This window comes from Paenibacillus pabuli, from assembly GCF_039831995.1.
Taxonomy (GTDB): Bacteria; Bacillota; Bacilli; order Paenibacillales; family Paenibacillaceae; genus Paenibacillus; species Paenibacillus pabuli_C.
The window spans coordinates 1,268,775-2,191,520 of sequence record NZ_JBDOIO010000003.1 but is presented as its reverse complement, the minus strand read 5'-3'; the positions used below and the strand labels follow the sequence as shown (position 1 = coordinate 2,191,520).

The window sequence follows — 922,746 nt, the reverse complement described above, 5'->3', positions numbered from 1 at the left end:
CGCTTGAAGGAAACGAAAAAACAAGGCATGGATCTCGTCAAAAAGATGCGGATGTATGATGGTGAGGAAGTTGAGGGTTACAAGGAAGCCGATCTGCGTGAAATGCAAAATGAGTATCTGGATGAAGGCATGTCCGGCATCGATCCACGTTATGTCATCAACCGGATATCCAGTGCTTTGATTAAGCAAAACCTTCAATGCATTAACGCGTTGGATATTTTGCGGGCAATCAAGGACGGTCTGGATCAGCATGCTTCCATTACCAAAGAAGAACGCGAGCGTTACCTGAACTTTATTGCCCTGGCGCGTAAAGAATATGACGAACTGGCCAAAAAGGAAGTGCAAAAAGCATTTGTGTACTCGTTTGAAGAGTCTGCCAAAACGCTGTTCGAAAATTACCTCGATAACATCGAGGCCTTCTGCAACTGGTCCAAAATTCGTGATCCGTTAACCGATGAGGAGATGGACCCGGATGAGCGTTTAATGCGTTCGATTGAGGAGCAGATCGGCATTTCCGAAAATGCGAAAAAGGCATTCCGGGAAGAGATTCTGATCCGAATCTCGGCATACTCCCGCAAAGAGCGCAAGTTTGAATACAGCAGCCACGACCGACTGCGGGAAGCGATTGAAAAGAAGCTGTTCGCAGACCTGAAAGACATTGTCAAGATTACTACCTCAACCAAAACACCGGATGCTACACAATTGAAACGCATGAACGAAGTAATCAAACGCTTAATTGAGGAACATGGATATACGGCAGCCAGCGCGAATGAACTGCTGCGTTATGTGGGCAGTCTGTTAAATCGCTAATCTGTATCAAAACCATTCCGGATCAGGCTCCTGATGCCTGCTGTGAGGCTCCTTCACGGCAGGTGAAGGGGCCTTTTTACATGAACAATTGTTACAATACACGCTAATAAACTGACACCAAAGGTTAAATTTGTGGCAAATTAGTTCTAATGGTATATGTAAATTTAGGTCATTTAGTCTATAATCGGTACAGTAATTTAACAATTTGGTGTTTTTTAGTAGTTATTAAGGAGTTGACGGAACTAGTTATGAGTGTTACTGCAGCAAGACAAAAGCAACTCGATTATATTGGACTGACCAGGACAGATCTTCAACTGCTTGCCGACCACAGATCGGTATTTAAAAAGGTTGTGCATGACGTGGTGGATCACTTCTACAATCATGTCGGGAGTTATCCGGAACTCGAAGAGATGATTACCCGGTTTTCTTCCATTGAACGTTTGAAAGAAACGCAGCAAATGTACTGGCTGTCTATGACTGACGGCATCGTGGACGAGGCTTATATTGAACAGCGTATTGCGATTGGATTGGTGCATTCACGCATTGGATTATCCGAAGATTATTATCTGGGGACATATATGGTTTATCTTGATATTGCCACAAGCATATTTCAGCAGGTGATCCCTGATTCCTGGCATCGTGTCATCCAGGCACTCAGCAAAATGTTTAATCTGGATTCCCAGCTTGTTCTTGAGGCTTACGAGAAGAAGGAAAAAGAAAAATTGCATCAGCTCGCCGCAGAACAGGAGCATACATTGCAGGCAGTGACGCAGATTACCCAGCAACTGACAGGAATGATCTGCGAATTGAACGAGAATGCCCGGGCTATTTCGGACGTTGCGAGAGAAACGGCAGCTTCACAGGATCAAGCCCATGAATTGCTGGAGGCATTAACCGACGAGATCCATCAGATCGGCAAGATGGGGGAACTTATTCGTGAAATTTCGGAGCAAAGTCATCTGGTTGGTCTGAATGCAGCCATCGAAGCTGCGCATGCAGGCGAATTCGGCCGGGGGTTCGAGGTTGTTGCAAGTGAAGTCCGGAAGCTCGCGGCCAGTTCACGTGAGGCACAGGGGAAAATCCAGATGAATCTCGAACAGATTATGAGGAAGCTTGGAAGTGTACAACACGAGTCCCAGAACACATCCCAAGGGGCGAGACGCCAAGCTTCCCGTTCGGAGGAACTTGCGGTATTCGCAACCACGATGGAGAAACTTGCACTGGATCTGAGAAAACTGGACAGGCAAATATAGGCTGCTAATACCCAAGGATCCTGTGATACCGTTTCTGGCTGTTTTAAGCTATAATGGGTAGACAAACCTGCCGAATGTCATAGTAAATGCAGCCGGAGACAGGGGATTTGAAAGAGGTTGAGGTGATCAGGTGGCTTCTATCCATGATGTGGCCAAAGAAGCGGGCGTATCTGTTGCAACCGTTTCCAAAGTGCTGAACGATTATCCCGATGTAAGTGACAAAACTCGCAAAAAAGTCAATATAGCCATCGAACTATTGAAATATCAACCGAATGTGGTGGCGCGCGGACTTGTAAAACGCCGTTCATGGACGGTAGGGGTGCTGCTCACGGTTCCCTTTACCAATCCGTTTGTTTCGGAATTGCTGGAAGGGATCAAGACAGCACTGGAGAATAGCGGTTATGATCTTGTCCGATTGTCCACACGTTTCGACGATCCGGGATACTCGTTTATCAAACATTGCCGCAGCCGGAATGTGGATGGTGTTGTTGTGTTCGGAGAAGGAAGAGACAACAAAAGTATCGAGGAATTGGTTCAAGCAGAGATTCCGACCATGTTTATTGACACGGATTTGTTTGGCAAACGGGCCGGATACATTACTACGGATAATTCCAATGCCATTGCAATGAGCGTCAAGCATTTGCATGAGCTGGGCCATCACAAGATTGCCTATATTTCGGGTACACTTGGGCCTGCCGTAGCTAATCTTCGCCTGGAAGGCTACCGTGAAGGGCTGCGCGAATGCGGTATTCCGTATTCGACTGTTTATCTGGAAGTATGTGATTATTCCTTTGAAGAGGGAAGTAAGGCTGCACGGCGATTGCTGGCATTGAAAGACCAACCGACAGGGATCGTCTGTGCTTCAGACATGGCCGCATTTGGTGCCATTCATGAGATTGAGAAACACGGCCTAAGCGTGCCTGAAGACATTTCTGTCGTTGGATTTGATAACACGTACTATGCTCAGGTGTTTAAGCCGGGTTTAACCACAATTAACCAAAACATCTATTCGATCGGCATCAAATCGATTGAGTATCTGATTGCGATGATTGAAAACCCGGACTATTCTCCGCCGGTCGTTACGGAGCCTTCCAATCTGGTTGTCCGGCAGACCACGGCACCTGTCAAAGTGTGACAGTCTGCGAACCAAGCACAGCCGCTGGCTGTGCTTTTTGGGTATGTAAAATGTGAGAAGAGTACATAGGTGTCCTAAAGGAATCTTTATGTCAAATCGCTTCATTTTTGAAGGATAATAATCTGTCTTAATATTCCGCCTTACTGGGAAAAAGTGTTGATTTTCGTCCCTAGGACGTTTAGACTATATAACATCACTATTAACGGGTTTCTGATGTATGGCTGCCGTGCTATGGAAGCGGGTGGTCACGAGTCAAAATGATGCGAAGGGAGTGCCTGTCACCCGGACAGTGCGCTGCCTTCTTTTTTACATTATGCCTACATTCAAGATACTTCCCGGTTGAAAGGAAAGACGGAGTGGAGCACCTACATGGAACGTATAACTTGGAACTGGTTGTTTTATCTTACATTATTGCTGCCCTTGCATCTTATGCTGCGCTTGACCTTGCTGGCCGGGTAAGCTTGGCCAAAGGAATATCCAGAACCGTATGGCTTGCCAGCGGTGCCATGTCCATGGGACTTGGCATCTGGTCCATGCATTTTGTGGGCATGCTGGCTTTTGTTCTTCCTATGAACGTGTCCTATTCCATGGACAAAGTCGTCCTGTCCGTCCTGCTAGCGGTTGCTGCATCAGGTATTGCGTTACACATCGCAGGCCGGAAATCGGGCAATTTGCGCCAGATTGTTATTGCCGGTCTGCTCATGACGGCGGGCATCACCAGCATGCATTATGTAGGCATGGCTGCCATGTCCGTTCCAATAAGTTACGAGGCAAACATGGTGCTTTTATCTGTACTCATCGCAGCAGGTGCCTCCTTTGCAGCACTATGGCTAATGTATTATTTGAGCCAGCATCAGACCCGGTTCACATGGGTTTTCAAATTGGGCAGCGGGCTCATTATGGGGCTGGGAATCACAGGCATGCATTACACAGGGATGTCGGCTGCGCAATTTCATCAGCATTCGCATGCCCAGATGGTAAATTCCATGATGCAGATTGAACCGGGATTATTGGCATACTTGGTTGCAGCAGGTACATTCCTTACACTTGGACTGACACTCTTTGGTATCTATATCAATCAACGAATGTCCATCAAAGATCAGCGAATTCGTGAAAATGAACAATGGTACCAAGCTCTGTATGAGAACCATTCAGACGCCATTATATCGGTAAATAACGAGGGGATTGTCAAAGGGATAAATGCCGCGGTTACGCGTATTACAGGATATCCGGAGCGACTGGTAGTCAATCGCTCTCTGGATGAAATATCGAAGCATATTGATATCCACTGGAGTTCGAGTCAGCTTCAAAGCTTGGGCTTATCGAGTGCAAGCCTTGAACAACGTTATTATACGGCAAGTATGACAGGGATCGATGGACAGCATCTGGATTTAAGCATTAGCGTCGTGCCTGTTTTGATTGAAGGCAAAGATGTCGGCAGCCATATCCTAATCAAGGATATTACAGAAGAGAAGCAGGCGCAGGAGATGATTCGTCATCAAGCCACGCATGATCCGCTTACCGGCTTGCCGAACAGAAGGAAACTGGATGAGGTCCTTGCTGAAACGATTGCATCTTCCGTAATATCCAATCGTTCGTTTGCCGTGATGGTGATGGATATCGATCGTTTCAAGATGATCAATGATTCGCTGGGCCATTCCATCGGGGATGTTTTTCTTAGGGAAGTCAGCGACAGAATTCTTAAGGCGATCCGTGAATCAGATGCAAAAGGCATGGATAACGTGATGCTGGCCCGAATGGGTGGTGACGAATTCACACTGGTCGTCATGAACGAACAGGGGAATGAGGAACGTGTGGGCAGTCTAGCATAACAGATTGTTGAAGCCATCCAATTGCCGTACCGGTTAAAAGAGAATGATTTTTATGTTACCGCCAGTATCGGTATTGCCATGTACCCGGAGCATGGAACGGAAGTGGATGCCCTGTTGAAGCATGCAGATACCGCCATGTACGAAGTGAAGAAAAATGGAAAGAACGGATTTCAATTTTATACTACACAACTGGATTCCGAATTGTATGAGCGGATTGAGCTGGAGGGGTATCTGCGCAAAGCGCTTGAACGCAATGAATTGCTCCTGTATTACCAGCCGCAGATTCGCACGGTGGATAGCCGGATGATCGGCGTGGAAGCCCTGATTCGCTGGAAGCATCCGCACAAAGGGATTTTGGCACCAAATGTGTTCATCCCCATTGCCGAAGAAACGGGTATCATCTATGACATTGGGAACTGGACGCTGCGGGAAGCCTGCAGACAGATGAAACAATGGCATGCCAGCGGCGGTCCGTTGATTCCGGTATCGGTAAACCTGTCCAGCCAGCAGTTTCATCAGTCTAATCTCGTGGAGCAGGTTCAGAATGCTCTGGCGGAGACAGGACTGGAAGCCCGCTATCTGGAACTTGAAATTACGGAAAGCATGATGATGGATGCCACCGTCTCGACAGGTATCCTGAATGAGCTTACTTCACTTGGAGTCAAGATTAGTCTAGATGATTTCGGTACAGGGTACAGCTCGCTGAGTTACCTGAAGCATTTTCCGATTCATAAGCTGAAGATCGACCGTTCGTTTGTTACAGACATCACCGAGAACCAGAGTGACCAGGCGATCGTGGCGACGATCATCACCATGGCACAGAATCTGAAGATGGACGTTATTGCTGAAGGCATTGAGACCAAAGGACAGCTGGATATTCTGATGCAGAACGACTGCCGGGAAATCCAGGGATACTACTTCAGCCGTCCGCTGCCAGCAAGTGAAGTAGAACATGATTTCTTTGTTCCGCTGCGCCTGCCGGGAAATCCCATCATTCTTGGATAAGTAAGATTGAACATGCCAAGCGGCAAGTCCCCGCCATCTGCCAGGGACTTGCCGCTTTTTTTGTCTCCATTTATATAGAAGAAACTTACATGAATTTGCGATGGTGCTTCTTGCCGTCATACGTAAACCAGATGGGTTTATCCTCGACGCGTGTCTCGACATGCACGGTTCGTCCCCAGAGCCGGTACAGATAAGGGAGGGTGCGCTCCATATATTTCAGGTCCAGCTCAATGCCTTCATACTGGTGCTTCAGCACAAGCTCCCCTGTCCGCAGGTAATCGGCGTCCTGAACGACCAGATACGGAGATCCTCCGTTAATGCGTGAAAATACAAGTTGATCACGTATGTTTTCCCAGGACTTGTCGGTGATTTTCCAGTCCGGGCCTTTTTTCTCGAACACATAGAGGTCCAGATCTTCAGTCAGCTGCTTCGTCATGTAATTTCGGATGAACGAGGTGTCGGAATCGAATTCCCGGACTTCGAACATTTTGGCGCGGCCCTGACCGGGTTTGCGGCCCCAACGCTCCTGTTCTTCCCTGGATGGATGATCCCAGCGGCGTTCAATATCTTCAAAAATTTTAAGCCCCAAATAATACGGATTCAAACTTTGCTTGGACGGCTGTACCACGGAAGAGTTCAATTTGGCAAATTCAATGGTATCCTCACTACTCAGGTCCAGCTCGCGTATAATGCGTTGATGCCAGTAGGAAGCCCAGCCTTCGTTCATAATCTTGGTTTCCATCTGCGGCCAGAAATACAACATTTCTTCACGCATCATACTCATAATATCCCGCTGCCAATCGGTCAGCACTTCCGAGAACTCCTGAATAAACCACATGATGTCCTTTTCCGGTTCGGGTGGGAAGTGATGAACCTGTATTCCTTCGGATGGAGTTTCCTCTTTCTGCATATCGTCAAGCGCCCATAAGTCGTCATATCGTCCTTCTGGACGTGGTGCCTTTTCACCACGCTGCTCCCGTATTTTCATCTCCATATAACGTTGTTTGTCCAAATGACGGGGTTTGATGAGTTGAGGGTCTACATGTTCCTGAATGGCGATTACGGCATCAATAAATGACTCAACTGCTTCGGTTCCATACTCCATTTCGTAGTTGCTGATCCGGTCCGCCGTGGCGGCCATGCTTTCGACCATATTGCGGTTCGATTTGGAGAAACGGGCATTATTTTTGAAGAAGTCACAGTGTGCGAGCACGTGTGCCACGATCAACTTGTTCTGAATCAGGGAATTGCCATCCAGCAGGAAAGCGTAGCAAGGGTTGGAGTTAATGACGAGCTCATAAATTTTACTGAGGCCAAAATCATACTGCATCTTCATCTTGTGGAACGTTTTGCCAAAGCTCCAGTGACTGAACCGGGTTGGCATCCCGTAGGCTCCGAAGGTATAAATGATGTCTGAAGGACAGATCTCGTAACGCATCGGATAATAATCCAGGCCGAATCCATCGGCAATCTCCATAATCTCGGCAATGGCGTATTCAAGGTCGCGGATTTCATCTGTCATCTTACGCTGCCTCCTTCCCGTTTCTGGAAAAAGCTGCGCAAAGCTTTGTACACTTCGCCCTTTTCTTTGATCACATAGTACATAAACTGATCCATCTTAATATGACGGTAAGCCGACATTAATGTGCTGCTGCGGTTATATTGATTGACCTCTCCATATCCAAACATGTTGCTGCGCTTCATCAATTCACCAATCAGTTTCACGCAACGTTCGTTATCCGAGGTGAGATTATCCCCATCCGAGAAGTGAAACGGATAGATGTTGTAACTGGAAGGAGGGTAACGCCGATCGATGATATCAAGAGCCTTCATATATACAGAGGAGCAGATCGTTCCTCCGCTCTCGCCGCGTGTGAAAAATTCTTCTTCCGTCACTTCTTTGGCTTCGGTGTGATGAGCCAGAAACACAATTTCAACCTTCTCGTACTGGCGGCGCAGAAAACGCGTCATCCAGAAGAAGAAACTGCGAGCGCAGTATTTTTCAAAAGAACCCATAGACCCGGAAGTATCCATCATGGCGATAATGACGGCGTTGGACTGCGGAATAATTTTGTCTTCCCATGTCTTGTAACGCAGATCATCCGGACTGATATGGTGAATACCGGGATTCCCGGTTGTGGCATTGCGCCGAAGATTTTCAAGGATGGTTCGTTTCTTGTCGATGTTGGACTGCATGCCTTTTTTGCGGATATCGTTGAACACCACCGTGTGTGTTTCAATCTGATCCTTGTCTTTCTGCTTCAGATCCGGAAGCTCCAGTTCAGAGAATAGCATATCTTCCAGTTCCTCAATGCTGACTTCGGCTTCTACGATATCATGACCAGGCTGATCTCCGGCTTTTTCGCCCTTACCCGGTTTTTGTGAGGCAGGATCACGACCAATGACATCTCCGACCTGACTGTCACCGTCACCTTGACCGACATGTTTTTGCTTCTGGTAGTTATACACAAAACGGTACTCATCCAGACTGCGGATCGGTACCTTGATGATTTGTTGTCCATCAGACATGATAATGTTTTCTTCCGTAATCAGATCAGGCAGATTTTGCTTAATGACATCTTTAACCTTTTGCTGATGGCGCTGCTGGTCCTGGTACCCTTTGCGGTGAAGCGACCAGTCTTCCTTTGATACGACGAACGAGTAAGGCTGGTGTGAATTTGACATGTAGGCACCCCCCATTGATTACGCGGCACAGTTTGGCCTGTCGGTAATTAAGTATATTCACGGGCGGGGACGATATGTGATGCGAGAGGAGATAAAATGATACAATTTACGTAACCGAGTTTTCGGATACAGCTCGAAATGCCTGTTGCAACCCGAACTTTTTTACAGAAACGATGAACAAGTATGACAAACTTCCCTTACAATAAGTACAGGCAATGAATTGGCATTCTGTCGGGAATGCAGGAAAAGGAAGGATCTTACTTGGATAAACGGGCCGTTAAAGCTTGGATTATGTACGACTGGGCCAATTCTGCATACGCGACCACGGTACTGGCCGCCGTACTTCCCGTCTTCTATGCTTCGGTAGCTGCGGCAACGCTGGATGCCGACACAGCGGCATCTTACCTGGCCTATACACACTCGGTCGGGATGTTATGTGTGGCCTTGTTAACCCCGCTGCTGGGAGCGTTGTCGGATCTGTCTGGCCGTAAAGGGGATTTTCTACGCGTATTTGCTATCACGGGAATGATTGCAACACTTGGCTTCAGCACGGTTGGGGAAGGGGACTGGCTGCTGGCCTCCGCCTTGCTTGTGATCTCGACCATAGGATTTGCAGGCGGGAATACCTTCTATGATGCAATGCTGCCTGATCTGGTGTCTGCGGACCGCAGGGAGATGATTTCATCCAAAGGGTATGCGTATGGTTACATTGGCGGTGGATTACTGCTGGCGGTCAACATGCTCATGATTCAGCAGCCTGAATGGTTCGGCATGGGAAGTACGCTGGCAGGTACCAGACTCGCCTTTATTTCTGTAGCGCTTTGGTGGCTGTTATTCTCCATCCCGCTGTTCCGTCATGCTCCCCGTCGTCCTGCGGCACCGGACATGCCTGGATCGTGGAAGGGATACGCAGAGGTAGGGATACGGAGACTGCGCCAAACTTTTCGCCAAATGCTGCGCTTTCCCCAGTTGATTCGAATGCTGGTGGCTTTTTGGTTTTTCAATGACGGGATTAATACGATCATCCTCATGGCGACGATCTATGGTACAAGTATTGGCATCGGGACAGCCGATCTGATGCTTGCGCTGCTGCTCACCCAATTTATCGGTTTCCCTTGCACCTTGCTGCTGGGGGCATGGGCGCAGCGCTGGGGGGCGAAGCAGGTATTGATGTTAAGTCTGTCCATCTACGTATGTATTGTCGTACTCGGATATTTTATGACGGAAGCCATCCATTTTTACATGCTTGCTGGATTGGTTGGCGTAGTGCAAGGTGTCAGTCAATCGACTGCGCGTTCATTGTTCAGCAACCTGATGCCTTCGGGCAGAACAGGGGAGTATTTTGGCTTTGTGAACATCACAGGCAAATTTTCATCCATTTTCGGTCCTTTTGTTTTTGGCTGGGTGGGTCAGATTACGGGCTCAAGCCGATGGGGCATCCTTTCCCTGCTCTTTTTCTTCCTCGCAGGTATGGCCGTTCTAATGACAGTAAAAGTGGGGCAAGGCATGAACGATGCGCTTGAGGCCGATCGGGAAGCCAGCCGTATTTCGGACTCGATTGTACCTTCTTCTGGAGTGGGTACAAGCCATAGTGGATAAATAGGTCACAAACCTTTTCGGAAAAATAAATAATAAACAAATAGCTGCTCCGGATCTGTTCATCAGAAACAGATTCGGAGTTTTTTCATGTTTGTGCACAGTCATATTTGGGAGGGACAGTGGAATAAGTATGGAGTGCTGAGTTGAGGGTGGAGAGAATAGAGAGAACGGGAAAGGAAATTATGAAAAAGTGAAAATAAAAGATTGACATGATACATTTTGTATCATAGAGTAAAACTATGAATACACACCGTATCTGAAAGATGTCGAAACATCATAGAATCGAGATGGTACATCTTCTGTTTCGTCAAAAAAAGGATGAGAATTCGATGACCAACTGCATGCTCATTATATTCGGACAGAGGAGGGGATGCCGGTGGTAGATGTTCAAGGTAACGGTCTTGTCTTTTTACTCTGTGTCCCTCGTAGTGGAAGCTCACTATCCACCGTCATGCTGCAGAACCACAGCCGTATATTTGCAACACAGGAAATGTGGTTTCTGATGAACCTGGTGGATCTGTCAAAAGCGGATGCTCGTCCTTATGGAGGAAGCCCCATTATTCGTCAATTTTATAGTGCCATGGTCTCAGATGATGTATATGAAAAGGCATGCAGGAGCTTTGCTCTTGAAATATATAACGGATTTCTGCAGGGAAATGCAGCAGATTTCGTTGTCGATAAATCTCCGCGTTATTACTATATGCTCGAATGGCTGGATCGACTTTTTCCAGAGTCCAAGCGTATCCACCTTCAGCGTAATCCACTCTCCATCGCAGCTTCCTACAAGAAAGTTAATCGAAACCAAGGAGAAGGGTTTAATCTGGTCAGCAGTCTGGAAAGCCCACATCTGAATATGAAAGCCGTTGATCTTACGCTCGGCTTGCTTCGCTTAAATGATTATTTCGCAGTAAAGCATGCAAATGCACATGAGCTTCGTTATGAACAGCTAGTCTCCAAGCCTAAAGAAGAAGTCGAAAAGTTATGTGAGTTTCTCGGCGTTGGATATGAGGAAGGCATGGAGCAATATGGCCTTCATGCGGATAGTTCGAAATCCAACATGTTCTACAGTATGGGGGTCGGAGACCCGTTCTTGTCCACGCATCAAGAAGCACACAAAAATTCTGTTAACAACTGGAAAAGAATACTGGATACAACGGAAGTCGAAACATATTGCCGTGTTCTGGGGGCAGACGTGTTCCATCGTATGGGTTACTCTGAGCAGCTGCAAGAGGCGGAACAATGGACAGGAGTCCGTTATGAAGCAGCCCCGGATCAGGAAGTCATTGAACGACTTAGCCGTCAGTTTGCGGAAGCAACGGGCTGCAGATGGCAACCGCATTACTGCATACAGGGAGCCCCATCAACAAGTGTAGCAGCCCATCCTTCGGAGTCCAATACAGATCCCACCTTAGCTGCGCTTGCCACAATTAGACAACTGGAAGCTGCACTCCGTGCAGCAGACAACCGCTTGGAGCGAGGATACAGTGAGCAGGAACGATTGAAGAAGCAGCTGGCTACTGCTCATAGCAAGCTTCAGCGAATTAAATCCTGGATCCCATTCGGAAACCAAATCAGTGCATGGGCATCCCAGCGCAAGATACTTCGGGGAGGAAAGTCATGAGTGCCATAGCGGGAATTGTTCATGCCGATGGTCAGGAAGCGTTTTGGGAAGATAGCTGGCGCCTGTACGCAAGCCTAGGACATATTCCGGCGGATACAACGGGGGTTTGGAAAGGGAACCAGGCATTCCTGAGTTGTCATGCCCAGTGGATCACACCCGAATCAGTCAACGAGCAGCTGCCTCTGGTTGATGAGGTCAGTGGTCTTACGATTACCGCAGATGCTATTTTGGATAACCGGGAACAACTCGCTGATCAGTTATTCATCTCCAGAAGCCAGTTGTCTGTCCTATCGGACAGTGAACTGATTTTGAGAGCCTATCAGCAATGGGGTGAACAGGCAGCGAGCAAGCTGATTGGGGACTTTGCTTTTGCAATCTGGGACGACCGCAAACGGATACTGTTTGCAGCGAGGGATATTACCGGCATGAGAACGTTGTATTACCGGCATGACGGCAAGCGTTTCTCATTTTGCACACTAATTGGCCCTTTGCTTGATCTCGAAGGGGTAACCAAGGATTTGAATGAGACCTGGTTATCCGAATTTCTGGCCATCCCGGAAATGCATGGCTCAGCAGATATCCACATGACAGCATATCGTGGAGTGAACCAATTACCCCCTGCACATACCCTGGTCTTCCGAGCATCCACTTTCAAAGTGGAACTGAAGCAGTATCATCGCTGGGACGAAGTGGAGCCGCTGCTTCTCAAATCCGATGGGGAATACGTTGAAGCATTTCGTGATGTATTCTCTCAGGCGGTCAGTGCCCGCTTGCGAACCCATCGGCAGGTAGCCGCCGCATTAAGCGGTGGACTGGATTCGGGTGCTGTTGTCGGTTTTGCTTCGGGATCCTTGCGCAGCCAGGGGAAAAGGCTGAATGCGTACAGCTACGTGCCTGTGTCTGATTTTACGGATTATACTTCCAAAACGCTGCTGGCTGATGAACGACCTTTCATTCGCTCCACAGTGGATCATATCGGAAATATATCGGAGAACTATCTGGATTTCGAAGGCAGGAGTCCTTTTAGTGAGATAGATACTTGGCTGGACATGATGGAAATGCCATATAAGTATTTCGAAAATTCATTCTGGATCCGGGGGTTTTACGAAAAGGCAAGTCAGCAGGATGCAGGGGTACTGCTCACCGGAGCCCGGGGAAATTTCACCATTTCATGGGGACCTGCACTGGACTACTACGCCAGTCTGATGAAACGCGGGCGCTGGCTCCTGATGCTGCAGGAGATGAGACAATATTCTCAGCGAACGGGAATGAAATTTTCAAGAATTGCTCGCATTACCGCACAAAAAGCCTATCCGGAACGTTTCCATAATGCCTCGAAAGGGGCGGCCAATGTCGCGACCAACCAACTCATTCATCCGGAATTTGCGAGCAGAACAGGGGTACTTGAGCGACTCGGATCATCGGTTATGCTTCAGGGAGGCGCTAGAGCAGATGCGTTGAAAGTAAGAGCGGAGAAGTTCAACAATTTGGCCATTGCGAACAAGAATGGAGCTGTAGCTACCAAATGTTCCTTGCGTTACCGGGCATGGGAGCGTGATCCCACCAGTGACGCCCGCGTCATTCAATTTTGCCTGTCGGTACCCATCGAACAGTATGTCAGCAAGGGAACAGATCGCTCCCTAATCCGGCGTGCAACCTCACCAGAATTGCCTGATAAGGTAAGACTCAATCAACGTGTTCGGGGCATACAGCCCGCGGATTGGCTGCATCGGATGATCCCTGATTGGGACGCTTTTACCGCAGAAGTGCAGGCGCTTTGTTCTGATAGTCGTGTAGCCGGCATATTAAACACCGAACGAATACAATCAGCGCTTAAAAACATTCCGCATCCACGGCCTGAGCTCGCCTCTCACCCGGATATGCGTTTGATGATGCACAGCCTGATCGTATACCGCTTCATCCGCAAATTTTGAACGTGAGATTTACATACTAGGCAGCATTGTAAACTCTTGAAAGGAGGTGACAACAATGGAAAAGAAAGAATGGCAAGCACCTGCACTGGAAGTGTTGGAAGTAAACCAAACTATGGCTGGAACTGGTTTCAGACAAATTGACTGGATCTCTGAGCACGACGCTGATCTCTACGATCCAACTTCCTAAGTTATTAAGTTTTACGAAGAGCTATCATACTTAAAGGGCGGAAAGACAACATGATCTTTTCGCCTCCGCCCTTATATTTGATTCCTATGAATATAAGGGCTTTTTTACATTCAGCATTGCTAAGGAGGAGTCATTCATTGTTGCCTGTGCAGTATGAAGCATATGGATTGCGTTGGCTAAGCCAATTTCAAATGCCAGAACTCCAGATCGTGCAGAACAGTAGTCAGGATGCTGGTGATATTGACGTACATATCCAGTCTGCCGATTTAACCGCGCTTTGGGAAGCGTGGAATGTGGGGAATGAAAATTTCGTATCTCGTGACGGCAGTCTTTTTTTTCGAATTGAAGATACAGGCATCTTCCTGATTGAGCAAGGACGCAGAATAATTGTTAATCCTAAGCAGAACGCTGATGAAAAAAAAGTCCGATTGTTTATTCTTGGTACCTGCATGGCCGTTATCATGATGCAGCGGGGCATCCTGCCACTACACGGAAGTGCCGTAGTTATTGATGGCTGGGCTTATGCATTTGTGGGTCATTCGGGCGCTGGGAAATCCACTTTATCGGCAGCTCTGGCTTCACGTGGGTATCCACTTCTGACCGATGATGTCGTTGCACTAACATGGGACGCCGGAGGCAGAGCTATCGTATCTCCAGGGTATCCACAGCAGAAACTGTGGCAGCCCAGCCTAGATGGGTTTGGCATGAAAGAAGAGAACTATGCCACCGTACATGCCGAGATAACGAAGTATGCGATACCGGTTCAGCATTATTTTCATGAGAGAGCTGTCCCGCTTGCTGGCATTTTTGAGCTGAATCCCAAACCGGATGCCGTAAGGGAGCCTATTCAATTGACACAGGTTCAAGGCTTGGAAAGACTTCATCTGCTGTGTACACATACCTTCCGAAGTACTCTTGTGGCAAGGCAAGGCCTTGCGCAGTGGCTGTTCGAAACAGTTTCAAGATTATCTGCGAGCATAGAAATTTGTAGATTGACCAGGTCAGGTTCTGAATTTACTGCATTTGAGATGGTTGAACGAATTACAGATCATGTACGCAAAGGAGTGCACACAGAACAATGAAAAGTACAAAACAGTTTGATTGGAAAGATCGTGTGAAGCAGAAGGAAGGGAATCTCGTCAGTGATATGGGCGGGGAAAAAGTCATGATGAGTATCCAAAGTGGAAAATACTATAATCTTGGCAGTACTGGCGGACGCATTTGGGAACTTTTGTCTCAGGAACGGACCATCGCCGACCTCGTTGGCGTGCTGGCTTCCGAGTACGAAATTGATGCAGATACGTGTCACGCACAAGTCATTCCGTTTCTTGAACATATGTCCCGTGAGGGATTAATCGACGTTGTCCACGAGGATTAAGGCGATGTTACGCAAAATCAAAAATTATCGTTCATTGCCACGTGAAGTCAGGCTTATGGTATGGGAGGCGTATATTCATTTGGGGTGGGCACGGATCCTCAAAGCGCGACCTTTTGCCAAAATCGCCCCTGGGCTCGGCACAGCACAGTATGAAACCTCTATGAACGGAATCGATAGAAATCAGATTATAGCGATTAGACATGTTTCCAAAGCCATTTTGCTGGCGAGCAAGTACACATTATGGGAAAGCCGCTGTCTAGTCATGGCGATCGCTGCAATGAAAATGCTAGAACGCCGCAACATAGAGAGTACGCTGTATATGGGAACTGCGCGCAATAAGCAAGGACAAATGATGGCTCATGCCTGGCTGCGAAGTGGAAAAATCATCGTAACCGGAGCGGATACTATGGACCAATATACGGTTGTCGGCGTGTTTGGCAAGCGTTGTCCGGAGAAGGGAACTGGAGAAATTGTCTATGAATCTTGAATTTGATGACTACACAAGAGGGTTTCCGCAAGAGCTCAAGCTGATTTTGACGATCATGAAAGATGAGCTGCAGGGACTTGCTCCAGAAGCAGTTAAGGCTTTAACCAAAGGAATAGACTGGAAGCTCTTTTTGCGTCTTGTCTATCATCACAGATTGTACTCGGTTCTATACATGAAACTCAAAACATTAGAATCTCCCTTCATTCCTGCGTCTGTTGTAGAGAGTTTAAGACAGGAATATACGGCGAATACGTTTCGCATGCTGCACCTGACGGCGGAGATGGAACAGGTCTGCGGGGCTTTCAATGAACAGGGAATTCGGAGTATTACGTTAAAAGGGCCAGCACTAGCCCACGATCTCTACGGAGATGTGTCTTTAAGAACATCCAAGGATTTGGACATTCTCATTCCTTTTGATGATGTGGAGTCTGCGGAACAGATTTTGGAAACGCTCGGTTATGTATCTAAGGAAGAAAAACGGCGCCCAACCGTGCAGAGCTGGAAATGGCGCGAGCATCATATCTGTTACAAGCATCCTATGAAGAAGACTCAAGTGGAAATTCACTGGCGGCTTAATCCGGATTCTGGAAAAGAAACGGATTTTGAGTTGCTGTGGCAGCGCAGTCGGTTCAGTACGTACACGCAGACCCCGATCCGCATGCTGGAGAGAGAAGATTTATGGGCATATCTGGTGACCCACGGCGCCCGTCATGGGTGGTTCAGACTGCGCTGGCTCATGGACATCGATCAGATGATTCGCAGTATGCCTTTGGATGTAAACCTGTTAACCAGACGCCTGAAAGCTGAAGGACGGCTCGTTATTGGTGCCCAAGCGCTGCGCCTTGCATCCGTACTGATGAATACACCACTGGATGCGGGCTATCGCAGTTTATTATCCTCCCAAGAACGCGCGGGAGAACGGCTGGCTAAACATGGCGTGTTATTTATGAATGATATGCTGGACACACCAGCGAATTTGCGAAGTTACCGCTCCTATCTGTTTGCGCTGAGAAGTACCAGACAGAAAATGTTTTTCTTCATTGAACGATTATATCCAAGTACCTGGGATGTGGAACAATTGCCGCTTCCGCGCTCTTTGCACTTTCTGTATTTTCCGTTACGTCCATTCCTCTGGTTCTGGCGGCGAATGAAAAGGAACGCGATGACGGAAAGGGGTTAACCAATGATATCAGAACTTCGATTTTATATGCGCAAGCTTCGTGATGTAACAGGACCTGTTCTCTATTGGAACTTGCTAGGCATGATCTGCATTAGTTTAATGGAGGGAATCGGCATTTATATGCTAGTCCCCATGTTAAGTTTAATCGGTATATTTGAAATGAGCTCAACCGGGCTACAATTGCCCTGGCTCTCCGAATGGTTAGGTCAGCTCTCCGACAATAGTCAATTAGTGTTGGTATTGGGCGTTTTTGTGGTCATCCTCTCCGGACAGGCATGGCTCCAGCGTCTGCAGACGATTCGAAACACCCGGATCCAGCAGCAGTTTATCCGAACATTGCGACAGGAAACTTATCGGGCCATCATTATGGCCAAATGGTCTTTTTTTCTCCAAAAACGAAAATCCGATTTTAACCATATATTAACGACCGAACTTGCACGAGTCAGTCAAGGCACGAATCTGATCCTGCAAATGGCTGCGTCCTTGATTTTTACAGCGATTCAGATTGGGCTGGCTTTTTGGCTGTCCGCGAAGTTAACGGTTATTGTACTTGTTTTCGGGGTTCTGTTGTTCTTCGTTCTCAAGCAGTTTGTGCAGCGGGCCAAGCAGATCGGCGATCAGACATCCGAACTATCCCAGCACTATTATAATGGTATTACAGAGCATTTTAATGGTATTAAGGATATCAAAAGCAACATGCTCGAGGAGTCGCATATCGGATGGTTTGAAAAAATATGCAAACGAATCGAGCGAAACGTCATTCAATTCAGCCAGTTGAACAGTGGAACACAGCTTATTCACCGCGTATCCTCCGCTGTTATTATTGCCGCCTTCATCTACCTGTCACTGCGTGTTCTTGCCGTACCCCCGGCGAGTTTATTGCTGATCATTCTCATTTTCTCCCGGCTATGGCCCAGGTTTACATCCATTCAGTCCAACCTGGAGTATATTAGCTCGATGCTGCCGGCATTTCAGCTGGTCAGGAAGCTACAGGCTGAGACGGAAATGAGCCGTGAAATTAGTGAACTAAATGCATCAGCAGAATTAAATCGAAATAGCTGGAGAGATGGTCACCACATCATTCAGCCTCTTGAACTGATGCGATCTATCGAGTGTACGAATGTCAATTACCGTTACGAGGGCAGTTCGTCTTACTCGCTCGCAAACGTTAATGCATCCATTCCTGCCAAAGGAATGACAGCCATTGTGGGTAAATCAGGTGCCGGAAAGAGTACCTTAATTGATCTTATTATGGGTCTGATTCGTCCAGAGAGTGGGCAAATTCTCATCGACGGTGTCCCACTGTCCGAGGAGCAATTATTGGCGTGGAGAAGTTCGATTGGATATGTATCTCAGGATCCGTTTCTATTCCATACAAGCATCCGTGAGAATTTGCGGTTGGTTGATCATGACGCGAGTGAAGAACAGATGTGGCAAGCCTTGCAGTTTTCTTCCTCAGCAGCATTTGTCCGCAAACTTCCTCATGGATTGGATACGATGATTGGTGATCGGGGGATTCGTTTATCCGGTGGGGAACGCCAGCGTCTAGTACTGGCCAGAGCGATACTGCGTAATCCGTCAGTGCTCATTTTGGATGAAGCTACAAGTGCACTGGATAGTGAGAACGAGCAGCACATTCATGAGGCAATTGAACGACTCAAAGGACATGTAACCATTGTTGTGATTGCCCATCGTTTGTCCACGATCCGTACAGCGGATCGAGTAATTGTACTGGAGGAAGGCCGAGTGATTCAGCAGGGTGGGTACCAACAATTATCTACAGATCCGGTGGGGACCTTCAGCAAGTTATTGAATATGCAGGCCGATGTCGTAGGGCAGTAATAACTGGATAAAAATTCATAATCACTTACATTCCAAAAAGGCACAGGATAGTCACTGTGCCTTTTGTCTGCAATAGTCCTCATCCTGCCTGTACACGCAATCGGTTAAACTTGACGGGTAGTGGGGGCAAGAGGGAGCTGAAGTGCTCCTGTCAATTCCAGGTACTGTACAATCTCTTGAATGGCTTCGTGCAAAGTGAGCTGTTCCGTATCAATAATAAGCGACGGATCCTCCGGCACATCGTAAGGTGCTGAGATTCCAGTAAAATGGGGAATATCTCCGCTGCGGGCTTTTTTGTACAAACCTTTTGGATCGCGCCGCTCACATTCTTCGATGGAACACTGAACATATATTTCTATAAAATCATCAGGCTTAAATAACTGTCTGACCATTTCCCGATCCTGTGCATGGGGAGAAATGAAGGCCGAAAGAACGAGCAGCCCGGCATCCACCATCAATTTGGCTACTTCACCAATGCGGCGTAAATTTTCTTGTCGATCCTCCGCTGTAAAACTGAGATCGCGATTGAGCCCATGACGTACATTGTCACCATCAAGTACATAACAACGAACGCCTCGATCATGCAGATGCTGTTCCAAGGCAAATGCAAGCGAGGATTTACCTGCACCCGATAATCCGGTAAACCACAACGTACGGCTGCGATGGCCGTTATGTATTTCCCGTTCATGCCTGCTTAAACTGGATTGCTGCCAGGTAATATTGCGCTCTTCCTTCGACATGGATATCCGCCTCTCCTACTCATGATATGTAATATATTTTAACATATTTACAAGAATATAGCACGATCTTTAATGATCTGAGGTTTAGCGTGAACTTCATCATTTTCGGGTATAGAAGTAGTACACCCATAGCAGGAGGAAGAGCAATATGAACGAAAAAATACAGAACATACAGGTTAGCTTTCAATGTGCGGACTGTGAGCATGACATCCATGTGAGTTTTGCTGCACAGCAGGTAAGTACCGTACGATGCTCGGGGTGTAATAGGGCTTACACCTTAATGAAACCGACGATTGGTGAAGAAATATTGCTCGATTGGGAGCAAGAGGCGCTATATCATAAAATGCGGGCAGACCGTTCCGAGATGGATTATGACAACATGTCTGCACTTATCATTAAAGTCATTGAACTGCTGACTTGGCGTGATCGTGGTGACGGACAGACCCGAGCCATCGAAACGGTTAGAGAATGGTTATCGTCCAGCGGCAAGCCGCAAACATTAATTGAACTGCTGCATCAACCCGAACAAAGCAACAAACGGTTCTAATTCTGTAATGGCAAGCGCCATTGAAAGGTACATACATTTGCTGTTCCTGTGGCATATTACCTGAAGGGGCTCGTGATAGGAAGCGACAGCCAATTATTCAGGAACAGGAGCGGTTGAAAATGAAGCGATTGGTTTTATATATGCTGTTGACTGCCGTATTGGCGTTCAGCATATTTCCGGTGCAGACTGAAGCATCGCCCGTTACCGGAGCGTATCACTTTGGCTTCAAGAGAAGCCAGAACGGGCAGCTGCCCTCCATTGATCAGGAAGGATTTAAATCGATCCTGCAGCAGAATGACGCCATCTTTTTGGGGGATACCAAACAGAAAGAATTATATCTCACGTTTGATAACGGATATGAGAATGGATTTACTCCAGCCATTCTGGATGTGCTGCGCGATAAGAAAGTTCCTGCCGCTTTTTTCGTCACTGGTCATTATCTGAAGGATCAGCCGGAACTGGTCAAGCGCATGGCAGCAGAGGGACATATTGTTGGCAACCATTCCTGGAATCATCCGGATATGACTCGGGTATCCAATGAAAAGCTGAAAACAGAACTTGAACAGGTTAAATCGGAAGTGAATCGTTTAACCGGCCAGCAAGCCACCTTTTTGCGTCCGCCGCGCGGTATTTTTAATAACCGCACACTTGCAGAGAGCCATGCTCAGGGGTACATCAATGTGTTCTGGTCATTGGCTTACAAGGACTGGGATGTCAATGTACAGCGCGGAGCTGATTATGCACGTCAACAGGTGCTCAAACAATTACATCCTGGCGCTGTCATTCTCCTGCATTCGGTCTCCAAAGATAACACAGAGGCGCTGGGCTCGATCATAGATGAAGCACGGAAACAGGGATATGCGTTCAAAAGCTTGAATGACCTGAAAACAAAAAGTTATTAGAGGTATAGGAACAATGTAAAAGGGCATCCTTGGCTGTGTACAGCCAGGATGCCCTTTATGGTGTCAGTTATACCCGTTAACCTACGTCAACGTAATGTGCATTTTACAAAGCCTTACAAAACCGTATTATAAATGATACCGATCGTTTTGGGTCCGCAATGGCTGCAGATGACACATCCAGCTGTAGTTAATTCAACCCGTGCACCTGTTTGTTCCTGCAGGGATTTCTGCAGCTCAAGTGCATCCTCTTCAGCCATGGTATGTACAACAATGATTAGGTCTGTGTCGATCTGATGCTTTTCGCTGAGTGTGTTTTGCAGCATTTGATCCAGAGCCTTTTCCCTTTTCCCACGGACTTTGTAGGCAGGTGACATTTTGCCATCCGTTACCCGAATGACGGGGCGAATCTTGAGCAGGCTTCCGATCAGGTTTTGCATGCCTGAACAGCGTCCACCTTTGTGCAGATATTCCAATGTATCAATAACAAATTCAGTCCGTACATTCGGCTTCACTGCTTCAACCAAATGAGTGATTTCTTTCAGGCTCTGACCTTTCTCCGCAGCATGCACTGCCTTCATGACAAGCAGTCCAATTCCGGAGGAAAGATTAAGTGAGTCAACCACAGAGATGCGGCCTTCGGGAAACTCTGAACTTGCCAGCAGCGCATTCTGATAAGTGGATGAAAGCTCAGAAGACAAGCTGATATACAGGATGTCGTCTCCTTGTTCTATGTAAGGTTGAAAAGCCGTCATGAAATCAGCAGGGGATGGAGCAGCTGTTTTGGGCAGTCGGCCGTTCTGGCTTACACGCTCATACAGCTGTTCAGGTGTGATTTCAACACCATCCTTCAGCGATTCATCACCGAATACAACGTACAACGGAATGATCCCGATATCGTGAGTCTTAATCCAATCTGGACTCAGATCACTGGTGCTATCTGCAAAAATTTTGATTCTTGACATGTCAATCTCCTTTGGATACGAGAATTTGGCAAAATGGTTGATGGTCTGGCTGTTTACGTCATGTACATGCCAGCCAGGATAAGTCCTGCAAAAGCGAGGATCATGATCCCGTTAAGGATAGTACCGATAATGGGGAATACCTTTTTTCGCTTTTTAAGCACAAGACCGATGACGCCAAGAATCAGGCCGGCCAGATTAAGAACAAGGCAAACCAGGATAAACAAGGATGCCAGCAGTACAGCCGGATGCAAAGCAAGCTCTTCAACCTGCATAGGTTGTGTTAACGTTCCAATAGCACCGCTGAGTGCAATGGTGGCCAGGAAGAAGGTCAGAATATAACCCAAGAGTGCAACCAGTCCAATGACAAAACTTGCGATACCCGGACCGGAATGTTTGATTCTGTTCAGTACTGGATCTGTTGGATCTGCCGGATTAGTCGTAAAAGGGTCGTTGTTGCTTCCGCTATGTTCATACGTATTTTGATGTTCCATGAATATCATATCCCTCCTTAGTCAGTATTGATTGTTATTAACCTCATTGTATGCATGGTGATTCTCCTGATGGTTGCAGGAGTACAGACCCTTTTACTTTTCCATAACTACCGATAAAAATCAAGGTTTCTCTTTACTTTGTGCCCTTATATAGACCAATCCTTTTGAACCAGATCCAATGCATATGTATGGAAGCTCATAACAAACCACTAAACTGGTAAAGAGCTCAGAGATTCGCTAAAATAATCATTAGTGTGACATGACATAAGGGGAGAGAGTGAAATGCAACGAGTATGGATGACGGTTGGAGCCGTAATGACAATGTTGTCTGTAGCTATAGGCGCGTTCGGTGCCCATATGCTTAAGGAACGAATTGGCGCAGATGCCATTGCCGTATATGAGACCGGAGTGCAGTATCACATGATTCATGCCCTGGCCCTGCTGATTGTGGGATTGACAGCGGGTCAACTCGGGGCGTCCTCCAAGCTGAAATGGGCGGCGCGTCTGCTGTTTATCGGTATTATTGTGTTCTCCGGCAGCTTGTATGTACTTAGTATTACGGGCATCAAAGTTTTAGGTGCCATTACGCCTATTGGCGGTGTTGCTTTTATTGCTGGATGGCTATTATTTACCTTAGATGTGTGGCAACGAGGGAAAGAGCGCTCCTAAGTGTGACTACCTATCTAGGAAAATCCACTGGGAGTATAATTGGCTTACATTTGAAATAAAAAAAGCAGCTTACGTGGAATAGTGTGAAATTTCCACGTAAGCTGCTTTTTTGTTTGCATTCGTAAATGAGCTACAAAAACTCGTCAATTTCATTCGTTCGGAATGAGTAGACCTGCTTTTCATCCACATGGTAGACACTTACAATGCTGTTATCCCGATCAAAATTCAAAATGCGGCATGGAATACTCTGATGTTTGCCGTTCTTGTTGTTTACCACAATCCGTGTAAGCCGGTTTTCCTTAATGAGGGTATCAATCCACTCATCAAAGGAATTTCTCTGAGAAGAACTGGCCGACTCTGGTGCAGCTAAATTCTGAGAAGAAACCGTTTCCTTTTGGTCTTGTGGTTTTGCCGAGTTTGATGAATTTGTTGATTGATTCGATGGAGCTGTTTTCAGTCCGCTCAATTGAGATTTTTTCCGTTCGTTGTGAAGGATGGTGATCGAGTCTTTCTTGGACTGGATCGTTGCTTCAATAATCTTGCCAAGCTCTAAGCCGGATTGAATCCGAAAGTCCGCAATTTGTTCCTCTTTGTTCATGAGCTCCAACAGGGACTGTAGCGCCAAGGCATTCGAGCGGCTTTTGATAAGAATGTCGACATTAAATAAAAAGCCAACTTCTTCTCCGTTGGATAAGGTTTCCTTCATTCATCCCAGCCCCGTTTGTAGATATGTCAGTCGATAAATACGCTTCAATTCACTATATCATTAATGTGGCAATAATCATAGTACTAGAGGCATAGAAAATAACGCGCAGCACTGCGAGTTTGATACAGTTTTCATATGACCAGAGGTATTTTCTGCATCTACTTAATTTTATGGGGTGTCATGAGAAATTTAGTATGATCTTAAAAATTCATAAGTTATATGAAATACATCTTTTATGAAGGCACATTTGCAAAAAAAATGCTGTAGCATAAATTTTTTAGTCTCTTTGCAGGGCCATAACTAGAATGTCGATGATGAATATAGCAATAAATGACCCAATTTAAAGTGACCTTTTTAGCCTTTTACTTTGTTTTCCGCAGGTGTCCACACCGAGAATCGGAATGGGGCATACAATTATCCTGACCTGCGGGAATAGGAGGTGGATCGTGAGATTATGGTGAGCATGGAGCCGATTGTAGTTGGAGAGCATGTGCTGGTAGGGGTGGAAGTGAAGCTGCCCAAAACGACGCTGTTGACGATAAACACATCCAAAGGATATATCATGTGTGGAGCACTTGATGTCGGATTACTTAACGAAAAGCTTGGGGATCGCAAAATTATAGCGGCTCGGGCGGTGGGTGTACGCACATTGGAACAGTTATTACATGCGCCGATGGAGTCCGTTACAACGGAAGCTGAAGCAATGGGCATAACGGTGGGTATGACAGGAGTAGAGGCATTGCTGAAGATGATTTAATTCTGGACAACGTCCGATGAAACGAAGTGAGTAGCTGAGATAGCTTCGAAACAGTGCTGATTGCGGCTACAGCTAACTCTACAATAATTCACAAGAAAAGAGTAAAAGGGCCCCCATCGGAGCCCTTTTTTATGTCTAGCATCTAAGTGTGACGCTAAATTATGCTTCTTCCTTGGCAAACAAGGCAGCTAGATTTTCTTTGAATGGAGCACGAACGACACCTTTTTCCGTAATGATTGCAGTTACATACTCATTAGGCGTTACATCAAATGCAGGGTTAAATACTTTTACCCCTTGCGGTGCGGTACGTTTGCCAAAGCCTTCGGTTACTTCCTCGGCAGGACGCTCCTCAATCGGGATGAGGTCTCCGGAAGGTGTGGACAAATCAATCGTGGACAGCGGGCTGGCCACATAAAACGGAATATTATGTGCTTTGGCAAGCACCGCTACGCTGTATGTTCCGATTTTGTTCGCCACATCACCATTTGCTGCAACGCGGTCTGTACCAACGATAACGGCTTGGATCCAGCCTTTGGACATCACCATGCCAGCCATATTGTCGCACAGAAGGGTAACGTCGATACCCGCTTGCTGCAGTTCGAATGCTGTCAAGCGTGCGCCCTGGAGAACAGGACGTGTTTCGTCGGCAAAGACTTTAAGATGAATGCCCTTTTCCTGAGCGAGATACATTGGAGCGGTTGCCGTGCCGTATTTGGCTGTGGCGAGTCCACCAGCGTTGCAGTGCGTAAGCACACCCATGCCGTCTTCGAAGAGCGGGAGGGCATGTTCTCCGATCATCCGGCAAACCTCTTCATCTTCTTTTTGAATCAGGAGGGCTTCTGCTTCGAGCGCATCATTGCTGTCTTCAATGCTTGTTCCAGCTTCGGCCAGATCACTTGCCTTTTGCATCATGCGGTCCAGGGCCCAGAACAGATTCACCGCTGTCGGGCGTGAAGTGGCCAGGTGGGCACAAATGGATTTCACATGATCGAGCCAGCCTTGAATAAAGAGTCCATCATAGGCTTTGGCGCCCAATACTACGCCGAACGCAGCAGCGATTCCGATGGCTGGAGCACCGCGTACCTTCATGGAATGGATGGCTTCCCACACTTCTTCAGGCGTATACAGCTTAAGCATCAGAATGGTTTCAGGCAGAAGACGCTGATCAAGCATTTCGAGCTTGTCCTGTTTCCAGTTCAGGGAGGACAGGGGCTGATGTTCAAGGGTTGTCATGGATGTTCCTCCGTTCCTAAGTTAAACTTTGATTGAGGAAATGGCCGTGGACACAAGGTCCAGCACTTCACCAATGGTATTCAGGCGACGATTGTTCTTGATTAACGTTTTACCGATAGCAAGTGCTTTACGCTGAGCACGTTCACGTTCAGCAGCATCCTGAATCGTATCAATATCTGCTACATGGGCAAGGCCAACGATTCGACGGACCATTTTGGCACCAGCGAAGCCGATCGAATCTCTGAATAGTTGTTGGACATACAGATCTTCATATCCTGGCGCTTTGGCCATCGGATCAACAAGATCAGTAACCCATAGCGCACGGAAACGGGCTTCAAATTCATTCCACACATCTCGAACCATGTCCAGCAAAAGTGTCTCACGCTGACTCAGGGCAGTTTCATTCTGAATCCAGCCTGGCAAAGAAGCGTAGTTCAAAAGAAGGTTGGCGAGTACGGCACCCACGTCAAATCCCATAGGGCCATAAAAGGCAAACTCGGGATCAATAACCTTTGTGGATTCTGGTGTGACAAAAATACTTCCCGTATGCAGGTCTCCATGAAGCAAGGCTTGTCCATGAGTCAGAAATTTTTCCCGTAGCAAAGCTACCTCAAGGTGGAGTGCTCCATCTGTACGAAGAGCATCAGCTTCATCCTCAATCGATGCATCATAATTATTTTTTTCAGCGAACCGATAAGGCTCATCAAAGATCAGATCTTCCGTTATTTTACACTGATCCGGATTAACAAATCGGCCTTGTTTTTCCTTTTTCAACTGTTGATTCATGCCGAGATCGGATGTGAAGAATAGCGTTCTTGCCATGAATTCTCCAATATGCTGTGCGAAGAGAGGGTAAGTAACACCTTCAATAAGGCCTTTACGCATGATCACATGATCACTGAGATCTTCCATAACCGTCAATGCGAGATCGTCATCATAGTGATACACTTCTGGCACCATCCCCGGGCATAGGCGATACTCTTCCTGAAGAATTTCGCGTTCAATTCGGGCACGTACCAGAGACAGAGGCCAAGATTCACCAACCACTTTCGCATAAGGAAGGGCCTGTTTGATAATGATACTTTTATCGGAGTCCTGATCCGTGATATGGAAAACCAAATTAAGATTACCGTCTCCGATCTCACGACATTCCAGGTTCGCATCTGCCGTAAATGGACCCGGTAAGGTTTTGGCCAGTTCGATTGCTTCCTGGGGGGTTAAAGGGTGATATTGAGACAAGGATGCCACCTCCATATATATGAAGAAACAGGAAAACCCACTTCTTTGCTTGGTATAAGTCAGTATATCGGAATTAACCCGTTTTTTGTACCTTTTTTTAAGACAAGCCCTGTTTGGCTTGTTTCGAACCCGATGTGCCAGGGTAAAAACAAATAGGCCGGACGGTTCACAAAATGCCCCCGATAAGGCCTGCCGCTATATAGCGGTGACGAACTGTTTAACTCTCTGTTATGTAAGGCAGATTAATCTGTCAAACCTACATAATAGACTAATTTTATAATAAAGGATGGGATTCACATGGCTACAAAAAACAAAACAGATCAAGCGAAATCCGTAGAACAAGTACTTAATCGTCAGGTAGCTAACCTGAACGTCCTGTACGTCAAAATCCATAACTATCACTGGTATGTAAAAGGACCAAACTTTTTCACACTGCATGTGAAATTTGAAGAGTTCTATAATGAAGTTACTGTTCAAATGGATGAAATCGCTGAGCGTATTCTCACGCTTAAAGGCAGTCCGGTAGCTACAATGAAAGAGTATCTGGAACTCTCTTCCATCCAGGAAGCTGCAGGTGGCGAAGATGCGAAAACAATGGTGCAAAACCTGATTGAGGACTTTGCTACGTTGTCCAATGAATACCAGGAAGGTATTGAGGTGGCGGAAGCTGCCGAAGACCAACCGACATCCGACATGCTGACCGGTTTCAAGGCCGATCTTGAGAAACACATGTGGATGCTGCGTTCTTTCCTGGGTTAAGCCACATCTTTAAAGCTTGGTAAAAGGTAAATGTCTTTCATAGAGAAGTGCTTCCCAGATCTTGTTCTAAGTTGTCAGGAACACGCAAAGCGTCTATACTGCTGACAAGACTGATTACGGGAGGGGAGAAAGGCATGTTAGGCACAACGATACCGGCATTAAAAGAGTGGGCTTCTGCAATTAAAGCGCTGGAAAACGGTCGCCAGATTCTGGTGATGCGCAAAGGCGGAATTGTAGAGGAAACCAGACATTTTGAGCTGAAAAGTCCGGCATTTTATCTGTATCCGACTTATGAACATCAGCGTAAAGAACTGATTAAGTCCTCAGATCATTCGTATGTTGAAGAATCACTGGCCGAATGGGTGCCCGAAGCTTCAACAATCCGCATCACTGCATATGCCGAAGTAGCGCAGGATCTGGAGATCAGAGATCAGGAAATGCTGGACCGACTTCATGACTTTCATATGTGGACATCGGATTTTGCCGAAGACCGCTTAAAGTGGAAACGAAAAGATCCTTTACATGTATTGATACTCCGTGTGTACCGTTTGAACGAACCGATGGAAATACCGGTGCTGCCCGAATATAATGGGTGCCGTTCATGGATTTCCATTCCGAATGGTCCGGTGCCGCGCGAAATGACGCCGGTGGTGGATGTTGCGGATTTTGACGAACAGGTACAGAAGATTAACGATATGCTCAAAATATGAATGAAATAAGGAAGGGCTTGTCCAAAATATGGATAAGCCCTTTTTGCAGGGGTTAATATGGAATGAAATAATGAATTACAGTGATTTTTCTCACTGTGAGTTGGAAGAAATAACGGTTTCTCATTTGATTCAAACCCGCTTTTATTATAGAATCAGGTAGAATCATGTTTCCTGTAAAGGACAAGTATTCTCGGAAATGACTTGATAATCAATGAGAATCAGTTTAGAATTATTCTAAAGTGATTATTGCTTTGGGAATTGCGGTACTTGTAGAAATTCAGGGGAAGCCCTGTTCAGATATTTAATAGGCGCTTTTTCTTTTTCGACAGCAAACATCAATTTAATCAATGGAGGGAAACAATACACATGGCTACGAATTTCGTCATTGAAGGTCTGAAAGCGACGATCGAAGGTAAAGAAATCCTAAAAGGCATTAACCTGGAAATGAAAGGTGGAGAAATCCACGCAATCATGGGTCCGAACGGAACAGGTAAATCCACATTGGCATCGGCTCTGATGGGTCACCCTAAATATGAAGTAACAGACGGTACAGTTACCCTTGATGGTGAAGATGTACTGGACATGGCAGTAGACGAGCGTGCACGTGCAGGTCTATTCCTGGCCATGCAGTACCCAAGCGAGATCGCAGGCGTAACGAACTCCGACTTCCTGCGCAGTGCAATCAATGCACGTCGTGGCGAAGGCAATGAGATCTCTTTGATCAAGTTCATTCGTCAAATGGAAGGCAAAATGAAAGAACTTGACATGAATCCAGAGTTTGCTCATCGTTACCTGAACGAAGGTTTCTCCGGTGGTGAGAAAAAACGTAACGAAATTCTGCAAATGATGCTGCTTGATCCAAAAATCGTAGTACTTGATGAGATCGACTCCGGTCTGGATATCGACGCTCTGAAAATCGTGGCAAACGGTGTGAACGCAATGAAGAGCGAAGATCGTGGATTCCTCATCATCACTCACTATCAGCGTTTGTTGAACTACATCACTCCTGACTACGTACACGTTATGATGCAAGGTCGTATCGTGAAGTCCGGCGGACCAGAACTGGCTCACCGTCTGGAAGCAGAAGGATATGACTGGGTTAAGGAAGAACTGGGAATCACGGATGAAACTGTAGGCCAAGAAGCGTAAAGACAAAACGGAGGAGGATAATCGATGACTACACAAACAATTCTTCCGGTTGAATCTGAAGCGCTTCGCGCCTTGTCGGAAAGTAACAATGAACCCGGCTGGTTGACCGAGCAGCGGCTTGAAGCCCTTAAGCTTGCAAGTGGTCTTGCGCTTCCGAAACTGGAAAAACAAAAAATTGAACGCTGGAATGTCAGCGAATATGGCACATACAAAGCAAGTGAAGCTATTTCTTCTCTGGAAGAAGTACCTGCTTCGATCAAGGATCTCGTTCAGGAGCAAGCTGAAGGCAGTCTGGTTATCCAGCGCAATTCCGGCACGGTATACTCCAAGGTAGCTGCTGATCTGGCAGCCAAAGGGGTTATCTTCACGGATCTGGCTACAGCGGTTCGCGAGCATGGTGATCTGGTAAAACCTTACCTGAACACAGCTGTGAAGCCAGATGAGCATTCCCTTGCAGCACTGCATGCGGCTCTTTGGAACGGCGGAGTATTCCTATATGTTCCTAAAAATGTGGAAATTGAAGTTCCACTTCAAGCTGTTTTGCTCACTGATGATGCATCTGCAACATTTGCACCTCACGTGCTCGTCGTTGCTGAGGCGAATAGCTCTGTAACTTACGTGGATAACTATGTTTCGGGCGAACTGTCCGCACCTGTATTCCATAACGGTGTCGTGGAAGTTTTCGTAAAATCCGGTGCAAAAGTACGTTTCGCGTCTGTTCATCAGCTGTCTACGAATGTTACTGACGTTTCCTTCCGCCGTGCAGTGGTTGAGAACGATGGAACAATCGAGTGGATCGTTGGGGAAATGAACAATGGCGATACAGCGAGCAACACGATGTCCGTGCTGAAAGGCAATGGCTCCAGCTCGGATTCGAAAGTTATCGCGGTGGGTTCCGGATCCCAAAAAATTAACTATACAACAGAAGCTCGTCACTTCGGCAAAAACACGCCAAGCCAGATGATTACTCGCGCAGTTATGCGTGAAGAAGCTTCTGCCATCATCAACGGAATCACGAAGATTGAGAAAGGTGCAACCAAAGCGGACGGTCAGCAAACTGAGAAAGTACTGATGCTGAGCCCGAAAGCACGCGGAGATGCCAACCCAATCCTTCTGATCGACGAGGACGATGTTACGGCAGGTCACGCGGCTTCCGTAGGTCAAGTCAATGCTGAACAAATCCATTACTTGATGTCTCGCGGGATTAACCGTACGGATGCTGAACGTCTGATTATCTACGGCTTCCTGGCTCCGGTGGTGGCGGATATTCCTCTGGAAGCACTGCGTACCCAATTGCAGTCTCTCATTGAACGGAAATTGGGACAATGAACCCATCCATTCGCGAGCAGTTCCCGATCCTCCACCAGGAAATTAACGGACATCCGCTCGTATATTTAGATAATGCAGCGACATCCCAGAAGCCGCTGGCTGTTATCAACGCGATGAAACATTATTATGAATTTGAAAACTCCAATGTGCATCGTGGTGTGCATACACTTGGAAGCCGGGCGACGGATGCCTATGAAGGCGCACGCGAGAAGGTTGCCAAGTTTATCAATGCACGTCGTACACAGGAGATCATTTTCACCCGCGGGACAACAACTGCCCTTAATATGGTGGCTTCGTCCTACGGCCGGTCTGTCTGCAAGGAAGGCGACGAGATCGTTATTACACCGATGGAACACCACAGCAACTTGATTCCATGGCAGCAGGTAGCCAAGGCGACAGGTGCAACATTGAAATACATTCCTCTTCAGCCAGATGGTAATATTGATTTGGCGGATGTGGAGAAGACGATTACGAACAAAACAAAAATTGTAGCTATCGCGTATGTATCCAATGTCATGGGTGTCATACATCCGGTAAAACAAATTGCTGAAATTGCACACCGCAATGGGGCTGTCATGGTTGTAGACGGCGCACAGAGCACTCCGCATATGAAGGTGGACGTACAGGATCTCGACTGTGATTTCTATGCATTGTCTGGCCACAAAATGTGCGGACCAACCGGGATCGGTGCACTTTACGGCAAAAAGGCGCTGCTGGAGTCCATGGAACCGGTTGAGTTCGGCGGTGAAATGATTGATGATGTCGGTCTCTACGAATCCAATTGGAAAGAGCTTCCGTGGAAATTTGAAGGCGGAACCCCAATCATCGCAGGCGCGGTCGGTCTGGGTGCAGCCATCGATTTTCTGGAGCAGATTGGAATGGATGAGATTGCCCATCATGAAAGTGTATTGGCAGCTTACGCAACAGAACGTATGGCAGAGATTGACGGGCTGACCATCTATGGTCCAGCGAAGCGTCATGTTGGCGTAGTCACCTTCAACCTGGGGGATGTACATCCACATGATGTGGCAACGGTTCTGGATGCGAGTGGCGTAGCCATTCGTGCCGGACACCACTGCTGTCAGCCGCTTATGCGCTGGCTGCAAGTCAGCTCAACGGCTCGTGCCAGCTTCTATCTATATAATAATGAACAAGATGTGGACCGACTTGTCAGCGCCTTAATTCAGACAAAGGAGTATTTTGGCGATGCAACTTGATGATCTGTACCGGCGTGTCATAATGGACCACTACAAAAATCCGCGTAATCGCGGAACGTTTGACAACGACGCTGTAACGGTGAATTTGAACAATCCAACGTGCGGCGACCGGATTTCATTGCAGCTTTTACTAAAAGACGGAATCGTTCAGGAAGCTAAGTATACGGGAGAAGGCTGTTCCATTAGCATGTCCTCGGCATCGATGATGACGGAGGCTGTTAAAGGCAAATCCATGGAACAGGCACTCGACATGGCTAACCGTTTTTCCTCACTGATGAAAGGGGAAGAAGTCGATTTCGACGATTATGAAGATCTCGAAGCCCTATCCGGTGTGAACAAGTTCCCTGCACGCATCAAATGTGCCACTCTGGCCTGGAATGCATTACGCAAAGGAATTGACGAAGAGGACAATGTACAATAACGATAGGGAGGTAGAGCAAGATGGCTAAAAAAGCACCAGAAATGGAAGAGTATAAATATGGTTTTCGCGACGAACACCAATCGATCTTTAAAACCGGTAAAGGTCTGACTGCAGAAATCGTTACCGAAATTTCCCGGATTAAGAACGAACCGGAGTGGATGTTGGAATTCCGTTTGAAATCCTTGAAACAATTCGAGAAGATGGATATGCCGAAATGGGGCGGAGATCTCGACGGTTTGGACTTCAACGATATTCAATACTATGTCCGTCCTTCGGAGAAACAAGGGAAAACATGGGAAGAAGTTCCCTCTGAAATCAAAGAAACATTTGATAAACTGGGGATTCCTGAAGCAGAGCAAAAGTTCCTAGCAGGTGTATCCGCTCAGTACGAATCTGAAGTTGTATACCACAACATGCAAAAAGAACTTGAAGACCAAGGCGTAATCTTCATGGATACCGATACGGCTCTTAGAGAGCACCCGGAAATCCTTCGTGAATACTTCGCTACGGTAATCCCGCCAGCGGACAACAAATTTGCAGCACTGAACAGTGCCGTTTGGTCCGGAGGAAGCTTCATCTACGTACCTAAGGGCGTTAAATGTGAAGTGCCTCTGCAAGCCTATTTCCGGATTAACTCCGAGAATATGGGACAATTCGAGCGTACACTTATCATTGCGGACGAAGACAGCTTCGTTCACTATGTTGAGGGCTGTACAGCTCCAATTTACAGCACGAACTCACTCCACAGTGCCGTGGTTGAGATCATCTGTAAGAAAAATGCCCGTGTTCGTTACACAACGATTCAAAACTGGGCACCAAACATCTACAACCTGGTAACCAAACGTGCAGTTGCTGAAGAAAATGCAACGATGGAATGGGTCGATGGTAACATTGGTTCCAAACTGACGATGAAATATCCAGCCGTTGTATTGAAAGGCCGTGGAGCAAAAGGTTCCGTACTTTCCATCGCTGTAGCTGGTAAAAATCAGCATCAGGATGCAGGTGCGAAAATGATCCACTTGGCTCCGGATACTACTTCAACGATTGTATCCAAGTCCATCAGTAAGCATGGTGGTAAAGTAACATACCGTGGTCTGGCTTCCTTTGGTCGTCAAGCAGAAGGTGCCAAGTCCAATATCAAATGTGATACGCTCATTCTGGATAATGAGTCCACATCCGATACAATTCCTTACAATGAAATCATGAATGATAACATTATGCTGGAGCATGAAGCTACGGTATCGAAAGTATCTGAGGACCAACTCTTCTATCTGATGAGCCGTGGTCTGACCGAAGCTGAAGCAACACAAATGATCATCATGGGCTTCATTGAGCCGTTCACCAAGGAATTGCCAATGGAATATGCGGTAGAAATGAACAGATTGATCAAGTTCGAAATGGAAGGCAGCATTGGTTAATTGCTGCATGCACAAGGACCGGGGGATGTTTCCTCCGGTCCTTTTTTTTTTGAGCACGAAAATAATCTGATATATACGAATAGACGGACTTGTATAGCAGAAAACCGGATGGTTGAATTGCTGTTTTTAGCATAAAATAGGTTCAACAGCACAAGCGATTTCATAGATTGCTGCATCTATTGATAGAAAAGGATGGTGAATCTATGAGCTTCAATCCTTTTGAAGGGTATCGCATTACAAGTTCGTTTGGTTATCGCATTCATCCGATTCATGGTGGACAGACCTTCCATCGGGGAATTGACCTCGTCACAGAACCTTGGAATGGTCCTGTGTACGCCTTTATGGAAGGGACCATACGGTTTGCTGCTGAAGGAGCTACGGGCTCCGGATTCGGCGGTTACGGGCTTACAGTGGCTGTACAGGATCATCGTGGGTATCTGCATTGTTATGCCCATCTGTCGCGAATTGCGGTTAGAGTGGGTCAACGGGTGAAGCGAGGTCAGCTCTTGGGCAACCAAGGGAGTACGGGGCAGAGTACAGGCCCCCATGTCCATTATGAAATTCGCAAAACGAGTGCCCCTTCTTACGGGTATACAGCCAGTGTGGATGGAGTGGTTGAGCCGGGAGCATATTTGCAATCGGAATTCGGTACCACATCTGAAGAGCAGGAGGCTCTGCCGATGACAAATGAAGAGAAGAAAGCTTTTGAAGCGATGGAAAAGACACTGGAAGCTCAAGCGTCTTGGATCGCGCAGCAGAAGAACCTTTCCAATATGCCCTGTCCGCCTTGGGCAGCTGAAGCTTATCATTACTATCGTTCTTTTATCATGACGGATACAGGCAGTTACGACTTCTGGCGACTGCTCGTTATTATGTATCGCAAAGAGAAAGGAATCCAGGTCTCGTCTGATCCGAAAAATTAGACCGTGTGAGCTGATGAGGATTCAACCAAGAATAGAGCAGGCAGGAAACCATTTATTGAATATTGCCATTTCGCCCGGTTCACTTACCCTGCAAGATCATATGTTAGGGTATACCTGATGAAGAGGAGGCAATCACATGAGCGAAGTAGGATATGGTTGTGGTGGCAACGTAGGCGGCGTAGGTGGATACAACCCATTCACATCGACAGGTGCAATCTTGGTATTGTTCATTCTGTTGGTCATCATCACTAAAGCATTCTACGTCTAATACGCGCAACAAGTCTGAATAAAGCAAAAGGGAAGCCGAGATCCGGCTTCCCTTTTTTACTTTCATAAAATAAATAAGTTCTTGTAATGTAATTCTTCAAGGTCATTCATTTTGCTAAGTGCTGCTATCAAACGATTGAACTATTGAATATAAATTTCGACGATGGCGATATCTCTTTCTTTCGCTAAATCAATAAAGGCTGTGGATGTCTGAACGAGTGGACGGAAATAGTCTGTTTGGTTATTCAAGACGATGATGCCAGTTTCCCCCGAGGTGAGCAGCACTCTTTTGCCTATAAAATTGGGCAGCATGTGTTTGATGAGCTCCTGGGTAGCTTCTCCATTTAATTGGCCAAAGCTCAGGCTGTACAACTCGCACAGCACGGAGATTAACTCCTGCTTGGTCTGATATACCCGGTTGGTCGTCATGGCGCTGTAAACGTCAGCTACGGCCGTAATACGGGCATACGGATGTATGTCGTTCCCTTTCAGTCCATGGGGATAGCCACTTCCGTCTTCCCGCTCGTGATGCTGTAGGGCGACCGTTGCAAGAATCTCATCTTGTGTGGACTCTTTAACAATCTCATATCCGTATAACGTATGCTTCTTCATTTCTTCGAATTCTTCCGGAGTTAGTTTTCCCGGTTTATGTAGCATTTCAGGAGAAATCTTGGATTTGCCAATATCGTGCAGATAACCTGCTTTTGCTACTGTCAGGCATTCATCGGGATTGTAGCCCATCCAGCCAGCAATATAAAAAGCAAGCATCCCCACTTGCAATGAATGGTTATAGGTATAATCATTGTCCCCGTCAAGCATAAGTAGAAGGGAGACGACATCTTTTTGCTTCTCCAGTTGAGTCGTCAGGTTAATCAAAATCTCATCGACCTGAGTTTCGTCAATAAACCCTTTCTCCATCGCTTGCTGAAACAGGGATTCGGTACCTTTGATCGTATCGTCAAACAGGGTCGTGAGCAGACGGATTTGATCGGAAGGCAAGGTTTGCGTATCAGAGTGTAGGTTGGATGTTGTATGTTCTACATCTGCGTAATCGATTCCATGTTGCAGCAATTTGGTAATATCGTCTTCGCTGAGTAAGGAACCTTTCATCAGCATGTGGAGACCTGAACTGTTGTATACATCATTTTGTAACAGATCACCAGGTTTAAGATCAGTAACATGCACTCTCACGTATAAACCACCTTTTCCTCGACTTATATCGACATATATGCTTATAATAACAAGAAAAAAATGGGTTGACAACGACTTATTTACTAATTTAATTAGCCTTGCAAGAGGTGTAATGACTAATTATTAATTATCCAAGGGGTTCCAGGGTCCCAATTGATGTCCCTTCCACTCGGAACCATCTTCCCATATTTCCTTTTTCCAGATCGGGACCGTTTGTTTCAGTCTCTCGATAGCGTAGCGACTGGCATCATAACAATCGCTGCGGTGAGGCGAGGAGACTGCGATAACGACACTAATCTCTGCCACGTCAACTTGACCAATCCGGTGGCTGATTGCACATCTGACGCCTGGCCAGCGCTCGGAGATTTCACTTCCGATGTTAGCCATTTGAGAAAGTGCCATAGGTACATAAGCTTCATATTCCAGATGTATCGTTCGCTGTTCCCCGGTCATTTCACGAGTTGTACCCACAAAAGTCAGTGCTGCTCCGTGGTTTGCCGTAATGACCAGAGCCGTTGTTGCTTCCACAGACAGGGGGGACTTGGTAATCATAAACATACCGTCCGGGGTACGATGTTCGGAGAGTGAAGACCTATGCTCATCCTTGGAGTCTCCGCTACCGTCTCCTCCGGAGACTGGAGGGATTAAGGCGAGTTCATCCCCGGTCTGAATGATTGTATCGGCAGGAGCATACTGCTGGTTTACTGCCAGAAAGGAAGTTCGAATCTGTGAAGCAGCCTCGGGATAGGCGAGGGCCAGGTTTTCTTTTAGAAGAGCTGCGGTCAGAGGACTCTCTGTATATTCGTATTCAAGCAGTGAAGTGCCAAGACGTTCGGCAATGCCTGCAAACAGTTGAATGGTTAGTATCATGCTTATGCGTCACCTCATTTTTATCTCTAAACCCTTTCAATATATCATAACGACACGGAAAATGTTATGCTTATCTATTAGAGGAATGCACGTTATGCAAGGACTGAGAGGAGGCGGTGTGATGAGCACCAAGGAAAAACAAACATTAACCATCCTGCACACCAATGACATCCATAGTCATTTTGGTTCCATGAGCTCTATCGCCGCCATGATTGGACAAGAGAGAGAACAGAGCGAAAACGTTCTAGTTCTGGATATCGGGGATCATATGGATCGTATGGCAATAGAGACGGAGGGCACACTTGGGGGAGCCAACGTCGATGTAATTAATTTGACGGGGTATGATGCCATAACGATTGGTAATAACGAGGGACTGACATTTACGCCGGAGCAGCTGGCACAGTCATATACAGGACTATTATGTCCAGTTGTATGCGGGAATGTTGTGGAAGAGGCCAGTGGTCTCCCTCCAGTTTGGATGAAGCCTTCCCTCATTGTGGAGAAAGGTCCATTTCGGATAGGTTTGCTCGGAGCTACGGCACCTTTTACTGCTTTTTACGACTTGCTGGGATGGAAGCTGCTTGACCCGGTGGAGACACTTCGTGAGCAAGTTGAAGCCTTACGCCCTAATGTGGATGTCGTCATTATACTCTCACATCTGGGCCTATCAACGGATCGGAAACTGGCGGAGCAGATTGAGGGCATTGACGTTATTCTTGGCGGACACACACACCATGTGCTCGAAGAACCTCTGGTCATTGGGAATGCGGTGCTGGGAGCAGCCGGAAAATTCGGCCAGTGGCTTGGGAAAGTCGTACTGGAACGGGATAGCAATGCGAATAAGCTTGAACTGGTTAGTAGTGGCTGTTTTCCATTGAAGGATCAGATGCTGGATGAGAAGGTTACATTGGCCATCGCCGCACATCGTGATGAGGCAGAGCGTGCTCTTGGACAGACGGCTGTAATAATTGACCGAACTCTTCCGATAAAATATGAGAGGGAGTCACCATTCGCATCACTGCTTGCTCAGGCTGTAAGGCATTTCACGGGAGCGCAGCTCTCACTGGTTAACGCGGGTCAACTCCTTGGTGAACTTCCTCAAGGGGATATCAGCAAGGGAATGTTGCATTCCCTATGTCCTTCTCCGATCAATGCTTGTACAATAAGGCTGAAAGGCAGTGAGATTCGTGAAGCATTGGAGCAATCCTTGCTCCCTGAGTTTTTCGACAAACCCATCACTGGGTTCGGATTCCGCGGGAAAATACTTGGTACGGTGTGTGTGGATGGAATGGAAGTAGAGTATGATCCACAAGGTGCTCCACATAGAAAGATCTGTGCATTATATGTTGAGGGTAAGCCAATGGCTGATGAACAGGAATATGTGGTCGGAACACTAGACATGTTTACGTTCAATGTGGGATATCCTTCGTTAGCCCGGGGAACCGAGATCGCATATCGACTTCCTGAATTTATACGGGATTTGCTGGAGATCGAGTTAAAAAGACCAGGGGCGCTGGATAACAGCCTGCGATCCCGCTGGCATGAAAGAATATAACGAGTACTTGCCTTCTGCTGAAGCGGCGGCTAGTGGAAATTACATCTACGGAGCGGGAGAGGATAGGCTGTGCGTTTGGTACATATAAACCTATTGCAGCCTGGCATGAAGCTGGGGAAACGGATTTATAGCGAAGAGGGTTTGGTTCTGCTGAGTGAAGATGTGGAACTGACCGAGCGGTTGATAGGACGTCTGAAAGACTTGGGCGTAGGATACGTATATATTAAGGAAGCAGCGACGGAGGATATTATCGTTCCCGATATGCTTCAGGAAGAAACCAGACGCAGGGCGTTGGTAGAAATCAAGCAGCAGTTTCAGAGTATGTCGGGTTTGAAAACCAAGAGCCGGATTCCGCATTTTGGCAAGACGCTGAGTGGTCTGATGAATACGATTCTGGAAGACATCGGCGGTCAAAAGGAAGCCATGATTATGCTGATGGATATGAACTCCAGTGATTTTGACCTGTACAATCACTCCTTGAACGTATGTGTTTATACACTGGTTTTGGGCGTAGCCTCAGGGTATTCCAGACAGCAGCTGATGGAAATTGGACTAGGTGCCTTGCTGCATGATATTGGAAAGACACAGATCGCTCCAGATATTTTGCATAAACCCTCCAGATTAAGTGATGAGGAATTTAAAATCATACAGCAGCATACTACATATGGACATCGTATTTTAAAAGATGAACCCGGCATACCATTACTGGCTGCACATTGTGCCCTGCAGCACCATGAACGAATCGACGGCAGTGGTTATCCGTTTGGTCTAAAGGGTCCTCAAATTCATGATTATGCCAAGTGGATCGCTCTAGCCGACTCATATGATGCGATGACAAGCAATCGGGTGTACCGCCAGGCATTATTGCCTCATCAGGCGGTAGAGGTTTTGTACACAGGCTCCGGCTCCCTGTATGAGCAGCGCATGCTGGAGAAGTTCCGTGACTGCGTGGCCATTTACCCCGTAGGTATTTCCGTAACGCTGAGTACGGGTGAAGTAGGAGTGGTTGCATCCATCGATTCGCGTATTCCACAGCGTCCACGGATCCGGGTCTTGAAGGATGCCGATGGACAGACGTTAAAGGCTCCTTATGAAATAGATTTGTCTACAGCGTTATCGGTTATGGTCACTGGCGTTGAAGGGGATGAAGGCGTACCTCCGATTCCTTCCTGTGATGAATTTTCTTGATCGCTGTTTAACTATTGCCAGCAGGGAGGCTGTGCTCATAGCAATATCCGGGCCGGGCTGGCCCTGGAGTTGTATGGGCGTTTTTGTCATGTAATGGACAGAGCGCTTCATGCCGAAACGTTTAAAATTGTGCTATGATAAAAGATAGCTCCAAAAAGATCATGACGAAGTCTGATGTAAATTAAACTTTTTAGGTTAATAAAAGGAATAAGGTGAAGAACAATGACCATGCTAAACTCAGGATCGGTTGAACCGATGCCTTTATCGCCGACTAATGATCCATGGGATCCGATCGGCTCTTTGCGTACGTATGGACGCCACGTGTTAACCAGTGTTGAAATGACCGTGACTCATCTGTGCAATATGCGATGCGAGCACTGTGCTGTAGGGGATATGCTCACGATGCGTGAAGCTCCCGCACTGCCACTGCCTCTTATGCTGAAGCGGCTGGACGAAGTGGAGCATCTGCAGACTATCAGTTTGACAGGTGGTGAGCCAAGTTTCAGTCAAAAGACAGTGGATGAAATGATCATCCCGCTGCTGAAATACGCCAAGGAGCGCGGCATAAGATCACAGATCAACTCCAACCTGACGCTTGATCTCAGTCGTTACGAGAAACTGCTGCCATACCTTGATGTGATGCATATCTCATTCAACTACCTGAATGCCGATGATTTCCATCAAGTTGGTTTTGCTAACAGCGGCAGACCTGTCAAGCGTGAAGGCGCAGTGAAAATGTATGAGAAAATGATAGAAAATTCGCGCAAACTGAGTGAAGCAGGCATGTTTATCTCTGCTGAATCCATGATTAATTTCCGTACTCATGACAAGTTGGAGGGGATCCATCAACTGATTCGGGAGATGGGCTGTGTACGTCATGAAGTACATCCGATGTATAACTCGAATTTTGCTTCCACATTGCCTGTCCTGTCTCTGGACCATATGCGTGCAGCCATCCATCGCTTGCTGGATGTGCGCGACAAAGACATGTGGATGTTGTTCGGAACACTTCCATTCTTTGCTTGCAGTGCGGCAGACCAGGATCGGGAATTGATCAATCGCCTGTACAGTGAGCCTAATGTGACCGTACGCAATGATCCGGATGGTCGAAATCGCGTTAACGTCAACATGTTTACAGGCAATGTGTACGTTACAGATTTTGCCGACATCCCTGCCTTTGGCAACATTCGGGATCGGAAGCTGGATGATGTGTTCCATGAATGGTCTGCGGAGCATCCGCTTAATCAGACCGTTAACTGTCACTGTGATGCTGCGTCCTGCTGCGGCCCTAACCTGCTGGTGGCGGACATGTATTATAAAGGTGTGGATTTCAAATCCAGAAAAGCAATTACGCGCTGATTAGGCGCTGATATTCCAGGTATATTCCTGAAATAGATAGAAAAAGGGGAGTGTCGACTTGGATATTCATACCGAATTTCATCTCGGGCAGTTGCTGTTCAATTTGGTTTGCGTTTTTCTGCTCGTATTTTTGAATGGCGTGTTTGTCGCAGCAGAATTTTCTCTGGTTAAAGTCAGACAGACCCGTTTGACTCAATTACAGAGTGAGGGAAATCGACTGGCTGGGTATGCACTGAAGGTGAATGGCAAACTGGATGCTTATCTGTCGGCAACCCAGTTCGGCATTACACTGACATCCCTGGGGCTCGGCTGGCTCGGTGAACCGGCGATATCCGAATTGCTGGTAGAGCCGCTTATGTTCAAACTGGGGGTTGCGGATACAGGACTGATCTCTACCGTGTCCGTAATCATCGGTTTCTGTATCATTACGTTTCTGCATATTGTGCTTGGAGAACTTGCACCGAAGTCGCTTGCTATTCAGAAAACAGATGGAGTGGCTCTATTTTTATCTGCACCGCTGCTTCTGTTCTACAAAATTTTCTTCCCGTTCATTTGGATTCTCAATGCGTCGGCCAATGCGCTGCTGCGGCTGGCAGGGATAGAACCTGCCAGTGAAGGCGAAGCCCATTCTGAGGATGAACTTCGGATATTGATGAAGCAGAGTGCGAAGAGCGGTGTTATTGACAAGGATGAAATCAAACTGATGGATAATATCTTTGATTTCTCGGATATGCTTGCTCGTGAAATCATGCTGCCACGTACGGATATGGATTGTTTGTATACCCATTTGTCCTTGGAAGAGAACCTGAAAATTATTAATGCAACGAAGCACTCCCGTTATCCAGTTGCCGTTGAGGATAAAGACGAAATTATCGGATTTATCCATATTACGGATCTGCTTTTGGCGACGCCGGAGCAGCAGCAGGACCTGGCTTCACTCGTTCGCCCTATCTTGAATGTTCCTGAATCTATGGAAATCAGTCATGTACTCCGACTAATGCAGAAAAAGCATTCCCAGATGACCCTGGTTGTCGATGAATACGGCGGCACCGCCGGATTATTGACCGCGGAGGAAATTTTGGAGGAGATCGTAGGGGATCTGTACGATGAGTTCGAGGATGAGCGACCCCATATGGAACGCAGCGGCGACTCCTTCTCCATTGATGGACGATCCCTTATTGAAGAGGTCCATGAATGGACTGGAGCCATCATTGATGATGAAGAAGTGGATACCATTGGCGGGTGGTTGTTCAAAGAGCTTGAAGGCAGCCCTGCCAAAGGTAAAACACGGGAGCAGAACGGTTATGTTTTTGAAGTGGAGGAATCCACCCGGTTACGAATTACCCGAGTCAAAGTGTACAAGAGCCCGGTCTCTGAAGAAGAGGCTTTTGCTTTGGAAGAGGCGCAGGACGAGCCTAAATCGGACAATTAGTGATGTATGCGGAATACCATATCGAAAATGTGACCTTTGGAACACTTCTCGTGGGGGGAGTGACCAGGGGTCTTTTTTTTTGAAATGAAGAAGGGTTGGAAATTCCGTGGTCTGTTTTGGCTGAATTGGGATTAACTTAAGAATGATGACATATGGATAATAGACGGGAAAAGCAAGGGCTTGGTTGTTGACTGACGAATACAAAATTTCAATGAAGGGAGGCGTTTGGAAGTGATTGATCCACAGCTTCGCGCATATGCCCCTTTTGTGGGGCCGTTTGATCCGTGTAAACCGATTGAAATCAAAACATACCTTGTTCCTCCGCAGTTATTTATCCCATTCCAGCCGATGGGCTGGCCCCAATACAGTCCGGCAGAAGCACTGAGACTCGGAACGTTGTGGCCTGCGCTATACAGTCCCTATACATCCAAAAAAACAAAGGGGAGGGAGGTAGGAACAGATGGAGCCTGAAGAAGCGAAAGCGTGTGACGCCAGATATTATGAGTTGCTGGAGGAACTGCAAGCCCTGGATTTTGTGCTGGTGGAGCTGAATCTGTATCTGGATACTCACCCGGGGGACTATCAGAGTATTGAACAGTATAACAAGTTTAGCCAGGAGCGGATGAGGGTAGCTCATGAGTTTCAGCAGTTGTATGGACCACTCATGAACTTTGGGCATGCATTCTCCAAGTATCCTTGGCAGTGGTCAGAGGCACCTTGGCCTTGGCAGGTGTAGTGGACGTTTGAGTTGATTTTGAAAGTATACCGTACCCGGGTTTTCCAGGAAAAACTGAATCGGGATACCCGGGAAGTGGAAGAAAGAACTATCCGAATGGGATCACACTCAGTTCAAATCGTTGAAGGAGGAATATTCCAACATGTGGGTATACGAGAAAAAATTGCAATATCCTGTTAGGGTAAGTAAATGTGATCCTCATATGGCCAAATTACTGATGGAACAGTATGGTGGAGCAGACGGGGAACTGGCTGCTGCCCTTCGATATCTGAATCAGCGTTATACCATTCCGGACAAAATTATTGGTCTACTTAACGACATTGCTACAGAGGAATTTGCTCATTTGGAAATGATTGCAACGATGATCTACAAGCTTACCAAAGATGCTACCATTGAGCAGCTGGAGAACGCAGGCCTGGATGCTCACTATGTGAATCATGACAAGGCCCTTTTCTACAATAATGCCGCAGGTGTACCTTTCACCGCAACCTACATTCAAGCCAAGGGTGACCCTATAGCGGATCTATATGAAGATATTGCTGCGGAAGAGAAGGCTAGGGCTACATATCAATGGTTAATTGATCTGACGGATGACGTGGACCTGCAGGATAGCCTGAAGTTTCTGCGAGAACGGGAGATCGTGCATTCGCTGCGTTTCCGTGAAGCGGTTGAGATCCTGAAGGATGATCGGGAAACCAAGAAAATCTTCTGATCATGCAACCTACCTTAACATCTTAAAAAGAAGGATGCCCCTTTGAAGTATAAAAGGACATCCTTCTTTTGGTTTGAGTAAAAACCTACTTAGTATTCGACCACCATGGCAACATTTTGCCACCCGGCTCCAACCGTCCAGAACAACACTTTATCACCACGCTGAACCTGACCTGAGGTTATGGCTCGATGCAGGGCTATAAAAGGACTGCTGGTTGAAGTATAACCGAATTCATCTCCAATGTAGACGGCAACATCATTGGCAATACCAATGTTCTCCGATACCGCACGAATATTACCGATGGATAACTGGGAGAAGCAGGCTGCTTTGATCTGATCGGCCGCAATCTCGTTGCGTCCTAACAGAGTAAGAATGGATTCGGAAGCCGCATCTACGCAGATCGAATCATCGAAAGGTGTGAATTTTACATGAAAAGCACCTGCGTCCACCCCGGTCTGTCCCAGTTTCGCCAGACCTTGAGCAGGAAAGAGGGAGTTGCCGTACACACAGGTATCCGTTTGATATATGGAATCAATAAATCCAGCTGCGTGTTCGTCGCGTTCTATGATGACAGCTGCTGCTGCATCGCCGAAATTGGCATAGTAGACAGGATCATCAGGACTGGCATGTGGGGCCACGTAATCCGAACCGATAATCAGTGCTCTTCGGATTCTGGGATTCCCCAGCATTTGCCGGCTAACCTGTTCAAAGGCTGCCGTCATCCCGGCACAATTGGCGTTGCTGTCGATACAGATCGTATGGGATGCTCCATTAATCAGATGATGAATCATTAAGGAATTCGTAGGGAAAATGTATTCCGGCGTTTGACTAGCGTAGGCAATCAGGTCGATATCCGCCCCGGTCAGTCCGGTCTTTTCCAAAAGGTTGCTGGCTGCCTCAAAGGCCATGCTTAGTGAGTTCTCATCATCGTTGTTAATTTTGTAACGTTTATCACGTCCGAGCGCTTTTAACAATCCCCGAATATCTACCCCTCTCGCATCAAAATGTTCAATGTAAAAGTCATTGTCCACCTGGTGCGTTGGATGATAAATATCGATATCTACAATACGAATTCCGGCCATCTTCATTCTCCTCTTGAGCGGATGGGTGGATCCACAACTTGTCCGCCTGGTTTATTAGGTGGTAACGGTAGATATAATTTCGAGGTTGTCCAGTCCGACAGCACGTCCAAGCCTGGACAACTGCATTTTCAAAATGGCATTATTTTCGAGTGTGAGTACAACCTTTTTGAAGCCGTCCTTTTTAAATAGCGCCAAGCAGCCTTCAAGCAGAGGTACAATTTCAGGAGCCGTGACATTCAACTTTTTGCAGTCGATACGCAGTTCATACTCCGTGGGGTCAATAGGATCAATCGTATCCTGATAAGCCGAGATGGAACGCAATCCATCTTCTTGAGAGAAAGAGCCCTCCAGTTCAATGTTAAGCACCTTGTTTGGAACGTCAGTCTTGAGTATAAAGCTTCCCATAATGGTTCTCTCTCCTTTAAATGAGTTAAGGCTATCCTGTAACCAGGGACAAGGCTGTCATCGCCATCATTAATGGCTTCTAGGATGTATGCTGAGATCGAGGATAATTTACCCATATTATAAAGGCGCGGATGTCATGAGATCAAGAATAAAGTCGAATTGTGTATAAATATGTAGAATAGTGAATTATTGGATTTCATTTAGTGTCGCAAGCAGTACGTTAAAAGCGCTAATAACACGGGGAGCCCCCACGCAGGGTGCCAAATGAAGCAAGACCCCTTTGAGTTGTTCCACGGTAACCCCGACACGAAGCGCCATCACATAATGAACACCCAGTTGTTCGAACTGCCCTTGTGTAATCAGTGAGGAAATAACGGCAACTTCTTTCCATTGATCCGAAATGCTGGTACGTTGGAAAATGTCTCCGTAAGCTGTACCCATAATGAATTCAGCCAACTCGGGAAAATGTTCCTTAATGGGCGCCAAGGCTTTGGCTCCGTACTCTCCAGAAAGATTCGCGAAATGCTCCAGCCCCTGAACAACCTGTTCACTCATTTTTTGCTCCTCCTAGTTCAAATTCACGGTACGATGGGCCGTAGGCGGAATCTCGTCACGGTCCGTTAACAGCTCGATTACTGCCACTTGGTTCAGTTCCTGAGCTGCCTTGAGTGCAGCGGTGAACTCGGCATGTGTTTCTGCCCGAAAAGCAGCTGCACCGAGAGATTCAGCAAACTTCGACGCGTCCATAGGTACTTCAAACAAGGTCCCATCGATCCGGCCTGTTGTTTTCTGCATACCTTTGAGCGCCATATCAAGCTGTTTATTATTCACTACGATGAAGATGACCGGCAGATTGTGGCATACGGCAGAATTGATTTCGGCTCCGAGCATCATGAAGCATCCGTCCCCTGTAATACAGACGATCGTCTCGTCTGGTGCTGCTGCCTTGGCGCCGATAGCCATACCAATGGCATTGCCCATGCAGGCGAAGTAGGCGTCAAACACAAAACTGCCAGGTTTCTTCACTTTGTATCGCTGTACAGCGTGGAAACCGTGAGATCCGTCATCAACAAATAGTTTGTGATCATACGGCAGCATATCGCTCAGTTCATCTAAAATCGATGCAAGTGAGAGGCTAGGCAAAGTTGGCAGGGGGACAGTGTAGTCAATCGCTGAATTTTCTCTCGCGGGGGCAGCATATTTGGCTAGGGTGCCAAGCAAAAACTGCATATTGTCTTTTAGGTCGCCAGTAATATGTAAGGTTTGAGAGTTGAGTATTTTACCGACAAAGGCAGGATCCGTATCGAACTGAATAAGATGCGCAGGATGATTTTCCGGTTTGAGATTGCAGATCGTCATGTCGCTTAATCGCGATCCAAGCACGATATAGAGGTCACTTCGGTTGAGCAATTCATCTGCATGCGGGAAGCCACCGACACCACAAGGTCCATGGTATAACGGATGGTCCCAGGCGATGGCACCTTTCCCTCCGGGAGTCGTGATGACAGGAATTTGGAATTGTTCTGCAAATTGCAATAGCTCATCATGGGCTCTGGCTCGATTGACGCCTTTACCTGCGATAATTAATGGGTGACTGGACTTGTGAAGTAGGGGGAGAATTCGATTAAGGTTCGAGACGCTAATTAGAGGCTCGGGTTCAGGCATGACAACTCGGCATTCAGCAAGCAGTTCGGTCTGAACATCAAAGGGTAAACAGAGATGAACCGGACCTTTGTTCGGGCCGAGTGCAGTGGAAAGGGCATGATTGAGCAGTGTGCCGAAATGATCGCCACGCTCCACCAGTTTGCTGAATAACGTAGCGGGTCTGAACATCTCTGCGAGATCTGCCAGATAGGAAGAAGAATCCTGGCACTGGGGAATGCCCAATTCCTGAATGGATTGATGCCCGGTAATAAACAACACCGGAAGGTTGTTCGCTTTGGCATGTGCCGCAGCGGTTAGAAGGTTGGTTCCACCTGGACCTGAAGTGGCAAATGCAACACCCAGCCGTCCGGTTTGGAGAGCGTAACCTGCTGCTGCAAACCCCGAACTCGATTCGTGGCGACCCGGAATGAACTCAAGGCCGTGATCCACCATCTTCAGGACAGCAGGGCAAATCGATTTTCCGATAATACCAAAGACGTGAGTAACACCAAGCTTGTACAGCGTTTCTGCCAAATAGTCCGCAACGGTTTTCATGCGGGACACCTCGCTTCATAAAATAGGTTTTAAGACCCATAGGGTATAATCCGATTTTTTTCGAATGCAAGTGGTTGTCTAAGGTTGTAAAAGGAAATATATCCTTGTTAATACGAAGGTTATCTTTTTATGTGGTTTTTTGTCAACTTATTTTTATAAGTAAAAGTACCTGATTCTTAGGTTGGTAACGCTTAAGCCCTTAAGGGATATAAGGAAAAATATATGGTTATATGTTCCTGAAACAAATGTCCTAAGTGTTTTGATTTACATTATATGTAAATCAAAGAACCCCAATATAAACTGAAATGTTACTTGTCCATATGCCTAACTATATATGCCATTCTTTGCATGTTAACGCAAAAAAACGGATCATATTTAACTTCTGTTATAATGGAAATCAGATTGGAGTGAGAAGTAATGACAGTATTGAAAATGGCAGTGATCGGGTTAGGGAAAATGGGTTTACATATGATTCAACAGGCTATGAAAGCAGAACTGAATGGAAGTATTAAGCTGATAGCTGTCTGTGAAGCAAACGAAGAAACGCTCAGGAATTTTGCTGACTCCCATGCAGAAATTAGCGCATATAACGATTACAAGCAGCTGCTGGATGAGCACGAAATGGATCTGTTGTACATTGCCGTTCCGCCTAAATATCATTATCCTGTCGTCATGGAGGCCCTAGAGCGGAAGATCCATGTGTTTTGCGAGAAACCGCTGGCGAACAGTATAGAAGAGGCCAAAGAAATGCTGGAGACAGCGAATCAGGCAGGAGTAGTCCATGCCATTCATTTCTCCATGCCCCATGAACCATCCGTATTGAAGTTGCAGGAGCTGGTGGAGCAGAGCAAAGTAGGTGCGATTCGTAAAATAGAGCTGATTCTGCAATTCCCTCAGTGGCCGCGTGCATGGCAGCAGAATTCATGGATTTCAAGCCGTGATCAGGGAGGCTTCATCCTTGAAGTGGGCATCCACTGGATCCATATGATACAGCATGTGTTTGGTCCAATCACAGAGGTGAGCAGCCAGGTCCAGTACCCCGAAAATACGGAAGAATGTGAACATGAGGTACAGGCTGTGATGAAGCTGGAGAACGGAACCCGTATTCAGCTTGACGGAATTGCTCATTTTGCAGGTGAGGAACGGGTATCTATGGTCGTTTACGGAACCGAAGGCACGATCGCTCTGGAAAATTGGGAAGAACTGATGATGGGGCCAGTTGGACAGCCGCTTGCACCAGTAGAGGTGGATGAATCATTGGGAGAACTGCCTGTTCTCAAACATGTAATTGCTCGTATTCAGGGACAGCCAGCCAAAATATATGATTTTAACGACGGATACCGTGCCCAACTGGTATTGGAGGCTCTGCGCAATCCAGAGGGAAATACGATCAAGATCAGCCGCTAGCCTCCGTTATTCGGTAATATTGCCTTGAATCAGATGCCGGAACCAACAATAAGCTTAGCCAATTTATACTTTTGCAAAATAAAAAAACAATAAAGAAGCAGCTGCCTTAAAGTGGCAGCTGCTTCTTTTGCTTCAGATGCTGTGAATACACGGTTAAGCCAGCTTGAACCGTTTCACCAGTTCGTCGAGTGCATCGGACATTTGATTCAGCTGTTTGGAAGTGTCGCTCATTTCCTGTAAGGAGGCAAGCTGTTCTTCGGTCATGGCAGATACTTCCTCCGTAGCAGATGCGGTATCTTCCACAACGATGGATACTTTGTTAATGGAATTCATGACAGCCTCGCTGCCCGATGTGAGTTCTTCAACCACCGCGGATACATCCATCATTTGACCGCTGAGGTCATGTATATGCTGTGTAATATTTGCAAAGGCATGACCTGCGTCCTCGATGGTCCGCAGTCCTTCGTTAACATGAACCGTGCTCTCATCTACAACATCCACTGTGCTATGAACACCTGCGACCACCGTTTCCAATATGCTCGTAATTTCCTTGGCTGATGTGGCGCTTTGGTCCGCAAGGTTGCGAATCTCTGCTGCGACAACGGCGAAGCCACGTCCGTTTTCTCCTGCGCGTGCTGCCTCAATGCCGGCATTCAGTGCTAGCAGATTGGTTTGTCTCGCAATCCCTGACATGGCATCAGCGATGTTGATGACTTGATCGGACATTTTGGAAATATCGTTAATGGCTTCCTGTACAGAGAGGAAGGATTGCTCAATCGCTTCCATTTTGACAACTGCATTATCAATACGCTGCTGTCCGTCCATCGCTATGGATTCGGTGCGTACCGCCCGTTCAGCTACGTCTGCGGCAGATGCAGCCACCCGGCTGAGCCCGGTCTGGGATTGTTCCATCGCTGCAACCATGGTTTGGGTAAGCGCGACCTGCTCATCTGCCCCTTCAGCTACACGTTCCATGGCTGCCGCTACTTCTTTACCGGCAAGGTGGCTGTCCGCCACCCCTTTGTCCATTCGATCCGATGCCGTACTTAGAACAGTGGCATTACGCTGGATGTCCAGCATCATTTGCTGCAAACCCAAAAGCATCGTATTCGCAGACTCGGCAAGTTCTCTCGTTTCATCCTTCATCGGGGTGGCGATGCGCAGGGTCAGGTCACCATTGGAGGAACCGATGTCATTCAGCGCATGGGTAACTGTGCGAATGTTTTTTACAATGGCGCGGGATAAAATCAGTGCCGCAAAGATTGAAATCAGGGCAACAAGAATAAGAGCTCCGTATAGTTCCCAGTTCAGGATCATATTTTTCTGTTTTAATGCTCCTGTACGTGTATCTGTCAAAGCCAGTTCGTTGTTCCGGAAAGTAATAAGGGAACTGCGGATCTCGTCCATATCTGCTTTGCCTGGATCTGTTGCAAAAAACTGACGGATTGCATCAAGATCATTAGCCTGACGCAGAGCGACAACCGGCTCTCCAGCCACTTGAATCCAATGGTCCATGGCGCTATGTATATCTTGCAATAATGCCAATTGCGCCGGGTTATTGGAGATAAGCCCTGCTAACTGATCCTTGAGCTCAACAAGCTGCTCCTTCCCGTTTGTATAGGGCTCAAGGTAATTTTCCTGTCCTGTAATAACATAACCACGCTGTCCCTTCTCCATATTCTCCAATTCATACGTCAAGGCATGCACTTTCATGTCGTGATCGACCAGATAATCCAGCTCCTGCTGCAGCTGACCAATACTGTTCTGAATCATTAGAATGCTTCCTGCCAGGACGGCCAGTACGAACAGGTAACCCAGCCCGATCTTATAAAAAATTTTGAATGTTCTCCGTTTCTTCATGATTTCTATTCCTTTCTTTTGGGTATATGTATTTGTCGAAAAAACTTGAAAAAAACAGTTTGCAGGACTTATGGATCAGGAACTTTGGAACTATTTTTTTCAGTATTATACTTTAAGAAAGTATGTTTGTACATAGATTGTTTATATTTTGTATAAAGTATGTATCGTTTCATACGACGTTATGGTTTTAACCTTTTACAGTGTTCGGTTTACACTGCCAAACGTTTGTGTTTATCATGGAAAGGGAACGATGCCGATTACATACTTCAATCCGAAAGGAACGAATCTTGCAAATGAATAAAGAGACTGTATTGCGAAAACCCGAAGCAATGATTTTTGATATGGATGGAACGTTGTTCCAGACAGAAACGCTGCTGTTACCGGCCTATCAAAAGCTTTTTGATACACTTCGTGCCGAAGGGCATTTCGAAGGGGAGACACCTCCTGAGGAGCGGATGCTGGGAAGTTTGGGAATGCTGCTTGAAGATATATGGAAAGTGGTCATGCCAGAAGGCTCTGAAGCGGCACATCGTCGTGCAGATGAATTGCTGCTTCAATTGGAAATTGAGGGACTCGATCAGGGAAGTTCCCAACTTTACCCGCATGTAAAAGAGACGCTCGAAGCCCTAAAGGAACAAGGCGTTCGTTTGTTTGTAGCAAGTAATGGACTGGAGGACTATGTCAAAGGGGTTGCGTTTGCACACGAGATCATGCCTTTATTCGAAGGCGTATACAGTGCAGGACAATACAAGACACCTTCCAAGGTAAACTTGGTGCAGATACTGCTTGAAAAACACCGGATTCAGGATGCCTGGATGGTAGGAGACCGCTCGTCCGACGTTGAAGCGGGAAAAATGAATGGGCAGACTGTGATCGGCTGCGCATATGCCGGCTTCGGTCGTGATGAAGAACTTGCAGGATCAGATGTACTAATCTCTGATTTTACCGAGCTCACTCGTCTATACAGAGAAGCTGAATAGACGAACTACAACTTGAACCGCTCTGAATCCGCGAGCGAAAACGGAAGAGCCTTTATCTCCAATGCCTGCTATGGGCGCTGAGATAAAGGCTCTTTGAGATACAATGGAGTGTCTACATTAAGATGCAGCGAGTAATCCGTTTTTGAAATGAATGGGCTACTTTAATCTTGATTTGCGGGACCTTCGGGTTGCGGTGGACTTACCTGTTACAGGTTTGGTTACTTTTACCTTGCTCGGAGTACTAACCGTGCGGTTGCGGTACACCCATAGAGCGTATTCCAACGGCTGAGTAATCGCTTTGTAATAGATATTCCGCTCACCAATCCGTGCAAATACTTCGCGTGCCGGTTTGGGATTCACCTCAAGCAGGAAGATACGGCCGTCCTTGTCGATCGCCAAATCCAGAGCAAGCTCACACAGATCACCGTACGTATCTTCCAGAAATGAGGCCACTGAAATGCCGAGTTTCTCTGCCGTAGCATTAATTTCGTTTCTCAGTTCCTCATCGCTGATCCATTGTTTCATCAATCGGTGCATGGCAACGGCCTGACCGCCGCCATGCAGATTCGATGTTACACTTTTCTCAGCCCCCATGCGCCCAGCACAGCCGGTCAGCTCCCATTCTCCCTCGCCATTCTTCTGTACGAGCATGCGATAATCGTGTACACGACCATTTGGGAGCTGGAGCTGGATACCTTCCTGAACCAGATATTTATCCTTCATGTTCCAATGCTGGAGCAGAGAACCGAGCCGTGATAAATGCACTTTGCGCGGGGTAATGATGCGTCGTTTCTGATCACGTCCCTGGACCAGAACCATGTTGGCGTCGCTACTAATACGTTCGATCCGCAGGATTCCACGTCCGCCTGTTCCGTTTATGGGCTTCAAATAGATCAGCGAAGAGGCTTTAAGCATCCGATTAACATCAGACATATCCTGAAACAGAACGGTCTCTGGCAAATGTTCACGAAAGGCAGATTTTGTAGAGAGGGTCTGATGTATGGTCCATTTATTGCGAAGCGGCCGGTTTAGGAAAAGCATGTGCCCGTATTTCTCACGAAAAGCGAGCAGCTGCTGAAATCTGCGGTTTCGCTGTATGCGGCAGCGGTCGAAGATCATGTCCGGAAATGGACGCCATTCCCTGGACCACCCCTTTTCGGAATGAAAGACCATCGCCTCGATCTGTTTGCCTCCGGGATGTACATCCGCAGGTGTGAACACGTAAATGTCGAGTCCCCGCTTGCGTCCTTCAAGGATCATTCTGCGGTAGATGCTCCGTTCTTCCAAGGCGCGATGTTCGTTTAAGTACAACGTCATAATGCCTAGAACAGGTGAGGACACAAACAATCACCTTCTTTAGCTGTTATTCCTTTCCATTATCGTTTGGACTGGCGGGCCAGATAGGCGCTGTATTGGAAAATGCGTTCCAATGACTTTTTACGAATCTGGGGTTCGTCAAATTTCATCGGTTTCGCATTGGCTTCAAAGAACCAGATTTCTCCGAGATCATCGATGCCAAGGTCCATAGACATCTCCCCAAGCGTATGGCCAGAGCCTCGTTCTACCTGCCGTGCAATGGTTAATGATGTTGATCTGACCTTTTTCATTAGTGTTGTCATTGTTTCTTCCCCGAACAGGTCGGTAAGAAGCTTCTCGGGATCCTCGACACTACCTCCGCGTGGAACGTGGGTCGTAATGCTTCGCGAACCAGCCAGTCTGGCACCAATTCCTGTTACACTCCACTGTCCTTTACCGTTCTTCTGTACAAGAACACGCAGATCGAAGGGACGCTTGCGGGAGGAGGCAAGTTCGATTCCTTGCTGCATGATATAAGGCGTATGCCCGGTTTCCCGGCGAATGCGAGACCATAACTTCGCAAGCGTTGCTGTCTTATATGTGGTGCTCTTTCGGGAACTTTGTATTTTGAGCCGGAACGGCAGACGTTCCTTCTCCTGAAACTTCAGCATCATGATGCCTTTTCCCGCTTTCCCGCTTTCGGGCTTCAGATATAGATAGGGAAATGCCCGCAGCACTGTACCCAGCGTAGTAGCACTTCGCATCCGTCGTGTATGAGGGATCAGATGCTGGGTGGATTTGGATTTCTTCAACCATTCGAACAGATCCCATTTATTGAAGAAAAACGGGTTATACAGCTCAATCCCCGATTGTATGCATTCCTCAATTTTCCGCTGAACGGAGGGTTTGCGCTCATCTTCCCTGTAGGGAATGCGATTGTACAGCACATGAGGGAGAGGGAAGGACTGTGAAGTCCACTTTCCGCTCCCTTTGTTATACGTGTAGCCCTTCACCGTAGGACCACTCACGTTCAGATCTCTTACAGTTACGATATATACCTGATAACCCATGTTTTCGCCTGTCTGTATAATGTCCAGAAAATTTTGATGGTTTCCCCTGAATCCCCGGTGGTCGTCATGCATGGTCAACACGGCAATGACAGGTTTGAAATCATCATGAAGGCTCATCAAATGCCGTCCCTCTTCCGGAATTTGCTCAAATACAGGCAGTGTTCCAAAATGTGCTCCACCGACGATTTTCCCTCCACCCGGAGTGAAGGGTGACGGAAGATGGAGCGCCCGGGTTTGGCGTTCGCTTCGAACATCCATACATGTTCCTCCTGATCAATGCCCAGATCAAAGCCAATCTCACCAATCAGATGCTGGTGCTGGGTTTCAATCGCCTGGGCCAGTGTAATAGCGACGGATTTGGCCTGCTGAAGCACTTCTCCCGCACGTTCGCCGAAGTTACGGCTGAGCGCCTGTTCGGGGGTCATCAGGGAGCCGCCATTTTTGATGTGGGTAGTCACGCTGCCCCGACCCGCCTTTTTGGCACCGATACCGACGACGACCCATTGATTGCTCCCGTTTTTGTGCATATGGAAGCGGAAATCAATCGGGCACTCATCGATCTCGATGAGCCGGATCCCCTGCTGTACGACATAGCCTCGCAGCTGTTTTCCATGTCTGCCCTGAAGCATGCGCATTAAGCCGTTGAATGAGCCAAAACGCAAAAGGGCATTGCCGCCTTTTTTACGGTAACGTGCGAAATATCCGCGTTTGGGCGAATAGGTCAAGCGATAGATTCCGTTGCCGAGACTTCCAGCTGTGGGTTTATAATATACAAACTGGTGTCGTTCCAGCATTTCTCTCATTTGTTCGACGGTCGGATTGGTAATGGATTCAGGAATATACCGACCTGCTTCGGGATCATTCTCCAGCAGCTTGTAGATGTCCGATTTATTGAAAAAACTCCAGTTGAAAAAGGGTATTTTACGGCGGACAAACCGTTCCCGCAGTTGATTGATGGCAGGCGAGAAATCGGAACGGCGGCTGGGTAGCCTGTTGTAAACGACATCTGGCAAAGGGACCGTTTTCCGAACAAAGCTTCCGTTTTCGTTCAGAAAAAAACCGGATACCGTTTCATTCTGCCAGTTAATATCCCTTGGAGTGAAAGCATAAATATAGGATCTGCGGCTGCCTTCCCGGAGCAATTGCTTGATAAACCCGGTACGGGAGCCAAACGGATTGGAGCTCGTTGCAGGTCCGTCAGACAATACTCCAATCAGTGGACCGAGCTGGACTTCATCATTTTGCAGGTTGCGCAGATAGATGCTGCCCCGCTTGGGTACGTTCATCAGATTGCGTATGCCCGAGGCGAGATAGAGATGTTTCCCTGCCTTCTTGATCGGTTTGATGGTTGCAGGCACCCGGTCTCGCCCAAACCGCAGATGTATCGTTTTTTTGCCGGATAGATTCAGACTTTTCATTAATGCGTTGGATACATAAACCACTTTATCCGGTTGCTGCGTAAAATGCAGATTGCAAAAGGTCAAACTCATGATTTATCCTCCTATCCTGAAAAATCCTTCGGCTCCATGGCAAGCGGGCGCTGCGGGCCTAGCCGCCGTGAATCGGGATGGGTTTCAGGCCAGCTGTGCTGGATGTATTCGGCATTTTCATTGGACGAACGACGTCCGTGAGAACATGTTGTTGCAGCAAATAACGAGCATAGGCAAGCGGCTGGGTATAAGTCAGGGTCTGCATGTGTTGGTCACCTGCCTCTGCGAATGAAGACCGCCCTGGCTTCGAATTGACCTCCAGCAGCCAGAGGCGACCTGTCGAATCTGCTCCAAAATCCAGTCCCAATTCAGCAAGTCTGCCGAATTGACCTTCCAGCAAGGGAGGGATTAGAGCAGCAGCATGGTTAATCCCTTCTAGAATGGTGCTGGCACGCATCCTCCCGTATCGATCGAGCAGGTAAGGGTCAGCTGGATATGCCTTGCCTCCCCCATGCAAATTGGAGGTAAGGGAGCCCTCTGCGCCTTCACGAACCATGCATCCTGTCAGGGTCCAGCGTCCATGTCCGTTTTTTTGCACCAGGGCCCGGATGTCGAATGGATATCCGTCATGACTCAGGTCCAAATATGGCTGCATGATCATCCGGCGATGGGCGATTTGAATTTCAAGCCAAGTCGAGAGGGTATGACGCGTATAAAATGTACGCTGAAAACGTTCATTGTCCTTATCTCTGCCTTCAATGGTCCATGTGTGTGTTTCATTTCCTTGGGTGAGACGAAACGTTTCCTTGCCATGAGTTCCTGAAACAGGCTTGAAGAAAAGTCCCTTGGGCCATCGTTCCAGCCACTGCTCCCATGAAGCATGAGGCTGAAGAAGTACGGTTGGGACGAGAAGTCTGCTCAGCTGTTTCTCGCGAGTCAATGCCCGATGGACTTTCCATTTACCCGGGAGGGAAGCAGACCAATACGGTCTGTTGTGCCTGCTGCCAAATAAAGCAAGTTCATGTAGCTGCTGTCTCCATCGTCTTGGGAGTGGCAGCAGACACCGATCCATCAGCATCTGTACCTTGCTGACAGGAGCTGTTTTCCATTGTCCGTTACGGTAAATGTATCCTTTTTCGGGTAGGGGATTATCTCTGTCACCGGATATGGGCAACACAATGATATCCAGGTCATAACGATGACTCTCCAAACTGAGACGGCGGCAAAAGAGTTCATCCGAGAACGGCGGTGATCCTTCTGCACCACGGACCAGAATGGCTATGGTTGATGTTGAGGGCGATGATGGCATCGGAATGCACCTCCTGTAATGGATCACTCTTCAGAATCCGGCCAGATAAGTGGAGTATTCCAGCATGGCTTTGACAGAGGGCCGGATTTTACTCTCGCTCAGTGGCGTATTGTCATTCTTGGACGGTTTGGAATTAACCTCCAGCAGCCAGACACGACCAGTGGTATCCATCGCAAGATCGATACCAAGTTCACCGAAATGGGCGGGAATCGCATGCTCAATTCCTTTGGCAATGTCGAGCGCTGCCGTATGAAGATTGGCATAAGCTGAGGCTTTGGCTGATCCGGGAAGCTGGGTTTTGGCCACGGCCTCCTTAACGGTACTGAGGCTTCCGCCCCGAGCCAGATTCGATACGTAGTGGCTTCCTCCGGCAATGCGAGCTACGATGGAAGTAACGCTCCATTTGCCTGACCGGTTTTTTTGTACCAGGGCACGGAAGTCTACAGGGCGGCCGCTGTTGTCGATGAGAGACAGGCCTTGCTGGATCTGGTAACGCGTCGTTTTCATTTTTCCGGACAGACTGGCATAGAGTTTATCCAGGGAAGCATACGTTTGTTTGCGGGTGCCCCCCACACTGGTTGCGAGTGTTAGGAAACTGCCGTCAATTTGACGGGAGACCCGAATGATGCCTTTGCCAAGCGAACCTCGCACCGGTTTGAGAAATACAACCGGATGCTTGCTGCACATCGTTTTGAGCGTGGCAGAGGACTTCAGCAAATGAGATTCGGGCAGGACCCTTTTGAGCGTTGTAATGGACTTCAAGGCATCAAACACTTCATTTTTGTCCAGGAACTTTTCATTAAAGGTTTGTGTGCCGTAGAGAGATTTTACTTCTTTCATGAAATGCTGTACGCTAGGTTTGTTCTCAAGCTTACGGGATGTCAGCCTGTTATTGACGACGTCTGCAATGGGCAGAACCGTCTTTTTCCAGCCGTCATCATACACCCAGCCCTGAATATGACCCGTTACCGCTCCGATATCCTCTGGTGTGAAAAAGGATACATAGGCGCCCTGCTTACGGCAGGCGTTCACCAGCTCATGACAGAACATCGTGATGGAGCCAAAGGGCCGATCGGGCTGATCGGGATAATCCTGGCTTACCAGCACACTGATGAAGGGTCCAAGGCGCAGCGTACGGCTGGCTGAACGATAGGATACACTCAGGACCGAACGGGGAACCAGGCCGGTCTTGCTGGCTACCGTCTGATTGATGCGAAGGCCGTCATATCTGGGAACCGGAATAACGGTGACTTCACGGCGGTAAGAGCCGAAATGAAGCTGAAGCGGCCTTCCCGAAGGGATTTTAAGGGCCTTGAGCACCCCTTCGCCCAGCATGATGACGTCGTCCTGCAGGATGCCCGAGCCGGTAACCTGAATCGTTACTTTTTTAGTGGACATCACGGATCTCCTTCCGGGCGGCAACTTGATGTCTGATCTCGAAGTTGAACGGCATCTGAACATGGCATGTGCTTCATCATATGAGGACATATACCCCTTGGTGATTGACCCATTTGGATTAAATGCAATTGATTTGGCATCGTAATCGATGACCTGTCTGGGTCAGCCAGTGTTTGAGTGAAGAGAAATGCGTGTATAAACACGGGTGAACGTTGCGACGAGAAAAATGAGGAAATGAATGGATAGCAGCAGAACAATCCAAATTGAGGAGGAATAATAGTGAATATTTATGACAAAGCCAATGATTTGGCCAAAGCACTGAGAGAAAGCAGCGAGGTGGAAGAAATCACTTCCGCGATGAAGCTGATTGAAGCTGACCCGGAGGCGAAACGCATGCTGGACAGCTTCCGTGATCAACAAATGGAATTGCAACAACGCATGATGAGCGGCGACATGCCGGCTCCGGACGAGATGGAGAAAATGGAGAAACTGTTTGAGGTACTGAGCCTGAATCTCAACATTCGTCGTCTATTCGATGCTGAGCGTCGTCTGAGCGTAATCATTGAAGATGTGAACAAAATTATTGCTGACAGCCTGGGCCATCTGTATGGCGGCGCTGAAGCTTAAGACGTTTTACAAGTTATTTGTCTGAATCTTTCATATTGCACCGTTCCCGTTCATAGACTAGACATATAGAGTCGATCAAGAACGAAGGAGCTGTGTATGGTGAAAAGGTTGAAAAAGGCAAAACATGTGATCTACCTGCTTATCGCTCTGGCAATGTTGGTTATCGCGCTGCCGCGAATTTCCTTCGCTGGTGGAATGGACTGGGTTAATATTTTTGGCATCGTTTGGGTGCTGTTCTCCCTATTAATTATTGGTGCGCACCTTCATTTCATTCTCGGTGTGGATGAAGAGAAGAAGCGTGCGCTGGAAGCCGTTCGCCGGGCCAAGCTGCGGCAGTGGGAGATGAAGCTGGTGGACAAGCAGGAGCAGAGCAAGTCTGTTTAAACCCTGCATCACGAAGCCAGGTCAGAATCCTTAGACCGATTATCCTTCAAACCGAAGGGTAATCGGTCTTTTTACGTTGATAAACGAAGAGTGGGGGATGGGGTTATTTTCCTCAGGCCGTGTTATAATAGATACAGAATAGTACAGATGCATCTTCGGGGGTGGTACAGATGGACGGACAGGAAGAAAACGTGACGAAGCATGAACAGCTGCTGCAGCATATCGAACAATTAAAAGTCGGCAGTAAAATATCGGTTCGCGGACTGGCAAGGGAGCTTGGCGTAAGTGAAGGGACAGCTTATCGGGCTGTCAAGGAAGCAGAAAACTTTGGGCTGGTGGTGACCAAGGAACGGATTGGAACAGTACGTATCGAAAAGAGGCCGCGCGGCATGTCAGAACAGCTGACCTTTGCCGATGTGGTCACGATCGTGGAAGGTCATGTGCTCGGAGGCAGTGATGGCTTGTCCAAACCACTCCACAAGTATGTGATTGGTGCGATGAAAGAGCAGGCCATGGCCCGTTATATAGATGCTGGAAGTCTGCTTATTGTTGGTAACCGGGATAATGCCCATTCTCTTGCGCTTGAGCAGGGAGCAGGAGTACTTATCACCGGTGGATTCGGCACAAGTCGTGAAGTCAGATTGCTGGCAGACGAACTGGGACTGCCGATTATTTCTTCCAGACATGATACATTCACCGTAGCTTCGATGATTAACAGGGCAATCTTTGACCGATTGATCAAGAAAAAAATCATGCTTGTGGAAGACATTATTGGTCAGAAGCCTCGTCTTCAAGTACTCAAAGTCACCAGCTCTGCTGCCGATTTTCACAAGCTGGTTGCCGAAACGGGAGATCATCGCTTTCCCGTGGTTGACGAATGGAATCGTGTTATCGGTATTGTCAGCCTGAAGGATGTAAGCGAGCTTCTGGAAGACCAGAGCATTGAGAAATGCGTCGTGCGCCGCCCGGTCACTGCTTCGCTGCAAACCTCACTGGCTTCTGCCGCGCAGATCATGACTTGGGAAGGCATTGACTTTCTACCCATCGTGGATCGTAATCGCAAGTTGATTGCCTCGATCACGCGCAAGGAAGTACTGCAGGCAATGCGGGACGCGCAGAAGCAGCCGCAGCTGGGCGAGACCTTTGATCATCTGATCTGGAACGGCTTCGCCGAGGAACGCGGTGAACAGAATGAGTTGATGTTTCATGGATTCATTATTCCGCAGATGGCGACAGATCTGGGGACGATCTCTGAAGGGGTACTGCTGAACGTTATGACGCAGGCGGGACGGCGGGCTGCCTGGGATGTCACAGGTAACGATTATGTCGTAGATAATGTAACGACGTATTTTGTCCATCCGGTGCAGATCGAGGACCAGATATTGGTTCGTCCGGTCATTCTGGAGACGAGCCGCCGAACCTGTAAGATGGACATTGTCATTACCCGTGAAGGAAACGTCGTATGCAAAGCGATCATGACACTGCAATCCATTGACCACGGCTAGTTCAGGTGTTTTTTTTGGATTAACTGCTGCAATATGTGTAACAAAAGAGGATATTCCTCACCTCACTTGTGTAATGTCGAACCGCTGTTACAGCCAGTGTTCAGACATGTATCGATGGAGTGGAATATCCTCTTTTCGCTGCAGATAAACTACAAACACGTGCATTAAACAGACTGCCTGGACGCGCCGCCTGACTGATTTCCGCTGTGCTCCCGTAGACGGGCAAAGTAGCTGCGGTTTCGCAAACCGGCGAACAGATTGTAGGCACCGATTATCAGAAAGAGCGCTTCCACAACAATGGAGAGGCTCGAGCCGGTGATGACAAACATGAGGATTACGGATAGTACAATCAGCATGCCACCCATCCAGATGTTGGTCCACGAACGGTAAAGACCAGCGTCAGCAGTACTCGCGGCCCGATGCGAACGAATGCTGTTCAGAGCCGAACAGACCATGGCTAGAGCGAAAATGGCGATCAGGACATACTTGAGAACATCGATCAACACGAAAAGCAGCTCCTTTTCTGGAAAGCATTTACTGCCCTTATTGTACCACGCAAGCAGCGGATAAGGGGCAGTTTTTTCTAGCTGCTTCCCCGTAATTAAGCCGGAACATGCATCCGGATTTGCACCCAAACCTGAAGTACGCCTTCCATAACGAGCATCGTTTTGACCTGTACGGTATATTCTTTTTCTCTGACTGTGTAGACTTTCTGGTTCAACATGATGCGTGTCATTTTGCTGTACTCATCGATATTGAATACATCACGTCCGCGAAGAACCTCAAGCTCGTCCCCCAGCTTCTGCAGCATGATTTTGAGCGATGCCTCGTCCGGTCCTTTGTCAGACTCTTCGGCTCGCACCTTAATTTCCTTAATGACGGTTTGCCGTTTACTGTATTTTTTCAGCGTTTTGATATCCTCCTCATTCTGATGCAGCTGGAGCTGCAATTCCTGATTGGTTAGCCAGAGCTTGTTATAGCTCAGGTGAAATACACCGTTATATACGATGCTTCCCGCGATCATTCCCAGGACAAACACAGCAGTCATGCGCATAAGCGGACGGTAGCGTGAAAAAGGCGGAATCCTCATTGGCGCAGTCCCGATGTCATATTAACCCCGGCCTCCGCCACATACCCATTTTACGAGTTCGGTTCCCATATGAGCGCCCATAAAAGCCGAGATCAGGTACAGAATTTGCTTGACCGCAGGCGACAGATTGCCGTCGAGAAAGTTGCTCTCGATGACACGCATCGGATCGATGGTGCCGCCAACTGCGGCTGCAAGCGCCCATATCTTGATTTTTCCGGAAATATCAAGCATCGTCTGAGTCGGAGGCTGGAGAGAGATAACAGCACCAATTCCTCCGATCATCGCGCCGCCCAGCACGATACCAAACGCAATAAAGAAATCAAGAATGGCTTTGGATAAAAATGTGCTCACCCACAAACACCCCTTTCAGACCCAGCAGCACACCTCCTGTCAGTGGTCCGAAACAGGGGGAGTGGCTTGTACTCCTATTGTATGGGCGTGCCCCCGGTCGATATGATAAAATAGAATAATAAAGTACTGTTGTACCTAATGAAATTCTATTCATTTATTGTATTCATATAGAAGAAAGATAGGCAGCATGGGTTCCGAAAGACTAATGCTGCAGCTATCCGCGGCGAAAGGAAGTAACGAACATGAGTTCTTTTGTGCACTTGCACGTTCATAGTGAATATAGTTTGCTGGACGGCGCTGCGCGTATTCCGGATCTCGTGAACCAGGCCGCAGATCTTGGAATGACCACACTCGCATTGACCGATCACGGCGTTATGTACGGCGCTGTTCCCTTTTATAAAGCCTGTATCGAACGGGGCATCAAGCCGATAATCGGTTGTGAGGCATACATGACTGCAGGGTCCCGCAAGGAGCGGGGTAGCCGCAAGGATCAGCCGATTCACCACCTGATTTTGCTGGCGAAGAACATGACGGGTTACCGCAACCTGATGAAATTATGCTCCATCGGGCATTTGGAAGGTTTCCATTACAAGCCACGTATTGATATGGAGAGTTTGGCTGCTCATCACGAGGGCATTATCTGCCTGAGTGCTTGTCTGGGAGGAGAAGTTCCCCAGCATTTGCTCCATGGGCGGGATGAAGAGGCCCGGCGTGCAGCGCTTCGTTATAAACATATTTTTGGTCCTGATTTCTATCTGGAGCTTCAGGATCATGGTTTGGCAGAACAGAAGAGAGTCAATCCCCAACTGATTCGTCTAGCAGAGGAACTGGATATTCCGCTTGTGGCGACCAATGATGTGCATTACCTGTCGGAAGCGGACGCTGAACTTCAGGATGTATTAATTTGCATTGGCACCGGCAAAACCGTCGATGATGAGAGTCGTCTTCGAATTGGGACCAATCAGTTGTATTTGAAAAGTGGGCAGGAGATGGCCCGCTTGTTCCCTCATGTGGAAGAAGCGCTGAACAACACGGTTCGTATTGCCGAATCCTGTGAACTGCAGCTGGAATTCGGCAAGTCCATCTTGCCTGAGTACAGACCGCTGCCTGAGGGGCAGAGTCCTTCGGACTACCTAAGACAGCTCTGTGAAAAAGGCATGGAAGAACGATATGCCGAGTCAGAACGCTGGACGGATTCGGAGCTTCGTTCCGGACTGGAGCAGCGATTGAACTATGAACTTCAAGTCATCGACAGCATGGGCTTCTCGGATTATTTCCTGATCGTATGGGATTTTATCGCTTATGCCCACAGACAAGGGATCGTTACCGGCCCAGGCCGGGGTTCCTCGGCGGGAAGCCTTGTTGCCTATACACTGCATATTACCGATGTTGATCCGATGAAATATAACCTGCTCTTTGAACGTTTCCTGAATCCTGAACGTATTTCCATGCCCGATATCGATATCGATTTCAGCGATGAACGGCGGGATGAGGTGATTGACTATGTCGCTGACAAGTACGGTAAAGCACATGTAGCGCAGATTATTACTTTTGGTACGATGGCTGCGCGTGCAGCAGTAAGGGACGTTGGGCGAGCGCTGAACGTCCCTTATGGCGAGGTGGATAAGGCGGCGAAGCTGATTCCTGCACAGCTCGGAATCAACATCCGCCGTGCCATGGAAGCAACACCCGAACTGAAGGCTTTATATGAAACGAAGCCGAAAACCCGTGAACTCCTGGACATGGCCATGAAGGTGGAAGGCATGCCGCGCCATGCGTCCACGCATGCTGCCGGGGTCGTTATATCCCGCGATCCTCTGACCGATGCCGTACCGCTTCAGGAAGGAAGCGAAGGCACTGCGCTAACCCAATACTCGATGGAAAACCTGGAGTCGATCGGGCTGCTCAAGATGGACTTTCTCGGTCTGCGAACCCTTTCCATTATCGAACGCTGCCTGCGCTGGATTGGAGAAGAGGGCGAGGTTCCGGATTTTCGCTACATAGCGGATGATGATGCAGCGACGTACGAGATGCTTGGCCGTGGTGACACGATGGGCATATTCCAGCTGGAATCAGCCGGCATGCGGCGTGTATTGAAGGATCTTAAGCCGACTGTATTTGAAGACATCATCTCCGTTCTCGCTTTGTATCGTCCGGGCCCAATGGAGTTCATCTCCAAGTATATTCAGGGCAAGCATGGAGAAATTGAGATCGATTATCCACATGCGGATCTGGAATCCATTCTTAAGGATACGTATGGCATCATTGTCTATCAGGAACAGATCATGCAGATTGCTTCGCGAATGGCGGGTTTCTCGCTGGGAGAAGCGGACTTGCTTCGCCGTGCCGTTTCCAAGAAGAAACGGGAAGTGCTCGATCTGGAACGTGGACATTTCGTACAGGGTAGTCTCAAACAAGGCTATAGCGAGGAAGAAGCGGACCTGGTCTACGACATGATTGTGAAGTTCGCCAACTACGGCTTCCCGCGTGCCCACGCCGCGGCATATGGTGTACTGGCGTTCCAGACCGCATATTTGAAAGCTCATTACCCGGTTCATTTTATGGCTTCCATGTTAACTGCCGTTATGGGTAGTCACCGGAAGGTTGCGGAATACGTCGTGGAATGTCGTCGTATGGGGATTGAGGTCTTGCCGCCTGACGTGAACGAGAGTGGCATTCTGTTTACTCCGGTCTTTGCAGTACCCGGCAAACCGGAGAAGAATCAGACTGACGGGTCCGACATGAACGATGGGAACAATCCAGAACATGATATGTATGACCATTCCGGTCAGGATGAATATGGCGAAGCGCCACTGCCGGATGACCCGGGCCCAATGCCCGAAGAGGGTGATGATTCATATGGCTGGCAAGCTTCGACCGCGATGCATGAAGCCGTGAATCAAGATTCGCTTTCTGGAAACGGTAATGAATCATCTGCAACAAAACATTTGGATCGGGATGAAACGGCAATATCCGGTATTGCGGACCAGGACCGGAATCAGGCTGAGGTGTTTACATCTGGTTCCATCCGTTTTGGACTGGCTGCTGTGAAGAATGTCGGCACCCAAGCCATGGAGAGTATCATGCTCGTCCGCAAGGAACGTCCATTCGACAGTTTGCTCGATTTTTGTCGCCGGGTTGATCTGCGAGTCTGCAACAAACGTGTCATTGAATCGCTGATTCAGGCGGGAGCTTTTGACACTTTGCCAGGACACCGGGCTCAACTGCTCGCGATGCTGGACGAGACGGTGGAAGCTGCTCTGAAGTGGCGCAAGGAGCGCGAGGATCTGCAGATTCAGCTGTTTGATTTTGTTGAGACGCCAAACTGGGAAATTGAATATCCCCAGATCCCTGCCTATTCGGCCACTCAGCAACTGGAGCTTGAGCGAGAACTGCTGGGACTCTACCTCTCGGGTCATCCGCTCGATGATTATGAAGATGTGCTCGAATCGAGCGGAGCGGACCGGATTATGGAGCTGACGGAAGCAGCCGACGATACGATGGCCGTCGCTGCCGGGATGGTGGTGTCTGTGAAGTCGATCACGACGAAACAGGGCAAGGCCATGGCGTTCATGGAGCTGGAAGACCAGATTGAACGCTGCGAAGTGGTTCTCTTTCCCGAAGTATGGCGGCGCAGCCAGCAGCATGTCGGGAAAGGCGAACTGCTCGTCGTGCGTGCCAAAGTGCAGCAGCAGGACGAAGGGTTTAAGCTGCTGGCTGAGGAAGTGGCGCCTCTTAGTCAGGCAGCACTGGAACAGCAGCTGCGCAGCCGCGAACGGCGCGGGAAGCCCGGCAGCGGCAGTCCTTCGCGCCAGGCGGCCCCGGTACGGCAGCCAGCCGGTGCGGGAGCCGGAGCTGTACGGAGCAGCGCAGGCGGAGGGCCTGCAGCAGCGCGCAGCGGGGAAGGCGCAGACAAGGCTGAAGCGACGCCTGGATCATCGCCAGGCAGCAACGCTTCTGCTGTTGGAGCTGAACAGAGCCGCCGGTCGCAGGCCGCACAGCAGCGGGTGTTCGTGAAAATCACTCCGCAGTCCGAGAAGCCGGAACTGCTGGCACGTTTGAAGCAGCTGCTCCAGCAGCATCCAGGTCCGGTTGCAACGGTACTTTTCTATGAGCAGCAGCAGAAATTGCTCGCGTTAAGTGATGCTTACCGGATTAAACCGTCACCGACGCTGTTCTCAGAGATGGAACAGATGCTGGGCGAAGGTACGGTCAAAATCAAGTAATGGTTTGGCGAAGCCCATAGCCAAAGGAAGAACCTGTCTGGTATTGCCGGACGGGTTCTTTTTTTGGCCAGAGTAGGTGAATCTGTTGCCCGAGCTTTCCAGTTTAAACCCTGGACAGAGGTCCATTCGTGTTTTTTTTATGAACGTTTTGCAGATTTACCGCATACACTTGAGAACACCGAAGGACCTCGCGGTCCTCGGGGGAGCGATGCGGGAGGTCGAGATATGTCATATGAAATCGTAGAAGCCATGCTGGCCCGGCGGGGTGTACAGATTGATGCAATCGCTGAAATTGTATATCGTCTGCAAAAAGGGTACCACCCGGAACTGACAATGGATGATTGTGTAACGAGTGTAAAATCGGTACTGCAAAAAAGAGAGGTTCAGTATACCTTGTATACGGGCATTGCTCTGGATGAACTAGCTGAAAAACGTCTTTTGCCTCAGCCGCTGCAGGCCATTATGGAAGCGGATGAATCCCTGTATGGAGTGGACGAGACTCTTGCCCTTGGCATTACCCATGTGTATGGCATGATTGGTTTAACCAGTTTTGGTTACCTGGATAAAGAAAAAATAGGCGTTATTCACGATCTGAATGAAGATGGATCAGGCATTCATGTTTTTCTGGATGATCTGGTCGCTGGTCTGGCTGCCGCGGCTTCAGCACGAATTGCCCACAAGAATCTTAATGCCAAAAAATACCCTACGGATTAATAATTTCCTCCCGAGCTGCAGGACATTCAGGGCGGCTGGTGCTGCCCTGAAGTACCTGAGCGTCTGATCTCCCTTGCCTGAATATAGGACGAAGTGTTAAGCGAATCGGTTATCCTAGTGGGACAAATGTCCCTCAAGATCCCGTTTTCTCCCCTAAGGTCCCGAACCCTTCCTTGCAGAAAAAAACGGAGGTATGGTATCATTAGTCCAATATACGGGCTCTGAACATTAGCTTAGGGGGCGGACATGGCATGTGGACGGTGATTTACATTGCACCGACAGCAAAGGTTGCGGACAAGATTAAGACCAAGCTTTCGGAAGAAGGTTTTCTGGTACAGACCCGTCCCATCAGTTTATCCAAGCAGCAATTTGAGATTCGCGTCCCTTCTGGGGAATTGGAAGAAGTCCAGGAAGTGCTGAATTCAATTCTGCATTCCTGATTTGATTCAACATCAGAGGTGCCTTGGCGAAGAAGAAAGTACCATCGGTACATAAGGGGCTAACCGCGCAAGCGGAGAGAGGAATCGACTTGCATGTATTGTATGCTGCTGTCCTTCCTTCTTTTTTTGTTAGGCTATGGACTGACCAGGCTGCTCCCGGAGACCCTACCGAGACAAGTTCAAGTATTTCGCGCAACAATCTTTCGGTATTACAGGTAACATCAATTGTGCTGACAGAAGCCACTGATATTTGCCTGATGCCGGCGGATTTTTTTGTTGTGAATGCCTGGACAAGGCCCATTGCAGCGTGTGGGTCGTAAGCGGTTCACCGCAGTACCTGTGTAGAAGTCGCTTGTAGCGATGTACTGCAGGGTGCGGCTATCAAATCAACGGCTGGAGAGGTGTAGTTGTGTTCAAAGATATATTCCAGAAAAAACGGAAGTACGCTACCATACCTTCCGAGCGTGCGGTTCGTGGCGAAGGCCAGGAAGTCGTAGAACGTCCAAAGCGTGAAATCCCTGAAGGGCTTATGAACAAGTGCAGCAAATGCGGCACGATTCAATATAGCAAGGAATTGGAGAAAAATCTGAAAGTATGTCCTGCTTGCGGCTACCACATGCGCTTGAATGCCATGGAGCGAATTGCCATGGTTTTGGACGAGCAGGGTTTTGTTGAGCTGGATGCCGACATGGTGTCGGTGGATCCGCTTGGTTTCCCTGGATACGCCAGCAAGCTGGAACAACAGCGTTTGAAGTCAGGCCTGAAGGAAGCTGTAATCACAGGTGAAGGGACAATCGAAGGCTTGCCTGTGGTTGTTGCTGTCATGAGTTTTGATTTCTTCACAGGCAGCATGGGTTCTGTCGTTGGGGAGAAAATTACCCGTGCTGTTGAGCACGCGACTGAGAAAAACTTGCCCCTGATTATTTTTTCAACTTCTGGTGGAGCGCGGATGCAGGAGAGTATCCTCAGCTTGATGCAGATGGCCAAAACAAGTGCTGCCTTGGCTCGTTTGGATGAACAGGGAGGGCTTTATATTTCGGTTATCACGGATCCGACCACCGGCGGGGTATCGGCGAGTTTCGCGAGTTTGGGCGATATCAACATCGCTGAACCAGGTGCCGTATTTGGCTTTGCCGGCCGAATTGTCATTGAGCAAACCATTCGTCAGAAGCTGCCTGAGGATTTCCAGACAGCAGAATTTAATATGCAGCATGGTCAGTTGGACTTGGTGATTCACCGGAAGGAACTTCGTACGACCCTTGCCAAGCTTCTGGATATGCACAGTGAAAAAGGAGGGGTCTAAATGGCGGGTGAGTTGCCATATGAAGCGCCTCTGGTTGAGATGCGCAAAAAGATTGAGGAGCTTGTACAGTTTGGACAGGAGAAGGGCATTGATTTCACGGATGAAATCGCCCGCCTGGAGGAACGTTATCATAGACTTGAAGAAGAGATCTATTCCGGCATAACGGCAGCTCAGAAAATGCATCTGGCGCGTCATCAACAGCGTCCGACTGCGTTAGATCTGATTCAGCTGATCTTTACCGATTTTATCGAACTTCATGGTGATCGGATGTTTGGTGACGATCTGGCCGTCGTTGGCGGCCTTGCGAAGCTGAATGGAAGAACGGTAACCGTCATCGGACAACAGCGGGGGAAAGATACGAAGGATAATATCGCCCGCTTTTTCGGGAGCGCACATCCGGAAGGTTTCCGCAAAGGACTGCGGCTGATGAAGCAGGCCAATAAATTTGGCCGTCCAATTATTACATTTGTTGATACTAAAGGAGCCTATCCGGGTAATACTGCAGAAGAGAGAGGTCAATCGGAAGCCATCGCCCGTAACCTGATTGAAATGGCGAAGCTCACGGTGCCTGTAATTGTTGTGGTTATCGGCGAGGGTGGAAGCGGCGGCGCACTCGCCTTGGCTGTAGGCAATCGTGTACTCATGCTGGAGCATGCCATTTATTCAGCGATCTCTCCGAATGGTGCAGCATCCATCCTGTGGAAGGATGCATCCAAGGCAGATCAGGCAGCTGAAGCGATGAAGATTACAGCCAAGGATCTGCTGGAGATGGAAGTTATTGAGGAAATTGTACCTGAACCACGTGGTGGCGCACATCGGGATTATGAAGGTGCTGCCGCAGCGATCAGCGAAGCTCTGGTTCGTCATTTGGAAGAGATGAAAGACTGGAGCGGGGATCAGCTCAAGCAGGATCGGTACGAGAAATTCCGTAAAATCGGGTCCGTTACGTTTGAATCGCCAACGCCAGCGACTCCAATTGAAGCTCCTGAGGAACCCGTTCGAGTGGATGCAGTGAATAATTTGTCGGTAAATGCAGAATGATGTGACGAATTTCCTATACAAATGAATGAAAGTATAGTAAATTTAATAGTTGGAAAAAGAAAAAAGACATATACAGAGAGACCTTTTAAAATCGGAGGAAACCCAAAATGCGCAAAACGAAAATTGTATGTACAATCGGTCCATCCAGTGAATCACTGGAGAATACCAAAAAATTGATTATGGCCGGTATGAACGTGGCCCGTCTGAACTTCTCCCACGGTGATTTCGATGAGCACGGCGGACGGATCAAAGCGATTCGCCAAGCATGCGAAGAGTTGAATAAAACCGTAGCAATCCTGCTGGACACCAAAGGACCGGAAATTCGGACAGGTAAACTCGAAGTTGAACCGATTGAATTGGTTCAGGACGAGTACATCACTTTGACAACAGAAGAAATTCTGGGCACCAAAGAACGTCTTTCCATTACGTATGCAGATCTTCCGAATGATGTTGAGCCAGGATCTACAATTCTGATCGACGACGGTCTGATCGGACTGACTGTGGTGGAAGTGCAAGGCACCGAGATCAAATGCCGTATCGTGAACGGCGGAACGATCAAAAGTAAAAAAGGTGTTAACGTTCCGGGCGTTGCCATTTCTCTGCCGGGTATCACTGAAAAAGATGCGAACGATATCGTATTTGGTATCGAGCAAGGTATCGATTTCATCGCGGCTTCTTTTGTTCGTAAAGCAAGTGACGTGCTTGAGATTCGTGAACTGCTTGAGAAACACAATGCTGGACATATCCAAATCATCTCCAAAATTGAGAACCAACAAGGTGTAGACAACCTGGATGAGATCCTTGAAGTGTCCGATGGCCTGATGGTAGCTCGTGGTGACCTTGGTGTGGAAATTCCTGCTGAAGAAGTACCGTTGGTACAAAAACGCATGATCGAAAAATGTAATGTTGCAGGTAAACCGGTTATTACAGCTACACAAATGCTGGATTCCATGCAACGCAACCCGCGTCCAACACGTGCGGAAGCAAGTGACGTTGCGAATGCGATCTTCGACGGAACAGACGCTATCATGCTGTCCGGTGAGACAGCTGCGGGTAAATACCCGGTTGAATCCGTTCTGACGATGTCCCGTATCGCAGAAAAAGCAGAGTCCGCTCTGCCATACCAAGAGCTGTATCTGAAACAACGTGTTGCACAACAAACAACCGTTACAGAAGCAATCAGTCAATCCGTTGCGCTGTCCGCTCAGGATCTGAACGCAAAAGCGATCATCACTTCGACTGAATCTGGCCATACGGCTCGTATGGTTTCCAAATACCGTCCGGAAGCTCCAATCATTGCTGTGACTACGGAAGATAGAACTTCCCGTCGTCTTGCACTGGCTTGGGGTGTTACACCGGTGAAAGGCAGACGTTGTGACTCAACGGATTCCTTGTTTGAGAATGCAATCGAAGGCGGTTTGAAATCCGGAATCGTCAAAGAAGGCGATTTGGTTGTCATCACTGCGGGTGTACCTCTGGGTCGCTCCGGTTCCACCAACCTGATCAAAGTAAGCCAAATTCCAAACAACGCTTAATTGAACATTAAGCTTTAGATGGATCATGAACAGGAATGAAGCAATGGGGCAATTGTCCCGTTGCTTTTTTCCATCTTTATGACACTTTTCACGGGATGAATACGTATGAATGGTAGACCGAAGGAGGCCGGTAACATGCAAGAACAGCGCTATGGAAACTGGTATGCGGCACGTCTGCGTGTGCGCTATCAAGAGAGTGATCAGATGGGTGTGGTCTATCACGCCAACTATTTGAATTGGTTTGAAATCGGTCGAACCGAGATGATTCGCCAAATGGGGTATACATATCGTAAAATGGAGGAACAGGGGCTACTGCTTCCCGTAACCGGACTGGATGTGAAATACCATAAGCCAGCAAAGTATGATGATGAGATTATGATATTCACCCGAATTGTTGCATTTAGCGGTCTGCGATTGAATTATGAGTACGACGTAAGACGTATGACTGAAGACCTTGCTATACAATTTGGCATTGGAGAACAGGTATGGGCTTCTGATGAATCGCTTCCGGGAGAACGACTGGTTACAGGCTCTACCCAGCATGTGTGGGTGAATGGAGGCTGGAAGCCGGTCAGACTGGATAAGGCCGCCCCTGAGCTCTATAGCGCACTGGAGAAAGTGTGGCTCTCAGGAAAGGAGTAATGGGTAATGCGAAAATGGATGTGGGCTATATTATTATTCGTTCCGGTTATTGAATTGTTTGGATTCATTCTAATGAGTGACTGGATCGGAGCCGGGAAGACACTGCTTCTCATGATTCTCACGTCCTTGATTGGTATAGCGATGCTGCAATTTGAAGGGCGAAAAGTACTCGTCGATGCCAAAACCGAGATGGAGCGAGGTAAAGTGCCTGGACGGAAAATGGTAGACGGACTTTTTATTTTTGTGGGTGGTTTCCTGCTGTTGATTCCAGGGTTTGTTACGGATATCATCGGATTTACCCTGGTATTTCCTTTAACACGTGCTGTGTACCGCTTATTTTTCCTGGGTTGGCTTGAGAAAAAAATGAAAAACGGCAGTATCACGTTCTACCGCCGTCGGTGATATTGAATTGAATTGATATCTAAAGGCTCCTTCTCGCAGATCTTTTTTCTGCAGGAAGGAGCCTTTTTGATGTGGTGACGAATGTATGGATGTTTATCGTACCCTGCCATTAATGATGTAGGTTCTTAGGTCACGCAGCACATTCGCACGATTGAATGCATCAAGGATGACCAAGCTGACAGGACCGATGATTAAGCCGAGTACGCCAAAGAGCTTCAGTCCAACAAACATGCCCACAAGTGTCGCAAGCGGATCCAGACCAACACTGCTTGCCAGCACCTTTGGTTCAATGATCTGTCTGGCAATCAGGACGATGAGATAAATGACTGAAATACCAATTCCCAGATAGAGGTCACCGTTCATAAACAGGTACGCCGCCCAGGGAACCATCACCAATCCAACGCCAAGATAAGGCAGAAGATCAACCAGGCCGATTAGCAGAGCGATGGTAAAGGCAGATTTCACCTGTAAGATGAGCAATCCAATCATGACAAATACCGCCGTAATGGAAATCATGATCAGTTGCGCCCTGGCGTAGCCGAAAAGTGCCTTTTTCAGGTCGTTCCATATATCCATAATCGGTTTGCGAATCGAAGAAGGCACCCATCCCGAGACCGTAATGCCGTGGCGGGTCCAGCTTTTGCTAATAAAGAAGGTGGAAAGCAGGACGACAATTAATACAGCTCCCATATTGGGAAGCGAGGACAGCAGGCCCAGAATCATATTGAAAAATCCAGTAACCAAATCGCTGACAGCCGTACCTACCGTTTCGGTTGTTTTGCTGATATTGCTATTGATCGTTTCCTGATAGTTAGGATTTTCCTTATAAAATTCGTTAATCTGGCCGATCAGGTTCTGAATCGTATCGTTTTGGGTCCAGCGGACAAAGGTTTCCTTGATCTCATCCACATGCAGGTCAAAACTCGTGGTGAGTGAAATGACTTCTTTTACCATACGGGTTACCGCCGCAGAAAGTATCACAACAATAGCCCCAAAATAGACGATCAATGATAGGGTCACGGCGAACCAGCGTGGGAAGCGGGCCTTGTCCTGAAGCAGCTTCACCAGCGGATTCATCGCGTAAGCGATAATCCATGCAATGACGAAGGGATATAGAAGCGGGAACAGCAAGTATATGGCAAAGGCGATCAGAACGGTCGCAATAATGACCCACAAGCCGCGCAGCAGGCGTTTAATAATAATTCTGTCCAAACGTCACGTCTCCTTCTAATAATTTCGAACAGCATAGAAGCTATCTAGTTAATATAGAGCAATTGCAGCGTTTTGAAACGTTAGATTTGCCTGCCAGGGGGCATTTATTTTCTTTTGCCTAGAGTATGCCAGAACACAGGGATATATAGCAATATTCATGGAGCCGACGCACAGAATTATATAAATAGGATAAAATGTCAACCTTGTTTTTGTAAAGGCTTTCAAAAATGATTTATAGGCGTGATAAAGAAGTTTGATGTGCGAAAGGCCTTCCGTGATGTTCACATAACCGACAAAATCCAGTATGATGTTATAAGGAAATACCGATTGACAGATAAGAAACCCGAATTTTGACGGTTTTACTATTTTATGAATTGTAAATGTTTACAACACCTATTACTATGCGTTTCTGAGAGCTTCATCATGCTTTGTGGTTTCTTGATTTCGTTTATTAAAGGAGAGATGTAATATGACAGCTACCAAAGGTCTGGAAGGCATCGTTGCAACAACCTCTTCGATCAGTTCCATTGTAGACGGTGTACTTACATACCGTGGCTACAATATTGACGATTTGGCTGAACACGCAAGCTTTGAAGAAGTTGCTTATTTGCTGTGGTTTGGCAAATTGCCCAATACGGATGAATTGAAATCCCTTCGTAAAAGCCTGAGCGATTACGCGCCGATTCCGAGCGAGTTGATTGCACAAATCCAATTGTATCCGAAAAACATGAGTACCATGGCAGCACTGCGTTCTGCAATATCCGCACTTGGACTGTATGATGAGCAGGCTGACGAGATGACAGCTGAAGCCAATGAAAATAAAGCGGTCAAATTGCAAGCTCAATTGCCAACCATTGTGGCAGCCATCGCCCGCATCCGTCAGGGGAAGGATCCTGTGGCTCCTAAAGAAGGCGCTTCCATCGCTGAGAATTTCCTGTATATGATGACAGGTGAAGAACCTTCCGAAACGGCAGTTAAGGCGCTGGATCAAGCGCTGGTTCTGCACGCGGATCACGAACTGAATGCCTCGACGTTTGCAGCACGGGTAACCGTAGCGACGCTCTCCGACATTTATTCAGGTGTAACTTCCGCTATCGGCGCGCTGAAGGGACCCCTGCATGGTGGTGCCAACGAAGCCGTCATGAAAATGTTGAATGAGATCGGCACGCCGGATCGTCTGGAAGCGGCGATTCAGGAGAAGCTGAACAACCGTGAGAAAATCATGGGCTTCGGACATCGTGTATACAAAAACGGTGATCCACGTGCCAAACACCTGCAGAAGATGTCCAAGGAGCTGGGCACCATGAACAATGATACCCGCCTTTATGAGATGTCTGTGAAGATTGAAGAACTGGTTACCGGGCAAAAAGGCTTGAAGCCAAACGTGGATTTCTATTCCGCTTCCGTGTATACCCAACTGGGAATTGAACAGGAACTGTTTACGCCGATCTTTGCCATCAGCCGGGTATCCGGATGGACAGCTCATATTCTGGAGCAGCTCGCGGATAACCGCATTATTCGTCCACGTGCGGAATATACAGGTCCAACGGATCAACGTTACATTTCAGTTGAGCTTCGCTAAAAGGCTGAAAACCAGTATAATAAACTGGATGAGGTGAAGGGTTCTGAAAAACTGGCTGCACGCCTGGCCAGAGATCAAGACCCTTCCTTCGATAAGACAAGCGGTATCATGATACCGGAATTATACCAACACTCAAGGAGGAATTATGATTATGAAATTAGAAAAATTCGCTCATCCAACTGAAGGGGAAAAAATTCAGATTGATAACGGAACACTGCAAGTGCCTAATAACCCGATCATTCCTTTTATCGAAGGTGACGGTACAGGCCGCGACATCTGGAAAGCTTCCAAGCGTGTACTTGATGCAGCTGTTGAAAAAGCATACGATGGCAGCAAAAAAATTGCATGGTATGAAGTGTTTGCTGGTGAGAAAGCATTCAATACATACGGTGAGTGGTTGCCAAACGATACGCTTGAAGCGATTCGTGAGTATATCGTAGCCATCAAAGGACCTCTGACGACGCCAATCGGTGGCGGAATTCGTTCCCTGAACGTAGCTTTGCGTCAAGAGCTTGATCTGTACACTTGCCTGCGTCCTGTACGCTACTTCGACGGCGTACCTTCCCCGGTTAAACGTCCTGAACTGGTAGACATGGTCATTTTCCGTGAGAATACAGAAGATATCTACGCAGGTATCGAGTACGCTGAAGGCTCGGATGAAGTGAAAAAAGTGATTCAGTTCCTGCAACAGGAGATGGGCGTTAACAAAATCCGTTTCCCTGAAACTTCGGGTATCGGTATCAAGCCAGTATCTTCCGAAGGTTCCAAACGTCTGGTACGTGCAGCCGTTCAGTATGCCATCGATCACAACCGTAAGAGTGTGACATTGGTACACAAAGGCAACATCATGAAATTTACTGAAGGTGCCTTCAAAAACTGGGGTTATGAAGTAGCTGAGGATGAGTTCGGCGATAAAGTGTTCACTTGGGCACAATACGATATCATCAAGGAAAAAGACGGTACGGATGCAGCGAATGCTGCTCAAAAAGCAGCTGAAGATGCGGGTAAAATCATCGTTAAAGATGCGATTGCCGACATTGCTCTGCAACAAGTATTGACTCGTCCGGGCGAATTCGACGTTATTGCTACATTGAACCTGAACGGTGACTACCTGTCCGACGCACTTGCTGCACAAGTTGGTGGGATCGGTATTGCTCCAGGAGCTAATATCAACTATGTAACAGGCCATGCGATCTTCGAAGCTACACACGGTACAGCACCTAAATATGCGGACAAAGACGTCGTGAACCCTGGTTCCGTTATCCTGTCCGGCGTTATGTTGCTTGAGCACCTGGGATGGCAAGAAGCAGCAAACCTGATCTACAAAGGTATGGAAACTTCCATCAACAACAAAACGGTAACGTATGACTTCGCACGTCTGATGGATGGTGCTACTGAAGTAAAATGCTCTGAATTCGCTGATCAAATCATTAAAAACCTGTAAGGGGAGTTGAGAGGCATGACTATTCAGCGCAAAAAAATCACAGTAGTCGGTGCCGGATTTACCGGAGCAACAACAGCTCTAATGCTTGCCCAAAAGGAGCTTGGAGATGTTGTACTGGTTGATATTCCTCAATTGGAAAACCCGACTAAAGGTAAGGCACTCGATATGCTTGAGGCAAGCCCTGTTCAAGGCTTTGACAGCAATATCATCGGAACTTCGAACTACGAAGATGCGGCGGGCTCAGACATTGTGATTATCACTGCAGGTATTGCCCGCAAACCGGGAATGAGCCGTGATGATCTGGTGAATACCAACGCAGGAATCGTGAAGTCCGTGTGTGAAAATGTGAAAAAGTATTGCCCTGATTCTATCGTCATTATTCTGAGTAACCCAGTAGATGCGATGACTTATGCAGCATATAAAACACTAGGATTTCCTAAAAATCGAGTTATCGGCCAGTCCGGTGTCCTAGATACGGCTCGTTATTGCACATTCATTGCGCAAGAGCTGAATGTATCCGTTGAGGATGTCCGTGGTTTCGTTCTCGGTGGCCACGGGGACGATATGGTACCACTTGTTCGTTATTCGAGCGTGGGCGGTATTCCAATCGATACATTGATTCCGGCAGATCGCATTGAATCCATCGTTCAACGGACACGTGTTGGCGGTGGTGAAATTGTCAATCTGCTTGGTAACGGAAGTGCCTATTACGCACCAGCAGCTTCACTGGTTCAGATGACCGAAGCCATTTTGAAGGACAAAAAACGGATCATCCCAGTGATTGCATACCTGGAAGGCGAATATGGTTATAACGACTTGTTCCTCGGTGTACCGACCATTCTGGGTGGGAACGGGATCGAGAAGGTGTTTGAACTCGAACTCACACCTGAAGAAAAGGCAGGGCTCGACAAATCTGCCGATTCCGTTCGAAACGTCATTTCAGTCGTAACCATATAAGTTTGAAAACTTCTTGAACATGAAAAGTGAGAAAACCTCTGGAAACCCGGAGGTTTTCTTTTCTTTGGATAAGTTCCCCAGTATAATGGGATGTGATGTATATCACACTGAAAATGTTGAGGAGGATGGAAGTTTTGACAATGATTATGTATCTGCTCCATATTATTGGAGCGCTGTCGATGGGATTCTATCTGATTTTGCCGTTCGTCGTTGGTAAAATCCGTACTTTGAATGCTTCGGCACAAGAGGGCGCATTTACATCGGTTCGTTCATTGAACCGCATCGCCCAGTATGGGTTGGTTATCCAGCTTCTTACAGGGGGCTACCTGATGACGAAGGGCGAATATTCCCACCTGTGGATGGGTGTTGTTGTGGTTTTATTGCTCGCAATCGCTGCCATTGGCGGTATTATGGGTAAACCGCTGCGTTTGGCAGCAGAAGGTGTGAAAAGCAACCGTGATGTGAGTCCTGAGCAGGGCAAGATTCGTACATTCAGTACAGTCCTGGCAGTACTCTTGCTGATTATGGTTTATCTTATGGTTGATCGTACGATCATCTAAAAATTAGACTTTAAGAGAATAGTCCGAGGTAGATCCAGCACAGGACCTAAAACGCTTGCATAACATATAGGACGAGCCTACAAAAGAATATTAGTCCTCAATGCATAATGAAAAAGACAACCTCATAGGGTTGTCTCTTTTTTTCTCCGTTTTGGACTAGGAAACGCTGACTGAATGGGCAAATACAGTGTTGCGGCCATTTCGTTTGGACTCGTATAATGCACTATCGGCATCCCGAAGCAATGATTCAAGTGAATCCGTGTCACTATTGTATTGGGCAACGCCGAAGCTTGAAGTAATGGGGACAAGACTTCCCTCCACATGAAGTGGATCATTCAGCAAAGCCACACGTAACTGCTCGGCTAGCTGCTTCCCATCCTGAAGAGTGGCATTCGGCAGGGCAATGACAAACTCTTCTCCGCCGTATCGGGCGAATACCATTTCAGAGTTCAAATAACGATTACATACAGAGACGACGTGAACAAGCGCTTGATCGCCAACTTCGTGTCCATAGGTGTCGTTGATCCGTTTGAAATGATCGATATCAAATAAAATAAACGATGCGGGCTGATGGCTAAGCTGCGCCTCATTCAGCAGTTCCCGCCCTTTATGCAGGAACTGCGTCCGGTTGTATATTTTGGTCAGACCGTCGAAATAAGCGAGCTGCTTCAATTGTTCTTGCAGAAACCGCTGCTCCGTTATGTCGATCAGCATGATCAGACTTCCAACGGCCTCTCCATTTTTGTTATACACATACGATGTTCTGACCTGATAACAGACCGTCTGCCTATGTAACTGCCAATACAGATCGGTCTGCAGGCCTTCCCTTCCGTATTCCACAGGAAAAGTTTCACCGGCCAGTGAAAGCCAGATATTGTTCAGCGGCTGTCCGACCATGCTTGTCTCAAGTTCAGGCAGCATATCACGCAACGCCTTGTTGTAATCGACCAGACGATTCGAACCATCCAGAACAATAACGCCCTCGCGCATACTCTCAAAGATACTGTCTTTGGCAATAGGGACGATGGTCAAAAGACGAGAAGACAGGATGGCCCAGATGTACATGGATGAAGTGATACACATGATCACCGGAACGGGATCCATTCCTCCTGGCGTCAGTCCCATTAAGTAGAGAAAGGCACCTGTCATCGGAATCAATTGAGAGGTGATCAATGTGAGCAGCTGACGGCGATACATTTTCTTGGTATGTTTCCATTGCGCAATCAGGATCAGACAGGCACATAACAGACATGAAAACGTAAATGCTCCGTGAACAACGTACCATTGACCAGCGGCAATATCCATCAGAGGAACAGAACTATCCGTTCGAAGCCATACTTTTTTGTAGAACAGATGATGATAGTCATTGGTAGCAACCATAAAGAGCGTGATCGTTGGAATGATAAACAGCGCGGCAGTCGCCTTTTTCGATAATGATTTACCCGTGTACTGGATCATCAGGATCAAACCGAGGGAGGCTGAGAAAGGCATGCCCATGTACTCCACGACCGTCCAGAATTTCATTTGTTCCAGTGTATTGCTGGCGAGCTCAATGGCATAACCAAAGGTGTAAACGGATAATGCAGCCGTATAGAGCATAAATACTTTGGCTCTTGAAATTTCCGCTCTTCTAAAATACGTGTAGACACACAAAAAAACATTCAGAACGGCTGAAGTGGTTACAAGGGATATATATGCATTAATGTGCGATTCCATTGTTTGGTCTCCATGTCAGATTGGAAATCTGTTATTTGAGATGCTTGGTCGAACGCAGGCTTTATAACGGGTAAAGATACTATAAACACATTTGTATACTGTACATTGTACATCAGCCCAAGCGGCATAGGAATACAATTTCCGTTTTGAAACGGGCATTCTCGAAAAATAATCGAATTGTGAGCAATCTGTAATTCAACCTATTTTCTGTTTGACCTTCAAAAGAGAGTGGTAAGTAAGTATCGAGGCAGCAGTAGTGAGTTTTGGATGATGTCAACTGCAGGAGGAATAATCTGCACTGTTCATGCCATCCTACAGAATGAGAAGTTAACAGCCGTTCATTTTGAGAGGAGAATGTGAAATGTCAACCAATACACAAACGCAAAAAACAATGCCAGCGCAGCATCAGGATCAGCGTCCCGGCATTGAATCGGAGATGCACCCTAAGCCGGAGTTTGAAAAACCGCAATATAAGGCAGCTGACAAATTGTTGGACAAAGTTGCCCTGATTACCGGAGGTGACAGTGGAATTGGACGTGCCGTTGCCGTTACGTATGCCAAAGAGGGTGCGGATGTAGCCATTGTATACCTGAGTGAACACAAGGATGCGGAAGAGACCAAACGTCAAGTGGAGCAGGAAGGACGCAAGTGTATCCTGATTGCCGGCGACATTGGGGATGTTTCATTTGCCAAGAAAGCCGTTCAGCAGACAGTAGAGCAGCTGGGTAAGCTGGATATTGTCGTTAACAATGCGGCCGAGCAGCACCCGCAGCAGCAGCTGGAAGATATTACGCCTGAACAACTGGAGCGGACATTCCGCACTAATATATTCGGGATGTTTTATGTCACACAGGCAGCCCTGCCACATCTGAAGCAAGGCAGCACGATCATCAACACAACGTCCATCACGGCCTATCGCGGAAGTCCAACCCTTCTCGATTATTCATCCACCAAAGGAGCGATCACGTCATTCACACGTTCCCTGTCCATGAATGTCATTGAGAAAGGCATTCGGGTAAATGCAGTAGCTCCAGGTCCAATCTGGACACCACTCATTCCATCGACATTTGATGAGAAAAAAGTGAGCGAGTTCGGTGCAACACAGCCGATGAAACGTCCTGGTCAACCGGATGAGCTGGCTCCTGCATACGTGTATCTTGCATCAGATGATTCATCTTATGTGAGTGGACAAGTCATGCACATCAACGGCGGCGAAGTGGTTAACGGATAAATTGAAGTTTAGTTTCACCTAGTATCTCAAATCAAATAACGAAGACGTATCGTTCGGCTGCTGCTGGACGCTACGTCTTTTTGCTATGGACAATGATTCCAAATTTCTATGCTGTGTTTACAAAAGTCAGGATCAGAAATGATAGTTACATGATATTCTTGATAAATGCACTTTTTGACTTCGTCGGCAAAGGCAGCCTCATGTCGTATCTTGTTTAACATAGAAACCGATTTGTCCCGAAGGCATCTGTGATATGATAGACGGAACATACACATCGGGGAGGATACAAACAACATCATGAAGATTAGCAAGCATAACGCAGCACATTACATATGGGGTGCACAATGTGATGGATGGCATCTCGTGCAGAACGAGGGTTTGAGCATTATTCATGAGCGCATGCCGGCAGGAACATCTGAAATACGTCACTACCATAACGTAAGCCGCCAATTCTTCTTCATCCTTAGCGGAGTCGCATGTATGGAACTGGATGGAACGGAATATACTCTTGAGCCGCATGAAGGACTGGAGATTCCACCAGGCGTGCCTCATCAGATGCAAAATACAAGTGCAAATGAAGTCGAGTTTCTGGTTGTTTCACTACCAAGTACACGTGGCGATCGGATAGAGTCAACTGACCTGTAATTGAGATTAACTAATAAAGGAAGAGATTAATGAGACCGTTTCGAGTTCGCCTTTCCATCATCATGATGATATTGATTGGTGTATCCGTCATTGTGGCTGGATATACGATGGGCAGAGTATTTAAAACGACACATACCACTGCACTGGAGCAAACGATGGTGCGTGAAATCAATTTGCTGAAGGCGACGTTTCCTTTCCACGATGCGACCGATCCAACCTCGGCAGAAACAAGAAAGTATTATTCGGATCGGGCAGGCGAGCTGGAGAAGCTGACCGATTCAAGAGTAACGTTTATTAATCGGGATGGAACGGTCATTGGTGATTCAGAGAGTGATCCTGCTACAATGGATAATCACTTGGACCGGGAAGAGATCAAGGGTGCAGTCGGAGATGGTTACGGCCAGTCCATTCGTTTTAGTGAGACGCTGGGGGAGGATATGTTATATGTCGCTCTGCCCGTGAACTCGGATCAAAGTGACATGGTAGAAGTGCCAGGCGGAAAATTCGATGGTTACATCCGATTATCTATGAGTTTGGCTGCGGTGGACCAGGGGTTGCAGCGTGGCTGGTTAATCATGTTTGTCGCCTTGGGACTGTTGTTCCTGATTGTGGCCCTTGTTAGTTATCGGGTTGCCCGGGGATTAACCTCACCGATCGAGCACATAACGAAGGTTGCACACCGGATTACCAAGCTGGAGTATGATGCCAGGGTAGAGGTAACACGCCGAGACGAAATTGGACAACTCGGACTGGCGATTAACGGAATGGCTGACAGTCTTCAGACCCAGCTCAAGACGATTCGGGATAATGAGGCATTACTTCAGAGTGTCCTGGCCAACATGGCCGGCGGGATTGTCATGATTGATGCGTCCCAATCCATTGCACTGGTAAACCGGGAAGCAGAGCGGATGCTGGGTATTCAGTCCGAGCGTGTGACAGGTAAACCCTATATCGAATTGAAGAAACATTATGAATTGACTCGGACGATTGAAGAAAGTGTAGCTGTTCAGGAGCGAATGCATGAAGAAGTGAGTATTTTTAACCCCGAGGAACGTCTGATTCGTATTGATGGTGTTCCGATGACTGAAGATGATGGCGGATACCGCGGGATGCTGTTCCTTTTGCAGGATGTTACGGCGATCCGCAGACTAGAGTCGATGCGCAGTGAATTCGTTGCGAATGTTTCCCATGAATTGAAGACTCCTGTGGCCGCAGTCAAAGGGTTTGCTGAGACCCTGCTTAGCGGGGGAGTGCAGGACAAAGAGACGGAACGGTCATTCTTGCAGATCATCTATGATGAAGGGGATCGATTAAACCGATTAATCGGGGATATTCTGGAGTTATCCAAAATAGAATCCAAGCGGGCGCCGCTGCAATGTTCTCCTGTGCATGTGCACTCCTTCTTCGAGATGGTTCTGGGTACACTATCCAAAGTGGCAGAGAAGAAGCAGATTCGCTTGCAGATGTTTGTTCCGGAGGAATTGTATATCGAAGCCGACGAGGATAAGATGAAACAGATTTTCATTAACCTGCTCTCGAACGGGATTAATTACACCCCTGAAGGGGGACGTGTCAAATTACAGGTGACGGTCGAACATGGTGAAGCCGAGGAACAGGTTGTATTTGCAGTATCTGACACCGGGATTGGTATTCCGAAGAAGGATCTGCCGCGCATTTTCGAACGTTTCTACCGGGTAGACAAGGGAAGATCGCGTAACTCTGGTGGTACCGGGCTTGGATTGTCCATTGTGAAACATCTGGTGGAGCTGCACCACGGCAAGTTATCGGTTGAGAGTGAACTTGGGATGGGGACCACGTTCAAGGTAATCCTGCCACTGATTCAGGATGAAGAAATCTAGGCCTGGAGAAGTGAATTGTAAAATCGAATAAATCGCTTTACACAGCGTTAACAAATAAGTGCTATGATATAAAAAGTGTTGTGGCAACAGACAACCTATAAGGAGAGAAGGGGTATCATGGCACAGCGTTTGCTAGTTATTGAAGATGAACCTACATTATCGAGATTACTTACGTACAACCTTACACAGGAAGGTTATGACGTTACCGCTGAGGATCATGGATCTTCAGGATATGACCGTGCAGTTTCCCAGGACTTTGATCTGATCCTGCTGGATTTGATGCTTCCAGGAATGAACGGTCTGGATATTCTGAACAAATTAAGAGTTCAGGGTGTGACTACACCCGTCATCATCCTTACAGCGAAGAACGGTGAAGCCGAGGTGGTACAGGGTCTGAAATCCGGAGCTGACGATTATATCACAAAGCCCTTTGGCGTTTCGGAGCTGCTTGCCAGAGTGGATGCCGTATTGAGACGATATTCCAATGGCGATGACCTGCCTCAACCAGAGGACAAGGACGGTTCTCGAATTGTACTGGGTGAACTTGAAATCTATCCACTGAAGTATGAAGTAACACTAGGTGGACAATCCATAAGTCTGCGTCCCAAAGAATTTGAAGTTCTGCTCTATTTGGCCAAGAAGCCAGGCGTTGTACTTACAAGGGATGACCTGATGAATGCAGTCTGGGGCTTTGATTATATTGGAGGCCAGCGCACCGTAGACGTGCATGTCAGTTCGTTACGTAAAAAGCTGGAGCTGGACCCGGAATCCGTACACATCGATTCCATTCGAGGTGTAGGTTATAAACTGGTTGTAAAAAGAAAAACTCCCCATCATTCAAGTTCGTAATGATCGGGGAGTTTTATTTTACTTTTAATTTACACAAACCTTTATTTTCCTTTACACAGAGGGAGTAGCATGAACTTGTCTGAGTGATTCTTAGGACCTACATAACCCATCTCAGGACGGAGCTCATACGTAAAGGAGATTGCGCATTTATGCCCATGTTGCTCGAAGTGAAGCCTGATCTACCCGCAGAAGATACATATAAGCATGAGGATGATTCGATTCGTTTGACTCAGAATGATCTTACAGAATTAACCCTCAACACTCAGGTGTCCATCCGGGACTACTGTCGTCAGGTTCCCATGGTCGGGGTGCATACCACCTGTGGAGAGGCTGCTGGCATGCTGAGTCAGGACCAAACTTATCCATGTGTTGTATTGGGCGATGATCAGGATCGCCCGCAGGGGTTGTTAATGCGGGAGACATTGTATCGAATACTCAATGGACGTTTCGCCGCGGATTTGTTTTATCGCAAGCCCATATCGCATGTTGCTGATTCATCTCCGGTGGTTGTGGATGTACAAGCGGATGCGTCAGAAGTTATTGATGTAGCTTTGTCACGAAGTGAGGAGCACTTCTATGATTGCATCATTATAACGGAGGAGAACAGGCTGCTTGGCGTGCTGACGATGCGTGATCTCATGTCCCTTTCCAGAAGGATGCAGCAAGCGGCTGGAGAAGAGCGCGTTCAGACCATTACAGAGAGCCAAAAAGAGATATCCCGCATTCATGAGTCGATCACGAAACTGGTTCAATCCGCAGGAAATACAGAAGAAGAAGCGAAACGGATTATTCACTTGTCTGAGCAGGGCTCAAGCAGTCTTATGCGGGTTGAGGCTTCGTATAACCGCGTACATCAGCACATGGGAGGACAACGCCAGCATGCAAATGATATGCTGACCTCGATAGAAACCGGAGCGGGAATGGCTCGTTCCATTCGTTCTCTAGCAGATCAAAGTGCATTGCTTGCCATGAATGCTTCAATTGAAGCAGCTCACGCTGGCGACTACGGGCGGGGCTTCCAAGTGGTTGCTGGTGAAATTCGAGCCTTAGCCAAACAAACCCGTGAGGTTGCGGGAGATATGTCCTCTTTGCTCGAGGGGATCGGCGAACTAACCAGACAAACCGTTGAACTGGTTCGTGCCAGTGCTGCTGAAATTGACGACAGCTCCGTACATGTTACTGAAGGGAGTGCAGCATTTAACCGGCTAAACATCGCCGTGGAAGGCATGTTGCATATCGCCGCCAATATTGCAGAGGAAGGCAAGCAGACTGGAGAAGTGGCGGATTATATACGGAGAAAACTGGAGGCTATGGTTTCCGGGGAAGAAATTTAAACAACTATAGACATCATTTACCATCTATGATCGCGTTCCGAGAAGGTCATGGCTTGTGAAGGATGTCTTTTTACATTCCGTTAACATGAAAGTGATACTGTTTTTACAATGAGAAGGTAGGATATTAAGGATGACCGAGAAGCATAAGATTATTGATTAGGCCTCGGCCTCAACGTAAAGGGAGCTTGGTTTGTCCCTCCAGCGAAGGAGAAGTGAACATCCATGAAGGAACTCATTCACATTGAAGGACTTAATTTGTACTATGATACGCATCATGCGCTTAAAAATATATCGATGGACCTGCCGGAGCGGACCGTAACTGCATTCATCGGACCATCAGGTTGTGGTAAATCCACGTTGCTCCGCACATTAAACCGGATGAATGACATGATTCCGGGAGTACGTGTCGAAGGACAAGTTTTGCTTGACGGGTCGGATATCTACAGTAACGAAATTGAAGTTGAAACGCTGCGTAAACGAGTGGGCATGGTGTTTCAACAACCCAACCCTTTTCCAAAATCAATCTATGATAACGTAGCTTACGGCCCGCGCTTGCACGGTGTAACCCAGAAGGCGGAGCTGGACCAGTTGGTTGAGCAAAGTCTTTTACATGCTGCATTGTGGGATGAAGTCAAGGATGTACTCAAGAAATCGGCACTCAGTTTGTCCGGCGGACAACAGCAGCGTCTCTGTATTGCACGAGCCCTTGCGGTACAGCCTGATGTATTGCTGATGGATGAAGCAACTTCGGCACTGGATCCAATCTCCACATTGAAGATAGAGGAACTGGTCAAGGAATTGCACCATAAGTACACCATCGTCATGGTAACCCACAACATGCACCAGGCTGCTCGGGTATCGGGTAAGACCGTATTCTTCCTGAATGGAGAAGTTGTGGAGGCCGCTGATACAGAAACGCTGTTCTCCACGCCCCAGGATTCCCGAACCGAGGATTATATATCCGGACGGTTCGGTTAAGCAAGCTGAATTCGAACGAACCCGGCGTATCCGGAGATGATGGACAAGGGGGACATGGAAACCTATGATTCGCAGGAAAGAATTTGATCAGGAGCTTGAAGAGCTACGCATTTTGCTTCGGCAAATGGGTGAGCATGTAGGAACGGCATTGGATGGTGCCATTGAGAGTTTACGGACATTGGATGCCGAGAAAGCTCAGGTCATCATCAAGAATGATGCGAATCTGAATGCACTGGAAGACAAAATCATGGAACTGGGCTCCAAGCTGATTATTACCCAGCAGCCAGTCGCGAAGGATTTGCGTCGCATTATTGTGGCGTTCAAGATCTCGAGTGACCTCGAGCGTATGGGCGATCTCGCCCTGGACGTTGCCAAAGTTACGCTTCGTATGGAAGGCCAGGAGCTGATTAAACCACTAGTGGATATCCCACGGATGGCGGAAATCGTCAAAGAGATGATTGATGAATCCATCGAGTCATTCCTGAAAGAGAATACGGATCTGGCTTACAAAATGGCACAAACGGATGATCAGGTTGACCAACTGTACAGTCACATGATTGGCGACCTATACAGTTTCATGACCTCTAATCCAACTCAGGCCTCTCAGGCCATGCTGCTCATGTTGGTAGGACGGTATATTGAACGCATAGGTGATCATGCAACCAACATTGGGGAGAGCACGGTTTATCTGGTAACAGGTAAGCGTCCGGATTTGAACCAATAATCATTAACAGCAAATCATTGGAATTGGGGACGATTTGCTGCGAAAATAGGGGACTTTCTCCCGACAGCCTGCAAGCGACAGGCTGTCTGCGGAGAGAGTTCTTTTTTTGCTGGATGGAATGTGAAAAAAATGCCCGATCTTTTTTGTTGTGACAGGTGTGTATGTTATCATGAGAGTAGATGTACTTGAGGGTTTGACCATACGATACGTGAGGTGCTGGAATGGAAAAGTTTATTCTCATAGATGGAAATAGCATTATTTACCGGGCGTTTTTTGCAATGCCTCCTCTGACCAACTCAAAAGGACTGCATACCAATGCGGTGTATGGCTTCACCACTATGCTGCTCCGATTGCTGGAGGAGCATAAGCCGACACATGTCATGGTGGCATTTGATGCCGGCAAAGTCACTTTCCGTCACGAAGGGTATCAGGAGTATAAAGGTGGCCGTGAAAAAACACCTCCTGAGCTGTCAGAACAGTTTCCATTACTCAAGGAATTGCTTCAGGGACTGGGTATTGCCCAGTTTGAGCTGGCTGGGTTTGAAGCGGACGACATCATCGGAACGTTAACCAAACGCGCAGACGAGGCCGGGAGACAGGTATTGGTTGTATCGGGTGACAAGGATATGCTGCAGCTAGCCTCCGAACATGTGCACATCGGACTCACGCGCAAAGGGGTAACGGAAATCGAACTGTATGACCCTGCTCAGATTAAGGAACGTTACGGTCTGACTCCACTACAGATCATCGATCTCAAAGGCCTCATGGGCGATGCATCGGATAATATTCCGGGTATTCCGGGAGTTGGAGAGAAGACAGCGTTGAAACTTCTGCATCAATTCGGTTCTGTCGAGGAAGTATTGAACGGCACAGGTGAATTGAAAGGTAAAATGAAAGAGAAGATTGAAGCGCACGCCGAAGATGCCAGGATGAGCAAACAGCTGGCGACCATTCACCGCGAAGTGCCACTGGAGCAAACCTGGGATGACATGCAGTTTGCTGGGTTAAAGGAAGAGCAGGCAGGGCCAGCACTGGCCAAGCTTGAATTCAAATCCTTGCTTGAACGCTTGTCATTCAGTGGTCATGCAGGTTCTGCAGCAGAAGCCGTACCCGCTGCTGAAGTGAAATCCACCATTGCTACCGAAGAAACGATTGGGGAGCTGTTTGGCTCCCTGGAATCCATTGATGTACTCCATGTGGAGACCCATGGTGATAATCCGCATCAAGCGAAGTTGATTGGGGTAGCGATTGGATCAGGCGAGACGTATGTCTACCTGTCACCCGAAGTATTAAACGCTGAAGCTGCGGCTCCGGTGCGCGAATGGCTTGGCCATCCAGACAAGCCCAAACGTGGTTATGATCTGCATCGAATCGATCTGGCTCTGCATGCACATGGCCTTGAATTCGCAGGAGCATCCTTCGATGTGCAGCTTGCTGCCTACTTGCTTGATCCGACGGAATCCAATCAGACGATTAGCGGCTTGACTTCGAAATATGGTTTGCCTTCCCTGGTTGAAGACGACACGGTTATGGGCAAAGGTGCAAAATACAAGGTGCCTGATGCAGAAATACTGGGCGATTTCCTGTGCCGCAAGGCTGCTGCCGTGGCTGCCATTATTCCTCTTCAGGAGCAGGCACTTGAGAACGATGAGATGAACGCGCTCTTTCACGAATTGGAGATGCCGTTATCACGCATTCTGGCAGACATGGAGAAACAGGGGATTAAAGCCAATACAGCAGATCTGCAGGCCTTGGGCCGTGAGTTCGAGGAACAGATCAGCAGGCTGATGGCGGAGATTTACCGACTTTCCGGTACGGAATTCAATCTGAATTCCCCAAGACAATTAGGTGAGATTTTATTTGATAAGCTAGGCCTTCCTGTGGTGAAAAAAACCAAAACAGGTTACTCTACCGATGCCGAAGTATTGGAGAAACTGGCTCCTTATCATGACGTGGTACAGCTGATTCTTCAATACCGTCAGCTTGCGAAGCTGCAGTCCACCTATGTAGAGGGTCTCCTCAAGGAAATTTCGGAAAGGGACGGCAAAGTTCATACATTTTACCGGCAGACGATTGCTGCGACAGGGCGTCTCAGCAGCCAGTTTCCGAACTTGCAGAACATTCCGATCCGTCTGGAAGAAGGCCGCAAAATCCGGAAGGTGTTTGTTCCTTCCGAGCCAGGCTGGTCCATTTTGGCGGCCGACTATTCCCAGATTGAACTGCGTGTACTCGCCCATATCTCGGATGACGAACGGCTCAAGGAAGCATTTCTTCATGACATGGATATTCATACCAAGACAGCGTCTGACGTATTCGGAGTGAAAGCCGAAGAGGTGGACAGCGACATGCGTCGTTCGGCCAAGGCCGTTAACTTCGGAATCGTGTATGGCATCAGCGACTACGGGTTGTCCCAAAACCTGAACATTACCCGAAAAGAGGCTGCCCAGTTTATCGATCAGTACTTTGAAGTGTTCCAGGGTGTTCGTCGATATATGGACGATATTGTGAAGGAAGCACGCCAGGATGGCTTTGTCAAAACGCTGCTTGAACGCCGCCGCTACCTGCCGGAAATTAATGCAAGCAATTTTAACCTGCGTTCCTTCGCTGAGCGTACAGCCATGAATACCCCGATCCAGGGAACGGCTGCTGATATTATCAAGCTTGCCATGGTGCAGATGGATGAAGCGCTGCGTGAACGCAATTTGAAGAGCCGCATGCTGCTTCAGGTCCATGACGAACTTGTATTCGAAGTGCCTGCAGATGAGCTGGAGCTGATGAAGGAGCTTGTGCCTTCCGTTATGGAAAAAGCATTGGAGCTCTCTGTACCGCTCAAGGCAGAAGTCAGTTTCGGGGAAAACTGGTACGAAGCCAAGTAACGATCCGGAGCGGATTTCCGTTATTTTACAAACATATCCTTGCAATGATTCGACACAAGAAGGGGTCCCGCTGAAGCTCAACTTCCGTTATAATATAGGGGAGGTGAGAACATCATGCCGGAATTACCGGAAGTCGAAACAGTCAGAAGAACATTGAATCAGCTTGTTGTAGGTAAGACTATTGAACGCGTAACTGTTAGCTTGCCGCGCATCATTCAGCGGCCGGACGATATAGATGCATTTGCACTGGAACTCGCAGGACACACCATAACCGGAGTAGAGCGCAGAGGAAAGTTTTTACGAATTTTGTTGGACGGGCTGGTACTGGTCTCCCATCTGCGGATGGAGGGCAGATACGGCGTATACGACCAGCACGAGGAAGTGGAGAAGCATACGCATGTGATTTTTCACTTCACGGATGGTACGGAATTGAGATACAAGGATGTACGTCAGTTTGGGACTATGCATCTATTTGCAGCTGGAGAAGAGCTTGTATCCAAACCATTGTTGAAGCTTGGTCTTGAGCCGCTGGATCCGGCATTTACCGTGACCGCATTTCGTGAGGCTGTTGGTAAGCGGACGACCAAAATCAAGGCTGTATTGTTAAATCAGGCATATGTTGTTGGCATCGGGAATATTTATGTGGACGAAGCCCTTTTTCGCGCAGGCATTCACCCCGAAACCATTGCCAAGACGTTGACTGAAGCCCAATTGACGGTACTGCACGAGGCGATTGTAGCTACGCTGCAGGATGCCGTGAATGCAGGCGGGTCTTCCATCAAATCGTATGTTAATGGACAAGGCGAGATGGGCATGTTTCAGCATCAACTGAAAATCTATGGTCGCAAATCCGAGCCTTGTACAACATGCGGTACATTGATTGAGAAAAGCGTTGTTGGTGGACGTGGGACGCACTACTGTCCGAAATGCCAACCATTAAACTAAACCAATGAAGATATAAATTGAACTTGTCGTTTACACGCTAGCGGAGAGGACAGGGTCGAAAGCTTATTCTGTCTTCGTAGTAATAAGTGTAAGCTGCAAGCTTGAATTTGTATCAAATGAACGAAATGATTAAAACGTAGCACCCATGGATTACTCCCTCCATATACTGATATGGCAGAAATAAGCGGGCGAATACCTACTTGAAACGGTAGGTAGAAACAAGTTCCCGCACAGGGGAGGAATCCGGGGTGCTGCATCATTTTATTTCATTGCTGGCGCTTGCTTTGGCGCTTAGTTTAGATGGTTTTGGTGTTGGGATTACATATGGGCTGCGCAGGACGAAGATCCCGCTGTTATCCATTGCTGTAATTTCCATTTGTTCAGGACTGGTCATTGCATTGTCCATGCAAGTGGGAGTTCTGTTATCCCATGTGGTATCTCCTGATGTGGCTTCATTCGTTGGTGCAGTTATTCTGATTGCCATCGGCGCGTGGTCATTAATACAGTTGATTCGCAAGCAGGGAAAGGACCGCCTTGAATCGGAAGAGGGAACAGAAGCAATCGGGGACAAACAGCAAACAATTGACGAAACGCTGGTCAAAGGTCGAAATCAAGTGCTCGCACTTGATCTTGAACCATCTGCATCTGGCGGCTCGCTGGAACGCATGGTATTCACACTGGAGCTGCGGAAATTAGGCGTTGTCATTCAAATATTACGCAGCCCTTCCAAGGCGGATATGGACAATTCAGGCAGTATCTCCGCGCAGGAGGCGATGTGGCTGGGAATCGCTCTGTCACTGGATGCTTTCGGTGCAGGACTCGGAGCTGCTTTGCTCGGTTTCCCCACATTGTGGACTGCGCTTGTCATCGCGCTGTTCAGTGGTGCATTTCTGTTAATAGGCATGAAAGTCGGATTGCGTTTCTCAGCTCTGCGTTGGATGCAAAGACTGTCCGTGCTGCCTGCGTTGTTGCTTATGATTATGGGAATAATGAAGCTGTTATGAGGTGAAACGATGAATATTGGCTTAACCGGCGGGATCGCAACGGGAAAGAGCAGTGTTTCCGCCCTACTTGCCAGTAAGGGAGCGCTGTTGGTCGACGCAGACGTGATTGCCCGGGAGGTCATGATGCCCGGGCATCCCGTTTTGGCTGCCGCTGTACAGCGGTTTGGACAAGCCATATTAAATGAAGATGGAACACTGGATCGGAAAAAGCTGGGGAGCATTGTGTTTCAGAATCCGGAAGAGCGCAAAGCGCTCGAAGCAATCACACATCCGGCTATCCGCCAGGAGATGCGGGAGCGCGCTGCTGCATATGAAGAGGCCTATCCGGACAAGCTTGTGGTATCGGATATTCCTTTATTGTTTGAATCCGGTCTTGAAAAAGAGTTTGATGAGGTTGTGGTTGTTTACGTACCTCGATCCGTGCAGCGGGAGCGGCTGATGAATCGGGATGGAATGACAGAGGAACAGGCTGACGCCCGTATTAATGCGCAGATGGATATTGAACATAAGAAGCAGCGTGCTGAAGTAGTCATTGACAACAGCGGCTTATGGTCGGAGACGGAGCAGCAGGTTATTTCATTTTTGCATCATAAGGGTCTGATATGAAGCTATTGCGCAAGAAACGGGTACTGCTGTTGATGTTTGTTTCATTTGTATTGGTGCTGTTCCTGAATACAAACTGGATGGCGTGGTTTTATCCGATTCATTACAAGGAAGAGATTCGTGCGCAGTCTCAGAGCTATGAAGTAGACCCTTTTCTGATCGCTTCCATCATCAAGGTGGAAACTAACTTCAAGACAAGCAAAGAATCCAGAAGAGGTGCCATCGGGCTGATGCAGCTGATGCCGGATACGGCCAACTGGATCATGGAGCAGGCTAAAATTCCGGGGACCTCATTAGAGGAACTGAAGCATGAACCCGAGAGGAATATTCAGCTTGGGACATGGTACCTCCGCAACCTCTCAGAACAGTTTGATGGCAATGAAACGGCCATGATCGCTGCATATAATGCCGGACCAGGCAAAGTAAGTGGATGGCTAAGAGATGGTGTGTGGGACGGCTCCTTCGAGACGGTCAAAGATATTCCTTTTGGAGAAACCCGGCACTATGTACAACGAGTCATTTATTATTATAATCAGTATGTAAAGATCTATAATACGTTCTAATGGCTGATCGCTCGGATTGTATGCGGTCGTCTAAAGTAAAATCGGTTTGAATGAATTTTGATATGGTTTGTCTTATTTAATAGTAGAAGCACAGAGCAGGCCGGTTTTCACCGGCCGCTCCATGCTCCTCTGTGTAACGTATTACGATGCAGATATTATTGGTATTGACCTGCCAATTGCTGTTCTGCAATTGTTACCAGACGTTTCGTGATGTATCCACCGATCGAACCGTTCTCGTAAGAAGTCATGTTACCTTGGTATCCGTCTTGTGGGATGCTGATTCCGAGTTCTTGAGCAACTTCATATTTCAATTGCTCCAGTGCTGCGGAAGCGCGAGTTACTACCAAGTTGTTGGAGTTACCGTTGCTGTTTTGGGCCATTGCTGTTCACCTCCTCGCGGTTGGTAAAAGTATTATGTGTCTTCAATACAATTTTCATAACTAGAAATAACAGGGAATTTATGGCAAAAGAAAAACATGGGAAGTGATCTGAATTGAAATGTCCTTATTGCGCCTATCTAGGCACAAAAGTGCTGGATTCTAGGCCTGCTAATGAATCGAAATCCATCCGCCGCCGTCGTGAGTGCGAGCAGTGCAGTCGCCGTTTTACAACGTTTGAGATGGTCGAAGAGACACCGCTGATCGTCATCAAGAAAGATGGCAGTCGTGAAGAGTTTAGTCGCGACAAGATCCTCCGTGGTCTTATACGGGCCTGTGAGAAACGTCCAGTCTCAGTAGAGACGCTGGAGATGATGGTTTCCGAAGTGGAGAAGTCACTGCGTAACACAGCTGAAGCTGAAGTGGAAAGCCGCCAGATTGGTGAGCTGTTGATGGAGCAGTTGTTTCCGGTTGATGAAGTGGCCTATGTGCGCTTCGCTTCCGTGTATCGCCAATTCAAAGACATCAATATGTTCATGAAAGAATTGAAATCGTTGTTGTCCAAAGAAGACCTCGACGATTAAAGAAGTGGATTATGGGAGAAGAGCAGTCTGAGCTTGTATTATGAGTGTCTTGTCTGTACAGAGGTTGTTCTTCTCCAAACACTTTGCGTTCTGAAAAAGATATTGACAGCTTAAGCTGCATTTTATATGATATAGGAGTCGCCTGTGAAACTGAACAGAAGCGGACAAGTACATATATATAATGTGGGGCCTTAGCTCAGCTGGGAGAGCGCATCGCTGGCAGCGATGAGGTCAGGGGTTCGATCCCCCTAGGCTCCATACTCGAAAACCTCTTGGATACCAAGAGGTTTTTTGCTTTTTATGGGTCTCTATTCTCGGTGTCTGGTGCCGAAATGGAGCCAACGAATATTTGTTTTATCCGTTGACTGCATTTTAGGCTGGAGCACTGGACGCTCTTCCCATAATGGTTCGGTGCGACAGGGTATAAGGTGGCTCACTGCGGTGATTCCCCCTTCGATTTTATGTAAACGATTTAATTTGTTATAGACAATAGCATAAGACAGATGGTATATTGTTTCTCTAAGAAACAATATACTCTTTACTGAACACTAAAAATCGTGGCAATACTGACTAAATGTGCTCAAGGCTCAAGGATGTGATCTTTTGGATGCTTGAGCAACATGAAAGGGATGGGATGAGTATGAACCGCAGTGAGACAACGATTGAATCATTTGACGGAACACAGCTTTATTTCAGCAAGGATATGGCTGATGATGCGAAGGCAGCCGTGGTCATTGTTCATGGACTTTGTGAGCATGCCGGGCGCTATGATGAATTGACGGAGCAATTAAACAAACGACGTTTTAACGTATATCGATTCGACCATCGTGGTCATGCGAGATCGGAAGGAAAGCGTACGTTCTATAGTGATTTTCACCAAATCATCGAGGATGTGAATGTCGTAGTTGACAGGGCATTGCAAGAAAGCAGTGACCTCCCAGTATTTGTAATCGGACATAGCATGGGTGGCTTTGCAACCGCATCATTTGGCACGAAATATCCAGGCAAGGTCAAAGGCATTGTTTTATCAGGAGCACTTACCCGTTACAATACGAAGGTTGCTGGTGAACTGCCGCTTGATCTTCCTACAGGGACGTATTTCCCGAATGAGCTTGGCAGCGGCGTATGCAGCGACCCTGAGGTTGTATCCGCTTACGCAATTGACCCGCTGGTAGAAAAACAAATTTCTGTGGATCTGTTTAATAGCCTGGGGAATGGCGTGGCGTGGTTAAAAGAACATGCCAAGCAGTTTGTAGACCCGGTGCTGGTTCTGCATGGAGCAAACGATGGGCTGGTGAGCGAGCAGGATTCACGTGACTTTTACGGTGACATTGCCTCGACTGACAAAACGTTGAAGATCTATGCACATCTCATGCATGAAATATTTAATGAACCGACTAGACATGAGGTCATAGAAGAAGCAATTACATGGATTGAAAAACAAATCTGATTTCAGTAGAGTAAAAGAAAGAGAATCTGAAAATGAAAGGGATTACTCATGAAATTAGATTGGATGGGCGACCATCGGACACTGATTGAGAAAATTATCAAGTACGGCAATGCATATTCGAATACGTACAAGCTGCAGCGAAGCTATGGTACGGACGTTATGTTCTCCGCCTCGCAGATCCAGACCCTGGAATATATTCTGGAAGCAGAGGATAAGGAAGAGAAGATGTCGGAAATGGCCGCACGTTTGGGCGTTAGCCGCAGCACATTTTCCAAGAACGTGAAGAATCTGACGGAAAAAGGCTTGCTCGAAAAATATCATTTAAGCGGCAACCGCAAAGACATCTACGTCAAACCTTCGGCGAAAGGGCGCGAGGTATATGCAAAGTATACTGAATTTGTCCGTGAGCTTTGCTTTGACGATATCTTTAGGCATGCTGACCAAATTTCTACAGCCGACAAGGAGAGTTTTATTCGCATTATGGATCTGTTCGCTGATGTGCTGGTTTGGTATGGTGAAAAGGAACAGGAACCACGCAAACTCATTAAAATTGATCCGGGCAGCGATTAAATTCTAGAGTTATCGATGTGATTCCATCGTTCGGGTCAGCTTGTAATGGATTGTGCCCTAACAAAAGGGAATTTTCTTTCAAGGTATTTAGTTTGAAGGAAAATTCCCTTTTTGTATAAATGAAGCGAAGCGATATTTTCACATATACCTCGTTGATATGACACCAATTCAATCAGAAGCACGAAACTCAAAATTCAGGCTCCAGCCCATTCCCTCCGCGAATGTACTTCATACAGTATAAGGTGCCTAATATCGTATGACGGAAGAACATTTGCTCAAGTAGGGAGTGGGAACATTTGAAATCAAAAACACAGCTAACAGGGCGAGTTATTTTCAAAGGAGAACCGGGGTATGACGCCGCCCGGAAGAACTGGGATCCTCATACTGACAGATCTCCTAAAGTGTTTGTGTTTGCCCAGAAAACGAAAGACGTCTCGAATGCCATCAAGTGGGCTCGGGAAAACAAGGTACCCATTCGGCCAAGGAGTGGAAGACACTCTCTGGAGGTGAATCTTTCACAGGTAAACGGTGGAATCGTCATCGATGTGAGTGATTTGAATACAGTCAAGCTGGACAAAAAGAACGGTACGGTTGTTGTAGGGACCGGTAACCGTGTGGGAAGAATCGCCAACATGCTGGCACGACAAGGCTTCATCGCTCCTTTTGGTGACAGTCCTACGGTGGGAATCGGCGGCATTACCTTGGGTGGAGGAATTGGACCTCTTCAGCGATCCATTGGTCTCATCAGTGACAATCTGCTTGAAGTCGAAATGGTTGATGCGAAAGGGAAAGTGATTCGTGCGAGCAAAAACTGCAATCCAGACCTGTTCTGGGCTTCACGCGGGGGTGGGGGCGGTAACTTCGGTGTATACACTAAATATAAATTTAAAGTACATCGTGCCCCAGCCAAGGCTACCGTATTTCGTATCACATGGCCGTGGAATCAATTCGAAAAGGTATTAAAAACATGGCAAAAATGGGCTCCTTCTGTCAATACCAAATTAGGCAGTGAATTAACCATCGGACCCAAAAAGGGCGGCAATGTCAGCATGGAGGGGCTATTCCTGGGTTCTAAAACAGAAGCGCTTCACCTGTTAAAGCCCATCACAAGTGTTGGGACACCAACTGCTTCTATCATCCGGCTGTTGCCTTACACCGAAGCCGTGAAGTTCTTATTACCTCCTGATCCGGTGCTCACCCAAAGATACAGTAACCAATTTTCTTCGGGATTTGGTAAACGTCCGTTTCCGGACAAAGCAATCAAGTCCATGCGAGAATTTTTGGAGAACGTGGAAGGGGAAGATGCAGGTTTCTTCTTCCTCAATTGGGGCGGAGCAGTAAGCCGCAAATCTCCTAAGTCAACGGCATTTTACTGGCGCAAAGCAAAGTTCTATGTAGAATGGAACAGTTCATGGATCAAGCCATCGGAAGCCGCCAAAAACATCGCTATCGTTCGCACGACTCGGACAAAATTGCAGCCATTCATCGTAGGGTCCTATATTAACGTGCCGGATCAGGGAATTAAGAACTCAGGGTCGGTTTACTATGGAGCTAACTACGCCAGATTACGGAGAGTAAAAGCTAAATATGATCCAAAAAATGTGTTCAATAATCCACAAAGTATCATTCCAGCGGGGACTGTAAAAGTAAAATAATATGGTTATGGATGTATCAGCTTAACAGAAAAGGACAGAGGCTGTTGAGCGACGTATCAGCCGTAGCCATCTCAGGTCTGGAATCGATAACTAAGCTTAGTATAAGAATAAGAAAAATGCCCTTGTACAAGGGCATTTTTTGGCGCAATAGTTATTTCATCTGGATAAGGCTTGGTTACTATTTGGTGTTATTGAGTGGAATTCGCAATTCTTCATCCGGCTTTTTGGTTGTATAGTTCCATACATACAGACCTATATTTTCACCCTTAAAATCTTTGTACACTTCCGTATGTTTATTATCTGAGTCATTGAAGTATAAAGGCGTTAAGTAATGCTTTTCACCCTGATCAAGGAAATAGGATTGATTAATTCCGCCAAATGTAGTGTCCGGGCTGAACGACTCAACATACAGGTTACCATCCTTGAGATAATACGTCCAACTCAAACGGAATCCTTCGTAATCACTCGCTATTGTTTGTGGCTGAGTAGAGATATCCGTTAGAAGAATAGAAGCCTGGCTTCCAGCATGCTCATCTACTCGATCCTTCGCGATCAAGGTCATGGGTTTGTTGGCCACAGAACTTACATCCATGAGCGAGGAATCGGACTGCTCAAATCGAAGTTCCGTTTGATTAGGATCTAACGTGCCTTCAAGGGAAACGTAGCCTTCCAACATTCTGCCGCCCACTTCCAACTGATAGGTCCGGTATGGCAGTCTGTAGTAGTGTTCTTGGTGATCAATCGTTACTCGAATCTGGGTTGGTGTCATCACTAGCCCACTAATTCTAGCCTCTCCACCCGTCGAATCCAATGGAATATCCATTTCTTTCTTAACCGTACCCGTTTCCATCAGCTTTTGAGACAAGGAAAGATCTAGGTTCCAGGTTCCATCTGTTCGCTCTTTCTCATGTGTATACGTGAGGGTAAAATGATCTGCTTTCTCTTTGAACTGCTGCTCGTTAAATATTTGTGTGCTGGAGTATGCTCCGGTTGCACCTTCTGTACCGTAGACTGGGCTTTCCGTTTCTTTAATCATGTTCCCGTTTGGATCATAAGCCGTGATTCTGGCCCAAGTCTGTTCCTTCAAATCCTTATCCGTGAAAGTCACGTTGGAACGAATCATGATTTGATCTTCCGTGTGCTGGAAGGATTGTACTTCTACCGCTTCGATCCCGTCCTTCTGTATATTGAATTTCTGAGTATTAGTATCTTGGGGATTGAGTGTAATGTCTTCCTGCATATCTTGGAGATAACGTACACCTGTAATGGAGAATTGAAGGTCAGCCTGATTCTCTGGTATCACCCAGTCCGTTTCGAAGTACCCCTGGTAAACACCTTGCTCTTCGTTCCATTGTTGATAATAGTGCCCTTCAATAGGTGTGCCATCACTGTCTTTCAAGACCATTTGATCATATCTGATTTCTGCTCCATTCGTCTCCATGCCGGGTTTAATCGTATAGAGAAGGACTGTTCGGTTACCATCCACAAAAGCGTTATGCACCGTTAATGTCACTCCGTGAGCCGTGACGCTTTGTTCAATAGACTGACCATATCCCGCTTGGAGAGCCGACTCAATTCCAGACTTATGGGATAGAACATCGCTCCAGTCATATTGAAAGGCCGCATATACCGGAGTTGCCATTACGGCTACAGATACACCCAGGACCATGGCGACTTTCGTTTTCCCCCGCTGTGATCTATGCTTGATCTCATCGGCGATCCGCAGCTCGTCCATTTGTATACTGTTAAACATCATATCAAAATCAGGATATTCGATGTGCTCTGAATTTTTCATGTGATTCTTAACTTTGGATTCTACTGTATTCAAAATGATTCTCTCCTCTCATGTTAACCTTCTCGTAGTACTCCAGTTTCTTCCGCATCAGTTTAAGAGCCTTGTGCAATCTGGATCGAACGGTACCCTGACGTATATGGAGGATCTCCGAGATCTCAGCAACAGAAAGATCACCAATGTACCTCAGGGTTACAACACTGCGCAGCTTGTCAGGCAATTGTCGTAATTGCTGTTCCAATTCGGCGAGGGATAACTTAGCCATAACCATTCCATCGACCGAACCTTTGGCAAGAGCCTCGTGTTCGTGTAAGTTCTGTAGTTGATCTTGCTTATCATGTTTGACTTTGTTTTTACGAATAATGTTGAGGCAGTGGTTCATGGCGATCCGCATAATCCAGGCCTTTAGATGTGTAACATTTCTCCAGTCCTGCCGAAACACAGTTACAAACACATCATGGCAAACATCCTCGGCATCCTGGATGTTTTTGAGCATATACAAGCAGGTACGATATACATCTTTATTGTAAGAATAGAAGAGTTCGTGCTCGGTCACTTCCGCTACTCCTTTCTGGTTGGGATATATTATAGACAAGTGAGTGTCGAAAATGATTCACTTTTTTTATCCTGTCGCAATGAAGAGCTTGCTAAGATACTCCATTATGGAAGATTCGTCACGAGTTGAACAGATTAACAGTTACCATAAAAGATCCCGACCTGACAGATCAAAGCAAATAATGACAGGCCGCGAAACAAGTATTCCTCTATTATAGAAATCAAGGAGTGGTCAACCGTATGAACTGGATTGAATCGTTACAGAAGGCTATTCAGTATATAGAAGAGCATCTACTCGAAAATGTAACAATAGAGCAGATCTCAGCACAAGCACATAGCTCGCCTTTTCATTTTCAACGTACGTTTACGCTATTAACAGATGTTACCGTATTCGAATATATACGGCGGAGACGATTAACACTGGCAGCACATGAACTGTTACAGAGTGATCACAAAATTATTGATCTGGCACACAAGTACGGATATGACACCCCTGAATCTTTCTCCAAAGCTTTTCGCAGACAGCATGGAATTGCACCAAGTGAAGCACGAAAAAGCAGCACCTCTGTCAAATCGTATAATCGCTTGGTTATTCAAGTAAGTTTAAAAGGAGCGGAACCGATGAATTATAAAATTGTTGAACAGGCTGCATTTACGTTAGTTGGGATCAAGCAAGCTTTCTCTTATGTAGATGGGGAGAATTTACGGGAAATCCCGAAAATGTGGCAAGAAGCGTATTCGAGCGGGACAGAAGACCGTTTATTGGAACTGAATAATGGGGCTATACGAGGATTGCTTGGAGTCTGTGTAGATCAGACCGAGATGGAGGAGAAGCAAATGGAATACTGGATTGGCACGGCGTTTGACGGTAAAACTCCTGAAGGACTGTCATCCATCACCATTCCTGCTTCCAAATGGAGTGTTTTCGAAGTTCAGGGCCCGATGCCTGAAAGCATACAGAGCCTATGGAAACAGATTGTTTCTGAATGGTTTCCATCTAATCCTTATGAGCATGCGGGGATACCCGAATTAGAAGTATATCCAGGTCCTCATCATGCGCCACAAATCTGGATACCGATTAAATAAGGAGTGAGAACAATGACTTCGAATTTTCATCACTTGGCAAGGGGAATTATTATCATCCAGGATCAGGTTCTGCTCGCCCATGCCATTGGTCATCAAAATACGTTCCTGCCAGGAGGTCACATTGAATTTGGTGAAAGTGCACCTGATGCACTAAAAAGAGAGATTGAAGAGGAGCTGGGTTTGTCATGTTACATCGATGGATATTTAGGATCAGTAGAGCATCGGTGGGAGAAAAATACGGAGTTACACTGCGAAATGAACCAAGTTTTCAGAGTGAAAGTCCCTGAACTGGATATGTTACGACCTCCTGTATCCCTTGAGGCTCATATTGAATTCTATTGGGCGTCCGTGTATGAGCTTGCCGGGCATCATTTGCAGCCCTATCCATTCCGTAAGTTAATTCCACAGCTTGTCAGAGGAGATACATCGATATGGTGGGAAAGTACGTTGAAGGATGGCATAACAGCGGATAATATCGAATAAGGTTACTACTCACTAGTTAGGGAAGAGAGTAAAGAGTTCACTCCGTTCAATGTTGATTTCTATATTTTGAAGATGGAGATGTTCATAAGCTTTTCAAAACCCTTCATCAATACCTTATATTAACATCTTTGTTTAACACCATTTCTTAAAACCATAGATCAACACCTTTAATTAATACCTTTTTACAAGCGAAAAAAGTGTCTCAAAAAGCTTGATCCATAAGGGCTTCTGTATCTGGATAAAATTAGATACGGAAAGCTCTTATTTTTATGCAACATGATAATCGTAAGGTACACATCAGGAAACGCTAAACCAACACTACATATATAGAAGCCCACACCAACGATCAATTCATCCAAACGGGTAGAATCAGTATAAACATCACCTATATAACAAAACCACATGATATAAAACGTTATCCACAGCATAATTGATGAAACTGGAAACCGAAGGAAGTTATGAAATCGATTCAATCCCGCTATTTTAAGGGCAGACCAATGAAAGGGGCTCTCAATAATATTAGAATTGAAAAGCAAATAGCAGTCATTCTACCATTCGTAGAACCACTGCAATACAAAATAGGTTAAGCCTAATTATAAGGATACACAAATAAATCTAATCCAATAGAAATTAGACAATGTGCGCTTGAAATTGATTATTTTGTTGTTTATGAATATACTTCTCAATTTCCATCTTGATCTCCAGAATTGGAGCGGGAAGAGTTTTGATACGGTAATAGTGTTGAACAAACCATTCAGGATGTTGTCTGAAACGATGGAGCCAGCACGTATGGATGAGACGAAGTTTGTCCCACACTTTAATTTGTTGGTTGTGCGCCGCTTCGATTACTTCATGATTAATAACAGAGATCTCATCATTTGCATTGAGGCTGCTCTCTGCCATGTGTTTCTTCTGTTGGATATGTTCAAGCTCCACAGACAGTTGTACAGCATAATTTAACTCGGCTGATTCCATAACGGACCGAAAATATGCACTGATCTCATTCAGTTCGTTCTTTTCCTCATTCACAATATAGGATGAATCTTCTCTGTAGATCATGTTAAAGAAGGTCTGTGACCGTCTTCTATGATTTTGAATGCTAAAGAGCGCATGGTCGAAAATCTCGGTTGCATAATCATATCCAAATTTCGCATAGTAATCTTCCATGACTTTTGCTATTTGCCAAACGGCTTTCCGAGATAAAAAGTCACAACAAAAACGATGCTTAATAAGCTGTTTTGTCACCCACAGCTCAGCACCTTCAGAATAAACTTCACCCATGTCAATCCATTTGGAGTGAACGTTCAGGACCTGGAAGTTTTCAGTATGTACTTTGATCTTCAGATATTTGGATGCCTTCCTAAGGATAGTGATCGCTTCTTTTGGTGTACGTATGTTAAGAAGTCCAGTTGGGCCATAGAGATCATTGATGTAACCCCAGCGGAAATTGCCTGGAATGTAGATCAGCTCTTTGCCAACATAATGAAGAACAAAGCGTTGAACATTTCGATCTTCAGACAGAAATTCATCACAAGTAAAAAAGGCAAAATTTTTGGCATATAGCGTTTCTTGTGAAACTTCTGCCTGATCACGAACAAAGATGTAACGATCAAAGAACAATGTACCAGCGTCATTGTAGTGGATAATATTTTCGTGTTCCAACTTGTGGAGAAGAATTCGGATTCGATAAGTGGAGGTACCCATTCGTTTAGCGAGTTCGGTCTGAGAAAGAGGAACTTCTCCGCCATATGCGCAAACGGTACCCAGCAGGAGTTTAAGTTTGAAAAGCAAACGAGTATCATGATGTAGGGTCTGTGCATCGAATAGATCAGGATGGTGTTTCATCTGCGCCTCTCCTTAACTCCCAACGCTGAAAATGGGTATGGAAAATAAGGGTTTTGGCTTTTGTTTTTTTAGAAGACATGCTATAATGAACACATCAAAAAAGAAGCAAGACCAAGACCCCGACTTTTCGTGGTTTTAATAAGTGCCAGTCGCCAAACTATCCACTTATTAGAACGATAATGGTTGGGTTCTTTTTTTTATTTTTACAGAGATTATTATTAGTTTTCCATTCACTATAAATAGATTATAGCATTCGTCTAATTAATTGGGAACACCATGGGAAGTACGAGAAATGCGTAATAAAAATAGAAATGAAGAATGAAACGTATTTTTATGATCATACATATAGTACGAGAAAAAAGTTAGAAAACTATAAATAAGGCTACAAGCTTGAATTTATATCGTATTCGACAAAACCAGAAATTTTTTTTGGTCATTTTAGTACGTGGAAATCGTAATAAATTTATTTAGGTACGAGTTTTGAGTAATAATTATGAGAAAGTACGAGAAATAAGTGAGAATTACGTTGATATCAATGCGGGTACCCTGTCGTGCAAAGAATGAAACATCAATTTGAAGTACGAGTTATTCGTAATAAAAATGAGACAGTTCCTTCAGTACATTTTATTTAGTGATTATTGAATGGAAGTACGAAGAAAAAGGTAGAAAATGAGATCAGGTACGTTGTTTTCGTAATAAAAAAATGTGGTGTAGTAGCTCTAATGGTACTGTAATCGGATATTTATTTTTATTACGAGATGAAGTACGAAAAAAAAGTAATAATATAATGCCAGTACGAGAAATGAGTAATAAAAATTCAATGAAGCAGCACCAAAAAAGAAGATCGTATTTCTAATAACCCAGGTTAAATCGGGTCGCATGACAATCCATAACCAAAAAAAATTGGAGAATGAGGTTCATTCTCCAATAAGTTCAGTCTGTATAGGAAAGGTAAGCTGAATAGGTGGTTCCGCCTGATCGAAAAAGTCATGCATTTCCGTGTGGGTCAACGGAATAAAGGAAATCTCAAAAGAGGAATGAAGTCGTTTATAATCAGCAATCAGGAAATTCAGGCTTTTGAACTCCTCTAACGCATCCTGGATCTTTTTCATGTTTTGTTCCGTTTTTCTTTTGTCCATTCGGACTTTACGCAAGAAATAGCTGAGCGGGAAGATATCGATGAATTGGTTCCCTTGTACATACCGCTCCAGACGCTCCTTCTGTAATGCATGGACCAAAATCTTCGAGATGTTTCCTTCAATGGAGTTTAGGCTGTCTCTATAGATTTTGACGGTCTGTTGATTAATGTATTGCTGGTGGAAGTACGTACCGATGACAATTTCGGCATAACGTCTGCCATTGGGATTGGAGTTGATGACAACCGAGTCAAATATGGACCAGTCGGCAGAACCGGATCTTGCTTTTTCAGACTTCTTCTTAATCACGGCCTGGAAGCCAAACGACCTGATTTTACGCAATCTTTTCTCAATTTCAACGTAGTTTTTAACCCCAGAAGAGTTATAAGCTTTGCTCACCAGCTTGGAAATATCAACGGTTATCGTCCGGTCTGTGTAGAAAGATTCATCCTTTTGCGAAAGGACATAGAAAATGATATCCCGATCGGTACCATCCAGTGATTTCGTAAGGCTCTTGTCTGCGAGCAGGAAATCCCCATCTTCGACCTTGATAATGGTGCGCAGGAACTCATTGTCACTGATCTCATAATCATCGAAGTAGGTTTGCTTGTTGGTGATTTCGTCCAATTCCATTCGGATTTTCAGGTTTGTTGATTTTTCTGCGAAAACGACATCCTCGATCAAGCCATGAGGCTGCACATCCACTGCATTGGTTAGATCGTGTTTATCAATAATATCAGCTACAATAAAGTGCAGATCGGTGTCGATGGCCTTTTTGATCTGATTGGTTTTTTTACTCGACAAGTAACGATAGTCAGTGAGGTACGTGGAGCTGGTGGTTGCCCACTCACTGATTTGTTGTAGACGTAAAGCGGGTAAATCATTCAGGTCTTTTACGCCAATCAGTCTTTCGGATTCAGCAACGATATCCAGCCCCGCATTCGATGCCTTCATTTGCTCCAGCGCAAGTTTCCAAGAGCTAATCTCAATCAGAACAGGATTGTTTGGCACCGAATCCAGTTCCTCTTTAAATTTCTTGAGCCAATACTTTTTGCTCTGTTGTCTTTTGCGATAATTTTTATCCCGAATCTCCACGTGGTCTTCCAGATGAGGCGTATCAAATCCAAAATTCTGGATTAAGAGTTCCTTGATTAGCTCAAAGAGCCACGTCTCTTTTGAGGTGCTGGTCGTTTCCTTGTAAACGTACATGTATAGATGATCGACAATTCTTGGTGGTAAGCACTCAATTGTCTTGGTAATTGCAAAAAGCGAAAGTTTAACCATAGCCATTCTCCCTTAATAAAACTTCTCCCTTAAAAATATATCATAACTTCATATCAATTAGGCAGGGATTATCATGGAAAAGGATTTAGTTTAGGGAAAAGACACCGTATCAATGTCTATCTCTTCATGTGTATCGCTTCTTTTCTATGCAACAAGGCAAGAGGACAACAGACAGGTTCGTCGAACCATAAGTAGTAGATGGTCAAAAGGAGAGACGATAAACATGGATAGAACGTTAAATGAACTTCTAATAGAGGCAGACATCGTTTCGCTACAGTCGGCGATGGAATCCGGATCGTTATCATCGGAGATCTGCGTTCGTTGGTATTTGGGTCGGATCGCGAGGCTCGACATTAAGCTGAAATCGGTACTCGAAGTCAATCCGTACGCCATAGAGGAAGCCATTTCGCTTGACGCAGAGCGTAGGGAACAGGGAGTGCGCGGACCGCTTCACGGCATCCCAATCCTGCTCAAAGATAATATCGATACAGGAGACCACATGCATACCAGTGCGGGTTCAGTTGCCCTTGCAGAACATGTTGCACGGAAAGATTCAGCGGTGGCCGCACAGTTAAGAGCTGCCGGGGCCGTATTTCTTGGAAAGGCAAACATGACGGAATGGGCGAATTTCATGTCGAGTACCATGTGGTCTGGATATAGCTCCAGAGGCGGACAGACGTTGAATCCGTATGGTCCTGGAGAGTTGTTCGCGGGGGGATCGAGTTCGGGCTCCGCAGCAGCTGTTGCCGCCAATCTGTGTACCGCCGCCATAGGTACAGAAACTTCGGGTTCAATTATTAGCCCAGCCTCGCAAAACTGTCTTGTCGGCCTTAAGCCGACAGTTGGTCTGGTCAGTCGTACAGGGATTATTCCGATTACATACAGCCAAGATTCGGCCGGCCCGATGACGCGTACGGTCAGGGACGCTGCAATTTTGCTTGGTGCAATAACAGAGGTTGATCCGGATGATGCAGCGATGCATGAAAAAGGAAGGAAAGCCTATACAGACTATACGTCCTTCCTGGATGTGAATGGCCTAAGAGGCGCAAGAATTGGCGTTCCGAGGTTCTACTATGAGGATCTAGATGATGCACGAGCAGGAGTTATCGAACGAGCCATCAGTGTATGCAGAGAACAGGGAGCGATCATTATCGACCCGGTGTCATTACCTTGTGAACGTGCGAAGTGGGATTGGGACGTGATGCGATATGAATTTAAAAAAGGGTTAAATGACTATCTGGCCAAAGCGGGACCAGGTGCTTACGTCAAAACGTTAGATGAGCTTATCGCCTATAATGAGGCAAATGATGATGCTGCGCTTCAATATGGACAGGATACGCTGATCTGGTCAAATGAAACAAGTGGGACCTTGTCTGAACCAGAGTATGCCGAGAGCTTGCGGCTTAATCGTCAGTTATCCCGGGAGCAAGGCATCGACCACGCGATCCGTGAAAATCAGTTAGATGCGTTGATATTCCTAGGTAATGAGGAAGGACTCGATTTGTCTGCACGCGCAGGGTATCCTGTAATTACCGTTCCGGGCGAGTACGTCGAAACAGGTATCGTTGGTGAAGATGGCTATACGACCAAAGGTCCTCAGGGTATTACGTTTGTCGGAACCGCCTACAGTGAGCCGATCCTTTTCCGACTAGCTTACGCCTACGAACAAGCGACCAAATACCGCTTTGCACCAACCGATGAGGCTTAATCTAAAATTTGATCTTTAAGTAGAGATTGTGGCTCACTCTTCTTAACGGTAGCGGGAAAGTGATATGAAAAAAGGTTGTAACTCTGGCCCCGGTTTCCTTGTTTAATAAGATGAGGTGATATCAATGGGGCTGTTTCAAAATCGGAACATGCGTTGGTTCTTATTATGCAGTTTGGTTGTTTTGGTTAGCTGCGGTACCGTGAATAAGGAGAAGTCTCAGGAAGCTAACCCTGAATTAGTGATAAATGAAGAGAAAAAGCCATGCCCCGGGGTTATCGAATGGATTGATTTTGTAAAGATTGATGGTATTTTATATTTCCATAACAATGACAAAGCCGTACCGGCAGAGAATATAGGGGACAGGATAGGGGAAGTCTCGTATATGCTGAATGAACATGCATGTGCGGATCACGTGACTGCCAATGGAGATGCTGCATTTCTTCCAATTGGGACGGACATCTATGAACTAAAAGGTTATAAGTCTCACTTTCGCGTTGTAGCGGATCATAAAATGTATCAAGTAAGCGAAAATCCCAATGCCAAAACAATGGGCGGTCTCTTGGATATCGAAGGTAAAGTAAAGAAAGTTAGCCTCGAAAGTGGCAATGATGGCAGTGTGATCGGGGACTTTCCCCAAGAAGCAGCAGCAGAATTCGTTAACGAGCTGCTACCTTTAACATATGTTGGTTTTGATGAGGTCTACCAAAAAGCAAAGCATGAAACCGGCATTTTTTTGCGTGTACACCTTCAAGATGGTACATCATTTAGAATGGTATACTACCCGAAGGCCAATGCTTTCTCCGCAGGAGCCTTTGGAACAGAAAAACTGCGAACATTAATTACATCCCAGAGAAAACAACTTAAAGCAGCTGCGGGTTTGTAGCAGGAACGAATAAGTGAAGAAAACAGCAGCAAATCCAGGAGAGGGAGACATCAGACATCTCTCTGATATACAAAAATTTCAAGGCGAGTATATTCACCTACGTGGATGCTCGCTCTTCTTGTGTTCAGAATATCGGCTCCGATAGTCTCGTCCAAGGCAAAAAGCCGTCCCCAAAGTCAAATGACTTCGGAGACGGCTTTTGGTTGTTTATTAGGACACATTGGAGCTTGATGCTCGCAAATGACCAGATGAGGTTTTAATTTTAGTGTTTAACTGCTTCGCCAGCGAATACTTCCACGTTCATCGGTGCTGCCATGAATGCAGCTGCTTGTTGAACAAATCCTTGGAAATGAGCGCTTGCGTTGTGAGCTGCTGTAGCTGCTTCGTCTTTCCACAATTCGATCATGGTATATTGATGTTCTTGTTCAGTGCTTTTGTTCAGAACATAGCTGATGTTGCCTTCTTCATTGCGAGTTGCTGCAACGAGTTCTTTGGCAGCTGCGAGGAAAGCTTGTTCTTGATCCGGTTTAATTGACAGGTGTGCGTGAATGATAATCATGTGTGTTTACCTCCGTTAATGTATATGAATGGTTTGATTGTTGCCTATAGTTAAGGGTAACGCAGTTCTTAAAAGGTGTGATAAGTTAATTATGCCCAAGTTGTAATGGTATCAACAGGCAGACGGTAGGATGGATGACCCTCTTTGGCTGATTTACCCATGGAGATCAGCATAACCGGCTGATAGCGTTCTTTGTCCATACCGAATGCTTCAGCAATTTGATCTTTTTCATAACCGCCAATAGGATTTGTATCATAACCGTGTGCACGGGCCACCAGCATCAATTGCATGGAAACCAGACCTGCATCAATCAGATTGACATCGCGAAGAGCGGATTCCGGCATAACTTTGTAATAAGGCATTACTTTTGCCAGCTGCATATCTTTCACTTCTTGAGGCATATAACCGAGATCTACCGCTTTGCCGAAAATTTCTTCCATGTATTCGATGTTGTTCATGTCAACAAATACGCCAATAACTGCAGAAGAAGTCAACACCTGATTTTGATTGAATCTGGCAAGAGGTGCAAGCTTCTCTTTACCTTCAGCAGTGTCCACAACCAGGAAGCGCCAAGGCTGCAGGTTGATGGAGGATGGGGCACGGGAAGCTTCGGCCAAAATCTCGGTCATTTCTTCACGGCTGATTTTAACCTCTGGATCATAAAGTTTAACGGAACGACGGCCGTACGTGATCTCGTTAAAATCGTTGGTCTTCTGGAATTTGCTTTCAAAAGCGCTCATTAAATGGATCTCTCCTCTATATAAAAAATTATCAGAAATTGTTCTGCATGCGTTCCAGGTAGTTTGCAAGTGCCTGAATCTCATCCTTATTGAAATCATGTAATATCTGATGAATGAAATTCTTCTTCTCCACTTTGTAACCGTCAATATGTCTCCGGCCATCCTCGGTCAGACGAACAAAGGTAACCCGGTTGTCTTCCGGATTTTTACGTCTGCTCACCATGCCGTCAGCTTCGAGCTGCTTCAAATGGCGGGTAATGGCGGCACTATCAATATTAATCATTTTTTGCAGCATCGATTGGTTGATCTCGTCGACCTGGTCCAATTCGTACAAAATCTCAAAGCGGGAAGAACTGATCCCTGTGCATCGCTCGAACTTGGGGCTGATTTTGTTGCCAAGAGCATTCAGCAGATTAATGATCTGCTCTTCTTTGGAAACGATACGTGTCATGACTAGACCTCCCGGGTGAATCTGGACATGAACAACGGCTTATGTTGACACAATCCGATTGTGGCCATTTTACAGTGCCAGTGTTGAAAAAATAATGGATACCTCAAAAATTGACTAGTCAATCATTGATGGCTCAATCAATATATCATGCCTATTTTTATTTTGCAACACATGGGACCAAAAAAGGGATTTGTGTGGATTAAGCCTTATGTCTTTTCCTGTTTTATGGTCTCCAGAATAGCTGGATCATATCAATCTTTGTTGTTATTGAGAATTATCATTTATAATTAGGATCAGTTTAGTGATATAGAAGGGATTGTTGTGCCGGTTGCACTTTTAATCAGGCAATTTGGATGAGAACGGAGAAGATATATCGCATGGAAGAAAAAATGTCGCTTAAAAGGCTTGAACAGCTATTCATCTCTTCGGTTCACGTGTGTAAATATGTAGTGGACCCTGGAGTGGTCAAACAAAGAAACTGGGAAAGGTATGCCATATGCAGAGTAGTTACTGGAAAAGGAATTCTGATGATTGATGATGCCGTACACACAGCGGCACCGGGGGACTGGTTTCTGCTGAAGCCGGAAATGCGTGTGGAGTTTAGGACATACTCCGAAGAACCAGCCCGATATGAAATCATTTTATTTTCTTGTGTTGAGCTGACACGTTCCCAAAATAACTGGTTCGTTAGGCAACCTGAATTCACGTTGACGGGCAAATTGAATCTGTCTTCCGATTTGCCGGAATTTGATGAAAGGATGCAGACCTTAACAACAGAGAGAGTTACTTCATTGAGGAAAAGCATGGACAATAATCGCAGAAAACACCTTCTGCATCAGTTGTTAATCAGACTTATGGCAAGTGTGAAACAAGAAAGTCCCCCCGTCACGGGTATGGAGCAGGCCATAGAATACATGACTCGTCATTATATGAACAAAATTCGGCTTGACCATATGTCCCGGATGGCAGGACTAAGTGTAAACCATTTTATTCGGACGTTTAAACTGCAATTCAACATGACTCCGATGGAGTATGTGCTAAAACAGCGTATGTCCAAAGCCAAACAGCTTTTGTTCTCGTCAGACAAGATCAGGGACATTGGGGAACAGGTCGGTTACAGGGATGAGCATTATTTCAGTCGCATATTCAAAAAATCCGAGGGTGTTGCTCCGACAATGTATATGAAAAAGAGAGTGAACCGAATTGCCACCTTATATTATGGGCTGGACGATTATATCGTTACGTTGGGGCTTAAGCCTGTGATCATCTTATCCTATAATCAAAGGGTTTTACGTCACACGAGGGTTCCTGAACTTGATACCAATGTTCCAGAAGATATTCAACTAGACGGACTGACCGGAAACTATGACCGATTGAAACAGGTCAAACCGGATCTAATTCTTACGAGTGATCGCTGCGCACCGGATGAAGCTTTGCATCATATTGCACCGACCGCCATGATCAAACACACAAACGAAGTTGGTGAAAGACTTGTGGAAATGGCAGATATTCTGGGGCGCGCGGACCAGGCGGAACGCTGGAGGGAGCAGCATGCCGACTTGAGGCAACTTCTGCACCGGAAAATGCAGTCCAGATGGGGACCCCAGAGCGCGATGTTTATACGAATAACCGCTGCGTTCTACCGGATGTATGGTAAGACGAACCAGACAGGGGCTCTGCTTTATAATGATTTGCCATTCCATTTACCTGAAGGTTTCCCGATGAAGAAATGGGTTATGGAAGCTGACCTTGACCGTTTGGAACTATACAAGGCAGATCATATTTTTGTCATGATCGATCCAACTGCAGAAGCGAGTACCAGGTGGAGACAATTGCAACAATCCGAACGTTGGCTGGCACTGGATGCAGTGAAAGAGGGGCGGGTTTACGATGCAGGTGATATGTTCTTCAAAACACTTGGACCTACCGGACGGATGTGGGCCATGCGTTATGTAGCCAACCAGGTTGGAATTTCGGTAAGGTGATATGCTGCAAGCAAGGAAGGTGAGATATTCCATTGTAAGAGGGATTCCCTTTTTCTATTATAGTGATAATGATTATTATTATTAAATAGCAGAGGGGATCTATAACAGATGTTAAGACAGAGTATTTTTATATTTTCGGTACTTCTAATACTTGTTTTGAGCGCATGTGGCAAGGCACCGGAAGCAGCCCAATCCAATCAGGGCACATCCGCACAAGAGAATGACACACAATCGATTGAGCATCTGAAAGGAACAGCGGTGGTGCCAAAAAAGATAGAACGCATGGTTGTTTTGTCCGCGGCTTATATTGATCATATGCTCGCCATCGGCGAGAAACCTGCAGGCGTCAATGTGGAAGTACGCTACGGCGGAGATTACCTGCCTTATTTTGCAGACCAGCTGGAAGGGGTTCCTACGGTAGGTTCAGCGGACAGTCCGAATCTGGAGGCGATCGTTGCTGTCAACCCGGATGTTATTCTCATTGAGAGTCGAACGGCTGAAAATACATATGAACAGCTGGAGAAGATTGCTCCAACCGTGGTACTGGGCAATGAATGGCTGGATTATGAAGATGACACCACATACTGGACTCAGGATCTGTTGACAATTGCAGAAATGTACGACAAGGTGGATCTGGCCAAAGAGAAAATGGGCGAGGTGGAGCAACGGGCTGCTCAATTAAAGGAGAAGATCGCGCAACTGGATCAGAAAAAGCTCGCTTACTTGCGGGTAAGAGAGAAGAATCTGCAAATCTATGCGTCAAAAGGACACCCCACCAACACACTCCTGTATCATGATTTGGGGTTTGAACCTACTGCTGTGACACCTTCTGAACAACGTGAAGATCTCTCCATGGAGAAAATTTCTGATATTGATGCAAACTTCGTCGTTCTTGAAGTTGATCCTAACGGACAGGACTATCTGAACAGCATGAACGAGAGCTCGCTCTGGAAGCAGGTTCCGGCCGTTCAGGCAGATCAGGTCTATGAGACAGACTCTTTCTGGTTGTTCAAGGGATGGGGAGTAATGGGCCGAAGTGAAATTATGGACGAAGTTGAGAAAATGATTGAGTAGATGGGAAGTATTCGAGACTCTGACCATTTGGAAATGACGGACACATTACGGAACTTTTTCGTAACTTCAATCGGAGATATGCGTGAAGATTCTCTATATCCTTTCTGTGCAAAGGATTTGCTGGACGAAGAGAAGCGGATGTTAATCCTGCATGAACAGGCCATCCAGCAGGGACTTAAACTGAGGGGAAAAGGGGCCATTGCCGTTGGTACACTTTTTGCCAAGCGTTATTCGGTATTTGTGATGGCGGTGATCTCTGCCTTCAGTCTGTACGATGCCCGATTGAGTATAGTTGACGAGACGGTGCGGTTTGAACTAAACGGATCAGGTGGGATGCGATACAAAACTCTATTGGAGAGTGCTTCGCTGCAAGGCAGCGAAGATCCGGATCAGCGGAGAATAGAAATAGACATTCTTAAGGATGGATTAAAGCAGCACTTGGACCAGCTTTTTCAATCAGTAGCCGAGGTGACAGAGGCAAGCCCGAGGGTCATGTGGAGCTTGGTTGCACATAATGTGCAACAGCTCTATGTCCGGTTGATGAGGGGTCAGTGGGGTCGGTTAACGGAGCGAAGGCTGAATCGGATCGAACAGGATCGGGACTTGTGGTTAGAGCCCTCCGAAATCAACCCTTTTGCCATCCAGCTTCAACCTTTCGAACATTCGAAGTGGAAGGGACCGCTGCTTTATATTCGTCGTTATTGCTGTCTGGCGTATCAGGTGGGCGATGGAGATCATTCTCATGGATATTGCAACAGCTGTCCCAAGATTACTCCGGATATGAGACTGAATAATCTTCTACAGCAGTGAACTAGCGGTGTTGTAACGCGTCGTACGGAACTGCTTCAGTCTCCTAGTGTCGCGAAAATGGCTACCCTAGACTTTCATTACACCCCGTCCAAAATCTTTTTGTATAAAAAGGGAGATTCAGGATACAGGGTAATGATGTGCAGCTGATTCCAAACAGGGCAACCTGGATATGAACCCACACTTTTTCGGTTTCGAGAGCACAGAAGCTGTGGCACCAGTTTCGTTCACTAAAAATAAAATTTATGGCTGGGCCATTGTGGCGAATCAATGCTATTGCGGAATTCCACTAAATGATCCGACTGAACATCATTCAACAACCTGCAGCGGCCTGAGCCAGCGTCTGCGGGTTTGTTGGGCTTGAACGAAAAAATGGTTACTAGGCGGACTGACAAGTGATCTTTGCATTCAGAAACGGATAGAGGAAGCCATGAGTTAGGCAAGTGGCGAGGCAAGTGTCATGGAGGCTGCCAACAGGTAGGGAATGTGAATAGCAGTTATTTCATCAGCCGATTCAGGCAAACCCAAATGGTTATAATCCGGACAGGCTTAAAAAGGGAAGAGGTTGAACTTTTGCAATGATTACGGCTATCCTATATACTTTTAGCTATTGATCAATTAATAACAGGGATAAGAGGTGTAATGTTCATGGCTAAAGATAGCACTGCATCAGTCAATCGGCGGAATGACATTATCTCGGCAGCAATCGACGTATTCGCAGAAATCGGATATTACCGTGCAACAACAGCGCAAGTGGCTGAAAGGGCGCAAATTTCGCAACCGTATATTTTTCGCTTTTTCAAAACCAAGGAAGCCTTGTTGCTGTCTGCCCTGGAAGTATCATGGACGCGAGTCATTGATTCGTTTCGACTTGTTGTGGAGACGGCAACACCGGATCAGCTGGAGCACGAATTGATTGAAGCATACGAGAATATTTTGGTATCGCATCAAAGTGAAATCCTGCTTCAGATGCAAGCCCAGACGATTCAGGAAGATGTGATTCGTCAGGCGATGCAAAAAGGTTTTAGTGAAGTGAGAACGATGGTTTTGAACGCTTTTAGTAATGCCGGCATTGCTGAAGCAAAGCAAAGAACATTGGTTTTCTTGGCCATCGGCATGTTATGTAATGTCTCGATTGCACTGGATATGCCTGAGCTCAAAGAGAGATAGGAAGGGTAAAATACCCTTTTTCAAAATAGTTATTGATCAATCACTAAATATGCGTTATATTGTGTTCAAGAGTTGTGAGTAATTGATCAATAACTAAATGGAGAGAGGATGTTTGGAGATGAAAAAGGCGATCGTTATTGGTGCAACAGGCGGAACAGGTGCTGCCATTACACAGGAATTGATTCAGCGGGGGATTGCAACCGTTGCCTATGGACGTTCACGGCACAAATTGGAACAGCTTGCTGCACAACTGGGATCACCAAGTCACCTTCAGCTCGCTGTGGGCGATGCTTTTAAACCGAGTGAGATTGTAGCTGCGTCCCGGGAAGCGGACGTGATGTTCCACTGTGCCAACGTGCCGTACAACGAGATGGAGAGCAAACTTGTGCCATTGGGTGAATCCGTTATGGAGGCCGCAGAACAGCTCGGTCTGAAAGTCGTGGTCATCGATGGGATCTACCCTTACGGGAGAAGGCAAATGAAAGAGGTAACGGAAGAACATCCGAAGCAGCCGCATACCCGCAAAGGAAAAACAAGACTCGCCTATGAGCAGATGTTATTCAGCAGCAGATGGTCCAGAGCTCAAGTCATGATTGTGCGTTTGCCTGATTATTATGGCCCGACAGCGAACGAAGCCTCTTATCTGGGATCAACACTTGAATCCATTGCAAAAGGGAAAATGGCCTTTTTTATCGGCAATATGGAAACACCACGGGAATACATCTATCTGCCGGACGCAGCTGTTATGGTAGTAGAACTCGCCAGCCGGGAGAACACATATGATCAGAACTGGAATATACCCGGTGCAGGCATCATTGCAGGCAATGACATCGTACGGATCGCACAGAGGGCGGCGGGTGTAACGAAACCTGTAATGGCATTAGGAAAAATAGGATTGTCCCTAATCGGGCTAGGGGTGCCGGTCATGAGAGAAATTGTAGAGATGTTATATCTAACCAAGGAGCCTCTCGTTCTAAGCCGGCAAAAGTATGAGCGTAACATTGGTCCAGTACAGGCGACGCCATTTGAAGAAGGAATTGCTGTAACGATTGGGCAGCTTCAGAAGAAGTAGATTATATTTTTTTTGACAACAAGTAATTGATTAATCACTAACAAATTAAATAAGAACATTGCCTATGACAATAGACAGATTCGGAAACTTTAACCCGGGTCTGTTTTTTATCTTAGCGGGTCATGGACAATTAGATCCCACTTCGTTGTAGCGGCTGTAGGTTATTACTGGGTTTATTTCGTAAAGATCAACAAGCATGTTAGCTATTTTTAGAATGGATGACAATAAAGCTTCCGTCATATTCAAAAAAACAAAGGTAACCCATATACTAACGCTAATATATATGTCGTTTATGCACTGATAGCTCTAAAAAGGATGGAAATATGACATTGACTTAACGTTTGATCGTGAGTGGATCGGATCCATTAGTGTACCTTGAAAGGGTTGATGAGTCATGAGCCTGGAAGCTTTGAACCAACGTGTAAAAGAAGATCTCGCATATTTGGCCTATGGCGGTGCCAACTGGGTGCGTGCTGCGGAACATGCTGATGGTCATGTATATGACGTAATTATTGTGGGAGGAGGACAGAGCGGGCTGGGGGCTGCTTTTGGACTGCTGCGTGAGCGGATTTCTAATATTCTGGTTATCGATGAAAATAAAGCCGGAATGGAGGGACCCTGGGAGACATACGCCCGCATGACGACATTGCGTACTCCTAAACATCTGACGTCGATTGATCTGGGTATTCCATCGTTAACCTTTCGTTCCTGGTGGGAGGCGCAGTTTGGGTCGGAAGGCTGGGAAGCGGTGGACAAGATTCCACGCGGGGATTGGATGAATTATTTGCGCTGGTATCGGGACGTGCTGAATCTGCCTGTAATCAATGAAGTCAAACTGAAATTGATTGAACCCGCCTCTGAGGGTCTTCACCGACTTCATGTAGAGGGCTCCGGCGTTGATTCGGGTACGCTGCTGGCGCGGAAGGTCGTGCTGGCTACTGGCATACAGGGAGGGGGAGAATGGCACGTACCTCCCATGATTGCAGAACGACTTCCGAGAGATCTGTATGCTCATACTTCGGAGGCCATTGATTTTGAGCGGCTGCGCGGCAAAAGAATAGCCGTGCTGGGGGGAGGGGCTTCCGCGTTTGATAACGCGAGTTTTGCACTCGCTGCAGGAGTGACTGAGGCCCATGTGTTTGTGCGTAGAGATCAACTTCCAAGTGTTAATCCCATACGCCAGATGGAGCAATCCGGGATGATTGAACGTTTTCATGCATTACGGGCAGCCGAGAAATATGCGGTAATATCGCACTTTTTTCAATATAATCAACCGCCAACCAATGATACGTTCAACCGTGCAGCGGCCTGGCGGGGCTTTGAACTGCATTTGAATTCACCCTGGCTCGGTGTGGAAGCAAACGAGAATGGAGCAGTGGTGACAACACCCAAGGGAAAATTTTCTTTTGATTTTCTGGTGATTAGTACGGGGCTGCGAAGTGATCCCGCATTACGGCCTGAACTCAAACTGGTGGAAGGCCATATTGCTCGTTGGGCGGATTGTTATGAAGCGCCTGCTGAACACCGCAATGAGCTGCTGGATGCACATCCCTTCCTTACTTCCGGATTTGCCATGACGAGTCGAAGTGAAGCAGGCGAGTCACAGCTGCACGGGCTATTTGTTTTCAATTACTCCGCACTGGCAAGCTGTGGCCTGTCCGCCTCTGCCATCTCCGGTACCAAGAGCGCAGTTCCTAAGCTGGTGTCTGCTATAGCCGACCAGTTGTTTCTGGATGATCGAGAGACGATCCTGCAGCAATTTTTTGATTATAATGAACCGGAATTCACAGCATCTTGGGCAAAAAGCAGCATGCCCAGCTGAACCAATCTTCTTCAAGCCATACTACAGACCGCGCAGTGAGCTTATGCTGTGCGGTTTGTTTATTTTATAGGAGAACTTACACTCTGCATGGTTTTGTTGTAAAATGTCGAATGGAACATGTAAAGGCAGGTGTAAGTGGATGAAAGAAATGACCTACGAACAGTTTAGAGCCCATTTGAAAAAAGCTTCACGCAAACGGGGTGTACCCATAATCAAGATCGTTGCTTTTCAGGAGAAATACATGAAGATTGAAGATATTCAATTTTTCGATGTCGAGCAAAATTACATGAGTGTACAGGCTTGTAATGTACTTTGGATGAATCTGGAGAACAAATCTTTTCGAAATATGGTGTCCCACCCTCTGCAGTTTTATAAGGATATGGAGGACCTGGGACGTCAGTCGTTTGAGAATATGATCAAGGAATTGTATGAAACAGCCGTTCCACTCCTGCTGGACTATGACCCCAGAGATTATTACACATCCGAACAGCTCGCTGAGATTCTGGCTACGGATGAGAATAAGCTGATTGAACAGCTCGAAATGGGGCGATTCAAGGGTGCTTTTATAAATGAAGACGGAAAATGGCTTAAACCCAAACCAGACATAAACCTATAAGCGTTGAGATGATCCTGTATGCAATGAACAGCAGCAGGATTTTTTGATATGTAGATAGGCAAGGTCGGGACTGGTTGGAAGCAATATAGGATTTTAGTATTGGATGATTGTGAACGTTTTAGTTAATATTATGGGAGATAATGGAGTGCAAAAGTCGAAAGTTGCGAGTTTCTGAAGGTTTATAAATTATTTTGAATGAAAATGATTGTTTTTTGCGGGATTTATGTTACTATAGAAGCAGTTGGAGGAATGAAGATGCTGACGGAAGAACGATATGCTGCAATTATAGAGCGCTTACATCAACAAGGGATTGTTAAACTACAGGAGCTTGTTGACGTGCTTGGTGCTTCTGAATCCACGATAAGACGTGATTTAATTGATTTGGAGAGCCGTCAGATGCTGAAACGCATCCATGGCGGGGCAGCACTGATGAACGAGAAGACGCTGGAACCAGGCATGGAAGAGAAAACATCCAAAAACATTCAACAAAAAGTGACGATTGCTCGTTTGGCTGCACAGGAGATCGAAAATGGCGATTGTATCTATCTGGATGCAGGTACGACGACATTGGCCATGATTCCCTATATTGAAGCGAAGGACGTAACGGTTGTGACCAACGGTTTATCTCATGTGGAAGCGCTGGTTAGCAAGCGGATTCGGAGCTATCTGCTTGGTGGCATGATGAAAATTCATACCAAAGCCGTCATCGGAAGTATTGCCTTACAAAATATGGACAATTTTCGTTTTGATAAATGTTTCCTTGGAACCAACGGTGTGGATGCCGAGATGGGGTATACGACTCCTGATCCGGAGGAAGCCTTGATTAAGAGACGTGCTCATCAATTGTCCGGGAAATCATATGTGCTGGCAGATTCCAGCAAGATCGGTGAAATTACGTTTGCCAAGTTGTTTGAGCTGGAGGAGGCAGATCTGATTACCGAGCAGATGCCAGAGCACTGGCGGGCCGTAATTGAGCAGAAAACTAAAATAATTGAGGGATAACCATGATATATACGATAACACTTAATCCTTCCATTGATTACATCGTGGAAGTCGATGACCTGAAGCTCGGCGGTTTGAATCGCATGAACCGGGATTTGAAGCTTCCAGGTGGTAAAGGCATCAATGTATCACGTGTGCTGAATCAACTGGGAGCAGGTAACACGGCTATTGGATTCCTTGGTGGATTCACAGGTCGGTTTATTAATGACAAATTGCAGGCGGATCAGATACAGACCGATTTCGTTACTATTGCGGATGACACGCGGATTAATATCAAGTTGAAGCATGGAGATGAGACGGAAATTAACGGTCTGGGCCCAGCCATTCGTGCAGAAGAGGCAGAACAACTGCTGCAAAAACTATCCTCGCTGCAAACGGGAGATATCGTCATTCTATCGGGGAGCATTCCGCCATCCCTAGGAACTGATTTTTACGATCGTCTCATTCAGGTCTGCAAGCAGACGGGTGCAGAATTCGTGATTGATACCACTGGACCGGCGTTAATGGAAGCACTCGTGCATAAGCCATTGCTGGTGAAGCCGAATCATCACGAGCTGGCTGAGCTTTTCGGGGTAAAGATTGAAACTCGGGAAGAACTGGTGTTATATGGTCGCAAACTTCTGGAAGCAGGGGCCAAGCATGTCTTAATCTCCATGGCCGGAGATGGAGCCCTGTTGATTACCGGATCGGATGTTTACCACGCGAGTGTGCCAAAAGGAAATGTGAAAAATTCGGTTGGGGCTGGAGATTCCATGATCGGAGGATTCGTAGGCACCTATGTACTGAATGGAGACATCCTTGAAGCATTTCGTACAGGTGTCGCTTCGGGAAGTGCAACTGCCTTCTCCGATGATCTCGCTACACGCGAATTCATTGAAGAACTTCGAAGCGAGGTCACCATTACCAAATTGTAGGTTGGCATTTCAGAGCAAGCCAATTGTAATTTATAATTCGGCCTGACGAGCGCAGGCCGACTGAAATCAAGGGGAGTGTAACAGATGAGAATAACAGACCTGATGATCCAGGAAACGATGATCATGGACCTGCAAGCCACAACCAAAGATGAAGCGATTGATGAACTCATTGCAAGTCTGAACAAAAGTGGACGCATTAATGATCCGGTTCTGTTCAAGGAAATGATCTACAAGAGGGAAGCAGAGTCCAGCACGGGAATTGGTGGCGGTATTGCCATGCCCCATGCCAAGACATCTGCAGTGAATGAACCAACGGTGGTATTTGCAAAAAGCAGAAAAGGGCTTGATTTTGCAGCGCTTGATGATGAGCCGGCTCACATCTTTTTCATGATTGCTGCGCCTGAAGGTGCAGGTAATACCCATCTGCGCACACTCGCTGCTCTTTCCAGGTTGCTGATTGATAGCGATTTCATTGCTCAACTGATGAGTACGGATACACCTGCAGAAGTGAGTGCATTATTTGATGCGAAGCAGGAGGAAGCAGCGGAAAAAGAAGCTGCCAAGGAGAAAGCCAAAGCTGAAAAGGCAGCAAAAACCGCAAGCGATCCGAGTTCTGCACAGCCGCAAACTCCTGGCGTCATTGTTGGAAATGAACATTCCGAGGATTTCGTCGTCGCTGTTACAGCGTGTCCAACCGGGATTGCACATACCTTTATGGCTGAGGATGCACTCAAAAAGAAAGCTCAGGAAATGGGCATTAATATTCGTGTAGAAACCAATGGTTCCGAGGGAGCCCAGAACGTTTTGACCGCTGACGAGATTGCCCGTGCCAAAGGGGTTATCGTTGCAGCTGACAAAAATGTGGAGATGGCAAGATTTGACGGCAAGCCTGTATTGCAAAGACCGGTAAGCGACGGAATTCGCAAGTCCGAAGAGCTAATTCGCAAAGCGGTGAATGGAGACGCTCCGATTTATCGCAGCCAAGGCGGAAGCAATGGGAAGGAAGATGGAGCGAGTGCGAGCAAAATGAGCGTGGGCAGCAAGATCTATAAGGATCTGATGAACGGGATTTCACACATGCTTCCGTTTGTCGTGGGTGGCGGAATCCTCCTTGCGATCTCGTTCCTGATCGAACAGCTTGCAGGCGAGGATAATCCCCTCTTCCAGCTGCTGCAGACGATTGGCGGCGGAACGGGTGCGTTCCACTTCCTGATTCCGGTACTGGCCGGATTTATTGCAATGAGTATCGGTGACCGCCCAGCCTTGATGCCGGGTATGGTTGGTGGATTGATGGCCGTGAACTCCAATGCTGGTTTCCTTGGCGGACTTGCTGCCGGTTTCCTCGCTGGTTATGTGGTTATCGGTTTGCGTAAGCTGTTCAAAGGCTTGCCGAAAGCCATTGACGGTTTGAAACCCATTCTGCTGTATCCTGTGTTTGGATTACTCATTGTTGGTGCAATCAGTTACTATGTTTTCGATCCGATCTTTGGCTCGCTTAACACTTGGCTTGTAGATGCACTTGGCAATCTGGGAACAGGAAATGCCGTATTGCTTGGTTTGCTGCTTGGTGGCATGATGTCCATTGATATGGGTGGACCGTTCAACAAAGCAGCCTATACATTTGCGATTGGTGTATTCACATCAAGCGGCAACACGGACGGTGCCTGGATGGCTGCCGTTATGGCAGGCGGTATGGTTCCACCTCTGGCCATTGCCCTGGCTTCCACGTTCTTCAAGTCCAAATTTACGGAACAAGAACGCAAATCCGGCTTGACTAACTATGTACTCGGATTATCCTTCATTACTGAAGGCGCCATTCCATTCGCTGCGGCAGATCCGCTGCGTGTACTGACATCCTGTATCATTGGTTCGGCTGTTGCAGGCGGACTGACACAACTCTGGAGCATTAACGTACCAGCACCGCATGGCGGAATCTTCGTAGCGGCACTGGCTAACCACGCTATGCTGTTCCTGCTCGCTGTTGCCATTGGTGCGGTAATCTCGGGACTGATCTTGGGATTGTGGAAGAAGTCACCGACGGTTGTAAAATAATCATTGGTTTTGATGTAACGGTAACAAGGCATTTCCTGAGTGGCTTCATTCAGGAGATGCTTTTTTATTTTCGCTTAGCCTCAATCTGTGTTAAAATAGTTACAATAATTTAACTTTTGAAACGATGTTTCATCTATCGGAACATTAGGCAAGGAGGAAGTAGGATGACTCATGATACAAAGAAGGGACAAGTGCAACAACAATTCGGCAAAAATGCCGAGAAGTATGTAACCAGTCCCCTACATGCAAAAGGCAAGGACCTGGATGTACTGGTGGCTTCATCTGGGGCAAGTCCTGATATGCATGTACTTGATATAGCAACGGGAGGAGGACATGTGGCGTGTGCACTGGCCCCTCTGGTTAAGCAGGTAACGGCTTTGGATTTAACAGAGGAGATGCTTCAGGTGGCTGAACGCTTTATTCGAGAGAGTGGTCATCAGAACGTGAATTATGTGCCGGGAGATGCGGAGCATTTACCCTTCGATGATGATGTCTTTGATATCGTCACCTGCCGGATCGCCGCACACCATTTTCCCGATGTTCCGTCTTTTCTATCTGAGGCGTTCCGGGTAACCAAGCCAGGCGGAAGACTGTTGCTGATAGACAACGTGGCACCAGAGCGCGATGAATATGATCAATTCTACAATGAAGTAGAGAAACGCCGTGATCCCAGTCATGTTCGTGCATGGCGCAAGTCCGAGTGGATTCGAATGATGGAAGTGGCGGAATATCGAGTGGAAACGATGGTTTCCTTCGAGAAAACCTTTCTCTTTGAAGATTGGTGCAAGCGTGCCGGCCTACCGGAAGCGGATGGACGAGAACTTGAAACTAGCATGCTCTGCGCACCTTCGGTCATTAAAAAGTTTTTTAGGTTCGAAGAGGTATTGCCAGATAAGCTGGTAAGCTTCGGGGGAGAGAGTGTACTCATTCAGGCCTCAAAAGAAAGATAGCTCAAAGGATGTATGAGGGTACCGCTCTTCATCCATTCTGGCAGTTGCATAACAACACAAAGGGCAGATGACCTGTACAAGGGCACCTGCCTTTTTGCTTACGCTCATTCTTATGCATTAAGGCTTCAGCACAACTTTGGTACATTCGTCCTCATGATCGTTGAAGATCCGATACGCCTCACTGGCATTTTCCAGCGCAATGCGATGGGAGACAATCTCGGTCGGGTCGAATTCACCTGCTGTAATCTTGCGGAACAATTCCGGCATATAGTGGATGACAGGAGCCTGTCCCATTTTAAGATTGACGTTTCGTTCAAACATACTGCCCAGCGGGAACATGTTGTAGGACGAGCCGTACACACCTGTAAGCTGGAGTGTCCCAAATTTGCGCACGGCTTTCATGCCAATTTCAATGGCGCTCAGGGCGCCGCCGTGGAGCTTCAGCTTCTGTCCGATTTCCTCCAAAGTGGATTTTTTGCCGTCCATGCCGACACAGTCAATTACTACGTCGGTACCTCCGCCCGTGATCTCGCGGATATGTGCCCCCATATCATCAAAATTCTCAAAATTAAAGGTTTCCACATCATTCATGCGTTTGGCTTTGTCGAGACGATACGGAAGGCGGTCGACAGCGATAACCCGCTTCGCGCCTTTCATCCAGGCGAACTTCTGTGTCATCAGGCCAATGGGCCCACTGCCCAGTACGGTTACCGTATCTCCAGGTTTAACGCCGGCATTTTCGACACTCCAGTACGCGGTAGGAAGAACATCGGATAGAAACAGCAAGGCTTCGTCTTCCAGTTCACAGGATTCCGGAATAACAAACGGCATGAAATTACCGTAAGGTACACGTAAGAATTCTGCCTGACCACCAGGGTGATTGCCGTACCGTTCCGTAAACCCGAAATAACCACCGGTGTGGATATCCGGGTTACCGTTGGAATTGTCACATTGGCTTTCCATGTCGTGATTGCAGTAGAAGCATTCGCCACAAGAAATGTTAAAAGGCAGGACCACACGGTCCCCCTTTTTTACGCGTGTTACTTCAGGACCGACTTCTTCCACGATCCCCATCGGTTCGTGACCGATGACATAATCCTTCTCCGCGGGTAATGCTCCCTGATAAATATGAAGATCTGATCCACATATGGCTGTAGAAGTAATACGAACGATAATGTCATCCTTTTGTTGCAGTCGCGGATCTTCAACCTGCTTCACCTGAATATCCTTGGTCCCTTGAAAAGTAACGGCTCTCATCTTCATATTCCTCCTGTCATATAGTAGTTCTCTGAGAATTACCCCGTTAGGAGCCATTTGATAGAGGTACGTACGAAATTAAACGACAGGCCACTTCACCTTGCGAAGTGCGTCAAGCAGCTCTGTTGGAGCATTCAAATTATCACGGACTAGCTCACGAGGTGTAAGTGCCATCCATTGGTTCAATGAGATATCTTCGAAACGGTCACTTCGGAAGATCTCCAAAAACCATAAGGTATCGCTGCCCGTATTTTGAACATAGTGTCCCATGGCTGCAGGAACATACCCTACATCTCCGGCTCGGTAATTGAATGTGCGTGCCGTACCATTGCCTCCGAACACTGTCATTCTTCCTTGTCCGGTGAGGTAATACTGCCATTCATCCGCATTCGGATGCCAGTGTAATTCACGCATGCCACCAGGTTTAATCTCAACAAGCGCAGCGGCAACGGTTGTGGAGATGGGAAAGTTGGTGGAATCGACGATGCGCACGCTTCCTCCCGGTGTAATGATAGGTTCCTGAGCCAACAGACGATGTTTAAACGAAAGAGGGACCGCACCGTAAGGAGACGAAACTTCCTGACTTGTGAGTGAACCTGGAACCTGATCTTGGAAAATATAAACCTGATCCGCCGGCCGGGATTGGAACGCAGACTCTGACACCCCAAAATTGACAGACAAAACCTCTGCGGGGGTGTGTGCAAACCAATCGGAGATGGAAAGAGTGTTGAGATCGGAGAAGGATCCGTCATCAAAAACAAGCAAAAATTCACAGCCCTCTTCCAGTCCTTGAATGGAATGGGGCAGACCTCTCGGAAAGAACCACAGATCTCCAGGTCCGACATCAGCAATAAAATTGCGACCCTCCTGATCCACGGATGTGATTCTTGCCGTTCCCCAGATCATATAAGCCCATTCGGATTGCTGATGCCAGTGGAGTTCGCGTACGCCGCCTGGAGTCAAACTCATGTTGACACCAGCCAGCGTTGTGGCAATGGGCAGATCGCGTACTGTAATCTCGCGTGACCAGCCGCCATGGTTTAACTGCATATGTGTATCGGAAAAGGACATTTTCAGATTGGGCAGCAGCCCCGCATCCGTTGCGGGAGGAACCAGCATATCCGGATTTTCACGGTCTCTCATGACATCACGTGGGCCCAGATCGGGTCCGCCGGCCCCATCTTGCCTGATCGGTTGTGGAACAATGACGGGTTTACCGTTATGTTGTGATCCTTTGGTCATTCGTTTATCCCTCCAGTTCAGATCATGCCAGTGCAGATCTGGTCGTCATTCATACATCTATGAATCAGGGCCTGGATATTATGAAAGACAGGGTAAAGGCGGGATCAATGGCTTCTCTGTGCCACAGACACTCCAGACATGGACGGGGATGAAGACGTTTCTGGCATTTGCTCGTTTGTGGTTTGGAACTTAAGGATTGACGTGCATAGCATTTCATAGTACCCTAATATTGTTTCGTGTGAAACAAATTATCTGCAAGCTGGGATACATACTTACTCGGAAATGGGGAAGTTCATATGACAATAGCCGATACGATTCGTTCTCGACGAAGTATCCGCAGCTTTAATTCACAACCGGTGTCCACGGACTTAATTATTGAATTGCTTAATGATGCGGTCTGGGCACCTAATCATGGCATGCGAGAACCATGGCGTTTCATTCTCGCAGAGCGTGCAGAAGCAAAAGAACATGTGGCCAGTCTGATGCTGGAATCGGTGCAAAACATGAAATTGATGAAGCTGATGCCCGGCAAACTGCAGCAGGCGCTGAAAAATAAGTTCAGCCGCATGCCTGCGCACCTTATTGTGGTCATGAAGAATGAAAAGGATCACCATAAGCAGGAAGAAGACTATGCGGCTGTAAGCTGTGTTATTCAGAATTTTCAACTCCTTGCCTGGGAACAGGGCCTAGGTATGATTTGGTCCACGATGGAATACATTCATTCCCCCATTTTTTGCGAGGGTTTGAGCGTGAAGACAGATGAGCGAATAGTTGGTGTTTTGCATATGGGGTACTTCGACAAAACACCAAAACCCAAGTCGCGCACTTCCGCTGAACACAAGCTTACCCTGCTGTAGTCCCGGAACAGGAGTTTGATATATATCGTATATCGTATATCGTATTAATTCTAATTATATTGTTTCCATAGAAACAAATTTCGGTGTATAATATATGTTATTCAAGCCTAGCTTGCATAATAGACCGAGACAAGAAAAGGTTGGGGAAACTATGGATCAGGAACAGACGGATCTGCGTTACATTTATGGATTGTTTATTAAGCTCTTGCATCAAAAAGAACAAAAGGATGACCAGGAAAATCTATTTTTCATGAATATTATTCGCAAGACTCTGTCATCAGACGCAGCTATGAACATGACGGATGTGCATGTGATTGCGTGTATTGGGGAACACGAACCCATTAATCTGACCTCCATAGCTGAACGAATGGAGCTGAGCAAGGGCAACACCTCCAAAGTGGCCCATAAACTGCTGAAGCAAGGATGGATTCGTAAAACACAGTTAAATGACAACAAAAAGGAAATTTATTTCCGGTTAACATCACCAGGCAAAAAGCTGTTTCATGTCCATGCCGATCTGCACGAGAAGATTGAAAATCAATTCCTCCGTTTTCTGGGGGAATATAACAAAATGGAGCTTGAATTTTTAAAGAGATTTGTGCTGGATTTGACACGTTTCTATGAGCAGTTGGATACTCGAAGTTTAATTGAGGACCTGGAGGAAGAGAGTGATCCGACAGAGAACAAAATTTGATGGGGAGAACCCCGTGACGACACGGGGAGAATGTTGCCTTCCGCAGTAACATATTTCGAGGTATTAATCGCTTTATTGATTTCCACTTCCTACAGGTATTGAATATAGAAATTCTTGCTCATAGATCTCGTGGACTCTGTCTAAAACTGCAGCGCCGTGTTCTTTGAAACGAAGTGATTTCGCTTTGTTTTTAACCAGAAAGGTACCTGACTCGTGTCCAGTTGATGAAAATCCTCCATTGTAGAGCAGTGAAGCGCCATGACTTGGATGTGGAAAGAACCATTTCATGATCGGTTTGATGTAAAAGGGCAAACCGGATTTTTTGTTGCCTCTTAATGTATTGTTGCCTCCGGGATCAATGCTTAGAAGCTGAATTCCATCCAGTTTAGCAGCATCGGCAACCTCGCGTGTCCATAAGGAAAGACCGAGCTTCGAAGTGGCATATGGACCAAACAGCTTCTTGAATTCGGTCGGACGTTCCAGGATATTCAGATCAAATCGTTTTAGCATGTTGAACGCACTGGTTGAAGTATTAATGACTGTTTTCAGTTGTCCCCTGAGCAACAGCTCGTATAATTCCTTGTAAATGATGTAAGGTACCACGGTTTGCAGTTCAAAATGCATTTCATGTCCCTGGTCAGAGTAACGAAGCTCGGAAGCACTGCCTCCTGCATTATTAAACAAGGCGTCAATCGAATCGGTCTCGGATTTAATCTGATCGAGCGCAATTCTTAGGCTTTCATAGTTGGTCAGGTTAGCCTGAACCCAACGAAGCTGGCCTACATGTAATGCATTTTGGATATCGCCTTGCTCTGCCGGAAAAGGTGAGCGATTGAGGCCAATAACCAGCCATCCTTCGGCCAGTAACCTGCGGGTCAGTTCAAGACCGATACCCGAGGTTGAGCCTGTAATCAGAGCGGTGTGAAGCTTGTTTTGTGTATGCATAGTTACCTCCAGTATGTTGGGAATTACAGAACAAAATCTTGATGCTGCGCTCATTCTATAATTTGGAGTCGACTCCAAGTCAAGCACCTGGAGCGAATCATTTTTCGGCAAGATAATGATGTTTTGTTGTAGGGTTTATCTGCCTTGACTTGGAGCTGACTCCAAGTTGTAAGATGGAGGTGTGAGGATGAAGGAGGCTGATGCGGGTGAGTGATGAGGTACTGTATTCCATCAAGGAAACAGCAGAGAAGGCGGGGTTATCGGAAGATACCATTCGATATTATGAGAAGATTGAGCTTCTGCCACGGGCGCATCGGAAGGCGAACAGGCACCGGGTATACCGTCAGGAGGATATTCGAATCATGAAGCTCATTACCTGTTTGAAAAAGACAGGCATGTCTCTCGAGGAGATGAAGCCATACTTGCACATGTCCATGGATTCGGATCTTGATGAATTCCCGGAAGAGCGTGAAATGCTGGTGAGCCATCGAATGAAAGTAGAAGCTCAGATTGCCTCGCTGCAGCAGGTAGTCGATTTTATCGATGAGAAGCTGGACAAGCGGAGCATGTATCCGGACGAGTGTACTCTAACCGGGGAGAACCAGATGTCTGTATTTGAGAAAAAGAACATGTTCCTCTGATCGCCATGTTCCATTGAACCGGAAAACCCACGTCTTGCAGACGTGGGTTTTTTAATTACTTTTAACATTCAATATGCAGGGCATGACGAAGGCGTTTGATATCGCTTTTTGGGGGCAGGCCATACATTCGGGCATATTCCCTGCTGAATTGGGAAGGGCTCTCATATCCAACCTGAAATGCAGCATTGGCTGCATCAGTCATCCCCGCAATCAGCATGCGTCTGGCTTCTTGCAACCGGATCTGTTTCTGGAATTGTATAGGGCTCATGGTGGTGATGGCTTTGAAATGATGATGAAGGGAGGAAGAACTCATATTGATCATGTCCGCAAGTTGCTCAACCCGCAGGGGTTTGTCATATTCGGATTGGATGATTTCTATCACCTTGGCAATGTGCTGGGCATGACTGTTTTGAACCGCAAACTGTTTAATGGAATGTCCGTGTTCATCCTGAATAATCCGATATAGCATCTCACGAATGAATAGGGGAGCAAGAACAGGAATGTCATCAGGTGTGTCGAGCAGTCGGATCAATCGAACCGCTGCTTCGAGTAGCGGAAGCTTGGTGGAGCTAACAAATAATCCTCGTTGCGTTGCATTGTCAGGTTTGGATTGTAAAGAAGCGGCATCCTGTATTAGATCGAAAATCTGTCCAGAGTCAAAATCAAGTCGCATACATAGATAAGGCTTCTCTACAGAAGCCTGAACAACCTGTCCTGAAATAGGCAAGTTTACAGAGGCTACCAAATATTGTGTCAGGTCGTAGGTGTAGCTTTCCCGGCCGAGTATGACTAATTTGGACCCTTGAGCAACAATGCAGAGAGCAGGTTGGTGAACGGAGTATATGGGCTCTGAAATCTCCGAGGCACGGATCAAAGAAAGCGATGGAATTGCTGTCGTATGAATTCCGTCATTTGGAGTAAAACGCTCGATAAGATGAGCCATTTCCTGCTGCTGCCGTGTGACATTGCTATCCGTCTCTAATGATGGAAGCATGGAGTGTACATCCTCCTTTCGTGAATCTTCTTCTGTTATTCTAGAATGTCCTGGAGGATTAGGCAAGATTGCTGCTGGATTCTTCTATCAGGTAGGATGTGATCTCCTCCATAATAAGGATAAGCGATTGAAGTTTTGAAGAACAGAAAGGAGGCAGGAAGATGGAACATAATTCATCAGAAAGTAGACAGGGGCATCAACATCCCTATGTGGGCATGTGGGTGACGAAGGATGGGTATATTCGGCATGAGCTGCTCTCAAACGGTCGATATGATGAAGCCAGAGGTCAAAGGCAAAGTGCCTATCAAGGGCGTTATGTGGTCGAAGGAGACCATATTGAATATGTCGACGATACCGGTTTTACAGCCGATGGAGACTTCGTAGACGGCATTTTGTATCATGCGGGGATGGTTTTGTACAGAGAAATGAAAGATAACTCATAACTAAAGGAGAGGATTTCACATGTTTAATGTAAAAGGAAAAGTGGTTGTTATTACAGGGGCAAGCAGCGGAATTGGAGAGGCAACGGCTCGTTTACTGGCACAGCAAGGGGCACATGTGGTCATTGGGGCAAGGCGCGTGGAACGTTTGCAGGCACTTGCTTCCTCGATTCGTTCAGAGGGAGGTACTGTGGAGTTTCAGGCACTTGATGTAACCCGGTTGGAAGAAATGCAGAGCATTGTAGATCTGGCGATTACTCGCTACGGTCGTCTGGATGTGGTCATCAACAATGCGGGCTTGATGCCTTTGTCTCCTCTTGAAGCACTAAAAGTGGATGAATGGAATCGAATGATTGATGTCAATATTCGGGGAGTTCTGCACGGGATTGCGGCCGGCTTGCCAGTGATGAGAAAACAGGGTGGTGGCCAATTCATCAACATCGCTTCCATTGGTGCCTATGCCGTAACACCGACGGCATCTGTATACTGTGCAACCAAATACGCGGTCCGTGCGATCACGGAGGGTTTACGTCAGGAAGTGGGCGGAGATATCCGGGTTACGCTCATTTCCCCGGGGGTAACCGAATCGGAGCTTGCTGAGACGATCTCGGATGCGGGATCGCGTGAGCTCATGAAGGATTATCGGCGTGTAACCATCCCAGCATCGGCCATTGCCCAGAGCATCTTGTATGCTATTAGCCAGCCGGCTGAGGTGGATGTCAATGAAATTGTCGTCAGACCAACAGCAAGTCTGGCTTAAGGCAGAGACTCTTTTGGTATATAATAGAACCAATTATACGAAAAGAGGATAACACGTTGACTCTGCAGCAATTAAAATATGTGATTGAAGTTGCCACGCGCGGCTCCATGAATGAAGCGGCCAAGCGGCTGTTTATTTCCCAGCCCAGCCTGTCAAACGCCATTCGCGATCTGGAACAGGAGATGCGCATTACCATTTTTGAACGTACGAACAAGGGAATTTCACTGTCCAAGGAAGGCGTGGAATTTCTGAGTTATGCCCGGCAGGTCGTGGAACAGGCTGAATTGCTGGAGAATCGTTATTTGAATGCCAAGCCCTCCCCGCAGCATTTCTCGGTATCAACCCAGCACTATGCGTTTGCCGTTAATGCCTTTGTACGTCTGGTTCAGCAGTATGGTCAAGATGAATATGAGCTGGCACTGCGGGAAACGAAGACATATGAAATTATCCAGGATGTCAAGAGCCTGCGAAGTGAAATTGGGATCCTGTATTTGAACGAGTTCAATTCTAAGGTAATTAACAAATTGTTAAAAGATGCCGGCCTGGTGTTCACAAGCCTCTTTACAGCCAAACCGCATATATTCATCAGCGTGAAGAACCCGCTGGCGAAGCAAGCATCCGTGGCGATTGAGCAGCTTAAGGATTACCCTTACCTGTCATTTGATCAGGGGGAGTACAACTCTTTTCATTTTTCCGAAGAGATTCTGAGTACGTTATCCCATCCCAAGAGCATCCAGGTCAATGACCGGGCAACGTTGTTTAATCTGCTGATTGGTCTGAATGGTTACACGATTTCAACAGGTGTACTCAGCGCTGATTTGAACGGAAATGAGATTATCCCTGTTCCACTGGAGTGCGAGGAATCGATCAATGTGGGCTGGATCAGCCACAAAAGCACCTCTCTCTCCAATCTGGGTGTAGAATATGTCAAAGCCTTGCATGAGGCTATAGAGTCCTGATTGTACGGACAAGTTGGCGTTTTTACAAAAATGTGCGGGCCAATTCCAACTCCGAATTCGAAATTAGGCTTATTAAAATTTGTGGGAACGCCTCCAGCAATTTAAACCGTTTCCGGGTAACCGGGAACGGTTTTTTGTCATTTTTATGGAGTCCGGCTATTGAGAGTTGTTATAATGAAAAATAGTTTATTTGCATGTAGTGGATGGAATGAGAGGAGAACGGTCCGTGAGGGTTTTATATCGTAACATGAGTGAGCAGCATGCGTTAACCGTATATGATACAACCAGGCTTTATGGAGAGAAGGGACGTTTCCGTGTTTTGGAGTTTTCAAACGAGGCGGTTCAGGGGGCCATGGATCTCGATCAGCCTTCACGAATGCTGCTTGAGTACCCTAGGGCGATGGTTCATCTAATGGAGCGGAATACGCCTGATTATGAAACGGTTTTTGTAGTTGGGCACGGAATTGGTACTCTCTCGACTTATCTGTCAAACCGCCAGGTTAAGATCGCTGAGCTGGACGAGGAAGTGGTTGAAATAAGTAAGACTCTATTTGGATATGAGGGCTGTGAAGTTATGATAGGAGATGGCCGGAAGCTGCTGCAGCAGGAACCACCTGGAACATATGATTATATTATTGTCGATGCCTTTACCGCAACAGGAACGCCCAAGCAGTTTACCTCCAAATCCTTCTTCACGATGGCTCAAAGCAAGCTGCGATCCGGTGGAAGCATACTGATGAATGTATTCGGGCGTGCGGGTAATGACAGGCTTGTAAACGCGGTATATGCAACGATGGCGGATCAGTTTGCTTACACGCGTTCATTCGCTCTCCCCACAGAAACGCAGGAAGAGATCCAGAATCGAATTCTGGTGGGGAGCCATGCTCCTATTGAGTTCCAATCGCGCTTTATGGCTGGTTTCGTTGAACAGGTGCCCGGGGAAGGATATATCATCGAGGACGAGCTTTGATTCTGGAGAAGAACACTAAGACAGCGCCTTATTTTCAAGTTTGTCATGGAGTTGTCAATTTTAATTGAAGAAACTGTAAAATATTAATACAAAATTAATACATTCATAACAACTTTCGTATAGAATAGAAGGAATATGCCTTTTCATGAAAATCCGGGGGAAGCAATAATGATCGCACAGAACAAAGCATCCAGATGGCGGGGGAAAGCAAGAAAACATAAAAAAATCAGCCTCACCGCATTGCTCAGTGGACTTGTCACCATTTCAGTACTGATGACACTGACCATTATGTTTATTTCATCTTATACATCCCAGAAGCAGTCTCTCATTGATAATACCTTGTCTCTTAATTATTCAAGCGCAGCACAAATGAGTCAGACATTGGATTCGCTATTTCAGTCCATGCAGAACAGCTTGAAATATGCTGCAGATTATTTTCCGCAGATGGACTATTCGGATACGGAAAAATTGGATTCGACGCTGGAATTGATTCGCAGCAGCAGTAATTTTTTTAATTCAATAACTTTGGTGGACGACAAAGGAGTCATTCGCAGCACATCACCTTATTCTAATAAAAACATTGGAATGCAGATAAGCTCTAATGCAGCAAAAATAGCTTTTGAATCGAGAGCCTCCTATATTTCGGAAGCCTATCAATCGCCTCTTTCGAAGCGCAGAATTGTGTTTGTAAGTGAACCCATCTTTGATGCTGCTGGAGTGTTTAAGGGCACGATCGGTGGGAATATTTTTCTGCAGGAAAATAATATCTTGAACCTATCATTTGGAAGTCAATTGAAGACGAGTAATGGCTCATATTTTTTTATTGTTGATGCCAAGGGTACACTTTTATTTCATCCAGATACCAAACGAATTGGCGAGAATATCAGTAAAAACGAAATCGTGCAGAAATTGCTTAATGATCAAACCGGTAAGGAGCAGTATAAAAATCTGGCTGGCGTAGATTCCCTTGCCGGGTATCAGAAGGTGCCTGCTACTGATTGGGGTGTGGTGGTCGTATCTCCGACCCAGACCGTGTACGATCAGTTAAATGAGCACATTCGCATGTTATTGTTGTACACTTCGGTTCCATTTCTCATTCTGACCCTGATTGTCATTCGAGTGGCACGGAAGCTGGCGAGTCCTTTTGTATATCTGGCCGATCTCGTTAATCAGGTGGATCAGGGTAAAGTGGACCTGCCCACGATGAAGCCGCATTGGAACCGGGAAGCGGATTTGCTGACCCGCACGGTACTCAGTGCATTGGCGAATTTTCGCAAACAAACGGATCAGCTCACCTATGACGCCAGAACCGATGTGTTAACAGGTATGACGAATCGCAGGACATTTGAAGAAGTCATTCAGCAATGGATTGATGAACAGGTGACATTTTCGATTATTGTCATTGATATTGATCGGTTCAAATCCATTAACGATACTTACGGACATCACGCTGGAGACGAGGTTCTTAAACATATTGCGGGTTTGATCAAGTTAGCCGTTCGTCCGCTGGATGTAAGTTCCCGCTTTGGTGGGGAAGAATTTGTGGTCCTGCTTCGGCACACCGAGTCTGACACCGCCTATCAGATCGCCGAGTATATTCGCGTTTCGGTTGAGGAAAGTGTCATGCCGGTGGATCGTTCGGTAACGATTTCGGCAGGCATTGCCGAATATCCGCTGCATTCATCCTCAGCAACAGAGCTGTTTCATCTGGCGGACAATGCCCTGTACCAGGCGAAGGAAGAAGGGCGTAATCGAACTGTTACCATTCAGACCGTTGAGAAGTAACAGACAAATGGGTATTACCATCTACGAATTACACAAAAAAGCTGATCCCTTGTGAAAAGGATCAGCTTTTTTTTCGTTCGTTAACTTTCCTGTGACTTGGCCTGGACGACTTCATTCGTATAGGTCTCTCCCCAGTCCCGCATGCTGTAGATGATTGGACGGAGCGTTTCCCCGAACGGCGTAAGTGAGTATTCCACTTTGGGTGGAACTTGAGGGTAGATTTCCCGATGCACGATCCCGCTACTCTCCAATTCTCTCAATTGCAAGGTGAGCATTCGCTGCGTAATGTCCGGAAATAACTTTCGGAGTTCATTGAATCGCAAGGAACCCGAGAACAAGTGATACAGAATAGCCCCTTTCCATTTGCCGCCAATGACGCTAAGTGTAACTTCTACTGCGCAGCCATAGGGTTTGGGACATGTCTCGGTTGATATTTTTTTCATATATCTGTACCTCCGTCAGCTGCTTGTATATAGTATCAATTTAAGCACTACGTACCCATAATGTGTATATAATCTCTTCAAAGCATAACATGTCTGATGAGGATTATAAACCCTGGATACCGGATCAGTTCAGATGTGAAAAATATAGCAAAAAAATCGGTTCGTCATGCGAAACAACGGGTTGATGTTAAAACAAGTTGATATCAAATTCGGGGTGTGCAGTAACGTCTATACTTCAGACCAGTGAAGACAAGATGGTATCACACAGGGCCATCGTTCCGATATTATCCTTCCCGCTTGAATGCGGAAGCGTATTATTGTGGCAGCATGACATGAAATGCGCCATCTCGCCTACAAATCCACGAAGGTAGAGATCACGATATGCGCCAGACATGGGAGAGCCTGAAGGAGTAAAGACCGTATCCTGCTCTTCAAGTGACTTCCAGGGAAGGCTGTCCGAGGTGCGAGAGTGGTGGACGGTAAGTGTATTCATTTCATCTGCTGAGGCAAAACCGTGATCGAATGTAACCAGTACACTTTCGCTTTCACGTGACCATGCACTCATGCCTGCAAAGTAGGCACTGCCTACAACTCCGTTATCAAATTTCAGGGAGATGCTCTGATTGATATGTTCTCCATCCTTGACTGTGGTACCCGTCACTTGTTGTACTTCGCCGAAGAGGAAGCGCATCAGATCTACCATGTGGATGGCTGCGAGTTTCATGAACTGTTCTTCATTCTTGCAAAAGGGTGTACTGTCAACCGCAAATCTCATCTGAAATGAACGCGTTCTGCCCATTGAACCGCCATCAATCAGTTCTTTCAATTTTATATATATAGGAGCATAGCGCTTCATGAAACCCACCATCAGTACAACCCCAGCCTTTTCGGCTGCATCTGCGATTTCTGCAGCTTCTCTGGCAGTCCAGCCAAGGGGTTTGTCAACATAGACATTCTTGCCCGCCTTGATGCATTCCAGAGCAAGAGATGTTTGATCCTGTGGTTGAGCTACCACAACAACATTGTTGCAGTCTTCGTTTTGCAGCATTAGAGTTACATTATCATATGCTGAACCCATGCTGCCGTACCGCAGCAAGGCGGCTTGAGAACGTTCAATACTGCGAGTGGAGATGGCCTGAATGGTAGCCCCTGCTTCAATAGCGGAAGGGTAGATATTGGTCGTTGCGTGAAATCCGGCACCGATGAAACAAAGCTTCGTTTGAGTCATAACCGTTTCTCCTTCATTGTTGATAGAGCCATTTCCGTTAATGACACAGGCTTCTCGCTCAAATGGTACAGCATCTGGCTTGCAATCTCCGAATTGACGAGGTGAGGAACAGGTTGTGGTCCATTCACCAAATGCTGACGCTGCTGGACAAGATAGAGCAGGGAAGCGGCCTGAAGGGACAAGCCCAGATCCATCGTCTCGGCAGGATTTCCACTTCCGCCTGCGAGATTAAGCATCTCACCTTGGGTAAGAAGCATGAGCCGTCGGCCGTTCGTTAGGGTGAACTGTTCAATATCTGATGTAAGACGTTCGGTATGTGCAGATTCCTGCCGAAGACCGGCTAGGTCCATTTCCCAGGAGAAATGTCCAGCGTTAGCAAGAATCGTACCATCGTTCATCTGACTGAAATGTTTTACTGTGATGGCATTGGGGCGACCTGTAACCGTAATGTAAACCTGGGCAAAAGCGAACGTTTCTTCAAGCTTCGCTACGCGAAATCCATCCAGGGCAGCTTCGAGCCCCGCAATAGGATCTTTTTCAACCACGATGACCTGGCTGCCTAGGTTGCGCAGATATCTAGCAATCCCGCGTCCGCACGAACCATATCCTACGATGACGAAGCGTCTTGTAGGTAGAATCAGATTCGTGGTGCGCATGAATCCTTCAATAATGGTCTGACCCACGCCATGTTCATTTTCCATGATGCGCTTGAGGGGACTATCATTAATGACAATAATCGGGAAAGTGATTTCCGCCCTTGTTTCCTCACGCAGCAGATTGGCTCCAGTTGTTGTTTCTTCTGTTCCGCCAATGAGCGTGCTATAGTCAAAGTGCTGAATGAGAGTACGAGCCAGATCGGCTCCATTATCCATAAGAAGATGCGGCTGATGTTCAAGCACGCGATGAATATTGTGCATATGCTGACTGCGTCCATCTGAACGTTGTCCATACACGGTAATGCCTTCTGACATAAGTGCAGCAGCAACTGCGTCCTTGGTTGTACCTGGGCTTCCTGTTAATACAACATGGGCTCCGCCAGCCTGTAGGGTTCGGCATAGAACGGCAGTCTTGGGCTCTACATGAATACAGATTCCAATGGTAAGGCCAGCGAAGGGGTGTTCTTTGGACAATCGGGATTTTAGTTCAGCGAGAAGGGGCATATGCATTTCTGTCCAATGAATATGTCGTTTGCCTTCTTCAATAATTTCAGGTGTCACGTTCATAGGCTTGCTCATGTTCCTCTCTATCTATAGATGGTCTGTCCTTGAGGACAGCTGCTTAGAGCTAACGATAGGAGGTTTTTAATTTCTTTAAAAGGACATATGTCCTATAAATATAGATCATAAAAAAGTATTGCATTCTTCTTCCAGAGCCTGTATACTCTAAATTACGGTGAAACGAGAAATTGCTTAACCGGATGCTTTTCATCAAGGATGAGAAGATACATATTATGCGGTCGTGGCGGAATTGGCAGACGCGCACGGTTCAGGTCCGTGTGGGCTAACCCCCCGTGGAGGTTCGAGTCCTCTCGACCGCATCGAAGAGAAAAAGGTTCGAAGATTGCTTTTGGCAATCTTCGAACCTTTTTCTTATTTTATTTACGGATTTAAAAGCCACGAAGAAAGCTTTGGTTTTTACTGTTCTCTTGGTTGGGCTGTTAGTGCTGGCGCTGACGCTGGCGTAGAAAAACCGCTGTCCCTAATCCGGACAAGGCACCGACAATACCGAAAAAGGCAACGCTGCTGATCACTTCATACGCTTGAAATTGGAACAAAAACGCAATTCCGCTGCCCAGGGTCGTTCCTGCGAGAAAACCGAGAGATAGGCCTGTGTCTTTGCCGAGCTGCATTTGAATCACCTGCTTCAGAGAATTTGTCAAAACATTTGCAAAATGTGGGTACAAGAAGTAAAGTGTGATCAGGAAAATCATTGAAGTTTTTCCTATACTCATTGTGTGGTTTTTCCAGTGCAAATATGCATGAACTCAGAAACGGGAGGTTACGATCACATGAATATGAACGAACGCATTGCAGCTTGGAATGCGGAAGCACAGCGGTGTACCTGTGGACATGATCATCGGTTGGTTCAAATGCAGGTCTTTTTGGAGCATGGGGCAATCCGCAGATTGCCAGGGTACCTGTTGGCACAGGGGTACAACCAGGTTACTGTGGTATATGATGACCAGACAGGTCCAGCGGCTGGATATGAAGTGGTACAAAGGTTACGGGATGCGGGGCTCATAGCAGATGAATTCCGGATGCCGGAGAACAGTGCGGGAGATATTATTGCCGATGAAGCGGGGATTGTGCAGGTACTGCTTGGTGTAAAACAAATAAGTCAGGCCATCATCGCAGTGGGATCGGGGACCATACATGATCTGGTGAGATTTGTGTGTGCCAAAATGAACAAACCTTTTCTGTCTGTTCCAACAGCAGCATCAGTTGACGGATTCACTTCTGCAGGTGCTCCGCTCATAGTAAGCGGCATCAAGCAGACGTTTCAGGCTGTTCCGCCTGAAGCCATCTTTGCGGATATTGACATTATCGAGCAGGCTCCCCAAGCAATGACGGCAGCGGGATTCGGTGATATGTTGGGCAAATATACATCTCTGGCAGATTGGATTGTCTCGCGTGATCTGGGCGGTGAACCGTTCTGTCCGGTAGCTTATCGGATGACGGAAGAAGCGCTGAATGCCTGTATCCAAAACGTGCACGCCATTGCCGAAGGAAGATCTGAAGGTATAACCGCATTAATGGATGCGCTAATCATTTCCGGTGCCTCCATGTTAATTATTGATCATTCCCGTCCGGCATCCGGCGGTGAGCATCATATTTCTCATCGTTGGGAGATGGATTTGATGGTAGCGGGCCGGAAACCTGTCCTGCATGGGGCCAAGGTAGGCGTAGCTTGCGCGCTTCTTACAGAGCGATACCAGGAACTTGCACGTCTCGCCCGAGAACCCGTTTTTGATGTGTATAATACATTGCCTGTTGCGTCACAGCTTACGGCTTGGCTCGAGCAGGTGGGTGGGCCGACGACAACGGAACAGCTTGGGGTTACACCGGAAATGGTGGAACATGCATTTGCAACGGCACATACACTTAGAGAACGATATACCGGACTCAAATATATTAATGAAACGCTGAACGTAAGTTAATTGATACCAGCCTGACCATCAGATAGAGATGTCGGAATGGCTTCATGGTTTGCACTATTTTGTACGTACAACTTATACAATAATGTATTATAGGTTCGAACAAGTTGACGGAGCGAAGTGAAGGAAATCCACATAACAGGTATACAGAATAGATTCCATTTAAAAAGACTCTGTCTTCCCGTATGGGAAGAACAGAGCCTTTTGTCTGTTCGCTTATTTAGTTGTTGCGACGGTCTTTCAGGATGACATCTGCGAACAAGATGGTTTTCGGGATGCGGAAAAATTGTTCCGCTTGTTCCTGAAACGCGGCAGAAGGCAGCGTTCCCTGATGCAGCCATTTGCGGAAGGTGCCGGGATGAACCCCGATCCAGTGGCTGACATCTGTCACCGACAAATCATGGACCATACACAAGCCTGTCAGAATACGGTTGCTAACCGGAGATCGGGTCACCGTACGCTTCATGAAACGGGAAGGCTCGGGCTGACAAATGACCGGGCTTTTGCGTACCACTTCTTCATTAAAGAGGATGTGGCGCGGGTAGCCAAGCAATTGGCACGCTTTGTCCAAATTGGTACTGCCGGGTATCCGCCCCTCATACACCCACGCGCTCACGCTGCGTGATGAGATGGATAGATCTTCGGCAAGCTGGGACAACTTGATATCATTGGCCATCAGCACGGCTAGAAGAACGCGGTTTCGGATTTGACAGCGTGTCGGTTTACGGAATCGTTTAACACGGACGCCTTTTCCCAAGTATTTACGGTTGATCAGAGACCACGCCTGGATGGAATGTTGTTCTGGTTGATTAGGCATATTTCCTCCGATTTTTTTAACCAAATACTACAATAAGAACCGGGGTACTTTCAAGTGCCGGGTGCACTGGTTTGGATTAGGCTCAAGTCCGGGAGAACGTGGAAGGAGGGAATTATGGACTAGGGTATACGCAATTCACTTCCTAGTATATTCCTAGATTACAATGTTTCACTAAATTTCAGGGATCAAAGAGAACATGGACAACAATAAATTAGGTCTTTAAGACTATGCATAGGACTATTTTACTTTTCTCTGATTTTAGTTGATGTGATGCGGATTATTACCTAAATTCCACCAATAGCATGGGCAGGACATGATCATTATCCCGCGATAATGTGCATAAATCCGAAAATAAAATCCGCAAGTTCAACCGGGCGATTGCTCTGTCAAAATCTATGACTCTTACATATCTTGTATAGTGATCAATTCAGCGAGAGGAGTGAAAAACGTGAGTCCAGCCATAAATACCTTTGCTGCAATTTCTGGAGCTTTCATAACGTTTGCTTTTGGCGTGTGGGATGAATTGCTGAGCTTGCTTGTTATTGCGATGGCTGTGGACTATGTTACGGGTCTCGCTGCAGCTGTAAGGTCGGGTACAGGGTTAAATAGCAACATCGGGTTTTGGGGACTTGCCCGCAAGGGGCTGATGCTGACTGTTATCCTTCTTGCTCACCGTATTGATCTGCTTATGGGAACAGATATCATCAAGGGAGGGGCCATCTACTTCTACTTGGTTAACGAGTTGATTTCCATTACAGAAAACTATGCCAGGATTGGTCTCCCGCTGCCTGATAAGATCAGACAAGCCATTGCCGTGCTGAAGAAACAGGAGGAGCTTTCTGATCGGGAATGGTCTAAACCGCAAGTTAAAGCACCCGAAGCTGATTTGAAGAGCCCGTCAGAAGAGACAACTCCCTCACAGGATGATGATACTGCAAAAAAGAACAGTTCAGCATAGCATTCTTTTATCGTTTAGAGAACGTTTACAAGTATCCTTTCGCAATAAGTGACGTTATGATATATTTTGGTTACACGAAAATTCATTCATTTCCACTAATATAGGCAAACGGGGTGCTTGTTCGATGATTAAACATATTGTTCTTTTTAAAATGAAAGACCGTTCTCCAGAAACCATTGAGGCTGCTGCAGACGTTCTTCGCAACTTGCAAGGCAAAATTGATGTTCTGATTTCGTTGGAAGTTGGCGTGGATGTGCTTCGCTCTGACAGATCTTTCGACATCTCATTGACGGCTGAATTTGCATCACTGGAAGATCTGCAGGCCTACCAGGTCCACCCGCTTCATCAGGAAGTCATCAAGTATATGAACGAGGTCAGAGAACAGTCGATTGCAGTGGATTACGAGATCTAATCAATTATTTCATTCTGCAGTGTTAAAGGAGACTGGGCATGAGCGATTTAAGAGACGTTATGGAATTTTTATATATTTTTATCGTGTTTTTGATTGCTTGCCCGGTGATGCTTTTCTGGCTTAAGCGAAGAGGAAAACGGAACCGATAATTCACTGAACGGGAAGTGACCGCATTGTATTACGTAAACAGAGAACAGATTGCCCGCAGACTTGCTGCCGTGCCGGAAGTTGCCGAAGGGCTTCGCCGAGTATCACAGGATTGGGATGGCAGTCTCATGCTGGGTTTGGTCCAGGAGCGCTGCCTTCACCTGGCTATTGAGATTGTAACGGATGTGGGAAGCTATCTTATCGATGGTTTCATTATGCGGGATGCCAGCAGCTATGATGATATCATTCAGATCAATCACGAAGAGAAGGTGTTTGATGCTTCGACGTACGAGGTGCTGAAGGGTCTCGTTTCGCTGCGCAAGCCGTTGGTACAGGATTATTTTAGCTGGGAGCGGGGAGAACTGCACCCACTAAGCGTAGAGGTGCCACATATTCTGGAACAGTTTGCTGAGCAGGTTAGTGTCTATGTGGAAAAAGAACTTGGTCCATTTCAGCAAGCTCAGATTGAGGGACAGAGTAAGGAATGAGGGGAACCAGCATGACAAATGAAAGGCAAGATGAAATAGAAAAGAATGAAGCGAATGAAATTCCTTCGGGGTTTCATCCTGTTTATATGGTGGAGCTATTATTTCGAGAGCAACCTAGAGTAGATCGAATTCGGTTGCAGAATGCACTTAGCCGCTATACCGGACAAGTCCGTCTGGCTGTGAAGCAGGTCAATGACCAACATTCCTCACAGAATACGACGGATGAAGCTGGGACGCAGAACGGGAAAAGCGATGCTCCAGAGCATAACCGTGACATGCTTGTTTTCTATCATACGGAACATCCGGTTTCATTTGAGGAAGGGAATATACCGGCACAGACCTGCATGCTTCCCGTGAACGAGATCAAGGATCGTTCACGCTTCGGTGGGGCAGTGCAGCAAGCCTGGCACTGGCCGGAAGCAGGAGAGGCAGTCAAGTCGGCGCAGTATTCCATCCGGCTTCATGATATGTTCGCTGCAGCCATGCCGCGCAAACAGCGTCTGGAACTGTTCCAGAATATGCTCCAGGCGGTTATGGAAGTTCTGCCTTGTGAGGGGATGTACTGGTACGGCAGTGACAAGCTGGTGGAGCCAGAAGCTTACATTCAGTCACAGAAGCGGGAGGAACATCTGTATGCAGCTATGAATGTACGCATGTATCAGGCAGGTGGAACGGAAGAACAGCGTGAACTAGTGATGGATACGGTAGGATTGTCCGCGCTCGGTGTTCCCGATGTGCAGTGTCATTTTACGGGACTGGATCCGGATACGGTAGCCCAGACATTGCTGGGGGCGGCCTATTACATATTCGATCAGGGGGATGTTCTCCAGGATGGACAGACGCTGGGCTCTTCTGGAGGAAGACGCTGGCGCTGCGAGCATCAGGCTGCACTAATTGCGCCCGGCCGTTATGTCATTGATCTTGACCCGGGGGATGCACATGCAGCACAGCAGCTCGAATCTTCTCGGCATTCATAATACCTGACATTCTACTGCGCAATACGGGACTTAAAAAGTTTTTGCCATCTGGAGTGTCAGGTCAAGCCCTTGCTGCTTATACTGCATCAACAGAGTAGGCATTCGCCCGGATCAATAAGCCTCAAGGTGTTGTTGCTTGGTATCCGGTACTTCATTAAGGTAAAGGGAGAGATGCAACGTGAAGGATTCAAACAAAGGTTTGTTGTGGGGAGCATTGATCGGTTCGGTAGTGGGTTCTGTAACAGCGTTGCTGCTGGCACCAAAATCCGGCCGTGAGCTGCGTCAGGACATTTCGGAAGGCGCGCGCCAGGTCACCGAAAAAGGTCAGGAATTGGCCGTTAAGGTCGGCGAGCAAAGCTCACAGATCGTATCCAAAGTAAAAGAAACGGCAGACGTTGTCATTCAGGATATTCAATCTTGGCGAAATTGCGCTGAAGGGAAAGAATTACGTGTATCTGCCGTCATTACCGACACGGATTCGGCAGCAGACTCTTCCGTAAATAATAATGAAAATGAGTCTGGCATTGACGTGGTTGCGAAGCTGCCTGCAGATGATTCGAAAGACAATATCTGAAGCGATGCTTGGCATAAGCAGGCTTTCCTCGAAGAATGAGGAGAGCCTGCTTTGTTGTGTGCGACAATGATGTGGAAGCCGCAGCGTGCGGTGTTTTATTTGAACCCTGAGATGAAATCGGGTAAGATGTAGGTACCTTTTTGCCGGAATAATCATACGGTAGGAAGAAAGCTCTGGAACCAAATCGTTATCAGAACCAATTCAATGAAGAAGGAAGCGGTGTGTTCGTGCAGCAAGCAATCGCTATATTAGACTCCGGTGTAGGGGGATTGACCGTCGCCAAGGAAGTGATGCGTCAGCTCCCGCGGGAAAAGATCATTTATTTTGGAGATACTGCCCGGACACCGTACGGACCCCGTTCGTCCGAACAAGTTAAACAATTTACGGAACAAATCGTTGATTTCTTGATCCAGTTCGATCCGAAGGTTATCGTTATCGCCTGTAACACAGCCACGGCTGCAGCGCTTGACTATATACGGGCGAAGGTGAATGTCCCCGTTATCGGGGTCATCCATCCCGGGGCGCGTGCTGCCATTACGGCTACTCGCACAGGGCGCATTGGCGTGATCGGTACAGTGGGAACCATAGGAAGCGGTGCATATACTTCGGCACTTAAGCAGTTATCCCCCTATATTGATGTGGTCAGTCAGGCTTGTCCTGCATTGGTGCCTCTAGTGGAGCAGGGTGAATTTCGTTCCGAACAAACAACACTTACGGTGGAGCAATCGTTGGGTCAGATCAAACAACAACCAATTGATTGTCTTATTTTGGGTTGTACCCATTATCCATTTCTCATGGAAACGATCCAGGAAGTCATGGGACAGGAAGTAAAATTGATCAGTTCGGCAGATGAGACGGCGAGGGAAATCAGTACGATTTTGTATGATAAACGAAAGCTGGCAAGTGGGGATGAGACACCGGTGCATCAATTTTTCTGTACGGGGGACCCGCGCATGTTCCAGAATATCACCCGCCAGTGGCTGGGAGAGCAAATCTCGAAAACACCTGTCGTATGGCAGGTCACCCGATTAACGTAGCTTAGCAGTACCCATTCCTATATGAGTTAAGTTTGTTGCTTAACCCACTGCACTCATCGATCATACCGGAGCCCTAGCGCTCCGGTTTTTCATTTTCACTATAAACAGGGCTTCAAAAAAGGCTTGCGTGATTCATGTCACATGACGGACAACCGGGTTCGCATACATATTAGGGTAGAACCATTAAGAGCATAGGACGGGGAGAATTGCGTTCTCCTGCCGGGAAAGGAGACACCATGGAGCTTCAGTGGATTATTGTTCAGTCAGGGGATACCTTATCCCGCGTTGCTTCTGCATATCACATGACAAAGGGACTGCTTGCTGCCCTGAACCCGGAAGCAGCAGCGCAGCCCTACTTGCTTGCTGGGCAGATGCTGCGAATCTTACCGGGGACCGGTCGCAGATATGCTGTTCAGCCTGGGGAAAACGTGGGGTGGATCGCAGAACGTTTTGGCCTGAATGAAACAGAGCTGCGCGAGGCTAATCCCGAGTTTGCGAACGTTGAGGATTGGTGCGGACGTTGCATTCATATTCCGGATTCAAATGGCAAAACTATTGTCAGGTTAAAGGGGGAATACGGTTACCGTGAATTGAGCCGGGATATCGTGCTGCTTGAGAAGAAATATCCCTTCATTTCCACAGGTTCAATCGGTACAAGTGTCATGGGGAAAGCCTTACCCTACCTGAAGATTGGCGAAGGACCGCGGCATATTCACGTTAATGCCTCCGTTCATGCTAATGAATGGCTTACGAGTGCGGTAATCATGCGTTTTATTGAAGAATACGCGAGGGCATACACGGACAGCGTGCCATGGCAACAATTTAGGACAGAACGTTGGATGCGGGAAACGACGTTGTGGGTCGTGCCGATGGTCAATCCGGATGGGGTGGAGCTCGTTCAGGAAGGTGTTGTGAATAGGCATCCACATGCCAAGCAGCTGCTTGCCTGGAATGCCGGACGCTCGCACTTTACCCATTGGAAAGCTAATATCAGAGGGGTCGACCTGAACGATCAATTTCCGGCTCACTGGGAGGAAGAGGCAGCCCGAAGAGGCATTACGTCACCTGGCCCCCGGGATTATGCAGGAAAGGCACCATTGTCTGAACCGGAAGCAAAAGCACTTGCAGCGTGGACGGAACAGCACAGCTTCGCTGCTGTCATTTCCTTGCACAGTCAGGGGCAAGAGATCTATTGGAACTACCGGGATTTGGAGCCCAGAGAGAGTGCGCCGTTATCACGCAGGTTAGCACGGGCCTCAGGTTACAAAGCAGTTAAATTAGGCGGAAGTGATGCTGGATACAAAGACTGGTTCATTCAACAGTTTCGGAAGCCCGGCTTCACGGTGGAGGTCGGACTCGGCGTCAATCCGCTACCGGTTGAACAGTTTGATGATATCTGTGTCGAGGTGGGCATGCTGCTGGCTGAGTTACTATCGGATGGGGGGACAGGAACAGAACCTCTGTCATGAAACTTCTAGCTTCCAAGGACGTATAAAAACAAACGGGCGCTGAAACAGTGTCCCGTCTTTTTTTGGTTATCATACCGTTCCTGAAAGGGTAATGAGTAAAATACGAACATGTGCCTTCCTCTGGCGCATGATGAATTTGGAGGGATTCACATGAAGTGGAGAAGACTGCTGTCGTTCAAACGATGGACTGAAGTGTTCAAGAGACTGCCCCGCCTATTGCGGGCTCCGCAGATCCCTTTGCATGAGAAACTGCTTTTTATCATCCCGGTCCTGCTGTATTGGGTTCTGCCCGATGTCATGCCATTTATGCCTATCGATGATATTGGTGTTACTTTGCTGCTCATGAACTGGTTTGTCAGTCGTGCGGAGAGGAAATATCCGGTGCTTCCATCTCGGGCCTAATGGAGATATGACATGAACTGGGACTGTTCACCATTGATTTTGCATCAATGTTATTGCGAAGCGGAGTAACTTTCTTTACAATAGATGCTGGAGTTTAGAAATGCTGAAATTGTTGGAACCAGCAATTACAATATAGGAGATGAAGTCGAAATGAACTGCAAAATTACTCGCAATGCTGCCAAAGTATTGAAATTGGAGCTGGACAAGCCCGAAAACGAAGGGAAAAAACTCCGTGTTGTCATCACGCATGCACACGGGGACCACGCTCACTACGGACTTGATCTGGACACGCCTAAAGAAAACGATACAGTAGTGTCCACGGACAAAGAGATCGATGTAATTCTTGAGAATGATCAACCGCTTCTGGATGGCGTTAAAATTGACTACCTGTACCTTCCTCAAGAGGGATTTGTTATCACCAATCCTTCCAAAGGCAACCACGGCGATCACTAAGGCCGCGAAGAAGGGGAACTCATGGCTAACGATATCCGCGTATGCGAAAAGTGTAATCATATCAGATTGAAGTCGATTGTGCCCAAGCTGGAGAAAATGGCTCCGGATACGGAGATCAAGATTGGATGTAAATCGTACTGTGGTCCTTGTGCGAAACGTGCTTTTGTGTTTATCAACGGTCGGTACATTAGTGCGCCGACGGAAGAAGAAGTACTGGCAAAAGTGGCAAAATTCGTGAAGTAAAAGAGAGAGGCTGAGGCCTCTCTTTTTTGTGCGAAGTGATAACTTGGGTTGAACTCTAACGATTCATGATGTATTCAAGGGTACATCATATCGGTGCATCCTTTTTCATTTCGTAAATGTCAAACGTGTCCTCACGTATTTCAATGGCGATTATCGTATCTTCTTTCTGGAAAAAGTGAACATGACCCAATCGGTTTTCTTCCATCTCAACCCATCCTTCATTGTGTAACTTCTGAAAATAATCAGTGGGCGTGTAGAGGCCTTGCTCACCTCCAATATGTTTTAATTCATACGATGCACTTATTTGAATATTACGGTTTGCCGAATTGGTCGTAACACCTAATAGTATTGCATTCTCCGGAACAGGAAAATCTGCATGGATGGTGGAGCTCGTGTATCCCGTTATTTGATACGTCGAGGAAGAACAGCCGCTGGCAAACAGTAAGGCAGATAACATAATGACTGGTGACCACAGGTTCTTCAAACAACCATCTCCTTCTAGAAAGCTTTCTTTAAGACTAACGCAGGGAGTCTGTGGAAGGTTACGGATCTTCGGATATTATGTTTAAAACGAGTTGTGGTCCAACATTTATACAATGTTGATGTCTAAGAAGAATAAGGCAGGGTCTGATCAACCATCCTAAAGGGGTAACAGGAACATGATCCCAAGGAGGAATACTCATGCCGAAGCGTTATGATTCCAGTTTGCAAGCGAATACCACCGTATCTCAGGCGCAGAATGCAGTGAACAAACTTCATTTTGCCGTATCTCAGGCCATGTCTCATCCAACCGAGCAGACCATTGAACAGGCTGAGCGTCGATTGGCCCATACGGAGCAGGCCATGCGTCAGGCTGAGCTTTCGCTGGGAGGACAGGGTGTCGAGCTGGCAGAAGAAATGTTCACTGAGGAGAAGAGAAGGTTGAACTCCATCCAGAGTCAGAACGGGCAAGGGAATCAATAGCTGTTCCTGTCACACCAGAACCCGCATGCCATAGGGCTTTGCGGGTTCTTTGCTTCATGTTACCTTTTACGAATCTCCCGGGAATGAGTCGCTCTGAACAGGAAGATAGGGGAACGCTTAAATTTCTGTCAGAAGGTTAATAAACCTTGAGCAGCCAAATTCCATACGGGAGGTACAGGATGACCAAACATATTACAGATTGCACGATTCTGAATAATGGGGTAACGATGCCTTGGCTAGGATTTGGAACATATAGAGCAAAGGGTAAGGAAGTGCAGCAAGCCGTTGAGACGGCACTGGAAGTAGGATATCGCAGCATTGATACGGCATCTGTCTACGGAAATGAAGAAGAAGTGGGACAAGCCATAGCAGGCAGTGGAATTGCCCGAAATGAGCTGTTTGTGACAACCAAGCTCTGGAATGAGGATCAGGGGTTCGATTCGACGCTCAGAGCATTTGAGGCCAGTCAGAAGGCATTGGGACTGAATGTGATTGATCTATATTTAATTCACTGGCCGGGAAGAGACCAGTACAAGGAGACGTGGAGAGCATTCGAACGTCTATATAGCGAAGGAAGCGTACGGGCGATTGGTGTGAGTAATTTCCAAATACATCATTTGCGCGAAATCATAGATGAAGGCGGAACGGTCCCTGCGGTCAATCAGGTGGAACTGCACCCGGGTTTGATTCAGCAGGAACTGCAGGACTTCTGTGGAGAGCAGGGAATTCAGCTGGAAGCCTGGAGTCCGATCATGCGAGGAAAGCTGAACAATGAATCCACGTTGAAGGGCCTTGCTCAAAAATATGGAAAGACACCTGCACAGATTATCTTGCGCTGGGATATTCAAAATCAGATTGTGACCATACCGAAGTCGGTTACACCAGAGCGTATTCGGGAGAATGCAGACATTTTTGATTTTGAATTAACGCCGGATGAGCTCAGATCGATTGATGCCTTGGATTCTGACAAGAGAACCGGGCCGCATCCGGATCAGCTCTTTTGGGATTGAGTGTAGCTCAATCCCAATATAAGTATTCATTGTTCTGTTTGCGATGGTTCCGGATACGGATCGTTCTTTCGATCGCTTTTGTCTCCAAATTTGTCGTCTCGGGAACGAGCCCAATGTTCGGGTATGCGAGGAGATCGATCGAGAAGGTTTTAAACAGATGCTGCTAGGCGTGTTGTCAGCACTCATATAACCAATAGTCCGATTTATCCCGTAAACTAAAAGGTCCTCTTCCAGATGGAGAGGGCCTTTTCTCTCTTTCGTAATGCTGTCAACTTGGATTTAATCAGACAGGCTGTGTTACAGTGAGAAGGAATGGCGAGATACTTCATCTGGCGGACTTACCCCTGCATACGGGTGTTGTGTTCATTGAACAAAAATTTCCTATCACAAAAGAGTCCATATGATGTATAATCTAATGTTATGTGAAGGTTGTCACAAAGTTTTAAGGTTTTTACATCATAGGAGGCTTAAAATACATCATGAGTAATTGGGCTTTATTTAAAAATATGACCCGACTGTATTCGGTAACGGTAATGGTTGTTCCAGTCATACTAGGTACCATCGCAGCCTACGCCATGCAGAAGGAATTTAGTTTTCTTTTGTTTATGCTGACGTTAGTGGGCGCGGTGTCCGCTCATATTTTTTCCAATATGGTAAACGATTTATGGGATTATCGGAACGGAACGGATACCCAAGCAACGGAGACAGAAGGCGCGATTTCGACGCACTCCGGGTTTCTGACTTCGGGAACCATGACCGAGAAGAAATTTGCGGCGATTACCTGGGGATTTCTTGTGCTGGCTGGGGCTTGCGGTCTTATTCTTACGATCGTCAGCGGTTGGCCGATCCTGGCTATTGCGCTGATCGGTGCTTTGATCGCTTATTTCTATGTTGCACCGCCAATTAAATTCGGCTACCGTGGAAAAGGCTATAGTGAAATCGGGATATTTATTTCCTTTGGTATCCTGCCGGTTCTGGGTGCCTACTATGTACAGACAGGAGAGTTTGCGCTTGCGCCGCTGCTACTGTCCTTGCCGGTCGGCATGCTGACCACCATGCTGCTATTTAACCATCATTTTCTGCACTGGCGTGCGGACCGCGAAATCGGCAAGAAGACGCTGGTCGTCATGTGGGGGGAAGAGCGGGCGCTTCGTCTATCCAAGCTGATGACGATCCTTGCTTACATCCTTTTGATCGTTTGTGTGGTGTTTCATGCTCTGCCCGTGTATGGTCTTGTCGCGATTCTTTCTGTTATTCCAATGTACAGGGTTTATAAATCACTGGGCAAAGTTAATCCGTCTGAGACGTATCTGCCGCTTATGGGAGCTTCCCAGCAATCATCAGTGCTCTGCGGCCTGATTATGTGCGTAGGGCTGCTGCTCTAATAGGGTGTATAAATAGGGTCCGTTCCTGCATTAGGCAGGTCAGGCAAGGTCTTGTGTGGGAATCGTTGCTTACGGAACAGTACTCCTTATTGAACTTATAATCTTCTAAATATTTGAGCTGTAAACACCAAGAACGTTCTTCATGGAGAACGTTCTTTTTTCATACTTGTACGAAATGGGGATGAGTTGAAGTTATAAGTTGAAAAAAAGCAGCAGATTCAGGGGGTATCCCTTGCTCCTGCTGCTCCTGCTGCTTTTGTGTTATTTGGATTGATTATCGGATTGCGGCACTTCGCATCCGTCGTCCGTGCATACACCACCTGCATCAGCGTTAGGTGTGCTGGATTCAACCATTGTGAAAGGGGAACGCTCATCCCATGCCTTCTGAATGGCATCCCGGAATACATCGTCCGGCTGCGCGCCGGATACGGCGAACTTGCGGTCGAATACGAAGAATGGCACGCCGCGAATGCCTAGCTGCTCGCCTTCAGCCTGATCTGCACGAACCTGATCCGCGAATTGATTGCTAGCCAGCACATCGGCAGCTGCGTTACGATCCAGACCGACTTCCTCGGCCAGTTGAATCAGTACATCCGTGTCACCAGCATGTTTGCCTTCCATGAAAATGGCCTGGAACAAACGCTCGCTGAGTTCAAGCATTTTGCCTTGTGTATCTGCCCAGTGGGTCAAGCGGTGAGCGGAGAACGAATTGGTAGGGATCATCTCGTCAATATTGTATTCCAGTCCGGCCGTGCGGGCATTGGCGTTCATTTGGGCATTCATGCCTTTTGCCTGCTCCACGCTCATATTGTATTTGGCAGCGAGATATTCCGCATTCGTTTTACCACTGTTCAACTCAGCGTTGGAATCCAGCTCGAAACTTTTGAATTGCAGCGTCACTTTATCACGGTGTGGGAACTGAGCCAGTACATTTTCCAAACGGCGTTTGCCAATATAACAGAAAGGACACATAAAGTCGGACCATATTTCAATATTCATGTTTTAAAACCTCCATATAAATGAAACCAATTTAGTTACAATTATAAAGCGACTTTCGAATTAACGCAAGGCAGGTATCAGGCCGGTCCAAAAAAAGAAGTGCTAAACATGCAAAGGGTGCACGCTTAACACTTTGGTGGTAAATAAAGGTACAAAATCTTTGATTCGATAGTACCTGACTACCTGAATACGTAAAGAAGCGAAAAGGAACAAATTACTTGTCACGGTAAGCCTGGGACCAGTGGTAAGGCTGGATTTCGTCCAATCTTTTATAGATTAACCTTCCATCCGGATCATATACAGCTGCTTTCACATCTTCACCCCAGAAAAATAACCGTTCCTGACATACCCCGCAAGGGGTGAGCACTTTGAATTCCGAATGTTCGTCATCACGTGCCACGCAGATGGAGTGCGTAACTCGCTCGTTTAATTTGTGTGCTTCGAGATAGGCGCCCGTCTCCATGCACAGGTGTGTGGCATCATTGATGACTTCTGGGGCAACGCTGATTAACAGCGAACCCGCATCGGTATAAACGGCCGCTGCACCACCCCAACCTTGAGGATAGCGATGCTTCACAAAGTTCGCTGCTTCATCATATAACCTTTGTTCAATCGATATTGGATCTGATTGAGTATTCATGATTTAAGTTCTCCTTTTATCAAACTCTACTACACGCCGACGGTGGAAGAGGTATCCTCTAGGATGCGGGTTCTGCATTGTTGTTCTCTTCATGGAAACGCCGGATTAGATCGTACGTAATGACTGTATCGGACACGTGCAATCTCTTTGAAGCCTCGTCATGTCCGGAATTGCAGGCGTTGATGTCTATCTTGTTGCGGGTGGACAGGTCATAACATGACCCGTTCGCGTATATATAATCGTCTGAAGGGATATAAAATACGGAACCATCAGTGAATGCACCGCTTCGCAATACAACTGTCCGGGCTGATCCGTCATAAATGTCGTTCCCCATATGATAATAAGATTCATCCGTTATGCCGAGCAAATGAAGCACCGATGGAGTAATATCCAGTTGTCCGGCGGGTTGATCAATGGTCCCTGCTTCGGATCCATCTGGCAAATGCACCAGTAAGGGAACCTCGTTCATGATTTGCTCCATATCCAGTTCATTCAGAGATCGTCCAAGAAATTGCTCATATTGTGCCTGTTCTTTGATCGAATTATCGTGATCCCCGTAGAACATGAAGATGGTTTTGTCCCATAATCCCCGGTTCTTCAGATCTTCTACCATGCTGCCCAGCGCGGAGTCTACATAATGAACAGATTGCAGATAGTCGCCGAACATGGTTCCTTCGAACTCACCTACATCAAGCTGCTGTCTATCCTTCGGGAGTGCGTACGGATGATGACTGCTGAGTGTGATGAGGAAGGAATAGAACGGCTTGGTAACCTCGCTGTCCATCTTCTGAACGGATTGCCGGAAAAAAGACTCATCGGACAGGGACCAGCCAAGCGGATCATCCTGTTCAAAATCATTTTTGCTGTAAAACTTGTCGTAGTTCATGTTCTGATACATCGTATAACGGTTCCAAAATCCGCTCTCGTACGCATGAAATACATTCGTACTGTAACCATTGTCTTTCAGAATTGAAGGCAGAGAATCATACGCGTGGTCTGCGTACCGAACAAAAGCTGATCCAACAGGCAGGGGATGGAGTGAAATATTGGCTCCAAAGTCGGCATCTGATGTTCTGCCCTGGCCTGTTTGGTGATAAAAATGACTGTAATATTGGCTTTCCTTCATCAGTTCGTTAAAATGCGGCGTGATTTCCTGACCGCCAATGCTGTGCCCGATCATGAAATTCATGAAGGCTTCTCCTTGAACGATGATGAGATTGCTATCCTTGTACTTGCCAAATATGGCGTTTTCGCTCGAAGCGTTACTCTGTCTGTCGGCAAAAAAGGATTTGGCTTTCTCGACATCAGCAGGGTCAGCCTCTGGGCCGGAACCGATATGGTCTTTGGCATAGTTGTACAGATCATATCCATGAAAAGCAAGAAGCCCGGTCACATTATACATGGAGACATTCCACCAATTATTGTCGAACAGCCCCTTGGCCCATGTTTTACTGTAGAAATAGATAGGCCCTACCGCAAGGCATAGTCCAAGCACGAAGGCAATGCTGCCTGCAGTAAATCTGCGCATGCCTCTTTTTTTGCCGCGGTGATCGGAGTAACTTCTTAACCCGTTAATGGTTGTAGACGTACGGGAGAAGCGATTTCGCCTGCTGAATAGCAGAATGGCCCCATACGGAATGATGGCAAGCCAGTCTGCGAAGAACCACAAGTCACTGGCGTGTATGAGCGTAGCAATGCTGTCACCCAGTGCATCAACTTGTCTGGCTTGCATTAACACAGGGATCGTTAGAAAGTCCTGAAAGTATCGATAATAAACCATATCGGCATAGATCAGCGCTGTGAGGAGCAGATTGAGCACGACAAGAGACAATACCATGCCCCGCCTAGGCAGCCACCAGGTCCAGAAGGAAAGGAGCAGCAAAGAGCCGATGGCAATGACTTTATCCAAGAGACCCATGGTGATGTTGTAGGCATGAAGGTTGTGATGCAGCCACATGAGTTTCAGCAGCATCAGCAAGAGAAAAATGAGATATAACGTAAGTGGATGATTAAGAAGCCTACGCGGCGACATGCTGCGTGTAGGCTGTGAGATGACCATCTAGGTTCCCTCCCAGTTGCAGTGTTTTGTTCATCTAATGTTAACGGAATGTAAAAATAGGGCTCCATTCATTATAGCTCTCCTTCATGGCATTTCAACTATGCCCAGTGCGGGAGTGCTTCATGCAGAAATTTGGCTGTATAACTGTACAAAAAAAAGCGCCCCAGCCGTGTAGGCAGGAGCACTCGATTTCCGTGTAATTATTGTTGTGGTGACTGATTCCGCGGAGGCAAGGGTCCCAGGTACTGATAGTACTGGGTTTCGATTCGTCCATTAAACAATTTGCGACGCTTGTCTGCCTTGCGGCCGAAAGCATCTTCGAAAGATTTGGTTGAAGTGATGGCAAAAAAGGACCAAGTCGGCATTTCAAGGTAACTGCGTCCTAAGGAGCGAATCAACTTCTGAACTTCCTTCTCTTCGCTCAATCGTTCCCCGTATGGCGGGTTGGTAATTATCACACCATATTCCCCTTGAGGTCTGGCACGATGTGCAGGCAGTACACTTACTTCAATATCCTTGGCAAATCCTGCACTTTTGATCGCTGCCTGGGCTACCTCGATCGCTTCGGGATCAATATCGCTGCCGGCAATCTGCAATGGAACGTCGTCACGAACAGCGTCAAATGCTTCCTCACGAGCCTGTTCCCACAGTTCTTTAGGGATGACATCCCAATTCTCGGAGTTGAAGGAGCGGCGCAGTCCTGGTGCGATGTTCCAACCGATCATGGCTGCTTCAATCAGCATGGTGCCTGAACCGCAACACGGATCATAGAAGGGGCGGGATACGTTCCAACGGCTGAGCTGAATAAGCGCAGCGGCGAGTGTTTCTTTCAGCGGAGCCTCAGTCACAAGTTTACGATAACCCCGTTTGTGAAGTCCTGGTCCGGTCGTGTCTAACGTAAGCAGGGCGCGGTCATTCAGCAAAATCACTTCAATGACATAACGAGCCCCGTTCTCAGGGAACCATTCAGTGTTATGTGTCAGCTTCAGTTTTTCAACGATCGCTTTTTTGACGATACCCTGAGAGGCAGGAACACTGCTCAGCTGGGATTTGTGGGAGCGGCCTTCGACAGGGAATTCACCGTTCGCGGGAATCCATTCTTCCCAAGGGAGTGCCTTGGTTCCTTCGAACAATTCGTCGAATGTGGTTGCCGGGAATTCGCCCATTTTGATCAGAACCCGGTCAGAACTTCTCAGCCACAGGTTACAGCGGCAAATATCGATATAATCTCCAGTAAATACAACCCGGCCGTTCTCGACCGTAACATCCTCATACCCCAGCTGTTTCAATTCCCGGGCTACGACAGCCTCAAGTCCCATTGCTGAGGTCGCAATTAATTGCAATTGAGCCATGTGTTTCATTTCAACTCCATTTCAAGCCGAAGAGGACTGTGTCTTCATCCAGCTGTATAGTGACGGTGCGGCCTTGCCGCATTCCGCGAAAAAACTTACAATGAGAAATGCGGTGAGCACTCTGCTCGCAAAAAGCAGGTAATACTGTAGTCTAACCGCCTGTGTTGATAACAAACATTCATTATAGAACATTGGCATCCATAAGGAAAGCAGTCCAAGTGTCCAAGGAGGATATACGTGGTGAATCTTACCCCTGACGAATATGTAAATCAATTATTTCAAGAGGATGAGCTGTTATTAAAGGTAAAAGAGGCCATCCGTTCAAACAACATGCCGGAAGTGTCGGTTGCACCGGCTTATGGTCGTTTGCTCACGTTTCTCGCCAAAACATCACGGGCAGAGGCCGTGCTCGAAATCGGCGTGCTGGGCGGTTACAGCGGAATTTGTCTTGCCCGCGGTTTGGGGGAAAGCGGAACCCTCACTTCATTAGAGTTGAAAGAGGAATATGCGGCGATGGCCCGTGCTCATCTGGAGGAAGGCGGCTTCGACGAAAAGGTAGAGTATCGCATTGGCCCGGCTGCAGACAGCCTGAAGCAATTGGAACAGGAAGGTCGCACATTCGATTTCTTCTTTATTGACGCAGATAAGGAGAATTATCCGGTATATCTCGATTATGCCATTAAGCTGGCCCGGCCGGGTGCCGTCATTGTAGGCGATAATTGTTTCCTGCGTGGTCGTACGCTGAATCCGGACAAGCAGGGTCCGGCTGTCCTTGCTGTTCGAAGGTTCAATGAACAGATGGCGAGTGATCCACGCCTTGTAACAACGATGCTGCCGGATTATGATGGCTTGGCATTGGCGTGGGTGAAATAAGTAAACAAAAGAGTTAAAACATGCTGGACTAAAAAGAGATGAACTTCATCCCTGATCGCTAAAGGGCCGAAGTTCATCTCTTTTTTTGTAATTTTTTTAATTAAGTTAAGTGTATAAGGGCTATTAAACTTCAGGTGTACCGTAAGTTTCAAACCATTTTTTGATCGTTTCAAAATCATCACTGAACGACAGGCCAAGCATGAGCAAAATTCGTGCTTGTTGAGGGCTGAGGTTGTCCCCGGCAATGACGCCGTCTCCGCCGCCATATACGCTTCCCGAACCTGTGCGGGTAGTAGTTACGAAAATGACTCCCTCTTGGGTGGCTTTTGTGCGGGCTTGTCCCATTGCTCTGGAGATGCCACCTGCTCCGGTACCTGAAGTTACGATCCCTTTGGCTCCGCCGCGTACGAAACCTTCAATCGCTTCCCCGCCAGCTTCCTGATAGGAGATTGCAATTTCGACTTTCGCCAGATCAGCCTTCGTAATTTGGCTCAAATCAAATGCCGGCTTGGCCGTGCCTTCAGGTTTGAGTGCACGTGCAGGAGCGCGATAAATTCGAATGTTCTCTTCATCGATGTAACCAACAGCACCAAGCATTGGGGTCTCAAATGTATCAGTCCGATAGTCATTCGTTTTGGTTACACCACGTGCAAGCTGAATCGTATCGTTCAGCATCAATACCGTTCCAAACGAAGTGGTGCGTCCGCTTCCCGCAAGTTTGATGGCGTTGTACAGATTCGCTTGGGCATCTGAACCGATAACAGTCCATGGTCGCATGGAGCCTGTAATGACGACGGGTTTATCGCTCTGAACCGTCATGTCAAGGAAATAAGCAATTTCCTCCATGGTATCCGTACCTGTAGTAACCACGACACTGTCATACTGATCAAGTGCCTTATCTACGGTTAGAGACAAATCGTATAGATCTGCCATGGTATATGAGCCTGAACCTGAGTTTCCGAATTGAAGTGTGCTAACATCTGCAATCTTCTGTTTGTCGGGTAACGCATCAACCATATCTTCAATCGGGAGCGTGCCCGCTCTGTAATTCTGGAAGCTGGTCGCATCCTCGGATTGACCTGCTATCGTTCCACCTGTCCCGATCACAAGCACATTAGGCAAAGCGGATTGCTTCGAGGCCTGAGGCACGGCAGGAATGGATGTATTCCGGGCAGGTGTACTAGACGAAGTGCTCTGTACTGCACTTGTCGTTCCGCTCACTTCTACCGTAGCGGCTTGAGCCGCATAGGTTCCGATTGGGGATAAAGAGATGGTCAGAGCGGTTAAAGCGGCGGTACTCCATACAGCCCAGGGACGAAGATTTGAATGTTTGCTCATAATTAGCACTCTCCTTCAAGTTAGTAACGTGTGATGTTTGTTCAGAAGAATATGTAAATGAATTGAGATGATTGTATTTCATGTTAACTAATATGACAATAGAAGAAAATAAGAGGTTTTATAGTTTAATCGGTAGGAATATAGAGTAAATAGATTATTTATGAGGTTAAATGAATAAATATAAACTGCTGAAAAGTGGAATTGAGTCGGGGAATAAATTTTAGTAGGTATTACGTGTTATTAAAATTAACATATAAGTCTTTGAGCCTGCTTGAAAATGAAGTTTGTGGGATTGAAAGGGTACTCCCTAGGAAATGAGGCTCAATTATTGCCAAATATTTGTATGACCACACCGTAGAGTCTATAATATACGGTGTTTCATATATGTAAATAAGTATATATTATCGATTGGAGGAAAAACGATGAACCGAGCACCCAGAAAGTATGCTAATTACATTCCGATCCGGGAACTGGAAGCAGTAGAGCAACAGTTATCTCCCTTCCAGGTGTACGCTGAACTTCGTGCGAATACTCCAGTCCGATACGATGAGCATCGTGAATGCTGGGATATCTTTCGTTACGAAGATGTACAGTATGTATTGAAAAATCCAAAGCTGTTCTCATCAGCGCGTGATCGTGCGAATACTAGCATGCTCACGACAGACCCGCCCAAACACAAGCAGTTGAGGGATCTGGTTAATCAGGCGTTCACGCCCAGAGCCATTGAGGCGCTGGCTCCACGCATCCAGGAAATTGCCGATGAGTTGATTACTCCCCGTCTCCTGCAGGGTCAAATGAATCTGGTCGATGATCTGGCGACCCCGCTGCCTGTCATCGTGATTGCAGAACTCCTTGGAGTCCCCGCAGAAGATCGGCAGAAGTTTAAGGACTGGTCTGACGCCTTGGTTAAGGGAGCACGCGATGACAGTGATGAAGCTTTCCAGGAACTGATGGAAGAGAAAAAGCGAAATCAACAGGAACTGGCGATCTATTTCACAGCTATTATGGAAGAACGCAGGCAACAACCGCAGGATGATCTAATCTCTTTGCTGCTCGCAGCAGAGATCGAAGGGAAAAAGCTGAGCGAAGAGGAAGTGGTCGGTTTCTGCATTTTGTTGCTTGCCGCCGGCAATGAAACGACGACCAATCTGATCACCAATGCGGTACGGATTCTTGCAGAACAATCCGAGCTGCAGCAGCGGCTGCGTGAACATCCTGAGCACATGGCTTCAGCTGTTGAGGAAACGCTGCGTTATTACCCGCCGATTGTTGCGATTGGACGCGTAGCCAAAGAAACGGTCGAATTGAACGGGCAGACCATACAGGAGGGGGCACAGGTTATTTCATGGGTAGGTTCGGCCAATCGGGATAGCGATGTGTTTGGCAATGCAGAACAATTTGTAGAGGATCGCAAACCGAACCGGCATATGGGGTTTGGTTTTGGCATTCACTTCTGTCTGGGGGCCCCGCTTGCTCGACTGGAGGCGAGGGTTGTGCTCCATACCATGCTGCAGCAGATGCAGGGTATCCGGCTTGTTCCAGGAACGACACTGCAGCCGATTCAAAGTGCTTTCGTATTTGGTGTGAAAGAGTATCCCATCCAATTCGAAAGCCTTGTGCAGCTTTAAAAAAAGATGGCAAAAAAGCCACATTCGTTGTCCGGTGGGGCAATGAATGCGGCTTTTTTTGATCCGTTCCATGTGAAGGTTGGTCCGATCAGGATTCCCTGATGAGAGCAGGCTTTTTGTATAGTTTGAATCGGACCCATACCATATTGATTAATAGCAGGCCGCCAGAGACGATAAACAATCCCTCGATGCCGATGAATCCTGCCATAAAACCTCCGATTACGGCCCCAAGCATATTCCCGAGAGCGAGCGTGCTGGTATTGAAGCTGAAGGCACGGCTAACCATGCCATCTGGGGTGTAGGCTCGAATCAGGGCGTTAACACTGGGCAGCAGACCGCCCATGAACACACCCATGGCAAAACGCACTAAAATGAGCTGCCATACCGATTGAACGAAGGCTTGTGGTATTAACAGGAGCCCTGTTCCTATAAGAGAGAAGGTCAGAACCTTATGTGCACCAATACGGTCACTGAGCTTGCCCAGAATTGGAGACATGGCCATGTTGGATAGTCCGGTGACGGCACCGACAAGACCAGCCCAGAATGCCACGTTTACATCCGATGCATGCAGTTTTTGTACATACAGCGGCAAGAGTGACATGGGACTAATCATCGCGAACTGCAGCAGGAACGTTACAGCAAACAATGCTGGCAGCTGTGGGGACTTGTTCAATTCCTTCAGCCCGGACAATACGGATTGTTCCGGTAGTTTAGCGGCTTCCTTGCGGTCGAATTTTTCTCTCACCAGGAACATGGCCAGCAGTGATGCAGCAAAGATCAGACCGCCTGTAATGTAGAAAATGGGCCGGAAGCCTACGGCATCCGCAAGCAAACCACCGATCAGTGGACCGAGAATCGTTCCGGCTACCTGTCCAGACTGGCTGATCCCCATGGCGAAACCCATGCGATCCTTGGGTGTTGTTCCCGAGATCAGGGAAACGGCTGCCGGATTGAAACCGGAGATTGTGCCATTGAGCAAACGCAATAAAAGCAGCTGCCATGGATTTTGCGCAAATCCCATTAGTGCGATTACAATCGCCATCCCGAATCCGGAGCGCAGCAGCATAATTTTACGTCCGTACTTATCGGACAGTTTGCCCCACAAAGGTTGGAACAAAAATGAAGTGAGGAAATTGGCAGCAAATATAAATCCCGCCCATATGCCAATCTCGTGCTCGCCGACGACGCCTAAATCCTTGGCAAGGTATAGGGATAAAAAAGGCGTAATCATGGTCATGCCCGAATTGACCAGAAACTGTCCAAACCAAAGCACGATGAGGTTCACTTTCCAAGTTTTCAAAGTGCTTTCACTTCCTTTCCGTAATTCGTGAAAAAAACACCATTCTTTCATTATACCATAATTGGCATATGGATGAGGGGATGTAAGGAATGTCATAGTATTGTCATCGGAACAGATCGGCACGTGGTTGTTACTGCTCTTCAAAAAGGGCATAATGAGAGTTATGAGTCCAAAAACTATTGGAGGCTTCTTACATGAGCTATAATGATCGTTTGATTCGAGCCAGCTTCAAGCAACAAGTGGACCGTGTTCCTGTGTGGTACATGCGTCAGGCTGGGCGTTATGATCCTGAATATCGCAAAATTAAGGAAAAGTATTCTTTGCTCGAAATTTGCCGTCAACCTGAGCTCGCAGCTGAAGTTACACTCATGCCGGTACGTAAACTCGGTGTGGATGCGGCTATTTTGTATTCCGATATTATGAATCCGGTTGCGTCTTTGGGCATTGATTTTGATATTGTAAAAAACATTGGTCCTGTCATCGATAACCCTATACGTACAGCGGCAGATGTGGATCGTCTGCGTCCGATTGACGTCGAAGGAGACCTGTCGCATATTCTGGAAACCATTCGGATTTTGGACAAGGAATTGGATGTTCCCCTCATTACATTCGCGGGCGCACCGTTTACAATTGCCAGCTATCTGATCGAAGGTCGTCCTTCAAAGGGCTACATTCGGACCAAAACCATGATGTACAGCGAGCCTGAAGTATGGCACAAGCTCATGCAAAAACTAGGTGATATGGTAATTACATATGTCCGTGCACATATTGCTAATGGAGGCAAGGCTTTTCAGCTGTTCGACAGCTGGGTAGGCGCCCTTTCTCCAAATGATTTCAGAACGTATGTGTTGCCGACGATTACCCGTATCTTTACCGAATTATCGGATTTGAATGTACCGAAAATCTATTTCCCTGGTGTGGCCTCCGGAGAACTGCTTCCGACGCTGACGGATCTGCAAGCCAATGTGATCGGTCTGGATTGGAGAGTTTCCATCACAGAAGGCCGCAAGAGACTGGGTGGCAAATTTGCCGTGCAAGGCAATCTGGATCCTTATGTGCTAACGGCACCCATGGACTTGATCAAGCAGCAGGCAAAAGTCATTATTGATGAAGGCATCAAGGAGCCAGGTTATATTTTCAATCTGGGACATGGCTTGTTCCCGGAAGCTTCTCTTGAAAAACTGAGAGAACTTACGGCATATATCCATGAATATTCTGCAGAAGTTTTGAAGACGGGGGTGACGGTTAGCAATGACTAATACCGTAGGTGTACTGGTGATGTCTTATGGCACACCTGAAAATATGGAAAGTATTGAAGCGTACTACACACATATTCGGAGAGGCAGACCGCCTGAGCCGGAACAACTGAAGGAACTGACGGATCGGTATGAGGCCATCGTTGGGGGCGTTTTTCCACTGCGTGAAAATACGGATAATCAGGTTAAGGCTCTTCAGGAGACGCTGAGCCAAGATGAACGTACGAACGGAGTGGAGTTCCGCTGTTACCAAGGACTAAAACATGCTCATCCATTTATTGAAGATGGTGTGGAACAGATGGCCAAGGATGGAATTCAGACGGCAATTGGTGTCGTGCTTGCTCCGCACTATTCCACGATGAGTGTGGGCAGCTACATTAAGCGTGCTCGTGAGAAAGCAGATGAACTGGGGATTCAAATGTCATTTGTTGAGAGTTACCACCTGCATCCGAAGCTGATTCAGGCTCTTTCCTCCCGTGTCAGTGCCAAGCTGGATGAATTCGAAGAAGCTGGAGCGAAGCGCGGTGATGTACGAGTCCTGTTCAGTGCACACAGCTTGCCTGAGCGAATCGTGGGTCTGGGTGATCCTTATCCGCAGCAATTGCTCGAAACCTCTGAAGTCATCGCATCCCGTGTAGGTATCAGCAACTGGCAGTTTACGTGGCAAAGTGCTGGACGCACGGCTGAACCTTGGCTTGGTCCGGATATTTTGGACACTCTTCAGGAACTGTCCCGCGAACAGGTTGAGGATGTGCTGGTTGCTCCGATTGGATTCGTCTCTGATCATCTTGAAGTACTTTATGATCTGGACATTGAGGCCAAATCGATTGCCAAAGAGATTGACATGCGCCTCATGCGGATTGATTCGCTCAACAGTGATCCTCTCTACATGGAGACGTTAAGTGACGTTATTATTAGCCAGTGGCAGCAAGGGTCGGATGTATAATGGAAGACCGAAAACGTCGTGTTGTTGTCGTTGGCGGAGGTCTGACCGGCCTCAGCGCGGCATTTTATATTCGGAAGCATTACCGGGAAGCCGGGATTGAACCGCAGATTACGCTGATTGAGAAAAGTTCGTCTATGGGTGGCATGATTGAAACACTGCACCGGGATGGATTTGTCATTGAAAAGGGACCCGATTCTTTCTTGGCCCGCAAAACCGCAATGATTGATCTGGCCAAAGAATTGGAAATCGATCATGAACTGGTTAGCCAGAATCCGGAATCGAAAAAAACGTATATTATGCAGCGCGGTAAACTTCATCCGATGCCTGCAGGACTTGTTCTGGGTATACCGACAGAGTTGAAGCCGTTTCTGAAAAGCGGTCTGGTTTCTCCTGCAGGCAAGCTGCGGGCGTTGATGGATTTCGTTATTCCACCACGCCGCACTGCGGAAGATGAATCCCTCGGTTACATGATTGAACGACGTCTCGGTCCGGAGGTGCTGGAAAACCTGACAGAGCCTCTGCTTGCCGGTATTTATGCCGGGGATATGCGCCGTCTGAGTCTTCAGGCGACATTCCCGCAATTCGGTGAAGTGGAACGGGATTATGGTAGTCTGATCCGCGGCATGATGACAGGTCGCAAACCTGCGGAGACACATACAGGAACGAAAAAAAGCGCGTTTTTGAACTTCCGACAAGGGCTGCAAAGTCTTGTTCACGCTCTGGTTCACGATATGCAGGATGTGGATCAACGCATGAATACGTCTGTTCAATCACTGGATGTTCAGAATGGTGGTCACACCAGGTACAGTGTGCAGCTCAATAACGGCGAGCGTATCGATGCTGATGATGTAATTATTACAGTCCCAACGTATGTGGCATCCGAACTGCTGCAACCTCATGTGGACACATCTGCGCTGGATGCGATTAATTACGTATCGGTAGCTAATGTGGTACTTGCCTTTGAGAAAAAGGATATTGAACATGTATTTGATGGTTCAGGCTTCCTGGTTCCACGCAAGGAAGGCCGGAATATCACAGCCTGTACCTGGACATCAACCAAATGGCTGCACACCAGTCCGGATGACAAAGTGCTGCTGCGTTGTTACGTCGGCCGCTCCGGAGACGAACAAAACGTCGAACTTCCTGATGATGCGCTGACAGATCTGGTGCTCAAGGATCTGCGGGAAACCATGGGAGTGGAGGCTGTTCCGATTTTCTCGGAAATTACCCGTCTTCGCAAATCTATGCCGCAGTATCCCGTAGGCCATCTTCAGCATATTGCAGCACTTCGTGAGGAACTTGGCAGCAAGCTGCCGGGCGTTTATATTGCAGGTGCTGGTTATGAAGGAGTTGGATTGCCGGACTGTATCAAACAGGCAAAAGAAATGTCGCTTCAGGCGGTTCAAAAGCTGGCTGTGCACTAATACAGTCAACGTAAGGCTGCCTCTTCCGCAGAATGAATTCATTTTGCGGGAGAGGCAGCTTTTTTCTCATGCGATGAAACATCTGCCTTCATGCAGGTTATTTGTTTTCGAGTGAATTGAGTGATGGAAATCCAGGATATGCCTGATATAATGATAAAGGATTGCTGTAGAAGAAGAGGAGCTGCCTATGTATCCCCCAAGATCGAATCGAAGTAATCAAAAGAAAAAAGAAAAACGTGCACGCAGACGAATCATCTGGATGATTAATCTGTTTCTGATTGCTGCAATCGGAGGGGTAGGCATATATTACGCAGCAGGGGTGCAGAAACAGCAAGCGGAGCAGGGAACAAATGAAGCTGTAGTGAAAGAGCAACAACCTGAGAATCATGAGGATGCCAAAGGTGGGGATCAGTTGGATTCCCCTGAAGCAGAGTCAGATGCAGATCCGGACGTAGAACAAGATTCTTCGGAAGTAAACAGTCCGGAGTCTGGGACAGCTGAAGATGAGAGCGTTTCATCCGGCGTTGAAACACCAGGAACAGGCAGTAAGGAGTCTGCAAAGGGATCTGAACAAGGAGCAAAAGGAACGGAAACAGCCAAACCCTCGAATCCGGAGGGTAATGAAAGTTCGGGACCCAAGACGCCGGTTCCACAGCCTACAGGTTCAGGGAAGAACGTGACCATTAATTTTGTTGGTGATATTCAGTTCTCTGGCAAAGTAGCCGAATTGCTGGATAAAAACGGCTACGATTATCCTTATGCGAAGCTTGGCAGTCTGTTCAAGAATGATGATCTGACCGTAGGCAACCTGGAGACACCCGTCACCCTGGGCGGATCGGCGGCTGAGAACAAATCCTATGTTTACAAATCTTCACCAAAAGCATTGGCAGCGATGGCCGCTGCCGGATTTGACGCTGTAAATCTGGCCAACAATCATATTTTGGATCAGGGTGTTGAAGGGCTTGTGGACACGCTAACCTATCTTCAGGAATATGGTATTGCCCATACTGGGGCGGGGATGAACAGGGATGAGGCTTATGCGCCTGCGTATCTGGAACGGAAGGGCATCAAAATTGCACTGCTTGGCTTTAGCCGGGTAGTGCCGGAAGCGACCTGGAAGGCAGAAGGGAATCGGGCTGGTGTTGCTGAAGCTTACAATTCCACTGGAGCGGTAAGCGCGATTCAAGAAGCTCGTCAGAAGGCGGATCTCGTTATCGTGGTATCGCATTGGGGAGAAGAACGTGTCAGTACACCCAATGATGATCAGACCAGACTGGCGCATGAGTTTGTGGATGCAGGGGCTGATCTCGTTATTGGTGGACATCCACACGTGCTGCAAGGAGTAGAGTATTACAAGGGCAAGTGGATCGCATACAGCACGGGCAATTTTATTTTTTCTAAATCAACGACGGAAGAAACCTGGAAAACAGCTATTTTTCAGGCGGAATGCAGCGCGGAAGCGAAGTGCAGCATGAAAGTCATCCCATATGAGGCGGGACTCGGTCAGGCCATTCCAATGATAGGTGAAGCCAATAGGCTGTTATTGGAGCAGATGACCAGGCTCTCACCTGGCATTCGTTTTGACGCGAATGGAGTAGCCTCAACAAGCTGATTGATACAAGAATGATTACGTTAAGGAGTGGAAATACATGAGTAACCCATGTGTAGCACACCGTGGATTTTCTTCCACAGCACCTGAGAATACAATGGCAGCTTTTCAGCTGGCCATGGAGCAGCCATATGTTACGTGGATCGAACTGGATGTGCAATTGTCCCGTGACGGCGTGCCTGTAGTCATCCATGACTTCTCATTCAACCGGACGACGAATGGAGAAGGACTTGTACGTGAAACGAACTGGTCTGATATCCAGAAGTTGGATGCAGGGAGCTGGAAGTCCAAGGAATATGCCGGGGAGCGCGTACCGGCTCTGAGCGAAGTGTTGGACAGCTGCAAGGGTAAGGTGCGTTTGAACATTGAGCTGAAAACACAAGGAAACATGTATCCGGGCTTGCCCGCAGCCGTTATTGAGGAAGTGCGAAAAAGGAATATGCAAGATGAAGTTGTCTTCACTTCATTCGAACCTGCTGCGCTCGCTGAATCCAAAAAACTTGCACCTGAAATCACTACAGGTCTCATCATTGATGCTCGCCCAGGAGATCTGTTAGCCAGACTCCGTCAATTGGAGTGCGGGTTTCTGTCGATCGGTTACACCAATGTGGACAAATCTCTCATGCGGGAAATGAAGAACGATGGCATTCAGGTGATGGCCTGGACCATAGATGACAAGGTCATTATGAAGCGCCTCGCTGCAATTGATCCCGAGCTCATGCTATGCACGAATCGTCCGGACGCTTGGAATCAGGCATTGCAAAAATCGAGCAACCGGGCATAAATGTTAGGGTTTCATTTCGCTAATTAATCCAATAAAGGTGGTCGTATTCCGATGCTCTCAACGATTCGTAACGTATACTGTGTAGGACGTAATTATAAACTTCATGCGGAGGAGTTGGGTAACGCGGTTCCGGATGAACCAATGATCTTCATGAAGCCTTCGCATGCGGTTGTACCCCTAAACGGAGAGGCGATTGAACTGCCTGCTTCCCGAGGGGAAGTTCACTATGAAGCTGAACTGGTCATTCAAGTCGGCCGGAGTTATGAACCAGGGGTTGCTGTGGAGGATTTGATCGAATCGTATACATTTGGCATCGATTTTACGTTACGTGATGTGCAGTCGGTAATCAAGAAAAAAGGGCACCCCTGGACTGCGGCCAAAGGATTTAAAAATTCCGCACCTGTAAGTGGTTTTCAGGCCTTTTCCGGTACGGAAGCTTTGCTTGAAAAAGACTTTACGCTGACCAAAAATGGTGTTGAAGTGCAGCGAGGCAACATTCGTAACATGATTTTTGACCTTCAACACATTATTGATTATGTAGGACATCACTATGGTCTTGGCGCAGGCGATGTCATCTTCACCGGGACACCGGAGGGCGTGGGACCAACCGTAGAGGGAGATGTGCTTGAACTTTCCTGGGATGGTCAATCCGTTGGGAAATGTACCATTGCAGCAGCGGAATAATCCTGTAAGTTCCGTATCAATTACACATTCATGTATTTAGGGGCGGGAAACCGCTCCTCTTTGACGTGGTCATAGAATAACAGAAAATAGATGAACACACATCTGTATGAAATTATGCCCATTCATAAGAGGTGCGGGCACTCTCCAATACGATTTCTTCCAGTTCCGCTTGTTGTGCCTCATATTGTTCTTCGGTGATACTTCCGCTTGCCAGGCGATCATCCAGCTGTTGACTGAGTTGATTGACCTGCAAAGCCACGACCTGACTGAAATCTCCATCATTCTCTTCAGCAATGGATTCAAGCGATTTGCCTGCATACAGATCCTGATACAGATCTTCCTCGGAGGAGTGATTTAGTGCACTCAATAGCTTATCCTTACTATCATCTTTGGCGTTTATATTTACGATAGACCACTCTGTTAAGGGGATCGGCGAAATGGCTGATTTGCTCCAAGCGGTTCCTGCAAAGGACATGGTTACCATCATCGTTCCCACAAACATTACACGTTTTATATTCATTCTTGTTATCCTCGTTTCTGTATTTAAAGTACGAAGGGTATCGTAGCTTAATCTTGATGTTTTGATCTGAGATAAGTTTAACCGACGAAGCTGAAGTGAAACTTAAATTGCAATAAATAAATCCTAACAGGTAAAAGAGAATAAATAAAATATAAATCACACTTGACAGGTTGGGTTAGTTGGTTATATGATGATCTCAATTATTTTAACACTCATTAAATGAACAGTGAAATAAATTTGAATACGGATGCGAGCTGATTGGACCACCAAAGGCTCCCGGGACTACTCCATATGGAATGTCTTCGGGAGCCTTTTTGCGTACTGGCTAATGTTTCGGTTGGATAGGAGGAAATGAAATGAATGAGAGAGATTGGGATGCGTTGGAGAAAACGGATTGGCTGTTTCGCAAAATGGTCAGACGATTCGTTAAGGAGCGGGATCGCATAACGGTGGAAGGCATTAGCCTGCCGGGTATGCTTATCCTGCACAAAATCATTCGTGAAGGGGAGCAGCGGCTAGGAGATTTAGCCGAACAATTGGACTTCACTTCCGGTGCCATTACTGCTCTGACTGACAAGCTTGAGATAAAGGGATTTACGATCCGCAGACGCAAGGAAGACGATCGTCGTACAGTACTGCTCGACATTACCGCCAAAGGTCGGGAGATGTATGCCCGCAATAGCAATATCGGTGCCCGATGTATCACGCTTCTGTTTGAGGGATTTACCGCCTCGGAGTTAGAACAGCAAAGCGAGTTTTATGAGCGGGTGATTGCGAATCTGGAAGGATTCTCGAATACGCTGCTGGAACTCGCGGAGAGCAACACGAGAGACGAGAGAGATCCGTCCGCGGACAATGGCCTTGAACAGAAGCAGAAGGGGAATTCCGGAAAGAACAACTATCTCAGTTATTAATACTTGAACTGAAGTGAATGGAAAAAACACAATCCAGGGGAGAGATGAGAAAGATGGGACACTCAACAATTTATCCAACGGGAGCAACGCTGTATAATCCGGAAAAAGCTTGGGGTGGTTACACCGTGTATCAGGCAGGTGAAGAAGGCGTTGTATTAATTGATATGAGCGGTAAGGAAGTTCACCTGTGGAAAGGTCTGCTCGGATTTCCGGCCAAGATTTTCCCAGGCGGTTATGTGCTGGGAAGCACGGGCAGAAGAGACCCGAAGTTCGGGATTCAGGATAATGTGGATCTGGTTCAGGTGGATTGGGATGGTAACATCGTGTGGAAATACAATAGCTATGAACATATTGAAGATCCGGGGTACGAACCATTGTGGTACGCCCGTCAGCACCATGATTATCAGCGTGAGGGCAATCCCGTAGGTTATTATGCACCTGGCCTTGCTCCGAAAACGCAGGGTGGCAAGACATTGATCCTGGCTCACAAAAACATAAGCAATCCGCAAATTTCGGATAAACCTTTGCTCGATGATGCCATTATTGAAGTGGATTGGGAAGGGAATGTGTTGTGGGAATGGCTTCCGAACGAGCACTTTGAAGAACTGGGCTTTGACGAGGCGGCACGCAATGTGTTGTACCGTGATCCGAACACGCGTTCATTTGGTCACCTTGGTGGGGGTGTAGGGGATTGGCTGCATATTAACTCGGCTTCCTATGTTGGCCCCAACCGGTTCTATGAAGCGGGAGACGAGCGATTTAACCCGGATAACATCATATGGGATGCCAGGGAAGCCAACATTATTGCTATAACGGACAGACAGAGCGGCAAGATTGTATGGAAACTGGGCCCGGATTATGCCTCTCCCGAAGCGAAGCATATCGGCACCATTATCGGACAGCATCATGCACATATCATTCCTCAAGGTCTGCCGGGCGAGGGCAATCTGCTGGTGTTTGATAATGGAGGATGGGCAGGTTATGGTCTTCCGAATCCGGCTTCTCCATACGGCTTGAAACATGCTGTTCGTGATCACTCGCGGGTGCTTGAGATTGACCCGTTGACGCTGGAGATTGTATGGCAATATACCTCTGCTGAAGCAGGATTTTCGGTACCAACTGATTCGTATAAATTTTACAGTCCATATATTAGCTCAGCCCAGCGCTTGCCTAACGGTAACACTCTGATCACCGAAGGGTCCAATGGCAGATTGTTTGAGGTTACAGCAGAACACGAGTTGGTGTGGGAGTATATTTCTCCATACAAAGATGGACGTAATACCAATATGGTATACCGTTCGTATCGTGTTCCATATCAATGGGTTCCTCAATTGGAGAAGCCGGAAGAGGTGGCAATTGAAGCCATTGATGTATCTACCTACAGAGTGCCTGGAGCAGCACCCAAAGGATCTGACTCGGTAGTCAGTGTGGAGACAACACTCCCGTTTGTTGAAGGTGCAGCTTGCGTAGCGACAACGGATGAGGGGAAACAGGGCAGTTAACGGTTGCGAGCGATAAATTGATCGAACGGGGTGCATGTTGTGAAAAAAATAGCCATTTTAAAGGGAGCATTGATATTGCTCCTCTCCATAACTTTTATAATCTCCGGATGTTCTTCAAACGGAACAGTATCCGAAGCGAAAGGCGGCTCCGCAAGTGGTGCCGCCAAGGTAAAGATCCGCATAGCGGATACAAGCACCAATCCGACGTTTAGGGTAGCCATTGCCAAAGGTTTTTTTGAAAGCCAGGGCATTGATGCAGAAAGTATTACGTTTGGTTCTCCGGCAGAAGGCGTAAATGCGCTGTTTATCAAGCAGGTGGACATCGCCTATGGTGCTGACTTCCCAGTGTTGAATGCTCTGGCCAAAGGGGATTATTCCATCATCGCATCTGCTGGTCAGACGACGGATGAAGCAGCAGCTGCATGGAAGCTGTATGCCAAGGACGAGATCCAGACGGGTGCCGACTTAAAGGGCAAGAGCGTAAGCTTTATTCGCGGTACGTTTATCCCGTATCTGTGGGATGAGTATTTGAAGGATGAGGGGCTGGCGCTTGGTGATGTGAAGCAGATTGGGCAAGGGGCCTTTGACGAATCCTACATTGCCTTGAAGCAGGGAGAATTGGATGCCACCTGGGTCATAGGCTCAGCATTAACCGATAAGTTCGATACGCTCAAAGGCGTACACCAGCTGACAGATATGTCCCAGACTCCAGTAAGGCTTGGCATGGGACTGGTCGCAAGCAATGAGTTCATTGAGGCTAATCCGGAAACGATAAAGGGTTTTCTTGTAGCTCTCGACGAAGCTTCGACTTATGCCCAAGCTCATCCCGATGAGGTAGCGGATCTGATGTATAAGGAGACAAAACAACCGAAGAAAGCTACATTGAAGGATCTTCCCATCAATCCCTGGGTGGTTGGATTTACCCAGGAGGCTTATGAAAGTTTGGCGGGACAGAAGCAATACATGGTGGATAACGGAATCATTGAGCAGGATTTTGATCTCAAAGGCAAGTTAAACCTCGAACTTCTGAAGCAGGCATTGCCCGATAAAGTAACATATACCGAATAACCTAAAACGTACTGGAGGTGTCCTTATGTCCTTACCCGCAGATCGTCACACGATTCATATTGAACAGCTTCGAAAAACCTACAACGCTCCCACAAATGGAGAAGTGCATTACATTATCAAGGATGTTGATCTGGTGATCAAAGGCGGCGAATTCTTCGTTCTGCTTGGTCCCAGCGGATGCGGAAAGTCAACGTTACTTAACATGATCGCGGGCTTTATCTCCAAGTCGGGCGGGCAGCTTAAAGTGAATAACAAGGAGATCGACAGACCTGGTAGAGATCGTGCTATGGTGTTCCAACAGGCGGACTCTTCTCTCTTTCCGTGGCTTACCGTAAGGGAAAATGTTGAATTTGGGCTTCGGATGTCCAAGGTGTCCAAATCTGAACGCCGTACGATTTCGGACCGATACATTCAGCTCGTGGGATTGGGAGGACATGAAGAGAAATATCCGAAGGAGCTGTCGGGAGGCATGAAGCAGCGGGTCCAGCTGGCGCGAGTGCTGGCCAATGACTCGGCGATTCTGCTCATGGATGAACCTTTCGGTGCACTGGACGCCATGACTCGAAGAGTCATGCAGAAGGAACTGGTGAATATCTGGAGGGAAACGCATAAGACCGTTATTTTTGTCACCCATGACATCCAGGAGGCTTTGTTGCTGGGTGAACGGATCGGGATCATGTCGGTGGGTCCTTCGTCGAATATAACGGATATTTACCATAACGTTCAGTCTTATCCGAGAAATATTGCATCGGCTGAATTTAACTCCCTGTACGATCAGATTCAAAGCCATTTTGAAGAATAACTGAGGTGATCTGGACCATGAAATGGTTGGAGAAAAAATGGGTGTCTGTACCGCTGTTATGGGTTACAGTCATTCTGATATGGCAGCTTGGTGCATTGCTCTATGGGCCGGACGTAATTCCTGGTCCATGGGATACTGTGCAGGGTGCTCGCGAATTAATAGCGGATGGCACGCTCATGCAGTATATCGGGATCAGCTTCACACGTGTACTGGCCGGATGGGTACTGGGAAGTGTCATTGCCATTCCGGTAGGACTTCTTATTGGTAAGGTTCACATCATTCGGCTGTTTGCCGAACCCTTCCTTAATTTTATTCGATTTATACCGCCCATTGCTTTCATTACATTATTCCTGGTCTGGTTCGGCATTGGGGAACAGTCCAAGATTGCACTGATCATGTATGCGACATTCTTCATTGTTGTGCTGAATACACTGACGGGAGTCTTGTCCATTGAAGAGGATAAGATTCGTTCAGCCCGCAGTATGGGAGCGAATGAGTGGCAGATTTTGCTGCATGTTGTTGTCCCTGCGACGACCCCATACATTTTCACAGGTATTCGTTTGGCGATGGGGACTTCCTACATGGCCATTATCGGAGCAGAGATGATTGCCTCTAATGAAGGTGTGGGTTATCTGATCTGGAATTCGCGGCTGTTTTTCCGGACGGACTGGATTTTTGTTGGCCTAATCTCCTTGGGATTTATGGGTTTTCTCACGGATCGTTTGTTCAACTGGTTTGGTCGCCGTGTGTTGTATCGGTATGGCGTCATCGGCGGGGTCAAGCGAGGCTGACACTGTACGGGAGCGGACAACGTGATGCTTATTGCAAAAAGGCAGCTTTTGCTCGTTTATATCTCATCCAGCAAACCTGGTTCGCAGCTTTCCAAGCTGCTGAATCAGGTTTTTGCCATGCCTGCAACGGGAGTTTCGGCATAAGGCTCAAACCGTGGTATAATTGAATTTCAAAAATATAATAAACGTCATGTGGACCATAGATGCTGCCACATGCAGGAGAGATTATGGACTGGATTATCGGCGCCGTATGCGCTTTGATTGTGGCGGGTGCAGCCTACGCGAAGAAGTCACTAACCCTGTCTGGTTGCCTGGCAGCTGTGTTGATGGGTACGATCTATTACGGGGCAGGCAATCTGTTTTGGTTTGGCACACTGTTGTTGTTTTTCATCACTTCAACGCTGTTGTCCAAATATCGCAAGGAACGCAAGCAGGAGCTTGAGAAATCGTATGCCAAGACAGGCAATCGGGATGCTGGGCAAGTGTTTGCCAATGGCGGGATGGGCATGATTCTATGTTTGGGATACTGGATCGTTCCACACCCGGCCTGGATCTATGCTTTCATTGGTGTAATGGCAACCGTAACATCTGATACGTGGGCAACCGAACTCGGTAGCCTAAGCCGCAAGCCGCCACGTTCCGTGGTGACTTGGAAGGTACTGACCCCAGGCGCCTCGGGTGGCGTGTCGTTACTTGGGACAACAGCGGCGGCAGTAGGCGGAGCATTAATTGGGGCAGGGGCATTTTTCTTTTCTTGGATCGCAGACTTTGAGACATTGGGACTTCTGAGCTGGACGTGTGTTGGTCTTGTAGGTGGACTGGCTGGAGCATTTGCCGACTCCTACCTTGGAGCAACAGTTCAGCTGATGTATCGCTGCACCGAATGCGGCCGTGAAGTTGAGGTTAGTGAACACTGTGGACACAAGACGGTTCGTGCGCGGGGCAGGACATGGATGAGCAACGATCTGGTCAATGTGCTGAGTTCGGTGATCGGAGGATGTCTGGCTATCGGTTTGGGTAACATTTTGGCGCTGTAGGGAGGGAGTGCAAGTGAGCACTGTTCAGGGAGACAAGTCGGAGGCTATTTTGGATGCAGCTTATGGTATTTTTGGATCAAAAGGATTTTATGAGACGAAAATGTCCGATATTGCTGAGGAAGCTGGCATTGCAAAAGGCACCATTTATTTATATTTCAAAAGCAAGGAACAACTATTCGTCGCCGTTTCCAAGCGGGACTGTAACAGTTTTATCAGCAGGCTTGATTATGCTCTGAAATCGCAGGAGAACACAGGTGACAAGCTTGGCGCTATTGCCAAGACGCACCTGACTTATTATTACGAGCGGCGCAATCATACGAAGCTGTTTTTTATGGCACCCAACAACGATCCGGATCTGATGAAATTCATGAAGGCCTTTATGAATGAGTACATGAGCATGGTATGTGAGGTGCTGAAAAGTGCAAGTGTACCTGAGCCTGTGCTTTTGGCGGAAGCCTATATCGGGATTTTGGATCGATTGAAGATGGATATCATGCTGAATCCGGAGTTCAATGAGGAAGATCTGAATAAACGAATTGCTTTTGCAGCGGCCCTGTTTCTGGATGGGTGTCGTTCTTTTTTACAAGTATAAGCATTATCAGGTACAAGGAATCAAGAGACTGTTGAATCTCAATTTACAGAGAAGTGGGTAACGAGCAATGAACATAATGACGGTAGAGCAAATTTCAAAAAGCTATGGCGAAAAAATATTGTTCAAGGACGCCTCGTTTGGCATGGGGGATCAGGACAAGATCGGCGTCGTTGGCGTAAACGGAACGGGAAAGTCCACGTTTCTGCGTGTTATTGCAGGTATGGAACCGGCTGATGAAGGGCAGATTGCCATCGGTAATGATGTCCGTATTCAGTTTTTGGCACAGAATCCGGAGTTTAATCCTGATAATACCGTGCTGCAGCAAGTATTCGAGGGCGACGGCCCAGAGATGAAAACAGTGCGTGAATATACGGAGACGATGGAATTGTTGGAACTGAATCCATCCGATCCTGCCTTGCAAGAGCGGTTATTGCGTCTAAACCAGCAGATGGAGCAGCTTCAGATCTGGCAGATGGAAAGTGAAGCCAAGAGCATTCTGTCCAAACTGGGTATCCGTCAATTTGACGCGCTAATGGGAACATTGTCCGGGGGACAACGCAAGAGGGTGGCTTTAGCGTCTGCACTAATTCATCCCTGCGAGCTTCTCATTCTGGATGAGCCTACGAACCATATCGATAATGATTCCGTCGTTTGGCTGGAGCAATATTTGCAAAAACGTCGCGGTGCGCTCCTCATGATTACGCATGATCGCTACTTCCTGGATCGTGTGGCGAATGTCATGCTGGAGCTGGACCATGGACGTTTGTTCCGTTATGAAGCAAACTACACCCGCTTCCTTGAACTCAAGGCAGAGCGGGAAGAGCGCGAATCAGCCTCCGAGCAAAAACGGCAAAATCTGCTCCGTACAGAGCTTGCCTGGATTCGTCGCGGAGCCAAGGCACGGACCACGAAGCAAAAAGCGAGGATTGACCGTTTCGAACAGCTTAAGGATCAGCAGGGGCCTAATCGCTCTGGCTCATTGGAGGTTTCGGTAGGCTCTACTCGTTTGGGTAAAAAGATTCTGGAGATTGAGCACTTGTCCAAATCCGTAGGTGATCGCAAATTAATCGAGGACCTGAACTATATTGCCGTACCTGGTGACCGGGTAGGTATCGTTGGTCCAAATGGCAGTGGTAAATCAACTCTGCTGCAGCTGATCTCAGGCAAATTGGAACCGGATGCTGGAGAAGTCGTTCTCGGTCCAACCGTTAATTTGGGCTATTTCACGCAAGAGCATCAGGAGATGAACGAATCTCTGCGTGTCATTGAATATATCAAGGAAGTGGCCGAGAATGTACGGACGGCGGATGGGTCCCTGATCACGGCAGCCCAGATGCTGGAGCGGTTTCTCTTTACTCCTGCGTCGCAGTGGACGCCAATCTCCCGGCTGTCAGGTGGAGAGAAACGTCGTCTATACTTGCTGCGTGTACTGATGGCTGCGCCCAATGTATTGCTGCTGGATGAGCCAACCAACGATCTGGATATTCAGACGCTGGCGGTACTTGAAGATTACCTGGATGACTTTCCGGGCGTTGTTTTCGTTGTGTCCCATGATCGCTACTTCCTGGACCGTACGGTGGATAAAGTGCTGGCCTTTGAGGGCAATGGAGCCATCCGGGTACATGTAGGCGACTACAGTGAGTACGCGGAATGGATGCTGAAGAATGCGCCGGGAGCTGCTCAGGTGGGTGATACCGGCCCAGCTCCGAAAAAGGTTGGAACGGATGAGGTTAAACCTGCTGCGTCCACGGCCAAGCCGAAGCTGAAATTCAGCTTCAAGGAACAACGGGAGTATGATCAGATCGACGAGAATATTGAGAAAGCGGAGGCCAACCTTGCGCGGATTAATACGGCGATGGAGGAAGCCTTCAGTGATTCAGCCCGTCTGCAGGAGCTCATGGCAGAGCAGGCTGAAGCCGAGCGTCATCTGGAAGAACTGATGGAACGTTGGACCTTCCTGAACGAGCTTGCAGAGCAGATTGAGAAAAGCAAATCCTAATCGCAAAGTACAAATCGTCATCTTTTAAAATGGGGCTTAACGCCTTGTTTTGAAGGATGGCGTTTTTTTATATGAAACGTTAGCCATATCCATTACGTTGTAATGGGTAAGGAAATAATTCCAGTGAAAGGAGAGAACACCACATTTATGTATAAAGAATTGAATGAACAACTGGCTGTGCTCAAGGAAAAGGGGAGAATTTACGAGAAATGGAACAATCGCCTGGAGAAATTGAACCAGGAAGAAGCCGAGTGGCAAGCGAAAGTGCAGCGGCGCCTGGAGCATCTCCAGAAGGAGCAGAATGATGTGGACCGGCTGAATGGCATGACCTTATCGGCATTTTTCTATAACTTAATTGGCAAAAAGCAGGAACGGCTGGAGAAGGAAGAACTGGAGCTCATGGAGAGTAAGGCTGAGTACGATACAGCTTGCCAGATGTTAAAAGACATTCATGAGCAGCGGAAAGAAGTGCAGCGTGAACTGGATGAGCAAAGTAAATATCGCTTCTTGGAGAATGATTACAAGGTGTTGTGGGGTAGAAAGGAAAATCAATTGCTGGCGAACCATGATGAACTTAGGCAATTGGCTGAGGATCTGGAACATTTACGCGGAGAAATGAAGGAGCTCAAGGAAGCAGACCGTGAAGGTGAACGCCTGCTCAGTGCACTTGACCGTGCCGGGGATGCGCTCAAGTCTGCGGGGAATTGGGGAGTATACGACATGATGGGCGGAGGCATGATATCCACTCATATCAAACGCGGCCGCATGGATGACGCTCAGTTTGCCTTAACTGAAGCGGGAAGACATCTGAAACGATTCCAGAAGGAGCTCGAAGATGTAAAAATGGCTGTGCATGCAGACCTGGAGCTTGGAGGCTTGTTATCCTTTGCAGATTACTTCTTCGACAATCTCTTCGTGGACTGGATGGTGCAAGACAAAATCCGAAAAGCCGAATCCCAGGTGGAGGATGGCCGTCTTACCGTCCGTCGTACATTGCATGTTTTAAAAAATGAAATCCGTGATCATGAGAGGAAAGTAACACAAATCGAGCAGCAATATCGTCAGTATGTGGAGCAGGCTGAATAGGGTGGATTTCCGATTAGGAGAAAAGGATAGGAATAAAAAAAGATGCCAGACAGCGATGTTAGCTGTTACTGGCATCTCTCTATATTCGTGAAGTATGCAGAGGTAGATTACTTGGTTGTGATGTAAGAAGCGAGCAGTCTGGCCGTATTCAAAACGGCATCCTTGTGCGTGCGTTCCATGGAATGGGAAGCATGCACTCCTGGACCAATCAGTGCAGCGCGAATGTTATTTCCACCTCGCAAGGCGGCACTGCCATCGGAGCCGTATTGTGGATAAATATCGACGACATAATCGAGATTTGCTTGTTTGGCAAGTTCAATGAGGCGACTCGTCATGTCATAGTCATACGGACCTGAAGAATCTTTGGCACAGATGGATACATCTGTTTCTTTACAACTGAGATCATCACCCATTGCACCCATATCTACGGCGATCAGTTCACTGATCTCTGACGGGATATAAGAGGCGCCATGTCCAACTTCTTCGTAATTCGAGATAAGCAGAGAGACGTTATGTAGAGGCTTCCAGCCTTCCCGATGAGCAGATTCCAAAATGCCGAAAAGGGCAGCTACACTGGCTTTGTCATCCAGATGACGTGACTTGATATAACCGCTTGGCGTAATAATCGCACGTGCATCGAAGGAAATAAAGTCGCCAACGCTGATCCCCAGTTCAAGAACATCTTCCTTGGATGAAACGACCTCATCAATACGAACTTCCATATGGCTTTCATTACGCTCAAAGGTGCGGGCATCAGGGTAGACATGAACCGAAGGGTGCAGGGAGAGAATCGTACCAGTGTAGGTCTTGCCATCACGGGTATGGATCGTGCAATACTCATTTTCAATACTATGCATGGAGAATCCGCCGATAGAGGTCAGCTTGAGGGTACCATAAGATGTGATGGAACGTACCATGGCGCCCAGTGTATCCACGTGTGCACTGAGTCCAATCGTTTTGGAGGCATCCTGGCCAGGCAAAGTGAGCACGGCTCCGCCTTTGTTATTTAATTCAAATGCAATATTCAATGATTGGGCTTCTTCCCGGATCATATCCATAATGTGGTGTGTGTAACCACTTGGACTTGGGGTATCCAGCAGCTTTTTCAGAAAGTCCAGAACGTAGGATTCATTAATTGTAAAATTCATATAGTGATGCCTCCTCATAATAAATGTTTCAAAAACAAGAATACAGCCTGTCTGGTCGAATGGGACATCCATTCCTTATGCCAGCAGGCTGTTTGTTCTTCTTACAACGAATCTGCAGAATTTCCCTTGCGCCCACTCTGGATGGAATCCGTCTCAGCAATACGATCCGGTACTGTGGTTTCGAATGATTCCATCGTCGTGCTGGAACCTGGTGACGAATAGCTCGAAGCGGTATTTTCCAATTCAGTTACACGCAATTTCAATTGCTTGTTCTCGCGCTGCAATCGATATTGACGGAAAATGCCATACGATCCTACGATGATTCCACCAATCAGGGTACAGCCTAAAATCAGCAAAATCAGAGGGATTTGAACAGTGTTAAACAGCAGGTTAACCTGCACGGAATCCACATTAATGACAGCGAAGATTCCGGTAAGAAGTGCAAAAACAAGACCAGCGATGAGGGTCCATTGCATTTTCATGGTGGTGCCTCCTTGTTGAACAATTCAGGACTACGAATGCATTAACCCAAAGAAGGCGCTGTGCATCGGGCTTGATTATAAAATCCCTTGCCCGAATGGGCAAGGGATGCAGGTCGTATGGAACAGAGAGACAACTTTATTTGGTCAATTGTTCCATCTGTTCAATCAATTCTTTGAAGACACTCATGGCTTCGCGAATTGGCTGTGGAGAAGACATATCCACGCCTGCTTTTTTCAGAATATTGATGGAGTAGTCACTTCCACCACTCTTAAGGAAGCCAAGATAACGGTCTACCGCAGGCTGACCTTCTTCCAGAATCTGTTTGGAGAAGCTCGTCGCCGCAGAGAATCCGGTTGCGTATTTGTAAACGTAGAAGCTGTTATAGAAATGGGGGATACGTGCCCATTCCATCTCAATATCTTTATCCACGGCCATGCTGTCTCCATGGTATTGGACGTTGAGATCGTAATAAATTTCAGACAGCAGCTGCGGCGTAAGGGCTTCGCCCTGTTCGGCACGCTCATGAATGATTTTCTCAAATTCTGCAAACATCGTTTGACGGAACACAGTCGTACGGAATTGATCTGCATAATACGTCAACAGATACAGTTTTTCCTTCGGATCCGTGGATTTGTTAAGCAGGTAATCCATCAGCAGCGCCTCGTTGGTTGTGGAGGCAACCTCTGCCAGGAAAATGGTGTACTGTGCATCCCGATACGGAAGGGTAGTATCCGAATAATAGGAATGCAGAGCGTGACCCATTTCATGTGCCAGCGTAAACATGCTGTTAAGATTGTCTTTATGGTTCAGCAAGACGTATGGGTGTGTGCCGTACGCACCCCAGCTGTATGCACCTGAACGTTTGTTTTCGTTCTCGTATACATCGATCCAGCGGTCATCATATCCAGCCTGCAATGCTTTCGCATAATCTTCGCCCAGCGGTTTCAAGCCATCTTTGACGGTCTGTTTGGCTTCCTCATAGGTGATGTCCATTTTATACTCATCCACCAGAGGAGCGAACAGATCATACATATGCAATTGATCCACACCGAGCAATTTTTTGCGCAAATCCATATAACGGTGCAGCAGTGGCAGGCTTTCATGAATGGTGTCCACCAGGTTGGTATACACATCCGTTGGAATGTTGTCACCGTACAGGGACATTTCCATTACGGACGGATACTTGCGAACATTCGCATAGAACATGTTTTTGGTGACATTGGCATTCAGGGCTGCGGCAATGGTGTTCTTCTGTTTGGCGTACGTTTCATACACCGCTTTGAAGGCACGTTCGCGAACTTCGCGATTAGGGTTCTCCAGGAATTGAATGTAACTTCCGTGGGTAAGTTCCACTTCGTTGCCGTGTTCATCCTTGATTTTTGGAAACTTGAGATCAGCATTGTTCAGCATGCTAAAAATGGTCTGCGGCGCCTGGGACAGGTTGCCCACCTGTGCAAGTAGAGCTTCTTCCGTTTTGCTCAGGACATGCGCCTTTTCACGTTTCATCTCTTCCAGCGTAAACTTGAACGCAGACAGCTTCTCATCTGCAATGAAAGCGTCCAGTTGATCATCTGGCAGGGAGAGAATTTCAGGCGTGACAAAGGAAAGAGCTTCCCCCACACGCACGCTCAGCTTTTGCGCTTTTTGGGACAGGTTTTGGTATGTAGGATTGGCTGTGTCTTCATCTTGGTGCATGCGTGCATACACAAAAAGGCGTTCAATTTTGAGACTTACCTCATCTTCGAGTTCAAAGCATGCTTTAAGAGATTCCGGCTTGTTCAGCTTGCCTTGAAATTCGGAGGCTTTCTTGGTCAGTGACGTTACTTCTTCGTATTCCTGATCCCAGGCTTTCTGATCGGCGAACAAATCTTCGAGTTTCCACGTATGTTCAGTTGGCACCTCGGAACGTTTCAACAATTGACTCATGGGAATCCTCCTTTGATGAAGTTGATGTATAGACCAAGCTGTTCCCGTCTCGCTCGCTTGTGCGGAGAGAGACGAAGGGATCAGACTGAGTACTAGCATAACGAACAACGATTTTCGATATTTCAACGGCCTTCCTCCTCACTATACGAGCAATCCGCTATAGTATGGCCTCGGGCCTGTTGAAATATTTGAGAGCACTAGGCTCCCAGGTTGGCCAGGAAATAGACAATCAGGAAAAAAGCAAAACAAATAAGCAGTGTGGCAATTAGAGCCATTCCCCGTCGCAGTCGATCCGGGATAGAATTGCGTCCCAGAATAAGCACAACTCCGAGCGAAAAGGCAAGGATAATGAAGATGACGACATTGCTTGAGTCAAGCGCCATTCATTACACCTCTTTGAAAGCAGCCATCAATTGACGCCATTCATCCTCGCGGTTCTCGAAATCGGCTTTTGGAAAACGGCGCTCAGCCCAGTGCATCAAGGCAGGGCGACTGAGAAACGTATGGCATTCTTCGCCCCATTCCTCGGAAATTTCACGGAGTACGAGATATTTGCCCTGTACTTCTACTGTCATCATATTCCACTTGTCGGTTTTGTATATTTCATGTTTTTTAATCATAGATAGTCTCCAAACTTACGGTTTTGGTAAAATGATACCGTACCCTACGGTTCAAAGCAAATTTTTTCCGCGTTTATTGAAAAGATAAATTGCAAAGTGGAAAATCATACAGTATAATAAGGGTATTCGCCATAGATGGCGATATTTTTAGGAGGTTGTTCATTTGAAAGGTACAGTTAAATGGTTTAACGCAGAAAAAGGCTATGGCTTTATTTCAGTTGAAGGCGGCGAGGACGTATTCGTACATTTCTCCGCAATCCAAGGCGACGGCTTTAAAACATTGGAAGAAGGTCAAGCGGTAGAATTCGAAATCACTGATGGAAACCGTGGTCCTCAAGCAGCTAACGTAACTAAATTGTAAGATTTTTCCGGTCAACGGATTTCTTATAAATGATTGGCTTCTAGCTGAATATAAAGAACCCAAGCACAGTCCCCTCGGAGACTGTGCTTTTTTGTGTTCACTTTTTTTAAAGAGATTGTGTTGCTCTTACTGTGCGCGATTGGTCATGCTGGATAGCAGCTTCAGGATGAATCCAAGGAGTGCCGCGAGTGAGAATGCCATGGCCGTAAGATAGAAGACGTGTCTGCCAGCGTGATCTAATATCAACCCACCAAAGGTTCCGCTGAGCAGGCCTGAGGCGCTTGACCACACGATGGTGAACAGGGCCATACCAGTCGCACGATACGCATCCGGTACAAGACGGGTAATATAACGAACGGCTGTTACGTAGAAAATGCCGAAGGTAACGCTATGCATTGTTTGAATGGCTACAACAGCGGCAGGCGTATCCGATACAGACATCAGAAATAAACGTAGGGTATACATAAGCGCTGCAAACGTGAGCAGGGGAAGCTCCTTGTACCGATTGCCGTACTTGCTGAGCAGCAGGAATATTGGAATTTCACTCACGGAGGAGATGAGCAAAGACCAACCGATCAGCCCTTCACTGGCACCGAGATCCTTCAACGTGATGGTAAGAAAAGCTTCATTCATTCGGTGTCCCAATGCGAGCAGGAAGACACATCCGAAAAAGCTCAGCACATCCCTGCGTTTCAGAATTGCCCAGAGACCGGAGAGATCCATTTTACTGGTGCTGCCAGAGGGATCATTCTGATCCTGCAGCCTGAAACCGATCAGAAGTGTTATGGCCGCAAGTGCAATGCACAGCCACATCGTCCATCCGGGTCCAAAAGAACCGAGAAAATAACCGATGCTTAATGCAAAAAATGCATAGCCAATGGAGCCGAAAACCCGAATGGAAGTGAAATTTCGACCGTATTTGTTTGCGGTGGTTATCGCCATCGTATCGGCAAGCGGGTAAACCGGATAGTAGAAAAAGTAAAATAACGTCACCAGGACAAATACCTGGCCAAAGGACGTCGCATTGGCGAGCATGACGCCTGTGATTAATTGTCCGCCCAGCAGAATGATCATGACTTTGCGGACGGTTTTATAGCGGTCACTGGCCATGCTCCAGAACATGTTGGAGAATACGGAGACAAGTGGACCGATTCCATACAAGTAGCCAATTTCAGCCCGGCTGAACCCCAAATGACTGAAGTAGAGCTGGAGATAGGATACTACCAGTACGGTAGAACCGAAAATCGTAAACATAAGTGCCCGCAGCCAGTTTTGATCCGGGCGGGCGTTGTGACTTAATTTCATGTTGAGAGACTCCATTCTTTATTACATTTCATTACCTAGCCTAGCCTTTAAGTGAAGGTGACTTCCCGGACGGTAAGGCAGTCATGGAAGGTTCCTTCTGCGTGCGCCGGATGACAAGCCATACAATGATGAGTTCTGCCAGCAGGCCGAGGGACTGGGCTACGGCACCAATCATGCCGTTCCAAGCCGGGAATATGCTGACCAGGATGAGCAATACGATAACGGTACAGATCGCATTGGCCGTCTGAGAGCGGAACATCGTTTTGGTCTGTCCCCGCAGCAGGATCAGCCCGTTGCTGAAATCGAGAAAAGGCGAAATCAGCGGAAATAGCACAAAGGCCCGCAGTGTCCACAAGCTTTGCTGCAGCAGGTTGCCCTGAACGCTCATTACATTTTCCAACACCCAGGGACCCAGAGGGGTATAGGCTATGGCTGCAGTCATGGCAAAAGGAATAAACCCGGTGACCAGTGCGAATTTCTTCACCAGTTTGGCATCGATTTCATAGAAATTCAGCACAATTTGATGGATGTAGGTAAAAAAGCTTAACATGAGCTGCATCAAACTGCTGGCTACGGCAAAAGACGAGATGGCTAGCGCAATACCCGTCGTTTTGCCAAGCACGATATTAATGACAGGTCCGATGAACAGGGCGACAAAACTGGATAACAGGAGCGGCTTGTAAAAGCGGAAAACGTCTCCTTTATTTTCAACAGGGTGATCCTCCAGCTTGGCTGGCATACTCCGCTTGATGCTGTTTCCTTCAAGAAAGCTGACCAGCGCTTCGATCATCATGCCTGCCGCAAAGATGATAGCGCCTACACGACCGCTGTTTATACTGTCTGTATAAATGAAATACAGGGATAGGCCATACATGCCGCCAAGACGGAATAACATGCCGATAGTTAGCCATTTGGTCCTGTTATTCGTAATGATAATGCCCTGATAAATATTGCGAATAACGGAGAAAATGCTGACGTACATCAGAATTTCATAGACATCAATGACTTTGGTCAATAAATCGGGACTCACGCCGAACAGATATTTGAAAACCACTGTACCAATGGGAGAGTATACAATGAGGAATCCGATTAGCAGTACGCAGGCAAGAAATATTTTGGTGACAAAAGTGAGGGCCTGAAAGGACAGGCGGTCCCGGACCAGCGCAGAACAGGTCTGCCGCAGTAGTGTGGAGGGGCGTTCCGTAAGTGTCAACAGGCTGCCTGCAATGGCGTAGCTGGCAATGACCGTCTCCGGATGTGCAGATCTGGCGAGTGTACTATTAATAATTACGTGAGAAATGGTAACCAAAGAGGCGGATATGCCGAGCGGTACAAAAAAAGCAAATAACCGTCTCCACGAGAGAGGCTCACTTGACGTCATGTCAACGACTCCTTTAATGGATGAAATATGCTTAGTATATCACAAAGACTAGTTGGCGGAAGCGATTTTTTCCCGTGATTATGCGGTAGATCATTTGTACAATTAAGGGGTTCATATTATAATGGGATTGGTTAAAAATCGCTCTAATACGTATTCAACCAAGTGGAGGCACATTTATTTTGAGCCAATCTAATCAAAGTCGACATCAATATCCGCGAGGACCGCTGGAATTGATGAGAAAGGTGTACAAGTACACCATTCCGGAAACGCGGAAAGAACTGGCTGCGTGGAGAGCTAAGGCCGAGAACATTCCGAATGAGGAATTGCGCAATCAGGCTCTGGCTAGTCTCAAGGACAAACAGTTTCACTGTGAAGGCGGAACGGTATATGCTTTACCTGATATGCCAAAGAGGCACATCTTGATTCCGCTCATCGTTTCTTATCAAACTATTAGTGATTATTTGGACAATCTGTGCGACCGCAGCACATCGATGGACCCGAATGACTTTCGGCTTCTCCATCAATCCATGCTTGATGCGGTAGATCCCGAAGCAACACCGGTCAATTATTATGCGCTCCGGGAGGAGCAGGACGACGGTGGATACTTGCGGAATCTGGTGACGACATGTCAGGAGCTCACACGTCAGCTGCCTGGATATGCGTCCGCCAAGCCTCAAATTCAGGATCTGGCAGGCCTATACACGGACCTGCAGGTATATAAGCACATCAAACCGGAACTGAGAGAAACGGCACTGCTCGAGTGGTGGGCAGAGCATCGCCACCGTACACCTCAGTTCCGTTGGAACGAATTTGCCGCCGCTACCGGCTCTACGCTGGGCGTATTCATGCTGTTTCTGGCTGCGAGTGATGATCAGCTGACTGAAGAGCAGGCGGCCTCAATCCATACTGCCTATTTTCCGCATGTATGCGCATTGCACATTATGCTCGATTATTTAATCGATCAGGATGAAGATCGTATCGGTGGAGATCTCAACTTCTGCAATTATTACGAAAATGTGGAGACGATGCTAGACCGCATTGCTTTTATTGTGGAGATGGCCCGCAGTGATGTGCAGAATATTCCGGGAAGTGCTTTTCACCGGATGATTATCGAAGGACTGCTTGCCATTTACCTGTCTGATCCCAAAGTCAGCGAACAGCAGGAAGTTCGCGCCATATCCAAGCGTTTGATGAAGAAGAGTCCAATGACCAGAGTTTTTTTCTTTATCTTCAGTCGCTGGATTCGCAAGCATATGTAAGTCAGGCGCTTTTGTTCCGGAAGCCTGAAGTGAAACTAGAGGAGGAAGAAACATCATGACAGCAGTAAAAAAAATCGCAGTTTTAACGAGCGGTGGTGACTCACAAGGAATGAACGCGGCTGTTCGTGCGGTGGTTCGCAGCGGACTATTCCACGGTCTCGAAGTATACGGTGTTCAACGCGGGTACCAAGGTCTGTTGAACAACGATATATTCCCAATGGATCTGCGTAGTGTAGGTGACATCATTCAGCGCGGGGGAACGGTTCTTCAATCTGCCCGTTGTAAAGAGTTCTACACGGCCGAAGGTCAGCAAAAGGGAGCGGACATCCTGCGTGCACGCGGCATCGACGGTCTGGTTGTAATCGGTGGGGACGGCTCTTACAATGGTGCCAACAAACTGAGCAAACTGGGCATCAATACAATGGGTCTTCCGGGAACCATCGACAACGATATCTCGTTCACGGATTACACAATCGGGTTCGATACAGCAGTAAGCGTTGTTGTAGATGCCGTCAACAAACTGCGTGATACGATGTCTTCCCACGAACGTTCTTCCATCGTTGAAGTTATGGGCCGTCACTGTGGTGATATTGCGCTTCATGCCGGACTGGCTTCGGGTGCAGAAACGATTCTGGTGCCGGAAGTTCCTTTTGACATGGATGAAGTGGCAGACCGGATGAAAGCCAACTTCGCACATGGCAAACGTCACAGTATCATTATCGTTGCCGAAGGTGTTGGCAGGGGTGAAGATGTGGCCAAAGAATTGATGGAACGCTGCCCGACATATGAGCCGCGTGTAACCGTACTGGGTCACATTCAACGTGGCGGTACGCCGACTCCGTTTGACCGTAACCTTGCCAGCCGTCTGGGAGACTTTGCTGTGCGCAGCCTGATCGCGGGAGAGACCGACAAGGGTTGTGGCATTATCAAAGGTGAGCTTGTTCTGACAGACATCGATAAAGTCGTTCACACCAAAAAGGATTTCGATATGAACACGTACGAGCTTGCACAACGTTTATCTCAATAAACAACAACAAAAAGAGCACAGCGCCGTCTAAACGGGCTGTGCTCTTTTTATATGGCTCACCAGAGTGATCTGTTTACGTATGATATTCGAAGCGGTTTATCGGGGCTGCTCAATCATGCGAACGGCGGCCTTCCGCTGAACCAGGAACAACCTCCAGAGAAGTGCCGCAGCACCGACGGCGAGGCCGGCAATCAAGCCGATCCAATATCCAAAAGCGCCGAGCGCTGTATACGTAGCTGTAATATATCCTACTGGAAGACCAACGATCCAATAAGCCACAAACGTAATCATCAAAGCAGGATTTACGTCTTTGTATCCCCGAAGAGCACCCTGAGTCGGAGTAGCAATGGCATCCGAAATTTGAAAGAAGATGGCGTATATGAGGAAATGCTGAGTCAACGCAATGACCTCGCGATCGTTTGAATAAAGTCCTGCAATTTGTTCCCCAAATACGATCAATACGACCGCAGTGAGCAGCGAGAGTACGATGGCTCCGCCGATGCCAAGCAGGCTGTACTGTTTAGCATCTCTCAAACGTCCAGCACCCGCCTCATAACCGACCAGAATGGTGAGGGCCATACATATGCTCACTGGCAGCATGTACAGCGTAGAGGCGAAATTAAGGGCGGCCTGATGCGCAGCAATCGTAATGGTATCAAATCGGCTCATCATTAATGTCACGGCCGCAAAGATTGAAGTTTCAAAAAAAGTGGCAAACCCGATGGGTACCCCAATTTTGAGCAATTCTTTCCATTTTCCCAGCGATATGCCGGAGAGATGGCGGAAGACGCCATACTGGGCGAAGGGTTCAATCCGATGAACAAAGAAAATGCTAATCAAAAAAATGATCCAGTACGTACACGCGGTAGCCACACCTGCACCGACACCTCCTAATTGGGGGAAACCCCAACGTCCGAAGATGAGCAAATAATTCAGCAAAATATTAACAGGAAGCGAAACTAACGTGATTAACATGGTTATTCGTGTCTGTCCAAGTGCATCCATGAAACTGCGCAGCACTGTATACCCGAACAGGGGAATGATACCAAAAGCCAGTGCGCTTAAGAAATAAAGAGCAACTCGGGCAACCCGCGGCTCCAGGGGCATCCCATTCAGAATCGGGTTAAGTACCAGGGCTCCGATGGCAAGAACGGCTAGGCTCACCGCGATGCCTAGATAGAGTGCCTGGATAACGCTGTGGCCGATCTGATCATTGCGCTTGGAACCCAGCAGATGGGATACCACAGGGGTGATTCCGATAAGAATTCCACTAAGTCCGGTTTGTACCGGCATCCACAGACTCGTACCAATAGCCACGCCAGCCAGATCTGCTGGGGAAAACTTGCCTGACATGTTCGTGTCGAAGAAAGACATGGCAGACAGGGCAATCTGTGTTGTGAATATGGGTAGAAATATGATCAGGAATTGTTTTACTTTTTGCGAAAAACGGGTGGTTGTCATGTTCACTTGGAGTGCCTCGCTATTCATAAGAGTGATCATCAAACTGTCATAATCGACAGCTATTCATTGTAGTAGATTTTGCTGAATTTGAACAGGGAAAGGCCGCAATTGCGTGACGAAATTATAAAACCCCGCTCCGCATGAGCGGAACGGGGGAAGATAGTTAGGGAAGAGTGCTTCGTGCTTTACTTATAGTTCACACCTGAGGTATAGCGATTGGACGCATTCCAGAGCAGGTACTCATCTACATCCATGTCTTTCATTGCACGAATTTGGTCTTCAACTTGCTTTTTGCCGTATTTAATGTAGTGTCCGCTGCCGAGCCAGCTGGCTGTAAAGTCCTGAATCCAAGGCCGGATTACCGGCTTGAGATCCTCGGTTGGGTCGAGTTTCTTATGTGTATCCTCCATGGAGCCTTTGATCGTTGTATAAGGATCTTTGTCAGGATCCTTTACGCCATACCATCCGGTGGAGTAGTGACTTGGATAGACCATCGGTGAGATCACATCCACATTTTCGGATATTTTCACAAAGTCCTGACCGATGCCTTCTGCTGCAGGTACGGAGGCCGCATAGCCGAAGATATCGACTGAAACCCGGACACCCAGAGGTGCAAGCTCCTTGCGGGCGTATTGGACAAATTCCGCTACAATGTCGACCCGCGACTTGTCAGTTTTGGTGTATTTAAGTGTATCGGCGCGGTTCTCGAAACCTTCCGGGAAACGCACGTAGTCAAATTGAATTTCCTTGAATCCAAGCTTGGCGGCTTCCTTGGCGATTTCAATATTATAGTCCCAGACTTCCTTGCTGTACGGGTTCACGAAACTGTCGCCTTTGCCATTGGCCCATACGGATCCATCCTTGTTTCGGAAGGAAAGCTCCGGATTTTTTTTGGCAAGAATCGTATCTTTGAAAACGACGACCCTTGCAATCGGATAGACCTCATGTTTTTGCAGTCGTTTCATCAGGGCGTCAATATCCCGAATAAACGGTTGGGATTTGCCCATCTCCTGAAGTGATTTGTTCTCTGTAGGGTAGGTTATGTATCCGAGGTCGTCCTTGATATCAATCACCATGGAGTTAAGCTCCGTTTTATCAATCAGATCGAGCAATTCCTTCATCCGGGCTCCGCCCGCGCTATAAGCCGTAACATAAATCCCTTTGACAACAGGGGCATCCGGCTGAGGGTCAATTTTGGCAGGCGGGTTGTCTGCATCAATAACTACCTGATCCTTTTGTGATTGAATAATGGCGGTGCTGAAACTGTTTGTTAATGAATGAAATTGCTGGTTATCCTGATCGGCTGCTGCCGGTGTACCACTGAAGCTACCCAAGGCCATGGCAAGTAAAGCCCAAAACGTGTTCATTTTATTCCCACTCCCTTATGTACATTCCATGATTGAATTATATAACAAAGCCTCTGGGCTTTTAACCATATTAATCAAGTGATGAAACATTCCGGAAAAAATGAAAACCGCTTCCTGTGAGGGTAACCTCCCGAGAAGCGGCGTGATCAATCAAAAAAATATTATTGAATATAGATGTCGTTCTGATGCTCACAAATACTGTACTGAATGATTTCCATTGCATCTCCCTGCTCCAGAATGCCCAGCCCATCCCGGAGAACAATAAGTGAATCGAGTTCATTCGGTTTCAAGAAAGGGAGCATTTCCGGGCACCATCTGTTGACGATTTCAAACAGTTTTACCGTTTCCATATCCACAATAATCACCCTTTCCTACTCGAATTCCAAAATGGTAAGTCATTCGGCGCGAATCGGAAAAGCATATGGCCTGTGAAAGTGAAGGGCAGATCCTGCTATACATCATATTTAGGAGCCATGCACGGTTATTATACCACAATTATATAAATTGTTAACCGTACATGTGCCTTAACTTCTGCGGAATGAACCCATGACACCGACTGTTTCGACGATATTAACGAATGCATTTGGATCGGTTTCCTTGATGATGCGTTTAATCTCAACCAGCTCATATCGAGTGGTCACCGTCATTAACATATCCTTTTCAATATCGGTGTATGCTCCCTGGGTTTTGATCTTGGTGACACCGCGAGGACGAACCAGCAATTTTTTCAGCATGGCTTCCGTCTCGTTCGTGATGATGTACAATGTCACCTTGACATGGCTTATATGAATCAAATCCAACACTTTCCCTGTGATGTAGATCGAGACCATGGAGGCGAGTGCAATGTTCCAGTCATCGTTCAGATAACCTGCGAGCATAATAATAGCTCCGTTCATACCTGCCATAACCGTACCAATCGGAAAGTCCCGATATCGTGTAAAGATGGAACCGACAATGTCCAGTCCGCCAGTCGAACCACCTACGCGGAAGGAGATGCCTGTACCGATTCCTACGAGCACGCCGCCGAACACACAGCTGAGCAGAGGGTCTGTTGCCACAACAAAAACAGGCAGCAATCCGATAAACCAGGATGTGGCTGCTACCGACACGATGCTCAATATAATGAATCGCCGTCCAAGAATAAACCAACCCGCGATCAGCAGAGGAATGTTAAGAACAAAATACATTATACTAAGATTCAAATTTGTAAAATAACCAAGAAGCATGGAAATACCGGATACCCCGCCGCTTAACAGCTGATGGGGGACCAAAAACCAATTGAAGCCACAGGCTATAGCTGCAGCACCCAATATGATCACTAAAGAGTGCCATATTATTTTGGGCAATTTAATCACCTCATTTATATTTAAAACCAGATTGCTGGTAATCTTGAATTGTTTTGTGATATAATGATTTGTGGATATTCTTGAGTAGGGAACTTTTTCCAAATGGAACGATAAAATTTGAAATGTTTCAAACGCATGTATGTAGTTTTAGTCTTATGTTGGGGACCCATTCACGAATTATGTTGATAATGAAAATAATTTGCCCATATGGGATACCCTATAGATATTAACGCTACTTAAGAATACAGACAACAAAGTGGATTGTCCACCATGTCCACCCTATAGAAGGAGTATGAATAATTTTGACAAATTTAAATTTCGTAGATTTCAATCTTGAACCACTGGTGCTGCAAGCGATCACCGAACTTGGGTTTGAAGAAGCAACACCGATTCAATCCAAATCGATCCCTTTTGCTCTTGAAGGCAGAGATTTGATCGGTCAAGCTCAAACAGGTACCGGTAAAACAGCAGCTTTCGGTATTCCGCTGATCAGCAAAATTTCGAAAAGCGACGAAAAAATCCGCGCCCTCATTATGGCACCTACACGTGAACTTGCGATCCAAGTTGCCGAAGAGATCGAAAAACTTACCCGCTTCAAAGGTTTGCGCTCCCTGCCAATTTACGGAGGACAAGATATTGTTCGTCAAATCCGTGCACTGAAAAGAAAACCACAGATTATCATCGGTACACCTGGACGTCTCCTGGATCACATTAACCGCAAAACGATTAAACTTGAAGATGTACAAACTGTTGTATTGGATGAAGCAGATGAAATGCTCGACATGGGCTTCATGGAGGATATTCAATCCATCCTGAAACAAGTTCCAGCTGACCGTCAAACGATGCTCTTCTCAGCTACAATGCCTCCTAACATTCAAAAATTGGCTCAGCAATTCTTGAACAACCCAGAGCACGTGTCCGTTATCCCGAAACAAGTTAGCGCACCTTTGATTGACCAAGCGTACATTGAAGTGCCAGAGCGTCAAAAGTTTGAAGCACTTAGCCGTTTGCTTGATATGGAATCTCCAGAGCTCGCAATCGTATTTGGTCGTACGAAACGTCGTGTTGACGAATTGGCTGAAGCACTGCAAAAACGTGGATATTCTGCAGACGGTCTCCATGGTGACCTGTCCCAGAATCAACGTGATACAGTAATGCGCAAATTCCGTGATGGAAGTATTGACGTACTCGTTGCAACAGACGTAGCTGCACGTGGTCTCGACGTATCTGGCGTAACACACGTTGTGAACTTCGACCTTCCACAAGATCCGGAAAGCTATGTTCACCGTATCGGTCGTACAGGACGTGCTGGTAAAGAGGGTGCTGCTTGGTCCTTCGTTACACCACGTGAGATTGATCACTTGCATTTCATCGAGCGTGTAACGCGTCATCGTATCCCTCGTAAGCCTCTGCCAACAATGGCTGAAGCAGTAGAAGGTAAACAACGTTTGACAGCTGAGCGTTTGCTCGAAATCGTACAATCTGGCGAACTGAACGAATACAAAGGTATCGCTATCCAATTGCTTGAGCAGTATGATTCCGTTCAACTGTTGTCGGCTTCCCTGAAGCTCCTGACAGGTGACAAAAAAGATGCTCAAGTGGATCTGACTCCGGAAGATCCAATCCGTGCGAAGCGTCGTAAACCGGATGTTCGCTCTGGCGGACGTAAGCCATCAGGTTACAGCGGTAACCGCAGCAGCAGTGGCGGCGGTGGCTACAACCGTGACCGCAACAGCAGTGGTGGCGGACGTGGAGGATACAATCGCGATCGCAACAGCAGTGGCGGTGGAAGCAGAGAAGGTGGTTACAACCGTGACCGCAAACCGCGTCCAAGCAGCAACGAAGGACGTCGTCCTGCGAAAGATTCTTCTTTTGAATAATATGCAAGACTAACTTGGGAAATGGGGCAGGAAACTGCTCCATTTTTTTTATTTTAGAAAACCATACTAACTTTTGCTTCTTAATAGCCTTAGAGAGTAGGATTGCAGATCAGTTTTCGGGAAGTGCTGGCTTTTCCTATCTATAATAAGGTATATTAATATTAGACTTCAGGTTAGACGCAAGGCTGCAGAGGAGGAGAAATGTTTGGAATTTAAAGGAGCTATGGGTGGGATCTACCGGCTTACAGAGTGGATTACGAGACTGGCCGCAACCAATCTGTTGTGGGCTATTTGTTCGTCTCCGTTCTTGTTTTTCTTGATTATGAAACTGCTCGTTATGCAGCAGAACCTCGCAAACGAATCATTGCAAATGAACTGGGCTATAGCTATTGTGGCACCGCTTACACTATTTCCGGCAACTTCGGCCCTTTTTACGGTCGTTCGTAAATGGAATATGGGTGACACGGATGTGCCGATCTTCCGTACGTTTTTTGTAGGTTACAAAGAGAACTACAAACAAAGCTTAATCGGGGGCATATTTTACACCGTGCTGTTTGCCATCATGTATCTGGACTATACGGTATACATGACACAGTTCCGCAATATGCAGCTTGTGGGAATCATCATGTTAGTGCTGCTGTTGCTTTTGTTTGTTTCCTTGTTTAACTTTTTTTCAATGGTTGTACACTATCATATGTCAATCGGACTCATTATTAAAAATGCAGTACTCTTGACACTGATCAGACCGTTTCGTGTTTTCTCCACATTGCTCGGAAGCGGACTATTGTTTTACATCGGATTCCGATATCCCGTATTGTTTGTCTTCTTTATTATCAGTATCATTGCCTGGTTTGCCTTCTTTAACTTTTATGCGACCTTCACGAAAATGCAGGAGCAGATGGAGAAAATGCAGCAGAAGAAGGAAGAGGAAGAAGCTGCTCAAAATGGCGATGGAGTAGAGACGATCGGTGATGTAAAAGCATCTGACGTAAAAAACGATAATCTGCAAAAATAAAACATCAAGCGTCACCATTTACTTTTTACACGGTTAGGGATATAATAACTGTACATCCTGCGGTGTACGTTTCGGTTATTCGTTGTTTTGAACCAATGATGATGTCTTCGGGAGATCTACACAGAATGTTGCTGAAACGCCCTGTCTATACGACATGGGGACTTCAAAATACATTTTTGCGGTCACCCACCTGCCAAGCAGGTTCATAAGACAATGTAGCCGGACGGCATGGCGGGTTTCTATTTACAAGTACAGCACCCTGACTCTTTCCTCTAATCCAGGAACCTCAGGGTGTTTTTTATTTGAACTTTATATTTTGACCAGTGTATTTGCGTTAAAAGCGCTGTACGCCCTTTTGTTACTACCTGAACAATGTTACACTAGAATACATAAATGGAACGGTTACATTCAAAGGAGGAAGGGTCTTGACCTTAAAGAGAACGCTCGTCGGTATCATCCGCAGTATGGAGGGGACCAGCGATCGAGCCAAGGATCCCAAATTAAAAACACGGTATTATAATTTATCCAAAGACAGAGCCTGGGAAGAAGTTTCTTCGACATTGAAAAAGATTCCGGGTTATAAGGTGCTTCACGAGGTTCCTTCGGTCGGAGAGATTATTTTGGAGAAACGGACGACGTTTGGGCGGACCATGGATATTACGGTTTCTATTATTTCGGTAAGTCCGGTTCGTAGTGCGGTAGACATGTATTCAGCTTCACGTGGTTCGCTTGGAGATCTGGGCTCCAATTATCGAACAATCATGAATCTGTTTTCCGTATTGGATAAGAAGCTCGCCAAATATAAGGCAAACGATTGAGATAGATGGATGGTAAACAAAAAAGCGAGAGAAGGTGAGCCTTCCCTCGCTTTTGTTCTGGACGTGGAATCCTTTTACAGCAAAGCTTTTACTGCTGCAATGGCTTGCTCGAAGTTAGGGGATTCTGTCATCTCAGGCAGATATTCCACATATGTAATTCGGTCTTCGGTATCCACTACAAAGATGGAACGCATGTCCAATTGGAATTCCTTGATCAGAACACCGTAGTTTTCACCGAACGAGCGTGTTTTGTAATCAGACAATGTTATAACGCGGTCTACACCGGCTGCCCCGCACCAGCGTTCTTGTGCGAATGGAAGGTCTACACTTACCGTCAAAACGACAACATTGTCGCCAAGGTCTCCGGCTTCCACATTGAAGCGGCGAGTTTGGGCATCGCATACTCCTGTATCCAATGAAGGAACGACGCTGATCAGTTTAATTTTGCCTGCGAAGTCTTTCAGGGATGCATCTTCAACCAGATTTTTACTCAATGTAAAATCCGGAGCTTGATCGCCCACTTTCAATTCGGGTCCGATCAATGTAATAGGGTTGCCTTTGAATGTGGCTGCGCCTGTACGTTCTTGTGCCATAATAATGTTCCTCCTTAAATTGGTGATCCGTGCCAAAATCCATTATAATCTTTTATGAAAGGCATTGTCCAATTCAGGCGAGTAATTACGATAATGGATAAGAAGTGAAGGAAGAACTGAACAGGGTGGAGTGAAATAGGAAGCTTATGATATTTATTCGTTATGAAAATTGGAGAAGTTATTTAAAGTTTTTCCCGCTGACGTCGATTCTGTTAGTTGCCAATGTCGTTATGTTTATTATACTTGCTGTCAATGGTGGCTCGACGAATACGATGACATTGCTGAAGTTTGGCGCTTTGACAAACCATGAGTTATTCTCGGGAGAATGGTGGCGGTACTTTACGTCCATTTTTCTTCACGCAGGTTTCAGTCATCTATTGTTTAACAGCTTTGCGCTGGTTGTATTTGCGCCTCCTATGGAGCGCTTGCTCGGGTCGGTAAGATATGGCTTATTGTATTTGGGCAGCGGGGTTCTGGGTAATGTTTTAGCACTTGCTTGGTATAACTCTGCAGGAGATACAACAATCTCTGTAGGGGCATCCGGAGCCATCTACGGGATTTATGGTGCGTTTCTGTATGTTGCTTTGTTCCAGCGGACGATGATGGATGAGGCATCGCGCAAAACGTTATACACACTGCTTGCGTTCGGTATTATTTTCTCGTTTGCCATGTCGGGCATTAACTGGATGGCTCATTTGGGTGGATTGTTAGGTGGATTCTTTATCTACGGACTTCTTATCCGAATATGGCAGCCAAGAAAGTTTAGAAAGCAGTAATGCGTTTGTTGTAATGATCTGAAGACGGAGTGCAGGCAGGGCTAAGAAGGGTATAGCAGATTGGAGAGATCAGGCGAGTGGAATTAAGACAGTTGCATTACTTTTTGAAAGTGGCACAAAAGGAGCATGTGACCCAGGCAGCTGAAGAGCTGCATGTTGCACAATCCGCGGTGAGTCGCCAGATTCATCAACTGGAGGAAGAGCTGGGTGTTGACCTCTTTATGCAAAAGGGGCGGAATCTACAGTTGACCGCAGTGGGGCAGCTCTTTTGTAAACGCATTGAAGGCATACTAAAGGATCTGGACAAAGCAGTCGGAGAAGTTCATGAATTTTTGGACCCGGAACATGGTGAAATTCGTATTGGTTTTCCTCATAGTCTGGGTATTCATCTGATTCCATCGGTCGTGGCCGCATTTCGTCAGCGTTATCCCAACGTCAAATTCAGATTTAAACAGGGCATGTTTCCGACGCTCATCCGTGACGTGCTATCTGCTGAGGTGGATCTGGCTTTCATATCGCCTTTTCCGGAAAAGCATGATCAGGTCGCGGGTGATATCGTCTTAACTGAAGAATTACATGCAATTCTTCCTCCAAATCACCCGCTTGCAGGCGAAGAGGAGATTGCGCTTGAACAGCTCAAAGATGATAAATTTGTTCTGTTCAGCAAAGGGTATTCTTTGCGTCCAATAGTCTGGCATGCCTGCTTGGAAGCAGGGTTTACACCGAAAATCGCTTTTGAAGGTGAAGAGACCGATACCATCCGCGGATTGGTTGCTGCGGGTATGGGGGTGAGTCTGCTGCCGGAAATGGCACTTTTCCAGACCAATCCACTACAACCGGCACATGTGGCCATTTCTCATCCGAAAGTAACGCGGACCATTGGTTTAATCCATCGCGCCGATGACAAATTGCCACTTGTAGCACAGTCATTTCGTTCGTTTTTACTTCATTATTTCGGTTTGCAACAAAACAATACCCCATCCGAGTAACGGTGGGGTATTGTTTTTTGTTTCTATTGTATTTGGTTTAGTCGCGACTGTTAAAAATTCCAATGTAACGGATCAATTCAAGCAGTGAGATCAGTGCAGCGGCAACGTACGTTAACGCTGCGGCGTTCAGCACCTTGGCTACGCCTTTTTCTTCTTCATTGCGAATGTAGCCTTCGGAAACCATGATTTCACGTGCTCGATTGCTGGCATTAAACTCTACCGGCAGCGTGATGAGCTGGAACGCAACGGTAACGGAGAAGAAGATAATACCGATACCAACAAGGTTCATGGCGTTGAAGATGAAACCAGCAATCAACAGAAAAGGTGCAAGTCCGGATGCGAAGTTCACAATCGGGAAGATCCGGTGGCGAAGTGCCAGCATCGGATAGCTTTCCTTGTGCTGTATCGCATGGCCGACCTCGTGACAGGCTACGGAAACAGCTGATATCGAATTTTCATAATATACAGGTTCAGACAATCGTACAACCCGGTTAATCGGATCGTAGTGGTCTGAGAGAGCGCCGCGAACGGGTTCAATCGGAACATCGTGTAGACCGTTGGCATCCAGCATATGACGGGCTGCATCATACCCGGTCATGCCATTCAGGTTTTGCACGCCAGCCCAACGGTTGAATGTACTTTTAACGCGAAATTGCGCCCATAAGGAGAGCAAAAAGGCGATAATGATCAAAACGAACATACCGTTATTAAAACTCATATTCATTCCTCCGCTTTCTAATAATAAGCTACATCATGGTGTTCTCAAGCAAGATTTTCAAAGCTTCCATCGTACCGGCACTTTTCGTGAGTAGGCCTGCCATCATTTTACGTGCTTGTACAGGTTTCATCTCGCCAAGCAGCGGTTTGAGTTCATTGACCTCTCGCTCAAGTTGCTGAACATGGAGTTCAAGCGTTGTCAGCTTACTGGCAACCTGCTCTTCTGTACTAACCAGGCTCCACTTCTCAAGAGATTGCTTGATCTCGTCGAGACTATATTTCTCTTGTTTCATCTGTACAATACGTTCGAGTCTGGTTAAAGTTTCATTACTATAGAGACGATAGTTTTTTTCTGTCCGCTCTTCAGGAGCGATCAGACCAAGCTTCGTGTAGTAATCAATCGTCCGTTCACTCACACCAGCGGTCTTGGCAAGTTCGCCAATCCGAAACAGTTTCATATCCCCAATGGTATTCACCTCGCTTGCAAGTTCTAATGTAGGGAATTGTAGATTCCACCTGCGGCTTTACAGACTCCGCCCCATTCTTTTCTTACTATATAGTTATGATACATGATCTTTAACCATACAGTCAAACGTTATGCTTTGTTCACCCTAAACCGTGCTTCTATATCTATGTGCTCATAGAGCATGAATATGTACTTAAGTGCAAGAAAAAGACGCATGACTTTATTCCCAGAAATATTTTTTGGATTTGTTTAAAATACTCTTGTCAACTTTCCTGTCTTCTGCTTATAATGACATTAAGAGTTTCACGATATGTGAAGAAACTTAACATAAGAGGGAGTGGGGTACATGAGAAAGAAATGGTTGGTTTCGGTGTTATTAATACTTACTTTGCTGGCTTTCCCGGTCAGCGCATTCGCTTCTGCGGAAGGGCCGACTAACATTGAACTTCAAACCGGTCTGAACTCAGCCTTTACGTTTTTGGCTGTTGTGCTGGTTTTCTTGATGCAAGGGGGATTTGCTTTATTGGAAGCAGGTTCAACACGAATGAAGAATGCAGGACATATTGCGGGTAAAACGATCCTGACATTGGGCATTTCGGTTATTGCTTTCTGGGCTCTCGGCTTCGGTCTTGGTTTCGGTAACGGTAACAGCTTCTTTGGAACAACGGGATTCTTCCTGAGTGGTGACCAAATGGCTGCTTCATTTGAATCACTGGCCTTCTCCGATGTTCCGCTTACCATAAAATTTGTATTCCACCTCGCTTTTGCTGCAGTATCTCTGGCCATTGCCTGCGGTGGTATGGCTGAACGTGCAAAAATGAGCGTATATATTGTTTTTGGAACACTTTATACCATTATCATGTATCCGGTTGTTGCTCACTGGGTATGGGGCGGCGGCTGGCTCGCAGAGCTGGGTATGCAAGACTTCGCAGGTTCGACTGTAGTTCACTTGACGGGTGCAACAGCTGCATTGGTAGCTACGATCCTGTTGAAACCGCGTATCGGTAAATACAACAAAGACGGAAAACCTAACATCATTCCAGGTCACAACCAAGTGTACTCTGTTCTCGGGGTTATCATCCTGTGGATTGGTTGGTTCGGATTCAACCCAGGTAGCACATTGTCTGCTATGGGCGATGGATTCTTCGGTTATGTTGCGTTGACTACAAACGTTGCCGCTGCAGCCGGTGGGGTTGCTGCACTGTTGATCTCTTGGGCTGTTCTTGGCAAATCCGATATTCCTAGCATGCTGAACGGTGTGCTTGCAGCACTCGTTGCCATTACAGGTGCTTGTGCCTTTGTAGAGCCATGGGCAGCTCTGGTTATCGGTGCATTGGCAGGTATTATCACATTCTTCACCGCTCAATACTTTGATCGCAAAGGGATTGACGATCCAATTTACGCTTTCTCCGTCCATGGTATCGCTGGTATGTGGGGAGCAATTTCCACAGGGTTGTTCGCAACTCCGGAGCTTGCTGAAAATGCAGGTGTAGGTCAAGCGGGTCTGTTCTACGGCGGTGGATTCCACCAGCTGGGTGTTCAACTCTTGGGTCTGGTTGGCGCATTCGCCTTCGTGCTGGTTGTTTCCTTCATTATCCTAGGTGGAATGAAAGCCATCATGGGTATCCGTGTAACAGAAGAAGAGGAAACCATGGGTTTGGATCTTAGTGAGCACGGTACTTACGGGTACCCTGAGCAAATGAAAAGTATTGAAGGTAAATCCAATGGAGGCGGTACGTTCAGCTCCTAAGGTGAATGATGACTGAATCACGCTTCAAGGAGGCTGGACATGATGGAACCTATCCCGTTTATAAACCATTCTTGGTCCTATCAGGGGATCGATGGTGCCGCTTCTTCCGAGGAGCTGCGCCAGGCACGTGTAGTTTTGCAGAATGAGCTCCAGGAATTGTTGTCCGCTTCCTTGTCGCCGATCGAGTGGTACCAGACGGTAAATGAACTGCATGACCGGATATACCGGAAAGCAGTAGAGTTATGCATCCAGGGGATGGTAGAGGAAGGCTTCGGCCGGCCTCCCGTCCCCTATGCCTTTATCGTATTTGGCAGTTCCGGCAGGGAAGAAGCTACATTATGGAGCGATCAGGACAACGGCATGATTATCAGCGATACCCCGCACGAGGGGAAAGAAGAATATTTTGCCGAACTCGGACGACGAATGGCTGATATGCTTGAAGAATTAGGTTATGCCAAATGTGAAGGGAAAGTAATGTGTTCCGAGCTGTTATGGCGTAAAACATTGGAATCCTGGAAGGAGCAGCTCAAGGCGTGGAGGTCGGATCTGGCATGGGAACCCGTGCGAAATTTGATCATTGCTTCGGATATGCGTTTTGTGGCAGGGGATAAAAGTCTGGCGGAGGAATGGACTACTGCGTTCTATGATGGCTTCAGAGCCGTTCCCGAGCTGTCTGATGCTGTACTGCGTAATACCGTTAAACACAAGGCAACCCTTAATATTCTCGGCCAGGTGGTCACGGAACGGTTTGGTGAACATGCTGGCGGATTCGATGTCAAATATGGCTTATATATCCCACTGGTAAACAGTGCGCGTTTCCTGGCACTGCAGCATGGCATCAAGGAAACATCTACGCTCAAGCGAATCCAGAGATTGGTGTCCCTTGAAGCGGTTCCCCTTACGTTACTTGATGCGGCAGGGCGTGCTTTCATGATTGCACTGAAGTTTAGACGCAGTACACCTGTAGTTATTAGAGGTGGGCTGCAGCAGAGCAGTGGTTTTCTGGATGAGAAACAAATGAAGCAAAAACAGATGCATTATGAACTGAAGGATACATTAGGACAGGTGCGACGCGTGCACCGTGCACTGCAAAGACAATTACGTTTTGCAGAAAGGAGACGTCCATGAGAGAGCCGGCAAGGGGCAATACTGGATTTTGGAATTCGCTGCGTCAGGGAGGGGTTCCTTCTGCCATCGCTTCCATAATGGGGGCCCCAACGGCGCAACACATGGCGTTCATCCGCTCAATGATGAGGGAGCAGCGCAGACCGGAAGTTCTTCATACGCCGCTGAATGAATTGGATGCTGTTGTTTTCGATCTGGAAACGACAGGCTTTGCTCCGCAGCATGGAGATGAGATCCTATCATTTGGCGCTGTGCGCATCAGTGGTGGTGTAGTGCTGGAAGGAGAGCAGTTTTATACACTTGTTCAATCGAAGGCTGCGGTACCTGAGCATATTACCGAACTTACAGGCATTACACAGCAAATGACCGTTGATGCACCCTCACTCCTTGAGGGTTTGCATGATTTCATGTCTTTTGTTGGAGGAAGCGTGCTGGTTGCGCATGCAAGTGCGCATGACCGGGCTTTTCTGAATGCAGCACTTTGGCGCACCTCCAAGGTTCGGCTGACACATCGGCTGATCGACACCATGATGCTGGCTCGCTGGCTGGAGCCGGGAAGACCGGGGTATGGTCTCGATGAACTGCTGGAATCAAGAGGGATTCCGATCTATGGACGCCATCATGCATTGGAAGATGCCAAGATGACCGCGCAGCTGTGGTCATGTTATTTGGAGGATATGACGCGTAAAAATATCGAAACATTGGGTGACTTGTATACCCACTTAAGTCATGCGTAATTGTGCTGGCTGAAGGTTATAGCACTTTTGCTGATTTTCCTTGCTGGGGTCATCAACAATATTGGCCTGGATTTGATAACCATTCAAATGCATTTGCGGTTCGGATCCGCTTGTCCAATCAGGAGTGCCGATCAGGTACACCTGGATTAATCCGGCGTAAGCTGGAAGGGCAATGAGATCCTGATCGGACGGTACTGGATTGGTATGCGGATGCGAGTGGAAGATGCCGATGAGCTGAGACTCGTTAAATATGCAACGAATCCATTCCGCTTCATCCAGGCTGAAGTGATGCAGCGGGTTAGGCGCAACGTTGCGAATTGGCTGAAACCGACTGATTCGTATGCCGCCCGCTGCAGCTTCACCCAGCACAACCCCGCAGGCTTCCTGCGGCAGCGAATTATACATGTGTTTCGACATTTCTTGCTCTATGGAAGAAGAGATGAAGAACGTGTTTTGCTGTCCATGAAGTGCTGCCATTTTGTATTCACCCCTCTCTCTTTGGCTCCTGCTTAGGCAGGGGTCCTTTTTTGTTTGGATTTGTATATCCCTGATTGTAAAATTTTAAAGGAAAAGGGTACAATATTAAAGAGAGTATTTTGCAACAAGGTACGAAGTGATATCCCATGCGCATTCGTAATCAAGTGGTTAGAACCACTGGTAATGAAACGAAGGCAATGAAGTCTTACTGAAATGCTGATTCTATAAGAAGGTGGCTAGCCATGAAACGGAATATATACATACTGCTTGGTGTTGTATTGCTGATTGGAATTGCACTGGCTCAAAATGCGGATAATGGAATCGCTGCAGTGTTTAAACAAGAAGAGCCTCTTCCAACAGAAACGGGACCAAGAGCGGGATTGCTGGCTCCGGGATTTTCCCTGAAAGGCATGGATGGAAAAACATATACCGCAGGAGGGGCGAAGGAAAAAGCTGTATTTGTCAGCTTCTGGGCTTCCTGGTGTGAACCCTGCAAGGAGGAGGCGCCTGCACTTAATACCTTGGCGGCCAAGTACAAAGATAAATTGGATATGTATGGGGTCAATGTGACGCCTTACGATAAGCTGAAGGATGCTAAAGCTTTTGTAGAGGAATACAAACTGACGTTCCCTATTTTGCTTGATGAAGACGGGAAGGCATATGCAAAATACAATGGTGTTGCTTTTCCCACCAATGTGCTGATTGACAAAAATGGTGTGATCCAGGAAGTTATACTCGGCATTTTGCCTGAAAAAGAATTGGAACGTAAAATTAAGAAAGTTATCAACTAGTAAATCAAACAATAAGCGCCTGTCCCAATTCATTTTGGAGACAGGCGCTTCATTTATTTTCCGGGAAATAAGCGTTAATGGTTGCTTAATCCATGAATGGCTGTGTGAACTACATTCGGCTCATCCTGTAATTTTTCCTGAAGCAGGGCATAACGGAAACTGTGAACAAGGGCTTCCCAGCTCGCTTCAATGACGTTTTCAGAAACGCCGACCGTATTCCATGTATTTTCCGTATTCTTCGATTCAATTAGAACACGTACTTTGGCTGCTGTGGCATCCTTCTCGTCAAGTACACGAACTTTATAGTCAGAGAGGTGCATGTTGGCGAGTGAAGGGAAGTATTGGACAAGTGCTTTCCGAAGAGCATTATCAAGCGCATTGACCGGACCGTTGCCCTCCGCAGCTGTATAGACGCTTGTTCCACCCACATTGAGCTTCACGAATGCTTCGGAGACAACGGACTTGCCGGCTGTTTTTTCCACAAGCATTTTGAATGATTCAAAAGTGAATAGTTCCTTCATATCTCCGTTCGCTTCACGAATGAGCAGCTCAAGAGAGGCATCTGCGCCTTCAAACTGATAACCTTGATGCTCCAGATCTTTGATTTTTTCAATGATCTGGCGTGAATTGGCGCTGCTTGGATCGAACTCCAGTCCAAGCTCCTGTGCTTTAGAGACGATGTTGCTCTGTCCAGCCAACTCGGAGACAAGTACACGCTGTTTGTTTCCGACAAGTTCAGGCACGATATGTTCGTAGGTGCGGGAATCGCGCAGAATGGCAGAGACGTGAATGCCGCCTTTATGTGCGAAGGCTGCATTACCAACATAAGGTTGGTTAATCGGCATGTTCACATTAGCAATCTCGCTAACATAGCGGGCTACGTTCGTAAGCTGTCTCATCGAATCTTCGGACACACATTCATATCCAAGCTTGAGCTGCAGGTTCGGGATAATGGAGGCTAGATTGGCATTGCCGCATCGTTCTCCATAACCATTCATCGTGCCTTGAACCTGTCTGGCACCAGCTTGTACAGCGCTAAGCGTATTGGCAACAGCCAGTTCACAGTCATTATGTGTATGAATTCCGAGATGAGCATGAGGGAGAATTCCAGAGAGTCTGGACACAATCTCGTACACTTCGTGCGGCATGGTTCCGCCATTGGTATCACACATGACAAGCCAGTCTGCACCAGCTTCATGAGCTTTCGTTAACACCGCTTGAGCATACTCCGGATTATGCTTGAATCCGTCGAAGAAGTGCTCGGCATCAAAAATAACTTCCATTCCATTCTGCTTCAAATAAGCAATCGAATCATAGATCATGGATAGATTCTCTTCCAAAGTGGTTTGCAAGGCGGTATGAACGTGGAAATCCCATGATTTACCGACCAATGTTGCTGCCTGTGCACCGGATTCGATCATCCGCTTCAAATTGGCGTCTTCGCTGGCAATGCTTCCTTTGCGACGTGTGCTGCCAAAAGCAACGACCTTGGCATTGAGATTCAATTCTTTTACTCTTTTGAAAAACTCAATGTCCTTGGTGTTGCTGCCCGGAATTCCGCCTTCAATATAATGAGCACCCAGGTCGTCGAGTTTCTTGGCAATTTTAAGCTTGTCATCTGCCGATAAACTGACACCCTCCCCTTGTGTGCCGTCACGTAAAGTCGTATCGAAGATGGAAATGGCCTTTGACATGAAGATCCTCCTTTGAGATAAAGCGCTTTTTTAAATAGTTGAATTTTGTTTTGGAAAAGCATACGAATAAAGATGCACATGAATCCTTCGGTTCTGCAACGCTACACTGTGTTAAACTCTATGCGTTGATTTGTCCTAAAGTCGCGATTTTGTATAATTAATTATTATAGCACCATTATAGCCAAATGCTACACAGAAATCGCAGTTTCGTGTAACAAATTTCAGATTTCCGATTAATAGATATATGATGGAAGGTGTAATTTATGTTATATTTAAATTTAATTGGTAAATGTGGTGTATGGAAAAGTGGAGGGATAGGATTGACTATTGTATGGGAGAATACGGTTCTTGCCTTGATTTCTCTAGTCCTTTTTGTGAGTGTAGGATGGCTAATTATTCGATCGATCATCCGATCCACTCGGAAATAAGAAAATAACAAACGTAACTGATTTTACATAATGAACTTGATATAATAGGATTATTGAATTATTTATGCTTCATTAATTAGATGTAGGAAAGGGCGGAGGAACATGTCTGGGGATGGAACCCGTCACACCAATGTGGATCGATATTATCCTGCCGCCGGAAGAGTCATTTTGCATGTCGACATGAACGCATTTTACTGCTCGGTGCATGAAGCCGAAGAGCCGGAACTCTACAGAGGTAAAGCGACTGCTGTTGCAGGCAGCAGTGAAGTAAGGAAAGGCGTTATTGTAACATGTTCATACACTGCTCGAAGTAAAGGCATCTCAACGGGTATGGTGGTTCATCAGGCAATGAAAAAATGCCCGGAATTGATCGTTATTCGTCCTGATTTTCACTTGTACCGTCAATATTCAAGAGCGTTTATGAAAATAGCCTACAGTTATACACCACTGCTGGAGGCAACTTCGATAGATGAATGTTACCTGGATATCACTGGCTCTAAACAGTTCGGCACACCTATGGAAATTGCGGAGAGCATCCAGCGACGAATTCGGGAAGAACTGGGACTTCCGTGTTCCATTGGCATTGCTCCCAACAAACTGCTGGCGAAGATGGCTTCTGATCTGAAGAAACCTAACGGTATTTCCATTTTACGAATGAGGGATGTACCTCAGATTCTCTGGCATAGACCCTGCAATGAGCTGTTTGGGATTGGCAAAAAGACGGCTGAGAAACTGAAGAAACTGGGCATAGAAACCATTGGGCAGCTTGCAAAATCTGATGAGCGGATGCTGACGGACGTGTTTGGGATTAACGGTACCTGGCTGAAAAATTCAGCGAATGGCATCAATCATTCTATAGTTCAAGCAGAGCGGGAAGCGAATAAATCCATTGGACACACCACGACACTTCCTGCGGATATTAGCGAGATGGACGACGTCCACCGGGTGCTGCTCAACATTAGTGACCAAGTGGCGAGGCGTCTGCGCAAGCACGAGATGCTGAGTCAGGGCATTCAGATTACGATCCGTACACCGGATATGAAAACCATCACGCGATCTCGGATGATGGAAGTGCCAACGGAGGATGCAACGATAATCTACCGGGAAGCCTGCGCTTTATTTGCGAAGCATTGGAGCGGTGGAAAGCCCGTACGAATGCTGGGAGTAACCCTTCAAAATCTGATTCCACGCGAGGAATCAGCCGTACAGCTGGATCTGTTTGAATACGAACAGAAGCCGAAAAAGGAGAATCTGATTCGCATTATGGATCAGCTGCGTGACAAATTTGGGGAGAATGCCGTTGTAACGGCGGGTATGCTCGGGGATGACCCTTCCGTTTTGCTCCGTAATCATAAGGTGAGAGGCACGTCTCTGCAAAAAGATAACTTGCAAAGTCTTGATTGAATAGGGCATAATATAGTCTTGATGTTGTTAAAATAATTTGAAATTACTTTTACTTTGGTTTAATATGTTTTCTAGATAAAAACACTGTACGTTCTGAATTTTAGGAGGAGAGATTGTAATGAGTAAGTACACTTGGGTTGAAAAAGACACATGTATTGCATGTGGTGCTTGCGGAGCAACTGCGCCTGACATTTATGACTATGATGATGAAGGTTTGGCAGAAGTAATTTTTGATGGCGATGCTAACCAAGGAATCAAGGCTATCCCCGATGATTTGTTCGATGATATGCAAGATGCTTGCGATGGTTGCCCAACGGATTCCATCAAAGTAGCGGATGAACCTTTCAACAAAGAAGGCTAATCGTACACCATATAACCTTGAAGAAGCACTTTCCTCTGACTTTGAGCAGTGGGACGTGCTTTTTTAGTGCATAGAAATTCATGAGGGAGCGGGTCATATAATTTTACCGGGGTGTGATTTTTGTCGAATGGTTGCGTTCCATCCGGGTACTCAAGTCCTATGGATTTCATTCCTTCCTATGCCGATATAATAGATAGAAACGGAAAACGGGAAATCAAGCGGAGGATCGGATGCAGAATACTCATCTAAGAACATATGTTAAGAAACACCCTGATAATAAAATGGCCTGGTATTTGCTGGGTAAGGAGTATGTACGTGAAGGTCAGGAAGGCAAGGCCAACTATTGTTTTCAGCAAGCGGGCGAAGTTTACGAAGCATTTGAACGGAGTAAGGCTCCAGCGGACATATGGGTAGATTATCAAAACAAGCTTGTTGAAATGGGAGAACAAAAGGAGAAGAAGCAGCGTATTCGCAAAATGTGGCTGACCCTGCTGATGCTGCTTGTGTTTGCTTTGGTACCGCCTGCTGATGCTCCGGGATTCAATCGTGATGCAGCTGAAGCGTTGACATCCGCTTTGGCAGCCGGGGATGATTCTGTGGATGGCCCAATATCTGGTGATCCCGAAGCTGCATCGGCACCTGTGACCAATTCGAATGTTTTTACAGCAGCGAGCTTCGGGGGCAACCATCAGGGAGAGACTGCGCTGGCTGCTGCATGGTCAGGTGCGGGACCCAAGGTGGAGACTTCAGCTGTCTTGGGCATGCAAAGCTCTGACAAATGGGCGTTATGGAAACGGAATATGCCGGTAAAATATATTGTGCAAACGAATAGCAGCGGCAGATTAACGGCGCAAAGTTACGATGCCCAGCAGTGCAATTGCGAGCCGCCAGAAGTTTCAAAAGACATCAAGCAGCTTGCGCAAGCGTGGACAGCCAAACAAGAATCGGCGGCAACGTTGTCCAGTGCAATAATTACATATCATAAGAAAAACAAAACCTGGCCCAAAAACGTAAATCAGCTTGCGCAGCCTTTTCCCAACAACATTTTGGGTGAGACAGCCCCGGGGATGACAGACATGTTTCCGGCATTACTTACGATGCAGCAACAAGGAAAGGACGGAGCAGGTCAACAGGTTGATCAGGGACAAGACGGGCAATCACCTACGCTGCAAGCGGGTGGTCCTTTTGCAGATACGCTTGGAGAAGAACTCTTTTTGCAGGATCAATTGGAGATTGTGGTCGATAAAAGCAACCACAGACTTGCGCTAATTAGCGGTAATACCATTATCCGAAATTATGAGGTCGGGCTGGGGGGAGAACGAACACCAGAAGGCACTTTTGTCATAACAGACAAGGTCGTGAATCCGAATGGTCGCTCTGACGGTGAATTTGGAACGAGAGGCATGCAGCTTTCGGATACGAATTATGCCATCCATGGGACCAACGAGCCTGACAGTATTGGGCTGGATGAATCCCTTGGATGTGTGAGAATGAGTACTGGGGATGTGGAAGAATTGTTTGCACTTGCACCTCAGGGCACCCCGGTACGCATTGGGACGGATCTGCTGCCAGAGACCATCCTTGTTCCGGAAGCGAAGGATCGCTATCAGCATACGCTTGTTCCGATGCAAAACAATCCAAACAAGACGTATCATTGGCTGAACTAATCGGTTCCTTTAACTCGTGAAGATGGCGTGAACTCCAGCTGAATCATTATGTACGGACGGCAGTCGGTTTGACCGTTTACAGGTTGGCGATAATGATAAGTGCGCCGATAATAATGATCAATCCGATGACGCTGGCCGCTGTCCAAGCAATGGCTTTCCGATTGACTTCTTCTTTCTTTTGCTGCAAAGCAGGTGGTTTACGTTTGGGAGCCATGGGCTGTTCCTCCTTCGTTCATTGGGACTGGTATAACATAGCCTTGCTCCCATTGTAAAGAATTCGCCACTCCATTTCCAGTATGCGGGTGTATTTCTTCCGTAAGGTTTATAGTTGCTTGAGAACACGGGCAAAATGGGATGTCTATGCGCAAACTACTTTCCTTTTGAAGAAGAAACGGATAGACTTGTGTATAGAGTGTTTTTTTACATATGAAAAAGACGGGAAAGCATATTTACGGCGTACCGGACGAGAACGGAGTGAGTGATTTGTTATACAGAAGTCTTGCTAAACCCTTGTTGTTCAAAATGGACCCTGAACAGGCCCATCATCTGATTATTGGTGGCCTTAGCGGTATGGGCAGTATTCGCCCGGTGCCTTCTGGCTTGCGTGTGATGTATGGCGTGCGTGAAACGGAAGACCTGGCTGTTGACATGTTTGGCTGTCATTTTCCCACGCCAGTTGGCCTCGCAGCAGGTCTGGACAAAAACGGACAAGCCGTAACTGGGTTCTCATCCATTGGATTCGGGTTCATGGAAGTCGGTACCGTAACACCGCTTGCACAGCCGGGCAATGATCAGCCACGTCTGTTCCGTCTGCCTCCAGATGAAGCTTTGGTCAACCGGATGGGTTTCAACAATCTCGGAGCAGAAGCGATGGCGGGTGAATTGGCGCGTCTGAAGGAACGCCGTATTCCCGTTGCTGTCAACATCGGTAAAAACAAGGCTACACCTAATGAAGAAGCGCACCTGGATTATGCAAAATGTATCCGGGCGTTATATGATTATGCTGATTTGTTCGTCGTGAATATCAGTTCACCAAATACGCCTGATCTGCGTAACCTGCAACATGGGAATGAACTGAAGGAACTGCTTGCAGCGGTGATGAATGAGATGGAAACACAGCGCGCAAAAACAGGTGGTTCGGTCAAATCGGTTCTGGTCAAAATCGCACCGGATGTCAACGACCAGGAGCTTGAATATATGGTCAGTACGATTGTGGACAGCGGCGTTGCCGGGATCATTGCCACTAACACGACAGTTAACCGGGATGGTCTGTCCCATCAGCATGCCAAGGAAACCGGTGGACTCAGCGGCAAACCGCTGCGTGATCGTTCCACCGAGGTTATTCGACGCATCTATCGTCAAACCGAAGGGAAGCTGCCGATTATCGGTTCCGGTGGTATTTTTACAAGCGAAGATGCCTACGAAAAAATTAAAGCCGGAGCAAGTCTGGTGGAAATATACACTGCTCTGATCTATGAAGGCCCAGAGGTTAATCGGCGTATCCATGCCGGATTGCGTGAGTTGCTGCGCAAAGATGGCTATCGTCATATCTCCGAAGCTGTCGGTGCAGAACACAGATAAGAACAAGAAGGATAAGAAGTTCCCCGGAACGAAAATATAGAAGCTTGGAAGAGGGTATTGCGTACGGGACTCTTCCCCCCGCTGAACATCATGTATAATAGATTAGAACAGGGGACGCTATAGAGACAGGAGGCATAAGCATGGACGGTAGAGACTGGGGTACATTTTTACTTCCTTATGAACAAGCGGTAGAGGAATTGAAAGTCAAATTCAAGACGATGCGAGCGGAACTGAAGAAACGGGAAGAATACGCCCCGATTGAATTCGTTACCGGTCGTGTCAAAAAAATATCCAGCATTCTGGAGAAATCCAGACGTCTGAATGTGCCACTAGATCAGGTAGAGACGGGAATTGAGGATATTGCGGGAATCCGTATTATGTGTCAATTTGTGGATGATATTCGCAGAGTGGCGGAATACATTCGCGGACGCAAGGACTTAACGGTGTTGATTGAAAAGGATTATATTACGAACTTCAAAGAGAGCGGTTATCGCAGTTTCCATATGATTATTGAATATCCTGTTCAGACGGCTCTGGGACAGAAGAAAGTGCTGGCCGAGATTCAGATCCGGACGCTGGCCATGAACTTCTGGGCTACGATAGAGCACTCGCTGAGCTATAAATATCGGGAAAGTCTGCCGGATGATATGCGGGCAAGACTGAAGAAAACGGCTGAAGCCGCTTTTGTATTGGACAATGAGATGTCAGCCATCCGTCTGCAGATCCTCGAAGCGCAGAAGGAGTTTGAAGATGATTCGAACATCGTCTCCAAGACGCTGTCCATCATACATCAGTTGTATTTCTACCATCTCGTTAATGAGGCCATTGAGGCTCAGAAGCGCTTTAACGACTGTTGGGAGCGTCATGATATGGAAGCGTTGAAAGACTTGTTGGACGATGTGAAGGCACTTCTGAATTCGGCTAGGAAGGGCGAAAACCCCGATGAGCAGCTATGAGCCGCTGTATATAGATTATCTGATCTATTTTAACCGTGATCAGGACTACTTCGAATGTCATGAGGTATTGGAGGAGCTGTGGCTGGAACAGGATCGGGATCCCTTTTATAAAGGGTTGCTGCAGATTGCAGTTGGCTTGTATCATTTCAGAAACCGCAATCTTCGTGGAGGCCGGATGATGTTACAGAGTGCTGTTGAACTGCTGGAGCATTATTCTGAGCACACTCGTGGCATTGAGCTTGGGCAGCTGGTCGAGGAAGTGAAGGAACTGGTCAGAGGTCTGACAGGTCCTGGAGCGGAGGATGTTCCATACAGGGATCTCACGATACGGATCTGGGATGAGACACTGACAGATGAATTTCGGGAACGATCTTTGCAACTGAAACCCAACATTCCACAGCGTCGCAGTCCGACGCGGGGACGCATCTATGAAGAGAAAATGAAAGCAATACAGCAGGAACCCAATTTCGACAAAAATCAGAATTAGTATAGATGGCATTATGCATGCATATCGGATATAACATAAATCACCCCGGCAGAACCTTGGATAAGGATTTGCCGGGGTGATTTATGGTCTGCGTCTATTTAGATATGAAAGCTCTGGATAAGTACGAAGCTTGTCCACCTGAACAGCTTGAAGTGAGACGTTGACTTGTAGTCATAGATGACTCTTTAGTTTGCCGAAGCCGTTGAGTTGGCCTTATACTTGTCAAAAAATTGTCTGTAGTCATCGAGGGTATAGCCGTTGTCACTGCCGTTCTCCTGCAGTCCGCCCACCATGCGGTCCTTCTCGACGCCATCTTGATAATAAACCAGCGTAGGTGTAAATTCGATATTATAATCCGTCCAACCAGAATCGAACTCACGCAGATTGAATTGTGGCAGATCAATACCTGCTTCGTCTACCAGCGGCATCAACTGCGGTGTAGTTGCACGGCAATGCGAGCAGTCAGAGGCGAAGAAATAAACGAAAAAGCTATCCTTGTTTTCAATTTTAGATTTGAGATCATCCGGCAGGATAATCTGTTGATAGTTAGGATCATCGAGCAATTCGCGTGTAGCCGGATTAAGCTTGGAAGCTGCAATACCATAAGCATTCTCCACAGCGTCCATTTGTTTCTTGGACTGTTGGTTTACTACGACAAGCGCTGCAATCAAGACCACGAAAATACCCAGGAAAATCAGGATTGAGGCACTTTTCTTTTTCTTCGATTTCATTGGACATCCCCCATCGATCATATCAAAATATAGTTTTGGCAAAAATAGAGTTTGGGATAAAATACATAATCACCCGTTTTTTGCACGAGAATCAACCTACTTGTCATTATACAACATTACACGCTGTAGTGGAATATGCAGTGAATCAATAGGAAAGCTGCACCGGGATATGATAACATAGAACAATATGCATTTTAACAGGACAGGATGAGTGAATATGGCTGTACAGCTACCTTCAATCTTCGCCGAGCGGATGAAAAACTTGCTCGGAGATGAGTTTGAACAATTTATGAAATCATATGAACAGTCTCCGCATGCGGGACTTCGAGTGAATACGTTGAAAATATCCATGGAGCAATTTGATGAATTGGCTCCTTTTGATTTGCGGCCCATTCCGTGGTGCGGGACGGGCTTTTATGTGCCACATGGTGTAAAACCAGGTCTACATCCGTACTATCATGCAGGTCTATATTACATTCAGGAACCAAGTGCGATGGCTCCGGTTGAACTGCTGGGTGTGCTGCCAGGAGATCATGTGCTGGATTTGTGTGCAGCACCTGGCGGCAAGTCTACCCAGATCGCAGTGAAGCTGCAGGGCAAGGGAGTTCTGGTGACCAATGATATTCATTCCGAACGAACCAAGGCGCTTGCCAAGAATGTGGAGTTGTACGGTGTACGAAACGCTGTGGTGCTGAATGAGTCGCCTGAGCGGATTGCCGGTGCATTTCCGCATTATTTTAATAAGGTGCTCATTGATGCTCCTTGTTCAGGAGAGGGTATGTTCCGTAAAGATGAAGACATGGTCAAGTCATGGGAACATCATTCAGTGGAGAAATGTGTGCTGATGCAGCGGGATATTCTGGAGACAGCTGCGAAGCTGCTCGCTCCGGGGGGAACGATCGTTTATTCCACGTGTACGTTTGCTCCGGAGGAAAATGAGGCCATGATTGCCGAATTCCTGAATCTCAATCCGGACTTTGCTGTCAATGATATTCCGGAAGCAGCCGGGTTCGCCCCCGGAAGACCGGATTGGGTACGCCAGATGCTGCCTGAAACGGCAGAAAAGACGAGTGTTGTGTTGGATCAGACACGTGGTACTGCCAGATTGTGGCCTCACTTGTTGGAAGGAGAGGGGCATTATGTAGCTGTATTGCAGCATCGTGCTGGAACTTCTGCAGAACCAGGCAGCAGCGTTGAAGATGAGAAGGAGACTGTAACCAAAATCCCCGAGGATCAAGCGATTGCTGTCACTCAGCCGCTCACCAAAGCGGATCGAAAACGCGAACGATTGATGAGAACCGAATCGAGAGAACAGAATGTTAGACAAGCTCGAGGCGGCAAACACGAGGGGAAAGCGGGAAGAAATAACGAGCGTGATGCTCGTAAATCCAATCGTGGCAAAGGTCGAGGAACGGATCAGATGAACATTGACCCGGGAACAGTGTATCAACAATTTATTGAAGATCATGTGGAACTCGAGCTCCTTGGAGAAACGGTTTTTTACGGTGACCGAGTATATCAATCGTCTGTTGGTGCATCGCGTCTGGAAGGGCTCAAAGTGATCCGGCCCGGATGGTTTATGGGTACCGTAAAGAACGGAAGATTTGTCCCGTCTCATCCACTGGCTTGTGCGTTGAACAGCGCTGAGGCGAAGAGGGTCATAAACCTGGCTTCTGCGAATGGAGAAGCGGTGAGGTATCTTAAAGGCGAAACGTTGAATATTGAAGAAGCGCGCGTGGAGTGTGCGGCAGAGGCAGCTGCCAAAGGTTACGCTCTGGTATGCGTGGATGGATATGCTCTCGGTTGGGGGAAGTGGCTGGATGGCGTGCTGAAAAATGAGTACCCGGCTGGCTGGAGGTGGACATCCGTATGAGTGACAAGGGAAAGAAGACACAGCGTCTCGATAAAATATTGAGTCACATGGGTGTAGGCACCCGGAGTGAACTTAAGAAAATGGTGAAGCAGGGCAGAATTCTTGTTGATGGCAAAGCTGTGAAAGATAGTGGAATGCAGGTGAATCCAGAGACAAATGTAATTGAAGCCGATGGAGAGCGTATCGTTTACCGTGAAACGATCTATTTGATGCTGCATAAACCTCCGGGTGTTGTGTCAGCAACAGAAGACGCCAGGGATAAAACCGTTCTGGATCTCCTGCGCAAAGAGGACCGGGTATTCGATCCATTCCCTGTAGGGCGACTCGATAAAGATACGGAGGGACTGCTCATTCTGACGAATGACGGTCCGCTTGCGCATGATCTGTTATCCCCGCGCAAGCATGTACCCAAAACATACGAAGCCCGTGTATTGGGGAAAGTGGATGATGAGGATGTTGAGCGCTTCAAAGCTGGCATACAGCTGGATGACGGTTATGAAGCCATGCCAGCCGAGCTGACCGTGCTTCATCATGAGGAGACGGAGGAGGGAGTGATCTCTTCGATCTCTCTCATTATCCACGAGGGTAAGTTCCACCAGGTAAAACGGATGTTCCAGGCCGTAGGCAAACGAGTGGTTTACCTGAAACGGGTAGCCATGGGCGACCTTCAGCTTGATGCAGAGCTTCCGATTGGCAGGTACCGCGAACTAACCGCAGACGAGCTTGCCTGTCTGCGTAAGTAAAGCTCCCGCCCTTCGCAGAGCGGAGCAGGGAGCCGGGCAGAGGGCGAAGCGCTGCCCACCAGCCGCAGGCGTAAGCTCCCGTCCTTCGCGAAGTGAAGCAGGGAGCCGGGCGGAGGGCGAAGCGCTGTCCACCAAGCCGCAGGCGCAAGCTCCCGTCCTTCGCGAAGTGAAGCAGGGAGTTGGGCAGAGGGCGAAGCGCTGCCCACCAAGCCGCAGGCTTAAGCTCCCGTCCTACGCGAAGCGGAGCAGGGAGCTGGGCAGAGGGCGAAGCGCTGTCCACCAAGCCGCAGGCGCAAGCTCCCGCCCTTCGCAAAGCGGAGCAGGGAGCCGGGCAGAGGGCGAAGCACTGCCACCAAGCCGCAGGCTTAAGCTCCCGTCCTACGCGAAGCGGAGCAGGGAGCCGGGCAGAGGGCGAAGCGCTGCCCACCAGCCGCAGGCGTAAGCTCCCGTCCTTCGCGAAGTGAAGCAGGGAGCCGGGCGGAGGGCGAAGCGCTGTCCACCAAGCCGCAGGCGCAAGCTCCCGTCCTTCGCGAAGTGAAGCAGGGAGTTGGGCAGAGGGCGAAGCGCTGCCCACCAAGCCGCAGGCTTAAGCTCCCGTCCTTCGCGAAGTGAAGCAGGGAGCCGGACGGAGGGCGAAGCCCTGCCCACCCACGCCGCAGGCGTCAGCTCCCGTCCTTCGCGGAGCGGAGCAGGGAGCCAGGGCAGAGAGCGAAGCACTGCCCACAATGGTCGCACTTAAGCTTGGCCTGGATTCCGCGGTAAGCGGAGATTCAGGCAGACAAGCGCTCCCACACCCACCGTCACATAGCAAGAACCGACCAAACGCCGATCAACAGACGGGAGTCCAGAGGGCAGAGCCCTCTGGGGCCCTCCCTCGGAAGGGAGGGTTTGGGAGGGTGCGATACCCCAACACATGAGGAGTGAAGACCCGATGACAATCAAATTAATTGCGCTTGACGTAGATGGCACACTGCTTAACGATCATCATGAGCTTACCGAATGGACCCAAGAAATTTTGATCCGTGCTTCCCGCCAGGGAGCCGAGATTGTCCTGTGTTCGGGCAGAGGCCCGGCCAATACTATTCCTTTTATGAAGCGAATGGGGCTTGATGGTTATGTGATTACACACAACGGGGCGGTGACTGCCGAAGTGGAGAGCCGTGAGATTGTGCACAGGTTTGCCATGGATGGCCAGGGATTGGAGCCCTTTGTGACGTATTGCCGTACAAACGGTGTGCATTTTGACATCAACACGGCATTTGGATTATATGTGGATCAGCCGGAAGGATTGGAATTACAGGTGCGGGAGATGTACACCAACTTCATGATGGAGCCCTTAAAGCTGCCGCAGTGGGCGGATCTGACAGAACCACTTGCCAAATTCACCGCGTTTGGACCATTGGAGCAGATGGACAAGGTTCAGCAGGAATGGGGAACATGGAATCTGCCTTACTACATGACTCGCAGTGGTGACTTTTTCATTGATCTAATGCACCCGGAAGCCTCCAAGGGAGCGGCGCTGAAGAGACTGGCCGAATCCAAAGGTATTGTGCCTTCCGAAATTTTGGCAATTGGCAATTACTACAATGACATTACGATGCTGACTTATGCAGGCAAAGGAATCGCGATGGACAACTCACCGGAAGAGGTGAAAGCCGCTGCGGATGAAGTGACACTCTCCAACAACGACCAGGGTGTTGCGCATGCCATTCAAAAACATGTCCTAGCTGTCTAAACCAAAACACATTTTTCATTTTCAAAGGGTCCTGCTTCATAATCTACTGGCCTCATGGGTAACCTATGAGAATACCATTAGAAATGGAGGAGGACAGGCACATGAAACAGAAAGTGGAGCTGATCCCGGATCTGCGTACATCAGGTGGTGAAGTGCTGGATGTAATGGTGAATGATCAATACGCGGGTTCACTTCTGCTGGTATACAGAGAAGGAGACCGTTTGTCTGGCAGTCTTCAGATGGAACGAGAATTGGTTTCAGAGGATGCGGAAAAGCACATCATTGATCAGGTTCATGCCTATATCCGATCACTTACGGATGCAGTGGAGGCTATCTATTATGAAGTGCTGGTTAGCTGCGGCACATTGCATTCGGTCCTGCAAAACCTGGAATTTGATCCGGAACGGCAATCGGATGATATGGACGATGTGGCTGATGAATACATGGATGACATGGATTTGGATGACTCACGAGTAATTCCTGACACAGCAGATGAAGCTTTTACATATGAAGATCGGGAACATGTGCTGGAGATGGAGCTTATATCTGCCGGACGAAGCATATCGACCTATGTGTTTAACGATTCTGGCGGGAATGAGCTGGCTGAAGCTTCATTGAAACAATATGGGGCCGACATTCAAGGCGAGATACATTGGTATGACGTACCTCTGGAGAGTCAGCTTGATGCTGCGGCAGAACTGCTTGTAAGAGAACTCGATGAAGAAGTTATCGACACGATTACTCTTCGTATGTGGCATCAGGGGAATGAGCTGGAGTCCATGGAGTGGGTGCACCGTGACTTTGTGGATACCTCGGAAGAAGAGGAGTATACCGAATACGAGGAATGGGACAATTCTTACGACGAGATGGACGAAGCAGAAGATACCTGCTATGTCATGTTGGTGCGCAAAGACCGTGAATTCAGGGTCTATGAGCTATTTCTGCAGGAACGTGGCGGATTGCCTGTGGGGACAGCAACCATTGATACCTCTCATGCTGATCTGACGGGTTATATGGATTACGAAGTACCCGGAACCAGTGCACAGCGGCGAGATTTGGTTGAGGTGCTGCTTCAGGAACTGGACAAGGAACTTGAATTCGACACACTGCACCTGACCATGCTGTACCGGAACCAAGTTATTGATGAAGCGAAGATTGACGGGTAAAAGGCTTAGGCCTTTTACCTTTTTTGATTTGTTTTGACGAAAAATTCATTTCCGGGTATAGTTCCATTAGTTCTTATAGAGATCTGGAAGTGGAGGATACCATGAAGCACTCATTTAAAATCATTACAGAATATATTAACGATGATTTCAGAGCGATGCAGGCTCAGCCGGAAGACACGGAGGGTGTGATGTCCCTGCTTAGGGAGACAGCCGAATGGTTACGCAGCCAGGGATCTTCCCAGTGGGGTGCGCTTTTGAAAGGCGAGGATTCCCATGATACGGCAGGGGCAATTCGCCGCGGAGATGTGTTTGTCTTCAAGAAAGCAGGCGATGTGGCAGGGATGGTTATTCTGATGCAGCAGCCAAGTGCTTGGGATACCAATCTATGGGGACCCAAAGCTCATCAAGAGGATGGCGCCGTTTATCTGCATCGTCTGGCGATTCGGAGAAAGTATGCCCGTACCGGACTGGGTCGGGACATTTTGGGTTGGTCCAGCAGTGGAATCCAATTCGAAAACAAACATGTCATGCGATTGGATTGTGTTGGTGACAATGAGAGGCTGAATGAATTTTACCCCCGGAACGGGTATACCTTTGTGGGGGAAATCGATGGGTACAGTACGTTTGAGAAGCCATTACGATCCTAGAGGTAATTAAAAAAAACAGATATTTTTCAACTTGTTAACTCAATATAATGAACAAAAAATAAAGCCGGGTGCAATGATGCTCACCGGCTTTAAGTCATGATACACGTTTGTCTACTGCATGCGTCTAAGACCTTTAGGCAAACGGTTCTTTAACTGTCCTGCACTGGCTTTGCCCCAACCCAGCGGGAGCCCGTTGACAGTCACAAGAGTCCATCCGCTAAGTCCGCTTTCGGCAGGAAGGCTCTCGCCGCGAAGATATGCCGCCACTTGGCTGGTCTCTGCATCCAGGGATACATGCTGCATGTTGGCAGCCTCATGTTGTCCCAGAGCCAGCGCCAGTGCATGAGCAGGTTCGAAGCGTCCTTTTTTCCAGTCACCGACATGAAGGCCTGGCCGGGGCAGCTTCAATCCGTTTAACCGATCATCTGTCAGCAGCTGTGCAGCATGCTCTGGCAATGCATATAAAGCTTCACCAAAAAGCAGGGGTCTTCCGGTTCCGTTAGCTACAGTGTCTGTATGGTCAGAACTCCAGGCTACGTACGCATTCCAGGCGGTTTCCACCTCTTTGGATGACGCAGATTGACGTGGATTCCTGCCTTTTTTGTCTTTGCGTTTACGTGGTTGTTCTTCCTGTTCTTGAGATCCATAAGCTTGGGATCCCGCTTTGGTCACTACAGCTACAAAATGTCCCTCGCCTTGAGCCAAGTGAGGCCAGATTCGTTCGGTCCGCACAAGGGTCAGATCTGGATAAGCGGCAATCAGACGCTCCATCATGCCTTCATTTTCTTCGCGATTGAAGGTGCAGGTGGAATAAGCCAAGGTCCCGCCCGGTTTAAGCATGATATAGGCATCCTGCAAAATGTCCCATTGTCTGTTCACACAAAGTGTGACCAGATCATCGCTCCACTCGGTGACCGCATCCGGATCTTTGCGGAACATACCCTCGCCAGAGCAAGGGGCATCCAGTATGATCCGGTCAAAAGCTGCCGGAAAGCGTGCCGACAATTCTCCCGGCGTTGCACTTGTAACAACAACGGAAGAGAGGCCCATTCGTTCCACGTTCTCTGCCAAGATTTTGGCCCGGGACGGATGAATTTCATTGGAAACGAGCAGCCCCTGGTCTTCCATCAGTGAGGCGATGTGGGTCGTTTTGCCGCCTGGTGCAGCTGCGAGATCCAAAATAATCTCACCCGGTTGTGGCTGCAGCATTTCCACGGCCGACATCGCAGAGGGTTCCTGAATATAGTACAGTCCTGCAGCATGATATGCATGCTTGCCAGGACGTTCATTCGAATGGTAGTAGTATCCCGTCTCGCACCAGGGTACCTGGGTCAGGGAAAAATGCTCTATAACCTGCTTTTTGAGCTCTGCTGTAGCTTTAATGGAGTTAAAACGCAGCCCTTGTACACGAGGTTGATCATAGCTGTCAATAAATGCTTCTGCTTCTGAGCCGAGCATTTCCCGAATATGATGTATATACGACTCAGGGAGTAAAGGCTTGCTCATCTTGTTGCTCTCCTTTTCATTGGCTTACCCGGATGACCCTTACCGGATAAACCGGTAGGGTACTGTAAGCTGCAACTTTGTTGTTTAAAATGGTGAGGATTAAACAGTTATTTCTTTACTGAAACATACGTTCTAATATATCATGATTGAAGATGTACTGAAAGACTGAAGCTAGAAAGGGGGAAACTAACGGTGAAATTGCTGCAGGCGCTTTTCTTTCCTCCGGAGCAGCCCGGAGGTGTATCCTCTATGATTCCGTATATGCAGGAGAGGTTTACGTCTCCGAGGTGGGAGATGGACCTGTTCTCACTGCCGAAGCGAATTCGCAACAAGGGCAGGGAGGACGTGCAGTTCGAAACGTTCGATTGGACCAGGTATCAGGAAAGTCCAGTCGTTCAAAAATATATGCAGACATACCGTGATTACTTATGGTGGACGAAGCTGCGGATTCAGAAGCCTTATGATTTAATTCATGCTCACCATCCCATTGCAGGTCTTGCCATGAAGAGTGTATTTCCAGATACACCACTCATTCAAACCATACACTCCAGTTATGAGCGTGAGTTGATTCTGAATGGACGAATTGAGCCAGGTGGTCTGGATCATCAGTTTCTGATTGCCATTTACGGCGAACTGGAGCATCAGGCAGAGCGGTTGTTAACCGTCTCCGATTCATTTAGACGGTATTTGACTCCCTATGTGAATCGGCCTGACGTCATTGGTATCATTCCGAACGGATTTGATGAGAAACGCTTCAAACCCATCCCCCATGACAATGCCGTCCCGCAACTGGTTACGGTATGCCGGCTTGTTCCGGCCAAAGGACTGGATATTTTGTTCAAAGCCTGCGCGGAACTTAAGGGGCGGGGACATGACTATGTTCTGCATATTATCGGGGATGGCCCGATTCGGCCTGATTTGGAAGAGCTGGCTCAGCGTCTGGGGATTTATAACGAGACTATTTTTTATGGATACACCCTGCATCCGGAAGAGTTCATGCCATTTTTCGATATCTTCGTACTTCCTTCCCGTGCAGAGGCGTTTGGTTCCGTATTTGCCGAAGCAGCACTGAGTTGTCTTGCGCTCATAGGTACCGACGTAGGCGGAATCCCCGAACAGATTGAGAACGGCAGCAACGGGCTGCTCGTTCCCCCTGAGGATCCATCCGCACTTGCTGAGGCGTTGGAGAAGGTCATGCTGGATCCTTCGTATCGTTACGAACTTGCACGCTCAGCGTGTGAGAAAGCCAAGACGCACTATTCGTTGGGCAGATCGGTTAATGAACTGAAAAAACTGTACCTGCAATACGCTAGCAAGGCCTAGATACATCCCTAAAATGAAAGAGAAGAAGCCGCTGTGAGAACAGCGGCTTTTGGCTTTAGATAAAATACGTATTGAAATATCAATCGTTTTCAAACCTTTGTTACAACTTACAAGTTTTTGTGCCTTGCGCGAAAGCTGCCCCAGCGGTCGATCACCAATCTTCCGGCCCAGACTAGGGCAAGACTACCAAAGATCGGATAGAGAATGGATAGAAGAGAACTGAATCCAAACTGGCTGAGTGAGTAGCACAGCAGCATAATGGTTAATGTAATTAATCTGGGGTGTACTTGTAAGTGCTGACCCAGCTGAAGGGTCATGCCATAGATATCTGCGACGAATGTTGTGAATATTTCCATAAAAATTAGAGTTACATACACGGATTGCACAGCGAATCCGAGTTGGAAGGCGATGCTCCCCATTGGAATTTCGAATTGCATGATGCCCGGCATCTGGGCTGACATGGCGAAGTGGGCCGCAAGCAGCATGAAGCCTACGCCGATTCCGCCGAGTACACCGCCCCATTTCAGCACGTTACGATCTCGGATCTGATTGCCTACTGGCACCAGAACGGCTTGGGCCAAAACGAGATTGAAGGATGAGTACAATAGTGGAGACAGCCACACCTGTACAGGATGAGTATCAGTAGTCAGCGTAATGAACCGTAAGGCACCGGGATGGTGTATGGTGCTTGTAATCATAAGTATGGACAACAGGAGCATCATGGGAACCACGATACTATTCATTTGCAATATGGCTTTGATGCCTCGTCCCAGAAGCAGGTACGTTCCCACAATCGTAATAATCAAACCAGTCTGGTAATGCAGTCCAAGATGCTCCACGAAGACAGAGCCTGCTCCGGCAAGCATTACACTGTTTACACCAATGAGAATCAGTAGCGTTATCCAGGTAATCCACTTTCCAGCTTTGTGCCCAAATAGGTGCTTGTTCAGGTCCTCGTAAGAGCGGGAGCCGGTATCATGGGCGATGAGCATCATTTTGGTGCCCAGCCAGACAAATAGTATGGTCGATAAGCCGATGGTGATGGTGGCCCATTTGCCATACTGGGTAAAAAACTGCAATATTTCCTGCCCTGTCGCGAAGCCTGCTCCTACAACCGTTCCGATGTATGTGAATGCGATCTGCAGCACCCGGAATGCCTGTTTCATGCGTTTCCCCTCTCAGGCCCCATAATTGTTTGGACATGCGGGTGCCATGGTACAAGGTATGCTTGACTCTGGTAACTCATGACAATTGGAAGGAGCTTTGCGTCTTCAGAATCGGTCAATGATGGAGGAAAGGCGATTTCGCTTGAACTGACAGCCTCATCTATGATACTTTTACCTCATAGGATAGGCTTGGGAGGTCAAATCATGGAAGTACTAAAACAACGAATTTTACAAGAAGGCGTAGTCATCTCGGATCAGGTGCTGAAGCTGGACGGATTATTAAACCATCAGATTGATCCTGCACTGACGATGGAGATGGGCCGCGAGTTTGCCGCTCGCTTTCGAGAAAGTGGAGTGACCCGGGTCATTACCGTGGAGTCTTCAGGGATTCCGGTTGCTTTTGCCGCAGCTCATGAGCTGGGGGTGCCGCTCGTATTTGCCCGTCGAAAAAAGACGCTTCTGGCAGATCCCGATGCCTACTGTGAACGCGTACCTTCCTTTACCAAAGGGATCGTAACCGATATTATGGTATCCCGCGAATACATTCATGAGAACGACCGTATTTTGTTCATAGATGATATTATCGCCAACGGAGATGCTGCTCGCGGTGTCATCAAAATCATTGAACGTTCGGGCGCGGAACTCGTCGGATTCGGTGTCGTGGTCGAGAAATGTTTTCAGGCCGGAGCACGCACGATCCGTGAGCAGGGAATTCCGGTGGAAGCCTTGGTGCGCATTCGTTCACTGAATGATGGAACCGTGCAATTCGACGATAACCAAATGTGACAGTTTAAAGGAAAAAGCCTATTTTTTGAACAATGCCTTTGCATGACCGCGGATTTCATTTATAATGGGGTTATGTTAGGGAGAGGAGGCAACACCATGGGGAACCAACCGGCATCAGAACAATTTTTTATTGAAAAGCTGGCGGAGTCGAAAGTTCATTTTGAACGTGCCCTGGATTGTAAACATACGGAATTCGATGACCTTTATCCCTATATGATTGAACATCCTCAATTTTTCTGGTACAAACGCTATGTTGCCTGGTCAGAGTTGCTGACCATTGTAGGCTTGTGTGAAGAGTTGTCCTTCGCTTGGAAAGAACAATTTACACCGCATCAAGTGGAGTACCTTGAAGAACGTGTGATGTCCGCCAAAGTGCTTGATTTTTGGTTCGAGAAGAACGACAGCAAAGAGCACGCGCAGCGGTAACTTTCAGTCGGGACATTTTTCGAATGACATAACAGTCCAATACAGTCACGTGAGACCTAAATGACTTTTCATTTAGGTCTCTTTTTGTAAATAATTTTGGAACATAGGAGCCATAGACATGATTAGTGATGCAGAACTGGATGCACTGCGCTTATCGGGTGAAAAAGTAAGAGTGATACGGGATGGTTTGGAATCCAACGATGTAACCGGGATTGTCGTTGCATGGGATGGGGAACAGGTGCTTATCCGTCGCCAGAACAGACGTGTGGTCAAGCTGGATCGTAGCTATCGCTATCAGCTTTTTAGCGAACCACGTCAAAGTCCGGTTGATGAATAGAATCCTTTGGAGACTGATGCATGGAATTACCATGGATGGTTTGGCATAATCCAACCACTCGGGAGAGAAGATAGGTACAGCGAGAATTCGTAAACTTTTCAGCCGAGAGGATGTGCGGGTAGCCATGACATTGATGAATGATAAGGTTCATGCCTATAAGGATCAGATTGGAGAATTAAGAGATGTGTTGCCTGGTGTGGTCAAAGCGTACCACGAATTTACCGGGGAATGTTTTCAGTCAGGTGCGATTGATGCCAAAACGAAGCAGCTGATTGCCCTCGGCATCGGATTGTTTGCCAATAACGAGGTATGTACGTTTTACCACGTGGAAGAGGCACGAGCGAAGGGAGCAACCGATCAGGAGATTATGGAGACGGTTGCCGTAGCCGGAGCGGTAGGCGGCGGTCACGCGCTGTCTCAAGGTGCAATGCGTGTGCAAAAAGCATTACACTAGGTTGTTCCTGTAAGCGAGTTTGAATAACAAGACAGCAAAACAGGCTCTGGAATAATCCAGAGCCTGTTTCTTATGCAATTTATATTTTTCCAAGCATTTTGTTATACATAAACTGTCCAGTTACACGGCGTGCTGTTACATAGCGGTCATTGAAGTATGGGTTCGACAATTTGGTGATGCTGACACCCTTACTGCTAGAAGCATGAGCGAATTGTCCGCCCCCGATGTATACGCCTGTGTGCGAAATGCCACTGCCTGAAGTGTTGAAGAATACCAGATCACCTGTGCGCAGATTGGCTTTGGATACCGGGGTACCTGCCTTGGCTTGTTGCTGTGAAGTACGTGGTAATTCAATGCTATATTTTTCGAAAATATATCTCATAAATCCAGAGCAATCAAACCCGGCCAGCGTCGTGCCGCCCCACTTGTAAGGTATACCAGTCATGTTGTTAACAACGGTGTTGATACTGCTTGCCTCAGTGCTTGCTGCACCAGATGTAAATAGAACGGCTGCGCCAAAAATAGAAATGATCAGTTTTTTCAAAATCGATGTTCTCCCTTCGATGCCTACGGAGTTAGCTAAGGGTTCGGTAGAAGGTTCCCTATATTTCCTATGTATAAGAATAATTCACCCAAAATGGTTCCCCCGTTTTCAAACATGAAACTCGGCAAATGAATAATTAATATTTTGTAACCTTTTGAAACTATATTGCATAAATGCGTAATTGTCAAACGTTTCTTACTCCTTCAATGTTAACGGAATTCAAGACTTTTTGCAGAAAGTAGTAGTTCTACATGTTTATTTATGATGACAAAAACGTAATTTGTGTTTCAACAGCAATCAAACTGGACAAATAAGTAAATTGGAGAGATAGAGGAGAGCAAGTTTCATTTTGAACAGGAAAAGTCAGTTCTCGACCGGATCTTAAACTTCCGGCTGTCATTCTTCTTTAATAATTAAATTAAGTGTTGACTCGTTGGATTCCACATGATATATTATTTCTTGTCGCCGCGATAGATTATCTCGGAGATATACCATATGCGGTCGTGGCGGAATTGGCAGACGCGCACGGTTCAGGTCCGTGTGGGCTAACCCCCCGTGGAGGTTCGAGTCCTCTCGACCGCATCATTTTATTAACAATAGGTTTCTGATCTGCTTTTCTGGCAGATTGGGAACCTTTTTGTTTTTCAAACAAAATACTAGAGTTGCAGTTTGTCCAATGAGAAAGAATGGCAAAATAAACCTCGAATAACCCCAAGATTTTCAAGACAGAATGTACATAAATGGGGTGAATTATCTATGAGGAAAAAAGGGATTCGGATATTGCTTTCGATCTTGTTATTGGACATGCTTATCGGATGTCAGAGCTCGAAACCTAAAGAACAGGATTTGATGCGGATAAATTCCGCTAATGGTGAAAATACGAAAAAAGTCATTTTCCTGATGGTGGATTCTTTAATGTATCAGGCGATCGACCAAGGAATCAGCAAGCAGGAGCTTCCTGCCTTACAATTCCTGATCGAACACGGACAATATTATAAAAACCTGGTCAGTTCTTTTCCCACGATGTCCGTCACGATCGACAGCTCATTGCTTACCGGAGCGTATTCGGACCTTCACCGTGTACCGGGTCTGACTTGGTATTCTGCGGACAACAAGAAAATGATCATGTACGGAACCGGACCGACGGAAGTGCTCAAACACGGAGTTAATCCGGTGTTGACGGATGCTCTGGTCCATTTAAACGGGAGTCATTTGAACAGGAATTTACCCACAATCTATGAGGACCTAGCCCGGCAAGGATTAAAGTCGGGTTCGATCAACGGCCTGATATACAGGGGGACGTCAGATCAAAAGTTGTCGATCCCTCGTTGGGTTCAAATAGCAGCTTCTTTACCAAAAGAGATTGATGTGAAAGGGCCGGACTTACTGTCCCTGGGTGCATTGTCTAATCCGTTTCAAGATATTAAAGATTTGCCGGATGGCTTAACGAATCGAATGGGCATTCATAATGATTTTGCTATTGAAGCCGTAAAATATTTGGTTCAATCCAATAAATTGCCGGATTTTTTGTTTGTCTATTTACCGGATTTAGACCGGGAGTTACATAAGAAAGGCCCCACGGGACTTCGTGGGGTCAAGGAGTTGGATCAGCAGCTTCAATCCGTATTGCAAGCATTCGGTTCTCCGGAAAAAGCTGTGCAAGATGCCATCTTTATCATTGCTGGTGACAGCGGAATGACCCGTATTCTGCCTGCAGATCAAAATCCCGTCATTGATCTGTCCTCTTTGCTCGGAGATGCCCAAATTATGCGTCCGGGTGATGCTGTATCGAAGGAGACTGAACTCATTCTTGCTGTCAATGAAACGATGGCCTATGTATATTCATTGAAAACAGATCGTTCCCTTAGAGATACAGCAAACTTGTTAAAGGATGATCCACGCATTGATTTTATTTCTTGGAAAGAAAAGGAGTGGAATTACGCAATTCAGGGATCAACAGGCAAACAGATCAAATTTAAATCAGGAGGTAACCTAACCGATGTATACAACCAATCCTGGACGGTCGAACAGAACGAAGAAGTACTGGACTTAAGTTTAAACAAGGCTAAACATGCATTGAAATACGATGAGTATCCAGATGTTCTGAAACGGTTGTCAAGCGCGCTTCGTTCACACCAAGGTGAATTTTTGGTTGTCACGGCCAAACCGGGATATGAATTTACCAGCGGCAGTTCACCAACGCACAAGGCCGGAGGGGGCCACGGGTCCATTCGTAAAAAAGAATCGCTTGTTCCCTTGATTATCAGTGGAACAGATCAAAAGCCTGAATATTTACGAATCGTGGATTTAAAAGATTATTTGCTTAACCTTTTAATAAAAAAGACTTAAAGCAAGAAAAAGTGCATTGATGAGTAAACTGTTTGAGTAGTTTGTTCAAGAGATTCGAAGCTTGGGCAAGGACCAGGGGTTTGGCACTTTTTACAAAAACGACCTCGCTTCTACAGTCAATCGGTAGAGTGCAACTTGCCGACCACACGGGTGCGATACCAGAGGAGCCAGCTTGATATTTGCTTTGTGACTTCGGATCGCTGACTTTCGGAATGACTGTTTTGATCATGAGACCACCGGTATCTTAGATACCGGTGGTCTGTTTGCGTTTAATAAAGCTGTGCTTTAGAACATCTTTCGAACAGGCGACATCTTCTGCCGCCAGTCAATGTTGCTTAATCTGCGACGTCTGTGGAAGCCCTAGGACATCCATTCCGATTTTCTTTAGATACAGATCCATTGCCATATGGAGAAATGCCTGTTCTATGGCTGTTGTACCCCTGCTTTCAAGGTGAAATGTACGCAAAATTCCGAATTGTACCTATCTTGAAAATAGTACATCCACTATTCTTTTCTCGTAAGGAAAGCGCTACCATTATGGATTTAATTTCACTATTTCAGAGGGGGTAGGGATGATTTGAAACGAATGGGTAAAAGGATGGCGATGGCTCTTCTGGTGTTCATCATTGCAGCAGTTCAGTTTGGTTTTACAGGAACCAAAGGTCGTGTGGTTGAAGCGGCGGCAGATACAACATTGGCCGAGAAACCGTACATGGGCTGGAGCAGCTACAGTATGCAGGTGTATGACCCTTCCGTAAAATGGACATCCGCGGAGAGCATCAAGAAGCAATCGGATGCCATGCGAGAGAAGTTACAGGCCCATGGCTATGAATATATCAACATTGATGCGGGATGGAACGGAGATAATGATGAATACGGAAGACCGATTCCTAACAAAGAGCTGTACCCGAACGGATTCCAGGAGGTCATTGATTATGTTCATAACAATGGTCAGAAGATCGGAATCTATTTGATTCCCGGTTTATCTATTGATGCATACAACAAAAACCTTGAGATTTATGGGACGGGCGGAGCTTGCCGAATGCAGGATATTGCATATCAGCCGCTTACCGTGATGGATGCTTGGAATGCGTATACCTACAAGATTGATTTCTCAAATCCATGTGCTCAGAAGTACATTGATTCCATCGCTGATCTTCTGGGCGAGTGGGGTATTAACTTTGTCAAATTCGACAGCGTGACTCCAGGATCAGGAATTAACAATCTGAGCCGGGATGCACGGGGAGATGTGGAGGCTTGGTCCAAGGCTTTGGCAAGGCATAATATCTGGTTCGAGCTTTCATGGGCACTGGACCACAACTACGTGGATTTCTGGAAAAAACACGGCAACGGCTGGCGTATCGACTGGGATGTCGAAGCGTACGACAGCAATGTGGGTCTGACACAGTGGGCTAATATTGCACGCCTGTTTCCGATCGCCGCACTTTGGTGGCGTGATGCAGGGCCTGGCGGATGGAATGATTTTGACTCACTAAACGTTGGCAATGGTTCCATGGATGGGCTCACCAAGGATGAGCGAAAAACGGCCATGACATTCTGGGCGATCTCCTCTGCGCCGTTGTATACAGGGAATGACATGACCAGGCTGGACAGCTATGGACTTGAACTTCTTACCAATGACGAAGTGATTGCTGTCAATCAGGCTGGACGTCCGGCCCATCCGGTATCGATTGATACCCAGCAGCAGGTATGGTATGCCAATAACGGGGACGGAACGTACAGTGTGGCTCTGTTTAACTTGGGTAACCGGAGTGCTGAGGTCAACGTCAATTGGAGCGATATCGGTCTGGAAGGATCGGCGTCCGTCCGTGACCTGTGGAGCCATTCCGAACTGGGTACCTTTAACGAAGGATTCAGCAGTGGTTTATTGGAGCCTCATGCTTCACGAATGCTAAAGGTCAAGGCACTGAGCGGAACATCGACTGTGAATGACGATGATACAGGTATGCGCTATAACGGAGATTGGAAGCGAAATGGAGGCAAGGAGCAATTAGAGGGTTCGCAGGACCTGAGCATAGCGATTCAAGATTCCACAGGCAATGAGAGAGCGAATGCGGATACAGCAAGCGATTCCAATGTGGCAGATGAACCGGCTGCTGTACCTTCCTTTTCAGGAGACGATGCCACGGTTACCGAGGTGGTCTACGTCAACGATGACGACAGTGAGATACAATACACAGGTTCATGGAATTCGAATGCCGGCAGAAGTTTCGGAGACTTCAATGATGATGTGCATTATACGGAAAAAGACGGCGACTATTTTGAATACACGTTCACAGGCACAGGCATCGAGCTGCTGACAGAGAAGCATCGAGAGCAGGGAGATATGAGCATTATTCTCGATAATGGAGAGGCAGAACTGGTAAGTGCGTATACCGATGGAGAAAGGGAAGTTCAGCAGGTATTGTACAGCAACACAGATCTGCCAAGTGGAACACACACCCTGAAGGTTGTTAAGGCATCGGGCCAATACATGCTTCTGGATGCACTCAAGGTAATCAGGGAAAAAGAGGCTGTTGGGCAGAACAGTACAATAATTCCAACTGCTGCAGACTTCGACAAGGCAGTGGATCAGCAGACAGATGTAAAAGTCACGTTAAACCTGAACGGCAATACGTTAACTGGTGTGGAGTATGATGGGGGTCATCTCGGCGAAGATGACTATGATGTCGTTGACAACACGTTAACGATCAAGAAACAATACCTCAGACAGCTGCCCGTGGGGACAACGAAGTTAAACGTGGTATTTAGGGCGGGTGATCCTCAGACGCTGGCGATTAAGGTTATTGATACTTCAGGAATCCGATTTGCCATGATTAATAACGACGATCCCGCAATTAAGTATAGCGGCAATTGGTCACGCAGCACAGGTAGGGCATTTGGCGACTATAAGGATGATGTGCATTACGCCGAGCAGAATGGCGATTATTTTGAGTACGAATTTAGGGGAACCGGTATTCAGTTTTTTACGGAAGTCGATCCGTCCCAGGGTGACATGGATATTTACGTGGATGGTGAGTTCAAGGAAACGGTAAGTGCTTACCGTGACGGACGTTTGGCACAGCAAAAGGTTTATAGTATTTCAGGGCTGCCAGATGGACTGCACACACTTAAAGCCGTGAAAAAGTCGGGACGGTTCATGCTGCTTGACTTTCTTAAGGTGGAGATTCCCAATATCATAGAGCCGGTGAGCGCTGTTTTTGACAAAGCTGAATCTGCGAAAGCCGATATTGAAGTGACCCTTTTACAGGAACCGGAAAGTTTCAAGAAGATTATGAATGGGTCACACGAGCTGGTTAAGGGAACCGACTATGAGGTATCAGGGGATAAGGTGATGCTCAAAAAATCCTATCTTGCTGCGCAACCTCTCGGCACGTTGAACCTCCGTTTTGTTTTTGGCGGCGATTACCTCAATGATGTTCATTATTCGGCGGTAAATGGTGATTCCTTTGAGTATGTCTTCAAAGGTACCGGCATAAGTATGATTACTCCTACAGGGCCACAGCAGGGTGAGGTGGAGATCTACATCGATGGAAACCTCGTGCAAACGGTGGACACGTACAGTCAGGGACGTAAAAATGGGCAGGAGATATACAGCATATCGGGTATGACAGGTGGTGTGCATACGCTGAAGGCTGTTAAAAAGTCCGGTGAGCTCATGCTCACGGATCAACTGAAATTCACGATTGCTGCTGGGGACAGCGGGCCAACGAATCCAACCAATCCAACCAATCCAACCAATCCATCAGGGCCTGCTGTACCTTCCAATCCAGGTGGACCGTCAACTCCTGTTGTACAGCCTCCGGTTAATCCTGCTCCGGAAACAGGTACGGGAGAGGAACCTGCCGGGAACCCGGATGATCAGACGACTCGGCATGAGGCGTATATGAACGGTTATAAGGACGGCCTGTTTAAACCGAATAACAAGATCACCCGCGCAGAGATGGCAACCCTACTCGCCAAAGTATACGAAAAAGATGCTGCACCATCAGGTGTCACATTCAGTGATGTGGATTCTTCCCATTGGGCAGCAGAAGCCATCGACAAGGCTGCGAAGATGGGACTGATGCAAGGTTACAAGGATGGTACATTTAAACCGAACCAGTCATTGACCCGTGCAGAGATGGCAAGTCTGGCTGTGAGCCTGGCTCCGGATACCGCCAAGGCGGGTGGCGGATTCTCTGATATCGGCAGTCATTGGGCTAAGGAAGCCATTCTGAAAGCTCAAGGCCTGGGAATTCTGACGGGTTACAAGGATGGCACCTTCCGGCCGAATGCTGAGTTGACACGAGCGGAAGCCGTTGTTGTCATTAACCGGGCGTTGGGAAGAGGACCGCTTACTGGAGTTTCGCAGCCTCAGTGGAAGGATGTTTCACCTTCACATTGGGCTTTCGGAGATATTGAAGAAGCGTCCGTTGATCATGTATCGAAGCGTGCTGCAGGTGGCGGAGAACAATGGGTGGAATAGGCTGAAATATAGTGTAAGTGAGAAGGGGACCATATGGTCCCCTTCTTCATGAATAATTTTGTGAAAACCTATGCTGCATCAGTGAAGAGTAACGAATGAGCTGCTGCAAAGGAAGAAAACATTTGACTAAGCCAAAAAATGATATAATCTGTGATTATGATAGCGCTACCAATAACTCGGCGAGGGAGGGGTTGCCCATTCGGAATTCCAGTGTTTTTCGGAAATTTCTCATTTCATATGTCATCATTTTGGTCATACCCAGCATTGGTGGCTACATGTCTTATCGGACTTCGATCTCGGTAACGCAGTCCATTTCCATTGAGAATGGGATTACTCAGCTTGAGAAGGGCCAAGAAATATTGGAACGGCGCATGGCTGAAGTCGAAGGTTTTACCAGACAGCTTGCCGTGAATCAGGAACTGAACGTCCTAATGAATGAAAGGGATAACGAAACGAATGTATATGGCATATGGCGAGCCATGGAGAATGTGCTGACGTTTGGACAGACGAATGATTTCCTGCAAAATTATTATATTTATTTAGCCAATTATAATTTAATTCTTACCCCGGGTTCCTCCTACAGGCCGAATCATTATTATGCCGATTTTCATTATACAGATCTATCCCTGGAGGAATGGATGAATCAAGTATTAAAACAAATGCATCGGAGTCAGATCAAGCCGCTCAGTTCCTATGTCAGCAGAGGCCAGCAAACTTCGGTCATTACATATATGCAGTCCCTGCCTCTGGACAGCTTCAACAATTCCTCGCCAGCGGTAGCTGTCGTTGTTATTGATGAGAAAATGATCGTAGGGCTGCTGTCCAGTTTGACGGATCGATATGGCGGCTGGGTTCACATCAGCGATGCAGAAGGGAAAACAATTGCCTTGAAGGGCAGCGGAGAACCTGAGATGGCCAAGATGATCTCTGATCCGAATTTCGACTCAAGCAAGGTTAGTCAGTTCTATGAGGATGATCTGGTCATCACGACGCAATCGGATTCAAACGGCTGGGTGTACCAGGCGGGAATACCGCGTGACCTTCTTCTCGAAAATGCGAACAAAATCAAGAAGATGAGTATGCTCATTACTGGAGGAACGCTATTCATCGGACTGGTCGTTGGGCTTGTGCTTGCCTATCGTCATAGCGCACCGATCAATCGATTGCTTAGTGTGATGAAGGAACAGTTCGGGAGAGATGACGGGACATCCAGGAATGAGTTCGATTTTCTGAGTGGAAACATCGCGGATATGATCACCAAGAACAAGCTGCTGGAGTCAGAGTTGAATCGCCAGCTGCCACTTGTAAGGGACGCGTTTCTGAAGCGCCTGATATCAGGTGAGTTCAAATCGCGGGACGAAATCCTTTCGGCTGCCGAACAGGCAGATATCCGTTTGCATCAGGGAGCGGGATATGCCGGTCTCGTTCAGATCAAAGGTTATGGCAGCATGGATAACGTTGAAGTCCTGAATGAGCTGAATGCTTCTCGGCTGCTGCTGAAGCAGGCCCTGAGCGACCTTGGAGTTAATGTACTGATGACCGATTGGGGATCAGATAAAGTGGCCACTTTATTTTTCTCCACGGATGAGGAATCGGACACCCAACGTACCGTAGAAGATATTACGCAGACCATGGAGAATCTGGCACAGGTTGTGTTTAATGAATACCGGATCACCATCCAGTCGGGATTCGGCGATCACTTCTCGTCCGTGACGGAGGTCAGTGTTTCCTTCGACCAAGCCAATCAGGCACTTGAATATGCCATCTACATGAACGAGAGGGGCATGATATGGAGCAGTGAAGCCCAGACCGAAAATACAACCTATTATTATCCGCTCGACTCGGAGCAGCGGCTGATTACGACGATCCGGGCCGGAGAGCTTGAGGAGGCCAAGCGGATTGTTGAAGCAATCATGGTTCAGAACATGGAGCAGCGAGAGTTATCCATGGAAATGAAACATCAACTGATTGGCGAGATGAAGGGAACCTTTATCAAGCTGCTTGATCAAAAGGCATTTACGGAATACGATTCCATTGAGAACGTCAAACGGCGGGTTATTGACATTGGGGCTTCAGAGCCGCTTGAAACCGTCAAGTCTGAATTGTACGCAATTATGGAAGAGCTGTGTGGACTGATTGCAAACAAGAAGAAGGATGTCCATAGTCAAATCGTTAAACAGATCAAAGCATATACCGCAGAGATGTATTCGGATGCCGAGCTTACCCTGTATCGCGTCGCCGAACACGTCGAGCGGCCTGAAAAATACATTTCCCAACTGTTCAAGGAGTATACGGGGGTTAATTTTTCTGATCATCTGATCAAAGTGCGAATGGATCAGGCGATGATCCTGTTAAGGGATAGTAATTATACCGTGGACGAAATAGCAGCAAGAGTGGGTACAACAGTTCACATTCCTTCCGGCGCGCCTTTAAACGATTGAACGGTATTTCTCCCAGCGTATTTAGACAGACTCCCAACGAATGAAATCATTCTGGTCTTATGGCCGTGTTGTCCGAGGGGACGATGCGGTCTTTTTATTGCATTCTAGTGGTTTAAATGGAGAAATGGCCGTTCTGACGCTGGTTTGTGCCCCCTAAAAAAGGATAACTGTACGCTCTACCGCTCAATTGTACCTGTTAAGAAGACATCCCCATCCGCTATGATCAACTTGCAGAAAGCGCTATCATCATTGCACATCACAGACTAAGTCAGGGGGGGTTGTTCTGGAGAAGGAAGTCGTTGTGAATCACAGGTCATTGCCACAGAGAAAAGAAACGAGCTTATGGAGCAATGCCCGCAAGAAAATGAGGAAGCACTGGCAACTGCACCTGCTGGTTATTCCGCCCTTACTGTTTTTTCTCATTTTCAAGTATTACCCGATGATTAATGCGGTCCTTGCTTTTAAGGACTATAACGTCATTAAAGGCATTTGGGGAAGTCCCTGGGTAGGGCTGCAAAACTTCCGTCTGTTCTTCGAAAATCCGTTATTTTGGACACTGGTGAAGAACACGATCATATTGAGTGGATATTTGCTGCTGGCAGGATTCCCGATTCCAATCCTATTAGCCCTCATGATTAATGAGGTGCGGAGCACAAAGTTCAAAAAATTCGTACAGCTCGTATCGTTCGCACCTTATTTCATCTCGACGGTCGTCATGGTATCCATTATCATGCTGTTTCTGGCACCGCGGCTTGGCTTTGCCAACATTGCCCTGAATTTTTTCGGGCTTGAATCGGTCAATTTCCTCGGCGAACCCGGGATGTTCCGATCAATCTATGTCTGGTCGGATATATGGCAAACAGCGGGATACAGTGCAGTGATCTATTTGGCAGCTCTCGCCGGAATTGATCCGACGCTGTATGAAGCAGCCAAGGTCGACGGAGCTTCGCGATTTCAAAAGATCAGACACGTCGACCTACCAGGCCTTGTGCCGACCATTGTCATTATTCTGATTCTCAATGTAGGGAATGTCATGGCCATCGGCTTCGAGAAGGTCTATCTGCTTCAGAATCCGCTTAACCTTGCCAACTCTGAAATCATTGCAACCTATGTTTACAGCATCGGCCTGTTGAATGCCAACTATAGCTTTGCGACCGCGGTTGGACTTTTCAACTCGCTGATTAATCTCGTTTTATTGGTTACCGTGAACGGTTTGGCGAAACGAGTGACCAACAATAGTATCTGGTAGGAAAGGAGGGTCCTCAAGTGGCAGCAACGGTACCAAAAAGGATTAGAGAATCTGCCGCCGACAGAGCGTTCCTGATCACCATCTATATTGTGCTCAGTCTCGTCGTACTAGCGGTTATCTATCCTCTCGTTTTTATTATCAGCAGCTCGTTAAGCAGCCCGGCAGCCGTCACTTCCGGCCGGGTATGGCTCTGGCCCGTAGATATTTCATTCAGTGGTTACAGGGCATTATTCAACACTCCTGAGATTTTAACAGGGTACGGCAACTCCATCTTTTATACGGTGGTGGGTACGCTTATCAGTGTGGTGCTGACCATCATGATCGCTTATCCGCTATCACGCAGAAGCTTTTTTGGCCGAAATGCCTTAATGATGATCATCACCTTTACAATGATTTTTAGCGGCGGGTTAATTCCGACGTATATGGTTGTGAAGCAGCTTCATCTGATCGACACGCGCTGGGCTCTGCTGATTCCAAACGCCATTTGGGTCTGGCAAGTCATCATTGCTCGCTCGTTCTTCAAATCCTCCATCCCCGAAGAATTGCTGGAAGCCAGCGAGATGGACGGATGCAGTGACATGCGCTTTATCTGGAGTATCGTTCTCCCTCTATCCAAGCCCATTATCGCTGTGCTGGTACTCATGTATGCGGTTGGACAATGGAATGCCTATTTCGATGCACTTATTTATCTTAAATCGGCTGATCTGTTCCCATTGCAGCTGATTCTGCGCAGCATTATTATTCAGAACAACAGTGCAGGAGCGATGGATGCGGCGAAAATGGTGGAGAGACAGCAGCTTGCCGAGCTGTTAAAGTATTCCTTGATTGTGGTGGCTACATTGCCTGTGCTGGTGATCTATCCGTTTGTACAGCGCCATTTCGTGCAGGGAATGCTGGTCGGTTCCATTAAGGGCTAATGTTCTAATCAGAGCATCATTTTCTTACCCGGTAAATTACTATAGGGAGTGATCCATTTTGAAGAAAAGCCTGACAACCCTTCTCATGCTGCTCATGGCGTTTACGATTGTGCTGAGCGGATGTTCAAGCGACAACGCGTCAAGCCCTGAATCAGGAGAGCCGGCCGCAGGAAACGGTCCGGTAAACATCAGTGTATTTTCCGTACAGGAATCGGGGATCGATATCCCCACCAACCAATTCACCAAATTCGTGGAAGACAAGTTCAACATCAAATTCAACTGGCAGATCAATCCGTCGGACGGAGCCAAGGAGAAGCGCCAGATCTCACTGGCGAGTGGTGACTATCCCGATGCCTACCTGCTTACTCATTACATCGATCAATTTTCGCAAGCCGATCTCTTGAAATATGGCAAACAGGGCGTCCTCGTGCCTTTGAACGACCTGATTGATCAATATGCTCCGAACATCAAAGCTGCCATGGAAAGCAACTCAAATTTGAAAACGCTTAACACTGCACCGGATGGCAATATCTATGGTCTGGTGGCATATACAGAATGTTTCCACTGTTCCTATCCGAGCAAGATGTGGATGAACACGGAGTGGCTCCAAAAGCTCAATCTGGAGATGCCAACCACGACGGAAGAATTCAAAAATGTGCTGCAGGCATTCAAAACACAGGACCCGAACGGAAATGGCAAAGCGGATGAAGTACCTCTTAGCGGTTCAATCGAGGAATTCGGCGTGCGCATCATCCCTTTTCTCATGAATGCCTTTGTGTATGATGATGACCGCAACTACCTGCAAATGGTCGGAGGGAAAGTACAATCCGCAGCCATTACGTCGGAGTGGAAAGAAGGGTTGACCTATATCAAGTCGCTGTATGACGCGGGTCTGATTGATCCAGGAGCTTTTACGCAGAACGCCGAAGCTTTCAAAAAAATCGGGGAAAATGCAGATGCGGAAATTCTCGGCGTCGGTGCAGGGATGCACCCAGCCATCTTTGTCAACATTGATCCGGGCAATACGCGCTCGGCCCATTATAACCCTGTACCTCCGATTTCCGGACCAGGAGGCATATCGTATGCAACGCATGATGGAGGCGGCGTAGCTCCGGGAGCCAAATTCGTCATCACCAACAAAGCAAGTGAAGAAGCGCAGATCGCTCTAATCAAAATGGTGGACTATATGTTCACTGCCGAAGGTCAAACGAACGGGGCAAGCGGTCTGAAAGGAGTCGATTGGACCGACCCGGTAGAAGGAGACGTGGCTCTGGGCAAGGATTCCAAGCCGATGGTTAAACAAATTCCAATGGCTGAGGGAGAAGCGCCGCGCAATGCGGGATGGAGCGGAATGGCTCATTTCTATATGCCTAAGGAGTATCGGGATACCTTTGTTCAAGGCACGGATATCTATGCCTCCGACGGTTATGAGCGCAGACTGTATGATGCCACACTGCTGTACGAAGGACATGAGCCAGAGGAGCTGTTCCCGATCTGGTCCGTATGGATTGATCCTTCCGAAATTGATGAAGCAAGCTTGCTGCAAACCAATATCCGAAACTACATCGAGCAGAACCAGCTTCAATTCATCACGGGTAACAAGGATCTGAACAAGGACTGGGATGCGTATGTTAAAGGTCTGGAAAATCTGAAGCTGGACCGTTATCTCGAAATTTTGCAAAAGGCTTACGAGGCGTCCAAATAGCAGGTGAAGATTCGAAAATCAGGTGCCTGAGTTGGATCAGGCATCTGATTTTTGTTGCATCCACAGGATAAGGATGATGAGAATAGTCTTCGCTCAATGATCCCAACAAGAAAGGGTGGTTAACCATTCATCGGTTGAAACAAGGTGTAGAGGCTGCTCCTGTGATCATACGATTGACCGATTACGGGGCTCAGCCGGATACAGAACAGGATACTCAGTCGGCCATGATTCGTGCCATTCAGGCAGCTTCCCAAATCTCCGGACCAGTGGTGCTGGACTGTGCCCAGGGCAGGTATCATTTTTATCCACATGAGGCCATTCAGGCTCCTTATCACATCTCGAATACGGCTAGTGAGGAAGAGAATCCGGATATCACCAAGACGATTGGCTTACTGTTGAAAGGTCTGGAGGGACTGAAACTGGAAGGCAACGGCTCGTTGTTTATTTTCCACGGGAAGCAGACCATGCTGGTACTGGACGGTTGCACAAATGTGGAGATATGCAATCTGTGTACCGACTATGACCGGCCAACGGTAACCGAGATGACGATTGTTGGCAGGGGAAGCCGCTATTTTGATGCCAGGGTTCATCCTGATTCCCGGTATCAGATCCTTAACGGACAACTGGTCTGGGTCGGTGAAGGTTGGAGCTTTATGAACGGGCCGATGCAGACCTATGATCCCTTGTGCAACACAACATGGAGAATGGACAACTGGCTGGAGCAGGTGAAAAATGTTGAGGAAATGGAGCCGATGCTGCTTCGTCTTCATTTTGATTTCTCGCCTGATGTCGTACTGGGTCATGTCCTGCAAAACCGGGATGGGCTTCGTGATCAGGTGGGTGTACTTATCACTGAATGCTCAGAGGTGACCTTCGCGAATGTCGGTCTGCATTTCCTGCATGGACTTGGTGTTGTGGGCCAATTCAGTCGTAATCTTACGTTTCGCGGAATGAATATGACTCCTCGTACCGAAACCAAACGGACGGTTGCGGGCTTCGCCGATTTTCTTCATCTGTCCAGCTGTGGAGGCAAAGTCGTGGTGGAGGACAGCCGTTTTATAGGTTCGCATGATGATTCCATTAATGTGCACGGGACCTACCTTCGTATCATCGAGCGTATGGGGGAGACCTCCGTAAAAGTCCGTTTCATGCATCCCCAGACGTATGGTCTTCCTGCATTTTACCCAGGGGACGAAATCGAGTTTGTTCGTGCTGGTTCTCTTACCACCTATGCAGCGAACCAAGTGGTGGGAATTAAACGTCTGACTGCGCGCGAGTTGATTTTGATCCTGGCACATGGGATTCCGGAAGACATAGGCAGCCAGGATGTAATTGAGAACATCACCTGGACACCTGAGGTAGAGATTGTGAATAACTATTTTGCCAGGGTCCCGACTCGGGGCATTCTGGTAACGACCCGGCGCAAAGTATGGATTGCACACAATGTGTTTGAACGGATGCACATGAATGCTATTCTGATCGCGGTGGATGCCAAGTCATGGTATGAGTCGGGAAGGGTAGAAGATGTGACCATCAGAGACAATCGTTTTATTGAATGCGGGAGCCAGGAATACCCGGTTATCTCCCTTGCGCCAGAAAACGAAGTGATGGATGAGGGTGTACCCGTTCACAAGCAGGTGATTATTCAGAACAATCAATTCGAGACGTGCAGCAACGTTATGCTCTTATGTGCCAAGAATACCTCCGGATTAGTCTTCAGATCGAATGAAATCGTTCGTGCTGGCGGAGTGGATCTGCGGTCCTGCATTGAAGACTTCGTCCATATCACCGCTTGCACTGAAGTTGATATTCAAGGCAATACAGTCAGTAGCAATGCCAAAACGCAATGAGGGAGAGAGCTCATGAAACTTCAATATGACAAACCCGCCAGTGTATGGACCGAAGGGCTTCCCATCGGTAATGGCCGTCTCGGTGGCATGATTTTTGGTGGGGTGGAGCAGGAAAAAGTTGGCCTGAACGAGGACACCTTGTGGTCTGGCTATCCTACGGACGGTAATAATCCCAACGCGAAGGAGGTTCTGCCCAAGGTCCGTGAGCTGATACAGGAGAGACGCTACCAGGAGGCAGACACACTGACGAGAGAGATGCAGGGACCCTATACGCAATCGTATTTGCCCTTTGGGGATTTGCTTCTACACTTTGAGCACGGAGGGATCCATCATTCTTACAAACGGACGCTGGATATAGAACAGGCACTGCACAGCGTTGAATACCAGGTTGGCAACGTTAGCTACCAGCGTGAGATGTTTGCTTCGAATCCCCATCAAGTGATTGTGCTGCGTCTGACCGCAAGTGTAAAGGGGAAACTGAATGTGCATGCCACACTGGACAGCCCGCTTCGGCACACGCTTCACGTAAAGGAAGGTCGGTTTGTACTATCAGGGCACGCTCCGGATCATGTGGACCCCAGCTATGTTGCGAGCGATAATCCCATTAGATACGGTGAACCGGGAGACAGCAAGGGCATGGTTTTTGAAGGACAACTGGCAGTAACTGCAGAGGATGGGCAGGTAGAAGTGGATGGTCAAGGTATACATCTGCTGGGAGCAACGGCTGCCACCTTCTATTTCAGTGCGGCTACAAGTTTTAATGGTTATGACAACATACCAAGCGGGGGAGGGAAAGATGTCTCGACCATGGCTGGTACCCGCTTGAACGTTGCAACAGCCCAGTCGTATACAAGTCTGCGTGACACCCATATCTCGGATTATCACTCCCTGTTTGACAGGGTGAAACTCCAGCTCGGTACGCCTCTCGCTCCGGAAGGCATGTCTACCAGCAAGCGAATTACGACCTATGCGGCCGAAGATCCGGGACTTGTGGAGCTGCTCTTTCATTATGGACGTTACTTGCTGATCTCAAGTTCTCGCCCTGGTACGCAAGCCGCCAATCTTCAGGGAATATGGAATGCATTTACGCGTCCGCCATGGAGCAGCAATTATACATTGAACATTAATACCGAGATGAACTATTGGCCCGCTGAGGTCTGTAATTTGGCGGAGTGCCATATGCCACTGCTGGATATGATCGGTCATCTGGCAGTGAAAGGTGCAGAGACTGCACAGGTCAACTATGGTACCCGTGGCTGGACGGCTCATCATAACTCGGATCTTTGGGCGCATACAGCTCCGGTGGGGAATTACGGAGATGGTGATCCAAGCTGGGCGTATTGGCCGATGGGAGGCGTATGGCTGACTCAGCATTTATGGGAGCATTACGCTTTTAACGGAGACGAAGTGTATTTGAAGACAACTGCCTACCCTGTCATGAAGGAGGCGGCTCGCTTTGCACTGGATTGGCTCATTGAGGACGGCAGCGGGAATTTAACCACAGCCCCATCTACTTCCCCGGAGCATAAATTTCGGACAGTGAAAGGGATAGCAGCGGTCAGCTCGGGTTCAACGATGGATATTTCTCTGATCTGGGAGTTGTTTACCAATTGCATTGAAGCCGCGGAACGTCTTGGAACAGACATGGAATTCAGGGCGGAGCTGGAGAGCGTCCGGACACGCCTACAGCCGCTGCAAGTCGGCAAGTATGGTCAGCTGCAAGAGTGGTCGCAGGATTTCGAAGACGAGGATATATACCACCGGCATACTTCGCACCTTGTGGGCGTATATCCCGGGCGGCAGTTGTCCGAGGAGGAAACACCGGAATGGTTTGCAGCGGCAAGAACTTCACTGGAACGCCGCGGAGACGAGAGTACAGGCTGGAGCCTGGGATGGCGTGTTGCTCTCTGGAGTCGGTTCCGGGATGGCAACCATTCCTTGCGCCTGCTCTCCAACATGCTCCGTCTGGTTAAGGACGGGGAAACGGAGCAATACAACCACGGCGGTGTATATGCCAATCTGCTTGGCGCACATCCGCCATTTCAGATTGACGGCAATTTCGCCGCATCTGCCGGAATTGCCGAGATGCTGGTGCAGTCTCACCTGTCGTATCTTGAATTGCTCCCGGCGCTACCGGATGCGTGGCAGAAGGGCTGCGTAGCAGGGCTTTGTGCCCGAGGTGGTTTTGAAGTTAGCATCCGGTGGGATAGGGGACAGCTCGTCGAAGCACAGATCACCTCCAAGCTGGGTACGGATTGTGTACTTCGCAGTGATGTCCCGCTAATCGTGATTTCGAACGGCAATCGGTTGGACACGATCCGCATCAATGCCTCGACACTGAAATTTCCGACATCAGCTGGCCAAACGTACCGTATTGCAGTGGAGGGTCATCAGTAAAGATCTGCCAGGAAGTTTGTTAAATCGCGATATGGATCGGAAGATCGTTGCATGGATTACGGTCTGTCCAGTCTTTATAATGAGGGCAGACTTGGGGGAGGGGATGACCGCTCTGCCAACCAACCATGCAACATGGAGGAGGCATATCATGCTAACGAACGATACAGCCGTTGAAGTACAGCAGAATGACACACGGATCCAAGTGAGCAATGGCTACGTAAGTCTGGAGATTAATCTTGGTAACGGAGACGCTTCGTGCAATGACAACCACTCTTGTCTTGTTAATCAATTCCGCAGCGCCTTTCGGTGGCAAGGTCGGGAATATAGCACGGAACACTATCAGAAACATGAGCTGAAGAGTAGGGAAGCCATTGTCCGGGAAGGATTCGGTAAAGGAGTGCATTTGGTAATCCTGCACCAGTCGTCCATGCTCCCCAAGATGGAACAGCATTTCTATGTATACGAGTCTATACCCTTTCTGTTAGTACAGAGCAAAATTGAAAGTGATGAAGAGATCAAGGTGAATCGCTTCGTGGTCGTTCAATCCAAACAGGTATCGCTTGGGGCGGGAACTCAACAAGAGCTCACCATCCTGCGTATCCCGTTTGATAACGACAAATGGGTTCGATATACGGCTCTGAAACCACCAGTGGAGGTCGAAAGCTATGAAGCTGCCGCAGTGTTCGAGCCGGACAGCCGCCGGGGAATCATTATGGGATCACTTATTCACAAGGTATGGAAGACAGGGATTCGGTTCAAAAGCGAGCGGAGCGGGCACATCGATGAACTGGATCTATACGGCGGTGCTGTCAGTGAACTGACCCGCGATTCCCAGCCACATGGTTACGTGAAAGGAAAGAGCATTGAATCACCGCTCGCATTCATCGGATTTTACGAAGACTATAGAGATGGCCTCGAAGCTTACGGACTTGCCAACACCTGGATTGAGGCCGCGCTGCCATGGCAGGGCGGAGTTCCGGTCGGTTGGAACAGTTGGTCTGCTGCGATGAGTGAACTGGACTATGACTTGTATACGTCGACCAGTGATTTTCTGAAGAAGGAAGTACAGCCACTGGGGTTCCAGAACGAAGAGACCCTATACATTAACTTTGATGCCTTCTGGGACAACTTTACACCTGAACAAATGAAAGATGCGCTGGACCGGGTAAGGCAAAATGGACACCGAGCAGGAACGTATTGGACACCATTTGCCTTCTGGGGAAGCCCGGAACAATTTAACCAAGTCGTGGAAGGGACGGAGGGCCAGTATACCTATGGAGATATTCTGCTGAGGGACATTGAAGGCGAGGTTTTGCCGGATGTTGATGGCGGTTTGGCTATTGACCCGACACATCCCGGAAATCTGCTGAGAATGGACTGGTTCGCGAACAAATTCATTTCGGAAGGATTCGAGTATATCAAGCTGGACTTCCTCGCACATGGTGCACTTGAAGGGCAGCATTACGACTCCGAGATCACCACAGGGATTGCAGCCTATCACTACGGCATGTCTTACTTGCAGCAAAAGCTCTCACCGGAAGCCATTGGGCGGCCATTCTTCATCAACCTGTCCATTGCACCGCTGTTCCCGTACGCCTTCGCTCACAGCCGCCGCATTTCCTGCGATGTCTTCGGCACGCTTCAGGATACGGAATACCTATTAAACTCACTGACCCATGGATGGTGGATGAATAATACACTGTACCGTTACAATGATCCGGATCATTCCGTGCTGTACAAGAGCTTCAACCAGGAAGCGACAGGTTGGCACGAAGGAAGAAGCCGCCTGACTGCTTCGGTGATAGCAGGTACTGTATTGCTGCTCGGAGATGATTTCCGCCAAGCGGAGGCTGCCGAACGGGTAAAAGACTGGCTTGCGAACAAGGAAATCATGAACGTTGCCCGAATGGGCCAAACCTTCCGTCCGGTGGAAGGAGATTGCGGGAAGCAGGCTTCAGATGTATTTGTACTGGAATCCGTTGAAGAAAAGAGTTTTTATCTGGCTGTTTTTAATTTTGATGCTGCGAATGCTGCACGCAGAACCATTTCCCTGGAGCGGGCCGGACTGGATGCCAGCACCGTGTACAGTTATCAGGATCTATGGGAAGGGGGACAAGGGGAAACCTCTGGCCATATGAGCGTAACGCTGGAACCAGCAGAGTCCAAAATATTCAGATTGACGGTTAAAGGGAGCTGACTGTCTGCATCAACCTAATAATATGCGCGCTTTTGTTGGACACAGACAGCGCGCTTTATTTTGTTTTTGGCGTTTATAGATTCAGATAATCCATTTGAACAGGAGGGCGTGAGATGGACGATTTTACATTGTGGTACTCAACTCCAGCAGTGAATTGGCACCAGGGCTTGCCGCTCGGGAACGGAAGAATGGGAGCTGTGATCATGGCTGCACCGCATCGTGAAGTGTGGAGCATGAGCGAGGTTACCTACTGGTCGGGTCAAGCAGATCCGGAGCCAGCTCTTGCAGGTGGGAAAAGGGCGCTGGAGGAGATGAGGGCACACTTCTATTCAGGCCATTATGATGAAGGGGATCGTCTTGCGAAGCAATATTTGCAGCCGAAAAAGCAGAATTTTGGTACCAATCTGGGGTTATGCCAGGTTGTCATTCAATTTGACGAGCAGAGCCCTGACAGCACCCACGAGGGAAGTTTTCGGCGCGAGCTTGATTTGAACCTTGCGCTGGCCAAGGCTGCCTGGAGGAATAACGATACAACGATGTATCGTGAGGTTTTTGCATCGCATGCTGACGATCTGATTGTTTCAAGGGTTTGGAGTGATATCTCTGGGGGCGTATCCTTTTCGCTCAGCCTGGAGGGAGACACGGGATCCTTTCGCTGTACAACCTTGGACGACAGTACACTGGAGTTCAAGAGCCAAGCTACAGAGAATGTACACAGCAACGGGAAATGCGGTGTATCGGCCGAAGGGTATGTGAAGGTTGTTGTGGCTGGCGGTACGGTTACCGGGAGAGACGGAAAGTTGACTGTCCATGGAGCGGATGAGGTCTCGATTTACTTCACGGTCAGCACCGATTATCGCAAGACGGGACCGGAGTGGAGACAAGAGAGCCGCGTTACACTTGATAAGGCACTAGGCGATGGATACTCCCTTTTGAGAAAGTACCATATCGAGGACTACACAGAGCAATATAACAAGGTTAACATTCAGCTTGGGACTGCAAGCAAAAGTGATCTGACAACAGATCAGCGTATCCGCCTGCTGGCTGGAGGTGGGGAGGATGATCCCCAGCTTTTTGCGCTGTTTCTACAATATGGCCGGTATTTGACCATTGCCGGTTCGCGCGCCAATTCTCCGCTGCCGCTTCATCTTCAGGGAATATGGAATGACGGAGAAGCCTGCCGTATGGGCTGGAGCTGTGATTATCATCTCGATATCAATACCCAGATGAATTATTATCCGATCGAGATTACGAACCTGGGAGACAGCCATTTGCCGCTCATGAGGTATGTCGAAGACCTGGCAGCAGCCGGGAAGTCAACGGCCCGTAACTTATATGGCAGTGAAGGCTGGGTTGCACATGTCTTCTCCAACGTCTGGGGATTCACACTTCCTGGTTGGGATACATCATGGGGGCTGAATGTTACCGGCGGACTGTGGCTCGCCACACACTTGATGGAACATTATGAATACAGCCAGGACCGTGCTTTTCTGGAAAATACGGCGTATCCTGTGCTCAAAGAAGCCGCAGCCTTCTATCTGGACTATATGGATATTCATCCCCAATATGACTGGCTGGTGACGGGGCCATCCAATTCTCCGGAGAATCATTTCTATCCCGGTACAGCTGACGGTGCTGTACACCAGCTCTCCATGGGAACGACATTAGATCAGATTTTGGTGCGTGAACTGTTTGAATTTTGCTTGAAATCGGTTGAACTACTGGATAGGGACCAGGAGTTCGGCGAAAAACTGAGAGAAGCTGCCGACAAGCTGCCACCGCTGCAGATCGGGAAGAAAGGACAGCTGCAGGAATGGCTGGAGGACTATGAGGAAGCACAGCCAGAGCATCGGCATCTGTCCCATCTGTTCGCCCTGTATCCAGGTCATCAGATCACGCCTGAGCGGACACCTGAGCTCAGTGCGGCAGCAAGAGTGACGATGCAAAACCGGATGCTGCAAGAGGAACTGGAGGATGTGGAATTTACGGCTGCCCTGTTTGGACTCGGTTTTGCGAGGCTGCATGACGGTGAAATGGCCTACAAGCATGTTTCGCACCTGATTAGTGGACTGTGCTTCGATAATTTGTTCACCTATTCCAAGTCAGGCATTGCCGGTGCAGAAACCAATATATTCGTCATTGACGGGAATTTTGGTGGAACCGCTGTCATTGCGGAAATGCTGCTGCAAAGTTACGCAGGCGAAATTCATCTATTGCCAGCACTGCCGCAGGCTTGGCGTAATGGAAAGGTAACCGGGCTAAGAGCCAAAGGCAATGCCGAAGTTGATGCAGTCTGGGCTGGAGGTGAGCTGACGTCTGCTACAATCCGTACTTTTACGCCCGGAACGTACACTGTATGCAGAGGAGAGCGGAGAACGACCTTTCATGCCGAAGCAGGAGTAAGTTACACATTTAATGGTGAGCTGGACTTGGTTGAACAATGATTCATGTATATAAGTAATTTAAGCATAACCGATCTGGTCGAATGGAGGAGAAAACATATAATAGAGACAGAGTAAAAAGGGAGGGGACTTCGATGTACAGTATTTTTCTCGTAGACGACGAAGAACTGGGGCTTGGAATGATGAGAGATTATATTCGCTGGGAAGAGATGGGGATCTACATTATTGGAACGGCGAGCAACGGCAGAGAGGCCTTGGAGAAGATCGAGGCCACTCAGCCTGATATAGTACTTACCGATGTTCAGATGCCCATAATGAACGGGATTGACCTGGCTCGAAAAATACATGAGTTGTATGATTCCATTCAAGTGATGTTCCTGACGGGACATGATGAATTCCATTATGTGAAATCTGCCCTTCATGTAGGTGCGGTTGGCTATTTGCTCAAACCACTTGATTTGAATGAAATTGAAAGCGTTATTTCGAAGGTGAAACAGCGATGTGAAGAAGTTGCAATTAAAAAGCGTTCCACCGAGGCGGCCAAATCCACGATTCTGAAGGAGCTGTCTTACGAAAAAGATACCGCTCGTGCTGCGGAGCTGGCATCCGATTTTTGCCGATTGACCCGTCTGCCCGGAACATCGCGGTATGCCCTAGCCTTGTTCAGTATCGACCCCATTGAAGCAGAGGGAGAGCAGCAGAGTCTGGAAGAATGCACCACCCGGCTGGTGTCTTATCTGAATTACTATTTTCAAGCGAAGAACTCGAACGTTATCTTTGTCGATTACAAGGAAGGCGAGACAGGACTATTCATGGAAGCGGATCAACAGCCAGGATATTACGCCTGGGAGGACTTAGCAGTTGCTATGCGAAGTGCACTCGATTTCACGGTGACTGCTGCAGTAGGCGGCGAAGAAACGGCATTGTCCAACATCCACTGCTTATATGAGCAAATGCGTGTGATATTGAACGAACGCTTTTATGAAGGTACCGGAACGATGATCCATGCAGAAGCTGTATCGAATCAATTGTTCAGCGAACAAATGCCTCCTTTTGAGAAAAAAGAATGGTTTGAAGCCATACATCAACTGGATTTTGAGTGGGCGGCACAGAAGCTGCATCAATATATTGAAGCCTTGGCTGCCATGCGAATCAAGAAGAAGATGATATGTGACTGGTCCATCGATCTTGTCGATGAACTACTGGAGCAGGTGCAGGAGTCCTTTTCGAAAGGGGTTCAACGAGCAGAGCTATATCACTCCATTTATAATGCATTGACACTGCATGAGATAGAGTGCCTGATCCTGGATGCAGCCGGTAATGCCGTGAATCTGCTGGGTGAGCGATTTATGGACAAAAATGAGAAACTGATTCATAAGGTGCGAACCCTCATCGATCAAAATTACAATCATCCTGTTACGATTAACAGCCTGTCTGAGCAGGTTTATTTGTCGCCGAACTATTTGCGGTCCATTTTCAAGGATAAGACAGGTATGACCATCCATGATTATTTGACACGTATCCGGCTTGGCAAAGCAAGGGAGATGCTGGCGGATGGCTCGCTCAAGATTCATGATATTGCTCAGAGAGTAGGTTACGAGAGCACGTCCTATTTCATTTCCCTTTTCCTCAAGAATGAGGGAGTTACGCCGAACGAGTACAGGAAAACAATCTGAACGTTCGGAATCGGATTCTTTGTAAATAAGAGAGAATCAAATATGAATCGTAACATTGCGATATGGATCATTCCTGTCGCTCTTTTTACAATTAGGCATGTAACCAATGCTCAGCCCTAATCATACCCAAAACATAAAGGAGGATGAGAAGCTAGATCACAAATTGAAAGCGATTACAGAAGAGCGGTTCATTGCTTGATTTACCCATGTGAATCTAACGTTGCCTAATCATCGAAGTTGGAGGGATGTTATGTTTGAACGAGTCCTGCAAAAATCATTTGTGTTCCTCTTGGTCTTCTGTCTCATGACAGGTATGGGTCCAACAGCAGGCATGGTAAGTGCCAGTGATCCAAACAGCTATGAAGCCGAAGCGGATGGGAATACGCTGATTGGAAATGCGATTGTATCGGATAGCCCGTCTGCATCGGGGGGCAAGAAGGTCGGAGGTATGTACCAAGGCAGTTCGCTGCAATTTAATAACGTGATAGTAAGCGAATCGGGAAATTATAAAGTTGTCGTTTATTACATCTCGGGTGATCCCCGGCCGTTTAACATAAGTGCCAACGGGGGAGCGAAACAATTTGAAGAACCACCAAAGACTGCGGATTGGGATACCGTGGGCACATATGATGTTACGCTGCCCTTGAACGCAGGAAGCAACACGATCCTGATCGATGACAACAACTGGTATTCACCTGATATCGACAAGATTGTCATTGCCGGATTGGATGACCATGAGACGGAGCCCGGGAATCCAGGTGAAGAAGAAGACTTGGGCACACCAGGTGATACACATCAATATGGAACGATATCAGTGACGGATTATACGTACGGATTTCTCGTGACGAACGAACATTATGAGGTAACTTATAATACCCAGTCAGGGTTTGTTGGTTACAGCTGGGATGATGGGCAGAAGCTTCGGGGTGTCTATAGCAGCATTAAACTCGGTGATGAGTCACTCGTGCAGAGCAAAGATTATGAGAACCATACCATGGCTGGCGCACCGCTGGAATGGGAAGACGGATTCGGGAAAGGAATCGAGCTTTCATTTATCCATACTTCCGTTGGTAAACCGACGTTGAAGCAGGTTTATCGTTTTTATGAAGATAAAACGTATTTTCTGACTCGTTTGAATGCAATGGGTGAAACGGAGATCCAGACGAACTACATGTCCCCGATTACGGTGACTAATGCAGGTGGAGTGGACATCGGTGATAGTGCAGACAATCGTGTGCTCACCGTACCTTTTGACAATGATGCCTGGATCCGGTATAAATCCCAAACGATGAACCGGACAGATACAAGTTATGAAATGACCGCCATCTTCAATAACGCAACACGGAGTGGGTTGGTGATTGGTTCGGTAACACATGATACTTGGAAAACAGGTATTGATTGGCAAGGATCTGGCAACCGAATTCATGAACTTTCCGTATATGGCGGAGCAGCCAGTGAAGTAACAAGAGATACCCAGCCACATGGCAGTCTGACGGGAACGGAGCTGTCCTCGCCGTTGATTATGGTGGGAGGGTTCAGTGATTACCGGGCAGGTCTTGAAGAATACGGTAAAGCCAATGCAGTGATTACGCCGCCGCTGGAATTGAATCCGGAACTTCCCCAAGGCGTTCCCTTTGGCTGGAATAGCTGGGGAGCGTATGGCAGCACACTGTCTTATCAGAACGTAGTGGATGTCTCCAACTATTTTAAGAATCACTTAGAGAACTTTAATAACGATGGCAATGTGTTTATTAACATGGATTCCTACTGGGATAATCTGAGCGATGAAGAGCTCGCACAGGCTGTATCCGTAATTAAGGGCAATGGTCAGCATGCGGGTATCTATTGGGCACCGTTTGTGTATTGGGGAAACAATATGAGCCAGACGGTGGAAGGCACCAATAATCAATATACGTATGGCGATATCGTTCTTAAGGACGCTACAGGCAATCCGCTGCCTACCCTGGACGGTGCCTATCCACTGGATGTGACCCATCCAGGAGCCAAGATGCGAATGGATTATTTTCTGGATAAGTTCAAGAATCTAGGTTTCACTTACATCAAACTGGATTTTCTGACCCATGGTTCTCTGGAAGGGGAACATTACGACGAGGAAGTAACCACTGGCATTCAGGCCTACAATGAAGGCATGCGTTATGTCGAAGACCGGTTGGACGGAAAGATGTTCATTAGTGCATCCATTGCACCCATCTTTCCAAGCCAATATGCGCACAGCAGACGCATCTCCTGTGATTCCTACGGAAAAATTAATGAGACAGAATACATGTTAAATTCACTAACCTACGGCTTCTGGCAAAATGGGACCATATATTCCTACACAGACCCTGACCATCTGGTCCTAGGCAGTGCTTCTAGTCTGGCCGAAGCCCGCAGCCGGGTGAATTCGGGTGTTATTGCGGGAACGGTCATGATGGCTTCGGATAATGTGAACGATTCCAAGGCTCAGGAATACATGACTGCACTGTATAACAACACGGACGTTCTGAATGTTGCAAGGAAAGGAAAAGTATTCAAGCCTCTTGAAGGAAACACAAACGCGAATGCTGCGGATACGTTTGTGTTGAAGGATGGGGATGATTATTACCTTGCCCTATTTAACTACAGTGCGACCAGTTCCGCTGAGCGGACGATCGACTTGGAGCGTGCCGGATTGAATGCTGCCCAATCTTATTCGCTAAAAGACCTCTGGACAGGTACAGTTTCGTCCGTCTCGGGTTCATGGTTGGTTACGCTGGAAGCAGCTGAATCAAGATTGGTGAAATTGACGGAACTGAAGGAGACTCCCGGAAATCCGGGGAATCCAGGGAACCCTGGGGTTCCAGGAAACCCGGGAAGCACTAGCAGTAATCAAGGCAGCACCATGCCTGAGAACAACGGGGGTCAAGAAGGTGTCACTACAATCCTGTCCATCACAGCAGATATGCTGCAAACGGACCAAGAGTCAGGTCAAGCCATCGTGGAAATCGAGCCTGACACTCCGGAAGTGCAGTTGTCCTCAGCTGTTGTCGAGCAGCTTGGAAACTACGCACTGGTAGTGAAATCGAGCAAGCTAAGCCTCCAAATTCCTGCAGAGGTGCTTCAGCAGCTTATGGATAAGCTGCCAGAAAGGCAGCGCGAAGGAAGCGTCGTTTCTCTCAAGATGGTATCGCTTGGCAGTGAAGGTGACGAGATCATTGCCGCAGCGCAAAACATGTCACAAGCCAAGGTATCATTGAAGGGTGATATCTACGAATTCAGTCTGTCCGTTCAGAGCAAATCGGGTTTAAACGAAACACTTTCCAAATTTGATAAGCCCGTCGTGTTGAGACTGCATGCGATGGAAAATTTCAATTCTTCACTGGGAGGCATTTATGCGATTGGGGATGACGGTAAGCTTGATTTTGTTCGAGGTGGATATGCAGCGAATATGCTGACAGGAGAAATTAGCCATTTCAGTACGTACGCTGTATTGGAGCTGGATCGCACCTTTACTGATGTTCCAGCCTCCCACTGGGCGCATCCTGTCATCCAGGAATTGGCGGCTAAGCTGCTTGTTCAGGGTACACGCGGAGATCTATTTGAACCAGGGCGTGCGGTCACGCGAGCTGAATTCACTTCAATGCTTGTGCAATCACTGGAGTTGACTGAAGCCGGTGAAGTGCAATTTCATGATGTAGTGGATGATCGCTGGTATGCTTTGCCCATCTCCATTGCGTATAAGGCAGGAATTGTGAGCGGCAAAAGTCGGGATACATTTGAACCAGATATGCCGATTACCCGCGAAGAAATGGCAGTCATGCTGATAAAGGGTTATTCCTTGGGAACGGAGCAGGGGCCAATTGATTCGAATAACACAACATTTGCCGATATGAATCTGGTTTCACCCTGGGCAGCTCGTTCAGTAACTGAAGCAGCCAATCAGAGCCTGATTCAAGGAGACGGGTATGGAAAGTTTGAGCCCAAAGGGAACACGTCCCGGGCGGAAGCTGCACAGGTCATCTATAATTTGATTTTGAAGTAAAACGTCAAGGGCTGCGGATCACTCCGCAGCCCTATTTTAGTATAAAACGATGGCATTCATGATTGTTATACATGGTCTTTTTGTGGAAGGATGATTTGCACGGTCGTCCCCGCACCCAACCTGCTGTACACCTTGACACCGTAATTCTCGCCGAACTTCAGCTTAATCCGCCGGTCCACGTTGGAGATGCCATACCCCCGTCCTGGTTTGTCTTCAAGCAGAGATAGAAGGGTTTCACGGGACATGCCCATACCGTCATCCATGACAGAGAGAATAATCAAATCATTTCGGGCGACCCCTTTGATATGAATATTGAGCGGTCTTTCCTGATTCCAGACGGCATGAATAATCGCATTCTCAACAAATGGCTGCAGAGCAAGCTTAACCGTGGAGTAGGGTAAAATCGTTTGATCAATGGTATAGATAAAATTTAACTGCCCCTTGAAGCGGATCAACTGAATGGCATTGTAGCTTTGGGTTAGCTTTAACTCCTCGTTTATGGTCAGAACGCTTTTTCCTTTGTTCAGGGATATCCGATAAAACTTGGCGAGATTCAACACCATCTCCTGAATTTGCGGATCCTGATGTTTAATCGCGAGAGAAGAGATCGAGCCCAGTGTGTTATACAGAAAATGGGGGTTGATCTGGGCTTGCAGAAGATCGAGCTCGGCTTCCTTGCTCTGCAGCTCCTTCTGATATACCTCCGTGATGAGACTTCTCAACCGGGTTGTCATTTGCTGGAATGCGAAGTGAAGCTGGCCAATCTCATCACTGCCCAATTGTTCCTCTTGTGTTGAAGTAAAGTCCCCGCGTTCAATCCGGCGAATCATTCGAATTAAGGTTCTGATGCGTTTGCTGAACAGAGAAGCCGTAATATAAATCAGCAGCAGGGCCACACCAATAAAGGCAAGTGACACTTTAATAATAAGCTGAGACAGTGATTTGGCATCTTTAATAATACTTTCATAAGGGAAGATGGAGACGGTCTTCCAGCCATTTTTCAACGTGTTATAAACGGCAAGTGCCTTGACGCCCTGATAGGTCGTGTCGAATCTGCCGGATAGAGAGTCATTAAAGTGTTGATCAAGCAGTTCCGGCAGCCGGGTGTTAATTAATTTTTTGTCCGCAGAAGATAAAATGACGCCTTTGTCATTCATGATAAAGATGTCTTTGCCTCCGGCTTCCTTTTCCATTAATGAATAGATGACAGACTCGGAAATTTGGAATACCAGCATCCCGTACGGATATTGATTGCTGTTATTGTTAAGCAGCCTCGCAAGGGTAAACATGGCGGGACCGTTCTCCGTTTGCGGGGAGGAGAGGTGAATGATATTACCGTACGACTGCTGCAGCTTCTGGTACAGCTCGGTTTCCTGAACTTCAGGTGTAACGGGCTTGATATAGTAGTTATCTTTGGGCAGAGACGGGTTGTTGGAATAAATGAATGCGCTATCAAAATCAGGGTAGGCAGCCATAATGGTATCGATGCGATTGCCAATGTAATTATAAACATCCAGATAGGAAGGATCATCCTGATACTCTGTCGTCAGGTAATTGGCTAGTCGATTATCCAAATAAATGGAGGCTGAAATATGTTCATAGCTATCCAATTTGTTCTCCAGGTTTTTGGCAATCTGGGCGGTTGAATTCATCATGTTAATGTAAAGCTGTTCCGTCAGCTTGGATTTGGTAAGTTCGAACGAAAAATAAACCAGCAGCATCATCGGAATAATGGTGACCAGGACAAAAACAAGAAAGAGCTTGGATCTGAAGCTTAAATCAACAAAAGGCATGTAAATATATTTTTTGTAAAATGGACGCATGGAGCAGCCCTCTCTCAATGGAAAGTGATTACATAGAGTTCATCATAGCAGACCAAATATTGAAATCCAATAACGGTTTTCACCGAAAACATCTTTAAAAAGCGGCATTTATCGGAGAATTGAAGTATGGAAAGCAAGCGCTATCAAAATTAAGATAAAAAGGTAATCAGCTGAATCTGAATCAGGCCAATCATGATGGTATAAAGAAAGGGGAGGGCATCTGATGCATAAGGTAAGCGCTATCAAAACAGTCAGGAGCAATAATCTGATCAGCAGACTTAAAGAACAAAAATGGTTATTCGTGCTTATGCTGCCTGCCTTCATTGCAACCTTGCTGTTTTCCTATGGTCCCATGTTCGGACTGTATATGGCATTTACGAATTATCAGCCGGGAGGGGAGTCTTTTTTTAGGCAGTTTTTTCATGCAGAGTTTGTAGGCTTCCGATGGTTCGAGTATTTCTTCACAACAGGTGATTTCTATCGGGTTATGCGCAATACACTCGCAACGAGCTTGCTCACACTGTTGTTCGGGTTTCCTGCGCCAATCATCCTTGCGCTTGTCCTGAATGAAGCCAGACAGGGATTTTTCAAACGCTTTGTACAGACGGTATCGTATTTGCCCCATTTTATCTCATGGGTTATTGCCGCCAATATTGTCATTACGCTGCTGGCTTCGGACGGTATGCTCAATAATATCCTGGTGCTGTTGGGAATTGTGGATGATCCGATTGCCTTTATGCAAAACGGACCTTTGTTCTGGTGGATCATTGCCCTGTCCAACATGTGGAAAGAGATGGGTTTCAGTGCAATTATGTATCTGGCCGCCATTTCCTCGATTAATCCTGAGCTCTATGAAGCCGCCAGGGTGGATGGTGCAAGCAGATTTAAGCAAATGTGGCATATTACCCTGCCGGCCTTGCGTCCAACCATTGTTATATTGGCTATTCTAGCGGTCGGCGGAATTCTGAACGCGGGCTTTGAACAGCAGTATCTCCTGCAAAACAACACCGTGCTTGAATATTCGGAAGTCATCGATATTTATGCCTACAAGTATGGCTTACAAAACAGCATGTTTTCATACGGAGCTGCCGTTGGGATGTTCAAATCCGTCGTTGCTTTCATACTCGTTGTCATTGTGAACCGGATCTCAAGAAAAGTGAATGATCAGGCGTTGTTCTAATTAAGAAGGAAAGGAGTGCTCACGATGATATTGAACCGATTCGGTGATGGAATATTTAAATTTTTTGTATATCTCATTCTGATTCTGGTGTTACTGGTTACATTTCTGCCTTTTTGGAATATACTTGTCCTCTCCTTGAATAGCGCGGAGGATACGGTTCGGGGTGGGGTCTACTTGTGGCCACGCGTGCCAACCTTGGACAGCTACAGCCAGATTTTGAAAGACAGTGAGATTTTGAACGGGCTGTGGGTCACAGTCAAACGAACGCTGATTGGTGCGCCGCTTTCGGTGCTGGTTATCACGATGCTGGCTTATCCGCTGAGCAGGCGGAATTTGGTGGGGCGTAAGGGCTGGAATTTGTACTTCATATTCACCATGTATTTTGGCGGCGGATTAATTCCCTATTACATGGTGCTCAAAGCACTGAACATGATTGATACGTTCTCCGTCTTCATTCTGCCCAGTCTGATGAATGTGTTTTACATGATTATTGTACGAACGTTCATGGAGCAGCTTCCTCATGAGATTGAGGAATCAGCCAAGGTGGACGGAGCTAATGATCTTACGATTTTTTTCCGAATTGTCATGCCGCTGACCACACCTGTGCTTGCGACGGTTGGATTATTCCAGGCCATCGGACACTGGAACTCCTGGTTTGACTCTTATGCATTCACGTACAGCTCGGACTTAAAAACCTTGCAAGCCGTACTTGTCAAAATCCTGAGCCAGTTTCAGACCGGTGGGATGGTCTCGCAAACGCAAATGCTGGCCAACTCAGCCAAGCGGAATGCTGTGTCGAGTGACACCATACGAATGGCTGCAACGATGGTTGCAACGTTACCGATCATTCTCGTCTATCCGTTTTTGCAGAAGTATTTTGTCAAAGGCATGACGCTCGGTGCAGTAAAGAGTTAATCATTCCTGGTCTGGTTGTCGGAAGAGATCTTCTCGGCGCACTCCTGAAAGGGGGTGGTACAGCTTATTGGTTGCTCCATTATACAAGGTAAGTAACTTATTCATTGGGAGGAATTAGGGTGTCAATGAAAAAGAAAAAAACATGGATGGTCATGGGTATGACTGTAGCATTAGTCGTAGGGTTGCTGGCGGGATGTTCTTCTAGTGAGGGGACAGAGGGTGCGGGTACAGACAAAAAAGGTGCTGAACAAGGCCCCATCACGTTGACCTGGTTTGATGGAAATACCAAAGGTGAGCCATTTACCGATGCTGTTGCACAGCAAATCACCGAACAAACCGGAATAGAGATTTCCATACAGCAGCCAACGGGAAACCCGACGGAGAAGCTGAGTTTGATGCTGGCGAGTGGAGATTACCCCGATGTCGTGGTCATGAGCCGGGGAGATGCTTCTCTGGACAAATATATTTCTAGCGGAGCCTTCATTCCGCTCGATGAGTTAATCGAGGAATATGGAGCAGATTTGAAGGAAATGTACGGGGACACGTTGACCAAGACACGTTATACGGACGGCAAAAACTACTACCTGGCAAACTGGTATGGACTTGACAGTGATCCGGTCTTCGGCATGCTGATGAGGCAAAGCCTGCTGGAAGAGCTTGCGCCTGATAAAGCGGATGGATCCGTGCCGCTCACGACGGACGAGTTTGAAGCACTTCTTAAACAATTCAAACAAAAATACAATACGATTGACGGCAAAGAGTCGGTTCCCATGACGATGAATGGAGAGAATATGGGGGCGAATCTGGGTACCTTCAAAGGCATGTGGGGTTTAAAAACCTATTACGATAATAATGGTAGATTGCAATATGATGTCAAGGATCCTAAATATCGTGAAATGCTGTTATATATGAATCGTTTATATAGAGAAGGTCTGATCGAGAAGGAATTCGCCATTAGCAAAACACAAACATGGATTCAGAAGCTCACGACAGGTGCGGTATTCTCCACACCAGGCGCGTACTGGGACCCGGGCAACGGCAATGCCGCACTGAAAAAGGATGGCGGAGAGAAAAATCAGTTATTCGCTTATAAAGTCGTAGCTCCTGGTGTGGATCCGGCCCAAACAACCTTTGGACCGAGAAGTTCGCTCGGATGGGATGCCATCGCCATTACCAAAAATAATAAACACCCGGAAGAAACGATGAAGCTGTTCAATTATTTGGCGAGTGATGAAGGACAGCATCTGCTCCTATGGGGCAAGGAAGGCGAACAATACACCATGGTGGATGGCAAGCGCCAACCGGATCCTGCTTTCCTGCAGAGCTTCAAGGACAATTGGGATGAAACGGTGAAAACAAGCGGGGTTCGCAAATGGCTGTGGTTTATTAAAAATGGGTTGGATCCGAATGGACAGCCGTATGACATGGCTGTTAAATACCAGCGCAGCGAAGTCGATGAATTGGCCATCAAGAGCCTGGGCGATTCGGTATGGGATACCGCTGAGTACGATAACCTCAATCCTGATGGGGGAACACCGGAAGCTCTGACAGCACAAAAGGTCAAGGATATTATGGACCAGAGCATTACGAGAGCTATTATTGCCCCGACGGAAGCAGAAGCAAATTCCATATTCGACAAAATGCTTGAGGATATGAAAAAGGCAGGGGATGAAAGAGTGGAGGATATTATCAACCAGAAATACGCTCAGCGGATGGAGTTATGGGGAACCAAGTAAGCCGCGCGGATTGATGATATAGCAGAGGGGCTCTCCTAAAGGGAGGGCCTCTTCTTTTGCATGGAGCAGGCTTTTTTTGTCTAACATAATCCTTCTTCATTGTTCAAATAATGAGGGGAACGAACAAAGGAGGGAACGATGGATGAAAAAGGGCGAACGAACAGGTCGGTCCAATACATGGACGATTCGAACTGCATTATTGCTGGTGAGTATGCTGTTTATTATTTATGGACTGAACTCGTTTACCCGTAGTGCAGAAGCACTGGTCACAGAACCTGCTCAGCCGGCGGTAATGACTCAGTCCGAATCACAGCCTAAACGAATGGCGATCATTATTGATGATGCGGGCAACGATATGAAAGGTACTGCGGAAATATTGGACATCCCAGTCAAGCTGACACTTGCCGTCATGCCATTCTTGCCAACCACAAAAAAAGACGCTGCCGCTGCACATGAGAAAGGGATGGATGTGATCGTGCACATGCCAATGGAACCCAAATCGGGAAGACCCGAATGGCTCGGTCCGGGTGCGATCACATCCAGTCTCACGGACGAGGAAGTCCGCGAACGAGTGGAGAAAGCCATCGATGATGTTCCCTACGCCATTGGCATGAACAATCATATGGGCTCTAAAGTAACTTCAGACAAACGCATCATGTCTATTGTGCTCGATGTTTGCCGGGAGCGAGGACTGTTTTTTGTAGACAGCCGCACCAATTTTCGTTCGGTTGTGGGTGAACTCGCAATATCCAAAAACATGCCTCCTGTCGGCAATGATATTTTCCTGGACGACCGGAATTCGAAGCCGCATATTCGCCAGCAGATGGAATTGGCAGCCAAGCGTGCTGTCGAGAAGAATATATGCGTTGTCATAGGGCATGTTGGTCAGACGGGGCTAAATACATCCAGCGTTGTTCGCGAATCCGTTACCCGGCTGCAGGGTGAGATTGAGTTTGTTGGCATCGGTGATCTGGTGCGTGAAGTTTGGCACTGGCATGCTGCCCCTACACTACCGACAAATAATAAATAATGCCTTCCGCAATGGACTGGGCAATGCGTTTCTGCTCTGCGGGATCATTCATCATGGCCCGGTCCTTGGCATTGCTCAGAAATCCGGTTTCAACGATAACGGCTGGCTGTTTAATCTGATTCAGCAGGTAAAAAGGCTTGCCCCAAACAACTCCGCGCCGAGTGCCAAACAGATGATTAAGCTCGGTCTGGATGGAGTCTGCCAGAAGGTAGCTCCGGCCTTCATTCTGGTAAAGGACAACCGGTCCCCTTGTAGACGATTTGGGACTCCAGTTCCCATGGATGCTGACCACAATATCCGTGCTTACTTCTTCACTAAGGCTCTTGCGCTGCGCCAGATCCCTGCGATGTCGGGATCTGCTGTTCAGCCAGCGATTTTCGTCACTAAGTGCATAATCACCAAGCCGGTTAATGATGACAGCATATCCTTTGCTGCGAAGCAGGAGGTATACCTTTTGACTGATCGCCAGATTGACGTCTTTTTCAAGCACTCCATGATCTGACGTACCACCGTCAATACCGCCATGTCCCACATCCAGCAGAATTACTGGAGCTGCAAAAGCATGGTGCGTTGAACGATAACTGTCACCATCCGTTACAGGCAGCAGAGAAGGACTCACAGACTTTTGGTTGGGGTGGGATGATGGAATTGCCGCGGAGATGGCTTGTGCAGGTGACATAAGTATAGAGTTAAACCCGATCATCCATGCCGCGAATGCAGCCAGCAGTTTAACCATGAGTATGCACGCTCCTTCTTGTCATAGGCATCTCATGCCATAGCGTATTTTGATGGATACCTTTGGCATTAGACTGTGCAATCCTGGTTATTTCATACTTCCAACAGCAAAAAAAATGTTTATGCGAGATCAGTTCTGCACACAATAGAGGTATCTTAAGCCTGCGCATTACAGTTGAGCAATTTGACATATATGCTCAGGTACAAAGGAGGCAGAGAATGATGGCCAAAAGTGATGAGCTGGTAAAGTACATTACGCAGCGCGTTGTTCATTTTATGGATACACCAAAGGAAGAACGGAAAGGGCGCTCCAAAGTAAAGGAGCCTTGGGCGATGAAGTGGTTTGGCATGCTCCCCTTTGCCGTATCGTTGTGGGTAGGAAAAAAGGAAAAAGATCTAAATCCACGTGGAGAGATGCAGAAGCGAAGCTCTTCAGGCAAAGGATAATCTTTTTTTAGGCAAACAATACAAAGACGCATTCCTGATTCGAAAATCAGAGGAAGGCGTCTTATTTGTATTTGCTCGAGTCTGAACATATCTCATGGCTTGAAAATATAAAAATGACCATCCTCTATCAAAGTGTCAATAGGAACGAAACGTCTTACGGAAGAATGTCCCCCAATCGCTACGTATTCGATTTGCTCCGAACGGTCATCATTTCTCCAGACCTGATATCCGCTGACAGGAAGAGGGCCTCCATATAATATATTGTCATCTGCTGAAAAGACGATTGCCTGTTGGTTTGTCCACTGCTGAATCAATGGCTGCAAACTGGTTACAGGGACAGCTTTGGAAGTAATCCATAAAAGATTATCTGCAGGATCAAAATCCGGTTGCACGTAGATCGGATCAGCTGAGAAGGATGGGACATTGGATCGTTCAGCTGATCTGGATTGGAGTTGTACAGTCACGGGCAGCGTTGAAGATAGAGTTGGTGTTTGTTCATCCTGAGATTTACGCTCCATGGCCTCCACAACACCGTTCGGTAATGTGTCGCCGTTGGTTGCATCAATATAGATAATATCAGCACCCGATTGCTCCACTTGCCAATACGCAAGAAGGGGGAATGCATATCGTAATTGGATATTTCCTCCACGTGATAATTCCTTCAGATCCACATGATGCCGTTGAAGAGATTGCTGGAGCAGAGAGAGGTCATAAGGATTGTGTTCTCCCTGTCCGTACTCGCTAAGCTGCAATTTTCCTTTAAGGTTAGCTGTAATGATCAAATATCCGACACGTGACCCATCGATATGAGCGTTTACAAGCCAGCTGTGCGTTCCGGGACCGAGAGGAGAAAAGTCGAGCTGCGCACTGTTCCAGCCTTGGTCCGTATTTTGTAAGGACCCCAGGGCCTTAACCTGTTGAAGGGCAAACTGCTGAACAGCAACAGGAGCAAGCTTGCCGGATAAATGGGAATCATCGCTTCTTGCCGTCGTTAATTGGAAGGAAAGTTCTGTAGTGCTTGCATGCAAACTTAAAATATCTTCTGCTTGCAATGATGTAGACAAAGTCGTTAAACCCAAAAGGCACATGGCACTTACGCCTGCAACTCGGCGGATCATGTGCCATGGTCTATGAAAGTTTCGGTTCATAACATCACCTTCTTTTCTGGAGTACATCATGACGAACTCATGACGAACGGGGACGATTATTCGCAGCATGATCGCTTCTAGCTTCATTCTAGTGGACAAGCCATGCAAAGGTTGCTGCAACCTGTCGGGTGGCTGCTCATGAATAAACACTACTTTTGCCGTCATTTGCTGGAAAAGTAGTGTCTACGTCTATCTTAAATGAAACATGCCGCTGCTTATGGCGGTAACCTTCACTTTGGGTTCATATTGCCAGATCATTTCTGTCCGGCGGGTTTCGTATTGCAGTTTCATCGCTTCACGGTCCAGTACCGCCTGGCGGGCCTTCTCCTGCTCGGAATCTGTTTCTTCATCCACGGGGACGGCCTGTTCAGCAGCAAGTTCGGTGTCCGAGCGAGACTCCAATCCACCCGTGCCTGCGGATATTCGATTCACAGGATGAATACGGGAGTGATCCGTCGCAATAGGCTGAATCCCTATGGAATTTGTCATGGGTTCTTGCCCGGTGGAAGCAGAATCACGACCAGCTCCTGTGACATCATCAGCTGGCTCGACCTCAGGTGTATCCTCTCTCAGTACTGCTTCATAGTACGCATCAACCACAGCAAGTTCCAAGTCCAGTCGTGCCCTGGCCTGCTCAGCCCATCCATAGTCCAGTTCCAGCAGACGCCTTGTGAGATGTGTCTCCAGCGCAATTCCGGCATCCGATAGCGATACCTTGGCTGTCTGGACATGCATGTTCTCAGCCAGTCTTGGGCTAAGGTCTCGCCGGTTCAGCTTGGAACCGAACTTTTCAATAATTTCACCAGTGCGAAGGGAGATGCCAAGAAAATGAAGCTCCTCCCGTTTCAAATCACAGGCAAATTCCACTTTGAAACATACGCCGAGCCACGGCTCGTATACAGCTGGTGCTGCAGCGCGCAGCTGACGTTTGGGGGCCTGCTCAAACAGATTTACAAAAGCGCCGCCTTCACGGGCTGCCTCAAAGATCTGCTGCAGTCTGCGACTGCCATAGACGACATCTTCACGCAGGATGCGGCCGGGTCCGAGCTGCGGCAGAGCTGGAGTAATTCCGAAATAGCGGCCAAGAATGGTTTCTTTAGGTGCATCTGCTCCTGAACCGGAACCTGCGCTACCTGGGCCGACAGGGCCACTCTGACTTGCGGAAAGCGGGGGCGACGCTTGTGCTGCTCTGGCTTCTGCAGCCTCGATGGCTTGCTGATGTGCTGCCGGATCAAATACGAACGTAAAGGACATCGTCTCAGCCGGAGCTCCGGTACGCTCCACAAATCCCCAATAGTACGGACGATTGGTTAACGCCTTGTCCGCTTCCGGCGATAGTTTTACCGTTATATGTGCAGGAGAACGCTCCATGATCTGGCATTCCATTGCTTCAAGATATGTTGTCACATAGGCTTGCACTTCTTGGGGTGACATGGTCATGGTCAGTGTCCTCCTTTGCCCAGATCCAGAAGGGAGACAGACGGCACTTCATCGGCGACTTCACGCTGAATGGAATTCAGCGATTGTCCAAGCGAATCCATTTTGCGGCGAATGTCATCTTCATTTTGGGATTCGAGCATGATCTTATAGAGACTTTTTTCGATAGATTCCTTTTTCTCCAGCCGTTCCAGGATAACATCCAGTCCGCCTATGACCATCTCGAACATGTTGATCTTTTCATGCAGTAGATTCAGGATATGTTCCTCAATCGTGCCAGTCGTCGACAGATTGTAGATGTTGACGTCATTTTGCTGTCCCAGCCGATGTACCCGGCCAATTCGCTGCTCTACGCGCATGGGGTTCCAGGGCAGGTCGAAGTTAATCATGTGATGGCAAAATTGAAGGTTAATGCCTTCACCACCGGCTTCAGTTGCGATCATGGCCTGGACACGGCCTCGGAACAGGTCCATCATCCAGTCCTTTTTCCCCCGGTTCATGCCGCCGCGATATGGAACAGCGGTGAGTCCGTTGTTGCGAAAATAATTCAGAAGATACTCCTGCGTGGCCCGGTACTCGGTGAAAATGATGACTTTCTCATTCATGTTTCGAATCAGTTCCATCGTTTTCTCGGCCTTCGTATTTTCCTTAATGGCCTTGATATGGGCAACCAGCTCCCAGATTTTGTCCCGGAGCGGAGAGTCAAGCGGGAGCTTTTTGGACAGGTTGACCAGCGTAACAAATACAGCATCCCGACTGCTGCACACTTCCCGCTGCAGCGTAACAAGCGAGAGCATGCTGCTGAGATTTCCTCCAGCTTCCTGATATTGATCTTTAACAAAGGAGGTTACCCCGTCATAGAGCGCCTGTTCTTCAGGCGATAGCTGCAGATTCACGTTGGAAACATTCCGTTTGGTGAACTGTACAGGACCTTCGCCGCGGCGGTTCCGGATCATGACTTTGGACAATTCGTCCTTGAGCTGTTCCTGATTTTTGGGAATTCGCTTATCCACAACGAAGTTGGCAGCAAAGTCACCCTGACGACCCAACTGGCCCGGTTTGAGCAAGTTAATCAGATTGAACAGCTCGCTCATGTCATTTTGTACCGGTGTTGCGGTCAGCAGCAGACAATATTTTTTTCGCAGTTTCAGCATGAATTGATAATTGGTCGTTTTTTTATTTTTTAGTTTGTGGGCTTCGTCGATAATGATCATGTCATAATCCGTACTCAGCAAAATCTCCTTATGCGGATCTCGCTTCGCTGTATCCATGGAAGCCACAACCACTTCATTTTGCCAGGAATAGGCCTTTTTTTGCGCAACTGCGGGAATGCCAAACTTCGAATTCAGCTCTCGTACCCACTGAAGCACAAGGGATGCAGGCACGAGAATGAGCACCTTGGATACGAGACCGCGGACCATATATTCTTTCAAAATCAGACCTGCTTCTATTGTTTTTCCCAGACCGACCTCATCGGCAAGAATGGCACGGCCTGACATTTCAAATAATACTTTGCGAGCAGTGTCCATCTGGTGCGGAAGCGGGGTGAGTCCCTGCAAATGCTTCAGACACTGTATTTCATCAAAATTGGGAATGAGATTGGTCTCCTCCGCTTGAATGCCAAGCTGAAAGAGTCTGTAATCCCCCCAAGGCCCGCCTTTATCGAGCCGCGACTCCAGTTGGGTCAACCAGCTGCGATCGAATTCTAGCGGAACGGGCAGTTCTGCTGCAGGTTGATTCATGTGAAGCGGATGTTTCCGGTTCATGGTGATGCCTCCCCTGCCATACATGATGACGTTTTATTCGTAGGTCATAGTATGGACGAATGAGAGGCAGTTCATAACCAGCCTTTCAATAAGGTGCGAATTCGGATAGTGATGCCCCAAAAAATTCACAAATTTTGAATGAGAGAGTTTGATGGCGTAAGAGGGAGCTTGTCCAAGTACAAGGCGAATAGAAAAAATAGCTGTGACTTAAGTCACATGGAAAATCAACATATGGTGTACTATACTGGATATAAATCACTATATATGGTGTTTTGGCATATTTTAAACGTATAATAGAAATGCAATGGGATTTTTGGGGAGGCTGCAATCATAATGACTATGAACAAATTGTCGCACAAGCTGGAAGGACTCAGTGAAAAAATATTTTTGGATCGTTATGCCTGGAAGGATGCCGATCCAAACCATGCCAAGGCAGGAGATGTTGTGCTCGTTCTGACGAAAGATGACCCGAAGTTTCCGACAAAGGAAGTGGGCGAAATCATCGAACGGCAGGGTCAGACGGTGAAAGTGAAGACTCGCAGTGGAGAAACGATCCAGACGGAAGTGGAGAAGCTGACGCTTACTATAGAAAAAACACCGGAAGAGATGTGGGACCGCCTCGCGAGAGCAATGGCGTCTGTAGAATCCACTCCGGAAGAGCAGCAAAAGTGGCAATCCAAGTTCCGGGCTGTACTGGACGATTGGAAGCTGGTTCCCGGGGGACGAATTGCTGCTGGTGCGGGGGCTAGCGATGAGCTGACACTCTTTAATTGTTATGTTATTCCTTCTCCCGAGGACAGTCGGGGCGGCATTATGAAAACGTTGACGGAGATGACGGAGATTATGGCTCGCGGTGGTGGCGTTGGCATCAACCTGTCGTCACTTCGTCCACGTCGTGCAGTTGTTAAAGGAGTTAACGGATCCTCCAGCGGTTCGGTATCGTGGGGTGGCTTGTTCAGTTATACCACTGGATTGATTGAACAGGGAGGCAGCCGCCGGGGAGCACTCATGCTGATGATGAACGACTGGCATCCGGATGTGATGGATTTTATTACCGTCAAACAAACGATGGGGCAGGTCACCAATGCCAATCTGTCAGTATGTGTGAGCAACGCGTTTATGGAAGCCGTCAAACAGGACGGGGACTGGGAGCTTGTTTTTCCGGATACGAGCGATCCCGATTATGACAACGAGTGGAACGGGGATCTGCAGCAATGGAAGGAAGCAGGGCGCCAGGTTATCCATTACCGCACGCTTAAGGCCCGGGATATATGGCGTACGATCATCGAATCGGCTTGGAAATCAGCGGAGCCGGGTGTTGTCTTTATGGAGTACTACAATCAGATGTCCAACAGCTGGTATTTTAATCCGATTATATGTACCAATCCATGCGGAGAACAAGGTCTGCCAGGATGGGGCGTCTGCAATCTGTCGGCCATCAACTTATCCAAATTTTACGATGAAGCCAGTCATGATGTAGCGTGGCAGGAGCTGGCAGAGACAACACGCATTTCAGCAAGATTTTTGGACAATGTGATTGATGCGACGCCTTATCATTTTGAAGAAAATCAGAAGAATCAGCAGCGGGAGCGACGGGTTGGACTTGGCACGATGGGCCTGGCAGAGCTGATGATCAAGCTTCGCATCAGGTACGGCAGTCCGGAATCACTGGAATTCCTGGATAAACTGTATGGTTTTATTGCGAAAGAGGCATATCTCGCATCAGCAGATATTGCGGCAGAGAAGGGAGCATTTCCTGCTTTTGAATTAGAGCCATATTTACAGAGTGGATTTATGAAAAATCTGGTTGGAACTTACCCCGAAGTGGGAGAGGCCATCCGGAAGAAAGGGGTTCGCAATGTAACCCTAATCACACAGGCCCCAACAGGAAGCACGGGAACAATGGTGGGTACGTCGACAGGAATTGAACCCTACTTTGCTTTTAAATATTTCCGTCAAAGCCGGCTCGGTTACGATGAGCAGTTTGTCCCCATTGCCCAGGAATGGCTGGATGAGCACCCTGGCGAGGAACTGCCCGACTATTACGTAACGGCGATGGATCTGTCAGCCGAAAATCATATTCGGGTACAGGCAGCAATTCAACAATGGGTGGACAGCTCCATCTCGAAGACGGCTAACTGTCCGGCTGATTTTACTGTAGAAGATACAGCACAATTGTATGAGCTTGCTTTTGATCTCGGTTGTAAGGGAGTCACGATCTACCGGGATGGCAGCCGCGATGTACAGGTCCTGTCCACGACGAAGAAGGAAGAAGCGAGTAGTGAAGGAAGTAACGAAACAAAGGAAGCTAATCCTGTTAAAGATCCGAGTCCAGTCAAAGAAACAAATGCGGTAAATGAAACGACATCTATCTCATCAGCGCCTTTGGAGACAGAGAGTAGTGACAAAGTAATCGTAGCAGCTTCGTCTCCTGCCAAAGTACTGGATAAACAGTACAAGAGTCGTCCACAGGTACTGCGGGGAGCAACGTACAAAATAAATACTCCGTTCGGCATGGCTTACATTACGATTAACGATCTGGATGGCATTCCGGCAGAGATCTTCCTGAACGTGGGTAAAGCCGGTTCAGATGTATTCGCCATGGCGGAAGCACTGGGAAGAGTGTGCTCGCTGTTCCTGCGATATGGTGACCACGGACATAAAGTGGAGCTGCTTATCAAACATTTGAAAGGCATCGGTGGTTCGGGAGCGATTGGCTTTGGTGTTAACCGGGTGGAGTCCATCGCAGACGCAGTAGCCAAGGCGCTTGAAAGTCATGTACAGAGTACAGCTCAGGTGAATGCATCCTCTACTCTCGAAGATGCAGACCAGACTGAGAATAGCTTTCCTGAATCGGTGAATGTGAACCAACCTTCAAATGCTGCGGGTACAGAGAATGAAGAATTCATAACCTATACAGCATCGAGAGACCTGTGTCCTTCCTGTGGTTCAGCTTCATTGATTAACATCGAAGGCTGCAAGACGTGCAGCCAATGTGGATACAGCAAATGCAATTAGGAGAATAGACGTAAGCCCGTTTTTTAACCTAATAATGAGTCAAAGGGTGACCAGCACTTTGGTCGCTCTTTTTTTGTATGATAAATGAAACCAGCGAGCTTCGGAGGATTTTCAACTAGAAGATGCCGGGACGGAAGAGAGGATTCAGCCTTTCCACCTCTGGGGTCCTAGGCACCTGGAAGCATTTATGGGCAAAACTTTCAATCCGGTTGGAGATAGGTTTATAATGGATAGTGGCTGCTGAGGAAGTGGGCGGTCTTTTTGTATTGATATGGCAGTGAGGTAATATTACCCAGTCCAAGAAAAAGACTGTATTAAACGACAATTTTGGAGTATGATTTTACAGCTATACATGCTGGCAGGAAAGGTTACATCGTTTCACCACTTTGTAACTACTACTGTAATTTATCTCGCTGCGCTGGAGCGTATAATGCTAAGCGTGAGTGTTGATCGATATATTGGAAATGAACGACGAAAGGTGCAATACGTATGTTAATGACAACCAGAATCACGATGCGAAGCGAAGTTGATTTGCAACCGCCCCAGACATCCATGACGTGGGCCCGAAGCAACAAGGAGGGGCGCACATGTCACAAACGTTGAAAAACAGGCGTCATATGAACGGACTGGATGGCTTGCGGGCCATTGCTGTGCTTGCTGTGATTGGATATCATCTTAATCTGAGTTTTATCCCCGGCGGTTTGCTCGGTGTCGGGATTTTCTTTGTTTTATCAGGTTATCTGATTACAGATATTCTTGTGTCCCAATGGCAGGAACATGGACGCATTTCACTCGGTGATTTTTGGGTGAGACGAATCAGGCGTCTGGTGCCTGGTATGCTTACCATGACTGCCGTGGTAATGGTCTGGCTGCTCTTTACAGATCCTTCCCGTCTGGCTGCCCTGCGTGGGGACGTCATTTCGGGTGTATTATACATAAGCAATTGGTGGTATATCTTCCACCACGTATCCTATTTTGAGAGTTTTGGTCCGCCATCACCGTTCGGGCATTTCTGGTCGCTCGCAGTGGAAGAACAATTTTACCTGGTGTGGCCGCTGCTTCTTGTTCTATCAATTAAGCTGTTCAAAAGAAAGGGATGGCTCGTTGTCTTCATTGTTGTAGCCGCTGAGTTATCTGCGGGCGCAATGGCGATCATGTACAATCCGGATCTGGACCCGAGCCGTGTATATTATGGTACGGATACGCGTGCTTTTGCCTTGCTGGCCGGGGCAGCGCTGGCTGTTGTGTGGCCAAGCCGCAAACTGTCCTCCTCCCTTGCGAGCCTTAATCGAGCCGTGCTCGATGTATCGGGCTTGGCAGCGCTGGCTCTGTTGGTCTACATGATGATGAACAGCAGTGAATATGAACCTTCGCTCTACCAAGGCGGGATGGTACTTCAAGCCATAGCCACAACGCTGCTGGTCGCTGTGCTGGCTCACCCTTCTTCGATTCTGGGACGCCTGATTGGTGCAAAACCGCTTCGATGGATTGGGGAGCGTTCCTATGGGCTCTATCTCTGGCATTATCCTGTAATTGTACTGACAAGTCCTGTGGTCGATACGGGAGGTCTACATCCGGTTCGAATGATTCTTCAAGTGGCAGCCACCGTAGTGCTGGCTTCACTATCATTGAAGTTCATTGAGAATCCAATCCGATATAACGGATTCCGTGACACCTGGTCCCGGCTATGGGGCAGAGGGCGGAACAGTATTGGTACGCATCAGATATGGTTGAAGCGGGGCGGACTGGTGATGTCTGTTCTGTTTATGTGCTTCACCGTGTCACAGATGATGATCTCATCTGCGGCGAACTCCGATTCACATTCTGTATCGATGTCTACCACATTGAATGGAGAACATGCTGTGCATGAGGAGATCGGACAGGACGTTCTTCCGGCTCCCGTTGATACTGCAGGGTCCGGTCAGAAGCCGTCACCGCAGAAGAACGACAAGCCTGCAGATGCCGGTGGCAACCCGCAAGACATGCCAGCAGAGCAGACGTCGAAGCCGGATACGCCCTCCCCATCGGAAGAACCGGCATCCAATGAAGGAAATGGAACGGCTTCTGATGAGCCAAACCAGACTGCTGAAGAGGCTGCTGGAAATACAGATCATGCCGATGAGGACGGAACCGATACAGTAGAGAACCCTGATCAACCGGGAGAGGCTTCGCAAGAGGATGGAGACGCAGCTCCTCCTGCTGAAGACGGCAAGATCCACTATACCGTGATAGGGGATTCGGTCATATTGGACGCCAAGCCTTACTTGGAACAGCATATGTCCGGGGTACACGTGGACGGTCATGTTGGCCGTCAGATGTGGGAGGCAGCCGATGTCCTGGACGGGCTCAAGAGAAACGATCAACTGGGCAATCAGGTTGTACTTGAACTTGGAACCAACGGTTCATTCAATTCCAAAAGCCTGAATTCAGTGCTTGATTACCTTAAGGATGAGAATCATGTATATCTGGTTACTGTACGGGTCCCACGTCCTTGGGAACGAACGGTTAACAAAGCACTGGACGAAGCAGCCTCATCTTACAGTAATGTTTCCCTCATTGACTGGAACAGTGCAAGCGAAGGGCATAACGAGTACTTCGAGAAAGACGGCGTACATTTGACGAAGGAAGGCTCGGAAGCTTTTGCGGCACTTATCAAAAACAGCTTGAAATAAACTGAACTTATTCTTTTTCATATGAAATAGATTATTTGCGTAAAGAGCTCTCACGTCGAGAGCTTTTTTGTTTTAATCGCAAGTGATGGGCTAGTGGGGCATCCGATATTTTTCACCCCTGCATCCGTGGATCGTCACCTTACGTTATGATAACGTTACCATTTACAATTAGGGTATTCAATCAGCCAAGGGGGAGTATAGAGATGTTAAGAAAATGGCTTTCGGGTTTTGTAGCAATTGCCTTGTTTTCGATGGTACTCGCGGCCTGCAGTGGCGGTGATGCTTCGGAAGGAACGGGCAGCAACGATAAAGTCACCGTTACGCTGTGGCATAACTGGACCGGACAGGATGCAAAGGCAGTAGCCATGCGAAAAATCATTGAAGATTTCCGGTCATCACATCCCGATATTGAAGTGGTGGATGAGGGCTTGCCTACAGACGGTCTTAAAACAAGGCTCCGTACAGTAGCAGCTGCGAACGAAATGCCGGACCTGTTTGTCATGTGGCCGGATGCCATGACCAAAGAGTTTGTAAAAGGTGATCTGCTACAGCCCATCAACACAGAGCTGGATGCAAAGCCGGAGTGGAAGGACAACTTTATCCCGAATGCACTGGATGGATACACAGTTGACGGGAACATCTACTCTGTGCCGATGAATCTGGCACCGAGTTCCTTCATTTATTACAATGAGGCGCTGTTTAAACAGTATAACGTCAAAGTTCCTGAAACATGGGCCGAGCTGGAGCAGGCCATTGCAACGTTTAATGAAAATAAGGTTATTCCAATGGCGCTGGGGAACAAGGCGAACTGGGTTGCACAATCAACGATCTTCAGTACGCTGGCTGACCGGATTACGGGTACAGATTGGTTTCTGAAAGCAGCGGCTCAGGATGGTGCCAGTTTTACCGATCCGCAGTTTATCGAGGCGTTAAACAAAATGCAGGAGCTTGGTAACAATAAAGCATTTCAGGATGGATTCAACAGTATTGACGAAACACAGATGATGCAGCTGTACTTTCAGGGGAAAGCAGCGATGGTCATGAATGGTGGATGGGCCCTCGCGAACCTGGTGAATAACGCACCTGCAGAAGTATTGGACAACACGCATATTACGATTCTTCCCCCAGTGGATGGTGGACAGGGAGAGCCAAGAACAACCTCAGGCGTGGTAGGTACCGGGCTTGGTGTAAGCAAAAAGCTGAGCGGTGCCCAAAAAGAGGCAGCCATGGAGCTGTTCTATGCCCTGGCAGGACCTGAAGGTCAGAAGGCTACGCTGGACAGCAGTACACTTGTCAGCTACAACATTGACCTGGACAAATCCAAGGCACATCCTTTGTTCGTGGAGTTGTATGACTTGATGCAGGAAGTGAAGATTAATCCGGTTTACGATTCCAAGCTGGGGTCGGCAACGGTTGAGGTCATTAATAACGGATTGCAGGAACTGCTGATGGGCGGCAAAGCGGAAGATATCGCTGCCAAAATCCAGGCTGCCCAGGCCAATGCCACAGGCAACTAACAGACTGGATGACAAATGGGTCATGAGTTGAAATGCCCAGTGATTCGTACTGAATGAGACTGGCTGAGCAGTTATTGCCCCTTCCCGGCAGGGGAGGGGTTTTCCGTTCTCATTTGCAAGATCCATTGTACGAAGGGGATAGGTAAGGCATTAATGAAGGGAAGTGAAGGAATGAACGCACTGCGCAGTCGTCGTTTTATCATGCTGGGGCTTGCTCCGGCAGTCATCATATATGCATTGTTTGTATTTGTGCCGGTTGTATGGTCAGCCTATTACGGCTTCTTCAACTGGTCCGGCATTGGGGAGTCCAAGTATATTGGTCTGAATAACTACGTGGAGATCTGGCATGACCCGGTATTCTGGCGAGCACTGAAAAACAACGTCATTTTTGTCTTGGCCTCCGTGTTTGGGCAGATTCCATTAGCGCTGATGCTGGCAGTCATATTGCACAAAAGTAATCCCCTGCAGCGCTTTCTGCGCTCCGCTGTCTTCCTGCCGATGGTTTTGTCTACGGTGGTCATCGGCATGATCTGGCAATATATCTATCATCCGCAGATCGGAATCCTGAACTTCCTGCTGGATGCGCTCGGGCTGGAGAGCTGGAAACTGCAATGGTTATCTGACGACAAGATAGCGATCTTCTCTCTGGTACCGCCACTGTTGTGGAGCTTCGTTGGTTTGTACCTTATTATTTTCATCTCTGCGCTGCAAAACATTCCGGGTGAAATTCATGATGCTGCCAAAATCGACGGCGCATCGGGTATCCGTAAGCTGGTGTCGATCTCTCTGCCCATGATCTGGGGCACCGTGCAGGTGGCGATCATTCTGTGCATTTCGGGCAGTCTGAAATCGTTTGATCTGGTGTACATCATGACCAAAGGTGGTCCAGCTCATGCAACCGAGCTGCTCGCTACGTATATGTATAATTCAACCTTTACGACCTACCGTTACGGTTTCGGTAGTGCGATCTCGACAACCATCGTACTGATCTCCCTGCTGCTCATCGGAACAAGCCAGTGGGTGACCAGTCGCAAGAGAAAAGAGAACTAGAAGAGAGGAGGAACTGTAATGAGTACGACACCTGTAACGATGCCATCGCCGGGAAGAGCCTCAAGCCATCCGGTTCGCCGGCTACGCAGCGGAATTGTTTGGACGCTGCTGACGGTGTATGGTATTTTAACATTGTATCCGTTTTACTGGCTGGTGATTAGTGCGTTCAAAACGAATGAAGATTTCTACAGCAGACCATTTGGCTTGCCGGCCCAATGGAATGTGGCCAATTTCAGCAATGCATGGGAAAGCTCCAAACTGGGGACGGCGTTTGGCAACTCGCTGGTTGTATCTCTGGGATCATTGATTTTGACATTGTTTATTGCAGCTCTTGCTTCATTTATCCTGGCACGATTCCAGTTCCGCTGGAAAGGGCTGGTCATGACCTTTTTCGTTGTAGGCATGCTGATTCCCATTCATAGCACACTGGTTCCTTTGTTCATTTTAATGAAGCAGATGTCCCTGTTGAATACGTATTGGGCATTAATCCTGCCATATACGGCGTTTGCATTGCCAACAGCCATCTTTGTACTGACGGCTTATCTGACAAGTGTACCGCGTGATATTGAAGAGGCAGCTTTTATCGATGGAACAGGCCTGTGGGGACTGTTTACCCGAATCATGCTGCCGATGTCAGTGCCTGCGCTGTCCACCGTTACGATTTTGAGTTTTTTGCATGCTTGGAATGACTTTTCGTTCGCACTCGTGTTTATTAACAAAACAGGATTGAAAACGTTACCGCTGGCGATTGCAAACTTCGCAGACGGATACCAGACGGATTATGGATTAACACTGGCCGCCATGACGCTGTCGGTTATTCCGACCATTATTCTATACCTTGTTTTTCAGGAACAGGTTATGAAAGGCATGACGGCTGGAGCGGTTAAAGGGTAAACGAAAGCGCATCCAGAGGAGGAAAAGAATTGGGAAGCTGGCTCACATCTTCGCTGCAGAGGAAGCTCTCGGTTGTCGTAACTGCCTCCATGATTGTGCCGCTTCTGGCGCTGGGTCTGTTCGCGTTTCTGATCTCTTCCCGCATTACCGAGCAGAAGACGAAACTGTCCGGTATGGACACACTGAAACAGGTGGAAGCCAATCTTCGCTATATGCTGCAGGATGCCGAGAATATTTCGATTTTCCTGATTGGAGAGCGCGATATTCAGCAGTATCTGAGCCGCAATGAAGATCATGAACTGGACCGCGTGGATATTGTCGGCAGGATGACCAATCTGGCAGCATCTAAGAAATATATTGCGAATATAGCGATATATCCGGATCGGTTTGATGCTGTACTGACAACTGCGACCTGGTATGAACCGGGTACTTCCGATCCTCCAGCTCCTCGTGGCGATGCGGTCAAAACGTGGACCGGCGTCTACCCGGTCCGCAACTATGCAGGGATACAAAATGTGATCACCTTATTGCGTCCCATCCGCAGCATTCATGATTATCGGCCCATCGGATGGCTCGCCATCAGCCTGGATGAAAAAGCGATTTCCAAAGACTGGGCCGCGCTTGGGCTTGGCAGGGGCGAAGGCCGTTTGGAGCTGATCGGACGATCTGGAGAGATCCTGTCTTCCATGGATAAATCCCGGCTTGGGCAGACGCTGGAGCAGGTCGAGCCGGGAGTGAAGACGCTGATTCAGCAAGGTGAGAGCGGGACAACCACGTATGGCAGCGGAGATAATAAACGGACGCTACTCTATTATCCGGAACAGCTGACGGGATGGACGTTGACCGGAACAGTACCTTACGATCAGTACAAGTCTGAGAACGGTTATATTCTGATACTCACGGCTGTAGCCGTAGTTGCTTCGGCTGTCATCTGCGCAGGACTTGTCTGGTTTACCGTCCGCCGCGTGACAAGGCCGCTCCGTGTGCTCACCAGGCATTTGTCCCGTATTGACCCGGATCGGCCGCTGCCCTTGTTCCGATCTGAAAGTGATGATGAGATCGGCAGACTGGGAGAGAGTTATAATCTGCTCGGCGCACATATCGAGAGCCTGAAGGAAGAGGTCATACGCGGTGAAGCCCGCAAGAAAGAAGCAGATCTCAGAGCACTTCAAGCACAGATCAATCCCCATTTTCTGTATAACACCCTTTCGTCCATTCACTGGATCGCCCTGATGTCGAAAGAGAGCCGGATTGCAGATATGGTAGAAGGCTTAAGTGATTTCCTGCGCATTAGCTTGAATAACGGCAAGGATTTCTGTCCGGTTGGACAGGAGATTGCCCATATTCAGCATTATGTGCGGGTGCAGTCCATCCGCTTCCCCGATAAATTTTCGGTGCATTATATTGTGGATCCCGCATTGGAGCAGCGGATGATGCTGAAGCTTCTGCTGCAGCCGCTTGTTGAGAATGCCATGGTACATGGTATTCAGCCCAAGGATGGCACGGGAACGATTACCATCATGATACGTCAAGACCAGGATGAAGCACGAATGAACATACTGGTGCTGGATGATGGCGTCGGCATGGAACAGGAGAGGCTGGAACAGTTGAGGGAAAGACTGCCGGAAGTGAATCCCTCTGCTGGTGGTTACGGGATTCACAACGTAAATGAGAGATTGCTGCTCCATTATGGTGCGGTCTCTCAACTTGAAATGGACAGCCGGATTGGCGGGGGGACCCGTATTTCATTTTCCATACCCTTTCTGGAGGAATCGCCATGAGACTACTGATTGTTGATGATGAAGTTATCATCCGCACCGGACTTGCCAGCGTTATTGCCTGGAGCGAGCTGGGGATTGATCTCCTCACACCTGCAGCCTCGGCAGAAGAAGCGTTATCCCGGTTGGCTGAGGAACGTCCGCACATTCTGATGACTGACATCCGTATGACTGGCAAGACCGGGCTTGAGCTTGCAGATGAAGGGCTGCGATTGCTGCCAGAGCTGGAGGTCATTATTTTGTCCGGTTACGATGACTTCTCTTATGCTCAGCAGGCGATTCGCCAGGGCGTGACGGATTATTTGTTAAAAACGAGCAAACCGGAAGAAATCATCAAAACGGTTCTTCAGGCCAAACAAAGAGTTACGGACCGCTGGGCAGAGAAATCCAAGGAAGGGCGACTCTTACGGGAGAATCGACAGCGGTTGTTCGAACGGTGGGTTATTGAAGGTGATATGAATACAGGTTCGTGCCCAGCATTTTTGAAGCCGGAAGCGGCAGACCTTGCTGTTTCTTCATTGGATGGGTGTCAGGCCTACCAGCAGGTGTTCGTTATTCGTGCGCAAGGATGGAGTCGTTCTTCTGCTGCGCTTTTAAGATTTGCTGTGCAAAACATGCTGGAAGATATGCTGCCTGGTGCCGTTACCCATATTCAAAAGGAACAGATTATCGGCGTTATGCAGTTAACGAGCAGGCAGCAGGAACTACAGAACATACTGGGAACGGTAGTCAATCATGTAGAGCGGCTGCTGAAATGTACGCTGCGTGCAGCCTTAGGCCATCCGGTTTGTGGAGAGGTACACCTTCACGAAAGCTATTTAACGGCATCCGCAGCTTTTCAATATCTGGGTTTGTTGGAGGATAAGATCTGGAGCATCGAGGATGTAAAGCACCGCAAGGGTGGCAAAACATTACTCACGCATGAAGAGGAAACCGTGCTGGGGACGCTTTTGCTCGATAATGACCCTGTCACCTTGACCTCATGGACACGAGAGCTTGTAAAAGGTCTCATGATGGACCCAGAAGTAACGCCGGAATCGTTTAATGCCTGTTTGCATTCTGCGGTCATCGCAGGACACCGCTGGCTGGTTCGCACAATGCGTGCAATAGGAAGGGAAGAGCCTGCGCGATATGAACCATGGCTGCCGGAACCCGATGCAGATGCTGCGGACCTTCGGGATATGCTGTTTCACCATTTATATGGCCTGATGCATACATATTATAGCCAAATGGGCCAAGGGCAGGCTACGCATGTGCAAAAGGCCATTGCCTACATGGAATCCGGGTTGGCACAAGAAATCAGCCTTCAGCAGGTGGCAGGTCAAATCCATTTGCATCCGGGACATCTCAGCGAGCTGTTCAAGAAAGAAACAGGTATAACGTTTGGGGACTTTGTAACAAATATGCGTATACGGCGGGCAATGGAGATGCTGGCAGTCTCTCCTGCAAAAGTCAGTGAAGTCGCTGCCATGAGTGGATATGAAGACGTAAAATACTTTAGCAGGCTGTTCAAAAAACATACAGGCAAGACCCCGAGTGAATTTCGCGAAGAGGCATATGCATTCAAGCCTTCAGGAAGCTAGCAGATACACATGGTTGCGCTTGTTTCTGCAAACGTTTTCGGTGCGGAATGATTCAGGGATCTGGGGAGCGAGGCATATGATGAAGAAGAATGATTCTAGTCAGGATTTGTCAGGTCAATGGAAGATACAGCATTTTGAAGTCGGGGAAAAGCGGGCCATGGACATTGCGGCTGCTGCGCTGGATGACCGCTTCTGGGTCGGGGCGGAAGTGCCAGGGGATGTTCACTCGGCATTGGTGGCGAGGAGAGTCATTGATCCGCCATACTACGGACATAACGATGCCAAAAGCCGCTGGATCGAGCAAAAGGAATGGTGGTACCGCTCCACCTTTAACCTGGTGAAGGGGGAAGAAGACCAGGAGTATTTCGAACTTGTCTTCGAAGGTTTGGATACATTTGCAACGGTCTACGTGAACGGGCATGAAGTGGGGAAAACAGCCAACATGCTCATGTCCCATACCTTCAATGTAACGACACTGGTCCGTCATGGGTGGAACGCTATTGCAGTTCGATTCGATCCGTTATCTCTGCACAACCGTGACAAAGAGACATTCGATTGGTCATCCTATACGAAGGAACGGCCATGGCTGCGCAAGGCAGCAATGAATTTCGGCTGGGACTGGGGACCGCGCATGGTTACCGTTGGCATCTGGGGCCCAGTTCGGTTGGAGAGACGCAGGATGGCGAAGCTGGATAGTGTGTTTGCCCGGACCGAGTCCGTCAGCCAAGGACAGGCGGTTATCAACGTTACGGCAGAAGTAAAATCGGTGATGTCCTTCCGAAGCAGACAGCAACTGAAGCAGGCTGTGATCACGACGTGCGATGTCCGGTTGTTGGATGCGGGCGGTGACGAAGTGGTTCGGGCTGATGCGCTGACTGTACAAGGTGGACAGGCGGATACGACACTGATTGTGCCATCACCGCAATTATGGTGGACACATGATCTGGGTGAACCGTACTTATATACGCTGGAGGTCATTCTATACGCCGATGGAACTGAAGTAGACCGTTATAGCGAGCCCTATGGAATACGAACCATTGAACTTGCCCTCCACAATGAACAGGGAGAAGACGCATTTGCTTTTATATTGAATGGAATCAAGATATATGCCAAGGGAGCAAACTGGATACCTGCTGATCATCTGATCGGAGCCATCTCCCCCTCAAGATACCGGGAGCTTATTGAGCTAAGCGTGGAAGGAAACATGAATATGCTGCGAGTCTGGGCAGGCGGCATCTATGAGAAGGATGTCTTTTACGATGAGTGTGATCGGCAAGGGGTGCTGGTGTGGCAGGATTTTGCTTTTGCGAATGCATTATTTCCTGACTTCAATCATGATTTTATGGAAAATGTCAGATGCGAAGTTGAAAATAATGTGATCAGGCTGCGGAACCGGGCATCACTTGCCCTCTGGTGCGGCAATAACGAGATTGACTGGCTTTACGATATGAAGTCTGCCAGCGGAGACATTACCAGTCCGTTCTATGGGGAACTGATCTATCATGAGCTGATTCCTGAGGCACTGGAACGTCTGGATCCGTCCCGTCCGTATTGGCCGTCTTCGCCGTTTGGAGACAAGGGTGGCAGTGATGCTAATGATCCGGACGTGGGTGACCGTCACAACTGGCAGGTATGGCATGGTTCTGTTTATCCAAGAAAACACGGTGAACCGCCGCTGCTCGACTACAGCATTGAAGGTGTGACGTTCAAAAATTATAAAAAGGACCATGCCTTGTTCAGCAGTGAATTCGGCATGCATGCCTCGGCTAACCGCTATACGCTGGAGAAAAATATGCCTGAAGGGCAGTTCTACTGGGGCAGTCCGGAGATGGCCTATCGCAACAAGGATACCAATCACCAAAAGGGTATTCTTCTGATGGAAGGTTACACGGGAATTCCGCAAAATATTGAAGAGTACATGAACTACTCGATGCTGACTCAGGCGGAAGGCTTACGGTACGGAATTGAACATTTCCGGCGGATCAAGCACCGGAATAGTGGCGCGCTTGTGTGGCAGCTGAACGACAGCTGGCCGGGAACGAGCTGGTCCATGATTGATTATGAGCTGCTGCCCAAGGCATCCTTTTATTATGGGAAGACTTTCTTCCATCCGGTCCTGCTATCTCTGGAACATGAGCCAGGTGAGCCCCTTGCATTGTGGGTCGTGAACGATAAACTTGAGGTGTTAAGAGGACAGCTTCGGGTAAATGTATATCAATTGAATGGGGAGAACATCTACTCAAATACACTACATGTGGAAGTTGAAGCCCAATCTTCTTCAAAGGTCGGAGCATTAAGCGAGGCAGCCGTGTTGCAGGGCAGACGTGCGGAAGAAGTCATGATTGAACTGGTATCGGAGGGATTTGCTGCCCCGCTTAACCGATACTTTCTCCGTGATCCGAAGGATATCGTGCTGCCGCAGTCCCAGCTGAGTGTGCATGTGAATGAGGAGGAACAGTCAGTAACCGTCACAGCCAGCGGTGCCATTGCCAGATTGGTCAAACTGGAACTCCCGCTGGGACGTGTCCGGTTCAGTGACAACTATTTTGACTTGCTTCCAGGCGAGAGCCGAACAGTATATTTGCGTCATCCCGAGAAAAAGTCCCTGCCGCTGCAGGAGCTTCGGGTTAGTGCAATGAACGGCAGCGAAGTGTAATAACAAAAATGAATCAAAACAGCCGAGGGCTTCAGAACAGAAGCCCTCGGCTGTTTGATTTTAATTATAAGCTATCGATATTGATCGGTTTCTAGCGCAGGGATACATAACGCTGTTGAAAGGATGATTCCATCTCAACCTGACGGGCCAGCTGCTGTTTCACTTTGTCGCCGCGAATCACTTGCAGCTGCCTCAGGGATTCCGTAAATTGGAATTGATCAGACGCCATCCGAATAATGATCTCTGCAAGTACATCGGCATCTTCAAGTGCTGCATTGAGTCCAAAGGCTCCCGTAGGGGTCATGGTATGTGCTGCATCACCGAGCAGAACCACATTATCCTGAGTCCATGACTCGCTGTAACTGCTCTCTACGGATAACAGTACAAAATCGCTCCAGGTCTGAATATGTGCAGCGACCGATTCTGCAAGACAAGGGAAGGCTTCCACAAGTTGCTCCACAAAAGGGGCGAAGGGTTGTTCGCGCAGCTTGGTGAAGGATCCTTGTGGAATATTCCAGCCAATCTGTACAAAACCGCCGTATTGGGAGAAGAGCGCCAGCTGCTGACCGTTCATGCTCGCCATGCGAACCGCTGGTTCCCAGCCTGAAGGCGCAGGAATTCGGGCCCATAGCAGATCATACCCATGTTTCCGTATATCCGGGGTGAGCCTGGAGTGTTTGCGTACAGCCGAATATCGCCCATCCGCTCCCACAATAATGGCTGCTTCAATAGAAGCAGGAACACTATTTTGCCGAACATTGATCCCAACCGTTTTTCCTGACTTATCCCTGAGCAGTCCGGTCATCACGGTATTAAGTAGCAGCCTCTCATGATTGTGCGGCAGGGCCTGAGATTGTGACACAATAAAATCCAGCAGGTGATCCTGCGGTACATGGATGCCCACATGCGATTCTCCCTCAGCGGGGTAAACCGTGTGGATAATCTGTCCGTTCTCCCAGTATTGAATCTGTTCCAAAGGCATGGCCCCAAGCTGAGCTACACCCGAATATAGTCCATGCTTGCTCAGTACAGCTTCGCCGTCCTGGTTAAGCAGTTCACCGCGAAACGACTTGTGCAGATGAGGCTGACGCTCGATTAATGCTGTTGTTATTCCTTGGCGGTTCAATAAGTAAGACAGGAGGGCCCCGCCTGGTCCTGCTCCAACAATACAGACATCTACTTGTAATGGATTATTGTCATTCATACCTAAAATTCCCTTGCTATGTTATTATATTACTTTCTGACAACAAATTTATAAAAATAATTAAGTAACTAAAAGTAACTTTAAGATATTAGCTATTATAAACAAATCTGCAGCGGTTTTGCAATAGGCGGTTGCAACTTCATTTGGAGTGGACTCAAGCCTGCGATGTTTCTCTGCTTCGGAAAAGCGAAGTGCAGGGATTCAGGCTTGAGAACAATAAAGTAAGGTACATCAGTCAAAGGATACAGGGTCTAGGTGATAAGACGATTGGTGATCCGGGCGACACGTTCTCCGAGGGCCCTGCCAAGGGCAATACCTTGATCGCTCAGCAGAACATCACTGTCCACCGGGCAGGTAACCCCCACACCATAATAGGAACCATATAAGGCGTTGTCGGCAAAGTTTCCTGGCAGCCCGGTTATAATCATTCCTTGATGCAGCATTGGGGTCAGCAGATGAAGTAAGGCTGATTCAAGTCCACCGTGTTCGGTGGCAATCGTACAGAAAACAGCACCTACCTTATCCACAAGTTTACCTTCAGCCCATAGGTAACCAAGCTTGTCGATCCATTTCTTCAGACCGGAGCTGATTGAACCGAAATGACCGGGACATCCCCATATAATGGCGTCCATTTCCACGAGTTTGTATACATCTGCCTCTTCGGTGGAATGCAGGTGAACGGTAGCCCCGTGCACACTGGCTGCCCCTGCAGCAATCGCCTCAGCCAGCGCTTGTGTATGCCCGCCCTCGCTGTCGAAAACAATATAAATGTTCATGCTCCAATACCTCCTCAAGATCAATCATTTATCATGCTATGAGGTAGCTTGTCACATGTATCGCAAAAATAAGCATGAACTTTAGAAACAACGATTGATATTATGGAGCAAGCGCATTTTTCACAAACAAAAAAGTACAAATATGTTACAATGTAAGGAAGGTTATGATGAAAGGCAGGAGGAACGTTTATGAGCCCGGATACGGAGCGAAACTCTCAATTGGCAAACATTGATCAATTGTTGGAGGCCTTCTTCAGATACAAAAATAAAGTATTGGACCAGCAGCAGAAAACAGAAACAAACTGCAAACTGAATCCGACTAAGAGTCATATATTGGGCATGCTTCTAAGGGAACAGCGCTGTATGGCTGTCGATGTGGCAAGGCAGCTCAGCTTATCATCCGGGGCTACTACCATTGTCTTGAATCAGCTGGAGAGTGAAGGATTGATTCAGAGGGTACGCAGTGAAGAGGACCGAAGAATTGTGTGGCTGTCCTTGACGGAAGATGGAGAACAACTGGCCAAATCCCTGAATGCCAACCGTGGACGTATGACATGGGAACTATTACAAGCGCTTACGGAAGAAGAGCAGCAGCAGATGGTCGGGATGCTTAAGAAAATTGAACTGAAGCTGTTGGAAAAAATGAAAGCTTTGGAGCAAACACATCGTTGATAAATGCCATTGAAGCGTCAGTCTTCAAGGTTCGTCCCCGGTGGGACGAATGTTGAAGGCTGACGTTTTTTATTTTCAAACTGATGATTACAGATGGAAGCGCTGGATATGTTCAGTCAGCCCGATCTCCATCAGAATTTCTTTTTGTTTCTGTCCTAGCAGGTCAAAATGGGGAAAAGGTTGACGTCGATGGATATAGCGCGGATCAAGACCGTGTTCCAGACACCAGTGTTCGAGCCGTTCCAGGTTTGAGCAGCCTACTTTGGTTACACTTGTCACACCGGGGAAACGTGGATCTATCCAAAAATGAGTAAGATACGCAAGTTCACCGCGTGATACACGGTCTTTCCATTCTGACAACTCCTGCCGATTAATTCCAAATGCCATAGTTACCAAGTTCCTTTCCAAACGGGTATTGTCCTGAGCATATTGTAACATCTTATAAACAAATCCAAACTGAAATTCTCACTCCGTGCTGTTCTCGTCCCCACTATCGGGGTAATGAATATGACAATATTTTTATAGCAAAAACGGATATATGTTAAAATAAGACTACTCCGATTGGGTTTATAACTTTATTTAGGGAAAGGGATTACCATTATGGAATTGTTTATTGCGGTACTTGTATTACTGGTACTCATCGGTCTGTCGAACATCCTGAACCGGTTTGTACCATTCATCCCGGTTCCGCTTATTCAGATTGTACTGGGTGTTGCGATTGCGCTTCTTCCTGCAGGGGTACATCTGCCATTGAATCCGGAACTGTTTTTTGTGCTCTTCATCGCTCCATTGTTATACAACGATGGCAAACGAACACCAAGGCATGAACTGTGGAATTTGAGGGCTCCCATTCTGCTGCTGGCACTGGGCTTGGTCTTTGTTACAGTAGTTGTGGCCGGTTACGCCATTCATTGGCTGATTCCAACCATTCCACTGCCTGCCGCTTTTGCTCTTGCGGCCATCCTGTCCCCGACCGATGCAGTAGCCGTTGGCGCCATGGCAGGGCGTGTACATCTGCCCAAAAGCATACATAGACTTCTTGAAGGCGAAGCTTTGATGAACGATGCATCTGGCCTGGTTGCATTTAAATTTGCCATAGCAGCAACGGTTACAGGCGTTTTCTCATTGGCGGAGGCTTCGTTCAGCTTTTTGATCATTGCCATTGGTGGTCTGCTGGCAGGTGCATTGTTATCCTTCCTGCTTATTCGGCTTGGTGTCTGGATCCGGCGTCTGGGTATGGAGGACGTCACCATACATATGCTGTTGCAGATCCTTACGCCATTCGTTATTTATCTGGTGAGTGAAGAGATTGGTGTCTCAGGCATTCTGGCCGTTGTGGCTGGAGGCATTATCCATGCCATTGAACGTGACCGTACTGAATCGGTTCAGTTGAAGATGCAGGTGGTCTCTGCAAGCACATGGTCCGTTATTTTATTTATTCTGAATGGATTGGTATTTGTCATTCTGGGTGTCCAAATTCCGGATGTACTGAGTACAATCTTTGAGAATGTAACCTTTAATAATCTGCAGGTTCTAGGGTATGTCGGACTTATATCCGTGTTGTTGTTACTGCTCCGTTTTGTCTGGATTTATCTGTTCTGGCAAGGGAATGAGTGGTTCCGCAAGAAGTCGCCGATCGGGAAGCCGAGGCTGAAAGAGATGACGATTATCTCTCTGTCAGGAGTGAGAGGCGCAGTAACCCTTGCGGGTGCGTTCTCCATTCCGTATGTACTTCAGGACGGATCCCCTTTTCCAGAACGGGATTTGATCATTTTTCTGGCAGCCGGAGTCATCCTGTTTACATTAATCGCCGCAAGTGTGTTTCTGCCACTGCTCGCCAAGAATGATGAAAAGGCAGCAGATGGTACTCAGCAAACGACAGAACGAAAGGCGCAGGACATTATGCTTAATGCGGCCATCCGGGCAGTCAAGTCCGAAATGACCGACGAGAACAAAGCCGCTGCACTTGCCGTAGTTTCCGATTTGTCGAAATATATCAGGCAGGCTGCAGGACAGATGACTGCGGGCAAGCGCAAGGACATATTGAAGCAGGAAACCGCCATCAACCTGATTGGTACGCGGGCGGAGCGTAAGGAAATTGAAACTATGATGGATGAGAATGTGATAGCGTCAGAAGCGGCGTTTAAATGTAACAGCTGGCTGGATCGTAAGGAAATGATGCTGGCAAACCGCACCAATACACAGATGATGTTCTCCATTAGCGAGATTGGACGCGTACTTGGGCATCTCTTTACGAATCGTTCGGAGAAACCGGATCAGCCGTTTATGATTGAAAATGCAGATCTGTTTCGCCAGGTTAAACTACGTACTTCAGAAGCGGCTATTAAGGCAATACGTGCTCACATGAATGATGGCAATCGGCCTGTGGCTCTATCCGTGATCGCCAAGTATGAGCGAGTGATCGCCAGACTGAAAACCTGGAATCAGGGCAAGACCGAAGATCCGTTCAATCAGGAAAAGCTTGAGCTGCAAATGGTAGCCATTCAGGAGCAGCGAAACACGGTCCAGCAGTTGTATGAGAATGGGGAGATCAATCGTGACGTGGCTGCGAAGCTGCGCCGATTCATCAACGACGTTGAAGCGACCGTACTGAAAAACAGCTAGATCAAAGGGATTGACCAGATTTTCCGTTAAATAGTTCCGGCAATTCGGGAAATGCTAACAGGGAGTTTACGTTTGACGACAAAGAGAGGACCTAAACATGAACCTGAAGGCAGCCCGAACGATCGGATTGTTCACCCTGATTCTCATGCTAGGCACCAGTTCTGCCCATGCAAAGCCGGTACAGAAGAATCGTCAATATTACGAAGAACGAGGAGAGATTGTCTGGGAGGTACCCACGCAGGACAAGCTCATTGCGTTAACCTTCGATGATGGTCCCGATCCGGTACAGACCCCGCAGATTTTGGCTTTGCTTAAGCAGTATCAAGCAAAAGGCACCTTTTTCGTATTGGGTAAATGGGCAGAAAAGTATCCAGAATTGGTCATGCAGGAACAGCATGAGGGGCATGAAGTGGCGAATCATACGTACGCCCATACGTATGCAGTCAAATCCACAGCCAAGGACAAATTTACGCAGGATATGGTGGCTGCCGAGCAATCCATTACAGAAGCTGGCGTACCACGTCCGCTGCTGTTCAGACCGCCCGGAGGATTTTACAATGACATGGTCATCGATGTTGCAAAACAAAAAGGCTATACCATTGTGTTATGGTCTTGGCATCAGGACACCCGGGACTGGTCTTCTCCTGGCGTAGCGGCCATTACGAACAAGGTGCTGAAAAACGCACGCAACGGGGATATTGTGCTGTTTCACGACAAGGTAGAAGGAAGGAGCCAGACCGTTGCTGCGCTAAAAGTAATACTACCCAAGCTTCAGCAAGAGGGATACCGCTTCGTCACCGTATCGGAACTGCTTGCAGTGAAGGCAAAAGAAGCAGCAAAGAATGGCGTTTCCTTTAAATAACGCTCGCTAACACATAATTAAAAACCGCCAGTTTCTCCTAGGAGAGACCGGGCGGTTTTTAATTATGTTCACGTGAGAGTATTATTGTTCTGTCTTCACCGCACGGGGGCGGGTTCGTGCTCGCCGCAGAAACAGCGACAGGATCAAACCGATAATGGAAATCCAGGTGGCTACAATAAAGGCATCGTTAATGCCTTCAATCGTCGAGGTCTGGACTGCGATACCGTATAACTGCTGTAACGCCAGACTAGAACCTTGTTCAGCTGGTACACCTGCTATGGCAGCCATCTGCGTACCCAGCAGACCGACCTGTTCGGTCAGGGGAACATTGGTTGTGGTGACTGTATTGCTGTAGTCAGCCAAATGAATACCTGAACGTGTAGCCATAACGGTAATCAGCAGGGCTGTTCCAATTGAACCAGCTACCTGTCTGATCGTGTTGGACATTGCAGTACCGTGACTGGTCAGATGGGGGGGTAACTGGTTTAACCCTTCGGTCTGTACGGACATCATCAGCATGGACATGCCGAAGCTGCGGAGCGTATACAACATCATAATGTGACCATAAGGCGTTTCCCCGGTCAATTTGCTGAATTCATAGGTAGAGAATGCCGTGATCAGCAAGCCCACGATGGCTAGCGGTCGGGAGCCGATCCGGTCGAATAGAACTCCTGAGATGGGTGACATGACACCCATCAGCAGAGCACCTGGCAGCAGCAGCAGACCCGATTGCAGGGGGGAGAACCCTCTTATATTTTGCAGATAGATTGGTAACAGGAGCATTCCCCCGAAAAGTGCCATGTTGATGGTGGCACTGACCAGCGTGGAGATGGTAAAAATATCGTATTTAAACACACGAAACTCCAGCAGGGGATGTTTCATTGCGGTTTCTCTGAGAACGAAGAACGTAATGAACAAAATACCGATGATCAAGGTCAGCAGTACGATTGCGCTGCTCCATCCCTTGTCGCCTGCAGAGCTGAATCCATACAGCAGGAACCCGAATCCGATCGTTGAAAAGAGAGCACCGTACGCATCGAATTTGGGAGAACTGAGCTTGGACACATTTCTCAGCCAAAGAAAAGCAAACAGGATATCGAGCAAAGCCAGCGGAATGACCATGTAGAACAGAATGCGCCATGTGTAGTGCTCCACGATCCAGCCTGACAAGGTAGGACCAATGGCTGGAGCAAACATCATGGCGATTCCCATGGTTCCCATCGCTGTTCCCCGCTTCTCGGGAGGGAAAACGGTCAGAAATACGTTCATAACCAGCGGCATAATAATGCCGGCACCGCTGGCTTGTACAATACGCCCAATCAGCATGACTGTGAACCCCGGACTGATTGCGCAGATTGCAGAGCCAACGGTGAACAGCAGCATCGCGGTGATGAACAGTTTGCGGGTCCCGAACGATTCAATCAGATAGGCTGTAATGGGAATGAGCACACCATTCACGAGCAAATAGGCTGTCGATAGCCATTGCACTGTTGTTGCCGAGACGTTGAAGTCATTCATCAGATGGGGAATCGCCACATTAAGCAGGGTCTGGTTCAGAATGGCAATAAAGGCGCCGAGCAGCAGGACGGCAATGGTTCTTCCGAGCGGCAATTGATTATCCATCGGCAGACCTTATATATGAACGCGCACAGTGGCGCTCATGCCTGGGACAACACCCAGTCCTTTGTAACCCTCAATCGTAATGGTGATCGGAATAACCTGCGTAACTTTAGTGTAATTGGCGTTCGTATTGGATGACGGCAGCAGGGAAAAAGATGAAGCCGTAGCCAGTCCAATCTGATCCACTTTGCCTGTCAATGTGGTATCTGGAAATGCATCGATGTATACGTCAACGATCTGCCCGCTTTTGATTTTGTCGATGACGGTTTCCTCCACATTCGCGGTCACATACAAGTTATCAAAATCATAAGCTCTAGCCAGTGGGTTACCGGCAGATACCAATGAGTTCTCCACAGCGGTCGCCTGGACAACGGTGCCGGCAACAGGCATGGTAATTGGGGTTGATTTGCCGCCTGCAGAGACGGTTCCGATGGTATCCCCTTCATTATACGAGGTGCCTACTCTGCCTTTCCACGTTTGGAGTTCGCCACTGACGGTGGAAGCGATGGATATGGGCTGACCCGTGACTAACGCATTATCCGTTTTGACATAGCTGGTGGATTGGTTGTAATAGTATATGCCTGCGGCACCAGCCCCCAAAATCACCAGAATGACAATGATATTGATCAATATGGCACGAGAGTTCATGTGGATCATTCCTCCTAATATGTTCTTCTGCTGACAATCCTGTTTGGAGCATTCCCGGTACTCCGCTGCTCTATACGAAACAACATGAAATATAATCCGCAGATTGGGGAACCAATATATTGATAAGTTGCCACAGGCGATGACAAGGAGGATGCTCAGATGTTGATTATATTGGCAGTAATTGTTTTGCTCGGGGTTATTTTTCTCATGATCTTCAACTCAAAATCGACCCGCAGAGCTGCAGAAGCGAAGGCTGCCCAAACGGCTGAGGCGGATCGGGAGCCTGTCCTTCTGCAGGGGGAAGAGCAGCAAGAGGGACCCATGCTGGATTCTTCAGATCCGGTGGATTATACGGAACCAGATGGACCAAGAGAGACGGAAATTGAATTGCGGGAAAACAGGGTTGAAGGGAGCCACCAGGCCAAGGAGCAGGGAACGGAAGCAAAAGGAAACGATAATGCGTATCGTCAGGCCTTGCTTCATTTTCGCAAGCCAACTGAACCTCAAGAGGAACCGGCCATAACCAACTCTAATGATGTTGAAAAGAGTGCGGATGAGATCTACCGGTCCGCTCTGCGGGAGATGAAGAGCAAATCATCCCATCCGGATTCAGAACCGAAGTAAGGTTGCTCCACGATTCCATACAGCGGGCATAGCTTTTGTTTTGAATCCAAAAGATTTACAATAGATGAAGCTTTGCTCCATTTTAGCTGAATGGATGTTGCAAGAGGAAGGAGAAGGATTGCACGATGAACGGACAACAACGAGTGAACATTAAACCGGGCCTGGAGGTGGATATCGTACTGAAACAAGATCAGCCCACAGGTAAACTAACCAGGGGGATCGTCAAGGATTTGCTGACCAAATCACCCACGCATCCCCATGGCATCAAGGTTCGTCTGACAAGTGGACAAGTCGGACGTGTAAAACAGGTGATTACAGGAGCCGCGGAATGATTCAGTTGACACAGGCTCCATGAAGACAACGGCTGAGGTTTTGGCACATCTGGCATCCGGGAACGAACGACAACGGGACGTTCACCGGGTGCTTAAGCAAAGTGGACTGATCTCCGTTTTGGAGGCTTATACTCCTTATCCGGCGGGAACCGTACCCATCGATATAGACATACCTGGCAGTGATCTCGATATATTGTGTGAAGCTCCAGATCTGGACGCGTTCGAGATGATAGTGACTCAACATTATAGCGGGATGGAGCAATTTTCCTGTCAACGCGGAACGGGGCTTGGGGATGGACGTGCCTATATAACCTGTTCCTTCCAGGCTGAGGATTGGCCAGTGGAGATTTTCGCCCAATCGGTGCAGGTCAATAAACAGAACGCTTACCTCCATATGTTAGTCGAGTGGGAGTTGCTGCAGCTCTGGGGTGCCGAAGGGCACGCCGAGATCCGCAGACTGAAATCGGTTGGGTTGAAGACCGAGCCGGCCTTTGCGGAAGTGCTGGGCTTACAGGGCGACCCATATGTGGAGCTACTGCAACTAGCCGATTGGAGCCGGCATGAACTGTGGATTTGGGCAAGGCAGCGTACTTCATTTTAAAATCAATAAAAGAATTGCACTTATTATAGTAAGAAGATGGCGACAATCGTCGTGACCGTCAAACCAAGCAGTACCGGCTTCAGGTTGCGACGCGCCAGTTCAAATGGACTTACCCCGCAGATGGCAGCAGCTGGAATCAAAGCCCAAGGGATTAAGGTGCCTCCGCCGACCCAGATGGCAGCAACCTGCCCAAGTGCTGTTAATACGGGAGCTGAATCTGCTGTGCCAGCAAACATCGATGCAATGGACCCCACCAGGGATATCCCTGAAAACCCCGAACCATCCATGCCTGTAACTGCTCCGATCAAGGTCATCGTGATCGCACCTACCGTGTCATTCAAGGGAACCAGACCCGCAAGAGCAACGCCCAGATCATTGACTATACCGTGTGATCCATCGGGCAGAGGATGACTGAACAATTCGGTGATGGCTGCGTCCCCCAGATAAAAGAAAGCTGCGATAGGGATAACCGGACCGAATACTTTGAAGCCGAACTGAAATCCTTCAATTAAATAATTCGTTGTTTCCTCAGGACCTTCATGCCGGTGTGCAGCGAGGGTGACCGCGATTAGGATAAGTACTGCGGTACCTCCAATTAAGGCTGTAGCATCCCCGCCCTGTAACTTGAGAACAAACATCAGAATGACATCCACTGCGAATAACAATGGAATAAATAAGGCGAATGCCTTCTGTAATCGTAGCGGTATTGCTTGACGTTGTTGCACAGGTGCAACTCCGGCTCCGGGCGAAGCTTCGGTGGGAGAAGTACCGTTTAACGATTCACCTGGGACAGGGGGACGCAGCTGAGATCCGGCGCTACGTTTCATCTCGTTTCGTAACATCCAAAAGGCAGTCAGTGTGGATACTGCGCCCATAACAAGGACCAGGGGAATGCTTGCCGTCATGACGGAAGTAACCGGTAGGCCGGCTGCATCTGCCGTCAGTTTGGGTGCCCCTTGAATAATATAGTCTCCCGAGAGGGCAATACCGTGTCCAAACAGATTCATTGCGATGGCAGCACCAATGGGTGGAAGCCCTACACGAACGGCGACGGGAAGCAAAACTGCCCCGACCAGTGCTACCGCTGGTGATGGCCAAAAAAACAGGGAGACCGTCATCATGATAAGCCCAATTCCCCAATAGGCTACCTGCGGAGAACGGATAAACCGGGTTAGTGGAGCAACCATTACTTCATTAATACCTGTGCGAATCAGTACCCGGCTCATGGCGACAATGATCGAGATGATAAAGATCGTGCTGAGCAGTTCCTTCGCAGCATATACAAAACTATTGAAGATTCCTGACACCGCACCGCTTAACGTCTCTGTTGCCAGCAATCCAATCGTCATAATCCCGGCAACACAGATGATTGTCGTATCCCGGCGCCGGATCATGACGGCCACAATGAGTACGATAAAAGCCAAATATACATAATGCAGCGGTACCAATTGAATATTCACACCGCATACCTCCTTCCACCTTAGTCCTAAGGCGTGCTATATCGTATGCATGTCAGGACCGGGCGTTCATGGAGAAGAGGAGGGCAGAAAGGCTTTATTTTTGCGGAGAAGTGTGAGCGTGACAGTCAGCAGGATTTTTTTTGCAAATGGAGAATTGGTTAGACGATACAGCTCGAATGAACGAAGTAATCAGGTCACCAGAGCTGACAGAGATAGGTCACTACATCATATAGACAGCACGTAATAAGCATGATTACAATGAACATGCCACCATTAAGGAAGAAATATGGAAATTTTAGCGGTGGTTTGAATAGCAGCATAATAGAATGTTATTTATTTTTGATAACGTTTACAGGATGAGCAGTCATACAAAATATTAGAGAATAAGAGGGCGGGAATCCATGAATTTTATCCGTTCACTGCGCTTCAAATTCATGATTGGCCTAACGCTGATCATGCTGCCGCTGTTTCTGCTGTTGTATTACAACAATGTCTATGCAATAAGAGTCGTGAGAGACAAAGTATCCCTTACCAATATGAATCATCTTGCGAAGAGTGTGGAGCAGAATGAGCGAGTACTGCAAGAGACCAACCGGTACTTATACAGTCTGGGCGAGCGGGATCCGGATATTATTTCGCTTTTTTTCCTGAAATACGGGAGCGGGGACTATATCATTACGAAACAGCGGATCATGAACAAATTCATGACAGATATCGGATTTTACAATCTGATTGATTCCTTCTTTCTGTATGATGCAGTGAATGATGATCTGCTGCTGGCGACTTCGGGCAGTTATGACGTCAAAATGTCACTTGTCCGGGAGAGCATGCCTGTACAAATGACACAATTGGATGATGAGATCCAGCGGCCCGAATGGAGTATAGTTCGCGGTGGTGGATGGAATGCACTGGTCAAAACCGTTCGGATTAATCAGCAGTTCTATGCTGGTGCACTTGTGGATATGAATGCGCTGAATCATCCCGAACAATTCACTGAATCCGGTGAACGGGGAGGTGCCGTTATCGTGGACAGCAAAGGGGGAGCATTGTCGGGTTCGGCCCTCAGCCCGGCGCAGATCAAGCTGGCTGCAGCACATCTCTCCGGTCTGAAGAATCCCTACCAGGTCATCTCGGAGGTTACATCCAAGGGGGATGAACGCCAATATCTGATGCTCGGCATGCCTTCGGCGATGTCCAAAATGAACTATATTGTCCTACTGCCCGAAGAGGATATGCTGCGCAATCTGCCGTTCTTTCAGCAGATTATTCGTTTGCTGCCTATCGGTGCAGCGGTCATTTTGATTACGGCTCTGATCTTTCTGCGCCAGTTACTGTTTCGACCGATGAATACATTGATTCGGGGGATGAGACGAGTTAGTCGTGGAGAGCTCGACGTGAGACTTGATCCTCCGACTTCATCAGAGTTAGAGTTCGTCACACACAGCTTCAATCAGATGACAAGCCAGATTCAGCATCTGAAAATTGATGTCTATGAAGAACAGCTGCGTACCAGGGAGGCCGAATTCAAGCAGCTTCAGATGCAGATCAATCCTCACTTTTACCTAAACTCCCTGAACATTATTCATAGCTTGGCTTCACTGCAAAAACATGAACTGGTCCAGCAGATGGCCGGACATTTGGCCGATTATTTCCGGTTCAGTCTCCGGGCAGGCAAACGCGTTATCCGGCTGGATGAGGAACTGGAGCACATTCGTCACTATTTGGAGATTCAAAAGCTCAGGTTTCCGAACAAGCTGGATTTTATCCTGGATGTGGATGAAGGTCTTGGTCATTATGTGCTGCCGCCTTTAACCCTTCAGCCCTTCGTGGAAAATGCAATTATTCACGGGTTTAGGCGGCGTACTGAACCATTTGTCATATGCATCTCAGCCTTATTAACGAAAACGTTATCCGATCAACATTCTGAACAGGGTGAAGAGGGGCGGCACAGCGCCACATTGAGGATTTCAGTTGAGGATAACGGAGTCGGCTTTGAGCAGGAAATGCTTACACGTTTGCAGCAGGGGAATTATGCGGAAGATCCAAGCGGACAGCACATCGGGATCTGGAACGTTGCTCACCGTTTGCTTGTGAAATACAATGAATCAGCCAAACTTGAGTTCCAAAACCTGAATGCTGGCGGAGCGGCAGTTATCCTGTATCTGCCCGCCCATACGGAAGAGGAAGAAGGGGGAACTTATGCGGAACCTGTTAATCGTGGATGATGAGGTTTATGCCCTACAGGCCATGGTAGAAGGGATTGATTGGCGTTTGGCAGGCATTGATCAGGTATTCAGTGCGGGTGATGCCGAAGAGGCACGACTGGTGCTCCAGAGCCAGTCCATCTCCATTCTGATCTCTGATATTGAAATGCCTGGAGAGACTGGTCTGGATCTGCAGAGCTGGGTATTGAAGCATGCTCCTGGCATCTTGACGATCTTTCTGACAGGTCATGCTCTGTTTGATTACGCCCAGACAGCGATCAAGTTAAACAGTTTCGACTATGTGCTAAAGCCTGCCCAGGCCGATCAACTTCTTAAGGTCGTCACGCAGGCCGTGGACAAACTCAAAGCCGGAGAGCAGCGTTCGCGTACCAATGAGATATATGAGTCCGTGTACAAGCGCTGGCAAACGCACAAACCGCTGCTGACGGAGCGGTTCTGGAAGGATGCGATCTCTCAACGCGTCGCCCTGACCAAGCCACGACTGCAGGAGCTGGCCGAAGTGTATGGAGCGGAAATCGACCCGCACGCACGGATTCTGCCGATTGTCATATCGGTAGAGGAGTGGGTAAGGGAGTTCGATTTGCGTGATGAGGAGGTACTGGAATATGCCCTTCGGAATGCAGCGAGGGAGATGCTGCTTGGCGATCGGCCAGGAGAAGTATTTCAGGACCATAGCGGTCTGAATATCGTACTTGCGTATGAACAGGATGGAGTCGTACCCATTGCAAGCCAGGTGGCACAGGATTGTCAGGTGTACATTCGGGAGTGTGGGATGTATTTCTATTGCCGCTTGTCCTGTTACGTAGGTGCTCCCGTGGCCGTAACCGAATTGCAGGGGTTGCTGAACGAACTGATGGATATGGAGCGCCGCAACATCAGGGAGCTTGAGGGAGTCTTCGTATATGACGAGCAGGGCAGGGAACCGGAGGATCGATTTCTGCCGATCCCCTGGTTCTCCGAGCTGTCCATTTTGTTTGAAACCGGCAAAGTTGACGATCTTCGGGAACGCGTGGAAGAAATATTCGAGCTGCTGGCTGCCCAGGAACAGTTATCTCCTGAGATTCTGCGCCTGTTCTATCATGCCATGCTGCATGTCGTCTATCCCCTGCTTCATCAGAAAAGTGTATCTGTACGCAGTCTGTATCCTGGTGAGCGGGAGCCTGAAGAAAGTATGGTTACTCGCTCCTTGCCGCAATTAAAGCTTTGGACATTGGATCTCATCAACCGTGCCATTCCGATCTTGTATCCGGATGATCACAGCCCGATGACGATTGTAGACCAACTGTGCATTTATATCGAAAATCATATCGGTGAGGATCTGATGCGAGAGGAACTGGCATCCTTTGCCGGCTTCAATCCTGCATACCTGTCCCGCCTGTTCCGGAAGGAGAAAGGAATGTCTCTCTCTGAATTTATACTGCAGCGACGGGTAGCCAAAGCCAAAACCTTGTTGTCTGAGTCCACCGTAAAGGTCACGGATATTGCCGGCAAGGTGGGTTACTATAACTACTCCCATTTTACGAAAATGTTCAAGAAGTGCACGGGCATTACGCCACAGGAGTTCCGCAAACAGTCCAGGACGGTCTAGCGTTGACGCAGCATGCTGCGTCTTTTGTTTTGTATCCTGCAAATGTCATCATTTGATAAGTGAAGAGGTCACCACAGCAGATATTGGGCCATCACTCCCCGCGGTTATACTTGAACCACAGGATATACAGCGGTGCTTCATCCTGAGGAAGGAAATCAAGAGGAGTGAGGGAGAAGAGGTTATGAAGACACAACCCCAGGCGGGTAAGGGTGTACGGGTAGCGGATATACCGGAGAGATCGGTCCGCAAGCGAAAGTCTGTATTATACAATCTTGGCAAGTTCAAAGTCTTGTATCTCATGTTTTTGCCAGGGATCCTGTTTCTGCTGGTAAACAATTATATGCCGATGTTCGGCGTCCTGATTGCGTTCAAAAATGTGAATTACGCCGACGGTATTTGGGGCAGTCCCTGGAGCGGCTGGGATAACTTCAAGTATCTGTTCTCAACGAGTGATGCCTGGGAGATCACACGCAACACACTGGCGTATAACACCGTATTTATTGCGCTGAATCTGTTTGTAGGGGTAGGGCTTGCCATCCTGCTCAATGAAGTGAAGAACAAAGCCATGTCCAAACTCTATCAATCCCTAATGCTCCTGCCTTACTTTCTGTCCATGATTGTGGTTAGTTATCTGGTGCTGGCCTTTCTCGGCAAGGATTCGGGTTTTATGAACTCGACGATCCTGCAGCTCTTTGGCGGACAGCCCATTGACTGGTACTCGGAGCCGAAGTATTGGCCGTACATTTTGCCGATTGTAAACACCTGGAAAAACATTGGATATTATGCCGTCATTTATCTGGCAGCTGTTGTGGGCATTGATGAAGAATACTACGAAGCCGCTGTGCTGGACGGAGCAAGCAAGTGGCATCAGATCCGGTTTATTACGGTTCCGTTCCTCGTCCCGCTCATTGTTATCATGACCTTGCTTCAGATCGGCCGAATCTTCTATGCAGACTTTAGTCTGTTCTATCAGGTTCCATTGGAATCGGGGGCTTTGTTCCCTGTAACGAACGTACTGGATACCTATGTCTATCGCACGTTCCTCATTGGGGGCGACATCGGGATGTCTTCTGCGGCTGGACTGTATCAGGCGGTTGTCGGATTTGTACTTGTACTTGTATCCAATACGATCGTCCGAAGAATGGATAAAGATAATGCATTATTTTGAGAGGAGGCAAGTCTGCTGTGAAATCACGTGACCCACTTGCTGTATCGCGGCGTTCCGCGTCCGTTATACACGCGATGTTCATTTTCTATGCCATAGCCTGCATCGTTCCGATTCTGCTAGTCTTCGCCATTTCCTTCTCGGACGAGACAACCGTCATTGCGAACGGATACAAGCTGATCCCAGAGAAGTTTAGCCTGACCGCTTATGAGTTTCTGTTCAAGGATATGGATCAGATTATCCATTCCTACGGCATTTCCATCATCGTGACGGTGGTAGGTACCATTACCAGCGTGGCGTTGACTGCACTGTATGCCTACCCGCTTTCCAGAAGGGATTTGCCCTACCGCGGATGGTTTGCCTTCTTTATTTTCTTCACAATGCTGTTCAATGGGGGGCTCGTTCCCTGGTATCTCGTATACGTCAATGTCCTGGATCTGAAAAATTCCATTCTGGCCTTGATATTACCGCTATTGTTATCACCGTTCTTCGTTCTGGTGATGCGGACATTCTTCGCCAATTCCATTCCGGTATCCATTCTTGAGTCGGCTCGGATTGATGGCGCTGGTGAGCTCCGAACGTTTACACGTATCGTTCTGCCGCTCTCCTTACCGGTTATGGCCACCGTGGCATTGTTCAGCACACTGAACTACTGGAATGATTGGTACCTCAGTATGATTTTTATCTCTGATAACCGGACGATCAGTCTTCAGTACCTCATGTACCGAACACTGCTCGATATTCAATATTTAACATCCAACTCCAATGTTTCTTCACAGATTTCATCACAGGGCGGGTTGCTGAACCTGCCCAACAAAACGCTGCAAATGGCGATGGCTGTCGTGGGCATCGGTCCGATTGTGCTGGCCTATCCGTTCTTCCAAAGGTACTTCATTAAAGGTCTGACGGTGGGCGCTGTGAAGGGATAACTCCGGTCTGGTTAACGGGGTAATGGATGATCCCAAGATAGAATGAAAGGGCATATATACAATGCAAGTGAAGGATCTAAGTTACATTTGGGTTTCATGCGAATTGGGGAAATCGTGTGCAAGGTCCAACATTTATGGGGAGGGGTTCAGTTGATCAAATCAATGAAGGTATGGCCGCGACTCGCGGCAGCCGTGATGGCATTCAGCTTGGTGCTTGCCGGATGTTCATCAGACCAAGGTGGAACGACGCAAGGGGCAGAAAACGGAGGGTCAGGGGAAAGCGGAGCGAAACCGTATGAAGTTACGCTGTACTACCCAGGGACACCACAAAAAGATGTGGCACTGGTGGAAGCCGAGATTAACAAAAAGATGGAGCCCAAGATCGGAGCTACTCTCAAGATTAACGCCATCGACTGGGGACAGTGGGATAACAAGCTTAACCTGATGATCTCTTCCGGAGAAAAGTCAGACATTATTTTTACGGCGGCATGGCAGAACTACACCGTCAATGTGGCCAAAGGTGCGTTCCTGCCCCTGAATGACCTGCTTGATCAATACGGGCAGGATATCAAAAAAAATCTGGACCCTGCCTTTCTGGAAGGTTCCCAGGTTGATGGTGTAAATTATGGCGTTCCGACAAACAAGGAATTAGCAGCTACGCGTGGTGTTCTGGTGCGTCAGGATCTCGCGGATAAATACAAACTCGACCTGACCACAGTAAAAACGTGGACTGATCTTGAGCCACTGCTAAAAACGATCAAGGAAAACGAACCAGCGATTACTCCATTTTATGTCTCGAACACCAACGGTAACGGGCTGCTGGAAAATCTGGATTGGGACTATCTCGGTGATGCATCTGTACCTGGAGTCATCTCCAAGACAGCTGGTACAACAACCGTGCTGAACGAAGTGGAGACACCGGAATTCCAGGAGGCCGCCGCACTGGCACGCAAATGGTATCAGGCGGGGTATATCAATAGTGATGCTGCAACTTCCAACGTCTTCCCGAAAGATCAGGCGAAGGCAGGCAAGGTCTTTATGTGGACAGACGGCATGAAACCGGGGAAGGACAAAGAAGAAGAAGGGTACGTCGGTTACCCGCTGACTCAGATTGAGATGACAGAGCCGACCATCACAACCGGAGATGCTTCAGGTGCCATGCTGGCCATCTCACGCTCTTCCGAGCAGCCGGAGAAGGCGATGCAGGTGATCAACCTGCTCCACTCTGACAAGGAGATCAACAATCTGCTGAATTTCGGGATCGAGGGCAAGCATTATGTGAAAAAGGACGGTCAGGACAATATTATTACTCTGCCTGAAGGCGTGGATGCGAACAGCCGCACATATAATCCAGGTGCCCAATGGCAGCTTGGCAACCAGTTCCTGAACTTCCTCTGGGATAATGAAGATCCTCAGAAATGGGAGAAATTCAAGGAGTTTAATGCCAAGGGAGTCAAGTCGCCTGCACTTGGTTTTACCTTTAACAGCCAGTCCGTCAAAAACGAAATTGCAGCGGTCAACAACGTAAACAAGCAGTTCAAACCAGGTATGACATCCGGAGCAGTGGATCCAAACGAAATGATTCCCAAGTATCTGGAGAAGCTGAAGGCTGCAGGTATCGATAAAATCATTGCAGCCAAACAGGAACAGCTTGACGCATTCCTCTCCAAGTAAACGGAAGACTTCCTCTTATCAAGGTGTTTTCGGCTAAGGTCGAAGATGCCTTGATTTATTTTTTTTGATATGGATTGTACATCATAATTAGGAAATTTATGATATAATCAGGTGGCTAAATAGGGGGTGTTCCTGTGTCGAGGACGAAATTAGCGTTCTCTGCGATTTTGCTGCTTTTTGCTATCATTTTTACGTTTAATCACCACCTGGGTTATTCGGTGGGAGATCGGTTGTTATCCAAAATGGGGTTATCCCCCTATACCACGGCTTACATGAGCGGTGTACATATTACGTTATTTATAGGATTAGGATTATTAGGATGTAGTTTTTATCTAACCCGCAAAGAAATAAAGTCTTCATATCCACGGCTTGCAAGGCAGCTCTGGCTGATCGTCATGGTCATTATTTTAAGTTATTCCTACATTACGGATAAGGTGATGTATGTCGCCAAATGGGGCTCCACTGGCATCCATGGCGTATCTTATCTTCAGAATGATAGCTCCTGCATGTATGAGGTGGCTCTGGATGGCCATACAAGAGTAAGCTGTGATCTCACACTTAAAAATTATAGCAGGCAACCCGTCGCAGCCGTGCTTCTGCCTGACTTGGCGAGAAGCTACAGGCAGCAGGATGATCCATTATACGAAGCTTTGAAGTCCATCGAACTTGAGCCGGTCCATCTTGAAATCAAGCCTCATGGAACGTTCGTAGGCAAACTTGCATTTTCAGGTTCTGCACAGTCGCCGCTTCAGGTTAAGGGCAAGCTCAAGGATATTGTGCTGGATGTCGAAGTAGAAGGTCAGAACATGGTATTTGATTACGCGATGCGATCAAAAATTCAGGAATGATTACATACATATAGAAACGGAAATTCAAGAAGCATGCCATAGCGATGTTATCCGCGAAGAGCTGGCCAATAGGCTGGCTTTTTTGTATTGCGGAAGTTGCAATTAGTGCAGAAATATTGGTTTTGTGACCTTTATCCCTAATATGGTAACGCTTACGCTAGTAAGTGAGCCGGTTGGGTGTGGAACGGTGAAATGATGAAGGCGGAGAACAGCATGATAAAAAAGTGATTGTTTTTGCCGCTTACATCATTACAATTAATGTCACGACAATTTTAGACAAGGTGAGATGAATAATGTCATACCGGACCAATCTGTTTTCCAAAATGGTGATCTTGATCCTGATTATGCTGATCCCCGTTGTATTGCTGTACTGGTACTCGAATCACAAAACGACGGCCGTTCTCAGGGATGAATTGAATCGTTCCAATAGCAACCAGCTCGAGTTTTTCCAAAATCAGGTGAATTCGCACATTGAATTGTTATCGTCCTGGCCTAATCTGCTTATCCATGATCCGGATATTGCGAGCTTCCGCCGGATTTATACCGATAGCCAGTATTTTGACCTGGATGCAATCAATCTGGTCAAGCGGATCCAGAACAAGCTGAGTATTCAGGAAAGTTCGTCTAACTGGACAACGAAATTATATTTGTATTCCCCTTCCATGGGCAGGGTTGTATCCGAACGAGATGCACGTTTTTATGATAAACAGGCACTTAGGGAAAGTATTGTTTCCGGTTGGGATGTCCGCAAGATGGAGGACGGGGAAGACGAGAAATTCATGTTCAGCTGGATTACCGCTTCCCCCTATGGAATCAAGGACCCCGCCGTGAATGCGGAGACCATTATCAAGCTGGAATTTGATAGTGACAACATACGCGACATGCTGGACAAGTTCAAGGATGATGGAAGGCATGATCCCTTTTATTACCGGGAGGAAACCGGAGTCATCTATAACCGAACCTCGGATCGTACGCTGACCAATCGGCTGATGGACCAGTTGGCCATTCATAAACTTCAGGATGTGGATAACCGTACTGTGGTCATCGACAACGAGCCTTACATGGTCAACACCGTTAAATCCAGCACGACAGGCTGGTATCTGGTGGATTATATGCCTTTATCCGATATATTGAAGCCCATTCATCAATCGAATGTGCTGTTCTATTCTTCGATGATTTGTTTGCTCGTGATGAGCTTCCTGGCCGCCTATCTGTTATACGTTCAGGTGCAGGTACCTGTGAAGCAGCTTATTCGGGGATTCCAGCGATTGAAGCAGGAAGATTATTCGGTACGGATCAAGCCGAAGGGCCGGAATGAATTCAGTTTTTTGTCCGAGCGATTCAACTCCATGGTGGAACAGATTCAGCAGCTGTTTGAGCATGTGTATCTGGAACAGATTCATGTACGTGAAGCCCGATTGAAGCAACTGCAATCCCAGATTAACCCGCACTTTTTCTATAACTGTTTCTCATTTATTACAAGTATGGCGAAGTTGAAGCGTGTTGATGCCGTGGTAGCGATGTCACACAATTTATCCAGATACTATCGCTACACCACCAGACAGGAACGTGACGTTGTGCCACTGACCGAGGAAATCGAATTTGTGACCTGTTATCTGGAAATCCAGCAGATGCGCATGGAACGGATTCGTTATAGCATTGATCTGCCAGACAGCATGAAAAGACAGGAGGTCCCGCCGCTTATTGTGCAGCCTTTGGTTGAAAATGCGGTAATTCACGGCATTGAAGCCGATGCGGAAGCCGGAGAGATCAGGGTGACCGGAGAAAAACGGGATGGTGTCATGATTCTGAAGGTTGAAGATGACGGACAGGGCATGACCGGTGAGGAGAGGGATAAGCTTCTGGACAAGCTTAGAGGCACGATGGATCAGGATATGGGCTGTGGTCTGTGGAATGTGAATCAACGATTGCAGCTGCGGTATGGAGAGCAGGCAGGCATTCACATCACCGAATCCTCGCTGGGCGGACTCTGTGTGGCCTTGTCATGGCCTGCAGAAGATGAAATAGATGAGGAAGAAGTGTCGATACAGAGCGATTGACAGCAATTTATAACTTTTCGAAAGTGAACATATATTGCGAATGTAGCAGACAGGGAGTGACGAAAGTGATCGATATACTGTTGGTGGATGACGAAACGTACGTAACGGAGAGTCTGGAGATGACCATTCCGTGGGGAGAGCTGGGGGTAACGACGGTGCTTCGTGCAGCGTCTGGCAAGGAAGCCCTGGAGATTCTGGAGGAAAATGCGGTAGACATTGTCGTTACTGATATTCGTATGCCGGGTATGACGGGATTGGACCTGATCGAAGAGGTAAGCAGCAGATGGTCTCATATCCGCTGTATTCTGCTGACCGGGCACAGTGATTTTGATTATGCCAAAAAGGCAATCCAGCTGCAGGCATCCGATTATATTCTCAAACCCGTGAACGATGAGGAGTTTATGGCATCCGTCTCTGCTGCGATTACGTCTCTCCGCGGAGAGTGGGATGAGTTTGATAAATATCACCGGCTTCTGTACAGCCGGAAGTCGGATTATAAAATTTTGCGCGAAAATCTGATGCATGATCTGCTGCTTGGCCGTGAAATCACAACGCGAGCGCTTCGTGAACAGCTGCAGCAGTATGAGATAGGACTTGAACCGGAACAACCGGTGGTCATGCTCCTCATTCGTCTTACAGGCCGTTTCTCTTCCATGGATCAGCAATCACTGGACCTGATGGACTTTGCGGTAGGCAATATTGCAGAAGAAGTCCTCGGGGACCGGTTCAGAGTTTGGTTTGGGCGAGGACCGCATGAATGTCTGGTCATGTTTCTTCAACATCAGGGATCGATGGACGGGGACGGAGCATCGATGAATCAGGAAACATTGACCGGACCGGTGGATACCTTCCGGGAGCATGTCATTCGTTATTTGCAGGGTGATCTGTCCATGGTGGTCACACCTCCTTTTCCTTTTAATGAAATGACAGCGGCCTATCGCAGAAGTCTGGGCTCGCTTGTCCTTTCGGGTCCGGAAGAGAACAAGATTATTTTTATGGACAAGGATATGACCCAACGGATGGAAAATGATGCAGCGCAAGCGCTGGAGGAACTCTATAAACCTCCCGTTTTGCCCCAGTTACTTGAAACGAAGCAGTGGGAAGCTGCAGCAAGCAAGCTTAATGCTGTTTTTGACGCGGCAGATCGGGTGTGTTTGTCCAGGGAGCATGTGTATGAGATGTATTTGTCTGTGACCAATGCGTTTATGTATATCGCCCACAAGCAGGGTCATCTGGTGCACGAGATCGATCATGCAGGCTTTGACCTGCTGCTGGCACATCAGTTGATCCAATCTCCCGAACGGTTGCGGCGCTGGGCAATGGAAATGCTTGCGAAGCTTCAGGAAGAGTTGTCCGATCAGGCGGGAACCCAGAGCCGCAGGCATGTCATCAAGCAGGTTCAGGAGATGGTTACCAGAGATACGGGGCAGGATCTGTCCGTGAAGATGATTGCCGATAAGGTATACCTGCATCCCGTGTATCTGTCGAAGATTTACAAAGCCGAAACCGGCGAAGGACTTGGGGACTACATGATCCGCATGCGCATGGAGCGCGCACTGTATCTGCTGAAGAACAGCAACAAGAAGATTTATGAGATTACGAGTGAACTTGGATATCAAAATCCGCAATATTTCAGCAAAATGTTCAAAAAGCATTACGGCATGACGCCGAATGAATTCCGTGACCAGGCATAAATTCATCCTTCATTCCAATATATAGGTTGTCAAAGGTGCAGAAATCTTGTTTTCGTGACATAGGCTGAAAGGCCCGTCAGGCCTATAATGAAAAGGTAACCAAAACGATTGATTGAAGGGGGAACAACAATGAGAGCGAAATCTACAAAAAAGAGATGGCTGCCGCTCCTGGCTACGACAACGTGTTTGGCTGTCATTCTTGCTGCATGCGGAGGAGGCAGTGGCGGTGAGAGTGCAGGTTCCAGCTCGTCTGCCATTGAAAACGAATACAAAGAAAAATATGATCCGGAAGTGACCATTACGACAGCATGGGGAATAGATCCGGAGCTGAAGTTTAAAAACGGTGAATCGATGGAAAATAACGTGGCAACCAAGTGGGCCAAAGAGAAGTTTGGGATCAACATCAAATCGCTGTGGTCCGTTACGGACACCAACGGTGCGTTTGCAACGAAGCTTCGTCTGGCCATGTCTTCCGGTCAAGAGATGCCTGACGTGGTAACGGTGGGAGACAACCTGCTCGCTCAGGATCTGATTGACTCAGGCATGTATCAGGAAGTCGGTCCACTTTTCGATAAATACGCATCCGACACTTGGAAGAAAGCCATGGAGCAGGACCCGAACGTATGGAACCAGTACAGCCGCGATGGCAAAAGAATGGGTATACCGGTACTCGACTATGCCTACAACAATGACTACCTGCTCTGGATTCGCCAGGACTGGCTGGACAAGCTCAACCTGAAAGCGCCAAAAACCATTGACGAGCTGGAAACGGTAATGGAAGCGTTCAAAAATCAGAATCCGGATGGACTCGCACCAGATAAGGTCATCCCACTGAGTATCGGTTTCAAAACGTCCATGAATACTTGGATGGGTGATCCATCCTGGATCTTCGGTGCCTACGGTACACTGCCGTTCCAATGGAATCTGGGTGCAGATGGCAAGCTGGAGTATGGCTCCATCAACCCTGGCATGAAACAGGGTTTGACCAAATTGAGCGAGTGGCTCCAAAAAGGATATATTCCACAGGAAGCAGCCTTGTGGGATGAAAACAAAACGGCAGAGCCTGCCGTGGCGGGTACGGCCGGTATTATTCCTGGTCCTTACTGGATGAGCGGATGGCCGCTGTTGGATACGGTGAAAAATGTTCCAAGTGCCGTTTGGAAACCGATCGAAATTCCAGTAGGACCCGAAGGTAAAGCGATGCGTCACGGTACACAGTTTGTTAATGGTGTCATCCTGATCAAGAAAGATATGGAGCATCCCGAAGCATTCTTCACGTATGAGAACTACCTGTTTGACAACTATGCAGATCCTGCTCCAGGTAGTCCGTACGATAACGGTTTGTTTGAAAAGTATGACTATCAATTGGATGCCAATGGCAAACAAATGCCGATAGATGATATTGAAGGCGGTTATGTCAACGTTGTCCGTTACCTGCTCGTTCGTGATGGTGCCCGTATTCCGGATGCGCAGATGAAAGCGCTCTTGAATCTGGCAGACGGCAAAGAGCCTGAAACGAAGCTGGAGAAGGACGTTGCCGTTAACTATGGTAAGGAAACACCTGCTGCAGCGAAAGTGCTGCTGAGTCAGGAAGAGATCTCGTACAAGAACATGTTCACAGGTCCGACCACAGCGACGATGAAATCCAAGCTGGATTACCTGAACAAAATCGAGAATCAGGCCTTTAATGAAATCATTTACGGCAAGAACCCTGTAGATGCGTTTGACACATTTGTTCAAACATGGAAATCAGGTGGTGGCGATCAAATCACACAAGAGGTCAATGAGTGGTATGAGAGCGTAAAAAAATAATCCATTCATGGCGCACAGACGGTATAGGTCTGTGCGCTTTTTGATCGTTGTGGCTGCCATTTTGCTTGATATGGCCGCTAGTCCACAGGGGTGGAATAGCCGCAACTATAGCAAGTCCAAAGTGGTTGCTTTTGTGCCATTTATATTGCTTTTATGTGCTGTTTGACCCATGCAAACGGTTGATATAATCGCAGTATAAGCCACTCAGGAGCACTTGAGTAGGAAGAATTACAGGGGGAGCAATCATGAGAACTTTGAAACGAACTTGGCCATTCCACGTAATGCTGCTGCCAGCCATCATTTTTCTAATCATATTCAGTTATATTCCTATGGGCGGTATTGTCATGGCATTTCAAAACTATAAGCCTTGGCTTGGCATAAGCGGCTCGGAATGGGTCGGGCTGGATAATTTTCGATTCTTGTTCGAACGTCAAGACAGCCTGCAGGTGATTTGGAATACATTGATCATTGCTGTACTTAAACTGATATTTAATCTATTTGTACCCTTTGTTTTTGCCATTTTGTTGAATGAGATTCGCAAGATGGCTATACAACGAACCATTCAGACACTGGTATACCTGCCTCACTTTTTATCCTGGGTTATCTTGGGCGGGATTTTGATCGATCTGCTCTCAACAGGTGGCTTGGTTAACCGGGTGCTGGGCAGCTTCGGACTCGGGCCATACTTTTTCCTTGGTGATAACAGCTGGTTCCGTCCGACGGTCATTCTGACGGATGTGTGGAAAGAATTTGGCTATAACATGATTGTGTTTCTGGCTGCTCTTGCCGGGATTAATCCCGCGCTCTATGAAGCAGCAGAAATTGACGGGGCTGGAAGATGGAAACAAACGCTGCACATCACGATTCCTTCACTTGTGCCGATGCTGATGGTCGTTGGAACACTGGCTCTCGGAAATGTACTTAATGCCGGATTTGACCAGATTTTCAACTTGTATAATCCCCTCGTCTATCAAACGGGTGACATTATTGATACATTCGTCTATCGTTCAGCCATGCAAAATGGTGAGATGGGCTTCGCCACTGCAATCGGATTGTTCAAGTCAGTGATCAGCATGATTTTGATTCTTGTATCCTACAGCTTAGCCAAGAAATACGCCGGATACCGCATATTCTAATCGAATGAACGAAAGAAAGAAGGGACTACGATGTATCACAAATCATTGCCTTATCGCGTGTTTAACATAATCAACACCTGCTTTCTGATTCTGGTTGCCATCATGTGTATCGTACCGATGATTCATGTTCTGGCGGTGTCCTTCAGCTCGAAGGCAGCTGCCGATGCCAATCTGGTTAATCTCTGGCCTGTCGGCTTCTCGCTTGAGGCCTACAAAAAAACGATGAATAATCCAATTTTTCTGAACTCGCTTTGGATCTCCCTGCTTCGTACCGTCATTGGTACAGCGATTACCCTGCTGATTACCTTTTTGGCGGCGTACCCGTTATCTAAAGAAAATAGTGAATTTAAAGGAAGAACGATATATTCATGGATTTTCGTTTTTAGTATGATCTTTAATGGGGGACTGGTTCCGTTCTACATGGTTATTCAGAAGATCGGTCTGATGGATTCCTTCTGGGTGCTGGTACTCCCGGGAGCAGTCAATACCTTCCTGGTCATTCTGATGTTGAACTTCTTCCGCGGTATTCCAAAAGAGCTGGAAGAAGCGGCACTGATGGATGGAGCCAACCATTTCAGAACACTTTTCACGATCTTCCTGCCCATCTCAATGCCATCCATTGCAACAATTGCCTTGTTTAGCATGGTGTTTCACTGGAATTCCTGGTTTGACGGTCTCTTATATATGAATAATGCCAAGGATTATCCACTGGCTACATTTATGCAAACGGTCATTATCGGACGGGATATGAGCAGTATGAGCATGAATCCCAAAGAAATGGAAGCTCTCTCGCAAACCACGGTAAGAGCTGCACAGATCTTTATCGGAAGCGCTCCAATTCTGATTGTGTACCCGTTCCTGCAGCGTTTCTTTGTTAAAGGCATGACACTGGGTTCAGTTAAAGGCTGAGCCTGGTCACGAAATCTAATCCGATGGAGGTTGAACAAGTGAGCAACTTGGAGAAAAAGCCATTCATTCTTGGGATGGATGTGTCTTTTATGGATGAAATTGAACAGCATGGAGGGAGCTACAGCGACGAGGACGGCAAGCAGGAGGACCTGCTGTCCATCCTGAAGCTGAACGGAGCGAGCGCGATTCGGCTGCGGATCTGGAACGATCCTGTGGGGGGATTCTGCAATCTGGAGAGAACCGTAGCGGTTGCCAAACGGATCAAAGAACAAGGGATGCAGTTCCTGCTGGACTTCCATTACTCGGATCGCTGGGCTGATCCGGCCAATCAGTGGAAGCCCAAAGCGTGGGAGAATCTGTCTTATGAGGAGCTTCAGCGGGCCGTATGCACTTACACGGCAGATGTGTTACGCACGTTGAAAGATCATGACGCTTTGCCTGACATGGTACAGGTCGGCAACGAAATTACGCCTGGCATGTTGTGGGACGAAGGACGCGTGAGTGGTGAAGAGCACGACACCGACGAACAGTGGGAACGTTTTGCTGGACTGGTGAAGTACGGCATTGCCGCGGTAAAATCCGTTGATTCCAATATCAACATCATGATCCATATTGATCGTGGCGGTGATAACGTGGAAAGCCGGAAGTTTTACGACCGTTTTGAAGCACTTGGCGTGGAGTTTGATACGATTGGACTCTCGTATTACCCTTGGTGGCATGGCACACTGGATGCGCTGCGTGACAATCTGCACGACCTGGCCGCCAGATACGGCAAACCCATCAATGTGGTTGAAACCGCTTATCCCTGGACACTGGAACAACCTGAAGAGCACGAGTGGATTCTGAATCAGGAAGATCTGCTGCTGCCGGGCTATCCGGCAAGCGTGGAAGGCCAGACACGTTACCTTCGGGATTTGCTGCAAATTATTCGCGAAGTTCCGGGAGGATTGGGCCAAGGATTCTACTATTGGGAACCTGCCTGGATCCCGAGTAAGCCGGAATGGTCTGTTGGACATCCGAACAACTGGGGTAACCTGACGATGTTTGACTTCAAAGGCCGCAAATTGGAATCGTTTACAGCGTTGAAGGCGGATACAACTTCGGAAGAATCCGAAACGGATACGCCGAAGGGTTCGGCATTGATCAAATAGAGAGTAACTAAACATAGAACAAAGGAGACTCGAAGCATGACTTATAAATATCCACCTGTAAGTACGAAGGTGCCACACATGCTGCATGGTGCAGATTATAACCCGGAGCAATGGCTCAAATATCCTGAGGTGCTGGAAGAAGATATCCGCCTGATGAAGCTTGCCAAGTGCAACGTGATGTCCATCGGCATCTTCTCGTGGGTATCCCTTGAACCAGAGGAAGGTGTATACACCTTTGAATGGTTGGATCGTGTTTTGGATAGGTTTGCAGCGAATGGAATTTACGCCTTTCTCGCTACGCCAAGCGGTGCAAGGCCTGCCTGGATGTCGGCCAAGTATCCGGAGGTATTGCGTGTAGGAGCCAATCGGGTTCGTAACCTGCACGGCTTCCGTCATAATCATTGCTATACTTCTCCTGTATACCGGGAAAAAGTAACGGCGATCAATACGAAACTGGCTGAACGTTATTCAGAACATCCTGCGGTGATCGGCTGGCATATATCCAATGAGTTTGGCGGTGATTGCCATTGTGATTATTGTCAGGAGGCGTTTCGCGGCTGGGTGAAACATAAATACGGCACGCTTGATGAGCTGAATCATTCCTGGTGGACCACGTTCTGGAGCCATACGGTAACAGACTGGAGCCAGGTAGAATCTCCTTCGCCGCATGGTGAAACTCAGGTGCATGCGATGAATCTGGACTGGCGCCGATTTGTTACGGATCAGACCGCGGACTTCATCGTGCATGAAACGAAACCGCTCAAGGCAAGTAATCCGGATCTGCCTGTCACCACAAACCTGATGGAATTTTATGAAGGGTTGAACTACTGGAAGTTTGCCGATATTCTGGACTTCCTGTCCTGGGACAGTTACCCGACATGGCATGATGCGGATGAGGAAAATAAACAGGCGTCCCGAATAGCGATGATGCATGATATCGTTCGTTCGATCAAAGGCGGACAGCCGTTCCTGCTGATGGAGAGCACGCCAAGTTCCACGAACTGGCAGGAGACCAGCAAGCTGAAACGTCCAGGCATGCATCTGCTGTCCTCTCTTCAGGCGGTAGCACACGGTTCGGATAGTGTGCAGTACTTCCAATGGAGAAAGAGCAGAGGCTCCAGTGAGAAACTCCATGGCGCTGTCGTGGATCATGTTGGACATGAACACACACGTGTGTTCAAGGATGTGACGGATGTGGGGACGGCTCTCGAAGGAATGGAAGCTGTTGTTGGCACATCCGTTCCGGCTGAAGTGGCCATCATTTTCGACTGGGAGAACCGCTGGGCGGTGAAGGATTCCCAGGGACCACGCAATATTGGCGTGAAGTATGAGGAAACGGTAGAGTGGCATTATGATGCGTTTTGGAAAAAAGGAGTGCCTGTAGACGTGATCGACATGGAAGCCGATCTCTCCAAGTATAGGCTGCTGATCGCACCGATGCTCTATCTCGTGCGGGAAGGTGTAGGCGAACGGATTGAGCAATTTGTTGAAAATGGCGGTACATTCGTCGGAACCTATTGGTCAGGAATCGTGAATGAGAATGATCTCTGCTTCCTGGGAGGTTTCCCGGGACCGCTTCGCAAAACGCTTGGGATCTGGTCCGAAGAGATCGACGGGCTGCATGACCGGGATCAGAATGGTGCCATTCCTGTGAGCGGAAACGAGCTCGGTCTGCAGGCAGAATACGATGCAATTGAATTATGTGATCTCATCCATCTGGAAGGGGCAGAGACTCTGGCAACCTACCGGTCAGACTTCTATGCCGGACGACCTGCGTTAACCGTTAACCGATTGGGATCAGGTAAAGCGTATTATATCGCAACACGCTTCACTGCACCGTTCTATGATGATTTCTATGGCAAGCTCATTACAGATCTGGGAATTGAACGTGCACTCGAAACCAAATTTCCTGCAGGAGTTACTGCGCATCTGCGGACCGATGGTACATCCGATTATGTATTTGTACAGAACTATACGCCGGAAGTTAAGCAACTGGAGCTGGACAATCACGCTTACACGGATTTGCTTCGTGGTGATGAAGTCAATGCCCATTTGGAACTGCAGCCGTATGACATCCATGTATTGAGAAGATCAGCTGAACGAAACTAACAACGATGAGAAAGGCCGTCCTACACGTCAGATCAGACGTAAGGGCGGTCTTTTTTTGTTTGCAGTCATGCAGCGGTTGTCACTTTTTCTGGACAAGATAAAGGAAAAGAGTGCATGTACAGCGAAGAGAAACAGGTAACGTGCAACTCAAGACTTTCAGTCTGGGAGGAATTGGAATGAATCAGAGAAATCTAGACGGCAACAGCATTATTATTCGGCTGGAAATGACAACGAAAGATATCAAGTTTGGCGAAGTGGCCTCGGCCATCTCGGAAGCTGGGGGAGACATCATTGCCATCGACGTGATTTCGACCAATCAGGATGTGAGTGTGCGCGACTTGACGGTTGCGGTAACGGATGCACAGGATAACAGCAAGATTTTAGAAGCGGTACGCCAGCTCAAAGGCGTGTCCATTATTAATGTGTCTGACCGCACGTTTTTGCTGCACCTTGGCGGCAAGATCGAAGTCACTCCCAAAACGCCGATTCATAACCGGGAAGACTTGTCACGTGTCTACACCCCGGATGTAGCTCGTGTTTGTTCGGCAATTGCTGATGAACCCGGTAAGGCGTTCTCACTGACCATCAAGCGGAACACCGTAGCCGTCGTATCTGATGGCAGTGCAGTACTCGGACTGGGGAACATCGGACCTCGTGCAGCGATGCCGGTCATGGAAGGAAAGGCCATGCTGTTTAAGCAGTTTGCAGGTGTGGATGCTTTCCCCATCTGCCTGGATACACAGGATACCGAGGAGATCATTCGCACGGTGAAAGCGATTTCACCAGCATTTGGCGGTATTAATCTGGAGGATATCTCATCTCCACGTTGTTTTGAAATCGAACGTCGGCTGAATGAGGAACTGGACATTCCGGTGTTTCATGATGATCAGCATGGTACGGCCGTCGTGTTATATGCGGGCCTGATTAACGCGCTCAAACTTGTAGGCAAATCCATTAACGATGTGAAAATCGTCGTCTGCGGTATTGGCGCCGCGGGGGTGGCTTGCAGCAATATTCTCCTGTCAGCTGGAGCAGGCCGGTTGATTGGTGTTGACCGCGAGGGAGCGCTAGTGCGGACGCAGACCTATGAGAATGAGGTATGGAGTGATTATGCTTCCCGAACCAATCCGGAGCTGGAGTCGGGTTCATTGCGGGATGTCATTCGAGGAGCAGACGTATTTATCGGATTATCCCGTGGCAATCTGTTAACCCGCGAAGATGTGCAATCCATGGCTGACGACCCAATCGTATTTGCGATGGCGAATCCGGTACCGGAGATTATGCCAGCTGTGGTGGAGGATATCGTGGCTGTCATGGCTACAGGCCGTTCGGATTATCCGAATCAGATTAATAATGTGCTTTGTTTCCCGGGGATGTTCAGAGCTGTTCTGGATTGCCGGGCGACGGAGATTAATGAAGAAATGAAACTTGCAGCAGCCAAGGCCATTGCTTCTTCCATCTCGGATGAGGAGCGTACACGCTATTATATTATTCCGAGCGTATTCAATGAGAAGGTGGTCAAGTCAATCCGTAAGCGCGTAGTTGAAGCAGCAGTGAGAACTGGTGTAGCCCGGCGCGTACCGCGTGAACAGGCCCGAGAAGGCGGGGAAGAGTAAACGTGGACGACAACTCCAATTGGACAATACATTCATCCGGATCTCTTGATCATGTAGATGGGACATCTGCTGGAGAGGCCATCCTTCGTGCCGCCAGAGCCTTTGTTCAAGGAGATTTAGCCAAGCATAGTGACGGACATGATTGGCAGCATATTGAACGAGTTACGGCGCTTGCTGTTGAGCTTGCCCATCGAATGGGGGCAGATCCTTTTGTCTGTGAGCTCGCTGCATTGCTGCATGACGTGCCGGATGAGAAACTGAACGAAAGTCTGGAAGCCGGGATGGAGAAGCTCAACGGGTGGCTGGATCATCAGCACCTTGAGCCATCCACCCGGGAAGCTGTCGTTAACATTATCAGCACAATCTCCTATGCAGGAGGACAGCGTCCTGTCGTATCTTCGCTGGAAGCACAAGTTGTGCAGGATGCAGACCGGCTGGATGCGCTTGGAGCCATAGGCATCGCACGCACGTTTGCTTTTGCGGGGGCCAGGGGCCGTGAAATGTATGATCCAGCCCTTCCGCCGCGGGAGCAGATGACCCGGGAGGAATACCGGAATGGACGGAGCACGACTATTAATCACTTTTACGAGAAACTGTTTAAACTTAAGGATCTCATGAATACATCCTATGGCAAGGAACTGGCAGAACAGCGCCATGCGTTTATGGTGGAGTTCGTGGAACAGTTCAAGCGGGAGTGGGAAGGAACTGATCGTTAAGCTGCATTGTATGCTGCGGACGATAACCAATACACTGGCAAACTTTTGGCGTGGTATAAACCGCGTTCCAAAGGTTTGCCTTTTTTTTGCAAAAAACAGGTTATCGAATTATGTGAAGTAAACATTATGAGGAATCACGTGGTAACCACAGAGCGTCCGTGGTAAAATAAGTCGTTCTGATAAAATTGTTGATGAAGTTACATGGCTATGGAACATTAAAAGGGGCTGCTGTTATCGTTAATGGATGAAAAAGTGGAATAATGGATGAAAATAATTCAACAAAAAAAGAAATACGGGGTAATAATGATTATTAATAGGTTAGTTCAAAATGAGAGTACAGGTAAGGAGGGGTTACCGTGTCGTTTGGAGCACGCGTGCTTAAGACAGGAATTGCGGTAACGCTTGCTCTGTACCTAAGCATGTTCTTGAATCCGCAGTCACCGGTACCGGCTGCCATAGCTGCTATCTTCGCGATGCAGCCATCGATTTATCGTTCCTGGAAGTATTTCCTGGATCAATTGCAGACAACCACGCTGGGAGCCATTGTTGCCCTCCTGGGCGGTATGGTATTGTCCAATGAGCCAATCGCTGTGGGATTGATCATTGTGCTTGTTATCATGATTTGTCTTAAATTGAATATGGGTGAGACCGTAGGGCTAACTCTGGTTACAGTTGTTTCCATTATGGAAGCTTCAGGTGACTGGCACTTTGCATTGAACCGGTTCCTGCTGACGCTTGTGGGTATTGTATCCGCGTTTCTCATTAACATCACGGTGTTTCCGCCTAAACCCAAGGTGCAGTTCGTGAAGCAGATCCAGAATGTGTTCAACAGCATGTCATTGCTGTTACGCACGTCCATCTCCGATGAGATCAAGGAAGTCGTATTCAGGGATGAGAAGGGCAGTCTGGGCGGTTCCATTAAATCGCTGACGGATAAATACAATTTGTTCGAGGAAGAACAGAAGAAGATGAAACGTTCCAAATTCAGCGAGACCCGGCAGATGGTTGTGTATAAACAAATGCTGCTGAGCTTGCAAAAAGGGTATGATGTGCTCGATTCCGTGGAACGGCATTATTTCCAGGCACAGCGGACGCCGGAAATGGATGAGTTTTTTGATACACACCTGGAGCTGGTCATTAAATTTCACGAGCACGCACTGCTCAAATTCGAGGATAAGTTGAAGCCAAACGGTGAAGAGGCGGCGCAGTTTATATTGGATAACGATCGATTCATGGAACAAGCCATATCCCAGTTTGATGTTGATCAGGAAGGTATGCTGAGACTATCCATCGTTGCTGCAGCAATATATGACTACGGGTATCAGCTGGAACGACTCAACAGGCTGGCTGAACATGTGCATAGTTCAAGTGAAGACAACGAGTCACAGGATAAAATTCTGAACTGGCTCAAATGGCCTTAGCGGCAATTGCACACAGGCTTCCCGATCAGATACAATGGAAATACAACGTGTAGCCCGGACAACTGTGTCCGGGTTGTTTTGTATACATAACGAATGAATTTCAATCTTAGCGAACCGAGGGAGAATAATATGAACGATAAACATCTTGATCCAGAACTGGTTGACTGGCTGAGTGGTAATCAATTGGAGAGGAAACAGCATGATGCCATGCAGCTGTTAACCATGTCGGAGGATGGATGGCCGCATCAGGCCATGATTAGCGTGGGTGAGATAATCGCCATCAACCCGGATACGCTTAGATTCGCACTATGGCCAGGGACCCAAACAAGTATGAATATGAACAGAACAGGCAAGGCTACCTTGATTGCCGTACATGAGCATAGGCTGTTGTATGTGCGCTTGGAGATCAGTGCACTTCCTCCGTTGAAGGAAGCCATCCATCCTAGAGATCGGTATGAGGCTCACGTGGCGGGCGTAAGGGTGGATCGTGCTCCCTATGCTGACATCACCACTGGAATCACGTTTCAATTAAAAGACGAGGTGGCATCCATATCAAGATGGAAAGAGACGATTGCAGAATTGCGTCAATAGAAGACAACCATATCTATATTCATCCAATTCGAGGGTAATAATAAAGAGGTCTGTTTAATCGATGACCATAATATTTAAAGGTAGAAACAACAAAGAACGCCTCCGCTTGCATCGGGACGCTGTCACTGGTACAATAAAAAATGGTTTTCAGAAAATTAGAACTAATTAACATAAAATTAAAATGTTTACTTTCTAATTAATTATACCATAGCCTTTTCGGGCTTGTCAAATGGGCTTTTGAGACACCATCCGGGGAAAGAGGGGCGTATTAACATATGAGTAATGACCAGCAATGGAGCGAGGAGCAGCGGCGGGTAGATACAGTAACCGATCAGATCGAGCGGAAAATAACCAACCTTGAAAAGGAGGTAGGTTCCTTCCGGGATGAAGTTGTGGAGATGAGAAAGGACTTCTGGGATGAAGTCACCATGAACTTCAGTGAAGCGGATGATGTTGGGGAAACATCCACCAGTATGCGGCAGCAATCGCAGGTCCTGTCTGATCGGGAACGCAGTCATTTGAATACGGCTGCTGCGCTGGACAAAATGAAACGACTGCATCACTCGCCGTATTTTGGACGTATCGATTTTAAGGAAGACGGTTATCCGCAAGCAGAACGGATCTATCTCGGTATTGCTTCACTGCTTGATGAGAAGGAAGAATCCTTTCTGGTCTACGACTGGAGAGCACCGATATCCAATCTGTATTACGATGGCGCCCCAGGACCGATCACTTATGATACACCGAGCGGTGAAATCAGCGGCAATATTGAAATGAAACGACAGTTTGTCATTCGGGACGGGCGTATCCGTTTTATGTTTGATACCGGGGTTACGATTGGGGATGAGCTGCTGCAGGCGGTGCTGAGCCGGACATCGGATGCACAGATGAAGAGTATTGTGGCGACCATTCAGAAGGAACAGAACCGAATTATCCGTAATGACCGTACACGAATGCTGATTGTACAGGGAGCAGCCGGCAGTGGTAAAACTTCAGCCGCACTTCAGCGCGTAGCCTATCTTTTATACAAATATCGCGAGCATTTGCAGGCAGACCAGATGGTGCTTTTTTCGCCGAACCCGATGTTTAACAGTTACGTATCGACGGTACTGCCTGAGCTTGGGGAAGAAAATATGCTGCAAACGACGTTTCAGGAGTACCTGGAACGCAGGCTTGGCCGCGAATATCAGCTGGAGGATCCGTTCATTCAGCTCGAATATGTTCTTTCCAATACGGAAGATCCAGGTTACACGGCGCGCATGTCAGGGATCCGTTTCAAGTCTTCCGAATCGTTTCTGAAAGTGATTACGCGATTCAAGGACAGCCTCATGTCGGACGGCATGAAATTCAAACCGGTGCGCTTCCAGGGACAGGCGGTTGTCACAGCGGAGGCGATGGCCGAGAAATTCTACAGCTTCGGGTCATCGGTGAAGCTTGTGAATCGTCTGGAGATGCTGAGGGACTGGATGCTGAAGGAATTGTCGGCGTTTGGTAAAAGCGAATTGGAGGCACCTTGGGTTGATCAGCAGTTGGATCTCATGGAGCCGGAAGATCTGCAGCGTGCTTATCAGCGGCTAAAACGCAAACAAAAAGAGAAAGTGGATACGTTTGATGATTTTGCACAGGAAAGAGAGATCTTGGCCCGTATGGTGGTTAGTGATCGGCTCAAGCCCTTGCGCAAGTGGATCAAATCGCTGCGATTCGTTGATGTTCGCCAGTTATATACGCATCTGTTCCAGGACCAGGCACAAATGATTCGACTTCTGGAAGGCGAAGCACTGCCTACCCACTGGGAAGAAATCTGCAGCATGACACTTCGCCGAATGAAGGTACAGGAACTGGCCTATGAGGATATTACACCTTATCTCTATTTGCGGGAGCTTCTGCTTGGATTCCATATCAACTCGAATATCAGGCATGTGATTATTGACGAGGCGCAGGATTATTCTGCGTTTCAGCTAGCCTTCATGAAGAGACTGTTTCCACGGGCGAAAATAACGGCTTTGGGTGATTTTAATCAGGCGATCTATGCCCATTCTTCAGTGCTCAGTGGTACTGGACCACTGACAAACCTGTATGGGCCGGAGAATACCGAGGTGATTGAACTTACGCGGAGCTACCGTTCAACACAGGAGATTGTGGAGTTTACAAGGGGAATGGTTCCTGGTGGGGAAGAGATCATTCCGTTCAATCGCAGCGGCGAGAAGCCGGCAGTCAATGTGTCATCCGATTCTGAGGAGCATATGAAGAGGATTACGGCGGATCTTAGCTATCTCATTCAGGAAGAGTATGAATCGGTTGCGGTAATCTGTAAGACGGCAGAAGAGAGCAGGGAAGTGCATGAGGCGTTAAGCCGCGTTCTGCCTACAGCACCGAAATTGATCAAAAAGACAACACTTGCCTTCGAACGGGGTGTACATGTCATACCTGCATACCTTGCAAAAGGAGTGGAGTTTGATGCGGTGCTGATCTATGACGGTTCTGCAGAACAATATGCACAAGAGCACGAACGCAAGCTGTTTTATACGGCGTGTACCCGAGCGATGCACCTGCTGCATGTATACAGCCTTGGTAAACCAAGTCCGTTCATAACTTCACAACCGCAGCAATTATATGCCATGAACCATGTATCTGCTGCCCAAGCGGATTAAACAAAGGTGATCCTTATAACGTAAGAGAAGACTTCCGTTCCCTCGAACGGGAGTTTTTCTATGTATGGCAAGGTTTCGACAGAGTTAAACTGAATGCGAGAGCTGGGGCTGGATAACCTTTCCTGACATCAGACTGAATGGGTTTAGCTCCGTCGATAATTATTGTGCTTGAATTTGTCTTCATGCACAATTGGTGGGAATTTTCTTTACACATGCCGTGCGGACTCATATAATCGTAACAATATATTTTTTTGGGATCGTTAATGAATGAAGGAGGCAGTGGCATGAACAAACCATCTTTTGAACGGCCATTAATGGCAGACTGTGTACCTGATCTGGTAGCAACAGCGCGGGGAGATCTGAAGGCGACATTAGTCATTCGGGGAGGGACGCTGGTCAATGTCATCTCAGGTGAAATTTTGCCGGATATGTCGGTTGCGGTGCAGGGAGCGCGAATTGCCTATGTTGGCAAGGATGTGAGCCATACGATCGGAGAACATACACGCATCATCGAAGCAGAAGGAAGATACATTGCTCCAGGATTGCTGGATGGACATTGCCACATCGAGAGCACCCAGATGAAGGTGACTGAGTTTGCGAGAGCCGTGCTGCCTTCGGGTACAACCGGTGGTTTTTTTGACCCGCATGAGATTTCCAACGTTCTTGGACTCAAGGGTCTGCGGCTTATGCTGGACGAAGCGAGAACTACACCAATGGCTGCCTATATGCAGGTGGCTTCCTGTGTGCCTTCAACACATCCTGGCTTGGAGACGACAGGGGCTTACATTGGACCTGAGGAAGTGGCTGAGGCTCTCTCCTGGGGACCTGACATGATTGGGCTTGGTGAAGTCATGAATTTCCCGGGTGTCGTGTACGGGGATGAATCGATGATCGGAGAAATCCAAGCTACGCTGCGGGCCGGCAAGGTGGCGGACGGTCACTTTACCTGGGCAGCGGACGATTGGCGTTTACCTGTCTATGCAGCAAGTGGTGTTACTGGAGATCATGAATGTGTAACGAAGGAAGATGTATTGGAGCGTCTGCGACTCGGCATGTATGCCAAAATGCGCCAGGGATCGGCGTGGCATGATGTTGCCGAAACCATCAAAGCCTGTACTGAACTCGGGCTGGATACTCGCCGAATGATGCTGGTGACCGATGATCGGAGTTCTGAATCGCTGCTCAAAGAAGGACATATGGACTTTGTCGTTCGTTTGGCCATTTCACAGGGTGTCAAACCTGTAACTGCGTTCCAAATGGCAACGATAAACACAGCTGAACGTTTCGGTGTGGCACGTGATATTGGTGCGGTTATCCCGGGCAATATAGCTGATATCATTTTGCTGGATGGCCGACTGGCAGATGTGCGTGTGGGCATGACCATTGCTGCCGGGCATATTGTCGCAGAGAAGGGGAAGATGTCTGCCGTTTGGGATAGCTTCACTTATCCGGAAGAAGCGCTGAATACGGTGAAACTGGAAGCCAATATTCAGCCGAAGGACATGGAACTGGCAGCGCCGATTACTGAGGGGACCCTTGGGGCGAAGATCATTCATGTGACCGAAAACCATGTGGATACCAAAGAGAAACATGTTCCTGTACAAGTGCAAAATGGTCAGGTGGTTGTGTCCACGACGGGGGATATCTGCAAAATTGCTGTACTGGAACGACATAAACGAACCGGAAACAAGGCAGTTGCTCTCGTTGGCGGCATTGGATTCACACGTCCTGCAGCCATTGCTATGACGGTAGCTCATGACAGTCACAATCTTCTAATTATCGGTAACGATGATGCCTTGATGGCTGAGGCAGGTAATCGCGTGATTTGCATGCAAGGCGGGGTAGCCGTGATTACGGATGAAGGATTAACCGAGTTTCCGCTTCGGATCGCAGGATTAATGTCCACTGAGCCATTTGAAGAGGTCGCTGCACAATCCGCTGCAATCAGTGAAGCACTGCAATCTGCAGGCTGTACTCTGAATAATGCGTTTATGACACTTTCCCTGCTTGCTCTGGTTGTTATTCCCGAGCTGCGTTTGTCGGATAAGGGGTTAGTACGTATCTCGGCAGACGGAATTGAACTGGTAACGCTATTTGATGAGATCACGGACAGCAGCCCCATTACACCTGCGGGAACTTAATAGGAGAAAGTGTTCTCTCGCTGGTTTTTATGCAAATGATGAACAGAAAATAACATAACATGGATGGATGAAGTGAAAGTCGCCCTTAGGGCGGCTTTTTTTCGTGTTCCTTTGAGAAAACGCTTCCTGGGCCTTCTGTTGGTTATTCTGATATGGAAATTACGACAGAAGTTGTGGAAATTATCCGTGTAAATTCAAAAAAAATGAATAAATAAGACTTTAGAACTATGAATACAGAAGTGTGAATTCCCGAAATAATCTTATATGATTCTTTCGTCGTAAGTCTAGAAGATGATATTGCATATGAAAGCAAATGCATAAACGAATTGTTTATCTGATTCATAAAATGAATGGTAAAGCGACAAATATTCTTCCGAATTACGACGATGGAGCGGTAAATTACAAGGGGAGTGTACAAATATGCAAAGCAAGCGGGGGTTTCATTTTATTAAAATCATCAGCTGTTTGGTCCTGATTGCGGGTGTCACGTTCTCATCCAAGAGCATTGCGCAGGGTTCTGTAGAAAGTTATGAATCCATCCATGGCAACGTAGAAGGACCGCTTAGGGCGACTTGGGTTTGGGATACCACTCAGATTGCGAACAATCCGCAAGAGGTGTTGAAATTTGCCGTGGATCACGATATCAACACGATCTATCTGCAGATTAATCGCGATGTGAAGATTCCCTACTATACAGACTTCATTCGGAAGGCCAGAGCTTATAATATCGCTGTCGATGTAATGGACGGAAGAGCGGCTTGGGGACTGACCGAAAGTAGAGAACAAATTGCAAGTTTCCTCGACTGGATCGAAGCCTATCAGAATCAGGTCGAGCCTAACGAGAAATTTGCAGGGATTCATCTCGATATTGAACCACATGTCCATCCGGAGTGGAAAACCAATCAGGCCAGTGTTATTACGCAGTGGCAAGGGAATGTTCAATATATTGTTGACCGCGCTGCCCTGATGAATATGCCTGTGGCTGCAGACTTGCCTTTCTGGCTGGATAACTACAACATTCCGGGTTCAACGATGGCTGTGAGCAGCTGGATGATCCGCAAATTTGATTCCATTACGATTATGGCTTACCGCGATACGGCTGCAGCAATCTATAACGTGGCAAAAGACGAGCTAGCAGAAGCTTCCCTGCTGGGCAAAACAATATCCATTGCCGTAGAGACGAAGCAGAGCAAGGAAGGCGAATTCATTACATTTTATGAGGAAGGCTCAGCGTATATGGAATCTCAGCTTAAGCTGGTGGAGAAGTTGGCGGAAGAGCACTCATCATTCAACGGATTCTCCATACATGAATACTCTTCGTGGAAAACGTTGAAGTAATATACACGGTAACAAAGGCAAAACTATTTAGCTCAAAAAAGAAAAGGTGCTTGCAGCATAATCGCTGTAGGCACCTTTTTCTTTCATATAAGTGCAGGCTCCATGGCCACTTTCTCATAAAACATTTTCCGATACTGCGAGGGGGTGGTATTTTTGTGTTTTTTGAATGTTGTGATGAAATAGCTGAGATGTTCGAAACCGACATCCATGGCAATATCCACGATTTTGTGATCCGTGTTCTCGAGCTGATAACAGGCTTGCTGCACACGGTAGTAGTTAATGTAGTCGACAGGACTTTTCTGCACCATCTGCTTGAAAAAACGACAAAAGTGTCCTTCGCTCATATTGGCCTCATCTGCCAGTTCCTTCAGCTTCAGCGGCTCAGGGTAGCGTTTATGAATGTAGCCAAGCACGGATTTGAGCCGCTCCACTTTGTCATGACTGCCCGTTGGGACGGTACCTTTGACAGGCGCAGGGCGCATGTGGTCAAACATACGGGCGAAAATGAGATACAGATAGGCTTTGGTTGTCATCTCACAGGTCTCCGAACCGTTCGCATGATCAGCGAAGATCTGTTGGAGATGCAGGAGGATCTCGCGCCCCCAGTCATCCTCCGGCTTCATATGAAATGGAGGGATCAGCGTCTTATGAACGAGGGGTCCAATGAACTTCTCCTGTACGGCATCGAAGGTACGGCTGCCCAGCAGCTCCGGACTGAACACGATGGAGGAGAAAACGCAGGGGAGGTCGCTTTTCAAATAGCCTGCATGAATTTCGCCACGGTTGACAAAAATCGCTTCGCCCGCTTTCACCTCCACTGTATTCATGTCAATCTGGAACACTGCGCTGCCTTGGGTAACCATCGTAAATTCCATCTCATCGTGCCAGTGGCAATCCAGAATGCTATCTCCATTTAACTGTTCAATATCCGGATAAACACTGACGGGATACATTGCATTACCGTGAATCCGGTCCTCCCGTAATTGTTCACGTTCCATAGAAGGTTCTCCTTTGATGTTATTATTAATGTAATCGTTTCCATAGATTGGTGATCTTGTTTAAGAATCGGACAGGAAATATCAAAATCGTGATATATTTAGTCAAAATATCGGAAGAAAACCATGATTAATATCAATATTATTATAGTATAACCGAAGGGGGAAAGAAAACATGAAATTTACTGATGGATTCTGGATGACTCGTGAAGGATACCAAATTCAAAACCCGACTGACATTCGTGATATTGTGCAAAAAGGGGATTCTTTGACCGTATATGCGGCAACTAAATATATTCGCACCAAAGGTGACACGTTGAACGGTACATTGCTTAAAGCAACGTACAGCTCACCTATGCCTAACGTTATTCGTGTAACCTTGAATCACCATAAGGGAAGAGTGAATAAAGGGCCTGAATTTGAACTCAACCATCAAGATGTGAATGTTGACATCTCGCAAGATGAACAAGGTGCTGTTTTGAAAAGCGGCAATCTTGAAGTTCAAATTGACAAAACAAAAGGTTGGGACGTCAGCTTCCTTTATGGAGGAAAACGGATTACAGGAAGTGGCCAGAGAGCGGCTGGTTATATTACAGGCCCAACGAAAGAAGCGTATTTCCGCGAGCAGCTTGATCTTGGCGTAGGTGAATACGTTTACGGTCTTGGCGAGCGCTTCACACCGTTTGTTAAGAACGGTCAAGTGGTTGACACTTGGAATGAAGACGGCGGTACAAGCAGCGAGCAGTCCTACAAGAACATTCCTTTCTATTTGTCCAGCAAAGGATATGGCGTATTTGTAAACCATCCTGAACGCGTATCGTATGAGATTGCATCTGAGAATGTATCTAAAGTGCAGTTCAGCGTAGAAGGCGAAACTTTGGAATACTTTATTATCGGCGGTGACAATCCAAAGGATGTACTTGATAATTACACTAAATTAACAGGTAAACCAGCGCTTCCACCGGCATGGACGTTTGGTCTGTGGCTGACAACATCATTCACAACAGATTATGATGAAGCAACGGTTAACCATTTCGTGGACGGCATGGCTGAACGTGATCTTCCACTTTCCGTATTCCATTTTGACTGCTTCTGGATGAAGGAATACCAATGGTCTGATTTCGTATGGGATAAAGAGATGTTCCCGGATCCGGAAGGCATGATTCGCCGTCTGAAAGACAAAGGTCTTAAAATATGTGCTTGGATTAACCCTTATATTGCAGAAAAATCCTACTTGTTTGATGAAGGTATGGAGAACGGTTATCTGGTAAAAACAGCTGATGGCAGCGTATGGCAATGGGATATGTGGCAAGCAGGGATGGCTCTGGTTGATTTCACGAATCCGGATGCTGTTAATTGGTATAAGAGCAAGCTGGAAGTGCTGCTTTATCAAGGTGTAGATTCATTCAAGACAGACTTCGGTGAAAGAATTCCAACCGATGTTGTATACTTTGACGGCTCTGATCCGGTTAAAATGCACAACTACTATACACATCTCTATAACAAAGCTGTATTTGAATTGCTTGAAGAGAAGATTGGCAAGAACGAAGCAGCCCTGTTTGCCCGCTCGGCAACAGCAGGTGGTCAACAGTTCCCGGTTCACTGGGGCGGAGACTGCTCTTCTACGTATGAATCCATGGCTGAATCGCTTCGCGGCGGCTTGTCCCTCGGACTTTCCGGCTTCGGCTTCTGGAGTCATGATATCAGCGGATTTGAAAATACAGCGACCCCTGACGTTTACAAACGCTGGGTACAATTCGGATTGTTGTCTTCTCACAGCCGTTTACACGGAAGTACTTCGTATCGTGTGCCTTGGCTCTTTGACGAGGAATCCGTGGACGTTGTACGTGACTTCACCAAACTTAAAAACAGCCTGATGCCATACCTTTACAATTCTGCTCAGGAATCGACTGTGAAAGGCATTCCGATGATGCGTGCCATGGTGCTGGAATTCCCAGAAGATCCTGCAACATACAGCCTCGATACTCAATACATGTTTGGTGATTCGATCCTTGTTGCGCCAATCTTTAATAAGGAAGGCGATGTAACTTACTACTTGCCAGAAGGAACGTGGACAAACTTCCTTACAGGTGATAAAGTGCAAGGCGGTCGTTTTGTACGTGAGAATCACAACTTCCGCACATTGCCAATGATGATCAAACCAAACAGTTTGGTTGCAGTGGGTGCGACCAATAGCAAACCGGATTATGATTTTGCAAATGACGTTTCCCTGCACTTGTTCGAGCTTGCTGATGGCAACACTGCACAAGCGGTTGTTGTGAATCAACAGGCTGAGCAGGAACTGGTTGTTAACGTAACCCGTAATGGATCTGTTCTGGAGGTGCGTGCTGAAGGTGCAGGCAAACCATGGAATGTGGTTCTGCGCGGCATCGGAAGTGTATCCAGTGTCGAGGGTGGATCTCAGGCTTCTGGTGAACAGGGCGTTGTTGTAACTGCAGCAGCAGGCGTAAGCTCGCTCTCCATTCAATTGTAATTAGCATGTATGACTTAGAGGACGGTACCGCAAGGTGCCGTTCTGTTTGTCTACAACGGAGACAGGCAGAAGTGGTTGCAGCGAGCAAAACATAGTATGATTTAGGATAGACAGAAATGGATAGGGGTATGAAAGCAATTGAGTACCATTTCTACAGGTTTACACCGAGTTATCACGACCGAAATATTACATCAATTGGTAGAGAAACTTTTGGAACCGCTACCAAAGTAAAGGGTTATTCGCTCTTTCAGGGCGGACTATTCAATACAACCTACAGAATACAGCTGGAGCATACAGATTATTCGGAACAATGGAAGATGATCCTTGTACCATATCAATAATTAGGAGGATTTAGTATGAAGGAATATGAACAATACCCCATGTGGGATGCAGCATTGCCGCTCGAACGGCGATTGGATGACCTGATTGAACGTTTAACGATAGAAGAGAAGATCAGCCTGATTCCTACTCGTGAAGCAGCTGTCCCGCGGCTGGGGATTCCTGCATACAACGTTGGGGGTGAAGCTGCCCATGGGGTGGCCTGGAAAGGGGAAGCAACCGTTTTTCCACAGCCTCTCGGACTCTCCAGCACATGGAATACGGCACTCATGCGTGAAATTGGTTCAGTCATTGGAGATGAGGCCAGAGCCTACCACCATCGCGAACCTGAACGCCACGGCTTGACCTTATGGGCACCAACCGTCGATCTGGAGCGTGATCCACGTTGGGGAAGAACAGAAGAAGGCTATGGTGAAGACCCTGTATTAACGGGTGAGATGTCGGCAGCTCTCGTGCAAGGCATGCAGGGGAATCATTCATTTTATTTGAAAATGGTAGCTACCCTGAAGCACTTTTTCGCCAATAATAACGAAAAAGACCGGCTAAATTGTTCATCCAGCATTGATCCGCGGAATTTACGTGAGTACTATCTTAAGGCATTTGAGACACCGTTTGTTGAGGGTGGTGCCTTATCCATGATGACAGCCTATAATTCCATCAACGGGACCCCTGCAATTGAAAGTCCTTATGTGAACGATGTGGTCAAAGGCGAATGGGCTATGCCTGGTTTTATCGTCTGTGACGGAGGAGACCTCTCCCAAACCGTAAACTACCATGGATACCATGCGACGCACGCCGAATCTGCGGCAGGTGCCTTGAAGGCAGGTGTGGATTGCCTGACCGATGAAGTGGATCTGGTGGTCTCTGCATTGGAAGAGGCCCTTGATCGAAATTTACTGGAAGAAGAAGATCTGGACCGGGCTATTCGCAACATATTTGGTGTGCGCATGCGCCTAGGACAACTGGACCGCTCGGGTCTTAATCCATATGCGTCTATACCGGAGTCTGTCCTGTGTGCGCCAGAACATGCCAATTTAAGCTATCGAGCTGCGGTAGAATCCATCGTTTTGCTGAAAAATGAGGGTTTGCTCCCATTAAAGTCTGATGCACTTCGCAAAGTGAGCGTCATTGGACCTCTCGCGGATGCGGTGTTCACCGATTGGTACAGCGGTACGCTGCCGTATCATATCACGGCACTGGATGGTTTGCGGAACCGATTGACTGATACAGAGATCCTCTATGAGGACGGAAATGATCGAATCAGTCTCAAGACTACGGAAGGGCAGGTATTATCCATCGGGGACGAAGGAATCATTGTTGCCGTTCCTGAAGGCAGTGCCGAGGGGGCTACGTTCGTTCACCAGGATTGGGGATGGGGAAGCCATACGCTGCGAAGCGTGAAGAATAATCGTTATGTTACGTTAAACGAGGAAGGTAAATATCAGGCGATTGCACCAGAGATCGGTGGATGGTTTGTGAAGGAAGTCGTGCAATTTGATCCCCAGATCGATGACAGCAGCTTGTTGCGGACGTGGAATGGAATTCCATTGGGCCTTGCTGAACATCAGGGCAAGCATGTTTTGGCACCAGTTACTGCTACACCGGAGGATGGAGTGGAAGCATCAAAAGTGAGTAACTCGGTGATTGGAGCGAAGGAGCCGGTTACACTGGTGAAGCATGTCGAGATAGACGGTATTCAGCGAGCAGTAGCTGCTGCAAAAGCAAGTGATTCAGCTGTTGTGGTTGTCGGCAATAGTCCCTATATTAATGGCAAGGAAGAAATCGATCGGCCAGGTCTCACCCTCCCGTCTGAGCAGATCCGTCTAGTCAAAGAGGTTTGCAAGGTAAATCCGAATACCATTGTAGTGATTGTAGGAAGTTATCCATTTACATTGCAGGAGTTAAAGGACATCGCTCCAGCCATCGTATCCTTGACCCATGCAGGGCAAGAGCTTGGACATGCGGTTGCAGATGTGCTGCTTGGCGCGTATGCTCCGGCAGGTAGACTGAATATGACCTGGTACGAGGATGAATCTCAGCTTCCCGATATGATGGATTACGATATTATTAATAACGGTACGACATATATGTACCATGAGGGTCCGGTACTATATCCATTTGGTCATGGTTTGACTTATTCCCCGTTCGAATATGATGGAATTAGCGCTCAGCGAATAGAAGTAGCATCCGGAACGGATGTGTTGAAAGTTGAAGTGCAAGTCCGAAATGCAGGAGAAGTTGCAAGTGATGAAGTGGTACAAATCTATGGGCACCCGCAGACATCCCGAGTGAAGCGGCCTTTGAAGCAATTAATTGGCTTTAAGCGTATACATCTTGCATCTGGCGAAGTGGAGACGGTATCTTTTGAAATCCCTGTGCAAAAGCTTGCCTTCTGGGATGTCACACGTGAGCGGTACTGCGTGGAGACAGCGACCTGGTCCTTTATGGCTGGACGCTCTTCGGAGGATATTCGTCAGACAACCGATATGGAGATCGAGGGAGAGATTATACCAGCCCGCCGACTGGACTTGCCAACATTTGCAGAAAATTTTGATGAGTATGCAGGTGTGCTCCTGGATGAGTGCCTGGAAGGGCGATCGGCAGTTCGGGTCGTTGCTCCTGGAGAACCATTGTATAAGGAAGATCAGGCCGCCTGGATTGGTTTCCTGAATAACGGAACACAAGGAGCTCATGCATTTGAGGCACGGGTAGCTGCTTTTGGAAAAAATGGTGAACTGCAGATTCGTTCAGGAGCTCCAGATGGACCGGTTCTTGGGACATGTTCTGTGCCCATGAATATATCTGACTCTGCACTGGGTCAAGGTCGTTCTGACATCGAATGGACAACGGTGCAATGCCCGCTCCAACCTGAGCAGGAGCTTGATCGTTTATATATTGTGTTCCAAGGTGGCGCAGCCGTTCAGCAGTTCCAATTAAAATGTTAGCCCTTGCAGCGAACTGAAAACGTTATATTTCACTACGATCATTAATATGCATAGACCGTTCCGGACTCCAAAATCCAGAACGGTTTTTTTACATGCATGCAACTGAACTTTTTTACATATCCCGTATAAACCATTGGCGAACAAACCACACTAACATTGTTGTTTTCCGATCTCGTAAAGGTGGTTAAGGCATGAAAGATAAAAAGTGGGACCTCGTCGCACTTGCTTCCATCCCGGTGATTATGACTTTGGGTAACTCCATGCTAATTCCGATCCTTCCCCAGATTGAGCGTGAACTGAAAGTTTCTTCTTTCAAGGTCAGCATGCTTATCACGGTATACGCAGTAGTTGCCATACTGTTGATTCCGATTGCAGGGTATCTGTCGGATCGATTCGGACGTAAAGCGGTCATTATCCCCAGCCTTATTATTGCTGCAGCAGGGGGTGCCGTAGCGGGCGTAGCTGCATTACTGCTGGACGGAAGCATAGCGTATTGGACTATACTTGGTGGAAGGCTTCTGCAAGGAATAGGCGCAGCTGGGGCCTTTCCCATCGTCATTCCACTTGTTGGCGACATGTTTGACGACGAGAAGCAGGTCAGCAAGAGTTTGGGTATTATCGAAACATCCAATACGTTCGGTAAAGTTATAAGCCCCATTTTGGGTGCTGCACTCGCTGTATGGCTTTGGTACCTGCCGTTTATGGCGATACCGGTGCTCTGTTTGCTTTCACTGGTACTCGTTATTTTTCTGGTGAAAACGCCGAAGAAAAAAGAAAAGCCACCGACCTTCACCGAGTTTGTCTCATCCGTTCGCACAGTGCTTAAAGAAAAAGGCCGCTGGCTATATGCACTCTTTGCCATCGGTGGGATTTGCATGTTTGTTATATTTGGCGTGCTTTTTTATTTGTCGGAAACGCTGGAGTCGGAGTACAAGCTCAAAGGCGTACTTAAGGGTCTTGTGCTTGCAATACCGCTGGCGGCCCTGTGCTTGTCGTCATTCCTCGCAGGCAAATGGATAGGCAAGAGCAAGGTTCGCATGAAATGGGTAGGATTTACGGGACTGGTGATTCTGACCGGCGCTCTGGTCATTATGGGACTCTGGGATAACATTTACCTGGTGGTGGGATTATTCACGCTCGGAAGTGTAGGGATTGGGGCCACGCTCCCATGTCTTGATGCACTGATTACTGAAGGCGTTGACAAAGCGCAGCGCGGTACAATTACAGCCTTGTTCAGCAGTATGCGATTTATTGGCGTTTCTTTGGGGCCGCCGGTGGTATCCCTACTCATTGGGACTTCGCATTTTATTCTCTTTGTTGTAATCGCAGCTTCTGGAGCCGTAGGTGGTCTGCTTACGTTATTTGCGGTTAAGCCGGAAAAAGGGAAACAACCCAACTCAGGGGAAGCCCATGACAAGTTGGAGCAAAATGCGGAGACGAATCATGTACCTCGGCGAGTACCCGTTAGGCGAAAGAAAAGTCCTTTTTAATAATCTGCAAATTTAACAAAAACGCGTTTGCTGGTGAGAACATACTTCTCAACTGGCAAACGCGTTTTTTAATAATGCGGAAATATTTATTTTTCAACCGATGTGTCTGAATTCTTCTCCTTGGAGTCTGATTCCGTGGCCGATATATGCGTATGGGCAAGCAGCGGATGAACGGAAACGGCGAAAGTTCCACTTCGTTTACCTTGAATAAGGTAGATCAGCAAGAACACAATCATGAATATGACAGAATACCGGTACATATCTGTGTAGCTTGTCATGGAGGCGATAGCACCAAGCAGCAGAGCTCCCATAGCAATCCCCAAATCAAGTGTATTCAAGAACATACCGTTCGCCATCCCGCGCTGGGTTGGAGCTACAATTTGAATCATCCAGGTCTGCAGTGAAGATTGCATGGAACCATATCCAATGCCGTATATAAATGCTGCTACAAACAAAATCGGCATGGACGTTGCAAAAGAGAGGATAATCAGTCCAACAGCAACAAAAATCGCTCCAGGAATAAGCAAAGCTTTGGGACCCTTGCTATCATACAATCTGCCTGCAAATGGTCTTACAAGCAGTACAGCTAACGCGTTAAACAAGAAAAATAGCGCAGGATTGGCCAGATTGGCCTCTTTGCCATATAACACGATGAATCCGACAAGTCCACCATAGGTAATGGATAACAGACAATTCAACATACTGGGCAAGATCAATTTGCGATTAAAAGGGATTTTCTCCCTAGTTCCGGAAACGTTCGCTACGGGCCCGGTTGAAGCTTGAGCGGAACCAGCATGCGAACGTGCTGCTTTCTTACGTGTTAACGAATAACTGAGCGGATAGATGACGACGATTACGCCGGCTGTACACAGCATAAGTGTTACGAATCCCGAACCCTGCAGCAACGTGACCCCGATAATGGGACCCATGGACATGGCGAGACTCGTGGATAATCCGAAATAGCCCATTCCTTCGCCCATTCGTTTAACGGGGATAATGTCAGAGGCCATGGTTGGGAACGCGGTACTGCTCAATCCAAAACCAACACCAAAAATCATGCGCAGCAGCAACAGTACAGCTATGCCGGCAGCAAAATAATACCCGAGTGTTGCCAGAAGGGCTACAGACAGGCCAATGTAGATCATGGCATTACGGAGACCTTTCTCGAGTGCTTTGGCGGAGTACAAGCGTGCTGCAATTGCACTAAGTGCAAAAAGACAGGTAAATAGGCTGACTTCAAAAGCATTAGCGTGGAAACGCTCCTGTACATAGGAAGGAAGAGGAGAAACAATCATATGCAGCTGTAGAAAAAGCAGGAAGTTGCAAAGCATGAGTAAAATAAAATCGGTGGTCCAAAGTTTAACCTGTGTAGATCGGTCTTTCATATTAATACATTCCCCCTTGATGTTCAGTTCATTACAAGTTGCGATTGATGAGGGAAAGAGTATGTTTAAATGCTTCCATCTGGTCTTCGGGTATACCTTCAGCAAGTTCTTTATTCATTTCTCTTTCAATGGGAACCAGAATATCGATCAACGCTTTACCTTCCGCAGTCAAGTAGAGGAGATAAGCTCTTCGATCCTGTTCACTGGTCCGGCGTTCAACCCATCCTTTTTTTTCGAGTAGATCAATAATGCGTGCAGTGGTAGGTTGATCCTTCAGGACGCGACTCGCAACTTCTTTCTGGTTCACGCCTTCTCCCTTATCGATATTGAACAGAACAGAGAATTGCTCGGTTGTTATATCGTAAGGTTTGAAGCGGGTCGCAAGTAAAGCGGCTGCTTTGCGATATGTGAAGCCCAGCATAAATCCGACCGATTGCTCCAGCGAATATTCCATACGAACGTAATTCCTCACTTTCCTGTATGAATCAACTTCAAACTAGTTACTTGTTATAACAACTATATGTTATGCAATCAATTTTGTCAAAGATAATTGGATATAATCCGCTTCCAAATTGGATTGTGCGAAGTTAGAAAATACTGATAGAATGGAAGTGAACTGCATAGGTGGAAAGTTAAGGATGTCATCTTAGAATACCGAAGGCCATTCTGCTTCATTCGATGTGGAGCTAACAAGGAGAGCTGAGTATGCTGAAAAACATTCCTGCAATAATTTCTCCAGAACTGCTTAAGATTATGTCCGAGATGGGTCATGGGGACGAATTGGTTCTCGCTGATGGCAATTTCCCCGCAGCCAGCCATGCTAGGCATCTCATCCGTTGTGACGCGCTGGGAACCGTAGAGTTATTGGAAGCCATCTTGAGTTTGTATCCACTCGATACGTATGCAGAACGGCCTGCAGCCGTCATGCAGGTTGTTGAGGGAGATCAGGTCGTTCCGATTATCTGGGAGGATTACCGCAGGCTGATCTTGGAGCATGAAGGCATCACAGACGCCTTCGATCATGAGGAACGATTTTCGTTCTATGAGAGAGCTTCCCGCGCCTATGCCATTGTAGCTACCGGTGAACGTGCCCAATATGCCAATCTGATCCTGAAAAAAGGAGTAATTTTCCCAGATACAAGCCCTAATCCGCAAAACCAACGTGTGGAATTAAAGTGATTTCCAGTGAAGTGTTTAGTCATGGCGACGGAGCTAGTTACGCTCCAGTTCGCCTTTTTGTTTATCCAATTGTTCTGCTTGAAGCAAGGGGAATGTGTGCGTATGTAGCTGCTATGGTCAAACCGGCGAATTATATTGCAAACTTTGATGCAGATGATGAATGGGTAGATGGTTGTAAATGCCTTAAACTAAATATGAACATATGAAGGAATCAATCCGTTTAAAGGGGGATGGAACAAATGGTGTACCGGGTTAGACGGGCAGAGTTAGATGATGCCCAGCGGATAGGCGAACTATTCAACCAATACAGAATGTTTTACAACCAGGTTTCTGATACGGAGGGAGCCATGAAATACATTCAGGAGCGTTTGAAAAAGAATGAATCTGTTATATGGATTGCAGAAACCGAATCGGAATTGGAGTCGGCTCAAGGGAATTTAGGTGGATTTGTTCAGTTATATCCAAGCTTCAGTTCAGTGTCCATGGGTTCCATATGGGTCCTGAATGATCTCTACGTACATACGGACTACCGACGGAAAGGCATAGCACGCAAACTGCTGCAGGCGGCACAAACCTTCGCCAGTGAAACAGGGGCCATTCGAGTTACCTTATCTACAGCGATAAGCAATAAACAGGCAAAGGCGTTATATGAATCTGAGGGATATGCGAAAGATGATCACTTCCTGTATTATGAACGTAATGTGTGAATAATCTTGCATAGGTAAATTCGAAACCGAGATAGACAAGGGAGGGATTAACGCAAAATGATGCAGTGGATCGCCATGATCACGATGTTGATCGATCATATAGGGGCCGTCTTTTATCCGCAGGTAGAGGAGCTGAGAATCATTGGCCGGATTGCTTTTCCTATATATGCATTCGCTGTTTATATCGGGTACAAGCATACACGCAATGTACAAAAATATATCTGGCGTCTTTTTTGGATCGCAGTGATCTCCCAAATCCCTTTCATGGCAGCATTTAATCACTTGTCCTTAAACGTCGTGTGGACCTTGTGGTCGTCACTGCTGGTTTTGCTGGCACTGGACAAACTACCCAACCGGTTACTGGGTATCCCCATTGTTATTGGCTCAGGGATTGTCATGGAGATGACGGCCATGGATTACGGCATGTATGGATTGCTTCTTGTAATGTTATTCCGATACTTTCAGGGACCTGTACTTGTGCTGGGGCATGTTTTGTTAACGGCTCTCTATATCCAGCTCTATAGCAGTTCGGTGCAGATGTACAGTGTAGTGGCTACATTAGGTATTGCGATTGCGCAGTACTACGGAGCGGGTTTTCGTTTAAAAGGGCCAAGGTGGATCTGGCGTTACTTTTACCCGGCTCATCTTGCCGTTATTGCGATTATTCGCTGGATTTAACAATAAACAAGCCACCTTGCTGTCAGAAATGACGGCTAGGTGGCTTGTTTGTTATTCATAGGTAAATTGATTACTCCACAATATGCGATGTGGAAGATTCAAGCTGCGGCTGATTAGCAGCAGGGAAATATCCAATGTTAACTGCATATTGCAACATGCTGGAGATGAATTGATCATCTGCTTTTGCACAGTGAATTCCGGCTGGCTCCACATACGCTGTTGTTACCGGGCATGCATATACATATGCAGAATCCTTCGCACCGTCACCTTCCAATTGGGCAATGGCGAGCTGCAGGGCCTCCGGATCCTTGCTAATGGATGAGTCGAATAACCAGCTGGTATATTCGTCAAAAGGCAGCGTTTCGACTGCATATCCGGCACGATTGACGGAAGCAATCAAGGAATCGTAACTGATCGACTCCGGATTACAAATGTGGAATACCCGTCCAGCCGTGTCATCACGCAGAGCCAAATGAACGATGGCCTGGCTTGCATAATCAATGGGTGTAAAATCGACCATCCAATCGGCAGCAGGGGCCTTGCCGAGAAGGAGCATCGCCTTGATCATGCGGTAGAAGGCATTGCTGTCGATGTTGGACTGGAAGCGTCCCGTTTCCGAATGACATGTCAGGTTACCTGCACGGTAGATACTTACAGGCACACCTTCCTCTGCCGCGATCATCAGCACTTTCTCTGCTTCAAGTTTACTGTCAGAGTACAGATTCTCTACATGCAGATCTGCCGGGAAACGATCATACTGAAGGGATGATTCCCATTGTCCACTGAGTGCAAGATCTTCCGGTATACCCATGGTGGAGACATGATGGAAGGAAGCACCTGGTTTGCTGCGAATCAGATTTAGCAGGGCAACCGTACCTTCTACATTGGTTTTGGCAAACTGTTCAGCATCCCCAAAGTGTCGTACGTCTGCCGCACAGTGGATTACACGGTCAATCCGGGCTTGCACATTGCTGGTCTGCTCTGCAGTTAAACCCAGGTTAGGCTGCTCCAGATCTCCCTCGATAATCTCCACTCGTGAACCAAGAAGCGCACTGATCTCAGGACCGAAGTAACCGTCCATAACCTTGCTCAAACGCTGCATGGCTGTATTGCCGTCAGATGGACGACGAACAAGTGTATGAATTGTCGCATCCGAATGAATAAGGAGCTGCTGCAGCACATGTGAGCCAAGATAACCTGTAGCACCTGTTAGCAGGACATGTTCCGGCTTGCGAATCTCGGGGTACCCCAGTTGAGATGCCAATTCGACCGGATGCTCAGCCAGTTGGGTGATCACGCCGGTTTGCTCAGCGGATGGTGCAGTCTGCTCGGTAATCTGCGCAAGGGACTGTACCCGAAGTGCTAGGGAGCGAATGGTTTTCTCTGCAAAGAAGTCAGCAATCTTCAGCTGTGGATAGTGCGGCTTCAGAATAACCAGGACATGGATTACTCGCAAGGAGTCGCCACCGATCGTGAAGAAGCTGTCTTCGATTCCAAAGTCGCTGTGGCCGAGAATCTCTTTCCAGGCATTGAATATGATAGCCTCGGTCTCTGTCTCAGGCATCACACGATCCGGGCGATTTTCATGTCTCTCTTCGTTTGGTAGAGATACCATAGCTTTCCGGTGGATTTTGCCGGTTGGTGCAATGGGCATTTCATCAAGCTGACAGATCCATTTCGGTACAAAATAGGATGGGAGCTTGTCTGCCAATTGGGCTTTGATATCGTCAACGGACAGCGTAGTGCCATCTTTGGAAGTGAAATATCCCACAAGCATGTTCTGACCGTCGGATTCTTTCTTGGGAATGACCGCGACATCCTGAACTCCTTCAAGGCGGGCAAAATGATCTTCGATCTCACCGATTTCAATCCGATGACCGCGGATCTTCAGCTGCGAATCACTACGTCCGACGTATTCCAGCAAACCGGTATCAAGCAGCTTGGCAATATCACCGGATTTGTAGATTTTCTCATCGATCGCAAAAGGGTTATCAATAAAGGCTTGCTCTGTACGTTCGGGTTGATTCAAGTACCCTTTCGCCAGCGCTGGAGTGGCAATATATACTTCACCAGGCACGCCTACAGGACATAGCTGCTGCTCTTCATTAACGATATACACTTTGTAGTTATGAATCGGTTTACCAATTGGAATATTAACGACATGATCGGGGACTTGTTCACTGATCCGGTATGTCGTTGTCGCCACGGTACATTCGGTCGGCCCGTACACATTGACGATATCAATCTGGTTACCAAATTTGCGCTGGAAGGCGCGAACCTGTTCTCCGTAGAGGGCTTCGCCTGCAACGGTGATAATTCTAACTTTGGCCAGCTTGTGGAACCCTTCGTCTGACAGATAGGATGCAAGCTGATTAAAGAAGATCGTAGGCAGGATCGTAATGATCGTTGTGCCCGTGCGCTCGATTGCTGTGGCGAACTCCTCTACAGACACACGTTCCTCGGCAGATAACAGATACAATTCGGCTCCATAGAACAGTGCACCGATCGTATCCCACACGGAAGCATCGAAGCTGTATGTAGCAAACTGAGTCAATACGTCGCCGGCCTGAATGTCACAATCGCGCTGCACAACACTTCCAAGGTTGACAACCCCGCGATGGGCCACGAGTGCTCCTTTGGGTTTGCCTGTGGATCCGGAGGTGTAGATGATGTAAGCGAGATCGTCCGGCTGAATATCAAGATTAGGATTACTTGCTGCAAAACCAGCGAGGCGTCCGTCTACAGCCAGAATCTGCCGTACGGTTGGAATGCCAGAGAATAACCGTGAAGCTTCAGTGAAAGAGGACTCCTTGGTTAGGACAAAAGAAGAAGCGGTATCCTCCACGATATAACTGTTTCGTTCCTGCGGATGCTCGGGATCGACCGGAACATAAACACCGCCTGCTTTCAGAATGCCGAGCAAGGAAATAATCGTTTCCAGACTACGTTCCATGAAGATGCTGACAAATTCACCCTTTTGTAATCCGTTCGATAGCAGTACACGTGCGACTTGGTTGGCACGTTCGTTCAATTCTCTGTAGCTATACCTGCCAAATGGGGAAGTGATCGCAGGTGAATCAGGATACTCGGCTGCCGTAGCTTCGAACCACCCATGGATGGTCTGATGCTCAGGTTCAGTCACACAGGTATCATTCATCTCGCGGTACAGCGTCCGATCAGAGGCCGATAAAATATCCACGGAGCCAATGGGCATGTCTTCATCACGAAGCATGGAGAAAAGCAGGGTTTGGTAGTACTCTGCATATCTCATCACTGTAGCTTCTTTCAGGAGGGATGCATCAAAGAACAAATCCAGAGTGAATACATTCTGCTCTTCACGGATATTCCAATTGAGCACCTGCGGAGCCTGAGGAAGCTGAACACTGTTAAACATAAACAAGGTTTCCGGGTACGCGCCCGGCGACACAGAATCTCCTTTTTCTTGCAAAAGGGTAATTTGACGAATTAGCTCACGGAAGCTCATCTTGCCATGTACCTGCAGCAGCAGAACAGATGCAGACCGATCCGGATCAAGGGTGCCAACGCCTAATTCCTGTTCTCCTGATAACCGGAACAACAAGGCAGCATATGCGGACAAAAGCGCGTTATAAATAGACGTAGAGCCATATTTCTGCGTGAGTTCACGGCTCTGTATTGGCTGCAGCTGTATATGAGCTGATTCATACGAAAATGATTGTTGACGGCGCCCAAAATCCAGTGGAATCTGGAGAACTGGCAACTCAGATTCCACTGTCTGGGAAGATGAAGAGTGATGATCGATCACGTCTATTTTCCTCCTTATTTATAACGTTTGTTTTATCAATTGTTTAGGACTTGCTTACATTAAAGTGAGAGATCAATTCCTGTAATTCTTCGGACATGCTGTTCAAACGGGTGGAGGAATCAACAAGGGTGATCAGGGAAGCCTTTTGTTCGTCTACGGAAGCGGCAATTCGCTCACTGCTGTCTGCTGTTTTGCTAACGCTGGCAGACAGATCATCCGCAGTTGCAGTCATTTCCTCTGTACTTGCAGAGATTTCTTCTGTAGCACTGGAAACTTCCTGGATTTGATTCGATACTTTCTTCGCAGCTTCCAGAATATCTTCAAACAACTTTCCTGTCTGATCAGCAACGTCAAGTCCGGTATCGACTTCTGCCGTACCTTTTTCCATTGCGCGGACAGCTTGTTTGATCTCGGTTTGAATCTCGTCAATCAATACTGCAATCTGGCTTGTGGATTGTTCGGATTGTTCCGCAAGCTTACGAACTTCACCAGCAACAACGGCAAATCCTCGGCCTTCTTCACCAACACGGGCTGCTTCAATGGATGCATTCAGTGCAAGCAGGTTGGTTTGGCTGGAGATGCCAGAGATGATGTTCAGGATATCTCCAATTTCTTGTGAACGGCTCTCGAGAACCTGGATTGCGGAAGCTGTGTTCTTCACGGATTCGGTAATCAGCGTCATTTGCTGAGACACCTGGCGAACAACCGTGTTACCCTGCTGGGAACGACGCTCCATCTCATAAGCTTCATCAGCCACATTAGCGGAACTGCTGGCAATGGTTTGAATCACAGTCGCCATCTCGGCCATAGCCCGGGCACTATCAATACTTGCCTGTTCCTGCCCACGGATGTTGGAGGTGATTTGGGTTACATTACTGTTAATGGAATCTGCGTTCTCACTGTTTTTCTCAGATACCTCGTACAACTCTTTGGCAGATTGGTTAACCTCTTGAGAAGTGACTTGCACTTTAACGATCGTGTCATTAATTTTGCGAACCATTGTGTTGAACTTCTCATTTACAAGTCCAAGGTCATCTTTTCCTGTCGGTATGCTGACATTCAAATTACCCCGGCTAACGTCATCGATGCCTTTGATCAGGTGACGAATTGGGGATAGGGTGTTTTTAACTACCAGGTATTGGATAATCAGGAACAACAGCAGGAATGCAACCAGAATGATGATACCGTTTTTAAGCAGTGATTTCAGTCCGGCAGGTACTGCTGATGCATCTGCATCGACTGCAAAGTAAGAGAAGATTTTGCCGTTGCTGTCCTTGATCGGATAAGCGATGGTTGTCCACGTACCAAAATCGTCTGAATAGAAAGTCGTGAAGGTTGGACGGTCCGTATTAAGCATTTCTTTCAATGCATTGGCTACAACAACAGGCTGCTCATACATGTCGCCAATATTAACATTGTCGCTCTGGAATGCTTCTCTCAGGTTGGTTGGCATGGCTACGAGTGAAGTTTCTCTTTTCGTATCTCCGCCTAGTTCTACACCAAAGATATAAGCTTGGGCGATATTCGGGTAGTACTCTTGCATTTCGTCGAAATAAGCACGCAACTGGGTTTGTACTTTTCCGTCATAGCTGCCTTCCGCAATAGCTGCCTCTACGTCGGCTGCGTTGATTCCCTCAGCCCACTTCTTCGTAATTTGTTCTACTTGTCCATGCAGCTGGTCTACGAGAACCGTCTTCTGGAAGTAATAGCTGCTCGCAATCAGTGCAACCCCGATAATAATGATGTTCGTGAATGAAAGTAATAAGTTTTTCGAGAAAAAGGACATGCTTTTCCAACTAAATGATTTCACTAAATTCCACTCCTGATCTTCTTGTAATTAACAAACCTTTTATTTGCTTGCATGAATGCAGCCAATTAAGTCATTTGTTGATCCCCCTCCAGAGCTTATGTATGCGACCATGGTCTTGGGTTCGCAGTCGTAATGCAGAGACTTTTGTACCTCATAATCCATAGGTGTCTAATTATTAAAACACATCTATACTTAATATGTCGTATGAAATGTCGTTAAATTGAATAGTTTTGTTAAAACTTTTTTAATAATTTACGTATTTGCGGACATGACACTTATTACATAGGTATTTAGAACTGTTTATTTGGAGAATTTTCCAGTTTCTAGTCCTCATCTGTATTTTATAACAGGATGATACAAAAAACACCTTTAAACCTTAAAAATGACGCCATGCTTGAAAGTAAGTGTATTATTGAGAGATTTTCGTTTGTCTTGTAAGGGGAGAGTAATAGGCTAGCCCTCTAATACCATTTTAACTAACGATAAACTTACATAGCAGAAAATGGCGAAATCCGGGATTTGTCGTTAGATCAAATTTCCTGCTGCATGGCAGAAGGCATGGATATACATCGGAAGCGGTTTTATCTATAATAAAGACAGTGTGCATTTTTCAAATCATAAGCAGGCGGGGGTTTATTTTAGATGAATCTGAAAAAAATTGCAGCAGAGCGGGCGGCAGAATACATTCAGGATGGAATGAAGGTTGGACTCGGTACAGGTTCAACGGCATATTTCGCGATATGCAGATTGGGAGAGCGTGTGCGTGACGGACTGCAAATCCAGGCAGTGGCTACTTCGGAAGCTTCGGACAAGCTGGCTCGCGAGTGGGGAATTCCGATTATCCCATTCGACCAGATTGGAAGGCTGGATATTACGATTGATGGCGCAGATGAGGTTGATCCTGATTTCAATCTGATTAAGGGCGGCGGCGGTGCTCTTTTGCGTGAAAAAATCGTGGCAGCGAATAGTGATAAACTCATCATTGTTGCTGATGGCAGCAAAGCGGTTCAGCAATTGGGGCAGTTTCCACTGCCGGTAGAAGTGGTTCCTTTTGCATCGGAATGGACCTTCCAGGCCCTGGAGAACCTGGGTTGCCGACCAGAATGGCGCATGAATGGGGATGAACGCTACCTTACGGACAATGGAAACCTGATTGCGGACTGCAGAATGGAATCCATAACCAACGTGGCTGAACTCAACGTACAACTAAACATGCTGCCAGGTGTAGTCGATAACGGTTTGTTTGTGGACATGGCTGATACGGTGATTCTGGCCAAAGATGACGGTAGTATTGATGAGCGCCATCGTTCCTGAGATTAATCATTGGGTTGAAGGATATATGCGCAAGTGGCGCATTATTTGTAATAACATGTTTTTGGGAACTGCTGCGTGAGGAGTGAAACCGTTGTTTCGCTCGAAGCGCAGTCTTAATTTGCAAACAATTGACGGAGGATTAAGGAAATGCCGAATACGGAGGACAATCGGGAACTATCATTGCAATTATTCGTGGTTCTCGCCCGAGCTTACAATTCCGTTACATCAAGGTCCAATCGTGACATCCAGAGTCATGGACTGAATACGACAGAATTCGGGGTACTTGATTTGTTATATCATAAAGGCCCGCAGGCCTTGCAAAAAATCGGAGAGAAAGTTCTAATGTCCAGCGGGAACATTACCTATGTAGTGGATAAGCTGCAAAACAAGGATTTGCTGTTTAGACGTGCATCGAAGGAAGACCGCCGTGTCATCTATGCGGAACTGACGGAAAAGGGAAGGAATTTATTTACCCAAATATTCCCTGGACATCATCAGGTTATTATTGATGCGATGGAAGGTTTAGAGCCATCGGAGAAAGCTGATGCCATTCGCTTATTGAAGAAACTAGGACTTGCCGCTGAAGGGAAAACCGACTTGCGTCCATAACGCAGGCCGGTTGTTTTTTTTGTTTGAAAATAGGTGTATAAACTGGCTAGATGGCTTGCAGTATTGCTCGTAATATAGGAAAATTGTTCAATATGAAGCTTCAATTGAAACGTTTCTTGTTGGAGTTCATGAATAATAAAAGGATTTCCCGATCAATAGCTGACTTAGATCGAATTGACTCATATCGTGGATATTCCATGATGGTTGAGACGATTGCACAGCAAGAGGAGGGATAACGTAATGACCCATCAGGAAGCAGGGGAACACTTGCTGAAAGCAGCAGGTGGGCTAGCTGATAAAATAACGGAAAAGCAGTATATGCTGCAGCCGGATTTGATTGAACGTTTTGGTGAAAATGGCAGAATGCGTACCCAACAGGATTCGCAATATAGTTTGAATTACCTGGCAGAGAGTGTTCTGGTTAAGAGTCCTAATCTTTTTACTCATTATATATCCTGGCTAAAAACGCTATTGGCAGGTTACAACGTTTCGGCGGACGATCTGGCCATTAATTTGAATTTAATCAAAGAGACGTTGGAAGAAGAATTTGACGATGCATCCAAGTCACTTGTTCTAGATTATTTGGAAATGGGAATCTATCAAACTCAGCATCTGGAGGTAACGCAAGGATTCGTTAATGAATCTTTTCCATACGGCCAAGCTGCGAAGTCTTATTTGCAGGCTCTTCTGGATAGCAGACGCCAAGAAGCATTCAGCATCATTGAAGCCGAGCTGGAAGGCGGAGCAAGCATTCGTGATATTTACCGTTATATATTTCAACCTACCCAGTACGAGATTGGCCGTTTGTGGCAGCTTAGCCAGATTAGTGTCGCACAGGAGCACTTCTGTACGGCTGCCACACAGGCCATCATCTCACGGCTCTATCCCCGCTGGTTAATTCATGAGCCGCAGCAGAAAAAGCTGGTGGCAGCATGTGTAGGCAGTGAACAGCATGAGATCGGTTTGCGTATGCTTGCTGACGTGTTTGAGATGGAAGGTTGGGATACGTATTATTTGGGGGCAAATGTCCCCAATGGCAGCCTGCTTGAGGCGATCGAGCGCCATCAGGGAGATGTGGTCGCTATTTCAGTGACCATGACATTTCATCTTCATCTTGCCAAAGAACTTATCCAAATGATTCGTAATCACCCGCCAACCTCGCATGTGAAAATCATGGTAGGAGGTTATCCATTCAACATTGATCCGGACTTGTGGAGGACCGTTGGGGCAGATGGTTATGCTCCCGGAGCTGATGAGGCTATTGCCGTTGCAGAAAGTCTGCTGGCTCAGCAATCTGCCAACTGCAACGTTGGTATGATTCGCGAATAGAGAGGAATGACGCAATGTCTAATGAAACTGGAGAGATCGAAAAGCTGCGCAAAACGATTGAGCATTTATCTGATCAGATTATTCGCAGCAAGGAACAGGAAGAGCGAATTCTTGGCGAATTCTCCGAAATGAACAATGAACTGGTGACACTTCAGCGTCTGCTTGCTAAAAATAACGCAAGTCTGGAGGCTGCTCGAAAAGAAGCGGTATCCGCAGGTGAATCCAAGAGTTCGTTTATAGCCGTGATCAGTCATGATTTTCGTACACCCTTGAATGGAATATTGGGCATGGCGGAACTGCTGCAACATTCTTCCTTGTCCGAAGAACAGCAAAATTCGGTTCAAGTGATTCAAGAGGCAGCGAGACTTCTGCTGAAGCTGATTCAGGACCTACTGGACTTTTCCAAACTGGAAGCAGGTCAGATGCGTCTTGAAATGGGAGATGTAGAACTCGAGCCTACGCTTAAATATATTGTTCGTTTGCTGGAGCCCAAGGTGATCCAAAATGGGAACCAGCTGTCTGTGGATTGTGATTCGCGAATCTTCGCGGTTCTTGAAGGTGACTCCACACGAATTACGCAGGTTTTAATGAACCTGATTCAAAATGCCAACAAATTTACTAAAGACGGGTCAATAAGCGTCCGAGTTGTCCTTGTTAAGGAAGATGAGGCCTCCCAATGGATCCGATTTGAGGTAGAGGATACGGGAATCGGTATCGCCGAAGAAGATCAGAAAACCTTATTCCAACCTTACGTTCAGACGGAAAAAGGACGCTCCAAGGAGTATGAGGGAACAGGATTGGGGTTGTCCATATGCCAATCTCTCGTCATGTTAATGGGCGGACAAATTGGAGTCAATAGCCAAGAGGGACAAGGCTCGACGTTCTGGTTTGAAATCCCATTGGGCCGCAAGTCCGAACCTGTTACATCCACAGTTCCGCTGACAGAAGGCCCCTCGCATGACTTGGGGTCTCTACTCCAGGAACCTTATTCGCGGCCAATCCTGTTGGCAGATGATAATCTGATTAATCGTCAAGTTGTTCTGATGCAGCTTAAGAAACTGGGGTTAACCGAGGTTGATTCTGTTTCCAACGGAGAAGAGGCTGTTGCTGCCTTTCTAAGCAAAAGATACGGAATCATTCTGATGGATAACATGATGCCAGTTATGGATGGGCTTGAAGCGACACGTAAAATAAGGGCCATGGAGCAGGACGAAATGCGTCATGCCATTCCGATTATTGCGATGACTGGCAATGTCCTGGATGGAGAGAAAGAAAAATGCCTTGAAGCAGGCATGAATGATTTCATTGGCAAGCCGTTTACGTTGGAATCCTTAAAAAATGTAATACAGAAATGGCAGCATCCCTCGGAACCTCGAGAAGTGCTGAATATGAGCATCGTAAAAGAGATTGGCGAACTGAACAGTGATGACGAACAGACGATACTTGAAATGCTGCTGGACATGTACCGTAACGAAACACCTGGTAAAATTGAAGTGCTTCGGAGGCACGTTGTCTCTGGGGATCATATTGCAGCTGCAGAATGTGCCCATGATCTGAAATCCGGCAGTTTGAGTCTCGGAATAGAATATTGTTCAACGCTTTTTGCCAGAATTGAAGAGCTTGCCAAAACAGGCCAGGTGAGGAAGGCTGAGCCATTGCTCGATGCATTGATGCCAGCATATCAGGAAGCCTGTGAAGCTTTGGAAAAAGTGATCATTTAAATGGTTTGCTGTCTTAACGAAATAGGTTAGGGCAGCAAGCCTGTTTTTTCGCCTGAAAACGGGTGTACATAAGAACATGTAATCTTAACTGTGTTAGAAGTAAAAGATGGTGAGAAGGAGAGAGAAGCATTCATGTTACTATACGGGATTACGGCATTCATTCTAATCATTCTTATTTCGACTTGGGTCGGAGGACTATACTTTTTCAAAACGGCTATTCGCCGAGCACCAAAGCCATTTCTGATCGACAATCCAAATCTAATGCCTGAACCGGATAATGAGTTGATCAGCAGTGCATCAGACCTGGAATGGTTGGATATGCAGAATGGGGAAACGGTAAGCATCATATCTCACGATGGGTTAAAATTGCAGGGAACGTGGATTCCTTCAACCGATAAATCACGTCAGACGGTAATTCTGGCGCATGGGTATTCGGGGAGAGGCAGAGAAATGGCTGGTTTTGCAAGGTACTATGTCGAGAAAAGAGGCTGCAACGTGCTCATGCCTGATGATCGCGCTCATGGTCAAAGTGAAGGGGACGTCATCGGCTTCGGCTGGCTGGATCGGAAGGATTACGTTGATTGGATCCATTGGGTCATCAACCAGACGGGGGAAAAAACTGACATTGTGCTGCATGGGATCTCCATGGGCGGAGCAACGGTTCTTATGACAGGTGGTGAGCCCCTGCCAGATCAGGTAAAAGCCATCGTGTCGGACTGTTCCTATACATCGGTGAAGGATGAACTTACGTTTCAGCTCAAACAATTGTACAAATTGCCAGCTTTTCCTTTTATCCCTGTGACAAGTCTAATCTCCAGATGGAAGGCAGGATACTCCTTCGAGGAAGCATCGGCTCTCAAACAACTCGCCAAGGTTCAGGTTCCTGTTTTATTTATTCACGGGGAGGCAGATACCTTTGTCCCTACGGAAATGGTGTATCGGCTTTATGAAGCTTGTCCTACGGAGAAAGAACTGCTGACCATTCCCCGTGCAGGTCACGGTACAGCTTTTCAGGTGGATCGGTCCCGTTATGTCGAAGTCCTTGAAGCCTTCCTGAACAAGGTAACGATGCAGCGAGCGAATTAGATATTAGAGATGCTGGGTAGTTATAGGTAGGTGCTTATAACAAGGAGGTGCAGCATGCCGCGTTCACGAAGAGTGTGCTCTTACTGTCAAAAGGAGATGGGTGAAGACGAGTTCAAATGCAAAGCCTGTGGCAATCTGGTTACGATGAAGACCGTTCCTGCGGAGACAACACAGATGGAAGAATACGAAGAGGCACTATTGGATCGCTACTCAATAGCTCTGCTTATTCTGATCGCAATTATTCTTCCCCCGATAGCGATTGCTATTGGCGGGGTAATGTTATTTAATGACGATTCTTACAAAAGGGACACCGGAAAAATGCTTGTCACAGGTGCCCTGCTCGTGTTAGTCATCTGGGTCATCATTCTAATTTCGGTCTCAGGAACGCTGACAATCCAATTCTAAATATTATGGAGGTGCCACTTATGGGAAATGAACAATTCGAGGCCGCGCGCAAAGCGGAGGCAGGTTACCATTCCAACTTTTATCAGAATAATGAGCTATTCGCAGCCGGAACATGGATGGCCAGACCGATGCCGATGGTGATGGAGATGCTGGAACGTTTGCTTGCTCACAAATCGGAACTGCGAGTGCTTGATCTGGGATGTGGTGTAGGGCGACATACCATTCCCATTGCACAGCGTCTGCAACAAACGGACAGCGAGGTTATTGGTGTGGATCTGCTGGACGAAGCAGTAGAAGGCCTTCGGAAATATGCGAAGAAATATCAGGTGGATCATATGGTGAAAGCAGAGAAGGCAGACGTGGAGCATTATGATATCAGGCCGAATACTTTTGATTTCATTGCAGCGTGTTCCTGCCTAGAGCATGTATCCGATGAAAAGGCTTTTCTGGAAGCGCTGAATCGTCTTCAGGTCGGGACTCGTACAGGAGGTATTCATTGCATCACGATGAGCACAAGTGTAGAGGAGCAGGAGATCCGCACCGGACGGCGAATTGAGCCTTTAATTGAACTAAACCTGCCTACAGCCAAGGCCACCGAATTGCTTGAAAAAGCATATGCCGGCTGGAACATCCTGCTTCAGGAACACGTAACTCAGACCATTGAAGAGGAAAAGTACGAAGAACCGACACAGTTCCGCTGCGAACTGCTTCGTTTTGCCGTACAGAAACAATAGCAGAACTTGCCGGGAGGTATGAAGTTACGCTGCCCGGCAGTACTGCTCGCTTCTACAAGAAGGAACCGTCGTTATTGCAGTTCATTATGAGAGTACGGGGGATGAGCATGAATACATATGTGATAGGCATCGATGGTGGGGGGAGCCATACTAGGGTGGCTGTTGCCGATGGGGATGGACAGCTGCTGTCCTATGTACAAAAAGGAGGTTGCAATCGTTATCACGATTCCAATGCTGAGCAGCATGTGCTCGGAGGCATTGCTGAAGCTCTGGAGCAGGCTGGTATTAAGGTAGAACAAGTGGCTGCCATTCAAGCGGGTATGGCAGGTCTGGACCGGGATGAAGAATTCGCGTGGGCCGATGGTGTTCTTGCCCAAACGGGCATCTCCGGGAGAAGAAGTGCCGTAAACGATACACATATTGCTCATACAGCTGCCTTTAACGGTAGGCCTGGAATTGTGGCGATTGGTGGTACCGGGTCTCTGATCCTTGCCAGAACAGAGCAAGAAAACTGGCTCCGAAACGACCAATTTGGACATTATGCCCCGACGGCAGCGCGTTTTCTGTCTTACGATACGGTGCATTCTGTTCTGGCAGGCCGATATGAGCAGGAGGACCAATCCTTTATTGAACAGATCCTTGCACATTGGAATGTGCGTTCAGTGTCAGAGCTCGCAGCGCTTGGAGCAGCAGGGTTTGCAGAACATAAACAGGCGATGAACCGGAAATTCAGCCAGATGGCACCTCTGGTGACTGAAGCTGCCATTCAGCAAATTCCATTAGCGATGAGAGTATGTGACTCGGCAGCAGATACAGCAGTTGTAGGTATTCGTATGCTGGGAAGCTGTTTTCAATCAAAGCTGGTCCCTTACACACTGACTGGAAGCTGCCTGACTTCCTCTTATATAGAGGCTGCCGTTCAGAAAGGCTTAGGTCAAAACAATTCAGCTACAGGAAGAGAGTTCCATTACATAACCAGCGAACTGCCAGCCATTGGCGGCGCATTGCTGGAGGCTTATCAAATGGCTGGTATTGAGGTGAATCAGGGCACCCCTTCTGCGCTTCAGGAACAGTTAAAACGGTACGAAGCTTGAACTTTGACAGGCTAACGACTACAATACGATAACGGAATCAAGCAAGCTATAGGGGGAATAGGAGTGTTAATTAATCTGAAATCACGCATACAGGAGCCGGAAGTGCAGGAATTGCTGTCCTACTCGGTTTTTCCGGACCCGGAGCAAGTCGGGGGTGTACTGCAACAATATGCGGATAAGGACGAGCTTTTTCTAAATGGATATGAGGATGAAGGACAGTTAGTCGGCTTGGTTGGATATGAGAAAACGGGGAACAGCGAGATTACGATCCAGCATATTGCGGTATTGCCTGAGAACCGATTCAAAAACTATGGCCGTGGCATGATTGCACAGCTGCTGGAGAAGTTTAATCCCGACAAGCTGATCGCGGAAACGGACCAGGAAGCTGTAGAATTTTATCGTAATACCGGCTTTGTCGTATACAGCCTGGGTGAGTTATATCCAGGTGTGGAACGATTCCGTTGTGTACTGGAAAAAGACGAGGATTCTATCGAAGAATAGAGATGGATCGCTTCATCCATGGTGAGATCCTTAACGCAAACAAATAACAGGGTGTAATGACTTGGCCGAGAGCTAAGCCTTACGCCCTGTTTTTTTGTCGTGAAAACAGAAAATAACAGGAATAAAGTATTGCTTTGCATTATAGTTTCAATATAGAATAGTTTCATTGAAGAATAGTTCGTTAAGTGAACTATATGAACGGAAAGGAGATAGAACATGAATACACCGGATGCCAAAAGTTTGGTGAACCGTTATCTGGATGCCTCGTTCCTGGTGACGAAACAGTTTGATACGCGGATTCGTGAACAGGTGGGGCAGACCATGACAACAGACCAGTTCTGTGCTCTCCGTTTGATTGAGGAGAAACCATCCTGCACACCATCAGATCTGTCAGAGCTCCTCTGCGTCGGCAAAAGCAGCATCACGGCACTGGTCAACAAGCTGGTTGATCGGGATCTGGTCCATCGGGCCGGGGATGAGCGGGATCGCAGAGTGGTGTATCTGACATTGACAGATACTGGCCGTCAGGTATACCGCGAGACTGAACGGGAAATACAGCAGCTTCTTGAGCCTTATCTGGTTCATTTTAAGCCGGAAGAAGTGCAGAATTTTATTGAATCCTTTGAGAAGCTGGCAACCTTGCTAACGAATGAGGGAGGACAGGAGAACGAATGAGAACGATTCTGAAGGCAAGATGGTGGTTGATGGGGCTATGGGTTGTTGTAGCCGCCGTATTAATGTTCACAGCTCCAAACATGAGTGAACTGATTCGGGAAAAAGGACAGTTTTCGGTCCCGGAAGGGTACTCATCCACCCAGGCAGCAGCTATCCTTGACGAAGCCGCTGCACAAAAAGGCGAACAGCAGGGCAGTCAGCTGGCGCTTGTATTTTACAACGCAGATGGCTTGGGTACGACAGGCACACAAGAGGCAGAAAAGGCTGTGAAGCAGCTGGAGTCGAACAAAGAAGAACTCGGCATTTTGTCCATTTTGGAGCCCTTCTCACAGCCTGAACTGTCAGACAAAATGATCTCTGCTGACGGAAAAACGATCCTGACATCCCTCTCCATTGATCAGGGGGATCGTACCGTCAAGGAAATGCGAGAGGATCTTAATGCAACGCTGGACTCGGTCAATGTGGAACACTACATAACCGGTAAAGGATTAATTGATGAAGACACGGTAGAGAGTTCCCAGGAGGGGCTCAAGAAATCGGAATATATTACGGTCGTATTTATTTTGCTTATTTTGTTCCTTGTATTCCGTTCGTTTGTAGCACCGTTTGTCCCTCTGCTTACCGTGGGCATCAGCTATATTGTTTCACAGCAAATTGTTGCATTCCTGGTAGATGGAGTGAATTTCCCGATCTCTACCTTTACACAGATTTTCATGGTGGCCGTCATGTTCGGGATTGGTACCGATTACTGTATCCTGCTCATCAGCCGGTTCAAGGAAGAATTGGCACATCATGAAACGACGTGGGAAGCGATTATTGCAACCTATCGGACCGCAGGAAAAACGGTATTCTTCTCTGCTCTTGCCGTGCTGGTTGGTTTTGTCGCCATTGGTTTTGCGCAGTTTATGCTGTACCGCTCTGCAGTGGCAGTCGCTGTCGGCATAGCCGTAATGATGCTCGCTCTGGTGACCATTGTTCCGTTCTTCATGGCGGTGCTGGGCAAGAAGCTGTTCTGGCCTTCCAAAGGTTCACTCGAACATGCGGAGAGCAAGATCTATGGTGCAGCGGGTCGCTTCTCTCTAAAACGTCCATGGGCTGCGCTACTTATCGTTGCAGCTGTCTGTGTGCCGCTTCTGGCCACTTACGATGGTAAACTATCGTTTAACAGTCTGGATGAGATTGGTGAGAAGTATGATTCGGTAAAAGCGTTCAATATTATCTCGGAAAGCTTCGGTCCGGGTGAATCCCTGCCGGGTCAGATCGTTATACAGAACGACGAAGCGATGGACAATGCCAAATATATGGCCGTAGCCGAGAAAATCAGTCGCGAAGTGGAGAAGGTTCCAGGAATCTCCGGGGTACGCAGCATGACGCGTCCGACGGGTGACGAGATTAAGGATTTCGAAGTGACTCAGCAAGTGGGGACATTATCGGACGGACTCGGTGAAGGCAAGACGGGTCTGGATAAAATTCGTGATGGTCTGAGTGAGGCCAGCAGTCAACTAAGCAAAAACGAACCCCAGATCAAAGAAGCTGCAAATGGAGCGGGAGAACTGAGTAAAGGTACGTCCCAGCTGCAATCGGGAATTGGCCAGTTGTCCGAAGGACTCCAGCAGATTGAGAAGGGAATTCGTGACGGATCAGCAGGCGCCGGTGATCTAAAAGTAGGCCTGCAGCAAGCGAAAACAAGTGCTGATCAGCTGGCTCAGGCGAGTAATCAGCTGCTTGAGGCTTACCGTCAGGCTGGTGCAGGCGTAGCTGCACTTGGCGATGGTACCGGCGAACTTCAACAGCAGCTCACAGGCATATCCACGGCGCTGACCAGTCTGAATGAATCATTTGCTGCTCTTGAAGAACGGTACCCTGAGCTGCTGCAGGACGCAGACTATCAGCGTGTCAAAGGTACTCTTGGCGAAACCGGAACAGGCACAGCCCAGCTTGCCGGGGCGCTGGGTCAGATTCAAAGTAATCTGAGTCAAGCTGCTGCAGGAATCAGCCAGGCCAACGAAGGCTTCACCTCCGCTGCATCCGGACAACAGGCTTTGGCTAGTGGGCTGGGTCAGATTGTAACAGGAATTGGACAGCTCGAAGCGGGGCTGAAGCAGGCGGCTGATGGTCAGGGTAAAGTGATCAGCGAGATTCCTTCCATCCAGGATGGACTCGGCCAGCTTCAGGGAGGTCAGGAGAAGATTAGGCAGGGCTTCTCGGACCTGAGTGGTCAGCTGACCCAATTAACGGATGGTCTGAATCAGAGTGTGGATGGAATCGAGCAGGTGTCCGGTGGTCTCGATTCCGCACAGGATTATCTGACACAGCTGCAACAATCACCGGATTCCGACCTGGCCGGCTGGTATGTACCTGAAGAAGCATTGAGCAATGAAGACTTCGCACAGGTATTCGATACGTATCTGTCACAAGATCGGAAGACCATGACGGTAGATGTTATTTTCGCCGAAAACCCGTATGGTATTGAAGCGATTGACCGCGTACCGGATATCGAAGCTGCGGTTCACCGTGCTGTACAGGGAAGTGCGCTCGAAAAAGCAGACATTGCCGTAGGCGGGGTCACAAGTACGTTCGCGGATTTGCAGGAGATCTCCAACAACGACTATTCCCGCACAGTTATGCTCATGCTTGCAGGTACATTTATAATTCTTGTCCTGCTCTTAAGGTCCGTGATCATGCCGCTGTATTTGATCGTTTCCCTGTTGCTGGCATATTTCACATCCATGGCTTTAACCGAAGCAATCTTCGTCAATATTCTTGGTTTTGCGGGCATTAGCTGGGTTACGCCATTCTTCGGATTCGTGATGCTGATTGCGCTTGGTGTGGATTACAGTATTTTCTTAATGGATCGCTTCAATGAAAATAAAGGCATGAGGGTTCAGGATGCGATGCTGTACGCTATGAAAAACATGGGTACGGTCATTCTGTCGGCAGCCGTTATTCTGAGTGGAACTTTTGCTGCCATGTATCCATCCGGTGTTCTCTCCATGATGCAGATCGCTACCGTAGTTCTTAGTGGTTTGGTCCTGTATTCACTGTTGTTCCTGCCCTTCTTCGTGCCTGTCATGGTGAAGATGTTCGGCCGTGCCAACTGGTGGCCTTTCCCCAACAAGAATCAGAGTGATTCGGCGGAATCTGACCGTACAATTAGCATGTAGCTGAATCATATATTGCCCCCTACGAAAAGTTGCATATTTTCGTAGGGGGTTTTTAATATTGGGTGACTACATGCATCTCATAAAATAAAGGTATGCGCCTACGGACACCATCCCGCGCCTTGTCTCCGGTTCTTTCATATAGATATAGCAGTCAGTCATAAGTTAGCAGAGAGGGGCGACGGTGATGGTATATCGATATGCGGCCATTGGAGACTCGTTAACGGTAGGCACAGGCGCGCTGCTGGGCACCGGTTTTGTTCCTTTGTACCGTAGGATGGCAGAAATGAATGTTCGCACATTTGTGTCCATGGATAATATGGGGGTCAACGGACTCACCTCAGGTGAGCTGTTGCAAATGGTATCTTCTAACGCGAGGGTACGACAGTCTTTGCGCGAAGCAGACATGATTACGATATCCATTGGCGGAAATGATCTAATTCGCACATTTAAGGCGAGCGGAGGCATTCCAAGTGCCAGTAAAATGACACAGGTGCTGGGAGATACCCGGAGTAACGTGTCACAGATCATGAGACATATCCGTCAGTTAAAAGGAAACAGTGCCTATTTGGTCCGAACGATCGGATTGTACAACCCGTATCCTCAAGCCGCAGAGGCTGCTTATTGGGTTCGTCAGTACAATTCTTTTCTGAATGGTGCAGGGGCGGGGAACTATGCCTGTGCTCAGGTATACGACCGGTTTGAAGGGCATGAACGGGAATTGTTATTCTGGGATCGGGTCCATCCCAATGCAAGAGGGTATCGTGTCATTGCAGATCAACTCAATCGTATGGGTTATAAACCTTTTGACTAACTAAAAACCTCAATAGGACATTACGACTTGGGTATGGATATACCTGATTTAGACTGGACCCCAATATGGGCTTCCGTTAAGATGGGGAGTAATGAAGGATTTATCTGGTCGATCCATATAGATATTGCAGATGAAGGAGTTTTGATCGGTGCACAACATTTATTTACGTCCTCAAGATGATGCGGAACGGCAGCTGATACAGGAGGTGATATCTGTATTTTCGCCTCAGTCCCATTGGGAAGCAGAACGCGGATACGGCGGGATGAACAACACAACGTACATGCTTAAACTGGATGGCGAGCGTTACGTTCTCAGAGTATACGAAACACATACGGATCTTGTGAAAATAGCTTTTGAGCATCATGTATTATCAGCACTGAGAGAGTCGGACTTTGAACTAAGGGTACCTGCTCCAGTCAAAGCTATGAAGGGGAATGGGCACACGTTTCTCTCCATTCACGATACGAATACGGGGCAGAACAAAATCGCAGCTATCTTTACGTACAGTGCGGGCAAGAATCCGGTCTTGAATACGCCGGATCAGCTTGTTGAACTGGGACATGCGGCGGGTTTGTTGTCTTTTGCTCTAGCCGGACTGGAAATATCTCTTGAGCCTGTATACCCGCCTTATTATCAAATTCAACAGGCGTATCCACTCTGTCCACCAGACCGATTGATACAGCTGTGTGAATCACCACCGGGCGAGCTCCAGGCGTGTGCAGAAGAAATGCAGGAACTGCTGCCTGTGCTTCCAGCTTTGTTCGATGCTCTAAACGGTATGGACAATCTGCCTCATCAACTGGTTCACGGGGATGTGAATGCATCCAACGTATTGTCGGATGACGATGGCCGAATTTGTGCTATTCTGGATTTTGAGTTTGCTACATGGGATTTGCGGGTCATGGAGCTTGCTGTTCCTATGTCGGACCTGCTAACTATGGACAAGAGTGATGAATGGATGTGGGATGCACTGGAAGGACTGATCCGCGGATTCCGAAAACAGGTGAATCTGGAGCCGGATGAATTGCTGGCCATTCCGCAGCTTATTCTGCTGCGCAGTCTCGACGTGGTGATGCATTTTATCAGCCGAATGTTCCAAGGAACGGATGAACCTGATGTTGCTGTTAACCAGATCATTAAGCTTAGAGAGCGGATCCTTTGGATGAATCGCAATGAGGAGCGGTTACGCAAATTATTAACGTGAACAGGCATGGTGCCTGGTTTGACATTAGACACAAAAGAACGCCGATTTCTGTTTTGAAACAGAATCGGCGTTCTTTTGTGATGGCATGGACTTTACCCGAGAGCCGGCGGACACGAGTCGGGTTCTCTATAATCCGCGTTTGCGGAACCAACTGCGGACAGCCCAGCGGCGTTCCTGGCGCTTCTTGTATTTGGGCAGGGAACGGTAGACGTTCAGGGACTGCTCATAGGCTTGCTTGGCATCTGCTGTGCGTTCAAGCGAACGGTAGACTGAACCCAGCAAATAATAAGCTTCACTCGAGGATGAGTGGATATCCTGGAATTGTTGTACGTATGCCAGCGCCTTGTCTCGATCCGATTCCTTAAAAGCATTGGCGAGGGTGAGATAAGGCTGACCATACTTAACCCTTGGATTGATGTCGAGTGCCTGAAGGATATGACGCTCACCTGCTTCGGTTTTGCCAAGGTGAAGTTCGGTCGTCCCCAATGCCTCCCAATATTCGGCTGATTGCTCATATGGGCGTTCAAGCTCCAGGAGCAATTCATAAGCTTCGCTATAACGTTTGCGTTCAATCAGAAGTCTGGCGAGATCAAGCTTGGAAGAGACTTCATTGGGACTCATCGCAATCTGCTGACGCAGACGTGAGATTGCGCGCAGCCGTTTGATCGGTTTCATGAAGCTGGGAAAGACCCCAACATAGCGCCGATCCAGGAAATACAAAATAATGAGAAGAATCAGGACAGCGAGAAACGGATTGCCAACAATCCGCCATAGAAGTCCGAATATCAGAAATTTAATCAGCACAACAAGCTCAACTCCGTTTATGATGTTATCGCATTACGAACGCTTAAAATATATTTGGATTGATCCAGTGGATTCACGCCCCTGCGCTTGCGCATGGGCTTCACGTCTGGAGGGCAATCCTGATATCCGGCAAAAGAGGTGACGAGCACACCGCGTCCCCCGGTTTCGGAGCGGAGCTTCACCGGATAATCCATGGAGGAGGCCAGCGGAATCTGTCCTTCCACAATGCATCTCCCGCCGCCAATAACAGGCGCTTCGAACGTTGCACGCATATGTACGAGGTCACTTAGTGCCTTGCCGCCATATTCTTCGGGTACCGTCAGGCGGAATTGCAGCAGCGGTTCCAGCAGTGTAGTACCTGTACGAGCCAGGCCATCCATGATTCCCATTGGCGTGGCAACGACAAAGTCCAGTGGATGCGTGTGCCAGACATGGTGCTCTCCTTCAATAAGCGTGACCCGCAGGTCGGTGACTTCCCAGCCGAACATGCCCTGAGACAGGGCCGCTGGTACCCGGCGCTGCACTTCATTTTGATACCGCAGCAGCAGCTGGTCTGTTCGAACGGTCGATTCATAGATCAGACCGCTTCCGCGAGGCAGCGGCTCCATCTTGAAGCGAAGAATGGCCCAGCAAGGCTTAGGCATCGTATAGGCAATGAATCCTTCACCTGGAGCGCTCAGCGTTTCTTTGTAAATAACAGAAGGCGGGTCAAAAACAACATCGAGTCCAAAACGACTGCTTAACAAACTCGACAGGATCTCAAGCTGAATGGTTCCCATAACTTTGAGGTGCAGTTCCCGGTCTTCTGGAAGCCATTGCAGGTCAAGAAGCGGATCTTCATCGGTTAACTCCTGCAATGCAGCGACAAGGTCTGGATAACGTGCTGGATCCTGGCCATGTACCTGTACTGTCAGCAGAGGCACCGCCATTTGGGGCATGGGAGGAACGGCGTCCGGACTCCCTATAATGTCACCCACATGCGTCTCGCTGAGACCGTAAAGAGCAGCAATCTGCCCGCTGTGTACCGCACCGGTATCCGCCCATTTGCGACCATCCATCTGGCGGATTTGAGTCACTTTTTCCTCCAGTTCCCTGGTCGTGTTATAGATCGTGTCCCGGTTATGAATGCTGCCTCCGTACATACGTACGTAAGCGGTTCGTCCCATTGATTTGTTCCGTTCAATTTTGAACACGACCCCCGAGACCGCAGGATCCTCTGGGATTGCAGGAGGCGGGAGAAACTGGGTGACCGTATCAAGAAGTTCAGATACCCCGATCCCTTTCCCGGAAGCACCAAAACAAACCGGAAATATTTCTCCCTGATGCACCAGCTTGCGGAATGACGTATCGATCTGCTCTGGTGGCAGGGGAACTTCATTAATGTAGGATTCCATGATGTCTTCATCCAGCTCAGCAAGGATCTCCACGAGTTCGGGAACCGTTTGCTGATTCGTATGCATGTGATCATGCCATAAGGAATGAACACCGATGAATGAATCTTCCTCCATCACGCAGGACTGTACCGGGCATGCAAAGGGAGATAACGTGGAGCGAATCTGTTCCAGAATGGCTGGTGCAGATGCGCCGATCCGATCCATTTTATTGATATAAATGATGGTGGGGATGCGAAGGGAACGCAAGGCATGCCAGATGGTCTCGCTCTGCGACTGAATCCCTTCCACGGCTGACAAAATCAGAATGGCACCGTCCATTACACGCAGGGAACGTTCCACTTCGGAGCTGAAATCGATATGTCCCGGGGTATCGACGAGGTCGATCACGGTATTGTTCCAAGTAAGTGAGGTCATGGCTGCCTGTACGGAAATTCCGCGTTCTTTCTCGATGTCCAGAGAGTCCGTAGCTGCCGTCCCGTCATCTACCCGGCCGGGACTGCGAACAATGCCGCCATGATATAGCATATGTTCTGTTGTGGTTGTTTTGCCTGCATCTACGTGAGCAAAGATACCGATATTTCGGCGATTGAATTCGTTTTGCATGGGAATTAAAGCTCCTCTGACCGAAGAAACGTATCGTTTCTGACATTGTTATTCCGTATTATCATACCACAAGGGCTGTATGGAAGAATATGTTACACTTTGGCTAATCAACCATTCATCGTTCTGCGGTAAGCCGCAGGGGTGGTACCTGTGATTTTTTTGAATTGCCGATAAAAATGAGGCAGGCTCTCAAAGCCGCAGGCATCGGCTACAGATGCCATGGTGTCATCGTTCCGAAGCAGATGCTCCTTCGCCATGATCACACGGCGGGCTAGAGCGTAGTCGGTTAGGGTCATGCCTGTATATTTTTTGAACGCCCGGCTGAAATGTGCAGGGGATACCGCTGCCTGCAGAGCGAGCTCAGACAAGGAAAGCCCGCTGCGCAATTTATCGTCAATATTGGACAGGGTGGCTGACAGCCAGCTCGGACCTGAATTGGAATGAACAGAGCGGGCAGGACCGGCATCCTCTAGACGTTCGAGAAATATGAGCAGCAATTGAAGCCGAAGCAGGGCAGCATGGGCGCTCAGCTGGTTACCCAGCTGGAACTCGTCATGAATTTCCTCAATAAATGCAGTCACTTTAACTTGTTCCTCGGGGATCAGGTGTCTTTTGTAAACCCTGCGTCTGCGGCATCGCTCAAACAGGGAGAGCAGGACTGAAGCGCTCCCTCCCGCAGCTGCTGTCAGTAATCCGGGACTAAAAAACAGAGCTGAAGAGGTTACGGGATTAATCTCATCCGGCAACGCCCGGTGTACCGTGCTGCCTGGAATGATGAATAAGTCCCCTGCCTGCATGTCTTCAAGACCCGTATCAATAAATATGGTTCCTTGACCGCGATATACGTAAATGATTTCATGCCAATCATGCAGATGATCCGGCAGTTCATTCTGGGGAGCTTTCGTATCTGCATATACCAGTCGAAAGGGAATGCCTGATTCCGACTGGATCGTTGTGCGAACGGGCGATCGTGCCATAAAAACTCCTTTCTAAACATATTAAATGCAAGGGAGACCTTGCCTAGTCATGAAAGAGTATATTTAACGCAATATATGCAATTTAATTTCCTTTTTTTGATGATACAATGAATTTAAAGCGTTTTCAATTATGAAGGTAACGGATGAAGTCTGACTCGTATAATGACAAATAAACGATGAGGTGAGTGGGTATGTCGGCGAGCACCAAACGACCAAAACTGAAGCTGAATCTGTTGGGAAACGACGGGCAGCGCAAGTGCAAGGAAATCATGGATCGTCCCGTAAAGGTACTGCAGATTGGAGAAGGTAACTTTTTGCGGGGATTTGTGGACTGGATGCTCCATGAGAGCGCCAGACAAGGCAAATTCCATGGCAGTGTGGTAGTTACCCAGCCCCGGCCAGGAGGCAAGGCAAAGCTGGAGCAGATCCGGGATCAGGATGGATTGTATACCATGATTACCCGAGGTCTCTCTCAAGGTAAAGCCGTAGAGCGTACGGAGATGATTTCGATCTTTTCCCGGTGCATAAATCCTTATGAAGAATGGCAGGCATTTCTTGAACTGGCCGAGCTCCCTTCACTGGAGTTTGTTGTCTCCAATACGACGGAGTCGGGATTAAGATATATTCAATCGGATTACGTGGAAGGAGAGCCTGTATCTTCGTTTCCGGGCAAGCTAACCGTTTTTCTCCATCAACGTTATGTACGGTATGAGGGCGATCCTTCCAGAGGGTTGATCCATCTGCCGTGTGAACTGCTTGAAGGAAATGGTGATGTACTGCGCAGCTGTGTATTGCGTCACAGTGAGGATTTTGGTTATTCCGATGGATTTCGCTCATGGATTAGAGACCATAACCTGTTTCTGAACAATTTGGTGGACCGGATCGTGACGGGTGCGCCGACCAAGGAAGAAGCGGACTCCCTGGCAGGGCGCTGGGGTTATGAGGATCAACTGATTAATACGGCAGAGCCTTATCATTTCTGGGCCATTCAGGGGGATGAGGGACTGGACAAGAAATTGCCGCTGAAGCAGGCTGGACTTAATGTTCATTGGGTCAAAGACCTAAAGCCCTACCAACTGCGCAAGGTTCGCATTTTGAATGGCGCGCATACCTTGATGTCTTCTCTTGGCATTCTTCAAGGCAAACAGTATGTGAGAGAGACAATGGAAGATTTGCAATTCGGGCCCTGGATCAGGGAAGCCGTTCATGAGGAAATCGTGCCTGCGCTTGATATGCCGGATCATCATCTTGACCAGTATGCTGAAGAAGTGTTTGAACGATTCCTTAATCCCTATATCAATCACAAGCTTCAGGATATTGCCTTAAATACCATTGGCAAATTCAAGGTGCGTGTTCTGCCTACCTTATTGTCCTATGAACAAACCCGGAACAGCTGGCCGACACGTCTTATTCGGGGATTCGCTGGTTTGTTGTTATTGTACCGCCCGGTGAATACGTTAGACGGATACAAAGGGCATCGGTTCAACGGTGAATCCGTTGTGCTCAGGGATGACCCGGATATTCTTGCGGCCTTGACTGCACACTGGGACAACTATGATTCACTCAGAAAAGACCGACAACAGTTGAACGACAGACTGGCTGCCGTATTGGCGGACTCAACCATCTGGGGAGAGAATCTGAACGAGCGAAGAGGGCTGCGCGAAGCACTTCTGGATGAGATGGTTTTACTGGAAGGTGAGACGAAATGAATACAACAAGTACAACGCATGACTGGATTGCCATACAGCCGCAGGATGATGTGATCATAGCTCTTCGCGATTACACAAAGGGAGAGACGCTTACGCTCTCTGACGGGGTTTCATTTGCACTGCTAGATGATGTGCCCAAAGGGCATAAGATCGCTGTACATGGGATCGAACCAGGTGATGATGTCCTGAAATATGGTTTCTCCATCGGTATTGCCAAGGAACGGATTGAGCAGGGGAACTGGATTCATAGCCATAATCTGAAGACGGGACTGCATGGCTTGCTGGAATATGAATATCAGCCTGGTGTATCCGTTCAGACAGATATGCCCCCGGAACACTTGCGGACTTTTGAAGGCTACTTGCGCCCTAACGGGGAGGCAGGTATACGTAATGAAATCTGGATCGTTAATACGGTAGGATGCATCAACAAGGTATGCGAAGCACTGGCTCGCATGGGTCAGTCCCAGTTCGGTAGCAGAGTGGACGGCGTGTATCACTTTCCTCATCCATTCGGCTGCTCGCAGCTTGGCGATGATCTGAAATATACCCAACAACTGCTGGCTTCCCTCGTCGAACATCCGAATGCAGGTGGTGTATTGGTCATTGGACTGGGCTGTGAAAATAATCAGGTCGACCAGTTCCGCGAATGCATCGCACCTGAATATCAGGGGAAAGTCCGTTTTCTCAAGGCTCAGGAAGCAGATGATGAACTTGAAGAGGGTTTGCGCCTAATGGAAGAGCTAGTGGAGATTGCCGAGGTGGAACGGCGCCAGCCGCTTCCACTAAGCAAGCTCAAAATCGGATTGAAGTGTGGTGGTTCAGACGGTTTATCCGGCATCACAGCCAATCCGTTAGTGGGTTCGGTTGCCGATATGCTGGTTGCCGCAGGAGGAACCGCCATTCTGACCGAAGTGCCGGAAATGTTTGGGGCAGAAACCATTTTGATGAATCGGGCTGCGAATGAACAGGTTTTCAGGGATTTGGTGGATTTAATCAACGGATTCAAGCAATATTTTGTAAATCATGGTCAGAACATCTATGAGAATCCGTCTCCTGGCAACAAAGCCGGTGGCATTACGACTCTTGAAGAGAAATCGCTGGGCTGTACTCAAAAAGGCGGCCGTTCTTCCGTCGTTGATGTGCTTCGTTATGGAAAACGTGTAACCCAAACTGGCTTAAACATTGTTGAGGCGCCCGGCAATGATTTGGTGTCGGTCACGGCATTGTCAGCTGCAGGAGCTCACATTGTACTGTTTACTACGGGAAGGGGAACTCCGTTCGGAGGTCCGGTACCTACCATCAAGATTGCAACGCAATCGGATCTGGCGAATCGAAAAAAACACTGGATCGACTTCAACGCAGGTCAACTGCTGGAAGGCCGGACGATGGATGACGTGAAAATTCAACTCTTTAGCCAGTTGATCGACATTGCCTCAGGACGTACTCAGACACTCAGCGAGCAGCATGGGTTTCGAGAAATCGCCATATTTAAAGATGGTGTAATTCTATAAGTTGTACACTCTCAGGCATGGCATGTTCTTACGACTCATTAAAAATCCCGGTAGCCAATACTGATGTGGCCTCCGGGATTTTTGTTGTAAACAGATATGAAATCAAAGTTTAAAAATGATCTGCTTATGATCGCGGAATGTATCCATGTCACATGGATTCGGCTTAAACGATGCCAAGCGCCTTTTTGATTTTTACCAATCCAGCTTCCGTCGTGTGTTCCACAAGCTTGTCCAGCAAAAGGTCACGTGCTTCTGTGATGCTGCCGTTAAAGGGTTTAATCCCTTGACGGTTCATCCAGTGACCTGCAGTCTCATAGGAAGAACTATTCCAGGCCACCTTGCCTTCCGCGAGACCTTCCTTTTCTTTGGTGCCGCTAATGACAATGGCTGTACTGCTCTGGAGATCCAGAAGTCCTTGATCGAACGCCTTCTTCTCTTCTTTGGCACCAAATCCAGCCTGTGCACGTAAAGCCCGCCCATCGATGCCTTCTTGTTCTTCAATTTGCTCATATAGCTTGAAGGCGTCACGGGAGAGCAGCCCGGCGTCATATTGCACCTGAATGGTTCTGCTGTCAGACAGCAGCCGATGCACCCACGGGAAACATTCACGGGAGATGAGGATGGCTTTCTTTTTGACAAATTTACCGTAGGCAGCAGTGCCATCCTCAGCAAGTCGCGAACGCCACAGCCAGGGATCCAGAGGAGAATCGGTATGCCAATTTTCCTGTGGCGTTAACGAAGAGAGGGAAGGGAAGTCGGGAAATAGCGGTGCCAGTGGAAGCAATCCAGCAGTCTGTATACGCTGTACAGCTTCTTTATAGGTTACAATCGGCTCAGTAATCATGGTTAAGGCATCTCCTTTTAAGTGGTTGTACAAGAATCAGGGGTAGTACTTCCATACAGTCGGTACACATCCACGGCATGCTGCCTGATTTCGCTCCGGAGTTCCTCAGGTTCAATCACTTCTGCTTCGCGGCCCAGACGATAAAAGAAACGAACAGCCCACTCCCATTGGTCTGCTGGACAAAGGAAGGACAGTTCCCAGAGATCTGGGGCAATTTCCGTCATTTTCTCACCAATGTGCCTGTCCTGTTCAGCCTCTACCATGGCACAGTAGCTTAAACGGGCTTGGATACGAACGGGTGGTCTTTCCATAGGGCGGGGCTGGCTGAGTTCTCGCTCGGCGGCTGTCGTCAACTGTCTTGTTTTTGAAGCATCAATAGGCTCCGCCTCCAAAATCCGGTCCACTCGAAACACGCGCTGTTCCCCATGTTCCGCCGAATATGCATCACAGTACCAAAATCCAGCAGAGGCATAAATGCGAATCGGACGGATCTGAATCCAGCGCTGACATGCTGCCGACCGATACAGGATACGCAACCAACCTTGTTCAGGAATGCATGCAAGCAGCGGTTCCAGATGATGAAGAATATAGTTGCGCTCCGGGATATAGTGATTCAGCTGTTTGAGCATGGGATCGATTCGAGCCATGACGTCATCCGGAATAATGCCTTTAATTTTATCCATAACCGTCCAGCGTTTCTCTTGAAAAGGTGTATCTGCATAATGGCTGATTCCCTCAAGAGCGAAAATGAGAGTTGCGGCTTCCACCGGATCCAGCTGCAGCGGAGGCAGCACATACCCATCCATAAGCCGAAAGCCACCACCCGGACCAGAAATAGCAATAATCGGCACATTCATCTCGGATAGGGACTGAATATCTCGCAAAATCGTACGGCGGGACACTTCAAACTTGTCTGCCAGTGAATGTGCTGTTTCAAGACCATGCTGTAATGCCATGACGATGGCGGCAAGCCGATTTATTTTATTCATGTCAGCCACTCCGTTTCGAGAGTTAGGCCGCCGGAAAGGATGCGGAGTGCTAAAGCCATTGTAACAGCCGATTAGTGACATCTTGGGTGTCACCAATAATATGTACGAATTATTTTTTGCTGTGTAATGGTGGCTGAGAGAGCGCTTTTCCGGCTAAGTGCCTTTATAATATGGGTCTCGTCCAAATTCGCCCTATGGGGTATTATTTCCTTCTCACCAAATTACCACAAAGGATGGCAAAAAAACCGTACCCGGTTATACGGATACGGTAAGTAGCAGTTAGTATGGTGAAAACTTATATCTACATTAATAGATTGGAATTTAACGAATTATTCAAGTATGAAGCTTGATTGTTCAGAGTTATTCGTAACACTTTGTATCAAGTGGTTATCTATCGTTCTGCTTTTCGTTTTATTCAAACAGGTAGGGCTCACTTCATCTCGAGCAGCTGCACACCACGGCCCTCAATCTCCACGCTACCAGAGAGTTCGCGATCCGTTAAGAGATCCTGTGCTTTGCCAACCCCCAGGTCATATGATTGAGTGGTTGCATTGTGATTCATGACAAAGAGATACTGCTTGCCGTCTTTTGTCCGTGCGCTTACTTCCACCCCATCTGGTGTTTCGAGCAATGGATGGATGCTTTTGGCTGCCGCAAGCTGTCCCAGCAGGCCATCCAGGAAGCGCTCTTCCGGATCGGAAGCTACATACCATGCTTCACCCTGACCGAACGTGTTGCGAGTTACGACAGGCATGCCATGATAGAAATCGTCTCCGTACTCGGCGATAACTTCAGCACCTTCGCTGTGCAGCAGGTCACACAGCATGCCGCATTCATATTTGCCGTGAAGATCACCATAGGCATCTTTTAGCACGATACTGTTCTTTTGCTCAGGGAGCAGGGCATCGATCTCTTCAACCCAGATCCCAAGCAGCTTACGAAGCTCACCCGGGTAACCACCTGTGGTCACGAGATCACTCTCATTGACAATGCCGCTGAAGAACGTGGTCAGGAACGTACCGCCGGCTGCAACAAACTTCTCCAGTTTGGCTGCAAATCCGGGTTTGACCATATAAAGTACCGGAGCAAGAACAATATCATACTTACTGAGATCGGTATCCACGCTGACGATATCCACCTGGATATTGCGGCGGAAAAAGGCAGCGTAATATTTGTGAATTTGATCCACGTAATTCAGAGCAACGGTAGGACCGCTGGATTTCTCAATAGCCCACCAGTTATCCCAGTCAAATACAATCGCCACTTTGGATTCCACAGTGGCATCGAGTGTTTTGTCACCGAGCAATTGCAGCTCTTTGCCAAGCTGGGCGACTTCGCGGAATACACGTGTATTCTCGTGTCCAACGTGCTCGATAACTGCACCATGATACTTCTCACATGCACCGATGGAGCGGCGAAGCTGGAAGAACATAATGGTATCTGCGCCATGCGCAATTGTCTGATAGCTCCACAGTCGCATAACCCCAGGACGCTTCAGCGAGTTGTACGGCTGCCAGTTTTGCTGGCTTGGTGTCTGTTCCATAAGCATGAATGGCTGGCCATCTTTCAGCCCGCGCATCAGATCATGTGCCATGGCAGTGAAGCTGAATGGTGTGGCAAGACCCGGGTAGCTGTCCCAAGAGATGATGTCCATATATTTGGCCCATTTGAAATAATCAAGCTGCTTGAAGAATCCCATCAGGTTAGTCGTTACGACGGAATCAGGGACATGCTTCTTGATCGCATCATATTCCAACCGGTAACAATCAAGCATGCTATCGGAGTTGAAGCGGGAGTAATCAAGCGAGATGCCCTGGAACGTCGAGTTATTGTTACCCCAGTGCTCACTCAGATTGCTTGGCAGAACAATTTCGTCCCAATCATAAAATGTATGGCCCCAGAAGTTGGTATTCCACGCTTGATTGAGCTGATCCAGAGTCTTGTAACGTTCTTTCAGATACACACGGAAGGCTTTCTCACAATTGTCGCAATAGCAGTCTCCGCCGTATTCGTTGGAGATGTGCCATACCAGGACAGCGGGATGATCTTTGTATCGTTCCGCCAGTTTATCAGCAATTTTCTCGGAGTATTTACGATAGGTCGGGCTGTTTGGACAGGAATTATGACGTCCGCCGAATTTGCGTTTGCGTCCGTCAGCATCCACACGAAGTACATCCGGATATTTTTTGGCCATCCACGCCGGATGAGCAGCTGTGCTGGTGGCAAGACAAACGTAGACACCGTTTTCATAGAGACTGTCAATTAATTGATCCAATTCTTCGAATTTATAGGTTACCTCATCAGGCTGAATCAGAGCCCAGGAGAAAACATTAATCGTGGCTATATCAATACCTGCCAGTTTAAACATGCGCAGGTCTTCAAGATGGGTCTCGTGATCCCATTGTTCGGGGTTGTAGTCACCGCCATAGAACATTTTGGGTAATTTGCTGCTAATCAATATGTTCACCTCTTGTATAAGAATAATTGTATATTATATGATTCAAATAGCTTTTAAAATATAAGAAAAGTAATGATTCATATAAGAATATGGAAATGAGAAAAGCGTTTGCGCATTGTCTGAACGTTTATACACCGAGAGGAGAACCTCATGCTAATCTCACCAAAACATCGAAGATATTTCATGACGCCACGCGAAGAGCCGCTCCCGCTGTATATTGAAAGCATTGGTTATAACGGCAACCAGGAGAACGTACTCAGACCTGCAGGCTATCCTTGTTATCACTGGCTTCAGACGGTAAAAGGTGCAGGGGAATTCCATTTTGCCGGTTCAACCGTGGTCCTCGGTGAAGGCTCCGGAATTCTGCTGCCTCCGAATGAACCACATGAATATGTGCCTTCCTTAGGGGAGTGGGAGACGCTCTATATTACGTTCGGCGGATCCCAGTGTCCGGCCATCACCGAGGCACTCGGACTGGGAGAGGCGGCACTTCATCAATGGGATGCAGGAAGCCCGCTGGAGAACTACGGCAGGGAGGTGCTGGGTTCCATCAGCAGCGACCAGGATTTGTCCGGTCTGGAAGCTTCCGCAGATATGTACCGGTTTCTGATCCTGCTCAAAAAACACGGCATGACCGGCAGCCGGTCATCCATCTCGCATGCCGTGGAACGGCTGGCACCGCTAATTGCATTCATGGATCAGCATTATGCGGATCCCGATATTGGTCTTGAACAGATGGCAGCCGTTCCAGGGATTACACCAAGACATTTGAATACCCTGTTTAAACAATCATTCGGCATGACTGCGTACAGCTATTTCATTCTTCTGCGGATTCGCAAATCCAAAGAATGGATGACAGGGAACAGCAAATTGACCGTGAAGGAAACGGCAGCGCGCGTCGGTTTTCGTGATGCGAGCCATTTTGTGGCCACATTTCGGCGAATTGAAGGTGTAACACCTGAGCAGTTTCGAACGTTATATTTATAGCGGAGTTGAGAGGAATGCAACGTGATTACGGTTTGTGGCCTCCTTTTCCGACATATGTAACAAGCTGAACAAAAAGTGATGCCAGGAAGGTATTGATGCATGGGGGCAGTTGCCGTTATGATGATATCGATTCCTTCAATTGGAAAACGAAAGCGGATGATCCTATCCGTTCTACTTAGAGAGGATGATAGAAGTTGACAACAACAACCATTCCATTATGGGATCATGCAGCACCTCATGCGGCCAAAGGTCATGAGGCAGACATGCCACATCTCATACCTTTTATTCAACCTGGTTCCGAGAGCGCTGTCATTGTGTGTCCCGGCGGTGGTTACGGGTTTCTCGCAGATCACGAAGGAGCTCCAATTGCCGAATTGCTCAACCGTGCAGGTATTAGTGCATTTGTACTGAAATACCGGGTAGCACCCCATCAGCATCCAGCTCCATTATCTGATGGTCAGCGTGCCATCCGCTATGTGCGTGCTCATGCCCAGGAATTTGGCATCAATCCTTCCAAAATTGCTGTGCTCGGCTTCTCGGCAGGCGGGCATCTTACAGCAACACTCGGCACCTTGTATGATAAAGGGCAACCAGATCATGAAGATCCGATTGAACGTGAGAGCTCACGCCCGGATCGGGTTATTCTCTGCTATCCGGTCATTACGATGGAATCCTATGGACATGCAGGGTCACGCGAAAACTTGCTAGGTGCTGATGCTTCTCCCGAACAGATCAGAGCTTTCAGTGCAGAGCAGCAGGTTAAGGCCGATGCGCCTGAAGCATTTATCTGGCATACGAGTGATGATCAGGCGGTACCTGTCGAAAATAGCTTGCGTTACGCGCTTGCACTGGGCGCCCACGGTATTCCTTATGATCTGCATGTATTCGAAAAAGGATCACATGGTCTGGGACTTGCTGAAGATGATCATGCCGTCCGGGCGTGGTCGGATCTGTGTCTGACTTGGCTCAAAAACCAAGGATGGTAACCGTTTACCCCTCATTTCAAATGCGCTATAGGGCGAAGGAGATACGACTATGAAATTGCAAAAGAATGACAAGCTACTTTTTATCGGCGATTCCATCACAGATTGCGGTCGGGTGCATCCAGTGGGTGAAGGAAGCTCCGGACTTGGACACGGTTACGTTGCACAGGTGTATGCACTTTTGCGTGCCATTTATCCGGAATTGATGCTGCGCATTCAGAACGTGGGTACTAGCGGGAATACGATTCGTGATTTGAAACAGCGCTGGGATCGGGACGTGATTGATCTGAAGCCGGATTGGTTAACGATGATGATTGGCATCAATGATGTGTGGCGGCAGTTCGACCATCCATTGTCGACGGAATCCCATGTGTTTTTGGAAGAGTACGAATCCACTCTGAGGGAACTCGTGGCATCCGTTCGTCCCCAGTTGAAAGGACTCGTTCTGATGACTCCATTTTACCTCGAAGCCAATCCCGAAGATCCCATGCGGGCAACGATGGATATCTATGGAGAAGTCGTGCGTAGGGTAGCGAATGAGTTTGATGCCATTTTCGTGGATACGCAGGCAGCCTTTGTCCCGTTCTGGGATCATTTCTATACGTCTGTCCTGACTCATGACCGTGTTCATCCAGATGCAACAGGCCATATGATTTTGTCCAAAGCATTTCTGGATGCCATCGGTTTTGAATGGTCAGGCAGCGTCAAATCATAAAAGGATGTGATCGCTTGAGCAAGCTCAACATTGCAGTACATACTCCGGCACTGCTGGGGGAAGGTCCCAGCTGGGATGCGGAACACAATCGTTTGTTATGGGTAGATATCGAAAACTACAAGGTACATGTCTATGATCCTGTAACGGGGCAAGATCAGGCCTACGATGTAGGTGAACATGTGGGTGCAGTCGTTCCTTATCGCGGCGATGAAGTCGTTGTTGCACTCCGCAGCGGGTTCCATACCTATCATCTGAGCACGGGAGAATTGAAGGCAATCGAAGATCCCGAAAGCGACAAAACCACCAATCGCTTCAACGATGGGAAATGTGACTCTTATGGTCGGTTGTGGGCGGGTACAATGAGTATGAATAACGAAAGTAAAGCAGGCTCACTGTATTGTCTGGAGGAAGGCAAACCGGTTCGAACCATGGTTCAAGATATATCTACCTCCAATGGGTTAGGCTGGAGCCCGGATGAACAAATCATGTACTATATCGATACGCCTACACGTTCCATTGACCGATTTGATTTTGACCTTTCAGCAGGTGAAATCACAAACCGGACAAGCGTTATTTCGGTGCCGGAGGATTTTGGTTTTCCGGACGGCATGACGGTGGACAGCGAGGGAATGTTGTGGGTTGCTCACTGGGGCGGCGGAAGAGTGACACGTTGGAACCCGCAGAACGGTGAATTGCTGCAGCAGATTGAAGTGCCTGCAGACCAGGTAACCTCCTGTTGTTTCGGCGGGCCTGACTTGGAGGATCTTTATATTACTACCGCACGAACAGGTATCCGTGAGGAACGTTTGGTGGAGACGCCAAGTGCCGGTTCTGTCTTTGTGATTAGGCCCGGTGTTAAAGGGCAGAAGACCCATGCATATGGCAGGGTGACTCAGGTAAAGTAAATCACAGCGGAGACTGTAGCGTACTGCAAAGTGGCTTGGAATGTTCAAGTAATGATTGAACTTTAAGTGGATCGTAAGATATGATAAGAAGTCTTGGAACGCCGATTGTTTTTAGGTGAACCGTGGCTTCTTTTTTTGTCGAATAATAGTGTAAAATGAATGAGTGGATTGTGCTTCAATATACGTATGACTTTCTATTTCCATTGATTTAACAATGATTTTGGGATATAAAGAGAGAACCAAACTTTAAAATTGTTGTAACCGCTAACACTGGGGTCCCGTTATATCCGATATAAAAAAGGTATAACCTGTACAGACATAGAGGAAAGATTAGACAAGGGGGTCGCGATCATGAACCGGTTGTGTAAGGTGCTGATTGTTGACGATGAGTTTCTGGTACGCCAGGGGATCAAGCATCATATGAATTGGGAATCGGAAGGATTCCAGATTGTCGGAGAAGCGTCCAATGGAGAAGAAGGCCTGGAACAGGTACGTTTGCTGAAGCCTGACATCGTTATTACCGACATTGTGATGCCAATCATGGACGGTGAAGCATTTGTGCGTACGCTAAAAGCCAGTCAGCCACAGATAGAAGTCATTGTGCTCAGCAGTTTCAGTGAATTCGAGTATGTACGTTCGACGCTTCAGCACGGAGCAGCGGATTACATTTTGAAACCGAAGCTGGACACCGACGAGCTGCTGCAGGTACTTCAGCGAACGGCCGGCAAAATTCCTGAATTGCAGTATGAGCCCTCAAACGAAGGGTGGAAGCTGGGACAGTTGATGGAAAAGATGATATCCGGTTTTGCATTGGAAGACGAAAAAGATATGGCTATGGTCAGGGACACGTTTCCACATGACTGTTTTCGCCTCCTCGTGTGCGGGAAGCAATCGAACTCGAGCCAGAAGGATACGGAAAATAAGCTGCTGAGTTACCTTGCGGGCGTGGAATGTGCCATGGTACCCGTAGAGAGTGAAATGCCGATATTCCTTCTGAATGTAGACCCTGCCAAGGATGACTGGATGGTTGGGCAGATCAAGCAGCTTGCACTTAAAAATGAAGCAGGCATGAAAGGACCCAGCTGGGTTCTAAGTGACAGCTTTACATCATTCGATCAGATGGGTGATGTGTACCGTAATCATCTCATTAAACTCATGGAATATCGCTTTTATTATGGAGATCGTTCTATTCTTGTCTACAGTGAGCTTCCACCACTGCATACGGCAGGTTACCAGTTTAATGTCAATATGTTTTTGCAGCACGTGAAACGGAATCGCACCGAGTCCGCTAGGGAGTATCTGAAAGAGCATGCGCTTACCCTGGGACGTGATTATATTGCAGATGTGTTCGAAATTAAATCCTTCCTGGGCAATCTGATCTTCAATGTAACGATTACCCTCGCGGATATGGACGTACAATCTTCGGCACTGGAAGAGAGCAAGTATACTTATTTCAAAAACGTGGACGGAGCTTCGAGCCTGAATGAGGCCATGCAAGTGCTGGACCAGTTCATGCTTGAGGTTCAGGAATGTACGGCTGGAGATGGAGGGAAACGCAGTGACCCGAATATGAAAATGCTGCTTGAATATATGCATGAGCATTTTGACCAGCCACTCGGTCTCGCTGAAGTTGCGAAGCATTTTCATTTTAATCCGTCGTATTTATCCAGTTATTTCTCATCACACAAAAAAGAAGGATTCAACGAATATCTGAACAAAATTCGCATTGAGAAGGCAGAAGAACTCTTGCGATCAGATGATGTTACCATTTCCGAAATCAGCAGCATGGTAGGTTATTCGGATCACAGCTATTTCTGCAAAGTGTTCAAAAAATTTACCGGACTGTCACCAAGCCGATATCGTCGGAAATTTTGGGCATAAAGTCAGAAGGAAAAGATCATGAAGAAATGGATGAACGGATTATCACGGCTCGGATTGTTTCCCAAGCTGTTTCTCGTCATGGTGGTTAGTATCATTCTCGTTTCCGTACTTATTTTGTGGACTACCGTTCATATGTCGACGAAGCTGTTTACTGAGACATTTAGCATTACGAACTCCAAGGTGCTCAGTCAGATTAAGACCACCTTCGAATCCTTTAATGATGCGATTGCGGCAGTCTCCAACAACGTAAGCCAAAGCGGGTCCATTCGTGGATATCTGTCTGAAGGAGAGGGAGACTCTCTCACGATGGCAAAATCCTACTACAACATGAGAGAATCAATGGATCGCATCCAGTCCATTATGGAATCCTATGAGGTCGGCATTACGATCAGCGGGATTAACGGACGAACCTATTCAACAGATCGATCCCATCTGAAGATGTCGGTAGAGGAGCTAAAAGAACTGCCGATAACAATAGAAGCTGTGAAAACGCCCAATCGACTGATCTTTGATGATTACCGAACAGATACCGATGTAGGCACACAGCAGATGATTTCGGCGACCAAGGCACTGGCGGATCGGACTCAGAGCCGGATCTACGGAACGCTCTACGTAACCATGAGAGAGAGTGTGTTCCGACAGTTCTACAGCAGTTTCACAAGCAGAGGCAACGATGTGGTCATCCTTAATGAAAATGGGGAAATCGTGTCCTCCAACCGGGAGGAATGGATTGGTACGAAGCAGCTGGATCTTCTTTCCTATGCCAGACAGATGGCCACGAAAAGCGATAATAATGGGATAAACGCCAAGGTAATGGAGCAGGACAGCGTAGTCCTGTCCGAATATCTGCCGTTTTACCGTTTCTATATTATTAATGTCGTTGACAAGGATCAGGCTGCGGGGCAATTGCTTGATTTGAAAACCATCGCCCTGATTTGTGCAGCCATTGTAGCTGGTGCACTTGTACTGGTGTTTCTAATTACCAACCAGATTACAAAGTCACTGCGCAGGCTCGTGAAGCAGATGTCCAATATTACGAAAAGCGATCTCGATAATTACATTCCGGTTAGTGGAAGCTACGAAAGCAGGCAGATTGGTCATGCGTATAATTACATGCTGGATGAGCTTCATGATTATGTCGATCAGCTTGTGTTAACGCAGCGGGAACAGCGGAATGCAGAACTTGCTGCATTGCAAAGCCAGATCAATCCTCATTTTCTCTATAACACACTGGCTTCGGTGAAAGTACTGGTACAGCAGGGGAATAAGGACCGGGCAGCAGAGACCATTAACGCATTGATTGCCTTACTGCAAAATACGATCAGCGACGTAAGTGAAACGGTCATGGTAGAGCAGGAAGTGGAGAATCTGAAGAACTATGTCTTCATTAATCATGTCCGTTACGGGGGGCGGATCAAAGCGGCCTTCTATGTAGCACCTGATTGTAATCACTACCATGTACCCAAACTTGTCATCCAGCCGTTTATTGAAAATGCCTTTTTCCACGCCTTTAACCGAAAAGAGACCGGCACCATTCATGTTCTCGTTTCACGGGCAGGAGAAACGCTCATATGCGAGATCATGGATAACGGAGATGGCATTGAAGGGTTTGCCATGGGTGAATCTTTGCCTAATCCGAAAAATAATCGGCAGCTGTTTAGCGGTATCGGTATTCGTAATGTGCATGACCGGATCGAACTGTTATATGGCGCCCCCTATGGTGTGACGATTATGAGTACGCCAGGAGAGGGCACAAGAGTGACCGTTACACTTCCGCTGATTACAGGCTGAAGAAACCACGGTAACAGATGCAAAAAAATGAATCTCACATCCTAAACTAACAAAAAGTCTTTCAGTGGAGTTTTCTCCACAAGAAGGACTTTTTTGTTTGGAAAAGAAAGCGGTGTTTTGCTTCATTGGTAATATTTTTGGCTCAATAAACTCCAAAATCAAAAGGAATTACAAAAAGCCAAATTTAATGCAAACGGTTTCTGTAAAGGTTTTCATTGTGGCAATAAGATGACAAATCCGTACAAAATTATTACTAACGAATGCCGATTTGGGAATGATAAGATGAATACATCGAAAGCAACCGCTTTCAGAAAACGCAAACAAATTACACACAAAGAGGTTGAAGGGGAGTTGAATGATTTGAAAAAAATGTGGGTATTGATGCTCGTTACTGTCCTGCTGTTGTCCGCATGTTCTTCCGGTGGAGGAGGCAACACGGCAAGCGAGGGTGAGCAAGCATCCAATGAGATTACGATCTGGGCTTGGGACCCATCGTTCAACATTGCTGCATTGAATACAGCAAAAGAAGCGTACGCTAAGGATCACCCTGACGTAAAAATCAACGTTGTTGAATACGCACAAAATGATATTATCCAAAAACTCAACACAGGTTTGAACTCCGGAACAAGCAACGGTCTTCCAAACATCGTACTGATTGAAGACTACCGTGCACAAAGCTTCCTGAACGCTTACCCTGATGCCTTCAAGGATCTGTCTTCCAACTTCACGGCTTCTGACTTTGCCGATTACAAATTGGGACCGACAGCTTATGACGGCAAACAATACGGTGTTCCATTTGACTCTGGTGTAACGGGTCTCTACTACAGAACAGACCTGCTGGAGCAAGCTGGTTACAAAGCTGAAGATCTGCAAGATATCACTTGGGATGATTACATCCAAATTGGTAAAGATGTCAAAGCAAAAACAGGTAAAGATCTGATCACGCTTGATCCGAATGATCTGGGTCTGATCCGTATGATGATTCAATCCGCAGGTTCATGGTATTCCAAAGAAGATGGTAAAACACCAGACCTGGCTGGCAATGCAGCACTGAAAGAAGCATTTGTAACTTACAAAGCCATGATGGATGCAAATGTGGTTAAACTGAACTCCGACTGGAGCCAGTTCGTGGCAGCCTTTAACAACGGTGACGTATCCACCATTCCAACAGGAAACTGGATTACACCATCTGTTCGTCAAGAAGCATCCCAATCCGGTCAATGGGCGGTAGCTCCGCTTCCTAAAATGGCTGGTCAACCAAACTCTGTACATGCATCCAACCTCGGAGGCAGCTCCTGGTATGTAATGAACAACGTTCCTGGTGCAGATCAAGCTGCAGATTTCCTCGGCAGCACGTTTGGTTCTGACAAACAATTGTATCAAGACCTGCTTAACGGTATCGGCGCAATCGGAACATACAAACCGGCTGCTGAAGGTGAAGCGTTTAGCAAAGAAGATGAGTTCTTCGGTGGACAAAAAGTGTTTGCAGACTTCGCAAAATGGACTGAAGAAATTCCTAGCGTAAATTACGGTATCAACACATATGCAATTGAAGACATTCTGGTTGTTGAAATGCAAAACTTCCTGAACGGCAAAGCGATTGACGACGTTCTGGCTGATGCACAAAAACAAGCTGAAGCTCAATTAAACTAAGATGATCCACGGTAACTTATAGAACCCAAGGAAGCATCGGAGCCGTTCCACCGTCTGGCGAAGCAAACAGCCGACCGGACATGGTGAAAGGCTCCATGGGTTCTATCCATGTTGCATGGAGAGAGAGGAGCCATACTGTGAAAGCCATGAATACAGGAGACAGTCTCCAAAAGAAAAATAATTTGACTGGATGGGCTTTTATTTCGCTCGCTGTCATCGGGATCGTTGCATTTTACTTCTATCCGATGCTGCAGGCACTGCTCTTATCTTTCAAGTCTGGCGTGGGTGCCAATCTTGAATTTACGGGGCTCGATAACTATAAAAGGTTGTTTATTGATACAACGTTCCGTACTGCCGTATCAAATACATTTTTGTATCTGATCATTCAAGTGCCCGTCATGATCATTCTCGGATTGTTTATTTCCGTGCTATTGAATGACAGCACACTGCGCTTCCGCAGCTTTTTCCGTACTGCAATCTTTTTGCCTTGCGTAACCTCACTGGTTGCATACTCTGTAGTATTCAAGTATTTGTTCTCTGCAGATGGAATGGTCAATCAATTCCTGATGAATCTGCATGTCATTGCTGAACCGATTCAATGGATCACCGACCCGTTTTGGGCTAAAATTACGATCATAATCGCCGTTACTTGGCGTTGGACCGGATATAACATGATTTTCTATCTGTCTTCCCTGCAAAATATCGATCAATCCATCTACGAAGCAGCACGGATTGATGGTGCGAACGCATTTACTCAATTTTTCAAAATTACAGTACCGTTGCTCAAACCGATTATCCTGTTCACGTCCATCACATCAACGATTGGTACCTTGCAAATCTTCGATGAGATCATGAACATCACCAAGGGTGGACCGGGTAATGCAACCATGTCCATCTCGCAATACATCTATAACCTTTCGTTCAAATATTCACCGGACTTCGGATATGCGGCAACCGTTTCGTATTCCATCGTGCTGATGATTATCGTATTGTCCATCATCCAGTTTAAAGTGGCAGGTGATAAAAATGGCTAAGAACAAAGTGAAACGCATTTTCACCTATGTATTCCTGTCCCTCGTGGCCTTCATATCGATCTTCCCATTTTTCTGGATGCTCGTCAGCTCCACGAATGCTTCGGTAGATGTAACCAGAGGCAGATTGTTACCAGGTTCGGCTTTTATTGATAACTTCACTAAGCTGCTGGATACGACCAATCTGGTACAGGCACTAGGCAACTCAGCCATTGTGTCCGTTATTTCCACAGTGCTTGCTCTGTTGATTGGTTCCTTGGCTGGTTACGGTTTTGAAGTGTACCGGACGAAATCACGTGACATTGTCTTCAATATCCTGCTGCTTTCCATGATGATTCCGTTCGCGGCATTGATGGTACCGCTCTATCGGATGTTTGCAACCATCTCGGGAATTGCACCGTTTATGGGAATCAACACGATGGCAGCAGTCATTCTGCCAACCATCACCACGGCATTCCTGATCTTCTTCTTCCGTCAGAACACGAAAATGTTCCCGAAAGAGATGCTTGAAGCTGGCCGGATCGACGGTCTTAGCGAACTGGGGATCTTCCTGAAAATCTACATGCCTACAATGAAAACAACATATGCGGCAGCTGCGATCATTACTTTCATGAGCAGCTGGAACAACTACCTGTGGCCACTCGTTGTGCTGCAGACACCGGATCAACAAACGATTCCATTGCTGATCTCCAATCTCGGCTCCAGTTACTCACCGGATTATGGGGTTATCATGACAGCGATTGTCATTGCCACGCTGCCAACAGCCTTAGTATTCTTCATTATGCAGAAACACTTTGTCGCTGGTATGGTTGGTTCCGTGAAATAATGGAATAGTGGATGTCATCTGAAAAGATCGATGTAGAAAGAGACGCAGAGGACACCAGCAATGGTGTACCTCTGTCTTTCTGTTTATTATTGGAAGAGGAAATACGGATTGAATCTTGAATAATTCATACTATACATTTCGTACTAGAGGGAGAGAGAGCCGATGAAAGCAACACAAGCAGATATCAACTGGTTGGGAGATGTAAGCGTTTTTGAGGTTAACCGTTTAAACGCTTACTCGGATCATCGTTACTACAGCACTATGGAAGAGGCGCAGGCTTCAGGTACCATGAAGATGCGTTATGACCTGAACGGAACCTGGAAATTCAATTATGCCGTTCGTCCGGATTGCCGGCCCGAGCTGTTCTACAAATCAGATTTCTCCTATGAAGGCTGGGATGACATCGAAGTGCCAGGGCACATTCAGCTTCAGGGGTATGGCCAAATTCAATATGTGAATACGCAATATCCTTGGGATGGGTTGAATGAACTGCGCCCGCCAGCACTGCCACAGGACAAAAATGCAGTAGGAAGCTACATTCGGACGTTCCACCTGCCATCAGGATGGCAGAACAATCCGGTATACATCTCCTTTCAGGGAGTAGAGTCAGCATTCTATGTGTGGCTGAATGGACAATTTGTAGGATACGGGGAAGATAGCTTCACTCCATCAGACTTCGATCTGACGCCATTCCTTCAGGATGGAGAGAACAGACTGGCTGTGGAAGTATATCAACGCAGCACGGGCAGCTGGCTGGAAGATCAGGACTTCTGGCGCTTCTCCGGCATTTTTAGAGACGTGTATCTCTATACCGTACCTGCAGCACACATTCGGGATCTGCGTGTGGTAACGGATCTGGACAAGTCCTACACAAACGGTACGCTGAACCTCGATTTGAAGCTGGAAGGTAAAGCTTCTGCCGGAGCACGAGTAGAGGCTGAGCTGCGCGATGCTGAAGGAAACACATGGAGAACATTTGGTGGTGTGGAAGTTACTAATGGTCTTGTTAGTCTTCAGGAAGAGATCGGTAAGGTAAACCTTTGGAGTGCGGAAATACCGTATTTGTATCGTTTATACATTCGTGTATATGATGCTGCAGGTCAGCTGGTTGAGGTTGTGCCTCAGTCTGTTGGTTTCCGCAAGTTTGAAATGATTGATAAAGTGATGCATATCAACGGTAAGCGCATTGTGTTCAAAGGAGTCAACCGTCACGAGTTCAACCCGCGCCGTGGTCGTGCCATTACCAAAGAGGATATGCTCTGGGATGTGCGTACTATCAAACAGAACAATATGAATGCGGTTCGTACATCACACTATCCGAACCAAAGCCTGTGGTATGAATTGTGTGACGAATACGGGTTGTATGTTATTGATGAGATGAACCTGGAGACACATGGTTCCTGGCAAAAGCTTGGCGCCGTTGAGCCTTCCTGGGTAATTCCCGGAGATAAACCAGAGTGGCATGACATTGTCATGGACCGCGCTGTATCCATGGTGGAGCGTGACAAAAACCACCCGTCCATTCTGATCTGGTCCTGCGGTAACGAGTCACATGGTGGTGAGGTCATCTATAAAGTATCCCAATACTTCAAGTCGGCTGATCCAACACGTCTGGTGCATTATGAGGGAGTTTTCCATGATCGTCGTTTTGATGAGACAAGTGATATGGAGACTCGCATGTATGCCAAGCCGGCAGACATTGAGGAATTCCTGAATGCGAATCCGACTAAGCCTTACATCAGCTGTGAGTACATGCACGCCATGGGGAACTCCATCGGTGGCATGCACAAGTATACGGAATTGGAAGATAAATACCCGATGTATCAGGGTGGATTCATCTGGGATTACATCGATCAATCCATTTACAAGAAAGATCGTTACGGCAAGGAATTCCTCGCTTACGGCGGTGACTTCGGAGATCGTCCTTCGGACTACTCGTTCTGTGGAAACGGCATCGTGCATGCGGATCGCAAAGTAACGGCCAAAATGCAGGAAGTGAAATTCCTGTATCAAAATATCAAGCTGTTCCCGGATCGGGAAGGCGTCAAAATCGTGAACGGCAACCTGTTCGCAGATACATCTGCATTGGAGCTGGTGTACAGCCTGGAACGCGAGGGACATGAAGTGCTGCGCGGAACATTGGAAGTCAATGTTCCGGCACAAAGCGAAAAGACAGTGAGTCTTCCACTGGATGCAGACACTCTGGCCGGCGGCGAATATGCAGTTAATACTGCATTTGTTCTAAAAGCGGCTACGCTCTGGGCAGATAAAGGTGACGAAGTCGCGTTTGGCCAATATATTTTCACACAGGATCAGGTTAATTCAGATGAAACAGCTGCAGATGATTCGAATCTGACGAATGATATTCAAGTGGTTGAAGGCGACGTGAATATTGGTGTCCGTGTAGGTCATACTCATGTGCTGTTCTCCAAAGCCTTCGGAACATTGGTATCCCTCAAACTGTCAGGCCGCGAGACGATTGCTCAGCCTCCTGCACCATTGTTCTGGCGGGCAACGACAGATAATGATAAAGGGACAGCAATGGGCTTCGAATTAGGTGCATGGTATGCCGCTAGTCTGCTGCCAAGATGTGTAGAGTGGAAGGCAGAACAGAAACCGGATCAATATCGAATTGAATTCACATACAAGCTCAACATTTCGGCAGATGTGCAAGTGAAAGTGGCTTATACGGTGCGTGCAGATGGAAGCGTGCATGTTCATAACGCTTACAAAGGAACAGCAGGATTGCCGGATCTTCCGATTCATGCCTTGACTTTCAAAACGTCACCGGAATACGGTAACGTGGAATGGCTGGCGATGGGACCTGAAGAAAACTATGCGGATCGTGCATTTGGTGCACGTTTGGGCATTCACGGCAGCACAGTGGCGGATACTGTTGCGCCATACCTGGTGCCACAGGAATCGGGTAACCGTACAGGAGTACGCTGGGCGAAGTTGACCGATGATGCAGGACGCGGCTTCAAAATTGAAGCTTCTGCAGCTCCCGTTGAGCTGAACGTATCGCCATATACGGCATTCGAACTGGAGAACGCACAGCATGCATACGAACTGCCGCCAGTGCATTATACGGTGGTTACTGTAGCCGGTAAACAAATGGGTGTTGGCGGTGATGATAGCTGGGGTGCGCCGGTTCATCCGGAATATCGCATTGCCTCGGACGGCGAATTGGAATTTGAATTTGTCATTCGCGCACTGTAAAAGTCTGATCAAATAAATACAGAACAGGGGTCTCCGTATATCGGATGGCCTCTGTTTTTGTTATAGAAAGAGAGTGGAGAATCGTATTTCGTGAAACCGCTGTCGAAGCTGCTTCGTACTGTAGGAGACATGGATTGAAGGAGGGGCATCAATATGAGCAGAAAGGCAAAAGCAGGTGTTTGGGTTACCGTACTGGCTGTGCTTGGCATCATTGTGGGGTGTTTTATCTGGTATTTTAATACGGCTTCGGGGGAGCGGGCGCTGAAAACGATGAGATCCAATAATTCCGGTGGTCTGGAACGCGTAGTTAAGGTATACAGTGACTCTGGGGAACTGATTCAGACGTATGAGGGGAAAATCGATGTGCAGGATACGGAATACGGAAATAAAGTGCTGTTTGACCTGGATGGGAAACGTGTTGTGATCTACAACGCAACGGTTATTACGGAAGAGAAATAACATGGAAACGCAAAATATGTCTTGGAGTCTAACTTGAGACACACATTTTCTTATATGGTAAAATAAAGGAACTTAAGGTAAAACAAATTTGGAGGTGAGAGGGGCATGTTCATGGAAATGTTAATTGCTCTAGTCGCAATCCTAGGTATGGGTGTGTTCTATGCTGTGCTTGTGTATTACCTCGTTCGTCTCATCTCCAAAAAAGCGTTTAAGCTTACGCTAACCAAGGCTGAGGCTATTGAAATATTGGTTTGGCTCGCGATTGTGTTCTTCAGTATTGTGATGATAATCAAGCAGAATTGGAATTTATTCTTACCGGTAGTTCTTCTGCTGGTCTCCATGGTTAACTTGCGGCGCTCCAATCGGAAATACCGGGAGATGAACGACAATGGAAAACCGGAGCATCAAGGAGGTGGGGGAATTTGAAACTGGGCAAAACATCCGACACGTCTGGTTTAACATCCGTTGCCTCACTATCTGACGAATTACAGCCTGTTTTTGAACAAGCTGAAATGAAGTATCCGGCATGTGATATCGAGCTGTTCTTTGTTTTTCGCTGCCTGCCGGAAGAATATGAACGAAAATCTTCGGTCAGATATGCCAAAAAGGAGCAGGTGATTTATTTTGACATGACGGTCAGCGAGGACCGTTACAAAGAGTTCAGTAAAAGAAGGCAACGGGTTGAGTTAGGTCATTCCTTTTATGCTTTTTTGAGTGAGAAGATAAAGAAATACAAAATAGCAAATTTGGATCATGCAGCGTTTCTGAATGACATGGAAGTTTGGCTCAAAGAAATCGGCTGGTTGGTGCCGGAAACAGATGTTGAAGTGGAAGAAGTCGTAACACCTTATTGAAGAAGGCATACAGTCTTACTAATGTTTCTATACATATTTGAAAGCAAATAAAAACAGGCCCTCTTTCGAGGGCCTATTTTTCATGGGAGAGGAGAAACCGGACGAAGAGCTTATGGGGAAACGTAAGTCTTCTCCGCGGTTGTCTACGACACTTGTGATGTCGATAATTATAGAATGGCCGAAATGTTTCCTTTTTATACATATGCGTCAACAACGGGTCAACAATTTTTTGAAATGAATGAAGTTAGACTATTTTTCAAACTGAACCCGAGTGTGGTACGATAGCTGTATCAATAAACTTACATAGAGAGAAAAGGTGACTCATCAGTGAGAGTGGTATCCGGGAGTGCGAAAGGCAGACCGCTGAAGGCTGTTCCTGGCAATGGAACACGTCCGACCACCGACAAGGTGAAGGAAGCGCTGTTTAGCATGATTGGCCCTTATTTTGAGGGCGGTACAGCATTGGATTTGTTTGCGGGTAGTGGTGGTCTCGGAATTGAGGCGCTGAGCCGCGGCATGGACAAGGCTGTTTTTGTTGATTTGGAATCCAAAAGTATTGAAGTGATCCGCGCCAATCTGAAGGCAACCAAGCTGGAGGATCAGGCAGCTATATACCGTAATGATGCAGGTCGTGCGTTAAAGGCGCTTGCCAAGCGAACGACACAATTTGATCTGGTGTTTCTCGATCCGCCTTACCGGATGAAAAACGGGGATGAGCTGATGCTTACGATGCATGAACTTGAACTGCTTAAGCCGGAAGCGACGATCGTGCTTGAATATGAATCCAAATATAGTTACCCTGAGCAATTCGGCCCGTTTGAACAAACGCGCAAGGCTGTGTATGGGGAGACAGCTGTGTCCATCTATGATTATGCACCTGAGGCATCGATTGATGGAGAAAACAGCATAGCAGAAGAGGAGGCTCCTCATGACTGAAATGATACACAGGCAGGAACGGATTGCCGTATATCCCGGGAGTTTTGATCCTGTAACGATGGGCCATCTGGACATTATCGCCAGGGCGTCCAAGCAATTTGACCGCGTCATCGTGGCTGTACTGAATAATATGAGCAAAAATCCACTGTTCACGGTGGAAGAGCGTAAAGCGCTCATTACAGAAGTTACAGGCCATCTGTCTAATGTGGAAGTGGATAGCTTCCGTGATCTGACAGCCAATTATGTTCGGCAAAAGGAAGCTCAGGTTATCGTACGTGGCATACGCTCCGTGACTGATTTTGAATACGAGCTGCAGCTTGCTTCCACCAACAGCAAGCTGAACCCGGATGCGGAAACCATCTTTATGATGACCAATCCGAAATATTCGTATTTAAGCTCCAGTATCGTCAAGGAAATTGCTCATTACCATGGAGATGTAACCGATCTGGTGTCCCCGGAAGTGGAAACGGCACTTCGCCGGAAAATCAGCGAGAAAAACGGCGGTTAACCCAGTGGGTCAAGCCGGACAGGCTGATCATAACGGCAAGAATAATCGCAAGTCCGATACAGACTGAGGGGAAGCTGCTCCATAAAATTTCCGCCGCAGCGTTGTTGCCTTCAAGCTGAGATTGCATTGGTAGCAGAGTGGTCTCATCCGGGCGCGCTGAAGACCAGAACGGAGCCCATGCCTCTGTGCTGTAGCGGCTGAAGGGGATCCAGAGGAAGACACTTAGGGTGAAGGCAATCAACGCATGAATTAAACGTACCGCAGCAAAATAGATCATGCTCTTGGCTGCCATTCCGGCGGATTTCATCACAGCGGAGACTTGTAAATGGGAGCACAATCCTCCCCAACCAAGAACAGCAGCAATCAGGGAAATCGTAAGCACGGGTGCCCAAGGCGTTTGACTTAATTGGTATGTGCCCAAATGCAGCTCCAACACAGAAGGCCAGAGGGCAACCGAACTGCCGGGCGTGAGATAAAGACCCAGAAGTCGTATAAATACGGCAAAACCGATCATGTAACCACCGGTCATCATCAGCGTTTGTACTGCATGAGACACGGTGTCACCCAGCAGTTTGCCGAATCCACGACCGTCTCGTGCTTGGGCTTCACGGGCGGCGCTCATCATTTGAAACCAAAGCCCATGATCCGGGTTGAGCTTGGGGGGGCTGGAGCTGTTCTCCTGTTTTTGCCGACCGGGATTAAACCGAATGGCAACGATGGCGGCTATCCAGCCGCTGAGCCAATGAATCATAAGCAGAAAGTATCCGGCACCAGGCTGGTGAAGAAAAGCGGCACCTATGACCAAAATGATCATCATCGGATTGGCGAAATGAGCTGCTGCGACCAGAATAATGGCCTGTTTGCCGGTTATTTGTTGATCCCGAACCAAACGCGACGCCGTGTCCGCTCCTGCAGGAAATCCTCCGCACATGCCGACGGCAAGGGCTAGTCCAGCTTCGCCGGGAAGGCGAAACCAACGCTGCATCAGTGGTCCCAGCAAGACGCCGAGAGCGTCCGTAAACCCAAATGCAGTGAGCATTTGCGACAGCATCAAAAATGGAAGCATGGCCGGAAAAATAATTTTCCACCAGATGTCCAATCCTTGAATGGAGGCATCGAAGGCATCTTTCGGAGATACCACTACAGCGACGACCAGTAACAAAGCGCCGGTACTAAGTAGTACCGACCTTATTGGGTTGGATCCTGTAACCTCGGTCTGCATTGTCATCGTTTCACCTCATATGAAATAGCGCCGATTCATTCGGCTGCAGTAATCGGATTGGACGGCCGAATGACGTCCAGGGGACGGTTCGGCCTTGACCGGACAAGCGACAGAAACCTGCGGCCTATCCGGCCTGTACCATTGTATGCGTGAGAATGAGGATGTTAGACTTATAATTATGGAAGAAACGCAAAGAACGGGGGCTCATGCGATGAATCGGATTCGAAAATCTGGCGGCTTCAGAGCTTCGATCTTTGTGATCGTGGTAGCTCTGGTTGTTTATGTTGCAGTGTATATGCCAACGCCATATATTATCTATATGCCTGGCAGCGCGGATGAAGTAAAACCGATGGTTACGGTAAAGGATGGGGACCAGGAAGAACGCGGTGTATTCATGATGACGACGGTGTCGGCAACATATGCCAATGTGTTTTTGCTAGGTACGTCCCTGTTTAACCGAAATATGCAAATTGACAAAAAGGAAGATCGCCTGCAAGGCAAAACGGAAGCAGAGTACTCCGCCGAACAGGTATGGTTCATGAGTGATTCCCAATCTTCCGCCATGGAAGCGGCTTATGAGCAGGCGGGGGTAAAGTATTCCATCGTTCCTGAGCATATCTTCGTGTTTGGTTTGTCAGAGGATCCGAAGCCACAGGGAGATATTGCTCCTGGCGATATTATCCTGGGCGTGGACGGAACAGCTACACCGGATAACACGGTATTATCTGCCCAGTTGAAGGATAAACAAGTGGGAGATACGGTAGAAATGCAATTGGAACGCGGAGGCGAGACGATTAGCCGTGATGTGAAGCTGATTGAAGTAAAAGACAGCAAAACGGGTGAAACCCGGCCAGGCTTGGGTGTAATGATCGGGACCGTTCAGAAAGTGAAGCCCGAGGATTCGAATAAACAAATTACTTTCACGGATACTCAGGTGGGTGGTCCTTCGGCCGGGTTGATGTTTACACTGGAAATTTATAATCAGCTTACTCCGGGAGACCTTACTCAAGGTCACCGAATTGCGGGCACGGGCACCATCACCAAGGAAGGCGTAGTCGGTGCAATTGGTGGTGTGGTGCATAAAATCGTAGCTGCGGATCGAAAAGAGGCGGAGATTTTCTTCGTTCCGAAACAGAATTATCAGGAAGCCGAAGCCAAAGCGGAACAGATTGGGACCAAAATGAAGTTGGTTCCAGTGAGTACGGTTGACGATGCTTTGGCTTATCTGAAAACATTGTCTGCCAAATCATAAGGTTGTAATTGAGAATGATCTGGAACAAGCGCATTATCAAGGAAGAATCAGAGTAAACAAACGGAAATCCCCTATGCGATCGTTTGAATAAACGACAAGACATAGGGGATTTTTTGATAAGAAGCTTTTAGCATGTTATTGTACAAAGCTTAGCATCGAACTGGCGGTTCATAATAGTCGCTGTACATGGCCCGTGTGTCCGTCCGCTCATAGGAGAGCGCATACGCTGCTTGTGCCTGCACATCAAGCTCCAGCTGATTGTGAGTGAAGGTAGATGGCTTCATGACAACAGGCAGGGACGAAGCCGTTCTCATATGTTTCAGCAGATGTTGGCCCTGTGCGTTAAATCCAAGGACACGAAGATAACCCGGGCCTTCGGCTAGTAGCTCGGGGGTGAACTCCGCTTTGGCATGATTCAACAAAATATGGGTCAGCATACGCTGCAGCTTGGTGCGCGTGTACCGTCTTGTTTTGAGCGCGTCCAGCAGCGATTCGACCGATGGCTCCGGAAGCTGAGCGAGTGCGCGGAGCAGCCTGTGCTCCAATCCTTCCGTGACTTCGGCGATATTTGCCAGCTCGGAGGCACGACGGGTTGCCGCGATGTGCAGCAGCGGCTGGGTAAAGCGCTCCCAGTGCACGGGAGCGCGTCCCGCTTGCCATTCGCGCTGCAGAATGGCAAGGGTTGCCGCCGGCACATATGGTGCGGCGGCTTGGGGACCGTCCGCCATCAGCAGGCGGCGGACGGCTGTTGCACTGGCGATCGCCCCCGGTCCGGGCGTCGCCTCATGATACGCGGCACCTGTACGTGCCGTCGTCAAGGGCCGGATCGCGCTGCCGAGTCGTTCCAGCGCGATCAGGTAGTGCAGCCCAAGCGAATTGTTGGGCTGCCCGAGCAGTGCAGCGGCGGCGTCCTCGTCCACGCCGCCGGGCGCCAGCGCTGCCGCCGCGCCTGCGTACGCGGCGGGGTAGCTGGCGCCTTCCCGCAGGCGGCGCGCGATGTCCTCGCCCAGCCCTGCGGGTTCCACAGCCAGCACGCGCGCAATGCGCTGCAGGCTGTCCAGGTCGCCGGACTCGCTGCCGAAGCAGAGCGAGTCCACGACCCCGGTACGGTGCAGCAGCGAGACTGCACCGAAGGCAAACCATTCGGCCGGTTGTACGGCATAAGCAACCGGCAGCTCAATCACCAGATCGGCGCCTGCGTGCAGCGCCATCTCCGTACGAGCCCTTTTCCCCACAATGGCGGGTTCCCCGCGCTGGAGAAAAGGGCCGCTCATGACGGCCACAACGGCATCTGCTCCGCTAAGTCGCTTGGCCTCCATCAAGTGATAGACATGTCCGTTATGCAGCGGATTATATTCAACAATAACACCTACAGCTTTCATCAGCGGGTACTCCTTTCAATGACAATGGTATATCTTCAAGTCCTGACTGGAATTTCATTCGAAATGGTGGATGATTATCATTGCTGCTTCGCTGAGCAGAACGTCTTGTTTAATAATAGGGGATACGAGCGTTCTTATTCAAATGAAAAGCTTTAAGAAAATGGAAAAAAGCACGGTGTCGCATTCAAATGAATACGGCCCATGCCTTCGGTGAGACTCTGCTAATCTTTTATTGTTCTTCTTCTTGAAAAATTAAATAACTTCGGATGCCGGAATCAGGTTTGTTTTGGGACCAAAGAACTCATAATGAATATTCTCAGGTGAAACGCCAATCTCGCATAGTGCCGCATAAATCGTCTGCATAAAGGGGACAGAACCGGTCAAATAGTAATGGGATCCCAGCGGCTCGCGGATAATCTGTGACAGCCAGGACGCATCCACATAACCTTCTCTGTGAAAACGTGATTGTGCACGGTCTTCTGGCGTTGGCTGTGCATAACAATAAAATGCGCGTATGTCCTCATGCAGTTCTGCCATTGCATTTACATGATCCCGGAAAGCATGGACTTCGCCATTTAGTGCAGCATGAACAAAAATGACTGAACGCCGGACATGGCTGTCAACCAATGTATTTAACATGCTGATCATCGGCGTGAGTCCGACCCCACCACTTAATAACACCACATCGCGTGTATCCTCCGTGTTCAGTGTGAAATCGCCTGCAGGAGCAGACAATTCGACCAAGTCCCCTTCGGTGATATGATCATGCAGATACGTCGATATAACACCGTCCGGTCGTTCATTCCGAGCGCTCTCACGTTTAACTGAGATACGGTAATACGGTTTTCCGGGAGCGTCCGAAAGGCTGTATTGTCTGATTTGTGCATACGTGTTTCCCTCAGGTTTCATCCGAAGGCTAATATACTGTCCGGGTTGATATGTCGCTATGGAATTGCCGTCCGTTGGTATCAAATAAAATGAAGTAATCAGGTCGCTTTCTTTTACTTTTTTGGCCACTTGGAAAGTTCGGAAACCTTCCCAGCCACCGTTCTGGTTTTCGCTCGCTGCGTACAGATCCTTCTCCAATCCGATAAAGACACCTGCAATGACATTGTAAGCGTCAGCCCAAGCAGCAATAATCTCCTCAGTCGCAGCATCACCGAGCACATCCTTGATCGCTTTCAGCAGATACGTGCCCACGATTTCGTATTGTTCCGGGGCAATGCCGAGACTGCGGTGTTTGTGCGCGACCTGGCGCACGGCTGGTAGGACCGCGGCGAGATTATCAATATGCAGGGCAGCAGCGTACACCATATTGGCAAGAGCGGCCTGTTGACGTCCCTGTTTTTGGTTAGCGTGATTGAAAATATTCAGCAGTTCAGGATGGTGTGTAAACATTGTTTTATAGAAATGGCTGGTAATGGCCTCACCGTGGACCTCAAGTACAGGTACTGTAGATTTGATTACTTGAATGGTATTTTCGCTTAACATGGATTTTTCCTCCCATAAATGGATTGACAAATTAGATGGAGAACCTTGCGCCATTAACTGTTGTGCGTGGCATATAGCAAGTATAGATAGGGTCAAAAGGGGGACGTGTGATCTACATCACACGAAAAATTAAAGAAATGTGTCTGTCATGCAAGCAAAAGGATTAACTTGTCGTATGGCGGAGAGAAAGTTTATAATGCTGTAGAGTGTTTTTGTCGTTCGGGTATCTTTCTCTTTCAAAAGGGTGTAAAGTTAAAAGTGTTGACAAACGTCTTGGAAAATCGGTATAATGATTTTTGTTTGTTAAGTCAATTTCATAATACTTTTAACGATGAAGCGTCAGAATACATACAGTCAAGATATGAAGTGCATAACCATCAGACTTGATCTGTATAACTGCCGTAAAGCATTTAACATGAATTATGAAATTGGTTTCGTTTGGAGTGATGGGAAATGTTATTGCCATTTCGCAAAGTGGCTATCAGTGACCGGCCCCTGCAGTTTAATGAACAGTGGGATATTAAGGAACTGATTTCTAACCGACAAGATATCACAGCCGTTACCCCGCTGACTGCGGATTTATCTGCAGAACAAGCAACGGGGGGCGTGGTGGATGTTCATGGCAAAGTGTCAGCAGGAGTGGACATGTTGTGCTCACGTTGTCTCAAGCCGATTAGTGAACATCTTCATATTGATTTTCATGAGCAATTCAAGCAGGGAAAACAGCCGGAGGACTTGCCTGAAGATGATGATACTGTCTATGTGGATGGAGAGGACATCGATCTGAAGCTATATGCCGAGGAAGCTTTTCTGCTGCACCTACCGTTTATACCGCTATGCAGCGATACATGCAAAGGGCTATGTCCAAAGTGTGGCCATGAGCTGAACGAGGGTGACTGCGGTTGCGATAACGAAGTTATCGACCCGCGGCTTGCAGGGCTCAAGGATTTTTTTAAATGAGCAAAATGAAAATCTAGTGTAACAAACTACCTGCAAAGGTTGATTTTGATAAGGAGGTGGGAATAATGGCAGTACCTCAACGGAGAACGTCCAAGACGCGTCGCGACAAACGTCGCACTCACTTTAAATTGGCTGTACCGGGCATGGTGAAATGTGAACAATGCGGCGAATTGAAGCTTGCTCACCACGTGTGCAAAGTGTGCGGAACGTACAAAGCAAGAGAGATCATCTCTCAATAATAGTTAGACATCAAGTAGTACTTCATTTCGATGAGGTACTACTTTTTTTGAATATTCAAATTGGTGTTCGTATTAAGGATCGGCTGACTTCGGTAACTGTTTCAGGAAGAAAGATTAGTAGAATGCAGGAGAGTGGCTGTTCAGCACAGAATGGTTTTTGCCCGCCCAGTCTTTCTTTTTGACACAGGATGAGATATACTATGCTTTAGTACCAGGTTCTAAGATTTGGGGTTACATAGACAAGAACCATAAATTCGTGTGATGAAAAACCTCTGGAGGTCAGAGGTTCAATTATAGAGAACGAAGTGAAACATATAGAACGGACCGGCATGGGACGCTTTCTTAAACGATACAGCGGGGGGTGTCAGGCATCGAACGTGTACCGAAGAGACAGAGGCAGCAGCAATTGACCAAAATGATCGAAGACAATCCGTTTGTAACGGATCAGGAGCTTACACGGCAGTTGAAGGTGAGTATTCAAACGATTCGCCTCGACCGGCTGGAGCTGGGGATTCCTGAGCTTCGTGAACGAATGAAACTGATGGCAGAGCGTTCGTATGACCAGGTACGCTCGCTTCCTCTGCATGAGATAATCGGTGATATTGTAGATTTGCAGCTGGACAAAAGCGGGATCTCCTTGTTTGAGATCAAGGAAGAGCATGTATTTTCGAGAACGGGAATTGCTCGTGGTCACTATGTGTTTGCCCAGGCTAACTCCCTGGCAGTCGCTGTCATTAATGACGAGATCGCATTGACGGCTTCGGCCGACATTCGATTTGTCCGTTCGGTTCATCTAGCCGAGAAATGTATTGCGAAAGCGTATGTGAGATCGATCTCGGGTCAGAAGGGGAAAGCGAAAGTTGAAGTGTTCACCTATGTGGGTGAGGAAATGGTGTTTCAAGGCAACTTTGTCATCTACCGTTCTGGTGGAGAAGACAGCCTAGAGGGAGGTCATCTGGAATGAAAATCGTCATTGATGCTATGGGAGGCGACCATGCACCCCAGGCAACGGTAGAAGGTGCAATTGCTGCCGCCGCGGAATGGGCAGATACACAGATCGTGCTTGTTGGCGATGAAGCTAAACTGGAACCACTTTTGAATCAGTCAGCTGCGAAGCCGGCTAACCTGTCTGTTCGTCACGCTTCGGAAGTGATCGGTTCAGATGATGAACCCGTTAAGGCGGTTCGTCGCAAAAAGGATGCCTCCATGGTGGTCGCGGGCCGCATGCTTAAGGAAGGCGAAGCGGATGCGATGATCTCTGCGGGCAATACCGGAGCACTCATGACAACAGGGCTGCTCGTGGTGGGCCGCATGGAAGGCATTGAACGCCCGGCGCTTGCGCCAATGATTCCAACGATAGATGATGTTGGCGTGCTTGCGCTTGACTTGGGTGCGAATATGGATGCCAAGCCCGAACATTTGGCACAATATGGACTTATGGGTAGCTTATATCGGCAGAAAGTGCAAGGCGTAGACTCACCCAGAGTGGGGTTGCTCAATGTCGGAACGGAGCCAGGCAAAGGGAATGAACTAACGAAGCACGCTTACCCGCTCCTGGAGCAGCTGCCGATTCGATTCGTCGGTAACGTGGAAGCACGCGATGTACTTACAGGTGCTTGTGACGTTCTTGTCTGTGACGGGTTTGCCGGCAATATATTGCTGAAATCACTGGAAGGCACAGCGGGGGCCATCTTCGCATTGCTTAAGGAACAGTTCTCATCGTCGCTGAAAAGCAAACTGGCTGCTGCTGTGCTCATGCCTGAGCTGCGCGGTCTGAAACGGAAATTGGATTATACCGAGCATGGCGGTGCGCCGCTTCTCGGTTTGAGCAGACTGGTTGTGAAGAGCCATGGATCAGCGGATGGCAATGCGATCAAAAACGCTGTTCGCCAAGCGAGAATTGCAGTGCAGAACCAACTGGTAGAGAGCATATCTAAGGAAATTAGCGGGAAGTGAGTGACGACATGAATAATTTGCGCCCGGTAGGGGTTATCGGTACAGGAAAATATGTGCCTGAGAAAATATTGACAAACAGTGACCTTGAAAAAATGGTGGATACCAATGACGAGTGGATCGTCAGCCGCACTGGAATCAAGGAACGTCATATCGCAGCTCCAGAGCAGGCGACTTCGGACCTGGCATACGAAGCAGCTATTAAGGCACTTGAGTCTGCTGGAATGACAGGCAGTGATCTGGATTTGATTATCGTAGCAACAATTACGCCGGATTCGGCATTTCCGTCTACGGCCTGCATTCTGCAGGATAAGCTCGGTGCCAAAGGCGCTGCGGCGTTTGATTTGTCTGCTGCATGTTCAGGGTTTGTATATGGCCTTGCGACAGCAACCAGCTTTATCCAAAGTGGCATGTATAACAACGCGCTTGTTATTGGTGCGGATTGTCTATCCCGGATCACGGACTATACAGACCGTAACACATGCGTATTGTTTGGTGACGGAGCAGGCGCAGTGGTTATTGGCGAAGTTCCTGAGGGTCGTGGATTCAAGTCGTTTGACCTTGGAGCCGAAGGTGCAGGTGGCGGCCTGCTTCAACTGGAAGGTGGCGGTTCCCGTCTGCCTGCATCCGCAGAGACTGTCGAAAATAAAAAGCATTACATTTACATGAATGGTCGTGAAGTGTTCAAATTTGCCGTGCGTGTTATGGGAACAGCAACGGATGAGGTTCTTCGTAAAGCAGGTTTGGAACGCACAGACGTGGATCTGTTTGTTCCTCACCAGGCCAATATTCGTATCATTCAATCCGCCATGCAGCGACTTGAGCTTCCGGAAGAGAAGGTAGTTGTCAACGTAGACAAATACGCCAATACTTCCGCTGCATCGATCCCGCTTGCACTGGTGGAGGCTGCTGAAGAAGGACGCATGAAAGCCGGCGACACCATCTTGATGGTTGGGTTCGGAGGCGGACTGACTTGGGGTGCATCTGTACTCGTTTGGTAAATTAGATAGCTGGGAGAGATAAATCTAATGAGCAAAATCGCATTTGTATTTCCCGGACAGGGATCACAGGCTGTAGGCATGGCCAAGGACGCGTATGAGTCCGTGCCTGCGGCAACAGAAATTTTCCGTACAGCGGATGAGGAGCTAGGCTTTTCGTTGAGCAATCTCGTATTTGAAGGACCAGAGGCCGAGTTGAAACAGACATCAAATACACAACCGGCGCTGCTCACTGCAAGTATTGCACTACTTGAGGCGTTTAAAGAAAAAGGGATTACGCCCGACTATACGGCTGGACACAGTCTGGGTGAATACAGTGCTCTCGTTGCAGCGGGCGTTCTGTCGTTTGCTGACGCTGTGAGCATTGTACGGGCACGTGGTCAGTTTATGGAACAAGCAGTACCAGGTGGGCAGGGAGCAATGGCTGCTGTACTGGGTGCGGATCGGGAAGCGCTGGGGGTGCTTTGCCGGGACGTATCTGAAACTGGTCATGCGGTTGAACTTGCTAATATGAACTGTCCGGGTCAAATTGTTATCTCCGGTGTCAAGGAAGGTGTGGCTGCCGTAGCGGAACGGGTGAAGGAAGCTGGCGGCAAGCGTGCTATTCCACTGGAAGTGAGCGGGCCTTTCCATTCCTCATTGATGAAGGAAGCCGCCGGAAAACTGGCAGAGAAACTGGAAACCGTAACATTCTCGCCAGCCAAGGTTCCTGTGGTCGCCAACGTGACCGCAAGACCCGTTGAAAATGGACAGGTTCAACAATTGTTGACAGAACAGGTCTATTCTCCGGTTTTATGGGAAGACAGTGTGACATGGCTTATTGAGCAGGGTGTAGATACCTTCGTTGAGATTGGTTCTGGAAGTGTATTGACCGGATTGATTAAAAAAACAGATAAATCCGTAAAATTGTACAATGTGAACAGTCTTGAAACGCTTGAAGCTACTGCAGCTGCGTTGAAGTGATTAAATGACAGGTTATTTGGGGAAAGGAGGAATTATGTTGTCTAAACCGTTAGAAGGCAAAAACGCACTGGTAACCGGCGCATCCCGCGGAATTGGCCGCAGCATCGCACTCGCTTTGGCTGAAGCCGGTGCCAATGTGGCCGTAAACTATGCAGGCAGTCAGGCTGCTGCTGAAGAAGTTGCGGAAGCAATTCGTGCCAAGGGAGTTCAGGCGATCACCATTCAAGCGAATGTTGGAATAATGGATGAAGCTGAACAAATGGTCAAAGCTACTCTTGAAGCTTGGGGAAATGTCGACATTCTGATTAACAATGCAGGGATTACACGTGACAATCTGATCATGCGCATGAAAGAGGAAGAGTTTGACCAGGTTATTGAGACCAATCTCAAAGGGGTATTTAACTGCCTTAAAGCCGTAACTCGTCCAATGATGAAACAACGCTCGGGCAGAATTATCAATATCTCTTCTGTTGTTGGTGTTCTGGGTAATGCCGGACAAGCCAACTATGTTGCTGCCAAGGCAGGGGTAATCGGTCTGACCAAGGCTTCCGCTCGTGAACTGGCTTCTCGTGGCATCACGGTTAACTGTGTAGCACCGGGGTTCATTGAGACGGATATGACCAAGGAATTGTCACAGGAACTCGTTGATGGTATGCTGAGTGGCATTCCACTGTCCCGACTGGGTCAGCCGGATGAAATTGCTGGGGTTGTTACATTCCTGGCATCGGAAGCCTCATCGTATATGACAGGGCAGACATTGCACGTCGATGGCGGCATGTACATGTAAAACTTCCCGGACTTAAAATAATAGTCGGGGAACAGGCGCTGGACGATCCGAAATGCCGGAAAAAGGCCGGATTCCCCGGCCGGGAGCCGCATATGTCTTCTATGGCATTTTGCCTGCGATTCTCGTATAATACCAAGGAGGAGGTGAACCGGATGTCCGATGTATTGGAGCGTGTAAAACGCATCGTCGTCGACCGCTTGGGCGCAGACGAAGCTGAAGTTACACTTGAAGCATCTTTCAAAGAAGATTTGGGTGCTGATTCTTTGGATGTAGTAGAATTGGTCATGGAATTGGAAGATGAATTCGATTTGGAAATCTCTGATGAAGATGCAGAAAAAATCACGACCGTAGGTGAAGTTGTAAACTACATACAATCTCATACCTAAAGTCAATTTCAGTCCCGCACCTGTTTTCGAATAGGCGGGACTTCTCATCATTCATTGGTTTTTCTCATTCCGCAGCGATGCTGATCCAGCTTGATTTTTGGATCGGGACGGTTTAGCATCCGCTTGCGGATATTCCCACAAAATAATTGCGTAAGCAGTCGATATAGAGGTGAGTCGGTTTGAAACAAAGAGTAGTAATTACCGGAATGGGCGTAATGACATCGCTCGGAAAAGATTTGGAAACGTTCTGGGGAAGTTTAATGGCAGGCAAGTCCGGAATCTCTCAGATTGAGGCCTTTGATGTGAGTGAATACACGACACAAATTGCTGCCGAAATTAAGGATTTCAACCCGGATGAATATATGGATCGTAAAGATGCTCGCAGAATGGACCGTTTTGTTCAATTTGCTGTAGCAGCAGGTTTCAAAGCTGTAGAGGATAGTGGTTTGAAGATCAATGAGAACATCGAAGCAGAGCGCTTTGGCGTATCCATCGGATCAGGTATTGGCGGATTGGGAACGTGGGAGGACCAGCACAATGCATTGCTGCAAAAAGGTCCAAAACGGGTAAGCCCATTCTTCATCCCTATGATGATTTCTAACATGGCTTCTGGCCAAATGTCGATTTCTCTTGGAGCTAAAGGTCCGAACACCAACGTTGTCACCGCCTGCGCTACAGGGACGCATTCCATCGGGGACTCTTTCAAGATGATTGCAAATGGTGATGCAGACGCAATGATCTGCGGTGGTGCGGAGGCGACAATCAGACCAACGGGACTGGCTGGTTTCTGTGCTATGCGCGCGATGTCGACACGCAACGACGAACCGGCTAAGGCAAGCCGTCCTTTCGATACTGGACGTGACGGATTCGTTATGGGTGAAGGAGCAGGCATTCTGATTCTGGAATCGTTGGAACATGCTCAAAAACGTGGTGCACGTATCTATGGTGAAGTAATCGGTTACGGTCTGACTGGCGATGCGCATCATATGACTGAGCCGGATCCGGATGGAGCAGCACGCTGCATGAAGATGGCTCTTCGCAATGCTGGAATTGAACCAGAAGAAGTAGACTACATCAATGCACACGGAACATCAACTCCTGTAGGTGACCGGTCCGAAACGCTGGCGATCAAAAAGGCGTTTGGTGATCACGCGTACAAGCTTGCAGTAAGTTCCACCAAATCAATGACAGGTCACATGCTGGGTGCAGCCGGTGGCGTGGAAGCCGTAATCTGCGGATTGTCTCTGACTCATCAGACACTCGCACCTACGATCAATTTGGAAAATCAGGATCCGGAATGTGATCTGGATTATGTTCCGAATGTTCCGCGTGAAACCAATGTGAACGTAGTTATGTCCAACTCGTTTGGATTCGGCGGTCACAATGCTACCATTATTCTCAAAAAATTTGAAGCATAAGGGGCTAGTTCGTTTGAGTGAAGATCTGAAGCAGTTACAACACAAACTTCAAATCAAATTTGACAACAGGCAGCTTCTAAAACAAGCGTTTACCCATGCTTCTTATGTAAACGAACACCGGTTCAGTCAGCACCAGGATAACGAGCGTCTGGAGTTTTTGGGCGATGCGGTGCTTGAGTTGACTGTATCGGAATACTTGTATCATTTGTATCCTAACCGTCCGGAAGGTGAATTAACGAAGCTGCGGGCATCTATTGTCTGCGAGCCTTCCCTCGTCAAATTTGCAGAAGCACTTGGTTTTGGTCAGTATGTACTTCTTGGTAAAGGTGAGGAACTGACGGGAGGACGAACACGGCCGGCTTTGCTGGCTGATGTGTTTGAATCTTTCATCGGTGCATTGTATCTGGATCAGGGACTGGAGCCAGTCCGAACGTTTCTGGACCAGCATGTTTTTCCGTTGATCGTTCTCGGCAGCAAGCTTCAGATGAGCGATTACAAGACGGAACTGCAGGAACTCACTCAGCATCATAATATGGGAGCTCTTGAGTATCGGATCGTCGAAGAACGGGGCCCTGCCCATGAACGTGAGTTTGTCTCGGAGGTCCATATGGGTCAAGAACGGCTTGGTAGAGGTACAGGACGTTCCAAAAAGGAAGCCGAGCAGCAGGCTGCATCCGCAGCGCTTGATCGATTGAAGCTTCCGGAAGCCTGAGCTATACCGGGTAGCGCATAGACAAACGAAGAGCAAAGAGCAGCCCCTCGGGTCCGCCCCGGCGGAAATTATCGGCCGGACTGCTTTTTGCTCTTTTTTTTGTAAAGAGAGGATTGGGGAGAATGATTCATTCCTGATCCATGATCAGCGCTGAAGGAGCACTTGAAATAAGCAAGAGGAGGTGACGGGATACCCTATGTTTCTGAAACGAATTGAACTGGGTGGATTCAAGTCATTCGCCGACAAAACAGAGATGGAATTCGTTCGCGGCATTACGGCAGTAGTGGGTCCGAACGGAAGTGGCAAGAGTAATATTTCAGACGGGATTCGCTGGGTGCTTGGGGAACAAAGTGCCAAATCACTGCGGGGCGGCAAAATGGAAGACATCATTTTTGCAGGCAGCGATGCAAGGAAAGCCGTCAATTATGGTGAAGTGTCGTTAACGCTGGATAATGAGGACCACGCGCTTGCCCTTGATTTTGGTGAAGTGACAGTGACTCGTCGTGTACATCGCAGCGGGGACAGTGAATATTTTATCAACAAGCAGTCATGCCGGCTGAAAGATATAACGGAATTGTTTATGGACACCGGGATCGGGAAGGAAGCCTACTCCATTATCGGTCAGGGACGTATCGAGGAAATTTTGAGTACTCGTTCCGAGGATCGCAGAGGTATTTTTGAAGAGGCATCCGGTATTGTAAAGTATAAATCCCGCAAGCGGGACGCCACACGCAAACTGGATGAGACGGAGCAAAACTTGCTGCGTATTCATGATTTGGTTACAGAACTGGAGGACCAGATTGGCCCGCTGAGAGAACAATCGGAAAAAGCGATTCACTACAAGGAATTGCGTGGACAGCTAAAATCAAAAGAAATCTCCATGTACGTTTACCAGATTGAGCAGATTCATGCATCCTGGAGCAAGGCGAACGAACGGTTACAGTCGTTAAAAGAAGAAGAAGTTGGCCTTGCCGCAATTGTTTCCACACATGATGCCAAGCTGGAGAGCGACCGGAATGCACTTCGAATCTTGGAGACGGAGACAGAACAGCTGCAATCCGCCTTGCTGCAATTCAGTGAAGCAACGGAGAAAAGTGAAGGTCTTGGAGAATTGCTCAAAGAACGTTCTCGTCATTTGCAAACCAATCATGAGCAGCTCACGGTTACACTTGCTGCGAGTGAAGAACGACATCGGGAACGTGAAGCTGAGCTGCTTGCATTACGCGAGAAGTTTGGCAAGCTGGAGCAGGAACTGGGTGAAGTGAGAAACCGCCTGTCTGAGGAAGAAGCGAAGCTCATAGGCGTTACTGGCGGAATCAGTCAGCAGCAGGAAGAAAGCCTCAAGGGGAATTTGCTGGAACTGATGAACCAGATGGCTCAGACGCGTAACGAGATTCGGTATGCCGATCAGCAGAAAGAGTCGCTTGAACGTCGAATGAACCGCGCATCCGAGGAATCCGGCAAGTGGGAAGAGCAAAAGGAAACGCTCGAAGCCCGAAAAGCGGAGATCGAGAAGAAAGTGATTCGTTTGGGTAAAGAGATCAGCGATTTGCGCGGTGGATACATTACTGAAAGTGAACGTCTGCAATCCTTGCAGAAGCTGCTCGAAGAGAGTCGCAGCACAGTTCGTAAATGGGAACAGAAGCGCGAAGCACAGGTATCCCGCCGGGATACGATGAAAGAGATGCAGGATGATTTCGACGGGTTTATGCTTGGGGTCAAAGAAGTCCTCAAAGCTTCCCGCAAAGGTACTCTTAGTGGTGTGCATGGAGCCGTGGCGGAACTGGTCAAGGTTCCTGAAAAGATCGAACTGGCTGTGGAAACCGCAATGGGGGCTGCACTGCAGCATGTCGTGATGGAGAACGAGTCCGTCTCAAGACAGGCCATCGCATTCCTGAAGCAGCGTCAGCTCGGTAGAGCCACATTCCTGCCGCTCGATGTCATTCGTCCGCGTACTGTTGGTTCCAGTGAGCGTTCCATGATCGAAGGCATGGATGGCTTCGTGGGGATTGGTGCTGATCTCGTACACTATGATTCCCGTTATGCCAATATCATCGGAAGTCTACTCGGGAATGTCATCATTGCCGAAACGCTGGAATACGCCAATAAAATTGCGGCACGCTGTCAGTACCGTTTCCGCGTTGTAACCCTTGAAGGGGATGTGGTCAATGCGGGCGGTTCCATGACAGGGGGGAGCCAGCATAAGAAAAATGTAAGTCTGCTCAGCCGGAAACGGCAGCTGGACCAACTGGATCAGGATATTTTGGATACCGAAAACCAGATTGTGAAGCTGCACCGCAGTGTTGATGATGTGAAAGTCCAATTGGAACAATGCCAGGACAAGCTGGATGAGCTGCGTCAGTCGGGTGACGATACACGAAATGCTGAACAGCAGGCATCCATGGAAATGAAACAGGTCGAGCACGAGCTGCGCCACGTGTTGGAACAGGTTGCGGTAGCCGGCCAGGAGAAAAGCGGATTTACCGAAGAAATCAAAGAGATGGATACGGCACGCGAAGCAGCTGTGCAGAAACTGGAGCAGCTTGAAGAGGAAGAGAAGGCGACTCACCGTGCCATTCATGCTGCAGAGTTTGCACGCAAAGCAAATGAGTCTGCGAAGGAAGAGCTGCAAAGCCAGTTGACCGAACTGAAAGTCAGAGAGGGTAAGCTGGATCAGGAACGGTTTTCAAATGAGGAGCAGCTGCGCCGATTGGAGCGGGAAGTGGAGTCGCTGGTCAAAGATTTACGTCAGAACCGGACACTGCTGGCTTCCATGGAAGCAGACCTGAAGAAAACGCAGGTGGAGAGCGTCAAACAGATTGAAGATCTGAATCAGTTCAAGTTGAAGAAAACGGAAGCTTCCGAGCAGCTGGATTTGAAACGTGCTGCACGAAGTGAGCTGTCGAGGAAACTTGAACTTGCTGAGAGTGAAACGAAGGAACAGCGTACTCAGTTAAAAGCGGTAGAGGAACAGATGCGACAGACGGAAATTTCCGTCAACAGGCTTGATGTTGAACTGGAAAACATCCTGCGCAAACTGATGGACGACTATGAACTTGGTTATGAGCTCGCCAAAGAGCGATATCCTGTACCGGAAGATGTAGAGACGACTCAGACAGAGGTGCAGAAGCTTAAGCGCAGCATCTCAGCTCTGGGTGAAGTCAATCTTGGCGCGATTGAGGAATTCCAGCGGGTCAATGAACGATACGAGTTCCTTAGTGAGCAGAAAAATGATCTGGTGGAAGCCAAAACGACGTTGTACCAAGTCATCCGTGAAATGGAAGATGAGATGGCTAAACGTTTCAAGACAACCTTTGATGCCATTCGCCGTGAATTCGGTACGGTATTTACCAAGCTATTTGGCGGTGGACGTGCGGATCTGGTTCTGATGGACCCGGAACGGCTTCTGGAAACCGGAATTGATATCGTCGCCCAGCCACCAGGCAAAAAACTGCAGAACCTACAGTTGTTATCGGGCGGAGAACGCGCATTAACGGCAATGGCGCTGTTGTTCGCCATCTTGCACGTGAAGCCTGTACCATTCTGTGTTCTGGATGAGGTCGAGGCTGCGCTGGATGAGGCCAATGTGGTACGTTTTGCCCAGTATTTGCGTGAATTCTCCGAACAGACACAGTTTATCGTCGTTACTCACCGGAAGGGCACAATGGAAGAAGCGGATGTTCTATATGGTGTCACCATGGAAGAGGGCGGAGTATCGAAGCTGGTTTCGGTTAGACTGGAAGATGAGGAAGCCGAAATAGCTAGTGCTTAAAGAATTCTCTATAAATCAAGAACTTGTTAATTAAATAAACAGCACTAAGATTATGTACACGATGGAGGGGCTTTATGAGTTTCTTTAAAAAGCTGAGAGACAGCATTGCAAGCAAAACGGAGTCGGTAACGAAGCAGTTTAAGGATGGACTGGAGAAGACACGTAAAGGGCTTGTGGAGAAAGTATCCGATCTCGTTATTCGCCGCAAAAAGATCGATGAGGAATTCTATGAGGAACTGGAAGAGATCCTGATTGGAGCAGACGTTGGGGTCAATACGGTCATGAACCTGATTGAAGACCTGCGTGTTGAGGTCAAAAAACGCAAAATTGAAGACGCGGCTGAATTGCAGCCTGTATTGTCCGAGAAATTGACAGACCTGCTGCGCGGCGAACAAAATAACGAACTGAAGATGAATCCGGATGGCATTACCGTTATTCTGTTTGTCGGGGTTAACGGCGTAGGTAAAACAACCACGATTGGCAAGCTGGCACATCGTTTCAAACAGCAGGGCAAAAAAGTCATCATGGCTGCTGGTGATACCTTCCGGGCCGGTGCAATTGAGCAGCTTGAGGTATGGGGACAGCGTGCCGGCGTCGAAGTCATTAAGCAGCAGGCGGGATCAGATCCCGCTGCGGTGATGTATGATGCTGTGCAAGCAGCCAAACAGCGTGGCGCAGATGTTTTGCTATGTGATACGGCAGGTCGTCTGCAGAACAAATCCAATCTCATGGAGGAGCTTAACAAGATCTATCGTGTCATTCAGCGTGAAATCCCGGAAGCTCCGCACGAAGTATTGATGGTTCTCGACGCAACAACTGGACAGAATGCTTTGAATCAGGCCAAACTGTTCGGGGAGAAAAGCGGCGTGACTGGACTCGTGCTGACGAAGCTGGATGGTACGGCGAAAGGCGGTATTGTCGTTGCCATTCGTCAGGAACTGGATCTGCCAGTGAAGATGGTAGGTCTTGGTGAGAAAATTGATGATCTGCAGCCATTCGACTCAGAGCAATTCGTGCATGCGTTGTTTGCCGGACTGATCCAAGAGCAACCGGATCAGGACGCAGAAGATGAGGAAGCCAGTTCTTAGAACCATTAATAAATAGGATGATTTAATAGCGTTAACCGTATTGCCAGTGATATACGTGATAAGTGTCACGTGTAATGTCACTGGCAATACGTGTATAATGGGAATAAAGAAGGCAAGGCTAAAGGGTTAGAAAGGACGGTTGATATGGCCAATACCTATACCTATTCCCGCCGCGAAGAAGTCGCTAATGCAGTGACTCATGGGATCGGCGCTGCACTCAGTGTAGCTGCACTGGTGCTGTTGATTGTATTTTCGAGTATGAAAGGCACGGCTTGGCATGTTGTCAGTTTCACGATCTACGGGATCACCATGTTGCTGCTCTATACGAGCTCTACACTCGTGCATGCATGGAAAGATGGGAAAATGAAAGATTTATTTGAGATTTTCGACCATTCTTCCATTTATTTGTTTATTGCGGGATCGTACACTCCGCTTCTGTTTATTGCTGTTCGCGGCACACTGGGTTGGACCTTGTTCGGTGTAATCTGGGGAATCGCATTATTCGGCGTGATCTTTAAGGCGTTTTTTACGAAAAGGTTTCTATTCATGTCCACGATTTTCTATATTGCGATGGGCTGGCTCATCGTTATTGCCTGGCAACCGCTTATGGCTGCCATTCCTACAGGCGGAATCGTGCTGCTGGTTGCTGGAGGTCTGATGTATACACTGGGTACGCTTTTTTATGTGTGGCGTGGATTTCCGTATCACCATGCGATTTGGCATCTCTTTGTGTTGGCAGGCAGTATTCTTCATTTCTTTATGGTACTGCTGTACCTGACACCACTTCGCTAGAACACGGTAGATAGTGTAAAACGAATCGGCTCCATCTGTGGAGACCCATTCGTTTTTTTGTTCTATATAAGGGATGCAGCAAGTCGTATTCTACTGTATAGGAATGGCTAAGATCAACCGTATAGGCACGAAAAATGAGTGCAAAATGAACGTTTTTATTGTGACAAGTATTTTTGCTTGACATCCTGATTTGTTTTCGGTATTATTAGGAACGTTGCAAGAGTGTAAAGTGTTTTTCCTTGACGAAGGGAGTGCCCTGATATGAGTCAAGAAAACCGGCTTGAGAAGACAAACCGGATTAACTTGCTGTTTGCTTTCTACGAACGTTTGCTTACTGAGAAACAGCAAACATTCCTGAAATATTACTTTCATGATGATTTCTCGCTTGGTGAGATTGCAGCCGAGTTTGAGATCAGCCGCCAGGCGGTATACGAGCATATCAAGCGTGCTGAACAGGTGCTGGAAAATTACGAAAGTAAGCTTGGCTTGCTGGAGAAGCACGAACGACGCAGCCGCAATCTTGAAGATTTGCAAAATGCACTGGAGCGCGCAGGTGTCTCCATTGATAACAACAAACAAATAAACGATATTGTTCACCAGCTCCGGGAATAGGAATTGAACGGAACGTATCGGTTCTAAAAACAGTATTACAGCTTAAGGAGGTGGGATCATGGCATTTGAAGGATTAACGACCCGATTGCAGAATGTGTTCAGCAAGCTGCGCGGCAAAGGCAAGGTGTCGGATGAAGATGTTGCCGAAGCTATGCGCGAGGTACGTCTGGCATTGCTCGAAGCGGATGTAAACTTCAAAGTGGTCAAGGAATTCATCGCCAAGGTGAAAGAGAAAGCTGTCGGCAAGGAAGTCATGGAAAGCTTCACGCCAGGCATGGTTATTATCGACATCGTAAACAAGGAACTGACGGATTTGATGGGCGGAAGCCAGTCGAAACTGGCTAAAGCGAACAAACCGCCTACGGTACTGATGATGGTTGGTTTGCAGGGTGCTGGTAAAACGACGACATCCGGTAAGCTGGCTAAAATGCTGCAGAAGCAAAACAGTCGGCCATTGCTGGTCGCGGGGGATATTTATCGTCCTGCAGCGATTAAGCAATTGCAAGTACTGGGTGAGCAGATCAAGGCTCCGGTGTTTACATTGGGAGATCAGACAAGCCCGGTGGAGATCGCACGTCAGGGTCTGCAGCATGCCAAGGATAACGGCAATGACTATGTCATCATCGATACCGCGGGACGTTTGCACGTTGATGAGGAATTGATGGAAGAACTGCGCCAGATTCACAGCGTAGTGAATCCAGACGAAGTCCTGCTTGTGGTCGATAGCATGACCGGTCAGGATGCTGTTAATGTGGCGGAACACTTTAACCAGCAGCTTGACTTGACCGGGGTCGTTTTGACCAAACTGGATGGCGATACGCGCGGTGGTGCTGCACTTTCGGTAAAAGCAGTTACCGGCTGTCCAATCAAGTTTGCTTCACTCGGTGAGAAGCTTGATGCTCTTGAACCTTTCCATCCGGAACGGATGGCTTCACGGATTCTCGGGATGGGGGATATGCTCTCTCTGATTGAGAAAGCACAATCCAACATTGATACCGAAAAAGCCAAGGAAATGGAACGCAAAATGCGTAATGCAGAATTTACGTTCGAGGATTTCCTGGAGCAAATGGATCAGGTGAAGAAGCTAGGACCAATCGATCAGATTATGGATATGATTCCCGGCATGGGCAAGATGAAGCAAGCCAAGGACCTGAAAGTCGACGACAAGCAAATGGGCCGGATCGAAGCGATTGTGTACTCCATGACTACCGAGGAGAAGCGCAACCCCGACATGATCAATCATAGTCGCCGGAAACGGATTGCTACAGGTAGCGGTACATCCCTCGCAGAGGTAAATCGTCTGATCAAGCAGTTTGATGAAATGCGCCGCATGATGAAACAGTTCTCGGATATGATGGGACCTAAAGGCGGCAAGAACAAGGCAATGAAGCAGCTGAAGGGTCTTGGCAAAGGAATGAAGTTTCCTTTCCGTTGATTGCAAGGGTTGCTAAGGAATATACAGATTTCATTGAAGGAGGTGAATTTTCAAATGGCAGTTCGTATTCGTCTGAAACGTATGGGTGCTCACAAAGCTCCTTTCTACCGCGTAGTGGTATCGGATTCCCGTTCCCCACGTGACGGTCGTTTTATCGAGGAGATCGGTTACTACAACCCGGTTGAACAACCGGCTGTTGTTAAGATCGATGAAGATAAAGCATTGCAATGGCTTCAAAACGGTGCGCAAGCATCCGACACTGTCCGCAACTTGCTGAGCAAAGCGGGCGTGATGAAGAAGTTCCACGAGTCTAAATTGACTAAATAAGGTGCTGATTCGGAGGGTCATCTATGGAAGAATTAGTAAGCATAATTGCTAAGGCTTTGGTCGATCATCCGGAAGATGTGGCGGTTCGGACGGTTGAGAAAGACCGGCTTGTCGTTTACGAGTTAACTGTTCATCCTGACGATGTCGGGAAGGTTATTGGTAAACAAGGGCGAATCGCAAAATCTCTTCGTACGGTCGTCACATCAGCAGCAGTTAAGATGGATAAACGGGTTACCGTCGATATCATATCTTAAAGATATACGAAAGGGGGTTAGGATGCATGTCCTAGCCCCTTTTCGTGCATGCTGAACTTATCAATAAAACCCATTATATAAATTGATTTTAGAATTACACAATAACGGAGAGGGCAGAACAAATCTGAAGAAGTATAGCTAAAAGCTTTCTGGAAGAAAGCTACTTCGTAAGCATTAACTCACCTTTACCACCGGATTTTTAACCTTTGATATGAAGACCAAAGAAATCTGGGGTAACAGTGATCGGAAGATTGTTCTGACCGCGTAGTGTGCAGTGTAATAAGGATTGAATTCTATAGAATCAAATGCAGGAGGAACGTATGGCAGAGTTTATGAATGTAGGTAAAATCGTCAATACGCACGGAATTCGTGGCGAGTTGAGAATCATGCCTTTAACCGATTTCCCGGAAGTGCGCTTTGCGAAGGATGCGGAGCTGTATTTGTTTACGCCCGATAACCACCCTGTGCTGGTTCATGTGGAATCAGCTCGATTGCATAAAAATATGTATATCGTTCGATTGAAAGAGTACGGAAACATCAATGAAGTGGAAAAGTTCAAAGGCGGCATAGCTAAAGTATCTAAAGAGAACTTGGCTGAACTGGAGGAGAATGAGTACTACTTCCACCAAATCGTTGGATGTACTGTCGTGACTGAAGAAGGTGAAAACCTCGGAACGATCTCCGAGATTCTGACGCCTGGAGCAAATGACGTATGGGTTGTTAAAACAGCGGCAGGCAAGGAAATCTTGCTACCCGTTATTGATGATGTGGTGCTTGATGTTGATGTTAATGAGAAACTGGTTAAGGTTCATCTGATGGAAGGATTGCTTTAACATGAGAGTGGATGTATTAACGCTATTTCCAGAAATGTTCGAAGGTGTATTCGGGACAAGCATTCTTGGCAAAGCACAGGCCAAGGGTCTTGTGTCTCTGAATGCAGTAAACTTCCGGAACTATGCTACGAATAAACACAATACGGTTGATGATACACCTTATGGTGGAGGCGGGGGGATGGTCTTAAAGCCTGATCCGATCTTTGCTGCTGTTGAGGATGTGCTTGAAAAGCGTAATGAAGAGTCAACATCGTTATCCACCAAAGCTCCTCGTATCATCCTAATGTGTCCGCAAGGCGAGACATTTACACAGAAAAAAGCGGAAGAACTGGTACAGGAAGATCATCTGATTTTTATTTGTGGACATTATGAAGGCTATGATGAGCGTATACGCGAATTTCTGGTCACCGACGAGTTGTCCATTGGGGACTATGTATTAACCGGAGGTGAGCTGCCTGCAATGGTGGCCATTGACAGCATTGCTCGTCTTATCCCGGGTGTCCTCGGAAACGAGACGAGTGCTGTAACGGATTCGTTCAGCACAGGGCTGCTCGAATATCCGCATTATACACGACCGCCTGAATTCAGAGGCATGAAGGTACCGGATGTGTTGTTATCTGGCCATCATCTGAATATTGATGCATGGCGCAGAGAACAGTCCCTGATCCGTACGCTCGAGCGCAGACCCGATATGCTGGATACCGCCGAATTGACCGAGAAAGAACGGATATGGCTCGACAAACTTCGTTCTGAGATGGAACGGACTTCCGAGTAGATGCAAATATTTTAAGATAGCATGATAAGTAGTGTTGCTACGATCACAAGGTATAAAGGCCATCCTTTGGCAACAAAGGTTGGTCTTTTTGTGTTGTGGGGGACGCGTATGCTGAACTTCTCGTAACGACTTTAAATGTAAAAAGATGGATTTAGCACGCAGACTGTTATAAAATAATATTATGAAACCCGGTTTTACTAAATGAAACAGGAGGGCGTTGTTTAAATGACTTATAACTTCTATGGTCTTGATCATGTCCAACTTGCGGCTCCAGAAGGATGCGAAGCGGAAGCCCGGAGATTTTTTCATAACGTTATGGGGTGGACAGAGATCCCTAAACCTGAAGCTCTAAAAAAACGTGGTGGCGTTTGGTTCCTTTGCGGAACTCATCAGGTGCATATTGGAGTACAAAAAGATTTTGTACCCGCTGCAAAAGCTCATCCAGCATTTCACGTTCAGAACTTAGACGCATTGAAGGAACATCTAAACGGTAATCAGGTTTATATCATAGATGACAATGCGAGGACGGATGAAGGGGTAAAACGCTTTTATGTTAACGATCCTTTTGGCAATCGGCTTGAGTTTTTGGAATGGATTAAATGATGATGCTTAGATCACGTACGGCATGAGTAAACAATGAGAAAGTATATTTTTTAGAATTTCAGCACAAGAGTTATAAAAAATAGATGAGATCTTTATGTTAAATTTAGTAAGAGGAATCTATAACGAAAAAACGGAGGAGGAAGATTATGTATCATCAGCCTTACGAGATCGGCAGAGTAGATATAAGTCAAGCCGGGGAACGCTGCAAAATGCTTCTTGGGGACCTGAATGGAGATGGTCGATTAGAGATGCTGCTGGTTCAAGCCGATGGCGGAATTGATGACCGTTATGTTCCGCATCAGGTAACCTGTCTGACGGCATATGATCTGGATGGAGAGCTCCTCTGGCAAGTGGGAAAACCTGACCCGGATGCAGGTGGTCCAGGATCGGATTACCCCGCTCAAATTGCGGATTGGGATGGAGACGGGAACAATGAAGTCGTTTGTATTATGAATAAACAGTTTCTGGTTTTGGACGGAAAAACCGGGGATATTAAAAGTACACATTCTTTACCGGGTGATGAGGCACATGACTGCATTATTCTTGCGAATCTGACCGGGGATAAACAGAAGCTGGATGTCATACTGAAAGATCGTTATAAAACCTTATGGGCACTTGATCATGATTTTAATCTTCTATGGAAGCACGAAGGCAATGTTGGACATTTTCCATGGGTATACGATATTGATGCTGATGGGAAGGATGAGGTTATGGCAGGCTATGACATGCTGGATCATGACGGAACCTTGCTGTGGTCTTGTACAGATCTGGACGATCATGCCGATTGTATCTGGTTTGGAGATGTGGACGGAGACGGTGACATTGAAATTGTTATCGGCGGCAGTGTAACCGTAATGATGGACCGTTACGGCCGTGAGAAATGGCGCTATGCCGATTCAATTGAATCACAACACATTGCGTTAGGGAGGTTTTGCGACGGGTTGAGCGGTTTGCAAATTGCTGGTCTTGATCGTATTGTCCGCGGAGATGAACACGGTAAAGACGGCATGTTTTTATTGGATTGCGAGGGAAGAGAACTCTGGAAGGAAGATCGTACTACACGTGGATGGCTAACGATTATAGAGCCTGTACGTGACTGGAATGATAGCGGACTGGATTATATATTGGCGTATCGCAGAGGCGGAGGTGTGCTGCCTTCTTTGGTGGATGGAGAGATGCAAACGATTGCAGAATTCGGAAAAGAAGGATATGCCGTACATGCGGATCTCTGTCAGTCCGGGAAGGAACAGATCATCATCTACGATGCGAACGAAGCTGTCCTGTATTCCAGCTCTAAAGTTGAACTGGCCGCAAGGACCACCAAAAAAGCCGAGCCGCAGTCCAAAAGACTGTACAGCTCGACTCTATATCCAGGCGGAGAAGTGTTAATATAGCTTCTATTGACTGATATCGACCAGAGGGAGTATATCTGACTGATCGGCTTCGGGGTTAAGCAATTTGGCCAAATCCGTCCCGGTCGTCACCGTTAGTCTTGGTAGCTTCATCGGATTATCACCCGGACGAACAAACCCGGAACGAACGGAGAAGGCCATACGATAACCATTTTGCTGCAGGTGATAAATCATCTGTGTGCTGGTATAACCGAAAGGGTAAGCCAGATAGGGCGTATCGATTCCTTTTTCCTTCATCATCTTGATGTCATCGTTCAGCAGGCTTGTATCGAGTCCTACAGGCACGCTCTCACCGCAGCGCATAAACCCCTTGTGATGCAGGTTGTAGGTGTGGCTGTTAAACTCAAACACGTCTGCTGCAGCCTTCATCTCCGGTTCGGAGATAAACGTTTTCTTGGCGGGATCAAAATCAGCTGGCTGATCCTGAATCTTGCTGCCGATGACAAAAAGGGAAGCATGAAAATTATATTTTTTGAGCACGGGATAGGCAAGTGTATAATTGTTCTGATATCCATCATCAAAAGTGATGACAATAGATTTCTTCGGCAGTGAGATCAGACCATTTACGTAGTCTTCTAGCTGCTCCAGTGTAATCGTATGATACCCTTCATCATACAAGTACTTCATATTGTCTTCGAAATCTTCAAGATTAATTATCGATTTGTTTCCTGTTTCGTGATTATTCGCTTTGGGTTGTATGTAGTGATACATGAGTACAGGAACTTCTGTAGCCGTACCAGGCGCAACTTGAAAGGTAGCCAGATTCAGCCCGGTCTTGCTTGAGTAGTCCGTGTGAGACATCAGGAACGCTTTACGTTTGACCATGTCCCAGGATGTGCATGCTTTGTGTGATAGTGCATTGGTCGGATGATTAACAGCATAGGCATATAGCGTAATGATACAGGTGATTGCGGCTAGTGCCGCAAGGATAAATCTTTTCCAATATTTCATAGCTCGGTTGTTTCTCCTTATACAATTTCGTTTCTTAGCGCAATTTCAGACAGTCATTCAGTAATCCGCCAAGCTATATCATAGACGAACATTCTTGACAGAAAGTTACATTATTTTTTCCGTAATGTGGTTGACTTCAGATGGAAGAGTAGTTTGAGATATTATGTTTATTTTTTCTTGTGTTTTGATATATGGCATGGTACAATAATTCTGTTATGTGGAATACGGCGGTCCTCTATGGATAATGAAGGAGACAGGGTGTTCTCCGGAAGAAGTATGAACGCCTGTACGGAAGGAGGGAGTCATAGATGAATATCGTTCAAGCGATTACTCAAGAACAACTTCGCAAAGATATTCCGAGTTTTCGTCCTGGTGACACTTTGAAAGTGCACGTTAAGGTTATCGAGGGAACTCGTGAGCGTATCCAATTGTTCGAAGGTGTTGTGATCAAGCGCCGTGGTGGTGGAATCAGTGAGACTTTTACAGTTCGTAAAATTTCTTACGGTGTAGGTGTGGAAAGAACTTTCCCGCTTCATTCCCCTAAAATCGATAAAATCGATGTGGCTCGCCGTGGTAAAGTGCGTCGTGCGAAGCTTTATTATCTTCGTGAACTACGCGGTAAAGCAGCGAGAATTAAAGAAATTCGTTAATATAACGGATACCGGAGAGGGCTTGGAGACAAGCCCTTTTCGTTTTTGTCTGGGAAAAGTTGAACCGGAGGTACACTTCCGAGTAAAATGGTATGGCGGCACACGCGTGAGAGTCCGGGAGGCTTGTGTAATCAGTTAGGGCATAGGTAATATGGATAATTTGTACCGGAATGAAATGCTCGTGTAGAAGTACATAACTGATTTGAGAATTTTGCATGAATTCAATGAAATGAATGATGTGAAAATGCTGGATGTGTAAACTGCTATAACATGTACCGTGAAGAGAGGAAGATCAATAATGGAACAGGAAGTTCAACACCAGGACAATTCTGCCGAAGAGAAAGGCAGTCGATCCAAAAAAGCCAAAAATGAGATTGTCGAATGGCTCAAAGCGATTGTGATCGCATTGGTGCTCGTTATTTTAATTCGATGGTTATTATTCAAACCGTTTGTCGTGGACGGACCTTCCATGCAGCCGAATTTCCATACAGGTGAACGTGTCATCGTGAATGAAATCCTGTACGATATCCGGGAACCACAGCGCGGAGAGGTTATCGTATTCCATGTTCCTTCTGAAGGACGTGATTTCATTAAACGTGTCATTGCTGTAGCTGGTGATACAGTTCAGGTGAGTGGTGATACGGTTATGGTAAACGGAGAGAAAGTGAATGAGACCTACATTCAGGGAGCGATTGATGCAGCCGAAGCGAATGGTGGAACCTACAATGTGAAGGACTTCCCGAATGAGCAATTCCCGGATGGAAAGGTACCAGAAGGTCATGTATTTGTAATGGGCGATAATCGTCCGAACAGTACGGATAGCCGTATGATTGGATACGTGTCTCTAGAAGATATCGTAGGACGTGCAGATGTTATTTTCTGGCCGATCGGTGATATCAAGTGGATTAACCACTAATCAAGTTCAGGATATATAAGCTAAATATATCGTTTACTCGCTACCAGAGAGGGCAAAATAAGAATGGGGATACCCGCGACCGGAAACATGTTTTGCCAATGAAAGTGACGAAGTGAATTGTAGCATTAGCGTATATATCATTAAATAATGAGGTGAAGACAAGGTGACGATACAATGGTTTCCAGGTCACATGACCCGGGCCAGACGCCAGATTCAGGATAAGTTAAAGCTGATTGACGTGGTCATCGAACTGCTGGATGCCCGTCTGCCTGTCTCCAGCCGAAATCCGATGATTGATGAAATTTTACAGGGTAAGCCCCGGATGATTCTGTTAAACAAGTCTGACCTTGCTGATGCTAAGGTGACGCAGGAATGGATTGCCCATTTCAAAAATGAGGGAATCACCGCATTCCCTGTGGATGCTTCTACAGGTACCAATGTAAAAGACATTCCCGCACAAGCAAGATTGCTGCTAAAAGAGAAGATTGATCGTCAACTGGCAAAAGGCATTAACCCGCGTGCAGTTCGTGCACTCATTGTAGGTATTCCCAACGTTGGGAAATCCACATTGATTAACCGGCTCGCTGGTCGAAACATTGCGGCGACAGGAGATCGTCCTGGCGTAACAAAGGGTCAACAATGGATTAAAGTGGGCAAAGAGATGGAACTGCTCGATACTCCAGGTATTTTGTGGCCCAAATTCGAGGATCAGAATGTAGGTTATCGACTTGCGGTTACAGGAGCCATCAAGGAAGAGATCCTCAATGCCGAGGATATCGCATTCTTTGCAATCAGTTACCTGATGCGTTACTACTGGGATGCTCTGGAGGAACGTTACGAGCTTCAGGAGTTCTCCAAGGATGCAGACGACTCGGATAGCGTTATAGCCATCATGGAACAGGTTGGTCGTAAACGGGGCTGTATCGTTAGCGGCGGACGTGTGGATCTGGAAAAGGCATCACGTGCATTTCTGCGTGAGTTGCGTGCAGGCAAGATGGGGCGTTTCTCTATGGAAGCTCCATATTAAAACTGATTTTCACATTACGATGTTGAGCCGAAAGAAGCGGCCGTTACCGGATTACCGGGAGCGGTCGCTTTTGTCATTTGTACAAAAAATATGAGAAGCCTCTGATAGAGTTGCCATTATAAAAACAGGGATAGAAGAGGTCCACAAATAGGAAAGGATGAGATTGTCTTGTGTGTATATCTGGGGTGTTGAAATCGTGCTATGATGAGAGTTAAAGCGATTGGGCTGGTCTATTACAGAATATCTTCAATTTAAATCTCCAGATACCGATAAATGAAGAAACCAACACTTATTATCATATATGCATATCCAGCTGCTCATGAAGATGATGTGATATTTGCTAATCTGAAAAACAAAGAGCGAGAATCTGCGTCTATTACAGAGTACTAAGTTCAGAGTGTAATCAAGAGAGCAAGTGATTATCTCTTGAACTGAACATATCAGTGTGTCAAGCGGTTGGCGGATTACCCAAGAGGTTTCCAGGGATTGAGATATCATCAGCTAAACGAATTGTTGAGGAAGCTTCCTTTTATACGTGTGGTATTGTGGTGGATTGAAGCATTATCAATGGCTTATAAGAGAGAAACGTTGTGAAGCAAGCGTGGGTAGAGGAGATGAAAGAAATGACAGAACTTAATGAAATGAATGAATTGATACCACTGGAACCTTCTTCTGAATCGAAGAAGAAAAAAGCAGAGAGTGAACCCCGTGATCTGCTGCTTCATGAGCGGGAGTATTGGGAGAGTGGTTTTGAGCGAATTGCGGGGATTGATGAGGTGGGCAGGGGATGTCTATTCGGAGATGTAGTGGCCGCTGCTGTCATATTGCCTCGTGATCTGATACTGGAGGGTGTCAATGATTCCAAAAAACTAACAGAGAAGAAGCGTGAAGCTCTGTATGACGTAATTATGGAAAAGGCGTTGTCCGTAGGTGTAGGTTTTGCGGATGCAGAAACAATAGATCGTCTCAATATTAAACAGGCTACCCGACTTGCAATGAAACGTGCGGTAGAGGCTCTGGACGGTGTGCCTGATTATCTATTAGTTGATGCCGAAAAAGTGGACGTCAACGTCCCCCAGGTCTCCATTATCAAAGGGGATGCCAACAGCCAGTCCATCGCAGCAGCATCCATAATCGCGAAGGTAACCCGCGATCGGCTCTGCAAGGACGAATGGGAGACGTTATATCCGGAATATGGTCTGTCGATACATAAGGGATATGCAACGAAGTTTCATCGCGAACAGATCATGGCTCTTGGAGCCACGCCGATGCACCGTCGGAGCTTTCTCGGCAATCTGCTCGGCGAGCAGCATACTTTATTTTAACCAAAGCGTAAGGGAAGGAGGGAGAGAACCGTGAATATTAGCTCCATGATTCGTGGTCTCCTGGGAGACAGCAAGCCGGGGAATGCCAAGCCGCTTGAGCTTAAGGAGGGTCAGGTTGTACGTGGATCTGTCGTAAGTGTCTCAGAGGATGGTGGAGATGCTGTTCTGCAAATTCAGGGCGTACAGGTACGTGCCAAGCTCGAGACACCTCTTCGCCCAGGAGAAACCACACTACTTCAGGTACAGCCGCCCGGAGAGAATGGGGTGACCGTTATGAAGCCGCTGGCAGGCACGTTGTCTGAACTGCCGCAAGCATCCTTAAACAATTTGCTTCAAGAGGTAGGGCTGCCGGATACCAAGGGGAATCGGGAACTGCTGCTCGCCATGCAGCGCAGCGGGTTACCGCTTACGAAGGATAATGTGGCCATGGTTCAAAATATGATGACTGCCAAACCTGCTCAGGTACCTGTGGAGGAGTGGGTGCAGGCGACGGGAATTGCTTTTCAGCGTGGTCTACCAATCACGGCGGAGACGGTAAAAGGTCTGCATCAGACGGTATTTGGTCCACCCCTCCACCAGCTGCTAAAAGGGTTAACGGAGCAATTGGAAACATTTCTTATTCAGAATGCGGGCAAAACCGCGTTGACGGGAGAACAGGCAGGTACGCCAAAGCTGCCAGTGCCGGGTGGTTTGCCTATGACAGTTGCCGGAGGGCAGCAGACGGATGATTCTGGAATGTCTCCGTCTGGAGGACGTCAGGCGGGAACCTCTGGCCATACGGCACCATTGCCGCAAGGTACAACTACAGCACCAGTAGGAGCCGGAACTGTTCCGATGTCGAACAATAGTGCAGCGGCTGACGTGCGCGGAGCTGTACAGACCGGCTCAGGCACAGGGAGTCCTGAGGATGGAATGAAATCTGGAACCGGACAAGCGGAGACGGCTGGAAAATCAGGATCAGGCATTCAGGCAGGGACGGGAATCCCAGGAGAGAGCCAGCGTGCAGCCGAAGCAGGCCGTCAGGGTATACCTGGGGCAGCAGCGGATGTGGCTGCTGGCCGAGCGATTGCCGGCCAGCAGGAAGGGGGCGCGGCTGGGCGAACAGAAGGCCGCGCAGAGACGCCTGCAGCTGCGAGTGCTTCGCCCGCAGCAGCGCAAGCCGGGGCAGGAGCACCAACGGCAGCGCAGCTGGCGCCGAAGCTGCTGGCCCTGCTGGACGCGCTGCGCAGCGCGTCCACTGCCGCACCGGCACAGCCTGGTGCGGCAGCACAGGCCGCCCCTGCACCTGCGGGCGGCCAGGCGGCTGCGGCTGCCGGAGGCGTGCCGCAGCCTATGCCAGCCGGCGCTGATGCGCTGCCGGCTGGGGGGAGTGCGGCAGCACCTGCGGGCGCTGCCGCACAGCACGCGCCTGTCACCCACGAGGGAGACCCGTGGGTGGGGCGCGTGCTGAAGCTGCTCGGTGCGGAGCACGAGCAGCAGGCGGTGCACGGCGCGGCTGCGCAGCCGCGCGTGGGTGAGCCGGCGAGTCCAGGCTCTGCGGACTCGCTGAAGGGCTTGCTGCTGCAGCTTGCCAGCAGCGACAGTGCCCCGGCGGCCCTGAAGGAAGCCGCCGGGCAGGCTGTGCAATACCTGACGGGTCAGCAGTTGCTGCTGACAACCGACCGAGGCTCTACCTTTGCCCAGATGCACTGGTTCATCCCGATTACCGGACCCAACGGAGAAGAGACCGCGTCTGTACAGATACAATCCCGGCGGGGCCAGCGTGGTGAACTGGATGCATCGAATTGCAGGTTGTGGTTTGATCTGGACATGAAGAGTCTCGGGCCTACTCTGGTCGATGTGCATGTCGTCAACAATATTGTCAGCCTTCGTGTACTCAACGATCGGGAGGGCATGGGGCCGCTTCTGGATAGCGGGCGGGAAGTGATCCATGAGGCCCTGGATAAGCTGGGATACCAATTACTCTCCTTTAAGACAGAGCCTTGGCCAGTCGGCCAGGAACCGGGTGCTGAGCGTAAAATAAATGCATCTGATTACAGCCCTGATCGCTACAAAGGGGTGGATATGCGAGTATGAAAGATGAGCCGCAGTCAGATCTTCTTTCCAAAAAGGCTGTTGCCTTAAAATACGTACCGGGAGAAAGCGAAGCTCCAGTCGTCGTAGCCAAAGGTCGCGGCAAAGTGGCGGAGGCTATTCTGGATAAAGCAAAAGAAAACGGGGTACCTGTTCAGGAAGATGCTGCACTGGTGGAAGTTTTGTCCAAGCTGGACTTGGACGAGCAAATTCCGGCCGAACTGTATCAGCTGGTGGCTGAAGTGTTAACCTATATTTATCAGGCAGACCGGCTGGCTTCCGGACGAGAAGGAGAAGATAGATGGTGAGTCACTTACCTGGGCCTGGACATGACCCATCCTCCAAACTTACGCGTCAGCAAAAAGGCAAGTTAGGCGAAGAAGCGGCCTGCAGTTGGCTGCGTGAGCATGGTTATCAAATTATCAAACAAAACTGGCGTTGTCGCCGTGGAGAGATTGATATCATCGCTTCACAAGGTGATTTGCTCGTTTTTGTTGAGGTACGAAGCCGCAGTGGAGCCGGAAACTATGGTACACCACAGGAATCAGTAGATGTCCGTAAAATGCAGCAGGTTCGTTCCACGGCAGCGGTTTATCTTCAACAATCAAGAGAGAGAGAATTACAAGTTCGGTTCGATGTGGTTGCTGTAATGCTGGATGTGGCAGGTCAGATTGGAACGGTTGATCACATTGAAAATGCGTTCTGAACGAATGAACTAAACCGATTAAACTACGGTGTTTCTAAAATAAATGGACCCCTCGTGGGCTCAATTTTAGAGACACCTTTTTTGTGTGAAAATAATCAAACTCTGTTTCCATTGGCATTCTTTGAACTTGAAGAACAGTTCGTTGTATAATCAAGGATGTAACCAAGCTTATTGCATTTTATTTATTATAAAAGTCGGTTAGGATCACAATTCAATTTGCTATAATGGAAATTTTCTATAGGGAGGTAAGTTCAGTGACCAAATCTACTAAAACCGATACAGTCAATGAAGTGAGAAGTGCCATTCAAAACCGGCGCACCGTCAAAAAGTTTAAGAAAGATGCTGTGCCTACAGAACAGATTATTGAACTGCTCGATACCGCAGTCTGGGCACCTAACCATAAATTGCGTGAGCCGTGGAGATTTTTGTTATTTACCGGAGATGGACGGAAGAAACTTGCAGATGCGATTGAGGCAGAGATGGGAGAAGACAACAAATTCTCAGCCAATATTATGCAAGTACCGTCGATCATGCTTGTGGTTCTGGAAGAGGATCCGAGACAAAATATTTGGGACGAGGACTTTGCAGCTGTAAGCGCACTTGTGCAGAACTTTATGCTGGCTGCATGGAGTGAAGATATTGGGACCTTTTGGGTAACCAAGCCGTTCCTGTATGCACCGAAATTCCGCAAACCACTGGGCATTCAGGCTGGTGAAAAAATTGTCGGCATGGTCTACATGGGTTATCCGGATGTCATTCCTTCTGCGAAAGAGCGCACACCAGCCAAAGACAAACTTACCCTTTTTGATTAAAGCAGCCGGAAGCCAGTCCACGCCTTAACCAATAAACCGTTCAAGATCTCCTTTTTCAATGGAATGAAGGAGATGGCTTGAACGGTTTTTTAGTGATCGTCCTTAAAGTGATTTTATATATTATGAGCTGCTAAGGGATTAGAACAAATTCAGATCCAACTGCCGATACTGAATCGCCTCAGCCACATGGGCAGTTAAAATGTCGCCGTCATGATCCAGATCGGCAATCGTTTGTGCCATCTTGATAATGCGATCATGAGCACGCATGCTTAAGTTAAGGGCCTGCAGTGTGTGTTGGAGCAGATGGTCTGCTTCCGCGGGAAGACGTGCAGTTCGGCGGAGCAGTCTTCCGGATAACTGACTATTCCAACGCACAGAGCTGTTGGCATAGCGTTTAGCCTGGATATGATGAGCATGGACAACTTTGGCTTGCATCTCGGCAGAAGTCGGGGAAGGTGCTGCCTTCCGCCATTCGCCAGGTGGAGGAACCTCAACTTGCAGATCTATCCGATCGAGCAAAGGTCCCGAGATTTTGGCACGATAAGCTGCAACGCGTGAAGGGCTGCATATACAGCGCTGATCCTCGGATTGAGCGGACAAATACCCGCACGGGCAGGGATTCATGGAACAAGCTAACATAAACTGTGCAGGAAATGTAAAAGCAGCTCTCGCACGGCTTATGGTGACCGTATGATCCTCCAGCGGTTGCCGTAAAACTTCAAGCACTTGACGATGGAACTCAGGAAGTTCATCAAGGAACAGGATACCGCGGTGTGCTAGGCTGACTTCACCCGGCTTCGGAATACCGCTGCCACCGATTAGGCCGGAGGTGGATATCGTATGATGTGGTGACCGGAAGGGGCGTTCTGTGACCAAACCGTTAGACGTTTCTTTCAATTTGCCTGCAGCACTCAGCACTTTGGTAACTTCCAGTGACTCTTCCTCTGACAACGGCGGGAGAATCGTGGGCAGACGTTTGATCAGCATGGTTTTTCCAGTCCCTGGTGGTCCCACGAGCAATATATTATGCATCCCAGCTGCGGCAATCATCAGCGCACGCTTCACATGATGTTGGCCGAGAACGTCACTGTAGTCATCGCTTAACGAAGCGGGAATCGGAGTCTTAGCATGGGGGGTGGAAAGACCTTGTTCATTAGCATCAGGTTTAATAAGGTGAGCAAAGCTATTCAAAACAACGGCTCCCGCTTTGGACAGTACTCCATCTTTCGTCTGGTAATCCGACTTTTCTGGTGCGATGTCTCTTAGATGGCCAATTCCATATACGTTAATACCGCTAATTAACGAAGCTTCTGCTAGATTACCAACCGGGAGAAGGACAGAAGTGAAGCCTTGACGCTTGGCCAGATCGACCATGGCGAGTACACCTGGTACGGATCTGACCGAGCCATCCAATGCGAGCTCGCCTAGTAAAAGTGTTCTTTCCTGGGAAGGCAACACGAGCTGCCCACTTGTCATGAGCAAAGCTACGGCAATGGCAAGATCGAATGAAGAGCCTTCTTTGCGCAGGTCAGCAGGAGCCAGATTAATCGTAATCCGCTGCAAAGGATATTGATAACCGCAATTTTTGACAGCAGCACGAACACGCTCTACCGCTTCACGAATAGCCGAATCCGGCAGGCCGATAATGGAAGTCTGGGGCAGTCCGTTGGACAAATCCGTTTCCACTTCAATTAATACCCCGTCAATTCCATATAAACATGCACTATACAATTTTCCGTACATAATGAAAAGAAACACCTCACTTCGTCCTTGGCTGCGCATAATGCGGGCCAGTGTGCGAATTAAGGTGCTTCCTCAGCTTCTAATAAGCATTTTATATAAAAGAAATCAGGGCGTCAACCTGTCTTCGTCATCGCTGCAATTCTAACCCTAACTTCTGGATTTTTTATCATTCCACTTTCGCAGATATCATCAGATACTCATTGGCTGAATAGGATGTATCGTTATTAGTGCCCATATCAACATCCAGGAAATGAATCTATATTACAAAATGACTTAAAGTACGTTTAGTTCTACATCAAGGTTTCCACGTGTTGCACGAGAGTACGGGCATTCTTGATGAGCCTCCTGTACCAGCTTCTCTGCTGTATCCTTATCTACACCTTTTACGAGAACGTCCAGTGTTGCCGCGATGCCAAAGCCGCCGTCTTCCACTTTCCGAAATAACTGTAGCTGTGACTTCGGTACCTTCTAACTTGATTTTTTTGCATGCGGGCAACCCTGTTCAGTGCGCTATCAAACAAGCTGCATAATCTGCCGCCAACTGCTTTTACAGTCGTTTCATACATTTTGTTTTGAATAGTCATCATGGATATCCGTTCCTTCATGCCTAAAATTATATTTTATACAATTCAATTTAACAAAATAAAATAGAAAAGTAAAATCCTTTGTGCTCAATTATTCTGTTTTTTTTCTAATTTGTGATACTATATAGAGAGAGAGTTTCTAGTATGCGCAAATTAAGCATGCATAAGACAGAGTAACTCAGAGCTGTCATAAGAAATTCAATGTATAATAGGCAGGTGAGATCAATATCATGCAAACGGATGCTTTGAAGTTGGATAACCAATTATGCTTTGCCATATATGCTTGTTCTCGTGAAATCACGAAGATGTACCAGCCGTATCTTGAGGTACTGGGTGTCACCTACTCACAGTATTTGGTATTGATGGTTTTGTGGGAGCGAGAGGAATGTACGGTAAAAGAAATCGGAGAGGCACTATACCTTGATTCGGGTACTTTGACACCGTTGTTGAAACGTCTGCAATCTGCCGGACTCATTCATCGTGAACGCTCAGCACAGGATGAACGCAAAGTGCTTATCACGTTAACGGATTCAGGCAAGGAGCTGCGCAACAAGGCGCTGTCCATTCCGGATTCTATTCAGGGAGATGCTTGCCTGAGCAGTACGGAGTTTGAATCGTTGCTTGGTCAGTTTAAGGGGCTTCTTCAGAAGGTACATGAAACGAATACCAAAGAAGCTAGAAAATAACCTGGATACAAGGAAAGAGAGAAACCTCGGACGTATTAGTCTGAGGTTTTTTTTCCATTTATATCCAAGCATTCACAATATGGGATGATATCCATATCAAAAAGCTGTCTATTAACCATTACTTTTTTAAGGAAAGCGTTTTAAAAACGTGTTACAATGAATTGGGTTTAAGTGAAAATAGTCAACATTTGTCTTTTGGTAGTCAACCAACCCGCCTTGTTGCAGTCATGTTGATAGGAGGATTCGAGAATGAATATCCATGAATATCAAGGAAAAGAAGTACTGAAACAGTATGGAGTTGCCGTTCCTAATGGGAAGGTTGCTTATACAGTCGATGAAGCGGTTGCGGCCGCAGAGGCACTGGGCAGTCCGGTGACTGTAGTCAAAGCGCAAATTCACGCAGGTGGCCGGGGAAAAGCCGGCGGCGTAAAAGTAGCGAAGAGCGCAGATGAAGTTCGTACCTATGCTTCCGAAATTTTGGGGAAAGTCCTGGTAACACACCAGACTGGACCGGAAGGCAAGGAAGTAAAGCGTCTTTTAATCGAAGAAGGCTGCGATATCCGCAAAGAGTACTACGTGGGTGTTGTTGTTGACCGTGCAACGGGCCGAGTCGTTATGATGGCTTCCGAAGAAGGCGGTACGGAGATCGAAGAAGTGGCTGAAGCTACTCCTGAGAAAATTTTCAAAGAAGTTATTGACCCTGCTATTGGATTGCAAGTGTTCCAGGCACGTAAATTGGCTTACAGCATTAATATTCCGAATGAACTGGTGAACAAAGCAGTCAAATTTATGCTTGCATTGTACACTGCATTTGTGGAAAAAGATTGCTCCATCGCTGAGATTAACCCTCTTGTTGTTACTGGAGATGGAAACGTTATCGCGCTGGATGCGAAACTGAATTTTGATTCCAACGCATTGTTCCGTCATAAGGATATTTTGGAACTGCGCGACTTGGATGAAGAAGACGAAAAGGAAATCGAAGCTTCCAAATACGACCTCAGCTACATAGCACTTGATGGCAACATCGGCTGTATGGTTAACGGTGCGGGACTTGCGATGGCTACGATGGATATCATCAAATACTACGGCGGAGACCCGGCCAACTTCCTTGACGTTGGAGGCGGTGCAACAACGGAGAAAGTGACAGAAGCTTTCAAAATTATTCTGTCTGACGCCAAAGTGGCGGGCATCTTCGTTAACATTTTCGGCGGAATCATGCGCTGTGATGTCATTGCAAACGGTGTCGTTGAAGCAGCGAAGCAGCTTGGCCTCACGAAGCCGCTGGTTGTTCGTCTTGAAGGAACGAATGTGGAGCTTGGCAAACAGATCTTGGGCGAATCCGGCCTGAATATCGTACCTGCTGATTCCATGGCCGACGGTGCACAAAAAATCGTTGCCCTCGTAAAATAAGTTCATTCCTTAGTGCCGGAGCTGTCCGGAACTTGAAAAATAACCGTAAGGATGTGAAGCAACGTGAGTATTTTGATCGATAAAAATACAAAAGTCATTACGCAAGGCATTACGGGTTCAACGGGAATGTTCCATACGAAGGGCGCATTGGATTACGGAACCCAGATGGTAGGCGGTGTTACGCCAGGCAAAGGCGGGACGAATGTGGATATCACGCTGGAAGATGGCCAAGTCGTGAGTCTTCCGGTATTCAATACGGTACAAGAAGCGAAGGAAGCTACAGGTGCAACGGCGAGCGTGATCTACGTACCACCAGCGTTTGCTGCCGATTCCATTATGGAAGCTGTTGACGCCGAGCTTGATCTCGTGATCTGTATTACTGAAGGTATTCCTGTCCTTGACATGGTGAAGGTAGACCGTTTCATGGAAGGCAAAAAGACTGTTTTGATCGGACCGAACTGTCCTGGTGTTATTACACCGGGTGAATGTAAAATCGGGATCATGCCTGGCTATATCCACATGGCTGGACATGTTGGCGTCGTTTCCCGTAGCGGAACCCTCACATATGAAGCTGTTCATCAATTGACCACACGTGGTATCGGACAGTCTTCAGCTGTAGGAATCGGGGGAGACCCGGTTAAAGGTTCGGAATTCATTGATATTCTCAAACGTTTCAATGAGGATCCTCAGACTCATGCTGTCATCATGATCGGTGAGATCGGTGGTACAGCAGAGGAAGATGCTGCAGAGTGGGTACGCGATAATATGACCAAACCGGTTGTTGGATTTATCGGTGGTGTTACAGCGCCTCCAGGCAAACGGATGGGTCATGCAGGTGCCATTATCTCAGGAGGTAAAGGTACAGCGAAGGAAAAAATCGCGAAGCTTGAATCCTGCGGTATCAAAGTTGCGCCAACGCCAGCGGAGATGGGCTCCACGCTGGTGAGCGTGCTCGAAGAGCGCGGTATTTTAAATTTGTGCACGACACATTAATTCTTTTCCATTATAATAGTAGAAACGGTGCGGAGATATTATTCCTCTCGTAACCGACTATTGTGATACGGAAAAGGTAAGCAACCTTTTGTCCTCAAACAGGGCGAAGGGTTGCTTTTTTGCGTTGTATTACTTGCCAAATGAGGGTGCCGAATAGCTCCCTACAAAGTAAACGCTTGCATTCTGTCGTCACAACCTACACAATATGAGGGAAGTGTTCTTCCCGTTCGGGAGGCTTATAGGGTGGAAAAAAGCTGGATTCTGTTTGGTTTGCATGAAATGGATGGTGTTGGGAAGAAAACGATCTCGAAATTGATGACAGGGCAGCACAATCTTCCGGATTTACTTCATTATGAAGAAGGAGATTGGGTTCAAGCCGGGATGCGTAAAGATCAGGCAAACAGGCTGGCGAAAAGTTTCGATGCAGATTGGATTGAGCAAAGGCGTGAAGCGGTTTATAAACAAGGAATTCAGGTTATTACCTATCTGGATGAAGAATACCCCATATTAATGAAGGAAACCGTTCAGCCACCTTGGGTTATGTACGGCCGCGGAGACATGGATCTGTTACATACAAAGGCGATTGCGATGGTAGGAACCCGAATGCCAACGGTGTATGGGCGCAAAGTGGGAGAGAAGCTGACGGCAGATTTCTGTCATGCAGGGTTGACCATTGTAAGTGGTCTTGCCCGAGGGATTGATAGCACCTGTCATGAGGCCGCTCTTCGCGCAAAAGGTAAAACTATCGCAGTTTTTGGCACAGGAATTGATAAGATCTACCCACCAGAAAACAAGAGATTAGCTGAGCAAATTGCTGAAACGGGTCTGTTACTGTCGGAATATCCGCCAGGCACACGTGCTCATCAAGGACTATTTCCGGAGCGTAATCGAATTATTGCTGGCTTGACCCTCGGAACGCTGGTTGTTGAAGCGGATATCCGAAGTGGCTCTCTTATTACTGCAGATGCAGCGCTGGAGGCAGGGAGAGATGTATTTGCTGTTCCGGGCCCCATTACATCACCCAAGAGTCGGGGGTCACATAATCTGATTCGTCAGGGGGCAAAATTGGTCACTTGCGCGGACGATCTGCTTGAAGAGTACCGAATGGACTTGCCAAATCCCGAACAACTTCCTTACAATAGAGGACGTTCCCCAGAAAAGGGAGAAGGTTACGATCCGGATATGTTTCCTAAGGTGAATCTCTCATCTGATGAGAAACGGATTATCTCCATACTGGAGCAGGACGAGAGATCTTTGGATCAACTTGTAGAGCAGCTCGGTTGGGATTTTGGACATTTGCATTCAGTTCTGTTATCTTTAATCATAAAAAAACAGATTAGCCAATTACCTGGAACCAAATATGCAAGGGTATGACAATGCTGTGACCATGCGGCATGTGAAAATAGATTATTAACGGAAGTTATTTAATTGCTGACAAGCATGACAAGGAACAAGCAGTTTCATGACTGAGAGGAGGATGAACCTATGGCGGATTCACTCGTAATCGTGGAGTCGCCCTCAAAGGCGAAGACAATAGGCAAATATTTAGGCAGCAAGTTCATCGTGAAGGCTTCGATGGGACATGTGCGCGATTTGCCGAAAAGTCAGATCGGCGTTGAGGTGGAAAATGATTTTAATCCGAAATATATTACGATCCGCGGCAAAGGTTCGATATTGAAAGAACTGAAGGATGCACGAAAGAAAGTGAAAAAAGTGTACCTCGCAGCTGACCCGGATCGCGAAGGCGAGGCTATTGCATGGCATTTAGCTCATGCACTTGAACTGGATGACACGGAGGATTGCCGAGTTGTTTTCAACGAAATTACGAAGCAGGCAGTCAAGGATGCGTTCAAAACACCGCGCAAGATCAACATGGACTTGGTTAATGCACAGCAGGCCAGACGTATTCTGGATCGGCTTGTTGGATATAAAATCAGTCCTCTATTATGGAAGAAAGTCAAAAAGGGATTGTCCGCTGGGCGGGTTCAGTCCGTGGCAGTCAAAATCATTTTGGATCGCGAGAATGAAATAGACGACTTTGTTCCAGAGGAGTACTGGAGTATTACGGCGAAGCTGACCGCAGACGGCAATCCGTTCGAAGCGAAGTTCCATCAATTAAACGGTGCTAAAACCGAACTGGGAAGCGAAGCTGAAGTACAAGCTATTTTGAAACAAATTGAGGGTGCGGATTTTACGGTCAAAGAAGTGAAAGAGAAAGAACGCAGCCGGAATCCATCCGCTCCGTTTACGACAAGTTCTTTGCAGCAGGAGGCTGCACGGAAATTGAATTTCAGGGCTTCCAAAACGATGTCGGTTGCTCAACAGCTCTATGAGGGTGTAGACCTCGGAAAAGAAGGCACAGTGGGTCTCATTACGTATATGCGTACAGACTCCACCCGGATCGCGGCATCTGCTCAGGAAGAAGCCAAGGAATATATTATTGGCAAGTACGGTGAAGCATTTGCACCCGAGACGCCAAGAAACTATTCCAAGAAAGCAGCCAATGCGCAGGATGCCCACGAAGCTATTCGTCCTACATCCATTTTGCGTGACCCTGATTCCATAAAATCATTTATGAGCCGTGATCAGTTCAGACTGTATAAACTGGTATGGGAGCGCTTCGTGGCCAGTCAGATGTCTTCCGCTGTCCTCGATACACTTTCTGTGGATATCGCAGCTGGAGATACCACTTTCCGTGCAGCAGGCTCCAAAGTTCGCTTTCAGGGCTTCATGAAGGTTTATGTGGAAGGAAACGATGATGGTACTACGGAAGAAGATCGTTTGCTGCCTCCACTAAAAAGTGGAGATCTGCTAGGGAAACAGGAGATTGAACCGAAACAGCACTTCACACAACCGCCGCCGCGGTATACGGAAGCAAGACTCGTACGTACGCTGGAAGAGCTGGGCATAGGGCGTCCAAGTACATATGCACCAACCCTGGAGACCATTCAGAAGCGTGGATATGTGGCAATCGAAGAGAAAAAATTCATGCCGACCGAGCTTGGAGAACTGGTCATCGAGCAGATGGAAGAGTTTTTCCCCGAAATTCTGAATGTAGAGTTCACTGCCAATATGGAAGGTGATCTGGACCATGTGGAAGAAGGTTCGGAAGACTGGGTCAAAGTACTAGCGGAATTTTACGAGTCATTTGAGAAAAGGCTCGAGTTCGCAGAAGAAGAAATGAAAGAGATTGAGATTGAAGATGAAGTCTCGGACGAAATCTGCGAAAAATGCGGCAAGCCGCTTGTGTACAAACTGGGTCGGTTCGGCAAGTTTCTTGCGTGCTCCGGATTTCCGGATTGTCGGAATACCAAACCGATTATTAAGGATATTGGCGTAACTTGTCCGAAATGCAAGGAAGGACATGTGGTCGAACGTCGTAGTAAAAAAGGACGCATTTTCTATGGATGCGACAAGTATCCGGAGTGTGACTTTGTATCTTGGGATAAACCGTCGGCCAAACCTTGTCCAAGTTGTGGTTCCCTCATGGTTGAGAAGCGAAACAAGCAGGGGACACGTTTGCAATGTACATCCTGTGACCATCAGGAACCGGTCGAGGAGCCGGAAGAAGAAACAGCGGATTAGCATATATGGGGGTAAATGATTTTGACGAATGAACAAGTAGTAACGGTAATTGGTGCTGGGCTGGCAGGAACGGAAGCAGCTTGGCAAATTGCAAGTCGCGGTGTACGTGTGAAGCTATATGAGATGAGACCGGTTGTAAAAACACCGGCTCATCATACCGATAAATTTGCAGAACTGGTGTGCAGCAATTCGCTGCGTGCCAACGGTTTGACCAATGCAGTTGGTGTACTGAAGGAAGAAATGAGAATGCTGAACTCCCTGGTACTGGGTGCAGCCGATCGAAATGCAGTTCCGGCGGGAGGGGCACTTGCTGTTGACCGCGATGGATTCTCGGGAGAGATCACTTCCACGCTTCATCAGCATCCACTCATCGAGGTGGTCAATGAAGAACTGACATCCTTGCCAGAGGATGGTATCGTTGTTGTTGCTACCGGCCCACTGACTTCACCTGCATTATCGGAACAAATCAAGGCGCTGATGGGCGAGGAATACTTCTATTTCTACGACGCAGCTGCTCCGATTATTGAAAAAGACTCCATTGACATGAACAAGGTATACCTTGCTTCCCGCTATGATAAAGGAGAGGCAGCTTACCTGAACTGTCCGATGACAGAAGAAGAGTTTGATATCTTCTATGATGCTCTGATTACGGCAGAGGTTGCCCAATTAAAAGAGTTTGAAAAGGAAATTTACTTCGAAGGCTGCATGCCAATTGAAGTCATGATGAAGCGAGGTAAACAAACGGCTCTGTTTGGTCCGATGAAACCTGTTGGTCTCATTAACCCGCATACAGGGGAGTTGCCACACGCAGTGGTACAGCTCAGACAGGATAACGCAGCAGGAACCCTGTATAACCTGGTTGGATTCCAGACCCATCTGAAATGGGGAGAACAGAAACGGGTATTTTCTCTAATTCCGGGTCTGGAGAATGCGGAGTTTGTACGTTATGGTGTTATGCACCGCAATACGTTCATTAATTCTCCAAAATTGCTGCGTCCGACGTATCAGTTCAAGGAACGTCCAAATCTGTTCTTTGCAGGACAAATGACAGGTGTGGAAGGGTATGTTGAATCTGCGGCTTCAGGTCTCATTGCGGGTATGAATGCAGCCAAAGCGGCACTTGGACAGGAACTTGTAGTATTGCCTGTAGAGACAACGCTGGGCAGTATGGCACAGTATATTACTACGGCTGACTTCAAACACTTCCAACCGATGAATGCAAACTTTGGTTTGCTGCCAAAATTGGAGACGAAGATCCGTAACAAAAAAGAAAAAAATGAAGCTCTTGCACAGCGCGCTTTGGATGGTATTGCCCGTTTTGCTGTTGCAGAAGGTCTAACCGTTCCGGGACGCGTATAAATTAGTTTCGTGGGAGGAGGCTGAATCATGGATATGTCATTTCATGCTACAACCATCTGTGCAGTTCGTCATAATGGCAAGGCAGCGATTGCCGGAGATGGTCAGGTGACCATGGGACAAAGTGTTGTGATGAAAAATACGGCCAAAAAAGTAAGACGTCTGTACCGGGGCCAGGTAGTGGCTGGTTTTGCTGGTTCAGTAGCAGATGCCATTACATTGTTCGAAAAGTTTGAGGGTAAGCTGGAGGAACATCACGGTAATTTGCAGCGCGCTGCGGTGGAGCTTGCCAAGGACTGGCGGCAGGATCGGATTTTGCGCAAGCTTGAAGCACTGCTCATCGTTATGGATAAGACAGGAATGCTGCTCATCTCGGGCGGTGGGGAAATTATTGAGCCGGATGACGATGTCATTGCGATCGGTTCTGGTGGGAACTTCGCCCTGTCTGCTGCACGTGCATTGAAACGTCATGCAACAAACCTGGAAGCCAAGGACATTGCTCGTGAGTCATTGCAGGTTGCTGCAGAATTATGTGTGTATACCAACAATAATATCATTGTAGAAGAACTGTAAGATAACCCCGCAAACTGAAACATAGAGCATGGCCGTCAGGGCTATTCCTATCAATTTGCGGGGTTATCCCTAATTTTGATAACATATTTCTATGCAGGATTTTAAGTAGACTGGTAGGAGGGAAGCGAAATGCAAACACAGGCGTTAACACCAAGACAAATCGTTGCAGAGCTTGATAAGTATATTGTAGGTCAGAAACAGGCCAAAAAATCGGTGGCTGTTGCCTTACGCAATCGATATCGCCGAAGCCTTTTGCCAGAGCATACGCAGGATGATATTGTGCCTAAAAACATACTGATGATTGGACCGACAGGTGTTGGTAAAACGGAAATTGCCCGCCGTCTGGCTAAACTGGTGGGAGCCCCCTTTGTAAAGGTGGAGGCAACGAAATTTACGGAAGTCGGTTATGTTGGTCGTGATGTTGAATCCATGATCCGTGACCTGATTGAAACGTCCATGCGTATGGTCAAGCTGGAACGGACTGAACAGGTAAAAGACAAGGCTGAAGAAGCTGCCAATGAACGCATCGTACATATCCTGGCTCCTTCCCAATCCAAGTCCAAAAATCAACGTAACCCGTTTGAAATGATATTTGGCAACAACGGAAATAACACACCCGAGCAGGAAGAACCTGAGCCGGACACGAATGTCGCAGAGCGGCGTCGCAAGATCAAGTTCGATCTATTATCCGGCAAGCTGGAAGAAGACATCATCGAGATTGATGTGGAGGATACTGCTCCGAACATGATGGATATGTTTGCAGGTCAGGGGAATGACCAGATGGGCATGAACATGCAGGAGATGTTTGGGAGTCTGCTGCCGCGACGCACCAAGAAACGCAAACTGGCGATCAAGGAAGCGCGTAAAGTTCTGATCCAGGAAGAAGCAAGTAAGCTGATCGACATGGATGATGTTACGCAAGAGTCCATTCGCAGAGCTGAACAGACGGGTATTATTTTTATTGATGAAATCGACAAGGTAGCCAGCCAGGGACGCGGGAGCGGCCCGGATGTCTCTCGTGAAGGCGTTCAGCGGGACATTTTGCCTATCGTGGAAGGTTCTACTGTGATGACCAAGTATGGGCCTGTTAAAACGGATTATATTCTGTTTATGGCAGCTGGGGCATTCCATGTGGCTAAACCCTCGGATCTAATCCCTGAACTTCAGGGGCGTTTCCCAATTCGCGTGGAGTTAAACAGCCTGTCCCTGGAGGAATTTGTATCTATATTGACGGAACCTAAAAATGCGTTAACCAAGCAGTATGTCGACTTGCTGCGTACTGAAAATATTGAAATTGAGTTCTCGGATGAGGCCATTCGTGAGATTGCCAAGCTTGCTGAATCCGTAAACCAAAATACGGAGAACATTGGAGCTAGACGACTGCATACGATTCTTGAGAAACTTCTTGAGGATTTGTCCTATGAGGCTCCTGAGCTCACGCTGGAGCGAATGGTCATTACTCCGGAGTATGTGCGTGAGAAACTGAACGATATTGCACAGGACCGTGACCTGAGTCAATATATTCTGTAAATAGACTTTTCTCTGGAAACAGCAGTAATCTTATAAGAAGGAAGTTTAATGGCGGTATTCACTGTTTAAGTAAAAGTGAGACGAACTACTCGATAAAAGGAAATGGTTCCTGATCGGTTGGCGAGTGCTTATCTTTACGGCAGATGAATACTGCCTTTTTTTGTTCCAGACTAATGGATTTTCATAGAAAAGCCGATAAAAAGATTGAAGTTGCATTTATAGCACTGAAAAAGTAGGACTTGTGCCGCAGTTATCAGGATTTGAAGTCGAATGAATCCAAAATGATCATGTGTGCGAATGGAACAATTACCAATATAAGGTTGTCTGTTTTATCCAAGTCTGGTTATCGGTTTAATTACATTGTCGACGAAAGTTGCGCAAATGCGCAAAAATTTGAGAAGAGCATTAAGTTGATACAGTAAAATGTTTTCGTTGACTTCCAGGTGTGAAGGGATTTTCAATTGTTAAAAAAGTGTTGTGTCATATCAAGGTAAACAAGTAAAGCAAGAAAGTTAGCCTGTCAATAATTTAATTAACAGAATGGTTTCCTGTAGAATTATGATGGATAAAAACCTTGTTACAACGGCAAATATTGCTAACACAATTAAGAGAAATTTTCCCAATTATGAATACAGTTGATGAAGTGGCGGTAGGAATAAGATGGGAGAGCCAGCTGTAAATTTTAAGAATGTTTAAGCGTGTGTTTTGTAGATGTGAACTCAAATTTGTTTTGGGACTCAACATTTGCGAAAAAATTCATAATTTGCAGAAAATACACAAAAAGCCCTCTCTTTCAGAAAAGATAGGGCTTTTTTCTTATTGTAATAAATGCCAATCTCGAAGAAACTTATGTTATACGACAACATCAGAGTTAATTCTACTTAAGTCCTAGAAAAACGCGAAAAGGCGAATGTTTTTGTCGAAAAACATAAGCGAATTTAAGGGGAAGAGATTCAATCTTTTTCCATAATTTCTAAGGAGAGGAGGGAAATCGTGAATCTTTTGAATGATATTAGCTTTAAAAGATTACAAGGTGCACTCGATGCGTCCAACACCAGACAACAAACGATTGCAGACAACATTGCGAATGCGGACACCCCGTATTACAAGCGTTCTGACGTTTCTTTTGAAGAAATCCTAAAGCAACAAACGGATGGAGATATGCCAGTTCTCAAGGGGAAAGTAACGGACTCAAGGCATTTTGTCATAGGACCTTCCTCTTCCGTTCCTACACCTGTAGTAACAATGGATCATTCGACATCGATGAATAATAACCAGAATAATGTCGATATCGACAAAGAAATGAGCCTTCTGGCGGAGAACCAGTTGCGTTACAACGCTTATATTCAACAAGTGAATGAACAGATTAAAATGATGCGTGTTGGAGTGGAAGGGAGATAACTTAGGTGAATATCAGTAACAGTTTTAGCATTAGCTCCTCGGCCCTGACAGCCCAACGCTTGAGGATGGACGTCATATCTTCAAACATCGCTAATGCAGAGACGACTCGCGCCAGTGTATCCAATGGCGAAGCGGTTCCCTACAAAAGAAAAATGGTAGTGCTCGAACCAAACAAAACTTCGTTTAGCAGTATCCTACAAAATCAGATGGGCAATAAGGCCTCTGGTGAGGGAGTTAGAGTGTCAGAGATTCGTGAAGACCAGTCTCCTCTGAAACCTGTATACGATCCTTCTCATCCAGATGCCAACGCCGAAGGTTATGTGTACATGCCGAATGTGGATATTGCGAAAGAGATGGTTGACATGATCTCAGCATCTCGGTCCTACGAAGCGAACGTAACAGCATTAAATTCAACCAAAGCAATGATAACAAAAGCTTTAGAGATCGGAAGATAGATAACGGTAATGAGAAAGGTTTTTAACATGAATAATGGGATAAAGGGGAGGGACATTGATGATTCAGAACAACATGTTTAACACACAGGTAGTTCAACCGTTGCAGATGCAAAATGCTTCCGTTAGCAAAACATCAACACCAGCCGAAACTATTCAGAGCTTCGGTACATACTTACAAGAGGCATTGGGGTCTGTGGCAGCGCAGGAGACGCAGGCACATGAAATGTCTAATCAATTTTTATTGGGGAATGTGAACGTGGATCAGGTAATGATCGCTTCAGAACAGGCCCTGTTGAGTCTGCAACTCACGTCGCAAGTCCGAAACAAAGTAGTCGAGGCGTATCAGGAGATTATGCGTACGCAAATGTAAAAAAAAGCATGCTTGCGCTTCGATAACAGCGCTGATCATTACAACAAGCAGCTGCGATGCTGCTCCTGAGTAAAGTCTTGTACTTTTGTAATAGAAGTACTTTGATTGCTCGGGACAGACTAAGCAAAGTTTCGGATGGGGTGACAGAGTGAATGAGAGAATTGCCCAGTACAGGGATAAAGCAACCCAGTATTGGAATAGCTTCAGCAAAAAACAGAAAGTATTACTGATTTCCACCTTTTTATTTTTAATTCTGGCAGCGGTTGTACTAACCATGCAACTGTCCAAAACAGAATATGAAGTGGCATTTACCGATTTGAATTCCAGTGATTCTGCAGGAGTCATTAACTACTTAGATTCATCAAGTATTCCCTACAAATTAAGTGCAGATGGGAAAACCATATCGGTACCGAGCACGGATGTTGCACTTGCAAAAGTCAACATAGGATCACAGGGAATTATTCAGAATGGTTCATTAGGATATAAATCATTCGAGGAGTCCTCATCCCCGATCGGGATGACAGACAAAGAGTTCGATGTGAAGTACAACAATGCGATTAACGGAGAAGTTGAACAGTTACTCCAGCGCATGCAAGGGATTCAAGATGCAAAAGTCCTGGTCAATATGCCGAAAGATAACATCTTTGCTGGCCTGGAAGAGCAAGACAAAGCATCCGCTTCCGTAGCATTGCAGTTTAAACCGGGATATCACCCGAATCAGGCAGCGGTGGATGGATACTTTAACTTGGTAAAAACTGCTATTCCCAACCTGCCGATTGAAAATATTACGATCACCAACACGGATGAAGCCGAGTTGATTCCAACTGCTCGTGGGGGCAGCGGTGGATTATCCTCTGAAGTCCAGGAAAACATGGCTTTGCAGAAGAAGTTCGAAAATGACGTACGCAACAATGTAAAACAGTTTCTTTCTCAAATCGTAGGCGAAGACAAAGTGAATGTGCTGGTCGCTTCCAAGCTCAACTTTGATAAAGTGACAAGCAAAGAGAATCTGGTTACACCAGTCGATGAAGAAAACATGAAGGGCATCGAGATCAGTGTGCAGGAGATTCAAAAGAGTTATACAGGTGCGAGTACTCCAACAGGCGGTGTCGCAGGCACAGGTCAAGAAGAAGTTCCAGGGTATCCTTCAGCGGATGCAACGGGGAATTCTACTTCTGAGGAATCATCAAGCACTGTAAACTATGAAGTCAATCGAATTGCCAAAGATATCATTTCCAGTCCTTATACTGTAAAAGACTTAACCATTAACGTAGCAGTTGAACCACCTGAAGGGCAAACAGAATTACAACAACCTGTCCAGGATGCAATTGAAAATATTTTGGTGAATATCGTTCGAGCTTCACTTGCAGATTCAGGTGATGTAATTACAGACGCTGATCTGACCAAGAAAGTTTCGGTTATCTCCCAAGGTTTCCAGACTGCAGCCGCTGCAGACACAGGATTCCAGCTTTCGACAGGCATGATGTGGGGCGTAGGAGCATTGGTGGCAGCGTTAATCGCAGCAGTCGTTATCCTCCTCGTACGCCGTCGACGCAAACAAAACGAAGAGGAAGAAGAAGAGATTCCTCTCCCAGTAGCAACAGAGTTCCCGTCCATTACGTTGGACAGTGTAACGAATGAAAGTCAAGTGCGCAAACAATTGGAGAGTTTGGCGAAGAAAAAGCCAGACGAATTCGTCAATCTGCTGCGTACGTGGCTGGCTGACGAATAGAGGTGAACGCATTGGCAAAGGCAAGCAGTCAAGGTTTGACTGGAAGACAAAAAGCAGCAATTTTGTTAATAACACTAGGTCCGGAAGTGTCGGCACAAATCTTCAAACATCTGCGTGATGAGGAGATTGAACAATTAACATTGGAAATTGCGAATGTTCGCAAAGTTGATGCTTCCGAAAAAGATATGATTATGGCTGAGTTTCACCAGATCTGTCTTGCTCAGGAATACATTTCTCAAGGCGGTATTACTTACGCGAGAGAAATTTTGGAAAAAGCACTCGGATCGCAAAAAGCACTTGAAGTTATTAATCGTTTGACAGCTACGCTGCAGGTTAGACCATTTGATTTTGCACGCAAAGCGGATCCAAACCAAATACTAAACTTTATTCAAAACGAAAGTCCACAGACGATTGCCTTGGTACTATCCTATCTGCAATTTGAGCAGGCAGCAGCAATTCTATCATCGTTGCCTCAGGAGAAGCAGGCTGATGTTGCACGAAGAGTCGCTGTCATGGACAGCACATCCCCTGAGGTTATCTCTCAGGTGGAACGTGTATTGGAACAAAAGCTGTCGTCAACGGTTACACAGGATTATACAAATGCAGGCGGTATCGAGTCGATCGTACAGATTTTGAATGGAGTCGACCGGGGTACGGAGCGTACCATTCTGGACTCTCTGGAAATTCAGGATCCGGAACTTGCCGAAGAAATCAAAAAGCGCATGTTTGTATTCGAAGATATTGTCAATGTGGACGATCGTTCGATTCAGCGTATCATCCGCGATATCGACAACGCGGACTTGCAGCTTGCACTCAAAGTGGCGAGCGAAGAAGTTCGGGATGCCGTGTTCCGCAACATGTCCAAACGGATGTCCGAGACATTCAAGGAAGAGATGGAATTTATGGGACCTGTTCGGCTGCGTGATGTGGAAGAAGCCCAGACTCGTATCGTAGGAACGATCCGCAGACTGGAAGAAGCTGGTGAAATCATTATCGCTCGCGGCGGAGGAGATGATATCATTGTCTAATTTGATTAAATCTTTCCAGTATGTGCCGGTTGATGACCGCAAACGTCTTGAAAATCATCATCATTATGGTGGAGCTGAAGCCGAGGGAACGGATAGTGAAGTAGAAGGCGCAGAGGCAGAGGCGTTACAGGCCCGTGTAGACGAAGAAACTAAGCGTCTGACTGCGGAGATGCTGGAGGATGCCAAGGAGTTTGCAGAAAAGCAGGTACGCGAAGCTTCCGAGGAAGCCGAACGAATGCTTAAAGAAGCCCGTGAGCAGATCGATAGCTGGTGGCAGGAACAGCGTCAGCAGGATGAACATTTAATTGAAGCGATGCGTTCACAAGGTTTTCAGCAGGGTTTTGATGAAGGCAAAGTACAAGCTGAACTGGATCTCCAAGTGCAGATCGAACAGATGATGAAAGAAGCTCAGGAAGTACTTCAAGAGGCTTATGTAGCAAAAGATCAAATTATTCAGGAAGCAGAGCCTTTCCTTGTGGATCTGGCATGCGGAATCGCAGAGAAGGTTATTGATAAGCAGCTCACTGTCGAACCGGAGCATACTCTCGAATTGATCCGTCAGAACCTGTCACGGAAACGTGAACAAGGAATGATTGCTTTGTGTGTAGCTCCAGAGCAATTTGCTTTTGTACAGGCTGCGCGTGAAGAGTTGTCCTTATCCATCGACTCACAGGCCGAACTTCAAATATTGCCTGATGCAACGGTGAAAGACAAAGGGTGTGTCATTCGCTCGTCTTTTGGCAGCGTGGATGCCCGTATTGATACACAACTATCCGAGATTAAAAAAGAACTGGTCCGCATAGCACTTGAGGATGAGGGGCGAAAAAATCAACATGAAGGTTCTTAGTTCACAGCGTTATATTGAGCACTTACGCCAGTTTGATCCTGTTCGGGTTAATGGTAAGGTCACTCAGGTTATCGGGCTTATGGTCGAGTCCGAAGGACCTGACGCTAGCATCGGTGACGTATGCTACATCTACCCGGGTAAATCGGAGAAACCGATTCAAGCCGAAGTCGTTGGTTTCCGGGATAACAAAGTGCTGCTGATGCCTTTGGGTGAATTGCAATCGATTGGTCCGGGGTGCGATGTCGTAGGTACCGGGAAGCCGCTTGGAGTTCAGGTTGGTTCAGAGCTGCTGGGTAAAGTGCTTGATGGGCTTGGACAACCTCTGGATGGTTCCCTGCTGCCTTCAAGGATGCCGATGTTCTCAACATCAAATAAACCTGTGAATCCGATGGAACGGCCGCGTGTACTGGAAACCATGAGTGTAGGAGTCAGAGCGATTGACGGTCTGTTGACTGTTGGTAAAGGTCAGCGGGTTGGTATTTTTGCCGGATCGGGTGTTGGTAAAAGTACATTGATGGGCATGATTGCCCGCAATACGGCCGCTGATGTAAATGTTATAGCACTTGTAGGTGAACGGGGACGCGAGGTTCGTGATTTTATTGAACGTGATCTCGGGCCGGAAGGGCTTGAGCGCTCGGTCGTCATAGTCGCAACTTCTGACCAACCGGCATTGATTCGAATTAAGGGGGCAGTCATTGCCACCACGATAGCGGAATATTTCAGGGACAGAGGCATGAATGTCATGTTGATGATGGATTCCGTTACTCGTTATGCCATGGCTCAGAGGGAAGTCGGACTTGCTGTAGGTGAACCTCCAGCGATGAGAGGTTACACACCTTCCGTATTTGCGAGTTTACCTAAATTGCTGGAGCGTGCGGGAACTGGACCAACTGGTTCCATAACAGCATTTTACACGGTGCTCGTTGATGGTGACGATATGAATGAACCAATTGCGGATGCGGTTAGGGGTATTCTGGACGGTCATATTGTACTGAATCGATCCATCGCGAACAAAGGACATTTCCCTGCAATCGATGTGTTAGCGAGCATTAGTCGCGTCATGAAAGATATCGCGCCTGAAGAGCAGCTGGAAGCCGTTAATAATATGAAGCGATTGATGGCCGTATACAAAGAATCCGAGGATTTGATCAACATTGGTGCGTATCAAAGAGGCTCGAATGCAGCAATTGATGAAGCAATGGATCAGATCGAAAGCATATGGAACTTTACCAAGCAAAAAGTGGATGAAAAAGTAACACTGAGTGAAGTGCAGGAACGTTTGATTCTTGAATTTGCAAGGAGATGAAAGGTTAAACGATGAAATTTCGATATCATTTCCAAAAGGTAGTTGACCTGAAAAGCAATGAAAAAACACAAGCGGAGTGGATGTTATCCACAGCAATCGGCAAACTTCAAACAGAAGAAGAACACCTTTTACAACTTATGAATGATAAAAACGAACTGATTAGTGTCATTCAATCCGCAACGGAGAGCACTGCTTCTGTATCCAGTCTGCAAGAAATGCAGCGGTACGTGTATCACCTGGATGAGTGCATTACTAAAAAGAATACAGATGTTAAACACGCTCAGGTCAATGTACAGCGAAATCAGACGTTCTTGAACGGTAAGATGGTTGATGAAAAAGTGTGGCTTGAAGCGAGAGACAAAGCCAAGATCAAATTTCAGCAGGAGATGCTCCTCCGGGAACAGAACGATCTGGACGAGATGGCTACTGTACGCTTCGCTGCAAAGGCCGGACGCGCAATCTGATGTGCTTCGCAAGCGAAGTTGTCTCGTGAAGGAGGAATCAAATAATGGCTGTTAAAGACACAGATATCGAGAAAGAGTCAGGTGGCGGTTGGGAAAAGTTTCTAATGATTTCGATTCCCATTGTCTTCACCGTCGTACTGCTCGGTGTGCTGCTCACCTTATTTAATGTAGATATTCGCAATAACATGCTTGAGCTAGCTAACAAAGTTCCGGTAGTCAAGGATTGGGTGCCTGATCCTGTACTGGATCCAGAAAAAGAAAAGCTGGACGAAAGCGAAAAACAAGTGGAGAGTGCGGAAGCAACAATCGAAAAGTTAAAGTCTCAGGTAGCAGCCAAAGAAACAGAGCTTCAAACAGCAAAAGAGGCTGCTTCAACAGAAGCAAAAAAAGCAAGCGATCTGCAAGCGAAGTTGGATGAAGCGGAAAAAGCAGCGGAAGCTGCAGCCGCTGAGGTTCCAGAGAGCGAGTCTGATTATCAGAAACAGATTAAGGATTTGGCCAAAATGTATGCAGACATGAGTCCTAGCAAAGCGGCGCCGATTTTACAGAACATGACGAATGAAGAAATGGTGCTGCTTCTGAGTGCAATGCAGTCGACTGCTCGTACGAAAGTTTTGGAGAAAATGGATCCGAAAACGGCTGCAGATGTCACGATGATGATGAAGGACGCGAAACCATCCGGAGATTTGGCATTGGATGCTTTGCAATCCAGATTGAAGAAAGAAACGGCAGCGACTACCACTACGTCAACTACCAATTCGAAAAATCTGGACAAAACCCAGCTTAGCCAAACGTTCTCTTCAATGTCAGCCTCAAGCGGGGCGAAATTGCTTCTGGAGACATATAAACTCAGTCCAGATAAAACATTGACCATTTTGAATTCAGTAGACGATGCTACACGCTCACAATTACTTGAGAATATGTCCACAGAGAATTCAGCTGAAACAGCGAAGATCTTAAACCGGTTAATGGGCAATAAGTAAGGTAGAACGATCTTAATCCGAAAGGAGGTGAAACATATGTCAATCGTATATCAAATGACTTCTGCATCCTCTTCAAAGACAACAGGAGCAGCACAAACTTCGTCTGGAACGCAATCTAAAGGTGCGGTTACAGGGAACAATGGTGGATTTTTGCAAACACTGGCACAGTCATTGAATAGTTCCATTTCGGAAGAAAGTAACTCGGCTACTGCTGGAGGTTTAATTGTAAATCCGTTAGCTATAACCCTTGCAACTAGTGAAGAAGGGGAAGAAACGTCTCTTACAGCTGTTCTGGACTCGTTGTTTGGTGGCTTGGATTCACTGGATGAAGCTCTGGAAAATGACCCGACATTACTGGCAGAATTGCAAAATCTGATTCAACAGATGTATGCCCAATTAAAAGGTGCTTCTGTTGAAACTGAAAATGCGGGTGAAACCGTAAATGCGCAAACAACCGTTAACGCTACTGCGGTGATGGATCTTACCGAACACCCAGCTGCAGTTCGCTTTGTGTTACAGGATGTACTTACTCAGATGGTTGCAAGTATGACTGAACCAGATAGTCCTATAGCCAAAAATACAGCTGAGTTTAAGCAGTTGCTTCAAACCCTTCAGAATCAGTTACAGGAGGCTGGAGTTGATCTGAGCAACAACAAAGGATGGACAGATCTTAAAACAATCGTTGATTCCATGGATACATCAAAAGATCAAGTTGTACAGAGCAAGGCTACTCCATCTACGGAAAAAGAGTTGACTGCAATTTCGTCTTCTAATAACGGGCTTAAAGTGACAGGTGAAGCAGATGCCGATACCTCGTTGACTGCAAGTGAAGGTGGAGAAATGGATCATTCGAAAGTCATTACAGCCGGGGAGTTATCCATGCGTACTTCGGGTACAACGGTAGCTAAGCCAGCTGAACCTGTAATGCAAGCCTCACAGTTTGCAAAAGAAATGACGCAATTTGTGGTGAATAAGCTGGATATCGTACAGCAAAAAGGATTTTCAGAAGCTACGATTTCGCTTCGCCCAGAACATCTGGGTAAGCTGGATGTACAGATTACCTTGCAGAACGGACAATTGGTTGCACGCTTCATGACAGAACATGCGATGGCGAAGGATATGCTTGAACAGCAAATGACCCAGCTTCGTACCTCGCTTCAATCCCAAGGTATTCAAGTGGAGAGAATCGAAGTCACTCAGAGCAGCTCCCTAGGTTCAGAAATGTATCATGACGGCGGACGCCAGCAAGGAAATAACTCGCAGGATCAGCGCCGTTCACGGGAACGTGAAGAGCAAACGGATGATGCAATAATTGCGGCAAACCTTCAGGAAGAACTGCGAAATTGGCGTAGTGAAAATGAGGACGGAAACGACTTCCAAGGAGGCTCGTTTACTGCTAAAGCTTAACTAGAAATGAGGTGAAAATATTGGCTACTGAAATTGTTTCTACTAATAATACATGGCCGAACTACTCGGCTTCGAACACGGCAACAACCAGTGCAGCTACCAAGGAGTTAGGGAAGGATCAGTTTCTTAAAATACTAATTACCCAACTTCAAAATCAGGATCCGATGCAGCCTATGGAGGATAAGGAATTTATTGCTCAAATGGCCCAGTTCAGTTCGGTTGAACAGCTTGTTAACATTTCGTCCCAACTCAAAACGCTGAATCAGTCTCTTGGTGCGGTTTCGAGCATGATCGGACGAGAAATTAGCTGGCTTTCTTCTAATAAAGAAGACAACGGAACGCTTCGTCAGGGGATTGTAGATTCAATTATCGTACGGGATGGTGTGCAGTACGCTAAAGTGGGCGAAGACGAAATTGAGCTGAATGAAATTATTCAGGTTTCGAATCCTGCTCAAATCGAAGATGAAGAATCCCAGGCTCAGAGTACTGCAGATGCTTCAGCACCAGTGAATGAAAGCGAGGAAGCTGAAACATCAGTTCAAGATCGTGGGAACACGTTATGAGTGAACGAATAACGGTAGGACAACTATATTCTGGCCCAGTAACACCTAACTTGCTTAATCGTGCTAAACAGAGCGAAACAACAATCACTCCTGAAAGACCTTTTGCCCAAGTGCTTGAGGACAATCTGTTGAAGCTTAGCAACCATGCTGCCAAAAGATTGGAACAGCGGGGAATTGAGCTGAAGAGTGAGCAGATGCAGCAGATTGGAACTGCACTCGACAAGGCTGCGGCCAAAGGTGCAAAAGAATCTCTAATCCTGATGCAGGATATGGCCTTTATCGTCAATGTTAAAAATCGCACTGTAGTCACGGCTATGGATAGTGAAAGCATGAAGGATAATGTGTTTACACAAATAGATAGTGCAGTAATCATATCTTGACCGGCTGGCCCTTCTTGGGAGCCGGAACACCGCTGACCGACTGACGCGGTAACCAAATTAAGGCTGGGAGGATTTTTTTAAATGTTGAAATCAATGTACTCAGGCGTTTCCGGTATGAGGGGTTTTCAAACAAAACTGGATGTAATCGGTAATAATATCGCGAACGTGAACACTGTTGGCTTCAAGGGAAGCCGTGTCATGTTCAAAGATATTATGAGTCAAACCACGGCGGGAGTAACAGCGCCTGGAGATGAAAACGGTGGTGTAAATGCGAAGCAAATCGGTTTGGGTGTATCCGTCGGTTCCATCGATACGCTGCATCTTGCGGGCAGTCCAATGACCACTAACAATCCAACCGACCTGCGTCTTAACGGTGATGGTTTCTTCCTGGTAACGCTTGGCGGAGAGCAAGAAGTTCCTTTCTTGACTCGTGCAGGAGATTTCCATGTTGATGCTAACCGTAACCTTGTAACTTCAGATGGTTTGTTCGTTGTGGATAGTGGTGGCGAGCCTATTACTCTGGATGATACAGTAGTTTCTTTCACCATTGGTCAAGATGGAATCATCAACCAAACGATGGATGATGGTACAACTGAAGCTGGTGCACAACTGGGGATTGGTAAAGTAACCAACCCGGAAGGTCTGGAAAAAATCGGTGGTAACTTGTACCGCATTACTGCAAATGCCAATGCTGATGGCGAATTCGAAATAGTAACTGCCAACAGCACCGAATTTGGAACAGGCGCGGTGATCGCTGGCCAACTGGAAATGTCCAATGTGGATTTGACGGGTGAATTTACAGAGATGATCGTCGCTCAACGTGGTTTCCAGGCGAACTCACGGATCATCACAACTTCTGATGAAGTGCTTCAGGAAGTTGTTAACCTGAAACGTTAATGGCTGATTAGCAATTTTTAATGCGTGGGGGAGCTTGCTCCTCCACATTGATCGAGAGGGGGCTTAGCATGATTTCGGTTACGCGGTTAAATGGTTCTCCCATGTGGTTAAATGCGCTGATGGTAGAGATTGTAGAAGAAACGCCGGATACGTATATTACTCTGGTAACTGGGAAGAGACTGATTGTCCTTGAAAAGGCTGATGAAGTCATTTCCAAAATCAAAGATTACAACCGTGAAATCGGGGTTCAGGCAGCCACTATTAAAGTGCAGCAAACGGAGGAATCCTGATGAAAAAGATGATGCCCTGGCTGGCAACGATATTGCTTGCCATAACACTCATTGTGGTGGTTGTGTTTGTATTTATGCAAGGACAGACGGGTAATAAAGCTGAAACAGATGTAGCTTCGGCTGCTGAAGCCAAAAAGATGACTGCTGATGAAATTGTCGAGGTTACTTCCGAGATTACCGACATCAAAACCAATTTGGCAGACACCAATCACATTGTACAAGTCAACCTGGCTTTTAAACTGACTGATGCTACAGCAAAAGAAGATTTCGAGAAAATTAAAGAAATTACCGTAAAACCAATCATTGTTCAGACATTTGCGGATGCACAGCCAGAAGAATTAAAAACAGCCAAGGGACGTTCTCAGTTTAATGAAAAACTGACAAAACTGATCAATGAAGCATTGCCTGAACCAAAGCTGAGCAGCACGAACTTTACTTATTTTTTGATGGCATCAATGTAATGAACAGAGCACGCTGTATAACGGTAAGGGGGTGAGAACATGGTGGATGTATTATCACAAAATGAGATTGATGCCCTATTAGCAGCACTTTCCTCAGGTGAGATGGATGCCGAGGAATTGAAAAAGGAAGAAACTCAGAAAAAAATTAGATCGTATGATTTTAAACGGGCTGTACGCTTTTCCAAAGATCATATTCGAAGTTTGACTCGAATTCACGAGAACTTTGCACGCTTTCTCACCACTTATTTTTCAGCCCAATTGCGGACATTCGTTCAGATTAATGTCGTTCAGGTCGAACAATTGCCTTATGATGAATTTATTCGTTCAATCCCTAAAATGACGATATTAAACATATTTGAAGCAGAACCGTTACAAGGACGAATGGTAATGGAAGTTCATCCTAATGTTGGTTATGCAATGTTGGATCGATTGCTAGGTGGTACAGGGAGTGCACCGACAAAAATAGCTTCAATGACTGAAATTGAAACGACCATTATGGAGCGAATCTTCAGCCGAGCATTCGAAAGTTTGCAGGAAGCTTGGAAGACGGTGCTGGATATATCGCCGAGAATGGAAGCACTTGAGACGAATCCACAGTTTATGCAGATCGTATCACCCAACGAAACAATTGCCCTGATCTCGCTGAGTACCAAAATCGGTGACACTACAGGCATGATCAATTTGTGTATCCCACATGTCGTTCTTGAACCTATTATGTCCAGGCTGTCGACACATCAGTGGTTTGTTTCGGAGAAGAAAACAAGAGCACCGGAAGAATACGATGCCCTTAGAGAACGTGTGAACAAAGCCAAATTGCCAGTTGTTGCGGAACTGGGTGAATCCAGAATTTCGATCTCGGAATTCCTTGGCCTTTCGGTCGGCGATGTCATTACGTTGAACAAACCGGTTGAAGAGGGATTATCCATCAAAGTTGGCGACAGGTTGAAGTATATGGGCAGTCCGGGAACGATCAAAGACCGTGTGGCTGTGCAAATAGACAAGATTGTCACCGAAGGAGTTGAAGAATTTGACGAGTAAGGATTATTTGTCCCAGGAAGAAATCGATGCTTTGCTCCGGCAATCCGAATCGATGGGTAGCACGGAACCGGCTGAAAAAACAGTTGATGATTTTTTGACTGAACTGGAACAAGATGCACTGGGGGAGATCGGTAATATTACATTTGGTAGCGCTGCGACAGCATTGTCCACGCTATTGGGATTAAAAGTAGATATTACAACACCGAAGGTATCCATTATCAGCCGTTCACAATTCGAAGAAGCGTTTCCCAAGCCACATGTTGCTGTACATGTCAATTATGTGGATGGATTTGAAGGGATCAATTCACTAGTTATTAAGAAGCGCGATGCTCAAGTGATTGCTGATCTTATGCTCGGAGGCGAAGGAAATCCTGCCGATGAAGAGCTGAACGAAATCCATATTAGTGCAGTACAGGAAGCGATGAACCAAATGATGGGTTCATCAGCAACTTCCATGTCTACGATTTTCAATCGATTTGTGAATATCTCTCCGCCAGGCATTGATATTCTCAATATGGAAAGTGGCGAGGGTGTCAGCAGTCTGCCGCATGACGAAACGTTGATTCAAGTATCGTTTCGCCTCCTGATTGGTGATCTGATTGACTCCAATCTGATGCAGCTTTTGCCTGTTGATTTCGCTAAGCATATGGTGGATATGTTAATTGGCGGTGCACAAGAATCAACAGCTAATGCACCAGTAACAACACCATCGCACGCGGCACCAGCGGCGGCAGCTCCACCAGTGACGCCGGAGCAACCACCGGTTCAGCAACAAATGCCTCCACAGGCGCCTCAACCGCCTGCTCCAGACTATAACGGGTATGGACAAGCACCAATGGGTATGCCGCAAGGAATGCCACCACAACAGCCTTATGGGATGCCACCACAGCAACCATATGCTGCACCACAACACTACGGCGGTATGCCGAACAGGAATGTAAATGTACAACCCGTCCAGTTCGCCAATTTGCAAAACGGGGCCTACGGTCAGGTGGACGAAAATAATTTGAATTTATTGATGGACATTCCCCTTAAGGTCACCGTAGAATTAGGAAGGACCCAGAAGCAAATTAAGGATATATTGGAACTCTCACAAGGTTCAATTGTCGAGCTGGATAAACTGGCCGGCGAACCTGTCGATATTTTGGTCAATAACAAACTGATCGCTAAGGGAGAAGTCGTCGTTATCGATGAAAACTTTGGTGTTCGTGTTATAGATATCGTAAGCCAATGGGACCGAATTCAGAAATTACAATAAGCACAATTTAGGGAGGACTTGAATCAAGATGGCAAACCGAATTTTAGTCGTGGACGACGCTGCGTTTATGAGAATGATGATCCGGGACATTTTGTCCAAAAACGGATATGAGGTCGTTGGCGAGGCTCAGGATGGAGCACAAGCAATTGAGAAATTTAAGGAACTTCGTCCTGATCTGATCACGATGGATATTACCATGCCTGAGATGGATGGAATTGCAGCACTAAAAGAAATTAAGAAAATCGATGCGAACGCTAAAGTCATTATGTGTTCAGCTATGGGACAACAAGCGATGGTAATTGATGCGATTCAGGCTGGTGCCAAAGATTTCATCGTTAAGCCATTCCAGTCTGACCGAGTCATCGAAGCTATCAGCAAAACACTGGGAGTTTAAGAAACATGATGATGGCGCAGGGTGATACTCCTGGAGGAGCTGACATTGGGACCAACTATTATTTTCAGCTAGTATGGGTGATTGTCGTCCTGGCCGTCATCCTGGTCCTTATCGTCTACCTGCTCCGCTTTTTGAACAAACGGAATCAACAATGGTTCCGAAGTGGTACAGTCCGTATTTTGGGTGGTGTGGGGCTGGGGCCTAACAAGTCACTCCAGATCATAGAAATTGGTGGCAATGTCTATCTGGTCGGTGTTGGCGAGAATATACAATTGCTAGACAAAATTTCAGATCTGGAAGAGGCACAGAGAATCGTTGATTCATTTGAGAGAGAAGCTTCTTCACAACAAGGAAGCCTTTCACCATTAATCAACAAGTTGGCATCCCGCTTGCGTAAGAAAGAACCACCAAGGGAGATGGAACTTGAGGATACGGCCTCTTTTCACGAGTTATTCGAGTCGAAACTCCGGCAGATGCCTAACCGAAAAGAAAAGATGGAAAAGCTCCTGGAAGAAGACAATACTACAGATCGGTCGAGGGATTCATGAAGAAAAAGATTTGGCTAGCATGTTGTTTGATGGGGCTTATCAGCCTGGCATCTGTGACGGTTGCCTTTGCCGAACCGATACCGAACATCGATATCCAAATCGGAAGCGGAGATGGGGGAACACCAAGTACGAGTTCTCTTTCCATTATTCTGTTAATTACGGTGTTAAGTATAGCACCCGCAATACTGGTGTTAATGACCAGCTTCACCCGAATTGTTATCGTTCTCGGTTTTATACGGACATCCTTGGGGACGCAACAAATGCCGCCCAATCAGGTGCTTGTCGGTTTAGCGCTCTTCCTGACACTGTTTATCATGTCACCGACGCTGTCTTCTATTAATCAGGTAGCTCTTCAACCTTATCTCAAAGGAGACATTACGCAAACGGAAGCGCTTGAAAAGGCTCAAGATCCCATAAAGAAATTCATGTTCTCCCACACGAGGGAGAAAGATCTACTGCTTTTTATGAAATACAATCAGACCGAACAACCAAAAACGTATCAAGATATACCGATCACTGTCATGGTGCCAGCGTATGCAATCAGTGAATTAAAGACAGCATTCCAGATGGGATTTATGATTTTCATTCCGTTTTTAGTCATAGACATTGTGGTTGCAAGTACACTAATGGCTATGGGGATGATGATGCTCCCACCGGTCATGATCTCGTTACCTTTTAAGATATTGCTATTTGTCCTTGTGGACGGTTGGTATCTTGTAGTGAAGTCACTGCTGCTGAGCTTTAACACATGAGCAGGAAAGTTGAAGGAGGACGGTCATGACTTCAGAATTTGTTATAGGTCTGGCCGGGAAAGCAGTATACACGTCTCTGCTGGCCAGCGCACCCATGCTTATACTTGCTCTAGTTGTGGGTCTCATTATCAGTGTATTTCAAGCAACGACCCAAATTCAGGAGCAGACATTAGCTTTTGTACCGAAAATTATTGCCGTGCTTCTCGCAGTGCTCTTATTCGGACCTTGGATCTTAAATATTTTGGTGGATTTCACGTATAACATTCTTGATAATTTATACAGATATATAGGGTAGGCTTTCGCAGATGGAGACATTGTTGCAAAGTTTTCCTGTCGCTCTGCTTATGTTTTGTCGAATTGCATCATTTTTTGTAACTGCTCCAGTGTTCTCAGCTCGAAATGTGCCGAATTCCATCAAGATTGGTCTCTCGGCATTTGTGACATTAACGGTTTATGTGGTTTATGGCATGAATCAGGAAGTGCCTACTGATCTGAGTTACATTCTATTGATTATCCGGGAGATTTTAATAGGATTGCTACTAGGTTTTGTAGCTTATCTAATCATGACAGCCGTTCAGACGGCGGGAACATTCATTGACCTTCAGATTGGCTTTGGTATGGCGAATGTATTTGATCCGATGACTGGTGCTTCTGCACCGCTGACGGGTAATTTCAAATATGCTTTTGCTATGCTGCTCTTCCTGACGATGAATGGACACCACTACCTTCTGGACGCCATTGTGTACAGCTATCGCTGGATACCTCTATCCAATGCCTTTTTCATACGATTGGCCGACGGGAGTATTGCTGAGTTTCTCGTTCATACGCTAGGTGAGGCCTTTATGCTTGCCTTCCAAATGTCGGCACCCATTGTAGTGGCTTTGTTTTTGACGGATGTAGGATTGGGTTTTCTGGCTAAAACTGCTCCTCAATTCAATGTGTTTGCTGTCGGTATGCCGTTAAAGGTACTGGTGGGAATCGCCATATTGCTTTTGATGGTTCCGAGCTTCGCCTTTGTATTTAGCCAATTGTTCGAAGCGATGTTTAGATCTATGGAGAAGTTGCTTGGAACGATCGGACAGAGGCCGGGCTAAAGGAAACGGAGGACAGGATTCAAATGAAACTTCAACTTGACCTTCAGTTATTCGCAGGGGAGAAGACGGAGAAAGCCACCCCGAAAAAAAGGCAGGATACGCGTAAAAAGGGGCAGGTTGTCAAAAGTATGGAAATCTCCGGAGCATCCATTCTCCTGTTCACCTTTTTAATCATGATGGTTTTCAGTGATTTTTACAAAGAACGCATTGTTCGCTTATTTACAGATATCTTTATGAATCGGCTGAGCTTGGAGATTACCGGCGAGAATGTGATGGCCCTCATGATGCGCTATGGCATTGAAGTTATGCTGTTGCTTGCACCCGTACTGATAGGTTCGGCAGTGGTCGCATTAATAGTCAATTATATGCAGGTTGGTTTTCTACTTGTGGGAGAAGGATTGAAGCCAAAGCTTGAGAAGCTTGATCCGATCAAAGGATTCAAAAACATTTTCTCACTCCGCTCGTTAGTGGAGTTTGCAAAATCCATTCTGAAAATGTCGATTATCGGTTATCTGGTCTACAGTACGATTACAAGTTATCAATCGGATATTGCTTCGCTTTCTCATTTTTCTTTGGATGCCATATTACACTTTTCGGCTTCAATCACCCTGAATCTGGGTGTCAAAATTGCTGTGGCCTTAATGGTACTCGCAGTGTTCGACTATATGTATCAGAAATACGATTACGAGAAAAACATTCGGATGTCTAAACAGGACATCAAGGATGAGTATAAAAAAATGGAAGGTGACCCGCTGATCAAGGGTAAAATCAGGGAACGACAGCGTCGTATGGCTGTACAGCGGATGATGCAAGAAGTTCCTAATGCAGATGTGATCATCACAAACCCGACGCACTTCGCGGTGGCGCTGAAGTATGAAGGGTCTGAGATGGAGGCACCTCAGATTATTGCTAAAGGTCAGGATTACGTCGCCTTGCGTATTAGGGAAATTGCCAAAGAGCACGGTGTCATTACAATGGAAAACAAGCCGCTGGCACGGGCATTGTTCCAGAGGGCCGAGATTGGCGACGCCATACCGGCTGATTTGTTTCAAGCGGTAGCCGAGGTGCTGGCTTATGTATATAAATTAAAGGGCAGAACGAAATAAAAGGGATCGGAGGCCGTACATTCATTGAAAACAAAAGATATTGCTGTCCTTGCGGGTATCATTGGCATTGTGTTAATGATGATTCTCCCGATCCCAACCTGGTTGTTGGACATGCTGCTTGTTGTCAACATTTCACTTGCATTGATGATATTGCTCGTCGCGATGAACAGCAAGGAAGCGTTGCAATTCTCCATTTTTCCGGCATTATTGTTGATTACTACACTGTTTCGCTTAGCATTAAATATCTCAACAACTAAGCTGATCCTTGGAGAAGGAGACGCGGGATCTGTCGTAGCCACATTTGGTAGCTGGATCGCAGGCGGTCAAATTGCTATTGGTTTTATCGTCTTCCTCATACTGGTCGTTGTTCAGTTTATCGTAATCACCAAGGGTTCAGAACGTGTAGCTGAGGTTGCAGCACGGTTTACACTCGATGCGATGCCCGGTAAACAGATGAGTATTGATGCGGACTTAAATGCAGGCTTGATCAATGAGCAACAGGCGCGTGAGCGTCGTTCCAAAATTGAGAGAGAGGCAGACTTCTACGGTGCAATGGATGGTGCGAGTAAATTCGTAAAAGGAGACGCGATCGCGAGTATTATCATCTTGCTGATCAATCTCATTGGTGGATTTATTATCGGTATGACCATACATGGTCTCTCGTTTGCAGATGCGTTGTCCACTTATTCTGTATTAACAATCGGGGATGGATTGGTCAGTCAGATTCCTGCGCTTCTGATTTCTACAGCAGCGGGTCTTATCGTCACTAGAGCGTCATCAGAAGGAAACTTGGCAGATGATATTACGGGGCAGTTGTTTACATACCCGACGCTCATATATATTGTAGCTTTTGTAATAGCAATGCTTGGTTTCTTCACTCCAATTCACGCCATTACGACCATACCTCTGGCAGGTATACTGGCTTTTGCCGCTTGGAGAATGCAAAATACGCTGAAATCTAAACAAGAGGCAGAAGAACAGATGGAGGAGGAGCAACAGATCGAAGAGGTTAGAAGTCCAGAAAGTGTAATTAACTTGCTTCAGGTTGATCCAATCGAGTTCGAATTTGGATACGGTTTGATTCCTCTGGCGGATAACCAGCAGGGCGGAGATCTACTGGATCGGATTATTATGATACGTAGACAATGTGCACTTGAATTAGGGCTCGTTGTCCCCGTCATTCGGATTCGAGACAATATTCAATTGAGACCTAATGAGTATGTCATTAAGATCAAGGGTAATGTGGTTGGTGGCGGTGAATTGCTGCTTAATCATTATCTGGCTATGAGCCCAGGGTACGAAGAGGAGTCTGTGACAGGAATTGAGACGACGGAACCGGCTTTTGGCCTTCCTGCTCTGTGGATCGACGAAGTGACCAAAGATCGAGCTGAACTTGCAGGTTACACCGTTGTGGATCCGCCTTCCGTTGTGGCTACCCATCTGACAGAACTGATTAAGAAACATGCGCATGAGCTTCTCGGCAGACAAGAGACGAAGGCGCTTGTGGATAATCTCAGAGAGAACTATGCTGCACTTGTGGATGAACTGATTCCATCGGTTTTGGCCATTGGGGATGTACAAAAGGTGCTGGCTAAGCTTCTGCGTGAGAAAATTTCCATCCGGGATATGGTCACGATTTTCGAGACGCTGGCTGACTATGGGACTTATACCAAAGACCCGGATGTCCTCACTGAGTACGTAAGACAATCGCTTTCCCGTCAAATTACCCAACAGTTCTCCCAAAAAGGTGAAACACTTAGAGTGATTACGGTTGGACCTGGATTGGAAAAGAAAATTGCTGAAAGTGTACAGCAGTCCGATCAAGGAAGTTACCTTGCACTGGATCCTGCGTCTACACAAAGTGTGTATCAAAAATTGACCGAGCAGGTCAATCGATTAATTCAATCAGGCCAACAACCTGTCGTATTGACTTCTCCAACCATTCGTATGTACCTGCGTCAAGTCATTGAACGCACCATGCAGGACATACCGGTGCTTTCCTATAGTGAGTTGGAACCGAATGTTGAAATCCAAAGTGTCGGAGTGGTGAACTTATGAGAGTAAAACAATATATTGTTGAGACCATGCCCGAAGCTATGCTTCAAATTCGGAAAGACCTGGGAAGTAATGCTGTCATTCTGTCCACCAAAGAAATTAAGGTGGGCGGAATGATGGGGATGTTTCGCAAAAAAAGAATTGAAGTTGTGGCTGCAGTTGAAGAGGAAGAGAAAAAAGAAGCCAAGAAGCAAGTACAGAACCAAATTGCGTCAGTACCTCGTTCGTATGTTCCTGAAGCGTACAGGCAAACGGCTCGTTCATTTGTGAACGAAGCCAATGAATCGGAATCGGCTGCACAGATTGTTGAACAATATGCGGATGAAAAACGCAAGGAAACCGCTGCTCATGTTGGATCGACGAACATCAATTCAGACAGAGGGCTCGGTAAATTTGAGTCAAGCATGGATTATAAACCGCGACCGGAAGGGGCGGATTTTTCGGTTTCATCGTCTCCTTCCATGCAGGAACAAGACAAACAGGGGCAACAGGTTGAACTGATGTCTGAACTGAAAGAGCTCAAAAAGATGATGACTCAATTATCCAGACAAAATGAATTTGCTGACCCTGTACCTGAAGAGTTTCTCTCTCTCAAAGAGCGGCTGATTTATCAAGAGGTGCAGGCGGATGTTTTCGAATCATGGTTTGAAACGGTTGAGGCGCAGTTGAATGCTAAAGAACTGGACGAAAAAGAAATTGTTCAGTCGGTTCAGCAGCAGATTTTAACGTTTCTGGAGGAACGTATCGATGCAGGGATATTGCCTGGCACTCGAATCGTTTATGTCGCTGGACCCACAGGTGTGGGGAAAACAACGACCATTGCCAAACTGGCTGCTGAGCAGATGTTTAAGCATCATCGTAAAGTTGGATTTATTACATCGGATACGTACCGTATATCAGCAGTAGAACAGCTTAGAACCTACGCTTCCATTTTGAATGTTCCGCTTGAGGTGGTACAGTCTCCAGGAGATACGCAACGAGCTATATCTCGTTTGCAGGATTGTGATCTGATCTTCATGGATACTGCAGGAAGAAACTATAGAAACGAATTACTTGTTTCTGAGTTGCAAAGCCTGCTGGCACCCGTAGAGAACAGTGAAACCTTTCTCGTCATGAGCATGACATCCAAAAGTACGGATATGTTTGAAATTACCGAACATTTCAGCAAGTATGGGTTGGATAAAATCATTTTCACCAAGATGGACGAAACGGGTACCTGTGGTCCAATGATTAATCTGCTGCATCACTTCCCGTTGAAACTTGCCTATGTGACCAATGGACAGAATGTTCCCGATGATTTGCTCAAACCCGATCCAGCGTCACTGACTAAACAATTGCTGGGAGAGCTCGCGAAATGAAGGACCAGGCAGCCTCTCTTCGAAGTTTGGTGTCAGCACCGAGTGGAGTGGACAAAATCCAGCGCAGTGGCCGCTCTTCCAAAATCCTAACGATTGCTAGCGGAAAAGGCGGAGTAGGAAAATCCAATTTCACTTTGAACTTTGCACTTGCGCTGCAAACTCTGGGCAGGAAGGTACTCGTATTTGATGCAGATATCGGCATGGCTAATATTGATGTCCTTATGGGGACTTCATCTCCCTATAATCTGTATCATTTGTTGTATCGGCAGAAGTCCATACAGGAAATCATTCAGCTTGGGGCGAACGGACTACCCTATATTGCAGGCGGATCGGGCATGAAAGAGTTATTTTCGTTGTCGGACCGTGATTTGGAATTTTTTGCAGAGCAAGTGGAAATGGTTGCGCAGGAAATGGACTATGTCATATTTGATACCGGGGCGGGGCTCTCTAGAGAAAATATGAAGTTTATTGGTGCAGCTGACGAATGTATGATTATAACCACTCCTGAACCCACTTCCATAACCGATGCATATGCACTGGTCAAAGTGATGCATGGTCAGGAAAATGCTACACCTTTTCGGATGGTCGTTAACCGTGTTGAAAATGAACAGGAGTCGGAACAGGTGGCGGACAAAATAGCAGGAGTAGCCAAGCGGTTTTTGCAAACGGATATCCCCCTGCTTGGGTATGTTTCTGAAGATCCGAATGTCGTTAAAGCGGTGAAGAGACAGGTGCCCTATAGCCTGGCTTATCCCCATTCAAAAGCTTCCAGAGATATACAGCGGCTCGCCCTTCGCTATTTGGCTGAACCTGCGGTTAACGAAGCCGGAACCTTGACAGGAATCAGGGGATTTATGAAAAAGTGGCTTAGGAAGACAACATGATTTCTGAAAAAAGGAAACAGAGGTGGACAAAACATGGCGGTGTATCAAGTATTGGTTGTCGATGATTCCGCTTTTATGCGCAAAATTGTCACGGATTTAATTGAAGCGGATCCGGAATTCAAAGTGGCGGCAACAGCTTCAACCGGCAAGGAAGCAATTCAAAAAGCAGTGGATTTAAAGCCTGATGTAATTACGATGGATGTAGAAATGCCTGAAATGAATGGGCTGGATGCACTGAAGTCAATCATGCAACAATCATCGGTACCTGTAATTATGCTATCAGGTATTAATGAACAAGGTATGAAAGAAACCATCATGGCGCTTGAGGCTGGAGCATTCGATTTTATACGAAAGCCTTCCATTTCACATGATCAGGATATAGCTCAGGTAGGCAAGGCTCTCGTCGAGCGAATGCGGGCTGCCATGAACGAAATCAAGCGAAAAGCGGACCGCGAGGCATCCACGCAAAAGAGCGAAGAGATTCAAGATAATCTCTTGCGGCAATCTCAGCGGGTACAGCGAGATGCACCTACGCAAGTTCGTAAGGAACCCGCTCAAAAAAGGATTGATCCTGTACAGCCAGTTACACGGCCAAACAGTGAACCAAGTGAGCGACTCCAGTCCAAGGTGCTGCAGCGAAACATGCCGCTGGTGGATCAGAAAAAAGATCAGTCAGACAAAAAACGGGAAGCTGCAAAGAGTCCAGATCGTATTCCTAACCCTAAAGAGACTAAGGTGCCTAAACATATTAAGCCCCTTCCTATTCCGAAGGAGTTAAGGAATTCTGAACCATTACGCTCGGCAGTGGAGCAGGTGGCTGCAACCTCAAGTCAATCGTTACCAAAAGCAGTAACGGGAACTGAGGGCGCATTCAACAAAATTGTCGCTATTGGCTGCTCTACAGGAGGTCCAAGAGCACTTAAAACTTTGCTTGAGGAACTACCTGCTGATTTGCCTGCACCTGTCATTATTGTGCAGCACATGCCGCCCAATTTTACCCGGTCTCTGGCACAAAGACTGAATACCTTCAGTCCGCTGCATGTCGTTGAAGCGGAAGAAGGTATGGTTCTAAAGAAAGGTTCCGCATATATCGCTCCTGGTGGATATCACATCATAGTAAGTAAAACGTCGGATGGAAAGTACATCCTGAAGCTTACAGAGGAGCATCCGGTGAATGGTCATCGGCCTTCTGTGGATACGATGTTTGAGTCGTTATTGCCATTTACGTCGCTTCAGCGGCATTTGGTTCTATTGACGGGTATGGGCAGTGATGGAGCGCGAATGATGAAAAAACTGTATGAAGCGGGTGTCACGTCCACCTTTGCGGAAAATGAAGAGACCTGTGTTGTGTATGGAATGCCGCGTTCTGCTGTAGAGCTGCAATGCGTACGTCATCTTCTGCCTTTGCAGGAGATTGCCCCAAAACTTGTTCAAGCAGTGAAATAAACGGAGTGTAACTCATGGAGGAGGTGCCTCACAATGGACATGAACCAATACTTATCCATGTTTATTGATGAGTCTAATGATCATCTGCAATCCCTTAACGAAAACATGCTTCAACTCGAAGGCAATCCGGAGGATCTCGGTATAGTCCAAGTCATCTTCCGCTCTGCTCATACTTTGAAAGGTATGGCCGCAACAATGGGTTTTGAGGATTTGGCATCATTGACACACAAAATGGAGAATGTGTTAGATCTTGTACGTAATGAGAAGTTGAAAATGCAGGACTATATTTTTGATACCCTGTTTAAGAGTTTGGACGCGCTTGAATCCATGGTTCAGGATATTACCAGTGGTGGAGAAGGTAAAGCTGACGTTTCCGCAATTGTCGCTTCCCTTCAAGCCATTGAAAGTGGTGAATGGACAGGTGGCAAAACACCAGCTGCTGCAGCAACTACTAAGCCGGTAGAGAGCATTTCATCAGCAGTTGATCTAGACGAATTCCAATATTCCGTGCTGGACCAGTCGATCGCGGAAGGGCATCGAGTCTTCTACATTGATGTGCTTGTTAGTGAGGATAGTCAGCTGAAAGGCGTTCGTGCCTACATGGTATTCGATCTCTTGGAACGTTCGGGTGAAGTCGTGAAGTCTTTCCCTACGGTTCAGGATATTGAGCAAGAGAAGTTTGAGCGCAGTTTCTCGTTGTATTACATAACAACCAAAGAAGCGCAGGAACTGGAAAAAAGCATTTTAAGCATTTCAGAGATAGAAAGTGCCAAAGTCATTCAGCTGGATCAGGAAACTCTTCAGCAGATGACCAATCAGGCTGCAGCTGCAGTTGAAGCTGAAACAGTCGCTATAGCTACAGCTGTATCACAAGAGGTCGCAACTGCGGTCAAAACAGAAGAAAAACCAGCAGAAAAACCAGCAGCCAAGCCTGCTGCACCAACTAAACAGGCAGCAGCACCTTCGCGTACGATTCGAGTGGACATTGAGCGACTGGATGTACTTATGAATTTATTCAGCGAACTGCTGATTGATCGGTCGCGCCTGGAGCAATTGGCAAGCGAAACGGGTAATAATGATCTATCCGATACCGTTGCTCATCTTAGCAGAGTCAGCTCAGACCTGCAAAACATTGTTCTCAAGCTGCGCATGGTACCTGTGGATACCGTATTTAACCGGTTCCCGCGGATGATTCGTGACCTTGCCAAGACATTGGATAAAAAAATTGATCTGGTCATTACCGGTGCTGAAACCGAATTGGATCGTACGGTTATTGATGAGATCGGTGACCCACTGGTGCATTTGCTGCGTAACGCGGTGGACCACGGTGTCGAGTCCATCGCAGAACGTGTTGCTGCCGGAAAACCGGAAATGGGTACAGTTAACCTTCGGGCTTTCCACAGTGGCAACCATGTTTTCATTGAGATTGAAGATGACGGTAAAGGAATTTATCGTGAGAAGCTTTTGCAAACAGCCATTAAACGCGGCGTTGTAACGGAAGAACAGGGTGCGAAAATGAGCGACGATGAAGTGAATCAACTTTTATTCGCTCCTGGCTTCAGTACAGCTGACAAAATCTCGGATATCTCGGGTCGCGGAGTAGGATTGGACGTTGTAAAATCCAAAATCACTTCGCTTGGCGGTAATGTAACCATTCATTCCACACCAGGCAAAGGGACAAATTTCTCGGTTCAACTGCCATTGACGTTGTCCATTATCGCTGCAATGCTTGTACGCGTAGGCTCGGAGAAATATGCAGTTCCGTTGTCATCCATCGTGGAGACAGCTATTGTACAGCGTGAACAAGTTCGCAATATTCATGGTAATAAAATGATCACGTTCCGTGAATCCCTCATTCCGTACTTGTCGCTAAACGAAGTGTTTGGAGTACCTGACTTCAATGATGAGGATGAGTCGGAAACAGAAATCGTTGTCATCCGCAAAGGAGATCGTTTAGCAGCTGTTTCCGTTGAAGAATTCATTGGACAGAGCGAGATTGTTCTCAAATCGATGGGAACCTATCTTCCTTCCATTGAAGGAATCTCCGGAGCAACCATCCTGGGTGATGGACAAGTAGCTCTCATCGTTGATCCTAACGCATTCATTAAATAAACAATTACGTAAGCCTTACACTTTATAGGGAGGTTTTATCCATGGAAGAAGAATTGAAAGTCATTGTCTTTAAATTAGGTTCTGAAGAATACGGTATTGAGGTTGAAAAGGTTCAGACAATTGAGCGCATGATGCCGATTACTCGTGTTCCTAAGACATTTTCCTTCGTAAAAGGGGTTATTAATCTACGAGGGGTTGTAATCCCTGTTATCGACTTGCGTGGTCGCTTCTCCCTGCCAGAAACAGAATATACGGATCAAACTCGAATTGTAATTGTAGCTGTAGGTGACATGCAGGTTGGATTCATCGTCGACGCAGCCAATGACGTAATTGACATTAAGAGCAGTGCCATTGACAGTCCGCCGGAAGTGGTTGGTGGAGTTAAAGCGAGATATCTGCGCGGTGTGGCTAAATTGGAAAATGAACGTTTGTTGATCATGCTTAATCTGCATGAAGTATTGAATAAAAGCGAGGTTGTTCAGCTGGAAAGTGTCGAGGGCTAACACGTGGAGATGTTCAACCGATTTGAGGGATTCCAAATGGATGTGCTCAAAGAGGTCGGTAACATTGGAGCAGGCAACGCCGCAACGGCGTTGTCTCAGCTTCTAAATAGACCGATTGACATGGGCGTGCCAACAGTACAGATGCTCCCTTTTGAAGAAGTAGCGGAAAAAGTGGGCGGGGACGAACGAATCGTGGTGACTGTCTTTTTACGTGTTGAAGGCGAGGCGCCAGGTAATCTGTTTTTCATGATGACCCCGGAGGCCGCCAAAATGCTGCTGAACCGGCTTGCCGGCTTTGATCTGAAGGAAGGTCTCATGTTTACGGATATGGAACAGTCTGCGTTATCAGAAATCGGTAATATTTTGGCTGGTTCATATCTTTCATCACTTGCAGATTTTACTAAACTGTCGATGTATCCAACGGTTCCCGGACTTGCCATTGACATGGCAGGGGCAATACTCAGCTATGGACTGCTGCAATTTGGCGAAATGGGAGACGATGCACTTTTAATTGACACATCGTTCTTCGAAGGAGAAGATCAGGTGGAAGGTCAATTTTTCCTGATTCCTGATCCATTGTCATTTGCCAAGATATTTGAATCTTTAGGGGTGCCTCTGGATCATGATTGAAGAAAAAAGCGTCGTTAAAGTCGGTATGGCGGATTTGAACATTGCTCACCTTCCTGGCATAATCCGCACGACAGGGCTTGGTTCTTGTGTGGGGTTAACGATGTATGATCCGCATTTGAAGCTGGCTGGAATGGCGCATGTCATGCTTCCTTCTTCAGAGATTGCTAGAGAAGGAAAGTTGAACACGGCTAAATATGCGGACACCGCGTTGCCTGAGTTATTAGAAAAGATGTTGAAACTCGGTGCATCTCGCTCACGAATCGTGTCCAAGATGGCAGGTGGTGCTCAGATGTTTGCTTTTTCAGGGGCTGGGGATACGATGCGTATTGGGCCGAGGAATGCGGAATCTTGCCGTGAATGGTTGCAAAAGCTTAATATTCCTCTTCTTGCTGAAGATACAGGTGGGAATTATGGCCGGACCATTGAAATGGACTGTGAAACAGGGATTTTAAATATTAGAAGTGTACAAATGGGTGTAAAGGAATTATAAAATGATGATAGGAAACTACCGCATTAATCTTGGAGCAGGCATAGTCGGATTTATTCTGACTTTTTTTGTAGCATACAGCAGCAATTTGTTGATGACCAGTTTAATTCGCGGGTTAATCGGATTCGTAGCCTGGTATGCCCTTGCTTTTGGTCTTCGCTGGGGGCTGGGGTTGCTGCTGACCCCGTCCGCAGGAAGTAAGGGATTCGATTATGATCCCCAAATTGGTCCAGAAGTGAGAGGTTCGCAAGTGGACATTAAACTCGAAGACGATGGACAAGAGCTGAACGACTTGCTCAAGAATGGACAGAACGCCTCCTCTGGGGAAGAAATTCCGCCATCCGAGACGAAAGCTCCAACGGGCTTCGCCCCATTGGATCCGCCTAAACTGGTACGGACGAAAGATCCGGAAGAATTGGCGCAGGCCGTTCGTCACCTGACAGACAAATAAGGAGGGTGAAAGCAATTGGACGAGCGTAAAGCTTCACATTTGAACCATGCTGATCTGTGGGAAAAGTGGAAAGAACACGGAGATCTTGAAGCCAAAAAATCTTTAATTGAAAAATATCTTCACATTGTGAATTATGTATCCGGTCGTTTGGCTGTTGGGTTACCCAAAAATGTTCCAAAAGATGATCTTGAGAGCAACGGTGTCATGGGACTAATCGATGCTCTTGAGAAATTCGACTATGAAAGAGGCCTTCAATTTGAAACCTATGCCTCATGGCGAGTTCGAGGAGCGATCCTGGATGGTTTGCGTCAAGGAGACTGGGTTCCCCGTTCCGTGCGGGAGAAGGCGAAACGAATCGAAGATGCTTATCAGCAGTTGGAGCAAACCTATTTACGTTCTGTAAGCGATGAAGAAATGAGTCAGTATCTCGATGTGTCGACAAAGGACTTCCAACATATGCTCCAGGAAGTGGCTGTAATGTCACTGTGTTCCCTTGAAGATCCGATTCGGGAAGAAGAGTCTGAGACTCGTCTTTCCTTAATGGTTGATGAAAAGGCCAAAAATCCTGATTACAAGGTGAACGAGTTTTATCTGAAGGATGCTTTGGTTCAGGGACTCGATAAGTTGACGGTTAAAGAGAGAACGGTTGTCTCCCTTTTGTATTATGAAGACTTGTCGCTTAGTGAGATCGCTGAAGTGATGTCCCTGTCACCATCGCGCATATCGCAGCTTCATTCCAAAGCCATTTTGAGGCTCCGGGGAACGTTGGAAAAACAAAAGGATTTGTTGATGCGCAAAGATTAGTAGAGAACTTGATTATACGGATTTCGGGGAGTGGAAAGTCTAAAAGGAGGAAGAACTGCATTGACACAGCGAATTGCTTTGGAACAATGCCTTAGCGTTGTTTTATCGGAAGATAAAAGTACGGCCTACCTTGAGTTTTCCAAGCAGGAAGAAGGTTTCGCCTGCACGCTGGATGAACTGGAACAATTTATTGCGGGTCAGGGCATTAAGTATGGTGTGCTGCGTGAAGCACTGCTCGTGTTTGTGAATCAACCTGAAGCATATATAAATACGCAGTTGAAGATTGCCGAAGGCATCGCCGCTGTTCCTGGAACGGACGGATACATCAAAGTACTGGTTGGTATGGATGATGCCAGTGAGCGTCGACCTCTGGAAGCGGAAGATGGCAAGGTGGACTACAAAGAAGTAACTCGGTTAAACAATGTAAGATCAGGTCAAATCATTGCCGAGCGCATTCCTCCCGTGGATGGTACAGTAGGCCAAGCCGTTACAGGCGAGGAAATTCCTTTTCGTCCAGGGAAGGACGCACGATTCAAAGTGGGGAAGAATGTAGTTATTAATCCGGATGGATCTGCAATGTATGCCGCTTTGGATGGACTCGTGACCAAAACGGAAGGAAATAAACTGAATGTATTCCCCGTATATGAAATAAATGGCGACGTAGACTACAATATCGGCAATATCGATTTTGTAGGCACGGTGGTCATACGCGGCAATGTACTGACTGGTTTTAAAATAAAAGCAGCGGGTGACATTCGCGTTGTCGGCGGAGTTGAAGGCGCAGAGCTTGAAGCAGGTGGCTCTGTCGAAATCACCGGTGGTATTATCGGATATAACAAAGGGCATGTTCAGGCAGGTCATAATGTCAAATGCACCTTCATTCAGGAAGGTAATGTAGATGCAGGTGAAGATGTACTCGTCTCCCAAAGTATTATGCATTCCAATATTCGTGCAGGCAGGGGCGTGATCTGTGCAGGCACCAAAGGCCTTATTGTTGGTGGTTCCATTCAAGCCGGTGAAAATGTCTCAGCACGTATTGTGGGTAACAGCATGTCGACAGTAACTTCGATTGAAGTTGGTGTTCTTCCCAAGCTCCGTAACGAACTGAGTGAATTGCGTAAAGGGCTCAAGGAACAGATGGATTCCTTGGACAAAACGAAAAAGGCATTGGTATTGCTGGATCAATTAGCGGCTGCCGGACAACTGAGTCCAGACAAAATGGCAATGCGAGTTAAGCTTACAGCTACACAGAAGTCGGCACTTCGTCTTAACGAGGAAACCAAATTACGTATATTCGAGATTGAAAAAGTATTGGAAGATACGAGCAGAGCCCGAGTGGATATTCTCAAGATGATTTATGGAGGCTCTAAGATAGTTATCGGCAGATACACCAAATTTATTAAAGATCCTGTGAGCAGAATTTCATTTTATTATCATGATGGGGATATTACGATGACTCCATACGTTTAAGTACAGCATGAGGCACAGATAGAAAACCATTCGAAACCGTGAGGTGAGCGTATGAGTTTTAAGGCAGTAGAGTTGCAGATTGCAGTACCAAGAACCAGTGAGGCCGGTCGATATCAGAGCGAATATCAACAGCGGCCGGTCACGGATCAGAATTTACTGGCGGTGCAAACGGCCAAGGAAGCAGAAGAGGCAAGACAGCGCAGTGAGGCGATGGAAGAAACTGCACATACAGGTGTACGTGACGGTCAATCCAGTGATGGAGAGCACCAAGGTGGTTCTCAGGAGCAGGAGACAATCCAGATGCAGGAGCAAGTCAAACCTGCGGAGCATCCGTACAAAGGAAAGCATGTTGATCTGTCTTTGTAACCCTTTCCGTATTACAAAAATGAAAACTTGAGCTTTGAAGGCGATATCCAAAGGAGAGGAACCAATTTGTCACCATGGGTTATTATTGTCATATTAGGTGCCTGTGCCATTGCATATGCATTCATCATGCCCAAGAAAAATAAGACGCAGGAACCGAGCCAACAATTGGTGCAAGAGATGGAGTCTACACTTGAACACTATATGGCTGAAATTGAAAACGATAATGATGCTCTTATTCAGCGTGTTGCTGAAATGAAGGGAGAGGCGGCAGCTGCAGATCAACGCATGCAAATGCAGCTTGAAGAATTGCAGAAGCGTCTCAATGAACTTGAAAAAAACAAAGCTTCTGAATCCAACCATTTTTCACATGTTTCAAAGGATCAATTCAATGGATTACAAGCTCAGGCTCTTGTAGCCAGTGTGAGAGATGATGCTGCCAAGCAGATCTTAGAAAACGAGCCACCACAACTTGCAAAAGAGCCTGTCAATAAGCGAGAGTCAATCAAGGATAGATATCCAGAATTATTTCTTTTGTATGATCAAGGCAAATCAGTGGATACGATCGCAAAACAGACAGGCATACAGCGTGGAGAAGTACAGCTGATTCTTCAGCTTGCAGAACGGGAGGAAGGCTAAGAAATGGACAAGCGCTCCCTATGGATCGGAATTGGAACGGGCATGATCGTTGGAGCAGTGCTGCTTCAGCTTGCCACAGTGGGGCAAAACGCTCTATCCGACAGCAGTTTGGAAACGGAGCCGGCTACAGCCAATATGACCAAGGAAGAATTGGAGTCGGCTGCCAAAAGTATGGATTTGAAGCTTGTAGGTACAGAGGACGAACTGTATACGGAAGCCGAATGGGTGGAAAAGAAGAAGCAGGAGAGCAGTGAAATGCAAGGGGAGACGGCTGCTGCTCCGGAGAAGGCAGAGGATACAAGTGATCCGGAAGCGCCCAAGCAGCCTCAGCAACCAGCTTCAAGCGGCAATGAGAGTCCGAATAATGTGAGCGAACCAAAAGCAACAGAGCCATCGTCACCGAATACGCCTCAAAAGGCAGCGGTCACTTTTCGAGTACGCTCCGGAAACAGTTTGGCGATTGTCGCCGGAAATCTTGAAAAGGCTGGCATAGTAGATGATGCCCAAGCCTTTATTAAGGCAGGAAAGGCAGAGCGAATCAACACCAAAATTCAGGTAGGTACCTACGCACTTGAAAAAGGGGAAAGCTTCGAATCTATTATCGCGAAAATTACAAAAGAACCGTCAAGCTGAGTACACTCAGGCAAGACGGTTCTTTTATTTTAGAGCCTATTCGGATAGTTATTGTAGTCCGTAACTTTCACATATCATGAACACGTTGTGCGTATAGGTATTTTTGCTTTGAAAGACTGTTGCATCAGTCAAGCAGTTATGCTATATTAGATAACGGTGTTAAAACACACGCATGTGCTAATTTTGTTGAGGGTGCTTTCCTGATGGAGAGTCTTGGCGAAAAATGATGCCGGCGGAGGACACAATAAAAACCATATTAGGAGGTGTGTGAAGATGGCAGTAATCTCCATGAAGCAGCTTCTCGAAGCTGGGGTACACTTCGGTCACCAAACTCGTCGTTGGAACCCAAAAATGGATCGTTATATCTTCACTGAAAGAAACGGAATTTACATCATCGATTTGCAAAAAACGGTGAAAAAAGTCGAAGAGGCTTACAACTTCGTTAAAGGAATCGCAGGAGAGAATGGTACAATTCTTTTCGTGGGTACTAAGAAACAAGCTCAAGATTCCGTTAAAGAAGAAGCTGAACGCGCTGGTCAATTCTACATTAACCAACGTTGGCTCGGCGGTACTCTGACTAACTTCCAAACCATTCAAAAACGTATTGATCGTTTGAAACAACTGGAAGCTTGGGAAGAAGACGGTACATTCGCTGTATTGCCTAAAAAAGAAGTTATCTTGCTTCGCAAAGAAAAAGATCGTCTGGAGAAATTCCTCGGCGGTATTAAAAATATGAAAGGCCTGCCAAGCGCCCTGTTCATCATCGATCCACGCAAAGAGCGTATCGCTGTTGCTGAAGCTCGCAAATTGGGTATCCCAATTGTAGGTATCGTTGATACTAACTGCGATCCGGACGAAATCGATTATGTTATCCCAGGTAACGACGACGCAATCCGCGCTGTTAAGCTGTTGACAGGTAAAATGGCTGATGCCGTAATCGAAGCTAACCAAGGCGAAGAAACTTCCGCTTAATAGATTCGAACATAACGAATGAACTAAATGAAAAGGGTGGTTGGTAGGTGGATAACCTCTCACTGCCCTTTTTTTAGAGTGTACGTACAATACTTATTTTGGAGGGAATTAATAATGGCAGTTAACGCGAGTGCAGTAAAAGAACTTCGTGAAAAAACGGGCGCAGGTATGCTCGATTGCAAAAAAGCACTGGAAGAAGCAAATGGTGATATCACAAAAGCGGCTGAAATTCTGCGTGAAAAAGGTCTTTCCGCAGCTGCAAACAAAGCAGGACGTGCAGCTACTGAAGGTACTGTAGAATCTTATATCCACGCTGGTGGCCGTATCGGTGTCCTGGTAGAAGTTAACTGCGAAACTGACTTCGTAGGTAAAACAGACCAGTTCAAAGATTTCGTTAAAGACATCGCTATGCAAATCGCTGCAGCTAGCCCGAAATTCGTGACTCGTGAAGAAGTTCCTGCAGAAGAGCTGGAAAAAGAAAAAGAAATTTTGAAAGCTCAAGCTCTGAACGAAGGCAAACCAGAAAAAATCGTTGAAAAAATGGTTGAAGGCCGTATCGGTAAATACTACGAAGAGTACTGCCTGATGGAACAAACCTTCGTTAAAGATCCAGACAAAACAATCTCCCAATTGCTGAACGAAAAAATCAGCCAAATCGGTGAGAACATCTCTATCCGTCGTTTCGTTCGTTACGAACTGGGTGAAGGTTTGGAGAAAAAAGTGGATAACTTCGTAGAAGAAGTTATGTCCCAAGTGAACAAATAAGACGGTTTTATACCGGCAAGCAAAAATTGGTTTTCGAAGATATAAGAATGATAAAACTTCGAAGCAGAGCTCCCTTATATCTCAGGAAAACAGTTCCTTACCGGTTAATCGTTTTTCCTAAAAGAGTGGAACACAGTTGTGTTCCTTTCTTTTTAAGCAGGAGGCCATGCGCGAGAAGTTTTGTTGATTGAACACCGAAGGTGCTCAAGTTTAAAGTGGAGGGTGAACAATTGGAACAGCCAGTATTCAAACGCGTTGTCTTAAAGGTTAGTGGGGAGTCCCTTTCCGGTCAAAACGGCTATGGTATTGATGCAGAGACGATCTCGTCGATTGCTCAGCAGGTAAAAGAAGTTGTTGAACTTGGTGTGCAGGTTGCCATTGTATGTGGTGGCGGAAACATCTGGCGTGGAATCGCCGGTAGCGAAAACGGCATCGATCGAGCAACGGCCGATTATATGGGAATGCTAGCTACAGTAATGAACTCGCTAGCACTGCAAGATGCATTGGAACAGATTGAAGTGCCTACACGTGTACAGACTTCAATTGCCATGCAGCAAATTGCAGAGCCGTATATTCGTCGCAGAGCTATTCGTCATCTGGAGAAAGGCCGTGTCGTTATTTTTGCAGCAGGTACAGGTAACCCGTTCTTCTCCACGGATACAACAGCAGCACTGCGCGCAGCGGAGATCGAAGCAGAAGTCATCTTGATGGCTAAAAACAAAGTTGATGGCGTATACTCGGCAGATCCGTTCAAGGACAGTACGGCTGAGAAATATGAACAATTGACTTACCTCGATGTACTTAACAAAAATCTTGGTGTAATGGATTCGACGGCGTCCTCACTGTGTATGGACAACAACATTCCGTTGATCGTATTTGCCATTACAGAACAAGGTAACATCAAACGTGTAGTTCTTGGTGAACGCATCGGAACAATCGTTAAAGGGAGTGTAGATTAATGCCACAAGCGGTTAAAAAACATGCCGAAGAACGTATGGATAAAGCAATTCAAGCGTTACGTCGTGATCTTGCCACTTTGCGTGCAGGACGTGCAACTCCGGCTCTTCTGGACCGGGTTCAGGTAGAGTACTACGGAGCAATGACACCACTTAATCAACTCGCGAATATTAGCACACCGGATTCCCGCACACTGATGATTCAGCCATGGGACAAATCTTCTATGGGCGAAATCGAACGTGCGATCATGAAATCGGATCTGGGATTAACGCCAGCCAACGATGGTAACATGATTCGTTTGTCCATTCCGCCACTTACGGAGGAACGCAGAACAGAACTCGTGAAACTGACGAAAAAGTTCGGCGAAGAAGGCAAAGTGGCGATTCGTAACATTCGTCGTGATGCGAATGATGATATCAAAAAAATGGAGAAGTCAGAGATTTCCGAGGACGAATCCCGGAGACATCAGGACGATATCCAAAAATCGACCGATAAGTTTATTGCTGAAGTCGATAAGGTACTCGCTGCCAAAGAAAAAGAAATTATGGAAGTGTAAGACAAGCGCAGCCCCTCCGATACGGTGGGGTTTTGTCTCTTTTTCTAGTCTTCAGGTGAAGAAACTTCAGGGATTTTGGAGGAACAGGAATGATCAAACGGGTTCGGTCGTGGTGGAATGGGGCTGAAAAGCAGGAAACGCTGACTATATCCGAGGATAATATCCCGCAGCACGTTGCCATTATTATGGACGGGAATGGACGATGGGCCAAACGTCTGGGTCTGCCACGCATAGCTGGGCATCAGAATGGCATGAAGGCAGTTAAACGTGCAACCATCGCGGCGGATGAACTGGGCATCAAATATCTGACGATGTATGCTTTTTCGACAGAAAACTGGACACGTCCAAAAGAAGAAGTGGATTTTCTGATGAGACTTCCACAAGAATTTCTGGCGATCGAGTTAGATGAACTTATAGAAAAGAATGTCCGCATACGCATGATGGGGCAGGAAGAGAAGTTACCTTCACATACCGTTAATGCCTTACGTGAAGCGATTCGTCTTACGGAACACAATACGGGGCTTGTATTGAACTTTGCAATGAATTATGGAAGTCGTAGAGAAATGACGGACTGTGTGAAGCAGATTGCGTTGCAGGTCCAGTCGGGGGAACTCTCGGCAGAAGACATTACACCTGAGCTCATAGACAAACATATGTTGACTGTGGATATGCCAGATCCGGATCTGTTAATCCGGACGAGTGGAGAATTAAGGCTCAGTAATTTTATGCTTTGGCAGCTTGCGTATAGCGAGTTATGGTTTACGGATATATACTGGCCCGAATTTGGCAAACAGCACTTGCATGAAGCAGTAGCCGAATATCAGCGCAGAACAAGGCGTTACGGCGGTTTGAAATAGATGGAGGATGAAGCCGTTGAAACAGCGATTAACGACAGGGATAGTAGCAGGTGTGTTGTTTTTGGGTTTTTGCATGCTGGGCGGACCTTGGTATCATGGCCTGGTACTGCTTATGGCTCTCATCGGTTATTATGAATTTGTGAAAATGACGGGGGTACAGCCTTTTTCAGGTGTAGCCCTAGTTGGGTATGCAGGTGTTTTTGCACTTGTCTTTCCTTGGGAAATGGTATGGGAGGGCAGGCCGCTAACGTTGTTCCAGATCAGTTGGCTGGTTATGCTCGTTTTAATGACGGCCTCGGTAATCAGCAAGAACAAGATTCCTGTGAATACGATAGCCATGCTCTTTTTGGGTGTGCTGTATATAGGCATCGGATTTTATTATATTGCTGAGTCCAGACATCTGCATCACGGGCTCTTTTGGACATTCCTATTATTAGGCTCCATCTGGGCCAGTGATGCAGGTGCCTATTTTGTTGGGAAGCTTATGGGTAAAAACAAACTATGGCCTTCGATAAGTCCTAACAAAACGGTGGAGGGTGCGTTGGGCGGCATTGTGATAGCCGTTGTAACATCTGTCGTGTTTTCCATGTTGTCGGACGGCCTGTTATCTTGGCAGAGAGCAATATGGATTGGGGTCGCATGTGCTGTAGTCGGCCAAATGGGTGATCTAATCCAATCCGCTTACAAACGTGTGTACAATATCAAGGATTCCGGCAGCCTTCTTCCGGGGCATGGGGGTATTCTGGATCGGTGCGACAGCTGGATTGTTGTGTTTCCATTTGTACATATACTAATGCTTCTGCCCTACTAATTTTTTTGAACATAAACGTGTGTAAAAAAGAAATGGATTTCTAACTATGCACGCAATGGATAAGTAAAGATGAGGTGCAGCATGAAGAAAATAGCAATTCTCGGATCCACCGGTTCAATTGGAACTCAAACATTGGATGTCGTTGACATGCATCCTGAGCTTTTTCAGGTGGAGGGACTGGCTGCCGGAGGAAATACTGAGCTTTTAATTGAGCAAGCCAAACGTTATCGGCCTAAAAAGGTGTCGGTGGGTACCAAAGAACTCGCTGAGACGGTTGCTCCGCACCTGCCTGCGGGAACGCAGCTCTTTTATGGAAAAGAGGGCTTGGTAGAAGTAGCAGCCGGGACAGACGCGGACACTGTGGTTACAGCTGTCATGGGGAGCGTAGGGCTTGAATCAACGCTGGCTGCCATTGATGCAGGCAAACAAATAGGACTTGCCAATAAGGAAACGTTGGTGACGGCAGGACATATTGTTACTGCGAGAGCTGCAGAAAAAGGAGTTTCTCTGTTACCGATTGATAGCGAGCACTCTGCCATATTTCAATGTTTGAACGGAGAAAACCGCAGCCGTGTATCCGGAATTACACTTACGGCCTCGGGGGGTTCTTTCCGTGATTTCACACGTGAACAACTGCAGGATGTTACTGTTGAAGATGCTCTGAAGCATCCCAATTGGTCGATGGGCTCCAAAATTACAATCGATTCGGCGACAATGGTGAATAAAGGCCTGGAAGTTATTGAGGCTCATTGGCTGTTCGGTTTGACGTATGATCAGATTGACGTGCTGCTTCACCCAGAGAGCATCATACATTCCTATGTTGAATTTGAAGATACGAGCATCATTGCTCAGCTTGGTAATCCGGACATGCGTGTTCCGATTCAGTATGCGTTAACTTATCCGGATCGGCTGCCTTCACCAGCACAGCGATTGTCTTTGGCACAAGCAGGCAAGCTGCAATTCCGTGAGATGGATATGGAACGGTTCCCTTGTTTAAGACTGGCTTATCAGTGTGGTAAAATGGGAGGGACTGCAACGACGGCATTTAATGCCGCGAATGAGGTTGCTGTAGCACGCTTCTTGCGCAAAGAGATTTCGTTCCTTAAAATAGAGGATATTATTGCTTCCGTGCTGGATGCACACCACAATGTGGACAATCCTGATCTCGAACAAATTGCACGATGTGACCAGGAAAGTCGTAGACTTGCTTTTAGTCTGTGATCCTTTTTTCATCACAAATATGGAAGAAGTGATTCTCTTGTGCGGCACCTTGGAATAATGATAATCTAAAGGGACAGACTTCGGTTCGTGCCATGAAGGAGGATGGATAGGGATTGGAAACCATACAAGTTGTATTTTTAACGGTGCTCATGTTCTTTGTCATCGTGACGGTTCATGAATGGGGGCATTATTATTTTGCCAAACGCGCCGGTATTCTTGTAAGGGAATTTGCGATCGGTTTTGGTCCCAAATTGTTCTCATATAAAAGAAACGAGACTCAGTTTACATTGCGTTTACTTCCATTTGGCGGATATGCACGTATGGCAGGGGAAGACCCCGAGCTTGTTGAAATCCAAGAGGGTCAAACCATTGCGGTTAGACCGGTGGATGATCAAGTCAAAATGATTTATTTGGACCAATTGGATAATCGTAAAAATGTAATACGTGGTGAAGTGCTCTCCATTGATATGGAGAATGCATTGAAATTGCAATTAGATGTCGATGGAGAAGTACAACAATACCGCATTCATCCACAGGCGATGCTCGTAAGTCGTGGTAAACAAACACAGATTGCACCGAAAGACCGGCAGTTTGGCAGCAAGACGGTTGGACAACGCGCGATGGCGATTTTTGCTGGACCATTGATGAACTTTATTCTGGCTTTTGTTTTGTTTGCAGTGTACGCACAAATGGCCGGAGTTCCAGTGGAAAATCCGAAAAATCTGCAAATCGGTGAAGTGCTTGAGGGCGGCGCTGCCGACCAGGCCAACCTGAAAGAAGGAGATATCATTGAGACCATCAATGGTACAGCTATAGGTATTGATTCACAAAAAATGGTGGCTATGATTGCTGAGTCGAAAGACAAGCCGATGGAATGGACGCTGCGTCGGGGAGAGGAAACGTTTAACATAACGATAACGCCCCGTACTGTAGAGGGACAAGAGGGCGGTAAGGTAGGAATTGTGCCTACACTGCCAACCCGATCTGTCGGATTTGCAGAAACGTTCAAAGTTTCGGGTATAGCCATGGTGGATACCACGAAAGTCATCTTTGAAGGTTTCAAACATCTGATTAATCAGTTTAACATGGACGACATTGGCGGGCCGGTACGTACATTTGAAGTAACAGGTCAAATTGCCAAACAGGGAATTGAACAGCTTACGAGATGGGCGGCTATTTTGAGTTTGTATCTTGGGATCTTCAACCTGTTGCCAATACCTGCATTGGACGGCAGCCGGTTGGTGTTCCTGGGGATTGAAGCGCTAAGAGGCCGGCCTGTTGATCCTAACCGAGAAGGTATGGTTCATTTTATAGGCTTTGCCATGCTGTTTGTACTGATGCTGGCTGTAACATATAATGATATACTACGTTTAATTAACGGATAATTATGGTTTGACTACACTCTGAACTTGCAGAGATGGTCGTTATGGGAGGACGCTGGAGTCTTATGTCAAAGGAAAATGATAAACAATTCGTGACTGAAATCACACCACAGGGCGAGGATTTCTCCCGTTGGTACATTGATGTTATTAAAAAGGCCGATCTGATGGATTATTCCCCGGTTCGTGGATGTATCGTGTTCAAGCCGGACGGATTTGAGATCTGGGAACATATCAAGGATGAGCTTGACCGTCGCTTCCGTGAAACGGGCCACCGGAATGCTTACTTCCCGATGTTCATTCCAGAGAGCTTTTTCCAAAAAGAAAAAGAGCATGTTGAAGGATTTAATCCGGAATTGCCTTGGGTTACTGAAGCTGGCGGTGAAAAGCTGGAAGAACGTTTGGCGATTCGTCCGACTTCCGAAACGATCATTGGTCACATGTATTCCAAGTGGATTCAATCCTATCGTGATCTGCCTGTGCTGATCAATCAGTGGGCTAACGTTGTTCGTTGGGAGAAAAGAACATTGCCTTTCCTGCGTACCAGCGAATTCCTCTGGCAGGAAGGCCACACGGCTCATGAAACGGAAGAAGAAGCACGTGAAGAAACTATGCGCATGCTTGAGATCTATCGCGAAGTCGTGGAAGAGTATTTGGCAATCCCGGTCATCACTGGTCAAAAAACGCCTTCAGAGAAATTTGCAGGAGCGGTGGATACATATTCCATCGAAGCGATGATGAAAGATGGACGTGCCGTACAGGCCGGAACTTCTCACTTCATGGGTACTAACTTTGCAAAAGCATTTGAAATTCAGTATCTCAGCCGGGAAAATGTGCTTGAGCATGCGTATACGACATCGTGGGGCGTAAGTACACGCTTGATCGGTGCGCTGATCATGGTGCATGGTGATGATCGTGGTCTGGCACTTCCTCCAAAAGTGGCGCCAACCCAAGTCGTGATGATTCCAATTGGACCGCCAAAAACGCGTGATGCGGTTGTCGGTCGTGCGGACGAATTGTTTGCCGAACTGAAAAAAGCAGGCATTCGTGTTAAAATGGATGATCGCAGCGACGTTCGTCCAGGCTGGAAATTCAATGAATACGAGATGCGCGGAGTTCCAGTTCGTCTCGAGATTGGCCCTCGCGATATGGAGAATGGTGTATGTGTGCTCGTATCTCGGATCACTGGCGAGAAAAAAGTAGTAGAGCAGGCGAATCTGGTGGAAGAAATTCAGAATATGCTGACCCAGGTTCAATCTGATATGCTGGAACGTGCACGCACATTTATGTCGGACAACTTCTACTCAGTTGATACGCTTGATGAGATGAAGGAATTGATGGAAAACAAACGCGGCTTTACGCTTGCTGGCTGGTGCGGCTCTGAGGCTTGCGAAGATAAAGTAAGAGAAGTAACAGGTGCAACAAGCCGGAACATTCCGTTCCAGCCTGCGGAAGAAAAGCATACGTGCCTGGCTTGTGGTGAAAAGGCGAAGAACACGGTAGTGTTTGCAAGAGCCTACTAGGTCATTATTAACGATCAGGACTATTCACCGTATGAGTAAGTAATGAAAGGCTTCTGTCGGATAAAATGAGTCGGTGCGGGTTCGGATCGGGGACATTTTTGATTGCAGAGGCTTTTCATGTTTTAAGGGGGTACAAGGAGGAACACGATGAGTGGATTCGAGGAGAAACGAAAACGGTTTGAATTGTTGATGAAACAGGCAGAGCTTCCTGCAGGTCTGACCGATCCCTATTTTTTGGATGGATGGATTGAACAGGTAGAGACGAATCGCAGCAACCGGGAATGGCATATCCTGATCTGTAAGGATACGTTGGTCCCTGCACCGATCTATCGTACGTTCAGCTTGCATATTCAGGAGAAGATGAATCATATCGCCAAAATTACATTTGGTTTTAAATATACAGAGCAGGTTCAGGCAGGTGATATCGTCAGTGAGTATTGGAACCTGTTTCTGGAGTGGGTCACTCGTGAGATTCCATCCGTTAACGGGTGGATGAACCGGGCTACCTTTGAATGTGAAGCAGACTTGCTGCAATTGACCATGAGTGATTCTACATCGATGGAGCTGGCTCGCAAGAAACAGATTGACCAGGCGATTACAACATTCTATGAAAAGTATTTCCACCTTCCGCTGCGTATCAAACTACAAGTTGGTGAAGTGGGAAGTAATAAGGAAGCGATGGAGCAGTTTCAGGCTCAGAAGAAGGTTGAGGAGCGACAGGTCATCGAACAGATGATGAGCGAAGTCACCGAAATGGAAGCTCCGGAAGACGAAGATCAAGGCGATGTACGCTTGCAGATGGGCTATGAGATCAAAGAGCCGGCTGTACCGATGCAGGAAGTTCAGGATGAAGAGAAGAAAATTACGCTTCAGGGATCGATCTTTGGTCTGGACCGCAAGGAGCTGCGGAACGGAAATACGCTGTTCACCTTCTATCTGACTGACTTTACAGATTCGATGCAGATGAAGATGTTTGCGAAGACAAAAGAGGACGTTAAAATTCTGAGCCTCCTAGCCAATGGAAAATGGGTTAAGGTCCGTGGACGCGTAGAGTACGATCGGTTTATGCAAATTCCTGAACTGGCCATGATTCCTTCGGATCTGACCGAAATCAAAGCACCTCCATCACGGAAAGATACAGCACAGGAGAAGCGGGTGGAATTCCACCTGCATTCGACCATGAGTACCATGGACGCTGTAACCTCCATTGATAAATACGTGAAAACTGCTGCAGAGTGGGGACACAAGGCAATTGCTGTTACTGATCACGGCGGTGTACAGGTCTATCCGGAGGCAGCCAAAGCAGCGAAGAAAAACGGCATTAAAATGATATACGGCCTAGAGGCCAATGTAGTAAATGACTCCGTTGCCGTTGTCTTGGCACCACAGCCGATTGATCTGAAAGAAGCAACCTATATCGTGTTCGATATCGAGACAACGGGTCTGTCCGTTACTCAGAACAAAATTATTGAGATTGCTGCGGTCAAAGTACAAGAGGGCAAAGAGATCGACCGATTTGCCACATTTGTAAACCCGCATGAACGGATTCCGTACAACATTCAGCAATTGACTAACATTACGGATGAGATGGTCAAAGACGCGCCAGAGCTTGAACCGGTGATTCGCGACTTTGTTGCGTTTGCGGGTGATGGCGTATTGGTCGCGCACAATGCACGATTCGATATGGGCTTTATCCAGGCGTCGCTTAAAAATTTGGGCATGCCTGAACTGCCAAACCCTGTGCTGGATACGTTGGAACTGGCACGGCTTTTGTATCCAAAAATGAAAAACCACCGACTCAACACACTGGCTGATAAATACAAAGTCGCACTGGAAAGCCATCACCGGGCGATTGATGATACGATTGCGCTCGCTGGTATCCTCAATGGACTTGTAAATGATGCAGCCCAGTTAAAAGGTTTAACCATGCTGGACCGGTTGAACGATTACGTCGGAGTTGATCTGTCGAATACTCGTCCCTTCCACTGCGGGATTTACGCATTAAATGATATCGGCAAGAAGAACCTGTATAAGCTGGTGTCCTTGTCTCATACGGAATATTTCAAACGTGTCCCATGTATTCCGAAGTCCAAACTGGTAGGCTTGCGTGAAGGACTGTTGATTATTTCCGGCTGTGAAAAAGGGGAGTTCTTTGAGGCAGTCCTGAATAAATCACTGGAAGAGGCCGAAGAAATCGCTGAGTTTTACGACATTCTGGAGATTCAACCTCTGACGATGTATATGCATCTTGTGGACAAGGGGCTTGTTGCAACACCGGAGGAACTGAAACTTGCGGTTCGTAAAGTGGTTGATATCGGAGCCAAATTGAACAAACCGGTTATAGCTACAGGTAATGTGCACTATCTGGAGCCGAGGGACAAAATCTATCGGGACATTACCATCCACGGGATTACCGGATTCAGTCCGCTTAAAGACCAGCGCAAGCCGGATGCTCATTTTAGAACCACGGCAGAAATGCTGGAGGAATTCCAGTTCTTGGGTCAGGATAAAGCCTATGAGGTTGTTGTCACCAATACGATTGAACTCGCCGATCGTTTTGAGGAAATCAAACTATTCCCGGACAAGCTATTTACGCCGATCCTGGAGGGTGCGGACGAAGAAATTCGGAACACCTGCTACAATACGGCAAAGTCGATATATGGTGAAGACCTGCCTGAAGTCATCGTGGCAAGGCTTGAGAAAGAGTTGAACCCGATCATCAAATATGGTTTTTCAGCCAACTATTTGATCTCGGAGAGACTGGTTAAAAAATCAAATCAGGACGGTTATCTAGTCGGCTCCCGGGGATCCGTTGGTTCATCAGTCGTGGCTACATTCCTTGGCATATCGGAAGTTAATCCGCTGCCTGCACACTATATCTGCGTAAACCCGGAGTGCAAGCACAGCGAATGGTTCCTGGACGGAAGTGTGCCAAGTGGATTCGACCTTCCGGAGAAGGAATGTCCCGACTGCGGCGGCAGATTGAAAGGAGAAGGTCAAGATATACCGTTTGAGACGTTCCTTGGTTTCAAGGGGGACAAGGTTCCCGATATCGACTTGAACTTTTCGGGTGATTACCAGCCGCATGCTCATAACTACACGAAAGTACTCTTTAGTGAGAAAAGCGTGTTTCGGGCAGGGACCATCGGTACCGTTGCCGAGAAGACAGCCTTTGGTTTCGCCAAGAAATATGAGGAAGAGCATCATAAGAAATGGCGCGGAGCAGAGCTGAATCGTCTGGCTTCAGGTTGTACCGGAGTTAAGCGGAGTACGGGACAACATCCCGGGGGTATTGTCGTTGTGCCGGATTATATTGAAGTGGAAGATGTCACTCCGGTCCAATATCCTGCGGATGACGTTACAGCGGAGTGGAAGACAACGCACTTTGACTATCACGCATTTGAAGAGAATTTGTTGAAACTGGATATCCTAGGACATGATGATCCGACCATGATGCGGATGCTGCAGGATCTGACAGGGATCGATCCAACCACCATTCCGATGAATGATCCGAAAGTCATGAGCATGTTCAACTCTACGGATGCACTGGGAGTGACTCCTGAACAGATCCGTTCGCCTGTTGCAACCTTTGGTGTGCCGGAGATGGGGACGAAGTTCGTACGCCAGATGCTTGTCGAATCCCAGCCGTCGTCTTTTGCCGATTTATTGCAGATTTCGGGCCTTTCCCACGGAACAGGGGTATGGCTTGGCAATGCACAAGAGTTGATCAAGAATGGTACATGTAACATTAAAACCGTAATTGGTTGTCGGGATGATATCATGTTGTTCCTCATCTATAAAGCCGGTATGGATGCAAGCCTGGCCTTTAAAATTACAGAGAGTGTGCGTAAAGGACGGGGGTTGCCTCAGGAATGGATTGACGAGATGAAAAACTGCAAAGTGCCACAATGGTATATTGACTCTTGTCTCAAAATCCAGTATATGTTCCCGAAGGCCCACGCGGCCGCTTATGTTATTTCGGCAGTTCGTACTGCATTCTTTAAGCTGTATCATCCCATCGAATTCTACGCAACCTATTTTACAGTACGCGCAGATGAGTTTGACATTGAACTGGTATGTCAGGGATACGATGCCATCTATCGGAAAATTGTTGAAATAGAGCAATTGGGTTTCCAGGCACCGCCAAAAGAAAAAAACATGCTTCCTGTGCTTGAGATGGCTCTGGAAATGACGGCTCGCGGATTCTCACTCAAGCCGATTGATCTGTATCGTTCTGAAGCTACGAAGTTTATCGTAGACGGAAAAGCACTGATTCCTCCATTTTCTGCATTGGCCGGAATCGGTGATAACGCAGCACGTAATATCGCTGCGGCAAGAGATCATGGTGAGTTCCTGTCCGTTGAAGATTTTCAGCAAAAATCCAAGGCAAGTAAAACGATTGTCGAACTATTGTCGGGCATGGGTTGTTTCCGTGGTTTGCCGGAGAGCAATCAATTATCCCTGTTTTAAGGGACGCTCTAGCGGTTTAAAAACTGCCTGTCAGATGGTTGCGTAATTTTTTCTTCATTAGTACGCTATTGACCTGAAAGATCGCTTACTTGTCACTATTACCAGACTATGTTATAATTTCTGAAGTGAACGAGATAGTACGAATTTCTAAAGAGTGGGGAAACCCACTCTTTAGTCTTTGGTATACAAGAATCTTGGGTATTACGAAATTGTCGGCTTAACACGTCGGCGTAACCTAAGTTGGAGGTTATCGGTTTTGAGCACAACGAAGATTAAATCTACCGTGGAAGAAATGATCCAACCCTACTTGAATGAACAAGGCTTCGAGCTGGTTGACATCGATTACGTCAAAGAAGGCAGCAACTGGTTTTTACGGGTGTATGTCGACAAAGAGGGTGGCATCGACATCGACGATTGCGTCTTGATCAGCGAACAGCTGAGCGCCAAGCTGGATGAGAACGATCCGATTCCAACCGTCTATTTCCTTGAAGTGTCTTCTCCGGGAGCTGAACGTCCACTGAAAAAAGCGGAGGATGTTGCGAAATCCGTAGGTAAAAACGTCTTTGTTACTACCTATGAAGCGGTGAATGGAATGAAGGAATTTGAAGGCAAACTGCTTTCCTTTGATAACGGGGAACTTGTGATCGAAGCAGGTAAGAAGCAGTACACGGTTCCTTATGATAAGGTTGCCAGTGCGCGCTTGGCCATTCTGTTTTAAGTGCCTTGTTCACTTTATTAATGAAAAAGACACATCTCACGATAACGGCAAGGTGCTCATGAGTTCTGAGCCTTTCGCCGTTTTACGTATGAGATGCCATGTTTGAAAGGGGGATCAACATTCATGAGTATGGATTTTATTGAAGCAATGAATGAATTGGAGCGGGAAAAAGGGATCAGCAAGGATGTGCTGTTTGAAGCGATTGAAGCGGCATTAATCTCCAGTTACAAACGCAATTTCAACACCGCCCAGAATGTGCGTGTTGACATGAATCGCAATACTGGAGTTATTCGGGTCTATGCACGCAAATTGATCGTGGAGGAAGTCCTGGATTCACGCACCGAAATTTCGTTGCCTGCTGCACGTGAGATTAACCCACACTTCCAGCTGGAAGATATTGCGGAGATCGAGGTTACGCCGCGCGATTTCGGACGTATCGCCGCACAGACTGCCAAACAGGTAGTGACCCAGCGGATTCGTGAAGCCGAACGCGGACTGATCTACAACGCTTTCGTTGACAAGGAAGAGGATATCGTTACGGGAGTGGTGCAGCGTCAGGATTTGCGCAATATCTACATCGATCTGGGCAAAATCGAAGCGGCATTGCCGTTAACCGAATTGATGCCGAACGAAAAGTTTGTTCATGGTGACCGTATTAAGGCATACATCACCAAGGTCGAGAATACGACCAAAGGGCCGCAAATCATTCTGTCCCGTACACATCCGGGTCTATTGAAACGTCTCTTTGAACTGGAAGTTCCTGAAATCTTTGATGGAGTCGTTGAGATTCGCTCTGTTGCACGTGAAGCGGGCTTCCGCTCCAAAATTGCTGTTCATTCCCGCAATGAGGAAGTTGATCCGGTTGGATCGTGTGTAGGCCCTAAAGGCATGCGCGTGCAGACCATTGTGGGTGAGCTGCGCGGTGAAAAGATTGACATCGTTCGTTACTCCGAACAGGTAGACGAATATGTGGCTAATGCATTGAGTCCTTCCAAAGTGCTGGAAGTTCAAGTGTTTGAAGAAGAAAAGATGGCTCGGGTTATCGTACCGGACTATCAACTGTCCCTCGCTATCGGCATCAAGGGCCAAAATGCCCGCCTGGCAGCGAAGCTGACCGGCTGGAAAATCGACATCAAGAGCGAGAGCCAGGCGGAACAGGAATTCGGCAGAGAAAAAGATTCTTCTTCGGAAATGCACCAAGATTCCGTCTCCGTCGATTAAAGTAAAGCACGGGGGGCGCTAACGTATGAAACAGAAAAAAGTGCCGCTGCGCAAATGTGTGGCGTGCCAAGAAATGATGCCCAAAAAGCAACTGATCCGTATCGTTAAAACGCCAGAGGATGAAGTGCTGATCGATTTGACTGGCAAAAAGTCCGGACGTGGCGCTTATTTATGCGGCAAGGAATCCTGTTTTAAGCTTGCACTCAAAAACCGGTCTTTAGATCGGGCGCTCAAAGGCAAGGTTTCACCTGAAATTTACGAGCAATTGGCTGCTGATTTCGCTTCTGTTGAAGATGATTTCATCGCAGCGCAGGAGCGTGATCATGATGAATAACAAAGCATTGTCTTATCTGGGACTCTCCATGCGTGCAGGCAAGCTGGTGACAGGTGAAGAAATCGTGCTCAAGGCGATCCGTTCTTCCGAAGCTAAAATGGTTATTGTTGCGGGTGACGCCTCGGCCAATACACAGAAGAAATTTCGCGACAAATGTGGAACCTACAAAGTTCCACTGGTGATCGGATTTGACCGGGATAGTCTGGGTTCAAGTATCGGTAAAGAAACGCGGGTTGTTCTTGCGGTAACGGACCGTGGGTTTGCAAAAATGATCTCCAAGCAAGTCGGTATAATGTCGGAGGTGGAGTATATTGAGTAAACAGGAAAACAAGGATAAATTGCGAGTTTATGAATATGCGAAGTCCCTTAATATGAGCAGTAAAGAAATTATAACCATTCTTAAAAAACTGGATATTCCCGTAAACAATCATATGAGTGTCATGGAGAATGGTTCAGTGGGTAAGGTGGAACAATTTTTTAAAGATATAAAATCCACTGCAGCATCCAAACAGAACAGCGAGGCAAAACCAGTCGCTACTTCCTCCGTGCGCAGTGAAAAAACAGTGGACAGCAGTAAGCCGGCCGGCGGAGCGAACACGCCGAACAACAGTAATTCATCCGGTAGTCCCGTACAAACAAAAATACAACAGGAAAAGCAGGTAGGTATGAACAATAGACCAAATTCAAACAATAACAACGGCTCCCAAAGACCCAGCGGCCAAGATAGCCGCAACAGAACGAACTCTTCCCAAGGCTCCAGCCAGGGAGGACAAACAGGTAATCGCTCCAGACCTTCGCAAGGCGGACAAAGTAGTACAGCTTCACGTCCACAAGGCGGACAAAGCAGCACAGCTTCACGTCCACAAGGTTCGGGACAACGCCCTAACACAAGTGGTGGCGGTCAAGTGAGAAGCGCTGGACCAAGCAACACTGGTAATGGCGGCAACCGCAGCGGCGGCCAAGGACAGAGTCAAGGTCAAGGCCAACGCAGAGGCGGACAAGGAAATTCCGGTAATAACAACAGTGGTAACCGTTCAAACAGTGGCGGTGGCGGACGTCGTTATGACGACAACCGTGGCGGCAACTTCCGCGGCAACCGTGGTGGCAAGAACAACCGTAACAGAAACCAACAACAGTACCAACAACGCGAGAAAATTGATAATACACCAAAGAAAATCATTGTACGTGGTGATATGACTGTGGGTGAAACAGCGAAGCTTCTTCACAAAGATGCTTCCGAAGTTATCAAAAAACTCATTGGTATGGGTGTTATGGCTACAATTAACCAAGAGCTCGATATCGATACAATTCTTCTGCTCGCAGGTGAATTTGGTGTTGAGGTCGAAGTGAAGATTGTAGTTGAAGACGATCGTTTCGAGACTGTGGAAGAAAATGATGATCCTGCAGATCTGCAATCCCGTCCTCCAGTTGTAACGATTATGGGTCACGTTGACCATGGTAAAACAACACTGCTTGATGCTATTCGTTCCACGAATGTAACGGGCGGCGAAGCTGGCGGAATCACACAGCATATCGGTGCGTATCAGGTAGAAATCAACAACAAAAAAATCACATTCTTGGATACACCGGGTCACGAAGCGTTTACAGCGATGCGTGCTCGTGGTGCACAAGTAACGGATATTACCATCATCGTTGTTGCTGCGGATGACGGCGTTATGCCACAGACTGTTGAGGCCATTAACCACGCAAAAGCAGCGGGTCTTCCAATTATCGTTGCGGTTAACAAAATCGATAAGCCTGGTGCAGATCCGGACAAAGTAAAACAAGAACTGACCAACTATGAACTCGTTCCGGAGGAATGGGGCGGTGACACGATCTTTGTTAACGTTTCGGCGAAACAAAGAATGGGTCTAGAAGGTCTGCTTGAAATGATCCTGCTCGTTGCGGAAGTGAACGAGTACAAAGCGAACCCGGACAAACGTGCCCGTGGTACAGTGATCGAAGCCGAGCTGGATAAAGGACGCGGCCCAGTTGCCCGTATTTTGGTACAGCACGGTACGTTGAAAGTTGGAGATGCCTTTGTTGCAGGTAACTGCTTCGGTCGCGTTCGTGCGATGGTGAATGACAAAGGTCGCCGTCTGAAAGAAGCTGGACCTTCTACTCCTGTAGAAATTACAGGTTTGACTGAAGTTCCAGGTGCGGGAGATCCGTTCATGGTATTTGAAGATGAGCGTAAAGCTCGTTCGATCGCTGACAAACGTGCGATTACGCAACGTGAGTCCGATCTGGGTACCAACACACGCGTAACACTGGACGATCTGTTCCAACACATCAAAGATGGTGAAATCAAAGATCTGAATGTCATTATCAAAGGTGACGTTCAAGGTTCGGTTGAAGCATTGAAGGGTTCACTTGCAAAAATCGAGGTTGAAGGCGTACGCGTGAAGATCATTCATAGCGGTGCTGGTGCAATTACCGAATCCGATATCATCTTGGCTGCTGCATCCAATGCCATCGTGATTGGCTTCAATGTTCGTCCTGATAACCAGGCGAAAATAACTGCAGATCAAGAGCAAGTAGACATTCGTCTTCACCGTGTCATCTATAGCGTTATCGAAGAGATTGAACAGGCGATGAAAGGAATGCTTGATCCGATCTACAAAGAAAATGTAATCGGTCATGCTGAAGTTCGCAGCACGTTCAAAATCAGTAAAGTGGGTACCATCGCTGGATGTATGGTTACCTCTGGTAAAATTACACGTTCAGCGGAAGCACGCTTGATTCGTGATGGCATTGTCCTTTACGAAGGTAAGCTTGATTCACTGAAACGTTACAAAGACGATGCCAAAGAAGTAGCTCAAGGCTACGAATGTGGTATTACTCTTGATAACTATAACGATCTCAAAGAAGGCGACGTTATTGAAGCCTTTGTTATGGAGACGGTACAACGATAAGCAAGGAAGCATGAGGTGAACAACTATGGCCAAGATTCGTACAGGTAGAGTGGGCGAGCAGATCAAGAAAGAATTGAGTATGCTCATCCAGTCTGAACTGAAAGATCCACGTATCGGCTTCATTACCGTAACAGGTGTCGACGTGACTAATGACTTGTCGCAAGCCAAAGTTTATCTGAGTGTCTTCGGTGAACAGGAGCAAAAGGATAACTCGCTTAAAGCACTCGATAAAGCAAATGGATTTTTGCGTTCCGAGCTGGGCAAGCGAATTAGACTTCGCCATGTACCTGAATTGATATTCAAGATCGACGAATCGATCGCGTATGGCAGCCGGATTGAGAAGCTGCTTGGCGACATTGGTACCGACAAGAACGAATCCCAGTAACAGCATAAAGGAGACGGCAATGCACACTTATGAACAGGCGCTTCAGGCGGGAAAGCAATTTCTGCTGGAGCATGATGATTACCTGGTCGTGTCGCATGTACAGCCGGACGGTGACGCAGTCAGCTCGACGGTAACAGTGGGCTGGCTGCTGTCATGTCTGGGGAAGACATTCACGATGATTAATGAAGGTGAGATCCCGCAGCGAATGCGTTTTTTGTGGGGAGCAGATGAAATCGTGAACATGACCGAACAACCACCGCAGCGTAAATATAAAGCAGTGATTTGTGTAGACTGTGCAGACTTTGCAAGAGTGGGCCTAACTCGCCATTATTTCGAAGAAGATGCTGTTATTCTAAATATTGATCACCATCCCACCAATGATGCTTATGGAACGGTAAATATCATTAAACCGGATGCAGCAGCTACTGCGGAAATCTTGTTTGATTTTGTAAACTTGTTCCCGGTGACGTTGAATCAAGATGCTGCAATGGCTATATATACAGGGTTGCTGACGGATACAGGCGGGTTTCGGTACGCGAATACCAGTCCAAATGTAATGACGACTGCGTCCAAATTGCTTGAGCATGGTGTGGATGGACCGTACCTTGCGCAAATTTTGCTTGAACAGGTTACACTTCCCCAAGTTCGTATATTAAATCAGGCACTTTCGAGTCTGCAAATGACAGCGGATGGAAAAATTGCTTGGGTGGTTATTACACCAGAAGATATGATTGCTTGTGGAGCGGCCAATGAGGATCTTGAAGGGGTTGTAAACTACCCCCGGAATATTCAAGGCGTAGAAGTGGGGATCTTTTTCAAAGTCATCAATAATAATGCTGTAAAAGTGTCTCTCCGGTCTGCTGGTAAAGTCGATGTCGCTGCGCTTGCACAGACATTTGGCGGAGGGGGCCACGTACTGGCTGCCGGGTGCCGTGTTGAAGGTGAGTTAGAAGAGATTGTAGCCAAGGTGCTGAAGCAGGTGAATGCGCAATGGTAAAACCACTTGAAGGAATTCTACCTGTATACAAGCCGGCGGGATTCACCTCACATGATGTTGTAGCCAAAATGCGACGCATTCTAAAAATGAAACGTATAGGTCACACTGGAACATTGGATCCACAGGTTACGGGTGTACTTCCACTATGCCTCGGAAGAGCCACACGGGTAGTCGAATACATGCAGGAACTTCCGAAAGAGTACTTGGCAACACTACGATTGGGCCTGTCCACGGACACAGAAGATATGACGGGTGAGGTTATTGAGTGTTCGGAAGAATCAGTCCACGTTACTGAAGAACAGGTACTTCAGGTCCTGAATCAGTTTAAGGGTACGATTTCCCAGGTTCCACCCATGTATTCTGCGGTTAAAGTCGACGGTAAACGTCTGTATGAGCTTGCACGTGAAGGCAAAACAGTGGAGCGTAAGAGCCGCGAAGTTACGATTTACGAGATTGAACTGACCGGAATGGAAACGCATGGCGACACCACGGATATTTCCTTCCGGGCATTGTGTTCCAAAGGGACGTATATTCGAACGTTGTGCGTGGATATTGGCCGCGAACTGGGATACCCATCTACTATGGTACGGCTCGAGCGTACGATTTCCGCAGGAATCACAGCGGATCGGTGCCTGCGATTTGAGGATGTGGAACAGCACATGGCCGCAGGTACGCTGGCTGAAGTTCTGATTCCGGTAGATGACGCCGTTGACTACATGCCTGCACATAAAGTTCCAGAGGACCACACCAAAGGAGCTCTCCAAGGACAGAAATTGTCCGCACGTTTATTGGAGCCGCCTGTGGAACAGCCAGGGCTTTTGCGGTTATATGCACAGGATGGCACATTTCTCGGTATCTTCGAACGGGATGAACTTAAACCAACAGTTCGAGCTGTTAAGGTTTTTTTACCGGAATAAAGAGACCTTGAGTTTAGGTTGATGTGATGCTAAGCTCGGTCTATCAAGTGAAATGCAGGTGAATGATTGTATGAGAACCGTAATGCTAACGTATCCGCAGACATTAACTTCCGATGAATTGCGTAGACAACCCCAGGTGCTGGCCATTGGCCAATTTGACGGAATGCATCTCGGACATGCAAGCGTCATTCTGTCAGCTGTCCGCATTGCTCGTGAAAAGGGCGTGCAATCAGCGGTAATGACCTTCCATCCGCATCCGAAGGAAGTCATGCGCAAAGGAGATTACGAAGGTTATCTGACGCCCCTGAGAGATAAGGAAGATATCTTGGCAGAGATGGGCGTTGACGTGTTATACGTTGTGGAGTTTAATGAAGAATTTTCACAGTTGACACCGGAGCAGTTTGTACATGATCTGCTGATTCCACTTCAGACACGAACGGCGGTAGTTGGTTTTGACTTCCGTTTTGGTCACAAGGGAGCGGGTGATGAGCAGATGCTTCGTTCGCTGGGCAGCAATGAGATGTCTGTAGAAACGGTACCTCCATTCCTGCTTAATGGCGAGAAGGTCAGCAGTTCTTTGATCCGTGGTTTGCTTAAACGTGGAGAAATGGATGAAGCGAGTCAGTGGCTGGGACGTCCATACAGTATTAGAGGCACGGTTATCCACGGAGAGAAACGCGGCCGGACCATTGGTTTCCCAACTGCCAATCTCGAATTGACTGATCATTATGTGGCACCTGCGAAAGGTGTGTATGCTGTACGTGTATATCATGGCGAGCGGTCGTTACGAGGGGTAATGAACCTCGGTGTGAAACCTACGTTCCACGATAGCGGGATGAAGCCTACATTTGAAGTACATGTACTTGATTTTGAAGGACATCTCTATGATGAGGAACTGAAGGTAGAGCTGGTTCACTATATTCGTGAAGAACGCAAGTTTGACTCCATCGACGCTCTGATTCGCCAGATTCGGGAAGATGCCTTGACTGCTGCAAGACTCTTAGGTTGAAATTCCGAGTAAAATGCATGTTTACATTTACTTTGGTTAGGCAACTATGATATAATGTACTACGTTGTCGTCATAGACAACAGACAACCTTGGCTTGGTTGCACGCTCTCACCGGCGGTAACGAGGCTAATGGCGATTATAATGAAGGAGGTGAATAGGATGGCATTGACTCAAGAACGTAAACAACAACTGATCGACGAGCACAAAACTCATGAGTCCGATACTGGATCACCTGAGGTGCAAGTTGCTATCCTTACGGAAAACATCAGAAGTTTGACAGACCACTTGCGTACGCATAAGAAAGACCACCACTCACGTCGTGGACTTTTGAAAATGGTAGGTCAACGTCGTAAGCTTTTGGCTTACGTGAAAAACAAAGATGTTAAACGTTACAGCGCATTGATCGAGAAACTCGGATTGCGTCGTTAATTATCGTACATGTTTTCAAAACCAACCTGGCTGTTTTCCGTCGTTCCTCTGTATAGAGGGACAAGCGGAGTTTACAGCTGGGTTGTTTTGTAGATGAACATGTTGCCATATATTTGTAGATGATAGCTCCGCAAGGGGCTTTTGTTTTGCAAGTTAATGAATGCAGGACAAGCAGGAAATACTGATAAAATGCAGAATCCATTGTGTAAGGAACGATTAGAAGGAGGGATTTCATGGAAAAACGTGTTGAAATGCAGCTTGGTGGAAGAACGCTTGTGCTTGAAACAGGACGTTTGGCTAAACAGGCAAATGCTGCCGTTAAAGTAACATACGGAGATACGGTTGTTTTGTGTACCGTTACAGCATCAAGCGAACCGAAGGATCTGGACTTTTTCCCGCTGACGGTGAACTATGAGGAAAGATTGTATGCCGTAGGTAAAATTCCAGGCGGATTCATTAAACGGGAAGGAAGACCAAGCGAGAAAGCCATTCTGGCTAGTCGTCTGACAGACCGTCCAATTCGTCCACTGTTCCCTGAAGGTTTCCGTAATGATGTACAAGTGCTCAACATCGTTATGAGTGTTGATCAGGACTGTGAACCACAGATTGCTGCGATGATCGGTACATCGGCTGCACTGAGCATTTCGGACGTACCATTCAACGGACCGATTGGTGGCGTGAAAGTTGGACGTATTGATGGCGAATTCATCATTAACCCAACAATTGCACAGCTTGAAGTCAGTGAAATTGAACTCGTTGTTGCAGGAACCAAAGATGCCATCATGATGGTAGAGGCAGAAGCCAACGAAGTTCCGGAAGAAGTTATGCTTGAAGCTATCATGTTCGGACATGATGAAATCAAAAACATTGTGGCTGTCATTGAACAACTGGTTCAAGTGGCCGGCAAAGAAAAAATGGCTGTAAAACTGCACGCTGTAAACGCTGAAGTGAACAGTGCTGTACGTGAATTTGCGAGTGCTCGCTTGGTAGAAGCGGTTAAAATTGCCGAGAAGCATGCACGTCAAGACGCAATTGATGCAGTGAATGACGAAACCGTTGCTCATTTTGAAGAGCAATACATCGAGACTCCTGAACTGCTCAAAGACGTGAAAGAAGTGCTGCATGATATCGTCAAAGAAGAAGTACGCCGCTTGATCACCCATGATAAGGTTCGTCCGGATGGACGCGGTCTTGCTGAGATTCGTCCAATTGAGTGTGATACATCTTTGCTGCCGCGTACGCATGGTTCCGGTTTGTTCACACGTGGTCAAACACAAGCGCTCAGCATTTGTACCCTGGGTGCATTGGGTGATGTTCAGATTCTGGACGGAATCAGCTTGGAAGAAACCAAACGCTTCATGCATCATTACAACTTCCCGCCATTCAGCGTGGGTGAAGCTCGTCCATTGCGTGCTCCAGGTCGTCGTGAAATTGGACATGGTGCATTGGGTGAACGTGCTCTTGCTAAAGTTATTCCATCGGAAACTGACTTCCCGTACACGATTCGTCTGGTATCAGAAGTACTGGAATCTAACGGTTCGACTTCACAGGCAAGTATCTGCGCAAGTACACTTGCCATGATGGATGCAGGTGTGCCAATTAAGGCTCCGGTTGCTGGGGTAGCTATGGGTCTGATCAAAGATGGAGAGCATGTGTCCATTCTCAGTGATATTCAAGGTATGGAAGATCACTTGGGAGACATGGACTTCAAAGTGGCAGGAACACCGGAAGGTGTAACAGCGATCCAAATGGATATTAAAATTGATGGAATTGATCGTCAAATTTTGTCTGAAGCTTTGGCTCAAGCTAAAGAAGGCCGCATGCATATCTTGGGCAAAATGACCGAAGTAATGAAAACTCCGCGTGAGCAATTGTCTCAATATGCTCCTAAGATTACGACAATGCATATTAATCCGGATAAAATCCGTGATGTTATCGGTGCTGGTGGTAAGATTATCAATAAAATCATCGAAGAAACCGGTGTTAAGATTGATATTGAACAGGACGGACGCGTATTTATCGCTTCTTCCAACCAGGACATGAACGATAAGGCAAAATCGATTATCGAAGGAATCGTACGTGAAGTGCTGGTCGGCGAGATCTATGTCGGCAAAGTAAAACGTGTGGAGAAATTCGGTGCATTTGTTGAAGTTCTTCCAAACAAAGAGGGTCTGGTTCACATCTCGCAACTGTCGACAGAACGTGTTGCCAAAGTAGAAGATGTTGTAGCCATAGGTGATTCCATTACAGTTAAAGTAACGGAAATTGACCAACAAGGTCGCATCAACTTGTCCCGCAAAGCAGTATTGACGGCTGAAGCTCCGGCACAATCCTAAATCCTGCTTAAATCTGTACAGATCCATTGAATGAAGAGACAGAATGTGTATTTCTGGCTCTTTTTTTAACGCCTAAAATCGGTTAACGTTAATGGATTTCAAAAGGCCGCCTGAATTTGTTGTTCATATTCTTGCCCTTGTCCTCATATGATGGGGACAAAGACGGCGGGAGGATGGAACTGTGAAAAACCAATCTAAAAAGCTGGTTGCAGTTCTGGCGGGTGTGGCGGCTGTCATACTGGTCGGACAAGTAGGCAGTGTACGTACATACATTACGGAGATTCGGGATGGCCCGGGGACACAAAATGCATTCGATATGTTTCAGGAGGCGACTGGAGAGGATGCCTTGTTGTCGGCGATCCGGGATAAAGCGGCCGAAACAAAAATAGCTCCGGTCAATGCGAAAGTGGACCGGGTATGGAAGGCAATACCGGGGTATAACGGCCTTGAGATTGATGTGGAAGCCACGTATCGCAAGGCACTTGGTGGTAACCTCAATACCAAGATTGCATACGTTTACCGTCAGGTTGAACCGGAAATCCAGCTTAAGGATCTCGGGGCTCACCCGATATACCGGGGCAATCCGGCAAAGCCGATGGTTTCGTTCATGATTAATGTGGCCTGGGGCAATGAGTATATTATCCCGATGCTTGACACTCTCGATGCCGAGAAGGTGAAGGCAACCTTTTTTCTGGATGGAAGCTGGTTAAAGAAAAATGCAGAGCTCGCCAAAGAGATTCAGAAACGAGGTCATGAACTGTCCAACCATGCCTACTCCCATCCAAACATGAGTCGTTTGAGTGCAGAACGCGCCAGACTGGAGATAAGCAAAACAGAGGATCTCCTCAAGGAAACGCTAGGGGTGGAAAACCGGTGGTTTGCTCCCCCGTCAGGTGACTTTAATCAGAAAACAGTGGACATTGCTTCAAGCATGGGATTGCAAACGGTCCTATGGACACTGGACACCGTGGACTGGAGAAAGCCAAGTTCCGCTTCAATTGTCAATAAAATTGAGGCGAAGGTGGAAGCTGGTACGTTAATTTTGATGCATCCCACAGCGTCCTCGTCGGGAGCACTAAAAGGCATGATTGAGTCGGTTCGAGCGAAAGGACTCGTTCTGGGGACAGTGAGTGAGACGTTATCTTCGGAACGCATAAAAGCTCCAGCGGTTGAGTGAGCGGCGTTTTTTTGTTAATATCAAACAGTTGGAACCAAATGTCGATTTCGTTTTTTTGGAGATCAAGGCAATTATAGAGATGTAGGAGGGCCAACCGTGAAAAAAATTCAGCTGGGCAATGGCCTCAGGGTAGTCATGGAACAGATTCCGACCTGTCGTTCCGTGTCTTTTGGTATATGGGTCAAGACAGGATCGCGTAACGAGCAGCCTGTAAACAATGGAGTATCACATTTTATTGAACACATGTTGTTCAAGGGAACGGATCGTTACGACGCCAAGGCAATTGCGGAACAGTTTGATGCTATTGGCGGTAACGTGAACGCGTTCACTTCGAAAGAATACACGTGTTATTATGCTAAAGTATTGGATGAGCATCTGCCTATCGCTGTAGATGTATTGTCTGACATGTTTTTCCGTTCCAAAATGGATGATGGCGAGCTCATCAAGGAGAAAAACGTCATCCTGGAAGAGATTTCAATGTACGAGGATACACCGGATGATATGGTTCACGATTTGATGGCTACGGCTGCCTATGGAGAACATCCGCTGGCGTACCCGATTCTGGGTACGGAGGAACGGCTTAAAGCGATGGATTCCAGCGATCTGCGCGCATACATGAAGGAGCACTATACCATTGAGAATACAGTCATTAGTATTGCAGGCAATATTGATGACAGTGTGATTGATTTGATGGAAAAACATTTTGGATCATTTGACGTTCACGGTGCGGCTGAACAGATTACCGTTCCCAAATTCCAAAGTGGACAGCTCTTTCACAAGAAGAAAACCGAACAGAATCATATCTGTATTTCGTTTCCAGGCTGCAAAATCGGAGATCCCCTGCAGTTTGCCATGGTTGTATTGAACAATGCCATTGGTGGCGGCATGAGCTCCAGACTGTTCCAGGAAATTCGTGAAAAGCGCGGACTGGCATACTCCGTATATTCCTATCACAGTTCTCATGCGGACAGCGGATTGTTCACGATATATGCAGGTACTGCACCGAAACAAACGAAAGAAGTGTTGGATCTGACCAAAGAGGTTCTGCAGGATCTTGCCGTGAACGGTCTGACAGAAGATGAACTGCGCAAAGGAAAAGAACAGCTGAAAGGAAGTCTGATTCTCAGTTTGGAGAGTACGGGAAGCCGGATGAATCGTTTGGGTAAAAACGAACTGATGCTGGGCAGACACCATACGCTGGATGAAATGATAGCCAAAATTGAACAAGTAACGATGGATGATATCGATGCTGTACTTGACCTGATGTTCGCGGAGCCATTTGCGCTTGCTATGGTCGGTGCTTCCGATCGCACCATTGCTGGATTAAGAAGGGATGATTTTGTTGCATTACGTTCAAATTCAAAAGCTACCGGGCAATGAAGATATTAAGCTGCCTCAAAAAATGTCGGAGCTTGCATCAGGCTTTGATGTAGTTGCTGCGCTTCAGGAGGACGTTGTATTGCAGCCGGGACAGCGCACGCTGATTCCGACTGGCTTGGCCATGGCTATGCCTGCTGGCCTTGAAGCACAGATCCGCCCACGCAGCGGTCTGGCGTTCAAACACGGCATTACCTGTTTAAACACACCGGGTACCATTGATGCGGATTACCGGGGTGAGGTTAAGGTGCTATTGATTAATCTGGGCCAAGAGCCATTCACGATTGTACGGGGTGAACGCATTGCTCAGATCGTGTTTCAGACTGTGCCTGCTGTTGAACTAACCGAAGTGAACGAACTCTCGGAAACAGTTCGTGGCGAAGGCGGATTCGGTCATACCGGAAAATAATAAGCTGCTACGAATGATGAAGGGCCTTCCCATACGGGAAGGCTTTTTTGTTTAGAGAAGAGAAAGGAAATGTTTTCACCCCCCTGTGGGCCACTGCATACGATAAGGCATACATGTGGTGAAAGGAGTGACGTCCCGATGCTGACCGGAGTCCGGATAGTAGTCCTGGGCGGAGATGCGCGGCAGCTTGAAGTCATTCAAAAATGCGCAGAGCTGGATGCCACGGTAAGTGTGGTCGGTTTCGACAAGCTGGAGCGTCCTATTTCGGGGATCGAATATCATGAGCTGGAGGATGAGGTGTTGGCATCCGCGGATGTGGTGGTGCTCCCCGTAGTTGGTTGTGATGATCAGGGGAAAGTGAGCACCTCATTCAGTGACCAGCCGATTTTCCTGAAAAAAGAACAGATAGCGGCATTGCCAGAGCATTGTATTGTTTTCACAGGAATGGCAAAGCCATTTTTGCGTGAGTTGTGCGTGGATAACGGCTTACGGCTGATTGAAGTGCTGGATCGTGATGACATCGCGCTCTTCAACTCGATCCCGACAGCTGAGGGAGCGGTCGCGATGGCGATTCGGGAGACGGACTTCACGATCCACGGCTCGGAATGTATTGTGCTTGGGCTCGGCCGAACAGGATTCACAATGGCCAAAACGCTCCAGGGTCTTGGGGCAAATGTACGGGTGGGAATCAGGCGGGAAGAGGATGCGGCTCGGGCTAACATCATGGGCTGGAAGCCTTTCATGACAACGGATTTGGCCGCTCAAACCGGGGCAGTTGACTTGCTTTTTAATACGATACCGACTATGATAATCACAGCACAAATCCTGTCCAGAATGCCTCAAAAAGCAGTCATTATCGACCTCGCATCCGCTCCTGGCGGCTGTGATTTCAGATATGCTGAAAAACGCGGCATTAAAGCGCTTCTAGCGCCAGGCCTCCCCGGCATTGTTGCTCCCAAAACGGCTGGCGGCATTATTGCCGACGCGTTGATCCGTTTGCTTTTGGAAGAACAAAACGCACGGGAGGTTGAACAATGAACTGGAAGGGTAAAACGGTAGGTTATGCGATTACAGGTTCTCATTGTACGTTTGAAGAGGTTATGCCGGTAATTAGCCGGTTTGTGGCTGAGGGTGCGAATGTCGTTCCGATTATTTCCAATTCGGTTTTAACAACGGATACGCGCTTTGGTACGGCTCAGAACTGGCAAAAACAGTTGAAAGATATAACTGGGAATGATATTATTTCTACAATTGTTGAGGCGGAACCGCTGGGGCCATCCAAATTGCTTGATGTGCTCGTAATTGCTCCCTGCACAGGGAACACAACGAGTAAGCTGGCTAATGCGATGACCGATAGCCCTGTGCTGATGGCAGCCAAAGCCCAGATGCGGAATCAGCGTCCGGTAGTGCTTGCCATCTCCACAAATGATGGCCTGGGACTGAATGCCGCGAACATCGCCAAACTGCTTGTAGCAAAATATATTTACTTTGTACCGTTCGGGCAGGATGATCCGGTGAAGAAACCAAACTCGTTAGTGGCAAAGATGGAACTTATTCCGGAGGCATGCTGGAGTGCACTGGAAGGTCAACAGTTACAGCCGATGATCGTAGAACGCTCTGCACAGGCTTAATCGTTTATTGACCAAGTTTAACGTTTGTTTACGGGTTGGATTTCGCTGTGGAGAAGTTCCAGGATAACGGTTATACGCATGAAGAAATGAACTTGGTTAGGTTAGACAAAGAAAATCATGGGGGACGATACGTCGGAAGTTTAACAGCTTCCTGTGTACGCGTTCCTGTCGTTGAAGGGCATTCCTGCTTGCACCGAATTGATCGCAAGCGGGATGCGTTCATGGAGATATGCATGTCGTGATCGGTGATAAACCGACCTTCAGTTAGTGAATTGCTTAGAGCAAGCAATCTACAGAGGAAAAACGGCATATAATGTCGTAATCATTGCTGAATTTATTGCATCGGAACGCTCCCTGGGTTGATCCATTTGTTGATTTGACCGTGTCCAGTCTTCTTGCGTACACAAATGGAGGAATTAAGATGCGTATCATGGTACAGAAATTTGGAGGCACGTCGCTTTCTACGGTTCAGGCGAGAGAGCACGTGCTCCGTCATATTAAACGTGAACTTGAGGCAGGACTGAGTCTTGTCATTGTTGTGTCGGCTATGGGCCGCCGGGGCGAACCATATGCTACGGATACATTGCTCGACTGGGCAGCGCAAAATGGTAATTCACTGTCTGCACGTGAAAAGGATTTATTGTTGTGCTGTGGTGAGATCATATCGGCTACAACACTCAGCAGTCTGCTTGAACATGAAAACATCCCCACAACTGTGCTGACTGGTGCGCAGGCAGGCTTTGTGACGGACGACAATTTCGGGAATGCCCGGATTTTGGATGTCCGTCCTGTTCGTGTGCTGGAGGAGCTTCAAAAAAACCGTGTTGTTATTGTTACGGGTTTCCAAGGGCAGACAGAGAGCGGAGACTTTACCACATTAGGCCGTGGCGGCAGTGATACATCAGCTACAGCATTGGGTGCTGCTCTTCAGGCGGAGATGGTGGATATCTATACCGATGTAAACGGCATTTTGACCGCTGATCCGCGGATTGTGGAGGATGCACGTCCGTTAACTGTGGTGAGTTATGCCGAGATCTGTAATATGGCGCATCACGGGGCCAAAGTCATTCACCCCCGAGCAGTTGAAATTGCAATGCAATCCCAAATTCCTGTACGCGTACGATCCACTTTTGCAGACAGTGAAGGAACCCTTGTTACCCATCCGGAAGGATTCCAGGATGTGCAGACAGGCATAGTAGATCGTTATGTGACGGGTATTGCTTACGTTAGCAACGTAACCCAGATCACAGTAGATGTGCCGGGAGGCGCGGATCGGCTGCAGCTGAAAGTCTTCAAAACAATGGCTGAAAATTCGATTAGTGTTGATTTTATTAATGTTACCCCTTCAGGAGTCGTCTATACTGTGTTCGACAGTGACTCTGAAAAAGCAATTCAAGTTTTGCAAGAGATTGGTCTTAAACCTCAAAGTCTGTCCGGCTGTGCCAAAGTTTCGGTGATCGGCGGTGGAATTAACGGTGTGCCTGGTATCATGGCAAGAATCGTTGAATCGTTAACACTGGCTGACATTCAGATCTTGCAATCGGCAGATTCGAACACAACCATCTGGGTACTTGTAAAAAAAGAAGATATGGTTCAGGCCCTGAGGGCGCTTCACACCTCGTTCGAACTTCATTTGTAATTTGAAGCGTGCGGAGCCAGACCTGTTTTGAAGGAGGAAATCGAATTGGACTTTGGAAGATTGATTACAGCAATGGTCACTCCGTTCAACGAACAGGGGGAGATTCATTGGGAGGAAACTGCAAGGCTTATAGACTATTTAATTGCAGATCAAAAATCTGAAGCACTTGTGGTGTCCGGTACGACCGGTGAATCTCCTACACTTAGCGACAGTGAGAAGGTGCAGCTTTTTGAGTTTGCAGTGAAGCATGCTGCAGGAAGATGCAAAATCATTGCCGGAACAGGGTCTAACAATACTGCCCATTCGATCCATCTGACACAAGAAGCTGAACGTGTCGGTGTGGATGGGGTCCTTTTGGTCGTTCCTTATTACAACAAACCAAGCCAAGAAGGCATGTTCAAACATTTTGAAGCCATTGCGAGCTCAACCAAGCTGCCTGTAATGCTATATAACGTACCAGGCCGTACCGCAGCAAGCCTGTCTACTGCCACTACGCTTCGCCTGGCTCAGATTCCGAATATCGTGGCTACGAAGGAATGTGCTCCCTTGGAGCAAGTGACACTGGTTGCTGCAGGTGCACCCGATCACTTCAAAGTTTACTCGGGAGATGACGCATCAGGTTTACCAGCAATCACGGTGGGAGCATATGGCATTGTCAGTGTTGCGAGTCATATAGTCGGTGCGGAGATGAAACAGATGATTGATGCATTCGTTGGGGGAGACACACAAAAAGCAACCCAATTGCATCAGCAACTTTTCCCAGTGTTCAAAGGTTTATTTGAGTGTCCGCAGCCTTTGCCGAACCCGGTTGCAGTGAAATACGCTCTGACGTTGCGTGGATTAAACGTTGGTTCAGTGCGTCTTCCGCTGATTGCTCCAACCGACGAGGAGCAGGGCTTTATCCGTGCCTTGCTTAATGAATAGCAAGCATGCTCTTGTCTAAAAATTATTAATTTTTATAACATATACAAACAAACAGGAACCGCTCTTCAGAGAAAGAAGAAGCGGTTCTTTTTTTGCTTTTTAGAGTTGTTTCATCCTTGCTGTCAGAGGGAAACCTAAGGCTTAACGACAGAGTGACTTGTTTTTTTTGTTTTTAATCATGTATAATGATGTCAAGTGACTGGGTGCGGTATTTTTTTGAAATTGAAAGCGACATCGTTTCGAGATGTGGCTTTGCGGTGAAAAGGGAAGGAACGGCTAAGAAGGAATCATTTCAAATCCAACTTGTTGGAGAAGGGGAATTGCTTCGAGGAACTTCTTCCAAATATCGTGAATAAAGGTGTTCTTTTGCATACATGCCTATGTATTGGTTTGTAATGTGGAGATTACTTTTTTAACTTACAATAAATAAAATAATAAGGTACGACGTCCAACTACCATAGGAGGTTCAGATTCATTTGTCTAAGAAAAATAATAACGATAAACTGATGATTTTTGCACTGGGCGGCGTAGGCGAGATTGGTAAAAATATGTACGTCATCCAATACGCTAACGACATTGTAGTCGTAGATGCTGGTCTTAAATTCCCTGAAGAAGATATGCTTGGAATTGACATTGTCATTCCTGACATTTCGTACTTGACTGAGAACCGTGACAAAGTAAGAGGAATTATTTTGACTCACGGTCACGAAGATCATATCGGTGGATTACCGTATGTTCTGAAACACCTTAACGTTCCTGTATATGGAACCAAGCTTACACTCGGACTGGTTGAAAACAAACTGAAAGAAGCCAATTTGCTGGGTGAAACAAAACGCATTCTGATTGACGCTGATTCCGAGATCCAACTTGGATCGGTATTGAAAGCAACATTCTTTGCTACTAACCATAGTATTCCGGATTCCGTTGGTGTATGTGTTGAAACTCCAGAAGGTGCTGTAGTTCATACAGGTGACTTCAAATTCGACCACACACCAGTCAATGGTCAATATGCAGATCTTCAGCGTATGGCACAGATCGGTACAAATGGCGTTCTCGCACTTTTGTCTGACAGTACCAATGCTGAGAAACCAGGCTTCACGCCTTCTGAGAAAAATGTTGGGATCGTTTTGGAAGATATCTTCCGTAAAGCGAGCCAGCGTGTAGTTGTAGCTACTTTTGCTTCCAACGTACACCGGATTCAACAGGTCATTAATGCAGCAGATGTGACTGGCCGCAAAGTGGCTGTTATTGGACGCAGCATGGTGAATGTTGTAGGTATTGCTTCGGATCTGGGTTATCTGGAAATTCCGGACGGTATGATCATTGAACCTGAAGAAGTAGGTAAAATGGCTGCAGACCGTGTTGTTATTCTTTGCACAGGAAGTCAAGGCGAGCCAATGTCTGCATTGACTCGGATGGCTCGTTCTACTCACCGTAAAGTAGACATTCTTCCTGGTGACACAGTTATTATCGCAGCAACACCGGTACCGGGTAATGAGAAGTATGTAGGCCGTACCATTGATGAATTGTTCCGTCTCGGAGCTAATGTTCATTACAGTGGTGCGAACAGCGGTGTACACGTATCTGGACACGGTAGCCAGGAAGAGCTCAAGCTGATGCTTAACCTGATGAAACCTAAGTTCTTCCTGCCAATTCACGGGGAATTCCGTATGCAGCGCCGTCACGCAGTTCTTGCTGAATCTGTAGGTATCGATCCTGACAACATCTTCATCACGGATATCGGTGAAGTGGTTGAGATTCAAGGTGGAGCAGCTCGCAAGGCTGGTAAAGTTACTGCAGGTAACGTACTGATCGACGGATTGGGTGTAGGCGACGTTGGTAACATCGTATTGCGCGATCGCAAACTGTTATCCCAGGATGGAATTCTTGTCGTTGTAGTAACCCTCAGCAAACAAGATGGTAAAATTGTATCCGGTCCGGATATCATTTCCCGCGGATTTGTATACGTACGGGAATCCGAAGGATTGCTTGACGAAGCCAACCGTATTGTCAGCAGCACACTGCAAAAGTTGATGAGTGAGAATGTAAACGAATGGGCTTCACTCAAAACCAATGTAAAAGATGCACTGGGACGCTTCCTGTATGAGCAAACTCGTCGCAGACCGATGATTTTGCCAATTATCATGGAAGTTTAAAATAAACTAAAATCATATATTCAGGCACACAGTCGCCCCTGATCTACGAGTAATATTGGACGGTTCCTCGTAGATCAGGGGCTTTTTTTGCTTTTTACGAATTGGCGTGGACGATGTAAGGGATTTTTGGCAGGTCTTCGGGTATAAGTAGGCTGGAAAATTCCCCATACTAAGGAATACATTAAAATGGTTATGGGGAAGGGGATTAACATAATGAGTGAGTATATAAACGGCAAGCAGACATCCAAGTCGAATCAACCCGAGACGGAGACACCCAACATGCCTGCCCAGGAGGACAAAGGCCTCGCTCCCGTTACAGAGGCAATCCAGCAGTTCGGACAGACTCAGTCACCTGCAGGGGAGTCCAATATTTTTTGTATGACGATTATTGGACAGGTTGAAGGTCACTTGATTCTGCCCCCGCAAAACAAAACAACCAAGTACGAGCATATTATTCCGCAGTTGGTTGCTGCAGAACAGAATCCCCGGATTGAAGGTATCCTGATCATTCTGAACACCGTGGGAGGAGACGTGGAGGCAGGTTTGGCGATCGCTGAGATGATAGCTTCTCTGAGCAAGCCTACCGTTACCGTTGTTATTGGCGGAGGACATAGCATAGGAGTTCCAATCGCAGTGGCTTCCACATATTCATTAATTGCCGGAAGTGCAACAATGACGATTCATCCCATCCGTATGAACGGACTTGTTATTGGTGTCCCTCAAACATTTGAATACATGGAGAAAATGCAGGAACGGGTTGTTCGCTTTGTCACCACACATTCGAATATCTCAGAGGATATGTTCAAAGAACTCATGTTTAAAACAGGGGAATTGAACCGGGATATTGGTACGGCTGTTGGGAGTGCTGATGCAGTCAAATACGGATTAATGGATGCGGTTGGCGGCATTGGTCAAGCCATTGCCCAGTTGAACAAGCTCATGGGAGACAAGAGACAGACTCTGCACGCAGGAGGACTTACACAATGACCATGTATACTGTAATGCCACCGGAGCATCTCTGGTCGGGGATGTGGAATGAAGGGGAAGATACGCGTGAAGTCAAGATTAATGGTTTATTGATGCAGATCAGACCGGTTAGTGATAGTGAAGCGGTTATTGTGCGTTTGCTTGACTGCCCGCTTGAAGCGTATCTTGATCCCGCCAATATGCCTGGCTCTAAAGTTCCTCTTTCAGGTAACGCGGGACCAACATAACACGACGAAAAAAGACAAATAGGGCAAGAAAAGAACATATGTACGGATTATATTTGTATGGTATAATATTCTTCTGGGGGTGACCTGATTTTGGCCAGAAGAAAAAAGAAGAAGAAAAAAGGCGCTGCGTTCAGCGGCGTTTTAAAATATGAGATTTACGGGATTGTGCTCATTACCCTTGCGGTTATCGCTTTATCTGGAGAAGCAACCGTAGGGCGTTCACTATCCAAAATGTTCGGATTAATGCTCGGAAAATTCTATTTTGCCATTCCGCTGGTTGGGATCTACTACGGATTGATGGTTATGATACACCGAAAGTGGCCGAGCGGGTGGACAACTCGCAAGACAGGGCTTGTCCTTCTGGTGTTTGCGTTAACCTTGATGAGTACCGTATCTGCAATGCATCAGAAGCTTATCCCTGTTGGAGCTCTCGAGCCTGGAGCGGTTATTACACAAGTACATAACGATATGCAGACCGAACTGCTTCAACCCGCGCCTGGTGAACGTGATTCCATGTTAAATAAGGACATAAGTGGCGGCTACATTGGGGCTGCTCAATTTGCTCTGTTCCTGTGGCTGTTCGGCAGTCTAGGTGCCCGTTTGATTATGATCGTGATGTTTATTATTAGTTTTATGCTGATTACGAATCTGTCCTATGTCGATCTGGTACGCATTTTCAGAACCAAGGTATGGGATGCCGGCAGTTCGATCTACAAAAAGCTGGAGTCCAGACCGTCAGCGCGTTCTGCTGCAACATCCTCGGGGAAAAAAGGTGGAGCTGCTCGTAAAGTGGTTCCTATTCCCGCGGATATCGAAGATGATGAAGAGGACGACTTGGAAGAGATGCAGCTTCCCAAACGAAAAGCGCCCATTTTCTTTCAATTGTTTGGTAAGTGGGGTGCGGATCGGGAGAAGATAAAATCTGACCGAGAGATGGAGCAAGAGCAGCCAACGGCAGCGGAGCAGGTGTTATATCGAGCAGAGCCGGATCATTTTGCTGAATCCTGGAATGAAGAGCCGTCATTTGTCTCAGATGTTCCCTCTCCTGTTGGAGGGGCTGCTCCACAGAAAACCAGTTCAGCTCCAATTATCCGTGATTTCTTCGAACATGTCAGAGCAGAGGATCATGTCAAGGATGATGATCTGGACGATGCGTATCCATTCCCTGAGGACATTTCAGACTCCAGCCAAGGAGACGACATTCCGATCAAGGTTAGTGATGAACTGGTGGATGGAGCCGGTTGGCCTATAAACGAGGCCGGTACTGATCACCTGAGTGAGATGGAGAATAGCCTGGAAGGACAACCTGGGTTAAACGATACATCTTCGGGGATGGACAGTGGAAGTGCCGAGGGACAGGATATGGAGCCCATTAAACCGCCTCCTCCACCTCCGAAGCCGTACAAGCTTCCTTCGTTCCGCCTGCTTGCGAAGCCAAACAACGGCGGCAAGGGCGGGGACCAAAAAGATTATATGCAGACTGCCCGTAAGCTTGAAGCCACACTAGAAAGCTTCGGTGTGCGGGCAAAAGTGCTTGAAGTGGTTAGAGGACCAGCGGTTACGCGATATGAAATTCAACCGGATATTGGTGTGAAAGTTAGCCGAATTGTAAGTTTGACTGATGATATCGCACTGGCATTAGCTGCCAAGGATATCCGGATGGAAGCACCGATTCCTGGTAAGTCAGCGATCGGTATCGAGGTGCCTAACGGTGAAGTTTCAGTTGTAACGATGCGTGAGGTTATGGAAACATCCACGTTCCAGGATGCAGAATCCAAAGTGACTATTGCATTTGGACGGGACATTTCTGGTCAGACCATCATCGGCAACCTCGCCCGTATGCCCCATTTGCTTGTTGCGGGTGCTACAGGTTCTGGTAAATCGGTATGTATTAACGGGATTATCACCAGTATTCTATACAAAGCCAAGCCGGATGAAGTGAAATTTCTGATGGTCGACCCGAAAATGGTTGAGCTTAATGTATACAATGGCATTCCTCATCTGATGGCTCCGGTAGTGACGGATCCCAAGAGAGCTTCGCTTGCCCTCAAAAAAATTGTGGTGGAGATGGAGAAGAGATATGAGCTGTTCTCCAAATCGGGTACACGGAATGTCGAAGGTTACAACAACCTGATGAAGGACAATCCGGCAGCTGTATTGCCATACATCGTTGTTATTGTGGACGAGCTTGCGGATCTGATGATGGTTGCTGCAGGGGATGTAGAAGATGCCATTGCGCGTCTTGCCCAAATGGCACGTGCTGCGGGGATTCATCTCATTATTGCTACGCAGCGGCCTTCCGTTGATGTCATTACTGGTGTCATCAAAGCGAATATCCCTTCCCGGATCGCATTCGGTGTGTCTTCACAGGTGGACTCCCGGACGATCTTAGATATGGGGGGAGCAGAGAAACTGCTGGGCCGTGGCGATATGCTCTTCATGCCAATGGGAGCTTCCAAGCCAGTACGTGTGCAGGGAGCTTTTATGAGTGATGAAGAAGTTGAGAATATTGTTAATTATGTGCGTGGCCAAGGTGAAGCACAGTATGATGAATCCATTGTGCCTGAAGTCGATGATTCCGTTCAAGCGGCAGATGAAGTACAGGATGAACTGTACGAGCAGGCTGTGCAAATTATATTGGAAGCGAAGCAAGCTTCCGTATCCTTGCTTCAGCGGCGAATGAGAGTGGGTTATACCCGCGCTGCACGTCTGATTGACTCTATGGAGGCTCGTGGCGTTATTGGCCCGTATGAGGGCAGTAAGCCTAGGGAGGTTTTAATCTCGCTGGAACAATATCAACAAAATAAAATAAGTTCTTAAGCAGAATCGAGTATATGTATCTGTGCAGACCCCAACGATAAGTTGGGGGCTTTTTTGTTGTTGATGGGCGTTGAAGTTTTGCCATGTTGTCCAATGATCGGGTGATTTGGTGCATAGGAAGCAAGCAGGCTTGTCATAATAACGTTAGCGATTCTGTTAATCCCACAAGAGAAAGGTAGAGCACAGTCGATGCGAAAAATGAACATATGGCTTTTCACTGCGATCTTGCTGATGTCTGCATTGGGAATTCGTTATTTGCTCCCGGATCATTCGGCAACCCAAGAATCCAAACCAAATATCTCCCAAGTGGAAGAGAAGACGCTGCCCACCTTCAGTAGCAACACCGTGCAGTATGGAAGCTATGGGCAGGATGTATACGAACTCCAAGGCAGACTGAAGTACTTAGGTTTTTACAATGGTAAAATCGACAGTAACTTTGGCAGCAGCACGCTAAAATCCGTAAAGTGGTTTCAATCTGAATTCGGCATGAAGGCGGATGGTGTGGTTGGCGCTAAAACTAAGCTGAAGTTGTACAATGCCACCAAACAATGGTCCCCGACCGAGCCGCCACTGCACAAAGAATCATCAGGCCAGGGTGAGGACAAAAACAACAATGCGGATAAAGAGCAGGATAATATGGGTTCCGCAAACTCCATGGGCTTATCTGAGAATGAAATTAAGATTATGGCCAACGCGGTATATGGAGAATCCCGGGGAGAACCTTTTGAAGGTCAGGTTGCTGTAGCAGCAGTCATATTGAATCGCGTAAAATCACCGAGTTTTCCAAATACACCATCCGGTGTCATTTTCCAGCCAGGTGCATTTACTGCCGTAGCTGATGGGCAGATCTATCTGGAACCCAATGCTCAGGCACGTAAAGCAGTTGAGCAGGCAATGAATGGCTGGGACCCATCAGGCGGTTGCCTGTATTACTTTAATCCCAAGACGGCCACTTCCAAATGGATCTGGACCCGTCCTCAGGTGAAAACAATCGGTCAGCATATCTTTTGTATGTGATGATGTTGGAAGCAACCAGAAGAGGTGTCTTCGGTTGCTTCTTGCCTTTTGCATGGGTTAAAATGGTTGTTGCACTTGAGAGTTACCGAGATCATGCATAACAAATGACGCCGTAAAGGGGTTTTGACATTTGAATACATCAGGATTTGAACGGGGCAGCCAAAAGGAGTTTCGTATCCATGTAATGCCCACTAAACGTTTCAAGACTTTTGCTATCTCGTTGTATGCAGGAGTCCCGCTGCAAGAGGAAACGGTCACCAAAGTAGCGCTTACGCCATTTGTGCTTCGTCGTGGAACCCAGTCTTATCCTGAAACAACGGAGTTTCGTGAGCAATTGGAACATTTGTATGGGGCTGGTTTCGGGTTTGACGTATACAAGCGCGGAGATTACCAGATCGTGCAATTCCGGATGGACACGATTAATGATTCCTTTGTAGGCGGGGATGAACAGCTTCTGGATCGTTCCTTTGCGTTTTTGGGAGAGGTACTTACTCGGCCGGCTCTGGAAGATGGGCATTTCCGGACAGCCTATGTGCAGTCAGAACGTGAGACTGTCCGCAAACAGCTGGAGTCTGTTGTAAATGATAAAATGCGTTATGCGGCAGAGCGCAGTATCGAGGAAATGTGTAAAAACGAGCCGTATCGCCTGCATCCATTAGGGAAACGTCAGGATTTGCCGGGAATTGAACCCGATGCCTTAACTACCGCTTATCAGACGTGGCTGCAGCAGGCAAGTATGGATCTGTATGTAGTAGGCGACACGACCCTCGAAGAAGTAGAAAGTCTAGTTCAAAAACACTTTGATGTAAATCGTGCACATTCCTCTAATTATGTGACAAACCAGGCCGTCCGTGGTGACAAAGAAGTGGAGACGGTCGTTGAACGACTAAATGTTAACCAAGGCAAACTAAATATGGGACTTCGCACCTCCATTACGTATGGAGACCCGCAATATGCAGCAGCATTAATGTACAACGGCATTCTTGGAGGGTATCCGCATTCCAAATTGTTCGTTAATGTTCGTGAAAAGGAGAGTCTGGCGTACTATGCTTCCTCCCGATATGACGGACATAAAGGCATCGCTACGATTCAATCCGGAATTGAAATTCCCAATTACGAAAAAGCTGTTACGATCATCAAGCAGCAGTTAGATGAAATGAAAAACGGAAACATTAGTGATCTGGAAATGTCTCAGACCAAAGCAATGATCCGCAATTTGCTCAAAGAAATGCAGGATTCTGCTTTTGAGATGATAGCTTATGACTTTAATCGTCAGTTATCAGGCAAAGAGCGGACCGCTGACGAGCTGCTCGCTCAGGTTGAGCAAATCAGCAAAGAAAACGTTCGTGAGGCGGCAGAGCAATTCCGGCTGGACACGATCTACTTCTTGCGGGATGAGAAGGGGGAATAACTGGTGGAGAGCATACATTACGAGCATTTGCAGGAAACGCTGTACCACGAAGTCATGGATAATGGGCTTCATGTCTATGTATTGCCCAAACCCGGATTCCAGAAAACCTTTGCCACGTTTGCAACCAAATACGGCTCTGTAGACAATCATTTTCAGGTGGAAGGTCAGGAAGAAGTGCAGGTTCCCGACGGTATTGCTCATTTTCTGGAACATAAAATGTTTGAGGAGCCGACAGGGGATATTTTTGCTACTTTTGCGTCCAATGGAGCGTCGGCCAATGCTTTTACGAGTTTTGACCAGACCGTTTATTTATTCTCTGCGACAGAACATGTGAATGAAAATATACAAACATTAGTCAACTTTGTGCAAAACCCTTATTTTACGGACCAGAATGTGGACAAGGAAAAAGGTATTATTGCACAAGAAATTAATATGTATGCCGATAATCCGGACTGGCGTGTCTATTTTGGATTGATCGAAGCGATGTACCAAAAACACCCAGTGCATATAGACATTGCGGGAACGGTTGAATCAATCGGCACGATAACCAAAGAAACGCTGTACACGTGTTACAATGCCTTTTATCATCCAAGTAACATGCTTTTATTTGTAGTAGGTGGAGTCGAACCACAAGAAGTCATGGACATGGTTCGTTCGAACCAGGCGGAGAAAAACTACGAACCTCAAGGTGAGATCAAACGGATATTTGAAGAGGAACCTGCTGGGGTCGTGGAAGCCAGACGAGAAGCACGGCTCGCGGTTTCATTGCCGAAGTGTCTGTTTGGCTTTAAGGAAACGGATGTTGGATTCACGGGGGAAAATCTGCTGCGGCGCGATATGACGACCAAGTTAATGCTGGATCTTTTATTCGGCTCCAGCACGGCCCTGTTTCAAAAACTGTATGACGAAGATCTCATCTCGGACAGCTTCGGGCATGAATACATCAGTTCGCCGCAGTATGCGTTTTCTGTCGTCGGTGGTGATACTAAAGACCCGGATCTATTGCTGGCTCGCATACGGGAAGAGGTGGATGCCATTGTTAAGAAGGGATTCGAAGCTTCAGACTTTGAGCGTGCCCGCAAAAAGAAAATCGGGGGATATTTGCGCATGCTTAATTCACCGGAGAATATTGCACATGAATTTACCCGTGAGCAGTTCCGTGGCGGTGATTTTTTCAACATGGTTCCCATATATGAATCAATCACACTGGAGGAAGTAAATCGCAGACTGGAAGAGCATATTCGCTGGGAACAACTGGCTGTATCGCTTGTCGTGAGTCCGTAAAATGGAGAGGGGAACAGGACAAATGAAGCCGATTGGAGACATGACAGTACTTGTTACTGGAGCAAGCGGAGGTATAGGGGCAGCTATTGCAGAACGGTTTGCCATGGTTGGCATGAACGTGGTAATCCACTATATGAAATCCCATGAGGCAGCCAACGAGGCGGCGAGAAGGTGCATGGAAAAGGGCAGCGGCAAAGTAATGACGGTGTCCGCAGATCTTCGCAGCCGGGAACAGATTGAACGTATGCGTGAAAAACTGGAGTCCCATGGATTGATGCCTGACATTCTGGTAAATAACGCAGGTATTTCACATTATGGGTTGTTGTCTGACGTGACTGAAGAAATATGGGATGAAGTGATGGCCATTAACTTGAAAGGCACATTTATGTGTACTCAGATCATGATGCCACACATGATTTCGCAGCGTTATGGACGAATTATTAATGTATCCTCCATCTGGGGATTATCAGGCGCATCTTGTGAGGTGTTATACTCCACCACGAAAGGTGGCGTAAATGCCTTTACGAAAGCTCTTGCGAAAGAGCTTGCGCCTTCAGGTGTTACCGTAAATGCGGTAGCCCCCGGAGCTGTACAAACTTCAATGCTGAATCACCTGGATCAGGATGAACTGAAAATGCTGGAGGAGGAAATTCCAGCCGGGCGACTTGCTCAGCCTGATGAAATTTCGTCACTTGTTTATTTTCTCGCGCTACCGGAATCTGGTTATATTAACGGCCAGATCATTAGCCCTAATGGAGGCTGGCTTACCTGAAGTGTGGCAGTTTGACGGCTCCCGGCTTGCTGGATGATTTATCCTGTATATTAATTGCCCGGTAGGCACATATTACAACTGTTGATTTTAAATCTCATGCGACAGCTAAGGAGGATTTATCATGTCAACAGATAAAACGGTGCTCAGCAGTTTTGACACATGGAAAAAGTTCTTGGGTGATCGCGTACAGCAAGCCGAGAAGATGGGGATGAGTGAAGATACCATCAACAAACTTGCGTATGAGATTGGTGACTTTCTGGATGAGAAAGTGGATCCAGCGAACCATTCCAACCGGGCATTGAAAGAAATATGGGATGTCGGCGATGCCGAAGAGCGTCGTACGATTGCGCGCCTGATGGTCAAACTGGCCAAACAAAACGCATAAGCTGCACCGATGGAAAGCTCCCGCAAGGGGGCTTTTCTCTAATGATTACAGACCTGTTCTTGTAATTCATTTTCTTTTTATATATCATTAACGTGACCCATTTTTAGAAGATGTCTCAGTTCGGTGTCCTTCGGACACGTTCTGTTGCTGTCGAACAATGTGGAATATTGCATTACGGGGTGTTTAAATGGAATCTAAACAATGGTATATGGAATACAAAATACATAAGAACAGACCCGGTTTGTTGGGGGACATTGCCTCCATGCTGGGGATGCTTGAAGTGAATATATTGACCATTAACGGTGTTGAAGGCAAGACAAGGGGAATGCTGCTTGAATCCGATGACGATGAGAAGATTCGTTTGCTGGGTGAGATGCTTGCAAAAGTGAACAGCATTACCGTCTCTGCGCTGCGCCAGCCCAAACTGGTCGACATTTTGGCTGTGCGTCATGGCCGATACATTGACCGCGATTCCGATGATCGCAAAACTTTTCGTTTCACCCGGGATGAACTTGGGTTACTTGTGGACTTTTTGGGTGAAGTATTTAAAAGGGAAGGCAATCAGGTTATCGGCCTGAGGGGCATGCCTCGTGTCGGTAAAACGGAATCAATAATCGCTGGCAGCGTTTGTGCAATGAAACGATGGACGTTTGTTTCGTCTACTTTGCTTCGTCAAACCATAAGGAGCCAGCTCTCCGAGGACGAAATGAACCCAAACAATGTGTTTATCATTGATGGCATTGTAAGTACGATTCGTTCAAGTGAACGGCATTATAATCTGTTGCAGGATATTATGACGATGCCGAGCACCAAAGTCATTGAGCATCCTGATATTTTTGTGCAGGAATCGGAATATGACTATAATGATTTTGATATTATTATTGAACTTCGCAACAGTCCGAATGAGGAAATTATTTATGATACGTTTACGGCCAGCTACACCGACGAACTGTAAGGCTCCGTACGGAATCATGGAATAGATAGCAACAACCAAAGAGAAATGATCAACATAAGGAGGAGATGGCATGTCTGAACTGGGTCAGCAGTTAAGAGAGGCCCGGCTGCAAAAAGGGATGAGTCTCGACGATGTACAGGAAATGACTAAAATTCGCAAGAGGTATCTGGAAGCTATAGAGGCTGGGGACTATAAGGTGCTGCCTGGCAGCTTTTACGTGCGAGCTTTCATTAAAACCTATGCGGAGACGGTGGGACTAAACCCTGATGAGCTGCTGGAGGGACACAAAAAAGATGTACCGGCAGAGGAAACGGAAGCGACGATGGAGCCCGTGATTCAAAAACGTTCGAGTCGGCCAGTAGAGCGCAGTAATCGATGGATGTCTGTAGCGTTAATGTGGACATTTCCGATTCTGATTGTTGCCTTGCTGTACGTGTATGTAGTCATGAACAGAGATGATGCAGATACGCAAGGTGTGGATCAAACCAAAATTACAGACAGTCAGCAAACGCCAAATGACCAACCTGATGAGACGACGGACAACGGGCAAGCGTCCACTCCACCGGATAACGACTCTACAGGTCAAGAAACCGGTCAGGGAGAAGGAGAAGCAGGTGGCAATGGTGGTGGTAACGATGCTGCTGGTGAGACGGATACCGAAGGCCAAACGGATGAACAAACCCCGAATGACGCCGAAGATCAAGAGCCTGCAGATAATGCTGGGGCAGTAACGGTTGCTGAAGATGGTAAATCGGGTAATATTACGAATTTCAAAGTAAATGGAAGTGCAGGTCAACCGGTTAAGGTTACCATTAATGCTTCGGGTCAGAGCTGGCTCGAAGTGTATAAAGGTGAAAATTCAAGCGGAGAAAAACTGCAATTTGGTATGACAGCTGATGGAGACAGTATGTCTTTTGATCTGGATAGTACCGGCTTGTACATTAAGTCTGGATATGCTGCTGCTACGACCATTGAAGTTGGAGGTCAAGTCGTAACGGATGGTAAGGCCACCAACCGGATTCGTCTTCAATTAGGAGATGAAAGTGCAGGCACATCTACCGAAACGAACTCAAGCTCTGTCGAAGGATCCGAAGCAGGAACCGAAGGCTCTGCCACAGGCGGCGAATAAGGGTATTAACTGCGGGAGACAATAAGATTGTCTTCACTTGCAGTTAACTTTCGGTAAAGCGAGGTGGATGGCTATGACAGTCAGCTGGATCGTCACAGGTTTGGGAATCATTGTCAGCCTCCTGGGTTATTATTTGACTCCAAGCGCTTGGGGTTACGGAATTTTGGGCTTTGGACTTGCACACGTCGTTTTGGGCGTGCTCGATATGTTCAGACAGCCCAACCGCAGCCGATATTAGATTGCTGTGCGTTAAAGCATTTTTGGCTACTGCAAAAAGCGGTGGTCGAAAATGCTTTTTCGTTTATTTACCCCTTCAAAATTAGACTTTTCCGGGGCGAATCCTCTATAATGTTACACAGAACAAATGATTAATTGAAAGGGTGACCAGATTGAGCTCAGAAAATTCGTTCGATATCGTGTCCAAAATGGACTTGCAGGAATTAACGAATGCCGTTACACAGACGGAAAAGGAAATCAGCACACGTTACGATTTTAAGGGCAGCAAAAGCAGCTTAAAACTGGACAAGGATGCATTGACAATTGTATCCGATGATGAAACCAAACTTAAGGCTGTCATTGATGTACTTCAATCCAAAATGGCTAAGCGGAATCTGCCGCTCAAAAACATTGACTATGGCAAAGTGGAGCCAGCTTCATCCGGCACAGTACGCCAGCGTCTGAGTTTTAAACAGGGAATTGATCAGGATATCGCGAAAAAGATCAATATTCTGATTCGGGATTCCAAAATGAAGGTGAAGAGTCAGATTCAAGGGGACCAGCTCCGGGTAACTGGTAAGAGTAAAAATGATTTGCAAGCCGTTATGCAGCTTTTGAATGGTGCCAATCTGCCTCTTGATTTGCAATATACCAATTTCAAATAAGTTTGTTACGTCCATTTTTGTTGTGGAAAAACGTGTTTTGACACTGCAATTGGCGTATATTATACTAAGTGTGCATTGCTAGCAATCAAGCATAAAGCCCAGTCATCATCGTTTTGCTGACTTTGTGAAAAGCAGTACACCTTTTGGAGGTCGCCGGAACGTTTAAAACGATTTTGCGTTTGAACGGTTGACTTTATTTTTTGCGTTTTTACATATGAGATCAGTGGTGTACTCAGTGAATTTTACATGTTCACCTTCCGGATGATGGATACGGGATTAAGATGATTGTTTGGAGTATTGGAGGATAAGAGGGAGGGCGTCTTGTGAATTTACCCAACCGGATTACGCTTGCACGAATTTGCTTAATCCCTTTTTTAATGGTGTTTCTGCTCGTGGACTTTCCATTTTATCCGGAGCCTTTGCAGATTGGAAGTTTATCGCTTCCGTATAATCAGCTGATCGCTGCCATTATCTTCATCATTGCAGCCAGTACGGATGGAATTGATGGATATCTGGCACGAAAAAACAATATGGTCACCAATTTGGGCAAGCTGCTTGACCCTCTGGCTGACAAGCTGTTAGTGACTGCAGTGCTCATTTCACTTGTTGAGATGGGTAAGCTGGATTCATGGATTGCTGTCGTCATCATCAGTCGGGAGTTTGCGGTGACGGGTCTTCGCCAAATTGCTTTGCTGGATGGATCGGTTGTTGCGGCCAGCAGCTGGGGCAAGCTGAAAACCGTCGTGCAGATCATAGCGATCGTTTTGCTTCTGCTTAACAACTTCCCGTTCTCTTATACCGGGGTTCATGTTGATGTTATAGCAGTTTGGGCCGCGGCGATTATTACAATTTGGTCTGGCATTGATTATTTCATCAAAAACAAAAATTTGCTTAATTTATCAAAAGCGTAAAAGTTTAAGGTAAAACGGGTAATTTATGAACAGCTTGCGCTCAGGGCAATAGGAAAACATCCTATTGCCCTTTGATCACTCACATTGTGTACAGGAGGATGCTGAATGAAGGCAGAAATTATCGCAGTCGGAACAGAGTTGCTGCTCGGACAGATCGTAAATACGAATGCCAGATATTTATCCCGCGAATTGGCTGCTATCGGGATCGACGTTTATTTTCAAACTGTGGTAGGGGACAATCTGAATCGTCTTAGTGAAGCCATTCAAATTGCCCAAGGGCGAGCTGACGTCATTTTCTTTTCGGGCGGTATCGGACCCACGCAGGATGATCTAACCAAGGATGCCATAGCGGCAGTGTTGGGACGCAGCCTACATATCGATCGGATGGCAATGGATAAAATCGAAAGCTTCTTCAGGGATCGCAATGTGGAGATGACAGAGAACAATCGGCGCCAAGCCATCGTGGTTGAAGGAGGGACCCCGCTGGCTAATGAAACAGGCCTTGCGGCGGGGAATGCCATCTCGGATAACGGAAAGCATTATATTGTCATGCCTGGGCCACCAAAAGAACTGATTCCCATGTTTGAGCAAGAAGTCAAACCTTGGTTGTTCCAGCATGTACTTACGAAAGAGATGCCAATCTATTCGAAAATGCTGAAATTTGCCGGGATCGGCGAGTCGGCATTGGAAGACCGTCTGCTTGATTTGATTGATAGCCAAACCGATCCTACGATTGCACCTTATGCAAGTGAGGGAGAAGTAACGGTACGGGTGTCCACCAAAGCCCCCAGTGAGAATGAGGCTAAGCAGAAGCTGGATGCCATGGAGGTACTCATACGGGAACGGTTGCCAGAACACCTCTACGCGAACGAGGATGTGCCTATAGAGTACACTATCGTAACGATGATGTCTGATATGGGTCTGACTCTAAGCGCGGCTGAGAGCTGTACAGGAGGGCTTGTCATGCAGAGTCTGACTTCGGTTCCTGGCAGTGCATCCATGCTTAAAGGCGGAATCGTATGTTATTCCAACGAAATAAAGGAAAAGCTGCTGAATGTTCCTCATGACTATCTGGAGGGGGAAGATGCTCCTGGGGCTGTTAGCCCTGAAGTTGCGAAAGTGTTGGCTGAGCAGGTACGCATGATCGGTGATTCCGATTTTGGTCTGGCCGTTACAGGGGTGGCTGGTCCAGGTTACTCTGAACGCAAGCCACCAGGTCTGGTTTTTATCGCTCTCGCTGAGCGGGGAAAAGAGACGGAGATTCACGAATTGCGTATCAATGGAAATCGGGAGACGGTCCGCATCCGTTCAACCAAGGCTATTTTATACCGTCTATGGCGGAAACTTGTTGCTATGGACTAGGTGACTAGGCATACCTAGAATTGCTTTTACAGGGATAATCAAGTATAATCAAAGCAGACGGAAGAACCGTAGAATTAGGCATTCAGCCTTATTTGCGGTTCTTTTTTCTGTTTTATTGCAAGTTTTGCCCAGGAAGAGGCGCCTCGGCCTTTTACAAAAAAACGAATGTATGTTCGAAAAAAAGCTTGGCAAACGTGTTAAAACAAGGTATCATTATCTTATAAACAGTAAAGGGTGTGAGCATATTGTCAGACCGTCGTGCCGCGCTTGATATGGCGCTCCGTCAAATAGAGAAGCAATTTGGTAAAGGATCTATCATGAAACTGGGTGAGTCAACTCACATGCAAGTGGAAATCATACCCAGCGGATCCTTGGCTCTGGATATAGCACTTGGAACAGGCGGCTTGCCAAAAGGCCGGATTGTTGAAATATATGGACCTGAATCTTCAGGTAAAACAACTGTAGCGTTGCATGCAATTGCTGAAGTGCAAAAAGTCGGTGGACAAGCTGCATTTATCGACGCCGAGCATGCTCTTGATCCAGCGTATGCAAGTAAACTGGGTGTTAACATTGATGAATTGCTTTTGTCCCAACCGGATACGGGCGAACAAGCATTGGAAATTGCCGAAGCACTTGTGCGCAGTGGTGCTGTTGACATTATCGTTGTCGACTCTGTAGCTGCCTTGGTACCAAAAGCTGAGATCGAAGGCGAGATGGGGGATTCCCACGTCGGTTTGCAAGCACGTCTGATGTCTCAGGCGTTGCGTAAACTGTCTGGTGCAATCAGCAAATCTAAAACTATCGCTATCTTTATCAACCAGCTTCGTGAAAAAGTGGGCGTAATGTTTGGTAACCCTGAGACAACACCTGGTGGCCGTGCCCTGAAATTCTACTCTACAGTTCGTCTGGATGTACGTCGTATTGAGAGTATTAAATCAGGCAATGACATCATCGGGAACCGTACGCGTGTGAAGGTTGTCAAAAATAAAGTTGCACCACCGTTCAAACAAGCAGAAGTAGATATCATGTATGGTGAAGGTATTTCCAGAGAGGGCAGTATCATTGATATTGGTACAGAACTGGATATCGTTAATAAAAGTGGTGCTTGGTATTCTTACGAAGGCGAACGCTTGGGCCAAGGTCGTGAAAATGCGAAGCAGTTCATGAAAGAGCATAAAGAGATTGCACAAGTGATTGAGCAAAAAATCCGTGAAGCAAGCAATCTGACGACGGTTGTTCCAGCTCCAACGAGTGAAGATCAACAAAAAGAAGAAGCAGAAGAACAAGAATTGTTTGAAATCAACGAGTAATTCTTCCGAGCAGGGAGGTTCCAGAAGGTGTTCACTTACTGGACTTCCCGGATTGGTGTGAATGAAATTGATCCGATCGTGTTTGGGGAGATGGCTCGTGTTCTGGTGCTGTCTAACAGCTCCTGTCCATTGGACAGGGGCTGTTAGCACATTTATTGAGAGAGCTGTGAGCCGGGTTGGATTCCCGGCTTTTTGCATTTTGGTCTGCTGTTTTCTTTAAGCAGATAGGTGTTTCATAATCAGGAGATAAAGAATTGAACAAAGAGGAGGGAGACCTGAATGGATCAACATGATGATGACTTGTACGAAAAAGCAGAACTGGAGGGAATCTCTCAATTCCCGGATAACGAAGAACTCACCATTACACGGGTAGAACGAACAAAAAGCAGGCAGGCCCGGTACCGGATCACGTTTGGTTTGTACTCGATTACTGTTCTGGAAGATGTAATGATCAAGTATCGAATGACCCGGGGCAACACGTTTGTGAAGAAGGATCTCGAGGAGATCATAGTAGCGGATGAGCGGCAGCAGACCTATGTGCAGGCGTTGCGCTATTTAGAGCACAAACAGCGTACTAGGCATGAATTAAGCCAGCGGCTCCGTCAGAAAGAATTCGCCGGACCGTTAATTGAAGAAGTCCTGGATCGGCTTGAGCAGGAGAAGCTGGTGGACGATGAAGGGTTTGCGAAGGAATGGACAAGGCAGCGTATGACAGGCCAGAGGAAGGGAAAACTGTGGATAAGGCAAGAGCTGCGTCAAAAGGGCATTGCCAATGAGCTCATCGTTGAAGCGCTTGAAGGCGTGGATTCGGATGTGGAGTTTGAGACAGCTTTGACCGCAGGGCGAAAGAAGTGGAATCAGGTCAAAGGGGACGTTGCGGAGAAAAAACGTAAAACGCTTCCTTTCCTGATGCGACGCGGTTTTCCTATGGATATGGTACGTAAAGTTGTGAATTGTTTAATTGAAGAAGATGAAGCCGAAGATTCTGAAGATGACGAGTTATTGCCATGGGATTAACAGAGACTACACAGTGTGCCTGCATTCTCTTGACAATTTCTTTCGTCAAATACTAAAATGGACATGAGTCTGTAAGAAATGGACAACCCTTTTTCCTTCCAAAAAAGCGGTTTCGGTTTCTTTGGATTTACCCTTCATGATTATGGATTCGCTGAAGACAGCGAATAGTACGTGGTAACATGTACACTTGAAATGAAAATCGGCGGGGGATCGCCGTAGGTATCGTTATTCCCAAACATATGTAAGTCTGAAAACAGCAAATTGACCCAAGGAGTGCCTTGGAGGAACCAACGAGGAGGTGAACAGTATGAATCCTGCAATCACGATCGTTCTCGTTGTGGCCGCGCTCGTTATTGGGTTCGGAGTCGGATATTTTATTCGCAAATCTCTTGCAGAGGCTAAAATCTCCAGTGCGGAACAAGCTGCCGTACAGATCGTTGAGAACGCGAAGAAAGAGGCAGAAGCACAGAAAAAAGAGACGGTGCTGGAAGCGAAGGATGAAATTCATCGCATTCGGGCCGAAGCTGAAAAAGACACTCGTGAACGTCGTAATGAAATTCAACGACAAGAAAGACGATTGTTGCAAAAAGAAGAGTCGCTGGATAAAAAGATGGAGTCACTCGAACGTAAAGAAGAGCAAGTGGCCAACAAAGAGAAACGAATTGATGAGACACAGCAGCAGATCGAAATGATCTACAAAAATCAGGTGACGGAGCTGGAGCGTATATCCAACCTCACCATGGAAGATGCACGCAGTATCATACTGTCCAACGTAGAACAGGAAGTTCGTCATGAGACGGCTCAAATGATCAAGGACATTGAACAGCAGGCGAAGGAAGAGGCGGACAAAAAATCCCGCGAAATTATTACCCTTGCCATTCAGCGTTGTGCAGCTGACCATGTGGCAGAGACAACGGTATCGGTTGTAACCTTGCCTAATGAAGAAATGAAAGGCCGTATTATCGGTCGTGAAGGACGTAACATCCGCGCGCTTGAAACCCTTACGGGGATTGACCTTATTATCGATGATACGCCAGAAGCAGTTATTCTGTCGGGCTTTGACCCGATCCGTCGTGAGATTGCCCGTACTGCCCTCGAGAAATTGGTGGCTGACGGACGCATTCACCCGGCACGCATTGAAGAGATGGTGGAGAAATCCCGCAAAGAAGTGGACGAGCGCATCCGTGAATACGGTGAGCAAGCTACCTTTGAAGTGGGTGTACATGGTCTGCATCCAGATCTGATCAAAATACTGGGCCGGTTGAAGTTCCGTACAAGCTACGGTCAGAACGTCTTGAAGCATTCGATGGAAGTCGCTTATCTGGCTGGACTGATGGCTGGCGAACTCGGAGAAGATGTTACACTTGCAAGACGTGCAGGTCTATTGCATGACATCGGTAAAGCGCTGGATCACGAAGTGGAAGGATCACACGTTGAAATCGGCGTGGAGCTGGCGAAGAAATACAAAGAACATCCGGTAGTAATCAACAGTATCGCGTCCCATCACGGGGATTGCGAAGCCACTTCGGTCATTGCCATGCTGGTTGGCGCAGCAGATGCGCTGTCTGCAGCAAGACCGGGTGCACGCCGCGAAACACTGGAAACGTATATCAAACGACTGGAGAAGCTGGAAGAGATTTCGGAATCGTTCGAAGGTGTCGAGAAATCGTATGCCATTCAAGCTGGACGCGAAGTTCGCGTTATGGTGCAGCCTGAGAAAATCGACGATGCGGAAGCATTCCGTCTCGCACGTGACATCACCAAGATGATCGAGAATGAACTCGATTATCCGGGTCATATCAAAGTCACCGTCATCCGGGAAACCAGGGCGGTTGAATACGCTAAATAGAGCTTTACGGAAAAGTGGCCGCTGTAGTGGGCCACTTTTCCTGTTGATAGCCCAGTAGGGGCATTTTAAGAAGAAGAATTGATGGGTTAGGAACGCCGCAAAGACTTGAGACTGATTACACCAAGCAAAACTTGCGGGGAATTAAGGAGGCAATGCAATGAAAGTACTGTTTATCGGTGATATTGTGGGTAACGTAGGACGTAAGGCTTTGAAGGAGAACTTGCCGTACCTGAAAACGAAATATAAACCACATGTGGTTATTGTAAATGGAGAAAATGCAGCAGCTGGCCGTGGAATCACGGGGGCTATTGCCAATGAATTTTTCAACTGGGGTGTGCACGGGATTACGCTTGGCAACCATACATGGGACAATAAGGACATTTTTGATTTTATAGATGACGAACCACGGATGATCCGACCTGCCAACTTTCCAGCAGGAACACCAGGCAGAGGATACACGGTGGTCAAAGGTGAAGGCAAGGAGCTAGCCATCGTTAATTTGCAGGGTCGTACGTTTTTGCCAGCACTCGATTGCCCGTTCCGCGTTGCGGATGAGATTGTGGATGAGCTGCGCCAGGATCACAAATGTATATTGGTCGATATGCATGCCGAGGCGACTTCAGAGAAAATTGCCATGGGCTGGCATCTGGATGGGCGTGCATCACTGGTCGTAGGTACACATACGCATGTACAAAGTAATGATGACCGTATTTTACCTGGTGGAACAGCATACTTAACGGATGCGGGCATGGTTGGACCGCGTGATGGTATCCTGGGAATGGAGCGTGAAGCGGTACTGCGAAAATTCTATACCCAGTTGCCGGTACGCTTTGTAGTGGATGACGGCAAGTGGCATTTCCACGGTGTTTTCGTTGAAATTGATGAGTCCACAGGTGCAGCAACCAAAATTGAAAAAATCCGTCTGATGGAAGACGAGTGGCGCATGGAATAGGGGTATCGTCCCATTTTGCAAGGAAACCCGTCTAAAAAGAAGGAATTTTTTTACCTCCCGCGAATAACATCTAGTAAGTGGAAACAAACATTCAACATTCCCAGGGAGGTACTTACCATGGAAGTATTAAAAGTTTCAGCAAAGTCCAATCCTAATTCCGTAGCCGGCGCACTTGCAGGAGTTCTTCGTGAACGTGGAAATGCTGAACTGCAGGCCATTGGAGCGGGAGCACTGAACCAAGCCATTAAAGCGGTAGCGATAGCCCGGGGATTTGTAGCACCAAGCGGAGTTGACTTGATTTGTATTCCAGCTTTTACAGACATTGTGATAGACGGTGAGGACCGAACGGCCATTAAGCTGATTGTGGAGCCCAGATAATACATGTGATGATGCATTGAACCTGTTTACAGAGTAGACAGGTTTTTTTGCATTCTGTCTATAGGCTAATTAAGTAAAGGAAATACATAGGGAGGGTTAATCATGGCCAAGTGGCACGTAGCCGATTTTCACTGTGATGCGCTCAGCAAGATGTTGTTGCAATCTGCCCTGTCCTTCGAGGATGGTTCAACACTGGATGTCAATCGGGAGCGGATGAAGCAAGGGAATGTAGAGCTGCAGGCATTTGCCATATACTTGCCAGAAGTGCTTGGCAGGGGCAAATTTGAACATGTCGTTGGTCAACTGGAAGTCTATCGCACACGTGTGGAGAAAACCCAGGAACGGCCTGAGGGTGTACAAAAGCTATTATGGCGGGAGCAGGTTAGTGAGATCGGCCAAACGATTAATCCTTGGGGTCTGTTGACGCTGGAGGGTGTAGACGGACTCGAGGGGAACCTGTTTTATCTAGAGCTTTGTTACCAAATGGGGGTACGGATCGTAGGGCTAACCTGGAATTATGCCAATTGGGCAGCTGACGGCGTGTTGGAGAAGCGCGGAGCCGGACTGACCGAGAGAGGCAGGGAGCTGGTTCGTCTTTGTAATCGGATTGGTATGCTGCTGGATGTGTCACATCTGACGGAGAAGGGGTTCTGGGAGCTTGCAGAGCTGAGTGAGCGTCCATTTATTGCTTCCCATTCCAACAGCTATACGGTTTGTCGGAATGTGCGTAATCTGAAGGATGACCAGATCCGGGCTATCATTGCACGGGATGGGCGAATCGGACTGACGTTTGTTCCCTGGTTTGTGAAGCAGGAGGGCGAGGTTAAAATCGAACATTTGCTGCCTCATATCGAACAGATCTGTTCGCTTGGCGGGGAGCAGCACCTGATGATGGGCTCCGATTTTGATGGAATACCCACGTACATTCAAGGTCTTGAACACACGGGCCAATATCCGAGGTTAATTGAAACGCTACTCCAACACTACGACGAAAAGTTGGTACGCGGCTGGATGTGGGATAATGCCATGAGTTATCTGGGCAATCATCTGCCTAAGGGGAATTTGAAATAAACACCAATTGCCTTAGCGTAAGCACAACCATTTAATACAGACTTTGTTACAAAATAAGGAAACGGTTCCTTGTAAAATAAGTGTATTTCATGAATTTTCACCAGTTCGTTTTCATTTCACGTTAAAAAGGGGTATAATACCATTGGATTGTTAAGAGCCTAATCGTAGGCCACAGATAAACAAGGAGTGAAATTCACGATGAGTAAAACAGTACCTGTGGGCGTATCTGCCCGTCACATTCATGTATCCCAAGAGCACGTTGAAATTTTGTTTGGTAAAGGCTACGAATTGACTGAGTTTAAACCTCTGTCCCAACCTGGTCAATTTGCTGCGAACGAAACAGTAGCAGTAATCGGTTCCAAAGGACAGTTTGATAAAGTGCGTATCCTTGGACCTGTGCGTCCTGAAACACAACTGGAAATCTCAATGACTGATTCTTTCGCCATTGGCGTTAAGGCACCTGTGCGCGAGTCTGGAAGCATTGAAGGTACACCCGGCATCACGATCAAAGGACCAGCTGGTGAAGTTACGATCGATAAAGGTGTTATCGTTGCTGCCCGTCATATCCACTTCCACACTTCCGATGCTGCTAAATGGGGTATCGAGGACAAACAAATGTTGAAAGTTCGCCTCGGTGGAGATCGTGGTCTTGTACTTGAAAATGTACTGGCTCGTGTTTCCGACTCCTTCGCACTGGACATGCATATCGACACAGATGAAGCTAATGCTGCAGGCGCGCGTAACGGCGACACTGCTGAAATCATCGACTAATCAAATGAACGTCACCTTCAACCGAGTTATTTCGGTTGGATCCACTTAAGAAACCCGAGTACATCCTGGAGAGCTGTTCTTAAACACAGCGAAGGGGTTGTGCTCGGGTTTTTATGTATTTTACGTCACTTATGAGGCAGAGTTTGTATGCTACGATTGTTAAACGACTGGCAGGTTGGAATGTGGAATTACAGCCCAGTTCATGTTATAATTTGATGTAATGCTCTTTTGGTGCATATTGTACGAAATCGATATGAATCCAAGAGAGGTAACGGATTTGGAAATATGAGATGGTGATCTTTTGATGTGGTTGCTGCTCATATTGAACGAATATACAACTGCCAGGTGCAGCGTATCGTCTTAAGAACTTGAAACTTTTATTAATAGAGGCTGTAAGGAGTGACCGAAGGAAATGGCTAAAGACTCAAAAAAGGATTACTCCCAGTATTTTGATTTCTCCGATGCCAAAGTAATTTCGCAAGATGAATTCAGCAAAAAGATTCGAATTCGGGGCCGTGAGATCAACATCAAGTCGGAGCCTAATCATCGTCAGGAGAAACAACGGGGCAAGGAAGACGTTCAGGTGCTCTATGAGAACGCAGTACCGGACGAACTAAAAACGATCGGTAAAGGCAAGCACTATATCGTATATACGTACGGCTGTCAGATGAACGAGCATGATTCGGAGACGATAAAGGGACTTCTTGAATCCATGGGTTATCAGGCAACCGAGGACCGCAAAGAAGCGGACATTATATTGCTGAACACATGCGCCATCCGGGAAAATGCAGAAGATAAGGTGTTTGGTGAGCTGGGTCACCTCAAAACGCTGAAGACGGAGCGTCCAGGACTGCTTCTCGGCGTATGCGGGTGCATGTCCCAGGAAGAAGGTGTCGTGAACCGGATCATGCAGAAGCATGGCTTCGTGGACATGATCTTTGGAACACATAACGTTCACCGGCTGCCTCATTTGATTCAGGAAGCACTCTTCAGCAAGGAAATGGTTGTTGAGGTATGGTCCAAGGAAGGCGACATTATCGAGAACCTGCCGAAGAAACGTGAAGGCATGCGCGGCTGGGTGAATATCATGTATGGCTGTGACAAATTCTGTACATATTGCATCGTTCCGTTTACGCGGGGCAAGGAGCGCAGTCGCAGACCGGAAGATGTGATCGCCGAGGTTCGTGATCTGGCAAGGCAGGGATTCAAGGAAATCACGTTGCTTGGACAGAATGTTAATGCTTATGGCAAGGATTTCACAGATCTGAAATACACCTTCGGCGACCTGATGGACGAAATTCGCAAAATTGACATTCCACGTGTACGGTTTACAACCAGTCACCCACGAGATTTCGATGATCGACTGATCGAGGTGCTTGCCAAAGGTGGAAACCTGGTGGAACACATCCACCTGCCAGTACAGTCTGGCAGCACAGAAGTGCTGAAGCGCATGAGTCGTAAGTACAGCCGTGAACACTATCTCCAGCTGGCGGATAAAATTAAAACTGCTATCCCTAATGTTGTTCTGACCACGGACATTATCGTTGGTTTCCCGGGTGAGACAGATGAACAGTTCGAAGATACGTTGTCACTGGTGCGTGAAGTGGGATATGACTTTGCCTACACATTTATCTACTCCCCGCGTGAAGGTACGCCTGCCGCGGTGATGGAGGATAACGTGCCGATGGAAGTGAAGAAGGAACGCTTGAAACGCCTAAACGAAACCATCAACGAATACAGCCACAGAAGCAATGAACAGCAGCGTGGCAAGATTGTTGAAGTGCTCGTCGAGGGTGAGAGCAAGCGGAATTCCAACGTCCTTGCAGGACGTACACGCAGTAATAAGCTGGTGCATTTCGAAGGACCCAAAGAATTGATCGGTACATTTGTGAACGTGGAAATTACCGATCCGATGACTTTTTATATCCGTGGCAACCTGCTCACCGAGCCGGTAGCCGCCAATCAGTAATACTCGAACACAACCAAATAAGATGAATCCGAGTGGCATGATATTAGGTTTTGGGCGTTACAGCGAAAGTAGCGAAGGGGACGGAATCGATTCTGTAGAAGCGGTAGCGTTCGCCTTTGTCCCGTAGTTCTAACATTTGATAAATTTAATCAGAGAAACTTGGGGACAACAGCGATCGGAAGAACGATCCGTAACCGTAGCGGTCTAATTAGCGGTCGTTTAGGACTAATATTTTGCCGGGGATTCATCTCATACTATCTCATAGAAATGGAGCGATTTCAGTGGCGCAGGAAGAAGTGCAGTACAACCATTATGGAATGCCTACCTACGATACGCGCAATCTGGTCATACGCGACGACATTATGGGAAAAGCCAAAGAATTGGCTGATATGCTCGGCACAAGTGAGGAAGTGAGACAGTTCCAACAGGCTGAGTCCAAAATTCGCGATCATGAGCGTATCCAGCAATTGATTGCAACCATCAAGAAGAAGCAGAAGGAGATTGTTGCCTTCGAAAGCTTCAAAAATGCAGAGATGGTCAGCAAAATTGAACAGGAAATTGAAGAATTGCAGGACGAACTGGACAGCATCCCATTGGTAACAGAGTTCCAGCAGAGCCAAAGCGATATCAACTACCTGCTACAACTTGTCATCTCCGTCATTCGGGATACGGTTTCCGAGAAAGTGAATGTGGAGGCAGGCACGGATTCACCTCCGACCAGCTGCGGTTAATGGACAAGAAGGGTGCGGACGCCGTCCGCGCCTTTTTTGACTTATAGGAACAGGGAGCTAACACAATCGACTTTGAAATACATTTCGAAGGAAAGCTCCACGCAGTGGGGTTCTTTTGCGCGTGTACGTGCTGATGAACGCCATACAGGAATAAGACTAGGCTGGCAAGCGCAGGCTTAATAGAAACGGTCTTCTTGTACGAAGGCGATGCTATCCCAAAGAGTCTGCAACAAGGACACGAGTAAAATTAAAAAATATTAGACAACTTAGTCGATAACATTAATGTGCAACAAAGGGGAAATGGAAAATGGATATTTTGGATAAAATGGTCGAAGAGGGAAATGAACGATTCTGGGGGTTCCTGGGTTGTCGTTATATCAAAGGGAATGAAAAGGAAGTACAGATCGCATTAACGGCTGGCGAACATCATACGAACTCGATGGGAATTATTCACGGCGGCGTGCTCACCTCTCTGATGGATCAAGCGATGGGGATGGTGGCTACAGCAGCGATGGCTGTAGACAGCTGTGTTACGACCAATCTGAATGTACATTTTCTGGCACCGATGAAACAGGGTGAATTAATGGTGACAGCGACAGTGCTGCACCAAGCTGGACGGAGTATCACCGCCCAATCGGAAATTCGTGATGCATCAGGTACACTGGGATGTATGGCAACAGCAACGTTCCGTGTAGCACGAGCAAAAACACCAAGCACGCAATCCAAAGGTTGACAAACGATATTATTATGTCATAATGAGATTATCAAAATGAAAGTAGTCGGTGGTGCCCATGAGCGAAAACTACGAACACGTCAATGAAGAGAACGATGAACAGGCGGCTCTTGCCTATAGTTCCAAGAAATATCGTACCCCCGATGGCGTTCCTGCGGATATCGTGATGTTCACCTTAACCAAGAGAGAACGCAAGACGGTAACCAAGACACTTCCCATTCGCGAACTGAAAGTGATGCTGATCAAGCGCAAAGGCTGGCCTTTTGCAGGTCGCTGGGCTTTGCCCGGTGGATTTTGCCAGGAAAATGAGTCCATTTATGATGCCGCAAAGCGTGAGTTAATGGAAGAGACTGGTGTCGACGGCGGACATCTGGAATATTTGAATGTATATAGTCAACCCGGGCGTGATCCGAGGGGATGGATTATCTCTCATGCATTTTTCGCGCTTGTAGAAGAATGGATGCTGGAACATCGCCAAGCGGCGGATGATGCTGAAGATGTGGGCCTGTTTACCATACAGGAAGCATTGGAGGAGCTGGAGCTTGCCTTTGATCACCGGACAATCATTGAGGATGCTTACCGCCGAATTCAGCAGCAGATGCTGGAAACGACGATTGCACGCCAGTTTTTGCCCCGTGATTTTACGTTAAGCGAGCTGTACCAGGTCATCCAAAGTGTGGTGCCCGATTTTGAAGAACCGAATTTCATTCGGAAAATCACTTCCACTCGCAGTCGAAAAGGAATTGTAGAAGAAGTACGGGACGAAGAAGGGAACCTGCTAAGTTCCAATCAGTATTCACAGCGTCCTGCGCAGCTTTATCGTTTCACGGAACTTGTACCCCGTCTGTCGATCTATACTTAATTTCGGAAGTTTATCATTAAGGAGTGTATCTGGATCAACCTATTCTCAAAAGGGAGTGTGGACGATGAAAGCACTGATTGTGATTGATTTTACTCGTGATTTCGTGGACGGATCCTTGCCTGTAGGGCAGCCGGCGGTTGAGATTGAGGAGACAGTTGCCGCGATAACGGAAGCATATTGTAATAATAAGCATGAAGTCATCATGGCAGTTGATCTGCACGAAGAGAGTGATTCGTACCATCCGGAAACGGCACTTTTCCCACCGCATAATATTAGAGGTACTGAAGGAAGACAGCTATATGGCCGTCTGGCTCAGGTGATGCAGGAACGTCATGAAGACATTCGTTGGATGGACAAAACAAGATACAGCGCATTCTGTGGTACAGACCTGGAACTCAGGTTGCGTGAACGCGGGATTACAGATATCGCACTGATTGGTGTATGTACGGATATCTGCGTTTTGCATACGGCAGTGGATGCGTACAATAAAGGTTTTCACATCACGGTGTATGAAGATGCCGTTGCCAGCTTCAATTCAGCAGGACATGAGTGGGCACTCGGACATTTCCGATCATGCCTTGGGGCTCAGGTCATTAAGGCTAGTGAGACCGTACTAGCGAGGGCTTAGCCTGGCATTCAGTGATAACGTTGATAAAATGATGAGCAGGAATAATCCGGAGACTCATATACTTACAAATGTTCAGAAACAAAAGTGAGGAGTCTCCACATGTTGACCCGTGTGCACAGGATACACTTGTGTCACGAGCGGAAGTCAGAGAGGATGAGACAAATGCAGACGACTAGCCTGGCTTTACATACGGATAAATATCAAATTAATATGATGTATGCGCACTGGGTGAATGGAACTCACAAACGAAAAGCGGTGTTTGAGGCCTATTTCCGCAAGCTTCCTTTTGGTAACGGTTATGCCGTATTTGCCGGATTGGAACGGATTGTGAACTATATCAGCCAGCTTCGATTCACAATGGAAGACATCAAGTATTTATCCAAACAAGAGGAAAATTACGATCCTGTCTTTCTGGAAGAGTTGCTCCAGTTTTCATTTCAGGGGACAATTCATTCCATGAAAGAAGGAGCGCTCGTTTTCCCTGACGAACCGCTCATTCGGGTAGAAGGCTCCATTATGGAGACGCAGCTGGTGGAGACGGCAATACTTAACTTCATGAACTATCAGACATTGATTGCAACGAAAGCGTCGCGGATCAAACAGGTGGCCAGCCAGGACACACTGCTAGAATTCGGAACCAGACGGGCTCAGGAAGCAGATGCGGCCATATGGGGTGCCCGTGCATCGTATGTCGCGGGTTTCCATGCAACGTCCAACATGCTGGCAGGAGAACGTTTTGGCATACCGACAGCAGGGACACATGCACATTCCTGGGTGCAGAGTTTTATGAGTGAGCAGGAGGCGTTTGACGTCTACGCAAAAGTGCTGCCTGATCAGGTGACCCTGCTTGTAGATACATTTGATACGCTGAACAGTGGAGTACCTCATGCGATCAAAACGGCCAAAATGCTCGAAAGCCAAGGCAAGAAAATGAATGCCATCCGGCTCGATAGCGGTGACCTTGCCTACCTGTCCATTCAGGCACGTCAAATGCTGGATGAAGCAGGATTGGATTATGTTAAAATTGTGGCGTCCAATGATCTGGATGAGAACACGATCTTCAACTTGAAAGCTCAGGGCGCTCGCATCGATACATGGGGCGTGGGTACACAGCTGATAACGGCATCCGACCAGCCATCCCTCGGCGGGGTATACAAACTGGTAGAACGTGAAGTGGATGGTACCATGCTGCCGACGATCAAAATATCAGCTAATCCTGAGAAAGTGTCGACTCCGGGCAAAAAAGAAGTCTTCCGGATCATTGATCCGAAACATGGTAAGGCCATCGCAGACTATATCTGCTATCCAGGAGAAGAACAGCCGCTTCAGGGCGGGCCGCTCAAGCTGTTCAACCCGCTACACCCGTATCTCAAAAAGACCGTAACGCGCTACGAAGCGGTAAATATGCTCGAACCGATCTTTGTGAATGGGTTTAAAGTATATGAGCTGCCTACACTGGATGAAATCCGCAGATACCATCGAGAACAGATGGATTTGTTCTGGCCAGAGTATTTGCGTAAGCTCAATCCGGAAATTTACCGTGTTAACATCAGCCCGGCGGCATGGAATATGAAGCAAAAGCTGATTGCTGAACACGTACAATCTACAGAGGAATGAGCAATGAAGAAGGCATAGTCGGTAGGATATTTACCGGGTTATGCCTTTTTGGTTTTAGATCTGTTTTTTTTTGTGAACGTTCGGCAGCTTCACGCATGCCTTTACGGATTGACACGATTGTGTTTAACGTCACGACGGAGACGGTAGGAACCACAGTATACTAAGGGTTGGTGACCGATGTTTGTCTTGCACAGGCGTAATTATTTCTCGGGAAATTGCAAAAGACATCAAAATTCTACATCATTCTGGAGACATGGATTAGATCAGCATTATGCAGTGGTTATAGACAGCACAGACAGGATATACTTCGTGGGTAGTTTAGAATCTTGCGTTTTCTGTTTCAAGTATGCAGCCTCGGGGGATGAAACAATGAAGGAGGTGTACATCTTGAAATGGATCTTAGGGATCATCTGGCTGGCCTTCGTGGCTTATGCATGGGTTTGGGCACCAGGAAAGCCTCTGGGGAGCGATCCTGTGTTCAAAGAGCTGATTACGCTGCAAAGCAAGGAAGCATGGCTAATGACCGTATTTTCATGGCTGGGCATTTTCCCTGCGGTCTTCGCATGTCTCCTGTTAAAAACACCAGCAAACGAGCGTGGAAGCCGTATACCTGTTTAGCCGTTTGTGCTGTTGTCTTTTGGATTGGGTGCCTTTGCGCTGATTCCTTATTTCGCATTGTCATCACCACGGCGGAGTAGATCGGGACATGAACATCATCATTTCGGTTATCGTCGTAACTCTGGAGTAGGGCGGATTGCAGGACACAAACTGACTCATGGTATACTTTTATTGTTGACATTGGGTACAGCACTGTACGGTTTTACTCAAGGCCATCTGGCTGTATATACGGAAGCATTCAGACATTCTTCCCTTGTACATATTATGACGATTGATTTTGTCGTATTGACGCTGCTCTCAGTCCTTGCAATTTACAGGGATGCTGTGTTCAGCCGCAGATCGCGTATGTGGGCGGTAATAGGGGTTATACCTCTGGTCGGGCCACTCGTGTATTTGGTAGTGGATAGAAAATGAGCAGCTTGAGATCAGAAAGACACCAACCTTAAGGAGAGGATATACATGGAGAATACATTCCCGGCATATGTCGTACGGAATCTAGAAGAGGGCGGAGTTAAGGCAGCCGTAGAACAGTTGAGAAAAGAAGATCTGCCCAATGGAGATGTGACTGTACAAGTCCAGTACTCCAGTGTCAATTATAAGGATGGTCTCGCTACAATCGACAAAGGCGGCGTTGTTCGTGAGTATCCCATGGTACCGGGGATTGATCTGGCAGGTACTGTAGAAGAGTCCGTAAGCGGACGATTTGCACCAGGCGACCGGGTGATCAGCACAGGCTTTGAGCCAGGGGTGTCTCATTTTGGAGGCTACAGCAGATACGCTCGCCTGCGCACTGAGTGGTTAGTACCGCTGCCACCGGGTCTCAGTGAGAAGGAAGCCATGGCAATCGGCACAGCCGGTTTTACGGCAGCCCTGTCGGTGGATGCTTTGCTTCAGGCAGGAGTTACACCGGACATGGGCAACATTTTGGTTACAGGTGCAACCGGCGGCGTTGGAAGTATGGCCGTGGCCATTTTGGCGAAGCTGGGTTTTAAAGTGACAGCAAGTACAGGCAAAAAGAAAGAACAGGAGAAGTTGCTTATAGATCTGGGCGCCTCACAGGTTATATCACGCGAAGAAGCGGATGCCCCGGCCAAAGGGGGGATGGGCAAACAGCTATGGGCAGGTGTTGTAGACCCGGCGGCAGGTCCAGCCCTGGCAGAACGTCTGAAACAGGTCCAATATGGAGGTGCAGTTGCAGTATCTGGATTGACCGCCGGATCACGGTTTGAGTCAACGGTATTTCCGTTTATCATCCGGGGCATTCAATTGATCGGGATCGATTCCGTGTATTGTCCAATGGAGCGACGGGAACGCTTGTGGAACCTGCTTGGCGGGGATTGGAAGCCGGATCGTGCGCTGGAGCTGGGCATTCAGGAGATTTCCTGGGCACAGCTGCCACACACGCTGGAGAACATTTTGCAGGGTGGTGCGGTGGGTCGTACCGTGGTAAATACGACGGAAGACGTACCAACCGAATAAGTTTCTTTACTCCTAGACATGCTAATCCTACCTAAGATTGCCACGAATCACGAAGTGGTGCGAAAGGAAGGAAACGTATGCGTGTTGGAAGAAAAGAGGCGCAGTGGGAAGTAGGACGAGGTGCAAGAACCGTAATTGCTGGCTGTATTATCCTGCTGTGTATGGGATCACTTATTGCCTGTTCAAGTGAATCTGCTCAACAGGAGCGAAAGGTGTACAGCGGGCAAGCGACGGAAGAGGGCAATATGAGAGCCCGGAGTCAGGGGCACGGGTTAAACGGTCCATTAATTCAGGAGCTGGATAAAGCTTTTGCCGCCAGAGACATCAAGTTGATGAACAACATGTCTGCAGATGATGGCGAGGGCGGAATCTCCTACATGTACCTGCTGAATGGAAGCAGCCGACATGTTGTGAAGGTTCACATTTTTGGAGATTCAGACACACGAACCGCACGTATGAAAGAAATGTATGGTAATTCTGATGATCAGGCCGTTATCAAAAATGTACTAGGTCAAACAACGATTCGGAGCAAAGGGTATGTGTCACTTGTATACACCGCATCAGGTGGGGAGAAGGACATTTATAGAGAAAAGGTAACCCAAGTGTTCCAGCATGTGCTTAATCAGTTGAAATGATCGCAGAGGACAGGAAAGCAGCGACAATGTGAAACATATTCATTCATGGGATGAATTAAATAAATCTGGAGAAAACGACAAACCCGTCTGATCATTCAGACGGGTTTGTATATTTCACGCATCACATGCCGCAGCTCTGGCAGAATAATCTTTTCCATTGCCAGCTTGACCGCCCCCTTGGAGCCCGGCATGGAGAAAACAGCCGTACGTCCAATCGTTCCGGCTACAGCTCTGCTCAGAATCGCAGCTGAACCGATATCCTCCGTGTAACTGAGAAACCGGAAGATTTCACCGAAGCCGGGCAGCTCCTTGTCGAGCAGAGAGGATACGGCTTCATACGTGGTATCTCTAGGAGCGATCCCGGTTCCGCCACTCAGTAGTACGGCTTCTATATCATCTCGTACGGCCGCGTCCTGCAGAATGGTGCGAATGCGCTCAGTTTCGTCCGGCGTAATGATATATTCTGCAATTTGGTATCCTGCTTCGGTCAGCAGTTGATGCATGAGTTGTCCACTGGTATCCGTGTCCTTGGTCCGGGTATCCGATACGGTGACAATCATGCAGGAGACCTTGTCCGGTGCTTCCTGACGATGTTGTTCCACTGAATTGGTCATGAGATATCCTCCTAATCCACATTTCCTCATAGCATAGACCATTCGGCAGTTTCAGGCAATGCACCGCGGAAGAATTGATCATATTGCACAAAGAATGCAGGATGGTGTACACTCGCTAGATATAGAATTAGAATGATCCATACAATGGTCAGCCAGAGAGGTGTATAGCAATGAGCGTAACGAGTAAAAAAGAAAAGTCCATACCTGTATATATATTGTCAGGCTTTTTGGGGAGCGGGAAAACGACGCTTCTTGTGCAGTTAATTGAACATTGGCAGCAAGCAGGCTTACGTCCGGCAGTGGTCATGAACGAGCTCGGTGAGGTAAATCTGGATGGTCAGGTTGTAGATGCTGAAGTACCCATGACCGAAATGCTCGGGGGCTGCATCTGTTGTACGGTTCGAGGGGATCTGGGTCTCCAGCTTGCTGATCTTGTGCAGGAGGAGTCACCGGATGTCATCATCATCGAAGCCACGGGAGCAGCCAACCCGATGGAGATTCTGGATGCCGTAACGGAAACATCGTTATATATGCGTCTAGAGCTGAAAAGTCTCATTACCGTTGTGGATGCAGCACATCTGTCAGGTTTGTATCAGGAGCAGAAGGGACAGACGTTCAAGCTGATGCAGGAGCAGATTCGCTGTGCCTCGGTATTGATCCTGAACAAAACGGACCGGGTGGGCGAGCAGGAGATAAGCGATCTGCAGCAGCTGCTGACGAAGTGGAACGGTTTTGCCCCGGTTATTCAAGCTGTGCGATGTGAAGTGGACATGGACCTGCTGCTTCAAAGCGGAGATGGGGTGCATGCTTATCAAGCTGCAGCGGAATCGGATCATCGGGAGGATTCAGCAGATCACGTCCATACCGATGCATGTTCAGAGCATGGATGTGGCCATAGTCATGAACATCATCATGAACACCACGCTCCTCATGCGTCACATGAGCATGTTATGGTGTATACGCATTATTTTAACCAACCGGTGAACAGTGAAGCTTTTGAGCAATTTATAGCCGGATTGCCGCGGGATGTATACCGTGCCAAGGGCATTCTTTCCTTTAGTGACACAGCTAGCCGATTCTGGTTTCAGTATGCGTATCGGGAATCGGATTATATGAAAATCACGCCTCAGGGAGACGTGCCAAACGTGGCTGTGTTCATAGGTGAGCATTTTGACCAAGCTGTCATTCGCCAGCAATTACTGGAAATGGAAGCGATAAATCAGGCATAATGATTCAAGGTTCCTCCGAACTGGGTATTAAGAAGCATAGCAAACTTTGCCTGGGAGGTAACTTTAAATGACACAACAACAATATCAACAATGTATTGATGCTTGCCTGGAGTGCATGAATGCTTGCAACGTATGTTACATATCCAGCTTGAAAGAATACGATCTGGCCATGCTGCGTGACTGTATCCGACTGGACCGCGAATGTGCCGAAATCTGTGGCTTCGCTGCTCAAGCCATGACGCGTGGAAGTGATTTCATCGCCGAAATTTGCGAACTGTGTGTAAAAGCTTGTGAAGCATGTGCAGCGGAATGCAGCAAACATGAACACGATCACTGTCAGGCGTGCGCCGAAGCTTGCCGTAAGTGTGCAGAAGCTTGCCGTTTAATGGCAGCGGTAGCCTAATCATAGATGACATGTAACAGCCTAATGACTTTGAATATGAATGGCGTGATCCCCTCATGAATTCAACGTAAGGTACATCAAACGAGATGTGCGGATACGTTGTAATGATGAGGGGATTTTTACGATTAAATTAAACCGGAAGCACGCACTGTTAGTATCATGAGTGCAGAACTGACTTGAAGAATCCGAGTGGCCTTCTCATAGGATTTTCACGACAGGTTGCCAAAGTCAGGAACGATATGTATAATGATGGCAATGAATTGAAACGATGAATATCCGTGATCGGGAGAGTAACCAGAATCATGCTTAACAGCGAGCCGGGGCAGGTGGAAGCCGGTATGACATGACCTGTGTGAACCGCACCCGTGAGATGGTTATCCGAAGTGATGCTTTTTTGGCAGAATGACGAAGCATCTTCATGAGGGTAATCCGGCATGCGGCCGTTATTCGCACCGAGCGGAGCAGCCTCGGACGCCATAATACATGTGCGAGTATGAGGTTGTTCACCTAGAGTGGTACCGCGGGAACTGTCAGATCAGCTCTCGTCTCTTTTATAGAGACGGGGGCTTTTTTTGTTTTATATCTAATTATTCAATGTCAGACAAAGGAGTGTTAAGCATGTTAATGAAACAAGCGGCAGCACATCTTGCACCTATTACAGGGCTGCAGGAAGAAGAGATACTAAAACTTTTGGAAATCCCACCACAACCGGAGCTGGGGGATGCAGCATTCCCTTGTTTTGTACTCGCCAAATCCCGGAAAAAAGCACCTGCAGCGATTGCTGCGGAGATTGCAAGCGAGCTGAAAACAGGAGACCTTACAGCTGTGGCGGCAGGGCCTTATGTGAATATCCAGTTTAACCGGGAAAAGTGGTCCGCGGAGTTGCTGGAACAGGTGAACCACCCATCGTTTGGTAAGCTCAAGATTGGTAAGGATGCACGCGTATTAATTGATATGTCATCCCCCAACATCGCGAAACCGTTTGGAATTGGACATCTTCGTTCAACCGTTATTGGTGCAGCACTCTATCGATTGTATAGTGAAGCGGGATATATCCCGGTGAGTGTAAATCATCTTGGTGACTGGGGAACCCAGTTTGGAAAACAAATTGCTGCCTACAAACGTTGGGGTAATGACGAAGCGCTGCAGGCAGAGCCTATCCGCACATCCCTTGAACTCTATGTGCGTTTCCACGATGAAGCAGAGAATGACCCCACCCTGGAGACTGAAGCTCGCGAATGGTTCCGCAAACTCGAGCAGGGAGATGAAGAGGCCAGACGATTATGGACTTTCTTTGTTGAAGTGAGCATGAAGGAATTCGATCGGATGTATGAACGCCTGAATGTACAGTTTGACCATACCCTTGGCGAGAGCTTTTACAATGACAAAATGGGAGCGGTTGTGGAAGAACTCAAATCCAGGCGTTTACTAGAAGAGAGTGATGGAGCGTTAGTCGTGCGTTTGGAAGAAGAAAATATGCCACCTTGCCTGATTATCAAAAAAGACGGAACAACCATCTATCCTACCCGAGATTTGGCCACAGCCGTTTATCGTCATGATGTGATGAAGGCAGATAAGCTGTTATATGTGGTTGGGGGAGAGCAAAAGCTGCATTTCAAACAGGTATTCGCCGTATTGTCCCGGATGGGATATGAGTGGGCTGCGAACTGTGAGCATATCCCGTTTGGATTGATGCGTTTTGAAGGGCGGAAGATGTCCACCCGGCGTGGCAAAGTCGTCTTTTTGCAAGAAGTGCTGGATGAAGCGGTTGCTCGGGCTTTACAGATCATTGAAGAGAAAAATCCACATCTGGACAACGCTCAGGATGTTGCCGAAGCAGTAGGTGTAGGAGCGATTGTTTTTGGTGATTTGCGCAATAACCGTCTGAACGATGTTGATTTTTCCTTGGAAAGTGCGGTCAGTTTCGAAGGGGAGACCGGACCTTATGTGCAGTACACCTATGCTCGGATGAACAGTGTGCTTGCCAAGGTCAAGGATGCGAACAAGAGTAGTAAGAATGGCCATGCGACCAGCTCGGATGATACAGAGATCAATGATGGCGCAAGTCATACAGCAAACGTTGGAGACGCCACATGGGCTCTGCTTAAACTATTGGCGGATTATCCGGGGTACCTTGAAAAAGCCGTTGTGCGCAATGAACCTTCGGTGATTGCCAAGTATGCGATTGATGTGGCCCAGGCGTTCAACCGCTTCTATCACGCCGAACGGATCGCTGATGCTCCGGCTGAAATAAGGCCATTCCGGGTGACTTTAACCACGTGCACAGCTGAACGTATTGTCCGCAGTCTGTACTTGCTTGGCGTACAGGCACCTGAACGGATGTGATGTTCTGTGAAATGGGGAAAGCATGGAACTGGTCGTGAAGAAGATGAACCTAAGGATGATGAAGCGGGCAGGTTGCCCGCAGGCGTTTCCCTTCAGCATGTGAGCAAACGCCTCGGAGGAGTACCCGTACTGAGTGAGATTAATCTACATGTGGAATCTGGCGAATGCGCCGTATTGGTGGGCAGAAATGGTTCAGGTAAAAGCACACTGCTGCGTACGTTGGCAGGCCTTCTTGTTCCTGACAAAGGCGTGGTGTGTCAAACTTTTAAAGAAAAGAAGATGTATGCGCTCGACGGATTGCCACGTTTGCCTTTCACTTCGGCCGAATATTTGTGGGAAATGGGCCGTATCCGTGGCATCCGCCCTGCGTTGCTGACTCAACGAATAAACGAGCTGAGTGAGTTGCTTTTTCTTGGGTCTGCGCTTGGTCAGAATTTATCTCTGTTATCTAAAGGAACGCTTCAAAAGGTGAACCTGATTCAAGCGATGCTGCCAGGTCCAGGCGGACTCATGCTGCTGGATGAGCCGTTATCCGGCCTGGACATTCCTGCTCAGGAGGCGGTCGTATCTCTGCTGCAACAATGGAAAAAAGAAAGGACTTCCATTGTGACAGCTTGTCATGAAGCACTGTTTATTGAGCGTATGGCCGACCACGTGTATGTGCTTCAGAAGGGGCGTGTATTACGACATTGGAAACGCGCAGATCTAAAAGAGTTAGGAGAGCCGATTGTCCGAATCCAGAGTGAAATGAAAGGATCGGATATGGAGCTGCTACATACATATTCGAACCTTGTTGAACAGGAGGGCGTTTTGCAGATCGATCGTCATTGGGCGAGGAATGATCGCAACGAAGTAGTATGGGACTGGAAAGTTGAACGCAGTAAAACGGACCGTATGATCGGTCGGATTCTTGCGGCTGGCGGTTCGATTGTGTCTGTATTGCAGGAGGAAAGCCGAGTACATTTGGAACGTTTGCTGGAAGGTCATCATCCGGCAGATCATCTGAAGGAAAGCATCACTGAATCTGCTCCTTCCCATTCTCAGCCCTGCATTATGGAAGGAGAATCACCATGATTCATCTAACCCTGTATTTGTTGAGACATTACATCCGTTCACAGAAGTATTTTGCACCCGTGGTGATGTACGTCATCGCCATGCTCCTGATCTATTCATATCGGCCCAACCCGATTGCGGACAGTTATAGTGTTACGGCGATGCTTCTCTTTTTTGGGTCTGCCTGGCTGGGGTTATCTGTAATGAACGCAGAGCCAGCGGGGCAGATTCAATTGCTTGTGCTGCATGCAGGAAGCAGACGAAAAGTTATCTTTGGGCAGTTATGGTGTGCATGGATGATGCAGTGTGCGCTTGTGATAATAACCGTGTTGTATCCTGTGATGTTTGGCATGTTTGAGAGGCAGCCGACTGGAGGGGAGTGGATGATGGCGTGGTTTGGGCATTTGGCATTGTCACTGCTGGGTCTAGGTGTAAGTCTTTTCTTTCAAAAATCGTATGTTCCCCGGTTTAGTCGCAGTCTGCCAGGATTAATTGTTCTACTGCTGCTTTCGTTTGTCCAAGGTTCACTAACGAATCATTTACCGGAATGGCTGCAATGGCTTAACAAGGTATTACCCCCAGCTTTCTATCTTGTGCGTGAGATGATGATATTTGAAGAAGCAAAGTGGGGAGCAGTCTTATTATCAATCATATGGGCTGTAATGTATGCGTTCGTCCTCGTGTCCATTCATGTATGGCTGTCTGGAAGAAGGGATATACGGAGTTAGAAGCCGTTAATCCCTACGACTTGAATGTTGCTCTTTCTTTGGTTACGATAGAGGAACATAGAATGGGTACGGGAATGAAAGGGGCGCTCGCTTTTGCAAAACTCAGACATGCAGAATGGTGACATGCTGGATAGCGAACACTCCAGAGAATTGTTTGCATACTACGGATTGGCTGTTTATTATGGACAAGCTCTTGAGCAGCAGCTCGTCAATCTGATTCTGTTGATGAAAATGTCTCAAGGCAAGGCTGTATCCGATGAAGACCTGGAAGATCTGTATGAGCGGAAAATGAGCAGTTCACTCGGGCAGCTCATTCATGAAGTTCGGCATCACTTTACGTTTTCAGATGAAGAGACCCGTCAGTTGAATGAATTATGGAAACAGCGGAATAGCATTGTGCATCATTACTTTAAGGAAAGAATCCACGAAACCTTTAGTGCTGAGGGACGATCGCGCATGATCAAAGAACTGGAGGATTTCAAAGACCGTGCTCAGGAGCTGGAGATCAGCCTTCAACAATATGCGGGTGCCTGGATCGCACAGCTAGGATTGAATGCTGAATCGGCTGCGGCGCTGCGGCGGCTTGAACATATGCATTCCGAAAGCTTGCATGCCCGAAGCATGGAAGAGGAGAATCAGCGTGATTGACGGCAAGGTAGAGGAACGAAAACGGAAAAGAAGAGGGAAGTGGAGCTGGCTGGTCGTTTCCATTACATCTCTGATGCTCACAGGGATTCTCTGGGCCATAGTTACGGCCTGGTTGATCACGGCATACACGGCTGAGCAATCGACCAGACAAAGTGATGCCGCCATCATCCTTGGTGCTGCTGTGGACGGGGATCATCCCTCACCCGTATTTCGAGAGCGGATCGAACATGCTATTTTAATGTATCGTCAGGGGACGATATCTAACCTCATCTTTACCGGCGGTTCGGGTCGTGCAGGCGAGCGTTCTGAAGCGGAAGTGGGCAGAGATTATGCAGTTGCACACGGCGTAGATCCAGCAGATATTCTGATCGAAACACAATCAAGAATTACAGAGGAGAATATGGTTAACTCCATCTCGATCGGGAATAAGGCAGGGTACCAGAATTATACGATCATAAGTGACCCGCTGCATATGAAGCGGGCCATGAAGCTGGCAAGTGAACTCGGCATGGATGCCGTTCCGTCTCCAACACAAACGACAGCCTATCAGACCTGGCGCAGCCAAATTCCATTTTTGGCGCGAGAGACTGTGTTATATATGGGATATACGGTAAAAGGATGGATAGACAATCTGCAGTAGCCTTGAGGCGAAGTGTGGATTGTCTTTTCTTATTGCACAACTTGGCAGGTTCTATGTCCCAGGATAATTAATGGCTGCGCTGACCAGTGCTGCTACGCCAAATCCGATAAACCACCAGGGCCATCGCACGATATTGCCTTTGCGTCTGCCAATGATCAAACAGATAATCCCCATTAATAACACGGCAGTAGCGAAGCTGCTGCCTACAATCCAGCCGATGCTCATGCTTAAATCCTCCTGTTTATGATATATGTGGTGAAGATTTTCCAACGCGAAATGACCCGCCTCTAACGTTCACTTGAAATGGATAAGTGCCGAGACCATAAATACGTTGATCGCCATGATTCTGTAGTTCAAAGTCGCTTTTGAAGCGACCTCCAGTTTGCCTAAAGTGTAGGTAGAATCCGTCGTCATTATCAGGAATTTGAACGTCTATATGGCTGCTGGTAGAGACATGGTCCAATGAATGAAGCATGGAGGAAGACTGGATCGTAAGCGATCTGCCAGTTGATCGGGAATGAATGTGAGTGAATTGTCCACGTAGATGAATGGGAGAAGAGGTGGCTTGAAGGTTGAGCTGATTGGAATGCAGATTGATACCTTCTACCCGACTGCCGATTGCACGCAGATTCATGTGTTTTGTATGACCCGATAAGTTCAGCTTGCTTGATGTACAGCGACAATCCAAATGTTGTGAGGCGATGTTGGGGATTGTGACTCGTGTCCCAACGGTTTTCAGGGTCATTCGTTCCAATGTATGGGGAGGGAGCAGGATGCTCAGTGATGTACGACGAAAGTTTAGGCCGAGCGGGAAAGCCTGCTTGTATCCATCAATAATGTGAAGTGTATGGTTGTTAACCGTAGCCTCATAACACCGGGACAATGGAAAGCGGCCACTCGCTCGTTGAATAACGCGAACGAATTCATCCACACCAGTGGCAATATGCACATCCCCATGCATCCAATTCAGAGAGAGGAGATGAATAGGTTTCTCCAACTTCATTTCTTTACAAATAATAAGTCCATCACGCTTCAATCGTAAGCCCCCTCATTTTTTGAACCACCGTCATTCTCATCAGTTACAAATGCACCAATCTCCTTATGGTGAATCAGAATTCGTTCGATCAACTCATTGTTCACGATATCAGCCCCAAGCGTTCTCATCAGCGACTGCAAAAAGATAAGGCGCTGCTTCGTATCTGCGATTGTGCGGCCAAAGATTGCAGGATTGATCCAGATGTTAACCAGCATCATAAATACTTCAGCCGTTGCCTCGGGATCAGATGTACTAATCGATCCATCCTCAATACCCTCTCTCAGGATATCCGCAATAACGGGTGCGTCGAGTTGTACAGCCTGTTGGATGCCTCTGACAATAAAGACAGGATTTTTGATCTGAGTCTGAAGAACCCGATCCAGGGAGTGAGCCTGTGGGTCAGAGAGAACATGCTCCAGAATATGAACTAATTTTTCTCGTGCTGTAGCTGCAGTGGTATCAACCACCAATTGATCCAGCATGCGGGCTGAGTAGGCAAATTGCTGTTCCATGACTGCATTCAGGATTTCATCCTTGGATTTAAAGTGGTGATATATTGCGCCTTTGGACATGCCAAGAGCATCAAGGATATCCTGGATACTTGTCTTCTCATATCCTTTCTCAGTGAATAGCTGTGCTGCTACGGTTAGAATGTGCTGAACCGTTTGTTCAGGGTGTTTGTTCCTAGCCATGGTTACCTCCAAATTTATGATACCGACCGTTGGTATGTATGATAAGGCTAAATGTCCTGAATGTCAATATGAGGAAAGTGAGAGTGCGATCTACCGAATAAGGAATACACTTCAGTTTGATTTTTTATAAAACAAAAACGCCCTGTACGCAGACCGGGAAGCCTACACACAGGGCGGTAAAAAGTGAAAATTTAGACATTGAATTCAATAAATTTCTTAGGCATGCAGCGTTACATATTACCTCCAGCTAAGGAAGCGGACGTTCGGATGGCCTTGTCAGAGCCGCTGTTCGCGTTTGCTCCGCCAATCGCTTGTGCCCCTTGCTGAAGCTGATACATTTGATAATATCGTCCTTGGAGTTCCATCAGTTCATCGTGCGCGCCCTGTTCCACAATACGACCGCGGTGCAGGACCAGAATCTGGTCAGCCGAACGGATCGTGGAGAGGCGGTGAGCGATGATGAATGTGGTCCGTCCTTTTTTAAGGACTTCCAGCGCATTTTGAATCAAAGCTTCCGTTTCCGTATCGATATTGGCTGTTGCTTCGTCGAGAATAAGAATAGCCGGATCGAAGGCAAGTGCTCGTGCAAAGGAGATCAATTGACGTTGACCGGCAGATAACGTACTTCCTTTTTCAATGACGGGTTCATCGAATCCCTGGGGCAGATGTGCCAGAATCCGCTCTGCTCCCACGTCACGCAGCGCCTGTTCGATCTGGGCACGAGTGATGCGTTCATCTTCAAGACTTACATTGGAAGCAATGGTGCCGGTGAAGAGATAGGGATCCTGGAGCACGATGCCCATATGCTGCCGAATCCACTGTTTCGGCAATTCCTTGACGTCCTGACCGTCAATAGTAATCTTGCCTTTTTGCGGATCATAGAACCTGAACAACAGGTTGATAATTGAGCTTTTACCCGAACCGGTATGACCGACCAAGGCAACAGTTTGGCCTTGCGATGCTTTAAACGAGATATTGTTCAGTACGTAGTCCTTTTTATAAGCGAAGGATACATCGTCAAATACAACATTTCCCTTGTACCTTGGCATGGAGCCATCGGTTACCGGTTCTCCCTGTTCGTCCATTAGCTCAAAGACACGTCCAGCCGATACGAGGGAGGAATCCAGGTTCGCCAGTTGGTTGACCATGCCGGTGATCGGCTGGAACAAACGGCCCAGAACATCGACGAATGCATATAGAACACCCAAGGAGATGATACTGGTTCCATCCAGTACCCCGGAGCCGAAGTACCACAGGACAACGGCAAACGCGATATTCCGCAATACATTTACCAGGTTGTGAGAAGTGAAGGCGTTTAAGTTCAGCATTTTGTTCTGGTGTTTCATATAATCGTCATTCAGATCTTCGAATTCCTGTTTGGTCTGCTTCTGGTGACGGAATACGCGAATAATGGACATCCCTTGAATGGACTCATTGATAATCGCATTGATCTCACTCAGCCGTGAACGAATAATCGTATTGTAACGGGTAGCGAATTTGCGGTAGAGCACAATCCACAGAATCAGCATCGGTACAACGAACAATGAGATCAGTCCGAGGCGGAAATCCAGCAGGAAGAGGGCGACATATACACCCGTAATCGTAATGATTCCTGAGAAAAAGTTCGACAGTACGGCAACGAACAGATCCTTAACGGCTTCTGTATCGTTTGTGACCCGTGAAACGACTTTACCTGCAGGAAGATTATCAAAAAAGTGCACGGGCAGTCTTTGAATATGGGCATAGACATCATTACGAAGCCTTTGAATCACTTTGTTCGCAGAGGACTGCAGCCAGTAGGTTTTACCAAACTCCATAATGACCGAAATTACAAGAAAGATCATGTAATATACAATTAATTGATAGATGCTTGGCATCTCAGGTTTGTAAAAAGCAAAGAGTTCACCAGCGGAAAGCGGCTCTGCCGCATACTGGCCGGTCACTTCACCAGCACGCGTAACCGTTAGGGTACCATTTTCATATGAACGATCCCCATCGGGTGCACTTACCGGTTCATTGACAAAATAAAAGCTTTTGCCGGCTTGCAGTACTCTGACTTCGGCACCCTTCACTTCACTGGCTTCGAATCTTCCTTCGCGTTTGTAATTCTTGCCATTGTAGACCGCGGCTTCGGATGAAGCCTCCGATTCATAGAACGGCTGCTCAATGGCGAGCAGATGATTGTCAATCATCGATTTGGCGATGAACGGACCGGCGAGCTCAGCCGCCACACCGATCGTTAGCATGATTAAAGCTGCAATAAACGTACCTTTGGCTTTCAGGGCATATTGAAGCAGCCTTTTGCCTGTATTCGACTTCAAAACGTTGACCTCCTACGTGGACAGATTGGATTCCACCTGTTGCCGTTCATATTGTTCACGGTACCAGCCGTTCATGGCAAGCAGTTCCTGGTGGGTTCCTTCTTCCGTAATTTTCCCGTGCTCCAGTACGATGATCCGGTCTGCGTGTTCAATGGCGGACAGGCGGTGTGTTGAGATCAGCGTTGTTTTGCCCGAGCGTTTGTTGCGTATATTTTCAATGATTTTGGCTTCCGTTCTGGCATCGACTGCGGATAAGGCATCATCCAGGATTAGAATATCGGGTTCGGCAATAAAGGCACGTGCGAGAGATACCCGCTGTTTTTGTCCGCCGGACAGGGCAATTCCTTTTTCACCAACAAGGGTATCCAGTCCATCGGATAATGTGCCCAAATCCCCATCAAAGGCTGCAGTACGGATGGCTTCCATAATGACTTCATCACTCGCACCGGGCCTGCCGAATTGAATGTTTTGACGAACCGACTTGGAGAACAGCACCTGCTCCTGCGGAACATAACCTATCCAGCTGTGTAAGTCATCCTTGGCGATCTCCTGGATCGGATGACCGGATATGCTTAATGTACCGGAACCGGCAGGGTATTCATGAAGCAGCTGTTTGAGCAGGGTGGACTTACCGCTTCCTGTACGTCCCACAACACCGAGTGTCTGACCACGGCGAAGCGAGAAGCTGACATGACTAAGATTATCGACTGTAGAACTTGGATAACGGAACGTCACATCCTGCATCGCAATTTCTTCAGGATTCGTAATATGTGCAGGTTGATCGACGTCCTGAACAGCAGGTTCTACAGATAAGGTTTCGTTAACCCGGTCCAGAGAGGCGCTGCCACGCTGCATCAGGTTAATCAGTTCGCCAATGGCGAACATAGGCCAGATCATCATCCCCAGGTACATGTTGAACGATACGAGATCTCCGAGGGTAATTTCATTGTGAAACACGAGATAAATCCCGTAGGCCAGCGCGATAACGTAACTGAGACCGACACACAGCCGAATCGTAGGTTCAAAGAGAGCATCCATCTTGGCGACGGCCAGGTTTTTGCGATAAACGTCTTCAGTGACATCAGCGAACCGCTTCTGGTCCAGACGTTCCTGAACATAAGCGCGTACCACACGAATACCTGCGATGGATTCCAGAACCTGATCATTCATGTCCCCAAATGCGTCTTGTGCCAACGTGTAACGCTGATGAACGGCTTTACCGTAGATCATCATGGCAATGGCGATAAACGGAAGCGGCAGAATTGCAGCAAGGGTCAGCTTCCAGCTCACCAGAAAACCCATAGCGAACAATACGGTTGCCAGAAAGGCAGTTGAGTCCGTTAGTGTCAGCATGCCGAAGCCTGCTGTTGTGGCAATGGAACGAAGGTCGTTGGTAGCACGAGCCATCAGATCTCCCGTTCTGTTCTTCTCAAAGAAAGGCGGGGTCATCCGCAGCAGGTGATCCATGAAACGTGATCGTAGCAAGCGTTCAACCAGATTCGCGCCACCAAACAGTTTGTGCATCCATATGTACGTGGTCAGATAGATAATAACGACTGTTCCTAGGATAAGTAAAATGTAACGTGTGAGTGAGGCGCCAGTAATAGAACCGCGCACAATCTCGTCAATGGCATTGCCGAGCAGACGAGGGGGGAGCAGTTCGGCTACGCCCACGAGAATGAGCAAAATGACACCAATCAGGTATCGTTTGCGTTCCAGCCGGAAGAACCAGGCCAGGTTTTTGAGTACAGAGAACAAGTGGTATCCCTTCCTTTCAAGTGTCAGTGAAATACGTTACCTACTCATGTATACCGGTTTCTACCCACAAAAAAAGACATACCGCACGCAGGCGGTATGTCTTGGATATTAATCATACGGCGCATGGCTCCGAGAGCAGAGCCACCGCTGAACATAAGTATCGTAAGTGTGCGCAGCAGCTAACCTGATTCAGGGTTACTGCAGTGCTGACTTAGAACGGAATAACGATTTCGAGGGCGCTCCGGTATTTAATTGTGAGCTGAATAGACCATCCATATGACTGTTAAACACCGTAATCACCCTTTCTGTTTTGGAAATAAATTGAATGTGGATCTCGTATGTTTGCATCTTAACACCGCCTTTTGGGATCTGTCAAACTTTTTTCACAATTGCATGAGCAGCTATTTTTGTTTATTTCTGTGGTGTTATGTTTGAACTCAAGCCCATCAAGCGATATGATGTAACATATATATAGAGAAGGAGCTGACATCAAATGAGTACCATACATGTATCTGACCGCGCTGCCCGCTGGTATAAGGAAGAACTGAACTTGAACGAAGGAGACAGCATCCGATTCTTCGCTCGTTATAGCTCCGGCGGAGGTCTCCATCCTGGGTTTTCACTGGGAATCGCTGTGGAGGAACCACGCCATCCGGCTGACCAAACAGAAGTATCAGGTATTCACTTTTTTATGGAAGATCACGATTATTGGTATTTGAAAGGCCACAAGCTGCATGTCGATGTGGTGGAAGAAGGACAAGATATTGAATATCGTTACACAGAGGTCTAATCAGGTTTGTTCTGGCAATACCTTCGGTTCGGCCTCTGTAACGAGATGAAAGAACTGGATTAAATTGCGGCTAAGCATGGATTGTACCGCAGGCTTCTGCCGGCTTCGAACAGGAGGGATAGGAATTGAATCCGCCAGCCCGAGATCTGGCCCAGTATATTGCAAACCGTTCTCATATTGTGGTGAAGGCTGCAGTCTGGGCCGAGAACGAACGAGGTGAATTGTTGTTGATCCAGCACGCCGAGCAAGGTCATTGGCGTATCCCCGTTGGACAGATGCGTCCTGGCGAAGCCATTGAAGATACAGCGCATCGGGAATTGTGGGAGGAGACGGGATGGACAGCAAGCAGCATGACACTTGAAACACTGCATTCGGGTCCTGACCTGAGACAGCTGCATTCCAGCGGGGATGAGGATTATTTTGTGATCGCCCTGTTCCGAGCACGAATCATTCAGGATCGTTTGGTGGAATCCCGAGTCAACAGCGAGGCAGGATTGAAGTTTTTCGACCCGGAATCGCTTCCGGTGCTGAATGGCCTAAGTCGTATGTTGCTTGAACGTACAATGGTGGATTAAACGGCAAAACAAAAAGAAGCCTTCCCAACGGGGAAAGGCTTCTTTTGTTGATATTACATGCCGTATGCAGAATTCCAGATCAACTAGACCTGATCGAGCGGTTCTTCGTCCATCGCAAAATCAAAGTCATCAATATCAAATACTTGCACAGGGGCCGATGATTCTATAATTCGTGCGATCAGCTCAACCTGATCTGTGAGAATCGGGATACTCAGACGCTGTGAAGTGAGCAGCAGCTCTGTCTCAATAGGATCGAAATACTCACCATACTGAGCCGTATCCACTGCATTGATAATGGCGATGGACACCTGATCACCAAACAGGATGGACGGGCTTTTGGCCCAAGGAACGGACAGGGCCCGTTCGATCTTCTTCTTATTCAGTGGTTCTTCAAAATAAGAGATGATCTCGTTAATCTTCGATTTTACATGCTGATCATCAGCCGGGTTATCCATCAAAGGATCCGGACTGACTTGAAATTCATATAACTCCAAGACGGTGGTATAAGGAACAATATATTCAACAGGCGCGGGCGGCGCGAGCAATTGACCGTAAATTGCCACCATCACGGCTTCTGTAATAAACTGACGTGACATGGGTACCTGAATCCTCCTGCGGCCATTAATAATTGCGAGGTGAATCAATTTTGGTAATGCAAACGAATACAAATGAAATTGATTTCTCTGCTATGGACATGGATGCATGAATTGCATGAATAGTAGTATATCATACAACGGTGGGAAATACAGCCAGTCAGTAGAATGTCAAGTCCCAACTTCAATCAGGATTTGCCGAGCAGCAGGGACAGAATTCCTGCCGCAATCAGTGGTCCTACAGGGACACCTTTGAACAGGGCAACGCCAAGTACGGTTCCAATAAGTAGTCCTGCAACAACAGTTGGTTGAGTGCTCATGAGTGTAGCGCCCCGTCCACCGAGATAAGCCACCAGTAAGCCCACACCTATGGCGAGCAGCGACTTCCAGTGAAGGAAAGACTCCCCGATCGTCTGCAGACTCATCTTACCGCTGGCAAGTGGCGCCATGACCCCGATTGTCAAAATGATAATGCCCAGCGTAAGCCCGTACTTTTCAAGCCAGGGAAAAGCCTGGTTCACATTCAATACCCGTAACAGGAGTAGAAATACCATGGCTACGGTCACAGGTGTATTGCTGCTAATAATACCAAGTGCTGCAAACACGAGCAGCAGCAAAGAGGTCATATCCATGGATTTCAATTCCCTTCAGCCTGCCCGCGTTGCCGGCTTACGATATGCTCTGCAATATATTTTCCATGCCAGCGTCCAGACTCAATGAATACTTCGTTGGCATTGCGTCCTGAAGCGATAACTCCACCGACGTAAACTCCGGGAACACTGCTTTCCATCGTTTGCACATTGTAAACGGGTTTGTCCAGATCATCTGACATTTCAACACCGACGGAAGCAAGCAGTTTGCGGTCTGGACGGAAACCCGTCAAAGCCAGAACAAAATCGTTTTCAAGCTCGCTTGTGGATCCGTCTGCATGAAGCAGGCGAACGGAATCGTCCAAAATTTCATTCACACGTGCACCGAGGTGCAGCGTAATGCGGCCTTTCTGCACCAAGCTTTCAAATAGTGGGCGTACCCATGGCTTAATATGCTCCGACAGACCCGTACCCCGATATACCATGTCAATGTGGGCTCCTACACGGACAAGTTCCATCGCTGCATCCACGGCGGAATTGCTGCCACCGATGATTGCAACACGTGTTCGGGTGTAGGGATGCGCTTCTCGGAAATAGTGCGTAACTTTATCTTTGTCTTCTCCAGGAATACCGAGGTAGTTCGGGTGATCGAAGTAACCTGTAGCTACAACGACGTTACGTCCCTGATGAACAATGGTTTCCCCGCGGCGATTGACCGTATGTACTTCAAAGGTTTCATCGTCTCTGCGTTTGATTTCGCGGGCTTCCTCATAATTATGAACACGCAGGCCGAAGTGTTCGGCTACTTTGCGATAATAGGCGAGTGCCTCGTAGCGAAAAGGCTTGTCGTTTGGCGTACTAAACGGGACATTTCCGATTTCGAGCAGTTCCGCTGTACTAAAAAACTGCATATGGGTTGGATACAGATAGATGGATTGTACAATATTATACTTCTCTACAATGACAGCTGACAGACCCAGCCGTTCACATTCGATGGCAGCAGATAGACCACAAGGTCCTCCGCCAATGATAATTACATCTTCCATGTTCTTACTCCTCCTTCATTCAAGCAATATTATCCTACCGTAAATAGTCATGTAATGCCAGTTTACGCCAGGAATTGGCGGAAGAAAATTCCGCATAACGGGTTTGACTTTGTGGTGAGAAAAGATTAACATCAAATTAGATATTTATCTAAATGAAAGAGGCGACGCCCATGCAACTGGAGAAAATTGTGGCATACCACAAAGCGCTGGCTGATCCTACCCGGCTTCGTATGCTGTTATTGCTGTCTCAGGGTGAACTTCATGGACAGGCCCTTGCCGAGAAGCTAAATCTGTCACAGCCCACAGTTACTCATCACGCATCCAAGTTGAGAGAAGCGGCATTGATCAAGGAACGGAGAGAAAAAAATACGGTGTTTTTCTCTCTCAATCCATCCTTTATACGTGAGCATGCTCAGGCTTCCGTTGATTTTATTTTCAAAAGAGAGGAGGTAGCTGATATGAGTGATGTAAACGAAACGCTCAAAGCATCTGTCATGCGAAATTTCTTTTCCAAAGATGGACGCTTGCGTCAAATTCCTGCCCAGTACAAGAAGAAGCTCATCGTGCTTGGCCATTTAGTTGAACAGCTTGAATTCGGACGCAAGTATACGGAGAAAGAGATCAATGAATTTATACGTACGTACCATGAGGACTTTGCCACAATTCGCCGGGAATTCATTATGCATCAGTTTATGTACCGGGAAGATGGGATCTACGAACTTAATCCGAAGGAAATGTGGACCCGCTGGGATCAGGTAAAATAAGTGATGACAACAAAAGAAATCAGAGCAATTAAATTAATCCAGATAGATAAAATATAATTAGGCTTGACAAGAGCAGAGTACAATGTGTAACATGTTGGATAAATCTACAAGGGAGGCGATGTTATATGACAATCCTAACGGCAGTATACGTTAATTTGAATATGGACAGCGTCTCCGGAACGGATCAAAACATGTAAAGTACGTGAATTGGACAGGTACGTCCACATTTACGTAGTTATTATTACATGTACAGATGAAGCCACGGGTGACGCACCCGTGGCTTTTTGATTGCAGGGAAAAGGGATGTCCTGTATTGCATGTGGCAGAGTTTTACACTTTCGTTCTGCTGACAGGTACAGACAGGAAAATCTCGATTCTTTTAACTTCGAATTGCCGCGGGTGGTTTCTCACTCGTGGTTTATTTGCATTTGATCTAGTCCGGAGTATTGGCGCGCATCAATGGTAAGAAGGTAAGAACACAATTTGGGAGGAATATGGAATTTGAACAATCACATCGAAAATTACGGATGGTCCGCGAAATGGCAGGAAACGTGGCAGCAATCAGGAATCGAAATGCAAATGAGAGCACCAGCCCGAGTTATTGCTGACCACGGTCAATTGCAGCGTCTCGTCACAGCCGAAGGAGAATGCTGGGGAAGGATATCGGGACGAATGCGTCATGACAACCTGGAGACGGGGACGCTTCCAGCAGTGGGGGATTGGGTAGCAATAACGGGGGAGCCTGGTGAAGAGGCTACGATTCACGGTATTCTCCCACGCCAGAGCCGGGTATCCAGGCAGGCTGCCGGGGCCATAACGAAAGAGCAGCTGATTGCTGCAAATGTCGATACCTTGCTGATCGTCGCTGCGCTTAATCATGATTTTAATCTTAGACGGTTGGAAAGGTATATTATGATGGCCTGGAATGGAGGGGTTAGACCGGTCATTATTTTAAGCAAAAGCGATCTATGCACTGATGTAGAGGAGAAAACGGCGATGGTCGAGGGGATTGCCCCTGGCATTGAAGTGCTTGCGCTGTCGGCTGCTCAGGACCAGGGAAAAGCTTCACTAGAATCCTATCTGCAGCCAGGGACCACTGTAGCCTTGACCGGTTCTTCAGGTAGTGGCAAGTCCACCCTTGTAAACTGGATGATGGGGCAGAATGTGCAGCTTACACAATCCGTCCGGGAGGATGACAGCCGGGGAAGACATACGACAACCCATCGAGAGATGTTCGTTTTGCCCCAAGGTGCTGTGCTCATCGATACACCTGGCATGCGTGAGCTGAACCTGTGGGACGAAGGCAATGATGGACTGTCCCAGGCGTTTGGTGAAATTGAACAACTTGCTGCAGCATGCAGATTCGTCGATTGCAGTCATACACGGGAAGCGGGATGCGCTGTTACAGAAGCCATTCAGAATGGGTCCCTGGACGAAAAAAGGCTAAACAATTATCTGAAGATGCAGAAGGAATTACAATATCAGCAGCGGAAGGAAGCAGTTGCTTCCAAGCGGCGAACAGCTACAAGCAAACCAGCGAGTTCACGTAAACCCAAACATGCCCGGAGAGTAAGTGATTGGGAAGAGGCTTAAAATCAGGCGGGCATCCTTGTGAGTTCAGCATAGAATAGCTCAGGAGGGATGTCACGATGCCGGAATACAGAATTATTGTGGATCTGTCGGATCACATGTTATATCTTCTGGATGGCAATGTGGTAATTAAGGGCTATCCTGTCGCAACAGGAAAGATGCTCACTCAGACCCCAAGCGGGGAATTTACCATTGTAAACAAACAAGCAAATCCGGGTGGACCTTTTGGTGTGCTGTGGATGGGGTTATCTGAACCTCATTATGGCATCCATGGGACGAATGAACCTTCGTCCATCGGCAAGTCTGTATCACATGGGTGTATCCGTATGTACAATTCAGACGTGCTGGATCTCTCTTCAAAGGTATCTGTAGGCACGAGAGTGACGATCCGGCCCTAGGGCCGGATTTTACCCTCTCCTGAATTGGTTTATGGATGTATTTGGAATATAGGGGCATCATGCTTATAATAATGTAAAATCACTACAATCTGAGAGGAAGGTGAGCGTTCGTTGGTACAGATCAGACAAGCCCGTGAAGGGGATGCAGAAGGAATTGCCCGTGTACATACAGAGAGTTGGAAGACTACATATCGCAATATTGTACCTGATGATTTTTTGGACCATTTGACTACGGAATCAAGAATATCCCAATGGGAACAAACCATACGCTCTGACGAAAAAAATCAGATTCTGGTGGTGGCTGAACAGCCGGGCGGGAATATTGTCGGATTTGCCTGTGGAGGAAGGGAGCGTGAAGGTAAGCTGCCTTATGATGCAGAGTTATATGCCATTTATTTGCTGGAAGAGGTACAACAAAAGGGCCTCGGTCAGCAACTGGCCACGCATGTTGTTCGTTATCTTCATTCTCAGGACATGAAGCGTCTGTTGATCTGGGCGTTAGAGCGAAATTCGGCATGCCGTTTTTATGAAAAGATGGGAGGAAGGCCTGTTCATACACAATCCATTCGAATCGGAGGGCAGAACTTGATCGAGATCGCCTACGGCTGGGAGAATCTGAATGATTTTGCCAGACAGGTGCCGCCTCCATTGGAATCATAGAGTCTGAGTGACACGTTTGCGCCATCTTTAATCAGGTTAATGAACTACTATACTTCTTATAGAAGAAGAACATCCAATCTTGACTAGGTGCCGCCTCCAGATGACTTTAATGGAGAAAACACATGCAACTTGGACTAAACAATATATTAATGGCGAATGGGTAGAAAGCTCCGGTGAGAAAACGATGGAGAACATAAATCCTTATCCGGGGGAAGTGACGTAGCGATCTTCCAGTAAGGCGGATATAGATCGGCCATACGAGTCAGCCCAAAAAAGCTCATCAAAATGGAGTGAGTCCTTGCCAGTTATCAAAGAAGGCCTATTGCAGCATCAATACCGGGATTTCCCTGGTAACGACTAAATAGATCATTCGGGAAAGATCGACATGGAATGCGAAAGTCCGCGCCTGGCTTGAGTTGGCGAGCTTTTGCACGTTTTTACATCAAGAATTTGGACGACCAGAAATCCGAGGGAAAAGCTGTTTGGTGTTCACGTAATCTGGTTATTTATGGATACACGGGAGTACCGATCCGTAAATCCAAAGGTAAAGGGGCTTGAATTCCATGTCCATTGACCGTTTTATTCTGAGAAAATTGAACACTTGTCAGGAAGAGCATACACGTGCCAATCTGGTTCGGCTGTTTGTCATTCGCATTCGCAGAGCCGAGATCGCAGAGGAGCATGAGACCACTTATGCCGTTAGCAGAGTGCATTAAAAATAGATAGAGAAACTGGCCTTCATCAAAAAAAGGAAGCTTGTCTTTATGGACAGCTTCCTTTTTCCTTGTTTGCATATGCAATTTCTTTACTGACTCTGCTTTAATACAGCGACAAGGCCAGAGAGTCATTTTCACTGCGGCTGTGCAGAATGGCCTCACATCCGACAATTTCAATACTAATCAAAGAGTGCAGACATTTTTGCAATGCGCGCTTACCATTGCTGATTTTATGCTCAAGGGCACTGCTAAGCAATCTTAATGTCTTTTGCATAGGTTGTTTGTTTTCTTGATTGAAATATACAGGGATTGATTTGTTTTGAAAAGTTATTAGTGTTCTCACTAGAAATCACCTCACGAGAGTTATTTCATACTGGTTATAATAAATTCCAATGCTTAAAATTACCTTAAAATCAGCTTATGAAAACATAAAGGTGAGCAATGTTTGAAAAGTGTTCACAATTTGATTGTGGACCAAGGAATAAGAAATCCCAAATACGGAATGTTATCTCCCATTTATATGGAAGAAAACAAATTGTTTTCGCATCCTCGCAACAATTAACGTGAACAATGCCTCAAAAGTTCTGAGTCCATTGGACGATATTTTAATATTTATGTGGGTCATATGTAACAAAAACACAGGTTGTACATTGCAAACAGGGTGTTAATGTAAGAAAATAGGGTTGGAATAGCGATTCATCCGCATTTATTTGATTTAATTTGACATTAGGACAATTTACATATGAGACCATGGGAGGGATTATGATGATTCTTACCGTGTATTCCGGCCGGGAGGAAGGTGAATGGTTCGATATTGAAGTCCCGGATGAGTGTACGATCGAACATCTGAAGACATTGCTGGGGGTGCGGATCTTTGGACAGGCACCTGGTGATGGCATCCAATATATCCTTGAAGCCAAATTCCCCGAAGGTTTGTGGTTCTCTCCGCAGAACTCGCAGCAGCTGATGGAAACGGGCCTGCGGCAAGGAAGCTGTGTACGCGTTCAGCGGGCATTCTCAACCACTACGGAAGAAGCACCAGTGTACGGAAGACGTTCATTATTTCAGCAGGACAGCAACGAATGAGGGTTCTTGACGTATACATTCATTATCGAACCCATTATAAGGAGGTCTTCTCTTCGTGAATGTGTTATATCAACGTTCTCCAAGAATGACACCGGTTCTTAAGGAAGAAAGGCTGGAAATTCTCAGACCTCCAACAGAACCGAGCAAACCTACGTTTTCAATGATTTCTATTATAATACCGATCATGATGACGATGGTCAGTATCGGATTCTACGTATATATCAACATGACGGGCAAAATGGGCAACAGCAATTATATGATGTTTCAGATGATGACGGTTATGATGATGCTTACGTCATATACCATTCCGTTTTTCGTATATCTGAGTAACAAAAAGACGTATCGAAAAAAGATTGAAGAGCGTAAGGCCATGTACCGTGCCCAACTGGATAAGCACCGCGAAGAGCTTAAGGAAGCTCAGGCCGAGCAGGTCAAGAGCCTGTATGAGATTCATGGTGATCCCAATGTTTGTCTGCAAGTCGTGAAGAATCGCAACAGTTCCCTGTGGGAGCGTTCGCCGGAAGATGACGATTTCTTACAGGTACGGATCGGTACGGGAGAAATTCCGTTTCGAATTAAACTGCAGGTTCCTCGAGTGGATGGCTATGAAAAAGATGAATTAATTGAGGCCGCTCATGAACTTGCTGCAGAATTTGAGACGGTATCCGATGCTTCCATTACGCTTCCGCTGTTCCAATCGAAAGTGATGGGATTGGTAGGGAACCGTGAGGAAGTGCTTGCTTCCTTGCGCGTCATCATTTCACAACTCACGGTGCGGCATTCGCCGGATGAATTGAAGATTGCGGCTTTTTATGAAGAAAAAGAAGCGAAGGAATGGGACTGGCTGCGCTGGTTACCCCATATCTGGGATGAAGATCAAGGACAACGCTATATGGCCGACAGGCACAGCGGTGCGCATCAATTGGCGGACAGCTTGTTTTCCGTGTTAAACCGTCGTCGGAACAACAAAGAAGATCGGTACAAAAAAAGTGTGCAGACTCCGTGTTATGTCGTTGTTCTCTCGGACACGCAGCTTATTGAAGAAGAGCCTCTTCTTCCATTATTGCTCGAATCTGCACAGGAGATTGATGTGTGCACCATTATTTTGGCGAACCGCAAGGAATCCCTTCCGATGCATTGTCAATTGATCATGGAAGCATCCAAAGGCAAGGGCGTGTACATCAAAAAAACGGAAGACGCTGACGTTGTACAGCAGACGTACACACCGGACGTGATATCGAAAGAGACGGCTGAGGCACTCTCGCGTTACATGTCTCCCATTCGGCTGAAGCGATCTTCCGCTTCGGACATCCCGCAAATCCTTCCGTTATTTGATATGCTTGGCACTTCACGTGTTGAAGATCTGGATGTAATCACCCGCTGGGGCCAGACAAGATATCCGGATACGCTGCCTGTACCCATGGGCGTGCGCGCAGGTGGCAAGAAAATAGCCATCAACTTGCATGACAAAATTGAACGTCAGGGTCACGGCCCGCACGGATTGATCGCAGGTACGACGGGTTCAGGTAAAAGTGAGGTCATTCAGTCCATCGTGGCTTCCCTGGCTGCCGAGTTCCATCCCCATGACCTGGCTTTTATGTTGATTGACTACAAAGGCGGGGGGATGTCCAATACGTTCGTAGGCTTGCCTCACGTGGTGGGTACGATTACCAACCTGGATGGCAATTTGATTGAACGGGCCAATATCTCACTTCGGGCTGAATTGGTCAGAAGACAGAAGATATTGAATGATGCCGGTAACCTTCAGCACATTGACGAATATTACAAGATTTTACGTTCAAGACATGAACAGCCATTGCCTCATTTGGTCATTATTATTGATGAGTTCGCTCAATTGAAACGGGACCAGCCGGAATTCATGGATGAATTGATTAGTATTGCGGCTATTGGCCGAACACTGGGTGTGCATCTGATTCTGGCAACTCAGAAGCCGGCAGGCGTAGTGGATGACAAAATATGGAGTAACTCCCGTTTCCGCATCTGTCTTCGTGTACAGAGCGAGGGAGACAGCCGGGATATGATCAAGATCCCTAATGCAGCATGGATTACCAAGCCGGGCCGCGGATACTTCCAGGTCGGCAGTGATGAGGTATTTGAGGAGATGCAGTTTGCCTGGAGTGGTGCGCCTTACAACCAGCAGGAGGACACAACGACTGTACTGCCTGTCATGGAAGTACGTCTTAATGGTAAGAGAGAACCACTTTTGACTGGAGAACGCAGGGCAGTCCTCAAAGGCGAAGATGTTCCTAAACAACTACAGGTCTTCATCGATTATGTGGCACAGTCTGCCGCAGATGCAGGAATCAAAAGATTGCCTGGTCCATGGCTGCCTCCCCTTCCAGAGACGCTGGAATGGGACAGTCTAGCGGATTGGCAGGATGAAGAGCACAGAGAGCTGCTGCTTGACGGCGGAGCCAGTGGCTTGAAGCCGGTGGTTGGTCTGCTTGACGATCTGCCTAACCAGCGTCAGATGCCACTTGCACTCCCTGTAGATCAAGGGCATTTGATTGTGTACGGCATGCCTGGTTTGGGTAAAACGACGTTTGTCCAGACTTTGCTGATGTCCCTCGCCCGTTCTCGTCGTACGGATCCATGGCATGGATACATTATCGATATGGGACGGATGATGAAGGACTTTACAGGACTGCCGCAGATCGGTGGCGTTCTGATGGCCGAAGAGGAGGATCGGATCAAGCGTCTATTCCGGTATATTCTGAAGCTGTCAGCACAGCGCAAAGATATGATCTCGGAGGCAGGGGTTAAAACGATTTCGGCTTATCGCCGGACAGCACATGCAGCTGTTCCGCAGATTGTTGTTGTAATCGATGGTTATCTATCTTTCCGCAATGCTTATCCAGATGAGAACGAACTGCTGGAAACGATTCTGCGTGAAGGTGGAAGTCTCGGAATTACGTTCATCCTGACTGCGAATCGGGTAACGGATGTCTTCGAGAAGTTCAGAAGCAACATACCAAACGCGGTTTCCTTTGAACTTTCCGATCCGAGTGACTATTATTACGCAGTTGGCCGGCCTTCCAAGGCACCAAGCCAGCTTCCGCCAGGCAGAGGCTTGGTAAAAGGACAGGTACCACCTTTAATGTTCCAAGCGGCTTTGCCATCGTCCGGTGAGGATGAAGGGAAACGTTCGTCTGCTCTCCGCGGAATGATCGCAGAGATTCGGGATAGCTGGACAGGAGAAGAAGCTCCGCAGATTGCTCCGCTTCCTGAAGAAGTGAAGCTCAAGGATTTACTTGTGACTACGGGGGCGTTTGCGCAAGCAGGAGAATTTTCGACTATCAATGTTCCAGTAGGCTTGTTGACAGATGATTTGGAGCCTTTCTTGCTGAATCTTCGTGAAGGTCCGCATTTTATGGTCACAAGTCCCATGGAGGGCGGTAAAACAACATTTTTGTTGACATGGATGTTATCTCTGGCTTATCATGCTTCTCCTGAAGACGTGCAATTATACACGGTAGATATGCGATATGGTTCCGGAGGACTGGGAGAGATCAGTAGTTTGCCCCATGTCCGTGGACATGTGTCTCGTGAAGAACAGCTTGCACCTGTGATCCAACAGTTGTACGATGAGGTTCTAAAAAGAGGCGAGTTAAAGGGTGGACCTGAAATCGTGCTTGTGATCGATGATGCAGATACCCTATCTAAACAGTTGAATGATTTTAACGTGAAAGATCAATTGGGAGCGATTGTTCGTCAAGGACGAGATCGTGGAATACATGTTATACTTTCGGGTGTTCCAGCTGATTTCCCAACCTTTGGTTCAGACTGGGTGAGTGATGTTAAGGCTTCCCAGAGTGGATTGTTGTTCGGGACTTTAGACCCTAACGATCTCTCGTTCTTCCGTATACCTTATACCGAATCTGGAGGCAGTTCAGCTGGGCTGAAGGTACTGCCACCAGGTCAAGGTTATTATGTTAAACGTAAATATTCCAGGGTTAAAGGTGCAGTTCCTTGTGATGACAGCTGGAAAATGACAGATTGGATTTCTGAAATTCGTGACCGATGGCATGTTGTAGTTTGAGGGGAGGTGGCTCATAATGTTGACGGTTCATGATTCCAAGCAAAAGGTAGTCACTTTGCAAATAAAAGAACTTTTTTTCCTGGCCGGTATTCTCGGTTCAGACCGATTGCTTGGCGTTGAAGATCCCTTCCGCGGTTACATGGCAGAAGACATCGCTGTGGAATGGGAGCGCGTCAAAACTTCTCTGCTCGAAAAGGGATATTTGATTCAGGATCAGGACAGCAATGAGCTGATCATGACACCGACCGTTTTCTCCAGGGTAGCCATTGCGGGACTGTCAGACAGGGCCTGCTGGATTCGCTACACATCGAGCGGCACTTCGTATGAAAGTTATATCCATTGCACGGACGAACGGGTCGTTGAAGTTTCCCGTGTTGCTGACGAACCGGATTCCTTCCGGTTATCCGATCTCGGGAACGTTCGTGAAGCGATTGACTTCCTGATTCAAAGGATGAAGTGGAGTGGCCATTCTCCAGCGGAGAAGCCTGCACTGATGTGCTCCAAGAAAAAATTCTATGATGTTATGAACGAGCTTAACGACAAGCAAGAATCCGCGGTTGCTGACGAACTGGCACAGGAGACGAACGATCCGGAAGGGTCGCTAGCTCTTGCGCGTTGTCTGGTTAACAAAGAATCAGACGGTGAACTGCGATTGCTTGTGTGGAACGGGGAAGGCTGGAAGTCACAGTCTGCAGCATTCGCTGCGAGCTCTGTATCCAACTGGTTGTTCCGCATGAGTACAGCCGCTTCAGATGATTGGCTTGTAGCGGCGCTGACGACGAGAGAACAGTTTCACGAGATGCTGCTGGACTGGCTTAAACAGCCTGCAGGGGAAGAGGAAAGGTGATGGTAAATGCGCATTCGTGTGGAACCGGATGTGCTTCGGGCACTGAGCAGGCAGATTCAGTATGCGGCGGAGCAAATACAGCAAAAGATGACAGTGTTGGAACAGGCGATTCATTCGCTGGAGTGGGATATTGAGGCCCGCGCTGCGGTGATGAGTGAATGGAGTCACAGCAAGCGAATTGGCGAAGATGCGGTGCGTCGTTTTATGGACTTAAGCGTGCAGCTGGGACGCAAAGCCTTGTTATTCCAGCAGGCAGACATGGAGTATCGTACAGTGCTGAGTCATGTGAACACAGCCTATGGCAATGCGGTCAATATGCTTAACGTTCTTGAAAACAATCGTGCAGGGGAAATCATGCCTACACACGCCGCAGCTGCTGCTGTAGTATCCGATCCCCTTTCCGCGGTGGCGGCAGTATACCGGGTGCAGGATGCTTCGCCGCCCGACGGTTCCCCCGCTACATTGATCCAGGCGATGCAGCCTGAACCTGTAGCGTGGAGATTTACAGATCCCACCTTTCGGGGGAGAAGAGGAACCGAACCTGTGGTATCCTGATTAGACAGTTTACAGAAGTGCGAAATAAGGACAGCAGAAAGTGAATCATTTATGTAAATAGTCTGTTAAGGGAAGTTTCAATCACCAAAAATGGGGTAAATAGGATTAGGTCCTTCGGCTTTTGTTCGATCGATCCTGGTATAGTACAATTTGAACAAGCAAAAATTTAATTGCACAAACCAAGGAGGAAATTACACATGGCAGGACGCATTTTAGTTACCCCAGAACAACTTGATCAGGTTTCCAACCAATTCAAACAAAGCGGTGAGCAAAGTCAGCAAATCGTTTCTACATTGACTCAATCCATCACAAGCATGGAAGGACAATGGGAAGGTATGACGAAACAACGCTTCTTCCAGGAGTTCCAGGAAGCCAGCAAACAAATGCAATCTTTCGTTCAAACGCTGAACAGCATCAGCGCGGAACTGACGGCTATTGCCAACAAATTCCGTACAGCTGACCAAGCTCGCTAAACTGCTTTACATAGATCAGGCCGATGTCATGTCTGACTTGGCACTAGATCGTACGCAGGCAGCAAGCTGAAGATGTATAACTACAGCAAAAACCGGGCGTTTTACGACACCCGGTTTTTGCTGCACTATGACAGAATGACAGAGAGAGGGATGAGCATGTCTTTTCAACCGAATCCCGGGGATGAAGTGGTGATCAATGACATTGCCTATACCATTGGGCAGCATCCGGCTGCGCCCGGTCTGGCATACGCCCAAGCCGGAAGGCAAGGGATCGTCTACCAGTTAATACCCCGAAATGGTTCAATAAGTGGGGCCAAAGCACTAAAAGTATTTTTTCCTAAATTCCGTATCCCGGCTATGGTCTATCAATCTGAGCATATGGAACCTTATAGTGAACTGCCAGGTTTGCAGGTATGCAAGCGTGATGTGCTCACTCCGGAAAGAAACGGAGCGCTCATTGGAGAACACCCCGATTTGTTGTACGCGGTTTTGATGCCGTGGGTGCAGGGTCTGACCTGGTTTGACGTAATCAGTGATCAGAAACAGCTGACTGCAGAAGAGAGTCTGAAGTTGGCGAGAGCACTAGCAGGGACTGGTTCGGCCATGGAGCAACGAGGACTTGCTCATTGTGATTTGTCCGCACCCAATGTGATGATTCCGTTTTTTTCCGAAGTGGAAAACCTGGGAGCCTTATCCGCAGTTGAACTCGTCGATGTAGAGCAGATGTACGGTTCCAAAATGGATCGTCCAGATGCTCTGCTTGCCGGTTCACCCGGTTATGCAGCTCACCGGGCAGTACACAGCGGTTTGTGGAGCTCATATGCCGATCGTTTTGCTGGTGCAGTTATTATCGCTGAGATGTTAAGCTGGTCCGATTCGACCATTGTAGAGAAGGCATGGGGAGAAAGTTATTTTGATCAGCATGAAATGCAAACGGTGAGTGAGCGCTATTTTGCTATGCGCGATTCACTTCAGAAACGATGGGGTTCCAAAATATCCGATCTGTTTATCCGTGCCTGGGAGAGTCACGATCTGAGCAGCTGCCCAACATTTGGTGAATGGTTTGTGGCCTTGGCCTCAGCAAACGCCAGTCAGGCAGAAGCAGCTGGAGTGAAGGAGCCTGAGGACCAAGTAACAGATGCGGCAAACGTAGAAGAGACGAGCAAGACAGTTGCAAGTGCACCAGGGACCAGCGTAGCAGATTTGAAGTCAGCTAATGGACATCATGCGTCCACGTCGAGTCCTGAAGTGCCGCCTGGACAGGAAGCAGTTGTAAACAGGCTGTTCCTGCAGGCTCGGGCACTGGAGGATGAGGATAAGCCTGCAGCAGCACTGGAAGTATACCGTTCGCTGTATCATTTCATTCCGGCTAATAGTGCGATGCAGATGGAAGTTGAGGCTGCAATCAACGAGCTGGATGCCAAGCTGAATCCCAAGGAAGAAGCCGCACAGCCTGTCCGTGTTCCTTTTTACAGATCCAAAAAGTTCATGATCTCCTCCGCTGTCCTAGTTGTATTGTTGGCCGGTACCGTGCCAACTGTTAAAATTTTGGCCGATCAGGCCGAGGTCAAGCAGCAGGAAGAACAAGAAGCAGCAAGACTGGCAGAGATCAAGGCTGCTGAAGAAGCAGAAGCGGCAAAAGCCGCTGCGTTGAAGCAGGAGGAAGAAGAGAAGAAGAAACAGCAAGCAGAAGCGGCGAAGCTTGAAGCTGCGGAAAAGCAAAAACAGGCGGAAGCGCAGCAAAAGGAAGAGGAACGAAAAGCCCTTCAGGCGAAATACGATAAACAGGCAAAATACGAGGCTTATCTAGCCAAGCAGGAACAGCAGAAGAAAGAAGCAGCCAAAAAGGCACTGCAGGAGAAGTACGACAAGCAGGCGAAGTATGAAGCCTACCTGGTCTGGAAGAAGGAGCATGATGCTCAAGTAGCGAAGCAGGAAGCGGAGCGCAAGGCAGCGGCTGAAGCAGAACGCAAACAGGCAGCGCAGAAAGCAGCCGAGGAAGCAGCTCGAAAGGCTGCACTCAAGAAAAAGCGTGCTGAGAACGTGGTTACGCTGATTGCTCATTATAACAAGGCGTATAATGCTCAAAAAGGTAAGAAGATCGAAAATGCGGTGTCCTATGCCCGTGATTTCAAAAATTTGTATAACACGGATGCTGCATACTTTAAAGGTGTAGGTAAAGTGGCGGCACGAATGAGTGCGATTAACAAATTTTTGAGCAATACCAGCTACAATCTGCCCAACTTGTAAATTACGTGAACAACGGAGGTGGCTCAGGCCCAGATGAACTATACAATACAAGCATCCCAGCGCACACCCGCACTTATTATTTATCTCATTGATATCAGTGCCTCCATGAATATGGTTCTGGAAAACCGCAGACGGATCGATGTCGTCTATGATGCCCTGGCCTTGGCCATACGCCAGATGGTGTTTCGCTCGACCAAAGGAAACCGATTGACACCTCGCTACCGGATTGCCATCCTGGCGTACAGTGATGATGTCTATGACTTGTTAAACGGAATCAAGGGAATTGACGAAATAGCAGCGGTTGGTTCGTTGCCTGACCTGACACCTAAACGATTCTCGGATTCGGCGAAAGCCTTTCTGCAAGCAGAAAAGATTCTGCAGGCCGAAATACCGAACATGCAGGATTGTCCTGCGCCGCTGGTTTGTCATATGACAGATGGAGTGGCTACGGGCGAAGATCCGGAACCGATTGCCAAACGGATTATGGGCATGAGTGTGCCAGATGGCAATGTACTCGTTGAAAATATCTTTATATCCGATCATCTATTGGAAGGTCCCATCCCTGAGCCGAGAAGATGGAAAGGAATTTCGCCGGAAACCGTTCTTCAGGATGAGCACGGAGAGAAGCTGCGCAATATGTCTTCGGTTCTGCCTGAAAGTTACCGTGAAATGCTTGTCGAAGCGGACTATTTGCTCGCACCCGGTGCATTGATGATGCTGCCAGGCACATGTGCAGAACTGGTATCCATCGGATTTCAGATGTCTGCTGCTACGCCTGTGAGATAGGAGGGGATCATTTGAAAACGATGCGATTGGCAGCATTGCCTGCTGGTGAGAAAGGAAGCCAAGGGAAGCAGCGTCGTGGAATCTTTCGTTATGTTAGCGCACAGACCGGAGAACAGCCGCTTACTCGTTATCAGGGCGCTTTTAAGTGTCGCTATGGATATGGAAGGGCTGCAGAGACGGTTCATCAGGGGGATTCGGGTCAAGACTTTGCTGCCGTTCGCATGGACGGAAATGTATGTACGTTCGTCATGTGTGATGGTGTAGGCATGAGTTACCTTGGTGATTTTGCCGCGCGTTTTCTGGGTAATGCGCTCCTCGAGTGGTTGGAAACTACCCCTAATCCAACGGCAGAAGCGGTAGAGCATCTGCTTCAAGAACTGACGGTTCCGGCATCGGAGCAGCTGAAGAAAATTCAGCCATTGGACAACTCGCCCTTGCTTTTACGCGAAGTGTTAATGGAGAAGCGGAGTAGAGGCAGTCAGGCGATGTATGTGTGTGGCCGAATTGAGCTGTCACGTGGTTTGGGAAAAAGCCGTATGTGGATGGCTTGGCAGGGGGATTCGCGTATTCGCCTCTGGCGCAATGGTCAGGAGCAGTCCGGAGCTTTTCAGAACCACTGCCGGACGAATGAACGCTGGTCAACCTTGGAAGGGCCTGTTGGAGGCAAGCCTCATATTTATGAGGCGAAGCTATCCAATGAACAGATACGTCTGCAGCTGTACACGGATGGTTTGAATGATCTGGATGCCGTACAGGCATATATCCCGGATGAACACATTCAGGTGTTGCTGGATGCTACGCATACCGGGGGGCTTGAAGATGATGCCGCTTTCATTGAGCTGGAATGGTAGATGTACAATTTTAGCGAAGTCATTCATTGTTAGGTACGTTTAACTAAAGGTAAAATCAACTGAGAAAAAACTTGTCGTTGTTGATTTAAAAGGCGCTCTTTTTGGGTAATCTTGTGAAGAATCTACTTAGTTAGCATGTTATATCATGCGGATACACAAGTCTTGGATGTACATTCTTACATAATTGCTGAAAAGGAGTGGAATGGAGCATGACACAACATAACGACAAGTCTCGGTTTGCAAACAAAGTGGCCATCATTACCGGAGCCGGATCTGGCATCGGTAAGGCAACAGCTGTCAAATTGGCAAATGAAGGTGCACACGTTGCGCTGTTTGATCTGGTGAATGATCGGATTTCACAGACGGAAGCTGAAATTAATGCTGTACATCCAGGTGCTGCACGTGCATTTGATGTAGATATCTCCGATCCGGCACGGGTGGAAAAAGCAGTTTTGGAAACCGTGGAGTTGTTTGGCGGTTTGGACATTGTGTTTGCGAATGCAGGCATTAACGGTGTCTCGGCTCCAATTGAGGAAATTCAGGTGGAGGATTGGCAGCGGATTATCACGACCAATCTGGATGGTACGTTCTTTACGATCAAGTACGCCCTCCCACATCTGAAGAAACGCGGTGGGGGAAGCATTGTTATTACGAGTTCCATTAACGGTAATCAACGGTTTACCAGCTTCGGGATGTCGGCTTACAGTACTTCGAAAGCAGGACAGGTTGCATTTTCGAAGATGGCTGCACTGGAACTGGCCCGGTTCAAAATCCGGGTCAATGTAATATGTCCGGGAGCCATTGCAACCAATATCGATCAAAGCACGGTTAAAACGGATGAGCTGCACCAAATTGTTATTCCGATGGAGTTTCCGGAAGGGGAGCAGCCGCTTGCAGATGGCCCTGGACAGCCGGAGCATGTAGCCAATCTGGTCGCATTCCTGGCATCGTCTGAATCCAAACATATTACGGGTGCTGAGATTGTCATTGATGGCGCCGAATCGTTGCTGCGTTAATACGCTTGATCTGAAGTAGTCGTTCCTCTGGAACGGCTTTTTTTGTTATAATGCTAACATTCACTTTCGATTATAGATTGCATGGTGCCGTATAAATTAGGAGCGATAATATGAATATAGAGTTACCGATACAACAGGTTTTACCCGAGCTGAAACAGCTGTTTCGAGAGCAGGATACGGGGGTGCTTATAGCGGAGCCGGGGGCAGGTAAAACCACCGCAGTCCCCCTATGCCTGCTGGAGGAACCTTGGTTAAACGGACGTAAAATCATGATGCTGGAGCCTCGCAGACTTGCTGCGCGCTCAGCCGCGGCACGGATGGCCGCAGCTTTGAATGAAAAAGTGGGACAGAGGGTAGGGTACCGTGTCCGCATGGATACCCGGGTCAGTCAGGCAACGCGGATCGAGGTTGTCACCGAAGGGGTACTTACACGCATGCTTCAGCAGGATCAGGGGCTTGAAGATACGGCGATGATTATTTTTGATGAGTTTCATGAGCGTCATCTGCACGGCGATCTTGGACTGGCATTGGCACTGGAGTCACGGGCAATGCTGCGTCCGGATCTGAAGGTACTGATTATGTCGGCAACGCTGGACCCTGCCCCAATCTGTGCATTGCTTGGCGAAGAGACTCGCTCGATTGATTGTCCGGGACGCACGTTTCCTGTGGAAACCCGTTATGTACCGAAGCCCGCTTCTGCCGTGCTGGAGGATTTCACGGCTCACGTGATTGTAAAAGCTTTGGCGGAGCAGGAAGGGGACTTACTGGTCTTTCTTCCAGGAGCCAGGGAGATTCACCGGACAGAACGGGAACTGTCGAAGCGCAGTCTTGCTTCTCATGTCGAGGTGCACTCCCTGTATGGCAGCATGCCGGTGGAACGTCAGGATGAGACAGTGCGTCCGGCCGTGGAAGGAAGCCGTAAGGTTGTACTGTCCACCTCCATTGCGGAATCAAGCCTTACGCTTCCGGGTGTCAGAGTGGTTGTTGATGCTGGACTCAGTCGTGCTTCGGTATTTTCCCCGCGCACTGGCATGAGTCGTCTTGTTACCCAGCCCGTGTCCAAGGCGTCAGCCGATCAGCGGCGGGGCCGTGCAGGGCGAATTGCACCAGGGGTGTGCTACAGGCTGTGGAGCGAGGAGGTTCACGGCAGCCTGCCGGAGGCGGCAAGGCCGGAGATCGCCTCCGCGGACCTTGCACCGCTGGCGCTGGAGCTTGCCGCCTGGGGCGTCCAGTCCCCTGCAGAATTGCAGTGGCTGGACACCCCGCCTGCCGCGGCCTACGGCCAGGCACAGGCGCTGCTGCGCCAGCTGGGCGGCCTGGATGACGCAGGCCGCATCACGCCCTTCGGGCGGCGGATGAACGCGCTTGGCGTGCATCCGCGACTGGCCAGCATGCTGCTCCGCGCGGCGGAGCTTGGGCTGGCCAGCTACGCCAGCATGCTGGCGGCACTGCTGCAGGAGCCTGCCGGCCTCCGCAGCAGTGGCAGTGCAGGCGCGGGCACGGATCTGCGCCCGCGCGTGGAAGCGCTGCTGACGGCGGACCGCAGCGGAATGCCACAAGCGGCCGCGGCGGTCGCAGACGTCGCTGCCGTGCGGCGCATACTTCAGGAGAGCCGCCAGCTGCGCACGGCTCTCGGCCCTGCGCCGAAGGATCCGGAACGGCCGGACGAGGACAGCTGCGGGCTGCTGCTGTCCTTCGCCTATCCGGACCGGATCGGGCAGCGCCGGGAGGACGGCCGCTATCTGCTGAGCAGCGGCCGCGGGGTACAGCTCAGCCAGGCAGAATCGCTGAGCCGTTCAGCATACCTGGTCGCAGCTGAGGCAGACGACCAGGGGGCGGATGCACGCATCCTGCTGGCTGCACCGGTGGGGGAGCAGCTTCTGCTGGATTATGGTGCAGATCTCATGCAGGAGGATGTGCAGATTGCATGGGATCGCAGTACACGAAGCGTGCGAGCTCATCGAAGGCTGCGAATCGGAGCAATCTTGATGAAGGAGAGCAGTATCGCACAGCCCCCGGAAGAACAGGTGCTGGAAGCGCTCCTTACCGGAATCCGCACCGAAGGTCAGGACTGTCTGCCCTGGACCAAGTCATCAAGGCAGCTCGCCGACAGACTGCGTTTCCTGCATCGTCATTTGCCGGACTGGCCCGATCTCGCGGCGGATCATGTGTCAGAGGAGCTCGAGGATCAACTCAGACCTTTTCTGGCAGGAATGCGTTCTGCTTCCGATTTGAAGAAACTATCCATGCAGGACGTATTGCTAGGAGGTTTGAGCTGGGAACAACGGCAGCAATTGGACCGGGAGGCGCCAACTCATATTCAGGTTCCCAGCGGATCACGCATTCCGGTTGATTATAGCCGACCTGAAGATCCTACACTGGCGGTACGACTTCAGGAAATGTTCGGGCAGCAGGTTACACCGCGTATTGCTGGAGGTCGGGTGCCGTTAACCCTGCATCTGCTGTCCCCTGCGCACCGCCCTGTTCAGGTGACCCGGGATTTGACGAACTTTTGGCGGGAGACTTATTTCGAGGTAAAAAAAGACCTGAAAGGCCGATATCCAAAGCATTACTGGCCAGACAATCCTTTGGAGGCCATGGCGACCAATCGGGCGAAGCCGCGCACCTAGAGAGCATGATGTTTTTTTTCGCTCACCATTGCATATATAAAAGCTTGGATATTGATCTGGCTTTTCAGAGACCCCCTTTGATAAGAATGACTTCATAAGCGTATGTTTTATCAGAGAATTAAGCTGTATTTATTCGTATTTGCGCACGATATAATAGCTGCAAGCGTTTGAAAGAAAATTGTACGGGTAATAACATAGCGAAGCGAACTCTTAAATGACTAGGAGGAATTCACTATGCAGAAGAAAATCGTAGGAGTTTTTGATACAGAACGTGAGGCATCTCAAGCCATAGAGGGCTTGAAAGCGCAAGGATTCAGTTCAGACGAAATTTCGGTAGTGACGCAGGATCGGGACGAGTTGAAGGCCATCCGGGAAGAGACGGGAACCAAGGCGCCGGAAGGTGTGGCAGCAGGTGCAGCCACAGGTGGCGTATTAGGTGGCGTAGCCGGACTGTTGGCTGGTATCGGGGCTCTGGCCATTCCAGGTATAGGTCCAATTTTGGCGGCGGGTCCGATTGCAGCAGCGTTTACGGGAGCGGCAGTAGGTGCCGGTGCAGGCGGTTTGGTCGGTGGACTTGTCGGATTGGGTATTCCTGAAGAGGATGCCAAACAGTATGAGGAATATGTACAAAACGGCAAAATCCTTCTCCTGGTTGACTCCACCGATCGCGATTCGGATGTCTATGATGTTTTCAGCAACACGAGCTATCTGAATCGTGATCGATACGCAGCTCATGGTACGGATGTGCCAGCAGAGCGAACGGATCTCGACATGGAAGAGCGGAGATTGGATGCTCAGGATAAAGCAGCACGATTTGGAAACAACACGTTCCTGTAAGCTTGGATTGTTCAGGCTAGTACACTGGTTTTGTATACAAGGTTAAACAGGAGCAGCACATATAAATCATGATTTGGTTAATGTGAGCCGTCAGGCGCTCAAAAGCCGGTTTCCTTCGAGGAAGCCGGCTTTTGTCCCTGTAATTCCATCCTGGAATATTGATGAAGTGTTGATTGTGTTTAAAGGTAAGTCTAAGGAGCAGGGAATAACAATACATAGAGCAGAATAGCAAGCGCCAGGCCAATGACCAACAGAGTAAGTGTCAGGAAGCGAATCAATCGGGTTGAGGCTTGAAAGGTTTGCTGATTAATTTGTTTGCGTTTGCGGTGATACGAAGCAGCAGAACACAGAATAATGGCAATGCCGCTGACCAGGGAGGTTACTCCGGTTATAATGGCTGCAATGTGTGCAATCTGGTCATAAGAGGAAGTATTAAACCCCAATCCGGCAGCCAGGAATCCGACGCCGACCATGGCTATTCCTGTACGAACCCAGGCCAGAAACGTCCGTTCATTGGCCATATGCTGTTGTACGTATTGAGAGTCAATCGTGGGGGTATCTAGTTCGGAATCAGCGATAGGAATCCCTCCGTTCATCTTTTATACGATTATCATTGTACTTATTTTTTACTGTAAAACCAAGAAAGGCGGCTGGACGTTATGCCACGAAAAGAAAGAATTGCTGAAATTGAAAGTTTAAGGGGGATTGCCTTTGCAGCTGTTGTACTCCAGCATTCCATTGCCCATTTTTCTCTGGTTCCGGAAGCCGGACTGGAAGACGGGGTTCTGCTTGCAATCCTGCTGATGGCTTCCAAATTTGCCGTCCCTTTATTTATTTTCATCACGGGCATGGTTTTGTTTTATAACACAGGAGAGCAGCTGAAATACGGCCGTTTCATGCAGAAACGATTAACGGATGTGATCGCACCATATGTCGTGTGGTCGTTGGTGTACTTCACCTTGACACCACAAGGGTGGGCCGGCATTGGTTGGCTGGATGTCCCTGAGCTTGGTTTGAAGCTGCTTACCGGCAAGACCACATCTCATTTTTGGTACATTATCATGCTGATTCAATTTTATTTGCTGTTTCCCTTGTTTCTAAAGGCCATACGATATGTATATAACCGTTACGATTCACGGGGACGCCTGATTGCTGTCCTGATTGCGGGAGCCATATACCTCGTGTTAGCCGATCAATTGGGGAATATTGCACGAGTCATGGAGCGACTCCATATTCCAGTACTGACCGATGTATTTACAACCTATGCCGATCGCAATTTCCTGTATTTCTTTTTTTATTTTGTGCTGGGTGCTGCAGCCGGATTATCTGTTAAAAGCTGGAATATGTGGATTCATCGGCTGCGCTGGGTATATTGGACTGTGTTTATAACCATGGGTCTTCGGTTTACATATCTATTAATGCTGGAATTTCAAAAGCCGGAAGGTATTCAGATCACATTTTATACCGTTAGCTTGATCAGACCGGATATGGCTCTCTTTCTAATCGCATCGATCATGGTCATGTATCAGCTCGCAGGCAAACTGCATAATCACTTGGCTGTGGGCTGGCTTGGATGGATCGGCAGCGTTTCTTACGGCGGTTATCTCATGCATATGCTCATGCTGCGCTACAGTTACATTCCAGATGAATATATTTACGTTGCATGGGGACTAAATCCAACCGTACGAATGATTCTGACGTGGATTCTTGCTTTAGCTCTATCCTGTGTGCTCAGTTGGTGCATTTCGCGTGTAAGATGGGGAAAATGGATCGTGGGTACTGTACCGAAGGCCAATTTCAGAAAGTGAAAGAGGCAATAATGAAATATTCACAATAAGAGTCATCATTCTTGAGGGTAGTGATCTAGGGTTGTGGATGTATGTTCGCGTTTGCTTTTGTCGAACTGAAGCTTATCTGGGTTTACATTTTAAAAAATCATTATATGAAAAATTCAGAATAAAAACCCCAATGCCGTTCTACCACACTATTTTGCGTATCTATCCTGTTTTTTGTTCTCACCTGCTGCATAACCGGGAAAAACGGAGAATGATGGCAGAAACCGAACACAAGTTTTATAATATGAAGTAGAGCGGTAGAGGATAGGGGGAACAAGCATGGCTTTTATGATTGCCCAGCGGGCATTTATCAAGCTGTATCTCATTACAATGGTTGAACAGCATAGAGGCTATGGTTACGAAATGCTGGAGGCCATGAAGCAGGAATTTAAAGCTTACGGTTATGTGCCGCCTCAGAGTGAAGTATACCGGGCACTGCATGAACTGGTACAGCAGGGTGTATTTTATCGGACGAAAAAGCTGAAGGGCAGCGATCCCAAAGTGGATTTCCAGGAAATCGTGTTATATCACTTTACGGATGATGGAGCGGAAAAAGCCGAATTGTACAAAAAGCAGGTCAAGGCCGATCTTGACCGTTGTCTAGGCATGTTACACAAGGCAGAAGAGGACAATTACGGGACGAAAGGAAGATGAGCATGAATAGGCAGCTACAGTGGGGAGTACTTGGTACTTCCACCATTGCAAAGAATGCGGTTATTCCGGCAATCCAGCAATCCGAACGGGGAGAAGTGCTCGCCATTGCCAGTCGGAGCAAGGAAAAGGCTGAAGCTCTCGCCGAAGAACTGGACATTGCCAGATATTATGGAAGTTACGAAGAGCTCATTGCAGATCCCGATATTGAAGCCGTCTATATTCCGCTGCCTAACCATATGCACAAGGAATGGACGATAAAAGCCGCTCAGGCTGGAAAGCATGTACTTTGCGAGAAGCCAGCCGCACTGAATGCGGACGAGTCTGCCGAAATGATTCAGGTATGTAAGGAGTACGGCGTTCTATTCGCAGAAGCGATCATGTATCGTTATCATCCCAAGCATCGACGAGTTCAGGAGATTATAGCGAGTGGAGAGATTGGAGCCGTTCGTGCCATCCATGGCAATTTTACCTGTAATACGGCGGATGATAAGGACAATGTAAGGTTCAAACGGGAAATGGGCGGCGGCTCGCTCTTTGACCTTGGTGTATATCCCATTTCGGCAGCCCGCATGTACCTGGGACAGGAACCCGAAGCGGTTACGGTACATGCCTTATTCTCCGATGAACATGATGGAGTGGATATGATGGCATCGGGGCTGGTGGAATTCCCGGGTTCTGTGGCGTTAACGTTTGATTGCGGCATGTGGGCTTCCGGCAGGGCCGAGATGGAGATCCTCGGGACAGACGGACGAATTGAATTGCCAAAAGTCTTCGGCTGGGAGAATAGCGACATTCCACCGCAGATTATCGTTCATACGGATTCGGTCAGTCGGGAAGAACGGGTATCCGTATCCAATTCTTATGTTCTGCAGGCGGAAACTTTTGCTGCAGCTGTGCTAGAAGGAACACCATTGCCGTTTACTCCGGAAAATACGATAGCGAACATGCGGGTTATTGATGCCTGTTTGCAATCGGCACGGACTCGTCAGCGCGTTTCATTGATTTGAATAGCGAGCAAACCCAACTCCATCCATCAGGATGGAGTTTTTTATCGTTTTAACCACATGGACAAAACGTTAAAAAAATTTTCATGAAGGGATTGATTTCCTGAATTCTTTCGTTAAAATAATATTAACATTAAAAATATTTTAACGTTGAAGGGCGGAATTGAATATGAGCGATGGCACAGCAGTAAACAAGCAAGGGATCGGTGAGTTAATCCAAGTCAAACCTTATATGCAGTTTATGCTGGGGAAGATGGTAGCCAGGTTCGGCGATTCTATCGACTCGATTGCGTATAGCTGGATGGTCTACATGTTGACCGGCTCCAAACTATTGATGGGCACACTTCTCGCAGTCAACTTTCTGCCCAATATTCTGCTCGGCCTTTTTGCCGGAGCGGTTGTGGATCGCATGTCTCCCAAAAAGATCATCGTTCTGACGAATTCGGGAAGGGGACTGCTCGTTGGTGTTACTGCTCTATTATTTGGCATGGGAGAACTCCAAGTATGGCATTTGTTCGTTGTCACGATTCTGAATTCGTTGCTTGAATGCTTCTCGTCACCTGCCGAAATGTCCAGTGTACCGCGATTGCTGCCGCAATCGATGCTGCTTTCCGGGAATGCCATGTCGTCTTCAGCTACCCGATTGGCCGAACTTGCCGGGCTTGCTGTAGCAGGGGCGCTCATTGCAACTGCCGGAATGACGTGGACGATTTTAATCGATGCTGGACTCTTTGCATTAAGTGGGGTGTTAATGAGTCGGGTGGTATATCCTTCAACGCCCGGCGCGGAAGTAGTGTCAGCGGAAAATGCTTCTTCCACTGCTGCTCCCAAAAGTTTGCTTTCGGACATGATGGAAGCCTTTCATTTTATGCGCAAACATGCCCTGCTGCTTATTGCCTCCATATTGTTTGCCTTCGTGAACTTCTGTCTGATGCCCTTCAATGTTCTCCGGACTCCATACGTTATCGATAATCTGCATGCGGGAGCAGGCAGTTTAAGTTTGCTTAGCGGCTTGATGGTGGGGGGCATGGTGTTGAGTGGATTATGGATGACCCATAGAGGGAGCAGTTATCGGAAAAGTGCATTGATTATTAGTGGAATTGTCATGCTAGGTCTTAGTTATGCAATGACCGCACTTCCTGCGTATATGTCAACTTATCAGCTGCCGCTGGCAGCTACCTTTTGCCTGATGATGGGCGTCGGCATACCACTGGCGACAACACCTCTTGCTTCGTATCTGATGGAGGTTACGCCACCGGGTATGCTTGGCAGGGTATCTGCCCTTCAGAGTATGCTGTGCGTAAGTGCTGTACCGCTTGGAAGTCTGATTGCGGGTGCTGCAGCCGAATGGGTGTCTACGCCTGTGCTGTTTATTGGTTTTGGCATTCTGCTTGCGATGTCAGCCGCATCCCTTCTTCTGAGCAAAACATTCCGGCGTAGTATATAGCCGGGGTCCTGTATCTTTCTGTAAGACCTGTTTTGACCGGGGACCGGACTGAACGGTATAATATGCATATATAAGGACAACAGGTGCCCCGGAAATGAGGATACAGGTATGCAGCAGAAAGTACTGTCAACGATCGAAGAGATCAAGATCTACTCCGACCCGTATCGGATCCAGATCCTGAATATGTTTAATAAACAGGGAAGGCCTTCTACCGTGAAGGAAATAGCCGACAAGCTTGGGGAAGTGCCCGCGAAAGTGCATTATCACGTGAAAAAGCTGGAGAAGATTGGTTTGCTTACCATCGTATCCACTCGGGAAATTAATGGAATCATTGCCAAATACTACGAACCCTTTCAGGGAGAGATCCATCTTCGTCATGAAGATGAGGACCACTCACCGCTGAAGCAGGTTTTTCGTTCAGAGACACTTAAACTATTAAATGAAATGTATGAGCAGAGCCGCCAGATGTTTATGAGACAGGCGGAGCATGGTGAGAACTTGTTTGGACAAATCTCGGACATGACGTTATATGCGAGCCGGGAGGAAGTAGAGAAGCTGTACAGGGATATCACGAAAATGTGTGAGCCATATACGAAGCGGAATGAACAGAAGGAGGCTCAGGAGGTTTTTCAACTGTTTGCGACGTTGTCCCAACATGTGGATGAACCGACTAAATCTCAGAAAAGCAAAGTCTCACCGCATCAGCCGGAAGATCAGAGATCCGATCCGAATGACGATGCAAAGGAAACTTGATCGATCTAGGTAGACCCGTGCGACACAAAGAAAAGGCCGCCTGAAGGCGGCTTTTTGATGTGTGATGAAGACCGATGGTGACTGACCTAACCTTACCTTAAATGGGAAGGGGGCAATCAGCGTCAGAACTACATGTTCTCCTCGTAATCTCGAACTTCGCGTTTGGCTGCCGTAGCTGGCGAATTGGATGTGCCATAATCTTCGACAGCTTCCCAGGCTTCAGCATGATCGAACTTGCCGGCATTCCGCTGTCTGACCTCTCCGGCACCACTCGGAGGCATGGTCATAACCTGTTCTTCTACAGGGCGATCATTGCTGAGCTCCCGATTAGGTGTATCGTCGATACAGTAGGCAGTGTAGGGAATGGCCTGAAGCCTTTCAAACGGAATATCCTGTCCACAAGTGACACATGTTCCGTAGGTTCCTTTTTCCATTCGCTCCAGGGCATCGTTCACCTGGTTAAACTCATCCGTTAATGTATCGTCTATTGCCAGATCGCGGCTGCGTTCAAACGTCTCCGTCCCCGCATCAGCCGGGTGGTTATCGTAAGATGACAACTCGCCTGTAGAATCCTTAAGGGACTCTGTTGGTGCTCCGTCTTCCATGCTGGATTCAAAATGACGCTGCAGATTATCGCGTTGTTCCAGTAAGGCGCTCTTGAGTTCCTGAAGTTGATCTTTGGTTAATGTACTCATAACGACATGCTCCTTTCCCGCATTGGGGTGTGTAGTCTGTCCTTACCCGATTTTGGCGGGAAACAATCATTTTGTATGAATGAAGAGGCGTTTGATTTTATATCTGGCCGATAATGTGTTATAAAAAATAGAGAGAGAAACTGCCGCGATTTCCCCGCGAAGTCGTATTGAACCGTGCTCCTTGAGGAATCGATCCCGGCTGCTTTTGAACATACGTCGATAGACGTTTTTCTTATAATGGAGGTTGTCAAGATGGATGAACATATGAAACGAAGATTGGATAAACAGAGACAATTGTTTAAACAACTGGGCGTACAGCTCGATGCCTTATCAATTCATGAAAAACAATTCAATTATAAGCTCCGTGGTTATGACCCTGATGAAGTCGATGCATATCTTGACCTGGTCATCAAGGATTACGAACGCTTTTATGCCAATATTGCTGATCTGATGGACAAATGGCAGGAGCAGCAGCTCACCATTCGGGATCTTAAGTCGACGGCGAAACCGGTGGATGATCCGACGAAAATCGATCGCAAACAGCTTGATGATATTGTGAAGCAGCTGGAATACAGCGTGCGGCAGCTGAAAATCAAGGCACGCCCGGAACAGAGTCTGTTCCCTGAATAGATTGAAGCACCAGGATTATATTAAGTTAAAGGTGGTTAATCATGAGTACACATTTTTCGGTCAGTGTGCATTGTTTGTTATTGTTGTCCTTCAGCGCGCCTGAACGAATCACTTCCGCAATGATTGCAGGAAGCGTCAACACCAACCCTGTTGTCGTCAGACGTATTTTGGGCGGGCTGAAAAAGGCAGGTCTCGTCGATTCGTCTCCCGGAATGAGAGGTTTTTATCTCGCCAAGCCGGCTAGTGAAATTACTTTGGCCATGATCTATCAGGCTGCCAAGGACGAAGGTCCGCTATTTCCGATTCATGGTAATTGCAATCCCAATTGTGATGTTGGTCTTCACATAGACAGTCTGCTGACGAATCTGTATCAGGTGGCAGAGGCAAAAGTCGAACAGTTCTTCGCATCCATTACGCTTGAAGATATGGAACGTTCCTGCTCACAGATGGAGACTGTGCCTCCGTCTGTAGAGTAGGTTATTGTCTGAACCAAGGAAGGTGTGCTTGGATATGAAAATGATCGTGATCTCGGATACACATTTGCCCAAAAGAGCAAAGCAGCTGCCAGAACCGCTACTCCAAGTCCTGCCGGAGGCTGACCTCATTTTGCATGCAGGCGACTGGTCGGATTGGAGTGTATACAAGCTGCTGAGCGAGTATGCCCTCGTTGAGGGAGTAGCAGGTAATACGGATCCGCCTGAAATCGGAAAAAGGCTGGGGTTTTCCCGCATCGTGGAGGCGGACGGTTTGCGTCTAGGTCTGGTGCATGGCCATCAGGGATCGAAAACGACTGAACAGAACGCCATTCATACATTTGCCGGTCAGCAGGTAGATGCCATTATATTTGGTCACTCGCACATCCCCTTGATGCATACCGTCAATGATGTGCTGGTATTCAATCCGGGTTCACCGACGGATCGGCGTCGTCAGCCGCAGTATTCGTTTGGAATCATGACGACCCGTCAAGGAAAATTGCATGCTGAGCATGTGTTTTTTGATCGAAAATAGAAAACGGCGGAACTAATGAACTAACCATTGCATCCCATTCAGAATGAACATCTGAACAGGGATGTTTTTTTGTGTATGGATGTACCTGAAATAGTATGGTAACATCCATCGGAGCCGAGTTACAGTTATCCCTGAATGGGGAATATTGCCTCACGTTTATCTCTTATTCATCTGTTGGAGCAGAACACTATTTGTGTCAACGCTGGAATGATACAATTCGTTTATCCAATAAAATTGAATGCGTTTACATAAGGAGATGACGAAGATGAAACTATCCGTATTCACTGTGGCGACGCCTGACCTGAACGCAGAAGAACTGACTGCTGCGGCAGCATCAGCAGGTATTGAAGGAATTGAGTGGAGATTCCGCGGAATACCGGAAGATGCACGTGCTGAAGAACCATCTTTTTGGAGACATAATCGGAGTTCGATTGATCCGGCAAAATGGGAGGAACAGGTTCCTGATTTTCGTGAAGCGACTGCAAAACATGGACGACGTTCCATTGCATTGGTACCGTATCTGAGCTGCGGGGATCTTCAAGCCACAGAGCAGGCGTTCCAGGCAGCAGCCGAATTGGGTGCGTCCATGATGCGTGTTGGCGTGCCGGGATATGATCGTAAAACCCGTTATCCGGAGCTGTACAGCCAAGCCGTTCGATATTTATCCGAAGTGCAGGAGATGGCTCAGCAGTATAACGTCAAAGCTGTGGTAGAGACGCATCACCAGACGATCGCGCCAACCGCTTCACTGGCCTATCGTCTGGTGCAGTCCCTGGATGCCCAGCATGTGGGTGTGTTGTATGATCCGGGCAACATGGTGCATGAAGGATATGAAAATTATCGTATGGGGCTGGAACTATTGGGTCCTTACCTTGCCCACGTACATGTGAAGAATGCGGCTTGGTCCAAGGAGGAACAACACGGAGGCAATACGGGGAATTCCGTATCAGCGAAGTGGAGATGTCATTGGTCACCGCTGACAGAAGGCATTGTGGATTGGATGCAAGTATTTCGTGACCTGAAATCAGTGGGGTATGACGGATACTACGGCATTGAGGACTTCAGCGGAGAGTTTAATTCCCAAGCGATGCTGCAGCATTTTGCGGAGGTATTCGGCGAAATCGAGCGTCGTCTGGAAGAGGAGGTACAGGTATGAGTTTGATTCGAGTAGCCGTAATCGGCATTGGAAACATGGGTGCGGCACATGCCAGAACCCTGATTGCCGGAGATGTGCCTGGTGCGGAGTTGGTCGCCGTATGTGATGTCCGAAAGGAAATGGAGAGCTGGGTAGCCAGCAACCTTCCTGCTTCGGTCATCTACTGGCAGGATGCGGAGCAGATGATGGCATCCGGAACAATTGATGCGGTCATTATTGCAACGCCTCATTATGATCACCCCGACCAGGCCATTCAGGCTTTTCAGCATGGTCTGCATGTCATGATCGAAAAACCGGCCGGTGTATACACCAAACAGGTACGCAAGATGAATGAAGCTGCTGCAGCCAGCGGCAAAGTATTTTCAATGATGTACAATCAGCGGACGAATCCTCTGTATATCAAATTGAAAGATCTTATTGCTTCGGGAGAACTCGGCGAAGTACGTCGCACGAACTGGATTATCACAAATTGGTACCGATCCCAGAGCTATTATGACTCAGGCGGCTGGCGGGCAACCTGGGCAGGTGAAGGAGGCGGTGTACTGATTAATCAGGATCCTCACCAGTTGGACTTGTGGCAGTGGACTATCGGCATGATGCCTGTGCGAATGCGTGCATTCTGTTCGTTCGGCAAGTACCGGAATATTGAAGTGGAAGACGATGTGACAGCATATGTGGAGTACGCAAACGGAGCGACAGGCGTATTTGTAACGACTACGGGTGAAGCTCCAGGTACCAACCGATTCGAGGTCAACGGAGACCGCGGTAAAATTGTGATCGAAGATGGTCAGCTGACATTCTGGCGGCTTCGGGAATCCGAGCCTGAATTCAATAAACGCTTTACCGGAGGTTTCGGGCAGCCAGAATGCTGGAAGTGTGAAGTTCCCATTACGGGTACCGAATCCGGTCACCCGGGACTGATTCGTAACTGGATTGATGCGATCCGAACCGGTGCCACGCTCATTGCTCCAGGAGAAGAAGGTATACATGGCTTAACGTTGTCCAATGCGATGCTGCTCTCGACCTGGACGGACAATTGGGTTGACCTGCCCATTGATGAAGAGTTGTTTTATGAACATTTGCAGGAACGAATTGCCGGTTCGAACACCACGAAGGACAAAAATTACAGCAGCAGCCAGCCTGCGGATCTGACGCAAACATTTAAGTAGGCCTGTTATATCAATCGTTGTACTTGAAACCAATGAAAAGGTGGAGATGACGTGGCTAAAGATGGAATGTTTTATGCGCCCAAAAGTGTGAAAAAAGAGGTTGCATGCGGTCCGGGTGAGTTCACCATTGCTGCTGTAGCACTTGATCATGGGCACATTTATGGTATGGTTGGAGGTTTGGTGGAGGCAGGGGCAACGCTCAAATGGGTATATGATCCGGATCCTGCCAAGGTGGAGGCCTTTCGCAAACAGTTTCCACAGGCACAGGCCGCAGCTTCGGAAGAACAAGTGCTGGCAGATGATCAGGTGCAGTTAGTGGCCGGAGCAGCCATTACTTCGGAACGTGCGCCACTAGGCATGAGGGTTTTGGCGTCAGGCAAGGATTATTTTACGGACAAAGCCCCATTCACCACATTGGACCAATTATCTAAGGCAAGGGAAGAAGTTAAACGGACCGGGAAGAAATACATGGTTTATTATAGTGAGCGCCTGCATGTCGAAAGTGCAATCTATGCCGGGCAGCTGATTGAGCAAGGAGCCATCGGTAAGGTTGTGCAGGTGATGGGAACAGGACCGCATCGATTGAATGCTCCAGGACGGCCAGAGTGGTTTTTCCAACATGATAAATATGGCGGTATCCTCTGTGACATTGGAAGTCATCAGATTGAACAGTTCCTCACGTTCGCCTCATGCACGGATGCGGAAGTGGCATTCAGCCGGGTGCATAACTTCCATCATCCACAATTCCCTGAACTGGAGGACTTCGGCGAAGCGTCTCTCATTGGAAACAATGGGGCATCCGGTTACTTCCGGGTAGACTGGTTCACACCGGACGGTCTCGGGACATGGGGTGATGGGCGTACTGTAATCTTGGGAACAGACGGGTACATTGAATTGCGGAAATATATTGACGTCGCGAGAGAGCCGGTGGGAGATCAGGTCTATCTGGTTAACCATGAAGGTGAATACCGTTACAGTGTTAAAGGACAGGTCGGCTATCCGTTCTTCGGAGATCTCATCCGGGATTGTCTGGAGCGGACGGAGACAGCTATGACACAGGAACATGCATTTAAGGCGGCAGAGCTTTGCCTGATTGCCCAGCATAAAGCCATGAGTGAAAGAGTTGTCTGGAGCAGCGGCGCGAAGTAAACGTTATTCAAGTGAATCAATAGTTCATGAGTTATCTTCAATGTGGAGAGGGCAGCCTGTAACCAGGTTGCCTTTTTTTTATTAGATGGCTTCGCAAATGGCATTATATGGTTTATCATGGATGAAGTTGGTGAGTTGTTAAAAATAATAGTAAATATGATTGTATAGATTTGAAGGGTGTTTTTAGAATTGAGAGTCGGTAGAAAATCAAACACAAGGGGGGATTTTTATGAAATTTATCGTTTCTGCAAGTGTAATCGTACTTAATGAAAATAACGAGATTTTGCTTATGAAAGGGAGAAGGGGATGGGAAATGCCGCAAGGATGTGTGGAAAAAGGAGAAACAATAAGGCAAGCCGCCGTTCGGGAAGTGAAAGAAGAAACTGGGATTGATATCGAACTGGTCCATTTTTGTGGTGTGTACCAAAATATCACTCGAGGAGTATGTAACCATATTTTCACCGGGAAGCCTGTAGGCGGCACGCTCACGACCAGTAATGAAAGTGAGGCAGTCGGTTTCTTCACATTGGAACAGGCAGATGAAATGATTACTTGGGGAAATTTCCGGGAACGAATCCATTACGCTTTGGATGCCGCAATGCATCCCTTTTTGATTGAATTTGCAGAATAGGAGAATGAACATGAGTAATACAAATAAGATTTTGGGTGCGTCGCTGATGTTAGGAAGTGCAGGTATTGCGGCCATGGAGCGAATCTCGGTAAGACTATCTGCAGCGATTGTTGAAGCAGGTTATGCGTCCGGTGGTAATCCAAGAGAGATTGTATCACTGAATGACAATGGATCAGGCTGGCTTGTCTACTTCCTGTTTTTTATCGGATTTGTGCTGCTCGTTTCCGGATTTCCGGGAAGTTATCGGAGGAGAGAAAAATGAAAATAAAGATAGAACCACCAAATGAAGTGATTGATCATTGGTTGGAGATATATGTACCAGAAAGAGATTTTCTGTTTCTTAAGGAAGAGGACTTATCGTTAATAGATGAATCTCCTAGCCGTACTTTAATTATCCCTAAGAAAGAATTCTTTAACCACGCTTCTTATAAGCAAATTCAATTGGTAAACAGTTTTGAGTACTGGAATTTATCAAGTGAAGTTCAATATGTTGTTATAAGTAATTCAGAATGGTTTACCAATCTACCTATGAATGTACAAAAGCAAATTAATCATATTCAATTTGAGTTAAACAGAGGCTTAATTTTGCCGCTTACGCCTTTCCGCACTAATTATTCTTTTCCGGAGGAGTATTTAGTACAGGGTCAGGAAGAGCAGTATATCGTGCTGCATCGGGAGATATGGCGAACACTCCCTTATGAGATCAAAGAAAATCTACTAATTGAATACGCATCCAAATGGGATGATTGGACATGTGATGAATTGCCTGGATCGGCTCCGCCACATTTAAGACTGTATGCGAATACTTTTCCTTTACTTTCAGGTGGCAATTGCTTGTCTGCAACATTATTTGCTGTAAATCAAGAAGAATGGATCATCCATGAATGGGTTCATCCCGAAACATTTTTGGAAGGATTAAAGAGAGCTAACTATTCTATTATAAACACAGAAGAATTACATATAGGCGATGTTGTCGTTTGGATGAACAACGGTGGAAATGTCCAGCATGCATCCTACCATATTAGCCACAATTTATTTTTTAATCCATGGAGAATTATGAATTGGGACGAACTTAGGCAGGAGTGGGAGGCATACGAGTTCAAGATATACCGAAAAGAGGAAACAGTGTAACTCATGAATTTCCTTGTAAGTTACAATTTCAACGGGAAGAAGGGTGACCACATGATTACATATCGATTTGTTACGAATGAGGATATCCCTCATATCCAAACTATTGCTCGTGATACGTGGATGTTTACTTATGGGGACATTTACTCCAAAGATTACATTCATAACTTTCTAAATGTTGCTTATTCGACTGAGAACTTAAGTCGTTCTGTAGAGAGAGACCAGCAAAGTTCCAAACGAAAGTTTTTAATAGCGGAATATAACAACGTCATCGCTGGATTTGCCCAAACAACTCAAGTTCATGAAGAAGAGTATGAATTAATCCGAATCTATATACGGCCAGAATATCACAAGCTGGGAATTGGAACAGGCTTCATTCAGAGATATATTCAAGTGTTAGCACCGATAAAGCAATTGTTTGCCTGGGTAGCTAAAGACAATGATATAGGAAGAGGGTTTTATGAGAAGTGTGGATTTAAAGAAACAGAAGAAAAGGTTGAACTAATTGGAGGAAACACCAAAAAACAGCTTAAATACGAATTGGAATTATAGATGTGAAAGCTGGATCTTCATGAACGTAATAGAGTAACAGACAATGAAGTAACGAAATGAATTAAAAAGAAAGGGGATTTATATTGTTCGATTATACGAACACCACTGCACAATTAACTGAACATAACCTGGATACCGTCGTTATACCCGTTGGTGCAACAGAGCAGTTCGGCCCTTATTTACCAATGCACTTAGATACATTAATTGCAGAAAAATATGCTAAGGCCTATGGCGAAGTACTTAATGCCTATGTGCTCCCGGCACTTCCTTTTAACACATCCGAAGAACATGCGAATTTTAAAGGTACTGTAACCGTAAGCCCTAATATACTAACCGCCATGCTGGAAGAGATCATCTTTAATTTATCCAAACAGGGTTTTTGTAAATTTCTAATCTGTTCGGGGCACGGAGGTGCTTATTGGGAAGGGGCATTTATTAAGCACATCAATTATAAATATCCAGATATCCTGGTAATCCACCCTCATCATCAACATGATGCATGGTCAGTAGCGGTAAAAGCAGCAGCGTTTGAAGGGATAGATGAATTACATGGCGGCTTTATGTCCGTGTGTACCGCTTTATGGTTGTGCCCGGAAAAAGTGGTTTTACAACCAATGGGGTCTGAAATACCAGATAGGAATAGAACATTTGCTGATTTCATGGGCTGGGACAAGTTAACTAAAGACGGGTGTTGGGGAAACTATGTGCCGGGTGAATTAACCAAGGAAGAGATGGCCGAGAAGGGAAGAGTATTTTGGGAAACGTTTATATCAAGAAAATGTGAGGGGCTGAAAGAAGTACTGGAAGAAGGGTACCAACGAAAAATGGGTCTGAAAAGCTAGGAATCTTAGAGCAAAACACATGTGTGCAGGAAGCTCGTGTGGGAGATAAGTACAGACATTTCAGGAGGTTCAGAGGAGAGAGATCAACGGGAAATATTTAGACATGCAAAAACGAAAGGGAGGTATGTATGGAAGTTGGGAAAATAATAGGGATTGCCTACAACGTGATTCCGGTTAACGATGTGGAACAATCCGCGACCTGGTTTGTTAAACATTTTGGGTTCAATATTAGAAATCGAAGAGAAGGCTATCTGAGTCTATTTAGGGAGAATAGACCGATCTTGGATTTGATTCAGAGTGATAATGATACCAGAGCTGTATTTGAAGTAAACAATCAAAAAAGATGGGTAATTACATTCTTCACTAATGATATTTTGATTTTACATAACGATCTGAAAACAGCGGGTGTTAACGTCAGAAACATTAGTGATGAAGGCAAGTATGGTAAGTTCTTTGTGTTTGAAGATCTGGATGGGAATTTGTTTGACGTTTGGGAACATCATGATTGTGAACTGATTTACTGATAGACATAGAACTAATACATCGAAAAAGAAAAGGAGTTAAACCCTCTATGATCATAAGTGAAACCATAGTGTTAAATCATAACGTTCTAATTAGGGAGATAGAGCACGAAGATATCCCTGAGCTCTACGAGCTGATATATGAAGATGAACAACCGGAGTGGAAAAAGTGGGACGCACCTTATTTTCCGTTGGAGCAAGTCAGTTATACTGTGTTTCAAGAATATACAAGTAAGGAAATGCTAGAAGATGGTGAGCCCGCTCATAGAATGATCATTCAAATTAATGATGAGATCGTAGGTACAGTGAATTATTATTGGGAGCACAAACCGTCCAACTGGATGGAAGTAGGGATCGTCATATATAAACCCAAGTATTGGAATGGTGGATATGGAACGGCTGTTTTGAAGATGTGGATCGACTATTTGTTCAAAAAGCTACCTATAGTCCGAGTAGGATTAACAACCTGGTCAGGAAATGAAAGAATGATGAAGGTCGCAGAGAAACTGGGCATGCAGCTGGAAGGAAGACTTCGGAAGTGCCGCTTCTACAATAATACATACTATGATTCGATCCGTATGGGATTATTAAGAGAGGAATGGATTACCCAATAATTTTGATTATACTTGCCATTCACTTCAGTCATGTAGATGAATATTAAATTAGAACCGTAGGAGGTTATTGAATTGGAGAATAAAGAGACGTTTAATTCAATTGCAAATGAATATGAAAAATATAGACCTACCTACCCAAATGAAATGTATAACGATATATTTGATTATTCCAATCTGGATAGAGAAGATAAAATTCTGGAGATTGGTTGCGGGACAGGCCAAGCCACGGGAGGAATGGTCGAAAGAGATTACAAACAAATTACCTGTATTGAATACGGTGACAGTTTGGCCCAGTTCACTGCCGAGAAATTTAAATCCTATGAAACGATCAAGGTGATTAATAGCTCCTTTGAAGAATGGAACGGTGAAGGTTGGCCTTTTAAGTTAGCCATTTCAGGCACAGCATTTCATTTTATCGAACCCAAGTTTGGTTATCGTAAAGTATGGGAACTTCTTGAGAGTTCAGGTTCGATTGCCTTTTTTTGGACCATACATGTGCCCATGTTTGATGAGCTCCATAACGAAATACGATCACACTATAAAGAACTTGCACCACATTTGGACGATTCAACGTTCCAAACCCCCGAAGAAACCATCAATGAAAGAAGAGCAATCACGGAGGAGACAGGAATCTTTACCAAGATAATGGTTAGAGAGTACAGTCAAATTCTCACATATTCAAGCAACGATTATATTTCATTACTTAACACGAATTCGAAGCATAGACAGCTTCCCGAAACACAAAAGGATATTTTATTTGAAAAGATTAAAGACTCAATTGATCAATCAGGCGGAAAGATTTATAAAGAACACAGAGTGGCATTATTTTTAGGGAGAAAATTTTTGTAGGAAAAACGAAACACATTCATAAGGAGCTGGGTCAATGAATTTCGTATATGGAGAATATCTTATTAGTGACAACAAAGAGAAGATCGACCTTCCTACGGTAAAAGGATTTCTTGCAAGGAGCTACTGGGCGAACAAACGATCAGATGAAATCATTGAGAAATCCATCAGTTCTTCCATATGTTATGGGATCTACAAAGCAGAGATTCAAGTGGGATTTGCGAGGGTGGTTACAGATGAGGCTACGATGTTCTGGCTTTGTGATGTTTTTATCGATGAGAAATATCGAGGACAGGGCCTTGGCAAGAAACTCATAGAAGTCATAACACAGTCGGACCGCTTCAAAAATGTAATGGGACTACTTGGAACACTAGATGCACATGAACTATACGAACAGTATCAATTCCATAGAAACCGTGATCGATTCATGATAAGACTTCCAGATGATTTGAGGGACAGGTAAATGACTATGAACAAATAGTTCTATAAATAGCACATGAAAGGGGGATAGGATCATGTCTGAATATTATTGGGATAGCAAAATCGAATATCTGAGGAATACGAGAGGCCTTTATTATAATGATGATTACCTGCAATTTCTTGTACAAAGTGTGTGGAAGATCACCAATCCTGTAAGCGTTATCGACTACGGTTGTGGATTCGGTTATCTAGGCCTTAAACTACTTCCATTGTTGCCTGAAGGTTCAAGCTATACGGGAGTGGAAAAAGGGGAGGAATTGATAAAAGAAGCGAGGGAGATGTTCTCGAATGTCCCGTTTCAGACTGAATTTATGTCATGTGACATTGAACAGTTGGACGTAGAAGAGAAGTATGACATTGCCGTGAGTCATGCTTTTTTATTACATATGAACAACTCAGCTGTGATCCTACAGAAGATGATCGAGAGTGTAAAGGACCAAGGTAAAGTTATCTGTTTTGAACCTCATTGGATTGGTAATATGGCGAACTGTAACCTGGATGGTGTTGAACAAAGTCGCATCGTTAAGTTAGGCGTTCTGCAAAAGTTATTCGAGAACGATTACAGCCGTACAGGTAAGGATGGGAACATTGGAATAAGGCTGCCTATATTAATGAGTCAATTGGGATTACAAAACGTGGAATGCAGGATGAGTGATAAGGTTAACTTTTTGGATCAAAACATGGAGATGGAAGGCAAAAGCAGTTTATTCAACTCATTGAGAGAAGAAGGGATTGGGCAGGAACCTGGTGATTCCGATGAGATCATAAACAGCTTAGTGAGTAGAGCATTACAGCCAGAGGAAGCAAGCGAGCAGTTTGAAGCTGAATTAACGTTTTCCAAGAGATTCAATCAGGAGTCCTGGCTAACGTATGCACCCAGCATGAAAATTTCGTTCGGAACGATTCGCAGAGCATAGTTCGTAGGAGAGACTTAGATGAAAAAGATTCTAATCCTGGGTATTGTGGCAAGTGGAAAAACGACATTGGCTAAGCAAATATCTCAAAAACTAAATATACCGTGGTATGAGTTGGATACTATAGTCCATCATGAGACACCTCATGGAAGAAATAAACGAACACCGGATGAACAAATTGCGGTGATTCAGGAAATTGACCGTCTGGGTCCATGGATATTCGAAGGAACGGATCGGGAATCTTACCGATGCTTATGGGATATAGCAGATACGATCATCTTTTTGGATACACCTTTGTGGAAAAGAAAAACGAGAATTTTTTTGCGATTTATCAAACAAAATTTAGGAATTGAAAAGAGTCATTATACCTCTGATGTACAGATGTTAAAAATGATGTATAAATGGACACGGGATTTTGAGAGAAATCGAGTGGATTTCGAAAAAAGATTGCATCCGTATCATCACAAACTGATCATCTTAACGGATAACAAAAATCTTGAGTTACTTGATTCTTAATTTTGTGAAGGAAATCAAAAGATAAAAAGTGAAGCATCACAGAAAGGAGGGAGCCGATGGACTATGATGACATTCAACAAACGTTGACTACGGAAAGGCTGTGTCTGAGATTGTTCGAAGAAGCCGATGCTGCCACTGTAACTGAGCTGTGTAACAACTACAATATTTATAAAAGCACGCTTACATTACCTTACCCCTATACGCTCGATTGTGCGTTATCCTGGATTCAGCATCATCGCCAGAATTTTGAGACGGGTAAACACTATGAATTTGCGATTTGTGATAGAGCAACGGGAGTATTATATGGCGCGATAGCCTTATCTTATGATCATCGGTACAATCATGGCGAAATCGCTTATTGGGTCGGTGAGCCCTATTGGGGATATGGTTATGCGACAGAAGCTTCAAAAACGATATTGGACTTTGCTTTTCATGTGAAAAAGTTTCATAAAGTGTACGGACGACACTTTGCTTCCAATCCGGCATCTGGAAAAGTTCTTCAAAAGATAGGCATGACCCAGGAAGGCATATTGAAAGATCATGTGAAGAAAGAAGGCCAGTACGAAGACCTAATCTATTATGGAATTGTAAAAAATACGTGATGTTAAAAGCAATTTATAAACCTTCACAAAAAAGTGCAGAAAATCTGCAGCTGCATATCATTAAATCAAATTAAACGAGCAGGCAATGACGGTAGATGGTTATCCGTTCATTTTCTGCTCTTTTTAGTTTTCAGATATGAAACGATCCTTCATGTATGTGTAAGTCAACACTTCTCCTTCCATTCAGAATCCAACGATTATTATCCCTGAAAATAGTGACACAATCCATAATATAGTAGATTCATGCATTTTTATGATTGCTAATACCCTTAAATGTTTTACAAATTTGGTGATTTACCAAATCATTCTTCTTACATTCAAGTTGTATCCTACTTGTGTACCAGAGAATTCTGTATGGAATCAACCAAATTTCAGGAGGGTATACATTGTGAAAAATAGTAAACGTAAAGGTTATCAAAGCTTGATCCTCTCGCTTGTATTTATGCTTGTCATCCTGTCCGGTTGCGGAGCCTCAGCAAGTTCAAGCTCCAGTGAAGGCGGAATGCCGGAAGTAATCCGAATCGGTATTATGCCAAGCGAAGAGGGAGAGATGAACCGTTCTCAGGAACAGCTTGCAACAGACATTACTGAAGCAACCGGCATCCCTGCTGAAATTTTTGTAGCGGAAGATTATAACATGGTTATCGAAGCCCTGCGTGCAGGCAAAATTGAAATGGGACTGATTGGGCCATTTGGTTACATCATTGCTACGGAGCGAGCCAATGCCAAGCTGCTTGTTCGTTCCGAAAGTGATCAACAATCGAATACGGTCATCCTTGTTCGTAATGACTCTCCATATCAAAGTGTGCAAGACCTTAAAGGAAAAGACTTTTTGTTTGCCGATCCGGCATCCACATCAGGCAATCTGTATCCACGTGCCACATTAATGAAAGAGCTTGGTCTTTCCAATAAGGAACTGGATTCCTTTTTCGGCAGTGTAGCGTTCTCCGGTGGACATGACAAATCACTGCTTGCACTGGCAAACGGTAATGCAGATGGGATTGGGACGTCAAGTCTCATGGTGCCAATGATGGCAGAATCAGGACTTATTAAAGAGGAAGATTTCCGCGTGATTGCCGAATCGGACCCAATCGTCGGCGGAGCTCCACTGCTTTATCGTCAAGACTTGCCAGAGGAATTGGTTACACAGCTGCGTGATCTTATGCTGAATTACGATACGAAGAATCCCAAATTTCTGGAAAGTGTAGGCGCAGCCCGTTTTGTAGAAGGTAGTGACAGTGATTTTGACCCAATTCGGGAAGTCGCCAAAGCACTGGATATGTCCCCCGAAGAACTGCTGAAAAAGTAGAATTCAAACTTGAGAGATAAGGAGGAACTAATATGACACTTTTACAGGTGGAAGGGTTGTCCAAGGTGTATCCTGACGGAACAAAAGCGCTTGATAATTTGAACCTGACAATTAATCCCGGAGAGTTTGTTGTCGTCATTGGACCGAGCGGCGCCGGAAAGAGCACCTTGCTGCGCAGTCTGAACCGCATGATTGAGCCAACAAACGGAAAGATCCAGTTTAAAGGCAGTGAAACCATGGGTATCAAAGGTAAAAAACTCCGTGAACTCCGCCGTCATATGGGCATGATCTTCCAGGGATACAATCTGGTCACCCGCGTGTCCGTACTTAACAACGTACTGCATGGACGATTAGGCTACATGAATCCATTCAAAGGGGCACTGGGTCTCTACTCAAAAGCAGATACGGAAGCCGCCAAGGTCATGCTTCACCGTGTTGGTTTACATGAACAGATGTACAAGAGGGCAGATGAACTCAGTGGGGGTCAGCAGCAGAGAGTCGGCATTGCACGTGCACTTTCGCAGAAGCCGGATTTGATATTGGCAGATGAACCCATAGCGAGTCTCGACCCAGCTTCCTCGGAGACGATTATGCATTACTTGTATACGATCTGCAAAGAGGAAGGCATTGCCTGCCTGTGCAATCTGCATCAGGTAGATATCGCGAAGAAATACGCAACCCGTATCATCGGTATCCATAAAGGGTCCAAGGTGTTTGATGGAACGCCTGATGAACTGACGGAAGACATGATCCGGCTCATTTACAACCAGACCAATCCCAAAGTGAAGGAGACAGCCTGACATGAATGCGGCTCAGTTGCAATCTGCCCGAAAATTGAAACGCACGCAGACGATATTGTTCTTTATCGTGCTGTTGGCTCTCATCATCTGGTCTTCCATCGGCGCAGAGTTTTCCTTAGGAGCTATGTTTGCAGGGGTAGGAGAGAGCTTCCGATTTATCATTTTTGATTTTCTTCCACCTGATCTTTCTTCGCTCTTCCAGCTCATTGAACCTGCACTGCAGACCCTTTATATGAGTGTGGTTGCAATGGTCATCGGGTCGGTTGTTGCAGGAATGTTATCCTTTTTAGCCGCGGCTACGACAAGCCCCCATCCTTACCTTCAAGTGTTTGTTCGTGCAGCTACGTCGTTGTTTCGTAATATTCCGGTAATTATCTGGACGATTCTGCTTGTTGCAGCGTTTGGACTTGGGGCCGTAGTCGGTACGATGTCGCTGATCCTGATCTCGATCGGGATGTTGACCCGTTCCTTTGCCGAGGTGTTGGAAGAGATAGATATGGGGCAGGTAGAGGCTGTTCGTGCTGCTGGCGGAAGTTATTTTCAAGTGTTATCCCAAGCCGTATTTCCACAATTTTTACCCGGGTTTATCGGCTGGAGCCTGTACAACTTCGAAATCAACGTACGTGCATCCACAATTGTAGGCATGGTTGGGGGCGGTGGTCTCGGCTTTATCCTGCAATCCAAACTGAAGTTGTTTCAGTATCAGGAAGCCAGCATGGCCGTGCTGCTTGTACTCGTTATCGTCCTTGTTGTGGAAACGATCACTAATCGCGTAAGGGAGCGAATCATATGAGTATACCAATGAACGAAGCGAAGCCATCTTTTACGCTGTATACTTCCATGCCAGAGCCACCCAAGCCGAAGAGAAACAAGTTGTTAGTCATCGGTCTGCCGCTTATGGCTGTACTTTTTGTGTTCAGTCTCGTACAGCTGCAGTTCGACTATTCCAAGATTGCCCAAGGCTTTACGAAACTAGGCGGTTACATGGGAACCATGTTTCCACCTGATTTCTCGGCCTGGCGCCATGTCCTTCTCGCGGCTGTAGAGTCATTGCAAGTGGCCATTCTTGGATCGGTGCTGGGGATTGTCGTAGCGTTCATTCTCTCCTTTTTGGCTGCAAGCAATTTGACGCCTCATCCGTTCGTTGCTTGGATCATTCGAAGTGCTGCTTCCTTGCTTCGTGCGATTCCTACGATCGTGTGGGCTCTCATCTTTATCGTGTCTGTTGGTCTCGGACCACTCCCTGGAGTGCTAGCGATTGCTGTGTCTGCGGCAGGTATGCTCGTCAAAGTATTTGCCCAGTCACTGGAGGAAATCGACAAGGGTGTACTAGAAGCGATGCAGTCTACGGGTGCCAGCTGGTTGCAGATTGTCATGCAAGGCATTTTGCCTACGGTGAAAACAGCCTTTATTGCCTGGTGCGTACTTCAGCTGGAAGGCGGCATTGCCGAATCCACTATTCTTGGTGCGGTTGGCGCAGGTGGTATTGGATATGAGATGACTCATGCCATGAAATCCTATAACTTTGCGGCTGCTTTGTTTGTCGGATTGGTCGTTTTCACCATGGTATTCAGCGTGGAATTTGTGGCAAACCGATACAAAATGAAGCTAAAAACACGTCAGAACTAATCCATTCACATGTATAACGATGAATATCACTTTGAGGAGGAATATCATGTCAACATCTAATTCACTTTTGAAGCAAGGCCCTCAGGTTCAGGCTAAATACAGCAATAATAACGGGATTACATTAGCCTGGAATATGGCAGAGAACATGGAGGTAGAAGCAGTCTATCATTCTGTTCTACCAGAATTTATTGAATCCAGCAGCACGCTGCTAGATATTCAGATCGACCCGGCAGGAGCGGTATTTACGAGAACGGTGTCTCCTGGCCGCAACTATTATCATGTGAAATTCGCAAATGGGTCGGTATCTACCATTAACGATCGCATGATCTACACGGATGGCGTAATTAATTTCCGGGATATGGGCGGTTACCTCACAGAAGATGGTCGTACGACCCGTTGGGGAATGCTGCTGCGATCTGCGGATCTGCATGAGCTGAGTGACCAGGACCTGCAAACAGCAGCCGCGCTCGGTATTGACTGGATTTGTGATCTGCGCAGCGATTTTGAAGTAGCCAGCCGTCCAAGCCCGGCCATTGGTCATGCGATTAACACGAATATTCCCTTTATGGCGGAAGCAAGTCCTGAGGAAATGCAGAAGATCGGACATGATCTGCATGCAGGCTACAAAGCCATGATTTTAAATACGGACAAATGTGCACTCATTCTAAATGAATTATTAAATGAGGAGCGGGATACCTCCTTATTCCACTGTGCCGCTGGTAAAGACCGGACCGGAGTGGTATGTGCATTAATCCTTCTCACCTTGGGTGTACCGCGAAATGTGGTTATTGAAGACTACGAGCTGACGAATCTCGCGGTGGAGGGACTCATGCAGCGCTTCCTCTCCGGAAGCAACAAGGATTATCAAAAGTACATGGATCAAATGCCTGAACTTAAGGGCGGCATTCCAGAAATGATGAAAGCGGCCTTTATAGAGGCCGCACTTGAAGCAATCGACGAGAACTACGGGTCTTTTGAGCAGTATCTTACAGAGGGACTAGGCATTAGTGCAGAACAAAGGACAGCTCTTCAAAACAAATATCTGGTATAAAAAAATGGAGTCCAGACACTGGAATACAGTGCTCGGACTCCTTCTTGCCTCAGTCTGGTTGCGTAACTTCTTCTAATACTGGTAATATAGGGTGAAATATGTAGACCTTTATTATTTAAATGAAGTCCTCATCAATGGAAGAAAGGGATTATGATATGAACAAAATATCGCTTGTCGATACAGCATACATGATGCTGCGTGAGCGAATGGTTTGCGGAGAATTAATGCCTGAAACCCTGCTATCCGAGAACGAATTGGCCGAGGAGTATCAAATGAGTCGTACACCAATCCGTCATGCCATTGCACGCCTTGAATCAGAAGGATATGTAACCTCTCTCAAAAATCGCGGTGTATTGGTCAAGGATGTAGGGGGGAAGGAATTTCTCGATCTGATCGAACAGATTCAATCCATGCTTTTTTACTGTTTTGAAATGATGAAAAACCCGAACAGAGAGATTTATTTAAATCTCGAGTCGCTTGCAGCTCATGTTGAGGTCCAGCGAACCGCCGAGAAAAGGAATGACTATCCCTTATACACCGAACATCATTTTCTTTTCATGCGGGAGATCGTTGAATCTTTGAACAATGGCGTAATGCTGAACACATTTGACTCATTCCGGGATAAACTTTACATGTATTCCATCGTCCGCTTCAAGCGAACTCCGCATATCAAACACTACAGTGCGATCGGAATTAATCGGGATACGCTGCATGCATTATCGAGCAATGATTATAAGGCGGCTCAAGAGGTTGTGTTATCCCTCATACCTATAACCCGAGAACGCATGCTTGCTACAGGGCAATTTTAATTTTTTCTTAGAAGAAGGCAGTGGGGTGATTGCTTGCGTCAATCCTGCTGAACTAAAAATGGCTGCCTTAAAGGGCAGCTTATTTTGTTAGGGGAAGGTGAGGAAATGACTGTTGTAGGTGTACTGGGAACCATTCATAATCCGGAATTGAGAGAGAAATATCATTGTCCGCTTGCCCTGTATGAATCAATAATTACCAAATTTAAGCCGGATATCATATGCGGAGAAGTGCATCCGTTAAGTTGGCAGAAATACTTGAAAGATCGCACTGATAAGGGATACTGGGGAGAGCCGGCAAGCGAATATTGGGAGCTCATATTTCCATTGTGCGAGAACAACAACATTGAATTTGTGCCCATTGACTGGTTTGAATTAGATGTGTGGAATCAATTCGATCCATTTGGCGGATACGCCGAAGAGCAGCGTGCAGAACTGCAGCAGATCGACGATGAATGGTTTCTCAAACAAATGAGTACATATGAAGCTGGAAGCATACCCTTCAATTCGGTGGAATTTGATGAGATGACCCGCCTGAAATATGAATGGTTAAATCAAATCAATCCAACGGCTCACAACATTCGCTGGGTTGTGCGTAATCAAATCATGATTCAGCGGGTGAAAAATACATGTTTTTCGAATCAGGATAAGAGAATTCTGTGTATTGTAGGAGCAGATCATAATTATGTGTTCCAAGAGGCACTTACCAAAGAACCGATACAATTGGTCTATCCAGTGAGGTAGTTTGCCAACTACCGTCACACTGAAATGATGATGTTCTTACTTTTTTAATACAGCAGAGATCATTTCGTATATAATAGAGAACAAGTATCATTCTACATACTACATAACGATGAGGTGCACCAAACTTATGGCAACAATCTATGATTTTACGGTTACCAAAACTAGCGGAGAACGATTCCCGCTCTATCAATATGAAGGAAAGCCCGTGCTGATTGTGAATACGGCAAGTAAATGCAAATATACGCATCAGTTCGATGATATCCAGAAGCTGTACGATAAGTATAAGGATCAAGGCCTTCAGGTTATCGGTTTTCCATGCAATCAATTTGCTGAACAGGAGCCCGGAAGCAGTGAAGAAGCGGCTTCGTTCTGCCAGATTAATTATGGTGTGAAATTCCCCATGTTCTCCAAAATGGACGTGAATGGTGACACGGCACATCCCCTGTATGACTTCCTGAAAAAATCGGGGCCTTTCGCCGGGTTTGACGAGTCCGATGTGCAAGCCAAGCTCTTGAAGTTAATGGTCGCTGATAAGGCACCGGAATGGCTGCACGGGGATGCAATCAAGTGGAATTTCACGAAGTTTTTGATCAATGCCGAAGGGCAAGTGGTTCAACGCTTCGAGCCCGTGGATTCCATGGATGCCGTTCAGACTAGCATTGAACAACTATTATAATTCATAGAGAATGAAGAGGCCATGAGTTGAACCGTGAACAGCGGTACGTTCATGGCTTCTATTCTAGACAAGAAAACCTCTCCCATAGGGGGTGCTCAAAATGACACGTATGCATCAGTTTAATGCTCCGCTGGAATACAGTTATCGTTCAACGCGCACTTTTTCCAGCGGCGCGTCAGACGGGTTTCATTCTCATCCACATTATGAGGTTTATTATTTTCATGCCGGAGAGTGCACATACATTATAGGAGACCGCGTGTACAGCCTGGAACCAGGTGATCTAATTCTTATGCACGGGATGACGCTTCATCGGGCCCATCCGGTACCTGGCGGATTATATGAACGCACAACACTGCACTTTGATCCATCACTCATTCGCAGCAGCCTTCATCCAGATCGAATCAGCGAGGTGCTTATGCCTTTTGATGAGCTGCGAAACTGCCGGATTAATCTGACGGGTGACATCCGTGCGGAATTTGAATCCCTTCTGCTGCACCTGGATCAGCTTTCGGCGAATTCAGGCGAGTTCAGACAGGAACGAATGACCGTTCGTTTGTGCGATCTGTTATATTTTGTGGCTGGCATATGCCGTGGTATCGTGGTGGATCATCGCCCTTCTTCGGATAAGGAGAGACATGTCCAGCACATCATGGGTTATGTAGATACGCATTATATGAAGGATATAGGTTTGGATGATCTGGCAAGCGAGCTTCATTTGTCCAAGCCCTATCTAGCGGGATTATTTAAAGAAATGACAGGCAGCACCATATTCAAATATTTGTATGACCGCCGTATTAATCAGGCCAAATTGTTATTTCAGTTTCAACCTGATATCTCGGTAACCGAGGCAAGCCGATTGTCGGGGTTTAAGCGTTTGTCACATTTCAGTCGCATATTCAAACAAAACGTGGGCTGTGCACCTGATCTCTATCGTACTCGTTTACACCGGACACAGTGATGGTCACGGCACGCTAACATCCTATCAATACGTACAACAGGTACAAACCGAAGGAGGTTTTAACGTTATGGCAACGGAGCTACCTTATGTATTCCAGTACCGAATCGGATCATCCGAATCCGACTATAAGTCATTATACCGGCCTTCCGCCTTGCTGGAACATATGCAGCTTGCAGCAGACCGTGATTTGGCCCGGATGGGCATCACCGTTTCGGAGATGCTCAATCAGGGGCTGGGCTGGATGCTGATCACGACGGATTTGACCTTTTTACGCCAAGCTCGATTGGAGGAAGAAGTAAGTCTTCAGACTTGGCATAAAGGGAACAAAGGAGTCATGTGGCTGAGAGATTATGTTCTTACTGATGCAGAGGGGAATCACATCGCGGAGGCACGTACTTCCTGGGCGCTTGTCGATCTCGAGAAACGAAAGATTCTCCGACCTGCGGCATTGCCATTTGAAGTGAAGTCACATCCCGAATTATCCCTTGGTGAACCACCGGAGAAAGTGGTGCTTCCTTCAGCACTGGAGCCACAGGAAGACTATCGACTAAGGGTTCGATACAGCAGCACAGATAGCAACGGTCATATGAATAATGCCAGGTATGCCGATGTTTGCTGTGACGCACTTACAGCCGAGGAGCATGCTGCCCGTCTGACTCGCATGCAGATATCGTATCACCGGGAAATTCGAATGCAGGAAGAACTCGTCGTGGAACGGACGGAAGCGATGGATGGGGTGATCTGGATTCGCGGACGATCAGGGACAGAGGAACAGAATATCATTTTTGAAGCAAAAATAAGTCTTGAAGAGGTCATTATTTAAAGTGTTGAGATTGAAGGCCACCCAAATCTGTGGGGGTGGTCTTTTTGCTATGTTTAGAAGACAGGCAGAAAAGGTAAAGAAAGGGTAATGAAACCAGAGGAGGCGTTTAGGAATGAAAAATCGATTTCCGGGTCAGAATAAAGAATCGAATAAGGAACATGCGCATGATAATCCCGAACAATATCCGACGGAGAAGGAAAGTTTGCTTGATCAATATGAAGAAGAGCAGACGGTGGACCCGATTCCATTGGAGGACCTAAATATGGAGCAGCAAGAAGAGAAAAATAAAGATCAGACCAAGAGCAACTCTTCAACGGAGGAGAAGTACCGCGCGGATTATCGGGAAACCGATCCAGATTGATTTGCATATTTAGTGAGAATAAAATAGTTTGTTGACTAATGTATGTTACTATATTATAGTTACTAATGTTAGCACGAAAATTACGATATTTATCCAATTTGGGAGGCGAATCGTTATGTCTAAATCTTTCTTTGACGCGTTGAAAAACAGAAGATCCTATTACGGAATCAGCAAGGAATCCACGATCTCGGATGCTAAAATTCAAGAAATCGTTGAGGAAGCCGTAAAGTATACGCCAACTTCTTTTAACTCACAAACTTCCCGTGCCGTGGTTTTGCTCGGTGAACAACATGATAAACTGTGGAACCATACGGAAGAAATCTTGCGTGAAGTGGTTGGCGATGCAGAAGCCTTCAAATCCACTGCTGAGAAAATGGCCGGATTCCGCAGCGGATACGGTACAGTATTGTTCTTCGAAGACAACAATGTCATTGCACAACTTCAACAGAACTTTGCATCCTATGCGGATAATTTCCCAATCTGGGCTAACCAATCCAACGGCATGCTGCAGCTCGTGATCTGGACTGCACTGGAACAGGAAGGTCTGGGAGCTTCCCTGCAGCACTATAACCCACTGATTGATGAGAAAGTGAAGCAAGAATGGAATATTCCAGAGCACTGGAGACTGATCGCTCAGATGCCGTTTGGTAAACCAACAGCTACACCAGGCGAGAAAGAATTCCAGCCGATTGAAGAGCGCGTAAAAGTACACAAATAAGAATTAAGCATCATGCAGATTTCCAACATTTAACCACATACGGCCTCGCTTCAATTTGATACGATGATGTAAGATCGTACTCCAATGAAGCGAGGCTTTTTGATGTGACCAATAGAATAAAGAAACATGCCGGTCGAAAAGTGGCAACAGTGTTGTTAGTTGCTCTATTCATGCTTGGACTGATAACAGGCTTCCCCATTTCGGTGGAAGCAGCAGCAAAACAACCGTTTCAGGATATTAGCTCCAGTTATGCGAAAGATGCGATAAACCATTTGGTGAACGAAGGTATTGCTGCCGGAACGTCAGAAACCAGGTTCGAACCGAAAAAGGCGGTGACACGAGCCGAATTTGCGACCTTTGCAGTTCGATTGCTCGGCTTGAAGCCTGTTAAAAATAATATTAGTCCCTATAATGATACCCGTACGACAGCATGGTACTATGGCAATGTTGCCGCAATGACCAATCTTTCCATTCTGGAGGGAAAAGGACAGGGAACGTTTCAACCGAACGCATCCATAACGAGAGAAGAGGCAGCTGCCCTGCTCGTGAGAATGTTGAAACAGTCTTCCGGATCTACAGGGCTTCTGTCTACGACTTATGATGACGCTTATAATATTTCCACATGGGCAAGGCCCTACGTGCAGAAGGTATATCAGCTCGGACTGATGCGTGGAAGTGATGGCTTATTCCGACCGCAGGAACAGGTGACTCGCGAGGAAGCTGCAGTGATGCTTGATGCCATTTTGCAAAAGAAAGAATGGTCGGAGCAGCTTGGGAACGCTGATTCCTTGGGAATACAACTGGGCTGGCAGTATAACTCCACTACTGCGGAATTCAAGAAACAGGTTGAACAATCCGAGGTGAATACACTTGTCCCCCGGTGGTTCTTTCTGAACAGCAGCATGCAGATTACAGACCATACGGACTCGGCGCTGCTATCTTGGGCATCGACTACTAATCGGGAAGTGTGGCCGCTGCTTGGCAATCGTTCGAATGCTGCGATGACACACCAGATGTTATCCAGTTCAGCCAACAGAACATCGGTAGTCACTCAGGTTACTGCATATGTGAAGAAATACAAACTGGATGGCATTAATGTGGATTTTGAGAACGTATTGCCGGCAGATCGGGCAGGCATGACTGCTTTTGTAACGTCACTTGCTGCTTCTTTGCATACGATTGGTGCTGTCGTTTCGGTGGATGTATCTCCTGATCTGGGTACGGATTGGACCGAAGCGTTCGATTATGCCAAGCTTGGCGCGGTGTCCGATTACATGGTTCTTATGGGATATGAGGAACATTGGAATGGAGACCCAATAGCCGGGTCGGTTGCTTCACTCCCTTGGGTAGAAAGGGCTCTGGATACAATGCTCACTGATGTTGTGCGTGCCAAAGTTATTTTGGCGCTTCCGCTCTACACAAGAGACTGGTCATCGGCTAACCCGGCAACAGGCTCGTGGGATATCACCCTTGCGGAGCAGGGAGCACGGGCACGTGCTGTGGGTTCTGTGAGACAGTGGAATGCAAGCCTGGAGCAATATGTTATCGGGTATTCAAGTAACGGATTGGCAAGATACATCTGGGCAGAGGAGAGCCGCTCCTTAACTGCCAAAGTTAGAATGAGTACAGACCGGAAGATAGCCGGGCTGGCTTATTGGTACATGGGTGGGGAAACAGCGGATGTCTGGAATGCCATCTCCAATGCTTCCCGTTTTGAATCATATCTATTTTAATTTTATCGGGATATAAGGAAAGGAATAAAAATAAATAACCCCAACCGGACCGTGAACCATGCGGACGGTTTGGGTTATTTATTTTTTGTACAAGCTAGAGTTAGGACGTTTGAGTCTGATTGAGCGGTTTAATGTATAGAAGGATCGGAACCGATCTACAGAGACCGAGACAAAAGGATGGACTGGAGGAGATGAAGGTTGCGAGAGTATGATTGCATCATCGTAGGCGGCGGACTCGCAGGACTTCAGGCTGCCATTCAGCTGGGACGTTACAGTTCGCATCAGGTGCTGGTGGTGGATGCTGGAGAAGGCAGGTCAACCCTGTGCCGAACCTATCATAATATTTTGGGATTTCCAGAGGGTGTGTCAGGTGAAGAATTGCGATCCAAAGGCAGAATGCAAGCCGAGAAGACCGGAGTTGCATTTGAAAAGGATCGTATTATTAAAGCAGAACGGGTTGGAGAACAGATTCAATTAATCGGTTCCTCCGGCAGCACCTATTCAGCAAGGACTGTTTTGCTGGCAACCGGGCTTAGCGACCGTTTCCCTGCGATTCCGGGACTCAGGCCAACGCTGGGCAGAACAGTTTACGTATGCCCGGACTGTGATGGTTATGAAATTCAGGATCGTCGCACCATACTCCTGGGATCAGGAGAAGCAGGAGCCAACATGGCCATGATGCTGATCGAGCGTACCGATAATCTTCTGTATATCAACCATGAACAGAAACCGATCTCTGCTGAACTTCACCGAAGCATGAAGGAGGCAGGGGTGCGTTATCTTGAAGCTGCGGTTCAGGAAGTTCAACAAACAGAGGACGGGCATATTACAGGGGTTCTGACTGAAGATGGGCAGATCTATGAATCGGAACGCGGATTTATTGCTTTCGGCGGAAACCGGGTGCATTTTGAGCTTGCAGAGCAGCTTGGTGCGGTCATCGCCGATAATAACCATGTTGAAGCCGATCGTCGCAGTTTGCAGGCTGCCCCGAATGTTTGGATTGCGGGGGATTTGGGACTTCATGCGGAGCAAGCAACAGTTGCGATGGGTGAAGGCTCTATTGCAGCCATCTGGATTCACAAAGAGTTACAGAAGATCAAAAAGAAAAACGAAGTGAAGCAGTTGTAAACACAAGCACTGTGTCAGCAGGTTTCGTTTCATAGACACACGAAAAGTCCTCCAGCCTGTCTAGGTTGAAGGACTTTTTGTACTGTTTGTAATCAGTGAGAGCGCTTAATGGTTTGATTTGTTTTTTCGGTTGTTGTGGACTTGTCCTTGGAATGTCCAGATATATTGTCCACGATATCTCCAACAGCATCCTCGATCATATCTGTTGGGCCTGGGTTGTCGGGATCCGGATGAAGGACAGTGTTGACGCCTGGCTCCAGATTTTTATTTTTCTTTTCCTTTTTGGGTTCACTCATACGTATATCCTCCTTATTCAATCAGGTTTAGGGTGTTCCTTAACATCTCCAAACGTTGTAATGTATATATAAACGATTAACCGCTGGAATCCGTTTGAAACGCTTTGGTTGGAAGGAGGAGGTAACGTGTTTAAAAAAATGGGTGTACTCCTGCTGCTTCTCGTTTTATGTATTTGGACGTATTGGAGAACGGGAGGAGAAGATCAGAATCCATATCTTATTACAGACTACAGCCGCCTACACCCGGTAAAAGTGGAACGCGTCGTGCAGGCCGAGCAGGAAAAGCAGTTTGTGGAGCTGCTGAAGGATGCAAGGGAAAATCAACTAACGGTATCCATAGCAGGACAACGCCATAGTCAAGGCGGACATACTTATTACCAGGACGGCATCGTCATTGATATGACTTCCTATAACCGGGTACTGGACATCCAGCCGGAAGCAAAAAAGATAACCGTTCAAGCCGGAGCTACCTGGGCTGACGTGCAGCGTGCTATCAATCCTTATGGGCTGTCGCTTAAAAATATGCAGTCTCAAAATATTTTTACGGTCGGAGGTTCGATTAGTGTGAACGCCCATGGAAGGGAGCTTCGCAACGGATCGTTGATTCAGAGCGTCGACTCCTTTCGTCTCCTGACTGCAGATGGGCAGATCCGGGAAGTGAGCCGTACGTCCAATTCGGAACTATTCCCTTTGGCATTAGGTGGATATGGACTCTTTGGTCTGATTTTGGATGTGACGCTGGCGTTGACGGAGGATGAATTATATCGACTTAACGTCGACCGGACACAGGCCGCAGCGTATCCGTCGTATTTCCGTCAGAATGTACTAGGCGACCCGAATATGCGGATGCATCTGGCCCGCATTTCACTTCAGCCGGGCGAGGGATATTTTAGTGACATGTATGCTCTCAATTATGCGATCGATACAGAAGCCTCACTTCAGGATTATAACAAAATGTCTGTCCGTGAACCGGGCGTGCTGCCTGCCAAGATTCTATTTAACCTTAATCGCGGAACGGTGTGGGGACGAGAGTGGTTTTGGGGGCTGCAGCAGCGATATTTCGAAGCACAGGACGGAACGAGGGTTAGCCGAAATAATGCCATGGCTTCTCCATCTGCGTTTATGGAATATCATCAGCCAGGCAATAACGATTTGCTGCAGGAGTATTTTATCCCTGTGGATACTTTTCCTGCTTTTGTTGAGGAGATGGGAGAGATCGTCTCGCAGGAGAAGCTGGATCTGTTGAACATAACCGTGCGTTATGTGGAAAAAGATGATGAAGCCGTTTTGTCTTATGCGACACAGGATATGTTCGGGCTGGTATGCCTATTCCATGCTTCGCTGTCAGATGAAGAACAGGCGAAGTTCAAAGCAAGTTTGCAGAAAATCATAGATTTAGTGATCCGTATGAACGGTACCTATTATTTGCCCTATCAGGCCTATGCCACGACAGAACAATTCGAGCAAGCCTACGCTCGCCAGGACGAATTCTTTGCTGCGAAGGAACTGTATGATCCAGAGCATACTTTTATGAACTACTTTATGGAGCAATACGGAGGGAATAGTAAATGAATATGAAGTGGTTGGTCCGCTCTCAGAGCATGGTAACCCTTGCTTCGGGTATGATTTATCCCTATTATCTGTTGTTTCTTAAAAACCTCGGTAACAGCTTCTCCAAATACGGACTTGCCTTTGCTGTGTTTACTATCAGCTCAGCCGCAGCATCACAGTGGCTTGCCCCAAGGCTGGACACTTATGCAAAACGGTGGCTAATCATGAGTTCGCTTGGCATGGCTGGTGCAATGATAGCTTTTCCCTGGATTACAAGCTACATATGGGTATTGCTGCTGCAGATCATAATGGGGCTCTGCAATGCTATGCAGCGGATGAGTGAACGGGTGCTGCTTGCAGACTATACTGAGCCAGGCAAACGGGGTAAGCCGGTCGGCAATTATCACTTCTGGACGTCAGCTGCCTCAGGGTTTGCCGTGATTATCGGTGGATTGCTGATCGACTGGCTGACGATTGATGTTTTATTTTATCTAAGTGCATTATTGTATATTTGGGGAAGTGTATCCGTATGGCGGTCCAATCATACGACAAACCAGTAATAGGCGAAGGATAGAAATGGACTGATTAATCTCCAGCGAGACGTTTATATTATAGATGACAAGCCAAATCATTACACTCAAGGAGGAATTTAAAATGAATGAGAGTAATCATGTAATTCATAAAGATGGTCAAGTGGCAACGGAGAAGGTAGGAAAAGCAATCGACAAAATTGCGCCTGAGGAAAGAGAACAAATTTTGCAAAACTTCAATGCATTTAAGGAATATTTGGGTAAACGCATCGCTATGGGAGAATCCATTGGCCTGGGAGAAGAGCAGATGGCCAAAATTGCTGAGAAGGTAGCTGATTATTTGGCAGCCAAGGAAGAGCCGCGCAATCGTGAAGAGAAATTGCTGCAGGAGCTATGGAATGTGGGTAAGGAAGAGGAACGGCATATGCTGGCCCATATGCTGGTGCGTCTTGCACAGCGCACGCACTAATAGCATAAGAACCTTGGATGCGAAGCATTCGAGGTTCTTTTTTTTATTGTAACTATTTTTCATCTCGCTGATACTTTTAGATGATTGTAAACAGGTATGATGGTTTTAGTAAAAGTTGAAACGAAAATACAAATAACCGTTTGAAACCAAACCCTTCCGGTTAAGGAAATAGTAACGTTCATATAAGGAGAGATGCTGCCTATGAAGAACGCGGCAAAACAATGGAAATTAAAAATGCTCGGTACTGCAGCGCTATTGCTTGGTATCATTGTGCTCACTACATATTTGCTTACACCGGCGAATGCCGAGGAAAGTACAAGTTCCTCACAAGCCTCCGCAAAAGAAGCACAGGCAGCCAATTCCGAGATGTATACAGCGTATGTAGATAAACTGCAGCAGGAGAATGGCAAACTCTATTTGATCGTGGACAAGATCGGATGGTATCAGGGAGAAGAAGCGGATAAAGTGTTTGAGCAGCGCAACCCTGATTCGGGTATAGATGGAGCTCCAGATGGATACTATATTATCAATGACAGCAAGGAGCAGGAGAGGGTTGAAGTCAGTAGTGATGCCGAAGTCTTTATGCAGCTGTATGATCGCGACGGAACGGTACAAGGGACAAATATTCAGTGGAATGAACCTATTGCTCTCAGCAAATTTGAATCCTTGTACGAGAACAAAAACATTTTAGATCTGTCCGTTTTCCCGTATCACCTTACTGTGCAAGATGGAAAGGTTACGAAAATCGTTCAGCAATATATACCATAACATTACGAGTGTAGGCATTCCTCCTGTTCGTCAGAACGGTGAGGGATGCTTTTTGATTATGACAAAATATTAAAGAAGATTGTAATTCATTGTAGGTACATGTATCATTATTGGAATGGTGTTTTTACATAGTTCAGGAGGCTTCTCATGCTTAGAGACATGATTGCATTAACGAAGCCCAGACTTCTGCGGCTTAATGTATTTGCGGTTGCCGTTGGATTCTGGGTCGCTTCAAAATGGGATATCTCGTGGTTATCCCTACTGCTGGTGATCATTGGATCTACTCTGGTTATCGCATCGGCATGTGTCATCAACAATTACTGGGATCGAGAACTCGATCAGAAGATGGAGCGAACCAAAAAACGTATTGAGTATATCAACCATCTTCGTCCCGCCTTTGTACTCTGGTACGGTATCATTTTGGGTGTGGCCGGTTTTGCCGTGTTATACGTCTGGGTGAATCCGCTATCAGGTTGGCTTTCGCTTCTGGGTTGGTTTGCTTATATCGTGATATATACGATGTGGCTGAAGCGCAGCTCAACCTGGAGCACCTCTCTCGGAGGCATAGCCGGTGCGATGCCTCCGGTGATTGGTTACTGTGCGGTAACCAACCAGATTGATATGGGCGCATGGCTGCTGTTCGCATTGTTATTTCTATGGCAGCCGCCACACTTCTGGTCGCTTGGGATCCGGCGGGTTGAGGAATATCGTGCAGCCGGTTTTCCGCTTTTGCCTGTTGTAAAGGGGATTAAACGGACAAAGTTTCAAATGGTGCCTTACGTGCTCCTCTTACTCCCTGCAGTATTTTTGTTGTACTACTACGATTATGTTGGACTTGTGTTTCTGATCGTGTCGCTGCTAAGCAGTGCTGTCTGGTTCATCCATACACTTAGCGGGTTGAAGACGCAGGATGACGAGAAATGGGCCAAAATCAACTTTTTGATCTCGGTTAACTATTTAATGCTTATTTTTATCTTAATGGTTGTGAACACGACCTGGAGGTAACACGTCAAAACGAACATCTTATGGAACAGCGTGTGGACAAGCATGATTTGTCTTCATTACGGACCTAAGGTGTTTTTTTTGCTATAATTAACAGAAGTTGTATGTTTGAGTAGGTAAGTTTAGGAAAAGGATGTAGAGATATGAGTCAACTAGAGCAGGCAATACGCTTAAGACAGGATGGCAAGATGCAGGAAGCTATTGAGTTATTGCATAAAATGGCTGAGAAGGACCCAGGGAATGCGGGCGTATGGTATCAATTGGCTTGGGCACATGATTCACTTGGATTGGAACGCGAAGCGGTGCCGTATTATGAGAAAGCGCTTAGCCAAGGATTATCGGGGGAAGACAGAGCTGGAGCCATTCTTGGACTCGGCAGTACATATCGGACCCTGGGTCAGTATGAGCAAGCTAAGAAATGGCTGGAAGTGGGGATGGAAGAATTTCCGGCGCAGCGGGAATTCGAAGTGTTCTATGCGATGGTACTCTACAATATGGGGGAACATGCGGAAGCCATGAAACGACTACTGATTCAGCTGGCGGATACATCGACGGATCGAGGCATACATGATTACAGTAGGGCAATTCGCTTTTATTCGGATCAACTGGATCGCATCTGGGAGTAGAATTATTTTTTTAAGTCAGCATTAATAAAGAGGGGATGATATTATGAGCTCCAATAAAGAACTGGAACAGGTGGATGAAAGAATGGACCGGCTTGAGCAGAAGCTGGATCATTTGGCAGTTCATCTTCAGGGGAACCGGCGTTCACCCGCTACGCGATTTCTGATTGGCTTTGCTGTTGTATTGGCCATCCTTTTTATACTCATGATATGCATCGGCGTTATACAATTTGTGAGTAACTGGAGTTAAGGTGAAGGGCAGGTGAGAAGCAGTGCCTTTTTTGAAAAGAGTGTTGCTGGAGTGGGAGCAGGTGAATCCTATGCGCAAAGAAGAATTCCCATATAACATTCCTGCTCTGCGTAGCACGAAGGAACTGAACTTAGATCAGAATGTTACCTTCTTAGTAGGAGAGAACGGATCAGGTAAGTCCACTCTCCTCGAGGCGATAGGCGTTAGTTGTGGATTCAGTATCGTTGGTGGCAAAGATCTTGTCATTACGCAAAAGAAGGACAACGCTGATCTCTCCGCCATCTTGAAACTGCAGTGGATGCCAAGAGTGAGCCAGGGTTTTTATTTTCGAGCAGAAACCTTCGATACATTCACTAAATATATTGATGAACTGGCAGAGGACCCCTATGTCGGTGGAAGTGCTTATGCACCTTATGGCGGTAAGTCTTTAAATGAGCGTTCTCATGGCCAAGGTTTTCTGACATTTTTCTCAAACCGTTTGAGTCGTAGTGGGTTGTATCTGCTGGATGAGCCGGAATCTGCGCTGTCACCGCAAAACCAGCTTGCCCTTTTGCGCATGATCAATGAGATGGAGGGGAGTGGAAAGGCACAGTTTATTATTGCAACCCACTCACCCATTCTGATGGCCTATCCGGGTGCAACCATCTATCATTTTACAGAAGAACATATAAGGGAAATAAAATATGAGGACACGTCTCATGTGCAAATTACGCGTGACTTTTTGAATAATCCTGAGCGTTATTTAAAATATCTATTCTCCGACTAACGGGTATGAGCCAGCCATTCTTGTACAGCTTCAATAAAACGGCACGTGGCTGGAGACAAATTGGCCAGAGAAGGGCACGCTAGTCCAATGGTACGGTAAGGGTCTCCGCTGAGTGGTACAAGTGCCAGTTCATTCGTATGACCTTGTAATACCATCTCAGGCAGGAGACTGATTCCGAGACCGTTTCGAACCATGGCCATGATGGCCTGATCCTCAGCAACCTCATAGACCACATTCAGCTTGGCGGTATGGTGCCGAATCAAACGTTCAATCTCATTGTCACCACCCCAGCGGGGTAGGATAAAAGGCTGTTCCAGCAGTAATTCAAACGATACAGAAGTCTCATCTGCAAGTGGGTGACCTAGGGGCAGGATGCACATCAACCTGTCTTTTTGCAGAGGGATGGTCTCATAAGACATCGGTTCGCCAAGGGATAAAAAGCCGAGATCAATAGCCCCGCCAGCCAGCCAGGCTTCGATTTCAGCATAGTCACCCTCCCATAGTTTGATCTCAATTCCAGGATGCCGCAGGCGAAATTGTTTCAGTATTCCAGGCAGCCATTGGGTCGAGACGCTGGCAAATGTTCCAATGCGCACTGTACCGACCTCAGCTCCACGAATGAGGGATATTTCCTGATTCATGAGCTCGTTCCAACGCAAAATTTCACGAGTGTAACCAAGAATCCGTTCTCCTTCAGCGGTAACCTTTACCCCTGTACGGCCTCGATTCAACAATGTGAATCCACATTCCGACTCCAGACTGGCAATGGCATGACTGACAGCAGACTGAGTAATATTCAGTGCATCTGCAGCCTTGGTAAGACTTCCATATTCTACGACAGCATTCATAATTTCATATTTGACCAATGACATGATTAAATCCGTTCCTTCCGGTGAGTAATACATGAATTCATTTCATAAATACTATTATAAATATTCATTTTTATAATGGAAAGAGATCGTTTATACTTGCCAAGGCGAGTTAATTTGTTCGGACTCAGCATAGAACAATACATAGAATGAAGGTTGAAGCAGAGTGGGCAGAGTCATTGGAAAACAAGTCAATGTTTCAAGAAGAGCAGATCTGCAGATGCTGCTCGCAACTGTTATTTGGGGTTCCTCCTATTTATTCATGAAGTCAGGGCTGGAGTCCATGCAAGAACTCAATTTGGTTGCTTTTCGCTTCAGTATCGCTTTTATTGCGGCAGCGATCATTTTCCACCGGAGACTGTTCCGAATGGATCTGAAAGCACTCGGGGCGGGTACCATTATGGGGACGGCATTATTTGCAGCCTTTGTGCTGATTACTTATGGCGTACAGCGGACGACGACTTCGCAGGCAGGATTTCTAATTAGTTTAGCTGTGATCTTTGTACCGATCTTGAGTACGATCTTACATAGACGCATGCCTGATACGAGGTTGATGATTAGCATTATTGTGGCTGTTGCTGGGCTTGGTCTGCTAACACTCCAGCACGAGCTTAGCCTGCATACCGGCGATGTACTGTGTATTTTGGCCGCTCTAACGTATGCTATTTATATTATGATTGCTGGACGGTATATTCCGAAACACGATCCCTTAACACTTGGTAGCATTCAGCTGGGAGTTGCAGCCCTCTGGGGAATTGCAGCCACTTTCCTGTTTGAGAGTCCGCAGCTGCCGGATAGCCCTGAATCCTGGGTGGCTATTCTCGGACTTGGCGTGCTGTGCAGTGGTATTGGATACATCCTCCAGACGTTGGCTCAACGTCATGCATCGCCTACCCGTACCAGTCTCATTTTTTCTCTTGAACCGTTGTTTGCGGCGGGATTTGCTTTCAGCTTCCAGGGAGAGACACTAACGCTGCAAGGATATACGGGAGCGGCATTGATGCTGCTGGGTGTATTAATTACAGAAATCAAATCATTGGACGTCAGATATTGGCGTAGGAAACGGGCGACATTACCGGCAGACCTTGGGGAGCAGGGAGCTTCCGGGATATAAAATCAGCAGGGGACTATAGAGTTTGGACTTCTCTTCGTTGAAGAGAGGCCAAACTCTTTTTTTTGGTATGAATAACAATACGAGTGGCTAACAAACCAAACAAAATTATAACTTGTTTTGTTGAATTTTGTTTTTTATGCTACACTGAATGTAAATTAAGGGAGAACGGGTGAGTGAGGAGTATGGGTAAAAAAGTAACCATGCAGCAAATCGCCGATGCTGCGGGAGTGTCAAAATTTGCAGTCTCGCGTGCTCTGACGGGAAAACCGGGGGTGAGCGAACAAACCAGGGATATGATTGTGAGAACTGCAGGTCAACTGGGTTATTTCAAGACTGAATCCAAGCGTTATCCTGTTGATCCACAGCCTGCACGCAGCAGCAAGCCAGTGCAGTCAGGCACAATTCTGATTTTGTTCCCCAACATTCGTTCCCAAAATCGCTCCTCACTGTACTGGGGGCCTGTATTTGACGGTATTTCTGCACGCCTTAACGAACAGGGGATGGATATATTAACGTTAACCGAGCCTTCTTCGGACCGGATGTTCTCGGTACTTAATCCTGAAGCGATTAGCGGAATTATAACCGTTGGTTCCATCTCCACCCCTATATTGCTTGAGATTTACAGACTTCGAATACCGCTCGTAATGGTGGATCATGAAGATCCGGCCATTCACGGGGATACCGTATTTACGGATAATATTAAATGTATGAAAGAACTGGTGTTGATGCTTGTAAGCAAAGGGTACAGACGGTTCCAGTTTGCCGGCCAGCTTCCTGATGCCGCCAGTTTCAGAGAGCGATGGCTGGGATACCGAACGGTGCTGGAAGACATGCAGTTGCCAGGAAAGCAGCAAGCCGACTTGTTGGGACCGGATCTGAAGCTCATTCAGAAGGCGATTACCGAGATGCCGTTAGCAGATATTCCTGAAGTCATCGTCTGTACCAATGATCATACGGCAGTGATTGTACTGCGTGCCTTACAGAGTCGAGGCGTTTCGGTGCCTGAACGCTGTGCGGTGACCGGGTTTGATAATACGAGTGTAGATGAGCCTATTCTTGCCACCGTTCATATCAACAAGGAAAACCTTGGCATTAGGGCAGTGGATCAATTATTATGGCGTATGGAACACCCCCAAGAGCCATATGAACGCAAGTTAATTTATTCCGAACTCGTTGTACGGGATGAATACAACGCCATTCGCGAGCAAGACCAAAGTGAATAACCGCTTATCGGATATAGAAGCAGACATGAACACTGAACAGCTCATGTCTTTTTTTGTTTTTCTATTTTGTTATTTTAGAAAAACAGATTGACGTTGCAATGGTTATCATGTTAATTTTGTTTTGTAAGTTATTCGATATTATAATAACAAAACCTAACAAGATGTTTCACTTAAGACACTTCATTGATAAACGGAGGCTGCTATGAGTAAAATACAATCACAGATTTTTCAGAATTGGACGTTCAAGGCTTGTGAGGACCAAGAATGGCTGCCGGCTCAGGTGCCCGGATGTGTACATACGGATCTGCTGAAACTGGATAAGATTCCGGACCCGTTTTATGGAACCAACGAGAAAGAGATTCAGTGGATTGACAAGAAGGATTGGGAATACCGTACAGCGTTTGATATTAACGAGGACTTGTTATCCCAGGAACATTTGGAGATTGTGTTTGATGGTCTCGATACATATGCGGATGTATATGTGAATGACCAGCACGTATTATCCGCTGACAACATGTTCCGCGTGTGGAATGTGGATGTGAAGTCCATTGTGAAGTCCAGTGGTAACGAACTGCGAATCCGCTTTCGGTCACCGATTCAAGAAGATCTGCCTAAGCTTGAGAAGCTGGGTTATGCATTGCCTGCATCCAATGATCAATCCGACGTAGGTGGACTTGGTGATAAGCGCGTGAGTATTTTTGCCCGGAAGGCACCGTATCACTATGGATGGGACTGGGGTCCTCGCTTCGTAACAAGTGGCATCTGGCGTGAAGCGCGTCTGGAAGGCTGGTCCGAAGTGAAAATCAATGATGTATTCATCCGGCAAAATGAAGTAACCGTTTCCGCGGCCTCGTTGACGGCCATCGTGGAAGTTGAAACGTTGAATCCGATTGAAACCATCATTCGTATCGGTACGGATGGTCAGACCTGGGAACAGGCTGCTTCCCTGCAAGCAGGCGTGCAAACGATCGAAATTCCAGTTTCGATTAACAAGCCAAAGCTGTGGTGGAGCCGGGGGCTTGGTGATCCGCATATGTACTCCTTCGTTACTGAAGTGCTCAAGGGAGAACAGGTTGTGGCCGATACAACGGTTAAGACAGGACTTCGATCCATTCGCCTGGTGCGGGACAAGGATGAAGCTGGAGCTTCCTTCTATTTTGAATTGAACGGTGTTGCCGTCTTTGCGAAAGGCGCCAATCATATCCCAAATGACAGCTTTATCACTGAAATTACGGCTGAGCGTTATCGGCATGAGATTGTCTCATCAGCCGAATCCAACATGAATATGCTGCGGGTATGGGGCGGCGGTATCTATGAAGAAGATGTGTTCTATGAATTGTGCGATGAGTATGGCTTGCTGGTGTGGCAGGACTTTATGTTTGCATGCAGCATGTATCCGGGTGATGAAGCGTTCCTGAACAGCGTGAGACATGAAGCCATCGATAATGTTAAACGACTGCGCAATCATCCAAGCATCGTACTGTGGTGCGGAAACAACGAAATTGACTCTGCCTGGGCCCATTACATCGAGGATGGCGGCTGGGGCTGGAAAAAGGATTATAATACCGAACAGCGCGAGAAGATCTGGGCAGATTATGAAGCCATTTTCCACGAGCTTCTTCCGGAAGTGGTTGAAGCTTATGCACCAGGTGTGGATTACTGGCCTTCTTCGCCACTCGTATCGCTGACAGGTGATGAGAAGCAGCATGCTAACCCATCGACGTCGGAAGGGGATATTCACTACTGGGGCGTGTGGCACAACGTTGAACCTTTTGAAAACTATAACGTTCACGTTGGACGTTTCATGAGTGAATATGGCTTCCAATCGTTCCCTGAATACAAATCGGTCCGCAAATATGCTGAGGAAGAAGATCTGGCACTAGAATCCGAAGTGATGCTGGCACACCAGAAGAACGGTGCAGGTAACCGGCTGATCAAACAGTACATGGACATGTACATGCATGAACCGAAGGACTTCCCATCCTTTCTGTACATGAGTCAAGTGCTTCAGGCCGAAGCGATGAAAACAGCTATTGAGGCGCATCGCCGCCGCAAACCGTATTGTATGGGAACACTCTACTGGCAGATGAATGATTGCTGGCCGGTGGCTTCCTGGGCAGGCATGGACTACTTCGGCAACTGGAAGGCATTGCAATATTATGCCAAACGCAGTTTCAGTGACGTACTGGTCTCGGTGGATGGTACGAAGGAAGATAGAACGGATATTTACCTGATTTCGGATCAGCTGCAGCCGGTTGAAGGCCAATTGCAAGTGCGGCTCATAGGGTTTGATGGTACGGTATACCGGGAGGAAGAGTACGCAGTCACTCTGGAATCCAATTCAGGTAAACAGGTCCTGTCGCTGAATAACGCCGACTGGCTGCAAGGGCGGGATACAGCAACAACCCTGTTGCGATTGGATCTGAAGCAGACGGGTCAAGCTGATATTGTGCAAGAACACTATTTTGCACCGTCGAAGGATATTGGCTTGAAACAAGCTGCGATCCAGGTGACTGAAATACAAGAAACCGATGGTTCATATTTGGTTCTGGAAAGTGACACATTGGCTAAACAGGTATGGATCTCTACAGAAGCTGAAGGCGTATTCTCTGATAACTTCTTCGATATCATTCCTGGTATTCCGGTGAAGGTCAAGTTCACGTCCAGAGAGGGATTACAGAATGCTGGTGCAGTATCGGAAGCTGGTGCGATTGAGGTTCGATCGATGGCTGATTTTATTAAATTGTAATTTTCGATTCTGGTTAACTGAGAAGTTGTTTAATATTAAAACCGTTGATTCTCCCTTTTATAGGGAGAATCAACGGTTTTGTATTTTTTATGCTTAAAAGACTTATGCGTCTAAGAATTATACAGATTTGCTATAACTGATAATCATTATCCTTGTGAGAGCTCATTAGATTGTTTATTGGCTAACACATATAAATGAGGAGAGGATAGCCGTTACTTTCGTTCGGAGTGTGTGGCTTATTTTAATAATTGGACGGAAATTTAGAGCGTTCTAAATACATCTAGGAGTATTATGGTAAGGCTGTATCTGACTGAAACCAGGATTATTTATTTATATTTATATTTCTTTGCGAATGAAGATTAACAATTTCCCACTAGCGAAGAGACCCTGCTTCTAATGAAAATTTTAGGCAGTCTGTATCTCGTTTTCAGGCGTGCAACAAATAATTTTTTCTACAAACATTCCATTTGCTAAAATGGCAATCAACCAAAGAAACGCCTCCTAATCGGTCATTTCTTTGGTTGATTGCGACGTTAACTAATTTTAAGCTCAGAGATAAAATGAGTAAGTATATTTACTTGTTCGGGACTAATGCTTTGATAAGTATAATCTTTTCCGATAAGATCGTATGAAAAGACATGACAAACTGTGTATGATTCGGCATCATTGTGCTCAATGATATAAACACCATATTTTGGGGTGGATGTTTTGTCTTGCCTACAAATGAATTCCGAAGTAGGGCTAGATTCTATTAGTTGTGTTATATGTCTGCGTATATTTGATGGTAAGATAAGTATCTGCGAATCAAAATTATTATTTGCTGAAAATTTTGCTTTGTTTTTTAGCATATTGTCATTCTCCTTTAAATTTAGTCCGAAGCAACTTTTATTTCCTTTGTTTTCTATTTTACCAAACAAGAGTTCCCTTGTTAAGTGAAAAAAACACTATTATTGTGCGTTTTTGGTATAAAATAGGAGTTATTTTTGCTGGTATTTAAGAGCAATTTAAGCGATAAAAAGACGATTTTAAAGCAGGATTTTGTGCAGTCCAAGTATTCATCTTGGTGAAACGGATGAAGCCTGTTCATCTTCTTCACATACCATTAGAGATGATTGGTTAGCTGTCGAATAACCTTTGCTGGAGTTCCAACAGGATGACATCAAACAATGGACAGCTGAAATGGTATGGAGAAGACATGAAAGAATCGGCTATAAATAGCCGATTCTTTCATGTCTTATTGTTTGATTCAACATTGCTTGATCGATTGGTGTTTTCCATCAAAATCGCTGCTTCTTCCTTATTTACTTGATTTAATGTTTTTGCAACCATAACTATAGATTTGTTTAATTGGACCAGCCTCTTATCAAGCGTGTCTAAGCGACTGTTAAAGTTACCTAATACAGAACGTAAGAGAATAATTGCAACCAAGCTAGGAAAACCGACGGTTCCAATTACTTGTGCTATAGTTTCTAAAGATAAATTATCCATGAGACAGCCTCCTTTCCAGTGCAAATATAGAGCGAAAAAATGTGATTAGAAAGAGTACAGCAACCCCTTTCGAGAACTTTTAGGTTGCTAAAAATAAGTGGTGTCATAATTTCGGCATGCCGATTCTTTCATGAATATTATATAATGCAACGTAACGATACGCAATATAAATATTACCGGTTTTTATGCAATAGTGGTATAATTTTATGGAAAATTGTCTAAAATTACATAACTAAATGTGCTCAAGGTGATCCATTACAATAAAAAAATAAATAATGGCTCCTGATATATTGTGAGACGTAACGAATCACATTATAATAACTAAAGGTGAACAGGAGGGTGAACATGAAATATAACATTAATTTGTTCGGTTATAATGTAGACTCTGAATTTAAAGTTGAGAATGGGATATTACGTGTTGAGATTCCAGAGGAGAACCAGAATTCATTGAGGCAATATTTACTGCGTGTTCTTCCTAAATACGGAAGAGATGTTTCTGAAAATACGACTTTAGAGGAATTAATACAATTAAGTATAGATGCAGAACGGACCTTAGAAGGCCACATGGTAGAACCAAAATTGAAATTACCTTATGAATTTCAACCTGAAATAAAAGAAAAACTTATTGAAGCGGCAGCCTTGCAAGATTTATCAGCAACACAGCTACTGATACGCATCATAGAAAAAAAATACCAAGAAATTGTAGGATAGGAGGCAAGTGAAATATGGCTTATGGTAATAAAGTAAAGTTTCACTATGATGTTCCTGCATATATCAAAAAACAACTTGCAGAGGCTGCCAAACAAGTGAATATGACTGCTACAGAATTGCTATCTAGAACTATTGAAGAAGAGTACGAACGTATAATGCGTGAAAAAGGGAAAGATCACCTCAAACAATCTTAAGTTTTGTTAGAATACTATTGAACAATTTTATTTGATATGAGGGAAGGCACTGATATGAACAGTCCTTCCCTATTTTATCATAGTGATACATATGACATATTGTATACCGCTCTGAGCTGTTTTTTTCAATCAAATATATAGATGTGTTGGGGTATTCTTCGTCGATTTCACAAAAAAATAAGGAAGATGGACTTCCGTTAATCAATTCTAAGATATGATGGTAAACTTCTTGAAATAAGACATTCTCTAAGGGTTTAAGTTGATTCTTTACAACACTTTCCGGACTGGTTAGCATTTCGATTTAGCCCCCTTTGTTGTGTATATGAATAATTCTACAGGAAAATAAAGAATATATTTCCTTAGTAGTATATTTTTTACGTAAAATGTTAGCAGGATGTTTCAGTATTCGGGGTTACAATATTGAAATATTTTACATCATTAACCAAAATACAAATCTAATTTGGAAGTTTAATGTAAGATGAAGTATTTGGATATTCTATGATAACTCTGCTTGCAGTATTATACAAAGTAAGTTTTCAGATGATATATCATAAACAAAGACTATCAAATTTGAGCCGATTCTATTTATGTGTTTCGGCTCTATTAATTGACATGGATGATGAACATCTTCTTTTGGGAAATACACCATATAAATAACCCTCATGGATGTGCTCCATGAGGGTCTTAAGATTATAAATTGGTTTTATATGAAACAGTTTCAGTTTATTTGTGAACCCGTATTTTGAAGGTGTATATTTATCACATATCATATTGCGTTACGTAACGTAATATGATATTCTGTTTATAGAGTTAATAGAATCCCATGTGCAATAAGGGCTAAATTGTACTTGGGGTGATGGCCCTACCTTTTAACTCCACTTCATGTCAATATGTTTTAAAATAAATATGAATTTTAGGAGGAAAAAAATATGTGGGTATATGTATACGAAGGAAATGAAGGATTTTTGGATGTAAATGAAACGATTAAAGTGGATGACGGACAGCTGTTTTTCCAAAATGATTCAAATAAAGAAACCATGTACACCTGGAATCGAATAAATAACTCCTGGGCCACAATAAAAGCCCCTGTTCTTACTTCTAATGAGTCCAAGGTTCAATTGCTCCCAGGTGGATTCTACCATCGATTAATTCGTCTAGATTCCATGAACTGTAATGTATGGAATAAGTGCAATGCTAGTGGGGCTGGTTCAGGTTCATATTATTCGCTTCGTCAATCCATTAATGTGTATAGTTCAAGTGGCAATTTGCATACTACAATCCATTCGTCCACTTACGATATTGTTTTTGCTTATGGCTATGGGTATACCAAAGCAAGTAGTCCTGCTGAAATCTCGGGATCTGGTGTAGGAATTCGTGTTTATGGTTATCGCAATCGGACTACAGGTGTTGTAACTAAGTTTAACGGGGAGTATTATGCTTCTGAGCTTTACAAAAATGCTCCGACAAGTTATGCAGTTAACACCTTATAAAAGACATTATTGCATTTTAATGAAGTAGAATGCTGGTATTATTAAACAAATAGTTCTATCTTCTGTCTGAGATAGCGACCTTTCTCTGTATACTTACGGGTGAAGGTCGCTCATTTTGTTTCAGCTTGTTACTTGGGTGAGCTTTAACTCTTATAAAGATCAACATAATTTTCACAAAATCTCACACTCCAGGAGGAGAGTGTGGGATAGCTAATTTAGAAGGAATCTTCACTAATTGGGTCATTATTAAAACACGAAAAAGGAGGATTCTAAAGATGGGTTATCACATTATTGCAAACTTTCCTAAAAACCGAGATTACAAAGGAATTTTAAAAGTCTATGACGACACTGGCAAATTAGTCTTTGAACCAAAAGAGGCGTTAGGGCGCGGAACGAATGATCCGAAGAATAGGAATGATCATACGAATTGGGTGCTTCAAAATGCGGACATTCCAACAGGTGTAGCTAAGACTATAGTTTATGAAAAAGGGAGTTCGTTGTCGTCGTATGGACCCCACAAACGGATATGGCTGTATGAAGCAGTTAGCGGTAATTTTCTGACAGCCGAAAAAAATGGACGACGAGAAATTATGATACATGGTGGCGATCCTTCAACCACTTCATCATTGACTTGGTATCCTCTCAGACCAACACATGGCTGTATTCGTTTGTGCAATGAAGATCAGAAGGACTTAATAGATGTATTGGTCAAAAACGGAAGTGAAGGTAAGATTACTGTAAATGAGATCTAAAATATTTCTTAGGAATCGAGAAAAATGATAGAAGTTACAGACAAGTGATTATTATGTATTAGATCGGTGACTCTTTTGGTAAATGTAAAATTAAAGCCCTTTCCCGGCCAACATAGAAAGGGCTTTTTTTAGATGTATTTTACCTTAAAATTTGTATACAAGGAATTTAGTTCAGTGTGTGTTTATCAAGCTTTAGTCATTCTTGAAATTCGTTACGAGTAATTCTTTTTACGGTTTTACTTTATTGTTCTCTATGTGATATCTAAAAAGAATCTGTTGGTCATGCGGAAATTCACTGATGTAATCAAATGTTTGTCCATTTTTACTCCAGATAATCAAAGCAGTACTTATATTATTAGTGTTGTGCGGAAGAAAGACAAATTTATTGGTGTTTGGATTAAATATAGCTAAAGAGCTTTACCTTTAGTCACTACTATGGTATCGATAATTGTATCTTCAAAGGCAGCTTTACCATCCAGTTTTAAAGTATTCGCAGTTAATGAAACACTTTTTCCAAACCACGTAATTTTTTTTGAACTCATATTCTTCTTAAACTTTGCGATACTTTGGTAACATGATTTATTAACTACTGAAGATAACATGACAGGAACTGTGGTCAGGGGTTTACTTGGTGGTGCTACGAGAGCATTAGATATAACATTGAAGCTTCCAAGGAAAATTGCACCTGATATCAGCACAGTCGTATATTTCATAATTACAACTCCTTCAGAGGGAGGCAAGCAACATAATGCATTTTCTCCAATTTGTTGTCTTTAGTAAAAAACGTTGTGAAGATAAGAAATGTTTGCTTTTAACGCTTATTTTGAAACAGAGTCTAGAAGGAAAGTAATTAAAACTCGGAGAACAACTAATTTTACAAGATAGAGGTTATTGAACTGAATACATCTTAGGGATAAGTGGTGGATAATTGACCTTCTGAGTGATTCCATATGTTACTACAAAACAGTGACAGGTGGGTAGTGCAAGGGGCTGGCATAATAAAATAAAATTATTTTTATAAAAAATATTGCGTAACGATACGCTATATTATATAATAAATCCAAGTCATAAATATATTAAATTGAACAAGTAAAGGGGATTTACTTGTTTCGGTTTAAATCCCCGATATTTATGCCACAAATATCAAACTCATATTGGAGGAATTTTATTATGGCATACGTAAATACGGACACAACTTATTATGGACCTAATGCAAAGGAGGTCAGAGCGACTGCAAATGGTGTACCATTTGATCCTGAAAAATTCGAATCCGCTACTGTAGCACTGGTTCACGATTCTTTGAACCGTACGATTGTTCTTAATCGCGTCGTGGAACTAAAAGGAAAAACGACATTCGTAAATCCGCTTCCTATCCTTTCGTCAGATCCTCGTGGTACCTATTATGTATTGGTTATCTGGTACGATAAAAATGGTAACGAATTGACACGAGCGAAATCTAACTTTATTTATTTGACTTAAAAATATCAACATCAGTAAGGGTTAGAATCACTTTGGCTCTTACTGATTCACCTCATAAATCTAAGGAATATGTCATGAATTCAGCAGAATAAAAATTAAAGCGAAAGAAGGTCATTTGAATGGATGCAAGAGTATTACAGACACAAATTTGGCTTAATAATACGTATGGTAACCGAGTAGGGTACAAACCAGTTGTTGAAGATGGATTAACGGGTTGGAATACAATATACTCCTTGATCCGAGCATTGCAGTTGGAACTAGGAATCCCAGGAGCTGAAACTTCAGATAGCTTTGGACCTAAAACGGAAAGCCTGTTTAAACCTTTGAGCAAACAAACTACAGGTGCACCGGCTAATAACTTCAATTTTATTCTGCAGGGAGCTTTGTTTTGTAAAGGTTATAACCCAGGTGGATTCACAGGAGGCTTTTTTGATGGTACAGAGAGAGTTGTAAAGGAACTTCAAAGCGATGTAGGTCTAGCAGTCCAGGATGGCGTAGTCACGGCAGCTCTAATGAAAGCTCTCCTTAACATGAGTTCTTATAAACTGGCTTCCCTTCGGGGAGGTAGCGCCTCCATTCGTAAAGCTCAACAAAATTTGAATCGTGATTATAATCGATATTTTGGTTTAATGCCCACAGATGGTATCTATTCTAGAGATACCAACAAAGCGCTAATCTATGGCTTGCAAGCAGAGGAAGGACTCGCTGTAGGTGTGGCTAATGGTAATTTTGGTCCGAGTACCATTAGTCTGTGTCCCACGTTGAGTGAAAGCAATAGCCCACGAGGGTTTGTGCGTATTTTGCAGTACGCCTTGGTTTGTAACGGATCTGAGTATGATACAGGTGAATTTGACGGAGTTTATGACTCGGCTGTAGCCAATGCAGTTAAGAAATTTCAAAGCTTTATGATGCTGCCAGTGACTGGGGTAGCAAACATGTCAACAATTAAACAGTTAATGACTAGCAATGGGGACACTAATCGAAGTGCTACAGCATGCGATGCTTCTACTATCCTGACAACTGCACACGTAAATACACTGGTCAGCAATGGTTATAAAGTGATCGGACGTTATTTAACTGGTAATGTATCTACTGGTAACGGTGGAGTACGATCTAAAGCGATGACTCCTGAAGAACTACAAATAATCTTCAATGGAGGCATGCGAGTTTTCCCGATCTATCAAGATGGAGGACACCGAGCTACACATTTTGTTACAGGTCAAGGTAAGGTAGACGCACATAAGGCCCATTTGGCAGCAAGGAACTTGGGATTTGGTTCAGGCACTACCATTTACTTTGCTGTAGATTATGATGCGTATGATTATGAAGTAACAGAAAAGCTGATTCCGTACTTCCGTGAAATTAGAGAGGTGTTTGATGCACTCGCAGACTTGAGTAAATTGCCACGATATAAAGTGGGTATTTATGGCGCGCGTAATACATGCATTCGAACAGCGAATGATCTTAAAGCTAAAACCGATTACAGTTTTGTCTCTGATATGTCTACTGGTTTTAGTGGTAACTTAGGTTTTCCGATGCCGGATAACTGGGCATTTGATCAATTTTTTGAGACTTCAATAGGTTCAGGCGCAGGGCAACTTGCTATTGATAAACTAGCATACTCTGGTAGAGATACAGGCGTCTCTTCCGTAACACCGCCTGATGACTTGAAAAGAGAGGCTCTCTTCACTGCATGGGTGGATATGGTTACATCATTCCCACTCTTAAAGGATACACCTGCCTTGTACTCTACCAATTTTGCATTTAACACAACACAACGAATTTTTTCATCTTTTATGGTAGATATTGATGTGACAACCCAGACAGAGTATGAGTTTACAGGAAACGATATGCACAAAATCAATATCGTGAATGGTAAGCTAGGGGTTTCCGCTGAGAGTATTTTAGGGGATACGACAACAAAATTATCTGTCGATGAAGTGAAAGATTTCAAAAACTTTTTAAACAATGTGTCGTTGTCAGTCGAGAATGGTATTATCGCAATTAAAGCAACGCCGCAAGGTAATAAACTGATTATGGAAATTAAAGTGTATAAGAGTGAAATTCCGCTCACTGACGGCACGAAGACAAAACTTGAAGTGACGGTTGTCTATACGTTTAAACATGTTCCAACCGAAACAGAGCCAAATTACAATGCATTGACATACCTTGTAGGTGGAGTTGGGGTTGCAGCTGCTATTATCGCAGCGGTTATTTTTGCACCTAGTATTGGGGTAGGTGGAGCAGTGTATGGAACAGCATCGGCGATCATTGCTTTCTTTACATTCCTATTCTCAGGAGATGGAGATGGGGGGGCATAACGAGTTTAACTGAGGTAAACTAAAAGAAATAAAGAAGTGGGCATCCTCATCTGAATAGGGTGTCCACTTCTTTTTTAATACGTTCTCAAAACTTCAATGTAACACCTCAACATTTATGCCAGTAGTTTAGGCAAGAGGAATATGTCATAGTAGTGTTGAAACTCCTGACTTAATTGTTCACTAGATATCGCCCTTTTAGGGATAATAATGCCTTGGATGTCAGTCATATATAAAAAGTAATGCTCTGTATCTTCCCTAACAATGGAGATGTCATCCCATTTTAAAAAGGAAGTATTTTTTCCGGTGCTCCGAGAAATTCCTTCATCACTAAGAATCATTACATTTTTGCCGAGTATCATACTTAGATTTTGTTTTTTTAAGTTCCTTTTCAACGAAAAAATGGTCAGTTTGATATACGCAAAGGGAAAAGTAATAACAAATAATACAATGATAGCTAAACTTATAAGGGAAAAAGAGGCCCGTAGAACTGTGAAGAAAATAAGAAAAGAAAAAATTATAGTCATAATCAATTTAATTTTTCTATGTTCTTTGGATTTTCGAACAACATTCTCTTGCATATCAGCCAGATCATCAAACTCTAGATTAAATTTTAGTTCCATTCTAGCCCTCCAATAAATCATACCTGTTGAATATTATATTATTTCAGTTAATAGTCTAGAAAAAGTAAAGAGGCAACAACTTGCTGTTGCCACGCTTGCTATATACAATTACTTCACAAGATCCAGATTTGTCCAAGGAAGCTTTTCTGCGTTGGTACCGTCTGGTAAGTAAACGTCTGAACGTGGGGGAGAAGCTAGTTCATCATTATTTCCCAAAGAATGATAGTCATTAAGTAGGCTTTTCCAAGGTATATGGTCAAGTTTAGTGCCATCTGAAGTATAGACACCTGTTCGAATTGTACTTTGAGTTTGCTTCTCATCAACTTTGCTCGTCGGAGTAGACATAAATATACTACCCAAAAGTAGGAAACTAGTGGTTCCCAATAAAATCAGACTCTTATTCAATGATTTTCTCTCCTTCTTTCAAGGGATTATTTCTTATTTCTATTCTTTAAATTATATCACATTATTTACTAAAACAAGTTTACAATGTTGTTCCAACCTTTAGATACTTAAAATAAATTAAACATGTGAAAAGCTTAATTTTACCATAGTTATGGACAGCCATTTCTGGAAGAGAAAAAACTCCCTAATGTGAGGTTAGTCTATGTCTATAGATCAGAAGCTCTGTTAAGAAGCTATCAGCCTAGCACAGCATACGCTCTCTCAGGGGATGACTTAGCCGTTGTCTATACCAGAAATGGACTGGGGAAGTAATAACAAGTTAAGAACCCCACAGCTTTAGCCGTACAGACTATCTAAAAGCTAGCTCTTCCAGCTTTAAACGTTATACCTTGATTAGTGGAATCGTCGTCATACAATATAATTATACAAGCGTTGTTCTTACATTAGAACTCAGTCTGTTTCTGAGGTGTAGCCTTAACACCTTTGTCTTTTTAATGTATTAGAATCAAAAATGTGAATAGCATTTATATGGCAAAGAAGGAGAACATAACAGTTTTTCACTGTCTATGTTCCCCAGTTTCTGATTGTGATTAAGTTTTTTGGAAGGAAGATACACATTTCTTGTAGGATTTAGAATTGGAATATATACATGGATATTTGGATATTTTTAGCTTATGTTACCTGAACTGATATAGTATTCAGTACCATTTATGGTTCCCCACGCTTCAACAGTGACGGGGTTCCCGTCATCATTGTGCCAAGAAGTACTATTATCATCCAAATAATAAGCATGGTTTCCGGAAGAATAGTAAGACCAATTTCGAACTGATCGCACTACGCCACGATAAGAAATTTGTGTTCTAAAACTGCTGTAATCCTTGGTCGGGTATTGTAGACCATCAATATGAATACCAATTCCACCATGTCGTTCAAAAATGCCACTAACAGTTGCCATAAAAATCAATCCTCTCATCAAATAGTTTTAGTAAAGAATAGAAAAAGCTACTTTGATTAAATAAAACATTACATTACGTGGTATTACGCAATAACAGAAGTGAAAAAGGAACATTTTCTCCTGGATCGTGAATGTTAAGCGTTGTAAGAGTACTACTTCTTAAGATATGTTACCTGAACCGATGTAGTATTCAGTACCATTAATGGTTCCCCATGCTTCAACAGTGACGGGATTCCCGTCATCATTGTGCCAAGAAGTGCTACTGTCATCCAAAAAATAAGCATGGTTTCCAGAAGAATAGTAAGACCATGTTCGAACAGATCGCACTACGCCACGATAAGAAATTTGTGTTCTAAAGCTGCTGTAATCCTTGGTCGGATATTGTAGACCATCGATATGAATACCAATTCCACCATGTCGTTCAAAAATGCCGCTAACAGTTGCCATAAAAATCAATCCTCTCATCAAATAGTTTTTGTAAGGAATAGGAGAAGCTCTCACAATCCTTCAAGAAAAAGTATCACTTCCTGATTAATACAATAACATATAGCGTCACGTTACGCTATATATATTTTGAATTATTTGACATTTTATTTTAGATGGATAGAAAAATATCAGGATAAATTCTTAGATTAAGGTAGGCCAAGTTCAAGCGTTGTTATAAAGAACACAATCCATTGAGAAAATAAATACGATAGGATCAGGAGGGGTGTAATGGAAAGTTAACCACCAATTGATTCAACAGAATTCCAGGTGATGAATTTCTTATAACGTTAGGTACCATATTGCATCAAGTTAAAACAATATGAGATACATTCTGTAATCTAAGAATAATAGAAGAGAAGATTATTTTTTTATAAAAAAGTATTGCGTAACGTTACGCTATATTATATTATAAGTGTAAGATATTTAATTTGCTTTTAACTCCATTGATGCCAGATACATCTATGAAGTTAAATATCTGAGCAAACAATATCTCCTAAAAATCTATCAATCTATTTATATAAGGAGTGAAAGTCAATAGCGCTACATTACATTGCAGTAAATAAATCAGGAGTTGCAATACCTGTTTATACACAACAGAATAACCAGGGCTCCCGTGTCGGTACAATCTATAATCGAGAGGTATATTGTGTGACAGGTTATACAGAGGGAGGAGATACTCCCATCATGTTCCGTAACTCGAGTGGTAATATCGTATACGGAATCTTTAACCTCGGTCTTTTAGGGATTTCAGAAAGCGCAGAGTCGCCGATTGATCAATATGCATATCATAATAATGCTTCGTTGTATATTCCTGGACAGGGGAATTTCGCTGCAGTTGAATACAAGACAAGACGGTCTCTCCGAGCCTTAAACCAAGCGGGGAATTTCTGGACGAACATCCCATCTGGTTCTTCGATTTTTGCTAAGAAGTCTTACGGAGCACAGAACGGCGAAATTAATGAACAGTACCTTCAGTTTAATGCTTACAAAGATCCAAATGGTAATTTGACCTACGCACCTTCAAACATCGGTTTTATTGATATCGGTATTAGTGGTGGGTCCACTCCGACATCGATTGGACTATATGGTTCTTGGTAAGTGGTATTAGTTAGTATCTAGCATTGATGACCCAGTAAGAGCTACAAATACAGCTCTTACTGGGTCAATTATCGTTTACCAGAAATGACTTGACCTTGTGTTTTACAGTACGTCCAATAAAATGTTGATGAAGAGAGGTGTGGTTCTTCATAGGCAATATCGATCATTTATTTTTGGGATATAAACAGGAAGAACTGTAAAAAATACCTGGATTAGCGTACAATAAAGAACGAGAGTATCACTTTAAGCTGTTCATTTTACGCTATCTATGCACCTTACAGCTAAGGACATCAGTGTTACTATAGGGCGATGCGACCAAGTTACGGAAATACAAGAGAAATCATTACTTCATAAGGGTGGAGAACGAATGAATAAAAAATGGATAGTTGTTATTGTTTTAGTTCTGATTGTTGGGGCGGGTACTATTGGATATGTAACAACAACAGAGAACAGTTCAATGGTCGAAACAGAGGGGCCACAATCGCCTTCTGAAGAAACAAATAATTCTATCGACTATAAATCAATAGGAGATCTTCCCGAGACTCTTTCTTATAAACGTCTGTTAGCAGCTGCAGATGAATGGTATGTTGCTCCACATGGTCCAATTAAACCAGATGATGCGGGTAAGGTTGCAGAAATTGAATTCCCTGAAACCCAGCCTCAATCTTTAACCGAGTTATTAGCTGAAATGGCAGCAATGTATCGAGGGGAGACACCATTTACTCAGGCTCGCATCGTTTCTTTTGAGTATTTTTCGAGTATTGAACCGATTTCGACTGAGATTGAAGAATATGGACCATTGCCAATCCCAGACATAAGCGACGCAGATAACCAGGATATTCGTGTAGTTGATATTGAAAATGCATATAAAAACTTCAAAGCATATGTTAATAATGTTAAAGTTATTACATCATAAAACTAAAAATAGGTGTTTCCTGCATTCTACAGGGTCACCTTTTTAATACTCATGGTATCCGTAGTGGCCATCCTCAGCTAGCTTCGTACTTTGAGTGCCTATGCCCACTACATTTGATCCTTAAATAAAAACAGCCGATTCTATTTAGAGATTCGGCTGTTTTTTCATAGGGTGGAATGTTATTTACGGGTTAGTGGATTTTCTAATTCCACATGGCCCATTAAACTCTCAGTTGCATTTCCGTCAACAAGCAGATCGATACTTGTAACTTCATCAAACTGAAAGAATGTTTCTTTCAAAGCATCGATAGCTAAAAGTTCGCCTCCAGATCCTAACCTTGCTTCATCCGGAATATGCACATCTAATGTCAATTCTCCTTGATCAAATTCAGCTGATAGTAAATCAATATTTTTCCATAAAGGAATCAGTTCGGTTTGATCGCTACTTTGAAGGGCTTCGTACGTCTTACTATATTTTTCGGAGTCCTCTTCGAATGCAATCTCTATCTTACGTTGTTCAAGTTGTAATAGTTGATCGTCGGCATAAAAAACACCAATTTCTTGAGTTTCTTCGTTCTCCTCTTTCTGACTAGTTGTTGTCACTGGTGCAGTATTTTCAGGAGCAGAACCCTGCACTGGACCAGAAGAAGTAGGTTTGCTACCACAACCTATCGCTAGTAAGCTTATGGAACAAATAGCAATAGCTAGATAGATTCCTTTTTTCATAGAAGCACATCCTCTTGAATTATTCGTCATTCTATAACTTCAGATACTCTTTGATACCATCCACAATGGCTTGTGCAGCTTTGTTTTGATTGGTTTCAGACATCATGGCCTCTTCCTCAAGCTTGTTACTTAAAAATCCGATTTCTAAGAGAACCGCAGACATTGTTGTTTCTCGGATAACCTGGTAGTTTCCGTTCTTTACGCCACGGTCTTTAAATCCCAAGGCTTTGATCAATTTCTTGTGAATGATGTTTGCTAGTTCTTTACTACTTTCACGTTGGTAATAAAACGTTTCAGTTCCTGATACTTGAGGAGCAGAGGTGACGCTGTTACCGTGTATAGATACAAACACATCTGCCTTAAGATCGTTTGCAAGCTTCACACGTTCCGATCGTGTAGGGTAGATATCCGTCTCACGAGTCATAATTAATTCTATATCAGGTTCCTTTTCTAAAAGTGCCTGTACTTTAAGGCCTAAAGCAAGGGCAAAATGCTTCTCAGGTTTTTTGGTGAAGCTTATTGTACCTGGATCACTTCCTCCATGCCCTGGATCAATAACGACTATTTTTTTGCCACTGTTGACAGGAGTCGGAGGTGCAGGATCGTTTACCATACTCAAATCAAGAATGAATTTGCCGGCGATGGTTTGTGGAGTATAATTAACCGAATTTACATTGTTTAATTCAATCACGATACGAACTTGAGCAGGATCATTTTTGAAAAGAGAATAGCGTACCTCAGTAACATTTGGAAAGTCGCTCGTATCCAACTTTCCGATGGCTCCTCCAGAGGGTACTTGTCCCATATTACCGAAGTTGGTAGAAGGGAAATCCAAGATAATTCGTTCAGGATTTTTTAGTGTTGTTATGATTGGAGTAACCTCATGGTCTAATGAAACGACAAGTTGATTATTGGCATAGTTTATATCATGAACCAGGTTGGTAATTTCATCACTGCCATTAGCGGGCGTAGATGGGAGTGATGTACTACTAGTTAGAGTAACAATCTTGTCTTTGTTACTCCAGCCAACTCTCAGACCCATCTCTTCACTAACAAAACGAATGGGAACGACAACCGTATTCTTGATCATCTGTGGAGCAATGTTAAGCTTCACGGTATTGTTCTGGACTTTAGCCTGCTCTTTTCCAACGGTCAGTTGAAGGGCATTAGAACCTTGTTGGATATTGACATTTTGTGTTTCTTGATCCCATTTCACATTGAATTTTAAATTTTCTGCCACTACTCGAATTGGAATCATGATGTTGTTTCGTACATTAACAACTTCAACATCATCCGGTAAACTTAGTTCCTGACCATCTAAGATAATTTTGGTCTGATTTGAAGCAGCGTGAGTATGCATGGGAATCAGAAAGAGTAGCAGTGCACTAAACAATAACATAAGTATAGATTTCTTCATTTTACACCTCGGTTTTTATTTGCGTAATACTAAACTTCTAGCTGAATGACATGGTTACAATTCAAATTACATCTATGAGAAGGAATCACAGGGAAAAATAACCTAATAATTAAATTGATCAATTCAATAGGAGTGTGAACTGATGTTGTTATGAGATTTAGAGGTATCAAGTTAGCGGGGACAACAAAATCACCTCCATTAACCCGCAAGTTAGTTCAAAAGCTGAAATGACAACTACGCACTTATGACACCATTCTACAATTATACATATTTATCCTGTGAATCCGTATAAGAAATTGAAATATATGTAACAAAATCTTTTTGGATAAACTGTACTATTAACTCGAGACCATCTACGGGTAACCAGAATTTACTATATCATCCTATTCACTAATAAAACGCTAAATCATCCATAAAAGTTGCGGAGGAAAATGGGTTTCATACAATTTTATTCAATTATGGTTTTTTGGTGGAGTACATCTTGATGAAATGCATTGATGAGATTGTTGCAAATGTATAAGGGATGAAAGCCTTACAGGAGAGTGGACTTTTTGTAAAAACACGTTGTTAATGGAGGGGCAAAACTACACACCCCAAACCCTTCAGCTAAAGGGTTTGGGGTGCTGTAATCCTTATTAAGGTTTGTTTAAATAAACAATTAGAACGATTTAGAGCTTGAAAGAATCAACCGTATTCAACCAGGTAAGACGCTTGGATCCATCCCCATTGTGAAAATTTGTAGCTATATACATTGACCCAAGTGACACCGTTTACAACACGTGTTTCATTACCATTCACCAAGTCACCAGCATAGAGAGAGCCGATATACTCACCAGTAGGGGAAGGTGTCTTCCTGAAGTTGGAAGCTGCATTTACCTGCCAAGTGGTCGACATAATTGTAACAGTGTCAGATCCGGGTTGTGCAGTGATTTGGACATCCGGGGTGGAAGGAGCTATTCGATCAGTAATTCCTTCCGATGCAAATGCACCTGTTGCAGGGAGCAGCGCTGTCGCGGACACTAGGGATACAGCAATAAATTTTTTCAACATCATCACAACTCTCCTTTTTCAATGATTGTAGTTATCTTATAGGATATAATAGGACGTATTTGAGGGATATAATACATTTTAATCTAGTAATTTACTTATATCCTTATATATTCCAAATAATATACATACATAATATACCATATAATCTTATATTATGGAAACTGTTTTTGCTTAATGATCTTATTCTTTCAGTCAGGTGAATGACTAAACTACTAAGAAATACAAATTTGAATAGATTGTTAAGCGAAGTTTTCGGGGGGAGATTACAATTTTTAATAGGATAGTGAACTGGTATAATTATAAAATAAGGAGAATGTTACTAGGGAAGATAAGTAATAAAGGGTTAGCAATTTGGGCGTAGTTGCGTTTGTTATATATTTTTCTTTAATGATATTTAGAAGGACTCATTATGAAATTTATATATTAAAAAAGAGATGATACCTTGGAATAACAGGTATGATTTCTTTTTTTAATATCAAGGCCAATACGGGGTTACTGTTTATAATTTTACTGTTGCGGAACATCACACATATTACGTTACTGATCTTGGTATTTGGGTGCATAATACGCAGTGTAATGTCACAATCTCAAAATCGGCGGCAAGGACAGAAAAGAAATTGTCACCTGAAGCTAGAAAGGGTTACGATGCTGCTATACTGAGTTTATCAAGAGGGGATTGGAGAGGATTAAACGCTCATCCGCTTACAGGTAAGAGGAAAGGAAAATGAGCATTAGACATGAAAGGCTCAGGAAAAGGTCGAGGAGTTATGGGAAAGTATCTGTAGGCAAAAAATTCAGGAAGCTTACACGGAGTACATGAAAGTAATTAAAGATAAAAAGTAACCGACTATAAGACCTCAGGGGTGTTCTATCCTTGAAGTCTTTAGTTACCTAAAAATGTGGATGGTGATATTATAAACATCACAAGTTTGGAGAAATCCATTTAGGCCAACCTCAGTATGTAAATACTGACCCGAAAAGAAGCTTTGATTTATTTGGCTCAAGAGGATTTTAGTACAGGCAACTATTCCTGGTTCTCGAGAGATTGGAGGCTCAGAAGAACCTATTCTACCGAATTATAATTGAAAAGGTAAATGATAATTCTATCTGATCATTATAAAGAGGAAATAAGTCGAATTTGATTCAATAAAAGTGTAAGGGTGACTAGTAAGGTCTGATCTTTTAAAGGATATAGACTATAGACGTATGTGAAAAATTAGGCAAGGGCAGCTGTACAATGTGTTCATCAAGTAAATGTTAACTACTAATCCTACTGGTACTGGTTAATTTTAGTAATATCATACGAAGACAAAATTTGCTAAAATATCGTATAGTTATTCTACTAATTCAGCGATGCTAGCGGAGGATTGATCGGGAAGTATGAAAGAATTTTTGAGCGAGCAGTCCATTGAGGCATTTAGATCGATCATTAATCACAATCCAGATGCCACCTTTATTGTATCCAATGAAGGAACGATCGAAGAAGTAAATGAAGGGGTTACGGAGTGTTTAGGATTTCAAAAGAAAGAAATCATGGGTTCATCCTACAAAGATCTATTTTGTGAGCATCAGCTTGAGTTGATCAGCCAGTATTTTGCTGAGGTTTTAAAAGGAGCATCCTGTCAATATGTTGCCGAAGCACACCATAAAAATGGAGATATTGTTTACTTGCAAATTAAGCAAGTTCCTTTGTTTTTTGAAGGGAAGGTCAATGGTATTTTTGGAGTGGCTAAGAACATTACGGAGTACAGGCAGTTGCTTAAGGCTTTGAAAGAAAGTGAAGAGCGCTATCGATTGTTAGCCGATAACTCACTAGACTTAATCCAGTTGATCAATCTGGATGGTATTGTGGACTATGCCTCTCCTTCTCATAAAATGGTGCTTGGTTTCGATCCAAAAGAATATATGGGTAAATGGGTATTCTACCAACCCAATGGAGATGTGGACGACAAGTTTCGTACAGTATTTATGAGCATGTTGCTTTTACGAAAGCCCTTTACCTATGAAATAGAGCGGCAGCATGAACAAGGCTATCCCGTATGGCTCGAGATGAAAGGAACACCCATGTTCGACGAGAACGGTGATTTTAAAAACATGATGCTCGTCGGAAGGGAAACTACGGAGCGGAAAAAGCACCAAGTTCAACTGGAACAATTAAGTTATCATGATGCACTTACCGGTGCCCCAAACCGGAGATATCTCAATAAAATATTGAATGATGCTTTAAGTAAAGGAAGGACAAACGTTGGTCAACTAGCTGTCATGTTTGCGGATCTGGACAATTTTAAACAGATCAATGATACATTAGGGCATGATGCAGGTGATGAATTACTTCGTCAATTTGTGAAAAGGGCAGGATCTTGTCTTCAAGAACACGATGTTTTAGCCAGAATGGGGGGTGACGAATTTGTCTTTGTACTTCCAGAGATCAAGTCTTCCTCAGAAGTAAGCCTTATGGCTGGAAATATCTTAGAAGCGTTACAGCTTCCTTGGGTATTAGGTGGGGAGGAGCTCTACACGACTTCCAGTATTGGCATTGCCTTTTATGAGGAAAAGGATACAGTAAAAGAACTGCTCCAAAAAGCGGATGCAGCACTTTATCTTGCCAAAGCAGAAGGGAAAAATACATATCGTACTTACTCCTTCCGTGACTCGTCACTATCCTGAATGGGTACTAGTGAATGAGTTCTTCACGGTGTGTTTACACTGAATATGAAAATGACATATTTGATACGACAGCGCTGATCCATTTAAAAGGGACGGCGCTTTTGTTGCCTTTACACGGTGTTAAAAGATGATTATAAGCAGTCAGACGCGCTGCCTACGTTGGTAGGATCACGCCTCCGCTGCCAAAAAGGGTTGTAATCTGAATCAAGTTGTCGATGGTAAACTTCAGATCAATTCAGTCATCGATAGACCTGTCAGTTTATTGTCTGCAATATATAAAGTAGGAGTTTGGAAATTTACGACCCGCTTTATTATGTCTATGCGGATAGGGAGGGAAGGGAGAAAGTCCGCAAGTTTCTAGAACAGGATCGCACCTAAAATAATCACAAAGAGCACTAATCCTTAATTTAGGAGACAGATGTCTTTTTTTATTGGGAAAAAGTTACAAGAAAAAATTTCCATATCATATGTTTATATGGTATATTATGTATGTTCCTCTTATTTACATATATAAGATGAATAGTAAATAGAAAGGAGAATTCTATTACATATTTAAAAATCCAACCCAAAAGGAGACTCTTTAAAATGTTAAAAAAATTAATTGCTGTTTCTTTGGTGGCTGCAATGGCACTTCCGGTAACTGGAGCTTTTGCATCGGATAATCCGACGGATAGAATTAGACCTAATACTCCTATTAATTCAAATATCACAGCCGCACCAGGAAATGACGAAATTTCCATTAAGGCTTATACATGGACTGTTAAAACTATAGCAAATATTAGAGCAACCCCATCTCCAACGGGAGCACATGTGCTCACTGTATATCCGGGCTACCAATTGTTTGGTCAGCATGGTGGTGAAGTATTTATTGTTAACGGACAGGAATGGGTCTACGTTTGGAACAGTGCTAATGTAGGGGGCTATATATTGCTCTCAGCTCTTGAAGAGACAGGTTAATACTTATCAGAGTATTAAGTATAAAATGAAAAACTAAAAAAAGATCCTATCGCAAATTGGATTGAGCGATAGGACCTTTTTTGTTAATTTTATTTGTATAATGCTTTATTTCTTATCCATATCAACTTTAATCAACAGGACTGCGTGTAACTCAAGTTAATTTCAATTCTGCTATAATGGAGGGCGCCAACGTATCGATGGTTTCTCTGATGAAGATGAGGCACATTATATTTTAAATGAAATTGAAAGTTATTGGAGAGGAGTTCGATACTTGAAAGCTTAGAAACCGCTGAAGAGTATGTGCTGCCAGAGGGTCTGCTTCCTTTTGCGGGTGATGTATACAGCTTCGACTATGGCCATTGTGGTTCCAAGGTGGGACCTCAATAACATATGTGTATAGGGAAAAGTTCTCTGTCACCCATCTTGCCCATCACTTCAAATAATTTACAGATAGACTTTTAATAGCTACCATAGTACATATAGCATGTTGTAAAATATGGTTCTGTCTCTGTCTCGTCTCACTTGTATGAAAATCAACGAAATACAGGCTATTGTTTTTGCTAGTATAGTTTTAATTCTTTTAATAAGAACCTTATTACACAGCGAAAAGATCTGGATAAAAGAACAAGCTCACGAAGTTACAGTTATTCTTTATAAGAATATACGTGATATTAACTTGAGATCATTTTCAGATTGTACTGATGTCTTGGAGGACATATTAAAAGAAATAATTTGAAGGAATTGATTGGATGTAAATACTGACCAATAATTATAGGAAGTTTCGGTTGAAAGATAGACTGTTTAAAGCTGAAGCCATATTCTCTGTCATGCAGGAATATGATCGATAGGTCTTTATTTTTGGAAACCAGTCGGGACGAGGGGGGCGTAACTTATACGAACTGCTTGGGTTACAAGCACCTAAGACAGTTCCTTCTGAGTTGATGCAAGGGGCATATCATGAATTTTCCATCGAATTGCTCTCCAAATACGCCGGAGATTATATGGTTTTGACCAGCCGCGCACAGTTGGAAGAGCTTCGGGCAGACCCGGTATGGGGTTCATTGCCTGCGATCAAGAACAATAAGGTATACATATGGACGGAGGAAGAGTCATGGTTCCGTGATCCGATCGCGTTGCTCAAGCAGACACAGGATCTGGCTAACTGGATCATTGAGCTTAACACAGAGGACAACGAGGGTAATTCGAACAAGTCTTACGCATGGTTTCCACTTAGATGTTAAGGCCCGGGTGCATTTCACTTGCACCTCGGGCCTTTTCTTGTAAGAACACATGATTCGAGGAACGGGATGCTTACTCCGTAATCTCTACAATTTCAATATCGTAGGCACCGAGTTCCAGATGAGGGCCTTTACTTGTGCCATCCAGTGCACTCGTATAGGTAGTCTTCAACTGAATAGAAACAGGTTCGGGGCTCAAGTTCAGTATAAAACGAAACGATCCATTCGGTCCGGTCCGGGTGGTTATCTGTACCCCGTCAGGTAGAGCCTCAATTCCCGCAAGCTCGCGATTGTCTCCAATCGTTCGCAGCAGCCTGCGCAAATACGCCTCTTCCGGCTGGGTGGCTAGGTAATAGACTTCACCCTTGCCCCATTGGTTCCGCGTAACCGCCGCACTTTCTGCGTAGAATTGATCCGCATATACAGCGACTGGTTGTGCCGAGTCCAGTTCAAGCACATCTGCCCATTGGGATGCGACGTAACGATTGCCCTGATCATCTCGAATCGTAATAGTGTCGCCGCCTACCGGGTCATATTCGGTCACTCTCACACCGGAACAAGCGGACAACAAACCCGGAAGCGGGGCCATCACGCATACATTATGGTCATCCTTAACGCCCGAACGATGTGTTAGGATCAGGGTTCCTCCTGCTGCTGCAAAAGCCTGAAGTCGCTCTGCAGTTTCCTCATCCAAGAGGTACAGATGAGGAGCAATAATGATCTTGTAGCCATCCAGTGGCGCGGAAGAGTGGATGACATCCGTACTGATTCCCAATTTGGTCAAGGCACGGTGCCATACTTTTATGTTTTCGTAGTAGTTCAATCCCTCTGCCTGAGGTTGAATATGCAGGGCATATAATTGCTCATGCGAATGCAGGATGGCGACTTGATTATCTAATGTTGATCCTTGAAGACGTTCGCCAAGTTTGTTTATCTCCGTGCACAGCTGCTGGAATTCTTTGAACCGCCGACCGGGAACATTGCTGTGGTCTATTAGGCCATGCCAGAACTGTTCTGCTCCTACCGTTGCACTCCGCCAGCGGAAATGTACAACCGCATCTGCTCCACGAGCTATGGTCTGCCAAGAGTAAGCACGCAGAAACCCTGGACGTGGTGCGCGCCACATCGGAAACCAGCATCCTGGTGGTCCACTAAGCTGCTCCATAATCCAGAAATTGCGGCGTTTAATGCCGCGTGTCAGATCCAGAGACAGCGCACCACTGTATGGTGCCGTATCGGTTTTGTTCGGTGACGGATTCGGATAGTAATCAAAAGACGCAAAATCAAGCTCTGCTGCAATCTTATATTGATCTGCCTTTTGGGGATAACTATGGAAATTGTGCGTGACCACATGGTCAGGACAATTGCGGCGAATGATGTCTACCTGAATCTGTTGAAATTCGACGATGGAATCCGACTGAAAACGGGAATAGTCCAGCAGAAAAGAAGGATTCTGAAACGTGGAACCCCCATAAGGCGGGTTGATCTGTTCCCAATCACTGTATTCTCCGCTCCACACAACAGTGCCCCAACGTTGATTAACTTGTTCCAGCGTGGAATAACGCGCACGAACCCATTCGCGAAATGCTTCTGCACAGGCGGTACACTGGCAATCCGTGAAGCTGAATTCATTGTCTGTTTGCCAGCCCACCACACCCGGGTGCTCGGCATAACGTTCAGACAGTTTCTGTACGATACGTGCACTGTACGTTCTTATGCTCGGACTATTATAGCAGCGGTGCCCACGGACACCCTCGTGGTATCGTTGACCACTTGGCAGTACGGGCAGGATATCCGGACATTTCTCAGTAAGCCAGCGTGGTGGTGTCATGGTAGGGGTTCCGATCATGATCTCTAATCCATGACTGTGCAGAATATCCAGAGCCTGATCAAGCCACTTCCAATCAAACTGCCCATCTGCAGGCTCCATGCGGCTCCACGCAAATTCACCCACACGCACAATATGTACACCGCTATCAGACATCAAACGGGCATCCTGTTCCCACAGAGCAGGGTCCCAATGCTCGGGATAATAATCGACGCCCATTCGAACGGGACGATTGAATTCCATATGAATTAGCTCCTTTATCAGCGAAATAATAAACCGCATATGAATCAATTTCATATGCTTGGGACGGTCATATCAACAACATCATTCTTGTGAACATAAGGTACTCTAACTCATTGTATAATGGATGTTTTCAGCGGAGTATAACATCATGTTGTGATATTTAGTATGATCTTGTCATTTTCATAACTCTCTCGAACGTACCGTGCTGTACGCATTGGTTGCGCATCAATTCTTTGGATGTTGCCATGCATAATTTCCCTGTAATAACAAACAATACAATCAAATTCACACAGGGAAGGAAGCGTTAAGCATGTGCAACCGTTTTTCATTGGCAGCGGATTTGGATGAGGTGAGGGACCATTTCAAGATTGAGCGTGTGATGTATTACTATAAGAACCGATATAACATTAGTCCAACGCAGCATACGCCGATCATTTTGCACCAGGACGGTGAGCGGGTATTGGACGAGTTTCGCTGGGGGTTTATTCCGTTCTGGGGGCGCGATGCCGTAAATGCGAACCTGATGACCGTTCATGAGAACCCATCCTACTACAAACTAGTGGAAACGAAACGGTGCGTTATCCCGTGTAACGGATTGTATTACTGGCGCCAGGAAGGCAAAAAAAGTTATGCGGTACGCGTGGTTATGCCTGATCGGGGATTGTTTGGGATCGCAGGGTTATATGAAATTTGGAAAGACACCCGCAAGCAGCCGCTTCGCACCTGCACAATGCTCATGACCGGTGCCAACATGGTAACCCGGGAATTCGGCAGTAAAATGCCGGCGATTCTCTCGGAAGATGAAATCAATACCTGGCTTGACCCGTCCAATACACGGGTGACACAACTGCTGCCTCTTCTCAAGTCGTACAATACGACAGAAATGAACCTGTATCCTGTAACACCCATGGTAGCTAACGATGAACATGATTGTTATGAATGTGTGGAAGAGATGGACCTGAAGCTCGCATATGTGCGCAATTTCTAATCGCATTTGATGGATGGGTCTCCAAGGGCGGAGTGCAGCAAGACACTTCGCCCTTTTTGCTGTGAGCTTGATGAGACTCGGATGTGTTTAATGAATCAAGGAAATAGATCGTTTAAACACAGTCTGAAAATGAAAAGTTGAAATATGGAGTAATAGTAACTATAATGGTTACAGTAATCGAAATATGTATTCATATATCTATTTAAAGAGATATTATAATCAGGAGGGAACCCCAAATGAATCCAAAGTATAGCCAAATGTTTGAACAAGTTTCACTACCAAGCGGCATTAGTCTCAAAAACCGGATTGTACTCGCTCCTATGACCCATATGTCCTCTAATCCTGACGGTACCGTCTCGGATGCAGAACTGGCTTATTATGCTCGTCGTACTGGCGGTGCAGGCATGTCCGTGACGGCGGTAACGTATGTTACACCAAACGGTATCGGATTTCCCGCGCAATTTGCTGCGTATGACGATAGCTTCGTTCCCAGCCTGAAACGCCTCGCTGACACGATCAAGCAGCAAGGTTCCAAAGCAGTACTTCAAATCTTCCATGCTGGACGTCTCACTCCGGAACAAGCTGTACCCGCTGGTCAAGTGGTTGCGCCGAGCGCCGTTGCCAGTGAGCGTCCAGGCTCACCTGTACCGAGAGAGCTGTCTGACGAAGAAATTACGTCCATCATCAACGATTTCGGTGAAGCGACACGTCGCGCCATTGAAGCCGGATTCGACGGTGTTGAGATCCATGGTGCGAATGGTTACTTGATCCAGCAGTTCTTCTCCCCACATTCTAATCGCCGTGAAGACCGCTGGGGTGGCAGCATTGAGAAACGCCTGACATTCCCGCTGGCCGTCGTAGATGAAGTGCAGAAGGTTGTAGCAAAACATACCAAGCTTCCGTTTATTGTCGGATACCGTTTCTCTCCTGAAGAACCGGAAACACCAGGGTTGACCATGGAAGAGACCTACGCACTCATTGACGCGCTGAAAGAAAAGAATCTGGATTACTTGCATGTATCCCTGAACGAGTTCTGGTCCAAACCACGCCGCGGCGAAGCAGACCATCGTTCCAGAATGGAGTTCATCCTGGATCGCGTAGGCGGCAAATTGCCGGTTATTGGTGTAGGTGCAATCCATACGGCAGACGAGGCAGCGGAAGCTCTTCAGAGCGGCGTGCCACTGCTAGCCATCGGACGTGAGTTGATTATCGAACCGGACTGGGTGGAGAAAATCGAGAGCGGACGCGAGGAGGATATCGAGACCGTTTTGACAAAAGCGGATCAGGAGCGTCTGGTTATCCCTGACGGATTGTGGAATGCCATTATTAACACACCGGGCTGGTTCCCTTTGGCAGACGTTAAATAATACATCTCAGCATTTTAGGGAGGGAGCACAGGCTCCCTCTTTTTGCATGTTCTTCATCCCGATAAAATTCTCCTTCAGGTAGCACTGTGGTATGATGGGATGTACAGGATTCATCTTGGATATCAACGGTTTGGAGTGAATTAATAATGCTCGTGGCTGAACGTTATGAGAAAATTGTGGAATGGGTGGATGCGCAGGGAAGCATGCGTGTAACCGAGCTTAGTGAGCGCTGCGGGGTGACGGAGGAGACGATTCGCCGTGATCTGGACAAGCTGGAGCAGGCCGGCAGGCTTAGGCGGTCCCATGGCGGTGCCGTCAGTGTTAAATATAAGGAAGAAGGACAGGGAGAAATCCCATATCCTGAACGGGCCATTACGCATGCGGAAGAGAAGCGAAGAATAGCCGAAGAGGCCATCAAGATGGTAGAGCCAGGCGACCGGATCGCACTGGATGCGAGCACAACAGCCTGGTACATGGCTGCAGGGCTGCCGAATATCCAGCTCACTGTACTGACCAACTCCATCAAGGTGGCGGCCGAGCTGAGCAGCAAGGAACAGATCAGGGTTATCGCGACTGGAGGGCAGCTTGCTTCCAAGTCATTGTCTTTTGTAGGCCCGCTCGCGGAGCGCTCACTGGATGCCTACCATGTGGACAAGGTATTTTTGTCCTGCAAAGGGGTGCATTTGACCAAAGGCATTAGCGAATCGAACGAATTGCAGGCTTTGGTGAAACAGAAGATGATCAGCATTGCGGATGAAGTTATTTTGCTCGCAGATTCGAGCAAGTTCGATATACAGGCTTTTACGAGAGTCGCAGAATTAAGCAGCGTGACACAGGTCATTACCGATTTGGGGCTGAACGAAGAACATGTTAGCGCACTGAACGAACAATCCATACCTTGTAAACGAGTGTAGTTATAGAAAAGTATAACCTAATATCTACACTGAACGGAGAAGACAGAAAAACTGGAAAAGCGGAGCGTTCGCTACAAGCTTTCTGCAAAGAAAGCTACATCGGAAGCATACGCTTATCACCGGAGTTCCCCTTTAAAGGGAATTGAAAAATCTGGGGATAACAGCGATTGAAAGTTTTCTGACTTCGGAGTTCTTTGTGTAGATTCATTTTTACTTTTCAAGAAAGGAATGAGTGAAATGAAACATCCTTTTCATCTGAAAGCCGTATGGAACGGCGGACGTAATAGTGAGGGTACCATTGATGCAGGAGGATTAAAATCGGTCATATCCATCCCGCAGGAGATGGGCGGTCCTGGTACAGGAACCAATCCGGATGAAATGCTGCTGGGTGCAGCCTCCACCTGTTATCTGATCACCCTGGCCGCGATGCTGGAACGTTCGGATATTACACCGAAGGAGCTGACACTGGAATCGGAAGCAACGGTGGATGTCACCAATAACATATTTACGTATGAACGAATTGTACATCGACCACGCATCGTGCTTCAGGCTGATGCAACAGAGGCTGAGTTGACCAAGGCGGATCGACTTGCACATAAGGCCGAAGAGTCTTGTATGATATCAAGAGCGGTCGCAGGGAATGTAACCATCGAAACGCAGCCTGTCATTGTCACCGCTGATGTTAATGCAGTCTAATATATGATGAAGAGACGGCGTGAGCCGTCATTTGTGTAAATAAGGGGAAGTTCGGTATGAATTCACAGAAAAGCAAAGCGAACCGATTCGCACGTTTAACACGTGCCTTGAAGCTGAATTTTCTTAAATTGTTACGTGCTCCGGGAGGAGCACATAAGGTTTCCACCGGATTTGCAATCGGTTTTGGTCTCGAGTTGATCGTCATCTCCACGGCATCCCTGATCTATCTTGTGTTCTATCCTATTGTGCGTTTGTCTGGCGGTTCGCTTCCGGCTGCCATCGTGGGCAATGTAATCGGAAAACTGACGTTTCTGCCAATTTTGCTCATGCCGCTTGCCAAGCAGATTGGGTCATGGATACTGCCAGCACACAGTATGGGACAGGGACCTGTTCACGAGAGTGCATTCATGGAGCTGTTTCGCGGCAACTGGTCCGCGTTAAGTGAACTATTGCTGGGTGGGCTTGATATTCTCGCGGGCATGTCTGTCTTTGGCGTGATCCTGGGTTTGATTTCGTACTTTGTCGTCAAATTCTTCTATGTAAGAGCTCTCCAGCGGCGCTATGAGCGCAGACTGGAGAAACGCCGCCTAGCGGCGATGTCTCCTGGATCGGCAGCAGTGCTTATCCGGAAGACATCACAATCATAATCGGCAGAATGATCATAGATGCAGCGGTTGTCCATAAAATGCAGCGGGATACAAATTGCGGTGATGCCTTGAATTGTTCAGCCAAAATCACTGCGTTTACTGCTGTTGGCATGGATGCCAGAATCAACAGCACGCTGAATAAGGTACCTTCGACCTGAAGTGCGGTCAGAATCAGGTAAGATAGTACCGGCGCAGCCGCGAGACGCACGACAAGTCCAGTCCAGAATGCACGCCGCACATTAGGCTGCCATGGCTCAGCGGAACCGCGCGGTCGTAACATCTGTGCACCCAATATGGCAAGCACGACCGGAGAATAACCCGCTGCCAGCATGGCGATACCTCCATCCAGGGCTTCAGGTAGACGAACGCCCGTGGACCTTAGAACGATGGCAATAGCTGCGGCATAGATGGATGGCATACGGAACACAGACAGGATGGCGTGTTTGACAGTGAATTCGGACCTGGCGGCAAAAAAGATACCGACCGTATTTACAATAATCATCTGTCCGATCACATAGACCGAGGCCTTGTCCAATCCCAGTTGTCCAAAGGCAAGCAAAACGAGTGGGAGCCCGTAATTCACACAGTTCGTAAATGTGGAGACAAGGGTGAGTCCTGCTTTTTCGCTTGGACCCAGGTGAAAGATCCGGCTTAACAGTTCAGCCAGCGCCCATAACGCGATCAGATTAATAATGGAAAACCAGAACGTGCCTGTGACGTCCGTCCAGGTAATTTCGGCATGCAGCAGTGTATCAAAGATAAGCGCAGGGCTCAAAATATAGAGGGAGAAGGTTGACAGTGATCGGGTATCCCAATTTTTGAACCGTTTTAACAAAATACCTCCGATGACTGGCAGGGATATGGGCAGAAAAACATGATACAACGTAAGCAAAAATGATTGCAGCAACCGAATTCAGTCCTTTCATGATGAAAAACCTATCTAATCATAGCAGAAGTTGTCCTGCATCGTGAATGGATATTGGCATGATAATGCTACAAATACATGCACGAGACTCGGAGTGTGGAGAGTGGGAGCGGGGTGGACGGATTGCTATTTTGATATGGCAGATTTATTATAGAAGAGGTGCAACTAGACTACATACACATAGAGGAGGAAACTGTAATGAGTGAATCAAAACGCTTGCTCGTATTGGTCGGCTCTTATGCCGAAGCGGAAAATGAGGGCATTTACGCATATGAATTGAATGAGGATACAGGCAGCCTTAGCAAGCTGGACGGCATCTCGGGTGTGAAAAACCCAACGTTTGTAAACGTAAATGCCGAAAACAACAAAGTATATGCGATTGGGGAAGCTGTATCTCCAGAGGGGAACAAAATGTCTGAAGCGGTTGCTCTGAACATTGATCCTTCCACAGGAAAACTGTCCTTGCTTAATCGTAATCATTCCATCTCGGCTCCACCATGTCATATCCAGCGCGATCCTTCGGGACGTTACCTGATCCTCTCCAGCTATCACGGAGGACTGGTAGGTCTGCAAGCGTTGAGTGATAACGGTGAAGTCGGAGCGCTTCTGGATGAGAAAAAACATGAGGGTAAAGGCGCACATCCTGAGCGTCAGGACAAGCCTCACGTTCACTCTGCTTTCTTCAGCCCGGATGGCAAATACATGATGGTACAGGATTTGGGTGCTGACAAGATTGCCATCTACACGATCAATGCTGACAACAATGAACTTGTGCTGCATAGCGAAACCAAAACCCATGCAGGAGCAGGTCCGCGTCACTTGGCGTTCCATCCCAATGGTCAATTCGCTTATGTGATTAACGAAGTGGATTCTTCCATTACGTCTTTCCGTTATGATGCAGCAGCAGGTACGTTGACCGAAGTATCCACTGTGTCGACGTTGCCGGATGGCTATGAGGGCGCAGAAAATACAACTGCTGAAATTACGGTATCGAATGATGGTCGTTTTGTATACGGATCGAACCGTGGACATGACAGCATCGTTGTATTTGCAGCAGATGCTGAAACAGGGCATCTGAAACTGGTTGAACACGTTTCTGCAGAAGGTGAACATCCACGTCACTTTGCATTAACACCGAATGGCAAATTGCTCATTGCAGCCAACCGCGATACCAACAACATCGTGACGTTTACTGTAGATCAAGAAAGTGGACGTCTGAAATACACTGGACATAGTACTGGTGCATCGAAGCCGGTATGCGTGAAACCCGTTTATTTCTAAGCTGTATTGATCAGCTGAATGTATAGATACATTAAAATACCCTGCCCTCTGGCGGGGTATTTTTTCATGATGTAGGACGGGATTTGTTCTCATTGGCCTCTCTATGATTGGAATCGTATTTGATTTTTCTTAATAAGCTTCATATAACAACAAAAGTAACTCAATAGTATCGTGCAGGTAACTACCTGACTTCAAAGTGCGTACTTCCTGGATGGAAAGTCAGGCTCTACAATGAATGAGTAGCCAAGATAAACATTGCATGCATCTGAACAGGCTGATTGGTGCAGGCTAATTATTTAGAAATCCTATACAGCAATACTCATATCTGAATAACAAAGGAGAAATAAATCATGAAATTGCAACTCGCACTCGATCTGGTAAACATCCCTGAAGGTATCGCTCTGGTTAAAGAAGTGGAACAATATATCGATATCGTTGAGATTGGTACGCCAATTGTAATTAATGAAGGGCTGCACGCGGTTAAAGCGATGAAAGAAGCATTCCCTAACCTGCAGGTTCTGGCCGATCTGAAAATTATGGACGCTGGTGGTTATGAAATCATGAAAGCAGCTGAAGCTGGTGCGGATCTGATCACTGTGCTTGGGGCAACCAATGACAGTACGATCAAAGGTGCAGTAGCAGAAGCGAAGAAACAAAACAAACAAGTTCTTGTGGACATGATCAACGTGCCTAACCTTGAACAACGTGCTCGTGAAGTTGATTCGCTTGGCGTAGATTACATCTGTGTACACACAGGTTATGACCTGCAAGCCGAAGGACAAAGCCCGTTCGAAGATCTGCAAACGATCAAAGCTGCTGTGAAAAACGCAAAAACGGCTGTAGCTGGTGGCATCAAGCTGGAAACATTGCCTGAGGTAATCAAAGCACAACCGGATCTGGTTATTGTAGGCGGCGGAATCACTGGACAAGCAGACAAAGCCAAAGTTGCGGCTGAAATGCAACGTCTTGTACAACAAGGGTAACGGAATGAGCAGCAGACAATACGCAGCAGACATTCTGAAGGAGCTGGAACGCACACTAAGCCAGATCGACGATTCGGAAATGCAGGCGATGGCTGAGCATATTCTGGCTGCTAAACAGGTTTTTGTGGCAGGTGCTGGACGCTCGGGTTTGATGGGAAAGGCTTTTGCCATGAGATTGATGCAGATGGGACTCCGGGTATTCGTTGTCGGGGAGACTGTCACACCGGGCATAAGTCAGAAGGACTTCCTTCTATTATGCTCGGGCTCGGGAGAAACGGGCAGTCTGGCAGCGATGGCTCAGAAGGCCAGTAAAGCCGGTGCACCGGTAGGTCTCATCACGATCAAGCCGGAGTCCACCATTGGTCAAATGGCTAACACCGTCGTTCGTCTTCCCGCATCTGCAAAAGAGGATACGGCAACGTCAGGCGCAGCCGTTACGATTCAACCGATGGGTTCGCTTTTTGAACAGGGATTGCTGCTGGCTATGGATGCTCTGGTACTCACATTGATGGAAAAGAAAGAGATGACTGGGGCGGACATGTTTGGCCGTCATGCGAATCTGGAATAGATGGTCTCTTGCAGATCTTGAAGTAAACATAGGCAGGACCGGGATCCCTTATATAAAAGAGGGGGAGCCGGTCCTTTCTGTCATGTATTATGCGGTGATACGTTCACGTCTCCTATGCATTCGAGCCATGCTGTAGTAGAATTGAGAGTAAGCTATATCGAATAGTGACCTGTTTGAACGAAGAATGTAAGCTAAGGGGGCTCGGAGCCATGGCAGCCGAAGTCAAGGAACGGATTAATTTGAAAGAAATCAACTGTGAGAAGGAACTGACCCTTGCTGTCATTGGCGGCAAATGGAAACTCATTATATTGTGGCATCTGGGACTGGAAGGAACCAAGCGATTCAGTGAATTGAAGCGATTGATCCCTCATATCACCCAAAAAATGCTGACTAACCAGCTTCGGGAGCTGGAGGAAGATCGGCTGATTGAGCGCAAGGTCTATGCAGAAGTCCCTCCTCGGGTAGAGTACAGCTTGACTGACCATGGACATAGCTTGATGCCAGTCCTGCGAGCCATGTACGATTGGGGTAAAAATTACGGTGAAAATGTAATCTGGAAATCAGAATAAATCAAACTCAAAAAAACCGCCGGGGTATGGAATATTTCCACACCTCAGCGGTTTATTTTGATTCGGTTTGAACCCAAAGTCCCAATTTGGGAGATGTCAGGTATAAACGGTCGTAATATGATACGATGAGAGATATTGGAAATGCAAGGAGGAGGACATAACAGATGGAAAAAATACGTACACGTGACGAAGTAAGCCAGGAAACAACCTGGAATCTGACGGATTTGTTTGGGACCGATGCCGAGTGGGAGCAAGAACTCAGATCACTCCCGGAAGCAGCTGTCCAGATTGAAACGTATAAAGGACGTCTGGGCGAAGGTGCCGAACAGTTACTGGCTTGTCTGGATGCACGTGAAGCACTTCAGGAACGAATTGTGAAGACCGCATCCTATGCGCGACTGAAACAATCGGAGGATAGTACCAATCCGGTTAACCTTGAGAATTCGGCGAAAGCGGGAGATATCCTATCGTCTCTGTCGTCTTCCTTGTCTTTTGTCAATTCCGAGATCACGGATCTTCCCGAGGGTACGGTGGAACGATATATTGCAGAACTTCCCGGACTGGAGCCATATGCTCGCAGCCTGAATCTTCTGCTTCAGGAAAAAGCACATCGCCTCTCACCAGAGACGGAGAAAGTACTGGCTTCGCTCGGTGAAGTATTGGATTCGCCATACCGGATTTACCTGCGCGGTAAACTGGCAGACATGACTTTTGATGATGCGTTGGATGGAGAAGACAATACCCGCCCGCTGTCCTGGTCTTTCTATGAAAATAACTATGAAATGTCTTCCGATACCAAGCTGCGCCGTTCTGCCTACGCAGCCTTTAGTTCCAAGCTAAATGATTACAAAAATACATTTGCCGAAGGTTATGCAACCGAAGTGAAGAAACAGGTTGTTTTATCCAGGCTTCGCGGCTATGACGACGTTACCGATATGCTGCTTAGCCCGCAGCAAGTAAGCAAAGAGATGTATAACAATATCCTGGATATCATTCAGCAGGAACTTGCCCCTCATATGCGCAGACTTGCGGCTCTCAAGAAACGCGAGCTGGGTCTGGACAAGCTGATGTTCTGTGATCTCAAGGCCCCGCTGGATCCTGAATTCAGCCCTGCCATTACGTATGAAGAAGCCTGCACGCTCATCCGTGAAGCGCTTGCCGTGCTTGGGCCCGAATACGGCGAAATTGTGGAGCGGGCATTCAGCGACCGTTGGGTGGATTATGCGGATAATGCCGGCAAGTCAACGGGGGCTTTCTGTTCATCCATTTACGGGGCGCATTCGTATATCCTGATCTCTTGGGCTAACAATATGCGGGGTGCGTTTACGCTCGCTCATGAAGTCGGACATGCCGGGCATTTCATGCTTGCCGGACGCTATCAGCGGATTACCAATACAAGGCCTTCACTGTATTTCATTGAAGCACCATCGACCATGAATGAAATGCTGCTGGCTGATCATCTGTTAAAACGTTCTGACAACCCAAGAATGCGCCGCTGGGTGATTCTACAATTGCTCAACACGTATTATCATAACTTCGTAACTCACCTGCTAGAAGGTGAATTGCAGCGCCAGGTGTACGAACTTGCCACGAAGGATGAACCAATTACAGCCAAGCTGCTCAGTGAGCTCAAAGGAAATATTCTCTCCGAGTTCTGGGGCCCTGATTTGATTGTGGATGAAGGTGCCAAACTGACCTGGATGAGACAGCCTCATTACTACATGGGACTCTACCCTTACACCTATGCCGCTGGTTTGACGGCCTCAACAGCTGCTGCCGGACTGATTCGCGAAGAAGGGCAGCCTGCCGTGGATCGCTGGCTCGAAGCATTAAAAGCAGGCGGAAGTCTCGCACCTCAAGAGCTGATGAAACTTGCGGGTGTGGACATGTCCGGACCAGAACCAATCCGTGCTGCTGTGGCGTATGTTGGCAGTCTGGTTGATGAACTTGAACGTCTGTATTCCTAATTACGCTCATATAGTATACGGACAAGGTAAGTAAGGTTGTCCGCGTGCACCGTCTCCTTGGCAAGGGGCGGTGCATCTTATTATGGAGCTGGAAAGGAACGATGTTGAATGACGACGATCAGCATATCCTCATCGATGGGCCGATTAACCACAGACGGCTTCGGTGTATTTGACGACATGAATAGTATCCCGGGATTTGAGGGGAATCAAGGGGGATTTTTTTCAGGATTCAATGAGTTTGGGGCCATGAGTGCATTGGGTTCCATATTCATTGGGGCTATATTTCTCATCATTGCATGTGTGATTGTATACGCCATTATTTCAGGGGTTCGGAGTTGGTCCTCCAATAATGCAGCAGCACTGCTCACCTTGCACTGTACTGTAGTGGCGAAGAGAACCAAGGTTACTGGAGGAAGCGGAGAGAGCAGTGCTTCAACCTGGTACTATGCAACATTTCAACTGGATAATGGAGAACGCGTGGAATTGAATGTCGGCGGAAGTAACTACGGCATGCTGGTGGAAAATGATCAAGGCATGCTAACCTACCAGGGTACAAGGTTCAAGCATTTCGAGAGAGATGTGCAGCCCCAGTCCGGTGTAAGCAATGGCCGCTTTTATACGTAATCCAAAAAGAAGAACGACTTGTCCATGAGATCGGGTCGTTTTTTTGTTGGAAAAGAAACAAAACACAGGGTATTCAAACGCTTACAACAGTGATATACTCGTGAAATAAAGCAAAACAGTATAAAACAAAAATAAACAAACAATTAAGCAAAGGGAATAACGTCATTTGTATAGGAAGGTTGGTGAAGAGCAGTGAGTGTGCTGGCATATGATTTGGGGGCTGGCAGCGGGAGGGCGCTGCTGGGTCATTTGGATGACCGGGGAATAACCGCCACCGAAGTTCATCGATTCAAGAATGAGCCGGTCAAAGCAGGCGAACGAATGCACTGGGACATTCTGCGTTTGCATCATGAATTGTTGCAGGGACTGCACCTGGTCAAGCAGCAGGGAGAGCAACCAGGCAGTTTGGGGATCGATTCCTGGGGAGTGGACTTTGGGCTTCTGGGCCACAATGGCGAATTGCTCGGTAATCCCTATCATTATCGTGATGGACAGTTTAACGGCATGATGGAACAGGTTCGCAAGGAGTTAACCTCCCAGCGGATCTTCGAGCGAACAGGCATCCAATTCCTTGGTTTTAATACCCTGTACCAGCTCGCAACCCTGCAGCGGAACGGTTCCCCACTGCTCGCTGCAGCGGATCGTTTTCTGATGATACCGGACCTGCTTCGTTACTTTTTGACTGGAGAAGCGGTGAATGAGTTTACCAATGCAACGACAACACAGCTATACAACCCGGTGAGCGGGCAATGGGACGGAGAATTGCTTGCCCACATCGGGGTCTCGAAGCAGCTGTTCGGGGAAGCGGTAATGCCGGGTACACGAGTAGGCCAACTCCGCAGCAGTATATCGGGTGATCTGGGGATATCCGCCATTCCCGTTATTGCGGTGGCTGAACATGATACAGGTTCTGCAGTGGTTGCAGTTCCGGCAACAGATCGTTCGTTTGCTTACTTGAGCTGTGGAACCTGGTCCTTGATGGGAACGGAGATTGATCATCCTGCCATTACTCCCGAAAGTCTTGCCCTGAACTTCACGAATGAAGGCGGGGCTGGAGGAACATTCCGTCTGCTTAAGAACATTATGGGGCTCTGGATCTTGCAGGAGAGCATGCGTGAATGGGAGCGGCAGGGAAAAGGAATCAGTTACGCTGAATTATTGAAGCAGGCGGAACAAGCCCCTCCTTTTGCAAGTTTATTTGATCCAGATGACGATCTATTCATGCCAGCAGGTGACATGACGATCCGGATTCGCCAGTATTGCCGCGATACGGGACAGCAAGAACCACAAGATCAAGGAGCTATTGCCAGATCCATCTTGGAGAGCCTTGCGCTGAAATACAGAAGAGTGCTGGAATGGACGGAACAATTGTCGGGTCAGTCTTTCAATGGATTGCACATGGTCGGCGGGGGCATCCAGAATCAGTTGCTGTGCCAGTGGACGGCAAGCTCTATTGGCAAGCCGGTATGGGCCGGTCCGGCAGAAGGCAGTGCAATCGGCAACATGGCTGTCCAGTGGATTGCCAGTGGAGCGTTCAAGGAAATCTGGGAGGCACGCAGGGTCATTCGTGATTCGTTCCCGGTAACCGAGTATGAACCGAAAGACAGATTGATTTGGGAAGAGGCATACGGCAGATTTCTTCGATTGACGGACTCAACGAAATCACAAGCCGGAAGCGAGGTGTAACGATGCTGGCTGCTGAGCGGTATGATCGCATTGTAGAGATGGTTAATGAGAGCGGCAGCATGCGTGTGTCCGAGCTGAGTGATCGCTGTAGGGTAACCGAAGAGACCATCCGCCGTGATCTGGATCGGCTGGAGCAAGCCGGGCGATTAAAACGTTCCCATGGGGGAGCTGTGAGTATCAAGGATGACCAGCCGGAGATCCCCTATCGCGTGAGGGAAACAACGCATGCGGAAGAGAAAAAACGAATTGCTCAGGCAGCCCTTGCCATGATTCACCCTGGGGATCGGATACTGCTGGATGCCAGCACCACTGCAGGTTATATGGCTGCGAACATGCCGGATATTCCGCTGACGGTGTTAACCAATTCGATTCAGGTTGCGACCGAACTTAGCAGTAAAGACAGGATAGAGGTGATCTCTACCGGTGGCCAGTTGGCACAGCGTTCACTCTCATTTGTCGGGCCGCTCGCCGAACGTTCATTGGAAACGTATCATGTTGATAAACTGTTCTTGTCCTGTAAGGGGGTCCATCTGGAAGGTGGCGGAATCAGCGAATCCAATGAACTGCAGGCCAGATTGAAACAGAAAATGGTCGGGATCTCCGACCAGGTTATTTTGCTCGCAGATGTAAGCAAGTTTGGTGTTCGTGCGTTCGCCAGGGTAACCGGATTGAATGCTGTTCATGCTGTCATTCTCAATGAGCCGCTGGAAGGTAATCTGATCCATCGTCTGAAGGACTACGACATCAAAATTACGACTGTATAAGCAAATGGCCTTGTCGTCAGATAGTTATGAATTGATACCTAGAGTAAACTTCAACGACCAACTACTAATCGATTATGGGAGCGTGTAATTATGAAGGTCTCCTTGTTCATTACCTGCCTCAGCGATGCCATCTACCCGCGTGTCGGAGAAGCGATGGTCAGACTGCTTGCCGCTCACGGAGTTCGGTTGGAATTTCCGTCTGTCCAAACCTGCTGCGGGCAGCCTTCATACAATAGCGGGTACTGGGATGAGACAAGAGTGGCAGCCAAAACGATTCTGGAAGCGTTTGATGACAGTGATTTTGTAGTCTGTCCTTCAGGGTCTTGTACGTATATGATTCATCATTATCCTGAGCTGTTTGCGGATGATCCGGTATGGCTCGAAAAGGCAAAACGGTTGGAAGCAAAAGCCTATGAATTCACGCAATTTCTGGTGCAGGTACTCGGGATAACGGATCTGGGAGCACATTTTCCCCACAAGGTAACCTATCATCCATCGTGCCACGGCAGCAGGCTGCTCGGGGTGAAAGACGAACCGATGGCACTGTTGTCTGCAGTGAAAGGGCTGGAATTTGTACCCCTACCTTTTGGAGAGGACTGCTGCGGGTTCGGGGGAACGTTTGCTGTAAAAATGTCGGACATATCCGGCGCGATGGTTACCGAGAAGGTTGATCATATCAAAGAGACTGATGCCGAGGTGCTTGTTGGACTGGATATGGCGTGTCTCATGAATATCGCAGGCAACCTGCGCTACCGGAATGAACCGGTTCGTGTCATGCATTTGGCCGAATTACTGTATGAGGGGGTGCGAACAGGATGAGTCAGCCTGGTGTAATGGATGTGTCTGTCAAGAAACGTGCGGAACTCGCGCTCAATGATGATTTTCTGCGCAAAGCTGTCAAATTCACAACGGAACGTCTGCGGAACGGGAAGAAATCCGCTTCGGAAGAACACGGGAATTGGGATGAATGGCGGGAACGGGGCCGCCAGATTCGACTGCACACAATCGCACATCTGGATTATTATCTGAATGAATTCGTCAACAATGCCCGTGCTAACGGTGTTCATATCCATTTTGCAGATACATCGGTGGAGGCAGCAGCAATCGCTCTCGATATAGCGGCCCACCATGAAGCTGTATCCGTAGTTAAATCCAAATCGATGGTGTCGGAAGAGGTTCATCTGAACCATGCGCTTGAATCTGCTGGCATTGAAGCCATTGAGACCGATCTGGGTGAATACATCATCCAGTTGGCTGGCGAAGCACCCTCACATATTGTTATTCCGGCCATTCACAAAAACCGTTACCAGATTGCGGATTTATTATCAAAAGAAGCAGGGGAAACCCTCGAACCGGATACAACCGTGCTCGCCGGGTTTGTGCGCAAAAAGCTGCGCGAAAAATTCCTCGAGGCTGACATCGGCATGACGGGCTGTAACTTCGCCATTGCGGAGACAGGCTCCATGGTGCTGTTCGAAAATGAAGGCAATGCCCGTATGGTATCCACTGTACCCAAGACGCAGATTACCCTGATGGGAATGGAACGGATTATTCCATCCTGGACCGATCTTGAAGTGATGGCCACGCTGCTGCCGCGTTCAGCCACGGGACAGAAATTGACCATGTATATGTCAGGCATAACCGGGCCGCGCCGAACAGCAGACGGGGATGGTCCTGATGAAATGCATATTATTATCGTGGACAATGGAAGATCCCTGCAGTTGGGCGATCCTGAATTTCAGGAACTGCTCAATTGCATACGCTGCGGAGCCTGTCTTAACGCTTGTCCGGTATACCGTCATATCGGCGGTCATGCCTATGGTGGAACCTACAGCGGCCCGATTGGTGCAGTGTTGACGCCAGCACTGAATGGGAATATAGACGAGTGGAACGATATTGCCAGTGCTTCGAGTTTGTGCGGGGCCTGTTATGAGGCCTGTCCTGTCAAAATACCTTTGCATGATATGCTGGTGTATTTACGCAGACGTAAGGTTGAAGAGGGTCACGGGAACAAGTTTGAGGGGGCGGGCATGAAGGGATTCGCCGCAGTGGTGTCCAGCTCCAAACGATTCAGTGCAGCTATTCGTCTGGGTCAAATTGGCCAGAAGGCTGTTGTGCGCAATGAAGGAATCTCTCTCAAGCTTGGTCCGCTCAAGGGATGGAACACATACCGCGTTGCACCGAGCCTGGCCAGACGTTCATTCCGCCAGCAGTGGAGCAAGCTGGATCAGGAACTGAATCAGGATCCAAAAGAAATGGATACCAACGTTCGCAACCGGATGGAGCAAATCTTGCGTGAACGGGAGCATGGAGGCGACAGGCATGAGCACTGAACATCAGGAGTGGCTGGCCCAATTGGAGAAGCGATCGCGTGAGAAGCAGGAAAAGTTCATGAATGGCATTGCTGCCAAGTTGAGAAGGCCCCGCCAAAAACATGCGCCAACGCAGCCTTTTCGAGGTGCACCGTCATTCTGGAATGAACTGGAGTGGGATGAAGAGAAACGGATACAAGCATTTACCGATAATTTTGTGAGTGTCGGTGCTCACATTGTTCGGGTGAAGAATCTGGAGGAAGCATCGACTTTTATTACAACCAAGGCAAATGAACTGGGAGCAAAATATGTGATCCGGCAGAACGAACAGGAACTGGATGAATTGCAGCTTGAAGCAAACCTGCCGGAAGTGCAGATTTCCGTATGGAACAGCAAGCCGGATGAAAACTGGAAAGCCCGGGCCGCAGAGGCCGATATCGGCGTGGTCATGGCGGATTATGCGACAGCGTACACAGGTTCAGTTACTGTGCTGTCATCACCAGAGAAGGGACGTTCTGTGAGCCTTCTGCCAACTGTATTGATCATTGTCATTCCGGTAGAACGATTGCATACCCGATTGGGTGAGACGCTGAATCGCTTTGATGAAGCAGGAAGAGAGAATCTTCCTGCAGGTATTCACTTTATTTCCGGTCCAAGCCGATCTTCTGATATCGAAAACGATCTGACGATTGGCGTGCACGGACCGGGTGTGGTATACGGCCTGATTATGGGGTAAAGCGAACATCTGAATCTTTTAAATCTCTAAATCTCTAAATCTCTAAATCTTCTAATTATCTGATATCCCAGCACAACAACTGTCTAATGGAGTAGAACCTTTCTCTGCTCAGGACAGTTGTTTTTTCGGTATCCTGATTCTCGTTATTTTAATAGGTAAAAACTATTAAGTTTATATTAATTATATATTTAACCTATAACGCAAATGCAGATATAATCTATCTAAAGAGCTTATTTTTGTATACATGTTATAGGGGGCGCTATTCGTGAATCAAATTTATTCTTATCAAGTTTCTTCGGAGGATGGGCGTATTGCTGACTTATCAAAGTTTGAAGGAAAGGTACTGCTTATTGTAAACACTGCCAGCAAGTGCAGCTATTCCAGGCAATTTTCGGAGCTGCAGCAGCTCTATGACAAGTATGGCAAGCAAGGACTGGAAATTTTGGCATTTCCCTGTGATCAATTCAATCATAAAGAACCGGGTAATAACGCGGAGATCACGAAATATTGCAAAAGCAAATTTCATGTGACCTTTCCAATGTTTGATAAGATTGAGGTTACCGGAACATCCATACACCCGCTATTTCATTATCTGATTGAAAAGGCAGCATTCCACGGATATGATCTTGAAACAGAAGAAGGTCGGCGGATGGATCATTTTGTAAGGGAAAACTATCCTGCATTGTACCGCGGGGACGGGATCAAGTGGAACTTTACCAAGTTTTTAATCCGAGCGGATGGTGAGGTCAGTGACCGCTATGAAACTACAGTTGAACCTTCGATGATGGAAACGCAAATCAGGGAACTGCTGAAGCAACGCTAAATTTCGATGAAGTGGCCGTAAAAAATCAGAGTGGCGAAGGCCTGAATACGTTTCAGGCCAAGGGACCACCTAGGCCAATGAGCAGGGGCGACCCGATGGTCCTATGACTTTGAGACTGTTGAAGATTAGAACTGGAAATGTTAGGGTAAAAGTAAGAAAACGAAGTCACTCCATTTTTTTTACTTAAAAATGACTAATATACTAATTTGGTCAGTTGGTTCTAGTAAGTTCTATCGTTATTCGAATCCAATGTGAGTCCTTGCAGAAAATGATGGTATACCCTTTACATTCGAATGGTTAAGTTAACAGAGTCATTATTCATGATCAGGTCGAACATACGAATTGGAAGAGGAGTGGAAATTTATGCCGCCTAAGTCAGTACCCCAGCCCAAAACCTATGGGCCACTGGGCAACTTGCCCCAATTAAACTTTGATGAGCCCGTGCAATCCCTGGTTAAGCTTGCAGAGGAATACGGACCGATCTTTCGAATGGAATACCCGGGGCGAAGCGAGCTGTATATTTCAGGTCATGAGCTGGTCGCCGAGGTAACGGATGAATCCAAATTCGATAAGCGTGTGTGGGCACCTCTTGCGAAAGTTCGTGCTTTTGCTGGAGATGGCCTCTTCACAAGCTGGACCGATGAACCCAACTGGAAAAAAGCCCATAACGTGCTTCTGCCCAGCTTCAGTCAGCGTGCAATGCAGGGATATCATAATAAGATGATCGATCTGGCTGTGCAGCTTGTTCAGAAATGGTCACGGCTGAATCCCGATGAAACGGTGAACGTACCCGATGATATGACGCGTTTAACCCTGGATACGATCGGGTTATGTGGATTCAATTATCGGTTTAACAGCTTTTATCGGGAAGAACCCCATCCATTTATTACGAGCATGGTACGCGCACTGGATGAATCGATGAGTTCACTGCAGCGCCTTCGTCTGCAGGACAAATTGATGATCAGCAAAAAGAAACAATTTGAGCAGGATATTCGCTCCATGTTCACGCTGGTCGATCATATTATCGCAGAGCGCAAAGAGCAGCCTCAGGAAGGCGCAGACGATCTGTTATCCCATATGCTGAGCGGCAAGGACCCGGAAACGGGAGAAACACTCGATGATGAAAATATCCGTTATCAGATCATTACGTTCCTGATCGCAGGGCATGAGACAACGAGTGGGCTGTTATCTTTTGCCATCTATTACTTGATGAAAAATCCGGATAAGCTGGCTAAGGCACAAGCCGAGGCTGACCAGATTCTGAAAGATCCGGTTCCAACGTACAATCAGGTTCGGAGTCTGAAATATATCCGTATGGTATTGAACGAAGCACTGCGTCTGTGGCCAACAGCTCCAGCGTTTTCCCTTTACGCCAAAGAAGATACCGTACTCGCCGGAGAGTATCCGCTGAAAAAAGGGGACAGCGTCAGTGTGCTCATTCCCAAGCTGCATCGGGACCGCGATGCCTGGGGTGAGGATGTAGAGGAGTTCCGTCCCGAGCGGTTCGAAGATCCAAGCAAGGTACCGCATGATGCCTATAAGCCTTTTGGCAATGGTCAGCGGGCCTGTATTGGGCAGCAGTTCGCACTTCAGGAGGCAACGCTTGTGCTGGGCATGGTCTTGAAACATTTTGAGCTCATTGATCATACGGATTATCAGTTGAAGGTAAAAGAAACATTGACACTTAAGCCGGATCATTTCACCATCCGTGTTCGTGCTCGTGGTGGGCAGCCTGTCATGGCTGTACCAGGTGTTGCGTTGGAAGAGCCAGCTCCTGCTGCCAAACGAAAAGAGCTTGATACGGCGAATGCCCATCACACCCCGATGCTGGTCCTGTACGGTTCCAATCTGGGTACCGCTGAAGGCATTGCACGTGAAATTGCTGATACTGCGCGATATCATGGTTTTCGCAGCGAAGTAGAGGCATTGGACAATCGGGTAGGCAACCTGCCGAAGGAAGGTGCGGTTATTATTGTCAGTGCATCCTACAACGGTCAGCCGCCGAGCAATGCCAGGAATTTTGTAGAATGGATCCAGCATGCAGATTCCAAGGCCTTTGAAGGCGTGCGCTTTGCGGTTCTTGGTTGCGGGGATCATAACTGGGCCAGCACGTATCAGCGTATTCCGCGTTTGATTGATGAACAGCTGTCTTCCAAGGGGGCGACTCGCTTATCCCCACTTGGCGAAAGTGATGCCAGCGGAGACTTTGAGAAGCAGGTTGAGGACTGGAGTGAGCAATTGTGGCCGGATCTGGCACATGCGATGGGACTGAAGCTGAACAACAGCTCAGGCAGTGAGCGCAGTTCATTGTCCGTACAGTTTGTCAGTGGACATGCGGTGACGCCGCTTGCAGATACGTACGATGCCCATGTGGCTCACATCTTGGAGAATCGGGAACTTCATGATGCAGGCAGCGAGCGGAGCACGCGTCATCTGGAGATTCAACTGCCCGAAGGCATGACATACAAGGAAGGCGATCATCTGGGGATTCTCCCGCAAAATCCACCGGAACTCGTGGAGCGTGTTCTCAAGCGTTATGGTTTCACGGGTACGGAGCACCTGGTGTTGGACGCATCCGGTCGAAGTGCCGCGCATTTGCCCCTGCATCAGCCGGTTAATCTGTATGACTTGCTCAGCCACAGCGTGGAATTGCAAGAGGCGGCAACACGTGCCCAGCTGAGAGAACTGGCAGCGTACACCGTATGTCCGCCGCACAAGAAGGAGCTTGAAGCGCTTCTGGATGAATCCGTATATATGGAAGAAGTGCGTGAAAAGCGGGTATCGATGCTGGATTATCTCGTGAAGTACGAGGCATGCGAAATGCCGTTCGAACGTTTCCTGGAGCTGCTGCCTTCCCTCAAAGCGAGATATTACTCCATCTCGAGTTCACCTCGGGTGCAGCCAGAGCAGGCCAGTATCACCGTCAGCGTGGTTCGTGCTCCGGCCTGGAGCGGACAAGGGGAGTATAGAGGTATAGCGTCCAATTATCTGGCGAACCTGAAACCGGGTGAAGAGGTGGTCATGTTTATCCGGACACCGGAATCCGGGTTTGAACTGCCAGCTCAAGCGGAAGTGCCGGTTATCATGGTGGGTCCAGGAACGGGAGTGGCACCATTCCGTGGATTCCTGCAAGCAAGACGGGTCCTGAAGGAACAAGGGCAGAAGGTTGGCGAAGCCCATCTGTACTTTGGATGCCGCAACCCGGAGCATGATTATTTGTATAAAAAGGAGCTTGAAGCTGCACAGCAAGAAGGACTTGTCCAGCTCCACACCGCCTTTTCCAGAATTGATGGACAGGATAAATGTTATGTCCAGCATCTGATGAGAGATGACGCCGAGAAGCTGATTCCTCTGCTTGAGCAGGGTGGGCATTTGTATATTTGTGGAGACGGCAGCAAGATGGCCCCCGATGTGGAGGCGACGCTCAAAAAAGCATACACCGACATCAGCGGCTGCTCCGCAGATGAGGCAGATGCATGGCTGGAACGTTTACAGCAGGAAGGCCGCTATGCCAAGGATGTTTGGACAGGACTATAAAGGGATAACCCAAGTAAAACGGATGGCAATCCGTATTACATGTATGAGCTTCGCGGTGAGACACAGAGACATGTTGTGCTCACCGTTTTTTTGCCGTGAAGCCCTGGGCAGGCAGAGCGATACAAGTTGCGTTATAATTGTAAGGGCAGTACATCTGAAAGGGCATGGGACTGATCAACGTGTCTGCTTTTTCTTCTTGAGTGCTGGGCGATAGATGGATTCGATCTGGGTCAGGGGAAACAGGATGCGTGAAGGGAATTTTCCCGTTCCCTGAAGCTCCAGATAATCGAGTCCCACGCCGACGAGCCTGATATTTCGAAAGACATTTTTGGATGGGAACACGGTACGAATGCCCACTCGAACACCCCGGCGCGTTTGCGGCGTATCAAACACACGGATGGACAACAGGCTGAGCGGAATGAACAATTGTCGATTTACTTTGATAAAATTGCGGGAATACACCCGTTTGATCCGGCCTGGTTCAAGTCCTGATTGCGGTGTGTTGAGCTCGGCCAGATGTCCCTGCAGCTCCGCCAGACGCTGTTGCAGCGTTATGCCTGTATGGAGATGATGCCACTTCATAAGTCATCCTCCGTTCTCCGTTTATACCTATTATATGAGCGGATCAGGTCAGGTGGTGAGCAATTGGCTGCCCATGTTTTGTAAGATAGGTCCATCATTTAAGATATAGGGAGTGAATCCAGTGAACGTGGAAATCAATAAGGATTTGGTCAAGGATGACCGTGGAAATTACTATATTGCGGTGCAAAGGGAAGGAAACGAGTTAACACTTGTCAATGCGTTTGTTGAGTTATCCTTTACGCCGGAATTAATCTACAATGAAGAGTTTCGTAACCGACATAAGGAGATCGAGGGCGGGTTTGTAGGCAAAATTGCAATGGATCTGCTGCGGCATGATGTGGTCATGGGACTAAAAGAAATTGACCGAAAACTGCTGGATTTGTCGGAAGTGGAGCAGGAATACAACGTGAGTTTCATTGATACCATTGAATTTTATCGGCACCCCTCGTGGCAGCGAAAAGCTTAAGGAAGTCTGTTTTCTTTAAGAAATGCTAAACCGGACAAATTGGACACCTTCTCCCCGGCAATGAATATGCTTTGGAATAGCAAAGGCGCAAGTGCAAGGAGACTTCTCCGCACCTGCGCCTTTTAACTTATTTATTGATAGCTTGGATAAATAATGCCAATATCCCGGACGGTTTGCAAACCATCCTCCGTGAAGCACTGCATCTCATTTCCTTTGATTTGAATTGGCAGGGATTTTCCCTGATAGGTTAGCTCGCCCTTAATCGTCCGCACACTCATTCCAATAATATGTTCCAGCTTTCCTCTACGATCGGTGACGAGCCGGATTCCAGCCGGAGCTTGAATATGAATGCTGCCTTTTCGGTAGACCACCATTTGATCGGAGGTATTCACCAGCTCAAACTGTTGCCCATCTACGGTTCGGCTATATGCTGTATTCCCGGCAACTTCTTCACCATGATCCATGGCTGCGGGAAGAAGCCCGGTAAACCACAACAGGTCTGAACCAACGGGCATAATGCCGCATAACCTCTCCACATAATCGAGAAGACACAGGATTGCCGGGGAGTAGGTTTCCGTAAAGCCTTCTTCACCAGTCCAAGGACTTAAGGTTTGAGCAAAACGCTTCGCTCTGGATAACGCAGCCAGAATCGGATGCAGCACCCATGTCAATTCCACATAGCGATGGTGGCTTTCGAAGGCATGGGGAGCCCGAATGAGACTCAAGAAATTGGACGGCCCGCCCCAGCTGTTATAGGTGGATGAAGGGTCGAACCGGGGATCATCCATGGCTAAGGACGTAAAGGGATATCGGGCAAAAAACTTGCGTGTATTGAGCAGATATCTTCGTAATACCTCGTCGAACAAATGATGATCACCCACCTCGCAGGCCATCACGCGCAGCAGCACATCCGATTGAACTCGAACGAGCTTGTTATTGCGATCACGATCATAAAAGAACAAATCTTCTTCGTCATAACAGTAACGAAAGAGTCGGTCCAGACTGAATTCAGCTTTTGCCTTCCATTCCAAACCGGACTCGCCAAGCTCCTCTGCCATTCGGGACAAATATATGCGCTGGCAATAGATATTGGCGGTTAGATCCGGTGCCAGGAAAGGCAATACCGGGGAATCCGGATGGTATGCACTTGGATCATTCTGGTAAGGTGTATCCGGCACATGCCAGAACCTCGGTGATAGATCATGTCCGGTGTCAAATGTGCTGAAAGCCTCAACACATCCGGTTCCCCGGGTATCCCGGTGTCGTGCAATCCATTCGTCAAAACGTGTCATCGCTGTATACATCGTTCTCAGAAAAGTCCGGTCCTTACCGTGAAGCTGGTAGTGGTTCCAAACGCTTCGTGCAAGCGGAGTAACGAGTTGAATTTGCCGGTAGGAGGGACCATTCTCCGTCAGTTTGTAAGGCAGCAAACCATCCTCCCGCTGATGAGCGGCAAAGCTTAGGTAGGTTGCTAGGGAAACCGAAGGAATGAAGCGGGAGAGCAGCTCTGCGTTAATCGTACCCGTGCTCTCTAGCCAGCAGCCGAGGTAGATTCCTCCTTCCTGCAGAACAGGATCTCCGCCATTCATGGGAACGATGCAGGCAAGGAGCCTTTCTACTGCAGCATAATATGCCTGTTCCAGTCCTCCAGCCGAAGCGGCAAAACGGACTCCCGATTCCTGCCATTCCTGCAAGAGCACTGCATCTTCCGGTTTACCCGGCTGCACGAGGTCTTGAATGGACATATGGCGCAGCCGGTTCAATAGTGCTTCTGCCATGTTGGCCTCCTTATGGGACTTGGTTATTATTATTGGTTGGATTCGAAGATCCGGAGAGTACCGCTGTAGAAGCTTGATACAGCCTCCTCGACACTTTTGCGTCCGAATCCGATCTCCTGGGTTGTCGTCTGAGCCAGCTTGGAGAATTCCGCAAAACCTGGAGGGTTATAACTCACATCAAAAGGTTCTGTTTTGGTGGCTTCGGATACGAAATTGGTATAGTTATATACAAGTTCTTCAACGGCTCCGGCTTCTTCCTGAAGAAGATTACGATTGGTTTCCGTAACCGGAACGCCGCGGTCATTGCCAAGAATTCGGGCCGCATCCGGATCATTGATCCAGAAGTCCATCAGCATGGCAACCTCTTTCGGATGTTTGGTATTCGCATAGCCGGACAATCCCTGACTGGATTCAAATACGACACCTGTACCTTTCGGACCGCGCGGAACCGGATGCAGAATGAGCGGATCCTCCGTCAGGCTCTGGAATGCAGCGAGCTGGTTGGAGGGAAGCAGTGTCATGGCCGCTTTGCCTGTAATCAGCAGTGATTTACTCGTGTCATCATGCGGATTGGAGACCTGCATCTCAGGTGTGACTACACCACCGGATGCCGATGCCTTTTCCCAGTATTGAAACCATTCGAGAATATCTTCCTGTGCAAAACCCAATGTACCGTTTGTCATGTCGTACAGCTGTTTGCCACGCTGCTTCAGGTAGATGTCCATCCCGTCCACCGCGAAGTTATAGGTTCCAAATATGCCATCGCCGAGCTTGTCAGAAAGCTCCTTGCTGATTGCCGCATAATCTTCCCAGCTCCAATCCGTATCAGGCAGAGGGATGCCTGCTTTTTCGAACAACGCCTTGTTGATCACAATTCCGCGTGCGTTGGCGCCGGCTGAAATATGCTGAAGCTTCCCGTCAAGACGCCCGTATTCCACCATGGTGGTATCCATGCCGTCCAGGTTTAATTCATTTCCAACATATGGATCGAGGTTGAGCAAGACATCCTTTTTGGCATAATCGACCACATTTCCACCCAGGAAGAACACATCAGGTGCCGTGCCTGACGCCAGCTGCGTATTCAATTTGTCAAAATACCCCGAGGAAGGCGCGAATTCGCCTACAATTTTGATGTCCGGATGTTTTTCCTGAAATACTTGGAGAGCTTCATTTGTAATATCTGCCCTCTTCTGATCACCCCACCACATCATGCGCAGTTCAACCTGACTGTTTGATTCGCCTCCTTGATCCGTATTACCGCCAGCACCCGTATGATCCGTACCAGAACAGGCTGTTGCGAGCAGCAGGAGTGAGACTGCCATTCCAATCATGAGTCGTTTAAACATCGTTCATCCTCCCAACGAATATGTGATTGCGAAAATTTGTCCGTACTTGAAACGTGAAGCATGTGGACAGTGGCAGACCGTAGCCTTGTAATCCTTAATCGGTACTTACTTCAGACCGGTTGTAGCAATGCCTTCGAGAAAATAGCGCTGAAATACCAGAAAGATGATCGTTACAGGCAGCAGGGACAGCGTGGACATGGCAAGTAATGCTCCCCAATCGGATTGTCCTGATGGATCAAACAGGGAACGAATGCCCAGCTGCACGGTGAACAGATCGATCTTGCTCAGGTAGATCATCTGGCTGAAGAAATCATCCCAGCTCCAGATAAAGGTGAAGATCGCCGTCGTGATCAATGCAGGAACAAGGAGAGGTACTACGATTCGGAAAAAAATCTGGGATTGTCCGCACCCGTCAATTGTTGCACTCTCGTCGAGTTCCCGCGGAATACCACGGATAAATTGCACCATAAGCAGAATGAAGAAGGAGTCCTGTGCCAGCCATTTCGGCAAAATAAGCGGGAAATACGTATTAATCCACTGCAGCTCGTTATACAGAATATATTGAGGTACCAGCGTTACATGGTAAGGCAGCATAATTGTGACCAGCATGACGCTGAACCACAGCGTTTTTAACTTAAACCGGAGTCTGGAGAATGCATAGGCGGCAAGCGAACAGGAGATGACATTGCCCAGCACGCTCATGACTGAGATGAGAGCCGAGTTGCCGAAGAAACGGCCGAAGGAAACGCCCTGTAATCCTTTCCAGCCATTCACGTAATGATCCAGTGTGAAGCTGGTTGGAATCAGACTGCTGTTCGTAAAAATCAGATGATTGGGTTTAAACGAACTGAAGATCAGCCATAACACCGGGTACAGCATCAGCAGACCAAGGAGGATAATGACCGTGTGTCTCCCGGTTTGAATCAGCTTTCGTTTGAACGGCATATGCATTACCTCCCCTCCTGATTGTCGCCATAAAATACCCAGAACCTGGATGTGAGAAAGACGAAGGCAGTGAATATACCGATGATGACCAGCATGATCCAAGCCAGTGCCGAGGCATAACCCATATCAAAGAACGAGAAGCCTTTCAGATACAGATACAGGGTGTAAAACATGGTGGCATCCAGTGGCCCTCCGCGACCGTCTCCAATGACATATGCCGGAGTGAAGGCCTGGAAGGAATTGATCATGCTCATGATCAGGTTGAAAAAAATGACCGGTGACAGCATTGGCAGTGTGATGCGAAAGAATTGGCGCAGTTTGCTGGCACCGTCCACATCGGATGCTTCATAGAGGTCAGCAGGAATCTGCTTCAGGCCAGCCAGAAAGATCACCATCGCCGACCCGAATTGCCACACGGATAAGGTTACGATGGTATAAATGACATAGTCGGGGTGTGCAATCCAGGAAGGCCCCGCTATGCCGAACCAGTTCAGGAACTGATTGACGAGTCCGTTACCGTCAAAGATTTGGCGCCAGACAATGGCAATGGCTACGCTTCCCCCCAGGAGAGAAGGGATGTAATACACGGTTCGATAGATACCGAGGCCGCGAATACCTTTGTTTAGCGCCATCGCTACCAGCAGCGCAAATGCGAGCCGGAGTGGGACGGACAAGAAGACATAAAAGAAGGTAAGTCCCAGCGATCTGCGAAACGTATCATCTTCACTGAAGATTTGCACATAGTTGCTGAGCCCCGTCCACGTTGGCGGCGATAACAGATTGAATTTGGTCATGGATAAGTACAGCGATGCAGCCATAGGCCCCAATGTTAGACAGAACAGTCCGATTAGCCAAGGCAGCAGGAACAAGTAGGCTGTCTTATTTTGCTGGCCGTATAAGGGCGTGGACATTTTTTTCATGATTTGCCTCCCTTCGGGCTAAGAGTGGATGGCCGTTCAGATTGCGAATACTGAATCCGCTTACATATCAAGTACTGAACGTCCTGATAGCCTCATCTTAACCTGGGAAGCGAAGCGGCCGGAATCTCATTTCTTCGGATTCTCATTAGCGATTTTTTCGGATTGAAGCACCCGGTACTCGGAAGGACTCATGTGGTGTACCTTTTTAAATCGGGCGCTAAAATAGCTCGGGGAAGAGAAGCCTGTAAGCTCCGTGATATCCCATACGCTCAATTGCGTTTCCTTCAGTAAACGTGTTGCGTGTTTCATCCGGGTTTCCGTCAAATATTGAATAAAGGAGATGCCTGCGCCTTCCTTGAACATTTCCGAGAAATAGGTAGGGTGGTAATTAAACTGCTCAGCGAGGGAGGTGAGCGTTATTTCCTGCATGTAGTTTTCTTCAATATAGCATTTTGCTGATTCGATCATGGTCTCTTCTGCGATCTCGGTTGGCTGCTGCCCGTTTGCAAAATCTTGTGCCCACTGCATCAGCAGCCGTTCTGCTTGTTCGGGAGTCTCCAGCCACAGTACCCATTCAGGAGAAATCCAGCGGGATTGGGTGCTATGAGCATGTCGCATGCAGTCCACGGTGGCAGATTCCATCAGCAGTGAAATTTGTAAAAGACAGCGAATTAAACGGGAAGGGGAGCGCCGGAAGGCATCGCCCAGTTCTTTTCGAATCATGCTGCGAAAGGAATCCAGTTCCCCTCGAGTAAGACAGCGATGCATTGCGCGGTTGATCTCCTCGGGAATCAGTGGACTGTGATCGGTTGCCTCTATAGTCTGAGCATGCTCAGCCTGACGTCCGGCCATGTTCCATGCCAGAAGAGAATGGACGTACCCTTCCTTCCATCGTTCGAGTCCTGTCACCGTCAGCCCAATTCCAATCTGCACTTCCATGGTCAGATAGGACATCATCTGTACACGCAGTCTTTCCGAGAACTCATGCTGCACTCCGTCCAATATCATGAAATGCATGATTCCAGGATGGGCCGTGTCCTGAAATACAAGTGCAGTTTCCGTATAGGATTCAGCAATCTCATGACAGACCATCTGGAACGGGAGGTGCAAGTCCTCCGGGACACGAGTCTCGGAAGCAGATATATGGTTTATTTCCCGCAGACCTGCAGTCAGGAAGCAGACCTCGGAATGCTGCCATTCTTCCAGATGGAACAATCGGATTCGTTCAGGAAGTGAAGAAGGAGGGAGCTTGCTGCCCTTGACAAGATCCAGAATGAAGTGTGTTTTCATCTGTTGATAGTATTGGGACAGGCGCCATTGGGTCCTTTCGGAGTCCTCCCGAGCCTTACGTTTCTTATCCAATTCCTCCTTGATTCTGATCAAGGCTGCTCTCAGATCTTCCCGGGTTACCGGCTTGAGCAAATAGTCCATGGCATGGTTCCGAACACCGGCCCTGGCATACTGGAAATCTTCATATCCCGTGATGATAATGATTTCGATGGATGGATTGTGGGTTCTACAGATATCGAGCAGCTTCACCCCATCCATGACCGGCATATTCATATCTGTCAGGAGCAGGTCATAGTGTCCCGATTGGAGCAACCCAGCGGCTTCCACTCCGTTTGCGGCCTCCCCCGAGATGGCAAAACCCATTCCATCCCAGTCGGCTTTCAGCTTCAGGCCTTCTCGCACTTCAATCTCATCATCCGCGATCAATACGTTGTACATAATTTTCCTCCTGTACGGGCAGAACCAGTTCAATACAAGTGCCCTGGGTATCCCCGTTCGTAATATGAATGGCAAAGAGGGAACCGTAATGCAGCCGGCACCGGGCAACCACATTGCCAAGTCCGATATGCCAGCTTGAATTGCGAAGCATCGGTTCAAGTGGTGATGTGGCAGTCTCAGGATCCTGAAGTCTGGATATAATGTCAGGGGGCATGCCTGGACCATTGTCCTTAATTTGGAGCTGCAGGCGTTCATCCTTTCTGCAGATTCGAATACACACCTGGGCGGTCGTTTGGTGTTGGAAAGCGTATTTAACTGCATTCTCGATCAGCGGCTGCAGAATAAACTTGACCATGACGAGGCGATCCAACCTGTCCGATTCTTCAATAGAAATGTCGAGTTTCGGACCGAAGCGGGTTTGAAGAATGGAGATGTAGTGGCGGACGTAGGCAAGTTCCTCGGCCAGTGACACACGATCGTCATTCGTATGCATGGAGTACCTCATCATTTTCCCAAGATCCTCGATGACCTGCACGGTGTCGTCCGTTCGGCGCTGCATCGCGAGACTGCTGACCAGTTCCAGCGTGTTGAACATAAAATGCGGATTGATCTGCATCAGGAGAGCCTTATATTCTGCCTGCTGCCGAAGCAGCTTTAGCTCAAATTCATTTTGGATATGCTGTCTCAGCCGGACGATCATGTAACGAAAGGTAGAGATCACATAACTAATCTCGCTCTGTACATTCTGGTCTGGGGGAAGCAGGGATTCGGCCTGATCAAACGCACCCCGCTGCACCTGTCTCATCGCCAGGACCAGACGGGTTAAGGGCTTCGTTACGCCATAGGACAGCCAGGCGGCAGCACACAGAGACAGCAGGATTATGGCAATCGTCACCACAAATGTTGTCGTTTGAAGTTTATGCAGAGAGGAATACATCTCTTTTTCCGGTGCCAGACCTACCAGCATCCAGCCTGTTCGCCCGAGTTTTTTGTATACCATCATGTCTCGTCCGCCCGCTTCATTGGTCAGGTATTCAACGCCTGATTTTGGTGTGCGGTTTCGAATATGTTCGATGTCGGATAGAGTTCCGGCCCCAAGCTCGTGTGCTTGTTGGGAGAGGAGGGGCTGACCTTGTTCATTGAGCAGAAAAATGGTGCTGTTCTTTGCCAGATGAATCCGGCTGAGGGGTTCGAGAAAATAGGACTCGCTTACATTGACCTTCATGACATTCCGTGCTGTAGCATGATGGAAGGTGCCGAGAGGCATAAGCAGGCTGACCACCGGGTTGCCATGGTCCCTGATCCTTTCATGAACGTCGGTATGTGCCGCCAGCCACCGGTCTCCGGATGTGAAGAAGTTCGTATACCATGTTTCCTGCAAAAATGAAGGATCGCCCACGACCTGATTCTCGCCGCCAATCCGAAGCCCGTTTCGCCGATAGATGGACACATCGGAAATGCTGGTATAGCTGTTTGTGGCCTGCGTCAGAAAGCGGCTCATGGCGAGGTTAGCCAGCATTTTCTCCCCCTCGGACAGTTGTGGGTCACTCATGGCATTATCCCAATTTTTCGCCATATCGCTGTTGAAGACGAGAGAGGCTACATCATAAATTTGCATTTGTACCATATCGATGTAAGAGCCGTATTCCTCCATTTTCTCGAGAGCAGAGGACTCGATATAGGAACGGATTACAGCCCGGGATTCCGCAAACAACAGGAAGGAGAGCGTGCCGAACGAGAGGACGAACAGGACAAGAATTAAGGCAATTAATCGGCTTTTTAAAGAAAAGAACATCCATTTCCTCCTTCAACTTGGTGGTCATTCAATTTTCGTTTTTATTCATAAAAGAGTTTGCAAATGGAAAAAAGACCGCGTAAATACGCAGCCTTGAATCATGACAGTTGCAGAAACAACTTTTGACCAAATTAAAACTGAACCAGGCTTTTGATGTGGACAGGCATCCCGGTTGAAATCGCACGGTTGGCTGCAATGCCGGTCAGGATGGATCTTGCTCCATCAATATGGTTGGCAGCACGTGCGTACGGATCTTCCGCAGGCTTGCCGAACAGATCATTGAGCAGAACAGGATCGCCTCCGCCATGGCCGCCTTTTTGCTCTTCGACATGCACTTCATATGGGGCATCGAACATGGGCAGCACACGAAGCGTTTTACCGATCAGGGCGCCTTCGAGACTTTTGTCCCCGAGTGAATTGACATAAGACTGTTCAACGATGGACATCTCGATCCGTCCTTTGGTGCCGTTAATGGCTATACGGTATCCTTCCCACGGCTGGTAGGCAACAAGGGAATACGTCAAAATGGCTTTGTTCTGATACTGGACAAGCACGCCCATCGTATCCTCAATGTTAATGCCATCTCCGAATACGCTCTGATCACGCTGGTAGCCGTCCTCAGGCTCCGCATCCAGATACATCGCTTTGAGGTGCGCATCCGAATCCAGGTGGAGGGCAAAAGGATCTTCCTTAGCAAGCGGGTTGCCGGTGGCACGGCTGTAAAATTGGGTAACGCCGCGTTCTTCGGCATTCTCACGCCCATAATACATGAGATCGCCGAAGGCAAAGACCGTTTCGGGCTGGGAGCCGATCCAGAAATTGACGAGATCAAAATGATGGGTGGATTTATGGACGAGTAAACCACCGCTGTTACGTTTGTCGCGGTGCCAGCGACGGAAGTAGTCTGCACCATGCCGGGTATTGAGCAGCCACTCGAAATGAACGGAGGTTACTTTACCGATGGTATCGTTCATGATCAGCTCACGGATCTTGGTATGATGGGGAGCATATCGGTAGTTGAAGGTAACCCGGATATTTCGCCCGGTCCGTTTGGCAGCATCGAGGATATCCTGGCATTTGTGCTCATCGATGGTCATGGGTTTCTCGGTCACGACGTCACATCCAAGCTCCATTGCTCGAATAATGTACTTGTGATGCGTACGGTCAACGCTGGTTACAATGACGGCATCGGGTTTCTCGTTCTCAATCATCTGGTCAAACTGGTCTGCTGTATAGGTAGGAACCTCATTGTATTGATATCGTTCTTGCAGCAGTTGATTCGCATAATTCATCCGCGTTTGATTAATATCACAAAAAGCTGCGAGCTCAGATTGTTCACGGAAATTTTTCGCTAATGCTCCATAAAAAAATTCTGCACGGCCACCGGTGCCGACCAGTACATAGCGTTTTTTGCTACTCATATCTATCGCCTCCTTGAATATAGCTCTAGCCTATAACAAGGGAATACTTCTTTCGCCGCATTTTTTGCGTAATCGCTTTCAAACCCCGCTTATTTTGCTATAATCCTTGAAAAGGGGGCTGCTTCATGTCACAGCCGTTTCGAGCGGATTACCACGATTCCACCGGATATTTGGCTATTGAATATGATCGCAGGGTGGGCTATTATTCCATGACCGCGGATCATCTCCATGATCATTATGAGCTTTATTATCTTCTGAAGGGTGAACGCATCTATTTTATTAAAGACCGTTCCTACCATGTCAAAGCCGGGGATTTTGTATTTGTTGACCGGAATGCAGTACATAAGACGCTGGAAAGTGGAAGGCCTGATCATGAACGAATTGTACTGTATCTGAAGCAGGAGCTTTTTGAAGAGATGAGTATTGCCCCTGCGTTGATGGAGAGGTTAAAGGAGCCATTTGAATGGGAAGTTCCGATGTTAAGGCTTCCATCACCTGTTAGCGAAACGGCAGAACGGATCATTCATGAAATGATTGATGAGATGATTCAGCCTAAGGCTGGAAGCAGTCTGCTGCTGCGCCACCGCTCCATTGAATTGCTGCTGATCGCGTATCGCAATCAGGAGCAGGGGAGGGTCTATCCTGTAGAGAGCGAGCCGGTCCTTCATCCCAAGACGCAAGCCGTAGTTCGTTACCTCAATGAAAATTATCAAAACCCACTGACGCTGCCCGAAGTCGCAGCAGAATTTCGAATCAGTCCGCATTACCTCAGTCGATTGTTTAAACAAACCACGGGATTTACCTTCATCGATTATTTGAATTTGCTTCGGGTGAAAGAAGCGCAGCGACTGCTGCGGGAGAGTGAGGATTCCATTACGGAGATCGCCTGGCGTGCAGGCTTCAGCAACTTTTCTCATTTTGGCAAAGTGTTCAAGCGAACCGTACAGATGTCTCCACGAACATACAGACAGGGTTGTGGAAATTCACGGCCCTCATAATTGATCCAGCGATTACAGGACCATGCCCAGATGTACAAAAAGACCTGAGAAAGCCTGCGACAGCAGGGACTTGTTCAGGTCTTTGCTACACTAATTTTACCGTCCCGAGAGAATGCTAATCTTCTACCTCATGCAGTTCAAACGGAAATATGAATTTCATCTGTCTCTGGACGAAGCTTCAATTGCAAATCTTCATCCCGATTACAGACCATAACCCCATTCACAACTTCCAGACGTGCAGCTTGAATCGAGGAACGACGCGCAGGCTCACTCGCATGATCTACCCCTTCGATGCGATCGGGATGCGTAAAGTAGAAAATATAGGCTGTATCATCCTGAACCACAACATCTGCATGCAAACCGATTACACCATCGTCTTCACGTGTCCCGGGCTGATCCAGGATCATACTGTTCCATTCCCAGTGTTCAAGATCATCCGATTGGTATACAGCCTGTCCTCTCCATTCATCCACAATCATCCAGTAGCTGTTATGAAAGCGAAAAACGTTGGGACCTTCATGAGCGCGGCCGGTAATAACCGGACCGATAACATCCCAATGGTAAAGATCCGTGCTGTCTGCGGCATAAGTATGTGAAGCATTCGTCTCATCCTTGTACCACATGCGGAAGCGACCATCCGGCAGCGGATAAATGCAGGCATCAATGACACGGTCTGAGCTTAGCTCCAGTTTGCCATGATATGTCCAGGTCAGTAGATCCGGGCTCGTGTAATGCAAAATGTGACGGTCATGACCAGGCCAGTCATGAGGCACGCCTTGAATATAACTGACATACATGTGATACGTGTTATCATGCCAAAAAATTTCCGGCGCCCAGAACGTATTATGACCCCATTCATGCTCCAAACCCGTTAACGTACCACGATAGGTCCACGTCTGTCCTCCATCGGACGATGAGGCAACACCGAGATCCGTGCCATGAACCCAGGCAAACTTCGGTCCTCCTGCGGTAGCTCTGCGGTTGGTGTAGATCATCCACCAGGTCTGTTCAGCACGGTTCCATACAACGACCGGATCAGCCGCTCCATCGAAGATGGGATCACGAAATAAGGGTGCATTCAAGATAACGTCCTCCTTTGAGTAAACAGATGATTTCTGTGATTGTTTGTATCTATCTATCGTAATAGAGAATGTTAGGAATTACAATATAACGTTTTCAGATAAATAGAATTAATATAATAATTAATCCTATGACAAAATTGAATCTTAGAAGCATTTTTGGTTGATCCAAGGATCTGATAAACTATAAGAAGCTGGACTAGAGCATTAAGTCACATAGATATAAGGGACCTTCATGGAAACAGAAAGGAATAGTCATCATGATCCAAGCGGGTCATTGCTTAAGCCTAAGATCGAGCGTATATTAATGTTTATCCAAAATAGTAATATATTGATAGATTCGCGTTTTGACATTTGTCTCTCGGGAGGGAAAGCGATGATAGCAGCGAGATTGAGTGAACTGGGGATTATTTTGCCTGAGGCAAGCGCTCCAGCTGCGAAGTATGCCAATGCAGTTATTGTAAATGGGTTAATGTATGTATCAGGGAAAGGTCCGGATACGGTGGAGCGTGGCAAATTGGGAGAGGACTTCACGACCGAACAGGGATACGAATTTGCTCGAAATGCCGGGATTGAGGTGCTCGCTGTAGTCCAGGATGTGCTGGGTTCACTGGATCGGGTGAAACGTGTGGTCAAAGTTCAGGGTTTTGTTAACGCATCGGCTTATTATCAGGAACACCACAAGGTGTTGAACGGGTTTTCAGATCTAATGATGGATGTATTTGAGGAAAAGGGTGTGCATGCACGTTCGGTTTTTGGAGCTGTTTCTGTACGGGATAACCTCCCCCTTATTGTGGATTCGATATTCCAGGTAGAGGAGTAGGACACTATGTCTAACATGGAACCAATAAATCCAATTATGCTCTCCTTTCCCGAGCACTTCGACACAGCTCGTCTCACGATCCGAGCTCCAGAGTGGGGAGATGGCGCAGAAGTCAACGAGGCTATTCACGAAAGTGTTGAGCAGCTGCGTCCATGGCTGCCGTTTGCCGAAAAGGTACCTTCGCTTGAAGAATCCGAAGCGCATGTTCGCAAAGCGAGATTACAGTTCCTGGAGCGGACCGATCTGGTTCTTCATTTGCGGGATAAGCATACCCATGATTTTGTAGGCAGCAGCGGCCTACATCGTATCGATTGGAATGCACGCTGCTTCGAGATTGGCTATTGGATCAGATCGTCGCGATCAGGTGAAGGTTTAATGACGGAAGCTGTCCAGGGAATTGAGCAATTTGCAGTGACATATCTGAACGCTAACCGACTGGAAATTCGCTGTGATTCTCGTAATGTACGCAGTGCCAAGGTCGCTGAGCGTTCAGGTTTCACCCTTGAAGGCATACTGCGAAGTATGCGCCGGGACAGTACAGGTACACTGGTTGATGTCATGGTGTTTAGCAAAATCAGGGGCAAGGAATTCGAATAAGCGGAGGCTAAAGTATGAAGCTTATTGGTCAAGGTAGAACTGCGGACATCTACGCATACTCGTCCAATCAAATTTTGAAACTGTACCAAAGTGACTTTCCGCTTGCAGCCATCCAGAATGAATTCAGAATTACACAGCTGCTGCATGACAAGGGGTTACCTGTGCCACAGGCACGGAAAATTATTGATGAGGGCAATCGCAAGGGGATTGTGTTTGAACGAATCGAAGGTCAGACGATGTTCTCATTGATGTTCCACCAGCCACCAAGACTTCAAGAACGGGTACATCAATTAGCTGCCAGTCATAAGGAGCTTCATGCCCAAAGTGACGATGAGAGAGTCCTGCCTTCACAGAAGCAGGTCTTGTCAGGCGCGATACGTCGAACACAGCTATTGTCTGAAGAGGACAAAACCCGGATACTTGATTATCTGACCCGTCTCCCGGAGCGGATACAGATCTGTCACGGCGATTATCATCCGGATAATGTCATGATGAACGAGATGAAAAACGCCTGCGATGTTATCGATTGGATGACAGGCATGTCGGGCGATCCTGCAGGTGATGTGGCACGCAGCTGGGTCATATTGACGAGCGGCTCGCTGCCGGAGGATGCTGATCCTGCAATACGACTAGGGTTTGAGAGGTTTCGCGATACGATAGTAGAAGGGTACATCAACCACTATATGCATCTATCAGGCTTAACCTGGCAGGAGATCGAAAGTTGGATTCTGCCCGTTGCAGCTGCTCGCCTGGAAGAAAGTTTGCCAGGGAACGAAGCAGAAAAGGTGCTGAAACTTGTCCAGGATCGACTGAATCATCTGGACAGTCGAATTGAACTAAAATAACGAGGTGAATGTCAACATGCTGCACGCATTAGAAGCCATACATTCCTATAGAACAGGCAGCATCCCAGAGGCTAAGCAGCAACCATGGCTGCAGCTGCTGGCAGCGGCCGAGCAACCCCATATTAATCTGGAACGCATTCATTCCATTGCTGAACTTGAAGGAACCAATCCCGTTCTGGACTATGTGGAGCGAAGCTTGCACGTCCTGGATCAGCTGAACGTTTCCTTTTGGGTTCGAGAGATCGTGGAGGAAGTACTGGTCTGGTCGGAGACAGCCAAGGCCGGCTCCTTGAACCAAAGGAAGGCGTGGCAGCGCGCAGGGGTGAATCTGTTTGTACATAATAGGGGTTCCGCGCAGTTATACAGGGAGTACGTTATTCATCGCAGTACAGGAAACATGGGCAGTGACGATAAAGCAGTGGCTGAGGCAAACGATACAAATCCAATTCAGGGAAAAGCGATTACGCCAAGGCATCAAATGATTTATGCTCTCATTGCGACGCATGGACTGATTGGACAATACATACGTGGCGAGATTCCTTTTGCCGAGAATGCTCCGCTGCATGCTTTCATAACTCATGGCTGGTTGACAGCTGAAGAACTGCACAGGGTCCTGATGGCGCTTAATGAATGCATTATTGCTGGCGTTGACCCGAAGCTATGGCAGCAGGTTGAAGCAGAAGTAGAGCGAATTGTCGGGTGGATTATCAGCGAACCGAATCATGCAGACTGGCCTCTGAAGGAACGTTTATCCCGGCTCCGAAGCTCGTCCATTCGTGAAGGCGAGGCTCTGGATGAGGCGTATGCTGAGCTGCAAACAGAGCTTGATGTAGAAAAGATGCTGGCCCCGCTGTCGCATCGTACTCTGTGGTATGTGGAATCTGCACTGCAGGATTTTTCTTTGCAGGAGATGGTTAAAGTGTTCCTTCTCGCTCTGCATAGTGGGGACATGGCCCAAACGGCAAGTGATGCAAACGATGTACGTCATATCAGTTTCGAACCGTTAATGAATACGATGTATTACGACTATAAAGGTGTCAAGAAACTGAACATCTACAAAAAACGAATGATTGAAAAGTACCTGGAACAATGGTCATGGAAACAGGTTGAAGAGGGAAAGCCGGTCATCTATCCCCATTTGACCCATCGCGTAGTACGTCATCGTGAACTGCAGGATACGGTTTTTGTGACTTTTGAATTCTCACCGGCGGCCGAGAAGCTGATTGCGTTCTGTATTGAAGCCGAGAAATCACCGCTATACGAGAAGGCTGTATTGCTGCTCTTCGATTTGTTCGGGCTGCGGCGGGATGCGTATGACCGGTTTCACAACGAAGAAACGTATCTGGCCGACATGAACAGCTCGGGGGATTATAAAAAAGTGCTGCTCGACTACATCGTTGGCAAACGTGTACTCGATATCGGCCCAGGCGGCGGAGTTCTGCTGGATCTCATTGAGCAGGAGAAGCCGGATGTGGAGCCGATTGGCATTGATATCTCTGCCAACGTCATTGAAGCGCTGGAGCGTAAGAAGCAGCGAGAAGGTCACCGCTGGCAGGTGATGAAGGGAGATGCCCTCATGCTGGATCAATATGTGCAGCCAGGCACGGTGGATACGGTAATTTTTTCCTCTATTCTGCATGAATTGTACTCTTATATTGAGCGGGATGGGCGGAGATTTAACACGGATACGGTTGTTGCAGCACTTCAGAGTTCGTTTCAGGTACTGTCGCCGGGCGGAAGAATATTAATCAGGGACGGCATAATGACCGAACCACAGGAGCAGAAAAGGCGGATTCGGTTTTTGGAACCGGAAGGGATGCGCTGGCTGGAACGATATGCGCAGGACTTCCAGGGCCGGGAGATTACGTTTGAACGGGTTGCCGAGAATGAGGCTGTTCTTAACATCAATGATGCCATGGAATTCCTGTATACGTATACGTGGGGCGAAGAAGCGTACGTTCACGAGATTCAGGAACAGTTCGGTATTTTTACGCCATCGGCTTACGAGAACTGTATTCGTGAAGCGCTCGGCGAGCAGGCGGAGATCATTCGAATGGAGCATTTTCTTCAGGAAGGATATACCGAGGCACTTGAGGAACGCATTATGTTCATGAGCGAAGACGGACAGCCCGTACCCTTGCCAGACAGCACTTGTCTTCTTGTCATTGAGAAGAAGAAAGGAACGACTGACGTATGAGTATAGAGGTCAGAACCACCCTGTATTTTGTGCGCCATGCGGAATCTGCCTATGTGGAAGGGCAGGAACGAGAGCGGGGACTTACGGATCAGGGTAGGCTTGATGCGGCAGCAGTTGCAGAGCTTCTGAGTCAGGAGAAGATTCAATGGTATTATTCCAGCCCATACAGGCGGGCGGTAGATACGATTCAGGAACTGGCTGATCAATCGAGGGCTGCTATAGTGACGGAGGAAGACTTGCGGGAACGCCAATTATCCGATGAACGTGTGAAGCATGCCGATTTTCTTGAAGCCAAACGGCTATTATACCTTGAGCCTTCCTACGCATACCCTGGCGGAGAGTCGGGGGAGCAGGCAGGTTCACGAGCGGCAGCCGTAATTGAGCGAATTTTGGACACACACGCGGGACAAAAAGTAGCGATCGGGACACATGGAGATGTGATGACCCTTATTTTCCAACATTATGATACGTCCTACGGTTATGAGTTCTGGAAATGCACGACGATGCCGGATATCTATAAACTGGAGTTTAATATGGAGCATGAACTGGTACAAGTCACCCGTCTGTGGCAAGGGGGAGAGAGCACATGAAAATCACGTTTAAGCCTGATCGTTACGTGGTGGACGAGCTGCATGTTCCTAAGTTGCAGGAGCATTTGTACTGCATATTTGATCTGGAGGGAACAGGAATTCTTCCCGATCAAGAGAGCATAACGCAATTCGGCGCGATGGAATACAAACGTGGAGAGGTTCGCAATTCAACCTTCTCCACTCTGTCACGTGCAAGCAAACCGATACCGGATGCTGTAGCGGAGTTAACGGGCATATCGAATGCGGATATGATGACAGCTCCTGCATTTGCAGAAGCATATCGTTTATTTTCCAGCTTTGTTGGTGAAAAGATTCTCGTAACCCATGCTGGGTATGAATATGATCTGCCTATACTGAAGCGCCACTGAGAGCAATTTGGACTGTCGATGTTCAGCAATAAGGTGCTGGATACCAAAGCGATGTTTACCTATATTCATCCTGAGGTGCGTGAAGTCATATCCACGGATTATCTGATTCGGCATTATAACATCAATACAGATGGCATTCAAAGGCATGATGCTTTGGCGGATTGCGGTTTAATAGCCCGCATACTTGAACACCTTCTACGAGAGTATGAGGAGAGGGGACTGGACCATTTTACAGCCGATCCCAACCGCTCCATACGCAGATTCGAAATACCTAAAATGTACAGCGTCACAGAAAATGGAGGGATTCCAGATGAGTAGGAGAGAGGTGGAGAAGCTCCTTAACGAACTCAATGAAGGCAGACTGATTACAACTGAGATGTTTCAAGGGTTGGATATCGACAGCTACCTGGATAAGCGTGATGATTCGGCTTTTGCAGATGAGTGGATGCGGGCATATGGGAAATGGGTACAAGATGCTGGTTCTATAGCTGAAGATGAAGTGCTTCGTGCATTGAGGGAACAGACATTCAAACAGACACTACAGCATACAGGAAATCCCGAATTGGCCGGTTATGTGAGTGATGATATGGGGTTAATTGGGCAGGTCTGATGCAGGGTGAGGTTCAAAATTCCTTCGTAGGTCAGTTGCTTGAGTGTTATCATAACGGAAAACTGCCTCTGCTCTAGCAGGGGCAAGGATGGCCATAGCTCTCGTTTGTATAAAAAAATGGATTCAAATGTGTATTGTGAGTCCGGTAAGCCATAAGGTACAATTCATCTTAGATATTAATTGAGAATGATAATCATTATAGATGTTCATTCTCTTTTATAAAGCTGATTACATAGGGGTGGAGAGTAGCATGGCAAGTTTGAGTAAAGGAATCAAAGGTTGGGGAATCGCCGTTCTGGTTACGGTATCACTTATCGCGGGATGCAGTTCGAATTCCGGAGCAGCGGAGGAACAGGCTCAGTCGCCAGGAATGGAGAGCACAACTGCTGGCAGCAGCAATTCATCCGAGACGAACCAAGAAGCAGAAACACGAGTGGTACAGGATGAATTCGGAGATGTAACGATTCCGGTGCATCCGCAGCGTATTGCCGGGATCTATGTGGAGGATTACCTGAAGGCTCTGGATATCACACCTGTCGTACAATGGTATAATCCGATGTGGGGCGTACAGGAATATCTGGATCTGGATGTGCCTCAATTTGACACCACTGGCAGCATTGAAGCTTTATTGGAATATGATCCGGATCTCATCATAGTGGATGGCGGAGCGGACATGGAGAAATATGAGATGTATTCAAAGGTGGCACCCACGTACCGCCTACCAGAGGACATTTTGCAGGATTCCAATCAGATCTTGACGACCATTGCCGAGGTTGTAGGTAAACCGGACAAAGGGAAAGAAGTTGTTGCGGCATATGAGGGCAAAATTGCAGACGCAAAGGCGAAGCTTCAGGAAGCGGTCGGCAGTGAGAGTGTAGCGGTTGTCCGACTGAATATCAGCGATAATACACTGGCATTGTTCGGTATTAAAAATCGTTTTACCGGATTTATTTATTCGGAGCTTGGTTTAACGCCGCATCCACTGGTCAGCGAGATGGAAGAATATCAGGAAATTCTTTCTGAAGAGGCTATTCCAGAGCTTGATGCGGACCATATCATTGTGTTTCCATCCAATGGAGAATGGTCATCTCCTGAGAACAAGGAAGCTTTGAAGCTACTTGATAGCAAGTTGTGGAAATCCCTTCCAGCCGTCAAAAACAATAAAGTATATATGATGGAGAGATCACACTGGCAATCAGGGGCAATCACAGCAAACTCAATGAAAATAGATGATCTTCTGGAAAAAATGACGCCATAAGTGACAGCGATAATGTAATTCCACAAAAAGAAAGTTCTTCAACCAGGGTTGAAGAGCTTTCTTTTTTCGTTTAGACTATTCTCAATGATAACTATTCTCAATTAAGGACGATGACGATGCCTCATACCATAGAACAAATTCTACCTATGCCCTGGCTGTGTTCACTTCAGCATATTCAATATATTCAAACCTCTCACCTTGAACCTAACAATCGCGTAGAATACACCTCGTCAGACAGCCATTCTATCGTTGTAGTGACCCAAGGACAGGGAGAGCTGATGGCGCAAGATGTCATGTTCAAGTTAAACCAAGGGATGATTCTGTTTGTCCCCTCCGATCTACCCGTCTTACCTTTGCAATATGGAGCTGGTTCAGAATCCAAGCTGCATTATTATAAACTTAATCTGGTCTCTGGTGAGACAAGCAAGAATGCTTCTATCACTCAACTCGAAGAGAGAAGTCCTACTTTTCAGCAAACGCAAGTCATTTCGGAATCATTATCACCTATTGAGTTGTCCTACACCCCTTGGAGCTCCTGTCTGGAAATATTGGATCAACTGTTACAGCAGCAGGCGACAGAGGATTGGTTGAAACATTGGGACTGGCAGCTTCGTTTCCAGGAATGGTTCAGGACCCTGCTTCTGCAAAATGATTCAAGAAATGCTTCCATGGATCATCGAACTCGCTTACAACAATCCATTCGCTATATCCGTGATCATTACAACCAACCCATTACGGTGGACGATCTGGCTGCGGATATACAGCTCACAAGGTCCAGCTATACGCGACAATTCAAGGAGATGACCGGCAAGCTTCCTCTGGATTATGTGAATTCAATTCGCTTGGAACGTTCCAAACAACTGCTGCAGCTCACAGATGATCGGCTGCACGACATCGCCCAGAATGTTGGGTTCAGTAACGAATATTATTTCAGCCGCCGATTCAAGCAATATGCAGGCATCTCACCGGGTGTATACAGACGTCATTATCGTCAGGACGTTCGTGTATTTGCACCGTATCTGGAGGATTTTGTGCTGGCGCTTGGCGTGGAACCAGTGCTTCAATTCTCTCACCACTCGTGGGGTAAACAGCACTATTTGGGATTGGATGATGTTCCTGAATTCGATGTGGCTCATCAGGATGCAATGTTCCAAGAGAGCCACAAGCCGGACTTTATTATGCTGAGTGATGGCTATGAGCGGTGGAATCTGGACCGTTTCGAACAGGTGGCGCCTACGTTTTATGTGAACCATAGGGGAGAGGACTGGCGAGCCATATTAAGATCGACAGCGGATGTATTGGGAAAAGGAGATCGGGTTAGGGACGTCGTAGGTTCCTATGAAGAAAAGGCTCGTGAGGCCAAGTCTTTATTAAAACGTTCCACGCAAGGAAAGACGGTAGCCTTTTTACGGATTTCTGCGACTGAAATGGTGTTGTATGGTGTACAGCAGGGTTATGTAGGACCTGTTATGTATCAGGATCTGGGGTTATTGCCGCATCCTCTGGTGCAGCAGTGGGCACTTCAGAAACGGCGGGTCAGTATTGGACTTGAACAACTGGGTCAATTGCAAGCCGACCATTTATTCATTACGTTTGACTGTCTGGATTCTGCAATGATCGGAGATGAACGGAAGTTGCTGGACAGTAGGGAATGGCAGCAGCTTTCCGCGGTGAAAAACGGATGTGTATACGAAGTGGACTTTATGGCGTGGATGAATTACGGTGTTATCTCCCATGGGAAAAAAATTGATGATATCCTGCGCGTGTTGGCCTAGACGCGAGGATCGGAAAATGAGCAGCCTGTACCCCAGCTGCATCAATTGAAAGACCATATTTATGAATTACAGTTAAAAAGGCGGCTGACTCATTGTCAGTCGCCTTTTTGGTGTGAATTCAAAAAGAAATCAGCGCGTCCACTTAGTTGGAGGAACGCAGTTTTAGAATGCCATGAATCTAGGCTCTTTCCATCACAGCGAAGTAGTTATTTTCATCATCTGCAAAGTTGAAGACTCTTCCGCCCGGAATCGTTACCAGCTCACCAAGCGTAACCTGCTTGCTGGCCAAGTCCGCATAGAGCCGATCGAGATCTTTGGTGAAAAACATGAGCGAAGGTGTACCCAGATTTAACTCAGGGGACATTTTGGCCACGAATTCCTTGTCGTGAAGGATGATGGTTGTCTCTGCACCTTCTTCAGGAGCAATTTCAATCCAGCGCATACCCTCGCCGTTGACTTCGGAGACCACGTGAAAGCCTGCTTTTTCTGTCCAAAATTGCAGGGCCTTGTCCTGATCGTTAACATACAACATGATTTGACCAACTTTGCTAAACAATGATACCCACTCCCCTGTTTTCGTAATAATCCGACTTGAGATGATAAGGTTCGCTATTCTTAAGTTCATTTGTGTGAGTCAAGCTATATATTACCATAAAACTCTTTGGAAAAACGTTTACATTCCGAGTACAAAATGCGTATGCAGATGTCCTTGACTGCGCGTTTGCATCATACCATTAAAAAGAGGGTGATTCGCCACAAGCGAATACCTCTAAGCATAGCCATGGAATGGCAGATGGGAGCGCTGTAATGACGACACGAGTAGTTCTGTTGGAAGAAGGCACGGCAGAGATGAAAGGACTATTGGGCAGTAAAGGAGCCACGCTTGCGGAGTTATGCCAGGCGGGATGGCCTGTTCCGGCAGGATTCACCATTACAACGGAATACTGTCACGAGTTCCTTAGCTACTCTGAACCACCCTATGCCGAAGGTTCCGAAGAGCTTGGCAGGGCAGTTCACCAGCTGGAACAGTATATGGGCACAGCCTTTGGTGATCCGGAGGCTCCGCTTTTACTTGCTGTGCAATCCAGCGACGTGCTTCCCCAGGATGCAAACTCCTTGGTTCTGCTAAACGTAGGTCTTAATGACGTCACAGTAGAAGGCTTGGCCCGGCGCATCAACAATCGCCCCTACGCACTGAACTGTTACCGGATGCTGCTGCAGAATTATGGCTGCTTGGTTCATGGCATCCCGCATAAGGTCTTTGATGAACGCCTGGGTGATATTACGAGTTGGGATGAAACGAGACTCGAGTATGCTATTGCCCAATATAAAGACGTCATTGAAGAACAGGGGGGGCCCTCGTTCCCTCAGGATGTACAGCTTCAACTGCACAGGGTCATACAGGCGTTTTCTCATCTAGATCGAGGAGTGCTAAACCGGAGCTTGAGCTCCGCTGGGATCGTGCATGGTATGCCGGTTTTGATTCAAGTGATGGTGAATGGAGAGTGTGGGGACCGCTGTGGAAGCGGTACAATGTACTCACGTCATCCGATGACCGGGGTCAAAGGAATCTACGGCGAATACATGACCTCTGCAGGCTCCGGGTCTGACCTGGAAGAACTGGAGCAGATCAGGCATGCGGAACCAGAGTTGTATGGCCTGCTGCTGCAAGCGGGCAATGAGCTGGAGAGAGTGAATACGGCTGTTCAGGAAATTAAATTTGTCATTGAGTCGGGAAAGCTTTACCTTTTACAAGCCCGGGATGCACGTTTAACTCCTGAAGCAGAACTCAGAACGATCGTGGATTTTGCAAACGAAGGTCTGATAACCAGGGAAGAGGCACTGCTGCGTGTCGAGTCTTCTAACGTAACTCCCACATCTGAACTTCAGCAGCTGCTTGCATGGGCAGATGATGTGAAAAATATAACGGTGCTTGCAAATGCAAGTCATCCTCGTGATGCGGCCATAGCCCGCACGCTTGGAGCTGAGGGAATTGGCATTTGCCGAACCGATCATATGTTATTGTCTTCCTCACGGATGCCGTATGTACAGAAGATGGTGCTGGCGGAAACCGACGATGAGCGCAAACGCGGTCTGGAGCGTCTGCTGCCCATGCTGCAGTCGGATGTCCAGCAGATTTTTGAGGAAATGAACGGATTTCCGGTAACGATAAGACTTCTCGATCCTCTCTTTTATGAGCTGCTCCCAGATGTGGAAGAATTGGTGGAACGTCGAGAGGTATTACAGGCACAGGCAGGTCATGCAAGAGGACATGATGTGAATCTGGAGGAGCTCGATCGAAAGATTCAGCTTGTCGAGCGGCTGCATGAGCAGCATCCGATCAGCAGGCAGTATGGATGTCGTCTTGGAACCGTTTTCCCGGAAATATATGAAATGCAGGTGGAGGCCATCTTTCGTGCGGCGCTCAAAAGCATTCGCCATGGACTATGGGTTCGCCCGGAGATTCTTGTAACGTCAAGAGGACCCGGTAGTGAACTCCAAATGATCAGAGAACTGATTGATCAAGTGGCTGAACAGATTCTGGGGGAGGAGAGACGTCACTGCCATTACAGGGTAGGCTCGATGATCGAAGGGGCTCAAATGGCTCTGACTGTGGCACATCTAGCCAGGCAGGCTGATTTTCTGTCGTTTGGAACAGAGATTCTGCTTCTGGATGGCGGGGAACAAATGCTGGAACGCGCTGTCGTTCAGGCTAGACTCCGTAAACCCCATCTGAGCGTAGGTCTCTGCGTGGAGGACCATGTTGACTTGAGTACTTTTACTTACAGCCAACGTATGGGTATGGATTACGTAAGCTGTCCGCCTGAGCAGGTGGCTTTGGCCCGAATTGCTGCAGCGCAAGCCGTACTCATTGCACGGATGCAGAACAGTGACGTACAGAATAATGATATATCGACGACGGCTTAAATGGAGGCAGCTGGCAAAATTCAATAAGCGTCTTCCTACCAGCAAACTATAAATTGTAGTAGACTTGTTTGTCCAAATCTCGAATCATATGGATGATGCAATATGCTGGTTACAGGAATTCGGGTCCGTTCATGGAATACAAATAGTAAAACTGTTATACTGAAATATGCGTTTTGTAAAATGAACGTAAAAATTTCAGATAAGGGTTGAAAGCGACCATGTTAAATTCCAAAAATGAACGGACCTCCTCACGGATTTTGTTTGCCGTCTTGTTTATTCTTATGCTGCTGAAGCTGTCGCTTTTGCGGTATTTCTTTTTCCAAGGGCTGTCCGGAGTTGGTCTGGTGACTGATGCACTGGGAGCTCTGACCGTGGTGTGCATCCTGGATCTCATTGTGCCAAAACGCTGGAAGCGGATCGTGTACGGCGGGTTTAACCTGCTCTTTTCCCTCGTACTATTCGCTGCAACGCTGTATAACGTGCATTTCAGTTCGGTACCCACATATACGGCACTCAGCGAGATCGGTCAGGTTGCACAGGTACGTGGCAGTATCGGACCTCTGATCCGGCCTTCCCATTTTTTGTTCTTTGTTGACATCGTGCTCGCACTGCCGGTTTGGCTCATTATGCGCCGTCGACGTTCGGGTGTAAGGAACGGAAGTTATCGGGATAGCGGTTTGCATTTCGGAAAAATGCGTAGAAGATACTGGGGCAAGCTAGGGGTAGCTCTCACGGCAGCATTCTGTATCGTGTTGTCAGGCAGTTTTATTGTCAAAGGCGAAACTATTGATAACGAACTGGTGCGAGCTGAGAATCTCGGATTTTTGAATTATCAGGTGTCCTCGGCCATCCTGACGAGCAAGGAAAACGAAGCGATTGCAAACGGTAATATTAATGAAACGATCGAGAAGATTAATCAACTGGTGAGCAAATATCCATATCAGGATAAAACAAGCCAGGGATCGGCGATCAAAGCCAAATATTTTGGTCAGGCCAAAGGCAGCAATCTGATTGTACTGCAATTGGAATCCTTTCAGAATTTCCCGATTAACGCTTCCCTGGATGGCCAGGTGTTGACACCGGTTCTGAACGATTTAGCCAAAGAAAGCTATTATTTCTCTCATTTTTTCCAACAGATCGGTCAGGGAAACACCTCGGATGCCGAGTTCATGTCGAATACATCCATCTATCCAACAGGAGTCGTTCCGATGTCAGCCGGATATAGTGACCGCGAACTGCCAAGTCTTCCGAAGCTGCTTCGCAACGAAGGCTACCAGTCGGAGACTTTTCACGTCAATGACGTGTCGTTCTGGAACCGGAACAAGATGTATCCTGCCCTCGGGTTTGATCGATACTTCGACAAGCCGAGCTTCGAGAATGACCGCTTTAACGATTTTGGCCCATCGGATGAGGAGTTATATCGTGTAGGTGTGGAAAAAATGGCTGCACATCAGGCGGCAAACCAGCCGTTTTATGCCCAGTTCATTACTGCATCGAGCCACTCACCGTTCACGGTTCCAGTGGATCGCGCGCGCATTACTATTCCTGCAGCGATTACAAACACATTGCTTCACGATTATCTGCAAGCCATTAATTACACCGATTATGCGGTCGGTCAGCTTATTGATGAGTTGAAAGCGAACGGGTTATGGGAAAATACGACACTCGTCATCTACGGCGATCATTTCGGCTTGCCCGAAAATAGCGAGATTACGGAACAGATACAGGCTAACCTGAAGGTTCCATATGATGGCAAAGTGAGCCGTTTTAATATCCCGCTCCTGATTCACACGCCAAACCAGGCCAAAGGTCAAGTGATTGAACAGCCGGGTGGCCAGCTCGATATTTTGCCGACAGTCATGAATCTGATGGGTGTCTCATTAAAAGATGAACAGTTTACTGCATTTGGGCATGATCTGCTGAATATGGACCACAATGCATTCGGTATACGTTATTACTTGCCGACAGGCTCGTTTGTAAACAATGAGATTATGTTTATTCCAGGAGCAGGTTTTGATGACGGAACAGCGTACTCGCTTAAAACTTATGAGCCGGTTACCGATCTGGAGCCGTATCGTTCAGATTACGAGCATGTGCTCAGCCTCATGAGACTATCTGACGAGTATGTGAAGCTGCTGCCCAAACGAGCACCATAATTGGAACGGCAAGCTCTGATTCAGATAAGAATGCCACCAGCTGCAAATGCTGGTGGCATTTTTTTATTCAGTGTTCAAAGCACCGTGTATATAAAGGAGTGGAGAGGTCCTATTTTCGATCGCCTGTCCAGATAGCAGAGTAAAGGATTTTGAAACTGTAATTATTAATGTTACAATGAACTGAGCGTAAATTTTGCAAAAGAAAAATACAGCCAGCAACGCAAACGACGAGAGGAATGAATATAGATGAAACTTAGTGTACTCGAACATGGACATATCAATGAAGGGCGAAGTGTGCAGGACACGCTTCAAGAGACAGTGACTTTAGCGAAGCATGCCGATGAACTTGGGTACTCCAGGTTCTGGATGTCTGAGCATCATGGCAGCGGAGCACTGTCCTTCTCCAGTCCGGAGGTCATGATTGCTCATGTCGCAGCTCATACCGGTCGGATACGGGTAGGTTCCGGTGGCGTAATGCTGCCTCATTACAGCGCCTATAAAGTCGCGGAGAACTTCCGTCTGCTGGAGGCATTGCACCCTGGACGAATTGATCTCGGCATTGGCAGAGCGCCAGGCGGCATGCCTATTGCGAGCCGGGCACTGAATGAAGGCAAAGCTTCACATGTACAATTTTTCCCGCAGCAAATCGCTGACCTGGGTGGTTATTTCCACGAGCAGCTGCCGGAGGATCACCGTTTTGCATCGCTGGTAGCTGGACCGTCTGTACCAACAGTGCCTGAAGTGTGGCTGCTGGGCTCCAGTTCGGAAGGTGCCCGAATTGCTGCAGCACAGGGAACGTCATATGCATTTGCACAGTTTTTCGGAACACCTGGCGGAGAAGAAGCGATGAAATACTATCGCAGACATTTCAAACCATCGATCCTGAATGACAAACCTCATTCCATGATTGCCGTAGCGGCCTTCTGTGCAGAGACGGAGGAGGAAGCAGCAGAACTGGCCCGTAGTAATGAGCTGTTCTTTTTGCGTCTGGGCCGAGGATTAGAGCAGAATTCGTTTCCTTCGCTGGAAACAGTTCATAATTACCCTTATACAGCGATGGAAATGGAACAGATTCGTCAGCGCCGCTCCTTCTCCATTGTGGGTACACCTGATCAAGTGAAGGACAAAATTACGGCCATGGCAGAACGCCACGAAGCGGACGAAGTCATTATTGCATCAGCCATTCATTCGTTTGAAGCACGTCTGCGCTCTTTTAGCCTGATTGCTGAAGCTTTTGGTCTCAAGAAGGATTAGAGTCGGTTGAACGGGAATGTATATTCTAACGGGTTGGGGTCCCGCTATGCGGGGCTTCCAATGCATTCTTGTGTAAGTAGAAAGGAGGAATTCACATTCGCAGATGTATCATCAGTGATATTCATGGCTGTTATGATGAATTCAATGCGCTGCTTCGTCAAGTGAATGTTGATCTCAATCAAGATGAACTGATTCTCCTTGGAGATTATGTGGACCGGGGACCGAAAAGCCGGCAGGTGGTTGAACAGATTATGCAGCTAAGAGAGAAGCACGGTGTTGTGGTCATCAAGGGCAATCATGATGCGATGATGGTCAAAGCCCTGATGAATGATGTGGAAGAGTATGACAGGCACTGGATTCGCAATGGCGGATTGCAGACTCTGGGCAGTTATGTGGAAATCCATTTTGATGAAGAACAGATCGATTGGTCTGCCTATACGGAAGCCAAGCAATGGATTCGCAGCAGGTACGAGCATCATCTCCGTTTTCTGAGTGAACTTCCCCTTGTTTATGAAGTACCCGGTTATATTTTTGTGCATGCAGGAATCAATCCGGACGTGGAGGATTGGCGAGGCCAGCCTGAACGGGATTTTATCTGGATTCGGGAGGCATTTTATACCAGGCCCACTTCAATCCCGGGTACGGTGGTATTCGGACACACACCTGTGAAGCACCTGCATGATCATGCTGATATCTGGTTTGACCCAAGCGGAGACAAGATTGGTATAGACGGTGGATGTGCATATGGTGCACAATTGAACCTGCTTGAGATCGGTGAGGATGGCAGTTTACAGAAGTTCCATGTAAAAAAGGGAGAGACTGGAGAGGGCTCGGCCGATTAAAATTTGCATTGCGTATCCAGGTTCTCTATGCTACTTTATATTTTTATAAAGGTTACTTGATTATCAATACATACCATAGAAGTCGAGGGGAATGAACCGAGTTTTGGCTATTTATAATTTGGATCAACTTCAGCATCACATCCTGCTCTGCAACGGCGGTACTTGCATGCGGAACGAAGGCGAGGAAGTCACTCAGGCTGTACGGGATGAGATTCTTAAGCAGCAGGCCGGTGGATTTATTCACACGACACGAACACGCTGTAATGGGCGGTGTGACGATGCTTGTGTGACGATCGTGTATCCGCAGGGAGACTGGTATGGCAAAATGACTCCGGAATCCGGCCGGGCATTGGTACAGGCACTTTGTGAAGGGGAGAAGCTGGAGAGTCACCTGATTGCGAACGTGGCTCAAGTGGCTTCCAAATAGAACGCAGGATTTCCCCCATGTCCCGTGAAGAGGGGAACCCTGAGAACGATTTTCAATCAATTCGCTGTAAAGGGATTGGAATTAAGTCTTACTGACGCTATAATCAGTAAGGGTATGAATTGAAATATGACATTATTATTCTAAATCAGAATTGACGGAGGGCTATGAATATGGAAAAAGCGTTAATCTTCGGTCACAAAAATCCCGACACGGATACCATATGTTCTGCAATTGCTTATGCAGATCTCAAAACAAAACTGGGACAGGACGTTGAAGCTGTGCGTCTTGGTGAAGTGAACGGCGAAACCCAGTTTGCACTGGATCATTTCAAAGTGGAAGCACCACGTCTGATCAAAACGGCTGCGAACGAAGTAAACAAGGTTATTCTGGTCGATCACAACGAGCGTCAGCAAAGTGTAAGTGATATTGAGGAAGTGACCGTGGCTGAAGTTATTGACCACCACCGTATCGCTAATTTCGAAACAAGCCAGCCTCTGTATTTCCGTGCAGAACCAGTAGGTTGCACAGCAACCATTTTGAATAAATTGTACAAAGAAAACGGCGTTGAAATTAGCGCACCGATTGCAGGACTAATGTTGTCCGCGATCATCTCGGATTCCTTGTTGTTCAAATCCCCAACTTGCACGGAGCAGGATGTAGCAGCAGCACGGGAGCTGGCTGCTATTGCGGGTGTGGATGCTGACAGCTACGGCTTGGATATGCTGAAAGCTGGCGCGGATCTGAGCCAAAAAACAATCGCAGAACTGATCTCCCTGGATGCAAAAGAATTTGTCATGGGACAAGCCAAAGTGGAAATTGCACAAGTGAACGCCGTTGACGTTAACGATGTGCTTGTGAAACAACCTGAACTTGAAGCAGCTATCGAAGCGATAATTTCAAGTAAAGGTCTGGATCTGTTCCTATTCGTCGTAACGGACATCCTGAACAACGATTCCGTTGCACTGGCTTACGGTGAGTCTACTAAAGCGGTTGAACAAGCTTACAATGTGACACTTTCCAATAGTAAAGCACTGCTGAAAGGCGTTGTGTCTCGCAAATCACAAATTGTCCCTGTTCTGACGGAAGCATTCAATAACCTGTAATTGAACCATCGAACACGAACATAGCGTTAGACTAATCCAAGCCTGCTCTGATCTGTCATAGGTCAGGACAGGCTTTTGTTGTAAAGGAGGATACACCATGATTATGAACGAAAAGATCAAAGCATCCGAGATTGAACTGACCGGACTAAACGGCGAAGATCTCGGTATTATGTCCACAAAAGAAGCTTTGGCACTTGCCAAGCAGCATAAAGTGGATCTGGTATGCCTGTCCCTGATGACAAGCCCGCCGCCCTGCAAACTCATCCGTGCCGGAGCAGCCATACAGGAAGCTCAACAGGAGAAGAAAAAATCCGGTAAATCGGCGGACAAACGCAAGGTTAAGGAGATTCGTCTCAACTTGCAGATGGAAGACCATGACCGGGATACGAAACAAGCTCAGGCGGAACGTATCTTGAAAAAAGGTGACTCGGTTAAGCTGGTCATACAGGTTCACGGAAGCAAAGAAGGCGCCGCAGGTAAGGAGTGGGCCGAGCAGCTAAGCAAGTCTCTGGCTGAATACGGCAGTAAAACAACAGGTGTACAGGTAAGTGGCAAGCAGGTTGTTGTCCAGCTGGACCCAAACGCATAACAGGTTAATTCGTGCCTGTTCGTGCAGAAGAATGGCCCGCGTGGAAGGTTACCCGTGTTTCCGCTAAAAAAAGCCCAATGAAAAAACAGATCCACTGCTTTTTCATTGGGCTTCCATATATCACGGTCACACATTTTATCTTTCCTCTGTATCTCGATCATCCTAAGTCCAGCTTCATGTTCGCAGATACCGGCTGCCACCAATCCGTACATATAATTGTCCGGGTAATACAGGTGTAGTTCCTGCAGGTGCATTCATATCACTATTTTCGGCGAAACGGGATAGATAATAAAAATCGGGATAAATCACGTTATCCATTAAGTAAGCTGAAACTTTGCTTCCGGGAGTACGGAATTGATTCAATGTGCGAATAATCTGTCCCCCCGAGGCAATGCCAATGCCATGACCATAATACAGATCTTCACGCAGCATGATCGTATTTTCCCCTTGCCACTCTGGCGTTTCGGAAGAGACATCCGGGTTTTTGAAATAGAGTACATCTCCGGGAAGTGCCGTATGGCTGCCGTTCTTCTCAGTTAAGCGGAGATCGCTGTCATAGTGCCAATCGAAGAGCAGCAAGTTCCGAAAGAGCGAATTAAATGCCTCTTCACGAATACTCCCAAGCACGCCACCGTACAGCACAATCACAGTTGCGGTTGCGCATTCAAATGCATACAGGGAACCATTCCTCCAAATGTCCCGAATACCCTCGGCCGGAGTGACATTCGGCTTAAGTTCAAACCCTCCCTCCTTGTTGAGATTCCAGTAGGCGGGGTTACATCTGGATTTCTCAAATGAAGCAAAGCTGACCCCGCTCGCATCCAATCCCTCAGCTGCATGGACCAGAGAGGCCCGAAGTTTCCATTCGAATTGAAGATGATCCAGAGTCTGATAGGAATATATAGTCGGTCTGTTCTGAAGCTGCTGCAACCAGTGCCATTCAAAAGCAGACCATTGGGTTGGTACCAAATCAAACGGTTGATTCGCAACGATGATCATGAAAGACAACCTCCGTTTCGTTGAATGAGGGGATAAAAAATGTCGATTTATGCACAAAAGATTCATTGAATATCGTTTAATCCTCATCCCATTTGGGGTACTACTCTATAGATGAAGTTATGTACAGCACAAGCTGTTGATTACGAATAATATGAATGAAAGAATAATTTGAAAAAAGGAGGATAAGCGGTGTCGAATCCAATTACAGAGAGTCGCTCTCTGTTTGAGCAATTATACAAATATGCACCAATCGGCATTGCTGTCGCTTCACACGTAAATGGACGTTGGCTGCAACTTAATCCTGCGTTCTGTGAGATGCTGGGATTCAGTGAACATGAGCTCATTGACTCACCGTTTGCACATATAATCCATGATGCTGACCAGGAGATAGAGAAATTCCAGGCCAAGTTCTGGGATATGAGCAACGGAGTAAGCCAGATGTATGAGACGGAAGTCCGTTTGAAACGTAAAGACGGTACTCTACTGTGGTCGACCATAAGAGCTTGTATAGTTAGAGATGAAGTGAACAATGATCCTCTCTATCTGCTCGTGCAGGCAGCGGATATTACGAGACAAAAGGAATCGGAGCAGCATTTGCTTGAGCAGCGCAAACAGTTGGAGGAGAGCACCCGAATCGCTCGCATGCTTACGGAGTCTTCTTTGGATCTGATTGCTATACATCACGCCGATCAGGAACGAACCTTCAAATATGTTTCACCGGCCAGCCTTGGAATGCTGGGGTACAAGCCAGAAGAAATTGTCGGCCAATCGGGATTATTCTGTATTCATCCGAACGATATTCCTCTTGTTGAGGCTTATGTTGCAGGACAGATCCAAGGTCTGGCACCGGACCGTATCAGTTATCGTCTGCAGCACAAGAACGGTTCTGTGGTGTGGGCAGATACAATAACTCACTATATTTATGACCAGCAAGGAAACCTGCAGGAGATGATTGCAGTCACCCGGGATATTACGGCGAGCAAAAAGCAGGAGCAGAGTCTACAGGAGTATCAGTCACTCTTTGACTGTAATCCATTAGGCGTAGCTTCGCTTGATCTGGAAGGGAATTTGCTGAAAGCGAACGTCGGCCAGGAACAATTGACGGGACATTCCAAGGAGGAGCTGCTTAGTCAATCCTTTGATCATTTGATTGATCCGGTGGATCTGGCCAAGACCCGATATCATTTTGAAGAGTCTGTCAAAGGAGAAGCCCAAAGCTATGAGATCGGGCTGATCCACCAAGACGGACGCCGAATTGAAACCAGAGTTATCAATGTTCCCATTATCCTCGAGGATCGAGTTGTTGGCGTGTACGGAATCACAAGTGATATTACGGAGTCCAAAAGATATGTGGAGGAAATCGAGAATCTAAGCTATGAACGTGCCCTGATTCTTAATGCGATGTCTGAAGGGGTTATTGGACTCGATCAGAACGGGAAACTGATATTTGCCAACCCCGCTGCTGCCGAGATGATGGGTTTCTGTCCAACCGAGATGAAAGGTGTACACTTCGAACAGATTATTCTGCAGATGCAAAACGAGGCCATCCCTTATCCTGTCCATGAAACACCGATAGTAAAGGCTGTGCGTGAAGGTCGCAGTCTTCCTAGGTCGGAATCCATCTTTTGGAGGCAGGATGGCTCCAGCTTCCTCGCGGAATTTCAGCTGAAACCGATTATGGATCAAGGAAATACCCGCGGAGGGGTGTTGGTGATCCGGGATATGACTTCGGTAAATGACATCATTCGTGCCAAGGAAGCAGCCGAGCAGGCGGACCGTGCCAAATCCGAATTTCTTGCAATTATGAGTCATGAGCTGCGTACACCACTGAACGGGATTATGGGTATGGCCAATCTGTTAAAAGAAACAGAGCTTGATGCAGAGCAATCCGGATTCGCAGAGATCATCATCGATAGTGGGGAGTCGCTGCTTCACATTCTTAATGAAATACTCGATTTTAGCAAAATTGAAGCTGGTAAAATGGATCTGTCGCGCGACGCAGTGGATATCCAGGAGATCTTGGCGAATGTTGTAGAGTTGTTTGCCCTGAAAGCTGCCGAAAAAAATATAGAGCTGTATTGGGAGATGTCTGACCGGATTCCTGAGCGTGTTAGGGGGGACGAAACCCGAATTCGTCAGATTCTGATCAATCTGGTGGGCAATGCGGTTAAATTCACGGAGAAAGGCAGCATTCAGATTCGCGTGGATGCAAATGCCGCCGAAGATGGTGATCCGAACAAACTCCAGCTTTCTTTTGTCGTAAAAGATACGGGAATCGGCATCCCCATGGAAAAACAGCATCAATTGTTTCAATCCTTCTCCCAGCTTGATCCGGCCATTAATCGCAAATATGGTGGAACCGGTCTTGGACTTGCAATTAGCAAAAAGCTGGTTGAATTAATGGATGGTGCGATTGGGGTGCATAGTGAAATCTCCAAGGGAGCCGAATTTCATTTTACACTGCTGCTTGAGAAGTGGCAGGACGAGTCTGGTGATGGAATGGAGGCAGCAGATGACACTTGGAGCGATGATGATCCATCCCTGCTGGCAGCAAATATTCGCATTTTGATAGCTGAGGATCAGCCTGTAAACAGCCACCTGATGGAGGAGTTGCTGCGTAAGCTCGGGGGCGTGTGTGACATCGTTGAGAATGGAGAGGAAGCGGTTCGCGCACTCGAGAGGGAATCCTACGATATCGTCTTCATGGATATTAAAATGCCCATCATGGACGGGATCGAAGCAACCTGCAAAATAAGACAAAGTCATCCCGAGATACCGGTCATCGCTGCAATAACGGCATTCGCGGGTGCGAGTGATCGTGAAGCATGCCTGGAATGCGGAATGCAGGATTTTATCAGCAAGCCGTTCAGTTCATCCGAAATTACCCGTGTACTGCGCACCTGGGTACCCTATATCCGGGCTCATCGCTAAAATGTGGGACATTAATGATGAGAAAAAGCGAGGTAAAACCAAGAAACCTGCTCCCGGTTAGAGGGGCAGGTTTCTTGGTTTATAACCATAGTCCACGTCCAAAAGGATCAGGACCATCCTCCGATCAACCCGGAGAGGGTTACGCATTCATCATCTTCCAGTTCCGCAATTAATGTAAGTTCTTCCTGATCGCTAGGATCAACGGAGAACAATTCGCGGCGTCCATCTTCGTGTTTAATAATAACCAGCTGGTTGCCGCTCTTTGTATCAAACTGGTACTTAACTCCGATACCAGGCAGTGGGCATTCCCGGATATTCATGAAACCTGTCACCTCTTTAGTTATTCCATAATAAATTTAACCGTTCACACAGTACGGATGTATTCTACTATCCATAACACGGTTTGGCAAGTCAAACATCCAATTATGCTCCAGTTTTAACATTTGCCGGGTAAGTTATCCCATGCGGCGGCGTCTTGTCCGTTTGCGACGGACAAAAAACCAGATGAGCAGTGCAGCGACAACAATCAAAGCCATGACTGCGGTAATGATAATGTTACGAATGTTGGGAACCTGTACCGTCAGATCCAGTGTATTCGAATGGAGGGGAGAAATGTGCCAGGTAAGTGTCTTCCCCTGATCTTCAACCAGGTCTGCGTTGGAATTTTCGGCTTTGATCGGCAGACTCAATTTGAAATCAAAGTTCACATCTTTGAGCAGCAGGTTTTTAAGGAAGCTGGGCACCTTGTTGATCTGATCCTTGATCTCCCCATCCGGCATGGATTCCATCAGGTCAGCGGTTGCGGTAACGTGAAACCTGGAAGTGAAGAAGCCTGGTTCCGTTGTCTGCTCAACCTGGATACCTTCTGGAAGCTGGGACATATCGAAGCTTGCGGTTGTACTGCTTTTTTCATAATGGGTTGTTGCTGAGAGCTGCTTCCGTTCTCCTTCGTCGACGACCTCCGCCTGGAAGTTGTTTCTCTTCAGGACATCCTCGAGCAGGGGCATCAGATTGTCCTGTCCAATCTTCCCGAGCGCGGATTCGGTTACGCCGAGATTGATATCCAGATCAGTTGAACCATCCAAGTTGACGGTCAGATGGGCTTCTCCATCGGCACAAGCCGATAGAATTACCAGTGTGAGACCAAGCATAATTGTAAGAAATAGATGACGTAAGGGAATACGTTTCGACATTGATTTCAACCTTTCTAAGTAAGCGATTTGCATAAGCCCATGCTGCATTAAATCCATTTTTTTATTAATCATAGAGTTATAGTATACACCGGAAATATGGCGGATGAAACTTCTGGTAAGTCACCCCCATTGGAATAGAACTTCAATAGGATCTTTTGGATGCTGTTCCGATCGTTGTGCAATACTAGTTTAGAATTAAAATTAAAGATGTCGTATTTTTGTCAATGTTAGGACAATTCAAAAGGCGTTTCAACGTGTAAACTGGTTATAGTATGTTGATCAATCGGATGCAGGGAGGGGTACATTCATGACATACATCATTATTCTAATTGCAGTAATGGTTGTGGGAATGGCCGGAATGGGCTGGTTCTTTCAGATTCTTGACAAAGACAAAAGCTAAACCATAAATTACATGGAATGAGACAAGCCATAAGCTTGCTTCGCGCGTATGCGAGGCAGGTTTATTTGTTTTTGGCAGATTGTTTTCCTGATGAGCTGTACATTTCGTTACTTCTATAAGATGTTTGTACCTTACATAAGTGCGTAATATATATAACGAAAGGTGTTGCACAATTTGACCGATGGACAAATATTTTTCGTAAAGATGGGATTTTTAGGCTGCTCTTTTGTATAATAGGGATTAGTCCAACTCGGGATATTTCCCGAAATATGCCTAACAGGAAAGGGTGTACATAAATGAAATTTAGTGAATATACGTATACACGTCCCGATCTGGAAAAAATCAAAACATCTTTCCGTGAGCTTCTGAAAGGCTTCGAAGCAGCGGCTACGGTGGAAGAGCAGAGCGGATTCATGGATCAGATTAACGCACTGCGCAGTGATTTTGAGACAATGGCGCAATTGGTCTATATCCGTCACTCCATTGATACGAATGATACGTTCTACAAAGCAGAAAACGAATTTCTGGATGAAAGCTCCCCGATTATTCAAGAATACATCACCGATTATTATCGGGCACTGGTTAACTCGAAATTCCGTGCGGAACTGGAGCAAAAATGGGGAAAACAGCTGTTCCAGCTGGCAGATCAGTCCCTGAAAACATTTAGCCCGGAAATTATTGAGGACCTTCAGAAAGAGAACAAACTGTCCACGGAATACAATCAATTGATTGCTTCTGCCAAAATTCCGTTTGAAGGCGAAGAACGTACGTTGCCACAGCTGCATCCGTTTGAACTGTCTACAGACCGTTCGATGCGGGAGCGTGCTTCGGAAGCAAGATATGCGTTCATGGCTGAGCACGAAGCGGAATTTGATCGCATTTACGATGAGCTTGTGAAAGTGCGTACGCAGATCGCAAAAAAATTAGGCTATCCAACCTACGTGGAGCTTGGTTACGATCGCATGAATCGGACCGACTATAACGCCGAGATGGTCGCCAACTTCAGAGCGCAGGTTCGTGATTATATTGTGCCCGTTGCCACGAAGCTCAGAGAGCGTCAGCGCAGCCGGATCGGTGTGGATACGCTCTATTTTTATGATCAGGGTTTCAGCTTCAAGACAGGTAACCCGACTCCAAAAGGTGATCCGGACTGGATTATTGAAAATGGTAAAAAAATGTATGCTGAGCTGTCACCCGAGACGGATACGTTCTTCCAGATGATGACGGAGAACGAACTGATGGATTTGGTTAGCAAAAAGGGCAAGCAGGGCGGAGGATACTGTACCTTCCTGAATGATTACAAAGTACCGTTTATTTTCTCGAACTTCAATGGTACTTCCGGCGATATCGATGTCCTGACACACGAAGCCGGTCACGCGTTCCAGGTGTATGAGAGCCGTCACTTTGAGGTGCCGGAATATAACTGGCCGACTTACGAATCGGCAGAGATCCATTCCATGAGCATGGAATTTTTCACTTGGCCATGGATGGAATTGTTCTTCAAGGAAGATACGGACAAATACAAGTTTGATCACTTGTCCTCCGGTTTGCTCTTTATTCCGTATGGCGTTGCCGTGGATGAATTCCAGCACTTCGTCTATGCTAACCCGGATGCAACACCGGCTGAGCGCAAACAGGCATGGCGCAGCATTGAAAAAACATACCTGCCGCACATCAACTACAAGGATAATGCCTATCTGGAGCAAGGTGGATTCTGGCACAAGCAGGGCCACATTTTCTCCTCGCCGTTTTATTACATCGACTATACGCTGGCTCAGATCTGTGCTTTCCAATTCTGGAAACGCAGTAACCAGGACATGAAGTCTGCATGGGCTGATTATCTGACGCTGTGCAAAGCCGGAGGAAGCCTCTCCTTCACAGGATTGGTTGAACTGGCAGGTCTCAAATCCCCATTCGAGGACGGTTGTGTCTCCTCTGTGATCGGTGATATTGAAGCATGGCTGGATGGAGTAGACGATAAAGCTCTGTAAGTAAGTTTTATTCAAACATGATACCTATCTCACCATACAGTGCTGACGGTAGATGATAAGATAATAATTTTTGGGAAAACGGCTTGGAACCTTTGGGTTTCAGGCCGTTTTTTTGCATGCAGCTACCATTTGTGAAATTAAAAGGGAAGGAGCGATTCTAGCACAAGCACTGTGGAATGTAACATTTTTGCATTGAATGTGATTTATTTCACTATATCTGAAAACGGATTCAGTTACACTAAAGACAGTAAATCAGGGGTTACAGGAGGCTGGTTCAGATGGCAACACATGCTTATTATGTTCCGCCCGTGAACTTGATGGGTAGGGGATGTTTACAGGAAGCAGGCAAGATGATTCAGGGCATGGCTATTCACAAAGCACTAGTTGTTAGTGATCGGCAGTTGATCTCTACCGGTGTAGCTGAACAGGTACTGTCTATATTAAGAAATTCAGGGTTAGACTACGTTGTATATGATGAAGTACAACCCAATCCAACGTGTCATAATGTGCATGAAGGCCTCAAAATGTATCAGGAACATGGCTGTGATGCCATTATATCGATAGGCGGAGGCTCACCCCAGGACGCAGCCAAAGCCATCGGCATTGTCGCTACCAATGGTGGACATATTCGGGACTACGAAGGATTGCATCAATCGCATCATAAGTCTGTACCGCTTGTAGCGTTCAATACGACCGCCGGTACATCGAGTGAGGTGACCATTAACTACGTGATTACAGATGAGGAACGCAAGGTGAAAATGGTGATGGTGGACCGGAACAGTCTGGTTTCCCTGTCAGTGAACGATCCGGAATTGATGCTCAGCAAGCCAGCCAGTCTGACCGCAGCAACAGGCATGGATGCTCTGACTCATGCGGTGGAAGCGATGGTGACACCTGGTGGATTTACAGTCACCAGCGCGACCGCTGCCGCAGCGGTTGAACTGATCTTTGAATATTTGCCGCGAGCGGTCAGAGACGGGAGCGACCTTGAAGCCAGGGAGCACATGACCTATGCCTGCTTCTTGGGAGGAATGGCTTTTAATAATGCGGGTCTCGGCTATGTGCATGCCATGGCACATCAACTCGGAGGTGTGTACGATCTGCCGCACGGCGTATGTAACGCCATGCTGCTCCCTTATGTGGAGGAGATGAACGCGAAGCATGTGCCCGGTAAATTCCGGCATATCGCCAAAGCCATCGGCATGAATGTAAAGGATAAGAGTGATGAAGAGTGCTCCATATATGTCATTGACGCTATTCGCCAGCTCTCCAGGGAAGTGGGCATTCCCGAGAAATTGTCCGAACTGGGCGTAACGGATCCCGATCTTGAGCTGCTTGCAGATAACGCGATGAAAGACGCCTGTGCCCCCGGCAATCCGTATCAGCCTTCAAGAGAAGAAGTGATAGAGCTTTTCCGCAAAATTATATAGATACGAATATCAACACCCCGAATAGAGTATGTCAGAAACAATAAATGAGCATGCAGATGAGCCAGGCGAAGTCCTGGCTTTTTGCCATGCCACAATGTGGGAGGTTACTTATTTTTCCATTTTAATCAATCGTACAAAAGCAAAAGGATTTTGATTCCCTACAGCGAATACAATAATCTAATCACAGAAGTATCCAAAAAAGGAGTGATATCGGCCTGAACTTTTGTCTTACGATTCCAGCAAGATTCCCCAGCCCGTTTCGTGTTTAATGTTAATTAGGATTATGGATTGCATTTATCACGGGGTACATGTTAATTTCGATTCCACCAATCACCTCTGCACAGCAAGTCAAGGCTACTCTGCAATAATCATCCTACTCAGACATGACAATGAATGACGTTCCGTTGCAATCTCGATCGAGATTCATATCAAGGTACACGGTTTGTCTGTACAGCATGCTCCTAATCATGACAACAGCGTCCACACAACAGAATATGGGATTATGGGCTCTGAAATGAACTAGAACGAATGCGCGTGGAGGAGGCTGTAATGATGGCAAAAAAAGAAGTTGTAGCGATGCTGCTCGCAGGAGGGCAAGGCAAAAGGTTAAAAGGATTGACCAAATCACTCGCTAAGCCTGCTGTATATTTTGGCGGGACATACCGGATTATTGATTTTCCTCTAAGCAACTGCTCCAACTCAGGCATCGACACCGTTGGTGTACTTACACAATACGAACCTCTGGTACTGCACTCATATATCGGCATCGGCAGCGATTGGGATCTGGACCGCAAAAATGGCGGAGTATATGTACTTCCACCACATGAGCGTGAAGACGGGAGCAGCTGGTATCGAGGCACGGCGGATGCGATATACCGAAACCTGAATTTCATCGAACAATTCGATCCAGAGCATGTACTCATACTTTCAGGCGACCACATTTACAAAATGGATTACGAAAAAATGCTCAGGTATCACAAGGAAAAGGACGCAGATTGCACCATATCCGTTATTGACGTTCCGCTGGAAGAAGCCAGCCGGTTTGGGCTACTTAACACCCACGATGATTACCGCATCTACGAATTCGAAGAAAAGCCTCCAGAACCCAAAAGCACACTTGCTTCCATGGGTATTTATCTCTTCAAGTGGGATGTACTGAAACGTTTCCTGATCCAGGACGAACAACAGGCATCCACCTCATACGACTTTGGCAAAGACATCATTCCCTTATTGCTTGAAAATGAAAAATCCTTATACGCTTATCCTTTTGAAGGCTATTGGAAAGACGTAGGTACCATCCGCAGTTTGTGGGAGTCCAACATGGATCTGCTGGATGAGGAAACACCGCTCAACCTGAATGATCCTGATTGGCGTATTTACACTCGCAATCCGAATCAGCCCGCGCAGTATATTTCGCCTGCGGCCAAGGTGCGGAATTGCATTATAAGTGAAGGCAGCATTGTACATGGTGAGGTGAATCACTCCATACTGTTCTACGGGGTGGAAGTTGGAGAGCAGAGTTCCATCATTGATTCTGTCGTGATGCCACGGGTGAAGATCGGTAAGAATGTCCGTATTCACAGAGCCATTATTGCGGAAGGGCTGGTCATTCCTGATGGAGCCTATCTATCTCCTGCGCCTGAGGATGAAAGTGACGTATTGCTTGTGGACCATGAAGAATTGGAACGTCAGCTTCAACAGGGAATGACAACGAAAGTTTAATCTGAGCCCAAAGGACGGTGCATGCGATGAAGCCATTAATCGGTGTTATTAACCTTGATCACGAACTTGAGGAATTGAAGGAATTGACGTACTTTCGCTGCGGAGCCGCGGTGCCTTACGCCGGGCGTTATCGTCTGATCGATTTTGTATTATCCAACATGATGAATGCGGGCATTGAGAGTATTGGTGTGTTTGTCCGCCGTAAATATCGTTCGTTAATGGATCACCTGAGTGACGGCAAGCCCTGGGATCTGGATCGCAAGCATGGAGGCATGTTTATCTTGCCGCCGGACTGGAATGATCCAACGGATACGTCACAGGGGGATTTGCAGCATTTTCACAATAATCTCGATTTCTTCCGCCGCGGTGCGGGGGAATATGTGGTTCATGCCGGTAGTCGGCATGTGACCAAAGCAGATCTGCAGGATGTCTATCAATATCATGTGAATAAGGGAGCAGACGTGACACTGATTTGCAAAAGAGTGGATCAACTGCTGCCTGAGCACGATGCCTGTGTCAAAGTTGAACATGACGGGAACGGTAATGTGGTGGACATTCACCAAAGCGCCGAACACCCGAATATATATACAGAAATTTTTATCATGAAAAAGGATTTGTTCCTGCGCCAGGTCCAGCGCTGCATTGATCATGGCGAGAGCCATTTCTTCCGCGATGTCATTCAAAAAAATCCGGATGGATTAAAAATTGCCGCATATGCTTATGAGGGCTACCACGCCGTGATTAACTCCATTGATAGTTATTATCGAAACAGTATGGAGCTGTTGAATACGGGATTGTATGAGCAACTTTTCAGAGAGGAACCCGTTCAGACCAAGATTAAATACGAGGCACCTGCCAAATACCTCGACACTGCCGAGGTCAAACATTCACTGCTTGCCAACGGATGTATTGTGGGCGGAGAAGTGGAGAACAGCATTTTGTTCAGGGGGGTGCACGTAGCCAAGGGAGCCAGAATTAAAGGCTCAATTATTATGCAAAAATGTTATATCGGTGAAGATGCGGTACTGGAGAATGTCATTCTGGACAAAGACGTGAAGCTGACTGGTGGACAGACGCTCATCGGGGACCCGTCGAACCCATATATCTTGGCGAAGAGTACTATTATCTAATATCGGCTGTTAACCGATATCATCTATAAATAAAATAAAAATTCTGAAGGATGGTTATACGCGCAATTGCAATGCTCAAGCAGTAAAGAGCAGAAGTAGTGAAGGGGACGAAGTCGATTCTGGAGAAGCAAAGCGTTCGCATTTATCCCTGGATTTTCACCTTATAAAAAGTTGGAAAAATCCAGGGATAACGGCGATCGGAAGAACGATTCGTAACCGGAACGGCCACTTGCCGGATTTGAGCAGGGAAGCGTATGAAATAAACCATCCTACAGAATTTCACCGGGAGGAACCTGCTTTTGTTTGACAACAAGGAAACATTCAAGAGTATTTTTGGGCGGAATCTGGTCAGCAAATTAGGCAAACCACTTGAAGAAGCCACGAAGGAAGACGTCTATCACGTTCTGGGCAGCATGATTCGTGAGTATGCGGGTCAGGACTGGGCAGCGTCGAATCAGGGATTTAAGCAGCGCCAGGATAAACAGGTCTATTACTTCTCGCTAGAATTCCTGATTGGACGTCTGCTGGGCAACAATTTATTAAATGTGAATGAACTGGAACTGGTTCGCGACAGTCTAGCCGAGCTGGGCTTCTCGCTGGAGGACATCGAGGAACAGGAATCGGATGCGGGCTTGGGCAATGGCGGATTGGGCCGTCTGGCGGCGTGCTTTCTGGACTCGCTCGCATCTCTCGGTTATGCTGGCCATGGTTGTGGTATCCGGTATAAATACGGATTGTTTGAGCAAAAAATCATTGGTGGCAACCAGGTAGAACTTCCGGACAATTGGCTCGATAAGGGTAATGAATGGGAAGTAAGACGCCCGGACAAAAAGGTTGAGGTCCAGTTCTGGGGACGGGTGGAGGCCTATGAACAGGATGGGCATTATCATTTTGTGACCAAGGATGCCGAATCCGTCGTTGCGGTCCCTTACGATATTCCTGTCCTCGGATACGGTCAGCCACATGTGAACACGCTTCGCCTGTGGAGTGCGGAGCCGAAGAGGGAAACATCGCTGGATACCCCTTCGAACTATTACGGTTACCTGGATTACAGTCGATCGGTGGAGTCGATTTCCGAGTTTTTATATCCGGACGATTCACAGTACGAGGGCAAGCTGCTTCGTTTGAAACAGCAGTACTTCATGTGTTCTGCCGGCGTACAGAGTGCATTGCGTACATTCAACAAGCTGGAGCTTTCGTATGACCGGTTACCCGACAAGGTGGCATTCCACATCAATGATACTCACCCTACGCTGGTCATTCCGGAATTAATGCGCATTCTCATGGATGTGAAGGGTTATGGTTGGGACGAAGCCTGGGATATTACGACGCGTACCGTTTCCTATACTAATCATACGACGCTGAGTGAGGCTCTGGAGAAATGGCCGGTATCCATGATCAGCAAGCTGCTGCCACGCATTTATATGATCATAGAAGAGATTAACAAACGTTTCTGCGGCATGCTTCTAGATCGTTATCCGGGAGAGCAGGAGCGGATTCAACATTTGGCTATCATTGCGAACGATCAGGTTCGGATGGCACATCTGGCGATTGTCGGCAGTCATAGCATTAATGGTGTGGCTGCATTGCATACCGAAATCCTGAAGGAGCGGGAGATGGCGCCGTTCTATGCCTTGTATCCGGAGCGTTTCAACAACAAGACGAACGGGATAACGCATCGTCGCTGGTTGATGCATGCAAATCCCAAACTGTCCAACCTGATTACCGATACGATCGGAAGTGAATGGATCACCGAGCCAGGCAGATTGAATGAACTCGCTGGATTTGCGGGGGACGCCTCCTTCCAGCAGCAGTTCAAGTCCATCAAACGCGAGAATAAGGAGCGGCTCGCTGCATACATTCTGGATCATACCGGAACGGCCGTGAATCCGGATTCCATTTTTGATGTACAGGTGAAGCGGCTGCATGGCTACAAGCGCCAGCTTCTCAACATTTTACATGTCATGCACTTGTATAACCGTCTTAAGAATGACTCGTCATTTGATATCGTGCCCCGTACGTTCATCTTTGGAGCGAAGGCTGCACCAAGTTACTATTTTGCCAAGAAAATTATCAAGCTGATCAACACGGTCGCGGATACCGTCAATCGGGATAAGGCTGTGAATGACCGGCTGAAGGTATTTTTCCTCGAAAATTATTCCGTCTCTCTGGCTGAAAAAATCATTCCGGCCGCTGACGTCAGTGAACAGATCTCCACTGCAGGGAAGGAAGCTTCGGGTACGGGCAATATGAAATTTATGATGAACGGTGCGTTAACCATTGGTACGATGGATGGGGCTAACGTGGAGATGGCTGAACAGGTTGGAGAAGAGAATATGTTTATCTTCGGTCTGCGAGCGGATGAAGTTTTGGATTATTATCGTTCAGGCAGCTATCGTCCAAACGAGATTGTGCAGCAGGATGAACGCATTCGCGAAGTGGTAGAACAGCTCGTTCATCCAGGACCGTTCTGTTGTCGGGAAGGTGAATTCTGGGATATCTATGATTCACTGCTGGCGCATGGAGACGAGTATTTTGTATTACGTGACTTTGCTGCCTATGCGGATGCTCACGCGGCCATTGACAAGGCTTATCGTGATGTACCAGGCTGGTCACGCAAAACCATGCTGAATACAGCACAATCCGGTATCTTCTCCAGTGATCGCACCATTAGCGAATATGCTACCGATATCTGGGGTATTCATCCGGTGTCGGGACACTGGAAAGGCTGAGGTTAATAAATTTAGAGTTGGAGTCCCCTTGTTGAAAGGGGACTTTGTCGTGTTTTTTTATTTGAAGAAAAGGGTTTATTACCGCACGCAATATCAAAAAAATAAGCTTCCGTTAAGTGATAATCAAATCAAGGGGACTTCATTCATCTCTATTCCGACCAAGAAAGGGAAATCACTCGCTATGGATCATTACTCGCAAATCCAACGGGCTATTGGGTATCTCGAGAAGCATTTGCAAGATGAATTCAACATGAGGGAGGCAGCGGCAGCTGCGGGCTTTTCCGCATTTCATTTCCAGCGCTTGTTCCAGGCGATCACTGGCTTTACCGTACTCGAATATGTGCGCAAACGCAGATTGACTGAAGCAGCACGGCAATTGCTGAACTCGGCAGATGGCATCCTCCGTGTGGCCTTGAACTGGGGTTATCAATCCCAGGAAGCTTTCACCAGGGCGTTTACTGCCCATTGGGGAATGACACCGGCCCGCTTTCGCAATCTGAATGAGCTGCCCGGTTCTGCACAGATTCAGCGGAGCATTGACTTTAATGACTATCGAAACCGGCTGGGAGGAGAGTTTAACATGAACAAACCACGCTTTGTAACCATGGAGGCCATCCAAATCATAGGTTACGCATACAGTACGAACTTGAATAACGACCAGCATTATAGCGAAATCCCGGGATTTTATCATGATTTTGGTTCAGAACAGAAATTTATGAATATCCCTGAACGGACTCGTCCTGATTTGGCCTATGGCATCGCCTGCCACTTTGAGGATGATGGTGCATTCACATTTCTTGTTGGTGAGGAGACTTCATCTGATGCGCCGGCACTTCAGCCAGGTTATACGGCGTTTGAGATTCCTGGTGGATTGTACGCCGAATTCACCGTGGATGGTTCTGGACAGGATATCCGCAAAATGATTTATGGCAGCTGGTTGCCTCAGTCCAATTATGAGCGCAGAGAAGGTCCTGATTTCGAGATAACCGATGTGTGGAGATCCACACCGGAGCAGTTGGACATGAAGATCTATATTCCGGTAAAATAAGGGAGCCGCGCTGCGGCAATAACTCCCGGAGGATACTGGTACATGCAAAAAGGGAGGGGAATCTACAAGCCCTGGATCATGCTCTTGGTTGCCGTTTTTGCAATGGCATATATATGGATAATGGGGAATTTGTTATTTATCCATGGAAGGACTTCAGGGGATCATTATCAATACAATCTTGTTCCGCTCGAGACGATCGGACCCTTATTACTAGAAAGGGAAAGGTACAGTACGGAAGCCTGGGTGAAAAACCTGTTCGGTAATATCGTATTGTTTATTCCGCTAGGCATATGGATTCCGTGGTTGTTCCGTCCATGCCGAACGGGGTTGAAATTTACACGGACCGTTATTTTGCTGCTGCTTGCCGTTGAATTGGCACAACTGGCTTTACGTGTGGGTTCGTTTGATGTGGATGATATCATCCTGAATACCCTAGGTGCTTGGATCGGTTATATTGCATTCCGTCTGTTCATACAGTTCATAAAGACAAGGAGATCAGAATAGAAGTCTGCCACTAAGGCGGGAACTCATTCTGGTCTTTTTTGTGTGCTTTGGTGCACGTTTGTGTTTATACAGACGACATTTCGGATAAAACATATTAACGGGTTGTTCTGCACCTGAAAGGACATATGCTCATGACAGATATGGGAATCATGCTAACGTAATGGACGGAAATTTAGTGAAGAGCGGAAGCGGGGTGATCCACATCGTGTGGTGGAAAGAGAGTGTTGTGTATCAGATCTATCCCATCAGTTTCAAGGATTCGGATGGTGATGGTCACGGTGATTTGCAAGGCATTTATGAGAAGCTTGATTATTTGACGGATCTGGGGATTGACGTGATCTGGATCTGTCCCATTTATGAATCTCCCGGACACGATAATGGTTATGATATCAGCGATTACTATGCCATTATGCGCAAATTCGGCACGATGGAGGATTTTGACCGGTTACTCGCAGCGGCTCACAGCAGAGGACTCAAAATCATGATGGATCTGGTGCTGAATCACACATCGGATGAACATGCCTGGTTTGCCGAATCCCGTTCCTCCAAAGTGAACCCCAAGCGGGATTATTACATTTGGCGGTCAGGTAAAAACGGTCAGGTTCCGAATAACTGGGAATCCTATTTTGGCGGGTCCGTGTGGAAGCATGATCCCGAAACGAATGAATATTATCTGCATTTGTACTCGGAGCATCAGCCTGACCTGAATTGGAATAATCCACAGATGGCCGAGGAGATGTATGAGATGGTGCATTGGTGGCTGCAAAAAGGGGTGGACGGGTTCCGTTTTGATGCGGTAGCGCATATTGCCAAGGCTGAAGGGCTGCCCAGTGCACATAATCCTGACAATCTGCCGGTTGTTCCAGCATACCAGCTGTTCTCCAACCTGGAACAGGTGCATTCCATTTTGAACAAGCTAAACGACATGATTCTGAAGCCGTACGGTCCTATGACCGTCGGGGAAACGTCAGGTCTGGGCCCGGAGCAGGCCCTTGCTTATGTGGGAACAGATCGTAACGAACTGAACATGGTGTTTCAGTTTGAGCATATGTTTGTCGACGCCAAATCATCGGGGATTGGGAAGTGGAATTACAGGGAGTGGAAGCTGACCGAACTCAAGGAAATCATGAGTCGCTGGCAGACGATCCTGCACGGCAGAGGCTGGAATGCTAACTATATGGGTAATCATGATCAGCCGCGCCCGGTTTCCCGTTTCGGAGATGATGGCCGTTACAGGGTTCGGTCTGCCCAGATGCTGGCTACATGGATGCTTACCCTTGAAGGAACGCCTTACATTTATCAGGGAGAGGAGATCGGCATGACGAATGTTGCGTTTCCGAATATCGAGCAGTATCGAGACATTGAAACGATGAATTATTACAGGCACTATATTGCCCAAGGGCGGGATAAAAATGACATTATGAAGGCCATCTGGCTGAAAAGCCGGGATAATGCACGTACACCCATGCAATGGGATGACAGTGAGCATGCAGGGTTTACGGAAGGCGAGCCATGGATTCAGGTTAACGATAACTATACCGAAATCAATGTGGCTTCCGCTGAAAATGACCCCGGCTCCATATTGCATTATTATCGCAAGCTGATTGCCCTCCGGAAGAAGAGCAAGGTGCTGATCTATGGTGAATATGAACTCCTCCTGCCGGATGATCCGGACATCTATGCCTATACACGTACACTTGGGGACGAAAAGATGCTTATTATCCTGAATTTTCGGGGGAATGAACCCGAGATGCACTGGCCGGAAGGCTGGACAGAGGATCGTGCCAAGCTGGCCATCAGCAATGTGAAAAGACGGTACTCGACGGATGAAGGCACCATTCTGCTCCAGCCTTATGAAGCCAGGGTATACCGACTGCAATCCTGAAAGCAGCATTTTGCTTCCCCATAATGGTTTGATTTATAATGAAATAGGTAAATGCGATTAAAATGGATGTGAATACAGTGGAATAGAGGATGCTCATATCGAATCGATCAGGAGGACTTAAGATGTTAAACATTACGTACCACGGGCACTCCAGCGTACAATTGGGTACGGAGGAGAAGTCTTTAATTATCGATCCGTTCCTGCGCGGCAATGAACTGGCCGTTACCAAGCCGGAAGACATTAGAACCGATGCCGTTTTGCTGACGCATGCACATATGGATCATATTCTCGACGCCGAACCGATTGCTAAAGCGAACAATGCCAAAGTGGTTGCAATCGTGGAGCTGGCTACATACATGTCCTGGAAAGGGCTGGATACGATTGGTATGAATATGGGCGGAACAGTAGATCTGGATTTTGCTCAGGCCAAAATGATTCAGGCTTTTCATACTTCGGGAATTGTGCTTGAAGAGGAGCAGCGGATCATGTACGCAGGCTTGCCTGCAGGATTTATCATTAACATAGGCGGTAAAAACATTCTTCATGCCGGAGATACAAGCTTGTTCGGCGATATGAAAATGATTGGTGACCGTCATCAGATTGACGTAGCTTTTTTGCCTATTGGCGGACATTTCACAATGGGCCCAGAAGATGCACTGCAAGCTGCAGAGTGGTTTAACGCAAAACTGACCATTCCAGTGCACTATGATACATTCCCGGTTATTCGTCAGGATTCGGAGAAGTTTGTACAGCAGCTTGCTGCCAAAGGACTGAAAGGTCAGGTACTTGCACCAGGCGAATCGATCACGCTTTAATTGTATTGACTGAATCATCGTTTCATTTAGTCTTTTTGAACAAGAGCTTTTCATAGCAACCGATGCTCCATAGACGACCTGAATGAGCAAAGGTCAAGGCGAATAACACGTCATTTGAACGACGTGTTATTCGCCTTTTTTTGTTGCTCAGATACACGTATCAGAGAATTGGCGAACATCTCTTTCAAAATTGTTGTTACAGAGCAAACATTAATGGGGAATGTGTAGAAGAGGAATTTTCTAGGTATATTGTAGTTTCAACTTGTATATACATGTTTACTTATGTAATATAGAAATGTAGTTAACTGAGATATCGATCATGAGCATTACAATTTATTGGAGGCGTTAACATGAGTTCAAACGATACAACTTCCTCATCGTGGTGGAGAACCTCCACGGTGTATCAGGTATATCCCAAGAGCTTCAACGACACCACGGGTTCAGGTACCGGGGATATTCGGGGGCTGACCGAGAAGCTGGATTATTTGCAGCATCTGGGAATCGATATTGTGTGGCTGCAGCCGGTATATGTATCTCCGCAGAATGATAATGGTTACGACGTAGCGGACTATTACCAGATTAATCCGGACTTTGGTACGATGGAAGATTTTGATGAGTTATTAAAGGGCTTGAAAGCCCGTGACATGAAACTGATGATCGATATTGTAGTGAACCACTCGTCAACGGAACATGAATGGTTCAAGCAAGCGCGTTCTTCTAAGGATAATCCATACCGGGATTATTACATTTGGAAAGATCCGGCTCCGGACGGCGGAGTACCGAACAACTGGCAGTCCAAGTTTGGTGGACCGGCATGGCAGTACGACGAACAGACAGGGCAGTATTTCCTGACTTTGTTTGACAAAACACAGGCCGATCTGAACTGGGAAAATGAACAGGTTCGCAAGGCAGTACGGGACATGATCAAGTTTTGGGCAGAAAAGGGTGTCGACGGTTTCCGCATGGACGTCATCAACCTGATCTCCAAGGATCAGCGTTTTCCTGATGATGACGGCAGCGAAGGACCAGGGGATGGACGCAAGTTCTATACGGACGGACCACGCGTACATGAATATATTACCGAGATGTATGAGGAAGTATTTGGCCCTTATAACATGGTAACGGTTGGAGAGATGTCTTCTACAACGCTGGAACACTGCATCCGCTATTCGAATCCGGCTTCCCGTGAATTTTCGATGACGTTCAATTTCCATCACTTGAAGGTGGATTATCCCAATGGACAGAAGTGGGAATTGATGCCTTATGATTTTGAAGCGATGAAACGCTTGTTCAGTGAATGGCAGACAGGAATGCAGGCTGGTGGAGGCTGGAACGCGCTCTTCCTTAACAATCATGATCAGCCGCGAGCACTGTCCCGTTTCGCAGATGATGGGGATTACCGTGCCGAGAGTGCCAAAATGCTGGCAACAACCATCCATGGCATGCAGGGCACACCCTATGTGTATCAAGGTGAAGAGATCGGAATGCCGAATCCCGTCTGGAATGATGTAAGCGAGTTCCGGGATATTGAATCCACCAATATGTACCGCTTACTTCAGGAAGAACGCGGAAAATCAGCGGAAGAAGCTTTTGCAATCGTGAAAGAGCGCTCCCGAGATAACTCCCGTACACCAATGCAATGGGATGCCAGCAAGAACGCCGGATTCACAACAGGTACCCCTTGGATCAAAGTAGATGAACGTTATCCAACGACTAACGTAGCTGAACAGTTGGCAGATCCGAATTCCATCTATTATCACTACCGCAAGCTTATTGCTCTGCGCAAACGGGTTGCCGTACTGACAGACGGTCTATATGAACGCTTGGATGATGCACATCCGGAAGTATTCGCCTATGCACGAACGAACGGTAATGAAACATTGATCGTCGTGTCCAACTTTAGCAAGAGAGAGGTATCCTTCTCTCTACCGTCTGCTGTCTGGAATGATCACGTATCCGGTAAAACAGCTGAATTACTCATTGGCAACACAGAGGTGGCACCTGCATTGGAACAGGTCATCTCACTCAGTCCGTACGCATCCTATATGTGGCTTGTACCACAACAGGACTAATTCACATTATCTAAATGGGAAGTGACAATATGGCAATCGATAGAAAACAGGTTGAGGAGATCGTTCGGGCTGTCGGGGGAAAAGAAAACATCGAAGCTGCGACTCACTGCGTCACACGACTCCGTTTCGCCTTGTATGATGAGAGTAAAGTGGATACGGAAGGTTTGGATCAGAATGATTTGGTCAAAGGACAATTTTCATCGCAAGGACAGTTTCAGGTCGTGATCGGACCTGGACTAGTCGATAAGGTATACGATGAGATGATCCAGATCACAGGCGGCGACCGTGCGTCCAAGGACGATGTGAAGGCAGCGGCCGGCAAAAAGCAAAATCCGATCCAACGCGCAATCAAAACGCTCTCGGACATTTTCATTCCGATCTTGCCTGCCATTATTACGGCAGGTCTTCTGCTCGGAATCAACAATATTTTGACAGGGCCGGGCATATTCTTTGATGAACAATCGCTGGTTGACGTCTATCCGGCATGGAAGGACCTCGCGTCCATCATTAATACCATTGCGAGCACGGCGTTCACCTTCCTGCCTGCCTTGATTGGTTGGTCAGCGGTAAAAAGATTCGGCGGAAGTCCACTGCTTGGGATTGTGCTTGGGCTAATCCTGGTACACCCTGATCTGCTGAGTGCCTATAGTTATGCCAATGCAGTAAACGAAGGCACTGTGCCGACCTGGAATCTCTTCGGCTGGCACATTGAGAAAATTGGTTATCAGGGCCAAGTACTGCCGGTATTGGTTTCGGCCTATCTGCTGGCCAAACTTGAGATTTTCCTGAATAAAAGAGTGCATGACTCTGTCAAATTGCTTGTCGTTGCACCTGTAACATTACTTATTACGGGATTTCTTGCGTTCACGATCATCGGACCGGTTACATTCGCGATTGCGAATGCGATTACATCAGGCCTGATTTATATTTATGAATCCTATGCAGCGCTTGGTGGTCTAATCTATGGTGGTTTGTATGCATTGCTGGTTATTACCGGTATGCACCATACGTTCCTGGCGGTTGACGTCCAGTTGATTGGTAGTCAGGGAGGTACCTTCCTGTGGCCGATGCTGGCGCTGTCCAATATCGCACAAGGTTCTGCAGCGCTAGCGATGATGCTTGTACTGCGCGAACAGAAGATGAGAGGACTTGCGGCTACTTCGTCCGTGTCCGCTTTCCTCGGGGTTACGGAGCCTGCAATCTTCGGGGTAAACATCCGTTACCGCTATCCGTTTATCTTCGGTATGGTTGGTTCAGCCATTGGTGGCGTTCTGTTGACCATGAATAATGTTCAGGCAACCTCCATCGGTGTAGGCGGAGTTCCCGGATTCCTGTCCATCTTCCCGAACAAATGGGGCGTATTCTTCATCGGCATGGCAATTGTGCTCATCGTTCCATTCGTCCTGACGGTGATTTTCGGCAGAGCGAAGCTGAGAAAGCAAGACCGCAGCAATAATGCTGAAGCTGTATCCGAAAGCAAAACAATCCCAGTCTCCGCAGGCAATGCGACTGATTCCAATGCGGATGCAGCCGTAGCAGAACGTACTCGTACAAACGCACAAGTGGGCGACGAACCCGTGAACACGCTGGAAGTCATGGCTCCATTAACAGGAAAAGCAGTACCGCTGGACCGGGTTCCGGACCCAGCTTTTGCCGAGAAACAGATGGGTGAAGGGGTAGCGATTGAACCTTCCGGCAATCGGGTGGTTGCCCCGTTCGATGCACAAGTTGCACATGTCATCAAAAGCAAACATGCGGTCATTTTAGAACATGCAAGTGGATTGCAAATTCTGATCCATGTCGGGATCAATACCGTATCGCTGAAAGGCGAGGGCTTCAACATGCATGTCGAAGCTGGTGAACACGTAAGAGCCGGACAGACGCTGCTTGAATTTGATCGTAATGTTATTGAAGCTGCTGGATATCCGCTCATTACACCCATCATTATTCCGGATGGTCAGGATATGGTTGATCGGGTGGAAGTTACTACAGGTGACGTTTCATCGAATCGCAATGGTATATTAACCGTTCATTTGAAGGGCTAATAATCCATTGAGCTTATAAGATTATTCGTTTTCTTTCTATTAAAGACGGACCAGTACAGGTGTGTGAGCCTGTAACTGGTTCGTTTTTCTTTGGGGTCATGATACACTATGTATAACTAAAATTTGAAATAGACTACCGTTGATCTCCGTGTGTATGCATGTTACGGATGAAATATTCATATGGTTCTGAGGAGAGTTCCTAGTGCTGAGGACGATAGGAGGAGAGCCATGACTCGTGTGGCAGTGATGGTCGTACATGGGCTGGGTATGCAAAAGGATGATTATGCGGATAAACTGATTTCGCGATTGCATAAGGAATTTGATCAAGTGATGGTCATGCGTGGTGCAGCGGAGAACTATTTGGATATTGAGCCGGTCTTCTGGGCGGACGTCTTTGAAGAGAGGGAAGAAGCGCTGTTCCAGCAGCTTGTAAGCTCTCAACGGTTGAATTATCAGGTATTGCGCAGATTTGTTATTCACTATTTGGCAGATGCCGTTGCCTATCAGCCTGTTGAGCATCAAGGCCACAATTATGACGCGGTACACCGTACTCTCAACCAGGCCTTGCACGCACTTGCACAGCGGAACGGACCCGAAACTCCGCTCTGCGTGATTGCCCACAGCCTAGGCGCTGTCATTGCCAGCAATTTTTTTTATGATCTCCAGTTTCCATCCAGTCGTGTCCCATCGATCGTGGATGTAACCTCTGCTTTGGAGCGGGGAGACACGCTAACCAATTTCTATTCGTTTGGAACGACGCTTCCACTTTGGAGTCTTCGTTATCATGATTTTAGCAGTCCGATTATGGTGCCATCCTCCATGGCGGCCCAGCAGTACTTTCCCGGGCTGGAGGGGGAATGGGTTAATTTTTATGATCGGGACGATATTCTTGGATATCCCTTAAGGCCTATCGATCCGGCTTATGAAGTCGCGGTTAAGGAGGATATAGAGATTAACTCGGGTGGCTGGATCGGGAGTTGGAATCCGCTCAGCCATGGGGGATACTTCGGAAATAGTGCCATGAACCGTAGAATTGCCCAGGGACTTGCACGGACCTGGACTTGGGTGAATCGTGAATGACATCTATACATTAGGAAACAACGGATGGAAGGAGGAATTTATTTTGGAATGCAGGACAGGCTGTGCCGCATGTTGTATCGCCATATCCATCTCGTCACCGATACCAGGCATGGAAGGTGGTAAACCGGCAGGTGTGCGCTGTGTACAGCTGACAGCCGACAATCGATGCAGCATATTCGGTCATCCGGATCGTCCGGCTGTATGCAGCGGACTACAGGCTTCGGTTGACATGTGTGGGCGCACGGATCAGGAGGCATTTGATATTCTGCACTGGATGGAAGCGGAAACGAATCCCGGGTTTTAGAGTGGAAGTTGTTTTATTGGAAAAGGATAATTATACTTATTATGGAAGTTATCTGAGAAGAGAGGAGCATGAGATTAATGCATCTGGTCAAAAGATTTCTGGTCGTTGTAGCAAATATGATCGCTGAACTGTGGATGGGATTCTATCGACGAAACTCGGACTTTTATGATAAACACACTTCAGAATCCAAGAGCAAAACGGGGTATTATGTTTTTGTTGTTGCTGCTGCGGTTATAGCAGTCGGTATTGTCGGCTGGATGTATAATCGTATGTATTCGTAATCATAGTCTTAATTCTCAAAGAACGAACCATACACTAACAAGTTCGAAGTTTAAACAAGGCAAAAGAGTATCCATGGATAACAACCAAGGGATACTCTTTTTGGTGTGCTTGTCCATAATCAGGATACGGATGCACGAGACAGCTCTTCTTTTTTTCTCAGCATGTGAGTGAGAAGCAGCTTTAATACGGAGGATACAATGAAAAAAATAAAAAGGATTCGGAACAGCTGATACCCTGATACCACGGACAAGTTGGCATTCACTTCATGAGCCATGATGCTCATCTGATCCATTCCACCTGGCGCCATGCTGAGCAGAGAAGTAGCAGCCGTAAGAGAAAATAGCTGCATGAGCACATAACTCAGCCCAAGCGAGCCGGCAATGAGGAGAACACTGCTGAGCACAGCGAGGGTAATGGTCTGTGTTTTGCGCTGCAGGTGCTGGGGCCGTAGCATGAGACCTACATGGCTGCCAATCATGAGCTGCGAAATATTCAGCAAGGAAGATGGCAGGGGGGATGTATGCATCGTTGTAGTCAGATGAATGACACACATAACAATCATCGGCCCGAGCATAAATGCTGTAGGAAAACGAAGCTTTCGGGCCACCCAGGCACCAGCTACACAGAGCGGACCGTAGAGCAGGATCTCCGGAAAGAGATTCATCCATGAAGCGGCTTCGACAGCTTGCGGATCAGCAGCGGCACCCGTTGTCCCGCCAATCCACGGAATGAACAGCAGGAACGGTACACAGAACACAATCATAATCAAACGGGTCACTTGTAAAAAGGTCACCAGCGTCAAATTAATGGATTTCATTTCTTCCGCAAGCGAGACCATTTGGGACAACCCGCCTGGAATACTGCCGACCAGCAGCGAAGGAAAGTCAAAATCAGTCAGCTTGGAAGCGATGTAGGCGGTTAATGTACATAATCCGATTAATAGCATGGTCATCAGCAGCATCATGGGAAGCTGGTGGAGAATACCCTGCAATGCCTCTTCTGTCAGTGTTAACCCGATGGAGTAACCGACGATCAGAATTCCATAATCCCGGATGGACGAGGGCCACTGGAGCGGGAGTTTAGCCACCTGGGATCCAAGCAGCATGAATACCATGGGGCCGAGCAGCCAAGGAATGGGTGTATGGATCGCTGTGAACACGAGTCCGCCAAGTACAGAGACGCCCAGACTCAGAATGAAACGGAAAAAGGCGGAGGAACTGAGCCTATGCATCAGTTCCATCCGCTTTGTCTTTCGGCTGTATCAGGTTGTATGAACAGTGAATATGAGTCTGAATGAAGAGTAGGAATCATGTAAGATCACTCCTGATGATAATATCGTATTCCGCAACAGTTCGCTATCGACGAACTACCACATGTTAAGCGACCTTGCTACAGCTTGATTAGTTTAATTGAACACGTCTTGAAGGTTTGGGTCCTTTAAACATCATATAGTACATCAGCGAGGAAATCACGTATAAACCGCCAGTTATACTAAACGTAATGGCGTATCCCCAGTAAGTGCCATATGTGGTTACGAGGTAGGATTGAACGGGTCCCATCGTTGCCCACCCAATCATAAATGCCGTTTGCATCAGGGAATTGGCGATTCCGCGACGCTTGTCGGATACCCTGTCTACCAGAATAGCGGATTGAATCGGATTCGCTGCATTCATTAATGCTTGCCTGAACAGGAAGCTCACGGAAGCAATGAGCAGCAGGTTAGTGAAGCCGGTCAATAACAAAAATGGCAGGGACAACACCTGAAATATGACCACGGCTCGGACACTTCCGACTTTGGCGGCAAGCGTCGGCCCGATCAGCATGGAGACAATCGTCATAATTTGGCCAAGCGAGATAAGTAAGCTCATGGCACTCAGCGAGACGGAGAAACGGTTGGTAAAATACAGATTCAGATATGGTACAACCAAACCAGAACCGAATCCAATCAATAATTGGGTGATAACAAACTGACCGATCAGTCGGGAATCTTTATTTTTGTCCTGTAATTCCCCAGGCTGCTCGATAGTTGACAGATTCTTATCCTCAGAGGCAATCGCCGTAGGAACAGCTTGATCCGTAGTCACAGTCTGTGCAGGATTCTTATCCTCGGATACAAACAACATCGGAATAAATGCGGCCAGCGTTGCTGCACCCCCAATGAACAATACCGTTTGCAGTCCAGTAACCTTGGCGATTCCCAGTGTATGTAGAAGGTCGGCAAACACTCCGCCGCCAAGGCTTCCAAGCACCTGTGAGGCGAGTACAAGGGAGGAATAGTAGCTGAACATCTTCAACCGCTGGCTCTTCTTCACATTCTCTGCAAGAAACGGAATGGCCAGGACCTGAAATACGCCCGCAAATAGTCCTGAACATACGGCAAACCAGATCAAGCCGCTCGCCGAATAATCAAAAGAACGACCGATCAGGAAAATTCCGCTGAATAAAGCCCCTGTAATAAGCAGCATTTTTCGGCTGAACCGATCGCCACATAATCCGATAGGGACAAACATGATCGCTGTAGCTAACGATTGTATACTTACGATCTGGCCGTTCATTGTATCATTGTAGCCCAGACCCTGAATGTACAGATTGTACAAAACCGAGAACATGCCATTTCCGATCTGATACAGGATGCTTGCCAGAAAAAAGAGTTGAATATTTCGGGACCAACCCCGAATTTCAGCATGGATCTGTCGTAAAACTCTCAAGTGTAATCCCCCAGTCGTTACCCGTGCAGTGATTCCAGTTTAACAGGAAAGGGGGATTTGCGGAAGAATTGACCACTGTTTATTTTGTCATAAGGTTCAATTACGCGATTACGCGGGCGATAACCAATCCATCATACCCTTTGCTGCCTACGGTTTGCAGTGCAGTCGCTTCAAGGCGTGGGTTATCGGAGATCAGCTTCAGGAATTGACGTACGCCCTGAACTCTGGGATCTGTACTGTCTGCATTTATCACTTCACCGTCTCTGACAATGTTATCCCCGATAATCAGACTTCCCGGTCGGGATAGACGGAGCGCCCACCTGAGGTAATCGGGATTACTCGGTTTGTCTGCATCAATGAAGATCAGATCAAAAGGCTGCCTGTAATCCTCTTGAACGTCAGGAAGAGTTGTTAATGCTGGTCCAGTCCTTAGATCAACCTTGTCGATAAGCCCAGCCTGCATAAGATTGGTGCGTGCGATTTCAGCATGATGCGGATCAGCTTCAAGCGTAACGACTTTCCCATGTTCAGGCAGTGCTCTTGCCATCCAGATGGTGCTGTAGGCACCCAGCGTTCCAATTTCAAGCACACGGGCCGATCCGTGGATTTGAAGCAGGAGCTGAAGGAATTTCCCCTGGTTAGGAGCCACATCATGGGCTGGCAATCCGGCTTCCGTATTGGATCGGAGCGTTTGTTCCAGCAGGGAATCGGAGGGAATCAGCATCTTATTCAAATAGTCGTCTACCTGACTCCAGGTGTGTTGAAGAGAGGCACAATCAGCGTTTTTCATGAAGGTATCTTCCTTTCCAAAAAACTTTAGTATGAAATTCATAATTCAACTATAATGATTGCAGATGTATAAATAAAATATATATTATGTATATAATCATAAACTGAATTTATATATTGAAGAGTAGAGGGTGACAGAAATGAATTTGCATGGACTACGACTCTTTCATGCCATTGTTAGATATGGTGGCGTTACCCGCGCCGCAGAAGAATTAAATATTAGCCAGCCGGCGGTTTCCTCACAGGTGAAGAAATTCGAACGTGAATTGGGCATACGATTGTTTGTTTCCGAGGGTAGACGATTGGTTCTTACCGATGCGGGCGTGCAATTAAAAGAATACGCGGAACGTCTGTTTTTGCTTGAACAGGATGTGGAGAACTTTGTGCAGGATACGCGGGAAGGGAAGAAAGGCATCATTCGAATAACAGCAACGTACTTGCCTTCCAATTTTTTGCTGCCTGGCTGGATTGCGAAGTTCAAGCAAACACACGAAGATGTGGAACTGGTCGTCAGTACGACCAATACCCGGAAGGCATTTGACCAGCTGCTGCGATATGAGGCTGAGATTGCCGTATACGGTGGAAGCGGGATTACACATCATGGGGTCCATTGGGATGAACTGTTTGAGGATGAAATGTGGTTTGTAGTGCATCCAGCGCATCCGTATGCCGATCGGGAAGTGGACTTGGCCGAAATGGTAGCAGAACCCTTCATCATGCGTGAAGAAGGCAGTGCGACGCGAGAGCGGCTATTCTCCCTTTGCAGCATGAACAATCTGGCTTCTCCTCGCATTGCGCTGCAGTTCAACGGGTTGAACGAAACGATTAGTGCGGTAAAGGCCGGTTATGGTGCAAACTTTATATCTTCTTTGGTCGTGAAGGAAGATGTTCGTGAGGGCAGACTTTCACGCGTATTTGTTCGAGGCGTTCAATTGAAAAATACGATTGCCGTGTGTACCCGAGCTGGTGAGGTGTTATCACCTGCAGCACAGCATCTGGTACAGCTAATTCGGCAGGAGGCATCCCGGATAAACGGAGATGACATCCGATAAAGAAATTGAGGATATCTGAGAGTGGATACCAACACCACATGCCGTTGAATGTTTAACATGAAGATTAATATTGCATATAAAAAACATCGAATGTTAACGTTCGGTTGTGCCAACTTGCTCATCGTTAAACCGATATTTGGCAAGCAAAGTGACGCCTCCAACCACGAGTACTGGTATCCAGACAGCAACCATAGGAATGTTATGAAACATAAGTGCCGCGACAATGACACCCATTAGATATATGATTACGGCAAACACCCGCAAATACGAATCAGTGGATAGAGCATTCATAAGTGAACCTATCCTTGCGTGTCGGAGGCGCTGCAGAATGCTTACGGCATCTTCGACGACTGCGGCGAGATTGTTCGTCAGTACTGTGGTGGAGATTCCGGCTATACCGATCCGCCGCGCAGCCGTCGTCTGCATGCCCATAGCAGCAGCCAGTATGGCGATTAGCAGGTACGACAGTTGTTCTGAATAAGGGCTGATCATGACGATGGCGAACATCAGGAGCAGAATGCTTTCGACGATAAAAACACGGGTAACTCGGGGTGACCATCCATTTTGGGACTGATTAGTACCGATCATGCGTGCGGCAATCGCATTGCCGGCGATGAAGCCAGCCAGAGCAATCAGGGAGCGCAATACGACAAATTCCTGCGCGCGAGCAATGGCAATTCCGAGCAGTACGATGTTGCCGGTCATATTCGCAGTAAGTACATGTCCCAGTCCCAGATATCCAATGACATCGACCATTCCAGCCGCAAGACATAGAAGCAGAAGTGAATACTTTTGTAGAGGTTGTTGCATGGTGAATCCGTCCTTTCAATAGATGCTCAACCCCTCAAGTATACAGCATCATCTCATAAAATAAAGACGACACGTTCACGTTCCATCTGAAACTAAGGCGATGCGAGCCAATCAAACATGTTGTTTACTGCGGCTGCATGAATATTGTCCTGGAACCAATGATTTTGTCCCCCATAGGCATGAAAGGTCACTTCGATTCCGCTTCGTTTCAACCAATGATACATACGGGTTCCATGACTATAGTTGACCTGCGTATCTTCTGTACCGTGCATGATCAGCACTGGGCAGCGGAGCTTGGAAACAGCAGACAGCGGAGAACGGGCGAGATAGGCCTCGGGAAATGCACGGGGCGATCCGCCCAGAACACGTTTCAATGTACGTCTAAGGTCTGTTCGTTCATGATAAGTCCGTTCGACATCAGCCACACCACTCCAAAGCACCAGCTTGTGTACATGATGGGGGCCTTCGTTGAAGAAGGTGGCTGTATGGACGGCATTGATTGCACCGCGCGAAAATCCCATAAGTGAGATACGCGCTGAATCAGCATATGGAAGTGCTTGTACTAGCCGGTATGCGGCTCGCACGTCTTCAATATCATGTCCACCATACTCGTCCCGTCCTTCGCTGCCCTCATTGCCGCGATAAGAGGGGGCGAACACGATGTACCCCTTGTGCGCAAACTGTTCCACCCAGGCCGTTTTAACGCCGCCATAATTGCCGAGTCCTCCGCGACAATAGATAAGTACAGGCCACTGTTCTTGTATAATATTTATGGTTTGCTTCGGAGGATACCGACTTGCCAGCAGCTGGAATTTCACATCATTTAATGAGTCTGGGCTATTTATTCCATTACGTTCCTTCGTCTCTTGCTTGTGGCAAGGAGAAGAAATCATGCAGCCTTCGGGCAGATACATGTACGCTTTAACGCGGAATTCATTGGAGGAATACGTCACTTGATACAGCAAAAAAAATCAGCCTCTTTCATGATCAATAGATCTGGATACGACAAGTGTAGAGCATGGAATAACATGTAGCATGTGTCAAAAATCCGATCCCATACCTCCCGTTAATCCTAACTGCTCGTGTGTCACAAAATTCGTTTATTGGCTCCATATGTTTTATAATGAATTTGAGACAGGTGCATCAGCCTGAATTCTTATACCAATAAATAACTCAAGTGTGCATAAAAGAAAGGAAGAAAACCATGATGAACGCGCCACATCCGATTGACCAATTCAAGAAATTCAAATACGAAATTACCAGATTCATGATGATTTATAAATTTGCTCTGGATCAGATGGAAACCAAAATAGAGGTCCTAAAGGAAGAGTTTCAGTCCTTGCATGATTACAGCCCGATTGAGCATACGAAATCCAGGTTGAAGTCTCCTGAAAGTATCATGAATAAGATGTTTCGCAAAAATCACGAGCTGACCTTCGAAAGTATCAAGAAAAATATCAAGGACATTGCAGGCGTCCGCATCACATGTTCCTTTATTTCGGACATCTATCGGATCAAGGATATGTTGTGCAGCCAGAGTGATCTGCGTGTGCTTGAAGTGAAGGACTACATCCAGAATCCGAAACCGAACGGATATCAGAGCCTGCACCTGCTGGTGGACGTACCTGTCTATATGTCCAATGGTGAAGAGAGAGCCTGTGTTGAGATTCAGATCCGTACCATTGCCATGGATTTCTGGGCGAGTCTTGAACACAAGATCTTCTATAAATACAATAAGGACGTTCCTGAACGTTTGACCAAAGAATTGAAATGCGCTGCAGATTCAGCCAATGCCCTCGATCAACAGATGGAGAGACTTCACCGGGAGATTCAAGAGATCAAGGATGCAGAGAATGAACGGGATGAGGAAGAGCTGCGCCGCATCATCATTAACAATCAGCAGTTTACATTGCCATCCAATCTGCTGCGGCTGCTCGGAGACGGTGAACACTAAAGTAAACAGGAAACATCGTAAGGAAAGGAATCAGTTTATTCACTATGAAAAGTACATCAGCCTCCTTAAATAATCAATCATCATCACGTGTGCGTATGGCCTTAATCTTGGGGACGCTGTCGGCCTTCGGTCCGTTGTCCCTGGATATGTATCTGCCCGCACTGCCTACACTGGCGGAGGATTTTAATTCCTCTCCTTCGTATGCACAGCTTAGCTTAACAGCCTGTATGGTCGGGCTTGCTGCGGGACAACTGCTGGCTGGGCCCCTTAGTGATGTACGAGGACGCCGTACGCCGCTTATTGCAGGACTTGTGCTCTATACCATCGCTTCCATACTATGTCTGGTAAGTCCGACGATGGGTTCTTTTGTTGTGCTGCGTTTTATTCAGGGAGCAGCCGGTGCAGCCGGCATCGTTATTTCTCGGGCGGTGGTGAGGGATGTGTATTCCGGGCCGGAGTTAACCCGGTTCTTCTCCCTGCTGATGCTTATTAACGGGGTAGCGCCTATCGCAGCACCGATTATCGGTGGACAATTGCTCGTTTATACTTCATGGCGTGGTGTCTTTATCTTGCTGAGTCTTATTGGGATACTTACGTTACTGGCCGTTATTTTTGGGCTTGGGGAGACACTGCCGTCCGAACGAAGATCCCGCGGAGGGTTGAAGCAGACCTTGGTCACATTCCGGCACATCGCAGCGGATCGTCTGTTCATGGGTTACGCATTGACTCAAGGATTTGTAGCAGCGGGGATGTTCGCGTACATATCGGGTTCGCCGTTCGTGCTGCAAAAGATTTACGGCGTCTCTCCGCAAATGTTCAGTCTCTGCTTCGCCATTAATGGTTTGGGAATTATTCTGGCAAGCCAGATTGCGGGGAGATTGGCGGGCAAAGTGTCCGAAACGCGTTTGCTCATAGCCGGTCTCGTTGCGGCTGCTGTGGGAGGCACATCGCTGCTCGTTGCCATTCTATCGGGAGGAAATCTGATCTCCATATTGATTCCTTTATTTCTTGTCGTTTCCAGTGTTGGTCTCGTCAACACCGCTTCCTTCGCGCTGGCCATGGCCAATCAGGAGAAGTCAGCAGGAAGTGCCTCTGCACTTATAGGTGTCATGACGTTCTTGTTTGGCGGAATCGTAGCTCCGCTTGTTGGTTTGGGAGGAGAAGGAACGGCTGTACCGATGGGGATCGTTATCGCCTGTGCAGACCTTGGAGCATTACTGCTCTATCTGGTTATGGTAGGTAAGCGAGGGCATCGCAAGCAGACCCGTTAATCTTATGAAAAATGTCAAGTGCCCCATCCGAAGGTTCAAACTTCGGGTGGGGCACTTGTGTTCTAGCAAAGTGCGAACAAGATTTGCGTATTGAGCAAAATGCCAGGGGTAAGGAACGGATAGAAATAACCCACGACAAAACCGAATATATTGATGGCAGGCCACATGAGAAAGACGTCATTGTATGTGAATACAAGGGACCATCGGTTGTAACAAAAGTTCGGCAGTACACGCTGATTCTGATCCCTTGGCGCTGTCACGCCTGTTTGGGCGAATTGCACAGCCTGGGTCAAATTCTGTGGTTGTTGCTGGATAAACAATGGCAGAAGCCCAGGGCTGCTTTTAATCAGATTGTAGAGAAATACCATCTCAGCTGGTGGCTGCCCAACCGGACGTGGATAGGCGCTTAACAGGGTAGGCAGATTGCCTTGCGACAGCTGAGCGGGAACGCCTGGAACCGTGCCATGCCCACCTCCTGGAAAAAACGGTGGCTGTCCGCCCGTGCTTCCACCTGGAAAGTATGGGGGAAAAGATCCCTGTCCTCCGGGGATTCCTTGAATGGGCTGCCCTCCCTGGCTGCCACCAGGGAATAATGGAGGAAACTGAACAGAGCGGTCTTCTCCGTAACCTGCGTACGCATTATTGAAGTAATCCATCTACGAACATCCTTCCTGTCGTCGTATTCTGAAAACATCATATGGCGGCATTCGCCCAAAGGTGAATGGATCTGGAGATAACGATTGCTGTAAAAGAAAAACCGGATTGACAACTCATTTGATAACAATTATCATTGTCAATGGAAATGGACAAGTACATACAGGAATCATATACCGGAGAGTATAGGGCTCTTTTAAATTTGCCATACCAGCTCATATTGAGGTGTTCATCATGAAAGGGGATAATCACGTGTTGAAGAGTAATCGAAAAGGGATCATGCTGCTAATTACGATTATGGTCATGTCATTGTGGCTGGCTGCATGCGGAACGAAGTCCGCAGATAATGGAACTGCAGCAGGAGAGACGAATACATCATCGGAGACTGAGACACAGACAGAAGCTCCAACAGAACGAACAGTAAAAGATGCACAGGGTCATGATGTGACTATTCCAGCTAATCCGCAGCGTGTCATTGCTTCCTATCTGGAAGATCATCTGGTAACACTCGGCGTTAAGCCGGCTGCTCAGTGGTCAGCCCGTGATGGCAGCAGTGTGCAGGATTATCTTCAAGAAAATCTGAATGGCATTCCTACAATTGCAAGCGAACTTCCTTTTGAAGCTGTTGCCAGCTTCTCGCCGGACCTGATCATTATGGGTTCTGAAAGTACAGTAGAAGGGGAGAAGTATGAACAATACAATAAAATTGCCCCGACTTATGTACTTGGTGATGATGTGAACAAGGATTGGCGTCAGGCTCTCCTGAAAATAGGCGAGCTATTGAACAAATCCGATGAAGCTCAAAAAGCGCTTGACGATTACGATGCAAAAGCAAAAGAAATTAAAGAAAAAGTTGCTGCGGCAACAGGTGGTACGAAAACTGCAGCAGCATTGTGGCTGTTCAATAACAAGTTTTATGTTGTTAGTAACAATGTCTCCAGTGGTGAAGTCATGTACAATGAACTCGGACTGCAACAGCCTGAAGTCGTGAAGGAAATATCGGCAAAGGCAACAGGTAACTGGTCCGAGGTTTCCTTGGAAAGAATCGCTGATATGAATGCTGACTATCTATTCCTGGTTAACAGTGATAAGGGAACAGGGGCAGAAGCGTTGAAAGATGCAGTGTGGCAAAGTATTCCTGCTGTGAAAAACGGAGAAGTATACGAGTTTGAGAGCACTAGCAGCTGGTTGTATAGCGGAGTGCAAGCAAACACTCAAATCCTGGAAGATATTCAGAAAAGTATTGTTAAATAAAATGAATGGAACATGATGTGTGCTGCACATCATCGTACAACTCTCTGGTGTCATGGGCATCAGGGAGTTTTTTGTTTTTTTAGTATGACCCGATATATACTTACGAAGTAACAGTGTCCGTATGGGAACCATTCGTTCCCGATTAGGAAAGGGGATAGGTCTATGATGTATACATTGAATCCAAATGATCTGACGAGCAGGGATAATTATAAACTGATGAGTGGTTCGGTCGTGCCGCGCCCGATTGCTTTTGTCACAACCCTCTCAGAGGACGGCAGCGTCGTAAATGCAGCTCCGTTCAGTTTCTTTAATGTCGTTAGCTCCGATCCACCCTTGTTGTCCATTTCCATTAACCGCAAGGATGGAGTCATGAAAGATACCGCCCGTAATGCGATTACAGGGCAAGAGCTAGTAGTACATATCTGTGACGAATCGATCGTTAACGAGATGAACGAGACCGCAGCACTGCTTGAACCGCATGAGAGCGAGTTGGAGCGGACCAACCTGACGACGGTATCAAGTTCAGTTGTGACGGTGCCCGGAATACAGGAAGCACTGATTCGCATGGAATGCCGTCTATATCAGCACATACCGATTTCTAATGACGAAGGCAAACCGGTAACAGATCTGCTTCTCGTTCGCATCGTACAATATCACTTTAATGAAAAAGTGTATGACCCTGCTCATCATTACATATTGATGGATCACCTTAAACCCGTAAGCCGTCTTGCCGGCAATGATTACGCTAAACTTGGCGAGCGATTTACGGTAGTTCGGCCTGTATAAGATATTAGAATCGATTAATCAAGACGGACAACCTGTGCAAACGTGCAGGTCTTGTCCGTCTTTGCTTGTTTGCTGAACATAAACGGATGCTGGGGTGAATAGACTTGTACTATTCAGGTACGTTATCTGATCGTCATAATATAGCCTGTTCCATCCATGAAACATGGAATGTCAATCTGATATAAGAGGAGCTTGGATATGGGTTATCGCAGCCTTGCTTACTTTATTGGCCGATATCCACGGTTCATCATGATCAGCTGGGTTTTTATTATCGGGATATCAGCCGCATGGGCATGGAAACTGCCTGATGTTGTTCAGGATCATGGGTTGAAACGGATTCATGGAGATGCCCATCATATTGAGCTTATTCTCAAGGAAAACTTCGGAATACCGGATGATCCGATCATTGTCGTTTATGAAAAAAAGACAGGCTCCTCTCCGGCGGAATTTCGGAATTGGGTCGGCAGACATCTGCAGGAGGTACGCACGCTTCCTGACCTTTCAACGATCATCTCTCCGCTTGAGGCTGAAGGAAGCACAATGATGCGAGATGATACGGCTTATGCGCTCCTGGATTTTAAGGTTCCGGCGTACCGGATGAATGCTCCCATTGAGCAGCTTCGTTCCCTGGATACGACAGATGATCACGGAAACATTCGTTTAACCGGCAAGCCTGTGGTTCAGCAGGATGTGAATCGATTGAGCTTTCGGGATCTGGAGCGGGCAGAAATGGTTGGCTTACCGATTGCGCTGCTCATTCTATGTTTTGCATTCCGAGGTTTGTATGCGGCACTTGCTGCTGTAATTATGGGTGTCATCGGTGTGGTCACCGCTATTGGTTTAACCTCGCTTATAGGACATTACGTGGAACTGTCAAATTTCGTTATTAATGTCATACCGATGGTGGGGATGGCTCTAAGCATCGATTTTGCGCTGATCATTCTAAGCAGATACAGGGATGAAATGCAGGTATGCAAGCATGATCATGGGCAGAGCTCGGATGAGATTATCCAGAGGACGCTGCGGACAGCCGGGAGGGCTGTTTTGTTTTCTGCAGCTTGCGTGCTGCTTGGCCTGTTATCGCTGGTCTGGATCAGACTACCCATGTTTCTAAGTGTCTCGCTCGGTGCGATGACGGTCCTGATAATCTCCGTGTTGATCAATGTGACCTTGCTGCCAGCGATCCTTACGCTCTATGCCCAGCGGATCTTTAAACGTAAAAAGCAAAACTCCATCAGTACACCGCCGCGTAAGCCTTCCATATGGCTTCAGTGGTTCGGCACAGTCATGAAACAACCGGTACGGATGACCTTACTAGGTACAGGCATTCTGCTATTCTGCGTGCTTCCGGTTCAGCAGTTGGAGATGGCCATTCCGGATGCAACCTCACTTCCAGCAACAATCGAATCCCGGCAAGCAGCAGAGGACGTGCAGAAGGTTTTCGCACAGAAGGACATCGCTTCCGTCGACATCCTCATTGGAGGAACGGGAGAGAGGATAACCGCTTCACACTGGAATACGGCACTTCGCAAGGTACGAGAACTCCAGAGGGACGAAAATGTTCTTCAGATTGAATCTGTCTGGGGAGTGGATCAGAAGTACAGGCCAGGCCAGGACAGAACACGGCTAACTGAAAGCGCGAGCAGCGAGTTGATTTTGCACGAGTCGCTTCTCTCTATGTACGTTTCGGAGGACGCCATTCGTATGGTGGCTACCATCAGGGGAGCACCGGGATCGGAACAAGCTGCTGACTGGCTGAACAAGATGAATGATCGGGACGCGCAACTACGCGTTCAGGGAATACCCATCCGTTATGGCGGAGAAGCCGCTTCACAGGTTGAGATTATGCAGGAAATTCTGAGACAACTGCCCAAGGTGATGCTTTTCGTAATCGTATCGAATTACATTGTACTGCTCGCGGCATTTCGTTCACTGCTGATTCCAATCAAAGCAATTCTAATGAATATGCTCAGCCTGACAGCTTCGTTTGGAGTATTGGTGCTGGTTTTCAATCAAGGTCATCTGGGGATGGAGCCTTCGGCGATTGCCATCATGATTCCGGTATTTATCGCGGGTCTTGTCTTCGGCATTTCAATGGACTATGGCGTATTTATGATTAGCCGGATACAGGAGATCTATCGCCTGACAGGAGACAGTGACCTGGCCGTTATGCAAGGACTTGCATCAACTGGTCGACTGGTTACATCGGCGGCTGCCATTCTGCTTGCAGTGACGATACCATTTGCGTTTGGAGATGTGGAAGGAGTGAAGCAGCTTGGCGTTGGCATTACTGCTGCAGTGCTCATTGATGTCACAGTCATTCGTTTGCTGCTCGTGCCCGCATTAATGAAGCTGATGGGGAAATGGAACTGGTGGCTGCCAGGTCAAAAAACATAACGTTGGGAACAAGATCCATCTGATTACGCATCGTGCAATCCGTTGGGATAAGAGAGCCACCACATGAAAAAGGGAGATTCTTGAAGTCTGCATTGCAGGCTTGGGGAATGTCTCTTTTTTCATAAGAATAGCAGGGTTTCGGAGTAATCAGGCATTAATGTTGAATTCATATGCAATGGGCTTGTTCTATAATGTACTGGAAAAAGTAACTATTCTCGACCCGTTTAGTTCGTCTTTTATGTTTTATTTCATATGGATTTGAAGCCCGAATGAACAAGGAGGTATACCATGGATGGCTGCGATTGAATCTTATCTGCAAAAACAAACGACCGAGCGCGGACGTTCCGCATATCAGGCAGGACAGCCTCTGGAACAATGGAGCGAACAGCTGCGAACGGGAATACGTGAACGGCTGGGTGGTTTCCCGGCTGTCGATGCAGAACTGAATGCTGTCGTGCTGGAGCGTGTCGCCTGCGAGGGCTACGTGCGGGAACGCGTAGAAATTACAACCTATACAGGTTTGCGAATGCCAATATACGTATTGATTCCAAATGAGTTAAGGAGTACAACTACACCTGTACCCGCCATGATTGCCTGTCATGGTCATGGTTATGGGAGCCGGGAAATAAGCGGCATGGAGCCTGACGGCTCGCCGCGAGCGGCAGCACCAGGGCTGCATAAGGATTTTGCCGTATCCCTGGTGCAGCGCGGGTATATGGTTGCGGCTCCCGAATTGCTCGGATTCGGTGATCGAAGACTGGATGAGGATAAGGATGAACCGCCAGGGATCAGTTCCTGCACGAAGATTGCAGCTCATCTGCTCATGGTAGGACAGACACTGGCCGGACATCGTGTTTACGAGACGAAGCGGGTCCTGGATTATTTGTCTACCCGTCCTGAAGTCGATGCACAGAGAATTGGGATCATGGGCATATCGGGTGGAGGGCTGGTTGCTGCCTTTACTGCCGCGCTGGATACAAGATTCCGGGCAACTGTAATCAGCGGATATGCGAGTACCTTTCAAGGAAGTATTTTGGACCGGAACCATTGTCTCGACAATTACGTTCCAAGCATCCTGCGGGAAGCGGAGCTTCCGGATATTATCGGTCTGATTGTGCCAAGACCGTTATTCATAGAGGCAGGAAGGGAAGATCGGGTGTTTCCACAGGCCGCGGCAAGAGAAGCGTTCGCAAGGCTCGAGGAGATTTACTCACAAGAGGGTGCACTGGATGCTCTGGGTGCGGATTTCTTTGCAGGTGGACATGAGATTAGCGGCGCTAAAGCCTATGATTGGCTGGATACGTTTTTGTGAGTACCGGGTCACTGAACCCGAAAACAACCCCGTAACAATACGCATCTAGTGCGTATGCTGCGGGGTTGTTTTTGATTTTTCCAATATGAAAAAAGGTACCTTCATCATTCCATCATATCCTTGGCCTCATGGTTGACTTTTTTACCTTTGAGCAGCGGTTCAAGTTCGTCCTGTACGCTCTGTTCCCACAGTGGAACGTCTGTCCGATATGCTGCACGGGCATTCAGGTGCCCGGCAACCGGAGCGGTAATAAAGACAAACACAATGCCAAGAAGTACGCGTGCACTAATGTAGTTGTCGAAGTACCAGAAAAAGAAAAATGTTCCGATAAGTACGCAAAACACACCGAGTGTAGTACTTTTCGTTGCGGCATGTGCGCGCAGGTAAACGTCTGGTAGTCGTATGAGTCCAAAGGCGCTGAGTGCACTTAGTAAAGCTCCGCACAGAACGATCAGACCGATAGCTATTTCAGCGGTTCCATTAACGATCTCCTTCATTTTTGAATACCGCCCCCCGTTCAATATAACGTGCGAATGCGACCGTACTGAGAAAAGCAAGAATACCAATCAGCAGGATGATATCCAAATAGGCCTGCGTATGAAGCATCATGGACAGAACAGCCACAATGGCAATCACGTTAATACCGATGGTATCCAGAGCGGTAATCCGGTCAGCCATCGAGGGTCCGCGCAGCACCCGGTATAGGCACCCCAGGATCGCCAGGGACAGTACAAGCAGGGAGATAAACAGCATTGAGGATAACATTATCGCGTCACCTCCATAATGGCTTTTTCAAACGTATTTTTGATATCATCCCTCATTTTCTGTTCATCCTTGATATCCAACGCATGGATGAAAAGCTTCCGTTGATTGCCCGATATCTCAAGTGGTAATGACCCTGGTGTTAATGAGATGAGCAGGCATAAAAAGGTAACCTCCCAATCGGAGGACAATTGAGTCCGATAGGTGAAAATGCCGGGCCGAATTTCAAGCCTTGGCTTGATGATCTGACGAATGACCTCGATACTGGCTCGTATTAACTCCTTGAACAGCAGGAAGAGCAGCTTAAGGATGGCCCAGACTCGTACGATATAGAAGCGCTGGGGGAAGAACCGCCGCATACTGCCGATCAGCAGCAGGCCCAGCAGGTAACCAATAAGAAAACCAACGCCGTTCCAGCTATTATTCAGAAACATCCATACAAAGGCAATAATAAGATTCAGTATGATCTGAAAGGCCATAAGCATCTACTCCTTCAATACAGCATCAATATAAATATTGGGATGCAGTAGAATGTCGCCTGCGCGGGAGGTTAGCTGAAACATTCCTTCAGCACCCAAGCCCATGACGATGATAAATATGAACAGAATGCCGGCAGGTATCAAGAGTCCGTTGACCGCGTAAGGGCGTCTAACGATGCCTGCTGGCGGTTCCCCCCAGAAGGCCTGAATGAAAATACGCAGAACCGAGTAGAGCATCAGCAGACTGGAGAGCACCGCAATCCCCGTAAGACCGTATAGCCCCGCCTGCAATCCACCTTCGAAGAGCAGCAGCTTACCCGGAAATCCACTGAATGGCGGTATGCCTGCCAGTGCTAGTGCACTGATGAAGAACATCCAACCCAGCAGCGGATAGCGCTGGAGCAATCCGCCCATGTTTTCAAGTTTGGATGTCCCCGCAACGGCAATCAGGGCACCTCCCAGCAGGAAGAGCAGCGTCTTGATCAACATATCATGCAGCATATAGAAGAGCAGGCCTTCCAGAGCCTGGCGACTTGCTGCGGCCATGCCGAAGGCGACAAACCCGACACCTGCAACCACGTTGTAGACCAGAATTTTGTTCACGTCACGATACGAGATAGCGCCAATAACACCCAGAATCATGGTTGCGCCAGCCATCCAGCCGATTAATGCATTGAAGAAATCCGGATCATGATAAAAGATGAGCGTGAATGTGCGCACAATTGCATACAGTCCTACTTTGGTCAGCAATCCCGCGAACAAAGCCGTTACCACTGCAGGGGGAGCTGCATAGGAGCCTGACAGCCAGAAGAAGAGGAACAGGCCGGCCTTGATGCTGAATACAATGAGAAACAGGACTGCAATCAGCGTAATTACACCACTCTGTCCCACCTCGGCAATCCGATTGGACAAGTCCGCCATATTCAGCGTGCCTGTAATCGAATAGAGGAAGCCAATGGAGGCGACAAATAATGCGGAAGAAACAATGTTGATCAGCACATACTTGATCGTTTCGCGAAGCTGTCTCTCCGTTCCTCCCAGTACGATTAGCGCATAGGACGAGATCAGCATCAGTTCAAAACAGACAAAGAGGTTGAATATGTCGCCTGTCAGGAAAGAACCGTTCACCCCTGCGATTAAAAAGTGAAAGAAGACGTAAAAATGATGCTCTTCCCGCTCTTGGTTTATGCTTCGAAAAGCATACAGCAGACACGCCAGAGCAATGATGGAAGCAGCCACAACGAGCAGGGCAGATACCATATCCGCTACCAGAACGATGCCGTATGGCGGTGCCCAGCCCCCCATATTGAGGGTCTGAACGCCTGAATCCGCCACCTGTGTAATTAATACGGTTGATGCAGCAGCAGTCAATAAAGTTCCGATGACGCTGACTATGCGCTGAATGCGGATGTTTCGAAAAAACAGAATGGCAATAACGCCTGTAATCAGCGGCAGCAGCAAAGGCAGCACGACTAGATTATTCATATGGACGCCCCCTTACTTCTTCCATGTCATCGGTTCTAAGTTTTAAGTAAGAACGATAGGACAGAACAAAGAAGAAAGCAGTTAGCCCGAAATTGATGACAATGGAAGTCAAAATAAGCGCTTGAGGCAGCGGATCGACATAGCTTTCTGCATTTTCTCCCAGCAAGGGAGGAGCACCTGTTTTGAGACGTGACATTGTGATCAGCAGCATATGCACGCCATGAGTAAGGATGGACATGCCTAATACGATCCGGAGCAGGCTCCGTGACAAGATTAAAAAGACGGCGACGGCAAACAGTATGCCAACGGCAACGCACATCAATATTTCCATATCAGCGATCCTCCCCGATCTGTAGAATGATGGTCATGGTGACGCCAAGGACAGCGATATACACGCCGAGATCGAACAGCATAGCGGTAGCAAGCTCGGTCTCTCCCAGCAAAGGAAGTTCGAAATAACCGAAGGTCTGGGTGAGGAAGGGAGCGCCGAATAGAAAGGAACCGGCGCCCGTCAACAGGGCAATGGCCAACCCGACAGCCGTCAACGTACGAAAATCAATCGGCAGCGCCTTGCGAACCGTATCCGTACTGAAGGCAAGAGCAATCAAAACCAGAGCAGCGGCCGTGACTAATCCGCCAATGAAACCGCCGCCTGGATTATGATGTCCTGCGAAGAACAAATGCAGTGCAAAGGTCAGGATGATAAAGACAACCACTTTGGTTGTTGTTTGCAGCAGCACATCGTTACTCTGTAAGGGGACGGTATCCCAGGTGGAAGAACTGCGTTCCTGGTTGCCATATTTTTTCGTATTATCCGCTTCGTCATCCTGATTATCATTATCTTTGTTGTCTTCTTTTTTGCGGAATTTCAATCGTGCTCCGAGATCCTTGGCTTCAAGGTTCAGATTGATCATGGAATAAATGGATAATGAGGCTACCCCCAGCACCATGATTTCCAGAATCGTATCAAACCCGCGGAAGTCTACGAGCAGCACATTGACGACGTTTTTACCACCTGCAAGATCATAGCTCTCCTGAATGAAGAAATTGGAGATGCTCTCAAGCGAAGCTGTTCCGCTTGCGGCAAGAGCTACGAAAGTCATGACAATGCCCACGGCGATGGCGACAACCATGTTGACGCTGAGATACTTGCGGCTGGACCGTCCACGTTGAAGTTCAGGCAGATGGTAGAAGCACAGCAGGAACAGCGCAACCGACACGGTCTCCACAATCATTTGGGTTAATGCCAGATCGGGTGCACGGAACAATACAAATAGCAGAGTGACCAGATACCCGACAGCGCCAGTCATAATGACTGCAGAGAGTCTGTTTTTCGCAAAAGGAATGGAGACTGCCGCAGCAATCAATGCGATAAGCAGCACCGCTTCATAGAAAGAGAAGGGAGCATGCCCCTTGAAATTCCAGGTAATATTCTCCCCTGAACGGAAAAAGGCATATCCAAGCAGCGCAACGGTGAACGAGAAGATGTACACCAGATAATTCCGGACAGATCCGTTCATGTACGCTTCTGTCCATTTGCGGGCATAATGCTGCACATTATCGAGAACGACATGATAGATATTGTTAATGGTCAGGCCCTGCGGGTAATGTTCATACACATTTCTCCAGCGCGGTAACAGTTTATACAATGTGACTCCAAGAATAATGACACCGATGGTCATGATTAATTCCGGTGTAATTCCGTGCCATAGAGCGAAATGCACATCAAAATGTTCATTGCCTTCCAAAAGGGCTGGAAGCACGGAGGCCATCGCCGGCTCAATAAGCGATCCAGCCAGCAGATCCGGGAAGAGACCGAATGTTATGACGAGTACACCGAGGATAACCGGAGGAATCAACATACCCACCGGAGCCTCATGCAGCTTCTCAGGCGGAAGCTCCGTGCGGCGGTTACCGAGGAACGTTTTGAACACGATGATCAGCGCATAGATTAAAGTGAACACACTGGCGAGCCAAGCGAGTACAGGCAATAGGATGCTCCACGAACCAAGTCCGAAGATTTGGAGATGCGTAACTTCAACCATGGCTTGGAAGAACAGCTCCTTGCTCAGGAATCCGTTGAAAGGCGGTATGCCTGCCATGGCAAGAGCTCCAACAAGCGCTACAGTGAACGTGATGGGCATAAAGGAAGCGAGTCCTCCGAGCTTGCGAATATCGCGTGTTCCCGTTTCATGATCGACAATACCAACGACCATAAATAGTGCTGCCTTGAAGGTCGCGTGATTGAAGAGATGAAGCAGGGCAGCTGTAATTGCAACCGTATAAACGGCAGAGGACTCTCCATAACCAAAGTAGAGTGCGGCGGAGCCGACACCGAGCAGGGACATGATTAATCCAAGTTGTGAGATCGTGGAATATGCGAGAATCGCCTTGAGGTCGTTCTTTTTTACAGCAAGGAAAGATCCGTAACATAAGGTCAGGAGGCCTACGCCTGTAACTAGCCAAAACCACGTTCCCTGTCCTCCAAAAATCGGGGTGAAACGGGCTATGACGTACAGTCCGGCCTTAACCATTGTGGCCGAATGCAGATATGCACTGACGGGTGTTGGAGCTTCCATTGCATCCGGCAGCCAGATATGGAATGGAAACTGCGCAGATTTGGTAAATGCGCCGATCAGAATCAGGACAAGTGCAGGCAAAAACAGTGCGCTCTCCTGAATCTGTCCCCATTCCGTAATGGTTGCACGGATGCTGAACGTCCCCGTCATCAGGTACATCATCATGAATCCGGCCAGCATGGCGAACCCGCCAAATACGGTAATCAAAAATGACTTTTGTGCTCCTGATGTGGAGGCCTTGCGTTTGTAATGGAAGGCGATCAGCAGGAATGAGGTGATACTCGTAAGTTCCCAGAATCCGTACAATACAATCATGTTATCGGACAGTACGACACCCAGCATGGCGCCCATAAACATGAGCAAATACAGGTAGAAACGGTTCAAATCCTCTTTTTTGTCCATGTAATAAATGGAGTAAAACACCACCAGAACCCCGATTCCGGTAATGAGTAGTGTCAACAGCAGACTTAAGCCATCCAGATATAGATTAAATCCAATGTCCAGTGACGGAATCCAGGGCACATAACCGGATACCATATTCCGCTGAGACACGGCAGGTATGAGGCTTGCAAAATAACCGAACAACAGCGCCGGAACAATTAGAACCGGCCATCCCATATGTATTCTACGGAAGAAGCGGTTCAACATCGTAAGCAAAATCCCCATGGCAAAAGGGAAAATAACAGCAAGATGAAGCAGGCTCAATATTACACCCCCAATTTCTAGTTGAAGTTCTCTCTGTACGGCAAAATGCTGAATCATCATCTCATCATTGGATGATATGCTTGCTCTCTATATTCATAACCCAAGTCTGTATATACAGAATCGTGACTATTCTTTGAATGGAAGAAACACGGCGTTCCTAAGACGTAACTTTGCACCGGCATGTATAATAAAACAAGTCATTATTTCCGATAAAGATGAAAACGAATAGGTGACATCCCGTGTGCCCTTACAGCATGTTTCGTGTTGAAAAAGTAGGATGGTTTCACCGATTACTGGAGGCCAACATGTCTTACATGCTCAGAACGATACTAACCATGACCTTCGCCATATTATCCTTGCTGGTAACATTAACGATCGGTTATATTTTTAGTCAAAAATCAGCGGTTGCTGTTGAAACCGAGATCGGTCACTCTCTGACCAGTACGGCTTCCCAAACAGCTGACAAGTTGGACCGCTTCATGTGGGCGCGCTCTGGGGAACTGGACCTACTAGGCCAGATGGCTGGACTTGAAGACCGCTATGAACCTGCTGATATCCAGATGCTGCTGAATCAGCTACAGAATAGCTTTCCCTCATTCTCCTGGGTTGGATTCATGGATCCGAAGGGAAAAGTTTTGGCGTCAACGGATGGTATATTGCGCGGTGAAGATTTGTCTGAACGGCCTGTGTATCAGGAAGGAATTAAGGGTAAGTTTATTGGAGACGTACATAACGCGGTCCTTCTGGCCAAGCTGCTTCCGAACCCTTCAGGAGAACCGCTGCAATTTGTCGATATCAGCTTCCCCCTGAAGACTAAAAACGGGGAGGTTGCAGGCGTACTGGCTGCACATTTAAGCTGGGCGTGGGCAAAAGAGGTAGAAAAAGGCGTTTTGGAGCCTCTGAAGTATCAGGAGAAGGACATAGAAATGTTCATCGTGAGCAAAAGAGAGCACACGGTGCTGCTTGGTCCGGAGGAATGGGTTGGTAAACCACTGGAATTGTCCGAAATGAAGGCAGCGGAGATCAACAAGACAAGCTGGACCATAGAGGAGTGGGCGGACGGAAAGGAATATGTTACCGGACTCGCCTACAGTCAGGGGCATCTGGATTATCCGGGCCTTGGATGGACGATTGTCGTTCGTCAGCTCAAGTCAACGGCATTTGCGTCCGTATCCGACATGTTATGGTTTAATGTATGGGCGGGGCTTGCGGTTACCGTATTGTTCGCGCTCATTGGATGGCTGGTTTCTCGCCGAATCTCATCTCCAATTACACGATTAACGAAAGTGGCAGACCAACTTCGTGCAGGCGATCAGGTACAGATTCCGGAGAACAGGGGGATTAAGGAAATTGAAGTGTTGTCGCGCTCGCTCAGGGGAATGCTGACCGCGCTTACCAATAAAGACTCGGAACTCGTTTTCATGCAGAATTTGGCTCACTATGACCAACTGACAGGTTTGCCGAACCGGACAGCGCTCGAGGTTTATCTGGAGGAATCCCTTGAGACAGAGAGTGCAGATCATACACTGACGTTCCTCTATCTGGATCTGGATGGATTCAAAAGTGTGAATGATACCCGTGGACATCAAACCGGGGACGTCCTGCTCCAAAAAGTAGCTCATCGTTTGATCGCTCTCAGCCACGATAAGGGAATTACGGTTCGATTGGGCGGAGATGAATTTCTCATTGTACTCCGGTCCATCGGGGATAATCCGAAAGAAGAAGCACGCACATATGCAGAAGATATTATCCAAAGCCTGAATAAACCGTTTATCATTGAATATGAGCGGATCCACATTGGCTGCAGTATTGGTGGTGCCGAGTATCCGACAAACAGCAGCAATCCGAGCGAGATTATCCGTATGGCTGATGAAGCCTTGTATGAATCGAAGCGTTCGGGCAAGAATAGAATGACATTCTATGTGGATTTGAACAAGGATCATGGCGAACAGGATACCAAAAACAGCTAAGCATCAATAACGGACTGGAGGGAGTTCATGTCTGGAAATTATACGACCGTTCCGTACGGTTACGAGCCGCCTGCGGCAAGCCGGAAAGGCACACTGATTTTCTACGATTCATTCGAGCATGTTACCGATGAACAACTTGAACGTGCAGCAGTTACTTCGGATACGCGCGCGTTTACACAGTTGGTTCTCTATCCGCTGCATGAGAGCACCTTCAAGCGCATGAGCAAGGATGGGGTGCAGCCGTATTATAAAAGAGAGGACCGTCTGCATGAGTGGAAGCGAGATCATACGGGGTTCCGCATCAAGGTAGAGGGATTGGAAGGTAAGAGGAAGAAGTACACGCCGATTGATTCGGCTCTGCGTCATCTGACAGCTGAATATCCGGCACCTCATTTTCTGTATCTCACCTCTGAAATGGCGAATCTGTTTGCTTCCTTCGACTCGTTCAAGGACTGGATTACGAAACTGCGCCTCCTTATCGATGGTCAGCAAGATACACTTCATCCCAAGCTGGAGCAATATGCACATCGCTGGGAATGGGCCGAGTAAGAGGACTATTTTAGATGTGAAAAAAGTTGTACTGCACAACCGAATTCGGTTTGCGGTACAACTTTTTTGTCTTTTGTATGCATCTAAATCTGAACAAGGTCAATGGATGTCACGGTTTTGTTTTTACCTGTCCGTTTGGCAGCGTATAGACAGGCATCCACCTCTTCAAACAGTTTTTCTTTGGTGAGCCGGGCATTGAAACTTTTGAGTCCCACACTTACGGTGATGGAATTTCCCTCCAGTTCCAAATGGCCCATCAGGGCTATTTTCTGACGGATCTGTTCCACGAGAGCATAAGCCTGATCAAAAGACTGTTCAAACATAAGCAATGCGAATTCTTCACCGCCATAACGGGCTGCAATATCGCTTGAAGTAATGTTCTCCTGAATGACATGCGAAACTTTCTCCAGAATAATATCGCCTACCCGATGTCCATAGGTATCATTGATCGATTTAAAATCATCAATATCAATTAGTGCCAAATGAAGGCTCATACCGCTCTTGGCATATTCATAGGCTTTATCGTAATAATCTTTGAATGAACTCTGGTTATAGAGATTGGTAAGCCCATCGGTTTTGGACTGCTTGGTCATAATGGCATTCCGTACAATCAGTTCCTGCTTGGCTAACATGCTGTCCTTGAGATCATCCAGTACTTCCACGCCGCTTGTGACAATGACCTGGGCTACATATGTACCGACAATGAGAAAGGCTGGGATGGAAACCATGTCAAAGGAAGTCAAATAGGAACGATAGCCTGAATCAAACAGAACCAAAACATAACCCGTCGTTTGCATCAAACATGCGGTCCAGACTCGCTTTCTGCTAAAAAACAAAACAGACGTGAAGATGGGCAGCAGGCTGATCGCTTGAATAATTCGAATGTCATAATTGACATGAATGATCGTCCAGGCAACAACTGTGCTGGCCGCCGACATGGCATAGAACGAAAAGGTATTGAAGCGTCGGTCGATCCAGCTCGCGATCATAATGGAAGCAATACTTGAGGCTGTGGGCCAGATTATAACATGAATGATGAAATCCTCAGGAGTGCGATCATAGTCCAGAAACAGGAAACAGCCGATCTGAACGACGAAATGTGTGATTACGACAACCCAGTAAGCATGAAGCATTTTTTTAATCCATTTGGAATGCTTGAATTCATATTCTGTTGGAATATGGTTGCTATGTGTAGACAAACTCTTCATATATCACCGCTGACTGCATCATAATGGTACGACAGAATGACTCTCGTATTAGTTGATTATAAAACAGATTGTGCAAAACGCAAATGTTAATTAAATGGGTGAAAACAAAGTTGACATATAGCGCAGGACAGAGCAGAAACTTTTCACAGGGACAAACAAATATCGAAATGAACCTCATAGACTGAACCAAGGCTCCGTTACATACGATGATTACAATCCTTGATGAAGGGGGTGATCTCTATTCCTCTTGTCGTTCGTTCAACCGTCAACGCTACGGGAGCAATTACGTTTACAGGCAATACACTCGGTTTGAGTCGATCCGATACGGCAGGGGTGCCAGGAACACAGGACAGTATTGGCGCATTCACGACGACCAATACGGCCGTAAGTTTTGGGACATATCCTCTGGGTACGACAAATTTGTATCAGAGCAACAGCTCAGCTGCCATACTTGTCCTTCCAGCGGGGAGTACAGTGTTATACGCAGAATTGATCTGGGGCGGAAGCTATATTAATGGCAATGTGAACCTGAGTGCAGCCATCAACAATCCGGTCACCTTTATCACACCTGCAGGGACATCCAGCGTTACTCCTGACCCCGCGACATACAATCAATTCGATCTGGGGAACGGCGCTGCTGGTTATGTGCGTTCGGCCAATGTTACGACGCTGGTACAAAATGGGGGAGCGGGTACATATATCACCGGAGCGGTTGTGGGAACGATCGTCATCAACAATGATGCGACGGCCAACCATGCAGGCTGGACGCTAGGCGTCATTTATCAAAATCCGAACCTGCCCTTCCGAAACATGTCACTCCGGGCCGGCGGAGTACTTGTCCAATCGACTTCAGCACCGGTGGTTACCACACTGACAGGTTTTGCGACTCCGATCTCTGGCACCCTCGGAGGAAGAGCGCTGTTCAGTGCGCAGGAGGGTGACGCGAATCGGACCGGAGATCAGGCGTTATTTGGACCAACGTCGGCGACTTCGGTTGCCTTGTCGGGGCCCAACAACCTGGCTGCCAACTTTTTTGCATCCCAAATCAACGGAGATACCGGAGCACTCAACACGACAGGAACCTTTGGGACCCGGAACCAGATCAATGGAGCACCTGGCTCCAACATTTCCGGTGGACGTCAAGGTTGGGACATAACCAATGTGGATGTGTCTGCCAGACTGATTAATAATCAGTCTTCAGCTGTGTTGACATTAACCACATCGGGAGATGCGTACATCGTTAACGGTAATGCCATTCAGGTGGATATTAACGCACCAAGAATTACCGTATCGAAGGGATCAACGGCCACCGGTGCGGTAGCAGGGGATAGCATTCTCTATACGGTTACGGTTGCCAATGCAGGTACGGCCAGCGCCGCCAGCGTGGTTTTATCCGACTCTTTGCCTGCAGGACTGACCTTTATTCCAGGTAGCGTCACCGTTGCAGGCGTACCGCGTCCAACACTGGATATCACAGCTGGCATTCCGCTGGGCTCATTAAACCTGTCCAGCAGTATTGTTGTAACTTACCGGGCACTTATCGGACAGGATGCAAGCATTTTGCAGCTTGTGAATTCGGCCAATGCGGCATTTACGTTTCAGAGTGTGGCCGGAGGTCCGACCATAACAGGCGTAATTCCCTCCAACAGCTCCACACTTCCTGTATATTCACCAAACCTGTCCATTGTGAAGTCGGCGAGTACAACCAATGCCACGGTGGGTGATACGGTAACGTACACGCTTCAGGTAAACAACGGAGGGAATGTTGCGGCGGTCGTTACATTGACAGACAACATCCCAAGTGGCAGCTCGTATGTAGCAGGCAGCTTCCGTCTGAACGGAAATGTAATAGCAGGTGCTAATCCTGCCACAGGTGTAAATTTGGGCAGTCTTGCTGCAGGGAGCGCAAATACCGTAACCTTTCAAGTCCTCGTCACAAGCTTGCCAACACCGCCAACTCTTGTGGATCAGGCCACCGCTTCATATTCATTCAACTCGCCTGACGGACGGACGGTAACGGGTACACTAGCATCAAACACCCTGACGATTCCGGTGACATTACCCAATGTAACCGCGGTGAAATCGGCTTCGGTCAGTGACGTAGCCGTAGGGGAGACCTTTACCTACACCGTGGTTACCACGAACGGCGGTATTCAACCGATTAACAATGTGATTCTTACGGATTCTCTCCCTGCAGGAACTGTATTTGTTCCGGGGAGTGTGACAGTAAGAGGTTCCGTTGTAGCATCGGCTAACCCGAACAGTGGCATATCTATTGGAACACTGACCGCCGGAAGTTCCGCGACGGTGACGTTTCAGGTTACGGTGCAATCCTTGCCCGTATCAGGTTCGCTCCTTAATCGGGCTGCTGTGTCCTATAGTTCAGGTGCATTTACGGGCATTGCCAACTCCAATTCGATTACAACCCCTGTGTACCAGCCGATCATTGCCATCAACAAGTCGGCGAGTCAAACGAATGCGACACTGGGCGATCAGCTTGCATATACGCTGGTGGTGACAAACAGCGGAAACATTGCGGCTCAAGTTACGGTAACCGATACCATTCCGGCTGGACTGACGTTTGTTCCGAACTCAGTAACGGTGAATGGTACTGCGCGTCCGGGAACCAGCCCATTAACCGGAATAACGCTGGGAAGTCTCCAGCCAGGAGCCACCGCAACGGTAGTGTTTCGCGCTACCCTGAGTACACTTCCATCTCCGCCAACACTGGAGAATCAGGGTACTGCAACTTATACGTACCAGCTTCCGAGCGGACGGAATCTCTCAGGCAGCAGTCAGTCCAATATCGTTCGCATACCTGCATCGGCACCCAATATCTCCATTAGCAAAACCGTAAATACACCAGATGCCACGGTAGGCGACATCCTTACCTATACCGTTATTGCAACCAATGCGGGCATTAGTGCGGTCCAAAATCTGGTGATTTCGGATACACCGACCGGATCGGAATTTGTACCAGGCAGTGTCACCATTAATGGAACAGCTGCCGGAAGTGCAAGTCCGGTTTCGGGTATTGCTGTAGGAACCCTGAACAGCTCAAGCAGTGTCACCGTGACCTACCAGACCAGAGTGACGTCTGTTCCTTCCACAGGTTCAGTTACCAACCGTGCAAGCGCAGCGTTTACGTCGGGCAGTTTTAATGGCGTTTCTTCATCAGTTACGGTTAGCACACCTATATTTCAACCCGTCATTCAAGTGGTGAAATCGGCAAGCACAACCAATCTGACGGTAGGCGATACCTATAACTACAGCATCCAGATTAACAACACAGGTAACATCGCGGCTTCGGTTACCTTGACGGATCCGATTCCTGCGGGAGCGGTATTCAGTACGAACAGTGTCATTATTAATGGTGTACCTACACCTGGTGTAAGTCCGGCAACAGGGATTAGTTTGGGATCAATCGCGGCTAACTCAAGCACAACGGTGACCTTTGTCGCAACGGTCACCAGCTTGCCTGATTCGAGACAGTTGACTAACCAGGCGATCGCTTCATTCTCCTACACGCTTCCAAGTGGAAGAACGATTGCCGGATTCTCGTCATCCAACACCATCACTATTCCTGTCTCTCTGCCCAATGTAACGATTGTTAACAGTGATAATGTAGAGTACGGCGTAGTCGGGGATGTCATCAGGTACACTTCTGTTATTCGCAACAACGGCACAGTAGCCGTTAACAATGTGGTATATGTCAACCCTCTTCCTCCGAATACCCCATTTGTACCCGGAAGCGTCATTGTGAACGGGACTTCATTCCCGCTCTCCAATCCGACCGCCGGCATTCCAATCGGTACTTTGGCTCCAGGAGCTGAGGTGACCGTAACTTTTGAGGTGACGATTACCATGCCGATCCCTTCACAGATTAACAATCAATCGACGGTCAGCTTCACATCTGGTTCATTTTCGGGGTCATCATCGTCCAATACGACACAGACTCCGGTTATACAACCGCAGATTTCACTTGTCAAAACGGCCAATACTGTCAATGCCACCGTAGGTGATACAGTTGTATACACGGTGACGGTCAGCAACACTGGCAATTTGCAGGCCAATGTTACCGTCACAGATACGATTCCTGCTGCGACTTCTTTTGTAGCCAACAGTGTTGTGGTATCTGGTGTGCCGCAGCCTGGAGCGACGCCGGGAACAGGTATTCAGGTAGGCATTGTAGCAGCGGGAGCAACAGCGGTTGTCACGTTCGCTGTTGTCGTGGATACACTTCCGTCTCCGCAGCAGCTTAGCAACTTTGCTACATCTTCCTTTACCTTTACACCTCCTGATGGACGAACGTTAACAGGAACAGCCACTTCAAATACATTGACGTTTCCGGTCTCATCTCCAAACGTTGCTGTCGTTAAAAGTACACCTTCAACTGTGGCTGCCGTAGGTGATACCGTCACTTACTCCATACAAGTAACGAACAGCGGTATAGCACCGGTAAACAATATTCAGTTTTCGGATCCGATTCCTGCCGGAGCCTCCTTTGTCACCGGCAGTGTGACGGTGAATGGCGTAGTGCAACCCGCAGCCAACCCGGCAGGGGGGATATCGCTCGGGACACTTGCTCCAGGAACTTCAGCTACCGTAACTTTCAGCATTCGTGTTGATGCGATCCCTCCAAGCGACCAGTTGAGTAATCGATCCACAGTCAGTTTTACCTCAGGGGCATTCTCAAGTACGACGTTTTCCAATACGGTGGTCACACCGGTATTCCAGCCTATTCTCTCAGCAACCAAGACGGCAAGCACACAGAACGCTACCGTAGGTGACACTGTTAGTTACACGATTACCGTCGCCAACACGGGTAACTATGGGGCCCAGATTAACCTGACAGACAATATCCCTGCGGGAACCGTTCTCGTTCCGAACAGTGTCATTGTGAATGGGCAGCCGCTGCCTGCCGCGAATCCAGCCACAGGTATTTCGGCAGGGACTGTCGCTGCTGGTGCAACAACAACCATTACTTTTTCTGTGGTCGTTGATACCTTACCATCTCCACAGCAGCTGGTGAATCAGGCGGCGGTGGCTCTTTCCTTCACCTTGCCTGACGGACGGAGCATCGCAGGTTCGGTGCTGTCCAACGTACTGACCATTTCGGTCTCGGCTCCGGATGTCGATGTAGTGAAATCGACGACGTCAACGGCGGGATCTGTCGGTGATATTGTGACATACAGCGTCGCAGTAACGAATAACGGAATAGCTACGGTGAACAATGTAGTCTTCACGGATGCAGTACCGGCAAGCACTGTCCTTGCGCCAACCGGCGTATTTGTAGATGGTGTGCTCCGCCCGGGTGCCAACCCTTCCACCGGAATAACCATCGGCTCCATCGCGCCTGGTGCTACCGTGACCGTTGTATTTAGTGTGCAGGTTACTTCGCTTCCGGCAAGTGAAGCTTTGAACAATCAGTCCACAGTCAGCTTTACATCAGGCGTGTTCTCGGCCACAACTTTTTCCAATACGGTTACAACGCCGGTGTACCAGCCGATTTTGACAGCGGTCAAAACGGGAGATCAGGCAATAGCCACGGTAGGGGATACCGTTGTGTACAGCATTGCCATCTCCAATGCCGGGAACTACGGGGCCTCCGTCACGTTGACCGATACAATCCCTGCCGGAACTGAACTTGTACCCAATAGCGTTATCGTCAATGGTGCATCCGTACCGGGTGCCGATCCGGCTTCGGGCATTCCACTTGGCGTCGTTTCAACAACAACCATGGTCATGTTCTCGGTTGTCATTGTCACTCTTCCTTTGAGCCAATCCATTACGAATCAGGCTTCTGCAACCTTTACGTATACGCTGCCAGACGGAAGAACACTGGGAGGCAGTCTAACATCCAATTCCCTTAACATTCAGGTATCTGCTCCGGATGTTAGTGTAACGAAAACGACAGCGGCAGTGGATGCGGTAGTAGGCGATACCATCGTATATGAGATGGTTATAACCAATAACGGAATCGATCCCGTTAACAATGTGGTGTTAACCGATCCAATCGATCCAGCCACCACATTTGTCGCTGGGAGCGTCCTGGTGGACGGTGTTCCGCGTGCCTCGGCTAACCCTGCACTGGGCATCGCTATTGGATCTCTGGCCCCAGGAGCCTCCGCAGCAGTGTCCTATGCGGTGCGAGTTAATACGCTGCCTGCACCACCTGTGGTGAGCAGTCAGTCTGCCGTAAGCTTCACATCGGGTGTCTTCTCGGGTGCTTCATACTCGAATATCGTAGTAACACCGATCTATCAACCGATCATAGCCGTAACCAAGACAGCAAGTACATCCAATGCAACGATCGGAGATACTATCGTGTACTCTTTCTCCATTAACAACAGCGGAAATCTGGCTGCCAATCTGACATTGACGGATAACATTCCGGATGGGGCTGTGCTTCTTCCGAACAGTGTATTGATTGATGGTGTTCCACAACCAGGTGCCAATCCGGAGACAGGAATTGTTGTGGGTACCATACCGCCAGGGGGATCCGTTAATGTGACAGTCACCCTTGAAGTTACTGTGGATTCGCTGCCGCAGAACCAGCAGTTAGTCAACCAGGCCGTGGCCACTTATACGTTCAGTCCGCCGGATGGCCGTCAGTTGACGGGTACCGTGTCTTCCAACGTCCTCGTGATTCCTGTATCAGCACCTAACGTCACTGTTGTCAAAAGCACAGACGCCATTGATGCTGTTGTCGGTGATGTAATTACTTATACGGTTGTTGTTACAAATGCCGGTATTGAAGTGGTCAATAATGTGGTCATGGTGGACCCTGTACCAGCAGGAACGGTGTTTGTACCCGGAAGCGTAACGGTAGATGGAGTGCCAAGACCAACCGGCAATCCGAATACGGGAATAACGCTCGGATCGATCGCTGCTGGTGCTTCGGTTACCGTTACATTCAGAGTAGAGGTCGTGGTGATATGAGCCAATCTTCCGGTCCGTTGTCCCACTGGCTACAGAATCAGTCACTGGTTCGATTCAGCTCGGGTACGACTGAACTGGAACAAGTGGCCTACTCCAATACCGTAGTCACACCATGGGTTGGACCCAGACTTGAAGTAAGAAAGGAATCCAATGTGACTGTTGCTGCACTGGGACAGTCGCTAACTTATCAGATTGAGATTACGAATTCTGGTAATCGAACTGCCATCGTATACGTAGTAGATCCGCTCTCGGAAGATACGTCACTGCTTCCGAATAGTGTACTTCGTGATGGCGTTCCATTACCCGGTGCATCACCTCAGCTTGGGCTGCCTCCTGCAGAGGTTACGCCGGGAGCTACACTGCGCTACCACTTTCAAGTTGCCATCGTGCGATTACCTCCGACATTGAAGCTGCTCAATCAGGCACAGGTTAACTATGAATTTCTAACACCGGAAGGCAGGACGGTTACAGGCCGAGAACTATCCAATACGGTTGAGGTCACTCTGGCCTCATCCCGTCTGGAGGTTGCCCTTCAGTCGGACCATATCCCGACCTTTTCAGGGGATATTGTTTTGTACAGTGTCGTTGTGAGCAATCCTGGATTTCTGACAGCTGCAGGTGCCAAGGTGACCATCGCTTTGGCTCCTGGCCTTGTGTTTATTCCTGCAAGTGTTGTAATTAACGGAATGTTCGCCCCCCAGATGACCCCGGATTCTGGAATAGAGATCGGTGACATTGAGCCCAGAAGTTCTGTCCGTATTCAATATCGGGTCCAGGTGGTTTCGGTAAGGGATGCTGAAAGTATTCCAACTCAGGCGGTGCTGGAGTACACTTCTGCAGGCAAGCGGGAGATCGTTTACTCGAACGAAGTCACACTTGAAGTCATCCAGCCATTTATTTCGATTCAAAAAAGGGTGCTTCCAGAGATTGCCTCAGCCGGGGATACGGTACGATATGACATTACCATTGCGAATGAAAGCAATTATGCGGTGGATGCCAAGGTATCAGATTCATTGCCGGCCGGCATGACCTTTGTGGAAGGGAGCCTCAGCTGGAATGGTGTCAAACGGCCCGGGGCCAATCCGGTCAAAGGAGTGAGCCTGGGGACATTGACTGCACGGTCTGTCATCAATATTCAATTTGAAGCAAAAATTATAGAACATGGGACTGCCATGCCTGATCCATCCAAACTGGTTAACCAGGCGCGTCTCTTGTATACGTATCGATTGCCGGATTCACGAATGGTGCAGCGCATGGCCGCCTCCAACGAAGCGACGATCTACCTGAAAGGCCCGATTATCAAGGTTCACGTTGAAGTGACTCCTCATTTGGTCGAGCAGGGTGGATCAGTCACTTTTCAGGTCCGGGTCGAGAATATAGGCTCACTGCCTGCCCGTGTACAATTGACAGGCGTTCTTCCACCGGGAGCCAAGTGGCGAGGACAAGAGGAAGGTCAGGTTCAATGGAGCATACCCGAATACTCTTCGCCAAGGTATCTGCATCTGGGGGAACTGGTTCCAGGTGCGCAGCGAAATATCTCCTATGCAGCGCAGCTGTCCGCGGAGGACACGGGAACCCTGAAAGGTTTCCTGACTGCTCTGTACACCTATGAACTGAACGGAAAGAAACGAAACGGTGAAGCCCGATCGAATGAGTACACGATTGTTATCGAGTACCGTGAAGAATAACGCAATCCAGCTTACGGTGATGAATTGGGAAATTTGCTCCAAATGACTTCCATGACATTACACGAACGCAAATGAATGGTATACTAATTGAATATGCCCTCGGCAAACAACCCGTGGAATCGGGACGTCGGATTAGCTGTAGAGGAGGCCTCCACATTGGCAAAAGCAAAAGTCGCAAAAAGACCTACTAGGGATGAATTTGAGCTGGAAGAGTTGGGGAATCAATTGGTTGAAGCGTATCACGAGCGTTCGGAAGTACTGTTGACGGTATGGGGGAAGGAAGAGCAGGTACAAGGGGTTATTGTCAAGCTGGATTCCCGCACTCGGCTGGTACATGTAGAATACACCGAAGAGGAGTTTATGGCGAAAGTACCTTTTCTCGATATTATGCGGGTGGAATCCCCCCGTTATTAAGAAATGCAATTTTAAATATTAGGGCATTCGCCCGGTCAAACCCGTTCTTCCTGCATAAGATATCCCATACCTGTTGCAGAGGAGGTACGGTCAATGAGCGAAGTATTAGGTGGAGAAACAAGAGGCTACGGATACGGAGGTTTTACTTCTGTAGGTGCCATTCTGGTTCTGTTCATCCTGTTGGTTATCATCTCCAAAGCGTTCTTGGTATAATTCATTTCTCCAAATGAATGAAGGAAGCTCTGCCATGCCGGCAGAGCTTTCTTTTATTCAGATTCGTGTACGCTTAATATGAAGAACATAAATTAAGTCATTAGCCCATTTGGTAGATAATCCATGTCAGTTCCACGTTCATTATGATAGAATAGGACCATTCCTAGAGAAAGCATGAGGTGTGTCGAATATGAGTAAAGAGTTAACACAGGCATTGAACCAACAGATGAATTTTGAGTTTTATTCTGCCCATGTATATCTCGCGATGGCAGCATACTGTTCCAGTGAAAGTCTGGACGGCTTCGCGAATTTTTTCATTGTACAGGCTGAAGAAGAGCGATTCCATGGAATGAAAATATACAAGTTCCTGAACGATCGTGGACAACGCGCGACATTGGAGGCTTTGCCGGAACCGAAAAATGAGTATACTTCCATGCTGGATGTGTTTGAGCACGGATATGCACATGAACAGCAAAATACGAAAAAATTCTACAACCTGGCTGACCTTGCCTTGAATGAACGTGAGCATGCTACGATGTATTTCCTGAAATGGTTCATTGATGAGCAAGTAGAGGAAGAAGCATTGTTTGACAGCATCATTCAAAAGCTGCGCCGCATTGAAAAAGACAGCAATGCCTTCTATATGCTGGACGCTGAATTCGGGAAACGTTCGTTCACTGCTCCTGCAGAGTAATAGTGATTGCGCATGAATCACACGTAATACATGTCAATCAAATATTCCGTACTACATATGAAAAGCTTGCCTTGTGCAGGCTTTTTTGCTGTGTTGTTTAATCTCAATTTATCAAATGGGAAACAAACTTCGAACATAAATCTATCAGATCATTCAAAATAGGTTAATGAAACATATGTCAAAAATGATCTATCCTGACGGGGATGATTTTCGCTGCAAATCTATCAATTTCGTTTTATTTCATTGGCTATTCTGACAAAAGTGTAACTCGAACGTAGCATTTGGAGCGAGAATGAGGCGTGTCCTTTTTGTTAGTATTAGGATTATCGCCAAGGGATGCAATGAGAGATTCGTAGACACCCGGGGAAATACTAGACACAAGGGAGATTTATATTTATGTTACATATTCGCAAATCATTGATCGCCACACTTGCCATTTTACTTATGATTCCACTCCTTTTGCCTCAGTCGGTATCCGCGAAGCCAAGTGCTTCCAAATCTGCTGGAGCAAAAACGAATGCGAAGATCATATATCTTACCTTTGATGATGGGCCCACAGCCCACACGGGTCAACTGCTGGATATACTGGATCAGTATCATGCAAAAGCGACTTTCTTCATGCTCGGACCACAAATGCAGCAATTTCAGAAAGCGACCAAACGTATTGTGGCGGACGGACATGGATTGGGTCTCCATGGCGTGACACACGTTCCCAGCAAATTTTATCAATCGGCATACAGTGGACTGAAGGAAATGCAGCAGGCGAATGTGACGTTGAACAAAGTTGCCGGGGTGAAGACAAGTCTTGTTCGTACACCTTACGGCAGTAAGCCTTATCTCAAGTCGTCATATCGTAATGTGTTGCTTGCTCAAGGTGGATTCCATCTATGGGATTGGAATGTGGATTCCGAAGATTGGAAATACAAGAAAGATCACCAGAAGGTTTACAACAGTATGATGAAACAGATTCACAACGTTCAAAAGAGCGGTACAACGCCGGTTGTGCTAATGCATGATCAGGAAGCGACCCTAAAAGTACTTCCGCAATTGTTGAAAACATTGAAAGCAGAAGGATACAAGTTCGAAATTTTGACCAAAAAAGTGCAGCCGGTTAACTTCTGGAACGATAAACGTTAATATAGTACACGTTATGAAGCTTAAAAAAACAATATCCAATTGAAAGAAGACATCAAGGAGGCGATCATCATGAAAAAGCAAAAACGTTGGGTAATCATTCCTGTTACCACTGCTGTGTTACTTGCGCTTGCAGGTTGCGGGGGGCAGGAAAACAATACGTCACAGGCAAGCAACACATCTACTTCGATCTCAGGTGAGCAAACTCAATCCGGGAGCGGTGGAGCCGATTTTTCGAACACTTCAGAAGGAAATCATACTGCAGCAGGCTCGGATAATAATGAAAATACCTCAGAGGGTACAAGTACATCTGCAGGTGAAAAAAACAATTCCGGTTCGGAAGGCAGCCTGGGAACACAGGGGCAGTCCAGCGTTAGCGATGTCATTCAGGAAATTCGCAGTCAAATGAAGATGAAGGATACCGTGCTGCCGACTTCATTCGCTCTGGACAAAGGAAAACATCTGGCAGCAGCCATTTCTGCCAATACGTCAGAGGCTTTCAAGGTGAATTTCTATTCCGTGGATCAGTCCGTTCCGATCAACGATGCATCATTGACGTCTTCAAACCAAGCACCGGCGGTGTTCGCATCCTATGAAGTGAAGACCTATAAGGACCCGAATAGCACGGGGATTTTCCCGGATACGAACCTTGACGACATCCCCGAGGAAATGTCAGTTGACCTCGGACACGGGATCAAAGGCATGGCCGAAGGGGCAGCAGGGAGTCAGTATTTAACCTGGAAGGAAGGCAGATGGACGCTGCAAATCCGATCGGTCTCCGAAGACAAGATGAACAATCCGGGGATTGCCAAGAAAATGGTCGAGTACCTGGAATCTCACACGCTGCCTGCTCCAAAGGACAAAGGCTTCGTGAATGTGGAATATCCGAGTGGCGGGAAAACGGTGAAGGTCACGATCTCATGGCAGGAAGGCAAGCAGATTCATCAGCTGCAAACGAATCAGGTGCCGAATGACGCACTAGGGATGGTTGCATCGGTCAAATAAAATAAGTAACTAAAATAGCTTGGCTGGGAGTGGAAGCTCCTGACCAAGCTATTATTTGTGTCGTAATGGGTTGAAGCGGTACTTTCATTTGAACCAGCCCTTTTCCTTGGAACGGGTGATGGCTTCAATCCGATTGCTTGCATTTAATTTGTTCAGAATGATAGAGATGTAGTTGCGCACCGTGCCAGTCGTGATAAACAGGTGTTTGGCAATTTCCTTCGTGTTCTTGCCATCAGCCATGAGGCCAAGGACGGCATTCTCCCGCTCTGTAAGCGGGTTTTCCTCGACATAAGCCTCGTCTACCAGGTCAGGGGCGAAGATACGGCGTCCGTTCATGACCTGGCGTATGGCTTCAGCCAATTCCTCAATTGGACTGTCCTTTAACAGGTAACCTCTCACCCCGCCTTTTAATGCACGTTCGAAATAACCGGTCCGAGCAAAGGTCGTTAAGATAATTACCTTACAGTTCGTTCCTTTTAATTCCTCTGCAGCTTCCAGACCGCTTTTGAGAGGCATTTCAATATCCATCAGGCATATATCGGGGGCATGCTGCTGGACGAGCTCAAGTGCCTCCTGCCCGTTGCTTGCCCGACCAACCACTTCCATGTCTACTTCCAAATTGAGCAGGGAGGAGAGGGCACCAAGCATCATGCGTTGGTCTTCGGCGATGACGATTCTGATCATGTTTATTCCTCCTTGATTGGTTTGCGAACCAGCTTCGGTACCTGAATAATAAGCTGAGTTCCGTCTATGCTTGTTCCGGAGCGAATATCGAGACAACCATTAACAAATTCCAGTCGTTCTTTCATACCAAGAATTCCTGTACCACGACGTTCTTTATTGTTACCATGTTCCATTCCAATTCCGTTGTCATAAACGGTCAGAATGTTATCTGAAGGGGTTTCCTTGAGGCTGATTGTACATATTGTTGCCTGGCTATGCTTGACCACATTCGTGACGGCCTCTTTTAGACACATACCCAATACATTTTCATTGAGCTGAGAGGTATCCTGCAGTTTGGGGTTTCCATCCAGTTTGAACTCGATCGAAGCGGCCTTCAAAATCTGCTCTGCACGAAACAGTTCATCAACCAGCTGTGTGCCGCGCATCGTGGTGACCATTTCCCTAACTTCCTTGAGTGCTGTGCTTGCGGTTTGACGCAAGTCGTTTAGCTCCATCTCGGCCTGCTCGGGGTTGACGCGAAGCAGGCGTTTCGCCAGATCGGTTTTCAGGCCGATCAAGGAAAGTTTCTGCCCAAGGGTATCGTGCAGATCACGGGCGATACGCTGGCGTTCTTCCATTTTGACCAGATCATCCAGTCGTTTATTGGCACTCTCCAGCTGGCCCTCCAATTGCTCACGGTTGTTTTTGTTATAGGTGCTGATTGGAAGCAGAATGGATGCCATCAGACTGATAAATACAAAAGGAAACTGACTGAGCAATCTGGAGCTCTGAATAATGAAGCCATAATTAATGGTTAAAAAACTGGCTGCCAGGTTTATCGAATAGAGGGTGAAAAAACCCGCTTTATTTTTAATATTCCCAATGAAAAAAGCAAGAAACAGTGAGAAATACGCATAATCATATGCGATCGTCATGGTAATGGAAATGGCAATCAGCAGACCGATCCACATATATACCTGCCAGCCCTTGGTGATGAAGGCAAGCAAATAACAGACGAAAAAGACAAGAATGATAACAATTCCAGTCACCATGGTCCACAGTTTTGAATATTGCGAAATATAATAGAAAGGCAGAATGAAAAAGACTAGCCATACGTACGGATTCAAACCTGTATTTTTATAAAAGAGCTGCATCCACTTTTGAATAAAAATTCTCCTCCTTGAACGTGCTTTGCGTTGTACTCCAACTTTAGCCTGACTGTAGCACGACTTCAGCCTGAATACAAGAAAACGAATCCGACAGAGTTTAAGGCTTCTCTGTCAGACCCGCTTGATTGCTTACACGTATAGGTGGCTGAGTATAAGGTTTGCGGTATAACGATTTAATTTCTTTGAAGCTGATAAATCGTTTGGATTCTTCGTCCCAAAGGCGGAAGCGAAGGGCTACCAGACTCGAACGAAGGGTGATTGTCGTTGCCTTTTGCAGAGGTGGCGTCGCATTATGAGCCTCTTCCAGATAATAGTTCGGTACGCGTGGACTCAAGTGATGCACATGGTGAAATCCGATATTACCGCTGACCCATTGCAGCAGCTTCGGCAGTTTATAATATGAACTACCTTCGACAGCAGCCTTGACGTAACTCCATTCATCCTCGTGTTCGAAGTAGGTATCTTCAAACTGATGCTGAACGTAGAACAGCCAGATTCCGAAGAAACCGGAGAAGAAAAAGACCGGTGCCTGCACCATAACAAAGGCCTGCCATCCGACCAACCAGCACATGAATGCATAAAGTGCAATGATCAGTACCGTAGTCAGATGTGTGTTGATGCGCTCTTTGCGACGAGCAGCTTTACGGTTAAAACGGTAAGCGAGCAGAAATACATAGATAGGACCAATGCCAAACATCACGACTGGATTACGATAGATGCGGTAGAAAAGTCGTCCCCATGTTGATGCTGCTTTGTACTCTTCAACGGTCATGACCCAGATATCACCTACACCACGTTTGTCCAGATTACTGCTGGTGGCGTGGTGGATGGAATGTCCAGCTTTCCATTGCTGGTAGGGAGTAAGGGTTAAGACGCCCGTAATGGTCCCCAGAATGTCGTTGGCACGTTTGCTTTTGAAAAAGGAACCGTGACAGCAGTCATGGAAGATGATAAACGTTCGAAGTACAAATCCGGATGCCACCAAGGCAATCGGAAAGGTCAGCCAATACGAAACGGACAGGCTATAGTAGGCTGCGGCCCATAATAAGAAGAGTGGAAGGATTGTATTCATAATTTGTCGGATACTTAATCGAAGATCATTTTTCTCGTAAGGGGTAACTTCTTTTTTCAGTGCCATTTCTTTTGCTCTGCTCATAAATGGTAGTCCTCCTTCAGTGGTTATGGCCAAGTAAGGCTATAACTCTGTGTTTCCCAATTGTGTCTTCAAGGGAAGCGTTTTTATCATTGTAAAAGAATCCGGTTCATCCGGTAAGTCATAAACGTCAGCCTTCTGTAATGATGAATATCAAGGATGACACATGACATTTGTCATGGGTGGAAAAGGGGTGGCTATTTTTTTGTTTACCCATTCAAAAATGATTCCAATCAAGAATCCTTTGTACATTTCGTGCAACAATTTGTATTATGTATACAATTTTTGCTGGTGACATGGTAGAATCTATCATTGTGAGTGCATATGACAACTTATGAGCCTGATGGATAGGTTGATTTCTGAAGGATTGGATGGAATATAGGATGAAGAAACGTGTAACGGATATTTTATTTATTATGGCAGGGGCATTTTTATTTGCCTTGGCGGTGAATCTGTTCGTCATTCCGAATGATCTTGCTGAAGGTGGCGTTACGGGGATCACCATTATTTTGTATTACCTGCTCGGATGGTCACCCGGGTTAATGAACTTGATTCTGAACGGGATTTTGTTAATTGCGGGTTACCGGTTTCTGGACAAAACGACGACGGTATACACCATTATTGCAGTGGTATTCAACTCCTTGTTCCTGCATCTGACCGAGAGTTGGACGATTGATTCGCATGAGTTGTGGATCAATACAATTTTCGGAGGATTATTTGCCGGTCTCGGGATTGGTTTGATTGTTAGAGTAGGCGGCACAACCGCGGGAACCGTCATCTTGGCAAGACTCGCCAATAAGTATCTGGATTGGAACATCAGCTATGGACTTTTGTTTTTTGACTTGATCGTGGCGTTCTCCTCGTTCTTTATTATCGGGGCACAGGGACTCATGTGTACAATCGTCATGCTGTTTATCGGGACCAAGACGATGGAGTTTATCATTGAAGGGCTGAATCCCAAAAAGGCGGTTACGATCATTTCGACGAAGCAGGATGCGATTGCGAAACAGGTTATCGAGAAAATGGATCGTGGTGTAACGGTGCTGTCGGGGCACGGTTATTATACGAAAACACCAAAAGAGATCCTCTATATTGTCATTAGCAAACAAGAGGTTCCCATGTTGAAGAAGATTGTACGTGCTGAGGATGAGATCGCCTTTATCACGATTCACGATGTTCGCGACGTGTTCGGTGAAGGATTTATCGAATTGTCCAAAACATAATGTATATGGAAGAAAACCGGGGTGCATGATGCCCCGGTTTTTTTGATATCAAGAAAGCCCTTCTCTATTGAGAAGGGCTAAAGGCTTTAATTAATGATGATTTCTTTTTCTGATAACACCATATTTGATGGTGACATGACAGTGCTTTTTAACTTTGGGAACATATTTGATTTTAGTCACGCAAGTTTTAGTGATCTTTTTGTAATAGCATCTCGTAATAGGTGGATGACATCTATGCTTCTTTCTGTTCATTGCAACCCCTCCTGACTAGTGATAGTTCATTCTATGTAAGGGTCACGATTCCGGAAACATATAAACGTCTAATAAGAGTGTAAAAGTTTAAAAGAAATGTACTCTCTATTTACCCATAGATGTGTCTCTCGACTTCGGACAGAGCCACATTCACATCTTCCTCTGAATTATCGATATAAACGACAGAAGATGCAGGCAGCGGCCAAGCCACTTGCTTGCGGGCAAGGGAGGCGGTGAAGGTATCCCAGTTGGCCAGTTTATATTCATCAAGAGGGGATTGTCTTGCCGTGATCCGTTTGTGATACAACTCTTCGTTCGCCAAATAAATGTAGGCTACGCGAACATCCGTGTCTTCCAGTGAACGCCCGATTCGGTCTAGTTCTTTCTCAATCCAACCCGTTGTTTCGATTTCTTTGGTAAACGGTCCTACCACAACGGTATCGATTCCTAATTGTACGTTATCCAGTGCAGCATCCATCGTAATCCGGTATCCCAGATCACGACATAGGCGTTTGTATTCAGGTGAATCCCGGTCAGATGGATCAAGTCCCTGAAGCGTCATGATCGCCTCGGCAGCCGGGCGGAGCAGGATATCCATATCGAAAAAGGCTGCTTTATATTTGCGGGAAAGGGCTTTGGCAAGGGTCGTTTTGCCGCTGCCGGCACCGCCGAGAAAGAAAATCAGTTTACTCATGAGAATCACCCTCCTTAATAGAGTTATTTTATCACAATGCAGTTCAAAACGATGGATAGACAGAAAAGGGAGAATAAGGTAGTATGATACCTAGCTTAGCTATGCATAGGTTTCCGATGTAATAGGTCGTAGGTATAGGAAGGAGGAGAGTTCACATGAAAGTAAACAAACAAATGATTAAAGGAAGTACAGAAACTCTAATTTTGACGTTATTGCAGAATCAGCCACTGTATGGTTATGAATTGATTAAGGAACTTCACCGTCAATCGGAAGGTGTATTTAATTTGAAAGAAGGCACTTTATATCCCATCTTACATGCTATGGAAATTGAAGGTTGGGTGGAATCATATTGGATGGAGGTGGATGGTCGAAAACGTAAATACTATTCCATTCGCGAAAAGGGCGTGGAGGCCTTACAGCACAAAAGGACCGAGTGGCTTTTATTCCGACGTGCTGTGGATCGTGTACTTGGGGAGGGAGGCTTAACATGACAGATCACCATGATAAGTTTAAACGTTATCTGGACGAAATGTGCAGTCAGGTCAAAGCTCGTGAAGTACATACCGATCTGCGTGATGAATTGGGAAACCACATGAGAGAAATGATGCTGGACAAAGAACACGAGGGCTTATCCCAAGAAGAGGCCGCCGCGTATGCCATAGAGCAGATGGGTGATGCCTCAGCAGTAGGCAAAAGCATGCACAGGCTGCATCGTCATCGGATGCATTGGGGACTGCTATGTGGATTGATCAGTTTAGCCATCGTTAGCCTGTTTCTGATGTGGATTTTTACAACCAATGTCACAGATGATAGGTTTCAGAACTTCTATAACATTCAAGTGGTATACACCATAATAGGAATGATGCTTATGTCTTTCTTTATGTTCTTTGATTATCGTAAATGGAGAAGAGCAGCATGGTGGATCTATATTCTTCTTAATCTCATGTTGTGGATCAATCCAATGATATCCCCAAAGATCAATGGGACGAACAGATTCATGACCGGATATGGATTTGTATTAGATCTGACCACAGCTGCAATGTGGGTATTACCACTTGCCATTGGTGCTATTTTGATGAATAAGCTTCGTTCCAATTTTGGTGCGCAAACCATATTATCCTATATAGCGATGGTGGCAGTACCGGCAGCACTGTTGTTTCAAATATCGGATTGGGTACGCCTTGTGATGTTCGGGATCATTTCACTAGTATTATTTGGTTGGATCACGCGTAAATGGCTCTATACAGCCATAGCAACAGTCATAACTGCATGTATCGGGCTATTGCTGTTGCTTACAACGGATTCATACCATCGTTTGGAAAGATTCTCGGTTGTATTCAATCTTGAGGATGATCCAATGGGAGATGGTTACTTTAACCGCTCCATCATGGGTATCCTTCAATCAGCTGGATGGTGGGGAAATGGACTTGACATAGCATTTGACAGGTTTAAAACGAGTTATTTTGACTACCCGGGTGTGCTGCTCATCGATGTGTTTGGCTGGGCAGCCGGAATAGGGCTATTGGTGGCTATCATCTGGTTTGTTGCAAGTATGGGGAAGACGCTCCCTCGCATTCGGGATGACTTTGGTCGGATGATTATTGTCATTATTACGTTCATGTTTGCGTTGCAGATCATTTATTCGCTGGCGATGACCACGGGGAGAGTTCCCATCCTCAGTGTGGTTTTTCCCTTCATAGGATACGGCAATCATCTCATCTTTGATTATGCCATGATGGGATTGCTTCTTGGGGTGTATCGCCGTAAAGACACGGTTTCGCTGAGGAATGAGAAGAGCCAACAGACAGCAAGACCCACACAATGAGCAGATCAATTATCATGACACATTAACTGAATGAAATTTGCCCTTTCAATCTTCTAACGCCGTACTTCCAGACGGAAACCAGATATGGCGCAAATTAACCCAGCCCTGACTGTTAAACGAAAGTCCACGCACAGAAGGCAGATAGGCGGTTTCTACAGATTTCTCAGATAAATGAATCATTAGATGATGGTCCAGTAAAAATTGTTCAATCTCGTCAAGACCTGCAGTTCTATCTGTCATTAATGGTGACTCGATAACGGTTTGCAGCATCATTTGCACACGTAATTGTGTGGATTCATCCAGATGTTCCGACAGGGTAAGATAGAGATCGGTTCTGCGCAATTCTTCATCCCGGTCCCGGATCAAGGAGAATAAAATGAGATCGGACTCCAGCCGCAGTTGCCCTTTGAATTGTTCCATCGTAGCCGTATGAATCTGACAAGCATATCCGCATCGTTCCAGTCTGGCTGCAATGAGAGCGGCATCCTTGCGATATTGCGGGATGGTAGCCAGCTGTAATGGAATGGGCAGATCCTTGGCAAAAGGATACTCCGAGGATTGGTTTACCCCAGTAATACATTCGTATAGATGAGTTCGTATAGCCGGATCGCTTAGCGGTCCGTTTTTTTGCGTGTTACACGTGAGCAGCTTGTTGACCATGACACCAGCACTAATTTGTGTCCAGTCAGCACCCTGAGCGGTAACCGGATTCTGAACAAGGTGAAAGAAAGGCGTTTCCGCTTCGCCATGTTCTCCCCATACGGTCTGGGTGCTCCAGGGGATCTGCAGAATATCCACCCGGTCCAGATGGGCTCTTCCTTGGAAATAGGCCGGGAATGCTTCCAGTCTGCACAGGTGTTCATCCCACAACGCCACCTTGAAGGGTCCTGTTCCTACAGGCTTTTGCATGATCGTGGATTCAATTGACTTGTCATCGCCAGGCCTCATGGTGTTGTCCGAGGGTACAATAGCCGCTCGGCTGGTGGATAGAAAGGACAGAAATAATTCGTGCGGTGCTATGAGACGGAAACATACCGTTAACGAGTCCAGGGCTTCAACAGACAGAATCTGTCTGCTCACATCGCGATACAATGTCCGTCGCTTTGTTGATTTCAACCTGGCAAACGTATACACCACATCATCGGCAGTCAATGGCCCCCCATTGTGAAACAAGACACCTTTGCGCAAATGAAAAAGCCATGTTTTCCGATCCTGGCTAACATCCCAGGTATGCGCAAGACATGGAATAATGTCTCCCTGCTCGTTACGCTGTACCAGCCCATCAAACACATGACTGGTGACAAAAGACTCAGCGAGCAGATTAATATACAGCGGGTCAAGGGCATGAAGCTGCTGCTGTAGTGGCAGTCTCAACGTATCAATTCGCTCGTTATGCTCTCCTGCTTCCGTATGATGTCCCGAATAACCGAGCAGCCAGTGGTTTAAATGCTCCCGCATCATGGTCGAGGTGGAGAAGGCACGCACCTGTTCAGCGGCTTGATGCAATTCTCGGCGATTGAGGGCATGCATCATATATTCTGCTGCGATCTGCTCAGCTGGTACAAGCAGCGTAAGTGTTGACCTGCGACCACGACCACGCTGGGAAATCCAGCGAATCCAATCGCAGGCAGCCATTTTTTTGACGATGGTAAGCGTATTTCGATGTGTGCAATCCAGCAGTCCTGCGAGATCCGAGAGCGTAGCTTCATGCTCTGCCATATCACCAAAGCGGTTATGAAGCAGCAAATATTGTTGATGCAGTTTCACGATTTCAATCCTCCTCGGGAAGAGAGCTGTTGATGCAACCGAACTAAAATAGGAAATTTAATTGCCTGTAATTTCTCTTTATCTTCTTATTTTATCATCTAGAATAAAGTCTAGAAAGATAATGGAGGTTTTTCCCATGATTGAGAAAATAACGGCTTCACCGAATCGCGCTTTGATTACGCTGTTGTCTGCTTTGCTGCTGGCTGTTATCCATCAGTATTTATTTTATGGAAAAGAGGTGGGCGTGTCCTATCCGCTCTTTGTGCTTCTTTTTTATGCATTTATGTATGTATTTGCAAGGGATCGAATCCGGATATTAACCCTGATTGACGCATGGATGGCTGCAGTCGTTCTGATGCTCGCGCTAACCTTTTTGCTTTTTGACAATGAACTGCTGCGCGTACTCAATTTTCTGATCGTCCCCGGATTGATCATATTACATATGACTTATTTGGCTGGACGTAAGCGTAGGCAGTGGTGGGACCTCCGAATCATTGGTTCATCGCTGGATCATCTGCTGCCACAAACGATTCGTCACTGGGGGACCATCGCAGGCATTGCGGTAAAAGCAGGGGGAAGCGAAATGGGCAAGTCCCAGAAAGCAGTCCTGGTCAAAATATTCATTGGTCTGGCCGCATCCTTCCCGATCTTGATTGTGGTGGTCGCATTGCTGACTTCTGCAGATGGCGTATTCAATCAATACTTGTCCGGTTTTCCGGAATGGTTGAACCATCTGACTCTAACACCTGGATTTCCGAGAATCATCTGGATTATCATTGCAGGCATTTTGCTGTTTAGTTATGTATGGGGATTCGTTCAACCTATGGAATACGAAGCTGAGAAGAGGGAGAACGTCCATTGGATAAATACAACCTTGTTAACGCCTGCTGCAGTTCAAGTCCCCAATCATGACAATGCAGGCCAGATGAATCCAGAAACCGAATCGCGAATGATAAGTGACCCTAAAACCAATGCTCATACCATCAATAAAGGCAGGGAGACAGTGAAACTGGACCCCATCATCGTGGGCACCATGCTGTTCGTTATTAACTGTGTGTATGTACTGTTTGTTTTCGTGCAGTTTTCCTACCTTTTTGGTGCTGGGAGTGGACATCTTCCCTCGGACCTGTCTTATGCAGAATATGCGCGAAGTGGTTTTGCCGAGCTGGTGTTGGTCACCGGTATTAACTTTTTCATTCTCATTATTGCACTTCAATATACTCGGCCAAGTGGGAAAGCAGCTTCGATCATGCATCAGGTGCTGCTGTTTGTTCTCGTGGGGTGCTCCGCCGTTATGCTGTATTCTGCGTTTATGCGACTCCATTTGTACGAACAGGCTTACGGGTATACCTATATTCGTTTCTTGGTACATGCATTCATGATTTTTCTGGCATTGCTGCTATTCATAGCAGGTTTGCGCATCCGGTATACATCCATTCCATTGCTTCGTTGGTACATTGTGCTGTCACTTACAGCCTATGCAGCCGTCAATTATGTGGGTATGGATAACCGGATCGCCGAGCTGAACATCGAACGTTATCATAATACAGGCAACATTGATGCTGCCTACCTGGCGAATTTGTCAGCGGATGCAATTCCGCTGTTACGGGAGTTTGCGGAAGAGGAGTTTCCGACACTGAAGGAACATTTATTGGAGCGTGAAGCTGATATGAAAGAGAGAAAAGACGGCAGTTCCTGGCCTTCTTTTAACGTGGCAAGATATAGGGCTGCGAAGGAATTGTCCAAATTGAGAACAGAATAGCGAATCATTAGGGCGTATGAGCCATGAATTTATGCAAAAGCGATATGTAAGTGTTATAATATAAAAATGAACCTATAAAGGGGGTGAATCCCTTGTTTGAACTTCAGGAATTATTACCTTATTTATTCTCAATAGGGCTGATTTTCACCGTGAGCTATGCCTACATTGCCCATTTACACTGTGGGTTGACAGAGTACTGGATGGAAGGTGGAGGGGGAGACGGCATCGAACCCGGACTTCCTGCCTTGACTCTGGTTGGACAGCATAGACCTGAAGATTTAACCAGGATGATCAGACGCAGAGAAGCACCGGATGAAGATGAGCCAGACTGTAAGACCTCGTTGATTGCTGTACAACCTAATCAACGAGGAGGATATATATGGAACATAAGACAAGCAAGGGGTTCACTTTTACATCTGGCAAGGGACGGATCTATGGGCTGATTGCCATTTTATTTGCAGTCATGCTGCTAGCTGGATGCAGCAACAACGTATCGGAGATTAACGCGTCTACACCAGGATTTTTTAATCACTATATTGTATTTCCGCTGTCGTATCTGATTCAGCATATTGCAACCATCTTTGGTGGCAGTTACGGCGTCTCCATTATCGTGATTACTTTGGTCATTCGGCTTGCGCTGCTGCCTTTAATGATGCGGCAGGCCAAATCCCAGCAGGGCACCCGGGTGATCATGAATGCCATGAAGCCCGAGATGGATGCACTTAAGAAAAAATATGAGGGGAAAAATGACACTGCAGATCGTCAGAAGCTCTCCCAAGAGACGATGGAACTGTACAAAAAGCATAACTTCAATCCATTGAATATCGGTTGCTTGCCGCTGCTGATTCAGCTGCCGATCCTTTCAGGCATATACACGGCGATTCGGCTAACGCCAGAGCTGTCTTCTCATTCTTTTTTGTGGTTCAAACTCGGGGCACCCGATTATGTGCTTGCTGTTGTGGTTGCGGTGATCTACCTGATCCAGGCGAAGGTTTCACAGGCCAATATGGCACCTGAGCAGCGAAAACAGTTCGCAATCATGGGGTACATTTCACCGCTGATGATGGCCTTTTTCTCTCTGACAGCACCTGCAGCCATGCCGCTCTATTGGACGGTTGGCGGTTCATTCCTTGTCCTTCAGACGTTATTGTTCCGCAAACTGTATCCGGTGGAACATCCTCAAGAGCCAGCAATTTTGCAGGAGAAGAAGATCAAACCCGCCAAAGGAACCAAACCCGCAAAATCCTAGTTGAGAAGTATTTATTTAGAAACATTATGAGAACGGGAGCAGGAAGCGGTGTTTTCAAGCGAATATGCCAAAAGAAGCGTGATCCTTAGATGGATTACGCTTCTTTTTGGTATGTCCGTCATTCCTTAAACGGCACGATCATCCTTAAGTTGGAAACGGGATACAAAATACCAAATGAGCTCCCGGCGTGAGTATACACACTTGTCTTGGCGAAAATGGATTTTAAATGATCCTGGACTGTATACGCGGATATATTCATCGCCGCAGCGATTTCTTTGGAAGAGTAGCTGCGCAGCACATATCCGAGCAATTCCCGTTCGCGTGCCGATAAACCGTGACTCTCCGCAAGCAGGGGCAGCAAATCCTGTGGAATGGCCTGTTCAAGTCTGACGGCGATCTGATCCGGACCATTCAACTGCTGCATGCGACTTGCATGCAGCACCAGATAGCGACCATCCAGGAGCTGTATGCAGACTTTGGAAGGTGACTTAGCGGACGACACTGAAGATACAGCCGATAAGAGCGTCTGGCTTAACAAATGAGAACAAACCGCTCGTACCGGACGAGGCAGGATGTCTGGGCCCACTGACTCAAGCTGCTGCAGTTGGGTTAGCCCAATATTGTGCCGAGGCATTGGACGACAATAACTGAATGGAATCAGATATTATCATAATTCCCGGATCGATCGGACTTCCTTGTTTGATCTCGTCCATAAGTGTCAGACGGGTCCTTTTCAACATCCTGGCTATGGAAGTTGTCCACTCCTCAATCCACTGCCCTTCCTCTTCCGAAAAGAAAGGCCGATCCACCTTACGATAGAGGGTCAGGTAACCCCAACACGTCTCGTCACAAATGAGTACAGCTCGAAGCTCATCGCCGAAACCAGCAGGCTGCAAGATCGAACGATATCGCAAACTTCGATCAGGCATATCACGAATGGCTGCCTGTAGAATGGCTGCAGGCTTGTTGCTGCGAATCAAGTCTGCATATTTATGTACATCGTCTTCCGTATATTCGATAATGAACAGCCGATCGTGTATCGCTTCGATGCCCTCTTCTGTCACAGCACCGGTCGATATCAGGGTCTGTGGGTCCACTGTCGTGAAACAATATGCGTCATAGGGGACAACGGCGTGGATTGCTTTCAATACCGCTTCCCGGTAGGTGCGGGAGGACCAGGATCCCTTTTCGAGAGAAGTTATGAATGTTCTGCCTTGTTCTAATGCTGATTTCATATAAGGTGTCTCCTCTCCCCACGGGGATATCCCATTGTTCTGGGATTGTGGGCTTATCGTAGTCTTTTATAATGAAATTAGACGAATCAGGAGTCAAGTCTAACTTCAACACAGAAGGAGTGTGGCAGGAGCGGGTTCAAGAGTCACATTGGAAGGCATGACGGTGGAAGAGCTGCCACCAGATGAGTTATATGACGGGGCGACAAGCATGCTGATGCTGCATTTCATTCAGGGCATGGAGGCGAAGAGGAAGTTTATGACCAGCCTCACAGCGAGGCTAAAGCCCGGAGCACCGCTGATTCTTGCTGCTGTCAATGCAGAACTGGAGTCGCCTGCCCATAAGATCATGATGAATGCATGGAGGGAGCACATGTTATGTGCGGGAGTTACACGGGAAGAATGGGATTATTTTGCAGCTTCCCTGGGAAGGGATTCTGATCCGATTTCGTCCGAGGAGACCGTCACGCTGCTCTCCGAATGTGGTTTTACTCATATTACACGCTATTTTGGAGCATTTTGGGTGGAGGGATATTATGCAAGTCGAATCTAACGTTAAGGCAAATAAAGACCAGATCTGGGTCGTAGGCGGTTATGGTCAAGTCGGGCAGATGATATGTACGCAACTTGGACGCTTGTTCCCGGGCAAGGTGTGGGCGGCAGGTACCCATATGAATCGAGCTCAGGAATTCAGTCGCTCTACAGGAGGGACTGTGCAGCCGCTGCAGCTGGATGTGAGGCAAGGTGTTAATCCAGCCATGCTGGAAACGGTCAAGCTGGTTATCATGTGTGTGGATCAATCAGACACGCGGTTTGTGGAGGCGTGCGCACAATCAGGGACGGATTATATGGATATCTCGGCCAAGGTTGATTTTCTTGCTCAAGTAGAAACGTTACATAAGAAAATGCAGCGTCACAAGGTAACAGCCATGCTGAGTGTGGGACTGTCACCTGGCGTGACGAATCTGCTTGTACGGGAAGCTGGTGCTCAACTGAATCAGGTGGATGAAGCGGATATTACGGTCATGCTGGGACTGGGGGAGAAGCATGGAAAGGCAGCGGTAGAGTGGACTGTTGATCAGATGAATGCGATTTATAATGTGATGAAGGATGGTAAGCCAACCGAGGTTCGGAGTTTCCAGGATGGCAAATGGATTGATTTTGGACCAAAGCTGGGACGCAGAAAAGCCTATCGGTTTAACTTCTCGGATCAACATGCGGTTGCCCGCACGTTGCGTATTCCAACGGTATCAACGCGCCTATGCCTGGATTCCCGCTGGATGACAAGATCCATGGCGATCTCGAAGCGAGCCGGGGTGTTCAGCTTGCTGCGTTTCCCTTCCATCCGAAGCGGGACCGTCAAGGCATTTGGTCTCATTCCCGGCGGAGAAGAGATGTTTGCTGTCAAGGTGGATGCAGCCGGATGGAAACAAGGCAAACCGGTTCGAGTAGAGCAGCTGCTAGTGGGTGAGCGTGAAGCCGATGCGACGGCAGCAGTGGCTGCAGCGGTTGCAGAACGAATGTACCGGACTGAACTGCCCCACGGCGTCTTCCATATTGAACAATGTCTCACCCTGCAAGATGTTCAAAATGCGCTCCCTTCTCCGCTGAATGTCGTGACCGTTATCAAGTGAGAATTTGCATAAATCCAAAAAGCGGCTTCCAATCTTCAATGTATAGATCGAGATGGTTCTATTCTTCTATATATTGTTTCCCGGAGCGAGTGGAATCGAATGATGAAAATGCAGAACTACATATTTGGTCGTACATTCAAGTTGTTATTTTGGCTTACCTCTCCAATCTGCTATGATGGAACCAGAATCATGACAAGAGCGGAGGGGGATCATGACCTGTGTTGCAGTACTGCCATACTATAAAGTACAGAGGGAAGTGACAGGTCTGGCGCAAGAGATCAAGTCGAACGAACGATCCATGATCCTGTACTCGGACAAAATTGTAACGAAATATCGCGAGTTTCATATCAAGGATGTATTCGACATGTCCTTTCGAAGAATGGGAGATGAGGGGGGATTTTTTTACCTCCATACAAGTACCGGAGTGTATCCTTACATGGTGAAAGTTGACCCCAAACCTTTCATCCTAAGTTATAGAAAGATAACGATTCAGAAATATTCATGACTTGACCTTTCCGTTACGTGAAGGCTTATCCTTTGGATCTGAGCTATTTATTTGAATCCAGAGGAGATGTGAAACGAATGGGCATATTGATTCAGCAAGTGATGATTCTATCCATGAAAGACGGAGAGGCCCCCTTCCTGGGGGATATTCGTATTGAAGGAGACCGAATTGCCGAAATCTCGGATCACCTTGCCGCCAAGCCGGGTGACGACATCATGAACGGAAAAAACATGCTTGCCATGCCTGGACTGGTGAATGCGCATCAGCATTCACCAATGAGTTTGCTGCGTGGGTTCTCGGATGATCTGAAGTTAATGGACTGGCTGGACCGCAAAATGCTGCCTGCTGAAGCACAAATGACGCCTGAAGACATTTATTGGGGAGCCCAATTGTCCATGGCCGAGATGATTCGATCAGGCACGACAGCCTATGCAGATATGTACATTCACATGAATGAGATCGCTGAAGCCGTAACGAAAACGGGCATTCGTGCATCTCTCACGCGCGGAATGGTATTCATGGAGGATGATGGTGGACGGAGAATGCAGGAAGGCATTGATCTCGTTCATCGCTGGTCAGGCAAGGCAGATGGAAGAATCACAACGATGTATGGGCCTCATTCGCCATACACCTGTCCTGTAGAACCGCTGAGGGAAGTCATCGGCCTGGCTGAGCAGGATGATATTCCTCTTCATATCCATCTGGCCGAAACCAAGGAAGAGGTCGCGAAGATTCGTGAACGTTACGGGTTGACACCAACGGAATACCTTGAGGAAGCTGGCATGTTCGAGAACGCACATGTGCTGCTTGCCCATGGGGTGCACCTCAATCGCAGAGATATTGGCAGGTTGAAAGGCATGCGTGGAGGCATCGCCCACAATCCGGTCAGCAATCTGAAACTGGGCTGTGGCATTGCTCCCATCACGGACATGATTGCACAGGAGATCCATGTCGGACTTGGAACAGATGGAGCCGGAAGCGCGACGACCGTAGATATGTTTGAAGAGATCAAGGCTGCAACATGGCTGCAGAAGCTGGATTACGGAGATCCGACTCGCTTGCCGGCAAGGCAAGTACTACAGATGGCGACTCGTGGCAGCGCGGGTCTGCTTAAGCTTCAGGAGGATGTAGGCATACTTGAGGTAGGGCGGAAGGCGGATCTGATTCTGATTGATCTGGAGAAGCCCCATCTTCAGCCTGTACATGAGGTGGAGTCGCTACTTGCATACAGCGTTAATGGTGCGGACGTAGACACGACGATTGTCAATGGAGAGGTTCTGATGAGAGGCAGGAAGCTCTTAACGATAGATGAGGATGAACTTTATCGTGAGGTGAAGGTTAGAGCGAAGCGGATCGTTGAGGGAATTTAATATAGTCATTGTTAGGAGTGATAAGAAGCTAGCCCAGAACCGATGTTCTGAGCTGGCTTCTTGCTGTTATCGGGAAGGGAAATGTTCGGGATAGGATTTCCATCTTTAACCTTAATGAGCGAGAATAATATATATATTTTGTTTACTAGTAGATCATTTGATAAAATAGAAGAGACGTAAAGATAGATCGTTTAGGATGAAGTAGATTAGGAAGTGGACTCAGGCATTTGTTCGATGTACTTGTTTTGCACGTCCATGTGAATATATGAACATAAGTATCTATTATATAAAAAGAATGGAGCCATCCCATGAAATATCGCAATATGGAAGATTGCATCAACGATCTGGAGCAGCATGGACATTTAATCCGGATTAAGGAAGAAGTGGACCCGAATCTCGAAATGGCTGCAATACATATGAGAGTGCACGAGGCGAAAGGCCCGGCGCTGCTGTTTGAAAATGTGAAAGGTTCGAAGTTTCAGGCGGTATCCAACCTGTTTGGAACGCTCGAACGCTGCAAATTCATGTTTCGCAACACTCTCGAAGGCGTTCAACGGGTCATGGCTGTGCGGGACGATCCGATGAAGGCACTCAAAACGCCTTTCCAGCACATCAGCACAGGCCTAGCAGCCTGGCAGGCGCTGCCCAAACAGAAGTCGATCAGTCTGCCCGTGTCAGCTCAGGAAATTCAAATCTCGGATCTGCCGCTGATCAAGCATTGGCCTATGGACGGGGGAGCCTTTGTAACGTTGCCACAGGTTTATTCGGAGGACCCGGATAAGCCGGGCATCATGAACTCCAATTTGGGCATGTATCGTGTTCAGCTAAACGGCAACGATTATGCATTGAACAAGGAAATTGGGCTGCACTATCAGATTCATCGTGGTATTGGTATACATCAGGCGAAGGCTGTCAAAAAGGGGGAGCCGCTCAAAGTCAGTATCTTTATCGGCGGTCCTCCAGCTCATACACTATCTGCGGTTATGCCGTTACCGGAGGGTCTCAGCGAATTGACCTTTGCCGGTCTGCTCGCCGGACGCCGTTTCCGCTATAGCTACAAGGATGGATACTGTATTAGCAATGATGCCGATTTTGTCATTACCGGAGATATATATCCAGGGGAAACGAAACCGGAGGGACCCTTTGGGGATCATCTGGGCTATTACAGCTTGACGCATGAATTCCCGCTGATGAAGGTGCACAAAGTGTATGCGAAGCCTAATGCAATCTGGCCATTTACGGTTGTGGGTCGTCCCCCGCAGGAGGATACGGCATTTGGTGATCTGATTCATGAAATTACGGGCGATGCCATCAAACAGGAGATTCCGGGTGTCAAAGAAGTACATGCCGTAGACGCTGCCGGTGTGCATCCTCTGTTGTTTGCGATTGGAAGTGAGCGTTATACGCCGTATCAGACGGTGAAGCAGCCGACGGAATTGCTGACCATTGCGAATCGTATTCTGGGTACGGGGCAGCTTAGTCTGGCCAAGTATCTGTTTATTACAGCTGAGGATCAGCAGCCGCTGGATACCCACCGCGAAGTTGAATTCCTGACCTATATTCTGGAGCGCATGAATTTGCAGCGGGATATCCACTTCCATACCAATACAACCATCGATACGCTGGATTACTCAGGGACGGGGCTAAATACCGGCAGTAAGGTTGTTTTTGCAGCCTACGGTGAGAAGATTCGGGAGTTATGTACAGAAGTGCCGGATACCTTGAAGAATATTCGTGGTTATACGAATGCGCAGCTGATTATGCCAGGGATCGTTTCGATTCAGACGTCAGCTTTTACGAGTTATGAAGAGACGGCGCGGGAAATGCAGCACTTTGCAGAGATGCTGAAGGAACAAGGAGGACTCGATACCTGTCCGTTGATCATCCTGTGCGATGACAGCTCTTTCCTGAGTGCGAACCTGAACAACTTCCTATGGGCTACATTTACACGCAGCAATCCGTCCCACGACATGTATGGGGTAAACAGCAGTTATACGCATAAGCACTGGGGCTGCGACCAGATGATCATTGATGCTCGGGTGAAGCCGCATCAGGCGCCGCCGCTTATACCAGATCCTGCGGTGGAGAAAAGCATTGAACGCTTATTTGTCAGTGGAGCCAGTCTGGCATCGGTCAAGATTTAGCTAAAAAGGGATGGGCCCAAACCGAGGTTTGGGCTTGTTATTTTTCCCACCTCAATGAAACGTAACACTCGATGTACCTTATTCGGCAAAACCGGGATTATTTTAAATAATTGAATGAGAAGAAAGTCTTACTCGTTCGTATTTCCTTTTGCGATTAAGGTCGTTTGAACTATGCATAAAATCAAGAAAATAATCGATATAAAGAAGTATAGGTATTTTGGGGACCCAATCCATCGGGGACTGTTACTATAATGAATTGTTCAGGGGGAATACCGATTGAGAATCCATATTATGAACCTGCAAGACGGAGACCGTCTGACTGCGGATACGTTTAGCGATGCGGGATTGCACATTCTCGGAAAAGGGACTGTCATTAAAAGTGAGGATATTTCCTTGCTCATGCAGCACCGTGTGGACTATGTAGATATTGAATCACGTGAAGAAGAAATTACAGAAGCCGAATTTTTTGCCGCTGCGGCAAAATTTGCAGCCGGTTCAAGCATCAAGGAAGAACCGCCTGAAGAAGAAATGAAATCTCAATTTACACAGACTGTACATAATTACCAAAATGCATTTCTTGAAGCACTAACTGTGGGTAAATTCAATGCTACCATGGTGGACGATGCACTGCAGCCAATGGTGGATGGACTGGATGAGCAAAAGGATGTCGTACATCTCCTGATGATGTTGGAACGTGATGATGTAAACAACTACACGCATTCCATTCAGGTTGGATTGCTGTCCTTCTATCTTGCCAACTGGATGGGGTATTCCCAAAAAGAGAGCTACCAGATCAGCCGTGGCGGCTATCTGCATGATATAGGCAAATGTAGAGTGTCCCACCGGATTCGTAACAAAGTGGAACCGTTAACGGCGGATGAACAGCTTGAATTGCAGCGTCATACCATTTACGGTCATGATATTATCAAGAGTTCCATGACGGATGAAGCGACTGCGCTTGTAGCGCTTCAGCACCATGAACGTGAGGATGGCTCAGGCTATCCGATGCAAATTGATAAAATAGAAATCCATCCGTATACGCAGATCGTGTCTGTGGCCGACGTATACATCGGTATGAGATCTGGCAGTCATGGCGGCAGCAATCCGAACCTGATCAACAATCTGCGTGACATCTATGCGATGGGATTTGGCAAATTGAATGAAAAGCCGGTACAGGCCCTGATGCAGCATCTTCTTCCGAACTTTATCGGCAAGCAAGTGCTTCTGAGCAATGGTGAAAAAGGTGTAATCATCATGAATAATACGTCAGACATTTTCAATCCACTGGTCAAGGTCGAGTCCGAGCAGTATCGCGACTTGTCCAAAGAACGCAGCATCGCCATTAAAGAACTGATTATTTAAGTTTGAAAAAGTTAAAAGTGACAACGGGTCTCCTGCATCATGACAGGGGACCCGTTTTTGTGTAACGGGTGTGGTGCATTGTTCTCTTGGGAGAGCAGGGGTATACTGGGCACAGAATCCATTTTACCTTTAGGAGCGATAAACCTTGATTGAAGTGGTAACTGAAATAACGATACAAGCCCCGATCGAAAAATGTTATGACTACGCCCGGGATATTGATGTCCATACACAGACGGTATGGAAACATACTCGTGAACGCGCTGTATCAGGCGTAACGTCCGGCAAAATAGGTGCCGGGGATACGGTGACGTTTCAGGCTACTCATTTTGGCATAAGGCAGAAACTGACTTCCCGGATTGTTCAGTATGAACGTCCGCATATTTTTGTGGATCAAATGGTAAAAGGGGCATTCCAGAGCATGCGCCATGAACATCATTTCAGCAGGATCGATGACCAGACTACTTGCATGAGAGACACGCTAAAATTTGAAGCGCCCCTCGGTATATTGGGAAGGCTGGCCGAGCGGCTCGTCCTGAAGAAGTATATGTATGCTTTTGTCCATAGCCGCAACACGAAGCTGAAAGCATTGCTGGAACAGATGAACGAACAGGTCTGACGATAATTACATGATAAGGAATGATAAATGATGGAAAATGAATATTTTGTTGGCTGGGGCACCCTTGCGTTAATTAATGCCGGACTTGCTCAAGGGAAAAACAGAAGTGGACTGAACTGGTTTCTGATCTCCCTCTTGTGTGGTCCGCTTGCAACGCTGTTCATCGTTGTATGGAATAAGTTAGAGAAATAATTCAGTCTCCTATATTCGTCGGTAAAGAAGAGGATTGGACTATACTCCGTTGTCGGTAACGGTCAATAGCCCAGAACAGGAAGGCCGCGGCACTCACCCCTGCTCCCAGCCAGCAGACCCCCGTCCATCCTGACCAGGCGTACATCAGGGTTGAAGTAATAGATCCGGTTGCACTGCCGACCGAGTAAAATATCATATATGCAGCAGTAAGCCGGCTCTGGGCTTCAGGACGAACCTGATAGATTAGGCTCTGGTTGGTGACGTGGACTGCCTGTACAGCAAGGTCGAGAACGATGACACCAACGATCAGAAACCATAACGATTGATGAACGAATCCGATCGGCAGCCAGGACAGGAGGAGAAGCAGAAGAGAGAATCCAGTTGTTTGCTGCCCGAGACCCCGATCAGCCAGCTTGCCTGCACGGGCAGCAGCCAGTGCACCTGCGGCACCTGCCAAACCAAAAGCGCCAATGGCTGTATGTGACAACGAGAGTGGAGGTGTGCTGAGTGGAAGGACCATGGCAGTCCATAATATGCTGAATGCAGTAAAAATCAGCATGCCCAGTACGCCCCGGATTCGAAGTATAGGCAGCTCACGGTAGAGTTGTACTACCGAAATAAGCAATTGTACATAATTTAATTTCGTTCGCTCAGGCTCATGCTTCGGCAGAAGAAGGAGCAAGGCGACCACTCCGAGCAAGGTTAACGATGCGGAGAACAGGTAAACAGATCTCCAGCCGATCCAATCATTCATGGTGCCCGCAACCGTTCGAGCCAGCAATATGCCAATTACGATTCCGCTAGTCACGAGGCCAACAATCCGTCCCCGTTCCGAAGGGACAGCGAGTGCTGCGGCAAAGGCAACGAGGGCTTGAGTGTTAACAGCCAGTAATCCGACGAGTGCCATTCCCGTAAACAGAATGGAACTGGATGATGTGGTACCCACGACAAGCAGCGCCGCTACAGAGAAGAGCATTTGCATAATGATGAGTTTCCGCCGATTGAGAAGATCACCCAGGGGAACGAGAAAAAACAGTCCAAGGGCATAACAGATTTGGGTCACCGTGATAATTATGCCGATATGTGAGTGGGAGATACGGAATTCCTCGGCCATGGCATCGAGAAGAGGTTGAGCAAAATAAATGTTGGCGACGGAAAGTCCGCTGCACAGAGCGAAGAGGAGTGCCACGAGCCGGGACATGCCAGGATGAGCTTTTGAAGATGGATGTAATTGCTGAATAGGAGTGTTCATGCGTGTCACCTTTCAATTGAGAATTTTTGATGTTTATAATGTATCGAACGGTACAATATAATTCTGAATTAACATACTTTAACTGTATCCGGAATGTCAATGACAGAATTCCTTTTATAACTTTTTGTTATTTAATCATTGATTTTTCTGAAGATTCAAAATTGACATCATAATGAATGGAAGCTAAAATATAATATATCGGTTGGTACATAAAAGGAGAAAGAATATGGTGAGACAACGGGAGTTTGATACCGATAAAGCGCTTGATGCAGCCATGCGCATATTTTGGGATAAAGGATTTGAAGCAACGTCATTGACTGACCTGACATCCGGCATGGGTATTCAACGTCCCAGCTTGTATGCTGCCTTCGGGGACAAAAAAGAGCTATTTGAGACGGCACTGCGCAGATATACCGCTCTGCATGCTGCTCAAATTAGATCAAGGCTTCAGCCTGAAGGCTCTGTCAAACAAGCATTTCGTGCGCTGTTTGAGCACATTGGGGCGGAAGGGGATGTGTCCGAGCCGAGTCACGGTTGTTTTTGCATTAATACGATGGTTGAACTGGCTCCGCACGATTCGAAATTCGCTGTTCTCACCCGAGAGCACCAGATGTATCTGGCAGTGATTTTTCAGGAGACGATTGAACGGGGACAACGATCCGGAGAATTGTCCGGTAACCTGAATGCAAGTGCTGCTGCGAAGTCTTTGGTTATTTCAATGATTGGATTGACCGTGTTAATGAAATCCGGACCAGAGCGTTCGTTTATCGAGCAAAGTATTGAGGCAGCGTTATTCATTATTGACGGGGAAGCATTATGATCAAGCCGACGGAGAGATTAATGGAGTTATTTCATTCGGGCCGTCCTCTGGACGCGAGTGTAATTCAATTCTACAGTCGAGTTATTGCAAGGTATGGTGACCGGGAAGACGCAGCGGTCTTGCTTCAGTTATATATGGACCATCCGGAGGATTATCGATATGTGCTGCAGCTCGAAGTTATCATGCGCTGCGGTGATATGGAGCTTGCCGTGCAGCTGCATCAGTACAGTTTTGAAAAAGCAAAGCTGAAGGACAGTATGCCCAGTGACGTCCTGCATGTGCTGGGTTACATGGGGTATGGGCTCAGTACCGAATACCTGGTTGATTGCGTTATTTCGAACGATTGGTATTTGTCCAAAGATGCCAGTTTGGCACTGCTGCATATGCCTAGTGATGATCAACATGGACGTTTGCTTGAAAGATTCGAGCAAGTATATGGAGATGCTATATTCCCGGAATTACTGCCTGCATTATGTACTAAATCGATTCCAGCTGATGTTATGGTGCCCAAGCTTCTGGTGTGGGGGGAACAGGCCTCGGTGGACTGTAATGGTGGGCTGGTATTAGGTATTGCGATGTATGGAACATCTCAGAAGGAGCATATTCGAAGGATTTTGTGGAATCCCGACTGGGAGCTGTGCAGCAACGGTACAGGCAGCCATTGGTGGGCTTACGTGGCTATGTCTATGGTTGGATTAACATTTTCGGAACTGATCAGCGAATTGAAGGATGAACTGGGCGTAACCCAATTCACAGATAAAGTGAGTAGTGTTCAGACGTCTCGAACAGAAGTAACTTCGAGCCTGACGGCGGAGCATCGGTTTCAAGTTCTCCATGACCTGCTGCATTTGAAGCTCGAATTCGTTGCACACCCGCTTAGATATGCTCCGGAAAACCAAGAATCAATGATGGACCTGTATCAACAGTTGTTTAGCTGGAGTACACAGCATGTGGATGATTCCATAATAGGTGTGATCATACATGCACTCGGAATGGATCATGTGCTGGTTGAAAGGTATTATCAATTGAGATCCAGGATGGAGCTATCTGTCAGTCACGAAATAGAAATGGATGTCGTTAGGAAAATATAGATCATATGAGACGATAAGTATAGTGAAACGTAAATATAGTAAAATCCAGTCCCAAGGAGGAATTCCATGGCACTTACATATTGGAGATTGTATCTTACTATTTTTTATGTCCTAGGTGTATTGATAACGACTCTTGGTGGAGTAGGTGTAATAACATTTAGTCTCATCATGTTCGGATTATTGGCCCTAGCAGCAATAGAAGCTTCCCTCTTTACCAATGACCAGGGAAAATTAGATCGGTTTGTATTCAAAGTTCGGGGATTGTCAAAGATCACGGTTGCCATCGTAATCACGGCACTCATCTTTAAAATGCTAATCTAAGATGCAGAGGCGGAACTTACTTCCGGCTCTTTTTGTGTCTAAGGACATTAGGCAGACCGGAGTCGAAGGGGTACAATAAAGGGTAGATGTAGGATATACCGCATTTTGAAGGAGGGGTACATATTGCAAGCGAAATTACGTTGTGCCATATTGGACGATTATCAGAACGTCGCCCTGTCATTGGCTGATTGGAGCTCAGTCCTGGATCGGGTTGAAGTTCAAACCTTTAACCATTATTTGGGCTCCGAGGAAAAGGTCATTCAAGAATTGCAAGATGTGGACATCATTATTCTGATGCGTGAGCGTACTCCGTTTCCCGAATCGGTCATATCCAAGCTTCCGAATCTGAAGCTGCTGATTACAACAGGGATGCGAAACGCCTCGATTGATCTGAAGGCTGCAGAACGGCATGGAGTCACGGTTTGTGGGACAGAGGGCAGCTCTAATCCACCCACTGAACTGACCTGGGCTCTTATTTTGGGACTGTCCAGACAGCTGGTTACAGAAAATAATGCCCTGAAATCCAACCGCAACTGGCAGAGCACCGTCGGTATGGATCTGTACGGAAAGACGCTCGGTCTGTTGGGATTGGGCAAGATAGGCACCCGGATGGCCGGGATTGCCAAGGCCTTTGGCATGAACGTCATGGCCTGGAGTCAGAATTTGACACCAGGACAAGCCGGAGAACACGGCGTAATCTGGTGTGAAACAAAGGAAGAGCTGCTGGAGCAAAGTGATATCGTTTCCATTCATCTGGTGCTTAGCGAACGTACTCGTCATCTGATTGGACTAGCCGAATTCCAGCGAATGAAAAAGACAGCACTGCTGATCAATACATCCCGTGCGGGAATTGTGGATCAGGGGGCCATGGTCGAAGCTTTGCAAAGTGGTCTGATCGCCGGAGCAGGACTGGATGTCTTTGAACAGGAACCTTTGCCGGTAAATCATATCATGCGAACGTTGCCCAACGTGCTGGCAACACCGCATTTGGGATATGTGACCCGTGGGAATTATGAGATCTATTATAGTCATGCGGTAGAGAACATCGAGATGTTTCTAAAAGGAAACCCGATCAGACAGTTGCTCGTGAAGTAATAGCAAACGATGTTAGAGTTCTTGCGAGTTTTCATTGAATTGATACAGAAAAACAAATAAGGTGATCCTCAGCCCGAGAATAAAGGCTGCGAGGACACCTTGTTTTTTGCATGAATTTAGCGCACCCTCAGGTGACGTATTTAAGAATGTGGAGGCGAGGAGCGAATCATCGCTACACTCGATTCACGTACGATAAGTCTTGGTTCAAACTGGATGTGCTCATAGTCGGTAGTACTCATCTCACGTATCCGTTTGAGCAGCAATTCCGTCGCCAGCCTGGCGACCTCTTCGCCCATAATGGAAACCGAGCTGATCTGCGGGGACGAGACGGTAGTCCATTGATTATTATCCACCCCAACCACTGCGACATCTTCGGGTACGCGTACACCCAATTCTTTGAACCGGTTAACCAATCCGATGGCAACCATGTCATTGATGGCGTAGACTGCGTCCGGCATATGCGTCAGTCCATGAAAGTAATCCGCTGCGTTGGCGCCGGTATTCAGTGAGAAATCCTCTCCGAAATAGACAAGTGAAATATCGACATGAGGCAGAGCCTGTTCATACGCACGGTAACGCTCTTCAATGATGTCCTTGGGGGCCCCTGCATAGGCAATCCGGGTGCGTCCGATTTTCATCAGATGTTCCATAACCAGTTTTCCCTCTGGCTGTGATAGAGAGACAATATCTGCCTTCATGCCAGGCTCGAGTTTTTTGCCGTAATTAATCATGGAAATGGGGAGAGGGGCCTTGTCGATCAACCCGGGCAGCGTCTTGGGATAAGCAAGCGGCATGAATATCAGGCCGTCCACATGCAGCTTTTTAATATTTCGAATGGTTTCCAGTTCAGTGCGGGCATTTCCTGCCGTATTAATCTGTACCACGTGGTAACCATGCTGTTTAGCCGTTTGTTCCACAGACCAGGATATTTCCGGGATGATGGCATTTCGTATATCCGGTACGACCAGAGCAATCTGATGGGTTTGACGAATTTTAAGGCTCTGAGCGGATGTGTTGGGGACAAAACCAAGCTCCTCAATGGCTTGCATGACCTTATCCCTGGTTTTGCTGCTGATCCCTTCCGAATTATTAATGGCCCTTGATACAGTTGCAATTCCTACTCCCGCAAACTCTGCCACGTCCTTGATGGTGACCTTTTGATCTTTACTCACGTTTGGGTAACCTCACTTTGTTGGAAACGATTCCGATTCTATGGTGTTTTGATGTTGAATTCATGTGTATACTCTGATTATAACACTTTCAGTAAGTCCATAGCCGCTGCCTAATGTGTAATGGAAGTGCCGAGTGTTATGTTATTCCAAGCTTTCATGGACGTTCATCCTGCAAATCTTTGATTACAGGCGAGTGGGACGGGGATATTCGTACTGCAGGCAGACGCATAAAATTCATGAATTCGACTTATTTATGGGAAAATGTGTTTGACAGACTATCTAAACTGTGACATATTTAACTACGGAAACGTTTCCGATTATATTCAAACCTATGATCTGGGAGATGAAATGAATGAAAGCATTACGTTGGCATGGTGTTAAAGATTTGCGTCTCGAAAATATCGATGAACCTAGCCCGGCACAAGGGAAAGTTAAAATAAAAGTGGAATGGTGCGGAATTTGCGGCAGTGACCTGCATGAATACACCGCAGGACCGATTTTCATTCCAGCTCAAGCACCGCATCCGCTAACAGGCGAACAAGCACCTGTAGTGATGGGACACGAGTTCTCAGGACAAGTTGTTGAAGTGGGTGAAGGTGTTACCCGTTTCCAAGCTGGAGATCGTGTTGTCGTAGAACCTATTTATGCATGCGGACATTGTGAAGCCTGCAAACAGGGGAGATACAATCTGTGTGATCAGATGGGCTTCCTTGGACTTGCTGGAGGAGGCGGAGGTTTCTCCGAATACGTAACAGCGGAAGAATATATGGTACATGCCATCCCTGACTCCATTTCTTACGAACAGGGCGCATTGGTTGAACCTTCTGCTGTTGCTCTGCATGCTGTTCGTCAAAGCAAGCTGAAAGTAGGCGATACTGCAGCTGTATTTGGTGCGGGTCCAATCGGTCTATTGGTCATTGAAGCATTGAAAGCTTCCGGTGCTTCCGACATTTACGTGGTGGAGCTGTCCGAGGAGCGCAAAGCAAAAGCCGAAGAGCTGGGCGCAATCGTTATTGATCCAACCCAGTACAATGTCGTGGAAGAGATTCATAGACGTACGCAAGGCGGCGTTAACGTTGCTTATGAAGTGACAGGTGTTCCACCTGTACTTCAGCAGGCGATCGACTCGACACGCATTGGCGGAGAGCTGATGATCGTCAGCATTTTTGAGCAAGCGGCTCCGATCCTGCCTAACTCCATTGTCATGAAGGAACGTACAGTGAACGGTATTATTGGTTATCGGGATGTATTCCCGGCTGTAATCAGTCTGATGGATAAAGGTTTCTTCCCGGCAGACAAGCTGGTGACCAAACAAATTTCACTGGATGAAGTGGTGGATCAAGGGTTTGAAGCTCTTCTGAAAGAGAAAAATCAGGTGAAAATCCTGGTCAAAGCCGAGTAGCAAAACACTCGGAAATCTTTCTATTTTCTTAAACGGTAGTATTTTGACTAAATAGAATACCCTGCGTAGGCAGCTCATCTTCGGATGAAGCTGTCTATTTTTGTTGAAACGGGCGGAATGTATTGCATGCTTGTTCTGTTTTACATAATATAAAAAGATACAAATTGTATCGTTTATATGAAAAGGCATTCATTATAAAAAGTGAAGGAGGAAGCGGGTATGCATAACAACACGAAATGGGCAGCTCTTATTTTGACCATCGTCGCAAGCGTGGGCTGGATGCTTACAGGGAGTGCCAAGCCCAAAAACAGTGACAAGGCCGAGCGCAAGCCGACGGTTGAACGGGCTATGGCGAAAGTATCCAATGTACCGATCACTTCTGCGGATGTGACAAGCAAAATAGAGCTGCTAGGACGACCATTTGCCAAAACGCCTTACGCCAATAATGTGTGGGATATGCAGTTGTACAGGGACAAAATATATTTGGGTCATGGAAACAGCAGCAATATGGGGGTAGCCCCGAACTCGGGTCCGATCCCGGTCATTTATTATGATACAGCAAGCTCATCGTTTAATAGGCAACCCGTCAGCAACAGCAATCCGGGAATTGTTCCATCGACCAAAATGGTTGTGGACGAGGAGCAGATTGATATCTACAAGGTACTGGACGACAAGCTCTATATTCCGGGGAATGATTCCGACGGGGAGCAGTGGAGTCTTGGAAACTTTTATCGGCTGGATGGGGATGTATGGACGAAATACCGCAACCTTCCGCTCGGTGTGCACGTTTATGACCTTGCCCTGTTTCAAGGCAAAATGTTTGCCGCTCTTGGAACAGAGGATAAGCCAACGATTCTGATTTCACATGATATGGGCGTAAGCTGGCAGAAGTATGCCAACATTAATACGTTTGGGCTGAGGGCGTATACCCTGTTTGAGCTGGGGGGCAAGCTGTATGCGTCCGGCATGATGTATCCGGCCAATAAAATCTGGAATGACAAGACCAATTTCCTGGAGATTAACGCTAATCTGGAGAAAAAGGATGTCATAATCTACGGCAACAAAATACTGCCGGGGCTGACCTATCAGCAGGGCACGATTCCGTATAATAAAATCGGGAAAAATGTTAACTTTGATAACAAGTTAGTCTATATCGCTGGCGGCGTATTCAATGACGGTCAACTGCTTCCCAAATCCTTGAATGTCATGACAGCCATTAATCAGGCTAGACGGGTGATTTTACCAGATGCCAAAGCGTTGCCAACAGACTTGCTTTTGCGTGACGGTAAAGTATATGTACTCACGTACACGTTCCAAAACAAAAACCTGTATATTAACCGAGTATACCAAACCACGGACCTAATCAATTGGCATGAAATTCTCCGGTTCAACCAGGATACGTATGCGAAGTCATTTGAAGAGCATGAAGGGGACTTCTATTTCGGTTTGGGTACTGACCCGGACGTAGTCTCACCTTCATCAGGCAAAATACTCAGAGTTCATCGCAACGATATTCCTGTGAATTCGGATTAAAAGGATGAAAAAGCAGGGAGTATATACTATGCTTCATTTTTATTTTTGGTTAACATGTAAAATGGTTAAAACGTAAACACAGAGCATACGCGTGCAGCAGAGTAATTGTAATGCCACTTGCTGCGGAGGTGCTCTATTTTTTTGTTATTACATAAGGAATCACTTCATTAGCGATTTGAAAATAAAACTCACAAACTATAAAATGGAAAGGTAATTGGGTTTTGACATTCCACAAGATAAAGGAGCGATAAACAAATGAATATACCTTCAGCGTTGTTTACACCCTTCACTTCAGACAAGCTTACATTGTCCAATCGGATCGTCATGGCACCAATGACTCGAGGTTTCTCTCCAGAGGGTGTACCCGGGCGGGAAGTTGCTGAATATTACCGACGCAGAGCAGCTGGCGGTGTAGGGCTCATTATTACGGAAGGGACAGGGATTAACCATCCTTCCTCTGTAAGCGGTGCGAGCATCCCGTTATTTCATGGTGATGAATCCCTGCAAGGCTGGTCGAATGTGGTCCAAGCCGTGCATGACGAAGGCGGTAAAATCATGCCTCAATTGTGGCATGTCGGCACGGCTCGTCGTACGGGTGATTTGCCTCATGCAGAAGCAGAGCCTGTTAGCCCTTCAGGCATCAGCATGGCAGGGGAAGAGAACAGGGAACCTTTAACTGAAGAAGAGATCCAAGGCCTGATACAAGCATTCGCACAAGCAGCTGCAGATGCGAAGCGGATCGGGTTCGATGGCATAGAATTGCATGGCGCTCACGGATATCTGATTGATCAGTTTTTCTGGGAGCACACCAATCGACGTACAGACAAGTATGGCGGTGACTTGGTCAAACGCACACGATTCGCAGTCGAAGTTATTGAAGCGTGCCGCCAAGCGGTGGGACCGGATTTCCCGATTGTACTTCGCTTCTCTCAATGGAAAATGGGCAATTACGATGCTCGGCTGGTGGAGACGCCGGAACAACTGGAACAGTTTCTTGCGCCCCTGACTGCGGCAGGCGTGGATATTTTTCACTGCTCGACGCGTCGCTTCTGGCTGCCGGAATTCGAAGGATCTGAATTGAACCTTGCAGGCTGGACACAAAAATTAAGCGGGAAACCTGCGATATCGGTTGGATCCGTTGGTCTGGAAGCCGAATTCGTGGATCGTTCTACCGAGAATCAGGGAACGGGCGAGGCTCACCTGGACCAATTGAATGCCAGGTTACAGAACAATGAGTTTGAGCTGATTGCTCTGGGACGTGTACTGCTTAGTGATCCGGAATGGCCTGCAAAAGTTCGTGAAGGACGCCAGTCCGAGATCATTCCATTTACGACTGATGTGTTGAAAACACTGAATTAGCACCCATTCATCTGCATATTCACCTCGTATGAAGACAAAAAAACGAGGTCATTTATCAACAACCTTGTGCCGCCGAAAGGCGGCTTTTTCAATTCATTATAATAATAATTTCAACATATGAAAAATTCATAATAGTAAACCATTTCTTGGCCGCAGTTACCATCCTCATTCATCCATACAACGCACACGCCGCTTTGTTGAAAAAAACATTAGGAACCATATTACACCTCTTAAATGCAAACATTTTTTGAGCAAATTAGACGCATTATTTCACTCTTTTAATCAAAGCAGGTGATTTTGAAAAAATAGTTACTTATGTTAATGTTATGCCTGAACATTACCGTACACATTCCAATATGAAATAGGAGGATGACTTTCCTTGTATGTACATAACGATCCTATGAAAAATAAACGAAGACACTCGGTGCAAATGTTGTTTCTGCTTGCTGCAGTCCTTATGCTATTGACGGCATGTGGAGAATCTCAGAAGCCCGGTTCCACGACGAATTCTTCTGCGGGCTCTAATTCGGAACAACCAGCTGTACCGGAAGGCAATAGTGAATCCGATGCGGAAGAAGATGCAGAGAACAATCAGCAGGATCATGCTCTCCCCCCGGAAGAGGCAGATCCGGTTCAGGAGCAGCTGGACCAGCTCTCACTGGATGAGAAGATTGGACAGATGATTTTGGCCGGGGTCCAGGGGACTACGCTGGATGATCAGGCCAAACAAATGATTGCGGACCAAAAGGTAGGCGGCATCATTTTCTATGGTAATAATGTGACGACTTTGCAGGGGACGGCGAATTTTATACAGTCCATTAAGGAAGCCAACCGTTCCAATCCGGTGCCGATCTTCATGAGCGTGGATCAGGAGGGCGGCAAAGTCAGCCGAATGCCGGAAGAAGTGGAGAGTATCCCTTCAAACGGTAAAGTCGGTGCGACGAAAGACGCCGAACTGGCAGAAACCATGGGTAAGCTGCTGGCGAGACAGATCCAACTTGCAGGCTTTAATGTGGATTTTGCTCCGGTATTGGACATCAACAGCAATCCAAACAATCCTGTGATTGGTGACCGCTCCTTTGGCAGTTCGGCGGAACTTGTGTCTCGTCTCGGCATCGCAGAGATGAAAGGTCTGCGCAGCGAGGGAATGATTCCGGTCGTGAAGCATTTTCCCGGTCATGGGGATACATCGGTGGACTCCCATCTGGATCTGCCCGTGGTGAACAAAACGGAGAAGCAGCTGGCCGAAATGGAGTGGATTCCATTTCAGGCAGCGGTGAAAAATCATGTGGAGGCCGTAATGGTGGCTCACATTTTATTCCCCAAGCTGGATCCGGACCATCCTGCTTCGTTATCGGATGTTATTATCGGTGAACATTTGAGAGGCCAATTCAATTATGACGGTGTCGTCATTACGGATGATTTAAGCATGGGTGCGATCGCCAAAAATTATAAGCTGAACGAAGCTGCGATCGCAACGGTTCAGGCAGGCAGTGATATTCTGCTCGTGGCTCACAGCTATGAAAGTGCCAAAACCATATTTGATACATTGAAAAATGCGGTGAAGAATGGCAAAATTACCGAATCTCGAATTGATGAAAGCGTGTATCGTATTTTGTCACTGAAGCAGTCGTACAAGCTGTCTGATGAGCAGCAACCATCCGGTGACCTCAAGCAATTGAACGCAGACATTGTGCATTGGCGCAAACAGGTTCATGCCGAGTAATCCATCCTGTGTTATGATTTTGGAATGAGAGAGAAGATACTACATTTCATTACTACAGGTTAGGGGTGCGCCCATTTTATGTATACAATAATGATCGTCGAAGATGATCCCAAAATTGCAGGACTGCTGAAATCCCATATTGAACGCTACGGGGACAGAGCCGTATTGGTTGAAGATTTTGAGCTGGTCGTACAGCAATTTGAGCAGATCCAGCCTCATGTTGTTCTTCTGGATATCAATTTGCCCAGCTATGACGGGTTCTACTGGTGTCGTCAGATTCGTACGATGTCCACGTGTCCGATTTTGTTTATTTCGGCCCGGAGCGGAAAGATGGATCAGGTGATGGCGCTGGAGAACGGAGCAGATGATTATATTACGAAGCCGTTCGAACATGAAATCGTGATGGCCAAAATTAAAAGCCAGCTGCGACGTGTATATGGAGATTACGCTGCGCGTGACGAAGAGCGCAAGGTAGAGCTGGAAGGGTTGACGGTATACCTGGAAAGACTGGAAATTCAGCTCGGTGATCGCAAAGTGCAGCTGACCAAGAAGGAAACAATTCTGCTTGAAACATTGCTTCGTCGCAGTCCGAAGCTCGTGAGCCGGGAGACCATTCTGGAGAAACTGTGGGATGACTCATTTGTAGACGACAATACACTCAGCGTCAATGTAACGCGTGTACGCAAACGATTGGCCGAAATAGGCATAACAGACGCACTGGAAACAGTGAGGGGTTCCGGTTATCGGTTGAATGCAAACTGGAATGCAGCTTCGCCATCATGAAACTGTTTATGAGAGAACACCTTGCTTTGACTTGTTGGGTGGTTGTCATCTTGCTTACCGTCGTCGGTGTGTTTTGGTATGACGGATACGACCATGTGTTGACGGCTGTCTATGCCGTATCACTGGGGTTATTTTTATATGCATGTTACCTGACGTACCGTTATATGTCACACCGGTCTTTCTATACCCGAATGACACAATCCATGAATTCGCTTAATGAATTTGTTCCATTGGAAGAGACCGTTCCCTTATCGGTGGCGCTGGAAAAACTGCTGGATTCGCAATATGGTCATTATCATGCCCATCTCCATCGTCTGGAGCAGCGTCAGCAGGAATATCTCACATTTATGAATCAGTGGGTTCACCAAATGAAAACACCTTTATCGGTGATTGAACTGACCGTTCAGGACCAGGAGGACGATGACCCACGTCTCAAGAGTATTCGTGAGGAAGCAGATCAGATGAGGCGCGGATTGGAAACGGTGCTGTATGTGGCCCGATTGGACACATTTGAACAGGACTTCAGTGTTGAACCGGTTACACTCAAGACAGCAGGCGAAGAGGCCATCCATGAGCTGAAGCGTTTCTTCATTCGCAATCATGTTTATCCGGAGATACAGATGGATGCTTCGCTGGTCGTACAATCTGACGCCAAATGGATTCGCTTTGTCATGGTCCAACTGCTCTCCAATGCCATCAAATACTCCTCTGGTAACGGACAAAAGATCTATCTGCGTGCATATGAAGCAGAACGGTCCATTATTCTTGAGGTTCAAGATCACGGCGCCGGCATTCCGAAGTCTGATCTGAACAGGGTATTCCAGCCTTTCTTCACTGGAGAGAATGGTCGTCATTTCAAGGAGTCCACAGGTATGGGGCTGTACATTGTGAAAGAGGTCCTGACCCGAATGAATCATCGGATCGATCTGGAATCGGTATATGGTGAAGGGACAACAGTCCGGATCACATTCAGTATCTAATGACTGAACGGTAGTCTTCTGTGATGTTTTCATCGAGAAGTGTTCAAGATTAATGACGTCTGTTACCCTCGGGTAATGGCGTCTTTTTTGTTTTATCCAAAGCAACCTTACAATTTTGTCATGCATGTGAAAGGTTAGGCCATAGGAGAATAGCCGAAACTTCGGGTAAACTGAAGTCAGAAGTCAGGGCATCAAGGTGCTAATGAATTGCCAATGAATAGATGCGTGTATGTCATGCTTGGCTCTAGTTCGATTTCAAAAAAAAGGAGTGGTACATATGGAAATATGCTCGGTAAAACAGATCAGCAAGATCTATAAAGGGATCGTCTCATATGAAGCATTATCGGGGATTGACCTCAGCATTCAGGAAGGCGAATTTGTAGGGATTATGGGCCCTTCGGGCAGCGGCAAAACAACACTGCTCAACATGATCTCCACGATCGACCATCCGACATCGGGAGAACTGCGTATTGCGGAAAAAAATCCGTTTGAACTGAACCAGGATGAGCTTGCGCTGTTCCGGCGCAAAGAGCTGGGTTTTGTTTTTCAGTCCTTCAATCTGTTGAATACCCTTACGGTCAAGGAGAACATCGTGCTGCCGCTTACGCTCGATGGAACACCGCTTGGGGAGATGAACGCTCGTGTGGAACGTCTCGCAAACAAGCTGGGGATTGAGGGGATTCTGGACAAGCGGACCTATGAGATTTCAGGTGGACAGGCACAGAGAACGGCCATTGCCAGAGCACTGATACACTCGCCCAAGCTGATATTGGCGGATGAGCCAACAGGCAACCTGGACTCGAAGGCGGCACGTGATGTCATGGAAATGCTGGAGCTTCGCAATCAGGAGGATCAGGCGACGATGCTGCTGGTTACACACGATGCAGTTGCAGCGAGCTACTGCAGCCGGGTCGTCTTCATCAAGGACGGCAAACTCTATAACGAGATTCACTACGGCGATAACCGGGCGGCTTTTTATCAAAAGATTATTAATGTGTTATCCCTAATGGGAGGGTCAGGACATGAATTTTCGCCAGTTCGCCATTAACAATGTGGTTCGCAACAAACGGATTTACTTAGCTCATTTTCTGAGCAGCACATTTTCCGTCATGATATTTTTCACATATGCATTGCTACTGTTTCACCCGGATTTGAAGGATGGCTTGAGGGGATCAAGTGAGACGGTTACTGTGCTTGCCAATCAGGGCTTTATGATCGCAGAAGTCATTATTTTCATCTTTTCATTTCTGTTTTTGCTCTATTCGGTCGGTTCTTTTCTGAAAACACGCAAGAAGGAATTCGGTATATTCCTGATCATTGGGATGACACGTAAACAGATGAACCGGCTTCTGTTTATGGAGAACATGTGTATCGGGATCGCCGCCATTGCAGCGGGTATTGGACTGGGAATGATCTTCGGGAAATTGATCCTGCTGATCTGTGGTTCCCTGCTGGCTGTTGAGAACAGTCTACGATTTTATTTTCCATTAAAAGCAATTGCTCTGACAGCTGTCGCATTCCTTATTCTGTTTGCTGTCATTGCACTGTCTTCTTCTCTGCTTATCCGCAAGGGAACGCTGATTGATCTGGTGAAATCGGAGGAAAAGCCGAAACCGGAACCGAAGGCATCACGCTTGCTCGCGTTTCTATCCGTGTTGTTGATTGGCGGTGGCTATGCAGGGGTGTTCACTTTTGTGTGGGTGACGTACTCATTCCCGCTGCTCCTGGGGAGCGTCGTTATGGTTATCGCGGGCACGTACCTGCTGTTCACGCAGCTCAGTGTGTATGTCATTCGGGCACTAAAACGAAATCAACGTTTGTTTTTCCGTAAAACCAATGTACTGTTTCTATCCGAGCTTACGTATCGCATGAAAGACAATGCTGTCATGTTTTTCATGGTAAGTGTCATCTCAGCCTCGGCATTTACCGGCATTGGCACCATGCTGGCGATCGCTGATCCAGGGTTGTCGTCGATGACGAACCCGTATGCATTCACTTACACGAATTCATGGGATACACCTGAGGCAGAGGGGGATATCAGACAGATTGAGGAAACGCTTGTTGACCATGAGGTCCCCTATGTAAAAGGCAGTTACACCCAGCTGTATGAGAATAACACTGGCAGCAATATCATCAAATTGAGTGAATACAACCATCTGGCCAAGGCCCTTGGTTACGAAGAACGCACGTTGGATACGGAAAATGGGGCCTTTATGACTCCATCGAATCTGACAGCACGCAAAGAGCTGCGTAAACAAGTGGAGCAGGGGTTCTCACCAACACAGGTCGATCTTGAAGTTGAAAATTATCATCAACAGGTTCAGCTGTCTCCTCCAGCTACCGAAATCGTTATCCCTGTTGATTTCAAAGTGGACATCTACGTCATTTCCGATGAATTGTTTGAAAAGATGAAGCGAGCGTACAATGAATTCCTAGACTTGAGTGAAGATTACTATTCCAATAAAATGACTCAATTTGTGGTGGAAGACTGGATGGGCACGCGGGCCTTCGCCCCTGAACTGGTTAATTCGATTCAGGATCAGCCGCGTACGAAAGGCTACTTCATGTTCAGTGCTCTCGTTGTGGACTGGCTGAATTCGAAACAAACCAATGGGATCATTTTGATCCTGAGCGGTCTGATCGGTATTGTCTTCTTTACCTTTGCGGCAAGCTTTACCTATTTTAGACTCTACGCGGATCTGGAAAGGGATGAAGCACAGTATCGCATGATTGGCAAGATGGGACTCAGTCGTCCTGAACTTCGTAAAATTGTAACTCAGCAGCTGCTGCTTATGTTTTTCCTACCATTACTCATAGCTTTGATTCATAGTTCGGTAGCGTTTGTGGCGCTGCAGCAGTTGGTCGATTTTTCGGTTATGGGATATAGTCTGCGTATCTTCATCGTATTTGCCTCCATGCAGATCCTATACTTTGCACTTGTGCGCTGGCGGTATTTGCGTCATATGTATTCCAAATTAATCTAAACTGGCATAACGTAGGCAAACACCGGACGCTCCGTTCGGTGTTTGTTGACTTTTCTATCCGGGAAACAGTACTATTTCGTTAGATACAAAGTGTATCACAGTGTGTATCTTACATAACTTCAGTATATGACAAATGTATTTTGAGATTGATAGCCATAGTAGGCTTTTTGCCTGAGAGGGAGGACGTATAATGAGCATCACGATGTCTCGCGGACAAGCTTACATACACCGATTGAATGATGAGCGAAACGTATGGCTGGATGGCAAGCGTGTCCGGGTAACCGAACATCCCGCCTTTCAGGGAACATTGAAGACCATTGAGAATTTGTTCGATTTGGTTGATGAACCGGATACAAGAGAAACGGTGGCCTATTGGGATGAACAGACGGGAAGTTATGTGCATCAGGCCTTTCGGGTGCCTCATTCATCTCAGGATATCAGCAGCAGAGCAGCAGCCTTTCGACTCTGGTCTGACCGTACCTATGGAGTCATGAGCAGACTGTCGGATTATGCTCGGTCCCGTCTAGCCGGATGGTATGCCACGCGTCAAGATATGGCATTACATGATCCCATGTATGCAGATAAAATAACAGCCTACTATCAGGAGGCCAAACGAAAAGATGCATTTCTGACGATTGTCCAGCGTGACCCGCAGATCAACCGATCCCTGCCTGTTGGGGAGGATGAGGATGCCATGCTGCGGATTGTGAGAACCAACTCGGAAGGAATTATTATTCGGGGGGCCAAGATGGTAGCGACTGGGCTCCTTATGCAGATGATATCATTGCGTATCCGATTCAGCGGATTCCGGGGCATCTGCCGGAACTGGCTCATATGGTGATTGTTGCTGTGGGAAGTCCGGGGTTACATCTGATATGCCGGGAATCTTTTGCTGCTCCGCAATTGGATTATGCTCACCCTCTCAGTGCCCGTTATGATGAGATGGATGCTGTATTATTTTTTGATGATGTATTGGTGCCATGGGAGCGTGTGCTGCTGCACAACAATCCGGAAGCCGTGTGGCAGGTCCGCTGTAACGCAGCCTCATCCAGTCTGGCCTACCATCAGAGCATTATTCGGCTGCACTCCAAGCTGGAGTTTATCACCGCCGTCACGGCAGCCATAGCGCAGGAGATCGGTGTGGATTCATTCCTGAATGTTCAGGAACAACTGGGAGAGATGATCAGCCAGATGCAGACGATTGAAGGCCTGATCGTTGCTTCTGAGGCGCAGGCGCAGCCGGATTCCCATGGCAACTGGCTCCCGTCGTTCAAATACATTGAGACAGCCCGGAATTTGGGCAGCCGATATTACCCGCGTGCGGTTGAAATATTGAAAACCATTGCTGCCGGTGGCCTGATCCAGATCCCTTCGGGTACATTTGATTTGGATGAAACCGTAGGACCATTGATGGCCAAATACCTTGGGGGAGTCACGTTGCAAGCTCCGGAGAAAATTCGTCTGTTTCAGCTTGCTTGGGATCTAACCGGAAGTGCACTCGGGGCCAGGCATGACCTCTATGAGCGTTACTACGCCGGTGATCCGGTTCGCAACCGTGCAGGCCAGTATTTGCAATACGACAAACAAAGTCTGAGCAAAAAGGTTGAACCTTGGCTCCATATGAAGTAATCATTGAAGCATCAGAACCATGCAGACATAGGATGGAAACAAGAGCCCCGGCATGTGACTGGGGCTTTTATTTAGGTTATCTTTAGATTTGATTTAGGTTGAATTAAGAGACGTGGTATATAGTAGAGGTACATGTAAAAGAATACACAGCCGATAATGAAGAAATGAGAGGACTAACATGAGATACACCGTATTGATCGCAGATGATGAACCGGAGATTGTAGAGCTGCTTCAATTGTACTTGGAAAAGGACTATGACATCTTGACCGCCTCGAACGGCGCGGAGGCGCTGCTGTGCATTCAATCTGCCACGGTCGACCTCGTCATTCTGGATATTATGATGCCCGTAATGGATGGTCTTCAATTGATCAAGCAAATTCGGGCAACTCATCATATGCCTGTTCTGTTTCTATCCGCGAAAAGCCAGGATCATGACAAGATTCTCGGACTTGGACTCGGTGCGGATGATTATATTTCGAAGCCGTTTAATCCGCTGGAGATTGTTGCTCGTGTAGAGGCCTTGTTAAGGCGCGTGAATCAATTTGATGCTCCTGAACTAGCTGCGCCGAAAGAGACCAATCTTGTTCTCGGCGAACTTATGCTGGATCGTTCCAAATGTATGCTTTTCCGATCGGGCAAACCAGTGACCCTAACTTCCACGGAATACAAAATTGTGGATCTGCTGCTGGAACAGCCTGGCCGGGTATTTACACGCAAGAAAATATACGAGGCGGTCTGGGGAGACTATTACGCGCATGAGGACAGTACCATTATGGTGCACATCAGCAACATTCGGGAGAAGATCGAACGCGACTCCAGACAACCGGAATACTTAAAAACGATAAGGGGACTTGGATACAAAATTGAAGCGCCAACGGAAAGCTAGAGAAAAGCGACTCTTGCAAACATCCCTGACACTGGATTTCCTGCTGTTTAACTTCTTTTTGCTGCTGCTCGTCCTGATTGTTTATCTCATGGTTTCGCTGGATGTCGTGGATTTCCGCATTTCGGATCAGGTGGTTGATCCGGATCTGAACGTCGAGGCACATGTCTATGCAGCCGAATTGTACAAAGGTCTTGAAGATGACTCCACCAGCACGGAAATACAGCGCCTGATGGACAGCGGAGGGTGGATCGAGATTCTGGATGCAGATCGTTCGGTCATTCGCCAGATCGGTGTTAAGCAGGATGAGGTTACATATTACAGTGAGCCGGAGTTGTATACAGGACTGGAGAATCGGAGCGATAGTACGTATTATTATTCCATTTCTCCATATACAGCAGAGGGAGATGCGAAGTATGTACTGCTGAAAATACCCCGTGATCTGGTCAGTATCCGCATGAATGAGAACCAGCTGATTACCAACCTGAAGCATCCCCTGTCATTTTATATCATGATCGGAGTTGGCTTCGTTCTGCTGCTGATTTTCGTATACAGCTATTGGGTCGCACGCCGAATCAAAAAACCGCTGAGTATTTTGTCACAGGGTCTTACACAGATGATCCAGGGGAATTACAGCACACGTTTGTCCATCTCGGCAGAGAAGGAATTTGTCCAGATTGGCGAGACGTTTAATTATATGGCAGATGTCATCGAGAACACCTCGGCAGAAAAGTGCTATGCCGAAGAGAGCAAACAGCGGCTGATCGTGGATCTGTCGCATGATCTGAAAACGCCAATTACCTCCATTCAGGGATATGCTCAGGCCCTCGTGGAGGGACGGGGAGAAAACAAGGAAAGACAGCAGCGTTATCTGGGATACATTTATAACAAATCCGTTCAGGTGGCACGAATGATACAAAATATGCTCGAACTGCTCAAGGTGGACTCTCCCGATTATCACATGCAGATCCAGAAGAGAGAGATCGGGGAATTTGTGCGAGAAGTCATGGCCGATACGTACGGTGAGATTGAACAGAAGCAATTTGTGCTTCACGTGCTTGTGCCTGATCAGGAGATTTACGCCAGATACGATCCTGAATTGTTAGCCAGGGTCATTCAGAACCTGATTACCAATGCGTTGTCCTACAATCCGCAGGGAACGGAGCTGCGGGTGGAGTTGATTCCGCTGGATACGCATGTGGTTATCGAGGTTGCAGATACGGGGGTAGGTATTCCCCAGGAACTGTGGAGCACCATTTTTGATCCATTTGTGCGCGGAGATGAAGCACGAACCGGGACGGGCGGAACCGGACTTGGACTTGCGATTGCCCGGCGAAATACAGAGAAGATGGGCGGACGATTGATTCTGTCCCGGCGGGGTAGGGAGACTACCGTGTTTACGATTCACATCCCAAATGAATAAGTAAGTGTTCGCCTTTGTCCCTGGATTTACCCTCTAGAGAATACTGAATAAATCTGGAGATAACAGCGATCGGAAGGTTGTGCTCGACCGCGCAGTGCCCCAGTATACATGTATGGGTTCAACTAATATCTAATCCCAAAAAAGAAAAGGTCATGTGGAGGGGAACGTTTTGTTTAAAGGAAGTTCGTTTGTCCGGTTCAGCATTGCGCTGGCTCTGGTGCTAGTTAATATCTATCTGTTATCACGCGTCAGCTTTATATTTCAGCCGCTTGTGACCATGCTTACGGTCATCACGGTGCCGATGATGCTGTCCGTATTCTTTTATTATCTGTTAAGGCCGCTTGTGAACTATATGGAACGCAAGAAGCTGAACCGCACACTCAGCATATTGCTGATCTATCTGGTAGTCGGTGTGCTGCTCGTCCTGTTCATCGTGGGGTTATGGCCGTCCCTGCGGGAGCAGCTGATTAATCTGGTGGATAATGCACCGAATCTGATTAATTCACTCAGTGTACAGTTGAGAGAACTGGAGCAGAACGGAGCAATCAAGGCACTGTTCCCAGAGGGATCCACACCGTTTTCTCAGCTCACGGACTATATCAATAAAGGATTCACCTTTGTGACCAACTATGTGAGTGGATTATTCTCGCTCATTTCCAGCTTTGCGATCATTCTGTTTACGTTCCCGATCATCTTGTTCTACATGCTGAAACAGGGAGAGAAATTCGGCCGTAAATTGGTGCATATTGCACCAAAACGATTCCAAAAAGACAGCCGTGAGGTTGTTCTTGAGATTGATCAGGCGCTGAGTGGCTTTATTGTCGGCAGGGTACTGGTTAACCTGGCACTTGGTGTGCTGATGTATATCGGATTCCTGATCATTGGGCTGCCTTATGCACTGCTGCTTACCGTCGTTGCGGTCATCATGAACTTTGTTCCGTTTATCGGAGCTATCGTGTCGTCCGTACCTATTGTCATTATCGGTCTGATTCAGTCGCCATCGGTGGCGATCTGGTCGCTGATTATCATTCTGGTGGCCCAGCAAATTCAGGACAATCTGGTTGCTCCGTACGTATTCGGCAAAAAGCTCGACATTCATCCGCTGACCACCATTATATTGGTGCTGGGTGCAGGAGATCTCGGCGGCATCATTGCGATTTTGATTATCATCCCTGTCTACATGATCGTCAAAATTATTCTGGTCAGGGTCTACCAGCTGTTCTTCAAGGAGAAATGGCAGAATGCCTGATTTTAGGATATAAAATGAATGGGCTGTTACACTCAGTCACTCCGATTGCAGTACCATCTTCCGATCGCTGTTATCCCCGAGTTTCTTTGATTCCCCTTATAAGGGAGAAACTCTGGTGATAAAGGCGAGCGCTTCGCTTCTCCAGATCGGTACTGCACTCTCCGTTAAACGTATAAAAATTTCATTTGCATTTTATAGCTTAATCAATCAATTAACCATAGAAGGAGTGGGAACCATGTCTGAAATCATCCCTAAAGAATATATCGAACCTGAATACATCGAACCTCAATCCGTCCGGATGGGTGCCATTCACATCTCTAACGATGTCGTATCCAAGATCGTGGGGATCGCAGCACAGACAACCTCCGGCATCTCCTCCATGTCGGTAGGATTGACCGAAGGCATTGCGAAGAGCATCAGCGGCAAAAGTCTGCAGAAAGGCATTGACGTCGATGTAAAAGATGACCAGGCCTCCATTCAGCTGCGTATTAATGTGCAGTACGGGTTCAAGATGCATCAGGTGTGCAAGGAGCTCCAGCACAATGTACAGCAGGCCGTGGAACAGATGACAGGCATTCTGGTCAATGAAATTAAAGTGCATGTCGTTGGTGTATCCATGCAGGAGCAAGTGTAGCTGAGGTGGTAGCTTCCGGAAACTGAATGAGTATTATCAATGGACAGATTATGCTGTCTGATCTTATGAGTAAGTAAAAGAACAGCACCATCCCGTTAACTGCTTAACCGGGAAGGTGCTGTTTTGTGTTTACGATAATGGGTGGGGGCTTCGCCCATCACCTTTTTGAACATTTTGGAGAAGAGAAGCTGATCAGAATACCCGACAGAGCGGGAAATATCCCCGATGGTCAGCCCGGTATCCAGAGTCAATTCGGCAGCCTTGCGCATCCGGTAATTGACCAAATAGGATTGAATGCTGGTGCCCATCCGGTCCTTGAACAGGGAGCACAGATAGCTGCGCTGCAAGCCGATATGAGAGGCTATGGATTGCACCGTGATCGGGTTGGCATAGTTCATCTCGACAAAGTCCATGACCTGGGTTACATACGTTTCTTTGGAGAACTCTTGCTCCGGTGGAAGGATGTCTTCGTTTGCATGATCGATCAGAATGGAGAAAAATTGATATAACCATCCGGTCATGCTAATCTCCCATCCTTTGTGTGTATTCCGGGAACTGATCATGCGATGCAGACAGGAACGCATTTCATCATCATTGTCCATTTTAAAGATGGGATGCTGCTCGGACAGGCAGGCCTGCTGTAATAACGAGTGGGAGGCACTTCCTTGAAAAGCAACCCAACTATATTCCCACGGATCTTCCAAATCAGCCTTGTAGTGAACGACGGAATGGGGGACGATGAGGAAGCCTTGCCCTTTATGCAGTTCATAGGTTTTGCCACCGACCTCGAAAGTACCTTTGCCATCCAAAATATAATGGATTTTGTAGTGATCCCGCATAGCTGGACCAAAGTGGTGACCTGGCGTACAGGGTTCTGTTCCGTAATGAAGGAGCTGCAGATCCTGGAACGGATTGTTTTTAAACATATATGTAATCAAGGCATTCACTCCTGTATGAGTTCGTTTCATCTTGCATTTTAACATATTTTCAGATAGAGGATATGAATTAACAGATATAAATCTACGACAAGATAACAAGTATTATTCCATAGGGTTATAGCGATATGCCATATCGTTATGGACCGAAACTGTCTAAGATGAAAGGGTATTCACCAACTTTACCAAGAAAAGAGAGAGAATAATATGCCATATACAGCTAATGAACAGCGTTATGATGAAATGAAATATGCACGTTCCGGCAAATCCGGAATCAGACTGCCGCAAATTGCGCTTGGATTGTGGCAAAACTTCGGCGGCAACCGCACGTTGGATATTCAGGAAGAGATGATTCTGCGTTCATTTGATCTGGGAATCAACCATTTTGATCTGGCGAACAACTACGGTCCACCTCCGGGATCTGCCGAGGAAAACTTTGGCGTCTTGTTCAAAAAACATCTGCGTCCTTACCGGGATGAGCTTCTCATCTCAACAAAGGCAGGATATTACATGTGGAAAGGTCCCTATGGCGAGTGGGGCTCACGCAAAAACCTGATTGCCAGCCTTGATAAGAGCCTTGGACGGATGGGGCTTGATTATGTGGACATTTTCTATCATCACCGTCCGGATCCGAATACACCGCTGGAGGAAACGATGGCTGCGCTGGATCATATCGTGAGACAAGGCAAAGCGCTGTATGTCGGATTATCCAACTATGATGCGGAGCAGACAAGAGAGGCCGTCGCCATTCTGCGTAATCTGGGAACACCTTGCCTCGTCCACCAGCCGAACTACTCCATGCTAAACCGCTGGATCGAAGACGGATTGCAGGATGTCCTGGATGAGCAGGGCGTGGGATCGATTGCATTCTGTCCTCTGGGTCGTGGTCAATTGACGAACAAATACGTGGACAAGATCAAGGAAGAACGTGCCAACCCGACAGGCAAGATGAAGACTGAAGCCTTCACAGACGAACGGATTGCCAAGTTTGAAGCCCTTCAGGCCGTTGCCGAGCGCAGAGAACAAACCATTTCCCAATTGGCGCTGAACTGGATTCTCCGTGACAACCGCGTAACCTCCGCATTGATCGGAGCAAGTCGTGTTTCGCAGATCGAAGAGAATGTTGCCGCATTGAAGGCACCTGGCCTGACAACCGAAGAACTGAATGAGATTGAAGGCATTCTGAACGGGATTGGAAATTACGCTTGGTAAAATAAATTGAACGAAAATGTTCAGGAATCACGAATAATCGCGAGAATAAGCACAAGTCAGTTGTAATGAGTGTTCATTATAATTGACCTGTGTTTATTTTTTTCAAAAAGCTGTTCATATCATAGCACCTGGTCCTAGGATTTAGGGTATAATATATAGATGCTATACATTTGAAATATGAAGGAGAGGCTCCATTTGAATTTTGAACAGTGGATTTCGCCTGAAACCTATAACCTGACATCCGAGATGGAGAACCACCCGTCAGATCGGATTGCACTTAGATGGCTCAGCGATCATAACGAATTGGAAGAGATTACGTATGGCGAGTTATTCAAACAGGCCAACCGTCTTGCCGGAGGTTTGCGTGATTTGGGTTTGGAAAAAGGAGATCGGGTGCTGGTCATGGTACCACGCCGTATCATTGCCTATGTGATTTATATCGCTTGTCTGAAACTTGGTATTGCGGTTATTCCTTCTTCCGAGATGCTGCGTGCCAAGGATCTGGAGTATCGCCTGCGGCATGCCGAGGCGCGCGCGGTCATTGTGTGGTCCGAAACGACGGCAGAAGTAGAAAAAATGGATGCTGATCTGCCAGCGCTGGCTCATCGTATTGTGGCATCACCATCTGGTGACACCAGCATTCCGGCTGAAGGATGGGTCAACGTGCAGCAGATTATGGAGGGCCAATCGGACGAAATGGATGCGGTAGCAACGCACCGCGATGATATTGCTATTCTCGCTTATACTTCCGGGACGACCGGAAATCCAAAAGGAGTTGTACATAGCCACGGCTGGGGATATGCCCACCTGCGTATTGCTTCCACGTTATGGCTGGATATTCAGCCTTCGGATATTGTATGGGCCACGGCCGCACCCGGATGGCAAAAATGGATCTGGAGTCCGTTCCTTTCCGTACTCGGAAGAGGGGCGACAGGTCTGGTTTATAACGGATCATTCAAGCCGAAGCGTTATTTGGAACTGATGCAGGAGCATGGGATCAACGTGCTGTGCTGCACGCCTACGGAGTACCGCCTGATGGCAAAAGCGGATGACCTCGGGCATTATGATCTGTCTAAACTGCGCAGTGCGGTGTCTGCGGGTGAGCCCTTGAACCAGGAAGTGATTGAGATTTTCCAGCGTCACTTCGACCTGACCATTCGTGATGGATACGGTCAGACCGAAAGTACATTGCTGATCGGCAGTCTGAAAGGTGCTCCAGTACGGATTGGATCCATGGGACAATCCATTACACCGGGTCTGATCGAGATTGTTAACGAGGACGGGCATCCTCAGCCCGCAGGTGTAGTGGGTGATATCGCTGTTCACGAAGATATGCCAGCCTTGTTCCGTACGTATTATAAGGATGCAGGACGAAAAGAAGCGAATCAGCGTGGGGAGTATTTCGTAACAGGAGACCGCGCACGCAGGGATGAAGAGGGTTACTTCTGGTTTGAAGGCCGCAGTGATGACATTATCATCAGTTCGGGCTATACGATAGGACCGTTCGAAGTGGAAGAGGCGCTCATGAAACACGCCAGTGTGAAGGAATGTGCTGTCGTTGCCAGTCCGGATGAAATTCGGGGGAATGTGGTCAAAGCCTTTGTTGTGCTTAGAGACGAATCCCTGGCTTCGCCAGAACTGGTGCGTGAGCTGCAACATCACGTCAAGGAATGGACTGCACCATACAAGTATCCACGCAAAATTGAATTTGTCTCGGATCTGCCGAAGACGAATTCCGGCAAAATCCGCCGGATTGAACTGCGCGAGCAAGAAAAGAAAAACGCATAAATCATTAAGCAACAAACCAATATGAACCAGGAGTGAATGGACCTATGAGCAATTTCGAGCAAACGTTTGAGAAATCGTTGGAACAATATGCAGAACTGGTGGTCAAAGTGGGTGTGAACATTCAAAAAGGGCAGGATCTGCTTGTCACTGCGCCTATTGAAACGCTTGAGTTTACCCGCCTGATCGTTGCCAAGGCATACGCTGCAGGGGCAAAGTATGTACAGGTTGATTTTGAGGACGATCAGATTACCCGCAGTCGTTTCCAGCAAGGTTCTGACGACAGCTTCGATTACTATCCGGCATGGAAAGGCGACATGATGGAGAGATTTGCAGAAGCAGGCGGCGCTACCTTGACGATCAAAGTACCGGACCCGGAACTGTATAACGGGATTGATTCCGACAAGGTTTCGCGTGCCACCAAGGCGGCTGCTCAAGCTCGCCGCGGTTATTCGAAATATACGCGCAACCATGAGATCAGCTGGTGCCTGATCAAGGCGCCGACCAAGGCATGGGCGAATAAGGTGTTTGCCGATATACCTGAGGAAGACCGCATCAATGTGATGTGGGACACCATCTTCAAAATGAATCGGGTGGATGGCGGAGATGCCATCCAGAACTGGAGACAGCATCTGGACACCCTCAATACGAAGAGTGATCAGCTGAATCAGAAAAACTATAAAAGCCTGCACTACCGTGCACCAGGAACGGACTTGAAAATTGAGCTGGTAGACAATCACATCTGGGGTGGCGGCGGAAGTGAGAACAAAGCCGGCGTGTACACCGTTGCCAATATGCCAACCGAAGAAGTATTCACCATGCCGAAGCGCAGCGGTGTTAATGGGTATGTCAGCAGTACGATGCCCCTGAACTTGAACGGACAGCTGGTAGATCAGATGAGAATAACGTTCAAGGACGGTCAAGTTGTGGCTTTCACAGCGGCTTCCGGTGAAGAGCACCTGAAAAACCTGTTTGCTACGGATGAAGGAGCACGTTATCTTGGAGAGGTAGCATTGGTGCCGCATGATTCACCCATCTCAAACCTGAATCGTATTTTCTATAATACCGGAATTGATGAGAATGCATCCTGTCACCTGGCTGTAGGCAGCGCCTATCCGTTTAACATGAAGGACGGCACAACGATGTCGAACGAAGAATTGCTTAAACACGAATGTAATGTCAGTCTGACTCACGTCGACTTCATGATTGGATCAGCTGAACTGGATATCGACGGTGAATTGCAGGACGGTACAATTGAACCGGTATTCCGCAAAGGCAACTGGGCATTTTAATTTTACACCGAGCATAAAGGAGAGAAAGTGACTTCAATGATGAAGTCACTTTTTTTGTGCAGCTTAACAGCTTAGACCTTCTTCACAGGCACGCATATCTCGCAATAATGCTGTTCGAGGAGTTCCCATCGATATCGTTCCAGAACCGGTTTGTGATTGATGACATAATTGTTGTTTTGTAAATAAGGAATAATGTCGTTCCATGCCTGCTGGATACCTTCTGCCGTGTGCTTAACCTTGCAGATAAGATAGTTTCCGCCATGGAGCTCTCCAATCTCAATAGAGTCATCTTCAGGGAATTCAAGTTCATGGAGTTCAATGGCTGCATCATATCTGCAGTGATGAGGGGGTGTCGTTGTTGGGTTATCCTGTGGTATGCCAAATAAAATCGCAGCTTCATTGAGCAGATCTTTCGCGTCTGCCCATTGTTTTAACTGGTTCATTGCTTGGACATTGGCAGGACCATAAGGACCCACTTGCCTTACATAAGCGATTCGGCATGCCGCCAGTTGTTCCATAAACATTTCCATTTTTCATCTTCCCTTCCCAACAGAATTCTCTTACTTGATGGATGTTAACATGGTATAAAAAAAATTACATAACTATTTTTTAAAAGGCAGGCCAATTGTACATATATGCGGAGTTCGACGAGAACCTTCAATCATCCGATCAACTGATCTATGAAATGTAAAAAAGCCACGGAACCGTGGCTTTTTTGGTGTATCTATTTTATGAGTTACTCTGCATGCATTTTATTGAAGCTGACATATTCATTAATGGGTTTGCGATAGCCGCGTGGACGCTGTTTGGCTTCTGATTTTTTACCGATTGTAATCATCATGACAGGAACGTAATGTTCTGGAACATCCAGACTGCTCTGCAGTTCATCGGCATCGAAACCAATCATTGGACACGTATCCCATCCCATATCCTGTGCAATCAGCATCAGCTGCATTGCCGATAGGCTGGCATTACGGATGGCGTCTTCACGCTGAAAAACACTGCCACGGGATTCGTAGAAATCAAAAACACTCTGGGACTCCTGCTCATATTCAAATGGATTGAGCACACCCAGGTGCAATAACCCTTCGTTAATCGTGCGGATGTGATGATGAGCTTTGATATCTCCGAGGACGACGATGACTGCTGAGGCTGTTTTTACTTTGTATTGCTGTGAAGCTTCATATGCTTTTTCTTTTTGGGCCGGGTCGGTCAAGACCAGGTAGTGGGTGTGCTGCAGGTTAAAGGCTGATGGAGCAAATTTGTTTAATGCGAACATTTGCTGCAAATCCGCTTCCGGGATTTCAATACCTTCCTCAAAAATAACAGCTGATCTACGGTTTTTGACCAAGTTTTCCAGTGCACTCATGGTGGTTTACCTCGCTTATGTATAAAGTATAAACTGACTATAACACGCTTAGTTACTTTTGGTAAGTAATATTTTTGAATAAGACAAGACTGAACGACCATAACTTTATATAAAAAGACAGTAGAGGTGATTCATGAGGACGTTCATCACCAGATTCAAGAGGGAGAGCTCCTATCACGAATTCAAGGTATATGTTATCCAATCCTCCACACTGAAACGATTTTTGGTGATGGAAATCATCGTTGGCACGCTTGCCTACCATGCTGCATTTTATTTGTGTCATAATGCCCTCCTGGCAGGAGCAGGTTCCTGGGCCGGAACTGAAGGGTTGAAGCGACTGCCTCTCGTGGTCAAAAGGATGGTAAGTTTCTGATGTTTCTGATTCAACAAATTGTTGTTGCAGCACGATTGGTGTCGTAAGCCTAAGCCTATATCGTTGTTGTGGAAAATGCAGGAGCCGGAGACCGTTCCCAAGCTCCGGCTCCTGGTTCATTCCATTTTATTAGTCGATGGCAAACGCTTCGTTATTTCGCGCGTTCCAGATATTGTTCCAGAGTAAGTTTCTGACTTGTAATTTCTCCTGCGATGTACACCCCGACGTAACGAACATGCCACGGTTCATAAGAGTAACCGGTCAACTTCTCCTGATCCTTGCCATAGCGGATGATGAATCCGTACTTGTGGGCATTGGCCTTCAGCCATTTGCCTTCTTTGGTGTTACCGAAGCTCTGCTGCAGATCATAGCGGACCGATGCACTGGAGATATCCATTGCAAGCCCGGTTTGATGTTCACTTTGCCCTGGGCGAGCACTGGTCTTGTTGGCCACAGCTTCACCTTTGATACTTGCATTGCGTTCAAAAATGGATTTCTGTGTGGAGTAGGAACGGTAACCCGATACGGCTTTGATGTCAATGCCGTCTTTTTTGGCTGCTGCAAACAGCTTTTCGATCGCGGTAGCCGCGACCTTACGCATTTGTTTCTTCGGACTGGAGCCGGAGAAGCTGAATGGAATGTTGGGTACAACCAAATCCTTTGGCGCGTAAGACGAAGGCAGATTTCTTTTTTTGTTTACCAACACCACGGTGCTCGATAGATTCGTTACCGTTGCGAGACCGCTGCTGCTTGTTTTTATGGTGCGACTTGGCGCATTATCATGCAAAAATTGAGTGAAGCTGGAGCTGGCAGCCGATACGACTGGCGTCATGGATGGTACAAAGGGAAAGGCAGTGAAGGCAGCACCTGCTACGACAGAGCCTATAAGTAGCGTGGATACGATAGATTTACGTGTGAATGATTTCATGATGTTCCTCCTCGGGTATAATGAATCTCGCGCATGCTGCAACTGTTCCATACCAGACATGCTTTTTCTATATACCGAGTATACTAGAGGATTATATCAAGAGGTTCTCCAATTGTTTCCGAGTTGTAAACAAATATGCGAGATTCATAGTTTCGGGCATATGCATCTGACCAAAAAGAACATAAAAAAGACTCTGCATTTAGTGCAGAGTCTTTGCTTATTAGGGCAACATTTTTCAACCATTGGTTTGAAAAATTGAAAGCTTAGAGTTTACAGCATGCATGCATCAGTTGCACTGGATTTTCCCGCATTCACAGCACGCGTGTCCCGAACACGTACATTGCTGCTAAGTACACCGGAATCACTGCTTAACGTGAAAGAGGGGTAGTTTTCTTCCGTATCCAGTTTCATATGCTGTTCAAGATTTAATTGCTGTTTCGGATCAACATAGAATGGAACCAGGTTGGTTTCGATCTGTTCATCCAGTGCTGCAGGTTCATCCACAATCAATACGACCAGAATTCCGTTACAGCCACAACCCTCAGTGTCATAGAACACTTTGAAGTAGCCAGGTTGGTCATTAAGGCTCTCGGTTAATCTTGCTGCGGCCAGATCCGTAATTTGAATATGCATCGTGCTCACTCCTTATATGTTGAAAATGATCCTGAAATGTATATGTTAGAAGCCAACTTCTCCTATCATTATACCACCTTGCTTCCAAATCAACGCATATAAATTATACATGTCTGGTTGAATCGGAAGAAGCTCTTCATTCATGGTGATGATTATTGGGGAGTTCTTTTGGGGAAATAGATGAGAATGAAAGGTTAGTAAAGGAGAGAAGCGTACGGATGATTCAATTCGAAAATGTATCCAAGCAATATCTTGACGGGACACAGGCTCTTCGTCAGGTTAACCTCAAAATAAATAAAGGCGAACTTTTCGTCATGATTGGGCCTAGCGGCTGCGGCAAAACGACGATGCTCAAAATGATAAATCGCCTGATTGAACGGACGGATGGAACGGTACGTATCCATGAGCGGCCAATCGATGAATATAACATTCACGAATTACGCTGGAATATCGGGTATGTGCTGCAGCAGATCGCGTTGTTTCCACACATGACGATCGCCGAAAATATCGCGGTTGTTCCTGAATTGAGAAAATGGAAGCCCGCCCAGATTCATGATCGTGTACATAACTTGCTCGATATGGTGGGATTGAACGGAGAGACCTACAGTGATCGCAAACCAGGGGAACTGTCTGGCGGACAGCAGCAACGAATTGGCGTGCTGCGGGCGCTAGCGGCAGATCCGGAGATTGTACTTATGGATGAACCGTTCAGTGCACTTGACCCGATGAGCCGGGAGAAATTGCAGGACGATATTCTGGAGATCCAGCGTCAGCTGAAAAAAACGATTGTATTTGTTACACATGACATACAGGAAGCGATGAAGCTGGGAGATCGCATATGTATCATGAAGGACGGACAAGTACTGCAGGTGGGAACACCTGAGGAGCTGTTACAGCATCCCGTAGATGAATTTGTACGTGATTTTGTCGGGAGTCCTGGCAGAGATGTAAATCCAGATAATAGTTTGCACTTGTCTTCACATCCTCAGACGAATTTCGATCTTGAATCGGTCATGATGCCTATTGCACCGGGGCATGTTCCAAAGTCTGCCAAGACGGCTGTTCCGGTTTCGATTACATTGACGGATTTATTGGATGTCATGGATGCATACGACACTCTGCTGGTCGAGAAGAATCATCAGATTGTTGGTCAAGTGAGCAGGGCGGATCTGTTGAGGTATTGGTCTGGTCAGCTGCAAGAACGGGGTGAGGCTCATGAGTAGGTTCTCTGAGGTATTCAGTGAGCGCAAAGGACAGCTGTTAACGGCTCTTCTGGAGCATGTCCAGATTTCATTTATAGCCCTGTTCCTGGCCGTGGTTATTGCCATTCCACTCGGCATTTACCTAACGCGAAAACCGAAGGTCGCTGAACCCATCATCGGTGTCACGGCTGTCTTGCAGACCATTCCATCGCTCGCTCTTCTCGGATTGCTCATTCCGCTGCTCGGTATCGGTACAGTTCCAGCCATTATTGCCCTGGTGGTGTACGCCCTTCTTCCGGTACTCCGCAATACGTACACAGGGATATCCGAGGTGGATCCTTCCATGATTGAGGCCGCCAATGCGATGGGCATGAACAGTCGTCAGCGGTTGAGCCAAGTGGAGCTGCCGCTTGCGATGCCTGTCATTATGGCAGGGATTCGTACGGCCATGGTTCTCATCGTCGGGACTGCAACCCTTGCGGCATTAATTGGCGCAGGCGGTCTCGGTGATCTGATTTTGCTTGGGATCGATCGTAATGATACAGCACTTATTATGCTGGGAGCGATACCGGCAGCACTGCTGGCGATTTTATTCGATGTCCTGCTTCGGCAATTCCAGCGCCTGTCTTTCCGTAAAACGGTTGGTACACTTGGGGCACTGGCCATGGTCGCTGTCCTCGTGATCACCATTCCACTACTATCCCGCGGCGGACAGAAGGATCTGATCATTGCGGGCAAGCTGGGCGCAGAACCTGAGATCCTGATTAACATGTACAAGCTGCTGATTGAGAAGCATACAGATCTCACCGTTGAATTAAAACCTGGTTTGGGGAAGACCCCGTTTTTGTTCAATGCTCTACGATCCGGCGACATTGATATCTATCCTGAATTTACTGGGACAGCCATATCAGAATTCTTGAAGGAAACGGCTGTTAGTACGGATCGCACAGAAGTCTATGAACAGGCAAGAGACGGAATGCTTAGCCAGTTTAATATGGTGCTATTGAATCCCATGGATTACAACAACACCTACACGCTGGCGGTCCCGCAGGAGGCTGCCGACCAATATAACCTGAAAACCATATCAGACCTTAAGTCTGCTCAGCAGCAGATAAAAGCTGGATTCACGCTGGAATTCTCGGACCGTGAGGACGGTTATCTGGGGATACAGAAGAAATATGGCATTCAGTTTCCTAATGTCGCCACAATGGAACCCAAACTTCGATATGCCGCAGTTCAGCGAGGGGATATTAACCTCGTTGATGCGTACTCCACGGACAGTGAGCTCCGGCAGTATAATCTCGTGGTGCTTGAAGATGATCAGGAGCTATTCCCGCCCTATCAGGGAGCACCGCTGCTTCGTAAGGAGACGGCAGATGCCTATCCACAGCTGATCGAGATACTGAATCAGCTGGCGGGACGCATTACAGATGATGAGATGCGGCAGATGAATTATGAGGTTAATGTGAACGGAGCCCGTCCGGAGCGGGTGGCGTCCGACTATTTACAGAAAGTGGGTTTGTTATAGATTTCAATTGGAAAAAGAAAAGGAGGAACAAGTCATGACACAATTATATGATCTGATCGCAATAGGAACCGGAAGTGCAGCCAATTCGGTTGTAACTCGATGCGCTGAAGCCGGATGGAAAATAGCCGTGATTGACGAGCGTGAATTTGGCGGAACTTGTGCCCTGCGAGGGTGCGATCCGAAGAAAGTGTTGGCTGGAGCCGCTGAACTTATTGACTGGAATGAACGGATGCTGGGGAAAGGTGTTCAGGGAAAAACAATCATGAATTGGCCGGAACTTATGGACTTCAAACGAACATTTACCATGCGCATTCCGAGAGCCACCGAGGATAAATTCAAACAGGCAGGAATGGATACCTTCCATGGCAAGGCCTCTTTTGTCGACGAGGACCACGTACGTGTGGGGGATGAAGTGTTGCATGGAAAGCATATTTTGATTGCAACAGGTGCGCAGCCCGCTCCACTTTCCATTGAAGGTGCAGAGCATCTTCTTTTCAGTGATGATTTCCTGGAACTGGAACAGCTTCCGGATCAACTGGTGTTGGTGGGCGGGGGGTACATTGCGTTTGAATTTGCCCACATCGCTGCGAGAGCAGGGAGCGAAGTGCACATTATTCACCGGGGGGAACGACCGCTGGAGCAGTTTGATCAGGAGCTTGTTGACTTGCTGGTTCAAAAATCGGAAGAGATCGGCATACACGTTCACCTGAACGCGGAAGTGAAGTCCATTCGGAAACAGGGGGAGACATATATGGTCAGTGGTACCCGGAATGGAGCTGATCATCAGTGGCATGGTGGCCTGGTCGTGCATGGAGCTGGCCGTATCCCGAGTATAGATGGACTGGAACTGGAAAAGGGGAATGTCCATTATAGTGAGAAAGGCATCACCGTGAATGGGTATTTACAAAGCACCAGCAACCCCAAAGTATACGCAGCCGGTGACGTTGCCGCTACGAAAGGCCTCCCCTTAACCCCTCTGGCAGGTCAGGAATCACGGGCTGTTGCCTTCAATTTACTGAAGGGCAACCATTCTAAGCCGAACTATAAAGTCATGCCATCCATCGTGTTTACCGTACCATCTCTTGGCTCTGTTGGTCTTAGCGTGGATCAAGCGGAGGAGGAAGGCTACGAGGTGAAGGTAAATGACTTGTCACAATGGTATACTTATAAGCGGACAAATGAGAAGTATGCTATGGCCAAAGTTGTGATCGACAACGACTCAGGACGTATCCTGGGAGCCCATGTACTCGGCAGCGAGAGCGAAGAGTTGATTAACCTGTTTGCGATGGCAATTCAGTTCGAACTGACAACCGATCAGTTAAGCAGCATGAATTTTGCGTATCCTACGGCAGCATCGGATTTGGGATCTTTGATTTGATTTCTTTGATTATGGGAGGGTGTGGGAAACATGTCGGCAGCACAATTTCTTGGTACAACAGATGTGAAATGGACCACTGAACCGGTTGCGACCCGTATAGAGGGAGGACGTTTCATCGTGGAAGCAGAGGAAGGCAGTGATTTTTGGGAGAACACGTTCTACGGGTTCTGTCATCGAAATGGACATGCCCTTCTCACACCGTGGGATGGCAATGAAGCTGTTGAAATCACGTTTGATCTGAGTTCTTTCACTGAATTGTATGATCAGGCAGGTTTGATGCTCTGGCACAGTCGTGAGCAGTGGATCAAGGCCGGAGTAGAAGTGAATGATGGGGTAGTCCATATTGGTGCTGTGGTGACGGATCATTTCTCGGACTGGTCACTTTCTCCCGTTCCTGAATGGGGTGGACGGAAGGTTACCATTCGAGCTTCTTACCACAACGAAGCGGTAGTCATTCGAGCACGTACGGATGAACATCCTTGGCGGACCATTCGGGTTGCGCGTTTTGCTTATCCGACAGACAAGCAGGCGGGTCCATTTCTGTGTTCACCCAAGCGTGCAGGGTTTGAGGTGGCATTTACGAAGTGGAGAACGACCACACCGGATGAGGATTTACACACAGATCCGCCTGTACTTGATTAAGAACGGTGACAAGCGCCTGAATGAGTTCATTCCACGCCAAATAAGCAAGCTTTCCGTTTAAGGAAGACTTGCTTGTTTGTGTTGTTTTTTGTTGTGGTGAAGGGAACAGCCAGAGTGTTTTAGCAAACCTCAGCAAGGTGCACTGCAATTGTTCAACTTCTTCCCGGATTACTAATTTATCTTACCAGGATTATTTCGTTTCGTTGTTGTTGTCGTTCTCTTCGTCACTTTCTTCTGCTTCGTTCAGCTCACGCATTCGTTCTTCATAATCGTCCAGAAACCATAACGGGTCCATGTTGTCTTCTTCGCCATTGTAATTGATCAGGACCTCTTCGCCCGCTTTGATATCTGTATAAGCATAGAAGTCAAACGTATGGTTTTCAAAGTTGATATCGTAGGTTGCGTTGGGCTCGTACGAATGATTGATCAAGCTGCCGTATCCCAGCAAAATGGCGGTATGATTGGCACCGTACTCAAATACATAATCCTCCAGGATTGTTTTTTCCACATGTTCGTGATCTTCGTTGGGATAAGGGACAACTGGGGCCTGGTGGATCAACTGGCCTTTAGGGATATCAACAGTGGCAAAAACCCCTCGATTAAACTCGCCATCACCCAATTTGGATTGTTTTACTTCAATCATAATGTTCACCTGATGCTCGCCTGAGAGAGCTCCGTTCTATAGTAGTTTAAGGCCAAATTTTAACCGATTCATGCATATAAGGCAAATCTGGCGTTGAGTTGTGCAGGTTATAACGATTATAATATACAGGAATGAAGTCTATATAGAAAAGGTGTCATGAATGAGCATATTAAATGTGGAAAAATTAAGTCACGGTTTTGGTGACCGTGCTATCTTTAACGACGTATCTTTCCGACTGTTGAAAGGCGAACACATTGGACTGATCGGGGCCAATGGTGAAGGTAAATCCACCTTCATGAACATTATTACAGGCAAGCTTCAGCCCGATGAAGGCAAAGTCGAGTGGTCCAAGCGCATGCGCGTGGGATATCTCGATCAGCATGCTGTGCTGAACAAAGGACAATCGATTCGTGATATCCTGCGCAGCGCGTTCCAATACCTGTTCGATATGGAGCAGGAAATGAACGAGATGTATGGCAAGATGGGAGATGTTACTCCCGAGGAACTGGAACAGCTGCTTGAGGATGTCGGAACCATCCAGGATACGTTGACCAACCAGGACTTTTATATGATTGATGCCAAAGTGGACGAGACTGCACGCGGTCTGGGTCTTACAGACATCGGTCTCGACAAGGACGTTAATGATCTGAGCGGTGGTCAACGGACCAAAGTGCTGCTCGCCAAGCTGTTGCTTGAAAAACCGGATATTCTGCTCCTCGACGAGCCGACGAACTATCTGGATGAACAGCATATCGAATGGTTGAAGCGTTATTTGCAAGAATATGAGAATGCTTTTATTCTGATCTCACATGATATTCCATTCCTGAACAGTGTCATTAACTTGATCTACCATATGGAAAATCAGGACCTGACCCGTTACGTGGGTGATTATGATCACTTCCAGGAAGTCTATGAAATGAAAAAGCAGCAGCTGGAGTCGGCCTACAAGCGTCAGCAGCAGGAAATTGCGGATCTGAAAGATTTCGTTGCACGAAATAAGGCCAGTGTGGCAACACGCAACATGGCGATGTCCAGACAGAAGAAGCTCGATAAAATGGATGTCATTGAACTTGCCAAGGAGAAGCCGAAGCCACAGTTCAACTTCCGTGATGCAAGAACATCCGGCAAGCTTATTTTTGAAACCAAAGGGCTTGTGATCGGATACAACGAACCATTGTCCAGACCGCTGGATCTGCGTATGGAGCGTGGCCAGAAAATTGCACTCGTGGGTGCAAACGGAATCGGTAAAACAACCCTGATGCGCAGCATTTTGGGTGAAATTCCAGCCCTGGAAGGAACGGTTCAGCGCGGGGAGCATCTGGAGATCGGGTACTTCCAGCAAGAAATGAAGGAAGCGAACTATAATACCTGTATCGAAGAGATCTGGCAGGAGTTCCCATCCTACACGCAATTCGAGGTTCGTGCTGCACTTGCGAAATGTGGACTGACCACGAAACACATTGAGAGTAAGGTAGCTGTGCTGAGCGGTGGAGAGAAGGCCAAAGTGCGTCTCTGCAAACTGATCAACAACGAAACAAACCTGCTTGTACTCGATGAGCCTACGAACCATCTGGACGTGGATGCCAAGGATGAGCTGAAACGCGCCCTCAAAGCCTACAAAGGCAGCATTCTGTTGATTTCGCACGAACCGGAATTCTATCGCGACGTCGTGACGGAAACCTGGAACTGCGAATCGTGGACAACCAAAGTATTCTAAAGTGATGTCGAAATGAAGAGGTGAGACTTGTCGCAACCAGAGGATCCATCCGTTATGGCCCCGGTTAAATGGTGTCGAATAAGCGGAATTGCAAACAAGCTCGAACCGGTGACCAAGAACGCGTATTTTGCTTGCAGAAGCAGGCAGAATGCGTGTTTTTTTGCGTAGCTTTTGCGAAAAATGTCCGATCTGAGATATGGTTGACAGCGTCAATAAGGCGATAATATAATTCGAGAAAGCACTTACATTGATATGACATAAGCAACCTGTTTCACTACTTAGGGCAAAGAAGACACGTTAATCCGTATTGGGATCATTGCACTAGAAGGGGAGACGGGTCTTTTTTTGCGCTCTAATGAAACCGATTTCATTACACGAAGGAGGTGAAACGTCATACCGCACGCTGGTTACTCAGGATAGGCCGGACATCAACACCGTGCCATTAAAAACCATGCTTTCATTTTCCAAGGCAAAGGAGAGAATGGATATTGGATAAACTCAGAAAATCGTTGATATTCATGTTATCTGCTACGCTCGTGTTGTCTTCCGGACCATTGATGCTGCCAGACAAGACATATGCTGATGCTTACAGCATGCCCGTTACGCTGCTGCAGGACGATTTTTCCGACGGGGATTACGTGGCATCACCCGCATGGAACGTAAGCTCAGGTCTATGGGAGGTCAGCGCGGACCCAACGGATGCATCCAACTATACGCTTTTTCAGAGTGATACCGGGGAAGGCATCATTTCCACGGGTGACATCATGTCCGACATGACGGTATCCATGCGTTTTTACACAGGAGATGGTCAGGGATATCCAGGGATTTTGCCAAGGTTTCAGGATAAAAGCAATTTTTATTATTTTCAAATGCAGGTTCCCGCCAATAAACTCGTCTTCTCCAAACGGGTGAATGGAGCGGATACAACCTTAAAGTCAGTGGACTATACTTTTTCTAAACATACGTGGTATACGCTAAAAATAGTGCTGTCAGGCACGTCCATTCGCGGGTACATCGTCGAAAATGGAGCAAATCGGTTAGTATTCGATCTGATCGATACTACATACGGTGCGGGCAGCATCGGTATTCGCAATCGCTGGCAGTCGGTTCATGCAGATGACGTGATCATCACCGAGCCGCCGCCAGGAAACGATGTTGTGCTCTCAACCCATGGTCAGACGGCGTCCTCGGTCTCCCTGCAATGGACCGAGACAGCAGGCGCGACAAGCTATCGTCTGTATCGCTCCTCCGCACCTGAAGGGGGATATTCCCTGGTGACTGACACCGGATCATTAGGTTATGTAGACGAGGGACTGAGTACCGACTCGGTGTATTATTACAAGCTCGCCTACGAATACGGGGGAATGACCGAATCATTATGGTCGGCACCGCTTGAGGTTCGGACGGCAGCTACCGCACCGCAGGCTCCAGGTGAACTGAAGGCCTCGGCTCTCAATGCATCCAGCGTGAAATTGTCTTGGCCAGCTGTGGATAAGGCAACCGGCTACCGCATCGTTCGCTCCGACGTGGGGAGTGAGCAATATGAGCAGGTGTACGAAGGCCAGGCGCTCACTTACATGGATCAAGGTCTTGCATCAGGCCAAGGCTACAGCTATCGCGTAACGGCCTATAACGGTGCCGGAGAGTCCGAATTTACAGCGGCAGAGGTGACAACGTACCAGATGGACTCTCCCGCCGAATTTACCGTTTCGGCCGTGACCGATACGTCGATTGCCCTCGGATGGAATGCGCTGCCTGGTTCCGAAGTAACGTATTCCGTATCCAGGGCCACCAGTGCAGGTGGTACGTATCAGCAGGTCTATAGCGGTGATGATAACACGTTTAACGATAGTGGCCTGACGATGGGCACAGGATATTATTATATCCTTCAGGCAACAGTGGATGGCGTCCCTTCTCCTGCATCTGCACCGCTGAGCGCTGCCACAATCCGCACGAGCTTTACACCGGGGCAGTTATGGCCGGATCTGGGTGGCAAGCCCATCGACGCGCATGGAGCAGGCTTTTTCTACGATGAGCAGACAGAAAAGTATTACTGGTATGGTGAATACCATACGGGAGGTTGGCCAGCCGTTGGGGTCCGCGTGTATTCCTCGACAGATCTGCTGAACTGGACGGATGAAGGCATGGCACTCACGATGATTCAATCCATGGATGATTTCGAGAATGACCCGCTGATTTCCAAGTTGTATGAAGGACGTGAAGATAGGGTAGACATTTGGGCCGATATCCGCAGAGGGCGGATCATTGAACGGCCGAAGGTGATCTATAACGACAAAACGAAAAAGTACGTTATGTGGGCCCACATGGACGGAGATAAGGATCCCTACAACGATAATGCCAATTATGGAAAGGCACAGGCTGGTTATGCCATTAGTGATTCCCCAACGGGGCCGTTCGTTTACCAGAAGAGCTACCGGATGGACAGAGCTCCGGAAGGGGAAAAGGATTACCAGCCGGGCAATCCGGGCATGGCCCGGGACATGACGCTGTTTAAGGACGATGACGGTACGGCATACCTGATCTACTCCAGTGAGGAAAACCTGACACTGTATATTTCCAAACTGAACGAAGATTACAGCGATGTAACAGGTTGGCATAAGCAAGGTCTCACGGATGAGAAAGGCAATCCGGTGCGTGATTCCACCTATCAGGCGGAATATGGTGTCGATTACGTGAGAGTATTCCCGGGTGGACAACGAGAGGCGCCCGCCATGTTCAAGTATCAGGGCAAATATTACATTTTGACCTCCGGTGCGTCAGGGTGGTCCCCGAACGAAAACAAGGTGACCGTGGCGGACAACATTTTTGGTCCATGGTCCACGATGACAAATCCGTTTATACGTACACTGCCGAGCGATCCTGATCCAGGCAAGGCGTTCGGCACGCAGACCACATCGGTTATTCCGGTTGACCCGGAAAAAGGAAAATTCATTTACGTGGGAGATACGTGGAACGGTGGGGATTTCTCAAATGATGGGGCAAAGTACGTATTCTTGCCGATTGAGTTTGGCATAGGCTCCGACATTGCAATTCGATGGTACGACAGCTGGACACCCGATCTGCTGAATTCAATGGGCAAGGTGGACATCGCCGACCCGCTGCCTGAAGCCGTGCCTCTCGGGAAAGTGCCTTCTTTACCAACAACGGTTAACGTGCGGGACGGGGAGGCGCTTGTGCCGACACCAGCGGTATGGACGGTGGATAACCGGGCCATCACGGCAGGGGATTTTGCCAAACCGGGACCGGTCACGCTGCAGGTAACGACACCGGAGTACGGGAATAAGAAACAAGCAGTTCGTGTATATGTCATACCGGAGAATGCACTCTATTTTGTGAACAGCGGTGGCTATGAAACGGCTGATTATAAGCTTATGGGTTCTTATATGAAAAGTTCGCTTGCCAATCCGGGAACGGCTGATCAGATGTATGCGCCGGCGGAAGGGCGAAATTGGGGTTATGTTACTGCCGATGCATTACCATCCGGTTCAGCTGGCGGGGATATCTACTCGACCGTGCGCTATTTGAACGGTGGCAATGTGAGCAATTCGCCAAAGGGCAGCGATCTTACCTACACTTTTGAAGTACCGAATGGAACTTATGATGTGTACGCAGGCTTCAACGATCCATGGACCAATACGTCCCGCAGGGCGAACTTCCTGATTAATGGCAATAACACAGGGCCGGTGACGTACACCCCTGCTAATGTTAGAGCTCATACAGGTATAGTAGTTACGGAGAATAAGCTTGAACTGACAGTGCGCAATACGGCATCACAGGACCCGCTGATCAGCTGGATCGTAATCGCCAAACCCGATGCACCACCACCGATAGACAACAACGCCGGGCTGAATGCCGAAATATCGGATGCAACGAGTGCTACCATTCGTTGGGATGCTCAGCTAGGTGCGGCAAGTTATAAGCTCTACCGTTCGAACAAGGAGCAGGGCGAGTATAATGTCGTTTACAGCGGCAGTCTGCGGGAATATACCGACAGCGGGCTACATCTTGGCACCGATTATTATTACAAAGTGGAGGCTTTTGACGCGTCAGGGCATACCATTCGTGGTTTATCCTCTGCTTATCTAGTGCGTACGGCCGAAGAGGCCGCTGCCGATGTGGCTGCACGCATTACAACACTGGAGCAGCCATCTGCAGGTGCCAAGAAGCTGAACCTGCCGGTCGTACCGCAAGGTTTTACAGTAAAGATCACTGCCAGCTCGTTACCATCTGTCATTCAAACGGATGGAACAATCGTTCCGCCATCCAAGGAAACAACGGTAACACTGGAGCTGGAGGTTACTCGAACCTCGGATGACAGAAAAGCCATGACCAAGCCGTTAACGGTGAACGTACCCGCTTATACGCCTTCCCCAGGTGGCTCAGGCTCCGATGGTTCGGGTGGCAGTTCAGGTGGGAATTCAAACGGAGGTTCAAGCCAATCCGGAGGACAACCGGGGCCCGGTACTCCGGCGGCAGGGAATTCTTCGCCACAACTTAAACCGCAAAAAGACCGTTCCATCCTTGAGTTACAAGGTGTGGTTGACAAGGATGGGGTAGTGCAGACGAAAGTGAATGCTTCTGTAATCCAAGAAGCCTTCAAAGTTGCACCTCCTACAGGTAGTGCCGGTATCCGTCTGATCGAACTTCGGCAGAAGCCAGTCACAGGGGCAAGCGCTTATGAAGTGTCCCTGCCAGCCTCGGCGTTGGCTGATCAAGGGGAATCGCATGTGTTCCATATCGTTACGGAATTTGGGACATTGGAGCTTCCTGTGACGCTTCGAACAGAAGATTTAGCGGGCCACGAGATGGCTAAAGTACGTTTGATCCGTGTGGAGCTGCCAAAAACAGCCGCCGAGAAACTCGGAACGCAGCACGGAGTCCGGCTTGAACTCAATCTGGACGGAGATCCTTGGCCAGGGACACATAATCTGAAGCTTCATCTGCCTTATAAAACAATACAAGGTTCAGAGTCAGATAGAATTGTAGCGTTTGCCCTGAATGCGAATCATTTGGCAACCCCGTTGCCACCAAGCCGTTATGATCAAGAGAAGGGGGAAGTCGCCTTCCCTGTGACGTCTGGAGCAGGCAGTTATGCCGTAGCCTTCGATCAGCAGGAATTCGCAGATCTGGCCGATGTACCATGGGCCAAAAAAGCAATGGAGGCACTGGCTGTCCGAGGCGTCATTGATGCAACGGTAAGCGGCAACGCAAGTCAATTACATCCGAAACAGGAGATGACGCGCGGCCAATACGTGCAGTGGCTGATTACGGCACTTGGCTTGAACGCTTCGCCTGATATTCCGTTCTCGGATGTCAGCCCGGACGCTTCGTACTACGAAGCGGTTACTATCGCTCGCTCGCTTGGCATCACGAGCGGTGCCGGGGATGGGCGGTTTAAGCCTGAAGCCATCATCAACCGCCAGGAAATGATGACGCTAACGGTAAGAGCTTTGGGCGTGGCTGGGCTGGTCGAGCCCAAATCGGCTTCCACGGATAGCCTTGCTCGCTTCCGCGACGCTTCTGTAATCCGTTCATATGCCTGGGACAGTGTGGCCTTACTTGTGGATTTAGGCATCGCCCGCGGGTACAACAGCGAGGTGAAGCCGCTTGCCGAGGCGACCCGTGCCGAATCGGCTGCGCTTTTGTACGCAATGATGGACAAATTGGTGTGGCCTAACTGACGAAAACAATATAGCTCAGTGTAAGGAAAAGAAGGCTTACTATGACCTGGATTGAAGGACATAGTAAGCCTTTTTTGCATGACCATAAATCTAGTGAGTTCGTACATATTGTTCCTTTATCAGCGAAACTGATAAATGTTATAAAATCATTGAAATTGACCCTCAACACCCGGTGTGTTAGGTTCTAGAGAGTAGAAATAAATTTGATCATTTTAGTAGGAATTAAAATCGAAGCAATGCGCGAGGTGGCAAATGGTGGAACTTCAAGTGACAAACAGCCCTTTTAATCAGGAACAGGTTGAGCTGCTCAACCGTCTTATTCCTACATTGAACGATGCACAAAAGACTTGGCTTAGCGGATATTTAACAGCTATTCAGGGGAACGCAGCAGTAGCGGCCGGAACAGGCGCAGCACCAAACGTACAAGCGGAAGCGGTATCGGCTGTCAGTGTACCTCCGGCTTCCCGGGAAGTAACGGTACTCTACGGATCCCAAACGGGAAATTCCAGCGGATTATCCAAGAAGCTGGCTAAGAAACTGGAGGAGCAAGGCCTTCAGGTGACGTTATCGGCCATGGGAGATTTCAAACCGAACGGACTGAAAAAAATCGAGAATCTGCTCATTGTTGTCAGTACTCACGGTGAAGGCGAGCCGCCGGATAATGCGATTCCGCTTCATGAGTTCCTGAACAGCAAACGCGCCCCGAAGCTTGACGGATTGAAATATTCCGTGCTGGCGCTGGGAGATACTTCGTATGAGTTCTTCTGCCAGACTGGCAAAGATTTCGACCAGCGTCTGCAGGAGCTTGGTGGTACGCCAATTGTTCCTCGTGTAGACTGTGACGTTGATTTTGACGAAGCGGCAGCGGAATGGATGAATGACGTTCTTGCCTCCCTTAGCAGCACGCCAGCAACTGCGGGTAACATATCCAGCGAAGCTGTTGTCGCTGCGGTAAGTGGCGGGGAATCCGAGTACAACCGGACCAATCCATTCAAGGCAGAAGTGCTGGAGAATCTCAATCTGAACGGCAGGGGATCGGACCGGGAGACACGACATATCGAATTGTCTTTGGAAGGTTCCAATCTGGACTATGAGCCAGGAGACAGCCTGGGCGTATTCCCGGAAAATCATCCTCGTCTTGTGAATGAGCTCATTGCAGCCATGGGATGGAATGCAGATGAACGTGTAACGGTGAACAAATCAGGTGAGCAGGTATCGGTATATGAAGCATTGCTTCGCTATTTCGAAATTACGGCTGTAACCAAACCGGTAGCTCAGGAGCTTGCAAAACTAAGTCCTGACAGCGGACTTGCGAATTTGCTGGCGAATGACGCCGAGTTCCGCAATGTCATGAACAGCTGCGATCTGCTGGATCTGGTACAGGATTATAATCTGAAGGGCATACCCGCTGGGGAATTTGTAGCCGTTCTTCGCAAAATTCCTGCACGCTTATACTCCATCGCCAGCAGTTCGAAGTCATTCCCGGATGAAGTACACCTTACGGTGCGCACGGTACGCTACGAAGCGCGCGGAAGAGAGCGTTACGGCGTATGCTCGGTGCATCTGGCAGAGCGTATTGAAGCAGGAGACAGACTGCCCGTATACATTCAGCATAATCCGAACTTCAAATTGCCGGAGAACCCCGATGCACCAATCATTATGATTGGGCCTGGAACGGGTGTGGCCCCATTCAGATCGTTCCTGGGTGAGCGCGAGGAAACGGGAGCCGAGGGCAAAACGTGGTTGTTCTATGGGGATCAGCATTTCCTTACGGATTTCCTCTACCAAACCGAGTGGCAGCGCTGGCTCAAAGATGGCGTGCTCACCAAGATGGACGTAGCGTTCTCTCGTGATACCGAGCACAAAGTATATGTTCAGCACCGGATGCTGGAGAACAGCAAAGAGCTGTATCAATGGCTTCAGGAAGGCGCAGTCATCTATGTATGCGGTGATGAGAAAAAGATGGCGCATGATGTTCATGGTGCACTTGCTACCATTCTTGAACAAGAGGGCGGTTTGACTTCTGAGCAGGCCTTGGAGTATCTGACTAGGTTGCAACAGGAAAAACGTTATCAGCGGGACGTGTATTAATTCGGAAATATCTGATTAAGGCATCCCGCAGAGACGAGAGGAGAAAGCAGCATGGCTTATAATAACTTACTGAATCCGCAGCGCACAAACAGCGATGTGGAAGATATAAAGATCAAAAGCGATTACTTGCGCGGCAGTCTCACCGAAACGCTGGCCGACCGCATTAGCGGTTCGATTCCGGAGGATGACAACCGGCTGATGAAACATCACGGAAGCTATATGCAGGATGACCGTGACCTGCGCAACGAACGAAACAAGTCGAAGCTTGAGCCTGCTTACCAGTTTATGCTGCGTGTACGAGCCTCTGGCGGAATTGTAACTCCTGAGCAATGGCTCATGATGGACCGTGTGGCTCATAAATATGCGAACGGAACGATTCGCCTGACTACACGTCAGTCTTTTCAGCTCCATGGTGTATTGAAATGGGATCTCAAAAATACGATCCGTGAAGTGAACGATTCCCTGCTGAGCACACTTGCGGCATGCGGAGACGTGAATCGGAACGTGATGTGCAACCCGAACCCCAATCAGTCCGATGTGCACGCAGAAGTATATGAGTGGGCTTGTCAGGTAAGCAACCATCTGGATCCACGTACTCGGGCATATCATGAGTTGTGGCTGGACGGGGAGAAAGTGATTGATACTGGAGCCAGTGACGAAGAAGTGGAACCGATCTACGGCAAAGTATATTTGCCGCGGAAGTTCAAGATCGGGATTGCGGTTCCACCATCGAATGATGTCGATGTATTTTCGCAGGATCTAGGGTTTATCGCCATCGTTGAGAACGGCAAGCTGCAGGGTTTCAACGTGTCGGTAGGCGGCGGAATGGGGATGTCGCATGGTGATCCGAAGACATATCCGCAAGTGTCCAAAGTCATCGGCTTCTGTACACCGGAGCAAATGATTGATGTGGCGGAGAAAACGGTCACGATTCAGCGGGACTATGGAGATCGAGCAGTACGTAAGCACGCCCGTTTCAAATATACCCTTGATGATCGCGGGCTGGCCTGGTTCGTGGAGGAATTGACGAACCGATTGGGCTGGAGTTTGGAAGCCGCACGTGCTTACCATTTTGATCATAATGGAGATCGTTACGGCTGGGTCAAAGGCAGCAATGGCAGATGGCATTATACGTTGTTTATCCAAAATGGACGAGTAAAAGATATCGACGGCTATCCACTTATGACGGGATTGCGTGAAATTGCCAAGATCCATAATGGAGACTTTCGTCTGACTGCTAACCAAAACCTCATTATTGGGGACATCAGCAGCCAAAAGAAGAAAAAAATCGAAGCGCTGATTCAGCAGTATAATCTTACGGATGGCGCTCATTATTCGGCACTGCGCCGAAACTCCATGGCGTGTGTAGCACTCCCTACCTGTGGTCTTGCCATGGCGGAGTCCGAACGTTATCTGCCATCCCTGATCGACAAGCTGGAGCCAGTTCTGGATGAAGCAGGGCTGAGAGACGAAGAGATCGTCATTCGTATGACTGGATGCCCCAATGGATGCGCGCGTCCAATGCTGGCCGAGGTTTCGTTTATCGGTAAGGCTCCGGGAAAATACAATATGTATCTTGGTGGCAGCTTTACGGGTCATCGTCTTAACAAGCTCTATAAAGAAAACATTGGTGAAGCAGAGATCCTGGATACGTTGACTCCAATGGTGCATCAGTATGCGAGAGAACGTCATGAAGGTGAACATTTCGGTGATTTTGTTATTCGTGCCGGTTATGTGCCTGAAGTGCTGGACGGCCAGCAGTTTCATGCCTGATTAATCGTTTGTTCGAAGAGCATTCCCTGTGGGAGTGCTCTTTGTGCTAGATTCATTGATCTTCTGGCATCCGGCAAAGCCCTTCATACTACAGGAACTGAAGATATGTAGAGTGTGCTGAGACGTTAATGAAGGGGCCAGAGGACGTTACAGCCTGCATCTGAAGGCCGTTTGCCATGCAAGATTACCATTATTTCGTCATACTGAACTTGTTGAAGCAGTCTCAACAAGATATAATAACTAGGTAGAATGCAGATTACATGTTGAAAGTGAGCGGAAACGATATGGGTCGTAAGTGGAATAATATTAAGGAAAAAAAAGCTTCAAAAGATGCAAATACAAGCCGGGTTTATGCCAAGTTCGGCGTTGAGATTTATGTAGCTGCCAAGAAGGGTGAACCAGACCCGGAGGCAAACCGTGCGTTGAAAGTCGTGCTGGAACGTGCGAAAACGTATAATGTGCCAAAAGCGATTATCGATCGCGCGATGGAAAAGGCTAAAGGCAGCGGGGATGAGAACTATGAAGAGCTGCGTTATGAAGGCTTCGGACCGAATGGTGCGATGGTTATCGTGGATGCACTCACCAACAATGTGAACCGGACAGCTCCTGAAGTTCGCTCCGCTTTTAACAAAAACGGCGGAAACATGGGTGTCAGCGGTTCTGTTGCTTACATGTTCGATCCAACGGCGGTCATCGGCGTAGAAGGCAAAAACTCTGAAGAAGTGCTAGAAATCCTGCTTGAAGCAGACGTGGATGTACGGGATATCGTGGATGAGGATGAAGCTGTGATCGTATACGCGGAGCCAGACCAATTCCATGCGGTACAGGAAGCTTTCAAAGCTGCTGGCGTGACCGAGTTCACCGTTGCCGAGCTGACGATGCTGGCGCAAAACCATATTGAACTTCCCGAGGATGCACAGGCTCAATTCGAAAAATTGATTGATGCCCTAGAAGACCTTGAAGATGTTCAGCAGGTGTACCACAACGTAGAGTTCGTATAAGATTACGTTCAAATGCTCGGGTCTATTGAAAAGAGAGTGTCCAACCCATCTTGCTGATGCTGGACACTCTCTTTTTTGCATGCGTTATTAAGAATCGGACCGAAGAGCCCCGCGAGTTTTCTCCGATTTTTTGTTCTGACTGCCGCCAAATTTAAATAATACGATCCCACCGACGATTACAAGCACGCCGAACAGCTGATTCCAGGAGAAGGGGATCTTCTCCAGTCCGAGCCAACCCATCGAATCAAACAACAGGGCAAAACTCAGCTGAGAGGTCAGAACAATGGATATGGCAAAGGTAGGCCCGAGCAGCTTCATTCCCTGAACGAGACAGAATACGACGCCTACACCGATAGCACCACTTACCCAGTACCATGGCTGCATGTGTTGGAAGCTGAACGTGTTTTTGCCTTCCACCAGCAACGAAATCAGGAAAGAGGCAATAAATCCGGTGAAAAGAACCATCGTTGTCGTAGACCATGACCCGGTCTTTTCATTGACTTTACTATTAAAAACGGTTTGCAGACTGACAAGTGAGCCTGCAAGTAATGCGAGCAATATACCCGTAACGATCATCGGTTGTAAACTCCTTATTCATAAATGTTGTGACCCGCGATGTGACGCAAACCGGCTCGATCCTTGACCTGAATAAATCCTTGATTGCGTTCAATAAACCCGTCTGTACATAGCTTCTGAATGACCCGGTTTAGATGCCGGTAGCTTGTACCGATCAGGTTGGCGATGTCGGTCAGATTGAACGAATCCAGTCCTTCATGTACGACTGTACCTGCTTCCTCGGTGGAGATGGACAGCAGGTAGCTGGCTAAACGGACCTCGACCGGATACATCAGGTTAAAGCTCGAAAAGTTCGAATCGATATAGAACTTATGAGAAATGATCTTTAGCAAAAATTTAAGCAATGGGGCATAGTCGCCTGCATGTTCGGCCAGGTGCCGGTAGTGGATACGCAGCATGACAACAGGCGTGACAGCCTGCACGGTATTAATGATATGGCTTTCCCGGACATACTCCACGTCCCCAACAACTTCAAGTGGTGTTTTGAAGCAGAGCACGAGAGTTTTGTCCTGGGCGGACGTGGTAAAAATCTTGATTTTGCCTTCCACCAGCACATATAAGTATTCCGATGCTCCACCCTGGCGGCAAATCAATTCACATTTTTCAAAATGACATACGGTCATCAATGGACGCAGGGGCTCGGAAAATACGGTTTCGAGCTGGTACTGCTTCAAGTAGTGCAACAATTGATTTTCATCATGGACTTCTTCCATAAAGAACTTCGCCCCCGACCTGTTCTTGTGCAAACTAAAAAGGAACCTACAGTTTCATAATAACAACACCCGTAATCATGAGTGCTATGCCTAGAAATTGCGGCAGCTTCATCTTCTGCTTCACTACACCAAACCACCCGTTGCTGTCGACCAGAAACGTCAGGAACAGCTGTGCAATCAGCAGGGCGGAGATCGTGAAGGTTACCCCGATTTGCTGAATGGCGGACACTTCGCTGAAAATAATGACTGCACCGAAGGCGCCTCCGGCCAGGTATAGTGGTTTGACTTGCTTTAATCCCTGCAGATTGACATCACGGACAAACATCAGGATGACGGCAGCTAAGATAAAGCCGGTAAGTTGTGTAATGGTGGCGGCTTGCCACGTACCCATATCCGCACTGATTCGGGTATTGGCCACACCTTGCAGCGTAATGCAGGCACCGCCGAGTAATGCAAAAATAATTCCTTTCATGCTGTACGCTCCTTATCACTGTGTTACTTCGACTTCTATTAAATGATAGAAGTGCCCCGATCGCCAAGGACAAATGTCCTGAACTCCAAAACCATAGCAAACAGCGTACAACATTGGAGCATAAAAATCCACATGTGAGCGAAGTGGAGGTCGTACAATCTAAATATAAACAGACAGCAACTAAGGATTCTTTTCGGAGAAAAATTAAAAGAAGCCCTCTTCGCAGAGAGCGGAGATCAAGCAAAAATTAATTAAAGCACGTTATATACAGGCTGTTCTCCAACAAAGGTTACAGGCAATCCAGGTAAGTCTTCGTCAAGCCTCGTTGCGAGGAGCTTCATCCCGGAAGCCTCACTTTCGGCATGTCCCATCATGATCAGGGCCTGCTGCCTGCCTTGCTGCACAGCATCACGTATGTATTCCGGTGTTTCCCATTCGAAGCCCTCGCCCGCGATAATAAGATCCAATCGCTCGTTATGCAGTAGAGGGATAGTTAGATTCCCATTACCGCGAAAACCAACCAATACGGCTGCACGTTGGCATGTCATCTCCAAATTGCCAGCAACGCGCACATATTTAATATTTAGTGTCCGTTTGATATGTTCTGCAATCTGCTGAACCGTGAAGTTATGATCGAAGTAAAGAATGTCTGCTTCCAGCTTCCTTTGCTCAAGGAAGGATGTCCATCCCAATGCCTGAACCAGACCTTCATTGATGCCGTCGGGTTGAACTTGATGAATGGAATCATGACAGCGATAGATGGCAATTCCGGCTTCATCAATGAGGTTACGCTTGGCCTGATAAACAGGGTCTTCGGTTAACCATTTCGTATGACTATGGTGGTTATAGAAGGGAGATTCATGAGCGATGATCAGATTGGCCCCCTGTTGTACCGCTTGTTCAATGACCTGCTGAGTAGGCATGAATGCAACAACAACACCAGTGACGAGTTGATCCATCGATCCGCTAATTAACTGATCCACGGTGTTATCCCGCAATTCAACATGAGCAGTCAAATGATGTATAATATCTTGAACGGTTATCTCCATGAATATGATACCTCCAATGACAGAATATATTCCCAGTGTATCATTTTGAAGATGTGCCATCATTAAGTTTGACCAATGAAATGAATAGTTTTTAAATTAAAGGTGGCTCCCGGCAAGCATAATGTAAGGGGCCCATTTTACTTATTAAATAAGTAGTATAGGCAGTTAATGAGGAACACGAACGTACACTAACAACGGTATACACCTTTTAATTGGTAAAGGGACGGAGGCAAGTAGTTTTCTCTCACGAGAAAAAGTATACTTACATAGAGTCTTTATCTGGATTTGTTGGCGCATCCAATTTAACCTACACTAAACAGATCATATTGATTTTTATTTAGTTTTAATTTGATGAACGAAGAAGAGAAAGGTGATGATTGCATGACAGCCAGTACCATTATGGAACGTCTGAAGAGTGAGACAGCTCATTATCACAGACAAGTGGAACAGAACGACTATGCGAAGGCTATTATGAGTCAAACCGTGAGCTTAGATGAGTATAAGGAATATTTAGAGAAATTTTACGGCTTCCTAAAACCATTGGAAGAACAAGCACTAGAGCAGCCGTTTTGGGAGAACACCGGACTGGACTACGGGATTCGGGGCAAAGCTACCTTACTTGAAAACGATTTGCGTAACTTAGGTTCCAGTGATGACGATCTCAAGCAGCTGCCAAGATGTGAGGAATTGCCGGATATATCTTCGCCTGCACGATTGTTTGGCTATCTGTACGTCATTGAAGGGTCTGCCAATGGAGGCCAGATCATAACCAAACGTCTTTCACAGTTTTTGCCGATTGAAGCAGGCCGGGGGCTTGAATATTTCAACGCTTATGGTTCGGAAACCCGAACCAGATGGGCCGAATTCATGGAACAGCTGGCTCAATTCGCACACAGCGAGGAAGAACAAGACGTAATGGTTCATACTGCATCGGAAACATTCCGGCTGCTTGACCAATGGATTAATACCAAATGAGATATATAAATTAGGGTGGCGTTTGAACTGGAGATCAGTTTGAGCGTCATTCTTTCTTTTTTTTGAAAAATGTATTCCCGTCGCCATTGTCACAGGACAAGTGCTATAATGATGCATATGGATACACTTGTTCGTATGATGTATATGAAGGATGGTGAAACAGAGTTCAATGAAAGACCATTCAAGACAGTTGGAATTTATGGAGATTGATCTGACCGAAGAGCCAACTTCGGCTGTTCCGGTGCCTGAACGTTCAACAATTCCTCATAGGCAATTTCATTCAGGCCAGGCTGGCGGTGGGATATTGTCTTCGGAAAAGCGATTTGTGGAAGAGGCACGGCAGCTTGAAGAAACGGAGGGAGATCCTGCTCCGTTTGTTCCCTTTATGAGCTACTGGCCGACTTACGGTGTCATGAACGAGTCCCAGCGTCAGTGGTACTTGTACTGGAGGTCGGAAGTCAGGCAAGGGCGATTCCCGGATACGGATCTGTCGTACCTGTTTGTTCATACGTATGAGCTGATTAACGGAGTAGGATGGAAAGATCCTCAAGCAGGCTACAATCAACTGAAGCAGTTATGGATACATTACCGTGCCCGGAATCCGCAGCTGGACGTGTATATGCAGGAATGGCTCTTGGATTACATGCTGGTTCATCATCTGGATCTGCCTTTGTCCGAGATCTTGGACATCACAAGCGGGTATCTTCCCGCCGAGATACAGGATATGGAGATGCATCGGATTTTGCAAAATCGCATCTCCGACGTTTCGCTGAATCTGCTGCGGCGATATTACGACTATGACATCACGCTCAGCAAATTTTACAGGGATGGTGGCCAGGAAGTTCTCGAAAAAGTTATTCCCAAGGTCATGGTGCTCGCTGATGCTTATCTGCTGCGTACACGTCAGGCAGGGATCGCGGACCAATTTATACAGGATAACGTTAGAACGACGGAGCGGGTGCTGTTTCGCAAAGCGGTATATGACGATACCCTCTACGGGAAAACAGTACCGTTATCCTATGTTCCCGTTGGAGAAAATTCGGATTTTGTACAATTGGTGACACGCATATTTCGATGTACCGAAAACAAGTGTCGTGAGCAGCTCGGTTTCAGAGGCCGATTGCGCGGAAAGACTTTGGAACCTGAACTGGCAGGCTTGATCGAGCGTTATCTGGATAAGGTTTTTGCTGCGGAACAAGCAGAAGCTGCCGAGAGGCCAATGATTCGAATAGATGCGGAGAAATTGACGTCATTACAGCAGGAGAGCGAATATGTCCGCAAGGCTTTAACAATTGAGGAGGATGTCGTCGTTTCGGGACATGAAGCGGTTCCTTCTGACTATCAAGCTGCGGTTGAGGGAGAAGCAAGCGAAACTTTAAACGACATGACTGGGCTGGGAGAGGCCCTTACTCTCGAACTAAAGGCGGACAAGTCGTTAGCTGCAAATGCTCAAGCGAGCGGGACGAGTGATACTTTATCCCGTTTGCAGTGGGAGGAAGCGGCAGTTGGGGAATTGGATGAGGAATGGCTCCACTTGGCGGAGAAGCTCGCTCCTCAGCATGTGCTGACCATTCATGCTCTGCTCGGTGACGAGCCTGATACCGAACTGAATCGTGTGGCCGAACAATACGGAACGATGCCTGCACTTCTGCTTGATGAAGTTAACGATCTGGCTATGGAAACCATCGGTGACCTGCTGATCGACAGTGACCGGATTGTTTCTGAATATATGAATGTATTTGAACATGTGAAGAGGTGAGAGGACAAGTGACAGATCTAAAAATACCGAAACGGCTGACCACCGCACTGGTGAATTCATTGACAGCTGGCGTTGTTCCGCGAATCGGATTGGAGCAGATTGCCGTCGGCCGCAAGCCCGAAGTGGACGCGATATTGCGTGATTTGGATAACATTGCCGAAGGCGGAGCTGCGTTTAAGCTTATTACTGGAAGGTACGGCAGCGGGAAAAGCTTTCTTTTACAAATGATTCGCAACTATGCGATGGACCGGGAATTCGTTGTAGCAGACGCAGACCTGTCACCAGAGCGCAGATTGGTAGGTACCAAAGGTCAAGGACTCGCAACGTACCGTGAGCTGATGACCCGTCTGTCCACACGCACACGCCCGGATGGCGGAGCCCTTGAACCGATCCTGCAGAAGTGGATTGCTGCCTTGCAGCAGCAAACGATGCAGAACCAGGGTCTGCGTCCTGATGATCCTGCCCTGCCGTCAGAGGTGGAGAAGCAGATTTACGCGGTCACGAACGCAATGCAGAACCTGGTGCACGGCTTTGATTTTGCCAAAGTTCTTGCTTCGTACTGGAACGGATACAAGCTGGGAGATGATGATCGTAAACAGGCTGCGCTTCGCTGGCTCAGAGGGGAGTATGCTACCAAGACGGAAGCCAAAAAGGAGCTTGCTGTCGGTGTGATCATCGATGATGACAACTGGTATGATTATTTCAAATTATGGTCGGAGTTTACGGCACGGATTGGTTATAAAGGCTTGCTGCTCTTTATTGATGAAGCGGTGAATTTGTACAAAATTACCAACAGTATCTCCCGGCAAAGCAATTATGAGAAGCTGCTGACCATGTTTAATGACACAATGCAGGGCAAGGCGGAGCACCTGGGCATATTTGTCGGCGGTACGCCGCAATTTGTGGAGGATGAGAGACGTGGATTGTTCAGTTATGAGGCGCTTCGTTCCAGACTGATCGATGGGCGGTATGCAGCGAGAGAATATGCGAATTATACAGGACCTATTCTGAAGCTTGCGATGTTATCCCATGAAGAGATTCTCATCCTACTGCAGAAGCTGCGTCAGATTCATGCCCTTCATTTTGGCTATAGTGCCAGCTTGACCGATGAAGATCTGGTTGATTTCATGCAAACGGCGGTGAAACGTCTCGGGGCGGATGAGCTGTTAACGACCCGTGAAGTGGTGAGAGATTTTATGGATGTGCTGCATACGCTCCACCAGAATCCGGAAGTGACCTATGCCCAATTGCTTGGTGAACGGGCATCCGAGTCGCAGAATGGCGGAAAAGGGACAGCTGCATCATCTGCTCCAGATGAGATGGACGATTTTTTGGCGGAATTTGAATTATGAGTGATAACCCTTTTTACAGACTGGCCCCATTTGTCCAGGAATTTATTTATAAAAAAAGATGGGATTCGCTCCGCCCTGCGCAGATTGAGGCCTGTCATATATGCTTCGACACCCCGCATCATATGCTGATTGCGGCAGGAACGGCTTCAGGCAAGACGGAGGCAGCTTTTTTTCCTGCACTGACCGAGCTGTATGAACGTCCTTCCAAATCGGTGGGCATTCTGTACATCGGACCGCTAAAGGCACTGATCAATGATCAATTTGAGCGCCTGAAGGATTTATTATCTGAGGGCAACATACCGGTGTGGCATTGGCACGGGGATGTGCCTCAAGCGGAAAAAACACGTTTGGTGCGTAATCCGTCTGGAGTGCTCCAGATTACACCGGAATCGCTCGAGGGTTTACTCATGAACCGTCCGAATGCCATACCGGCGCTGTTTCATGACTTGCGGTACGTCATTATTGATGAGGTCCATGCTTTCATGGGAGCAGATCGGGGTATTCAGGTATTGAGTGAACTGGCCCGGATTGAACGGATGGCTGGCTGCAGACCCCGCAGAGTTGGATTATCTGCGACACTGAGTGATTATGAGGCAGCAACTTCATGGCTGGCAGCCGGAACGCAGGAAGGGGTGGATGTTGTATCTTCTCCAGGCGGCCGCAAATTGCGCTTGCGGGTAGAGCATTTCTCTTTTCCTGATGCCCGGGATGAGGAGCAGGCCGAACATCTACACAATGCGCGCAAAGCCTATTACGATTTCATCTATGAGAGTACATATCGCAAAAAGGCGCTGATCTTCACTAACAGCCGGACGGATGCCGAGGTGACCATCCTTGAAATGAGGAGAGTCGCAGCACGACGAGAGGAAAGGGATGTGTTTCATGTGCATCATGGCAGCATTTCGGCCATGCTCAGAGAGGAAACCGAAGCTGCCCTGAGAACTGGCGTCGGGCCTGCAGTAGCCGCCGCAACTGTAACGCTGGAGCTGGGGATTGATCTTGGTGAATTGGAGCGGGTTGTGCAGCTCGGAGCCCCTTACAGCGCATCAAGTTTTGTCCAGCGTCTGGGGAGATCTGGAAGACGTGATGACATGGCTTCGGAAATGTTATTCGTATGTCCGGAAGAAGAGGACGAAGAAGCACAGCTTCCGGCTCGCATGCCATGGACGCTGCTGCGTGCCATTGCAGTCATAGAACTGTATGTGAAGACCAAGTGGGTCGAACCGCTTGAGGCTCGTAAAATGCCAATGGGTGTTCTCTACCATCAGACGATGAGCATGCTGAAAAGCATGGGGGAGGCAGAGCCTCGCGAACTGGCATATGCCGTGCTGTCCCTTGCGCCGTTCAGCCAGATCCGGGCCGATCAGTACCAGACTTTCCTGAATTATCTGATCGAGACGGATCATCTGCAATGGACCGAAGAACGAACATTAATCATTGGGCTGACTGGCGAGAAAACGGTGAATAATTATCGATTTTACGCAGTTTTCAAGGATGATGAGGAACACAAGGTACTGAATGGTTCAGAGGAAATCGGTTCAATCACGACGGTTCCACCACCCGGTTATTGTTTTTCGCTTGCAGGAAAGCTCTGGAAAGTGGAAGAAGTGGATCATAAACATAAAGCCGTGTATGTGAAGGCAGCCAAAGGCAAAGTGGATACCCTATGGCTTGGAGCGGGGGGTGACATTCATACGCTGGTCATTCAGAAAATGCGTGAGGTTCTGTCGGATTCAGTCATCTATCCTTATCTGTCTCCACAAGCGGTGAATCGATTGGAGCGGGCGCGCCGTTTGGCAAGGGAAAGTGGATTGCTGAAGCAGGTCGTTATTCCAGCTGGCGGTGATTCCCTATACGTTCTCCCTTGGGTGGGAAGCAAATCATTCCGAACTCTGGAACGTTTGATGAAACATAATCTGTCTGACAAGCTTGCGCTGCGTTCAGTTGTGCCCATGGAGCCGTATTATTTTGTCGTCTCCGGTAAAGTGGATGCACGTACACTGCTGACAGAGATTATGAGTGAATGCAGAACCGTTGATGATGCTTCAGGACTGCTGGCGGAGGACGAGGCGCCGTATCTTGGCAAATATGATGAATTTGTGGCTCCGCCATTGATCCGGGAAGCCTTTGCCGTGGATGGCTTGGATCTGCAAGGTTTGCAGAAGGGCTTGGAACAAACGCTGGCATGGGAATCTCCTGAATGAGATAACGCCGAAGATGGGTATTGTGCGAGGCTCTAAGCTGGCTAATTCATTTATTTGATTGCTCAGGGTTGACACCATCTCACCTGCCATGTAATATATGAAAAGTCGTCACATACGTAACATCACAAAAGCATACTTCATTTCGTATAACCTCGCAGGCCAAAAGTGTACACAGGGCGAGGGTCTCTACGGGAAGCCTATACTTCCTAACTACGATGCAAGGAATTTCGTTCATTCCTTGCTCGAAGTTAGGATTTTTTGCGTTTGGATGGTAGTTGTGACCTTGGCATGGAGTAAACATGCGGACGTATTATCGATCATCAGGAGGTTTATTCATAATGAAATACTATTTGTCCGTTCTCGCTGGTGCAATGAGCTATGGCATCTTGTCAACCATAGTTGTGCTGGCATACGGTGAAGGATATCAACTCGGAGAGGTTGTCGGTTCACAGCTGGTCACGGGATTCATCCTGTCCTGGTTGCTGGCATTATACACGAAATTTAAAACAAAACGCAGATCACAGACCGATAGCAAAACATCAGCGGCTGCGACCCGTGTGTTTACGCGACTGACATGGAAGCAGCGTCTACTGTTAATGGCTGCCGGAACACCAACGGTTATAACAGGCCTGGTATACTATCAGTCACTACGTTACATTCCGGCATCGCTTGCGATTATTCTGCTGTTTCAGTTTACATGGATCAGCGTATTGATTCAGGCAGTAAGCAAACGCCAACGTCCAGACAAAGTAACCTTCCTCACACTGATTATCCTGTTCGGAGGCACGCTCCTTGCTGCAGGATTCCTGGAACAGGGGCTGAGCGAATTTAACGGTCTCGGCATTGCACTTGGATTAATGGCGGCTGTGAGTTATTCACTGTTTGTACTGTTCAGCGGCAAAGCGGTTCCATCGGCACATCCTGCTTTTCGCAGCGCGTGGATGGTTACTGGCGGGTTGATTCTGCTCTGTATTCTGTTCCCGCCGACATTCCTGTTTAACGGACTGATCTGGAGCCAGCTGCTGGTGTTCGGTTTACTGCTCGGTTTCTTCGGAGCTTTCATTCCGCCAGTCCTGTTCGCCATAGGGGTTCCTCATATTGGGGGCGATATGGCAGGTATTCTGGGTGCGGTAGAACTTCCGGTTGCGGTGCTGTTATCATCCATTGTACTTCATGAGCATGTCAGCGGACTGCAATGGTTTGGCGTTATTGTAGTTCTAATCGGCGTAGGACTGCCGGAGTTATATAAAATGCGGCTGAAACGCAGTCGAAGCACACCCCAGTATTCCTCTTAACTAACCTAGTAAGCTGGGGATGCGCAAGAGTTTTTATGGAAATGAATATAAACATAGAGAAGCCTGAGCAATCAGGCTTTTTCCTATTAAATGAAGTTTAATGTGGAGATACCCTCCTCTCTTGCTAAGTATGATCTGACATGGCCCATAGGAGCCATTTTCATCTGCAGCGGCTTAAGGTATGATATAGGCTGTACTTTTATTTCAGGAAAAGAGGCATGCTGATATGAATAGCTCGATCAAGAAAATGTGGCCGTGGCTTACGCTGGGCCTTGCTGTAATTGTATTACTCGGATCATTTCTCGTTTATTTCATGGGCAAGGACATGTCTCCAGGTGCAGGAAGCTCAGTCACGGCACAAGCGGAGACGCCTGAGGATTTGGAAGGTTATGAAGTCATTGATGTCAATGTGAGTAATGACGGATTTGAGCCTGGGGTGATTGAGGTTAAGTCCGGAGTTCCCACCAAGATTAATTTTATTCTTACCCGGTCGGTCACCCATGTGAAATCGGTTGGTTCACAAGATCTGGGAATGGATTTGTACATGCAAAAAGGAGACAACTACTACACGGTTGATGAAAATTTGCAGCCTGGAGAATATGAAATTCACTGCGGCATGTACATGATATACGGAACGATTAAGGTCGTTTAAAACGAGAGGAGCAGGGTCAGTGACAAGCTGGCTTTGCTCCTCTTTTGCATGCGTGCTATCATGGACTTGTGAGACATTCCATCTGGAGGTGGCCTAATATGAAAGCGCTATTTATTGGAGGAACGGGTACAATCAGTACAGCAATTACGCATCAGCTCGCCAGTCAGGGTTGTGAGCTTTATTTGATCAATCGCGGCAATCGTAATGATGCTCTGCCTGCGGAAGTGAACGTGCTGCAGGCCGACATCAACGATGAAGAACGGGTGGCGGATCTGATTGCGGAGCTGGAATTCGATGTCGTTGCAGACTTTATAGCTTTTGTACCGTCACAGCTTGAGAGGGACTATCGTTTATTCAAAGACAAAACCAAACAGTTCATATTCATAAGCTCGGCATCCGCTTATCAGACACCGCTTGCCGACTATCGTATTACGGAAGGAACACCATTGTCCAATCCTTACTGGGAGTATTCACGCAATAAGATCGCCTGTGAAGATTATCTGATGAAGCAGTACCGGGAACATGGATTTCCGGTGACAATTGTACGTCCAAGCCATACGTATGGAGATCTGTCTGTACCTCTGGGCGTGCATGGAGCCAAAGGCAGCTGGCAGGTTCTCAAGCGCATTCGCGAAGGCAAACCCGTCATCATTCACGGTGATGGCACATCCCTTTGGACCATTACGCATAACAGTGATTTTGCCAAAGGGTTTATCGGTCTCATGGGAAATATTCATGCCATTGGTGAGTCTGTACATATCACCTCGGACGAGTCTGTGACGTGGAATCAAATCTATGAAATGATCGCAGGCGTGCTTGGTGTCCAACTGAATGCGGTTCACGTACCTTCGGAATTTTTGGCTGCTTGCAGTGATCAGGATCTTCGCGGCGGTTTGCTTGGAGATAAGGCCAACACGGTGGTATTCGACAATAGCAAACTCAAGAGGCTTGTACCTGAATTTGTAGCAACAACAAGAGCAGATCAGGGAATCCGGAAAACGATACAGTATATGCTGGCACACCCTGAGTTACAGACTGAAGATCCTGAATTTGACGTTTGGTGTGACAAGGTAGTTGGTGCTCTGGACGAAGCGTTACGGAAGATTAGAGAATAGAAGTGAGGGAACCGATATGACCCAGACCGGGCATCGAATAGTCAAGGAAATAACCAAAACGTTGACATTGGACTACTTGCTGCACATTCCTGATACGGAAGACCAATCAGCAGACCAGAAGTGGCCTATTATTCTGTTTCTTCACGGATCAGGCGAACGCGGTAGTGATTTGAATAAGGTGAAAGCGAACGGGCTTCCAAATATGGTTGATCAGGACAAGAGCTTTCCGTTTATCGTCATATCGCCTCAATGTCCGGAGGATGAATTCTGGGCCATGGAAAAGGAAGCCCTACATGCCATTGTCGAACATGTGCTGGAGAACTATCCTGCAGATCCGAAGAGAGTATATCTTACGGGATTAAGCATGGGCGGTTACGGGGCTTGGCATCTGCCCATCGACTATCCCGACGTATTTGCTGCTGTGGCCCCTGTGTGCGGGGGAATAGATCCATCTAAAGCGGAAGCCTTGCGTAATGTGCCAATCTGGGCATTTCATGGTGCCAAGGACGATGTTGTTCCTCTCTCGGAATCACAAGGGATTGTTGATGCCCTTGAAGCGCTAAATGCAAACGTGAAGCTGACAGTCTATCCTGATGGTAACCATAATGCTTGGGATGAGACATACAGTAATCCAGATCTGTACAAGTGGTTTCTGAGTCACTCCTTGTAAACATCCATTCATCAGCTGATGCTGATAGAGCCATCAAGTGCATTAACCCTCCTAATAATGCTATAATAGGTTGCCAATATGATAAAAAAGGGTAATGAACTATGGTGATGAATGATGAATAACAAGTTTATCCGAATCTATGAAGATATCGCAGCTCATATTCGGACTGGAGAGATCAAGGCAGGTTCGCTTCTGCCATCGGAACTGGATTTATCCGAAAGCTATCAAACGTCCAGAGAGACAATACGCAAAGCACTAAAAATGCTGTATGAAGAAGGTTATATTCAGAAAATTCAGGGCAAGGGTTCCATTGTACTGGATATCCGCAAAATTGATTTTCCCATTTCGGGTCTGGTCAGCTTCAAGGAACTGGCCAAGAAAATGGGACACCGGGCGAGGACCCATGTTGAGGTCTTTGAGGAAGAAAAGGTAGATCAAGCCTTGTTTAAAACCATTCATTTTGGAATGGGGGAACAGGTGTGGAAAATTGTTCGTGTAAGGAATGTGGATGGAGAACGCGTCATTCTGGACAAGGACTACATCAGTCATCGTCTCGTTCCGGGATTAAGCAAAGAGATCTGCAACGACTCCATTTACGAGTACATTGAGGACCAGCTCGGATTGTCCATTTCTTTTGCCAAGAAAGAAATCCTGGTGGAAGAGCCTACCGAAGAAGATCGAAGACTGATGGATCTGGAAGGTTTCCATAATGTTGTCGTTGTACGCAGCCAGGTCTACCTGGAGGATGCAAGTCCTTTTCAATTCACGGAATCCCGGCATCGTCCGGACAAATTCAGGTTTGTTGATTTTGCACGGCGAAAATAATTGCATTGAATAAAGAAATGCCCGTTCAATTCTTCATCATTGGACGGGTATTTCTTTTTTTTCATAGAGAGTAAGAAAATGTTGACTGGTAAGCGTTTTCATTTTATTATGTTTTTATAACTTAAACGGTAAAGTAACAAATTTTTTATTATATACTTCTATAACTTTCTTTTTTAGGTTAAGAAATTGGTTTTAGTTAACTTGTTGCCTTGTGCAGGGTTAATTGAAATATAAAAACTCAGGAGGTTATATGCCATGATCAAGTTGCAAAAGGGGACAATCTTAACCGTCATTGCAGCACTGATGCTCGTCATTTTAGGGAGCGCGGCTCCCAAAGCGACAGCAGCTTCAGGTTTTTACGTGAATGGAGGCAAATTGTACGATTCTACGGGTAAACCATTTTACATGAGGGGAATTAATCATGGGCATTCCTGGTTCAAAAATGATTTGAACACAGCTATCCCTGCGATCGCAAAAACGGGTGCCAATACGGTACGAATTGTTTTATCGAACGGTACACAGTACACGAAAGATGATCTGAGTTCCGTAAAAAACATCATTAATGTCGTAAACGCGAACAAGATGATCGCTGTCCTTGAAGTACACGATGCCACTGGCAAAGATGATTACAATTCGTTGGATGCAGCGGTCAACTACTGGATCAGCATCAAGGAAGCACTGATCGGGAAGGAAGATCGGGTTATCGTAAATATTGCAAATGAGTGGTACGGAACATGGAATGGAAGCGCCTGGGCTGACGGGTACAAAAAAGCTATTCCGAAATTAAGAAATGCAGGTATTAAAAATACCTTGATTGTAGATGCAGCAGGCTGGGGTCAGTATCCTCAATCGATAGTCGATTACGGACAAAGCGTATTTCCCGCGGATTCGCAGAAAAATACGGTGTTTTCCATTCACATGTATGAGTATGCAGGCAAAGATGCGGCCACCGTCAAATCCAATATGGAAAGTGTGCTGAACAAGGGGCTGGCCTTAATCATTGGAGAATTCGGAGGATATCATACAAATGGAGATGTCGATGAATACGCAATAATGAAATATGGTCAGGAAAAAGGGGTAGGATGGCTTGCATGGTCTTGGTACGGGAATAGCTCAGGACTAAACTATCTTGATTTGGCAACAGGACCTAATGGCAGCTTGACGAGCTATGGCAATACGGTCGTCAATGATACTTACGGAATTAAAAACACTTCTCAAAAAGCGGGAATCTTCTAATTCTATACCTGTTCATATCAGTATTGTCCAGGTAAAGGATAGATGAGGTTCAAGCGGCATTTTGAAATTCCACTGCATTTCCGCTGCATTAAGACACTCTAACGGCAACGTAAGAGTGTCTTTTTATTAGGCTTTTTTCGTGAAGAATGTTGCTTTTAATGATAACAAGGAGTAATTTACTTTTTATGGTATTCTTTAAAGAGAGGCTTATTCAGCTAACGGGCAGTAATGTTGAATAAGCTCGGGTTTAAATCCTTAAATAAAATAATTTCAAAACATCATAAAAGGAAGTGTGTAATATTGGGTAGTGAAAGTAAACTCATTATTTCTCCATTAAATAATGACTTAATAGAGGATATTAATACGACAAATGATTATTTTAAGTTATATGGTAGAGTTGTCCCCAGTTTACAATCAGGAAGGTGGTCTTATAAAGAAGTTCTTTTTGATGAAACTAGAGAAATACGTTTTCCAGATGACAAACTTGATTGGAGCCAATATATAAACCGAGAGGATAAAACTTTGTTTTTAGCTTATATGAATAATACTTGCATCGGGCAAATTAGAATCATTAAGGATTGGAATCGATTCTGTTATATTGAAAACATTGCTATTAAAAAAGATTATAGAGGCAGTGGAGTGGGGACGTTGCTCATAAATAAAGCAGAAGAGTGGGCAAAACAAAGAAAACTTATAGGAATGTCCTTGGAAGCACAAGATGATAATCTTGGTGCATGCAGATTTTATGTGAAACAAGGATTCATCCTAGGTGGAGTTGACACACTAAAGCAGTCATCTAATCCTAATATTGAAACCACTCTATACTGGTATAAGTTATTCAAGTAACGGGGCTTAAGTAGAGTAAGTAATACAGTCGTTCCAACATTCGCAGGGACACTAACCTTTTGAATTTTTCCGTTTATATTTAAAATCTATTGTTTTCAAAACAAAACAAAGATGATAAACTCTGATTAGGAATAAAACAAACATTATCGGAGGGAAACGAATGGTACAGAGTTTATGGAATACGTCACAGGCTTCTGAGAAAACAACAGGACTCGAGCAGCTGGTTTACCGATCCAATCTGATTGGCGCAGACCGAAGTGTATGCAACATCTATGGAGGAAACACGTCTACCAAAACGACAGTGAAGGATTTTCGTGGGCGCGATGTAGAAGTCATGTATGTGAAAGGAAGCGGATCTGACTTGGGCTCAATGCAGGCGAAGCATTTTACGGGCCTGGCTCTGGAAGACATTCGTCCTCTGATTGAACGTGAATCAATGACTGATGAAGAGATGGTTGAATATCTGGGGCATTGCATGATTGATTCTAAGCACCCACGTGCTTCAATCGAGACCTTGTTGCATGCGTTCCTTCCATATAAACATGTGGATCACACACACCCGGATGCAATTATCAGTCTGTGTTGCGCAGATAACGGCAAAGAGTTAGCAAGAGAAATTTATGGAGACCGTTTTGTATGGGTTCCTTATGTTCGTCCTGGCTTTACACTATCCAAGATGATTGCTGAAAGCGTATTCGCGAATCCAAATGCAGAACTGGTACTGATGGAGAAGCATGGACTCGTAACTTGGGGAGAGACATCCGAGGAATGTTACGCACAGACCATCAAGATTATCAATGAGGCGGAAGCGTTCATTGAAGCTCGCGTGGATGAAGGAAGTTTGTTTGGCGGCGTTAAACATCCAGCGCTTGCTGCTGAGGTTCGGCGCGATATCGTGGCCAAAATCATGCCAACGCTTCGGGGTGCAGTATCCGATAGCAAAAAAATGATCCTGTCCTATGACGATCAGGACGATGTACTTACCTTTGTAGGTGGTGCCAATTCACCAGAGCTGTCACAGGTGGGGGCGGCTTGCCCGGATCATCTGGTACATACCAAAGTCGTTCCGTTGTTCATTGACTGGACGCCGGATGCTGAGGATATTGATGGTCTGAAAGCCAAGCTGACAGAAGGCGTAGCTGCTTACAAAGAGCAGTACAAACAGTATTTTGAAAGCAACAAGAATGATGGCGATGTCATGTTTGAAGCAGCGCCACGCGTTATTCTCATCCCGGGTGTGGGCATGATCAACACCGGCAAGAGCTGGGCCCTGTCGCAAGTAAGCGGAGCACTGTATCACCGTGCCATTGCCGTTATGCGAGGTGCGACAAGCTTGGGGAAATTTGTATCCCTTAGTGCAAACGAATCCTACAATGTTGAATACTGGCCGCTTGAACTGTATAAATTGTCTCTCGCACCGGCAGAGACGGAATTTTCCCGCAAAGTGGCGTTTATTACAGGCGGTGCCGGCGGGATTGGTAGCGAGACTGCACGCAGACTGGTATCCGAGGGAGCACACGTCGTTCTGGCTGACCTGAATCTCGAAGGGGCTCAAAAAGTAGCCCAGGAAATCAATGATCAATATGGTGCGAATCGTGCATATGCGCTGAAAATGGATGTAACGGATGAGGAAGCTGTGCAGTCGGCATACGCTGAAGTCGCTGTACAATATGGCGGTGTCGACATTATCGTTAATAATGCGGGTCTTGCCACTTCGAGTCCATTTGACGAGACATCCCTGAAGGAATGGAACCTCAACATGAATGTGCTGGGTACCGGGTACTTCCTCGTTGCCCGTGAAGCGTTCAAGCTGATGAAACAGCAGGGAATCGGTGGCAGTATGGTCTTCATCGGGTCCAAAAACTCGGTATATGCGGGTAAAAGTGCCTCCGCATACAGCTCGGCCAAAGCTCTTGAAGCACACCTTGCCCGGTGTATTGCAGCTGAGGGCGGCGAATATGGCATTCGTGTCAACACGATCCTCCCTGACGCAATTTTGCAAGGGTCTGCAATCTGGAATGGTTCCTGGCGAAATGAACGTGCGGCAGCGTACGGTATCGAACCCGATCAACTGGAAGAGTATTACCGCAAGCGTACGACACTGCTCGTGAATATTTATCCGAAAGATATTGCGGAAGGCATTGCATTCTTTGCTTCTTCCAAATCCGAGAAAACAACCGGATGCATGATGACGATTGATGGCGGTGTACCAGCAGCATTTACACGTTAAGAGGAGGGGTCTGCGAATGGATAACCAAGTCAAGCAAGCGTATGAAGCGGCCAAATTGTTATATGCCCAGCATGGAATTGATACGGATGAGGTATTGGAGAAGCTTGCAGAGATCAAAGTATCTGTGCATTGCTGGCAAGGTGATGATGTGAAAGGCTTTTTGAACCAGGATGGTGAGTTGACAGGAGGCATTTCCGTTACAGGTCAATATCCGGGAGCTGCAACTACTCCTGCTGAACTTCGGTCCGATCTGGAACAAGCCTTTTCGCTGATTCCCGGCAAGCATAAGGTCAATCTGCATGCAATCTATACGGATACCGACGAAAAAGTGGAGCTGGATCAGATTGAACCGAAGCATTATGAGAAATGGGTGCAATGGGCCAAAGAGCAGGGATTGGGTCTTGATTTTAACCCGACTTGCTTTTCCCACGAGAAATCAAACGACGGTTTCACACTCAGTCATCCGGACCCGGAGATTCGCAAGTTCTGGATCGATCACTGCAAGGCCTCTCGGCGCATCGGCGCTTATTTCGGTGAACAATTGGGTCAGACGTGCGTAACCAATGTTTGGGTTCCAGATGGATTCAAGGATAACCCGGTTGATCGCATGACTCCCCGCAAACGCCTTAAGGATTCTTTGGATGAAGTGTTCGCGGAAAAGCTTGATCCGAAGCATAATCTGGACGCGGTGGAGAGTAAACTGTTCGGCCTTGGTTCGGAAGCTTACGTTGTTGGATCTCATGAGTTCTACATGGGATACGGATTGCAAAATGATACACTGATCTGCCTGGATGCAGGGCACTTCCATCCTACAGAGGTCATCTCCAACAAGCTGTCTTCCCTTGCGCTGTTTACAAGTGGTATTCTGCTGCATGTAAGCCGTCCGATGCGCTGGGACAGTGACCATGTCGTCATTATGGATGATGAGCTGCTGGAAATTGCACGTGAACTTGTTCGTCACAACCTGTTGCCTACGACGCATGTTGGCCTCGATTTCTTTGATGCCAGCATCAATCGGGTAGCTGCCTGGGTTGTAGGTACGCGCAACACGATCAAAGCCTTGCTGCGCGCCATGCTGGAGCCTGTCGATGCATTGAAAGAGGCTGAGCTGGAGGGCGATTATACGGTACGGCTTGCACTAACAGAAGAATTCAAATCCTATCCATTTGGTGCAATCTGGGATTATTATTGTGCTCAGCAGGGAGTCCCTGTTCGTGAGAAATGGATCTCCGAGATCAAAACCTATGAAGAAGATGTGCTGCTGCAGCGTGGTAAGTCGCTCGTGTAACTTGTCTTAGTAAAGCAATCTTGTATTACTTCATCCTAGACTGATAAAAAGTCCGCAGTGGAGCTAGCATTCCACCTGCGGACTTTTTGGCGTGGTTATCATACACGATGCATAAGTGAACCGAGAAATTGCATACTAGAAATACACAAACAGGCTTGTAGAATAGCCCATTTACAGCAGCAAAACGAAAAGGAGGATGCATCGAAATTGAATCTCGCCAATAATAAATTGTATGTCGCCGCACTTGGCGGCGTAAATGAAATCGGTAAGAACATGTACATTATTCAGTACAATAAAGATATTATTGTCATCGATTGTGGTTCCAAATTTCCGGATGAGACCTTGCCCGGCATCGATCTGATTATTCCGGATGTCTCCTACTTGCTGGAGAATCTGGACCAGGTGAGAGCTCTTGTCGTTACCCATGGACATGAAGATCACATTGGGGGCATACCTTATTTTCTGAAACAAATGAATATCCCCGTATATGCATCCAGGCTTACCCGAGGTTTGATTGAACTGAAATTGAAAGAGCACAATATGCTGCGAACCGCAGATCTTCATACCATCGATGCTCACTCCACCGTTATGCTGGGGGATATCGACGTTTCCTTTTTTGCAACGAGCCACAGCATCCCGGATTGCCTTGGCGTCTTCTTCCGCACACCTGGTGGAAATGTGGTACATACCGGCGATTTCAAGTTTGACATGTCACCTGTAAATGGGCCATATCCTGATCTATATCGAATGGCGGAGATCGGTAAACAAGGCGTTCATCTGCTGCTGTCTGAGAGTACAAACGCGGAACGGCCTGGATTTACTCCTTCGGAGCGTGTGGTCGGTGATCGGATTTTGGATGCATTTATTCGCGCCAAGGAAAAAATATTCATTTCCACGTTTGCTTCGAATGTCAGCCGGGTCCAGCAAATTGTGAATGCCACGTTTGAAACCGGCCGCAAACTGGCCTTGCTGGGCAGAAGCATGGTTAACGTCGTGTCTGTTGCTAGTGAACTGGGATACTTGGATGTTCCTGACGGTCTGCTGATTGAAGCGATTGATGTTGATCAATTTCCTCCGGAGCAAGTGGTCATTCTCTGTACGGGAAGCCAAGGCGAGCCTATGGCTGCCCTGTCCCGGTTAGCGACAGGTAAGCACCCTCATGTAAGAGTGGCCGCAGGAGACACTGTAATTATTGCGGCAGGAGCGATTCCGGGCAACGAACGCAATCTAGCTCACGTTATTGATAATCTGTATGTACTGGGAGCAAGGGTCCTATATGGTTCGAGCGGGTCAGGGGGCATGCATGTGTCGGGGCATGGAAGTCAGGAAGAGCTCAAATTGATGCTGACGCTGATGAAGCCGGATTATCTGGTCCCCATCCACGGCGAATTCCGCATGCTGTATCAGCACCGATTGCTGGCTGAATCGGTTGGCATAGACCCTGATCACGTATTCATCGTGAATAATGGAGATATGATTCAGTACAAGGACGGCGTTGCATCACCAGGACCCAAAATTGCATCAGGCAATAGTCTGGTTGACGGCTTGATTATGGGTGACGTAGGTAATATCGTGCTTCGCGACCGCAGACAGCTATCATCAGACGGTATGCTGGTCATTGTGACGACCCTTAGCAAAACGGAGAAGCAAATGGTCACATCTCCAGAGATTATTTCCAGAGGATTTGTGTTTGTGAAGGATTCGGAAGAATTTATGCAGGAGATTCACGCTCTGGTGCTATCCAAAATGGAAGAATTGACTGGAGCCGGAGTAAACCAGTGGAATGTGATCAAAAGGAAGCTCAAGGACGAAATCGGGCATTACATTTACGCCCAGACGAAACGAAGACCGATGATCCTGCCTATTATTATCGAGGTATGAGAAAAAGTTAGATAGAAATGCCTGAGGGATGCCGTTCATATTTTCTATGAAGAGGCAATTCCTTCAGGCTTTTTGGTTTGCTTTTATCAAAACTCGTGTTCACTTCAGCGTTAGTTTATTGATCGTTCAATAAACCCGATTGTCTCACAGAGGAGAGGAACTGATGGAATTGTTCAATGTTCAACTGCTGCGCACTATCGGATAGCGCTACCGCCGGATTCGGATGAACTTCCACCATAACGCCATCGGCGCCCGCCGCCAGAGCCGCTTTGGCGCACGGTGCCAAAATATCTTTGCGTCCGGTAGAGTGGGTTACATCCACCAGAACAGGAAGATGGGTTTCCTGTTTCAGAATAGGCACAGCAGAGATATCGAGCGTATTACGCGTGGCTTTTTCATAGGTACGAATACCTCGTTCAATCAGCATGACTTGTTTGTTCCCGCGGGACACAACATACTCCGCAGCATGCACGAATTCATCGATGGTTGCCGCCAAACCGCGTTTAAGGAGAACCGGAATATGAACGTCTCCCGCTGCTTTGAGCAACTCAAAGTTTTGCATGTTTCGGGCACCGATCTGGATCACATCGATATAATCCCCTGCCAGCTCGATATGGCCTGGATGCACAATCTCACTGATCGTCTTGAGCCCGAACTCGTCGGCCACTTCCTTGAGAATTTTCAGCCCTTCAATCCCTAGCCCCTGAAAATCATACGGTGAGGTACGAGGTTTAAATGCACCACCGCGCATAACCGGGATTCCGGCTTCTTTCAACGCCTTGGCAACCTCACGGACTTGCTCGTAACTCTCCACGGAACAAGGCCCGGCAATCATAATTGGTTTGCCCGCGCCAACCTTGATGTCACCAATGGAGACGATCGTATCCTCCTGCTGGTTTTTGCGGCTGACGAGAAGCTGTTTCTTGTGTTCGTCGACCTGCAGATGCAGGGAAGCCTGAAAAATCTGCTTGAACAGCAGCTTGATGGCATCGTCGTGGAAAGGGCCGGGATTGGCTGCAGTCAATTCTTCCAGCATTTCTTTTTCACGAACGGGATCAAACTTGGGAACGCCCTGTTTTTCCTTGATCTGACCGATTTCCTGTGTAATCTGAGCCCGCTCCGACAACAAGTGAAGCAAACCGTGATTAATCTCATTCAGTCGGCTACGTAAATATTCCAAATTTTTGTTCTCATCCATGTTCAACCACTCCTCTGTTATGTTGTTGGTTATGAATTCATTATTATTAAAAAACAAAAAAAGCCCTTCATCCGCAAGGGACGAAGAAGCCGTGGTACCACCCTAATTAGAAACGGTTCAGCCTGACTGCAAGGATGCCGATTCTCACTTTGACCTTTTAACGCAAGGAACGGATTGTCCTAGAAGCCGGCTCTCGAAGAAGCCGCTTTTCAGCAATCGGCTCGGGAGTGAACTTCAGCGGATGGTTGCTTCGGGTGCTCTCAGTCTTTGGCACCACGTCCCTGTAATCAACGCCAGATCCCGCTTACTCTTTCCGTCATAGCCTGTACATGGTTTGTTGTTTTGTTTATATTCCATCGTGCACGATATGAATTGAAGTTATACTAGCATGTACTCATTTTGCATGCAATGAATTGAAGTGATGCCGCAAATCAATAACGCTGTACTGTATCACAATGATATTCGCCACAACTACATCAACCAAGTATAATAAGAACGATGCTTCACTCATTTTTATTCAAGCTGTAGACAAGAGGAGTAACTATGAACAAAACCATTTCCGATATCGCTCAATTGGCCGGTGTGGCCAAAAGCACCGTTTCCCGTTTTCTCAATGGCGGCTCGGTCAGTGAAGATACACGTCAGAAGATTGAGCGTATTATCAAACAATACAATTATGTACCGAATACCTTTGCACAAAGTCTCAAAGCGAAGAAGACAAGCATTATCGGAACGGTCGTCCCACGGCTGGACTCATTTGCAACTTCACAGACGCTTATCGGCATAGATGAGGAATTAAGAAACAATCAGTACCAGATGTTGATTGCCAACACAAGCCAGGATATGCACCGCGAGATAGACGCCATTTATGATTTTGCAAGGCAGAAGGTATCCGGCATTATTCTGCTTGCGGCTGAAGTGACAGAAGCACATCTGAAGGCAGTCGAAGAGATTGGTATTCCGGTGTTATTGGTGGGACAACAGCATGAACGTCTGCATAGTCTGGTTCACAACGATGACCAGGCCGGATATGATATGGGCAAATATGTGGTGGAGAAGGGGCATCGCCAGATTGTTTATATTGGAGTAACGGAGAGGGACCAGGCCGTCGGCATACATCGCAGACAGGGATTTCAGCGTGCCATCGCCGAATATGGCGGGAGTGGGTGTGAAGTTACCTACTATGAGACAAGCTTCAAAATGTCCGAAGCGATCGTTACAGCAGAAGCCATTCTCCGGGACAATAAACCGAGCATCATTGTAGGTGCCACGGATAACATCGCACTTGGTGTAATGAAGACAGCTTTCTCTAACAAGATTCGAATACCCCATGAATTGTCGGTAGCCGGATTTGGCGGATACGATATCACGGAAATGATTCATCCGGCGCTGACAACAGTGAAATTTCATTATTTGCAAGCCGGTAAACTGGCTGCGAGCCATATGATTCGTCAAGTTACAGGCGAGCCGGTCGAAAAGCGAACCATACTTGATGTGGAACTGATTCCCCGAGAAAGCGTTGACAACGTATAAACATATCCTTTATGATAATTCCATCGAACCGGTTCCATTCGTGTTTAGTTATTCGAATTGGGATGACGGTTTTGGCTTTATGCCGTATGGAATTATTTTTTTGGTTTAATTGGAACCGGTTCCTCTTCGATTCAATGATTTTGGGCAAGGATAGGAGATATGTTATGAAAATGACCAGAGAACAGCGTTACCGACTTATTGAACAGGCGGAAGAAGGAGAGATCGATAAGCTGAAAGCATTGATTTCCGCGTGCTCGTGGAGACAGTCTTATCATATCCAACCCGTTACGGGCTTACTGAATGATCCTAACGGATTTTCATATTACCAAGGATATTATCATCTTTTCTATCAATGGTTTCCTCTGGGAACAGAGCACGGAATGAAATATTGGTATCACGTCCGCTCGACAGATCTTGTGAACTGGGAGCAGGTAGGAATCGGCATCCGTCCGGGTGATACATTCGATTCGCATGGGGCCTATTCAGGAAGTGCGATTGTCAAGGATGACAAGCTGCATCTGCTCTACACAGGCAACACCAGGGATGAAGAATGGGTCAGACATCCGTATCAGTGCTTGGCGATGATGGATGAAAGCGGTTCAGTGGTGAAAGCCGAGCAGCCAGTTATATCCTCGGTACCGTCCGGGTACACAGAACATTTCAGGGATCCGAAAGTTTGGCAAGACGGAGATACCTATTATTGTGTGATTGGAGCACAGCGGACGGACGAGACAGGCTGTACAGTGCTGTATCGATCATCTGACCTCACAGCGTGGGAGTTTCTGGGTGAGATCCAGACTCATCTGTCACATTTCGGCTATATGTGGGAGTGTCCGGATTACATCGAGCTGGCTGGCAAGGGCGTGCTTCTTTTTTCGCCGCAGGGCATCGAAAGTGACGGGGATTTGTATAACAACATTTTTCAGTCGGGTTACCTGATTGGCGAGCCATTGAATCTTCAGACGAGAGAGTTTGATCACGGCAAGTTTCAGGAATTGGATCGCGGGTTCGATTTCTATGCTCCTCAGTCGATGGAAGCGCCGGATGGAAGACGCATACTGATTGGATGGATGGGACTTCCGGATGTCGAGTATCCAACCGATGAGAATGGGTGGGCGCATTGCCTTACGATCCCGCGGCAGCTGTCATTGAGAGACGGAAAACTCATTCAACAGCCTGTCGCTGAAATGGTGAAGCTGCGTCAGCATTCTGCGGGGCACAGTTGTCAAATGACACTTGAGAACAGATCTGAAACCGTTGCTGCATTCAACGGGATTGCCTATGAACTGGAGTGTGAAATTAGTCATTTTGATGCTGAAACTTTCGGGATTGAATTTCGAACAGGCCGTGAAGAAAAGACTGTTTTGCAATACGACCGCCTCCAGCAGAAATTAATACTGGACCGTTCCATATCAGGTGCTCCAATGGGAGGGATGAATGGTGCGGTACGCCAATGCAAACTGAACGGAGATGTGATCAAGTTACATTTGTTTGTGGATACGTCTTCGGTTGAAATCTTTGTCAACGATGGGGAAGAGGTTTTCACAAGCCGGATTTTCCCGAGCCCTGAAAGTACGGGGATTCGTTTTTTTGCGAATGAAGGCAAGGCTGAATTCCAAGCGACCAAATGGGATTACTAGATATCAGGTGAGGGGAATGAAATACCATGTCGGATAATCAACAAATAGCCAAGGAAGTCATTCAAGCCATTGGGGGTAAAGATAATATCGCATCATTTGCCCACTGCGCGACACGACTTCGCATTATGGTAAATGACAAGAACAAAATTGATCAAAAAAAGGTCGAAAACATAGACAAGGTCAAGGGTGCCTTCTTCAATTCGGGACAGTATCAGATCATTTTCGGTACCGGTACCGTAAACCGGATCTTTGAAGAGGTCGAGAAACTTGGAATTGAAGGTTCCTCCAAGGAAGACGTGAAGAATCAGGGGAAAAAGGAAGGCAATGCATTTCAACGGGCGATCCGCACGTTCGGAGATGTGTTCGTACCCATTATTCCTGTGCTGGTGGCTACAGGGTTGTTCATGGGGCTGCGCGGACTGCTTACCCAGAATGAAATTTTGTCCTTGTTCGGTGCAACGCCTGAGGACATCTCGCCGAATTTCCTGTTGTTTACTCAAGTTCTGACGGATACCGCATTCGCATTCCTGCCTGCACTGGTTGCCTGGTCTGCATTCCGCGTATTTGGTGGCAGCCCTGTGCTCGGGATCGTACTCGGACTGATGCTAGTGAATCCAGCTCTACCGAATGCCTATGCTGTGGCAGATGGATCGGCTCAAGCATTGCACATGTTCGGATTTATACCGGTGGTAGGCTATCAGGGCTCCGTTTTACCTGCATTTTTCGTCGGACTTCTTGGAGCCAAGTTCGAGAAGTTTTTGAGAAGACGCGTGCCGGAAGCGCTGGACCTGATCCTCACACCTTTTATTACATTGACAGTGATGATCACATTGGGACTCTTTGCCATCGGTCCAGTCTTTCATTCGCTCGAAGAGTGGGTGCTGCATGGAACGACAGCCGTTCTGAACCTCCCATTCGGTATTGCTGGAATTATTATTGGTTTCTTCAATCAGATAGTTGTCGTAACCGGCGTACATCATATCTTTAACTTTTTGGAAATCCAGCTGCTGGAGAAAACAGGTTTTAATCCGTTCAACGCCATCGTCACCTCTGCAATGGCTGCACAAGGAGCAGCTTGTTTAGCCGTAGGATTAAAAACAAAGAATACGAAACTTAAGGCTCTGGCCCTGCCATCGTCCTTGTCCGCTTTTCTCGGAATCAGCGAGCCCGCCCTTTTTGGGGTGAATCTTCGCTACATGAAACCGTTCATTATGGGATTGGTTGGTGGCGGAGTCGGTGGTTTTCTCGCGTCCTTGTTCCATCTGCAGGGTACGGGCATGGCCGTAACGGTGATCCCCGGAACGTTGCTGTATCTGAACAGTCAGCTGCCCCTGTACATCCTTGTTAATCTGGTTGCCATAGGTGTGGCCTTTGCGTTAACCTGGTTCTTCGGTTACAAGGATCAGCCACTTGATGCAGAGGAGGTAACGAACAGTGGGAATGAGAGGGATTCTTCCACTGCTCCAACCGCAAGTATGGAAGACCGCACCAACCTTACAGCGGTGCATCGTTCCAAAGTGGATAAGCTGGAAATTGCTTCGCCAATGACCGGTACGGCGGTTGCTTTGGCCAACGTGCCTGATCCTGCATTTTCAGAGAAACATATGGGTGAGGGCATTGCCATTGAGCCAACCGAGGGTAAAGTGTTCGCACCTTTTGATGGTGTCATTGCCCATGTGATGAACAAGAGCAAACATGCTGTCATTCTGGAACATGAAACAGGTCTGCAGATGCTTGTTCATATTGGAATCAATACCGTTGGATTGAAGGGAGAAGGGTTTACCGCTCATGTCAAAAGCGGGGATGTGGTCACCGCTGGACAATTATTGATTGAGTTTGAGATGAATGCCATTCAGGCTGCGGGGCTGCCATTAATCACTCCTGTACTGATTCCGAACGGAAATGAAACGATTGAAGAGGTACAGACGGCCAAAATTGGCAATGTAAAGGCGAATGGGGAGACCATTCTTGTTGTGAAATTCAATTAACAAACAGAAGCAGGCAAAGAGGCTGGTGGTTCGAACAGACTCTTGCCTGTTTTTGATTTTTGCCAAGTGATACAGCACTAAAACGAATAATAAGTCAGTGCATACTCCATAAGGAAGGCACGTACCTGTTCCTGACTCATAGTTGAATCTTCACTGTTTTCCAGATTGCAGATGAGGTTGTCCAAGCCTTTGAGAAGAAAATGGACACGATCCTCTCCCCACAGAGTTTGGTGTTCAGCGATGTAATTGATTGCTTGCTTCGGATTCAGCCCTTTTAACAATCCGAATACCGAAGCCCATTTGACCAGATCGGCGGGCTCTGAACCTTTTCGTACATTAAATTCCGCAAACCCGTGAATGCCTCCACATGAGATTTTGAATAATCCACAATAGCTATCTTCATGTTCATAGGGGAGTAACGGCAACTTTCGCATATCATACCGAATGATTTCCATGGAAGTAATCTTCTGTTCATGGGTTATTGTTAATCGATTTATGAATTCACAACTTGGAAACACGCCACCAACCTCCATCGGAATAATGCCATTTGATGTTCTTCATACTTTGGTTTATGTTAAGGCTGCGCGGGCGACAAAGTAAAATGCTGTGAAGTTTCATTTGTTGGCATTTAAGAGCATTCGGATAGATAATTACTTGATGTAAGCGATTAAATGAAGATCAGTCTGCTGTTTTGGCTCTGTACATCCGTTTATTTCATTAGCACATCTCCTCCGCATTAAAATGAAGCTAGATTACGCCAGGAGTAGATTACAGGTAAAATGAACAGCAGTTTTGCCGAAAATGGGGATTTACGCAGATAATCGTTCCCTCCGTGGCTTGCAGCCCTATGGGTACAGGACTATGATTCGCTCATAACGTGCCAGTGGATGTACTTGCTGGTTTGCAGACGAAGGTGAGGGAGTACGATGTCGGAGGAAGCTGTAATGTTAGTTTCAACGGGTCAGAGCTCAGCTGGAATGGAATTTGTTCGTTTATTGCTGAAGAGGGGAATGGGCGTAATGGTGCTTGTCCACAATGCTGAAGAGGAACAGCAACTGATTGATTTGATTGGTAAAGTTCCTGTGCATCGCCTCTATAACTCTGGTTCGGAAGACAGAATCCCCATGGCTTCCGAGTGGGCGGTAAAACATGCGTTTGTATTTGAACGGAATCTGCCGGAGTGCTGTCAGGATATTCAATTATGCCACAGCTGGTGTCCACAGCGGCTCTATGTGGTTACGAGCAGCCTGAATCCAGTTCATCTGATGTACCGCGGGCTGGGAGCCTCATATGTCATACACAGCCGGAGCGGGGATATATCGTTTGTTTTGTAATTGGACGGAGTTCATGAAAAAAGCGGCAATCTCATCTGAATGAGATAACCGCTTGGGCATATTAATGTGCACTACAAACCTGCGTGCCGCTTCAGGCGCTCTGCAATTTGTAACAGATCCTCTGCAGATACGCCGGGGGCGAATTCTTCAGGCAGATCCGGCAGGTCGGGAATGGCGCCGCTGTGCCCTGGCAGTCCTGCGAATGCCTCCAGTTTTCCGCCATCCGTTGGATGTGTGCCTTTCCAGATCTTGGCGATGTTCTGATAATCCTTGTCACTAAAGGTGTAGAGCCTACGATGTTCGCCCATGGCTTCCCATTTCCGGGTCGTGTCGAAAACCTTGTTGTCGAGGCGGGGAATGGGGAACATCTTGGTCACATCGACACCGGTTGCAATCTGCAAGGCTTTGGCATAGGCGAGAATATGTACGCCACCACGCACGAGCAAATATCCGGTCATCTCCCGGGCAGTCGGATGATCCGTCATCTCGTACACTCTCATCTTGTGGGTTCGTGCACCGCATTCGAGGAAAAAATTGTGCAGCAGGTCGAAGATTAGATTGCCACTGCTGACGACATATGAACCGTTCCAGGGTCTGCCCATGGAATCATAAGGGAGTGCCGTCTGGGCCGATTCAATGAAATGTGAAGTCATGCGAGCATCCTTGCCTGCACGAAGCGGGGTAGTATCCGGATCTCCCGGAGAGGTGGTGCCGACCAGCATCAAGTTAATCGTATTGGCGACAAGTTCCACATGACCGAATTCTTCAGCCGTAATACTTGCCACAATGTCATAAAAGGCACGCAGCTTTTTTTTGCCCCGAAAATTGAAGGATTGGAACATGTAATTGTTTAACGTGGACATCTCGCCGAACTTCCCACCCAGCAGTTCCTGAACTGCGCTTGCTCCATTGGGGTCCGGGTTATTGGAGATCGGCAGTTCAATCGCAAGGCGGTCGACCCGTTTAAACATGATTTTGCCTCCTCAAAGCCAAATTACTGTAAAGGTATGAGGCATGACTTGTACGTTATTCGGACTTTGGTCAAAACAAAAACGTTCTGCCAGAGCAGTGCTCTGAACAGAACGTTTGCATTCAAGGTTAGGACGTTTTACCAACAAGACTTGTGCCGTCCTTCGTTATTTTGTAGGTGAGTACCTCTCCACTCCAGAAGTGGAATTTGAGAATAACCTCCCCATCATTCGTTTCGTTGAAGAAGTTCGGTTTGAGTTCAATGATATTGCGGCTATAATCCGGGCTAAAGGTGTAAGAGAACTCCTTGAAGGATGTCCAGTTTTGCGGCCCGGCGTTACCTCCGCTTGCGTAGGTCGCTTCCATGGTGGCCAGCTGGTTTCCGTTAAATGTCGTCGGAATGGCAAAAGAATCGGTAGTTCCTGTAACATCGCCCAGCACAGGCGTATCATACGTAATGATATTCAGGTTCCAGTCGGCGCCTTTGTTGAATTTCGCTGTAAGCTTCGCATTGACACCAAGATTGCCGGAGGCAGTCAGTCTGGTCAACAGACTGGATTTCAGGGTCAGCACATTACCCTTAATGGTGTAATCTTTGCCTTTAGCCAGTTTCTTGTTACCGAGAGCAAGGGACTTGAAGGTGTTTCCATTCAGGTTCAATTGGATCGTTTGATCTTGAATGGCAGCTCCTTTTTTGAGGTGGACCAAGTCGGATTCGGCAGTGGATGAACGACCTTTCCAGCTCGCTTTTATCGTGTTATACAGTTCAGGGTCAGACCATTTATAGTTAGTACGGCTAAAATGCTGACCATTATCCCACAGCATGGTGGTCATCTTTTTCTGACGCAGGTATTGTCCGAAGAATTCGAAGAATTTCAGTTTTTCACCTTGCTCGATGACACCAGTATGCTGGTCGAAGCCCAGCAAGCCATACTCACCGACAATAACAGGAATGCCTTTGGCTACAAAAGCGTTGTATACACGATCGAATGTGTCTGTGATGTCTTTTTGTACTTCCTCATTAAACTTGGTATAACCAGCGATATTCACACTGAATGGCCAGAAGCCGTAATAGTGCACCGTCGCAATAATGTTCGGATCATTCAATTTCGTGATGGTCTCATTCAATGCATCCAGATCGGCTTGGGCGGATGAGGTGTGCATCGTCGGGAGAACGAGTGGACGTGTCTTGTTGTTTCCGCCGGAAGATCTTACAATTTGATGAAAAGAAGTATTAAGCTCATCGAGCATGCGGTACCCCACTGCGGTATCCGTCGTTCCACCTTCCGTGAAACGGGGCTCGTTTACACTCTCGAACATCAGCTTGGAAGAAGCGTTTTTGAATTGATTCGCAATCTGGGTCCATGCAGAATTGTAACGTGCAAGCACATTATCATGATCCTTCTCCATGTAACTGATCCATCGCCAGGAATCATGGTGAATATTAATCATGACGTAGAGATTGGCATCGAGTGCCCAATTCACAACTTCCTGTACACGGTTCATGTAAGCAGGGTCAATGGTGTAATCGGGTGCTTCGCCGATATGTGCCTCCCAGGTCACAGGAATACGGATGCTTTTATAACCTTGTTTTGCAATCTGCTGAATCAGTTCCTTGGTAATCCGAGGGTTGCCCCAGGCGGTCTCATCTTCGCCCACAGCGTCGAGTGAATTACCCAAATTCCAGCCTGGTTCCATGGCGCTGACGTAAGACTGAATTTTGGTAGGGGCTGCAGGTTTACTTGGCTTGCCTTTGTGATCAGGGGCCGCAGAGGCGATGGCAGAAGAGAACAGAGACAGAATCAGGGCTGTAACCAGTGTCAGGGATAGAACGTTTTTACGATTTTTCTTCATTAACAGTGTCTCCTTCATTCTTGAAATGGTTGAACTGAAGAATTTTGCTTGCTTGATCTGAGTAAAAGCTCAATTATAAAACAGTCCAGACAGGTTATACGAAGGAAGAATCACATCCAGATTATGTATTGAAAGCGTTTTCGTAGATGTTAATATATCATAGAATAAAAGAAGTGAGTACCCTTACAATTGGAAAAGAAATCAGTTAAAAATTAGTGATCCATTTCACGGATAAAATGATAAATGGACATTCGGCGCATGAAAACATGATTTTCAAGAAGGGAAATACGCCTAATGTGTAGATATGTTCTATGCAATGAGAATTATGTTTCTATGACTGGAGTGCCTGGTTCTTTAAAATGAAGATAACGTTGGAAAAGTAAGCCATCCAGGTGCAGTTACACGGTGATATAATAAGTTCACCAGAGGGCAGCAAAAGGAGTCGGTTCATATGCGGAAGTGGCTGGGGTGGATGATCCCCCATAAGCTCAAATACCGTTTGTTTGCAGGTTTCGCGCTTGTCATTCTGCTTCCATTCAGCATTCTCAATCTGTACAACTACGAAAAAATTGAATCGCTTGTGCAGCAGAAGATTAGTGAACAGAGTCACGAACAGCTGGATAATCTCCACCAGTCGCTGGAAGATCAGCTCAGTATCGCGTTTAAAACATTGATCTTCCTGGAACAGGATTCCGAAGTTCGCCGAATTCTCCAAAATCCCGGTGAGCGCACCGTCCTGGACAACAAGGAGCGTATGGAGGACAAATTTAAAGGTTTGAATAACAGCTTTTTTCTCTACAATCCATCCGTTTATTTTACGCTGCTCGACGAAGACGGGCATATCTACACCTCATATCAGCCCAAGGTTCCGCTTGATTATGACACCGTTGCATCGGATCGTTCCTTTTTGGCCCTTCAGGACAGCGGAACTTCATACGTATGGACATCGAATGATGAGAATTACGTATCCCGTGATGTGACCAGGAGCCCGACCCTATTATCCCTGTACGCCAAATTACGTGACCGGAATAACCATACCTACGGACTGGCAAGAATCAGCATCGATTTCTCCTACTGGTTTCAGTCTGTATTGCAGAAGTCCGAGAGTGACCAGCTCTATTTTATAATGACCCGACAGGGCGAAGTGATTGCTCGTTCCAATTCCGAGTCTAAACTATCCGATGAAGTTATTCGGGAGGTTTCCCGAGAGGCGAGTAATGGATACTGGACTGACAAGTCCAGTGAGTCACTCATTAACTACAGTTATCTGCCTTCACTGGATTGGTACATGGTGAACCGCATTCCATTGCAGTTGTTGTTTGGTGAGATTGAAAGCTTGAAGAAGCATTATTTCGCAACTTTCTATGCCATTACGGCCCTTTTTATTGCGATCGCATTCATGATTGCCTATACATTCACAAGACCGTTGTCCCGATTGCAGGTCAAGATGAAGGAAGCGGTTGGTAAGGATCTCCGCATTCGGCTGCCAGAGGAGAATCACCGGGGAGAGGTGCTGGATCTCACCCGAACCTTCAATACGATGATGGTAGACATGAACCGCTTGGTTCAACAGCTTCGTATCGAAGAAAGGCAGAAGGATGCCGTTCATTTTCAGATGCTTCTTGCTCAGATGAATCCTCATTTTCTGCTTAACACGCTCAATACACTGAAATGGATCGGTCTGCGGAACGGGAATGAAGAAACGGTGGAAATATGCCTTTCACTCGGTAAACTGCTGGAGACCAGTCTTAATTCAGATGTGGATCTCATTCTCCTTCGCGATGAAATGGAGCTGACGCGAGCTTTTCTGTATATTCAACAAGTCAGATATGGAAATGGGTTTGATATAGAATTCAGTTATGACGAAGAATTGTTGTATGCCTTGGTTCCCAAGCTCAGTCTGCAGCCTCTGATTGACAATGCGATTCGCCATGGGATTGGCAATATGACTGAGGGAGGACGGATACAGATCCGTATGTTCAGAAATGCAGCCGTGCCTGATCGTTTGACGCTGGAGGTAGAGGATAACGGGGTAGGAATGGATCATTCGAATCATAACAAGGAGCAGGGTCGCCAGAGACCGAGTATTGGACTGCAGAATATCAGGGAGCGTCTGAGACTTCTGTTTAAGGACAAGGGCGAACTCGAGGTGATCTCGTTAGAACAAGGCACGCTATGCCGGATTCATCTGCCTGTACTGCTGTCCGAACCGTACGCGAACGAAACCCCAGGCAACAAGAATGACGAGGATTAACGGAATGGAGGGACTACGATGTGGAAAGTATTGCTGGTGGAAGATGAGACGTTCGTCCGGGAGTCCGTGAAGGAGATCATTCGCTGGGAGGACATGGGCTTCACGCTTGCAGGGGAAGCAAGCAATGGATTGGAAGCGTTACCAATGATTAAGCAGGACCCTCCGGATCTTGTCCTGTGTGACATTGTCATGCCGCAAATGGATGGATTAATGCTGCTGCAGGAAACAAGGAAGGCCGGAATACAATCGAAATTTGTGATGCTGACATGCATGGGCGATTTTGAATCCATGCGGCAGGCCATGGAATACGGGGCATCCAATTATATTCTGAAACTGTCGATGAGTGTGACGGATTTGAGAGAAACACTCGTGAAGATAAGCAAGGAGTTAGCGCATAAGGAAGTGCCAATCGAGCGAACAAGTCTCCCTGCAACCACAGCGCCCAAGGCAAAAATTACGCATCCTGAAGTGAATAAGATCATCCAATATATCGAACAGCATTATGATCAGGATATAACACTGAAATTTCTCGCCCGTTACGTCATGATGGGTGAAAACTATGTGAGTGCCCTGTTTAAAAAGAAGACCGGAGAGACCCTGATTCATTATCTGCATCGAACACGAATTAACAAAGCGATCGAGTACCTGACCGATACCGATTGGCCTGTGAACCAGATTGGCCACCAGGTCGGGTTCATGAACGATAATTATTTTATCAAAATCTTCAAGCGAATGACGGGTACCACGCCAAGTCAGTACCGTCAGCAGAAATAGAACAAAATGATTCGCCTGAACCAATGATAGCGGTTTCAAATGTGTATTTCTGTTCCATGGCAATCATGATTCTGTTACTTACGACCATTCTCACTCATTTGCTATCCTTAAGTTGCAAACTTCAATCCAGAATTTACGAGGGGGTCGTCTCTTGGTGAGAAAAAAAGGCTTGGTTTCACGAATGGTATCGCTTGTGCTTGTCGTGGGTATGATCGCAGGTTGTTCCAACAGTTCAGGTACCGATGCTCAGACAGGTGCGTCTGAAAATTCCGGTGATACAGTCAAGCTGAAAATGTGGGGAGGCGTACCGCCGGAAGCGGGGCCGCAGGCAGTCATTGATGTGTGGAACAAGGAGCATCCTGAAACACAGATTGAATATGTGCGTTATGTGAATGACGACGAAGGCAATCTTAAACTCGATACGGCGATCATGACAGGGCAGGATGTGGATCTGTTTGTGAACTATACGATTTCCCATACAGCCAAAAGGGTAGCATCCGGCGCAGCGGCGGATCTGAGTTCATTCACCGACTACAACATCGACGAGAAAATGGGTGCTGATGCGGAAGGATGGAAAATTGATGGGAAGTATTATGGTGTCCCTACTACAAAGAGTACCTATTTCGTGGCACTGAACAAGGACGCACTCGACGCGGCCAATCTGCCTGTTCCGAAGGATTGGACATGGGATGAGATGAGAGAATATGCGAAAAAGTTAAAAAAGGATAAGGGATATGGCTTCATCCAGAACACGGAACCGTTTGTTGATTCGATTGATTCCGTGCTGTCACAGGAGGGATACACCAAAGCAGACGGAACGTCCAACCTGGATCACCCCATGGTGAGAAAGTGGCTGGAAACGCTGAATGCCATGATGGTGGAAGACAAGACGACACCGCCGCTCGGAGAGCAGCTGACATCGAAGATGCCTGTGGAACAGATGTTTCTGAGCGGGGAAGTACCCATGCTTAACATTGGGGCTTGGCTGCTCCGCAGCTCCAACAATTTTACCGATTACCCGCGTGATTTCACCATCGCCTTCGCCCCAGTGCCGCGTTTGTCTGAAGATAAAGATGGCTATGTCATGCGGGGTGGACTGGGAGATTACATCTCCATTAATGCAAAATCGAAACATCAGGAAGCAGCTTGGGAATTTCTGAAATGGTATGCGGATGGCGGCATGGCTCCAATGGCAGAGGGCGGCCGGTTCCCTGCTTCCAAGGATGCAGATCAGGATAAAGCAATGGAGAGCATGCTTGGGGACAAGAAAGATACGTATGATCAGGAGTCACTAATGTATGTTATGTTTGATTATCAAACGCCAACCTATGTTCGGACCGTGCCTCAGGAAGTAATGGATTTGCGTGCCCAGGAGTACGAGAAGTATTTTCTGGGTGTACAGGATTTGGATGCAACCCTCTCGGCAATGGTCACCAGACATAATGATTTTCTCAAGACGGCCAAATAACAAGAGCAACAAGGAAAGCAACACGATACGTGTACTCACAAAAGGTAAAAAACAAAAAGGGATTGCCCCGGGTTTGTGGCGGCAGTCTCTTTTTTTGCATCAGAATGATAGCCATTCGCAGAATAGAACAAATTGATGTTTTTTCTTGACCGGACCGCCTATGGCAAGGCTTTTATTTGCATCATTCTGTTTTATGAACAAGGTGGATTTGTTACTTATGGGAACATTGCCGGGTTGATAGACTGGGGTTATCCCTGGAAGAAACGAGGCGAAGAACAATGCATAACAACTGGATGAGAAGACAGCGCATGCTGGGATATATTTTTGTCGGTCCAAACATGCTGGGAGTACTGCTTTTTTTCCTGATCCCGGCCGTCTACTCTTTTGGTCTCATGTTCACGGATTACAAATTTATGAACCCGGATATGACGTTTATAGGTTTGGACAATATCAAGCGATTGATGAAAGACCCGCTGTTCTTTTTATCCTTGCGTAATACCCTGATATTTTTGCTCGCTGTGCCTGTCTCGATCGTGATTGGTTTTATTGTAGCCGTCATCCTGAATCAAAAGATTTATCTAAAAAAGCTGCTGCGCGGGTTGTACTTTATGCCTTATATCACGAGCGGAGTGGCCGTGGCGTTTGTCTGGATGCTGATGTTTCAACCGAATCAGGGTCCGATCAACGGTTTCTTGCGCAGTATTGGCGTAGATAACCCGCCGGGCTGGCTCTCCACGACAACCTCATCCATGTACGCCATCGATATCATCTGGATCTGGTTTATGCTGGGCTACAACATGATTATTTATCTTGCTGCCTTACAGGAAGTATCGTCAGAGTTGCTGGAAGCAGCCAAGATCGACGGAGCCAGACCGCTTCAGATTTTACGCAGAATTATTTGGCCTTTGGTAAGTCCGACCACATTTTTACTGCTGGTCACCGGACTGATCATGGCCATCAAAACGTTCGGAATCATCCAGGCTACGACGCAGGGAGGACCTGGTAACAGTACGACGATCCTATCCCTGTATGTGTACCAGAATGCGTTCCGATATTACGACATGGGATATGCCGCAACGGTCTCCTGGGCACTGTTCGCCATTATTCTGCTGATTACCGTTCTTCAGTGGGTTGGCCAAAAACGCTGGGTCCATTATTAAATGATGAGGGGAGACCGAAGAAATGGAAGTCAAAAAACGTCTATCAATCTTGCAGCCTGGCAGTTTGCTCATCACCGTCATCATGTTGGCACTGGCCATAGTCATGATTATTCCTTTTCTGTGGATGATCAGCACCTCGCTGAAGACACCCAGTGAAGTCTTCAAATATCCCATTGAATGGATTCCATCCAATCTGACCTGGGAGCATCATCAAAAAGTATGGTCTGGTGCCAAAAGCTTCGGTACGTACTATTTGAATTCACTCAAGATATCCATCATTGGCATGGTAGGGGCCACATTTCTATCCGCTTTTGCAGCATACGGGTTTGCCCGCATTGATTTCAAGGGTCGGAATACGCTGTTTCTGCTCTATCTGTCCATGATGATGATTCCACCGCAAGTGCTTTTTGTTCCAAAGTTCATCATGTTTGAGTGGGCGGGAATCTATAATACCCATCTGGCATTGATTCTGCCTGGTTTGTTTACCATTTTCGGTGTGTTCATGCTTCGTCAGTTCTTCCTGTCCATTCCGAATGAAATATCGGAGTCGGCCTTTATTGATGGTGCGGGACACTTCCGCATATTCTTTCGTCTCATTCTTCCACTTGCCAAGCCGGCACTCGCCACACTGGCCATTATTGATTTTTCCTGGCAGTGGAACGACTATGAGAATGCACTTGTGTTTCTGATTGACGAGAATCTGTATACAGTTCCTCTGGGACTGCAAAATTTCATTTTGGAAAATACGGTGGATTATAACGGCATGATGGCTGCCGCTTCAGCAGGGATTATCCCCATGATCATTGTCTTTGCTATAGGGCAGCGTTACATCATTCAGGGATTGACCAATTCTGCCGTGAAAGGGTGATGGATATGAAAAGGGAACAGATTACCAGTGACATCACAATCATAGGAGCCGGGCTTTCAGGCATCTGTGCTGCCATTGCAGCCGCAAGATTGGGAAGTACGGTGTCACTGATCAATAACCGGCCCGTACTTGGCGGCAATTCAAGCAGCGAAGTGAGGGTGTGGGTTTGCGGAGCGACGGCACATGGAACCAATCGGTATGCTCGTGAGACAGGTATTATGGGGGAGCTGTTCCTGGAGAATCAGTACCGCAATCCGGAAGGCAACCCCTATCTGTGGGATCTGGTCCTCATGGAAGCGGTTCGCGCAGAAGAGCGGATCAGCCTGTTTCTGAATACAGATGTACACGAGGTGGAAGCGGAAGGTACGGAAGAAGACCGGCATATTCGATCGGTAACAGGATGGATGATGGGGTCGGAACGCTGGATTCGCTTTGAAAGTCCGGTTTTTCTGGATTGTTCAGGAGACGGCTTGATCGGATTTCTGGCAGGAGCCCGCTATCGTCTCGGGCGGGAGGCAGCACATGAATATGGGGAAGAGTGGGCACCTGAGATTGCGGATCAGATAACGCTGGGAAGCACGCTGCTATTTTACACTCAGGATGCGGGCAGACCTGTCAGGTTCGTGCCTCCGTCTTTTGCCAAGAATATTGAAGAAACCCCCATTCCAATCAAACGTGTTATTCGCAGCGGTGATTCAGGCTGTCATTATTGGTGGATCGAATGGGGTGGCGAACTGGACACCGTTCACGAGAACGAACGAATTCGGGACGAACTCTGGTCAGTCATTTACGGGATCTGGGATTACATTAAAAATTCAGGACAGTTTGATGCAGAAACGATGACACTGGAGTGGGTCGGTTCCATTCCGGGGAAAAGAGAATACAGGCGCTTTGAGGGAGATTATGTACTCAACCAGAATGATATTCTTGCACAAGAGCCGTTTGCCGACCGGATTGCTTTTGGCGGATGGTCGATTGATCTGCATCCACCGCAAGGCATGTATGCCGAAGCCAGTGGTTCCAAGCATATGCATGCCGACGGCATCTATCATATTCCTTACCGTTCACTATACTCGGTGAATGTGTCGAACCTGCTCTTTGCGGGGAGAAATGTAAGTGCTTCACATGTAGCCTTTGGCACGACAAGAGTTATGGCTACCTGTGCGGTAATGGGTGAAGCCGCTGGAACGGCTGCTGCGCTATGTGCAACCAAAGGGATATGTCCGCGATCGATCCATAGTCAGCATCTGGAGGAATTGCAGCAAACGCTGCTGCGACAGGATGCATCAGTCATCGGATTACGGAATGAAGACAACCAGGATCTGGCCCGCAAGGCTGTAGTAACTGCTTCCACGACGTGTACAACGATTGCAATTGATCAACCGGTGGCGTCCTATGCATTGGAGAGAGATATCGGAATTCTATTTCCCGTTGATCCTTCGCTTCAGGGGATAGAGCTGCTGGTATCGGCAGAGGAAAATACGGAACTCCACGTGGAACTCTGGGATACAGGGCGGGGAGAAAACTATGTTCCAGCAAATCAGATTGCGGAAACGACCATAAGTGTAGCTCAGGGAGAAGAACGATGGGTACCTGTTCAGATCAAATGGGAACCTGCTCATCCGCAGAATGCTTTTGTTATTGTCAGGCAGAATGACAGGATAAGACTCCATCAGTCCAGTCAGCAAGTATCCGGTGTGTTGGCATTTGAGAAGGGTGCAGCACCGCACGCCGTCGCTTCACTTGAGGATCATGATGAGTCTCAGCCCGTTGTTGCATGGAGCATGAAGGCGCTCAATCGCAAGCCATTTTGTTTTAAAATCGCAGGAGAGACGCATTCCTACGTACCTGGAAAAGTGATCGACGGCTATAAACGCCCTTATGGTGGTCCTCATTCATGGATGTCTCTTCCTCTGAATGAGAATGAGAACAGGGAAGCCTGGGTGGAGTTGGAATGGGAAAATGCGGTGGTGATACGAGAGATTCTTCTGACATGGAATGATGATGTGAATGAGGATCTCATTAATTTGCATCATCACCGGACTCCATTCGAAGTCATTCCGGAACTTGCGAAAACGTACCGGATCGAGGCAGAGGTGGGAGGCAAGCGGGTTCTGGTTCAATCCGTGAAGGACAATCGCAAGCGGACTAACCGAATTGAGTTGAAGGACTGTCTATCAACTAAGGCTTTGCGTATCGTAATCGAGGAGACCAACGGCGCTCCTTGTGCCGAGCTGATTGAAGTTCGTGTATATTCCTGATGAGCAGCGCCACCCCGGCGCTGTCTTTTTATTTTTTCATCTTGACGCTAATTGAACGGTTTGAGGCAGATCTATGAAATTACTTTTTTACATGAAAAATTGCCGTAGACAGCAGCATTAATTCTACAATTTGAGTACTCATATATTGAGGGGTGGTGGGGAAGTCCTCTTCAATCCAGCGAATCAACAGTCCAGCAACCCCGTGAGCCCGGTAGATGAACAGCCATTTCGGATCAATCAGTGATCCTTCCTCCAGCTCATATTCATATTCAGCGACAAACAGGTCTTCGATCGTCTTCGCCAGTTGGTAGCGAAAATCAACCTGGATATGGTCACTAAGCAACAGCTTATATATAGAGGCATGTTCTTTCAAATACAGAAACAACGTGATGTCCTCGGTGTGCATTTCTTTCAGGTTTACTCTCGTTATGTACCGATAAGGATACTTGATTTGATTAACAAATTCTTCGAGAACCTCCTGAATAATTTCACCTAGCAGATCCTCTTTGGTTGCAAAATTGGCATAGAATGTTCCCCGATTATAACTCGCTTCCCTTACAATCTCCGAAATGGAGATCTGATGAAAAGGCTTATCCTGAAGTAAACGCAAAAACGTATGTTTAATATCGGATTTGGAGCGCAGGATACGCTTGTCCAGCTGCACGTTCATCTTATATTCACCTCTTTTACAGTATGGTTGAATTGTCATAATAACGCAACTTAATGAACAGAATGTCATGTTCTGTACAGTAACATACAGTTAAGGGCATATTACGGATTGAATAAGGGTAATGATATCGATATATTGAGGATTGTTTAGAATTCATATTAAATTGGAGGTATTCATCATGACATTTCCCGTTTTGGAAGGAAAAGTAGCAATCGTAACAGGTGCAGCCATGGGCATGGGCGAAGCAACAGCCAGACTGTTTGCAGCAGCCAAAGCCAAAGTTGTGGTAGCCGATTTTAACGAAGAAAAGGGGCAAGCTGTTGTGGAAGCAATCCGTGCGGAAGGCGGTGAATCCGCTTTCGTGAAAGTGGATATTTCCAAAACCGAAGAAGTACAGGCTATGGTTAAATTTGCAGTGGATACATACGGACAATTGGATGTGGCCGTGAACAATGCCGCCCTGACTCCGGATGATAAACCAGCAGCGGAATTTGACGAAGCATACTGGCATCGCCTCATGTCGGTTGACCTGACAGGTACTGCGCTCTGCATGAAATATGAGCTTCAGCAGATGTTGAAACAAGGCAAGGGCGGATCCATTATTAACATTTCGTCTGTGAGCGGATTCCGTCCTCAACCGAACAATATCGCTTATGTCGCTGCCAAACACGGTGTTGTAGGTATGACCAAAGTTGCTGCAATGGAGAACGGACCGCACAATATCCGTGTCAACACGGTTGCGCCAGGCGCGATCGACACGCCAATGCTGCGTGGTGCTCTGGATCAATTCGGCTTCACGGCTGAAGAGTATGCACCGCAGCTCAGTTTGCTAAATCGCTTCGGACAACCTGATGAGATTGCGCAAGCTAGTCTGTGGCTGGCATCCGATGCATCTTCTTATGTGACAGGTACAACAATTCATGCGGATGCAGGATATACATCACGTTAAAAGATTCCTGTTCGCTAACTGGTCGTTAGAGCTGGGGAGCAAGAATCACCTTCATGATTCAATTCATTAGCTAAGTTCCTTATTGTATTTAAAAAGTCGTTACCTGCGTGGATGTAAGTACCTTCATGCACGCGGAAACGACTTTTTAGCTTGAGCATTTATTAGATTATGTGTTACTTAGGAATCTGCCTTCACAATGGTCGAATTCAAATTACCTGTCAGTCGCTGCGGCGGGAATACCATACGAACCGGCGCGATAATGATCGCAGCAAAGAGTGCTTTGATCAGATCTCCGATAATGTAAGGATAGAAACCTTGAATCATGGCTTCCGGAAGAGACATTTTATAGGCATAAGCCAGCCAAGGTACGCCTGAGACATAGATCAGCAGTGATCCGAACAGTTCAAACACGACAAATGCCAGTACATAACCGCCGATTCCTCTCAGCTTGATTCGTGCTAGCAGCAATCCAATGAGCAGGGCGGCGAATGGCCACATCATGACGTATCCGCCTGTTGGACCCAGAAGTACGGCGAGGCCGCCGGCCCCGTGCAGAAGTGGGAACCCGAGAGCAGTCAAAATAACGACCAGAGCAATACTTAGAAAACCGTATAACGGGCCCAGTAATCCTCCCGCCAGCATGACGGCAAGCGTCTGCAACGTAATGGGGACGGGAGAGAAACCGATGGGAATACTTATGTAACCAAAAAGAACGAGTATAGCTGCCATGAGTGCACTGAATACAATACCGCGTAAAGATAACTTCATGATTGAACAATCCTTTCGATTTTGGTAATCTTATTGTTAACCAAAACAAGAAACGGTGGTTAACGATTTGGATCGTACCACAAAAGAAGCAAAAGGGAAAGGACCAAATTTCGATGCAGGACGTTATGCCTCTAATTAAACTGGAACATGCACGAGTCCATTATGCGGCCGAATCCGGCCAAGTTCGCAAGGCGGTGGATGGTGTTTCCCTGAGCGTGCATCCGGGAGAATGGATCAGTATCGTAGGAGCCAATGGCAGCGGGAAAAGCACGCTGGCCGCAGTGCTGATTGGCTTCACACAACTATCAGGCGGAACAAGACAGACGATTCCTGAGCTTGCCGTTCGCGGAGTGCTGCAGCAGCCTGATGCGCAGGTGCTTGGAGATACGATTGAGGAAGAATTTCATTTTAGTCTGTCGCCGTTCGTTGATTCCATAGAGGAACAATTACGGCGTAGAGAAGATGCCTTACATATGGTGGGCCTTAAACATCCCCCGGAAACAGCAATATCTCGTCTGTCTGGCGGCCAGAAGCAGCTGCTTAATATTGCGGTAGCCCTGGCCTCGGAGCCGGATGTACTTATTCTGGATGAACCTACAGCCATGCTGGATCCGGGAGCGAGAGAGCGAATAGAAAGCATTGTAGAATCTGTCGTTCGGCAAGGAACCGCAGTCATCTGGATTACGCATCACTTGGAAGAAGCAACTTTAAGCAATCGGATTATCGCTATGGAGCAGGGGCAATGTGTGTATGATGGGGGACCTTCGTCATTTTTCTATGGAAATACGGACGCGGATTCTCCGGCAACAATCGCTGGGGCACAAACACCTTGTGAGCGACTGAGGCTGGATGCACCTTTTACCGTAAAAACCGCTCTCCTTCTCAAACAGCAAGGTTTTCTGGATCAAACCGCCACACCGCTCCGACCAGAGCAGCTGGTGAAGGAGGCTGCCCGATGACTATTGGACTGGATCACCTGACCGTTTCAGCACCTGAAACCGGAACACGGGCACTCCTGCAGGACCTTACCATTCAGTTTAACAGCGGTGAAATAACCCTGTTACTGGGCTGCACGGGATCCGGCAAAACCACCCTCTTACAGACGATAGCAGGTCTCAAGCCGCCAAGTGCAGGTGACATTACCTTAAATGGTGAACCCTTCTGGCAAAATGGAAAGGTACCGCGATCGATTTTGCTGCAGATGGGATTGGTATTCCAGTTTCCGGAGCAACAGTTATTTGCCCGAAGCATACATCGGGAGTTCTCCTATTCCCTTCGCCCTTATCCATTATCGGATGAACAAAAGAAACATCAGATGACCGAAGCTCTTGTACAATGGGACCCGCCAACGGGTTCTGATGAGGTGAACCAGCGTTTCAATCTGGATAGATCACCATTTGCGCTGAGCGGGGGTGAACGAAGAAGGCTGGGCCTGGGGCTCGGGACGGCAACGATGCCTGAATGGCTGCTGCTTGATGAACCCAGCGCCGGATTGGAGGCGCAGAGTGTGCTGCTTCTCCTTGACGTACTTGAACGGCACCGGGATGCAGGCAAGGGAGCGGTTGTGGCCACTCACGACCTGGATACATTTTTGCCGGTTGCGGATCGTGTTCTTTTGCTACGAGAGGGGCGATTGATTGCGGATCTCACACCGAGGGAACTTCATTTGCAACCCGAGCTGCTGGAGGAGGCTGAGATCGGTTTGCCGCCTTCCATGCGGCTTGCCCAGCAATTCAGAGCGGCTGGTATCGAATTGCCCACTGCATTGACGCCAGAGGAGATGGCTGCAAGTATTGCTCAGTCCCCATTTGTTGCTTCGAATAAGCTTCACCAGCGGGTGGAGCAGAGAAGTGTGCAAGAGACCAGTGAAGCGAGCCAGGATGATTCAATAAAAGTGGAGCGTTCCATTGAAGCCCAAGCGGTGCTTCCATCCAAAGACATTTATCATAATATGGACCCGCGTCTCAAATGGCTGCTGTACATTCTGCTCGTGACTGCAGCCATGCTGCAGCACCGCTGGCTCGGTTTGTCCCTCACACTGGTACCGGTCATTTTGGCTCTATGTGTATTGCCTCGTCAGACTCTGGCAGGCTGCGTGAAGCTAATGAAACCATTATTGCTGTTTTTCATCATATCGACAGCCTTATCCGGAACAACGCTTGATACAGAAGGAGGGAGTCTCCGATTCGGATTTTCCTTGCTTCAGGCAGAGGCAACACTCCTGAATGTGTATCGTTTGTTTATCGTTACTTTGGCGAGCCTCTGGTTTTCATTAACTACGCCATATGGCCGAATGGTGGAAGGATTAAACTGGGTGCTGGGCATGGGTAAGAAGATCAGGCTGCCCGTTGCTTCGTTTGCGCTTGCCGTTTCGTTGATCTTCCGGTTTATCCCCATGATCTGGAGCGAGTGGCAGCGATTCTCCCTTATTGTCAGGTCACGCGGTAAAGCTGCCTTGAAGCCAAACACGGTTAGGGTTCGGGATCTAGGTCCGATGGTTATCCCCTTATTAATGTCGTTATTGCAGCGAGCGGAAGAGATGACGATCGCCATGGAAATGCGGAAAGTACGGGAAAACCCCATGCTTGGCGTACGTTCCACTCTGTTGGTATGGTCCAAAAGGGATACGATCATCTGTGGTATAGGCCTTATTGTTTTTGTTTTGTTCATATCGATACGTAAATGATGACGAGAGAACACAGCACGGATTCATCGCATGAATCAATGCATAAAACGCAGTGTTTTTCATGGATTATGCATAAATGGCATGGTTTTCGCTCAAAATAGACGTGCCTTGGATACCTCAAAGCGGATATGGAGGGACGAACGATGAAGGACAAGTTTTTGCAGGAAGAACGGCGCGAATATACTGATCTGTCTACGGTGGAGTCGCAGCGGAATGACCTGGCACTGGAGGAGTTTCCGGAAGGCCCTTACGGCTCATCGTTACTTTCAGAATCTCTTGGAAAGAGTTCGCCGTGGCGAGTGGATCAGCGATCCGCCCATCGTTTTGATTATGAGAACCATGAGCTTCATGAAGGAGAAGTGCGGGATTATCCAGGTCAGGATGTCTTCGATGAATCGGTTCCTGATCGCGTGACTAAGCCCCAATATTCGGAATAATTCGCGCGGTTCATTGTACACAAATTAAATAGCAGCCTCCTGGCAGAATGTTCTGCTTTGGGGGCTGTTTGGCGTTCACTTCATGTGAAAAAGAATCTACCGCTAATTCCACAATCTGGGTTATTATTGGTTTAGTTCATTAGATGATGGCAAGGACGAACTGACGGGAAATGGGGATGAAGAGATGAGAGAGATGGACTATAGCCATTACTTTTGGCAGGACGAGCAGATCAGGCTGCGTGCTCTGCGCGAGGAAGATTGGGAAGCTCATTATTATAACCGTTTTGATACACCTGCTCGTCGTCTGCTGGAATGTGCAGTGGAACTGCCGCCGACGTTTGCCGAAGCCAAACATTTTACAGAGACATTCTCCAATTTCTCCATTGCGCACGGACGTATCATGTTCTCGATTGAGGATTTGCATGGAGAGTACGTTGGCGGCGCTAACATCAACAGTATAGATGAAAAGAACGGCACATTTAGTATTGGCATACAGGTCGATCGGGATCATCGGGACAGAGGGGTTGGAACGCGAGCCATTCGGATTCTGCTGAAGTATGCCTTCTTCGAGAGAAGACTCAACAAATTTAACGATTATGTCCTTGAAGGGAATGAGCCTTCAGCAGCCATGATGAGAAAGCTCGGTTGCGTTCAGGAAGGTGTACGAAGAAAGGTCATTTATACGAACGGTAAGTACCTTGACCTGATCCTTTTTGGATTGACCAAGGATGAGTTCGTAGAGAAGGAGGGACTTGCATGAGTCCTCTAGAATCAAATCGGCACAGTATTTATACCCGTCCGTGACGTTGAGCGCGCGAGAGATTGGTATTGTGACATCTTGGGCTTGCCTGCGGATGGCGAAATACTGTTTGGGCACTTATACATCGTTCCGATGAATGGAACACGGATTGTGCTGGATAGCAAAATTTATGCTGAGGAGCATACGTTCAAAACGCCGGCATTCCATTTTGATACGGAAGATATTGAGGAAGCCTATGCGTTCATGCAATCCAAGGATGTTAATATAACGACACCCATTGAGCATGATCACTGGTTCAACTTTCAGGATCCGGATGGAAACATGTTAATGGTGTGCAAGTGTTAGCCTGTGAAAGGAATACTAATACGTTTATCGTGAAAATGCCAGCAGCCTTTCAAAGTGAATCGGAGTTTGGTCTCATGGAGACGTTCAGCAATGTCCATGCCATCGATGCCAATCATACGATGATACAGTCATGGAAACCGGAAAGTTAGTGTGGTTAGGGATGGTGGTGCGGGAACATTTACGAGAAAAGTCGATCTTAACAGAGGTGAAGGAATGGAAAATAAACCTCAGCTTGTGTTGGACTTAGCGGGAGTTCTGATTACGAACCTGTCCGCTTCATTTTGGCAAGAGCTTGCAGGTCATGCAGGCACGACTTTTACTATATTCATCGAACAACTGAGCGCTATTCGGAAAGACCTCTGGACAGGACAATTGAAAGAGGAACAATTCTGGATCTGGCTGCAATCGCAATACCCCAAGGTCGATAAAACCTATGCTTATGATTTGCTGAAGCGCACGACAGAAACATTACCTGCGATGAATTATCTTGAACGATGGAGTCAGCACGCTGATATACATCTGCTAAGTAATCATTGCCATGAGTGGGTTAAACCGATATTGCTGACGATCGAAAAGTACACGAAGAGCATTACCATTTCGAATCAGGTCGGATTCTGCAAACCTCATAGGGAAATTTATGAAATTGTACAATCTCATATGGACTTTAGCACTCGTATTATATTTGTAGATGATCAAATGAAAAACCTGAAGCCTGCTGTTGATCTAGGTTGGGAAACAATGCTTGTAGATGAGCAACATTATTGGATTGAGCATTTGGACAATATACTTACCATACGAGCTTAGAATTGCAAATTAAATGAGTATTATAGCCAATAACCCTTTCTCATTCTCCAAGGAGATGGAAAGGGTTATTTGGGATTATCGATTCAGAGGGGGCGGAGGACCGGGTTCATCGGATTACCAATCTCGTGGAGAAGCCTGCAATGGAGGAGGCACCATCGAGAACTGCCGTGATGGGCCGTTATATTCTGAAACCGTCCATATTTCCCATTTTGGATCAGATCGAGAGGGGCGCAGGAGAAGAATATCAATTAACGGATGCGTTAAAAGAAGTGAGCCAGATAGAGGAGCTGCTCGCTCTTGAGCTTGAGGGCCGCCGTTATGATATTGGCAATCAGTTCGGTTACATTCATGCTATTCTGGAGATTGGACTCATGCGCAAGGAGCTGGAGCAGGTACTATCCCCATACCTCAAGCAGCTTGCGACGCAGTGGGGGTAAATTACGGAATGTTTAAGCATCAATCCATCCGGTAGAATCTGGTGATCTACGTATACTGCAGGCTTGGCCTCCTGGTAACGAATGCTTTTGTCACTAAAACGTAGTAAATAAATATCCAATTGCAGCAAATTATAAAAAATATGTTTACTTCGCAATGGTAACTTTGATATTATAATCGCAATATCAAATGCGACGAAGAGATGAGTAAATAAAAGTATTCTTTCTCAGAGAGCCCCGGCAGCTGAAAAGGGGTAAAGGATTTTTATTGAATAAAGACTCAGAGCAGCACATCGGAACTTATCAAAATAAGGGATGGTGTGACAGGAGCTCCTGTTACAGAGCTGGAGTATGGCTATGACCCCTGGTTAGGTGTGTTGTATCCTTAACTCGAAGAGGCTGATATGGCGACATACCGGCGAATCTGGGTGGTACCACGAGTGTTCAATCTCGTCCCTGAGACTTCTGTCTTAGGGGTGGGATTTTTTGGTTTTTCCAGGGGTGTTGACTACACGCTTTGGATTCACCTGAATAGTGTTTACTAAGGGAAGAATCATGAGTCCCAGCAACCAATGCAGGAATGAAAATAACTAATGTTGAACTCACACCGAAAGGAATTGATGATGATATGACAGCAAAATTGAAAGTCGGTATTGTCGGAGGAACAGGGATGGTAGGCCAGCGTTTTGTAGATCTGCTGAATGGTCATCCATGGTTTGAAGTAACAGCTATTTCGGCAAGTGCCAACTCGGCAGGCAAAACATACGAAGAATCGGTTCAAGGCAGATGGAAACTGGCTGTTCCCATCCCTGAAGCGGTGAAAAAAATCGTAGTACAGGATGCTTCTCAGGTCGAAGCGTTCGCGAGCCAGGTTGATTTTATTTTCTGTGCCGTAGATATGAAAAAAAATGAGATTCAAGCACTGGAAGAAGCTTACGCCAAAACGGGCACTCCGGTTGTCTCCAACAACTCGGCTCACCGCTGGACTGCCGATGTACCTATGGTCATTCCAGAGATCAACCCAGGGCACTTGGAAGTGATTGAAGCACAGCGTAAACGTCTGGGCACCCAAACCGGATTCATCGCAGTTAAACCAAACTGCTCCATCCAGAGCTATGTACCAGCACTGCATGCGCTCCGTGAGTTCAACCCGACTCAAGTGGTTGCTTCCACGTACCAAGCCATTTCAGGAGCAGGGAAAAACTTCACAGACTGGCCTGAAATGCTGGATAACGTGATTCCATACATTGGTGGCGAAGAAGAGAAGAGTGAGCAGGAACCACTCCGCATCTGGGGAAGCGTGCAAAACAATGAGATTGTGAAAGCTTCGTCTCCACTCATCACGACGCAATGTATCCGTGTTCCGGTAACGGATGGGCATCTGGCTACGGTATTTGTCAACTTTGAGAAAAAACCTTCCAAAGATGAAATTCTGGAGCGTTGGTTGCAATTCAAAGGGCGTCCGCAAGAGCTGGAACTGCCAAGTGCACCGAAACAGTTTATTACGTATTTCGAGGAAGAAAACAGACCGCAAACGAAGCTCGATCGCGACATTGAGCGTGGAATGGGCGTATCAACAGGCAGACTGCGTGAAGACTCCCTGTATGATTACAAATTCGTCGGACTGTCTCATAACACATTGCGCGGTGCTGCAGGCGGCGCTGTCCTGATTGCTGAGCTGCTCAAAGCGGAAGGATACATTCAACCGAAATAAAAACATCATATTGAAACAAAGAAAAACGCCAACGGTTGTTGGCGTTTTTCTTTGTTTACGTTCTTAGGCTGCTGACGTTTTATCTGCATTTTGCAGCAGCTGCGAGTGACGTCCGAGCAGATAGCCCGTCAGGGAAGCCAGCATTTGCTGGAAAACCATCCCGAGAACAACTGGCACAGCGACGGGAGGTGGGAAATAGGATACAGCAAGCACCGCTCCCGCGCTGATATTGCGCATGCCTCCATTGAAAACGAGTGCCACTTGGTCAGCCTCACTCCAGCCCAGCAATCTTGCAATGAAATAACTAAGTGCATAGCCAAAGGAAGCCAGGAAAATGATGATCGCCGCAAGACCTGCCAGTCTCCAGTTGAAATCGGCGAGATAAGGAGCAACAACCGATCCATTAATAGCAACAACTACTGCCATAAACAACTTGGAGAATGGATTGAGTCTTGGTCCCCACACCGGAACAATGGCTCCTTTGGTCCATTCATTCAGCAGCATGCCGACCAAAGATGGCACGACGATCATCCAAAACAGACTGCTCATAATAGCTCCCATATCCAGCGTAACGCTGGTCCCGATCAGCAGTGAAAGAACACCCGGAACGACAAATGGGGCCAGCATGGTATCGATCAGGATAATGGATAACGTTAGAGCGATATTGCCGCGGTAAATGCTAACCCAGATGAAGCTGCTTACACCTGTCGGAATCACGGCTGCTAGAACAAGTCCGGTTATCGTATAAGCGTCCATCGGAAAAATCAGATGTCCCATACCCAGTGCGATCAGAGGCATCGCCAAATGCAATATGAACAGACAAACAAACAGGGGAAAAGGCTTTTTCAGAACATTCAGAAAATCCCTAAATCCGAGACTGATGCTTCCTGCGAACGTCATAAATGCAAAAAGCCAGGGTGATAAAAAAGTATACGAAGAAAGAAAAGTTCCGCAAAGTACGCCAATGATAATGCTGATTGGAGTAATCAGTGGCATGATGCGGTTCAAGCGCTGATTCAAAGCCTGAAGCATATTCATGACATCCCTTTACCGTGTGATTCTTCCATTATACATGTTCAATCCTATGAGTGCAGACCGATTTGCATTCGGGTATGCGGAACAGCTATCATTCAATTAGGTAAATTACTTCTGATATCAGGAAGGGAAGATGCTCATGATTTTACGTAAACGAAGGCAAACGCTGTTCATGGCAGGCTTTATTGCTGCAAGTGTTTCTATCATTTCGGCTTGTTCTGTTGTAGAGCAGGCAAACGAAAGTTTGAACTACGTCAGCGGAGCAACGAACTATATCGAGCAGGTTTCCAGTGCTGGCGCAGAACTTCAGCAGCTTGCATCGGAAGCCGTAAACAATCCTCAGATAACCGAGCAGATCCAGACGAAAATTGATCAGATCCAAGCGGAAGCGAGTGAATTCTCGCAGCTTACCGCACCGGCCATCGGTGAGAGCATTCATGAAAATTTGGTCAGCTACAACAATCAGTTAACCGAAGTCGTGGATCGTTTCGAGACCACCATAGCAGAGCAGGGCTTTACGGCGGAGAACTGGGAAAAGACCGGAATTCCGGAACTGATTAATAATATCAATAATTTAAAAGATCCGTTAAGCGGACTAGGAAATTAATGAGCCGAAATTTAAATGTTCAGCAAAAAAGGTGCCAACGATGTAATTCGTTTAGCACCTTTTTATATTTCAGCTTTATGGAATTATTCAATTTTACTTGCTCCCAGGCGCTTACCGCTTATCGATCCAGCGGAGACGTGGTACAATGAGCAGGGACGTTTTTATCATTTTGTGGTGTCATACACGATGCGTACACCGAGAGATCCGTAGCTTTCTTCTTTGTAATTGCACTGGGTACAAGTCTTGGTGGAGCAGAGCGAATCACTGCACACATGCAATTTTTCGTTGCAGTGAGGGCATTTATTTTCAAAAAGAGTCTTGAACAGATTAAGCATGCTTAATCACTCATTTCTGATTAATTTACTTGGTTTTATTATAGCCGATAAATTTTGCTGCGTATACAGTTTTTTGACAAGGTTTTTTTAATGCAAGAAAGGAAGAATTACCGATGGATGTTCTGCTTTTTATCATCATGTTTATACTGGGTCTGGTCGGTTCCTTCTTCTCCGGTTTACTGGGTATTGGTGGAGCTATTATTAACTACCCGCTGCTGCTGTATGTTCCCTCACTAATGGGACTCGAGCCATTTACTGCACATGAGGTTTCGGCCATCAGCATGTTTCAGGTATTCTTTGCCTCATTGGCAGGTGTAGTTGCATTTCAGAGAAAGAAGAAGAAGGCAAGAGATGGTCACGCTCTGGTGAATAGAGCGCTTGTGGCTTACATGGGCACCAGCATTCTCATCGGCAGCCTGATCGGAGGTATCATATCCGGTCATCTGGATGGAGATGTCATTAACTTGATCTACGGCATATTGGCGATTATAGCGATTGTCCTCATGTTGATTCCAGGAAGAGGTACAGAAGATTATTCTGATGTTGTGGAATTTAATCGATGGATTGCTGCTGGCGCGGCCTTTGCAGTGGGCATTGTCTCGGGTATTGTTGGCGCAGGCGGTGCATTCATTATGATTCCGATCATGTTGACGGTGCTCCGTATTCCTACGAGAACAACGATTGCCTCGTCCCTGGCCATCGTGTTTATATCCGCGATTGGTGGAGTAATTGGAAAAATCAGTGGCGGAGACATTCCGATCGAGCCAGTCATCTATACCGTTATGGGGAGTCTGATTGGGGCGTCACTTGGTTCGAGGGTCAGTTCAATGATTAATGTAAGTGTACTCCGTTATGGTTTAATTGTTCTCATTGCCGTGACAGCCGTGAAAGTGTGGGCTTCTATTCTATAAAGCAAGGGTCAGTGGAGTGACCGTGACATTTCGTAACCAAATGGTCTAATCACCGTATATAGGTTATGAACATGAGCTGGCGAATTTGATACAGCATGAATTCCAACAGTTTTCGTCCATGGAGCACCCTCATACTCCTCTCATGGATACATGTTTAACATTAATAGAAGTTGAGGTATCCATCCTATGAATAACGCACTTATAGATCATGCCGAGGCAGGATATCAGTTAGCCGAGCATAAGGCAGCCGAGTATTTTACAACTCTTCATGAGCAGCTAGTAAATAATACTTATACAACGGTTCTTACACAGGATATTCATCTATGGCAAAAGAAACACATTCATCGATTTTCATGGTTACCCTTGATATCACGAAGCAAAAGAAAACCCGATTCCCGGGATGTGTATAGATATATCCACTGGCTTAACGTAACAGGTAAACTGGATGATTACCTGGATCGCAGTATCTCCTATATTTACATGAGAGATCTTGGCAAGGCGCTGGATGCGCCCGAGACGCAGGCCCGCATACAGCGTGTTGCGCAAGATACGAAGAAGTACTTCATGCGTACGGATGGAGCCAAGCGTAAAGAACAGCCCGATTTTATCAGCTTGGCGGCACTGTATCGCTGGGCTCAGAAGGAAAACGTGGAAACTGCCGTAATCTGGCTGATTCAGAAACTTAAGAACGTCGCTTCAAATATTCCGAAGGAGTTGGACGCAGAGCAGGCACAACGCAAGCTTATTAAGATCATTCTTGGTGTTGTTCTGCATGTGAATGATGAATTGGATGAGACGACGCCCATCCCGGAACGCTCGAAGAGATTTGATGCAGCCATCAGATTGGGGTATTCATACGGGTTAACCTATCCATTTATTGACGACCTGTTGGATTCACAGGCACTGACTACGCAGGAGAAGGGACAGTATTCCCTGATGATTCGGGAGGCACTGCTCACAGGAATTGTACCTGACATTGGTGAGTGGGACGGAGAGAACCAGGACGTCATTCGGTATGTTCACTCGGAGCTGCGGGAGGCATTTGAATATATCAAGAATTATCAGCGTCCTGAGATGCAGCGAACCTTTTTCGAGCAATCCTATGTGTTTTTTCAATCCCAGGAGCTGGACCGGGCGAAGAAACTCACCAATGCGAACTATACCAATGAAGAGCTCTATATCCCAATTATTATCAAGTCATCTTCATCGAGGCTCATCGTTCGTTCCGTTCTGAGCGCTTCAGAGGATGAAGGCTTTGATCTCCGCACGTTCTATTATGGCATTTACAATCAACTGGCAGATGATTTTGCTGATATGTTTGACGACATGGAAGAGGGGGCAGTGACCCCATATACGTATTATTTGAAGTACCGGGATCTGCGTCCTGATTTAATTAATCCGTATGAGCTGTACTGGACAGTAATCTCTCACTTGATCCATGGCGTATATGATTCGGATGCGAAGACACGTGAAGTCATATTGGATCGTGCAATTAACGGCCTTAAGCGCAGCAGGGAACGACTGGGCCCAGTGAAATATAATGAAATTATGGACATCTTTGCTTCGGACCAGCCCGAATTTAACCATCTCATTCAACAAATGGTTCGAAAAGCGGATGACGTGGATTTTCTCGATAAGTTGCTTAGAGATCAGGTTATTGTCCATCTGCAAAATGACAAAAAGGAAAAAGAAGATTTTATTCAAACCGTTCGAACGGTTCGTGAGCAGATTAACATGGAAATTCAAATTTCCAAACCGAATGATATTCCGGAAATGAAAGAAACGCTGATTGAAGCAGCCAATTACAGCCTGCAGGGGAGCGGTAAGCGGCTGAGGCCCATTTTAACCTGGGTTATGGGTGTGCGAGAGTATGGGCTGACAGAAGCGTCGATCGTTCCGCTATTAAGATCACTGGAATATATGCATACCGCTTCCCTCATTTTTGATGATCTGCCCACACAGGATAATGCTTCAACCAGGCGGGGGCGTTCAACCTTGCATCAGGTGCATAACAGTGCCACAGCTGAATTGACAGGTCTATTTCTTATCCAGAAAGCCATTGGAGAACAATCCTCACTCAGTCAATTCGATTCCGCAACGGTGCTGAGCCTGATTCGATATTCGGCTGAAAAAGCTGAAGACATGTGTATGGGGCAGGCAATGGACCTGAGCTCCAAAGGGAAAGCATTGACATTGGAGCAGTTGAATATGATCTGTTTCTACAAAACAGGCATTGCCTTTGAGGCAGCACTCGTCATGCCAGCTATTCTGGCACAGGTCAAGGATTCGGAAATCGCCTCCTTGAAGAAATTTGCCTATCATGCGGGCATCGCTTTTCAAATCAAGGATGACCTGCTGGATCTCGAAGGGGATAATCTTGTGCTTGGCAAACCAGCCGGGCAGGATGTACGCAACAACAATTCAACCTTCGTTTCCATACTTGGGGAGAATGGAGCGAAAAAGGCAATGTGGGAACATTATTGTCTCGCAACCGATGCACTTGCCGAAATGCCGAAGCGTATTCCTTTTCTGAAGCATCTGTTGGATTATATTGTTGGGCGCGAGCACTGACAGATTTTACTCAAGGCTCCGGTGCAGCATATGACTTATAATGATACTTAACGACAAAGGTCGGGAATTCCATGTGCATGGAATTCAGGCCTTGTTTGATTTTAGAAGACACAAATCTCTTGAAAAGAGATGTTTCAGCAACTAAAATACTGGGTATTAAGCAGGTATTGTGGTTTTAAACCGACTATTCCTTGTTGAACGGATACTATTCAGTAAACTTTGAAATTTCGACAATCTATCACTTGAGTATATATTTCAAAAGGAGAGCTTAAAATGCAGGTTCAAAAGGTCGACCATCATGAATTGTTCGAGCAGATTTATAATCAAGCACCTATTGGAATTGCACTCGTTGCTCCGTCAGGTCAATGGATGAAAGTAAACCCTTCATTTTGCTGCATGATGGGCTATACCAGTGAGGAGTTAATGAATCTCAGTTACCAGGATATTACCCATCCGGATGACTCCCCGCAGGATGTAATCTATGCTTGCGACTTGTTTGAAGGCAGGTCCAAAGAGTACAAATACGAAAAGCGCTACATCAAAAAAAGTGGTGATGTACTCTGGATTTCATTGCATATATCCTTGGCTCGGGATGAAACAACAGAAGAGCCGTTATATTTCATTTGTCATATCGTAGATATCACGGATCGTAAAATGTCTGAACAAAAACTTCTGCACAGTGAAGAGATGTTCAAACTGATTTCGGATAATGCGCAGGAGATCATCTACATTGCCAATTTCGAAGGGGTTTGCCGATTCTGCTCTCCTTCGGTTCAAGATCTGCTGGGTTACTCTCCAGAAGACATCATTGGGCAGAATAACAATGCATATTTCCATCCGGTAGATCTGGAAGGGATCTCACACATGGATTTGACTAAAGGGAATATGCTGAATGTCAGAGTTCGCCATAAGGATGGACATTATCTATGGTTCGAGACCACATACAAGATTATTGAGGATGCTGAGCAAGAACGGCAGATACTAGCCGTTGGACGAGACATATCTGAACGAAAGAAACATGAAGACATCAGTGCAGAGGCTGAACGCATTGCGATGATTGGCAGTTGGGAATGGGATATGGTCAACGACCAAATTGCCATTTCAGATCAGGTGCATGAGATTTTTGAGCTTGAACGCACACATAAACGCTACCGGGCAAGGGATGTTCTTAGGGTGATGAATCCCGCGGAAGCAGCAGCCTTGCAAGAAAGAATCAGTTGGGTTAAGCAAGGGGAACCCCTTGATTTCGAATACAAACACATACGCTCTGATGGAAGTGAGAAATATCTTCATTTGCGCGGGCTGCTTACGTTTGATGAACATCACCAGCCGGTACAGTTAAATGGCACATTGCAGGACATCACCGAACGGAAACTCATCGAATTTAAGCTGCAGGAATCCGTGGAACGTTACACTTCCCTTAAGAAATACAATCATGATGCCATTATCTCATTTAACATGGACGGCCACATCATGAATGCCAATCCTGTTGCGGTGAAGATGACGGGTTGTCCTGTGGCAGATATGATTGGTACAAGCATAAGCAGGTTTATTGGGGTTGTTAATCTAGGTTTGATCCTACGCAGCAACTACGAGCTGGCTGAAAAGGAAATTAACGCCGTGCGCCACACGGATGGTAGTGAGACAGAAGTGCTCGCTACGCTTGCTCCGATCATTATCAACAAGACCAATGTCGGGTTCTATCTGATTGCAAAAGATATTACGGAACAGAAAAAGCTGCTGGTAGCCAAAGAGACAGCCGAGCGAATGAACAAGGCCAAAAGTGAATTTTTGGCGATGATGAGCCATGAAATTCGTACACCCATGAACGGGGTCATCGGTATGACGGACTTACTTCTGGATACCCCAGGACTTAGCGGGGAGCAAAAGGAATATATTCATATTATTCAGAAGAGCGGAGATTCCTTATTGGCCATCATTAATGACATTCTGGATTTCTCGAAAATTGAATCAGGTAAAACCGATCTGGTAGACGATCCTTTTGATCTTGGAGAAATCGTGACAGAGACCGTGCAGATCGTGAAACCACTTGCTCGTGAAAAGGAGCTTGATATTCGTTTATGTCTGGATGAGGCCATCCCGACTCCGCTCTATGGCGATGCTTACCGTTTGAAACAAGTACTTACCAACATCATCGGCAATGCGGTCAAATTTACGCCAGAGGGCAGCGTGGAAATTGAAGTCGGGGTTAAGGAGCAGTGCAGCAATACTATGCTTCTGCATTTTAAGGTGAAGGATTCGGGTATAGGGATTCCAGCAGAGAAAAGACAGCAATTGTTTGAGCCGTTCTACCAGTTGGATAACTTTATGACCCGTAAACCTCAAGGGACCGGTCTGGGGCTGGCAATCAGCAAGAAGCTGGTAGAGTTAATGCAGGGTGATATCTGGATCGAGGAATCGGATGAACCTGGTACAACATTTATTTTTACAGCCTCTTTCAAATTAAACAACGATGAAAGTGGCAACTCTTTTGATCAACTTCAAAAAAAGAACAGAAGTACTCCCCTACGCATTCTGATTGCGGAAGACAATGAGGTCAATCAGCTTGTCCTTAGCCGGATGATTGAGAAAAAGGGACATTTTGTAGATCATGTCGTGGACGGCGTGGAGGCTGTTGAAGCTGTCAAACGCAATGCATATGATATCGTATTTATGGATGTGCATATGCCGCGGCTTGATGGATTTGAAGCAACCAAAGCAATTAAGGAACTTGTGGACCCTGAAGCATGCCCATACATTATCGCGGTTACTGCAAATGCCGTAAGAGGGGACATGGATAATTGCTTGAAGGCCGGCATGGATGCCTATGTAAGCAAACCTATTAAAAGCGAGTCGATTATGCAAGTGATGGAGACGTTTTACATTAAGAAACAAATCCATCGTTCGTGATTTGTCTAAAAAAATGTTGACGCCGCTACTTATTATAGATAAGTTAGCGGTTTTTTTTGGTGTCCTTACCAGCGTCTTTTTTTGAGAAACGGCAACTTTCAATGGTTAGATAACGTTAACTATTCCAGGAAGAATGGATACGTTTGTGTTCAGAACGATTCCTAATCTGGGGGATGATCGTTAATCTGAACGCATATGATGATCAATATGTAGGAAATAACAGTTCAGTAAAAATGTTCTTGACGTTATAGGGTTGAGCGAATACAATAAACAACAAATATGTGTAACGGGTGGGTAGATAACGATGTTCATGCCATTAGGGGATTTGAGATCAATAACTGAATAAGCATGTGCATAGGTACTGCCCGAAGGAATAATGTCAGCGTGTGGACAGTCGTGCTTGTGCAGCCCCTGTTGTGGACGCTATTCATTATTGCGATGCAGAGGAGAAATCCGGGAAACGATTTTGATTTCATATGGTTCTCTTGTTGATACAAAGCTGTAGATGAACATCAGTTCATCTATGGCTTTTTTGCATGCATTCCGCCCATTGGTTCACATGGAAAGGAGATCTTATAGGCTATTAGCTTCTATTCATTTTATATCCTGAGGGAAGAAAGAGAGGTAAACGTATGAAGCAACCATCTCAAAGTTATACGATTTGGTTTTCCCAACGCACAGGCAGTACACTGCTCAGTGAAGCATTAAGTTCAACAGGCATAGCAGGCAAACCCGGTGAATGGCTGCATTTTCAACAGAAGAGTCCAGAAACATTGAAATGTGCAGATCTGGAGCAGATCTGGGAGATGGGAACAACGCCGAATGGCGTATTCGGTATCAAGATCAATTTTGAACAACGTTGGATCGATGCCATTCGCTGCCTGTATCACTTGCCACCCGAAACGCCGAGGGCGGAAGTATGGAGTACCGGTTTCCCTAACTGCACGAAGCATATTTACATGACACGTCGGAACAAAGTGAGATTGGCTGTGTCCTGGTGGCGGGCCATTGTTTCAGGTGAGTGGCATCGACAGCATGGTGCTCAGGCTGGACAGCAAAATATTGCAGACCAATACCATTTTGATGCTATTAAACATCTGCTTGTTGAGAGCAGTATGTGTGAAGCTGCAATAGAAGATTTTCTTTCTGAGTCGGGCATCGTTCCTTTAACGATTGTATACGAGGATTTTATACAACATTACGAGGAGACCGTCCGGGAGGTGCTGGAGTACTTGGATGTTTCATCTGTTGACGTTACCATTTCGCCTCCGGCTTTTGACCCCATTGCAGACGAGATATCCGAGCAATGGGTACAACGGTTCCGGGAAGATTGCCAGAAGGGTTGGGAAAACACAAGATGGTAAAAAATCATGTTGAAAAAGATGTTCGGGTTCAGAATAGGGTTGTTTATGCTGTGCTGCATGATTCGTCTTAGCCATGAAAAGCAAGATGACCAGTTCATTGAAAAAAGAATTTAAATAGACGTAAAGGGGTGGGCAGCATGCCTAAACATGAAAAAAGGTCCATGACCTGGCTCTTGCGTTACCTGAAACCTGTAAAAGGGCGGCTTGTTTTGCTGCTGGTGATGCTGCTGACTTCGACCGGCCTACAGCTGCTGAATCCGCAGATCATCAAGCGGTTTATCGATACAGCCGCTAGTGGCGGAATGCTCACAAGTCTGATTCAGCTCTCAGGCATCTTTCTGGTCGTTGCTGTATGTAATCAGTTGATCACGGTGGCGGTCAGTTATTTTGGAAATGATGTATCGTGGCGGGCAACCAACCAGCTGCGGGGAGATCTGCTGAAACATTGTCTTCATTTGGATATGCGTTTCCACAATGTGAAAACACCCGGGGAGATGATTGAACGTGTCGATGGAGATGTAACGAGCATTTCAAACTTCTTCGCCATGTTTATTGTTCAGGTTATCGGGAGTTTTGTATTGCTTGCCGGCATACTTGGGTTTATGTTCACAGTGAATTTACCCATTGCAATCGTCATGACCGTGTTTACGTTATTATCGATTTTATTTATGGTATTTATCCGTAACCTTGGCGTACAATCTTCCAAAAATGAGCGTGAAGCAAGTGCATCCCTGTTCGGCATGATCGAAGAGCGTATTGCCGGAATTGAGGATGTACAGGCGAACGGGCACGTGCCGTATGTTATGAATCGGTTCTACAAATTAATGCGGACTGTATTCCTGAAAGGCCGGAGAGCCTGGATGCTCCGCGTAATTCCGTGGAATACCACCGTAATTTTGTTTGCCATTGCTGTTACAGCAGTCCTCTTGCTGGGGGTTCATTATTTTATGCAAGGGGCAATCAGCCTTGGTACCTTATTTCTGATCTATCAATATACCCAGATGCTGAATGATCCGATTGAGATGCTGGGCGATCAGGTGCAGGAGTTTCAAAAAGCGAAATCCGGTATGCTTCGTTCGAGGGAGCTGCTTGCTCTGAGCAGCGAAATCAAAGACGGAGATGAAGATCAGCTGCCCGATGGAGCGCTTGGTCTGGAATTTGAACATGTACACTTTAGCTATAACCACGATAAGCCTGTTTTACGGGATATCAACTTTGAGATTAAGCCTGGACAGAGGCTTGGTATTATCGGTCGCACAGGCAGCGGGAAGTCAAGTCTGAGTCGGGTACTGCTTCGTTTGTATAATCTGGATCACGGTGTTATCCGCGTTGGCGGCAAGGATATTTCCGAGCTTAGCATGAAGGCGCTATACAGACGGGTAGGCATGGTTACGCAGGATGTTCAGCTGTTCGATGGCACGCTGCGGGATAACCTGACGCTGTTCAATCCAGAGGTGTCGGATGACATGATTCTGGAAACGACGGAACGGCTTGGTCTGCGTCAATGGATTGATACCCAGCCAGGAGGGCTGGATACTCATTTGACTGCGGGTGGTTCGTCCTTGTCCGCTGGGGAAGCGCAGTTGTTTGCCTTAACCCGAGTATTTCTGACCGAGCCGAGTCTGGTCATTCTAGATGAACCATCCTCACGTCTGGATGCGGCTACAGAACAGTTGCTCCAGTCGGCTGTTAACCAGTTGATGAAACAATGCACCGGAATTATTATTGCCCATCGCCTGGCTACGCTTGAACAGGTAGACCAGATCATGGTACTCGGAGATGGCCGGATATTGGAATTTGGTGTTAGGGAAGAACTGGCCAATAATCCAAATTCACATTATGCACGGCTGCGAATGACTGGCAGAGAGGAGGAACTTGCATGAATGTAGCAGGATTTATTGGACGGCTGTTTCGGTTCAGATCTGTATTATTCATGATTAACGGCTTGTTGTGGTGCATATTTCACTCTTTGCCATTAGCTATTGGCATTGGGATGCAGTGGTTTTTTGACCGGGCCACGATCGGCTCCAGTGATTACCTCTGGCTGGCAGTTCCGCTAATATTTATTGCACTAATAAGGTTAGCCAGAGTGGGAACATTCTTCGCCGCTTTCTATGCATGGATTACATATGTCTTTCACATTCAGGCCATTCTTCGTACCAATATGCTGGCTGGCATTATGCGCTGGCCTGGGCGTAACCTTCCGGCTTCACCCGGAGAAGCGATGAGTCGCTTTCGTGATGATGTGGACGAAGTTGTCGAGTATGTTGAATCCTGGGTAGACTTCTGGGGAAGGCTCGTATTTGCGATTGTATCCATCGCCATTATGGCGAGCATCAACTGGAAAATCACACTGGTTGCTGTTATGCCATTACTTGTGGTCACTCTGCTTAATAATCTGTCAGGGAATCGCGCGCGTAAATATGCCCAGAAAAATCGGGAAGCGACAGGGCGTATTACCAGTTTTATTGCAGAAACATTTGGTGCTGTGCAGGCTTTGAAACTGGGGCAGGCGGAGCAGCATGTTTCGGCACGGTTTAATCAACTGAATGAGGATCGACGTCAAGCAGCGTTGCGGGATAATCTGTTCAAACAGTGGATGAGATCCCTGAATCAGCATGTGCTCAGTATCTGTACGGGGCTAATCCTGTTGATGTGTGCAGCCGAAATGAGAACCGGACAATTCACGGTAGGTGACTTTGCCTTGTTTACATCGTATCTTGCAAATATAGGCTTTAGCATTTCCTTATTTGGGTACATGGTATTCCAGCATAAACGGCTTAAGGTCTCCTTTGACCGCATGCGAAAGCTGTTTCGTCCTGGTGAGGAAGATTGCATTATCGAATCCAGACAGATCTATCTGTATGAGGACCCGCCGGAACCAGTTGAATTACAGAGAGGCAAGGATGATAAACTTAGGGAACTGGAAGTCAGCAATCTGACATACCAATATCCTAATTCTCTAAATGGGATTCAAAAAATTAACCTCAGGCTGAAACGCGGACAATTTATTGTGATTACCGGACGAATCGGATCGGGGAAATCAACGCTGGTGAGAACACTGCTTGGATTATTGCCGAAACAGGAGGGGTGTATTCGATGGAACGGGGAAGAGGTTGATCCGGCGACCTTCTTGATGCCGCCTCGTGCGGCTTACACTCCCCAGGTCCCCCGATTGTTCAGTGATACATTGAAGGAAAACATTGTACAAGGCAAAAAGGGCAGAGTAGGCGAATCGCTCGCGCGTGCCATTCGCCTTGCTGTTATGAAAAAGGATATTGAACATCTCGGTCAGGGACTGGAGACAGCCGTTGGTCCAAGAGGTGTAATGCTGTCAGGTGGACAGATTCAGCGTGCAGCTACGGCACGGATGCTAATGACTGAAGCGGATCTGTTTATCTTCGATGATCTGTCCAGTGCACTGGATGTGGAAACGGAACAGCTGGTATGGGAAGGGTTATCCAACGAGCAAAATGTGACATGTATTGCTGTTTCACACCGACGCGCAGCACTTGCCAAGGCTGATCATATCATTGTATTAAAAGAAGGACGAATAGAAGCCGAAGGAAGCCTGAACGAGCTGCTTGCGACCAATGAAGAAATGCAATTGCTATGGCAGGGAGAGCAGGCACCTGTGAAAGTGGGATGAATTCCGAATAAACAATAAACAAGCCGTACAGTGTAACTCTCAATAAGAGTTTATCTGTACGGCTTGTTCTTGTTGTATTCATGATTGATTGTTTATTCTCTTTATCTGAGCAGCTGCGCAATCAGGGAATAGGCGATGATCACCAGAAAAACAATCGTGATGTGATTAATGGAGAAAATGAACATTTTATGTGACCATTTCTTGGTTTCTTGGCGATCAAAGGTTGCCACGCTAAGAATGAGCCATGCCAAGCTGACCAAGAAGGCTACAATCGCCACAAACGGGCTCAGCGGCCAGAATAAAAAGCTGGAGAGCAGTAACAATACCAGATAGACATTCGTTTGAATATACGTGCGTCTGATGCCTTTAACGACAGGAAGCATGGGGACACCAGCAGCCTTATATTCGTCAAATCGGCGGATCGCAATACCGTAGAAGTGTGGCATCTGCCATAAGAGCATGGTAACCACCAAAGCCCAGATTTCAAAATGTCCGAGTTCAGGTGAGATTGCTGCCCAACCAATCAGCGGAGGAACGGCGCCGGACAAGCTGCCTACTTCTGTATTGTATATCGTAGTACGTTTCGTCCACATGGTATATGGGAACACATAAAGCAGTAACCCCAGGATACCAAATACTGCTGCTGAAGGTGAGGCAATATACAATAGAATGCCCCCAAGCACCGTAATGGTGATCCCCAGAATCAGTCCGGTCTTGGTATCGACCTGACCCGTAACGGTCGGACGCGTTCTTGTGCGTTCCATAATGGCGTCAATATCCCGATCGTACAAGTTGTTGAACACGCCAGCAGCCCCGATGATCAGGGAGGAACCGATTACAGACAGTATGATCGGCACAATGTTGGCTATGAATGATGCATCAAATACATACAATGCTAGACACAAACCAGCGAGCATGGCGATCAGATTGGACTTGATGATTCCGACTTTGATCGTATCGAAGAATACTTTCGGAATGGAGCTATACTCTAGTTCAATTTTGGGTTGAGAACCCTTATTCAATGTTTTCAAATGCTCACTTCCTATATCTATACTTATATATCTCGTACCTTATTATAGCATTTAGTTTACTATGTGAATTAAAACACGTTTTAGTTTAAAAATACTGTCAATTGATTGTGAACAATTTAAAAACAAGGTTTTTTTTAATTGTTAAAATTGAATTTCTGTGCTACAGAAGTCATGAAAAAAACAAAAATACGATAAAAAATGTGAAAAATATGCTTGCGTATTTGGAAGTGAGGGTTTATTGTAGACATAAGGGATCTTTAATTGATTTTAATTGATTTTAATTTCAGTCTCTTTATTATAGCCTATCTGGTTTGTTGTTGTCAGGTTAGATTGTTTTAATCGATATGGTATGAAGAGAAGGACCATTTTTTTAAGTTAATTAAAGACTTTAAGTATCTGGAAAGGATGTTTAAAATGAAGAAAGTAGTAGATGTAATTATTATAGGCGGGGGACCATCCGGTTTAAATGCTGCACTGGTACTCGGAAGAGCCAGAAAAGATGTTGTAGTTATCGATGATGGGCGACCGCGTAATAAAGTGACTCGTGAAACTCACGGTTTCTTGACAAGAGACGGTGCAACACCAAGTGAATTTCGCCAAATTGCCAAAGAGCAGATCCTCGCCTATCCTTCTGTACATATCATGGAGGACACAGCTGCTGCCGTCACAGGAACGGAAGGTTCATTTGAAGTGACAACGGCAGAAGGCCAGGTAGTAATAGGTAGGAAGCTTCTTTTTGCAGTCGGTAAAAAAGACCAGCCTCTCGACATTCCCGGACTGTCCGAGGTATATGGCAAGAGTGCCTTTGTATGCCCGTACTGTGATGGCTGGGAGTTAAGGGATCAATCACTTGGCATCATCGTGAGTGGCGACAGAGCTGTACACATGGCCAAAATAATATCGGGTTGGACGAACCGATTCACGATATGCACGAATGGACCGGATGGATTGACGGATGAACAGCGGGAAGAGTTGAAGCTGCATCAGGTGCCTGTAATGGACTCACCTATTCAGTCCATTGAATCGGAGGACGGAATGGTTCGGCAAATTGTGCTGGAAGACGGCAATAAAGTGGAGTGTACAGGCATTTTCTTTGCACCCAAGCTTGTTATCGGTTCGGATCTGGCTCAAAAACTGGGATGTGAAGTAACCGAGTCGGGGACAGTTATTGTGGATGAGTTCGCCAAAACGTCCGTACCCGGTGTCTTTAGTTCGGGAGATGCTGCATCGGAGATGTATCAGGCGATCACGGCTGCGTCCCTGGGCGCGTTGGCGGCAGTTAGCATGAATAGCGAGCTGAACGCCGAGGCTTGGAATAATGCAGGCAAGTTATAAATGCTGTAAGAGAATAGAGGTAGGTCTGATTTTGTTCTCAATCAAATGAAATCATGGCTTAGGCGGCTTCAAGCTGAGGGATGGTATGTACAGGACGTGTGGGCAAGTAAGCGGAATGTTGATGTTTCAGAGATTGTATACGAGCAGTCATACTAGATTCAGAGATCAAGGCGGCGATAAGCCGTCTTTTTATATTCTTAGGGATGATCAAGTCATTTTGCTGCTCCATCCATGTTTAATATGAAGAGAATAAACTGTTAACGTTTTCATAACATTTATTTGATAAAGTTATTGACAGTACTACTGGAAACGGGTTTAATTATGTAGACCGATTGTTATAATTCAGATTAAGGAAGTGGCTCCATTGAGTGAAAAGTCTAATGCTAAAGAACAAATCGTCAGCACAGCGGCAAGACTGTTTTTTTCACAAGGATATCATGCGACCGGTCTTAATCAGATTATTAAGGAGAGTAGTACGCCTAAAGGATCGTTATATCATTATTTTCCGCACGGCAAGGAAGAGCTCGCACACGAGTGCATCCAGAAAGCCAATGAACACATCATGCAGAAATTCGAGGATACCTTTGCAGCTCATGAGAGTACTGGGGATGCCATTCAGCGATTTATTCATGACATGGCTGATGAAACGGAAGCGGCTGGTTTCACGGGTTTTCTGCCATTCAGCTTTTGGGCAGCCGTGGAGACTTCCTGTATCAGTCATCAACTGCGTGTGGCATGTCAGGGTGTATTCGCTAATTGGCAGAACATCATTACGAAACATCTGATGATGGAGGGCGTTGGTGAGGAGAAAGCACGAGAAACGGGTCTTTTGGTCATCTCTTTAATGGAGGGAGCACTGATTATCAGTCTGACCAATCAGGATAAACAGCCTCTGCTGACGGCTGCTGATTATTTGTCGATTGTGGCTAAGAATGCAAGAGGGCTTCATTAGGTCTGCACAAAGAGAGAAACAGATATAATGTTTGAGGAGGATGGGATCGTGGAGGTTTCCATGAAAGCTGGTTCTGTACAGGACCAACAAGAAACAAAGCAATATAAAGTACTACCCATATTATTCGCGATGCTATTGAGCGGATTCATTGGTCTGTTCGGTGAAACGGCACTTAATGTGGCATTGACACCGCTGATGACCTTGCTCGAGGTTGGACCTACTACGATTCAATGGTTGACGACAGGTTATCTGCTCGTATTGGGTATTTTGGTGCCGGTTTCCGGTATGTTGTTACAATGGTTTACAACGAGACAGTTGTTTACAACTTCTCTGATTTTTTCGATAGCGGGAACGATCGTTGCTGCAATTGCACCAAGTTTTGAAATTTTGCTGGTTGCACGGGTATTGCAGGCTGTAGGTACAGCTCTCTTGCTGCCACTGATGTTTAATACCATTTTGGTTATTTTCCCGATTGAAAAACGTGGTGCTGCCATGGGATTAATCGGTCTCGTAATCATGTTTGCTCCAGCGAGTGGTCCGAGTATTTCCGGATTGATTTTGGCTAATCTGAGCTGGCACTGGATTTTCTGGATTTCATTGCCGTTCTTCATTATCTCGCTGGTGTGCGGCTTGTTGTTCTTACCGAATATTTCGAAACTGACCAAGCCCAAAATTGATGTTATTTCCATTATATTGTCTACCCTCGGTTTCGGCGGTATTGTATATGGATTCAGCAGTGCGGGTGGACATGGTGATACAGGCGGAGGCTGGACCAGTCCGGTCGTGGTAGTAACTCTGGTTGTCGGGGTAGTGTCTTTGCTGCTGTTCAGCATCCGCCAGTTACGAATGAAGCAGCCAATGATGGATCTGCGCGCATTCAAATATCCGATGTTTACGATCGGCTTGATCCTGATCTTCATCTGTATGATGATGATGTTGTCTTCGATGCTGATCCTTCCAATGTATCTGCAGCAAGGTATGGCCGTTACAGCACTGACAGCAGGTCTGGTTTTGCTGCCGGGCAGCTTGCTGAACGGATTCTTGTCTCCGGTTATGGGACGTTTGTTTGATAAATTTGGTCCAAAATGGCTCGTTATCATTGGACTGGCAATCGTGGCCGTTGTTCTGTTCATGTACACAGGCATTACGCCGACAACGGCTTTGGGTACAATCATTACAATGCATGTGTTCATGATGATCGGGATTTCGATGATTATGATGCCTGCTCAAACGAACGGTCTGAATCAGCTGCCGCCTGAGTACTATCCTCACGGAACGGCAATCATGAATACATTGCAGCAAGTATCCGGTGCGATTGGTACTGCGGTTGCCGTAAGTATTTTGAGTGCGGGTCAGACTCGCTTCCTGAGCAATGTATCTAACCCGGAAAGCCCGGAAAACCAGCTCGCAGGTTTCACGTCAGGGGTACAGAATGCATTTGTCTTTGCACTGGTTCTTGCGGTGATCGGCCTGGTGATCTCATTCTTCGTTAAACGGGTGAAGGTTGGATCTCAACAGGGCCAACAAGGTCCTATGCATTAATTTATATCATTTATGATGAAACGATGTTCTTTCAGCTGTTGCTGGGAGACATCGTTTTTTTTTGTTTTTTTGTCACCTTGACATGAAACGGGTTTCATCAATTAGAGTGGAAAAAAGTCAGTGCGACAAAAGTCACATTGACGAAGTTGAAAGCAAATAGTTCATGTTCTGGCGAAATTGGATATGTTCAACTTCTATATTAGAGACAATAATAGTGAAGTGATGTAAATCTCATCACTATTATCACATATCACATAATAGAAAACGTTTTAGTTTTGAATATGGACATGAGGAGAACTCTTTTATGAAAATCATTCAACCGCTGGCACCACATATGGAGGATATGCTAACGCGTTATGAACAGAACGGGCACCTAAACATGCAGGCTTCGCTGTTGGGAAAACAGTCTGTTGTCTATAAAGTACAGGAATACTGTCTCAAAGTGTATACCAAGCGTGGGAAGCTCGGTGGAGAACTCGAGTGCGAAGCGATCATGTCTATGCAAGGCAACCGGCATGTCCCCAAACTATATGCCTATTCTCCGGGACATTTTATCTTGACCGAATGGATTGATGGATATAATCTGAGACTGTATCGAAAGTATTATGGGCATATCCCATGCAACCTGATTTACGATATGTTATATTCCGAACTCCAGCAGATTCAGTCTGGGTATCGGGATTGGGATGTTATACGGTACGAAAATTTGCTCTGGACGGGCAAGGGAGATGTCAAAAGAACCGATTTTTGGCTATGTGAGCCTGTCGGTCCCGAGCAAGAGCGTATGGAACAAGCAATGATCCGTAAGATCAATAGAGTTCGCGCTGGTGATGCAGCTGAAGTGGAGGAATTGCAGAATTATATGTACCGGCACGGACTTACAGTTTCAGAAGTTCGGCAAGCGCTGGAGCAATTTCAATCCCGGCTTTATGAATCCATCATTTCATAGTGAGCCAGCGCCATTATGAAGAACAGAAGGTAATAAGATGACCAAATACGAAAACCAGATTCCAACATCGATGAATATGAGTTTAAGGGCAATGCTGAGCATGCTTCGGGATTCCCTTAAGGGTGGTCAGGAACGAAGACCTTGGAGTCATATTCCGATGGTGAAGAGCGAGTTTGACGAAAAGCTAAACGCTGCTCATCATCCACAAGTGACATGGTTCGGACATTCGGCTTTTCTGCTTGAAGTGGAAGGAACAAGATTGCTTTTTGATCCCATGCTGGGTAACCGTCCATCGCCTGTATCATGGGTGGGTACGAAGCGCTACAACGTGAATTTACCAGTTCAGCCGGAAGATCTCCCGCTCCTGGACGCCATCATCTTGTCTCATGATCATTATGATCATCTGGATTACTCCTCCATCCGAAGGTTAATGAATAAAACTGATCGGTTTATCGTACCGATTGGCGTACGCCGGCGTTTGATTCAAATGGGTGTACCTTCGCATAAAATTACTGAGCATGGCTGGTGGGATGAGCTTCAATTCAAGGGCCTGACACTAGCCTGCACGCCTGCAAGGCATTTTTCCGGGAGAGGACTATTCGATCGTAACTCCACGTTATGGTGCTCATGGGTGATCTCCGGAGATGAGACTAAGGTGTTTTTTAGTGGAGACAGTGGGTATGGACCGCACTTCAAGGAGATCGGAGACAAGTATGGGCCATTTGACTTGACGATGATGGAATGCGGACAATATGACGAACGGTGGGCCAACATTCATATGATGCCGGAAGAAACCGTACAAGCCCATCTTGATGTAAAAGGAAAACTGCTCATCCCCATTCATTGGGGAGCATTTACCCTTGCCTACCATGCTTGGACGGATCCGGTTGAACGGATTACCCAGGCAGCAAGCAGCGCAAATGTCGATATCGCGACTCCGAAAATTGGAGAAAAGGTGCAGATCCATACCGGGGTTTATCCAACTGAACCATGGTGGAGATCAAGCATAAGATAATCATACAGCGTTCAACTCAGCAATGGAGTGGACGCTTTTTGTTTATTTTAACATCGAAACTGCGCTGTAAATTAAGAGAATGCCCATAGCCATATTAAACGGGCGCTCATATCTCACGAGAAAACTCTGAAATAATATCCCGCATAACGCCCATGTCATATTGGCACTAATCCCTACAATGGTTAACAATACAGAGAATACAATCATTTGAGTATGTGACTGGGCAAGCGGCAAGACAAACACCGAGATTGCGGTTAACCCATACAAAATGACTTGGGATTAATGAACTGCAAAGTAAAGCCAAATAGAAATGAATGCGGGTTGGTGCGGGTGTCTTCTGCATTTTTGGATGTACTATGCATGATTTTGAACGCCAGATAGATCAAGTAGATACATCCCAACATATTCAAAACAGGCCTGATTCTCGGAATATACTGTTGTAGAATAAGATTGAAATAACTGGATAGCCGCATGGTTTACATGAACACTGGAGCTTCGGAGAACCGATTAAGCATGGTTATTCATTATCCCAAGTAAATCGGTTTCGATTTATTGACCTCTTTACTAAGATAATTGAATGATGTATTTGCAAATAGACAAGTGAATTTAGTGAACGCCTAAACTAAAGACCTTGAGGGTTACCCTCAAGGTCTTTAGTAATAAGTCATCGTTTTTTTTATGTTGAGCATGATCTTATCTCGGATAATTATAAATATTTACCTCTTGCATAAAGAACATACGTTCGGTCTATAATATATAGAAACATACGTTCTCAAAAAGTACAGGAGTGATTTCATTGTGACTAAGCAGCGAACCATTATGCTCATTGATATGCAGAGCTTTTATGCTTCAGTCGAAAAGGCAAAAATGCCTCAATACAAAAATAGACCGTTAGCCGTCGCAGGAGATCCGAAAAGACGTTCTGGAATTATCCTTGCCGCTTGTCCGTTGGCCAAAGCTAAAGGCGTATCTACCGCGGAACCACTCTGGCAGTCCCTTCAAAAGTGCCCTGAACTGATCATTGTTAAACCTCACATGCAAGAATACATCGAAGTATCCACGCAAATCATGTCCATTGTTGAGGAGTTTACCGATCTCGTCGAACCGTATAGTATAGACGAATTATTCGCTGATTTTACGGGGTCTATGCATCTATTCGGTAATGATCCAGTCGATTTAGCGAAGCAAATTCAAGACAAGATCTATAATGAAACAGGCGTTTACGCGAGAGCTGGCATTGGTGAAAACAAAATCATCAGTAAATTGTGCTGCGATATGATTGCTAAAAAAGCTGAGGGCGGCATTTTCCACTTAAAGAAAGAGGAGTTACACCTCCACATTGGAGATAAGCCCATTCGAGATATGTGGGGCATTGGCTCAAGAATGGAGAAACATCTGTGGAAGATGGGCATCCGTACGATTAGAGACCTGGCGAATACGCCTCTTTCTAAATTAAGAAGTAAGTGGGGCGTTAATGGAGAAGTCATCTGGCGAGTCGCAAATGGACTCGACAATTCGCCGGTAACCGTCAATACGCATAGTACACAAAAGGATATCGGAAACGGAATGACCCTGCCTAGAGACTACACAGAGGCATGGGAGATCGAAGTGGTGATCCTCGATATCTGTACAGAAGTGTGCAGAAGAGCCCGTAAAAAGGGACTGATGGGTAGTGTCGTTTCCGTGAGTGTGTCTGGAGCGGATTTCGACCATCCAACTGGTTTTCACAGGCAGGTTAAACTGACTGATCCTACAAACATAACCGTTGATGTATGCAAGATAGCCAAACGCATATTCCATCAACACTGGGATGGGCAACCTGTGCGCCGTGTAGGCGTATCCCTTTCTCAATTATCCAACGCGGATACATATCAACTATCTTTCTTTGATGATCAGGAGCAGAAGAGGGCCATTGATCAGGTGATGGACGACATCAAGGATCGATTTGGCGACATTGCCATTCTACGAGCGAGCTCCATTACGGCTGCCGGTCAAGCGATCGATAGAGCATCTAAAATTGGAGGGCATTACAAATGAGCAAAAAACTTGAAGCCAATGGATTATGGGAATCGAGTCGCATGATGCTTCCACAACATAAAGAACGAATTATACAGCATCGTACTCAAATTCATTATCAAGCGAAACCGCTGATCCATGAAGATGAGTGGGAGATGATTGCTCAAAATGTAGATATGTCGCTCAACTATACGTTGCAAGCCACGATTGAAGTGTTTAATGAGTCGGGCAATCGGTATATACATGGGATCGTTACTTCAGTCAGTACCTTTGGAAAGAAAATCAAAATTGAAATGGATCATGGATTTGAATGGGTCGATTTTGATCAATTGGTCGCTGTGAAACTTGATGAAGGAGGGGCGTACGGTGAGACAGACTTCTGAGGAGCTTGCACTTGTGAAGAGACTGGTAGAGCTCCCCTATCTGTTAAGTGCTCTGGAGGTAGATAAGCATAAAATATACGCTTCAAACTTTAAAATGAAATCTGTGTATGTTGACTACCTGGATGGTACCCAAAAGAAAATTGCTTTAGAGATGTACAATTCGAAACAAAATTTAAAGGAACATCATATAAAAATCATCGATGAACAGAGATCTGAGCTGAGTTTAACAGTTAACTATTCCGTAAGAGGTTACATTCATAAAATGACATTATCATGGAGCAAAGTGAAAGTGGATGTAACCTTAATGCTGACTGAACATATGAACGTTGATATTACTGATTTGCCCAAATAAACATAGAGTCAGAGGGAGCATACCGTATATAACTGCATAGAGTGGTTAGAATACATTTATAACCATTGTTTTCTTCTCCCAAATGGGTAAACCGACCTTTGAAGTTGAAGGGTCGGTATTTTTTTATCTCTACGTTAAAACAAAAGTTAGAAGAAAAGAAGAGTAATACCTCAGTGGCTACTAGAAAGCAGTTTCCCTACGTTGGTTTATTTGTTTCCCTGAGAATGGATGCAGTATACACAACGGGGCAGGGTACTAATGTTAATTGAAATTTATAGGAGAATTATTAGAATACATATCATTTAGGAGATCACTAGTCGTGAAAGTAGAGGTGATCTTAATCTCACTGAACTTATCAACGTAGATATATGGCATTATACTACAGTCACAAACGTATCAAGTCAAAATTAAAAGGCATGAGCCCGGTACAATACCGAGAACATGCCAAACAAGCCGCTTAAAAATTTTTGTCTAACTTTCAGTTCTAAGGTTGGCTGCTTTAGGTGGTATCATTTTGAATTAATTCAGATATTAATGTAATAGAAGCTCAACTGTTCAAGGTTGGAGTTCTGCTTGACGCTGGATCTCTTTGGCGCTTAGAGCCTTGTCATACACGCTAACCTGATCCATTTTGCCTTGATAGAACGGATCGGCAGCATATCTACTTTTGCCCAGATAGGCTTCCGAAGCTTGAAGATCCTTCGGATTAAACGTGATCTCAGAGCTGCTCGCTACTGATTTGCCGTTTACATATAAGGTGCCCATGTCTCCCTGCAATGTGACAGCCACATGAACCCATTGGTTGGTGGGCAGCGCTTCAGTCGCAATTAGACTCTGATCACGACCCTGATCATGAATGGTGAATTGGAGCGCACCATTATGCTGGGATGGCGTAAGGAACATATGTCTGGACAAGCCATTGCCGAAGTCGAATATACGCTGCCAAGCCCCGCCCCCGTCCCAGTTTACCCAGGCACTGAAGGTGAAGTCTGTTGTGTCTGTGAGGAGTCCGGGCAGCTGAATGTAGCTGTCTTTCCCGTTAAAAGCAGCAGCCTGATTCTTGGTACTAATTTCTGAGCTTACTACGTTAAAGGCCTGACCATGATAACCGTTCTTACTATAATCCTGAGCAACTTTAGCGAGCTTTTTGTTGTCAAAAGTATACTCACCCAGAAGTGGGCCAGTTGCCTGTTCAGGCACGGTCACGCTGAACGTTTTGCTGGCTGTGGCCGACCCTTTTCGAACGGTTGCGGTCAATTTTACTTTGGCATCCCCTTTGCCGCTGCGTGGCCGGTTTACTGCTCCGTCAGCCGATAGGACAGAGGGGAGAGAAGATTTCCATGTGATCTGACTATCACGTGTACCTATGGTGGGAAGGGAGAGGTCATAGAAGATATTCTCCGTATTTCCAATGGTCAGATCCTTTTTCACTGCCTGCACCACATCCTGATCTTTCATGGCGTTCATCTGACTTCCCCAGACGGCTACACCGGATGAAGAGAGGGCGCTGAGGGTCAGCACGTTCTGCTGGGATTCCGCATCCCATTCCTGGGTGAAGACACCTTCGTATACCACATTGTTGGACGTTATTCGTACCTTGTTGTCCTCCAGGAGGCTCCATGTCCCTGTTACAGCACCAGTAATCTGGCCATTTGCCGCAAACTGAACGATCTGGGATGGCTTGATCTCGGCTGTGATATCCTTCCCATGATTAACCCACTGGTATGAACCGGCTGCAATTTGTTCGGTCACCTGAACAGCATCGCTCTCCATGCCTGCATAACGGTAGGGAGATACGACTGGCCATCCTTCGGAATTCATATGCATCTCATGAACCCGTACCTCATGCTCTTCTCCGCGATTCGGAAAGCGGGAGTGGAAGATGAGGAAGTGCTTGCCGGTCTCTTCATCATAATAAGCGGAGTTGTGTCCTGGAGATACATACCCTGTCCCCTGGCCGGTGCCGGGGTCGCCGATCTGTCTTTCGAACAGGTAGTTCCCGAGCAGTTTTACGCCAAATGGCTCAATGGATTCATCATCAAACAAAGGCTTATCCTTGTCTGCCATGACCTTGATCATATCGTTGCCTTCAGCATCGTAGAAGGGACCATCCGGTGTTTTGGAGCGGGCAACGCGAATATTATATCCACCGTCAGCAGCGAGTCCGCCATAAGACAAGTACAGATAATAATAGTCGGTCTCGGGACTGTAGAGCATATAAGGGGCCTCAATCCGGCTGTGGTTGCCACCGGTCAGCTTTTTGCCGTAACCTTGATTAGGCAGCGGTTTACCGGTTGTTTCGTCCATCTCCAGAATGAAAATCCCCCCGGAGTAAGAACCGTATACCATCCATAGCTTGCCGTCTTTATCAAAAAACACATCCGGATCGACTACGTTAGGATGCTTGGTCGCATCGTAAATGGTACCATCTTCGCTAATTTCGTCCCACATGCCTGATTTCAGCAATAGGCCCTGATCCTTGTATGGTCCTTCAATGTTGTCTGCTACGGCGACTCCAAGGGCGGATCGGGGAGAATCCCCTTTGCATGCATTGTAATACATATAGAATTTGCCATCTGCCAGCTGAATGACATCTGCTGCCCAGAGTGTATCCGTCTGAGCCCATTGCAGAGCCTCGGCGAATTCCTTGGTCACATTAGGAACGACAGGATTGTCATCCGTAACGCCTGAAGCAACGGAATCCCAGCTGATCAGATCTTTGGACTTAGCCACCTGGAGATGTGAGCCGAAGACATAATACGTATCATCTACCTTGATGACAGAAGGATCATGAACGGAAACGTTCTTAAACGCAGGTGCCTGATTTTTGTTTAATAGGGTGGAACTTTGCGAATTGAAAGCAGTTGAGGCTGTATTGTCCGCCAAAGCGGAGACTGGCGATAGAGCTGGTGCAGAGAGTAGTGCCGTACTAAGTGCAATGACCAAATAACGCTTCATACGTGTCTCCTTTCTTCATTCACAAAATAAAAACAAGTAAAATGACAACAGATGAACGTAGTAAGTGCAGTCCTCCTTTCAGCTAATGTTCGAATCAAGCGCTTACATTTGCTATAATATCAATTAATTTATATTTTTGTAAACCATGTTGTTGAAACCGGTTATAAAAAGCGAAGTGAATGGCTGAAGTGTGAATTTATTTTGAATTTAATGCTGATTTGAAGTTTTCTGTTGAAAATCGAATTCGAAATGAGTACTATAACGAGTATATAATATATTTATAAATTTATTAATGATTCATGTTTTTGTGAATTAATTGATGATCTACATAGGAGGCATAACGATGAGCAGTTATCAGGATCAGATCATTGCACACTACAAGTTTGAGGATGCGAACAACATCGGTAAGGATTATTCTGGCCAAGGCAAGGATGGCATTGCTGCAGGTCATTCGGTACCAACGGTGGCGAAAGTGAGCGGGAGGGATGCGGCTACCTTTGCAGGTGGTGACAATGGAAGGTCTTATCTGCAGTTACCATCCGATGTATTTCAAAATGTAAGCGATAAAACAGGCATCACTGTGTCAACCTGGGTGAATCTGAACAAGGGGTCCACTGTGTGGGAACGCATTTTTGATTTCGGTAAAGGAGAACAGGGCCCCTATCTGTTTTTGACGAGACAACTAAGGGGAACGCTGTCTGCAGAAGGTGATCTGGTTGTGGATCCGGGCCGAGGATTTGCTACGGGGGAATGGATGCATATAGCATTGTCGGTGGCTGGCACTCGTGGAGGTACGCTTAGCAGTGCTGGCCCGATTGTCTATGTGAATGGAGAGAAAATTGCGGATGGCTCCATCAGCCAGACGTCCAGTGGAAACTATGCGAAGCTGCGCAGATGGTTCGATTCATTCACGGATCCGGCCAATTATAGTCAGAATTACATTGGGCGCTCTCAGTATGCAGCCGATGCGGATTTTGCCGGATCGCTGTCCGACTTTCGGATTTATCAGGCCGGACTAACCATGGATGAAGTCATCGAAGTCATGTGTGAATCATTGACCGATGAAGAGATTATCAAGTTGGCAGCAGATAAATATTTGTCGTTTCCGACCCAAATCGTTACCAAGAACATTTCGCTGCCTGTTGACTTGCTTGGTGGCAAAGTGAAGGTCCATTGGCAGTCCAATCGTCCTGAGGTGCTGTCGCATGATGGAGAAGTACAGTCCATGAACTCGGCACAGGAAGCAAGCCTGAATGCGATTTTGAGTAAAGGCGAGAACACGCTGAGTAAAAGTTTTGACGTATCCGTACTGCCTGAGGAACTCCCGCCCTATACCATAACGGTCCATGGGGAGCAGAAAGTCGCTGATATCAGCGAGGTCATGTACGGTCTGTTCTACGAGGACATTAACAATGCGGCAGATGGCGGGATCTATGCCGAGCTAGTTCAGAACCGTTCTTTTGAATCTTTTGCATTCGATACGTACTCGCATGCCTCCGGTGAATGTGGATGTTCGACGGGACGGAACCGGGATCCTTTGTTCGCCTGGTCTGGTGATACAGATAAGATGATTGTACAGCATGAAGGCGGATTGAATACACATTTCCAACTGGATGACCCCGATGCGAATGCATACTATGTGACGGTTCAGGATGGTGCGACGATTCGGAATCGTGGTTTCTCGGATTCCAATCAGCATTGTGCCATGTCCATTAGGACAGGGGAACAGTACGATTTCACCATCTGGGCAAAAGCGGAATCTGAAGGTATGATCATCGTTCAACTGCAGGATGTCTCGGGGGCAGCTATCAGTGATTCCGTCTCTCTTCATGTGGACGGAGGAGGCACTTGGAAAAAGTATGGTGTAGTCCACGCGGATGTGGAGGTGACCAATCAGGAAGTTGTTCTTACAGGAACAGAGACAGCACTTGGACAGCTTGTACTTACGTTTGAAGGAGAGATATCCATCGATATGGTGTCTTTGATCCCGCGGGATGTATGGGGGGCAGATCCTGGTGAGGAAGGCATCCCCGCATCAGCACATGCGAACTACAAGGGAAACCCGAACTATCGACTGAGGAAGGATCTGGTTCAGGCTCTTGTCGATATGCATCCCAAGTTTCTGCGTTTTCCGGGAGGCTGCATCTCGGAGGGGTCTTTTATCTGGGATAATGTGTATGACTGGAAGGATTCTGTTGGACTGGTTGAGCTGCGCAAAGAGAACTACAATGTCTGGGGTTACATGATGACGATGGGGCTTGGATACATGGAGTACTTCCAGCTCGCGGAAGATTTGAATGCCGCGCCGGTTCCCGTCATGGCCTGTGGAGTTCTGTGTCAGGCACGTTCGGATTACGCACATCCGGCTGGCGGCGCATTAAGAGAATATTACATCAAAAACTTCACCGACCTGATTGATTTTGCCCTCAGTACAGATGTTGAACATAACGAATGGGCGGCAATACGTAGCCAAATGGGGCATCCTGAGCCGTTTGATCTACGCTATCTTGGTGTGGGCAACGAGAACTGGGGAACCGAATTTTTCGCCAATTTCGAAGTGTTCAAATCATCCATTGATGATTATATGAAGCTGAACTATCCGGATCATGAATTGCATATTATTTCAACGGTTGGTGCACAGGCGGACGATGATGCTTACCAACAAGGGTGGAAATTCCTGAGCGGTAACCTTACGGGATCGGCCCAAGTTGCGTTTGCAGACGGACAGAAGGTCATTGAAGAAACGGTAACCTGGTATGAGAAGCAGGACGATTACATGGACACCATTGCAGACGAGCACTATTATCGGTCCAATGATTACTTGCTGAATAACGTGGATCGTTACAACTACTACCACCGGGTATATCACGAAGATGGACGTATCAACTGGAAAGAGACCTCCAAGGTGTTTGTCGGAGAGTACGCATCCACGGACAAAAATACACTGGCAGGCGCCGTTGCAGAAGCAGCGGTAATGACAGGGTTCGAAAACAATGCAGATGTCGTTCGTTTGGCTGCCTACGCGCCATTGTTCAATAAGGTGCTGACGGATGGAACCTATCGCTGGACACCGGATTGCATCTGGTTTGACGATGAGACCGTATGGTATACACCGAACTACTACGTTCAGCGCCTTTTTGCCAAATACGTTGGAGATCAAGTGATCGGCACTTCGTTTAAGACGTATAGCAAAGGTAAACAGGTGGAGCTCATCCCTCATGGAGGGATTGAGATTGCAACCGGTAATGCAGACATCGTCGTGAAACGCGTCACGGTCACATCCAATCAGGATGGCAGTGTACTGTTGAGTGAAGATTTCAGGGAGCAGACGGAGCTGAGTGAGGCGTGGGGCCTAATTCCTGGTTCAAATGGTTGTTCGCTTGAAGCCGGAAACGGCCTGATTCTGAAGGCACAAGCCAGCGGACTGAACGGGATATATCTTCTCAATGAAGAATGGACCAATTACAAGGTGCAGGTGGAAACCAAGCGCTTGTCGGGTGATGACGGTTTCTATGTCGGCGTGGGACTTACGGATATTTCGCCTGACAAGAAGGATGTCATTGAATATGCGATTGGCTACGGTGGCGATGCAACGGGAGTAAAAGTGTATAAACAAGGTATCGAAGGATATACTCTCGGTGATTACTCTTCAAGTTCAGCAGCGGGTAACCTGAGAGCTGCCAATTATGAAGCGCTGGAGAGCGGTACCGATTATACGATCACTGTCAATTATGGCGGCGATACAGGGAAGAACTTGATCTGCTCCTACACAGACGGACATACAACCAGCAAAGTGCTGGATTACAAGCTCGAGGCTTATAATCGCGAGGTGTTCCATTCGGTGACGAGAGATCAGCAGCATGTATATGTGAAACTGGTGAATGCCGATAGTGTGGACAAAGCTACCCAGGTCTGTATTAAGGATCTGAAGGTGAGTTCTGCAGCACGGTTGATTACTCTAAGTGGAGATCAGGCATGGGTTCATGTTCCGAATGTGAACCAGAAGAATGATGAGAAAGTGGTTCCGCAGGAACAGGAGATCGGACTGGACGGTGAATCCGTGGTTCTTCAGTTACCGGCTTATTCCGTCAATGTATTAATTCTGGATTTGTAATATCATTCATGCTCCTCCCCTGAAAGAGAACGCTTATCATGAAGAAACCGCGATATTCGCGGTTTTTTTATGTTTCCAAATAGAGAGTCAACAGAAGATACCTAAAGTAAATAACCTACACTATTGCCTCGGATTGCCTGATCCTATAATGAGTTTGAAGGAGGAGACAGCTCATGCGTTCCAACTACAAACAATTTATCAGAAATATTCCGCTTCATCTTATGATTCTGCCAGGACTGATCATCATTATTGTATTCGGTTACATTCCGATGGCAGGACTTTCCATTGCCTTTCAAAATTTCTCTCCGATTGCCGGATTCAAAAACATGAACTGGGTAGGCTTCGATAACTTCAGATACCTGTTTGATCTTCCGGGGTTTGGCCAGGTCGTGTGGAATACGGTATTCATCTCGGTCATGAAAATAATATCCGGTCTTGTGATTCCGGTACTCGTCGCCTTGCTGCTCAACGAAGTACGCAAAACCGGATTTAAACGAACGATTCAAACGGTCATTTATATGCCTCACTTTTTTTCGTGGGTCATTCTGGCCGGCATTATCGTGGATGTGTTATCCCCGAGCAGTGGGATTGTAAATATGCTGCTCAAGGCACTCGGGATGGAGCCCATTCAATTTCTGGCCAGCAACGATTGGTTTCCGTACATACTTGTTATTACTGATCAATGGAAAGAGTTCGGTTTTGGCACCATCATTTATTTGGCAGCACTGACCAGCATTGATAAGTCTCTCTACGAAGCCGCCGTTATGGACGGGGCAGGGAGATGGAAGCAGACCTGGCATATTACGCTGCCCGGGATTCGTCCCATCGTCATTCTAATGGTAACCCTGAGTCTTGGAAACGTACTTAACGGTGGGTTTGATCAGGTGTTCAATCTGTACAACCCGCTCGTCTATGAATCTGGTGATATCCTGGATACGATGATCTATCGAATCGGTTTGCAGGATGCCCAATATTCGGTTTCTACGGCGCTTGGTCTCATTAAGTCTGTGGTTTCATTCATCTTTATCGGACTTGGTTATTTCCTGGCCTATCGGTTCGCCAATTATCGCATATTTTAGAAAGGAGGCAGGATCATGCACCATGCATCGAAAGCCTATCGCTGGTTTTTAGGTTTTAACTACGTCATCCTGACGATTCTTGCCTTGCTCTGCCTGTTTCCGATCGTGAATATTTTGGCGATATCCTTTAGTTCGAGTGATGCAGTCAAAGCAGGGAATGTTACGTTCTGGCCCGTGGATTTTACGTTATCATCCTATAAGTACATTTTGGAAAATCAACAGTTCCTTAACTCCTTTGGCACGAGTCTGCTTCGCGTGGTATTGGGAGTTGCCACGAATCTGATCTTCACGATCCTTGTGGCTTTTCCTCTCTCCAAAGAGGCTTCCAGGTTTCGTTCCAGAACATTCTATGCCTGGTTATTTGTATTCACCATGCTGTTCAGTGGAGGATTGATCCCGGGTTATCTGGTCGTCAAGGAAGCAGGTCTGCTGGATTCGATCTGGGCGCTGATATTACCGGGGGCCGTGCCCATCTTCAATGTGCTGCTGATGCTCAATTTTTTCAGAGGATTGCCCAAAGAGCTGGAGGAAGCGTCCTGGATGGATGGTGCAGGGCATTTCCGTACACTGTGGAGTATCTATCTGCCCATTTCTTTGCCGAGTATCGCAACCATAACGTTGTTTGCCATGGTAGGGCACTGGAATGCCTGGTTTGATGGCATGATCTATATGAAGAGTCCGGAACACTATCCGCTCGCTACGTATCTGCAATCCATGCTGCAGCAAGTGACGATGATTCAGAGTGAAATGATGACGCTGGAGGATGCAACGCTGTTAAGCCAGGTGTCCGATCGAACGACCCAAGCGTCCCAGATTTTTTTATCCGTGATACCCATTCTGCTCGTCTATCCATTTCTGCAACGGTATTTTGTCCATGGGCTTGTTGTCGGCAGTGTAAAGGGATAAGATCGGTAGGAGGAAAACCGAGTAGAGGAGCCGATTTCCGGCTCCTTTTTTTCTACTTGAGGAGAGGAGTGGATGGGGCAATGAGATTAGTAGGGGGAAGCTGGAAGACCAACTCCATTGTGGTCAAACTGATGACTGCATTTGTGTTGGTTATTCTCCCGCTGTATGGAAGTAGCCTTGTAATTACACAGTATAGCTCCGAGCAAATGCAGACCGAAGTGGAAAATGCACATGATTCCAAGCTGCACTTCTACCACAATCATCTGCAATTCGAATTGGAGCGAATGAGCGGTCTCGTCAATGAATTTTCGTTCGATGAACCGATGTCTACGCTAAGTACAAGAGCACCCATTATGAGCCGGTATGAGATTACATCCAGTCTGAATGATATACATAAGAAACTTAGTCAGATCATGGTGACAAGTCCATACATCAGTGATGTTGTGTATTATGTGCCTGCGCTTCATAAGCGGGTAAGTGCAGTGGATGGGATCCGCAGCGTCGAGGACGACGAGTGGAAAGATCTGCTTGCAACGATGGGGAATCTGAATGGGGAGTTATCCGCTTCAATGGATGATCTCTATTTCCTGAAGAGCAACCCGTACAATATGAATCACGAGGAGCCGCCCAATTTTATATTGGGGATACGCTTATCTGCGGATGAGTTGAAAAAGAGGCTGCAGCAGCTGTCGGAAACGGGTGGAAGTGATATTACGCTTAGCTTTGGTGACAAGCATGAAGTGGTCATTTCCTCATCAGAGCAGGCTGTCTCGACTGGACTATTGCAGATGCTTCCAACGGAATCGCAGGATGCGCTGCAGGTGATGAGATACCAGTCCGATCATCATTTGTATTACTCGCTCTATGATGCGGATCATTCATTCACGCTAACCTCCAGCATTGCTGAAGAAGTGCTTCAGGCGCCGCTGGAACGATATAAGCTATGGTTATGGATGTTAACCGTGATGTCGATGGTCATTATTATCATCTTCTCGTTATCTGTTTACAAATCGATCCACAAGCCGTTATCTGCACTCGTCAAAGGATTCAGGATGGCGGAACAGGGGCAGCCGGACATCCGCATTCCGCACTCAAGAAGGGATGAATTCGGATATTTATACTCTCGTTTTAACCATATGATAGAGCGCTTACATCTTCTGATCGAGGAAAATTATGTTGCTAGAATACGAACGAGTGAAGCGGAGCTCAAACATCTTCAATCCCAGATTCAGCCTCACTTTCTATATAACAGTCTTTTCAGTATTAAACAGATGGCTGAGGTGGAGAACGTTGAATTAATCCAGGAGTTTACCGATTATCTGGGCCAATATTTCAGGTATATGTCCCGTGACTCCCATGCAGAAGTCTCGCTCGGTGAGGAGGTAGACCATGCAATGGTCTATGCTGCGATTCAGAAGATCCGATTCGGATCAAGGGTACAATTGCTCATTGAGGATATGAACCTCGTGTACCGTTCCATCACGATCCCAAGAGTCATTGTTCAGCCGATCGTGGAGAATGTCTTCGAACATGCAATTGCCAAACGAAGTCAGGGAGGTATCCTGAAGCTCTCTTATCAGACGGCGGAGGGCAGGCTGTCTATTATGATTGAAGATGATGGTGATCAGTTAACGGATGAGATGTTAGCTGAGCTTGATCAGTCCTTTGGGGAACCCGCGCAGAGACAGGAAGATGAGGAAATTACGGGGCTTATTAATGTGAACCAAAGGCTGAGAATTAAGTTTGGTGCAGAGTATGGTCTCGCTGCAAGACGTAGTGAATTGGGTGGCTTATGCATTGTCGTGAATGTTCCATGGAAAGGGGAGCTGCCTCATGCAGCGGATGCTGATCGTAGATGACGAACCGGTGATTTTGGATGGATTATATGCTTTCTTTGAGAAAGCGAATTTTCAAGATCTGGAGATTATTAAGGCTTATTCTGCCTTTGAAGCGATCGAGTGGTTAAATTCCGTGAAGGTGGATATCGTGCTTAGCGACATCTGTATGCCTGGAATGGATGGCATGGAGCTGATTGAAAAAATCATGGACCGGTGGCCTAGATGCAAAGTATTGCTGCTGACAGGCCATAACGAATTCGATTATGCACATCAGGCCATACGCAATCCCTGTGTGGTGGATTATCTCCTCAAGACGGAGGGCATGAGTCATATTCGTACGGCAGTAGAACGTGCTTTGGCACAAATTTCGGAAGAAAATGATTTCAGGTACCAGAATGCCTGGTTCCGCAGCAAGCTGCCAAGAGCCTTGCCCCAGCTGCAGCGCCAGTTAATGCTTGATCTTATGAAGCGAACGGAAAGGCATGATGTTTCCGCGCTTCAGGAGGAACTGGATGCTGTACAGCTTCCTTTTCGTTCTGCGGAATGTGTTATTCCGGTCATTATAAGAGTGGAGGATTGGAACAACTATCAGACTCAGGCCGATCGGAGTTTAATCCGGTATGCTGTGGCGAATGTGGCAGAGGAGCTGCTTCAGGACAAGTCGACAGTCAAGGCGATTGATCTGGATTATCAGGCCATTGCTTGTTTGATCCAGCCAGCAGCGGAGAATACAGCGTATCTTGTGAATCCACAGGAACATTGGGAGCAAACGCTACGCTTTGTCTATGGGACGCTTGAGTCTGTGCAGCAATCGTGTGCTGATTGTCTTAACCTCTCTGTGTCGATCATGGTGAGTGAACAGGCTGTAGCGTGGAAGGATCTGAATCAGACCATCGCGCAGTTGCGTTTATCCGTTCATGAAGGCCCAGGGCTGGGGATGGAAAAGCTGCTTCGTGTCAACGTGCAGCCGGATATAAACGTGGTACCTAACCCACTGAGTCAGCAGGCGGTTGCGTCTCTACATCTGGATCAGGTCAAGCAGCACATCGCAGCGGGCGACAGAGAGTGGATCACTTCTTTTCAGAAATGGACAGAGAGTTCGAAGGAGGGGCTTCACGATCCGTTCTTTCGAATGAAGATTTACGCTGGAGCAGGGAGTACCTTGATTGAACTGCTTCATGAACTGGGATTATACGAACCCGCGATGGAAGAAGTGGGTCTTTCCCGCATGCTGCATTTTGATATCCATACACCGTGGACCGAACTCGTCATCTTCTATCAGTCTGCATTTGAATGGATTATTTCGAAGCGGAGCGATACCCGACTGAATGACCAATCTCAGATCCTGATCTCTATCCATCAATACATTAAGCATCATCTGGAGGATGATCTCTCCCTTACCCGTATTGCGCAGGAAGTCTCTCTCAATCCTTCGTACTTGTCTCGTTGGTATAAACGAATCACGGGTAAAGGCATCTCGGAGTACATTCATGATCGCCGCATTGAACGAAGCAAGGAACTGCTGCTTGGTTCTTCGTGTAAAATGCATGAAATCTCCGCCAAGGTCGGGTTTAGCGACCAGCATTACTTTTATCGTTTTTTCAAAAAAGCAATCGGCTGTACGCCTCAGGAGTATAGGGATCAAAAAAGTTAAATTAAGTTTCAAATGGTAAATCAAAGATACCAGATGTAAACGAGGTACACTCGTACTGATAGCGCTTTCTTTATACAATTAACACAGATATAAGATGAAGATAAGAACTAAACCAGAACGGAGAGAGCAGAAATAACCTGAAGAAGCGATAGCCCCAAGCTTTCTGAAAGAAAGCTACTTCGGAAGCATACGCTTCGCCTTTATCACCGGATTTCCTCCTATAGGTAAGGAATAAAAGAAATCTGGAGATAACAGCGATCAGAAGGTTGTTCTGCTACCGTAGTGGCCTGTTTATAGTTCATTCTTTTATCTTATAGCCTCACGGGAGGAACAAAAAGGGGGATTCGTCGTATGAAAATGTCATTCAAAAGGCTCTCATTATTATCGCTTAGCATGATCCTGGCAGGGACTCTTGCTGCCTGTTCATCAGGCGCGGGTAATGAAGAGAACGAAACCAAGCCGAGTACACAGCAGGATGCTGGAGGACCACTCACCAAATATGACCCGCCTATCAAATTAACCTCGACGATGAATGAAACGGGTAAGGAATCCCTTGCCGAGGGGGATACACACGCGAACAACATATGGACCCGCGGTTACAAGGACGAGCTCGGCATTGAAGTAACGTATGACTGGATTGTTCCGGATGCCAATTACAACGATAAAATGAACGTGACCCTCGCGAGCGGAGATTTGCCTGACGTGTTGAAAGTAAGTGCTGTGCAGTTCGAGCAATTGCATGAAGCGGGCATGCTTGAAGACTTAACGGAAGTATATGATAAGTATGCATCGGATCTGGTCAAAGAATTTATGTCTGCAGAAGACGGAGCAGGATTGAAACCCGTGACCAAAGATGGCAAGATTTACGCTATGGTTAGTTTTCCGGGTTCGCTTGATTCATCTGACATGATCTGGATCAGACAGGACTGGTTGAAAAAGGTGGGACTTGAAGCGCCGAAATCAATGCAGGATGTCATCCAGATTGCAGAAGCGTTCACGTTCGAAGATCCGGATGGCAATGGCAAAGATGATACCTACGGGATTGCGCTGAACAAGGATTTGCCAATCAATGCGTTCCTGCTGGGGTACCATGGTTATCTCGAAACCTGGATCAAGGATGCATCGGGGCAGGTTGTGAATGGTACCATTCAGCCTGAAGTGAAGGAAGGCTTGAGAGAACTGCAGAATCTGTATAAAAAGGGCGTGCTGGATCCCGAATTTGGGGTGAAGGATTTTGCGAAAATGATGGAGGATGTAAACGCAGGGAAGTCTGGCATGTTCTTTTTGCCGCAATGGGCTCCGTTTCAAGTCAGCAGCATGATCAAGAAAGACCAGAACGTCGATTGGCTGCCTTATCCGGTACAATCCATCGATGATCAGCCAGCCAAAACACAGAATCACCTCAGTCTGGGCGGCATATTCGCAGTCCGCAAAGGGTATGAGCATCCGGAAGCACTCATTAAACTGCTGAACTTCCAGGCGGAGAAAATGTTCGGTGAATCTGCAGAGAAGGAACGTGCAGCCTATTTGAACGGCTTGACCGGGCTTGGTTTTCATAACGCAACCGTGTCCAATCTTCCTGCCAACAAAAACGTGAAGGCTCAGGATGAAGTGGAACAGGCACTGAAAACCGGAGATACATCCGGACTGGAGCTTGAAGCGAAGTTGTTCTACGATGATATTATGGATTACCGTAACGGTAATCTGGACAAATGGCATATGGAGCGCATCTTTGGTCCCGAGAGTTCACAAGGCGTGATCAAGTACTACCGGGACAATGACCTGATCGTGATGAATGAATTTATATATGCACCAACGAGAACCATGAATACGAAGCAGGCTACACTTGATAAGCTAAGAGCGGAAACATTTTTGAAAATCATCTATGGCAACCTGTCGATTGACGAGTTTGATAACTTTGTGGCCAACTGGAAAAAACTTGGTGGAGACCAGATTACACAGGAAGTCAACGAAGTAATCAATGCCAATAAATAAACAAGAAGTGCCACGGTACAATGATTGTATTGTGGCACTTTTGGTGCGCGAATATACTTTTGTGCATATAAGGGCAATAGTGAATTTTCATATGGATATAAAACATCCATTTGTTCGTTTTTTATTTACGTTTCAGCAATATAACTCCGGAGATCGCCGATGTGTTTTTACGATATACGACTTTAAAGCCGATGTCATGATCCAGCAAACAGTTTAGCGCATTGATTAACAATCCACCGGGTACCAGTGTGAATGTGCAGGGCGATGTGTTTCCAATCACGCGAACACTTCTAATTCTTCGCGAAGATCCCGGTACAAGTGGGTTCCTAGACCAATAGATTAACACGAGATCAGGTTGACGGGGTGCCGTTCTACAAGTTCTACAAGCCATCGTATCATCTCTTTTCTATTAATAATAGGTTCTCTATATTAAATGAAAGGAAGAGATAGGATGTGCTGGACGAAGAACTCCATGCATATAAACAGGCTATTCTTATGAAGAAAGTCTTGGAAGTGAAGTCGGATATAATAGAGAGGAAAGGACCTCTAGTCAGAGATCCTTTCGCTTACGTGAACAATGAATACATGGGACGCTCAGTCCAAATAAACAAGCTAACTCAACTTACTTTTTGGTGCCGTGTTGTTTGGTCGGCAGTTTGTCGCTGGGTGTCCCTTTACCGTTATTCTTGTTATGGCGGGCCTTCTCGGCATTCTCATTCACTTTTTGTACGAATTCATGGGTGCTCTCCATGGACGATACAGCTCCTTTATAATCAAATGTGTACCCGGATCTTAATATAACCACCCGAAGTCCGTTATATGAAACTGGACAAGGGCCGGGACGATGTCTAAACTAAAAACGTACAGAACGATACATAACAAGAAGGAGCGGGGTCCGTACATGTTGCAGAAATTTGGTTTTACGCAATACGAAAGTCAGGTGTATGAGGCGATCTTCGCTCAAGAGGAACCACTCGATGCATCATCCATTGTCAATTATTCTAATGTACCCAAAGCCAAAATCTACGAAGTATTAAATCGGCTTATCGATAAAGGAATTGTATTGACGACGATGCATGGCAAGAAAAAATTGTATACTGCCGTGGATCTCCAGTCCGTTATTTTGAAGATCAAAGCGGATTTTGAGAAGGATATTGAGGAATTGAACACCTATAAAATCAAACGAACATTTACGGATGAGCATATTTGGACTCTGAAGGATGAAACATCGATTGGTTCCAATATCGAGCAGCTGATGGCGGAGGCCGATTCATCGATTCTATTTCTGGCCTGGAATGAGAAGATGGAGAACTACCGTACGCTCTTGGAACAAAAGGAACAGCAAGGTGTGCATGTCGAGGTGTTATCGGTGGGAGGACTAGAGACATCCTTAACCCACAAGTACGCATTAATTCCCATCCTGGACAAGCTGGAACCATTGCAGCTGCTCATTGTAGACCATGCCTATCTGCTGTTCGCAGGGGTGGAACACGACTCCTGGAAAGCGATCAAAACCATGTCCAAGCCGATTGTGAAAGCGATGACGGATTATTTTTATCATGATATTGCTCTCACTCAAATCACCAAAAAATACGGAGATCAGCTGCTGCAGGATGAAGAAATATCCAAGCTGCTGGCCCGGTTGATTTATTAGAAAGCTATTCTTTTAGGGAATAGTTTTTTTTATTGAATTTTTATTCTTATTAGGTTACTATCGTAGTTGTAACTTTTGAGGAGGATTCAAAATGAACAAAAAAGTGTATTTGCTTGCGATTGCGGCTTTTGTGGTTGGAACCGTGGAGCTTATTTTAGGTGGTATTCTGGACCTGATCGCTGCAGATCTTCATTTGACCCTAGCGAAAGCCGGTTATTTAATTTCCATCTTTTCGTTGGTGTATGCCATATCTGCACCGATTCTGTTAAACGTAACAGCCAGATTTGAACGTAAAAAGGTATATATGTTCACGCTGCTGATCTTCCTGATCAGCAATCTCATTTCTGCTTTCAGTACCAACTTTTATATGCTAATGGCAGGCAGGGCACTTGGTGCTGCGACAGGCTCGCTCATTTTTGTATTGTCCATGACACTTGCTGCTCGCATTGTGGAGCCGCAGTACAAAGGACGCGCGGTAGGAATCATTACGATGGGGGGAAGCGCATCGCTCATTCTTGGGGTGCCGCTAGGAATTTTCGTGGGTAATTTGGGCGGATGGCGTGAAGTCTTTATTTTTATAGCGATTTTGACTGCACTTGTCATGGTAGCCATTGGTCTTGTCATGCAGCGGGTTCAGCCGGTGCCTGTCGTCTCTCTGAAGCGTCAGTTTGCTGCACTGTGGAATCCGAGGATGTTAGCGATTCATGCGACCACCTTATTGGTGCTGGCGGGTCATTTGACGTTATATGCGTATTTCACGCCATTTCTTCAGGAAACGATTGGTGCAAGTTCAACTATGGTTACCTTTATCTACATGATGTTTGGCATCGCGGCTGTTGCCGGTGGGGGACTTGGGGGCGTGTTATCGGACCGCCTGCATCCGGCAAAAGCCATCGTCATAGTGTTAATTCCTTTCATTGTGAGCATGGCTGTTATCCCATTCAGTGTTGAACTGCCTCTAATTGCGTTCCTCATCCTGCTGAGCATCTGGAGTGCCTTGAGCTGGACGGTTACGCCAGTGCAGAATAGTCTGATTATCAAAACTTCTCCAGAAGCAGCGGAATCACTGATCAGTACCAATTCGGGAATAGCCCACGCAGGGATTGCCCTCGGCACGTATGTTGGCGGGATGGTGATTGATCATTCCACCATTCTGTATAACGGTTGGGTAGGTTCGATTCTGATCCTTCTGGGATTGGCTACGGCCATATACGCGATTAGTCGCAAAGAACAATCGGTTCAGGCACCTGCATAATCATGGTATAAAAAGGGCACGCCAGTCTATCACCAGGGTAGATGGTGTGCTCTTTTTGGTAATCCATAAACCTGAAGAACTGCAGCATGGGGTTCATGTGAATGATTCATTATTTTACGCGGCCGTTTTTAATCACTTTCAAGATAATGTATAGTGGTTACAGTGACGTACGACATTTGGAGGCTGGAACGCTTATGAAAATAGCAAACGCTAATTTGATGAAAGAAATTAATATAAACAACGTGCGCCAAGTCATGAAACAGGTGGAGACAGCAACCAAGCCACAACTTGCGTCGTTAACGAAGTTGAGTGTGGTTACCGTGAATTCTCTGGTTAAAGAATTGTGTGAGTTAGGAGAACTCTACGAAGACGAGACGATTCCTTCCAATGGGGGCAGACCTGCGCTAACCTACCGTTACAATTATGATTTCAGCCGGGCTTTGGTGATCTATATCAATGACAAGCAGGGACAGGATGTCATTACGGCCACAGTCATCAATTTGGAGAACACCATTTTTCTGAAAGAAGTACATACATTGCCTGTATTTGACCAAACCCAATTTCTCGGGATCATTGAACCTATTCTCGCTCAGTATCCTTCCATCAAAGGCATTGGAATCGGGATTCCCGGACAAACGGTGAACGGAGAGATCACGGTAAGCAGTCATCAGCAGCTGAAGGGGTTCCGAATGGCTGAGGAGATTGAAGCGAGATTCGGACTGCCAGTCATGGTGGAAAATGACGTGAATGCTGCCGTTAGCGGTTATTGCTCCCAGCAGGAACTGGATGAGGGAAACAGCGTGATTGGTATTTATTTCCCAACGTATTATCCTCCGGGCATGGGCATTTACCTCAATGGGAAAGTCGTTAAAGGCAAGAACGGCATGGCTGGGGAAATTAAATTTCTCCCCTTGGAGATTGATTGGTACAGTCCAATGGAGTCGGAGGTGTTTGCTGAAACGGTATATAAAATTATTCAAACCGTAAATGCGGTTCTCGCGCCGGACCGAGTCGTTGTTTATCAGAGCCAGGTAGAACCAGAGGCGTTTATACGGGGCTGGGAGGCGTATCAAGCGGCGCAGCTCATGCCTGTTTTTCCTGATGTGATTTTAAATGAATCTTTTCAGGAACATTTTGAAGCGGGCATGCGGTGGTTAACCTTAAAAGCGCTTGAGCCTAACATCATTCAGATTACGTGAATCATTCATATAAGAAACCCCCAAACAGAACACAGATGTAGTCACCTCGTAGATGATGTACGGTGTGTGCATCTGTGTTTTCTGTATGGGGGCATAGTTACATCTGATTCATTTTAAAATGGAGCAATTACCGTTTAAGGCTTTTTCCGTTGGTTCCGATGACATCCTTATACCAGTGGAATGACTTTTTGCGGTAACGTTCCAATGTGCCTGATCCATCGTCATGACGATCCACATAGATATAACCATAACGTTTCTTCAATTGGGCAGACGAAGCGCTCACGACATCAATACATCCCCAGGACGTATAACCCATGACTTCAACGCCATCTTCAATGGCTTCACCAACCTGTACCAGGTGATCGTTCAAGTAATGAATCCGATAATCGTCTTCCACCGTTTTCTCGCCGTCCGGACCCGTAATAAGTTCATCAACTGCACCCAGGCCATTTTCCACGATAAACAGTGGGTTCTGGTAACGATCGTAAAACATGTTCAGAACATAACGCAGGCCCTGCGGGTCGATTTGCCATCCCCACTCACTAGCCGGGAGATAAGGGTTAGGTACACCGCCAAGCAGATTGCCTTCGCCTGAAACTTGTTTTTCCGGGTCAGCAGTCTGGCAGATGCTCATGTAATAACTGAAGGAAATGAAGTCGACGGTATGAAGCAGGAGTTCTTCGTCCCCGTTTTCCATCTTGATTTCAATGCCATTTTCCCGGAAGTAACGTTTCATGTATCCAGGATAACGACCTCTAACATGCACATCACCGAAGAAATAGTTGCTGTGTTCGAATTCCATCACCTTAATGATATCATCCGGATTCGGAGTGAGCGGGTAGGTTGGCATGCTTAGAATCATGCAGCCAATCTGTGCATCAGGGATAATCTCGTGACAGAGCTTCACCGCTGTAGCACTGGCTACAAGCTCATGGTGAATGGCTTGATACAGATCCTGTTTGCTGAGCTGATCCTTAGGAGTGTAGATGCCGCCGCTCATAAACGGGGCTTCCAAAATCGAATTGATTTCGTTGAATGTAAGCCAGTATTTTACTTTGTTTTTATACCGTTTAAATACAGTTGTAGCATAGCGCTCATAAAAGCCGACCATTCTACGGTTAACCCAGCCATCATATTCCTTGGACAGGTGAAGAGGCGTCTCGTAGTGGGACAGCGTTACCAGCGGTTCAATGCCATATTTATGACACTCGTCGAAGAGATCATCATAGAATTGCAGACCCTCTTCGTTAGGTTCCAGCTCATCCCCTTTTGGGAAAATGCGGGACCATGCGATGGAAGTACGGAACACTTTGAATCCCATTTCGGCGAACAATTTCACATCTTCTTTGTAACGGTGGTACAGATCGATACCAATCAGTTTCATGTTGTCTTCTGTCGGTTCTTCCGTAATCGGACCCATGATACCTCTAGGAGCTACGTCCTGTGTAGACAGCCCTTTGCCACCTTCATTATATGCACCTTCCGCCTGATTGGCTGCAATGGCACCGCCCCACAGGAAGTTATCCGGGAAATTAAATGTTTGAAGTTGAGAATTGCTCATGCGTATCGCTCCATTCTTCATCATTGTTTGTTAGATTCGCAGCACTGCACCAAAAAAGCTTAAACGTTGGAACGGGTTACACGTCAAGTTTTACTTTTCATCTTTGGATGAGGCATACTATAATTCAGCATAGGCAGTAGGCAAGAAAGGAGATCCGATGTCCAAATTCGATGAAATTATGAAGCTGTCGGGCTACTCGAAAGCAACGGTATCCAGAGTGATTAATCATTCTCCCCATGTAAGTCCCGAAGCACGTCAGAAAATTACGGAAATCATGAAACAACTTCATTATATTCCGAACCGCAATGCGATCTCGCTGTCTACCGGACAAACCAAACAGATTGGGATCGTTACATCCGCAACCAACGAGATTATACTGGCGTTTATGAACCAGTTCATTGATACTGCGATGGATTACGAGTTCCAGGTCCTGATTTACACCACGCGAGATGATGCAGAGATTGAACTGCAGGCATTCGAAGATTTGCGCAGTAAGCGGGTGGACGGGCTGGTGATTATGACCTGTGTGAATCCTCCCGAGAAACTGAAAGCTTATTGCGAGTATGGACCGATTGTTTCCTGGCAGCGTATGGGACAAGATGAGATCCCGTCGGTAGCGATGGACCAGGCCGAAGGGTACAGACTGGCGCTGGAGCACCTCGTCTCCAAAGGGTACACGCGAATTGCCAATGCCTTTGGCAGAGCCGAGAGCTTGAATACTCAGAGCCGGAGAGAAGCCTATGAATCCTTTATGGAGGAAAAGGGGCTTCCCGTGATGCGCGATGCGTATCAATATTCCGTGTTTACTTCTACAGATGGAGAACAAGCCATGCGCAGAATGGCCCAAGCTCCTGTGCTTCCGCAAGCCGTATTATGTTCTAATGATTACGCAGCAATCGGAATTTTGTGTGAAGCGCGCAATCAGCATATTCAGGTTCCTGAGCAGCTCGCCATTGTCGGGTTTGACGATATCGAATTGTCCCGCGTACTCGGTATAACAACTATACATAATCCGATCGCAGAACAGGCAACCCAGGCATTCCATCAACTGTGGGCCGTGCTGGGCAAACAGGAATTGCAATCTGAGCGTTTGTGTTATGAACTGATTGAGCGAGAAACGACTTGAACCGGCCGCGACTTTCGCGGCTTATTTTCATAGAACGGAGAGAGAGAGAGAGTTAACGAAGCCGATGCAGATTCAATAATTATTCAAATTTGAACCATTTTCGCATCCAAGCCATGCGTTATACTGAAGGTGAAGAACGTTACATAATTCACAAACCAGGATTGGAAAGGTGAGATGGAATCTGATGAGGACAGTAACAGGCCGATTTAAAATTGCGGGAATATGGGAAGGGGTGTCCTTGCTCATACTGGTTTTTATTGCCATGCCTTTGAAATATTTCGCGGATATATCTTCTCCGGTGACCATTATGGGCATGATTCACGGGATACTATTTCCGCTGTATCTTATTGCACTGGTACATTTGGCTGTTGTAAACAGGTGGAAGGCGGCACGCTGGTTTATGGGTGTTGTCGCTGGTTTGCTGCCATTTGGGACGTTTGGTTTTGAATCTTATTTGAAGAAGAGAGACTGGAAATAAACCTCATTCTCAGCATGGAAAAGGCGATCATCCTACTGTAAAGCTCAGTAGCAAGAGAGACGCCTTTTTTTGTTGTCTGTGTTTTTTACAAATTAAATATCTTGACTTCTACCATCACTTAGGCAGGTACTTGACAGGGGTGTGGTATAGTATAAAAAGTTTGGATTACTAGAATCAAGATGTAAAGTAGGAGGTTTACCGTGTACCAGTACAAGGACCAGGAATATGAAGCGGTGCATTTTGACGGGCACGACTTGAGATACGGGGAGCTGATGCGCTGTGTTTTCAAGCAGTGCACGTTTATGAATGCCTCCATGGAAGAGATTGAGACCAGCAATTGCCGGTTTATCGAATGTGACTTCAGAGGGGCGAGCATGAACGGGTCGTTTCATACAGAATCTGCTTTTGAGAACTGTACATTTAGCGGAGCTAACCTTTTTGTCTCCAAATTTACGTCCTGTAAAATGACCGGTTCTGATTTCTCGGGAGCACAGATGGATGGCGTTACCCTTATTCAAGGGGACTGGTCCTATACGAATCTGAGACACACGAAGCTGGGCAAACAGGATCTGCGGGGCATTCGCTTCTACGAAACGGATTTCTCGGATACAGATCTTGGAAAGGCGGATCTCAGAGATTGTGACATGACCCGAGCAACACTGAGCAGGGCCAAACTAATGGGAGCGGATCTGCGCGGAGCTAATCTGGAAGGCATTGATCTGAAATCCCTAGATGTCAAAGGTGCACGTATAGACACGGAACAGGCTGTATTGTTCATGCGTTCATATGGCGCAAAGGTAGATTAACAACAAATTAAAATGGACACAAACCCGTATGAATCTACAGGTTTGTGTCTATTTTAATGCTATCATAGAGCCAATTTCGTTATATGTAATCACTAAGAAGTTAGCTTTTGAGAATTTGTTAAAAAGTTACGAAGCGCTTATTTAACTGTACCCGTTTCTCGATCTGAAAGTAGGCTGAACCCGTTGTCAACCGAAGCTGCGGAGGCGGAAGCAGCGAATGAAGCGAACAGACAGAGGGCAGCGAGGAATAACATGCTTTTTTTTTCATAGATAAACCTCATTTCATTTAAGATAGTTATACTTATCCAGTGTAATCCAGATTGGGGTATTTTTGAAAGTGAAACTTTATGAATCATGGGATTCCGCCTGGTCATGAATAGATAATTCACTCCCTTGTGCATTTTATAAGTGCATGTAATCATGGTACACTCATACTTGCTATATCATTTTGGATTGATACGGAGGCGCAAATGAAAGAAATGCATGAGTTAACATCCATGGACATGGTTGATCCGTTTATCCAGCAGCATAACATGACTTTTCTGTATGTCTCCCGGAAGGAGTGCAGTGTGTGTCATGCCTTGCTGCCCAAGATCCGAGAGCTACTCCAGCCTTATCCTTCGATTGCTCTGGGACACATCGATGCGAATCAGGTGGAAGAAGTGGCATCAAGATTTCTCATTTTCACCGTTCCGATTATGCTTGTTCTGGTGGAGCAGAAAGAAGTGGTGCGGGCGGATCGGTTCGTTCGTCTGGATCGTTTGGCAGAACAATTGGAGCAGATTTACAGCTCATACGCATAAAAAAAGCAGAAAGCTTCAGCATTAAAAAATTAAAGTGTTGTGCTGAAAGCGGTTTTATGCTAATTTAACAATATAAAAACGTTTTTATAGTAAAGGACCAAATATTATGGCTAAGATTACGATTAAGGATGTTGCAAGAGAAGCCGGCGTGTCCATATCCACGGTTTCCAATGCCCTGAATGGTGTGGACGTACTGAATCCGGAGACCAAGTCTCATGTGCTGAAGGTGGCTGAGCGGTTAAATTACGTTCCCAATCTAAATGGCAAGCTGTTAAAATCCGGACAAACCAAAATGCTGGGATTCTTCACGACCAGTGTATCAGGCCCGTATTTTTACAAGCTGGTTGAGTCCATGTCCCGCGAGTGTGACCGTCTCGGATATGGGCTGAATGTATTTGTCACCAAGGATAAGCAGGTCATCATGAGCAATATCATGGGGCGACGTGTCGATGGTGTAATTATTTATGAAGAGCTGCGAATTGATGAGCAGGATATTCTGTCCATGCAAAAAGACAAGATCAAGGCAGTCTTCCTCGACCGTGTCTATCAGAGTGAGACAATGGGAAGCGTCATTTTCGACTCTTATGTGGCAGCATACGAAGCAACGAAGTACCTGATCTCACTTGGACACAAGAAGATTGCTTACATCTCCGGTGTGGATACGATGTTTGACAGCGTGCAGCGTAGAGACGGGTATCTGGCAGCTTTGCGTGAATACCAGCTTCCGGTGGATGATGATTATATCATTCAGGGTTATTTTGAGGAAGAGAGCACGTACAGTGCCATTAAGTCCTTTTTGCACCTGCATTCAAGCAAGCGCCCCGATGCATTTCTTGCGGGTAACGACCTGAGTGCGGTGGGCTGCATTCATGCATTGAAATCCGAAGGATACGAAGTTCCTCAAGATGTAAGCGTAGTAGGCTTTGACGATATTGATATCGCTCCGTATTTTTCACCGCCGCTCACGACGGTAAGGAATCAGATTGCAAGGCAAGGAATACTGGCCATTAACCAATTGGTTGGCATGATCAAGAAGAAAGAGCAGGGTGCAGCTCAAAAATTAGCGGGTGAACTCATCGTCAGAGGTTCAAGTCACGTAAAGATCGACCGGAATGATGTTTACGCATAGTTGTATAAGATCATTTCGGTCTTTTTTTAAATCATTGAAGCAGGCGAAGGGGGTTTTTATGCTTAAAAATAAAAACGTTTTTATAAGTATGGCAAGTCAGAGGGGAGCAATGGAACGTGAGTAAATTAGCTGTTGAGAAGGCAGCCGGTAATAGTCCGATTGGGCCCGGACACAAACACAAGAAACCGATGGGGCAGCGGGTTAGAGAATTCATCATCGATTATCGCAGACAGTGGGAAATCCAGTCGATGATTATACCCGGCATTATCTTTATGATTATTTTTTGTTACATTCCGATTTACGGTCTAACGATCGCTTTCAAGAATTACACGGTCATTGATACGCTCGCTACCGCACCATGGGTAGGCTTGGAGAATTTCAGAATCATACTGTCCGATAAGTATTTCTGGGACGCAGTTGTGAATACGCTGGGCATCAGTTTTCTCAAATTGGGAATCGGATTCGTCATTCCGATCATTCTGGCCATCATGATCTATGAACTGAACAGTGGACGGTTCAAGAAATTTGTGCAAACGGTTTCATATTTGCCGCACTTTTTGTCCTGGATCGTACTTGGCGGCATGCTCATCACCTGGTTCTCAACGACGGGGCTGTTCAATCAGATGCTGCTCAGTCTGGGCCTGATCTCGCAGCCGCAAAACATCCTGCTGGATGCCGGGAAGTACTGGTGGATTGCCACTTTATCGGATATATGGAAAGAGGCCGGCTGGGGGACCATCTTATATCTGGCGATTATGTCAAAGATCGATCCCACGTACTACGAAGCAGCCAAAATCGATGGCGCAAGCAGGCTTAGACAAATCTGGAACATCACGCTTCCGAACATGAGATCCATCATTAGCTTGAATCTGATTCTTACTGTAAGCGGTTTACTCGGCTCCAATCTGGATCAGACACTCGTCCTGATGAACTCGCAAAACCGTGAAAAAGCAGAAGTTATCAACTCTTATGTGTATCGTATGGGGATGTCTCAGGGCGACTTTTCGTATGCGACAGCGGTTGGACTCGGCGTCTCGATTGTTTCCGTCATTCTGCTGGTTACCGCAAACAAGATCACAAGCAAGCTGAACGATAATCAATCTGTGCTCTAGAAGGAGGCGTAAAGCGTGAATGGAAAGGTGGCAAAAGAAGATCTCGATAGCCGGGTCTTTGATACGCTGAATATTATTTTGTTGGCCATATGTACCATCATTATTGTGGTCCCACTCTGGAATGTGATCATCTCTTCCTTTAGTTCCGGCAGGGCTCTGGCGGAAGGCGGGTTTATCTTCTGGTCACCGGAGTTCTCATTGGAGAACTATCGGGCTGTATTTAATGATCCCAGCATCTGGCAAGCCTTCTTCATATCGGTTTCCAAAACGACAATTGGAGTAGTGACTCACGTATTTTTCTGTGCCATGGTTGGTTACGGTCTGAGCAAAAAATACATACGGGGCCGGAAGCTATATGTTGCCATGGGTGTTATCACCATGTTTTTCTCGGGCGGGATGATTCCAACATACCTGTTGATCAAATCACTCGGCCTGCTCAACAGCTTCTGGGTATACATTATTCCGGCGCTGTTCAGTTTCTATGATGTCGTCATTCTGATGAACTTCTTCCGGAACGTCCCGGATTCTCTGGAGGAGTCAGCTAAGATCGATGGCGCAGGAGACTGGCATATCTTCCTCAAAATCTTCATCCCGCTCTCCATGCCAGCAATGGCTACGATTGCGCTGTTCAATGGAGTGGGGCAGTGGAATGACTTTATGACAACCAAGTTGTACATTACGGACCAGTCTTTATATCCTCTGCAGATGATGTTATATGAGATCATTGTCCAATCCCAGACGCAATCCATGCAAAATATCGGAGGCTCGGCAGTGATTGAAACAACGACCAAAGGTGTGCAGCTTGCCACGATCGTCATTACCACATTGCCAATCGTGCTGATCTATCCCATCCTTCAGAGATATTTTATATCAGGAATGATGCTGGGTGCTGTCAAAGAGTAACGGCAACACAAGTTGGATTTACAAAGGTTTGAATGCTTTTCGAGGTACTCACCACATTCTGAGGAGGAATCTATATGTTGAACATGAAGAAAGCCATAGGTCAAACGGGAGTTAAATTGAGTGCAGCCCTGCTGACAGCAGTATTGCTGGTTACGGGATGCGGAGGAGGAGCGGGTGGCTCCGGAGAGGGGAACTGGGTGTCCATTGAAGATCGCTACACGGTTGATCCAGAGACGCCGGCATGGCAGCTGGACAAAAAAGAAGAGGTAACGGATCTAACCTGGTACGTCAACGCGGACTGGTGGAACACCGATTTTGGTAACGATATTGTCACGAAGAAAATCAAAGAGGACCTGAACATTAACATCAAATTCATAACGGGGGATGACACGAAATTAAATACCTTTTTTGCCGGTGGTGATATGCCGGACTTGCTGACTGTATTTGACTCCAACTCTCCAGTTGTGCAGAAGGCTGCAACCTGGGCACTGCCGCTGAATGATCTGGCAGAGAAATATGATCCTTATTTCAACAAGGTTGCTGCAGCAGATACCTTGAACTGGTTCCAGCTGGCTGATGGCAAGACCTACGGATATCCGAACTATTCCAACACACAAGCCGATTATGATAGCGGTAACATTCCAGCCAAAACAGCATTTATCATCCGCAAGGATGTGTATGAGGCGCTGGGAAGTCCAGTCATTGGAACGCCGGAAGAATTCCAGAGTGTAATGAAGCAGATCAAAGAGAAGTTTCCAACACTGACCCCGTTCGGATTTAACTCCATTGGAGAAGGTACAGGTTCGCTCGGAGATACGCTGCAGGATTTCATTGGTGTACCTCTGGAGAGCGAGAACGGCGAATTTTACGATCGCAATCTTGATGAGGACTATCTCGCTTGGCTGAAAACGCTGAACACCGTATACAGAGATGGCAATATCAGTGATGACAGTTTTGCGGATGACGGCACGGCGTTCGAGGAAAAAGTGAAATCGGGAAAATATGCAACGATGCTGCTGGACGGCACACCACAGCAAGGAGGCAATCTTCAAATTTACATGAGTGCTAACCCGGGCAAGGAGTATATTGCGATTGACGGTCCGCAGAGTACCAAAGGCAATGCTCCGACGCTGAATCAATCCGGTATAACGGGCTGGATGATCAACTTTATTTCCAAGGACAGCAAGGATCCGGCCAAAGCCATTCAGATCTTCACGTATCTACTCAGCGAAGAGGGGCAGACGCTGATGAACTACGGTATCGAAGGTGAAACCTACCAGACCCAAGCGGACGGTACGGTTGAATTACTGCCAGCGGTGAAGGACCTGCAGCTCAACAATGCGGATAAGTTCAAAAAGGATTATCGCATGGGCGAATTCATGTTCTTCGGTCATGATCGTCACAAAGCGTTAAGTGCGGATGCTTTTCCTGAGTCGATTAAACAAATGCAGGAATGGGGCAAAGGCAAGCTGAAACCTCATTTTATTCTGGAAAATATCAATCCTGATCAGGGAACGCAGGAAGCGCGTGCCTTGTCTGCCATCAACACGAAATGGAATTCGACTCTGGTAAGTATGGTTCGAGCGAAGGATGATGCTGCTTTTGACAGTGCACTTGCCGCTTACAAGTCATTTTTGGATGAAAATCGCTGGGATGAGATCGTGAAGGTCCGCAGTGAGAAGATGAAACAGAATAAAGAGAAATTAGGCATCCAATAAAAGAAATCCGGAGGAGATTAGATGAGCCGATTCAAGATCTATCAATCTACAGGAGAACATGAACTGTTTGAGCCTGTATCAGAGCAACAATTGAAACCGCTTAAAGCGGGCAAAGAAACGATCGAAGTCAACCTGGATGATCAGCAAACTTTTCAGGAGATGGATGGTTTCGGAGCTTCATTTACCGATTCGTCTGCCTATCTGATTCATCAGATATTGAGCGAAGAACAGAGAGAGGAGCTCATGATCAGGCTGTTCCATCCTGAGGATGGTATCGGGTTGTCGGTCATTCGCAATCCAATGGGCGCTTCGGATTATGCGCGAACGGTATACAGCTATAATGATCTGCCTGAAGGGGAAACCGATCCGGATCTCACCCGTTTCAGTATTGCGCATGATGAGGAGGATGTAATTCCCTTGACCAAGAAGGCGCTCGAATTAAATCCGGATCTGAAGCTGTTTCTTTCGCCTTGGAGTGCACCGGGGTGGATGAAAACGAGCGGATCGATGATTACGGGACAATTGAAGCATGAGTATTATCCGGTGTACGCCGAATATTTTGCCAAAACCATCAAAGCGTACGCGGAGCATGGACTGACCGTACATGCGGTGACACCGCAGAATGAGGCATTGTATGAACCGGGCCATTATCCAGGCATGTTGATGCCAGCGGAAGCACAGGCGGATTTTATCAAAAACCATCTCAAACCTGCCTTTGTCAGCCAAGGCATTCAAACCAAAATTCTCTGTTATGATCACAACTGGAATGAGCCGGGGTATCCACTTACGGTGCTGGAGCAGGCAGGAGAGGAAGTTGACGGCGTTGCCTGGCACTGGTACGGGGGGGAAGCAACGGCTCAAACGAAGGTGCATCAGGCGCACACCGGCAAGGAAGTACATTTCACAGAGGGTTCAGGAGGAGAATGGATTCCCCCATTCGAGCAAGCCTTCTCCAACGTCATGCGTACGGGGATTCAGATTTTGCGAAACTACAGCAAGTCTTTTGTACTCTGGAATATGGCGCTTGATGAAAACAACGGGCCGACCGTACCGGGCTTTGGTCGCAGTACTTGTCGGGGAATCGTGCAGGTGAATCAGCAAACGGGCGAGCTTGCGTATACTTTGGATTATTATGCCTTGGCTCATTTTAGCGCCATCATTCGCCCGCAGGCCGTTCGTATTGAATCCAATTCCAGTCACGAATTCATATCTAATGTTGCCTTCCGTAATCAGGATGGTTCAATTGCCGTAGTGCTCTTCAATGATGGGGAGGCGTCTGAAAATATTCAACTGAAGCTTCACAAGGATGAGCTCTTGACTTTGACAATGGAGCCGCATAGCGCATGGTCTATTTTGATTCCCAATCCATTCTGAGAACAGAGAAAAGCCGATATGCAGAGTTAACATCTCTGCGTACCGGCTTTTTGCGTAATTCCTCAAACGAGGTATGAAACGTACAGATAGAAAAGTCCTTTGAACTCCTGCAACAGGCTATTTACTGGTTTTTACGTTGCCAATAGTGTCGTTTGTTTGCGGAATTCAGTCGGGGTTAATCCGGTATGCTTCTTGAACAGCCTTGAAAAATAATACAAATCGCGAAATCCGAGATGTTCGGCAATCATGGTAATGGTGTTCGGCGTACAGCTGAGCAGCTCCTTGGCCTTGTCCACTTTTTTACCCGTGATGTAGTGTATGGGCGGCATGCCAACCTGCTGCTTGAAGAAACGAATGAAATAGTTCGGGTGCATATAAGCGATCCGCGCCAGATCCTGAACCGTAATGTTTTCTTCGATATGGGCATCGATATAGGCCAGTATGGCAGACATTTTCTCCATGACGGGTATATTCAAATACGTGATCTGCTCCAGATCCAGATTCATCAGGTAGTGGGAGATAAGCTCCATCAGTTTGCTCTTGGCCATCATGTGAGCGTACACTTCACCTGATCTGGCATGCAGAAGAATATGATTGAAGATTTCATTGATCAACTCAGGGCGTTCAATGGAACAGAAATGGGGGAACCTCAGGATCTGAAAGAGATTGATTCCCCCGACCTTTGCACTGAAATGACACCAGTACTTCAGAAAAGGCTGATCGCTAATGACCGAGTAGGATTGAGTGACCCCCTCAGGCATCAAAAAAAGCTGTCCAGGTACAGGGTAGTATTCCTGATCCCCAATCTTTAACCAACCTTCTCCTTCGCTGATCCAATAAAATTTGCTGTAGTCAGGAGTATAATCTAGATCGCGCCAGTCGGCATCGCACCGATTGTAGTTGACCATGAACAATTCCACTTGCAGGTTGGACAGGTAGTTCGTAAGCAGCGTCTGATGATTCATGTGCTTATCTCCTTACAAGGTTATTATTGTGCATCCAAAAGTTAGTGTTCTGCATGTCTATCCCTTCATCCTACCGCTACAATACAAGGGAACAGAATAACGAAAGGGATGAGAACAGAGTATGGACCATACCGAATATTTGCAAAAGATTGAAGCCACCATTGCTGAAGGGCGATTCAAGGATAACTGGAACTCGCTTAGTGCTTATCAGGTTCCGGATTGGTACAGGAGTGCAAAGTTTGGCATTTTCATTCACTGGGGACTGTATTCCATTCCGGCTTATGATAGTGAGTGGTACTCACGTAATATGTATATCCAGGGTTCCAAAGCTCATGAACATCATCTTGAAGTATATGGACACCCGAAGGATTTTGGATATAAGGATTTCATTCCCATGTTTCGCGCGGAAAAGTTCGATGCAGACGAATGGGCGGCGCTGTTTAAAAAGGCTGGGGCCAGATACGTGATGCCTGTCGCTGAACACCATGACGGATTTCAAATGTATAAAAGCTCCATTTCCCACTATAACACAGTTGAAATGGGACCCAAACGGGATCTTCTGGGGGAGATGAAGACCGCTTATGAGAATCAGGGCCTGACACTGTGCGTATCCTCGCACCGGGCAGAGCACTGGTTTTTCATGTCCCACGGGAAGGAATTTGAATCGGATATTCAGGAGCCCCTCACTCGCGGAGATTTCTACTGGCCAGCCATGCCTGAACCGGATCATCATGATCTGTATGGGTCGCCTCCTTCCAAGGAGTTTCTGGAGGACTGGCTGGTTCGCTGCTGTGAGCTGGTTGATCAGTATCAGCCTCGGGTCTTTTATTTTGATTGGTGGATTCAGACCGCAGCCTTCAAGCCCTATCTGAAAAAATTCAGCGCGTATTACTACAACAAAGCGGAAGAGTGGGGATTTCCTGTAGTCATTAACTACAAACATGATGCGTTTGTACTGGGGTGTGCCGTTCCCGACGTGGAACGAGGACAGTTTGCCGATCTCAAACCCTACTACTGGCAAACCGATACGGCCGTCGCCAAAAACTCCTGGTGCTACACGGAAAATAACAACTACAAAACAGCAAATGAAATCATCAGGGATATGGTCGACATTGTGAGCAAAAACGGCAATCTGCTGCTGAACGTTGGACCCAAGGCGGACGGCAGCATCCCGGATGAAGACCGGGATATTCTGTTAGCCATAGGGGAGTGGCTCGGAGTGAACGGAGAGGCGATCTATGATACGACCTTTTGGCGTATTTACGGTGAAGGCCCGACAGAAGTGAAGGAAGGTCAATTCACAGACGGGGATACCAAGACTTTTACAAGTGAAGATATTCGTTTTACGGTAAAAGAAAGCAATCTCTACGCTACGGTTCTTGTCTATCCGGACAACGGAGAGGTTCGTATTCAAGCCTTGAAGGAGAATTCACATCATTTTCACGGAATCATAAAGAGCATTGAGATATTGGGATTTGAGGAACGACCTCAATGGGGGAGAACAGCCGATGCGCTGACGATTACAACGACAAATGTGAAGAGCGAATCGCCTGTCGTATTTAAGATTGAAATGGACTAAGAGAAGGATGGAGCCGGCAGCATTGCCGGTTCTTTTTGTTGTTCCAATGATTATCCCATAGGTTGTTCCAATTATCACAGTTATCTGTTACAGAGCAAGTCGTAGTTATAAAGACACGATTTGAATCTAACTCGATTTCAATTGTGCATAATTGCGAAAATTAGATTGCAAGTTAGAGAGACATCAGACATATAAAAGCATTAAAAAGGCTTATTTTCTATAATTTTCTAGAAAAGTGCTTGTACATATCATATTGTGGCGATATACTATTCCATAAAAATCCAATTAAATTGCAATTTGGTTATTCTATGTAATTTAAAGAGATTCCTACATCACTCCAACGAATCGCAAATGAATGTTACATTCACTCCCTGGCAAGCTTTCTGCTAACGCTCGTGATTACCCTCCTATATGAATGCTTATAGACATTCACTCTCATGATTAAGCCCTTAAATCTTCCATTTCTAAACTTCTAAGACTTACAATCTGCTGCTACCGTTTCGTATCGCCTGTGTAACCAGACCTTTAAAGGAGGTGAGGCTTTATGTAATGACCCTGGCGTCTATTGGTGTCCGCAAAAGGCCATAATTCCATTTTGATTTTGATCGAGAAGGGCATAAGCACCAGAATAATCCAAAAACCGGGTAAAAGGAGTGGAAAAGTTTGATAAAGATTAATCGGTTACGCAAGCCCATCTCTATGGGCCTCTCGCTTCTCCTTGCATTTTCAATTGTACATCCGGTTTCAGCTGAAAACTCCACATCACAAAAAATCGACATGAAATCAAGCCTGGCCAAGGTTTCGACATCCAAAGTCAACGCGAAGTTGAGCAAACAGTTTGAGGATAGCGACTATGTTACCTATCTCGTGAAAATGAAGGAACAGGTGGACACGTCAGCGGTCTCGAAACAGGCCATGGAAAAGGCGACCATCGAGAAACAGACGGCTTCAGCGACCAAGCTGTCCGTACGGAATTCGGTTGTCAGCTCTCTGCGGGAAACGGCTTCGCGGACGCAGTATACGCTGGAAAGCTATCTTGAGAAGGAAATTGACCAGGGCAAGGTCAAAGAATATAAAAGTTATTTTATCGTCAATTCACTCGCCGTAACGAGTACCAAGGAAGTCATGGAACAGATTGCTCTGCTGCCAGAAGTAGAGAAAGTTCTCCCTAACGAAACGCGTTACTTGCAAAAAGCTGAGGTAAACAAAGAAACCGCAACTGCGGCTCCAGCTGCAGATCCTGCGAAAACGGCAGCCAAAGAAGATGCAGCAGATGCCAAGAACTCGGCATCCGCAGCAAAGGATAACCTGGCAACAGAAAATGTCGAATGGAATATCGATTATATCAATGCACCCGCAGTTTGGGAGAGAGGAATCGATGGTACAGGCATCGTCGTTGCCAACTTGGATAGTGGGGTTGATTACAATCATCCAGCTCTTCGCAGCAAATGGAGAGGAATCGATGCATCTGGCAATATCGTTGATCCGGAGCTTAGCTGGTATGATCCACATAGTAACGCTTCCCTGCCTGCGGATGAAGACGGGCATGGTACACATACGATGGGAACCATGGTGGGTTCAGAAGAAGATGGAAGCAATCAGATCGGTGTTGCTCCAGGTGCCAAATGGATCGGTGTGCGGATATTCAATCCGGAAACCACAGATGCCATTATCCTGGACGGTGGGCAATGGCTGATTGCCCCCGTGGATGCCGAAGGCAACCTTCACCCTGAACTCGCGCCGGATGTTGTCAACAACTCCTGGGGGGGTGGCGCAGGACTGGACGAGTGGTTCCGGCCCATGGTACAAGCCTGGCGCGATGCACAGATTTTCCCTGAGTTTTCGGCAGGTAATGTGAGATTAACGAATCCTGGTGGCCCGGGTTCAGTTGCGAACCCAGCGAATTATCCAGAAAGCTTCGCCACAGGCGCAACGGATATTAACGGAAATC

General features: G+C 47.1%; 818 protein-coding genes, 3 tRNA genes, 1 other RNA gene, 5 pseudogenes, 1 riboswitch and 1 other annotated feature (2 of these 829 running past the window's edge). Of the genes and pseudogenes, 643 read left to right on the top strand and 184 right to left on the bottom strand.

Annotated elements, in window-relative coordinates; translation table 11 throughout:
• The 5 genes and pseudogenes from ABGV42_RS11825 to ABGV42_RS11805 form a co-directional block, all read left to right on the top strand.
• Positions 1-810: the 3' portion of a PrkA family serine protein kinase gene (locus tag ABGV42_RS11825; RefSeq protein WP_347381822.1), read on the top strand. It extends 1,086 nt beyond the left edge of the window; the window shows 810 of its 1,896 coding nt (coding positions 1,087-1,896); the start codon falls outside the window, past its left edge; its stop codon occupies positions 808-810.
• A 248-nt stretch (positions 811-1,058) separates the two neighbouring features.
• Positions 1,059-2,063, top strand: coding sequence for a globin-coupled sensor protein (locus ABGV42_RS11820; protein WP_347381821.1), 1,005 nt, complete (start codon positions 1,059-1,061; stop codon positions 2,061-2,063).
• Positions 2,064-2,193: 130 nt separating this feature from the next.
• A complete protein-coding gene (locus tag ABGV42_RS11815; protein ID WP_347381820.1) occupies positions 2,194-3,198 on the top strand; it encodes a LacI family DNA-binding transcriptional regulator in 1,005 nt (334 codons plus the stop codon).
• 257 nt (positions 3,199-3,455) lie between these two features.
• A pseudogene (locus ABGV42_RS11810) lies at positions 3,456-5,192 on the top strand (diguanylate cyclase domain-containing protein); the annotation flags it as partial.
• Complete coding sequence (locus ABGV42_RS11805; protein WP_347383213.1) at positions 5,166-6,035, top strand: putative bifunctional diguanylate cyclase/phosphodiesterase; 870 nt, start codon at positions 5,166-5,168, stop codon at positions 6,033-6,035. The pseudogene ABGV42_RS11810 and the gene ABGV42_RS11805, both read left to right, overlap by 27 nt.
• Before the next feature lie 85 nt (positions 6,036-6,120).
• On the opposite strand, the gene ABGV42_RS11800 is transcribed toward ABGV42_RS11805, so the two are convergent.
• Both ABGV42_RS11800 and yhbH read right to left on the bottom strand, forming a co-directional pair.
• Positions 6,121-7,557: a SpoVR family protein gene (locus ABGV42_RS11800; protein WP_347381819.1), complete on the bottom strand. Its 1,437-nt coding sequence runs from the start codon at positions 7,555-7,557 to the stop codon at positions 6,121-6,123.
• Positions 7,554-8,720 carry a sporulation protein YhbH gene (gene yhbH / locus ABGV42_RS11795; RefSeq protein WP_347381818.1) on the bottom strand — a complete coding sequence of 389 codons (1,167 nt, stop codon included), beginning with the start codon at positions 8,718-8,720 and terminating at the stop codon, positions 7,554-7,556. Before yhbH ends, ABGV42_RS11800 begins: the two co-directional genes overlap by 4 nt.
• 261 nt (positions 8,721-8,981) lie before the next feature.
• On the opposite strand from yhbH, the gene ABGV42_RS11790 reads away from it, so the two are divergent.
• The 9 genes from ABGV42_RS11790 to ABGV42_RS11750 all read left to right on the top strand — a co-directional run bounded on the left by ABGV42_RS11790 (position 8,982) and on the right by ABGV42_RS11750 (position 18,948).
• Complete coding sequence (locus ABGV42_RS11790) at positions 8,982-10,319, top strand: MFS transporter (protein ID WP_347381817.1); 1,338 nt, start codon at positions 8,982-8,984, stop codon at positions 10,317-10,319.
• Positions 10,320-10,695: 376 nt separating this feature from the next.
• Positions 10,696-11,940, top strand: coding sequence for a sulfotransferase family protein (locus ABGV42_RS11785; protein ID WP_347381816.1), 1,245 nt, complete (start codon positions 10,696-10,698; stop codon positions 11,938-11,940).
• The gene (locus ABGV42_RS11780; protein ID WP_347381815.1) at positions 11,937-13,874 is read left to right on the top strand and encodes an asparagine synthase-related protein; all 1,938 of its coding nucleotides are present in this window, start codon (positions 11,937-11,939) and stop codon (positions 13,872-13,874) included. The genes ABGV42_RS11785 and ABGV42_RS11780 overlap by 4 nt, the downstream gene beginning before the upstream one ends.
• A gap of 55 nt (positions 13,875-13,929) precedes the next feature.
• Positions 13,930-14,061 (top strand): paeninodin family lasso peptide, encoded by a 132-nt coding sequence (locus ABGV42_RS11775; protein WP_127536564.1) that lies wholly within the window; start codon positions 13,930-13,932, stop codon positions 14,059-14,061.
• 137 nt (positions 14,062-14,198) lie between these two features.
• Complete coding sequence (locus tag ABGV42_RS11770; protein WP_347381814.1) at positions 14,199-15,143, top strand: HPr kinase/phosphorylase; 945 nt, start codon at positions 14,199-14,201, stop codon at positions 15,141-15,143.
• On the top strand, positions 15,140-15,439 hold the full coding sequence (locus tag ABGV42_RS11765) for a lasso peptide biosynthesis PqqD family chaperone (RefSeq protein WP_347381813.1): 300 nt from the start codon (positions 15,140-15,142) through the stop codon (positions 15,437-15,439). Before ABGV42_RS11770 ends, ABGV42_RS11765 begins: the two co-directional genes overlap by 4 nt.
• Before the next feature lie 4 nt (positions 15,440-15,443).
• Entirely contained in the window at positions 15,444-15,926 is a 483-nt protein-coding gene (locus ABGV42_RS11760; RefSeq protein WP_347381812.1) for a lasso peptide biosynthesis B2 protein, read from the top strand.
• The gene (locus tag ABGV42_RS11755) at positions 15,916-17,106 is read left to right on the top strand and encodes a nucleotidyltransferase domain-containing protein (RefSeq protein ID WP_347381811.1); all 1,191 of its coding nucleotides are present in this window, start codon (positions 15,916-15,918) and stop codon (positions 17,104-17,106) included. The genes ABGV42_RS11760 and ABGV42_RS11755 overlap by 11 nt, the downstream gene beginning before the upstream one ends.
• A gap of 6 nt (positions 17,107-17,112) precedes the next feature.
• Positions 17,113-18,948, top strand: a complete 1,836-nt coding sequence (locus ABGV42_RS11750; protein ID WP_347383212.1) for an ABC transporter ATP-binding protein — start codon at positions 17,113-17,115, stop codon at positions 18,946-18,948.
• Positions 18,949-19,052: 104 nt separating this feature from the next.
• Here the strand turns inward: ABGV42_RS11750 and cysC are convergent, their stop codons facing one another.
• Positions 19,053-19,688: an adenylyl-sulfate kinase gene (cysC, locus tag ABGV42_RS11745; protein ID WP_347381810.1), complete on the bottom strand. Its 636-nt coding sequence runs from the start codon at positions 19,686-19,688 to the stop codon at positions 19,053-19,055.
• A gap of 148 nt (positions 19,689-19,836) precedes the next feature.
• Here cysC and ABGV42_RS11740 point away from each other — a divergent pair, with 148 nt between their 5' ends.
• Complete coding sequence (locus tag ABGV42_RS11740) at positions 19,837-20,235, top strand: hypothetical protein (protein ID WP_347381809.1); 399 nt, start codon at positions 19,837-19,839, stop codon at positions 20,233-20,235.
• A gap of 119 nt (positions 20,236-20,354) precedes the next feature.
• Entirely contained in the window at positions 20,355-21,137 is a 783-nt protein-coding gene (gene pdaA, locus ABGV42_RS11735; RefSeq protein WP_347381808.1) for a delta-lactam-biosynthetic de-N-acetylase, read from the top strand.
• Between the two features lie 113 nt (positions 21,138-21,250).
• Here pdaA and ABGV42_RS11730 read toward each other — a convergent pair whose 3' ends face one another.
• Positions 21,251-22,099 (bottom strand): DegV family protein, encoded by an 849-nt coding sequence (locus tag ABGV42_RS11730; RefSeq protein ID WP_347381807.1) that lies wholly within the window; start codon positions 22,097-22,099, stop codon positions 21,251-21,253.
• Between the two features lie 53 nt (positions 22,100-22,152).
• Complete coding sequence (locus tag ABGV42_RS11725) at positions 22,153-22,590, bottom strand: hypothetical protein (protein ID WP_347381806.1); 438 nt, start codon at positions 22,588-22,590, stop codon at positions 22,153-22,155.
• Between the two features lie 282 nt (positions 22,591-22,872).
• Between ABGV42_RS11725 and ABGV42_RS11720 the strand changes: the two genes are divergently transcribed.
• On the top strand, positions 22,873-23,259 hold the full coding sequence (locus tag ABGV42_RS11720; protein WP_347381805.1) for a DUF423 domain-containing protein: 387 nt from the start codon (positions 22,873-22,875) through the stop codon (positions 23,257-23,259).
• A gap of 130 nt (positions 23,260-23,389) precedes the next feature.
• Here ABGV42_RS11720 and ABGV42_RS11715 read toward each other — a convergent pair whose 3' ends face one another.
• Positions 23,390-23,965, bottom strand: a complete 576-nt coding sequence (locus tag ABGV42_RS11715; protein WP_347381804.1) for a hypothetical protein — start codon at positions 23,963-23,965, stop codon at positions 23,390-23,392.
• Between the two features lie 454 nt (positions 23,966-24,419).
• On the opposite strand from ABGV42_RS11715, the gene ABGV42_RS11710 reads away from it, so the two are divergent.
• Positions 24,420-24,722: a YunC family protein gene (locus ABGV42_RS11710; RefSeq protein ID WP_095288232.1), complete on the top strand. Its 303-nt coding sequence runs from the start codon at positions 24,420-24,422 to the stop codon at positions 24,720-24,722.
• A 159-nt stretch (positions 24,723-24,881) separates the two neighbouring features.
• Here ABGV42_RS11710 and mtnA read toward each other — a convergent pair whose 3' ends face one another.
• Together mtnA and mtnK are read right to left on the bottom strand one after the other, a co-directional pair.
• Positions 24,882-25,955, bottom strand: coding sequence for an S-methyl-5-thioribose-1-phosphate isomerase (gene mtnA, locus ABGV42_RS11705; RefSeq protein ID WP_347381803.1), 1,074 nt, complete (start codon positions 25,953-25,955; stop codon positions 24,882-24,884).
• A 21-nt stretch (positions 25,956-25,976) separates the two neighbouring features.
• Positions 25,977-27,194, bottom strand: a complete 1,218-nt coding sequence (mtnK, locus tag ABGV42_RS11700; RefSeq protein ID WP_347381802.1) for an S-methyl-5-thioribose kinase — start codon at positions 27,192-27,194, stop codon at positions 25,977-25,979.
• A gap of 297 nt (positions 27,195-27,491) precedes the next feature.
• Between mtnK and ABGV42_RS11695 the strand changes: the two genes are divergently transcribed.
• The 9 genes from ABGV42_RS11695 (at position 27,492) to ABGV42_RS11655 (ending at position 35,388) form a co-directional block, all read left to right on the top strand.
• Positions 27,492-27,953, top strand: coding sequence for a Dps family protein (locus ABGV42_RS11695; protein WP_347381801.1), 462 nt, complete (start codon positions 27,492-27,494; stop codon positions 27,951-27,953).
• 134 nt (positions 27,954-28,087) lie between these two features.
• Positions 28,088-28,663, top strand: a complete 576-nt coding sequence (locus ABGV42_RS11690) for a DUF1802 family protein (protein ID WP_347381800.1) — start codon at positions 28,088-28,090, stop codon at positions 28,661-28,663.
• 366 nt (positions 28,664-29,029) lie between these two features.
• Positions 29,030-29,812 carry a Fe-S cluster assembly ATPase SufC gene (gene sufC / locus ABGV42_RS11685; protein WP_095288227.1) on the top strand — a complete coding sequence of 261 codons (783 nt, stop codon included), beginning with the start codon at positions 29,030-29,032 and terminating at the stop codon, positions 29,810-29,812.
• A 24-nt stretch (positions 29,813-29,836) separates the two neighbouring features.
• Positions 29,837-31,141 (top strand): Fe-S cluster assembly protein SufD, encoded by a 1,305-nt coding sequence (gene sufD, locus ABGV42_RS11680; protein WP_347381799.1) that lies wholly within the window; start codon positions 29,837-29,839, stop codon positions 31,139-31,141.
• Positions 31,138-32,358 (top strand): cysteine desulfurase, encoded by a 1,221-nt coding sequence (locus tag ABGV42_RS11675; RefSeq protein ID WP_347381798.1) that lies wholly within the window; start codon positions 31,138-31,140, stop codon positions 32,356-32,358. Before sufD ends, ABGV42_RS11675 begins: the two co-directional genes overlap by 4 nt.
• A complete protein-coding gene (gene sufU, locus ABGV42_RS11670; RefSeq protein ID WP_347381797.1) occupies positions 32,348-32,779 on the top strand; it encodes a Fe-S cluster assembly sulfur transfer protein SufU in 432 nt (143 codons plus the stop codon). Before ABGV42_RS11675 ends, sufU begins: the two co-directional genes overlap by 11 nt.
• A gap of 20 nt (positions 32,780-32,799) precedes the next feature.
• Positions 32,800-34,197: a Fe-S cluster assembly protein SufB gene (sufB, locus tag ABGV42_RS11665; protein WP_347381796.1), complete on the top strand. Its 1,398-nt coding sequence runs from the start codon at positions 32,800-32,802 to the stop codon at positions 34,195-34,197.
• A gap of 203 nt (positions 34,198-34,400) precedes the next feature.
• The gene (locus tag ABGV42_RS11660) at positions 34,401-35,120 is read left to right on the top strand and encodes a M23 family metallopeptidase (protein ID WP_347381795.1); all 720 of its coding nucleotides are present in this window, start codon (positions 34,401-34,403) and stop codon (positions 35,118-35,120) included.
• A 136-nt stretch (positions 35,121-35,256) separates the two neighbouring features.
• A complete protein-coding gene (locus ABGV42_RS11655) occupies positions 35,257-35,388 on the top strand; it encodes a YjcZ family sporulation protein (protein WP_222125181.1) in 132 nt (43 codons plus the stop codon).
• A 140-nt stretch (positions 35,389-35,528) separates the two neighbouring features.
• On the opposite strand, the gene ABGV42_RS11650 is transcribed toward ABGV42_RS11655, so the two are convergent.
• Both ABGV42_RS11650 and ABGV42_RS11645 read right to left on the bottom strand, forming a co-directional pair.
• Entirely contained in the window at positions 35,529-36,578 is a 1,050-nt protein-coding gene (locus tag ABGV42_RS11650) for an HD-GYP domain-containing protein (protein WP_347381794.1), read from the bottom strand.
• A gap of 123 nt (positions 36,579-36,701) precedes the next feature.
• A complete protein-coding gene (locus ABGV42_RS11645) occupies positions 36,702-37,448 on the bottom strand; it encodes a molybdenum cofactor biosynthesis protein (RefSeq protein ID WP_347381793.1) in 747 nt (248 codons plus the stop codon).
• A 121-nt stretch (positions 37,449-37,569) separates the two neighbouring features.
• Between ABGV42_RS11645 and ABGV42_RS11640 the strand changes: the two genes are divergently transcribed.
• The 7 genes from ABGV42_RS11640 (at position 37,570) to ABGV42_RS11610 (ending at position 44,430) form a co-directional block, all read left to right on the top strand.
• Positions 37,570-39,003, top strand: a complete 1,434-nt coding sequence (locus ABGV42_RS11640) for a bifunctional metallophosphatase/5'-nucleotidase (protein WP_347381792.1) — start codon at positions 37,570-37,572, stop codon at positions 39,001-39,003.
• A gap of 69 nt (positions 39,004-39,072) precedes the next feature.
• Positions 39,073-40,191 carry an HD-GYP domain-containing protein gene (locus ABGV42_RS11635; protein WP_347381791.1) on the top strand — a complete coding sequence of 373 codons (1,119 nt, stop codon included), beginning with the start codon at positions 39,073-39,075 and terminating at the stop codon, positions 40,189-40,191.
• A 222-nt stretch (positions 40,192-40,413) separates the two neighbouring features.
• Positions 40,414-41,550 (top strand): radical SAM/CxCxxxxC motif protein YfkAB, encoded by a 1,137-nt coding sequence (gene yfkAB / locus ABGV42_RS11630; protein WP_347381790.1) that lies wholly within the window; start codon positions 40,414-40,416, stop codon positions 41,548-41,550.
• Between the two features lie 58 nt (positions 41,551-41,608).
• Entirely contained in the window at positions 41,609-42,982 is a 1,374-nt protein-coding gene (locus ABGV42_RS11625; protein WP_347381789.1) for a hemolysin family protein, read from the top strand.
• A gap of 231 nt (positions 42,983-43,213) precedes the next feature.
• Positions 43,214-43,453, top strand: coding sequence for a spore coat associated protein CotJA (locus tag ABGV42_RS11620; protein ID WP_431523612.1), 240 nt, complete (start codon positions 43,214-43,216; stop codon positions 43,451-43,453).
• Positions 43,443-43,718 (top strand): spore coat protein CotJB, encoded by a 276-nt coding sequence (locus ABGV42_RS11615; protein WP_347381788.1) that lies wholly within the window; start codon positions 43,443-43,445, stop codon positions 43,716-43,718. The genes ABGV42_RS11620 and ABGV42_RS11615 overlap by 11 nt, the downstream gene beginning before the upstream one ends.
• A gap of 142 nt (positions 43,719-43,860) precedes the next feature.
• Entirely contained in the window at positions 43,861-44,430 is a 570-nt protein-coding gene (locus ABGV42_RS11610; RefSeq protein WP_347381787.1) for a manganese catalase family protein, read from the top strand.
• An 89-nt stretch (positions 44,431-44,519) separates the two neighbouring features.
• Here ABGV42_RS11610 and ABGV42_RS11605 read toward each other — a convergent pair whose 3' ends face one another.
• From ABGV42_RS11605 to ABGV42_RS11590, 4 genes are all read right to left on the bottom strand, one after another.
• Positions 44,520-45,512, bottom strand: coding sequence for a 3-oxoacyl-[acyl-carrier-protein] synthase III C-terminal domain-containing protein (locus ABGV42_RS11605; protein WP_347381786.1), 993 nt, complete (start codon positions 45,510-45,512; stop codon positions 44,520-44,522).
• 54 nt (positions 45,513-45,566) lie between these two features.
• Positions 45,567-45,917, bottom strand: a complete 351-nt coding sequence (locus ABGV42_RS11600; protein WP_347381785.1) for a hypothetical protein — start codon at positions 45,915-45,917, stop codon at positions 45,567-45,569.
• A gap of 186 nt (positions 45,918-46,103) precedes the next feature.
• Complete coding sequence (locus ABGV42_RS11595) at positions 46,104-46,472, bottom strand: carboxymuconolactone decarboxylase family protein (RefSeq protein ID WP_347381784.1); 369 nt, start codon at positions 46,470-46,472, stop codon at positions 46,104-46,106.
• A 12-nt stretch (positions 46,473-46,484) separates the two neighbouring features.
• Complete coding sequence (locus tag ABGV42_RS11590) at positions 46,485-48,116, bottom strand: thiamine pyrophosphate-binding protein (RefSeq protein ID WP_347381783.1); 1,632 nt, start codon at positions 48,114-48,116, stop codon at positions 46,485-46,487.
• A gap of 417 nt (positions 48,117-48,533) precedes the next feature.
• Between ABGV42_RS11590 and ABGV42_RS11585 the strand changes: the two genes are divergently transcribed.
• Positions 48,534-49,523: a Gfo/Idh/MocA family protein gene (locus ABGV42_RS11585; protein ID WP_347381782.1), complete on the top strand. Its 990-nt coding sequence runs from the start codon at positions 48,534-48,536 to the stop codon at positions 49,521-49,523.
• Between the two features lie 153 nt (positions 49,524-49,676).
• On the opposite strand, the gene ABGV42_RS11580 is transcribed toward ABGV42_RS11585, so the two are convergent.
• Complete coding sequence (locus tag ABGV42_RS11580) at positions 49,677-51,383, bottom strand: methyl-accepting chemotaxis protein (protein WP_347381781.1); 1,707 nt, start codon at positions 51,381-51,383, stop codon at positions 49,677-49,679.
• A 293-nt stretch (positions 51,384-51,676) separates the two neighbouring features.
• On the opposite strand from ABGV42_RS11580, the gene ABGV42_RS11575 reads away from it, so the two are divergent.
• Positions 51,677-52,363: an HAD family hydrolase gene (locus tag ABGV42_RS11575; RefSeq protein ID WP_347381780.1), complete on the top strand. Its 687-nt coding sequence runs from the start codon at positions 51,677-51,679 to the stop codon at positions 52,361-52,363.
• A gap of 156 nt (positions 52,364-52,519) precedes the next feature.
• Here ABGV42_RS11575 and ABGV42_RS11570 read toward each other — a convergent pair whose 3' ends face one another.
• The 5 genes from ABGV42_RS11570 to ABGV42_RS11550 are packed head-to-tail and all read right to left on the bottom strand — an operon-like array spanning position 52,520 to position 58,866.
• Complete coding sequence (locus tag ABGV42_RS11570) at positions 52,520-53,704, bottom strand: YheC/YheD family protein (RefSeq protein WP_347381779.1); 1,185 nt, start codon at positions 53,702-53,704, stop codon at positions 52,520-52,522.
• Positions 53,705-53,739: 35 nt separating this feature from the next.
• Positions 53,740-54,846 (bottom strand): YheC/YheD family protein, encoded by a 1,107-nt coding sequence (locus ABGV42_RS11565; protein ID WP_347381778.1) that lies wholly within the window; start codon positions 54,844-54,846, stop codon positions 53,740-53,742.
• A complete protein-coding gene (locus ABGV42_RS11560; RefSeq protein WP_347381777.1) occupies positions 54,846-56,219 on the bottom strand; it encodes a YheC/YheD family protein in 1,374 nt (457 codons plus the stop codon). The genes ABGV42_RS11565 and ABGV42_RS11560 overlap by 1 nt, the downstream gene beginning before the upstream one ends.
• A 58-nt stretch (positions 56,220-56,277) precedes the next feature.
• A complete protein-coding gene (locus tag ABGV42_RS11555) occupies positions 56,278-57,468 on the bottom strand; it encodes a YheC/YheD family protein (protein WP_347381776.1) in 1,191 nt (396 codons plus the stop codon).
• Positions 57,469-57,498: 30 nt separating this feature from the next.
• A complete protein-coding gene (locus ABGV42_RS11550; protein WP_347381775.1) occupies positions 57,499-58,866 on the bottom strand; it encodes a YheC/YheD family protein in 1,368 nt (455 codons plus the stop codon).
• A gap of 279 nt (positions 58,867-59,145) precedes the next feature.
• Here ABGV42_RS11550 and ABGV42_RS11545 point away from each other — a divergent pair, with 279 nt between their 5' ends.
• From ABGV42_RS11545 to ABGV42_RS11535, 3 genes are all read left to right on the top strand, one after another.
• Entirely contained in the window at positions 59,146-59,493 is a 348-nt protein-coding gene (locus tag ABGV42_RS11545) for a YlbF family regulator (protein ID WP_095288137.1), read from the top strand.
• A gap of 96 nt (positions 59,494-59,589) precedes the next feature.
• Entirely contained in the window at positions 59,590-59,877 is a 288-nt protein-coding gene (locus ABGV42_RS11540) for a hypothetical protein (protein WP_217506643.1), read from the top strand.
• Between the two features lie 170 nt (positions 59,878-60,047).
• Complete coding sequence (locus tag ABGV42_RS11535; RefSeq protein ID WP_347381774.1) at positions 60,048-61,382, top strand: DRTGG domain-containing protein; 1,335 nt, start codon at positions 60,048-60,050, stop codon at positions 61,380-61,382.
• A 164-nt stretch (positions 61,383-61,546) separates the two neighbouring features.
• On the opposite strand, the gene ABGV42_RS11530 is transcribed toward ABGV42_RS11535, so the two are convergent.
• The 3 genes from ABGV42_RS11530 to ABGV42_RS11520 form a co-directional block, all read right to left on the bottom strand.
• On the bottom strand, positions 61,547-61,888 hold the full coding sequence (locus ABGV42_RS11530) for a YtpI family protein (RefSeq protein ID WP_347381773.1): 342 nt from the start codon (positions 61,886-61,888) through the stop codon (positions 61,547-61,549).
• A 95-nt stretch (positions 61,889-61,983) separates the two neighbouring features.
• Positions 61,984-62,472 (bottom strand): hypothetical protein, encoded by a 489-nt coding sequence (locus ABGV42_RS11525; protein WP_347381772.1) that lies wholly within the window; start codon positions 62,470-62,472, stop codon positions 61,984-61,986.
• Between the two features lie 21 nt (positions 62,473-62,493).
• Positions 62,494-62,823 (bottom strand): YtrH family sporulation protein, encoded by a 330-nt coding sequence (locus tag ABGV42_RS11520; RefSeq protein ID WP_090920214.1) that lies wholly within the window; start codon positions 62,821-62,823, stop codon positions 62,494-62,496.
• A gap of 242 nt (positions 62,824-63,065) precedes the next feature.
• Between ABGV42_RS11520 and ABGV42_RS11515 the strand changes: the two genes are divergently transcribed.
• The 8 genes from ABGV42_RS11515 (at position 63,066) to ABGV42_RS11480 (ending at position 73,126) form a co-directional block, all read left to right on the top strand.
• A complete protein-coding gene (locus ABGV42_RS11515) occupies positions 63,066-67,049 on the top strand; it encodes a DNA polymerase III subunit alpha (RefSeq protein WP_347381771.1) in 3,984 nt (1,327 codons plus the stop codon).
• A 225-nt stretch (positions 67,050-67,274) separates the two neighbouring features.
• Entirely contained in the window at positions 67,275-67,763 is a 489-nt protein-coding gene (locus tag ABGV42_RS11510) for a phosphatidylglycerophosphatase A family protein (protein WP_095288131.1), read from the top strand.
• Positions 67,764-68,014: 251 nt separating this feature from the next.
• A complete protein-coding gene (locus tag ABGV42_RS11505) occupies positions 68,015-68,203 on the top strand; it encodes a hypothetical protein (protein WP_017689496.1) in 189 nt (62 codons plus the stop codon).
• 409 nt (positions 68,204-68,612) lie between these two features.
• Positions 68,613-69,506, top strand: a complete 894-nt coding sequence (gene accD, locus ABGV42_RS11500; protein WP_347381770.1) for an acetyl-CoA carboxylase, carboxyltransferase subunit beta — start codon at positions 68,613-68,615, stop codon at positions 69,504-69,506.
• Positions 69,507-70,547 (top strand): acetyl-CoA carboxylase carboxyltransferase subunit alpha, encoded by a 1,041-nt coding sequence (locus tag ABGV42_RS11495; RefSeq protein ID WP_347381769.1) that lies wholly within the window; start codon positions 69,507-69,509, stop codon positions 70,545-70,547.
• A 107-nt stretch (positions 70,548-70,654) separates the two neighbouring features.
• Positions 70,655-72,082 (top strand): pyruvate kinase, encoded by a 1,428-nt coding sequence (pyk, locus tag ABGV42_RS11490; RefSeq protein ID WP_095288128.1) that lies wholly within the window; start codon positions 70,655-70,657, stop codon positions 72,080-72,082.
• A 135-nt stretch (positions 72,083-72,217) separates the two neighbouring features.
• Complete coding sequence (locus ABGV42_RS11485) at positions 72,218-72,724, top strand: acyl-CoA thioesterase (protein ID WP_347381768.1); 507 nt, start codon at positions 72,218-72,220, stop codon at positions 72,722-72,724.
• A gap of 6 nt (positions 72,725-72,730) precedes the next feature.
• The gene (locus tag ABGV42_RS11480; RefSeq protein ID WP_110821036.1) at positions 72,731-73,126 is read left to right on the top strand and encodes an FxsA family protein; all 396 of its coding nucleotides are present in this window, start codon (positions 72,731-72,733) and stop codon (positions 73,124-73,126) included.
• Between the two features lie 93 nt (positions 73,127-73,219).
• Here ABGV42_RS11480 and ytvI read toward each other — a convergent pair whose 3' ends face one another.
• Positions 73,220-74,338 carry a sporulation integral membrane protein YtvI gene (ytvI, locus tag ABGV42_RS11475; protein WP_347381767.1) on the bottom strand — a complete coding sequence of 373 codons (1,119 nt, stop codon included), beginning with the start codon at positions 74,336-74,338 and terminating at the stop codon, positions 73,220-73,222.
• 469 nt (positions 74,339-74,807) lie between these two features.
• On the opposite strand from ytvI, the gene citZ reads away from it, so the two are divergent.
• The 4 genes from citZ to ABGV42_RS11455 all read left to right on the top strand — a co-directional run bounded on the left by citZ (position 74,808) and on the right by ABGV42_RS11455 (position 78,881).
• Positions 74,808-75,920 carry a citrate synthase gene (gene citZ, locus ABGV42_RS11470; RefSeq protein WP_347381766.1) on the top strand — a complete coding sequence of 371 codons (1,113 nt, stop codon included), beginning with the start codon at positions 74,808-74,810 and terminating at the stop codon, positions 75,918-75,920.
• A gap of 151 nt (positions 75,921-76,071) precedes the next feature.
• Positions 76,072-77,364: an NADP-dependent isocitrate dehydrogenase gene (gene icd, locus ABGV42_RS11465; RefSeq protein ID WP_175399645.1), complete on the top strand. Its 1,293-nt coding sequence runs from the start codon at positions 76,072-76,074 to the stop codon at positions 77,362-77,364.
• A 15-nt stretch (positions 77,365-77,379) separates the two neighbouring features.
• Positions 77,380-78,321, top strand: coding sequence for a malate dehydrogenase (gene mdh, locus ABGV42_RS11460; RefSeq protein WP_175399646.1), 942 nt, complete (start codon positions 77,380-77,382; stop codon positions 78,319-78,321).
• Between the two features lie 134 nt (positions 78,322-78,455).
• Positions 78,456-78,881: a hypothetical protein gene (locus tag ABGV42_RS11455; RefSeq protein ID WP_347381765.1), complete on the top strand. Its 426-nt coding sequence runs from the start codon at positions 78,456-78,458 to the stop codon at positions 78,879-78,881.
• Between the two features lie 156 nt (positions 78,882-79,037).
• On the opposite strand, the gene ABGV42_RS11450 is transcribed toward ABGV42_RS11455, so the two are convergent.
• Positions 79,038-80,597, bottom strand: coding sequence for a histidine kinase N-terminal 7TM domain-containing diguanylate cyclase (locus ABGV42_RS11450; RefSeq protein WP_347381764.1), 1,560 nt, complete (start codon positions 80,595-80,597; stop codon positions 79,038-79,040).
• A 361-nt stretch (positions 80,598-80,958) separates the two neighbouring features.
• On the opposite strand from ABGV42_RS11450, the gene ABGV42_RS11445 reads away from it, so the two are divergent.
• From ABGV42_RS11445 to ABGV42_RS11390, 12 genes are all read left to right on the top strand, one after another.
• Positions 80,959-81,828 carry an SDR family oxidoreductase gene (locus ABGV42_RS11445; protein WP_347381763.1) on the top strand — a complete coding sequence of 290 codons (870 nt, stop codon included), beginning with the start codon at positions 80,959-80,961 and terminating at the stop codon, positions 81,826-81,828.
• Positions 81,829-82,125: 297 nt separating this feature from the next.
• Complete coding sequence (locus ABGV42_RS11440; RefSeq protein ID WP_347381762.1) at positions 82,126-82,473, top strand: cupin domain-containing protein; 348 nt, start codon at positions 82,126-82,128, stop codon at positions 82,471-82,473.
• A gap of 29 nt (positions 82,474-82,502) precedes the next feature.
• On the top strand, positions 82,503-84,332 hold the full coding sequence (gene pnpS / locus ABGV42_RS11435; protein ID WP_347381761.1) for a two-component system histidine kinase PnpS: 1,830 nt from the start codon (positions 82,503-82,505) through the stop codon (positions 84,330-84,332).
• 117 nt (positions 84,333-84,449) lie between these two features.
• The gene (locus tag ABGV42_RS11430; RefSeq protein ID WP_095288117.1) at positions 84,450-85,181 is read left to right on the top strand and encodes a response regulator transcription factor; all 732 of its coding nucleotides are present in this window, start codon (positions 84,450-84,452) and stop codon (positions 85,179-85,181) included.
• 149 nt (positions 85,182-85,330) lie between these two features.
• Positions 85,331-86,515, top strand: coding sequence for a methyl-accepting chemotaxis protein (locus ABGV42_RS11425; RefSeq protein ID WP_347381760.1), 1,185 nt, complete (start codon positions 85,331-85,333; stop codon positions 86,513-86,515).
• 222 nt (positions 86,516-86,737) lie between these two features.
• Positions 86,738-87,493 (top strand): phosphate ABC transporter ATP-binding protein PstB, encoded by a 756-nt coding sequence (gene pstB, locus ABGV42_RS11420; RefSeq protein ID WP_347381759.1) that lies wholly within the window; start codon positions 86,738-86,740, stop codon positions 87,491-87,493.
• Between the two features lie 64 nt (positions 87,494-87,557).
• On the top strand, positions 87,558-88,217 hold the full coding sequence (gene phoU, locus ABGV42_RS11415) for a phosphate signaling complex protein PhoU (protein WP_347381758.1): 660 nt from the start codon (positions 87,558-87,560) through the stop codon (positions 88,215-88,217).
• Between the two features lie 221 nt (positions 88,218-88,438).
• Entirely contained in the window at positions 88,439-91,093 is a 2,655-nt protein-coding gene (gene polA, locus ABGV42_RS11410; protein WP_347381757.1) for a DNA polymerase I, read from the top strand.
• Positions 91,094-91,207: 114 nt separating this feature from the next.
• The gene (gene mutM, locus ABGV42_RS11405) at positions 91,208-92,038 is read left to right on the top strand and encodes a DNA-formamidopyrimidine glycosylase (RefSeq protein WP_347381756.1); all 831 of its coding nucleotides are present in this window, start codon (positions 91,208-91,210) and stop codon (positions 92,036-92,038) included.
• 248 nt (positions 92,039-92,286) lie between these two features.
• On the top strand, positions 92,287-93,042 hold the full coding sequence (locus ABGV42_RS11400) for a manganese efflux pump (RefSeq protein WP_347381755.1): 756 nt from the start codon (positions 92,287-92,289) through the stop codon (positions 93,040-93,042).
• A gap of 9 nt (positions 93,043-93,051) precedes the next feature.
• Complete coding sequence (gene coaE / locus ABGV42_RS11395) at positions 93,052-93,648, top strand: dephospho-CoA kinase (RefSeq protein WP_347381754.1); 597 nt, start codon at positions 93,052-93,054, stop codon at positions 93,646-93,648.
• On the top strand, positions 93,645-94,208 hold the full coding sequence (locus ABGV42_RS11390; protein WP_175399659.1) for a lytic transglycosylase domain-containing protein: 564 nt from the start codon (positions 93,645-93,647) through the stop codon (positions 94,206-94,208). Before coaE ends, ABGV42_RS11390 begins: the two co-directional genes overlap by 4 nt.
• A 155-nt stretch (positions 94,209-94,363) precedes the next feature.
• Here ABGV42_RS11390 and ABGV42_RS11385 read toward each other — a convergent pair whose 3' ends face one another.
• Positions 94,364-94,588 carry an alpha/beta-type small acid-soluble spore protein gene (locus tag ABGV42_RS11385; RefSeq protein ID WP_095288108.1) on the bottom strand — a complete coding sequence of 75 codons (225 nt, stop codon included), beginning with the start codon at positions 94,586-94,588 and terminating at the stop codon, positions 94,364-94,366.
• Between the two features lie 113 nt (positions 94,589-94,701).
• Between ABGV42_RS11385 and nrdR the strand changes: the two genes are divergently transcribed.
• From nrdR to ABGV42_RS11360, 5 genes are all read left to right on the top strand, one after another.
• Positions 94,702-95,169 carry a transcriptional regulator NrdR gene (gene nrdR / locus ABGV42_RS11380; RefSeq protein ID WP_095288107.1) on the top strand — a complete coding sequence of 156 codons (468 nt, stop codon included), beginning with the start codon at positions 94,702-94,704 and terminating at the stop codon, positions 95,167-95,169.
• A gap of 185 nt (positions 95,170-95,354) precedes the next feature.
• Positions 95,355-95,427, top strand: a tRNA-Ala gene (locus tag ABGV42_RS11375).
• A 382-nt stretch (positions 95,428-95,809) separates the two neighbouring features.
• A complete protein-coding gene (locus ABGV42_RS11370; protein ID WP_347383210.1) occupies positions 95,810-96,619 on the top strand; it encodes an alpha/beta hydrolase in 810 nt (269 codons plus the stop codon).
• 48 nt (positions 96,620-96,667) lie between these two features.
• Positions 96,668-97,189 carry a MarR family winged helix-turn-helix transcriptional regulator gene (locus ABGV42_RS11365; protein ID WP_347381753.1) on the top strand — a complete coding sequence of 174 codons (522 nt, stop codon included), beginning with the start codon at positions 96,668-96,670 and terminating at the stop codon, positions 97,187-97,189.
• Between the two features lie 296 nt (positions 97,190-97,485).
• Positions 97,486-98,844, top strand: coding sequence for an FAD-binding oxidoreductase (locus tag ABGV42_RS11360; protein ID WP_347381752.1), 1,359 nt, complete (start codon positions 97,486-97,488; stop codon positions 98,842-98,844).
• 178 nt (positions 98,845-99,022) lie between these two features.
• On the opposite strand, the gene ABGV42_RS11355 is transcribed toward ABGV42_RS11360, so the two are convergent.
• Entirely contained in the window at positions 99,023-100,672 is a 1,650-nt protein-coding gene (locus ABGV42_RS11355) for a DUF4179 domain-containing protein (RefSeq protein WP_347381751.1), read from the bottom strand.
• Positions 100,647-101,192 carry an RNA polymerase sigma factor gene (locus ABGV42_RS11350; RefSeq protein ID WP_347381750.1) on the bottom strand — a complete coding sequence of 182 codons (546 nt, stop codon included), beginning with the start codon at positions 101,190-101,192 and terminating at the stop codon, positions 100,647-100,649. Before ABGV42_RS11350 ends, ABGV42_RS11355 begins: the two co-directional genes overlap by 26 nt.
• A 239-nt stretch (positions 101,193-101,431) precedes the next feature.
• Here ABGV42_RS11350 and ABGV42_RS11345 point away from each other — a divergent pair, with 239 nt between their 5' ends.
• Positions 101,432-102,277, top strand: coding sequence for an AraC family transcriptional regulator (locus ABGV42_RS11345; protein WP_347381749.1), 846 nt, complete (start codon positions 101,432-101,434; stop codon positions 102,275-102,277).
• Between the two features lie 12 nt (positions 102,278-102,289).
• A complete protein-coding gene (locus ABGV42_RS11340; RefSeq protein ID WP_347381748.1) occupies positions 102,290-102,760 on the top strand; it encodes an NUDIX domain-containing protein in 471 nt (156 codons plus the stop codon).
• 630 nt (positions 102,761-103,390) lie between these two features.
• On the opposite strand, the gene ABGV42_RS11335 is transcribed toward ABGV42_RS11340, so the two are convergent.
• Positions 103,391-104,605, bottom strand: coding sequence for a hypothetical protein (locus ABGV42_RS11335; RefSeq protein ID WP_347381747.1), 1,215 nt, complete (start codon positions 104,603-104,605; stop codon positions 103,391-103,393).
• Between the two features lie 917 nt (positions 104,606-105,522).
• Entirely contained in the window at positions 105,523-107,025 is a 1,503-nt protein-coding gene (locus ABGV42_RS11330) for a hypothetical protein (protein WP_095288093.1), read from the bottom strand.
• Between the two features lie 223 nt (positions 107,026-107,248).
• Between ABGV42_RS11330 and ABGV42_RS11325 the strand changes: the two genes are divergently transcribed.
• Positions 107,249-108,733 (top strand): amidase family protein, encoded by a 1,485-nt coding sequence (locus ABGV42_RS11325; protein ID WP_347381746.1) that lies wholly within the window; start codon positions 107,249-107,251, stop codon positions 108,731-108,733.
• Between the two features lie 124 nt (positions 108,734-108,857).
• A complete protein-coding gene (locus ABGV42_RS11320) occupies positions 108,858-109,616 on the top strand; it encodes a hypothetical protein (RefSeq protein WP_347381745.1) in 759 nt (252 codons plus the stop codon).
• A 262-nt stretch (positions 109,617-109,878) separates the two neighbouring features.
• On the opposite strand, the gene ABGV42_RS11315 is transcribed toward ABGV42_RS11320, so the two are convergent.
• The 3 genes from ABGV42_RS11315 to ABGV42_RS11305 form a co-directional block, all read right to left on the bottom strand.
• Positions 109,879-110,175, bottom strand: coding sequence for a putative quinol monooxygenase (locus ABGV42_RS11315; RefSeq protein WP_127536506.1), 297 nt, complete (start codon positions 110,173-110,175; stop codon positions 109,879-109,881).
• 89 nt (positions 110,176-110,264) lie between these two features.
• A complete protein-coding gene (locus ABGV42_RS11310) occupies positions 110,265-110,915 on the bottom strand; it encodes a nitroreductase family protein (protein ID WP_347381744.1) in 651 nt (216 codons plus the stop codon).
• Positions 110,916-110,946: 31 nt separating this feature from the next.
• Positions 110,947-111,366, bottom strand: coding sequence for a MarR family winged helix-turn-helix transcriptional regulator (locus ABGV42_RS11305; protein WP_347381743.1), 420 nt, complete (start codon positions 111,364-111,366; stop codon positions 110,947-110,949).
• Positions 111,367-111,743: 377 nt separating this feature from the next.
• Between ABGV42_RS11305 and ABGV42_RS11300 the strand changes: the two genes are divergently transcribed.
• From ABGV42_RS11300 to ABGV42_RS11250, 11 genes are all read left to right on the top strand, one after another.
• A complete protein-coding gene (locus ABGV42_RS11300) occupies positions 111,744-113,351 on the top strand; it encodes a helix-turn-helix domain-containing protein (protein WP_347381742.1) in 1,608 nt (535 codons plus the stop codon).
• A 108-nt stretch (positions 113,352-113,459) separates the two neighbouring features.
• A complete protein-coding gene (locus tag ABGV42_RS11295; protein WP_347381741.1) occupies positions 113,460-114,425 on the top strand; it encodes an ABC transporter substrate-binding protein in 966 nt (321 codons plus the stop codon).
• Complete coding sequence (locus tag ABGV42_RS11290) at positions 114,426-115,235, top strand: hypothetical protein (protein ID WP_347381740.1); 810 nt, start codon at positions 114,426-114,428, stop codon at positions 115,233-115,235.
• A gap of 645 nt (positions 115,236-115,880) precedes the next feature.
• Positions 115,881-116,402 (top strand): TetR/AcrR family transcriptional regulator, encoded by a 522-nt coding sequence (locus ABGV42_RS11285; protein WP_347381739.1) that lies wholly within the window; start codon positions 115,881-115,883, stop codon positions 116,400-116,402.
• A 118-nt stretch (positions 116,403-116,520) separates the two neighbouring features.
• Positions 116,521-117,474 carry an SDR family NAD(P)-dependent oxidoreductase gene (locus ABGV42_RS11280; protein ID WP_347381738.1) on the top strand — a complete coding sequence of 318 codons (954 nt, stop codon included), beginning with the start codon at positions 116,521-116,523 and terminating at the stop codon, positions 117,472-117,474.
• 394 nt (positions 117,475-117,868) lie between these two features.
• The gene (locus tag ABGV42_RS11275; RefSeq protein ID WP_347381737.1) at positions 117,869-119,296 is read left to right on the top strand and encodes an NAD(P)/FAD-dependent oxidoreductase; all 1,428 of its coding nucleotides are present in this window, start codon (positions 117,869-117,871) and stop codon (positions 119,294-119,296) included.
• 139 nt (positions 119,297-119,435) lie between these two features.
• Complete coding sequence (locus ABGV42_RS11270) at positions 119,436-119,912, top strand: hypothetical protein (RefSeq protein WP_347381736.1); 477 nt, start codon at positions 119,436-119,438, stop codon at positions 119,910-119,912.
• 255 nt (positions 119,913-120,167) lie between these two features.
• A complete protein-coding gene (locus tag ABGV42_RS11265; RefSeq protein ID WP_347381735.1) occupies positions 120,168-120,914 on the top strand; it encodes a DeoR/GlpR family DNA-binding transcription regulator in 747 nt (248 codons plus the stop codon).
• Positions 120,915-120,916: 2 nt separating this feature from the next.
• Positions 120,917-121,828 carry a 1-phosphofructokinase gene (gene pfkB, locus ABGV42_RS11260; RefSeq protein ID WP_347381734.1) on the top strand — a complete coding sequence of 304 codons (912 nt, stop codon included), beginning with the start codon at positions 120,917-120,919 and terminating at the stop codon, positions 121,826-121,828.
• Between the two features lie 84 nt (positions 121,829-121,912).
• Complete coding sequence (locus ABGV42_RS11255) at positions 121,913-123,880, top strand: PTS fructose transporter subunit IIABC (RefSeq protein ID WP_347381733.1); 1,968 nt, start codon at positions 121,913-121,915, stop codon at positions 123,878-123,880.
• A gap of 164 nt (positions 123,881-124,044) precedes the next feature.
• Positions 124,045-124,830 carry a class I SAM-dependent methyltransferase gene (locus tag ABGV42_RS11250; RefSeq protein WP_347381732.1) on the top strand — a complete coding sequence of 262 codons (786 nt, stop codon included), beginning with the start codon at positions 124,045-124,047 and terminating at the stop codon, positions 124,828-124,830.
• 117 nt (positions 124,831-124,947) lie between these two features.
• On the opposite strand, the gene ABGV42_RS11245 is transcribed toward ABGV42_RS11250, so the two are convergent.
• Together ABGV42_RS11245 and ABGV42_RS11240 are read right to left on the bottom strand one after the other, a co-directional pair.
• Positions 124,948-126,087: a zinc-dependent alcohol dehydrogenase gene (locus ABGV42_RS11245; RefSeq protein ID WP_347381731.1), complete on the bottom strand. Its 1,140-nt coding sequence runs from the start codon at positions 126,085-126,087 to the stop codon at positions 124,948-124,950.
• Positions 126,088-126,165: 78 nt separating this feature from the next.
• Positions 126,166-127,329: an oxalate decarboxylase family bicupin gene (locus ABGV42_RS11240; RefSeq protein WP_347381730.1), complete on the bottom strand. Its 1,164-nt coding sequence runs from the start codon at positions 127,327-127,329 to the stop codon at positions 126,166-126,168.
• Positions 127,330-127,625: 296 nt separating this feature from the next.
• On the opposite strand from ABGV42_RS11240, the gene ABGV42_RS11235 reads away from it, so the two are divergent.
• Both ABGV42_RS11235 and ABGV42_RS11230 read left to right on the top strand, forming a co-directional pair.
• Positions 127,626-128,186 (top strand): nitroreductase family protein, encoded by a 561-nt coding sequence (locus ABGV42_RS11235; protein ID WP_347381729.1) that lies wholly within the window; start codon positions 127,626-127,628, stop codon positions 128,184-128,186.
• Positions 128,187-128,337: 151 nt separating this feature from the next.
• The gene (locus ABGV42_RS11230) at positions 128,338-128,880 is read left to right on the top strand and encodes a MarR family transcriptional regulator (protein WP_347381728.1); all 543 of its coding nucleotides are present in this window, start codon (positions 128,338-128,340) and stop codon (positions 128,878-128,880) included.
• A gap of 72 nt (positions 128,881-128,952) precedes the next feature.
• On the opposite strand, the gene ABGV42_RS11225 is transcribed toward ABGV42_RS11230, so the two are convergent.
• Positions 128,953-129,825: an SDR family NAD(P)-dependent oxidoreductase gene (locus ABGV42_RS11225; RefSeq protein ID WP_347381727.1), complete on the bottom strand. Its 873-nt coding sequence runs from the start codon at positions 129,823-129,825 to the stop codon at positions 128,953-128,955.
• 206 nt (positions 129,826-130,031) lie between these two features.
• On the opposite strand from ABGV42_RS11225, the gene ABGV42_RS11220 reads away from it, so the two are divergent.
• Positions 130,032-130,466, top strand: a complete 435-nt coding sequence (locus ABGV42_RS11220) for a MerR family transcriptional regulator (RefSeq protein ID WP_347381726.1) — start codon at positions 130,032-130,034, stop codon at positions 130,464-130,466.
• A 61-nt stretch (positions 130,467-130,527) separates the two neighbouring features.
• Here the strand turns inward: ABGV42_RS11220 and ABGV42_RS11215 are convergent, their stop codons facing one another.
• Entirely contained in the window at positions 130,528-131,460 is a 933-nt protein-coding gene (locus ABGV42_RS11215) for an AraC family transcriptional regulator (protein ID WP_347381725.1), read from the bottom strand.
• A gap of 161 nt (positions 131,461-131,621) precedes the next feature.
• On the opposite strand from ABGV42_RS11215, the gene ABGV42_RS11210 reads away from it, so the two are divergent.
• From ABGV42_RS11210 to ABGV42_RS11190, 5 genes are all read left to right on the top strand, one after another.
• Positions 131,622-131,903, top strand: coding sequence for an Atu4866 domain-containing protein (locus ABGV42_RS11210; RefSeq protein ID WP_347381724.1), 282 nt, complete (start codon positions 131,622-131,624; stop codon positions 131,901-131,903).
• A 19-nt stretch (positions 131,904-131,922) separates the two neighbouring features.
• Positions 131,923-132,660: an SDR family oxidoreductase gene (locus ABGV42_RS11205; RefSeq protein WP_347381723.1), complete on the top strand. Its 738-nt coding sequence runs from the start codon at positions 131,923-131,925 to the stop codon at positions 132,658-132,660.
• Between the two features lie 56 nt (positions 132,661-132,716).
• Entirely contained in the window at positions 132,717-133,619 is a 903-nt protein-coding gene (locus tag ABGV42_RS11200) for a LysR family transcriptional regulator (RefSeq protein WP_347381722.1), read from the top strand.
• Between the two features lie 226 nt (positions 133,620-133,845).
• Entirely contained in the window at positions 133,846-134,589 is a 744-nt protein-coding gene (locus tag ABGV42_RS11195; protein WP_347381721.1) for a spermidine synthase, read from the top strand.
• Positions 134,590-134,757: 168 nt separating this feature from the next.
• Positions 134,758-136,374, top strand: coding sequence for a sensor domain-containing diguanylate cyclase (locus tag ABGV42_RS11190; protein ID WP_347381720.1), 1,617 nt, complete (start codon positions 134,758-134,760; stop codon positions 136,372-136,374).
• Between the two features lie 80 nt (positions 136,375-136,454).
• Here ABGV42_RS11190 and ABGV42_RS11185 read toward each other — a convergent pair whose 3' ends face one another.
• From ABGV42_RS11185 to ABGV42_RS11175, 3 genes are all read right to left on the bottom strand, one after another.
• Positions 136,455-136,817, bottom strand: a complete 363-nt coding sequence (locus ABGV42_RS11185; protein ID WP_347381719.1) for a winged helix-turn-helix transcriptional regulator — start codon at positions 136,815-136,817, stop codon at positions 136,455-136,457.
• Between the two features lie 235 nt (positions 136,818-137,052).
• Positions 137,053-138,045, bottom strand: a complete 993-nt coding sequence (locus tag ABGV42_RS11180; protein WP_347381718.1) for a Gfo/Idh/MocA family protein — start codon at positions 138,043-138,045, stop codon at positions 137,053-137,055.
• Positions 138,042-139,280, bottom strand: coding sequence for an adenosylhomocysteinase (locus ABGV42_RS11175; RefSeq protein ID WP_347381717.1), 1,239 nt, complete (start codon positions 139,278-139,280; stop codon positions 138,042-138,044). Before ABGV42_RS11175 ends, ABGV42_RS11180 begins: the two co-directional genes overlap by 4 nt.
• Positions 139,281-139,497: 217 nt before the next feature.
• On the opposite strand from ABGV42_RS11175, the gene ABGV42_RS11170 reads away from it, so the two are divergent.
• A tRNA-Leu gene (locus ABGV42_RS11170) sits at positions 139,498-139,582 on the top strand.
• 120 nt (positions 139,583-139,702) lie between these two features.
• On the opposite strand, the gene ABGV42_RS11165 is transcribed toward ABGV42_RS11170, so the two are convergent.
• Positions 139,703-139,894, bottom strand: coding sequence for a hypothetical protein (locus ABGV42_RS11165; protein ID WP_347381716.1), 192 nt, complete (start codon positions 139,892-139,894; stop codon positions 139,703-139,705).
• Positions 139,895-140,053: 159 nt separating this feature from the next.
• Here ABGV42_RS11165 and ABGV42_RS11160 point away from each other — a divergent pair, with 159 nt between their 5' ends.
• Positions 140,054-141,202, top strand: coding sequence for a sn-glycerol-1-phosphate dehydrogenase (locus ABGV42_RS11160; RefSeq protein WP_347381715.1), 1,149 nt, complete (start codon positions 140,054-140,056; stop codon positions 141,200-141,202).
• 217 nt (positions 141,203-141,419) lie between these two features.
• Here the strand turns inward: ABGV42_RS11160 and ABGV42_RS11155 are convergent, their stop codons facing one another.
• Positions 141,420-142,016, bottom strand: a complete 597-nt coding sequence (locus tag ABGV42_RS11155; RefSeq protein ID WP_095288064.1) for a helix-turn-helix domain-containing protein — start codon at positions 142,014-142,016, stop codon at positions 141,420-141,422.
• A 448-nt stretch (positions 142,017-142,464) separates the two neighbouring features.
• On the opposite strand from ABGV42_RS11155, the pseudogene ABGV42_RS11150 reads away from it, so the two are divergent.
• The 10 genes and pseudogenes from ABGV42_RS11150 to ABGV42_RS11105 form a co-directional block, all read left to right on the top strand.
• Positions 142,465-142,848 (top strand): annotated as a pseudogene (locus tag ABGV42_RS11150) (phage holin family protein); the annotation flags it as partial.
• Between the two features lie 250 nt (positions 142,849-143,098).
• Positions 143,099-143,386 carry a Dabb family protein gene (locus tag ABGV42_RS11145; RefSeq protein ID WP_347381714.1) on the top strand — a complete coding sequence of 96 codons (288 nt, stop codon included), beginning with the start codon at positions 143,099-143,101 and terminating at the stop codon, positions 143,384-143,386.
• Positions 143,387-143,559: 173 nt separating this feature from the next.
• Positions 143,560-144,021, top strand: a complete 462-nt coding sequence (locus tag ABGV42_RS11140) for a DUF86 domain-containing protein (RefSeq protein ID WP_347381713.1) — start codon at positions 143,560-143,562, stop codon at positions 144,019-144,021.
• Positions 144,022-144,032: 11 nt separating this feature from the next.
• A complete protein-coding gene (locus ABGV42_RS11135) occupies positions 144,033-144,998 on the top strand; it encodes a DUF4261 domain-containing protein (RefSeq protein ID WP_347381712.1) in 966 nt (321 codons plus the stop codon).
• Positions 144,999-145,176: 178 nt separating this feature from the next.
• On the top strand, positions 145,177-145,572 hold the full coding sequence (locus tag ABGV42_RS11130; protein ID WP_347381711.1) for a YtxH domain-containing protein: 396 nt from the start codon (positions 145,177-145,179) through the stop codon (positions 145,570-145,572).
• A gap of 227 nt (positions 145,573-145,799) precedes the next feature.
• Positions 145,800-146,609 carry a glutamate racemase gene (gene racE, locus ABGV42_RS11125; RefSeq protein WP_347381710.1) on the top strand — a complete coding sequence of 270 codons (810 nt, stop codon included), beginning with the start codon at positions 145,800-145,802 and terminating at the stop codon, positions 146,607-146,609.
• A gap of 236 nt (positions 146,610-146,845) precedes the next feature.
• On the top strand, positions 146,846-148,078 hold the full coding sequence (locus tag ABGV42_RS11120) for a M14 family metallopeptidase (protein WP_347381709.1): 1,233 nt from the start codon (positions 146,846-146,848) through the stop codon (positions 148,076-148,078).
• Positions 148,079-148,228: 150 nt separating this feature from the next.
• Complete coding sequence (locus tag ABGV42_RS11115) at positions 148,229-148,480, top strand: hypothetical protein (RefSeq protein WP_347381708.1); 252 nt, start codon at positions 148,229-148,231, stop codon at positions 148,478-148,480.
• Positions 148,481-148,630: 150 nt separating this feature from the next.
• The gene (locus ABGV42_RS11110; RefSeq protein ID WP_095288056.1) at positions 148,631-148,933 is read left to right on the top strand and encodes a heme biosynthesis protein HemY; all 303 of its coding nucleotides are present in this window, start codon (positions 148,631-148,633) and stop codon (positions 148,931-148,933) included.
• A gap of 21 nt (positions 148,934-148,954) precedes the next feature.
• Complete coding sequence (locus ABGV42_RS11105; protein ID WP_095288055.1) at positions 148,955-149,176, top strand: DUF1450 domain-containing protein; 222 nt, start codon at positions 148,955-148,957, stop codon at positions 149,174-149,176.
• 85 nt (positions 149,177-149,261) lie between these two features.
• On the opposite strand, the gene ABGV42_RS11100 is transcribed toward ABGV42_RS11105, so the two are convergent.
• A complete protein-coding gene (locus ABGV42_RS11100; protein WP_347381707.1) occupies positions 149,262-149,660 on the bottom strand; it encodes a hypothetical protein in 399 nt (132 codons plus the stop codon).
• A gap of 197 nt (positions 149,661-149,857) precedes the next feature.
• Here ABGV42_RS11100 and ABGV42_RS11095 point away from each other — a divergent pair, with 197 nt between their 5' ends.
• From ABGV42_RS11095 to ABGV42_RS11085, 3 genes are all read left to right on the top strand, one after another.
• Entirely contained in the window at positions 149,858-150,139 is a 282-nt protein-coding gene (locus ABGV42_RS11095) for a hypothetical protein (protein WP_347381706.1), read from the top strand.
• Positions 150,140-150,318: 179 nt separating this feature from the next.
• The gene (locus ABGV42_RS11090) at positions 150,319-151,149 is read left to right on the top strand and encodes an aldo/keto reductase (protein ID WP_347381705.1); all 831 of its coding nucleotides are present in this window, start codon (positions 150,319-150,321) and stop codon (positions 151,147-151,149) included.
• Between the two features lie 479 nt (positions 151,150-151,628).
• Positions 151,629-152,534 carry a prenyltransferase gene (locus tag ABGV42_RS11085; RefSeq protein WP_347381704.1) on the top strand — a complete coding sequence of 302 codons (906 nt, stop codon included), beginning with the start codon at positions 151,629-151,631 and terminating at the stop codon, positions 152,532-152,534.
• A 261-nt stretch (positions 152,535-152,795) separates the two neighbouring features.
• Here the strand turns inward: ABGV42_RS11085 and ABGV42_RS11080 are convergent, their stop codons facing one another.
• From ABGV42_RS11080 to ABGV42_RS11065, 4 genes are all read right to left on the bottom strand, one after another.
• The gene (locus tag ABGV42_RS11080) at positions 152,796-153,533 is read right to left on the bottom strand and encodes a DsbA family oxidoreductase (protein ID WP_347381703.1); all 738 of its coding nucleotides are present in this window, start codon (positions 153,531-153,533) and stop codon (positions 152,796-152,798) included.
• Between the two features lie 214 nt (positions 153,534-153,747).
• Positions 153,748-154,152, bottom strand: coding sequence for a cytidine deaminase (locus ABGV42_RS11075; RefSeq protein ID WP_347383209.1), 405 nt, complete (start codon positions 154,150-154,152; stop codon positions 153,748-153,750).
• 79 nt (positions 154,153-154,231) lie between these two features.
• Complete coding sequence (locus ABGV42_RS11070; protein WP_347381702.1) at positions 154,232-156,232, bottom strand: LTA synthase family protein; 2,001 nt, start codon at positions 156,230-156,232, stop codon at positions 154,232-154,234.
• Positions 156,233-156,432: 200 nt separating this feature from the next.
• Complete coding sequence (locus ABGV42_RS11065; RefSeq protein ID WP_347383208.1) at positions 156,433-157,584, bottom strand: THUMP domain-containing class I SAM-dependent RNA methyltransferase; 1,152 nt, start codon at positions 157,582-157,584, stop codon at positions 156,433-156,435.
• A 240-nt stretch (positions 157,585-157,824) separates the two neighbouring features.
• On the opposite strand from ABGV42_RS11065, the gene ABGV42_RS11060 reads away from it, so the two are divergent.
• Entirely contained in the window at positions 157,825-158,457 is a 633-nt protein-coding gene (locus tag ABGV42_RS11060) for an O-methyltransferase (protein WP_347381701.1), read from the top strand.
• A gap of 123 nt (positions 158,458-158,580) precedes the next feature.
• Here the strand turns inward: ABGV42_RS11060 and ABGV42_RS11055 are convergent, their stop codons facing one another.
• Positions 158,581-159,795, bottom strand: a complete 1,215-nt coding sequence (locus tag ABGV42_RS11055; protein WP_347381700.1) for an asparaginase — start codon at positions 159,793-159,795, stop codon at positions 158,581-158,583.
• A 422-nt stretch (positions 159,796-160,217) separates the two neighbouring features.
• Between ABGV42_RS11055 and ABGV42_RS11050 the strand changes: the two genes are divergently transcribed.
• Positions 160,218-161,423 carry a cytochrome P450 gene (locus tag ABGV42_RS11050; RefSeq protein ID WP_347381699.1) on the top strand — a complete coding sequence of 402 codons (1,206 nt, stop codon included), beginning with the start codon at positions 160,218-160,220 and terminating at the stop codon, positions 161,421-161,423.
• An 88-nt stretch (positions 161,424-161,511) separates the two neighbouring features.
• Here the strand turns inward: ABGV42_RS11050 and ABGV42_RS11045 are convergent, their stop codons facing one another.
• Positions 161,512-162,723 (bottom strand): MFS transporter, encoded by a 1,212-nt coding sequence (locus ABGV42_RS11045; RefSeq protein ID WP_431523611.1) that lies wholly within the window; start codon positions 162,721-162,723, stop codon positions 161,512-161,514.
• Between the two features lie 194 nt (positions 162,724-162,917).
• On the opposite strand from ABGV42_RS11045, the gene hemE reads away from it, so the two are divergent.
• The 6 genes from hemE to ABGV42_RS11015 all read left to right on the top strand — a co-directional run bounded on the left by hemE (position 162,918) and on the right by ABGV42_RS11015 (position 169,426).
• Complete coding sequence (gene hemE, locus ABGV42_RS11040) at positions 162,918-163,982, top strand: uroporphyrinogen decarboxylase (protein WP_347381698.1); 1,065 nt, start codon at positions 162,918-162,920, stop codon at positions 163,980-163,982.
• Positions 163,975-164,925 carry a ferrochelatase gene (hemH, locus tag ABGV42_RS11035; protein WP_347381697.1) on the top strand — a complete coding sequence of 317 codons (951 nt, stop codon included), beginning with the start codon at positions 163,975-163,977 and terminating at the stop codon, positions 164,923-164,925. The genes hemE and hemH overlap by 8 nt, the downstream gene beginning before the upstream one ends.
• Positions 164,925-166,349: a protoporphyrinogen oxidase gene (gene hemY, locus ABGV42_RS11030; RefSeq protein WP_347381696.1), complete on the top strand. Its 1,425-nt coding sequence runs from the start codon at positions 164,925-164,927 to the stop codon at positions 166,347-166,349. Before hemH ends, hemY begins: the two co-directional genes overlap by 1 nt.
• Before the next feature lie 187 nt (positions 166,350-166,536).
• Entirely contained in the window at positions 166,537-167,961 is a 1,425-nt protein-coding gene (locus tag ABGV42_RS11025) for a CapA family protein (protein WP_347381695.1), read from the top strand.
• A 37-nt stretch (positions 167,962-167,998) separates the two neighbouring features.
• Positions 167,999-168,742, top strand: coding sequence for a glycerophosphodiester phosphodiesterase (locus tag ABGV42_RS11020; RefSeq protein WP_347381694.1), 744 nt, complete (start codon positions 167,999-168,001; stop codon positions 168,740-168,742).
• 51 nt (positions 168,743-168,793) lie between these two features.
• Positions 168,794-169,426, top strand: a complete 633-nt coding sequence (locus tag ABGV42_RS11015; RefSeq protein WP_347381693.1) for a fumarylacetoacetate hydrolase family protein — start codon at positions 168,794-168,796, stop codon at positions 169,424-169,426.
• Between the two features lie 112 nt (positions 169,427-169,538).
• Here ABGV42_RS11015 and ABGV42_RS11010 read toward each other — a convergent pair whose 3' ends face one another.
• Positions 169,539-169,946: an SHOCT domain-containing protein gene (locus ABGV42_RS11010; protein WP_347381692.1), complete on the bottom strand. Its 408-nt coding sequence runs from the start codon at positions 169,944-169,946 to the stop codon at positions 169,539-169,541.
• A gap of 356 nt (positions 169,947-170,302) precedes the next feature.
• Between ABGV42_RS11010 and ABGV42_RS11005 the strand changes: the two genes are divergently transcribed.
• The 10 genes from ABGV42_RS11005 to ABGV42_RS10960 all read left to right on the top strand — a co-directional run bounded on the left by ABGV42_RS11005 (position 170,303) and on the right by ABGV42_RS10960 (position 179,737).
• A complete protein-coding gene (locus tag ABGV42_RS11005; RefSeq protein ID WP_347381691.1) occupies positions 170,303-170,860 on the top strand; it encodes a MarR family winged helix-turn-helix transcriptional regulator in 558 nt (185 codons plus the stop codon).
• Positions 170,861-170,913: 53 nt separating this feature from the next.
• Entirely contained in the window at positions 170,914-172,362 is a 1,449-nt protein-coding gene (locus ABGV42_RS11000) for an aryl-sulfate sulfotransferase (RefSeq protein ID WP_347381690.1), read from the top strand.
• 39 nt (positions 172,363-172,401) lie between these two features.
• Positions 172,402-173,430, top strand: a complete 1,029-nt coding sequence (locus tag ABGV42_RS10995) for an ABC transporter substrate-binding protein (protein ID WP_347381689.1) — start codon at positions 172,402-172,404, stop codon at positions 173,428-173,430.
• Positions 173,431-173,455: 25 nt separating this feature from the next.
• On the top strand, positions 173,456-174,232 hold the full coding sequence (locus ABGV42_RS10990; protein WP_347381688.1) for an ABC transporter ATP-binding protein: 777 nt from the start codon (positions 173,456-173,458) through the stop codon (positions 174,230-174,232).
• A 17-nt stretch (positions 174,233-174,249) separates the two neighbouring features.
• On the top strand, positions 174,250-175,023 hold the full coding sequence (locus ABGV42_RS10985) for an ABC transporter permease (RefSeq protein ID WP_347381687.1): 774 nt from the start codon (positions 174,250-174,252) through the stop codon (positions 175,021-175,023).
• Between the two features lie 21 nt (positions 175,024-175,044).
• Positions 175,045-175,167, top strand: coding sequence for a hypothetical protein (locus tag ABGV42_RS10980; protein ID WP_347381686.1), 123 nt, complete (start codon positions 175,045-175,047; stop codon positions 175,165-175,167).
• Between the two features lie 83 nt (positions 175,168-175,250).
• Positions 175,251-176,060: a DUF92 domain-containing protein gene (locus ABGV42_RS10975; RefSeq protein ID WP_347383206.1), complete on the top strand. Its 810-nt coding sequence runs from the start codon at positions 175,251-175,253 to the stop codon at positions 176,058-176,060.
• Positions 176,061-176,073: 13 nt separating this feature from the next.
• A complete protein-coding gene (locus ABGV42_RS10970) occupies positions 176,074-176,652 on the top strand; it encodes a TetR/AcrR family transcriptional regulator (RefSeq protein WP_347381685.1) in 579 nt (192 codons plus the stop codon).
• Positions 176,653-176,719: 67 nt separating this feature from the next.
• On the top strand, positions 176,720-178,651 hold the full coding sequence (locus ABGV42_RS10965; RefSeq protein ID WP_347381684.1) for an ABC-F family ATP-binding cassette domain-containing protein: 1,932 nt from the start codon (positions 176,720-176,722) through the stop codon (positions 178,649-178,651).
• Between the two features lie 147 nt (positions 178,652-178,798).
• Positions 178,799-179,737 (top strand): hypothetical protein, encoded by a 939-nt coding sequence (locus tag ABGV42_RS10960; RefSeq protein ID WP_347381683.1) that lies wholly within the window; start codon positions 178,799-178,801, stop codon positions 179,735-179,737.
• A 107-nt stretch (positions 179,738-179,844) separates the two neighbouring features.
• Here ABGV42_RS10960 and ABGV42_RS10955 read toward each other — a convergent pair whose 3' ends face one another.
• From ABGV42_RS10955 to ABGV42_RS10935, 5 genes are all read right to left on the bottom strand, one after another.
• The gene (locus ABGV42_RS10955; protein ID WP_347381682.1) at positions 179,845-180,885 is read right to left on the bottom strand and encodes a M42 family metallopeptidase; all 1,041 of its coding nucleotides are present in this window, start codon (positions 180,883-180,885) and stop codon (positions 179,845-179,847) included.
• Positions 180,886-180,986: 101 nt separating this feature from the next.
• Positions 180,987-181,367, bottom strand: a complete 381-nt coding sequence (locus ABGV42_RS10950) for a LapA family protein (RefSeq protein ID WP_347381681.1) — start codon at positions 181,365-181,367, stop codon at positions 180,987-180,989.
• A 136-nt stretch (positions 181,368-181,503) separates the two neighbouring features.
• Positions 181,504-183,294, bottom strand: a complete 1,791-nt coding sequence (gene pepF / locus ABGV42_RS10945; RefSeq protein ID WP_347381680.1) for an oligoendopeptidase F — start codon at positions 183,292-183,294, stop codon at positions 181,504-181,506.
• A gap of 197 nt (positions 183,295-183,491) precedes the next feature.
• Positions 183,492-183,677, bottom strand: coding sequence for a hypothetical protein (locus tag ABGV42_RS10940; RefSeq protein ID WP_347381679.1), 186 nt, complete (start codon positions 183,675-183,677; stop codon positions 183,492-183,494).
• A gap of 3 nt (positions 183,678-183,680) precedes the next feature.
• Positions 183,681-183,914, bottom strand: a complete 234-nt coding sequence (locus ABGV42_RS10935; protein WP_056700248.1) for a hypothetical protein — start codon at positions 183,912-183,914, stop codon at positions 183,681-183,683.
• A gap of 163 nt (positions 183,915-184,077) precedes the next feature.
• On the opposite strand from ABGV42_RS10935, the gene ABGV42_RS10930 reads away from it, so the two are divergent.
• The gene (locus ABGV42_RS10930; RefSeq protein WP_056700251.1) at positions 184,078-184,275 is read left to right on the top strand and encodes a cold shock domain-containing protein; all 198 of its coding nucleotides are present in this window, start codon (positions 184,078-184,080) and stop codon (positions 184,273-184,275) included.
• 126 nt (positions 184,276-184,401) lie between these two features.
• On the opposite strand, the gene ABGV42_RS10925 is transcribed toward ABGV42_RS10930, so the two are convergent.
• Positions 184,402-185,580, bottom strand: coding sequence for an MFS transporter (locus ABGV42_RS10925; RefSeq protein ID WP_347381678.1), 1,179 nt, complete (start codon positions 185,578-185,580; stop codon positions 184,402-184,404).
• Between the two features lie 40 nt (positions 185,581-185,620).
• A complete protein-coding gene (locus tag ABGV42_RS10920) occupies positions 185,621-186,961 on the bottom strand; it encodes a multi antimicrobial extrusion protein MatE (RefSeq protein ID WP_347381677.1) in 1,341 nt (446 codons plus the stop codon).
• Positions 186,962-187,140: 179 nt separating this feature from the next.
• Here ABGV42_RS10920 and ABGV42_RS10915 point away from each other — a divergent pair, with 179 nt between their 5' ends.
• Both ABGV42_RS10915 and pfkA read left to right on the top strand, forming a co-directional pair.
• Positions 187,141-188,220: a tetraprenyl-beta-curcumene synthase family protein gene (locus ABGV42_RS10915; protein WP_347381676.1), complete on the top strand. Its 1,080-nt coding sequence runs from the start codon at positions 187,141-187,143 to the stop codon at positions 188,218-188,220.
• A 55-nt stretch (positions 188,221-188,275) separates the two neighbouring features.
• Positions 188,276-189,247 (top strand): 6-phosphofructokinase, encoded by a 972-nt coding sequence (pfkA, locus tag ABGV42_RS10910; protein WP_347381675.1) that lies wholly within the window; start codon positions 188,276-188,278, stop codon positions 189,245-189,247.
• A gap of 96 nt (positions 189,248-189,343) precedes the next feature.
• On the opposite strand, the gene ABGV42_RS10905 is transcribed toward pfkA, so the two are convergent.
• The 4 genes from ABGV42_RS10905 to ABGV42_RS10890 form a co-directional block, all read right to left on the bottom strand.
• The gene (locus ABGV42_RS10905; protein ID WP_347383205.1) at positions 189,344-190,708 is read right to left on the bottom strand and encodes an MATE family efflux transporter; all 1,365 of its coding nucleotides are present in this window, start codon (positions 190,706-190,708) and stop codon (positions 189,344-189,346) included.
• 185 nt (positions 190,709-190,893) lie between these two features.
• Positions 190,894-192,075, bottom strand: a complete 1,182-nt coding sequence (locus tag ABGV42_RS10900; protein WP_347381674.1) for a putative glycoside hydrolase — start codon at positions 192,073-192,075, stop codon at positions 190,894-190,896.
• Between the two features lie 161 nt (positions 192,076-192,236).
• Complete coding sequence (locus ABGV42_RS10895) at positions 192,237-192,425, bottom strand: hypothetical protein (protein ID WP_170948057.1); 189 nt, start codon at positions 192,423-192,425, stop codon at positions 192,237-192,239.
• Between the two features lie 174 nt (positions 192,426-192,599).
• On the bottom strand, positions 192,600-193,421 hold the full coding sequence (locus ABGV42_RS10890) for a YitT family protein (RefSeq protein ID WP_347381673.1): 822 nt from the start codon (positions 193,419-193,421) through the stop codon (positions 192,600-192,602).
• Between the two features lie 302 nt (positions 193,422-193,723).
• Here ABGV42_RS10890 and ABGV42_RS10885 point away from each other — a divergent pair, with 302 nt between their 5' ends.
• From ABGV42_RS10885 to ABGV42_RS10870, 4 genes are all read left to right on the top strand, one after another.
• On the top strand, positions 193,724-195,301 hold the full coding sequence (locus tag ABGV42_RS10885; RefSeq protein WP_347381672.1) for a DEAD/DEAH box helicase: 1,578 nt from the start codon (positions 193,724-193,726) through the stop codon (positions 195,299-195,301).
• 205 nt (positions 195,302-195,506) lie between these two features.
• Complete coding sequence (locus tag ABGV42_RS10880) at positions 195,507-196,316, top strand: YesL family protein (protein WP_347381671.1); 810 nt, start codon at positions 195,507-195,509, stop codon at positions 196,314-196,316.
• Between the two features lie 51 nt (positions 196,317-196,367).
• Positions 196,368-196,558, top strand: a non-coding RNA gene (gene ssrS, locus ABGV42_RS10875) — 6S RNA.
• Positions 196,559-196,741: 183 nt separating this feature from the next.
• Positions 196,742-197,134, top strand: coding sequence for a DUF1499 domain-containing protein (locus tag ABGV42_RS10870; protein ID WP_347381670.1), 393 nt, complete (start codon positions 196,742-196,744; stop codon positions 197,132-197,134).
• A 74-nt stretch (positions 197,135-197,208) separates the two neighbouring features.
• Here ABGV42_RS10870 and tpx read toward each other — a convergent pair whose 3' ends face one another.
• Complete coding sequence (tpx, locus tag ABGV42_RS10865) at positions 197,209-197,727, bottom strand: thiol peroxidase (protein ID WP_347381669.1); 519 nt, start codon at positions 197,725-197,727, stop codon at positions 197,209-197,211.
• A 146-nt stretch (positions 197,728-197,873) separates the two neighbouring features.
• Between tpx and ABGV42_RS10860 the strand changes: the two genes are divergently transcribed.
• Together ABGV42_RS10860 and ABGV42_RS10855 are read left to right on the top strand one after the other, a co-directional pair.
• Complete coding sequence (locus ABGV42_RS10860; protein WP_347381668.1) at positions 197,874-198,503, top strand: rhomboid family intramembrane serine protease; 630 nt, start codon at positions 197,874-197,876, stop codon at positions 198,501-198,503.
• A gap of 77 nt (positions 198,504-198,580) precedes the next feature.
• On the top strand, positions 198,581-199,492 hold the full coding sequence (locus ABGV42_RS10855) for a LysR family transcriptional regulator (protein ID WP_347381667.1): 912 nt from the start codon (positions 198,581-198,583) through the stop codon (positions 199,490-199,492).
• Between the two features lie 37 nt (positions 199,493-199,529).
• On the opposite strand, the gene ABGV42_RS10850 is transcribed toward ABGV42_RS10855, so the two are convergent.
• Both ABGV42_RS10850 and ABGV42_RS10845 read right to left on the bottom strand, forming a co-directional pair.
• Positions 199,530-200,210 carry a zinc metallopeptidase gene (locus ABGV42_RS10850; RefSeq protein ID WP_347381666.1) on the bottom strand — a complete coding sequence of 227 codons (681 nt, stop codon included), beginning with the start codon at positions 200,208-200,210 and terminating at the stop codon, positions 199,530-199,532.
• Positions 200,211-200,238: 28 nt separating this feature from the next.
• Entirely contained in the window at positions 200,239-200,667 is a 429-nt protein-coding gene (locus ABGV42_RS10845; protein WP_095288009.1) for a MerR family transcriptional regulator, read from the bottom strand.
• Positions 200,668-201,021: 354 nt separating this feature from the next.
• On the opposite strand from ABGV42_RS10845, the gene ABGV42_RS10840 reads away from it, so the two are divergent.
• The 3 genes from ABGV42_RS10840 to ABGV42_RS10830 are packed head-to-tail and all read left to right on the top strand — an operon-like array spanning position 201,022 to position 204,287.
• Positions 201,022-202,425, top strand: coding sequence for an ammonium transporter (locus tag ABGV42_RS10840; protein ID WP_347381665.1), 1,404 nt, complete (start codon positions 201,022-201,024; stop codon positions 202,423-202,425).
• Between the two features lie 33 nt (positions 202,426-202,458).
• Entirely contained in the window at positions 202,459-203,553 is a 1,095-nt protein-coding gene (locus tag ABGV42_RS10835) for a DUF294 nucleotidyltransferase-like domain-containing protein (protein ID WP_431523643.1), read from the top strand.
• Positions 203,550-204,287 (top strand): exonuclease domain-containing protein, encoded by a 738-nt coding sequence (locus ABGV42_RS10830; RefSeq protein ID WP_347381663.1) that lies wholly within the window; start codon positions 203,550-203,552, stop codon positions 204,285-204,287. Before ABGV42_RS10835 ends, ABGV42_RS10830 begins: the two co-directional genes overlap by 4 nt.
• Here ABGV42_RS10830 and ABGV42_RS10825 read toward each other — a convergent pair.
• The gene (locus ABGV42_RS10825; protein WP_347381662.1) at positions 204,273-204,764 is read right to left on the bottom strand and encodes a M67 family metallopeptidase; all 492 of its coding nucleotides are present in this window, start codon (positions 204,762-204,764) and stop codon (positions 204,273-204,275) included. The genes ABGV42_RS10830 and ABGV42_RS10825 overlap by 15 nt on opposite strands.
• A gap of 242 nt (positions 204,765-205,006) precedes the next feature.
• Here ABGV42_RS10825 and ABGV42_RS10820 point away from each other — a divergent pair, with 242 nt between their 5' ends.
• The gene (locus ABGV42_RS10820) at positions 205,007-205,555 is read left to right on the top strand and encodes a TlpA disulfide reductase family protein (protein ID WP_347381661.1); all 549 of its coding nucleotides are present in this window, start codon (positions 205,007-205,009) and stop codon (positions 205,553-205,555) included.
• A 74-nt stretch (positions 205,556-205,629) separates the two neighbouring features.
• Here the strand turns inward: ABGV42_RS10820 and cimA are convergent, their stop codons facing one another.
• On the bottom strand, positions 205,630-207,249 hold the full coding sequence (gene cimA / locus ABGV42_RS10815) for a citramalate synthase (RefSeq protein ID WP_347381660.1): 1,620 nt from the start codon (positions 207,247-207,249) through the stop codon (positions 205,630-205,632).
• A gap of 530 nt (positions 207,250-207,779) precedes the next feature.
• On the opposite strand from cimA, the gene ABGV42_RS10810 reads away from it, so the two are divergent.
• The 3 genes from ABGV42_RS10810 (at position 207,780) to ABGV42_RS10800 (ending at position 211,109) form a co-directional block, all read left to right on the top strand.
• Complete coding sequence (locus ABGV42_RS10810; RefSeq protein WP_347381659.1) at positions 207,780-209,081, top strand: DNA polymerase IV; 1,302 nt, start codon at positions 207,780-207,782, stop codon at positions 209,079-209,081.
• Between the two features lie 118 nt (positions 209,082-209,199).
• Positions 209,200-209,442, top strand: a complete 243-nt coding sequence (locus ABGV42_RS10805) for a ferredoxin (protein WP_062322102.1) — start codon at positions 209,200-209,202, stop codon at positions 209,440-209,442.
• 230 nt (positions 209,443-209,672) lie between these two features.
• Positions 209,673-211,109: a L,D-transpeptidase family protein gene (locus ABGV42_RS10800; protein ID WP_347381658.1), complete on the top strand. Its 1,437-nt coding sequence runs from the start codon at positions 209,673-209,675 to the stop codon at positions 211,107-211,109.
• A 76-nt stretch (positions 211,110-211,185) separates the two neighbouring features.
• Here ABGV42_RS10800 and ABGV42_RS10795 read toward each other — a convergent pair whose 3' ends face one another.
• Positions 211,186-211,323: a hypothetical protein gene (locus ABGV42_RS10795; RefSeq protein ID WP_347381657.1), complete on the bottom strand. Its 138-nt coding sequence runs from the start codon at positions 211,321-211,323 to the stop codon at positions 211,186-211,188.
• Positions 211,324-211,592: 269 nt separating this feature from the next.
• On the opposite strand from ABGV42_RS10795, the gene ABGV42_RS10790 reads away from it, so the two are divergent.
• The 3 genes from ABGV42_RS10790 to ABGV42_RS10780 all read left to right on the top strand — a co-directional run bounded on the left by ABGV42_RS10790 (position 211,593) and on the right by ABGV42_RS10780 (position 214,133).
• Entirely contained in the window at positions 211,593-212,690 is a 1,098-nt protein-coding gene (locus ABGV42_RS10790; protein WP_347383204.1) for a quinone-dependent dihydroorotate dehydrogenase, read from the top strand.
• 140 nt (positions 212,691-212,830) lie between these two features.
• Positions 212,831-213,646, top strand: coding sequence for a GTP pyrophosphokinase (locus ABGV42_RS10785; protein WP_175399759.1), 816 nt, complete (start codon positions 212,831-212,833; stop codon positions 213,644-213,646).
• On the top strand, positions 213,633-214,133 hold the full coding sequence (locus ABGV42_RS10780; RefSeq protein ID WP_347381656.1) for a DUF309 domain-containing protein: 501 nt from the start codon (positions 213,633-213,635) through the stop codon (positions 214,131-214,133). Before ABGV42_RS10785 ends, ABGV42_RS10780 begins: the two co-directional genes overlap by 14 nt.
• A 185-nt stretch (positions 214,134-214,318) precedes the next feature.
• Here the strand turns inward: ABGV42_RS10780 and ABGV42_RS10775 are convergent, their stop codons facing one another.
• On the bottom strand, positions 214,319-214,864 hold the full coding sequence (locus tag ABGV42_RS10775) for a thioredoxin family protein (protein WP_347381655.1): 546 nt from the start codon (positions 214,862-214,864) through the stop codon (positions 214,319-214,321).
• A gap of 217 nt (positions 214,865-215,081) precedes the next feature.
• Between ABGV42_RS10775 and ABGV42_RS10770 the strand changes: the two genes are divergently transcribed.
• From ABGV42_RS10770 to ABGV42_RS10760, 3 genes are read left to right on the top strand one after another with little or no spacing between them, the layout of a single operon-like run.
• Positions 215,082-216,737 (top strand): RsmB/NOP family class I SAM-dependent RNA methyltransferase, encoded by a 1,656-nt coding sequence (locus ABGV42_RS10770; RefSeq protein WP_347381654.1) that lies wholly within the window; start codon positions 215,082-215,084, stop codon positions 216,735-216,737.
• Positions 216,734-217,480 carry a pseudouridine synthase gene (locus ABGV42_RS10765; RefSeq protein WP_347381653.1) on the top strand — a complete coding sequence of 249 codons (747 nt, stop codon included), beginning with the start codon at positions 216,734-216,736 and terminating at the stop codon, positions 217,478-217,480. The genes ABGV42_RS10770 and ABGV42_RS10765 overlap by 4 nt, the downstream gene beginning before the upstream one ends.
• Positions 217,461-217,922 (top strand): hypothetical protein, encoded by a 462-nt coding sequence (locus ABGV42_RS10760; protein WP_347381652.1) that lies wholly within the window; start codon positions 217,461-217,463, stop codon positions 217,920-217,922. The genes ABGV42_RS10765 and ABGV42_RS10760 overlap by 20 nt, the downstream gene beginning before the upstream one ends.
• On the opposite strand, the gene ABGV42_RS10755 is transcribed toward ABGV42_RS10760, so the two are convergent.
• Positions 217,859-218,215: a hypothetical protein gene (locus ABGV42_RS10755; RefSeq protein WP_347381651.1), complete on the bottom strand. Its 357-nt coding sequence runs from the start codon at positions 218,213-218,215 to the stop codon at positions 217,859-217,861. The genes ABGV42_RS10760 and ABGV42_RS10755 overlap by 64 nt on opposite strands.
• Before the next feature lie 196 nt (positions 218,216-218,411).
• Here ABGV42_RS10755 and ABGV42_RS10750 point away from each other — a divergent pair, with 196 nt between their 5' ends.
• From ABGV42_RS10750 to ABGV42_RS10740, 3 genes are all read left to right on the top strand, one after another.
• Positions 218,412-219,215, top strand: coding sequence for a Cof-type HAD-IIB family hydrolase (locus ABGV42_RS10750; protein ID WP_347381650.1), 804 nt, complete (start codon positions 218,412-218,414; stop codon positions 219,213-219,215).
• A 101-nt stretch (positions 219,216-219,316) separates the two neighbouring features.
• Positions 219,317-220,381 (top strand): hypothetical protein, encoded by a 1,065-nt coding sequence (locus ABGV42_RS10745; RefSeq protein ID WP_347381649.1) that lies wholly within the window; start codon positions 219,317-219,319, stop codon positions 220,379-220,381.
• Positions 220,382-220,482: 101 nt separating this feature from the next.
• Positions 220,483-221,028 (top strand): GNAT family N-acetyltransferase, encoded by a 546-nt coding sequence (locus ABGV42_RS10740; protein ID WP_347381648.1) that lies wholly within the window; start codon positions 220,483-220,485, stop codon positions 221,026-221,028.
• Between the two features lie 111 nt (positions 221,029-221,139).
• Here ABGV42_RS10740 and ABGV42_RS10735 read toward each other — a convergent pair whose 3' ends face one another.
• Positions 221,140-222,534 carry an RsmF rRNA methyltransferase first C-terminal domain-containing protein gene (locus tag ABGV42_RS10735; protein ID WP_347381647.1) on the bottom strand — a complete coding sequence of 465 codons (1,395 nt, stop codon included), beginning with the start codon at positions 222,532-222,534 and terminating at the stop codon, positions 221,140-221,142.
• Between the two features lie 192 nt (positions 222,535-222,726).
• On the opposite strand from ABGV42_RS10735, the gene ABGV42_RS10730 reads away from it, so the two are divergent.
• On the top strand, positions 222,727-223,857 hold the full coding sequence (locus ABGV42_RS10730) for a glycosyltransferase family 4 protein (RefSeq protein ID WP_347381646.1): 1,131 nt from the start codon (positions 222,727-222,729) through the stop codon (positions 223,855-223,857).
• Positions 223,858-223,964: 107 nt separating this feature from the next.
• Here ABGV42_RS10730 and ABGV42_RS10725 read toward each other — a convergent pair whose 3' ends face one another.
• Positions 223,965-225,023 carry a YkvI family membrane protein gene (locus ABGV42_RS10725; protein ID WP_347381645.1) on the bottom strand — a complete coding sequence of 353 codons (1,059 nt, stop codon included), beginning with the start codon at positions 225,021-225,023 and terminating at the stop codon, positions 223,965-223,967.
• Between the two features lie 204 nt (positions 225,024-225,227).
• Here ABGV42_RS10725 and ABGV42_RS10720 point away from each other — a divergent pair, with 204 nt between their 5' ends.
• The 4 genes from ABGV42_RS10720 (at position 225,228) to ABGV42_RS10705 (ending at position 227,026) form a co-directional block, all read left to right on the top strand.
• Positions 225,228-225,809 carry a xanthine phosphoribosyltransferase gene (locus tag ABGV42_RS10720; RefSeq protein WP_095358832.1) on the top strand — a complete coding sequence of 194 codons (582 nt, stop codon included), beginning with the start codon at positions 225,228-225,230 and terminating at the stop codon, positions 225,807-225,809.
• A 96-nt stretch (positions 225,810-225,905) separates the two neighbouring features.
• Positions 225,906-226,235, top strand: a complete 330-nt coding sequence (locus ABGV42_RS10715; protein WP_095287969.1) for a hypothetical protein — start codon at positions 225,906-225,908, stop codon at positions 226,233-226,235.
• 118 nt (positions 226,236-226,353) lie between these two features.
• Positions 226,354-226,572, top strand: coding sequence for a hypothetical protein (locus ABGV42_RS10710; RefSeq protein WP_347381644.1), 219 nt, complete (start codon positions 226,354-226,356; stop codon positions 226,570-226,572).
• A 124-nt stretch (positions 226,573-226,696) separates the two neighbouring features.
• Entirely contained in the window at positions 226,697-227,026 is a 330-nt protein-coding gene (locus ABGV42_RS10705) for a carboxymuconolactone decarboxylase family protein (RefSeq protein ID WP_347381643.1), read from the top strand.
• A 79-nt stretch (positions 227,027-227,105) separates the two neighbouring features.
• On the opposite strand, the gene ABGV42_RS10700 is transcribed toward ABGV42_RS10705, so the two are convergent.
• Positions 227,106-227,570, bottom strand: a complete 465-nt coding sequence (locus tag ABGV42_RS10700) for a C40 family peptidase (RefSeq protein WP_347381642.1) — start codon at positions 227,568-227,570, stop codon at positions 227,106-227,108.
• Between the two features lie 5 nt (positions 227,571-227,575).
• Positions 227,576-227,707, bottom strand: a riboswitch (cyclic di-AMP (ydaO/yuaA leader).
• A gap of 360 nt (positions 227,708-228,067) precedes the next feature.
• Between ABGV42_RS10700 and ABGV42_RS10695 the strand changes: the two genes are divergently transcribed.
• From ABGV42_RS10695 to ABGV42_RS10635, 13 genes are all read left to right on the top strand, one after another.
• Positions 228,068-228,152: transfer RNA gene (locus tag ABGV42_RS10695), tRNA-Leu, on the top strand.
• Positions 228,153-228,326: 174 nt separating this feature from the next.
• Positions 228,327-229,919 (top strand): alkaline phosphatase family protein, encoded by a 1,593-nt coding sequence (locus ABGV42_RS10690; RefSeq protein ID WP_347381641.1) that lies wholly within the window; start codon positions 228,327-228,329, stop codon positions 229,917-229,919.
• Positions 229,920-230,505: 586 nt separating this feature from the next.
• Positions 230,506-234,408, top strand: coding sequence for a X2-like carbohydrate binding domain-containing protein (locus ABGV42_RS10685; RefSeq protein WP_347383203.1), 3,903 nt, complete (start codon positions 230,506-230,508; stop codon positions 234,406-234,408).
• A 122-nt stretch (positions 234,409-234,530) separates the two neighbouring features.
• A complete protein-coding gene (locus tag ABGV42_RS10680; RefSeq protein ID WP_347381640.1) occupies positions 234,531-236,849 on the top strand; it encodes a helix-turn-helix domain-containing protein in 2,319 nt (772 codons plus the stop codon).
• Between the two features lie 364 nt (positions 236,850-237,213).
• Positions 237,214-238,098, top strand: a complete 885-nt coding sequence (locus ABGV42_RS10675) for an ABC transporter permease (protein WP_347383202.1) — start codon at positions 237,214-237,216, stop codon at positions 238,096-238,098.
• A 17-nt stretch (positions 238,099-238,115) separates the two neighbouring features.
• Positions 238,116-239,015 (top strand): carbohydrate ABC transporter permease, encoded by a 900-nt coding sequence (locus ABGV42_RS10670; RefSeq protein WP_347381639.1) that lies wholly within the window; start codon positions 238,116-238,118, stop codon positions 239,013-239,015.
• A 58-nt stretch (positions 239,016-239,073) separates the two neighbouring features.
• Entirely contained in the window at positions 239,074-240,720 is a 1,647-nt protein-coding gene (locus tag ABGV42_RS10665) for an extracellular solute-binding protein (protein WP_347381638.1), read from the top strand.
• A 161-nt stretch (positions 240,721-240,881) separates the two neighbouring features.
• Positions 240,882-242,570 (top strand): right-handed parallel beta-helix repeat-containing protein, encoded by a 1,689-nt coding sequence (locus ABGV42_RS10660; protein WP_347381637.1) that lies wholly within the window; start codon positions 240,882-240,884, stop codon positions 242,568-242,570.
• 12 nt (positions 242,571-242,582) lie between these two features.
• Entirely contained in the window at positions 242,583-244,967 is a 2,385-nt protein-coding gene (locus ABGV42_RS10655) for a glycoside hydrolase family 95 protein (protein ID WP_347381636.1), read from the top strand.
• A 148-nt stretch (positions 244,968-245,115) separates the two neighbouring features.
• The gene (locus ABGV42_RS10650) at positions 245,116-247,164 is read left to right on the top strand and encodes an alpha-galactosidase (RefSeq protein WP_347381635.1); all 2,049 of its coding nucleotides are present in this window, start codon (positions 245,116-245,118) and stop codon (positions 247,162-247,164) included.
• A 113-nt stretch (positions 247,165-247,277) separates the two neighbouring features.
• Entirely contained in the window at positions 247,278-249,608 is a 2,331-nt protein-coding gene (locus ABGV42_RS10645) for a glycoside hydrolase family 95 protein (protein ID WP_347381634.1), read from the top strand.
• Between the two features lie 92 nt (positions 249,609-249,700).
• On the top strand, positions 249,701-251,242 hold the full coding sequence (locus ABGV42_RS10640) for a response regulator (protein WP_347381633.1): 1,542 nt from the start codon (positions 249,701-249,703) through the stop codon (positions 251,240-251,242).
• Positions 251,243-251,492: 250 nt separating this feature from the next.
• Positions 251,493-255,263, top strand: a complete 3,771-nt coding sequence (locus ABGV42_RS10635; RefSeq protein ID WP_347381632.1) for an S-layer homology domain-containing protein — start codon at positions 251,493-251,495, stop codon at positions 255,261-255,263.
• Between the two features lie 65 nt (positions 255,264-255,328).
• Here the strand turns inward: ABGV42_RS10635 and ABGV42_RS10630 are convergent, their stop codons facing one another.
• A complete protein-coding gene (locus ABGV42_RS10630) occupies positions 255,329-257,086 on the bottom strand; it encodes a cache domain-containing sensor histidine kinase (RefSeq protein ID WP_347381631.1) in 1,758 nt (585 codons plus the stop codon).
• Between the two features lie 223 nt (positions 257,087-257,309).
• Between ABGV42_RS10630 and ABGV42_RS10625 the strand changes: the two genes are divergently transcribed.
• The 4 genes from ABGV42_RS10625 to ABGV42_RS10610 all read left to right on the top strand — a co-directional run bounded on the left by ABGV42_RS10625 (position 257,310) and on the right by ABGV42_RS10610 (position 261,947).
• Entirely contained in the window at positions 257,310-258,266 is a 957-nt protein-coding gene (locus ABGV42_RS10625; protein WP_347381630.1) for an ABC transporter permease, read from the top strand.
• A gap of 24 nt (positions 258,267-258,290) precedes the next feature.
• Entirely contained in the window at positions 258,291-259,181 is an 891-nt protein-coding gene (locus tag ABGV42_RS10620) for a carbohydrate ABC transporter permease (protein WP_347381629.1), read from the top strand.
• Between the two features lie 125 nt (positions 259,182-259,306).
• Positions 259,307-260,917, top strand: a complete 1,611-nt coding sequence (locus tag ABGV42_RS10615; protein ID WP_347381628.1) for an extracellular solute-binding protein — start codon at positions 259,307-259,309, stop codon at positions 260,915-260,917.
• Between the two features lie 142 nt (positions 260,918-261,059).
• Positions 261,060-261,947, top strand: coding sequence for a divergent polysaccharide deacetylase family protein (locus ABGV42_RS10610; RefSeq protein ID WP_347381627.1), 888 nt, complete (start codon positions 261,060-261,062; stop codon positions 261,945-261,947).
• Here ABGV42_RS10610 and ABGV42_RS10605 read toward each other — a convergent pair.
• Positions 261,922-262,683, bottom strand: coding sequence for an N-acetylmuramoyl-L-alanine amidase (locus ABGV42_RS10605; RefSeq protein WP_347381626.1), 762 nt, complete (start codon positions 262,681-262,683; stop codon positions 261,922-261,924). The genes ABGV42_RS10610 and ABGV42_RS10605 overlap by 26 nt on opposite strands.
• 218 nt (positions 262,684-262,901) lie before the next feature.
• On the opposite strand from ABGV42_RS10605, the gene ABGV42_RS10600 reads away from it, so the two are divergent.
• Positions 262,902-263,129: a YqzE family protein gene (locus ABGV42_RS10600; RefSeq protein WP_431523610.1), complete on the top strand. Its 228-nt coding sequence runs from the start codon at positions 262,902-262,904 to the stop codon at positions 263,127-263,129.
• A 92-nt stretch (positions 263,130-263,221) separates the two neighbouring features.
• On the opposite strand, the gene ABGV42_RS10595 is transcribed toward ABGV42_RS10600, so the two are convergent.
• From ABGV42_RS10595 to ABGV42_RS10585, 3 genes are all read right to left on the bottom strand, one after another.
• A complete protein-coding gene (locus tag ABGV42_RS10595; RefSeq protein ID WP_347381625.1) occupies positions 263,222-264,277 on the bottom strand; it encodes a hypothetical protein in 1,056 nt (351 codons plus the stop codon).
• Positions 264,278-264,466: 189 nt separating this feature from the next.
• Positions 264,467-265,717: a YqhG family protein gene (locus ABGV42_RS10590; protein ID WP_347381624.1), complete on the bottom strand. Its 1,251-nt coding sequence runs from the start codon at positions 265,715-265,717 to the stop codon at positions 264,467-264,469.
• A 2-nt stretch (positions 265,718-265,719) separates the two neighbouring features.
• Positions 265,720-267,480, bottom strand: coding sequence for a DEAD/DEAH box helicase (locus ABGV42_RS10585; protein ID WP_347381623.1), 1,761 nt, complete (start codon positions 267,478-267,480; stop codon positions 265,720-265,722).
• Between the two features lie 333 nt (positions 267,481-267,813).
• Between ABGV42_RS10585 and ABGV42_RS10580 the strand changes: the two genes are divergently transcribed.
• The 8 genes from ABGV42_RS10580 (at position 267,814) to ABGV42_RS10545 (ending at position 282,648) form a co-directional block, all read left to right on the top strand.
• The gene (locus ABGV42_RS10580; protein WP_347381622.1) at positions 267,814-270,498 is read left to right on the top strand and encodes an adenosylcobalamin-dependent ribonucleoside-diphosphate reductase; all 2,685 of its coding nucleotides are present in this window, start codon (positions 267,814-267,816) and stop codon (positions 270,496-270,498) included.
• Positions 270,499-271,085: 587 nt separating this feature from the next.
• A complete protein-coding gene (locus ABGV42_RS10575; RefSeq protein ID WP_347381621.1) occupies positions 271,086-273,170 on the top strand; it encodes an acyltransferase family protein in 2,085 nt (694 codons plus the stop codon).
• 203 nt (positions 273,171-273,373) lie between these two features.
• Positions 273,374-274,687, top strand: coding sequence for an extracellular solute-binding protein (locus ABGV42_RS10570; RefSeq protein ID WP_347381620.1), 1,314 nt, complete (start codon positions 273,374-273,376; stop codon positions 274,685-274,687).
• A gap of 171 nt (positions 274,688-274,858) precedes the next feature.
• Entirely contained in the window at positions 274,859-275,737 is an 879-nt protein-coding gene (locus ABGV42_RS10565) for a carbohydrate ABC transporter permease (protein ID WP_095287994.1), read from the top strand.
• A gap of 39 nt (positions 275,738-275,776) precedes the next feature.
• Entirely contained in the window at positions 275,777-276,631 is an 855-nt protein-coding gene (locus ABGV42_RS10560) for a carbohydrate ABC transporter permease (RefSeq protein WP_347383200.1), read from the top strand.
• A 29-nt stretch (positions 276,632-276,660) separates the two neighbouring features.
• Positions 276,661-278,412, top strand: coding sequence for a cache domain-containing sensor histidine kinase (locus ABGV42_RS10555; RefSeq protein ID WP_347381619.1), 1,752 nt, complete (start codon positions 276,661-276,663; stop codon positions 278,410-278,412).
• Positions 278,409-279,992: a helix-turn-helix domain-containing protein gene (locus ABGV42_RS10550; RefSeq protein WP_347381618.1), complete on the top strand. Its 1,584-nt coding sequence runs from the start codon at positions 278,409-278,411 to the stop codon at positions 279,990-279,992. Before ABGV42_RS10555 ends, ABGV42_RS10550 begins: the two co-directional genes overlap by 4 nt.
• A gap of 79 nt (positions 279,993-280,071) precedes the next feature.
• Entirely contained in the window at positions 280,072-282,648 is a 2,577-nt protein-coding gene (locus ABGV42_RS10545; protein ID WP_347383199.1) for a beta-mannosidase, read from the top strand.
• 91 nt (positions 282,649-282,739) lie between these two features.
• Here ABGV42_RS10545 and ABGV42_RS10540 read toward each other — a convergent pair whose 3' ends face one another.
• Complete coding sequence (locus tag ABGV42_RS10540; protein ID WP_347381617.1) at positions 282,740-283,852, bottom strand: FAD-dependent monooxygenase; 1,113 nt, start codon at positions 283,850-283,852, stop codon at positions 282,740-282,742.
• A 251-nt stretch (positions 283,853-284,103) separates the two neighbouring features.
• The gene (locus ABGV42_RS10535) at positions 284,104-284,628 is read right to left on the bottom strand and encodes an NAD(P)H-dependent oxidoreductase (protein ID WP_175399801.1); all 525 of its coding nucleotides are present in this window, start codon (positions 284,626-284,628) and stop codon (positions 284,104-284,106) included.
• 189 nt (positions 284,629-284,817) lie between these two features.
• Between ABGV42_RS10535 and ABGV42_RS10530 the strand changes: the two genes are divergently transcribed.
• Positions 284,818-285,300, top strand: coding sequence for a MarR family winged helix-turn-helix transcriptional regulator (locus ABGV42_RS10530; RefSeq protein WP_347381616.1), 483 nt, complete (start codon positions 284,818-284,820; stop codon positions 285,298-285,300).
• A gap of 87 nt (positions 285,301-285,387) precedes the next feature.
• Here the strand turns inward: ABGV42_RS10530 and ABGV42_RS10525 are convergent, their stop codons facing one another.
• On the bottom strand, positions 285,388-285,687 hold the full coding sequence (locus tag ABGV42_RS10525) for a hypothetical protein (RefSeq protein WP_347381615.1): 300 nt from the start codon (positions 285,685-285,687) through the stop codon (positions 285,388-285,390).
• Between the two features lie 213 nt (positions 285,688-285,900).
• On the opposite strand from ABGV42_RS10525, the gene ABGV42_RS10520 reads away from it, so the two are divergent.
• Together ABGV42_RS10520 and ABGV42_RS10515 are read left to right on the top strand one after the other, a co-directional pair.
• Positions 285,901-287,925, top strand: a complete 2,025-nt coding sequence (locus tag ABGV42_RS10520) for a Na+/H+ antiporter (protein WP_347381614.1) — start codon at positions 285,901-285,903, stop codon at positions 287,923-287,925.
• A gap of 97 nt (positions 287,926-288,022) precedes the next feature.
• On the top strand, positions 288,023-288,787 hold the full coding sequence (locus tag ABGV42_RS10515; protein ID WP_347381613.1) for a polysaccharide deacetylase family protein: 765 nt from the start codon (positions 288,023-288,025) through the stop codon (positions 288,785-288,787).
• Between the two features lie 81 nt (positions 288,788-288,868).
• Here ABGV42_RS10515 and ABGV42_RS10510 read toward each other — a convergent pair whose 3' ends face one another.
• Positions 288,869-290,410 (bottom strand): DHA2 family efflux MFS transporter permease subunit, encoded by a 1,542-nt coding sequence (locus ABGV42_RS10510; RefSeq protein ID WP_347381612.1) that lies wholly within the window; start codon positions 290,408-290,410, stop codon positions 288,869-288,871.
• Positions 290,411-290,419: 9 nt separating this feature from the next.
• The gene (locus tag ABGV42_RS10505; protein ID WP_347381611.1) at positions 290,420-291,055 is read right to left on the bottom strand and encodes an efflux RND transporter periplasmic adaptor subunit; all 636 of its coding nucleotides are present in this window, start codon (positions 291,053-291,055) and stop codon (positions 290,420-290,422) included.
• Between the two features lie 159 nt (positions 291,056-291,214).
• On the opposite strand from ABGV42_RS10505, the gene ABGV42_RS10500 reads away from it, so the two are divergent.
• The 3 genes from ABGV42_RS10500 to ABGV42_RS10490 all read left to right on the top strand — a co-directional run bounded on the left by ABGV42_RS10500 (position 291,215) and on the right by ABGV42_RS10490 (position 292,612).
• The gene (locus ABGV42_RS10500) at positions 291,215-291,679 is read left to right on the top strand and encodes a hypothetical protein (RefSeq protein WP_347381610.1); all 465 of its coding nucleotides are present in this window, start codon (positions 291,215-291,217) and stop codon (positions 291,677-291,679) included.
• Positions 291,680-291,804: 125 nt separating this feature from the next.
• Positions 291,805-292,011, top strand: coding sequence for a YwbE family protein (locus ABGV42_RS10495; RefSeq protein WP_095287993.1), 207 nt, complete (start codon positions 291,805-291,807; stop codon positions 292,009-292,011).
• Positions 292,012-292,030: 19 nt separating this feature from the next.
• Positions 292,031-292,612: a DUF4269 domain-containing protein gene (locus ABGV42_RS10490; RefSeq protein WP_347381609.1), complete on the top strand. Its 582-nt coding sequence runs from the start codon at positions 292,031-292,033 to the stop codon at positions 292,610-292,612.
• Between the two features lie 23 nt (positions 292,613-292,635).
• On the opposite strand, the gene ABGV42_RS10485 is transcribed toward ABGV42_RS10490, so the two are convergent.
• Positions 292,636-294,072, bottom strand: a complete 1,437-nt coding sequence (locus ABGV42_RS10485; protein WP_347381608.1) for a hypothetical protein — start codon at positions 294,070-294,072, stop codon at positions 292,636-292,638.
• A gap of 401 nt (positions 294,073-294,473) precedes the next feature.
• On the opposite strand from ABGV42_RS10485, the gene ABGV42_RS10480 reads away from it, so the two are divergent.
• The 20 genes from ABGV42_RS10480 to ABGV42_RS10385 all read left to right on the top strand — a co-directional run bounded on the left by ABGV42_RS10480 (position 294,474) and on the right by ABGV42_RS10385 (position 323,846).
• On the top strand, positions 294,474-296,297 hold the full coding sequence (locus tag ABGV42_RS10480; RefSeq protein ID WP_347381607.1) for a sensor histidine kinase: 1,824 nt from the start codon (positions 294,474-294,476) through the stop codon (positions 296,295-296,297).
• Positions 296,272-297,885 carry a response regulator transcription factor gene (locus ABGV42_RS10475; RefSeq protein ID WP_347381606.1) on the top strand — a complete coding sequence of 538 codons (1,614 nt, stop codon included), beginning with the start codon at positions 296,272-296,274 and terminating at the stop codon, positions 297,883-297,885. Before ABGV42_RS10480 ends, ABGV42_RS10475 begins: the two co-directional genes overlap by 26 nt.
• 181 nt (positions 297,886-298,066) lie before the next feature.
• Positions 298,067-299,053, top strand: coding sequence for an ABC transporter permease (locus ABGV42_RS10470; RefSeq protein WP_347381605.1), 987 nt, complete (start codon positions 298,067-298,069; stop codon positions 299,051-299,053).
• A gap of 17 nt (positions 299,054-299,070) precedes the next feature.
• The gene (locus tag ABGV42_RS10465) at positions 299,071-299,979 is read left to right on the top strand and encodes a carbohydrate ABC transporter permease (protein WP_127536375.1); all 909 of its coding nucleotides are present in this window, start codon (positions 299,071-299,073) and stop codon (positions 299,977-299,979) included.
• A gap of 150 nt (positions 299,980-300,129) precedes the next feature.
• A complete protein-coding gene (locus tag ABGV42_RS10460; RefSeq protein ID WP_347381604.1) occupies positions 300,130-301,653 on the top strand; it encodes an ABC transporter substrate-binding protein in 1,524 nt (507 codons plus the stop codon).
• A 134-nt stretch (positions 301,654-301,787) separates the two neighbouring features.
• Entirely contained in the window at positions 301,788-302,501 is a 714-nt protein-coding gene (locus tag ABGV42_RS10455; protein WP_347381603.1) for a hypothetical protein, read from the top strand.
• A gap of 293 nt (positions 302,502-302,794) precedes the next feature.
• Positions 302,795-304,561, top strand: coding sequence for a sensor histidine kinase (locus tag ABGV42_RS10450; protein WP_347381602.1), 1,767 nt, complete (start codon positions 302,795-302,797; stop codon positions 304,559-304,561).
• Positions 304,562-304,626: 65 nt separating this feature from the next.
• Complete coding sequence (locus ABGV42_RS10445; RefSeq protein ID WP_347381601.1) at positions 304,627-306,255, top strand: response regulator; 1,629 nt, start codon at positions 304,627-304,629, stop codon at positions 306,253-306,255.
• A gap of 129 nt (positions 306,256-306,384) precedes the next feature.
• Positions 306,385-308,067, top strand: coding sequence for a sugar ABC transporter (locus ABGV42_RS10440; protein WP_347381600.1), 1,683 nt, complete (start codon positions 306,385-306,387; stop codon positions 308,065-308,067).
• 245 nt (positions 308,068-308,312) lie between these two features.
• Complete coding sequence (locus ABGV42_RS10435; RefSeq protein WP_347381599.1) at positions 308,313-309,203, top strand: ABC transporter permease; 891 nt, start codon at positions 308,313-308,315, stop codon at positions 309,201-309,203.
• Positions 309,204-309,233: 30 nt separating this feature from the next.
• Positions 309,234-310,112, top strand: coding sequence for a carbohydrate ABC transporter permease (locus tag ABGV42_RS10430; protein ID WP_347381598.1), 879 nt, complete (start codon positions 309,234-309,236; stop codon positions 310,110-310,112).
• A gap of 38 nt (positions 310,113-310,150) precedes the next feature.
• Positions 310,151-311,263, top strand: a complete 1,113-nt coding sequence (locus ABGV42_RS10425; protein ID WP_347381597.1) for a glycoside hydrolase family 53 protein — start codon at positions 310,151-310,153, stop codon at positions 311,261-311,263.
• Positions 311,264-311,299: 36 nt separating this feature from the next.
• Complete coding sequence (locus ABGV42_RS10420) at positions 311,300-313,372, top strand: beta-galactosidase (RefSeq protein WP_347381596.1); 2,073 nt, start codon at positions 311,300-311,302, stop codon at positions 313,370-313,372.
• A 176-nt stretch (positions 313,373-313,548) separates the two neighbouring features.
• A complete protein-coding gene (locus ABGV42_RS10415; protein ID WP_347381595.1) occupies positions 313,549-314,988 on the top strand; it encodes an NAD-dependent malic enzyme in 1,440 nt (479 codons plus the stop codon).
• A gap of 80 nt (positions 314,989-315,068) precedes the next feature.
• On the top strand, positions 315,069-315,704 hold the full coding sequence (locus tag ABGV42_RS10410; protein ID WP_347383198.1) for an HD domain-containing protein: 636 nt from the start codon (positions 315,069-315,071) through the stop codon (positions 315,702-315,704).
• Between the two features lie 356 nt (positions 315,705-316,060).
• Positions 316,061-317,125 carry an FUSC family protein gene (locus ABGV42_RS10405; protein WP_347381594.1) on the top strand — a complete coding sequence of 355 codons (1,065 nt, stop codon included), beginning with the start codon at positions 316,061-316,063 and terminating at the stop codon, positions 317,123-317,125.
• A 129-nt stretch (positions 317,126-317,254) separates the two neighbouring features.
• Positions 317,255-317,716: a pyridoxamine 5'-phosphate oxidase family protein gene (locus ABGV42_RS10400; protein WP_347381593.1), complete on the top strand. Its 462-nt coding sequence runs from the start codon at positions 317,255-317,257 to the stop codon at positions 317,714-317,716.
• A gap of 275 nt (positions 317,717-317,991) precedes the next feature.
• The gene (gene helD / locus ABGV42_RS10395) at positions 317,992-320,367 is read left to right on the top strand and encodes an RNA polymerase recycling motor HelD (RefSeq protein WP_347381592.1); all 2,376 of its coding nucleotides are present in this window, start codon (positions 317,992-317,994) and stop codon (positions 320,365-320,367) included.
• Positions 320,368-320,651: 284 nt separating this feature from the next.
• On the top strand, positions 320,652-322,508 hold the full coding sequence (locus ABGV42_RS10390; RefSeq protein ID WP_347381591.1) for an adenine deaminase: 1,857 nt from the start codon (positions 320,652-320,654) through the stop codon (positions 322,506-322,508).
• Between the two features lie 420 nt (positions 322,509-322,928).
• Complete coding sequence (locus ABGV42_RS10385) at positions 322,929-323,846, top strand: hypothetical protein (protein WP_347381590.1); 918 nt, start codon at positions 322,929-322,931, stop codon at positions 323,844-323,846.
• Between the two features lie 83 nt (positions 323,847-323,929).
• Here the strand turns inward: ABGV42_RS10385 and ABGV42_RS10380 are convergent, their stop codons facing one another.
• Entirely contained in the window at positions 323,930-324,844 is a 915-nt protein-coding gene (locus tag ABGV42_RS10380; RefSeq protein ID WP_347381589.1) for a helix-turn-helix domain-containing protein, read from the bottom strand.
• A 172-nt stretch (positions 324,845-325,016) separates the two neighbouring features.
• On the opposite strand from ABGV42_RS10380, the gene yicI reads away from it, so the two are divergent.
• From yicI to ABGV42_RS10365, 3 genes are all read left to right on the top strand, one after another.
• A complete protein-coding gene (gene yicI, locus ABGV42_RS10375; protein ID WP_347381588.1) occupies positions 325,017-327,335 on the top strand; it encodes an alpha-xylosidase in 2,319 nt (772 codons plus the stop codon).
• Positions 327,336-327,691: 356 nt separating this feature from the next.
• On the top strand, positions 327,692-330,619 hold the full coding sequence (locus tag ABGV42_RS10370; protein WP_347381587.1) for a glycoside hydrolase family 3 C-terminal domain-containing protein: 2,928 nt from the start codon (positions 327,692-327,694) through the stop codon (positions 330,617-330,619).
• A gap of 191 nt (positions 330,620-330,810) precedes the next feature.
• The gene (locus ABGV42_RS10365) at positions 330,811-332,109 is read left to right on the top strand and encodes an MFS transporter (protein WP_347381586.1); all 1,299 of its coding nucleotides are present in this window, start codon (positions 330,811-330,813) and stop codon (positions 332,107-332,109) included.
• Positions 332,110-332,195: 86 nt separating this feature from the next.
• Here ABGV42_RS10365 and ABGV42_RS10360 read toward each other — a convergent pair whose 3' ends face one another.
• Together ABGV42_RS10360 and ABGV42_RS10355 are read right to left on the bottom strand one after the other, a co-directional pair.
• Complete coding sequence (locus tag ABGV42_RS10360; RefSeq protein WP_347381585.1) at positions 332,196-333,494, bottom strand: MFS transporter; 1,299 nt, start codon at positions 333,492-333,494, stop codon at positions 332,196-332,198.
• Positions 333,495-333,525: 31 nt separating this feature from the next.
• Entirely contained in the window at positions 333,526-333,948 is a 423-nt protein-coding gene (locus tag ABGV42_RS10355; RefSeq protein ID WP_347381584.1) for a MarR family winged helix-turn-helix transcriptional regulator, read from the bottom strand.
• A gap of 251 nt (positions 333,949-334,199) precedes the next feature.
• Here ABGV42_RS10355 and fucU point away from each other — a divergent pair, with 251 nt between their 5' ends.
• From fucU to ABGV42_RS10340, 3 genes are all read left to right on the top strand, one after another.
• Positions 334,200-334,673, top strand: a complete 474-nt coding sequence (fucU, locus tag ABGV42_RS10350; RefSeq protein ID WP_347381583.1) for an L-fucose mutarotase — start codon at positions 334,200-334,202, stop codon at positions 334,671-334,673.
• A 230-nt stretch (positions 334,674-334,903) separates the two neighbouring features.
• Positions 334,904-335,380 (top strand): GNAT family N-acetyltransferase, encoded by a 477-nt coding sequence (locus ABGV42_RS10345; RefSeq protein WP_347381582.1) that lies wholly within the window; start codon positions 334,904-334,906, stop codon positions 335,378-335,380.
• Between the two features lie 57 nt (positions 335,381-335,437).
• Positions 335,438-336,058 (top strand): TraX family protein, encoded by a 621-nt coding sequence (locus tag ABGV42_RS10340; protein WP_347381581.1) that lies wholly within the window; start codon positions 335,438-335,440, stop codon positions 336,056-336,058.
• Positions 336,059-336,128: 70 nt separating this feature from the next.
• Here the strand turns inward: ABGV42_RS10340 and ABGV42_RS10335 are convergent, their stop codons facing one another.
• Entirely contained in the window at positions 336,129-339,842 is a 3,714-nt protein-coding gene (locus tag ABGV42_RS10335; RefSeq protein WP_347381580.1) for an amino acid adenylation domain-containing protein, read from the bottom strand.
• A 43-nt stretch (positions 339,843-339,885) separates the two neighbouring features.
• On the bottom strand, positions 339,886-341,628 hold the full coding sequence (locus ABGV42_RS10330) for a methyl-accepting chemotaxis protein (protein WP_347383197.1): 1,743 nt from the start codon (positions 341,626-341,628) through the stop codon (positions 339,886-339,888).
• Positions 341,629-342,294: 666 nt separating this feature from the next.
• On the opposite strand from ABGV42_RS10330, the gene rpiA reads away from it, so the two are divergent.
• From rpiA to ABGV42_RS10265, 13 genes are all read left to right on the top strand, one after another.
• Complete coding sequence (gene rpiA, locus ABGV42_RS10325; RefSeq protein ID WP_347381579.1) at positions 342,295-342,966, top strand: ribose-5-phosphate isomerase RpiA; 672 nt, start codon at positions 342,295-342,297, stop codon at positions 342,964-342,966.
• Positions 342,967-343,113: 147 nt separating this feature from the next.
• Positions 343,114-343,575, top strand: coding sequence for a MarR family winged helix-turn-helix transcriptional regulator (locus ABGV42_RS10320; RefSeq protein WP_095287899.1), 462 nt, complete (start codon positions 343,114-343,116; stop codon positions 343,573-343,575).
• 240 nt (positions 343,576-343,815) lie between these two features.
• Complete coding sequence (locus ABGV42_RS10315) at positions 343,816-344,904, top strand: cobalamin B12-binding domain-containing protein (RefSeq protein ID WP_347381578.1); 1,089 nt, start codon at positions 343,816-343,818, stop codon at positions 344,902-344,904.
• 14 nt (positions 344,905-344,918) lie between these two features.
• Entirely contained in the window at positions 344,919-346,625 is a 1,707-nt protein-coding gene (locus tag ABGV42_RS10310) for a hybrid sensor histidine kinase/response regulator (RefSeq protein ID WP_347381577.1), read from the top strand.
• A gap of 132 nt (positions 346,626-346,757) precedes the next feature.
• Complete coding sequence (locus tag ABGV42_RS10305) at positions 346,758-347,711, top strand: alpha/beta hydrolase (RefSeq protein WP_347381576.1); 954 nt, start codon at positions 346,758-346,760, stop codon at positions 347,709-347,711.
• A 54-nt stretch (positions 347,712-347,765) separates the two neighbouring features.
• Positions 347,766-348,116 (top strand): hypothetical protein, encoded by a 351-nt coding sequence (locus ABGV42_RS10300; protein WP_347381575.1) that lies wholly within the window; start codon positions 347,766-347,768, stop codon positions 348,114-348,116.
• A gap of 20 nt (positions 348,117-348,136) precedes the next feature.
• Positions 348,137-348,850, top strand: a complete 714-nt coding sequence (locus ABGV42_RS10295; RefSeq protein WP_347381574.1) for a class I SAM-dependent methyltransferase — start codon at positions 348,137-348,139, stop codon at positions 348,848-348,850.
• Positions 348,851-348,957: 107 nt separating this feature from the next.
• Positions 348,958-349,944, top strand: a complete 987-nt coding sequence (locus ABGV42_RS10290; RefSeq protein WP_347381573.1) for an N-acetylglucosamine kinase — start codon at positions 348,958-348,960, stop codon at positions 349,942-349,944.
• Positions 349,945-350,007: 63 nt separating this feature from the next.
• Complete coding sequence (locus tag ABGV42_RS10285) at positions 350,008-350,445, top strand: GNAT family N-acetyltransferase (protein ID WP_347381572.1); 438 nt, start codon at positions 350,008-350,010, stop codon at positions 350,443-350,445.
• Between the two features lie 216 nt (positions 350,446-350,661).
• Positions 350,662-351,120: a MarR family winged helix-turn-helix transcriptional regulator gene (locus tag ABGV42_RS10280; RefSeq protein WP_347381571.1), complete on the top strand. Its 459-nt coding sequence runs from the start codon at positions 350,662-350,664 to the stop codon at positions 351,118-351,120.
• The gene (locus tag ABGV42_RS10275) at positions 351,117-354,284 is read left to right on the top strand and encodes an MMPL family transporter (protein ID WP_347381570.1); all 3,168 of its coding nucleotides are present in this window, start codon (positions 351,117-351,119) and stop codon (positions 354,282-354,284) included. The genes ABGV42_RS10280 and ABGV42_RS10275 overlap by 4 nt, the downstream gene beginning before the upstream one ends.
• A 184-nt stretch (positions 354,285-354,468) precedes the next feature.
• The gene (locus tag ABGV42_RS10270; protein WP_347383196.1) at positions 354,469-355,095 is read left to right on the top strand and encodes a GDSL-type esterase/lipase family protein; all 627 of its coding nucleotides are present in this window, start codon (positions 354,469-354,471) and stop codon (positions 355,093-355,095) included.
• Between the two features lie 148 nt (positions 355,096-355,243).
• Positions 355,244-356,299 (top strand): phosphotransferase, encoded by a 1,056-nt coding sequence (locus tag ABGV42_RS10265; protein WP_347381569.1) that lies wholly within the window; start codon positions 355,244-355,246, stop codon positions 356,297-356,299.
• 126 nt (positions 356,300-356,425) lie between these two features.
• On the opposite strand, the gene ABGV42_RS10260 is transcribed toward ABGV42_RS10265, so the two are convergent.
• The 3 genes from ABGV42_RS10260 to ABGV42_RS10250 all read right to left on the bottom strand — a co-directional run bounded on the left by ABGV42_RS10260 (position 356,426) and on the right by ABGV42_RS10250 (position 360,077).
• Positions 356,426-357,103, bottom strand: coding sequence for a tetratricopeptide repeat protein (locus ABGV42_RS10260; protein ID WP_347381568.1), 678 nt, complete (start codon positions 357,101-357,103; stop codon positions 356,426-356,428).
• Positions 357,104-357,120: 17 nt separating this feature from the next.
• The gene (locus ABGV42_RS10255) at positions 357,121-359,100 is read right to left on the bottom strand and encodes a translation factor GTPase family protein (RefSeq protein WP_347381567.1); all 1,980 of its coding nucleotides are present in this window, start codon (positions 359,098-359,100) and stop codon (positions 357,121-357,123) included.
• Between the two features lie 107 nt (positions 359,101-359,207).
• Positions 359,208-360,077 carry an AraC family transcriptional regulator gene (locus ABGV42_RS10250; protein WP_347381566.1) on the bottom strand — a complete coding sequence of 290 codons (870 nt, stop codon included), beginning with the start codon at positions 360,075-360,077 and terminating at the stop codon, positions 359,208-359,210.
• A 191-nt stretch (positions 360,078-360,268) separates the two neighbouring features.
• Between ABGV42_RS10250 and ABGV42_RS10245 the strand changes: the two genes are divergently transcribed.
• Entirely contained in the window at positions 360,269-361,786 is a 1,518-nt protein-coding gene (locus tag ABGV42_RS10245) for a tagaturonate reductase (protein WP_347381565.1), read from the top strand.
• A complete protein-coding gene (locus ABGV42_RS10240) occupies positions 361,783-363,297 on the top strand; it encodes a UxaA family hydrolase (protein WP_347381564.1) in 1,515 nt (504 codons plus the stop codon). Before ABGV42_RS10245 ends, ABGV42_RS10240 begins: the two co-directional genes overlap by 4 nt.
• A 163-nt stretch (positions 363,298-363,460) precedes the next feature.
• Here the strand turns inward: ABGV42_RS10240 and ABGV42_RS10235 are convergent, their stop codons facing one another.
• The 3 genes from ABGV42_RS10235 to ABGV42_RS10225 form a co-directional block, all read right to left on the bottom strand.
• Positions 363,461-364,141 carry an AlkZ-related protein gene (locus ABGV42_RS10235; RefSeq protein ID WP_347381563.1) on the bottom strand — a complete coding sequence of 227 codons (681 nt, stop codon included), beginning with the start codon at positions 364,139-364,141 and terminating at the stop codon, positions 363,461-363,463.
• A gap of 17 nt (positions 364,142-364,158) precedes the next feature.
• A complete protein-coding gene (locus ABGV42_RS10230; RefSeq protein ID WP_347381562.1) occupies positions 364,159-365,130 on the bottom strand; it encodes a helix-turn-helix transcriptional regulator in 972 nt (323 codons plus the stop codon).
• Positions 365,131-365,560: 430 nt separating this feature from the next.
• Positions 365,561-367,588 carry a beta-galactosidase gene (locus ABGV42_RS10225; protein WP_347381561.1) on the bottom strand — a complete coding sequence of 676 codons (2,028 nt, stop codon included), beginning with the start codon at positions 367,586-367,588 and terminating at the stop codon, positions 365,561-365,563.
• Between the two features lie 150 nt (positions 367,589-367,738).
• Here ABGV42_RS10225 and ABGV42_RS10220 point away from each other — a divergent pair, with 150 nt between their 5' ends.
• The 15 genes from ABGV42_RS10220 (at position 367,739) to coaD (ending at position 384,336) form a co-directional block, all read left to right on the top strand.
• Positions 367,739-368,575 (top strand): AraC family transcriptional regulator, encoded by an 837-nt coding sequence (locus tag ABGV42_RS10220; protein ID WP_347381560.1) that lies wholly within the window; start codon positions 367,739-367,741, stop codon positions 368,573-368,575.
• A 194-nt stretch (positions 368,576-368,769) separates the two neighbouring features.
• Positions 368,770-369,561 (top strand): alpha/beta hydrolase, encoded by a 792-nt coding sequence (locus tag ABGV42_RS10215; RefSeq protein ID WP_431523609.1) that lies wholly within the window; start codon positions 368,770-368,772, stop codon positions 369,559-369,561.
• Between the two features lie 49 nt (positions 369,562-369,610).
• Positions 369,611-370,273 (top strand): SGNH/GDSL hydrolase family protein, encoded by a 663-nt coding sequence (locus ABGV42_RS10210; protein ID WP_347381559.1) that lies wholly within the window; start codon positions 369,611-369,613, stop codon positions 370,271-370,273.
• Positions 370,274-370,287: 14 nt separating this feature from the next.
• Positions 370,288-371,178: an SMP-30/gluconolactonase/LRE family protein gene (locus ABGV42_RS10205; RefSeq protein ID WP_347381558.1), complete on the top strand. Its 891-nt coding sequence runs from the start codon at positions 370,288-370,290 to the stop codon at positions 371,176-371,178.
• 351 nt (positions 371,179-371,529) lie between these two features.
• Positions 371,530-373,059: a response regulator transcription factor gene (locus tag ABGV42_RS10200; protein ID WP_347381557.1), complete on the top strand. Its 1,530-nt coding sequence runs from the start codon at positions 371,530-371,532 to the stop codon at positions 373,057-373,059.
• Between the two features lie 18 nt (positions 373,060-373,077).
• Entirely contained in the window at positions 373,078-374,850 is a 1,773-nt protein-coding gene (locus ABGV42_RS10195; RefSeq protein WP_347381556.1) for a sensor histidine kinase, read from the top strand.
• A 360-nt stretch (positions 374,851-375,210) separates the two neighbouring features.
• On the top strand, positions 375,211-376,503 hold the full coding sequence (locus ABGV42_RS10190; RefSeq protein ID WP_347383194.1) for an ABC transporter substrate-binding protein: 1,293 nt from the start codon (positions 375,211-375,213) through the stop codon (positions 376,501-376,503).
• Between the two features lie 146 nt (positions 376,504-376,649).
• On the top strand, positions 376,650-377,537 hold the full coding sequence (locus ABGV42_RS10185; RefSeq protein WP_095287984.1) for a carbohydrate ABC transporter permease: 888 nt from the start codon (positions 376,650-376,652) through the stop codon (positions 377,535-377,537).
• Entirely contained in the window at positions 377,530-378,360 is an 831-nt protein-coding gene (locus tag ABGV42_RS10180) for a carbohydrate ABC transporter permease (RefSeq protein WP_347381555.1), read from the top strand. The genes ABGV42_RS10185 and ABGV42_RS10180 overlap by 8 nt, the downstream gene beginning before the upstream one ends.
• A gap of 162 nt (positions 378,361-378,522) precedes the next feature.
• On the top strand, positions 378,523-381,579 hold the full coding sequence (locus tag ABGV42_RS10175; protein WP_347381554.1) for a glycoside hydrolase family 2 TIM barrel-domain containing protein: 3,057 nt from the start codon (positions 378,523-378,525) through the stop codon (positions 381,577-381,579).
• A gap of 153 nt (positions 381,580-381,732) precedes the next feature.
• Positions 381,733-382,038 carry a hypothetical protein gene (locus tag ABGV42_RS10170; RefSeq protein WP_347381553.1) on the top strand — a complete coding sequence of 102 codons (306 nt, stop codon included), beginning with the start codon at positions 381,733-381,735 and terminating at the stop codon, positions 382,036-382,038.
• Between the two features lie 111 nt (positions 382,039-382,149).
• Entirely contained in the window at positions 382,150-382,464 is a 315-nt protein-coding gene (locus tag ABGV42_RS10165; protein ID WP_347381552.1) for a hypothetical protein, read from the top strand.
• Positions 382,461-382,892 carry a hypothetical protein gene (locus ABGV42_RS10160; protein ID WP_347381551.1) on the top strand — a complete coding sequence of 144 codons (432 nt, stop codon included), beginning with the start codon at positions 382,461-382,463 and terminating at the stop codon, positions 382,890-382,892. Before ABGV42_RS10165 ends, ABGV42_RS10160 begins: the two co-directional genes overlap by 4 nt.
• Before the next feature lie 327 nt (positions 382,893-383,219).
• Positions 383,220-383,828: a 16S rRNA (guanine(966)-N(2))-methyltransferase RsmD gene (gene rsmD, locus ABGV42_RS10155; RefSeq protein WP_110822635.1), complete on the top strand. Its 609-nt coding sequence runs from the start codon at positions 383,220-383,222 to the stop codon at positions 383,826-383,828.
• A gap of 1 nt (position 383,829) precedes the next feature.
• Positions 383,830-384,336 carry a pantetheine-phosphate adenylyltransferase gene (gene coaD / locus ABGV42_RS10150; protein ID WP_095358817.1) on the top strand — a complete coding sequence of 169 codons (507 nt, stop codon included), beginning with the start codon at positions 383,830-383,832 and terminating at the stop codon, positions 384,334-384,336.
• Here coaD and ABGV42_RS10145 read toward each other — a convergent pair.
• Positions 384,314-385,564: a nucleoside recognition domain-containing protein gene (locus tag ABGV42_RS10145; protein ID WP_347381550.1), complete on the bottom strand. Its 1,251-nt coding sequence runs from the start codon at positions 385,562-385,564 to the stop codon at positions 384,314-384,316. The genes coaD and ABGV42_RS10145 overlap by 23 nt on opposite strands.
• Positions 385,565-385,769: 205 nt before the next feature.
• On the opposite strand from ABGV42_RS10145, the gene ABGV42_RS10140 reads away from it, so the two are divergent.
• A complete protein-coding gene (locus ABGV42_RS10140; RefSeq protein WP_347381549.1) occupies positions 385,770-386,810 on the top strand; it encodes a SepM family pheromone-processing serine protease in 1,041 nt (346 codons plus the stop codon).
• Positions 386,811-386,959: 149 nt separating this feature from the next.
• Here the strand turns inward: ABGV42_RS10140 and ABGV42_RS10135 are convergent, their stop codons facing one another.
• On the bottom strand, positions 386,960-388,192 hold the full coding sequence (locus tag ABGV42_RS10135) for a nucleotidyltransferase (protein WP_347381548.1): 1,233 nt from the start codon (positions 388,190-388,192) through the stop codon (positions 386,960-386,962).
• A 252-nt stretch (positions 388,193-388,444) separates the two neighbouring features.
• Positions 388,445-389,683, bottom strand: coding sequence for an NO-inducible flavohemoprotein (gene hmpA / locus ABGV42_RS10130; RefSeq protein ID WP_347381547.1), 1,239 nt, complete (start codon positions 389,681-389,683; stop codon positions 388,445-388,447).
• Positions 389,684-390,136: 453 nt separating this feature from the next.
• Between hmpA and ABGV42_RS10125 the strand changes: the two genes are divergently transcribed.
• From ABGV42_RS10125 to ABGV42_RS10025, 21 genes are all read left to right on the top strand, one after another.
• Positions 390,137-390,643 (top strand): YceD family protein, encoded by a 507-nt coding sequence (locus ABGV42_RS10125; protein WP_347381546.1) that lies wholly within the window; start codon positions 390,137-390,139, stop codon positions 390,641-390,643.
• 65 nt (positions 390,644-390,708) lie between these two features.
• A complete protein-coding gene (gene rpmF / locus ABGV42_RS10120; protein WP_090923906.1) occupies positions 390,709-390,882 on the top strand; it encodes a 50S ribosomal protein L32 in 174 nt (57 codons plus the stop codon).
• A gap of 415 nt (positions 390,883-391,297) precedes the next feature.
• Positions 391,298-391,846 (top strand): transcription factor FapR, encoded by a 549-nt coding sequence (gene fapR / locus ABGV42_RS10115; RefSeq protein WP_239299296.1) that lies wholly within the window; start codon positions 391,298-391,300, stop codon positions 391,844-391,846.
• On the top strand, positions 391,843-392,838 hold the full coding sequence (gene plsX, locus ABGV42_RS10110; RefSeq protein WP_347381545.1) for a phosphate acyltransferase PlsX: 996 nt from the start codon (positions 391,843-391,845) through the stop codon (positions 392,836-392,838). The genes fapR and plsX overlap by 4 nt, the downstream gene beginning before the upstream one ends.
• Positions 392,839-392,846: 8 nt before the next feature.
• Positions 392,847-393,836 (top strand): beta-ketoacyl-ACP synthase III, encoded by a 990-nt coding sequence (locus ABGV42_RS10105; protein WP_347381544.1) that lies wholly within the window; start codon positions 392,847-392,849, stop codon positions 393,834-393,836.
• Between the two features lie 27 nt (positions 393,837-393,863).
• Positions 393,864-394,796 (top strand): ACP S-malonyltransferase, encoded by a 933-nt coding sequence (gene fabD, locus ABGV42_RS10100; RefSeq protein ID WP_347381543.1) that lies wholly within the window; start codon positions 393,864-393,866, stop codon positions 394,794-394,796.
• A 37-nt stretch (positions 394,797-394,833) separates the two neighbouring features.
• Entirely contained in the window at positions 394,834-395,583 is a 750-nt protein-coding gene (gene fabG / locus ABGV42_RS10095) for a 3-oxoacyl-[acyl-carrier-protein] reductase (RefSeq protein ID WP_347381542.1), read from the top strand.
• Positions 395,584-395,735: 152 nt separating this feature from the next.
• On the top strand, positions 395,736-395,969 hold the full coding sequence (gene acpP / locus ABGV42_RS10090) for an acyl carrier protein (RefSeq protein ID WP_024630176.1): 234 nt from the start codon (positions 395,736-395,738) through the stop codon (positions 395,967-395,969).
• Between the two features lie 179 nt (positions 395,970-396,148).
• Positions 396,149-397,387, top strand: a complete 1,239-nt coding sequence (fabF, locus tag ABGV42_RS10085) for a beta-ketoacyl-ACP synthase II (RefSeq protein WP_347381541.1) — start codon at positions 396,149-396,151, stop codon at positions 397,385-397,387.
• A 13-nt stretch (positions 397,388-397,400) separates the two neighbouring features.
• On the top strand, positions 397,401-398,099 hold the full coding sequence (gene rnc, locus ABGV42_RS10080) for a ribonuclease III (protein WP_347381540.1): 699 nt from the start codon (positions 397,401-397,403) through the stop codon (positions 398,097-398,099).
• Between the two features lie 196 nt (positions 398,100-398,295).
• Positions 398,296-401,871, top strand: coding sequence for a chromosome segregation protein SMC (gene smc, locus ABGV42_RS10075; RefSeq protein ID WP_347381539.1), 3,576 nt, complete (start codon positions 398,296-398,298; stop codon positions 401,869-401,871).
• A 74-nt stretch (positions 401,872-401,945) separates the two neighbouring features.
• The gene (gene ftsY / locus ABGV42_RS10070; protein WP_095287858.1) at positions 401,946-402,959 is read left to right on the top strand and encodes a signal recognition particle-docking protein FtsY; all 1,014 of its coding nucleotides are present in this window, start codon (positions 401,946-401,948) and stop codon (positions 402,957-402,959) included.
• A gap of 144 nt (positions 402,960-403,103) precedes the next feature.
• Entirely contained in the window at positions 403,104-403,751 is a 648-nt protein-coding gene (trhA, locus tag ABGV42_RS10065; protein WP_064639088.1) for a PAQR family membrane homeostasis protein TrhA, read from the top strand.
• Positions 403,752-404,012: 261 nt separating this feature from the next.
• Positions 404,013-404,363 (top strand): putative DNA-binding protein, encoded by a 351-nt coding sequence (locus ABGV42_RS10060; RefSeq protein WP_095287857.1) that lies wholly within the window; start codon positions 404,013-404,015, stop codon positions 404,361-404,363.
• Between the two features lie 58 nt (positions 404,364-404,421).
• The gene (gene ffh, locus ABGV42_RS10055) at positions 404,422-405,798 is read left to right on the top strand and encodes a signal recognition particle protein (protein ID WP_024630183.1); all 1,377 of its coding nucleotides are present in this window, start codon (positions 404,422-404,424) and stop codon (positions 405,796-405,798) included.
• A 54-nt stretch (positions 405,799-405,852) separates the two neighbouring features.
• Positions 405,853-406,125 (top strand): 30S ribosomal protein S16, encoded by a 273-nt coding sequence (gene rpsP, locus ABGV42_RS10050; protein ID WP_024630184.1) that lies wholly within the window; start codon positions 405,853-405,855, stop codon positions 406,123-406,125.
• A 23-nt stretch (positions 406,126-406,148) separates the two neighbouring features.
• Positions 406,149-406,379: a KH domain-containing protein gene (locus ABGV42_RS10045; protein ID WP_024630185.1), complete on the top strand. Its 231-nt coding sequence runs from the start codon at positions 406,149-406,151 to the stop codon at positions 406,377-406,379.
• 320 nt (positions 406,380-406,699) lie between these two features.
• Positions 406,700-407,212 carry a ribosome maturation factor RimM gene (gene rimM / locus ABGV42_RS10040; protein ID WP_347381538.1) on the top strand — a complete coding sequence of 171 codons (513 nt, stop codon included), beginning with the start codon at positions 406,700-406,702 and terminating at the stop codon, positions 407,210-407,212.
• Position 407,213: 1 nt separating this feature from the next.
• Positions 407,214-407,987 (top strand): tRNA (guanosine(37)-N1)-methyltransferase TrmD, encoded by a 774-nt coding sequence (gene trmD / locus ABGV42_RS10035; RefSeq protein WP_347381537.1) that lies wholly within the window; start codon positions 407,214-407,216, stop codon positions 407,985-407,987.
• A gap of 225 nt (positions 407,988-408,212) precedes the next feature.
• On the top strand, positions 408,213-408,590 hold the full coding sequence (locus ABGV42_RS10030) for a VOC family protein (protein WP_347381536.1): 378 nt from the start codon (positions 408,213-408,215) through the stop codon (positions 408,588-408,590).
• Between the two features lie 146 nt (positions 408,591-408,736).
• Complete coding sequence (locus ABGV42_RS10025; RefSeq protein WP_347381535.1) at positions 408,737-409,984, top strand: hypothetical protein; 1,248 nt, start codon at positions 408,737-408,739, stop codon at positions 409,982-409,984.
• A 3-nt stretch (positions 409,985-409,987) separates the two neighbouring features.
• Here the strand turns inward: ABGV42_RS10025 and ABGV42_RS10020 are convergent, their stop codons facing one another.
• Positions 409,988-410,953 (bottom strand): polysaccharide deacetylase family protein, encoded by a 966-nt coding sequence (locus ABGV42_RS10020; RefSeq protein ID WP_347381534.1) that lies wholly within the window; start codon positions 410,951-410,953, stop codon positions 409,988-409,990.
• Positions 410,954-411,261: 308 nt separating this feature from the next.
• On the opposite strand from ABGV42_RS10020, the gene rplS reads away from it, so the two are divergent.
• The 8 genes from rplS (at position 411,262) to ABGV42_RS09980 (ending at position 418,462) form a co-directional block, all read left to right on the top strand.
• On the top strand, positions 411,262-411,603 hold the full coding sequence (gene rplS / locus ABGV42_RS10015; RefSeq protein ID WP_018883527.1) for a 50S ribosomal protein L19: 342 nt from the start codon (positions 411,262-411,264) through the stop codon (positions 411,601-411,603).
• A 298-nt stretch (positions 411,604-411,901) separates the two neighbouring features.
• On the top strand, positions 411,902-412,519 hold the full coding sequence (gene lepB / locus ABGV42_RS10010) for a signal peptidase I (RefSeq protein WP_095358707.1): 618 nt from the start codon (positions 411,902-411,904) through the stop codon (positions 412,517-412,519).
• 163 nt (positions 412,520-412,682) lie between these two features.
• Entirely contained in the window at positions 412,683-413,546 is an 864-nt protein-coding gene (gene ylqF / locus ABGV42_RS10005; RefSeq protein WP_095287850.1) for a ribosome biogenesis GTPase YlqF, read from the top strand.
• Positions 413,547-414,169: 623 nt separating this feature from the next.
• On the top strand, positions 414,170-414,871 hold the full coding sequence (locus tag ABGV42_RS10000; RefSeq protein ID WP_431523608.1) for a ribonuclease HII: 702 nt from the start codon (positions 414,170-414,172) through the stop codon (positions 414,869-414,871).
• Positions 414,872-414,901: 30 nt separating this feature from the next.
• Positions 414,902-416,947 (top strand): DNA ligase, encoded by a 2,046-nt coding sequence (locus tag ABGV42_RS09995; RefSeq protein ID WP_347381533.1) that lies wholly within the window; start codon positions 414,902-414,904, stop codon positions 416,945-416,947.
• A complete protein-coding gene (locus tag ABGV42_RS09990; protein ID WP_347381532.1) occupies positions 416,944-417,252 on the top strand; it encodes an EscU/YscU/HrcU family type III secretion system export apparatus switch protein in 309 nt (102 codons plus the stop codon). Before ABGV42_RS09995 ends, ABGV42_RS09990 begins: the two co-directional genes overlap by 4 nt.
• Entirely contained in the window at positions 417,246-417,650 is a 405-nt protein-coding gene (locus ABGV42_RS09985; protein WP_347381531.1) for a YraN family protein, read from the top strand. The genes ABGV42_RS09990 and ABGV42_RS09985 overlap by 7 nt, the downstream gene beginning before the upstream one ends.
• 254 nt (positions 417,651-417,904) lie before the next feature.
• Complete coding sequence (locus ABGV42_RS09980; protein ID WP_347381530.1) at positions 417,905-418,462, top strand: nitroreductase family protein; 558 nt, start codon at positions 417,905-417,907, stop codon at positions 418,460-418,462.
• Positions 418,463-418,600: 138 nt separating this feature from the next.
• On the opposite strand, the gene ABGV42_RS09975 is transcribed toward ABGV42_RS09980, so the two are convergent.
• Together ABGV42_RS09975 and ABGV42_RS09970 are read right to left on the bottom strand one after the other, a co-directional pair.
• The gene (locus tag ABGV42_RS09975; RefSeq protein ID WP_347381529.1) at positions 418,601-420,205 is read right to left on the bottom strand and encodes a YifB family Mg chelatase-like AAA ATPase; all 1,605 of its coding nucleotides are present in this window, start codon (positions 420,203-420,205) and stop codon (positions 418,601-418,603) included.
• Between the two features lie 383 nt (positions 420,206-420,588).
• Positions 420,589-420,792 (bottom strand): hypothetical protein, encoded by a 204-nt coding sequence (locus tag ABGV42_RS09970; RefSeq protein WP_347381528.1) that lies wholly within the window; start codon positions 420,790-420,792, stop codon positions 420,589-420,591.
• 227 nt (positions 420,793-421,019) lie between these two features.
• Here ABGV42_RS09970 and ABGV42_RS09965 point away from each other — a divergent pair, with 227 nt between their 5' ends.
• From ABGV42_RS09965 to ABGV42_RS09445, 105 genes are all read left to right on the top strand, one after another.
• Complete coding sequence (locus ABGV42_RS09965; RefSeq protein ID WP_239298954.1) at positions 421,020-421,475, top strand: MarR family winged helix-turn-helix transcriptional regulator; 456 nt, start codon at positions 421,020-421,022, stop codon at positions 421,473-421,475.
• Positions 421,476-421,724: 249 nt separating this feature from the next.
• Entirely contained in the window at positions 421,725-422,885 is a 1,161-nt protein-coding gene (gene sucC, locus ABGV42_RS09960; protein ID WP_347381527.1) for an ADP-forming succinate--CoA ligase subunit beta, read from the top strand.
• A gap of 63 nt (positions 422,886-422,948) precedes the next feature.
• Complete coding sequence (gene sucD, locus ABGV42_RS09955; protein ID WP_347381526.1) at positions 422,949-423,878, top strand: succinate--CoA ligase subunit alpha; 930 nt, start codon at positions 422,949-422,951, stop codon at positions 423,876-423,878.
• A 243-nt stretch (positions 423,879-424,121) separates the two neighbouring features.
• Positions 424,122-425,252 carry a DNA-processing protein DprA gene (gene dprA / locus ABGV42_RS09950; protein ID WP_347381525.1) on the top strand — a complete coding sequence of 377 codons (1,131 nt, stop codon included), beginning with the start codon at positions 424,122-424,124 and terminating at the stop codon, positions 425,250-425,252.
• Positions 425,253-425,363: 111 nt separating this feature from the next.
• Positions 425,364-427,463, top strand: coding sequence for a type I DNA topoisomerase (gene topA, locus ABGV42_RS09945; RefSeq protein WP_347381524.1), 2,100 nt, complete (start codon positions 425,364-425,366; stop codon positions 427,461-427,463).
• Positions 427,464-427,478: 15 nt separating this feature from the next.
• Positions 427,479-428,822, top strand: coding sequence for an FADH(2)-oxidizing methylenetetrahydrofolate--tRNA-(uracil(54)-C(5))-methyltransferase TrmFO (gene trmFO / locus ABGV42_RS09940; RefSeq protein WP_431523607.1), 1,344 nt, complete (start codon positions 427,479-427,481; stop codon positions 428,820-428,822).
• Positions 428,823-428,849: 27 nt separating this feature from the next.
• Positions 428,850-429,392 (top strand): ATP-dependent protease subunit HslV, encoded by a 543-nt coding sequence (hslV, locus tag ABGV42_RS09935; protein WP_095287838.1) that lies wholly within the window; start codon positions 428,850-428,852, stop codon positions 429,390-429,392.
• A gap of 129 nt (positions 429,393-429,521) precedes the next feature.
• The gene (gene hslU / locus ABGV42_RS09930) at positions 429,522-430,922 is read left to right on the top strand and encodes an ATP-dependent protease ATPase subunit HslU (RefSeq protein WP_347381522.1); all 1,401 of its coding nucleotides are present in this window, start codon (positions 429,522-429,524) and stop codon (positions 430,920-430,922) included.
• A 993-nt stretch (positions 430,923-431,915) separates the two neighbouring features.
• Positions 431,916-432,323, top strand: a complete 408-nt coding sequence (flgB, locus tag ABGV42_RS09925) for a flagellar basal body rod protein FlgB (protein ID WP_095287836.1) — start codon at positions 431,916-431,918, stop codon at positions 432,321-432,323.
• Between the two features lie 5 nt (positions 432,324-432,328).
• Positions 432,329-432,778 carry a flagellar basal body rod protein FlgC gene (flgC, locus tag ABGV42_RS09920; protein ID WP_239298949.1) on the top strand — a complete coding sequence of 150 codons (450 nt, stop codon included), beginning with the start codon at positions 432,329-432,331 and terminating at the stop codon, positions 432,776-432,778.
• Between the two features lie 58 nt (positions 432,779-432,836).
• On the top strand, positions 432,837-433,148 hold the full coding sequence (gene fliE / locus ABGV42_RS09915; protein WP_347381521.1) for a flagellar hook-basal body complex protein FliE: 312 nt from the start codon (positions 432,837-432,839) through the stop codon (positions 433,146-433,148).
• Positions 433,149-433,296: 148 nt separating this feature from the next.
• Positions 433,297-434,880: a flagellar basal-body MS-ring/collar protein FliF gene (gene fliF / locus ABGV42_RS09910; protein ID WP_347381520.1), complete on the top strand. Its 1,584-nt coding sequence runs from the start codon at positions 433,297-433,299 to the stop codon at positions 434,878-434,880.
• A gap of 11 nt (positions 434,881-434,891) precedes the next feature.
• Positions 434,892-435,908, top strand: a complete 1,017-nt coding sequence (gene fliG, locus ABGV42_RS09905) for a flagellar motor switch protein FliG (protein WP_095287832.1) — start codon at positions 434,892-434,894, stop codon at positions 435,906-435,908.
• Complete coding sequence (locus ABGV42_RS09900) at positions 435,901-436,755, top strand: FliH/SctL family protein (RefSeq protein WP_347381519.1); 855 nt, start codon at positions 435,901-435,903, stop codon at positions 436,753-436,755. The genes fliG and ABGV42_RS09900 overlap by 8 nt, the downstream gene beginning before the upstream one ends.
• Positions 436,742-438,061, top strand: coding sequence for a flagellar protein export ATPase FliI (fliI, locus tag ABGV42_RS09895; protein ID WP_347381518.1), 1,320 nt, complete (start codon positions 436,742-436,744; stop codon positions 438,059-438,061). The genes ABGV42_RS09900 and fliI overlap by 14 nt, the downstream gene beginning before the upstream one ends.
• Positions 438,062-438,072: 11 nt before the next feature.
• Positions 438,073-438,525 (top strand): flagellar export protein FliJ, encoded by a 453-nt coding sequence (gene fliJ / locus ABGV42_RS09890; protein WP_193721930.1) that lies wholly within the window; start codon positions 438,073-438,075, stop codon positions 438,523-438,525.
• Between the two features lie 44 nt (positions 438,526-438,569).
• Positions 438,570-439,508, top strand: a complete 939-nt coding sequence (locus tag ABGV42_RS09885; RefSeq protein WP_347381517.1) for a MotE family protein — start codon at positions 438,570-438,572, stop codon at positions 439,506-439,508.
• A 36-nt stretch (positions 439,509-439,544) separates the two neighbouring features.
• Entirely contained in the window at positions 439,545-440,915 is a 1,371-nt protein-coding gene (locus ABGV42_RS09880) for a flagellar hook-length control protein FliK (protein WP_347381516.1), read from the top strand.
• A 20-nt stretch (positions 440,916-440,935) separates the two neighbouring features.
• Positions 440,936-441,478, top strand: coding sequence for a flagellar hook capping FlgD N-terminal domain-containing protein (locus ABGV42_RS09875; RefSeq protein ID WP_347381515.1), 543 nt, complete (start codon positions 440,936-440,938; stop codon positions 441,476-441,478).
• Positions 441,475-441,858, top strand: coding sequence for a TIGR02530 family flagellar biosynthesis protein (locus ABGV42_RS09870; protein WP_347381514.1), 384 nt, complete (start codon positions 441,475-441,477; stop codon positions 441,856-441,858). Before ABGV42_RS09875 ends, ABGV42_RS09870 begins: the two co-directional genes overlap by 4 nt.
• 81 nt (positions 441,859-441,939) lie before the next feature.
• A complete protein-coding gene (gene flgG, locus ABGV42_RS09865; RefSeq protein WP_095358621.1) occupies positions 441,940-442,755 on the top strand; it encodes a flagellar basal body rod protein FlgG in 816 nt (271 codons plus the stop codon).
• A 68-nt stretch (positions 442,756-442,823) separates the two neighbouring features.
• Positions 442,824-443,045, top strand: a complete 222-nt coding sequence (locus ABGV42_RS09860) for a flagellar FlbD family protein (protein ID WP_024630220.1) — start codon at positions 442,824-442,826, stop codon at positions 443,043-443,045.
• A complete protein-coding gene (locus ABGV42_RS09855; protein WP_095287823.1) occupies positions 443,045-443,506 on the top strand; it encodes a flagellar basal body-associated FliL family protein in 462 nt (153 codons plus the stop codon). The genes ABGV42_RS09860 and ABGV42_RS09855 overlap by 1 nt, the downstream gene beginning before the upstream one ends.
• Before the next feature lie 39 nt (positions 443,507-443,545).
• Positions 443,546-444,544 (top strand): flagellar motor switch protein FliM, encoded by a 999-nt coding sequence (gene fliM, locus ABGV42_RS09850; protein WP_347381513.1) that lies wholly within the window; start codon positions 443,546-443,548, stop codon positions 444,542-444,544.
• Positions 444,534-445,802 (top strand): flagellar motor switch phosphatase FliY, encoded by a 1,269-nt coding sequence (gene fliY, locus ABGV42_RS09845; protein WP_347381512.1) that lies wholly within the window; start codon positions 444,534-444,536, stop codon positions 445,800-445,802. Before fliM ends, fliY begins: the two co-directional genes overlap by 11 nt.
• Positions 445,803-445,830: 28 nt before the next feature.
• Positions 445,831-446,196 carry a response regulator gene (locus tag ABGV42_RS09840; protein ID WP_095287820.1) on the top strand — a complete coding sequence of 122 codons (366 nt, stop codon included), beginning with the start codon at positions 445,831-445,833 and terminating at the stop codon, positions 446,194-446,196.
• A gap of 11 nt (positions 446,197-446,207) precedes the next feature.
• Positions 446,208-446,744, top strand: a complete 537-nt coding sequence (locus ABGV42_RS09835; RefSeq protein WP_347383192.1) for a flagellar biosynthetic protein FliO — start codon at positions 446,208-446,210, stop codon at positions 446,742-446,744.
• The gene (gene fliP / locus ABGV42_RS09830) at positions 446,741-447,496 is read left to right on the top strand and encodes a flagellar type III secretion system pore protein FliP (RefSeq protein WP_347381511.1); all 756 of its coding nucleotides are present in this window, start codon (positions 446,741-446,743) and stop codon (positions 447,494-447,496) included. The genes ABGV42_RS09835 and fliP overlap by 4 nt, the downstream gene beginning before the upstream one ends.
• Before the next feature lie 25 nt (positions 447,497-447,521).
• Positions 447,522-447,791, top strand: coding sequence for a flagellar biosynthesis protein FliQ (gene fliQ, locus ABGV42_RS09825; protein ID WP_095358617.1), 270 nt, complete (start codon positions 447,522-447,524; stop codon positions 447,789-447,791).
• A gap of 10 nt (positions 447,792-447,801) precedes the next feature.
• Positions 447,802-448,590 (top strand): flagellar biosynthetic protein FliR, encoded by a 789-nt coding sequence (fliR, locus tag ABGV42_RS09820; RefSeq protein ID WP_347381510.1) that lies wholly within the window; start codon positions 447,802-447,804, stop codon positions 448,588-448,590.
• 23 nt (positions 448,591-448,613) lie between these two features.
• The gene (flhB, locus tag ABGV42_RS09815; RefSeq protein WP_347381509.1) at positions 448,614-449,696 is read left to right on the top strand and encodes a flagellar biosynthesis protein FlhB; all 1,083 of its coding nucleotides are present in this window, start codon (positions 448,614-448,616) and stop codon (positions 449,694-449,696) included.
• A gap of 24 nt (positions 449,697-449,720) precedes the next feature.
• Positions 449,721-451,754, top strand: coding sequence for a flagellar biosynthesis protein FlhA (gene flhA / locus ABGV42_RS09810; RefSeq protein WP_347381508.1), 2,034 nt, complete (start codon positions 449,721-449,723; stop codon positions 451,752-451,754).
• Positions 451,751-453,109 carry a flagellar biosynthesis protein FlhF gene (gene flhF, locus ABGV42_RS09805; protein WP_347381507.1) on the top strand — a complete coding sequence of 453 codons (1,359 nt, stop codon included), beginning with the start codon at positions 451,751-451,753 and terminating at the stop codon, positions 453,107-453,109. Before flhA ends, flhF begins: the two co-directional genes overlap by 4 nt.
• Positions 453,106-453,993, top strand: a complete 888-nt coding sequence (locus ABGV42_RS09800; protein ID WP_347381506.1) for a MinD/ParA family protein — start codon at positions 453,106-453,108, stop codon at positions 453,991-453,993. Before flhF ends, ABGV42_RS09800 begins: the two co-directional genes overlap by 4 nt.
• Before the next feature lie 33 nt (positions 453,994-454,026).
• Entirely contained in the window at positions 454,027-455,439 is a 1,413-nt protein-coding gene (gene cheB, locus ABGV42_RS09795; RefSeq protein ID WP_347381505.1) for a chemotaxis-specific protein-glutamate methyltransferase CheB, read from the top strand.
• 33 nt (positions 455,440-455,472) lie between these two features.
• Positions 455,473-457,551, top strand: coding sequence for a chemotaxis protein CheA (locus tag ABGV42_RS09790; RefSeq protein WP_347381504.1), 2,079 nt, complete (start codon positions 455,473-455,475; stop codon positions 457,549-457,551).
• 41 nt (positions 457,552-457,592) lie between these two features.
• Positions 457,593-458,054 (top strand): chemotaxis protein CheW, encoded by a 462-nt coding sequence (locus ABGV42_RS09785; protein WP_175396052.1) that lies wholly within the window; start codon positions 457,593-457,595, stop codon positions 458,052-458,054.
• Between the two features lie 9 nt (positions 458,055-458,063).
• Complete coding sequence (locus tag ABGV42_RS09780; protein ID WP_095287977.1) at positions 458,064-458,684, top strand: chemotaxis protein CheC; 621 nt, start codon at positions 458,064-458,066, stop codon at positions 458,682-458,684.
• The gene (locus tag ABGV42_RS09775; RefSeq protein WP_095287809.1) at positions 458,677-459,174 is read left to right on the top strand and encodes a chemotaxis protein CheD; all 498 of its coding nucleotides are present in this window, start codon (positions 458,677-458,679) and stop codon (positions 459,172-459,174) included. Before ABGV42_RS09780 ends, ABGV42_RS09775 begins: the two co-directional genes overlap by 8 nt.
• 1 nt (position 459,175) lies before the next feature.
• Entirely contained in the window at positions 459,176-459,622 is a 447-nt protein-coding gene (locus tag ABGV42_RS09770) for a hypothetical protein (protein WP_347381503.1), read from the top strand.
• 15 nt (positions 459,623-459,637) lie between these two features.
• Positions 459,638-460,426: a FliA/WhiG family RNA polymerase sigma factor gene (locus ABGV42_RS09765; RefSeq protein ID WP_347381502.1), complete on the top strand. Its 789-nt coding sequence runs from the start codon at positions 459,638-459,640 to the stop codon at positions 460,424-460,426.
• A gap of 60 nt (positions 460,427-460,486) precedes the next feature.
• Positions 460,487-461,896, top strand: coding sequence for a DUF342 domain-containing protein (locus tag ABGV42_RS09760; protein ID WP_347381501.1), 1,410 nt, complete (start codon positions 460,487-460,489; stop codon positions 461,894-461,896).
• Positions 461,897-461,947: 51 nt separating this feature from the next.
• The gene (locus tag ABGV42_RS09755; protein WP_347381500.1) at positions 461,948-462,262 is read left to right on the top strand and encodes a hypothetical protein; all 315 of its coding nucleotides are present in this window, start codon (positions 461,948-461,950) and stop codon (positions 462,260-462,262) included.
• 66 nt (positions 462,263-462,328) lie between these two features.
• Complete coding sequence (locus tag ABGV42_RS09750) at positions 462,329-462,898, top strand: hypothetical protein (protein ID WP_347381499.1); 570 nt, start codon at positions 462,329-462,331, stop codon at positions 462,896-462,898.
• Positions 462,899-462,901: 3 nt separating this feature from the next.
• Positions 462,902-463,531: a peptidase gene (locus tag ABGV42_RS09745; protein WP_347381498.1), complete on the top strand. Its 630-nt coding sequence runs from the start codon at positions 462,902-462,904 to the stop codon at positions 463,529-463,531.
• A gap of 273 nt (positions 463,532-463,804) precedes the next feature.
• Entirely contained in the window at positions 463,805-464,503 is a 699-nt protein-coding gene (rpsB, locus tag ABGV42_RS09740; protein WP_047842496.1) for a 30S ribosomal protein S2, read from the top strand.
• Positions 464,504-464,617: 114 nt separating this feature from the next.
• Complete coding sequence (gene tsf / locus ABGV42_RS09735; protein ID WP_095287802.1) at positions 464,618-465,268, top strand: translation elongation factor Ts; 651 nt, start codon at positions 464,618-464,620, stop codon at positions 465,266-465,268.
• A gap of 230 nt (positions 465,269-465,498) precedes the next feature.
• A complete protein-coding gene (gene pyrH / locus ABGV42_RS09730) occupies positions 465,499-466,227 on the top strand; it encodes a UMP kinase (protein WP_095287801.1) in 729 nt (242 codons plus the stop codon).
• Positions 466,227-466,781, top strand: a complete 555-nt coding sequence (frr, locus tag ABGV42_RS09725) for a ribosome recycling factor (protein WP_175396043.1) — start codon at positions 466,227-466,229, stop codon at positions 466,779-466,781. Before pyrH ends, frr begins: the two co-directional genes overlap by 1 nt.
• A gap of 89 nt (positions 466,782-466,870) precedes the next feature.
• A complete protein-coding gene (locus tag ABGV42_RS09720; protein ID WP_347381497.1) occupies positions 466,871-467,638 on the top strand; it encodes an isoprenyl transferase in 768 nt (255 codons plus the stop codon).
• Between the two features lie 16 nt (positions 467,639-467,654).
• The gene (locus tag ABGV42_RS09715; protein WP_347381496.1) at positions 467,655-468,449 is read left to right on the top strand and encodes a phosphatidate cytidylyltransferase; all 795 of its coding nucleotides are present in this window, start codon (positions 467,655-467,657) and stop codon (positions 468,447-468,449) included.
• Between the two features lie 81 nt (positions 468,450-468,530).
• Positions 468,531-469,670 carry a 1-deoxy-D-xylulose-5-phosphate reductoisomerase gene (locus ABGV42_RS09710; protein WP_347381495.1) on the top strand — a complete coding sequence of 380 codons (1,140 nt, stop codon included), beginning with the start codon at positions 468,531-468,533 and terminating at the stop codon, positions 469,668-469,670.
• Positions 469,671-469,783: 113 nt separating this feature from the next.
• A complete protein-coding gene (rseP, locus tag ABGV42_RS09705) occupies positions 469,784-471,055 on the top strand; it encodes an RIP metalloprotease RseP (RefSeq protein ID WP_347381494.1) in 1,272 nt (423 codons plus the stop codon).
• A gap of 62 nt (positions 471,056-471,117) precedes the next feature.
• Entirely contained in the window at positions 471,118-472,572 is a 1,455-nt protein-coding gene (gene proS, locus ABGV42_RS09700) for a proline--tRNA ligase (RefSeq protein WP_347381493.1), read from the top strand.
• 147 nt (positions 472,573-472,719) lie between these two features.
• Positions 472,720-477,042 (top strand): PolC-type DNA polymerase III, encoded by a 4,323-nt coding sequence (locus ABGV42_RS09695; RefSeq protein ID WP_347381492.1) that lies wholly within the window; start codon positions 472,720-472,722, stop codon positions 477,040-477,042.
• A 256-nt stretch (positions 477,043-477,298) separates the two neighbouring features.
• Positions 477,299-477,760 carry a ribosome maturation factor RimP gene (rimP, locus tag ABGV42_RS09690; protein WP_095287724.1) on the top strand — a complete coding sequence of 154 codons (462 nt, stop codon included), beginning with the start codon at positions 477,299-477,301 and terminating at the stop codon, positions 477,758-477,760.
• A gap of 123 nt (positions 477,761-477,883) precedes the next feature.
• Positions 477,884-478,981, top strand: coding sequence for a transcription termination factor NusA (gene nusA / locus ABGV42_RS09685; protein ID WP_095287723.1), 1,098 nt, complete (start codon positions 477,884-477,886; stop codon positions 478,979-478,981).
• A gap of 25 nt (positions 478,982-479,006) precedes the next feature.
• Positions 479,007-479,315 carry an RNase P modulator RnpM gene (gene rnpM, locus ABGV42_RS09680; RefSeq protein ID WP_095287722.1) on the top strand — a complete coding sequence of 103 codons (309 nt, stop codon included), beginning with the start codon at positions 479,007-479,009 and terminating at the stop codon, positions 479,313-479,315.
• A complete protein-coding gene (locus tag ABGV42_RS09675; RefSeq protein ID WP_170948040.1) occupies positions 479,305-479,634 on the top strand; it encodes a L7Ae/L30e/S12e/Gadd45 family ribosomal protein in 330 nt (109 codons plus the stop codon). The genes rnpM and ABGV42_RS09675 overlap by 11 nt, the downstream gene beginning before the upstream one ends.
• Positions 479,627-482,230, top strand: coding sequence for a translation initiation factor IF-2 (gene infB / locus ABGV42_RS09670; RefSeq protein WP_347381491.1), 2,604 nt, complete (start codon positions 479,627-479,629; stop codon positions 482,228-482,230). The genes ABGV42_RS09675 and infB overlap by 8 nt, the downstream gene beginning before the upstream one ends.
• Positions 482,231-482,255: 25 nt before the next feature.
• Positions 482,256-482,615 carry a 30S ribosome-binding factor RbfA gene (rbfA, locus tag ABGV42_RS09665; RefSeq protein ID WP_347381490.1) on the top strand — a complete coding sequence of 120 codons (360 nt, stop codon included), beginning with the start codon at positions 482,256-482,258 and terminating at the stop codon, positions 482,613-482,615.
• Positions 482,616-482,634: 19 nt separating this feature from the next.
• A complete protein-coding gene (locus ABGV42_RS09660) occupies positions 482,635-483,612 on the top strand; it encodes a DHH family phosphoesterase (RefSeq protein ID WP_347381489.1) in 978 nt (325 codons plus the stop codon).
• Entirely contained in the window at positions 483,606-484,529 is a 924-nt protein-coding gene (gene truB / locus ABGV42_RS09655) for a tRNA pseudouridine(55) synthase TruB (RefSeq protein WP_347381488.1), read from the top strand. The genes ABGV42_RS09660 and truB overlap by 7 nt, the downstream gene beginning before the upstream one ends.
• A 70-nt stretch (positions 484,530-484,599) precedes the next feature.
• Positions 484,600-485,538, top strand: coding sequence for a bifunctional riboflavin kinase/FAD synthetase (locus ABGV42_RS09650; protein ID WP_347381487.1), 939 nt, complete (start codon positions 484,600-484,602; stop codon positions 485,536-485,538).
• A gap of 159 nt (positions 485,539-485,697) precedes the next feature.
• Positions 485,698-485,967, top strand: a complete 270-nt coding sequence (gene rpsO / locus ABGV42_RS09645; RefSeq protein ID WP_056700672.1) for a 30S ribosomal protein S15 — start codon at positions 485,698-485,700, stop codon at positions 485,965-485,967.
• 233 nt (positions 485,968-486,200) lie between these two features.
• On the top strand, positions 486,201-488,303 hold the full coding sequence (pnp, locus tag ABGV42_RS09640; protein WP_347381486.1) for a polyribonucleotide nucleotidyltransferase: 2,103 nt from the start codon (positions 486,201-486,203) through the stop codon (positions 488,301-488,303).
• 181 nt (positions 488,304-488,484) lie between these two features.
• Positions 488,485-489,480 carry a polysaccharide deacetylase family protein gene (locus ABGV42_RS09635; RefSeq protein ID WP_347381485.1) on the top strand — a complete coding sequence of 332 codons (996 nt, stop codon included), beginning with the start codon at positions 488,485-488,487 and terminating at the stop codon, positions 489,478-489,480.
• Positions 489,481-489,576: 96 nt separating this feature from the next.
• The gene (locus ABGV42_RS09630; RefSeq protein ID WP_347381484.1) at positions 489,577-490,860 is read left to right on the top strand and encodes a M16 family metallopeptidase; all 1,284 of its coding nucleotides are present in this window, start codon (positions 489,577-489,579) and stop codon (positions 490,858-490,860) included.
• Entirely contained in the window at positions 490,820-491,266 is a 447-nt protein-coding gene (dut, locus tag ABGV42_RS09625; protein ID WP_017689132.1) for a dUTP diphosphatase, read from the top strand. The genes ABGV42_RS09630 and dut overlap by 41 nt, the downstream gene beginning before the upstream one ends.
• Before the next feature lie 138 nt (positions 491,267-491,404).
• On the top strand, positions 491,405-492,304 hold the full coding sequence (gene dpsA / locus ABGV42_RS09620; protein ID WP_347381483.1) for a dipicolinate synthase subunit DpsA: 900 nt from the start codon (positions 491,405-491,407) through the stop codon (positions 492,302-492,304).
• Positions 492,301-492,897, top strand: coding sequence for a dipicolinate synthase subunit B (locus ABGV42_RS09615; RefSeq protein ID WP_347381482.1), 597 nt, complete (start codon positions 492,301-492,303; stop codon positions 492,895-492,897). The genes dpsA and ABGV42_RS09615 overlap by 4 nt, the downstream gene beginning before the upstream one ends.
• Positions 492,898-493,318: 421 nt before the next feature.
• On the top strand, positions 493,319-494,536 hold the full coding sequence (gene dapG, locus ABGV42_RS09610) for an aspartate kinase (RefSeq protein WP_347381481.1): 1,218 nt from the start codon (positions 493,319-493,321) through the stop codon (positions 494,534-494,536).
• A 45-nt stretch (positions 494,537-494,581) separates the two neighbouring features.
• The gene (gene dapA / locus ABGV42_RS09605) at positions 494,582-495,460 is read left to right on the top strand and encodes a 4-hydroxy-tetrahydrodipicolinate synthase (protein WP_347381480.1); all 879 of its coding nucleotides are present in this window, start codon (positions 494,582-494,584) and stop codon (positions 495,458-495,460) included.
• Between the two features lie 476 nt (positions 495,461-495,936).
• Positions 495,937-497,616, top strand: coding sequence for a ribonuclease J (locus ABGV42_RS09600; protein ID WP_347381479.1), 1,680 nt, complete (start codon positions 495,937-495,939; stop codon positions 497,614-497,616).
• A 279-nt stretch (positions 497,617-497,895) separates the two neighbouring features.
• Positions 497,896-498,603: a ClpP family protease gene (locus tag ABGV42_RS09595; RefSeq protein ID WP_347383191.1), complete on the top strand. Its 708-nt coding sequence runs from the start codon at positions 497,896-497,898 to the stop codon at positions 498,601-498,603.
• Complete coding sequence (locus ABGV42_RS09590; protein ID WP_347381478.1) at positions 498,600-498,830, top strand: YlzJ-like family protein; 231 nt, start codon at positions 498,600-498,602, stop codon at positions 498,828-498,830. Before ABGV42_RS09595 ends, ABGV42_RS09590 begins: the two co-directional genes overlap by 4 nt.
• A gap of 90 nt (positions 498,831-498,920) precedes the next feature.
• A complete protein-coding gene (locus ABGV42_RS09585) occupies positions 498,921-501,650 on the top strand; it encodes an FtsK/SpoIIIE family DNA translocase (protein ID WP_347381477.1) in 2,730 nt (909 codons plus the stop codon).
• Between the two features lie 189 nt (positions 501,651-501,839).
• Positions 501,840-502,667, top strand: a complete 828-nt coding sequence (gene sleB / locus ABGV42_RS09580) for a spore cortex-lytic enzyme (RefSeq protein ID WP_347381476.1) — start codon at positions 501,840-501,842, stop codon at positions 502,665-502,667.
• A 130-nt stretch (positions 502,668-502,797) separates the two neighbouring features.
• Positions 502,798-504,078, top strand: coding sequence for an EF-P 5-aminopentanol modification-associated protein YfmF (yfmF, locus tag ABGV42_RS09575; RefSeq protein WP_347381475.1), 1,281 nt, complete (start codon positions 502,798-502,800; stop codon positions 504,076-504,078).
• A 3-nt stretch (positions 504,079-504,081) separates the two neighbouring features.
• On the top strand, positions 504,082-505,362 hold the full coding sequence (gene yfmH, locus ABGV42_RS09570; RefSeq protein ID WP_347381474.1) for an EF-P 5-aminopentanol modification-associated protein YfmH: 1,281 nt from the start codon (positions 504,082-504,084) through the stop codon (positions 505,360-505,362).
• 22 nt (positions 505,363-505,384) lie between these two features.
• Positions 505,385-506,134, top strand: a complete 750-nt coding sequence (ymfI, locus tag ABGV42_RS09565; protein ID WP_431523606.1) for an elongation factor P 5-aminopentanone reductase — start codon at positions 505,385-505,387, stop codon at positions 506,132-506,134.
• A 121-nt stretch (positions 506,135-506,255) separates the two neighbouring features.
• The gene (locus ABGV42_RS09560; protein WP_347381473.1) at positions 506,256-506,519 is read left to right on the top strand and encodes a DUF3243 domain-containing protein; all 264 of its coding nucleotides are present in this window, start codon (positions 506,256-506,258) and stop codon (positions 506,517-506,519) included.
• Between the two features lie 187 nt (positions 506,520-506,706).
• Positions 506,707-507,474: a DUF3388 domain-containing protein gene (locus ABGV42_RS09555; protein WP_347381472.1), complete on the top strand. Its 768-nt coding sequence runs from the start codon at positions 506,707-506,709 to the stop codon at positions 507,472-507,474.
• Between the two features lie 70 nt (positions 507,475-507,544).
• Positions 507,545-508,603 carry a RodZ family helix-turn-helix domain-containing protein gene (locus tag ABGV42_RS09550; RefSeq protein WP_347381471.1) on the top strand — a complete coding sequence of 353 codons (1,059 nt, stop codon included), beginning with the start codon at positions 507,545-507,547 and terminating at the stop codon, positions 508,601-508,603.
• Between the two features lie 73 nt (positions 508,604-508,676).
• A complete protein-coding gene (locus ABGV42_RS09545) occupies positions 508,677-508,841 on the top strand; it encodes a hypothetical protein (protein WP_164764158.1) in 165 nt (54 codons plus the stop codon).
• A 151-nt stretch (positions 508,842-508,992) separates the two neighbouring features.
• Positions 508,993-509,484: a YajQ family cyclic di-GMP-binding protein gene (locus ABGV42_RS09540; RefSeq protein ID WP_095287698.1), complete on the top strand. Its 492-nt coding sequence runs from the start codon at positions 508,993-508,995 to the stop codon at positions 509,482-509,484.
• Positions 509,485-509,807: 323 nt separating this feature from the next.
• Positions 509,808-510,395, top strand: coding sequence for a CDP-diacylglycerol--glycerol-3-phosphate 3-phosphatidyltransferase (gene pgsA / locus ABGV42_RS09535; protein ID WP_347381470.1), 588 nt, complete (start codon positions 509,808-509,810; stop codon positions 510,393-510,395).
• A gap of 105 nt (positions 510,396-510,500) precedes the next feature.
• Complete coding sequence (locus tag ABGV42_RS09530) at positions 510,501-511,757, top strand: competence/damage-inducible protein A (RefSeq protein ID WP_347381469.1); 1,257 nt, start codon at positions 510,501-510,503, stop codon at positions 511,755-511,757.
• Positions 511,758-512,002: 245 nt separating this feature from the next.
• Entirely contained in the window at positions 512,003-513,067 is a 1,065-nt protein-coding gene (gene recA / locus ABGV42_RS09525) for a recombinase RecA (protein WP_347381468.1), read from the top strand.
• A 279-nt stretch (positions 513,068-513,346) separates the two neighbouring features.
• The gene (locus ABGV42_RS09520) at positions 513,347-514,084 is read left to right on the top strand and encodes a regulatory protein RecX (protein ID WP_347381467.1); all 738 of its coding nucleotides are present in this window, start codon (positions 513,347-513,349) and stop codon (positions 514,082-514,084) included.
• A gap of 307 nt (positions 514,085-514,391) precedes the next feature.
• On the top strand, positions 514,392-515,933 hold the full coding sequence (gene rny, locus ABGV42_RS09515; protein WP_153978046.1) for a ribonuclease Y: 1,542 nt from the start codon (positions 514,392-514,394) through the stop codon (positions 515,931-515,933).
• 157 nt (positions 515,934-516,090) lie between these two features.
• The gene (locus tag ABGV42_RS09510) at positions 516,091-516,885 is read left to right on the top strand and encodes a TIGR00282 family metallophosphoesterase (RefSeq protein WP_347381466.1); all 795 of its coding nucleotides are present in this window, start codon (positions 516,091-516,093) and stop codon (positions 516,883-516,885) included.
• A gap of 117 nt (positions 516,886-517,002) precedes the next feature.
• On the top strand, positions 517,003-517,263 hold the full coding sequence (locus ABGV42_RS09505; RefSeq protein WP_019005392.1) for a stage V sporulation protein S: 261 nt from the start codon (positions 517,003-517,005) through the stop codon (positions 517,261-517,263).
• A gap of 102 nt (positions 517,264-517,365) precedes the next feature.
• A complete protein-coding gene (locus tag ABGV42_RS09500) occupies positions 517,366-518,334 on the top strand; it encodes a dipeptidase (RefSeq protein WP_347381465.1) in 969 nt (322 codons plus the stop codon).
• Positions 518,335-518,532: 198 nt separating this feature from the next.
• Positions 518,533-519,105: a phosphate propanoyltransferase gene (gene pduL / locus ABGV42_RS09495; RefSeq protein WP_347381464.1), complete on the top strand. Its 573-nt coding sequence runs from the start codon at positions 518,533-518,535 to the stop codon at positions 519,103-519,105.
• Positions 519,106-519,517: 412 nt separating this feature from the next.
• On the top strand, positions 519,518-521,074 hold the full coding sequence (miaB, locus tag ABGV42_RS09490; protein WP_347381463.1) for a tRNA (N6-isopentenyl adenosine(37)-C2)-methylthiotransferase MiaB: 1,557 nt from the start codon (positions 519,518-519,520) through the stop codon (positions 521,072-521,074).
• Between the two features lie 317 nt (positions 521,075-521,391).
• Positions 521,392-521,805 (top strand): RicAFT regulatory complex protein RicA family protein, encoded by a 414-nt coding sequence (locus ABGV42_RS09485; RefSeq protein WP_431523642.1) that lies wholly within the window; start codon positions 521,392-521,394, stop codon positions 521,803-521,805.
• Between the two features lie 307 nt (positions 521,806-522,112).
• Complete coding sequence (locus tag ABGV42_RS09480; protein WP_347381461.1) at positions 522,113-522,538, top strand: PaaI family thioesterase; 426 nt, start codon at positions 522,113-522,115, stop codon at positions 522,536-522,538.
• A 58-nt stretch (positions 522,539-522,596) separates the two neighbouring features.
• The gene (locus ABGV42_RS09475; RefSeq protein ID WP_347381460.1) at positions 522,597-523,400 is read left to right on the top strand and encodes an NUDIX hydrolase; all 804 of its coding nucleotides are present in this window, start codon (positions 522,597-522,599) and stop codon (positions 523,398-523,400) included.
• Positions 523,401-523,464: 64 nt separating this feature from the next.
• Positions 523,465-524,028, top strand: coding sequence for a cysteine hydrolase family protein (locus ABGV42_RS09470; protein ID WP_347381459.1), 564 nt, complete (start codon positions 523,465-523,467; stop codon positions 524,026-524,028).
• 162 nt (positions 524,029-524,190) lie between these two features.
• On the top strand, positions 524,191-525,645 hold the full coding sequence (locus ABGV42_RS09465) for a nicotinate phosphoribosyltransferase (protein ID WP_347381458.1): 1,455 nt from the start codon (positions 524,191-524,193) through the stop codon (positions 525,643-525,645).
• A gap of 387 nt (positions 525,646-526,032) precedes the next feature.
• Entirely contained in the window at positions 526,033-526,263 is a 231-nt protein-coding gene (locus ABGV42_RS09460) for a hypothetical protein (RefSeq protein ID WP_347381457.1), read from the top strand.
• Between the two features lie 12 nt (positions 526,264-526,275).
• On the top strand, positions 526,276-526,677 hold the full coding sequence (locus tag ABGV42_RS09455; protein ID WP_347381456.1) for a hypothetical protein: 402 nt from the start codon (positions 526,276-526,278) through the stop codon (positions 526,675-526,677).
• A 45-nt stretch (positions 526,678-526,722) separates the two neighbouring features.
• Entirely contained in the window at positions 526,723-527,742 is a 1,020-nt protein-coding gene (locus ABGV42_RS09450) for an acryloyl-CoA reductase (protein WP_347381455.1), read from the top strand.
• Between the two features lie 77 nt (positions 527,743-527,819).
• On the top strand, positions 527,820-528,377 hold the full coding sequence (locus ABGV42_RS09445) for a hypothetical protein (protein ID WP_347381454.1): 558 nt from the start codon (positions 527,820-527,822) through the stop codon (positions 528,375-528,377).
• A gap of 95 nt (positions 528,378-528,472) precedes the next feature.
• On the opposite strand, the gene ABGV42_RS09440 is transcribed toward ABGV42_RS09445, so the two are convergent.
• A complete protein-coding gene (locus tag ABGV42_RS09440) occupies positions 528,473-528,991 on the bottom strand; it encodes a MogA/MoaB family molybdenum cofactor biosynthesis protein (protein WP_347381453.1) in 519 nt (172 codons plus the stop codon).
• A gap of 170 nt (positions 528,992-529,161) precedes the next feature.
• On the opposite strand from ABGV42_RS09440, the gene ABGV42_RS09435 reads away from it, so the two are divergent.
• The 7 genes from ABGV42_RS09435 (at position 529,162) to ABGV42_RS09405 (ending at position 536,038) form a co-directional block, all read left to right on the top strand.
• Positions 529,162-530,220 (top strand): CobW family GTP-binding protein, encoded by a 1,059-nt coding sequence (locus ABGV42_RS09435; RefSeq protein ID WP_347381452.1) that lies wholly within the window; start codon positions 529,162-529,164, stop codon positions 530,218-530,220.
• Positions 530,221-530,287: 67 nt separating this feature from the next.
• Entirely contained in the window at positions 530,288-530,623 is a 336-nt protein-coding gene (locus ABGV42_RS09430) for a four-helix bundle copper-binding protein (RefSeq protein ID WP_095287680.1), read from the top strand.
• Between the two features lie 618 nt (positions 530,624-531,241).
• Complete coding sequence (gene argS / locus ABGV42_RS09425) at positions 531,242-532,969, top strand: arginine--tRNA ligase (protein WP_347381451.1); 1,728 nt, start codon at positions 531,242-531,244, stop codon at positions 532,967-532,969.
• Between the two features lie 6 nt (positions 532,970-532,975).
• Entirely contained in the window at positions 532,976-534,043 is a 1,068-nt protein-coding gene (locus tag ABGV42_RS09420; RefSeq protein ID WP_347381450.1) for an ABC transporter ATP-binding protein, read from the top strand.
• Positions 534,040-534,750, top strand: coding sequence for a hypothetical protein (locus tag ABGV42_RS09415; RefSeq protein WP_347381449.1), 711 nt, complete (start codon positions 534,040-534,042; stop codon positions 534,748-534,750). Before ABGV42_RS09420 ends, ABGV42_RS09415 begins: the two co-directional genes overlap by 4 nt.
• A gap of 93 nt (positions 534,751-534,843) precedes the next feature.
• Positions 534,844-535,398 (top strand): hypothetical protein, encoded by a 555-nt coding sequence (locus tag ABGV42_RS09410; RefSeq protein WP_347381448.1) that lies wholly within the window; start codon positions 534,844-534,846, stop codon positions 535,396-535,398.
• On the top strand, positions 535,391-536,038 hold the full coding sequence (locus tag ABGV42_RS09405) for a YdcF family protein (protein ID WP_347381447.1): 648 nt from the start codon (positions 535,391-535,393) through the stop codon (positions 536,036-536,038). The genes ABGV42_RS09410 and ABGV42_RS09405 overlap by 8 nt, the downstream gene beginning before the upstream one ends.
• Before the next feature lie 51 nt (positions 536,039-536,089).
• Here ABGV42_RS09405 and ABGV42_RS09400 read toward each other — a convergent pair whose 3' ends face one another.
• The 5 genes from ABGV42_RS09400 to ABGV42_RS09380 all read right to left on the bottom strand — a co-directional run bounded on the left by ABGV42_RS09400 (position 536,090) and on the right by ABGV42_RS09380 (position 541,845).
• Complete coding sequence (locus tag ABGV42_RS09400) at positions 536,090-536,263, bottom strand: hypothetical protein (protein ID WP_347381446.1); 174 nt, start codon at positions 536,261-536,263, stop codon at positions 536,090-536,092.
• A gap of 16 nt (positions 536,264-536,279) precedes the next feature.
• A complete protein-coding gene (locus ABGV42_RS09395) occupies positions 536,280-537,074 on the bottom strand; it encodes a DUF4097 family beta strand repeat-containing protein (RefSeq protein WP_347381445.1) in 795 nt (264 codons plus the stop codon).
• The gene (locus tag ABGV42_RS09390) at positions 537,071-537,766 is read right to left on the bottom strand and encodes a TetR/AcrR family transcriptional regulator (protein ID WP_347381444.1); all 696 of its coding nucleotides are present in this window, start codon (positions 537,764-537,766) and stop codon (positions 537,071-537,073) included. The genes ABGV42_RS09395 and ABGV42_RS09390 overlap by 4 nt, the downstream gene beginning before the upstream one ends.
• 230 nt (positions 537,767-537,996) lie before the next feature.
• The gene (locus ABGV42_RS09385) at positions 537,997-540,087 is read right to left on the bottom strand and encodes an ABC transporter ATP-binding protein (protein ID WP_347381443.1); all 2,091 of its coding nucleotides are present in this window, start codon (positions 540,085-540,087) and stop codon (positions 537,997-537,999) included.
• 12 nt (positions 540,088-540,099) lie between these two features.
• Positions 540,100-541,845 carry an ABC transporter ATP-binding protein gene (locus tag ABGV42_RS09380; protein ID WP_347381442.1) on the bottom strand — a complete coding sequence of 582 codons (1,746 nt, stop codon included), beginning with the start codon at positions 541,843-541,845 and terminating at the stop codon, positions 540,100-540,102.
• 493 nt (positions 541,846-542,338) lie between these two features.
• Here ABGV42_RS09380 and ABGV42_RS09375 point away from each other — a divergent pair, with 493 nt between their 5' ends.
• The gene (locus ABGV42_RS09375) at positions 542,339-542,635 is read left to right on the top strand and encodes a HesB/YadR/YfhF family protein (RefSeq protein WP_347381441.1); all 297 of its coding nucleotides are present in this window, start codon (positions 542,339-542,341) and stop codon (positions 542,633-542,635) included.
• 125 nt (positions 542,636-542,760) lie between these two features.
• Positions 542,761-543,210: an NUDIX domain-containing protein gene (locus ABGV42_RS09370; protein ID WP_347381440.1), complete on the top strand. Its 450-nt coding sequence runs from the start codon at positions 542,761-542,763 to the stop codon at positions 543,208-543,210.
• An 83-nt stretch (positions 543,211-543,293) separates the two neighbouring features.
• Here ABGV42_RS09370 and ABGV42_RS09365 read toward each other — a convergent pair whose 3' ends face one another.
• The 3 genes from ABGV42_RS09365 to ABGV42_RS09355 form a co-directional block, all read right to left on the bottom strand.
• Positions 543,294-543,806, bottom strand: a complete 513-nt coding sequence (locus tag ABGV42_RS09365; RefSeq protein ID WP_095287670.1) for an ADP-heptose synthase — start codon at positions 543,804-543,806, stop codon at positions 543,294-543,296.
• 185 nt (positions 543,807-543,991) lie between these two features.
• Positions 543,992-544,435, bottom strand: a complete 444-nt coding sequence (locus ABGV42_RS09360; RefSeq protein WP_095287669.1) for a DUF441 domain-containing protein — start codon at positions 544,433-544,435, stop codon at positions 543,992-543,994.
• Between the two features lie 5 nt (positions 544,436-544,440).
• Positions 544,441-545,439: a YpdA family putative bacillithiol disulfide reductase gene (locus tag ABGV42_RS09355; RefSeq protein ID WP_347381439.1), complete on the bottom strand. Its 999-nt coding sequence runs from the start codon at positions 545,437-545,439 to the stop codon at positions 544,441-544,443.
• Between the two features lie 170 nt (positions 545,440-545,609).
• On the opposite strand from ABGV42_RS09355, the gene ABGV42_RS09350 reads away from it, so the two are divergent.
• The 5 genes from ABGV42_RS09350 to ABGV42_RS09330 all read left to right on the top strand — a co-directional run bounded on the left by ABGV42_RS09350 (position 545,610) and on the right by ABGV42_RS09330 (position 549,567).
• Positions 545,610-546,203, top strand: coding sequence for a metalloregulator ArsR/SmtB family transcription factor (locus ABGV42_RS09350; protein WP_239298816.1), 594 nt, complete (start codon positions 545,610-545,612; stop codon positions 546,201-546,203).
• A gap of 501 nt (positions 546,204-546,704) precedes the next feature.
• The gene (gene rsgA, locus ABGV42_RS09345) at positions 546,705-547,796 is read left to right on the top strand and encodes a ribosome small subunit-dependent GTPase A (protein ID WP_347381438.1); all 1,092 of its coding nucleotides are present in this window, start codon (positions 546,705-546,707) and stop codon (positions 547,794-547,796) included.
• A gap of 56 nt (positions 547,797-547,852) precedes the next feature.
• A complete protein-coding gene (locus ABGV42_RS09340) occupies positions 547,853-548,191 on the top strand; it encodes a L,D-transpeptidase (protein ID WP_347381437.1) in 339 nt (112 codons plus the stop codon).
• Positions 548,192-548,302: 111 nt separating this feature from the next.
• Positions 548,303-548,851, top strand: coding sequence for a GNAT family N-acetyltransferase (locus ABGV42_RS09335; RefSeq protein WP_347381436.1), 549 nt, complete (start codon positions 548,303-548,305; stop codon positions 548,849-548,851).
• Between the two features lie 563 nt (positions 548,852-549,414).
• Entirely contained in the window at positions 549,415-549,567 is a 153-nt protein-coding gene (locus ABGV42_RS09330) for a hypothetical protein (protein ID WP_181429970.1), read from the top strand.
• Positions 549,568-549,670: 103 nt separating this feature from the next.
• Here ABGV42_RS09330 and ABGV42_RS09325 read toward each other — a convergent pair whose 3' ends face one another.
• Positions 549,671-549,910: a hypothetical protein gene (locus ABGV42_RS09325; protein ID WP_095287663.1), complete on the bottom strand. Its 240-nt coding sequence runs from the start codon at positions 549,908-549,910 to the stop codon at positions 549,671-549,673.
• 422 nt (positions 549,911-550,332) lie between these two features.
• Here ABGV42_RS09325 and ABGV42_RS09320 point away from each other — a divergent pair, with 422 nt between their 5' ends.
• The 11 genes from ABGV42_RS09320 to ABGV42_RS09270 all read left to right on the top strand — a co-directional run bounded on the left by ABGV42_RS09320 (position 550,333) and on the right by ABGV42_RS09270 (position 564,958).
• Entirely contained in the window at positions 550,333-550,653 is a 321-nt protein-coding gene (locus ABGV42_RS09320; RefSeq protein WP_062326145.1) for a hypothetical protein, read from the top strand.
• Positions 550,654-550,708: 55 nt separating this feature from the next.
• A complete protein-coding gene (gene essC / locus ABGV42_RS09315) occupies positions 550,709-554,713 on the top strand; it encodes a type VII secretion protein EssC (RefSeq protein WP_347381435.1) in 4,005 nt (1,334 codons plus the stop codon).
• A 16-nt stretch (positions 554,714-554,729) separates the two neighbouring features.
• The gene (locus tag ABGV42_RS09310) at positions 554,730-555,560 is read left to right on the top strand and encodes a hypothetical protein (protein WP_347381434.1); all 831 of its coding nucleotides are present in this window, start codon (positions 554,730-554,732) and stop codon (positions 555,558-555,560) included.
• Positions 555,561-555,566: 6 nt separating this feature from the next.
• Positions 555,567-556,115: a WXG100 family type VII secretion target gene (locus tag ABGV42_RS09305; protein WP_347381433.1), complete on the top strand. Its 549-nt coding sequence runs from the start codon at positions 555,567-555,569 to the stop codon at positions 556,113-556,115.
• Positions 556,116-556,312: 197 nt separating this feature from the next.
• A complete protein-coding gene (locus ABGV42_RS09300; RefSeq protein WP_017689071.1) occupies positions 556,313-556,588 on the top strand; it encodes a WXG100 family type VII secretion target in 276 nt (91 codons plus the stop codon).
• A 156-nt stretch (positions 556,589-556,744) separates the two neighbouring features.
• On the top strand, positions 556,745-558,838 hold the full coding sequence (locus ABGV42_RS09295; RefSeq protein ID WP_347381432.1) for a hypothetical protein: 2,094 nt from the start codon (positions 556,745-556,747) through the stop codon (positions 558,836-558,838).
• A 33-nt stretch (positions 558,839-558,871) separates the two neighbouring features.
• Positions 558,872-559,624, top strand: a complete 753-nt coding sequence (locus ABGV42_RS09290) for a vWA domain-containing protein (protein ID WP_175395969.1) — start codon at positions 558,872-558,874, stop codon at positions 559,622-559,624.
• A 20-nt stretch (positions 559,625-559,644) separates the two neighbouring features.
• Positions 559,645-560,475, top strand: coding sequence for a protein phosphatase 2C domain-containing protein (locus ABGV42_RS09285; RefSeq protein WP_347383190.1), 831 nt, complete (start codon positions 559,645-559,647; stop codon positions 560,473-560,475).
• A 209-nt stretch (positions 560,476-560,684) separates the two neighbouring features.
• Positions 560,685-561,491 carry an SDR family oxidoreductase gene (locus tag ABGV42_RS09280; protein WP_347381431.1) on the top strand — a complete coding sequence of 269 codons (807 nt, stop codon included), beginning with the start codon at positions 560,685-560,687 and terminating at the stop codon, positions 561,489-561,491.
• 110 nt (positions 561,492-561,601) lie between these two features.
• Positions 561,602-564,121, top strand: a complete 2,520-nt coding sequence (gene hrpB / locus ABGV42_RS09275; RefSeq protein ID WP_347381430.1) for an ATP-dependent helicase HrpB — start codon at positions 561,602-561,604, stop codon at positions 564,119-564,121.
• A 234-nt stretch (positions 564,122-564,355) separates the two neighbouring features.
• Complete coding sequence (locus ABGV42_RS09270) at positions 564,356-564,958, top strand: general stress protein (protein WP_347381429.1); 603 nt, start codon at positions 564,356-564,358, stop codon at positions 564,956-564,958.
• Between the two features lie 191 nt (positions 564,959-565,149).
• Here ABGV42_RS09270 and ABGV42_RS09265 read toward each other — a convergent pair whose 3' ends face one another.
• Positions 565,150-565,554 (bottom strand): YidH family protein, encoded by a 405-nt coding sequence (locus ABGV42_RS09265; protein ID WP_347381428.1) that lies wholly within the window; start codon positions 565,552-565,554, stop codon positions 565,150-565,152.
• A 63-nt stretch (positions 565,555-565,617) separates the two neighbouring features.
• On the opposite strand from ABGV42_RS09265, the gene ABGV42_RS09260 reads away from it, so the two are divergent.
• From ABGV42_RS09260 to ABGV42_RS09240, 5 genes are all read left to right on the top strand, one after another.
• Positions 565,618-566,766, top strand: coding sequence for an acyltransferase (locus tag ABGV42_RS09260; protein ID WP_347381427.1), 1,149 nt, complete (start codon positions 565,618-565,620; stop codon positions 566,764-566,766).
• Between the two features lie 306 nt (positions 566,767-567,072).
• Positions 567,073-567,447 carry a helix-turn-helix transcriptional regulator gene (locus ABGV42_RS09255; RefSeq protein WP_347381426.1) on the top strand — a complete coding sequence of 125 codons (375 nt, stop codon included), beginning with the start codon at positions 567,073-567,075 and terminating at the stop codon, positions 567,445-567,447.
• Between the two features lie 2 nt (positions 567,448-567,449).
• Complete coding sequence (locus ABGV42_RS09250) at positions 567,450-568,454, top strand: Gfo/Idh/MocA family protein (protein ID WP_347381425.1); 1,005 nt, start codon at positions 567,450-567,452, stop codon at positions 568,452-568,454.
• Positions 568,455-568,620: 166 nt separating this feature from the next.
• Complete coding sequence (locus tag ABGV42_RS09245; RefSeq protein WP_347381424.1) at positions 568,621-569,898, top strand: MFS transporter; 1,278 nt, start codon at positions 568,621-568,623, stop codon at positions 569,896-569,898.
• A gap of 108 nt (positions 569,899-570,006) precedes the next feature.
• Positions 570,007-570,651: an ArsR/SmtB family transcription factor gene (locus tag ABGV42_RS09240; protein WP_347381423.1), complete on the top strand. Its 645-nt coding sequence runs from the start codon at positions 570,007-570,009 to the stop codon at positions 570,649-570,651.
• 128 nt (positions 570,652-570,779) lie between these two features.
• Here the strand turns inward: ABGV42_RS09240 and ABGV42_RS09235 are convergent, their stop codons facing one another.
• Positions 570,780-571,346, bottom strand: coding sequence for a TraR/DksA C4-type zinc finger protein (locus ABGV42_RS09235; RefSeq protein ID WP_347381422.1), 567 nt, complete (start codon positions 571,344-571,346; stop codon positions 570,780-570,782).
• Positions 571,347-571,598: 252 nt separating this feature from the next.
• Between ABGV42_RS09235 and ABGV42_RS09230 the strand changes: the two genes are divergently transcribed.
• From ABGV42_RS09230 to ABGV42_RS09075, 32 genes are all read left to right on the top strand, one after another.
• On the top strand, positions 571,599-571,976 hold the full coding sequence (locus ABGV42_RS09230; protein ID WP_347381421.1) for a DivIVA domain-containing protein: 378 nt from the start codon (positions 571,599-571,601) through the stop codon (positions 571,974-571,976).
• Between the two features lie 41 nt (positions 571,977-572,017).
• Positions 572,018-572,452: an Rrf2 family transcriptional regulator gene (locus ABGV42_RS09225; RefSeq protein WP_347381420.1), complete on the top strand. Its 435-nt coding sequence runs from the start codon at positions 572,018-572,020 to the stop codon at positions 572,450-572,452.
• Positions 572,453-572,486: 34 nt separating this feature from the next.
• The gene (locus ABGV42_RS09220) at positions 572,487-572,984 is read left to right on the top strand and encodes a metallophosphoesterase family protein (RefSeq protein ID WP_347381419.1); all 498 of its coding nucleotides are present in this window, start codon (positions 572,487-572,489) and stop codon (positions 572,982-572,984) included.
• Between the two features lie 265 nt (positions 572,985-573,249).
• Entirely contained in the window at positions 573,250-574,140 is an 891-nt protein-coding gene (locus ABGV42_RS09215; RefSeq protein WP_347381418.1) for a sugar phosphate isomerase/epimerase family protein, read from the top strand.
• Complete coding sequence (locus tag ABGV42_RS09210; RefSeq protein WP_347381417.1) at positions 574,137-575,309, top strand: Gfo/Idh/MocA family protein; 1,173 nt, start codon at positions 574,137-574,139, stop codon at positions 575,307-575,309. Before ABGV42_RS09215 ends, ABGV42_RS09210 begins: the two co-directional genes overlap by 4 nt.
• Positions 575,310-575,375: 66 nt before the next feature.
• Positions 575,376-576,458, top strand: a complete 1,083-nt coding sequence (locus ABGV42_RS09205; RefSeq protein WP_347383189.1) for a Gfo/Idh/MocA family protein — start codon at positions 575,376-575,378, stop codon at positions 576,456-576,458.
• Positions 576,459-576,687: 229 nt separating this feature from the next.
• The gene (locus ABGV42_RS09200) at positions 576,688-577,089 is read left to right on the top strand and encodes an NUDIX hydrolase (protein ID WP_347381416.1); all 402 of its coding nucleotides are present in this window, start codon (positions 576,688-576,690) and stop codon (positions 577,087-577,089) included.
• Positions 577,090-577,099: 10 nt separating this feature from the next.
• Positions 577,100-577,351: a hypothetical protein gene (locus ABGV42_RS09195; RefSeq protein ID WP_347381415.1), complete on the top strand. Its 252-nt coding sequence runs from the start codon at positions 577,100-577,102 to the stop codon at positions 577,349-577,351.
• The gene (locus ABGV42_RS09190; RefSeq protein ID WP_347381414.1) at positions 577,348-578,220 is read left to right on the top strand and encodes a hypothetical protein; all 873 of its coding nucleotides are present in this window, start codon (positions 577,348-577,350) and stop codon (positions 578,218-578,220) included. Before ABGV42_RS09195 ends, ABGV42_RS09190 begins: the two co-directional genes overlap by 4 nt.
• Positions 578,221-578,271: 51 nt before the next feature.
• Entirely contained in the window at positions 578,272-578,769 is a 498-nt protein-coding gene (locus tag ABGV42_RS09185) for a GNAT family N-acetyltransferase (RefSeq protein WP_347381413.1), read from the top strand.
• An 83-nt stretch (positions 578,770-578,852) separates the two neighbouring features.
• A complete protein-coding gene (locus ABGV42_RS09180; protein ID WP_347381412.1) occupies positions 578,853-579,611 on the top strand; it encodes a creatininase family protein in 759 nt (252 codons plus the stop codon).
• A gap of 128 nt (positions 579,612-579,739) precedes the next feature.
• Positions 579,740-580,135 carry a VOC family protein gene (locus ABGV42_RS09175; protein WP_347381411.1) on the top strand — a complete coding sequence of 132 codons (396 nt, stop codon included), beginning with the start codon at positions 579,740-579,742 and terminating at the stop codon, positions 580,133-580,135.
• A gap of 53 nt (positions 580,136-580,188) precedes the next feature.
• On the top strand, positions 580,189-580,746 hold the full coding sequence (locus ABGV42_RS09170; RefSeq protein WP_431523641.1) for a GNAT family N-acetyltransferase: 558 nt from the start codon (positions 580,189-580,191) through the stop codon (positions 580,744-580,746).
• Between the two features lie 72 nt (positions 580,747-580,818).
• Positions 580,819-581,595, top strand: a complete 777-nt coding sequence (locus ABGV42_RS09165; protein ID WP_347381409.1) for a class I SAM-dependent methyltransferase — start codon at positions 580,819-580,821, stop codon at positions 581,593-581,595.
• Between the two features lie 34 nt (positions 581,596-581,629).
• Entirely contained in the window at positions 581,630-582,055 is a 426-nt protein-coding gene (locus ABGV42_RS09160; protein WP_347381408.1) for a GNAT family N-acetyltransferase, read from the top strand.
• A gap of 52 nt (positions 582,056-582,107) precedes the next feature.
• Positions 582,108-582,989: a methyltransferase domain-containing protein gene (locus ABGV42_RS09155; RefSeq protein WP_347381407.1), complete on the top strand. Its 882-nt coding sequence runs from the start codon at positions 582,108-582,110 to the stop codon at positions 582,987-582,989.
• Between the two features lie 18 nt (positions 582,990-583,007).
• Positions 583,008-583,502 carry a hypothetical protein gene (locus ABGV42_RS09150; protein ID WP_347381406.1) on the top strand — a complete coding sequence of 165 codons (495 nt, stop codon included), beginning with the start codon at positions 583,008-583,010 and terminating at the stop codon, positions 583,500-583,502.
• Positions 583,503-583,558: 56 nt separating this feature from the next.
• The gene (locus ABGV42_RS09145) at positions 583,559-584,104 is read left to right on the top strand and encodes a GNAT family N-acetyltransferase (protein WP_347381405.1); all 546 of its coding nucleotides are present in this window, start codon (positions 583,559-583,561) and stop codon (positions 584,102-584,104) included.
• A 388-nt stretch (positions 584,105-584,492) separates the two neighbouring features.
• The gene (locus ABGV42_RS09140) at positions 584,493-585,413 is read left to right on the top strand and encodes a phosphate/phosphite/phosphonate ABC transporter substrate-binding protein (RefSeq protein ID WP_347381404.1); all 921 of its coding nucleotides are present in this window, start codon (positions 584,493-584,495) and stop codon (positions 585,411-585,413) included.
• A gap of 32 nt (positions 585,414-585,445) precedes the next feature.
• Positions 585,446-586,213, top strand: coding sequence for a phosphonate ABC transporter ATP-binding protein (gene phnC, locus ABGV42_RS09135; protein ID WP_347381403.1), 768 nt, complete (start codon positions 585,446-585,448; stop codon positions 586,211-586,213).
• A gap of 1 nt (position 586,214) precedes the next feature.
• On the top strand, positions 586,215-587,006 hold the full coding sequence (gene phnE / locus ABGV42_RS09130) for a phosphonate ABC transporter, permease protein PhnE (protein ID WP_347381402.1): 792 nt from the start codon (positions 586,215-586,217) through the stop codon (positions 587,004-587,006).
• Entirely contained in the window at positions 587,003-587,842 is an 840-nt protein-coding gene (gene phnE / locus ABGV42_RS09125; RefSeq protein WP_347381401.1) for a phosphonate ABC transporter, permease protein PhnE, read from the top strand. Before phnE (ABGV42_RS09130) ends, phnE (ABGV42_RS09125) begins: the two co-directional genes overlap by 4 nt.
• Before the next feature lie 46 nt (positions 587,843-587,888).
• Positions 587,889-588,893: a tyrosine-protein phosphatase gene (locus ABGV42_RS09120; protein WP_347381400.1), complete on the top strand. Its 1,005-nt coding sequence runs from the start codon at positions 587,889-587,891 to the stop codon at positions 588,891-588,893.
• A gap of 155 nt (positions 588,894-589,048) precedes the next feature.
• Entirely contained in the window at positions 589,049-589,702 is a 654-nt protein-coding gene (locus ABGV42_RS09115) for a GntR family transcriptional regulator (RefSeq protein ID WP_347381399.1), read from the top strand.
• 105 nt (positions 589,703-589,807) lie between these two features.
• Positions 589,808-590,443, top strand: a complete 636-nt coding sequence (locus ABGV42_RS09110) for a hypothetical protein (protein WP_347381398.1) — start codon at positions 589,808-589,810, stop codon at positions 590,441-590,443.
• Positions 590,444-590,570: 127 nt separating this feature from the next.
• A complete protein-coding gene (locus ABGV42_RS09105) occupies positions 590,571-591,119 on the top strand; it encodes a glutathione peroxidase (protein ID WP_347381397.1) in 549 nt (182 codons plus the stop codon).
• A 100-nt stretch (positions 591,120-591,219) separates the two neighbouring features.
• Complete coding sequence (locus ABGV42_RS09100; protein WP_347381396.1) at positions 591,220-592,077, top strand: helix-turn-helix transcriptional regulator; 858 nt, start codon at positions 591,220-591,222, stop codon at positions 592,075-592,077.
• A 67-nt stretch (positions 592,078-592,144) separates the two neighbouring features.
• Positions 592,145-592,900, top strand: coding sequence for an acyl-[acyl-carrier-protein] thioesterase (locus ABGV42_RS09095; RefSeq protein ID WP_347381395.1), 756 nt, complete (start codon positions 592,145-592,147; stop codon positions 592,898-592,900).
• A gap of 112 nt (positions 592,901-593,012) precedes the next feature.
• Entirely contained in the window at positions 593,013-593,261 is a 249-nt protein-coding gene (locus ABGV42_RS09090; protein ID WP_347381394.1) for a hypothetical protein, read from the top strand.
• Positions 593,262-593,376: 115 nt separating this feature from the next.
• Positions 593,377-593,979, top strand: a complete 603-nt coding sequence (locus ABGV42_RS09085; protein ID WP_347381393.1) for a nitroreductase family protein — start codon at positions 593,377-593,379, stop codon at positions 593,977-593,979.
• 104 nt (positions 593,980-594,083) lie between these two features.
• Complete coding sequence (locus tag ABGV42_RS09080) at positions 594,084-595,712, top strand: S-layer homology domain-containing protein (protein ID WP_347381392.1); 1,629 nt, start codon at positions 594,084-594,086, stop codon at positions 595,710-595,712.
• A gap of 198 nt (positions 595,713-595,910) precedes the next feature.
• The gene (locus ABGV42_RS09075; RefSeq protein ID WP_347381391.1) at positions 595,911-596,840 is read left to right on the top strand and encodes an NAD(P)/FAD-dependent oxidoreductase; all 930 of its coding nucleotides are present in this window, start codon (positions 595,911-595,913) and stop codon (positions 596,838-596,840) included.
• A gap of 92 nt (positions 596,841-596,932) precedes the next feature.
• On the opposite strand, the gene ABGV42_RS09070 is transcribed toward ABGV42_RS09075, so the two are convergent.
• Positions 596,933-597,136 carry a hypothetical protein gene (locus tag ABGV42_RS09070; RefSeq protein ID WP_347381390.1) on the bottom strand — a complete coding sequence of 68 codons (204 nt, stop codon included), beginning with the start codon at positions 597,134-597,136 and terminating at the stop codon, positions 596,933-596,935.
• A 126-nt stretch (positions 597,137-597,262) separates the two neighbouring features.
• Between ABGV42_RS09070 and ABGV42_RS09065 the strand changes: the two genes are divergently transcribed.
• The 8 genes from ABGV42_RS09065 (at position 597,263) to ABGV42_RS09030 (ending at position 603,095) form a co-directional block, all read left to right on the top strand.
• Positions 597,263-598,708, top strand: coding sequence for an FAD-binding oxidoreductase (locus ABGV42_RS09065; protein WP_347381389.1), 1,446 nt, complete (start codon positions 597,263-597,265; stop codon positions 598,706-598,708).
• A complete protein-coding gene (locus tag ABGV42_RS09060; RefSeq protein WP_347381388.1) occupies positions 598,705-599,247 on the top strand; it encodes an MFS transporter in 543 nt (180 codons plus the stop codon). The genes ABGV42_RS09065 and ABGV42_RS09060 overlap by 4 nt, the downstream gene beginning before the upstream one ends.
• Before the next feature lie 94 nt (positions 599,248-599,341).
• Entirely contained in the window at positions 599,342-599,686 is a 345-nt protein-coding gene (locus ABGV42_RS09055; protein WP_347381387.1) for a DUF3243 domain-containing protein, read from the top strand.
• Between the two features lie 201 nt (positions 599,687-599,887).
• On the top strand, positions 599,888-600,454 hold the full coding sequence (locus ABGV42_RS09050) for a hypothetical protein (protein WP_347381386.1): 567 nt from the start codon (positions 599,888-599,890) through the stop codon (positions 600,452-600,454).
• Positions 600,455-600,601: 147 nt separating this feature from the next.
• A complete protein-coding gene (gene cyoE / locus ABGV42_RS09045; protein ID WP_347381385.1) occupies positions 600,602-601,459 on the top strand; it encodes a heme o synthase in 858 nt (285 codons plus the stop codon).
• 140 nt (positions 601,460-601,599) lie between these two features.
• Positions 601,600-602,082: a tetratricopeptide repeat protein gene (locus ABGV42_RS09040; protein WP_347381384.1), complete on the top strand. Its 483-nt coding sequence runs from the start codon at positions 601,600-601,602 to the stop codon at positions 602,080-602,082.
• A 43-nt stretch (positions 602,083-602,125) separates the two neighbouring features.
• Complete coding sequence (locus ABGV42_RS09035; protein ID WP_347381383.1) at positions 602,126-602,329, top strand: OadG family protein; 204 nt, start codon at positions 602,126-602,128, stop codon at positions 602,327-602,329.
• 70 nt (positions 602,330-602,399) lie between these two features.
• A complete protein-coding gene (locus ABGV42_RS09030; RefSeq protein ID WP_347381382.1) occupies positions 602,400-603,095 on the top strand; it encodes an AAA family ATPase in 696 nt (231 codons plus the stop codon).
• On the opposite strand, the gene ABGV42_RS09025 is transcribed toward ABGV42_RS09030, so the two are convergent.
• A complete protein-coding gene (locus ABGV42_RS09025) occupies positions 603,092-603,967 on the bottom strand; it encodes a LysR family transcriptional regulator (RefSeq protein WP_347381381.1) in 876 nt (291 codons plus the stop codon). The genes ABGV42_RS09030 and ABGV42_RS09025 overlap by 4 nt on opposite strands.
• 163 nt (positions 603,968-604,130) lie before the next feature.
• Here ABGV42_RS09025 and ABGV42_RS09020 point away from each other — a divergent pair, with 163 nt between their 5' ends.
• The 3 genes from ABGV42_RS09020 (at position 604,131) to ABGV42_RS09010 (ending at position 609,050) form a co-directional block, all read left to right on the top strand.
• Positions 604,131-605,078, top strand: coding sequence for a DMT family transporter (locus ABGV42_RS09020; RefSeq protein ID WP_347381380.1), 948 nt, complete (start codon positions 604,131-604,133; stop codon positions 605,076-605,078).
• Positions 605,079-605,260: 182 nt separating this feature from the next.
• Positions 605,261-606,301 (top strand): LacI family DNA-binding transcriptional regulator, encoded by a 1,041-nt coding sequence (locus tag ABGV42_RS09015; protein ID WP_347381379.1) that lies wholly within the window; start codon positions 605,261-605,263, stop codon positions 606,299-606,301.
• 202 nt (positions 606,302-606,503) lie between these two features.
• The gene (locus tag ABGV42_RS09010; protein WP_347381378.1) at positions 606,504-609,050 is read left to right on the top strand and encodes a beta-mannosidase; all 2,547 of its coding nucleotides are present in this window, start codon (positions 606,504-606,506) and stop codon (positions 609,048-609,050) included.
• 533 nt (positions 609,051-609,583) lie between these two features.
• Here ABGV42_RS09010 and ABGV42_RS09005 read toward each other — a convergent pair.
• Together ABGV42_RS09005 and ABGV42_RS09000 are read right to left on the bottom strand one after the other, a co-directional pair.
• Positions 609,584-609,898: a hypothetical protein gene (locus ABGV42_RS09005; protein ID WP_347381377.1), complete on the bottom strand. Its 315-nt coding sequence runs from the start codon at positions 609,896-609,898 to the stop codon at positions 609,584-609,586.
• A 379-nt stretch (positions 609,899-610,277) separates the two neighbouring features.
• On the bottom strand, positions 610,278-610,538 hold the full coding sequence (locus ABGV42_RS09000) for a hypothetical protein (RefSeq protein ID WP_347381376.1): 261 nt from the start codon (positions 610,536-610,538) through the stop codon (positions 610,278-610,280).
• Between the two features lie 345 nt (positions 610,539-610,883).
• Between ABGV42_RS09000 and ABGV42_RS08995 the strand changes: the two genes are divergently transcribed.
• From ABGV42_RS08995 to ABGV42_RS08980, 4 genes are all read left to right on the top strand, one after another.
• Positions 610,884-611,249: a hypothetical protein gene (locus ABGV42_RS08995; protein WP_347381375.1), complete on the top strand. Its 366-nt coding sequence runs from the start codon at positions 610,884-610,886 to the stop codon at positions 611,247-611,249.
• Between the two features lie 14 nt (positions 611,250-611,263).
• On the top strand, positions 611,264-611,443 hold the full coding sequence (locus tag ABGV42_RS08990) for a hypothetical protein (protein ID WP_347381374.1): 180 nt from the start codon (positions 611,264-611,266) through the stop codon (positions 611,441-611,443).
• 929 nt (positions 611,444-612,372) lie between these two features.
• On the top strand, positions 612,373-612,933 hold the full coding sequence (locus ABGV42_RS08985) for a hypothetical protein (RefSeq protein ID WP_347381373.1): 561 nt from the start codon (positions 612,373-612,375) through the stop codon (positions 612,931-612,933).
• A gap of 275 nt (positions 612,934-613,208) precedes the next feature.
• Positions 613,209-613,685 carry a L,D-transpeptidase gene (locus ABGV42_RS08980; protein ID WP_347381372.1) on the top strand — a complete coding sequence of 159 codons (477 nt, stop codon included), beginning with the start codon at positions 613,209-613,211 and terminating at the stop codon, positions 613,683-613,685.
• Between the two features lie 407 nt (positions 613,686-614,092).
• Here the strand turns inward: ABGV42_RS08980 and ABGV42_RS08975 are convergent, their stop codons facing one another.
• Entirely contained in the window at positions 614,093-614,398 is a 306-nt protein-coding gene (locus ABGV42_RS08975; protein WP_347381371.1) for a hypothetical protein, read from the bottom strand.
• 457 nt (positions 614,399-614,855) lie between these two features.
• Here ABGV42_RS08975 and ABGV42_RS08970 point away from each other — a divergent pair, with 457 nt between their 5' ends.
• Complete coding sequence (locus ABGV42_RS08970; RefSeq protein ID WP_347381370.1) at positions 614,856-615,164, top strand: hypothetical protein; 309 nt, start codon at positions 614,856-614,858, stop codon at positions 615,162-615,164.
• 119 nt (positions 615,165-615,283) lie between these two features.
• Positions 615,284-617,485: a glycoside hydrolase domain-containing protein gene (locus ABGV42_RS08965; RefSeq protein WP_347381369.1), complete on the top strand. Its 2,202-nt coding sequence runs from the start codon at positions 615,284-615,286 to the stop codon at positions 617,483-617,485.
• Positions 617,486-617,598: 113 nt separating this feature from the next.
• On the opposite strand, the gene ABGV42_RS08960 is transcribed toward ABGV42_RS08965, so the two are convergent.
• The 4 genes from ABGV42_RS08960 to ABGV42_RS08945 all read right to left on the bottom strand — a co-directional run bounded on the left by ABGV42_RS08960 (position 617,599) and on the right by ABGV42_RS08945 (position 619,912).
• Complete coding sequence (locus tag ABGV42_RS08960; protein WP_347381368.1) at positions 617,599-618,105, bottom strand: YcxB family protein; 507 nt, start codon at positions 618,103-618,105, stop codon at positions 617,599-617,601.
• A 108-nt stretch (positions 618,106-618,213) separates the two neighbouring features.
• Positions 618,214-618,510 (bottom strand): hypothetical protein, encoded by a 297-nt coding sequence (locus tag ABGV42_RS08955; protein ID WP_347381367.1) that lies wholly within the window; start codon positions 618,508-618,510, stop codon positions 618,214-618,216.
• Between the two features lie 667 nt (positions 618,511-619,177).
• The gene (locus ABGV42_RS08950; protein ID WP_347381366.1) at positions 619,178-619,465 is read right to left on the bottom strand and encodes a hypothetical protein; all 288 of its coding nucleotides are present in this window, start codon (positions 619,463-619,465) and stop codon (positions 619,178-619,180) included.
• 159 nt (positions 619,466-619,624) lie between these two features.
• Complete coding sequence (locus tag ABGV42_RS08945) at positions 619,625-619,912, bottom strand: hypothetical protein (RefSeq protein ID WP_347381365.1); 288 nt, start codon at positions 619,910-619,912, stop codon at positions 619,625-619,627.
• 687 nt (positions 619,913-620,599) lie between these two features.
• Here ABGV42_RS08945 and ABGV42_RS08940 point away from each other — a divergent pair.
• Both ABGV42_RS08940 and ABGV42_RS08935 read left to right on the top strand, forming a co-directional pair.
• Complete coding sequence (locus tag ABGV42_RS08940) at positions 620,600-621,049, top strand: hypothetical protein (RefSeq protein WP_347381364.1); 450 nt, start codon at positions 620,600-620,602, stop codon at positions 621,047-621,049.
• A gap of 367 nt (positions 621,050-621,416) precedes the next feature.
• Positions 621,417-621,965, top strand: a complete 549-nt coding sequence (locus ABGV42_RS08935; RefSeq protein ID WP_347381363.1) for a hypothetical protein — start codon at positions 621,417-621,419, stop codon at positions 621,963-621,965.
• Between the two features lie 179 nt (positions 621,966-622,144).
• Here the strand turns inward: ABGV42_RS08935 and ABGV42_RS08930 are convergent, their stop codons facing one another.
• The 3 genes from ABGV42_RS08930 to ABGV42_RS08920 all read right to left on the bottom strand — a co-directional run bounded on the left by ABGV42_RS08930 (position 622,145) and on the right by ABGV42_RS08920 (position 625,160).
• Entirely contained in the window at positions 622,145-622,690 is a 546-nt protein-coding gene (locus ABGV42_RS08930) for a GerMN domain-containing protein (protein WP_347381362.1), read from the bottom strand.
• Between the two features lie 31 nt (positions 622,691-622,721).
• Positions 622,722-624,107: an N-acetylmuramoyl-L-alanine amidase family protein gene (locus ABGV42_RS08925; protein WP_347381361.1), complete on the bottom strand. Its 1,386-nt coding sequence runs from the start codon at positions 624,105-624,107 to the stop codon at positions 622,722-622,724.
• A gap of 684 nt (positions 624,108-624,791) precedes the next feature.
• Entirely contained in the window at positions 624,792-625,160 is a 369-nt protein-coding gene (locus tag ABGV42_RS08920) for a hypothetical protein (RefSeq protein WP_347381360.1), read from the bottom strand.
• Between the two features lie 500 nt (positions 625,161-625,660).
• Between ABGV42_RS08920 and ABGV42_RS31865 the strand changes: the two are divergent.
• From ABGV42_RS31865 to ABGV42_RS08905, 4 genes and pseudogenes are all read left to right on the top strand, one after another.
• Positions 625,661-625,885 (top strand): annotated as a pseudogene (locus ABGV42_RS31865) (hypothetical protein); the annotation flags it as partial.
• Between the two features lie 652 nt (positions 625,886-626,537).
• A complete protein-coding gene (locus ABGV42_RS08915) occupies positions 626,538-627,824 on the top strand; it encodes a sensor domain-containing protein (protein WP_347381359.1) in 1,287 nt (428 codons plus the stop codon).
• A 585-nt stretch (positions 627,825-628,409) separates the two neighbouring features.
• Positions 628,410-628,781, top strand: coding sequence for a hypothetical protein (locus ABGV42_RS08910; RefSeq protein ID WP_347381358.1), 372 nt, complete (start codon positions 628,410-628,412; stop codon positions 628,779-628,781).
• Between the two features lie 854 nt (positions 628,782-629,635).
• Positions 629,636-630,022: an ABC transporter substrate-binding protein gene (locus ABGV42_RS08905; protein WP_347383188.1), complete on the top strand. Its 387-nt coding sequence runs from the start codon at positions 629,636-629,638 to the stop codon at positions 630,020-630,022.
• A gap of 70 nt (positions 630,023-630,092) precedes the next feature.
• Here ABGV42_RS08905 and ABGV42_RS08900 read toward each other — a convergent pair whose 3' ends face one another.
• Entirely contained in the window at positions 630,093-632,090 is a 1,998-nt protein-coding gene (locus ABGV42_RS08900) for a beta-galactosidase (protein WP_347381357.1), read from the bottom strand.
• A 310-nt stretch (positions 632,091-632,400) separates the two neighbouring features.
• Here ABGV42_RS08900 and ABGV42_RS08895 point away from each other — a divergent pair, with 310 nt between their 5' ends.
• The 5 genes from ABGV42_RS08895 to ABGV42_RS08875 all read left to right on the top strand — a co-directional run bounded on the left by ABGV42_RS08895 (position 632,401) and on the right by ABGV42_RS08875 (position 636,702).
• Positions 632,401-633,078, top strand: coding sequence for an SOS response-associated peptidase (locus ABGV42_RS08895; RefSeq protein ID WP_347381356.1), 678 nt, complete (start codon positions 632,401-632,403; stop codon positions 633,076-633,078).
• A gap of 236 nt (positions 633,079-633,314) precedes the next feature.
• Positions 633,315-634,445: an NADH-dependent flavin oxidoreductase gene (locus ABGV42_RS08890; RefSeq protein WP_347381355.1), complete on the top strand. Its 1,131-nt coding sequence runs from the start codon at positions 633,315-633,317 to the stop codon at positions 634,443-634,445.
• A gap of 146 nt (positions 634,446-634,591) precedes the next feature.
• On the top strand, positions 634,592-635,359 hold the full coding sequence (locus tag ABGV42_RS08885) for a DeoR/GlpR family DNA-binding transcription regulator (RefSeq protein ID WP_347381354.1): 768 nt from the start codon (positions 634,592-634,594) through the stop codon (positions 635,357-635,359).
• Between the two features lie 237 nt (positions 635,360-635,596).
• Positions 635,597-636,055, top strand: a complete 459-nt coding sequence (locus ABGV42_RS08880; protein ID WP_347381353.1) for an OsmC family protein — start codon at positions 635,597-635,599, stop codon at positions 636,053-636,055.
• 56 nt (positions 636,056-636,111) lie between these two features.
• The gene (locus ABGV42_RS08875; protein ID WP_347381352.1) at positions 636,112-636,702 is read left to right on the top strand and encodes a DUF2062 domain-containing protein; all 591 of its coding nucleotides are present in this window, start codon (positions 636,112-636,114) and stop codon (positions 636,700-636,702) included.
• On the opposite strand, the gene ABGV42_RS08870 is transcribed toward ABGV42_RS08875, so the two are convergent.
• Positions 636,677-637,609, bottom strand: coding sequence for an AEC family transporter (locus ABGV42_RS08870; RefSeq protein WP_347381351.1), 933 nt, complete (start codon positions 637,607-637,609; stop codon positions 636,677-636,679). The two genes, ABGV42_RS08875 and ABGV42_RS08870, sit on opposite strands and share 26 nt — an antisense overlap.
• Before the next feature lie 216 nt (positions 637,610-637,825).
• Between ABGV42_RS08870 and ABGV42_RS08865 the strand changes: the two genes are divergently transcribed.
• From ABGV42_RS08865 to ABGV42_RS08805, 13 genes are all read left to right on the top strand, one after another.
• A complete protein-coding gene (locus tag ABGV42_RS08865) occupies positions 637,826-638,908 on the top strand; it encodes a lactonase family protein (RefSeq protein WP_347381350.1) in 1,083 nt (360 codons plus the stop codon).
• A gap of 350 nt (positions 638,909-639,258) precedes the next feature.
• Positions 639,259-639,891, top strand: coding sequence for a 3-hexulose-6-phosphate synthase (gene hxlA, locus ABGV42_RS08860; protein ID WP_090993813.1), 633 nt, complete (start codon positions 639,259-639,261; stop codon positions 639,889-639,891).
• A gap of 4 nt (positions 639,892-639,895) precedes the next feature.
• Positions 639,896-640,459 carry a 6-phospho-3-hexuloisomerase gene (gene hxlB, locus ABGV42_RS08855; RefSeq protein ID WP_347381349.1) on the top strand — a complete coding sequence of 188 codons (564 nt, stop codon included), beginning with the start codon at positions 639,896-639,898 and terminating at the stop codon, positions 640,457-640,459.
• 209 nt (positions 640,460-640,668) lie between these two features.
• Positions 640,669-641,028 (top strand): winged helix-turn-helix transcriptional regulator, encoded by a 360-nt coding sequence (locus ABGV42_RS08850; RefSeq protein WP_095287596.1) that lies wholly within the window; start codon positions 640,669-640,671, stop codon positions 641,026-641,028.
• Positions 641,029-641,192: 164 nt separating this feature from the next.
• Positions 641,193-642,995: an oligoendopeptidase F gene (gene pepF, locus ABGV42_RS08845; protein WP_347381348.1), complete on the top strand. Its 1,803-nt coding sequence runs from the start codon at positions 641,193-641,195 to the stop codon at positions 642,993-642,995.
• A gap of 108 nt (positions 642,996-643,103) precedes the next feature.
• Entirely contained in the window at positions 643,104-643,619 is a 516-nt protein-coding gene (locus ABGV42_RS08840; RefSeq protein ID WP_347381347.1) for a DUF2500 domain-containing protein, read from the top strand.
• A gap of 192 nt (positions 643,620-643,811) precedes the next feature.
• Positions 643,812-645,305, top strand: coding sequence for a rhamnulokinase (locus ABGV42_RS08835; protein WP_347381346.1), 1,494 nt, complete (start codon positions 643,812-643,814; stop codon positions 645,303-645,305).
• 2 nt (positions 645,306-645,307) lie between these two features.
• Entirely contained in the window at positions 645,308-646,069 is a 762-nt protein-coding gene (locus tag ABGV42_RS08830; RefSeq protein ID WP_347381345.1) for a DeoR/GlpR family DNA-binding transcription regulator, read from the top strand.
• Between the two features lie 90 nt (positions 646,070-646,159).
• Complete coding sequence (locus ABGV42_RS08825; RefSeq protein ID WP_347381344.1) at positions 646,160-646,888, top strand: (Fe-S)-binding protein; 729 nt, start codon at positions 646,160-646,162, stop codon at positions 646,886-646,888.
• A complete protein-coding gene (locus ABGV42_RS08820) occupies positions 646,885-648,402 on the top strand; it encodes a LutB/LldF family L-lactate oxidation iron-sulfur protein (protein WP_347381343.1) in 1,518 nt (505 codons plus the stop codon). Before ABGV42_RS08825 ends, ABGV42_RS08820 begins: the two co-directional genes overlap by 4 nt.
• The gene (locus ABGV42_RS08815; protein ID WP_347381342.1) at positions 648,392-649,117 is read left to right on the top strand and encodes a LutC/YkgG family protein; all 726 of its coding nucleotides are present in this window, start codon (positions 648,392-648,394) and stop codon (positions 649,115-649,117) included. Before ABGV42_RS08820 ends, ABGV42_RS08815 begins: the two co-directional genes overlap by 11 nt.
• A 265-nt stretch (positions 649,118-649,382) precedes the next feature.
• On the top strand, positions 649,383-649,940 hold the full coding sequence (locus ABGV42_RS08810; RefSeq protein ID WP_347381341.1) for a glutathione peroxidase: 558 nt from the start codon (positions 649,383-649,385) through the stop codon (positions 649,938-649,940).
• Between the two features lie 363 nt (positions 649,941-650,303).
• A complete protein-coding gene (locus ABGV42_RS08805) occupies positions 650,304-653,477 on the top strand; it encodes a bifunctional cytochrome P450/NADPH--P450 reductase (RefSeq protein WP_347381340.1) in 3,174 nt (1,057 codons plus the stop codon).
• 174 nt (positions 653,478-653,651) lie between these two features.
• On the opposite strand, the gene ABGV42_RS08800 is transcribed toward ABGV42_RS08805, so the two are convergent.
• Positions 653,652-654,059 (bottom strand): hypothetical protein, encoded by a 408-nt coding sequence (locus ABGV42_RS08800; RefSeq protein WP_347381339.1) that lies wholly within the window; start codon positions 654,057-654,059, stop codon positions 653,652-653,654.
• A gap of 121 nt (positions 654,060-654,180) precedes the next feature.
• Between ABGV42_RS08800 and ABGV42_RS08795 the strand changes: the two genes are divergently transcribed.
• Positions 654,181-654,525, top strand: a complete 345-nt coding sequence (locus tag ABGV42_RS08795; protein WP_347381338.1) for a hypothetical protein — start codon at positions 654,181-654,183, stop codon at positions 654,523-654,525.
• 131 nt (positions 654,526-654,656) lie between these two features.
• Here the strand turns inward: ABGV42_RS08795 and ABGV42_RS08790 are convergent, their stop codons facing one another.
• From ABGV42_RS08790 to ABGV42_RS08760, 7 genes are all read right to left on the bottom strand, one after another.
• Entirely contained in the window at positions 654,657-656,303 is a 1,647-nt protein-coding gene (locus tag ABGV42_RS08790) for an MGH1-like glycoside hydrolase domain-containing protein (protein WP_347381337.1), read from the bottom strand.
• A gap of 29 nt (positions 656,304-656,332) precedes the next feature.
• Entirely contained in the window at positions 656,333-657,649 is a 1,317-nt protein-coding gene (locus ABGV42_RS08785; RefSeq protein ID WP_347381336.1) for an ABC transporter substrate-binding protein, read from the bottom strand.
• Positions 657,650-657,754: 105 nt separating this feature from the next.
• Positions 657,755-658,594, bottom strand: coding sequence for a carbohydrate ABC transporter permease (locus ABGV42_RS08780; RefSeq protein WP_347381335.1), 840 nt, complete (start codon positions 658,592-658,594; stop codon positions 657,755-657,757).
• A gap of 5 nt (positions 658,595-658,599) precedes the next feature.
• Entirely contained in the window at positions 658,600-659,514 is a 915-nt protein-coding gene (locus ABGV42_RS08775; protein ID WP_347381334.1) for a carbohydrate ABC transporter permease, read from the bottom strand.
• A 126-nt stretch (positions 659,515-659,640) separates the two neighbouring features.
• Entirely contained in the window at positions 659,641-661,242 is a 1,602-nt protein-coding gene (locus ABGV42_RS08770; protein WP_347381333.1) for a response regulator, read from the bottom strand.
• Positions 661,217-663,037 carry a cache domain-containing sensor histidine kinase gene (locus ABGV42_RS08765; protein ID WP_347381332.1) on the bottom strand — a complete coding sequence of 607 codons (1,821 nt, stop codon included), beginning with the start codon at positions 663,035-663,037 and terminating at the stop codon, positions 661,217-661,219. The genes ABGV42_RS08770 and ABGV42_RS08765 overlap by 26 nt, the downstream gene beginning before the upstream one ends.
• Positions 663,038-663,168: 131 nt before the next feature.
• Positions 663,169-664,458 carry a Gfo/Idh/MocA family oxidoreductase gene (locus ABGV42_RS08760; RefSeq protein WP_347381331.1) on the bottom strand — a complete coding sequence of 430 codons (1,290 nt, stop codon included), beginning with the start codon at positions 664,456-664,458 and terminating at the stop codon, positions 663,169-663,171.
• A 125-nt stretch (positions 664,459-664,583) separates the two neighbouring features.
• Here ABGV42_RS08760 and ABGV42_RS08755 point away from each other — a divergent pair, with 125 nt between their 5' ends.
• Positions 664,584-665,456, top strand: a complete 873-nt coding sequence (locus ABGV42_RS08755) for an AraC family transcriptional regulator (protein ID WP_347381330.1) — start codon at positions 664,584-664,586, stop codon at positions 665,454-665,456.
• Between the two features lie 137 nt (positions 665,457-665,593).
• Here ABGV42_RS08755 and ABGV42_RS08750 read toward each other — a convergent pair whose 3' ends face one another.
• On the bottom strand, positions 665,594-666,538 hold the full coding sequence (locus ABGV42_RS08750) for a glycosyl hydrolase (RefSeq protein ID WP_347381329.1): 945 nt from the start codon (positions 666,536-666,538) through the stop codon (positions 665,594-665,596).
• A gap of 373 nt (positions 666,539-666,911) precedes the next feature.
• On the opposite strand from ABGV42_RS08750, the gene ABGV42_RS08745 reads away from it, so the two are divergent.
• The 10 genes from ABGV42_RS08745 to ABGV42_RS08700 all read left to right on the top strand — a co-directional run bounded on the left by ABGV42_RS08745 (position 666,912) and on the right by ABGV42_RS08700 (position 675,598).
• Positions 666,912-667,358, top strand: a complete 447-nt coding sequence (locus ABGV42_RS08745; protein ID WP_347381328.1) for a RidA family protein — start codon at positions 666,912-666,914, stop codon at positions 667,356-667,358.
• A 6-nt stretch (positions 667,359-667,364) separates the two neighbouring features.
• The gene (locus tag ABGV42_RS08740; protein WP_347381327.1) at positions 667,365-667,955 is read left to right on the top strand and encodes a GNAT family N-acetyltransferase; all 591 of its coding nucleotides are present in this window, start codon (positions 667,365-667,367) and stop codon (positions 667,953-667,955) included.
• A gap of 14 nt (positions 667,956-667,969) precedes the next feature.
• Positions 667,970-668,800, top strand: coding sequence for an aminoglycoside phosphotransferase family protein (locus ABGV42_RS08735; RefSeq protein ID WP_347381326.1), 831 nt, complete (start codon positions 667,970-667,972; stop codon positions 668,798-668,800).
• 16 nt (positions 668,801-668,816) lie between these two features.
• Positions 668,817-670,997, top strand: coding sequence for a class I SAM-dependent methyltransferase (locus tag ABGV42_RS08730; protein ID WP_347381325.1), 2,181 nt, complete (start codon positions 668,817-668,819; stop codon positions 670,995-670,997).
• Positions 670,994-671,587 carry a histidine phosphatase family protein gene (locus ABGV42_RS08725; protein WP_347381324.1) on the top strand — a complete coding sequence of 198 codons (594 nt, stop codon included), beginning with the start codon at positions 670,994-670,996 and terminating at the stop codon, positions 671,585-671,587. The genes ABGV42_RS08730 and ABGV42_RS08725 overlap by 4 nt, the downstream gene beginning before the upstream one ends.
• Positions 671,584-671,955 carry a 3'-5' exonuclease gene (locus ABGV42_RS08720; RefSeq protein ID WP_347381323.1) on the top strand — a complete coding sequence of 124 codons (372 nt, stop codon included), beginning with the start codon at positions 671,584-671,586 and terminating at the stop codon, positions 671,953-671,955. The genes ABGV42_RS08725 and ABGV42_RS08720 overlap by 4 nt, the downstream gene beginning before the upstream one ends.
• An 18-nt stretch (positions 671,956-671,973) precedes the next feature.
• Positions 671,974-672,273, top strand: a complete 300-nt coding sequence (locus tag ABGV42_RS08715) for a hypothetical protein (RefSeq protein ID WP_347381322.1) — start codon at positions 671,974-671,976, stop codon at positions 672,271-672,273.
• Positions 672,266-672,565, top strand: a complete 300-nt coding sequence (locus ABGV42_RS08710; protein WP_347381321.1) for a hypothetical protein — start codon at positions 672,266-672,268, stop codon at positions 672,563-672,565. Before ABGV42_RS08715 ends, ABGV42_RS08710 begins: the two co-directional genes overlap by 8 nt.
• Before the next feature lie 250 nt (positions 672,566-672,815).
• The gene (locus tag ABGV42_RS08705; RefSeq protein WP_347381320.1) at positions 672,816-673,823 is read left to right on the top strand and encodes an ABC transporter substrate-binding protein; all 1,008 of its coding nucleotides are present in this window, start codon (positions 672,816-672,818) and stop codon (positions 673,821-673,823) included.
• A 116-nt stretch (positions 673,824-673,939) separates the two neighbouring features.
• A complete protein-coding gene (locus ABGV42_RS08700) occupies positions 673,940-675,598 on the top strand; it encodes a helix-turn-helix domain-containing protein (RefSeq protein WP_347381319.1) in 1,659 nt (552 codons plus the stop codon).
• A gap of 178 nt (positions 675,599-675,776) precedes the next feature.
• Here the strand turns inward: ABGV42_RS08700 and ABGV42_RS08695 are convergent, their stop codons facing one another.
• Positions 675,777-676,154, bottom strand: coding sequence for a VOC family protein (locus ABGV42_RS08695; RefSeq protein ID WP_347381318.1), 378 nt, complete (start codon positions 676,152-676,154; stop codon positions 675,777-675,779).
• A gap of 251 nt (positions 676,155-676,405) precedes the next feature.
• On the opposite strand from ABGV42_RS08695, the gene ABGV42_RS08690 reads away from it, so the two are divergent.
• From ABGV42_RS08690 to infC, 7 genes are all read left to right on the top strand, one after another.
• A complete protein-coding gene (locus tag ABGV42_RS08690) occupies positions 676,406-678,526 on the top strand; it encodes a putative PEP-binding protein (protein ID WP_347381317.1) in 2,121 nt (706 codons plus the stop codon).
• Positions 678,527-678,744: 218 nt separating this feature from the next.
• A complete protein-coding gene (locus tag ABGV42_RS08685) occupies positions 678,745-680,682 on the top strand; it encodes an LTA synthase family protein (protein WP_347381316.1) in 1,938 nt (645 codons plus the stop codon).
• Between the two features lie 246 nt (positions 680,683-680,928).
• Positions 680,929-681,936, top strand: a complete 1,008-nt coding sequence (locus tag ABGV42_RS08680) for an LLM class flavin-dependent oxidoreductase (protein ID WP_347381315.1) — start codon at positions 680,929-680,931, stop codon at positions 681,934-681,936.
• A gap of 161 nt (positions 681,937-682,097) precedes the next feature.
• Positions 682,098-682,778, top strand: a complete 681-nt coding sequence (locus ABGV42_RS08675; RefSeq protein WP_431523605.1) for a metallophosphoesterase family protein — start codon at positions 682,098-682,100, stop codon at positions 682,776-682,778.
• Positions 682,779-682,881: 103 nt separating this feature from the next.
• On the top strand, positions 682,882-683,205 hold the full coding sequence (locus ABGV42_RS08670) for a (2Fe-2S) ferredoxin domain-containing protein (protein WP_347383186.1): 324 nt from the start codon (positions 682,882-682,884) through the stop codon (positions 683,203-683,205).
• A 170-nt stretch (positions 683,206-683,375) separates the two neighbouring features.
• Positions 683,376-684,308 carry a manganese-dependent inorganic pyrophosphatase gene (locus ABGV42_RS08665; RefSeq protein ID WP_347381314.1) on the top strand — a complete coding sequence of 311 codons (933 nt, stop codon included), beginning with the start codon at positions 683,376-683,378 and terminating at the stop codon, positions 684,306-684,308.
• Between the two features lie 97 nt (positions 684,309-684,405).
• The gene (infC, locus tag ABGV42_RS08660) at positions 684,406-684,897 is read left to right on the top strand and encodes a translation initiation factor IF-3 (protein ID WP_347381313.1); all 492 of its coding nucleotides are present in this window, start codon (positions 684,406-684,408) and stop codon (positions 684,895-684,897) included.
• Between the two features lie 174 nt (positions 684,898-685,071).
• Here the strand turns inward: infC and ABGV42_RS08655 are convergent, their stop codons facing one another.
• Entirely contained in the window at positions 685,072-685,896 is an 825-nt protein-coding gene (locus ABGV42_RS08655) for a protein-glutamine gamma-glutamyltransferase (RefSeq protein ID WP_347381312.1), read from the bottom strand.
• A 189-nt stretch (positions 685,897-686,085) separates the two neighbouring features.
• Between ABGV42_RS08655 and ABGV42_RS08650 the strand changes: the two genes are divergently transcribed.
• Positions 686,086-688,827 (top strand): PAS domain-containing hybrid sensor histidine kinase/response regulator, encoded by a 2,742-nt coding sequence (locus ABGV42_RS08650; protein ID WP_347381311.1) that lies wholly within the window; start codon positions 686,086-686,088, stop codon positions 688,825-688,827.
• 107 nt (positions 688,828-688,934) lie between these two features.
• Here the strand turns inward: ABGV42_RS08650 and ABGV42_RS08645 are convergent, their stop codons facing one another.
• On the bottom strand, positions 688,935-689,147 hold the full coding sequence (locus ABGV42_RS08645; protein ID WP_095287562.1) for a hypothetical protein: 213 nt from the start codon (positions 689,145-689,147) through the stop codon (positions 688,935-688,937).
• A gap of 135 nt (positions 689,148-689,282) precedes the next feature.
• Positions 689,283-690,020 (bottom strand): hypothetical protein, encoded by a 738-nt coding sequence (locus ABGV42_RS08640; RefSeq protein ID WP_347381310.1) that lies wholly within the window; start codon positions 690,018-690,020, stop codon positions 689,283-689,285.
• A 696-nt stretch (positions 690,021-690,716) separates the two neighbouring features.
• Between ABGV42_RS08640 and ABGV42_RS08635 the strand changes: the two genes are divergently transcribed.
• The 14 genes from ABGV42_RS08635 (at position 690,717) to ABGV42_RS08570 (ending at position 709,459) form a co-directional block, all read left to right on the top strand.
• Positions 690,717-692,411 carry a M3 family oligoendopeptidase gene (locus ABGV42_RS08635; RefSeq protein ID WP_347381309.1) on the top strand — a complete coding sequence of 565 codons (1,695 nt, stop codon included), beginning with the start codon at positions 690,717-690,719 and terminating at the stop codon, positions 692,409-692,411.
• Positions 692,412-692,689: 278 nt separating this feature from the next.
• Entirely contained in the window at positions 692,690-693,841 is a 1,152-nt protein-coding gene (locus ABGV42_RS08630) for an iron-containing alcohol dehydrogenase (protein ID WP_347381308.1), read from the top strand.
• Between the two features lie 552 nt (positions 693,842-694,393).
• Positions 694,394-695,563: a glucose-1-phosphate adenylyltransferase gene (locus tag ABGV42_RS08625; RefSeq protein ID WP_347383185.1), complete on the top strand. Its 1,170-nt coding sequence runs from the start codon at positions 694,394-694,396 to the stop codon at positions 695,561-695,563.
• 26 nt (positions 695,564-695,589) lie between these two features.
• A complete protein-coding gene (glgD, locus tag ABGV42_RS08620) occupies positions 695,590-696,693 on the top strand; it encodes a glucose-1-phosphate adenylyltransferase subunit GlgD (protein WP_347381307.1) in 1,104 nt (367 codons plus the stop codon).
• A 299-nt stretch (positions 696,694-696,992) separates the two neighbouring features.
• A complete protein-coding gene (locus ABGV42_RS08615) occupies positions 696,993-699,425 on the top strand; it encodes a glycogen/starch/alpha-glucan phosphorylase (RefSeq protein WP_347381306.1) in 2,433 nt (810 codons plus the stop codon).
• A 181-nt stretch (positions 699,426-699,606) separates the two neighbouring features.
• On the top strand, positions 699,607-700,473 hold the full coding sequence (locus tag ABGV42_RS08610; protein ID WP_347383184.1) for an AraC family transcriptional regulator: 867 nt from the start codon (positions 699,607-699,609) through the stop codon (positions 700,471-700,473).
• A 42-nt stretch (positions 700,474-700,515) separates the two neighbouring features.
• Complete coding sequence (locus ABGV42_RS08605; protein ID WP_347381305.1) at positions 700,516-700,977, top strand: VanZ family protein; 462 nt, start codon at positions 700,516-700,518, stop codon at positions 700,975-700,977.
• A gap of 160 nt (positions 700,978-701,137) precedes the next feature.
• Entirely contained in the window at positions 701,138-702,862 is a 1,725-nt protein-coding gene (locus ABGV42_RS08600; protein WP_347381304.1) for a glycoside hydrolase family 13 protein, read from the top strand.
• 122 nt (positions 702,863-702,984) lie between these two features.
• The gene (locus ABGV42_RS08595) at positions 702,985-703,677 is read left to right on the top strand and encodes a metal-dependent hydrolase (protein ID WP_347381303.1); all 693 of its coding nucleotides are present in this window, start codon (positions 702,985-702,987) and stop codon (positions 703,675-703,677) included.
• A 350-nt stretch (positions 703,678-704,027) separates the two neighbouring features.
• Positions 704,028-705,749: an alpha,alpha-phosphotrehalase gene (treC, locus tag ABGV42_RS08590; protein ID WP_347381302.1), complete on the top strand. Its 1,722-nt coding sequence runs from the start codon at positions 704,028-704,030 to the stop codon at positions 705,747-705,749.
• Positions 705,750-705,778: 29 nt separating this feature from the next.
• Positions 705,779-707,794 (top strand): PTS system trehalose-specific EIIBC component, encoded by a 2,016-nt coding sequence (gene treP / locus ABGV42_RS08585; protein ID WP_347381301.1) that lies wholly within the window; start codon positions 705,779-705,781, stop codon positions 707,792-707,794.
• Positions 707,795-708,022: 228 nt separating this feature from the next.
• Positions 708,023-708,874, top strand: a complete 852-nt coding sequence (locus ABGV42_RS08580; RefSeq protein WP_347381300.1) for a chemotaxis protein — start codon at positions 708,023-708,025, stop codon at positions 708,872-708,874.
• 43 nt (positions 708,875-708,917) lie between these two features.
• A complete protein-coding gene (locus ABGV42_RS08575) occupies positions 708,918-709,178 on the top strand; it encodes a YkgJ family cysteine cluster protein (protein WP_347381299.1) in 261 nt (86 codons plus the stop codon).
• A 68-nt stretch (positions 709,179-709,246) separates the two neighbouring features.
• Complete coding sequence (locus ABGV42_RS08570; protein WP_347381298.1) at positions 709,247-709,459, top strand: hypothetical protein; 213 nt, start codon at positions 709,247-709,249, stop codon at positions 709,457-709,459.
• Positions 709,460-709,578: 119 nt separating this feature from the next.
• Here ABGV42_RS08570 and ABGV42_RS08565 read toward each other — a convergent pair whose 3' ends face one another.
• From ABGV42_RS08565 to ABGV42_RS08555, 3 genes are all read right to left on the bottom strand, one after another.
• Positions 709,579-710,691, bottom strand: a complete 1,113-nt coding sequence (locus ABGV42_RS08565; RefSeq protein ID WP_347381297.1) for an AbrB family transcriptional regulator — start codon at positions 710,689-710,691, stop codon at positions 709,579-709,581.
• 169 nt (positions 710,692-710,860) lie between these two features.
• Positions 710,861-712,168, bottom strand: coding sequence for an MFS transporter (locus ABGV42_RS08560; protein WP_347381296.1), 1,308 nt, complete (start codon positions 712,166-712,168; stop codon positions 710,861-710,863).
• 100 nt (positions 712,169-712,268) lie between these two features.
• Positions 712,269-712,958, bottom strand: a complete 690-nt coding sequence (locus ABGV42_RS08555; protein WP_347381295.1) for an O-methyltransferase — start codon at positions 712,956-712,958, stop codon at positions 712,269-712,271.
• A gap of 139 nt (positions 712,959-713,097) precedes the next feature.
• Between ABGV42_RS08555 and ABGV42_RS08550 the strand changes: the two genes are divergently transcribed.
• Positions 713,098-714,009, top strand: coding sequence for a LysR family transcriptional regulator (locus tag ABGV42_RS08550; RefSeq protein ID WP_347381294.1), 912 nt, complete (start codon positions 713,098-713,100; stop codon positions 714,007-714,009).
• 93 nt (positions 714,010-714,102) lie between these two features.
• On the opposite strand, the gene ABGV42_RS08545 is transcribed toward ABGV42_RS08550, so the two are convergent.
• Both ABGV42_RS08545 and ABGV42_RS08540 read right to left on the bottom strand, forming a co-directional pair.
• Positions 714,103-714,819, bottom strand: coding sequence for a YoaK family protein (locus tag ABGV42_RS08545; protein ID WP_347381293.1), 717 nt, complete (start codon positions 714,817-714,819; stop codon positions 714,103-714,105).
• A 92-nt stretch (positions 714,820-714,911) separates the two neighbouring features.
• Positions 714,912-715,784 (bottom strand): alpha/beta hydrolase family protein, encoded by an 873-nt coding sequence (locus tag ABGV42_RS08540; RefSeq protein ID WP_347381292.1) that lies wholly within the window; start codon positions 715,782-715,784, stop codon positions 714,912-714,914.
• Positions 715,785-716,026: 242 nt separating this feature from the next.
• Between ABGV42_RS08540 and ABGV42_RS08535 the strand changes: the two genes are divergently transcribed.
• Together ABGV42_RS08535 and ABGV42_RS08530 are read left to right on the top strand one after the other, a co-directional pair.
• Complete coding sequence (locus ABGV42_RS08535) at positions 716,027-716,773, top strand: GTP pyrophosphokinase (RefSeq protein ID WP_347383183.1); 747 nt, start codon at positions 716,027-716,029, stop codon at positions 716,771-716,773.
• 44 nt (positions 716,774-716,817) lie between these two features.
• A complete protein-coding gene (locus tag ABGV42_RS08530; protein ID WP_347381291.1) occupies positions 716,818-718,044 on the top strand; it encodes a multidrug effflux MFS transporter in 1,227 nt (408 codons plus the stop codon).
• 62 nt (positions 718,045-718,106) lie between these two features.
• On the opposite strand, the gene ABGV42_RS08525 is transcribed toward ABGV42_RS08530, so the two are convergent.
• Entirely contained in the window at positions 718,107-718,700 is a 594-nt protein-coding gene (locus tag ABGV42_RS08525) for a hypothetical protein (RefSeq protein ID WP_347381290.1), read from the bottom strand.
• 250 nt (positions 718,701-718,950) lie between these two features.
• Here ABGV42_RS08525 and ABGV42_RS08520 point away from each other — a divergent pair, with 250 nt between their 5' ends.
• From ABGV42_RS08520 to ABGV42_RS08505, 4 genes are all read left to right on the top strand, one after another.
• The gene (locus tag ABGV42_RS08520; RefSeq protein WP_347381289.1) at positions 718,951-719,952 is read left to right on the top strand and encodes an iron-hydroxamate ABC transporter substrate-binding protein; all 1,002 of its coding nucleotides are present in this window, start codon (positions 718,951-718,953) and stop codon (positions 719,950-719,952) included.
• Between the two features lie 165 nt (positions 719,953-720,117).
• Positions 720,118-720,738 carry a flavin reductase family protein gene (locus tag ABGV42_RS08515; protein ID WP_347383182.1) on the top strand — a complete coding sequence of 207 codons (621 nt, stop codon included), beginning with the start codon at positions 720,118-720,120 and terminating at the stop codon, positions 720,736-720,738.
• 198 nt (positions 720,739-720,936) lie between these two features.
• On the top strand, positions 720,937-723,135 hold the full coding sequence (locus tag ABGV42_RS08510) for an MMPL family transporter (RefSeq protein WP_347381288.1): 2,199 nt from the start codon (positions 720,937-720,939) through the stop codon (positions 723,133-723,135).
• A gap of 292 nt (positions 723,136-723,427) precedes the next feature.
• Positions 723,428-724,447 carry a dienelactone hydrolase family protein gene (locus ABGV42_RS08505; RefSeq protein WP_347381287.1) on the top strand — a complete coding sequence of 340 codons (1,020 nt, stop codon included), beginning with the start codon at positions 723,428-723,430 and terminating at the stop codon, positions 724,445-724,447.
• 104 nt (positions 724,448-724,551) lie between these two features.
• Here the strand turns inward: ABGV42_RS08505 and mnhG are convergent, their stop codons facing one another.
• The 6 genes from mnhG to ABGV42_RS08475 are packed head-to-tail and all read right to left on the bottom strand — an operon-like array spanning position 724,552 to position 730,457.
• Complete coding sequence (gene mnhG, locus ABGV42_RS08500) at positions 724,552-724,944, bottom strand: monovalent cation/H(+) antiporter subunit G (RefSeq protein WP_110822468.1); 393 nt, start codon at positions 724,942-724,944, stop codon at positions 724,552-724,554.
• Positions 724,928-725,212: a Na(+)/H(+) antiporter subunit F1 gene (locus tag ABGV42_RS08495; protein ID WP_095287537.1), complete on the bottom strand. Its 285-nt coding sequence runs from the start codon at positions 725,210-725,212 to the stop codon at positions 724,928-724,930. The genes mnhG and ABGV42_RS08495 overlap by 17 nt, the downstream gene beginning before the upstream one ends.
• A complete protein-coding gene (locus tag ABGV42_RS08490; protein WP_347381286.1) occupies positions 725,212-725,688 on the bottom strand; it encodes a Na+/H+ antiporter subunit E in 477 nt (158 codons plus the stop codon). The genes ABGV42_RS08495 and ABGV42_RS08490 overlap by 1 nt, the downstream gene beginning before the upstream one ends.
• A 6-nt stretch (positions 725,689-725,694) precedes the next feature.
• Positions 725,695-727,173, bottom strand: coding sequence for a Na+/H+ antiporter subunit D (locus tag ABGV42_RS08485; protein WP_347381285.1), 1,479 nt, complete (start codon positions 727,171-727,173; stop codon positions 725,695-725,697).
• Entirely contained in the window at positions 727,166-727,504 is a 339-nt protein-coding gene (locus ABGV42_RS08480) for a Na(+)/H(+) antiporter subunit C (RefSeq protein ID WP_347381284.1), read from the bottom strand. Before ABGV42_RS08480 ends, ABGV42_RS08485 begins: the two co-directional genes overlap by 8 nt.
• 1 nt (position 727,505) lies before the next feature.
• Positions 727,506-730,457 carry a Na+/H+ antiporter subunit A gene (locus tag ABGV42_RS08475; protein ID WP_347381283.1) on the bottom strand — a complete coding sequence of 984 codons (2,952 nt, stop codon included), beginning with the start codon at positions 730,455-730,457 and terminating at the stop codon, positions 727,506-727,508.
• Between the two features lie 305 nt (positions 730,458-730,762).
• Between ABGV42_RS08475 and ABGV42_RS08470 the strand changes: the two genes are divergently transcribed.
• Together ABGV42_RS08470 and ABGV42_RS08465 are read left to right on the top strand one after the other, a co-directional pair.
• Positions 730,763-732,427, top strand: a complete 1,665-nt coding sequence (locus ABGV42_RS08470; RefSeq protein WP_347381282.1) for a diguanylate cyclase domain-containing protein — start codon at positions 730,763-730,765, stop codon at positions 732,425-732,427.
• A 27-nt stretch (positions 732,428-732,454) separates the two neighbouring features.
• Positions 732,455-732,976 carry a hypothetical protein gene (locus ABGV42_RS08465; protein ID WP_347381281.1) on the top strand — a complete coding sequence of 174 codons (522 nt, stop codon included), beginning with the start codon at positions 732,455-732,457 and terminating at the stop codon, positions 732,974-732,976.
• Between the two features lie 83 nt (positions 732,977-733,059).
• Here ABGV42_RS08465 and ABGV42_RS08460 read toward each other — a convergent pair whose 3' ends face one another.
• Positions 733,060-734,184 carry a GGDEF domain-containing protein gene (locus ABGV42_RS08460; RefSeq protein ID WP_347381280.1) on the bottom strand — a complete coding sequence of 375 codons (1,125 nt, stop codon included), beginning with the start codon at positions 734,182-734,184 and terminating at the stop codon, positions 733,060-733,062.
• A 222-nt stretch (positions 734,185-734,406) separates the two neighbouring features.
• Between ABGV42_RS08460 and ABGV42_RS08455 the strand changes: the two genes are divergently transcribed.
• The 7 genes from ABGV42_RS08455 to ABGV42_RS08425 all read left to right on the top strand — a co-directional run bounded on the left by ABGV42_RS08455 (position 734,407) and on the right by ABGV42_RS08425 (position 746,274).
• The gene (locus ABGV42_RS08455) at positions 734,407-741,126 is read left to right on the top strand and encodes a DUF7507 domain-containing protein (protein WP_347383181.1); all 6,720 of its coding nucleotides are present in this window, start codon (positions 734,407-734,409) and stop codon (positions 741,124-741,126) included.
• The gene (locus tag ABGV42_RS08450; RefSeq protein ID WP_347381279.1) at positions 741,123-742,814 is read left to right on the top strand and encodes a DUF11 domain-containing protein; all 1,692 of its coding nucleotides are present in this window, start codon (positions 741,123-741,125) and stop codon (positions 742,812-742,814) included. The genes ABGV42_RS08455 and ABGV42_RS08450 overlap by 4 nt, the downstream gene beginning before the upstream one ends.
• Before the next feature lie 156 nt (positions 742,815-742,970).
• Positions 742,971-743,228 carry a YolD-like family protein gene (locus tag ABGV42_RS08445; RefSeq protein ID WP_110822460.1) on the top strand — a complete coding sequence of 86 codons (258 nt, stop codon included), beginning with the start codon at positions 742,971-742,973 and terminating at the stop codon, positions 743,226-743,228.
• Positions 743,229-743,321: 93 nt separating this feature from the next.
• A complete protein-coding gene (locus tag ABGV42_RS08440) occupies positions 743,322-743,441 on the top strand; it encodes a hypothetical protein (RefSeq protein ID WP_017688846.1) in 120 nt (39 codons plus the stop codon).
• Between the two features lie 190 nt (positions 743,442-743,631).
• Positions 743,632-744,135: a ferritin gene (locus tag ABGV42_RS08435; protein WP_095287527.1), complete on the top strand. Its 504-nt coding sequence runs from the start codon at positions 743,632-743,634 to the stop codon at positions 744,133-744,135.
• A 396-nt stretch (positions 744,136-744,531) separates the two neighbouring features.
• Positions 744,532-745,272 (top strand): polysaccharide deacetylase family protein, encoded by a 741-nt coding sequence (locus tag ABGV42_RS08430; protein WP_347381278.1) that lies wholly within the window; start codon positions 744,532-744,534, stop codon positions 745,270-745,272.
• Positions 745,273-745,341: 69 nt separating this feature from the next.
• Complete coding sequence (locus ABGV42_RS08425) at positions 745,342-746,274, top strand: hypothetical protein (protein ID WP_347381277.1); 933 nt, start codon at positions 745,342-745,344, stop codon at positions 746,272-746,274.
• Positions 746,275-746,358: 84 nt separating this feature from the next.
• On the opposite strand, the gene ABGV42_RS08420 is transcribed toward ABGV42_RS08425, so the two are convergent.
• From ABGV42_RS08420 to ABGV42_RS08410, 3 genes are all read right to left on the bottom strand, one after another.
• A complete protein-coding gene (locus ABGV42_RS08420; protein ID WP_347381276.1) occupies positions 746,359-746,958 on the bottom strand; it encodes a response regulator transcription factor in 600 nt (199 codons plus the stop codon).
• A 2-nt stretch (positions 746,959-746,960) separates the two neighbouring features.
• On the bottom strand, positions 746,961-748,091 hold the full coding sequence (locus ABGV42_RS08415; protein WP_347381275.1) for a sensor histidine kinase: 1,131 nt from the start codon (positions 748,089-748,091) through the stop codon (positions 746,961-746,963).
• Positions 748,092-748,203: 112 nt separating this feature from the next.
• Entirely contained in the window at positions 748,204-749,262 is a 1,059-nt protein-coding gene (locus ABGV42_RS08410; RefSeq protein ID WP_347381274.1) for a fatty acid desaturase, read from the bottom strand.
• Positions 749,263-749,642: 380 nt separating this feature from the next.
• On the opposite strand from ABGV42_RS08410, the gene ABGV42_RS08405 reads away from it, so the two are divergent.
• Positions 749,643-750,482: a YitT family protein gene (locus tag ABGV42_RS08405; protein ID WP_347381273.1), complete on the top strand. Its 840-nt coding sequence runs from the start codon at positions 749,643-749,645 to the stop codon at positions 750,480-750,482.
• 361 nt (positions 750,483-750,843) lie between these two features.
• Here the strand turns inward: ABGV42_RS08405 and ABGV42_RS08400 are convergent, their stop codons facing one another.
• The gene (locus ABGV42_RS08400; protein WP_347381272.1) at positions 750,844-751,428 is read right to left on the bottom strand and encodes an AAA family ATPase; all 585 of its coding nucleotides are present in this window, start codon (positions 751,426-751,428) and stop codon (positions 750,844-750,846) included.
• A 155-nt stretch (positions 751,429-751,583) separates the two neighbouring features.
• On the opposite strand from ABGV42_RS08400, the gene ABGV42_RS08395 reads away from it, so the two are divergent.
• Together ABGV42_RS08395 and ABGV42_RS08390 are read left to right on the top strand one after the other, a co-directional pair.
• Positions 751,584-751,919: a PadR family transcriptional regulator gene (locus ABGV42_RS08395; RefSeq protein WP_347381271.1), complete on the top strand. Its 336-nt coding sequence runs from the start codon at positions 751,584-751,586 to the stop codon at positions 751,917-751,919.
• Positions 751,916-753,253, top strand: a complete 1,338-nt coding sequence (locus ABGV42_RS08390; RefSeq protein ID WP_347381270.1) for an FtsW/RodA/SpoVE family cell cycle protein — start codon at positions 751,916-751,918, stop codon at positions 753,251-753,253. The genes ABGV42_RS08395 and ABGV42_RS08390 overlap by 4 nt, the downstream gene beginning before the upstream one ends.
• A gap of 45 nt (positions 753,254-753,298) precedes the next feature.
• On the opposite strand, the gene ABGV42_RS08385 is transcribed toward ABGV42_RS08390, so the two are convergent.
• Positions 753,299-755,020, bottom strand: coding sequence for an ABC transporter substrate-binding protein (locus ABGV42_RS08385; RefSeq protein WP_347381269.1), 1,722 nt, complete (start codon positions 755,018-755,020; stop codon positions 753,299-753,301).
• Between the two features lie 136 nt (positions 755,021-755,156).
• Between ABGV42_RS08385 and ABGV42_RS08380 the strand changes: the two genes are divergently transcribed.
• From ABGV42_RS08380 to yidC, 3 genes are all read left to right on the top strand, one after another.
• Positions 755,157-756,782 (top strand): DUF4153 domain-containing protein, encoded by a 1,626-nt coding sequence (locus ABGV42_RS08380; RefSeq protein WP_347381268.1) that lies wholly within the window; start codon positions 755,157-755,159, stop codon positions 756,780-756,782.
• Positions 756,783-756,874: 92 nt separating this feature from the next.
• Positions 756,875-757,225 carry a hypothetical protein gene (locus ABGV42_RS08375; protein WP_347381267.1) on the top strand — a complete coding sequence of 117 codons (351 nt, stop codon included), beginning with the start codon at positions 756,875-756,877 and terminating at the stop codon, positions 757,223-757,225.
• Positions 757,162-758,031, top strand: a complete 870-nt coding sequence (gene yidC / locus ABGV42_RS08370) for a membrane protein insertase YidC (protein ID WP_347381266.1) — start codon at positions 757,162-757,164, stop codon at positions 758,029-758,031. Before ABGV42_RS08375 ends, yidC begins: the two co-directional genes overlap by 64 nt.
• Before the next feature lie 118 nt (positions 758,032-758,149).
• On the opposite strand, the gene ABGV42_RS08365 is transcribed toward yidC, so the two are convergent.
• On the bottom strand, positions 758,150-758,617 hold the full coding sequence (locus ABGV42_RS08365; RefSeq protein WP_347381265.1) for a helix-turn-helix transcriptional regulator: 468 nt from the start codon (positions 758,615-758,617) through the stop codon (positions 758,150-758,152).
• A 4-nt stretch (positions 758,618-758,621) separates the two neighbouring features.
• Positions 758,622-759,266 (bottom strand): GAF domain-containing protein, encoded by a 645-nt coding sequence (locus ABGV42_RS08360; RefSeq protein WP_347381264.1) that lies wholly within the window; start codon positions 759,264-759,266, stop codon positions 758,622-758,624.
• Between the two features lie 121 nt (positions 759,267-759,387).
• Between ABGV42_RS08360 and ABGV42_RS08355 the strand changes: the two genes are divergently transcribed.
• From ABGV42_RS08355 to ABGV42_RS08320, 8 genes are all read left to right on the top strand, one after another.
• A complete protein-coding gene (locus ABGV42_RS08355; protein WP_347381263.1) occupies positions 759,388-759,816 on the top strand; it encodes a class I SAM-dependent methyltransferase in 429 nt (142 codons plus the stop codon).
• Positions 759,800-760,897: a saccharopine dehydrogenase family protein gene (locus tag ABGV42_RS08350; RefSeq protein ID WP_347381262.1), complete on the top strand. Its 1,098-nt coding sequence runs from the start codon at positions 759,800-759,802 to the stop codon at positions 760,895-760,897. The genes ABGV42_RS08355 and ABGV42_RS08350 overlap by 17 nt, the downstream gene beginning before the upstream one ends.
• 211 nt (positions 760,898-761,108) lie before the next feature.
• Positions 761,109-761,402 carry a hypothetical protein gene (locus tag ABGV42_RS08345; protein WP_347381261.1) on the top strand — a complete coding sequence of 98 codons (294 nt, stop codon included), beginning with the start codon at positions 761,109-761,111 and terminating at the stop codon, positions 761,400-761,402.
• Positions 761,403-761,479: 77 nt separating this feature from the next.
• Positions 761,480-762,772: an amidohydrolase gene (locus tag ABGV42_RS08340; protein ID WP_347381260.1), complete on the top strand. Its 1,293-nt coding sequence runs from the start codon at positions 761,480-761,482 to the stop codon at positions 762,770-762,772.
• Between the two features lie 308 nt (positions 762,773-763,080).
• Complete coding sequence (locus ABGV42_RS08335; RefSeq protein ID WP_347381259.1) at positions 763,081-764,916, top strand: UbiD family decarboxylase; 1,836 nt, start codon at positions 763,081-763,083, stop codon at positions 764,914-764,916.
• A gap of 276 nt (positions 764,917-765,192) precedes the next feature.
• Complete coding sequence (locus ABGV42_RS08330) at positions 765,193-766,278, top strand: HD-GYP domain-containing protein (RefSeq protein WP_347381258.1); 1,086 nt, start codon at positions 765,193-765,195, stop codon at positions 766,276-766,278.
• A gap of 154 nt (positions 766,279-766,432) precedes the next feature.
• A complete protein-coding gene (locus ABGV42_RS08325; protein ID WP_347383180.1) occupies positions 766,433-766,894 on the top strand; it encodes an SRPBCC family protein in 462 nt (153 codons plus the stop codon).
• A gap of 27 nt (positions 766,895-766,921) precedes the next feature.
• Positions 766,922-767,086, top strand: coding sequence for a hypothetical protein (locus ABGV42_RS08320; protein ID WP_170948012.1), 165 nt, complete (start codon positions 766,922-766,924; stop codon positions 767,084-767,086).
• 1 nt (position 767,087) lies between these two features.
• Here the strand turns inward: ABGV42_RS08320 and ABGV42_RS08315 are convergent, their stop codons facing one another.
• On the bottom strand, positions 767,088-768,338 hold the full coding sequence (locus ABGV42_RS08315) for an MFS transporter (RefSeq protein WP_347381257.1): 1,251 nt from the start codon (positions 768,336-768,338) through the stop codon (positions 767,088-767,090).
• A gap of 226 nt (positions 768,339-768,564) precedes the next feature.
• Between ABGV42_RS08315 and ABGV42_RS08310 the strand changes: the two genes are divergently transcribed.
• The 4 genes from ABGV42_RS08310 (at position 768,565) to ABGV42_RS08295 (ending at position 771,665) form a co-directional block, all read left to right on the top strand.
• Complete coding sequence (locus tag ABGV42_RS08310; protein ID WP_347381256.1) at positions 768,565-769,158, top strand: TetR/AcrR family transcriptional regulator; 594 nt, start codon at positions 768,565-768,567, stop codon at positions 769,156-769,158.
• The gene (locus ABGV42_RS08305) at positions 769,155-770,249 is read left to right on the top strand and encodes a hypothetical protein (protein WP_347381255.1); all 1,095 of its coding nucleotides are present in this window, start codon (positions 769,155-769,157) and stop codon (positions 770,247-770,249) included. The genes ABGV42_RS08310 and ABGV42_RS08305 overlap by 4 nt, the downstream gene beginning before the upstream one ends.
• A gap of 66 nt (positions 770,250-770,315) precedes the next feature.
• Positions 770,316-770,570 carry a hypothetical protein gene (locus ABGV42_RS08300; protein WP_347381254.1) on the top strand — a complete coding sequence of 85 codons (255 nt, stop codon included), beginning with the start codon at positions 770,316-770,318 and terminating at the stop codon, positions 770,568-770,570.
• Between the two features lie 123 nt (positions 770,571-770,693).
• Complete coding sequence (locus ABGV42_RS08295) at positions 770,694-771,665, top strand: D-2-hydroxyacid dehydrogenase family protein (protein WP_347381253.1); 972 nt, start codon at positions 770,694-770,696, stop codon at positions 771,663-771,665.
• Between the two features lie 140 nt (positions 771,666-771,805).
• Here ABGV42_RS08295 and ABGV42_RS08290 read toward each other — a convergent pair whose 3' ends face one another.
• The gene (locus tag ABGV42_RS08290) at positions 771,806-772,837 is read right to left on the bottom strand and encodes a LacI family DNA-binding transcriptional regulator (protein ID WP_347381252.1); all 1,032 of its coding nucleotides are present in this window, start codon (positions 772,835-772,837) and stop codon (positions 771,806-771,808) included.
• 352 nt (positions 772,838-773,189) lie between these two features.
• Here ABGV42_RS08290 and ABGV42_RS08285 point away from each other — a divergent pair, with 352 nt between their 5' ends.
• The 13 genes and pseudogenes from ABGV42_RS08285 (at position 773,190) to ABGV42_RS08225 (ending at position 789,422) form a co-directional block, all read left to right on the top strand.
• On the top strand, positions 773,190-774,239 hold the full coding sequence (locus ABGV42_RS08285) for a 2,3-butanediol dehydrogenase (RefSeq protein ID WP_347381251.1): 1,050 nt from the start codon (positions 773,190-773,192) through the stop codon (positions 774,237-774,239).
• A 219-nt stretch (positions 774,240-774,458) separates the two neighbouring features.
• On the top strand, positions 774,459-775,772 hold the full coding sequence (locus tag ABGV42_RS08280; RefSeq protein ID WP_347381250.1) for a hypothetical protein: 1,314 nt from the start codon (positions 774,459-774,461) through the stop codon (positions 775,770-775,772).
• Between the two features lie 255 nt (positions 775,773-776,027).
• Positions 776,028-777,131: an NADH:flavin oxidoreductase gene (locus ABGV42_RS08275; RefSeq protein ID WP_347381249.1), complete on the top strand. Its 1,104-nt coding sequence runs from the start codon at positions 776,028-776,030 to the stop codon at positions 777,129-777,131.
• Between the two features lie 379 nt (positions 777,132-777,510).
• Positions 777,511-778,857, top strand: a complete 1,347-nt coding sequence (gene nagZ, locus ABGV42_RS08270) for a beta-N-acetylhexosaminidase (RefSeq protein WP_347381248.1) — start codon at positions 777,511-777,513, stop codon at positions 778,855-778,857.
• A gap of 78 nt (positions 778,858-778,935) precedes the next feature.
• Entirely contained in the window at positions 778,936-779,640 is a 705-nt protein-coding gene (locus ABGV42_RS08265; protein WP_347381247.1) for a response regulator transcription factor, read from the top strand.
• On the top strand, positions 779,637-780,620 hold the full coding sequence (locus ABGV42_RS08260) for a sensor histidine kinase (protein WP_347381246.1): 984 nt from the start codon (positions 779,637-779,639) through the stop codon (positions 780,618-780,620). Before ABGV42_RS08265 ends, ABGV42_RS08260 begins: the two co-directional genes overlap by 4 nt.
• Before the next feature lie 277 nt (positions 780,621-780,897).
• Positions 780,898-781,668: an ABC transporter ATP-binding protein gene (locus ABGV42_RS08255; RefSeq protein WP_347381245.1), complete on the top strand. Its 771-nt coding sequence runs from the start codon at positions 780,898-780,900 to the stop codon at positions 781,666-781,668.
• The gene (locus ABGV42_RS08250; RefSeq protein WP_347381244.1) at positions 781,643-783,604 is read left to right on the top strand and encodes an ABC transporter permease; all 1,962 of its coding nucleotides are present in this window, start codon (positions 781,643-781,645) and stop codon (positions 783,602-783,604) included. Before ABGV42_RS08255 ends, ABGV42_RS08250 begins: the two co-directional genes overlap by 26 nt.
• A 190-nt stretch (positions 783,605-783,794) precedes the next feature.
• Positions 783,795-785,233 (top strand): annotated as a pseudogene (locus tag ABGV42_RS08245) (4-hydroxyphenylacetate 3-hydroxylase family protein).
• Positions 785,234-785,411: 178 nt separating this feature from the next.
• A complete protein-coding gene (locus ABGV42_RS08240; protein WP_347381243.1) occupies positions 785,412-786,119 on the top strand; it encodes a response regulator transcription factor in 708 nt (235 codons plus the stop codon).
• A gap of 13 nt (positions 786,120-786,132) precedes the next feature.
• Positions 786,133-787,539, top strand: coding sequence for a HAMP domain-containing sensor histidine kinase (locus tag ABGV42_RS08235; RefSeq protein ID WP_347381242.1), 1,407 nt, complete (start codon positions 786,133-786,135; stop codon positions 787,537-787,539).
• 169 nt (positions 787,540-787,708) lie between these two features.
• Complete coding sequence (locus tag ABGV42_RS08230) at positions 787,709-788,788, top strand: AI-2E family transporter (protein WP_347381241.1); 1,080 nt, start codon at positions 787,709-787,711, stop codon at positions 788,786-788,788.
• Between the two features lie 235 nt (positions 788,789-789,023).
• The gene (locus ABGV42_RS08225; RefSeq protein ID WP_347381240.1) at positions 789,024-789,422 is read left to right on the top strand and encodes an Asp23/Gls24 family envelope stress response protein; all 399 of its coding nucleotides are present in this window, start codon (positions 789,024-789,026) and stop codon (positions 789,420-789,422) included.
• Between the two features lie 95 nt (positions 789,423-789,517).
• Here the strand turns inward: ABGV42_RS08225 and ABGV42_RS08220 are convergent, their stop codons facing one another.
• A complete protein-coding gene (locus tag ABGV42_RS08220) occupies positions 789,518-790,360 on the bottom strand; it encodes an AraC family transcriptional regulator (RefSeq protein WP_347381239.1) in 843 nt (280 codons plus the stop codon).
• A gap of 204 nt (positions 790,361-790,564) precedes the next feature.
• On the opposite strand from ABGV42_RS08220, the gene ABGV42_RS08215 reads away from it, so the two are divergent.
• From ABGV42_RS08215 to ABGV42_RS08205, 3 genes are all read left to right on the top strand, one after another.
• Entirely contained in the window at positions 790,565-791,569 is a 1,005-nt protein-coding gene (locus ABGV42_RS08215) for an aldo/keto reductase (RefSeq protein WP_347381238.1), read from the top strand.
• 177 nt (positions 791,570-791,746) lie between these two features.
• A complete protein-coding gene (locus tag ABGV42_RS08210) occupies positions 791,747-793,357 on the top strand; it encodes an acyl-CoA synthetase (protein WP_347381237.1) in 1,611 nt (536 codons plus the stop codon).
• Between the two features lie 44 nt (positions 793,358-793,401).
• A complete protein-coding gene (locus ABGV42_RS08205; protein WP_347381236.1) occupies positions 793,402-794,646 on the top strand; it encodes an aminopeptidase in 1,245 nt (414 codons plus the stop codon).
• A gap of 71 nt (positions 794,647-794,717) precedes the next feature.
• Here ABGV42_RS08205 and ABGV42_RS08200 read toward each other — a convergent pair whose 3' ends face one another.
• Together ABGV42_RS08200 and ABGV42_RS08195 are read right to left on the bottom strand one after the other, a co-directional pair.
• Entirely contained in the window at positions 794,718-795,176 is a 459-nt protein-coding gene (locus ABGV42_RS08200; RefSeq protein ID WP_347381235.1) for an AraC family transcriptional regulator, read from the bottom strand.
• Positions 795,177-795,382: 206 nt separating this feature from the next.
• Complete coding sequence (locus ABGV42_RS08195) at positions 795,383-796,015, bottom strand: nitroreductase family protein (RefSeq protein WP_347381234.1); 633 nt, start codon at positions 796,013-796,015, stop codon at positions 795,383-795,385.
• A gap of 133 nt (positions 796,016-796,148) precedes the next feature.
• Between ABGV42_RS08195 and ABGV42_RS08190 the strand changes: the two genes are divergently transcribed.
• A complete protein-coding gene (locus tag ABGV42_RS08190; RefSeq protein ID WP_347381233.1) occupies positions 796,149-796,388 on the top strand; it encodes a hypothetical protein in 240 nt (79 codons plus the stop codon).
• Positions 796,389-796,539: 151 nt separating this feature from the next.
• Here ABGV42_RS08190 and ABGV42_RS08185 read toward each other — a convergent pair whose 3' ends face one another.
• Positions 796,540-797,316 (bottom strand): M15 family metallopeptidase, encoded by a 777-nt coding sequence (locus tag ABGV42_RS08185; RefSeq protein ID WP_347381232.1) that lies wholly within the window; start codon positions 797,314-797,316, stop codon positions 796,540-796,542.
• A 270-nt stretch (positions 797,317-797,586) separates the two neighbouring features.
• Positions 797,587-797,949 carry an iron-sulfur cluster biosynthesis family protein gene (locus ABGV42_RS08180; RefSeq protein ID WP_347381231.1) on the bottom strand — a complete coding sequence of 121 codons (363 nt, stop codon included), beginning with the start codon at positions 797,947-797,949 and terminating at the stop codon, positions 797,587-797,589.
• A gap of 218 nt (positions 797,950-798,167) precedes the next feature.
• On the opposite strand from ABGV42_RS08180, the gene ABGV42_RS08175 reads away from it, so the two are divergent.
• From ABGV42_RS08175 to ABGV42_RS08160, 4 genes are read left to right on the top strand one after another with little or no spacing between them, the layout of a single operon-like run.
• Positions 798,168-799,172, top strand: coding sequence for an ABC transporter ATP-binding protein (locus tag ABGV42_RS08175; RefSeq protein WP_347381230.1), 1,005 nt, complete (start codon positions 798,168-798,170; stop codon positions 799,170-799,172).
• Positions 799,165-800,679, top strand: coding sequence for an osmoprotectant update ABC transporter permease/substrate-binding subunit OpuFB (opuFB, locus tag ABGV42_RS08170; RefSeq protein ID WP_347381229.1), 1,515 nt, complete (start codon positions 799,165-799,167; stop codon positions 800,677-800,679). Before ABGV42_RS08175 ends, opuFB begins: the two co-directional genes overlap by 8 nt.
• Before the next feature lie 34 nt (positions 800,680-800,713).
• On the top strand, positions 800,714-802,057 hold the full coding sequence (locus ABGV42_RS08165) for a dihydrolipoyl dehydrogenase family protein (RefSeq protein WP_347381228.1): 1,344 nt from the start codon (positions 800,714-800,716) through the stop codon (positions 802,055-802,057).
• Positions 802,058-802,087: 30 nt separating this feature from the next.
• Entirely contained in the window at positions 802,088-802,699 is a 612-nt protein-coding gene (locus ABGV42_RS08160) for a DUF1349 domain-containing protein (RefSeq protein ID WP_347381227.1), read from the top strand.
• A 190-nt stretch (positions 802,700-802,889) separates the two neighbouring features.
• On the opposite strand, the gene ABGV42_RS08155 is transcribed toward ABGV42_RS08160, so the two are convergent.
• Complete coding sequence (locus ABGV42_RS08155; RefSeq protein WP_347381226.1) at positions 802,890-803,342, bottom strand: SET domain-containing protein; 453 nt, start codon at positions 803,340-803,342, stop codon at positions 802,890-802,892.
• Between the two features lie 160 nt (positions 803,343-803,502).
• On the opposite strand from ABGV42_RS08155, the gene ABGV42_RS08150 reads away from it, so the two are divergent.
• From ABGV42_RS08150 to ABGV42_RS08130, 5 genes are all read left to right on the top strand, one after another.
• Entirely contained in the window at positions 803,503-805,059 is a 1,557-nt protein-coding gene (locus ABGV42_RS08150) for an ABC-F family ATP-binding cassette domain-containing protein (protein ID WP_347381225.1), read from the top strand.
• Between the two features lie 488 nt (positions 805,060-805,547).
• Positions 805,548-810,761, top strand: coding sequence for an S-layer homology domain-containing protein (locus tag ABGV42_RS08145; RefSeq protein ID WP_347381224.1), 5,214 nt, complete (start codon positions 805,548-805,550; stop codon positions 810,759-810,761).
• Between the two features lie 255 nt (positions 810,762-811,016).
• A complete protein-coding gene (locus ABGV42_RS08140; RefSeq protein ID WP_347383179.1) occupies positions 811,017-812,852 on the top strand; it encodes an assimilatory sulfite reductase (NADPH) flavoprotein subunit in 1,836 nt (611 codons plus the stop codon).
• Positions 812,853-812,903: 51 nt separating this feature from the next.
• The gene (gene cysI / locus ABGV42_RS08135) at positions 812,904-814,625 is read left to right on the top strand and encodes an assimilatory sulfite reductase (NADPH) hemoprotein subunit (RefSeq protein WP_347381223.1); all 1,722 of its coding nucleotides are present in this window, start codon (positions 812,904-812,906) and stop codon (positions 814,623-814,625) included.
• A gap of 284 nt (positions 814,626-814,909) precedes the next feature.
• The gene (locus ABGV42_RS08130) at positions 814,910-815,626 is read left to right on the top strand and encodes a YebC/PmpR family DNA-binding transcriptional regulator (RefSeq protein ID WP_347383178.1); all 717 of its coding nucleotides are present in this window, start codon (positions 814,910-814,912) and stop codon (positions 815,624-815,626) included.
• 87 nt (positions 815,627-815,713) lie between these two features.
• On the opposite strand, the gene ABGV42_RS08125 is transcribed toward ABGV42_RS08130, so the two are convergent.
• From ABGV42_RS08125 to ABGV42_RS08110, 4 genes are all read right to left on the bottom strand, one after another.
• Positions 815,714-816,199, bottom strand: a complete 486-nt coding sequence (locus ABGV42_RS08125; protein WP_347383177.1) for a DMT family transporter — start codon at positions 816,197-816,199, stop codon at positions 815,714-815,716.
• 17 nt (positions 816,200-816,216) lie between these two features.
• Positions 816,217-816,915, bottom strand: coding sequence for a Crp/Fnr family transcriptional regulator (locus ABGV42_RS08120; protein ID WP_347381222.1), 699 nt, complete (start codon positions 816,913-816,915; stop codon positions 816,217-816,219).
• Positions 816,916-816,961: 46 nt separating this feature from the next.
• Positions 816,962-817,387, bottom strand: coding sequence for a DMT family transporter (locus ABGV42_RS08115; protein WP_347381221.1), 426 nt, complete (start codon positions 817,385-817,387; stop codon positions 816,962-816,964).
• Positions 817,388-817,638: 251 nt separating this feature from the next.
• Positions 817,639-818,436 carry a Nif3-like dinuclear metal center hexameric protein gene (locus ABGV42_RS08110; protein ID WP_347381220.1) on the bottom strand — a complete coding sequence of 266 codons (798 nt, stop codon included), beginning with the start codon at positions 818,434-818,436 and terminating at the stop codon, positions 817,639-817,641.
• A gap of 381 nt (positions 818,437-818,817) precedes the next feature.
• Between ABGV42_RS08110 and ABGV42_RS08105 the strand changes: the two genes are divergently transcribed.
• The 14 genes from ABGV42_RS08105 to ABGV42_RS08040 all read left to right on the top strand — a co-directional run bounded on the left by ABGV42_RS08105 (position 818,818) and on the right by ABGV42_RS08040 (position 836,764).
• Complete coding sequence (locus ABGV42_RS08105) at positions 818,818-819,411, top strand: biliverdin-producing heme oxygenase (protein ID WP_347381219.1); 594 nt, start codon at positions 818,818-818,820, stop codon at positions 819,409-819,411.
• Positions 819,412-819,580: 169 nt separating this feature from the next.
• The gene (locus tag ABGV42_RS08100) at positions 819,581-821,170 is read left to right on the top strand and encodes a TerB N-terminal domain-containing protein (RefSeq protein ID WP_347381218.1); all 1,590 of its coding nucleotides are present in this window, start codon (positions 819,581-819,583) and stop codon (positions 821,168-821,170) included.
• Positions 821,171-821,178: 8 nt separating this feature from the next.
• Positions 821,179-822,522 (top strand): ATP-binding protein, encoded by a 1,344-nt coding sequence (locus ABGV42_RS08095; RefSeq protein ID WP_347381217.1) that lies wholly within the window; start codon positions 821,179-821,181, stop codon positions 822,520-822,522.
• Positions 822,519-824,726, top strand: coding sequence for a DEAD/DEAH box helicase (locus tag ABGV42_RS08090; protein ID WP_347381216.1), 2,208 nt, complete (start codon positions 822,519-822,521; stop codon positions 824,724-824,726). The genes ABGV42_RS08095 and ABGV42_RS08090 overlap by 4 nt, the downstream gene beginning before the upstream one ends.
• A 338-nt stretch (positions 824,727-825,064) precedes the next feature.
• Complete coding sequence (locus ABGV42_RS08085; RefSeq protein ID WP_347381215.1) at positions 825,065-826,021, top strand: EamA family transporter; 957 nt, start codon at positions 825,065-825,067, stop codon at positions 826,019-826,021.
• 226 nt (positions 826,022-826,247) lie between these two features.
• A complete protein-coding gene (locus ABGV42_RS08080; RefSeq protein ID WP_347381214.1) occupies positions 826,248-826,673 on the top strand; it encodes a cupredoxin domain-containing protein in 426 nt (141 codons plus the stop codon).
• Between the two features lie 98 nt (positions 826,674-826,771).
• The gene (locus tag ABGV42_RS08075) at positions 826,772-827,788 is read left to right on the top strand and encodes an SDR family oxidoreductase (protein ID WP_347381213.1); all 1,017 of its coding nucleotides are present in this window, start codon (positions 826,772-826,774) and stop codon (positions 827,786-827,788) included.
• Between the two features lie 16 nt (positions 827,789-827,804).
• Positions 827,805-828,458 carry a prolyl oligopeptidase family serine peptidase gene (locus ABGV42_RS08070; RefSeq protein ID WP_347381212.1) on the top strand — a complete coding sequence of 218 codons (654 nt, stop codon included), beginning with the start codon at positions 827,805-827,807 and terminating at the stop codon, positions 828,456-828,458.
• A 114-nt stretch (positions 828,459-828,572) separates the two neighbouring features.
• Positions 828,573-829,283 (top strand): trehalose operon repressor, encoded by a 711-nt coding sequence (gene treR, locus ABGV42_RS08065; protein WP_347381211.1) that lies wholly within the window; start codon positions 828,573-828,575, stop codon positions 829,281-829,283.
• A gap of 255 nt (positions 829,284-829,538) precedes the next feature.
• Positions 829,539-830,519, top strand: coding sequence for a glycoside hydrolase family 5 protein (locus ABGV42_RS08060; RefSeq protein ID WP_347381210.1), 981 nt, complete (start codon positions 829,539-829,541; stop codon positions 830,517-830,519).
• 300 nt (positions 830,520-830,819) lie between these two features.
• Positions 830,820-831,365 carry a GNAT family N-acetyltransferase gene (locus ABGV42_RS08055; RefSeq protein ID WP_347381209.1) on the top strand — a complete coding sequence of 182 codons (546 nt, stop codon included), beginning with the start codon at positions 830,820-830,822 and terminating at the stop codon, positions 831,363-831,365.
• A gap of 160 nt (positions 831,366-831,525) precedes the next feature.
• Positions 831,526-833,595 (top strand): bifunctional aldolase/short-chain dehydrogenase, encoded by a 2,070-nt coding sequence (locus ABGV42_RS08050; protein ID WP_347381208.1) that lies wholly within the window; start codon positions 831,526-831,528, stop codon positions 833,593-833,595.
• A 16-nt stretch (positions 833,596-833,611) separates the two neighbouring features.
• Positions 833,612-834,883 (top strand): L-rhamnose isomerase, encoded by a 1,272-nt coding sequence (gene rhaA / locus ABGV42_RS08045; protein WP_347381207.1) that lies wholly within the window; start codon positions 833,612-833,614, stop codon positions 834,881-834,883.
• A 207-nt stretch (positions 834,884-835,090) separates the two neighbouring features.
• Positions 835,091-836,764 (top strand): ribonuclease J, encoded by a 1,674-nt coding sequence (locus ABGV42_RS08040; RefSeq protein WP_347381206.1) that lies wholly within the window; start codon positions 835,091-835,093, stop codon positions 836,762-836,764.
• 115 nt (positions 836,765-836,879) lie between these two features.
• Here ABGV42_RS08040 and ABGV42_RS08035 read toward each other — a convergent pair whose 3' ends face one another.
• Positions 836,880-837,962 carry a bifunctional 3-deoxy-7-phosphoheptulonate synthase/chorismate mutase gene (locus ABGV42_RS08035; protein WP_347381205.1) on the bottom strand — a complete coding sequence of 361 codons (1,083 nt, stop codon included), beginning with the start codon at positions 837,960-837,962 and terminating at the stop codon, positions 836,880-836,882.
• A gap of 543 nt (positions 837,963-838,505) precedes the next feature.
• On the opposite strand from ABGV42_RS08035, the gene ABGV42_RS08030 reads away from it, so the two are divergent.
• From ABGV42_RS08030 to ABGV42_RS08020, 3 genes are all read left to right on the top strand, one after another.
• Positions 838,506-839,495: a LacI family DNA-binding transcriptional regulator gene (locus tag ABGV42_RS08030; protein WP_347381204.1), complete on the top strand. Its 990-nt coding sequence runs from the start codon at positions 838,506-838,508 to the stop codon at positions 839,493-839,495.
• A gap of 164 nt (positions 839,496-839,659) precedes the next feature.
• On the top strand, positions 839,660-841,135 hold the full coding sequence (locus ABGV42_RS08025) for a glycoside hydrolase family 32 protein (RefSeq protein ID WP_347381203.1): 1,476 nt from the start codon (positions 839,660-839,662) through the stop codon (positions 841,133-841,135).
• Positions 841,136-841,161: 26 nt separating this feature from the next.
• The gene (locus tag ABGV42_RS08020) at positions 841,162-843,123 is read left to right on the top strand and encodes a sucrose-specific PTS transporter subunit IIBC (protein WP_347381202.1); all 1,962 of its coding nucleotides are present in this window, start codon (positions 841,162-841,164) and stop codon (positions 843,121-843,123) included.
• 77 nt (positions 843,124-843,200) lie between these two features.
• On the opposite strand, the gene ABGV42_RS08015 is transcribed toward ABGV42_RS08020, so the two are convergent.
• Positions 843,201-843,578 carry a hypothetical protein gene (locus ABGV42_RS08015; RefSeq protein WP_347381201.1) on the bottom strand — a complete coding sequence of 126 codons (378 nt, stop codon included), beginning with the start codon at positions 843,576-843,578 and terminating at the stop codon, positions 843,201-843,203.
• 489 nt (positions 843,579-844,067) lie between these two features.
• Here ABGV42_RS08015 and ABGV42_RS08010 point away from each other — a divergent pair, with 489 nt between their 5' ends.
• Positions 844,068-844,457, top strand: a complete 390-nt coding sequence (locus ABGV42_RS08010; RefSeq protein ID WP_347381200.1) for a hypothetical protein — start codon at positions 844,068-844,070, stop codon at positions 844,455-844,457.
• Between the two features lie 71 nt (positions 844,458-844,528).
• Here the strand turns inward: ABGV42_RS08010 and ABGV42_RS08005 are convergent, their stop codons facing one another.
• Positions 844,529-845,428 carry a manganese catalase family protein gene (locus ABGV42_RS08005; protein ID WP_347381199.1) on the bottom strand — a complete coding sequence of 300 codons (900 nt, stop codon included), beginning with the start codon at positions 845,426-845,428 and terminating at the stop codon, positions 844,529-844,531.
• Between the two features lie 127 nt (positions 845,429-845,555).
• On the bottom strand, positions 845,556-847,280 hold the full coding sequence (locus ABGV42_RS08000; RefSeq protein ID WP_347381198.1) for a cellulase family glycosylhydrolase: 1,725 nt from the start codon (positions 847,278-847,280) through the stop codon (positions 845,556-845,558).
• Positions 847,281-847,731: 451 nt separating this feature from the next.
• On the opposite strand from ABGV42_RS08000, the gene ABGV42_RS07995 reads away from it, so the two are divergent.
• The 6 genes from ABGV42_RS07995 (at position 847,732) to ABGV42_RS07970 (ending at position 856,065) form a co-directional block, all read left to right on the top strand.
• The gene (locus ABGV42_RS07995; RefSeq protein WP_347381197.1) at positions 847,732-849,534 is read left to right on the top strand and encodes a sensor histidine kinase; all 1,803 of its coding nucleotides are present in this window, start codon (positions 847,732-847,734) and stop codon (positions 849,532-849,534) included.
• Positions 849,535-849,552: 18 nt separating this feature from the next.
• The gene (locus ABGV42_RS07990; RefSeq protein WP_347381196.1) at positions 849,553-850,308 is read left to right on the top strand and encodes a response regulator transcription factor; all 756 of its coding nucleotides are present in this window, start codon (positions 849,553-849,555) and stop codon (positions 850,306-850,308) included.
• Positions 850,309-850,462: 154 nt separating this feature from the next.
• Entirely contained in the window at positions 850,463-851,776 is a 1,314-nt protein-coding gene (locus ABGV42_RS07985) for an ABC transporter substrate-binding protein (RefSeq protein ID WP_347383176.1), read from the top strand.
• A gap of 278 nt (positions 851,777-852,054) precedes the next feature.
• Complete coding sequence (locus ABGV42_RS07980; protein WP_347381195.1) at positions 852,055-852,936, top strand: carbohydrate ABC transporter permease; 882 nt, start codon at positions 852,055-852,057, stop codon at positions 852,934-852,936.
• Between the two features lie 22 nt (positions 852,937-852,958).
• Complete coding sequence (locus ABGV42_RS07975) at positions 852,959-853,804, top strand: carbohydrate ABC transporter permease (RefSeq protein WP_347381194.1); 846 nt, start codon at positions 852,959-852,961, stop codon at positions 853,802-853,804.
• Between the two features lie 5 nt (positions 853,805-853,809).
• On the top strand, positions 853,810-856,065 hold the full coding sequence (locus ABGV42_RS07970) for an FAD-dependent oxidoreductase (protein ID WP_347381193.1): 2,256 nt from the start codon (positions 853,810-853,812) through the stop codon (positions 856,063-856,065).
• A gap of 79 nt (positions 856,066-856,144) precedes the next feature.
• On the opposite strand, the gene ABGV42_RS07965 is transcribed toward ABGV42_RS07970, so the two are convergent.
• Positions 856,145-856,735, bottom strand: a complete 591-nt coding sequence (locus ABGV42_RS07965; RefSeq protein ID WP_347381192.1) for a TetR/AcrR family transcriptional regulator — start codon at positions 856,733-856,735, stop codon at positions 856,145-856,147.
• A gap of 178 nt (positions 856,736-856,913) precedes the next feature.
• Here ABGV42_RS07965 and ABGV42_RS07960 point away from each other — a divergent pair, with 178 nt between their 5' ends.
• Positions 856,914-857,684, top strand: a complete 771-nt coding sequence (locus tag ABGV42_RS07960) for an SDR family NAD(P)-dependent oxidoreductase (RefSeq protein WP_347381191.1) — start codon at positions 856,914-856,916, stop codon at positions 857,682-857,684.
• Between the two features lie 177 nt (positions 857,685-857,861).
• On the opposite strand, the gene ABGV42_RS07955 is transcribed toward ABGV42_RS07960, so the two are convergent.
• Positions 857,862-858,452 (bottom strand): biotin transporter BioY, encoded by a 591-nt coding sequence (locus tag ABGV42_RS07955; RefSeq protein ID WP_347381190.1) that lies wholly within the window; start codon positions 858,450-858,452, stop codon positions 857,862-857,864.
• A gap of 113 nt (positions 858,453-858,565) precedes the next feature.
• Between ABGV42_RS07955 and ABGV42_RS07950 the strand changes: the two genes are divergently transcribed.
• The 8 genes from ABGV42_RS07950 (at position 858,566) to asd (ending at position 865,632) form a co-directional block, all read left to right on the top strand.
• Positions 858,566-859,411 (top strand): ATP-binding cassette domain-containing protein, encoded by an 846-nt coding sequence (locus ABGV42_RS07950; protein WP_347381189.1) that lies wholly within the window; start codon positions 858,566-858,568, stop codon positions 859,409-859,411.
• Positions 859,408-861,138, top strand: coding sequence for an ATP-binding cassette domain-containing protein (locus tag ABGV42_RS07945; RefSeq protein ID WP_347381188.1), 1,731 nt, complete (start codon positions 859,408-859,410; stop codon positions 861,136-861,138). Before ABGV42_RS07950 ends, ABGV42_RS07945 begins: the two co-directional genes overlap by 4 nt.
• Positions 861,139-861,281: 143 nt before the next feature.
• On the top strand, positions 861,282-861,575 hold the full coding sequence (locus ABGV42_RS07940; protein ID WP_347381187.1) for a hypothetical protein: 294 nt from the start codon (positions 861,282-861,284) through the stop codon (positions 861,573-861,575).
• Positions 861,576-861,759: 184 nt separating this feature from the next.
• Entirely contained in the window at positions 861,760-862,335 is a 576-nt protein-coding gene (locus tag ABGV42_RS07935) for a GNAT family N-acetyltransferase (protein WP_347381186.1), read from the top strand.
• 15 nt (positions 862,336-862,350) lie between these two features.
• Positions 862,351-862,680 (top strand): VOC family protein, encoded by a 330-nt coding sequence (locus ABGV42_RS07930; protein ID WP_347383175.1) that lies wholly within the window; start codon positions 862,351-862,353, stop codon positions 862,678-862,680.
• Positions 862,681-862,893: 213 nt separating this feature from the next.
• Positions 862,894-863,484: an HAD-IA family hydrolase gene (locus ABGV42_RS07925; protein WP_347381185.1), complete on the top strand. Its 591-nt coding sequence runs from the start codon at positions 862,894-862,896 to the stop codon at positions 863,482-863,484.
• A gap of 29 nt (positions 863,485-863,513) precedes the next feature.
• Positions 863,514-863,921, top strand: coding sequence for a sugar phosphate nucleotidyltransferase (locus ABGV42_RS07920; RefSeq protein ID WP_347383174.1), 408 nt, complete (start codon positions 863,514-863,516; stop codon positions 863,919-863,921).
• Positions 863,922-864,104: 183 nt separating this feature from the next.
• Positions 864,105-864,379, top strand: a binding site (T-box leader).
• Between the two features lie 167 nt (positions 864,380-864,546).
• Positions 864,547-865,632 (top strand): aspartate-semialdehyde dehydrogenase, encoded by a 1,086-nt coding sequence (gene asd, locus ABGV42_RS07915; RefSeq protein ID WP_347381184.1) that lies wholly within the window; start codon positions 864,547-864,549, stop codon positions 865,630-865,632.
• A gap of 63 nt (positions 865,633-865,695) precedes the next feature.
• Here asd and ABGV42_RS07910 read toward each other — a convergent pair whose 3' ends face one another.
• Positions 865,696-866,664 carry a bile acid:sodium symporter family protein gene (locus ABGV42_RS07910; protein WP_347381183.1) on the bottom strand — a complete coding sequence of 323 codons (969 nt, stop codon included), beginning with the start codon at positions 866,662-866,664 and terminating at the stop codon, positions 865,696-865,698.
• Between the two features lie 142 nt (positions 866,665-866,806).
• Here ABGV42_RS07910 and ABGV42_RS07905 point away from each other — a divergent pair, with 142 nt between their 5' ends.
• From ABGV42_RS07905 to ABGV42_RS07875, 7 genes are all read left to right on the top strand, one after another.
• The gene (locus ABGV42_RS07905) at positions 866,807-867,274 is read left to right on the top strand and encodes a DUF6376 family protein (protein ID WP_347381182.1); all 468 of its coding nucleotides are present in this window, start codon (positions 866,807-866,809) and stop codon (positions 867,272-867,274) included.
• 448 nt (positions 867,275-867,722) lie between these two features.
• Positions 867,723-868,520 carry a sulfite exporter TauE/SafE family protein gene (locus ABGV42_RS07900; RefSeq protein WP_347381181.1) on the top strand — a complete coding sequence of 266 codons (798 nt, stop codon included), beginning with the start codon at positions 867,723-867,725 and terminating at the stop codon, positions 868,518-868,520.
• Between the two features lie 186 nt (positions 868,521-868,706).
• Entirely contained in the window at positions 868,707-871,091 is a 2,385-nt protein-coding gene (locus ABGV42_RS07895; RefSeq protein WP_347381180.1) for a polyprenyl synthetase family protein, read from the top strand.
• A 273-nt stretch (positions 871,092-871,364) separates the two neighbouring features.
• Positions 871,365-874,001: a PAS domain S-box protein gene (locus tag ABGV42_RS07890; RefSeq protein WP_347381179.1), complete on the top strand. Its 2,637-nt coding sequence runs from the start codon at positions 871,365-871,367 to the stop codon at positions 873,999-874,001.
• Between the two features lie 632 nt (positions 874,002-874,633).
• A complete protein-coding gene (locus ABGV42_RS07885) occupies positions 874,634-875,365 on the top strand; it encodes a Stf0 family sulfotransferase (RefSeq protein WP_347381178.1) in 732 nt (243 codons plus the stop codon).
• A 137-nt stretch (positions 875,366-875,502) separates the two neighbouring features.
• Entirely contained in the window at positions 875,503-877,248 is a 1,746-nt protein-coding gene (locus ABGV42_RS07880; RefSeq protein ID WP_347381177.1) for an ABC transporter ATP-binding protein, read from the top strand.
• Positions 877,245-879,014 (top strand): ABC transporter ATP-binding protein, encoded by a 1,770-nt coding sequence (locus ABGV42_RS07875; protein ID WP_347381176.1) that lies wholly within the window; start codon positions 877,245-877,247, stop codon positions 879,012-879,014. Before ABGV42_RS07880 ends, ABGV42_RS07875 begins: the two co-directional genes overlap by 4 nt.
• Before the next feature lie 101 nt (positions 879,015-879,115).
• Here ABGV42_RS07875 and cyoE (ABGV42_RS07870) read toward each other — a convergent pair whose 3' ends face one another.
• Positions 879,116-880,045, bottom strand: coding sequence for a heme o synthase (gene cyoE / locus ABGV42_RS07870; protein WP_347381175.1), 930 nt, complete (start codon positions 880,043-880,045; stop codon positions 879,116-879,118).
• Positions 880,046-880,459: 414 nt separating this feature from the next.
• Here cyoE (ABGV42_RS07870) and ABGV42_RS07865 point away from each other — a divergent pair, with 414 nt between their 5' ends.
• The 9 genes and pseudogenes from ABGV42_RS07865 to ABGV42_RS31860 form a co-directional block, all read left to right on the top strand.
• Entirely contained in the window at positions 880,460-881,380 is a 921-nt protein-coding gene (locus ABGV42_RS07865) for an NAD(P)/FAD-dependent oxidoreductase (RefSeq protein ID WP_347381174.1), read from the top strand.
• 364 nt (positions 881,381-881,744) lie between these two features.
• Positions 881,745-882,332 carry a TetR/AcrR family transcriptional regulator gene (locus ABGV42_RS07860; RefSeq protein ID WP_347381173.1) on the top strand — a complete coding sequence of 196 codons (588 nt, stop codon included), beginning with the start codon at positions 881,745-881,747 and terminating at the stop codon, positions 882,330-882,332.
• A gap of 60 nt (positions 882,333-882,392) precedes the next feature.
• Positions 882,393-883,874 (top strand): DHA2 family efflux MFS transporter permease subunit, encoded by a 1,482-nt coding sequence (locus ABGV42_RS07855; protein WP_347383173.1) that lies wholly within the window; start codon positions 882,393-882,395, stop codon positions 883,872-883,874.
• A 304-nt stretch (positions 883,875-884,178) separates the two neighbouring features.
• Entirely contained in the window at positions 884,179-884,823 is a 645-nt protein-coding gene (locus ABGV42_RS07850; RefSeq protein ID WP_347381172.1) for a hypothetical protein, read from the top strand.
• A gap of 37 nt (positions 884,824-884,860) precedes the next feature.
• Complete coding sequence (locus ABGV42_RS07845) at positions 884,861-885,838, top strand: MBL fold metallo-hydrolase (protein WP_347381171.1); 978 nt, start codon at positions 884,861-884,863, stop codon at positions 885,836-885,838.
• An 819-nt stretch (positions 885,839-886,657) separates the two neighbouring features.
• Positions 886,658-887,875 (top strand): DNA polymerase IV, encoded by a 1,218-nt coding sequence (locus ABGV42_RS07840; protein WP_431523640.1) that lies wholly within the window; start codon positions 886,658-886,660, stop codon positions 887,873-887,875.
• Positions 887,872-888,237: a YolD-like family protein gene (locus tag ABGV42_RS07835; RefSeq protein ID WP_347381169.1), complete on the top strand. Its 366-nt coding sequence runs from the start codon at positions 887,872-887,874 to the stop codon at positions 888,235-888,237. Before ABGV42_RS07840 ends, ABGV42_RS07835 begins: the two co-directional genes overlap by 4 nt.
• Positions 888,221-888,589 (top strand): hypothetical protein, encoded by a 369-nt coding sequence (locus ABGV42_RS07830; RefSeq protein ID WP_347381168.1) that lies wholly within the window; start codon positions 888,221-888,223, stop codon positions 888,587-888,589. Before ABGV42_RS07835 ends, ABGV42_RS07830 begins: the two co-directional genes overlap by 17 nt.
• Before the next feature lie 377 nt (positions 888,590-888,966).
• Positions 888,967-889,050: pseudogene (locus ABGV42_RS31860) on the top strand (IS3 family transposase); the annotation flags it as partial.
• 94 nt (positions 889,051-889,144) lie between these two features.
• Here the strand turns inward: ABGV42_RS31860 and ABGV42_RS07825 are convergent.
• A complete protein-coding gene (locus ABGV42_RS07825) occupies positions 889,145-891,547 on the bottom strand; it encodes a LamG-like jellyroll fold domain-containing protein (protein ID WP_347381167.1) in 2,403 nt (800 codons plus the stop codon).
• 343 nt (positions 891,548-891,890) lie between these two features.
• Here ABGV42_RS07825 and ABGV42_RS07820 point away from each other — a divergent pair, with 343 nt between their 5' ends.
• The 6 genes from ABGV42_RS07820 (at position 891,891) to ABGV42_RS07795 (ending at position 903,133) form a co-directional block, all read left to right on the top strand.
• A complete protein-coding gene (locus ABGV42_RS07820) occupies positions 891,891-895,661 on the top strand; it encodes an alpha-L-arabinofuranosidase C-terminal domain-containing protein (protein ID WP_347381166.1) in 3,771 nt (1,256 codons plus the stop codon).
• Between the two features lie 173 nt (positions 895,662-895,834).
• Positions 895,835-896,740, top strand: coding sequence for an ABC transporter permease (locus tag ABGV42_RS07815; RefSeq protein WP_347381165.1), 906 nt, complete (start codon positions 895,835-895,837; stop codon positions 896,738-896,740).
• Between the two features lie 15 nt (positions 896,741-896,755).
• A complete protein-coding gene (locus tag ABGV42_RS07810) occupies positions 896,756-897,646 on the top strand; it encodes a carbohydrate ABC transporter permease (RefSeq protein WP_347381164.1) in 891 nt (296 codons plus the stop codon).
• 80 nt (positions 897,647-897,726) lie between these two features.
• Positions 897,727-899,505 carry a sensor histidine kinase gene (locus ABGV42_RS07805; RefSeq protein ID WP_347381163.1) on the top strand — a complete coding sequence of 593 codons (1,779 nt, stop codon included), beginning with the start codon at positions 897,727-897,729 and terminating at the stop codon, positions 899,503-899,505.
• Positions 899,480-901,138: a response regulator gene (locus ABGV42_RS07800; RefSeq protein WP_347381162.1), complete on the top strand. Its 1,659-nt coding sequence runs from the start codon at positions 899,480-899,482 to the stop codon at positions 901,136-901,138. The genes ABGV42_RS07805 and ABGV42_RS07800 overlap by 26 nt, the downstream gene beginning before the upstream one ends.
• 351 nt (positions 901,139-901,489) lie before the next feature.
• Positions 901,490-903,133: an extracellular solute-binding protein gene (locus tag ABGV42_RS07795; protein WP_347381161.1), complete on the top strand. Its 1,644-nt coding sequence runs from the start codon at positions 901,490-901,492 to the stop codon at positions 903,131-903,133.
• A gap of 622 nt (positions 903,134-903,755) precedes the next feature.
• On the opposite strand, the gene ABGV42_RS07790 is transcribed toward ABGV42_RS07795, so the two are convergent.
• Positions 903,756-903,884 carry a DUF4023 family protein gene (locus ABGV42_RS07790; RefSeq protein WP_095358309.1) on the bottom strand — a complete coding sequence of 43 codons (129 nt, stop codon included), beginning with the start codon at positions 903,882-903,884 and terminating at the stop codon, positions 903,756-903,758.
• 150 nt (positions 903,885-904,034) lie between these two features.
• Between ABGV42_RS07790 and ABGV42_RS07785 the strand changes: the two genes are divergently transcribed.
• The 3 genes from ABGV42_RS07785 to ABGV42_RS07775 all read left to right on the top strand — a co-directional run bounded on the left by ABGV42_RS07785 (position 904,035) and on the right by ABGV42_RS07775 (position 907,241).
• On the top strand, positions 904,035-904,787 hold the full coding sequence (locus tag ABGV42_RS07785) for a TrmB family transcriptional regulator (protein ID WP_347381160.1): 753 nt from the start codon (positions 904,035-904,037) through the stop codon (positions 904,785-904,787).
• A gap of 91 nt (positions 904,788-904,878) precedes the next feature.
• Complete coding sequence (locus ABGV42_RS07780) at positions 904,879-906,042, top strand: MFS transporter (RefSeq protein ID WP_347381159.1); 1,164 nt, start codon at positions 904,879-904,881, stop codon at positions 906,040-906,042.
• Between the two features lie 194 nt (positions 906,043-906,236).
• Positions 906,237-907,241: an ROK family protein gene (locus ABGV42_RS07775; RefSeq protein WP_347381158.1), complete on the top strand. Its 1,005-nt coding sequence runs from the start codon at positions 906,237-906,239 to the stop codon at positions 907,239-907,241.
• Positions 907,242-907,368: 127 nt separating this feature from the next.
• On the opposite strand, the gene ABGV42_RS07770 is transcribed toward ABGV42_RS07775, so the two are convergent.
• A complete protein-coding gene (locus ABGV42_RS07770; protein WP_347381157.1) occupies positions 907,369-908,802 on the bottom strand; it encodes a glycoside hydrolase family 1 protein in 1,434 nt (477 codons plus the stop codon).
• Between the two features lie 157 nt (positions 908,803-908,959).
• Here ABGV42_RS07770 and ABGV42_RS07765 point away from each other — a divergent pair, with 157 nt between their 5' ends.
• The 3 genes from ABGV42_RS07765 (at position 908,960) to ABGV42_RS07755 (ending at position 911,212) form a co-directional block, all read left to right on the top strand.
• Positions 908,960-909,928, top strand: coding sequence for a LacI family DNA-binding transcriptional regulator (locus ABGV42_RS07765; protein ID WP_347381156.1), 969 nt, complete (start codon positions 908,960-908,962; stop codon positions 909,926-909,928).
• Between the two features lie 184 nt (positions 909,929-910,112).
• Positions 910,113-910,406 (top strand): DUF3817 domain-containing protein, encoded by a 294-nt coding sequence (locus ABGV42_RS07760; RefSeq protein WP_347381155.1) that lies wholly within the window; start codon positions 910,113-910,115, stop codon positions 910,404-910,406.
• Positions 910,407-910,606: 200 nt separating this feature from the next.
• Positions 910,607-911,212: a pentapeptide repeat-containing protein gene (locus ABGV42_RS07755; RefSeq protein WP_095287398.1), complete on the top strand. Its 606-nt coding sequence runs from the start codon at positions 910,607-910,609 to the stop codon at positions 911,210-911,212.
• Positions 911,213-911,330: 118 nt separating this feature from the next.
• On the opposite strand, the gene ABGV42_RS07750 is transcribed toward ABGV42_RS07755, so the two are convergent.
• Positions 911,331-911,480, bottom strand: coding sequence for a hypothetical protein (locus tag ABGV42_RS07750; RefSeq protein ID WP_347381154.1), 150 nt, complete (start codon positions 911,478-911,480; stop codon positions 911,331-911,333).
• Between the two features lie 202 nt (positions 911,481-911,682).
• Between ABGV42_RS07750 and ABGV42_RS07745 the strand changes: the two genes are divergently transcribed.
• The 6 genes from ABGV42_RS07745 (at position 911,683) to ABGV42_RS07720 (ending at position 918,251) form a co-directional block, all read left to right on the top strand.
• The gene (locus tag ABGV42_RS07745) at positions 911,683-912,015 is read left to right on the top strand and encodes a thioredoxin family protein (RefSeq protein WP_347381153.1); all 333 of its coding nucleotides are present in this window, start codon (positions 911,683-911,685) and stop codon (positions 912,013-912,015) included.
• 106 nt (positions 912,016-912,121) lie between these two features.
• Positions 912,122-913,144 (top strand): LacI family DNA-binding transcriptional regulator, encoded by a 1,023-nt coding sequence (locus tag ABGV42_RS07740; RefSeq protein WP_347381152.1) that lies wholly within the window; start codon positions 912,122-912,124, stop codon positions 913,142-913,144.
• Between the two features lie 188 nt (positions 913,145-913,332).
• On the top strand, positions 913,333-914,256 hold the full coding sequence (locus ABGV42_RS07735) for an ABC transporter permease (RefSeq protein ID WP_347383172.1): 924 nt from the start codon (positions 913,333-913,335) through the stop codon (positions 914,254-914,256).
• Positions 914,257-914,271: 15 nt separating this feature from the next.
• Entirely contained in the window at positions 914,272-915,159 is an 888-nt protein-coding gene (locus ABGV42_RS07730) for a carbohydrate ABC transporter permease (RefSeq protein WP_347381151.1), read from the top strand.
• 74 nt (positions 915,160-915,233) lie between these two features.
• Entirely contained in the window at positions 915,234-916,877 is a 1,644-nt protein-coding gene (locus ABGV42_RS07725; protein ID WP_347381150.1) for a sugar ABC transporter substrate-binding protein, read from the top strand.
• A 21-nt stretch (positions 916,878-916,898) separates the two neighbouring features.
• Positions 916,899-918,251: a glycoside hydrolase family 30 protein gene (locus ABGV42_RS07720; protein ID WP_347381149.1), complete on the top strand. Its 1,353-nt coding sequence runs from the start codon at positions 916,899-916,901 to the stop codon at positions 918,249-918,251.
• A gap of 131 nt (positions 918,252-918,382) precedes the next feature.
• Here ABGV42_RS07720 and ABGV42_RS07715 read toward each other — a convergent pair whose 3' ends face one another.
• Complete coding sequence (locus ABGV42_RS07715; protein WP_347381148.1) at positions 918,383-919,216, bottom strand: AraC family transcriptional regulator; 834 nt, start codon at positions 919,214-919,216, stop codon at positions 918,383-918,385.
• Between the two features lie 121 nt (positions 919,217-919,337).
• On the opposite strand from ABGV42_RS07715, the gene ABGV42_RS07710 reads away from it, so the two are divergent.
• Complete coding sequence (locus tag ABGV42_RS07710; RefSeq protein WP_347381147.1) at positions 919,338-920,795, top strand: alpha-L-fucosidase; 1,458 nt, start codon at positions 919,338-919,340, stop codon at positions 920,793-920,795.
• A gap of 663 nt (positions 920,796-921,458) precedes the next feature.
• Positions 921,459-922,746, top strand: partial view of a S8 family serine peptidase gene (locus ABGV42_RS07705; protein WP_347381146.1) — the 5' end (the start) only. The gene runs 3,935 nt beyond the window's last position; only the first 1,288 of its 5,223 coding nucleotides appear in the window; it begins with the start codon at positions 921,459-921,461; the stop codon falls past the right edge of the window.

Excerpts from the sequence above, each read along its gene's own strand:
- ABGV42_RS11820 (WP_347381821.1), top strand. The coding sequence starts at position 1,059 with ATGAGTGTTACTGCAGCAAGACAAAAGCAACTCGATTATATTGGACTG.
- ABGV42_RS11805 (WP_347383213.1), top strand. The coding sequence starts at position 5,166 with ATGTACGAAGTGAAGAAAAATGGAAAGAACGGATTTCAATTTTATACT.
- ABGV42_RS11800 (WP_347381819.1), bottom strand. The coding sequence starts at position 7,557 with ATGACAGATGAAATCCGCGACCTTGAATACGCCATTGCCGAGATTATG.
- yhbH (WP_347381818.1), bottom strand. The coding sequence starts at position 8,720 with ATGTCAAATTCACACCAGCCTTACTCGTTCGTCGTATCAAAGGAAGAC.
- ABGV42_RS11780 (WP_347381815.1), top strand. The coding sequence starts at position 11,937 with ATGAGTGCCATAGCGGGAATTGTTCATGCCGATGGTCAGGAAGCGTTT.
- ABGV42_RS11775 (WP_127536564.1), top strand. The coding sequence starts at position 13,930 with ATGGAAAAGAAAGAATGGCAAGCACCTGCACTGGAAGTGTTGGAAGTA.
- ABGV42_RS11765 (WP_347381813.1), top strand. The coding sequence starts at position 15,140 with ATGAAAAGTACAAAACAGTTTGATTGGAAAGATCGTGTGAAGCAGAAG.
- ABGV42_RS11760 (WP_347381812.1), top strand. The coding sequence starts at position 15,444 with ATGTTACGCAAAATCAAAAATTATCGTTCATTGCCACGTGAAGTCAGG.
- ABGV42_RS11755 (WP_347381811.1), top strand. The coding sequence starts at position 15,916 with ATGAATCTTGAATTTGATGACTACACAAGAGGGTTTCCGCAAGAGCTC.
- cysC (WP_347381810.1), bottom strand. The coding sequence starts at position 19,688 with ATGTCGAAGGAAGAGCGCAATATTACCTGGCAGCAATCCAGTTTAAGC.
- ABGV42_RS11740 (WP_347381809.1), top strand. The coding sequence starts at position 19,837 with ATGAACGAAAAAATACAGAACATACAGGTTAGCTTTCAATGTGCGGAC.
- pdaA (WP_347381808.1), top strand. The coding sequence starts at position 20,355 with ATGAAGCGATTGGTTTTATATATGCTGTTGACTGCCGTATTGGCGTTC.
- ABGV42_RS11730 (WP_347381807.1), bottom strand. The coding sequence starts at position 22,099 with ATGTCAAGAATCAAAATTTTTGCAGATAGCACCAGTGATCTGAGTCCA.
- ABGV42_RS11725 (WP_347381806.1), bottom strand. The coding sequence starts at position 22,590 with ATGGAACATCAAAATACGTATGAACATAGCGGAAGCAACAACGACCCT.
- ABGV42_RS11720 (WP_347381805.1), top strand. The coding sequence starts at position 22,873 with ATGCAACGAGTATGGATGACGGTTGGAGCCGTAATGACAATGTTGTCT.
- ABGV42_RS11715 (WP_347381804.1), bottom strand. The coding sequence starts at position 23,965 with ATGAAGGAAACCTTATCCAACGGAGAAGAAGTTGGCTTTTTATTTAAT.
- ABGV42_RS11710 (WP_095288232.1), top strand. The coding sequence starts at position 24,420 with ATGGTGAGCATGGAGCCGATTGTAGTTGGAGAGCATGTGCTGGTAGGG.
- mtnA (WP_347381803.1), bottom strand. The coding sequence starts at position 25,955 with ATGACAACCCTTGAACATCAGCCCCTGTCCTCCCTGAACTGGAAACAG.
- ABGV42_RS11695 (WP_347381801.1), top strand. The coding sequence starts at position 27,492 with ATGGCTACAAAAAACAAAACAGATCAAGCGAAATCCGTAGAACAAGTA.
- ABGV42_RS11690 (WP_347381800.1), top strand. The coding sequence starts at position 28,088 with ATGTTAGGCACAACGATACCGGCATTAAAAGAGTGGGCTTCTGCAATT.
- sufC (WP_095288227.1), top strand. The coding sequence starts at position 29,030 with ATGGCTACGAATTTCGTCATTGAAGGTCTGAAAGCGACGATCGAAGGT.
- sufD (WP_347381799.1), top strand. The coding sequence starts at position 29,837 with ATGACTACACAAACAATTCTTCCGGTTGAATCTGAAGCGCTTCGCGCC.
- ABGV42_RS11675 (WP_347381798.1), top strand. The coding sequence starts at position 31,138 with ATGAACCCATCCATTCGCGAGCAGTTCCCGATCCTCCACCAGGAAATT.
- sufU (WP_347381797.1), top strand. The coding sequence starts at position 32,348 with ATGCAACTTGATGATCTGTACCGGCGTGTCATAATGGACCACTACAAA.
- sufB (WP_347381796.1), top strand. The coding sequence starts at position 32,800 with ATGGCTAAAAAAGCACCAGAAATGGAAGAGTATAAATATGGTTTTCGC.
- ABGV42_RS11660 (WP_347381795.1), top strand. The coding sequence starts at position 34,401 with ATGAGCTTCAATCCTTTTGAAGGGTATCGCATTACAAGTTCGTTTGGT.
- ABGV42_RS11655 (WP_222125181.1), top strand. The coding sequence starts at position 35,257 with ATGAGCGAAGTAGGATATGGTTGTGGTGGCAACGTAGGCGGCGTAGGT.
- ABGV42_RS11645 (WP_347381793.1), bottom strand. The coding sequence starts at position 37,448 with ATGATACTAACCATTCAACTGTTTGCAGGCATTGCCGAACGTCTTGGC.
- ABGV42_RS11640 (WP_347381792.1), top strand. The coding sequence starts at position 37,570 with ATGAGCACCAAGGAAAAACAAACATTAACCATCCTGCACACCAATGAC.
- yfkAB (WP_347381790.1), top strand. The coding sequence starts at position 40,414 with ATGACCATGCTAAACTCAGGATCGGTTGAACCGATGCCTTTATCGCCG.
- ABGV42_RS11615 (WP_347381788.1), top strand. The coding sequence starts at position 43,443 with ATGGAGCCTGAAGAAGCGAAAGCGTGTGACGCCAGATATTATGAGTTG.
- ABGV42_RS11610 (WP_347381787.1), top strand. The coding sequence starts at position 43,861 with ATGTGGGTATACGAGAAAAAATTGCAATATCCTGTTAGGGTAAGTAAA.
- ABGV42_RS11605 (WP_347381786.1), bottom strand. The coding sequence starts at position 45,512 with ATGGCCGGAATTCGTATTGTAGATATCGATATTTATCATCCAACGCAC.
- ABGV42_RS11600 (WP_347381785.1), bottom strand. The coding sequence starts at position 45,917 with ATGGGAAGCTTTATACTCAAGACTGACGTTCCAAACAAGGTGCTTAAC.
- ABGV42_RS11595 (WP_347381784.1), bottom strand. The coding sequence starts at position 46,472 with ATGAGTGAACAGGTTGTTCAGGGGCTGGAGCATTTCGCGAATCTTTCT.
- ABGV42_RS11590 (WP_347381783.1), bottom strand. The coding sequence starts at position 48,116 with ATGAAAACCGTTGCGGACTATTTGGCAGAAACGCTGTACAAGCTTGGT.
- ABGV42_RS11585 (WP_347381782.1), top strand. The coding sequence starts at position 48,534 with ATGACAGTATTGAAAATGGCAGTGATCGGGTTAGGGAAAATGGGTTTA.
- ABGV42_RS11580 (WP_347381781.1), bottom strand. The coding sequence starts at position 51,383 with ATGAAGAAACGGAGAACATTCAAAATTTTTTATAAGATCGGGCTGGGT.
- ABGV42_RS11575 (WP_347381780.1), top strand. The coding sequence starts at position 51,677 with ATGAATAAAGAGACTGTATTGCGAAAACCCGAAGCAATGATTTTTGAT.
- ABGV42_RS11565 (WP_347381778.1), bottom strand. The coding sequence starts at position 54,846 with ATGAGCCTTCATGATGATTTCAAACCTGTCATTGCCGTGTTGACCATG.
- ABGV42_RS11560 (WP_347381777.1), bottom strand. The coding sequence starts at position 56,219 with ATGAGTTTGACCTTTTGCAATCTGCATTTTACGCAGCAACCGGATAAA.
- ABGV42_RS11555 (WP_347381776.1), bottom strand. The coding sequence starts at position 57,468 with ATGCCATCATCGCCCTCAACATCAACCATAGCCATTCTGGTCCGTGGT.
- ABGV42_RS11550 (WP_347381775.1), bottom strand. The coding sequence starts at position 58,866 with ATGTCCACTAAAAAAGTAACGATTCAGGTTACCGGCTCGGGCATCCTG.
- ABGV42_RS11540 (WP_217506643.1), top strand. The coding sequence starts at position 59,590 with ATGGTGAAAAGGTTGAAAAAGGCAAAACATGTGATCTACCTGCTTATC.
- ABGV42_RS11535 (WP_347381774.1), top strand. The coding sequence starts at position 60,048 with ATGGACGGACAGGAAGAAAACGTGACGAAGCATGAACAGCTGCTGCAG.
- ABGV42_RS11525 (WP_347381772.1), bottom strand. The coding sequence starts at position 62,472 with ATGAGGATTCCGCCTTTTTCACGCTACCGTCCGCTTATGCGCATGACT.
- ABGV42_RS11515 (WP_347381771.1), top strand. The coding sequence starts at position 63,066 with ATGAGTTCTTTTGTGCACTTGCACGTTCATAGTGAATATAGTTTGCTG.
- ABGV42_RS11510 (WP_095288131.1), top strand. The coding sequence starts at position 67,275 with ATGTCATATGAAATCGTAGAAGCCATGCTGGCCCGGCGGGGTGTACAG.
- ABGV42_RS11505 (WP_017689496.1), top strand. The coding sequence starts at position 68,015 with ATGTGGACGGTGATTTACATTGCACCGACAGCAAAGGTTGCGGACAAG.
- ABGV42_RS11495 (WP_347381769.1), top strand. The coding sequence starts at position 69,507 with ATGGCGGGTGAGTTGCCATATGAAGCGCCTCTGGTTGAGATGCGCAAA.
- pyk (WP_095288128.1), top strand. The coding sequence starts at position 70,655 with ATGCGCAAAACGAAAATTGTATGTACAATCGGTCCATCCAGTGAATCA.
- ABGV42_RS11485 (WP_347381768.1), top strand. The coding sequence starts at position 72,218 with ATGCAAGAACAGCGCTATGGAAACTGGTATGCGGCACGTCTGCGTGTG.
- ABGV42_RS11480 (WP_110821036.1), top strand. The coding sequence starts at position 72,731 with ATGCGAAAATGGATGTGGGCTATATTATTATTCGTTCCGGTTATTGAA.
- citZ (WP_347381766.1), top strand. The coding sequence starts at position 74,808 with ATGACAGCTACCAAAGGTCTGGAAGGCATCGTTGCAACAACCTCTTCG.
- icd (WP_175399645.1), top strand. The coding sequence starts at position 76,072 with ATGAAATTAGAAAAATTCGCTCATCCAACTGAAGGGGAAAAAATTCAG.
- mdh (WP_175399646.1), top strand. The coding sequence starts at position 77,380 with ATGACTATTCAGCGCAAAAAAATCACAGTAGTCGGTGCCGGATTTACC.
- ABGV42_RS11450 (WP_347381764.1), bottom strand. The coding sequence starts at position 80,597 with ATGGAATCGCACATTAATGCATATATATCCCTTGTAACCACTTCAGCC.
- ABGV42_RS11445 (WP_347381763.1), top strand. The coding sequence starts at position 80,959 with ATGTCAACCAATACACAAACGCAAAAAACAATGCCAGCGCAGCATCAG.
- ABGV42_RS11440 (WP_347381762.1), top strand. The coding sequence starts at position 82,126 with ATGAAGATTAGCAAGCATAACGCAGCACATTACATATGGGGTGCACAA.
- pnpS (WP_347381761.1), top strand. The coding sequence starts at position 82,503 with ATGAGACCGTTTCGAGTTCGCCTTTCCATCATCATGATGATATTGATT.
- ABGV42_RS11430 (WP_095288117.1), top strand. The coding sequence starts at position 84,450 with ATGGCACAGCGTTTGCTAGTTATTGAAGATGAACCTACATTATCGAGA.
- ABGV42_RS11425 (WP_347381760.1), top strand. The coding sequence starts at position 85,331 with ATGCCCATGTTGCTCGAAGTGAAGCCTGATCTACCCGCAGAAGATACA.
- pstB (WP_347381759.1), top strand. The coding sequence starts at position 86,738 with ATGAAGGAACTCATTCACATTGAAGGACTTAATTTGTACTATGATACG.
- phoU (WP_347381758.1), top strand. The coding sequence starts at position 87,558 with ATGATTCGCAGGAAAGAATTTGATCAGGAGCTTGAAGAGCTACGCATT.
- polA (WP_347381757.1), top strand. The coding sequence starts at position 88,439 with ATGGAAAAGTTTATTCTCATAGATGGAAATAGCATTATTTACCGGGCG.
- mutM (WP_347381756.1), top strand. The coding sequence starts at position 91,208 with ATGCCGGAATTACCGGAAGTCGAAACAGTCAGAAGAACATTGAATCAG.
- coaE (WP_347381754.1), top strand. The coding sequence starts at position 93,052 with ATGAATATTGGCTTAACCGGCGGGATCGCAACGGGAAAGAGCAGTGTT.
- ABGV42_RS11390 (WP_175399659.1), top strand. The coding sequence starts at position 93,645 with ATGAAGCTATTGCGCAAGAAACGGGTACTGCTGTTGATGTTTGTTTCA.
- ABGV42_RS11385 (WP_095288108.1), bottom strand. The coding sequence starts at position 94,588 with ATGGCCCAAAACAGCAACGGTAACTCCAACAACTTGGTAGTAACTCGC.
- ABGV42_RS11370 (WP_347383210.1), top strand. The coding sequence starts at position 95,810 with ATGAACCGCAGTGAGACAACGATTGAATCATTTGACGGAACACAGCTT.
- ABGV42_RS11365 (WP_347381753.1), top strand. The coding sequence starts at position 96,668 with ATGAAATTAGATTGGATGGGCGACCATCGGACACTGATTGAGAAAATT.
- ABGV42_RS11345 (WP_347381749.1), top strand. The coding sequence starts at position 101,432 with ATGAACTGGATTGAATCGTTACAGAAGGCTATTCAGTATATAGAAGAG.
- ABGV42_RS11340 (WP_347381748.1), top strand. The coding sequence starts at position 102,290 with ATGACTTCGAATTTTCATCACTTGGCAAGGGGAATTATTATCATCCAG.
- ABGV42_RS11335 (WP_347381747.1), bottom strand. The coding sequence starts at position 104,605 with ATGAAACACCATCCTGATCTATTCGATGCACAGACCCTACATCATGAT.
- ABGV42_RS11330 (WP_095288093.1), bottom strand. The coding sequence starts at position 107,025 with ATGGTTAAACTTTCGCTTTTTGCAATTACCAAGACAATTGAGTGCTTA.
- ABGV42_RS11325 (WP_347381746.1), top strand. The coding sequence starts at position 107,249 with ATGGATAGAACGTTAAATGAACTTCTAATAGAGGCAGACATCGTTTCG.
- ABGV42_RS11320 (WP_347381745.1), top strand. The coding sequence starts at position 108,858 with ATGGGGCTGTTTCAAAATCGGAACATGCGTTGGTTCTTATTATGCAGT.
- ABGV42_RS11315 (WP_127536506.1), bottom strand. The coding sequence starts at position 110,175 with ATGATTATCATTCACGCACACCTGTCAATTAAACCGGATCAAGAACAA.
- ABGV42_RS11310 (WP_347381744.1), bottom strand. The coding sequence starts at position 110,915 with ATGAGCGCTTTTGAAAGCAAATTCCAGAAGACCAACGATTTTAACGAG.
- ABGV42_RS11305 (WP_347381743.1), bottom strand. The coding sequence starts at position 111,366 with ATGACACGTATCGTTTCCAAAGAAGAGCAGATCATTAATCTGCTGAAT.
- ABGV42_RS11300 (WP_347381742.1), top strand. The coding sequence starts at position 111,744 with ATGGAAGAAAAAATGTCGCTTAAAAGGCTTGAACAGCTATTCATCTCT.
- ABGV42_RS11295 (WP_347381741.1), top strand. The coding sequence starts at position 113,460 with ATGTTAAGACAGAGTATTTTTATATTTTCGGTACTTCTAATACTTGTT.
- ABGV42_RS11290 (WP_347381740.1), top strand. The coding sequence starts at position 114,426 with ATGGGAAGTATTCGAGACTCTGACCATTTGGAAATGACGGACACATTA.
- ABGV42_RS11285 (WP_347381739.1), top strand. The coding sequence starts at position 115,881 with ATGGCTAAAGATAGCACTGCATCAGTCAATCGGCGGAATGACATTATC.
- ABGV42_RS11280 (WP_347381738.1), top strand. The coding sequence starts at position 116,521 with ATGAAAAAGGCGATCGTTATTGGTGCAACAGGCGGAACAGGTGCTGCC.
- ABGV42_RS11275 (WP_347381737.1), top strand. The coding sequence starts at position 117,869 with ATGAGCCTGGAAGCTTTGAACCAACGTGTAAAAGAAGATCTCGCATAT.
- ABGV42_RS11270 (WP_347381736.1), top strand. The coding sequence starts at position 119,436 with ATGAAAGAAATGACCTACGAACAGTTTAGAGCCCATTTGAAAAAAGCT.
- ABGV42_RS11265 (WP_347381735.1), top strand. The coding sequence starts at position 120,168 with ATGCTGACGGAAGAACGATATGCTGCAATTATAGAGCGCTTACATCAA.
- pfkB (WP_347381734.1), top strand. The coding sequence starts at position 120,917 with ATGATATATACGATAACACTTAATCCTTCCATTGATTACATCGTGGAA.
- ABGV42_RS11255 (WP_347381733.1), top strand. The coding sequence starts at position 121,913 with ATGAGAATAACAGACCTGATGATCCAGGAAACGATGATCATGGACCTG.
- ABGV42_RS11250 (WP_347381732.1), top strand. The coding sequence starts at position 124,045 with ATGACTCATGATACAAAGAAGGGACAAGTGCAACAACAATTCGGCAAA.
- ABGV42_RS11245 (WP_347381731.1), bottom strand. The coding sequence starts at position 126,087 with ATGAGAGCCGTTACTTTTCAAGGGACCAAGGATATTCAGGTGAAGCAG.
- ABGV42_RS11240 (WP_347381730.1), bottom strand. The coding sequence starts at position 127,329 with ATGACCAAAGGATCACAACATAACGGTAAACCCGTCATTGTTCCACAA.
- ABGV42_RS11235 (WP_347381729.1), top strand. The coding sequence starts at position 127,626 with ATGACAATAGCCGATACGATTCGTTCTCGACGAAGTATCCGCAGCTTT.
- ABGV42_RS11230 (WP_347381728.1), top strand. The coding sequence starts at position 128,338 with ATGGATCAGGAACAGACGGATCTGCGTTACATTTATGGATTGTTTATT.
- ABGV42_RS11225 (WP_347381727.1), bottom strand. The coding sequence starts at position 129,825 with ATGCATACACAAAACAAGCTTCACACCGCTCTGATTACAGGCTCAACC.
- ABGV42_RS11215 (WP_347381725.1), bottom strand. The coding sequence starts at position 131,460 with ATGCTTCCATCATTAGAGACGGATAGCAATGTCACACGGCAGCAGCAG.
- ABGV42_RS11210 (WP_347381724.1), top strand. The coding sequence starts at position 131,622 with ATGGAACATAATTCATCAGAAAGTAGACAGGGGCATCAACATCCCTAT.
- ABGV42_RS11205 (WP_347381723.1), top strand. The coding sequence starts at position 131,923 with ATGTTTAATGTAAAAGGAAAAGTGGTTGTTATTACAGGGGCAAGCAGC.
- ABGV42_RS11190 (WP_347381720.1), top strand. The coding sequence starts at position 134,758 with ATGATCGCACAGAACAAAGCATCCAGATGGCGGGGGAAAGCAAGAAAA.
- ABGV42_RS11185 (WP_347381719.1), bottom strand. The coding sequence starts at position 136,817 with ATGAAAAAAATATCAACCGAGACATGTCCCAAACCCTATGGCTGCGCA.
- ABGV42_RS11180 (WP_347381718.1), bottom strand. The coding sequence starts at position 138,045 with ATGACTCAAACGAAGCTTTGTTTCATCGGTGCCGGATTTCACGCAACG.
- ABGV42_RS11175 (WP_347381717.1), bottom strand. The coding sequence starts at position 139,280 with ATGAGCAAGCCTATGAACGTGACACCTGAAATTATTGAAGAAGGCAAA.
- ABGV42_RS11165 (WP_347381716.1), bottom strand. The coding sequence starts at position 139,894 with ATGCAGCTCGGCAAAGACACAGGCCTATCTCTCGGTTTTCTCGCAGGA.
- ABGV42_RS11160 (WP_347381715.1), top strand. The coding sequence starts at position 140,054 with ATGAATATGAACGAACGCATTGCAGCTTGGAATGCGGAAGCACAGCGG.
- ABGV42_RS11155 (WP_095288064.1), bottom strand. The coding sequence starts at position 142,016 with ATGCCTAATCAACCAGAACAACATTCCATCCAGGCGTGGTCTCTGATC.
- ABGV42_RS11145 (WP_347381714.1), top strand. The coding sequence starts at position 143,099 with ATGATTAAACATATTGTTCTTTTTAAAATGAAAGACCGTTCTCCAGAA.
- ABGV42_RS11135 (WP_347381712.1), top strand. The coding sequence starts at position 144,033 with ATGACAAATGAAAGGCAAGATGAAATAGAAAAGAATGAAGCGAATGAA.
- ABGV42_RS11120 (WP_347381709.1), top strand. The coding sequence starts at position 146,846 with ATGGAGCTTCAGTGGATTATTGTTCAGTCAGGGGATACCTTATCCCGC.
- ABGV42_RS11115 (WP_347381708.1), top strand. The coding sequence starts at position 148,229 with ATGAAGTGGAGAAGACTGCTGTCGTTCAAACGATGGACTGAAGTGTTC.
- ABGV42_RS11110 (WP_095288056.1), top strand. The coding sequence starts at position 148,631 with ATGAACTGCAAAATTACTCGCAATGCTGCCAAAGTATTGAAATTGGAG.
- ABGV42_RS11105 (WP_095288055.1), top strand. The coding sequence starts at position 148,955 with ATGGCTAACGATATCCGCGTATGCGAAAAGTGTAATCATATCAGATTG.
- ABGV42_RS11095 (WP_347381706.1), top strand. The coding sequence starts at position 149,858 with ATGCCGAAGCGTTATGATTCCAGTTTGCAAGCGAATACCACCGTATCT.
- ABGV42_RS11090 (WP_347381705.1), top strand. The coding sequence starts at position 150,319 with ATGACCAAACATATTACAGATTGCACGATTCTGAATAATGGGGTAACG.
- ABGV42_RS11085 (WP_347381704.1), top strand. The coding sequence starts at position 151,629 with ATGAGTAATTGGGCTTTATTTAAAAATATGACCCGACTGTATTCGGTA.
- ABGV42_RS11080 (WP_347381703.1), bottom strand. The coding sequence starts at position 153,533 with ATGAATATTGAAATATGGTCCGACTTTATGTGTCCTTTCTGTTATATT.
- ABGV42_RS11070 (WP_347381702.1), bottom strand. The coding sequence starts at position 156,232 with ATGGTCATCTCACAGCCTACACGCAGCATGTCGCCGCGTAGGCTTCTT.
- ABGV42_RS11065 (WP_347383208.1), bottom strand. The coding sequence starts at position 157,584 with ATGGCTCAATTGCAATTAATTGCGACCTCAGCAATGGGACTTGAGGCT.
- ABGV42_RS11055 (WP_347381700.1), bottom strand. The coding sequence starts at position 159,795 with ATGAGCAAACATTCAAATCTTCGTCCCTGGGCTGTATGGAGTACCGCC.
- ABGV42_RS11050 (WP_347381699.1), top strand. The coding sequence starts at position 160,218 with ATGAACCGAGCACCCAGAAAGTATGCTAATTACATTCCGATCCGGGAA.
- hemE (WP_347381698.1), top strand. The coding sequence starts at position 162,918 with ATGAGCTATAATGATCGTTTGATTCGAGCCAGCTTCAAGCAACAAGTG.
- hemH (WP_347381697.1), top strand. The coding sequence starts at position 163,975 with ATGACTAATACCGTAGGTGTACTGGTGATGTCTTATGGCACACCTGAA.
- hemY (WP_347381696.1), top strand. The coding sequence starts at position 164,925 with ATGGAAGACCGAAAACGTCGTGTTGTTGTCGTTGGCGGAGGTCTGACC.
- ABGV42_RS11025 (WP_347381695.1), top strand. The coding sequence starts at position 166,537 with ATGTATCCCCCAAGATCGAATCGAAGTAATCAAAAGAAAAAAGAAAAA.
- ABGV42_RS11020 (WP_347381694.1), top strand. The coding sequence starts at position 167,999 with ATGAGTAACCCATGTGTAGCACACCGTGGATTTTCTTCCACAGCACCT.
- ABGV42_RS11015 (WP_347381693.1), top strand. The coding sequence starts at position 168,794 with ATGCTCTCAACGATTCGTAACGTATACTGTGTAGGACGTAATTATAAA.
- ABGV42_RS11010 (WP_347381692.1), bottom strand. The coding sequence starts at position 169,946 with ATGAATATAAAACGTGTAATGTTTGTGGGAACGATGATGGTAACCATG.
- ABGV42_RS11005 (WP_347381691.1), top strand. The coding sequence starts at position 170,303 with ATGAATGAGAGAGATTGGGATGCGTTGGAGAAAACGGATTGGCTGTTT.
- ABGV42_RS11000 (WP_347381690.1), top strand. The coding sequence starts at position 170,914 with ATGGGACACTCAACAATTTATCCAACGGGAGCAACGCTGTATAATCCG.
- ABGV42_RS10990 (WP_347381688.1), top strand. The coding sequence starts at position 173,456 with ATGTCCTTACCCGCAGATCGTCACACGATTCATATTGAACAGCTTCGA.
- ABGV42_RS10985 (WP_347381687.1), top strand. The coding sequence starts at position 174,250 with ATGAAATGGTTGGAGAAAAAATGGGTGTCTGTACCGCTGTTATGGGTT.
- ABGV42_RS10975 (WP_347383206.1), top strand. The coding sequence starts at position 175,251 with ATGGACTGGATTATCGGCGCCGTATGCGCTTTGATTGTGGCGGGTGCA.
- ABGV42_RS10965 (WP_347381684.1), top strand. The coding sequence starts at position 176,720 with ATGAACATAATGACGGTAGAGCAAATTTCAAAAAGCTATGGCGAAAAA.
- ABGV42_RS10960 (WP_347381683.1), top strand. The coding sequence starts at position 178,799 with ATGTATAAAGAATTGAATGAACAACTGGCTGTGCTCAAGGAAAAGGGG.
- ABGV42_RS10955 (WP_347381682.1), bottom strand. The coding sequence starts at position 180,885 with ATGAATTTTACAATTAATGAATCCTACGTTCTGGACTTTCTGAAAAAG.
- ABGV42_RS10950 (WP_347381681.1), bottom strand. The coding sequence starts at position 181,367 with ATGAAAATGCAATGGACCCTCATCGCTGGTCTTGTTTTTGCACTTCTT.
- pepF (WP_347381680.1), bottom strand. The coding sequence starts at position 183,294 with ATGAGTCAATTGTTGAAACGTTCCGAGGTGCCAACTGAACATACGTGG.
- ABGV42_RS10940 (WP_347381679.1), bottom strand. The coding sequence starts at position 183,677 with ATGGCGCTTGACTCAAGCAATGTCGTCATCTTCATTATCCTTGCCTTT.
- ABGV42_RS10935 (WP_056700248.1), bottom strand. The coding sequence starts at position 183,914 with ATGATTAAAAAACATGAAATATACAAAACCGACAAGTGGAATATGATG.
- ABGV42_RS10925 (WP_347381678.1), bottom strand. The coding sequence starts at position 185,580 with ATGAAATTAAGTCACAACGCCCGCCCGGATCAAAACTGGCTGCGGGCA.
- ABGV42_RS10920 (WP_347381677.1), bottom strand. The coding sequence starts at position 186,961 with ATGACGTCAAGTGAGCCTCTCTCGTGGAGACGGTTATTTGCTTTTTTT.
- pfkA (WP_347381675.1), top strand. The coding sequence starts at position 188,276 with ATGACAGCAGTAAAAAAAATCGCAGTTTTAACGAGCGGTGGTGACTCA.
- ABGV42_RS10905 (WP_347383205.1), bottom strand. The coding sequence starts at position 190,708 with ATGACAACCACCCGTTTTTCGCAAAAAGTAAAACAATTCCTGATCATA.
- ABGV42_RS10900 (WP_347381674.1), bottom strand. The coding sequence starts at position 192,075 with ATGAACACGTTTTGGGCTTTACTTGCCATGGCCTTGGGTAGCTTCAGT.
- ABGV42_RS10895 (WP_170948057.1), bottom strand. The coding sequence starts at position 192,425 with ATGGAAACGGTAAAACTGTTTGAAATCGTCAACAGATGGTGCCCGGAA.
- tpx (WP_347381669.1), bottom strand. The coding sequence starts at position 197,727 with ATGGCACAAGAACGTACAGGCGCAGCCACATTCAAAGGCAACCCTATT.
- ABGV42_RS10860 (WP_347381668.1), top strand. The coding sequence starts at position 197,874 with ATGATATTTATTCGTTATGAAAATTGGAGAAGTTATTTAAAGTTTTTC.
- ABGV42_RS10850 (WP_347381666.1), bottom strand. The coding sequence starts at position 200,210 with ATGAGTTTTAATAACGGTATGTTCGTTTTGATCATTATCGCCTTTTTG.
- ABGV42_RS10845 (WP_095288009.1), bottom strand. The coding sequence starts at position 200,667 with ATGAAACTGTTTCGGATTGGCGAACTTGCCAAGACCGCTGGTGTGAGT.
- ABGV42_RS10840 (WP_347381665.1), top strand. The coding sequence starts at position 201,022 with ATGAGAAAGAAATGGTTGGTTTCGGTGTTATTAATACTTACTTTGCTG.
- ABGV42_RS10830 (WP_347381663.1), top strand. The coding sequence starts at position 203,550 with ATGAGAGAGCCGGCAAGGGGCAATACTGGATTTTGGAATTCGCTGCGT.
- ABGV42_RS10825 (WP_347381662.1), bottom strand. The coding sequence starts at position 204,764 with ATGGCAGCACTTCATGGACAGCAAAACACGTTCTTCATCTCTTCTTCC.
- ABGV42_RS10820 (WP_347381661.1), top strand. The coding sequence starts at position 205,007 with ATGAAACGGAATATATACATACTGCTTGGTGTTGTATTGCTGATTGGA.
- cimA (WP_347381660.1), bottom strand. The coding sequence starts at position 207,249 with ATGTCAAAGGCCATTTCCATCTTCGATACGACTTTACGTGACGGCACA.
- ABGV42_RS10810 (WP_347381659.1), top strand. The coding sequence starts at position 207,780 with ATGTCTGGGGATGGAACCCGTCACACCAATGTGGATCGATATTATCCT.
- ABGV42_RS10805 (WP_062322102.1), top strand. The coding sequence starts at position 209,200 with ATGAGTAAGTACACTTGGGTTGAAAAAGACACATGTATTGCATGTGGT.
- ABGV42_RS10800 (WP_347381658.1), top strand. The coding sequence starts at position 209,673 with ATGCAGAATACTCATCTAAGAACATATGTTAAGAAACACCCTGATAAT.
- ABGV42_RS10795 (WP_347381657.1), bottom strand. The coding sequence starts at position 211,323 with ATGGCTCCCAAACGTAAACCACCTGCTTTGCAGCAAAAGAAAGAAGAA.
- ABGV42_RS10785 (WP_175399759.1), top strand. The coding sequence starts at position 212,831 with ATGGACGGTAGAGACTGGGGTACATTTTTACTTCCTTATGAACAAGCG.
- ABGV42_RS10780 (WP_347381656.1), top strand. The coding sequence starts at position 213,633 with ATGAGCAGCTATGAGCCGCTGTATATAGATTATCTGATCTATTTTAAC.
- ABGV42_RS10775 (WP_347381655.1), bottom strand. The coding sequence starts at position 214,864 with ATGAAATCGAAGAAAAAGAAAAGTGCCTCAATCCTGATTTTCCTGGGT.
- ABGV42_RS10770 (WP_347381654.1), top strand. The coding sequence starts at position 215,082 with ATGGCTGTACAGCTACCTTCAATCTTCGCCGAGCGGATGAAAAACTTG.
- ABGV42_RS10765 (WP_347381653.1), top strand. The coding sequence starts at position 216,734 with ATGAGTGACAAGGGAAAGAAGACACAGCGTCTCGATAAAATATTGAGT.
- ABGV42_RS10750 (WP_347381650.1), top strand. The coding sequence starts at position 218,412 with ATGACAATCAAATTAATTGCGCTTGACGTAGATGGCACACTGCTTAAC.
- ABGV42_RS10745 (WP_347381649.1), top strand. The coding sequence starts at position 219,317 with ATGAAACAGAAAGTGGAGCTGATCCCGGATCTGCGTACATCAGGTGGT.
- ABGV42_RS10740 (WP_347381648.1), top strand. The coding sequence starts at position 220,483 with ATGAAGCACTCATTTAAAATCATTACAGAATATATTAACGATGATTTC.
- ABGV42_RS10735 (WP_347381647.1), bottom strand. The coding sequence starts at position 222,534 with ATGAGCAAGCCTTTACTCCCTGAGTCGTATATACATCATATTCGGGAA.
- ABGV42_RS10725 (WP_347381645.1), bottom strand. The coding sequence starts at position 225,023 with ATGAAACAGGCATTCCGGGTGCTGCAGATCGCATTCACATACATCGGA.
- ABGV42_RS10720 (WP_095358832.1), top strand. The coding sequence starts at position 225,228 with ATGGAAGTACTAAAACAACGAATTTTACAAGAAGGCGTAGTCATCTCG.
- ABGV42_RS10715 (WP_095287969.1), top strand. The coding sequence starts at position 225,906 with ATGGGGAACCAACCGGCATCAGAACAATTTTTTATTGAAAAGCTGGCG.
- ABGV42_RS10710 (WP_347381644.1), top strand. The coding sequence starts at position 226,354 with ATGATTAGTGATGCAGAACTGGATGCACTGCGCTTATCGGGTGAAAAA.
- ABGV42_RS10705 (WP_347381643.1), top strand. The coding sequence starts at position 226,697 with ATGACATTGATGAATGATAAGGTTCATGCCTATAAGGATCAGATTGGA.
- ABGV42_RS10690 (WP_347381641.1), top strand. The coding sequence starts at position 228,327 with ATGAGGAAAAAAGGGATTCGGATATTGCTTTCGATCTTGTTATTGGAC.
- ABGV42_RS10685 (WP_347383203.1), top strand. The coding sequence starts at position 230,506 with ATGGGTAAAAGGATGGCGATGGCTCTTCTGGTGTTCATCATTGCAGCA.
- ABGV42_RS10675 (WP_347383202.1), top strand. The coding sequence starts at position 237,214 with ATGAGGAAGCACTGGCAACTGCACCTGCTGGTTATTCCGCCCTTACTG.
- ABGV42_RS10655 (WP_347381636.1), top strand. The coding sequence starts at position 242,583 with ATGAAACTTCAATATGACAAACCCGCCAGTGTATGGACCGAAGGGCTT.
- ABGV42_RS10650 (WP_347381635.1), top strand. The coding sequence starts at position 245,116 with ATGCTAACGAACGATACAGCCGTTGAAGTACAGCAGAATGACACACGG.
- ABGV42_RS10645 (WP_347381634.1), top strand. The coding sequence starts at position 247,278 with ATGGACGATTTTACATTGTGGTACTCAACTCCAGCAGTGAATTGGCAC.
- ABGV42_RS10640 (WP_347381633.1), top strand. The coding sequence starts at position 249,701 with ATGTACAGTATTTTTCTCGTAGACGACGAAGAACTGGGGCTTGGAATG.
- ABGV42_RS10635 (WP_347381632.1), top strand. The coding sequence starts at position 251,493 with ATGTTTGAACGAGTCCTGCAAAAATCATTTGTGTTCCTCTTGGTCTTC.
- ABGV42_RS10630 (WP_347381631.1), bottom strand. The coding sequence starts at position 257,086 with ATGCGTCCATTTTACAAAAAATATATTTACATGCCTTTTGTTGATTTA.
- ABGV42_RS10625 (WP_347381630.1), top strand. The coding sequence starts at position 257,310 with ATGCATAAGGTAAGCGCTATCAAAACAGTCAGGAGCAATAATCTGATC.
- ABGV42_RS10620 (WP_347381629.1), top strand. The coding sequence starts at position 258,291 with ATGATATTGAACCGATTCGGTGATGGAATATTTAAATTTTTTGTATAT.
- ABGV42_RS10615 (WP_347381628.1), top strand. The coding sequence starts at position 259,307 with ATGAAAAAGAAAAAAACATGGATGGTCATGGGTATGACTGTAGCATTA.
- ABGV42_RS10610 (WP_347381627.1), top strand. The coding sequence starts at position 261,060 with ATGAAAAAGGGCGAACGAACAGGTCGGTCCAATACATGGACGATTCGA.
- ABGV42_RS10605 (WP_347381626.1), bottom strand. The coding sequence starts at position 262,683 with ATGGTTAAACTGCTGGCTGCATTCGCGGCATGGATGATCGGGTTTAAC.
- ABGV42_RS10600 (WP_431523610.1), top strand. The coding sequence starts at position 262,902 with ATGATGGCCAAAAGTGATGAGCTGGTAAAGTACATTACGCAGCGCGTT.
- ABGV42_RS10595 (WP_347381625.1), bottom strand. The coding sequence starts at position 264,277 with ATGAACCGAAACTTTCATAGACCATGGCACATGATCCGCCGAGTTGCA.
- ABGV42_RS10590 (WP_347381624.1), bottom strand. The coding sequence starts at position 265,717 with ATGACCATGTCACCCCAAGAAGTGCAAGCCTATGTGACAACATATCTT.
- ABGV42_RS10585 (WP_347381623.1), bottom strand. The coding sequence starts at position 267,480 with ATGAACCGGAAACATCCGCTTCACATGAATCAACCTGCAGCAGAACTG.
- ABGV42_RS10580 (WP_347381622.1), top strand. The coding sequence starts at position 267,814 with ATGACTATGAACAAATTGTCGCACAAGCTGGAAGGACTCAGTGAAAAA.
- ABGV42_RS10575 (WP_347381621.1), top strand. The coding sequence starts at position 271,086 with ATGTCACAAACGTTGAAAAACAGGCGTCATATGAACGGACTGGATGGC.
- ABGV42_RS10570 (WP_347381620.1), top strand. The coding sequence starts at position 273,374 with ATGTTAAGAAAATGGCTTTCGGGTTTTGTAGCAATTGCCTTGTTTTCG.
- ABGV42_RS10565 (WP_095287994.1), top strand. The coding sequence starts at position 274,859 with ATGAACGCACTGCGCAGTCGTCGTTTTATCATGCTGGGGCTTGCTCCG.
- ABGV42_RS10560 (WP_347383200.1), top strand. The coding sequence starts at position 275,777 with ATGCCATCGCCGGGAAGAGCCTCAAGCCATCCGGTTCGCCGGCTACGC.
- ABGV42_RS10550 (WP_347381618.1), top strand. The coding sequence starts at position 278,409 with ATGAGACTACTGATTGTTGATGATGAAGTTATCATCCGCACCGGACTT.
- ABGV42_RS10545 (WP_347383199.1), top strand. The coding sequence starts at position 280,072 with ATGAAGAAGAATGATTCTAGTCAGGATTTGTCAGGTCAATGGAAGATA.
- ABGV42_RS10540 (WP_347381617.1), bottom strand. The coding sequence starts at position 283,852 with ATGAATGACAATAATCCATTACAAGTAGATGTCTGTATTGTTGGAGCA.
- ABGV42_RS10535 (WP_175399801.1), bottom strand. The coding sequence starts at position 284,628 with ATGAACATTTATATTGTTTTCGACAGCGAGGGCGGGCATACACAAGCG.
- ABGV42_RS10530 (WP_347381616.1), top strand. The coding sequence starts at position 284,818 with ATGAGCCCGGATACGGAGCGAAACTCTCAATTGGCAAACATTGATCAA.
- ABGV42_RS10525 (WP_347381615.1), bottom strand. The coding sequence starts at position 285,687 with ATGGCATTTGGAATTAATCGGCAGGAGTTGTCAGAATGGAAAGACCGT.
- ABGV42_RS10520 (WP_347381614.1), top strand. The coding sequence starts at position 285,901 with ATGGAATTGTTTATTGCGGTACTTGTATTACTGGTACTCATCGGTCTG.
- ABGV42_RS10515 (WP_347381613.1), top strand. The coding sequence starts at position 288,023 with ATGAACCTGAAGGCAGCCCGAACGATCGGATTGTTCACCCTGATTCTC.
- ABGV42_RS10510 (WP_347381612.1), bottom strand. The coding sequence starts at position 290,410 with ATGGATAATCAATTGCCGCTCGGAAGAACCATTGCCGTCCTGCTGCTC.
- ABGV42_RS10505 (WP_347381611.1), bottom strand. The coding sequence starts at position 291,055 with ATGAACTCTCGTGCCATATTGATCAATATCATTGTCATTCTGGTGATT.
- ABGV42_RS10500 (WP_347381610.1), top strand. The coding sequence starts at position 291,215 with ATGTTGATTATATTGGCAGTAATTGTTTTGCTCGGGGTTATTTTTCTC.
- ABGV42_RS10495 (WP_095287993.1), top strand. The coding sequence starts at position 291,805 with ATGAACGGACAACAACGAGTGAACATTAAACCGGGCCTGGAGGTGGAT.
- ABGV42_RS10490 (WP_347381609.1), top strand. The coding sequence starts at position 292,031 with ATGAAGACAACGGCTGAGGTTTTGGCACATCTGGCATCCGGGAACGAA.
- ABGV42_RS10480 (WP_347381607.1), top strand. The coding sequence starts at position 294,474 with ATGAATTTTATCCGTTCACTGCGCTTCAAATTCATGATTGGCCTAACG.
- ABGV42_RS10475 (WP_347381606.1), top strand. The coding sequence starts at position 296,272 with ATGCGGAACCTGTTAATCGTGGATGATGAGGTTTATGCCCTACAGGCC.
- ABGV42_RS10470 (WP_347381605.1), top strand. The coding sequence starts at position 298,067 with ATGAAGACACAACCCCAGGCGGGTAAGGGTGTACGGGTAGCGGATATA.
- ABGV42_RS10450 (WP_347381602.1), top strand. The coding sequence starts at position 302,795 with ATGTCATACCGGACCAATCTGTTTTCCAAAATGGTGATCTTGATCCTG.
- ABGV42_RS10440 (WP_347381600.1), top strand. The coding sequence starts at position 306,385 with ATGAGAGCGAAATCTACAAAAAAGAGATGGCTGCCGCTCCTGGCTACG.
- ABGV42_RS10435 (WP_347381599.1), top strand. The coding sequence starts at position 308,313 with ATGAGAACTTTGAAACGAACTTGGCCATTCCACGTAATGCTGCTGCCA.
- ABGV42_RS10430 (WP_347381598.1), top strand. The coding sequence starts at position 309,234 with ATGTATCACAAATCATTGCCTTATCGCGTGTTTAACATAATCAACACC.
- ABGV42_RS10420 (WP_347381596.1), top strand. The coding sequence starts at position 311,300 with ATGACTTATAAATATCCACCTGTAAGTACGAAGGTGCCACACATGCTG.
- ABGV42_RS10415 (WP_347381595.1), top strand. The coding sequence starts at position 313,549 with ATGAATCAGAGAAATCTAGACGGCAACAGCATTATTATTCGGCTGGAA.
- ABGV42_RS10400 (WP_347381593.1), top strand. The coding sequence starts at position 317,255 with ATGAACGATAAACATCTTGATCCAGAACTGGTTGACTGGCTGAGTGGT.
- helD (WP_347381592.1), top strand. The coding sequence starts at position 317,992 with ATGAGTAATGACCAGCAATGGAGCGAGGAGCAGCGGCGGGTAGATACA.
- ABGV42_RS10390 (WP_347381591.1), top strand. The coding sequence starts at position 320,652 with ATGAACAAACCATCTTTTGAACGGCCATTAATGGCAGACTGTGTACCT.
- ABGV42_RS10385 (WP_347381590.1), top strand. The coding sequence starts at position 322,929 with ATGCAAAGCAAGCGGGGGTTTCATTTTATTAAAATCATCAGCTGTTTG.
- ABGV42_RS10380 (WP_347381589.1), bottom strand. The coding sequence starts at position 324,844 with ATGGAACGTGAACAATTACGGGAGGACCGGATTCACGGTAATGCAATG.
- yicI (WP_347381588.1), top strand. The coding sequence starts at position 325,017 with ATGAAATTTACTGATGGATTCTGGATGACTCGTGAAGGATACCAAATT.
- ABGV42_RS10370 (WP_347381587.1), top strand. The coding sequence starts at position 327,692 with ATGAAGGAATATGAACAATACCCCATGTGGGATGCAGCATTGCCGCTC.
- ABGV42_RS10365 (WP_347381586.1), top strand. The coding sequence starts at position 330,811 with ATGAAAGATAAAAAGTGGGACCTCGTCGCACTTGCTTCCATCCCGGTG.
- ABGV42_RS10360 (WP_347381585.1), bottom strand. The coding sequence starts at position 333,494 with ATGAAAGACCGATCTACACAGGTTAAACTTTGGACCACCGATTTTATT.
- ABGV42_RS10355 (WP_347381584.1), bottom strand. The coding sequence starts at position 333,948 with ATGGAATATTCGCTGGAGCAATCGGTCGGATTTATGCTGGGCTTCACA.
- fucU (WP_347381583.1), top strand. The coding sequence starts at position 334,200 with ATGCTGAAAAACATTCCTGCAATAATTTCTCCAGAACTGCTTAAGATT.
- ABGV42_RS10345 (WP_347381582.1), top strand. The coding sequence starts at position 334,904 with ATGGAACAAATGGTGTACCGGGTTAGACGGGCAGAGTTAGATGATGCC.
- ABGV42_RS10340 (WP_347381581.1), top strand. The coding sequence starts at position 335,438 with ATGATGCAGTGGATCGCCATGATCACGATGTTGATCGATCATATAGGG.
- ABGV42_RS10330 (WP_347383197.1), bottom strand. The coding sequence starts at position 341,628 with ATGTCCTTTTTCTCGAAAAACTTATTACTTTCATTCACGAACATCATT.
- rpiA (WP_347381579.1), top strand. The coding sequence starts at position 342,295 with ATGAATCTGAAAAAAATTGCAGCAGAGCGGGCGGCAGAATACATTCAG.
- ABGV42_RS10320 (WP_095287899.1), top strand. The coding sequence starts at position 343,114 with ATGCCGAATACGGAGGACAATCGGGAACTATCATTGCAATTATTCGTG.
- ABGV42_RS10315 (WP_347381578.1), top strand. The coding sequence starts at position 343,816 with ATGACCCATCAGGAAGCAGGGGAACACTTGCTGAAAGCAGCAGGTGGG.
- ABGV42_RS10310 (WP_347381577.1), top strand. The coding sequence starts at position 344,919 with ATGTCTAATGAAACTGGAGAGATCGAAAAGCTGCGCAAAACGATTGAG.
- ABGV42_RS10305 (WP_347381576.1), top strand. The coding sequence starts at position 346,758 with ATGTTACTATACGGGATTACGGCATTCATTCTAATCATTCTTATTTCG.
- ABGV42_RS10300 (WP_347381575.1), top strand. The coding sequence starts at position 347,766 with ATGCCGCGTTCACGAAGAGTGTGCTCTTACTGTCAAAAGGAGATGGGT.
- ABGV42_RS10295 (WP_347381574.1), top strand. The coding sequence starts at position 348,137 with ATGGGAAATGAACAATTCGAGGCCGCGCGCAAAGCGGAGGCAGGTTAC.
- ABGV42_RS10290 (WP_347381573.1), top strand. The coding sequence starts at position 348,958 with ATGAATACATATGTGATAGGCATCGATGGTGGGGGGAGCCATACTAGG.
- ABGV42_RS10280 (WP_347381571.1), top strand. The coding sequence starts at position 350,662 with ATGAATACACCGGATGCCAAAAGTTTGGTGAACCGTTATCTGGATGCC.
- ABGV42_RS10275 (WP_347381570.1), top strand. The coding sequence starts at position 351,117 with ATGAGAACGATTCTGAAGGCAAGATGGTGGTTGATGGGGCTATGGGTT.
- ABGV42_RS10270 (WP_347383196.1), top strand. The coding sequence starts at position 354,469 with ATGGTATATCGATATGCGGCCATTGGAGACTCGTTAACGGTAGGCACA.
- ABGV42_RS10255 (WP_347381567.1), bottom strand. The coding sequence starts at position 359,100 with ATGCAAAACGAATTCAATCGCCGAAATATCGGTATCTTTGCTCACGTA.
- ABGV42_RS10250 (WP_347381566.1), bottom strand. The coding sequence starts at position 360,077 with ATGGCACGATCGCCCGTTCGCACAACGATCCAGTCGGAATCAGGCATT.
- ABGV42_RS10245 (WP_347381565.1), top strand. The coding sequence starts at position 360,269 with ATGTCGGCGAGCACCAAACGACCAAAACTGAAGCTGAATCTGTTGGGA.
- ABGV42_RS10240 (WP_347381564.1), top strand. The coding sequence starts at position 361,783 with ATGAATACAACAAGTACAACGCATGACTGGATTGCCATACAGCCGCAG.
- ABGV42_RS10235 (WP_347381563.1), bottom strand. The coding sequence starts at position 364,141 with ATGATTACTGAGCCGATTGTAACCTATAAAGAAGCTGTACAGCGTATA.
- ABGV42_RS10230 (WP_347381562.1), bottom strand. The coding sequence starts at position 365,130 with ATGAATAAAATAAATCGGCTTGCCGCCATCGTCATGGCATTACAGCAT.
- ABGV42_RS10220 (WP_347381560.1), top strand. The coding sequence starts at position 367,739 with ATGCTAATCTCACCAAAACATCGAAGATATTTCATGACGCCACGCGAA.
- ABGV42_RS10210 (WP_347381559.1), top strand. The coding sequence starts at position 369,611 with ATGAAATTGCAAAAGAATGACAAGCTACTTTTTATCGGCGATTCCATC.
- ABGV42_RS10200 (WP_347381557.1), top strand. The coding sequence starts at position 371,530 with ATGAACCGGTTGTGTAAGGTGCTGATTGTTGACGATGAGTTTCTGGTA.
- ABGV42_RS10195 (WP_347381556.1), top strand. The coding sequence starts at position 373,078 with ATGAAGAAATGGATGAACGGATTATCACGGCTCGGATTGTTTCCCAAG.
- ABGV42_RS10185 (WP_095287984.1), top strand. The coding sequence starts at position 376,650 with ATGAATACAGGAGACAGTCTCCAAAAGAAAAATAATTTGACTGGATGG.
- ABGV42_RS10180 (WP_347381555.1), top strand. The coding sequence starts at position 377,530 with ATGGCTAAGAACAAAGTGAAACGCATTTTCACCTATGTATTCCTGTCC.
- ABGV42_RS10175 (WP_347381554.1), top strand. The coding sequence starts at position 378,523 with ATGAAAGCAACACAAGCAGATATCAACTGGTTGGGAGATGTAAGCGTT.
- ABGV42_RS10170 (WP_347381553.1), top strand. The coding sequence starts at position 381,733 with ATGAGCAGAAAGGCAAAAGCAGGTGTTTGGGTTACCGTACTGGCTGTG.
- ABGV42_RS10165 (WP_347381552.1), top strand. The coding sequence starts at position 382,150 with ATGGAAATGTTAATTGCTCTAGTCGCAATCCTAGGTATGGGTGTGTTC.
- coaD (WP_095358817.1), top strand. The coding sequence starts at position 383,830 with ATGATACACAGGCAGGAACGGATTGCCGTATATCCCGGGAGTTTTGAT.
- ABGV42_RS10145 (WP_347381550.1), bottom strand. The coding sequence starts at position 385,564 with ATGACAATGCAGACCGAGGTTACAGGATCCAACCCAATAAGGTCGGTA.
- ABGV42_RS10140 (WP_347381549.1), top strand. The coding sequence starts at position 385,770 with ATGAATCGGATTCGAAAATCTGGCGGCTTCAGAGCTTCGATCTTTGTG.
- ABGV42_RS10135 (WP_347381548.1), bottom strand. The coding sequence starts at position 388,192 with ATGAAAGCTGTAGGTGTTATTGTTGAATATAATCCGCTGCATAACGGA.
- hmpA (WP_347381547.1), bottom strand. The coding sequence starts at position 389,683 with ATGTTAAGCGAAAATACCATTCAAGTAATCAAATCTACAGTACCTGTA.
- ABGV42_RS10125 (WP_347381546.1), top strand. The coding sequence starts at position 390,137 with ATGTTATTGCCATTTCGCAAAGTGGCTATCAGTGACCGGCCCCTGCAG.
- rpmF (WP_090923906.1), top strand. The coding sequence starts at position 390,709 with ATGGCAGTACCTCAACGGAGAACGTCCAAGACGCGTCGCGACAAACGT.
- fapR (WP_239299296.1), top strand. The coding sequence starts at position 391,298 with ATGATCGAAGACAATCCGTTTGTAACGGATCAGGAGCTTACACGGCAG.
- plsX (WP_347381545.1), top strand. The coding sequence starts at position 391,843 with ATGAAAATCGTCATTGATGCTATGGGAGGCGACCATGCACCCCAGGCA.
- ABGV42_RS10105 (WP_347381544.1), top strand. The coding sequence starts at position 392,847 with ATGAATAATTTGCGCCCGGTAGGGGTTATCGGTACAGGAAAATATGTG.
- fabD (WP_347381543.1), top strand. The coding sequence starts at position 393,864 with ATGAGCAAAATCGCATTTGTATTTCCCGGACAGGGATCACAGGCTGTA.
- acpP (WP_024630176.1), top strand. The coding sequence starts at position 395,736 with ATGTCCGATGTATTGGAGCGTGTAAAACGCATCGTCGTCGACCGCTTG.
- smc (WP_347381539.1), top strand. The coding sequence starts at position 398,296 with ATGTTTCTGAAACGAATTGAACTGGGTGGATTCAAGTCATTCGCCGAC.
- ftsY (WP_095287858.1), top strand. The coding sequence starts at position 401,946 with ATGAGTTTCTTTAAAAAGCTGAGAGACAGCATTGCAAGCAAAACGGAG.
- trhA (WP_064639088.1), top strand. The coding sequence starts at position 403,104 with ATGGCCAATACCTATACCTATTCCCGCCGCGAAGAAGTCGCTAATGCA.
- ABGV42_RS10060 (WP_095287857.1), top strand. The coding sequence starts at position 404,013 with ATGAGTCAAGAAAACCGGCTTGAGAAGACAAACCGGATTAACTTGCTG.
- ffh (WP_024630183.1), top strand. The coding sequence starts at position 404,422 with ATGGCATTTGAAGGATTAACGACCCGATTGCAGAATGTGTTCAGCAAG.
- rpsP (WP_024630184.1), top strand. The coding sequence starts at position 405,853 with ATGGCAGTTCGTATTCGTCTGAAACGTATGGGTGCTCACAAAGCTCCT.
- ABGV42_RS10045 (WP_024630185.1), top strand. The coding sequence starts at position 406,149 with ATGGAAGAATTAGTAAGCATAATTGCTAAGGCTTTGGTCGATCATCCG.
- rimM (WP_347381538.1), top strand. The coding sequence starts at position 406,700 with ATGGCAGAGTTTATGAATGTAGGTAAAATCGTCAATACGCACGGAATT.
- trmD (WP_347381537.1), top strand. The coding sequence starts at position 407,214 with ATGAGAGTGGATGTATTAACGCTATTTCCAGAAATGTTCGAAGGTGTA.
- ABGV42_RS10030 (WP_347381536.1), top strand. The coding sequence starts at position 408,213 with ATGACTTATAACTTCTATGGTCTTGATCATGTCCAACTTGCGGCTCCA.
- ABGV42_RS10025 (WP_347381535.1), top strand. The coding sequence starts at position 408,737 with ATGTATCATCAGCCTTACGAGATCGGCAGAGTAGATATAAGTCAAGCC.
- ABGV42_RS10020 (WP_347381534.1), bottom strand. The coding sequence starts at position 410,953 with ATGAAATATTGGAAAAGATTTATCCTTGCGGCACTAGCCGCAATCACC.
- rplS (WP_018883527.1), top strand. The coding sequence starts at position 411,262 with ATGAATATCGTTCAAGCGATTACTCAAGAACAACTTCGCAAAGATATT.
- lepB (WP_095358707.1), top strand. The coding sequence starts at position 411,902 with ATGGAACAGGAAGTTCAACACCAGGACAATTCTGCCGAAGAGAAAGGC.
- ABGV42_RS10000 (WP_431523608.1), top strand. The coding sequence starts at position 414,170 with ATGACAGAACTTAATGAAATGAATGAATTGATACCACTGGAACCTTCT.
- ABGV42_RS09990 (WP_347381532.1), top strand. The coding sequence starts at position 416,944 with ATGAAAGATGAGCCGCAGTCAGATCTTCTTTCCAAAAAGGCTGTTGCC.
- ABGV42_RS09985 (WP_347381531.1), top strand. The coding sequence starts at position 417,246 with ATGGTGAGTCACTTACCTGGGCCTGGACATGACCCATCCTCCAAACTT.
- ABGV42_RS09975 (WP_347381529.1), bottom strand. The coding sequence starts at position 420,205 with ATGTACGGAAAATTGTATAGTGCATGTTTATATGGAATTGACGGGGTA.
- ABGV42_RS09970 (WP_347381528.1), bottom strand. The coding sequence starts at position 420,792 with ATGATGACTATTCAAAACAAAATGTATGAAACGACTGTAAAAGCAGTT.
- ABGV42_RS09965 (WP_239298954.1), top strand. The coding sequence starts at position 421,020 with ATGCAAACGGATGCTTTGAAGTTGGATAACCAATTATGCTTTGCCATA.
- sucC (WP_347381527.1), top strand. The coding sequence starts at position 421,725 with ATGAATATCCATGAATATCAAGGAAAAGAAGTACTGAAACAGTATGGA.
- topA (WP_347381524.1), top strand. The coding sequence starts at position 425,364 with ATGGCGGATTCACTCGTAATCGTGGAGTCGCCCTCAAAGGCGAAGACA.
- trmFO (WP_431523607.1), top strand. The coding sequence starts at position 427,479 with ATGATTTTGACGAATGAACAAGTAGTAACGGTAATTGGTGCTGGGCTG.
- hslV (WP_095287838.1), top strand. The coding sequence starts at position 428,850 with ATGGATATGTCATTTCATGCTACAACCATCTGTGCAGTTCGTCATAAT.
- hslU (WP_347381522.1), top strand. The coding sequence starts at position 429,522 with ATGCAAACACAGGCGTTAACACCAAGACAAATCGTTGCAGAGCTTGAT.
- fliE (WP_347381521.1), top strand. The coding sequence starts at position 432,837 with ATGATTCAGAACAACATGTTTAACACACAGGTAGTTCAACCGTTGCAG.
- fliI (WP_347381518.1), top strand. The coding sequence starts at position 436,742 with ATGAAGGTTCTTAGTTCACAGCGTTATATTGAGCACTTACGCCAGTTT.
- fliJ (WP_193721930.1), top strand. The coding sequence starts at position 438,073 with ATGAAATTTCGATATCATTTCCAAAAGGTAGTTGACCTGAAAAGCAAT.
- ABGV42_RS09885 (WP_347381517.1), top strand. The coding sequence starts at position 438,570 with ATGGCTGTTAAAGACACAGATATCGAGAAAGAGTCAGGTGGCGGTTGG.
- ABGV42_RS09880 (WP_347381516.1), top strand. The coding sequence starts at position 439,545 with ATGTCAATCGTATATCAAATGACTTCTGCATCCTCTTCAAAGACAACA.
- ABGV42_RS09870 (WP_347381514.1), top strand. The coding sequence starts at position 441,475 with ATGAGTGAACGAATAACGGTAGGACAACTATATTCTGGCCCAGTAACA.
- flgG (WP_095358621.1), top strand. The coding sequence starts at position 441,940 with ATGTTGAAATCAATGTACTCAGGCGTTTCCGGTATGAGGGGTTTTCAA.
- ABGV42_RS09860 (WP_024630220.1), top strand. The coding sequence starts at position 442,824 with ATGATTTCGGTTACGCGGTTAAATGGTTCTCCCATGTGGTTAAATGCG.
- ABGV42_RS09855 (WP_095287823.1), top strand. The coding sequence starts at position 443,045 with ATGAAAAAGATGATGCCCTGGCTGGCAACGATATTGCTTGCCATAACA.
- fliM (WP_347381513.1), top strand. The coding sequence starts at position 443,546 with ATGGTGGATGTATTATCACAAAATGAGATTGATGCCCTATTAGCAGCA.
- ABGV42_RS09840 (WP_095287820.1), top strand. The coding sequence starts at position 445,831 with ATGGCAAACCGAATTTTAGTCGTGGACGACGCTGCGTTTATGAGAATG.
- ABGV42_RS09835 (WP_347383192.1), top strand. The coding sequence starts at position 446,208 with ATGGCGCAGGGTGATACTCCTGGAGGAGCTGACATTGGGACCAACTAT.
- fliP (WP_347381511.1), top strand. The coding sequence starts at position 446,741 with ATGAAGAAAAAGATTTGGCTAGCATGTTGTTTGATGGGGCTTATCAGC.
- fliQ (WP_095358617.1), top strand. The coding sequence starts at position 447,522 with ATGACTTCAGAATTTGTTATAGGTCTGGCCGGGAAAGCAGTATACACG.
- fliR (WP_347381510.1), top strand. The coding sequence starts at position 447,802 with ATGGAGACATTGTTGCAAAGTTTTCCTGTCGCTCTGCTTATGTTTTGT.
- flhB (WP_347381509.1), top strand. The coding sequence starts at position 448,614 with ATGAAACTTCAACTTGACCTTCAGTTATTCGCAGGGGAGAAGACGGAG.
- flhF (WP_347381507.1), top strand. The coding sequence starts at position 451,751 with ATGAGAGTAAAACAATATATTGTTGAGACCATGCCCGAAGCTATGCTT.
- ABGV42_RS09800 (WP_347381506.1), top strand. The coding sequence starts at position 453,106 with ATGAAGGACCAGGCAGCCTCTCTTCGAAGTTTGGTGTCAGCACCGAGT.
- cheB (WP_347381505.1), top strand. The coding sequence starts at position 454,027 with ATGGCGGTGTATCAAGTATTGGTTGTCGATGATTCCGCTTTTATGCGC.
- ABGV42_RS09790 (WP_347381504.1), top strand. The coding sequence starts at position 455,473 with ATGGACATGAACCAATACTTATCCATGTTTATTGATGAGTCTAATGAT.
- ABGV42_RS09785 (WP_175396052.1), top strand. The coding sequence starts at position 457,593 with ATGGAAGAAGAATTGAAAGTCATTGTCTTTAAATTAGGTTCTGAAGAA.
- ABGV42_RS09780 (WP_095287977.1), top strand. The coding sequence starts at position 458,064 with ATGTTCAACCGATTTGAGGGATTCCAAATGGATGTGCTCAAAGAGGTC.
- ABGV42_RS09775 (WP_095287809.1), top strand. The coding sequence starts at position 458,677 with ATGATTGAAGAAAAAAGCGTCGTTAAAGTCGGTATGGCGGATTTGAAC.
- ABGV42_RS09770 (WP_347381503.1), top strand. The coding sequence starts at position 459,176 with ATGATGATAGGAAACTACCGCATTAATCTTGGAGCAGGCATAGTCGGA.
- ABGV42_RS09755 (WP_347381500.1), top strand. The coding sequence starts at position 461,948 with ATGAGTTTTAAGGCAGTAGAGTTGCAGATTGCAGTACCAAGAACCAGT.
- ABGV42_RS09745 (WP_347381498.1), top strand. The coding sequence starts at position 462,902 with ATGGACAAGCGCTCCCTATGGATCGGAATTGGAACGGGCATGATCGTT.
- rpsB (WP_047842496.1), top strand. The coding sequence starts at position 463,805 with ATGGCAGTAATCTCCATGAAGCAGCTTCTCGAAGCTGGGGTACACTTC.
- tsf (WP_095287802.1), top strand. The coding sequence starts at position 464,618 with ATGGCAGTTAACGCGAGTGCAGTAAAAGAACTTCGTGAAAAAACGGGC.
- frr (WP_175396043.1), top strand. The coding sequence starts at position 466,227 with ATGCCACAAGCGGTTAAAAAACATGCCGAAGAACGTATGGATAAAGCA.
- ABGV42_RS09720 (WP_347381497.1), top strand. The coding sequence starts at position 466,871 with ATGATCAAACGGGTTCGGTCGTGGTGGAATGGGGCTGAAAAGCAGGAA.
- ABGV42_RS09710 (WP_347381495.1), top strand. The coding sequence starts at position 468,531 with ATGAAGAAAATAGCAATTCTCGGATCCACCGGTTCAATTGGAACTCAA.
- proS (WP_347381493.1), top strand. The coding sequence starts at position 471,118 with ATGTCAAAGGAAAATGATAAACAATTCGTGACTGAAATCACACCACAG.
- ABGV42_RS09695 (WP_347381492.1), top strand. The coding sequence starts at position 472,720 with ATGAGTGGATTCGAGGAGAAACGAAAACGGTTTGAATTGTTGATGAAA.
- nusA (WP_095287723.1), top strand. The coding sequence starts at position 477,884 with ATGAGTATGGATTTTATTGAAGCAATGAATGAATTGGAGCGGGAAAAA.
- rnpM (WP_095287722.1), top strand. The coding sequence starts at position 479,007 with ATGAAACAGAAAAAAGTGCCGCTGCGCAAATGTGTGGCGTGCCAAGAA.
- ABGV42_RS09675 (WP_170948040.1), top strand. The coding sequence starts at position 479,305 with ATGATGAATAACAAAGCATTGTCTTATCTGGGACTCTCCATGCGTGCA.
- rbfA (WP_347381490.1), top strand. The coding sequence starts at position 482,256 with ATGGCCAAGATTCGTACAGGTAGAGTGGGCGAGCAGATCAAGAAAGAA.
- ABGV42_RS09660 (WP_347381489.1), top strand. The coding sequence starts at position 482,635 with ATGCACACTTATGAACAGGCGCTTCAGGCGGGAAAGCAATTTCTGCTG.
- truB (WP_347381488.1), top strand. The coding sequence starts at position 483,606 with ATGGTAAAACCACTTGAAGGAATTCTACCTGTATACAAGCCGGCGGGA.
- ABGV42_RS09650 (WP_347381487.1), top strand. The coding sequence starts at position 484,600 with ATGAGAACCGTAATGCTAACGTATCCGCAGACATTAACTTCCGATGAA.
- rpsO (WP_056700672.1), top strand. The coding sequence starts at position 485,698 with ATGGCATTGACTCAAGAACGTAAACAACAACTGATCGACGAGCACAAA.
- pnp (WP_347381486.1), top strand. The coding sequence starts at position 486,201 with ATGGAAAAACGTGTTGAAATGCAGCTTGGTGGAAGAACGCTTGTGCTT.
- dpsA (WP_347381483.1), top strand. The coding sequence starts at position 491,405 with ATGCTGACCGGAGTCCGGATAGTAGTCCTGGGCGGAGATGCGCGGCAG.
- ABGV42_RS09615 (WP_347381482.1), top strand. The coding sequence starts at position 492,301 with ATGAACTGGAAGGGTAAAACGGTAGGTTATGCGATTACAGGTTCTCAT.
- dapG (WP_347381481.1), top strand. The coding sequence starts at position 493,319 with ATGCGTATCATGGTACAGAAATTTGGAGGCACGTCGCTTTCTACGGTT.
- ABGV42_RS09595 (WP_347383191.1), top strand. The coding sequence starts at position 497,896 with ATGCCTGCCCAGGAGGACAAAGGCCTCGCTCCCGTTACAGAGGCAATC.
- ABGV42_RS09590 (WP_347381478.1), top strand. The coding sequence starts at position 498,600 with ATGACCATGTATACTGTAATGCCACCGGAGCATCTCTGGTCGGGGATG.
- sleB (WP_347381476.1), top strand. The coding sequence starts at position 501,840 with ATGCGAAAAATGAACATATGGCTTTTCACTGCGATCTTGCTGATGTCT.
- ymfI (WP_431523606.1), top strand. The coding sequence starts at position 505,385 with ATGAAGCCGATTGGAGACATGACAGTACTTGTTACTGGAGCAAGCGGA.
- ABGV42_RS09560 (WP_347381473.1), top strand. The coding sequence starts at position 506,256 with ATGTCAACAGATAAAACGGTGCTCAGCAGTTTTGACACATGGAAAAAG.
- ABGV42_RS09555 (WP_347381472.1), top strand. The coding sequence starts at position 506,707 with ATGGAATCTAAACAATGGTATATGGAATACAAAATACATAAGAACAGA.
- ABGV42_RS09550 (WP_347381471.1), top strand. The coding sequence starts at position 507,545 with ATGTCTGAACTGGGTCAGCAGTTAAGAGAGGCCCGGCTGCAAAAAGGG.
- ABGV42_RS09545 (WP_164764158.1), top strand. The coding sequence starts at position 508,677 with ATGACAGTCAGCTGGATCGTCACAGGTTTGGGAATCATTGTCAGCCTC.
- ABGV42_RS09530 (WP_347381469.1), top strand. The coding sequence starts at position 510,501 with ATGAAGGCAGAAATTATCGCAGTCGGAACAGAGTTGCTGCTCGGACAG.
- ABGV42_RS09520 (WP_347381467.1), top strand. The coding sequence starts at position 513,347 with ATGGATCAACATGATGATGACTTGTACGAAAAAGCAGAACTGGAGGGA.
- rny (WP_153978046.1), top strand. The coding sequence starts at position 514,392 with ATGAATCCTGCAATCACGATCGTTCTCGTTGTGGCCGCGCTCGTTATT.
- ABGV42_RS09510 (WP_347381466.1), top strand. The coding sequence starts at position 516,091 with ATGAAAGTACTGTTTATCGGTGATATTGTGGGTAACGTAGGACGTAAG.
- ABGV42_RS09505 (WP_019005392.1), top strand. The coding sequence starts at position 517,003 with ATGGAAGTATTAAAAGTTTCAGCAAAGTCCAATCCTAATTCCGTAGCC.
- ABGV42_RS09500 (WP_347381465.1), top strand. The coding sequence starts at position 517,366 with ATGGCCAAGTGGCACGTAGCCGATTTTCACTGTGATGCGCTCAGCAAG.
- pduL (WP_347381464.1), top strand. The coding sequence starts at position 518,533 with ATGAGTAAAACAGTACCTGTGGGCGTATCTGCCCGTCACATTCATGTA.
- miaB (WP_347381463.1), top strand. The coding sequence starts at position 519,518 with ATGGCTAAAGACTCAAAAAAGGATTACTCCCAGTATTTTGATTTCTCC.
- ABGV42_RS09485 (WP_431523642.1), top strand. The coding sequence starts at position 521,392 with ATGCCTACCTACGATACGCGCAATCTGGTCATACGCGACGACATTATG.
- ABGV42_RS09480 (WP_347381461.1), top strand. The coding sequence starts at position 522,113 with ATGGATATTTTGGATAAAATGGTCGAAGAGGGAAATGAACGATTCTGG.
- ABGV42_RS09475 (WP_347381460.1), top strand. The coding sequence starts at position 522,597 with ATGAGCGAAAACTACGAACACGTCAATGAAGAGAACGATGAACAGGCG.
- ABGV42_RS09470 (WP_347381459.1), top strand. The coding sequence starts at position 523,465 with ATGAAAGCACTGATTGTGATTGATTTTACTCGTGATTTCGTGGACGGA.
- ABGV42_RS09465 (WP_347381458.1), top strand. The coding sequence starts at position 524,191 with ATGCAGACGACTAGCCTGGCTTTACATACGGATAAATATCAAATTAAT.
- ABGV42_RS09450 (WP_347381455.1), top strand. The coding sequence starts at position 526,723 with ATGGAGAATACATTCCCGGCATATGTCGTACGGAATCTAGAAGAGGGC.
- ABGV42_RS09445 (WP_347381454.1), top strand. The coding sequence starts at position 527,820 with ATGCGTGTTGGAAGAAAAGAGGCGCAGTGGGAAGTAGGACGAGGTGCA.
- ABGV42_RS09440 (WP_347381453.1), bottom strand. The coding sequence starts at position 528,991 with ATGACCAATTCAGTGGAACAACATCGTCAGGAAGCACCGGACAAGGTC.
- ABGV42_RS09435 (WP_347381452.1), top strand. The coding sequence starts at position 529,162 with ATGAGCGTAACGAGTAAAAAAGAAAAGTCCATACCTGTATATATATTG.
- ABGV42_RS09430 (WP_095287680.1), top strand. The coding sequence starts at position 530,288 with ATGACACAACAACAATATCAACAATGTATTGATGCTTGCCTGGAGTGC.
- argS (WP_347381451.1), top strand. The coding sequence starts at position 531,242 with ATGTTAATGAAACAAGCGGCAGCACATCTTGCACCTATTACAGGGCTG.
- ABGV42_RS09415 (WP_347381449.1), top strand. The coding sequence starts at position 534,040 with ATGATTCATCTAACCCTGTATTTGTTGAGACATTACATCCGTTCACAG.
- ABGV42_RS09400 (WP_347381446.1), bottom strand. The coding sequence starts at position 536,263 with ATGAGCATCGGCTGGATTGTAGGCAGCAGCTTCGCTACTGCCGTGTTA.
- ABGV42_RS09390 (WP_347381444.1), bottom strand. The coding sequence starts at position 537,766 with ATGGCTAGGAACAAACACCCTGAACAAACGGTTCAGCACATTCTAACC.
- ABGV42_RS09375 (WP_347381441.1), top strand. The coding sequence starts at position 542,339 with ATGAGTACCATACATGTATCTGACCGCGCTGCCCGCTGGTATAAGGAA.
- ABGV42_RS09365 (WP_095287670.1), bottom strand. The coding sequence starts at position 543,806 with ATGTCACGTCAGTTTATTACAGAAGCCGTGATGGTGGCAATTTACGGT.
- ABGV42_RS09360 (WP_095287669.1), bottom strand. The coding sequence starts at position 544,435 with ATGGATATGACCTCTTTGCTGCTGCTCGTGTTTGCAGCACTTGGTATT.
- ABGV42_RS09355 (WP_347381439.1), bottom strand. The coding sequence starts at position 545,439 with ATGGAAGATGTAATTATCATTGGCGGAGGACCTTGTGGTCTATCTGCT.
- ABGV42_RS09350 (WP_239298816.1), top strand. The coding sequence starts at position 545,610 with ATGCAACTGGAGAAAATTGTGGCATACCACAAAGCGCTGGCTGATCCT.
- ABGV42_RS09340 (WP_347381437.1), top strand. The coding sequence starts at position 547,853 with ATGCCGGAATACAGAATTATTGTGGATCTGTCGGATCACATGTTATAT.
- ABGV42_RS09330 (WP_181429970.1), top strand. The coding sequence starts at position 549,415 with ATGTCCATTGACCGTTTTATTCTGAGAAAATTGAACACTTGTCAGGAA.
- ABGV42_RS09320 (WP_062326145.1), top strand. The coding sequence starts at position 550,333 with ATGATTCTTACCGTGTATTCCGGCCGGGAGGAAGGTGAATGGTTCGAT.
- ABGV42_RS09310 (WP_347381434.1), top strand. The coding sequence starts at position 554,730 with ATGTTGACGGTTCATGATTCCAAGCAAAAGGTAGTCACTTTGCAAATA.
- ABGV42_RS09305 (WP_347381433.1), top strand. The coding sequence starts at position 555,567 with ATGCGCATTCGTGTGGAACCGGATGTGCTTCGGGCACTGAGCAGGCAG.
- ABGV42_RS09300 (WP_017689071.1), top strand. The coding sequence starts at position 556,313 with ATGGCAGGACGCATTTTAGTTACCCCAGAACAACTTGATCAGGTTTCC.
- ABGV42_RS09295 (WP_347381432.1), top strand. The coding sequence starts at position 556,745 with ATGTCTTTTCAACCGAATCCCGGGGATGAAGTGGTGATCAATGACATT.
- ABGV42_RS09290 (WP_175395969.1), top strand. The coding sequence starts at position 558,872 with ATGAACTATACAATACAAGCATCCCAGCGCACACCCGCACTTATTATT.
- ABGV42_RS09285 (WP_347383190.1), top strand. The coding sequence starts at position 559,645 with ATGCGATTGGCAGCATTGCCTGCTGGTGAGAAAGGAAGCCAAGGGAAG.
- ABGV42_RS09280 (WP_347381431.1), top strand. The coding sequence starts at position 560,685 with ATGACACAACATAACGACAAGTCTCGGTTTGCAAACAAAGTGGCCATC.
- hrpB (WP_347381430.1), top strand. The coding sequence starts at position 561,602 with ATGAATATAGAGTTACCGATACAACAGGTTTTACCCGAGCTGAAACAG.
- ABGV42_RS09270 (WP_347381429.1), top strand. The coding sequence starts at position 564,356 with ATGCAGAAGAAAATCGTAGGAGTTTTTGATACAGAACGTGAGGCATCT.
- ABGV42_RS09265 (WP_347381428.1), bottom strand. The coding sequence starts at position 565,554 with ATGAACGGAGGGATTCCTATCGCTGATTCCGAACTAGATACCCCCACG.
- ABGV42_RS09260 (WP_347381427.1), top strand. The coding sequence starts at position 565,618 with ATGCCACGAAAAGAAAGAATTGCTGAAATTGAAAGTTTAAGGGGGATT.
- ABGV42_RS09255 (WP_347381426.1), top strand. The coding sequence starts at position 567,073 with ATGGCTTTTATGATTGCCCAGCGGGCATTTATCAAGCTGTATCTCATT.
- ABGV42_RS09250 (WP_347381425.1), top strand. The coding sequence starts at position 567,450 with ATGAATAGGCAGCTACAGTGGGGAGTACTTGGTACTTCCACCATTGCA.
- ABGV42_RS09245 (WP_347381424.1), top strand. The coding sequence starts at position 568,621 with ATGAGCGATGGCACAGCAGTAAACAAGCAAGGGATCGGTGAGTTAATC.
- ABGV42_RS09240 (WP_347381423.1), top strand. The coding sequence starts at position 570,007 with ATGCAGCAGAAAGTACTGTCAACGATCGAAGAGATCAAGATCTACTCC.
- ABGV42_RS09235 (WP_347381422.1), bottom strand. The coding sequence starts at position 571,346 with ATGAGTACATTAACCAAAGATCAACTTCAGGAACTCAAGAGCGCCTTA.
- ABGV42_RS09230 (WP_347381421.1), top strand. The coding sequence starts at position 571,599 with ATGGATGAACATATGAAACGAAGATTGGATAAACAGAGACAATTGTTT.
- ABGV42_RS09225 (WP_347381420.1), top strand. The coding sequence starts at position 572,018 with ATGAGTACACATTTTTCGGTCAGTGTGCATTGTTTGTTATTGTTGTCC.
- ABGV42_RS09220 (WP_347381419.1), top strand. The coding sequence starts at position 572,487 with ATGAAAATGATCGTGATCTCGGATACACATTTGCCCAAAAGAGCAAAG.
- ABGV42_RS09215 (WP_347381418.1), top strand. The coding sequence starts at position 573,250 with ATGAAACTATCCGTATTCACTGTGGCGACGCCTGACCTGAACGCAGAA.
- ABGV42_RS09210 (WP_347381417.1), top strand. The coding sequence starts at position 574,137 with ATGAGTTTGATTCGAGTAGCCGTAATCGGCATTGGAAACATGGGTGCG.
- ABGV42_RS09205 (WP_347383189.1), top strand. The coding sequence starts at position 575,376 with ATGTTTTATGCGCCCAAAAGTGTGAAAAAAGAGGTTGCATGCGGTCCG.
- ABGV42_RS09200 (WP_347381416.1), top strand. The coding sequence starts at position 576,688 with ATGAAATTTATCGTTTCTGCAAGTGTAATCGTACTTAATGAAAATAAC.
- ABGV42_RS09195 (WP_347381415.1), top strand. The coding sequence starts at position 577,100 with ATGAGTAATACAAATAAGATTTTGGGTGCGTCGCTGATGTTAGGAAGT.
- ABGV42_RS09190 (WP_347381414.1), top strand. The coding sequence starts at position 577,348 with ATGAAAATAAAGATAGAACCACCAAATGAAGTGATTGATCATTGGTTG.
- ABGV42_RS09185 (WP_347381413.1), top strand. The coding sequence starts at position 578,272 with ATGATTACATATCGATTTGTTACGAATGAGGATATCCCTCATATCCAA.
- ABGV42_RS09175 (WP_347381411.1), top strand. The coding sequence starts at position 579,740 with ATGGAAGTTGGGAAAATAATAGGGATTGCCTACAACGTGATTCCGGTT.
- ABGV42_RS09160 (WP_347381408.1), top strand. The coding sequence starts at position 581,630 with ATGAATTTCGTATATGGAGAATATCTTATTAGTGACAACAAAGAGAAG.
- ABGV42_RS09155 (WP_347381407.1), top strand. The coding sequence starts at position 582,108 with ATGTCTGAATATTATTGGGATAGCAAAATCGAATATCTGAGGAATACG.
- ABGV42_RS09150 (WP_347381406.1), top strand. The coding sequence starts at position 583,008 with ATGAAAAAGATTCTAATCCTGGGTATTGTGGCAAGTGGAAAAACGACA.
- ABGV42_RS09145 (WP_347381405.1), top strand. The coding sequence starts at position 583,559 with ATGGACTATGATGACATTCAACAAACGTTGACTACGGAAAGGCTGTGT.
- phnC (WP_347381403.1), top strand. The coding sequence starts at position 585,446 with ATGACACTTTTACAGGTGGAAGGGTTGTCCAAGGTGTATCCTGACGGA.
- phnE (WP_347381402.1), top strand. The coding sequence starts at position 586,215 with ATGAATGCGGCTCAGTTGCAATCTGCCCGAAAATTGAAACGCACGCAG.
- phnE (WP_347381401.1), top strand. The coding sequence starts at position 587,003 with ATGAGTATACCAATGAACGAAGCGAAGCCATCTTTTACGCTGTATACT.
- ABGV42_RS09120 (WP_347381400.1), top strand. The coding sequence starts at position 587,889 with ATGTCAACATCTAATTCACTTTTGAAGCAAGGCCCTCAGGTTCAGGCT.
- ABGV42_RS09115 (WP_347381399.1), top strand. The coding sequence starts at position 589,049 with ATGAACAAAATATCGCTTGTCGATACAGCATACATGATGCTGCGTGAG.
- ABGV42_RS09110 (WP_347381398.1), top strand. The coding sequence starts at position 589,808 with ATGACTGTTGTAGGTGTACTGGGAACCATTCATAATCCGGAATTGAGA.
- ABGV42_RS09105 (WP_347381397.1), top strand. The coding sequence starts at position 590,571 with ATGGCAACAATCTATGATTTTACGGTTACCAAAACTAGCGGAGAACGA.
- ABGV42_RS09100 (WP_347381396.1), top strand. The coding sequence starts at position 591,220 with ATGACACGTATGCATCAGTTTAATGCTCCGCTGGAATACAGTTATCGT.
- ABGV42_RS09095 (WP_347381395.1), top strand. The coding sequence starts at position 592,145 with ATGGCAACGGAGCTACCTTATGTATTCCAGTACCGAATCGGATCATCC.
- ABGV42_RS09090 (WP_347381394.1), top strand. The coding sequence starts at position 593,013 with ATGAAAAATCGATTTCCGGGTCAGAATAAAGAATCGAATAAGGAACAT.
- ABGV42_RS09085 (WP_347381393.1), top strand. The coding sequence starts at position 593,377 with ATGTCTAAATCTTTCTTTGACGCGTTGAAAAACAGAAGATCCTATTAC.
- ABGV42_RS09070 (WP_347381390.1), bottom strand. The coding sequence starts at position 597,136 with ATGAGTGAACCCAAAAAGGAAAAGAAAAATAAAAATCTGGAGCCAGGC.
- ABGV42_RS09060 (WP_347381388.1), top strand. The coding sequence starts at position 598,705 with ATGAATATGAAGTGGTTGGTCCGCTCTCAGAGCATGGTAACCCTTGCT.
- ABGV42_RS09055 (WP_347381387.1), top strand. The coding sequence starts at position 599,342 with ATGAATGAGAGTAATCATGTAATTCATAAAGATGGTCAAGTGGCAACG.
- ABGV42_RS09050 (WP_347381386.1), top strand. The coding sequence starts at position 599,888 with ATGAAGAACGCGGCAAAACAATGGAAATTAAAAATGCTCGGTACTGCA.
- cyoE (WP_347381385.1), top strand. The coding sequence starts at position 600,602 with ATGCTTAGAGACATGATTGCATTAACGAAGCCCAGACTTCTGCGGCTT.
- ABGV42_RS09040 (WP_347381384.1), top strand. The coding sequence starts at position 601,600 with ATGAGTCAACTAGAGCAGGCAATACGCTTAAGACAGGATGGCAAGATG.
- ABGV42_RS09035 (WP_347381383.1), top strand. The coding sequence starts at position 602,126 with ATGAGCTCCAATAAAGAACTGGAACAGGTGGATGAAAGAATGGACCGG.
- ABGV42_RS09030 (WP_347381382.1), top strand. The coding sequence starts at position 602,400 with ATGCGCAAAGAAGAATTCCCATATAACATTCCTGCTCTGCGTAGCACG.
- ABGV42_RS09025 (WP_347381381.1), bottom strand. The coding sequence starts at position 603,967 with ATGTCATTGGTCAAATATGAAATTATGAATGCTGTCGTAGAATATGGA.
- ABGV42_RS09015 (WP_347381379.1), top strand. The coding sequence starts at position 605,261 with ATGGGTAAAAAAGTAACCATGCAGCAAATCGCCGATGCTGCGGGAGTG.
- ABGV42_RS09010 (WP_347381378.1), top strand. The coding sequence starts at position 606,504 with ATGAGTAAAATACAATCACAGATTTTTCAGAATTGGACGTTCAAGGCT.
- ABGV42_RS09005 (WP_347381377.1), bottom strand. The coding sequence starts at position 609,898 with ATGCTAAAAAACAAAGCAAAATTTTCAGCAAATAATAATTTTGATTCG.
- ABGV42_RS09000 (WP_347381376.1), bottom strand. The coding sequence starts at position 610,538 with ATGGATAATTTATCTTTAGAAACTATAGCACAAGTAATTGGAACCGTC.
- ABGV42_RS08995 (WP_347381375.1), top strand. The coding sequence starts at position 610,884 with ATGAAATATAACATTAATTTGTTCGGTTATAATGTAGACTCTGAATTT.
- ABGV42_RS08990 (WP_347381374.1), top strand. The coding sequence starts at position 611,264 with ATGGCTTATGGTAATAAAGTAAAGTTTCACTATGATGTTCCTGCATAT.
- ABGV42_RS08985 (WP_347381373.1), top strand. The coding sequence starts at position 612,373 with ATGTGGGTATATGTATACGAAGGAAATGAAGGATTTTTGGATGTAAAT.
- ABGV42_RS08980 (WP_347381372.1), top strand. The coding sequence starts at position 613,209 with ATGGGTTATCACATTATTGCAAACTTTCCTAAAAACCGAGATTACAAA.
- ABGV42_RS08975 (WP_347381371.1), bottom strand. The coding sequence starts at position 614,398 with ATGAAATATACGACTGTGCTGATATCAGGTGCAATTTTCCTTGGAAGC.
- ABGV42_RS08970 (WP_347381370.1), top strand. The coding sequence starts at position 614,856 with ATGGCATACGTAAATACGGACACAACTTATTATGGACCTAATGCAAAG.
- ABGV42_RS08965 (WP_347381369.1), top strand. The coding sequence starts at position 615,284 with ATGGATGCAAGAGTATTACAGACACAAATTTGGCTTAATAATACGTAT.
- ABGV42_RS08960 (WP_347381368.1), bottom strand. The coding sequence starts at position 618,105 with ATGGAACTAAAATTTAATCTAGAGTTTGATGATCTGGCTGATATGCAA.
- ABGV42_RS08950 (WP_347381366.1), bottom strand. The coding sequence starts at position 619,465 with ATGGCAACTGTTAGTGGCATTTTTGAACGACATGGTGGAATTGGTATT.
- ABGV42_RS08945 (WP_347381365.1), bottom strand. The coding sequence starts at position 619,912 with ATGGCAACTGTTAGCGGCATTTTTGAACGACATGGTGGAATTGGTATT.
- ABGV42_RS08935 (WP_347381363.1), top strand. The coding sequence starts at position 621,417 with ATGAATAAAAAATGGATAGTTGTTATTGTTTTAGTTCTGATTGTTGGG.
- ABGV42_RS08930 (WP_347381362.1), bottom strand. The coding sequence starts at position 622,690 with ATGAAAAAAGGAATCTATCTAGCTATTGCTATTTGTTCCATAAGCTTA.
- ABGV42_RS08925 (WP_347381361.1), bottom strand. The coding sequence starts at position 624,107 with ATGAAGAAATCTATACTTATGTTATTGTTTAGTGCACTGCTACTCTTT.
- ABGV42_RS08920 (WP_347381360.1), bottom strand. The coding sequence starts at position 625,160 with ATGATGTTGAAAAAATTTATTGCTGTATCCCTAGTGTCCGCGACAGCG.
- ABGV42_RS08915 (WP_347381359.1), top strand. The coding sequence starts at position 626,538 with ATGAAAGAATTTTTGAGCGAGCAGTCCATTGAGGCATTTAGATCGATC.
- ABGV42_RS08910 (WP_347381358.1), top strand. The coding sequence starts at position 628,410 with ATGTTAAAAAAATTAATTGCTGTTTCTTTGGTGGCTGCAATGGCACTT.
- ABGV42_RS08900 (WP_347381357.1), bottom strand. The coding sequence starts at position 632,090 with ATGGAATTCAATCGTCCCGTTCGAATGGGCGTCGATTATTATCCCGAG.
- ABGV42_RS08895 (WP_347381356.1), top strand. The coding sequence starts at position 632,401 with ATGTGCAACCGTTTTTCATTGGCAGCGGATTTGGATGAGGTGAGGGAC.
- ABGV42_RS08890 (WP_347381355.1), top strand. The coding sequence starts at position 633,315 with ATGAATCCAAAGTATAGCCAAATGTTTGAACAAGTTTCACTACCAAGC.
- ABGV42_RS08885 (WP_347381354.1), top strand. The coding sequence starts at position 634,592 with ATGCTCGTGGCTGAACGTTATGAGAAAATTGTGGAATGGGTGGATGCG.
- ABGV42_RS08880 (WP_347381353.1), top strand. The coding sequence starts at position 635,597 with ATGAAACATCCTTTTCATCTGAAAGCCGTATGGAACGGCGGACGTAAT.
- ABGV42_RS08875 (WP_347381352.1), top strand. The coding sequence starts at position 636,112 with ATGAATTCACAGAAAAGCAAAGCGAACCGATTCGCACGTTTAACACGT.
- ABGV42_RS08865 (WP_347381350.1), top strand. The coding sequence starts at position 637,826 with ATGAGTGAATCAAAACGCTTGCTCGTATTGGTCGGCTCTTATGCCGAA.
- hxlA (WP_090993813.1), top strand. The coding sequence starts at position 639,259 with ATGAAATTGCAACTCGCACTCGATCTGGTAAACATCCCTGAAGGTATC.
- hxlB (WP_347381349.1), top strand. The coding sequence starts at position 639,896 with ATGAGCAGCAGACAATACGCAGCAGACATTCTGAAGGAGCTGGAACGC.
- ABGV42_RS08850 (WP_095287596.1), top strand. The coding sequence starts at position 640,669 with ATGGCAGCCGAAGTCAAGGAACGGATTAATTTGAAAGAAATCAACTGT.
- pepF (WP_347381348.1), top strand. The coding sequence starts at position 641,193 with ATGGAAAAAATACGTACACGTGACGAAGTAAGCCAGGAAACAACCTGG.
- ABGV42_RS08840 (WP_347381347.1), top strand. The coding sequence starts at position 643,104 with ATGACGACGATCAGCATATCCTCATCGATGGGCCGATTAACCACAGAC.
- ABGV42_RS08830 (WP_347381345.1), top strand. The coding sequence starts at position 645,308 with ATGCTGGCTGCTGAGCGGTATGATCGCATTGTAGAGATGGTTAATGAG.
- ABGV42_RS08825 (WP_347381344.1), top strand. The coding sequence starts at position 646,160 with ATGAAGGTCTCCTTGTTCATTACCTGCCTCAGCGATGCCATCTACCCG.
- ABGV42_RS08820 (WP_347381343.1), top strand. The coding sequence starts at position 646,885 with ATGAGTCAGCCTGGTGTAATGGATGTGTCTGTCAAGAAACGTGCGGAA.
- ABGV42_RS08815 (WP_347381342.1), top strand. The coding sequence starts at position 648,392 with ATGAGCACTGAACATCAGGAGTGGCTGGCCCAATTGGAGAAGCGATCG.
- ABGV42_RS08805 (WP_347381340.1), top strand. The coding sequence starts at position 650,304 with ATGCCGCCTAAGTCAGTACCCCAGCCCAAAACCTATGGGCCACTGGGC.
- ABGV42_RS08800 (WP_347381339.1), bottom strand. The coding sequence starts at position 654,059 with ATGAAGTGGCATCATCTCCATACAGGCATAACGCTGCAACAGCGTCTG.
- ABGV42_RS08790 (WP_347381337.1), bottom strand. The coding sequence starts at position 656,303 with ATGGCAGAAGCACTATTGAACCGGCTGCGCCATATGTCCATTCAAGAC.
- ABGV42_RS08785 (WP_347381336.1), bottom strand. The coding sequence starts at position 657,649 with ATGTTTAAACGACTCATGATTGGAATGGCAGTCTCACTCCTGCTGCTC.
- ABGV42_RS08780 (WP_347381335.1), bottom strand. The coding sequence starts at position 658,594 with ATGCCGTTCAAACGAAAGCTGATTCAAACCGGGAGACACACGGTCATT.
- ABGV42_RS08775 (WP_347381334.1), bottom strand. The coding sequence starts at position 659,514 with ATGAAAAAAATGTCCACGCCCTTATACGGCCAGCAAAATAAGACAGCC.
- ABGV42_RS08770 (WP_347381333.1), bottom strand. The coding sequence starts at position 661,242 with ATGTACAACGTATTGATCGCGGATGATGAGATTGAAGTGCGAGAAGGC.
- ABGV42_RS08765 (WP_347381332.1), bottom strand. The coding sequence starts at position 663,037 with ATGTTCTTTTCTTTAAAAAGCCGATTAATTGCCTTAATTCTTGTCCTG.
- ABGV42_RS08760 (WP_347381331.1), bottom strand. The coding sequence starts at position 664,458 with ATGAGTAGCAAAAAACGCTATGTACTGGTCGGCACCGGTGGCCGTGCA.
- ABGV42_RS08755 (WP_347381330.1), top strand. The coding sequence starts at position 664,584 with ATGTCACAGCCGTTTCGAGCGGATTACCACGATTCCACCGGATATTTG.
- ABGV42_RS08745 (WP_347381328.1), top strand. The coding sequence starts at position 666,912 with ATGATAGCAGCGAGATTGAGTGAACTGGGGATTATTTTGCCTGAGGCA.
- ABGV42_RS08740 (WP_347381327.1), top strand. The coding sequence starts at position 667,365 with ATGTCTAACATGGAACCAATAAATCCAATTATGCTCTCCTTTCCCGAG.
- ABGV42_RS08735 (WP_347381326.1), top strand. The coding sequence starts at position 667,970 with ATGAAGCTTATTGGTCAAGGTAGAACTGCGGACATCTACGCATACTCG.
- ABGV42_RS08730 (WP_347381325.1), top strand. The coding sequence starts at position 668,817 with ATGCTGCACGCATTAGAAGCCATACATTCCTATAGAACAGGCAGCATC.
- ABGV42_RS08725 (WP_347381324.1), top strand. The coding sequence starts at position 670,994 with ATGAGTATAGAGGTCAGAACCACCCTGTATTTTGTGCGCCATGCGGAA.
- ABGV42_RS08720 (WP_347381323.1), top strand. The coding sequence starts at position 671,584 with ATGAAAATCACGTTTAAGCCTGATCGTTACGTGGTGGACGAGCTGCAT.
- ABGV42_RS08715 (WP_347381322.1), top strand. The coding sequence starts at position 671,974 with ATGTTCAGCAATAAGGTGCTGGATACCAAAGCGATGTTTACCTATATT.
- ABGV42_RS08710 (WP_347381321.1), top strand. The coding sequence starts at position 672,266 with ATGAGTAGGAGAGAGGTGGAGAAGCTCCTTAACGAACTCAATGAAGGC.
- ABGV42_RS08705 (WP_347381320.1), top strand. The coding sequence starts at position 672,816 with ATGGCAAGTTTGAGTAAAGGAATCAAAGGTTGGGGAATCGCCGTTCTG.
- ABGV42_RS08700 (WP_347381319.1), top strand. The coding sequence starts at position 673,940 with ATGCCTCATACCATAGAACAAATTCTACCTATGCCCTGGCTGTGTTCA.
- ABGV42_RS08690 (WP_347381317.1), top strand. The coding sequence starts at position 676,406 with ATGACGACACGAGTAGTTCTGTTGGAAGAAGGCACGGCAGAGATGAAA.
- ABGV42_RS08685 (WP_347381316.1), top strand. The coding sequence starts at position 678,745 with ATGTTAAATTCCAAAAATGAACGGACCTCCTCACGGATTTTGTTTGCC.
- ABGV42_RS08680 (WP_347381315.1), top strand. The coding sequence starts at position 680,929 with ATGAAACTTAGTGTACTCGAACATGGACATATCAATGAAGGGCGAAGT.
- ABGV42_RS08665 (WP_347381314.1), top strand. The coding sequence starts at position 683,376 with ATGGAAAAAGCGTTAATCTTCGGTCACAAAAATCCCGACACGGATACC.
- infC (WP_347381313.1), top strand. The coding sequence starts at position 684,406 with ATGATTATGAACGAAAAGATCAAAGCATCCGAGATTGAACTGACCGGA.
- ABGV42_RS08655 (WP_347381312.1), bottom strand. The coding sequence starts at position 685,896 with ATGATCATCGTTGCGAATCAACCGTTTGATTTGGTACCAACCCAATGG.
- ABGV42_RS08645 (WP_095287562.1), bottom strand. The coding sequence starts at position 689,147 with ATGAATATCCGGGAATGCCCACTGCCTGGTATCGGAGTTAAGTACCAG.
- ABGV42_RS08640 (WP_347381310.1), bottom strand. The coding sequence starts at position 690,020 with ATGTCGAAACGTATTCCCTTACGTCATCTATTTCTTACAATTATGCTT.
- ABGV42_RS08635 (WP_347381309.1), top strand. The coding sequence starts at position 690,717 with ATGAAATTTAGTGAATATACGTATACACGTCCCGATCTGGAAAAAATC.
- ABGV42_RS08630 (WP_347381308.1), top strand. The coding sequence starts at position 692,690 with ATGGCAACACATGCTTATTATGTTCCGCCCGTGAACTTGATGGGTAGG.
- ABGV42_RS08625 (WP_347383185.1), top strand. The coding sequence starts at position 694,394 with ATGGCAAAAAAAGAAGTTGTAGCGATGCTGCTCGCAGGAGGGCAAGGC.
- glgD (WP_347381307.1), top strand. The coding sequence starts at position 695,590 with ATGAAGCCATTAATCGGTGTTATTAACCTTGATCACGAACTTGAGGAA.
- ABGV42_RS08610 (WP_347383184.1), top strand. The coding sequence starts at position 699,607 with ATGGATCATTACTCGCAAATCCAACGGGCTATTGGGTATCTCGAGAAG.
- ABGV42_RS08605 (WP_347381305.1), top strand. The coding sequence starts at position 700,516 with ATGCAAAAAGGGAGGGGAATCTACAAGCCCTGGATCATGCTCTTGGTT.
- ABGV42_RS08600 (WP_347381304.1), top strand. The coding sequence starts at position 701,138 with ATGGACGGAAATTTAGTGAAGAGCGGAAGCGGGGTGATCCACATCGTG.
- ABGV42_RS08595 (WP_347381303.1), top strand. The coding sequence starts at position 702,985 with ATGTTAAACATTACGTACCACGGGCACTCCAGCGTACAATTGGGTACG.
- treC (WP_347381302.1), top strand. The coding sequence starts at position 704,028 with ATGAGTTCAAACGATACAACTTCCTCATCGTGGTGGAGAACCTCCACG.
- treP (WP_347381301.1), top strand. The coding sequence starts at position 705,779 with ATGGCAATCGATAGAAAACAGGTTGAGGAGATCGTTCGGGCTGTCGGG.
- ABGV42_RS08580 (WP_347381300.1), top strand. The coding sequence starts at position 708,023 with ATGACTCGTGTGGCAGTGATGGTCGTACATGGGCTGGGTATGCAAAAG.
- ABGV42_RS08570 (WP_347381298.1), top strand. The coding sequence starts at position 709,247 with ATGAGATTAATGCATCTGGTCAAAAGATTTCTGGTCGTTGTAGCAAAT.
- ABGV42_RS08565 (WP_347381297.1), bottom strand. The coding sequence starts at position 710,691 with ATGCATAGGCTCAGTTCCTCCGCCTTTTTCCGTTTCATTCTGAGTCTG.
- ABGV42_RS08555 (WP_347381295.1), bottom strand. The coding sequence starts at position 712,958 with ATGAAAAACGCTGATTGTGCCTCTCTTCAACACACCTGGAGTCAGGTA.
- ABGV42_RS08550 (WP_347381294.1), top strand. The coding sequence starts at position 713,098 with ATGAATTTGCATGGACTACGACTCTTTCATGCCATTGTTAGATATGGT.
- ABGV42_RS08545 (WP_347381293.1), bottom strand. The coding sequence starts at position 714,819 with ATGCAACAACCTCTACAAAAGTATTCACTTCTGCTTCTATGTCTTGCG.
- ABGV42_RS08535 (WP_347383183.1), top strand. The coding sequence starts at position 716,027 with ATGAACGCGCCACATCCGATTGACCAATTCAAGAAATTCAAATACGAA.
- ABGV42_RS08530 (WP_347381291.1), top strand. The coding sequence starts at position 716,818 with ATGAAAAGTACATCAGCCTCCTTAAATAATCAATCATCATCACGTGTG.
- ABGV42_RS08525 (WP_347381290.1), bottom strand. The coding sequence starts at position 718,700 with ATGGATTACTTCAATAATGCGTACGCAGGTTACGGAGAAGACCGCTCT.
- ABGV42_RS08515 (WP_347383182.1), top strand. The coding sequence starts at position 720,118 with ATGTATACATTGAATCCAAATGATCTGACGAGCAGGGATAATTATAAA.
- ABGV42_RS08510 (WP_347381288.1), top strand. The coding sequence starts at position 720,937 with ATGGGTTATCGCAGCCTTGCTTACTTTATTGGCCGATATCCACGGTTC.
- ABGV42_RS08505 (WP_347381287.1), top strand. The coding sequence starts at position 723,428 with ATGGCTGCGATTGAATCTTATCTGCAAAAACAAACGACCGAGCGCGGA.
- mnhG (WP_110822468.1), bottom strand. The coding sequence starts at position 724,944 with ATGAAGGAGATCGTTAATGGAACCGCTGAAATAGCTATCGGTCTGATC.
- ABGV42_RS08495 (WP_095287537.1), bottom strand. The coding sequence starts at position 725,212 with ATGTTATCCTCAATGCTGTTTATCTCCCTGCTTGTACTGTCCCTGGCG.
- ABGV42_RS08490 (WP_347381286.1), bottom strand. The coding sequence starts at position 725,688 with ATGGCCTTTCAGATCATACTGAATCTTATTATTGCCTTTGTATGGATG.
- ABGV42_RS08485 (WP_347381285.1), bottom strand. The coding sequence starts at position 727,173 with ATGAATAATCTAGTCGTGCTGCCTTTGCTGCTGCCGCTGATTACAGGC.
- ABGV42_RS08480 (WP_347381284.1), bottom strand. The coding sequence starts at position 727,504 with ATGGAAATATTGATGTGCGTTGCCGTTGGCATACTGTTTGCCGTCGCC.
- ABGV42_RS08470 (WP_347381282.1), top strand. The coding sequence starts at position 730,763 with ATGTCTTACATGCTCAGAACGATACTAACCATGACCTTCGCCATATTA.
- ABGV42_RS08465 (WP_347381281.1), top strand. The coding sequence starts at position 732,455 with ATGTCTGGAAATTATACGACCGTTCCGTACGGTTACGAGCCGCCTGCG.
- ABGV42_RS08460 (WP_347381280.1), bottom strand. The coding sequence starts at position 734,184 with ATGAAGAGTTTGTCTACACATAGCAACCATATTCCAACAGAATATGAA.
- ABGV42_RS08455 (WP_347383181.1), top strand. The coding sequence starts at position 734,407 with ATGAAGGGGGTGATCTCTATTCCTCTTGTCGTTCGTTCAACCGTCAAC.
- ABGV42_RS08450 (WP_347381279.1), top strand. The coding sequence starts at position 741,123 with ATGAGCCAATCTTCCGGTCCGTTGTCCCACTGGCTACAGAATCAGTCA.
- ABGV42_RS08440 (WP_017688846.1), top strand. The coding sequence starts at position 743,322 with ATGAGCGAAGTATTAGGTGGAGAAACAAGAGGCTACGGATACGGAGGT.
- ABGV42_RS08435 (WP_095287527.1), top strand. The coding sequence starts at position 743,632 with ATGAGTAAAGAGTTAACACAGGCATTGAACCAACAGATGAATTTTGAG.
- ABGV42_RS08430 (WP_347381278.1), top strand. The coding sequence starts at position 744,532 with ATGTTACATATTCGCAAATCATTGATCGCCACACTTGCCATTTTACTT.
- ABGV42_RS08425 (WP_347381277.1), top strand. The coding sequence starts at position 745,342 with ATGAAAAAGCAAAAACGTTGGGTAATCATTCCTGTTACCACTGCTGTG.
- ABGV42_RS08420 (WP_347381276.1), bottom strand. The coding sequence starts at position 746,958 with ATGATCAGAATCGTCATCGCCGAAGACCAACGCATGATGCTTGGTGCC.
- ABGV42_RS08415 (WP_347381275.1), bottom strand. The coding sequence starts at position 748,091 with ATGCAGCTCTTTTATAAAAATACAGGTTTGAATCCGTACGTATGGCTA.
- ABGV42_RS08410 (WP_347381274.1), bottom strand. The coding sequence starts at position 749,262 with ATGAGCAGAGCAAAAGAAATGGCACTGAAAAAAGAAGTTACCCCTTAC.
- ABGV42_RS08405 (WP_347381273.1), top strand. The coding sequence starts at position 749,643 with ATGAAGAAACGTGTAACGGATATTTTATTTATTATGGCAGGGGCATTT.
- ABGV42_RS08400 (WP_347381272.1), bottom strand. The coding sequence starts at position 751,428 with ATGAGTAAACTGATTTTCTTTCTCGGCGGTGCCGGCAGCGGCAAAACG.
- ABGV42_RS08395 (WP_347381271.1), top strand. The coding sequence starts at position 751,584 with ATGAAAGTAAACAAACAAATGATTAAAGGAAGTACAGAAACTCTAATT.
- ABGV42_RS08390 (WP_347381270.1), top strand. The coding sequence starts at position 751,916 with ATGACAGATCACCATGATAAGTTTAAACGTTATCTGGACGAAATGTGC.
- ABGV42_RS08380 (WP_347381268.1), top strand. The coding sequence starts at position 755,157 with ATGATTGAGAAAATAACGGCTTCACCGAATCGCGCTTTGATTACGCTG.
- yidC (WP_347381266.1), top strand. The coding sequence starts at position 757,162 with ATGGAACATAAGACAAGCAAGGGGTTCACTTTTACATCTGGCAAGGGA.
- ABGV42_RS08360 (WP_347381264.1), bottom strand. The coding sequence starts at position 759,266 with ATGAAATCAGCATTAGAACAAGGCAGAACATTCATAACTTCTCTCGAA.
- ABGV42_RS08350 (WP_347381262.1), top strand. The coding sequence starts at position 759,800 with ATGCAAGTCGAATCTAACGTTAAGGCAAATAAAGACCAGATCTGGGTC.
- ABGV42_RS08345 (WP_347381261.1), top strand. The coding sequence starts at position 761,109 with ATGACCTGTGTTGCAGTACTGCCATACTATAAAGTACAGAGGGAAGTG.
- ABGV42_RS08340 (WP_347381260.1), top strand. The coding sequence starts at position 761,480 with ATGGGCATATTGATTCAGCAAGTGATGATTCTATCCATGAAAGACGGA.
- ABGV42_RS08335 (WP_347381259.1), top strand. The coding sequence starts at position 763,081 with ATGAAATATCGCAATATGGAAGATTGCATCAACGATCTGGAGCAGCAT.
- ABGV42_RS08320 (WP_170948012.1), top strand. The coding sequence starts at position 766,922 with ATGATGGAAAATGAATATTTTGTTGGCTGGGGCACCCTTGCGTTAATT.
- ABGV42_RS08315 (WP_347381257.1), bottom strand. The coding sequence starts at position 768,338 with ATGAACACTCCTATTCAGCAATTACATCCATCTTCAAAAGCTCATCCT.
- ABGV42_RS08310 (WP_347381256.1), top strand. The coding sequence starts at position 768,565 with ATGGTGAGACAACGGGAGTTTGATACCGATAAAGCGCTTGATGCAGCC.
- ABGV42_RS08305 (WP_347381255.1), top strand. The coding sequence starts at position 769,155 with ATGATCAAGCCGACGGAGAGATTAATGGAGTTATTTCATTCGGGCCGT.
- ABGV42_RS08300 (WP_347381254.1), top strand. The coding sequence starts at position 770,316 with ATGGCACTTACATATTGGAGATTGTATCTTACTATTTTTTATGTCCTA.
- ABGV42_RS08285 (WP_347381251.1), top strand. The coding sequence starts at position 773,190 with ATGAAAGCATTACGTTGGCATGGTGTTAAAGATTTGCGTCTCGAAAAT.
- ABGV42_RS08280 (WP_347381250.1), top strand. The coding sequence starts at position 774,459 with ATGCATAACAACACGAAATGGGCAGCTCTTATTTTGACCATCGTCGCA.
- ABGV42_RS08275 (WP_347381249.1), top strand. The coding sequence starts at position 776,028 with ATGAATATACCTTCAGCGTTGTTTACACCCTTCACTTCAGACAAGCTT.
- ABGV42_RS08265 (WP_347381247.1), top strand. The coding sequence starts at position 778,936 with ATGTATACAATAATGATCGTCGAAGATGATCCCAAAATTGCAGGACTG.
- ABGV42_RS08260 (WP_347381246.1), top strand. The coding sequence starts at position 779,637 with ATGAAACTGTTTATGAGAGAACACCTTGCTTTGACTTGTTGGGTGGTT.
- ABGV42_RS08255 (WP_347381245.1), top strand. The coding sequence starts at position 780,898 with ATGGAAATATGCTCGGTAAAACAGATCAGCAAGATCTATAAAGGGATC.
- ABGV42_RS08250 (WP_347381244.1), top strand. The coding sequence starts at position 781,643 with ATGAATTTTCGCCAGTTCGCCATTAACAATGTGGTTCGCAACAAACGG.
- ABGV42_RS08240 (WP_347381243.1), top strand. The coding sequence starts at position 785,412 with ATGAGATACACCGTATTGATCGCAGATGATGAACCGGAGATTGTAGAG.
- ABGV42_RS08225 (WP_347381240.1), top strand. The coding sequence starts at position 789,024 with ATGTCTGAAATCATCCCTAAAGAATATATCGAACCTGAATACATCGAA.
- ABGV42_RS08215 (WP_347381238.1), top strand. The coding sequence starts at position 790,565 with ATGCCATATACAGCTAATGAACAGCGTTATGATGAAATGAAATATGCA.
- ABGV42_RS08210 (WP_347381237.1), top strand. The coding sequence starts at position 791,747 with ATGAAGGAGAGGCTCCATTTGAATTTTGAACAGTGGATTTCGCCTGAA.
- ABGV42_RS08205 (WP_347381236.1), top strand. The coding sequence starts at position 793,402 with ATGAGCAATTTCGAGCAAACGTTTGAGAAATCGTTGGAACAATATGCA.
- ABGV42_RS08200 (WP_347381235.1), bottom strand. The coding sequence starts at position 795,176 with ATGGAAATGTTTATGGAACAACTGGCGGCATGCCGAATCGCTTATGTA.
- ABGV42_RS08195 (WP_347381234.1), bottom strand. The coding sequence starts at position 796,015 with ATGAGTGCACTGGAAAACTTGGTCAAAAACCGTAGATCAGCTGTTATT.
- ABGV42_RS08190 (WP_347381233.1), top strand. The coding sequence starts at position 796,149 with ATGAGGACGTTCATCACCAGATTCAAGAGGGAGAGCTCCTATCACGAA.
- ABGV42_RS08185 (WP_347381232.1), bottom strand. The coding sequence starts at position 797,316 with ATGAAATCATTCACACGTAAATCTATCGTATCCACGCTACTTATAGGC.
- ABGV42_RS08180 (WP_347381231.1), bottom strand. The coding sequence starts at position 797,949 with ATGCATATTCAAATTACGGATCTGGCCGCAGCAAGATTAACCGAGAGC.
- ABGV42_RS08175 (WP_347381230.1), top strand. The coding sequence starts at position 798,168 with ATGATTCAATTCGAAAATGTATCCAAGCAATATCTTGACGGGACACAG.
- opuFB (WP_347381229.1), top strand. The coding sequence starts at position 799,165 with ATGAGTAGGTTCTCTGAGGTATTCAGTGAGCGCAAAGGACAGCTGTTA.
- ABGV42_RS08165 (WP_347381228.1), top strand. The coding sequence starts at position 800,714 with ATGACACAATTATATGATCTGATCGCAATAGGAACCGGAAGTGCAGCC.
- ABGV42_RS08160 (WP_347381227.1), top strand. The coding sequence starts at position 802,088 with ATGTCGGCAGCACAATTTCTTGGTACAACAGATGTGAAATGGACCACT.
- ABGV42_RS08155 (WP_347381226.1), bottom strand. The coding sequence starts at position 803,342 with ATGATTGAAGTAAAACAATCCAAATTGGGTGATGGCGAGTTTAATCGA.
- ABGV42_RS08150 (WP_347381225.1), top strand. The coding sequence starts at position 803,503 with ATGAGCATATTAAATGTGGAAAAATTAAGTCACGGTTTTGGTGACCGT.
- cysI (WP_347381223.1), top strand. The coding sequence starts at position 812,904 with ATGGCTTATAATAACTTACTGAATCCGCAGCGCACAAACAGCGATGTG.
- ABGV42_RS08130 (WP_347383178.1), top strand. The coding sequence starts at position 814,910 with ATGGGTCGTAAGTGGAATAATATTAAGGAAAAAAAAGCTTCAAAAGAT.
- ABGV42_RS08120 (WP_347381222.1), bottom strand. The coding sequence starts at position 816,915 with ATGGAAGAAGTCCATGATGAAAATCAATTGTTGCACTACTTGAAGCAG.
- ABGV42_RS08115 (WP_347381221.1), bottom strand. The coding sequence starts at position 817,387 with ATGAAAGGAATTATTTTTGCATTACTCGGCGGTGCCTGCATTACGCTG.
- ABGV42_RS08110 (WP_347381220.1), bottom strand. The coding sequence starts at position 818,436 with ATGGAGATAACCGTTCAAGATATTATACATCATTTGACTGCTCATGTT.
- ABGV42_RS08105 (WP_347381219.1), top strand. The coding sequence starts at position 818,818 with ATGACAGCCAGTACCATTATGGAACGTCTGAAGAGTGAGACAGCTCAT.
- ABGV42_RS08100 (WP_347381218.1), top strand. The coding sequence starts at position 819,581 with ATGAAAGACCATTCAAGACAGTTGGAATTTATGGAGATTGATCTGACC.
- ABGV42_RS08090 (WP_347381216.1), top strand. The coding sequence starts at position 822,519 with ATGAGTGATAACCCTTTTTACAGACTGGCCCCATTTGTCCAGGAATTT.
- ABGV42_RS08085 (WP_347381215.1), top strand. The coding sequence starts at position 825,065 with ATGAAATACTATTTGTCCGTTCTCGCTGGTGCAATGAGCTATGGCATC.
- ABGV42_RS08080 (WP_347381214.1), top strand. The coding sequence starts at position 826,248 with ATGAATAGCTCGATCAAGAAAATGTGGCCGTGGCTTACGCTGGGCCTT.
- ABGV42_RS08075 (WP_347381213.1), top strand. The coding sequence starts at position 826,772 with ATGAAAGCGCTATTTATTGGAGGAACGGGTACAATCAGTACAGCAATT.
- ABGV42_RS08070 (WP_347381212.1), top strand. The coding sequence starts at position 827,805 with ATGACCCAGACCGGGCATCGAATAGTCAAGGAAATAACCAAAACGTTG.
- treR (WP_347381211.1), top strand. The coding sequence starts at position 828,573 with ATGAATAACAAGTTTATCCGAATCTATGAAGATATCGCAGCTCATATT.
- ABGV42_RS08060 (WP_347381210.1), top strand. The coding sequence starts at position 829,539 with ATGATCAAGTTGCAAAAGGGGACAATCTTAACCGTCATTGCAGCACTG.
- ABGV42_RS08050 (WP_347381208.1), top strand. The coding sequence starts at position 831,526 with ATGGTACAGAGTTTATGGAATACGTCACAGGCTTCTGAGAAAACAACA.
- rhaA (WP_347381207.1), top strand. The coding sequence starts at position 833,612 with ATGGATAACCAAGTCAAGCAAGCGTATGAAGCGGCCAAATTGTTATAT.
- ABGV42_RS08035 (WP_347381205.1), bottom strand. The coding sequence starts at position 837,962 with ATGGATGAGAACAAAAATTTGGAATATTTACGTAGCCGACTGAATGAG.
- ABGV42_RS08030 (WP_347381204.1), top strand. The coding sequence starts at position 838,506 with ATGAACAAAACCATTTCCGATATCGCTCAATTGGCCGGTGTGGCCAAA.
- ABGV42_RS08025 (WP_347381203.1), top strand. The coding sequence starts at position 839,660 with ATGAAAATGACCAGAGAACAGCGTTACCGACTTATTGAACAGGCGGAA.
- ABGV42_RS08020 (WP_347381202.1), top strand. The coding sequence starts at position 841,162 with ATGTCGGATAATCAACAAATAGCCAAGGAAGTCATTCAAGCCATTGGG.
- ABGV42_RS08015 (WP_347381201.1), bottom strand. The coding sequence starts at position 843,578 with ATGGAAATCATTCGGTATGATATGCGAAAGTTGCCGTTACTCCCCTAT.
- ABGV42_RS08010 (WP_347381200.1), top strand. The coding sequence starts at position 844,068 with ATGTTAGTTTCAACGGGTCAGAGCTCAGCTGGAATGGAATTTGTTCGT.
- ABGV42_RS08005 (WP_347381199.1), bottom strand. The coding sequence starts at position 845,428 with ATGTTTAAACGGGTCGACCGCCTTGCGATTGAACTGCCGATCTCCAAT.
- ABGV42_RS08000 (WP_347381198.1), bottom strand. The coding sequence starts at position 847,280 with ATGAAGAAAAATCGTAAAAACGTTCTATCCCTGACACTGGTTACAGCC.
- ABGV42_RS07995 (WP_347381197.1), top strand. The coding sequence starts at position 847,732 with ATGCGGAAGTGGCTGGGGTGGATGATCCCCCATAAGCTCAAATACCGT.
- ABGV42_RS07990 (WP_347381196.1), top strand. The coding sequence starts at position 849,553 with ATGTGGAAAGTATTGCTGGTGGAAGATGAGACGTTCGTCCGGGAGTCC.
- ABGV42_RS07980 (WP_347381195.1), top strand. The coding sequence starts at position 852,055 with ATGCATAACAACTGGATGAGAAGACAGCGCATGCTGGGATATATTTTT.
- ABGV42_RS07975 (WP_347381194.1), top strand. The coding sequence starts at position 852,959 with ATGGAAGTCAAAAAACGTCTATCAATCTTGCAGCCTGGCAGTTTGCTC.
- ABGV42_RS07970 (WP_347381193.1), top strand. The coding sequence starts at position 853,810 with ATGAAAAGGGAACAGATTACCAGTGACATCACAATCATAGGAGCCGGG.
- ABGV42_RS07965 (WP_347381192.1), bottom strand. The coding sequence starts at position 856,735 with ATGAACGTGCAGCTGGACAAGCGTATCCTGCGCTCCAAATCCGATATT.
- ABGV42_RS07960 (WP_347381191.1), top strand. The coding sequence starts at position 856,914 with ATGACATTTCCCGTTTTGGAAGGAAAAGTAGCAATCGTAACAGGTGCA.
- ABGV42_RS07955 (WP_347381190.1), bottom strand. The coding sequence starts at position 858,452 with ATGAAGTTATCTTTACGCGGTATTGTATTCAGTGCACTCATGGCAGCT.
- ABGV42_RS07950 (WP_347381189.1), top strand. The coding sequence starts at position 858,566 with ATGCAGGACGTTATGCCTCTAATTAAACTGGAACATGCACGAGTCCAT.
- ABGV42_RS07945 (WP_347381188.1), top strand. The coding sequence starts at position 859,408 with ATGACTATTGGACTGGATCACCTGACCGTTTCAGCACCTGAAACCGGA.
- ABGV42_RS07940 (WP_347381187.1), top strand. The coding sequence starts at position 861,282 with ATGAAGGACAAGTTTTTGCAGGAAGAACGGCGCGAATATACTGATCTG.
- ABGV42_RS07935 (WP_347381186.1), top strand. The coding sequence starts at position 861,760 with ATGAGAGAGATGGACTATAGCCATTACTTTTGGCAGGACGAGCAGATC.
- ABGV42_RS07925 (WP_347381185.1), top strand. The coding sequence starts at position 862,894 with ATGGAAAATAAACCTCAGCTTGTGTTGGACTTAGCGGGAGTTCTGATT.
- asd (WP_347381184.1), top strand. The coding sequence starts at position 864,547 with ATGACAGCAAAATTGAAAGTCGGTATTGTCGGAGGAACAGGGATGGTA.
- ABGV42_RS07910 (WP_347381183.1), bottom strand. The coding sequence starts at position 866,664 with ATGCTTCAGGCTTTGAATCAGCGCTTGAACCGCATCATGCCACTGATT.
- ABGV42_RS07905 (WP_347381182.1), top strand. The coding sequence starts at position 866,807 with ATGATTTTACGTAAACGAAGGCAAACGCTGTTCATGGCAGGCTTTATT.
- ABGV42_RS07900 (WP_347381181.1), top strand. The coding sequence starts at position 867,723 with ATGGATGTTCTGCTTTTTATCATCATGTTTATACTGGGTCTGGTCGGT.
- ABGV42_RS07895 (WP_347381180.1), top strand. The coding sequence starts at position 868,707 with ATGAATAACGCACTTATAGATCATGCCGAGGCAGGATATCAGTTAGCC.
- ABGV42_RS07890 (WP_347381179.1), top strand. The coding sequence starts at position 871,365 with ATGCAGGTTCAAAAGGTCGACCATCATGAATTGTTCGAGCAGATTTAT.
- ABGV42_RS07885 (WP_347381178.1), top strand. The coding sequence starts at position 874,634 with ATGAAGCAACCATCTCAAAGTTATACGATTTGGTTTTCCCAACGCACA.
- ABGV42_RS07880 (WP_347381177.1), top strand. The coding sequence starts at position 875,503 with ATGCCTAAACATGAAAAAAGGTCCATGACCTGGCTCTTGCGTTACCTG.
- ABGV42_RS07875 (WP_347381176.1), top strand. The coding sequence starts at position 877,245 with ATGAATGTAGCAGGATTTATTGGACGGCTGTTTCGGTTCAGATCTGTA.
- ABGV42_RS07865 (WP_347381174.1), top strand. The coding sequence starts at position 880,460 with ATGAAGAAAGTAGTAGATGTAATTATTATAGGCGGGGGACCATCCGGT.
- ABGV42_RS07855 (WP_347383173.1), top strand. The coding sequence starts at position 882,393 with ATGAAAGCTGGTTCTGTACAGGACCAACAAGAAACAAAGCAATATAAA.
- ABGV42_RS07850 (WP_347381172.1), top strand. The coding sequence starts at position 884,179 with ATGAAAATCATTCAACCGCTGGCACCACATATGGAGGATATGCTAACG.
- ABGV42_RS07845 (WP_347381171.1), top strand. The coding sequence starts at position 884,861 with ATGACCAAATACGAAAACCAGATTCCAACATCGATGAATATGAGTTTA.
- ABGV42_RS07840 (WP_431523640.1), top strand. The coding sequence starts at position 886,658 with ATGCTCATTGATATGCAGAGCTTTTATGCTTCAGTCGAAAAGGCAAAA.
- ABGV42_RS07835 (WP_347381169.1), top strand. The coding sequence starts at position 887,872 with ATGAGCAAAAAACTTGAAGCCAATGGATTATGGGAATCGAGTCGCATG.
- ABGV42_RS07825 (WP_347381167.1), bottom strand. The coding sequence starts at position 891,547 with ATGAAGCGTTATTTGGTCATTGCACTTAGTACGGCACTACTCTCTGCA.
- ABGV42_RS07820 (WP_347381166.1), top strand. The coding sequence starts at position 891,891 with ATGAGCAGTTATCAGGATCAGATCATTGCACACTACAAGTTTGAGGAT.
- ABGV42_RS07815 (WP_347381165.1), top strand. The coding sequence starts at position 895,835 with ATGCGTTCCAACTACAAACAATTTATCAGAAATATTCCGCTTCATCTT.
- ABGV42_RS07810 (WP_347381164.1), top strand. The coding sequence starts at position 896,756 with ATGCACCATGCATCGAAAGCCTATCGCTGGTTTTTAGGTTTTAACTAC.
- ABGV42_RS07805 (WP_347381163.1), top strand. The coding sequence starts at position 897,727 with ATGAGATTAGTAGGGGGAAGCTGGAAGACCAACTCCATTGTGGTCAAA.
- ABGV42_RS07800 (WP_347381162.1), top strand. The coding sequence starts at position 899,480 with ATGCAGCGGATGCTGATCGTAGATGACGAACCGGTGATTTTGGATGGA.
- ABGV42_RS07795 (WP_347381161.1), top strand. The coding sequence starts at position 901,490 with ATGAAAATGTCATTCAAAAGGCTCTCATTATTATCGCTTAGCATGATC.
- ABGV42_RS07790 (WP_095358309.1), bottom strand. The coding sequence starts at position 903,884 with ATGGAGAGCACCCATGAATTCGTACAAAAAGTGAATGAGAATGCCGAG.
- ABGV42_RS07785 (WP_347381160.1), top strand. The coding sequence starts at position 904,035 with ATGTTGCAGAAATTTGGTTTTACGCAATACGAAAGTCAGGTGTATGAG.
- ABGV42_RS07780 (WP_347381159.1), top strand. The coding sequence starts at position 904,879 with ATGAACAAAAAAGTGTATTTGCTTGCGATTGCGGCTTTTGTGGTTGGA.
- ABGV42_RS07775 (WP_347381158.1), top strand. The coding sequence starts at position 906,237 with ATGAAAATAGCAAACGCTAATTTGATGAAAGAAATTAATATAAACAAC.
- ABGV42_RS07770 (WP_347381157.1), bottom strand. The coding sequence starts at position 908,802 with ATGAGCAATTCTCAACTTCAAACATTTAATTTCCCGGATAACTTCCTG.
- ABGV42_RS07765 (WP_347381156.1), top strand. The coding sequence starts at position 908,960 with ATGTCCAAATTCGATGAAATTATGAAGCTGTCGGGCTACTCGAAAGCA.
- ABGV42_RS07760 (WP_347381155.1), top strand. The coding sequence starts at position 910,113 with ATGAGGACAGTAACAGGCCGATTTAAAATTGCGGGAATATGGGAAGGG.
- ABGV42_RS07750 (WP_347381154.1), bottom strand. The coding sequence starts at position 911,480 with ATGAAAAAAAAAGCATGTTATTCCTCGCTGCCCTCTGTCTGTTCGCTT.
- ABGV42_RS07745 (WP_347381153.1), top strand. The coding sequence starts at position 911,683 with ATGAAAGAAATGCATGAGTTAACATCCATGGACATGGTTGATCCGTTT.
- ABGV42_RS07740 (WP_347381152.1), top strand. The coding sequence starts at position 912,122 with ATGGCTAAGATTACGATTAAGGATGTTGCAAGAGAAGCCGGCGTGTCC.
- ABGV42_RS07735 (WP_347383172.1), top strand. The coding sequence starts at position 913,333 with ATGGGGCAGCGGGTTAGAGAATTCATCATCGATTATCGCAGACAGTGG.
- ABGV42_RS07725 (WP_347381150.1), top strand. The coding sequence starts at position 915,234 with ATGTTGAACATGAAGAAAGCCATAGGTCAAACGGGAGTTAAATTGAGT.
- ABGV42_RS07720 (WP_347381149.1), top strand. The coding sequence starts at position 916,899 with ATGAGCCGATTCAAGATCTATCAATCTACAGGAGAACATGAACTGTTT.
- ABGV42_RS07715 (WP_347381148.1), bottom strand. The coding sequence starts at position 919,216 with ATGAATCATCAGACGCTGCTTACGAACTACCTGTCCAACCTGCAAGTG.
- ABGV42_RS07710 (WP_347381147.1), top strand. The coding sequence starts at position 919,338 with ATGGACCATACCGAATATTTGCAAAAGATTGAAGCCACCATTGCTGAA.